This is a genomic window from Paenochrobactrum glaciei, assembly GCF_039522165.1.
In the GTDB taxonomy this organism is placed as follows: domain Bacteria; phylum Pseudomonadota; class Alphaproteobacteria; order Rhizobiales; family Rhizobiaceae; genus Paenochrobactrum; species Paenochrobactrum glaciei.
The window spans coordinates 1-922,746 of sequence record NZ_BAAADE010000001.1 but is presented as its reverse complement, the minus strand read 5'-3'; the positions used below and the strand labels follow the sequence as shown (position 1 = coordinate 922,746).

General features: G+C 49.6%; 840 protein-coding genes, 20 tRNA genes, 6 pseudogenes and 4 riboswitches (1 of these 870 only partly in view). Of the genes and pseudogenes, 486 read left to right on the top strand and 380 right to left on the bottom strand.

All coding sequences use genetic code 11. The features are described from left to right. The 3 genes from ABDZ76_RS04325 to ABDZ76_RS04315 form a co-directional block, all read left to right on the top strand. Positions 1-426 carry the 3' portion of a D-amino acid dehydrogenase gene (locus ABDZ76_RS04325; protein ID WP_343801801.1) on the top strand. It extends 837 nt beyond the left edge of the window, so the window shows 426 of its 1,263 coding nt (coding positions 838-1,263); its start codon lies beyond the left edge, outside the window; it ends in the stop codon at positions 424-426. Between the two features lie 260 nt (positions 427-686). Next, positions 687-1,841: a GGDEF domain-containing protein gene (locus tag ABDZ76_RS04320; protein WP_343801798.1), complete on the top strand. Its 1,155-nt coding sequence runs from the start codon at positions 687-689 to the stop codon at positions 1,839-1,841. Positions 1,842-2,006: 165 nt separating this feature from the next. Continuing rightward, positions 2,007-2,396 (top strand): DUF930 domain-containing protein, encoded by a 390-nt coding sequence (locus ABDZ76_RS04315; RefSeq protein WP_343801795.1) that lies wholly within the window; start codon positions 2,007-2,009, stop codon positions 2,394-2,396. Positions 2,397-2,458: 62 nt separating this feature from the next. Here the strand turns inward: ABDZ76_RS04315 and ABDZ76_RS04310 are convergent, their stop codons facing one another. Then, positions 2,459-2,848: an MliC family protein gene (locus ABDZ76_RS04310; protein ID WP_343801792.1), complete on the bottom strand. Its 390-nt coding sequence runs from the start codon at positions 2,846-2,848 to the stop codon at positions 2,459-2,461. A gap of 244 nt (positions 2,849-3,092) precedes the next feature. Between ABDZ76_RS04310 and ABDZ76_RS04305 the strand changes: the two genes are divergently transcribed. From ABDZ76_RS04305 to pncB, 7 genes and pseudogenes are all read left to right on the top strand, one after another. Continuing rightward, positions 3,093-3,488, top strand: coding sequence for a hypothetical protein (locus ABDZ76_RS04305; RefSeq protein ID WP_343801789.1), 396 nt, complete (start codon positions 3,093-3,095; stop codon positions 3,486-3,488). Between the two features lie 284 nt (positions 3,489-3,772). Then, positions 3,773-4,747, top strand: a complete 975-nt coding sequence (locus ABDZ76_RS04300) for a sulfate ABC transporter substrate-binding protein (RefSeq protein ID WP_343803061.1) — start codon at positions 3,773-3,775, stop codon at positions 4,745-4,747. A gap of 52 nt (positions 4,748-4,799) precedes the next feature. After that, a complete protein-coding gene (gene cysT / locus ABDZ76_RS04295) occupies positions 4,800-5,663 on the top strand; it encodes a sulfate ABC transporter permease subunit CysT (protein WP_343801786.1) in 864 nt (287 codons plus the stop codon). Further along, entirely contained in the window at positions 5,647-6,525 is an 879-nt protein-coding gene (gene cysW, locus ABDZ76_RS04290) for a sulfate ABC transporter permease subunit CysW (protein ID WP_343801783.1), read from the top strand. The genes cysT and cysW overlap by 17 nt, the downstream gene beginning before the upstream one ends. Positions 6,526-6,538: 13 nt before the next feature. Then, positions 6,539-7,575, top strand: a pseudogene (locus ABDZ76_RS04285) (sulfate/molybdate ABC transporter ATP-binding protein). Between the two features lie 390 nt (positions 7,576-7,965). Further along, complete coding sequence (locus ABDZ76_RS04280) at positions 7,966-16,551, top strand: GH36-type glycosyl hydrolase domain-containing protein (protein WP_343801780.1); 8,586 nt, start codon at positions 7,966-7,968, stop codon at positions 16,549-16,551. 114 nt (positions 16,552-16,665) lie between these two features. Next, positions 16,666-17,970: a nicotinate phosphoribosyltransferase gene (gene pncB, locus ABDZ76_RS04275; RefSeq protein ID WP_343801777.1), complete on the top strand. Its 1,305-nt coding sequence runs from the start codon at positions 16,666-16,668 to the stop codon at positions 17,968-17,970. 29 nt (positions 17,971-17,999) lie between these two features. On the opposite strand, the gene ABDZ76_RS04270 is transcribed toward pncB, so the two are convergent. Together ABDZ76_RS04270 and ABDZ76_RS04265 are read right to left on the bottom strand one after the other, a co-directional pair. Beyond that, a complete protein-coding gene (locus ABDZ76_RS04270) occupies positions 18,000-18,929 on the bottom strand; it encodes a carbohydrate kinase family protein (protein ID WP_343801774.1) in 930 nt (309 codons plus the stop codon). Between the two features lie 25 nt (positions 18,930-18,954). Then, entirely contained in the window at positions 18,955-19,701 is a 747-nt protein-coding gene (locus ABDZ76_RS04265; RefSeq protein ID WP_343801771.1) for an SDR family NAD(P)-dependent oxidoreductase, read from the bottom strand. Between the two features lie 109 nt (positions 19,702-19,810). Between ABDZ76_RS04265 and glpK the strand changes: the two genes are divergently transcribed. After that, a complete protein-coding gene (gene glpK / locus ABDZ76_RS04260; RefSeq protein ID WP_343801768.1) occupies positions 19,811-21,301 on the top strand; it encodes a glycerol kinase GlpK in 1,491 nt (496 codons plus the stop codon). A gap of 69 nt (positions 21,302-21,370) precedes the next feature. On the opposite strand, the gene ABDZ76_RS04255 is transcribed toward glpK, so the two are convergent. The 4 genes from ABDZ76_RS04255 to ABDZ76_RS04240 all read right to left on the bottom strand — a co-directional run bounded on the left by ABDZ76_RS04255 (position 21,371) and on the right by ABDZ76_RS04240 (position 26,741). Then, on the bottom strand, positions 21,371-23,551 hold the full coding sequence (locus ABDZ76_RS04255; RefSeq protein WP_343801765.1) for a transglycosylase domain-containing protein: 2,181 nt from the start codon (positions 23,549-23,551) through the stop codon (positions 21,371-21,373). A 176-nt stretch (positions 23,552-23,727) separates the two neighbouring features. Further along, entirely contained in the window at positions 23,728-24,423 is a 696-nt protein-coding gene (locus tag ABDZ76_RS04250) for an outer membrane protein (RefSeq protein ID WP_343801762.1), read from the bottom strand. 279 nt (positions 24,424-24,702) lie between these two features. Continuing rightward, complete coding sequence (locus ABDZ76_RS04245; protein ID WP_343801759.1) at positions 24,703-25,320, bottom strand: ribonuclease D; 618 nt, start codon at positions 25,318-25,320, stop codon at positions 24,703-24,705. 23 nt (positions 25,321-25,343) lie between these two features. Beyond that, on the bottom strand, positions 25,344-26,741 hold the full coding sequence (locus tag ABDZ76_RS04240; RefSeq protein ID WP_343801756.1) for a M20/M25/M40 family metallo-hydrolase: 1,398 nt from the start codon (positions 26,739-26,741) through the stop codon (positions 25,344-25,346). A 493-nt stretch (positions 26,742-27,234) separates the two neighbouring features. Between ABDZ76_RS04240 and polA the strand changes: the two genes are divergently transcribed. Together polA and ABDZ76_RS04230 are read left to right on the top strand one after the other, a co-directional pair. After that, positions 27,235-30,177 (top strand): DNA polymerase I, encoded by a 2,943-nt coding sequence (gene polA / locus ABDZ76_RS04235; RefSeq protein ID WP_343801753.1) that lies wholly within the window; start codon positions 27,235-27,237, stop codon positions 30,175-30,177. Between the two features lie 127 nt (positions 30,178-30,304). Continuing rightward, complete coding sequence (locus ABDZ76_RS04230) at positions 30,305-32,182, top strand: DEAD/DEAH box helicase (protein ID WP_343801749.1); 1,878 nt, start codon at positions 30,305-30,307, stop codon at positions 32,180-32,182. A gap of 186 nt (positions 32,183-32,368) precedes the next feature. On the opposite strand, the gene gyrB is transcribed toward ABDZ76_RS04230, so the two are convergent. The 5 genes from gyrB to ABDZ76_RS04205 all read right to left on the bottom strand — a co-directional run bounded on the left by gyrB (position 32,369) and on the right by ABDZ76_RS04205 (position 37,926). Then, complete coding sequence (gyrB, locus tag ABDZ76_RS04225; protein ID WP_343803058.1) at positions 32,369-34,804, bottom strand: DNA topoisomerase (ATP-hydrolyzing) subunit B; 2,436 nt, start codon at positions 34,802-34,804, stop codon at positions 32,369-32,371. A 299-nt stretch (positions 34,805-35,103) separates the two neighbouring features. Further along, on the bottom strand, positions 35,104-35,940 hold the full coding sequence (gene fghA / locus ABDZ76_RS04220) for an S-formylglutathione hydrolase (protein WP_343801746.1): 837 nt from the start codon (positions 35,938-35,940) through the stop codon (positions 35,104-35,106). Between the two features lie 76 nt (positions 35,941-36,016). After that, positions 36,017-36,493, bottom strand: coding sequence for a GNAT family N-acetyltransferase (locus ABDZ76_RS04215; protein WP_343801743.1), 477 nt, complete (start codon positions 36,491-36,493; stop codon positions 36,017-36,019). Further along, positions 36,493-37,605 carry an S-(hydroxymethyl)glutathione dehydrogenase/class III alcohol dehydrogenase gene (locus ABDZ76_RS04210; RefSeq protein WP_343801740.1) on the bottom strand — a complete coding sequence of 371 codons (1,113 nt, stop codon included), beginning with the start codon at positions 37,603-37,605 and terminating at the stop codon, positions 36,493-36,495. The genes ABDZ76_RS04215 and ABDZ76_RS04210 overlap by 1 nt, the downstream gene beginning before the upstream one ends. Positions 37,606-37,635: 30 nt before the next feature. Further along, complete coding sequence (locus tag ABDZ76_RS04205) at positions 37,636-37,926, bottom strand: metal/formaldehyde-sensitive transcriptional repressor (RefSeq protein WP_343801736.1); 291 nt, start codon at positions 37,924-37,926, stop codon at positions 37,636-37,638. Positions 37,927-38,105: 179 nt separating this feature from the next. Between ABDZ76_RS04205 and hrpB the strand changes: the two genes are divergently transcribed. The 4 genes from hrpB to ABDZ76_RS04185 all read left to right on the top strand — a co-directional run bounded on the left by hrpB (position 38,106) and on the right by ABDZ76_RS04185 (position 43,460). Then, positions 38,106-40,553 (top strand): ATP-dependent helicase HrpB, encoded by a 2,448-nt coding sequence (gene hrpB, locus ABDZ76_RS04200; RefSeq protein ID WP_343801733.1) that lies wholly within the window; start codon positions 38,106-38,108, stop codon positions 40,551-40,553. 84 nt (positions 40,554-40,637) lie between these two features. Next, positions 40,638-41,936 carry an ActS/PrrB/RegB family redox-sensitive histidine kinase gene (locus ABDZ76_RS04195; protein WP_343801730.1) on the top strand — a complete coding sequence of 433 codons (1,299 nt, stop codon included), beginning with the start codon at positions 40,638-40,640 and terminating at the stop codon, positions 41,934-41,936. A gap of 91 nt (positions 41,937-42,027) precedes the next feature. Continuing rightward, complete coding sequence (locus tag ABDZ76_RS04190; RefSeq protein WP_343801727.1) at positions 42,028-42,591, top strand: ActR/PrrA/RegA family redox response regulator transcription factor; 564 nt, start codon at positions 42,028-42,030, stop codon at positions 42,589-42,591. A gap of 248 nt (positions 42,592-42,839) precedes the next feature. Then, a complete protein-coding gene (locus ABDZ76_RS04185) occupies positions 42,840-43,460 on the top strand; it encodes a L,D-transpeptidase (RefSeq protein WP_343801724.1) in 621 nt (206 codons plus the stop codon). An 83-nt stretch (positions 43,461-43,543) separates the two neighbouring features. Here the strand turns inward: ABDZ76_RS04185 and ABDZ76_RS04180 are convergent, their stop codons facing one another. The 6 genes from ABDZ76_RS04180 to ABDZ76_RS04155 form a co-directional block, all read right to left on the bottom strand. Beyond that, positions 43,544-44,113: a NifU family protein gene (locus ABDZ76_RS04180; protein WP_343801721.1), complete on the bottom strand. Its 570-nt coding sequence runs from the start codon at positions 44,111-44,113 to the stop codon at positions 43,544-43,546. A gap of 201 nt (positions 44,114-44,314) precedes the next feature. Next, a complete protein-coding gene (locus ABDZ76_RS04175; protein ID WP_343803055.1) occupies positions 44,315-44,806 on the bottom strand; it encodes a universal stress protein in 492 nt (163 codons plus the stop codon). A gap of 96 nt (positions 44,807-44,902) precedes the next feature. Next, the gene (gene trpS, locus ABDZ76_RS04170; RefSeq protein ID WP_343801718.1) at positions 44,903-45,970 is read right to left on the bottom strand and encodes a tryptophan--tRNA ligase; all 1,068 of its coding nucleotides are present in this window, start codon (positions 45,968-45,970) and stop codon (positions 44,903-44,905) included. 180 nt (positions 45,971-46,150) lie between these two features. Further along, the gene (murJ, locus tag ABDZ76_RS04165; RefSeq protein WP_343801715.1) at positions 46,151-47,722 is read right to left on the bottom strand and encodes a murein biosynthesis integral membrane protein MurJ; all 1,572 of its coding nucleotides are present in this window, start codon (positions 47,720-47,722) and stop codon (positions 46,151-46,153) included. A 14-nt stretch (positions 47,723-47,736) separates the two neighbouring features. Continuing rightward, positions 47,737-50,508 (bottom strand): [protein-PII] uridylyltransferase, encoded by a 2,772-nt coding sequence (locus ABDZ76_RS04160; RefSeq protein WP_343801712.1) that lies wholly within the window; start codon positions 50,506-50,508, stop codon positions 47,737-47,739. Positions 50,509-50,596: 88 nt separating this feature from the next. Then, entirely contained in the window at positions 50,597-52,894 is a 2,298-nt protein-coding gene (locus ABDZ76_RS04155) for an NADP-dependent malic enzyme (RefSeq protein WP_343801709.1), read from the bottom strand. Positions 52,895-53,156: 262 nt separating this feature from the next. Here ABDZ76_RS04155 and mutS point away from each other — a divergent pair, with 262 nt between their 5' ends. After that, positions 53,157-55,811: a DNA mismatch repair protein MutS gene (mutS, locus tag ABDZ76_RS04150; RefSeq protein WP_343803052.1), complete on the top strand. Its 2,655-nt coding sequence runs from the start codon at positions 53,157-53,159 to the stop codon at positions 55,809-55,811. Between the two features lie 99 nt (positions 55,812-55,910). Here mutS and olsB read toward each other — a convergent pair whose 3' ends face one another. The 7 genes from olsB to sppA form a co-directional block, all read right to left on the bottom strand. Continuing rightward, positions 55,911-56,807, bottom strand: coding sequence for a l-ornithine N(alpha)-acyltransferase (gene olsB / locus ABDZ76_RS04145; RefSeq protein WP_374844531.1), 897 nt, complete (start codon positions 56,805-56,807; stop codon positions 55,911-55,913). A 147-nt stretch (positions 56,808-56,954) separates the two neighbouring features. Continuing rightward, positions 56,955-57,443, bottom strand: coding sequence for a signal peptidase II (gene lspA / locus ABDZ76_RS04140; RefSeq protein WP_343801705.1), 489 nt, complete (start codon positions 57,441-57,443; stop codon positions 56,955-56,957). Next, on the bottom strand, positions 57,443-58,321 hold the full coding sequence (locus tag ABDZ76_RS04135) for a TrmH family RNA methyltransferase (protein WP_343801702.1): 879 nt from the start codon (positions 58,319-58,321) through the stop codon (positions 57,443-57,445). The genes lspA and ABDZ76_RS04135 overlap by 1 nt, the downstream gene beginning before the upstream one ends. Beyond that, on the bottom strand, positions 58,318-59,484 hold the full coding sequence (locus ABDZ76_RS04130; RefSeq protein WP_343801699.1) for an RsmD family RNA methyltransferase: 1,167 nt from the start codon (positions 59,482-59,484) through the stop codon (positions 58,318-58,320). The genes ABDZ76_RS04135 and ABDZ76_RS04130 overlap by 4 nt, the downstream gene beginning before the upstream one ends. 119 nt (positions 59,485-59,603) lie before the next feature. Further along, on the bottom strand, positions 59,604-59,921 hold the full coding sequence (locus ABDZ76_RS04125; RefSeq protein ID WP_343803046.1) for a lipopolysaccharide assembly protein LapA domain-containing protein: 318 nt from the start codon (positions 59,919-59,921) through the stop codon (positions 59,604-59,606). 16 nt (positions 59,922-59,937) lie between these two features. Beyond that, positions 59,938-60,222 (bottom strand): integration host factor subunit beta, encoded by a 285-nt coding sequence (locus tag ABDZ76_RS04120; protein WP_184223395.1) that lies wholly within the window; start codon positions 60,220-60,222, stop codon positions 59,938-59,940. Between the two features lie 62 nt (positions 60,223-60,284). Continuing rightward, positions 60,285-61,259 (bottom strand): signal peptide peptidase SppA, encoded by a 975-nt coding sequence (sppA, locus tag ABDZ76_RS04115; protein WP_343801696.1) that lies wholly within the window; start codon positions 61,257-61,259, stop codon positions 60,285-60,287. A gap of 253 nt (positions 61,260-61,512) precedes the next feature. On the opposite strand from sppA, the gene lptC reads away from it, so the two are divergent. The 5 genes and pseudogenes from lptC (at position 61,513) to ptsN (ending at position 65,618) form a co-directional block, all read left to right on the top strand. Further along, complete coding sequence (gene lptC / locus ABDZ76_RS04110) at positions 61,513-62,208, top strand: LPS export ABC transporter periplasmic protein LptC (RefSeq protein WP_343803041.1); 696 nt, start codon at positions 61,513-61,515, stop codon at positions 62,206-62,208. 330 nt (positions 62,209-62,538) lie between these two features. After that, positions 62,539-63,087 carry an LptA/OstA family protein gene (locus ABDZ76_RS04105; protein ID WP_343803038.1) on the top strand — a complete coding sequence of 183 codons (549 nt, stop codon included), beginning with the start codon at positions 62,539-62,541 and terminating at the stop codon, positions 63,085-63,087. A 123-nt stretch (positions 63,088-63,210) separates the two neighbouring features. Beyond that, positions 63,211-63,936: pseudogene (gene lptB / locus ABDZ76_RS04100) on the top strand (LPS export ABC transporter ATP-binding protein); the annotation flags it as partial. Between the two features lie 535 nt (positions 63,937-64,471). Next, positions 64,472-65,062: a ribosome hibernation-promoting factor, HPF/YfiA family gene (gene hpf, locus ABDZ76_RS04095; protein WP_343801693.1), complete on the top strand. Its 591-nt coding sequence runs from the start codon at positions 64,472-64,474 to the stop codon at positions 65,060-65,062. Between the two features lie 91 nt (positions 65,063-65,153). Further along, positions 65,154-65,618 carry a PTS IIA-like nitrogen regulatory protein PtsN gene (ptsN, locus tag ABDZ76_RS04090; protein ID WP_343801690.1) on the top strand — a complete coding sequence of 155 codons (465 nt, stop codon included), beginning with the start codon at positions 65,154-65,156 and terminating at the stop codon, positions 65,616-65,618. Between the two features lie 76 nt (positions 65,619-65,694). Here ptsN and ABDZ76_RS04085 read toward each other — a convergent pair whose 3' ends face one another. The 3 genes from ABDZ76_RS04085 to ABDZ76_RS04075 form a co-directional block, all read right to left on the bottom strand. Continuing rightward, positions 65,695-65,946, bottom strand: coding sequence for a BQ00720 family protein (locus tag ABDZ76_RS04085; protein ID WP_343801687.1), 252 nt, complete (start codon positions 65,944-65,946; stop codon positions 65,695-65,697). Between the two features lie 76 nt (positions 65,947-66,022). Next, a complete protein-coding gene (locus tag ABDZ76_RS04080) occupies positions 66,023-66,445 on the bottom strand; it encodes an Hsp20 family protein (protein WP_343801684.1) in 423 nt (140 codons plus the stop codon). Between the two features lie 159 nt (positions 66,446-66,604). Beyond that, entirely contained in the window at positions 66,605-67,111 is a 507-nt protein-coding gene (locus ABDZ76_RS04075; protein ID WP_343801681.1) for a DUF2244 domain-containing protein, read from the bottom strand. Between the two features lie 69 nt (positions 67,112-67,180). Here ABDZ76_RS04075 and nth point away from each other — a divergent pair, with 69 nt between their 5' ends. Then, positions 67,181-67,939, top strand: coding sequence for an endonuclease III (nth, locus tag ABDZ76_RS04070; protein ID WP_343801678.1), 759 nt, complete (start codon positions 67,181-67,183; stop codon positions 67,937-67,939). On the opposite strand, the gene ABDZ76_RS04065 is transcribed toward nth, so the two are convergent. Further along, positions 67,917-68,642 carry a sulfate transporter family protein gene (locus tag ABDZ76_RS04065; protein ID WP_343801675.1) on the bottom strand — a complete coding sequence of 242 codons (726 nt, stop codon included), beginning with the start codon at positions 68,640-68,642 and terminating at the stop codon, positions 67,917-67,919. The two genes, nth and ABDZ76_RS04065, sit on opposite strands and share 23 nt — an antisense overlap. A gap of 268 nt (positions 68,643-68,910) precedes the next feature. Here ABDZ76_RS04065 and ABDZ76_RS04060 point away from each other — a divergent pair, with 268 nt between their 5' ends. Next, positions 68,911-69,903: an adenosine kinase gene (locus tag ABDZ76_RS04060; protein WP_343801672.1), complete on the top strand. Its 993-nt coding sequence runs from the start codon at positions 68,911-68,913 to the stop codon at positions 69,901-69,903. Positions 69,904-69,979: 76 nt separating this feature from the next. Here ABDZ76_RS04060 and ABDZ76_RS04055 read toward each other — a convergent pair whose 3' ends face one another. The 3 genes from ABDZ76_RS04055 to hrcA form a co-directional block, all read right to left on the bottom strand. Beyond that, on the bottom strand, positions 69,980-70,639 hold the full coding sequence (locus ABDZ76_RS04055; protein WP_343801669.1) for a trimeric intracellular cation channel family protein: 660 nt from the start codon (positions 70,637-70,639) through the stop codon (positions 69,980-69,982). Positions 70,640-70,761: 122 nt separating this feature from the next. Beyond that, entirely contained in the window at positions 70,762-71,427 is a 666-nt protein-coding gene (grpE, locus tag ABDZ76_RS04050) for a nucleotide exchange factor GrpE (RefSeq protein ID WP_184223312.1), read from the bottom strand. Between the two features lie 131 nt (positions 71,428-71,558). Continuing rightward, positions 71,559-72,629: a heat-inducible transcriptional repressor HrcA gene (hrcA, locus tag ABDZ76_RS04045; protein ID WP_184223314.1), complete on the bottom strand. Its 1,071-nt coding sequence runs from the start codon at positions 72,627-72,629 to the stop codon at positions 71,559-71,561. A gap of 202 nt (positions 72,630-72,831) precedes the next feature. On the opposite strand from hrcA, the gene rph reads away from it, so the two are divergent. From rph to glpD, 20 genes are all read left to right on the top strand, one after another. Continuing rightward, positions 72,832-73,548: a ribonuclease PH gene (gene rph, locus ABDZ76_RS04040; RefSeq protein ID WP_343801658.1), complete on the top strand. Its 717-nt coding sequence runs from the start codon at positions 72,832-72,834 to the stop codon at positions 73,546-73,548. Positions 73,549-73,587: 39 nt separating this feature from the next. Next, positions 73,588-74,235, top strand: a complete 648-nt coding sequence (rdgB, locus tag ABDZ76_RS04035; RefSeq protein ID WP_343801655.1) for an RdgB/HAM1 family non-canonical purine NTP pyrophosphatase — start codon at positions 73,588-73,590, stop codon at positions 74,233-74,235. 120 nt (positions 74,236-74,355) lie between these two features. Then, positions 74,356-75,459 carry a radical SAM family heme chaperone HemW gene (gene hemW, locus ABDZ76_RS04030; protein WP_374844556.1) on the top strand — a complete coding sequence of 368 codons (1,104 nt, stop codon included), beginning with the start codon at positions 74,356-74,358 and terminating at the stop codon, positions 75,457-75,459. A 42-nt stretch (positions 75,460-75,501) separates the two neighbouring features. Beyond that, complete coding sequence (rsmI, locus tag ABDZ76_RS04025; protein ID WP_374844530.1) at positions 75,502-76,404, top strand: 16S rRNA (cytidine(1402)-2'-O)-methyltransferase; 903 nt, start codon at positions 75,502-75,504, stop codon at positions 76,402-76,404. Continuing rightward, on the top strand, positions 76,401-76,772 hold the full coding sequence (locus tag ABDZ76_RS04020) for a YraN family protein (protein WP_343801652.1): 372 nt from the start codon (positions 76,401-76,403) through the stop codon (positions 76,770-76,772). Before rsmI ends, ABDZ76_RS04020 begins: the two co-directional genes overlap by 4 nt. A gap of 116 nt (positions 76,773-76,888) precedes the next feature. Further along, complete coding sequence (gene cysG, locus ABDZ76_RS04015; RefSeq protein ID WP_374844529.1) at positions 76,889-78,352, top strand: siroheme synthase CysG; 1,464 nt, start codon at positions 76,889-76,891, stop codon at positions 78,350-78,352. A gap of 24 nt (positions 78,353-78,376) precedes the next feature. Further along, the gene (locus ABDZ76_RS04010; RefSeq protein WP_343801650.1) at positions 78,377-78,673 is read left to right on the top strand and encodes a DUF2849 domain-containing protein; all 297 of its coding nucleotides are present in this window, start codon (positions 78,377-78,379) and stop codon (positions 78,671-78,673) included. Between the two features lie 24 nt (positions 78,674-78,697). Then, positions 78,698-80,368, top strand: a complete 1,671-nt coding sequence (locus tag ABDZ76_RS04005; RefSeq protein WP_343801646.1) for a nitrite/sulfite reductase — start codon at positions 78,698-78,700, stop codon at positions 80,366-80,368. Beyond that, entirely contained in the window at positions 80,358-81,113 is a 756-nt protein-coding gene (locus ABDZ76_RS04000) for a phosphoadenylyl-sulfate reductase (RefSeq protein WP_343801643.1), read from the top strand. The genes ABDZ76_RS04005 and ABDZ76_RS04000 overlap by 11 nt, the downstream gene beginning before the upstream one ends. Then, positions 81,110-81,619 (top strand): DUF934 domain-containing protein, encoded by a 510-nt coding sequence (locus ABDZ76_RS03995; RefSeq protein ID WP_343801640.1) that lies wholly within the window; start codon positions 81,110-81,112, stop codon positions 81,617-81,619. Before ABDZ76_RS04000 ends, ABDZ76_RS03995 begins: the two co-directional genes overlap by 4 nt. A gap of 98 nt (positions 81,620-81,717) precedes the next feature. Further along, positions 81,718-82,020, top strand: coding sequence for a Dabb family protein (locus ABDZ76_RS03990; protein WP_343801637.1), 303 nt, complete (start codon positions 81,718-81,720; stop codon positions 82,018-82,020). A 191-nt stretch (positions 82,021-82,211) separates the two neighbouring features. Next, entirely contained in the window at positions 82,212-82,457 is a 246-nt protein-coding gene (locus ABDZ76_RS03985; RefSeq protein WP_184223333.1) for a hypothetical protein, read from the top strand. A 165-nt stretch (positions 82,458-82,622) separates the two neighbouring features. After that, positions 82,623-86,408: a methionine synthase gene (gene metH, locus ABDZ76_RS03980; protein ID WP_343801630.1), complete on the top strand. Its 3,786-nt coding sequence runs from the start codon at positions 82,623-82,625 to the stop codon at positions 86,406-86,408. Positions 86,409-86,668: 260 nt separating this feature from the next. Then, complete coding sequence (locus ABDZ76_RS03975) at positions 86,669-87,376, top strand: autoinducer binding domain-containing protein (RefSeq protein ID WP_343801627.1); 708 nt, start codon at positions 86,669-86,671, stop codon at positions 87,374-87,376. A gap of 607 nt (positions 87,377-87,983) precedes the next feature. Continuing rightward, on the top strand, positions 87,984-88,904 hold the full coding sequence (gene cysD / locus ABDZ76_RS03970; protein ID WP_343801624.1) for a sulfate adenylyltransferase subunit CysD: 921 nt from the start codon (positions 87,984-87,986) through the stop codon (positions 88,902-88,904). Beyond that, the gene (gene cysN, locus ABDZ76_RS03965) at positions 88,904-90,850 is read left to right on the top strand and encodes a sulfate adenylyltransferase subunit CysN (protein ID WP_343801621.1); all 1,947 of its coding nucleotides are present in this window, start codon (positions 88,904-88,906) and stop codon (positions 90,848-90,850) included. The genes cysD and cysN overlap by 1 nt, the downstream gene beginning before the upstream one ends. A 12-nt stretch (positions 90,851-90,862) precedes the next feature. Next, the gene (gene cysQ / locus ABDZ76_RS03960; protein ID WP_343801618.1) at positions 90,863-91,699 is read left to right on the top strand and encodes a 3'(2'),5'-bisphosphate nucleotidase CysQ; all 837 of its coding nucleotides are present in this window, start codon (positions 90,863-90,865) and stop codon (positions 91,697-91,699) included. Then, positions 91,620-92,360 carry an adenosylcobinamide amidohydrolase gene (locus ABDZ76_RS03955; protein ID WP_343801615.1) on the top strand — a complete coding sequence of 247 codons (741 nt, stop codon included), beginning with the start codon at positions 91,620-91,622 and terminating at the stop codon, positions 92,358-92,360. The genes cysQ and ABDZ76_RS03955 overlap by 80 nt, the downstream gene beginning before the upstream one ends. A gap of 79 nt (positions 92,361-92,439) precedes the next feature. Continuing rightward, positions 92,440-93,219: a DeoR/GlpR family DNA-binding transcription regulator gene (locus tag ABDZ76_RS03950; RefSeq protein ID WP_343801612.1), complete on the top strand. Its 780-nt coding sequence runs from the start codon at positions 92,440-92,442 to the stop codon at positions 93,217-93,219. Positions 93,220-93,300: 81 nt separating this feature from the next. Next, the gene (glpD, locus tag ABDZ76_RS03945) at positions 93,301-94,800 is read left to right on the top strand and encodes a glycerol-3-phosphate dehydrogenase (RefSeq protein WP_343801609.1); all 1,500 of its coding nucleotides are present in this window, start codon (positions 93,301-93,303) and stop codon (positions 94,798-94,800) included. Between the two features lie 48 nt (positions 94,801-94,848). Here the strand turns inward: glpD and ABDZ76_RS03940 are convergent, their stop codons facing one another. The 11 genes from ABDZ76_RS03940 to thiD all read right to left on the bottom strand — a co-directional run bounded on the left by ABDZ76_RS03940 (position 94,849) and on the right by thiD (position 106,152). After that, positions 94,849-96,765, bottom strand: coding sequence for an LTA synthase family protein (locus ABDZ76_RS03940; RefSeq protein ID WP_343801605.1), 1,917 nt, complete (start codon positions 96,763-96,765; stop codon positions 94,849-94,851). Positions 96,766-96,975: 210 nt separating this feature from the next. Further along, positions 96,976-98,787, bottom strand: a complete 1,812-nt coding sequence (locus tag ABDZ76_RS03935; protein ID WP_343801602.1) for an ABC transporter ATP-binding protein — start codon at positions 98,785-98,787, stop codon at positions 96,976-96,978. Between the two features lie 464 nt (positions 98,788-99,251). Then, complete coding sequence (locus ABDZ76_RS03930; protein ID WP_343801600.1) at positions 99,252-100,028, bottom strand: ABC transporter permease; 777 nt, start codon at positions 100,026-100,028, stop codon at positions 99,252-99,254. Positions 100,029-100,031: 3 nt separating this feature from the next. Further along, entirely contained in the window at positions 100,032-100,739 is a 708-nt protein-coding gene (gene tenA, locus ABDZ76_RS03925; RefSeq protein WP_343801596.1) for a thiaminase II, read from the bottom strand. Further along, complete coding sequence (locus tag ABDZ76_RS03920) at positions 100,739-101,710, bottom strand: ABC transporter substrate-binding protein (RefSeq protein ID WP_374844528.1); 972 nt, start codon at positions 101,708-101,710, stop codon at positions 100,739-100,741. The genes tenA and ABDZ76_RS03920 overlap by 1 nt, the downstream gene beginning before the upstream one ends. Positions 101,711-101,722: 12 nt before the next feature. Next, entirely contained in the window at positions 101,723-102,733 is a 1,011-nt protein-coding gene (locus ABDZ76_RS03915) for a ThiF family adenylyltransferase (protein ID WP_343801593.1), read from the bottom strand. Beyond that, the gene (locus ABDZ76_RS03910) at positions 102,730-103,338 is read right to left on the bottom strand and encodes a thiamine phosphate synthase (protein WP_343801590.1); all 609 of its coding nucleotides are present in this window, start codon (positions 103,336-103,338) and stop codon (positions 102,730-102,732) included. Before ABDZ76_RS03910 ends, ABDZ76_RS03915 begins: the two co-directional genes overlap by 4 nt. Before the next feature lies 1 nt (position 103,339). Then, positions 103,340-104,110, bottom strand: a complete 771-nt coding sequence (locus ABDZ76_RS03905) for a thiazole synthase (protein ID WP_343801587.1) — start codon at positions 104,108-104,110, stop codon at positions 103,340-103,342. Position 104,111: 1 nt separating this feature from the next. Next, on the bottom strand, positions 104,112-104,309 hold the full coding sequence (thiS, locus tag ABDZ76_RS03900) for a sulfur carrier protein ThiS (protein ID WP_343801584.1): 198 nt from the start codon (positions 104,307-104,309) through the stop codon (positions 104,112-104,114). Beyond that, complete coding sequence (locus tag ABDZ76_RS03895) at positions 104,306-105,298, bottom strand: FAD-dependent oxidoreductase (RefSeq protein WP_343801581.1); 993 nt, start codon at positions 105,296-105,298, stop codon at positions 104,306-104,308. The genes thiS and ABDZ76_RS03895 overlap by 4 nt, the downstream gene beginning before the upstream one ends. Next, positions 105,295-106,152 carry a bifunctional hydroxymethylpyrimidine kinase/phosphomethylpyrimidine kinase gene (gene thiD, locus ABDZ76_RS03890; RefSeq protein ID WP_343801578.1) on the bottom strand — a complete coding sequence of 286 codons (858 nt, stop codon included), beginning with the start codon at positions 106,150-106,152 and terminating at the stop codon, positions 105,295-105,297. Before thiD ends, ABDZ76_RS03895 begins: the two co-directional genes overlap by 4 nt. A 115-nt stretch (positions 106,153-106,267) precedes the next feature. After that, a riboswitch (TPP riboswitch) is annotated at positions 106,268-106,369 on the bottom strand. Between the two features lie 233 nt (positions 106,370-106,602). Between thiD and ABDZ76_RS03885 the strand changes: the two genes are divergently transcribed. Continuing rightward, on the top strand, positions 106,603-109,242 hold the full coding sequence (locus ABDZ76_RS03885; protein ID WP_343801575.1) for a heavy metal translocating P-type ATPase: 2,640 nt from the start codon (positions 106,603-106,605) through the stop codon (positions 109,240-109,242). 9 nt (positions 109,243-109,251) lie between these two features. On the opposite strand, the gene cueR is transcribed toward ABDZ76_RS03885, so the two are convergent. Then, complete coding sequence (cueR, locus tag ABDZ76_RS03880) at positions 109,252-109,653, bottom strand: Cu(I)-responsive transcriptional regulator (RefSeq protein ID WP_343803023.1); 402 nt, start codon at positions 109,651-109,653, stop codon at positions 109,252-109,254. Positions 109,654-109,763: 110 nt separating this feature from the next. Then, positions 109,764-110,081: riboswitch (cobalamin riboswitch) on the top strand. 114 nt (positions 110,082-110,195) lie between these two features. Between cueR and ABDZ76_RS03875 the strand changes: the two genes are divergently transcribed. After that, positions 110,196-113,063, top strand: a complete 2,868-nt coding sequence (locus ABDZ76_RS03875) for a ribonucleoside-diphosphate reductase subunit alpha (RefSeq protein WP_343801572.1) — start codon at positions 110,196-110,198, stop codon at positions 113,061-113,063. A gap of 89 nt (positions 113,064-113,152) precedes the next feature. Continuing rightward, complete coding sequence (locus ABDZ76_RS03870; RefSeq protein ID WP_343801569.1) at positions 113,153-114,277, top strand: ribonucleotide-diphosphate reductase subunit beta; 1,125 nt, start codon at positions 113,153-113,155, stop codon at positions 114,275-114,277. A 95-nt stretch (positions 114,278-114,372) separates the two neighbouring features. Here the strand turns inward: ABDZ76_RS03870 and ABDZ76_RS03865 are convergent, their stop codons facing one another. Then, entirely contained in the window at positions 114,373-115,638 is a 1,266-nt protein-coding gene (locus tag ABDZ76_RS03865; RefSeq protein ID WP_343801566.1) for a Glu/Leu/Phe/Val family dehydrogenase, read from the bottom strand. 387 nt (positions 115,639-116,025) lie between these two features. Between ABDZ76_RS03865 and ABDZ76_RS03860 the strand changes: the two genes are divergently transcribed. The 5 genes from ABDZ76_RS03860 to ABDZ76_RS03840 all read left to right on the top strand — a co-directional run bounded on the left by ABDZ76_RS03860 (position 116,026) and on the right by ABDZ76_RS03840 (position 121,681). After that, positions 116,026-117,795 carry an alkaline phosphatase gene (locus tag ABDZ76_RS03860; protein WP_343803020.1) on the top strand — a complete coding sequence of 590 codons (1,770 nt, stop codon included), beginning with the start codon at positions 116,026-116,028 and terminating at the stop codon, positions 117,793-117,795. Positions 117,796-117,897: 102 nt separating this feature from the next. After that, positions 117,898-118,350 (top strand): twin-arginine translocation signal domain-containing protein, encoded by a 453-nt coding sequence (locus ABDZ76_RS03855; RefSeq protein WP_374844555.1) that lies wholly within the window; start codon positions 117,898-117,900, stop codon positions 118,348-118,350. 1 nt (position 118,351) lies between these two features. Further along, a complete protein-coding gene (locus ABDZ76_RS03850; RefSeq protein ID WP_343801560.1) occupies positions 118,352-119,017 on the top strand; it encodes an ABC transporter ATP-binding protein in 666 nt (221 codons plus the stop codon). Beyond that, positions 119,010-120,281 carry an ABC transporter permease gene (locus ABDZ76_RS03845; protein WP_343801557.1) on the top strand — a complete coding sequence of 424 codons (1,272 nt, stop codon included), beginning with the start codon at positions 119,010-119,012 and terminating at the stop codon, positions 120,279-120,281. The genes ABDZ76_RS03850 and ABDZ76_RS03845 overlap by 8 nt, the downstream gene beginning before the upstream one ends. Positions 120,282-120,439: 158 nt before the next feature. Further along, on the top strand, positions 120,440-121,681 hold the full coding sequence (locus ABDZ76_RS03840) for an FAD-dependent oxidoreductase (RefSeq protein WP_343801554.1): 1,242 nt from the start codon (positions 120,440-120,442) through the stop codon (positions 121,679-121,681). Between the two features lie 129 nt (positions 121,682-121,810). On the opposite strand, the gene ABDZ76_RS03835 is transcribed toward ABDZ76_RS03840, so the two are convergent. From ABDZ76_RS03835 to ABDZ76_RS03825, 3 genes are all read right to left on the bottom strand, one after another. Next, a tRNA-Arg gene (locus tag ABDZ76_RS03835) sits at positions 121,811-121,887 on the bottom strand. A 47-nt stretch (positions 121,888-121,934) separates the two neighbouring features. Further along, positions 121,935-122,011 (bottom strand) — tRNA-Arg (locus ABDZ76_RS03830). A 185-nt stretch (positions 122,012-122,196) separates the two neighbouring features. Beyond that, on the bottom strand, positions 122,197-123,720 hold the full coding sequence (locus ABDZ76_RS03825; protein WP_343801551.1) for a sensor histidine kinase: 1,524 nt from the start codon (positions 123,718-123,720) through the stop codon (positions 122,197-122,199). Positions 123,721-124,021: 301 nt separating this feature from the next. Here ABDZ76_RS03825 and ABDZ76_RS03820 point away from each other — a divergent pair, with 301 nt between their 5' ends. Together ABDZ76_RS03820 and ABDZ76_RS03815 are read left to right on the top strand one after the other, a co-directional pair. After that, positions 124,022-125,155 (top strand): efflux RND transporter periplasmic adaptor subunit, encoded by a 1,134-nt coding sequence (locus ABDZ76_RS03820; protein ID WP_343801548.1) that lies wholly within the window; start codon positions 124,022-124,024, stop codon positions 125,153-125,155. Positions 125,156-125,166: 11 nt separating this feature from the next. Beyond that, positions 125,167-128,328 carry an efflux RND transporter permease subunit gene (locus ABDZ76_RS03815; RefSeq protein ID WP_343801545.1) on the top strand — a complete coding sequence of 1,054 codons (3,162 nt, stop codon included), beginning with the start codon at positions 125,167-125,169 and terminating at the stop codon, positions 128,326-128,328. Positions 128,329-128,407: 79 nt separating this feature from the next. Here the strand turns inward: ABDZ76_RS03815 and ABDZ76_RS03810 are convergent, their stop codons facing one another. The 7 genes from ABDZ76_RS03810 to ABDZ76_RS03780 all read right to left on the bottom strand — a co-directional run bounded on the left by ABDZ76_RS03810 (position 128,408) and on the right by ABDZ76_RS03780 (position 135,287). Continuing rightward, entirely contained in the window at positions 128,408-129,415 is a 1,008-nt protein-coding gene (locus ABDZ76_RS03810; protein ID WP_343801542.1) for an ABC transporter substrate-binding protein, read from the bottom strand. Between the two features lie 64 nt (positions 129,416-129,479). Next, positions 129,480-130,340: an ABC transporter permease gene (locus ABDZ76_RS03805; protein WP_343801539.1), complete on the bottom strand. Its 861-nt coding sequence runs from the start codon at positions 130,338-130,340 to the stop codon at positions 129,480-129,482. Then, positions 130,337-131,236 (bottom strand): ABC transporter permease, encoded by a 900-nt coding sequence (locus tag ABDZ76_RS03800; protein WP_374844554.1) that lies wholly within the window; start codon positions 131,234-131,236, stop codon positions 130,337-130,339. Before ABDZ76_RS03800 ends, ABDZ76_RS03805 begins: the two co-directional genes overlap by 4 nt. A gap of 26 nt (positions 131,237-131,262) precedes the next feature. Then, a complete protein-coding gene (locus tag ABDZ76_RS03795) occupies positions 131,263-132,165 on the bottom strand; it encodes an ABC transporter ATP-binding protein (RefSeq protein WP_343801533.1) in 903 nt (300 codons plus the stop codon). A gap of 3 nt (positions 132,166-132,168) precedes the next feature. Beyond that, positions 132,169-133,626 (bottom strand): dihydropyrimidinase, encoded by a 1,458-nt coding sequence (gene hydA / locus ABDZ76_RS03790; RefSeq protein ID WP_343801530.1) that lies wholly within the window; start codon positions 133,624-133,626, stop codon positions 132,169-132,171. A gap of 91 nt (positions 133,627-133,717) precedes the next feature. Then, positions 133,718-134,965: a Zn-dependent hydrolase gene (locus tag ABDZ76_RS03785; RefSeq protein WP_343801527.1), complete on the bottom strand. Its 1,248-nt coding sequence runs from the start codon at positions 134,963-134,965 to the stop codon at positions 133,718-133,720. Between the two features lie 28 nt (positions 134,966-134,993). Then, positions 134,994-135,287, bottom strand: a complete 294-nt coding sequence (locus ABDZ76_RS03780) for a hypothetical protein (RefSeq protein ID WP_343801524.1) — start codon at positions 135,285-135,287, stop codon at positions 134,994-134,996. 39 nt (positions 135,288-135,326) lie between these two features. On the opposite strand from ABDZ76_RS03780, the gene ABDZ76_RS03775 reads away from it, so the two are divergent. After that, entirely contained in the window at positions 135,327-136,001 is a 675-nt protein-coding gene (locus ABDZ76_RS03775; protein ID WP_343801520.1) for a TetR family transcriptional regulator C-terminal domain-containing protein, read from the top strand. Between the two features lie 179 nt (positions 136,002-136,180). Here the strand turns inward: ABDZ76_RS03775 and preA are convergent, their stop codons facing one another. The 3 genes from preA to ABDZ76_RS03760 all read right to left on the bottom strand — a co-directional run bounded on the left by preA (position 136,181) and on the right by ABDZ76_RS03760 (position 139,891). After that, the gene (gene preA, locus ABDZ76_RS03770; protein WP_343801517.1) at positions 136,181-137,491 is read right to left on the bottom strand and encodes an NAD-dependent dihydropyrimidine dehydrogenase subunit PreA; all 1,311 of its coding nucleotides are present in this window, start codon (positions 137,489-137,491) and stop codon (positions 136,181-136,183) included. A 178-nt stretch (positions 137,492-137,669) separates the two neighbouring features. Continuing rightward, entirely contained in the window at positions 137,670-139,157 is a 1,488-nt protein-coding gene (locus ABDZ76_RS03765) for an NAD(P)-dependent oxidoreductase (RefSeq protein ID WP_343801514.1), read from the bottom strand. A gap of 272 nt (positions 139,158-139,429) precedes the next feature. After that, the gene (locus ABDZ76_RS03760) at positions 139,430-139,891 is read right to left on the bottom strand and encodes an SRPBCC family protein (protein WP_343801511.1); all 462 of its coding nucleotides are present in this window, start codon (positions 139,889-139,891) and stop codon (positions 139,430-139,432) included. 199 nt (positions 139,892-140,090) lie between these two features. Here ABDZ76_RS03760 and pgi point away from each other — a divergent pair, with 199 nt between their 5' ends. From pgi to ABDZ76_RS03745, 3 genes are all read left to right on the top strand, one after another. Further along, the gene (gene pgi / locus ABDZ76_RS03755) at positions 140,091-141,740 is read left to right on the top strand and encodes a glucose-6-phosphate isomerase (RefSeq protein ID WP_343801508.1); all 1,650 of its coding nucleotides are present in this window, start codon (positions 140,091-140,093) and stop codon (positions 141,738-141,740) included. A gap of 68 nt (positions 141,741-141,808) precedes the next feature. After that, positions 141,809-142,870 (top strand): succinylglutamate desuccinylase/aspartoacylase family protein, encoded by a 1,062-nt coding sequence (locus ABDZ76_RS03750; RefSeq protein ID WP_343801505.1) that lies wholly within the window; start codon positions 141,809-141,811, stop codon positions 142,868-142,870. Further along, positions 142,870-143,610 (top strand): HAD family hydrolase, encoded by a 741-nt coding sequence (locus ABDZ76_RS03745; RefSeq protein WP_343801502.1) that lies wholly within the window; start codon positions 142,870-142,872, stop codon positions 143,608-143,610. The genes ABDZ76_RS03750 and ABDZ76_RS03745 overlap by 1 nt, the downstream gene beginning before the upstream one ends. On the opposite strand, the gene ABDZ76_RS03740 is transcribed toward ABDZ76_RS03745, so the two are convergent. Further along, the gene (locus ABDZ76_RS03740; protein WP_374844527.1) at positions 143,596-145,332 is read right to left on the bottom strand and encodes a long-chain-fatty-acid--CoA ligase; all 1,737 of its coding nucleotides are present in this window, start codon (positions 145,330-145,332) and stop codon (positions 143,596-143,598) included. The genes ABDZ76_RS03745 and ABDZ76_RS03740 overlap by 15 nt on opposite strands. Positions 145,333-145,487: 155 nt before the next feature. Then, positions 145,488-145,730, bottom strand: coding sequence for a hypothetical protein (locus ABDZ76_RS03735; RefSeq protein WP_343801500.1), 243 nt, complete (start codon positions 145,728-145,730; stop codon positions 145,488-145,490). A gap of 810 nt (positions 145,731-146,540) precedes the next feature. On the opposite strand from ABDZ76_RS03735, the gene ABDZ76_RS03730 reads away from it, so the two are divergent. The 6 genes from ABDZ76_RS03730 to nadC all read left to right on the top strand — a co-directional run bounded on the left by ABDZ76_RS03730 (position 146,541) and on the right by nadC (position 153,509). Further along, complete coding sequence (locus ABDZ76_RS03730) at positions 146,541-148,082, top strand: VOC family protein (protein ID WP_343801497.1); 1,542 nt, start codon at positions 146,541-146,543, stop codon at positions 148,080-148,082. A gap of 227 nt (positions 148,083-148,309) precedes the next feature. Beyond that, entirely contained in the window at positions 148,310-149,548 is a 1,239-nt protein-coding gene (locus ABDZ76_RS03725) for an alpha/beta hydrolase (RefSeq protein WP_374844526.1), read from the top strand. Between the two features lie 122 nt (positions 149,549-149,670). Continuing rightward, the gene (gene panC / locus ABDZ76_RS03720; RefSeq protein ID WP_343801494.1) at positions 149,671-150,522 is read left to right on the top strand and encodes a pantoate--beta-alanine ligase; all 852 of its coding nucleotides are present in this window, start codon (positions 149,671-149,673) and stop codon (positions 150,520-150,522) included. Positions 150,523-150,703: 181 nt separating this feature from the next. After that, positions 150,704-151,597 carry an NUDIX hydrolase gene (locus ABDZ76_RS03715; RefSeq protein WP_343801491.1) on the top strand — a complete coding sequence of 298 codons (894 nt, stop codon included), beginning with the start codon at positions 150,704-150,706 and terminating at the stop codon, positions 151,595-151,597. A gap of 66 nt (positions 151,598-151,663) precedes the next feature. Further along, positions 151,664-152,638, top strand: a complete 975-nt coding sequence (gene nadA, locus ABDZ76_RS03710) for a quinolinate synthase NadA (RefSeq protein WP_343801488.1) — start codon at positions 151,664-151,666, stop codon at positions 152,636-152,638. Positions 152,639-152,657: 19 nt separating this feature from the next. Next, entirely contained in the window at positions 152,658-153,509 is an 852-nt protein-coding gene (nadC, locus tag ABDZ76_RS03705) for a carboxylating nicotinate-nucleotide diphosphorylase (RefSeq protein ID WP_343801485.1), read from the top strand. 63 nt (positions 153,510-153,572) lie between these two features. On the opposite strand, the gene ABDZ76_RS03700 is transcribed toward nadC, so the two are convergent. Both ABDZ76_RS03700 and nspC read right to left on the bottom strand, forming a co-directional pair. Next, positions 153,573-154,814 (bottom strand): saccharopine dehydrogenase family protein, encoded by a 1,242-nt coding sequence (locus tag ABDZ76_RS03700; protein ID WP_343801482.1) that lies wholly within the window; start codon positions 154,812-154,814, stop codon positions 153,573-153,575. A 75-nt stretch (positions 154,815-154,889) separates the two neighbouring features. Beyond that, on the bottom strand, positions 154,890-155,987 hold the full coding sequence (gene nspC / locus ABDZ76_RS03695) for a carboxynorspermidine decarboxylase (protein ID WP_343801479.1): 1,098 nt from the start codon (positions 155,985-155,987) through the stop codon (positions 154,890-154,892). 382 nt (positions 155,988-156,369) lie between these two features. Between nspC and ABDZ76_RS03690 the strand changes: the two genes are divergently transcribed. Further along, positions 156,370-157,827, top strand: a complete 1,458-nt coding sequence (locus ABDZ76_RS03690; protein WP_343801476.1) for an MFS transporter — start codon at positions 156,370-156,372, stop codon at positions 157,825-157,827. Here ABDZ76_RS03690 and ABDZ76_RS03685 read toward each other — a convergent pair. After that, positions 157,824-158,429: a helix-turn-helix transcriptional regulator gene (locus ABDZ76_RS03685; RefSeq protein ID WP_343801473.1), complete on the bottom strand. Its 606-nt coding sequence runs from the start codon at positions 158,427-158,429 to the stop codon at positions 157,824-157,826. The two genes, ABDZ76_RS03690 and ABDZ76_RS03685, sit on opposite strands and share 4 nt — an antisense overlap. 474 nt (positions 158,430-158,903) lie before the next feature. Between ABDZ76_RS03685 and ABDZ76_RS03680 the strand changes: the two genes are divergently transcribed. Next, entirely contained in the window at positions 158,904-159,680 is a 777-nt protein-coding gene (locus tag ABDZ76_RS03680; protein ID WP_343803014.1) for a ferredoxin--NADP reductase, read from the top strand. A 69-nt stretch (positions 159,681-159,749) separates the two neighbouring features. On the opposite strand, the gene ABDZ76_RS03675 is transcribed toward ABDZ76_RS03680, so the two are convergent. Then, complete coding sequence (locus tag ABDZ76_RS03675; protein WP_343801470.1) at positions 159,750-159,938, bottom strand: tautomerase family protein; 189 nt, start codon at positions 159,936-159,938, stop codon at positions 159,750-159,752. A gap of 195 nt (positions 159,939-160,133) precedes the next feature. Between ABDZ76_RS03675 and ABDZ76_RS03670 the strand changes: the two genes are divergently transcribed. Then, positions 160,134-161,537 carry an MATE family efflux transporter gene (locus tag ABDZ76_RS03670; protein WP_343801467.1) on the top strand — a complete coding sequence of 468 codons (1,404 nt, stop codon included), beginning with the start codon at positions 160,134-160,136 and terminating at the stop codon, positions 161,535-161,537. Between the two features lie 60 nt (positions 161,538-161,597). Here the strand turns inward: ABDZ76_RS03670 and ABDZ76_RS03665 are convergent, their stop codons facing one another. From ABDZ76_RS03665 to ABDZ76_RS03635, 7 genes are all read right to left on the bottom strand, one after another. Beyond that, on the bottom strand, positions 161,598-162,302 hold the full coding sequence (locus tag ABDZ76_RS03665) for a class I SAM-dependent methyltransferase (protein ID WP_343801464.1): 705 nt from the start codon (positions 162,300-162,302) through the stop codon (positions 161,598-161,600). A gap of 113 nt (positions 162,303-162,415) precedes the next feature. Further along, on the bottom strand, positions 162,416-164,380 hold the full coding sequence (locus tag ABDZ76_RS03660; protein ID WP_343801461.1) for a 3-hydroxyacyl-CoA dehydrogenase NAD-binding domain-containing protein: 1,965 nt from the start codon (positions 164,378-164,380) through the stop codon (positions 162,416-162,418). Positions 164,381-164,404: 24 nt separating this feature from the next. Further along, positions 164,405-164,800 carry a RidA family protein gene (locus tag ABDZ76_RS03655; protein WP_343801458.1) on the bottom strand — a complete coding sequence of 132 codons (396 nt, stop codon included), beginning with the start codon at positions 164,798-164,800 and terminating at the stop codon, positions 164,405-164,407. A 72-nt stretch (positions 164,801-164,872) separates the two neighbouring features. Next, positions 164,873-166,042, bottom strand: a complete 1,170-nt coding sequence (locus ABDZ76_RS03650; RefSeq protein ID WP_343801455.1) for an acyl-CoA dehydrogenase family protein — start codon at positions 166,040-166,042, stop codon at positions 164,873-164,875. A gap of 4 nt (positions 166,043-166,046) precedes the next feature. Next, on the bottom strand, positions 166,047-166,895 hold the full coding sequence (locus tag ABDZ76_RS03645) for an enoyl-CoA hydratase family protein (protein ID WP_374844525.1): 849 nt from the start codon (positions 166,893-166,895) through the stop codon (positions 166,047-166,049). A 2-nt stretch (positions 166,896-166,897) separates the two neighbouring features. Beyond that, complete coding sequence (locus ABDZ76_RS03640; protein WP_343801452.1) at positions 166,898-167,680, bottom strand: SDR family NAD(P)-dependent oxidoreductase; 783 nt, start codon at positions 167,678-167,680, stop codon at positions 166,898-166,900. A 14-nt stretch (positions 167,681-167,694) separates the two neighbouring features. Beyond that, on the bottom strand, positions 167,695-170,004 hold the full coding sequence (locus tag ABDZ76_RS03635; protein ID WP_343801449.1) for a bifunctional salicylyl-CoA 5-hydroxylase/oxidoreductase: 2,310 nt from the start codon (positions 170,002-170,004) through the stop codon (positions 167,695-167,697). Positions 170,005-170,348: 344 nt separating this feature from the next. Here ABDZ76_RS03635 and guaB point away from each other — a divergent pair, with 344 nt between their 5' ends. Further along, positions 170,349-171,839, top strand: a complete 1,491-nt coding sequence (gene guaB, locus ABDZ76_RS03630) for an IMP dehydrogenase (RefSeq protein WP_184221155.1) — start codon at positions 170,349-170,351, stop codon at positions 171,837-171,839. A gap of 66 nt (positions 171,840-171,905) precedes the next feature. Here guaB and ABDZ76_RS03625 read toward each other — a convergent pair whose 3' ends face one another. After that, on the bottom strand, positions 171,906-172,841 hold the full coding sequence (locus tag ABDZ76_RS03625) for a hydrogen peroxide-inducible genes activator (RefSeq protein ID WP_343801445.1): 936 nt from the start codon (positions 172,839-172,841) through the stop codon (positions 171,906-171,908). A gap of 174 nt (positions 172,842-173,015) precedes the next feature. On the opposite strand from ABDZ76_RS03625, the gene katA reads away from it, so the two are divergent. The 8 genes from katA to ABDZ76_RS03585 all read left to right on the top strand — a co-directional run bounded on the left by katA (position 173,016) and on the right by ABDZ76_RS03585 (position 181,059). Further along, positions 173,016-174,515 (top strand): catalase KatA, encoded by a 1,500-nt coding sequence (katA, locus tag ABDZ76_RS03620; protein WP_343801442.1) that lies wholly within the window; start codon positions 173,016-173,018, stop codon positions 174,513-174,515. A 240-nt stretch (positions 174,516-174,755) separates the two neighbouring features. After that, complete coding sequence (locus ABDZ76_RS03615; protein WP_343801439.1) at positions 174,756-174,929, top strand: hypothetical protein; 174 nt, start codon at positions 174,756-174,758, stop codon at positions 174,927-174,929. Between the two features lie 17 nt (positions 174,930-174,946). Then, on the top strand, positions 174,947-175,552 hold the full coding sequence (locus ABDZ76_RS03610) for a disulfide bond formation protein B (RefSeq protein WP_343801436.1): 606 nt from the start codon (positions 174,947-174,949) through the stop codon (positions 175,550-175,552). A gap of 144 nt (positions 175,553-175,696) precedes the next feature. Next, the gene (locus ABDZ76_RS03605; RefSeq protein WP_343801433.1) at positions 175,697-176,983 is read left to right on the top strand and encodes an RsmB/NOP family class I SAM-dependent RNA methyltransferase; all 1,287 of its coding nucleotides are present in this window, start codon (positions 175,697-175,699) and stop codon (positions 176,981-176,983) included. Between the two features lie 119 nt (positions 176,984-177,102). Continuing rightward, positions 177,103-177,558 (top strand): PaaI family thioesterase, encoded by a 456-nt coding sequence (locus ABDZ76_RS03600; RefSeq protein WP_184221145.1) that lies wholly within the window; start codon positions 177,103-177,105, stop codon positions 177,556-177,558. A 134-nt stretch (positions 177,559-177,692) separates the two neighbouring features. Then, positions 177,693-179,252, top strand: coding sequence for a glutamine-hydrolyzing GMP synthase (gene guaA, locus ABDZ76_RS03595; RefSeq protein ID WP_343801428.1), 1,560 nt, complete (start codon positions 177,693-177,695; stop codon positions 179,250-179,252). Between the two features lie 77 nt (positions 179,253-179,329). Next, a complete protein-coding gene (locus ABDZ76_RS03590) occupies positions 179,330-180,040 on the top strand; it encodes a phosphoribosylaminoimidazolesuccinocarboxamide synthase (protein WP_343801425.1) in 711 nt (236 codons plus the stop codon). Positions 180,041-180,234: 194 nt separating this feature from the next. Next, positions 180,235-181,059: an aspartate dehydrogenase gene (locus ABDZ76_RS03585; protein WP_343801422.1), complete on the top strand. Its 825-nt coding sequence runs from the start codon at positions 180,235-180,237 to the stop codon at positions 181,057-181,059. Between the two features lie 63 nt (positions 181,060-181,122). Here ABDZ76_RS03585 and ABDZ76_RS03580 read toward each other — a convergent pair whose 3' ends face one another. The 6 genes from ABDZ76_RS03580 to ada form a co-directional block, all read right to left on the bottom strand. After that, positions 181,123-181,629, bottom strand: coding sequence for a hypothetical protein (locus ABDZ76_RS03580; protein WP_343801419.1), 507 nt, complete (start codon positions 181,627-181,629; stop codon positions 181,123-181,125). Then, complete coding sequence (locus ABDZ76_RS03575) at positions 181,622-182,929, bottom strand: hypothetical protein (protein ID WP_343801416.1); 1,308 nt, start codon at positions 182,927-182,929, stop codon at positions 181,622-181,624. Before ABDZ76_RS03575 ends, ABDZ76_RS03580 begins: the two co-directional genes overlap by 8 nt. Further along, complete coding sequence (locus ABDZ76_RS03570) at positions 182,926-183,684, bottom strand: ABC transporter ATP-binding protein (protein ID WP_343801413.1); 759 nt, start codon at positions 183,682-183,684, stop codon at positions 182,926-182,928. Before ABDZ76_RS03570 ends, ABDZ76_RS03575 begins: the two co-directional genes overlap by 4 nt. Further along, the gene (locus ABDZ76_RS03565; RefSeq protein ID WP_374844524.1) at positions 183,681-184,745 is read right to left on the bottom strand and encodes a FecCD family ABC transporter permease; all 1,065 of its coding nucleotides are present in this window, start codon (positions 184,743-184,745) and stop codon (positions 183,681-183,683) included. The genes ABDZ76_RS03570 and ABDZ76_RS03565 overlap by 4 nt, the downstream gene beginning before the upstream one ends. A gap of 1 nt (position 184,746) precedes the next feature. After that, the gene (locus ABDZ76_RS03560; protein WP_343803007.1) at positions 184,747-185,820 is read right to left on the bottom strand and encodes an ABC transporter substrate-binding protein; all 1,074 of its coding nucleotides are present in this window, start codon (positions 185,818-185,820) and stop codon (positions 184,747-184,749) included. Between the two features lie 203 nt (positions 185,821-186,023). Further along, a complete protein-coding gene (gene ada / locus ABDZ76_RS03555; protein WP_343801410.1) occupies positions 186,024-187,133 on the bottom strand; it encodes a bifunctional DNA-binding transcriptional regulator/O6-methylguanine-DNA methyltransferase Ada in 1,110 nt (369 codons plus the stop codon). Between the two features lie 183 nt (positions 187,134-187,316). Here ada and ABDZ76_RS03550 point away from each other — a divergent pair, with 183 nt between their 5' ends. Next, positions 187,317-188,921: a metallophosphoesterase family protein gene (locus ABDZ76_RS03550; protein WP_343801407.1), complete on the top strand. Its 1,605-nt coding sequence runs from the start codon at positions 187,317-187,319 to the stop codon at positions 188,919-188,921. Here ABDZ76_RS03550 and ABDZ76_RS03545 read toward each other — a convergent pair. Further along, the gene (locus ABDZ76_RS03545; RefSeq protein ID WP_343801404.1) at positions 188,918-189,919 is read right to left on the bottom strand and encodes a LacI family DNA-binding transcriptional regulator; all 1,002 of its coding nucleotides are present in this window, start codon (positions 189,917-189,919) and stop codon (positions 188,918-188,920) included. The two genes, ABDZ76_RS03550 and ABDZ76_RS03545, sit on opposite strands and share 4 nt — an antisense overlap. A gap of 214 nt (positions 189,920-190,133) precedes the next feature. Between ABDZ76_RS03545 and ABDZ76_RS03540 the strand changes: the two genes are divergently transcribed. After that, positions 190,134-190,475 (top strand): hypothetical protein, encoded by a 342-nt coding sequence (locus tag ABDZ76_RS03540; protein ID WP_343801401.1) that lies wholly within the window; start codon positions 190,134-190,136, stop codon positions 190,473-190,475. A gap of 9 nt (positions 190,476-190,484) precedes the next feature. On the opposite strand, the gene ABDZ76_RS03535 is transcribed toward ABDZ76_RS03540, so the two are convergent. Both ABDZ76_RS03535 and ABDZ76_RS03530 read right to left on the bottom strand, forming a co-directional pair. Further along, positions 190,485-190,877 (bottom strand): VOC family protein, encoded by a 393-nt coding sequence (locus ABDZ76_RS03535; protein ID WP_343801398.1) that lies wholly within the window; start codon positions 190,875-190,877, stop codon positions 190,485-190,487. A gap of 81 nt (positions 190,878-190,958) precedes the next feature. Further along, positions 190,959-191,666 (bottom strand): pentapeptide repeat-containing protein, encoded by a 708-nt coding sequence (locus ABDZ76_RS03530; protein ID WP_343801395.1) that lies wholly within the window; start codon positions 191,664-191,666, stop codon positions 190,959-190,961. Positions 191,667-192,046: 380 nt separating this feature from the next. Between ABDZ76_RS03530 and ABDZ76_RS03525 the strand changes: the two genes are divergently transcribed. The 6 genes from ABDZ76_RS03525 (at position 192,047) to ABDZ76_RS03500 (ending at position 197,782) form a co-directional block, all read left to right on the top strand. Beyond that, positions 192,047-193,093, top strand: a complete 1,047-nt coding sequence (locus ABDZ76_RS03525; protein WP_343801391.1) for a hypothetical protein — start codon at positions 192,047-192,049, stop codon at positions 193,091-193,093. Positions 193,094-193,155: 62 nt separating this feature from the next. Beyond that, on the top strand, positions 193,156-193,416 hold the full coding sequence (locus ABDZ76_RS03520) for a hypothetical protein (RefSeq protein WP_343801388.1): 261 nt from the start codon (positions 193,156-193,158) through the stop codon (positions 193,414-193,416). A gap of 209 nt (positions 193,417-193,625) precedes the next feature. Further along, positions 193,626-194,738, top strand: a complete 1,113-nt coding sequence (locus tag ABDZ76_RS03515) for a hypothetical protein (RefSeq protein ID WP_343801385.1) — start codon at positions 193,626-193,628, stop codon at positions 194,736-194,738. Positions 194,739-195,135: 397 nt separating this feature from the next. Next, entirely contained in the window at positions 195,136-195,783 is a 648-nt protein-coding gene (locus tag ABDZ76_RS03510; protein ID WP_343801382.1) for a site-specific integrase, read from the top strand. Positions 195,784-195,973: 190 nt separating this feature from the next. Further along, the gene (locus ABDZ76_RS03505) at positions 195,974-196,387 is read left to right on the top strand and encodes a hypothetical protein (RefSeq protein ID WP_343801379.1); all 414 of its coding nucleotides are present in this window, start codon (positions 195,974-195,976) and stop codon (positions 196,385-196,387) included. A gap of 75 nt (positions 196,388-196,462) precedes the next feature. Further along, complete coding sequence (locus tag ABDZ76_RS03500) at positions 196,463-197,782, top strand: hypothetical protein (protein ID WP_343801376.1); 1,320 nt, start codon at positions 196,463-196,465, stop codon at positions 197,780-197,782. Between the two features lie 77 nt (positions 197,783-197,859). Here the strand turns inward: ABDZ76_RS03500 and ABDZ76_RS03495 are convergent, their stop codons facing one another. Together ABDZ76_RS03495 and ABDZ76_RS03490 are read right to left on the bottom strand one after the other, a co-directional pair. Further along, positions 197,860-198,756, bottom strand: coding sequence for an abortive infection family protein (locus tag ABDZ76_RS03495; RefSeq protein ID WP_343801373.1), 897 nt, complete (start codon positions 198,754-198,756; stop codon positions 197,860-197,862). A gap of 1 nt (position 198,757) precedes the next feature. Continuing rightward, on the bottom strand, positions 198,758-199,048 hold the full coding sequence (locus ABDZ76_RS03490) for a hypothetical protein (RefSeq protein ID WP_343801370.1): 291 nt from the start codon (positions 199,046-199,048) through the stop codon (positions 198,758-198,760). Between the two features lie 114 nt (positions 199,049-199,162). On the opposite strand from ABDZ76_RS03490, the gene ABDZ76_RS03485 reads away from it, so the two are divergent. From ABDZ76_RS03485 to ABDZ76_RS03475, 3 genes are all read left to right on the top strand, one after another. Further along, the gene (locus ABDZ76_RS03485; RefSeq protein ID WP_343801367.1) at positions 199,163-199,495 is read left to right on the top strand and encodes a hypothetical protein; all 333 of its coding nucleotides are present in this window, start codon (positions 199,163-199,165) and stop codon (positions 199,493-199,495) included. A gap of 24 nt (positions 199,496-199,519) precedes the next feature. Next, positions 199,520-199,783, top strand: a complete 264-nt coding sequence (locus ABDZ76_RS03480) for a hypothetical protein (RefSeq protein WP_343801364.1) — start codon at positions 199,520-199,522, stop codon at positions 199,781-199,783. Positions 199,784-199,863: 80 nt separating this feature from the next. Continuing rightward, on the top strand, positions 199,864-200,826 hold the full coding sequence (locus ABDZ76_RS03475) for a tyrosine-type recombinase/integrase (RefSeq protein WP_343801361.1): 963 nt from the start codon (positions 199,864-199,866) through the stop codon (positions 200,824-200,826). A gap of 91 nt (positions 200,827-200,917) precedes the next feature. Here the strand turns inward: ABDZ76_RS03475 and ABDZ76_RS03470 are convergent. Beyond that, a tRNA-Ile gene (locus ABDZ76_RS03470) sits at positions 200,918-200,994 on the bottom strand. A gap of 126 nt (positions 200,995-201,120) precedes the next feature. Between ABDZ76_RS03470 and ABDZ76_RS03465 the strand changes: the two genes are divergently transcribed. Continuing rightward, on the top strand, positions 201,121-201,891 hold the full coding sequence (locus ABDZ76_RS03465; RefSeq protein ID WP_343801358.1) for an SIMPL domain-containing protein: 771 nt from the start codon (positions 201,121-201,123) through the stop codon (positions 201,889-201,891). A 128-nt stretch (positions 201,892-202,019) separates the two neighbouring features. Here ABDZ76_RS03465 and ABDZ76_RS03460 read toward each other — a convergent pair whose 3' ends face one another. Continuing rightward, on the bottom strand, positions 202,020-202,469 hold the full coding sequence (locus tag ABDZ76_RS03460; protein WP_343801355.1) for a YcgN family cysteine cluster protein: 450 nt from the start codon (positions 202,467-202,469) through the stop codon (positions 202,020-202,022). Positions 202,470-203,120: 651 nt separating this feature from the next. Here ABDZ76_RS03460 and ABDZ76_RS03455 point away from each other — a divergent pair. After that, a complete protein-coding gene (locus ABDZ76_RS03455; protein WP_343801351.1) occupies positions 203,121-204,413 on the top strand; it encodes an NCS2 family permease in 1,293 nt (430 codons plus the stop codon). 75 nt (positions 204,414-204,488) lie between these two features. Here the strand turns inward: ABDZ76_RS03455 and ABDZ76_RS03450 are convergent, their stop codons facing one another. From ABDZ76_RS03450 to puuE, 3 genes are read right to left on the bottom strand one after another with little or no spacing between them, the layout of a single operon-like run. Next, the gene (locus ABDZ76_RS03450) at positions 204,489-204,980 is read right to left on the bottom strand and encodes an ureidoglycolate lyase (RefSeq protein ID WP_343801348.1); all 492 of its coding nucleotides are present in this window, start codon (positions 204,978-204,980) and stop codon (positions 204,489-204,491) included. Positions 204,981-204,984: 4 nt separating this feature from the next. Further along, positions 204,985-205,839: a bifunctional allantoicase/(S)-ureidoglycine aminohydrolase gene (locus tag ABDZ76_RS03445; protein ID WP_343801345.1), complete on the bottom strand. Its 855-nt coding sequence runs from the start codon at positions 205,837-205,839 to the stop codon at positions 204,985-204,987. A gap of 5 nt (positions 205,840-205,844) precedes the next feature. Further along, positions 205,845-207,260 (bottom strand): allantoinase PuuE, encoded by a 1,416-nt coding sequence (gene puuE, locus ABDZ76_RS03440; RefSeq protein ID WP_343801342.1) that lies wholly within the window; start codon positions 207,258-207,260, stop codon positions 205,845-205,847. 165 nt (positions 207,261-207,425) lie between these two features. Here puuE and uraH point away from each other — a divergent pair, with 165 nt between their 5' ends. From uraH to xdhC, 4 genes are read left to right on the top strand one after another with little or no spacing between them, the layout of a single operon-like run. Then, entirely contained in the window at positions 207,426-207,797 is a 372-nt protein-coding gene (gene uraH / locus ABDZ76_RS03435) for a hydroxyisourate hydrolase (RefSeq protein WP_343801339.1), read from the top strand. A 5-nt stretch (positions 207,798-207,802) separates the two neighbouring features. Next, positions 207,803-209,278, top strand: a complete 1,476-nt coding sequence (gene xdhA / locus ABDZ76_RS03430) for a xanthine dehydrogenase small subunit (RefSeq protein ID WP_343801336.1) — start codon at positions 207,803-207,805, stop codon at positions 209,276-209,278. A gap of 23 nt (positions 209,279-209,301) precedes the next feature. Next, positions 209,302-211,635 carry a xanthine dehydrogenase molybdopterin binding subunit gene (gene xdhB / locus ABDZ76_RS03425; RefSeq protein WP_343801333.1) on the top strand — a complete coding sequence of 778 codons (2,334 nt, stop codon included), beginning with the start codon at positions 209,302-209,304 and terminating at the stop codon, positions 211,633-211,635. A gap of 12 nt (positions 211,636-211,647) precedes the next feature. After that, positions 211,648-212,511: a xanthine dehydrogenase accessory protein XdhC gene (xdhC, locus tag ABDZ76_RS03420; RefSeq protein WP_343801330.1), complete on the top strand. Its 864-nt coding sequence runs from the start codon at positions 211,648-211,650 to the stop codon at positions 212,509-212,511. On the opposite strand, the gene ABDZ76_RS03415 is transcribed toward xdhC, so the two are convergent. After that, a complete protein-coding gene (locus ABDZ76_RS03415; RefSeq protein ID WP_343801326.1) occupies positions 212,501-213,418 on the bottom strand; it encodes a LysR family transcriptional regulator in 918 nt (305 codons plus the stop codon). The two genes, xdhC and ABDZ76_RS03415, sit on opposite strands and share 11 nt — an antisense overlap. A gap of 134 nt (positions 213,419-213,552) precedes the next feature. Here ABDZ76_RS03415 and ABDZ76_RS03410 point away from each other — a divergent pair, with 134 nt between their 5' ends. Genes ABDZ76_RS03410 through ABDZ76_RS03400 form a run of 3 tightly spaced genes read left to right on the top strand, consistent with a single transcriptional unit; the run spans position 213,553 to position 217,419 of the window. After that, complete coding sequence (locus ABDZ76_RS03410; RefSeq protein ID WP_343801323.1) at positions 213,553-214,794, top strand: urate hydroxylase PuuD; 1,242 nt, start codon at positions 213,553-213,555, stop codon at positions 214,792-214,794. Continuing rightward, positions 214,791-216,107, top strand: a complete 1,317-nt coding sequence (guaD, locus tag ABDZ76_RS03405; RefSeq protein ID WP_343801320.1) for a guanine deaminase — start codon at positions 214,791-214,793, stop codon at positions 216,105-216,107. The genes ABDZ76_RS03410 and guaD overlap by 4 nt, the downstream gene beginning before the upstream one ends. Before the next feature lie 37 nt (positions 216,108-216,144). After that, on the top strand, positions 216,145-217,419 hold the full coding sequence (locus ABDZ76_RS03400; protein ID WP_343801317.1) for a glycerate kinase type-2 family protein: 1,275 nt from the start codon (positions 216,145-216,147) through the stop codon (positions 217,417-217,419). Positions 217,420-217,470: 51 nt separating this feature from the next. On the opposite strand, the gene ABDZ76_RS03395 is transcribed toward ABDZ76_RS03400, so the two are convergent. The 3 genes from ABDZ76_RS03395 to pncA all read right to left on the bottom strand — a co-directional run bounded on the left by ABDZ76_RS03395 (position 217,471) and on the right by pncA (position 220,562). Next, positions 217,471-218,382: a c-type cytochrome gene (locus tag ABDZ76_RS03395; protein WP_343801314.1), complete on the bottom strand. Its 912-nt coding sequence runs from the start codon at positions 218,380-218,382 to the stop codon at positions 217,471-217,473. Continuing rightward, positions 218,379-219,722, bottom strand: a complete 1,344-nt coding sequence (locus ABDZ76_RS03390) for a c-type cytochrome (RefSeq protein WP_343801311.1) — start codon at positions 219,720-219,722, stop codon at positions 218,379-218,381. Before ABDZ76_RS03390 ends, ABDZ76_RS03395 begins: the two co-directional genes overlap by 4 nt. A gap of 237 nt (positions 219,723-219,959) precedes the next feature. Beyond that, on the bottom strand, positions 219,960-220,562 hold the full coding sequence (pncA, locus tag ABDZ76_RS03385) for a bifunctional nicotinamidase/pyrazinamidase (RefSeq protein ID WP_343801308.1): 603 nt from the start codon (positions 220,560-220,562) through the stop codon (positions 219,960-219,962). Positions 220,563-220,691: 129 nt separating this feature from the next. On the opposite strand from pncA, the gene ABDZ76_RS03380 reads away from it, so the two are divergent. Continuing rightward, entirely contained in the window at positions 220,692-221,381 is a 690-nt protein-coding gene (locus ABDZ76_RS03380; RefSeq protein ID WP_343801305.1) for a D-lyxose/D-mannose family sugar isomerase, read from the top strand. On the opposite strand, the gene ABDZ76_RS03375 is transcribed toward ABDZ76_RS03380, so the two are convergent. Then, the gene (locus ABDZ76_RS03375) at positions 221,360-222,325 is read right to left on the bottom strand and encodes an alpha/beta fold hydrolase (RefSeq protein ID WP_343801302.1); all 966 of its coding nucleotides are present in this window, start codon (positions 222,323-222,325) and stop codon (positions 221,360-221,362) included. The two genes, ABDZ76_RS03380 and ABDZ76_RS03375, sit on opposite strands and share 22 nt — an antisense overlap. Before the next feature lie 397 nt (positions 222,326-222,722). Here ABDZ76_RS03375 and ettA point away from each other — a divergent pair, with 397 nt between their 5' ends. Beyond that, on the top strand, positions 222,723-224,372 hold the full coding sequence (ettA, locus tag ABDZ76_RS03370) for an energy-dependent translational throttle protein EttA (RefSeq protein ID WP_184221087.1): 1,650 nt from the start codon (positions 222,723-222,725) through the stop codon (positions 224,370-224,372). A gap of 74 nt (positions 224,373-224,446) precedes the next feature. Continuing rightward, the gene (gene tam / locus ABDZ76_RS03365) at positions 224,447-225,214 is read left to right on the top strand and encodes a trans-aconitate 2-methyltransferase (RefSeq protein WP_343801296.1); all 768 of its coding nucleotides are present in this window, start codon (positions 224,447-224,449) and stop codon (positions 225,212-225,214) included. A 136-nt stretch (positions 225,215-225,350) separates the two neighbouring features. Here tam and ABDZ76_RS03360 read toward each other — a convergent pair. Next, a tRNA-Gly gene (locus ABDZ76_RS03360) sits at positions 225,351-225,425 on the bottom strand. A 233-nt stretch (positions 225,426-225,658) separates the two neighbouring features. After that, a tRNA-Gly gene (locus ABDZ76_RS03355) sits at positions 225,659-225,733 on the bottom strand. A 314-nt stretch (positions 225,734-226,047) separates the two neighbouring features. Between ABDZ76_RS03355 and ABDZ76_RS03350 the strand changes: the two genes are divergently transcribed. The 7 genes from ABDZ76_RS03350 to ABDZ76_RS03320 all read left to right on the top strand — a co-directional run bounded on the left by ABDZ76_RS03350 (position 226,048) and on the right by ABDZ76_RS03320 (position 231,669). Beyond that, a complete protein-coding gene (locus ABDZ76_RS03350) occupies positions 226,048-226,590 on the top strand; it encodes a prolyl-tRNA synthetase associated domain-containing protein (protein ID WP_343801293.1) in 543 nt (180 codons plus the stop codon). 9 nt (positions 226,591-226,599) lie between these two features. Further along, on the top strand, positions 226,600-226,899 hold the full coding sequence (locus ABDZ76_RS03345; protein ID WP_343801290.1) for a putative quinol monooxygenase: 300 nt from the start codon (positions 226,600-226,602) through the stop codon (positions 226,897-226,899). Between the two features lie 157 nt (positions 226,900-227,056). Continuing rightward, positions 227,057-228,028 (top strand): thioredoxin, encoded by a 972-nt coding sequence (gene trxA / locus ABDZ76_RS03340; RefSeq protein ID WP_343801287.1) that lies wholly within the window; start codon positions 227,057-227,059, stop codon positions 228,026-228,028. A 16-nt stretch (positions 228,029-228,044) separates the two neighbouring features. Beyond that, complete coding sequence (locus tag ABDZ76_RS03335; protein WP_343801284.1) at positions 228,045-228,737, top strand: LON peptidase substrate-binding domain-containing protein; 693 nt, start codon at positions 228,045-228,047, stop codon at positions 228,735-228,737. A gap of 41 nt (positions 228,738-228,778) precedes the next feature. Continuing rightward, positions 228,779-228,970: a Trm112 family protein gene (locus tag ABDZ76_RS03330; protein ID WP_184221075.1), complete on the top strand. Its 192-nt coding sequence runs from the start codon at positions 228,779-228,781 to the stop codon at positions 228,968-228,970. Positions 228,971-229,076: 106 nt separating this feature from the next. Beyond that, positions 229,077-230,189: a 3-isopropylmalate dehydrogenase gene (leuB, locus tag ABDZ76_RS03325; RefSeq protein WP_343801279.1), complete on the top strand. Its 1,113-nt coding sequence runs from the start codon at positions 229,077-229,079 to the stop codon at positions 230,187-230,189. Positions 230,190-230,634: 445 nt separating this feature from the next. Next, a complete protein-coding gene (locus tag ABDZ76_RS03320) occupies positions 230,635-231,669 on the top strand; it encodes an aspartate-semialdehyde dehydrogenase (RefSeq protein WP_343801276.1) in 1,035 nt (344 codons plus the stop codon). A 99-nt stretch (positions 231,670-231,768) separates the two neighbouring features. Here ABDZ76_RS03320 and ABDZ76_RS03315 read toward each other — a convergent pair whose 3' ends face one another. Continuing rightward, a complete protein-coding gene (locus ABDZ76_RS03315) occupies positions 231,769-232,191 on the bottom strand; it encodes a metallopeptidase family protein (protein WP_343801273.1) in 423 nt (140 codons plus the stop codon). Positions 232,192-232,218: 27 nt separating this feature from the next. Further along, positions 232,219-232,824: a 3-isopropylmalate dehydratase small subunit gene (leuD, locus tag ABDZ76_RS03310; protein WP_343801270.1), complete on the bottom strand. Its 606-nt coding sequence runs from the start codon at positions 232,822-232,824 to the stop codon at positions 232,219-232,221. 83 nt (positions 232,825-232,907) lie between these two features. Between leuD and ABDZ76_RS03305 the strand changes: the two genes are divergently transcribed. Together ABDZ76_RS03305 and ABDZ76_RS03300 are read left to right on the top strand one after the other, a co-directional pair. Then, positions 232,908-233,837 (top strand): HpcH/HpaI aldolase/citrate lyase family protein, encoded by a 930-nt coding sequence (locus tag ABDZ76_RS03305; protein WP_343801266.1) that lies wholly within the window; start codon positions 232,908-232,910, stop codon positions 233,835-233,837. An 81-nt stretch (positions 233,838-233,918) separates the two neighbouring features. Further along, positions 233,919-234,125: a DUF1737 domain-containing protein gene (locus ABDZ76_RS03300; RefSeq protein WP_343801263.1), complete on the top strand. Its 207-nt coding sequence runs from the start codon at positions 233,919-233,921 to the stop codon at positions 234,123-234,125. Positions 234,126-234,164: 39 nt separating this feature from the next. Here ABDZ76_RS03300 and ABDZ76_RS03295 read toward each other — a convergent pair whose 3' ends face one another. Next, positions 234,165-236,252 (bottom strand): M3 family metallopeptidase, encoded by a 2,088-nt coding sequence (locus ABDZ76_RS03295; protein WP_343801260.1) that lies wholly within the window; start codon positions 236,250-236,252, stop codon positions 234,165-234,167. 126 nt (positions 236,253-236,378) lie between these two features. On the opposite strand from ABDZ76_RS03295, the gene ABDZ76_RS03290 reads away from it, so the two are divergent. The 4 genes from ABDZ76_RS03290 (at position 236,379) to typA (ending at position 241,838) form a co-directional block, all read left to right on the top strand. After that, positions 236,379-236,831: a MarR family winged helix-turn-helix transcriptional regulator gene (locus ABDZ76_RS03290; protein WP_343801257.1), complete on the top strand. Its 453-nt coding sequence runs from the start codon at positions 236,379-236,381 to the stop codon at positions 236,829-236,831. Positions 236,832-236,958: 127 nt separating this feature from the next. After that, a complete protein-coding gene (locus ABDZ76_RS03285) occupies positions 236,959-238,149 on the top strand; it encodes a multidrug effflux MFS transporter (protein WP_343803004.1) in 1,191 nt (396 codons plus the stop codon). Between the two features lie 271 nt (positions 238,150-238,420). Continuing rightward, complete coding sequence (mgtE, locus tag ABDZ76_RS03280; RefSeq protein WP_343801254.1) at positions 238,421-239,800, top strand: magnesium transporter; 1,380 nt, start codon at positions 238,421-238,423, stop codon at positions 239,798-239,800. A 223-nt stretch (positions 239,801-240,023) separates the two neighbouring features. Further along, positions 240,024-241,838 carry a translational GTPase TypA gene (typA, locus tag ABDZ76_RS03275; protein ID WP_343801251.1) on the top strand — a complete coding sequence of 605 codons (1,815 nt, stop codon included), beginning with the start codon at positions 240,024-240,026 and terminating at the stop codon, positions 241,836-241,838. Between the two features lie 78 nt (positions 241,839-241,916). Here typA and ABDZ76_RS03270 read toward each other — a convergent pair whose 3' ends face one another. The 5 genes from ABDZ76_RS03270 to ABDZ76_RS03250 all read right to left on the bottom strand — a co-directional run bounded on the left by ABDZ76_RS03270 (position 241,917) and on the right by ABDZ76_RS03250 (position 248,035). Continuing rightward, the gene (locus ABDZ76_RS03270) at positions 241,917-242,861 is read right to left on the bottom strand and encodes an ABC transporter permease (protein ID WP_343801248.1); all 945 of its coding nucleotides are present in this window, start codon (positions 242,859-242,861) and stop codon (positions 241,917-241,919) included. After that, positions 242,858-243,901, bottom strand: a complete 1,044-nt coding sequence (locus ABDZ76_RS03265) for an ABC transporter permease (RefSeq protein ID WP_343801245.1) — start codon at positions 243,899-243,901, stop codon at positions 242,858-242,860. Before ABDZ76_RS03265 ends, ABDZ76_RS03270 begins: the two co-directional genes overlap by 4 nt. Then, positions 243,901-245,454: an ABC transporter ATP-binding protein gene (locus tag ABDZ76_RS03260; protein ID WP_343801242.1), complete on the bottom strand. Its 1,554-nt coding sequence runs from the start codon at positions 245,452-245,454 to the stop codon at positions 243,901-243,903. Before ABDZ76_RS03260 ends, ABDZ76_RS03265 begins: the two co-directional genes overlap by 1 nt. A gap of 114 nt (positions 245,455-245,568) precedes the next feature. Next, entirely contained in the window at positions 245,569-246,558 is a 990-nt protein-coding gene (locus ABDZ76_RS03255) for a BMP family protein (protein WP_343801239.1), read from the bottom strand. Between the two features lie 178 nt (positions 246,559-246,736). After that, positions 246,737-248,035 carry an amidohydrolase family protein gene (locus ABDZ76_RS03250; RefSeq protein WP_343801236.1) on the bottom strand — a complete coding sequence of 433 codons (1,299 nt, stop codon included), beginning with the start codon at positions 248,033-248,035 and terminating at the stop codon, positions 246,737-246,739. A gap of 190 nt (positions 248,036-248,225) precedes the next feature. Here ABDZ76_RS03250 and ABDZ76_RS03245 point away from each other — a divergent pair, with 190 nt between their 5' ends. Then, positions 248,226-248,810, top strand: coding sequence for an IMPACT family protein (locus ABDZ76_RS03245; protein ID WP_343801233.1), 585 nt, complete (start codon positions 248,226-248,228; stop codon positions 248,808-248,810). On the opposite strand, the gene ABDZ76_RS03240 is transcribed toward ABDZ76_RS03245, so the two are convergent. After that, the gene (locus tag ABDZ76_RS03240) at positions 248,807-250,120 is read right to left on the bottom strand and encodes an O-antigen ligase family protein (protein WP_343801230.1); all 1,314 of its coding nucleotides are present in this window, start codon (positions 250,118-250,120) and stop codon (positions 248,807-248,809) included. The two genes, ABDZ76_RS03245 and ABDZ76_RS03240, sit on opposite strands and share 4 nt — an antisense overlap. Further along, complete coding sequence (locus tag ABDZ76_RS03235; RefSeq protein ID WP_343803001.1) at positions 250,089-251,081, bottom strand: glycosyltransferase family 2 protein; 993 nt, start codon at positions 251,079-251,081, stop codon at positions 250,089-250,091. The genes ABDZ76_RS03240 and ABDZ76_RS03235 overlap by 32 nt, the downstream gene beginning before the upstream one ends. Positions 251,082-251,295: 214 nt before the next feature. Here ABDZ76_RS03235 and ABDZ76_RS03230 point away from each other — a divergent pair, with 214 nt between their 5' ends. From ABDZ76_RS03230 to ABDZ76_RS03220, 3 genes are read left to right on the top strand one after another with little or no spacing between them, the layout of a single operon-like run. Continuing rightward, complete coding sequence (locus ABDZ76_RS03230; protein WP_343801227.1) at positions 251,296-252,459, top strand: glycosyltransferase family 4 protein; 1,164 nt, start codon at positions 251,296-251,298, stop codon at positions 252,457-252,459. Positions 252,460-252,473: 14 nt separating this feature from the next. After that, entirely contained in the window at positions 252,474-253,241 is a 768-nt protein-coding gene (locus tag ABDZ76_RS03225) for a WecB/TagA/CpsF family glycosyltransferase (protein WP_343802998.1), read from the top strand. Beyond that, entirely contained in the window at positions 253,234-254,097 is an 864-nt protein-coding gene (locus tag ABDZ76_RS03220; RefSeq protein ID WP_343801224.1) for a DUF6492 family protein, read from the top strand. The genes ABDZ76_RS03225 and ABDZ76_RS03220 overlap by 8 nt, the downstream gene beginning before the upstream one ends. Here the strand turns inward: ABDZ76_RS03220 and ABDZ76_RS03215 are convergent. Next, positions 254,094-255,308: a lipopolysaccharide biosynthesis protein gene (locus ABDZ76_RS03215; protein WP_343802995.1), complete on the bottom strand. Its 1,215-nt coding sequence runs from the start codon at positions 255,306-255,308 to the stop codon at positions 254,094-254,096. The two genes, ABDZ76_RS03220 and ABDZ76_RS03215, sit on opposite strands and share 4 nt — an antisense overlap. 253 nt (positions 255,309-255,561) lie before the next feature. Here ABDZ76_RS03215 and ABDZ76_RS03210 point away from each other — a divergent pair, with 253 nt between their 5' ends. After that, the gene (locus ABDZ76_RS03210) at positions 255,562-257,388 is read left to right on the top strand and encodes a GumC family protein (protein WP_343801221.1); all 1,827 of its coding nucleotides are present in this window, start codon (positions 255,562-255,564) and stop codon (positions 257,386-257,388) included. Between the two features lie 20 nt (positions 257,389-257,408). Here ABDZ76_RS03210 and ABDZ76_RS03205 read toward each other — a convergent pair whose 3' ends face one another. From ABDZ76_RS03205 to ABDZ76_RS03195, 3 genes are all read right to left on the bottom strand, one after another. Next, on the bottom strand, positions 257,409-258,185 hold the full coding sequence (locus tag ABDZ76_RS03205; protein WP_343802992.1) for a TIGR02186 family protein: 777 nt from the start codon (positions 258,183-258,185) through the stop codon (positions 257,409-257,411). A 56-nt stretch (positions 258,186-258,241) separates the two neighbouring features. Further along, the gene (locus tag ABDZ76_RS03200; protein ID WP_374844523.1) at positions 258,242-259,159 is read right to left on the bottom strand and encodes a sulfite exporter TauE/SafE family protein; all 918 of its coding nucleotides are present in this window, start codon (positions 259,157-259,159) and stop codon (positions 258,242-258,244) included. 203 nt (positions 259,160-259,362) lie between these two features. Beyond that, positions 259,363-262,545: a peptidoglycan-binding protein gene (locus ABDZ76_RS03195; RefSeq protein WP_343801218.1), complete on the bottom strand. Its 3,183-nt coding sequence runs from the start codon at positions 262,543-262,545 to the stop codon at positions 259,363-259,365. 256 nt (positions 262,546-262,801) lie between these two features. On the opposite strand from ABDZ76_RS03195, the gene ABDZ76_RS03190 reads away from it, so the two are divergent. The 3 genes from ABDZ76_RS03190 to ABDZ76_RS03180 all read left to right on the top strand — a co-directional run bounded on the left by ABDZ76_RS03190 (position 262,802) and on the right by ABDZ76_RS03180 (position 264,926). Next, positions 262,802-263,245 carry a c-type cytochrome gene (locus ABDZ76_RS03190; protein WP_343801215.1) on the top strand — a complete coding sequence of 148 codons (444 nt, stop codon included), beginning with the start codon at positions 262,802-262,804 and terminating at the stop codon, positions 263,243-263,245. 185 nt (positions 263,246-263,430) lie between these two features. Further along, positions 263,431-264,081: a S24 family peptidase gene (locus tag ABDZ76_RS03185; protein WP_343801212.1), complete on the top strand. Its 651-nt coding sequence runs from the start codon at positions 263,431-263,433 to the stop codon at positions 264,079-264,081. Continuing rightward, positions 264,081-264,926, top strand: a complete 846-nt coding sequence (locus ABDZ76_RS03180; protein WP_343801209.1) for a thermonuclease family protein — start codon at positions 264,081-264,083, stop codon at positions 264,924-264,926. The genes ABDZ76_RS03185 and ABDZ76_RS03180 overlap by 1 nt, the downstream gene beginning before the upstream one ends. Positions 264,927-264,982: 56 nt before the next feature. Here ABDZ76_RS03180 and ABDZ76_RS03175 read toward each other — a convergent pair whose 3' ends face one another. Then, complete coding sequence (locus ABDZ76_RS03175; protein ID WP_343801206.1) at positions 264,983-266,638, bottom strand: lysine--tRNA ligase; 1,656 nt, start codon at positions 266,636-266,638, stop codon at positions 264,983-264,985. 299 nt (positions 266,639-266,937) lie between these two features. On the opposite strand from ABDZ76_RS03175, the gene ABDZ76_RS03170 reads away from it, so the two are divergent. Beyond that, positions 266,938-267,351: a tellurite resistance TerB family protein gene (locus ABDZ76_RS03170; RefSeq protein WP_343801203.1), complete on the top strand. Its 414-nt coding sequence runs from the start codon at positions 266,938-266,940 to the stop codon at positions 267,349-267,351. Positions 267,352-267,357: 6 nt separating this feature from the next. On the opposite strand, the gene ABDZ76_RS03165 is transcribed toward ABDZ76_RS03170, so the two are convergent. After that, complete coding sequence (locus ABDZ76_RS03165; protein ID WP_343801199.1) at positions 267,358-268,188, bottom strand: transporter substrate-binding domain-containing protein; 831 nt, start codon at positions 268,186-268,188, stop codon at positions 267,358-267,360. 316 nt (positions 268,189-268,504) lie between these two features. Here ABDZ76_RS03165 and ABDZ76_RS03160 point away from each other — a divergent pair, with 316 nt between their 5' ends. Next, positions 268,505-270,463, top strand: a complete 1,959-nt coding sequence (locus tag ABDZ76_RS03160) for a glycosyltransferase family 2 protein (RefSeq protein WP_343801196.1) — start codon at positions 268,505-268,507, stop codon at positions 270,461-270,463. Here ABDZ76_RS03160 and ppk2 read toward each other — a convergent pair. Further along, complete coding sequence (ppk2, locus tag ABDZ76_RS03155; RefSeq protein WP_374844553.1) at positions 270,376-271,305, bottom strand: polyphosphate kinase 2; 930 nt, start codon at positions 271,303-271,305, stop codon at positions 270,376-270,378. The genes ABDZ76_RS03160 and ppk2 overlap by 88 nt on opposite strands. Before the next feature lie 249 nt (positions 271,306-271,554). Between ppk2 and ABDZ76_RS03150 the strand changes: the two genes are divergently transcribed. Beyond that, a complete protein-coding gene (locus tag ABDZ76_RS03150) occupies positions 271,555-272,829 on the top strand; it encodes an ATP-binding protein (RefSeq protein ID WP_343801190.1) in 1,275 nt (424 codons plus the stop codon). A gap of 56 nt (positions 272,830-272,885) precedes the next feature. On the opposite strand, the gene ABDZ76_RS03145 is transcribed toward ABDZ76_RS03150, so the two are convergent. Then, positions 272,886-273,857, bottom strand: coding sequence for a GNAT family N-acetyltransferase (locus tag ABDZ76_RS03145; protein WP_343801187.1), 972 nt, complete (start codon positions 273,855-273,857; stop codon positions 272,886-272,888). A gap of 274 nt (positions 273,858-274,131) precedes the next feature. Here ABDZ76_RS03145 and ABDZ76_RS03140 point away from each other — a divergent pair, with 274 nt between their 5' ends. Beyond that, positions 274,132-275,127: a glycosyltransferase family 2 protein gene (locus ABDZ76_RS03140; RefSeq protein ID WP_343801184.1), complete on the top strand. Its 996-nt coding sequence runs from the start codon at positions 274,132-274,134 to the stop codon at positions 275,125-275,127. A gap of 2 nt (positions 275,128-275,129) precedes the next feature. Here the strand turns inward: ABDZ76_RS03140 and ABDZ76_RS03135 are convergent, their stop codons facing one another. Further along, entirely contained in the window at positions 275,130-276,404 is a 1,275-nt protein-coding gene (locus tag ABDZ76_RS03135; RefSeq protein ID WP_343801181.1) for an oligosaccharide flippase family protein, read from the bottom strand. 155 nt (positions 276,405-276,559) lie between these two features. On the opposite strand from ABDZ76_RS03135, the gene ABDZ76_RS03130 reads away from it, so the two are divergent. From ABDZ76_RS03130 to ABDZ76_RS03120, 3 genes are read left to right on the top strand one after another with little or no spacing between them, the layout of a single operon-like run. Further along, positions 276,560-277,369: a polysaccharide deacetylase family protein gene (locus tag ABDZ76_RS03130; RefSeq protein WP_343801178.1), complete on the top strand. Its 810-nt coding sequence runs from the start codon at positions 276,560-276,562 to the stop codon at positions 277,367-277,369. Beyond that, positions 277,366-278,601 carry a glycosyltransferase family 4 protein gene (locus ABDZ76_RS03125; RefSeq protein ID WP_343801175.1) on the top strand — a complete coding sequence of 412 codons (1,236 nt, stop codon included), beginning with the start codon at positions 277,366-277,368 and terminating at the stop codon, positions 278,599-278,601. Before ABDZ76_RS03130 ends, ABDZ76_RS03125 begins: the two co-directional genes overlap by 4 nt. 11 nt (positions 278,602-278,612) lie before the next feature. Beyond that, positions 278,613-279,740: a glycosyltransferase family 4 protein gene (locus ABDZ76_RS03120; RefSeq protein ID WP_343801172.1), complete on the top strand. Its 1,128-nt coding sequence runs from the start codon at positions 278,613-278,615 to the stop codon at positions 279,738-279,740. 57 nt (positions 279,741-279,797) lie between these two features. Here the strand turns inward: ABDZ76_RS03120 and ABDZ76_RS03115 are convergent, their stop codons facing one another. Then, the gene (locus ABDZ76_RS03115; protein ID WP_343801169.1) at positions 279,798-280,373 is read right to left on the bottom strand and encodes a GcrA family cell cycle regulator; all 576 of its coding nucleotides are present in this window, start codon (positions 280,371-280,373) and stop codon (positions 279,798-279,800) included. Between the two features lie 716 nt (positions 280,374-281,089). Between ABDZ76_RS03115 and ABDZ76_RS03110 the strand changes: the two genes are divergently transcribed. Genes ABDZ76_RS03110 through ABDZ76_RS03100 form a run of 3 tightly spaced genes read left to right on the top strand, consistent with a single transcriptional unit; the run spans position 281,090 to position 284,223 of the window. Next, on the top strand, positions 281,090-282,295 hold the full coding sequence (locus ABDZ76_RS03110; protein WP_343801166.1) for an aspartate aminotransferase family protein: 1,206 nt from the start codon (positions 281,090-281,092) through the stop codon (positions 282,293-282,295). Positions 282,296-282,299: 4 nt separating this feature from the next. Then, positions 282,300-283,226, top strand: a complete 927-nt coding sequence (gene argF / locus ABDZ76_RS03105) for an ornithine carbamoyltransferase (protein ID WP_343801163.1) — start codon at positions 282,300-282,302, stop codon at positions 283,224-283,226. 7 nt (positions 283,227-283,233) lie between these two features. Beyond that, entirely contained in the window at positions 283,234-284,223 is a 990-nt protein-coding gene (locus tag ABDZ76_RS03100) for an Hsp33 family molecular chaperone (RefSeq protein WP_343801160.1), read from the top strand. A 63-nt stretch (positions 284,224-284,286) separates the two neighbouring features. On the opposite strand, the gene apaG is transcribed toward ABDZ76_RS03100, so the two are convergent. The 3 genes from apaG to metA form a co-directional block, all read right to left on the bottom strand. Continuing rightward, positions 284,287-284,679 carry a Co2+/Mg2+ efflux protein ApaG gene (apaG, locus tag ABDZ76_RS03095; protein ID WP_343801156.1) on the bottom strand — a complete coding sequence of 131 codons (393 nt, stop codon included), beginning with the start codon at positions 284,677-284,679 and terminating at the stop codon, positions 284,287-284,289. A 100-nt stretch (positions 284,680-284,779) separates the two neighbouring features. Then, complete coding sequence (locus ABDZ76_RS03090) at positions 284,780-285,973, bottom strand: O-succinylhomoserine sulfhydrylase (protein WP_343801153.1); 1,194 nt, start codon at positions 285,971-285,973, stop codon at positions 284,780-284,782. Between the two features lie 84 nt (positions 285,974-286,057). Further along, a complete protein-coding gene (metA, locus tag ABDZ76_RS03085) occupies positions 286,058-286,996 on the bottom strand; it encodes a homoserine O-acetyltransferase MetA (RefSeq protein WP_343801150.1) in 939 nt (312 codons plus the stop codon). A 57-nt stretch (positions 286,997-287,053) separates the two neighbouring features. Beyond that, positions 287,054-287,133: riboswitch (SAM riboswitch) on the bottom strand. Between the two features lie 194 nt (positions 287,134-287,327). On the opposite strand from metA, the gene ABDZ76_RS03080 reads away from it, so the two are divergent. Continuing rightward, complete coding sequence (locus ABDZ76_RS03080; RefSeq protein WP_343801147.1) at positions 287,328-288,419, top strand: 2'-deoxycytidine 5'-triphosphate deaminase; 1,092 nt, start codon at positions 287,328-287,330, stop codon at positions 288,417-288,419. Positions 288,420-288,477: 58 nt separating this feature from the next. Here ABDZ76_RS03080 and ABDZ76_RS03075 read toward each other — a convergent pair whose 3' ends face one another. After that, positions 288,478-288,810, bottom strand: a complete 333-nt coding sequence (locus ABDZ76_RS03075) for a hypothetical protein (RefSeq protein WP_343801144.1) — start codon at positions 288,808-288,810, stop codon at positions 288,478-288,480. 456 nt (positions 288,811-289,266) lie between these two features. On the opposite strand from ABDZ76_RS03075, the gene ABDZ76_RS03070 reads away from it, so the two are divergent. The 3 genes from ABDZ76_RS03070 to ABDZ76_RS03060 all read left to right on the top strand — a co-directional run bounded on the left by ABDZ76_RS03070 (position 289,267) and on the right by ABDZ76_RS03060 (position 291,556). After that, a complete protein-coding gene (locus tag ABDZ76_RS03070) occupies positions 289,267-289,533 on the top strand; it encodes a DUF6460 domain-containing protein (protein ID WP_184220989.1) in 267 nt (88 codons plus the stop codon). A gap of 80 nt (positions 289,534-289,613) precedes the next feature. Next, a complete protein-coding gene (locus tag ABDZ76_RS03065; RefSeq protein ID WP_343801139.1) occupies positions 289,614-290,105 on the top strand; it encodes a CAP domain-containing protein in 492 nt (163 codons plus the stop codon). A 98-nt stretch (positions 290,106-290,203) separates the two neighbouring features. Beyond that, positions 290,204-291,556 carry an MATE family efflux transporter gene (locus ABDZ76_RS03060; protein WP_343801136.1) on the top strand — a complete coding sequence of 451 codons (1,353 nt, stop codon included), beginning with the start codon at positions 290,204-290,206 and terminating at the stop codon, positions 291,554-291,556. Between the two features lie 5 nt (positions 291,557-291,561). Here ABDZ76_RS03060 and ABDZ76_RS03055 read toward each other — a convergent pair whose 3' ends face one another. The 3 genes from ABDZ76_RS03055 to pip all read right to left on the bottom strand — a co-directional run bounded on the left by ABDZ76_RS03055 (position 291,562) and on the right by pip (position 294,204). Next, entirely contained in the window at positions 291,562-292,653 is a 1,092-nt protein-coding gene (locus ABDZ76_RS03055; protein ID WP_343801133.1) for a quinone-dependent dihydroorotate dehydrogenase, read from the bottom strand. A 2-nt stretch (positions 292,654-292,655) separates the two neighbouring features. After that, positions 292,656-293,000: a DUF952 domain-containing protein gene (locus tag ABDZ76_RS03050; protein ID WP_343801130.1), complete on the bottom strand. Its 345-nt coding sequence runs from the start codon at positions 292,998-293,000 to the stop codon at positions 292,656-292,658. 256 nt (positions 293,001-293,256) lie between these two features. Next, the gene (gene pip / locus ABDZ76_RS03045; RefSeq protein ID WP_343801128.1) at positions 293,257-294,204 is read right to left on the bottom strand and encodes a prolyl aminopeptidase; all 948 of its coding nucleotides are present in this window, start codon (positions 294,202-294,204) and stop codon (positions 293,257-293,259) included. Between the two features lie 470 nt (positions 294,205-294,674). Here pip and ABDZ76_RS03040 point away from each other — a divergent pair, with 470 nt between their 5' ends. Then, on the top strand, positions 294,675-295,322 hold the full coding sequence (locus ABDZ76_RS03040; RefSeq protein WP_343801124.1) for a response regulator: 648 nt from the start codon (positions 294,675-294,677) through the stop codon (positions 295,320-295,322). Positions 295,323-295,335: 13 nt separating this feature from the next. Here ABDZ76_RS03040 and ABDZ76_RS03035 read toward each other — a convergent pair whose 3' ends face one another. Next, positions 295,336-298,830, bottom strand: a complete 3,495-nt coding sequence (locus ABDZ76_RS03035) for a hybrid sensor histidine kinase/response regulator (RefSeq protein ID WP_343801121.1) — start codon at positions 298,828-298,830, stop codon at positions 295,336-295,338. A 219-nt stretch (positions 298,831-299,049) separates the two neighbouring features. Between ABDZ76_RS03035 and mscL the strand changes: the two genes are divergently transcribed. Together mscL and ABDZ76_RS03025 are read left to right on the top strand one after the other, a co-directional pair. Beyond that, on the top strand, positions 299,050-299,463 hold the full coding sequence (mscL, locus tag ABDZ76_RS03030) for a large conductance mechanosensitive channel protein MscL (RefSeq protein ID WP_343801118.1): 414 nt from the start codon (positions 299,050-299,052) through the stop codon (positions 299,461-299,463). A gap of 214 nt (positions 299,464-299,677) precedes the next feature. After that, positions 299,678-300,766, top strand: coding sequence for a branched-chain amino acid aminotransferase (locus ABDZ76_RS03025; protein WP_343801115.1), 1,089 nt, complete (start codon positions 299,678-299,680; stop codon positions 300,764-300,766). A 132-nt stretch (positions 300,767-300,898) separates the two neighbouring features. Here the strand turns inward: ABDZ76_RS03025 and hemA are convergent, their stop codons facing one another. The 4 genes from hemA to ABDZ76_RS03005 form a co-directional block, all read right to left on the bottom strand. Then, positions 300,899-302,176 (bottom strand): 5-aminolevulinate synthase, encoded by a 1,278-nt coding sequence (gene hemA, locus ABDZ76_RS03020; protein WP_343802984.1) that lies wholly within the window; start codon positions 302,174-302,176, stop codon positions 300,899-300,901. Positions 302,177-302,349: 173 nt separating this feature from the next. Further along, positions 302,350-303,060 (bottom strand): polysaccharide deacetylase family protein, encoded by a 711-nt coding sequence (locus ABDZ76_RS03015; protein ID WP_343801112.1) that lies wholly within the window; start codon positions 303,058-303,060, stop codon positions 302,350-302,352. 10 nt (positions 303,061-303,070) lie between these two features. Beyond that, entirely contained in the window at positions 303,071-303,811 is a 741-nt protein-coding gene (locus tag ABDZ76_RS03010; RefSeq protein ID WP_343801109.1) for a glycosyltransferase family 25 protein, read from the bottom strand. A 111-nt stretch (positions 303,812-303,922) separates the two neighbouring features. Further along, positions 303,923-304,285 carry a BRA0787 family protein gene (locus ABDZ76_RS03005; protein WP_343801106.1) on the bottom strand — a complete coding sequence of 121 codons (363 nt, stop codon included), beginning with the start codon at positions 304,283-304,285 and terminating at the stop codon, positions 303,923-303,925. Positions 304,286-304,669: 384 nt separating this feature from the next. Between ABDZ76_RS03005 and ABDZ76_RS03000 the strand changes: the two genes are divergently transcribed. The 5 genes from ABDZ76_RS03000 to ABDZ76_RS02980 all read left to right on the top strand — a co-directional run bounded on the left by ABDZ76_RS03000 (position 304,670) and on the right by ABDZ76_RS02980 (position 309,638). Next, a complete protein-coding gene (locus ABDZ76_RS03000) occupies positions 304,670-306,289 on the top strand; it encodes an ABC transporter substrate-binding protein (RefSeq protein WP_343801103.1) in 1,620 nt (539 codons plus the stop codon). 71 nt (positions 306,290-306,360) lie between these two features. Then, entirely contained in the window at positions 306,361-307,314 is a 954-nt protein-coding gene (locus ABDZ76_RS02995; RefSeq protein WP_343801100.1) for an ABC transporter permease, read from the top strand. Then, entirely contained in the window at positions 307,311-308,114 is an 804-nt protein-coding gene (locus ABDZ76_RS02990; protein ID WP_343801097.1) for an ABC transporter permease, read from the top strand. Before ABDZ76_RS02995 ends, ABDZ76_RS02990 begins: the two co-directional genes overlap by 4 nt. Continuing rightward, the gene (locus tag ABDZ76_RS02985) at positions 308,107-308,871 is read left to right on the top strand and encodes an ABC transporter ATP-binding protein (protein ID WP_343801094.1); all 765 of its coding nucleotides are present in this window, start codon (positions 308,107-308,109) and stop codon (positions 308,869-308,871) included. The genes ABDZ76_RS02990 and ABDZ76_RS02985 overlap by 8 nt, the downstream gene beginning before the upstream one ends. Then, the gene (locus ABDZ76_RS02980; protein WP_343801091.1) at positions 308,868-309,638 is read left to right on the top strand and encodes an ABC transporter ATP-binding protein; all 771 of its coding nucleotides are present in this window, start codon (positions 308,868-308,870) and stop codon (positions 309,636-309,638) included. The genes ABDZ76_RS02985 and ABDZ76_RS02980 overlap by 4 nt, the downstream gene beginning before the upstream one ends. Positions 309,639-309,740: 102 nt before the next feature. Here the strand turns inward: ABDZ76_RS02980 and proC are convergent, their stop codons facing one another. Next, complete coding sequence (proC, locus tag ABDZ76_RS02975) at positions 309,741-310,553, bottom strand: pyrroline-5-carboxylate reductase (protein ID WP_343801088.1); 813 nt, start codon at positions 310,551-310,553, stop codon at positions 309,741-309,743. A 256-nt stretch (positions 310,554-310,809) separates the two neighbouring features. On the opposite strand from proC, the gene folD reads away from it, so the two are divergent. Continuing rightward, a complete protein-coding gene (folD, locus tag ABDZ76_RS02970; RefSeq protein ID WP_343801085.1) occupies positions 310,810-311,709 on the top strand; it encodes a bifunctional methylenetetrahydrofolate dehydrogenase/methenyltetrahydrofolate cyclohydrolase FolD in 900 nt (299 codons plus the stop codon). 56 nt (positions 311,710-311,765) lie between these two features. Here the strand turns inward: folD and edd are convergent, their stop codons facing one another. The 3 genes from edd to zwf form a co-directional block, all read right to left on the bottom strand. Continuing rightward, positions 311,766-313,580: a phosphogluconate dehydratase gene (gene edd / locus ABDZ76_RS02965; protein WP_343801082.1), complete on the bottom strand. Its 1,815-nt coding sequence runs from the start codon at positions 313,578-313,580 to the stop codon at positions 311,766-311,768. An 83-nt stretch (positions 313,581-313,663) separates the two neighbouring features. After that, a complete protein-coding gene (pgl, locus tag ABDZ76_RS02960; protein ID WP_343801078.1) occupies positions 313,664-314,362 on the bottom strand; it encodes a 6-phosphogluconolactonase in 699 nt (232 codons plus the stop codon). A 21-nt stretch (positions 314,363-314,383) separates the two neighbouring features. Further along, positions 314,384-315,859 carry a glucose-6-phosphate dehydrogenase gene (gene zwf, locus ABDZ76_RS02955; RefSeq protein WP_343801075.1) on the bottom strand — a complete coding sequence of 492 codons (1,476 nt, stop codon included), beginning with the start codon at positions 315,857-315,859 and terminating at the stop codon, positions 314,384-314,386. Positions 315,860-316,132: 273 nt separating this feature from the next. On the opposite strand from zwf, the gene ABDZ76_RS02950 reads away from it, so the two are divergent. Next, complete coding sequence (locus ABDZ76_RS02950) at positions 316,133-316,882, top strand: glucose 1-dehydrogenase (protein ID WP_343801071.1); 750 nt, start codon at positions 316,133-316,135, stop codon at positions 316,880-316,882. Here the strand turns inward: ABDZ76_RS02950 and ABDZ76_RS02945 are convergent. From ABDZ76_RS02945 to aceA, 5 genes are all read right to left on the bottom strand, one after another. Beyond that, on the bottom strand, positions 316,879-318,126 hold the full coding sequence (locus ABDZ76_RS02945; RefSeq protein WP_343801068.1) for a multidrug efflux MFS transporter: 1,248 nt from the start codon (positions 318,124-318,126) through the stop codon (positions 316,879-316,881). The two genes, ABDZ76_RS02950 and ABDZ76_RS02945, sit on opposite strands and share 4 nt — an antisense overlap. Positions 318,127-318,136: 10 nt before the next feature. After that, positions 318,137-319,450: an NAD(P)/FAD-dependent oxidoreductase gene (locus ABDZ76_RS02940; RefSeq protein WP_343801065.1), complete on the bottom strand. Its 1,314-nt coding sequence runs from the start codon at positions 319,448-319,450 to the stop codon at positions 318,137-318,139. Positions 319,451-319,686: 236 nt separating this feature from the next. Next, positions 319,687-321,120 carry a glutamine synthetase family protein gene (locus ABDZ76_RS02935; RefSeq protein WP_343801062.1) on the bottom strand — a complete coding sequence of 478 codons (1,434 nt, stop codon included), beginning with the start codon at positions 321,118-321,120 and terminating at the stop codon, positions 319,687-319,689. 224 nt (positions 321,121-321,344) lie between these two features. Then, positions 321,345-321,587 carry an SMc00767 family acetate metabolism repressor gene (locus tag ABDZ76_RS02930; RefSeq protein ID WP_343801059.1) on the bottom strand — a complete coding sequence of 81 codons (243 nt, stop codon included), beginning with the start codon at positions 321,585-321,587 and terminating at the stop codon, positions 321,345-321,347. A 21-nt stretch (positions 321,588-321,608) separates the two neighbouring features. Beyond that, positions 321,609-322,898 (bottom strand): isocitrate lyase, encoded by a 1,290-nt coding sequence (gene aceA, locus ABDZ76_RS02925; protein ID WP_184220929.1) that lies wholly within the window; start codon positions 322,896-322,898, stop codon positions 321,609-321,611. 248 nt (positions 322,899-323,146) lie between these two features. On the opposite strand from aceA, the gene ABDZ76_RS02920 reads away from it, so the two are divergent. From ABDZ76_RS02920 to ABDZ76_RS02900, 5 genes are all read left to right on the top strand, one after another. Next, on the top strand, positions 323,147-324,562 hold the full coding sequence (locus tag ABDZ76_RS02920; RefSeq protein ID WP_343801052.1) for a helix-turn-helix domain-containing protein: 1,416 nt from the start codon (positions 323,147-323,149) through the stop codon (positions 324,560-324,562). Positions 324,563-324,785: 223 nt separating this feature from the next. Further along, entirely contained in the window at positions 324,786-325,889 is a 1,104-nt protein-coding gene (locus ABDZ76_RS02915) for a polyamine ABC transporter substrate-binding protein (RefSeq protein ID WP_374844520.1), read from the top strand. Positions 325,890-326,068: 179 nt separating this feature from the next. Further along, entirely contained in the window at positions 326,069-327,214 is a 1,146-nt protein-coding gene (locus tag ABDZ76_RS02910; protein ID WP_343801049.1) for an ABC transporter ATP-binding protein, read from the top strand. A gap of 13 nt (positions 327,215-327,227) precedes the next feature. After that, complete coding sequence (locus ABDZ76_RS02905; RefSeq protein WP_343801046.1) at positions 327,228-328,136, top strand: ABC transporter permease subunit; 909 nt, start codon at positions 327,228-327,230, stop codon at positions 328,134-328,136. Positions 328,137-328,140: 4 nt separating this feature from the next. Then, positions 328,141-328,962, top strand: coding sequence for an ABC transporter permease (locus ABDZ76_RS02900; RefSeq protein WP_343801043.1), 822 nt, complete (start codon positions 328,141-328,143; stop codon positions 328,960-328,962). A gap of 9 nt (positions 328,963-328,971) precedes the next feature. Here ABDZ76_RS02900 and ABDZ76_RS02895 read toward each other — a convergent pair whose 3' ends face one another. Together ABDZ76_RS02895 and ABDZ76_RS02890 are read right to left on the bottom strand one after the other, a co-directional pair. Next, on the bottom strand, positions 328,972-330,891 hold the full coding sequence (locus tag ABDZ76_RS02895) for an AsmA family protein (RefSeq protein WP_343801040.1): 1,920 nt from the start codon (positions 330,889-330,891) through the stop codon (positions 328,972-328,974). A 197-nt stretch (positions 330,892-331,088) separates the two neighbouring features. Next, positions 331,089-334,349, bottom strand: a complete 3,261-nt coding sequence (locus ABDZ76_RS02890) for a PAS domain S-box protein (protein WP_343801037.1) — start codon at positions 334,347-334,349, stop codon at positions 331,089-331,091. A gap of 315 nt (positions 334,350-334,664) precedes the next feature. On the opposite strand from ABDZ76_RS02890, the gene ABDZ76_RS02885 reads away from it, so the two are divergent. After that, positions 334,665-334,741 (top strand) — tRNA-His (locus tag ABDZ76_RS02885). Between the two features lie 111 nt (positions 334,742-334,852). Here ABDZ76_RS02885 and ABDZ76_RS02880 read toward each other — a convergent pair. Beyond that, positions 334,853-335,041 carry a hypothetical protein gene (locus ABDZ76_RS02880; protein ID WP_343801034.1) on the bottom strand — a complete coding sequence of 63 codons (189 nt, stop codon included), beginning with the start codon at positions 335,039-335,041 and terminating at the stop codon, positions 334,853-334,855. Between the two features lie 140 nt (positions 335,042-335,181). Beyond that, complete coding sequence (pobA, locus tag ABDZ76_RS02875) at positions 335,182-336,351, bottom strand: 4-hydroxybenzoate 3-monooxygenase (RefSeq protein WP_343801031.1); 1,170 nt, start codon at positions 336,349-336,351, stop codon at positions 335,182-335,184. A 110-nt stretch (positions 336,352-336,461) separates the two neighbouring features. Between pobA and ABDZ76_RS02870 the strand changes: the two genes are divergently transcribed. Beyond that, on the top strand, positions 336,462-337,370 hold the full coding sequence (locus ABDZ76_RS02870) for a helix-turn-helix domain-containing protein (protein WP_343801028.1): 909 nt from the start codon (positions 336,462-336,464) through the stop codon (positions 337,368-337,370). Here the strand turns inward: ABDZ76_RS02870 and ABDZ76_RS02865 are convergent. Next, entirely contained in the window at positions 337,367-338,122 is a 756-nt protein-coding gene (locus ABDZ76_RS02865) for an IclR family transcriptional regulator (RefSeq protein ID WP_343801025.1), read from the bottom strand. The genes ABDZ76_RS02870 and ABDZ76_RS02865 overlap by 4 nt on opposite strands. A gap of 226 nt (positions 338,123-338,348) precedes the next feature. On the opposite strand from ABDZ76_RS02865, the gene ABDZ76_RS02860 reads away from it, so the two are divergent. The 3 genes from ABDZ76_RS02860 to pcaF are packed head-to-tail and all read left to right on the top strand — an operon-like array spanning position 338,349 to position 341,198. Next, complete coding sequence (locus ABDZ76_RS02860; protein WP_343801022.1) at positions 338,349-339,200, top strand: CoA transferase subunit A; 852 nt, start codon at positions 338,349-338,351, stop codon at positions 339,198-339,200. Between the two features lie 13 nt (positions 339,201-339,213). Next, positions 339,214-339,987: a CoA-transferase subunit beta gene (locus ABDZ76_RS02855; RefSeq protein ID WP_343801019.1), complete on the top strand. Its 774-nt coding sequence runs from the start codon at positions 339,214-339,216 to the stop codon at positions 339,985-339,987. Positions 339,988-339,995: 8 nt separating this feature from the next. Beyond that, the gene (gene pcaF / locus ABDZ76_RS02850) at positions 339,996-341,198 is read left to right on the top strand and encodes a 3-oxoadipyl-CoA thiolase (RefSeq protein WP_343801016.1); all 1,203 of its coding nucleotides are present in this window, start codon (positions 339,996-339,998) and stop codon (positions 341,196-341,198) included. A 74-nt stretch (positions 341,199-341,272) separates the two neighbouring features. On the opposite strand, the gene ABDZ76_RS02845 is transcribed toward pcaF, so the two are convergent. From ABDZ76_RS02845 to pcaD, 11 genes are all read right to left on the bottom strand, one after another. Next, a complete protein-coding gene (locus ABDZ76_RS02845) occupies positions 341,273-342,475 on the bottom strand; it encodes an MFS transporter (protein WP_343801013.1) in 1,203 nt (400 codons plus the stop codon). 195 nt (positions 342,476-342,670) lie between these two features. After that, the gene (locus ABDZ76_RS02840; RefSeq protein ID WP_343801010.1) at positions 342,671-343,387 is read right to left on the bottom strand and encodes an ABC transporter ATP-binding protein; all 717 of its coding nucleotides are present in this window, start codon (positions 343,385-343,387) and stop codon (positions 342,671-342,673) included. Then, the gene (locus tag ABDZ76_RS02835; RefSeq protein ID WP_184220880.1) at positions 343,384-344,133 is read right to left on the bottom strand and encodes an ABC transporter ATP-binding protein; all 750 of its coding nucleotides are present in this window, start codon (positions 344,131-344,133) and stop codon (positions 343,384-343,386) included. Before ABDZ76_RS02835 ends, ABDZ76_RS02840 begins: the two co-directional genes overlap by 4 nt. Further along, positions 344,133-345,119: a branched-chain amino acid ABC transporter permease gene (locus ABDZ76_RS02830; RefSeq protein ID WP_343801003.1), complete on the bottom strand. Its 987-nt coding sequence runs from the start codon at positions 345,117-345,119 to the stop codon at positions 344,133-344,135. Before ABDZ76_RS02830 ends, ABDZ76_RS02835 begins: the two co-directional genes overlap by 1 nt. After that, positions 345,116-345,985 carry a branched-chain amino acid ABC transporter permease gene (locus tag ABDZ76_RS02825; protein ID WP_184220874.1) on the bottom strand — a complete coding sequence of 290 codons (870 nt, stop codon included), beginning with the start codon at positions 345,983-345,985 and terminating at the stop codon, positions 345,116-345,118. The genes ABDZ76_RS02830 and ABDZ76_RS02825 overlap by 4 nt, the downstream gene beginning before the upstream one ends. A gap of 148 nt (positions 345,986-346,133) precedes the next feature. Continuing rightward, positions 346,134-347,306, bottom strand: coding sequence for an ABC transporter substrate-binding protein (locus ABDZ76_RS02820; protein WP_343800999.1), 1,173 nt, complete (start codon positions 347,304-347,306; stop codon positions 346,134-346,136). Between the two features lie 168 nt (positions 347,307-347,474). Continuing rightward, positions 347,475-348,524 carry a 3-carboxy-cis,cis-muconate cycloisomerase gene (locus ABDZ76_RS02815; protein WP_343800996.1) on the bottom strand — a complete coding sequence of 350 codons (1,050 nt, stop codon included), beginning with the start codon at positions 348,522-348,524 and terminating at the stop codon, positions 347,475-347,477. A 3-nt stretch (positions 348,525-348,527) separates the two neighbouring features. Next, entirely contained in the window at positions 348,528-349,145 is a 618-nt protein-coding gene (gene pcaG / locus ABDZ76_RS02810) for a protocatechuate 3,4-dioxygenase subunit alpha (RefSeq protein ID WP_343800994.1), read from the bottom strand. A 1-nt stretch (position 349,146) separates the two neighbouring features. Then, the gene (gene pcaH / locus ABDZ76_RS02805) at positions 349,147-349,887 is read right to left on the bottom strand and encodes a protocatechuate 3,4-dioxygenase subunit beta (RefSeq protein WP_343802978.1); all 741 of its coding nucleotides are present in this window, start codon (positions 349,885-349,887) and stop codon (positions 349,147-349,149) included. Then, complete coding sequence (pcaC, locus tag ABDZ76_RS02800) at positions 349,887-350,294, bottom strand: 4-carboxymuconolactone decarboxylase (RefSeq protein WP_184220863.1); 408 nt, start codon at positions 350,292-350,294, stop codon at positions 349,887-349,889. The genes pcaH and pcaC overlap by 1 nt, the downstream gene beginning before the upstream one ends. A gap of 15 nt (positions 350,295-350,309) precedes the next feature. Continuing rightward, complete coding sequence (gene pcaD, locus ABDZ76_RS02795) at positions 350,310-351,107, bottom strand: 3-oxoadipate enol-lactonase (protein ID WP_343800990.1); 798 nt, start codon at positions 351,105-351,107, stop codon at positions 350,310-350,312. A 94-nt stretch (positions 351,108-351,201) separates the two neighbouring features. On the opposite strand from pcaD, the gene pcaQ reads away from it, so the two are divergent. Continuing rightward, complete coding sequence (gene pcaQ / locus ABDZ76_RS02790; RefSeq protein WP_343802975.1) at positions 351,202-352,116, top strand: pca operon transcription factor PcaQ; 915 nt, start codon at positions 351,202-351,204, stop codon at positions 352,114-352,116. An 82-nt stretch (positions 352,117-352,198) separates the two neighbouring features. Here pcaQ and ABDZ76_RS02785 read toward each other — a convergent pair whose 3' ends face one another. The 6 genes from ABDZ76_RS02785 to ABDZ76_RS02760 all read right to left on the bottom strand — a co-directional run bounded on the left by ABDZ76_RS02785 (position 352,199) and on the right by ABDZ76_RS02760 (position 358,815). Then, positions 352,199-353,098, bottom strand: coding sequence for a carbohydrate kinase family protein (locus ABDZ76_RS02785; RefSeq protein ID WP_343800988.1), 900 nt, complete (start codon positions 353,096-353,098; stop codon positions 352,199-352,201). Then, a complete protein-coding gene (locus ABDZ76_RS02780) occupies positions 353,095-354,141 on the bottom strand; it encodes an ABC transporter ATP-binding protein (protein WP_343800985.1) in 1,047 nt (348 codons plus the stop codon). The genes ABDZ76_RS02785 and ABDZ76_RS02780 overlap by 4 nt, the downstream gene beginning before the upstream one ends. Next, a complete protein-coding gene (argH, locus tag ABDZ76_RS02775) occupies positions 354,141-355,655 on the bottom strand; it encodes an argininosuccinate lyase (RefSeq protein WP_343800982.1) in 1,515 nt (504 codons plus the stop codon). Before argH ends, ABDZ76_RS02780 begins: the two co-directional genes overlap by 1 nt. 3 nt (positions 355,656-355,658) lie before the next feature. After that, positions 355,659-356,510, bottom strand: coding sequence for a carbohydrate ABC transporter permease (locus tag ABDZ76_RS02770; RefSeq protein ID WP_343800979.1), 852 nt, complete (start codon positions 356,508-356,510; stop codon positions 355,659-355,661). Further along, complete coding sequence (locus ABDZ76_RS02765) at positions 356,507-357,430, bottom strand: carbohydrate ABC transporter permease (RefSeq protein WP_343800976.1); 924 nt, start codon at positions 357,428-357,430, stop codon at positions 356,507-356,509. Before ABDZ76_RS02765 ends, ABDZ76_RS02770 begins: the two co-directional genes overlap by 4 nt. Positions 357,431-357,567: 137 nt before the next feature. Continuing rightward, entirely contained in the window at positions 357,568-358,815 is a 1,248-nt protein-coding gene (locus ABDZ76_RS02760) for a sugar ABC transporter substrate-binding protein (RefSeq protein WP_343800973.1), read from the bottom strand. A gap of 325 nt (positions 358,816-359,140) precedes the next feature. Between ABDZ76_RS02760 and ABDZ76_RS02755 the strand changes: the two genes are divergently transcribed. The 6 genes from ABDZ76_RS02755 to ABDZ76_RS02730 all read left to right on the top strand — a co-directional run bounded on the left by ABDZ76_RS02755 (position 359,141) and on the right by ABDZ76_RS02730 (position 367,120). After that, a complete protein-coding gene (locus ABDZ76_RS02755; protein WP_343802972.1) occupies positions 359,141-360,358 on the top strand; it encodes an ROK family protein in 1,218 nt (405 codons plus the stop codon). Positions 360,359-360,385: 27 nt separating this feature from the next. Further along, positions 360,386-362,797, top strand: coding sequence for a PIG-L family deacetylase (locus ABDZ76_RS02750; RefSeq protein ID WP_343800970.1), 2,412 nt, complete (start codon positions 360,386-360,388; stop codon positions 362,795-362,797). Between the two features lie 64 nt (positions 362,798-362,861). Continuing rightward, a complete protein-coding gene (locus tag ABDZ76_RS02745; protein WP_343802969.1) occupies positions 362,862-363,704 on the top strand; it encodes a DMT family transporter in 843 nt (280 codons plus the stop codon). A 264-nt stretch (positions 363,705-363,968) separates the two neighbouring features. Continuing rightward, entirely contained in the window at positions 363,969-364,415 is a 447-nt protein-coding gene (locus ABDZ76_RS02740) for a pseudoazurin (protein WP_374844519.1), read from the top strand. Between the two features lie 213 nt (positions 364,416-364,628). Continuing rightward, positions 364,629-365,834, top strand: coding sequence for an MFS transporter (locus ABDZ76_RS02735; RefSeq protein WP_343800967.1), 1,206 nt, complete (start codon positions 364,629-364,631; stop codon positions 365,832-365,834). Positions 365,835-365,842: 8 nt separating this feature from the next. Continuing rightward, positions 365,843-367,120 (top strand): HdeD family acid-resistance protein, encoded by a 1,278-nt coding sequence (locus ABDZ76_RS02730; RefSeq protein WP_343800964.1) that lies wholly within the window; start codon positions 365,843-365,845, stop codon positions 367,118-367,120. 33 nt (positions 367,121-367,153) lie between these two features. Here ABDZ76_RS02730 and ABDZ76_RS02725 read toward each other — a convergent pair whose 3' ends face one another. From ABDZ76_RS02725 to ABDZ76_RS02705, 5 genes are all read right to left on the bottom strand, one after another. Beyond that, complete coding sequence (locus ABDZ76_RS02725; RefSeq protein ID WP_343800961.1) at positions 367,154-367,885, bottom strand: L,D-transpeptidase; 732 nt, start codon at positions 367,883-367,885, stop codon at positions 367,154-367,156. Positions 367,886-368,106: 221 nt separating this feature from the next. Continuing rightward, positions 368,107-369,744, bottom strand: a complete 1,638-nt coding sequence (xseA, locus tag ABDZ76_RS02720; protein ID WP_343800958.1) for an exodeoxyribonuclease VII large subunit — start codon at positions 369,742-369,744, stop codon at positions 368,107-368,109. 52 nt (positions 369,745-369,796) lie between these two features. Further along, positions 369,797-370,750 carry a LysR substrate-binding domain-containing protein gene (locus tag ABDZ76_RS02715; RefSeq protein WP_343800955.1) on the bottom strand — a complete coding sequence of 318 codons (954 nt, stop codon included), beginning with the start codon at positions 370,748-370,750 and terminating at the stop codon, positions 369,797-369,799. A 156-nt stretch (positions 370,751-370,906) separates the two neighbouring features. Then, complete coding sequence (locus tag ABDZ76_RS02710) at positions 370,907-372,280, bottom strand: glutamate--cysteine ligase (RefSeq protein WP_343800951.1); 1,374 nt, start codon at positions 372,278-372,280, stop codon at positions 370,907-370,909. A gap of 127 nt (positions 372,281-372,407) precedes the next feature. After that, positions 372,408-373,142, bottom strand: a complete 735-nt coding sequence (locus ABDZ76_RS02705; RefSeq protein ID WP_343800949.1) for a 16S rRNA (uracil(1498)-N(3))-methyltransferase — start codon at positions 373,140-373,142, stop codon at positions 372,408-372,410. A 392-nt stretch (positions 373,143-373,534) separates the two neighbouring features. Between ABDZ76_RS02705 and ABDZ76_RS02700 the strand changes: the two genes are divergently transcribed. Next, on the top strand, positions 373,535-373,675 hold the full coding sequence (locus tag ABDZ76_RS02700) for a hypothetical protein (RefSeq protein WP_184220821.1): 141 nt from the start codon (positions 373,535-373,537) through the stop codon (positions 373,673-373,675). A gap of 25 nt (positions 373,676-373,700) precedes the next feature. Here the strand turns inward: ABDZ76_RS02700 and ABDZ76_RS02695 are convergent, their stop codons facing one another. Next, complete coding sequence (locus ABDZ76_RS02695; RefSeq protein WP_343800945.1) at positions 373,701-374,510, bottom strand: FCD domain-containing protein; 810 nt, start codon at positions 374,508-374,510, stop codon at positions 373,701-373,703. Between the two features lie 35 nt (positions 374,511-374,545). Continuing rightward, on the bottom strand, positions 374,546-375,469 hold the full coding sequence (locus tag ABDZ76_RS02690) for a LysR family transcriptional regulator (RefSeq protein WP_343800942.1): 924 nt from the start codon (positions 375,467-375,469) through the stop codon (positions 374,546-374,548). A gap of 246 nt (positions 375,470-375,715) precedes the next feature. On the opposite strand from ABDZ76_RS02690, the gene ABDZ76_RS02685 reads away from it, so the two are divergent. Genes ABDZ76_RS02685 through glcF form a run of 3 tightly spaced genes read left to right on the top strand, consistent with a single transcriptional unit; the run spans position 375,716 to position 379,750 of the window. Next, positions 375,716-377,212 carry an FAD-linked oxidase C-terminal domain-containing protein gene (locus tag ABDZ76_RS02685; protein WP_343800939.1) on the top strand — a complete coding sequence of 499 codons (1,497 nt, stop codon included), beginning with the start codon at positions 375,716-375,718 and terminating at the stop codon, positions 377,210-377,212. A 12-nt stretch (positions 377,213-377,224) separates the two neighbouring features. Then, positions 377,225-378,445, top strand: coding sequence for a glycolate oxidase subunit GlcE (gene glcE / locus ABDZ76_RS02680; protein WP_343800936.1), 1,221 nt, complete (start codon positions 377,225-377,227; stop codon positions 378,443-378,445). Positions 378,446-378,448: 3 nt separating this feature from the next. Next, positions 378,449-379,750 (top strand): glycolate oxidase subunit GlcF, encoded by a 1,302-nt coding sequence (gene glcF, locus ABDZ76_RS02675; RefSeq protein WP_343800933.1) that lies wholly within the window; start codon positions 378,449-378,451, stop codon positions 379,748-379,750. A 23-nt stretch (positions 379,751-379,773) separates the two neighbouring features. Here the strand turns inward: glcF and ABDZ76_RS02670 are convergent, their stop codons facing one another. After that, positions 379,774-379,914, bottom strand: a complete 141-nt coding sequence (locus ABDZ76_RS02670) for a hypothetical protein (RefSeq protein ID WP_184220804.1) — start codon at positions 379,912-379,914, stop codon at positions 379,774-379,776. Positions 379,915-380,104: 190 nt separating this feature from the next. Here ABDZ76_RS02670 and ABDZ76_RS02665 point away from each other — a divergent pair, with 190 nt between their 5' ends. From ABDZ76_RS02665 to hisG, 4 genes are all read left to right on the top strand, one after another. Further along, the gene (locus ABDZ76_RS02665; protein WP_343800928.1) at positions 380,105-380,770 is read left to right on the top strand and encodes a DNA-3-methyladenine glycosylase I; all 666 of its coding nucleotides are present in this window, start codon (positions 380,105-380,107) and stop codon (positions 380,768-380,770) included. Between the two features lie 134 nt (positions 380,771-380,904). Continuing rightward, positions 380,905-382,416 (top strand): histidine--tRNA ligase, encoded by a 1,512-nt coding sequence (hisS, locus tag ABDZ76_RS02660; RefSeq protein WP_343800925.1) that lies wholly within the window; start codon positions 380,905-380,907, stop codon positions 382,414-382,416. Between the two features lie 4 nt (positions 382,417-382,420). Continuing rightward, positions 382,421-383,545: an ATP phosphoribosyltransferase regulatory subunit gene (locus ABDZ76_RS02655; RefSeq protein ID WP_343800922.1), complete on the top strand. Its 1,125-nt coding sequence runs from the start codon at positions 382,421-382,423 to the stop codon at positions 383,543-383,545. Continuing rightward, complete coding sequence (gene hisG, locus ABDZ76_RS02650) at positions 383,542-384,243, top strand: ATP phosphoribosyltransferase (RefSeq protein WP_343800919.1); 702 nt, start codon at positions 383,542-383,544, stop codon at positions 384,241-384,243. Before ABDZ76_RS02655 ends, hisG begins: the two co-directional genes overlap by 4 nt. A 51-nt stretch (positions 384,244-384,294) precedes the next feature. Here hisG and ABDZ76_RS02645 read toward each other — a convergent pair whose 3' ends face one another. From ABDZ76_RS02645 to ABDZ76_RS02625, 5 genes are all read right to left on the bottom strand, one after another. Then, positions 384,295-385,536: a sugar MFS transporter gene (locus ABDZ76_RS02645; protein ID WP_343800916.1), complete on the bottom strand. Its 1,242-nt coding sequence runs from the start codon at positions 385,534-385,536 to the stop codon at positions 384,295-384,297. 341 nt (positions 385,537-385,877) lie between these two features. Further along, positions 385,878-386,291 carry a DoxX family protein gene (locus tag ABDZ76_RS02640; protein ID WP_343800913.1) on the bottom strand — a complete coding sequence of 138 codons (414 nt, stop codon included), beginning with the start codon at positions 386,289-386,291 and terminating at the stop codon, positions 385,878-385,880. Positions 386,292-386,434: 143 nt separating this feature from the next. Beyond that, positions 386,435-387,835 (bottom strand): class II fumarate hydratase, encoded by a 1,401-nt coding sequence (fumC, locus tag ABDZ76_RS02635; protein ID WP_343800910.1) that lies wholly within the window; start codon positions 387,833-387,835, stop codon positions 386,435-386,437. Positions 387,836-387,959: 124 nt separating this feature from the next. Beyond that, complete coding sequence (locus tag ABDZ76_RS02630; protein WP_343800907.1) at positions 387,960-388,208, bottom strand: hypothetical protein; 249 nt, start codon at positions 388,206-388,208, stop codon at positions 387,960-387,962. A 108-nt stretch (positions 388,209-388,316) separates the two neighbouring features. Then, on the bottom strand, positions 388,317-388,877 hold the full coding sequence (locus ABDZ76_RS02625) for an NADPH-dependent FMN reductase (RefSeq protein ID WP_343800904.1): 561 nt from the start codon (positions 388,875-388,877) through the stop codon (positions 388,317-388,319). Between the two features lie 184 nt (positions 388,878-389,061). Here ABDZ76_RS02625 and ABDZ76_RS02620 point away from each other — a divergent pair, with 184 nt between their 5' ends. Then, the gene (locus tag ABDZ76_RS02620; protein ID WP_343800901.1) at positions 389,062-389,454 is read left to right on the top strand and encodes a winged helix-turn-helix transcriptional regulator; all 393 of its coding nucleotides are present in this window, start codon (positions 389,062-389,064) and stop codon (positions 389,452-389,454) included. Positions 389,455-389,846: 392 nt separating this feature from the next. On the opposite strand, the gene groL is transcribed toward ABDZ76_RS02620, so the two are convergent. Then, on the bottom strand, positions 389,847-391,490 hold the full coding sequence (gene groL / locus ABDZ76_RS02615; RefSeq protein WP_343800898.1) for a chaperonin GroEL: 1,644 nt from the start codon (positions 391,488-391,490) through the stop codon (positions 389,847-389,849). Positions 391,491-391,606: 116 nt separating this feature from the next. Beyond that, positions 391,607-391,903, bottom strand: a complete 297-nt coding sequence (locus ABDZ76_RS02610; protein WP_343800895.1) for a co-chaperone GroES — start codon at positions 391,901-391,903, stop codon at positions 391,607-391,609. 542 nt (positions 391,904-392,445) lie between these two features. Between ABDZ76_RS02610 and ABDZ76_RS02605 the strand changes: the two genes are divergently transcribed. The 5 genes from ABDZ76_RS02605 (at position 392,446) to ABDZ76_RS02585 (ending at position 399,276) form a co-directional block, all read left to right on the top strand. Beyond that, positions 392,446-393,294: a TIGR01459 family HAD-type hydrolase gene (locus ABDZ76_RS02605; RefSeq protein ID WP_343800892.1), complete on the top strand. Its 849-nt coding sequence runs from the start codon at positions 392,446-392,448 to the stop codon at positions 393,292-393,294. Between the two features lie 32 nt (positions 393,295-393,326). Further along, positions 393,327-394,349 carry a bifunctional riboflavin kinase/FAD synthetase gene (locus ABDZ76_RS02600; protein WP_343800889.1) on the top strand — a complete coding sequence of 341 codons (1,023 nt, stop codon included), beginning with the start codon at positions 393,327-393,329 and terminating at the stop codon, positions 394,347-394,349. A gap of 102 nt (positions 394,350-394,451) precedes the next feature. Then, positions 394,452-395,276 (top strand): MipA/OmpV family protein, encoded by an 825-nt coding sequence (locus ABDZ76_RS02595; RefSeq protein WP_374844518.1) that lies wholly within the window; start codon positions 394,452-394,454, stop codon positions 395,274-395,276. A 277-nt stretch (positions 395,277-395,553) separates the two neighbouring features. Further along, positions 395,554-398,466 (top strand): isoleucine--tRNA ligase, encoded by a 2,913-nt coding sequence (gene ileS / locus ABDZ76_RS02590; protein WP_343800886.1) that lies wholly within the window; start codon positions 395,554-395,556, stop codon positions 398,464-398,466. Between the two features lie 174 nt (positions 398,467-398,640). After that, complete coding sequence (locus tag ABDZ76_RS02585; protein ID WP_343800883.1) at positions 398,641-399,276, top strand: hypothetical protein; 636 nt, start codon at positions 398,641-398,643, stop codon at positions 399,274-399,276. Between the two features lie 124 nt (positions 399,277-399,400). Here ABDZ76_RS02585 and ABDZ76_RS02580 read toward each other — a convergent pair whose 3' ends face one another. Beyond that, a complete protein-coding gene (locus ABDZ76_RS02580) occupies positions 399,401-399,877 on the bottom strand; it encodes a nucleoside deaminase (RefSeq protein WP_374844517.1) in 477 nt (158 codons plus the stop codon). A gap of 180 nt (positions 399,878-400,057) precedes the next feature. Here ABDZ76_RS02580 and ABDZ76_RS02575 point away from each other — a divergent pair, with 180 nt between their 5' ends. The 5 genes from ABDZ76_RS02575 (at position 400,058) to ABDZ76_RS02555 (ending at position 406,479) form a co-directional block, all read left to right on the top strand. Continuing rightward, positions 400,058-402,037: a pseudouridine synthase gene (locus tag ABDZ76_RS02575; RefSeq protein WP_343800880.1), complete on the top strand. Its 1,980-nt coding sequence runs from the start codon at positions 400,058-400,060 to the stop codon at positions 402,035-402,037. Continuing rightward, a complete protein-coding gene (gene rsmD, locus ABDZ76_RS02570) occupies positions 402,018-402,578 on the top strand; it encodes a 16S rRNA (guanine(966)-N(2))-methyltransferase RsmD (RefSeq protein WP_343800877.1) in 561 nt (186 codons plus the stop codon). The genes ABDZ76_RS02575 and rsmD overlap by 20 nt, the downstream gene beginning before the upstream one ends. A gap of 178 nt (positions 402,579-402,756) precedes the next feature. After that, entirely contained in the window at positions 402,757-404,283 is a 1,527-nt protein-coding gene (locus tag ABDZ76_RS02565) for a M16 family metallopeptidase (protein WP_343800874.1), read from the top strand. After that, the gene (locus ABDZ76_RS02560) at positions 404,283-405,608 is read left to right on the top strand and encodes a M16 family metallopeptidase (protein ID WP_343800871.1); all 1,326 of its coding nucleotides are present in this window, start codon (positions 404,283-404,285) and stop codon (positions 405,606-405,608) included. Before ABDZ76_RS02565 ends, ABDZ76_RS02560 begins: the two co-directional genes overlap by 1 nt. Before the next feature lie 25 nt (positions 405,609-405,633). Beyond that, entirely contained in the window at positions 405,634-406,479 is an 846-nt protein-coding gene (locus ABDZ76_RS02555) for a patatin-like phospholipase family protein (protein ID WP_374844516.1), read from the top strand. Here ABDZ76_RS02555 and ABDZ76_RS02550 read toward each other — a convergent pair. Continuing rightward, positions 406,458-408,296 carry a monovalent cation:proton antiporter-2 (CPA2) family protein gene (locus ABDZ76_RS02550; protein WP_343800868.1) on the bottom strand — a complete coding sequence of 613 codons (1,839 nt, stop codon included), beginning with the start codon at positions 408,294-408,296 and terminating at the stop codon, positions 406,458-406,460. The two genes, ABDZ76_RS02555 and ABDZ76_RS02550, sit on opposite strands and share 22 nt — an antisense overlap. Positions 408,297-408,470: 174 nt before the next feature. On the opposite strand from ABDZ76_RS02550, the gene ABDZ76_RS02545 reads away from it, so the two are divergent. The 6 genes from ABDZ76_RS02545 (at position 408,471) to lpxK (ending at position 414,219) form a co-directional block, all read left to right on the top strand. Further along, positions 408,471-409,808, top strand: a complete 1,338-nt coding sequence (locus ABDZ76_RS02545; protein ID WP_343800865.1) for a TldD/PmbA family protein — start codon at positions 408,471-408,473, stop codon at positions 409,806-409,808. A gap of 34 nt (positions 409,809-409,842) precedes the next feature. Beyond that, positions 409,843-410,634 (top strand): 3'(2'),5'-bisphosphate nucleotidase CysQ, encoded by a 792-nt coding sequence (locus tag ABDZ76_RS02540; RefSeq protein ID WP_343800862.1) that lies wholly within the window; start codon positions 409,843-409,845, stop codon positions 410,632-410,634. A 50-nt stretch (positions 410,635-410,684) separates the two neighbouring features. Next, entirely contained in the window at positions 410,685-410,945 is a 261-nt protein-coding gene (locus ABDZ76_RS02535) for a DUF4170 domain-containing protein (protein ID WP_184220736.1), read from the top strand. A 186-nt stretch (positions 410,946-411,131) separates the two neighbouring features. Further along, positions 411,132-411,851 (top strand): lysophospholipid acyltransferase family protein, encoded by a 720-nt coding sequence (locus ABDZ76_RS02530; RefSeq protein WP_343802954.1) that lies wholly within the window; start codon positions 411,132-411,134, stop codon positions 411,849-411,851. Next, positions 411,848-413,200: a lipid IV(A) 3-deoxy-D-manno-octulosonic acid transferase gene (gene waaA, locus ABDZ76_RS02525; protein WP_343800854.1), complete on the top strand. Its 1,353-nt coding sequence runs from the start codon at positions 411,848-411,850 to the stop codon at positions 413,198-413,200. The genes ABDZ76_RS02530 and waaA overlap by 4 nt, the downstream gene beginning before the upstream one ends. Further along, positions 413,200-414,219 carry a tetraacyldisaccharide 4'-kinase gene (gene lpxK, locus ABDZ76_RS02520; RefSeq protein WP_343800851.1) on the top strand — a complete coding sequence of 340 codons (1,020 nt, stop codon included), beginning with the start codon at positions 413,200-413,202 and terminating at the stop codon, positions 414,217-414,219. The genes waaA and lpxK overlap by 1 nt, the downstream gene beginning before the upstream one ends. 7 nt (positions 414,220-414,226) lie before the next feature. Here lpxK and ABDZ76_RS02515 read toward each other — a convergent pair whose 3' ends face one another. The 3 genes from ABDZ76_RS02515 to ABDZ76_RS02505 are packed head-to-tail and all read right to left on the bottom strand — an operon-like array spanning position 414,227 to position 416,739. Then, a complete protein-coding gene (locus ABDZ76_RS02515) occupies positions 414,227-414,460 on the bottom strand; it encodes a DUF2093 domain-containing protein (protein ID WP_343800848.1) in 234 nt (77 codons plus the stop codon). Between the two features lie 23 nt (positions 414,461-414,483). Next, positions 414,484-416,388 (bottom strand): DNA mismatch repair endonuclease MutL, encoded by a 1,905-nt coding sequence (mutL, locus tag ABDZ76_RS02510; RefSeq protein WP_343800845.1) that lies wholly within the window; start codon positions 416,386-416,388, stop codon positions 414,484-414,486. A 6-nt stretch (positions 416,389-416,394) separates the two neighbouring features. Next, positions 416,395-416,739 carry a protein tyrosine phosphatase family protein gene (locus tag ABDZ76_RS02505; protein WP_343800841.1) on the bottom strand — a complete coding sequence of 115 codons (345 nt, stop codon included), beginning with the start codon at positions 416,737-416,739 and terminating at the stop codon, positions 416,395-416,397. A 114-nt stretch (positions 416,740-416,853) separates the two neighbouring features. Between ABDZ76_RS02505 and fdhD the strand changes: the two genes are divergently transcribed. Next, entirely contained in the window at positions 416,854-417,663 is an 810-nt protein-coding gene (gene fdhD, locus ABDZ76_RS02500) for a formate dehydrogenase accessory sulfurtransferase FdhD (protein ID WP_343800839.1), read from the top strand. Positions 417,664-417,727: 64 nt separating this feature from the next. Here the strand turns inward: fdhD and ABDZ76_RS02495 are convergent, their stop codons facing one another. Further along, the gene (locus ABDZ76_RS02495) at positions 417,728-418,207 is read right to left on the bottom strand and encodes a 6,7-dimethyl-8-ribityllumazine synthase (protein ID WP_343800837.1); all 480 of its coding nucleotides are present in this window, start codon (positions 418,205-418,207) and stop codon (positions 417,728-417,730) included. A gap of 90 nt (positions 418,208-418,297) precedes the next feature. Beyond that, positions 418,298-418,457: riboswitch (FMN riboswitch) on the bottom strand. A gap of 897 nt (positions 418,458-419,354) precedes the next feature. Between ABDZ76_RS02495 and ABDZ76_RS02490 the strand changes: the two genes are divergently transcribed. Continuing rightward, complete coding sequence (locus ABDZ76_RS02490; RefSeq protein WP_343800834.1) at positions 419,355-420,746, top strand: DHA2 family efflux MFS transporter permease subunit; 1,392 nt, start codon at positions 419,355-419,357, stop codon at positions 420,744-420,746. Positions 420,747-420,807: 61 nt separating this feature from the next. On the opposite strand, the gene ABDZ76_RS02485 is transcribed toward ABDZ76_RS02490, so the two are convergent. Both ABDZ76_RS02485 and ABDZ76_RS02480 read right to left on the bottom strand, forming a co-directional pair. Beyond that, positions 420,808-421,533: an RlmE family RNA methyltransferase gene (locus ABDZ76_RS02485; RefSeq protein ID WP_343800831.1), complete on the bottom strand. Its 726-nt coding sequence runs from the start codon at positions 421,531-421,533 to the stop codon at positions 420,808-420,810. Beyond that, complete coding sequence (locus tag ABDZ76_RS02480; protein WP_374844552.1) at positions 421,530-422,987, bottom strand: Ppx/GppA phosphatase family protein; 1,458 nt, start codon at positions 422,985-422,987, stop codon at positions 421,530-421,532. Before ABDZ76_RS02480 ends, ABDZ76_RS02485 begins: the two co-directional genes overlap by 4 nt. Positions 422,988-423,503: 516 nt before the next feature. Between ABDZ76_RS02480 and ABDZ76_RS02475 the strand changes: the two genes are divergently transcribed. Further along, entirely contained in the window at positions 423,504-424,550 is a 1,047-nt protein-coding gene (locus ABDZ76_RS02475) for a Gfo/Idh/MocA family protein (protein ID WP_343800825.1), read from the top strand. On the opposite strand, the gene ABDZ76_RS02470 is transcribed toward ABDZ76_RS02475, so the two are convergent. The 15 genes from ABDZ76_RS02470 to ABDZ76_RS02400 form a co-directional block, all read right to left on the bottom strand. Continuing rightward, positions 424,547-425,686 (bottom strand): Gfo/Idh/MocA family protein, encoded by a 1,140-nt coding sequence (locus ABDZ76_RS02470; protein ID WP_343800822.1) that lies wholly within the window; start codon positions 425,684-425,686, stop codon positions 424,547-424,549. The two genes, ABDZ76_RS02475 and ABDZ76_RS02470, sit on opposite strands and share 4 nt — an antisense overlap. Positions 425,687-425,787: 101 nt before the next feature. Then, entirely contained in the window at positions 425,788-427,203 is a 1,416-nt protein-coding gene (locus ABDZ76_RS02465; protein WP_343800818.1) for a mannose-1-phosphate guanylyltransferase/mannose-6-phosphate isomerase, read from the bottom strand. 4 nt (positions 427,204-427,207) lie between these two features. Continuing rightward, positions 427,208-428,632 carry a phosphomannomutase gene (locus ABDZ76_RS02460; protein ID WP_343800815.1) on the bottom strand — a complete coding sequence of 475 codons (1,425 nt, stop codon included), beginning with the start codon at positions 428,630-428,632 and terminating at the stop codon, positions 427,208-427,210. 133 nt (positions 428,633-428,765) lie between these two features. After that, positions 428,766-429,218 (bottom strand): YceK/YidQ family lipoprotein, encoded by a 453-nt coding sequence (locus ABDZ76_RS02455; protein ID WP_343800812.1) that lies wholly within the window; start codon positions 429,216-429,218, stop codon positions 428,766-428,768. Between the two features lie 209 nt (positions 429,219-429,427). After that, positions 429,428-429,501, bottom strand: a tRNA-Gln gene (locus ABDZ76_RS02450). 254 nt (positions 429,502-429,755) lie between these two features. Next, the gene (gene ccoS, locus ABDZ76_RS02445; protein ID WP_184223574.1) at positions 429,756-429,899 is read right to left on the bottom strand and encodes a cbb3-type cytochrome oxidase assembly protein CcoS; all 144 of its coding nucleotides are present in this window, start codon (positions 429,897-429,899) and stop codon (positions 429,756-429,758) included. Then, the gene (locus ABDZ76_RS02440) at positions 429,896-432,178 is read right to left on the bottom strand and encodes a cation-translocating P-type ATPase (protein ID WP_343800807.1); all 2,283 of its coding nucleotides are present in this window, start codon (positions 432,176-432,178) and stop codon (positions 429,896-429,898) included. Before ABDZ76_RS02440 ends, ccoS begins: the two co-directional genes overlap by 4 nt. After that, entirely contained in the window at positions 432,175-432,672 is a 498-nt protein-coding gene (locus ABDZ76_RS02435) for a FixH family protein (RefSeq protein ID WP_343800804.1), read from the bottom strand. Before ABDZ76_RS02435 ends, ABDZ76_RS02440 begins: the two co-directional genes overlap by 4 nt. After that, positions 432,672-434,228, bottom strand: coding sequence for a cytochrome c oxidase accessory protein CcoG (ccoG, locus tag ABDZ76_RS02430; protein ID WP_343800801.1), 1,557 nt, complete (start codon positions 434,226-434,228; stop codon positions 432,672-432,674). Before ccoG ends, ABDZ76_RS02435 begins: the two co-directional genes overlap by 1 nt. Before the next feature lie 171 nt (positions 434,229-434,399). Continuing rightward, the gene (gene ccoP / locus ABDZ76_RS02425; protein WP_343800798.1) at positions 434,400-435,263 is read right to left on the bottom strand and encodes a cytochrome-c oxidase, cbb3-type subunit III; all 864 of its coding nucleotides are present in this window, start codon (positions 435,261-435,263) and stop codon (positions 434,400-434,402) included. Further along, positions 435,256-435,414, bottom strand: coding sequence for a cbb3-type cytochrome oxidase subunit 3 (locus ABDZ76_RS02420; protein WP_184223564.1), 159 nt, complete (start codon positions 435,412-435,414; stop codon positions 435,256-435,258). Before ABDZ76_RS02420 ends, ccoP begins: the two co-directional genes overlap by 8 nt. An 11-nt stretch (positions 435,415-435,425) precedes the next feature. Further along, a complete protein-coding gene (gene ccoO / locus ABDZ76_RS02415) occupies positions 435,426-436,157 on the bottom strand; it encodes a cytochrome-c oxidase, cbb3-type subunit II (RefSeq protein WP_343800793.1) in 732 nt (243 codons plus the stop codon). A 13-nt stretch (positions 436,158-436,170) separates the two neighbouring features. Beyond that, positions 436,171-437,790 carry a cytochrome-c oxidase, cbb3-type subunit I gene (gene ccoN / locus ABDZ76_RS02410; protein ID WP_343800790.1) on the bottom strand — a complete coding sequence of 540 codons (1,620 nt, stop codon included), beginning with the start codon at positions 437,788-437,790 and terminating at the stop codon, positions 436,171-436,173. A 588-nt stretch (positions 437,791-438,378) separates the two neighbouring features. After that, positions 438,379-439,740 carry an ATP-binding protein gene (locus tag ABDZ76_RS02405; protein ID WP_343800787.1) on the bottom strand — a complete coding sequence of 454 codons (1,362 nt, stop codon included), beginning with the start codon at positions 439,738-439,740 and terminating at the stop codon, positions 438,379-438,381. Further along, complete coding sequence (locus ABDZ76_RS02400) at positions 439,737-440,402, bottom strand: response regulator (protein WP_343800784.1); 666 nt, start codon at positions 440,400-440,402, stop codon at positions 439,737-439,739. Before ABDZ76_RS02400 ends, ABDZ76_RS02405 begins: the two co-directional genes overlap by 4 nt. A gap of 141 nt (positions 440,403-440,543) precedes the next feature. Between ABDZ76_RS02400 and dsbD the strand changes: the two genes are divergently transcribed. The 5 genes from dsbD to ABDZ76_RS02375 all read left to right on the top strand — a co-directional run bounded on the left by dsbD (position 440,544) and on the right by ABDZ76_RS02375 (position 445,087). Further along, positions 440,544-442,382, top strand: coding sequence for a protein-disulfide reductase DsbD (dsbD, locus tag ABDZ76_RS02395; protein ID WP_343800781.1), 1,839 nt, complete (start codon positions 440,544-440,546; stop codon positions 442,380-442,382). Between the two features lies 1 nt (position 442,383). Beyond that, positions 442,384-443,181 carry a prolipoprotein diacylglyceryl transferase family protein gene (locus ABDZ76_RS02390; RefSeq protein WP_343800778.1) on the top strand — a complete coding sequence of 266 codons (798 nt, stop codon included), beginning with the start codon at positions 442,384-442,386 and terminating at the stop codon, positions 443,179-443,181. Positions 443,182-443,212: 31 nt separating this feature from the next. Beyond that, a complete protein-coding gene (locus ABDZ76_RS02385) occupies positions 443,213-443,992 on the top strand; it encodes a L,D-transpeptidase (protein WP_343800775.1) in 780 nt (259 codons plus the stop codon). Between the two features lies 1 nt (position 443,993). Next, the gene (locus ABDZ76_RS02380) at positions 443,994-444,605 is read left to right on the top strand and encodes a DsbA family protein (RefSeq protein ID WP_343800772.1); all 612 of its coding nucleotides are present in this window, start codon (positions 443,994-443,996) and stop codon (positions 444,603-444,605) included. Between the two features lie 134 nt (positions 444,606-444,739). Continuing rightward, positions 444,740-445,087 (top strand): ArsC family reductase, encoded by a 348-nt coding sequence (locus ABDZ76_RS02375; protein WP_343800768.1) that lies wholly within the window; start codon positions 444,740-444,742, stop codon positions 445,085-445,087. A 52-nt stretch (positions 445,088-445,139) separates the two neighbouring features. On the opposite strand, the gene ABDZ76_RS02370 is transcribed toward ABDZ76_RS02375, so the two are convergent. Continuing rightward, positions 445,140-446,120, bottom strand: coding sequence for a polysaccharide deacetylase family protein (locus tag ABDZ76_RS02370; protein WP_343800765.1), 981 nt, complete (start codon positions 446,118-446,120; stop codon positions 445,140-445,142). A gap of 347 nt (positions 446,121-446,467) precedes the next feature. Between ABDZ76_RS02370 and ABDZ76_RS02365 the strand changes: the two genes are divergently transcribed. From ABDZ76_RS02365 to ABDZ76_RS02330, 8 genes are all read left to right on the top strand, one after another. Further along, positions 446,468-447,139 (top strand): tetratricopeptide repeat protein, encoded by a 672-nt coding sequence (locus ABDZ76_RS02365; protein WP_343800762.1) that lies wholly within the window; start codon positions 446,468-446,470, stop codon positions 447,137-447,139. 113 nt (positions 447,140-447,252) lie between these two features. After that, complete coding sequence (der, locus tag ABDZ76_RS02360) at positions 447,253-448,713, top strand: ribosome biogenesis GTPase Der (RefSeq protein WP_343800760.1); 1,461 nt, start codon at positions 447,253-447,255, stop codon at positions 448,711-448,713. A gap of 328 nt (positions 448,714-449,041) precedes the next feature. Beyond that, positions 449,042-450,334, top strand: coding sequence for a cell wall hydrolase (locus tag ABDZ76_RS02355; protein WP_343800758.1), 1,293 nt, complete (start codon positions 449,042-449,044; stop codon positions 450,332-450,334). Positions 450,335-450,535: 201 nt separating this feature from the next. Then, the gene (locus tag ABDZ76_RS02350; protein ID WP_343800756.1) at positions 450,536-450,940 is read left to right on the top strand and encodes an AtpZ/AtpI family protein; all 405 of its coding nucleotides are present in this window, start codon (positions 450,536-450,538) and stop codon (positions 450,938-450,940) included. A 130-nt stretch (positions 450,941-451,070) separates the two neighbouring features. Continuing rightward, positions 451,071-451,820, top strand: coding sequence for a F0F1 ATP synthase subunit A (locus tag ABDZ76_RS02345; RefSeq protein ID WP_343800755.1), 750 nt, complete (start codon positions 451,071-451,073; stop codon positions 451,818-451,820). 69 nt (positions 451,821-451,889) lie between these two features. Then, positions 451,890-452,117: a F0F1 ATP synthase subunit C gene (locus ABDZ76_RS02340; protein ID WP_007632966.1), complete on the top strand. Its 228-nt coding sequence runs from the start codon at positions 451,890-451,892 to the stop codon at positions 452,115-452,117. A gap of 100 nt (positions 452,118-452,217) precedes the next feature. Next, complete coding sequence (locus ABDZ76_RS02335) at positions 452,218-452,805, top strand: F0F1 ATP synthase subunit B (RefSeq protein ID WP_343800753.1); 588 nt, start codon at positions 452,218-452,220, stop codon at positions 452,803-452,805. Between the two features lie 11 nt (positions 452,806-452,816). Then, positions 452,817-453,296 (top strand): F0F1 ATP synthase subunit B, encoded by a 480-nt coding sequence (locus tag ABDZ76_RS02330; RefSeq protein ID WP_343802951.1) that lies wholly within the window; start codon positions 452,817-452,819, stop codon positions 453,294-453,296. Between the two features lie 166 nt (positions 453,297-453,462). Here the strand turns inward: ABDZ76_RS02330 and ABDZ76_RS02325 are convergent, their stop codons facing one another. The 9 genes from ABDZ76_RS02325 to ABDZ76_RS02285 all read right to left on the bottom strand — a co-directional run bounded on the left by ABDZ76_RS02325 (position 453,463) and on the right by ABDZ76_RS02285 (position 460,567). Then, on the bottom strand, positions 453,463-454,125 hold the full coding sequence (locus ABDZ76_RS02325) for a ribonuclease HII (protein WP_343800752.1): 663 nt from the start codon (positions 454,123-454,125) through the stop codon (positions 453,463-453,465). Positions 454,126-454,215: 90 nt separating this feature from the next. Further along, positions 454,216-455,370 carry a PA0069 family radical SAM protein gene (locus ABDZ76_RS02320; RefSeq protein WP_343800750.1) on the bottom strand — a complete coding sequence of 385 codons (1,155 nt, stop codon included), beginning with the start codon at positions 455,368-455,370 and terminating at the stop codon, positions 454,216-454,218. Between the two features lie 144 nt (positions 455,371-455,514). After that, positions 455,515-456,051: a molybdenum cofactor biosynthesis protein B gene (moaB, locus tag ABDZ76_RS02315; RefSeq protein WP_343800749.1), complete on the bottom strand. Its 537-nt coding sequence runs from the start codon at positions 456,049-456,051 to the stop codon at positions 455,515-455,517. 12 nt (positions 456,052-456,063) lie between these two features. Next, on the bottom strand, positions 456,064-456,963 hold the full coding sequence (locus ABDZ76_RS02310; protein ID WP_374844551.1) for a 4-(cytidine 5'-diphospho)-2-C-methyl-D-erythritol kinase: 900 nt from the start codon (positions 456,961-456,963) through the stop codon (positions 456,064-456,066). A gap of 15 nt (positions 456,964-456,978) precedes the next feature. Next, on the bottom strand, positions 456,979-457,164 hold the full coding sequence (locus ABDZ76_RS02305; protein WP_343800744.1) for a hypothetical protein: 186 nt from the start codon (positions 457,162-457,164) through the stop codon (positions 456,979-456,981). A gap of 113 nt (positions 457,165-457,277) precedes the next feature. Then, positions 457,278-458,120: a S49 family peptidase gene (locus ABDZ76_RS02300; RefSeq protein WP_374844550.1), complete on the bottom strand. Its 843-nt coding sequence runs from the start codon at positions 458,118-458,120 to the stop codon at positions 457,278-457,280. Between the two features lie 176 nt (positions 458,121-458,296). Beyond that, positions 458,297-459,478 carry a Na+/H+ antiporter NhaA gene (gene nhaA, locus ABDZ76_RS02295; RefSeq protein ID WP_343800738.1) on the bottom strand — a complete coding sequence of 394 codons (1,182 nt, stop codon included), beginning with the start codon at positions 459,476-459,478 and terminating at the stop codon, positions 458,297-458,299. A 48-nt stretch (positions 459,479-459,526) separates the two neighbouring features. Beyond that, the gene (locus tag ABDZ76_RS02290; RefSeq protein ID WP_343802948.1) at positions 459,527-460,333 is read right to left on the bottom strand and encodes a tRNA1(Val) (adenine(37)-N6)-methyltransferase; all 807 of its coding nucleotides are present in this window, start codon (positions 460,331-460,333) and stop codon (positions 459,527-459,529) included. A gap of 12 nt (positions 460,334-460,345) precedes the next feature. Further along, on the bottom strand, positions 460,346-460,567 hold the full coding sequence (locus ABDZ76_RS02285; RefSeq protein ID WP_343800736.1) for a putative signal transducing protein: 222 nt from the start codon (positions 460,565-460,567) through the stop codon (positions 460,346-460,348). Positions 460,568-460,805: 238 nt separating this feature from the next. On the opposite strand from ABDZ76_RS02285, the gene ABDZ76_RS02280 reads away from it, so the two are divergent. The 7 genes from ABDZ76_RS02280 (at position 460,806) to ABDZ76_RS02250 (ending at position 470,418) form a co-directional block, all read left to right on the top strand. Further along, positions 460,806-461,822 (top strand): polyprenyl synthetase family protein, encoded by a 1,017-nt coding sequence (locus ABDZ76_RS02280; RefSeq protein ID WP_374844549.1) that lies wholly within the window; start codon positions 460,806-460,808, stop codon positions 461,820-461,822. 187 nt (positions 461,823-462,009) lie between these two features. Then, entirely contained in the window at positions 462,010-463,806 is a 1,797-nt protein-coding gene (locus ABDZ76_RS02275; protein ID WP_343800730.1) for a tetratricopeptide repeat protein, read from the top strand. 141 nt (positions 463,807-463,947) lie between these two features. Next, a complete protein-coding gene (locus ABDZ76_RS02270; RefSeq protein WP_343802945.1) occupies positions 463,948-464,895 on the top strand; it encodes a glycine--tRNA ligase subunit alpha in 948 nt (315 codons plus the stop codon). Next, positions 464,895-467,066 (top strand): glycine--tRNA ligase subunit beta, encoded by a 2,172-nt coding sequence (gene glyS, locus ABDZ76_RS02265; RefSeq protein WP_343800727.1) that lies wholly within the window; start codon positions 464,895-464,897, stop codon positions 467,064-467,066. Before ABDZ76_RS02270 ends, glyS begins: the two co-directional genes overlap by 1 nt. 127 nt (positions 467,067-467,193) lie before the next feature. Beyond that, entirely contained in the window at positions 467,194-468,165 is a 972-nt protein-coding gene (locus tag ABDZ76_RS02260; RefSeq protein ID WP_374844515.1) for an L-threonylcarbamoyladenylate synthase, read from the top strand. Between the two features lie 20 nt (positions 468,166-468,185). After that, a complete protein-coding gene (locus tag ABDZ76_RS02255; protein WP_343800724.1) occupies positions 468,186-469,607 on the top strand; it encodes an FAD-binding oxidoreductase in 1,422 nt (473 codons plus the stop codon). Between the two features lie 259 nt (positions 469,608-469,866). Then, a complete protein-coding gene (locus ABDZ76_RS02250) occupies positions 469,867-470,418 on the top strand; it encodes a DUF6101 family protein (RefSeq protein WP_343800721.1) in 552 nt (183 codons plus the stop codon). Here the strand turns inward: ABDZ76_RS02250 and ABDZ76_RS02245 are convergent. Next, positions 470,415-472,229 (bottom strand): acyl-CoA dehydrogenase family protein, encoded by a 1,815-nt coding sequence (locus ABDZ76_RS02245; protein ID WP_343800718.1) that lies wholly within the window; start codon positions 472,227-472,229, stop codon positions 470,415-470,417. The genes ABDZ76_RS02250 and ABDZ76_RS02245 overlap by 4 nt on opposite strands. Before the next feature lie 118 nt (positions 472,230-472,347). Next, positions 472,348-473,628, bottom strand: a complete 1,281-nt coding sequence (purD, locus tag ABDZ76_RS02240; protein ID WP_343800715.1) for a phosphoribosylamine--glycine ligase — start codon at positions 473,626-473,628, stop codon at positions 472,348-472,350. A gap of 158 nt (positions 473,629-473,786) precedes the next feature. On the opposite strand from purD, the gene ubiA reads away from it, so the two are divergent. Then, entirely contained in the window at positions 473,787-474,803 is a 1,017-nt protein-coding gene (ubiA, locus tag ABDZ76_RS02235) for a 4-hydroxybenzoate octaprenyltransferase (RefSeq protein WP_343800712.1), read from the top strand. 20 nt (positions 474,804-474,823) lie between these two features. Here ubiA and pdxH read toward each other — a convergent pair whose 3' ends face one another. Next, positions 474,824-475,444, bottom strand: coding sequence for a pyridoxamine 5'-phosphate oxidase (gene pdxH / locus ABDZ76_RS02230; RefSeq protein WP_343800709.1), 621 nt, complete (start codon positions 475,442-475,444; stop codon positions 474,824-474,826). A gap of 60 nt (positions 475,445-475,504) precedes the next feature. Here pdxH and ABDZ76_RS02225 point away from each other — a divergent pair, with 60 nt between their 5' ends. From ABDZ76_RS02225 to ABDZ76_RS02210, 4 genes are all read left to right on the top strand, one after another. Beyond that, positions 475,505-475,951 (top strand): RT0821/Lpp0805 family surface protein, encoded by a 447-nt coding sequence (locus ABDZ76_RS02225; RefSeq protein WP_343800706.1) that lies wholly within the window; start codon positions 475,505-475,507, stop codon positions 475,949-475,951. 134 nt (positions 475,952-476,085) lie between these two features. After that, the gene (locus ABDZ76_RS02220; protein WP_343800703.1) at positions 476,086-476,988 is read left to right on the top strand and encodes a DnaJ C-terminal domain-containing protein; all 903 of its coding nucleotides are present in this window, start codon (positions 476,086-476,088) and stop codon (positions 476,986-476,988) included. Positions 476,989-477,272: 284 nt separating this feature from the next. Then, the gene (gene fabI / locus ABDZ76_RS02215; protein WP_184223497.1) at positions 477,273-478,091 is read left to right on the top strand and encodes an enoyl-ACP reductase FabI; all 819 of its coding nucleotides are present in this window, start codon (positions 477,273-477,275) and stop codon (positions 478,089-478,091) included. Positions 478,092-478,101: 10 nt separating this feature from the next. Further along, positions 478,102-478,692 (top strand): histidine phosphatase family protein, encoded by a 591-nt coding sequence (locus tag ABDZ76_RS02210; protein ID WP_343800697.1) that lies wholly within the window; start codon positions 478,102-478,104, stop codon positions 478,690-478,692. 10 nt (positions 478,693-478,702) lie between these two features. Here the strand turns inward: ABDZ76_RS02210 and ABDZ76_RS02205 are convergent, their stop codons facing one another. Next, on the bottom strand, positions 478,703-479,152 hold the full coding sequence (locus ABDZ76_RS02205) for a Dabb family protein (protein ID WP_343800693.1): 450 nt from the start codon (positions 479,150-479,152) through the stop codon (positions 478,703-478,705). 75 nt (positions 479,153-479,227) lie between these two features. Continuing rightward, positions 479,228-479,479, bottom strand: a complete 252-nt coding sequence (locus ABDZ76_RS02200; RefSeq protein WP_343800691.1) for a DUF1344 domain-containing protein — start codon at positions 479,477-479,479, stop codon at positions 479,228-479,230. A gap of 304 nt (positions 479,480-479,783) precedes the next feature. Here ABDZ76_RS02200 and aroC point away from each other — a divergent pair, with 304 nt between their 5' ends. Genes aroC through ABDZ76_RS02185 form a run of 3 tightly spaced genes read left to right on the top strand, consistent with a single transcriptional unit; the run spans position 479,784 to position 482,148 of the window. Further along, the gene (gene aroC, locus ABDZ76_RS02195; protein WP_343800688.1) at positions 479,784-480,875 is read left to right on the top strand and encodes a chorismate synthase; all 1,092 of its coding nucleotides are present in this window, start codon (positions 479,784-479,786) and stop codon (positions 480,873-480,875) included. Positions 480,876-480,928: 53 nt separating this feature from the next. After that, positions 480,929-481,888, top strand: a complete 960-nt coding sequence (locus ABDZ76_RS02190; protein WP_343800685.1) for a histone deacetylase family protein — start codon at positions 480,929-480,931, stop codon at positions 481,886-481,888. Between the two features lie 5 nt (positions 481,889-481,893). Further along, positions 481,894-482,148, top strand: a complete 255-nt coding sequence (locus ABDZ76_RS02185; protein WP_343800682.1) for an exodeoxyribonuclease VII small subunit — start codon at positions 481,894-481,896, stop codon at positions 482,146-482,148. On the opposite strand, the gene ABDZ76_RS02180 is transcribed toward ABDZ76_RS02185, so the two are convergent. Both ABDZ76_RS02180 and ABDZ76_RS02175 read right to left on the bottom strand, forming a co-directional pair. Next, positions 482,145-482,666 (bottom strand): DedA family protein, encoded by a 522-nt coding sequence (locus tag ABDZ76_RS02180; RefSeq protein WP_343800679.1) that lies wholly within the window; start codon positions 482,664-482,666, stop codon positions 482,145-482,147. The genes ABDZ76_RS02185 and ABDZ76_RS02180 overlap by 4 nt on opposite strands. Before the next feature lie 77 nt (positions 482,667-482,743). Further along, entirely contained in the window at positions 482,744-483,004 is a 261-nt protein-coding gene (locus tag ABDZ76_RS02175; protein WP_343800676.1) for a GlsB/YeaQ/YmgE family stress response membrane protein, read from the bottom strand. A gap of 156 nt (positions 483,005-483,160) precedes the next feature. On the opposite strand from ABDZ76_RS02175, the gene ABDZ76_RS02170 reads away from it, so the two are divergent. From ABDZ76_RS02170 to ABDZ76_RS02145, 6 genes are all read left to right on the top strand, one after another. After that, on the top strand, positions 483,161-483,751 hold the full coding sequence (locus ABDZ76_RS02170; protein WP_343800673.1) for a YidB family protein: 591 nt from the start codon (positions 483,161-483,163) through the stop codon (positions 483,749-483,751). A gap of 122 nt (positions 483,752-483,873) precedes the next feature. Then, positions 483,874-484,806 carry a pirin family protein gene (locus tag ABDZ76_RS02165; protein WP_343800670.1) on the top strand — a complete coding sequence of 311 codons (933 nt, stop codon included), beginning with the start codon at positions 483,874-483,876 and terminating at the stop codon, positions 484,804-484,806. Between the two features lie 220 nt (positions 484,807-485,026). Continuing rightward, positions 485,027-486,943 (top strand): 1-deoxy-D-xylulose-5-phosphate synthase, encoded by a 1,917-nt coding sequence (gene dxs, locus ABDZ76_RS02160; RefSeq protein WP_343800667.1) that lies wholly within the window; start codon positions 485,027-485,029, stop codon positions 486,941-486,943. Between the two features lie 62 nt (positions 486,944-487,005). Continuing rightward, on the top strand, positions 487,006-487,770 hold the full coding sequence (locus ABDZ76_RS02155; RefSeq protein WP_343800665.1) for a TlyA family RNA methyltransferase: 765 nt from the start codon (positions 487,006-487,008) through the stop codon (positions 487,768-487,770). After that, complete coding sequence (locus ABDZ76_RS02150) at positions 487,767-488,996, top strand: class I SAM-dependent RNA methyltransferase (RefSeq protein ID WP_343800662.1); 1,230 nt, start codon at positions 487,767-487,769, stop codon at positions 488,994-488,996. The genes ABDZ76_RS02155 and ABDZ76_RS02150 overlap by 4 nt, the downstream gene beginning before the upstream one ends. Before the next feature lie 205 nt (positions 488,997-489,201). After that, a complete protein-coding gene (locus ABDZ76_RS02145) occupies positions 489,202-489,651 on the top strand; it encodes a GNAT family N-acetyltransferase (RefSeq protein ID WP_343800659.1) in 450 nt (149 codons plus the stop codon). 82 nt (positions 489,652-489,733) lie between these two features. Here the strand turns inward: ABDZ76_RS02145 and ABDZ76_RS02140 are convergent, their stop codons facing one another. The 3 genes from ABDZ76_RS02140 to ABDZ76_RS02130 form a co-directional block, all read right to left on the bottom strand. Then, a complete protein-coding gene (locus ABDZ76_RS02140; protein ID WP_343800656.1) occupies positions 489,734-490,483 on the bottom strand; it encodes an SDR family oxidoreductase in 750 nt (249 codons plus the stop codon). Positions 490,484-490,499: 16 nt separating this feature from the next. Next, positions 490,500-491,912: a metalloprotease TldD gene (gene tldD, locus ABDZ76_RS02135; protein ID WP_343800653.1), complete on the bottom strand. Its 1,413-nt coding sequence runs from the start codon at positions 491,910-491,912 to the stop codon at positions 490,500-490,502. Positions 491,913-491,982: 70 nt separating this feature from the next. Beyond that, the gene (locus tag ABDZ76_RS02130) at positions 491,983-492,564 is read right to left on the bottom strand and encodes an invasion associated locus B family protein (protein WP_343800650.1); all 582 of its coding nucleotides are present in this window, start codon (positions 492,562-492,564) and stop codon (positions 491,983-491,985) included. Between ABDZ76_RS02130 and ABDZ76_RS02125 the strand changes: the two genes are divergently transcribed. The 12 genes from ABDZ76_RS02125 to rnhA all read left to right on the top strand — a co-directional run bounded on the left by ABDZ76_RS02125 (position 492,563) and on the right by rnhA (position 502,328). Beyond that, positions 492,563-492,814 carry a hypothetical protein gene (locus ABDZ76_RS02125; protein WP_343800647.1) on the top strand — a complete coding sequence of 84 codons (252 nt, stop codon included), beginning with the start codon at positions 492,563-492,565 and terminating at the stop codon, positions 492,812-492,814. The genes ABDZ76_RS02130 and ABDZ76_RS02125 overlap by 2 nt on opposite strands. 149 nt (positions 492,815-492,963) lie before the next feature. Next, on the top strand, positions 492,964-493,827 hold the full coding sequence (coxB, locus tag ABDZ76_RS02120; protein WP_343802938.1) for a cytochrome c oxidase subunit II: 864 nt from the start codon (positions 492,964-492,966) through the stop codon (positions 493,825-493,827). Between the two features lie 39 nt (positions 493,828-493,866). Then, the gene (ctaD, locus tag ABDZ76_RS02115) at positions 493,867-495,519 is read left to right on the top strand and encodes a cytochrome c oxidase subunit I (RefSeq protein WP_343800644.1); all 1,653 of its coding nucleotides are present in this window, start codon (positions 493,867-493,869) and stop codon (positions 495,517-495,519) included. A 167-nt stretch (positions 495,520-495,686) separates the two neighbouring features. Beyond that, entirely contained in the window at positions 495,687-496,637 is a 951-nt protein-coding gene (locus ABDZ76_RS02110; RefSeq protein ID WP_343800642.1) for a heme o synthase, read from the top strand. Further along, positions 496,634-496,804 (top strand): hypothetical protein, encoded by a 171-nt coding sequence (locus tag ABDZ76_RS02105; protein ID WP_343800639.1) that lies wholly within the window; start codon positions 496,634-496,636, stop codon positions 496,802-496,804. Before ABDZ76_RS02110 ends, ABDZ76_RS02105 begins: the two co-directional genes overlap by 4 nt. A 24-nt stretch (positions 496,805-496,828) precedes the next feature. Further along, entirely contained in the window at positions 496,829-497,443 is a 615-nt protein-coding gene (locus tag ABDZ76_RS02100; RefSeq protein ID WP_343800636.1) for a cytochrome c oxidase assembly protein, read from the top strand. Positions 497,444-497,494: 51 nt separating this feature from the next. Continuing rightward, complete coding sequence (locus ABDZ76_RS02095; RefSeq protein ID WP_343800633.1) at positions 497,495-498,370, top strand: cytochrome c oxidase subunit 3; 876 nt, start codon at positions 497,495-497,497, stop codon at positions 498,368-498,370. Between the two features lie 115 nt (positions 498,371-498,485). Continuing rightward, positions 498,486-498,890: a DUF983 domain-containing protein gene (locus ABDZ76_RS02090; RefSeq protein WP_343800630.1), complete on the top strand. Its 405-nt coding sequence runs from the start codon at positions 498,486-498,488 to the stop codon at positions 498,888-498,890. Positions 498,891-498,894: 4 nt separating this feature from the next. Beyond that, complete coding sequence (locus ABDZ76_RS02085; protein WP_374844548.1) at positions 498,895-499,644, top strand: SURF1 family protein; 750 nt, start codon at positions 498,895-498,897, stop codon at positions 499,642-499,644. Between the two features lie 111 nt (positions 499,645-499,755). Beyond that, a complete protein-coding gene (ispH, locus tag ABDZ76_RS02080) occupies positions 499,756-500,766 on the top strand; it encodes a 4-hydroxy-3-methylbut-2-enyl diphosphate reductase (RefSeq protein WP_343800624.1) in 1,011 nt (336 codons plus the stop codon). A 102-nt stretch (positions 500,767-500,868) separates the two neighbouring features. After that, positions 500,869-501,861, top strand: a complete 993-nt coding sequence (locus ABDZ76_RS02075) for a homoserine kinase (RefSeq protein WP_343800621.1) — start codon at positions 500,869-500,871, stop codon at positions 501,859-501,861. After that, on the top strand, positions 501,858-502,328 hold the full coding sequence (rnhA, locus tag ABDZ76_RS02070; RefSeq protein ID WP_343800614.1) for a ribonuclease HI: 471 nt from the start codon (positions 501,858-501,860) through the stop codon (positions 502,326-502,328). The genes ABDZ76_RS02075 and rnhA overlap by 4 nt, the downstream gene beginning before the upstream one ends. 62 nt (positions 502,329-502,390) lie before the next feature. Here the strand turns inward: rnhA and ABDZ76_RS02065 are convergent, their stop codons facing one another. Continuing rightward, positions 502,391-502,876, bottom strand: coding sequence for a peroxiredoxin (locus ABDZ76_RS02065; protein WP_343800611.1), 486 nt, complete (start codon positions 502,874-502,876; stop codon positions 502,391-502,393). 296 nt (positions 502,877-503,172) lie between these two features. Between ABDZ76_RS02065 and ABDZ76_RS02060 the strand changes: the two genes are divergently transcribed. Next, positions 503,173-503,769 (top strand): YqgE/AlgH family protein, encoded by a 597-nt coding sequence (locus tag ABDZ76_RS02060; protein ID WP_343802935.1) that lies wholly within the window; start codon positions 503,173-503,175, stop codon positions 503,767-503,769. Between the two features lie 54 nt (positions 503,770-503,823). Here the strand turns inward: ABDZ76_RS02060 and ABDZ76_RS02055 are convergent, their stop codons facing one another. The 4 genes from ABDZ76_RS02055 to thrC form a co-directional block, all read right to left on the bottom strand. Then, a complete protein-coding gene (locus ABDZ76_RS02055) occupies positions 503,824-506,772 on the bottom strand; it encodes an EAL domain-containing protein (RefSeq protein ID WP_343800608.1) in 2,949 nt (982 codons plus the stop codon). Between the two features lie 55 nt (positions 506,773-506,827). Then, entirely contained in the window at positions 506,828-507,424 is a 597-nt protein-coding gene (locus ABDZ76_RS02050; RefSeq protein WP_343800605.1) for a GNAT family N-acetyltransferase, read from the bottom strand. 97 nt (positions 507,425-507,521) lie between these two features. Then, positions 507,522-508,814 carry a M16 family metallopeptidase gene (locus ABDZ76_RS02045; protein WP_343800602.1) on the bottom strand — a complete coding sequence of 431 codons (1,293 nt, stop codon included), beginning with the start codon at positions 508,812-508,814 and terminating at the stop codon, positions 507,522-507,524. Continuing rightward, positions 508,811-510,226 (bottom strand): threonine synthase, encoded by a 1,416-nt coding sequence (thrC, locus tag ABDZ76_RS02040; RefSeq protein ID WP_343800599.1) that lies wholly within the window; start codon positions 510,224-510,226, stop codon positions 508,811-508,813. Before thrC ends, ABDZ76_RS02045 begins: the two co-directional genes overlap by 4 nt. Positions 510,227-510,428: 202 nt before the next feature. Here thrC and ABDZ76_RS02035 point away from each other — a divergent pair, with 202 nt between their 5' ends. The 3 genes from ABDZ76_RS02035 to ABDZ76_RS02025 all read left to right on the top strand — a co-directional run bounded on the left by ABDZ76_RS02035 (position 510,429) and on the right by ABDZ76_RS02025 (position 513,090). Next, the gene (locus tag ABDZ76_RS02035; RefSeq protein WP_343800596.1) at positions 510,429-510,980 is read left to right on the top strand and encodes a hypothetical protein; all 552 of its coding nucleotides are present in this window, start codon (positions 510,429-510,431) and stop codon (positions 510,978-510,980) included. Positions 510,981-511,096: 116 nt separating this feature from the next. Next, on the top strand, positions 511,097-512,695 hold the full coding sequence (locus tag ABDZ76_RS02030; RefSeq protein WP_343800593.1) for an EAL domain-containing protein: 1,599 nt from the start codon (positions 511,097-511,099) through the stop codon (positions 512,693-512,695). Between the two features lie 212 nt (positions 512,696-512,907). Then, the gene (locus ABDZ76_RS02025; protein WP_343800590.1) at positions 512,908-513,090 is read left to right on the top strand and encodes a hypothetical protein; all 183 of its coding nucleotides are present in this window, start codon (positions 512,908-512,910) and stop codon (positions 513,088-513,090) included. Between the two features lie 101 nt (positions 513,091-513,191). On the opposite strand, the gene ABDZ76_RS02020 is transcribed toward ABDZ76_RS02025, so the two are convergent. Further along, complete coding sequence (locus ABDZ76_RS02020; RefSeq protein ID WP_184223428.1) at positions 513,192-513,878, bottom strand: HAD family hydrolase; 687 nt, start codon at positions 513,876-513,878, stop codon at positions 513,192-513,194. A gap of 136 nt (positions 513,879-514,014) precedes the next feature. Then, positions 514,015-515,802, bottom strand: a complete 1,788-nt coding sequence (locus ABDZ76_RS02015; protein ID WP_343802932.1) for a chloride channel protein — start codon at positions 515,800-515,802, stop codon at positions 514,015-514,017. Between the two features lie 358 nt (positions 515,803-516,160). Here ABDZ76_RS02015 and ABDZ76_RS02010 point away from each other — a divergent pair, with 358 nt between their 5' ends. Beyond that, positions 516,161-517,294 carry a site-specific DNA-methyltransferase gene (locus tag ABDZ76_RS02010; RefSeq protein ID WP_343800583.1) on the top strand — a complete coding sequence of 378 codons (1,134 nt, stop codon included), beginning with the start codon at positions 516,161-516,163 and terminating at the stop codon, positions 517,292-517,294. Positions 517,295-517,375: 81 nt separating this feature from the next. Here ABDZ76_RS02010 and ABDZ76_RS02005 read toward each other — a convergent pair whose 3' ends face one another. Beyond that, entirely contained in the window at positions 517,376-517,990 is a 615-nt protein-coding gene (locus tag ABDZ76_RS02005) for an HAD family hydrolase (RefSeq protein ID WP_343800580.1), read from the bottom strand. Next, positions 517,987-519,063 (bottom strand): A/G-specific adenine glycosylase, encoded by a 1,077-nt coding sequence (gene mutY / locus ABDZ76_RS02000; protein ID WP_343802929.1) that lies wholly within the window; start codon positions 519,061-519,063, stop codon positions 517,987-517,989. Before mutY ends, ABDZ76_RS02005 begins: the two co-directional genes overlap by 4 nt. 154 nt (positions 519,064-519,217) lie before the next feature. Between mutY and ABDZ76_RS01995 the strand changes: the two genes are divergently transcribed. The 5 genes from ABDZ76_RS01995 to smc all read left to right on the top strand — a co-directional run bounded on the left by ABDZ76_RS01995 (position 519,218) and on the right by smc (position 526,143). Then, the gene (locus ABDZ76_RS01995) at positions 519,218-519,979 is read left to right on the top strand and encodes a glycosyltransferase family 25 protein (RefSeq protein WP_343800577.1); all 762 of its coding nucleotides are present in this window, start codon (positions 519,218-519,220) and stop codon (positions 519,977-519,979) included. Further along, complete coding sequence (locus ABDZ76_RS01990; RefSeq protein WP_343800574.1) at positions 519,976-521,205, top strand: O-antigen ligase family protein; 1,230 nt, start codon at positions 519,976-519,978, stop codon at positions 521,203-521,205. The genes ABDZ76_RS01995 and ABDZ76_RS01990 overlap by 4 nt, the downstream gene beginning before the upstream one ends. 31 nt (positions 521,206-521,236) lie before the next feature. Beyond that, positions 521,237-521,746, top strand: a complete 510-nt coding sequence (locus tag ABDZ76_RS01985) for a DUF721 domain-containing protein (RefSeq protein ID WP_343800571.1) — start codon at positions 521,237-521,239, stop codon at positions 521,744-521,746. Positions 521,747-521,932: 186 nt separating this feature from the next. Continuing rightward, positions 521,933-522,586 carry a DsbA family protein gene (locus tag ABDZ76_RS01980; protein WP_343800568.1) on the top strand — a complete coding sequence of 218 codons (654 nt, stop codon included), beginning with the start codon at positions 521,933-521,935 and terminating at the stop codon, positions 522,584-522,586. Between the two features lie 98 nt (positions 522,587-522,684). After that, on the top strand, positions 522,685-526,143 hold the full coding sequence (gene smc / locus ABDZ76_RS01975) for a chromosome segregation protein SMC (protein WP_343800565.1): 3,459 nt from the start codon (positions 522,685-522,687) through the stop codon (positions 526,141-526,143). Positions 526,144-526,158: 15 nt separating this feature from the next. Here the strand turns inward: smc and ABDZ76_RS01970 are convergent, their stop codons facing one another. Next, positions 526,159-527,067: a LysR family transcriptional regulator gene (locus ABDZ76_RS01970; protein WP_343800562.1), complete on the bottom strand. Its 909-nt coding sequence runs from the start codon at positions 527,065-527,067 to the stop codon at positions 526,159-526,161. 106 nt (positions 527,068-527,173) lie between these two features. Here ABDZ76_RS01970 and ABDZ76_RS01965 point away from each other — a divergent pair, with 106 nt between their 5' ends. The 4 genes from ABDZ76_RS01965 to ABDZ76_RS01950 all read left to right on the top strand — a co-directional run bounded on the left by ABDZ76_RS01965 (position 527,174) and on the right by ABDZ76_RS01950 (position 531,266). Continuing rightward, positions 527,174-528,214, top strand: a complete 1,041-nt coding sequence (locus ABDZ76_RS01965; protein ID WP_343800559.1) for a TRAP transporter substrate-binding protein — start codon at positions 527,174-527,176, stop codon at positions 528,212-528,214. Positions 528,215-528,316: 102 nt separating this feature from the next. Next, a complete protein-coding gene (locus ABDZ76_RS01960) occupies positions 528,317-528,784 on the top strand; it encodes a TRAP transporter small permease (protein ID WP_343800556.1) in 468 nt (155 codons plus the stop codon). A gap of 3 nt (positions 528,785-528,787) precedes the next feature. Beyond that, positions 528,788-530,080 carry a TRAP transporter large permease gene (locus tag ABDZ76_RS01955; RefSeq protein ID WP_343800553.1) on the top strand — a complete coding sequence of 431 codons (1,293 nt, stop codon included), beginning with the start codon at positions 528,788-528,790 and terminating at the stop codon, positions 530,078-530,080. Positions 530,081-530,099: 19 nt separating this feature from the next. Then, positions 530,100-531,266 carry a M20 aminoacylase family protein gene (locus ABDZ76_RS01950; protein ID WP_343800550.1) on the top strand — a complete coding sequence of 389 codons (1,167 nt, stop codon included), beginning with the start codon at positions 530,100-530,102 and terminating at the stop codon, positions 531,264-531,266. Positions 531,267-531,330: 64 nt separating this feature from the next. Here ABDZ76_RS01950 and ABDZ76_RS01945 read toward each other — a convergent pair whose 3' ends face one another. Further along, positions 531,331-532,011 (bottom strand): GntR family transcriptional regulator, encoded by a 681-nt coding sequence (locus tag ABDZ76_RS01945; protein WP_343800547.1) that lies wholly within the window; start codon positions 532,009-532,011, stop codon positions 531,331-531,333. Positions 532,012-532,161: 150 nt separating this feature from the next. Here ABDZ76_RS01945 and ABDZ76_RS01940 point away from each other — a divergent pair, with 150 nt between their 5' ends. The 10 genes from ABDZ76_RS01940 to ABDZ76_RS01895 all read left to right on the top strand — a co-directional run bounded on the left by ABDZ76_RS01940 (position 532,162) and on the right by ABDZ76_RS01895 (position 541,714). After that, complete coding sequence (locus tag ABDZ76_RS01940) at positions 532,162-532,794, top strand: TRAP transporter small permease (protein ID WP_343800544.1); 633 nt, start codon at positions 532,162-532,164, stop codon at positions 532,792-532,794. Then, positions 532,791-534,050, top strand: a complete 1,260-nt coding sequence (locus ABDZ76_RS01935; protein WP_343800541.1) for a TRAP transporter large permease — start codon at positions 532,791-532,793, stop codon at positions 534,048-534,050. Before ABDZ76_RS01940 ends, ABDZ76_RS01935 begins: the two co-directional genes overlap by 4 nt. A gap of 10 nt (positions 534,051-534,060) precedes the next feature. Next, the gene (locus tag ABDZ76_RS01930) at positions 534,061-535,020 is read left to right on the top strand and encodes a 3-hydroxyacyl-CoA dehydrogenase NAD-binding domain-containing protein (RefSeq protein WP_343800538.1); all 960 of its coding nucleotides are present in this window, start codon (positions 534,061-534,063) and stop codon (positions 535,018-535,020) included. A 52-nt stretch (positions 535,021-535,072) separates the two neighbouring features. Continuing rightward, entirely contained in the window at positions 535,073-536,044 is a 972-nt protein-coding gene (locus ABDZ76_RS01925; protein WP_343800535.1) for a TRAP transporter substrate-binding protein, read from the top strand. 82 nt (positions 536,045-536,126) lie between these two features. Further along, positions 536,127-537,014 (top strand): VOC family protein, encoded by an 888-nt coding sequence (locus ABDZ76_RS01920; protein ID WP_343800532.1) that lies wholly within the window; start codon positions 536,127-536,129, stop codon positions 537,012-537,014. 67 nt (positions 537,015-537,081) lie between these two features. Beyond that, positions 537,082-537,948, top strand: a complete 867-nt coding sequence (locus tag ABDZ76_RS01915; RefSeq protein WP_343800529.1) for a VOC family protein — start codon at positions 537,082-537,084, stop codon at positions 537,946-537,948. A 2-nt stretch (positions 537,949-537,950) separates the two neighbouring features. Then, positions 537,951-538,628: a class II aldolase/adducin family protein gene (locus ABDZ76_RS01910; RefSeq protein ID WP_343800526.1), complete on the top strand. Its 678-nt coding sequence runs from the start codon at positions 537,951-537,953 to the stop codon at positions 538,626-538,628. An 8-nt stretch (positions 538,629-538,636) separates the two neighbouring features. Further along, positions 538,637-540,127, top strand: a complete 1,491-nt coding sequence (locus ABDZ76_RS01905; protein WP_343800523.1) for a 2-hydroxymuconic semialdehyde dehydrogenase — start codon at positions 538,637-538,639, stop codon at positions 540,125-540,127. A 25-nt stretch (positions 540,128-540,152) separates the two neighbouring features. Beyond that, positions 540,153-540,935, top strand: a complete 783-nt coding sequence (gene hpaH / locus ABDZ76_RS01900; protein WP_184220498.1) for a 2-oxo-hept-4-ene-1,7-dioate hydratase — start codon at positions 540,153-540,155, stop codon at positions 540,933-540,935. An 11-nt stretch (positions 540,936-540,946) separates the two neighbouring features. Then, a complete protein-coding gene (locus ABDZ76_RS01895; protein ID WP_343800518.1) occupies positions 540,947-541,714 on the top strand; it encodes an HpcH/HpaI aldolase family protein in 768 nt (255 codons plus the stop codon). Positions 541,715-541,871: 157 nt separating this feature from the next. Here the strand turns inward: ABDZ76_RS01895 and ABDZ76_RS01890 are convergent. After that, positions 541,872-541,946 (bottom strand) — tRNA-Gln (locus ABDZ76_RS01890). Positions 541,947-542,237: 291 nt separating this feature from the next. Here ABDZ76_RS01890 and ABDZ76_RS01885 point away from each other — a divergent pair. After that, positions 542,238-543,230, top strand: coding sequence for an MraY family glycosyltransferase (locus ABDZ76_RS01885; protein WP_343800515.1), 993 nt, complete (start codon positions 542,238-542,240; stop codon positions 543,228-543,230). A 253-nt stretch (positions 543,231-543,483) separates the two neighbouring features. On the opposite strand, the gene ABDZ76_RS01880 is transcribed toward ABDZ76_RS01885, so the two are convergent. Beyond that, complete coding sequence (locus ABDZ76_RS01880; RefSeq protein ID WP_343802926.1) at positions 543,484-545,355, bottom strand: polysaccharide biosynthesis protein; 1,872 nt, start codon at positions 545,353-545,355, stop codon at positions 543,484-543,486. 320 nt (positions 545,356-545,675) lie between these two features. Then, positions 545,676-546,512: a DUF2793 domain-containing protein gene (locus tag ABDZ76_RS01875; RefSeq protein ID WP_343800512.1), complete on the bottom strand. Its 837-nt coding sequence runs from the start codon at positions 546,510-546,512 to the stop codon at positions 545,676-545,678. 176 nt (positions 546,513-546,688) lie between these two features. On the opposite strand from ABDZ76_RS01875, the gene ABDZ76_RS01870 reads away from it, so the two are divergent. Both ABDZ76_RS01870 and ABDZ76_RS01865 read left to right on the top strand, forming a co-directional pair. Next, a complete protein-coding gene (locus ABDZ76_RS01870) occupies positions 546,689-547,594 on the top strand; it encodes an MBL fold metallo-hydrolase (RefSeq protein WP_343800509.1) in 906 nt (301 codons plus the stop codon). A gap of 125 nt (positions 547,595-547,719) precedes the next feature. Further along, positions 547,720-548,097: a hypothetical protein gene (locus ABDZ76_RS01865; protein WP_343800506.1), complete on the top strand. Its 378-nt coding sequence runs from the start codon at positions 547,720-547,722 to the stop codon at positions 548,095-548,097. A 7-nt stretch (positions 548,098-548,104) separates the two neighbouring features. Here the strand turns inward: ABDZ76_RS01865 and ABDZ76_RS01860 are convergent, their stop codons facing one another. From ABDZ76_RS01860 to betI, 5 genes are all read right to left on the bottom strand, one after another. Continuing rightward, positions 548,105-548,875, bottom strand: a complete 771-nt coding sequence (locus tag ABDZ76_RS01860) for a polysaccharide deacetylase family protein (protein ID WP_343800503.1) — start codon at positions 548,873-548,875, stop codon at positions 548,105-548,107. Between the two features lie 58 nt (positions 548,876-548,933). Next, the gene (gene ppdK, locus ABDZ76_RS01855; protein ID WP_343800500.1) at positions 548,934-551,591 is read right to left on the bottom strand and encodes a pyruvate, phosphate dikinase; all 2,658 of its coding nucleotides are present in this window, start codon (positions 551,589-551,591) and stop codon (positions 548,934-548,936) included. 254 nt (positions 551,592-551,845) lie between these two features. After that, complete coding sequence (gene betB / locus ABDZ76_RS01850) at positions 551,846-553,309, bottom strand: betaine-aldehyde dehydrogenase (protein WP_343800497.1); 1,464 nt, start codon at positions 553,307-553,309, stop codon at positions 551,846-551,848. A 19-nt stretch (positions 553,310-553,328) separates the two neighbouring features. Next, complete coding sequence (gene betA, locus ABDZ76_RS01845; protein WP_343800494.1) at positions 553,329-554,993, bottom strand: choline dehydrogenase; 1,665 nt, start codon at positions 554,991-554,993, stop codon at positions 553,329-553,331. A gap of 5 nt (positions 554,994-554,998) precedes the next feature. Next, the gene (gene betI, locus ABDZ76_RS01840) at positions 554,999-555,601 is read right to left on the bottom strand and encodes a choline-binding transcriptional repressor BetI (RefSeq protein WP_343800490.1); all 603 of its coding nucleotides are present in this window, start codon (positions 555,599-555,601) and stop codon (positions 554,999-555,001) included. Positions 555,602-555,788: 187 nt separating this feature from the next. Here betI and ABDZ76_RS01835 point away from each other — a divergent pair, with 187 nt between their 5' ends. Then, the gene (locus ABDZ76_RS01835) at positions 555,789-556,811 is read left to right on the top strand and encodes an asparaginase (RefSeq protein WP_343800487.1); all 1,023 of its coding nucleotides are present in this window, start codon (positions 555,789-555,791) and stop codon (positions 556,809-556,811) included. Positions 556,812-556,858: 47 nt separating this feature from the next. Here the strand turns inward: ABDZ76_RS01835 and ABDZ76_RS01830 are convergent, their stop codons facing one another. After that, on the bottom strand, positions 556,859-557,851 hold the full coding sequence (locus ABDZ76_RS01830) for a magnesium transporter CorA family protein (protein WP_343800484.1): 993 nt from the start codon (positions 557,849-557,851) through the stop codon (positions 556,859-556,861). A 195-nt stretch (positions 557,852-558,046) separates the two neighbouring features. Here ABDZ76_RS01830 and ABDZ76_RS01825 point away from each other — a divergent pair, with 195 nt between their 5' ends. Together ABDZ76_RS01825 and ABDZ76_RS01820 are read left to right on the top strand one after the other, a co-directional pair. Next, positions 558,047-559,264: a CynX/NimT family MFS transporter gene (locus tag ABDZ76_RS01825; RefSeq protein WP_343800481.1), complete on the top strand. Its 1,218-nt coding sequence runs from the start codon at positions 558,047-558,049 to the stop codon at positions 559,262-559,264. Positions 559,265-559,367: 103 nt separating this feature from the next. Further along, positions 559,368-560,876, top strand: coding sequence for a helicase HerA-like C-terminal domain-containing protein (locus tag ABDZ76_RS01820; RefSeq protein ID WP_343800479.1), 1,509 nt, complete (start codon positions 559,368-559,370; stop codon positions 560,874-560,876). Between the two features lie 65 nt (positions 560,877-560,941). Here ABDZ76_RS01820 and ABDZ76_RS01815 read toward each other — a convergent pair whose 3' ends face one another. Then, entirely contained in the window at positions 560,942-561,655 is a 714-nt protein-coding gene (locus ABDZ76_RS01815) for a L,D-transpeptidase (protein WP_343800477.1), read from the bottom strand. A 426-nt stretch (positions 561,656-562,081) separates the two neighbouring features. Between ABDZ76_RS01815 and ABDZ76_RS01810 the strand changes: the two genes are divergently transcribed. The 3 genes from ABDZ76_RS01810 to ABDZ76_RS01800 all read left to right on the top strand — a co-directional run bounded on the left by ABDZ76_RS01810 (position 562,082) and on the right by ABDZ76_RS01800 (position 564,323). Then, positions 562,082-562,678, top strand: a complete 597-nt coding sequence (locus tag ABDZ76_RS01810) for a superoxide dismutase (protein ID WP_343800474.1) — start codon at positions 562,082-562,084, stop codon at positions 562,676-562,678. Positions 562,679-562,920: 242 nt separating this feature from the next. Continuing rightward, a complete protein-coding gene (locus tag ABDZ76_RS01805; protein WP_343800471.1) occupies positions 562,921-563,358 on the top strand; it encodes a c-type cytochrome in 438 nt (145 codons plus the stop codon). 26 nt (positions 563,359-563,384) lie between these two features. Next, positions 563,385-564,323: a c-type cytochrome gene (locus ABDZ76_RS01800; RefSeq protein WP_343800468.1), complete on the top strand. Its 939-nt coding sequence runs from the start codon at positions 563,385-563,387 to the stop codon at positions 564,321-564,323. A gap of 5 nt (positions 564,324-564,328) precedes the next feature. On the opposite strand, the gene ABDZ76_RS01795 is transcribed toward ABDZ76_RS01800, so the two are convergent. From ABDZ76_RS01795 to msrB, 3 genes are all read right to left on the bottom strand, one after another. Further along, a complete protein-coding gene (locus ABDZ76_RS01795) occupies positions 564,329-564,667 on the bottom strand; it encodes a metallophosphoesterase (protein WP_343800465.1) in 339 nt (112 codons plus the stop codon). Between the two features lie 68 nt (positions 564,668-564,735). Further along, positions 564,736-566,856 (bottom strand): S9 family peptidase, encoded by a 2,121-nt coding sequence (locus ABDZ76_RS01790; protein WP_343800462.1) that lies wholly within the window; start codon positions 566,854-566,856, stop codon positions 564,736-564,738. Positions 566,857-566,911: 55 nt separating this feature from the next. After that, positions 566,912-567,331 (bottom strand): peptide-methionine (R)-S-oxide reductase MsrB, encoded by a 420-nt coding sequence (gene msrB / locus ABDZ76_RS01785; RefSeq protein ID WP_343800459.1) that lies wholly within the window; start codon positions 567,329-567,331, stop codon positions 566,912-566,914. A gap of 565 nt (positions 567,332-567,896) precedes the next feature. On the opposite strand from msrB, the gene ABDZ76_RS01780 reads away from it, so the two are divergent. Then, positions 567,897-568,325 carry a Ros/MucR family transcriptional regulator gene (locus ABDZ76_RS01780; protein ID WP_343800457.1) on the top strand — a complete coding sequence of 143 codons (429 nt, stop codon included), beginning with the start codon at positions 567,897-567,899 and terminating at the stop codon, positions 568,323-568,325. A 112-nt stretch (positions 568,326-568,437) separates the two neighbouring features. On the opposite strand, the gene ABDZ76_RS01775 is transcribed toward ABDZ76_RS01780, so the two are convergent. Beyond that, complete coding sequence (locus ABDZ76_RS01775; protein ID WP_343800453.1) at positions 568,438-568,749, bottom strand: cytoplasmic protein; 312 nt, start codon at positions 568,747-568,749, stop codon at positions 568,438-568,440. 223 nt (positions 568,750-568,972) lie between these two features. Between ABDZ76_RS01775 and ABDZ76_RS01770 the strand changes: the two genes are divergently transcribed. Further along, on the top strand, positions 568,973-569,425 hold the full coding sequence (locus tag ABDZ76_RS01770; protein ID WP_343800450.1) for a helix-turn-helix domain-containing protein: 453 nt from the start codon (positions 568,973-568,975) through the stop codon (positions 569,423-569,425). After that, entirely contained in the window at positions 569,422-570,204 is a 783-nt protein-coding gene (locus ABDZ76_RS01765; RefSeq protein ID WP_343800447.1) for a DUF6456 domain-containing protein, read from the top strand. Before ABDZ76_RS01770 ends, ABDZ76_RS01765 begins: the two co-directional genes overlap by 4 nt. A gap of 6 nt (positions 570,205-570,210) precedes the next feature. Here ABDZ76_RS01765 and ABDZ76_RS01760 read toward each other — a convergent pair whose 3' ends face one another. Continuing rightward, positions 570,211-570,633, bottom strand: coding sequence for a SufE family protein (locus tag ABDZ76_RS01760; protein ID WP_343800444.1), 423 nt, complete (start codon positions 570,631-570,633; stop codon positions 570,211-570,213). Between the two features lie 139 nt (positions 570,634-570,772). Next, on the bottom strand, positions 570,773-571,168 hold the full coding sequence (locus ABDZ76_RS01755; RefSeq protein ID WP_343800442.1) for a DUF5330 domain-containing protein: 396 nt from the start codon (positions 571,166-571,168) through the stop codon (positions 570,773-570,775). Between the two features lie 337 nt (positions 571,169-571,505). Between ABDZ76_RS01755 and ABDZ76_RS01750 the strand changes: the two genes are divergently transcribed. From ABDZ76_RS01750 to ABDZ76_RS01740, 3 genes are read left to right on the top strand one after another with little or no spacing between them, the layout of a single operon-like run. Then, positions 571,506-572,999, top strand: coding sequence for a sensor histidine kinase (locus ABDZ76_RS01750; RefSeq protein ID WP_343800439.1), 1,494 nt, complete (start codon positions 571,506-571,508; stop codon positions 572,997-572,999). Continuing rightward, positions 572,938-573,984 carry a peptidoglycan-binding domain-containing protein gene (locus ABDZ76_RS01745; protein WP_343800436.1) on the top strand — a complete coding sequence of 349 codons (1,047 nt, stop codon included), beginning with the start codon at positions 572,938-572,940 and terminating at the stop codon, positions 573,982-573,984. The genes ABDZ76_RS01750 and ABDZ76_RS01745 overlap by 62 nt, the downstream gene beginning before the upstream one ends. A gap of 12 nt (positions 573,985-573,996) precedes the next feature. Then, positions 573,997-574,365, top strand: coding sequence for a DUF1491 family protein (locus tag ABDZ76_RS01740; protein WP_343800433.1), 369 nt, complete (start codon positions 573,997-573,999; stop codon positions 574,363-574,365). Between the two features lie 11 nt (positions 574,366-574,376). Here the strand turns inward: ABDZ76_RS01740 and ABDZ76_RS01735 are convergent, their stop codons facing one another. From ABDZ76_RS01735 to ABDZ76_RS01720, 4 genes are all read right to left on the bottom strand, one after another. After that, positions 574,377-575,357, bottom strand: a complete 981-nt coding sequence (locus ABDZ76_RS01735; protein ID WP_343800430.1) for a DUF2336 domain-containing protein — start codon at positions 575,355-575,357, stop codon at positions 574,377-574,379. A 116-nt stretch (positions 575,358-575,473) separates the two neighbouring features. Further along, positions 575,474-576,010, bottom strand: coding sequence for a DUF1254 domain-containing protein (locus ABDZ76_RS01730; protein WP_343800427.1), 537 nt, complete (start codon positions 576,008-576,010; stop codon positions 575,474-575,476). Then, entirely contained in the window at positions 576,010-576,609 is a 600-nt protein-coding gene (locus ABDZ76_RS01725; protein ID WP_343800424.1) for a DUF1214 domain-containing protein, read from the bottom strand. The genes ABDZ76_RS01730 and ABDZ76_RS01725 overlap by 1 nt, the downstream gene beginning before the upstream one ends. A gap of 12 nt (positions 576,610-576,621) precedes the next feature. Next, positions 576,622-578,778, bottom strand: a complete 2,157-nt coding sequence (locus ABDZ76_RS01720) for a transglycosylase domain-containing protein (protein ID WP_343800421.1) — start codon at positions 578,776-578,778, stop codon at positions 576,622-576,624. A gap of 358 nt (positions 578,779-579,136) precedes the next feature. On the opposite strand from ABDZ76_RS01720, the gene ABDZ76_RS01715 reads away from it, so the two are divergent. From ABDZ76_RS01715 to ABDZ76_RS01565, 31 genes are all read left to right on the top strand, one after another. Further along, a complete protein-coding gene (locus tag ABDZ76_RS01715; protein ID WP_343800418.1) occupies positions 579,137-579,655 on the top strand; it encodes a hypothetical protein in 519 nt (172 codons plus the stop codon). Continuing rightward, the gene (locus ABDZ76_RS01710; RefSeq protein ID WP_445482828.1) at positions 579,600-580,856 is read left to right on the top strand and encodes a DNA-packaging protein; all 1,257 of its coding nucleotides are present in this window, start codon (positions 579,600-579,602) and stop codon (positions 580,854-580,856) included. The genes ABDZ76_RS01715 and ABDZ76_RS01710 overlap by 56 nt, the downstream gene beginning before the upstream one ends. 27 nt (positions 580,857-580,883) lie before the next feature. Next, positions 580,884-582,053: a phage portal protein gene (locus tag ABDZ76_RS01705; RefSeq protein WP_343800415.1), complete on the top strand. Its 1,170-nt coding sequence runs from the start codon at positions 580,884-580,886 to the stop codon at positions 582,051-582,053. A gap of 73 nt (positions 582,054-582,126) precedes the next feature. Next, positions 582,127-582,489: a DUF6107 family protein gene (locus ABDZ76_RS01700; RefSeq protein WP_343800412.1), complete on the top strand. Its 363-nt coding sequence runs from the start codon at positions 582,127-582,129 to the stop codon at positions 582,487-582,489. Further along, positions 582,479-583,159, top strand: coding sequence for an HK97 family phage prohead protease (locus tag ABDZ76_RS01695; protein WP_343800409.1), 681 nt, complete (start codon positions 582,479-582,481; stop codon positions 583,157-583,159). The genes ABDZ76_RS01700 and ABDZ76_RS01695 overlap by 11 nt, the downstream gene beginning before the upstream one ends. Positions 583,160-583,170: 11 nt before the next feature. Beyond that, positions 583,171-584,418 (top strand): phage major capsid protein, encoded by a 1,248-nt coding sequence (locus tag ABDZ76_RS01690; protein WP_343800406.1) that lies wholly within the window; start codon positions 583,171-583,173, stop codon positions 584,416-584,418. Between the two features lie 177 nt (positions 584,419-584,595). After that, the gene (locus ABDZ76_RS01685; protein ID WP_343800403.1) at positions 584,596-585,162 is read left to right on the top strand and encodes a head-tail connector protein; all 567 of its coding nucleotides are present in this window, start codon (positions 584,596-584,598) and stop codon (positions 585,160-585,162) included. Next, on the top strand, positions 585,159-585,494 hold the full coding sequence (locus tag ABDZ76_RS01680; protein ID WP_343800400.1) for a phage head closure protein: 336 nt from the start codon (positions 585,159-585,161) through the stop codon (positions 585,492-585,494). Before ABDZ76_RS01685 ends, ABDZ76_RS01680 begins: the two co-directional genes overlap by 4 nt. Further along, a complete protein-coding gene (locus ABDZ76_RS01675; RefSeq protein WP_343800397.1) occupies positions 585,491-585,616 on the top strand; it encodes a hypothetical protein in 126 nt (41 codons plus the stop codon). The genes ABDZ76_RS01680 and ABDZ76_RS01675 overlap by 4 nt, the downstream gene beginning before the upstream one ends. Next, positions 585,613-586,023, top strand: coding sequence for a DUF3168 domain-containing protein (locus ABDZ76_RS01670; protein ID WP_343800394.1), 411 nt, complete (start codon positions 585,613-585,615; stop codon positions 586,021-586,023). Before ABDZ76_RS01675 ends, ABDZ76_RS01670 begins: the two co-directional genes overlap by 4 nt. A 96-nt stretch (positions 586,024-586,119) precedes the next feature. Continuing rightward, positions 586,120-586,533, top strand: coding sequence for a phage major tail protein, TP901-1 family (locus tag ABDZ76_RS01665; protein WP_343800391.1), 414 nt, complete (start codon positions 586,120-586,122; stop codon positions 586,531-586,533). Beyond that, complete coding sequence (locus ABDZ76_RS01660; RefSeq protein WP_343800388.1) at positions 586,530-586,877, top strand: gene transfer agent family protein; 348 nt, start codon at positions 586,530-586,532, stop codon at positions 586,875-586,877. The genes ABDZ76_RS01665 and ABDZ76_RS01660 overlap by 4 nt, the downstream gene beginning before the upstream one ends. Further along, positions 586,871-587,089, top strand: coding sequence for a rcc01693 family protein (locus tag ABDZ76_RS01655; RefSeq protein ID WP_343800385.1), 219 nt, complete (start codon positions 586,871-586,873; stop codon positions 587,087-587,089). Before ABDZ76_RS01660 ends, ABDZ76_RS01655 begins: the two co-directional genes overlap by 7 nt. A gap of 31 nt (positions 587,090-587,120) precedes the next feature. Beyond that, a complete protein-coding gene (locus ABDZ76_RS01650) occupies positions 587,121-587,663 on the top strand; it encodes a phage tail tape measure protein (protein ID WP_374844506.1) in 543 nt (180 codons plus the stop codon). Then, positions 587,664-588,302, top strand: coding sequence for a phage distal tail protein, Rcc01695 family (locus ABDZ76_RS01645; protein WP_343800382.1), 639 nt, complete (start codon positions 587,664-587,666; stop codon positions 588,300-588,302). Further along, entirely contained in the window at positions 588,299-589,174 is an 876-nt protein-coding gene (locus ABDZ76_RS01640; protein WP_343800379.1) for a DUF2163 domain-containing protein, read from the top strand. Before ABDZ76_RS01645 ends, ABDZ76_RS01640 begins: the two co-directional genes overlap by 4 nt. An 8-nt stretch (positions 589,175-589,182) precedes the next feature. Continuing rightward, positions 589,183-589,653, top strand: coding sequence for an NlpC/P60 family protein (locus ABDZ76_RS01635; protein WP_343802917.1), 471 nt, complete (start codon positions 589,183-589,185; stop codon positions 589,651-589,653). After that, positions 589,650-593,465 carry a baseplate multidomain protein megatron gene (locus ABDZ76_RS01630; RefSeq protein ID WP_343800376.1) on the top strand — a complete coding sequence of 1,272 codons (3,816 nt, stop codon included), beginning with the start codon at positions 589,650-589,652 and terminating at the stop codon, positions 593,463-593,465. Before ABDZ76_RS01635 ends, ABDZ76_RS01630 begins: the two co-directional genes overlap by 4 nt. A gap of 23 nt (positions 593,466-593,488) precedes the next feature. Continuing rightward, entirely contained in the window at positions 593,489-593,695 is a 207-nt protein-coding gene (locus ABDZ76_RS01625; RefSeq protein ID WP_343800373.1) for a hypothetical protein, read from the top strand. A 135-nt stretch (positions 593,696-593,830) separates the two neighbouring features. Beyond that, the gene (locus tag ABDZ76_RS01620) at positions 593,831-594,091 is read left to right on the top strand and encodes a hypothetical protein (RefSeq protein ID WP_343802914.1); all 261 of its coding nucleotides are present in this window, start codon (positions 593,831-593,833) and stop codon (positions 594,089-594,091) included. Between the two features lie 42 nt (positions 594,092-594,133). Next, the gene (locus ABDZ76_RS01615) at positions 594,134-594,817 is read left to right on the top strand and encodes a response regulator transcription factor (RefSeq protein ID WP_343800370.1); all 684 of its coding nucleotides are present in this window, start codon (positions 594,134-594,136) and stop codon (positions 594,815-594,817) included. A 74-nt stretch (positions 594,818-594,891) separates the two neighbouring features. Then, the gene (locus tag ABDZ76_RS01610) at positions 594,892-596,199 is read left to right on the top strand and encodes an ATP-binding protein (RefSeq protein WP_343802911.1); all 1,308 of its coding nucleotides are present in this window, start codon (positions 594,892-594,894) and stop codon (positions 596,197-596,199) included. A gap of 140 nt (positions 596,200-596,339) precedes the next feature. Next, positions 596,340-596,792, top strand: coding sequence for a hypothetical protein (locus tag ABDZ76_RS01605; RefSeq protein ID WP_374844547.1), 453 nt, complete (start codon positions 596,340-596,342; stop codon positions 596,790-596,792). A 102-nt stretch (positions 596,793-596,894) separates the two neighbouring features. Beyond that, complete coding sequence (gene ccmI, locus ABDZ76_RS01600) at positions 596,895-598,052, top strand: c-type cytochrome biogenesis protein CcmI (protein ID WP_343800367.1); 1,158 nt, start codon at positions 596,895-596,897, stop codon at positions 598,050-598,052. A gap of 68 nt (positions 598,053-598,120) precedes the next feature. Continuing rightward, positions 598,121-598,558: a cytochrome c maturation protein CcmE gene (gene ccmE, locus ABDZ76_RS01595; RefSeq protein WP_343802905.1), complete on the top strand. Its 438-nt coding sequence runs from the start codon at positions 598,121-598,123 to the stop codon at positions 598,556-598,558. Positions 598,559-598,567: 9 nt separating this feature from the next. Beyond that, the gene (locus ABDZ76_RS01590; protein ID WP_343800364.1) at positions 598,568-600,568 is read left to right on the top strand and encodes a heme lyase CcmF/NrfE family subunit; all 2,001 of its coding nucleotides are present in this window, start codon (positions 598,568-598,570) and stop codon (positions 600,566-600,568) included. Beyond that, positions 600,568-601,053 carry a cytochrome c-type biogenesis protein gene (locus tag ABDZ76_RS01585; protein ID WP_343800362.1) on the top strand — a complete coding sequence of 162 codons (486 nt, stop codon included), beginning with the start codon at positions 600,568-600,570 and terminating at the stop codon, positions 601,051-601,053. Before ABDZ76_RS01590 ends, ABDZ76_RS01585 begins: the two co-directional genes overlap by 1 nt. Before the next feature lie 112 nt (positions 601,054-601,165). Continuing rightward, entirely contained in the window at positions 601,166-602,695 is a 1,530-nt protein-coding gene (locus tag ABDZ76_RS01580) for a Do family serine endopeptidase (RefSeq protein ID WP_343800359.1), read from the top strand. Between the two features lie 63 nt (positions 602,696-602,758). Continuing rightward, positions 602,759-603,457, top strand: a complete 699-nt coding sequence (locus ABDZ76_RS01575; RefSeq protein WP_343800356.1) for a response regulator transcription factor — start codon at positions 602,759-602,761, stop codon at positions 603,455-603,457. Between the two features lie 9 nt (positions 603,458-603,466). After that, positions 603,467-604,879: a sensor histidine kinase gene (locus tag ABDZ76_RS01570; RefSeq protein WP_343800353.1), complete on the top strand. Its 1,413-nt coding sequence runs from the start codon at positions 603,467-603,469 to the stop codon at positions 604,877-604,879. Between the two features lie 24 nt (positions 604,880-604,903). Beyond that, positions 604,904-607,840, top strand: a complete 2,937-nt coding sequence (locus ABDZ76_RS01565; RefSeq protein ID WP_343800350.1) for a bifunctional [glutamine synthetase] adenylyltransferase/[glutamine synthetase]-adenylyl-L-tyrosine phosphorylase — start codon at positions 604,904-604,906, stop codon at positions 607,838-607,840. On the opposite strand, the pseudogene ABDZ76_RS01560 reads toward ABDZ76_RS01565, so the two are convergent. Both ABDZ76_RS01560 and ABDZ76_RS17665 read right to left on the bottom strand, forming a co-directional pair. Further along, positions 607,824-609,674, bottom strand: a pseudogene (locus ABDZ76_RS01560) (PAS domain-containing sensor histidine kinase); the annotation flags it as partial. The gene ABDZ76_RS01565 and the pseudogene ABDZ76_RS01560 sit on opposite strands and share 17 nt — an antisense overlap. A gap of 248 nt (positions 609,675-609,922) precedes the next feature. Beyond that, positions 609,923-610,163 (bottom strand): annotated as a pseudogene (locus tag ABDZ76_RS17665) (PAS domain-containing sensor histidine kinase); the annotation flags it as partial. A gap of 436 nt (positions 610,164-610,599) precedes the next feature. Between ABDZ76_RS17665 and ABDZ76_RS01555 the strand changes: the two are divergent. Beyond that, positions 610,600-611,508, top strand: a complete 909-nt coding sequence (locus ABDZ76_RS01555; protein ID WP_343802902.1) for a DMT family transporter — start codon at positions 610,600-610,602, stop codon at positions 611,506-611,508. A 17-nt stretch (positions 611,509-611,525) separates the two neighbouring features. On the opposite strand, the gene ABDZ76_RS01550 is transcribed toward ABDZ76_RS01555, so the two are convergent. Then, positions 611,526-612,422 (bottom strand): uracil-DNA glycosylase, encoded by an 897-nt coding sequence (locus tag ABDZ76_RS01550; protein ID WP_343800345.1) that lies wholly within the window; start codon positions 612,420-612,422, stop codon positions 611,526-611,528. A 259-nt stretch (positions 612,423-612,681) separates the two neighbouring features. Between ABDZ76_RS01550 and ABDZ76_RS01545 the strand changes: the two genes are divergently transcribed. Beyond that, positions 612,682-614,346, top strand: a complete 1,665-nt coding sequence (locus ABDZ76_RS01545; protein ID WP_343800343.1) for an electron transfer flavoprotein-ubiquinone oxidoreductase — start codon at positions 612,682-612,684, stop codon at positions 614,344-614,346. Between the two features lie 138 nt (positions 614,347-614,484). Here the strand turns inward: ABDZ76_RS01545 and ABDZ76_RS01540 are convergent, their stop codons facing one another. The 3 genes from ABDZ76_RS01540 to ABDZ76_RS01530 form a co-directional block, all read right to left on the bottom strand. Beyond that, entirely contained in the window at positions 614,485-615,132 is a 648-nt protein-coding gene (locus ABDZ76_RS01540) for an antifreeze protein (protein WP_343800341.1), read from the bottom strand. Positions 615,133-615,312: 180 nt separating this feature from the next. After that, complete coding sequence (locus tag ABDZ76_RS01535; RefSeq protein WP_343800339.1) at positions 615,313-615,570, bottom strand: SEL1-like repeat protein; 258 nt, start codon at positions 615,568-615,570, stop codon at positions 615,313-615,315. Between the two features lie 255 nt (positions 615,571-615,825). Beyond that, on the bottom strand, positions 615,826-616,533 hold the full coding sequence (locus ABDZ76_RS01530; protein WP_343800337.1) for a glutathione S-transferase family protein: 708 nt from the start codon (positions 616,531-616,533) through the stop codon (positions 615,826-615,828). A gap of 182 nt (positions 616,534-616,715) precedes the next feature. On the opposite strand from ABDZ76_RS01530, the gene ABDZ76_RS01525 reads away from it, so the two are divergent. The 4 genes from ABDZ76_RS01525 (at position 616,716) to ABDZ76_RS01510 (ending at position 619,712) form a co-directional block, all read left to right on the top strand. Then, positions 616,716-616,844 (top strand): hypothetical protein, encoded by a 129-nt coding sequence (locus ABDZ76_RS01525; protein ID WP_343800335.1) that lies wholly within the window; start codon positions 616,716-616,718, stop codon positions 616,842-616,844. Next, entirely contained in the window at positions 616,841-617,008 is a 168-nt protein-coding gene (locus tag ABDZ76_RS01520; RefSeq protein ID WP_343800333.1) for a hypothetical protein, read from the top strand. The genes ABDZ76_RS01525 and ABDZ76_RS01520 overlap by 4 nt, the downstream gene beginning before the upstream one ends. A gap of 53 nt (positions 617,009-617,061) precedes the next feature. Next, complete coding sequence (locus tag ABDZ76_RS01515; RefSeq protein ID WP_343800331.1) at positions 617,062-618,564, top strand: AMP nucleosidase; 1,503 nt, start codon at positions 617,062-617,064, stop codon at positions 618,562-618,564. A 131-nt stretch (positions 618,565-618,695) separates the two neighbouring features. Further along, the gene (locus ABDZ76_RS01510; protein WP_343800329.1) at positions 618,696-619,712 is read left to right on the top strand and encodes an endonuclease/exonuclease/phosphatase family protein; all 1,017 of its coding nucleotides are present in this window, start codon (positions 618,696-618,698) and stop codon (positions 619,710-619,712) included. Positions 619,713-619,883: 171 nt separating this feature from the next. On the opposite strand, the gene ABDZ76_RS01505 is transcribed toward ABDZ76_RS01510, so the two are convergent. Together ABDZ76_RS01505 and ABDZ76_RS01500 are read right to left on the bottom strand one after the other, a co-directional pair. Further along, entirely contained in the window at positions 619,884-620,249 is a 366-nt protein-coding gene (locus ABDZ76_RS01505; protein ID WP_343800327.1) for a DUF423 domain-containing protein, read from the bottom strand. Between the two features lie 368 nt (positions 620,250-620,617). Then, on the bottom strand, positions 620,618-621,694 hold the full coding sequence (locus tag ABDZ76_RS01500; RefSeq protein ID WP_343800325.1) for a porin: 1,077 nt from the start codon (positions 621,692-621,694) through the stop codon (positions 620,618-620,620). A gap of 571 nt (positions 621,695-622,265) precedes the next feature. On the opposite strand from ABDZ76_RS01500, the gene ABDZ76_RS01495 reads away from it, so the two are divergent. The 3 genes from ABDZ76_RS01495 (at position 622,266) to ABDZ76_RS01485 (ending at position 624,258) form a co-directional block, all read left to right on the top strand. Then, positions 622,266-622,355 (top strand) — tRNA-Ser (locus ABDZ76_RS01495). 191 nt (positions 622,356-622,546) lie between these two features. Then, entirely contained in the window at positions 622,547-623,182 is a 636-nt protein-coding gene (locus ABDZ76_RS01490; RefSeq protein WP_343800323.1) for a BON domain-containing protein, read from the top strand. Between the two features lie 260 nt (positions 623,183-623,442). Then, on the top strand, positions 623,443-624,258 hold the full coding sequence (locus ABDZ76_RS01485) for an NADH-quinone oxidoreductase subunit E (RefSeq protein ID WP_343800321.1): 816 nt from the start codon (positions 623,443-623,445) through the stop codon (positions 624,256-624,258). A gap of 71 nt (positions 624,259-624,329) precedes the next feature. Here ABDZ76_RS01485 and ABDZ76_RS01480 read toward each other — a convergent pair whose 3' ends face one another. Next, entirely contained in the window at positions 624,330-626,429 is a 2,100-nt protein-coding gene (locus ABDZ76_RS01480; RefSeq protein WP_343802899.1) for a transglycosylase SLT domain-containing protein, read from the bottom strand. 346 nt (positions 626,430-626,775) lie between these two features. Here ABDZ76_RS01480 and dapA point away from each other — a divergent pair, with 346 nt between their 5' ends. Both dapA and smpB read left to right on the top strand, forming a co-directional pair. Continuing rightward, positions 626,776-627,657: a 4-hydroxy-tetrahydrodipicolinate synthase gene (gene dapA / locus ABDZ76_RS01475; RefSeq protein WP_343800319.1), complete on the top strand. Its 882-nt coding sequence runs from the start codon at positions 626,776-626,778 to the stop codon at positions 627,655-627,657. Between the two features lie 77 nt (positions 627,658-627,734). Continuing rightward, a complete protein-coding gene (gene smpB, locus ABDZ76_RS01470; protein WP_343800317.1) occupies positions 627,735-628,211 on the top strand; it encodes an SsrA-binding protein SmpB in 477 nt (158 codons plus the stop codon). A 42-nt stretch (positions 628,212-628,253) separates the two neighbouring features. Here the strand turns inward: smpB and ABDZ76_RS01465 are convergent, their stop codons facing one another. Together ABDZ76_RS01465 and ABDZ76_RS01460 are read right to left on the bottom strand one after the other, a co-directional pair. Then, positions 628,254-628,901, bottom strand: a complete 648-nt coding sequence (locus ABDZ76_RS01465; protein WP_343800315.1) for a uracil-DNA glycosylase — start codon at positions 628,899-628,901, stop codon at positions 628,254-628,256. A 28-nt stretch (positions 628,902-628,929) separates the two neighbouring features. Beyond that, positions 628,930-629,520, bottom strand: a complete 591-nt coding sequence (locus ABDZ76_RS01460; protein WP_343800313.1) for a LabA-like NYN domain-containing protein — start codon at positions 629,518-629,520, stop codon at positions 628,930-628,932. 424 nt (positions 629,521-629,944) lie between these two features. Between ABDZ76_RS01460 and rpoZ the strand changes: the two genes are divergently transcribed. The 5 genes from rpoZ to hemN all read left to right on the top strand — a co-directional run bounded on the left by rpoZ (position 629,945) and on the right by hemN (position 635,973). Next, the gene (rpoZ, locus tag ABDZ76_RS01455; protein WP_343800311.1) at positions 629,945-630,349 is read left to right on the top strand and encodes a DNA-directed RNA polymerase subunit omega; all 405 of its coding nucleotides are present in this window, start codon (positions 629,945-629,947) and stop codon (positions 630,347-630,349) included. Positions 630,350-630,570: 221 nt separating this feature from the next. Continuing rightward, entirely contained in the window at positions 630,571-632,817 is a 2,247-nt protein-coding gene (locus ABDZ76_RS01450) for a RelA/SpoT family protein (protein WP_343800308.1), read from the top strand. A gap of 8 nt (positions 632,818-632,825) precedes the next feature. Continuing rightward, positions 632,826-633,404, top strand: a complete 579-nt coding sequence (gene pyrE / locus ABDZ76_RS01445; protein WP_343800306.1) for an orotate phosphoribosyltransferase — start codon at positions 632,826-632,828, stop codon at positions 633,402-633,404. Positions 633,405-633,562: 158 nt separating this feature from the next. Continuing rightward, positions 633,563-634,327, top strand: a complete 765-nt coding sequence (locus ABDZ76_RS01440; RefSeq protein ID WP_343800304.1) for a Crp/Fnr family transcriptional regulator — start codon at positions 633,563-633,565, stop codon at positions 634,325-634,327. Between the two features lie 308 nt (positions 634,328-634,635). Continuing rightward, positions 634,636-635,973 (top strand): oxygen-independent coproporphyrinogen III oxidase, encoded by a 1,338-nt coding sequence (gene hemN / locus ABDZ76_RS01435; protein ID WP_343800302.1) that lies wholly within the window; start codon positions 634,636-634,638, stop codon positions 635,971-635,973. A 107-nt stretch (positions 635,974-636,080) separates the two neighbouring features. Here the strand turns inward: hemN and ABDZ76_RS01430 are convergent, their stop codons facing one another. After that, positions 636,081-637,292: an MFS transporter gene (locus ABDZ76_RS01430; protein WP_374844546.1), complete on the bottom strand. Its 1,212-nt coding sequence runs from the start codon at positions 637,290-637,292 to the stop codon at positions 636,081-636,083. 263 nt (positions 637,293-637,555) lie between these two features. On the opposite strand from ABDZ76_RS01430, the gene bspA reads away from it, so the two are divergent. The 6 genes from bspA to recO all read left to right on the top strand — a co-directional run bounded on the left by bspA (position 637,556) and on the right by recO (position 642,093). Further along, complete coding sequence (gene bspA / locus ABDZ76_RS01425; protein WP_343800298.1) at positions 637,556-638,128, top strand: type IV secretion system effector BspA; 573 nt, start codon at positions 637,556-637,558, stop codon at positions 638,126-638,128. Positions 638,129-638,132: 4 nt separating this feature from the next. Then, a complete protein-coding gene (gene acpS, locus ABDZ76_RS01420; RefSeq protein ID WP_343800296.1) occupies positions 638,133-638,537 on the top strand; it encodes a holo-ACP synthase in 405 nt (134 codons plus the stop codon). A gap of 255 nt (positions 638,538-638,792) precedes the next feature. Then, a complete protein-coding gene (lepB, locus tag ABDZ76_RS01415) occupies positions 638,793-639,518 on the top strand; it encodes a signal peptidase I (protein WP_184220606.1) in 726 nt (241 codons plus the stop codon). A gap of 14 nt (positions 639,519-639,532) precedes the next feature. After that, positions 639,533-640,228, top strand: a complete 696-nt coding sequence (gene rnc, locus ABDZ76_RS01410; RefSeq protein WP_184220267.1) for a ribonuclease III — start codon at positions 639,533-639,535, stop codon at positions 640,226-640,228. 140 nt (positions 640,229-640,368) lie between these two features. Beyond that, positions 640,369-641,322: a GTPase Era gene (era, locus tag ABDZ76_RS01405; protein ID WP_343800291.1), complete on the top strand. Its 954-nt coding sequence runs from the start codon at positions 640,369-640,371 to the stop codon at positions 641,320-641,322. Positions 641,323-641,349: 27 nt separating this feature from the next. Further along, entirely contained in the window at positions 641,350-642,093 is a 744-nt protein-coding gene (recO, locus tag ABDZ76_RS01400; RefSeq protein ID WP_343800289.1) for a DNA repair protein RecO, read from the top strand. Here recO and ABDZ76_RS01395 read toward each other — a convergent pair. Genes ABDZ76_RS01395 through ygfZ form a run of 3 tightly spaced genes read right to left on the bottom strand, consistent with a single transcriptional unit; the run spans position 642,077 to position 644,068 of the window. Then, a complete protein-coding gene (locus ABDZ76_RS01395) occupies positions 642,077-642,586 on the bottom strand; it encodes a tyrosine phosphatase family protein (RefSeq protein ID WP_343800287.1) in 510 nt (169 codons plus the stop codon). The genes recO and ABDZ76_RS01395 overlap by 17 nt on opposite strands. Beyond that, on the bottom strand, positions 642,587-643,204 hold the full coding sequence (locus tag ABDZ76_RS01390; RefSeq protein ID WP_343800285.1) for a YfbR-like 5'-deoxynucleotidase: 618 nt from the start codon (positions 643,202-643,204) through the stop codon (positions 642,587-642,589). It abuts the gene before it with no gap. 6 nt (positions 643,205-643,210) lie between these two features. Continuing rightward, positions 643,211-644,068, bottom strand: coding sequence for a CAF17-like 4Fe-4S cluster assembly/insertion protein YgfZ (gene ygfZ, locus ABDZ76_RS01385; RefSeq protein WP_343800283.1), 858 nt, complete (start codon positions 644,066-644,068; stop codon positions 643,211-643,213). 73 nt (positions 644,069-644,141) lie between these two features. On the opposite strand from ygfZ, the gene ABDZ76_RS01380 reads away from it, so the two are divergent. Next, a complete protein-coding gene (locus tag ABDZ76_RS01380) occupies positions 644,142-645,476 on the top strand; it encodes a dihydroorotase (RefSeq protein ID WP_343800281.1) in 1,335 nt (444 codons plus the stop codon). Positions 645,477-645,541: 65 nt separating this feature from the next. On the opposite strand, the gene ABDZ76_RS01375 is transcribed toward ABDZ76_RS01380, so the two are convergent. The 3 genes from ABDZ76_RS01375 to ABDZ76_RS01365 form a co-directional block, all read right to left on the bottom strand. Next, the gene (locus ABDZ76_RS01375) at positions 645,542-645,799 is read right to left on the bottom strand and encodes a hypothetical protein (protein WP_343800279.1); all 258 of its coding nucleotides are present in this window, start codon (positions 645,797-645,799) and stop codon (positions 645,542-645,544) included. A gap of 157 nt (positions 645,800-645,956) precedes the next feature. Beyond that, a complete protein-coding gene (locus ABDZ76_RS01370; RefSeq protein ID WP_374844545.1) occupies positions 645,957-646,340 on the bottom strand; it encodes a TIGR02301 family protein in 384 nt (127 codons plus the stop codon). A 125-nt stretch (positions 646,341-646,465) separates the two neighbouring features. Then, positions 646,466-646,909: an NUDIX hydrolase gene (locus tag ABDZ76_RS01365; RefSeq protein WP_343802893.1), complete on the bottom strand. Its 444-nt coding sequence runs from the start codon at positions 646,907-646,909 to the stop codon at positions 646,466-646,468. 106 nt (positions 646,910-647,015) lie between these two features. On the opposite strand from ABDZ76_RS01365, the gene ABDZ76_RS01360 reads away from it, so the two are divergent. Next, a complete protein-coding gene (locus ABDZ76_RS01360; RefSeq protein ID WP_343800275.1) occupies positions 647,016-647,795 on the top strand; it encodes an SOS response-associated peptidase in 780 nt (259 codons plus the stop codon). A gap of 67 nt (positions 647,796-647,862) precedes the next feature. Continuing rightward, positions 647,863-648,477: a LysE/ArgO family amino acid transporter gene (locus ABDZ76_RS01355; RefSeq protein WP_343800273.1), complete on the top strand. Its 615-nt coding sequence runs from the start codon at positions 647,863-647,865 to the stop codon at positions 648,475-648,477. A 12-nt stretch (positions 648,478-648,489) separates the two neighbouring features. Here the strand turns inward: ABDZ76_RS01355 and ABDZ76_RS01350 are convergent, their stop codons facing one another. Continuing rightward, positions 648,490-648,678, bottom strand: a complete 189-nt coding sequence (locus ABDZ76_RS01350) for a hypothetical protein (protein ID WP_343800271.1) — start codon at positions 648,676-648,678, stop codon at positions 648,490-648,492. Between the two features lie 404 nt (positions 648,679-649,082). On the opposite strand from ABDZ76_RS01350, the gene cysS reads away from it, so the two are divergent. The 3 genes from cysS (at position 649,083) to rarD (ending at position 653,282) form a co-directional block, all read left to right on the top strand. Next, positions 649,083-650,627 (top strand): cysteine--tRNA ligase, encoded by a 1,545-nt coding sequence (gene cysS / locus ABDZ76_RS01345; RefSeq protein WP_343800269.1) that lies wholly within the window; start codon positions 649,083-649,085, stop codon positions 650,625-650,627. A gap of 29 nt (positions 650,628-650,656) precedes the next feature. After that, a complete protein-coding gene (gene cimA, locus ABDZ76_RS01340; RefSeq protein ID WP_343802890.1) occupies positions 650,657-652,270 on the top strand; it encodes a citramalate synthase in 1,614 nt (537 codons plus the stop codon). A 94-nt stretch (positions 652,271-652,364) separates the two neighbouring features. Beyond that, positions 652,365-653,282 carry an EamA family transporter RarD gene (rarD, locus tag ABDZ76_RS01335; RefSeq protein WP_343800267.1) on the top strand — a complete coding sequence of 306 codons (918 nt, stop codon included), beginning with the start codon at positions 652,365-652,367 and terminating at the stop codon, positions 653,280-653,282. Between the two features lie 22 nt (positions 653,283-653,304). On the opposite strand, the gene ABDZ76_RS01330 is transcribed toward rarD, so the two are convergent. Next, entirely contained in the window at positions 653,305-653,907 is a 603-nt protein-coding gene (locus ABDZ76_RS01330) for an LOG family protein (RefSeq protein WP_343800265.1), read from the bottom strand. A gap of 171 nt (positions 653,908-654,078) precedes the next feature. Here ABDZ76_RS01330 and ABDZ76_RS01325 point away from each other — a divergent pair, with 171 nt between their 5' ends. The 5 genes from ABDZ76_RS01325 to pssA all read left to right on the top strand — a co-directional run bounded on the left by ABDZ76_RS01325 (position 654,079) and on the right by pssA (position 659,611). Then, positions 654,079-655,416 (top strand): LysM peptidoglycan-binding domain-containing protein, encoded by a 1,338-nt coding sequence (locus tag ABDZ76_RS01325; RefSeq protein ID WP_343800263.1) that lies wholly within the window; start codon positions 654,079-654,081, stop codon positions 655,414-655,416. A gap of 59 nt (positions 655,417-655,475) precedes the next feature. Next, complete coding sequence (locus tag ABDZ76_RS01320) at positions 655,476-655,817, top strand: ArsR/SmtB family transcription factor (RefSeq protein WP_343800261.1); 342 nt, start codon at positions 655,476-655,478, stop codon at positions 655,815-655,817. A gap of 48 nt (positions 655,818-655,865) precedes the next feature. After that, positions 655,866-657,728, top strand: coding sequence for an ABCB family ABC transporter ATP-binding protein/permease (locus ABDZ76_RS01315; protein WP_343800259.1), 1,863 nt, complete (start codon positions 655,866-655,868; stop codon positions 657,726-657,728). Positions 657,729-658,016: 288 nt separating this feature from the next. Then, positions 658,017-658,715, top strand: coding sequence for a phosphatidylserine decarboxylase (locus ABDZ76_RS01310; protein WP_343800257.1), 699 nt, complete (start codon positions 658,017-658,019; stop codon positions 658,713-658,715). A gap of 5 nt (positions 658,716-658,720) precedes the next feature. Next, positions 658,721-659,611: a CDP-diacylglycerol--serine O-phosphatidyltransferase gene (gene pssA / locus ABDZ76_RS01305; protein ID WP_374844503.1), complete on the top strand. Its 891-nt coding sequence runs from the start codon at positions 658,721-658,723 to the stop codon at positions 659,609-659,611. Positions 659,612-659,677: 66 nt separating this feature from the next. On the opposite strand, the gene ABDZ76_RS01300 is transcribed toward pssA, so the two are convergent. Together ABDZ76_RS01300 and purF are read right to left on the bottom strand one after the other, a co-directional pair. Further along, on the bottom strand, positions 659,678-660,418 hold the full coding sequence (locus tag ABDZ76_RS01300) for an SDR family NAD(P)-dependent oxidoreductase (RefSeq protein ID WP_343800255.1): 741 nt from the start codon (positions 660,416-660,418) through the stop codon (positions 659,678-659,680). A gap of 51 nt (positions 660,419-660,469) precedes the next feature. Further along, complete coding sequence (gene purF, locus ABDZ76_RS01295) at positions 660,470-661,960, bottom strand: amidophosphoribosyltransferase (protein ID WP_343800253.1); 1,491 nt, start codon at positions 661,958-661,960, stop codon at positions 660,470-660,472. Here purF and ABDZ76_RS01290 point away from each other — a divergent pair. Continuing rightward, positions 661,954-662,148, top strand: a complete 195-nt coding sequence (locus tag ABDZ76_RS01290; protein WP_343800251.1) for a hypothetical protein — start codon at positions 661,954-661,956, stop codon at positions 662,146-662,148. The genes purF and ABDZ76_RS01290 overlap by 7 nt on opposite strands. A gap of 30 nt (positions 662,149-662,178) precedes the next feature. Here ABDZ76_RS01290 and ABDZ76_RS01285 read toward each other — a convergent pair whose 3' ends face one another. The 8 genes from ABDZ76_RS01285 to rpsF all read right to left on the bottom strand — a co-directional run bounded on the left by ABDZ76_RS01285 (position 662,179) and on the right by rpsF (position 669,927). After that, positions 662,179-662,754 (bottom strand): CvpA family protein, encoded by a 576-nt coding sequence (locus tag ABDZ76_RS01285; RefSeq protein WP_343800249.1) that lies wholly within the window; start codon positions 662,752-662,754, stop codon positions 662,179-662,181. Between the two features lie 96 nt (positions 662,755-662,850). Beyond that, the gene (radA, locus tag ABDZ76_RS01280) at positions 662,851-664,248 is read right to left on the bottom strand and encodes a DNA repair protein RadA (protein WP_184220203.1); all 1,398 of its coding nucleotides are present in this window, start codon (positions 664,246-664,248) and stop codon (positions 662,851-662,853) included. A 49-nt stretch (positions 664,249-664,297) separates the two neighbouring features. Continuing rightward, positions 664,298-665,818 (bottom strand): replicative DNA helicase, encoded by a 1,521-nt coding sequence (locus ABDZ76_RS01275; protein ID WP_343800246.1) that lies wholly within the window; start codon positions 665,816-665,818, stop codon positions 664,298-664,300. Positions 665,819-665,927: 109 nt separating this feature from the next. Next, entirely contained in the window at positions 665,928-667,241 is a 1,314-nt protein-coding gene (locus tag ABDZ76_RS01270; RefSeq protein ID WP_343800244.1) for a cyclopropane fatty acid synthase, read from the bottom strand. Between the two features lie 225 nt (positions 667,242-667,466). Continuing rightward, positions 667,467-668,045 (bottom strand): 50S ribosomal protein L9, encoded by a 579-nt coding sequence (gene rplI, locus ABDZ76_RS01265; protein ID WP_343800242.1) that lies wholly within the window; start codon positions 668,043-668,045, stop codon positions 667,467-667,469. A gap of 30 nt (positions 668,046-668,075) precedes the next feature. Further along, complete coding sequence (locus ABDZ76_RS01260) at positions 668,076-669,035, bottom strand: DUF2232 domain-containing protein (RefSeq protein ID WP_343800240.1); 960 nt, start codon at positions 669,033-669,035, stop codon at positions 668,076-668,078. Between the two features lie 194 nt (positions 669,036-669,229). Next, positions 669,230-669,478 carry a 30S ribosomal protein S18 gene (rpsR, locus tag ABDZ76_RS01255; protein ID WP_094506475.1) on the bottom strand — a complete coding sequence of 83 codons (249 nt, stop codon included), beginning with the start codon at positions 669,476-669,478 and terminating at the stop codon, positions 669,230-669,232. A gap of 2 nt (positions 669,479-669,480) precedes the next feature. After that, positions 669,481-669,927: a 30S ribosomal protein S6 gene (gene rpsF, locus ABDZ76_RS01250; protein ID WP_184220189.1), complete on the bottom strand. Its 447-nt coding sequence runs from the start codon at positions 669,925-669,927 to the stop codon at positions 669,481-669,483. A 463-nt stretch (positions 669,928-670,390) separates the two neighbouring features. Between rpsF and fabD the strand changes: the two genes are divergently transcribed. The 7 genes from fabD (at position 670,391) to gmk (ending at position 677,680) form a co-directional block, all read left to right on the top strand. Next, entirely contained in the window at positions 670,391-671,335 is a 945-nt protein-coding gene (gene fabD, locus ABDZ76_RS01245; protein WP_343800236.1) for an ACP S-malonyltransferase, read from the top strand. A 72-nt stretch (positions 671,336-671,407) separates the two neighbouring features. After that, a complete protein-coding gene (fabG, locus tag ABDZ76_RS01240) occupies positions 671,408-672,145 on the top strand; it encodes a 3-oxoacyl-[acyl-carrier-protein] reductase (RefSeq protein ID WP_184220182.1) in 738 nt (245 codons plus the stop codon). A gap of 273 nt (positions 672,146-672,418) precedes the next feature. Continuing rightward, complete coding sequence (locus ABDZ76_RS01235; protein ID WP_184220179.1) at positions 672,419-672,655, top strand: acyl carrier protein; 237 nt, start codon at positions 672,419-672,421, stop codon at positions 672,653-672,655. A gap of 327 nt (positions 672,656-672,982) precedes the next feature. Next, positions 672,983-674,242, top strand: a complete 1,260-nt coding sequence (gene fabF, locus ABDZ76_RS01230; protein ID WP_184220174.1) for a beta-ketoacyl-ACP synthase II — start codon at positions 672,983-672,985, stop codon at positions 674,240-674,242. A 522-nt stretch (positions 674,243-674,764) separates the two neighbouring features. Further along, positions 674,765-675,994 carry an endolytic transglycosylase MltG gene (mltG, locus tag ABDZ76_RS01225; protein ID WP_374844544.1) on the top strand — a complete coding sequence of 410 codons (1,230 nt, stop codon included), beginning with the start codon at positions 674,765-674,767 and terminating at the stop codon, positions 675,992-675,994. 118 nt (positions 675,995-676,112) lie between these two features. Beyond that, positions 676,113-677,012, top strand: coding sequence for a YicC/YloC family endoribonuclease (locus tag ABDZ76_RS01220; protein WP_343800232.1), 900 nt, complete (start codon positions 676,113-676,115; stop codon positions 677,010-677,012). 5 nt (positions 677,013-677,017) lie between these two features. After that, positions 677,018-677,680, top strand: coding sequence for a guanylate kinase (gmk, locus tag ABDZ76_RS01215; RefSeq protein ID WP_343800230.1), 663 nt, complete (start codon positions 677,018-677,020; stop codon positions 677,678-677,680). Between the two features lie 51 nt (positions 677,681-677,731). Here gmk and rsmA read toward each other — a convergent pair whose 3' ends face one another. The 6 genes from rsmA to lptF form a co-directional block, all read right to left on the bottom strand. Then, the gene (gene rsmA / locus ABDZ76_RS01210) at positions 677,732-678,559 is read right to left on the bottom strand and encodes a 16S rRNA (adenine(1518)-N(6)/adenine(1519)-N(6))-dimethyltransferase RsmA (RefSeq protein ID WP_343800228.1); all 828 of its coding nucleotides are present in this window, start codon (positions 678,557-678,559) and stop codon (positions 677,732-677,734) included. Next, complete coding sequence (pdxA, locus tag ABDZ76_RS01205; RefSeq protein ID WP_343800226.1) at positions 678,559-679,572, bottom strand: 4-hydroxythreonine-4-phosphate dehydrogenase PdxA; 1,014 nt, start codon at positions 679,570-679,572, stop codon at positions 678,559-678,561. Before pdxA ends, rsmA begins: the two co-directional genes overlap by 1 nt. Before the next feature lie 114 nt (positions 679,573-679,686). Beyond that, positions 679,687-680,652, bottom strand: coding sequence for a SurA N-terminal domain-containing protein (locus ABDZ76_RS01200; RefSeq protein ID WP_343800224.1), 966 nt, complete (start codon positions 680,650-680,652; stop codon positions 679,687-679,689). Positions 680,653-680,819: 167 nt separating this feature from the next. Next, positions 680,820-683,195, bottom strand: a complete 2,376-nt coding sequence (locus ABDZ76_RS01195; RefSeq protein WP_343800222.1) for an LPS-assembly protein LptD — start codon at positions 683,193-683,195, stop codon at positions 680,820-680,822. After that, a complete protein-coding gene (lptG, locus tag ABDZ76_RS01190; protein ID WP_343800220.1) occupies positions 683,195-684,283 on the bottom strand; it encodes an LPS export ABC transporter permease LptG in 1,089 nt (362 codons plus the stop codon). Before lptG ends, ABDZ76_RS01195 begins: the two co-directional genes overlap by 1 nt. Further along, the gene (gene lptF, locus ABDZ76_RS01185; RefSeq protein ID WP_343800218.1) at positions 684,280-685,488 is read right to left on the bottom strand and encodes an LPS export ABC transporter permease LptF; all 1,209 of its coding nucleotides are present in this window, start codon (positions 685,486-685,488) and stop codon (positions 684,280-684,282) included. The genes lptG and lptF overlap by 4 nt, the downstream gene beginning before the upstream one ends. 259 nt (positions 685,489-685,747) lie before the next feature. On the opposite strand from lptF, the gene ABDZ76_RS01180 reads away from it, so the two are divergent. From ABDZ76_RS01180 to ABDZ76_RS01165, 4 genes are all read left to right on the top strand, one after another. Next, the gene (locus tag ABDZ76_RS01180) at positions 685,748-687,244 is read left to right on the top strand and encodes a leucyl aminopeptidase (RefSeq protein WP_343800216.1); all 1,497 of its coding nucleotides are present in this window, start codon (positions 685,748-685,750) and stop codon (positions 687,242-687,244) included. Positions 687,245-687,449: 205 nt separating this feature from the next. Then, complete coding sequence (locus ABDZ76_RS01175; RefSeq protein WP_343800214.1) at positions 687,450-688,037, top strand: hypothetical protein; 588 nt, start codon at positions 687,450-687,452, stop codon at positions 688,035-688,037. 224 nt (positions 688,038-688,261) lie between these two features. After that, positions 688,262-688,711, top strand: a complete 450-nt coding sequence (locus tag ABDZ76_RS01170) for a DNA polymerase III subunit chi (protein WP_343800212.1) — start codon at positions 688,262-688,264, stop codon at positions 688,709-688,711. Further along, the gene (locus tag ABDZ76_RS01165; RefSeq protein WP_343800210.1) at positions 688,708-689,271 is read left to right on the top strand and encodes a hypothetical protein; all 564 of its coding nucleotides are present in this window, start codon (positions 688,708-688,710) and stop codon (positions 689,269-689,271) included. The genes ABDZ76_RS01170 and ABDZ76_RS01165 overlap by 4 nt, the downstream gene beginning before the upstream one ends. Before the next feature lie 66 nt (positions 689,272-689,337). On the opposite strand, the gene abc-f is transcribed toward ABDZ76_RS01165, so the two are convergent. Then, positions 689,338-691,233, bottom strand: a complete 1,896-nt coding sequence (abc-f, locus tag ABDZ76_RS01160; RefSeq protein WP_343800208.1) for a ribosomal protection-like ABC-F family protein — start codon at positions 691,231-691,233, stop codon at positions 689,338-689,340. A 202-nt stretch (positions 691,234-691,435) separates the two neighbouring features. Between abc-f and ndk the strand changes: the two genes are divergently transcribed. Then, entirely contained in the window at positions 691,436-691,858 is a 423-nt protein-coding gene (ndk, locus tag ABDZ76_RS01155; RefSeq protein WP_184220133.1) for a nucleoside-diphosphate kinase, read from the top strand. A gap of 98 nt (positions 691,859-691,956) precedes the next feature. Here the strand turns inward: ndk and ABDZ76_RS01150 are convergent, their stop codons facing one another. The 6 genes from ABDZ76_RS01150 to ABDZ76_RS01125 all read right to left on the bottom strand — a co-directional run bounded on the left by ABDZ76_RS01150 (position 691,957) and on the right by ABDZ76_RS01125 (position 697,215). Continuing rightward, positions 691,957-692,760, bottom strand: coding sequence for an META domain-containing protein (locus ABDZ76_RS01150; RefSeq protein WP_343802881.1), 804 nt, complete (start codon positions 692,758-692,760; stop codon positions 691,957-691,959). Between the two features lie 144 nt (positions 692,761-692,904). Further along, positions 692,905-693,372 carry a molybdenum cofactor biosynthesis protein MoaE gene (locus ABDZ76_RS01145; RefSeq protein WP_343800206.1) on the bottom strand — a complete coding sequence of 156 codons (468 nt, stop codon included), beginning with the start codon at positions 693,370-693,372 and terminating at the stop codon, positions 692,905-692,907. A gap of 1 nt (position 693,373) precedes the next feature. Next, the gene (gene moaD / locus ABDZ76_RS01140; protein WP_343800203.1) at positions 693,374-693,631 is read right to left on the bottom strand and encodes a molybdopterin converting factor subunit 1; all 258 of its coding nucleotides are present in this window, start codon (positions 693,629-693,631) and stop codon (positions 693,374-693,376) included. Between the two features lie 4 nt (positions 693,632-693,635). Further along, the gene (gene pgsA / locus ABDZ76_RS01135) at positions 693,636-694,223 is read right to left on the bottom strand and encodes a CDP-diacylglycerol--glycerol-3-phosphate 3-phosphatidyltransferase (protein ID WP_184220125.1); all 588 of its coding nucleotides are present in this window, start codon (positions 694,221-694,223) and stop codon (positions 693,636-693,638) included. Between the two features lie 140 nt (positions 694,224-694,363). Beyond that, positions 694,364-696,424: an excinuclease ABC subunit UvrC gene (gene uvrC / locus ABDZ76_RS01130; RefSeq protein WP_343800200.1), complete on the bottom strand. Its 2,061-nt coding sequence runs from the start codon at positions 696,422-696,424 to the stop codon at positions 694,364-694,366. Then, positions 696,421-697,215, bottom strand: a complete 795-nt coding sequence (locus ABDZ76_RS01125; protein WP_374844502.1) for an SDR family oxidoreductase — start codon at positions 697,213-697,215, stop codon at positions 696,421-696,423. Before ABDZ76_RS01125 ends, uvrC begins: the two co-directional genes overlap by 4 nt. A 381-nt stretch (positions 697,216-697,596) precedes the next feature. Here ABDZ76_RS01125 and ABDZ76_RS01120 point away from each other — a divergent pair, with 381 nt between their 5' ends. After that, positions 697,597-698,244, top strand: coding sequence for an outer membrane protein (locus tag ABDZ76_RS01120; RefSeq protein ID WP_343800196.1), 648 nt, complete (start codon positions 697,597-697,599; stop codon positions 698,242-698,244). Between the two features lie 110 nt (positions 698,245-698,354). Here ABDZ76_RS01120 and ABDZ76_RS01115 read toward each other — a convergent pair whose 3' ends face one another. From ABDZ76_RS01115 to ABDZ76_RS01100, 4 genes are all read right to left on the bottom strand, one after another. Further along, entirely contained in the window at positions 698,355-698,957 is a 603-nt protein-coding gene (locus ABDZ76_RS01115) for a glutathione S-transferase family protein (RefSeq protein WP_343800194.1), read from the bottom strand. 22 nt (positions 698,958-698,979) lie between these two features. After that, positions 698,980-699,765: a ribonuclease T2 family protein gene (locus ABDZ76_RS01110; protein ID WP_343800192.1), complete on the bottom strand. Its 786-nt coding sequence runs from the start codon at positions 699,763-699,765 to the stop codon at positions 698,980-698,982. A 5-nt stretch (positions 699,766-699,770) separates the two neighbouring features. Beyond that, positions 699,771-700,247, bottom strand: coding sequence for a phage portal protein (locus ABDZ76_RS01105; RefSeq protein WP_374844501.1), 477 nt, complete (start codon positions 700,245-700,247; stop codon positions 699,771-699,773). A gap of 115 nt (positions 700,248-700,362) precedes the next feature. Then, the gene (locus tag ABDZ76_RS01100; protein WP_343800190.1) at positions 700,363-701,235 is read right to left on the bottom strand and encodes a 23S rRNA (adenine(2030)-N(6))-methyltransferase RlmJ; all 873 of its coding nucleotides are present in this window, start codon (positions 701,233-701,235) and stop codon (positions 700,363-700,365) included. A gap of 143 nt (positions 701,236-701,378) precedes the next feature. Here ABDZ76_RS01100 and ABDZ76_RS01095 point away from each other — a divergent pair, with 143 nt between their 5' ends. Further along, positions 701,379-703,487 (top strand): molybdopterin-containing oxidoreductase family protein, encoded by a 2,109-nt coding sequence (locus ABDZ76_RS01095; RefSeq protein ID WP_343800188.1) that lies wholly within the window; start codon positions 701,379-701,381, stop codon positions 703,485-703,487. Between the two features lie 81 nt (positions 703,488-703,568). On the opposite strand, the gene ABDZ76_RS01090 is transcribed toward ABDZ76_RS01095, so the two are convergent. The 3 genes from ABDZ76_RS01090 to purM form a co-directional block, all read right to left on the bottom strand. Continuing rightward, a complete protein-coding gene (locus ABDZ76_RS01090; RefSeq protein WP_343800186.1) occupies positions 703,569-704,099 on the bottom strand; it encodes a DUF992 domain-containing protein in 531 nt (176 codons plus the stop codon). 164 nt (positions 704,100-704,263) lie between these two features. After that, on the bottom strand, positions 704,264-704,884 hold the full coding sequence (gene purN, locus ABDZ76_RS01085; protein ID WP_343800184.1) for a phosphoribosylglycinamide formyltransferase: 621 nt from the start codon (positions 704,882-704,884) through the stop codon (positions 704,264-704,266). After that, positions 704,881-705,960 (bottom strand): phosphoribosylformylglycinamidine cyclo-ligase, encoded by a 1,080-nt coding sequence (gene purM, locus ABDZ76_RS01080; protein ID WP_343800182.1) that lies wholly within the window; start codon positions 705,958-705,960, stop codon positions 704,881-704,883. Before purM ends, purN begins: the two co-directional genes overlap by 4 nt. A gap of 445 nt (positions 705,961-706,405) precedes the next feature. On the opposite strand from purM, the gene ABDZ76_RS01075 reads away from it, so the two are divergent. Further along, complete coding sequence (locus tag ABDZ76_RS01075; RefSeq protein ID WP_343802875.1) at positions 706,406-707,536, top strand: AI-2E family transporter; 1,131 nt, start codon at positions 706,406-706,408, stop codon at positions 707,534-707,536. An 18-nt stretch (positions 707,537-707,554) separates the two neighbouring features. Beyond that, on the top strand, positions 707,555-708,304 hold the full coding sequence (gene hdaA, locus ABDZ76_RS01070) for a DnaA regulatory inactivator HdaA (protein WP_343800180.1): 750 nt from the start codon (positions 707,555-707,557) through the stop codon (positions 708,302-708,304). A 57-nt stretch (positions 708,305-708,361) separates the two neighbouring features. On the opposite strand, the gene ABDZ76_RS01065 is transcribed toward hdaA, so the two are convergent. After that, entirely contained in the window at positions 708,362-709,213 is an 852-nt protein-coding gene (locus tag ABDZ76_RS01065) for a RodZ family helix-turn-helix domain-containing protein (RefSeq protein ID WP_343800178.1), read from the bottom strand. Between the two features lie 310 nt (positions 709,214-709,523). Between ABDZ76_RS01065 and ABDZ76_RS01060 the strand changes: the two genes are divergently transcribed. From ABDZ76_RS01060 to ABDZ76_RS01020, 9 genes are all read left to right on the top strand, one after another. Next, the gene (locus ABDZ76_RS01060) at positions 709,524-711,776 is read left to right on the top strand and encodes a sensor histidine kinase NtrY-like (protein ID WP_343800176.1); all 2,253 of its coding nucleotides are present in this window, start codon (positions 709,524-709,526) and stop codon (positions 711,774-711,776) included. 1 nt (position 711,777) lies between these two features. Next, positions 711,778-713,139, top strand: coding sequence for a nitrogen assimilation response regulator NtrX (ntrX, locus tag ABDZ76_RS01055; RefSeq protein ID WP_343800174.1), 1,362 nt, complete (start codon positions 711,778-711,780; stop codon positions 713,137-713,139). A 41-nt stretch (positions 713,140-713,180) separates the two neighbouring features. After that, positions 713,181-714,557 carry a Trk system potassium transporter TrkA gene (trkA, locus tag ABDZ76_RS01050; protein ID WP_343800172.1) on the top strand — a complete coding sequence of 459 codons (1,377 nt, stop codon included), beginning with the start codon at positions 713,181-713,183 and terminating at the stop codon, positions 714,555-714,557. Between the two features lie 275 nt (positions 714,558-714,832). Then, on the top strand, positions 714,833-715,069 hold the full coding sequence (gene hfq, locus ABDZ76_RS01045) for an RNA chaperone Hfq (protein WP_184220587.1): 237 nt from the start codon (positions 714,833-714,835) through the stop codon (positions 715,067-715,069). A gap of 192 nt (positions 715,070-715,261) precedes the next feature. Then, positions 715,262-716,680 carry a GTPase HflX gene (hflX, locus tag ABDZ76_RS01040; RefSeq protein WP_343800169.1) on the top strand — a complete coding sequence of 473 codons (1,419 nt, stop codon included), beginning with the start codon at positions 715,262-715,264 and terminating at the stop codon, positions 716,678-716,680. Between the two features lie 141 nt (positions 716,681-716,821). Continuing rightward, positions 716,822-717,457 (top strand): ATP-dependent Clp protease proteolytic subunit, encoded by a 636-nt coding sequence (locus ABDZ76_RS01035; RefSeq protein ID WP_184220076.1) that lies wholly within the window; start codon positions 716,822-716,824, stop codon positions 717,455-717,457. Between the two features lie 363 nt (positions 717,458-717,820). Beyond that, on the top strand, positions 717,821-719,095 hold the full coding sequence (gene clpX / locus ABDZ76_RS01030; protein ID WP_343800166.1) for an ATP-dependent Clp protease ATP-binding subunit ClpX: 1,275 nt from the start codon (positions 717,821-717,823) through the stop codon (positions 719,093-719,095). Between the two features lie 461 nt (positions 719,096-719,556). Further along, complete coding sequence (gene lon / locus ABDZ76_RS01025; RefSeq protein ID WP_343802872.1) at positions 719,557-721,983, top strand: endopeptidase La; 2,427 nt, start codon at positions 719,557-719,559, stop codon at positions 721,981-721,983. A 179-nt stretch (positions 721,984-722,162) separates the two neighbouring features. Next, positions 722,163-722,438: an HU family DNA-binding protein gene (locus tag ABDZ76_RS01020; RefSeq protein ID WP_184220067.1), complete on the top strand. Its 276-nt coding sequence runs from the start codon at positions 722,163-722,165 to the stop codon at positions 722,436-722,438. Positions 722,439-722,680: 242 nt separating this feature from the next. Here the strand turns inward: ABDZ76_RS01020 and ABDZ76_RS01015 are convergent, their stop codons facing one another. Continuing rightward, positions 722,681-723,895, bottom strand: a complete 1,215-nt coding sequence (locus ABDZ76_RS01015; protein ID WP_184220064.1) for an NADP-dependent isocitrate dehydrogenase — start codon at positions 723,893-723,895, stop codon at positions 722,681-722,683. Positions 723,896-724,178: 283 nt separating this feature from the next. On the opposite strand from ABDZ76_RS01015, the gene ABDZ76_RS01010 reads away from it, so the two are divergent. Both ABDZ76_RS01010 and murI read left to right on the top strand, forming a co-directional pair. Further along, positions 724,179-725,009, top strand: coding sequence for an RNA methyltransferase (locus ABDZ76_RS01010; RefSeq protein ID WP_343800162.1), 831 nt, complete (start codon positions 724,179-724,181; stop codon positions 725,007-725,009). Continuing rightward, a complete protein-coding gene (murI, locus tag ABDZ76_RS01005; protein ID WP_343800160.1) occupies positions 725,006-725,863 on the top strand; it encodes a glutamate racemase in 858 nt (285 codons plus the stop codon). The genes ABDZ76_RS01010 and murI overlap by 4 nt, the downstream gene beginning before the upstream one ends. 8 nt (positions 725,864-725,871) lie before the next feature. Here murI and ABDZ76_RS01000 read toward each other — a convergent pair whose 3' ends face one another. Continuing rightward, positions 725,872-727,218 carry a DNA polymerase IV gene (locus ABDZ76_RS01000; RefSeq protein ID WP_343800158.1) on the bottom strand — a complete coding sequence of 449 codons (1,347 nt, stop codon included), beginning with the start codon at positions 727,216-727,218 and terminating at the stop codon, positions 725,872-725,874. A gap of 349 nt (positions 727,219-727,567) precedes the next feature. Between ABDZ76_RS01000 and rnk the strand changes: the two genes are divergently transcribed. Continuing rightward, on the top strand, positions 727,568-728,080 hold the full coding sequence (rnk, locus tag ABDZ76_RS00995; protein WP_343800156.1) for a nucleoside diphosphate kinase regulator: 513 nt from the start codon (positions 727,568-727,570) through the stop codon (positions 728,078-728,080). A gap of 97 nt (positions 728,081-728,177) precedes the next feature. Here the strand turns inward: rnk and ABDZ76_RS00990 are convergent, their stop codons facing one another. Then, positions 728,178-728,471 (bottom strand): DUF3572 domain-containing protein, encoded by a 294-nt coding sequence (locus tag ABDZ76_RS00990; RefSeq protein WP_343800154.1) that lies wholly within the window; start codon positions 728,469-728,471, stop codon positions 728,178-728,180. 244 nt (positions 728,472-728,715) lie between these two features. Here ABDZ76_RS00990 and ABDZ76_RS00985 point away from each other — a divergent pair, with 244 nt between their 5' ends. The 7 genes from ABDZ76_RS00985 (at position 728,716) to ABDZ76_RS00955 (ending at position 736,175) form a co-directional block, all read left to right on the top strand. Continuing rightward, a complete protein-coding gene (locus ABDZ76_RS00985; RefSeq protein ID WP_343800152.1) occupies positions 728,716-729,480 on the top strand; it encodes a cytochrome c biogenesis CcdA family protein in 765 nt (254 codons plus the stop codon). 75 nt (positions 729,481-729,555) lie between these two features. Further along, on the top strand, positions 729,556-730,926 hold the full coding sequence (gene glmU, locus ABDZ76_RS00980) for a bifunctional UDP-N-acetylglucosamine diphosphorylase/glucosamine-1-phosphate N-acetyltransferase GlmU (RefSeq protein ID WP_343800150.1): 1,371 nt from the start codon (positions 729,556-729,558) through the stop codon (positions 730,924-730,926). 165 nt (positions 730,927-731,091) lie between these two features. Next, a complete protein-coding gene (gene glmS / locus ABDZ76_RS00975; RefSeq protein WP_343800148.1) occupies positions 731,092-732,915 on the top strand; it encodes a glutamine--fructose-6-phosphate transaminase (isomerizing) in 1,824 nt (607 codons plus the stop codon). A gap of 79 nt (positions 732,916-732,994) precedes the next feature. Further along, entirely contained in the window at positions 732,995-734,497 is a 1,503-nt protein-coding gene (gatB, locus tag ABDZ76_RS00970) for an Asp-tRNA(Asn)/Glu-tRNA(Gln) amidotransferase subunit GatB (protein ID WP_184220036.1), read from the top strand. Between the two features lies 1 nt (position 734,498). Next, complete coding sequence (locus ABDZ76_RS00965; RefSeq protein WP_343800143.1) at positions 734,499-735,002, top strand: GNAT family N-acetyltransferase; 504 nt, start codon at positions 734,499-734,501, stop codon at positions 735,000-735,002. 164 nt (positions 735,003-735,166) lie between these two features. Then, positions 735,167-735,577 (top strand): NADH:ubiquinone oxidoreductase subunit NDUFA12, encoded by a 411-nt coding sequence (locus tag ABDZ76_RS00960; protein ID WP_343800141.1) that lies wholly within the window; start codon positions 735,167-735,169, stop codon positions 735,575-735,577. Positions 735,578-735,809: 232 nt separating this feature from the next. Then, entirely contained in the window at positions 735,810-736,175 is a 366-nt protein-coding gene (locus ABDZ76_RS00955; protein ID WP_343802869.1) for a DUF2155 domain-containing protein, read from the top strand. Positions 736,176-736,218: 43 nt separating this feature from the next. Here ABDZ76_RS00955 and aat read toward each other — a convergent pair whose 3' ends face one another. The 6 genes and pseudogenes from aat to ABDZ76_RS00925 form a co-directional block, all read right to left on the bottom strand. Continuing rightward, entirely contained in the window at positions 736,219-736,788 is a 570-nt protein-coding gene (gene aat, locus ABDZ76_RS00950) for a leucyl/phenylalanyl-tRNA--protein transferase (protein WP_343802866.1), read from the bottom strand. Between the two features lie 191 nt (positions 736,789-736,979). After that, positions 736,980-738,338 carry an acetyl-CoA carboxylase biotin carboxylase subunit gene (accC, locus tag ABDZ76_RS00945; protein ID WP_343800139.1) on the bottom strand — a complete coding sequence of 453 codons (1,359 nt, stop codon included), beginning with the start codon at positions 738,336-738,338 and terminating at the stop codon, positions 736,980-736,982. Positions 738,339-738,356: 18 nt separating this feature from the next. Beyond that, positions 738,357-738,827 (bottom strand): acetyl-CoA carboxylase biotin carboxyl carrier protein, encoded by a 471-nt coding sequence (accB, locus tag ABDZ76_RS00940; protein WP_343800137.1) that lies wholly within the window; start codon positions 738,825-738,827, stop codon positions 738,357-738,359. Further along, positions 738,827-739,304: pseudogene (gene aroQ, locus ABDZ76_RS00935) on the bottom strand (type II 3-dehydroquinate dehydratase). Before aroQ ends, accB begins: the two are co-directional and overlap by 1 nt. Before the next feature lie 167 nt (positions 739,305-739,471). Continuing rightward, a complete protein-coding gene (locus ABDZ76_RS00930; protein ID WP_343800133.1) occupies positions 739,472-740,248 on the bottom strand; it encodes a DsbA family protein in 777 nt (258 codons plus the stop codon). Positions 740,249-740,316: 68 nt separating this feature from the next. Beyond that, positions 740,317-741,678, bottom strand: coding sequence for a M48 family metalloprotease (locus ABDZ76_RS00925; RefSeq protein WP_374844543.1), 1,362 nt, complete (start codon positions 741,676-741,678; stop codon positions 740,317-740,319). A 310-nt stretch (positions 741,679-741,988) separates the two neighbouring features. Here ABDZ76_RS00925 and ABDZ76_RS00920 point away from each other — a divergent pair, with 310 nt between their 5' ends. After that, positions 741,989-743,098 carry a pyridoxal phosphate-dependent aminotransferase gene (locus ABDZ76_RS00920; RefSeq protein WP_374844542.1) on the top strand — a complete coding sequence of 370 codons (1,110 nt, stop codon included), beginning with the start codon at positions 741,989-741,991 and terminating at the stop codon, positions 743,096-743,098. A 53-nt stretch (positions 743,099-743,151) separates the two neighbouring features. On the opposite strand, the gene hspQ is transcribed toward ABDZ76_RS00920, so the two are convergent. Continuing rightward, positions 743,152-743,475, bottom strand: coding sequence for a heat shock protein HspQ (hspQ, locus tag ABDZ76_RS00915; protein WP_343802863.1), 324 nt, complete (start codon positions 743,473-743,475; stop codon positions 743,152-743,154). Positions 743,476-743,716: 241 nt separating this feature from the next. Between hspQ and ABDZ76_RS00910 the strand changes: the two genes are divergently transcribed. The 22 genes and pseudogenes from ABDZ76_RS00910 (at position 743,717) to ABDZ76_RS00805 (ending at position 766,013) form a co-directional block, all read left to right on the top strand. Further along, positions 743,717-744,823: a mechanosensitive ion channel family protein gene (locus ABDZ76_RS00910; RefSeq protein WP_343800127.1), complete on the top strand. Its 1,107-nt coding sequence runs from the start codon at positions 743,717-743,719 to the stop codon at positions 744,821-744,823. A 698-nt stretch (positions 744,824-745,521) separates the two neighbouring features. After that, the gene (locus tag ABDZ76_RS00905; RefSeq protein ID WP_184220006.1) at positions 745,522-745,887 is read left to right on the top strand and encodes an NADH-quinone oxidoreductase subunit A; all 366 of its coding nucleotides are present in this window, start codon (positions 745,522-745,524) and stop codon (positions 745,885-745,887) included. Next, positions 745,878-746,459 carry a NuoB/complex I 20 kDa subunit family protein gene (locus tag ABDZ76_RS00900; protein WP_184220003.1) on the top strand — a complete coding sequence of 194 codons (582 nt, stop codon included), beginning with the start codon at positions 745,878-745,880 and terminating at the stop codon, positions 746,457-746,459. The genes ABDZ76_RS00905 and ABDZ76_RS00900 overlap by 10 nt, the downstream gene beginning before the upstream one ends. A gap of 16 nt (positions 746,460-746,475) precedes the next feature. After that, positions 746,476-747,084, top strand: coding sequence for an NADH-quinone oxidoreductase subunit C (locus ABDZ76_RS00895; RefSeq protein WP_343800124.1), 609 nt, complete (start codon positions 746,476-746,478; stop codon positions 747,082-747,084). 32 nt (positions 747,085-747,116) lie between these two features. Continuing rightward, positions 747,117-747,557 carry a GFA family protein gene (locus ABDZ76_RS00890; protein ID WP_343800122.1) on the top strand — a complete coding sequence of 147 codons (441 nt, stop codon included), beginning with the start codon at positions 747,117-747,119 and terminating at the stop codon, positions 747,555-747,557. Continuing rightward, positions 747,550-748,743, top strand: a complete 1,194-nt coding sequence (locus ABDZ76_RS00885) for an NADH-quinone oxidoreductase subunit D (RefSeq protein ID WP_343800119.1) — start codon at positions 747,550-747,552, stop codon at positions 748,741-748,743. The genes ABDZ76_RS00890 and ABDZ76_RS00885 overlap by 8 nt, the downstream gene beginning before the upstream one ends. Beyond that, a pseudogene (gene nuoE / locus ABDZ76_RS00880) lies at positions 748,743-749,345 on the top strand (NADH-quinone oxidoreductase subunit NuoE); the annotation flags it as partial. The gene ABDZ76_RS00885 and the pseudogene nuoE, both read left to right, overlap by 1 nt. 31 nt (positions 749,346-749,376) lie before the next feature. Continuing rightward, entirely contained in the window at positions 749,377-750,684 is a 1,308-nt protein-coding gene (nuoF, locus tag ABDZ76_RS00875; RefSeq protein ID WP_343800117.1) for an NADH-quinone oxidoreductase subunit NuoF, read from the top strand. A 137-nt stretch (positions 750,685-750,821) separates the two neighbouring features. Next, entirely contained in the window at positions 750,822-752,903 is a 2,082-nt protein-coding gene (nuoG, locus tag ABDZ76_RS00870; protein WP_343800115.1) for an NADH-quinone oxidoreductase subunit NuoG, read from the top strand. Between the two features lie 18 nt (positions 752,904-752,921). Then, complete coding sequence (gene nuoH, locus ABDZ76_RS00865) at positions 752,922-753,968, top strand: NADH-quinone oxidoreductase subunit NuoH (RefSeq protein ID WP_343800113.1); 1,047 nt, start codon at positions 752,922-752,924, stop codon at positions 753,966-753,968. 10 nt (positions 753,969-753,978) lie between these two features. Continuing rightward, positions 753,979-754,470 (top strand): NADH-quinone oxidoreductase subunit NuoI, encoded by a 492-nt coding sequence (gene nuoI, locus ABDZ76_RS00860; protein WP_343800111.1) that lies wholly within the window; start codon positions 753,979-753,981, stop codon positions 754,468-754,470. Positions 754,471-754,623: 153 nt separating this feature from the next. Continuing rightward, positions 754,624-755,244, top strand: a complete 621-nt coding sequence (locus ABDZ76_RS00855) for an NADH-quinone oxidoreductase subunit J (RefSeq protein WP_343800109.1) — start codon at positions 754,624-754,626, stop codon at positions 755,242-755,244. 1 nt (position 755,245) lies between these two features. Then, positions 755,246-755,554 (top strand): NADH-quinone oxidoreductase subunit NuoK, encoded by a 309-nt coding sequence (gene nuoK, locus ABDZ76_RS00850; protein WP_184219974.1) that lies wholly within the window; start codon positions 755,246-755,248, stop codon positions 755,552-755,554. Between the two features lie 7 nt (positions 755,555-755,561). Then, positions 755,562-757,547: an NADH-quinone oxidoreductase subunit L gene (gene nuoL, locus ABDZ76_RS00845; RefSeq protein WP_343800105.1), complete on the top strand. Its 1,986-nt coding sequence runs from the start codon at positions 755,562-755,564 to the stop codon at positions 757,545-757,547. Further along, positions 757,547-759,055, top strand: a complete 1,509-nt coding sequence (locus ABDZ76_RS00840) for an NADH-quinone oxidoreductase subunit M (RefSeq protein WP_343800103.1) — start codon at positions 757,547-757,549, stop codon at positions 759,053-759,055. Before nuoL ends, ABDZ76_RS00840 begins: the two co-directional genes overlap by 1 nt. Before the next feature lie 18 nt (positions 759,056-759,073). Beyond that, entirely contained in the window at positions 759,074-760,513 is a 1,440-nt protein-coding gene (gene nuoN, locus ABDZ76_RS00835) for an NADH-quinone oxidoreductase subunit NuoN (RefSeq protein WP_343800101.1), read from the top strand. Between the two features lie 59 nt (positions 760,514-760,572). Further along, positions 760,573-761,388: a biotin--[acetyl-CoA-carboxylase] ligase gene (locus ABDZ76_RS00830; RefSeq protein WP_343800099.1), complete on the top strand. Its 816-nt coding sequence runs from the start codon at positions 760,573-760,575 to the stop codon at positions 761,386-761,388. Positions 761,389-761,488: 100 nt separating this feature from the next. Further along, a complete protein-coding gene (locus tag ABDZ76_RS00825; protein WP_343800097.1) occupies positions 761,489-763,165 on the top strand; it encodes a ribonuclease J in 1,677 nt (558 codons plus the stop codon). A gap of 28 nt (positions 763,166-763,193) precedes the next feature. Beyond that, positions 763,194-763,598 (top strand): methylmalonyl-CoA epimerase, encoded by a 405-nt coding sequence (gene mce, locus ABDZ76_RS00820; RefSeq protein WP_343800095.1) that lies wholly within the window; start codon positions 763,194-763,196, stop codon positions 763,596-763,598. A gap of 2 nt (positions 763,599-763,600) precedes the next feature. Then, positions 763,601-763,870, top strand: a complete 270-nt coding sequence (locus ABDZ76_RS00815; RefSeq protein ID WP_343800093.1) for a DUF1467 family protein — start codon at positions 763,601-763,603, stop codon at positions 763,868-763,870. Between the two features lie 328 nt (positions 763,871-764,198). Next, complete coding sequence (locus ABDZ76_RS00810) at positions 764,199-765,629, top strand: SPOR domain-containing protein (RefSeq protein WP_343802860.1); 1,431 nt, start codon at positions 764,199-764,201, stop codon at positions 765,627-765,629. Between the two features lie 84 nt (positions 765,630-765,713). Beyond that, the gene (locus ABDZ76_RS00805; protein WP_343800091.1) at positions 765,714-766,013 is read left to right on the top strand and encodes a hypothetical protein; all 300 of its coding nucleotides are present in this window, start codon (positions 765,714-765,716) and stop codon (positions 766,011-766,013) included. Between the two features lie 233 nt (positions 766,014-766,246). On the opposite strand, the gene ABDZ76_RS00800 is transcribed toward ABDZ76_RS00805, so the two are convergent. Together ABDZ76_RS00800 and recG are read right to left on the bottom strand one after the other, a co-directional pair. Next, a tRNA-Asp gene (locus ABDZ76_RS00800) sits at positions 766,247-766,323 on the bottom strand. Positions 766,324-766,590: 267 nt separating this feature from the next. Continuing rightward, positions 766,591-768,708 carry an ATP-dependent DNA helicase RecG gene (gene recG / locus ABDZ76_RS00795; protein ID WP_343800089.1) on the bottom strand — a complete coding sequence of 706 codons (2,118 nt, stop codon included), beginning with the start codon at positions 768,706-768,708 and terminating at the stop codon, positions 766,591-766,593. Between the two features lie 159 nt (positions 768,709-768,867). Here recG and ABDZ76_RS00790 point away from each other — a divergent pair, with 159 nt between their 5' ends. Then, positions 768,868-769,185, top strand: coding sequence for an FAD assembly factor SdhE (locus tag ABDZ76_RS00790; RefSeq protein ID WP_343800087.1), 318 nt, complete (start codon positions 768,868-768,870; stop codon positions 769,183-769,185). Positions 769,186-769,249: 64 nt separating this feature from the next. Continuing rightward, positions 769,250-772,747 carry a transcription-repair coupling factor gene (gene mfd, locus ABDZ76_RS00785; RefSeq protein WP_343800085.1) on the top strand — a complete coding sequence of 1,166 codons (3,498 nt, stop codon included), beginning with the start codon at positions 769,250-769,252 and terminating at the stop codon, positions 772,745-772,747. Between the two features lie 45 nt (positions 772,748-772,792). Here the strand turns inward: mfd and ABDZ76_RS00780 are convergent, their stop codons facing one another. Next, the gene (locus tag ABDZ76_RS00780; RefSeq protein ID WP_343800083.1) at positions 772,793-773,470 is read right to left on the bottom strand and encodes a DsbA family oxidoreductase; all 678 of its coding nucleotides are present in this window, start codon (positions 773,468-773,470) and stop codon (positions 772,793-772,795) included. A 707-nt stretch (positions 773,471-774,177) separates the two neighbouring features. On the opposite strand from ABDZ76_RS00780, the gene proV reads away from it, so the two are divergent. The 3 genes from proV to ABDZ76_RS00765 all read left to right on the top strand — a co-directional run bounded on the left by proV (position 774,178) and on the right by ABDZ76_RS00765 (position 777,380). Then, complete coding sequence (gene proV / locus ABDZ76_RS00775) at positions 774,178-775,410, top strand: glycine betaine/L-proline ABC transporter ATP-binding protein ProV (protein WP_343800081.1); 1,233 nt, start codon at positions 774,178-774,180, stop codon at positions 775,408-775,410. Positions 775,411-775,502: 92 nt separating this feature from the next. Then, positions 775,503-776,408, top strand: a complete 906-nt coding sequence (locus tag ABDZ76_RS00770; protein WP_343800079.1) for an ABC transporter permease — start codon at positions 775,503-775,505, stop codon at positions 776,406-776,408. 105 nt (positions 776,409-776,513) lie between these two features. Beyond that, positions 776,514-777,380: a glycine betaine ABC transporter substrate-binding protein gene (locus ABDZ76_RS00765; protein WP_343800077.1), complete on the top strand. Its 867-nt coding sequence runs from the start codon at positions 776,514-776,516 to the stop codon at positions 777,378-777,380. 46 nt (positions 777,381-777,426) lie between these two features. Here the strand turns inward: ABDZ76_RS00765 and ABDZ76_RS00760 are convergent, their stop codons facing one another. From ABDZ76_RS00760 to moaA, 10 genes are all read right to left on the bottom strand, one after another. Continuing rightward, positions 777,427-778,311 (bottom strand): DMT family transporter, encoded by an 885-nt coding sequence (locus tag ABDZ76_RS00760; RefSeq protein ID WP_343800075.1) that lies wholly within the window; start codon positions 778,309-778,311, stop codon positions 777,427-777,429. 191 nt (positions 778,312-778,502) lie between these two features. After that, positions 778,503-779,372, bottom strand: a complete 870-nt coding sequence (locus ABDZ76_RS00755; protein ID WP_343802857.1) for an NAD(P)-dependent oxidoreductase — start codon at positions 779,370-779,372, stop codon at positions 778,503-778,505. A 129-nt stretch (positions 779,373-779,501) separates the two neighbouring features. Next, complete coding sequence (locus ABDZ76_RS00750; RefSeq protein WP_343800073.1) at positions 779,502-780,119, bottom strand: glutathione S-transferase family protein; 618 nt, start codon at positions 780,117-780,119, stop codon at positions 779,502-779,504. A gap of 44 nt (positions 780,120-780,163) precedes the next feature. Further along, positions 780,164-780,946, bottom strand: a complete 783-nt coding sequence (locus tag ABDZ76_RS00745; protein ID WP_374844541.1) for an ABC transporter permease — start codon at positions 780,944-780,946, stop codon at positions 780,164-780,166. Positions 780,947-781,008: 62 nt separating this feature from the next. Then, on the bottom strand, positions 781,009-781,728 hold the full coding sequence (locus tag ABDZ76_RS00740; protein WP_343800071.1) for an ABC transporter permease: 720 nt from the start codon (positions 781,726-781,728) through the stop codon (positions 781,009-781,011). 148 nt (positions 781,729-781,876) lie between these two features. Next, on the bottom strand, positions 781,877-782,683 hold the full coding sequence (locus ABDZ76_RS00735) for an ABC transporter substrate-binding protein (protein WP_374844498.1): 807 nt from the start codon (positions 782,681-782,683) through the stop codon (positions 781,877-781,879). Between the two features lie 386 nt (positions 782,684-783,069). Next, positions 783,070-783,597 carry a molybdopterin-guanine dinucleotide biosynthesis protein B gene (mobB, locus tag ABDZ76_RS00730; RefSeq protein WP_343800069.1) on the bottom strand — a complete coding sequence of 176 codons (528 nt, stop codon included), beginning with the start codon at positions 783,595-783,597 and terminating at the stop codon, positions 783,070-783,072. An 8-nt stretch (positions 783,598-783,605) separates the two neighbouring features. Next, a complete protein-coding gene (gene mobA / locus ABDZ76_RS00725) occupies positions 783,606-784,256 on the bottom strand; it encodes a molybdenum cofactor guanylyltransferase MobA (protein WP_343800067.1) in 651 nt (216 codons plus the stop codon). After that, complete coding sequence (locus ABDZ76_RS00720) at positions 784,253-785,176, bottom strand: DMT family transporter (RefSeq protein WP_343800065.1); 924 nt, start codon at positions 785,174-785,176, stop codon at positions 784,253-784,255. Before ABDZ76_RS00720 ends, mobA begins: the two co-directional genes overlap by 4 nt. A gap of 72 nt (positions 785,177-785,248) precedes the next feature. After that, a complete protein-coding gene (gene moaA, locus ABDZ76_RS00715; protein ID WP_343800063.1) occupies positions 785,249-786,283 on the bottom strand; it encodes a GTP 3',8-cyclase MoaA in 1,035 nt (344 codons plus the stop codon). A 182-nt stretch (positions 786,284-786,465) separates the two neighbouring features. Between moaA and ABDZ76_RS00710 the strand changes: the two genes are divergently transcribed. Next, positions 786,466-786,831, top strand: a complete 366-nt coding sequence (locus tag ABDZ76_RS00710) for a gamma-butyrobetaine hydroxylase-like domain-containing protein (protein ID WP_184219900.1) — start codon at positions 786,466-786,468, stop codon at positions 786,829-786,831. Positions 786,832-786,885: 54 nt separating this feature from the next. Here ABDZ76_RS00710 and ABDZ76_RS00705 read toward each other — a convergent pair whose 3' ends face one another. After that, positions 786,886-788,505 carry a fumarate hydratase gene (locus ABDZ76_RS00705; RefSeq protein WP_343802850.1) on the bottom strand — a complete coding sequence of 540 codons (1,620 nt, stop codon included), beginning with the start codon at positions 788,503-788,505 and terminating at the stop codon, positions 786,886-786,888. Positions 788,506-788,756: 251 nt separating this feature from the next. Between ABDZ76_RS00705 and ABDZ76_RS00700 the strand changes: the two genes are divergently transcribed. Continuing rightward, entirely contained in the window at positions 788,757-790,727 is a 1,971-nt protein-coding gene (locus ABDZ76_RS00700; protein ID WP_343800059.1) for a L,D-transpeptidase family protein, read from the top strand. 45 nt (positions 790,728-790,772) lie between these two features. Here ABDZ76_RS00700 and ABDZ76_RS00695 read toward each other — a convergent pair whose 3' ends face one another. Continuing rightward, the gene (locus ABDZ76_RS00695; protein ID WP_343800057.1) at positions 790,773-791,153 is read right to left on the bottom strand and encodes a BspC domain-containing protein; all 381 of its coding nucleotides are present in this window, start codon (positions 791,151-791,153) and stop codon (positions 790,773-790,775) included. 373 nt (positions 791,154-791,526) lie between these two features. Between ABDZ76_RS00695 and rpsD the strand changes: the two genes are divergently transcribed. From rpsD to ABDZ76_RS00670, 5 genes are all read left to right on the top strand, one after another. Beyond that, positions 791,527-792,144, top strand: coding sequence for a 30S ribosomal protein S4 (gene rpsD / locus ABDZ76_RS00690; protein WP_343800055.1), 618 nt, complete (start codon positions 791,527-791,529; stop codon positions 792,142-792,144). A 95-nt stretch (positions 792,145-792,239) separates the two neighbouring features. Continuing rightward, the gene (gene ttcA / locus ABDZ76_RS00685; RefSeq protein ID WP_343800053.1) at positions 792,240-793,118 is read left to right on the top strand and encodes a tRNA 2-thiocytidine(32) synthetase TtcA; all 879 of its coding nucleotides are present in this window, start codon (positions 792,240-792,242) and stop codon (positions 793,116-793,118) included. Positions 793,119-793,132: 14 nt separating this feature from the next. Next, positions 793,133-793,954: an inositol monophosphatase family protein gene (locus tag ABDZ76_RS00680; protein ID WP_343800051.1), complete on the top strand. Its 822-nt coding sequence runs from the start codon at positions 793,133-793,135 to the stop codon at positions 793,952-793,954. Between the two features lie 78 nt (positions 793,955-794,032). Next, positions 794,033-795,436: an L-serine ammonia-lyase gene (locus ABDZ76_RS00675; RefSeq protein ID WP_343800049.1), complete on the top strand. Its 1,404-nt coding sequence runs from the start codon at positions 794,033-794,035 to the stop codon at positions 795,434-795,436. A 42-nt stretch (positions 795,437-795,478) separates the two neighbouring features. Then, positions 795,479-795,916 (top strand): DUF1489 family protein, encoded by a 438-nt coding sequence (locus ABDZ76_RS00670; protein WP_343800047.1) that lies wholly within the window; start codon positions 795,479-795,481, stop codon positions 795,914-795,916. 37 nt (positions 795,917-795,953) lie between these two features. Here the strand turns inward: ABDZ76_RS00670 and ABDZ76_RS00665 are convergent, their stop codons facing one another. Both ABDZ76_RS00665 and ABDZ76_RS00660 read right to left on the bottom strand, forming a co-directional pair. Then, complete coding sequence (locus ABDZ76_RS00665) at positions 795,954-796,502, bottom strand: RBBP9/YdeN family alpha/beta hydrolase (RefSeq protein ID WP_343800045.1); 549 nt, start codon at positions 796,500-796,502, stop codon at positions 795,954-795,956. A gap of 226 nt (positions 796,503-796,728) precedes the next feature. Further along, complete coding sequence (locus ABDZ76_RS00660) at positions 796,729-797,007, bottom strand: DUF4282 domain-containing protein (RefSeq protein WP_343800043.1); 279 nt, start codon at positions 797,005-797,007, stop codon at positions 796,729-796,731. 303 nt (positions 797,008-797,310) lie between these two features. On the opposite strand from ABDZ76_RS00660, the gene pqqA reads away from it, so the two are divergent. From pqqA to pqqE, 5 genes are read left to right on the top strand one after another with little or no spacing between them, the layout of a single operon-like run. After that, positions 797,311-797,406: a pyrroloquinoline quinone precursor peptide PqqA gene (gene pqqA / locus ABDZ76_RS00655; protein WP_184219873.1), complete on the top strand. Its 96-nt coding sequence runs from the start codon at positions 797,311-797,313 to the stop codon at positions 797,404-797,406. A gap of 44 nt (positions 797,407-797,450) precedes the next feature. Next, a complete protein-coding gene (pqqB, locus tag ABDZ76_RS00650; RefSeq protein ID WP_374844496.1) occupies positions 797,451-798,356 on the top strand; it encodes a pyrroloquinoline quinone biosynthesis protein PqqB in 906 nt (301 codons plus the stop codon). Further along, positions 798,353-799,135, top strand: coding sequence for a pyrroloquinoline-quinone synthase PqqC (pqqC, locus tag ABDZ76_RS00645; protein WP_343800038.1), 783 nt, complete (start codon positions 798,353-798,355; stop codon positions 799,133-799,135). Before pqqB ends, pqqC begins: the two co-directional genes overlap by 4 nt. Beyond that, positions 799,132-799,425, top strand: a complete 294-nt coding sequence (gene pqqD / locus ABDZ76_RS00640) for a pyrroloquinoline quinone biosynthesis peptide chaperone PqqD (protein WP_184219865.1) — start codon at positions 799,132-799,134, stop codon at positions 799,423-799,425. The genes pqqC and pqqD overlap by 4 nt, the downstream gene beginning before the upstream one ends. Then, the gene (gene pqqE / locus ABDZ76_RS00635; RefSeq protein WP_343800036.1) at positions 799,422-800,546 is read left to right on the top strand and encodes a pyrroloquinoline quinone biosynthesis protein PqqE; all 1,125 of its coding nucleotides are present in this window, start codon (positions 799,422-799,424) and stop codon (positions 800,544-800,546) included. Before pqqD ends, pqqE begins: the two co-directional genes overlap by 4 nt. Positions 800,547-800,811: 265 nt before the next feature. Here the strand turns inward: pqqE and ABDZ76_RS00630 are convergent. From ABDZ76_RS00630 to ABDZ76_RS00605, 6 genes are all read right to left on the bottom strand, one after another. After that, a tRNA-Pro gene (locus tag ABDZ76_RS00630) sits at positions 800,812-800,888 on the bottom strand. 83 nt (positions 800,889-800,971) lie between these two features. Further along, a tRNA-Arg gene (locus ABDZ76_RS00625) sits at positions 800,972-801,048 on the bottom strand. A 105-nt stretch (positions 801,049-801,153) separates the two neighbouring features. Beyond that, entirely contained in the window at positions 801,154-801,459 is a 306-nt protein-coding gene (locus ABDZ76_RS00620; RefSeq protein ID WP_343800034.1) for an ETC complex I subunit, read from the bottom strand. Between the two features lie 32 nt (positions 801,460-801,491). After that, a tRNA-Pro gene (locus ABDZ76_RS00615) sits at positions 801,492-801,568 on the bottom strand. Between the two features lie 186 nt (positions 801,569-801,754). Further along, positions 801,755-801,831, bottom strand: a tRNA-Pro gene (locus ABDZ76_RS00610). A gap of 189 nt (positions 801,832-802,020) precedes the next feature. Beyond that, complete coding sequence (locus tag ABDZ76_RS00605) at positions 802,021-803,193, bottom strand: cystathionine beta-lyase (RefSeq protein ID WP_343800032.1); 1,173 nt, start codon at positions 803,191-803,193, stop codon at positions 802,021-802,023. A 233-nt stretch (positions 803,194-803,426) separates the two neighbouring features. On the opposite strand from ABDZ76_RS00605, the gene ABDZ76_RS00600 reads away from it, so the two are divergent. The 5 genes from ABDZ76_RS00600 to ABDZ76_RS00580 all read left to right on the top strand — a co-directional run bounded on the left by ABDZ76_RS00600 (position 803,427) and on the right by ABDZ76_RS00580 (position 809,140). Then, positions 803,427-804,086, top strand: a complete 660-nt coding sequence (locus tag ABDZ76_RS00600) for a phosphatase PAP2 family protein (RefSeq protein WP_343800030.1) — start codon at positions 803,427-803,429, stop codon at positions 804,084-804,086. Between the two features lie 373 nt (positions 804,087-804,459). Next, positions 804,460-805,509 (top strand): amino acid ABC transporter substrate-binding protein, encoded by a 1,050-nt coding sequence (locus tag ABDZ76_RS00595; RefSeq protein WP_343800028.1) that lies wholly within the window; start codon positions 804,460-804,462, stop codon positions 805,507-805,509. Between the two features lie 450 nt (positions 805,510-805,959). Next, positions 805,960-807,153, top strand: coding sequence for an amino acid ABC transporter permease (locus ABDZ76_RS00590; protein WP_343800026.1), 1,194 nt, complete (start codon positions 805,960-805,962; stop codon positions 807,151-807,153). A gap of 1 nt (position 807,154) precedes the next feature. Continuing rightward, a complete protein-coding gene (locus tag ABDZ76_RS00585; protein WP_343800024.1) occupies positions 807,155-808,312 on the top strand; it encodes an amino acid ABC transporter permease in 1,158 nt (385 codons plus the stop codon). Positions 808,313-808,333: 21 nt separating this feature from the next. Further along, a complete protein-coding gene (locus ABDZ76_RS00580) occupies positions 808,334-809,140 on the top strand; it encodes an amino acid ABC transporter ATP-binding protein (RefSeq protein WP_343800022.1) in 807 nt (268 codons plus the stop codon). A 134-nt stretch (positions 809,141-809,274) separates the two neighbouring features. Here ABDZ76_RS00580 and ABDZ76_RS00575 read toward each other — a convergent pair whose 3' ends face one another. Then, positions 809,275-812,268 (bottom strand): Rne/Rng family ribonuclease, encoded by a 2,994-nt coding sequence (locus ABDZ76_RS00575; RefSeq protein WP_343800021.1) that lies wholly within the window; start codon positions 812,266-812,268, stop codon positions 809,275-809,277. A 35-nt stretch (positions 812,269-812,303) separates the two neighbouring features. On the opposite strand from ABDZ76_RS00575, the gene ABDZ76_RS00570 reads away from it, so the two are divergent. From ABDZ76_RS00570 to ABDZ76_RS00535, 8 genes are all read left to right on the top strand, one after another. Further along, positions 812,304-812,456 (top strand): hypothetical protein, encoded by a 153-nt coding sequence (locus ABDZ76_RS00570; RefSeq protein ID WP_343800019.1) that lies wholly within the window; start codon positions 812,304-812,306, stop codon positions 812,454-812,456. 33 nt (positions 812,457-812,489) lie between these two features. Then, a complete protein-coding gene (locus ABDZ76_RS00565; RefSeq protein ID WP_343800017.1) occupies positions 812,490-812,711 on the top strand; it encodes a hypothetical protein in 222 nt (73 codons plus the stop codon). 297 nt (positions 812,712-813,008) lie between these two features. Then, the gene (locus ABDZ76_RS00560) at positions 813,009-814,220 is read left to right on the top strand and encodes an N-acetylmuramoyl-L-alanine amidase (RefSeq protein ID WP_425541743.1); all 1,212 of its coding nucleotides are present in this window, start codon (positions 813,009-813,011) and stop codon (positions 814,218-814,220) included. Positions 814,221-814,605: 385 nt separating this feature from the next. After that, on the top strand, positions 814,606-817,071 hold the full coding sequence (locus ABDZ76_RS00555; RefSeq protein WP_343800015.1) for a penicillin-binding protein 1A: 2,466 nt from the start codon (positions 814,606-814,608) through the stop codon (positions 817,069-817,071). A gap of 125 nt (positions 817,072-817,196) precedes the next feature. Continuing rightward, a protein-coding gene (gene prfB / locus ABDZ76_RS00550) for a peptide chain release factor 2 (protein WP_343800013.1) occupies positions 817,197-818,325 on the top strand; the annotation gives its coding sequence in 2 pieces (ribosomal slippage) (positions 817,197-817,265 and positions 817,267-818,325; 1,128 coding nt in all). A 105-nt stretch (positions 818,326-818,430) separates the two neighbouring features. Next, positions 818,431-820,716: a protein translocase subunit SecDF gene (secDF, locus tag ABDZ76_RS00545; protein ID WP_343800011.1), complete on the top strand. Its 2,286-nt coding sequence runs from the start codon at positions 818,431-818,433 to the stop codon at positions 820,714-820,716. A 1-nt stretch (position 820,717) separates the two neighbouring features. Further along, positions 820,718-821,107, top strand: a complete 390-nt coding sequence (locus ABDZ76_RS00540; protein ID WP_343800009.1) for an Mth938-like domain-containing protein — start codon at positions 820,718-820,720, stop codon at positions 821,105-821,107. 16 nt (positions 821,108-821,123) lie between these two features. Continuing rightward, entirely contained in the window at positions 821,124-821,963 is an 840-nt protein-coding gene (locus ABDZ76_RS00535) for a phytoene/squalene synthase family protein (protein ID WP_343800007.1), read from the top strand. An 86-nt stretch (positions 821,964-822,049) separates the two neighbouring features. Here ABDZ76_RS00535 and trmFO read toward each other — a convergent pair whose 3' ends face one another. Both trmFO and ABDZ76_RS00525 read right to left on the bottom strand, forming a co-directional pair. After that, positions 822,050-823,456 carry a methylenetetrahydrofolate--tRNA-(uracil(54)-C(5))-methyltransferase (FADH(2)-oxidizing) TrmFO gene (gene trmFO, locus ABDZ76_RS00530; RefSeq protein ID WP_343800005.1) on the bottom strand — a complete coding sequence of 469 codons (1,407 nt, stop codon included), beginning with the start codon at positions 823,454-823,456 and terminating at the stop codon, positions 822,050-822,052. A gap of 270 nt (positions 823,457-823,726) precedes the next feature. Next, complete coding sequence (locus tag ABDZ76_RS00525; RefSeq protein WP_343800003.1) at positions 823,727-823,873, bottom strand: DUF1127 domain-containing protein; 147 nt, start codon at positions 823,871-823,873, stop codon at positions 823,727-823,729. Positions 823,874-824,149: 276 nt separating this feature from the next. Here ABDZ76_RS00525 and ABDZ76_RS00520 point away from each other — a divergent pair, with 276 nt between their 5' ends. The 3 genes from ABDZ76_RS00520 (at position 824,150) to ABDZ76_RS00510 (ending at position 827,101) form a co-directional block, all read left to right on the top strand. Beyond that, entirely contained in the window at positions 824,150-825,280 is a 1,131-nt protein-coding gene (locus tag ABDZ76_RS00520) for a DUF2157 domain-containing protein (RefSeq protein ID WP_343800001.1), read from the top strand. Then, positions 825,277-825,846, top strand: a complete 570-nt coding sequence (locus ABDZ76_RS00515) for a GDYXXLXY domain-containing protein (protein ID WP_343799999.1) — start codon at positions 825,277-825,279, stop codon at positions 825,844-825,846. Before ABDZ76_RS00520 ends, ABDZ76_RS00515 begins: the two co-directional genes overlap by 4 nt. Positions 825,847-826,327: 481 nt before the next feature. After that, entirely contained in the window at positions 826,328-827,101 is a 774-nt protein-coding gene (locus tag ABDZ76_RS00510; protein ID WP_343802844.1) for a tetratricopeptide repeat protein, read from the top strand. Between the two features lie 81 nt (positions 827,102-827,182). Here ABDZ76_RS00510 and xth read toward each other — a convergent pair whose 3' ends face one another. Beyond that, positions 827,183-827,971, bottom strand: coding sequence for an exodeoxyribonuclease III (gene xth, locus ABDZ76_RS00505; protein ID WP_343799997.1), 789 nt, complete (start codon positions 827,969-827,971; stop codon positions 827,183-827,185). A 103-nt stretch (positions 827,972-828,074) separates the two neighbouring features. Beyond that, complete coding sequence (gene erpA, locus ABDZ76_RS00500; RefSeq protein ID WP_343799995.1) at positions 828,075-828,401, bottom strand: iron-sulfur cluster insertion protein ErpA; 327 nt, start codon at positions 828,399-828,401, stop codon at positions 828,075-828,077. A gap of 214 nt (positions 828,402-828,615) precedes the next feature. On the opposite strand from erpA, the gene ABDZ76_RS00495 reads away from it, so the two are divergent. From ABDZ76_RS00495 to ABDZ76_RS00440, 12 genes are all read left to right on the top strand, one after another. After that, a complete protein-coding gene (locus tag ABDZ76_RS00495) occupies positions 828,616-829,821 on the top strand; it encodes a deoxyguanosinetriphosphate triphosphohydrolase (RefSeq protein WP_343799993.1) in 1,206 nt (401 codons plus the stop codon). A 123-nt stretch (positions 829,822-829,944) separates the two neighbouring features. Then, on the top strand, positions 829,945-831,702 hold the full coding sequence (argS, locus tag ABDZ76_RS00490) for an arginine--tRNA ligase (protein WP_343799991.1): 1,758 nt from the start codon (positions 829,945-829,947) through the stop codon (positions 831,700-831,702). A 205-nt stretch (positions 831,703-831,907) separates the two neighbouring features. Next, on the top strand, positions 831,908-834,838 hold the full coding sequence (locus ABDZ76_RS00485) for an SPOR domain-containing protein (protein WP_343799989.1): 2,931 nt from the start codon (positions 831,908-831,910) through the stop codon (positions 834,836-834,838). Between the two features lie 172 nt (positions 834,839-835,010). After that, positions 835,011-836,030, top strand: coding sequence for a beta-N-acetylhexosaminidase (gene nagZ, locus ABDZ76_RS00480; protein ID WP_343799987.1), 1,020 nt, complete (start codon positions 835,011-835,013; stop codon positions 836,028-836,030). Between the two features lie 21 nt (positions 836,031-836,051). After that, positions 836,052-836,894 carry a segregation and condensation protein A gene (locus ABDZ76_RS00475; protein ID WP_343799985.1) on the top strand — a complete coding sequence of 281 codons (843 nt, stop codon included), beginning with the start codon at positions 836,052-836,054 and terminating at the stop codon, positions 836,892-836,894. Continuing rightward, positions 836,891-837,613, top strand: coding sequence for an SMC-Scp complex subunit ScpB (gene scpB / locus ABDZ76_RS00470; RefSeq protein WP_374844494.1), 723 nt, complete (start codon positions 836,891-836,893; stop codon positions 837,611-837,613). Before ABDZ76_RS00475 ends, scpB begins: the two co-directional genes overlap by 4 nt. Positions 837,614-837,965: 352 nt before the next feature. After that, positions 837,966-838,187, top strand: coding sequence for a twin-arginine translocase TatA/TatE family subunit (locus ABDZ76_RS00465; protein WP_343799983.1), 222 nt, complete (start codon positions 837,966-837,968; stop codon positions 838,185-838,187). A gap of 188 nt (positions 838,188-838,375) precedes the next feature. Further along, positions 838,376-839,068, top strand: a complete 693-nt coding sequence (gene tatB / locus ABDZ76_RS00460; RefSeq protein ID WP_343799981.1) for a Sec-independent protein translocase protein TatB — start codon at positions 838,376-838,378, stop codon at positions 839,066-839,068. Beyond that, a complete protein-coding gene (gene tatC, locus ABDZ76_RS00455) occupies positions 839,065-839,880 on the top strand; it encodes a twin-arginine translocase subunit TatC (protein ID WP_343799979.1) in 816 nt (271 codons plus the stop codon). Before tatB ends, tatC begins: the two co-directional genes overlap by 4 nt. An 82-nt stretch (positions 839,881-839,962) precedes the next feature. After that, positions 839,963-841,246, top strand: a complete 1,284-nt coding sequence (gene serS / locus ABDZ76_RS00450) for a serine--tRNA ligase (protein ID WP_343799977.1) — start codon at positions 839,963-839,965, stop codon at positions 841,244-841,246. 113 nt (positions 841,247-841,359) lie between these two features. After that, positions 841,360-842,031 (top strand): protein-L-isoaspartate(D-aspartate) O-methyltransferase, encoded by a 672-nt coding sequence (locus ABDZ76_RS00445; protein ID WP_343799975.1) that lies wholly within the window; start codon positions 841,360-841,362, stop codon positions 842,029-842,031. A gap of 249 nt (positions 842,032-842,280) precedes the next feature. Further along, positions 842,281-843,657, top strand: a complete 1,377-nt coding sequence (locus ABDZ76_RS00440; RefSeq protein ID WP_343799972.1) for a peptidoglycan DD-metalloendopeptidase family protein — start codon at positions 842,281-842,283, stop codon at positions 843,655-843,657. Between the two features lie 79 nt (positions 843,658-843,736). Here ABDZ76_RS00440 and ABDZ76_RS00435 read toward each other — a convergent pair whose 3' ends face one another. Then, the gene (locus ABDZ76_RS00435; protein WP_343799970.1) at positions 843,737-844,612 is read right to left on the bottom strand and encodes an ATP-binding protein; all 876 of its coding nucleotides are present in this window, start codon (positions 844,610-844,612) and stop codon (positions 843,737-843,739) included. A 227-nt stretch (positions 844,613-844,839) separates the two neighbouring features. Between ABDZ76_RS00435 and yajC the strand changes: the two genes are divergently transcribed. From yajC to ABDZ76_RS00395, 8 genes are all read left to right on the top strand, one after another. Then, positions 844,840-845,181 carry a preprotein translocase subunit YajC gene (gene yajC / locus ABDZ76_RS00430; RefSeq protein WP_343799968.1) on the top strand — a complete coding sequence of 114 codons (342 nt, stop codon included), beginning with the start codon at positions 844,840-844,842 and terminating at the stop codon, positions 845,179-845,181. A gap of 637 nt (positions 845,182-845,818) precedes the next feature. Further along, a complete protein-coding gene (locus ABDZ76_RS00425) occupies positions 845,819-847,498 on the top strand; it encodes a sodium:solute symporter family protein (RefSeq protein WP_343799966.1) in 1,680 nt (559 codons plus the stop codon). A 23-nt stretch (positions 847,499-847,521) separates the two neighbouring features. Beyond that, positions 847,522-847,647: a putative transporter small subunit gene (locus ABDZ76_RS00420; RefSeq protein WP_343799964.1), complete on the top strand. Its 126-nt coding sequence runs from the start codon at positions 847,522-847,524 to the stop codon at positions 847,645-847,647. 339 nt (positions 847,648-847,986) lie between these two features. Continuing rightward, positions 847,987-849,459 carry a DEAD/DEAH box helicase gene (locus tag ABDZ76_RS00415; protein WP_374844540.1) on the top strand — a complete coding sequence of 491 codons (1,473 nt, stop codon included), beginning with the start codon at positions 847,987-847,989 and terminating at the stop codon, positions 849,457-849,459. 194 nt (positions 849,460-849,653) lie between these two features. Further along, positions 849,654-850,685 carry a cysteine synthase A gene (locus ABDZ76_RS00410; protein WP_343799960.1) on the top strand — a complete coding sequence of 344 codons (1,032 nt, stop codon included), beginning with the start codon at positions 849,654-849,656 and terminating at the stop codon, positions 850,683-850,685. Next, on the top strand, positions 850,682-851,425 hold the full coding sequence (locus tag ABDZ76_RS00405; RefSeq protein WP_343799958.1) for an alanyl-tRNA editing protein: 744 nt from the start codon (positions 850,682-850,684) through the stop codon (positions 851,423-851,425). The genes ABDZ76_RS00410 and ABDZ76_RS00405 overlap by 4 nt, the downstream gene beginning before the upstream one ends. Before the next feature lie 36 nt (positions 851,426-851,461). Beyond that, positions 851,462-852,319 carry a 3-mercaptopyruvate sulfurtransferase gene (sseA, locus tag ABDZ76_RS00400; protein WP_343799956.1) on the top strand — a complete coding sequence of 286 codons (858 nt, stop codon included), beginning with the start codon at positions 851,462-851,464 and terminating at the stop codon, positions 852,317-852,319. Next, entirely contained in the window at positions 852,312-852,854 is a 543-nt protein-coding gene (locus ABDZ76_RS00395) for a GNAT family N-acetyltransferase (RefSeq protein WP_343799954.1), read from the top strand. Before sseA ends, ABDZ76_RS00395 begins: the two co-directional genes overlap by 8 nt. 1 nt (position 852,855) lies before the next feature. Here ABDZ76_RS00395 and ABDZ76_RS00390 read toward each other — a convergent pair whose 3' ends face one another. From ABDZ76_RS00390 to ABDZ76_RS00375, 4 genes are all read right to left on the bottom strand, one after another. Beyond that, the gene (locus tag ABDZ76_RS00390; protein ID WP_343799952.1) at positions 852,856-853,629 is read right to left on the bottom strand and encodes a GGDEF domain-containing protein; all 774 of its coding nucleotides are present in this window, start codon (positions 853,627-853,629) and stop codon (positions 852,856-852,858) included. Positions 853,630-853,889: 260 nt separating this feature from the next. Beyond that, positions 853,890-854,285 carry an MAPEG family protein gene (locus ABDZ76_RS00385; RefSeq protein ID WP_343799950.1) on the bottom strand — a complete coding sequence of 132 codons (396 nt, stop codon included), beginning with the start codon at positions 854,283-854,285 and terminating at the stop codon, positions 853,890-853,892. Between the two features lie 6 nt (positions 854,286-854,291). After that, positions 854,292-855,797: a succinyl-CoA:acetate CoA-transferase ScpC gene (gene scpC / locus ABDZ76_RS00380; RefSeq protein WP_343799948.1), complete on the bottom strand. Its 1,506-nt coding sequence runs from the start codon at positions 855,795-855,797 to the stop codon at positions 854,292-854,294. 322 nt (positions 855,798-856,119) lie between these two features. Then, positions 856,120-860,727 (bottom strand): apolipoprotein A-IV repeat region-like domain-containing protein, encoded by a 4,608-nt coding sequence (locus ABDZ76_RS00375; protein WP_374844493.1) that lies wholly within the window; start codon positions 860,725-860,727, stop codon positions 856,120-856,122. 582 nt (positions 860,728-861,309) lie between these two features. Here ABDZ76_RS00375 and ABDZ76_RS00370 point away from each other — a divergent pair. Beyond that, entirely contained in the window at positions 861,310-862,941 is a 1,632-nt protein-coding gene (locus ABDZ76_RS00370; RefSeq protein ID WP_343799946.1) for an acyl-CoA dehydrogenase family protein, read from the top strand. Between the two features lie 6 nt (positions 862,942-862,947). Here ABDZ76_RS00370 and ruvX read toward each other — a convergent pair whose 3' ends face one another. Beyond that, complete coding sequence (gene ruvX, locus ABDZ76_RS00365; RefSeq protein ID WP_343799944.1) at positions 862,948-863,448, bottom strand: Holliday junction resolvase RuvX; 501 nt, start codon at positions 863,446-863,448, stop codon at positions 862,948-862,950. A gap of 182 nt (positions 863,449-863,630) precedes the next feature. On the opposite strand from ruvX, the gene ABDZ76_RS00360 reads away from it, so the two are divergent. From ABDZ76_RS00360 to ABDZ76_RS00335, 6 genes are all read left to right on the top strand, one after another. Beyond that, entirely contained in the window at positions 863,631-864,338 is a 708-nt protein-coding gene (locus ABDZ76_RS00360; protein ID WP_343799942.1) for a metal-dependent hydrolase, read from the top strand. Positions 864,339-864,459: 121 nt separating this feature from the next. Beyond that, on the top strand, positions 864,460-864,747 hold the full coding sequence (gene gatC, locus ABDZ76_RS00355) for an Asp-tRNA(Asn)/Glu-tRNA(Gln) amidotransferase subunit GatC (protein WP_184219728.1): 288 nt from the start codon (positions 864,460-864,462) through the stop codon (positions 864,745-864,747). A gap of 95 nt (positions 864,748-864,842) precedes the next feature. Next, a complete protein-coding gene (gene gatA, locus ABDZ76_RS00350) occupies positions 864,843-866,324 on the top strand; it encodes an Asp-tRNA(Asn)/Glu-tRNA(Gln) amidotransferase subunit GatA (protein ID WP_343799938.1) in 1,482 nt (493 codons plus the stop codon). Positions 866,325-866,692: 368 nt separating this feature from the next. Continuing rightward, a tRNA-Val gene (locus ABDZ76_RS00345) sits at positions 866,693-866,768 on the top strand. Positions 866,769-866,988: 220 nt separating this feature from the next. Continuing rightward, positions 866,989-867,064, top strand: a tRNA-Val gene (locus tag ABDZ76_RS00340). A 472-nt stretch (positions 867,065-867,536) separates the two neighbouring features. Beyond that, a complete protein-coding gene (locus tag ABDZ76_RS00335; protein WP_343799935.1) occupies positions 867,537-870,569 on the top strand; it encodes an autotransporter family protein in 3,033 nt (1,010 codons plus the stop codon). Between the two features lie 78 nt (positions 870,570-870,647). On the opposite strand, the gene ABDZ76_RS00330 is transcribed toward ABDZ76_RS00335, so the two are convergent. After that, positions 870,648-871,004 (bottom strand): VOC family protein, encoded by a 357-nt coding sequence (locus ABDZ76_RS00330; protein WP_343799933.1) that lies wholly within the window; start codon positions 871,002-871,004, stop codon positions 870,648-870,650. Between the two features lie 12 nt (positions 871,005-871,016). Beyond that, positions 871,017-871,514, bottom strand: a complete 498-nt coding sequence (locus ABDZ76_RS00325; protein WP_343799931.1) for an MgtC/SapB family protein — start codon at positions 871,512-871,514, stop codon at positions 871,017-871,019. Positions 871,515-871,738: 224 nt separating this feature from the next. Here ABDZ76_RS00325 and ABDZ76_RS00320 point away from each other — a divergent pair, with 224 nt between their 5' ends. Continuing rightward, entirely contained in the window at positions 871,739-872,212 is a 474-nt protein-coding gene (locus ABDZ76_RS00320; RefSeq protein ID WP_343799929.1) for an OsmC family protein, read from the top strand. A 61-nt stretch (positions 872,213-872,273) separates the two neighbouring features. On the opposite strand, the gene ABDZ76_RS00315 is transcribed toward ABDZ76_RS00320, so the two are convergent. From ABDZ76_RS00315 to ABDZ76_RS00300, 4 genes are all read right to left on the bottom strand, one after another. Continuing rightward, entirely contained in the window at positions 872,274-872,768 is a 495-nt protein-coding gene (locus tag ABDZ76_RS00315) for a DUF2165 family protein (RefSeq protein ID WP_343799927.1), read from the bottom strand. 309 nt (positions 872,769-873,077) lie between these two features. After that, positions 873,078-873,329: a hypothetical protein gene (locus tag ABDZ76_RS00310; RefSeq protein ID WP_343799925.1), complete on the bottom strand. Its 252-nt coding sequence runs from the start codon at positions 873,327-873,329 to the stop codon at positions 873,078-873,080. A gap of 372 nt (positions 873,330-873,701) precedes the next feature. Continuing rightward, positions 873,702-874,085 (bottom strand): hypothetical protein, encoded by a 384-nt coding sequence (locus ABDZ76_RS00305; RefSeq protein ID WP_343799923.1) that lies wholly within the window; start codon positions 874,083-874,085, stop codon positions 873,702-873,704. Between the two features lie 141 nt (positions 874,086-874,226). Then, the gene (locus ABDZ76_RS00300; RefSeq protein WP_343799921.1) at positions 874,227-874,634 is read right to left on the bottom strand and encodes a GNAT family N-acetyltransferase; all 408 of its coding nucleotides are present in this window, start codon (positions 874,632-874,634) and stop codon (positions 874,227-874,229) included. 340 nt (positions 874,635-874,974) lie between these two features. Between ABDZ76_RS00300 and ABDZ76_RS00295 the strand changes: the two genes are divergently transcribed. Together ABDZ76_RS00295 and ABDZ76_RS00290 are read left to right on the top strand one after the other, a co-directional pair. Beyond that, positions 874,975-875,580 (top strand): hypothetical protein, encoded by a 606-nt coding sequence (locus ABDZ76_RS00295; protein ID WP_343799919.1) that lies wholly within the window; start codon positions 874,975-874,977, stop codon positions 875,578-875,580. An 87-nt stretch (positions 875,581-875,667) separates the two neighbouring features. Beyond that, positions 875,668-875,964, top strand: coding sequence for a hypothetical protein (locus tag ABDZ76_RS00290; protein WP_343799917.1), 297 nt, complete (start codon positions 875,668-875,670; stop codon positions 875,962-875,964). A gap of 66 nt (positions 875,965-876,030) precedes the next feature. Here ABDZ76_RS00290 and tetR(Y) read toward each other — a convergent pair whose 3' ends face one another. After that, positions 876,031-876,654: a tetracycline resistance transcriptional repressor TetR(Y) gene (tetR(Y), locus tag ABDZ76_RS00285; protein WP_343799915.1), complete on the bottom strand. Its 624-nt coding sequence runs from the start codon at positions 876,652-876,654 to the stop codon at positions 876,031-876,033. A gap of 81 nt (positions 876,655-876,735) precedes the next feature. Between tetR(Y) and tet(Y) the strand changes: the two genes are divergently transcribed. Further along, positions 876,736-877,911 (top strand): tetracycline efflux MFS transporter Tet(Y), encoded by a 1,176-nt coding sequence (tet(Y), locus tag ABDZ76_RS00280; protein WP_343799913.1) that lies wholly within the window; start codon positions 876,736-876,738, stop codon positions 877,909-877,911. Between the two features lie 15 nt (positions 877,912-877,926). On the opposite strand, the gene ABDZ76_RS00275 is transcribed toward tet(Y), so the two are convergent. The 3 genes from ABDZ76_RS00275 to ABDZ76_RS00265 form a co-directional block, all read right to left on the bottom strand. Then, the gene (locus ABDZ76_RS00275) at positions 877,927-878,193 is read right to left on the bottom strand and encodes a hypothetical protein (RefSeq protein ID WP_343799911.1); all 267 of its coding nucleotides are present in this window, start codon (positions 878,191-878,193) and stop codon (positions 877,927-877,929) included. A 5-nt stretch (positions 878,194-878,198) separates the two neighbouring features. Then, on the bottom strand, positions 878,199-879,473 hold the full coding sequence (locus ABDZ76_RS00270; protein ID WP_343799909.1) for a Y-family DNA polymerase: 1,275 nt from the start codon (positions 879,471-879,473) through the stop codon (positions 878,199-878,201). Between the two features lie 300 nt (positions 879,474-879,773). Then, entirely contained in the window at positions 879,774-881,786 is a 2,013-nt protein-coding gene (locus tag ABDZ76_RS00265; protein ID WP_343799907.1) for a TonB-dependent receptor domain-containing protein, read from the bottom strand. 314 nt (positions 881,787-882,100) lie between these two features. On the opposite strand from ABDZ76_RS00265, the gene hemP reads away from it, so the two are divergent. The 5 genes from hemP (at position 882,101) to ABDZ76_RS00240 (ending at position 886,416) form a co-directional block, all read left to right on the top strand. Then, a complete protein-coding gene (hemP, locus tag ABDZ76_RS00260) occupies positions 882,101-882,283 on the top strand; it encodes a hemin uptake protein HemP (protein ID WP_374844539.1) in 183 nt (60 codons plus the stop codon). A gap of 13 nt (positions 882,284-882,296) precedes the next feature. Then, positions 882,297-883,370, top strand: a complete 1,074-nt coding sequence (locus tag ABDZ76_RS00255) for a hemin-degrading factor (protein WP_343799905.1) — start codon at positions 882,297-882,299, stop codon at positions 883,368-883,370. Between the two features lie 128 nt (positions 883,371-883,498). Next, positions 883,499-884,347, top strand: a complete 849-nt coding sequence (locus tag ABDZ76_RS00250) for a heme/hemin ABC transporter substrate-binding protein (RefSeq protein ID WP_374844538.1) — start codon at positions 883,499-883,501, stop codon at positions 884,345-884,347. A 143-nt stretch (positions 884,348-884,490) separates the two neighbouring features. Continuing rightward, positions 884,491-885,600, top strand: coding sequence for a FecCD family ABC transporter permease (locus ABDZ76_RS00245; protein WP_343799901.1), 1,110 nt, complete (start codon positions 884,491-884,493; stop codon positions 885,598-885,600). A 9-nt stretch (positions 885,601-885,609) separates the two neighbouring features. After that, complete coding sequence (locus tag ABDZ76_RS00240) at positions 885,610-886,416, top strand: heme ABC transporter ATP-binding protein (protein WP_343799899.1); 807 nt, start codon at positions 885,610-885,612, stop codon at positions 886,414-886,416. A 21-nt stretch (positions 886,417-886,437) separates the two neighbouring features. Here the strand turns inward: ABDZ76_RS00240 and rirA are convergent, their stop codons facing one another. From rirA to ABDZ76_RS00225, 3 genes are all read right to left on the bottom strand, one after another. Continuing rightward, positions 886,438-886,905 (bottom strand): iron-responsive transcriptional regulator RirA, encoded by a 468-nt coding sequence (rirA, locus tag ABDZ76_RS00235; protein WP_343799897.1) that lies wholly within the window; start codon positions 886,903-886,905, stop codon positions 886,438-886,440. Positions 886,906-887,176: 271 nt separating this feature from the next. Next, a complete protein-coding gene (locus ABDZ76_RS00230) occupies positions 887,177-887,635 on the bottom strand; it encodes a YbaK/EbsC family protein (protein WP_343799895.1) in 459 nt (152 codons plus the stop codon). A 116-nt stretch (positions 887,636-887,751) separates the two neighbouring features. Then, positions 887,752-887,836 (bottom strand) — tRNA-Leu (locus ABDZ76_RS00225). 671 nt (positions 887,837-888,507) lie between these two features. Between ABDZ76_RS00225 and tig the strand changes: the two genes are divergently transcribed. From tig to ABDZ76_RS00205, 4 genes are all read left to right on the top strand, one after another. After that, a complete protein-coding gene (gene tig / locus ABDZ76_RS00220) occupies positions 888,508-889,935 on the top strand; it encodes a trigger factor (RefSeq protein WP_343799893.1) in 1,428 nt (475 codons plus the stop codon). A gap of 108 nt (positions 889,936-890,043) precedes the next feature. Beyond that, positions 890,044-890,694 (top strand): TetR/AcrR family transcriptional regulator, encoded by a 651-nt coding sequence (locus ABDZ76_RS00215; protein WP_343799891.1) that lies wholly within the window; start codon positions 890,044-890,046, stop codon positions 890,692-890,694. A gap of 123 nt (positions 890,695-890,817) precedes the next feature. Then, a complete protein-coding gene (locus tag ABDZ76_RS00210; RefSeq protein ID WP_343799889.1) occupies positions 890,818-891,999 on the top strand; it encodes an efflux RND transporter periplasmic adaptor subunit in 1,182 nt (393 codons plus the stop codon). Between the two features lie 10 nt (positions 892,000-892,009). Continuing rightward, on the top strand, positions 892,010-895,147 hold the full coding sequence (locus ABDZ76_RS00205; RefSeq protein ID WP_343799887.1) for a multidrug efflux RND transporter permease subunit: 3,138 nt from the start codon (positions 892,010-892,012) through the stop codon (positions 895,145-895,147). 88 nt (positions 895,148-895,235) lie between these two features. Here the strand turns inward: ABDZ76_RS00205 and ABDZ76_RS00200 are convergent, their stop codons facing one another. From ABDZ76_RS00200 to ABDZ76_RS00185, 4 genes are all read right to left on the bottom strand, one after another. Further along, the gene (locus ABDZ76_RS00200; RefSeq protein ID WP_343799885.1) at positions 895,236-895,658 is read right to left on the bottom strand and encodes a lysozyme inhibitor LprI family protein; all 423 of its coding nucleotides are present in this window, start codon (positions 895,656-895,658) and stop codon (positions 895,236-895,238) included. Between the two features lie 35 nt (positions 895,659-895,693). Continuing rightward, entirely contained in the window at positions 895,694-896,023 is a 330-nt protein-coding gene (locus ABDZ76_RS00195; protein ID WP_343799883.1) for an SH3 domain-containing protein, read from the bottom strand. Between the two features lie 210 nt (positions 896,024-896,233). Then, positions 896,234-896,307, bottom strand: a tRNA-Cys gene (locus ABDZ76_RS00190). A 127-nt stretch (positions 896,308-896,434) separates the two neighbouring features. Beyond that, positions 896,435-896,716 (bottom strand): hypothetical protein, encoded by a 282-nt coding sequence (locus ABDZ76_RS00185; RefSeq protein WP_343802834.1) that lies wholly within the window; start codon positions 896,714-896,716, stop codon positions 896,435-896,437. 189 nt (positions 896,717-896,905) lie between these two features. On the opposite strand from ABDZ76_RS00185, the gene ABDZ76_RS00180 reads away from it, so the two are divergent. The 4 genes from ABDZ76_RS00180 to ABDZ76_RS00165 all read left to right on the top strand — a co-directional run bounded on the left by ABDZ76_RS00180 (position 896,906) and on the right by ABDZ76_RS00165 (position 899,664). Beyond that, a tRNA-Asn gene (locus ABDZ76_RS00180) sits at positions 896,906-896,980 on the top strand. A 70-nt stretch (positions 896,981-897,050) separates the two neighbouring features. Then, positions 897,051-897,125, top strand: a tRNA-Asn gene (locus ABDZ76_RS00175). Positions 897,126-897,473: 348 nt separating this feature from the next. Further along, positions 897,474-898,136, top strand: coding sequence for a protein-L-isoaspartate O-methyltransferase family protein (locus ABDZ76_RS00170; RefSeq protein WP_343802831.1), 663 nt, complete (start codon positions 897,474-897,476; stop codon positions 898,134-898,136). Positions 898,137-898,275: 139 nt separating this feature from the next. Next, positions 898,276-899,664, top strand: a complete 1,389-nt coding sequence (locus ABDZ76_RS00165; RefSeq protein ID WP_343799881.1) for a TolC family outer membrane protein — start codon at positions 898,276-898,278, stop codon at positions 899,662-899,664. Between the two features lie 145 nt (positions 899,665-899,809). On the opposite strand, the gene ABDZ76_RS00160 is transcribed toward ABDZ76_RS00165, so the two are convergent. The 3 genes from ABDZ76_RS00160 to ABDZ76_RS00150 all read right to left on the bottom strand — a co-directional run bounded on the left by ABDZ76_RS00160 (position 899,810) and on the right by ABDZ76_RS00150 (position 902,469). Then, positions 899,810-900,658, bottom strand: coding sequence for a universal stress protein (locus tag ABDZ76_RS00160; RefSeq protein WP_343799879.1), 849 nt, complete (start codon positions 900,656-900,658; stop codon positions 899,810-899,812). A 71-nt stretch (positions 900,659-900,729) separates the two neighbouring features. Then, positions 900,730-901,452 (bottom strand): competence/damage-inducible protein A, encoded by a 723-nt coding sequence (locus tag ABDZ76_RS00155; protein ID WP_343802828.1) that lies wholly within the window; start codon positions 901,450-901,452, stop codon positions 900,730-900,732. A 63-nt stretch (positions 901,453-901,515) separates the two neighbouring features. Continuing rightward, the gene (locus ABDZ76_RS00150; protein WP_374844492.1) at positions 901,516-902,469 is read right to left on the bottom strand and encodes a hypothetical protein; all 954 of its coding nucleotides are present in this window, start codon (positions 902,467-902,469) and stop codon (positions 901,516-901,518) included. Between the two features lie 375 nt (positions 902,470-902,844). Here ABDZ76_RS00150 and ABDZ76_RS00145 point away from each other — a divergent pair, with 375 nt between their 5' ends. From ABDZ76_RS00145 to ABDZ76_RS00120, 6 genes are all read left to right on the top strand, one after another. Then, positions 902,845-903,429 carry a nitroreductase family protein gene (locus ABDZ76_RS00145; RefSeq protein WP_343799877.1) on the top strand — a complete coding sequence of 195 codons (585 nt, stop codon included), beginning with the start codon at positions 902,845-902,847 and terminating at the stop codon, positions 903,427-903,429. A 113-nt stretch (positions 903,430-903,542) separates the two neighbouring features. After that, positions 903,543-904,040, top strand: coding sequence for a MarR family winged helix-turn-helix transcriptional regulator (locus ABDZ76_RS00140; protein ID WP_343799875.1), 498 nt, complete (start codon positions 903,543-903,545; stop codon positions 904,038-904,040). Next, positions 904,037-904,807 (top strand): DNA alkylation repair protein, encoded by a 771-nt coding sequence (locus ABDZ76_RS00135; protein ID WP_343799873.1) that lies wholly within the window; start codon positions 904,037-904,039, stop codon positions 904,805-904,807. Before ABDZ76_RS00140 ends, ABDZ76_RS00135 begins: the two co-directional genes overlap by 4 nt. A gap of 26 nt (positions 904,808-904,833) precedes the next feature. Then, positions 904,834-905,175: a DUF6616 family protein gene (locus ABDZ76_RS00130; protein ID WP_343799871.1), complete on the top strand. Its 342-nt coding sequence runs from the start codon at positions 904,834-904,836 to the stop codon at positions 905,173-905,175. 394 nt (positions 905,176-905,569) lie between these two features. Continuing rightward, entirely contained in the window at positions 905,570-906,757 is a 1,188-nt protein-coding gene (locus ABDZ76_RS00125; RefSeq protein ID WP_343799869.1) for a hypothetical protein, read from the top strand. Positions 906,758-906,833: 76 nt separating this feature from the next. Further along, positions 906,834-908,561 (top strand): glycosyltransferase, encoded by a 1,728-nt coding sequence (locus tag ABDZ76_RS00120; protein WP_343799867.1) that lies wholly within the window; start codon positions 906,834-906,836, stop codon positions 908,559-908,561. Positions 908,562-908,594: 33 nt separating this feature from the next. On the opposite strand, the gene ABDZ76_RS00115 is transcribed toward ABDZ76_RS00120, so the two are convergent. Beyond that, positions 908,595-908,963, bottom strand: coding sequence for an ASCH domain-containing protein (locus ABDZ76_RS00115; RefSeq protein ID WP_343799865.1), 369 nt, complete (start codon positions 908,961-908,963; stop codon positions 908,595-908,597). 11 nt (positions 908,964-908,974) lie between these two features. After that, positions 908,975-909,886 carry an FkbM family methyltransferase gene (locus ABDZ76_RS00110; RefSeq protein WP_343799863.1) on the bottom strand — a complete coding sequence of 304 codons (912 nt, stop codon included), beginning with the start codon at positions 909,884-909,886 and terminating at the stop codon, positions 908,975-908,977. Between the two features lie 169 nt (positions 909,887-910,055). On the opposite strand from ABDZ76_RS00110, the gene ABDZ76_RS00105 reads away from it, so the two are divergent. After that, positions 910,056-911,111, top strand: coding sequence for a linear amide C-N hydrolase (locus tag ABDZ76_RS00105; protein WP_343799861.1), 1,056 nt, complete (start codon positions 910,056-910,058; stop codon positions 911,109-911,111). A gap of 120 nt (positions 911,112-911,231) precedes the next feature. On the opposite strand, the gene ABDZ76_RS00100 is transcribed toward ABDZ76_RS00105, so the two are convergent. Continuing rightward, positions 911,232-911,705 (bottom strand): GNAT family N-acetyltransferase, encoded by a 474-nt coding sequence (locus ABDZ76_RS00100; protein ID WP_343799859.1) that lies wholly within the window; start codon positions 911,703-911,705, stop codon positions 911,232-911,234. 98 nt (positions 911,706-911,803) lie between these two features. After that, on the bottom strand, positions 911,804-912,052 hold the full coding sequence (locus ABDZ76_RS00095; protein ID WP_343799857.1) for a hypothetical protein: 249 nt from the start codon (positions 912,050-912,052) through the stop codon (positions 911,804-911,806). A gap of 160 nt (positions 912,053-912,212) precedes the next feature. Between ABDZ76_RS00095 and ABDZ76_RS00090 the strand changes: the two genes are divergently transcribed. Further along, entirely contained in the window at positions 912,213-912,668 is a 456-nt protein-coding gene (locus ABDZ76_RS00090; RefSeq protein WP_343799855.1) for a carboxymuconolactone decarboxylase family protein, read from the top strand. Positions 912,669-912,967: 299 nt separating this feature from the next. Here ABDZ76_RS00090 and ABDZ76_RS00085 read toward each other — a convergent pair whose 3' ends face one another. The 9 genes from ABDZ76_RS00085 to ABDZ76_RS00045 form a co-directional block, all read right to left on the bottom strand. Beyond that, positions 912,968-914,056 (bottom strand): tyrosine-type recombinase/integrase, encoded by a 1,089-nt coding sequence (locus tag ABDZ76_RS00085; protein ID WP_343799853.1) that lies wholly within the window; start codon positions 914,054-914,056, stop codon positions 912,968-912,970. 10 nt (positions 914,057-914,066) lie between these two features. Further along, a complete protein-coding gene (locus tag ABDZ76_RS00080) occupies positions 914,067-914,237 on the bottom strand; it encodes a hypothetical protein (RefSeq protein ID WP_343799851.1) in 171 nt (56 codons plus the stop codon). A 240-nt stretch (positions 914,238-914,477) separates the two neighbouring features. After that, positions 914,478-914,870, bottom strand: coding sequence for a DUF968 domain-containing protein (locus ABDZ76_RS00075; protein WP_343799849.1), 393 nt, complete (start codon positions 914,868-914,870; stop codon positions 914,478-914,480). Further along, entirely contained in the window at positions 914,870-915,103 is a 234-nt protein-coding gene (locus ABDZ76_RS00070; RefSeq protein WP_343799847.1) for a hypothetical protein, read from the bottom strand. The genes ABDZ76_RS00075 and ABDZ76_RS00070 overlap by 1 nt, the downstream gene beginning before the upstream one ends. Further along, positions 915,100-915,609: a hypothetical protein gene (locus ABDZ76_RS00065; protein ID WP_343799845.1), complete on the bottom strand. Its 510-nt coding sequence runs from the start codon at positions 915,607-915,609 to the stop codon at positions 915,100-915,102. Before ABDZ76_RS00065 ends, ABDZ76_RS00070 begins: the two co-directional genes overlap by 4 nt. Continuing rightward, positions 915,606-916,232 (bottom strand): lambda exonuclease family protein, encoded by a 627-nt coding sequence (locus ABDZ76_RS00060; protein WP_343799843.1) that lies wholly within the window; start codon positions 916,230-916,232, stop codon positions 915,606-915,608. The genes ABDZ76_RS00065 and ABDZ76_RS00060 overlap by 4 nt, the downstream gene beginning before the upstream one ends. Next, a complete protein-coding gene (locus ABDZ76_RS00055; protein WP_343799841.1) occupies positions 916,229-917,005 on the bottom strand; it encodes an ERF family protein in 777 nt (258 codons plus the stop codon). The genes ABDZ76_RS00060 and ABDZ76_RS00055 overlap by 4 nt, the downstream gene beginning before the upstream one ends. Positions 917,006-917,220: 215 nt before the next feature. Further along, entirely contained in the window at positions 917,221-917,406 is a 186-nt protein-coding gene (locus tag ABDZ76_RS00050) for a hypothetical protein (RefSeq protein ID WP_343799839.1), read from the bottom strand. Continuing rightward, complete coding sequence (locus ABDZ76_RS00045) at positions 917,406-917,738, bottom strand: hypothetical protein (protein WP_343799837.1); 333 nt, start codon at positions 917,736-917,738, stop codon at positions 917,406-917,408. Before ABDZ76_RS00045 ends, ABDZ76_RS00050 begins: the two co-directional genes overlap by 1 nt. Positions 917,739-917,969: 231 nt before the next feature. Between ABDZ76_RS00045 and ABDZ76_RS00040 the strand changes: the two genes are divergently transcribed. Next, a complete protein-coding gene (locus ABDZ76_RS00040) occupies positions 917,970-918,611 on the top strand; it encodes an SAM-dependent methyltransferase (RefSeq protein ID WP_343799835.1) in 642 nt (213 codons plus the stop codon). Here ABDZ76_RS00040 and ABDZ76_RS00035 read toward each other — a convergent pair. Beyond that, a complete protein-coding gene (locus ABDZ76_RS00035; RefSeq protein ID WP_343799833.1) occupies positions 918,590-918,895 on the bottom strand; it encodes a hypothetical protein in 306 nt (101 codons plus the stop codon). The two genes, ABDZ76_RS00040 and ABDZ76_RS00035, sit on opposite strands and share 22 nt — an antisense overlap. A gap of 203 nt (positions 918,896-919,098) precedes the next feature. Here ABDZ76_RS00035 and ABDZ76_RS00030 point away from each other — a divergent pair, with 203 nt between their 5' ends. Continuing rightward, positions 919,099-919,443, top strand: coding sequence for a hypothetical protein (locus ABDZ76_RS00030; protein WP_343799831.1), 345 nt, complete (start codon positions 919,099-919,101; stop codon positions 919,441-919,443). Between the two features lie 55 nt (positions 919,444-919,498). Here ABDZ76_RS00030 and ABDZ76_RS00025 read toward each other — a convergent pair whose 3' ends face one another. From ABDZ76_RS00025 to ABDZ76_RS00010, 4 genes are all read right to left on the bottom strand, one after another. Continuing rightward, positions 919,499-919,627: a YHYH domain-containing protein gene (locus ABDZ76_RS00025; protein WP_343799829.1), complete on the bottom strand. Its 129-nt coding sequence runs from the start codon at positions 919,625-919,627 to the stop codon at positions 919,499-919,501. 590 nt (positions 919,628-920,217) lie between these two features. Next, positions 920,218-920,400 carry a hypothetical protein gene (locus ABDZ76_RS00020; protein ID WP_343799827.1) on the bottom strand — a complete coding sequence of 61 codons (183 nt, stop codon included), beginning with the start codon at positions 920,398-920,400 and terminating at the stop codon, positions 920,218-920,220. Positions 920,401-921,090: 690 nt separating this feature from the next. Further along, positions 921,091-921,342, bottom strand: coding sequence for a hypothetical protein (locus ABDZ76_RS00015; RefSeq protein WP_343799826.1), 252 nt, complete (start codon positions 921,340-921,342; stop codon positions 921,091-921,093). A gap of 22 nt (positions 921,343-921,364) precedes the next feature. Next, the gene (locus tag ABDZ76_RS00010; protein WP_343799825.1) at positions 921,365-922,087 is read right to left on the bottom strand and encodes a S24 family peptidase; all 723 of its coding nucleotides are present in this window, start codon (positions 922,085-922,087) and stop codon (positions 921,365-921,367) included. A 71-nt stretch (positions 922,088-922,158) separates the two neighbouring features. Between ABDZ76_RS00010 and ABDZ76_RS00005 the strand changes: the two genes are divergently transcribed. After that, a complete protein-coding gene (locus ABDZ76_RS00005) occupies positions 922,159-922,368 on the top strand; it encodes a helix-turn-helix domain-containing protein (RefSeq protein ID WP_343799824.1) in 210 nt (69 codons plus the stop codon). The last annotated feature ends 378 nt before the right edge of the window (positions 922,369-922,746 follow it).

Genomic DNA, 922,746 nt, shown 5'->3' with positions numbered 1-922,746 from the left:
TATTCCATCACGATCAATCTTGACAGTGAGCAGTGCCAAAAGGCTGCTCCTTGGGTGAGCTTGCTTGATGATGATGCTAAAATTGTCACCAGCCGTTTAGGGCTTAACCGTTTACGTGTTGCAGGAACAGCAGAATATAATGGTGATAATCGCGATATTCGTCATGATCGTATCCGCCCGCTGGTGGAGTGGAGCCGTGGCTTTTTCCCAGGTATGAGTACGTCTAACGTGGTGCCTTGGGCAGGTTTGCGCCCGATGATGCCGGATATGATGCCGCGTGTCGGGGTAGGCAGTAAATCGCGTGTATTTTATAATACAGGCCATGGGCATCTGGGCTGGACATTATCGGCGGTAACCGCCGAGATGATCACACAGCAGATTTGCACAGCTTTTCCTGTCGGTGAAAGAGAAAAACAAGCAGCATAACAGCCGGTGTTTTTCACATTATTACGGCTTTATCTTTAGATACTGATTATCTTTTAAGATAAGAAATAAACTGGTTACAAACAGTTTATGTTGCGATAAAGTTCCTGCGCTTTCTTAAACCTTTGGGGAGGTTGGAAAGCGCAGAGAATCTTTAAACGTCGCTTCATGATTACGGCCTGTTTCATCTCTGTTTATTGGAGTGCATTCGGTTTTTAGCTGCATACAGGCAGAGCCACAGATGGGGGAGGGCGAACTGCGCTATGAAATTTGCATTGCCGTCAGTTCTGTTGCTCGTCTCACTGTTTTTGTGCAGCGTCTGGTTCTATTCGCGTGAACGGAAATATTTGCTGATCTGTGCATCAGGTTTTTTTCTAATCTGTATTGCTGCGATCATCCAAACCGTTGAAATTATTCCTTTTAATGGCGGCAGCTCTGTTTCGAGCGCATTTTTTTATGTGCTAGGAAGTCAGCTTATTAATGGTGGCGTGCTTTATCGTTCGGCTAAGGCTGTCAATATTTATCTTTATGGGCTGAGCCTGTTGCTGATCGTCAGCGGCATTATTTATTTTTATTATTTTGACAACAATTTATATGCGAGAATTTATTTGGTTAATTTTGGTATGGCTGCTTTCTTTTTGATTGCCGTTTTCCGGTTACGCAAACTGGTATGGGAAACAAATGCTGACCGTATTTTACTTGGCTGTTTGTTTCTGGTCGGGATGCATTTCTTTCCCAAAGTGTTGATGACGGATAATACCGTTAACAAGGTCATGCATGGGGCTGCTTATCTTGATAGTTCTTATTGGGATGCAACCTCGTTCTGGTCAGCTATTTTAGGGATGATTTTAGGTGTGATGATCATCCTGTCGGTCGGTATGGAAGTGATTGCTCTCCTGACCCGTGACCGCGACACGGATGTGCTCACCGGCTTGTTAAACCGCCGCGGCCTGATGAACCGCCTGAATATGATTTCGGAAGAAAAACGTATTCGTACCGACAGTATTATCATGTGTGACATTGATTATTTTAAAAGCATTAATGACACATATGGCCATGCGGTAGGCGATAAGGTGCTTAAACAATTTGCCGGTATTCTGGCAGGTCCTATTGGTGAGCGGGACTTGGCGGTGCGGCTTGGCGGCGAAGAATTTGTGCTGATTTTACATCAGAAAAGCGTCGAGCAAGCCTATATTCTGATTGAGCGATTGCGTAATGAAATCGAAGAGACATTCTTTGATGGTCTTGATGATACGCATATTCTGACCTGTAGTTTCGGTATTACCAAGTTGCATCATCAGGAAGACATCTGGGCGGTGATTGAGCGCGCTGACAAGCATTTATACAAAGCCAAAAACGAAGGCCGCAATCGTATTCATGCCGAAGAAGCGAAAGTTCCTTTTAACTATTCCGCATGAAAATAAGCGTTTTGCGACGCTTTCCTGTTCGCAAGGGTAAATTTCATTTTTCAATGCCTTGCACCCTGTGGCTAAATTGATTTTAATAGGGGTTCGCTCCTTTTCCGTTCTTCTGACAGGCCGGATGACTATTTTATTTTACGGATTTTGACTGAAAAGAGCCTGATGAAACTGCTTAAACTATTAATTGTTGGCGCTGTATTTTGTGCAATGCCGGCAAATGCCATGACAGCGCTGGAAATTGCCCAGTTGAAAAAACTGGATCCGGCGACACGCCTTGAACAGCGCTGTGATGTTGAAGCGATGGAAGTGATAAACCGCTCCGAGCCTGGTTTTAGTCCTGATAAAGTACTGGCCTATGCTTTTTCTGAGCCGTCGATCAAACCGCAATCCATTGTTGCCAAAGGGGCAGCGTTGCGCAGCCGTAATCAATGGTACCGCCTTTCTTACAGTTGCAAAACCGATACGGACCGGATGACGATCCTGTCATTCAAATATAAATTGGGTGATATTGTTCCCCATGACCAGTGGGACGCCCATTATCTGGTGCCGTGACATTTAAAAAAAGCCGCTTGAAAGTTCAATTTCAGGCGGCTTTTTATTAAGATGCGTGACGCTTAATTGCTTTCGTCTTCGCTCAAATCATCAGCACGGCATTGCGTGAGTAAAGTCTGCTCTTTAGCGCTGTCGTCGGCTTCAAGAAATGAAAGCACGGCTTCACCGGCTTTTTCGTGCCAGCGATAGCTGTCCTGCTCATCAATGGCGACATAAAGTGCGCCACTGCCGCTTGTTGCCTGGGTCATAGAAACCTGTTTGCCATCAACATTGATCACCGCAAAGGATGTGCCTGCGGCTGTGTTGATATAGGTGACGGGAATGACGATGTTCCGCTCACAATAATAGTCAATCTTTTGAATAGTGTCGCCACCGGCTGGCTGTGCCAGTGCTGCACCTGCCTGCAAGAGAAGACCGGCACTTACTGTCATTAAGGCTAATGATTTCATCATCTAAACTCCGTTCATATTCGGGTAGTTAAAGATAGATTGATGGCGTGAATTAGGAAAGAGGCAAACATAAATAATAAATCAAAGCTATGAATATTGCGGCTGACTTTTTTATGCCGCGAACTTGCTTTAAAAGGACCCACGAAAAAGTGATCTTATATGCTTCTTGGGTCTTGATGGGCTGCGTTGCAACCCAGATCATTTTTCATAAATCCGGTTGATGTCATTTTTGAAATATAGAGAAAAAATGTCAAAGTTTGCATGTTTAAGCATTGTTTTAGTCATTCTTTATGGTTGTGCAGGTGTTGATTACACACAGAAAAACTATGCCGGATTACCTGCAACCGATTTTAAGACCGAAGACGGGCGCAGCTATCGTATCGTTGAAAATCGCGAGCAGAAGAAAATCCTGATCGGCCCGTCGATTGACCCTTCCGCTTCGCGCAGTTTTGTCAAAGGGCTGGCGCTTGGCAGTGGCATTGATCCGGTTTCACCCGTTGTGGTGCGCGATGCGGCCGAGGCTTATTTGAACTCGAGTAACCGACGTTGCGAGAGCCGCGATGTCACGCTGATTGTCGATCCCTATTATGAAGTGCGCTATGCGTGCGGCTTTGCGGTGACACGGCGTAAGAGCGTATTTTAAGCAGGCTTAAAATTGCGGTTGATTTTTTAGTATAGCTGTGGGGGACACGGCCTGCTACATTGGGCAGGTTGAGGAGGCGTGCGGGAAATCTATTTTCCTTGACGTGTGGCTGGAGGTTTTATTTTCTTAGATCATGATGTTTTAGGTGGTGTTCATAAGTTTTCTTTGCCTCACATTTTGCTAGGCTGAGCATTATTAACCAGATGGAGGCATGCATGAACAAGGTTTTTGTGAGAGTGTTGGCCAGAGATTTTCTGGTATCTGCCTTTCTGGTCAGTGCTGGTATGGCAGCAACAACGGGGATAGCGTCGGCGCAGCAGGTTTTGCTGAATGTATCTTATGATCCGACGCGCGAGCTTTATAAAGAATATAACGCCGCTTTTGCCAAACATTGGAAAGCGGAAACCGGCGAAACAATAACACTCCGCACATCGCATGGTGGCTCAGGTGCGCAGGCGCGCTCCGTGATTGATGGTATTGATGCCGATGTGGTGACGCTGGCTTTGCAAAGCGATATTGATGCGATTGTTGAGCGCACCGGAAAAATTTCTGAAGACTGGCGCACGAAACTGCCGAAAAATTCGGCACCTTATACGTCAACAATCGTGTTTTTAACCCGCAAGGGAAATCCTAAAAATATCAAAAGCTGGGCAGACCTAACCAAAGATGGTGTTGAGGTGATCACGCCAAATCCGAAAACGTCGGGTGGCGCACGCTGGAATTATCTGGCTGCCTGGGGCTGGGCGCATCAGCAATTTGATGGCGATGAAGAGAAAATAAAAGCCTATCTTTCTGAGCTTTTCCGTCATGTGCCGGTGCTGGATACCGGCGCACGGGGGGCGACCACATCATTTGTGCAGCGCCAATTAGGCGATGTGCTGCTAGCATGGGAAAATGAAGCCTATTTGTCGGTGGCAGAATTTGGCGACAATGCTTTTGATATTGTCGTGCCGGAAGTATCTATTCTGGCCGAGCCGCCCGTTGCCGTGGTCGACAAGAATGTCGATGCCAAGGGCACACGCAAATTAGCAGAAAGCTATCTGCAATATCTTTATTCGGCTGAAGGGCAGGCGATTGCCTCCAAGCATTATTACCGGCCATCCTTGCCGGAACTGGTGCCTGAAGGTCAGTTGAAACCCTTGCCTGATTTAAAATTGCTGATCATCGATGATCCGATTTTCGGTGGCTGGAAAAAGGCGCAGCCTTATCATTTTGGTGATGGCGGTACATTTGACCAGATTTACAAGCCGGGCAGATGATCTTGTTTGGTTTCGTGAACATAACTGCTCTCAAAACCAAAAGGTGTGATTGATGTCATCATGGCTCACGCGACCGGGCGGTTTCAATTTTCGTCAACCGAGTGTGTTGCCTGGTTTCAGGCTCACATTTGGCCTGAGCGTTGCTTATCTCACCCTGCTGATCCTCATTCCGCTGGCTGTGCTGGTGCTTTATGCCAGTGGTTTAGGGTGGGCTGGGTTCTGGCGTATCGCAATGGATCAGCGCACGCTTTATGCGCTGCAAACAAGCTTTGGTACGGCCTTTTTGGCCGCACTCATTAATGTTGTTTTTGGCGTGCTGGTAGCGTGGGTGCTGGTGCGCTATCGTTTTCCGGGGCGGCGGCTGGTTGATGCCATTGTCGATCTGCCCTTTGCACTGCCGACTGCGGTTGCAGGGATCGCGCTGACTGCTGTTTATGCGCCTAATGGCTGGATTGGCAGTATCCTGATGCAATTCAATACGCGGGTGGCTTTTACCAAAGCCGGTATTGTGATTGCGCTGGTGTTCATCGGCTTGCCTTTTATTGTGCGCACTGTTCAGCCGATCATGGAAGAGATCAGTCGCGAGGTGGAAGAGGCGGCTGCAACACTTGGTGCCAGCCGTTTCCAAACCATTTGGCGGGTGCTGCTGCCGGGGTTGCAACCGGCAATTTTAACCGGTTTTGCATTGGCATTTGCGCGCGGCGTTGGGGAATACGGATCGGTGATTTTTATTGCCGGCAACACCCCTTATGTGTCGGAAATCGCACCCTTGCTGATCGTCATCAAACTGGAAGAGTTTGATTATCGTGGTGCGGCAGCCATCGGCACTATCATGTTGTTTCTGTCATTTTTGATGTTGTTTATCATCAATCTTTTGCAAAGCTGGAGCAGGAGGAAATATGGCTATCAAAACTGATCAGCACACTCTGCCTGCTGATGATCATGCGGTGAGTGAACAGGGCTGGGTACGCTATAGCCTGATTGCCATTGCCGTGTTGTTTTTAAGCCTGGTACTGATTTTGCCGGTATTGACGGTTTTTATCGAAGCTTTCCGTAAAGGTGTGGCGCAATATTTCGACGCATTTATCGAGCCGGATGCGTGGGCAGCCATCCGCCTGACCTTGCTGGTGGCAGCAATTTCTGTGCCGGTCAATTTGGTGTTTGGAGTGGCGGGTGCATGGGCAATCGCCAAATTCGAGTTTAAAGGCAAAGCTTTCCTGACCACCTTAATCGATCTGCCGTTTTCGGTGTCGCCGGTTATTTCCGGTTTGGTGTTTGTGTTGCTGTTTTCCAGCCAAAGCGTGTTAGGGCCGTGGCTTAAATCTTATGATATCGACATTCTTTTCGCAGTGCCGGGGATTGTATTGGCAACTCTGTTTGTCACATTTCCTTTTGTGGCGCGTGAGCTCATCCCGCTGATGCAGGAGCAGGGCACGGGCGATGAAGAGGCGGCCTTGTCGCTTGGAGCAAGCGCCTGGCAGACCTTTTGGTATGTGACTTTGCCCAATATCAAATGGGGTCTGCTTTATGGCGTGCTCTTGTGTAATGCGCGTGCGATGGGTGAGTTTGGTGCGGTTTCTGTTGTTTCCGGCCATATTCGCGGGCTGACCAACACCATGCCGCTGCATGTGGAAATTCTCTATAATGAATATAATTTTGTCGGCGCTTTTGCGGTGGCATCGCTGCTGACATTGCTGGCACTTTTAACATTGGCACTGAAAGCCTTATTGGAAATGCGCTACAGCGCAGAACTTGCAAGCAATGGCGGCAGGCATTGAGAGGTCGTATTTGATGGATGTGCGCGTTGTTGATGTGAAAAAGCAATTCGGCCAGTTTCCGGCCTTGAATGAGGTTTCACTGGATATTCATTCGGGCGAGCTGATTGCTTTGTTGGGGCCTTCCGGCTCCGGTAAAACCACTTTGCTGCGCTTGATTGCGGGGCTTGAAACACCGTCTGAAGGTACAATTTTTTTGGTGATGAAGATGCCTCGGCCAAAACGGTGCAGGAGCGCAATGTTGGTTTTGTGTTCCAGCATTATGCGCTTTTCCGGCATATGACGGTTGCTGATAATATCGGTTTTGGCCTTAAAGTGCGCACGCGCCATGCGCGTGAAACGAATGGTGAAATTCGTCGTCGCGCCTTGCAATTATTGGATTTTGTCCAGCTCAAAGGTTTGGAAGACCGCTATCCGTCGCAGCTTTCGGGCGGACAGCGCCAGCGCGTTGCTTTGGCGCGTGCCATGGCGATTGAACCAAAACTTTTGCTGCTGGATGAACCCTTTGGTGCATTGGATGCGCAGGTGCGTAAAGAACTGCGCAAATGGCTGCGTGAAATTCATGAAAAAACCGGCCATACGACCGTTTTTGTTACCCATGATCAGGATGAAGCACTGGAACTGGCCGACCGCGTCGTGGTGATGAGCCAAGGCAAAATTGAGCAGGTCGGCACACCGGACGAAGTTTATGACCGCCCGAACTCGCCATTCGTTTATGGCTTTGTCGGCGAGTCCAGCCATCTTTGGGTGAATGTTGAAGACGGGCAGATTGTCATTCAAAATGCTGCAAGCGGCTTGAAGGTGGAAGGCTTCCCTGAGCGCCAAGGGTTGCTTTATTTCCGCCCGCATGATGTGCTGCTGGTTAGTGCTGACGAAGAGGGCATTGACGGCGTGATAGTAAGCAGTCGTCGTGCTGGCAGCAGACGCCGTGTGGAGTTGATGATTGACGATGGTAAGGCGCTGGTGGAAATTGAAGTGCCTGCCGATCAGCCGGAACTGGAAGGAGCGAAACTACGATTTCGCCCACGCGATTGGTCATTGTTTCTGAGCTGAGCCCGACCACAGGCAGATTTATCGGACTTACTTGTATTTTAAGGGCTTTTTATAACACAAGATTAAAAGCCGGAACGAAATGTGCATTGAGAATTGGCCGAATTACGTCACAGCAATAAGCTCTGACGCAATTTGGCCTAATCTTGTTCGCAGACACGGAACTATTCGTCTTTTACTTCGTTATCTCACACTAAAGAGGGGTTTCAAATCTGAGTCTGGTATTGATTAAGGATGCTTCTGATTTTCGGTCATGCAGCTGAAATAGTACCGCTTGTGATATGTAATACTCTTCAAACTTTTAGACCCACCGCATATTGATTTTGAAAAATCCTCCCAAGCTTTTCTCAATATGCATCTGATGATTTTCTACCTGAAAGGCTGCCAAGGCATATGCCCAAATTGTCTTCTTCGCTGTCTTCTATGTTTTCTTCCAACGGTCAGATGATCCTGCCGCCTACACAGCCCGCACCGGTGCGGTATCACTATAAAACACCGGAAGAATTGCAGCAGATCGCAGCCTCAGTGGCGCGGGGCGATTCGGTTGCTTTGCCCGGCTATGAGCAATTCGCTTTTGATAAAAGATTATCGGAAAATGCCAAATTTATTTTGCATGCCTATCGCTCGTCCGATGCGGCATCACGAGCGGGTGAAACCATCACGCCAGCCGCTCAATGGCTGCTTGATAACCACTATCTGATTGATAAAAACAGCCAGCAGGTCCGCCGCGATTTGCCGCCGCGTTTCATGCGGCAATTGCCGGTTTATCCCTCTCAGCCGGATATGCCGCGTATATTTGCACTTGCCTGGCTTTATGTCGGCCATTCGGACAGTAATTTTTCGCTGAAAACCCTCACTGCTTTGGTGCAAGGGTTTCAAGAAGTTAAGCCGTTGCGCATCGGGGAGCTTTGGGCGCTTCCTTCTGCCATCCGCTATGTGCTGATTGAAAATGCACGCCGTCTGGCGCTGCGTGTTGAGCGCGCGCGCAATATGCGTAATCTGGCCAATCGCGCAGCAGATGAAATTATCATTGCCAAAAACGGTGATGAGTTAAACGCTGTATTAGCGCGTATCCAGCCGGTTGTTGCTGACAGTACCTTTACCACACATCTGCTTTATCGTTTGCGCAGTGCGCCAACCGATACCGGCCCTGCCACCACATGGCTGGAAACCGAATTAAAGCGCTTTGATAAAGACGGCGAAGAAGCGATCGTTGAAGAACATGCCCGCCAGTCCACCGGCGGTGTGACGATGGGTAATATCATCCGCAGTCTCAAGGCGATTGATGATATTGACTGGCCGTCATGGTTTGAGACGGTCAGTGTTGTTGATGCGATTTTACGCGACAATTGCGATTTTGAGCAATTGGATTTCCGCTCCCGCAATGCCTATCGTGTGACCATTGAAAAACTGTCGCGCCGCTCGAAAATGAGCGAGGTGGAAATCACCCATGCGGCCTTAAAACTGGCTGAAGACGGTGAAGCGGCAGAGGCTGCCGGTCATGGTGCTGCCAAAGGCACCGGTGCAATCGCCTATTATCTGGCCGGTGACGGGCGCAAGAAACTGGAAGAGATTTGCGGCTATAACAAGCCGTTTACAGTTCAGTTCGAGCGCTTTTATCGTGGCCTTGGCCTTTGGGGCTTGTTCCTGCCGACGGCAATATTCACTGGTCTGATCCTATGGCTGGTTGAATATTGCATGAGCCGTCTGGGGCTTTCGAGCGAACTGCAATTTTTGTTTGTGGCGCTTGCGCTCTTTCCGGCGATGGATGCCAGCTATTCACTGGTCAATTCGCTTGTACCGTGGTTTTTACAGCCAACCCGCCTGATCGGTTATGAATATAAAAACGGTCTGCCGGAAGAAGCACGCACATTGGTTGCCGTGCCGACGCTGATTAATTCACGCGACAGTGTCGATGAGCAGATCCGCAATTTGGAAGTGCATTATCTGACCAACCCGCGCGGTGAGGTTTATTTTGCGCTGGTGAGTGACTGGCTGGATTCCAAAGACGAAGTAACGCCTTCGGATATGGAAATTTACGATTATGCATGCGAAGAAATTGCACGTTTGAACGCACAATATGGCGCAAGCGATGCGCCGCGTTTCTTCATTCTGCATCGACGCCGCTTGTATAATGAAAAGCAAAGCTGCTGGATGGGCTGGGAGCGCAAGCGCGGCAAGCTGCATGAGCTTAATCTGCTTTTGCGCGGTGATCGTGACACCAGCTTTTTCCCGCCGGATGAAAAACTGCCGACCGGCATCCGCTTTGTCATGACATTGGATGCGGATACGCGCCTGACACCGGAAGCGGTAACAACGCTTGCCGGTAAGATGAGCCATCCGCTCAACTGTCCGGTGGTTGACCCCGAAACACGTCGTGTGGTGCGCGGTTATGGCATTATGCAACCGCGTGTGACCCCATCGCTGACAACGGGTGATGATGCTTCTTTCCTGCAACGCGTATTCTCGGTCAATCGTGGTATTGATCCGTATGTGTTTGCAGTTTCAGACACCTATCAGGACTTGCTGGGTGAGGGTACATTTACCGGTAAGGGTCTTTATGACATCGACGCTTTTGAAGCGGTGATGCAAGATCGTATCAAAGAAAACACCATTCTCAGCCATGACCTTCTTGAAGGCGGGTATGCCCGCGCAGCGCTGGTCAGCGATGTGGAGGTGGTGGAAGATTACCCGACCGGCTATAATGTCGATGTGTCGCGTCATCACCGCTGGGCGCGTGGTGACTGGCAGTTGCTGCCTTATCTTTTCTCAATGAAAAGCGGTGTGAGTGCTATCACCCGTTGGAAGATGGTTGACAATTTACGCCGCTCGCTCAATCCGATTTTATGGCTTTTAGCCTCGGTATTGGGTTGGGTTGTGCTGCCGGTGGGCGCTGCTGCCGTTTGGCAGTTTTTCCTGCTTCTGTCGATGTTTATTGCGCCGACTTTTTCCATCGTCACCAATCTTATTCCTGTCAGCATGGATTATTCTTTAAAAGGTCATGCACAATCAATTCTGACCGATATCGGCCTTGGCACAGCAGATGTGGCTTTGCGCACATCCTTCATCGCCCATTCGGCATTTTTGATGAGCGATGCAATTGCCCGCACCTTCTATCGTTTGTTTGTATCAAAGCGTGATCTTTTAGAATGGCGCACTGCGGCACAGGCTAAATCTTCGCCCGATACGCTGTCTTATTACACATGGCTGATGTGGCCGGCGATGGCGATTGCTGTTGCAGCACTGCTGGCACCTTTATCTGTTGGCACAAAATCCGTGCTGATCGCGCTGCCATTTGTGCTGGTTTGGTTTGCTTCGCCGCTCATTGCATGGCTGGTCAGCCGCTCGGCCAAGCCGCAGGATACGCTCGAAGTACGCTCTTCCGACAAAGGTGATTTGCGCCGCTTTGCCCGTCGCACATGGCGCTTCTTTGATGAATTTGCCAATGATGACAACAACCATCTGCCACCGGATAATTTTCAGGAAGATCCGGCACCTTTGGTGGCGCAGCGCACCTCGCCAACCAATATCGGTGTTTATGTGCTTTCCGTTGTGGCGGCACGTGATTTTGGTTGGATCGGCTTTGATGAGACGATCAAACGACTGTCTGCCACCATCGCCACTTTGGAAAAGATGGAGAAATATCGCGGCCATCTTTATAACTGGTATGAGACTGATACGCTAAAACCATTGCAGCCGCTTTATGTGTCGGCGGTGGATAGCGGCAATCTTGCCGGTCATTTGGTGACACTTTCTTCAGCTCTCGAAGAATGGGCGGAAGCACCATCAGTTTATTTGCAGGCTGACTTAAACGGTCTTCTGGATGTCAATGATGTGCTGGAACAGGAAATTGCTAAAATTCCTGATGACAGGCGCATTTTGCGCCCGTTACGCCGTCGTCTGGAAGAGCGGATTGCCAATTTCCGCCGCGCTGTGCAGACCATTAAAAAAGAGCCGGAAACCGCTTCTTTCCGCACTATTAATCTGTCGCTTTTTGCCAATGACATTCATCGTCTGATGGCCGAGCTGGATGCGGAAGTTGAAACACTGCAAAGCGCTGAGGCCAAATATTGGTCGCAGGTGCTGATCAATACCTGTAAAGCACACACTGATGATGCGATTGGCGAGCATAATACTGAAAGCTTGCGCCAGACATTGAGCGGCCTTGCAACGCGTGCGCGTCAGCTTGCTTTTGATATGCAGTTTGGCTTCCTTGAGCGCAAAGAGCGCCGCTTGCTGTCAATCGGTTTCCGTGTGCAGGAAAACGAGCTGGATGAAAGCTGCTACGATTTGCTGGCATCCGAAGCACGTCTTGCCAGCCTCTTTGCGATTGCCAAGGGCGATGTGCCGGTAGAGCATTGGTTCCGCTTAGGTCGTCTTTTGGTGCCGGTGGGCTGGAAAGGCGCATTGCTTTCCTGGTCAGGCTCGATGTTTGAATATCTGATGCCGCCTTTGGTGATGTCAGAACCGCTCGGCTCAATGCTTGATCAGACCAATAAGCTGGTTGTTCAGCGGCAGATTGATTATGCCACATCGCGCGGGCTGCCTTGGGGTATTTCGGAAGCCGCCTTTAATGCGCGCGATGCGCATATGAATTACCAATATTCAAACTTTGGCGTGCCGACATTGGGCTTGCAGCGCGGACTTTCGCGTAATGCGGTGATTGCGCCTTATGCCAGCCTGTTGGCCTCGCAATATCAGCCAGCGGCTGCGGTGCAGAACTTGAAGCGTCTGGATAAGCTCGGTGCGCTTGGCCGCTACGGTTTTTATGATTCAGTGGACTTCACACCTTCGCGTGTACGTGAAGGTCAGGAATATGCTGTGGTGCAAAACTATTATGCCCACCATCACGGCATGGCGATTATCGCGGTCAATAATGTGATCTTTGAAGGCCGTATGCGCGAGCGTTTCCATAGTGATCCGGTGATTGAAGCGGCTGAATTGCTGTTGCAGGAAAAAGCCCCGCGCGAAATTCCGATGGTTTATGCCAAGACGGAAAATCCAATGCGTGTGGATGCCGGTGGTTTTGATGATGCGCCGATGCGGATTATTGAAAAGCCATTGCATGCACCGCGTTCAACCCATCTGATGTCCAATAGTCAATATTCATTGATGCTGACTGCCAATGGTTCAGGCTATAGCCGTTGGAATGATCTGATGGTGACGCGCTTCCAGCCGGATGCCTCGGAAGATATGCAGGGCACTTTCATCTTCCTGAAAGATGTGGAAACAGGCGCTTGGTGGTCTGCCACCGGTGAGCCAACCCGCTCGACGCATGAACTTGCCAAGACGGTTTTCACCGAAGATAAAGCCGAGTTTTATAAAACCGCCGGTGATATCAAAACTGTCGTGGAAGTGATCGTCACCTCTGAAAGTGATGGTGAAGGCCGCCGCATTGATATTATCAATACCAGCTCGCGCGACCGTGTGCTGGATGTGACATCCTATGCGGAACTGGTGCTGAACACAGCAGATAATGATACGGCGCATCCGGCCTTTGCGAAAATGTTTGTCGAGACGGAAATTGCCGGTAACGGCACCACAATTTATGCCAATCGCCGCAAACGTGCACCATCTGATCCGGATATGCATGTGGCGCATTTTGTCACCGATATGTCGGGTGCAGCGCGTGAAGTAGAAGCAGAAACCGACCGTCGCGCCTTCATTGGTCGTGGTCGAAGCTTACGCAATCCGGCGGCTTTTGACGATGGGGCACATCTGACCGGCTCGCAGGGCTGTGTGCTTGATCCGATTGCCTCGGTGCGCACCCGCGTGCGTGTGCCGGCGCATAAAAAAGTCAGCCTTGTCTTCTGGACATTGGCTGCCGAAACACGGGCATCGCTGGAAGAAGCTGTCGCACAGCACAATTTCTCTGAAAGCTTTGTGCGTGAATATTCGCTCTCCTGGACACGTTCGCAGGTGCAGCTCTATCATATCGGCATGAAACCGGCAGAAGCGGTCGAGTGCCAGAAGATTGCGTCTTATCTGACCTATCCTGACCGCACTTTGCGCCAGCCGCCGGAAACCATTGCGGCAGGGCTTGGCAAGCAATCTGATCTGTGGCCGGCATCGATTTCCGGTGACTATCCGATTTTTGCACTTCGAATTGACAATGAAGCCGATCTTGACGTGCTGCGCGGTCTGTTGAAAGCGCATGAATATTGGCTCGGCAAAGGTTTGATTGTCGATGTGGTGGTGGTCAATGAGCGTGCGTTCTCCTACGCTCAGGATACCCAGCGTGCGATTGACTGGATTTTGGAAGGTTTCCGCGCACGCAGTCATGATATGCGGACGCATATTTTCTCGGTTCGCCGTGATCAGATGAGTACCGATACCTACAACACCTTGCTGGCATCTGCTCGCATTGTGATGCACGCGCAAAATGGTTCGCTGGCAGAACAGTTGCGCCGCAGCGATGAATTGTCTGGCGATCTGGCCGCTCTACGCGATGGTAAGCCACAGAAAATCACCGAAACTGCCGGACTGGCGGCTATTGGTTATGGCGAAAAAGAAGAGGTGGATGAGAGCAAAAAAGCGCCTGTCTTACCAATTCCGGCACCGCGTCAGTCCTATCCGGCGCCTGATGGCAAAGATCTGTCTTTCTGGAACGGTTATGGCGGTTTCGATAGTGAGGGTGCTTATGTTGTGCGCCTTAACGGGTATAGCGTCACGCCGCATCCGTGGATCAATGTGATTGCCAATCCGGATTTCGGCTTCCATGTCTCGGCAGAAGGGGCAGGCTTTACCTGGGCTGGCAACAGCCGCGATTATCAGCTGACCCCTTGGGCCAATGATCCGGTGACAAACCGAACCGGTGAAGCGATTTATCTGGTTGATCTGGATAGCGGCAAAAGCTTTGCGCCAACGGCTGGTGTGGTGCGTGATGAAAGCGTGACCTATGAAGCCCGCCATGGCCATGGTTTCAGCACATTCTCGGCGCGCCACGGCGATGTTGATCTGGAACTCACCCATATTGTCGATCGACAAAGACCGGTGCGCCTGTCTCGTCTGACGGTTTCCAATAAAGGTAAAACCAAACGTCGTCTGCGCAACTATGCTTATGCGGAATGGGTGCTTGGCAATAAACGCGCCCAAAATGCACCGTTTATCGTGCCATTCTACCATGAAAACCTGCATGCTCTGCTGGCGCGCAATCCTTATCATACCGACCGATCAGAGCAGGTGGCGTTTTTCGCAATGTCGGAAAAGCCGCAATCTGTCACCTCTGACCGCTCTGAATTTATCGGCGTGACCGGCTCGGTGGAAATGCCGGATACGGTGATTAAAGCGCAGGCGCTTTCCAATGTTGTCGAAGCGGGGCGTGATCCGTGCGCGGCCTTTGCCTTTGATTTTGAATTGCAGCCGAATGAAACAAAAGAGATCATCTTCTATCTCGGTGATGAGAAAGATGAGAAATCGGCAAGCAGATTGCTTGAAGAGATCAGAACTGTTGATTTTGGCAAGGCCTTAGAAGCATCGCGCAAACAATGGCAGGAGTTTTTCAAACCGGTTCAGGTTAAAACACCGGATCAGTCTTTTGATGTGATGGTCAATGGCTGGCTGCCTTATCAAAGTCTTGCCTGCCGTATCTGGGCGCGTGCTGCCTTTTATCAGGCAAGTGGCGCTTATGGCTTCCGTGACCAGTTGCAGGACAGCTTGTCGCTCTTGTTGCTTGACCCAAGTCTGGCGCGCAAGCAACTTATCAATGTGGCATCGCGCCAGTTTGAAGAAGGCGATGTGCAGCATTGGTGGTTGCCGGAAACAGGCGCTGGTGTCCGCACATTGATTTCCGATGATGTGGTCTGGCTTGGTTATGCGGCTTCCCTTTATGTGGAAACCACCGGCGATACGGCAGTGCTTGACGAACAAATTCCTTTCTTAAAAGGCGCTCTTCTGGAAGAAGGACAGCATGATGCTTTCTTCCAGCCGGAAATTACCGAGCATACAGTCAGCATTTATGAGCATTGTGCTTTGGCGCTTGATTTAGCCATCAAACGTACCGGCCAGCATGGCTTGCCGCTGATTTTGGGCGGCGACTGGAATGACGGCATGAACCTTGTCGGCGTTGAAGGACGCGGTGAAAGCGTCTGGCTTGGCTGGTTCTTAAGCTATACGCTTAAACAAATGTTGCCGATTGCCGTAAGGCGCAATGACAAAAAACGTGTCAAAGCGTGGGACGCGCATTTGGAAAGCTTGAGCGCTGCTTTGGAGCGTGATGGCTGGGATGGTGCATGGTATCGCCGCGGCTTCTATGACAATGGCGCTTTGCTTGGCTCTAAAGACAGCGACGAATGCTCGATCGATGCCATTGCACAATCATGGGGCGTGTTGTCAGGTACTGCCTCTGAGGAACATGCAGAACAGGCAATGCAATCGCTGCAGAGCCATCTTTTGGATCGTGAAGGTGGCTTGTTGCGCCTCTTCACACCGCCATTTAACAAGACCGAGCAGCAGCCGGGCTATATTAAAGGCTATCCGCCGGGGGTGCGTGAAAATGGCGGTCAATATACGCATGGCGCTACATGGGCCATTCTGGCACTTGCCAAAATGGGCAAAGCACGCGAAGCGTATGAGCTGTTCTCGATGATCAATCCGGTTAATCACGGGGCAGAGCCTGAGACCTATCGGGTAGAGCCTTATGTGATTGCCGCCGATATTTATTCGGTCGAGCCACGACGCGGCCAAGGCGGCTGGACATGGTATACAGGGTCTGCCGGTTGGTTCTTCCGTGTTGCAACGGAAGGTATTCTGGGCATCAAACGCCGTGGCGATCAGCTCTTTATCGAGCCGTGCCTGCCGCCGGAATGGGACGGTTTTGAAGCCGATCTGCATTTTGGCAAAGCCCACTATCATGTGGTGGTCAAGCGTGGTGCTAAGGCACAGACAGTGACAGTGGATGGCAAAAAACTGCCGAAAACGGCATCAAGCATCACGATTGCCGAAGATGGCGCACATGAAATTTTGCTTGAGCTTGTCTAGTTAAACTGAAATGATCAAAAAGGCGGGTGATACCCCGCCTTTTTTATTGCAGGTTTTCGTTTATTGGCTAAGCGTAATGCTTAGCCAAACCTGATAAGTGGAATGGGAGCCGTTATGGCCAGAACTGATATTGCGCGGCGCGTTTATAACCATGCGTGGAAGCTGGATCCGATTGTCCGCAGCCTGCTGGATACGGATTTTTATAAACTGCTGATGCTGCAAATGATCTGGGGGCTCTATCCGAAAGTTGATGCAACATTTTCACTGATCAACCGAACGAAAACCGTGCGTCTGGCTGACGAGATTGATGAGGGCGAATTACGCGCCCAGCTTGATCATGCCCGCACTTTGCGTATTTCAAAAAAGGAAATGATCTGGCTGGCCGGTAATACATTTTATGGCCGCAAGCAGATTTTTCAGCCGGAATTTTTGCATTGGTTGCAGGATTTCCAATTGCCGGAATATGAACTGATCCGCCGCGATGGTCAGTATGAGTTAAATTTCCACGGGCCTTGGTCACACACGACAATGTGGGAAATTCCAGCTCTTGCTATCATCAATGAAATGCGCTCGCGCTCGGCGATGAAAAATCTGGGGCCTTTTGCGCTCGATGTGCTTTATGCGCGTGCGAAAGCGAAAATGTGGAGCAAGGTTGAGCGGTTGCGTGAATTGCCTGATCTGAAAGTGTCTGATTTTGGCACCCGCCGCCGTCATTCTTTCTTGTGGCAGCGCTGGTGCGTGGAGGCCTTGAAAGAAGGCATCGGTGACGCTTTCACCGGCACCAGCAATGTGCTGCTGGCGATGGACACTGATCTGGAAGCGCTTGGCACCAATGCGCATGAATTGCCGATGGTGCTGGCAGCGCTGGCCAATACCGATGAAGAATTACGCACCGCCCCTTACCGCGTATTGCAGGACTGGAACCGCTATTATGGTGGCAATCTTTTGATTGTGCTGCCGGATGCTTACGGGACAGCGGCATTCTTGCGTGATGCGCCGGATTGGGTGGCGGACTGGACAGGTTTCCGTCCTGACAGCGCCCCGCCGATTGAAGGTGGCGAGCGCATTATTCAATGGTGGAAAGATCACGGCAAAGACCCGCGTGAGAAAATTCTGATTTTCTCCGATGCGCTGGATGTGGATACAATTGAAGAAACCTATCACCACTTCAAAGATCGGGTGCGGATGAGCTTTGGTTGGGGCACAAACCTGACCAATGATTTTGCCGGTTGCGCACCGAATAGTATTGATGGTTTGAAAGCCATTTCACTGGTTTGCAAAGTGATTGATGCCAATGGCCGTCCGGCAGTTAAACTGTCAGACAATATCCAGAAGGCTACCGGTGATCCGGCAGAGGTGGAGCGTTACATCAAATTCTTTGGTAATGAAGAGCGCAGTGACCATCTGGTGCGGGTTTAATTATCCCGCACCCTTAAAACGAGTGATGATTAAAGCTCATGCGCCCATGGCGGATTGGCTCCGGCACGGGAAATTGTAACGGATGCCGCATCAATACCAAGGCGCAGGGCTTGCAAAATTGCCATATCAGAGAGTTTAGCAACGGCTTTTTTGTTTAAAAGCTGCTGGTTGTAGAGGCTTGCCAGAATACCGGCATTGACAGTGTCGCCTGCACCAACCGTATCAACCACATCCACTTTTTGCGCGGCGACCGATAGTTTGCCGTGTGATGTATAAGCGTCAGCTCCATTGGCACCGCGGGTAATGACAATCAGCTTAACGCCTTGGGCAAGCCATTCATCAATCTTGGCATCGTGGTCGTCTTCGTCATTTTGATTGGCAAACCAGCCTAAATCCTCATCTGATAATTTGATGATATCGGCGTGTTTAATCATGCGGTTGAGGCGCGCCAGATAGCTTTCACGGTCCTGGATGAAATTGGCACGGATATTAGGGTCAAGCATAATGACACGTTTGGATTTTTCCCGCATCATCAGTGCTTCAAATGTGCTGGCACATGGTTCGGAAATCAGGCTGATGCCGCCAAAAAGCAGGGCGGATACTTCATCGTCCAACTCTGGCACATCGTCGATATGCAGCAAGCGTGTGGCGGTGTTTTCATCGTAAAAAGCATAGGATGCCTGACCATTGACAAGGCGCACAAAGGCAAGCGTTGTCGGGCGGTCGGATTGTATTGTGTATTTGTCACTGACATGGGAGGCGGCCATAGTGCCGCGCAACACTTCACCGAAGAAATCGGATGACAGGCCGGTGAGCAAACCGGAAGGCACGCCAAGGCGGCCAATGGCGACGGCGCTGTTGAAAATTGCGCCGCCTGCATGGGGCTTGAAAACGGGTTCGCCTGTGGCATTGATCTCCGCTATCATATCAATCAAAGCTTCGCCGCAGCACAGGATCATTTTATCCTCCCCGTTTTATCAGTTTTTAGACGTGTTGCCCGCCATTGATGTGGATTTCCGAGCCGGTGACATAGGATGAGGCATCGGTGCAAAGATAATAGATGGTTTCAGCCACTTCCGAGGTCTGGCCGAGGCGGCGCAGCGGCAATTGTTCAACCAGTTTTTCAGTGCCGGGTGAAAGGATGGATGTGTCAATCTCACCCGGTGCAATCGCATTAACGCGGATACCATGCGGGCCAAAATCTGATGCCATCTCGCGGGTCAGCGATGCAAGCGCTGCCTTGGAGGTGGAGTAGGCTGTTCCGGCAAAAGGATGCACGCGACTACCGGCAATAGAGGTCACATTAACGATGGAGCCTTGTGCTGCTTCCAACTCTTTGAAAAGCCCGCGCCCCAGCATGATGGGAGCCATGAAGTTAACCTGAAACACATCGCGCCAGACCTGCATCGGTGTTTCTAAGGAGTTGAGGCGGCGGCCGCCTTCAGCTTTGGGCGAAATGCCGGCATTGTTGACAAGCGCGTGCAGCTTGCTTCCCTGAGCCTCAAGGCGGCGGCGGATTTCAGCAATACCGCGACCAATATCTTCTGCATCGGCCAGATCAATCTTGATATGGTCTTCAGGGCCAGCTGGCCACGGACAATTTTCAGAAAAATCCTGACGGGAGCAGGTGATAACCCGCCATCCGGCTTTGGAAAATCTTTTGACGGTGGCATGGCCGATACCACGGCTGGCGCCGGTCAATACAAGAGTTTTACGCTCTGAATCACTCATAATTGCCTCACTGTTCAACCTTGAATAGCCTATTGGCTAAAGGAATTCGAGTAGTCTTATTGATCATATCGCGGTTAATCCGTAGTTTGATTTTATTTACGGAGGGCATATGCAACAATTTATATTAGCAATTGATCAGGGCACCACATCAACACGCAGTATTGTGTTCAATCAAAGGCGTCGTGTGGTCGGGGTTGGGCAGGAAGAATTCCAGCAGCATTTCCCTCAATCCGGTTGGGTTGAGCATGACCCGGAAGATATCTGGCGCACGGTGGTGGAAACAAGCCGTCAGGCTATCCGCAATGCGCATATTGAGGCCGGACAGGTTGCCGCCATCGGCATTACCAATCAGCGTGAAACCGTGGTGGTATGGGATAAACATACCGGCCGCCCGCTTTATAATGCGATTGTCTGGCAAGACAGACGCACCGCTGCATTTTGTACGCAATTGCGCGATAGCGGCCATGAAGACATGGTGGTTGCTAAAACCGGCCTGTTGCTTGATCCTTATTTTTCGGCCAGCAAAATAAGCTGGATTTTAGATCATGTGGCGGGTGCGCGGGCACGCGCTGAAAAAGGCGATTTACTTTTCGGCACGATTGATTGTTTCCTGATCTGGCGGCTCACGGGCGGACAGGTTCATGCAACCGATGCCACCAATGCCTCGCGCACCCAGCTTTTCAATATTGCTGAACAAGACTGGGATGAGGAATTGCTGCGCTTATTTAATATTCCGCGTGCGATGCTGCCGGACGTGAAAGATTGTGCCGATAACTTTGGGGTCACAAGCGCAGAAATTTTAGGGGCGGAAATTCCAATTATGGGTGTGGCTGGTGATCAGCATGCAGCCTTAATGGGGCAGGCTTGCTTTAAACCGGGCATGGTAAAATCCACCTATGGAACGGGATGTTTTGCGCTGATTAATACCGGCGGCGATATTGTGCGCTCGCAAAACCGCTTATTGACCACGGTTGCTTATCGTCTGAACGGCAAAGTTGCTTATGCGCTGGAAGGCTCGATTTTCATTGCCGGTGCGGCGGTGCAATGGTTGCGCGATGGTTTGAAAATGATTGAAAGTGCCGATCAGTCCGGCAAGCTGGCAGATCAGGCTGATCCGCATCAGGATGTTTATCTGGTTCCGGCTTTTGTCGGACTTGGTGCGCCGCATTGGGATGCAGATGCACGCGGAGCCATCTATGGCTTAACGCGCAATACGGGGGCTGCCGAATTTTGCCGTGCAGCACTGGAATCGGTTGCTTATCAAACGGCTGATTTATTGCAGGCCATGCAAAAAGACTGGCACAATGCTTCGCAAACTGTGCTTCGTGTTGATGGCGGTATGGTGGCCTCTGATTGGACAATGCAGCGTCTGGCCGACATTCTCAATGTTGAGGTGGATCGTCCCGAAATTCTGGAAACCACAGCATTGGGTGCCGCATGGCTTGCCGGTTCAAAGGCAGGGCTTTGGCCGGATGCAGAAGACTTTGCCAAAACATGGGCATTAGAGCGTCGCTTTGCACCTCAAATGGATGAGGCGGAGCGCTCACGTAAAATGGCTGGCTGGAAAGATGCCCTGTCACGCACTTTGACGCATTCATGACGCTGAAAATGAAAAAGACTGCGCTTAAATATGGCGCAGTCTTTGGTTTTTAAATAAGCAGTTTTTGCTTTAATTGCCCATGATAATATCAAGCAAAGTGGTTGGCTTGTTGGCTGGTTGCGCCGGTGTATTATCATCAATAGCGGCGCCGGGTTGGGTGGTTTCGGGTGCTGGCGGCCAATAGCCGTCATCATCCTGCGGCATATTCTGGCCGTCATAACCACCGAATGGCGCATCAATATCCGGCATATTATCACTGCCGCCCGGTACGATATTTTCAATCTGGTATGAGCCCGGAAGCGGCGCAATCGGCACGCCTTTATGCGCGGCTGTCATGAAGCTTTTCCATGCGGTTACCGGCAAGGTGGAGCCGAAGACGCGTTTCATCGGCTTGCCGTCATCATTACCAAACCAGATGCCGGTGGTGAGGTTTGAGGTGTAACCGATAAACCATGCATCGCGGAAGTTTTGCCCCGTGCCGGTTTTACCTGCTGCTGGCCAGCCGAATTGTGCGCGTTTGGCTGTGCCATCTTCAACGGTGCGGCTCAGCATCGCGTTCATCATGCCGATATTGCGGTCGTCAATGACACGTGGCCCCATATTATTGTCGCGCTGATAAAGCACGGTGCCGTCATTGGTGGTGACTTTTTCAATCATATATGGCGGTGCACTATAACCGCCATTGGCAAAAGGCACGTAGGCATCGGTGAGTTCTACCAATGACACTTCAGACGTACCAAGCGCCAATGAAGCATTGTTGACAAGGTTTGACTGGATGCCGAGACGGTGCGCGGTGTCGATAACCGCTTGCGGGCCCACTTCCATCACCAATTGCGCGGCAACGGAATTGAGCGAGTGGGAGAGGGCTGTGGCAAGGGTGACTTCGCCCATATATTTGCCGCTGTCATTGCCCGGTGTCCATTTGCCGATGCGGATTGGCGCATCATTGCGCACCGAATCCGGTGTGCGACCCTGTTCAAGCGCTGTCAGATAGACAAAGGGCTTGAAGGAAGAGGCTGGCTGACGGCGTGCATCACTTGCACGGTCAAACTGGCTGGCAGCATAATCATAACCGCCGATCCATGCGCGCACAGCACCTGTCGCATCGATGGAAACAAGCGCGCCTTGGCTGACCTGCATCTTGTCTTTGTTTTGCGAAATAAGGTCACGAATGATCTCTTCGCCGGTTTGTTGCAGGTTCATATCGATGGTGGTCTGAACGGTGATGTCGTCATGCACATCGCCGATCAGGTTTTTCAATGAGCCGACAATGCGGTCAGCGGCGTAGTTTTCCGAACCCTGCCAATAGCTGGCCGCGCGGGTTGGCGGTTCGCTTTCGGCAATTGCCTGATCGGTGTCATTAATCATGCCCTGATCACGCATGGCAGCCAGTACCAGCTTGGCGCGGTCAGATGCTGCCTGCGGGTCGCGTGCTGGCGACAGACGGGATGGCGCTTTCAAAAGACCGGCAATGGTTGCCGCTTCAATCAGCGTGACATCGCGGGCAGATTTATCAAAATAACGGCGGGATGCGGCATCAACACCAAAGGCACCGGAGCCCAAATAGACGCGGTTGAGATACATCTCCAAAATCTGGTCTTTGGTATATTTATGCTCAAGCCATAAAGCGAGCATAGCTTCCTGCACCTTGCGCTCAATCGTGCGTTCAGGTGAAAGGAACAGGTTTTTGGCCAGCTGTTGAGTGAGGGTAGAGCCGCCTTGTGCCGAGCGTCCTTTGGTGATGTTAGTGACAACAGCACGCGCCAGCCCAATCGGATCAATGCCGAAATGTGAATAGAAGCGTCTGTCTTCAATAGCCACAACAGCTTGCGGAATGTAAGGCGACATATCATGCAGGCCGACAGCCTCGCCGCCGGTGGTGCCGCGATTGGCAATCAGATTGCCATTTACATCCAGAATTTTGACATTAGGCGGACGGTCAGGAATTTCCCAATCGGTTGTCGGTGGCATTTTGGCAGCAAAATAAACTAATAGGCCAGCAAAGGCGATGGCGCCCCAAAGTCCGAGCACCATAAACCAGTAAATTATCCGGCGTAATCTACTCCAGAAGCCTACGGGTTTCTTTCTGGAGCGTTTGCCGGATTGTTTAGATGGCTTTTGGGATTGAGGCGGGCGTCTGCCGGATGTGCGATCGCTTTCGTCTGCACGAAAATCATCATGGTCATTTTTTGGTTTTGAGCCGCCAAAGCTCGGCTCAATGCGATTGTTATTATTTTTACGTGACGACATGCGTGATCAGATTCTGCCCGGCTAATAATTTTTGTCTGCTGTGTATGATAATTGCGGCAGTTTAAAGGGGGGTAAACAGAAGAAATTGATTTATCGCTATGGTTGATAAAATAAACCTGCCCTGATCATGGAGGTGTTGATCAAGGCAGGCTTTGAGAGATGTGAAAGATCACATCTTAAAAACGATAGGCGACACCAATGCGGAATTCGTCTGTTTTGACCTTGGTTTTATAGTTAAAATTATCAATGGCGAATGTCTTGCGGCCATAATCCGTATGGCGGTATTCAAGGCGCAATGTCGTATTGCTGGCCAGCGCATAATCAACACCTGCACCGGCTGTCCAACCGGTCATGTTGTTGCGGTCGCTTTGATAATTGTAATTCGCGTCATAGATGGAATTTTTAATTCGGGCAGTGGCAACACCACCGGCGATGTAAGGCATCCAGCGATCCATCGCAAAACCGAGACGCGCGCGCAGGGCTGCCGACCATTCCAGCTTGCTCTCATGGTTGATATCGCGGGTAGCGTTGGGATTAAGAAAAACTGAGTAAGCATTGTTCTGGCGTGCACCATTATAAGTGAGGTTGGCATCAACACCGAGGATCATATTGTTCCAGAACTCGAAATTATAGCCGCCATAAATGCCGCCCAAAAGACCATCGGATTTGTGACGCATATGATATTGGCCATCGAAACGCTCTTTGAAACGCGCGTTCTGATAGCCGGTTTCAAAACCCAGATATCCGCCCGTCCATGAGTGGTTGTTTTCAAAGGCAACCGGCATAATCTCATGATGCATAATCGCATCAGCGGCGTGGGCTGTATAGGATGTGGCTGTAAGAATTGCGGCCGTGATCAATAGTTTTTTCATGAAAACCTCAGCTGTTAAAATATTTTTTGGTTAGGTAATGAAGCTATGGTCTCATGTGTTGCCGTTTATGTATGTAGTATTAATGTAACATGGATTTAATTGTTCATTGTATTAATCTTATTTATTTTATTTATAATTGACTAATTAGAGTTTTAATTAAATATAATGTCGTTTTCAATAATATTGATTTTAAGAAATATTATATATAAATGAAAAAGGCGACAGAGTTGCACTCTGCCGCCTTTTGCTGATTCTGTTGAGTGTTCTCAAGGACGCGCATCAGGCGTGCGAGAAAATATCCTGTTCATCCCAGCCCATCAGGTCGAGTTCTGCACGTGTTGGCAGGAACTTGAAGCATTCTGCGGCTTGTTTTTGGCGGCCGTCACGTTCCAGTCTCTGTTCGAGAATGGTTTTGAGGCGGTGCAGATAAAGCACGTCAGAAGCGGCATATTCAAGCTGCGCCTGAGACAGGGTTTCTGCTGCCCAGTCGGAAGACTGTTGCTGTTTGGAAATGGAAACATCCAGCAGTTCGCCGCAAATTTCCTTCAGGCCGTGGCGGTCTGTATAGGTGCGGGTCAGTTTTGACGCAATTTTGGTGCAGAAAACCGGCAGCGGCATGATGCCGAAAGTGTGATAAAGCACAGCAATATCAAAGCGGCCGAAGTGAAAAATTTTGGTGATGTTATCATCGCCCAAAAGCTTCATCAGGTTGGGAGCCTGTTTTTGCCCCTTTTCAATCTGGATGATATCGGCTGTGCCGTCACCTGGTGAAATCTGCACCACGCATAGGCGGTCGCGCAGTGGGTTGAGCCCCAGAGTTTCAGTGTCGATGGCAACGGAATCTACCTGATAATTGCTCAAATCAGGCAGATCGTTTTTATGAAAGCGAATAGTCATTGCATGCCGTTTCTTTTTAAGGGTTATTTTTGTGCCAGGGCGTTTAGAATGCGAGCCCATGAGCGTTGCCCCTTATGGAAGGAAGTGATTTCGTATTTTTCGTTTGGTGAATGGATGCGGTCATCTTCAAGGCCGAAACCAACCAGCAGCGATTCCATGCCCAGATAAGTGTCGAAGTCACCGACGATCGGAATAGAGCCGCCCATGGCGGTGAGAACTGCCGGATTTGGCCATTCGTCAGATAATGCGTCTTTGGCTTTGTTGACGAGCGATGAATCGTAAGGCAGCTGAATAGCTGGTGAGCCGCCGTGATTGGCAAATTCTGCGCGGCAATCAGCTGGCAATCTGTCGAGAACAAACTGATGGAACGCAGCGCGGATTTTTTCCGGATCTTGCTTATGGACAAGACGGAAGGAGATTTTGGCAGAAGCTTGTGCCGCAATAACAGTTTTGAAGCCATCGCCGGTATAACCGCCGGTGATGCCGTTAACCTCAGCAGTCGGGCGCGCCCATGTCAGCTCCAGCACGCTGCGGCCTTTTTCACCGCTTGGAACGGAAAGGCCGATAGGGCCTAAGAAGTTTTCAGCGGTGCGACCGAGATTGTCCCATGACTGCAGGATTTGCGATGGTGTTTCTTCAACGCCGTCATAAAAACCCGGAATGGTGATATGACCGTTTTCATCATGAATATCGGCAACGATCTTGCTCAAAATATGGATAGGATTGGCGGCTGCGCCACCAAAGGAGCCGGAATGCAAATCGCGGTCGGCTGCAAAAACAGTGACTTCGGTGCCAACAAGACCGCGAAGGCCGACAGAAATTGCCGGTGTTTTTTCGTCCCACATGCCGGTGTCGCAAACAAGTGCGCAATCGGCTTTCAGTTCTTGTTTGTTTTGTTCCAGAAACGGCTTCAAAGATGGTGAGCCGGATTCTTCTTCACCTTCAAACAGGATGGTAACTTTAACCGGCAATTTGCCATGCACGGCTTTATAAGCGCGGCAAGCTTCCACGAAGGTCATCAGCTGGCCTTTGTCGTCAGAGGTGCCGCGACCGGTCATGATTTTGCGACCATTGCCCATATCTTTGACGGCAGGCGCAAACGGGTCATTTTCCCAAAGGTTGAGCGGATCAACAGGCTGCACGTCATAATGGCCATAGAAAAGCACATGCGGTGCATCATCTGTCGGGCCTTCATGATGGGCAACAACCATCGGATGACCTGGTGTGTCGCGAACGCTTGCATCAAAACCAATTGATTGCAGGTCTTTGACCAGCCATTCGGCGGCCTGACGGCAATCAGCTTTAAAAGCCGGATCGGTGGAAATAGATTTGATGCGCAGCAGATCGAACAAATGCTCAACACTGGCGTCAAAACTGGTATCAATATGCGACAAAACTGGATCGAGAGCGATTGTTGACATTGCAAAGCCTGACTTGATGTTAAATTCGGTTCGGGAATTAGAGCGCCGTGTGCCAAGCTTGGTACACAAAGGTCGCTCTAACCTGATTTGGACGTTCAAAAACAAGAGGCCTGACACTACAGCAAGGTGTCGTTACGCTGCAAGGATGAAAGCGCTACGCATTTGCTTTAAGCTGTGAAGGGGAGAGAAAGTGTACTGACCGTCGTGGCGAGGGGGAAGGGCCACAACGGTCGTACTCTCAAGTCGCCTATTTCCCGAAAGGGGTGGGGGAAATGGCTTTGGTCAGCTTTAGTTGGGGGGAAAGCTGACGATCAACAGTGTGTTGATGACAGTGAATTCACCATGGAATCATGTCCTTTCAAGGGCGAAATTGCGAAATTTCATTGTCGCTTTGGGTGCTTTTGCGAAAAATATAATCATATGCGTGGATGGGGCGTGAAGATCATCAAGGATTTATTTCTTTTCACGTCCGTTTGCTTTAAGACTTTGAACCATGAAAAAAGGCGATCATTTATTTCTCATCGACGGTTCGGGTTATATTTTCCGGGCTTATCATGCTTTACCACCGCTGACGCGCAAATCTGATGGTTTGCCGGTTGGCGCGGTGTCGGGTTTCTGCAACATGTTGTGGAAGCTGTTGAAAGACGCCCGCGACACGGATGTCGGTGTGGTGCCAACGCATTTTGCGGTGATTTTTGATTATTCGTCGCAGACCTTCCGCAAGGATATTTATCCGGAATATAAAGCGAACCGTACCGCGCCGCCGGAAGATTTGATCCCGCAATTCGGGCTTATCCGTCAGGCAACACGCGCTTTCGATCTGCCTTGCATCGAAAAAGAAGGCTTTGAAGCAGATGATCTGATTGCCACTTATGCCCGTCAAGCCACTGAGGCCGGCGGTGATGTGACCATTGTTTCATCAGATAAAGATTTGATGCAGCTCGTCTCACCGCAGGTGTGGATGTATGACGGTATGAAGGATAAGCAGATTGCTATTCCGGAAGTGATCGAAAAATGGGGCGTGCCGCCGGAAAAGATGATTGATCTGCAATCATTGACCGGTGACAGCACCGATAATATTCCGGGCATTCCGGGGATCGGGCCGAAAACGGCAGCCCTTCTTTTGGAGGAATATGGCGATCTGGATACTTTGCTTGCACGCGCCGGTGAGATTAAACAGAATAAACGCCGTGAAAATATTATCGCTTATGCCGATCAGACCAAGATTGCTCGCCAGTTGGTGACATTGCGCACCGATGTGCCGGTGGAGGTTGATCTGGATGCTTTTGTGCTGGAGCCGCAAAACGGGCCAAAGCTCATCAGCTTCCTGAAGGCAATGGAATTTACCACGCTGGTTCGCCGTGTCGCAGAAGCAACCGATACGGATGCGTCTGCTGTTGAGCCATGCCATGTGGAAACCGAGTGGGGCGCTGATGCGCGCGGGCCTGATCTGGATTTAGGCACAGCAGAAACACCATCAGCTAGTGCAGACACTGTTGCATCGGATGTCAATGGTGCGCCAGCTGCGGCAGGTGGCAAAGCGTCCGATTTGGTGGCATGGCGCACAAGCCAAGCACTGGCGCAAAAGATTGATACATCGTCTTACACCTGTATCCGTGATCTGAAATTGTTGGAAAGCTGGCTCGACGAAGCGCTTGAAAAAGGCGTGATGTCGTTTGACACTGAAACCAATTCGCTTGATCCGATGCAGGCTGATCTGATCGGTTTTTCCATCGCACTTGAAAGCGGCAAAGTCGGCTATGTGCCATTGCAGCATAAGTCCGGTCAGGATGACTTGCTGGGCGGCGGGTTTGTGGAAGGTCAGATACCCTTTGATGCTGCGATCAAAGCGCTGAAAGTGGTTCTCGAAGATAAATCTGTGCTGAAAATTGCACAGAATATGAAATATGACTGGCTGATTATGCGCCGCTACGGCGTCAATATCGTGTCTTTTGATGATACGATGTTGCTGTCTTATGTGCTTGATGCCGGTGCCAATGCGCATGGCATGGATGCACTGGCTGAACGCTGGCTTGGTCATAAAACCATTGTCTATAAAGATGTCGCAGGCACTGGCAAAAATGCTGTCACCTTCGATATGGTCGATCTGGACAAAGCAACTGCTTATGCCGGTGAAGATGCCGATGTGACATTGCGTTTATGGCAGGTGTTGAAGCCACGCCTGATTGCTGACGGACTGACTTCCGTTTATGAGCGATTGGAGCGCCCGCTGGTGGCTGTTTTAGCGCGGATGGAAGAGCGTGGCATCTCGGTTGACCGGCAGATATTGTCGCGTCTTTCGGGTGAACTGGCGCAGGCAGCCGCCGGATATGAAGAAGAAATTTACGAGCTGGCGGGTGAAAAGCTCAATATTGCTTCACCAAAACAGCTTGGTGATATTCTGTTTGGTAAGCTTAATTTGCCGGGTGGCGCTAAAACCAAAACCGGCCAATGGTCAACATCGGCGCAAGTGCTGGAAGATTTGGCCGCTGAAGGTCATGAATTGCCGCGCAAAATTGTTGATTGGCGTCAGCTGACCAAGTTAAAATCCACCTATACGGATGCGCTTCCCGATTTTATCAATCCGCAAACCAAGCGCGTGCATACATCTTATTCGATGGCTGCCACTACCACTGGGCGCTTGTCGTCGTCGGATCCGAATTTGCAGAATATTCCGGTGCGCACCAGTGAAGGCCGCAAAATCAGAACCGCTTTTGTCGCTGAACAAGGCAGCAGGCTGATTTCTGCCGACTATAGCCAGATTGAATTGCGCGTTCTTGCTCATGTGGCAGATATTCCGCAGCTCAAACAGGCTTTTGCCGATGGTATTGATATTCATGCCATGACGGCATCGGAAATGTTCGGTGTGCCGGTGGAAGGTATGCCTTCAGAAGTGCGCCGCCGCGCCAAAGCGATCAATTTCGGCATCATCTATGGTATCTCGGCTTTCGGCCTTGCCAACCAGTTGTCGATCTCGCGTGAAGAGGCCAGCCAATATATTAAAACTTATTTCGTGCGTTTTCCTGGAATTCGTGATTATATGGATGCGACCAAGGAATTTGCGCGTGAGCATGGTTATGTCGAAACGATTTTCGGCCGCCGCGCGCATTACCCTGAAATTAAAGCGTCTAATGCGCAAATTCGTGCTTTTAACGAGCGCGCTGCCATTAATGCGCCTATTCAGGGCTCTGCTGCTGATATTATCCGCCGTGCGATGGTGCGCATGGAAGATGCTCTTGATGCGGCGGGTCTGTCGGCACGGATGCTTTTGCAGGTGCATGACGAATTAATCTTTGAAACCCCTGAAGAAGAGGTGGAAAAAACCATACCGGTGATCCGCGATATTATGGAAAACGCTGCCATGCCGGCTGTGTCTCTTTCGGTTCCGTTACAAGTAGATGCGCGTGCAGCGCATAACTGGGATGAGGCACACTAAGCATGAGCAAGGTTGACCGCGGGCGCTGTACCCTTTAGGGAGAACGCAACCAATTTGTTTTCTGTGTCCGTCGTGCCAAGGCGATCTTTGCGTCCCGGATGTGGAATTCTTTTTTCGAAAGTCATTCATGTCCCTGCCTGAAACAATCGCTCCGGCCCTGTCCGGCGCTCTTGCCGCTCGTGGTTATGCCTCGCTTACTGCCGTTCAAACGGCAGTATTGGCACCCGAAGCGGCCGATACCGATCTTTTAGTCTCCGCCCAGACGGGCTCCGGTAAAACTGTTGCATTTGGTATTGCCATTGCTGCCCAGCTTTTGGGTGGTAAAGATCGCTTTGATGCGCCGCGCACACCATTGGCAATGATTATTGCTCCAACCCGTGAACTTGCCTTGCAGGTGCGCCGCGAACTGGAATGGCTCTATGCCCAGACCGGTGCGCGTATTGCTTCTTGTGTTGGTGGTATGGATATCCGCTCCGAGCGTCGTGCTCTGGAACAGGGTGCACATATCGTGGTCGGAACACCTGGCCGTCTGCGCGATCATATCACCCGCAACGCGCTTGATATGTCAACGCTGCAAGCTGTTGTGCTTGATGAAGCCGACGAAATGCTTGATCTTGGTTTCCGTGATGATCTGGAATTCATTCTGGATGAAGCACCGGAAGACCGCCGCACGCTGATGTTCTCGGCAACGGTTCCAAGACAGATTGCAACTTTGGCCAAGCGCTTCCAGCGCGATGCTTTGCGCATCACTGCTGCCGGTGAAGCCGGTCAGCACGTTGATATTGAATATAAAGCCATGGTTGTGCCGCCGCATGAGCGCGACCATGCTATCGTCAACACGCTGCTTTATTATGATGCACAGAACACCATTATTTTCTGCGCAACCCGTGAAGCGGTGAAGCATCTGGCAAGCCGTTTGTCGAACCGTGGCTTTGCAGTGGTGGCGCTTTCGGGTGAATTGAGCCAGGCTGAGCGTAACAACGCATTGCAATCCATGCGTGATGGCCGTGCCCGCGTTTGCGTTGCAACCGACGTTGCAGCGCGTGGTATCGATTTGCCAAATCTGGATCTGGTGATCCACGCAGAATTGCCGACCAACCCTGAAACCTTGTTGCACCGCTCCGGCCGTACCGGTCGTGCGGGTCGTAAGGGTACTTGCGTTCTCGTCGTGCCTTTTTCCCGCCGTCGTTCGGCTGAGCGTCTGTTGCAAATGGCAAAGCTGAGTGCCGAAACAATGCCTGCACCAGGTATTGCTGCGGTTCAGGCCAAAAACAACGAACGCATTCTCAATGAAGTTGCTGAAGTTGAAGCTTTGGATGAAGAACATAGCGATGTTCTGAAAGCCTTGCAGGAACGCTACACACCGGAGCAGATTGCGGCAGCTTATCTTGCCCGCGAATTGTCATTGCGTCCTGTGCCGGAAGAATTGTCTGATGCACCGATCCGTCCATTGGATGGCCGTCGCGGCAATGATCGTTTCGACCGTGGTGATCGTAATGATCGCGGCGATCGTGGTGGCCGTGGCGAACGCGGTGAGCGTGGTGACCGTTTTGGTGGTGAACGTCAGGAACGCGGCCCTCGCTTTGATGGCGTGTGGTACTCGCTTTCAGCTGGCCGTAAACACCGCGCCGATCCGCGCTGGTTGCTGCCTTTGATTTGTAAGGCCGGTAATGTCAGCAAGCGTGATGTTGGTTCGATCCGTATTCTCGACAACGAAACCCGCTTTGAAATTCTGACCGAAAAATCCGGTGAGTTTTTCCAAAATGTGCAAGATCACGGCACTGGTGAAAAAGGTCTGGTTATTCGTCAGGCAACTGATGGCGGCGGTGCAGCACCTCGCCGTGATGACGGTGATTTCAAGCCGCGTGGTTTCAAGCCTAAGGGCGACCGTTTCGGTGGCAAACCATCGTTTGATGGCCCTAAGCGCGGTGGCTGGGATAAGCCAAAGGGCGGCAAAAGAGACGGTGAAGGCTCCTTCAAAAAGAAGCCACGCCGCGACGCTTAAAAGTCGCATATTAAAATAATAAAAAGCCCGTCCGGTATATTCCCGGCGGGCTTTTTTGTTGCTGTCTTTTTAGTCTTGAGACTGCTTTTGCCTCAAACCAGTTACCGTTTGGGGTGATGTTCAGGCATAAAAAAACCGGAGCAGTGGTGCTCCGGTTTACTATTTTTATGTGTGTTTAAGTTAAGCTTAAACGTCCAGATTGGCGACATTCAGCGCATTGGTCTGAATGAATTCGCGGCGTGGTTCCACTTCATCACCCATCAATCGGCTAAACAGGCTGTCTGCGTCAGTTGCATCCGTGACTTTCACCTGCAACAGCGAACGTGCATTCGGATCAAGGGTTGTTTCCCACAGCTGCTCGGCATTCATTTCGCCAAGACCTTTATAACGCTGCAAGCTCAAACCCTTGCGGCCGGTAGCAAAAACAGCATCCAGAAGTGCCAGCGGGCCGGAGATTTCTTCGCTCTTGTCTTTACGACGCAAAACCGGCGGCTCAGCATAGACTTCCTTCAGGCGCTCGGTGAGGCGGTCGATCTGACGCGCATCAGCTGAACCAATCAGGCTCATGTCGAGGATGAGAACATCTTTAACGCCGCGCAATGTACGCTCTAGACGATAGCCGCCATCTTCATGGATATGGCCTGACCAGCCACGTTCGGTATCTTCTGCAATCAGATCAAGACGTTTGGCAATGGCATCCGCAGAGGCCTGTGTTTTTTCGTCATTGGCAACGGATTCAGGGTTGAGAACACCGGCAATTGCCGCCTGTTCCACAACGCGCTGATCGTAGCGTGTATGCAGTCCTTGCAACAGTTGACGCAGCATGCGGGCATCTTCGATCACATTTTTCAGATCGTGACCTGCGCGCACTTCGCCGCCCTTCAATTCAAGGGATGCTTCTTCAAGACCTGTTTCAATGAGGAAGTCCTCAAAGGCGGCTTCGTTCTTGATATATTGCGAGCTCTTGCCGCGCGTTACTTTGTAAAGCGGTGGCTGGGCAATGTAGATATGACCGCGTTCGATCAATTCCGGCATCTGACGGAAGAAGAAGGTCAAAAGCAGGGTTCGGATATGCGCACCATCGACGTCCGCGTCAGTCATGATGATGATTTTGTGGTAACGCAATTTGTCCGGATTGAACTCATCCTTACCAATCGACGTGCCGAGCGCTGTAATCAGCGTTCCCACCTGATCGGAGCCGAGCATACGGTCAAAACGAGCGCGTTCCACGTTGAGGATTTTACCACGCAGCGGCAAAATCGCCTGATTTTGACGCGAACGGCCACCCTTGGCAGAACCACCAGCAGAATCACCCTCAACGATGAAGATTTCTGACTTGGCAGGATCACGCTCCTGACAGTCGGCCAGCTTGCCCGGCAGCGAGGTGATATCCAGCGCGCCTTTGCGGCGGGTAAGATCACGCGCTTTGCGTGCTGCTTCGCGTGCTGCTGCTGCCTCGACAATCTTGCCCATCAGCAATTTGGCTTCGGTCGGATGTTCTTCCAGCCAGATCGAAAGCGCTTCATTGACGAGGCTTTCAACAACAGGGCGAACTTCGGATGAAACCAGCTTGTCTTTGGTCTGCGATGAGAATTTAGGATCCGGCACTTTTACAGAAAGAACAGCGGTCAAACCTTCACGGCAATCATCGCCGGTGAGGTTTACTTTTTCTTTCTTGGCAATGCCGGAGCTTTCCGCATAACCGGTCAGCTGACGGGTCAGCGCACCACGGAAACCAGCCAAGTGGGTGCCGCCATCGCGCTGCGGAATATTGTTGGTAAAGCACAAAACCCGCTCGTGATAGGTATCATTCCACCACATCGCGACTTCAACGGTCATACCGTCTTTTTCGCTGCGGATATAAATCGGCTCTTCAATGATCGGCTTTTTGCTCTGATCAAGATAGCGCACAAAAGCCTGCAAACCACCATCATAGTGGAGTTCTTCCACACGATGATCGGCAGGGCGTTTGTCGGTCAGAAGAATACGCACACCGGAATTGAGGAAGGCCAACTCGCGCAGACGACGTTCCAGTGTTTCATAGTCAAATTCAACCATGCTGAAGGTTTCAGTCGATGGCAGGAAGCTGACCTCTGTGCCTTTTTCATCGCCCGCATCGCCGGTAATAATCAACGGCGCATCGGCCACACCATGGGTGAAACTCATTTCGTGAATTTTGCCGGCACGACGGATTTTGAGGCGCAGCCAAACCGACAAAGCGTTAACAACCGATACACCCACACCGTGGAGACCACCGGAAACTTTATAGGAGTTCTGGTCGAACTTACCGCCCGCATGAAGCTGGGTCATGATAACTTCGGCAGCAGAAACGCCTTCTTCTTTGTGGATGTCGGTCGGGATACCGCGGCCGTTATCGGTGACGGTGCAGGAACCGTCAGCATTCAGCGTAACTGTTACCAGTGTTGCATGGCCGGCTAGCGTTTCGTCGATGGCATTATCAACGACTTCATACACCATATGGTGCAGGCCGGAACCGTCATCCGTGTCGCCAATATACATGCCAGGACGTTTACGCACGGCATCGAGGCCTTTGAGCACCCGGATAGAGTCAGCGCCATAATCCGGAGTTGCTTCAGGGGTCATCTCTGGTGTCTCGGTCATGAAAAACTTTCGATTATCTGTTACGATAATGGTTTCAGGCGCATCTTTTAAAGGCCGCACCAAAAACCTTGTGTCGAATCATACGACATATATGAATTCAATATAGGCTCTCGCGCCGTTTTCTCCAAATTTATAGCCACGATTTAAGTGGATTTCTCATCACTTTTAGCGTGTTTTTTGATGATTTATGCTTCTTTTCAACAAAAGCACTCTTATGCCGCTCAAAACCTCAACGGCTGACTATTTCAGGGCATGAAAAAAGCCCCGTGAAGGGGCTTTTAAATTTTAGCAATTGCCGATTATGCGAATAGTCTTTTTGCGTGCCAGCGCAAATGATCATCCATGAATGTGGAAATGAAATAATAAGAATGATCATAGCCTTCGCGCATATTGAGCGTCAGCGGAATATTGGCTTTTTTGCAGGCTTCTTCCAAAAGCCAAGGGCGCAGGCCATCATCCAGAAAGCCATCGGCAGTGCCTTGGTCGATGAGCAGTTCCGGCACACGGTGCCCGTCTTCGATCAACAACGTACTGTCATAAGCACGCCATTGCGCCGGATCATTGCCCAAGTATTTCTCAAAGGCCGGTTTTGACCATCCGGCTGTTGAAGGTTGGGCAATGGGCGCAAAGGCTGAAACCGATTTAAAGCGGCCGGTATTTTTAAGCGCGAGGGTAATGGCACCATGGCCGCCCATCGAATGGCCGAAAATGCTCTGTCGGGTCAGATCAACAGGGAAGTTCTGTTCGATCAGTGCAGGCAGTTCTTGGCTGATATAGCGCTCCATCTGATAGTGCTTATCAAAAGGGGCTTGGGTGGCATTGAGATAAAAACCGGCACCTTGGCCAAACTGCCAATTGTCTTTTTCATCCGGCACATCCTGGCCGCGCGGAGACGTGTCCGGGCAGATGATTGCTAGCCCAAGTTCTGCGGCCAGACGGCGATATTCGCCTTTATCCATCACATTTTGATGGGTGCAGGTGAGGCCGGAAAGATACCATAAAACCGGCACAGGCCCTTGCTCTGCTTGTGGTGGCAGAAAAATTGCAAAAGTCATATCGCATTGGCAGGCTTCACTTTTATGGCGATAAACGCCTTGCGTGCCGCCAAAGGCTTTGGCTGTTGAAATGGTTTCCATAAATTTTCCTCCAAAGCAAAAATTATATGAGAAGAAGCGCCGTTTCAGTTAAAGAAATGGCGCTGCTTGATTGTTGTCAGGCCTTTGAGACAAAGCGCATGTCGATATGCGGAATGCCATCTTCCAGATATTCATCTGAAATAGGCACAAAGCCAAACGAGCCGTAAAATTTGCGCAAATAGCTTTGCGCACCAAGCTCTATGGCCGCATGAGGAACGCGCTGTTGTGCAAATGCAAGCGCTTCTTCAAGCAGGCGATTGCCAAACTTGTGGCCGCGATAATCCGGTGCCACCACAACACGCCCGATTTTCACAGGCTTGCCGGTTTGTTCAGGCGGCAACACACGCAAGGATGCGGCCAATACACCATCATGCATATCACCATCCAGAATGCGCAAATGAAATGCGTCATAATCTTTACCGTCTATTTCGGGGTAAGGGCATTTTTGCTCAACCACGAAAACGTCCACGCGCAGCTTCAGCATGGCATAAAGTGCGCGCGGGGAAAGATTATCGATTTCATCCCAGCGGGAGATGAAACGGGCTTCGCTCATCAGAATGTGATGACCGAACGGATGGATTTGCCTTCATGCATCAGATCAAAGGCGGTGTTGATCTCATCCAGCGGCATTTTATGGGTGATGAGATCATCAATGTTGATCTTACCTTCCATGTACCAATCAACGATTTTCGGTACATCGGTGCGGCCGCGCGCGCCACCAAAGGCGGTGCCTTTCCAGACGCGTCCGGTAACAAGCTGGAACGGACGGGTGGCGATTTCCTTGCCAGCTTCCGCCACGCCGATGATGATTGATTCACCCCAGCCGCGATGGCAGCATTCCAGTGCCTGACGCATCACATCTGTGTTGCCAGTGGCATCAAAGGAATAATCCGCACCGCCGTCGGTTAAGTCCTGAATGGCCTGAACCACTTTATCATTGCCGATTTCACGCGGGTTGATGAAGTCTGTCATGCCGAATTTTTTCGCCATTTCGACTTTAGCCGGATTGATGTCGACACCGATGATCTTGTCGGCACCCACCATGCGCGCGCCCTGAATTACATTGAGGCCGATGCCGCCAAGGCCGAACACCACAACATTGGAGCCCGGGCGGACTTTTGCGGTGTAAATCACTGCACCAATACCGGTGGTAACACCGCAACCGATATAGCAGATTTTATCGAATGGTGCGTCTTCACGCACTTTTGCCAGCGCGATTTCCGGCAAAACAGTAAAGTTGGAGAAGGTCGAGCAGCCCATATAATGGAAGATTTCGCCGCCATCGCAGGAGAAGCGCGTGGTGCGATCCGGCATCAGGCCCTGACCTTGGGTGGAGCGGATGGAGGTGCAAAGATTGGAGCGCTGTGACAGGCAGGTTTTGCACGAGCGGCATTCCGGTGTGTAAAGCGGAATGACATGGTCGCCCGGTTTCAAAGTCGTGACGCCTGCGCCCACTTCACGCACGATACCTGCGCCCTCATGGCCGAGAATGGCAGGGAATTTTCCTTCAGAATCAAGGCCGGAAAGCGTGTAGGCATCGGTGTGGCAGACACCGGTTGCCATGATTTCCACCAGAACTTCACCCGGTTTCGGGCCGCCTATTTCAATGGTTTCGATGGTCAGCGGCTTGTTTGCTTCCCATGCCACAGCTGCGCGTGATTTCATCTTTGTTTCTCCTCGCGGGTTCCTGATATTTTATTTTAAATAGCTGCGGATGATCCGCATAATCTGGTCAATTTCGGCTTCAGCTTTTTCCAGAGGCAGCGCACCTGCATCTGTGCTTGCAGCACCAAAAGTTTCACGCAAATGGCTTTCCAGCACTTCGGCCATCAATCCGGTGGCAGCACCGCGCAGTGCTGCCAGTTGCTGCAACAATGCACCGCATTCCGTGCCGGCTTCTACCGCACGCTCCAGTGCTTCCGCCTGACCTTTAATGCGGCGCAGACGGGTGATGACGCGTTTTTTCTCTTCCGGTGAATGCGGCATGATGTTGAAGCCTTTCAAAGCTTGATAGCTAAAAACTATATACTATGGGGGAGTATGTCAATAATACTGTTTACCGGTGTTGCAGACTGGACAAGTTTGGCCAAACTGGTGCAGAGCTTTTGTTTATCGCTTTTATTGGCGCCTTAACCGGCGAGTAAAAAATGAGATAGGCATTTTCATTGCGAAGCTTACCCGAATTACCAGTTACCCATGTTTTGCCCGCTTTGGATGCCGCGATGGAGCGCAGCAATAAACATGTGCTGGTAGCGCCTCCCGGCGCTGGTAAAACGACGTTGGTGCCTTTGCACTTTTTGCATCAAAACTGGTCTGGCACGGATAAGATCATTGTGCTTGAGCCGCGCCGTATTGCAGCTCGCGCGAGCGCTAAACGCATGGCGCAGCTGCTCGGTGAAGAGGTCGGGCAAACGGTCGGCTACCGGATGCGTCTTGAAAATAAGACAAGCGCTTCCACCCGTGTGCTGGTGGTGACGGAAGGTGTCTTCGCGCGCATGATCTTGGAGGATCCTGAACTCAGCGGCGTTAAAGCGGTTTTGTTTGATGAGTTTCATGAGCGCAGTTTAGACGCGGATTTCGGTCTTGCTCTGGCATTGGATGTGCAGGCAGCTTTACGTCCGGATTTGAAAATTCTGGTGATGTCGGCAACGCTTGACGGTGCGCGGGTGGCAGCACTTCTTGGCGATGATGCGCAGGTGATCAAAAGCGAAGGGCGAAGCTTTCCCATCGATATTCGCTATCGTGAGCGCAAACCACAAGAGCGCGTGGAAGATGCCGTTGCGCAGGCTATTCGGGATGCGCTTTTTGATGAGGCTGGTAGTATATTGGCCTTTTTGCCGGGGCAGGGCGAAATTGAACGGGTAGCCCGTTTGCTGGAGCCGCATCTTGGCGCAAACATTATGCTGTGTCCGCTTTACGGGGCGATGGAGGGTCGTGATCAGGATGCCGCGATCAAACCTTCGCCTGAAGGAAAACGCAAAATTGTACTGGCAACATCAATTGCTGAAACCTCGCTGACCATTGATGGCGTGCGTGTGGTGATTGATAGTGGTTTAAGCCGTGTGCCGCATTATGAACCGGCAACCGGTTTGACCCGCCTTGAAACCGTGCGTGCCTCGCGTGCGGCGGCCGATCAGCGGGCAGGACGTGCAGGACGAACAGAACCCGGTGTTGCTATAAGGCTGTGGCATCAGGGGCAGACAGCGTCTTTGCCGCCCTTTAATACGCCGGAAATTCTCGAAGCGGATTTGTCCGGCCTGTTGCTTGATTGTGCTGCATGGGGTGTGAGCGATCCGGCTGATTTGCAGTTTTTAGATCAGCCACCGCGCGCAGCCCTTAATGAAGCACGTAACCTGCTGATGGAACTGGGAGCATTGGACGGCGATGGTCGGTTGAGCGTAGATGGTCAAGCGATGCGCGAACTGGCTTTGCCTGCGCGCCTTGCGCATATGGTAGCAAAAGCCAAACAACGCGGTGAAGGTTTGTTTGCGGCAGAATTGGCGCTTCTTTTGACTGAGCGCGGCCTTGGTGGCTCCGATATTGATCTGGAAGAACGGTTTCGTAAATTTAAACATGATCGCTCTGACCGCGCCCAACGCGCCAAACAATTGGCTAAACGATTAGGTGGAACGTCAACTGGCGAGACATCGACGATCGGACGCTTATTGCTGGATGCTTATCCTGATCGCCTGGCAAGGGCGCGTGGCGCTGCGGGACAATTTGTGCTGGCCAATGGTCGCGGCGGCGAAGTGGATGGGGTATCATCTTTGTCCAAAGCATCATGGTTGGTGGTGGCCGATTTGACAGGGCGCGCTGAGCGCAGCCGCATATTGGCAGCGGCAGAAACCAGCGAAAGTGAAATCCGGCAGGTTTTAGGCCATAAGATCAAAACCGGCAGACAAGTGCTTTATGATGCAGAAAAAAACAGTCTGCGCGCCCGTGAAGCTACACGTATTGGCCAATTTGCCCTGCAAGAAAAGCAAATGGCTGCTCCTTCCGGTGAAGAGGCGGATTTAGGTGTTGTTGAGGCCGTGCGTCAATATGGATTGCAGATTTTGCCATGGGGCAAAGAGGCTGAAATTTTACGCCACCGTTTAGGCTGGCTTTATCAGGGCTTGGGCGAGCCGTGGCCTGCCATGGATGATGCGTCGCTGATCGACAGGCTGGAAGATTGGTTATTGCCGTTTTTAACCGGCGAAGCACGGCTTGATAAAATACCGCTTCATGTCATCAGCAATGGTTTACGCTCGCTGGTGCCTTATGATTTGCAGCGTAAGATTGATGCACTGGCACCGGTTAGTTTTGAAGTGCCGACAGGCTCTAATATCACGATACGTTATGATGCCGACCAGCCGGTAATTGCTGTGCGGGTGCAGGAATTATTCGGGCTGACAGTGCATCCTGCCATTGCCGATGGTAAAGTGCCGCTGGTGCTGGAACTATTGTCGCCGGGGCATAAGCCAATCCAGATCACCCGCGATTTACCACGTTTTTGGGCGGGATCTTGGGCAGATGTGCGCGCGGATATGCGTGGCCGTTATCCCAAACATGTCTGGCCGGAAGATCCTGCCAATGCTGCGCCGACACGCCGCGCCAAGCCGCGCGGACAATAGGCGGGGACGGAAAACGAAGCGGCAGGACTTACCTTGATTTAAAACTTGCCTTATAGGGTCAACAAAAATTGGTACGGAGTGGTCATGCACACAGATTTTCACAGCCGCGCTTCGAGCCAGTCACGTCGTCCGCGCCTGACCACATTGGTGCGTATCCGCTGGCTGGCCATCGCCGGACAAACCGCGGCAGTGATGTTTGTGGCGCTTTATCTGCGCTTTCCGTTTCCGGTCGGTATTTGTTTTGCGCTGATTGCCCTTTCCGCATGGCTTAATTTGTTTTTGGGTTTCCGTTATCCGGTCAGCCATCGTCTGAACCCGACTGCGGCCAGCATTGTGCTGGGCTTTGATGTGTTGCAACTGGCAGGGCTGTTATATCTGACCGGCGGTTTGCAAAATCCGTTTACGATTTTGATGATCGTGCCGGTGATTATTTCGGCCACATCGCTGCCGACACGCCATACCATCGTGCTTGGGCTATTGGTGACGCTGTGCACGAGCCTTCTCACCTTCTATCACCTCAATTTACCGTGGTATCCGGATACGGTACTGGAATTGCCGTTTCTATTGGTGGCAGGCATTTGGAGCGCGGTGATCTCCACGCTTGGCTTTACAGGCGTTTATGCTTACCGGATTGCAGAAGAAGCGCGCCAGCTTGGCGACGCATTGGCGGCAACCGAGCTGATTTTGCAGCGTGAGCATCATTTGACAGCGCTTGACGGTTTGGCGGCCGCTGCCGCACATGAGCTTGGCACACCTTTGGCAACCATCGCGCTGGTGGTTAAGGAAATGCAGCGTTCGCATTCCAAAGATGAAGGGCTTGTTGACGATATCAGCCTGCTGCAATCACAAACGCAGCGTTGCCGCGAGATTTTGCAGCGCCTGACCAGCCTTTCATCTGAAAATGAAGAGCATATGTCGCGTATGCCGCTTTCGTCACTGATTGAGGAAGTGGTGGCACCGCATCGCCATTTCGGCATTGATCTGGAAGTGGTGTGTCAGGAGGGTGCAAAGCCTGAGCCGGTGGTGCGGCGCAATCCGGGGCTGCTTTACGGCCTTGGCAATCTGATTGAAAATGCGGTGGATTTTGCCCGTGAAAAAGCAATTGTTTCATGGAGCTGGAGTGAAACGGAAGTGCGCGTCATCATTCAGGATGACGGGCAGGGGTTCAAACCGGAAATTCTGGAGCGAATCGGTGAGCCTTACACAACCAGTCGTGAGAGCGGCCATAGTGGCGGTGGTTTGGGATTAGGGCTCTTCATCGCAAAAACGTTACTGGAGCGCTCCGGCGCGCATATAAGTTTCCATAATCGAAGCAATCCGGGGCAGGGCGCGGAAATCCGCGTGGTGTGGTCGCGTGATATTTTGGCCGGAAATGTGAAATAAATACGGTTCGCAAGCATTTTTTTGAATTGCTTATTTGACTTTTTGCCGCAGGGCTACAATAAGGAAACAAAAACCGAGTAGGAAAAACCTGATGGACGAATTGAATCAGGACGACAGTGAAGTAATCGGCATCGATCCTTCTCTTCTTCTGGTCGATGACGACAAACCGTTTTTGCAACGCTTGGCACGCGCCATGGAAAGCCGTGGCTTCGACGTGACAACAGCAGAATCGGTTGAAGAGGGTATTGCAGCTGTGAAGGCCGCTGCACCGGCTTATGCCGTTGTGGACATGCGCTTGGGTGACGGTAATGGTCTCGATATTATCGAGGCGATTCGTGCCAAACGCGCCGATACACGGGCAATTGTTCTCACCGGCTATGGCAATATTGCCACCGCTGTGAATGCAGTGAAACTTGGTGCGATTGATTATCTCTCCAAGCCTGCCGATGCGGATGAGGTTTTTGCTGCTCTGACACGCAAACCGGGTGAAAAAGTGATTCCACCCGAAAACCCGATGTCTGCCGACCGTGTCCGTTGGGAACATATTCAGCGTGTTTATGAAATGTGCGAGCGCAATGTTTCTGAAACAGCGCGTCGTTTGAATATGCATCGCCGTACTTTGCAGCGTATTCTGGCCAAGCGCGCCCCGCGCTAAAGACTGCCGCCAGTGATGATGAAACATGTGAAATCAGTCTGACGGACTGGTTTCACTGATGGTTATCTTAAAAACTCTCAGTTGAATTAAAGAACGACAGGCTGAAATGCTGTTGTCTTTAAAAAATCTATTCCCTCGCAAAGGTTAATAAGTATAGTTAATGAAAGTTTAACTATATTGATTGCACATTGGCGTTAACAAGCAAGGTCGGTTCAAAAGGGGAAGCGGCTTGTTCTTTGGGGGAATTCATGAATTTCAAATCATTGCAAATACCCGTTGCCGTTATTCTGACCGGATTTTTGGGAGCATGTTCCACGAGCGGTTCGCCTTTTCAGGCAAGCGCTTCATATCCGGCGGTTAAAGATGCGGGCTATACGCTGCCTGCTATCCCTAAGGATAAAATTCCTGAGCAATATCGCCGCCAGACAGTGACTTATAAAACGTCACAAAAGCCGGGCTCGATTGTTGTCGATACCAAGGACAAGCATCTTTATTATGTGCTGCCGGACAATAAAGCCGTGCGCTATGGTATTGGGGTGGGGCGTGAGGGCTTTGGCTGGTCAGGCACGGCACGCGTTGCTGCCAAGCGTGAATGGCCGACATGGACACCACCGGCGCCGATGATCAAGCGCCAGCCGGAATTGGCAAAATATCGCAATGGTATGGGCCCGGGCTTGAAAAATCCGCTCGGCGCGCGCGCTCTTTACCTGCACAACAAAAATGGTGATACCGGCTATCGTCTGCATGGCACACCGGAATGGTGGTCAATCGGTAAGGCAATGTCTTCCGGCTGCATTCGTTTGATGAACCAGGACATTATGGATCTTTATGATCGCGTCGATAAAGATGCGCAGGTCACAGTTCTGTAAGCGCGAGCAGTAAAGTTGAAAATAAAAAAAGCCGCATGAGACAAAGTTTCATGCGGCTTTTTGATATTGATAGAACAATCAGATCAGATTGCTTCGACCTGCAAAACTTCCGGCACAAAGTGCTTAAGCAAGTTCTGAATACCGTGCTTCAGGGTAGCGGTTGAAGACGGGCAACCGGCGCAAGCACCCTTCATGTGCAGATATACAACGCCGTTTTCAAAGCCGCGGAAGGTGATGTCGCCGCCGTCCTGCGCAACAGCAGGGCGTACGCGGGTTTCCAGCAATTCTTTGATAGTATCGACAATTTCACTGTCGCCTGCATCAAAAAATTCATCGGCACTGTGGTCGGTGGCCGCAGGAGCGCTGACGCCAGCCATCACAGGCGCGCCGGACATGAAATGCTCCATGATCGTGCCGAGAACCGCAGGTTTCAGATGCTGCCACTCAGCATCATCTTTGGTGACGGTGATGAAGTCATAACCGAAAAATACGCCGGTAATGCCAGGAACCGCAAAGAGTTTGGCAGCAAGCGGAGACGCATCGGCTGCGGTCTCTGCGCTGCGGAAATCTGCAGTGCCCTCAGGCATGACGACTTTGCCCGGGAGAAATTTCAAGGTCGCCGGATTTGGCGTTGTTTCTGTCTGGATGAACATTTCGTTCTCCCGCGTTGGGCAGTTTTCAAGCTTTTTTAAAAGCGCTTAAAGCTGCAGAAAGAGATTATCGGGATATAATGGCCGAAGCACACTATATCATACCTTGGAACTATTCTAATAAACGGGAATGACAAAAGAGGCAAGCCCGATCATGATCAGAACAGTCAGTGAAACATGACAATTTTTATCAATATAGTGTGATCAGGCCACTGCATCAATATCTTCGTCACTTAAATTCGCAGGAATAACAGTGACAGGAATAGGGAAAGATGCGCTTTTACCGGCCAGCATCTGAATGAGGGGGCCGGGGCCTTCTTTGCCTGATGCGGCAGCCAGAACCAGAATCGCAATATCCTGATCTTCTTCAACCAGACTTTGCAATTCTTCAGTGGTTTCACCGGCACGCACAATCAGCTCAGGCTCAAGCCCTTGCTTTTCGCGCACTTGGGTGGCGAGCTTTTCCAGCGCCAAACGGGCACGTTCTTCGGCCTCAGAGCGCATGATCTCACCAACGCCCAGAAAATGCTGGAAATCAGATGTATCAATAACAAACATCAAAACCAGCGCACCGCCGGTGTTTTTAGCGCGTCTTGATGCATAAGCGACAGCACGCCCGCATTCAGGCGTATCATCAATAATGACCAGAAATTTGCGGCGGTGTCCGGCTTCCCGGCTCAATCGTTTTGAAACCATTTGACCAATCTGCCATTTCAGAACATTTGCTGCAAGCGCCATGATGATAAATCAGCATGGCGCCTGACGATTATTGAAGTTGATTATTCAAAAAGCTTAGTTCTGCAACCAGCCGATAATATTGCGAACATCTTTCATTGTCTGTTCGGCAATCACACCGGCACGTTCGCCGCCATCTTTCAGCACGCTGTCGATATAAGCAGGGTCTGCGATTAGTTTCCGCATTTCCTGTGTGATCGGTGACATCTGCGCGACCGTCAAATCAGCAAGTGATGCTTTGAATTCGGAGAACTGCTTGCCGCCGAAATCGCGCAATACATCTTGCTTAGACACACCGGAAAGGGCTGCATAAATGCCGATCAGATTGTCAGCTTCCGGGCGGCCTGTCAGACCATCAAGCTCTGATGGAATAGCATCCGCATCAGTTTTGGCCTTGCGGATTTTTTTGGTGATGGTTTCAGCATCATCAATCAGGTTGATGCGTGACAAATCCGACGGGTCGGATTTCGACATTTTCTTGGTGCCGTCACGCAGCGACATGATACGCATTGCAGGGCCGGAAATCATCGGCTCAGTAAGCGGGAAATAACCGGTCACAGTTTCATCGCCAACTGCCATTTCCACACCAATGCCGAGATCGGCAATGCGGGCGGAATAGTCGTTGTTGAACTTTTGTGCGATGTCGCGTGTCAGTTCCAGATGCTGTTTCTGATCATCGCCCACCGGCACATGGGTGGCACGGTAAAGCAGGATGTCAGCAGCCATCAGGCTCGGATAAGCAAAAAGGCCAAGCGAAGCATTTTCGCGGTCTTTACCGGCTTTATCCTTAAACTGTGTCATGCGGCTCATCCAGCCGATGCGCGCAATACAGTTGAAAACCCAAGCCAGTTCAGCATGCTGAATGACACGGCTCTGGTTGAAAACAATGTTCTTCTTCGGATCAATACCAGCAGCCAGATAGGCGGCGGTGATCTCGCGGGTGGCTTGTGACAGTTCTGCCGGATCCGGTGAAACGGTCAGGGCATGCATATCCACGACGCAATAGACGCACTCATGTTCGTCCTGCAATTCAACCCAGCGCTTGATGGCGCCGAGATAGTTGCCGAGGTGGAGGTTACCGGTTGGCTGTGCACCGGAAAAAATTCGTTCTTTAAAGCCACTCATTTTTGTAATTTCCTCAAGCTGTTGGAAAGCCGGGCGAGTATCGTTTTCATACATTGATGATCAGACATACTCTGACTTGGTTATATTAAGAGCGACGTATGTGGTTTGGACGCATGCGGACGCTCTTCAACACGAGCACTCGTGCCAGAGCGTGAAGAACCAAGCAAGCTATTTTTATATTTATGCAGCTTTTGATTTCTTTCGCATATTGCTGCGAAGCATTGAAAGGCTTGCGCCACCGGTGGCAAAAGCTGCGCCGAAATAGGTAATCATGGCGCAGACAACCAAAAGACCAACGGTTAAAGCCTGCACACCGAAACCCGCACTTTTTTGCAGATAATCAGACAGATAATCTGCGCCGAAATAAAGCATGGCGGCCATGATGGCTGCTGACAAAATAAGGCGCGGTACACGGCTGATCAGCTGTGCATCATAAGCCCAATGGCCGCGATAAATCAGCAGGCTCAAAAGTAAAATGGCATTTGTCCAGCCAGCAACGACTTCTGCGGTGGCAATGCCCCAGACACCCCAGATCGGGAATAAAGTGAGGGCGAGCGATACATTGATCACAACTGCAATACCGGCAAAAATCATCGGTGTGCGGGTATCTTCACGGGCAAAAAAGCCGGGCAAAAAGGCTTTGATCAACACAAAGGCCGGCAAGCCAACGCCGTAAATGGCGAGAATATGAGCAACAATAAGTGTGGAGTCAGCACTGAATTGTCCGCGTTCAAACAGCAGGCGCACGATTGGTGTGGCAAAAACCAGCAAAGCAGCAGCCGCTGGCAGGGTTAAAAACAGCGTGAATTCAACCGAGCGGTTTTGTAAGTTTCCTGCTTCCTTGTCATTGCCGCTTTGTAAAGCGCGCGACAATTCGGGCAGTAAAACAGTGGCAACCGCAATCCCCACCACGCCAAGCGGCAATTGTGAGATACGGTCGGCATAAACCAAAGACGAAACCGCGCCATCTTGCGACGAGGCAATATTGGTGTTGATTAAAAGGTTAATCTGCGTGATGCCGCCGGTGATAGCAGCAGGCAGAGCCAGCACCAACAGGCGGCGCACATTGGGGGTGAGTTTTGGAAAGCGGAAGCCGATTTTAATGCCTGCATTGCGCACTGCGCCCCAGACGATTGCCAGCTGAACCAAACCAGCTGCCATCACGCCCCATGAAAGACCAAGGCCGATATCAAGCGCATCATAACCCTGCCACCATGCCCAGACCAGCACGGCAATGAGGATGATGTTGAGGAAAACCGGTGCAATGGCGGCGGCAAAAAAGCGATGCAAAGTGTTGAGCATCCCGCCCATCATCGCCGCCAGCGACATACAGGCCAGATAAGGAAACATGATAACTGCCAGACGTACTGTATGCTCATATTTGACCGGATCATCAACAAAGCCCGGTGCGATGACGGTGCGCACCAAAAACGGCATGGAAAGCTCCATGGCGATGGTCAGCACCAGCAAAATCGTGAACAGAACGCCAAAAACTTCTTCGGAAAATTTACGAGCGCCTTCCATGCCGTTTTTTTCAATCTCTTTGGAAAAGAGCGGCACGAAGGCGGTGTTAAGCGCACCTTCGGCAAAAAGACGACGGAAGGTGTTGGGAAACCGAAAGGCGGCATTAAACGCATCCGCAACAGGGCCGGTACCGAGCGCTGCGGCCATCATCATTTCACGGGTGAAGCCGAAAATACGGCTCATCAAAGTGCCCGAGGCGACGGTCGCGAATTTTTTAACCAAGCTCATAGGATCAATGCCTGTCAGTTACCCGTTTGTGCGGTTGTTTTGGCCGCTGTCTCGTCATTCAAAAGGGTGAGAAGTTTGCGTTTAATATTATTTTGTTTGGTCGTTGAAGCGATTTTTTCGCCGCTTAAATCTGTCACATAAAATGTATCAACAACCTTTTCACCGTAGGTGGTGATATGGGCGGATGCAATATTGAGTGACAGATCGGAAATCACACCGGTTAATTCCCATAACAGGCCGGGGCGGTCGAGCCCTTTTACTTCCAAAACAGTAAATTTATTCGAAAGACTGTTATTGATCACCACGCGCGGCTCAATACGGAATGTTTTGGGCGTGCGCTTTGGCTTGATTTTCTTTGCCATCACATCAGGCAGATGGGCAATGCCCGCCAATGCGTCCTCAATCAGCTGGCCAACGCGCTCGGCGCGGCGGCGTTCATCTTCATCAAGCTCAAAAGCGCGGCTGATCAAAATCGTGTCCAAAGCGCGCTCATCACGGGTGGTGAAAATCTGCGCATCAACGATATTCGCACCTGCTGCCGCACAGGCACCGGTGATGACGGTGAGAAGGCGGGGCGAGTCCGGTGCTAAAACCGTGATTTCAGTGACGGCTTCAAAGCGATGCGGTTGTGCAAGCGTTGCAACAGTGCGCTTTTGTGTGTCGGCCTGTCTGATAAAATTGGCATGCCGGATCTGATCTTCCAAAGGCACAGTCAGCAAATAATTGGTATAAAGAAGCGGAATATAGGCGTTGACGGCCTCTTCCGGCCAGTTTTCCAAACTTTGTGCAAGCAATTGTCGGGCTTTTTCGCCGCGCTCGGTGCGTGAGGCCTCGGAAAAACCACCGGTTAAAACCAGCTCGGTCTCATAATAGAGGGTGCGCAGCAATTGGCCTTTCCAGCCGTTCCAGACACCGGGGCCAACGGCTTTAATGTCGCAAACAGTGAGGATAAGCAGAAGCTTCAGACGGTCTTTGGTTTGCACAATGTCTGCAAAATCCTGAATGGTTTTGCGGTCGTTGAGATCACGCGACTGGGCAATTTTACTCATGGTCAGATGTTGTTCGATCAACCATGCAACCGTATCTGTTTCGGAAGCCGTCAAGCCAAAGCGCGGACAAAGCTTGCGGGCAATGCGTGCTCCGGCCACTGAGTGTGCCTCGGGGCGGCCTTTAGCGATATCATGTAAGAAAAGCGCGACATAAAGAATATTGCGCGCGGTTTTCAGTGATGCCATCAGCTCGTTGGAAAGCGGGTGTTCTTCCTCCAAAGTGCCGTGTTCGATTTCCGACAATACTTTGATGGAGCGTAAGAGATGCTCATCCACCGTATAATGGTGATACATGTTGAACTGCATCATCGCGACGATACGGCCAAAATCAGGAATGAATTTGCCCAGCACGCCGGTTTCGTTCATGCGGCGTAAAATCAATGCCGGATCACGCGGGGAAGTGACTATTTCCAGAAATAATTTGTTGGCTTCCGGATTTTCACGCAAATCGGTTTTGATGAGCTTTAATGAACGCGAAACCTGCTGCATGGCGACAGGATGCAGTGCCAGCCCATGTTTATCGGCCAGATGAAACAGGCGGATGATATTGACCGGATTTTCCTGAAAAACCGTATCACGGGCAATATTGATACGGTGGTTTTCATCGACAAAATCACTGCCGCGGCTGAGCTTGCGCTTATGCGGTTCGCTGCTGATATAAATCTGGTTATAGCCGGGCACATTTTTCACTTGCTGCTCTTCCAAAGCAGCACAGATGATGCGGGTTAAATCACCGACATCTTTGGCTACCAAAAAATAGTGCTTCATGAAGCGCTCAACAGCATTTTGCCCCGGATGCGCGGTATAGCCAAGCCGTTCGGCAATGTCGGGTTGCAACTCGAAAGACAGGCGCTCAGTGGCGCGGTTGGTGAGAAAATGCATATGACAGCGCACTGCCCAAAGAAAATCTTTGGCTTTGTTAAACAAGCGATGTTCGGCACGCGATAAAACACCAAGCTTGACCAGCCCCTCGCTGCTGCGGATGCCGTAGAAATAACGCGCAATCCAGAAGAGGGTTTGCAGGTCGCGCTGTCCGCCTTTGCTTTCCTTGACATTGGGCTCGACGAGGTAGCGCGTGACGCCGGATTTTTGGTGGCGCAGATCACGCTCATGCAGCTTGGCGGCAATAAATTCAGGGCCTGTTCCGGCCACAACTTCGTTTTCAAAACGGCTTTGCAACTGCTCAAAAAGAGAGAGATCACCAATCAATAAGCGATTTTCCAGCACCGAAGTGCGGATGGTCATATCTTCCAGCGACAGCCGGATTGTATCATCAATATTGCGGGTGGCGTGGCCAACTTTCAGTTTCATATCCCACAGCATATAGAGGATATATTCCACCACCTGCTCGCCCCAAGGCGTCTGTTTATAGGGGAGCAAAAATAATAAATCGATGTCGGAGCCGGGTGCTAAACCACCGCGGCCATAGCCACCCACCGCGACAATAGCCATGGTTTCCGCCATGGACGGATTATTGACCGGATAGATGCGGGTGGTGACAAAATTATAAAGCGCATGGATGAGGACATCCATCAAATGGGAAATACGTCTGGCGCATAAAGTGCCGCCGCCATCTTGGGCGAGCATTTTTTCAGCCGCTTCTAAGCCTTGCTGGCGCGTTTCTTTCAGCAGACATAAAATATCACGGCGTAATTCGTGGGCAGGAAGTTGGCTTTCAGCCAGCAGATTGAATTTTGCAATAAAGGCTTCTTCGTCAATCGTCTGGAGTATTTTCAAGAGACTGCCTCATATTGCACATCAATAAAGAATCTTAAACGCCGGCTCCACGATGTGAGGCCGGCGTTTAATCTAATCGATGCTTTGCTTAGTTGGAAGCATTATAGGCAGTGATTGCTGCCATATTGACGATGTCGGTATCTTTCGCACCGAGACTGACAATCTGGGCAGGCTTATCAAGGCCAACCAAGAGAGGGCCAATCACCGTTGCGCCGCCCAGTTCTTGCAGCATATCGGCTGCAATGGTTGCTGAGTGATGATCTGGTGTGATCAGCACATTGGCAGGGCCGGAAAGGCGGATGAACGGATATTGCGCCATCAGCTTGCCGTTGAGCGCTACTTCTGCACTCATTTCGCCATCAAATTCGAAGTCCACATGGCGTTTTTCCAAAATGCGGACAGCTTCCTGAATGGTTGCCGAACGTTCGCCGCCCATATGGCCGAAGGTGGAATAAGCGGTAAGAGCAACGCGCGGGGTGTAGCCCATGCGACGTGCCATACCGGCTGCTTCGACAGCAATATCAGCCAGTTCTTCGGCAGATGGTGATTCATGAACGGCTGTATCTGCGATAAAGACAGTGCGGTCGCGGCAGATGGCGATAGAAACACCAACCACGCGGTGGCCTGGCTTGCTGTCGATCACGCGGCGCACATCTTCAAGGCCGGTGGCGTAATTACGGGTGATACCGGTGACCATGCCGTCCGCATCACCAAGGGCAACCATGCAGGCTGCAAAATGGTTGCGGTCATTGTTGATCAGGCGGTGGCAATCACGGAACAAGAAGCCCTGACGCTGCAACTTTTGATAAAGATAATCAGCATAAGCCGTGTTGCGGCTGGAAAGACGCGCATTGATGATTTCAATGTTCGGCTTACCCAGATCAACACCGGCGGCTTCTGCGGTCGCGCGGATACGGTCTTCACGGCCAACCAGAATGGCAGTGCCAAGCTCTTGATTAACGAAGGAAACAGCAGCACGCATGACCTGCTCTTCTTCACCTTCGGCAAAAACAATGCGCTTTGGCTTGCTGCGCACGCGCTCATAAATGCCACGCAATGTCGATGCAATCGGATCACGACGCGCTGACAATTCGCGTGAATAGGCATCAAGATCGGTGATTGCACGACCGGCAACACCGGTATCCATCGCAGCTTTGGCAACAGCCACTGAAACAGAAGCCAGCAAACGCGGATCAAACGGCACCGGAATGATATAATTGCGGCCAAAGCGCGGGCGGTTGCCCTGATAGGCGGCCACAACATCATCCGGCACATCTTCACGGGCAAGCAGTGCCAGTGCATTTGCGGCAGCGATTTTCATTTCTTCGTTGATGGTGGTTGCACGCACATCCAGCGCACCGCGGAAGATATAAGGGAAGCCCAGCACGTTGTTGACCTGATTTGGATAATCAGAACGACCGGTTGCAACAATTGCATCATCGCGAATTTTCGCAACATCTTCAGGGGTGACTTCCGGATCAGGGTTTGCCATGGCAAAAATGATCGGGTTGGCAGCCATTGAGGCAACCATTTCATCGGTTAGTGCGCCCTTGGCCGAAAGGCCGAAGAAAACGTCTGCGCCATCCATGGCATCGGCCAGTGTGCGCTTGTCGGTTTTGACGGCATGGGCTGATTTCCACTGGTTCATGCCTTCTTCACGCCCCTGATAAACAACACCCTTGGTGTCGCAAAGGATGACGTTTTCAGAGGCAAAGCCCATGGCTTTGATCAGTTCGATACAGGCGATACCGGCAGAGCCTGCACCATTACAGACAAGCTTGGTTTTTTTCATATCGCGGCCGGTCAGATGCAGCGCATTGATGAGACCGGCAGCTGAAATAATTGCGGTGCCGTGCTGGTCATCATGGAACACCGGAATGTCCATCATTTCGCGCAGGCGCTGCTCGATAATGAAACAATCCGGCGCTTTGATATCTTCCAGATTGATGCCGCCGAAAGACGGGCCCAAATAGCGCACAGCATTGATGAAAGCGTCAATGTCGGTGGTGTCAACTTCCAGATCAATGGAATCAACATCAGCAAAGCGTTTGAACAGGACTGACTTACCTTCCATCACCGGCTTGGAAGCCAGCGCACCAAGGTTGCCAAGACCCAAAATAGCTGTACCATTGGAAATAACGGCAACGAGATTGCCTTTGGCGGTGTAATCGTAAGCACTGGCCGGATTTTCAGCAATGGCTTTTACCGGAACAGCAACGCCCGGAGAATAAGCCAGTGACAGGTCACGCTGGGTGGTCATAGGCTTGGTCGGAACGATTTCTAACTTACCGGGGCGCCCCATCGAATGGAAATCGAGCGCTTCTTTATCACTGGCAGCCTGTGCGGCAGTCGGGGTTTTGTTATTGTTTTTTTCTGAGGCTGACATGTCAACTCCGGTTATCATCTGTGGAGAATTCTAGGTATTCTGTGTTGGGTGGTGCGTAAATATCATTTCGGGAATAGATATTGTGATGAAATTTATAGTTTACGCAAGATTCAATGTTTTTGAGTGGTTTATGCGTAACAAAATTGTGTTTTATGGAAGGCGGAGCTGAAGATTGACGAACCAACCAGAGATTATCAACGATATTTCCGCTTCATCCACTGAAACTGAAGTCCAGCATGAGGCGCCGGTGCGACTCACGCCGATGATGGAGCAATATATCGAGATTAAAGCTGCGAATGTTGATTCGCTACTTTTTTACCGGATGGGCGATTTCTACGAGCTGTTTTTCCAAGATGCAGTCGAAGCGTCCAAAGCGCTAGGCATTACGTTGACCAAGCGTGGCAAACATCTGGGCGATGAAATCCCGATGTGCGGTGTGCCGTTTCATGCTGCTGATGATTATTTGCAAAAGCTGATCGCCAAAGGCTACCGCGTCGCTGTTTGCGAACAGGTGGAAGATCCGGCAGAGGCGAAAAAACGCGGCTCCAAATCTGTGGTCAAGCGCGATGTGGTGCGCCTTGTGACACCGGGCACTTTGACAGAAGAAAAGCTGCTTGATCCTTCAGAGGCCAACTTCCTGATGACCTTAGGCCGCGTTAAAGGCGAAGCTGACAATGTGCTGGCGCTGGCATGGATTGATATTTCCACCGGCACATTCCGTGTGACGGAAAGTTCGCCGGAGCGGATGTTTGCCGATATTATGCGCGTTGATCCGCGCGAGCTGATTGTAGCGGAGCCGGTTTTTCATGATCCGGAACTGCGCCCTGTCTTTGATCAGATCGGGCGCTCAGTTATTCCGCAACCAGCAATTTTGTTTGATAGTGCCGCTGCACAATCACGCATCCAGCGTTATTATGATGTAGCGACACTGGATGGTTTCGGCCAGTTTTCGCGCTCCGAATTGTCGGCGATTTCCGGCGCAATTGCCTATATCGAGAAAACGCAGATTTCCGAACGTCCGCCATTGATGCGACCGGAGCGCGAGCAGGAAGGCTCAACCCTTTTCATTGATCCGGCAACGCGTGCTAATCTGGAAATGGTGCGCACCCTTTCCGGTCAACGGGATGGCAGTTTGCTCAAAGCAATCGACCGCACCATAACAGGTGGTGGCAGCCGTTTGCTGGCCGAGCGGTTAACCGCTCCGTTAACCTCTTCGCAGGCCATTCATGCGCGCCTTGATGCGGTATCTTATTTTCTCAATGAGCCGGTTTTAAGCGATGCCTTGCGCCTTGAGCTGAAAGGTGTGCCGGATATGCCTCGTGCTTTATCTCGTCTGGCAGTCGGGCGTGGTGGCCCGCGCGATATGGGCGCTCTTCAGCGTGGTTTTGAGGCCGCGCGTGCTATTTGCGATGTGCTCAGAGATAAGGATTTGCCGGCAGAGTTAAAAACAGCGCTGCATGCACTTGGCAATATACCGCAGACACTGCGTGATCATCTGGACAATGCTTTGGCGGATGAACTGCCGCTTTTGAAGCGTGACGGCGGTTTTGTGCGGGCAAATTATCATGCGGAGCTTGATGAAATGCGCGGTCTTCGTGACCAGTCACGTCGTGTGATCGCCGGATTGCAGCAAAATTATATTGATGAAACCGGCATTAAAACGCTCAAAATCAAGCATAATAATGTGCTTGGTTATTTCATCGAAGTCACCGCCAATAATGCTGGTGTGATGACTGACAGTGATGAAGCAAAGGCACGCTTCATCCACCGTCAGACGATGGCCAATGCCATGCGTTTTACCACCACAGAACTGGCGGAACTGGAAACAAAAATTGCCAATGCCGCGGATCGCGCTCTTTCTATTGAAACAGCAATTTTTGATAATCTGACAGCAGAGATTGTCATTTTTGCCGATGCAATTCGTGCAGCTGCTGCGGCTCTTTCGGTCTATGATGTGTCAGTTGCTCTGGCGGTGCTGGCTGATGAACAAGGATATTGTCGTCCAGTTGTTGATGACAGTCTGGCTTTCAACATTGTCGGTGGTCGTCATCCGGTGGTGGAGCAGGCATTGCGTCGTCAGGCTGCTAATCCGTTTGTGGCTAATGATTGTAATTTGTCACCGCAAAATAATGACAAAAATGGTGCGATCTGGTTGCTGACCGGCCCGAACATGGGCGGTAAATCGACCTTCCTGCGCCAGAATGCACTGATTGCGATGATGGCGCAGATGGGTTCTTTTGTGCCTGCCGGTTCAGCGCATATCGGTATTGTCGACCGCTTGTTCTCGCGTGTCGGTGCTTCTGATGATCTGGCGCGTGGCCGCTCAACTTTTATGGTGGAGATGGTGGAAACTGCCGCCATTCTCAATCAGGCAGGCGAACGCGCACTGGTGATTTTGGATGAGATCGGACGCGGTACGGCAACATTTGACGGGCTTTCGATTGCTTGGGCAGCAGTTGAATATCTGCATGAGAAAAACCGTTGCCGTTCGCTTTTTGCCACTCACTTCCATGAAATGACGGCCTTGTCAGAAAAGCTGAAGCGCTTGTCCAATGTCACCATGCGGGTGAAGGAATGGGACAATGATGTCGTGTTCCTGCATGAGGTGGCGCAAGGGGCGGCTGACCGCTCTTATGGCGTGCAGGTGGCGCGTTTGGCGGGCTTGCCGGAGGCAGTGGTCAACCGTGCGCGTGATGTGCTGAAACAGTTGGAAGAAGGCGAAACATCCGGCAAGGCCAATAAGCTGATTGATGATTTGCCGCTCTTCTCGGTGGTGCTGAAGCAGGAAACACCAAAGGCTCAAGTGCAGGTCAATGAATTGCAACAGGCACTGGATGCAATCCGCCCGGATGATTTGAGCCCGCGTGAAGCCTTGGAAGCGCTTTATCGTTTGAAAGAAATTTCGATTGCCAAGTAATGCAGTTAAGTCATGAAAAAGGGCTGCCAGAATAATCGGGCAGCCCTTTTTATGGATGGCACGTTTAACGGCGCTTTTGCAGCCCAGTTTCACGTTTTATTAAATGAAACGGTCAGCTTCCGCGCCATAGTAACTAATATAACGGCTGGCGATGCGTGAGACCGGCAGGATGATAAATACATCCGTAGTGCCGAAGGATTCGTCAGCCACTGCACCATCACCGATCATTGCACCAAGGCGCAAATAGCCTTTAATCAGCGGCGGCATGGAGAACAGAGCAAGCTTCATGTTCACGCCTTCGGCTGGCATCAGATCCATCGCATGATAGTGTTCAGGCAGTGCGCGTACATCCCATTCCGCATCAGCACGGGCATTTTGATGCAGGAATGACAGGCACAAAGCATGTGCCATTGGCACCGCACCTTGGAATGAGGCGCAGCCCATCATCACATCGATGGAATGACGGCGGCAATAAGCCCAGATACCCTGCCATAACAGTTCGACAGTGCGTTTGGAGCGATATTCCGGTCTGACGCAGGAGCGGCCAAGCTCCAGAAAATTCATGTCCGGCTTCGACAGGGTCAGGCGCTGCACATCATATTCGCTGGCGGAATAAAAGCCGTGCGCTTTATTGGCCTGATCGGTACGCATCAGACGATAGGTGCCAACAATCTGTTTGTGCTGAGGGCCGGGAAGGGCAGTGTCATAAACGAGCAAATGATCACAAACCGGATCAAAACGGTCGGCATCGCGTTGTTCAATCGCTTGGAGGCTGTCTTTTTTAGCGCCCATTTCATCGAAGAAAACACGGAAGCGCAGCTCTTGTGCAGCTTCGATTTCTTCAGGCGTGGTTGCAATCCGGACTTCCAATGTCCCCATACGTCCGAGCAATGAAGTATTGTCGGTGTTGGTGTCTGGTGTCACATCTGCGCTGTTTAATGTTGTCATGGCATTATTATCGACTATTTGCGTAGTCTTTCCAAGCTCTGGCGCCATCCTGCTTTGCTCCCGATGTGTTTATTCACTCTTTTCCAGAGCAATTCAAAGCGGTTTGGCTGTCTCTATAAAATCAGACAGCTTTTACCACATATCCTATGCAAGGTATCGATAATTTAATTAAGCGATAATGGTGACAGTTGAATGTCATTTCTTTGCGGCTTTTTCTTGTTTCCAGCTGAGATACTCCTGCAGCAGGATAAGACCGGCTCCGATGGTGATGAAAACATCGGCCAGATTGAAAATGGCGAATGACCAGTTTGGCAGGTGAAACAACACGTAATCAACCACATGCCCAAGCATGGAGCGGTCGATCAGATTGCCGATGGCGCCGCCAATAATCAGCGCAAAGCCAACGCGTGCGAAAACACGGTTTTGAGCTGTTGTCCACCATAAATAGATGACGAAGCATACGACAGCCAAGGTAAAGGCAACGAGTGCTTTGTCATGAAGTCCCGATAAAAGCGAAAAAGCAATACCGGTATTATGGGTGCGATAGAGCGCCAGAAACGGCAAAATGTCGATCTGTTCGCCATATTCCATCGTGTCTTCTACGCGTAGTTTCACCATCTGATCAACGAAGATGGCTGCAACGATGATTAGAATAGTGGGCAAAGAAGCTCTGAGCTTGCTCATCAGGCAGGTCTTTCGTCTAAAATCAGCGCTTCGCGGCGCACTTCATAAAGCATGACTGCGGTGGCAATGGCGAGATTGAGCGAATCGGCACGACCGGCTTGCGGAATACGGGCAAGCTTGTCACAGGTTTCAGCCAGCGTATCCGGCAAGCCCTGCTGCTCATTACCCATCATCAAAATGACCGGCTTTTTCGCATAATCAATGGTGCGGTAATCAACCGAACCCTTCAAATGCGTGCCGACAATCATGCCGGAAAAACCCTTGCGCCATTGTAGAAAATCCGCTTCGCTTGCACGATAAAGCGGCAATGCGAAAACTGAACCCATGGTGGCGCGTACGGTTTCAAGCGAATAAGGATCGGTGGTGTCGCCGATGAGGATCACACCTTTGGCGCCCACTGCATCCGCGGTGCGGATAACAGTGCCGAGATTGCCCGGATCACGCACACGGTCGAGTGCGATATAGGTATCATTGCCGGATGGCTTTAAGTTTTTGAGCGATTGATATTGCTGCTCAAAAACGCCGACAACCATTTGCGGGTTATCGCGCCGCGTAATGCCGGCCATTACTTTTTCGCTGACTTCCAAAACTAAACCGCCGGAGGCAACGGTGCGCGCTGCTGCCTGTTCGGCCAGCTTGTTGCCTTTGCCGGATTTGGCAAAAACCAGCACTTTGATTTTCCAGTTGAGATCAAGTGCATCAATGACGAGTTTTAAGCCTTCGGCCATAAACACGCCTTGCTGGTCGCGGAATTTCTTCATCGCCAGCGAGCGCAAATCCTTTACAATCGGATTGGCCAGACTGGTGACTTCTTTCACCTGTCCGTTGCGCGGGGTTGAAGAACGGTTGGAAGCGGAAAAATCATATTCCTGGCTCATTGTTGAACCCATCTGCTGAAGAGAGAAGTGGAAAGCGCACGATTGGCTGAGCGCTCACGCAAAATTAATTCGCCTGATTCAATCACACCGCCAAGGCCGGTGAAGCGGTCGCACATCAAAGCATGAATAGCAAAGAAAGAGGCACGGATTGAATAGGCGGTTAAAATAACAGCCAGCGCATCTTTAGTGGTGATGGAACGGCACAGATCAACCATGGCGGGCAGATGATCAAACAACTGCCAGACTTCGCCATTCGGCCCGCGCCCATAGGCTGGCGGATCCAGCAGGATAATATCATAATGGCTGCCGCGGCGTTCTTCACGGGCGACGAATTTCATCGCATCATCGCAAATCCAGCGGATTGGCTTATCTTGTAAACCAGCCATTTCCTGATTTTCTTTTGCCCAATTGATTGCTTTTTTGGAAGCATCCACATGGGTGACTTCCGCGCCTGCCTGTGCAGCAATCAGTGATGCAACGCCGGTATAGCCAAAGAGGTTGAGCACACGGACGGTGTGGCCTTTGGAGGTTTCGCGGCGAATAAGTTCAGCCATATAAGACCAATGTGCGGCCTGTTCAGGGAACACACCGACATGGCGGAAGGATGTGAAACGGCCATGAAATTCAATGCCGTCATGCTTCATCGGCCATGTTTCGCCAAGCGGCTTTTTAGGGAAAGCCCAGCGCCCCATGCCTTCTTCATCGGTGTTACCGGTGAAAACAGCGTCTGCTTTGTCCCACTCCGATTTATCCCATGCAGGCAGCCAAATGGCCTGACCTTCAGGGCGGATGATGCGGTATGAGCCATATTGCTCCAGCTTCAAACCATTGCCGCTGTCGAGCAGGGCATAATCATCGCTCGGCAAAGTTTCTAAGATAACGGCGCTGCGCTCATCCGGTTTTTTGCCTGTACGAGGGCTTAAAATGCGGGCTGGCTGATCATGTTTGTCTTGTGTGCGTTCTTTAGCGCGGGTATTTTCCGGCGCTTCGCTAAACTTATCAGCTGATTTTTCGGCTGTTTTGGCAAATTGCGGGCGCGGTTTTTTAAAGCCTGCCGGCTTTGGTGATCGCTCCGCATTGGGGGCAAAATGATCTGCCCGTTCGTTTTTGGTGCGCGTTTTCTGTCCGGCCGGACGTTTGTTTTTTGGTTTGGTTGCCTTCACCGGACTAACTCCACAAAGCTCTTTTACTGTCTCGTAGGATAAAGTGCTGGCAGGTGAAAGAGAAAAACTGAAATTAAGGCGTGGTTCGCACCATAAATGTGAAAAATAATGCGGCTATTTTATAAATAGCTGTCATTGCCCAGCAGGTTTTGCTGATTTTGCCGTTTGATATGGGCAATTTCCAGCTTTTGGATTTTCACTTGTTTACGGTGTTTTCCTTGCGCCAGCCAGGTAATTGCACCACCCAATACCAGCCCCACCAGCAAGGTTGCAAACAACCAGACAAAAAGCGGAGCAGTATAGGACAATGCCGGATTGCCCGGATTAAACGGATCGAAGGTCACTGTTACGCTCATACGATTGGCAACAGATAAAGCGATCAGAATAACAGCCAGAGGCACCAGAATAATTAGGGTTACCAGGCGGCGCGTCGGAATTTTTTTCATAAAAATCTCAGTCGATGTCGTTTAACCGGTCACGCAGTTCTTTGCCGGTTTTGAAAAATGGCACCCATTTTTCTTCAACACTCACAGATTCACCGGTGCGCGGGTTGCGGCCGCTTCTGGCAGGTCTGTTTTTAACGGAAAACGCACCAAAGCCGCGCAGCTCCACACGATTGCCTTCTGCAAGAGCATTCGTGATTTCATCAAAAACCGCACCGACGATGTTTTCAACGTCGCGCTGGAAAAGATGCGGGTTTCGGCTGGCAATGATCTGAACGAGTTCGGATTTGATCAAGCTATTCATCCCTCTTTTTGCTGCGCATCAGGCTTTGATAAAAACCCGATTATGGTTTTACATTACTTATGTTCAACAGTATCAGTAACTTGCATCACAGAAAGCAACCCGTCAAGGAAGATACGTTCACTGACACTGTCACCGATAAAATGACGGCTTTCATCCGGCAGGCCGAGAAGGCGCACAGCGCCGCGTACAACAAGATCTTTCATTGATAAGAGCGGTTCAACCTTTTCAGGTTTCCACTCAACGACCGGCAAATCAGGCGAAAGCCCTTTACTCAAAAGCCATTCACGGGCTTCTGTTTCCCCGCCCAGACCATCGATCAGCTTTTTCTCCAAAGCCTGACGGCCGGTGAAGATAGAGCCATCGGCCAATGCCAGTGTTTGTTCGCGGGTGAAAGAGCGGCGGGTTTCAACAAGGCCGACAAACCAGTCATAAGAATCCATAATCATATTACGGATCATGGCTTTGGTTTCTTCGCTGGCCGGATTGAAATAGTTCGGCTCTGCTTTCATCGGTGATGATTTGACCGCTTCCATTTTGACGCCGATCTTGTTCATCAGTTCGGAAATGTCAGGATATTGGAACAGCACCCCGATAGAGCCAACGATGGAAGACTGATGCGCGACGATATGGTCGGATGCAACCGCAATCATATAACCGGCAGAGGCTGCCAGATTGCCGACACTGGTTACAACCGGTTTTTTCTCGGCCACTTTACGGATCGCGTTGAAAATGGTTTCGCCGCCAACAGTGGTGCCGCCCGGAGAATCGACGATGACGATCAGGCCTTTAACCGCGTCATTTTTGGCGATGAGTTCCAGTCTTTTCAGTAGTTCTTCATTTTGCGCGATGGTGCCTTCGATGCGCACTTTTGCAATATGCGGTGTGTTCAAACCGGAAAAAGTCGCAGTTTGCGTGGTGGCTATCGCAATCAGAGCCAGTGCCAGCACAATTAAAAATGCACTGCGCCAGAAGGTGAGTTTGCGTCTGATACGACGTCTGTCGATCATGGCGTCGGCAGTCTGGGTCATGGTAGCCTTTTTATGTTTTTCTAAAATATTGATAGAAATCTTGCGGCAGATTATCGCGTCATTACGTTTTAATCTATCTTTTTTACCGCGAATTTAGCTTTATAGTTGTATATGGCCTTGTCTCAGGTCGGTTTGTACCCCAAATAAACCACATTGAAATGAAATTTGCGAGAATTCTGGCGAGAGCCGGATTAGCAGCCGTGTCGGGCAATCGGGCTCGGCCGGATTATTAGTGTTGGATAGTCTTTTGTCTGTGAACGAACATAGCAATGCTCTTTATGCTGAACATGCAGCGGACGCGAACACGCGTTCGGGCATGAATTTTGGCGCGAGCGAAAAAGCTGTATCGGTGTTTCAGGCGGCGCAGCGTCATTCCACGCGCGTAAGGTTTTGGAAAATCGGCTTGCCTATTGCAGCCGTTGTAGTTGGCGCTGTTTTCAGCTGGTTTACATTTTTGGCAACACCTGCCTCTACCGTCAAAGTCAATCTGGGTGACGGATTGGAAAACGGCAAATTGGTGATGGCCAATCCGAATTTGAATGGTTTTACCAAAGAAAACCGCCCTTATAATTTGACTGCGACCAAAGCGACGCAGGATATTAAAAATGAAGGCGTCATCACTTTGGAAGGTATTAGTGCGAAATTGCCGGTGGGTGCTGAAAATCAGGCCATCATCAATGCGCAAAACGGTATTTACGATAATGTGAACGGTCGCATGAAACTGGTTGGTGATTTTACGGTCACGACAACCGATGGATTGATTGCCAAAATGAGTTCGGCTGATGTGAATATTGCCACTGGTCAGATTATGACTGACAGTCCGGTGGATATTCAGAGCGGCTCAACCCATATTCAGGCAAATAAAATGCAGGTTCAGTCGAGCGGCGATGTGGTGGTTTTTGAAGATGAAGTTCATCTGACCATTGTCGCGCCTGAAGGTGAAAAATAATCTTTCTTGGCTGGGCGTGTTTTCGGATGCGGCCAGCTTTTGAAACTTATCAAAGCTTTTATATAAAGTGGCATCAAGCCACAGTGTATTTTAATCAAGCGTGCGATATGGCTGCAATTTGATGCTTCGCATTGTGTAGCGTAGCTTTAGTCTATATTAAAACTTTAATGTTTGTTATGAATTTATTCGTTACATGCTTTACGGTTGTACGATTCAGGGGATCAGATTATGCGCGCAAAATGCGTTGAAATGAAACAAAGCGCAGCTCGCTTCGCGCGCGGCAAGGCAAATGTCTGGCTTGCAGCAGCTGGCCTGGGGCTGGCTTTGAGCATGTCTCCGTTGAGTGCTTCTGCACAAACCGAACAAGTGCCTTTTGGCAGCCTTAACCTTTCTAACGGTAAAGAGCCGGTTAAAATCGACGCAGATCGCTTGGAAATGCGCGATAAAGAAGGCGTTGCGATTTTCATCGGCAATGTGTCTGTCGTACAGGGCGAAACCGTTTTGCGTGCCGGCAAAATGACCGTTCACTATAATAAGGGTGGCGATAAGTCCGACGCAGCTCCGCAGGGGGCAGCCGGCCTATCTGCATCCGGCATTGATCGTCTGGAAGTCAGCGAAAAAGTTTATCTGAAATCAGGCCCTCAGGTCGCAACCGGTGATACCGGTGTTTACAATGCCAAAAACCAGCTGATGGTTTTGCAGGGTAAAAAAGTTGTGCTGACCGATGGTGATAATGTGGCTACAGGCTGCAAAATGACTGCCCATATGGATACTGGCAAAGCCTTTCTCGAGGCTTGCCCGGGTGCCAAAAAGGGTCGTGTTTCCATTATTATGTCGCCTAAATCCGAAGATGGCGGCGCGGCCGCAAACAGACGATAAGCTACAGGGGTTTACGTGGCATCTTTTACTCCTGAGCAAGACCAGAAAACTGCATCTGCAGGACAAAGCACGCATGACCATATGGCGCATGATGACTTTGGCTTGAGTGAACGACGCGGTGATCTGAACAATACACTTGTCGCGCGTGGACTGACTAAAAGCTATAATGGCCGTCAGGTTGTTAATGGCGTGTCTTTTGGTGTGCGCGCTGGTGAAGCGGTTGGTATTCTGGGGCCAAACGGTGCCGGTAAAACCACCTGTTTTTATATGGTGACAGGTTTGGTGCCCGTTGATAGCGGCACCATCGAGATCAATGGTTTCGATGTCACATCCATGCCGATGTATCGCCGCTCGCGCTTAGGCATTGGTTATCTGCCACAGGAAGCATCGATTTTCCGCGGTCTTTCAGTGGAAAATAACATCAAAGCAGTTTTGGAAGTGGTTGAAAAAGACCGCAAGAAACGTGCTTTCGAGCTGGATGCACTGCTGGAAGAATTTCATATTTCGCATTTGCGTAAAGCGCCTGCGATTGCTTTGTCGGGTGGTGAACGTCGCCGTCTTGAAATTGCGCGTGCACTTGCATCACGTCCGAATTTCATGCTGCTTGACGAGCCATTTGCCGGTGTTGACCCGATTGCAGTGTCCGACATTCAGCAATTGGTGCGCCATCTCACCAGCCGCGGCATTGGTGTGCTGATTACTGACCACAATGTGCGTGAAACGCTGGGGCTGATTGATCGCGCTTATATTATTCATGCCGGTCAGGTACTCACTCACGGTAAGCCTGATGAAATTGTGGCCAATCCGGATGTGCGCCGTCTTTATCTGGGTGACCAGTTCACGCTTTAAAAGTGATTTGCTTGTCGTTTTTGACGGGTCGGATTTTTCCGGCCCGTTTCTGTTTTAAAATCAGAGCGTTCGTTTGTATTTTTGTACCTTGTTACGTAGTGTTTTCGTTCAACAATTATTACATTTTAGCCTGAGATGAAGTGATGCCGGTTGACATGAGAGCCCAGCATTCATAAATAACTCGCTTGGTTACAACTGGTGGCCCCAATAATAAACCAGTTGAAAAATAAAGTAGTTAACGGCATCATAGGATATTGATTCATGGCAAAGTAAAAACAATCATTCAATAGCTTTATTTCGGTGAAACGTTGTTGGTTGTTTTGAGAGAAGCGGATTTTGTAAGCAGTTTTATTATAAAATAATTGCTTCTGCCGGATAGAGTATTTAAGACGCGCTTTTGTTTTTGTGAGCTCTTTTCATCGAACAGGATCAAATAGTTCATATTTGTGTAAAGTTTAACATCTGATCGCTTGGCGCTTTGCATTCCATGTGGTTAGATTGAGTCGTAAGATGAACACATATGAGGTATTGCTATATGACTCTGCGTGTATCGGGTAAGCACATGGACGTAGGCGATGCGTTCCGGACCCGCATTAATGATCGGGTGACCGAAGCCGTCAGTAAATATTTTGAACATGGATTTGCAGGGCAAGTTACTGTAACGAAGTCAGGCTCGCGTTTTGCAGCTGATTGCATGTTGCATCTGGATAGCGGTGCAACTTTGCAAAGCACGGGCGAGGCACAAGATCCGCAACTGGCTTTTGATATTGCCGCAGAAAAAATAGAAACACGTTTAAGACGCTATAAGCGACGTCTTAAATCTCGGCAGGCTGCTACAAACACGGGCTATGCTGATATCGCTTATCGTGTTATGGCTCCGCTTCTTGAGGAAGAAGAAGAGCTGCCCGCAGATTACGCACCGACAATTGTCGCGGAATCTTCGGTTACCTTGAGGACTATGAGTGTTGCCTCTGCGGTTGTGGAGCTGGATCTCACCGAACATCCGGTGCTGGTCTTCCGCAATGCGGGCAATGACGAAGTTAACATTGTTTACCGTCGGGCTGACGGCAATATCGGCTGGGTTGATCCGTCAACGGTAACCCGCCAGAATATGCCGAAAGCCTGATTCAATCGTGGAGTTGCGTGCAGCCTGTTTTTGAAAGGCTGCACGTATCTCTTCTGGGCAAGGAAGCCCGCTTGAAGAAGGAATGGAGAGAATGGATCTCAGCGATCTGATTCAGCCGGGGGCGATTATCCCTGCGTTGAAGGCCAGCTCCAAAAAACAGCTTTTACAGATTTTGTCTGAAAAGGCTGCAGAACTGACCGGTCTCCCCGAGAGAGAAATTTTTGAAACGATTCTGCAGCGTGAGCGTCTTGGCTCCACCGGCGTGGGTAATGGTATCGCCATTCCGCACGGCAAGCTGACAGGTATTTCGAAAATTGCCGGCGTATTCGCCCGTCTCGAAACACCGGTTGATTTTGAAGCATTGGACGATCAGCCCGTTGATCTTGTCTTCTTGCTGCTCGCGCCTGAAAATGCCGGTGCGGATCATCTTAAAGCCCTCTCACGCATTGCCAGATTGCTGCGTGATGCCGATGTGGTGGCAAAACTGCGCGGCACCCATGATGTGCAGATTTTATATTCATTTTTAACGACGCATCCGGCGTCGAATGCGGCTTAAATTATTGAAATAATAAAGGCTGCGTCGTGTTTTGCGACGCAGCCTTTTCATTTTAAGTTGCTTTTGCTCAATCTGATTATTGCAGCATAACCGTGCGCAGCTCGTGATCCCACGCGCCTGCTAATGCATTGGCACGCACATCAGACAGGATGATCGGCTCGCCGCTGGCGCCAAACAGTGCCCAGAACTCCATATTAGGAGCAAGTGGCGGGAGTGAGGGGAAATTGCGGCTCAGATCATCCGAGCGCATTTTGCGTACATAGCCGATTTCGCCAGCGCCAAGATTGGCAAATTCTGTTTCAGTTAAAATTGGTTTTGGATGGTTCATAATCATTACCTCCAGCTGACGGGCTTTGAAAGTAAGCCCCGTCATTGAACCTAGAGCGTGATACGCTCTTAATCTCTTATTCCTTGACGGAAATATTAATACGTTTGATCAGGCGTTCAGGCTCTGGCCTGTCGAGATCGATGGACAGAAGGCCGTTTTTCAATTCGCAGCCAATAACCCGCATACCGTCTGCCAGCACAAACATGCGCTGAAACTGGCGGGCCGCGATGCCGCGATGTAGAAATTCACGCTCTGTATCATCACTCTGACGGCCGCGGATAACCAGCTGGTTATCTTCTGTGGTGACGTCGAGATCTTCGCTGGAAAAGCCTGCAACTGCCAGAGAAATACGCAAACGCTCAGAGCCGCTTTCATGGCGCAAACGCTCGATATTATAAGGCGGGTAGCCTTCACCGGATTTGGTCAGGCGTTCCAGTGTCTTTTCCATCGTATCAAAACCGAGCAGTAAAGGGCTCGAAAATGGTGTTAGCCGTGTCATCTTGTCAGTCCTTATCAAAGCGACCGTATGGTGTTGTGAAGACCCGAATCCGGCATCTTCAGCATTTGTAGTAATATGGCTTTTGCGATTACTGACTTCAAGGGGCGCTTATGTAAGCCTGATATAAATGCTTAAGCTGAGTGGCAGATGTGGAAAAACTCAGCTGCTTTTGGCTTCACGCAAAGCTGATGAAAAAGCACTGGCAAAGCTTTCACGATCATCAGGATTAAGAAAGCTGCCTATTTTTAAAATCTGGCCACGGCTTTCAATATTCATGGCGGTGATGCCGATGTCGGGGCGACGATCGACATGAAACTTCGTCCAGAACGGATTGAACTGATGATTTTGCACGCGCCCTGAAGCGGCAATCTGGCGGATATGCAGGGCGGCTTTGGAAACAGATATTTCTTCGCGTGCTTGCGCTGCACGGTAATTGACGCGGAAAGCCCAATAGATCAGAGCAATATCAAGCCCGAAAAAGCCGAAGATCGGCCAGGCACCCAGTGAGAAAAAGGCGAAGCTTATCGAAAGCCAGCAGGCAATCAGCGCTGACATCAACACGATAAACCCTTTGCGCCCGAGCGAGCGATAGGGTTGGAGAAGTGCCTGAAAAATCGGCCTGTCATATTGATCAGGCTGCGCACCGTCGGGATGATAATCAACCATGATAACCTGTTGCTGGCTGCGTCAAGCTTACGACTGTTATGTCACCATAATAGTGATTATAGAGTGGATATGGAACAGCCTAAAGTAAAAACATCCGCTACAGACACGACAACTGCACCAAAGCGTAAAGCCCGCCGCCTTGCCGGTACGCTTTATACGCGCGATGAGGTGCATGAAATATTCCGTCGTTTCAGCATTCAGCGGCCTGAGCCAAAGGGCGAGCTGGAACATGTGAATGTGTTTACATTGCTGGTGGCGGTGGTTTTATCAGCACAGGCAACCGATGCAGGCGTTAATAAAGCGACACGCGCATTATTTGCTATTGCTGACACACCGGCGAAAATGCTGGCACTGGGTGAAGAAACGGTGGGCGAATATATCAAAACCATCGGTCTTTGGCGCAATAAAGCTAAAAATGTCATTCTGCTTTGTGAGGCTTTGATCCGCGATTTTGGCAGTGAAGTGCCGGGTAATCGTGAAGACCTGATGACGCTGCCGGGGGTCGGGCGTAAAACCGCCAATGTGGTTTTAAACATGTCTTTCGGCCAGCCAACCATGGCGGTGGATACGCATATTTTGCGCATTGGTACGCGGATTGGTCTGGCTCCGGCCAAAACGCCCGATGCGGTGGAAGCAATTTTACTGCGGATTATTCCTGAAGAATTTATGCAGCATGCCCATCATTGGCTGATCTTATTCGGGCGTTATACCTGTAAGGCGCGCAAGCCTGAATGTCAGCTCTGTGTGATTGCGGATATTTGTAAATCGGCGTCGAAAACTAATGCCATACCCGCACCCCTGACCACTATCCCTGAAAAACTGGGATAAGGTTTTTCTCCTGACGCATGATCGCTTTATGCAGATGCACCATCATCGTGGCAGCAAAAAGCGGTGTCAGCAGGCTGAGAAGCGGCACTGCCAGAAAACATGCAATGATGAGCCCGCCCAAGAAGATCGTGCCGCTATAGCGCGAGCGTAAGGCCTTGGCCTCTTGTTCCGGGTGATAGCGCATGGCGGCAAATTCGAAGAATTCGCGCCCCAGCAAATAGCCGTTGATGATAAAGAAGGCGATCAGGTTGACACCGGGCACCAACAGCAGCATCAGCGCCAGAATATTACCGGCAATGACAATAATTAAGAATTTGAGCGATACGATCATGGCGCGCCCGATAGGCAGTTCGGTGCCCACCGGTTCATCAGGATAATCTTCCCGCTCGACGATTTCGGCAATATCATCAAGAAAAAGACCGGCAATCAGTGCGGTTACTGGCGCAATCAGCAGGGCGAGCACCAGTGCAAGCCCCATGCCTGCAATGATGGCAGCCACCAGCCCCAGCCAGCCTGTCCATGCCGGAAGACCAGGCAGAAGTGTTTCCAGCCACGGCCATGCAAATGTGAAAAACACTTGTCTGAGTGCTGCCCATGCGCCCATTAATAATAAAATGGTAAGCCCCAGCACTTTCCAGAATACAGCGCGATATTCTGTACTAAACAGGCGTTGCAAGGCGGTTAAGGCAGCCGATAAGACCATAAAAACTCCAGTTATAGATGAGGTCTGCGGGCTTAAAGATAGGTGGTAGACTTTCGTCTCACAAGGGGGAGAGCAAGTTTCGGGTAAGGTTGTGACATGACACAGATATGGTTGGGGCAGGGCGCGGCTTGCGCCGTGCTTCTCACAGATAATTTATGTGCTCTTAGTTTACAGGGTGGCTATTATCACGCCAAAGGGCTAAGTCATCGCATAAATCACCGCAGGAATCTGCTTGATACATAACAACGGGAGCCTTCTGGATTATCTTATGGCTACATATGACGTTCTTTGTATCGGTAACGCGATCGTCGACATTATTGCGCGTTCTGATGATGAATTTTTGGTCTCCAACGGCATTATCAAAGGCGCGATGAACTTAATTGATAGTTCGCGTGCGGAGCTTTTATATAGCCGCATGGGACCGGCGGTTGAAATGTCCGGCGGCAGTGCCGGTAATACGGCTGCTGGTATCGCTAATCTGGGCGGTCGTGCAGCTTATTTCGGTAAAGTGGCCAATGATAGTCTGGGCGGCGTCTTTGCGCATGACATCCGCGCACAAGGTGTGGCTTTTGACACGCGCCCGTTGGAAAACCAGATCCCGACTGCACGTTGCATGGTCTTTGTGACGCCGGATGGTGAGCGTTCGATGAACACTTATCTTGGTGCCTGCGTTGAGCTGGGGCCTGAAGATATTGAAGCGTCAAAAGTGGCAGATTCAAAAGTCACCTATTTTGAAGGCTATTTGTGGGACCCGCCACGCGCCAAGGAAGCCATTCGTCTGGCGGCAAAAGTTGCCCATGATCACGGCCATGAAATGGCAATGACTTTGTCTGACCCGTTCTGTGTTGACCGTTATCGTGACGAGTTTCTGGAACTGATGCGCTCTGGTACGGTCGATATTGTTTTCTCCAATGAGGAAGAGGCAAAATCACTTTATCAGACCGATGATTTTGACACAGCCGTGCAGGCACTTGCCAATGATTGCAAACTTGCAATCGTGACCCGTTCGGAAAAAGGCGCGGTAGTTGTTCGTAAAAACGAGCGCGTGAGCGTTCCGGCTATTGAAATCTCCGAGCTGGTGGACACAACCGGTGCTGGTGATTTGTTCGCGGCTGGTTTCCTCTTTGGTTATACCAATGGTCGCTCGCTGGAAGACAGTGCGCGTCTCGGTGCGTTGGCTGCCGGTATTATCGTGCAGCAGATGGGGCCGCGTTCGCAGGGTAGCTTATCAGGTGCCGCTAAAAATGCCGGACTGCTTTAATTATTTGTCTTAAATCACAAAAAAACGGCTGATATTGTTGCTAATATCAGCCGTTTTTTTATGCGCTTATTTTTGATTAATCTTCGCGGATAACGCCGTCTCGTTTCAGCTCAGCCTCGGTGCGTCCTGGTTGTGGCTTGTAGACTGGCAGTTTCCAGCCGCGGATCAACGCGCCGCCACGCACAATAAAGGCTGCCAGACTGCCGCAAATGACGGCAATCATCATATCAATTTGTGCCAGATGCATCGCTACATAAACGCAGGCACCGGCAAGAGCAGCGGTGACATAAATTTCGCGTTTGAGCAGAACAGATGGTTCACCGGCGATAATATCGCGCAAGACACCGCCAAGGGTGGCGGTGAAAATTCCGGTGACAACGGCAACCATCGGATCGGAGCCCAGATCAAGCCCTTTGGCGGCACCCATGGCGCTGTAGAAGGACAGCCCTAAAGCGTCGAGCCACAACAGCACACGATAACGGGATTCAACCAGATGGGCGGTGAAGTAAACGAGAATGGCAGCAGCCGTGCCGGTGACCAGATAGAGCGGCTCTCTGACCCAGAAAACCGGATCATCACCAAGGATGAGATCACGAATGGTGCCGCCGCCGATACCGGTAACATTGGCCAGAAAGATAAAGCCGACAATATCCAATTGACGTCTGGATGCAGCTAAAGCGCCGGTCGCCGCAAAAACGAAAACGCCGGCATAGTTCAAAAAAGTCAGTATGGTCACTAAGACGCTCCCCGCAACGCCACTCTTATCAGGGAGTGTATTGAGACTGAGCGGGGGCGCAAATGTTTTTTGCGCCCCCGAAATTATAAGGATTGAATGTAGGTTTAGTCTTTTAGCAGAATTTAGGCGTCTTTTGCCTGATCATCTGCTTCAGGAGCGCGTGCTGCGCCACCTTTGGATACACCCACCAGAGCAGGGCGAAGCACGCGGTCGCCAATGGCGTAACCGGTCTGAACAACCTGCACAACGGTGTTGTTTGGCACATCAGGGTTTGGCACTTCAAACATTGCCTGATGGAAATTCGGGTCAAACTTCTGGCCTTCCGGATCAAGCTTGGTCACGCCGTGGCGTTCCAAGGCCTGCAACATGGAGCGTTCGGTCAGATCAACGCCGTCGGCTAAGCCTTTAAGGCCGCTGTCTTCAACGAGTGATTCTGCCGGAATGGCATCCAGCGCACGGCGCAGATTGTCGGAAACGCCCAGCATGTCGCGGGCAAAGTTGGTCACCGCATAGGTTTTGGCATCAGCGACATCGCGCAATGTACGCTTGCGCAGATTTTCCATATCGGCTGCCAGACGCAACAGCTGGTCTTTCAGCGCTGCATTTTCGTCCACCAGATGCGCAAAAGGATTAATTTCCTCTTCGTCAGCCACTTCTTCCATTGCTTCCGCCTTGCGGGACTTCAAAAAATCATCAGCCGCTTTTTTCAGCGCATCCCGGTCACGGGGATTGTTCAGGTCGCGCTTGTCAAGATCGGCTGTTTCAGGGTTTTTCTTTTCTTCAGTCATGATGTTCTTCCGTCTTGAATAAGTGTTTGTGGCGGATATCGAGTGTCAGCGCATGAAAATCAAGGCTTAATGTGCATACCTTGTGCATTCTGACAGTTATAATTGCAATGCCCTCATGGTTTTCGTCATGGTTATCGCAGCAATCGTGAGACAATTTGCGCCGTATAATCGACCATGGGGACGATACGGGCATAATTAAGCCTTGTCGGGCCAATGACGCCAAGCGCACCGACCACGCGTTGTTCGCCGTCGCGGTAAGGCGCCACAACAAGCGAGGAACCGGAAAGCGAGAAAAGCTTGTTTTCCGAGCCGATGAAAATTCGCACCCCTGATCCGGCTTCGGCCAGATCAAGCAATTGGATCATGCCGTCTTTGGTTTCCAGATCATCAAAAAGATGGCGCAAGCGCTCCAGATCATCCTGAGCGCTGATATTTTCAAGCAAGTTGGAGCGGCCACGCACGATCAGGCGGGCAGGCTGGTCGGAGCCGCTGCCACCCCAAATGGCAAGCCCTTGGGCAACAAGGCTTTGCGACAGGCTGTCGAGTGCCTCGCGGGTTTCGTTTTTAAGCTTTTCCAATTCATTGCGTGCTTCGGTGAGGGTGCGGCCATGAATATGGGCATTGAGAAAATTGGAGGCTTCAATGAGTTGTGACGCGCTCACACCGGGCGGCAGTTCCAGCACGCGGTTTTCCACATCACCATTTTGCATCACAAGCACAGCTAAAGCGCGCGTTGGTTCAAGGCGCACAAATTCAATATGTTTCAGCGCGCCTTCTGCCTTGGTGGCCAGCACCAGACCCGCACCTCTGGAGAGGCCGGACAGTACCTGACTTGCTTCCGTCAGGATATTTTCAACCGAATGGGTTTGTCCGGCAGCACGCACCTGCGCTTCAATGCTGGAGCGCTCATCGGGTGGCAGATCGCCGATTTCAAGAAAGGCATCGACAAAAAAACGCAAGCCGATTTGTGTCGGCATACGGCCTGCCGAAATATGCGGCGAGTAAATCAGCCCTAAGTGTTCCAGATCGCTCATCACATTGCGGATGGTGGCGGGTGACAAGGCTTGCGGCAGAATACGCGCCAGATTGCGGGAGCCGACCGGATCGCCGTCATTCAGATAGCTTTCGACAATCCGGCGAAAGATTTCGCGCGAACGCTGGTCAAGCGAACTGAGAACGTCATGTGCTGGTGACTGGATCATCGTCCCGCCTTAAACCTTGTGCCTAAATGTGATGTCGCTCCTTAAATATAAGGTGGCAAGTGCCAAGGTCAAAGACTTTGAATGAAACTGTTAAAACAGTTGTGTAAAGGCTATGATAAAAACTGGCTTGTGAAATGCCTTTCTATTTGCGTCATTGCGGCTTAAAAGCAGAAACTTCTTATATGAATCGGGGTTAAATCTTATGCGTCCATCCAATCGTGCAGCCGATGAAATGCGGGCTGTTTCTTTCGAGCGTGGTATTTCCAAACATGCGGAAGGCTCTTGCCTCGTCAAATTTGGCGATACACATGTGCTGTGCACTGCAAGCTTGGAAGAAAAAGTGCCGGGCTGGATGCGTAATACCGGTAAAGGTTGGGTCACTGCGGAATATGGCATGCTGCCACGTTCAACAGGTGACCGTATGCGCCGTGAAGCAGCCGCTGGCAAGCAGGGTGGCCGCACACAGGAAATCCAGCGTCTGATCGGCCGCTCGCTGCGTGCGGTTGTTGATATGCAGGCTTTGGGCGAGTTTCAGATTACTGTTGACTGCGATGTTATTCAGGCTGACGGCGGCACCCGTACCGCGGCGATTACCGGTGGCTGGCTAGCGCTGCATGATTGCCTGCGCTGGATGGAAAGCCGTCAGATGGTCAAGCTCGACAAAGTGCTGAAAGACCATGTTGCTGCAATTTCCTGCGGTATTTATGAAGGCACACCGGTGCTTGATCTGGATTATCCGGAAGATTCAGCCGCTCAGACCGATGCGAATTTCGTTATGACCGGTTCAGGCGGCATTGTTGAAATTCAGGGTACGGCTGAAGGTGTTCCTTTCTCCGAAGAAGAATTTGCCAATCTGATGGCTTTGGCCAAAACCGGCGTAAACCGTCTGGTTTCTTTGCAGAAAATGGCTGTAGCCTGATTGTCTGATTGATAAAAATTTGAATGTGGTGCTGAAACTATGAAAAAACTTGAAGAAACCAAGCTGGTCGTTGCCTCGCATAATGCAGGAAAGCTGCGCGAATTTGATGATCTGTTGGGGCCATTCGGTTTTGAAACACAGTCTGCCGGTCAGCTCGGACTGCCGGAGCCTGATGAAACCGGCACCACATTTGAAGAAAATGCTTATATCAAAGCCTATGCTGCGGCCAGCGCCACAGGATTGCCGGCTTTGTCTGATGATTCAGGCCTTGTCGTTGATGCACTTGACGGAAACCCGGGAGTTTATACCGCTAATTGGGCAGAATTGCCTGATGGCAGCCGTGATTTTGCCATGGCAATGGGCAAGGTTGAAGATGCTATGCAGGCTAAAGGTGCCACTGAACCGCAACAACGTAAAGGCCGTTTCGTGTCGGTGATTTGTCTGGCTAAGCCTGATGGTTCAGCTGAGTATTATCGCGGCGAAGTGGAAGGTCAGCTGGTTTGGCCACCACGCGGTGAATTGGGCTTTGGCTTTGATCCTGTCTTTTTGCCGGATGGCTATGACAAGACATTTGGCGAGATGACCGCGCAGGAAAAACATGGCTGGAAACCGGGTGACAAACATGCGCTCTCGCATCGTGCCCGTGCCTTCCAGCTTTTCGCCCGTGATCTATTGGGCATCGAATAATTTTATTGAAAATAGGTATTAAAAAGTTTGGAACTGAACACCGCGCAGGCTTTGCAGCACCCGATCGCAACCTCTGATGGGGAAAATGCTTTTGGCATTTATCTGCATTGGCCGTTTTGCATGGCCAAATGCCCATATTGTGACTTCAACAGCCATGTGCGCCACCAGCCGGTGGATCAGGAACGCTTTGCAGCCGCCTTTAATCGTGAAATGGAAACTCTGCGCGAACGTACAGGGCCGCGCACGGTTACCAGTATTTTTTTGGGCGGTGGTACGCCTTCTTTGATGCAGCCTGCAACGGTTGCTTCGCTTTTGGATGGTATTGCCAAACGTTGGTCAGTTGCCGACAATATTGAAATCTCACTTGAAGCCAATCCGACCAGTGTGGAAGCGGATCGTTTTCGCGGCTATCGTGCGGCCGGTGTTAATCGTGTGTCGCTTGGTGTGCAGGCATTGAATGATCGTGATCTGCGCCGTCTTGGCCGTTTGCATTCGGTCGATGAGGCAAAAGTGGCAATCGGTCTGGCGCGTGAGATTTTCCCACGTCTCTCATTTGATCTGATTTATGCCCGCCCTGACCAAACCATTGAAGACTGGCGTGACGAGTTGAAAGAAGCCATTTCACTGGCCGCCGATCATTTGTCGCTTTATCAGCTGACAATTGAAGAAGGCACGCAGTTTTATAATCTTTGGAAGGCCGGAAAACTGGTGACACCGGAGCCGGATCATGCCGCAGCGCTTTATGAGGAAACGCAAAGAGTGACTGCCGAGCACGGGCTTCCGGCTTATGAAGTTTCCAATCATGCGGTTCCGGGGCGTGAATCGCAGCATAATCTGGTTTATTGGCGCTATGGCCAATATGTTGGTGTGGGGCCGGGGGCGCATGGCCGCTTCATTGAAAATGATACGCGTACGGTGACGATTACCGAAAAACATCCTGAAACATGGCTGGAGCGGGTTGAAAATACCGGCCACGGTATTGTTGAGCAGGAGCATCTCAACGGTAATCAGCAAGGCGACGAGTTTCTGATGATGGGTTTGCGTCTGCGTGAAGGGGTTGATTTGCGCCGCTATCAGCGCCTGACTGGTCACACTATTAATGAAGACCGCCTGAACCGCTTGATCGAGCAGGGAGCGCTTGAACGCATGAATGATGATTTCATTCGCGCCACGCCTGCCGGATCATTATTGCTGGATGCAGTGGTGGCTGATCTGTCATTATAATGTTATTCACTTCGGTGATTGAATTTTTTAAGGTTTTTGCTGGTGGAAGACGAAGTTAAATCGCGTGATTATGTCATTGGTGGTGTTCCGCAACGGGCACGCCCTTTGGAGCCAGCGCTTTATATTGTCTCGACCCCTATCGGAAACTTAGGCGATATGACCCTGCGTGGTATTGAAACCATTGCCGGTGCCGATATTCTGGCATGTGAAGATACGCGAGTAACACGCGTATTGCTTGACCGATTTGGCGTTACACGTCGCCCCGTTGCTTATCATGAGCATAATGCAACGGAAGCAGGGCCCAAATTGATTGCCGCTCTGATGGAGGGCAAAAGTGTGGCGCTGGTGTCTGATGCCGGCACACCGCTTGTTTCTGATCCGGGCTTTCGTTTGGTGGGCGAGGCACGTAGCTCAGGCATCAAAGTGGTTCCGGTTCCGGGGGCTTCTGCCGTTCTGGCGGCTTTGACTGCCACAGGTTTGCCGACTGATACATTTATGTTTTGCGGGTTTTTGCCGCCCAAACAAGGCCAGCGCCGTGCGCGGTTAGAAGCGCTGAAAGCCATTGATACGACGCTGATTTTCTTTGAATCACCTAATCGTGCCGCCGCTGCCTTAAGTGATATGGTGCATGTGTTTGGTGAAACCCGCGAAGGCGCTTTGTGCCGCGAGCTGACCAAGGCTTATGAAACGGTTGTCACGGCTCCTTTGCGTGAATTGTCTGAAACCTATGATGGCGAAGACCGTATTCGCGGTGAAGTGGTTTTGCTGGTGGCGCCGCCGGAAGAACAGGCCGTGGTTACAAGTGCTCAAGACATGGACAAGTTGCTGTTGTCACTCGCTCAGGAAATGCCGACATCAAAAGCAGCGGCAGAAGCTGCCCGTATGACGGGCGCGAAAAAGTCTGATCTTTATCAGCGGCTGATTGCGCTTAAGAGCAGCGAATGAATAAATTTAAGGAAAAGCGTCAGGCAGCATTTTCCTTAGGACATCGCGCCGAATTTCTGGCAAGTTTTAGCTTGATGCTCAAAGGCTACAGGATTATTGAGCGCCGTTATCGCACCAAACTTGGCGAAATTGACCTGATTGCACGACGCGGCAATCAGGTGCTGATTGTTGAAGTGAAAGCGCGTGCTCAAACTGCATCGGCAATGGATGCGGTGGATGTGCAATCCATGCGCCGCATAGAAGCGGCAGCCGATTTATGGCTCGCCAGACAGCCTGATTATGCGCAGCTTTCATTGCGCTTTGATCTCATCATTGTGCGCCCTATGCGTTGGCCTGCACATTATCCGGCCTTTTTCATGAGCCGTTAATTCGGGAATGAAAAACCTTCCGCGCGTGGAAGCGCAGAAAAGCAATTGCTATTCATAGGCCCGCCGCGCAAGCGCATTTCTTATCAAGCTCTAGCCGTTAGGCGATACTGCTCTTTATGTTTGAAAGGGTGGGTAGAGTGTCAGAATCTGTTTCTCTTTTAGCCGATTTTCCGGTTTTTTTCCGCGTTGCTGACAAGCCGGTGCTGGTAATCGGCAATGGCGAAGAAGCGCTGAATAAGGCACGGCTTTTGCACCAGACCCAAGCCCGCATCCGCATTGTCGCTGATCATCCTGAACCTGTTCTGGCGGATTTTCTGCGTGAAACAGCCATCGAAAATTTTGCCCGTGATGTGAAAGACACGGATTTTCTCGACGCAAAACTGGTCTTTATTGCTAGTGGTGACAAAGCAACTGATTATGTTTTGGCAAAGCGCATTCAGGCGCATCACATTCCGGTTAATGTGGTTGATCGCCCGCAGCTTTGTGATTTTCTGACCCCTGCCATTGTCAATCGTGCGCCGGTAACCATTGCTATCGGTTCGGAAGGGGCGGGGCCTGTTTTAACCCAAATGATCCGTGCGCGGATTGAGGGAATGCTAGCGCCGCAATTAGGCGCATTGGCAAGGTTGGCGGTGCAATTTCGGGCACAGGCTGATGCCCTGATTGAAAAAGGGGCAGCACGGCGCAATTTCTGGCGTAGCTTTTTTGAAGGCAGGGTTGCCGCGGCACTCGAAGGTGGAAATGAAAAAGCTGCCCATGATGAAGCGCGCATCTTGTTGCAAAATGCCAGCATTCAACACAGTGCCCAAAAACAAACCGGCTATGTCTGGTTGGTGGGGGCGGGAGCCGGAGCCGAAGATTTGCTCACGCTACGTGCTCATCGTGTGCTGATGAATGCGGATGTGATCATTTATGATGCGCTGGTGCCGGAAGCAATTGTGGCAATGGGCAGACGTGATGCAACCCGCATTTTGGTTGGTAAACGCAAAGGCTGCCATTCTAAAAGTCAGGATGAGATCAGCCAGTTGCTGGTTGATGAGGCGCGTCTTGGCAAACAGGTGGTGCGGTTAAAATCCGGTGATCCGTTGATTTATGGGCGCGCAGGCGAAGAAATGGCAGCGCTGAGAGCGGCAAATATTTCGTTTGAAGTGGTGCCCGGCATAACATCGGCTTTTGCCGCCGCTGCCGATATGGAATTGCCGCTGACATTACGCGGTGTTGCTTCATCGCTGATTTTTACCACCGGACACGACATGCAGGGCGAAACCTTACCGGATTGGGCGCGTCTGGCTGTCTCAGGTGCAACGATTGCCATTTATATGGGGCGCAGTGTGGCAGGTGATGTGGCTTCACGCTTGATGAGCGCTGGTTTGCCCGCTGATACGAGTGTCGCGGCAATTGAAAATGCCAGCCGTCAGGACAAGCGACTTTTTCACGGCACTTTGAAAGATTTGCCGGACTTAAGCTTACGTGAAGATTTGCACGGGCCGGTGATGGTGATCATCGGCGAGGCGGTCGCTGGTGCGTCGTTAAAAAATGCAGAGCCTTTAAGCCGGCAGCAACATTTTGCTGCGGCTTGAAACATTAAATCAGGAGCGAAAATCATGGTTGTAAAAGTTCTGACTGCCAATCGTTTGCTGGATGGTGTGGCTGTGTGGCTGGGGGCTGATGGCAAATGGCAAAAAAACCTGAAAGGCGCTTTGGTTGCGCGTCATGCACAAGCCGTGGAAGCGCTGGAAGCGGCAGGGCGCGCAGCCTCGCTTTTTGATGAAGTGGTGGATGTCAATGTCATTGAGGTGGAAGACAATGACGAGGGCTTAAGCCCGTTGCGTCTGCGCGAGCGCATCAGAGTGAGCGGCCCGACCATTGTGACATTTGGAACTGCAAAGCCTGCTTATTAATTCTCCGTTTTAAAAGGCCAGACTATGTATCGTTATGACGAGTTTGACCGCGATTTTGTGAAAGCGCGTGTTGCCCAGTTTAAAGATCAGGTAGAGCGTCGCCTCTCTGGTGAAATGAGTGAAGACCAGTTCAAACCCTTGCGGTTGATGAATGGTCTTTATCTGCAATTGCACGCCTATATGCTGCGGGTCGCTATTCCTTACGGCACTTTGTCATCGCGGCAATTGCGCAAACTGGGCTCGATTGCACGGCGCTATGACCGTGGTTATGGCCATTTCACCACCAGACAGAATATCCAGTTCAACTGGCCGGCCTTGAAAGATGTGCCAGCCATTTTAGATGAATTGGCGGAAGTGGAAATGCACGCCATTCAAACATCGGGCAACTGCATCCGCAATGTGACGGCCGATCATTTTGCCGGTGCGGCTGCCGATGAAGTGGCTGATCCGCGCCCTTTTGCCGAGATTTTGCGGCAGTGGTCGTCGCTGCATCCGGAGTTTTCTTATCTGCCGCGTAAATTTAAGATTGCGATTGTTGGTGCTGATAATGACCGCGCCGCCATTCAGGTGCATGATATCGGCTTGCAGCTGAAGAAAAACGAAGCGGGTGCTTTGGGCTTGAGTGTCTATATTGGTGGCGGGCAGGGACGCACGCCGATGGTGGCGCGCAAAATCCGTGAATTTTTGCCGGTTGAAGATATGCTGACTTATATCACGGCGATTGTGCGGGTTTATAATTTGCACGGGCGCCGCGATAATAAATATAAAGCGCGCATCAAAATTCTGGTGCACGAAACCGGCATTGACGAACTGGCACAGGAAATTGAAGCGCAATGGGAAGCAATTAGACATTCGGATTTGCAACTGCCGCAAAGCGACATTGATGCCATTCAGCATTATTTCAAAATGCCGGATTTGCCTGAGCGGTCTGAAGGTTGGGTATTATTGGCACAAGCCCAAAAGGCCGATCAGGGTTTCAGCGCATGGGTGGCGCAAAATGTAACGCGTCATAAACATCCTGATTATGGTGTGGTGACAATTTCCCTAAAACCCATTGGCGGTATTCCGGGCGATGCCAATGCCGAACAAATGGAACTGATTGCCGATGTTGCGCAGCGTTTTTCGTTCGATGAAATCCGCGTCAGTCACGAGCAAAATCTGGTGCTGCCGCATGTGGCCTTGGCTGATCTGAAAGCGGTTTATGATGCACTGAAAACCGAGCAATTGGTGACCGCCAATGCAGGGTTGATTACCGATATTATTGCCTGCCCGGGGCTTGATTATTGCTCGCTTGCCAATGCGCGTGCCATTCCGGTGGCGCAGCGTATCAGCCAGCGTTTTGGTGACCATCAGCGCCAGCTTGATATTGGTGATCTGAAGATTAAAATTTCCGGCTGCATCAATGCTTGCGGCCATCATCATGTTGGTCATATCGGCATTTTGGGCGTGGAGAAAAAGGGCGAGGAACTCTATCAGATAACGCTGGGTGGTTCGGCCGATGCACATACCAGTATCGGTGATATTATCGGGCGGGGTTTTTCGTCTGAAGATATTGTCGATGCGATTGAAAAGCTGGTCGATGCTTATCTGGAGGTGCGGCTTGATGCAGCTGAAACCTTCCTGACGGCGTATCGCCGTCTGGGGGCAGAACCGTTCAAGCAAGCCCTTTACGGCGAGCCTGCCCATGCCGCCTGAGCCACAGCTAAACCAAGAGATACGGGTGGCGGCACAGGCACGTTTGCTGGAAGCAAGCCACGGCGCGCGTGAGCCACAGGTGATTATCGAGCAGGCTCACAGGGTTTTTGGTTTGAGAGCCTTGGCGCTGGTTTCTTCTTTCGGAGCGGAATCAGCGGTGCTTTTGCATATGGTGGCGCAAATTGATCCCAATATTCCGGTGCTGTTTTTAGATACGGGCAAGCATTTCACTGCGACATTGGATTATCGCCATCAGTTGACGCAACAATTGGGCTTGCAAAATGTGCAGGATATTACGCCCCTCACTGAAAGTTTGCGGCGTGATGACCCTTATGGCGCTTTATCGATGACGGACAAAGACCGCTGTTGCTTTTTGCGCAAAGTCGAGCCGATGACGCGGGCGGTTGCACCGTTTAAAGCTTGGATGACAGGACGCAAACAGTTTCAGGCTGCAACACGCCAGCACTTGCCGAGCTTTGAGGCGGTTGGTGTGCGCATTCGCATCAATCCGCTGGCGCATTGGCAAAGTGATGATCTCATTACCTATATGCGGCATCATGATCTGCTGGAGCATCCGCTGACTTTGCAAAATTATCGCTCCATTGGTTGCATGCCCTGTACCCGCCCCGTTGAAGAGGGCGAGGATCAGCGCGCGGGACGTTGGGCGGGCTCAGATAAAACCGAATGCGGCATTCATTTGAGTGGCTTGACGCAACAGCTGGAGCAAAAGGGAGCGATTAAATGAGTGCTTATTTGTGGACGGCAGATGGTTTCAAGCCGGATGATTATCAGTTTCGGCAAGATTTGTCTGAGGAGACAGATGCAGAAGCGGTGTTGTTGCCGCTCAATATCTGGTTGCAGGAAGGCGAGGCTTATTACGCGCAAACCAATCATAGATTGGGGGTGCGGGTGGAAGCGGGTGAGGATATCACGCAGCTTTTTTCTACCCTTGACCGATTGTCGCTGATTGCGCTGGATTTTCCGGCTTTTAATGACGGGCGCTCTTATTCCAAGGCGGAGCTTTTGCGAGCGCAAGGCTTTAAAGGGGAGCTGCGTGCCGTAGGCGATGTGCTGATTGATCAGGCGGCTTTGATGCTGCGTTCCGGTTTTGATACGCTGGAAGTGCGTCATCCAACGGCTGTGAAGCGTTTACAGGCAGGGGAATTGGTCGATACGCCTCATTATTATCAGCCGGGCTCCGGTTCGGTACGTCAGAAAGGCGAGTTTAGCTGGCGCCGTTTCAGGGAATAGATAAAAACCGATATTCAGGCATTTTCGTTTGAGCCCGGATGGGGTAATAAGCCCATATCTACAATGAGCGCATATCTTGTAACGGGAATGAAGTGAAAATGATCCGTCATATCGTATTTTTTAGCGTCAAAGAGGGGCAGGATATTGATGTGGTGCGCGAAGGGCTGGAGCGCCTGAAAGCCATTCCGCATTCGGATGTGTTTGAAGTTTTGCCGAACAGTAAAGTTGACCCGATGTGCGACCGGATTGATCTGGTGGTCTATGGCGAGTTTAAAGATGAAGCCGCACTCTTTGCGTTTAAGGCAGACCCTATCTATGCTGCGACCACCCAATATGTGCGCCCGATGCGCGAGATGCGCTTTTCCGCCGATGTGGAAACATTGCTTGGTGGCACAGTCTAAGGGCAGTTTTTTGTAAAATTGGCACGTTGAACACAAAAACCACAGTGTTTATGTAAGGTCTGACAACAGAAATGTTGAAGAATGGCACGAATAGTGGTTGTGTAAGCGTGAGCTTGATTAACTTTTCGCATTCGGCGTATGAACAACAAATCTTCCGGCCTCTTGTCAGGTCAATCAATCAGGAACTACAAATGGACGATTATGAAAAATATGCCACAGGTCTGATGATCGTATTCGGCGCTCTGATCATTGGTGGTCTTATGGCTGTTAATATCGTCGCGCATGACAAGCCGGGCTTTTTGTTTGCTCTGGGTGCTGCTGTTGTTGCCTGGTTCTCGGCTTTTGCGGTTATTTTTGACAAGCCGCGCCTTTATGGCGTGATGATTGCGGCAGCGATTGCGCTGGTTGGTGCATCTATCACTGCTTATGTGACCTGAGCCGGTCTGGTCAGTCTATTCGGTTTTTATGTAATAACCCCGGTTCATCCGGGGTTATTGCGTTTTAGGTCGCCATTAAAAACAATGCTTAGAAAATTGACATAAAGATATCTTTATGTCATTAAGTCAAAAATTATGCCCGTTTGATAAGGTCTGGTGATTCTTATGACGTCTTCTGTTGACGATCTTTTTGGTGCTGTTGCACCGCGTACCGATGGTTCTGAAATCTTCACTGCACTGAAAAAGGCTGCCAGTGAACGCATCATGATCCTTGATGGTGCGATGGGAACACAGATCCAGGGCTTAGGCTTTCATGAAGAACATTTCCGTGGTGAGCGGTTTTTGGGTTGTGAATGTCATTTGCAGGGCAATAACGATCTTTTGACCTTGACCCAGCCGAAGGCGATTGAGGATATTCATTATTCTTACGCGATGGCCGGTGCGGATATTCTGGAAACCAACACCTTCTCCTCCACCTCCATTGCGCAAGCCGATTACGGCATGGAGCATGTGGTTTATGAGTTGAACCGCGATGGGGCGCGTCTGGCACGCCGTGCAGCTATCCGCGCTGAACAACAGGATGGCCGCCGCCGTTTTGTTGCCGGTGCCTTGGGGCCGACAAACCGTACCGCTTCGCTTTCACCTGATGTGAACAATCCGGGCTACCGTGCCGTTACGTTTGATGATCTGCGCATTGCTTATGCTGAGCAAATTCATGGCCTGATTGATGGTGGCGCAGATATTATTTTGATTGAAACCATCTTTGATACGCTGAATGCCAAGGCTGCGATTTTTGCCTGCGAACAGGTGTTTGAAGAAAAGCAGATCCGTCTGCCTTTGATGATTTCCGGCACTATCACGGATTTGTCGGGGCGCACGCTTTCCGGCCAGACACCAACTGCTTTCTGGTATTCTTTGCGTCATGCCAAGCCATTTTCTATCGGTCTTAACTGTGCGCTCGGCGCTAACGCCATGCGCGCGCATCTGGCTGAAATTTCAAGCGTAGCCGATACATTTGTTTGTGCTTATCCGAATGCCGGTCTGCCAAACGAATTTGGCCGTTATGATGAAACGCCTGAAGTGATGGCTGCGCAAATGGAGAATTTTGCGCGTGAAGGCCTCGTTAATATTATGGGCGGCTGCTGTGGCTCGACGCCTGAGCATATTGCGGCACTGGCAGAAGTTGCGAAGAAATACCCACCGCGTAAACCAGCTAAACTTGAACCATTGATGCGTTTGTCCGGCCTTGAGCCATTTACGCTCACCAAAGATATTCCGTTTGTCAATGTGGGCGAGCGCACCAATATCACCGGTTCTGCCCGTTTCCGCAAGCTTATCAAAGAAGGTGATTATGCCACCGCTTTGGATGTGGCGCGTGATCAGGTTAGCAATGGTGCGCAGGTCATTGATATCAACATGGACGAAGGGCTGATCGACAGCCAGAAGGTCATGGTTGAATATCTCAATCTGGTCGCATCCGAGCCTGATATTGCCCGTGTGCCGGTGATGATCGACAGCTCCAAATGGGATGTCATTGAGGCAGGCCTCAAATGCGTGCAGGGCAAACCGCTGGTCAATTCTATTTCGCTGAAAGAGGGTGAAGAAGCCTTCATCCATCATGCCAAGCTGGTGCGCGCTTATGGTGCGGCTGTGGTGGTGATGGCTTTTGACGAAACCGGACAGGCTGACACGCTTGAGCGCAAGGTTGAAATTTGTACCCGCGCTTATAAAATTCTGACCGAGGTGGTTGGTCTGCCGCCGGAAGATATCGTCTTTGACCCCAACGTTTTTGCGGTCGCGACCGGTATTGAAGAGCATAATAATTACGGTAATGATTTTATTGGCGCGACCAAGATCATTATTGAAACCCTGCCGCATGTGCATGTGTCGGGTGGTATTTCTAATCTGTCCTTCTCGTTCCGTGGCAATGAGCCGGTGCGTGAAGCCATGCATGCGGTTTTCCTCTATCATGCCATTCAGGTTGGCATGGATATGGGGATCGTTAATGCCGGTCAGCTGGCGGTTTACGAATCCATCGATCCGGAATTGCGCGAGGCCTGCGAAGATGTGGTGTTAAACCGCCGCTCGGATGCGACCGAACGCTTGCTGGAAATTGCCGAACGCTATCGCGGTACGGCTGGTAAAGAAGCCAAAGCCAAGGATTTGAGCTGGCGCGAATTAAGCGTGGAAGAACGCATCTCTCATGCGCTGGTCAATGGTATTACTGAATTTATTGAAGCCGATACGGAAGAAGCCCGCCAAAAGGCCGAGCGTCCGCTGCATGTGATTGAAGGCCCGTTGATGGCCGGCATGAATGTGGTGGGTGATCTTTTTGGTTCGGGCAAAATGTTCCTGCCGCAGGTGGTTAAGTCTGCCCGTGTGATGAAGCAGGCTGTGGCGGTTCTCTTGCCTTATATGGAAGAAGAAAAGCGCTTAAACGGCGGCGACGGTGAGCGTCAAAGCGCCGGTAAAGTGCTGATGGCAACCGTTAAAGGTGACGTGCACGATATTGGTAAAAATATCGTCGGTGTTGTGCTGGCCTGCAACAATTATGAGATCATCGATCTCGGCGTGATGGTGCCATCATCGAAAATCCTGCAAGTCGCGCGTGAGGAAAATGTCGATATTATCGGCCTTTCCGGTCTGATTACGCCGTCGCTGGACGAAATGGTGCATGTAGCTGCCGAAATGGAGCGTGAAGGGCTTGATCTGCCATTGCTGATTGGTGGTGCTACCACCAGTCGCGTGCATACGGCTGTGAAAATCCATCCGAAATATGAGCGCGGCCAAACTGTTTATGTGGTGGATGCCAGTCGCGCCGTGGGTGTCGTGTCGCAGCTTTTATCGCCGGATGCCAAGGCTGGCTATATTCAATCCGTCAAAGATGAATATGCCAAAGTGGCCGAAGCCCATGCGCGTAATGAAGCAGAAAAACAGCGTCTGCCGCTGGCCAGTGCGCGCGCCAATCCGTTTAAAATTGATTGGAGCAATTATCAGCCACTGCGCCCTCACTTCCTTGGCACCAAGGTGATTGATGATATCGATCTGGAAACATTGTCGTCTTATATCGACTGGACACCTTTCTTCCAGACATGGGAGCTCAAGGGGCGTTTTCCGGCGATTTTGGACGATGAAAAACAGGGTGAAGCAGCACGTCAGCTCTATAGCGATGCACAAGCTTTGCTGAAGAAAATCATTGATGAAAAATGGTTTGTACCGCGTGCCGTGATTGGCTTCTGGCCAGCCAATAGTGTGGGCGATGATATCGAGCTTTATACCGATGAAAGCCGTGACCAGCATTCCGATACATTCTTCACGCTGCGTCAGCAATTATCAAAGCGCGGCGACCGCCCGAATGTTGCATTGTCCGATTTTGTTGCACCAAAAGACAGCGGCAAGGCGGATTATGTCGGTGGTTTTGTGGTGACCGCCGGTATTGAAGAAGTGGCAATCTCGGAGCGTTTTGAACGCGCTAATGATGATTATTCGGCCATTTTGGTCAAAGCTTTGGCTGACCGTTTTGCGGAAGCCTTTGCCGAAATGATGCATGAGCGGGTGCGTAAAGAATATTGGGGTTATGCACCGGATGAAGGCTTTACCAATGAAGAATTGGTGTCTGAAGCCTATCAGGGTATCCGTCCGGCACCCGGTTATCCGGCGCAGCCTGATCACACGGAAAAAACCACCTTGTTCCGTTTGCTTGATGCCACCAATACAACTGGTGTGGAACTGACCGAAAGCTATGCCATGTGGCCTGGTTCTTCTGTGTCGGGGCTCTATATCGGCCATCCGGATAGTTATTATTTCGGGGTGGCTAAAGTTGAGCGGGATCAGGTGGAAGATTATGCGCAACGTAAAGGCATGAGCGTTGAGGACGTGGAGCGCTGGCTCGGACCTATCCTTAATTATATCCCCGGACAGGCGGCAAATACGAAAGAATCAGCTGCTTAATCTTTAAAATCTATAAAAAAGAAGACCTGAGACTTGTCATTATTCTCAGGTCTTCTTTGTTTTTGCGCATAATTGTCTTTGTTTTTTGAAATAAGATAAAAACTATACAAGTGCCGATGATAGCCTGTTTATTTTATTTCTGTTACTGTCAAAGTGTATAGCATTACGCATGTTTATTTAAAATATTTAAGCTTGTTTTAATATAAAATCAGAGGCTCCGGTATAAATGCGGAAGCCTGTAATAACACGGGGTTTGACACATGTTATGGGAAAGAATTTACAGCGACGTCAGGTCGGTGGATGATGCTGCATGCCTGTTTAAGGTGATTGCGGATTTTGCTGTTCAATGCGGTTTTGATTATTGCACCTATAGTATCAGTATTCCTGCATTGAACTCGAAATCGAAGTTTTTTCTTTTTGATAATTGCCCGTCATCATGGGGGGCAGACTATCGCGCGGCTAATGCCCATGAAAATGATCCGGTCATTCGTAGGGGCATGAAAAGCAATCAGCCAGTGATCTGGTCCGAGGCGGTTTTTGCAGATGCCGCAGTGCTTTGGCAAAAAGCACGCCAGTCAGGGCTTAATATCGGTATTTCGGTGCCGTGCTGGTCGGCGCATGGTGTGTTTGGTATGCTGAGCTTCATCCGGCGTGAAAAAGCCATCAGTGATGAAGAGTTGCAGGCGCTCTCTACCAAGATGCAGGTGATTGGCAGTCTTATTCATCTGTCGATGTATCAATTGCTGGAGGTGGAAAAGAGCACCGGTATGCAGGATGTGACACTGACGGCGCGCGAGCGGGAAATTCTGCTCTGGACGAGCGAAGGGAAAACAGCGGAAATTATCGGCGCAATCCTGAGTATTTCCACCCGTACGGTCAACTTCCACATCAGCAATGTTTTATCGAAGCTGATGGCAGTCAATAAAGTGCAGGCTGTAATGAAAGCCCGCACACTCGGACTACTTTAATTGCATTATTGCCTATAGCGGTTTGGTCTGTAGGTATTTTTGAACTGACTTATCCCACAAAGTTTTATGCGAAGGACAGATTTTCGTCCGCTCAGGTCTCTGACCAAAGTGTCATTGCAGACCGCATTTAAAAATCACTTTTACAATCTGATAATCTTGCTCAGTCTCTTGTCATTTTCTGCAAGCGGATTCCGTTCAGGCAGTTGCACCATATCGGCTTGGCGTGAGCGTGATGTTGCTTTGACGTGATAGCCCTGGCTTTGCAAAAAAAAGGCACAAGCGCGCGGCCGATAAAACCGGTGGCACCCGTTACCAGAACGCGCGGCGTTTTTTGTTTTACATCACTCAAAGCTTAAATCTTGCCCGACTATATAAATGCCACTAAACTAGTAGAATTATCAATATGTTATAAACCACCGCACAGTGCTTCGGGTATTATATTACTGGACGAGAGCTGAAAGCGAGTAGGAATTTATCTGCGCTTTTGAATCTTCGCACATTCATCCTTTTAAATCAGCACGCCTTATCGCGATAATAATTTCAAGGCATCGACAATGCAGGCTTTGTAAACCTTGCATCTGCCATCAGATCAATCGCGGGGGATAGCATGCAGCTGGCAGCTTCGGTAAAAACACTCACCCATTTGGACAGGCTTGAAGCAGAGGCCATTCATATTTTCCGCGAAGTGGCGGCAAGCTTTTCCACGCCGGTGATGCTTTATTCGGTGGGCAAGGACTCCTCCGTTTTATTGCATCTGGCACGCAAGGCTTTTTATCCGGCCAAATTGCCGTTTCCGTTGTTGCATGTCGATACGACATGGAAGTTTAAAGAGATGATTGCCTTTCGCGATCAGCGGGCACGCGAAGATGGTTTTGAACTGCTGGTGCATATCAATCAGGATGCGGTTGAGCAGAATATCGGCCCGTTTTCGCATGGTTCCAATGTGCATACCCACTTGTTTAAGACCGTGGCGCTGCGGCAGGCGCTGGACAAGCACGGCTTTGATGCGGCCTTTGGAGGTGCGCGGCGTGATGAAGAAAAATCGCGCGCCAAAGAGCGGATATTTTCTTTTCGCAACAGCCAGCATGGCTGGGATCCCAAACATCAGCGCCCTGAAATGTGGAAGATTTATAATACCCGCATTTCAACAGGTGAATCGATACGGGTGTTTCCGCTTTCCAATTGGACGGAGCTGGATATCTGGCAATATATTATGCGGGAAAATATTCCGCTGGTGCCGCTTTATTTCGCAAAACCGCGCCCCGTTGTCGAGCGTGACGGCATGTTGATTATGGCCGATGATGATCGGATGAAGTTGCGCGAGGGCGAGGAATTGGTGACAAGAAAAGTGCGGTTTCGCACCCTTGGTTGCTATCCGCTGACAGGGGCTATTCCGTCAGAAGCTGACAGTCTTGCCGGCATTATCGAGGAAATGTTGCTCTCTAAAACCTCCGAGCGTGAAGGCCGGATGATTGACCGCGATGAAAGCGGCTCAATGGAAAAGAAAAAGCGTGAGGGATATTTCTGATGGTTTTGTTGGGCGTGCCTCAAGCTGGCGCAGAAAGTGTTGAAACCCGTATCGCCGATTATTTACAGGAGCAGGAAAACAAAACCCTGTTGCGGTTTTTAGCCTGCGGCTCGGTGGATGATGGCAAATCAACCTTGATCGGGCGCTTGCTTTATGATGCGCAGGGTATTTTTGAAGACCAGCTGGCGCATTTGAAAAATGACAGCCGGAAATTTGGCACAACCGGTGATGAGATTGATTTTGCGCTTCTTATGGATGGGCTGGAAGCCGAGCGCGAGCAGGGCATAACTATTGATGTGGCCTATCGGTTTTTTTCGACCAAAAAACGAAAATTTATTGTCGCTGATACGCCGGGACATGCCGAATATACCCGCAATATGGCAACCGGTGCCTCAACCGCCGATCTGGCGATTGTGCTGGTTGATGCGCGCCAAGGGCTGATTACACAGACGCGCCGCCATAGTTTTATCGCCAGCCTGTTAGGCGTTCGCCATATTATTCTGGCAGTTAATAAGATTGATCTGGTTGATTTCTCGCAAGCTGTTTTTGAAGAGATTGCGGCTACTTATTTGGAGCTGACCAAAGATTTTGGCTTTGCCAGTATCGAAGCCATTCCGATTTCTGCTCGTTTTGGCGACAATGTCAGTGTGCATTTAGTCAAAACACCGTGGTATCAGGGGCCGACATTGCTGGCGCATTTAGAAACGGTGCCTTTGGAAAAAGCGCCTGACGAGCAGGTCTTTCGTTTTCCGGTGCAATATGTCAGCCGTCCTGATGCTAATTTTCGCGGCTTTGCCGGTACGCTCAGTTCTGGCCATGTGCAAATAGGCGACACGGTCGTGGTTGCCAAAACCGGCAAGCAAACAAAATTGCGCCGTATTATCAGCCCGCAAGGCGATTTGCAGGAGGCTTTCGAGGGGCAGGCGGTTACACTTCTTTTGGAAGATGAACTGGATTTGTCTCGCGGCTCGATGTTAAGCGGCACGGATGACCGGCCGATTTTAAGCGATCAACTGGTGGCGCAGATGATCAATTTTGACGATGCGCCCTTACGTGCCGGACAAAGCTATTGGTTGCGCACCGAAACCGATCAGGTGAGCGCGACTATCACAAAGCTTCAGCATCGTATTGATATTGAAACCTTCACCCCGTCGGATACGCACGAACTGGCTTTGAATGAAATCGGGCTTTGCCAGTTGCAGCTTAATTTGCCGCTGGTTTTTGATCTTTATCAAAATCAGCGTTCGACCGGTGCATTTGTGCTGATTGACCGTGTGAGTAATAAAACCGTGGCTGCGGGGATGATCCGCGAAAACGGCCATAAAGCCAGCAATATCCATTGGCAAAGTGTGGTGCTGGATGCCAAAGCTCGTGCCGAGCAGAAGTTCCAAAAACCTGTTGTCTTGTGGTTTACCGGTCTTTCCGGCTCAGGAAAATCCACCTTAGCGGGATTATTGGAAAAGCGGCTTCATAGTCTGGGCAAACATACCTATCTGCTTGATGGCGATAATCTGCGCCATGGGTTAAACCGCGATCTGGGATTTAGTCAGGCAGATCGCAGCGAAAATATTCGCCGTATCGGTGATGTATCGCATTTAATGCTGGATGCAGGACTGATTGTTTTGGCGGCTCTTATCACACCCTTACAAGCGGATCGTGATCGTTTGCGGGCGCGTTTTGCTGATGAGGATTTTATTGAAATCTTTGTCGATACACCGCTTGAAACCTGCATTGAGCGCGACCCCAAAGGGCTTTATGCTAAGGCGCTTGCCGGTGAAATACAGGATTTCACCGGTATTGATGCCCCTTATCAGCGCCCTCACACGCCGGATTTGCATCTGCAAACCGATGGGCGCAATGTGGAAGAATTATTGGCTGAGATTGAGCATTATCTGACGAAGCGCGGTATAATCGGCAGTTATGGTACTGATTCTTGGTCGATTTAAACAATGAATGAAATGACATCCGCTGCATTCGATGAAGCATTACTGCTGCAAGAGCTGGAACTTGCCGCTCTTGAGGCAGGGCGTGAAATCATGCGCATTTATGCGGCAGGGTGTGCTGTTTTAGCAAAGGCCGACCAGTCACCGGTGACGGAAGCCGATCAGGCCGCTGAAAGGCTGATCTTGCAAAGGCTGCGTGCTTTTGCACCGGATATTCCGATTATCGCCGAAGAAGAAATGGCCGCAGGTCTTTCACCGCAAGAACTGGGGTCGCGGTTTTTTCTGGTCGATCCGCTTGATGGCACTAAAGAATTTATCGGGCGTAACGGCGACTTTACCGTCAATATTGCACTGATTGAAAATGGTGTGCCGGTTTTAGGTGTCGTTTATGCGCCTGTTGGTGGCCGATTATATCTGGGGGGTTCATCAGGGGCGGTCAAAGTGCTCATTGATGATGAAGGCCAAGAGCATTCGCGGGCATCAATCCATGTGCGCCAAGCACCGGCACGCCTGATTGCCGTTGCCAGCCGCTCGCATAATACGCCGGAAACTGATGCATGTTTGAAGAATTATTCGATTGAAACATGTGTGTCGGTCGGGTCGTCTTTGAAGTTTTGTTTGCTGGCTGAGGGGCAGGCGGATTTATATCCGCGTTTCAGCCGCACAATGGAATGGGACACGGCAGCAGGCGATGCGGTTTTGCGCGCTTCCGGTGGTTTGAGCACGACATTGGATGGCAAGCCGATGCTTTATGGCAAGCGCGGGCAGGCTGATGATTGCGATTTTGCCAATGGCTTTTTCATCGCGCGCGGTTGTGCCAGCCTTGATAAAGCCCAGCCGCCGCATGGTTGATATGAAGTTTACCTGCGCACGGCCATGGCTGTCAGTGGAGCTTGGCTCGGTGCATCAAGTGCTGAGCTGGACGCTCAATGCGCCGGGCTTTATCGAAACGGACAGAGTTGTCTGGCGTGAGGTGCGCAATAGCGATTTAACGCCGGAACTCGATGCGCATCAATGGTTGTTGCAGGAGTTGCAACGCAGCAACAATGCGCAGGCCGTAGCCTTTCTCACATCGCGCAATATAGATTTTCACCACTATGCCGAAAAAAGCATTGAGGGTGAAAAAGTCTCGTGCCTTGTCACGGCAGGCCTTTCTAATGCCGAGCGTGTTGGCGTACGTCATGGGCCGCAAAACCGTTTTGGCACTATCAATATTCTGGTTAAAACCATCAGCCACTTGTCGCAAGCAGCGATGATCGAGCTGATGTCAGTGGTGGTGCAGGCGCGGACATTAGCTGTGCTGGAAGCTGATATTAAAATTGGTGCGCACCAACAAGCTGCAACAGGAACCGGCACAGATTGTGTGGCAATTGCCAGCCCGTTACGCGGTGCTGCAGCGCCGTGCATTTATGCTGGTCTTCATACGGCTATTGCAGAAGCCGCAGGAGTTGCGGTGTTAAGTGCTATGCATGAAGCGCTTACTATCTGGAAGAAAAACCATCTGAACCCGTAAAGTGAACTGCGCCTCTATGCGCATTTCATTTTTCACTTTTCTTCACTATTGTGCTGATCTGGAAAAATGGGAAAGCAGCATGCAGTTAACGCCACGCCATAGTGCTATTCTGGAACGTGCCAAATTACATGGTCAGGTCATGGTGGATGATCTGGCGCTGGAATTTGACGTGACACCGCAAACCGTGCGCAAAGATTTGAACGATCTGTGCAAAGCGCGGTTGCTCAGGCGCATTCATGGCGGCGCACTTTATCCTTCCGGCATCGAGAATATGGAATATGAAGCCCGTCGCCAGCTTTGTGCGCGCGAGAAGGGGGCTATTGGTAATGCTGCTGCTGCGATTATCCCTGATGGGGCTTCGCTTTTCATCAATATCGGCACCACCACCGAGGCGGTCAGTCAGGCATTAAGCGAGCATAGCCGCCTGATGGTCATCACCAATAATATCAATGTTGCAAATAGTTTGCGTATTTTCCCTTCCATTGAAGTGGTGATTGCCGGTGGCGTGGTGCGTGGCTCCGATGGTGGTATTGTCGGTGAAGCAGCCGTTGATTTTATCCGCCAGTTCAAGGTGGATTTTGCGATTATCGGTGCCTCGGCCATTGATCAGGACGGCGCATTGCTGGATTTCGATTATCGTGAGGTGAAAGTGGCGCAGGCCATTATGGCCAATGCGCGCCATGTTATTCTGGTGGCGGATTCGTCAAAAATGGAACGTACTGCACCGGTTCGTATCGGGCATTTATCGCAAATCGGCACTTTTATCACCGATTTTTGCAGCGAACCGAAACTGCGCGACCTATGCGCAGCCCATGATGTGAAGCTGATAGAAACCGAAGGTGAAAAAACTATCGAATAGTTTCATTTGTTTTCATATTGCTTTCATATGAAACTGGTTTATATTCATTTATAGTTTTTTGAAAGCAAATGGAGCCATATTATGGCTGAAACTCCTGCATTCGATATTTTTGTCATCGGTGGCGGCATTAATGGCTGTTCGATTGCGCGTGATGCGATCGGGCGCGGCTATTCTGTGGCGCTGGCAGAGATGAATGATCTGGCAAGCGGCACCTCATCACGGGCGACCAAGCTCATTCATGGTGGTTTGCGCTATCTGGAATATTATGAGTTTCGCCTTGTGCGCGAAGCGCTGATGGAGCGCGAAATTTTATGGGCCAATGCGCCGCATATTATTGCGCCGATGCGTTTTATTTTACCCTTTCATAAAGGCGGCGCGCGCCCTGCATGGCTGCTGCGCTTGGGTCTTTTCCTTTATGACCATCTGGGCGGACGCAAGAAACTGGCCGCCACCCGCACGCTTGATATGAAGCGTGATGCGGCAGCCGAACCTTTGAAGCCGCTTTTCACCAAGGCTTTCGAATATTCTGATTGCTGGGTGGATGATACGCGTTTTGTTGTGCTCAATGCGCGTGATGCGGCAGATCGCGGAGCTGAAATTTATACCCGCACCAAAGTGGTGAAAGCCTCGCGCGATAAGACCGGCTGGCTCATCACATTGCAGGATGTCCGTTCCGGCGCAACCCGACAAATCCGTTCTCGTTTGCTGGTCAATGCGGCAGGCCCTTGGGCAGACAAAGTGCTGGAAGGCGTTGAGGGTGAAAAACACGCCCATAATGTGCGCCTCGTGCAGGGCAGCCATATCGTTATTCGCAAAAAGTTTAACGACAGCCGTGCTTATTTCTTCCAGAATAATGATGGCCGCATCATCTTTGCCATTCCTTATGAGCAGGATTTTACCCTGATCGGCACTACGGATCAGGATTATCATGGTGATCCGGCTAAGGTGGAAATTACGCAGTCCGAAACTGATTATCTTTGTGCGGCGGCGAGCGAATATTTCCGCGAGAAGGTCGAAGGGGCAGATATTGTCTGGGCTTATTCCGGTGTGCGTCCGCTTTATGATGATGGCGCTTCGCAGGCGCAGGAAGCAACGCGTGATTATGTGCTGAAAGAAGATGTGAGCGGCGGTTTGGCACCGCTCGTCAATGTCTTTGGCGGCAAGCTGACCACATCACGCCGTTTGGCCGAACATATGCTGGAAAAGATTGAAGCGCTCATTGGCAAAAAAGGCGTGGCTTGGACGGATAAAGCCGCACTCACCGGCGGTGAATTTGCCATTGCCGATTATGATGCCGAACTGGCGAAATTACAAAAAGCCTATGGTTTTTTAAGTGCTTCGCATGCTGCGAGATTGTTCCGTCTTTATGGTTTGAAGGCGCATGACCTGTTAGGTGCGGCCAAGACGACCAGTGATTTAGGTGAGCATTTCGGGGCTGATCTTTATGAGCGGGAAGTTCAATATCTGAGGAGTCATGAATGGGCGCAGACAGCTGAAGATATTGTCTGGCGACGCACCAAACTTGGTTTGCGGATGAGCGCCGATGAAGTGCAAAACCTGCAAAACTATCTGGTTAAATAATAAAAAAAGCCCCGCTCAGACGGGGCTTTTTAAATGGATCTATGGTGATCAGGATTGCGGCACTGCTTTACGGAAGAAACGCTCACCCGCATAATCCTGACCAAACATCTGGTCATATTGGATAAGCTGATAATCGCGCACCAGCTTTGGCCATTCAGAATTGCGCTGCCAGTTTTCCTGTGTGCTGCCGTCCGTGGCAAATAATACGTGATTATCAATCACCGCATATTGATCATGCAGGGCGCCGAGAAAATCCGTGTAGAACGGGTGGCTGACGCCTGCCATATTGAGAATATGCAGCGGTAGGAAAGCAGGGCTGATGGTGCCGGTTTCGCGCTGAATACCGCTCTTGCTTGACCATAAGACCAATGGTGTTTCGTGTTCGCGCGCCATGTCAGCGGCAGGTGCTGTGCGGCTTGCAACGCGCGCAGTCATAAAGCCGGTATCGACATAAGCGGGACCGAGTGGTGGCAAATGATCACCGAAAAACACCAAAATGGTTTCGCGTTCACGGCTTTTTGCCCATTTCATCAAACGCAACAGGCTGGCATCGGCTTCATTTGCACCTTGAGCAAAAGCTTTGATCGCTTCACGCGCATGTTCGGGTGCGTGGCCGGTCACTTCCAGCTTGCTGTCCGGATAGCGGCTGGCGGCATAAGGGCCGTGGCCTTGCAAAGAGACGGCAAAGAAGAAAAACGGCTGTTCGATGCTTTCTGCTTCTTTGATCATTTCACTGACCATGGCATCATCAGAGGCAAGCGTGCCGCTTTTTTCAAGCTCTGGCATGGTTTCTTCAGACATGAAGGCATCAAAGCCTAAATGCTGATAGACATTACCGCGGTTCCAGAAAAACGCGCGGAACGGATGCACAGCGCGGGTGGCATAGCCTTGTTCTTTAAAGAAAGAGGCGAGCGATGGCACAGAGCCGCGGATATATTGTTGATAAGGAATACTGCCGGTTGGCAGGAAAGCCTTGGAAAAACCGGTCAGTGCTTCAAATTCCACATTGGCGGTCATGCCGCCAAATTCCGGCGAAAATACATGGCCGGACTGGAACTTGCGCACGGTCGGGATCGGGTCGGTGTTGAAGTTCACCCCCGGCAAACGGGTCGGATCCCAGAAGGATTCGCTCATTACCACAATAATATCAGGCTGCTGGCGGTTATTGAGCGCCGCACCGCTGATGCGGTTGACTTCAATATTGTTGATTGCACCGGCTGAATAAGCTTCCGGCGCAAAGACTTTCGCCATCGGAATGTTTAAAATAAAGGCAACCGCAAAGCCGTTATGCTGATAATTGGCAGTTTGATCCCACATCATCGGCGCGATTTTCAGCTTATCGCGCGACCATGAATAGGTGGCAAAATCTGAAATATAGCCGAACCAGCACAGTGCCGGCAGCGCAATGACAAGCCGCCAGATACGGGCATTGATGTTTAATGGTTTGAACTTCGTACGGCCATAAAAGACCGCCATGATGAATGCTATTACCAGCACCACAAGGCAGACAGCAATTAAAATAGCACTTAACGGGCGGTCGCGCACCAAAAGCGGCAGCAGATCAACAATCTGGCGGGCATAGAGAAAATCGCTCGGATAAAGCGGATCACCTAAATAAAGGCTTTTTTGATAGGCAACAGCACCGCTGATTAAGCCGATAATACCAATGAAAACGGCACTGAAAAAGGCGCGGCCTAATAATGCGTCACAGGCTGTGATGGTGCATGCGAGCAAAAACACTGTTGTCCATGACGGCTGTTGCCAATTGGTGAAGAACCGGATCGTCTCGTTAAGCGAACCGCGTGCCAGCCATTCAATGCAGAAAACCAACAGCGTAGAAATGATCAGCGAACACAGCGCAGCACGCGCTACGTGTTTAACAGTTGCTGATAATTGCCACGGATAGGTCAGACCACTTTGCGTGGTTTGATGTTCCGCCTTCACATTGTCAAAAAGCTGGCTCACAGACGATCCCTTATTGAGAAGCTTGTCCTGTCACATTTCTGTCATGGAAATGTCAAGTCGGTGAGCTCTGTGCGTGATCGGCGGTGCTTTTGCAAATCAAAACTGCGTTGCATGTGTTAATAAGCGGTCACAGATGATAAAGGCTTTGAAATAAATAAAGCGGCGGATCATCTCCGCCGCTTTTTATCTTATATCCGTTGGCTTTGTTTTTTAAAAAACGTCTTCCAGCCCCTTGGTCAGTTCCAGTGCCTGACGCTCAAACAAGCGGCGGTAAATACCACCGTTCAAACGGATGAGCTCGTCATGATCACCTTCTTCGATGATTTCTCCGCGGTCGAAAACCAACAGGCGATCAAGCGCGCGCACCGTGGAAAGACGGTGTGCAATCACCAAAGTTGTGCGTCCTACCATCAAGCGTTCCATTGCCTGCTGGATGAGGACTTCAGATTCAGAATCAAGGCTCGATGTGGCCTCATCCAAAATCAGCACCGGAGCATCGGCCAGAAAGGCACGGGCAATGGCAACACGCTGGCGTTCACCACCTGAAAGCTTGATGCCTCGCTCTCCAACCAGCGTGGCATAGCCTTTTGGCAACCGCATGATGAAATCATGAGCGCTTGCCAGTTTTGCTGCCTGTTCGATTTCGGTCAGACTTGCACCCGGGCGCGCATAGGCAATGTTTTCTGCCAATGTGCGGTGAAACAGGATTGGCTCTTGCTGCACGATGGCAATCTGCGAGCGCAGCGATGATTGCGTGACATCGGCAATATTTTGCCCGTCAATCAGAATGGCACCGCCACTGACATCGTAAAGCCGTTGAATGAGCTTCACAAAAGTGGTTTTGCCGGAACCTGAATGCCCCACCAGACCAACACGCTCACCGGCTTTAATATTGACGCTGAAGTCTTTGTAAAGCGGGTTTTCATGGTCGCCATAATGGAAAGTGACATGGTCAAAATCGATCTGGCCCTTGGTGATATTGATCGCTTTGGCATTTGGCTTGTCAGCAATGCCAAAAGGACGGGCTTCAATATCGACCAGTTCTTCCATGTCGTTGACCGAGCGTTGCAGGTTGCGGATATGCATCCCCACATCGCGCAGGTAACCTTGCAAAATGAAGAAAGCGGTCAATACGAAGGTGATGTCACCGGCGGTTGCCTGTCCCTGGCTCCATAGATAAAGCGCGAAGAAAATGACCAGACCGCGCATGATGAGCAGGTTCAGGCCTTGGATGAAGCCGTTCAGCGTTCCGCGCAGCCATGTGCGTCGGGTACGGCCACGCCATTTCGCAACCACCTTGGTCAATAAGTTGTCTTCACGCGCTTCAGCACCAAAGGCTTTGACCACGGAGTTACAGGAAATAGCATCGGCCAGCGCACCGCCCATGCGGGTGTCCCACGCATTGGCAAGGGTTGCAGCGGGCGCCACAATGCCCAGTGAGATGATAACCGTGCAGATAATGAACAGGATTGAGCCAATGGCAACAATTAACCCCATCATCGGCCAGTACCATGCCAGCAATGCAGTGGAGCCCACCAGCATGACAAGGGACGGAAACAGTGCTACCAGCAAAGTGTCATTGAGCAAATCCACCGCCCACATCGCACGCGTTACTTTACGCACTGTCGAGCCTGCAAAGGAGTTGGCGTGCCAGTCGGTGGAAAAACGCTGCAAGCGATAAAAGGCACTTTGTGCCATGTCACTCATGATTTTCAAGGTGAAATCAGTGATGACATAGAAGGTCAGCTGACGCATAACCAAAGCCAGACCGCCTAAGGCCAGCAGGATGACAAGCGCTGAAACGGCTGCACTCCAGGCATCATTTTTGCTCAAAACATCATTGGCGAGGGCGTCAACGAGCTTACCCGAATAAAGCGGGGTCAACACGTCGGCCACCGTTGCCAACATCATGCCTACCAGCATGAGTGCAATTCTGACCGGCTGGTTTTTCCATTGCCGGAAAGTATATTTGAGGACATTGCGGAAGGCCGGCCCTCGAAAGTCAAGACGTAATCGTGACATGAGATTTTTCACGCATGCCTTATCCTCATGCGCGAACCTTATGAATGAGATGCAACGACAGCCTGATAATAAACTGCGCGGCATGAATTGAGAAAATCGGTTTTTAAGCGAAACAAACGAACGTGAAGGGCAATAGCGGCAAACGGGTCGGGCCGTATTTCGGGCGTCTGTTTTATAAGTTTGAGAGTAGGTCAGGAAAATAAGCCGGAAGGGTGCTCTGCAACTCGAGGCTTCCGGCGCGGTGTAAAGGCTTTTAACGGATCAACAATTAAAAGCGGAAACCACAGGACGCGCACGGCGAAGCCCATGAGGCAATGCGGAAAAACGTGCAATAAACATTTTTATACCTCCTGTGCGCGTGAATAATCTTTAAAACGTAATAGAATTCGTCTTGCTCGCCAAGAGGTTAGTTTTGGCGAGATGATTGCAATAGCCTGTCTGTGTTAAATATATCACATGAGCTTTTAAGGCTTCTGCGGCCAGACAGCTAGTTTTCTGGCAAAATGGCCAATCAATTTGTGTAGAATTAAAGTGAAGATCACCAAAATAAACAGGGCTGCGAACATCAGATCTGTTTTGGCGCGGCCATTGGCAAGCAGCATTAAATAACCGAGCCCTTTGGACGCGCCCACCCATTCGCCGATAATGGCGCCAATGGGCGCATAAACAGCGGCAAGGCTTAAACCGGAGGCAAGAGAGGGAAATGCTGCCGGAATGCGCACCCGAAACAAGGTTGAGAACTGGTTTGAACCTAAAATAGCGGCTGCATCCAGCAGGCTTTGATCGGTGCGGCGTAATCCGTCCAGAAAGGTGGAAACGACGGGGAAGAAAATCATCAGCACAGTGATGGCAATTTTGGAGCCGACACCATAGCCAAGCCATAAGGTAAGAATGGGAGCCAGAGCAAAGATTGGAATGGTTTGGCTAAAAATTAACATTGGCAAGACAATACGCTGTGCCAGTGGCGACAGCATTAGCGCAATCGCTACAATTATGCCGATGAAACTGCCTAAAAACAGGCCGGATAAAATCTCGCCAAATGTGATCAATGCATTCGGGATCAGCAGTTCAATATTGTCATAAAAAGCGTAGATGACATCAACCGGCCCGGGCAAAATAAAACGCGGAATTGCAAATAGCCAGATCAATCCCTGCCACAACAGCAGCGCTGTGAGGGCAGAAATGACACCATCAGGCAGAAATTTGCGTGACGTTTTCAATTGCGCGGACCGATTGCTCATATATTATTGACCTTTCAGGCCCATTTGCCAGAAGCCGGCTTCCAATTTGGTGGCGGTGGCAAAAATACGACAAAGCTGCGGCCAGCGCGGGCTGGCTTCAAAATTGTCACCTAGTCGGTTGGCAACGGCGTGTTCCAGCAAATCTCCACCCAGCTGGCAAAGCGCTTGAAACTCTTCGCCTGCATAAGTGTCGATCCACTCCTGATAAGGGGTATCGTCTGCCTGTGTTGCGGCCAGTCTCAGGCCGATTTCGCCGTAGCCTAAGACGCATGGCAGAAGCGCTACCAATAGATCAAGGAAATCACCTGATTGTCCGGCATCCAGCACAAAGCGGGTATAGGCAAGGTTAGCCGCTTCTTCTTCAGCGTTGAACAGTTCTTCTTCGCTGATGCCTTCGCGGGCGCAAATCTTGATATGCAGAGGCATTTCCACATGGATAAGGCCGTTGACGGTTGCAGCTGAGTGTTTCATCTCCTGCAGACTGGTGGATTTTACTACACCCAGCGCCCATGCGCGGGAAAAATGGCGCAGGAATACATAATCCTGCACCAGATAATGCAGAAAAGATGCCTTTGGCAAAGTGCCGTCAGCCATGCCGCGCACAAAAGCGTGGTCGATATAGTCATTCCATTCCTGGCTTGCCGCCTCACGCAAAGCGCTAAAAGTTTTGGAGGAATAATCCGGCTTTGGCAGATTGTGGGATTTCAACATTACTGGTTCCTTTCCGCATTCACATCGACAGCAAATTTCTCGACGCCAAAGATTTCCGGCACAAGTTTGTGCTCAAAAAGAAAGACTTCCTGACGCTTGTAGCGGCCATAATCAAAAGCGGCAGGCGTGCGGGCAAAGCGCGGATAAGTGTCTTTCCAAGCGCGCTTGTTCAGCTCGTCTTTCAGTTCAGGACTATAAGAAACATAGGTTTCATAAGCCTGTTCCGGGTGATTGATGATATAATTGGCAGCCTTTTCGACAGCAGTTAAAAAGCGGCTGATTTTATCGGCATCATAATCACTTGCATTGGCGACATAGATCAGCTCGTCATAGGCTGGCACACCCTGTTCTTCGACGAAGAAACATTTGCCTTTCACGCCTTCAATATCCATCTGGTTCAACTCGACATTACGATAGGCACCAATCACTGCATCCACCTGTTTTGACATTAAGGCAGGAGAGAGCGAGAAATTGACATTGATCATTTCAACATCATCTTTGCTCATGCCGTGACGGCTCAAAATGGTGCTCATTACCGCTTCTTCAACGCCTGCAACCGAGAAGCCGATTTTCTTGCCCTTCAGATCAGTGATCTCATTAACTGAGCCATCATCGCGCACTGCTAAGCAATTGAGTGGTGTGTCCACAAGCGTGCCGACACGAATAAGCGGCAGGCCTTCATGCACATCCAAATGCAATTGCTGCTGATAGGAAACAGCGAGATCGGCCTGTTTTGCTGCCACTTGCCGCGATGGGGTGGCTGCATCGGCTGGTGCAATGATTTCCACATCAAGGCCGTTATCTTTGAAAAAACCAAGCTTGTCAGCGACAATAATCGGGCCGTGATCGGGGTTCACATACCAGTCGAGAATGAGGGATAATTTATCATTTGCCAAGGCGGTTGAAGCCATCATAGGGGCGTGCAGAACTGTGGCGCTCAAAAGCGCGGCAAAGCCAAATTTGCGGAACATTCTATCTCTCCGTTATTGAACTGAAGGGGATGGAGGTGAACTATCTCCGGCAGCAACAAGAACGATGTGGCCGGAAAAGACTTGTCGTAAGGCACTGGCTGCACGCCATGCCCGAAGGCCGGAGCGGCAGCACAAAGCAACACGTTTATCAGTGGCAAGATCAACGCGGTTTTCTAAGAGATCCTGTGTTGAATAACGCAAAGCATCATCACGCAGGTTTTGCGGTGTTTCGGTTGTATCGCGTAGTTCAATCAGCACATCATCGGGCAAAAGCTGTTCCGGCGCGATAAAGGCAAAGGGAACTTCTTTGGGCTCCGGTGCTTTGTCAAAGCGAAAGCTGCGGAAACCATATTGGCTTAAATTGACCGTCACCATCTGCCCCAAAGGCGAGGGCGACATATCTGTGAGCGCTGCAATGGCCATTTGCGCCTGAATGGTGCCGAGTGTTCCGACCAGTGGCCCCAGCACACCGGCGCTGGCGCAGGTGGCAAGGTTTTTCGGCAGATCAGGAAAGAGTGCGCGCACCGATGGCGCACCATTTTCAGCCGTGCCGCAATAGCCGCCGACATAGCCGCTTAATCCTAAGGCAGAAGCCGAGATCAGCGGTTTTTCCAGCCGTTTACAGGCATCAGACAGGATATAGGTCACCGCATAACTATCGGCGCAATCAAGCGCGATATCGGCGTCTTGCAACAGCACATCCACATTGGCGGGGGTGAGGCGCGTGGTTTTCGCCGTCACTGTCACCTCCGGGTTAAGATCATGCAGACGATCGCGGGCGGCTTCGGCTTTCTTGCGACCTAAATCCTTTTCGCCATAAAGCGGCTGGCGATGCAGATTGCTGCGTTCGATAATATCATCATCCACAAGCGTGATATGGCCAACGCCGGCGCCGACCAGATAATTGAGTGCCGGACAGCCAAGGCCGCCCGCACCAATGATGAGAACATGTGCATTTTCCAAGCGCTTTTGGCGCTCGATGCCCATCTCTTCCACAATGATCTGTCTGGCGTAGCGGCTCATTTTACATAAGCTTCCGTCAGTTTCAGCCATTCCTGCACGCGTTGTTCAGGGCTGGCATTGAGCGTGATATCAGTCACTGCCGCAACAATATCTGCACCATGTTCAAAAACACCGGTAGCGCGATCAAGGCTGATGCCACCAATGCCGACAAGCGGCATGTCTGCCACTTTATCTTTCCAGATACGGACACGTTCCAAGCCTTGCGGCTCCCAGATCATCTTTTTCAAAATCGTCGGATAGACGGGGCCAAGTGCGACATAATCAGGTTTAAGCGCTAATGCGCGTTCCAGCTCTTTTTCATTATGGGTGCTGACGCCAAGTTTGAGATTGGCTGCGCGGATGGCGGCAATATCAGCCTCATCCAGATCCTCCTGACCGAGATGGATGTAATCGCAACCTTCATCAATGGCGAGCTGCCAATAATCATTGACGATGAGCTGGCATTGATGCGCATCACAAATGGTTTTGGCAGCACGGATTTCTGTGCGCAATTCAGGTAAAGTTTTATCTTTGACGCGCAATTGCACCAGTTTAATGCCAAGCGGCACCAGACGTTCCAACCATTGAGCGCTGTCGAAAATCGGATAAAAAGGATGAAGTGCCATTTTAGAAAAATGCCTTTCCCATCAAAGGTGTGGAAGGAGCTGCCATGTCGCGCGGTTCAATCGGATCGGCTTCTACCGCCAGATGTCCCGCTTCAACGGCAAGCGCAAAGCTTTTGGCCATGCGAACCGGATCACCGGCCTTGGCCACGGCTGTGTTGAGAAGCACCGCGTCATAACCCAGTTCCATTGCCTGTGCAGCATGGGAAGGAACGCCGATACCGGCATCAACAATCAGCGGAATGTCGGGGAAATGTGCCCGCAAGGTTTTTAAAGCATAGGGGTTGTTGAGGCCGCGTCCCGAGCCAATCGGTGCGCCCCACGGCATCAGCACTTTGCATCCGGCTTGCAGCAGCTTTTCGGCAACGACCAGATCGTCGTTCATATAAGGGAAAACTTCAAAACCTTCATTGACCAGAATGCGCGCGGCTTCCACCAGCCCGAACGGATCCGGCTGCAATGTGTCCTGCTCGCCGATCACTTCCAGTTTGATCCATGATGTGCCAAAAATCTCGCGTGCCATTTGAGCGGTGGTAACGGCTTCGCGGGCTGTATGGCATCCGGCGGTATTGGGCAAAACATGCACGCCCAGTTCTTTGATCAATGACCAGAAACTTTGTCCCGCACGCTCAAACCCGCTTTCACGGCGTAGGGATACAGTGACAATATCTGTGCCCGATGCCTTGACCGCTTCGCCTAAAATGGCAGGCGAAGGATAAAGGGCAGTGCCCAATAGCAAACGGCTGGTGACTGTTTTGTCATAGAGTTTGAGCATGTCACCCTCCTTGCATCGGTGCCAGAACTTCAATCTGGTCACCGGCAGAAAGTGGTGTTTTCTCACGCATGTCAGCGCTGACAAATTCGCCATTGAGAGCGGTCGCTACCACTGCATCGCTCAAATCAATCTCAGCGAGTAATTCGTTTAAGTTGCTGGCGCTGGTCTGGTGGATTTGGCCGTTCAGAGAAATATTCATGAGGAGCACTCCATGAGCTCAGGCATGTTTTGCGGATTTTCCACCGCTTCACGCACCATTTTTGCTAAGCTTGGCGACATCAAAAATCCGTGCCGGTAAAAGCCGTTGACATAAAGCTTGGTGCCTTGGCGGCGTATTTTGGGCAAATTGTCGTTAAAGGCAGGGCGGGCATCGACGCCGGTTTCCAGCACTTCACTTTCAGCGAATGCGGGGTGCAGCGCATAGGCCGCGCCCAAAAGTTCCAAGGTGGAGCGCACGCTGATATGGGGGCTGGCTTCTGTTTCCAGCATCGTTGCACCCACCATATGCACACCATCCCCACGCGGCACGATATAGAGCGGAATGCGCGGATGCAGCAGCCGCACGGGGCGGGTGAGGTTAATGTCACGAGAGCGGATCATCAGCATTTCGCCTTTGACACCGCGCAGATCATTTAAATCGTCCTGCGCCCGAAGTCCGCGACAATCAATGGTCAGATCACTGTCGATTTTAATGGTGTCTGCATCGGTTCCAAGCTGAAAGCGCACACCCTTTTGACGCAAATTTTCGGCCAGTTCCGGTAAGGCGCGGCGCGGGTTGAGGTGGCCTTCATGCTCGAAAAACAGACCTTGGTTAAAGCGATTGCCAAGATCAGGCTCGAGTTCTTCAATGCGAGATGCTTCGATTAATTCATGATGGCTGGTGCGGCGCGAAAAACGGCGTAATTCGCTGGCATCGCGGGTGTGAGAAAGCACCAATGTGCCGCGTCGCTCAACGCCGCTGACATGGTTTTCCCACCAGTTGAGCGCTTGCTGGCCAAAGCGTACGATTTGTTCGGGTGCACTTTCGCCCTCACACCATGGCGCCAGCATACCACCGGCAAACCATGAGCAGGCATCTTCGCCAATGCGCTCACTGCGTGCAATCACTTGCACATCATGGCCTTGGGTATTGAGTTCAGCGGCAACTGTTAGCCCTGCCACTCCGGCGCCGATTATGGTGATTTTCATGGCGCTACCTGTGCAGAATTAGCCCACAAATCATAAAAGTGATGGACGGGCCCGTGACCGCTGCCGATCTTTAACTGATCGGCGGCCAAAATTGCCTGATGCAGATAATCATGCGCCTCCTGAAAAGCCTGAGCTAAATCTAGCCCGTATCCAAGCTTTGCCGCGAGTGCCGCCGATAATGTGCAGCCGGTGCCATGGGTGTTTTTAGTGTGGATGCGCGGGGCAGAAATGGCAAATGTCGGCTGATCTGGTGTGATGAGGAGATCGGTGCAAACCTCACCTTCCGCATGGCCGCCTTTCATCAAAACTGCTTTAGCACCTAAGCAAAGCAGTGCGCGGCCTTGTGCTTCGGCTTCCTCATCGCTTTGCGCTTCATCCATATCCAGCAGACAGGCAGCTTCGGGACGGTTCGGCGTTATCAGCGTTGCCAGCGGGATCAGTTTTTGACGCAATACATCAATGGCGGTTTCGCTGAGCAGGCGATTGCCGGATTTGGCTACCATCACCGGATCAAGCACGACCGGCCCTTGGAAGTGTTTCAACCCTTCCATCACGGTTTCAATGGTTTCGGGTTGCGAGAGCATGCCGATTTTTACCGCATCGACTTTCAGATCGCTAAAGACTGCATCCATCTGACCGCGAATGATTGTTGGTGTCATATCCATCACATCGCTGACACCGCAGGTGTTTTGCGCGGTGATCGCAGTGATGACACTGGCGCCATAGGTTTTAAGCGCGGAAAAGGCTTTCAAATCGGCCTGAATACCGGCGCCGCCGCTGCTGTCAGAGCCAGCAATGGTCACGCAGATCGGAACTGAACTGATAGTGGAAGATGTATCTAACCGTCTCGTCATGTCGTTTCTCTTCTCTGAACAGAAAGTGAAACATCATGACTGGCTGAAGCTTGTATTTTGCTTCTATTAGAAAATTTGCCTGTTGTTCAGACCAATTTCCATTACGCCCGTACGTGACGCGCCAAATTCCGTTCCCTACGCAGGTATTACCCGGATCAGGTTCAATGGGTTAGCGTTTGTCACGCCTCTCAGTCCTTCGACACCCCAACGAATATTTGCTGCCCTCATGAGTAGAATTTAAAATCAGATTGGTCAAGCCCGTGGTCAAAGCATCAAAATGCTTCAGAAATGCGCCCGTAATTTTTCTTCAAAAAAGCTCTTGACCTTCCAATGATGGGAAGGATTAATTTAAACGCCATGATGAACTGCTTATGCGGTTGCTTTTGATAATCACGATTGTGCTTGAAAGCGTTAATTGCATAGGCACAATGATGTGGCAGGGGATGTCCTATGAGCCAGAATAATGACAGACAGTTAGCAGGCAATGCCTTGTTAACAAAGTATAATTTCAATGTAGACGGCATGACCTGTGCCTCTTGTGTGGGGCGTGTGGAGCGTGCACTGACAGGCACTCAAGGTGTGGAAAAAGCAACCGTTAATCTGATGACGGAACGCGCCCATATTGAGGTGAGTGACAGCAAAATTACAGCAGATGATTTGGTCAAAATCATCGGTGGTGCAGGTTACAAAGCCGAGCTGATTGATGAACAAAAGCCGGTGGAAGCGCCGAAAAGCTCTGGTTGCGGCTGCGGCTCTAAAAAGGCTGCTAGTGCGCAAACATGTGAGTTCGAAGTCAAACCTGCTGCCGCTTCGGCAGCGACCGCAGCATCGCAAAAGTTTGACTTAAACATTGAAGGCATGACCTGCGCTTCTTGTGTCGGCAATGTTGAACGTGCCTTGCAAGCTGTTGAAGGCGTTGCATCAGCCAGCGTTAACCTTGCCACTGAGCGGGCGCAGATTATGGCTGACGGCGCGTGGGTAAACACGAACAAGCTGATTGAAGCTGTGGCAAAAGCTGGCTATCAGGCACGTGAAGCCGATGTTGCCGCCAAGCAATCTGCTGGCGAAATGCGCGCCCAAAAACGCGAAAAAGAAGCGCAAACCTTACAGCGTCAAACCTTACTTGCTGTGCTGCTGACCCTGCCGGTCTTCATTATGGAAATGGGTTCGCATCTGATCCCGGGCGTGCATATGTTGATTGATCACACAATCGGCATGCAAAATAGCTGGTATCTTCAGTTTGTGCTGACAACATTGGTGCTGTTCGGGCCAGGCTTGCGTTTTTTCAAGCTTGGTATTCCTGCACTTTTGAAAGCCGCACCGGACATGAACTCGCTGGTCGCGGTTGGTACACTGGCCGCCTGGGGCTTTTCAACGGTGGCTACTTTTATGCCTTCCGTTTTGCCTGAAGGCACGGTGAATGTCTATTTTGAAGCCGCAGCCGTCATTGTCGCACTGATCCTGCTTGGTCGTTATCTGGAAGCGCGTGCCAAGGGCAGAACCAGTGCGGCTATCAGCCGTCTGGTTGATTTGCAGGCGAAAACTGCACGCGTTTTGCGTAATAACAAGGTGGTTGATGTGCCGTTGGAAGATGTGCGCGTGGGCGACCATGTGCAGGTCAGGCCGGGTGAAAAAGTACCTGTTGACGGTAGTGTCATTGAGGGTTCTTCTTATATTGATGAATCCATGATTACCGGTGAACCGGTGCCGGTTGTTAAAGAAATAGGCGCGGAAGTGGTTGGCGGCACTATCAATAAATCCGGCTCTTTTACCTATCAGGCAACCAAAGTTGGCAGTGATATGGTGATCGCGCAGATCATCCGCATGGTGGAAGATGCGCAGGCCGACAAGTTGCCAATTCAGGCGATGGTTGATAAAGTTACCCGTTGGTTCGTGCCCGCGGTCATGGCTGCTGCTGTTATCACTTTTGTGATCTGGCTGATCCTTGGCCAGTCGCCAAGTCTGGGCTTTGCACTGGTGAATGCCATTGCCGTGCTGATTATTGCCTGCCCATGTGCGATGGGGCTTGCCACGCCAACATCAATTATGGTCGGCACTGGACGTGCAGCGGAAATGGGTGTGCTGTTCCGTCGGGGTGATGCGTTGCAACGTTTGCGCGAAGCATCCGTGATTGCCTTTGATAAAACCGGAACACTGACCTTGGGCAAACCTGTTTTGGCTCATTTTGAAACAGTTGCCGGACAGGATGAGGCAAAAATCCTGACCCTTGCAGCGAGTGTCGAGGCACGTTCGGAGCATCCGATTGCCGCAGCTGTTGTGCAAGCGGCAGAAGATAAAGGTCTTGTCTTAAAGGATGTGCAGAATTTTAACGCCATCGCCGGTATGGGACTGGTTGCAGATGTCGATGGTCAGCAGGTGGCCGTTGGTGCCGGTCGCCATATGGCTGCGCTTAATATTGACATCACACCTTTGGAAAAAGTAGCCGATCAGCTGGCTTCTCAGGGGCGCTCGTCGATTTATGTAGCGGTTGATGGCCAATTGGCTGCAATTCTGTCGATTGCCGATCCGCTCAAGCCATCAACGAAGCAAGCGATTGATGCGCTGCATCAGATGGGCTTGAAGGTGGCGATGATCACCGGTGACAGCCGCCACACAGCAGAAGCGATTGCGCGTTCCTTGTCGATTGATCATGTGGAGGCTGAAGTGCTGCCGGGTGGCAAAGTGGATGCTTTAAAGCGTCTGTCGTCTAAGGGTGAAGTGCTGGTCTTTGTCGGTGATGGCATCAATGATGCACCGGCATTGGCGGCTGCTGATGTGGGGATTGCTTTGGGCACCGGCACGGATGTGGCGATGGAAAGCGCTGATATTGTGTTGATGTCGGGTGATTTGCGCGGCGTTATCAATGCGCTGGCCGTATCACGCGCCACCATTCGCAATATTCGCGAAAACCTGTTCTGGGCATTTGCCTATAATATCGCGCTTATTCCGGTTGCTGCCGGTGTGCTTTATCCGCTGTGGGGCACATTATTATCGCCAATGCTGGCGGCTGGTGCGATGGCACTTTCCAGCATCTTCGTGCTTTCCAATGCGCTGCGTCTGCGCAAGGTTAAACCTGCATTGCAGGTTTAACCGACACAATTATGTTTTGGCTACGTTGCTGGCCAAATCATGCAAAATCGGACAGTCAGGGCGGTTATTGCCCTGACAGTTCTGCGCCAGATGGCGCAATGTATCCGCCATTTCGCGCAACTGTTCCATCTTCGCTTCCAGCTCCGCCACATGGGTGAGGGCTATTTGCTTCACATCGGATGAAGCGCGGCTGTGGTCTTGCCAAAGCGTCAGCAAATCTTTGATCTGATCAAGCGAGAAGCCCAAATCGCGACCGCGCCGGATGAAGCGCAATGTTTCCACATCCCGTTTAGAGTAAACGCGGTAGCCAGCCTCGGTGCGGCCAGCCTTTTCAATCAGCCCGACCGTCTCATAATGACGGATCATTTTGGCACTTATGCCCGACGCAGTTGCTGCTTGGCCAATATTCATCATGTTAAAGCTCCGTGGTTGTGCTATATATAGGGCATCTCCTTATCCCTTTCAAAAAATAATAATTGTGCATCATGCAACTACATGTTGACGTTCGTGCGCATTGGCTGTCTATATCTAGTGGTCAAGGTCTCTCGAATCGCAAGATAGAGAGATAATAGGGAATCCGGAAGAGATGGTGCTAACCGCCGCTTAAACCGGAGCTGCCCCCGCAACTGTAAAGCGGCGAGTTTTTGTTCTTACAGCATCGACCCGAAACCGGAATCGGTTTTCGAAAGGGTACGATGCGTAAATTTTAGATTAGAGCGTCCTTTATACGTCCTGTCGGACGCATGGCGCTCTAAGAAGTCACTGAGGATTATCCTTGGGAAGACGGACAAAAGCACCGACCCGCCAGCCAGGAGACCTGCCCTGACACGAAATGTTCTCCCTGGGCGGGGTGTCCCGGTGGTGTGCTGGCAACAGAGCAGGCATTAGCCTTGCGCTCTCTTTCATGCATGCATCCGTTTGACCTTGCCCCCAACAAAAATTGGGGTAAGCCAATGTCGACTTCTATCTCACGTGAGCCTGCTGACGGCGACGCTTTTTCTGTCGTAAACGCAGCTAATGATTCCGAACCGGGCTATCAGGTTATCCGTCGCAACGGATCAGTGACACCTTTTGCAGGTGATAAAATTGCTGTTGCGCTGCAAAAAGCTTTTCTTGCGGTCGAAGGCACCAGTGCTGCTTCATCGCGCCGTGTTCATGATGTGGTTGCCGAGCTTTCTGAAGCTATTGTTGCTGGTCTTACTCGCCATGCAACGGCAGGCCGTACTTTCCATATTGAAGATATTCAGGATCAGGTTGAGCTGGCATTGATGCGCGGTGGCCATCATAAAGTGGCGCGCGCTTATGTGCTCTATCGTGAAGAACGTGCGCGCGAACGTGCCGAACAAGTGGCACAAAATCCGCAGGCAATACCGCAATTGCAGATGAAGAGCGCCAGCGGTCAACTGGTGCCGCTTGATGAAGCTCGCCTCAAACATGTTGTAGAAGAGGCATGTGCAGGTCTGTCTTCAGTTTCATCGGAAGCCATTCTTACCGAAACAAAACGCAATCTTTATAGCGGCATCACACAGGATGAGCTGGCGCTTGCACCTATTTTGGCTGCGCGTACTCTGATTGAAACCGAGCCTGACTATTCCAAGGTCAGTGCCCGCCTTTTGCTGGATAAGCTGCGCCGTGAAGTGCTGACCTTTGTTGAAGGCTCCCCGCGCGAAGCAACCCACAAGCAGATGTGCGAGCTTTACCCGAACTATCTGAAATCCTACATCCGTGTGGGTATTGATGCCGATCAGCTTGATCCGGAATTGGCGCTGTTTGATCTTGATCGCATGGCCGCAGCCATTCAGCCGGATCGTGATCTGCAATTTGATTATTTAGGTCTGCAAACCCTTTATGACCGCTACTTCCTGCATGTTCAAAACAAGCGTTTTGAGCTGCCGCAAGCTTTCTTTATGCGTGTTGCCATGGGGCTTTCCTTACGTGAAGAAGAACGCGAAGCGAAGGCGATCGAGTTCTATAATCTGCTTTCAAGCTTTGATTTCATGGCTTCAACGCCAACATTGTTTAATGCCGGCACACGTCGTCCGCAGCTCTCTTCCTGCTTCCTGACCACTGTTCCGGATGATCTCGACGGTATTTTCAAAAGCGTTAAAGACAATGCGCTTCTGGCTAAATATTCCGGCGGACTGGGCAATGACTGGAGCCGTGTGCGCGGCCTTGGTGCACGCATCAAAGGCACCAATGGCGAAAGTCAGGGTGTTGTTCCATTCCTGAAAGTTGCCAATGATACGGCCATTGCGGTTAATCAGGGTGGCAAGCGCAAGGGTGCTGTCTGCGCATATTTGGAAACATGGCATATCGACATCGAAGAGTTTTTGGATCTTCGTAAAAACACCGGTGATGACCGTCGTCGTACCCATGATATGAACACGGCCAACTGGGTGCCTGATCTGTTTATGGAACGCGTGGAAAAAGACGGTGACTGGACATTGTTCTCGCCGGATGAAACCCCTGATCTGCATGATCTTTATGGTCCGGCCTTCAAATATGCTTATGAAGCCTATGAGCAGAAAGCGGCTAAAGGCGGCATTAAAGTTTACCGCACATTGAAGGCCAAAGACCTGTGGCGTCGTATGCTGACGATGCTGTTTGAAACCGGCCATCCTTGGATCACCTTCAAAGACCCGTGCAATATCCGTTCGCCGCAGCAGCATGCTGGCGTGGTGCATTCATCCAATCTCTGCACCGAAATTACGCTCAACACATCGAATGATGAAGTTGCGGTTTGTAATCTGGGTTCTGTCAATCTGGCAGCGCACACAACACCGGAAGGCATTGATCAGGCACGTCTGGAGCGCACTGTAGCAACCGCTATGCGTATGCTCGACAATGTGGTGGACATCAATTTCTATACCATTCCGGAAGCACGCCGCTCAAACCTGCGTCACCGTCCGGTTGGTCTGGGACTGATGGGCTTCCAGGATGCATTGCAGATTTTGCGTCTGCCTTATGCGTCGGATGAAGCGATCAAATTTGCCGATCAGAGCATGGAAGCCATTTCCTATCATGCGATTTCTGCATCCGTTAATCTGGCAGCAGAACGTGGCAGCTATCAGAGCTATGAAGGTTCGCTTTGGTCAAAAGGCATTTTGCCAATCGACTCTCTGCGTATGCTGTCTGATGCACGTGCTCATAATAATTTAGAGAGCATGAAGCTCAATTATGACGAAACACTGGATTGGAATGCTCTGCGCGAACGCGTCAAAACCATTGGTATGCGCAACTCCAACTGTATGGCAATTGCTCCGACTGCAACCATTTCCAATATTTGCGGCGTGTCGCAGTCCATCGAGCCTGCTTATCAGAATCTGTTTGTTAAATCGAACATGTCGGGTGACTTCACAGTGGTGAATGCCGGTCTTATCCGTGATCTGAAAGCCCGCGGTCTGTGGGACGAAGTAATGATCTCTGATCTGAAATATTTCGATGGCAGCATCGGTCAGATCGATCGTATTCCGGATGATCTGAAAGCACTTTATGCAACGGCTTTTGAAATCGACACAGCGTGGCTGATCGAAGCTGCAAGCCGTCGTCAGAAGTGGATTGATCAGGGGCAGTCGCTCAATCTTTATATCGCTAATCCAAGCGGTAAGAAGCTCGACGAATTGTATCGCCTTGCATGGTATCGCGGCCTGAAAACCACTTATTACCTGCGATCCCGCTCTGCAACACATGTGGAAAAATCCACATTGAAGGGTACGGATGGCAAGCTGAATGCGGTGTCTGCCGCACCGATGCAGAGCATTCCGGCATCCGATGTGCGCGCTTGTTCTATTGATGATCCAACTTGTGAAGCTTGTCAGTAATAGAAGTCGTTACCGGCCAGCACTTGGCCGGTAACGGGCTGATACTGATCACTTTTCTTTGTTTCATCCCTATTTGAAAGGGTTTTATAATGTCTAATCTCGATTGGTCAGAGACCGAAAAGAACAGCACATCTGTCGCCTCAGAGGCAGATTTGTCTGCCGATGCAACGGGTCTGGGCTCGATTGAGCGTAACGCGGCACGTGTAACGGTTGATGAAAAGCGCATGATTAATGCACGCGCTGACGTTAACCAGCTGCTGCCGCTGAAATATAAATGGGCATGGGAAAAATATCTGGCCGGTTGTAACAATCACTGGATGCCGACCGAAGTTTCCATGCAGGCAGATATTGCATTGTGGAAATCTAAAGACGGCCTGACCGACGATGAACGCCTGATGCTCAAGCGTAACTTAGGTTTCTTCGCAGCATCCGAAAGTCTGGTTGCAAACAATATCGTGCTGGCGATTTACCGTCACCTGACCAACCCTGAATGCCGCCAATATTTGCTGCGTCAGGCGTTTGAAGAAGCCGTTCATACCCATACTTTCCAGTATATCGTGGAAAGTCTGGGGCTTGATGAAGGTGAATTGTTCAACATGTACCGTGAGGTACCATCGATCACCGATAAGGCTGCATGGGCGCTTAATTACACCCGCAATCTGGACAATGCCGAATTTAAAACCGGTACACCGGAAGCTGACCGTGACTTCCTGCGCGATCTGATTGCGTTCTATGTCGTGTTTGAAGGCATGTGGTTCTATACCGGTTTTGCGCAGCTTCTGTCTCTTGGCCGCCGCAACAAGATGGTCGGTATTGCCGAGCAATATCAGTACATTCTGCGTGATGAATCGATCCATATGAATTTTGGTATCGACGTTATCAACCAGATCAAGCATGAGAACCCGCATCTCTGGACAAAAGAGTTCCAGGAAGAAGTGCGCGACATGTTGCGTGATGCGGCAGAACTGGAAGCAGCCTATGGCCGCGACACCATGCCGAACGGTTTGCTGGGGCTGAATGCTGCGCTTTGTGAGCAGTATATGCACTTCATCGCCAACCGTCGTTGTGCACAGCTGGGCTTGGAAGCCGTGTTCCCTGAAGCGGATAATCCGTTTCCTTGGATGTCGGAAACAATGGATCTGAAGAAGGAGAAAAACTTCTTTGAGACCCGTGTGATCGAATATCAAAACGGCGGCGCTTTGAACTGGGATTGATATTTATCGATCTGATTTGAATAAAGAAAAGCCCCGCCGGTCAGTTGATCGGCGGGGCTTTTTTTGGTCAGACTTGTTCGTCTGTGGGAGGAATTTTAAGCAATAAAGTCGCTCTGGGTGCCGTGCGCTTCAATGGCCTGTGCCAAACGCAACAATGCGTGGACATAAGCACCGGTGCGCAGTGAGAATTTTTTCTCTTTTGACAGTTCCCAGATTGCACGGCCTTCGCGTTCCATGATGCTCTGGAGGCGCTGATGGATTTCTTCCAAAGTCCAGTAATAGCCCTGCTTGTTTTGTACCCATTCAAAGTAAGAAACGGTTACACCACCGGCATTGGCCAGAATGTCAGGCAGAACAATCACGCCTTTTTTCGCCAGAATTTCATCAGCTTCAGCGGTGAGCGGGCCATTGGCCAGCTCGACAATCAGCTTGGCTTTGATGGTTGCTGCATTGCCTTCATGCACCATGTTTTCCATGGCGGACGGCACCAGAACATCACAATCAGCAGCCACCAGTTCAGCCGGTGTCATGGCCTTGTGACCATGCTGGCCAACGGTGGAAACAACTGACTTGCCTTCCGCTTTGGCAGCAAAGAGGCTTTTCAGGTTCAAACCTTCGGCGCACTGAACTGCACCTTCCGAGTCGGAAACAGCGGTGATCTTGTGGCCATCGGCGCTGAAAAGACGTGCCATATGCTGGCCGGCATTACCAAAGCCCTGAATGGCCACACGCAAATTGCTGGCAAGACCTAAATCACCAGCCAGATGACGCACGAGATAGTAGCCACCGCGTGCCGTTGCATCATCACGACCAAGCGAACCGCCCAGTGCCAATGGCTTGCCGGTGATCACTGCCGGTGAGTGCTGGTCGACGATTTGTGAATATTCGTCAGCCATCCAACCCATGATCATTGAGTTGGTATAGACATCCGGTGCCGGAATATCACGGTCTGGGCCCAGAATTCCGGCAAAGGCCTGAATATAAGCGCGGGAGAGACGTTCCAACTCAGCTTTGGACAATTTACGCGGATCAACCTGAATAGCACCCTTACCACCGCCATAAGGCAGGTTCATCACGGCGCATTTGAAGGTCATCCAGAAAGCAAGCGTCTCAACTTCTTCAGCTGTTGCATCCGGATGGTAACGGATGCCGCCTTTGGTTGGGCCGCGGGTATCATCATAACGGCAGCGCCATGCAAGGAATGATTTGCGTGATCCGTCATCCATACGGATCATCAAACGTACTTTCATGGTCTCGCGCGCGAATTTCAATTTTTCGATCACATCCGCGTCGATATTAATATGGCTTGCAGCCTCATCCAGCCGCACTAATGCATTTTCAAGAAGATTGTCCTGTGACACGAAATCACCTTTCTTGCGTATGGCGTTATGAAAATATATTTTTGGAACCCCTATATGCACTTTTACGCAACAAAAGGAAAGAAAAAAGGACAGCACTGTTGTCCTATTTTTTATTGTCAGTACTCATTTTTTAAATTTTTCTGAAATATTGTGTGATTTTCGCATCAGTCGAAATCATGACTTGTCCAAGCCAGATTTAATCAATCTGTCATGATTTATACAAAGCACTGTCATAATGGCTGGCTAACAATCCCCCCGTACTCATTGTCCTCTCAAGGTCTTTACGACGATTACAATTGGGGCTTTTCCGGCATGCAAAGGGGTGGAACCAAAGATGGTTCCGATCTGTGGCCGGGAAAACATCCGCTAAAGGGGTTTGATAAAACCATGCGTCAACTTGTTAAATTACTCTCTGCCACGACAGTTCTGTCGGCTACACTTATTGCAACTGCATCGCAGGCAGCAACGGTGTATCCGCTTGACCGTGCAACGATTCTTGCCGGTTCGCCTTTTGATTTCAAAGTGGAATTCGACAATGTCGTCAAAGCGGATGACGTGAAAATCACGGTCAACGGCGAAGATTACAAAGCTGTTTTCGGCAAAGATGTTGAATTTATTGCTGCAGAAAAAGACGCATCAGATAAAGATCTGGGCTCGGCTGTTATTCTGCGCTCTTTGGCTTTGCCGAAAGCCGGTGCTTACACCATCGAAGTGCAGGCCGGAAATGACAAGAAAAGCGTTACTTGGGATGTTTACGGCACTTCGGATGCACCTAAAGCCAAAAACGTGATCTTCCTTGTCGCTGATGGTTTGTCCGTTGCCCACCGCACCGGTGCCCGCATCATGTCTAAGGGCATGAGCGAAGGTAAGGCCAATGGTCGTCTCAATATGGATGATCTGCAATATATGGCTTTCATCGGTACATCAGCCACCAATTCGATTGCCACCGACAGCGCCAACACCATGTCAGCCTATATGACGGGTCATAAAACTGCGATCAATGCGCTTGGTGTTTATGCTGACCGTACACCGGACAGCCTTGATGATCCGCGCGTTGAAAATATTAGTGAAGCACTGCGCCGTCAAACCGGCAAATCCATCGGTATTGTCACCACGTCAGAATTGCAGGATGCAACACCGGCAGCTGTGGCTTCGCACACCCGCCGTCGCGCTGATAAAGCCGAAATCACCGGCATGTTGTTTGATGTGAAGCCTGATGTATTGTTGGGCGGTGGTTCTGCCTACTTCCTCAATAAGGAAGTGCCGGGTTCCAAGCGCAAAGACGATAAAGACTATATCAAAGAGTTCAAAGATGCAGGTTATGCCTTGGCAACCAGCAAGGAAGAGCTTGAAAAGGCCGCATCTGCTGAAGGCGACAAGCTGCTCGGCCTGTTCCATACCGGCAATATGGACACTGCGATGGATCGCAATATGCTGAAAAAGGGAACGATGGATAAATTCCCTGATCAGCCGGGTCTAGTTGAAATGGCCGACATTGCCTTGAAAAAGCTCTCCCAGAATAAGGAAGGTTTCTTCCTGATGGTTGAAGCGGCAAATGTCGACAAGATGTCCCATCCGCTTGACTGGGAACGCGCAGTTTACGACACAATCGAGTTTGACAAGGTTGTTGGTCTGGCACAGGAATTTGCCAAGAACAATCCGGACACAATGGTTGTTGTAACCGGTGACCATACCCATGGCGTGTCCATCATCGGTACGATCGATGATAATAAGCCGGGCACCGAAATGCGTGAAAAAGTCGGTACTTATGAAAAAGCTGGCTTTACCAATTACGTTGACAGCAATGGTGACGGCTATCCGGACAACGTGGATGTGAACCCGCGTCTGGCGATCTTCTCCAACAACTTCCCTGACTATTACGAAACCTTCCGTCCGAAGCTGGATAATCCTTTTGTTCCGGCGATCAAAAACGAGAAGAACGAATATGTCGCCAACGAAGCCTATAAGGACATTCCGGGCGCTGTCTTCCGTGAAGGCAATATCCCGCGCTCCGATGATACAGGTGTTCACTCGGTCGATGACGTTGTGTTGCAGGCAAGTGGTGCCGGTGCCGATCTTTTCCGTGGCTATATGGAACAGAGCGACGTTTACAAAATTCTGGCCGAAGTCTTCGCTCTTGGCGCGGATAAGAAATAAGCCTGAGTTTGGATGAAAAAAATGCCGGAAAGCAATTTCCGGCATTTGACTTTTAAGGGGTGAGCCATGTCATTTTTACCAACACTGCCATTTTCATCAACAATGCCGCGTCGTGATTTTTTGAAACTTTTGAGCGCTGCACCTTTGGCCTGTGTCGCGTCGGGCCTGCCGCAGGCGCAGGCGGCCACGGGCAATTTAAGTTTTGCCGAGCTTTACAGTAAGGTGAGCGTGCTGGGCTTGGAATTTTCTGAAAAGGTCAAATCCCTCAACGGCGAAAAAGTGGTGATGGGCGGCTTCATGGCGCCTCCTTTGAAAGCCGAAGCCGACTTTTTTGTGCTTACCGAAATTCCGATGTCGATCTGCCCTTTCTGCTCATCCGATGCGGATTGGCCGGACAATATTCTGGTGGTCTATCTCGACAAAAAACAAACCTTTGTGCAGCCTTCAACCTTGATTGAAGTGACAGGAAAACTGGAAGTCGGCTCGTGGACAGACCCGGAAACCGGTTTTGTCAGCCTGCTGCGTTTACGTGATGCACGCTATAAGGTTGCTTGATATGCAGCTGGTTTTAGAAAATATCAGTGTGAATTTTAAAGGGCTTTCCGAACCCGCTTTGCAAATTGACCATTTGGACATTGCCAATGGTGCGGTGGTGGGGCTCACCGGTGCGTCCGGTTCGGGTAAAAGTACTTTTATCAATATTATCAGCGGCCTTGCCCGCCCGCAAAAAGGCGTGGTGCGCTGGGGTGAGCAGGTCATCAATCAGTTGTCTGAAACCGCGGCTGATCGCTGGCGGGGGCAACATATCGGCCTTATCATGCAGGATTTTTATCTCTTTGACGGTTTGCCGGCGCTGGAAAATATTCTGCTGCCGCTGCGTCTGGCCGGAGGTGCGGATAAGCAAGCGGCGATCCGCGCCCATGAATTGCTGGAGCGGGTGGGGCTGAAGCGGCCGGATCAACCCGTGCAGCTGATGTCGCGCGGGGAAATGCAGCGTGTGGCAATTGCCCGTGCCTTGCTGCGCAAACCTGCCATCATCATTGCGGATGAGCCGACAGCCAGTCTGGATAAGGAAAATGGTGCTTCCGTCGGCAGTCTTATTCTGGAACTGGCGGTGCAGGAGAAATGCACCACCATCATTGCTTCGCATGATGACCGGCTGACGTCCAGATTAGCACGTAATATCAACCTCTCTGCGGGGAGAATTATCTCTGATGTTTAGATTTATCGCCGCAGATTTAAAACGCCATTGGCTGGGTGCTTTGGCATTGATGTTGCTGGTTGCATTTGCGACGGCTTTGAGTGTCGCTGTTACTTTGCAGGAGCGTGCTTTGCGCCTTGGCAGTGCGCGTGCTGCCGATCATTTTGATCTGGTGATTGGGGCTGCCGCCAGTGAAACGCAATTGGTGCTGTCATCGGTTTTCCTGCAGACATCATTGCTGCCATTGATGGATGGCAATGTGTTGGAAAAATTAAGCCAAGATCCGCGTGTGGCATGGGCGGCACCGGTTGGTTTTGGTGACAGCTATAAAAACTATCCGATTATCGGCACAACTTCAAAACTGGTTGAAACGCTGAGCCCGAAACTGGCATCAGGACAAATGTTTGCCACTCACAATGAGGCCGTTGTCGGTGCTAATGTGGATGTGCGTGCTGACACACAGATGGTGCCATTGCATGGAAATGCAGGTGAGGGCGGTCATCATCATAATGAAATTGCCTATAAAATGGTTGGTCGTATGGCGCCAACAGGTGGCGCTTGGGACAATGCAATTTTAGTGCCGATTGAAGCGGTCTGGGCCGTGCATGGTATGGAGCATGACCATCATCATGATCATGACGTGCATGAGGAGGAAACGGCAGAAGAACATGCCGCGCATGCTGATCATGATGATGGGCACGATCACGATCATGGCGATGAAACGCTGCAAACCAGTTTTGAACATGGAGCAGCAGGGGTTCCGGCAATTATAGTTAAGCCAAAAACCATCGCAGATGCCTATAAACTGAGACAAGAATATCGTGGCAATGGCACAACGGCAGTCTTTCCGGCTGAAGTGCTCACCAATCTTTACGGGATGCTGGGCAACGCCAAATCAATCCTGATGTTTGTCGCGTTGGGAACGCAGGTGTTGATTGCCTGTGCTTTGATTTTTGTGGCGCTGCTGCATATCGGCGAACGTCGCCGCCAAATCGGGGCCTTGCGCGCTCTTGGTGCATCACGGGGTAAAATCTTCACGCTGGTTTGGTCAGAAATTGCCATTTTGCTGGGTGCAGGAATTGTTGCCGGATTTGCACTGGGCTTTGCGGCTTCCAAAATGATGTCGCGCATTGTCACGCAGTCCAGCGGTTTTTCCATGCCGGTCTCTTTTGAAATGCAAGATCTCAATGGTATGATCATCATGCTGATTGGTGCTTCCGTGATCGGTTTGCTGCCTGCATTAATGGCTTATCGTCAATCGCCGGTAACTGCTTTGCGCGGTTGACGGTTTGCATCGGACTGATGTCTAACTGCCTGATAAAGTTTTCTTGTATTTAATAATCGAAAACTTGATTTATAGGGTATAGAATAAAAGGGTGCCATCAGTAATGGCGCTCTTTCATTCGTATTCCGACTATATGCTGGCAGGGCAGGAGAGCGATCATGCAACAATCAGGGGCTGTGCAAACCATCACCACGCAATGTGTGATCGCTGGTTCGGGGCCGGGTGGTTTGATGCTTGGCCTGTTGCTGGCACGTGCTGGTGTTGATGTTGCTGTTTTGGAAAAACACCCTGATTTCCTGCGCGATTTTCGCGGTGATACGGTGCATCCTTCCACACTTGATATTATCGACAAGCTCGATCTTCTGGATGAGCTTTTGAAAGTGCCGCATACACAAGCGCCCAAACTTCATGCCGAAATTGGCGGGCAGAATGTAACCATTGCTGATTTCTCTCGCCTGCCGGTCAAATGCCGCTTTATTGCTTTCATGCCGCAATGGGATTTTTTGGATTTTCTGGCGCGTGAAGCCAATAAACTGCCGAATTTTCGGCTGGTGATGTCGGCGGCGGTGACGGATTTAATCGAAAATAATGGCCGTATTGAAGGACTGGTGGCTGCGATACCGGAAGGCAGCTTACAGGTAAGCGCTCCTTTGGTGGTTGGTGCAGACGGGCGCAATTCATTGGTGCGCGCAAAAGCAGGGCTGGAAAGCACCAGCTTTGGGGCGCCAAGCGATGTGTTGTGGATCAAGCTTTCACATAAGCCTGAAGACCCACCCTATACGATGGGGCATGGCGGCCCCCGTCAGGGTTTTGTGATGGTGGATCGCGGTGAATATTGGCAATGCGGCTATGTGGTGCGCAAGGGCAGTTTTGCTCAAGTGAAAGAAAAAGGGCTGGATGCTTTTCGTCAGGCTGTGGCGGAAGTTTCACCGCTTTCGCCTGATCGGGTGGAAGAAATCACTTCATGGGATGATGTGCATCTGCTTTCCATCCGCATCGACCGTCTGAACCGCTGGTGGCGCTCCGGCCTGTTGTGCATCGGTGATGCGGCACATGCCATGTCGCCGATTGGCGGGTTCGGGGTTAATCTGGCGATACAGGATGCGGTTGCAGCGGCTAATATTCTGGCGGTTCCTTTGCGCAAAGGAAAACTTACCGACCGGCATTTGATGCAGGTTGAAAAGCGTCGTGCTTTTCCCACAAAAGCCATTCAGAAAATTCAGCTGATGATGCAATCAAGCAGCAGGAAACGCCAAAACAGCGAGGTTAAGCGCAGTGGCCCGCCGGCTTTTGTCAAAGGAATAGCGCGATGGCCGATTCTGGCTCATTTGGCCGGCCGGTTGGTGGGCATGGGCGTGCGCCGCGAAAAATTGCGCAGTTCTTTATTCAAAACACCCTAATAGCGCTTAAACCCATCAGCCCTTTTGCCTGATATGATTACGGGCAAAGGGGTGCATTGCTTTTTCATAAAGCGAAAGCATGCTTGCTTAATAAGTGTATCAAAAGAAAAGAGGGGATTTGGTGTTAAATGGCGCGCCCGAAAGGATTCGAACCTCTGACCCCCAGATTCGTAGTCTGGTGCTCTATCCAGCTGAGCTACGGGCGCAACATTTAAAAAGGAAAGATGATCTTGCCTTTATGATTTTAAGTGAATGGCGCGCCCGAAAGGATTCGAACCTCTGACCCCCAGATTCGTAGTCTGGTGCTCTATCCAGCTGAGCTACGGGCGCTTATCACTTAAAGTGACTTTTCAAAGAGAAATCATTATTATCTCTCATTGAAGAGTGCTTGCGGTAGGTAATCCGGATCGAATTTAAATGCAAGCACCTAAATGAAAAAAATGCACATAACTGATAAAATATTGAAATTAGTCAGGTTCTTAAGGCTTTGCTTGTGGGCAAACTTGCATGGCAGCTTATGCAGGTAAAATAATTCTGAAATGCGCACCGGGTTGGCTGTCTTCACAATAGAGAATCTCGCCGCCATTAGCGCGAACCAGATCCTGCACAATCACTAAGCCTAATCCCGTGCCATCATTGCGGGTTGAGCCACGAAAAGCGGTGAAAAGGTTCTCTTTGGCTTTGGGCGAAAGGCCGGGGCCATTGTCACGAACATCAATGAAGATTTGATTGTCAGCGGTGGTGGCCTGCACGGTGATTTGCTTTTTGAAATCCTCTTCGCCAATCGGATCAGGCATGCTTTGCAGCGCCTGCATCGCATTGCGGCAAAGATTGGTAAGGATGCGGAAAAGCTGCTCATCATCTGTTGTCAGGATGAAGTCATCCGGCACTTCATTGATGAAGCTGATATTGTGCAGATTATCGCTATTAATGACATCTTCCACGTCCTGCACGATAGAGTGCAGCACGGTGCGGCGCGGATTGGGCGCTGCTTCTTTGGTGCGCCCGTAAGCGACCACACTTTCGGAATAGCTGATGGCACGGCTTAATGTGCGGATAAGGCGGGGGGCAAAACGCTTGACCGCCGGATCTTTCACCTCTGCCAGACTATCCGACATCAATTGTGCGGATGCCAGAATGTTGCGCATGTCATGATTAATCTTTGAAACAGCCATGCCGAGGTCAGCTAAATGTTTGCGCTCCGTATAGGTCTGCTGCAAATTGGTTTGCATCAGCGCCAGTTGCTGCTGGGCAATGCCGAGTTCATCTTGTCGCTGTTCGGGCAAAATGATGCGGCTCGGATCATCCGGTTTTTCGGCAAAGCTGATCATATCGCGATGCATGCGGATCACAGGGCGCAGCAGCATTTCATGGATAATGAGATAAATGAAACCCGCTGCCATGATCGAAATCAGCAAAGAGATGATAGCGACATAGCGGGCATAAACCAGCAGCGCACTGCGCAATGGCTGGCTGGAAATGACAATTTCCAGTGTTTTGTCGGTGTTGGGGATTGTGCTGGTAACGCGCAGATTGCGTTCGGTTGAATCAAAAAGCGTGGCAAATGCATCCCAGATCGCTTGTGATTCACTTGTTTGGCGTGGATTTACATTGGCATCAACGATGAAAGGTTGCGCGCTGGTGGCCAGCACGGATGTTTGCCCGTCCGTGGTAATACTGATGGATTTGCTATTGGTGGCATAAAGGATTTTATCCTGCGAGTCGCGCGATCTGATCTGATCTTTTTCATCTTCCAGCACAAGTGCCACAGGGGCGACAGTATCGAGAAGATTGGTCAGCCAGCGCATGCGCATGCTGGCAGTGGAAGGGATAAAAATCAGAATTTCGGCAACCAGCACGGCAAGCATGGTCATCAGCAGAAATTTGTTGCTCAGACGCTGGAAAAATGAAGGACGTTTCATTCTGGCCGTTGGCTGTTGAGCAGGGATGTCGGCTGCAATAGCTGCAGGTTGCGCCGCTGTGCTCAAGTCAGGCTCGTAGCCTTCAGTCAGATGAGTGTGCGCTGGTTCTGAAGCCATGCTGAACTTTCATAGTCACAATTGTATAATGCAAGTTGCGGTATGAAAGCCGCCGAGGGATAGTTTACGACAAGAGCTGAGTCTGAGCCAGTGTTTGAGCAGGGTATTTTGGCAAGAATATGCTTTTTTTATATATAGGTCATATTTTTGCACTTACCATATCTGACCCTGCTTCAGGTGAGGCTTTGTTTCGCATTACAGAAGTTTAATTGGACTAGACGTTTTCAGCGTGCATTTTGTAGAGACAATTAATTGTGCGCCGTTTTAAACGGCTATTTTGCATTTTACGCCGGGGTTACGAATGAAATTGTGGAAGCAGCTAACCATTTGTCTGCTGATTATTATTGCCGCTGCGGCAGGCTGGTTTGTGTATAAAAACAAACAGGCCGGCTCAGACAGCGCCCCTGCGGCTGCAAATGCACAAGGGTCGGGGCCTCGTCAGGGTGGCGGACAAGGTGGCGGGCAACGTGGCGCAACGCTTGTTGTCATCGAGCCTGCGCGAAGCGACATCGTCAATGGTCGTTTGGAAGCGATTGGTTCGCTTCGTGCTTTTCAGACAGTTTCGGTCACACCTTATACAAGCGGCACTTTAATGTCGCTCAAAGTGAAGGCCGGTCAGGTTTTAAAGGCCGGTGATGTGATTGCCGAGCTTGATGCTGAAAGCGAAGAAATTATTTTGGCAAAAGCCAAGACAGTTTTGAAAGATCTGGAAAATACGCTGGAACGTATTGTGCGCTTGCGCAAAACCAATACGGCAACACAGGTGCAGGAAATAACCGCAGAACTGGCTGTCGCCAATGCGCGTTTGACCGTGCAGGATGCAGAACTTGCACTTTCGCGCCGCACGGTTACAGCGCCAATTTCCGGTACTGTTGGTATTTTGCCGGTGGATGCGGGCAACTATGTGACAGCGCAAACCGTGCTGGCACGTCTTGATGATACATCCAAAGTGCTGATCGATATTTATGTGCCGGAACGTTTTGTGCCACAGATTAAAATCGGCCAGAAGATGCAGGCAGAATCCACCGCTTTGCCGGGGCAGGTTTATGACGGGCAGATTGTCGAAATTGATAATATGCTGGATGAAGCAAGCCGCACCATGCGCGTGCGCGGCGTGTTTGAAAATCCCCGTAATCAGCTATTGGCGGGGATGTCTTTCTCCACCACCATGCTTTTTCCGGGCGATGAATATCCGTCTGTCAGCCCGCTTTCCATCCAATGGGGTGCGGAAGGTGCTTATGTTTGGCGCGTAAAAGACGATAAAGCCGAGCAAGTGCCGGTTACTATTGTGCAGCGCAATTCGGCCAGTGTTTTGGTGACAGGCGCCCTTACTGTCGGTGATGCGATTGTTACCGAAGGTGTGCAGGCATTGCGCAACGGCATGCAGGTGAGCATTAAGAATGCTGCTGCCGCCCAAGCGCCAAAAGCAGACTGAGGGTAAAATCATTGAGTGAATTAAAATCCCCCTCAGCTCCAGAGCATAATACGAGCGGTCATAATACCGGCGGCTTAACGGCTTTGTTTATCCGTCGTCCGGTATCGGCGCTGGTGCTCAATATTTTGATTATTGTTGCCGGTCTTGCGGCTTTTTCCGGTATTGATATTCGTGAATTGCCGGATGTTGATCGCCCTGTCGTGACGATCAGTACCGAGTTTCGTGGCGCTTCGGCTGAAACAATTGACCGTCAGCTGACGCAGGTGATTGAAAATGCAGTTGCGCGCGTTTCCGGTGTGAAGGCGATCTCTTCAAACTCGTCATTTGGACGCAGCCGTGTCACGGTTGAGTTTAATGATGGCGTTGATCTCAACGTGGCTGCCGCCGATATGCGCGATGCGATTTCGCGTATTGTCAACTCGCTGCCTGAAGAAGCGGACGCCTCGCGTATTATTAAAGCGGATGCCAATGCTGATGCGGTGATGCGTCTGGCGGTAACGTCAGAGACAATGTCAATTGATGACATGACGGTGCTGGTCGATGATCAGATCACCGATGTGCTTTCGGCTGTGCCGGGTGTTGCCGATGTGCAGATCAACGGTGACCGTGACAAGATTTTCCGCATTGATATTCATCAGGGGCGGCTGGCCAGTTATGGCCTGACCATTGCCGATATCACCAAGGCGCTGGCATCAATGGCGCTTGATGCGCCCGCCGGTTCTTTGCGCAGCAGCGATCAGTCTATTGTGGTGCGGGCAACCGCTAACGTAACCACACCGGAAGGTTTTGAAAATATCAGCCTCAATGACCGCACTAAATTGCGCGATGTGGCAACGGTAACCCTTGGGCCGGATATTATTACCTCTGAAGTGCGCTCTAACGGCAAAACTGCCATTGGCCTTGGTATTGTGCGCCAAGCGCAATCCAACACGCTGGATATTTCCGAAGGTGTGCGTGCCGCAGTTGAAAACCTGAAAGATACGCTGCCGGAAGGCATTGAAATCAGCGTAACCAGTGATGACGCTACCTTTATTAACGGCGCTATTCATGAAGTGATTTTGGCGTTGATTATTTCCGGTATCATTGTGGTGCTGGTGATTTTCGTTTTCTTGTGGGATATGCGCGCCACCATTATTCCTGCGGTGTCGCTGCCGGTGGCTTTGATTGGTACGGTGGCAGCCGTTTATCTGGCAGGTTTCTCCATCAATATTATTACGCTTCTGGCGCTGGTGCTGGCCACGGGGCTGGTGGTGGATGATGCGATTGTAGTGCTGGAAAATATCGTGCGCCGCCGCAATCTAGGGCTTGGGCCACGCGCTGCTGCTGTGCTTGGTACACAGGAAGTGTTTTTTGCGGTCATTGCTACAACCCTGACACTGGTTGCGGTTTTCGTGCCGATTTCATTTTTGCCGGGGCAGGCTGGCGGTCTGTTCCGCGAATTTGGTTTTGTGCTGGCAATTGCCGTGCTGCTTTCAGGTGTTGTTGCGCTGACCCTTTGCCCGATGCTGGCGTCGCGCTTTTTAAAGCAGGGCAATGGTGGAGAAGAACATGAGAAAGCCCCCGGTATTGTTCGTAAAATCGGTGGTGCATTAAGCAATCTTTATCGTGTTTCTTTGCGTTTCTGTCTCAATGTGCCTTTTGCCATTGTGTTGCTGTCGGTTATTTTCGCAAGCTTCAGCTATATCGGCTATACGCAAATCCGTCAGGAATTAACGCCGAGCGAAGATCGCTCTGCTGCCATGCTGCGTGTTACTGGCCCGCAAGGCATCAGTGTTGATTTCTTGCGCGAGCAGATGGACAAGGTGGAAGTTGCATTGCGCCCGTTGCGTGAGAGCGGTGAAATTCTCACCACTTATGCAATCTCCGGCAGTTTTGGTTCATCCAATAGTGGTTTCGTGGTGCTGACATTAGCGCCGTGGGATAAACGCAGCCGCAGCCAGCAGGAAATCATGGCTGATGCCAATGCCCGTATGCGTGGCATTACCGGTGCGCGTATTTTCTCAATGCAGCCAAACAGCCTTGGTATTCGTGGTGCGGGCAGCGGTTTGCAATTTGCAATTCTCGGCAATGATTATGAAAAATTGCAGCAATCGGCGCAGGCTATTGTGCGTGAACTGGAAAAAGATCCGCGCTTTGATCAGCCGCGTTTGTCGGTTGAACCGACACAGCCGCAATTGTCGATTACCATTAATCGTGAACGCGCCTCGGATTTAGGGATTGATATTACCGGTCTTGCCAATGCCGTACAGGCAATGCTTGACGGGCGTAAAATCGGCTCGGTTTATGTGGGGGATCGCAGCTTTGACGTGAAGCTTGTTTCGACGACCCATCCGGTAGATGATCCGACTGATCTGGAAAATATCTTCCTCAAAACATCGGATGGTCGCTATGTGCCGATGGCATCCATTGTTGATATTGAAGAAAAAGCCGTTCCGCCGCAGTTGAACCGTGAAGAGCGGATGCGCTCGGTTTCGATCACCACTGGCTTGCGGGATGATTTTGCCCTCGGTAATGCATATCAGACAGCTCTGACTGTTGCTGATCCTCTGCTGCCTGCCGGTTCACACATCATTCCGCTTGCTGAAGCAAGTACGCTGGATGAAACATCCCAGGGCTTGATGCTGGTTTTCGGCTTTGCAATTGTCATCATTTTGTTGGTGTTGGCGGCACAGTTTGAAAGCTTCATCAGTGCGGTGATTGTGATGGCTACCGTGCCGTTGGGCTTAGGTTGTGCGGTGGTGGCGATGCTGCTGACGGGCACCAATCTCAATGTGTATAGTCAGATCGGCTTGGTCTTGCTGGTTGGTATCATGGCGAAAAACGGTATTCTGATCGTCGAATTTGCCGACCAGTTGCGGGATCGTGGCTATCAATTGCGCGAGGCAATCGAAGAAGCCTCCAATATTCGTTTGCGTCCTGTCTGTATGACAATGATTTGCGGTGTTTTGGGTGGTGTGCCGCTCGTGATGGCATCGGGTGCCGGTGCGGAAGCGCGTATTTCGCTTGGCTGGGTGATTGTGGGTGGTCTTGGTCTTGCAACTTTTGCAACGCTTTTTGTGACACCGGTTGCCTATCTGTTGCTTGGTCGTTTTGTTAAGCCAAAAGCGCAGGAGGCTGCGCGGCTTGATGATGAGCTGCGCCATGCGGCAGTGGCTGAACAAAAAGGCGAATAGGCTTTTAACCGATAAACAAATAAAAACCGCGGCGGATGGTTTCATCCGCCGCGGTTTCGTTTTTAAATAGGATGATCGCTTAAAGCTCTTTCATCGCGTCGGTTACTTTTGATGTCCATGCACCTTCCGGACGTTTGGTAATCACCGGATCCGACGTGCCACCCAGCAATGTATCGACAGTACGTTCTGCGGCTGCGGTATCAAGGGTTCCGGTATCATCCAGAAGCTTGCCGATTTCCGCAATCATGCGCTCTTGCACTTCGACAGTCTGCGCACCGGATGAGTCATTTTCTACAATGATTTCACCGGCTTCTTTCGGGTTTTCAGCGGCATATTTCCAGCCCTTCATGGAAGCGCGGACAAAACGGGCAAGCTTGTTGACCATTGCCGGATCTTCAAGGCTTTTTTCCAGCACATAAAGGCCGTCTTCCAGCGTGGCAACGCCTTGGTCTTCATAAGGGAAGACAACCAGCTGATCCGCCGGAATACCGGCATCAATCACCTGCCAATATTCATTATAGGTCATGGTGGAAATGCAATCGGCCTGCTTTTGAATGAGCGGGTCGACGTTGAAGCCCTGTTTGAGCACGATGACGCCATCTTTACCGCCTTCGGTCGGAATTTTCAGATGGCTCATCCATGACAGAAACGGATATTCATTGCCGCCAAACCAGACGCCCAAAGTACGACCGCGGAAATCTTCCGGCTTGGTAATATTGGTGTCTTTACGGCAGGTCAGCATCATGCCCGACTTTTTGTAAGGTTGGGCAATATTGACAAGTGGCACACCTTTTTCACGCGTTGCCAAGGCAGATGGCAGCCAATCCACCACCACATCCGCGCCACCACCGGCAATCACCTGCGGCGGTGCCACATCGGGGCCGCCCGGTTTGATTTCCACGTCGAGATCTTCTTCTTCATAGAAGCCTTTATCTTTAGCGACATAGTAGCCGGCGAACTGTCCTTGCGTTACCCATTTAAGCTGCAAGGTCAGCTTGTCGGCAGCCAGTGCCGAACCCGCCATCAAAGACAAGACAAAGCCGGTTGCTCCCACAGCGCCCAGCGTTTTTGCGAATATTTTTTTCATTTTTTAGTTCTCCTCTGGTTGCGGCTCCGCCTTATGTTTGGCGGATGCCGTTTTTTGTCATGCTTCAGCCTCTCCTGTACGAAGAATGCCAGAAGGTCACGCGTCGCTCGAGCAATGCCAGCAGCCCGTAGGAAATCGAACCGGCAAGCGCTGCGACGAATATTTCCGCCCAAACCATATCAACATTCATTCTCCCGATTTCTGCTGATATACGGAAACCCATGCCGACGACTGGTGTGCCGAAAAATTCGGCCACAATCGCGCCGATCAGGGCGAGGGTGGAATTGATTTTCAAAGCATTGAAAATAAAAGGCATGGCTGCGGGTAAGCGCAGTTTAAACAAGGATTGCCAATATGATGAACCATATGTTCGCATCATATCCCGTTCCATCGAGCCTGCGGCAGCAAGCCCTGCCACAGTGTTAACCAGCATCGGAAAGAAGGTCATGATGATCACAACCGCTGCTTTCGATTGCCAGTCAAAGCCAAACCACATCACCATTATGGGGGCAACGCCGACAATAGGCAATGCCGCCACCAGATTGCCGATCGGCAATAAGCCTTGGCGCAAAAATGGTATGCGATCCACCAGAATAGCGGTGATAAAACCAGCACCACAGCCCATCACATAACCGGCAATCACCGCCTTAAGATAGGTCTGGCGGAAGTCTGCCCACAGGATCGGCACTGAATTGCTGATGCGCTCCCAGATCATCGAAGGCGCTGGCAATAAAACGGCAGGGATTTCAAATCCTCTGACCGTTGCTTCCCAAAAAACCAGCATCCAGATGCCGAAAAGCGTTGGCACGGCAATGTCGAGCAAGCGCTGTCCTTGCCGTGACGACGAGCGCAGGCTTGCCAGCCATTTGACCGAAAACCATGAGACAACAATCAGGAATAATAAAAAGAGTAGAGGTTTGATCATGCCGCTGCCCTTTCCGGCTTAAGCCCCATACGTTTGTTGACGTAATGGGCGGCAATGCCGACAAGCGCGACAAGAGCTGCCGCCATGATAGCTGCCACCACCAATGCTGCCCAGATTTGCACGGTTTGCCCGTAATAAGAGCCTGCCAGCAAACGCGCCCCAAGACCTGCCACCGCACCGGTTGGCAATTCACCGACAATGGCACCAACAAGGCTGATAGCCACGGCAATTTGCATGGAAGTGAAAAGATAGGGCAGGGCTGTCGGCCAGCGAAGCTTCCAAAACACTTGTGTGTTGGAGGCATTATAGGTGCGCATCAAATCCGTATGCATTACATCCGGCGATCTTAACCCTTTCACCATGCCGACCGCGACAGGGAAAAAGGACAGATAGGTGGAAATGATAGCTTTTGGCAGTAGGCCGGATATGCCGATAGCATTAAGGACGACAATAATCATTGGCGCGATGGCCAGAATAGGAATGGTCTGCGAAGTGATAATCCATGGCATCAGGCTTTTATCCAGCGTGCGCGAATGAACAATGCCAACTGCCAGCAAAATGCCGAGTAATGAGCCGAAGACGAACCCTAAAAGTGTTGAAGAAAGCGTCACCCAGCCATGATAGATAAGGCTGCGCTTAGAGCTCGGCTTTACTTCGAAAACTGTTTTCCAAACTTCTGCCGCCACTTGGTGCGGAGTGGGTAATACAGGACGTGCTTGATTCATGGTGTTTTTAATCACCATGGAGGTGCTGATCTCAGCACCGGCTCGCTCGGCCTGATCCCGTTCAAAAGGCGCATTCAAAAAGGCCGCCATTATATACCAGATAAGGATAATGGCGGCCAACACGACGAGGACAGGAAAGAAACGATCCCTGAAATAATTTGATCCGAAGATCCGGGAGCTCAGATGTGGTTTACTGCTCAAGAGTGCACCTCATCATAAGAGTGTCCCAGCCGCAGACCTTCCCGAACCTGATGGGCAATTTTTAAGAAAGCCTCAGATTCACGAATTTCCAGCGGACGATCCGGCCCCAGATCGCAATCAATAATTTCATGAATGCGCCCCGGTCGCGGGCTCATAACAACGATTTTTGTCGACAGAAACACAGCTTCCGGAATGGAGTGCGTGACAAAAATGACGGTTTTCTTAGTTGCCGCCCAAAGCTTCAGCAATTGTTCGTTGAGATGATCACGCACAATTTCGTCCAACGCGCCAAAAGGCTCGTCCATCAGCAACATATCCGGATCAAAAGACAGGGCTCTGGCAATAGAGGCACGCTGTTGCATGCCTCCTGATAATTGCCACGGATATTTTTTGCCAAAGCCTGAAAGATTGACCAGATCAAGATTTTTTCTGATCCTTTCTTTCTTGTCCGTGGAGCTGAATTTCATCACCTCCAGCGGCAGGGCGATATTATCTTCGATCGTTCGCCATGGAAAAAGGGCTGCGGCCTGAAATACATAGCCGTAGCTGCGCTTTAATCGTGCCTGCTCCGGTGTCATACCATTGACGGTGATGGTGCCGGAGCTTGGCTTTTCCAGATCAGCCACCACCCGCATGAGCGTGGTTTTCCCGCAGCCCGAAGGGCCGATGAAAGAAACAAACTCACCACGGTTAACATGGAGGTTAATGTCGGAGAGGGCCTGAACCGGCCCGTCATTGGTTTCAAAAACAAGCGAGAGCTTTTTAATATCAATGACGCATTCCCCAGCTTGGGATGCGCCATGAATATGGCTGCTTTTTTGAGCTCCTGTGGGAGCTGATTGATATTCTGTCATCATGATCGCTTCCCGAAGCTGTGCATCAGATTGCGGTCTGTTCATGGCTCAGACCCCATACGGCATATGTTCTGGTTTCCGCTCAACCTTGCGCGGGGCAACGACTTCTTTCCATGTGGAAAGCGCTTTGTTGACGCTGGCATTTGGCTCACGTTCGACGAAACGGCCATCACCAGGTTCCGCCAGCACTTTGCCCTGATCAAAAGCAACCCGCCCGCGAGACAGTACTGTGCGCGGGAGACCGGTTAATTCCATGCCTTCAAATACGTTGTAATCAATGGAGGAATGCTGTGTTTTGACAGAAATGGTCTTCTTGGCTTTGGGATCCCATATGATGAGATCAGCGTCTGATCCTTCCAGCACCGCACCTTTCTGCGGGTACATATTGAGAATTTTCGCAATATTGGTGGATGTAACGGCGACAAATTCATTTGGTGTCAGACGGCCGGTGACAACACCTTTTGTCCAAAGGACCGGCAGACGTTCTTCCACACCGCCTGTGCCGTTTGGAATTTTGGTGAAATCATTAATGCCGGTACGTTTCTGTTCACTGGTAAAGGCGCAGTGGTCAGTTGCCACGCATTGCAGGCTACCGGCAGAAAGACCTGCCCAGAGACTGTCTTGGTTGACTTTGTCGCGGAATGGCGGCGACATCACTCGGCGTGCCGCATAGTCCCAATCTTCGTTGGAATAGACGCTGTCATCCAATGTCAGATGCTGGATCAGCGGCTCACCATAAACGCGCATACCTTTTTGGCGGGCGCGGCGGATAGCTTCATGGGCTTGCTCGCAGGATGTATGCACCACATAAAGCGGCACACCTGTCTGATCTGCCAGAATAATGGCGCGGAATGTCGCTTCTCCTTCAATTTCCGGCGGGCGGGAATAGGCATGGGCTTCAGGGCCGTTATTGCCTTCACTCAGCAGTTTTTGTTGCAATTGCGCGATGATGTCACCGTTCTCCGCATGCACCATGGCAATGGCACCAAGCTCGGAACAGCGTTGGAATGAGGCAAACATTTCATCGTCATTGACCATCAGGGCGCCTTTATAGGCCATGAAATGTTTAAACGAGTTGATGCCGCGCTTGACCACTTCTGGCATTTCGTTGAAAGCGCGTTCGCTCCAGCCGGTAATCGCCATATGGAAAGAATAGTCGGTGCGTGCCTTGCCGGATTTCTGGAACCACTCTTGCAATGCTTCCAGCAAATTGCCTTCAGGCCCGGGCAGCACGAAGTCAATAATCATCGTGGTGCCACCGGCAAGTGCTGCCGCAGTGCCGCTATCAAAATCATCAGATGAGTAGGTGCCCATAAACGGCATCTGCATATGAGTGTGCGGATCGATGCCGCCCGGCATAATATAACAGCCCTTGGCATCAATGGTTTGGTCACCGGAAAGATCAGAGCCGATTTTTACGATTTTTTCGCCATCGATGAGAACATCCGCATCATATGTGCGGTCAGCAGTAATAATAGTACCGCCTTTAATCACCTTGGTTGCCATTGTTCGTTCCCCTTTTTGGTTTTGTTGCGAACAGTTGCAGAAATAACGTGTGCTGATGCGGAGCTTTCGCCTGCATCATGTTATGGTGCAATCATTCACAAATCTGAGCCGTTTCCAGAACAGCATGCAAAAGCACATCGGCTCCGGCACCCGCCCATTCTTTGGAAATGGATTCATCTTCATTATGGCTTAAGCCGTCGACACACGGGCACATGATCATGGCTGTCGGTGCCACGCGATTGACCCAGCAGGCATCATGTCCTGCGCCCGAAATAATGTTCATGTGACTATAGCCGAGCCGCTCGGCGGCATTACGCACGGAAGCCACACAATTTTCGTCAAAAGTTACGGGATCAAAATGACCGATTGCTTCGATCTTTACCTGAATGCCAAGATCAGCGGCAATTTTCGGCGCTTCTGCCTCAAATTTTGCCTTCATACCGTCGAGCACTTTACGATCAGGCGAGCGGAAATCGACCGTAAAGACGATCTGACCCGGCAGCACATTGCGTGAATTGGGTGTCACATCAATATGGCCGACACCACCAACCGCGGCTGGCTGATGTTCCATGGCAATATCATTGACGAGTTGCAGCAATTTACCCAAGCCAAGGCTGGCATTTTTGCGCATTGGCATCGGTGTGGAGCCGGTATGGGCTTCCTTGCCGGTTACTGTAACCTCCAGCCACCACAAGCCCTGACCATGGGTGACAACGCCGATATCTTTATGCTCAGCTTCCAGAATAGGCCCTTGTTCGATGTGCAATTCAAACATGGCATGGATTTTGCGATTGCCGACCGGCTCATCACCCAGCCAGCCAATGCGTTTCAATTCATCGCCAAACTTTTTGCCCTTGGCATCAACGCGCTCATAAGCCCAGTCCTGATCCAGTTCGTCGGCAAAAACACCCGATGCAAGCATTGCAGGGGCAAAGCGGGTGCCTTCTTCATTGGTCCAGTTGGTCACAACAATCGGATGTTTGGTTTTAATTTTCAGGTCGTTGAGGGTACGGACAATTTCCAGTCCGCCAAGCACACCCAAAACACCATCAAAATTGCCGCCTGTCGGCTGGGTGTCGAGGTGGCTGCCCATATAGACCGGATCGGCATCGGGATCTGTGCCGGGGCGATAGAAAAACATATTGCCCATTGTATCAACCGTCATGGTCATACCGGCTGCTTCGCACCAAGACTGGAAAAGTTTGCGCCCCTCCGCATCTTCGTCGGTCAGGGTCTGGCGATTATTGCCGCCACGCAGTCCGGGGCCAATTTTGGCCATCTCCATCAAACTATCCCACAAGCGATCGGTGTTGATCTTGAGATTGCTGTTAAGCGCCATGAGAGAGCTGCCTTTCTGTTACATGCTATTAAAAAACCTGATCAAAAATATATTGCGAGCCGGAATGCGCCTGAAAGTTCCGAAGAACATGACGTGCAGATACAGCTTCTCTGTTCACGCGCCTGTTCATGCAGGTGGTGCGTGTGATAAAGACGGGCAGGCTTGTCGCATATGACATGCTGGCTCCCCCTTGCCGCGGTTTAAACACCGCTCTATTGTTCCCGTTACCAGTCGCTCGTTCGGCGGCAATATTTTTAACTTGCGTAAAAAACTTGACTACTTGGTAAAAATACAGGCTAGAAGAGGCATCGATGGCGGTCAAGCGCTTTCGAAAGTTTCTCCGTCCAGCGGAAGGTGTCAAATGGCCACAGCCGCCCCCACTGCTGCCCGCAAAGGCGCAAGGCGTAAAAAAAGCGATGCTCCCGAAAGCGAAACGCGCATTCAGGGTATCAACCGGCGCATCATTTTGGATGCCGCACTGGAAGTGTTTTCCGCCTTTGGTTTCAGAGGTTCGACACTGGATCAGATCGCTGAAAAAGCGGGCATGTCGAAGCCCAATCTTTTGTATTATTTTCCGCGTAAACAGCATATTTACGTCAATGTGCTTGAAGATACGCTGGTGGAATGGCTGCGCCCTTTCGAGGAGATTGATCCCGAAGGCGACCCGCTGGAAGAGTTGAAGAAATACATTGTGCGCAAGCTGGAAATGTCGGAAAGCAGACCGGAAGCCTCGCGCCTTTTTGCTAATGAAATCATGCATGGCGCGCCGGCTATCGGCACATTTTTGAAAACCCATCTGCGTGAACTGGTGGATGGCAAGGCGCAAGTGATCAAGCGGTGGATTGCTGAAAAGCGCATAGCTCCTGTTGATCCTTATCATCTGATTTTCACCATCTGGGCAACGACACAGCATTATTCCGATTTCGATGTGCAGGTTCGCTCTATTATGGGCGAAAAAGCTGACACACCATCATTCCGGGCAGAAACTGCCGAGGCTGTTGTCGGCATTGTTCTTAACGGTATCAGGCCACGTTAATTCTGATTTTGACACCAGTCGCGAAGTCGTCATTATTTGCTTTGCGATTGAAGAGACATAAGGCTCAAGCCTTAGACGCCACAGCGCTTTAACTACCCGCAACATTTAAAGCGTCAAAGACATCTATGTGCAGGGCATGATGCTTTATCATCATGCCCTGCCGGTCTTCGGGGGGAGCTTTACTCTGCCGCTTCCTGCGTTGCCATCGGATTGTTTGGATGGGTTGTCCAGTTCGCGTAATTTGGATTGATCGGCGCTTTGGTGCGCGGATCAAAGCCGCTGATTGGTTCCATCGTGATACAATCATTGACCGGACAAACATTGACGCAGAGATTGCAACCAACGCATTCCTCATCAATCACTTCAAAGTGGCGGGCACCATCTACCAGTGAGGTAATCGCCTGATGCGATGTGTCTTCACAGGCTGCAAAGCAGCGACCGCATTTGATGCAAAGATCCTGATTGATCTTGGCTTTGGTGACATAGTTGAGGTTGAGATAGCGCCAGTCTGTGACATTCGGCACGGCACGACCGCGGAAATCATCCAGCGTTTCAAAGCCTTTGCTGTCCATCCAGTCCGACAGGCCATCGATCATTTCCTGAACGATTTTGAAGCCATAGGTCATAGCAGCGGTACAAACCTGCACAGTGCCGCAACCAAGCGAGATAAACTCGGCCGCATCGCGCCATGTCGATACACCACCAATACCGGAAATCGGGCGACCGGCAGTTTCCGGATCACGGGCAATTTCAGCAACCATGTTAAGCGCAATCGGCTTAACCGCAGGGCCGCAATAGCCGCCGTGGGAACCACGTCCGTCAATGGTTGGTTCAGGTGCAAAACTATCGAGATTAACACTGGTGATCGAGTTGATCGTGTTGATCAGCGATACAGCATCCGTGCCATTGGCAAAAGCATTGCGTGCCGGATAACGGATGTCGGTAATATTGGGTGTAAGTTTTGTGATCACCGGCATACGCGTATATTGCTTACACCACTTCACCACCATACCGACATATTCTGGCACCTGACCAACAGCAGCACCCATGCCGCGTTCGCTCATGCCGTGCGGACAGCCGAAGTTCAGCTCAATACCGTCTGCGCCGGTTTCTTCCACCAGTGGTAGAATGGCTTTCCATGCTTCTTCCTCACATGGCACCATGATGGAGGCAATGAGGGCACGATCCGGCCAGCGGCGCTTGATTTCTTTCATCTCGCGTAGGTTTGTTTCCAGCGAGCGGTCGGTAATCAATTCGATATTGTTCAAACCGATCAGACGGCGGTCGGCACTATAAATTGCGCCATAACGCGGGCCGTTGACGTTAACAACCGGCGGGCCTTCCGAGCCCAGCGTTTTCCATACAACGCCGCCCCAGCCTGCTTTGAAAGCACGCTCCACATTGTAGGCTTTATCGGTTGGTGGGGCAGAAGCCAGCCAAAACGGATTGGGTGACTTGATCCCGAGGAAATTGGTGGAAAGGTCAGCCATTGTCGAAATTCCCCTAATATGACTTACCGGTTTTCACGGCTCTTGTGGCCGTGTTTTAAAACCTTGGATGAAAATTTAGAGCGTGTTGCGCTTCATTATATTGGCAGCATTTGCTCTAACATCTTGTTTTGCGCATATCTTTCTCCCAAAAACGATTGCCGCTTTTGGGAGAAATGCTTTAGTGACCCCACTCAATGGGTTCAGGCCCTTGAATATTACGCTGGCCGTTATTGGCGCCGCCTTGAGCGGAAAGCACCGCATCGGCAAAGCCTGCTACAGCATCAGGCAGGTTCATCAAGGCGCGATGGATAGATTCAGCGGCAACTTTACCGTCTTCAACCGATGCAACGGTGAGGTCTTCGCCGCCTTCCACGCAGTCGCCGCCAGCCCAGATGCCTTCAACGGAGGTGCGTCTGTGCTCATCCACTTTGATACGGCCTTTGGCGAGCGCCACGCCGGTTTTCCCCAGTGGCTCGGCAAGGAAGTTTTGCCCGATTGCTTTGAAAACCTGATCGGCTTTGAGCGTGATGGTTTCGCCGGTGCCAGTGAGTTTGCCATCTTTCTGGGTGGTATATTCCAGCACCATATGGCTGACAGTACCATCCGCATTGCGGGTCAGGCTTGAAGGCTGTACCCAATGACGGATATTGACCCCATGAACCTGTGCCAATTCCTGTTCATAGGCACTGGCATTCATATGTTCCTGACCACGGCGATAGGCGATGGTGACATTTTCGGCGCCCAAAAGCTTGATCTGGATTGCAATATCAATGGCGGTCATACCACCACCGATCACAACCACATTGCGTCCCACCGGCAATTTGGAGAGGTCTTTGGCTTGACGAAGCTGGCCGATATAATCAACCGCATCCATTACATTGGGCGCATCTTCGCCCTCAAGTCCTAAACCATTGACACCAGGCAAGCCCATGCCAAGGAAAGTGGCATCATAGCCGGATTTCAGCGCATCGAGAGAAATATCGCGGCCTAAAGCTTTATTATAATTGATGTTGATGCCACCGATTTTTAGCACGAATTCCAATTCGCGGGCGGCAAAATCATCAACGGTTTTATAAGCGGCAATACCATATTCATTAAGGCCGGCGCCTTTCGGGCGGGCTTCAAAAATGCTGACCTCATGACCATGCATGGCAAGGCGGTGGGCGGCGGAAAGACCGGCAGGGCCAGCACCGACAATGGCAATGCTTTTGCCGGTGGAAGCTGCGCGTTTAAACGGATGTTTGCCGTCTTCCATCAGCTCATCAGTGGCATAGCGCTGGAGAAGGCCGATTTTAACCGGCTTGCCTTCGGCGGTTTCACGCACACAGGCTTCTTCGCACAAGGTTTCGGTCGGGCAAACGCGGGCGCACATGCCGCCGAGGATATTTTCGGAAAGAATAGTTTTCGCCGCACCTTTTGGATTTTCAGCCGAGATTTGGCGAATAAAGAGCGGAATATCGATGCTGGTCGGGCATGCGGTCATGCACGGAGCATCATGGCAAAAATAGCACCGATCCGCCTCTACAATCGCTTCATGATGTGTGAGTGGCGGATGCAGATCATCAAAGACATCTGCATAGGCAGACATGTCTAACCGCGCCGATTTGATGTCCGGCTGGTTTGGCGAGTTTTCTGCTCGAATAGATGTTTTATCTGCTGATCCCATCAGATCGCATCTCCCATTTTACGTTCAAGCGACGCTGTTCCTTGATGGCGCCGGCTTTTCTATATGCGGGTGGCAGTTATTCCGCCTTGTCCCTTAAAATGCAGCTTCTCCCGAAACTTTAAGCTTTCTTGTATGGGAGAATGCTTATTCTGATGATCAGCATGACAGATTTTTTCAGAAGGTCAAATTTTTTATCAATTGGTCAATTATTGGCACAAAATGACCCGTTCGCACCTTGTCGGGGCAAATTTTGTGGATACTATTTTTGAGAATTACTGGCCTGATTTCTCGGCCTGTGCCGCGGCGGCAGCACCAATATTGGCAAAGAAACGATCGGCAATTTTGCGTGCGGCTGATCCTAAAAGCCGGGTGCCGATCTGGGCAATTTTCCCACCGGCATCTCCTTGAATTTCATAGGATAAAATTGTCTCATTGCCATCTTGCGTGAGGCGCACATCTGCTGCCCCTTCGGCAAAACCGGCAAGCGTTCCTTCGCCTTTTCCTGAGATGGTATAAGAGTGCGGCGGCACCATGTTGGAGAGCTCCAAAAGCCCGTGAAAGCCGACTTTCATGACCCCAAAACTCACCTTTATACCGGCTCTGATTTGGTGCTCATTGATTCGCTCCAAATTGTCGCAGCCCGGAATACAAGCCTTCAGCGTTTCAATATCATTGAGTGCATTCCACACCGCTTCACGAGGGGCTGCAATACGCTCTTCACCGGTCAGATCCATAATATCTCCACTTTTGCTGTTCAGACTTCATATTATAAGTATCAAACTCGGTTATAAATGTAGCCGATAGCGATGGATTACCAGCTGTAGCCGATGTTTTTGTGTTTCTTTTGAAATGATTACGAAAACACACCAACAAAATACTAAACTTGTGCAGTTTAGTTTACAGTCGGGGCAAATTTGATTCGGGAGTTGTTAAATGGCACGGAATGAAGCTCAGGTAACCGAGGCAGTTGCAGCGCTTAAAAACCATTGGAACACGTCTGCACCAAAAGACATGCGCAAAGTTTTTGACGAAAATTTAAATCGGTTTAAATCGTTCTCGTTGCAATTGGATGACCTGCTGTTTGACTGGTCGAAATGCCTGATCAATGAAGAGACTATGCAGCTTTTGGCAGCTCTTGCCAAGTCCTGCGATGTGGAAGGGCGTCGTGCTGCCATGTTTGCGGGCGAGCCGATTAATGTAAGCGAAAATCGTGCCGTTCTGCATGTGGCTCTGCGTGACACAACATCGGATGCCATCTTGGTGGATGGTGAAAATGTGCTGCCCGACGTTCAAGAGACATTGTCGCGCATGGGCGACTTTGCCGAGGCCGTTCGCTCCGGCAGTTTGAAAGGTGCCAAGGGCGAAGCTTTCACCGATATTGTCAATATTGGTATCGGCGGTTCTGATCTGGGGCCGGTGATGGGCACACTTGCGCTTGCGCCTTATCATGACGGGCCGCGCGCGCATTTTGTCTCCAATATTGATGGTGCGCATATTGCGGATATTTTGGCGCCACTTAATCCGGCGACAACGCTTATCATCATCGCCTCGAAAACCTTCACCACCATTGAAACCATGACCAATGCGCAGACAGCGCGCCGATGGATTGCTGAAAGCTTAGGCGAGGCGGCAGTATCTTCCCACTTTGCAGCGGTTTCCACCGCTTTAGATAAAGTGGCCGAGTTCGGCATTGATGAAGCCCGTGTCTTTGGCTTCTGGGACTGGGTTGGCGGGCGTTATTCGGTGTGGTCTGCCATTGGTTTGCCGGTGATGATCGCCGTTGGCCGCACAAATTTTGTCCAGATGCTGGCCGGTGGCCACGCGATGGATAAGCATTTCCGTGAAGCACCTTTGCTTGAAAATATGCCGGTTGTGCTGGGGCTGATTGGCTATTGGCACCGCGCGATTTGCAATTATACCAGCCGCGCCGTTATTCCTTATGATCAGCGCCTTGCGCGTCTGCCTGCCTATTTGCAGCAGTTGGATATGGAATCGAACGGCAAAAGCGTGATGCTGGATGGCTCGCCTGTTCAAGGGCCGACAGGGCCTGTTGTGTGGGGTGAGCCGGGCACCAATGGTCAACATGCTTTCTTCCAGTTGCTGCATCAGGGCACGGATACAATTCCGCTGGAATTTATTGTCGGTTGCAAGTCGCATGAGCCGCAGCTTGATCATCAGCATGAAATGCTGCTTGCCAATTGTTTAGCGCAATCTGAAGCCTTGATGAAAGGCCGCACTTTGCAAGAGGCGCGTGAGCAATTGCTGGCTAAAGGCATGGATGAGGCGACAGCTGAAAAAATCGCGCCGCATCGGGTGTTTTCCGGCAATCGCCCTTCGGTGACGATTGTCCACGATCTGCTGACACCATTTGCGCTTGGTCGTTTGATAGCGCTCTATGAACATCGTGTGTTTGTTGAAGCGCAATTATTCGGCATCAATGCGTTTGACCAATGGGGCGTGGAGCTTGGCAAGGAGCTTGCCACCGAATTGCTCGATGTGGTGACGGGGGACAAACCAGTCGGAAATCGTGACAGTTCAACGCAAGGGCTGGTTAGCCACTTGCATGCACGCCGTAAAAGCTGACATTGTCGGAAAATATTGCCGGTTCAGTTCGAACCGGCAAATCGGGCAGGGAGGAGCGCTGAGATCTCATGAAGACGGAATTGATTAAATTTGCCGGTGATGTGCCGGGTAATGAAATTGAACTACGTGTTTTGCGTTTTTCAGGCAGCGATCAAAATGCAGCGACTGCCTATCTGCAATCTTCATTACATGGCGGCGAATTGCCGGGTCAGGCTGCCATTCATTTTCTGGTGCCGCTCTTACAAAAAGCAGCCGATGAAGGGCGCATTAAAGGTAATATTACCTTGGTGCCACAGGCCAATCCGGTTGCATCCAACCAATGGCAAACCTACCAGCATCAAGGCCGTTTTGATACATTTTCAGCGGTCAATTTCAATCGCGCTTTTCCATTACTGCCGGATTTTGACACATCAAATCTGCCGCAACCGGATGCGCCTGAAGCCCTCATTAAGCGCTTGAAAGCAGCATTGCTGCGCCTTGCATTGCCGCATGATATTGTGCTGGATCTGCATTGTGATGATGAGAGCGAGAATTATCTCTATATTGCCGAAGATTTCGTCGAGGACATGAAAGATTTAGGCGTAGCGCTCAATTCCACCGCTATTCTGGCATGGGATACGACCGCTGATGCCGCCTTTGAAGAGGCGTGCGCCCATCCTGTTTTGCAAATGCCAGCTGACAAACGCAATATGAAGCGCCGTGCTGTCACAACAGTCGAGTTTCGGGGTTTAAGCGATGTTTATGCTGAACAGGGCGCAGAAGATGCCGCCGGACTTTATAAGTTTCTGGTGCATCGCGGTGTGGTTGAAGACGCATCCGTTCAATTAAAGCCTGATTATCAAGGGCTTGTGACACCGCTTACCCATGTGGAAATGATCCGCGCGCCACAAGGCGGCATGGTCTTCTTCCATGTGAAGCCGGGTGATGTGGTGAGCGAAGGTGCCAAACTTGCAACAATCGTCACGCTGCCTGGAAACCCAGACGGTGATATTGTGCTGACGGCTCCGCAGGCGGGGCGCATTTTAACGCGCCGCTCATTGCGCTACCTGCGCCGTGGTGATGATGTGTTGAAACTGCTGGGCGATAAGCCTTCGGCTGTCATTAAACGTGCCGGAGCCTTAGAGGCATAATGAGCTTTGGAAGCATGAGCGAACTGGCTGACAAGCTTAAATCTATCCGTGCCATCCTGTTTGATAAGGATGGCACATTGATTGATTTTGAACGCACATGGTTTGCGTTCTCTTATTCTATGGCTGAAAAAGCCGCCGGTGGGGATGAGGCAAAAGCCCGTCATTTGATGGATATTGGCGGTTATGATTGGGAAGCCAAACGCTTTCGCGGCAACTCGGTGATTGCAGCGGGAACGGTTGAGGAAATGGTGGCGCTTTGGCACCCTTATGCCGATATGGCAGCGCAAGCAGAAATTGTTGCGCACTATAATCGGCTAAGCCTTGAGGCGGGTCCGCGCTCTGCGGTGGCAATTGATGGTCTCTATGAAACCTTGGAAGCGCTGCATGCTCAGGGGTTCATCTTAGGCATTTGCACCAATGATTCTGAAGCGGGCGCATTGAAAACAGCGCAAGTGCTCGGCATCGATCACTTCTTTGCGGGCTTTATCGGCTATGACACGGCAGCGCGACCAAAACCTTTTGCTGATCCGCTGATCTATTTTGCTGAAAAACATGGCCTTGAACTGTCGCAGCTGGCCATGGTCGGCGATAATAGCCATGACATGGAAGCAGCCCATGCAGCACAGGCCGGTTTGAGCATTGGAGTGCTTTCCGGCAATGCGGGAGCGGATATTTTAGAGCCGCTCGCCGATATTGTTCTGCCGTCTGTTGCTGATATTCCGGCTTTATTCGTCTCGTAATTTACGGCGCAGAATTTTGCCGACATTGCTTTTCGGCAATTCGTCACGAAACTCAATCATGCGCGGGCGCTTGTAATTGGTCAGGCGCTCGGCACAATAGGCTTTTACGTCTTCTTCAGTCAGCGCCGGGTTTTTACGTACAATAAAGAGTTTGACCACTTCGCCCGAAATGGCATCCGGCACGCCAATGGCTGCTGCTTCTTTAATGCCGTCATGTGCGACCAGCACTTCTTCCAGCTCATTGGGATAAACATTGAAACCGGAAACAAGGATCATATCTTTTTTGCGGTCGACAATTTTTGTGTAGCCTTTTTCATCCATGAAACCCAAATCGCCGGTGCGAAAAAAACCATCTTTGGTGATTGAGCGGGCAGTGTCTTCATTGCGTTGCCAATAGCCGAGCATCAGCTGCGGGCCGCGCACGCAAATTTCACCGACCTCGCCCAGCGGCAGATGCGCGCCGACATCATCAAGAATAGCAAGATCGGTAGAAGGCATCGGCAGGCCGATTGTGCCGGTAAATTGTGTGGCATCCAAACCATTGGCGGCCACAACCGGTGAGGTTTCAGAAAGCCCATAACCTTCGGTGATCAAACAGCCGGTCATTTGTTGCCAGCGTTCAGCCACCGGTTTTTGCACCGCCATGCCACCGCCAAGGGTGAGAATCAGTGGTTTGAAATTGAGGTTTTTAAAATCCGGATTGTTCATCAAAGCGTTGAACAAGGTGTTGAGTGCCGGAAAAATATGAAATGGATATTTTTGCAGCTCTTTGACAAAGGCTTTGATATCACGCGGATTGGGTATGAGAATATTGCGTGCGCCTTGCTGGATGCCGATCATCGCATTCACGGTGAGCGCAAAGACATGATAAAGCGGCAAGGCACAGATATAATTGACATCTTCAGGCTTGCCCTTGATGCGATAGGCAACATCCAGCCAAAGCCGCATCTGGTCAAGATTGGCAAGAATATTGCCGTGACTGAGCATAGCCCCTTTGGAAACACCGGTGGTTCCGCCCGTATATTGCAAAAAAGCCAGATCAGAGCTTTTTAAAATCGGCATTGGCACGGTCAGTGAGCGCCCGACATTGAGTGCGGTTTTAAAGCGGGTATGATTGGGTAAATGCCATTGCGGCACCAGTTTTTTAACGCGGCGCACCACCAGATTAATCAAATGGCCTTTCAGTCCGTGCATGTCGCCCATGCTTGCCACCAGAATATGTGGCTTTTGCAGCTCCGGAATTTTAATCTCGGGGAGGGCTTTTTCCAGAGTGCCGGCAAAGTTTTCGAGAATAATGATGGCTTTGGCACCGGCATCATTCAGCTGCTGCGCCAGTTCGCGCGGGGTGTAAAGCGGATTGATATTCACCACTACCAGTCCGGCGCGTAAAATAGCGGCAATGCTGAGCGGATATTGCAAAATATTCGGCATCATCACGGCAACACGGTCGCCTTTAACCAGTCCTTTGGCGCTGAACCATGCGGCCAGCCAGCCTGATTGCTCATGCAGTGCACGGTAGGTCAGGGATTTATCCATGCAGGTGAAGGCCGGTTTGTCGCCAAAGCGTTTACAGGCGTCGGCGATCATAGCCGGAATAGAGTTGAACGCGGGAGAAGGGATATTCTCCGGCACTTCAGGTGCATAGGATTTCAGCCAGATTTTATTTATTGCGCCCTGATTGGTGTTTTCAGGCGCTTCTTCAAGCACATTATTGGCCGTCATATAGTGTTTGGCTCCGCCGGTAGCGGCCAGTCCTTATGCCATTGTAAAATGAATTACGCCGGCTCCTCCTTAAGGGCTGACCGTTATGGTCTGTCATTCAGTGGCGCAGACTTACACCGGCAAAAGCCTTAATCAAGTAAATTGTCAGCCAGTTCTCAGTTAAATAAGTTTAAACTGGCTTGTGAAATTGCCCAGATAAGAATGCCGGCGGGTGCAACAAGGCTGCACAGCATAATTCCTAAAAAGACAGTGGCCGGATGAATGTTTTGCGTTTTTTGTGGTGAACTGGCGGTGCGGCTATGTGAGCGAACGGTCTGGAATGTGCGGTGGCCGCTCATTCTGCCCAGTTCCATCTGGCCTTTGCGTTCTATCCAGCGTCCATGTGTGATGTCTGCCATTTTTATTCTCCTCGTTCCCATTGTTATTATGCGCCGAGTTTTAAATTCTGCAAGAATAAAAATAGCAATACTTATTGTGTTTTGTTTTATTTTTGATATTACAGCGTTGAGCCAAGTATTAATTTTATGAATACAGTAAGTATTGAAATAATAGTAATTTCCGAATTTACATATATTTCTGAAATGAGTACAGCTAACGAACCGCTGAAATCCTCGTGTAATCCCGCGTTTTCAAGGTTTTTTGGTCGCAGGTAAGTGTCTTAGATGTACATCATTGTTCGTGCATCCAGCGCAGCGTCTGTGTAATCTCTGCTGCAGCCACCATGGCGGGTGGATGAATATATATGTGCGGCTGGTTTGTTTATGTTGGTCAAAAATGCATGGGCGGCAGCGCTTAACGGTTGAAGTATCCGGTTTTTCAGTCTGAACGACAAAAAACAGCCTGTTTTCTGATGGTTTTAGCCGTTTTATGCATATCACTTGCCTCTTTTGCATATCAGCTATGCATGATTGTTCGTTGATCTAAACGATTTAGATCGGTATGTATGCGTCATCGGACTTACTCCTCCTCCCAAAGTCCGATACCGGAACGCGGCACTCCTCCTCCCAGCCGTGTTCAAAGATTGGGCCGCGCATCCTCCTCCCGCGCGGCCTTTTTTTTGCTCATTTTTTGAGTCCCCATTGCTTTCCCTTACTTGTTGTCTTTACCTGATGGACATTGTGTTCAGTCCGGCGTCTCTTTGGCTTTGGTAAAAAACTGCCTATATCTGCGCCAGATGAACAATAACAATAATGAAAAGGCGAAAAACCATGAGCAATGGCATCCATCACGTCACACTGATTACCGGTAAGGTTCAGCCGAATGTGGACTTCTATGCAGGCTTTTTGGGGCTTCGTCTGGTCAAGCAGACCGCTGGCTATGAAGATACCGAACAGCTGCATTTGTTTTACGGCGACCAGCACGGCAATCCCGGTTCACTGGTCACATTTCTGGTTTGGGAAGATGGTGTGCGCGGCCGTGCCGGTCACGGCCAGATCAGCGAAATTGCGCTGGCGATTGACCATAGTGCAATCGGCTTCTGGCTGGAGCGGGGCTTGCGTCACCGCATTGCCATTGAAGGGCCAAAGGTGGAAATGGGTGAGGCTGTTTTGCGCCTTAAAGATCCTGATGGTGTGATCGTCAAGCTGGTGGCATCGAAACTGAAATCCCCTGATGCTGCCGTTGCTACCGATATTCCGGCCTATGCTGCGGTGCAGCGCTTGCAAGGTGTTACGATACTTTCTGAGGTGCCGGAGCAGACGCAGGCTTTTCTGGTCAAGCATTTTGGTTTGCAGCCGGATTTGCAGGAAGGAACGATCAGTCGTCTCATCTCGCAAAGCGGTGATTATCTTGATGTGCGCGATGCAACCGGTTTTTGGGAAGCAATGCAGGGCACCGGAACGGTGGATCATGTGGCGCTTCGTGCCAATAATGTCGGCGAGATTGAAGCAATTTCGGCTGAATTCACCAAGCTTAATGCAGTGGAAACAACGGTGCATGACCGTAAATATTTCCATTCGCTTTATGTGCGTGAGCCGGGTGGCAGCTTGATCGAGTTTGCAACGGATGCACCTGGCATGAGTGTGGATGAAAATCTGGCCGATCTTGGCAAGACCTTGTTTGTGCCGCCTGCATCGGAGGGTGATCTTGGCGATATCAGTTTGCGCTTGCCGCAATTTGCCTTGCCGGGTGAAGAGCGGGTTATTTACCGTGAGCTGCCTTTCATCCACCGGATTTACCAGCCGGAAAATCCGGACGGTACATTTATGGTGCTGTTGCATGGCACTGGCGGCAATGAAAATGATCTGATGCCACTGGCGCATAAGATTGCACCGAACGCGACCCTGATTGGTGTGCGGGGACGGGCAACAGAAGAGGGTGTGCATCGCTGGTTCCGGCGCATTACGATGAGCCGTTTTGATCAGGCGGATATTGCCTTTGAGGCGCAAGCTTTCGCGGCTTTCGTGGAGGGCATTGTGGCGTCTTATCAGGTGGATTTAAGCAAGACGGTATTTTTGGGTTATTCCAACGGTGCCAATTTGCTGGGAGCCATTTTGCGTTTGCATCCGCATTTGCTGCAAAAGGTGATTCTGTTACGGGGTGGTGAGGTGCTGGAAAATGCGCCAACGCCGGATTTATCAGATGTTTCCGTGCTGATGGTGAACGGGGAAGATGATATTTACGGCGGCTTTGCCAAGCCACTGGTGCAGGCGCTGGAGACAGGTGGTGCAAAGTTGGAGGCAGAAATGCTGAAAACCGGCCACAATCTGGTGGAAGACGACGTCACCCGCAGCCAGCAATGGCTTGCGTAAGCATAAAAAATCAAAGCCGCCTTGTATTTTTGTACAGGGCGGTTTTTTTAAAAGCGGTCATTGTCTTTGGTAAAGGTCAGTGCAAATTGGCATCAATCATGAGCTAAAGTGTTAAGAATATATTAAATCAGGGGAAAAAGAGCCGGATAATACTAATCGGGCACTGGACTCTGACGCAGTGATCACAGAAACTGCGCCCGTCTTCAAGAAGTTGTACGGGGTTTTTCTTGCTCAATTCATTCAGGCAGATAGTGTGCATTCTTGCTTTCGGCTTGGTGCTGAGCAGTTGTGCAAGCCGCCCGGAAGGTGTGCTGGTGCCGGTTCCGGTTAATGAGCCAAGCGTTTCCAAAGTGGATTTGCTGGTGGCGACTACTCGTATGCCGACTTATGACCCTCGGACGCTGTTCTCAGGTGAACGCGGCAGTAGTTTGATTGTCACGGATATTGGTATTTCCATTCCGCCAGACAAAAATCGTACTGTCGGGCAAGTGCAATGGCCTAAAAAACTGCCTGCTAATCCGTTGAAGGATTTTACCACTTATCGCGTCACTGGTCTTGACCAGAAAGTGGGTGAGAAAAAGTGGCTGGATGAGCATGTACCTGCCAATGGCAGTGTGATGATTTTCGTCCACGGCTTCAACAATACATTTGAAGATTCAGTTTATCGCTTTGCCCAGATTGTGCATGACTCGGAAGCTAAAGTAGCGCCGATCATTTTCACATGGCCGTCGCGTGCCAGCATTTTCGATTATAATTACGATAAAGACAGCACCACCTATTCGCGCGATGCGCTGGAAGAAGTGATCCGTTCAGCAGCAGCCCATCCGAAGGTGAAAGACATCACCATCATGGCGCATTCGATGGGCACATGGCTGACCATGGAATCGCTGCGCCAAATCGCGATCCGCGACGGGCGCATCATGCCGAAGGTTAAAGATATCATTCTTGCATCGCCTGATCTGGATGTGGATGTATTCAGTCAGCAATGGTTGGTGATGCAGAAAAAAGCGCCGAAAATGACGATTTTTGTCTCGCGTGATGATCGTGCCTTGAGTGTATCACGCCGCATTGCGGGTAATATTGATCGTCTTGGTCAGATCAATCCGGCGGTTGAGCCTTATCGCTCTGCTTTGGAGGCAACCGGTATTGCTGTTATTGATCTCACCAAATTGAAGGTTGGTGATCGTCTCAATCACGGTAAATTTGCTGAAAGCCCTGAAGTGGTGCAGCTAATTGGCAAACGTCTGGTTGCCGGCCAAACTATCACTGATTCCGATATTGGTTTGGGTGAGCGTATTGGTGCTGTGGCACTGGGAGTAGGGCAAGGTGTTGGCAGTGCCGCTTCCATTGCGGTGAGTACACCGATTGCGATTTTTGATCCAACGACACGGCGCACCTATAATCAGCAGATTGACCGGTTTGGTCATGCGGTTGGCGGTACATTGGAAAGTGCGACAGGGCAATAAGCCTAGAGCCTTGCACGATCAGAGAGTTTAAGTCCGGTATAGTCACTTATACCGGACTTTTTGTTGTTTTCGGGCTGAAAAATCGTTACCAGATGCACGCATAAACATATTGCGGGGGCATCATGCAAATTATCCACACTATCGCCGAGATGCGCAGCCTGATTGCCGCTCAACGCAAAACTGGCGCTTCTGTCGGCTTTGTGCCGACGATGGGATATTTACATGCAGGGCATATGGAACTGGTGCGCCATGCCCGCACGGATAATGATTTGACTATTGTTTCGGTATTTCTCAATCCGTTGCAATTTGGAGCCAATGAAGATCTGTCGAAATATCCGCGTGATTTAGAGCGCGATGCTGCTTTGTTGCGTGCCGGTGGTGTGGATGTGTTGTTTGCGCCCTCGGATGCGGAAATGTATCCGCAGCCGATGCAAACAGTGGTGGATGTGCCGATGCTTGGCTCGCAGCTGGAGGGCGAAGTGCGTCCCGGCCATTTTGCTGGTGTGTCGACTGTTGTCTCCAAATTATTCAATATTGTGCAACCGGATCGCGCTTATTTCGGCGAGAAAGATTTCCAGCAGGTTGTGATCATCAAACGCATGGTGGAAGATTTACTGATACCGGTTGAAGTGGTTGCGGTGCCAACTGTGCGCGAGGCGGATGGCTTGGCCTATTCTTCGCGTAATAGCTATCTGAGCGAAGCCGAACGGCAGGCTGCTATTATCGTGCCGCAAGCGCTGCAATTGGCGCAAAAACTGCTTGCCGAAGGTGGGCTGGATGCAGCCGGATTGGAACAGGCATTAACTGATTTTATTAAAGCTGAACCATTGGCAGAACCAGAAGTGGTTGCGGTCAGAAATCCTCATACATTAGAATGTGTTAGCTCTTTGGATGGTGCGGATTTACTGGTTGCACTTTTTGTACGTGTCGGCACAACCAAGCTGCTGGATAACCGTGTTTTTGCACGGACATAATCAAGGCTTTGACTAAAACTTGTGTCGTCGGCGCATCGCTTATGGTTTTCACCTTTCAGAACGGTTGAAAACTTGGCCGAACCGGCTGCTTTCATACGGGCAATAGTTTGTTTTAACGGCCTGTTCGGGTTATGATCACGCATCTTATTTAATCGTTTCATGCAGGATATTGATCATTAACGTGACAAGCGACATTGCCCATACTGAGTTGATAGCCGTTCTTGTTGCTGTCACTTTGGAAGAACCGCGCGTGATGACAATCAGTCAGGGTGCAGCCCTGCCATCGGGCCCGTTTGAAACCGGTCATCGCTCGTTGCAATCCGGTTTGCGTGCCTGGGTGCAGGCACAAACGACATTGCCGCTTGGCTATTTGGAACAGCTTTATACATTTGCCGACCGTGACCGCCATCCTGATGGGCAGCGCACGATTTCGATCAGCTATCTGGGTTTGGGGCGTGAAAATCCGGCAGCACAAGGTGGCGCTGGCTGGCGTGGCTGGTATGATTATTTTCCGTGGGAAGATCATCGTCAGGGCGAGCCTGCGTGTTTTGATGCTATTATCAAAGCGCTCAAAAACTGGGCAAATACGGCTGATGATGCCGAACAAGCAAGCTATCGTCACCGCCGTATTGCTTTTGCTTTTGGCCTCGATGAAGGCGGCTGGAACGAAGATCTGACACTACAGCGCTATGAATTATTATTCGAGGCGGGCTTGGTCAAAGAAGCCGGTAATGAAAATGGCTTTGGTGCAGGCATGTTTGCCGATCACCGCCGCATTCTGGCAACCGCGATTGCACGGCTACGCGCCAAGATTAAATATCGCCCTGTGGTATTTGAGCTGATGCCGGAAACCTTCACATTGCTGCAATTGCAGCGCACTGTTGAGGCGCTGGCAGGTTTGCGCTTGCACAAGCAAAATTTCCGCCGCCTGATGGAACAGCAGAATTTGGTGGAAGAAACCGGTGATAGCGACAGCGAAACCGGTGGTCGTCCGGCCAAGCTTTTCCGCTTCCGTCACACCATTCTTGAAGAGCGTGCTCTCACCGGATCAAAATTACCTCTCTCACGCGGTTGACATTATACTCAATACGAGTATATCTACGCGCCCATGATATACTCGTATTGAGTATAAGGAGGGGTTATGAACCAATTAGCATCAGTATCGCAGCTTTATGATCGTGTGGCGCGGGTTTTGCCGAAAGCCGAATGGTTGTCCTTTGAGGATGATGTGGCGGCGATTTTAGAACTTAAACGCACCCGCAACGCGGTTATTCTCGCGCATAATTATCAGACGCCGGAGATTTTCCACGGCGTTGCTGACATTGTCGGTGACAGTCTGGCGCTGGCGCGTGAGGCTGCCAATGCGGATGCAGATGTGATTGTGGTGGCGGGTGTCCACTTCATGGCCGAAACCGCCAAATTGCTCAATCCGTCCAAAACGGTGCTGATCCCTGATCTGGGTGCAGGCTGCTCACTGGCTGATTCCATCACACCGGAAGATGTTGCGCTGTTGCGCCAAACGCATCCGGGCGTGCCGATCATCACTTATGTCAATACATCGGCGGCAGTGAAGGCGGCTTCTGACATTTGCTGCACCTCAGGCAATGCCAAAAAGGTGGTGGAATCTTTAGGTGTGCCCAAAGTGCTGATGATACCGGACGAGTTTCTGGCGCAGAATATTGCGCGTGAAACCAATGTCGAAATCATTGCATGGAAAGGTCACTGCGAGGTGCATGAGCGCTTTACGCCGACCGACATCGCCGAGCTTCGTGACAGCCATCCGGGCGTGGTGATTTTGGCGCATCCTGAATGCCCGCCGGAAGTGGTTGAAGTGGCTGATTTTTCTGGCTCAACTGCAATGATGTCGGATTTTGTCGGTGCAGAAAAACCGGCGCGTGTTGTGCTTTTGACCGAATGCTCGATGAGTGACAATGTGGCGGTGCAGCATCCGGAAGTGGATTTCATCCGCCCGTGTAATCTTTGCCCGCATATGAAGCTGATTACTTTGAAAAACATCCGCGATGCTTTGGAAAATAATCGTCATGAAGTGACAATTGATCCGGCGATTGCAGCGCCTGCGCGCCTTGCTGTTGAGCGGATGCTGGCGGTTAAATAAGGAGCGGGGAGAGATCATCATGACATTAAGTTCTTTGCCGCGTTTTATCGTTGAGCCATTGGTGCGTGCAACATTGGCAGAAGATTTAGGCCTTGCCGGTGACATCACCAGCAGTGCCGTTATTCCGGCTGATCACCGCTCAATAATGGTTTTCCGCAGCCGTTCGCAAGGCGTGATTGCCGGTTTGGATCTTGCCGCTTTAAGCTTTGAACTGGTTGATCCAAGCGTGAAATTTAGCGCAGTTTGTCAGGATGGTGATGTGCTGGAGGCAGGCGCTGTCATTGCTAAGGTCAGCGGTTTGTCGCGCAGCCTTTTGATGGCAGAGCGCACCGCGCTTAATCTGCTTGGTCATTTATCCGGCATTGCAACTGTAACGCATGATTTGATGCAAGCGGTTAGCCACACCAAAGCGCATGTCACATGCACCCGCAAAACCATGCCGGGTTTACGTGCCTTGGAAAAATATGCGGTACGGGCAGGGGGCGCCAAAAATCACCGCTTTGCGCTTTATGATGCGGTGCTGATTAAAGACAATCATGTGGCCGTGGCAGGTGGTGTGGGCGAAGCAATCAAGCGGGCGCGTGCCAATGTCGGTCATATGGTCAAAATCGAGGTGGAAGTCGATACGCTTGCGCAATTGCATGAGGCAATGGCTGTGGGTGTTGATGCGGTGCTTCTCGATAATATGCCGCCTGAAATGCTGGTAGAAGCGGTAAAAATCGTTGCTGGCCGCGCGATTACGGAAGCATCCGGAGGCATTACACCGGCAACGGCAGTGGCAATTGCTGAAAGTGGTGTTGATCTTTTATCAATCGGCTGGCTGACCCATAGCGCACCCAACCTTGATATTGGTTTGGATTTTGAAGCCTGAGTTGAGGGTTTAAGCTCTTAATTAAAAAAAGCCCCCGAACATGTCGGGGGCTTTTTTAATTTCTTATTCGAAGGTCAAAGCGCGGTCGCCATTTTCATCTTTAATGCGGCTTGGCAGGCCGATATGGTTCATGATGTGCAGCAGAGGCTTTGGATTAAGCTCTTCCACATTGACCATTTTCTTCACGTCCCATTCGCCTGATGCAATCAGCATAGCTGCTGCAACCGGCGGAACGCCTGCGGTATAGGAAATACCCTGACTGCCTACTTCATTGTAAGCATCTTTGTGGTCAGCGACGTTATAGATAAAGACTTCGCGTTCAACGCCGTCTTTCGTGCCCTTCACAAAGTCGCCGATGCAGGTTTTGCCGGTATAGTCAGGTGCCAGCGATGATGGATCAGGCAATACAGCCTTGACCACTTTAAGCGGCACAACTTCCAGCCCTTCAGCGGTTTTAACCGGCTGTTCGGACAGAAGGCCGAGATTGTTCAGAACGGTGAAAACATTGATATAGTGATCGCCAAAGCCCATCCAGAAACGCACATCGGCATTCGGATAGTGCTTTGCCAGCGAATGCACTTCATCATGACCGGTCATGTAGGCCTTGCTTGGGCCAACGACTGGCAGGTCAAAAGTTTTGCCGATCTCAAACATCTTGTTCGACTGCCACTGACCATTCTGCCAGGAATAAACCGTACCGGTAAATTCGCGGAAGTTGATTTCCGGATCGAAGTTGGTTGAGAACCAGCGGCCATGCGAACCGGCATTGATGTCAACGATATCGATGGATTTAACTTCATCAATATAGTCGTCAGCAGCCAGACGCGCATAGGCGTTGACTACGCCCGGATCAAAGCCGATGCCGAGAATGGCGGTGATGCCTTTTTCTTCACATTCGGCAGCATGTTTCCATTCGTAGTTGCCATACCACGGTGGGGTCTCGCAGATCTTTTTAGGATCTTCGTGAATGGCGGTGTCCATATAGGCCACGCCGGTGTCGATACAAGCGCGCAAAACAGACATATTGAGGAAGGGCGAGCCGACATTGATCACGATATTAACGCCAAGCTTGGTGATCAGAGCTTTGGTGGCTTCAATATCGAGTGCGTCCAGCGCATGAGCTTCAAGCTTAACCGGAGTTTTCAGGTTCTTCTTTTCATGCACGGATTTAATAATTTCGCGGCATTTCTCAACCGTCCGGGACGCAATGTGTATATCTCCCAATACATCACTGTTTTGAGCGCATTTATGCGCCACGACCTGTGCTACGCCACCGGCGCCGATGATGAGAACGTTCTTCTTCATTTATGTTGATGCACCTTTTAATTACTTACACCAGTTACTAAGTCTCTTAAAAAGAAGGGGTTTAAACCTTTTCGTTTAAGAAAGAGACTGCTCGAAATCCGCGAAGGTAAATTCGCGGACCACATTGATTTGACCGTCTAATTCGCGAACCGCTATAGCGGGCATTTTCACGCCATTAAACCAGTTTTTCTTGACCATAGTATAACCGGCTGCGTCTTCAAAGGACAGGCGATCGCCGATTTTTAACTCTTTTTCAAAGTTGAACTCACCGAAAACATCACCGGCAAGGCAGGATTTACCGCAAACCATATAGCTGTGTTTGCCGTCATTTGGTGCCATTTTAGCGGTTTCACGATAGATCAGTAGATCAAGCATATGGGCTTCGATGGAGCTGTCAACAACGGCCAGATTCTTGCCGTTGAACAGCGTATCAAGGACGGTGACTTCCAGCGTTGTGCTCTTGGTGATGGAGGCTTCACCCGGCTCCAGATAGACCTGCACATTGAAGCGTTCGGAGAACTGCTTCAGACGGGCGCAAAAAGCATCAAGCGGATAGTCATCACCGGTAAAGTGGATACCGCCGCCAAGGCTGACCCATTCCGCACGCTCTAAAAGGGAACCGAATTTTTCTTCTGTCTGGCTCAAAACTTCGTCAAACAGTGCAAAATTATTGTTCTCGCAATTGTTGTGGATCATGAAGCCGCTGATGCGATCCATGACCTTTTCAACCTTTGCCACATCCCATTCGCCAAGGCGGCTGAACGGGCGTGCCGGATCGGCCAGATCAAAGCTTGATGTGCTGACCTGCGGGTTGAGGCGCAAACCACGGGTGATGGAGGAGGCTTTGTCGGCAAAGCGTTCCAGCTGGCTGATGGAGTTGAAAATGATCTTGTCGGCGTTTTCGATCACTTCATCAATTTCGTAATCAGCATAAGCCACGCTATAGGCATGGGTTTCGCCGCCGAATTTCTCACGACCAAGCTTCACTTCATTCAATGATGAGGAGGTGGTGCCGTCCATATACTGGTTCATCAGATCGAACACAGACCATGTGGCAAAGCATTTAAGCGCCAGCAGTGCCTTGGCACCGGACTTTTCGCGCACATAGGCAATCTTTTCCATGTTGCGCAAAAGCTTCGACTTATCGATCAGGTAATAAGGGGTCTGGATCATGAGCATTCCATCGGGAAAGAAATGTTAATTGCTGCACTTAGTCTGAAGCTTATAGGAAGCTTGTGACGTAATTACAAATGTGCAGCCGCTTAATTTGCTTAACGCAATATATATAATGCCTAAGAACCGCAATACTAACCTTTGCAGGGCAGTAATGTGATTTTGGCTTATACAAAAATATTAAGCGCTGCGTTACATTCTATATAAGCAGTTTTTTCAAATTTCCCAATGTTAATTTTCCAAGAGATATCTTGACAAAGTTTCATGTCGGGACTAGTGGCAATCCACATTGCTCTCACTGCTTTTGGCAGTCCGCGACTATTTATTGATATCAATCGCGATAGGGCTTTTATGCCAGCAAAGCTGGTTTAAAGGACATATTATGCAAACTCAAGAACAGGCTGGAAGCTGGGGTCAGCTTTTTTCCGGCTCCAATGCAATTCGTACACTCACATTGGTTGGTGGTGTGGCACTGCATGCCATTAACGTATTTATCTCAACGACAATTTTGCCAACGGTCATTCAGGACATTGGCGGCATTGATTTTTATGCGTGGAACACAACACTTTTTGTAGCTGCATCCATTTTAGGTTCTATGATGGCACCGCGCTTGCTGGGGCAGGTGGGGCCGCGCTACGCTTATCTCGTGGCGGCTGTTATTTTTGCTATTGGCACTACGCTTTGCGCAGTCGCGCCTTCCATGCCGGTCATGTTGTTTGGTCGTAGTGTGCAGGGTTTTGGCGGTGGTTTTTTGCTCGCGCTGTCGTTCTCAATGGTGCGGCTGGTATTTGAGCCAAGACTCTGGACATTCGCCATTGCGCTTATTTCCGGCATGTGGGGCGTTGCTTCCCTAGTGGGGCCTGCCATCGGTGGTGTATTTGCGCAATATGGCCATTGGCGTATGGCATTCGGCTCAATCATTCCGGTCATTGTGTTATTTGGTCTGCTGGCTTTGTTTATCATGCCGAAAGAAGCAGGCAAAGGCGATAAGGCCGGTGGTTTGCCTTGGGCACAATTGGTGCTGTTGACAGCTGCCGTTTTGCTGGTGTCATGGGCCAGCCTTTCGCCGTCTTTTTTCTATAATGCGCTGGGCATTCTGGCGGCAATCGTGTTGTTGGCGGTGACATATGTGATTGAGCGTAAATCGCCCAATCATGTGCTGCCACGCGATGCTTTCAATATGAAAAAACTGGCACCGCTTTATATAACGATGACGCTGCTAAGCTTGATGGTGACATGTAGTGAAGTGTTCATTCCGCTGTTTTTCCAGACGCTTCATGCGCAAAAACCTTTGATTGCCGGTTATTTGGCGGCTTTGATGGGGCTTGGCTGGACATTAGGCTCGCTTACGACATCAAGCCTTTCAACAAGGACAACCAACCGCGTGATTGTGTCGGCTCCGTTCATTGGCCTGACAGGTTTGATCGTGCTGGCATTGCTGGTGCCGGGCGGCAGTCAAGGCGGCTGGCTTGATCTGGCACCCATGTGTCTCAGTCTCTTTATGGTTGGTTATAGTGTTGGTCTGACATGGCCGCATCTGCTTGCCAATGTTTTGCAGATAACACCACAAAACGAGCAGGGCATTGCCTCAGCTTCACTCACAACCGTTCAATTGGTCACCACTGCTTTTGGTGCGGCCTTGGCTGGAACCATTGCCAATCTGGCAGGCCTCAGCAATCCAGGTGGTGCCAGCGGTATTGCAAATGCGGCACTTTGGCTGTTTATCTCACTGATTACACTGCCGGTACTTGCCATTTTCATGACCCGCATTGTGGTGCGGTTGCGTAAAATACAAGCTCAGAAGCCTTTGCCAAAAGAGCCTGTGGAGCTGGCTGCTTAATGTGCTTCCAGACGCTGTATCGAATAGGTGCAGCGTCTGTCACCTGATAGGATATATTCCTCGCGCTCAACCTTCACATCGTTGCCCAGCAATTCACGGAAAATGCTGAGTTCAGCGCGGCAAAAGCCCTGACAAGCGGTTGCGGCAGCACAAATCGGACAGTGATTCTCGATAAACAGAAGCTTGCCGTCGTTATCGACTTCCACTTCCGCCATGTAACCTTCTGCGGTGCGCAGTTCCGCTAATTTCTCTACACGTTCGGTTAGGCTTGTCGTTTGGTTCATCGCGGCATGATAAAGCTCACGCGTTTGGCTTTCACGCGCACCAATCAGCGTATCAAGCGCTTCTTGCCCTAATAAGTCACGCACCGAGCTTAAAAGCTGGACGGTTAATTGTGCATGTGTATCGGGAAATCTGGCATGTCCGTGCGGGGTTAAATCCCAGTATTGCGAGGGTCTGCCCACGCCGCGGCTTTGCGAGTAGGAGGCAACCAGACCTTCTTCATTGAGCCTGACCAATTGCTGGCGCACTGCTTCGCCGGTGATGCCCAGTTTTTTGCCCAACACCGCAGCCGTATTCGCGCCGTGCATTTTCAACAGCATTAAAATACGCTGCCCGGGTGAACGTGCTAAGATAGTTTCGGAATTTAGCAGGTCATTTCTTGACATCTTCAACGCAATCTATTTTAAAAAGACATTCCTTGTAAAATAAACGATTGATGTTAAGGGCGCAAGCCGGAAGGAAAAAGAATACGACAGTGAAGCGATAACAAACAGATTTTATCGATCATGGGTTCAAGGTATAAAGGCTTGATGTCTGCGCTGATAAATATTATTTCGGCATCAGACATTATCCCGGATTGGTAATGGCGCTGAAGTTCATCGATGGTTCGAACAAGCGCATCGAGATTGCCAGAGCGCAATAGCTCGCATGTTGCGGACACTGTCTGAGGACTTAAATTTAAGCTCTGTTTCAACTTTCGTGAAACAGCGCTTATTTTTTGAATATTTCATCAGCCTGACGGGGTTTCCCAAGCCCTCAGGTATCAATCTGGTAGCAAAGCAGAGACACATTCCATCATGAGCAATTTCAATCAGGAAACCGTCCTTGAAGTTCACCACTGGACAGACCGGTTGTTTTCTTTCCGCACCACGCGTGATCAGGGTTTCCGTTTTCAAAGCGGCCAGTTCATCATGATCGGCCTTGAGGTCGAAGGCAAACCATTGCTGCGCGCTTATTCCATTGCCAGCAGCATTTATGATGAGCAGATGGAGTTTTTCTCCATCAAGGTGCCCAATGGTCCGCTGACATCACGCTTGCAGCATTTGCAGGTGGGTGACAAGATTCTGGCCGGTAAAAAGCCGGTTGGCACATTGCTTTATGACAATCTTTTGCCGGGTGAAAATCTCTGGCTGTTGTCTACCGGCACCGGCCTTGCACCGTTTCTTTCGATCATCCGTGATCTGGAAGTTTACGAGCGCTACAATAAGGTTATTCTGGTGCATGGCGTGCGCGAAGTCGGTGAGTTGGCCTATAAAGATTTCATCACCAAAGAATTGCCAGAAGACGAGTTCTTAGGCGAAATGGTGCGTGAAAAGCTGATTTACTATCCGACAGTCACCCGTGAAGCTTATGAAAATCAGGGTCGCATGACCGATCTGATCCGTTCAGGTAAATTGTTCACCGACATCAATATGCCGGCCTTTGATAAAGAAAAAGACCGTATGATGCTGTGCGGCAGTCCTGAAATGCTTGCGGAAATGCGCGAGATTTTGGAAGGTCAGGGTCTGGAAGAAGGCAGTCAAAGCTCTGCTGGTCACTTTGTGATCGAAAAGGCTTTCGTCGAGAAGTAAGATTTTCGTCATTCTCAATGATCAAACACCCCTGTTTTACTCAAAACTGGGGTGTTTTTTATTGGTCAATTATTTTTTGGAGTAAGGTACGCCGCCGACAATCCAGTCTGATTTTTCCACCTCATCAAAAATGATGGTGATGCCTTCCGGTTTATTGTTCCAGACCCGCTCGAAACATTCAGTTATTTCTTGTGCGAGTTGTTGTTTTTTCTCGTCACTACGACCTGGAAACATGGAAATTCTGACCAGCGGCATCATGCACTCCTGCTTGGTTTAGGCTGACTTATAATGCTTTATTAGCATCATTAAATCTAATTGCGGTGTTGATTATCTTAATAGCTCTGATAACGGTTAGGTTCTGAAGATTTATCAGTATCTTGATGAACATTTTTATAATGGCATTGCTCACCTGTAAATCGCAATTTGTGAAGTGCAGTGCCGGAGGCTGTTTGCATGACAACATATATAATGCCCGCAAGTGGCACAGCACGCTGGTGCGCTGAATTCATAAGCGCTATGAAGCTGGGATGGCCGCTCATCCTCACCAATTTGTCACAAGCAGCTCTCACCGCCACGGACGTTATTCTGATCGGTCGTTTGGGGCCGGATACTTTGGCTTCGGCTGTGCTTTCAACCAGTTTTTACCACACCACCATGATTTTCTGCATGGGGCTGGTCACAGCCGTCATGCCGATGGTGGCGATCACTCTGGGTAAAAACAGACATTCAGTGCGTGAAGTTCGCCGCACTGTGCGTCAGGGTTTATGGACAGCCATCATGATCTCCGTTCCGTTTTGGATCATGTTGTGGAATGCGGAGCATATTTTTATAGCCCTTGGTCAGCGTCCGGATGTGGCCGCGCGCTCAATCGAGCTGATGCACACGCTGCAATGGGCGTTGCTGCCTTATCTTGGCTATATCGTGCTGCGCTCGTTTTTGGCTGCACTTGAAAAACCGCTCTGGACATTGCTGATTGCGATGATGGCTATTGTCTTTAACGCGCTTGCGGCATGGAGCTTGATTTTCGGTCATTTCGGCTTACCGGCCTTGGGATTGCGTGGGGCAGGGATTGCGACCACCATGTCCAGCTGGATGATGTTCTTCGGGCTGGCATTGGTGATTGTCACCCATAAGAAATTCCGTCGTTATGCTATGTTTGGCCGTTTCTGGCGCCCTGATTGGCCACGTTTGCTGGAGCTTTGGCGCTTGGGTTTGCCTATGGGGCTGACCTTTGTGTTTGAATCCTCCATTTTCTATGCGGCTGTTTTGATGATGGGTAAAATCGGTCCGACATCGCTGGCTGCCCATGCGGTTGCGATGCAGATTGCAAGTTTGAGCTTTATGGTGCCGCTTGGTTTCGGGCAGGTGGCGACAGTACGTGTCGGGCGTGCCTATGGGGCGCGGGATGCCAAGGGGCTTTATTATGCCGGTTGGAGCTCTTATATGCTCGGCATCGGCTTTATGGCGCTGATGGCATTGCTCATGACGGTTATGCCGAAATTCTTTATCGGCGCTTTCTTGAATCTGCATGATCCGGTCAATGTGGATGTGATACCGCTGGCGGCATCTTTCCTGATTTTGGCGGCAGTGTTCCAGATTTTTGACGGCGGGCAGGTGGTTGCCGCAGGTATGTTACGAGGGCTGCAAGATACGCGCATTCCGATGTTTCTGGCATTGCTTGGCTATTGGGGCATCGGTTTGCCGCTGGGGGCAGCGCTTGCTTTCTGGGCAGACTGGAAAGGCATGGGCATCTGGGTTGGTCTGGCCGCAGGTCTGGCGATGGTTGCTGTCTTGATGACACGGCGCTGGATAAGGCGCTTGGAAGCAGAAACCCATCGTCTGAACCAGCTTGGCTGATAGAAAAAATGCCACTAGAATGTAATCTAGTGGCATTTTGATGCGCTTTATTACTTAGGATTAGCCACGTATAGCCATGATTGACTTGGCCATACCAGCAATCATTTCATACTCAATCTTGGCATCTGGAAAGAGGCGTTCGACCTGTTTTTTATTCAGTAGGCGGATAGATTCTACATGCTCGCGTGCTTCTTCAGCACTTTCCATGCGCGGGAAAAAACCAAGGCGCATTTTAGTCATCAGCCAAACGCGGACAGTAACCGGCAGCCAATGGAAACCGATAAAGCGGAAATGCGGTTCATAGGCAAACCAGTAATTGGGTGTCTGCATATAATAACGCTTGCCTAAGCGGCGGGTGTTTTCGGCAAAACGGGTGATAGCATCCCAATCGCCCACGTGTTCTATGACTGAGTTGGAGTGAACAATGTCAAAGCTTTGACCGGCAAACAGATCAGGTGCCGTCGCATCACCGATCATGAAGGTGAAAAGATCAGTATTCTTTTCTTCCTGCTTTTCTGGGTTGATCAGAGTGAAATGCAAGCGGTCACGATATTGATTGATGAAATCTTCACCGATCAGCCAATATTTTTCCGAGCCGCCGAGATCAAGAATTTCGACTTTCTCTTTTTCAGCTAGCGCTGCTTCAATTAATTTACGGATATGCTCGAAGCGTTTGGCCCGAAATGAAAATTCAAGGCTTTTGCGATCCTTATACGGGTCGCGGGATGAAGCTTCCCCTTCAGGTATTTGCGCATTATTGGCCATGATATGATCCCTGTATCGGCTGAAATAGAATTATTTCACCCAATAAAGCATAAAAGTAAACGCGCAATGAGTGAGTTTGTCACTTTGGGCATAAAATTGTTTAAAGCAGGTGATTAATCAAAAGCGCCACTGGCAAACATTGGCCCGCCTTTATGGGACGGAAAACCGTAGCCATTGATCATTACCAGATCAATGTCGCTGGCGCTGGCTGCAATGCCAGTTTGTAACAACAGATTGCCTTGGGCTTGCATTGCTTGCAGCAGGCGTTCCTGTATCTGCTCTTTGGTAAAGCTTTGCGGTGTGATGTTTTTTTCACGGCGCGCAGCAGCAATGAGTTCCGTGACGACCGGATCAATTTCGCGTTTGCCTTGTGTGTATTGATACCAGCCAAGACCGGATTTTTGACCAAAGCGCCCAAGCTCGCAAAGCTGATCGGCAATTTTGACATAGCGCAATTGCGGATCACGGTTAAGCGCCTCGCGCTTGCGCTTTGCCCAGGCAATTTCCAGGCCGGCCATATCGTAAACGGCAAAAAGCCCCATGGCAAAACCATAGTCTTCCAAGGCCGCATCAATCTCATGCGGGAGAGCGCCGTCTTCGAGTAAAAACTCTGCCTCGCGCCGATAGGCTGAGAAAATGCTGTTGCCGATAAAGCCTTCAGTGACACCGCTTAAAATCGGCAGTTTTTTGAGCTTGTTGGCGACGGCAAAGCCACTGGCAACAGCCTCAAGGCTTGAATGTGAGGTGTGAATGACTTCCACCAACCGCATAATATGGGCTGGCGAAAAGAAGTGCATGCCGATAACGCGCTGCGGATAAATTGTGGCGGCGGCAATGTCATTCGGGTTTAAATAGCTGGTATTGGTGGCAAGGATGGCACTGGCACGCACAATCTGATCCAGTGCCTGAAACAGTTTTGCCTTGACGTCAAAATCATCAAATACCGCTTCAATGACAAGATCAGCAGGTGCAAGGCTTTCCAGAGTTCCGGCAATGATCAGCGCTTTTTTCTGACGCTCAAAGCCTTCTCTATTCAAGCGGCCGGATTGCAGGTTTTTCTCTAAAATATTCAAGATGCGCTGATGTCCGGCGAGCGCTGCTTCTTCTGTTTGTTCAACGCCGATCACCTGATAACCGGCATTGAGTGCTGAGACGATGATGCCGGAGCCCATCAGCCCCATGCCGACAACACCTAAAATTTTAATATCTTCCGGGCTTACACCTTCCAGCATTGCGGGTTTTTTAGCGGTACGCTCAGCAAAGAAAACATGGCGCAGTGCTTTAGCTTCATCACTGTCGCGTAATTGCAGGAAGATTTGTCGCTCTTGGCCCAAGCCTTGGCTTAAATCGAGCTGTTGGCTGAGTTCCACCAGCTCAACTGCCTTTAATGGTGCATTTTGTCCGCGGCTTTTACGCAAAATACCGGTTTTAATATTGGCGAATTTTTGTGCATCATAGTGCGGTGTCACGCGCTTTGCTGCTGGTTTGAGGCTTGCATTTTTTGCGCACACTATCAGGTTGTCTTCATCTGTAAGTTCATCAATCAGTCCGGCTGCCAAGCTTTCAGTGCTTTTAAGCGTGCGGCCGGTGCCGATTATATCAAGTGCTAGGTCAGCCGCAATCAGGCGCGGCAGACGTTGTGTGCCGCCAGCGCCGGGCACCAGACCGAGCTTCACCTCCGGCATCCCAAAACTACTTTTTCCACTGGCCACACGGCCATGACAGGCAATGGCAATTTCAGCCCCGCCGCCCAAAGCCGCCCCATTGACGGCGGCAATGATGGTTTTATTAAAATTTGCCAGACGCTCAGTCACTTGCGGCAGAGTTGGCTCGGTGACGGGCTGCCCAAATTCTTTAATATCGGCACCGGCAACAAATGTGCTGCCAGCGCCGGTTATCACTACACCTTGAATGATGTCTGATGTTGCTGCCTGATCCAAAGCTGCCATCAAACCCTGTCTTACCGAGGCGCTGATTGCGTTAACCGGTGGGTTGTTGATGGTAATCAGCATGACATGATTTTCAACAATCGCGCTGATTGTATCGGAAAATTCTGTGCTTGGATGGGAGCTCGTCATCAGGCAGCCTTTCGTCAATTGGGCTTACTCAGGAATAACCGCAGTTGCCTGAATTTCGATTTTTGCGCGGTCTTCAATGAGCGCCACCACCTGCATGGCGGCCATGGCCGGAAAGTTTTTGCCGATCACCTCACGATAGGCTTGGCCAATGCCTTTCATATTGTCGAGATATTCTTTCTTGTCGATAAAATACCATGTCATCGAGGTCAGATGTTCAGGCCCTGCACCGGCCACCGCCAATACATCGACGATATTTTGCAAAGTTTGGCGCACTTGACCGACAAAATCATCGGTTTCAAATTCGCATTGACCGTTCCAGCCGATTTGTCCGCCGACAAAAATGGTGCGTCCCTTGGCTTCGATGCCATTGGCATAGCCGATTGGTGCTGCCCAACCTTCAGGTTGCAAGATTTTTTTCATATCTACTCCGGATAAATTAAGAGCCTTCACGGCCAATGATTGGTCGGCGCTCATGCGAGCAGGTTTAAGTTTTTAGGCTTTTATCAATTCGCGGGCGATGATGAGTTTTTGCACCTCGGTCGCCCCTTCATAAATGCGCAAAGCTCGTATTTCGCGATAGAGGCTTTCAACCACTTCACCGCGTGCGACCCCGCGCCCGCCAAACATCTGTACGGCGCGGTCAATCACCTGTTGCGCCATTTCAGAAGCCTGCATTTTTGCCATTGCCGCTTCACGGGTGGTGGGGAGCTTTTGCACATCGCGCCGCCATGCCGCGCGATAGGTGAGGAGGGCTGCCGCATCAATGTCGGTTGCCATATCGCCCAGCGCTGCTTGGGTGAGCTGTAAATCGATGAGTTTCGCGCCAAACATATTGCGGTTTTTGGCGTGGTGAAGCGCTTCATCCAAGGCACGGCGGGCAAAGCCCAATGAGGCAGCAGCAACAGACGCACGGAAAATATCGAGCGTGCGCATGGCAATTTTAAAGCCTTCACCGGCATTGCCCAGCAATCGGTTGGCCGGAATGCGGCAATTGTCAAAACGGATGGTTGCTAATGGATGCGGCGCGATCACATCAATGCGCTTGGTGACAGAAAAACCCGGATCAGTGGCATAGACGACAAAAGCTGAAATGCCTCTTGTGCCCGGTGCTTCGCCGGTTCTGGCAAAAAGCGTATAGACATCGGCAATGCCGCCATTGGAAATCCATGTTTTTTCGCCGTTCAGCACATAATAGTCGCCTTCACGGGTGGCGGAGCATTGCATGGCTGCAACATCAGAGCCAGCCTCTTCTTCCGAAAGTGCAAAGCCCGCAATCCATTCACCGCTGGTGACTTTTGGCAAGACGTCTTGTTTCAATTGATCTGAACCGGCAAGGCCGATGGCGCCGGTTCCAAGCCCTTGCATGGCAAAGGCAAAATCCGCCAAGCCATCATGCCAGGCCAGTGTTTCGCGTGCGAGACATACAGCACGGGAATCAATTTCGCTCTTCCCTGCATTGCCTGTCGCAATGGCTAAAAGCCCGGCTTCGCCAAGTTGTCTCACCAGTTTACGGCAGCTGTTGTCGGTATCTTCATGATTGACATCATCAAGCGCGCCACTGGTGGCAAAGCCATGGAATTGCGCGTGAATAGCCTTATGGCTTTCATTAAAGAACGGCCATTCTAAATGGTCAGTTGAAGGGGAAAGGCTGGTTTTATCCATCGCCTTAATTTCCTTCAAAATGAGGTCGTTGCTTATTGGCAAAAGCTTCAAAGGCGCGGGTAAAATCCTTTGTGGCCATGCAGATGGCTTGCGCCTGAGCTTCGGCTTCCAGCAATTCATTCAAGCCCATCGACCATTCCTGATTGAGCATGTTTTTGGTCATGCCATGGGCAAACCACGGGCCGTCAGCAATGGTGCGGGCAAGCTTTTCAGCTGCCGCGTCCAGCTCTTCTTGTGCATGAAGCCCATTATAAAAGCCCCATGTTTCGCCTTCCGTCGCGCTCATCGAGCGTCCGGTATAAAGCAGTTCGGCGGCGCGTCCCTGACCAATCAGCCGCGGCAGAATTCCGCAAGCACCCATATCTGCACCGGCTAAGCCAACACGGGTAAACAGAAATGCAGTTTTTGCTTCTGGGGTGGCGAGACGCAAGTCTGCGGCCATGGCAAGTATCGCACCGGCACCGGCACAAACCCCATCAACAGAGGCAATAATTTGCTGCGGGCAATTACGCATCGCTTTGACGAGATCGCCAGTCATGCGGGTAAAGGCCAACAGATCGGGCATGGTCATTTTGGTCAGTGGCTCGATGATTTCAAACACATCACCGCCGGAACAGAAATTGCCACCCGATCCCTTTAAAATAACCGTGCGAATATCGCTGGCATAGACCAGATCACGAAATAAATCGCGCATCTCGGCATAGCTTTCAAAAGTCAGCGGGTTTTTGCGCTCCGGCCGGTTAAGGGTCAATGTCGCCACGCGCCCATCATCACTGACCGACCACAGAAAATGCTTAGGCGTATAGTCTTTAAAAGGCTTTTGCATCGCGCCCATACTGCTTGTTGTAACCATGATTATATTTCTCCTCCCGAGACGCTGATAGCTTGCCCGTTAATGGCACCGCTGGCGGGGCTCACAAGCCATAAAACGCAACTGGCAACTTCCCGCGGCTGAATGAGACGGCCTTGCGGATTGGTTTGGGTAAATGTTGCCAAGGCTTCTTGCGGGCTGCGTCCGGTTATATTGACGATATTCTCAATTGATTGCTGAATAAGCGGCGTGTCGGTAAAGCCGGGGCAAACCGCATTGACGGTGATGCCGGTTTTGGCGAGCTCCTGTGCCAGTGCACGGGTCAGGCCGATAACCCCATGTTTGGCCGCGCAATAGCCCGAAACATAACTATAGCCTTTAAGCCCTGCGGTGGAGGCAATATTGATAAGCCTTGCCCCTTCGCCATAGTGTTTTAAATCCGGCAGCACCGCACGCGACAGCCGGAAAACACTGGTCAGATTAACGGCGATTATTTCGTCCCATTGCTCGTCGCTCATCTTTTCAAAAGGAGCGGTAGGCGCTTGTCCGGCATTGTTGATAAGAATGGAAATAGTGCCAAACTGGTCGCGTGCTTTTGCAAGTCCGGCACTGATGGAGGCAGCAGAGGTTACATCAAAATTGCCAAGCGCAAAGCTGCTCTCGCCTAGCTCTTCAGCCAGCTTTTGCAGTGGCTCGCTGCGGCGTCCGGCCAGCGTTACCCTGGCGCCTGCCGCGTGAAGCTGGCGTGCAATTTCTTCACCGATGCCCGAACCGGCACCGGTGATCAATGCATGATGGCCGTTCAGCATGGCTTCACCTTTTTGCATGACATTTCCTGTTGTTATTTTTGCGCCGCCGCTCGTTCAAGATTGGCTTCATACTGATATTTGGCCGTGTAATATTGCTTCGGCCAAGGAATGTTTTTAATGCCGATTTTGGCTGCTTCATGCAAAATCCATGCATTATCGGCCAGATGCGGACGCGCTACCGCACAAAGATCGGCACGCCCTGCTGCCAGAATGGAATTGGCGTGATCAGCTTCGGAAATCGCACCGACAGCAATGGTCGGAATGCCCACTTCATTGCGGATTTTATCGGAAAACGGTGTCTGGAACAGACGGCCATAGACCGGCTTTTCAGCCTTTGATGTCTGGCCGGAGGAGCAGTCAATCATATCCGCACCGGCGTCTTTGAACATCTGTGCAAAGATGGCAGCATCATCTGGTGTGTTGCCGCCTTCCACCCAGTCATGGCAGGAAAGACGCACGGAAATAGGCTTGTCTTCCGGCCAATGGGCACGCACCGCTTCAAACACTTCCAGCGGATAGCGGGCACGGTTTGCGTGGCTGCCACCATATTCATCGTCACGGATATTGGTCAGCGGCGACAGGAAGCTTGCCAGTAAATAGCCGTGCGCAACGTGCAGCTCCAACCAATCGGCACCGGTTTCAGCGGCGCGTTTGGTGGCGGCGATAAAGTCGGCTTTAACACGGTCCATATCGGCGCGATCCATGGCCTTTGGGGTGACACCATGTGTGAGATAAGGCATTGCCGAAGCGGAATAGAGCGGCCAGCCACCAGTTTCCAGCGGTTGGTCAATGCCTTCCCACGCCACTTTAGTCGCACCTTTACGCCCTGCATGGCCAAGCTGAATGCCGACCTTGGCCGAACTGTTTTGATGGATGAAATTGACTAAGCGTTTCCAGCCTTCGGTCTGCTCGTCATTCCACAATCCCAGACAGCCTGGCGTGATGCGGGCATCGGGTGAGACGCAGGTCATTTCGGCAAAAATCAACCCCGCACCACCAATGGCACGGCTGCCTAAATGCACCATGTGGAAATCATTGATCAGGCCATCTTCCGCCGAATACATTGCCATCGGCGACATTACGATGCGGTTTGGCAGTGTTGTGCCCCGCATCGTATAAGGCGTAAACATCGGCGGCAATGCGCGCTCATCCGTCACGGTAAGGCCTGCATGCTTGGCAAACCAACGCTCGTAATTTTCCAGCCATGTGGCATCGCGCAGACGCAGGTTTTCATGGCTGATACGCTGCGAGCGGGTCAGCATAGAATACATAAATTGTTCCGGTTCCAGTACGTCGGCATAACGGTGGCCGACCACTTCAAACCACTCCATCGCATTGCGTGCTGCATTTTGAATACGTGCCACATCAACGCGGCGGATTTCTTCGTAATCTTCCAGCACTGCCGGAATATGGCTTTTGTCATGGCCATGAATTTCAAACTGACGGGTCAGTTCAATTGCATCATCAATGGCAAGTTTGGTGCCGGAGCCAATGGCAAAATGCGCGGTATGTGCTGCATCGCCCATCAGTACCACATGCGACTGGCCGTTAAAATGGCTCCATTTTTCGCAAATCAGACGGTTGAAATTAAGCCATGCCGAGCCGCGCAGATGGCGGGCATTGCTTTTAAGCGATGCGCCTTCAAGCACTTCTGCAAACAGGTTCTCACAAAAGTGGATGGCTTCATCCTGATCCATTTTGTCAAAACCGGAAGCCTGATAGGTGTCTTCGGTGGTTTCGATAATGAATGTCGAGGTCTGGTCGTCAAACTTATAAATATGCGCCTGAAACCAGCCGTGATCGGTTTTGCGGAAATCAAAAGTAAAGGCATCATAGAGTTTGTCAGTGCCGAGCCAGATAAAACGGTTTGGCCGTTTCAGCATATCCGGCTTGAAAATATCGACATAATGATTGCGGATTTTAGAATTTACGCCGTCACTGGCAATGATCAGATCAGCATCGGGATAATCGAGATCACTGTTAACCTCGGTTTCAAAAATAAGCTCGACGCCCAGTTCCTCACAGCGGCGCTGCAAAATATTAAGCAGTTTTTTGCGCCCGATCCCAACAAAGCCATGGCCGGATGTGCGCTGTCTGGTGCCTTTGAAAAGCACCTCAATATCGTCCCAATGGTTGAAAGCATCCTGAATTTCATTGGCGCTTTTCGTGTCCCATTCCTGCATGGATTCCATGGTCGCATCAGAAAACACCACCCCCCAGCCGAATGTATCATAAGGGCGGTTGCGCTCAACCACACGAATATGATGTTCGGGGTGCAGTTTCTTCATCAAAAGTGCAAAATACAGCCCTGCCGGACCACCGCCGATGCAGACGATACGCATGATATGTTCCCTTTTGTGCCGCACCGATCTTCGCCGGTTTTGGAAATAGTTTATGCTTAAAGTATTAGGCGGGAATGTTCCCACGTCAAGCGCCATTTTTAAGATTCATTGCGGTTTAAAAATTTAAAAGGCAGCCGCTGGCACCAAGCCACAGCGATATGCACTGTTTTCTCGGGGAATTTTCACAAAATCGAGAGTTACAACAAATAGTTTTTATTCTTGACTTTTCATTTTGCCATATTCGTGTTACCAGCCCGTGCCAATCCAAGGAAAAATACTTGAGAATCCGCTGCTCTGCCCCCACGTTAGTCTGAGCAGCCTTTTGTTATTTAAAGGAACTGGCAATGGCAAAAATTATTGAAACGCCTACGGGACATTTAGCCCTTACATTTGATGATGTGCTTCTGCAGCCGGGTCACTCTGAAGTGATGCCGGGTCAGACAGATCTGCGCACAATTATTGCCGGTGATATTGAACTTAACCTGCCGCTGCTTTCAGCTGCGATGGATACAGTAACCGAATCGCGTCTGGCCATTGCGATGGCACAGGCTGGCGGTATCGGCGTTATTCACCGTAACCTGACACCGGAACGCCAGGCTGAAGAAGTTCGCCGCGTTAAGAAATTTGAATCCGGAATGGTTATCAATCCGGTTACCATCGGCCCGGATGCCACCTTGGCTGAAGCACAGGCTTTGATGGCATCTTATCACATTTCTGGTATTCCGGTTGTTGAAGGCACAAGCGGTACACCAGGCCGTTTGGTTGGTATCCTGACCCACCGCGATGTGCGTTTTGCATCCAATCCTGATCAGAAAATTCATGAGCTGATGACCCATGAAAACCTGATCACTGTGCGTGAAAATGTCGATCAGGAAGAAGCCAAGCGTCTTCTGCACCAACATCGTATTGAAAAACTGCTGGTTGTTGATGATGCCGGCCGTTGCGTTGGTCTGATCACTGTTAAAGACATCGAAAAAACCCAACTGAACCCGAATGCAGCAAAAGATGCGCAGGGTCGCCTTCGTGCCGCTGCTGCCACCAGCGTTGGTGAAGATGGTTTTGAACGTGCCGAGCGTTTGATTGATGCCGGTGTTGACCTGTTGGTTGTTGATACAGCCCACGGTCACTCACAGCGCGTTCTCGATGCTGTGACCCGCATCAAAAAACTTTCCAGCGGTGTTCGCATTCTGGCTGGTAACGTCGCAACCGCCGGTGGCACATTGGCGCTGATTGATGCCGGTGCTGATGCTGTTAAAGTTGGTATCGGCCCAGGTTCCATCTGCACAACCCGTATTGTTGCAGGTGTTGGCGTTCCGCAGCTTTCAGCCATTATGTCGGCTGTTGAAGTGGCACAAAAGCACAATATTCCGGTGATCGCTGACGGCGGTATCAAGTTCTCCGGTGATTTCGCCAAGGCACTGGCTGCTGGTGCGGTTGCTGCTATGGCTGGTTCGCTGCTGGCTGGTACAGAAGAAAGCCCGGGCGAAGTTTACCTGCATCAGGGTCGTTCATTCAAAGCTTACCGCGGCATGGGCTCGGTTGGTGCAATGGCTCGCGGTTCTGCTGACCGTTACTTCCAGGCGGAAGTACGTGACGAGCTGAAACTGGTGCCGGAAGGTATTGAAGGTCAGGTTGCTTATAAAGGCCCTGTCGGCAATGTGCTGCATCAGCTTGCTGGTGGTCTGCGCGCATCGATGGGCTATGTGGGTGCGAAAAACTTGGCTGAATTCCGCGAAAAGGCAACTTTCGTGCGTATTTCCAATGCAGGCTTACGTGAAAGCCATTCACATGGTGTAACTATCACCCGTGAAAGCCCGAACTACCCAAGCGCATAATCAGCTTGCCGGATTGTTTGAATTTAAAAAGCCCGCCTCTTCAGGCGGGCTTTTTTCGTGTTACTTTTAAGGTGTTTGTGAGAGGGTTTGCAGCTCATGATCGCTGATTTTAAGCTGCGCGACCGTTTGCGCAATACATTGGGAAAGCGCCATGAAATCAGCGCGGCGCAAACTTTGGCGGCGCCATAACATGCCGATCTCGCGGGATGGCTGCTCACCTTCAAACGGGATAATCCGCATTTTCATGTGTGAGGCTTCGGCCCGAACAGCAATTTCAGGAATAAGCGTCAGCCCCATGCCGTGGCTGACCATTTGTAGCAAGGTGGTCATGCTGGTAGCGCCATATTTCACCAATTGGCGTTGGTGCGGCTTGGTGCAAAATTCCAGCGCCTGATCACGCAGGCAATGGCCTTCCTCCAAAAGCAACAGGCGGTCAAGCGCAACGCGATCCTGTGTCATTGGGCCATCGAGAATATCGGTATCATTGCTGGCGGTGGCAATCAGAAAACGGTCATTGAAAAGCGGAGTATGTGCCAGACGATCATCTTCAATAGGAAGCGCTGCCACGATCGCATCCAATTCGCCATTATTGAGATCTTCCAGCAAGCGCGCCGTCATTGCCTCGCGCAGTTCCAGCCGGAATTGCGGATATTTTTCCCGTAATAACGGGATCAGCAGCGGCACAATATAGGGCGCGATAGTCGGGATAATACCGAGCCGCATCCGTGTGCTGAGCAAGCCCTTGTTAATCGCGGTAATATCTTCAAGCGCCTGAATATCCAGCAAAATGGCCTGAATGCGCGGGCGTAATATTTGCCCCAGTTCCGTGATAATCACGCTTCTTTGGGTGCGCTCAAAAAGCGGTGCACCGGCAAGATCTTCCATCTCGGCGATCTGCGCTGAGAGAGCTGGCTGCGAAACATGCACTGTTTCGGCAGCTTTGCGGAAATGCAGGGTGGTGGCGAGCGCCTCGAAATAGCGCATTTGTCTGACTGTAAACATGATAAGAAAATACTATCAATGTTTCATGAAAATGCAATTAGAGATTATTATAAGAAGTGTTCTAAATTGGCTTTATCAAACAGCGCGTCTGTGAGAGACTTGAAAAGATAGACGTGCCTTTTAGCCCTTATCAGGGGCATTTAACATGTTTATATCAAAAGGGAGAGACCATTTATGACCGATCGCCCGTTTATGACCACAACCGGTGGCGCACCTGTTCCAGACAATCAGAATTCATTGACCGCCGGTGAGCGCGGACCGGTTTTGATGCAGGATTATCAGCTGATTGAAAAGCTGGCACATCAAAACCGTGAGCGTATTCCTGAGCGTGCTGTTCACGCTAAAGGCTGGGGCGCGCATGGCACTCTGACCATTACCGGCGACATTTCCAAATATACCAAGGCGGCCGTGTTGCAGCCGGGCACAGTCACTCCGATGCTGGCGCGATTTTCAACTGTTGCCGGTGAGCAGGGTGCAGCAGATGCCGAGCGCGACGTGCGTGGCTTTGCTTTGAAATTCTATACACCCGAAGGCAACTGGGATCTGGTTGGCAATAATACGCCGGTGTTTTTCGTGCGTGATCCGATCAAGTTCCCTGACTTTATCCATACGCAAAAACGCCATCCAAAAACCAATTTGCGCTCGGCCACTGCTATGTGGGATTTCTGGTCACTATCGCCGGAAAGCCTGCATCAGGTGACAATCCTGATGTCTGACCGTGGTCTGCCAACGGATGTGCGCCACATCAATGGTTATGGTTCGCACACCTATTCCTTCTGGAATGATCAGGGCGAGCGCTACTGGGTGAAATTCCACTTTAAAACCATGCAAGGTCATAAGCATTGGACAAATGATGAGGCTGAGCATGTCGTGGGTAAAACCCGTGAATCAACACAGGAAGATCTCTACGGCTCCATTGAAAAAGGCGAGTTCCCGCGTTGGAAAGTTCAGGTACAGATCATGCCTGAAGCGGATGCCGACAAGACAGCTTATAACCCGTTTGATCTGACCAAAGTCTGGCCGCATGCGGACTATCCGCCGATTGATATTGGTGTGATGGAATTAAACCGCAATCCGGAAAACTATTTTGCGGAAGTGGAAAACGCCGCTTTTTCACCTTCCAATATTGTGCCGGGCATCAGCTATTCACCAGATAAAATGTTGCAGGCACGCTTGTTCTCTTATGCGGATGCGCATCGTCACCGTTTGGGCACGCATTATGAGCATATTCCGGTCAATCAGCCGAAATGCCCAGTGCATCACTATCACCGCGATGGTCAGATGAATACATTTGGCGGTATCGCAACCGGCAATCCGGATGCTTATTATGAGCCGAATTCGTTTAATGGTCCGGTTGAGCAGCCTGCTGCCAAAGAGCCACCGTTGAAAATTAGTGGTGATGCAGATCGCTATAATCACCGTATTGGTAATGATGATTATTCACAGCCGCGCGCTTTGTTTAATCTCTTCAATGATGGGGAAAAAGCACGTCTGTTTTCCAATATTGCTGCGGCAATGGGCGGTGTACCGGCTTTCATCATTGAGCGTCAGCTCGGCCATTTCAAGCTGATCCATCCGGACTATGAAGCGGGGGTGCGCAAAGCTCTCCACGAAGCGCACGGTTATGATGCCAATACGATTTCCAATGAGGAAAAAGCAGGTATTCACGGCTGAGGGCGAAAATAACGTGTCTTATTGAAGGAGGGGGTAACCCCTCCTTTTTTATATTGATTATTTAGATATATTTTAATGATTAATTGAAATCTTTGTTTCAATATTATGAGTAATATTCATTTAAATCGCATTATTACTCATATATTTTATATTGGTATTTATTGCCGGTATATTTTTATTCTTGTTTGAAACATCCTGATTGGGCAGTCGCTTTTGATTCTGCGTTGAGGGGCGAATAAGATGATGCTGCTTTTGTTTTTTCTAATGCTGCTGGCGCTTGGTTTTAATTGGTTCGGTTACCGGACATTGTCGCTGGCTTTTGTCACTTTATGCTTGCTTGTCGCGATAAAAGAATTTTTGTGGGAAATACACAGCCCTGATTATGGCTACAGCATGCCCTGGCTTCAGTTGTGATGTGAGGGGCTGTGAAGATGTATATTTTTAATACTGATAATCAGGATAGTGCCTATCAGCAGCATCAATGGACAGCGCTTCATTTCCTATATTTGCTGGGGATGATGTTTGTCCTTGCCGCCATTTTAACGGCTGCAATGATATTGCAATATGGCTTTGATGAATTGCCATGCCCGCTTTGTTTGTTGCAGCGTCTTGCTATGCTGGGTGTGTGTTTTGGAGTGATGCTGCAATTTCGATACGGCCTCACTTTCCGTTATGCGGGCATTAGCCTGTTGTTTGCAGTTTTTTTGCTGATCGTTTCGGTGCGGCAAACCTTGCTGGATATTTATGTCCGTCCGGGGCACGACTATGTCGGCAGCGCTGTTTTGGGGCTGCATATGCCGGTATGGTCTGTGTTGATTGCGCTTGCACTGATAGTGGCAACATCGTTGCAAATGATGGTGTGGGGCGGTGCGCACTATCGCAGCAATGCTAAGATCAGAGCTTTTCCGTTCCTGCATAGGGCTGTACTGGTTTTAAGTCTTTATGTTCTGCTGATCGCAGCCGTTAATACCGCTTCTGTGTTGGTGCAATGTGGCATAGGGCAGTGTCATACAACGGCCTATGTATTGCTCCAATAAGCGGTTATGCTGTTACGGGTCAGCTAGATGGCTGAAACCGGCTGATTGTTTTAACCTGTTTGTCTTTTATGTTGCCATTTGCTGTCGGGCATGGTTATGCGGGACAGTGAGTTTTAGTAATAAAAGGACGGCTAGGGAAAAATAATGCGGCTTGGCGGACGCCTGCAGGCGGCGATAGAAGTACTGGAAGATATTGAGGCCAAGAAACGCCCCGCTTCCGATGCTTTAAAAGATTGGGGTTCTTCGCATCGTTTTGCCGGCGCGGGGGATCGCGCTGTAATTGGCAATATTGTGTACGATGCTTTGCGCCGCAAGCTTTCGCTTGGCTGGCTGATGGGCAGTGACAACGCATCATCCCTTGCCTATGGCGCATTGCTGCGTGATGGTGGTCTGAGCTATGAAGACATCATGGCCGTCATCGCCAATGATAAGTTCAGCCCCGTTGAATTATCAGACGATCAGCTTAAAAACTGGCAAAACAGCGATATCACCAAGGCTGAAGATTATATTCAGGCCGATGTGCCTTTGTGGTGTGTTGATAAATTACGCGGAACATTCGGTGATGACTGGGTGGCGCAGGCCGCAGCTTTGGCTGACCGCCCGCCGGTGGATTTGCGCGTTAATCGCCTGAAAGCGACCCGCGATCAGGTTTTGCAAGCGCTGGAAGGCACAGGCGCAGCCTCCGCCCCATTTCTCGATGATGCTATCCGCATTCCGCCGATCGAGGCTTTGGGTCGTCATCCTAATGTGCAGACCGGACAGGCTTTTCAGGATGGCTGGTTCGAGGTGCAGGATTTAGGCTCGCAAATTGCAGCAAAGCTTGCCAATGCCAAGGCTGGTGAGCAGGTGCTCGATTATTGCGCGGGTGCTGGCGGCAAAACCCTGTCACTGGCGGCAGCCATGGAAAATCGTGGTCAGATCCATGCGTTTGACGCAGAAGCGGCACGCCTGTCACCGATCTACGACCGTTTGCAGCGCGCTGGTGTGCGCAACACGCAAGGCTATAATAAGCAAGCTGATCTGGAGCCGTTAAAAGGCCAGATGGATTTGGTTCTGACCGATGCACCTTGCACGGGTGCCGGTACATGGCGTCGCCGTCCTGATGCCAAATGGCGCCTGACCGAACAGCAATTGGAGCGCCGTGAGCAAGATCAGCAGGATGTGCTGAACAGCGCTAAACATTATCTGAAAGCTGGTGGCCGTTTTGTCTATGTGACCTGCTCGATTTTTGACAGTGAAAACAACCGGCAAATTGAGAAGTTCTTGGCTGAAAACAGCAATTTCTCGGAAGAGAAAATTGATCTTGCATCAATTGCTGGCGCTGAGTTTGGTGATGTGCAGCCGGTTTTCTTGTCCCATGGTTGTGTTTTCTCACCTAAACAGACCATGACTGACGGTTTTTATGTAGCAATTCTTCAAAAGCAGGCGTGACGACAGATTATTTATTCTCGCCCACGCAAAATAGTAAAAGAATAACTGGCTTCTTTAACAATTGAGCAGCATAAATATGACACTGTCATATTCAGTCATGTGTGTGTTGGGGAGGATTTATGTCGGATGCAAGAATAGCCGAGGCTGATTTTCAGCTGCGTGTTGAAGAGAGCTTCGCAAGACAGCCGGCCTTAAAGCTGATCGGCGCGGATTTAACGCGTTGCGAGCCGGGCATTGTCGAAATCGAATTGCCCTTTCGCAATGATCTGACCCAACAGCATGGCTATTTGCATGCGGGCATTATTTCGGCAGCACTTGATTCTGCTTGCGGCTATGCAGCATTCACGCTGATGCCGGCCGATGCCGCTGTTTTGACCATTGAGTTCAAGGTCAACTTGCTGGCACCGGGGCAGGGTGACAGGTTTTTATTCCGTGGCGAGGTAACAAAGCCTGGCCGAACCATTATGGTGAGCGATGGTCAGGCTTTTGCAGTGACCGACACGGAAGTGCGCCTGATTGCGACGATGACTGCAACAGTGATGGTGGTGCAGGATCGCAAAGGTTTGCAAGGCTAACCTGTATCCAAACGGCATAAATTAAGAGCCTTTTTATCGTTAGCGTTACATTAAATGTGCTTCGTTCATAACTGTTGTTAAGAGCGACGAAAATGACCATTGCAACATGGACATTTTTTCTTTAGATGCTTCACATGAGCACCAATCATCCCGACACAATCCTTATCATCGACTTCGGAAGTCAGGTCACGCAGCTGATAGCGCGTCGTGTCCGTGAGGCCGGAGTTTATTCCGAAATCGTGCCTTTCCAGCTGGCCGGTGACGCATTCAAGCGGATCAATCCGCGTGCTGTCATCCTGTCCGGAAGCCCGCACTCAACCACTGATATTGGCAGCCCGCGTGCGCCGCAGGCAGTGTTTGAAGCCGGTATTCCGGTGCTTGGCATTTGCTATGGTGAACAGACCATGTGCGAACAGCTCGGTGGCAAAGTTGAAAGCGGCCATGACCGTGAATTTGGTCGTGCCTTCCTTGACGTTCAGGAAGACAGCGCGCTGTTCAACGGTCTGTGGGCAAAAGGCACACGTCATCAGGTTTGGATGAGCCATGGTGACCGCGTAACTGCATTGCCTGAAGGCTTTAAAGTTATCGGAACCTCCACCAACGCGCCTTATGCTGCTATCGCTGATGAAAAGCGCAAATATTACGGCGTGCAGTTCCATCCGGAAGTGGTGCACACACCCGATGGTGCAAAACTCCTGCAAAACTTCGTCCACAATATTGCTGGCATCAAGCCGGACTGGACAATGACCGCTTACCGCCAGCAGGCTGTGGAGGCTATCCGCAAACAGGTTGGTTCGGGAAAAGTGATCTGCGCTCTTTCAGGCGGTGTGGATTCTTCCGTTGCAGCTCTTCTCATCCATGAAGCGGTTGGCGATCAGCTGACCTGTATTCTGGTTGATCATGGTTTAATGCGCAAAAACGAAGCAGCTGATGTGGTTGCAATGTTCAAAGAACATTATGACCTGCCGCTGATTTTGGTGAATGCACAGGATCGCTTCATTTCCGCTCTGGAAGGTGAAACTGACCCTGAGAAGAAGCGCAAGACCATTGGCCGTCTCTTCATCGAAGTGTTTGAAGAAGAAGCCAATAAGCTTGGCGGCGCTGACTTCCTCGCACAGGGCACACTCTATCCGGATGTGATCGAAAGTGTTTCTTTCACCGGTGGCCCTTCGGTTACAATCAAATCGCACCATAATGTGGGTGGCTTGCCTGAGCGCATGAATATGCAGCTGGTCGAGCCATTGCGCGAATTGTTTAAAGACGAAGTGCGCGTGTTGGGTAAAGAGCTTGGTCTTCCGGATAGCTTCATTGGCCGTCACCCGTTCCCGGGTCCGGGTCTTGCTATTCGCTGCCCGGGTGGCATCACCCGTGAGAAGCTGGAAATCCTGCGTGAAGCCGATGCGGTTTACTTGGATGAAATCCGCAAAGCCGGTCTTTATGACACCATTTGGCAGGCTTTTGCCGTGCTGCTGCCGGTGCAAACCGTTGGTGTGATGGGCGATGGCCGTACCTATGAATTCGTATGTGCGCTGCGTGCGGTCACATCGGTTGATGGTATGACCGCAGATTTCTACCATTACGATATGGACTTTTTGGCGAAAGCCGCCACCCGTATCATTAATGAAGTCCGCGGTATTAACCGCGTGGTCTATGATATCACTTCGAAGCCTCCGGGCACCATCGAGTGGGAATAAGTTAAAGAACAATGCGCCAATCGGCGCATTGTTTTTTTCTAGATATAACAAGTGCATAAACCTTAGCGAGCAAACGAATGAACAGCAGCGAAAAGATTTATTCTGGCAAAACCAAAGACCTCTACGCGCTAGAGAACGGCAATGTTCTTCTGGTGTTCAAGGATGATGTAACCGGCGCAGACGGTGTGATCGATCCGGGTGCAAACACCGTTATTGGTCAGGTTGAAGGCAAGGGGCGCAAGTCTCTCGCTATGACGGATTATTTCTTTAAACGTCTGCATGCTGCCGATGTGCCGACCCATCTGGTCAATCTTGATCTGGAAAAAGGCACCATGGAAGTGCGCCGCGCCGAGCCTCTGGGCAAGGATATCAACGGCACCGGCGGTTTTGAATTTGTTTGCCGCACACGCCCTTGGGGCAGTTTCATTCGTCGTTATCAGCAATATATTCGTGATACCGAGCAGAAATTTGACAATCTCGTTGAGATCACTGTCAAAGACGATGAACGCGGCGACCCGCTGATCAATGATGATACAATCGTAGCTCTTGGTCTTTTGAGCCCTGAGCATCTTGCAAAGGCTAAAGACATTACCCGCAATGTATGCCGCATTGTCGAGGCTGACCTGCGCGGCCTCGGTCTGACACTGATTGATATGAAAATTGAAATTGGTCTGATCGATGGTGAAGTTGTGGTGATCGATGAGATTTCTGCTGATGCCATGCGCGTTATGGACGAAGCCGGCAAAGTGCTTGAGCACGCCAAAGTCTATGAAAAACTGATCGGCTGATTGATCATCCATATCGGATTGTGATGAGAAAAACACCGCCGCGATTATCCATTCGTGGCGGTGTTTTTTTATTTAAAAGCACGTGGAATTGTCCGGTAAATTATCAGGAGCAGTTTTCACGAAGGGCATTTTGGGTGTAAACACGAAGAGCAGTGCATGGGCATGCGCGCGACTTTATTTCAGGGAGAAAATGAATGCGTATCGGTTTAATCGGCTATGGTAATATTTCACGCACCTTAATGAAGTTGCTGAGTGATGAATTAGCCGCTCCTTTAACCTCCCTGACCGTTTTAAGCCTGCCGGAATTTGCTGAAACCACACGCCAGCAATTGGCGGAAGAGGGCAAGAAGGTTGCCGGTGAACTAACCGTCGTTGATAATGGTGATGCGTTTTTAAGCGCTTCTTTTGATCTGGTAATCGAATGCGCAGGCCATGCGGCCGTTTCAGCTTATGTGCCAGAATTTTTAAGCCGTGGCACAGATACAATCATCGTCTCAATCGGTGCGCTGGCTGATCAGGAACTGGAAACACGTTTGCGCAAAGCGGCTGAAACGGGCGGTGGTCAGATCATCCTGCCGGCGGGGGCTATTGGCGGTGTTGATATTCTGTCGGCTCTTCGCCCGACAGGCCTGACAAGCGTTACCTATCGTGGCCGCAAGCCCCCTGTGGCTTGGTCCGGCACACCTGCTGAAGATATTCTGGATCTGCCGAATGTCAAAGAAGCGGTAGTTTTCTTTAAGGGCAATGCGCGTGATGCAGCGCAGCAATATCCGAAAAATGCCAATGTGGCGGCAACATTGGCGCTGGCTGGTTTAGGTTTTGAAGCCACGAAAGTGGAGCTGGTGGCTGATCCGCAAGCGCCGGGTAATGTGCATGAATATCATGTGGAAGCGCCGGTTGCCAATTATCGCATCGAGATTGAAAACAAGCCATCGGCAGGCAATGCCAAAACCTCTGTGACAACAGTTTATAGCGTGTTGCGCGCAGTGATGAACCGCATTCAGCCGGTGGTTATTTAAGCTTTTAAGTGTGATTGATTTAAAAAAAAGCGGCGCCTTTTTAAGTGCGCCGCTTTTTTGTTTTTAAAGAAAACGGGTGGTGTAAATTTCATTTGCCGATAGTGGCAAAAGACGGTTGGCCATTTCGGCTTTCAGGTCTTCCAGATGTGCTGCCTCTTCCGGTGTTTTATCGGCCTTGGCACCAAGGCGCACAAACTCTTCTTTCACATGGCCGGGCTTGATCACGGCTTCCACGGTTTTGCCGCGATAGGTGAAATGCCAGACATAAGGCCCCGGAAATTCGTCGATGACGTTTTTGCCGCCTAAAGATTTATCAATGGTGAGGCGGTTGTCTGTCAGGGCGCGGGTGACCATTTCCATGGCATCACGGCCGCCCGGGCCTGAAAAGGCGGTGTTGATGACAATTTCACGGCGCTCAACCGGTTGATCAAACAGCGCAAAGCCTGCCTGCATGGCTTTGAGTGCATGGGTTACACCACCTGGAAAACCACCACCATGATAGGTGTTGATATCGTGGAAGGAGAAGGTGAGCTTCATGCCGTTTTCGGCAACAGTGATAATGTCATGCATGGATCATGGCTTTCAGATTGGGGATAAAACGGTCTAAAAAACGGGTGGTGGCAGGCATGAAATGCGAGCCGTGATGAAACATGGGATCAAGGGAGGAAATAATCATCCGGCCATTGGTCGAGACGTCATCTACATAAAGGATCGGGCGGTTGTCACCATCGCGCGCCAAAATTTGAGCGCCTGCCGGTGGCTCAAACCAGCCATGCAAGTGCCAGGTTACATCTTGGGTGGTCATATCCTTCATGAGCGGGTGTTTAGGGTCTGTGACCCGCACTCCGAGGTCGGCTTTCTCATCCAGCCACCACCACCAATTGGTCGGGGTTTCGTGGAAGGTGATATGATCCAGCCACAGGTCTGAGCGGCTCTCGCCCAAGGCAATGACCGTGCCGCCATTTTCTAAATGTTTGGCAATAACAGGCTTTTGCGCAATCATCCTCTGTGCCGGTGTGCGGCATGGCACCCAGAGAATATCTGTTGGCGTGAGTGTGGTGCCAAGATCTTCCGGCGTCGTGATGACATCAAAGGCGTGGCTATAGGCTTCGCCTTCAAGGCTGTGAATATGATAATAATTGCCGCTGGAAGGCACGACAATGCGCGGCGCATTGGTTGCTTTATTTATCCGTGCGCCATGATAGCTCTGCGCTTTGGCCAATGGTAAATCAGCTTGCGGTTGTTGAAAGCGCGTTGTGCTTTCATCAAGACAAGCACCACCTGCCACCCATTCCAGAATGCGCTCACTTAATAAAGGCGCGAGCCCCCATTCAAGCCCCATCGATGCCAGATCGTTGCCGGAATGGGAGAAAAATCTGCCACCTTTGGCATGATGCCAAACCCAGTCAACGGGTACAAATTTTGTACCAAGACCATTAATGGCGACGGCATTTTCTGGCAAAGGATTGCAGCCGCGACCGTAAAAACCGGCAACATTTTTGTTGGTTTCGAGCTTTTTGAGGTCAATTTCTGCAAAAATGGGGTGAAAATTGAGCGAATTGAGATCAAAATCTGCACGTTTTGGTGCAGAAATTGGCTGATATTGATGCAAACCATCCAAAAACGGGCGCACAATATGGCCGTTGAAAAACCACCGGCCACCTTTGTTCATGAACGCTTCAAGTGCCGGTTTGAGTTGCAAGAGAACATTCTGATCGCATTGCTGGCCGGTAATCAGACCTTGATGCTGTGAGAGAATTTGCGCATCAAAATCGGCCTGTTCAACAATGGTGACAAGTCCGGTGTCCGCGGCTTTTTGAATAATGGGGGAAACACCGCCAAAGGCAGATTTTAAATAAAGTACATTCATGCTGCTTCTTTTCCGGCAAAAGCGGGGAGAATGGCTTTGCGCGCTTCTTCATCGGGGCCGCTGACATCAACCCAGCGCATCGGGACACCGTAAAGTTCGGCGAGCTTTTCCGGCACAACCATATCGCCGACACTGCCATGTTCTTCGCGGCCTTCGGGCAGCATCAGCAAAACATCATCGGCAGCCGCCAGCGCATGGTTTGGATCATGGGTGGTGAAAATAATCGCATATTCACGCTTGCGGCGTAATGTGTCGAGAAGTTTGAGGGTTTTATCCTGATTGCCCAGATCAAGGGCGGAGGTCGGTTCGTCAAAAACAAGTACCGGCGAGGCCGTTGCAAGTGCGCGGGCAATCAATACTAACTGACGCTGACCGCCGGACATGCGGTCATAGCGCAATTCTGCCAGTGCGGTTGCGCCCACTTCTTCCATTGCCTGATAGGCAAATTCGCGGTCTTGCTGGCTTGGATGGCCAAACAGGCCTAAATGCGCGGCTCTGCCCATAGTGACAACTTCAAGGCCGGTGAGCTTGGCCTGTGATGCGCCATGCTGCGGCACATAGCCGGCAATTTTAGGTGCATGGCGCGTGCCTTGATGCAAAGCCTGAAAGCCAAGCAGTGCGCGCAATAAGGTGGTTTTGCCGCGACCATTGGGGCCAAGGATAGCAAGCGAGCGCCCGACCGGAACAGTAAAACTGATATTTTGAAATAATGTCCGTTTGCCGAAGACAACGGATGCAGCTTCCAAGCCGATCATGTGCGGTTTGCCTCGCTGAAATGACGACGTAAAAGCACAGCAAAAACCGGCGCACCGATGAGTGCTGTTAACACACCGAGCGGAATTTCTGCTGCGGTTAATGTGCGTGCCAATGTGTCGATAAAGGTGAGATAGGCAGCACCTAAAATGGCGGATGCAGGGATCAGGGCGCGATGATCATCACCGACGATAATGCGTGCTGCATGCGGCACAACAAGGCCGATCCAGCCGATAATACCGGCAACGGCCACGGAAGTTCCGGTCATTAAGGAAATGGAGCCGAAAATAATCCAGCGTTCTTTGTCCGGATTGACACCAAGCGAGCGTGCTTCGCTTTCTTCCAAAGCCAGCAGATTGAGGCGGTAGCGCAGCATGTAGACAATCAGCAGGCCGATAGCCATGCCGGGAACAGCCAAGCCTAAACGCGCCCATGTGGCGGTAGAAAATGAGCCCATCAGCCAATAGACAATGGCGGGCAGGGAGGTGTTAGGATCGGCTAAAAATTGCACGATGGAAACAAGGGCTGCAAAAAGTGCGCCGATGATGGTGCCCGATAAAATGACGGTGAGCACTTCAGTGCGGCCATTAATGCGCGCTAAAGCACCAACAATTATGAGCGCAACAAGGCCAAGGGAAAAGGCCATGCCAAGCAGGATAACACCGGAAAAGCCGAAGAAAATTGCCAATGCACCGCCAAAGGCTGCCCCTTGGCTGATACCGAGAATTTGCGGTGACACTAGCGGATTGCGAAACACACCTTGCAAGGCTGCGCCACCCACTGCAAGCGCTGCGCCGGACAAAGCTGCCAGCAGAACTCGCGGCAAACGCACGAGCAACACAATGCGCTCATCCATGGTTTCAGGCGTAGCAGACGGATTGAAAAGACTATGGGCTAAAATCTCTAAAATACGCTGGGGGCTTACCGAAAAACGACCGGCTCCCATGGAAAACAGCATCACGGCCACAAGACCTGCGATCATCAGTCCGAAGCTTCCAACGCGATACGCCGTCTGGTGACGGCGTATCGTATCGGTCATTGCTTCTGTCGAAACAGAACTCATATTACTTGCTCGCAAATTGCGCGTAATTTGTAGCGTCGCCTTGCATGTCCATCCACAAAATGCCGTCAATATCGGCATCGGTCAGGTCATAATTATAAAGCGTTTTATAGGCTTTTTTCATTTCACCGCGCAGGTCATACTGGAAAACCTCCGGGTGCAGAATATTGGCGAGCCACATCCATGTCAGCGGGCTTTCCTGACTTGGCGGATCCCAGCGATAGCCACCGAGCGGTAGCTTATAGACTTTCTTGTCTTGGGCTGCTTTGGTCAGCGACAGGATCGGATCATTCATGATGCGGTCAAGGCCAAGCTTGGCTTCAAAACTGTTAAGCAGGATAACGTCAGGGTTCCACTCGGCAATTTGTTCTGGACTGATGGTGGTGCCATTGCCTTTGACATCGGCAGACGCATTAACACCGCCGGTCAGATCAATATACCAGGCATTATAGTTGCCCTCATTGCCGGAGGCGGTGAGGTTTTCCATGGCGCGGCCAAGATAAAGCACTTTCGGACGCTTATCGGCGGCGATGTCTTTGGTTTTTGCCGCCATTTCTTGTGCAACTTCATCGCGCCAGCCATTAATCAGTGCGGCGCGTTCAGGCTTGCCGATCGCGGTGGCTACCATGTTTTGGTAGTAGCGGGCTTTTTCTTCGGTACCATAAGAAATGAGGGCGACATTCAGACCCGCATTGGTCAAAGGATCAACCAGATCAGCGCCATAATCCGCCCATTGGATAACAAGGTCAGGATTGGTTGCAGCCAGTTCTTCAATATTCGGGATGAAGTTTGGCGCGGTAATATCAGACGGAATGTCTTTGGCCTCTGGGAAAATCTTACCCAAAATGCCTTCCATAATGGCAGATTTAGCGGTCGGGTTCATACCCACCAGCTTGGAGGTGCCGCCATCAATGGAAATGATGGTGGATGCCATTGGAATGGGAATGGAGGCAATGCGATCTGCTGGCTTTGGCAGGGTAACGGTGCGCCCGCCCTGATCTTTTAAAGTAATGGTTTCAGCCAAGGCAGGGGAAAGCGTTCCGGCAATCAGGGCAAGAGAGACGGTGGCGGCAAGCATCTTCACGTTGAACACGATACGACCTCAATGATAGGGAGCCAGCAGCGATTTTAAACAAAGCTTGGGAGGAATTTGCTTAAAAATCGGGCTTACAAAAATAACCGGCATGATTTCGGTAAGAATAGCGAAAAAATCATGCTTACAAGTCTGAGCTACTACCTAATGGTGAGTATGTGTGTCAAGTTTAATGTGGAGTGTCGCTATCAGGTTTTACTAAGGGCTTTCTGCCGTTCTTTAATCAACAGGGCTTCTTTACGCTCAACACCCCAGCGATAGCCGGAGAGGTCGCCATTGTTGCGCACAACGCGGTGACAAGGAATGATAACGGCGATTTTGTTGGCGCCACAAGCACTTGCAACGGCACGGCTGGCTTTGGGCTGGCCGATGCGATTGGCCAGATCTGAATAGCTGGTGGTTTGGCCGCTTGGAATATCACGCAAAGCCTGCCAGACCTTCTGCTGAAAAACCGTGCCTTGAATATCAAGCGGCAGATCAAAATTTTGTGCCGGATTTTCGATATGCGCAATCACGGCGGCGATATGGGTTTCAAATTCTTTGTCGCCTGCGAAAAGCTCTGCTTGCGGAAAGCGGTCTTGCAGGTTTTGCACGAGTGCTTCAGGATCATCACCGAGTGTGACCGCGCAAATACCTTTTGATGTGGCGGCAATCAGCACGGAACCCAATGAACATTCAGCCACGGCAAAATGGATATCCATATTTTTGCCGCCTTTTTTAAAGGTTGTCGGGCTCATGCCCAGCATGTCGTCAGCCTGATGATAAAATCGGCTCGCCGATTGAAAGCCGGCATCATAAATAGCTTGTGTCACGTTGCTGTCCTTATCCCTTAAGGCCTCGCGCATACGGCGGGCGCGGTAGGTTTGCGCATAAAGTTTAGGCGTCAGGCCGGTAATGGCTTTAAACTGACGTTGAAAATAAAAGCTGCTTAAGCCCGCGCCTTGCGCCAGCTCTGCCAAGGGAATGTTTTCTTCAGACAGTTCAATGCGACGGCAGGCTTGTTCAATGAGATGGCGTATTTTGTCACCCGCATCGGCCTGATCGGGTTTGCAGCGTTTGCAGGCGCGATAACCGGCGGCTTCTGCTTCTGCGGGCGTGTTGTAAAAACTGATATTTTCAGGATTTGGGCGGCGCGCAGGGCAACAAGCCAGACAGTAAATGCCGGTGGACTGAACGGCAAAGACGAAATCACGGGCTGACTTATCGCGGTTCATGACCTTTTGCCAGCGCGGGTCAGCCACAATGGTCTGGCTTTCCGGTGTTTGGCGTTTCGCTTTATGTGTATGGTTTCTGGTCATGAACACAGCCTCGTTGTTTCAACCAATTCATAAAGCGAGTGACGCCTATACGCATCCTGATTCTTGCTTTTAAATTGTATTGTCATTTTTTGACGCGCATCCTTAAATGATTTTCATGGCATCTGCGGGGTGCAGATGCCATGTTTTCAAGGCGCTTGTTTTGTTCGTTGCAAAGGTTGTCTGATGTTTCGTCTTGCTGTGATTGCCGATCCGCATTTTCATGACACTGAATGGCAGCCGCAGGGCTCCGGCTTAAAGCGTGCTTGCCGCAGCTATCAGGATACAGCCAATTCAACCCGCGTTTTCAATGAAAGCGCACCGGCTTTACGGGCAGCTTTGGACAGGGCTGTACGTGAAGACGCCAAACTGGTGATCATTCCCGGTGATCTCACCGATGACGGCCAGCGCCATAATATTGAAGCGGCATTGGCTATGTTGCGCGATTATGCCTCCCGCTTCGGACTGCGATATTTTGCAACGCCCGGTAATCATGATTTTTATGCGCTTGAGGGGCGTCCGCAGCGCAAGGAATTTGTCGGCAATGATGGCGCACGGATTATTTTGGACAGTGCGCCTGTTGCAGCTGGTGATGATGCATTATCGATTGCGGAAATGGCGACACTTGGCACAGAAGAAGCATTGCGCCTGATGCCCGATCTTGGCTTTATGCCGGATGAGCGCGATATTTATTGGGAGACACCATTCGGGCTTAATCCTGATTATGCGAGCCGTTATCAAAGCGTAAAAAGCGCTGACGGTACACGAGAATGCGCACTTCTGGATGCGTCTTATCTGGTGGAGCCGGTTGAAGGGCTTTGGATATTATCTTTGGACGTTAATATTTGCGTACCCAAAAATGATGTAACGGATTTTACCGACCCGTCCGCCTTTATAGATCCGACCAATGGCGGCTGGCCGACTTTGCTGCAATCACGCAGCTATTTGCTGGATTGGATGCAGGATGTTGCCGGACGTGCGCGTGCATCGGGCAAAAAGCTGATTGCCTTTTCGCATTATCCGGCGCTCGATCCTTTGGCCGGAACGGCTGCAAAAGAGCGTGCTCTTTTTGGCTCTGTTGGTTTGGCGCGGCGTGATCCGGGTGCGGAAGTGGCCAGAAAATTTGCTGCCACCGGTGTGGGGCTTCATCTTTCCGGCCATTTACATGTCAATGACACGGCTTTTTTTGAACATGGTTCGCATGGGTTTTATAATATCGCGGTGCCATCCACTGTCGGTTATGCGCCAGCGATGAAGATGCTTGAGATCGACGGCGACAAATTGCATATGCGCACATTGTCTCTGGCTAAGGCTACAGGTTTTGATGTGGCTTTTTCAGCCTATCAAAGCGAGGCGAAAAAGCTTGGAGAGCCGCTTAATCAGGCAGCTCAAGCGCCGGATTTCGGCACGTTTATGGATGACCATTTATGCGATTTGGTGGAGGCACGTTATTTCCCGCGGGAATGGCCGCAGGATATGCGCAGCTTTGTCGAAGCCAGCAATTTTGCCGGATTGGCGCAGTTGCTTTGGGCTGAAGACAGATCCTTTGATGGTGAAGATTTACCGCTGATGGTTTTTTGTCAGGATTGGTATCGATTGCGTAAAGCGGCTGATCTGGCGTTTGAATTTATTCCGCAGTCACGCATAGCGCTTTATCAAAACTGGATGGCGCGGGCAGGGGAGTTTGAGGATACGCCGCTGGCACAGAAGTTTAAAACTGTGCTGGAAATTATGCAGGCTTATATCGAGCGTCTGCCAACGCGTGAATGTATTTTGGATTTAAAGGCTTAAGGGCGAACGGAACGCCGCCAAACGGTTTGTAGCGGAAATTTAAGCTGTGGTGGCAGGCTGGTATTGTCTTGCAGGCTGGTGGCGATTGTTTGGGCAATTTCTTCCAATGGTTGACGAAAGCTGGTCAATTCATAGGCTTGCCAGCTTGCTTGCTGAATGTCGTCAAAACCGATGATGCACAGATCTTGCGGTATATGCAGAGAAAAATCTCGTTTTGCTGCATCCATAAAGCCAAGTGCAAGCAGGTCCGTAACACAAAAGACGCCATCAGGGCGGTTTGAGCCTGCCAATATTTGGCGTGCCGCTGTAATGCCTGTTTGATAATTGGTCGGCCCTACGCGACAAAGACGTGCTGGCACTCCGGCTTTGACGGCAGCTTCCATAAAAAAATTCTCACGCGCTAAAATGCTGGGCGAGCCGGCGGTGGAGCTGATAACAGCGAGATTTTTGCATCCGGCTCTCTCAAGCATTAAAAAAGCTTCCTTGCTGGCCTCGTCATTATCAACGATGATCTGCTCAGTGCCTTCTGGCAGATCATCGCGGTTGATGGTGATCACCCGCTGTCCGTTATGAATGCAGGTTTCAACCAATGAGCGGGAAGGGCGGCCTGACATAACAACCGTGGCATCAGCGCGATAATTGAGCGTCTGGCGCAGTGCATTTTCGATAGTATGTTGTTCGCCGGAGGTGTTGAGCACCATGACGACTTTCCCTGTGGCTTGCAGGTGACGGGTGGTCGCTTCCAAAAAAAATGATTGATGCGGAGTGTTAATATCGGCAACGATCAGACAAACAATGCCAGACTGATGGCGGATAAGTCCGCGTGCCAGATGGTTGACATGATAGCCCAGTTCTTCTGCGGCTTTTAAAACCTTGAGACGGGTGGCAGGGGAAACACTGGCACCTTCGGTAAAAGTGCGTGATACAGCTGAACGGGAAACGCCGGCGCGCTCGGCAACCTTGAGGGCGCTGATAGGCATACGTTGTGGTTTTGACAAAGGCAGATCCGGTTTCCATCCACGGCCAAGTCTTTTAAAACGCGGGACATGGCCAGATATTTAAAGCTACAAGTGTCTGCCTTTTGCAGCAGTAATGCTGCATTCATATGACAGTCATTTATGCTGCGTCTTGAAAAGCTTTTAAATAGCTTTTCTTTTTAAAGATCTGGCTATAATGGAGCGGGTCAACGGGTGGATTTGTTGCGGGAAAGCCATGTACGAACGGGCAAGTGATAGACTATTGTCAAAAGGGGCATTTGCAGCCCGTTTACTGAAGCATTTTTGCTGGGTTGTTGGCGTGTTGGGGCTTTCCGTTCTGGTCGGCGCGACAGGGCTGTTATATTTTGAAGACACCACGCTTGAAAATGCGGTTATTCATTCGGCATTTCTGCTCGGAGGCTTTGGGATTGTGCAAATGCCGGATAGTCTGAGCGGCAAATTGTTTATCGGCCTGTTCGGCCTTTATGCCAATTTATTTTTCCTGGCCTCAGTCAGCTTTCTTTGTGCACCGGTTGTGCATCGCATCCTGCATAAGTTCCATCTCGATGGTAACTGATCAAGACGTTTAGTCACCTACAGGCGTGCACAGCTCAATCAAAGTGCCGTCAGGGCTGCGGACATAAGACACTGTCTGTCCCCAAGGTTTTTGTTTTGGTGCTGCCAGTTCCTGCGCACCGTTTGCTAAAGCTTTTGCGTGTGCATCTGCAACATTGTCTGTGACAAAGGCAACTTCCACTCCAAGCGGTTTTTGCGAAGAATGGGCAGCAACAATGCCGGTTTTAAAATTCGTGTCGGCTAAAGTGACACTGGCAAAGGCAAGCGTTGTTTCTCCGGTTTCCAGCTCGCCATAATCGCCGCCTTCATGTAGAAAACGTACCTGAAAGCCAAAGCTTTCGGAGAAAAACTTTACAGAAGCGGCCACATCCGGAACGTAAATGATTGTATAGCCAAGTTTCATAATGACGCTCCGTATTTGAAAAATATTGCTGCAAGTATTTTCTAATGTATTTGCTTTTTTGTAAATAGATTGCTGAGAATTCTAGAGAACTTTCAGTCCCATTTCCGCTAAAATTTCGCTGGCCTGACTTTTAGAGATAATGGCGCCTTTAAAACGTCTGGCATCATTGAGGCGTAAGCCGCCAAGATCCGCACCGCGCAAATCTGCGCCATCAAATTTAGCGTCAACAAGATTGGCTTCGCTCAGGCGGCAATCATCAAAATCAGCTTCGCGGAAATCACATTCGAACAAATCGGCAAAGCTGAAATCGATATTTTGCAATTGCGCTTTACGGAAGGAAAAGCGGGGCAGACGTGCAGCGGATAATGTTGTGTCTTTGAACAATGTTCCGGTTGTTTTGACGCGTGTGAGGTCGGCACCAGTTAATTTACAACCGGTAAAGCTTGCTTCTGATAGCATAGCGCCGACAAAATTTGTATTATTGAAATCACTATCGATGAAATGAGCTTCGAGTAAATATGCGGCGGTAAAGTTGGCATAGGCCCCGCGGCAGCTTTTAAACAGGCTGTGTTCCAGTACTGCGCTGGTGAAATCAGTGGCTTTTAATAAACAATCTTGAAAGAGCCAGCCTGTTAGATTCAAATTTGATAAATCCGTATTTTCAAGACGACAGCCATTAAGCTTATAAGGGCGTCCTTTAACGGCAAGATTTGCTAACTCAGCGCGCGAAGGCGAAGTGCCATTGAGGCAGTGGTGTGAAAAATCAGGACAAAAGACATGCGGCGTCATTACGCTTTTCCATAACTTACAGTGTGTTGAAGGATAGATTACTGATAAATCTGTCGTATGGAATGAAAAAGAACTATAAAAGAGGAATGGTGGGCCCGGAGGTTCTCTCATTTCTTTTATTTTTCAATAGCTTGAATTGGCTAACAGTTGAAAACGGCTTCATTGATTTAAAAAGGCTTTTTCTGCGATTGGCTAACGCCTTTGGCAGTAGTTCACTGCGACTGAACTCTATCAATAATCCAATTTAGAAAATTAAAACTCCCTCTCGATCAGGATCGAAAGGGAGCTGAAATCATTGTGAGCCAGTGCATTATGGACGTGTAGCCCGACCATTTTAGCATCAGCTCTCCAAGACACAATGAGTTTCTTTGGAGGTCACCATGCAGCCAGTTATCTCGAACGTTACGTTTAATTTCTCATCACTGGAAAATTTACCTATATTTGAGAAATTTTCTCACACCACGTTACAAAATTTCTCAACTTGTAACGCTGAGAAAACCCTTATTACAAAGGCTTTAGAGCCCTCTAGCTATGACGGTAGTGTTACGCTCATAAGAAATAATAATGAGGTATGTCACACCCTTGAGAAAATCCCATCCGACAGCACCTATATTTCATTTCTGCACGATTGTGACACGCTATCTAAGACCGAATTGAGGATGCGTTATAGCCGCGAAGCTACGGCGCATAAGAATATGCTGTCCCGCGCCAAAAGTAAGAAGGCGATCATTCATCAGGGTTTTCGTGAGTTTAAAAGCTTTCTGAAATATGTTGGCCCAATGCCGGCAAAAGGCGCTACGCTTGATCGCATTAATAATGAAGACCCTGAATATGCGCCTGATAAAGTGCGCTGGGCTGATAAGCACACCCAAAACAATAATAAAGGCGATACTGCCACTTTCTATTCAACCCACAAGGGTGAAACGTTCACAGCATCCAGAGCAGCCAAGCTTCAGGGTGTGACCCCCGCCGCAATACGCCAGCGCCGAAATCGTGGTTGGTCAGATGATGAAATCATACATGGGAAGTTGACGCGGGGTGGCGCTGTTGCTCCTGAACTGAAAGGTACGTCCCCACTTGTTGTTCCGAATGGCCAAGCAAGTCCTGTTCGCCCGATGACGATACGTGAGCATCTATTTAAGGAAAGGGCGGAGTCATATGCTTATGCTCGAGCAAAACATGGTGGAGAGGCGTTTCTTCCTACTTTTGATCAAATACACGAACTGTTTGCTGAAATAGGCGAAGAATTTACCGAAGCACAATATGAGGCAAAAATTAAACGGCTCTGGCCAGCTCATCGGCCCCACGTAAATTTCTTTAATTTGCTGCCGGTTCATCAGCGGTTGATTGAAAAAATTGATCCTGAATACGTTAAAGCAGTCCGTGAAAAACAACGCCTTATCGAGATGGTTAAAGAGTGCTGCTGAAAAATCATCATATCCATACCCGTTTTATAGCTTTCGGGGGGACGCAAGGAAGGTTGAGAAGAATGCTGAAATTCCGTGCAATGAAAGTCAAGTCAAAACCTCAAGGGCGCATCCAGCGAACGGTGCTTGAAGCGCTTCAACAGCATCCAAGCTTAACGACCTCACAATTAGCGCGAATGGCGTATGGCCGCGACGGAATAAATGAAAACCCTAATATTCTGCGGGCGATCAAGGGGCTTACCCGACGCGGGTTTTCATTCAAAAAAGTTAGGTTGGGGTTGGTGAATAAAGAGGGTTACGTTTATCTTTGGTCGTTAGAATAAGTTGGGACTATCGACCGTAAAATTAGTGTCTGAAAGCTATGTCCGCAGAACACGCGGGACTCTATGAGAGACAAGGCAGTTTAAGCTGATTGCTGGGTAATTTCTGCTTAGCCCATAACTGCCTTTCTCGCTCAAAACCGCAATAATCATTGGCTTTTGATAGGTCAAAGCTAACGTTTTCCATAGGCAAACCTTTAAGGAAAACGTTGATGACCGAATATGTAAATGACCCCTATACTTCAGAAGCAAGAATTTACGACACTGACGCATGGAATGCTGTTCGTAATCTTGATCCATGGGTCTCTTCCAGCCTTCTGCAAAAGGCTATGCGACGTGGTGAAGTGGGCTTAGCTGTAGCTGCGGGATTACGACTGTATCAGCTACGTGGGGCTGCAATCTGGTCCCGTTTATTGATCATTACGGTGGAAGATATCGGGATTGCTTCACCGGACTCACTGTCCATGATGGTTCAAGTCGCCAAATTAGCCCGCAAAGAGCGGAAGGGTGATTTTATTGGCGTTGTGGCGCGTGTGATTGAAACGCTTACTGTGGTGCCTAAATGCCGAGGTTCTGATTATCTGGTTTGTGCTGCCCGACATCATCCCGCATTCGAAGCTGAACTTTGTGTGGTGGGGAAGCAATCGATAGACCAACGTATAACAATGGCGGTTGATCGTTCATTGCCGATTGTTTCCCGTGCGATTGCGGCTTGGTATGCCTCTGGTTTGAATTGGGATGGTGAAAGCAGGGTTGGGGATGGTGATCTGCCGAAATTGCTTGCAGCTTTTGCGGATGCCGGTGTGCCGGATGCGTTTCTATCCGATGTAGCCTATGCATGTGAGCGGACACGCCACCCGATTACAATCATGCTGCCCGTGATATGGGCGGTTGCCTATTCACCAGATAATTTAATGATGCCGCATATGATTGATCTGGCACTACCGGTATCATCAGCAATTCGGGGTATTCCGTCATATACCTATGATAAGCATACCTCTGCCGGTAAGGCTTCAATTGGGCGCTTTGCAATTGAGAACGGTCAGGTTGCTGCCATATTGAATAAATATGTTCCCGACTTTCGTGCAGCGGATGCGGCGGCAATGGCGGCTTTCTATGTTGATGCCATTCCGGTTAAACCGCAGTTTGTATGGCAAGGTTCAGCTGATCTTGAGCGTCTTGGCCGTGAAGCCGATTTTTTCAAGATTGGGTTTCCAATTGATGGGATTGAAGAACTTATTGAGGCGGTTAACGACAATCTCTGTCAGTTAAATGCTCTGCGTTCTCGGCGTTTGTTGGCTAAAACCAATCAAGGGGCAAAGTGACGTGCGTAACGGTGGGCAAAATTCGAATAAATATGATGTGTGCCAAACGACATCTACTTATCCAGAAAAGTTTACAATTAATTGCACTGGAAAAAATTGTGACAATTGGTTTGCAATTAATTGCAAATTTAATGGTGACAATTTTCCAGCTCTGCCAAGCGAGGTTCAGGATTTTCTCATACATTCCCTCTCAGAAAGCACCAAACGAAGCTATCGGGCAGATTTAACCCATTTTGAAGCCACTGGCAGAACCCTTCCAACATCGCCCACCGATATTGCGTCTTATATTGCAGAAATGGCTGACCATTATGCAGTTGCCACTATTGAACGCCGATTAGCGTCTTTGGTAAAAGCACATCGAACGCGCGGATATGACGATCCCTGCAAGGCTGAATTGGTGAAATCCACTCTGCGCGGTATTCGGCGGTCATTGGGGATAAAGCAAAAGCAAGCGACAGCCATTTTACGTGACGATCTTTTTGCCATGCTTGATCAGCTTGGCCACCAGCGCCCGAAAGATATCCGAGATCGTGCTTTATTACTTTTAGGCTTTGCAACTGCAATGCGCCGTTCAGAGCTGGCCGCACTGAACATAGACGATATTGAATTTATACCGCGTGGTATGATGGTGACTTTGTGCCGGTCAAAAACGGATCAAGAAGGGCAAGGGCGTAAAATCGCAGTGCCTTTTGGCCGGACACGATATTGCCCTGTCACCGCGGTTAAAGCTTGGTTGGAATTATTGGGGCGAACCTCTGGCGCTCTGTTCGTCTGTATTAATAAGCACGGTCATATATTGGAACGGCGTATATCGGGTGAAGCAGTCAGCCTTGTCGTTAAATCTAGCATTGCGAATGCGGGCTATGACCCTAAATCGTTTTCCGGTCATTCACTTCGGGCAGGCTTTGCGACATCAGCAGCACACGCGGGCGCTTCCGCCTATAAAATCAAGCAAACGACAGGGCACCGTACCGACAGCAGCCTCTCACGCTATATCCGCGATACAGACCTGTTTACCGATGCCGCAATCTCACGGTTATTGTGACCAGTGTTTAGGCTGTCATTTTTCTGATTAAGTGCCGTATCGATTATATTTTTACTTTAATTAGACGTTTCTCATTAAATAATTACGTTTCGTGTTTTGGTAATACGCTTGTAACTTGTGGCAAAAGGATTACGACTTTCAATAAATTAGAAATACTTATTTGAGTCGCAACTGTCACCGTGGGGGATTTATGACAGCTAAGATTAGAGATGCATTTCATTTTTCAAGCAGAACAAAACGGTTAGTTACATTTGCTCTCACAGCATTTTCGTTATCTGCCTGTGTTTCCGTCAATCCTATCCAACCTTCAGCCGCAGGCTTTGACGCTATTGTGTTTACTCGTGCAACGGTTGTTCAAGACCATGCCTGGAACCAATATGTATTTGCGGCAGGTCGTCAGTTCATCGGTGATCGCCGCGATGCCAAAGGCAGAACCCTTTATTGTGGTCTTGTAACCGTCAATGCCACGGATACGCACCCATTTGATGCGTGTTTTGGTTTCATTACACCAAACACGCTCATTATCGCTCCTAATTACGGATTTAAGGAAGTTGAGCGCCCACTAGCCGCCGGCACGATCAGAATGATCAAAGTGAAACCTTGATAGGACAAGCTGAAATAAGTTTCAGTCATCTTTACTCGGCAAGTCAGAAGTTTGTTTTTTAAGTTGAGAGCAAGCATGAGCGACCTTATTAAGAAATGGTCCAAAGAGCGGAGAAATAATCAATTCCCTAATGTTGGTCGAATTGCACATTTTTCACCTCAGGCACAATTAATAACATTGGATGCATATACCAAAGACGATTTAGCTAAAGCCATGGTGGCTCAAGATCACGAAAAAGCAGCTGAAATATATGCAACTATTGCGCATGAGATCACTCACTGGGCGGATGTTGTAGGCACTGTGTGGGGGCAGGGTTACGTAAAGCGCATATATAGCGGTTATCGAACATTAGACCGCCGTAACGAGCCTGGATCGGAAGCCGATTTTCCACAGCTGATAAAATTGTATGACGAGGGCAGAAGACTTAGCTTTCCAGATTATTATAGAATTGTCGTGGATAATCAGCCTCCGTACGACCCAAATCATCCTTGGGTCATACAGTTTTCAGCTGGACTTGAGCTTGATACGGATGGTCAATTAAACCAATCAAGGCCAATTCTTTTTGTTCGTTTTCTTGATCATTTTTCACAACGCCTACTTTTGCGTCAGCCAATAACCATTGCGGCATTGTTAGAAACAATAGCCATGGCTTCTGAATATCACGCTCTTTATAGTTATATAGATGGTAAAGTCCCAGAGGATCAAAAAATTGTAACAAAGTACAATACTCGGACTAAGTTGCTTCAACGATTATATGAACCGGAGCTATCGCTTTATTCAGCCCCGGCTCATCTATTGGCGCATTTTTGTAAAATAAGAGACGCAATTATAGCATATAAATATGCTTCGCGGATTTCTCATCTTTGCCTTAATCTGACGGATGTGCACTTTAATGGGCTACAATTATCGCAACCATTGGACGACTGGGGTGAGCTTTTCCCTGCTTTTAAGGCACAAAGAGATAGAGGGTTTGCATTTGCAGTAATTTGCAGCAATCTTGCCCCTTTTTCATCAGAGTTAGATGCTGATGGGTGGATTAATAACGCCTTATCAAAATCTGGTTTACCCTCCGCGGAAGCAATTATGGAGGATGCGATCGATGTCATCTCTAACAACATTACGCAATCTAATATCTTCGCTTTCGATCAGACAGAGACTTATATGTTAGAGCTCGGTTTTGGTGCCGCAAAATCTAGAATTAAAAGTCCGCTATTTGGGTTGGTTCAATCACTTAATACGTTAGGAGTTGTACCGCCAATAGTTGATTGTGAGGGGGAAATCGTCGATTGGCCTAGTAATAAATTCGACTTCCAACTGTTTGATGCAGAAGGAATGGTTAACTTCGATTTCTCTTTAGAGGGTTACATCAAAAACATCTTGAAGGGATGCCGATGAGCTGTTTTTGGATATTTATAAACTAGGTTAGGCTGACTATTTCTCTTCCAACTTGGATAACTAACTATTATCACGACCTAACGCGGACTGTGCTGGTGTAGTATTTTGCGTGGAAATTTGAATTGCCACGTTTCGATTAAGAACAAAGCTTCAGCACTTGCTACATGAACAGCCAGCCGTGCAATTCTAGCATCAATCAACTTGACTCTTCCTCGTTCACGTCCGTGAGCGTCACCGGCATGTGTTCGAAGTGCCCCTATGCCACTAATGGTGGTCGAAATACCGCCTAATATCTGCAGAACGTCATCAGCAATTTCTTCGCGTATATTATTTTTATGTTTGGGCGATAAGCCAAGTGGCTCACGTATCGCCTTGTAAAGGGAGGAAATGTCCTTTTTTGCAGGAAGTGGTATTTCCAATTCTGTTAGTATTGACCTGCAGACACTTTCTAATATTGAACATGCGGATGTTACAGCATCTTCGGGGTCGCTTTCTAAACTCATAAGAGCGCGATCCAAATCAGCTTTAACGGTATCAAAATCAATTACTACAATTGCTGCAGCTAGCGCATTTGCCGAACTGCTAGTTTTATTTTTTAATTTTAGCTGAATGCGTCCGCTGTGGTTTTCCAGAACGTAGCCGTCATATTCTAGTCTAGCGTTCAGATAGTCTAAAACCTCTTGGTGCTTGCTAGGATTATCAAAAAAATCACGTGGGTCTGCTGCTAATTCGGCAATAGCTTTAAGGCTTTTATGGTTTTGGTCTTCGTTAGCTTTTTCAATTGCAGCAGCGAGGATGGGAAGTCTTGAAAAAGAGCCTATTTTCATGGGTACATTGCATGCACGCATGAAGCTTTCTAGTTTGGGACCAGAGCGATAAATCCCTATGGGTATTTGATTTGACGCGTTTCCAATCCCTCCTGATATAACTTGAACTAATGCTTCAATTGTATTTGGTGAAAATTGAACATCCATCTTATGCAACTTCTAATGATTGAATTCTTTTCTCAAAATCTGTCATCGTTTGATCTAATCTGGATATGTTATCTCGAAGCTGGGCGCGTAATGCCTCCACTTCACTTTCCAGTAGATCGACTCTGTCCGCAACGCTAGCTTCTGTCCCACCTCGGTATGGAGAGCCTGCGGCTTGATTTAATAAGTCAACGATCAGCTGATTGAGTGAGGTGTTTGTTTCCTCGCTTTCCTTTTTTAAAGCGGTATGCACAGCCAGCGGTAATCGTAAAGTTATTCGCACGTCTACAGCCATAAAAATTCACCGTTATAATGAGTCGTATTTTTATATGATGCCACCATTGCAATAGTGTCAACTGTACACTACATTGATAGTGTCTTGATTTCGGTGTCATTTGTGGAAATAATAATGCAAAACGAACATACTCAATTCACTCTCCGCCTTAATTTGGCACATAAGGCTTGGTTGAAGCATCAAGCCGAAGATCAAAACCGCAGTGTTCATAATTTTATCATTGGTCTGATTGAGCAAGCGTGTCGAATTGAACCTTTAGAAATCTTCATTCATGAATGCCAATCACCAAGCGGGACTTTCTTCACTGCCAGCGTTGGGAAGTATGGCGATGATTTTTATGAGGGAGATGACCGCGAAGCGGCGTTTGCTGCTGCCCAAGCCAAGGTTAAGGAGCTTGGCCTCACTGCAAAATCTATCCGGTTGAATAATGAGAGCTTCAACCAGTAATCATTGTTTTGCAGGAGTGGGCAAATGTTTCACGGTTCTGGTACTCTTTCCAAGCTTCCGCCATTAACAGCTAAAAAAGCTGGAAAACCAGCTTGGAAAACAATCAACAAACCTGCGAAGCCTGTAGCCACTATCCCAAAAATGAAGGCCGTAGTTAAGTTGGCCGAGAAATTAGGCAAAACGGTTACAGGACTCTCAGTGAACGGTGATGGTGGTTTTACGATTAAATTAAGCGACCCTAATGCTCAGGATAGCATAATCAATCCTTTTGATGTGGTCTTGAAATGATCAGGCACAAGCTTCCGAAGTATGTTCGACACTACCAAGATCGCACTGGTGCATGGCGTATATACCTCCGTAGGCCGAAAATGTTGCAAGTGCCGTTGCCTGGGCCGCTTTTTTCTGAGGCATTTTGGATAGCTTATCACAAGGCTATGGAGGGTGGTACGAAGACAGTAGTGGATGTTGGCTCATCGAGAACGGTAGCAGGTACTTTCGATGCGCTAATTACCGCATACTACAAATCGTCGGCCTTCACTACCTTGGCAAAGTCCACACAATCGACTTACCGGAACCAGCTTGAAAAGTTCCGTGAGGCACATGGTACAAAGCCAGTAGCTGCGCTCAAGCCGAAGCATGTAGACGCAATCCTTGGCGAAATAGCTTCAAAATTCCCGCCTCAAGCTAACAAACTTCGCAAACGCCTTTTAAAGCTCATGTCCCTTGCTGTGAAGTGGGGGTACGTTACCGAGAACCCTGTACAGAATGCGGAGCATATCAAATATAAGGCGAAGGGATATCCTACTTGGACTGATGGGGATATCGAGAAATTTCGTAGGCATTGGCAAGAAGGAACGCCTCAGCGACTTGCCTTTGAAATATTACTCTATACTGGCCTTCGACGCTCTGACGCTGTGAAATTAGGATGGCAGCACATTCAGGGGGATTATATAGTTGCCACTACAAAGAAGAGTGGGGACGTGGTGGAGCTGAATATCCCTATCCATGGGAGTTTTCGCAAAATTCTTGATAGTACAGAGCGCAAGCACTTAACATTCATCACTACAGCTTATGGGGCAGCCCGTTCCGAGAAGGCTTTTACCAACTGGATTATCGAAGCTGCACGGGAGGCTGGGCTTCCTCCGCACCGTTCACCACACGGTATTCGCAAAGCGGCTTGCCGCACTCTTGCCGAGTCAGGTTGTACTGCATTGGAAATTATGTCCATCACAGGTCACAGAAATATAAAGGAGATCGAAACTTATTGCGTAGCCGTCAATAAAAAACGACTTGCTCATAGTGCTGTAACCAAAGCACACGGTGCAGCATAAGAACGAATAAAAAACAGAATTTGGCTAATCATTTCCGTTGTTAGCCAAACATGCCAGTAACCCATTAATAAATATAGGAGAAAAATGAATATGGTGGGCCCGGAGGGACTCGAACCCCCAACCAAGCGGTTATGAGCCGCCGGCTCTGACCAATTGAGCTACAGGCCCCACGCACCAACTGACCTAAACGAAAAATATATGTTAGACAAGCTGGCAATTGTTACAATTGCCCTAATCCGCACATAATCAATTGCAAAACTGAAAATTGAGACCAATTTTCCAACAGGAGACATTATGACAACACGTGCGAAAGTTTTTTTAGTAGCTTCATTGTCACTCACAGCAGTGGCGGCAACTGCGCTCGTCAGCGTTTTTCCCGCTTCCGCAATTGCTCAAGAGAATCAAATGAAAAAAAGAACTTCCCGTATTACCGTCACTGGCGAAGGCGAAATGAATGTCGCGCCTGATATGGCTCTCCTTAATCTGTCTGTTCTGCGTGAAGCAGAAACAGCGCGTGATGCGCTGACCCAAAATAATGAAGCGATGGACAAAGTTCTGTCGGCGATGAAAGAAGCAGGCGTTGAACCACGTGACCTGCAAACCGGTGGCTTCAATATTCAGCCACGCTATATCTATCCTGATGACAAAAATGGTCTGACCCAGCCGAAGATCTCCGGTTATTCGGTGTCCAATTCTTTGAGCGTACGCGTGCGCGATCTGACCAAGCTTGGCAATATTCTTGATACATCGGTGACACTGGGCGTTAATCAGGGCGGTGACGTGACTTTTGTTAATGACAATCCGTCAGCAACAATTACTGAAGCGCGCAAGCGTGCTGTTGCCGATGCGATTGCCAAGGCTAAAACCTTGACCGATGCTGCAGGTGTTGGCCTTGGGGATGTGTTGGAAATCAATGAAACATCGCGCCGTCCGGCTCCGGTTCCGATGATGCGCGGTAAAATGTTGGCGATCGAAGCTGCTGCACCATCTGATTCCGTGCCAATGTCTGCCGGTGAAAACACATATAATGTTTCCGTCACAGTTACATTTGCGCTGAAGCAGTAAGTTTTCAGGCAATAACAAATAAGAAAGCCTGACTGGTTATCGCCAGTCAGGCTTTTTTATGCAAAAATTGATAAAAGCAAAATGGCGATGCCGGTTGCCTGAAGTGTCACTTTGTTTTCAAGGGACTTTCAGCCGGACACACCAACCATATGCGGAATATAATCTTCGTCTTCTTCCATTTCATGGTCGTAAGCAGTGATTTTGCCTTTAACGGAAATACCGGCTTCATGCACGGTTTCGGAGCTGCCTGACACAAGCGGGTGCCACCAATGCAGATCCTGCCCCTGAGCAACCAATAAATAGGCGCAAGTCGGCGGCAGCCAATCCACTTCATTGACGATTTCGGGGGTTAGAAAAATACAATCCGGAACGATTTTCTTGCGGTTTTTATAATCCGAACACTGACAGGTATTGTTGTCGAGCAAGGTGCAGGCAACGGTGGTGAAATAAATTTCGTCGGTGTCGAAGTCGCGCAATTTATGCAGGCAGCACTGACCGCAACCATCACACAGGCTTTCCCATTCCCGCGGGTTCATTTCTTCAAGGGTTTTGCGCTGCCAGAAGGGTTGTTGGGTCATGCTATGGAAAGGGTCACTTTTAATCTGGAGTTACGGTGCTGGTTGCATAGTCTTCACATATGGTTTTGTGAAGGCGGCATATTGCAACGGCAAAGAGAGTATGCGGCCAGCAGGGTGGATGCGAAAAGAGCCATTTTCAGGATAAGTAATACCTCAAACGGCCTGCCTAATTACTATGCGAAAGAATTATTCACTGAGTGTAGCAAAGGTAGCGGCGTGAGTCTCGTTCATTCCGGTTAAAAGGCCCGGATGCGGCAATTAAGGCAAAAAATGCTGCATTATCGGGCTAAAACTTAAACAGTTTCAATAATAGTTGTGGAATAAGGGGCTAGCGCTCAGGCAAAAGCGCATTCAGACTGATTTACGTAGACGCACCTATCTGATAATGGCAAAATCAAGGCAATAAGGTGATCGGTATTTTCAGTGGCGATTGTCTGCGGCTTAACCGGCAGCTCACTTGGCTCAGATGCAATTTAGCAAATGCTCCAATGAATATAATGCTGGTGATGTAGTATTTAGACGAAGTTTTGACTGCTTCGGTATAAACTGACAGTAGAGCGACGAAAAAATACAGGTCATATGTGAAATAACGCCTGTAGTGGCGCATGATATTCTAGCACTGTATTGGGCAAATATGCCAGGAGGCTAAATATGCTGGAAAAGCTTTTTAAGCTTAAGGAACACGGCACAACGGTAAGGACGGAAGTCATTGCCGGTGTTACAACGTTCTTGACAATGTCTTACATCCTGTTCGTTAACCCGGACATTCTGTCGTCAACCGGTATGGACAAAAACGCGATTTTTGTTGCAACCTGTTTGGCAGCAGCTTTGGGTTCGATCGTGATGGCACTGGTCGCCAACTGGCCGATCGGTATGGCTCCTGGTATGGGGCTCAACGCGTTCTTCGCTTTCACCGTTGTCGGTGCCATGGGCTTCTCCTGGCAGCAGGCACTGGGTGCAGTTTTCATTTCAGGTATCATCTTCCTGCTTTTGACTGTCACTGGTGTGCGTCGTTGGTTGATTGAAGGTATTCCGATGTCCCTGCGCAGCGCGATTGCTGCCGGTATCGGTCTGTTCCTCGGTCTCGTCGGCCTGAAAAGCGCAGGTATCGTTGTTGACAATCCAGCCACACTGGTTGGCCTTGGCGATCTGACAAACACCGGTACTTTGCTTGCAATCCTCGGCTTCTTCATCATTGCCGCTCTGGACGCCATGAAGGTTCGTGGTTCGATCCTGATCGGTATTCTGGTGATCACCATTTTGTCGATGATCCTCGGCGTAAGCTCTTTCAACGGCATTTTCTCAGCGCCTCCTAGCATCACCTCAACCTTCTTGCAGCTCGACATTATGGGTGTTCTGCATGTTGGCTTCATTCAGGTGATCATCGTCTTTGTTCTGGTTGAAGTTTTTGACGCAACCGGCACGCTGATCGGTGTTTCCAAGCGCGCTGGCCTGATGCCTGAAGGCAAGCCAAACCGTTTGAGCAAAGCTTTGTTCGCTGACAGCACCGCCATCATCGGTGGCTCGCTGATCGGTACCAGCTCGACAACTGCTTATGTTGAAAGCGCTGCTGGTGTGCAGGCTGGTGGCCGTACAGGTCTGACAGCTGCTGTTGTTGGTGTTCTTTTCCTCGCAGCCCTGTTCATTTCACCACTTGCTTCCGCAGTTCCTGCTGTCGCAACTGCACCGGCATTGATTTATGTTGCATGCTTGATGATGCGTGAAATGGCAGAAATCGAGTGGGATGATGTCACCAATGCAAGCTCTGCTGCAATGACCGTGCTGGCGATCCCGCTGACATATTCCATTGCAAACGGTCTGGCTTTCGGTTTCATTTCTTATGTTGTGCTGAAAACTGCAACCGGCAAAGTGCGTGACGTACATCCTGCAACATGGATTGTCGCTGCATTGTTCGTTATCCGTTATGCCTTCTTTGCTGAATAAGATCAGCTAAGAACATCATTAAAAAGCCCCGCCGGTCAGCAGATCGGCGGGGCTTTTTTAATGGTTATGACAGGTTCATTTAATCAGATAGGGCTTTGGAAAAAAGAATTCCTGCAAGTTGTTTTCATCGCCGCCACGATCAATCACCAGAAAGTCAGATGGCTTGTTTAAAGGGGTCAGAACCCCGTGCCAGACATTACGGTGAATATTGATGCCTTGGCCGCTTTGGGTGATGAAAGCCTGTGGCTTGGCCGGATCTTCACCGGTATCATGTGCCACAATCACCAGAAATGGCTCAGATGACAGCGGCATAAAGGCCTGACTGCCATAGGGATGCCGCTCCACCATATTGAGATGAAAGGGCAGACCATAAGGTTTGGCGCTGAAAATATTAATCATGACCCGCGCATTGGTGCCGGTGGCTTCAACCTTTGCCAAATCATGATGGCGCAGACAATTGCCCTGATTGATATGAAAAGCGGAAGGGGCTTGGGTTTTACAAAGAATATCACCGAAGGGCGCAAAGGCTGAGGCCGTTAACGGGCTGATCTTGATGGTATTTTGCATAAGATTAGAACCTGCGAAATGGTGAGCCAAGCTTCATATGACGATTAACGTCTTTATAAAGCAGATAGCGGAATTTGCCGGGGCCACCTGCATAGCAAGCCTGCGGACAAAAAGCACGCAGCCACATGAAATCACCAGCTTCGACCTCGACCCAGTCTTTGTTCAGACGATAAACCGCTTTGCCTTCCAGCACATAAAGGCCGTGTTCCATCACATGGGTTTCGGCAAAAGGAATAACCGCGCCCGGTTCAAAAGTGACGATTGTCATATGCATATCATGGCGCAGATCTTGCGGATCGACAAAGCGGGTGGTTGCCCATTTGCCTTCTGTGTGCGCCATCGGGCTTGGGGTGATGTCTTTTTCATTGGTGAAGAAAGCTTCCGGCACATCAATGCCATCCACCTGCTCATAAAGCTTGCGCACCCAGTGGAACCGTACCGGCTTGTCTGAGTTGTTTTTCACCTGCCAGTCGCTGGCGGGCGGAATAAAGGCAAAGCCACCTTCATTCATGATGTGTTTCTGGCCGGAAAGCGTGATGGTGAGTTCGCCTTCAACCACGAAAATAGCGCCTTCTGCGCCTTCGTCCGGCTCCGGCTTATCACTGCCGCCTTGTGGCTGAACTTCCATAATATATTGCGAGAAAGTTTCGGCAAAACCGGATAGCGGACGCGATAAAACCCACGCCCGCGTTTTATCCCAGAAAGGCAGATAGCTGGTGACGATATCCATCATCGTGCCTTTAGGCAGCAGCGCATAGCTTTCGGTGAAAACGGCCCGGTCGGTCATGATTTGTGTTTGCGGAGGCTGACCGCCATGCGGGGCATAATATTGGGCGGTTTTAAGGTTGTTTTCAGACATGGTGATCACTCCGGTAAGATACTGTTCAAGCGCAACAATGCGATGCGCTCAACCTGCTGGCAGGCGGTCTCGAATTCTTGTGCGCGCTCGTGGTTGATGCGCGTTTGGAAGGCTTGCAGAATTTGCGCCTTATTGAGCCCTTTAACCGCAATGATAAACGGAAAGCCGAAGCGTTCGACATAGCGCTGATTAAGCTCGCTAAAGAGGTTGCGTTCTTCATCGGTTAAAGCGTCTAGTCCGGCAGATGCTTGTTCGGCGGTGGATTCTGCGGTGAGGCGTTTGGCTTGCGCCAGCTTTCCGGCCAGGTCCGGATGTGCGCATAAAACGCCCAAACGCTCTTCTTCGCTTGCCTGACGGAAGATTGCAGCCATTGCCTCATGCAGTGTGGCTGCATGGTCGTGAGTGCTCCCTAAACCTTGCGCAAAAGCCCGCTCGGCAATCCATGGCGAATGCTCAAAAACGCTGCCAAATGTTTCGACAAAACCTGCTTTTTCCATCATGGATGGCTTTGTTGTTTTAGGTGCCGGATGATGTTTGATCCAATGACGGGCAATATCAATACGGCGCGCCACCCAGACCTTGTCAAAACTTTGCACATAATCAAGAAAGCGGTTGAGCGCTGCCATGCGCCCCGGTCTGCCAACAAGGCGGCAGTGGAGGCCGATGGACAGCATCTTTGGTGCGCCATCCTGACCTTCTTCATAAAGCACATCAAAACTATCTTTAAGATAATTGAAAAACTGATCACCGGCATTAAACCCTTGCGGGGTTGCAAAGCGCATATCATTGGCATCCAATGTATAAGGCACAATCAAATGCGGGCCGTGTTCACCTTCCACCCAATAAGGCAGTTCATCGGCATAGGAATCGGCAGAATAAACAAACCCGCCTTCTTCCATCACCAGTTTCAATGTGTTTTGTGATGGCTTGCCTTGATAAATGCCAAACGGCCGTTCGCCGGTTAATTCTGTGTGCAGCCGCACCGCTTCACGAATATGCTGACGCTCCACATCTTCTTCAAAATCTTTATATTCCAGCCAGCGCAATCCGTGACTGGCAATTTCCCAGCCAGCAGATTTCATCGCTTCCACGGCTTGCGGGTTACGCGCCATGGCTTGGGTGACACCATAAACGGTTACCGGCATATTGCGTTTGGTAAAAGCACGGTGCAGCCGCCAGAAACCGGCACGCGAACCATATTCATAAATGGATTCCATATTGAGATTGCGCTGACCTGCCCATGCCTGCGCCCCGACAATTTCTGAAAGCAGACATTCTGATGCCGGATCGCCATCCAGAATACAGCTTTCGCCGCCTTCCTCATAATTGATGACAAATTGTACAGCGATATTGGCATTGTCCGGCCATTGCGGATGGGGCGGTTGAGCACCATAGCCGATCAGATCACGTGGATATTTCATACGCTTTTCCCGAAAGAGCAATAAATATGAGGTCATGATATGCTGATTTTGAACGCTATATTCCCATTGAAATATTTGAAAGTCATCCATTGATTAGAGCGCTTTCATTGGAAGACAGATTTAGAGATACTGTAGGATAGGGAGATAATACGGGGAGGAACTTGCATGGACGCTGAACGGGCAAAGGCGGGGCGGCTGACGACCCATGTCCTTGATACGGCGAAAGGTGTTCCGGCACGCGATCTCCGTATCGAGCTTTATCGTCTTGATGGTGATAGGCATCAAAAGCTTAAAGATGTCCGCACCAATGATGACGGGCGTTGCGATGAGCCGCTTTTATCCGCCGAGGCGATGCAGACCGGCCAATATGAGCTGGTCTTTCATGTCGGCGATTATTTTCAAATCAAACGCGATAATGGCCATTTTGCTTTTTTAGATCAGGTGCCGTTACGCTTTGGAATTGGTGATTCCGCCCAGCATTATCATGTGCCGCTTTTGGCATCGCCTTTTTCTTATTCCACTTATCGCGGGAGCTAAGGCTCATGAGCGTATCTGTTCGTCAATTCATTCATTTTTATCTTAATGATCAGCTGGTGAGATTGGATCAGGTTGCTGCCGATCAAACCTTGCTGGATTTCTTGCGGCTTGACCGGCAGATGCGCGGCACCAAAGAAGGCTGTGCCGAGGGCGATTGCGGCGCTTGCACAGTGCTGGTCGGGCGCTTGCTCAATGGCGAATTACATTATGAATCGGTCAATGCCTGTATTCGTTTTGTCGGGTCATTAGATGGCTGTCATGTTGTCACCGTTGAGGCGGTGAAAGCACCAACCGGTGGTTTGCATATCGTCCAGCAGGCAATGGTGGATACCCATGCTTCGCAATGCGGTTTCTGCACGCCCGGTTTTGTCATGTCACTTTACGGGCTTTGGATGCAGGAAACATCACCCAGTGTTGCACGGATTGAAAAAGCCTTGCAGGGCAATTTATGCCGTTGCACCGGTTATGCTGCCATTATCCGTGCGGCTGAAAGCGTTGTGCGCTCGGGTGACTTAAACGGTGATTTGCTGGTTAAGCACCGCGCCGAAATGGTCGAAAAATTAACGGCGTTGAAAGACGGTTGCCGTGTTGAGGTCGAGCATGATGGTCAGCGGCTGATAATCCCTGCCGATGTTAATGATCTGGCCGTTGTGCTGGAGGAAAACCCCAATGCCGTGCTGGTTGCCGGGTCAACCGATGTCGGCCTGTGGGTGACGAAATTCATGCGTTCCATCACACCGGCCGTTTTCATCGGTGGGCTGGAAGAGCTTTGCCAGATCAGGCAAGAAGCTGATCATATTCACATTGGCGCAGGTGTGACGTATTCGGCGCTTTATCCGTTGATTTGCCAACATGTGCCGCAAGTGCGGGAGTTGTGGAACCGTATCGGTGGCGAACAGGTGCGCAATATGGGCACGATTGGCGGCAATATTGCCAATGGTTCCCCGATTGGCGACACGCCGCCTGCTTTGATTGCGCTGCAAGCGTCGATCATTTTGCGTAAAAATATGTCACGGCGCAAAGTGCTGTTACAAGATTATTTCATTGAATATGGCAAGCAGGATCGGCAAAAATCTGAATTTGTTGAAGCGATTGAAATCCCCAATCTTGCTGAAAATACGCGATTTGCGGTTTATAAAATTACCAAGCGGATGGATGAAGATATTTCGGCTGTTTGTGCTGGTTTTTCTGTCAAACTTGATGCGGAAGGCCGTGTGGCTGAAGCCATTTTTGTCTATGGCGGCATGGCCGGCACACCAAAGCGCGGCTCAAATGCTGAAACGGCTGTGCTTGGCAAAATGTGGGATGAGGCAGCGATAGAGGGGGCAATTGCAGCACTGCCGCAAGATTTTACACCTTTGAGCGATTGGCGCGCGAGTGCGGATTACCGGCTGCTGGTCGCACAAAATCTGCTGCGCCGCTTTTATCTGGAAACAACGGGCGAGACAGAGTTGCGGTTAAGCCGTGAAGCGGTGGCTTGAGCAGCGCGATCCGGGAGGTTGTTATGAACAAAATGCAGACAATTGCACGCATCCAAGGCGGCGCTCATGAAAATCAAAACCACGAATCCGGCCATAAACATGTGGCTGGCACGGCTGAATATATTGATGATATTGCTGAACCGGCTGGCACTTTGCATGCCTATTTAGGCTTTTCAGAACGCGCCCATGCCCATGTTTCGGCCATGGATTTTGCAGATGTTTTAAGCTGTGAGGGTGTGGTTGGCATTCTCACTCATAAAGATATTCCGGGCGTTAATGATTTAAGCCCGCTGGGTTTGAATGATGAGCCTATCCTCATCACAGACAAAGTTGAATTTTACGGCCAGCCGCTTTTTGCAGTGATTGCCAAAACACGGGCACAGGCACGTTTAGCCGCCAGAAAAGCCAAGGTCACTTATCAAGATTTGCCCCATCAGCTGGATGCGTGCGCGGCAAAAGCTGCCGACTATCCGATGGTGGTTTCACCGATGAAGCTGGAGCGCGGAGACATTGCGGCGGGCTTTAAAACCGCCAAGCATATTGTGTCCGGTTCGATGCAGATCGGCGGGCAAGATCATTTTTATCTGGAAGGGCAGATTTCTTTTGCTGTGCCGGGGGAAGATGATGATGTGACAATTTATTCATCCACGCAGCACCCGACCGAAACGCAGCATATGGTAGCTCATGCGCTGCATGTTCCATCCAATGCAGTGACCATTCAGGTGCGCCGGATGGGCGGCGGCTTTGGCGGCAAGGAAACGCAAGCCAATCTTTTTGCTTGTGTGGCGGCGATTGCCGCGAAGAAATATCGGGCTCCTGTTAAAATTCGTCTCGACCGTGATGATGATATGGAAGCAACCGGCAAGCGGCATGATTTCTATGTCGATTATCAGGTAGGCTTTGATGATGATGGCCGAATCGAAGCGGTGGATGCCAGCTTTATGGCGCGTTGCGGCTTTTGTGCAGATTTGTCCGGTGCGGTGACGGATCGCGCATTATTTCATGCCGATAATGCTTACTTCTATCCCAATGTCCGGCTTGTTTCACGTCCGCAAAAAACCAACACGGTTTCCAACACCGCTTTTCGTGGTTTTGGTGGCCCGCAAGGGGTGGTGGGTGCCGAGCGAATTATAGAAGAGATCGGCTATCATTTGGGCAAAGACCCGTTGGAGATCAGAAAAGCCAATTTTTATGGCACGGATGAGCGCAATCTGACGCCTTATTATCAGACAGTGGAAGATAATATTATTCAGCGTGTAGTGGCAGAGCTGGAGGAAAGCTCCGATTATGCCGCGCGGCGTGAAAAAGTGCTGGAGTTTAACCGTAACAGCCGCATCATCAAACGCGGTATTGCGCTCACACCAGTGAAATTTGGTATTTCGTTCACCAAAACCGAGTTCAATCAGGCAGGGGCGCTGGTTCATATTTATACCGATGGTTCGGTGCAGGTGAACCATGGCGGCACCGAAATGGGGCAGGGGCTTTACACCAAAGTTGCGCAGATCGTGGCGGAAGAGTTCCAGATTGATTTGCACCATATCAGGGCAACGGCCACACGTACCGACAAAGTGCCGAACACGTCTGCAACAGCCGCCTCATCGGGCACTGATTTGAACGGTATGGCCGCAGCAGATGCTGCGCGCCAGATCAAAGCGCGACTGGTAAACTTTGCCTGTGAAGCCTATAAAATCCAACCGCAAGAAGTGGTCTTTGAGCCAAACAGCGTGCGGCTTGGCACACAGGTCATGACCTTCCCGCAGTTTATTCAGGCGGCCTATGCCGCGCGGGTGCAGCTTTCGGCAGCAGGTTTTTACAAAACACCGAAAATCCATTGGGATAGGGATGAAGGTAAAGGCCGACCGTTTTTATATTATGCCTATGGTGCATCGGTTTCTGAGGTCAGCATTGATACGCTGACCGGCGAATATCAGGTTGAGCGTGCCGATGTTTTGCATGATGTCGGTAAATCCATCAATCCGGCGCTTGATATCGGGCAGGTGGAAGGTGCCTTTGTGCAAGGCATGGGCTGGCTCACCACAGAAGAATTGTGGTGGGACAATAAAGGCCGTTTGCGCACTCATGCGCCATCAACCTATAAAATCCCGCTCGCTTCCGACCGGCCACGTATTTTCAATGTCAATCTGGCGTCATGGTCGGTCAATCGGGAGGAAACAATCCGCCGCTCGAAAGCTGTTGGCGAGCCGCCTTTCATGCTGCCGATTTCGGTTTTGGAGGCTTTGTCGATGGCGGTGGCCAGCACCGCTGATTACCGCGTTAACCCGCGCCTTGATGCACCAGCCACACCGGAGCGGATTTTGATGGCGCTGCAACGCTTGAAAAAGCTGCAGAGCGCATAAAGGAGCCATCAGATGTCGGCATTTAAAGACGATATCAGAGCTTTTTTGGGAGCCCGCTCACAGGTTATGCTGGTGGAAGTGAGCAATGTGGCAGGCTCTGCACCGCGTGATGCAGGCACATGGATGCTGGTGGCAATGGATGCAATTTTTGGCACTATTGGCGGTGGCCAGCTGGAATATATGGCGATTGATCAGGCACGCAAATTATTATACGGCGCTTTGAGTGCGCCACATATGCCGGATATGGATATACCTTTGGGGCCTGAAATCGGCCAATGCTGCGGCGGACGCGTCGGGCTGAAATTGCAAAGGGTGGATCCGCATTTGGCGGCTTCACTGATTGCCAATGTTGATGCCGAAATTGCCATGCGGCCACAGGTTTATGTATTTGGTGCAGGGCATGTGGGCGATGCGCTGAGCTCGGCACTTGCTCTTTTGCCATTGCGCGTTGTGCTAGTGGATACCCGCGAGCAGGAACTTATTAACAGTCAGGCCACCGGCATTGAAACCTGTCTGACTGCACTGCCCGAACAGGTGGTGCGCACGGCACCTGCGGGCAGTTCTTTTATCATCCTGACGCATGATCATGCACTGGATTTTCTGATTGTCTCAGAAGCCCTGGCACGAAAAGATGCAGCCTATGTCGGCATGATCGGCTCTAAGTCAAAACGTGCAACATTTCGCAGTTGGTATTTGAAAGAGGCTGAGGAGCAAAATCAGGCGCGCGATAATTTTTCCCGCCTTATTTGTCCGGTGGGCGGTGAAACGGTTAAAGACAAGCGCCCATCAGTGATTGCAGCTTTGGTGGCGGCAGAAGTGCTGACCGCCGCGCTCAATTATCAGTCTGAAACCGAAGAGATGCTCGTCAGCTTTTAAGAATTTCATTAATCCGGCGATGGCAGCGCTCAGCCATATAATCAATGATAAGGCGGATTTTCGGATCAAGAAAACGCTTATGCGGATAGATCGCAGCAAGCTGAATAGATGCCGGTGGTGTATCGGTTAAAACCGGCACTAGCTTACCTTCATTGATATATTGTTTGACCTCAAACAATGGTTTGTTGATGAGGCCGTGGCCACTTAATGCCCATTGGGTCAAAACATCACTGTCATCGGAATCATAAGGCCCGGCAATTTCAAATTTGCGTAAACCTTCCGGTGTTTGCAACGTCCAGTAATATTCTTTGGAGCCGGGAAAACGCAGCAATAAACAATCATGCTTGTCATTGATGAGATCATCAGGTGTTTGCGGTGTGCCGCGGCGTTCCAGATATTGGGGGGCTGCACAAATAATGCGCTCGCAATTCATGATGCCGCGCATCCGCAAATTGGAGTTTTCCAAAATGCCCAGCTTGAAAGCGACATCCACACCTTCGCTCATAATATCCACTTCATGATCGGAAAGGCGCAAGCGCACTTCAATATCAGGATATTTGGCATGAAAATCGGGGATGCTTGGGCCAATCAACGTACGGCCAAGGCTTAACGGGGCAGTGATCCTCAAGGCACCTTTAGGGTTTTGTAAAATGTCGGTAATCGCGGCTTCGGCTTCTTCCACCGCTTCAATAATTTTCACCGCGCCTTCATAGAAAACACGCCCGTGTTCGGTTGGTGTGAGTTTGCGCGTGGTGCGGTTAAAAAGCCGGACACCTAAATGTTTTTCCAGCTCTTTGATGCGGTTGCTGGCCACAGCCGGCGAGGCACGCTGATCACGCCCTGCGGCAGAAAGATTGCCCAGTTCCACTACACGAATGAAGACGCGCAGATTTTTTATGTACGACATATGATCTGAAACTGCTCCCGATTATTTATATTTTTTTGAAAGTGCTCGTTGAGTTGCACTCATTTCCCCCAACACTTCCTTGGCACATAATGCACTGTCTAACAATGGGAACAAAGACATAATGGGAGGGGCGCATGTATGATTTTGCGGTTGCCTGGGACTGGCTGAGTTTTGCTGCCCGCTGGCTGCATGTGATGACAGCGATTGCATGGATCGGCTCGTCATTTTATTTTGTGGCGCTTGATTTAGGCCTGCGTCAGCGCCCCGATCTGCCGCAAGGTGTGCATGGTGAAGAGTGGCAGGTGCATGGCGGCGGCTTTTATCATATTCAAAAATATCTGGTCGCACCGCCGCATTTGCCGGAGCATCTGATCTGGTTCAAATGGGAATCTTACGCCACATGGCTTTCCGGTTTTGTGCTCTTGTGCCTTGTTTATTATGCCGGTGCCGATCTTTATCTGATTGATCCGGCGGTGCTGGATGTTTCTGCACCGATTGCCATTTTCATCTCCATTGCCTCGCTGGTGCTGGGCTGGTTCATTTATGATCTGATTTGCAAATTCGGATTAGGCAAAAATGATACGGTGATTATGGTGCTGCTTTACGGCGTGCTGGTTGCCGTATCATGGGGCTATACGCAGCTTTTCACCGGACGCGCGGCCTTCCTGCATTTGGGTGCATTTACCGCCACCATCATGGCTGCCAATGTGTTTATGCTGATTATTCCTAATCAGAAAATCGTAGTCGCCGATCTGATTGCCGGAAAAACCCCTGATCCGAAATATGGCAAACTCGCCAAGCAGCGCTCGACCCATAATAATTATCTGACGCTGCCGGTCGTGTTTCTGATGCTTTCCAACCATTATCCGCTGGCCTTTGCCACCGAATATAACTGGATTATCGCCTCATTGGTGTTTCTGATGGGTGTGACCATCCGCCATTGGTTCAATACCCGCCATGCTGGCAAAGGTAAGCCGACATGGACCTGGATTGTAACCGTTCTTTTGTTCATTGCGATTATCTGGCTCTCAAGCATACAAAAACCGTTGCCGGATGAAGATCAGGCTTTGCCAATGACACCAGCGCAGCAAAGTTTTGTTTCGGCAGAAGCTTTCCCGAAAGTTCGTGATACGATTTTGGGGCGTTGCTCGATGTGCCATGCCAAAGAACCGGCATGGGATGGTATCATCACTGCGCCCAAAGGGGTGATCTTGGAAACAGACCGTGAAATTGCATCCCATGCACGCGAGATTTATTTGCAGGCGGGGCGTTCTCATGCCATGCCTCCTGCTAATATAACGGCTGTTTCGGATGAAGAACGTCGCATGCTGGCTGCTTGGTATGAGACGAGTGTTAAGGGAGGAAAAACGCAATGAGTGCTCAAACCACTCCCCATCTTATCAGGGGGCGTATCCTCACATTTTTAGAAAATCCGTTTCAGCAAAATGCTGCTTCGGCATATCGCTTTTATGAAGACGGCGCTTTGCTGATCGCTAACGGCAAGATCGCCGATATTGGCAGTTTTGATGATGTGAAAGCGCGTATTGGTGCGGATGTGGCGGTGACCGACCACCGCCCGCATCTGATTATGCCGGGTTTTATTGATACGCATTTACATTTTCCGCAAACGCAAGCGATTGCCTCTTATGGCGCGCAATTGCTGGAATGGCTCAACACCTATGTGTTTGTTGAAGAGCAAAAATTTGAAAATGCCGCCCATGCCGATTTTATTGCTGGCCGTTTTCTTGATGAACTGATCCGCAATGGCACGACGACTGCTGTGGCCTATTGTTCGGTGCATAAGCAAAGTGCGCAATCCATGTTTGCTGCCGCACGTCAGCGCAATATGCTGATGGTGGGCGGTAAGGTGATGATGGATCGCAATGCGCCGGAGGCTTTACGCGATACGCCGCAATCAGGCTATGATGATAGCAAGGCGCTGATAGAAGCATGGCATAAGCCTGATCAGCGCAATTATTATGCGATCAGCCCGCGCTTTGCCATTACTTCAACGCCGGAACAATTGGAGATGAGCAAGGCGCTGGTGCAGGAATTTCCTGATTGCTATGTGCAGACGCATTTGTCGGAAAACCACGATGAGATTGCCTTTGCCACCTCGCTTTATCCAAGTGCGCAGCATTATATCGATATTTATGCCCATTATGAATTGCTGACGCCGAAAACCATTCTCGGTCATTGTATTCATATGTGCGACCGTGAAGTGTCGCTGATGGCGGAGAGGGGGGCGGTTGCCGCTTTTTGCCCGACCTCAAACCTCTTTTTAGGCAGCGGACTTTTCGATCATGATCGCTTTGCAAAACTTGGTGCGCGTATTTCCGTGGCAACGGATGTCGGCGGCGGCAGCAGCTTTTCGATGCTGGAAACCATGAGCGAAGCTTATAAAATTATGGCACTGCAAGGCCAGAAACTATCTCCCTTGCAATCTTATTATATGCTGACGCTCGGCAATGCACGCGCACTGGGTTTACAAGATAAAATCGGCTCGCTGCATGTGGGGGCTGATGCTGATATTGTGGTGCTTGATGCACGCGCCAAGCCAGCGATGGATCTACGCATGGATGTGGCTGAGACGCTGGAAGATGAATTATTCATTTTGCAGACAATGGGGGATGACCGCTGTGTCAGGGAAGTTTATATTGCCGGAAAAGCGATGAAATCAGCTTTATAAATAAGCTGAACATCAAAATTTAAGGGGATATCAAACCGTGTCGCAGCATGCAGTTGAACCGCGCGCTCTCTTAACCTCCTTGTTTGAAGCGGCCGTTGAAGCGGCAGATCCGCTTGAGAGAATTAAAGCTTTTTTGCCTGAAAAACCTAAAGGCAAAGTGGTTGTTATTGGTGCAGGCAAAGGGTCCGCGCAAATGGCACGCGCTTTTGAGCAATGCTGGGATGGTGATTTCAGCGGCACTGTGGTGACGCGCTATGGTTTTGGTGTTGATTGCGAAAAGATTGAGATCATTGAGGCCTCGCATCCGGTGCCCGATGAAGCGGGAATTCAGGCCGCCAAGCGCCTGTTTGAGACGGTTGAAAGTTTAAGCGTCGATGATCTGGTGATCGCGTTAGTTTCGGGTGGTGGCTCGGCTTTGCTGCCAGCTCCTGCCGATGGCCTCACCTTAGCTGATGAAGTGGCGGTCAATGAGGCTTTGCTTGCCTCCGGCCTGCCGATCAGCGCGATGAATGTCATCCGCAAACATATTTCCAAAGTAAAAGGCGGACGGCTGGCGGCAGCTTGTTTTCCGGCAAAAGTGGTCAGCCTGATTGTCTCGGATATTCCGGGTGATAATCCGGCTTATGTTGCTTCCGGCCCCACTGTGCCGGATGGATCAACGCGCCATGATGCTCTGCAAATCATTGAGCAATACGGCTTAAAATTGCCGGATAATGTGATGCAGCATTTGCAAAGTGATGCAGCCAATGCACCGCTTGCCGATGATGATTGTTTTAAAAATCACGAAGTGCATGTGATTGCATCTGCTGCTATTTCGCTGGAAGCGGCAGTGACACGCGCCGCACAATATAATATTCCGGCGGTGATTTTGTCTGATGCAATAGAGGGCGAAGCGCGCGAAGTGGCGCATGTTCATAGCGCAATCGCCAAAGAAATTTCGATGCGTGATCGCCCGTTTCCAAAGCCGGTAATTTTACTGTCGGGCGGGGAAACAACTGTCACGGTGCGCCATAAAGGCAAAGGTGGCCGCAACACTGAATTCTTGTTATCGCTCGCACTCGATATTGCCGGTAATAACCGGATTTATGCCCTTGCTGCCGACACGGATGGCATTGACGGCTCAGAGGATAATGCCGGTGGCTTTGCCGATGGAACGAGCATGGAGCGTTTGCGGGAAAAAGGACAGAACGGCGCTGATTTTTTACAAAAAAATGATGCGTGGCGTGCGTTTTCAGCGCTCAATGATCTTTATGTAACCGGCCCCACCGGCACCAATGTTAATGATTTTCGCGCTATTTTAATTATGGATTGAGCCTAATAAAAGGGCCGGTATCTGATCTGATGCCGGCCTTTTTTATTGTATTTAGTAACGGGCGTCTTTCGGCTTTTTAACCGTTGGCCAGTCATTGACCTTACCGGCAAAATCCGGACGCGGCATATGGGTGAAATATTCCGACACGTCGATCGCTTCCTGATCGGTCAGCACATCACCTTGCCCCATCGGCAGATTGTAATTTTGTGCCGGTGGCATCGCATATTTGACGAATTGCGCAGCCTTATAAGTACGCGCCATACCTGCACCGATATTGAAGCTTTCATCGCCCCAAAGCGGCGGGAAGATATAGTCGCCGGCCTGATCTTTCATGCCTTCACCATTGCCGCCGTGGCAGGCAGCACATTGTGCGGCATAAATTTTCGCACCATTGACCGGATCAGGCACGAGGCTTTCATCAATTGCGCCAGCGCCTTTAACATTAACGCTGGTGCCTTTTGCAACACCTTTGCCAAGCCAATCCATGTAAGCAATCATGGCTTTCATATCAGCGCCTTCACGCGGCAATGGCTTACCGTTCATTGAACGTTGGAAGCAACCGTTGATGCGCATTTCCAAATCCACTTCCTTGCCCGCACGCGGCATAACGGCAGGGTAGAAATTGGAGGTGTTGATATAAGGCGCAGCCTTGTCGACCTTACCTTGTGCCAGATGGCAGGAGTTACAATTGAGGCCATTGCCGACATTATCAGGCAGCAAACGGGCAGTTTCATTAAGCAGGCGTTTGCCTTGCAAAATATCTGCCGCATTCGGCTCCTTCAAAATATCGTGGTCGACAGGGATCTGATATGTGCCGACCTGTTCTTTTTCTTTGTTCAGAACAGCGATGGCATCAAGTGGCTGCGCATCCATGCTGGAGCGCAGACTGATGAAACCCCATGCCGAGCCGGTAATGGCAACAGCAAATGCAGCACCGAGGAAAATAACCGATTTGGTTCTCATTGCTTATTCTCCGGAACATAATGCACAGGCTTGTGCGCGATTTCGCGTCTCATGCGGGCAATATCGGCTTCGGTGATTTCTGCACCGTGATTGCCCCAGCCATTGCGGATAAAATTGAGAATTTCCGCAACCTGCCAGTTTGGCAGATGAGCAAAACCAGGCATGGTAAAGGCCATCAAATCGTGGTCAGTATCAGGTGTCCGGCCCCCTGCCAGTGTCACCTGAATAAGCGAGCTTGGATCATCGGCAAAGACAATCGAGTTGCCAGCCAGTGCCGGATAGACCCGCGGCGCACCCTTACCGTCCATACGGTGGCAAACAGTGCAATGCTCGACATAAGACAGAGCACCTTTTTCAGAGAAGTCACCGGCTTTCAGAGCTGCCGTTGTGATATCTTCTTTCGGCTGCCATTTCTGTTCGCGGCCTTTGCTTGGCGGTAGCGACTTCAGATAACGGGCAATGGCACGCAGATCGCTTTCTTCCAGATATTGGGTGGAATGCTGCACCACATCGGCCATCGAACCGAAAGCGGCAGTGCGGTCATTGCGTCCGCTTTGCAGGAACATGACGATCTCGTCTTCTGTCCATGTGGAAAGACCCGTGTCCTGATCGCGCAGGTTTTTAGCATACCAGCCTTCCAGCACCGAGCCGGAAAGGAACTTGCCGTCCTTGTCGTTTTTGACTGCTTTTTCTTCGTAAGCAAGACCGCGAGGCGTGTGGCAGGCACTGCAATGGCCAAGGCCTTCCACCAGATAAGCACCGCGCTCCAGCACCGGATCTGTATTGGCGGCGATCTCAAAATCGCGTGCATTGGCGAAAAGCAACTGCCACCAAGCCAGCGGCCAGCGCATATTGGCAGGCCATGGCAAAGTGCTTGGCTGATTGTCTTGGGAGACGGCTTCTACCTTCGACATAAAATAAGCATAAAGCGCTTTAATGTCGTCGTCTTTTACCACGGTGTAAGACACAAACGGCATGGCCGGATAAAGATGGACATTATCCTTACGCACACCTTGGCGCACGGCACGTTCAAAATCGGCGTATGAATATGCGCCGATGCCGGTTGCTTTATCCGGTGTAATATTGGTGGAATAGATGGTGCCAAGCGGCGTTTGCATACCAAGGCCACCGGCAAATTCTTTGCCGCCCGGTGCCGTGTGACATGCGCCGCAATCGCCAGCGCGGGCGATATATTCGCCCTTGGTGATCAAAGCAGTATCGGTAATATCAACTTTTGCTTCCTGCTTGGGAGTAAGCCAGTAAGGCGTTGATAAGGCAAAGAGCCATGCGGCAGCGAGTGCAATCACACCGGCGATGGCTAGTTTTACTAGGGTTTTCATGCGCCCTCCGAAAAGGCATACTTGAGAGGTTACTCATGCTTTTCAGATTCGGCTGAGAGCCACATTGATTGTGGTCAATTGAAAAATAATTATCGTGTTATTTGTTGTTTTAGGAAAAATTGATGATTTTTAGCGCAATGTTAGGCGAATAATTCTTTTTCAAAAAATGTAAAAATAAAAAAGCGGCTCTATATTTGTAGAGCCGCCCGTGATTTTAAATGGCTGAACCAGTCGTTTTTAAGCAATCAGCTCGACACCGGCTTGACGCATTTTATCAAGCATCAGCGCGAGGGAGCCATTCACATCAATGCCACGGCACAGATCAAGCCGCACGCGGGTGTTGAAGCCGAGCGCAACTGCATCAAGCGCTGAAAAAGCGACGCAAAAATCAGTTGCAAGACCGGCCAGCGTGATGGCGCCGATATTGCGCTCGCGCAAATATCCGGCCAGACCGGTTGGGGTTTGATGATCATTTTCGAAGAAGGTGGAATAGCTGTCGATGCCGTGGCGAAAGCCTTTGCGGATGACAAGTTGTGCGCGGGTGAGGTTTAGCTGCGGATGAAAATCCGCGCCTGTTGTGCCTTGCACACAATGATCCGGCCAGAGTGTCTGTTCGCCATAAGGCATGGTGATGCTCTGATATGGCTCTTTGCCTTGATGGGAGGAGGCGAAACTGGAATGGCCTTTCGGGTGCCAGTCCTGTGTTAAAATCACATGTTCGCTTTCATTGATGGTCGCGTTGAGAAGCGGCAGGATTTCATCGCCGCCTTTAACACCGAGCGCACCGCCCGGGCAGAAATCATTTTGCATATCAACGACAATCAATGCATGTGCGATCATAGTCTATCCTCTTCTGCTTTATAAGTTCTGCCAATTCTGTGCCCCTGAAATATATGTCTTGGCAGAAAATGCTTTTGAGCATCTTATACATATATAATGTGGTGATAACTGTGGCGCAAAGGGCAGGTCATGAAAAGAAGCGAGATTAACCGGATCATCCGTGAGAGCGACCAGTTTATTCGTTCCTTTGGTTTTATTCTGCCGCCTTTTGCCTATCTTGCCCCTGAGACTTTGAAAAACCAAGTGCAGGAACATGCCCGCATTATTCGTGATCACCGGTTGGGCTGGGATATTACCGATTACGGGCAGGGCAGGTTTGACGAGCTGGGCTTGTTTTTATTTACGCTGCGCAATGGCAGGGCAGAAGATTTAACGCGCGGCAGCGGCCAGCTTTATGCCGAGAAGATTATGATCTCACGGCAAAACCAATTATCGCCGATGCATCGTCATAATCTGAAAGCCGAAGACATTATCAATCGTGGTGGTGCCACTTTGGTGATTGAGCTGTTTCAGGCAAATAGCGAAGGCGCACTTGATCCAAGCGCTGATGTGCATGTGGTCAGTGACGGGCGTCTGGTGAGCCTGCCTGCTGGCGGGCATTTAAAATTGCAGCCCGGCGAGAGCGTCACATTGATGCCGCAGCATTGGCATGCCTTCTGGGGCGAGGGTGGCGATGTGCTGGTGGGCGAAGTTTCAACGGTCAATGACGATCTGACTGATAATGTCTTTCGTGATCCGATCGGCCGGTTTTCAGACATCGAAGAAGATGAAGCGCCATTGCATTTGCTGGTGGCAGATTATGATCGCTGGCTTGCCTGATGTGTTTGCACCACCGCATCAGCCCATTGGATAAAATCATGGCTTGCTGTGTCGTGTTCCTGATCAAGCAAAGTTTCATGCCGGCTATGGGCATAGATTTTATGGCTTATATCCGAAAAGTTTAAGCGTTGCAGGCGTGTGGCAAAAGCGGTGACGGCCTGACCAAAACTAGTTGCCGGATCCAGCGCACCGCCATTGAAACTAATCGGCAGGTTTTTAGGCAAACGTGTCCAGTTTTGAGGGTTATCGCCTTGCTCCATCCATTGGAAAATATCGAGCCACATGGCAACGCTTGGGTCAAAGCCGCAAAGCGGGTCGTTAATATAGGCATCGGCACTCTCCTCGTCGCTGGACAGCCAGTCAAACATAGTGCGCGATGGTTGATTCATTTTTGCCCAAGCACGAAATGTGACTTTTGGCAGAAATTGGCTCGGCACATCCGAACCCTTTAACATACGCTCCACTTTCAGCATGAAACGCGCAAATATGCGTTCGGACTTACTGCCGAAATTGGAATTCCAGATGCTGAGAGCGTCAATTTTGCTGGGCTCTTGCAGTGCATAATTAAAAGCAATCAGCCCGCCCATTGAATGGCCGAACAGAATGATCGGAAGTTGAGGGTGCCGCTCTTTGATCAGCTGATTAATGCTATCCACATCACTTAAAACTTTTGCTGCACCATCGCGCATGGCAAACATGGTTTTAGGGCGGTCGGCGGCAATATTCTGCCCGTGGCCGCGGTGGTCTTGGGCATAGACATGATATCCGGCACCGCTCAAAATTTGTGCAAATTGCGCATAGCGTTTTGAGTGTTCTGCCAGCCCGTGATTGATATGCACCACACCGCGTATGGTGCCGTCTGCTGCTTGTTGTGCTGCTTGATGGCGCACAACAAGCTTGCCACCTTTGGGGCATGAAAAAACGTGAATATCTTCAAACGACATCAAACAAGTTTCCGTGAAAAAAGCCTTGCAAAACTTTAAAAGCTGCGTCACTCTAACATTTATATGGACTGTGCAAGTTCCGGATGCCTTGAATTGAGAGTGCAAACCGGATGCGTTGATAAATGCAGCCATAGCAGCTTTTGCATAAAGATATACGAGTTTTATAAACTTGCAGAGGGGAAACCGGATGACGGAAATATCCGCATCCGGTTTTATATTTTTTAAATTCTGGTTTTGCGTGTCTGTCCATTGCTCCACGCGACCAGATAGCTTACATAAGCACCCAAGATTTCCTGAAATTATTCGTCAATAATGCAGGAAACAGATCATTGTTTCATAGCACTTTTTAATCTTACTTTGTGGGATGCGGTGCTCTTAACCGGAGATGACGCGCTTTATGGCACGCCAATTCATTTATCATATGTCAGGCCTCAACAAGGCCTATGGCAATAAGAAGATTATTGAAAATCTTCATTTGTCTTTTTATCCCGATGCGAAAATCGGTATTCTGGGGCCAAACGGCGCTGGTAAATCGACAGTTCTTAAAATCATGGCTGGCCTTGATAAGGACTATACCGGTGAGGCATGGCTGGCGGAAGGTGCCACTTGTGGTTACCTCGCACAGGAACCTGAGCTGAACCCGGATAAAACCGTGTTTGAAAATGTGATGGAAGGCGTTGCTGACAAGCAGGCCATTCTTGATCGTTATAACGAACTGATGATGAACTATTCTGATGAAACCGCCGATGAAGGCGCGAAGCTTCAGGACATCATCGACAGCCAGAACCTGTGGGATCTGGAAAGTCAGGTTGAAATGGCGATGGAAGCCCTGCGCTGCCCGCCAGCTGATGCCGATGTGACCAAGCTTTCAGGTGGTGAGCGTCGCCGTGTTGCGCTTTGCAAGCTCTTGCTTTCCAAGCCTGACCTGCTGCTGCTTGACGAACCAACCAACCACTTGGACGCTGAAACGACCTCTTGGCTGGAAAAGCATCTGCGCGAATATCAGGGCGCTGTCCTGTTGATTACGCACGATCGCTACTTCCTTGACAATGTGACCGGCTGGATTCTTGAGCTCGACCGTGGTCGCGGCATTCCTTATGAAGGCAACTATACTGCCTATCTGGAAGCCAAAGCCAAGCGTATGCTGCAGGAAGGCCGTGAAGACGACGCCCGCCAGAAAGCACTTGCCCGTGAACGCGAGTGGATTTCCGCGAGCCCTAAAGCCCGTCAGTCCAAGTCGAAAGCCCGTATTAAGGCTTATGATCTTTTGGTTGAAGCGGCTGAAAACCAGCGTCCGGGTGATGCACAGATCCTTATTCCGGCCGGTGAGCGTCTGGGACAGGTGGTTATTGAAGCAGAAAATCTCACCAAATCCTTTGGTGACCGCGTTCTGATCGAAAACCTGACCTTCAAACTGCCTCCGGGTGGTATTGTTGGTGTGATCGGTCCGAACGGTGCCGGTAAATCGACATTGTTCAAAATGATCACTGGTCAGGAAAAGCCTGATTCCGGTTCCATCCGTATCGGTGATACCGTGCAGCTTGGTTATGTGGATCAGAGCCGCGACCATCTGAATGCAGACAAAAACGTCTGGGAAGAAATTTCCGGCGGCAGCGACATTATCAAGCTCGGCAAGCATGAAATGAACTCGCGCGCTTATTGCGGTGCGTTCAACTTCAAGGGCAGCGATCAGCAGGCTAAAGTTGGCAACCTTTCCGGTGGTCAGCGTAACCGCGTGCATCTGGCTAAGATGTTGCAGGCAGGCGGCAACGTGCTGCTGCTCGACGAACCGACCAACGATCTGGATACAGAAACCTTGGCGGCTTTGGAAGATGCGCTGGAAAAATACGCCGGTTGTGCTGTTATCATCTCCCACGATCGTATGTTCCTCGACCGTTTGGCAACACACATTCTGGCCTTTGAAGGCGACAGCCATGTAGAATGGTTTGAAGGTAACTTTGAAGACTATGAAGCGGATAAAGTCCGTCGTCTGGGGCCTGATAGCGTCAACCCTAAGCGGGTGACCTACAAGCCGCTGACACGTTAATATTTAAAAAGGCCGGTGTTAATCACCGGCCTTTTTGTTTGGGTAATAATATAATGATGCAAAAGGTGAATGTGATGAAAGATTGGTCAGCCGGACAATATCTGAAATTTGAAAATGAGCGCAATCGGCCAGCACTTGACCTGATCAATCAAATTAAGACGAATGATCTGAGCCATATTGTCGATATTGGTTGCGGGCCTGGCAACTCAACGGAAGCGTTGTTCAACCGCTGGCCAAAGGCTGCGATTACGGGTTTTGATACATCGCCGGATATGATTGAAAAGGCACGCCAGCGACTGCCGGATTTACAGTTTGAATTGGGCGATGTTGCCACCTATCAGCCACCGAAGGAAACGGATTTATTGTTTTCCAATGCGGTGTTTCAATGGTTGCCGGATCATATCGCACATATGCAGCGGCTGTTTCGCTCATTAAAAAGCGGTGCAGTGCTGGCAATACAAATGCCGGATAATTTGCGTGAGGCAACCCATCAGTCGATGATTAAGGTTGCGCAAGACCCGTGCTGGCAAGGCCGCATCGGCAATAAGGCACGTAAAGTGCTGCCGCCGGTCGTGGAATATTATGAAGCGCTTTGCGGCGATGCGGTGCATGTGGATATTTGGCACACCATCTATAATCATCCGCTTGATGGTATTAAGGCTGTGGTGGAATGGGTGAAGGGTACGGGCTTACGTCCGTTTATTGATCCGCTCAGTGATGAAGAGTGTAAAGATTATCTGGTGCAATATGCGGAAGAACTTACCCGTCATTATAGCGTGGCATCTGATGGCAAGGTGCTGCTGGCATTTCCGCGTATTTTTATTCTGGCGCAGAAAAAATAAGTAAGATTTGAGGGCTGATGCGGTTATTGATCGTATCAGCCGATAGCTCATGAGTTCTTGCTACAAGGCAATATTTATCATGCAGAAAAATCTGCATTTAAAATCAAATTTTTAAGGGAAAAGGACGTTTAAGAACTGGAGCGGGCGAAGGGATTCGAACCCTCGACCCCAACCTTGGCAAGGTTGTGCTCTACCCCTGAGCTACACCCGCTCGCGCCAGTTCTTAACATCGAACAACCGCTATATGCCGCAAAGCTTTGCCAATTGCAAGAGGGAAAAACAGAAAAAATGCGATTTTTTTCATTTTTTTGACATTGAATTGTTTAGGGAAAACAAAGCCTTAAAAGAAAACGCCAAAAACGCCGTAAGGCGCGTGATCCCCAACTCCTGTTTATCAGGAGAGGCATAATTTTTAGTTTTAAGGGAAGATAGGCCTTTAAGAACTGGAGCGGGCGAAGGGATTCGAACCCTCGACCCCAACCTTGGCAAGGTTGTGCTCTACCCCTGAGCTACACCCGCTCGCGCCAGTTCTTAAACATCAGGCATGGGCGGTATATGACGTAACCTTTGACCGAATGCAACAGCAAAAATGAGTGGCTTTGCATTTTATTGCAGTTTTTTGCATTGCACCGCTCTTTTTCGGGCTTTGGCATGGGTGTCCTGTTGATAAGTGCAGGTTGAAACAGTGTTTTTTGGCATTCAACGCTTTGTGGCGGGTGAAAATGGCAGGCAGAAATATGATTCTATCTGCCTCCCTTGGCTTGTTCATGGAAGTGACTGCTATAAGATTGATTTGAAAATGGAATCGTTGAAGCGAATATGAGTTGAAGACAATGCAAAAGCCGTTGGATCCTGCCGGACTGTTTGAATATCTGGATGAATTGGGTGTCAAACACACAACCATTACCCATCCGCCTTTGTTTACGGTGGCAGAATCGCAAGCCTATCGGTTGGAATCAAACGGCGCCCATACCAAAAACCTCTTTGTTAAAGACAAGAAGGGCAAAATTTTTCTGCTGACTGTTGGTGATAATGCGGTCGTAGATTTAAAGCAGGTGCATCATCTGATTGGCGCGAGTGGCCGGGTATCTTTTTGCAAGGCAGAACTCTTGATGGAACTTTTAGGTGTTATTCCGGGTTCTGTTACTGTGCTTGGTGCGGTCAATGACCGTGATATCCAGGTGCAGGTGGTGCTGGATGAGGCACTGATGCAAAATGATATTATCAATGCGCATCCGCTGACCAATGAGGCTACCACATCCATCAGCCGCGAGGATTTAATGGTGTTTTTGCGTGCAACCGGCCACGAGCCACTGATTGTGAAATTGTCGGCTGATGAAACCGATATGAGCTCAACCGCTGCACAAGAAGCATAAGAGGGCGCAATGTTACTGATTGTTGGTACTGTTCGTTTGCCTGCGGAAAATTTAACAGCCGCACGGGACGTCATGGCTCTTATGATTGAGGCCAGTCGCGCGGAAGACGGATGTCTTGGCTATTCTTATGCCGAAGATGTGCTGGAGCCGGGTCTTATTCATGTGAAAGAATTCTGGCGCGATCAGGCAGCATTAGACCGGCATTTTGCGTCTGAACATATTGCCGCATGGCGGGAAGCGTGGCCGCGACTTGGTATTCACGACCGTGATCTGACCGTTTACGATATAGGTGAGGGGCGCGTGACCTGAGCCTTGTGATTTGTGCGGGGTAAAAATTTGAACATGGGTGGGGAGGCGCATTCTCTTGAAAATGCGTATAAGAACCCCATCTGAGACTGATATATAAAGACTATAAAAACCGGCTTTTTGAAATAATTACCGGTGAAAATGCCAAAAGGGATGCGGGATGAGCAATCAGGACAATCCATACGCCGTCAGCGGCAATCAAATGAACGCAAGTGTGAGTTTTGGTGCTGATAATGCTCCGGCTGCCGGTGGGCTGATTAAAGACACAACGACTGCGACTTTTCAGGCTGATGTGATCGCCGAATCGCGCAAGCAGCCGGTGCTGGTGGATTTCTGGGCGCCATGGTGCGGGCCTTGTAAACAATTGACGCCAGTGATCGAGGGTGCCGTTAAAAAAGCGGCTGGTGCGGTCAAGCTGGTTAAAATGAATATTGACGATCATCCAAGCATTGCCGGTCAGTTAGGCATTCAGTCTATTCCGGCAGTGATTGCTTTTGTCGATGGTCAGCCGGTTGATGGTTTTATGGGCGCACAGCCCGAATCAAAGATTGATGAGTTTATCGCGAAAATCAGTGGGCCAAGCCCGCAGGAAACCGCTTTGGCTGAGGCTTTGGCAATGGCTGAAACTTTGCGTGGTGAAGGTGACTTTGCCCAGAGTGCGCAAGTTTATTCAGCGATTTTACAACAAATGCCGGATAATCTTGCAGCACTTGCCGGTCTTGCGACTTGCATGGTGGAAGCGGGCGAGCTTGATAAAGCACGCGAGATTTTAGCCGCTATTCCGGAAGATCAGCAAAATGATCCGGCGGTTGAGCCAGTGGTTGAGAAGGTGCAAAAGCGCATTGAGCTGGCCGAGCAAGTGGCAACACTGGGCGATCCGGCGCAGTTAAAAGGGCGTTTAGCTGCTGATCCGAATGATCATCAGGCGCGTTTTGATCTGGCAAAAATTTATGATGCGCAAGGTTTGCGTGATGCGGCAGCCGATGAATTGCTGGCAATCATGAAGGCCGACCGTGAATGGGAAGATGACGGTGCACGCAAACAATTGGTGCAGTTCTTTGAACTTTGGGGCGTGATGGATAAAGCCACTTTGGCCGCACGCCGTAAATTGTCATCTTTATTGTTTAAGTAAGCAGGAGTTTTGTACGATGCAGGCGGGAAATATCCATTACCGCAGTGGTGATGACTTACCGGAATCTGTGCCGGTATTTCCGCTTCAGGGTGCATTATTATTGCCGGGTGGACAGGTGCCGCTCAATATATTTGAGCCGCGTTATCTGACGATGGTGGATGAGGCGATGGCGTCAAAACGCATCATTGGCCTCATTCAGCCAGATTTGGCGGAAAAGCCTGCTGAACCGGGGCAGGAGCTCGACGAAAACTATCGGCCGAATTTAAGTGCGGTCGGTTGTTTGGGGCGTATTACCAGCTATTCTGAAACGGGTGATGGCCGTGTGCTGATTACATTGCACGGCATTTGCCGCTTTCGGATGGTGGAAGAGCTGAATGTCAAAAAGCCTTATCGCACCTGCAAAATTGTGCCTTTCCTCAATGATCTGAGTGATCCGGCTGATGTTGATGATGTGGATCGCGAAGCATTGCTGGCGGCATTTCGGGCCTATCTTGAAGCGAACAATCTGGAAGCAGATTGGGAGGGTATTGCACGGGCTGATAATGCTATGCTGGTCAATGCCTTGTCGATCATGTCACCCTTTGGGGCGGCAGAAAAACAAGCTTTGCTGGAAGCGCCTGACTTAAAAACGCGTGCTGCAACATTGATTGCAATTACCGAAATGGTCTTGGCGCGTGAGCAGGATGATTTTGATAAACGCCTGCAATAGACAAGATTAAATTAGCTATTCCTAAATAATAGGGTGCATTGATGGACAAGACGCAAAGTCAGGGAGAAGTAGACATCAGCTTGCTGGAGCTGCTGGTGTGTCCTTTAACCAAAACTGCTTTGCGTTTTGACCGTGAAAACAATGAGTTGATCTCACAAAAAGCCAAATTAGCTTATCCGGTGCGCGATGGTGTGCCGATTATGCTGCCTTCTGAGGCGCGCATTATTGAATGAGTGGCAAATAGTGCTGCTTTCAGGCTACAGATTGTGTTGCCTGTTTGCTCAACGCTCTTTATAACGCTTGAGAGTTAATATCTGCTGCAAATGAAGGCTTGGCATTATGGCATCTAGAAAACTTCTTCTCCTGCCCGGCGACGGCATTGGCCCTGAGGCAATGGCGGAAGTCCGTAAGATTATTGATTATCTGAATTCTGATTTGAATCTTGGCTTTGAAACCGAAGAAGGTCTCGTAGGCGGCAGCGCTTATGATGCCCACGGTCAGGCTCTTTCTGATGCAGATATGGAAAAAGCGCTGGCAGCTGATGCTGTGCTTTTTGGCGCCGTTGGCGGCCCGAAATGGGATGCAGTTCCTTATGAAGTGCGCCCTGAGGCCGGTCTTCTGCGCCTGCGTAAGGAAATGGAACTCTACGCAAACCTGCGTCCTGCCATTTGCTATCCGGCACTGGCTCATTCCTCATCCCTGAAGCCTGAAGTGATCGAAGGTCTCGACATTCTGATCATGCGTGAGCTGACCGGTGGTGTTTATTTCGGTGAACCGAAAGAAATCATCGATCTCGGCAATGGTCAGAAGCGCGGTATCGATACGCAGGTTTATGATACCTACGAAATCGAACGTATTGCTGATATTGCTTTCGAACTGGCGCGCACCCGTCGCGGTAAAGTCACTTCGATGGAAAAACGCAACGTGATGAAGTCCGGCGTTCTTTGGAATCAGGTTGTGACTGCACGTCACAAAGAAAAGCACGCAGACATTCAGCTTGAACATATGCTGGCTGATGCCGGTGGTATGCAGCTCGTTCGCTGGCCGAAGCAGTTTGACGTTATCCTCACCGACAACCTGTTTGGTGATATGCTGTCAGACGTAGCCGCCATGCTGACCGGTTCGCTCGGCATGTTGCCGTCTGCGTCGCTTGGTGCAACCGATCCGAAGACCGGCAGCCGCAAGGCGCTTTATGAGCCGGTACATGGTTCGGCACCGGATATCGCAGGCCAGGGTATTGCTAATCCGATTGCGATGATCGCGTCGCTGGCTATGTGCCTGCGTTACTCTTTCGGCCTGATTACTGAAGCTGACCGTCTGGAAGCTGCTATTTCCGGCGTTCTGGATGATGGCATCCGCACCGGCGACATCTGGTCAGAAGGCAACAAAAAAGTTGGCACTGCTGAAATGGGCGATGCAATTTTGGCTAAGTTCAAAGCGCTGTCAGCTTAATTTGAACGTGCATCCTGAAAAGTGTGAAGCGGTTTTCAGATAAGATGCACGTAATAATGAGCTTTTTTGCTTATCGAAAACGCCGCCGCTTTACTGGGCGGCGTTTTTTTATGGCGTTGTTTCAGAAATTTTTGATCTGCTGAAAGCCTGCCAATTGACTCTTGCGTGAAACAGCTTAAAAGCGCATGTGGACAAGGAGAACTCGCGTGATACGGGTTGATGCAACATTATCAGTTTCGATGAAAACTGCCGGTGATTTCACCGGAGATGTTCGCATGTCTTCTACCTCTATAAAACCGATTGCTACCACGTTGAAAACGACCATTAAAACGGTCTGATTTCCCTTGGCCTGCTCGCCCTCTCCCGGGTCTGGTCCGGGGGCAGAGGTTTCCGCGTGATGTGTGGAAAATCTGGTTCTGGAAGCGGAGAGGGACAGGAGATAATAATGGGATTTAAAGTTGCAGTTGTTGGCGCTACAGGCAATGTCGGGCGCGAAATGCTCAATATTCTTGAAGAACGCGGCTTTCCGGCAGATGAAGTGGTTGCACTTGCATCGCGTCGCAGTGTGGGTACAGAAGTTGCTTATGGCGACCGCACCCTCAAGGCTAAAGCGCTGGATGATTATGATTTCTCCGACACCGATATCTGCCTGATGTCAGCTGGCGGCAATGTTTCCAAGGAATGGTCACCAAAGATCGGCGCACAGGGTTGCGTTGTCATCGATAATTCCTCGGCATTCCGCTATGACAGCAATGTGCCGCTTATCGTGCCGGAAGTGAACCCTGATGCGGTTGACGACTTCAGAAAGCGCAATATCATTGCCAATCCGAACTGCTCAACTGCACAGCTCGTACTGGTTTTGAAGCCGCTTCATGATGCAGCTAAAATCAAGCGCGTTGTTGTTGCCACTTATCAGTCCGTATCGGGTGCTGGTAAAGAAGGCATGGATGAGCTTTTCACCCAGTCCCGCGCTGTTTTTGTGGCCGATCCTGTCACCAACAAAACCTTCACCAAGCGTATTGCCTTCAACGTCATTCCGCATATCGACGAATTTATGGAAGACGGCTACACGAAGGAAGAGTGGAAGGTCACAGCTGAAACCAAGAAGATGATTGATCCGAAGATCAAGCTCACCGCAACTGCTGTGCGCGTTCCGGTTTTCATTGGTCACTCGGAAGCTGTGAATATCGAATTCGAAAACGAAATTTCGGCTCAGGAAGCCACCGAAATCTTGCGCAATGCGCCAGGCGTTCAGGTGATCGACAAGCGTGAAGCCGGCGGTTACATCACCCCTTATGAAGCAGCCGGTGAAGATGCAACTTTCGTCAGCCGTATCCGTGAAGATATCACGGTTGAAAACGGCTTGTCCTTGTGGGTTGTTTCCGACAACCTGCGTAAAGGTGCAGCGCTCAACACTGTGCAGATCGCAGAACTTCTTATTGCACGTGACCTGATCACACCAAAAGCGCATCAGGCTTAATTGCCCGCTTTAAACAGGATCAAAACAAATGCCGCCTGATGAAAGTCAGGCGGCATTTTTATGTTTAAATGACGGAGGTTAGTGGCTCAGTTGAGCGCCTCAGATTTCTGCATCCATGGCCAGCATTTCATCATCATTAAGGCCAAAGTGATGGCCGATCTCATGAATGAGCACATGGGTGATAATTTCATGCAATGTTTCTTCGTGCTCACACCAATAATCAAGAATGGCACGGCGAAACAGGGTCATGCGATTGGGGCGCTGATTGTCTGTTTGCAAGCTAAAGCGTTCGCCCAAACCTGCACCTTCAAAAAGGCCGAGCAGGTCAAAAGGCGTATCGAGACCTAAATCTTCAATGATGGAATCGTCGGGAAAATCAGCGACATGAAGGGACATGTCGGGGCACAGCTCGCGAAATTCTTGCGGCAGATGTGCATAGGCCTGAAGTGTCAGTGATTCGATTTCAGTCAGATTGGGCGCCAGTCGCGACGCCCATATTCCGGTTTGGTCAGATCGGGGCATAGCGTCAGCCAGCCCCGCAGCATTTTTTTAGGCCCACGGACGCAGCTCTGCATTCTTGGCTTCAAACGTATCAATGCTTGTTGCTTTTTCCATGGTCAGGCCGATATCGTCCAGACCATTGAGCAGGCAATGACGTTTGAAATCATCCAGTTCGAAGTGAATTGTGCCGCCATCAGGACCCGAAATGGTCTTTTCTTCCAGATCGATAGTCAGCGTCGCATTGGAGCCGCGCTCTGCATCATCCATCAGCAATTCAAGCTGTTCCGGTGTCACTTTGATTGGCAAAATACCGTTCTTGAAGCAGTTATTGTAGAAAATATCTGCAAAAGAGGTGGAAATGACGCATTTGATGCCGAAATCAAGCAGAGCCCAAGGCGCATGTTCACGCGAGGAGCCGCAGCCGAAATTATCGCCCGCAACCAAAATCTGGGCATTGCGGTAACCGGCTTTATTGAGAACGAAATCAGGATTTTCACTGCCGTCTTCATTGAAGCGCATTTCAGCAAAAAGACCTTTGCTCAGACCTGTGCGCTTGATTGTCTTCAGGTAATCCTTCGGAATAATCATGTCCGTGTCGATGTTGATGATCGGCAGTGGAGCTGCGACGCCGGTGAGCTTGGTAAATTTATCCATGGCCATAACCTGTCGGTTGTAATTTCATTGTTGAAAGAGGGTTTACACCAGCTATTCACAGAGTCAACTTATGCAAGCTTAAGATGTGCAATCTGACGCAGTTGAAGATGACGTCTGAGATGATTGAAAGAGGGGGCATAAAGACATCTATGAAGAATATTACGCGGCCGCGCCGTTCGGTTTTATTTGTTCCGGCTGCCAATGCGCGCGCACTGGAAAAGTCGCTTGCGCTTGGTGCCGATGCAATCATCTATGATCTGGAAGATTCTGTTGCTGATGATGTGAAAGTTGCATCGCGTGAGGCACTGGCTGCGCATTTGAGCGCTCATCCGGATGTGCCGTTTGAGCGTATTGTGCGCATCAATGCACTGGATGGTGCCTTTGGCGATGATGATGTGAAAATGGCGGCAGAGGCAGGCATTGATGCCGTGCTGGTGCCAAAGGTTGAGCGCCCGCAAGATGTAATTGATGTGGCGCGTAAACTCGACAAGGCTGACGCGCCGGAAAACTGCCGCATCTGGGCGATGATTGAAACCCCGCGCGGTATTCTCAATGCGGATGAAATTGCACAATTGGGCAGCCGTTCATCGGCACGTTTGAGTGCTTTTGTGGTGGGTCCCAATGATATTGCCCGTGAAAGCGGTATCCGCACATTGCCGGGCCGCCCTTATCTGGTGCCTTGGCTCATGCAAATTATTCTGGCCGCCAAAGCCGGTGGTTTGGAAGTGCTGGACGGCGTCTATAATGATTTTAAGGATGTTCAAGGCTTTGAAGCCGAATGTGTGCAGGGCGCTTCCATGGGCTTTGACGGCAAGACGCTGATCCATCCGTTACAAATTGCAGGTGCTAACATTGGTTTTTCTCCAAGTGAAGATGAAATTGCCCATGCAAAAGCAGTGGTAGAACTCTTCACGCGACCAGAAAATATGAGTAAAGGCGTAGTGTCTTTAAATGGTCAGATGATCGAGCGTTTGCATTTGCATATGGCGGAACGTGTTTTGGCAAAGATTTGATATCTTTATTCAAAACAGGTCTAACCGCTTAAGCTCGGCATAAGATTTGCGCTTTATGGCGGTTTGTGAAGGAGAAATATTATGAAGCTTTATCGTTTTATCACGGGTCCGGATGATTCAGCATTTTGTCATCGCGTGACAGCTGCTTTGAACAAAGGCTGGGAACTTGCCGGTTCGCCAACCTATGCGTTCAATGCCGCAACCGGCGTTTTGCATTGCGGCCAGCCGGTGACCAAGGAAGTTGAAGGCGTTGAATATACGCCAGACATCAAGCTTGGCGAATATTGATTGTTAAAAAAGGCCGGTCACTGACCGGCCTTTTTATTGTTATTTATTCAAACCGCGATTAGCGATCATCGCCTCAGGGCTTGGCATTTTACCGCGGAATTTTTTATACAATTCTTCCGGATCGGCACTGCCGCCAGCGGCATAAATATATTTCTTCAAATTGGCTGCCAGCTTCGGATTAAACGGATCACCGCTTTCTTCAAAAGCTGCAAAAGCGTCGGCATCCAGCACTTCCGACCACATATAGGAATAATAGCCTGCTGAATAACCATCGCCCGAAAACACATGGGTGAAATGCGGGGTGCGGTGACGCATGATGATGGCATCTGGCATGGAAAGTTTTGCCAGTGTTTGTTTCTCAAATTCAATCGGGTCGTCGATTTTTGTCGGGCTGGTATGGAAGGCCATATCAACCAGAGCAGAAGCGGTAAATTCTACCGTTTGGAAACCCGCATTGAAGGTTTGCGCGGCCAGCACCTTGTCGAGAAGTGCTTTTGGCATCGCTTCGCCGGTGCGGTAATGCACGGCATATTTTTCTAAAATTTCCGGTACGGTCAGCCAATGTTCGTAAAGCTGTGACGGTAATTCGACAAAATCGCGCGACACTGCAGTTCCGGCAACGGCTGGCCAAGTCACATCGGTCAAAAGTCCGTGCAGAGCATGGCCGAATTCGTGGAAAAGTGTGCGCGCATCATCAAGCGACAGTAAAGCCGGTTCACCTTGGGCAGGTTTGGCAAAGTTCATCACATTATAGATGATCGGCTGCTGGCCGCCATCAAGCTTGTGTGCAGATTGCAGAGCACTCATCCATGCGCCGGAACGCTTTGATGTACGGGCAAAGTAATCAGCTAAAAACAGACCGCGGCGGCTGCCATCAGCATTGAAAACTTCAAAGACACGCACATCAGGATGCCATGTTTTAATGCCTTTTTTCTCTTCAAAACGGATGCCGAAAAGACGCGTGGCAACATCAAATGATGCCTGAATGATCTTGTCCAGTTGGAGATAAGGTTTAAGTTCTGCTTCATCGAAGGCGAATTTTTCAGCACGCACCTGTTCCGCGTAAAAACGCCAATCCCAAGGTGCAACTTTATGATTGCCGCCTTGTTTGATGATGAGGTCGGTTAATTCAGCTTCTTCTTCCGTTGCTTTAGCGCGCGCCTTTTCCCAGACCGGCTCCAGCAAATTCATCACTGCATCGGGCGATTTTGCCATTGTGTCATCAAGTTTGAAGGCAGCAAAATTATCATAGCCGAGCAGTTTGGCTTTGCGCTCACGCAATTTCAGCATTTGAGCAACGATTGCCTGATTGTCATTGGCGTCGTTGTTCTGGCCGCGATGCGCCCAGGCGGTAAAAGCCTGCTCACGTAAATTGCGATTTTGCGAGAAGGTCAGAAATGGTTCGATGATGGAACGCGACAGTGTCACTGCCCACGCGTCTGTGCGGCCACGTTCTTCCGCGGCATTGCGCATGGCATTGCGCAAGAAATCCGGCAGACCGGCGAGATCATTTTCGCTGTCGAGATAAAGCGCCCATTGCGATTCATCTTTCAAAACATGCTGGCTGAAGGAAGCGCCAAGGCTTGCCAGTTCTTCATTGATGCCTGCCAGCTCCGCTTTACCGGACTTGTCGAGTTTGGCACCGGAACGCACAAAACCTTTCCAGATTTTTTCCAGCACACGCAAGGTTTCGCTGTCGAGATTAAGCGTGTCGCGTTTTGCATGAATTGCATCCACTTTGGCAAAAAGCAGCGGATCCATCATGATGCGGGAATAGTGACGCGACATTTTTGGCGCGACATCACGCTCCAATGCCTGAATAGTATCATTGCTGTGCGCACCGGCACGCATCCAGAAAATAGAAGAAACGCGCTCCAATGCTTTGCCGGAAAGCTGTAAAGCTTTTAGCACATTTTCGATTGTCGGTTCTGCTTCATTAGCGACAAGGGCTTCAACTTCATGTAAATCTTGGGCAAAGGCTGCTTCAAAAGCCTGACCGAAATCATCATCGGTAAATGCATTGAAATCCGGCAGACCCAGCGCACCATTCCAATGGGTGAGGGCGTTTTGTGCGGTATTATTGCCCGGATTGTTTGACGAAGAAGTGGTGGCTTTAGAGTCTGACATGAACGGCTCGCTCCGATGCTGATTGTTTTCATCTGACTTAAGCCTTTATCGGCAGCCTCACAAGGTGACGCTTGACGGAAATGTAAGAAAATAATAAGTGAACCTTACTATATGGAGGCTGTATGAATGCCGACCCAACGCTATAATCCGAATGCCTTCGGGTTTTTGATCAATGATATTGCCCGTCTTTACCGCGCTGAAATCGACAGACGTATTGCGGAAGCGGGTTTGGATCTGACGGCAGCAGAAGCGCGCACACTGATGCACACTGCCCGCCATGCGCCTGTGCGCCAAACTGTTTTAGCTGAGCATATGGGCATCGAGGCGATGACTGTTTCGGGCTACCTTGATCGCTTGGAAAAGGCGGGATTGGTGATCCGTGAGGCTGATCCCGTTGACCGGCGTGCCAAGCTTGTAGTGCTTACCGATGCGGCAGGGCATGTGCTTGATGTGGTCGATGATATTTCTCGCAGCGCCCGTGAATTGGTAACATCGATGATTGGTCAGAGCGAGTGGAATAAGCTGGTCAGCCAGTTACAGATAATTCGTGAAAGTTTAACCCAACGGTTGCGTGGCTGAAACAGCAGGCAACAGACAGGGCATGAAGGTGGATAAGGTTTTGGCGGACACTCGGCAGGCAGTTGAAAAGCAAAATGCTGCGGCACAAAAAACTATACCGCCTGAAACCGAAAATGCTGCACCGGTTATGAGTGAGCGTCTGGTCGGTGTGGTTGGTGGTTTTATCGCCGCAATCGGTGCCGTATCGATGGGGCTTTATACGCCCGCAATGCCGGAAATTGTCCATGCTTTTGGCACAACAGAAGCCATGGTAAAACTGACATTATCAACCTTTTTTGGTGGTTTTTGTCTGGCGCAGCTTGTCTGTGGGCCAATGGCAGATGGATGGGGGCGCAGACCCGTCACCATCGGTTATATGCTGGTTTATCTGATTGCCAGTGTTGCTGCTTTATTATCCAGTAATATTGAAACCCTGCTGGTGGCGCGCTTTTTTCAAGGTGTCGGGGCGGCTGTTGGTGTTACTGTTTCGCGTGCGATGGTGCGTGATCTTTTCACCAATGAAGCATCGGCGCGGGTGATGAACCTCATCGGCATTGTCATTGCGGTGGGGCCTGCCGTGTCGCCAACCCTTGGCGGCCTGACCATGCATTATTTCGGCTGGCACGCTATTTTTGTCATTATGGTTCTGCTCGGACTTGCCGTGGTGCTGACAGCGGTTTTTGTCATTCGTGAAACCGGAACGCCGGATCGCACACGTCTTCATATCCGGCCGCTTTTATCGTCTTACGGGCGCTTGTTGCGCAGCCGTCATTTCATGTATCCGACTATGGCGGTGGCTGGTGCCACCGGTGCGCTTTATACAGCGGCAACCATTCTGCCTTTTGTACTAATGCAGAAAATCGGCCTGACCCCGACAGAATTCGGCCTTGGCCTTATATTGCAGACCAGTTTTTATCTGAGCGGCGGTTTATTGTTCCGGGTGCTGATGGGGCGCTTTGGTGCGCGTAATCTGGCAACAGCCGGATATGTGATTATTCTGGCCGCAAGTGCTTTGATTATCACCATGCTCAGCCTGTTTGAGCCGACCTATCTGCGGGTGATGTTGCCGATGGCTTGTTATGCTTTCGGGATTTCCTTTGTTATGCCGCAAATGACTTCCGCCGGAATGGCACCTTTTCCGCAAATGGCCGGTTCTGCTTCGGCCTTGATGGGCTTTTTTCAGATGAGTGGTGGTTTGGTTGGTGGTTCAGTTGCTGCCACTTTAAGTGATCCGCTCTTTGCAATGGCATTGCTGATCCCGTCATTTGGTGTGCTGGCAATGAGCAGCTATATTTTATGGCGCCGATTACCACCTTTACCGCCCGTAATTTTGCGCTAAACTGTCATAATAGTGCAAAAAAGCCTCACTAAAGCTTAGATGTTGCGGCTTGAAACATTGATGTCTTGACATTAAATGCGACAAAGCCCACACAGCGCTGCGTAGGTAATTTTATTTCGCATTGCCTGCATTAACCAACCGGAGTCTATGCTCTTATGCCCAGCGACAGTCACAGTCGATTGTGCCAGCCGTCAACGGCATCGTGATCTGATCGTTTTTGGTCAGTTTGCACGATCTGCCTTTGGCGGCGGATCGACAGAAAGGCAAACTTATGACCGATTTTACACCGGAAGTATTGAACGTGGCTGATTTGCCGGCCGCTGCTATTGTTCAAAAAATTGAAACCATGCGCACTGCTGATGCAGTGGAAGTGGTCAATGAACTTGGATTAGATGATGCTGTACAAGTTGTGTCGCAGCTCTCGCAAGATCATGCCGTGCGCCTGCTTGATCAGCCGGAATTAAACGAAGCAGCACCGATTATTGCTATGCTGCCGCCGGATCTGGCTTCTCTCTTGCTTGATGCGATGTCCGCTGACCGCGCGACAGACGTTTTTCAGGCTTTGGATGAGCCGGAACGTAACCATTTATTTCCTCTGCTCGCTCTTGAAACCAAGGTCGCGCTGAAGAAATTGATGGGCTATGCGCCGAACACGGCCGGTAGTCTGATGACGATTGAGTTCATCGCAGTACCTGCCAATTGGACGGTTGCACAGACACTGACTTATATCCGTCAGGTGGAACGCTCCCGCGAAACAGTTTACGCCATCTATGTGGTTGATCCGAACACAAAAGTCTTGCAGCGCGTGGTGACACTGCGTCGCTTGATTATGTGTCAGCCGGATGAACTGATCATCACTGTCAGTCGCGATCAGGATCCGGTGGCGATTTCGCCGCTGACTGACCGTGAAGATCTGGCGCAGCTTTTCCGTAAGCACGACTTGCTGGCTGTGCCGGTAGTGGATGAGAAGCGCCATGTTATCGGCATTGTGACCGTGGATGACGTGCTTGACGCGATGACCCACGAAATGAGTGAAGACACCTATAAGTTCGGTGGTATGGAAGCGCTGGATAAGCCTTACATGCAGATCGGCTTTGGCCAGATGCTGAAAAAGCGCGCTGGCTGGCTGGGTGTCTTGTTCTTAAGTGAAATGCTCACCGCCAGTGCGATGCAGCATTATGAAGTTGAGCTGGAAAAAGCGATTGTTTTGACGCTCTTCATCCCGCTGATTATGAGCTCGGGTGGTAACTCAGGTTCGCAGGCAACCTCGCTGATCATTCGTGCGCTTGCATTGCAGGATGTGAAACTGCGTGACTGGTGGCGTGTTGCCTTGCGTGAACTGCCTGCCGGTATCGCTCTTGGCAGTTTCTTAGGTCTTATCGGTGTTACCCGTATCGTCAGCTGGCAGATGCTCGGCTTCTATGATTACGGTACTTACTGGTATCTGATTGCTGCAACTGTCGGGCTGGCGCTTGTTTGTATCGTCACATTCGGCTCGGTTGTCGGCTCGATGCTACCCTTTATCATGCAAAGGCTGGGCTTTGATCCGGCCAGTGCGTCTGCGCCCTTTGTGGCGACTCTCGTGGACGTAACAGGGCTTGTTATCTATTTCAGTGTCGCGCTCGCGATCCTGTCAGGAACCCTGTTATAGTCTCAACTGGGGCAGAATAATGTAAAATGCATGTCATCATAAATTATATAAAGACATGCATAAAAACAAAAGATTAAAGCAGTTTGCCTGTGTATCGGCAGATGCAAATTGCTTTAATCTGCGCTGCCCCTTTTAAAAATGCAAAAAAACATGTAAAGAGCGCGTCATTACATGGCCGTGCTCTTTAGTGCCGCCCTAAACCCCATAATAGAAGTGATCTCCTATGGAATTGCGCAATATCGCTATTATCGCACACGTCGATCATGGCAAAACCACGTTGGTGGACGAGCTGCTGAAGCAAGGCGGCTCATTCCGCGACAATCAACGCGTTGCTGAACGTATGATGGACTCAGGCGATATCGAACGCGAACGCGGCATCACCATTCTTGCCAAAGCGACTTCGGTCATTTGGAAAGACACACGCATCAATATCGTTGATACACCGGGCCACGCCGACTTCGGTGGCGAGGTTGAGCGTATCCTGAATATGGTTGATGGTGTTATCGTTCTTGTCGACTCCGCTGAAGGCCCGATGCCACAGACGAAATTCGTTGTTGGTAAGGCGCTTAAAGTTGGTTTGAAGCCAATCGTCGCGATCAACAAAATTGACCGTCCAGATGGCCGTCATGAAGAAGTTGTTGACGAAGTTTTCGATCTTTTTGCAGCTTTGGACGCAACCGACGAACAGCTCGACTTCCCGATCCTTTATGGTTCAGGCCGTAACGGCTGGATGGCTGCAAATCCGGATGGCCCTAAAGATCAGGGTCTGGCACCATTGTTTGACCTCGTGCTGAAGCACGTTCCTGCGCCTAAGGTTCAGGAAGGTCCGTTCCGCATGATCGGTACCATTCTGGAAGCTGATCCGTTTCTGGGTCGCATCATCACCGGTCGTATTGCTTCCGGTTCGATCAAGCCGAACCAGAGCGTAAAAGTTCTGGCGCAGGACGGTACAGTTCTGGAAAACGGCCGCGCCTCCCGCGTGCTGGCATTCCGTGGTATTGAACGTCAGCCGGTTGAAGAAGCAGTTGCAGGCGATATCGTCGCGATTGCCGGTCTTTCAAAAGGTACTGTTGCAGACACATTCTGCGATCCGTCAATTTCGGAAGCCTTGCAGGCGCAGCCGATTGATCCGCCAACCGTGACCATGTCCTTCATCGTCAATGACAGCCCGCTGGCCGGTACGGAAGGTGACAAAGTTACCAGCCGTATGATCCGCGACCGCTTGATGAAAGAAGCTGAAGGCAGTGTTGCTCTGAGCATCGAAGAATCCAGCGAAAAGGATTCCTTCTTTGTATCCGGCCGTGGTGAATTGCAGCTTGCAGTTCTCATCGAAAACATGCGCCGTGAAGGTTTTGAGCTTGGTGTTTCCCGTCCGCGTGTTGTGATGCGCGAAGGCGAAAACGGCGAAAAGCTTGAGCCGATCGAAGAAGTTGTGATCGACGTTGATGAAGAACATTCAGGCGTTGTGGTTCAGAAAATGTCTGAACGCAAAGCTGAAATGGTTGAACTGCGTCCATCCGGTGGTGATCGCGTTCGTCTGGTGTTCCATGCACCGACACGCGGCCTGATCGGTTATCAGTCAGAACTTCTGACCGATACACGCGGTACTGCAATCATGAACCGTTTGTTCCACGATTATCAGCCTTACAAGGGTGAAATTGCTGGCCGTAACAACGGTGTTCTGATCTCCAACGATCAGGGTGAAGCTGTTGCTTATGCACTCTTCAACCTTGAAGATCGTGGTCCGATGATCATTGACGCAGGGGCAAAAGTTTATGCCGGTATGCTGATCGGTATTCACTCCCGCGACAACGATCTGGAAGTGAACGTATTGAAGGGCAAGAAGCTCACCAACGTTCGTGCGTCCGGTAAGGATGAAGCTGTGAAGCTGACCCCGCCGATCCGCATGACCCTGGAACGCGCTCTGTCATGGATTCAGGATGACGAATTGGTGGAAGTTACACCTAAGTCCATTCGTCTGCGTAAGCTCTACCTCGATTCAAATGAGCGCAAGCGCTTTGAAAAGAGCCGTGGTTAATTAATTACGAGAATAAGATTAAAAAAACGGCGCCTCAAAAGGGCGCCGTTTTTGTTTGTTGGGTATCTGCCGAAACACCTATCTTTCGCCACGGCGATAAGGCTGCATCAAGGCTTGCGGCACACGGGCACGGCGCGCCATCACAACCAGTGCGACAATCGACATGATATATGGGATCATCAGAAACAGCTGATAAGGGATCATCTTGCCATAGACGGTCTGCAGGCGCAGCTGGAAGGCATCAAAGAGCGCAAACAGCAAAGCGCCGACAAGCGCGCGTACGGGCTTCCATGAGGCAAAGACCACCAATGCGATGCACACCCAGCCGCGACCCTGCATCATGGTCGGGAAGAAGCTGTTGAATGCGGAAAGTGTGAGAAACGCGCCGCCCACAGCCATTAGCGCACTGCCGAACATGATTGAGAAAATACGTACCCGGATCGGGTTGATACCTTGTGCTTCAGCTGCATGCGGGTTTTCACCGGTCATGCGGATGGCAAGGCCGAGAGGCGTGCGGAACAGCACATAAGCCAGCAGCAGTGCCAGTGGAATGGCAATATAGGTGAGGGCTGTTTGCACGGCAAAAACTTCACCCAAAAACGGAATATCTTTCAGGATTGGCAATTGCAGCGGCTGAAACGGTGTGACCGATGGCGGGCTTGAAGACACCGGCACCAGCAAGCGGAACAGAAAATAGCTTAAGCTTGAAGCAAAAAGCGTAATGCCAAGGCCAACCACATGTTGGGAAAGGCCAAGCGGCACGGTGAGGGCCGCGTGAAGCAGGCCGAAAAGTGCACCGCAAAGGGCTGCTACCAGCACGCCTGTCCAAAGGTCTGCCCCGTTGAAAACGGTGAGCCAGCCAATCATCGCACCAAAGGTCATAATGCCTTCAATGCCGAGATTGAGCACACCGGCACGCTCACAAAAAAGCGCGCCCAATGTGCCGAAAATCAATGGTGTGGCGATACGCAGGACAGAAGCCCATAGACCGGCGGAAACGAGGATGTCGAAAATTTCCGTCATCGTGTGATCCTGTACTGAGTGAAGAAAAGGGCGACCAGCATGGTCAGGAGCGAAAGTGCAACTGTCACATCGGCAATGAAGCTTGGAATGCCGATGGCACGGCTCATGCCGTCAGCACCGACAAACATTGCGGCTGCAAAGAGAGCGGCAAAGATTGCGCCAATCGGATTAAGATTGGCAAGCATCGCTACGATAATGCCGGAATAGCCAAAGCCGGGTGACAAATCGGTGGTGACATAGCCTTTGACACCCATCACCTGAATGGCACCGGCAAGACCGGCCAAACCACCGGAAATGCACGCAACTTTAATCAGTGTTTTAGCTAAAGGCACACCGGCAAAAACGGCAGCTGCCGGATTAAGACCAGCTGCTTTTGATTCAAGCCCGAAGACAGTGCGTTTTTGCACATAAGCGATGATGACAGCCAAGGCGATGGCAATCAAAAGCCCGACATGCAGACGCATGCCAGTCATAATGCGGGGCAGCATGGCATTGCTTGGCACCGGTTCTGATTGCGGCCAGCCAAAGGCCATCGGGTCTTTCATCGGACCTTCGATCATCATTGAGACGATTAACACGGCGACGAAGTTTAAAAGAAGGGTGGTGACCACTTCATCTACGCCGAAACGGAGGCGCAAACCCAATGGCACCAGCAGCCAGACCATACCGGCAACAGCTCCGGCAATCAGCAAGAGCGGAATGAAAATGGCTGATGGCAGGCTTAACTGCGAGCCGACAGCAACCGCCAGCAGTGCCCCCATATAAAACTGGCCTTCCGCGCCGATATTCCACAATTTGGAGCGGAAAGCGACAGCAGCCGCAAGGCCGGTTAAAATCAGCGGCGTAGTGCGGGTCAATGTTTCGGAGATCGACAATTTACTGCCGAAAGCGCCAATGGCGATCTGGCGGAAGGATTCCAGCACCGGCGCACCGGCGGCGGCGATCAGCAAGCCTGCCAGAATAAAAGCAGAAATAACGGCCAGAAGCGGTGCAGTGGCAACCAGCAGCATCGGCCTTTGTTCACGACGTTCGATGCGCATCAGTTGAGCCCTTCATTTGTTTTTAAACTCGTGCCGCCCTCAGCTGCCGCGTTCCACTCTCCGGCCATCATCAGCCCCAGTTTTTGTGCGTCTGCTTCATTGGTATCAAGGGCAGGCGAGAGGCGACCTTTGACAATGGCCTGTACGCGGTCAGCAAGGCTTAAGGTTTCGTCCAGATCTTCGGAAATGAGCAGCACACCTGCGCCAGCACGGCGCGCTTCTAAAATACGGGCATGAACGGCGGCAACAGCGCCTTCATCAAGGCCGCGCGTTGGCTGGGCAGCGATCAGAATGCGCGGCGTGCGCTCCAGATTGCGGCCTAAAATCAGCTTTTGCATATTGCCGCCTGAAAGCAGACGAATGCGGGTGTCGGGCGTGCCGCCGCGCACATCAAAACCATCAATAATGGTTTGCGCAAAGCGGCGCGCTTCTTGCGCTTTGACGAGGCCGGCTTTGGAAAATTCCGGCTCATGCAAGCGCTCAAGCACGGCATTTTCCCAAATCGTCAGATCACCAACCGCACCTTCACTATTGCGATCTTCAGGGATGCGTCCAAGACCAAGGGAAACAAAACGGCGCGGATCGTAGATTTCAACGATATTGCCGAACATTGAAAAGACACCGTCTGATGGTTTGACAAGGCCGGAGACGAGGCGGCCAAGGGTCGCCTGTCCATTGCCTGAAACGCCGATAATGCCAAGGGTTTCACCGGCACGAAGCTCAAAATTGATCTGGTCGAGGCGGGTGACTTTATTTTCAACAACGCTCAAATCTTTGGCCGAAAGCACCACTTCCTTCGGTGTTGCAGCATCGCGCACAGGGCGCGCCACACGGCGTCCCACCATCAGTTCGGCCAGTTCCGCCTTTGATGTATCTTGCACATTGCGCTCTGCCACCAGCTTGCCGCCGCGCAAAACAACGATGCGGTCAGCGGCTGACATCACCTCATGCAATTTATGCGAGATGAAAATCAGCGACAGCCCCTGGCGCGCCATTTCTTTCAATGTCGCAAAAAGTGTTTCAGCTTCCTGAGTGGTCAAAACCGCGGTTGGTTCATCCAGAATAAGAATATCGGCATCATTATAAAGCGCTTTTAAAATCTCAACGCGCTGTTGTTCGCCCACCGACAAATCGCCAAGGCGTGCATCGGGATCAACAATCAGGCCAAAACGGGTGGCGATCGAATTGATCTTGGCGCGCGCGGTTGTGGTGTCGGAGCGCAACCGGAACAGGCTTTGTGTGCCGGTCATGATATTTTCTAAAACGGTGAGATTGGGCGCGAGGGTAAAATGCTGATGCACCATGCCGACACCGGCATTGATGGCAGCACGTGTGCGCCCTAAAGGCAATGCCTCGCCTTTGATGAAAACACGCCCTTCATCCGGCACATAATGGCCGAAGAGAATATTCATCAAAGTGGTTTTACCGGCACCATTTTCACCCAAAAATGCCAGAACTTCACCTTTGCCCAAGTGCAGCGACACATTATCATTGGCGGTCAGCGTGCCGAAGCGTTTGGTGATGTTTTCGAGTTGCAGGACAGGTGTGTTCATGCGTGCAGCCTCGTGCTTTGCAAGACCGGCAGGTTAAGGCCGGATTGTGCTGAAAAATCGGCTCTGCACGGAAACGTCCGTGCAGAGTTTTAATGGAAGTCTAAGCGCGGTTGTTTACTTAGGCTCATCCGCATTGAGTTTGAGCTCAAACGTACCGGCTTTGATTTCGGCGCGGCGCGCTTCCATCTTTTCTTCAGCCGAAGCAGGGGCTACGCCTTTGACATATTCAATGTCATTGCCGCCTTCTTTCATCATCGAATAAGGCGTGTAGTCTTTGCCGGTCTGCTTGCCTGCCTGCACGTCAGCAACGGCTGCTGCGAGGATCGGGCCATAATTCCACACGGAATTGGCAAAGACGGTGTCAGGATAGCGCTCGGTATAGCTTGTGAGCGAGCCAATGGCTTTGATGCCACGCTCTTTGGCGGCATCTGCCGTGCCGATGCGCTCGCCAAACAGAATGTCTGCGCCGCCATCAATCTGTGCCAGACCGGCTTCGCGTGCCTTTGGCGGATCAAAGAAAGTGCCCATGAAGGTGACGAGGAACTTTGCATCAGGGCGGGTTTCTTTTACACCATCCTGAAACGCATTGATGAGCATGTTAATTTCAGGAATTGGCACTGCACCCACGGAGCCGAAAATGCCCGACTTGCTCATTTCACCTGCAAGCATACCGGCCAGATAAGCGCCTTCAAAATTCCATGTGCCGACAACGCCGAAATTTTCTCCCTGCGGCTGGCCGGAAGAGCCCATGACAAAGCTTGTCTGCGGGTAATCAGCGGCCACTTCGCGTGCTTCACGCTCAACAGCATAGGATTCACCGACAATCAGCTTGATGCCCTGTTCGGCATATTCGCGCATGGCGCGCGGGTAATCACTGGCTGAAATACCCTCAGAAAAGATATATTCGATTTTGCCGTCTTTATCCGCCTGAAGCAGTGCTTCATGCACGCGTGAGTTCCAGGCATTTTCAACTGGTGAAGCGTGAAGACCGGCCACTTTGAGCTTTTCTTGCGCCATTGCAAAAGGTGAGACACAAACGCTGGCAGCTAAAGCCGCTGTTAATGTCAAAAGACTGCGACGGTTGAATTTCGGGAAACTGGACATAAAAACCCCCTCTGGTTTGTGCTTGACACAAAAAAGCGCTTCGAATTCAAAAAACAAATTGTTGTTGCTGTGCAGGACGAAGCCAGAATGTGTCAAGGTGATGGTTGCCGTCTTTTGCAGCAATCCACCACTCTATCATCCTCGAAATCGCGTCACTTTCAAGCTTTTTATCGTTTGGTCAAGACTTGCGCGGTGCGTAAGAAGCTGCATTGACGGTTGCAGGGCGGCCATCAAGCTTCAGATTGGTAATGCGCGGTGCAGTTTCTGCCAGAATTTTACCGCGACGGACAACGGTCAGGCGGTTGGCTTTAAGGCGCAGGGCTTCCAATGTATCGCGTGCTTGCAAGACAACGAAATCAGCATTGCAACCTTTAGCAAGACCGTAATCTTTCAAGCCCAAAGTCTTGGCCGAATTAACGGTGATGGCATCAAAGATTTGTTTCTTGCCCTCAATAGAAGTCATCTGCGCCACATGCAGTGCCATATGGCCAACTTCCAGCATATCGCCTGAACCCATCGAATACCAAGGATCCATCACGCAATCATGGCCGAAGGAAACATTGATGCCAGCGGCCATCAGTTCCGGCACACGGGTCATGCCGCGGCGCTTCGGATAGGTGTCGGCACGGCCTTGTAGTGTGATGTTAATGAGCGGGTTCGGAATGGCATTCATCTGCGCTTCCGCCATCAGCGGAATGAGCTTCGATACATAGTAATTATCCATCGAATGCATTGAGGTCAGATGCGAGCCGGAAACGCGTCCCTGTAAGCCAAAACGCATGGTTTCAGCAGCCAGTGTTTCCACATGGCGCGACATCGGATCATCACTTTCATCACAATGGATATCAACCGGCAGGCCACGCTCCGCTGCAATGCGGCAAAGGGCTTCAAGCGATGCGGCGCCATCAGCCATGGTGCGTTCAAAATGCGGGATGCCGCCCACAACATCCAAGCCCATATCCAGCGAACGATTAACAAGATCAACCGCACCTGGTGAGCGATAGTAACCATCCTGCGGGAAGGCGACCAGTTGCAGGTCAATATAAGGCGCGACTTTCTCGCGCACTTCGATCATTGCTTCGGCGGTTAATAAACGCGGATCACTCACATCCACATGGCTGCGGATGGCCAGAAGTCCTTGTGATACTGCCAGATCGCAATAGCGCAATGCGCGCTCCACCATGGCTTCGCGGGTTAGCATCGGCTTCAATTCGCCCCAAAGCGCAATGCCTTCCAGCAAAGTGCCGGAGGTATTCATGCGTGGCAGGCCGAGCGATAAAGTGGCATCCATATGGAAATGCGGATCAACAAATGGCGGGGTCACCAGCTGGTCTTGTGCATCAATTTCTTGCGCTGCTTTGGCATCAGCTGCTTGATGGGATGGCAATATATCGGCAATCTTGCCGTCTCTAACCAATATATCCTGTTTTTCGCGACCATCGGGAAGATTGGCATTTCTGACGATCAGATCAAACATGGATATACCTCTTTTGTGATAAATTGATGTGTGGCTTGCGGTCAGCCGGATTATGGACAATATGCCATGAGGGGCTGACAAAAGTTCTAGGTGATTTACAGAGTAAAATCACTGCGGGCAATCAGACTTTGTTAAAACTTGCCCGCTCATTCAATTGATTATCGGGTTTTTTACAAAAAATACAAAGCATATGTTCACCATCACGCGCTTAGAGACATTTGAACAGGATATTAAGAAGAGCCGTTTTTTGGCGGTGGCTGCTCCTGTTGCCAATGAAGAAGAGGCAAAAGCCTTTTTGCAAGAACACTCTCATGCTGGCGCCAACCATAATTGCTGGGCATGGCGGATGGGGCAGAATTATCGCTTCAATGATGATGGTGAACCAAGCGGCACTGCGGGTAAGCCGATTTTACAGGCGATTGACGGGCTTGAGCTTGATAATGTCGTGGTGGTGGTGACCCGCTGGTTTGGCGGTATTTTGCTTGGCAGCGGCGGATTGATCCGTGCTTATGGTGGCACGGCTGCTTTATGCTTGAGGGCTGCTGACAAGCAGGAAGTCATCCCGCAACGTTTGGTGACTATTCGCTGCGGCTTTTCCGATCATGCTTTATTGAAAGCACGGCTTGGCAGTGTTCAACACGCACAATTGCGTGATGAAAGCTTTTTAAGCTATGGCGTTGAGATGCATTATGCGCTGCCGGAAAGCCAAACGGACACATTGCTCGAAATGGTGCGTGATCTGACCCGCGGGCAGGCAGTGATCAAAGAGAATTAAGGATCGCGTGTAGCAATTTTTACCCGCGCACACAGCCGCAAGCCAAAAGTTGCCAGCATCAGGATCAGCCATGCCGGATCAATGCGTCTGAAAAAGAAGCTTTCCAGATGGGCGCTGAGCGTACAAAAAAACACGACCATCAGAAAGAAATCCGCGAGCAAAATATTTTCACGTGTTCGTTTGCAATGCAGATAATCAAATAATGGTAAAATGATTAAGACCATGACGGCACAGATCAATGCCGGAATGCCCATGGTCATAGCAATATCAAGATAGCCATTATGGCCATGAACGATAGTGCGCACGTCCCAGCCTAGATAATAAGGGAATGCGGCATCCACACTGATGGGAGCCAGCCAGAAACTTTCAAAGCCAAACCCTGTCCATGGGTGCATTCCTAATCGGTCGAGGGCAAACGACCAGATGGACGTACGACCAGTGAAGGTTGCATCAATTGGCATGCTTTCCATAAAGTCGCGCAGCGGCTTGAATAAAATAGTGCCGATAGTAAGCAAACCTAAAACAATATGAGTAGTAAGGGTTGTAAGGAAGGTGAGCCAGCGCCAGCCAAGAAGGGCTGGAAAAATGATCACAATGACAGCCAGCGGAATAAGAGCTGTGGTGGTCTTGGAGCCTGTTTGCGAAACGAAAATAGTAGCCGTGATCATGATGATTAACCCGCGGAGCACCATTCCGCGTCGCATCAGATAAATACCTGCAAATGCAAAAGCTGCCATGACAGGACCGGCAATATTTTTATGAACAAAGACTCCTCGCCACAGATAGGAGTTCTGTGGTTCGATCACATCATTGCCGTGGGTAGCTAAATCCGGCAGAATAACGACCCCGATAAAGGATAGAACAATCACCAATCCGGATACAATGGTGATGGTTTTGGTGAAGCCCTCGGCATCTTGCAATAATCCGGCAATGGAAAACATGCACACCATACCTATAAGCGTAAAAACAACAGTGCGGATGGTGGCCATGGGGTCGGGTGCAATAAAGGCGGACATCAGCAGAAATCCGCACATTAAAATCCAGCCCGGACTTAATAATGCGCGTAAAAAATGTGGCTTGGCCAATGTAAACAGACAGATGACGGCAATGACACCTAAAGCACTGAAGCCCAGCTGATTGACGATATCTCCGCCTTCATTTGCTTCAAAGCGGCCGTGGAAAGGCCGGAAAGAAATTAAAAGAATGGAGAATATGATTGTGCTGGCAGCAATAGCGGCTGAGCGCGTGCTGTTTATTATACCGCCTTGCGATTGCGGCTTAGTTTTTTTCCGGATTGCGATATTGTTCATGATTATATCCGAAATGAGCTGCAACCCGACCAAGGCCGACGTGAATATAATAAAGGCCTATCTTAACTGATCTGGATTTCATGCCTTTGATCAGCGCTTTAAACGGTGAAACGCCTAAAATAGCGAGGCTTTTGAAAAAGGTTTTTGCATCGGCCAAAGGCTCTTGCGCCCGTTTTCGTTTTTCAATCCGCGTAGAAAGCATACCATTGCGTAAGCCGCGATCTCTGATCCATTCGCCTTCCAGACGGCGGGAAGGTATTGTTTCAAAAACCTGCGCTTCTGCTGACCATGCGGTAGTAAAACCTGCCACAAGACTGCGGCTGATAAAATCGGAATCCCCACCACCGGTAAAGTTAAAAACAAGATCGAGAAACGGAAACGGCATTTTATCCAGCACAGCGCGCGAAACAAGCAAATTACCCGATGAATAAAGAGCGGGTACTTTACCGCTGACAGTATAGGGCGGTGAAAAAACCGGATGTTTTGCCCAATGGTTCAGACTTTCTTGTTCAAAAACCGGAACTTGCGGCCCGCCGACAAAATCAGCCTGATAGCGTTCTTTAGCCTGACACATGGTTTCGAGCCAGTCGGGGCTTGCAAGTTCATCATCATCAATAACAAGCAATTGTTGTAAGTTAGGAAAATGATGCAATGCCATCAGCCATGCTGCATTATAGGCATTACAATTACCGCGCGCACTTTCCACAATGATCATGCCTTTGCATTCATTGTTTAAAAATAAAGGAGCGGCAGCTATCGCGCCTTCCTGCGCTTCGGCTTCATTTTCAACCAGAATGATTGCGAAATTACGGCTTGTAATTTGTGTGGCTAGCGAGTGAAGTGTTTTGAGGACATGATTGGGGCGGCGAAATGTCGGCAGGGTGACAACTGTATCCACTTGTGCGTAGTCAAGACCGGTGCTGGTTGCATAGATGCTGATATGTTCCGGTATTGCTGGCAACATTTGACTTAAACCCTTCCATGCCGGTGGCAAAAGACCGGAATGGCTCCGGTATGATGTCTTTAGCTGCTTGATAGCCTGAAAACTATTGCGATCTTGTTTATTTCTACAATCTTTTTAATTTATCACATAAAGGAAACGTGGTTTTAAGTAAGTCTTTATGAAAAAGACGCTATGATTAAAACAACATATTTTTGATTGAGGCGGAAAAAGAGTGCAACCATTACGATTGTTATTCATCACCTCGCTGGTGCCAAGCCATGGCAGCACGACCGGTTATGAAGTGGCGAATGCTGCGATCATTAATGGGTTGATACGCTCAGGTGCTCAGGTCACTATTTTGGGCTTTAACTGGCCGGGGCGCGTGTCTTCCATGCCGGAGAATACTATTCTTCTGGGAGAGGTGGATGTCCGCACCCAAGATGCCGGTTTCAAACAAAAGATAAAATGGATTTTGAAAGCCGTTCGCACCGGTTTGACGGTTTCATCGGTGAAGCTGCGCGTGATTTCAGATCAGGCATTTCAAGATGCAATTGCATCAGCTGGTGAGTTTGATGCCTATGTGCTTAACGGTGTGGCGCTTGCCGGTGCTTTTGAACATCTTTTAAAAGATAAACCGTCGATTTTTGTCGCGCATAATGTCGAACATCGCTCGGCAGCAGAAAATGCGGATGCGGTTAAAGATATTGTTCAGAAGATTTTGTTTAAACGTGAAGCCCGATTACTGGCAAAGCTTGAAAAACGCTTATGTGATCAGGCCGCATTTGTGTTTACTTTGGCCGATGAAGATGGCGTGATGCTGGGGCTTCCATCTTCCAAATTTGCTACTTTACCATTGGTGATGACAGAGCAGCCCCCAGAGCCTGTGATGCGTGAATTGCAATATGATCTGGCCTTGATCGGCACATGGACATGGCAGCCAAACCGTATCGGGCTTGAGTGGTTTTTGAATAAAGTCAAACCACTGCTCCCTGCGGACATGAAAATTGCGGTTGCTGGCAGCACGCCGTCTGATTTAATTGATACGTGGCCGGATGTCGAATTTTTAGGACGTGTGCCGGATGCGGTTGCATTTGTTGAAGGTGCAGCGGTGGTGCCGCTCGTCAGTGTTGCCGGAACGGGTGTGCAGCTTAAAACTATTGAAACATTTGAACTCGGTATGCCTTGTGTGGCAACACATCATTCGGTACGTGGTATTTCTAAAATTCCTGAGAATTGCATTCTGGCAGACGAACCGACCGCATTTGCTGCTGCTTTGACAGAACAGGTGGAACGTGCTCGCCTTGGCGAGCGTAACCGCCTTGATGGTAAAGTCTTTTATCATCAGCAGTTGGATGGAATGGATCGGGCAATTAAACAAGGCTTGGCAGGATTGTGAGCGGAAAGAAGGGCGTGGACGTTATGAATGACGTGCCGCAACGCGATATATTGGGTATTCCGGTTGTGGCGCTGAAATGGCAGCCTGCCTTGGAACTCGTGACCAGCCGCATTCACGCCAATCAGTTCACTAAAATTGCATGGTTGAACGCCCATTGTGCCAATGTCGCGCAAGGAGATAGCGATTATCGTCGGGCTTTGAATGGTTTTTTAATTTTGCCAGATGGTATCGGCGTTGATATTGCCAGCCGTGTTCTGCATGGCAGTTCATTCCCGGATAATCTGAATGGCACAGATTTTGTGCCGGCTTTATTGAAGTTTATTGACGAGCCTCTACGTGTCGGACTTTTGGGTGCAAAGCCTGAAGAAGTTGCCCGCGCTTGTAAAAACTTCAAAAAACAAACACCGCAGCATGATATTCAAGTGATTTCGGATGGTTTCTTTGATGGAACAAACGAACAGGTGATTTTGGAAAAACTAGCGCAATTCCGACCACATATTTTGCTGGTTGCAATGGGTGTACCGCGGCAGGAATTATTTATTGCCCATGCAATAAGTGAAGCTCATTGTATCTGCGTTTTCGGTGTTGGCGCTTTGTTTGATTTTCAGGCTGGAACAACCAAACGTGCCCCGTCTTGGATGCGCAAATTCAGAATAGAATGGGTCTATCGTCTGTTGTTGGAGCCACAGCGTTTATGGCGTCGTTATCTGGTTGGTAATCCGTTGTTTTTGTGGCATTTGCTCAAATATCGCTTGAGGTTAAAAGGAAATAATAATGGCTAAACAGATGGCGCTGGTAACGGCCAGTTACGACAAGGATTTTGACCGCTGCCGTTTGCTGTGTGAGACGCTTGATCGTTATGTCACCGGTTTTGAAGCGCATTATATTCTGGTTGCTCATCGGGATGTGGCTTTATTCAAGCAGTTAGCAAGCCCTAAGCGTATCATTGTTGATGAACGTGATTTGTTGCCGCGCTGGTTGTGGTCAATGCCAGACCCTAAAACATGGGGCAAAAGACAGATTTGGGTTTCCCCTTTTACCAAGCCGCTTTATGGTTGGCATGTGCAGCAATTGCGTCGTATCGCCATTGCCGAACATGTGGATGTTGACGGCTTTTTATTCTGCGATTCTGATGTTGCATTCATGCGCGAATTTGCAGCGAACCAGTTGTGGCATGGTGATGATATTCGTTTGCTACGCTACGATCAGGCTATGCTTAATCCGCCAACACCACCGCATCGCAATTGGTCTGATAATGCGGCACGGATCATGGGCATTAAAGAACATGGTCAGCATGATTACATCGCTAATGTTGTTTCGTGGCGGCGCGATGCCGTGCTTGCCATGTGTCGACATATGGAAGAGAAAAATGGCCGTTCATGGGTTAAGGTGCTGGGGCAGACGCGGGATTATTCCGAATGTATTTTATACGGCCAGTATGTTGATGAAATAGAAAAAGGCCGTGGACATTTTCATGCCGATTGGAGCATTTGTCACGTTTATTGGTTTGGTCCTGCACCGGATCAGGCAAAATTTGATGCTTTTATGAAGGATATGCGTCCCGACCAAGTGGCAATCGGCCTGCAATCTTTCATGAATATGGACAGTAGCACGGTAAAGCGGATTGTCGGACTTTAAACGCGGTTGGCAGGTTTTTTGAGGTGCCAATAGGTAAAGCAGGCCGAGACTAGATAAAGCACGACAAAGCACGCGTTCAGCCAGGCAATCCAGTCATTGCCGTCATGGCTGCTGCGCAGTAACAGCCAGATAAGCAGCGCTTTGATCAGTGCGGTTACGCTTAAATTGATGGCACGTAAGCCCGATTGGCCGCGTGCATAAAGCAATTCATTTTGATATTCAATGAGATTGCGCAAACTTGGCACCAGTAAAACCAATGGCACCAAACCCGCAACTGGCGCCACATTGCTGCCCAGTGCATTCGGGAAAATATATAAAACCGCTGCCAACCCGCCTAAGGCGATGGTGGAAACAATAAAAATGCCGCCTTCCATACCCAGTTTGATTTTGGCAGACGCTAAAAGGTCGGGTTTGCGCATCAGTTTTTGCACGAGCATCATATTGAATGAGCGGATTGGTACAGCGGTTAGATCGACAAGCCGCATGATAATGGCATAAATACCAGCAATGGTCGGGCCGCCAAAGCTTAAAACCAATAATTTGTCGAACTCATTTTGCAGGTAAAATAAAAATTCAGCTGCCGTGACTGAGAGTGAATCCGCTATGCGCCGCATATATAGTTTCGGGCGTAAGCGTAGCCGCACTTTCGGGTAAAATTGCAGGGCTAATAAAAGCGAAAAGACATTAGCGCCTAAATACCACCATGCCCAATGGGAGATGTCTTTTGCGCTGGTAAAGGCAAAGAGAAAGGCCGCAGCCGAGCGGGCAGCTGTTCCGGCGATGGTTAAAAATGAACCTCTGCCGAAACGTCCTAAACCATTATTGACGATGATGATGATTTCAGCTGAGCGCCAGACAAGGGCTTCGGCAATCACAATAATGGCGAATGGCCAGAAACTGACATTGTCTTTGAAAAAGATCAGATAAGCGCCAATGGTTGCCAGAGCAAAAAGCGGAATAGATGCAAGGATTGAAAGCAGATATCCGGCGGTATAAGTGCCAAGCAGATGCGGCTTCACGGTGGCGATACGATAAAGCGGCGAATTGAAACCGAGCGCGACAAGGCGTGATAAAACCACACCGGCAGCAGAGGCGGTTGCAAACAGTCCGAAATCGGCAAGCGACAATGAATTGGCGAGAGCGATGAAATAAATCAGTGATACGACAAGGCGCCCGAGTGAGCCGCTGATCAGAGCAAAATAATCCCGCATAACTGCCGGAGAAATTGTCTGTTTCAGTTTTTGCAGGGAAACGCCGAATTTCAAAATCAGTCCGCCATTGTTTTTGTTTGCTGAAGATAAAATCTAAGGTTCAAAGTTTAAAATCTGGTTGGTGTGCTGCAATCAATGCAATATTCTTTTGAAATCAGTACGATGTTAACTATTTATTTTCCATAAAAATTTATGCTTATCGATAATCTGGCCAATGTTTGGCCGATCTGTGGGCTAAAGACATGGTGGTAGAATGACGGATGAGAAAGGAAGACAGGATGACAGAGCTGCAAAGCCGCTCTTGTCTTATGCTCGCCGTTCACTGCATGTGGAAGTGAGCTCAAATGCTGATCCGCTAACGCCACCGGCTGATGACACATTGAATGTGCGTGAGCCGCATGAATTTGTCGTGCCGCCATGGGTGCCGCCTGTGGCCGGAAAAAAACGCGAAAAAGCAAGTTTTACTGGAACGCCAGAAAAAACTGTGGCTGTGAAACAGGATGCTGCTGCGCCGTCTTTAGATAATCTGGAAATGGCTGAAATTCAGCGCAAATTGGCCGAGATCAAGCAGGATATTGATCGCGGTTTTGATAATTTTCAGCAGCGTCAGCTTGAAGATAGCCTTGCCATGATGGCAGAGGCTGAGGCTGAGGTGCAGGGCGATGGGGTTAAGGGTTGGAAGCCGCTGATCGACCCGCGTCTGGTTTTCAATATTCTGGAAAATTCCAAGAAAACTCTGATTGCCAGCACCGCAATCGGTGGTGTCGCAGCCATTCTTTATGCATTGTCATTGCCTAATATTTATACCGCTTATACGGATTTGCTGGTTGATCCGCGCGACATTAAAGTGGTGGAACGCGAACTGACGCCTGGCCAATTGCCGACGGATGCGACCCTTGCGATCGCTGAAAGTCAGATGCGCATGATCGGCTCCAGCAGTGTTTTGCTGAAAGTGATTAAGGATGTAGACCTGATGGCTGATCCTGAGTTTAACGGCAGTGCGGCGCCGGTTGGGCCTTTGGCTAATATTATTAGTGATCTGAAAGCAAAATTCGTATCAAAGGAGCCGGTTGATCCGGCAATTTTAGAAACGCAGGTTTTGCAGGATCTGGCCAAAAGCCTGATTTTGGAACGTGACGCAAAGACCTTCGTTTTTACCATCGGTGTGAAAACGCAAAATCCGGTGAAGTCGGCTTTGCTTGCTAATACAATCAGCCGCGTGTTTCAGGATGAGTTGACGTCATTGCAGCAAAATGCAGCACGTCGTACGTCGGAAGATCTCTCCAAACGCTTAGCCGATTTGAAACTGGCTGTGCAAAATGCTGAAAATGCCGTTGATCAATATCGTGCTGAACATGATTTGATCGATCTGCAAGGCCGCTCGATTACCGATGATGATCTGGCACGCTTGAGCGAGCAATTATCTACGCAGCGTGCTGAAACTGTGCGTTTGAATGCGCGTGCAAAGGTGTTGAGTGAAGCAACGCCAGATAGTGTTTTGTCTGGCTCTTTGCCTGAAGAATTGCAGTCTGGCACCTTGACCTTATTGCGCGGACAATATGCAACAGCTCGCTCCACCGCTGATGGCTTGGCTATGACATTGGGACCAAAACATCCGCAATTGATACAGGCGCAGTCGCAAGTCGCGGGTGCACGCCGCGAAATTAACGCTGAACTTGGCCGTGTACGTGCATCTTTACAAGTTGAACAGAAACGATCTGTGCAGCAGGAAAAAGAACTTGGTGACCGTTTGGCAGAGATGAAAGTGCAACATGCCGACAGCAACGCCGAACGTGTGAAACTGCGTGAGCTGGAGCGTGAAGCAGAAGCACATCGCAGCATTTATGAAGCCTTCTTGTTGCGCTCGCGTGAAACGAACGAACAAGAAAGCCTGAACAGCACCAATGTGCGGGTGATTACCGAGGCACGGCCACCATTAACGGCATCGGCGCCAAAGCGTAAAATGATCGTTATCGCCGGTTTGATTTTGGGCTTTATTGCAGGGATAGGCTTCGCGCTGATGCGCGGGTTCTGGCCGCATGTCCAGCGCTGGCGACGTAATGAAACGGTGGAAGAATAAGACTGATTTTATCTTTTCAATCAGTCTTTCTTGAACAGAATACGTCCGAACCAACCGGTAAACATTGCTAAGAAAACAGCAAATAAACCATACCAGAGGCTGTGCTTGTGCGCGGCCTCATAAACGCTTTGCTCAAAACCAGCTTTGACAATTTCTAAACCTGCATTGGCTTCACGCAAGAAAACACCATTGCGAAACAGCAGGGCGCGTGCTTTGTGACGGCCAACAGGCACGTTGGCTGGCAATGCAAGGGTCGCTCTAAAAAGAGTGCGCGAGATAAATTCAACGCCACCAATGCGCTGGGTATAAAGCCCCTGACGGGTTTTAATGGCACGTAACTCATCGCTGAAAATAGGAATATTGCCCGAAAGACTATTAGGGTCCTCCGGTGCCATATAGAAATTACTGGTGCCTACTGAAAGCTGCCGATAGGTTTTCGGGTCGGTAATATCTTGCAGATTACGCGTTGAGGCGAGCGAATAAGAGAGCGGAACGCCCAAGAATGTTTCGGAGGCCGCGTTGATCCACACACCTAAATGGCGCTCTTTTTTGCGCACGACCAGATCACGCGAGGGGCCTTGCAGCACGACAATAATATCGTAGCGCCCTTGGCGCTGAATGAGCGGATCGGCATTATCGAGTGCGCCAAAAATCGTGAGATTGGTGCCGCTGAAGTTTGATGTCAGCGCGATTGTTTCGGTGGATAGGCCGATCTCGACCGTTTCGGCAGCCGGAGTTTGTAAATGCGGTAGACCGAATGCTGTTTCCGGCTCAATGGCCTGTGCTGCACTTGCCATTAAGCTCAAAATAAGTGCGGTATAAGGGATGATGTGAGAGAATCGCCACTGCATGATCATAAGTCCGCAATGGAAATTGAGAAGAGATTATCCGGTTGGATGAAGAGGTCATAACCAAGCCGTAAAGCCACCGCGAGCACCATCAGAGCAAGCAGCAGGCGCAATTGTTCGCCGCGTAATTTTTGACCGGCTCTTGCGCCATATTGTGCGCCAATCACGCCGCCGACCATCAGCAAAAAGGCAAGCACTATATCAACTGACTGGTTGGTGGTCGCTTGCATGACGGTGGTGAACGCAGTGACAAAAGTGATCTGAAACAGCGATGTGCCAACAACCACATTGGTGGGGACGCGCAAGATATAAATGAGCGCCGGTACCATGATAAAGCCGCCACCGACACCCATCACGGATGATAAAAGGCCGATGAAAAAGCCGATACCCAGCACCGGAATAATACTGACATAGATCATTGATGCGCGGAAACGCATCTTAAACGGCAGACGGTGGATCCAGTTATGATGGCCGGACTTCCGAACGGGTGCAGCACCCGATTTATTGCGGCGCAAGGTCTTCCAGCTTTCGACCAACATCAAGCCGCCGACGGTGCCGAGAAAGAACACATATAGAATGGAAACGATCAGATCGAGCTGACCAAGATCACGCAGCCACGAGAAAACATAAATACCGATCAGTGAGCCGATTAAGCCGCCAATCACCAGCAAAGTGCCAAGTTTGATATCTAGCGTGCGCCGTTTGAAATGCACTAAAGCACCCGATACGGAAGAGGCGATGACCTGATTTGCGCCGGTCGCAACGGCTATAGCGGGTGGAATATTATAGAAGATCAGAAGAGGGGTGATGAGAAAGCCGCCGCCGACCCCGAAAAGGCCTGACAAAAAACCGACCGCTGCCCCCATGCCCAACAAAACGAACATGTTGACCGACAGTTCCGCAATGGGAAGATAAATACCCAATTCCGATTCCGGTTTTGTGGCGCAATGACAGCTTCGTCTTACGGCTCGCGCTTGGCCGCAACACCTTGATCCATAATCAAATGTCTTGCGCCCTCATGGGTGTAATGTCAAACATCTATTGAATATAAGGTTACCAGACATGATCACTGTTGTAATCATGTCATGGTTTTATAGATAATAACCTGAAAAGCCGCAAGTTTGCGTTACTTATTATGATCAAGTAACAGTTTAACCAGCTGCGGATTGACTTCGCCGGTTGGTTCTTCACCATTGGCTTGCTGGAACATCTTGATAGCGGAGCGGGTTTTATCACCCATCAGCCCGTCGGCAGTACCAATATCATAACCGTTCTTCTTCAAAATCAGCTGAATATTGCGAACGGCTTTTTTCATGTCGACCGATGCTGTCTGTACAGGATTTTCATCCACCCAGCTGTCTGGAATGGTGACGGAATTAGCTGTCTGGTCGAGTTCTTTCGGCTTCCAGAGTGCAACCTTGCCTTCAGCCTGTTTCAGGCGTTCGCTACCCAAAACTTTGGCAACCTGGTCGCGTTTTTCAGCTGCATCTTTGTCGCCGGACTGCGCCGCCAGTGCAAACCATTTATAGCTTTCTTCCAGATCAAGCTTGGTGCCCATACCTTGCGCATAAAGAATGCCCAGATTGTACTGGCTGTCTTTCACATCCAGTTCGGCAGCTTTTTCAAACCATTTGATAGCTTCTTTATTATCAGGAGCATTGTCGCCGCCAGTAGCATAAAGCACAGCCAGATTGTGCATGGCGCTGGCATTGCCTTTTTCGGCAGACTTTAAATACCAATGTTTGGCTTTGTCGATATTACGCGGAATACCAAGGCCTTTTTCGTTCAAATTGCCGTAGCGATATTGTGCCGGAGCAAAGCCGCGTGCGGCTGCTGCTGCATAAAATGTAGCGGCTTTGGTTAAATCTGCCTGTGTGCCGACACCGTCAGTATAGCGATTGCCGATTTCAAACAGTGCCATTGCATCACCGCCAGCCGCGGCTTTGCGCAAGGCGCTCGGGCCAGCTTCGGCAGTCATTTCAGGTAAGGCTGTCATAACGGTCGGGTCAGCTGCAGGTGCACTGCTTGCAACCGTTTCAGAAGCAGCCATTTCAAGCTTTGACGCAGGGTTTGAAGGTGCAGTTGCTTCTATCAGTGCTGTTTCAGTTTTTTCTTCTGCAACAGGGGAGGTTACAGCCACAACAGGTGCTTTTTCAGTCTCTGCGATCTCTGCAACTTTGTTGCTCTCAATCAGATCTTCAACTGTGGTGTCAGAATTAGCCATTTGTGGCTGCGGAGCAACCAGTGACTTATTGAAGTAGATTTCGCCGGCCTGCAAAGCTGCCAGTGCCATCATAATTGCGCCAATGCCTAAGAAAATAGGCTTGCGCTGACGGGCAATAAGCTGCGTGAAAGAAGACTTCTTCGGCGCTTTTTCTTGACCTTTTTCGGATTGTTCTTCCGCGCTGATGCGCTCGGCTTCCTGAACGGCTGTTTGTGCAGCAGTGCGGGCAGCAGCGATAACATCGCTCTTAAGATCTTTTTCCTGACGCAGGCTTGAGGTTAAACCCGGTTCGCCGCGCACCCGTTTCATGATGGCGTTCAGATCAGGCAGTTCTGTTGATCTTTGAATAACCGGCAGGTCGCGGGTGACACTTACCTCAGAAAGATCAGAAGAAACGGTTGCGCTTGGCTCTTTGGTCGCGCTTAAAAGCGGCTTGGCGGCTGGTGCGGCCTGTTTAGGGGCTTCTACAGTTGGTTTTACTGTTTCTGCCGCAGGTTTGACACGTGGTTTGGTGGCTGGTGCAGCAACGGGTGCCGCCACAGCAGCAGCTGTCAGGCTCGGTGCTTTATGCTGTTCTTCCAAAGCGCTCAGGCGGTCAACAACCTTTTGCAAAGTTGAATGAACAGTATCGAAGCTTTTGACATTGCGCTCGTCATTGCTGCGTGCAAGCTTTTCCAGCGCGCGCATGTCTTCTGCCAGCTCTTTCACCAGACTTGTATCATATTGATGAGCTTGGGCTGCAAATTTTTCCATCGCGGCTTCAGCGGCTTTGCGTGCGATGTCCAGCGTATCTTCACGCGTTTTAAGAACAGCTGTTTCAATCTGTTCAAGGCGTGGCGTCAGATTTTTGATGAGCGGATGATGATCTTGCGGTGCACTCAATTGTTTTGCAATTGATGCAATCTGCGCTTCCAGACTTTGCATCATGTCATGATTGCTGGAAGGCTGCGAGAACTGCTCATCAAGGCGCAACACAAGCGCATCGAAGCGCTGATCGAGGGCGGCAAAAACTGCTTCCTGCGGCATGCTAAAACGGGATTCAACCGTATTCAGCTGACGGGTAATATCATCAAGGCGTGTGTTGACCTTTTCCAGCTCAAGTGCCGGGCCGCTTTCCAATGCACGGTCGATATAGGTGGCAATCAGGCGGATTTGCTTGGCCAGCGTATCGATCTGCTGCAATGGCAGGGAACTATTATCACTTAAGAAATCAATGCGCTGCGAAAGCTCTGCCATGCGTGACAGCACTTCCTGCGAAACGGCTTCTGCACGGCGGATTTCTTCGATGTCTGGACGTTTCATATTGCCGGCAAGGATTGCACGGCTGATTTCATCCAGGCGTTCATCCAGCACCGGCGGGATAGCATATTCATCCTTCTGGCCGATCATGTGTTCGATCGACTGCGCTAAGCCGCTGATGCGGTCTTCAAGCGGCTGAATGGACACGGCCTGCATTTGCGGCATGGCATCAATAGCACGGCGCACATCATCCAAACGGTCGCTGATGGAGTTCAGTTCGGGAAACTCCGCTTCCGCTTTTTGATTTTGGCTCTGCTCAAAAGCTTCAAATTTTTCGTCAAACTGGTCCCAGCGGTGGTTCAATTTGCGCAGTGATTCCTCACGCGCCATTGTTTGCATCATCCGCTTCAGGGCTTCCAACTCGTCTTGCAGGTGTTCTGCTGTCTCACGTGCATGGCGCAAAGATGTATCGTCGCCGTTTGTTTCAGCATTTTGTGCGGTTAAAATATCAACACTGCTTTCAATGCGCGCCAGCTCTTCGTCAAAGGTTAAATCAGCTTTTGGCAATGGTGCAGAAAATTTGCGCGGCATCGGCTTTTCAGCGCTGGCGGCAATCTGACTGTCAAGCGAGGCGGTAATATCGGCCAGGCTCATGCGCGGCTCGGCACGTGACGGCAATTCAGCTTCTAAGAAATCTGACTTTGAAGCAGCCGGAACCGGCTGCGCTTCCGTCATTTCTTTCAATCTCTGCTCGAGTGTTTCCAGTGTTTTATGCAGCTCATCCATCGGCGCATTATGGGCACGACGCATATTCAGATCTTGTAAAGGTGAACGTGTATTGGTCATGACATATGCCGCTTTTCAAATAACAAGAGTGCCGAACCACAAGCGCCGAAGCACAGAAAACTATGGATGTGACGCGCCCACTTTCTTACAAATATGGTAAATAACTGGTTAAACCTTTGGTTAATTTATTGCTTTATTTGTACATAAAGCCGTTAAACGCTGCCTTTTCAGGTTAAAGAATTATTTTGCCATATAGTTACCATGATTGATCTGTGCATGATGTGGGCTGGTTGGTTAAGCATATCATGAGGGGATAATGGGTAAGTTTAATGCCGCTCTTTTAGTGGCTGTTGTGCTCGGCGTGGCTGCTATTTTGGGTTGGAAATTTGTTGGCAATAACGGGCAAGCTAATCAAACTGCCAATCAGGCTGAGGGCGCAGGGCGACCTCTGGTGGCGGTGACCGTGCCGGAAAAATTCACAATGCAGGCTCGATTGGGTGAAGACGCCTTTAATGAGACTTGTGCTGCCTGTCATGGCAATAATGCCGCCGGTACGGAAGTGGGGCCGCCACTGGTGCATAAGGTTTATGAACCTTCACATCACTCTGACTATGCTTTTTACATTGCTGCCACCAATGGCGTGCGCGCGCATCATTGGAAGTTTGGTGATATGCCACCGCAGCCGGATGTTTCCGAAAAGGATCTGGTGAATATCGTGGCTTATGTGCGTGAGCTACAGCGCGCTAACGGTATTTATTAAAGGGAGCGGCTCATCGGGTACGGCAAGCTGAATGGCTATGCCTCTCGTGGCATGGGAAAATATCCTTAAGGCGAATGGTTTCCATACCCCTGTCAGTTTGAACACCTTGCAATATTAGCTGAAATTAGGTAGTTTATCCTTATAAAATTCATCTATGGGTAATTAATCCTTTTAAGGTTGCCGACATGTTTTCGCATGACAGTGTTTGGGCCGCTATAGACGCGCTGGCTGAACGATATTCTTTGAGCCCGTCCGGCTTGGCACGACGCGCCGGACTTGATCCGACTGCATTTAATAAATCCAAACGCCATGCCGCGGACGGCAGAGCCCGTTGGCCATCAACGGAATCTTTGTCAAAGGTGATTGAAGCGACCGGCTCCAGCTTTGAAGAATTCAGCAAGCTGATGAGCGGCAAAAGCTCGCTGCATCCGAGTGACTTTTTAGAGCAGCCGCGCTCTATCCCGCTGCTTGGTATGGCTGAGGCCGGGGCTGGCGGCTTTTTTGATGATGCAGGTTTTCCCGCTGGACAAGGCTGGGATGTGGTGGAGTTTCCGGCAGCGCCTGAGGAAACTGTTTATGCACTGGAAGTGTCTGGGGATTCCATGCTGCCGCTTTACCGCGATGGCGACACATTGATTGTCTCGCCGAATGCATCCGTGCGCCGCGGTGACCGTGTGGTGGTTAAAACCAAAGAAGGGGAGGTGATGGCAAAGATTTTGCAGCGCCAGACCCCACGCAATATTGAATTATTGTCGGTTAATCCGGAACATCCTAACCGCACATTTGAATCGCATCAGATCGAGTGGATCGCGCGCGTTGTATGGGCAAGTCAGTAATGGCTATTTCTTATAAACAAGCCGTGCCTGCCTGTCTGGCAACACTGACCGGTGCAGCATTGGCGGCCGTGTTTATTGCGCCTTTTTATGGCGCATTGGAGCCGGTGATCGCTGATACGGCAGACGGACAATCGGTCATCATTGAAGATTTTGATTATACCGAGCCTGAAAAGAACAGCGGGCAGGATCAGCCTGCTACTGAGATTGAAGAGGCTGAAGCAACGTCTGAACCGGATAATGCGCCTGAGAAAACATCAGAGCCTGCCTTACCAGAAACCACGCCCGCTGAAGATGAAGGTGCTTTAGCTGAAGCAGAACGGGCAGCCAATCTGGTGCCTGAAGATCAGCCTATGCAAATGGTGCATGGGGCGATTGTTGTTGCCGCTGGTCGCGTGGAGGGCAGTGGCCGTGTCATCACCTTGGATGATATTGTTGTGACGGAAGTGAATGAGCAATGCCGTGGTGACAATCTGATGTCGTGGAATTGTGGCATCCATGCCCGCACGGCTTTTCGTTCATGGCTTGGCAGCAAGACGCTAAATTGCCGCTTGCCGCAGGATGATAGTCTGGGCATTCCGGTAACAACCGATTGCGAGCGTGGATCAGAAAATGCTGCACTTTGGCTGGTGCGCAATGGCTGGGTCAAGGCCGTTGAAACGGGTGCTTATGCGGAACTTGGCAAAGAAGCAGAAAATGCCAAACGCGGCATTTGGGGTAATAAGCCGGTTTCGATGATGCCGGAGCTATTGCCTTTACCGCAGCCAAGCATGCAGATACCACCTGCTATCCCGAGTAATAATAATGAACGACCGGTAGGGTATTTTCCGCCTGCACCACAAAATTAAGTTATAAAAAAGCCGCTGATTATCTCAGCGGCTTTTTTTATTTCTAAACGAAGCTGTTAAACGAGTTCGCCAGCCAGCGCTTTGTTGATCAGTGCGCGGGTTTCTTCAATGCCGTAAAGTGCAATGAAAGAACCAAAGCGTGGGCCCCGTTCTTGGCCGATCAGCACTTCATAGAGCATCTGGAAGAAGGAAACCGAAACACCTGGGCCACCTTCAGGGCTCTTCTTGGTATGATCCTGATAGCGCTCAATCGCGCGGGCAACATCGAGAATAGCGTTTTGAATGGCGCTTCCATCGGCCTGTGCATCAATCTGGCCAAGCTTGGCTTCAACTTGTGCCAAAGCATCACGCTCAACATCATCCGGCGCACGGAATTTCTTCGTTGGTTTGACGAAGTCGTTGAAGTAACGCAGCGCATAGCCAACCAAAGCATCCAGTTCCGGATTGGTGGCGGCTGTGACACCTTCGGCGTAACGCGAAATGAAGCCCCAGAGCACATCACTGTTTTCAGCGTTTGAAGCGCTGACCAGATTAAGCAACAGTGCAAACGGCACTGGCATGTTGACCTTTGGCGGATTGCCGCTGTGCTGATGCCAGACAGGATTGTTCAGACGCTCTTTCCAGGACTGACGCTCATAGGCGGAAAGATAAGTGAAATATTCATCAACCGCTTTTGGGATCACATCAAAGTAAAGACGCTTTGCAGTCTTTGGCTTCTGGAACATGTAAAGACCGAGGCTTTCGGTTGGCGCATAGGTCAACCATTCGTCAATGGAAATACCATTGCCCTTGGACTTGGAAATTTTTTGTCCCAATTCATCCAGAAACAGTTCATAGACGAAGTGTTCCGGCGCACGGCCACCAAGGATTTCACAAATACGGTCATAAACAACAGCATTGGTCTGGTGGTCTTTACCAAACATTTCAAAATCAACGCCAAGTGCCGCCCAACGCATGCCGAAGTCCGGCTTCCATTGAAGCTTCACATGGCCGCCGGTAACAGGCAATGTAGTTTCTTCACCATTTTCATCATCAAAGGTGATGGTGCCGTTTTTCGCATCGACATGCTTCATCGGCACATAAAGGACACGACCGGAGATTGGTGAGATTGGCAGGAACGGGCTGTAGGTTGCCTGACGTTCTTCACCAAGGGTCGGCAGCATTACATTCATGATGTCGTCGAAGCGTTCAGCTGCAAGAAGCAGAACTTCGTCGAAACGGCCGTTCTTATAATATTCGGTGGCACTTGCGAATTCGTAATCGAAGCCGAAAGTGTCGAGGAAGCGGCACAGCATCGCATTATTATGGTCGGCAAACGTCTTGTATTCGCTGCCAAACGGGTTTGGCACGGCAGACAAAGGCTTGTGCAGATGCGGCTCCAAAAATGTGCGGTCAGGCACATTGTCAGGAATTTTGCGCATGCCGTCCATATCATCGGAGAAGCATAAAAGCTTGGTTTTGACCTTATCTTCGGTCAGCACGCGAAAGGCATTGCGCACCATTGTTGTGCGCGCCACTTCGCCAAATGTGCCGATATGCGGCAGGCCGGACGGGCCGTAACCGGTCTCAAACAGAACCGTTTCGGGCAGTCCCGTTTTCTCGTACCGTTTGAGTATTTTTCGCGCCTCCTCAAATGGCCACGCTTTGGCTTCCGCAGCCGCCGCGGTCAATTCCGGGGTCAGCATAATTTCGGGAAGGCGGTGCGTAGTCATGAGGATTTTCCTAAAGTTAAAGGGTAGCGAAAAATACCGCTGCCAAACATAAAAAGACGGCTCACCCAGAGCCGTTCTCCTATGCTCTATTGCTGCGGCGGGTTTACGTCAATCATATTAGCGCGTTTTAAGCAGTAATCGCAGCATTGTTGTGGTTTCTTTGCAGCAATCACATGATGATTATATTGTCAGGCTTTGTTAAATTTCAACAGATTACCGCTTGCGCAGTTGTGCTGCCCTGCCTAACCTTCAAAAATCAATCGGTTTAAGCTGATTCATTTATATTGCAGGAGCTGTCAATGCCGCAAATTTCGCCTCAGGATGCCCTTGTTTATATTATGGTGCTGACATCAGCCGCCGATACGCAGATGACCGATGCCGAGTTGGACTCTATTGGCAATGTGGTTACGCGACTGCCGGTTTTTACAGGTTTTGATAAAGAGCGCGTTGTGGCTCTGGCCGAAGATTGTTATAATCTCCTTGCCGATGAAGACGGTTTGGAGAAAATTCTGGATCTTGCTCATGATGCTCTGCCACCTAGATTATATGATACGGCCTATGCTCTGGCGGTAGAAATCGCCGCTGCTGATCTGCATGTTGAGCAGGAAGAGCTTGTTTTGCTGCAAATGCTGCGTGATCGATGGGATCTTGATGAACTCACGGTCGCCGCTATTGAGCGCAGCGCACGCGTGCGCTTTCGCAAGCTCGACTAAAACCTGTCAGTGAAAACCAATCGGAAAATGGCGCATATAAATTTCATTTAATGCGCCTTTTTTCTCTAATGCCGCTAAAGCATAATTAAAGGCGCGGGTGAGGCGCTGATTATTGGCGCTGACGGCAATTGTCATCTGGTTGTCAGCCAATTGCGGTGCATAATAAGGCTCTGCAATAAAATGGCAGCATTGATTGCTGTCACTATTTTCAAGCATGAAAGATAGAGCAAGGCCATCATCAAAAATGGCGGCGATATCTTGTGCTTGCAGCGCTTTCAGCATGGCTTCGCGATCATCAAAATTTTCAGTTTTAATATCGGGGAAATATTGCGCGAAAACTTTGGCATGTTTACTGTCAGCAAGAATGCCAACAGGTTTTTCGAACGCATTTTTTGTGATTTTTGTGTCACTTTTTACCGCATTGAGAGCGATAAAGCGTGCCGGAAACTTCAAATAGGGACGCGAAAAACTATAGGTCTGACGATTGTCTGCGGATGGAACGAGGCCGGCAATTATTGCTTCCCCGTCGCCTTTATCAAGGGCTTTTTGTAATTCATTCCATGGCAGAGCTTCAATCTGGCAGATATTTTCCAGTTTCAATTCGCGGCATAAAGCGCGTGCCAAATCGATATTATAACCGGTTAGCTGGCCCTGAGCATTCATGGAATTAAAGGGGGTAAAATCGGTTGTGGTCAGAAAACGCAAACGTGTCAGGCCGGTCAGATCAGTTGGTTTTTGTTTGATCGGGTTATTAATAAATTGCGGCTGTGCAGGTGCGGCAAAAGCTTGCCCGAAAAAAGTGCTACTGATTACTAAAAACATTGCAAAAATGCGCATAACGGCACCTCATTCAGTCTATAATGAAAAAGAATTATTTATTTTTTCTTTAAAGAATATCAAAAAAATATTGATTAATCGTCACGCAGCTTTCACGAATTCCGATTACTTAATATAAATCAGAACCTTGGATATGAAAACGTATTTATTACCAATACGCTTCTTATTAAAAAGGATATATTGTGAAATGTATAGTTTTGTGTAAGCCTCAGTATTGATTGCGAAGTTTTAGCTAATTTTATGTCTATAATTTCGCTTTTGAGTATAGTTTGATGATTGTAGAGGTCTCATGATTATTTGTGCGGGGGGCACTTGATTGAGAGCAGACAGGGTTAATCAGGATTACTTTAATTTATTTTGCAATCTCAGTGCGCGCCTTGAGCAATATGGTGTTGCCCGCAACGATATTAAAAAAGCTTATGTGAGGGCGGGAAATGATCCTGCCCTGTTTTTTAATGAAGCTCACTGCTCGGGTGTGGCCAGTGAAACTATTTTATTTGGCGTGGTGGCAGATTATCTGAACCTGCCTTTTCGTGACCGTGTCACATCATGCCGTGTGATTGATGATAAAAGCCGGGTTCCGGCCGAATTGAGCTTCATACAGCACGCTTTGGTGCTGGATGCACAAAACAAGGTTCTGCTTTATCTGTCTCCTTCGATGGAGCACATGACCACACTCAAATATTATTTAAGCACCAACCCATCCTTGAATTTTAAGATCGCTATTTGCCCGCCATCAGTTATTCAACTGTTGGACAGACGCAGTAAAAAGCATGAATTGGCTCGTAAAGCTGTCACCATGACACCGGCTAAATTTTCCAGCCGACGTGTGTTGGACACGCGTCAGGCCTTTATCATTGCTTTTTCTGTCAGTCTGCTTGCTTTTCTTTTTTTTAACTTTCTTTGGCCGACACTATTTGCCTTTCACATTTTTCTAAGCTGCTTCTTTTTTACATGTGTTGGCATTCGGTTATTGGCAGCAATGTCGGCGCAGCGTTTACCAAAACTACAACAGACATTGCCGCTTCCATCTGACCTGCCGAATTACACGGTTTTGGTGCCGCTTTACAAAGAATCGGATGTTATTCCGCAATTGCTGGACGCATTGAGCAATTTGCACTGGCCACGCGGACGGCTAGATATCAAAATCATTTGCGAAGCTGATGATCGTGAAACTCTGCGGATCCTTGGCTATTTTAAACTGCCGCCGTTTATGGAAGTGGTGCGGGTGCCCAATGTCGGCCCGCGCACCAAGCCAAAGGCTTTAAACTATGCGCTGCAATTTGCGCGCGGTGAGTTTGTGGCGGTTTTTGATGCGGAAGATCGCCCGCACCCGCTGCAATTACTGGATGCCTGGGCGGCTTTTCAAAAGGGTGGTGAGCAGCTTGCCTGTGTGCAAGCGCCACTCATTATCGGCAATTTCCGTAATAATTTCCTGACCCGTTTATTTTCGTTTGAATATACCGGCCTGTTTCGCGGGCTTTTACCATGGATGGCACGCCATGATCTGGTAATGCCGCTTGGCGGTACATCCAACCATATGCGGCGTTCCGCGTTGGAAAAAGTCGGTGGCTGGGATGCTTATAATGTGACAGAAGATGCCGATCTCGGTGTTCGTCTGGCACGTTTTGGTTATAGTATTAAAACGATAACCCATGGCACGATTGAAGATGCGCCGGAGAATTTTCCGGATTGGTACAAGCAGCGCACCCGTTGGATGAAAGGCTGGATGCAAACGAGCCTTGTTCATTTGCGTAAACCGACCGAAACCAGTCGTCAGCTTGGCTTCAAGCGATTTATTATCAGTCAGGTTTATATGCTGGGGCTGATTATCTCGGCGCTGTTCCATCCGCTGATGTTGATGACCATGATCTTTCTGGTGGTCTCTGCCTTTTTCTCACCGTTTGAAGTGCGCCATGTGATGCTGCTCACCATTGATATGATGAATATCGTCATGGCTTATGTGAGCTATTATTTGCTGAGTGCAAGGGCTGCGGAAAAGAGCGAGATGGATGGTTATCCTTATCTGCTCGGAATTGTGCCTTACTGGATGATGATTTCTCTGGCCACATGGCGGGCGCTGTTGCAGCTGATGAGGGAGCCTTTCCTCTGGGAAAAGACCCCTCATTTCAGAAGCAGCAATGCGTCACAAATATTGGTCAGTGAGGCTCTTTATCAAAATGCCGTTTACTTGGAGGATGCCAAAAATGCGGTGCCTGCGCCAATGATATTGGTGTCTTCTTCACCGATTGCCTCAAGGTCGCGCCCTTCATAAGGCAATGACAATAACACACGGCGGATTGCGGCCAGCCGCGCCCGCCGTTTGTCATTGGAGCGTACAATTGTCCAAGGTGCATGTTTGGTGCTGGTGCGCTCGATCATCACATGGCAGGCATCGGAATAATCCTGCCAACGGGTAATGCCAGCCACATCAATCGGCGAAAATTTCCAATCTTTAAGTGGACTGTGGCGGCGTTCATGAAAGCGCTTTAGTTGCATTTCCTGCCCGATATCCAGCCAGAATTTGAAGAAATGAATGCCATCGGCGACGACCATTTTCTCCAGATCAGGTGCTTCAATCAAAAAAGTTTCAAGCTGTTGCGGCGTGCAGAAATCCATCACCACTTCAACGCCGGCGCGGTTATACCATGAGCGGTCAAAGGTGACGAACTCGGCCGATGTTGGAAAATGCGCCACATAACGCTGAAAATACCATTGGCCGTTTTCTGTTTCGGTGGGTTTGGTCAGCGCCACATTGCGCGCGGTACGCGGGTTCATAAATTCACGCAGGGTGAAAATTGTGCCGCCTTTACCGGCTGCATCGCGCCCTTCAAACAAGCAAATGACGCGCCCGCCGCTTGCCTGCAACCAATATTGCATTTTAACGAGTTCGATTTGGAGCCGTTCCAGGGTTTCTTTATATTCTTTGGACTGCATCTGATCGGGATATGGATAGCCGCCGGAGGCAAGAGCGTTTTCCTCAATCCAGGCCGGTAATTCCGGATTGTCGATATCAAACTCGCGCTCTACACCGGCAATGGTAAGTTTGATTGGTTCCAGCTTCGGATGTCTGGAAAAACTGCCCGTCTGTGCGGCTTTATCACTGGCCAATGCAATATCCTCTCGATTGCGCTTGATGATTGATCTTATTAAGCTTTATTACGTTTGAAAAGTGCTTGAGTAATCAAAGTGTCATAGTCTTTAACTATGTTTAAGGCCATGATTTGTCAGGCAGATGAATGTTGTCAGCGGTGCCAAGCAATCATGCATGCGGCCTTGTTTTGACGTAACGGTTTTATATATTGATGCTGATCATCCCCTGTGGCTTGAAATGTTTTAAAGCCCTGCTTTTTGCGAGGAAAATGAATGAACAATCATGATGAGCAGGGGATCTGGTCAGCTTTGATGAAATTTTGGCAGCAAGGTCGCCTTTATCTGATTTTCGCAGTCGTCGTGCTGGCTTTTGTTTTCTGGCTAGTCTGGCCGCCACTGGTGCTTTATCTCTTGCTGCTCAGCGTCATTCTGGCTTTGACATTGGTGGTTTCGCCACCTGCTCCACCTGAAATTACCCGAAAAAAAACCACCAAGCGCAAAGGCGCTTTGGCTGACATCGGTGCAGAAAAAATTGCTGGTTTGCTAAGTGATCCGCTGGTAATTTTTGATCGCTCCGGTTCGGTGATCTATACCAATCCGGCAGCACAGGCGGCATTTCCTTCCATGGAAATAGAAACCATCGTGTTTTTACGTTTTCGCGCACCGGAAATGCTGCATATGCTGCATGAGGTGGTTGAAGATGGTCAGCCGCGCAGCATTGATTATTTCGAGCGATTGCCGATTGAAAGCTGGTACAAAGCCGTTCTGATGCCGCTTGAGGCGGGGCGTGATGATTTATTTATGCTGATTTTTCGCGACCAGACCGAAGCGCGCCGTATTGACCGCATGCGCTCGGATTTTGTCGCCAATGCCAGCCATGAATTGCGCACACCGCTTGCCTCGTTGCGCGGGTTTATTGAAACCTTGCAAGGGCCGGCACGTGAAGATGTCAAAGCGCGTGACCGTTTTCTGGAGATCATGCAAAAACAGGCCGACCGCATGTCGCGTTTGATTGACGACTTGTTGTCTTTATCACGGCTTGAAACACGGCCTAATGTCGGCACAGAAGACAAGGTTGATTTAGGCGCTATATTACATCATGTCACCGACAGTCTGGTGCCGATGGCCGAGGCGCAGGGCGTGGTGATTGAGCATGATTTTCATGATGAACCTGTCTATGTGGCAGGGTCGCGTGATGAGCTAATCCAGCTTTTTCAAAACCTGATTGAAAATGGCTGCAAATATGGTGAAAGTGGCAAGAAGCTTATTGTTAGCCTTAAAAAACATGGGGTTCCTTCGCCGGATGAGGCGATTATCTCGGTGCAGGACTTTGGCGCAGGCATTGCTGCTGAACATTTGCCGCGTCTGACGGAGCGGTTCTATCGCATTAATGCAGAAACGGGTGATGCCAAAAAAGGTACTGGACTGGGCTTGGCCATCGTCAAACACATTATCACCCGTCACCGCGGCAAGATGAATGTGCGATCTGAGATTGGCAAAGGCACTACTTTTATTGTGCGTTTACCGCTTTTTTGCGTGAAATCGTGAGGTGTTGCGCGTTTTTCAGATGAAGAAACGCGTTAAAAAAGACAGTGGTTCTATTTTTACTTTGATGGTTTGACGAGGCGTAAAAGCCTCCATTTGAGCGGACGAATTGCCTGCCATATCCGTGTTGATCGCAAACCGGTCAGCAGTGATTGTGCGCTTAAAGCGAGACGGCCTTTGAGGGTGAGAGCGGCTTTATAATCGTGCAAAACCCGCACACCGTCGCACATATTGACCTTCCATGCTTCATTGCCAACGCCAAGGTCAAGAATGTCGAAACCGTGTTTGTGTAAATCCTGCATGACCAGATAATGCAGCACCATGCCGGGTGAATATTTTGACCAATGTCCGGCTTCATTTGAAATCATCATGCCAAAATATGTTTTGCCATCCAGCAAGCCCCAAAGGGTTGCGATGATCTCGCCATTCATTAACAGGGCAGCCAGATGCAGGCTCTGCGCTTGGCCGAAATAATCCGTAGCTTGTTCAAAGAACTGCTGTTTTTCTGGATGTTCCTGAAAACCCGGCACATTGGTTTCGACAAAACGGCGCTGCTTTTGTGCAATCAAGGCCGCAATGAATGCGCGGCGTTCTTCGTCGCTCTCCGCAATTTTAAACTCAAATCCGCCCATGCGCAGTAAGTTGCGGTAGCGCTGCTTGGTGTTTTTAATCCGGTGCAGGCTTTTTTCGAGTTGCGGCCAGGGTTGGTTAAGGGTGGAAAAATGACCCGCCTCGGCGTGACTATGCGAGGCAATCAGAAACAGCGGATTAAGTTCATTGCCCACCCATTGCGGCATTTTTTGAAAATCAATTATATCGACAGGTGGAAGTTTGCTGCAAATTTCTTTGATTAAATTCAGTATCTGCGCTTTTGACCATGTTGAAAAATCATCAAATAAAATCGGCGCATTATAATCGCAGACATCATGATCGGTGAAGGTTAGCGTGCTGATGCCGCGCTGTTGGCTAAGGGCAAGCGGCAGAAAGAGCAGTGGCTCATTACTGGCCTTATAAATTTCCACCAGCAGCATTTGGCAATCACTGCGCGCACCATAGCTTTTTGCCCAGGCTTGGAGAAAGGCCTTGCTTTGAAAAATGTAACTTTGTGCTTTATTGCTTTCGTTCAACCCCCCTTGCGGCCACAAAGGAGAGAGCGCCTCAGGGTCGGAAATGATTTTTATTATGTAAGGGCTCATCCCAGTCATGGCTGAATACCAATCAAAGCTTCAGTTAATTGCGTTTGGCTGTAGCACAATTCATGACATATGGTTAGATGAATAGTCGGGTTTCAATGCAGAGGCAAAAGTGACTATTTCAGTCATCATCAAAACCTTAAATGAAGAGCAGAATATTGCAGGCTGTATTGAGGCGGTGCTGACGCATGGGGCTGGATTAGTCAGCGAAATTATCGTGGCTGATAGTGGCTCAAGCGATCAGACCATTGCAATAGCCAAACAGTTTCCGGTGATGATTGTGCAAATCAGGCCACCTGCCAAAGCTGGTTGCGGGGCAGGTGCGCAGCTTGGCTATCAATATGCAAATGGTGATTTTATCTGTCTGCTTGATGGTGACATGGAGCTGGCACCTGATTTTTTAAATGAAGCGCTAGGCTTTTTAAAAAGTCATCCGCAATTGGCGGGTGTGACCGGCCATGTGATGGAGAAAAACGTCAGCAGTCTGGAATATCAGCGCCGCGCAAAACGTCAAAGAATTGAAAATCCGGCAGGGATGATTGATCGCATGAATGGCGGCGGACTTTACCGGCGTGAAAGCCTGCAATCTGCTGGCTATCTTGCTGATCGTAATCTGCATGCTTACGAAGAGCTGGATTTAGGTTTGCGGCTTGCGCAACATGGCTGGCAATTGCACCGGCTGGATATGCCTTTTGTCGGCCATTCAGGCCATAGCACAAATGCTTATTCTTTGCTGAAACGACGCTGGAAATCGGGTTATTTGCAAGGCAGCGGCGAAATTTTGCGCGCGGCTTTAAACGGCAATTATGTTGGCCAGCTTTTCAAAACATTGCCGGAACTGAAACTCTGGGTGTTGGTTTATGGCTGGTGGCTTGCCATTATCACGGCTTTAGCGGCTGCCTACATGAATGTTCATTTTTTGTGGGTGGCAGCTGTTGTGGTTTTTGCGCCTGTCTTGCTGATGACGTTCAAACAGAAAAGCTTGGCGATGGGGCTTTATTCGGTGGTGGCATGGGTTTTCCATGCCGCAGCATTGCCTTTTGGTTTTTTCAAAAAGCGCACTGCACCACAAAGCTTTATTGAAAGCACTATTTTGAAAGAGCCATGATTTTAAGACTGGCGGACAGTTTTAAGCAGGCAAATCCATGACGCAATGGCTAAGGCCAGATCAATCACATAAAAGGCGGCAAATGTGCCTTGCGGCGGATAAGCCCATGTCGCTAAAGCCAGCAAGGCACCGCCAAAAATATTGGCACCATTGAGAATGGCCGAGCGATAGCCATGTTTGCCTGCCGCACCCAATGTTTCAATCGGCACCGCCCAAAGCGCGAAAAACACATTCGTCCAGCATAAAATACGCGAATATTGCACCAATGTGTCGTAATCGGAGCCAAACAAATAGGGCAGCACTGGTGCAAAAATGAAAATGCTTAAAGAGGTGAAAAAGCCGATACCAAGCGCTGCCAGTTGCAGTTTTTTGGTCATAGCATAAGCATTTTGAATGCCCTTGGAGCTTGCAACTGCAAGGCGGGGATAGGCGAGGCGGTTCATCGCTTCAATGCCCATGGTGCTGCTGTCGATGATACGACGCACAATCGCATAAGAACCGACAAAACCGGCAGGCATCAGCGTGCTGAGCATCAGCAAATCGACATTCTGGCGTGCGGTTTTAAACACGAACTGGCTGGCAAAAAGCAGACCAAGACGGATTTCATGGCGGATGATACGATAAACCGGCTTACCCAATCGCCAGATATAACGATAGTAAAACACCATCACGATGACATGGCAGGCAAATTGCCAGACCGCCCATGTGAAAATATCTTCGGTGGTGAAAACCAGACAGGCAACAGCTGCCGTAAACATCCGCGCAAAAGCAAAGCCAACTACCGAAAGGTTGGCCGATTGATATTGACCATGCGCTATATAAATCTGCTCAACCAGCAAGATGAGCCGCACCAGTACAATATTGGTTATCAGCAGCAGCAGAATGGAAAATTCGCTAAAATTGCCCTGAGTGGTGAGCTCAATCCAGAGCGGGAGAACACTCATGCCAAGCAGCACAAGGGCAGCACCTGTTAAAGCAATGAGGCTGAGACAATGGCCGAAGAGGACAGTGTAAACCTGCTTATTTTGGGCAACACGGCGCACCAGAGACTCGGTGGAGCCAAGGCCGCAAATATGGGTGGCAATCGCAGTGATGGCGAGAATAGTGACCAGCAAACCAAAATGCTCAGACCCCAGCGAACGGGCAAGAATGGCAAAGGTCATCAGCTGCGCTACATTGGCGGCGAGCAGGCTGCCGCTTGACGCAGCATAAGAAAGCAACATCTGACCCAATGGGCGTGATGGCTTCTTAACCTTGGCTGATTGATTTTGCCCCAAGCTGAATTCCCTTAATGGCAGTGGCTTTAATTTTTTATATCCTGCTCGCCTCGTGGCAGTGAAGCTTTACTCTTTGTTCTGATCTTGTGGCTTATGATAGTTTTCAACCTATCGTCAATTGGTTCCTTCACGCCTTTCACTATAGCGTTTGTAAAATGGAATGGAATAATGGTCAGGCAGGACGACGCGTGACAAGACAGCTTCTCAATTTTAATGACTGGTCTGACCGGGTTTCAGACCGGATGATGCGTTATTTCCCACGCCGCAGACTGGATGTTCGCTTGGAACAACCGGTTGTGTCTTTTACTTTCGACGATGTGCCGCATTCGGCAGTGCGTAGCGGCGCGACGCTTTTAGAGCGCTATAATGCACGCGGCACTTTTTATATTGCCGGTGGCCTGCAAGATAAGATGCAAGGCGAGATACGGATGTTTTCGCCCGCCGATGTGCAATATCTGGCGCGTGCCGGACATGAAGTGGCGTGCCATAGTTTTTCACATCGCAAAATGAGCAAGCTTTCGCGTGAAATTCTAGAGCGTGATCTGGCGCGCAACAAAGCCTATCTTGATAGTTTGGCGCCGCAGGAAGGTAAGTTCCGCAATTTTGCCTATCCATATAATGCCCCAAAATGGCGGGCACGAAACTTATTGGCTAACCGGTTTAGTTCTTGTCGCGGTAGCGGCAATCAAATTAATCGCGGACGGGTCAACCGTGATTTTTTATATGGTGTGGAAATCGGTGGTGCGGATGCAAAATTCAGCACGCTTTCTTCCTATATTGAAGATGTTGCAAGAAATCCGGGTTGGTTGATTTTCTTCACACATGATGTGGATGATAATCCAAGCCCCTATGGCTGCACGCGGGATTTGTTTGAAAAGCTGGTGGCCTATGCCGCCGAAAAATCCTGCCGCATTCTGCCGGTCAGAGATGCGATGGCTTTGTTGCAGGGACAAAACAGAGAATGAAAAAGGTGCCGCAGACACTTCTTGCGATTAATAATTATTTTTATCGCCGTGGTGGCGCGGAAACTTTATTTTTTGAACATATGCAGCTTTTCGATGATGCTGATTGGCGCTCCATACCTTTTGCCATGCAGCATCCGGAAAATTTGCCCTCTGATTATGCGTCCTATTTCGTGGGCGAAATTGAATATGGCCGCCGTCTCTCCTTGAGCCAAAAACTATCGCAGGCCGCGAAAGTTATTTATTCACGCGAAGCACAGCGCAATATTGAGCGCCTTATCGAAGATGTGCGCCCCGATATTGCGCATGCGCATAATGTTTATCATCATCTCTCTCCGGCCATTTTTCCGGTGCTGAAAAAAGCCGGTATCCCGACCGTAATGACGGCGCATGACCTTAAACTTGCCTGTCCTGCCTATAAAATGCTGAGCCATGATCAGATCTGCGAGCGCTGCAAGGGCGGGCGTATTTATAATGTGGTGCGGCAGCGCTGTATTAAAGATTCCGTAGCGCTTAGTGGTTTGGTGTTTTTAGAAACATTGGTGCATCGAAGCCTTGGCCTTTACCGCGATAATCTGGATCGCATTGTCGTACCAAGCCGGTTTTACCGCGAAAAACTGATTGAATGGGGCTGGCCGGAAGACAAGCTGATTTATATACCGAATTTCGTTGATCTTGATCTGGCGCGTGCGCCTTTAAGGAACAGCGATTATTTTCTTTATGCCGGAAGATTGTCGGAAGAAAAAGGACTGGTAACACTCATTGAAGCGGTGGCGGCGAGTAAACAAAGATTGCTGATTGCCGGCTCCGGCCCCTTGGAGCAGCAGCTTAAACAATTAGTCGCAAAGCTTCAGGCGGATGTCGAATTTGTAGGACATTTGCAAGCGGATCATTTACATCGCACAATCAACGGAGCAACGGCGCTTGTCTTGCCATCGCAATGGTATGAAAATGCGCCGTTGAGTATTTTGGAAGCTTATATTTTGGGGGTGCCGGTCATCGGCAGCAGGATTGGCGGCATACCGGAACTCGTGCGTGTTGGGGAAACTGGCCTGTTGGCAGAGCCTGGCAATGTGCAGGATCTGGCCGAGAAAATCGCGATGATGGCAGGGTTTACCGCGCAAAAACGTGGCTTAATGGCAATTGAGGGAGCGCAGTGGGTGCGTGAGGTTTTTTCAAGCATACAATATAAAAACGCGATGCTTGATCTTTATGCGTCACTTGAAAGCCGCTGATGAGGGCAGATGTGGCGCGTAAACGTATTTTTATGGTTGGTTTGCGGGGCATTCCTGATGTGCAGGGCGGCGTGGAAAAGCATGTCGAAGCTTTAAGCCAGCTATGCACCGATAAAGGCTACGATGTTACGGTTATCGGGCGGCGGAATTACTTAAAGCAAAAAACACTCTATCGCTGGGGCAATGTTTTTGTAGTGCCGCTTTATGCGCCGCGCTCGGAATATCTGGAAGCGATCATCAATAGTTTTGTGGGTGTGTTTTATGCCGCAAAACATAAAGCGGATATTTTGCATATCCATGCTATTGGTCCCGCATTAATGGCGCCATTGGCGCGGGCTCTGGGCTTAAAAGTGGTGGTGACGCATCACGGTTTTGACTATGACCGGCAAAAATGGGGCGCAGTCGCGCGCAAAGTTTTGAAGCTTGGCGAATATATGGGCATGAAATATAGCAATGCCCGCATTGCTGTATCGCGCAATATCACTGCGACGATGCAAAAGCGCTACGACGTTGAGGTGACATATATCCCCAATGGCGTTGCGGTTTTTGAAGGTCGCGCAAATACCGATTATCTGAAGAAATTTCAGCTTACTCCTGACAATTATCTGATCAATGTCGCGCGGATTGTGCCGGAAAAGCGCCAGCTTGATTTAATTAATGCCTATGCGGATTTAAACCGGCCGGACATTCCATTGGTGCTGGTTGGCGGTGGTAATGAACATTCTGATTATTACATGCAAGTGGCCGCGCGTGCCAGTGAAGTGCGTGGTGTGATCATGACTGGTGCTTTAGCGGGAGAAGAGCTCGCCGCTATTTTTTCCAATGCAGGTATGTTTATTTTGCCGTCCAGCCATGAAGGTATGCCGATCGCATTGCTGGAAGCATTGCATTACGACATGCCGGTTTTGGCCAGTGATATTGTAGCCAATAAAGAAATAGGGCTTGAGGATGAGTGCTATTTTCCGCTTGGTGATATTGCGGCACTGACCCGCGCGCTGGAAAGGCAACTCATGGCCGCTAAAACGGCGGCAGGTGATGTTGTAGAGCGCACTAAAGTACAGCAGGATTTCAGCTGGGATCATATCGCTGATCAGACTTGTGCGATTTATGAGAAAATTTTGATGGATAGCAAACAATAAAAAACCACATCAGCGAAGTGCATGATGTGGTTTTTCAATTTGTATTTTTAAGCCAGCTTAGCGGGCGCGACGGCGCTCTGAAGATGGCTGATAAGCAAGCTTGGCGTGATAAGCGCAATAAGGGCTGCTTTCACCGGATTCATGACCGCAGAAGTGAAACTCTTCCGACAATGGATCACCAAGCGGCCATTTGCAGGTGCGCTCGGTCAGCTGCAACAAAGTCAGCTTGCGTGAGATTGGAATAACCACATCGGACGCAGGCTTCATAACCGGTTCGGCAATGGCTGTATCGGCTTCATATTCCATTTGCAGAGCGGCTGCGCCAACTGTCTTGGTGACGGTCGGGCGCACAGGCGCTTGCACATGAATATGAGCTGCTGTTGCTGCCGGTGTTACCGGCGGGGCTGCCGGTCTTGGTGGCGCAGAGGCTGTAACGCTCGGTGCCGGAGCCACTTTTTTGCTGCGCGGGGCAGCTGTGGTGGTTTTCCCGCGTCCTGACAGTTTCAACCGATGCACTTTGCCGATGACCGCATTGCGGCTCACACCGCCAAGCTGTGCAGCGATCTGGCTTGCGCTGAGGCCTTCACTCCACAGTTTTTTCAGAACTTCGACGCGCTCGTCTGTCCAGCTCATCGCCATAGGCTCCAATCGTTATTTGTTAGCCGGAATACATCAGCATGCAACAGGATACATCCTGCCAGCATCGCCATTCACTTCCGGGTGACTAGGTCCGCCTTACGAAATCTAGTTTTACTTAACCTTCAAGTTACAATACTGAGCTCGACCATGACAAGGCTCTCGCCGCTCAGCTGATTTGCTTTTCAGGGTTTTCCCCAGATAGGTTGTCAAGTACTATTTTCGCATAGGCATTTAAAAGTGTTCGTTGCATCACAGCCAGACCACTTCGCCTTGAAGGCGCTGCCGGTCTGACCATGACAATATCTGGTCTATATAGCGATTTAGATGCAAATTGCTATCTCTATGACAAGAATATAACTACAACTAAAGCAGAATGTTGCAAAAAAACCTTATAATTGCGACGAAAATCAGTACCTTTTAGTGCAAGATTGATTGACTTTTTATATCCGGCACCCAATATTCGTTACCTTATTCTGTGGCTGATGTCCGGTGGTTAAAACCGGATCTGTAATCTATGGAAAACTTGTGTAATTGATAGCTTGTCGAATCCGATTTTAAAGTCAATTATGCAAATGCCGCCCGAGGGCGGCTTTTTAGTTTCATCAGCGTGAAAGACGTTGATTTAAACCATGATCTCGGATTGCCATAATGGCCTTTCGGAACTGGATCGTATGTTAAAACCGTTAGAGGCTTATGGAGGCCCTACTCAGATGACCGACGCAACCGTACACCCGCTTTACGAAACCTATAATCGTGCGGCTCTGCGTTTTGAGCGAGGAGAGGGCATTTGGCTGATTACCGATAAGGGTGAGCGCTACCTCGATTTTGCTGCCGGTATTGCGGTCAACGCACTCGGCCATAACCATCCGCATCTGGTGTCAGCACTGAAAGATCAGGCTGACAAATTATGGCATGTATCGAATATTTATGAAGTGCCGGGTCAGGAAAAGCTTGGCAAGCGTCTGACTGAAAATACATTTGCTGACCGTGTTTTCTTCACCAATAGCGGTGCGGAAGCAATCGAATGCGCGATCAAAACCGCGCGTCGTTATCATTTTGTCAATGGCCAGCCGGATCGCTACCGCATTGTGACCTTTGAAGGTGCTTTCCACGGCCGTACATTGGCAACCATTGCCGCTACCGGCCAGGAAAAATATCTGGAAGGTTTTGGCCCTAAAGTTGATGGTTTTGATCAGGTGCCATTTGGCGATGAAAAAGCATTGAAAGCTGCCATCACCAATGAAACTGCCGGTATTTTGCTGGAGCCTGTGCAGGGCGAGGGCGGCTTGCGTCCGTTCACCGATGAAATGCTGCGCGCTATCCGTAAGCTTTGCGACGACAACGGCATTTTGTTGATTTTGGATGAAGTTCAAAGCGGTGTTGGCCGTACAGGCCGTATGTTTGCTCATGAATGGGCAGGCATTACCCCTGACATTATGGCGATTGCCAAGGGCATTGGCGGCGGTTTCCCGCTTGGCGCATGTCTTGCAACGGCTGAAGCCTCCAAGGGTATGACAGCGGGCACTCATGGCACCACCTATGGCGGTAATCCGCTGGCGATGGCTGTGGGCAATGCGGTGCTTGATGTGATGTTGGATGACGAATTTCTGCCGCATGTGCAGAAAATTGCTCTCATTCTGAAGCAGGGCTTTGCTTCTTTGATCGACCGTTTTCCTAATATCGTTTCGGAAGTGCGCGGTCGCGGTCTTTTGATTGGCCTTAAATGCGTTGTGCCAAACACAATGCTGCTGCAGGCCGTGCGTGATGAACATATGCTGGCAGTAACTGCCGGTGATAATGTGCTGCGTCTGCTGCCGCCATTGGTGACAACAGAAGAAGAAGCACGTGAAGCATTGAAGCGTTTAGAAACGGCAGTGGAAAGATTATCTGTCGCAAACCCAGTAAAGACGGCATAAAATCATGATCAGCAAAAACGGCGTAAAACATTTTACAGATTTGGCAGATATCAGCTCTGCCGAATTGCGTATGATCATGGATGATGCGAAGCAGTTGAAAGCCCGCACCAAGGCTGGCGAAATCAATAAGAGCTTGTCCGGCAAAGTGCTGGCGATGATTTTTGAAAAACCATCGACCAGAACGCGCGTGTCTTTTGATGTGGGTATGCGTCAGCTAGGCGGCGAAACCTTGATGCTGACCGGTTCGGAAATGCAGCTTGGCCGCAGCGAGACGATTGCTGATACGGCCAAGGTTCTTTCGCGTTTTGTTGATGCGATTATGATCCGCACCACCTCGCATGACCGCATGCTGGAACTGGCTGAATATGCCACTGTTCCGGTCATCAATGCGCTGACAGATGATACGCACCCTTGTCAGATCATGGCCGACATCCTAACTTATGAAGAACATCGCGGCCCGATTGAAGGCAAAACCTTTGCATGGATGGGCGATGGCAACAACGTCCTTCATTCACTCGTGGAAGGGGCGGCACGTTTTAACTTTAACGTAAACATCGCCACTCCTGAAGGCAGCGAACCAAAGCAACAATATCTGGACTGGGCTTCGCAAAATGGTGCGAAGATCATGTCTACAACCGACGCTTACAAAGCAGCAGCAGGCGCAGATTGCATCGTCACCGACACATGGGTTTCCATGGGGCAGGAAGACAATGCGCGCGGCAACAATGTCTTTATGCCATATCAGGTGAATTCCTATCTGATGGAAAAGGCTGATCCAAAGGCATTGTTTATGCACTGCCTGCCGGCGCATCGCGGTGAAGAAGTCACCGATGAAGTGATCGACGGGCCGCAATCTGTTGTTTTTGACGAAGCGGAAAATCGACTTCACGCACAAAAGGCCATTTTGGCTTGGTGCCTGAAGGGAGAGTAAAAGAAATATGGCTAATGTAACATTTGAACCGGATATGACCTATGCCGGTGATGATGCCGTGGTGCCTTTTCAGGTGGAAGGGCTGGATATCCGCGGCCGTGCTATTCAGATGGGGGGCGCCCTCGACCAGATCCTGTCGCGCCACGACTATCCGGAAGTGGTTGCACGTCTTTTGGCAGAAACCGTTATTTTAACGGTTCTGCTTGGCACAACGCTTAAATTTCAGGGTAAATTCATTCTGCAAACGCAGTCTGACGGGCCTGTCGATATGCTGGTGGTGGATTTCCAGACACCGGATGCCGTGCGCGCCTACGCACGTTTTGACGAAGAACGCCTGAATGCAGCGATTGCTGAGGGTAACACCCAGCCGGAAGACCTGCTTGGCCGCGGCACATTGGGACTGACCATTGATCAGGGCGCCCATATGCAGCGCTATCAGGGGCTGGTGGCACTTGATGGCTCATCACTGGAAGAAATTGCCCGCAATTACTTCATGCAGTCGGAACAGATCCCGACTGATGTGCGCATCAGTGTGGCGCAGTTGATGGAGCGTAACAGCGACGGCACCTTGCAAAAGCAATGGCGTGCCGGCGGTTTGATGATCCAGTTTTTGCCGCAGTCAGAAATTCATGCCAAACATCGCGATCTGCCGGGTGGCGATGCACCTGAAGGTGAGGTTACAGGCCAAGTGGATGCGGAAGATGAATGGCAGGAAGCGCGTGCGCTTGTTGGCACAATCGAAAGCTCCGAACTGACCGACCCGCAGGTGGCTGTTGAGCGTTTGCTCTACCGCTTGTTCCACGAGCGTGGTGTGCGTGTTTATGAACCGGCACCGGTGGTGGCAAAATGCTCTTGCTCGCGCGAAAAGATCGAAGGCGTATTGTCCGGTTTTTCTGCAGAGGAAATTCTGGAAAGCACAGAGGACGGTCAGATCGTCGTCAATTGCGAATTCTGCTCAACCAATTATGTGTTCGATCCGGCAGATTTTGCCAAATAAGACTTTGCATTGATCAATTAAAAAAAGCGGGCTTTCATCTGAAAGCCCGCTTTTTTATTGGGATTAGTTGAGTGTCCGGCGGCTATCTGGCATATCCAGCGAAAAAGCCGGTACATGGACCTCGAAGGCCGTGCCATCGGCACTTTGCATCTGATAGCTGCCGACCATCATGCCGGAGTCGGTTTTCAGCGGGCAGCCGGATGAATATTGGTAGCTGTCACCCGGTTCAATCACCGGCTGTTCGCCGACCACGCCTGGGCCATGCACTTCTTCTGTTTTGCCCGTACCATCGGTGATTTTCCAATAGCGGGAGCGCAGGCACACACTGGCCTTGGAGAGATTGGCAATGGTTACACGATACCCCCAAAAATAGCGACCTTCATCCGGCTCAGACTGCTCTTCCAGATAAAAAGGTTCGACCGTTATTTCAATGTCATGGGTGGTGGCACGGTACATTGCTTCAACTCTTATGATTTTGACAATTGACCGGCACACTGATGGTTCACATCAATGCGCCGGTTGCATAGTCATGGCATAAATTTATGCTGAAAGCAGCTTATTTAATGGCCTTTAATGCCTCAGCGACATCTTCAAGCAGATCGTCGGTATCTTCGAGGCCGACAGAGAGACGCAGCAAGCCTTCACTGATATTTTGCTCAAGACGCGCTTCATCGGTGAGGTTCTTATGCGTGGTGGTTGCCGGATGGGTAATCAGGCTTTTGGCATCACCCAGATTGTTGGAAATACGGATGACTTCCAGCGCATTTTCAAATTCAAAAGCAGCCTTTCTGCCGCCCTTCAATTCCAGTGCGATCATGGTGGAGCCACCGCTCATCTGGCGCGCAATAATATCGGCCTGCGGGTGATCGGGACGTCCCGGATAGATCACCTTGCTCACCGCGTTTTGCTCAGCTAGGAAATCGGCCAGAGCGCGTGCTGATTGTGCCTGCTGCTTGATGCGCACAGGCATGGTTTCAAGGCTTTTCAGCATGATCCATGAGTTGAACGGGCTGAGGCCCGGACCGGTATGGCGGAAATATTCCTGAAACTCGTTTTCAATCCATTCACGATCTGACAAAACAAGGCCGCCCAGACAGCGTCCCTGACCATCAATATGTTTGGTGGCGGAATAGACAACAATATGCGCACCAAGTTGCAAAGGTTTTTGGAAAAGCGGGGTTGCAAACACATTATCGACGATCAGTTTTGCACCGACTGAATTGGCGATCTCGGCAACTTTGGCAATGTCGATCACTTCCAATGTCGGGTTGGAAGGGCTTTCCAAAAACATCACTTTGGTGTTCGGGCGTGTTGCTGCCTGCCAATTTTCCAGTTTTGAGCCGTCGATGATGGAAATTTCCACGCCATAACGTGGTAGCAATGTTTCAACGATGTAATTACAGGAGCCGAAAACAGCGCGTGCCGAAATAACGTGATCACCGGCCTTCACCTGACACAAAATGGCGGCCGCAACTGCGGCCATGCCGGAAGCCGTGGCACGTGCTTCTTCGGCACCTTCTAATGCGCACATGCGCTTTTCAAACATGTTGGTGGTCGGGTTGGCATAACGGGAATAAATGAAGCCCGGATCTTCACCATTAAAGCGTGCAACTGCGGCTTCGGCATTTTCATAAACGAAGCCTTGGGTCAGGAAGAGCGCTTCCGAGGTTTCGCCAAAAGGTGAGCGTTCAGTGCCTGCATGCACAAGCTGTGTAGCGGGGCGAAAATTGCGTTTTGGTTTATCAGTCATTTTTCAACCTATATAATGAAGAGGCTCGTCTTGATTATGATGGGAGAGGGCGAGCCTGACATGCGTATAAAAATGCGGATTACTTTATGCGGGTTCGTCGGCCTTTTGCTGGCCGATCATCTCCAGATCATAAGTGGTGGTCTGGTAAATTTCGTTGATCCAGTTGCCGAATAAGAGATGGGCATGGCTGCGCCAGCGGTTTTGCGGCGTCAGCTTCGGGTCATTCTGCGGGAAGTAATTTTGCGGCAGGTCGATCTGGTTGCCAGCTTCGATATCGCGGAAATATTCCTCGGCCAGCGATGTTGAATCATATTCAACATGGTTGAAAATATAGAGGCGGTTGCCCTCTTCTTCACGCAGCAAACAAACGCCGGTTTCATCGGATTCCATCAGGATTTCCAGCTCCGGCACTTGGCGAACATCTTCCCCGCGAATTTCTGTCCAGCGCGAGACAGGGATTTGGAAATCATCGGAAAAACCGTTGAGATAAACGGAAGCCGGTTGCAGATTGCGATGACGGTAAACGCCGAAGGCTTTCTTCGCCAACTCATATTTTGGCACACGGTGGAAGTGCCAGACAGCAGCCATCGCGCCCCAGCAAATATTGAAGGTTGAGTGGACATTGGTTTTTGTCCATTCAAAAATCTGCTCCATTTCGTCCCAATAGGTCACATCCTGATAATCAAGTGTTTCCACCGGTGCACCGGTGATAATGAAACCGTCAAACTTGCGGTGCTTGATCTCGTCCCATGTGTTGTAGAAGGATAAAAGATGTTCTTCAGAGGTGTTTTTGGCACGGTGTCCGCCGATGCGCACAAGGGTCAGCTCCACTTGCAAAGGGGTGGCGCCGATAAGGCGGGCAATTTGCACTTCGGTACGGATTTTGTTTGGCATGAGGTTGAGCAGGCCGATCTGCAAAGGGCGAATGTCTTGGCGAGTCGCTTGGGTCTCGCTCATCACGCGCACGCCTTCACTGACAAGGGTCGCAAAAGCTGGAAGTGTGTCAGGAATTTTAATCGGCATATTCAACTCTCTTCTCTGGTGCCGGTGCAAGTAAAAAAATCGCAACAAGTACCCGGAAGGAGGTCAACCGCGGCCCTATTTAGCGATTTATTTTACGTGGCTGCAAGCCGGCCGGCCAAATCACCACGGTAGAAATATATTTAGACCCGCATGACGAATTGAGTCAACAAGCAAGGTCAGGATTTCTATTATCCCCTTTTCTGAGGAAAAGAAAGCGTAATTTACCATATGAGCAACTGAAGGGGCGCAGACCTGTTGTTCTAATGCTTGAGATGTCGTATCGAGTTGGGACTATTTATTGTTCTTCGTCTAGGTGTCAGGGATTTTGGTAATGGCAAATGAGCAGCTCGGAATATTGGCGGATGCAGATATCGCGGCGCTCTTTGAGGCGGGTGCGTTAAAATCTGCCCGCCCGTTGGATGATGATCAAATTCAGCCAGCCAGCCTTGATCTGCGTCTTGGCACCAAAGCTTATCGTGTGCGCGCTTCCTTCATGCCGGGTCGCGATACGCCGGTTATCGACAAGCTGGAGCGCCTGAAGCTGCATGAGATTGACCTGACATCCGGTGCCGTTTTGGAAACCGGCTGCGTTTATATTGTGCCGCTGCTGGAAAGCGTGCATCTGCCGCAAGAATTGTCAGCCGCTGCCAATCCGAAAAGCTCGACCGGCCGTCTTGATATTTTCACCCGTGTGATTGTCGATGGTGCGCAGGAATTTGATAAAGTGCCAGCCGGTTATCAAGGCCCGCTTTATCTCGAAGTCAGCCCGCGCACTTTCCCGATTGTGGCGCGTACCGGTTCCAGATTGTCGCAAATCCGTTTCCGTCAGGGACGTTCGCAATTGGATGAAGCTGAACTGGCTGTGTTGCATCAGCGCGAAACACTGGTTGCTTCCGAAACGCCTAATATTTCCGGTGGCGGTATTGCCCTTTCGATTGATCTGTCCGGCGATGAAAATGGCTTGATCGGTTATCGCGGCAAGCATCACACATCGGTTGTCGATGTCGATCAGCGCAATGCCCATGATCTTTATGATTATTGGGAGCCGATCTATGATCGCGGCGCGCGTGAGCTGGTGCTTGATCCGGATGAGTTCTACATTCTGGTTTCACGCGAAGCTGTGCATGTGCCGCCGGATTATGCCGCTGAAATGACCCCGTTTGATCCGCTTGTTGGTGAATTCCGCGTCCATTATGCCGGCTTCTTTGATCCGGGCTTTGGCCATACAGCTGCTGGTGGCACCGGAAGCCGTGCGGTTTTGGAAGTGCGCAGCCATGAAGTGCCGTTCATTTTGGAACATGGCCAGATCATCGGCCGTTTGATTTATGAAAAAATGTTGCATCGTCCAAGCGCGCTTTATGGCTCGGAGCGTGGCTCGCATTATCAGGCGCAACGTTTGAAACTGTCGAAACATTTCCGTTAAACGGACGCAAAATAAAGCCGGAGCGGTGTGAAGTGCTCCGGCTTTTTTGTTTTGACTATCAGCGGCGTTTCATATTGAGCGGGTCATTGGATTTGGCCGCGCTATAGTTCATCACCACGCGCACCGTTCGGGAGCGCACACGCGTTTCATTGGCGCATTCCTGAATGGCTTCCATGGCGCTGATGGCAAAAAGCTGGCCTGCCTTGCGTACAGGGCGATATTCTACAGTCGCAATATCGGTGAGCTTGCCGTCTCGGTCATATTTGACCTCAAAAACGGCTACAGCCGTCTGATAATCAATCCCTTCAGGCAGTTTCCAGCATTGGCTGGCCATTTCGGCCACAACTTCGCTGTCGGTTGCGGCATAGGCCGCAGAAGCGGAGGTGCCCATTAAAAAGATCAGAGGTAAACCGATTTTTCTCATAAATCTGGTATAGGTGCTATCAGATTTTTTTCAACCTTTATGGCTGTAAATTATGCTTGAAGTACTGACTGCTCATAGTCTTGGCGGCCTTTACAGGAAGAAATGACGGCAGGTGAGATAAACCACACAAAGGCAGATGGTGATGATCACCAATATATCTGTGGTCAGCAGAATATCGCTCGGCATGGCTATCCCCTTTATCATTGCTGGCTGCTCTCAGATGATAAAGAGTGGATAAAAATCGGACAGGCATGGGTTTTGTAATTTTAAGCGTTTTGCGGCAGAGATTTTCTATAAATCTGCCGGTAGCGGCAAAATGATTTAAATAACGCTGATAACAGCTTGTGCAGGGCGGATAACTTGCAACTGGGGCGAAGAGCGTTTACTTGAGAACCAAGAACGTAGCCGCAGGAGCATCAAACCATGTCCGATAAAGTTAATCGTTTTCTCGGTGATACACCCGCCCGTGTGCTGGTGAAACTGGTGATCGTGTCACTTGTTGTCGGCTTTGTGATGAACGCATTCCATTGGTCGCCCTATGATCTTTTATGGGCGGTGCGTGATTTCTTCGTGCGTTTGTGGAATATGGGCTTTGCCGCTTTGGGCAATTTTGCCGATTATTTCCTGCTCGGCGCTGCCGTGGTTATTCCGGTCTTTATCATTTTGCGTTTGCTCAATTATCGTCGCTGAAGCTGCAATCTGCCACAATAAGTGCAGATTGTTTGCATAGAAAACAGCAGATTTGAAAATTTGACGACAGAGTGATTGCTATGAAAACTGGGCTTGTGACGCGCCGTGCTGCTTTACAGATTTTAGCCGGAGGTGCCGTGATTTTATCTGCGCCTGATGTGTTTAAGGCCGTATCCGCACAGGCAGCCAGTGACCCGACCGAGCTTTTCAATGCGATCCGCCGTCAAAATGGTTTGTCGATGATGGCAACCGATCCAAAGCTGGAGCAAGCGGCTCTTTATCAGGCCAAGAGAATGGCAAGCCACGGCAAAATCGGCCACAGTATCGGCTGGGGCAATGGTTTTGTTGCGCGGTTGCAGCAAGCGGGTATTCGCGGGCCTGCGGCGGAAAATGTTGCCTCCGGCCAATCGGATACGGATGCTGTGTTTAAAGCATGGATGAATTCTGCCGGACACCGCAAAAACATGCTTGATCCGGTGTTTGACCACTATGGTCTGGCATGGGCAACCCCGGAAAATAAGCCCCATTATATTTATTGGGCGATGATGTTGGGTGTTGCGCAACAGGCGTGACGTTCAGGGCAATTGCACGCGGTTAAAAATCACGATAGGAGCGGATTGTTGCGCAAGTCACAAGAGGGGTGACTGGCCAACGGGGAGCTTTATTGTTGATGAACCAGTCACTTAATGCGGGCATGCCCGCTATTCGTCCGTTTCAGGTCACTCATCGTATGATTGTGATGATTGCCGTGCCAATGACTTTGGCAGCGATTACAACGCCTTTGCTTGGCCTTGTCGATATGGGGGTTGTCGGGCAATTCGGTGATGCGGAGCTGATTGGCGGTTTGGCGATCGGTGCATTGGTTTTTGATTTTCTACTGACAATTTTCAGCTTTTTGCGCACCGGCACGACAGGGCTGGTGGCGCAGGCGATGGGGCGTGAGGATCAGCTGGAAGAGCAGGCAATTTTCTGGCGTGCGGTGCTGATTGCTATTGTGGCAGGTTCGCTGATGATCTTATGCCTGCCGCTTGTTTTAGCAGTGACCATTGATTTTATGCAAGCCAGCCCCGCGACCATCGCCGCAATGACGACCTATGTGTCGATCCGAATTTTATCGGCACCCTTTGCTTTGTTGAATTATTCAGTTTTAGGTTTGCTGCTTGGACGCGGCGAGGGGATGTTGGGGCTTGGCTTACAAGTTTTGCTCAACGGGATTAATATCAGCCTGTCTGTTTATTTCGGTCTGGTGCTGCAATGGGGCATTGCCGGTGTGGCTTGGGGCACATTAATCGGTGAAATGGTCACGGCAATTGTGGGTGTCAGTTTTATCTATTGGCGTTTCCGGCGGGCGGCGCAGCCGAATTTAAAGCGGATATTCGATAGTCAGGCCTTGTTGCATATGGTGTCGATTAATCGCGACATTCTTTTGCGCTCATTTTTATTGCTCACCGCCTTTGCTTTTTTCACCCGAGCCAGCACAGAAATGGGCACACAGACATTGGCCGCCAACTCGGTTTTGCTGAATTTCTTTCTGGTTATCGGCTTCTTTTTGGATGGTATGGCAATGGCCGCCGAACAAATTACGGGGCGTGCTGTGGGGGCGCATTATTCGCCTGCTTTTAAGCGTGGTGCCAAGCTGACATTCCTCTGGGGCATGGTGATGACAGTAATTGTCTCGTCACTTTTATTGCTTTTCGGCGACAAGATCATTCATCTGTTGTCGAAGTCCGAAGATGTCTATCTGATGGCTGTGCAATATCTGCCATGGGCGGTGTTAACCGGCCTGACAGGGGTGCTGGCCTTCCATATGGACGGGGTTTATATCGGCGCGACATGGTCGCGTGATATGCGCAATATGATGTTTTTCTCGCTGATTTTCTTTTTTGCGGTGCTTTATGTAGCAAAGCCCGCGATGGGAAATCACGGGCTTTGGCTGGCATTGAATTTGTTTTTGTCGATCAGAGGCTTAACTCTGCTGGCTTTATTGCCGGTGCGTTACCGCTCGCAATTCGGCCGAGGCTAACGTCATCAGGCAGGGATTTCTTTCGCTGCCCATTCATCGGTTTCACGGTCGCGGAAGGCGGAAATATTGGCAACGCCTTCGGCTTCTACCACTTGGCTCAAGCCTTTAATAATCTCAGCCGGCAGACCAGGCCCTTTGTAAACCATGCCCGTGTAAAGCTGCACCAGATCGGCACCGGCTTTAATTTTGGTCAAAGTTTTGGTGGTGTTGTCCACGCCGCCGACACCAATGAGCGGCATTTCTTTGCCGACACGCTGGCGCATTTTAGCCAGCACAATAGTGGAGCGTTCAAAAACCGGCGCACCGGAGAGACCGCCGGTTTCAGCGGTGTTTTCTTTTGATTTCAAACCAGTGCGTGACAGGGTTGTATTTGAGATAATCAAACCGTCGAGTTTTTGATCCAAGGCTTCCTGCGCAATATCATCCAGCTCTGTTTCACTTAAATCAGGCGCGATTTTAAGGAAAACCGGACGTTTCAGCGTGCATTTCTGGCATTCATCGTCGCGGGCTTCCAGCACGCGCTGCAACAATTCGCGCAAGCTTTCGCGGCTTTGTAAATTCCGTAAACCGGGTGTGTTCGGCGATGAAATATTGACGGTGAAATAACGCGCAACCGCATGAAAGCGTTTAATGCCTGCCACATAATCAGCAATGCGGTCTTCGGCATCTTTGTTAGCACCGATATTAACACCGATAATGCCGGTGCTGCCGCGCTCAGCCAAGCGTTTATAGGCTGCATCATGGCCTTCATTGTTGAAGCCCAGACGGTTGATGACGCCTTCATCTTCGACAAGGCGGAAAATGCGTGGTTTCGGATTGCCGCTTTGGGGCCGCGGGGTAAGAGTGCCAACTTCTGTAAAGCCGAAGCCGAGCTTTAAGAGATTATCCGGCACTTCAGCATTTTTATCATAACCTGCGGCCATACCGAGCGGGTTTGGAAAACAAACACCGGCGATTTTCTGGCGCAATGCCGGATCTTCGGGAAAGCTGCCGCTGACAAGGCCGGTTTTCAAACCTGTGATGGACAAAGCATGCGCTTGTTCGGCATCAAGCGCAAACAGGGCGCGGCGGCCAAAACTTTCGAATAAACGAGGCATGATTACAGCTCCGGAAAAAGATGAACACCGTCTTCGCCCAAAGGCAAAGCAACGACAGACTGAACAAGTTGCAAATCAAGATTTGCATAAAGGTGCGGGAATAATGCGCCGCCGCGCGAAACTTCATATTTGAGCTCATGCCCAAGCAAGGCCGCATCAACGGCCACAAGCAGTAAATCATTTTGTCCGGCAAAATGCTTGGAGGCTGTCGCCTTCACCTGATCTGCCGTTGAAAAGTGAATATAACCATCTTCAATATCAATCGGAGCGCCGGTGAAAATGCCGGTTTTTTGCGCTTCCTGCCACATTTGCTGTGGGACAATTTTATAAATGATTTTTGAGCTCATTCTTGTTCTCTAAAGCATTTGCCCTTGAAATTGAACTGTTTTTAATCACGTCAGATTGTTTGTAGCGAACTGCTTTAGAACGAAAAATATAAAAAGGCAAAGTTAAACCATAATGAGCATAGCACCTGTGCATGGGGCTCATGGCTTTTGTTTAATAATGATTGTGCAAATATGAGCGGGCGCAGTCAATGTTTTCACATTCACTGCGCCCGTATCATGTTCAATTATTTATTCTGTATTGGATTTATACTTGGCTTCAGGCAAATTTGCGGGTGGCCGCAATCAGCTGATGGATAATGCCTTTTTCAGTGGAGGCATGGCCGCTGTCTTCAACAATATGGAGTTCGGCTTCCGGCCACATTTTTTTCAATTGCCATGCATTGATAAAGGGCGTGCACATATCATAGCGGCCATGGATGATGGCACCCGGAATATGGCGGATCAGGTCAATATGGCGCAATAAATGATCATCCGTTTTGAAGAAGGCCTTATTCTGGAAATAATGGCACTCAATACGGGCAAAAGCGATGGCGTAGCTGTCTTCGCCAAATTCTTCCACCCGTGACGGGTCGGGAAGAAGTGAAATAACCGAGGCTTCCCAGCGAGCCCAGCGGCGTGCCGCTTCAATTTGCACTTTCGGATTACGGTCGGTCAGGCGCTTATAATAGGCGCCCACCATGTCGTGGCGCTCATTTTCAGGGATATGTTCCTGATAGTCTTCAAAGTGATCAGGGAAAACAATGCTGGCACCATTGGAATAGAGCCAGTCGATTTCAAATTTTCTGGCCATGAAAATGCCGCGCAATACCAGTTCGCTGACGCGGTCAGGATGGGTTTGCGCATAAGCCAGCGACAGGGTGGAACCCCAGGAGCCGCCAAAGACCTGCCATTTTTCAACATTGAGATGCTCGCGGATTTTTTCCATATCCTCGACCAGATCCCATGTGGTGTTTTCGCGCAGCTCTGCATGAGGTGTGGAGCGCCCGCAACCGCGCTGGTCAAACAGAATGATGCGGTATTTTTCCGGATCATGAAAACGGCGCATATTGGGCGTGGAACCACCGCCCGGACCGCCATGCAATAAAATCACCGGCTTGCCATCCGGATTGCCGCATTGTTCCAGATAGATGCGGTGTAAGCCCGAGACCTGCAACATTTCCTGACTAAAGGGCTGGATTTCCGGATAAAGCTGATGTTGCGTCATGGTTCGCCTTCTTTTGTTTCAAGAATCTCGAATGGTTTGTTCATAAAACCATTGTTATGCTGAATGAATAATAAGGCCAGAGCGCGGCATAGGCATAAGCGACATCACAATATATGGCTCTTGATCATGTTGCGTGTAATGAATGACTTGAAAAAACCGCTGAAAAATACTTTAATAAGTTCATGTTAAGTGGGGAAGGGGTTCTTACATCAGGCAAAAAAGTCTGAAATCAGCTTTGCACCATGGTGATGATGAAGATGTTGTGGCAGTTGTTGCTGCTCAATACTCGTTGCCTGCAAGCTTTGATATGCCAGACGCGATGATTTCAATATGTGCCAGCAAGTTTATGGCCGTGATTCCTGGTCACAAAACAGCTAATCATGGAATGATGATGACGCATCGCAAACTCAGGTGAAATCTTGAAAGACGCATGCGAACTTCGTCGAAACCCAAGAGTAAATGACTGCGCAATGCACTTAAAATTTATTATTGCCGATGACCATCCGCTGTTTCGTGGCGCATTAAGGCAAGTATTAGAAGCAGTTTCTGCTGAAGTGAGTATCACTGAAGTGGGAGATTTTGAATCGGTTGTTCAGCTTGTTAAAGATCAGGATGATCTTGATTTATTATTGCTTGATCTGACCATGCCGGGCGGTACCGGATTGTCTGGTCTGATTGCATTAAAAGCGCTGCAACCTGCACTTCCTATCATTATCGTGTCCGGCACGGATGACAGTGCGACAATTTCCAGAGCGCTTGAACTGGGTGCGTCCGGCTTTATCCCGAAATCAACCAGTATGGACGGGATCGGTGATGCGGTGCGTGCGGTTTTGAACGGCGATATCTGGCTTCCGGCAGGGGTGGAGATCACTGCTGAATCCGATGCTGAAACGCGTGATCTGCTGCAACGTATCCGCACATTGACACCGCAGCAAATGCGCGTGCTGACGATGCTGGGTGAAGGGCTTTTGAATAAGCAGATTGCTTATGAACTGTCTGTCTCGGAAGCGACCGTTAAGGCGCATGTGTCGGCGGTCTTGCAAAAGCTCAATGTTGACAGCCGCACACAAGCGGTGATTGTTTTGTCAAAAATCGGCGCGGAAAGCCTGCGTTCTTAAAAAAACGCTGTGCTTATCGCGGTGCGAATTTGGATAGAAGGCTGCGTAATGCGGCCGGTTTGAGAGGCTTGTTCAGGATAATCACCTGTCGGTCGTCAGCCTCAGTGCGGACTTCCGGCGAGCGATCAGCGGTCAGGAGAATGGCCGCGATGAACGGGCAATTCATATTTTTTGCGAAATATTTTCTGGCATAATCAATGATTTCCAGCCCATTCCCTTCTTCCAGATGGTAATCGGCAATAATGACATGCGGCGGTTGTTTAGAGTGGTGGCAGTAGAAAATCAGATCGCTGTGATTGCGGATACTTTCCACATGGCAGCCCCAATTACCAAGCAATGCCTGCATGCCGCCCAGAATTTTCGCATCATTATCAAGACACAGAACCCGTAAATTTTGCAGGGATGTAATGCCGCCAGCCTGTGTCTGTGTTGTTTTTTGGTCGGGCTCTATCTGTTCATCAGAAGGTGTCAGCGTGATGGTGAAAGCCGTGCCGCGCCCAACAATAGAGGACAGGCTGATTGGCAGGCTCAGCACATGGCCGATACGATCAACAATGGAGAGGCCAAGCCCCAAACCTTCTGCAACACGCGCGCCTTCATCAAGACGTGTGAACTCCTGAAAGACAGTGGCCAGCTTGTCCGGTGCAATGCCGATACCGCTATCAAGCACCTGCAAGTCCATATGGTCGCCGCGGCGGCGCACACCGAAAACGATCTTGCCGGTGTGGCTATATTTGATTGAATTGGAAATCAGATTTTGCAACAGGCGACGCAACATATTGCGATCGGTTTTAAGCGTTATGCTGCTTGGAATAACCCGCAGTTCCAGTCCGCGATTTTTGGCCAAAGGCGCAAAATCTTTGGCAACCTGTGTCATCAAAGCGTCAAGACGGAAGACAGACGGCTCCGGCTTTAACGCGCCGGTATCAAGGCGCGAAATATCAAGAACCAGACCTAAAATCGCCTCGACAGATTCAAGCGACGAATTAATATTCTCTGCAAATTCGGTATATTCCGAATGCGCCAGTTTCTCGCTGAGCAGAGTGCTGTAAAGGCGGGCAGCATTGAGCGGCTGCAAAATATCATGCCCGACAGCGGCTAAAAACCGTGTTTTGCCCAAATTGGCTTTCTCGGCAAGGCCGCGTGCCTGTGCCAGTTCCTGATTGACGGCGGTTAGTTCTGCTGTTCTGTCTGCAACGCGTTGCTCAAGGATTTCATTGGCGCGCTGGCGCATGGTTTCGGCTTCCACGCTTGCCGTCACATCGGTGTAAGACGCAACCAAGCCGCCATCCGGCATCGGGTTGGAACGGATTTCCAGTGTTTTACCGGTGGAGCGTATTTGGAAGCGCCAAACCTGATTGGCACGGCCGAATGAGCGGATAATGGCTGCACGTTCGCTGACCGGAATGTCGCCGCGCTGGTCCATATATTCCAGAATGGTGGAAATCGGGAAACCGACCTGAATAACTTCATCAGGCAGGCTGAGAAGCAGACGAAATTGGCGGTTCCAACAAGTGATCCGCAAGTCTTTGTCAAGAACGGTAACACCTTGCGGCATTTGGTCGATGGCAATCTGCAACAGGTCGCGGTTTTGTTGCAGAGCTTCGGAGGCATTGTCGAGCAATTGCCGTGCGCCGCGTGCAGAGCCGTCTTTGCGATGTAACAGCAGCGATAAAATCAGACGTGCAGAAGATGAACCAACAGCTGTGCCTAACAATTGTTCGGCATAACGCAGCAGGGTGATATCGATGGTTTTATTGGGCGTTAAATATTCCTGATGCTTGTCTTCATAATGCATCAAGGCACGCGCCACACGCTCTGCACCCAAGTAGCTGGAAATCGTGCTTTGCAGTTCTGCCACTGTCACTTCAGTGCGGAAACGGCGCAATGTCGGCATGGTCATGACATGACGTGGCAGAAAAATACTGGCCTGAATACGCTCAACCGGTGAAGCTGGGCGCGACAGTGAGCCGGCAATGAAGAAGAATGTATTGATTGCCAAACTCCAGATCACCCCATGGGTGAGGGGAAGCGCGTCACTGCCCAGCAGAGCGGCAGGGCGAAGCCAGTTAATACCGAAAGGCCCGTCAATAATGAGTGCGGCATTATCAGGGGCAAGGGTCGGGATTAATAATGTATAAGCCCAGACAATGAAGCCCGCTGTCAGCCCGAGCAGAGCACCGCGTCCATTGGCATTGCGCCACCATAAACCGCCGATCATAACCGGTGCAAATTGGGCAATAGCTGCAAAGGAAATAAAGCCGATGGAAGCCAGATGCGCATTGTTGGATGTGGCGCGATAATAGGCAAATGACAGCGCCAGAATAATAATAATGGTCAGGCGGCGCGTGATAAGAATAATTTGCGTTAAATCGCGCTTCTGTTCGCGCTCTTGCTGCATGAAATATTTAATCAGCAGCGGCAGCACCAGATGATTGGAAATCATGATGGAAAGCGCGACGCAGGCGACGATGACCATGGCGGTTGCTGCTGATAGGCCGCCGATAAAAGCGACAATTGCCATTGTGTCGGCATGTACCAAAAGTGGCAAGGCCAGCACGTAAAGGTCGCCATTGACGTTTGGCCCCAGCTTCATCACGCCGATCAAGGCAATCGGCAGCACGAATATATTGATCAAGATCAGATAGAGCGGAAACATCCAGCGCGCAGTGTGCAATTCTTTATCGCTGCGGCTTTCCACGACGGTGACATGAAACTGGCGCGGCAGCATAATAACGGCGCAGGCACTTAAAATAGTATGCACAATCCAGGTCGAGGCTGAGGTCTTATGCTCTAAAGCGCTTAGCGCTTCGGGAGAATTATAAAGCGTATCAAGAAGCTCTGAAGGCGAACCAAACAAAAAGAATGTGCAGGCAATGCCGACAAGCAGAAAGGCACTCAGTTTAATCAGGCTTTCAACCGCGACGGCTAAAATCAAACCATCTTGGTGCTCGGTTGCATCGGTGTGTCTGGTGCCAAATAAAATGGCAAAAAGTGCTAGCACTGCTGCAACGGCGAGTGAAATATCGCCGAAAATAAACACGGACGGGTCAAAGTCAGGATTGTAATTGGTGACGATCATGTCGACACTGCCGGATACGGCTTTCAATTGCAGTGATATATAAGGAATTGAGCCGACAGCCGCTATGAGGGTGGCAAGTGAAGCGACACTGAAGCTTTTACCGTAGCGAGCGGCCAGAAAATCGGCAATCGATGTGACATGCTCGGATTTTGCCAGCCGCACCATATGGCGTAAAAAGCGGTTACCTAAGACAAAAACCAGCACAGGGCCGATATAAATCCCTAAAAATTCCCAGCCGCTGGTGGCGGCCATGCCGACAGAGCCGAAAAATGTCCATGACGTGCAATAAACCGCAAGGCTGAGTGAAAAAATATAAGGCCGTGGCTTGTTATTTTTATTGGTGGCGCGCTTGTCACCTATGCTGGCAATAGCGAAGAGCAGCAATAAATATAAAAAAGCGAGCCCGATAACTGCCCAGCCCTGCATATTATGCTCTCCTCATGCGCTTAACTCAGTTTTGAGTGATAAGCTATTCTACGCGGATGTGAAAGCGTAGTGACAAGCATAATGGTGAATTACGTTAACCTTTATGGCAATAAGCAGTTTAAAATATTGTTTTTTAGTGGTTTAAGATATTTATTGGTATAAAAACCTGTCGAATTAAGTATTGTGGCAGGACTATGCTGTCTTAACGGAGAAAGATTGATGCTAAAAGAGTTTAAAGAATTCGCCCTCAAGGGTAACATGGTTGATCTGGCTATCGGTGTTATCATCGGTGGCGCATTTGGTGGTCTGGTAAACTCGATCGTGAATGATATCATCATGCCGATTATCGGTTTGATTACTGGTGGTATCGATTTCTCCAACATGTATGTTCAGCTGGCAGGTGATCCGCAGGGAACATTGGCAGCAGCGCGTGAAGCCGGTGCAACAATTGCTTACGGTAATTTTGTAACTCTGCTGATCAACTTCCTGATCATTGCTTGGGTTTTGTTCATGGTTGTTAAAGGCATGAACACCATGAAGAAGAAAGAAGCAGCAGCGCCTGCTCCTGAACCAGTAACACCACGTGAAGAAGTTCTGCTGGCTGAGATTCGCGATCTGCTCGCGAAGAAGTAAGCAAAAACATCTGAATCGTTGATTTTGCTTCAAAGGTGGCGGCTGTTTTTGCGCCGGTAAAGCGAAGCTGAAGTGAAAAAGCCCTGAATTTTTCAGGGCTTTTTCATATCTGCAATAATAAAAAAATTATACGTCAGTAACGGCTTGCGACATTGATCACAGAGGATTAGTTTCAAAAATAATTCGTCTTGCTGTGCTATAAAGAGTATTTTTGATGACAACGACATCTTTGTTTACACATATCCCGCATCCGTCCCCTAAAACCGCGGAAGAACGCGCTGTTGCGATGCAAAATCCAGGTTTTGGTAAAGTGTTCACCGACCACATGGTGGTGCTGACCTGGACCGAAGAAAAAGGCTGGCATAAAGGTGAAGTGAAAGCACGCGCACCTTTTGCAATTGATCCGGCTGCATCGGTATTGCATTATGCGCAGGAAATTTTTGAGGGGATGAAAGCATACCGCACCAAAGACGGTATTGTGCTGTTCCGCCCTGAGCAGAATGCCAGTCGTATGGCGCTTTCTGCTGAGCGTATGGCAATGCCAGCTGTTCCGGAAGATCTGTTCATTCAGGCTGTTGAAGAACTGGTGCGCGTTGATGCTGACTGGGTACCGGAAGGTGACGGCAGCCTTTATCTGCGCCCGTTCATGTTTGCGAGCGAAAATTTCCTCGGTGTGCGTCCGTCGCTTGAATATATTTTCTGTGTCATTGCTTCGCCGGTCGGTGCATATTTCAAAGGCGGCTATCAGGCCGTGACTGTCTGGACATCGGAAAACTATACCCGTGCAGCACCTGGCGGCACCGGCGCTGCCAAATGTGGTGGCAACTATGCTTCGAGCCTGGTGGCTCAGGCTGAAGCGACTAAAAATGGTTGCGATCAGGTTGTGTTCCTTGATGCGGTTGAGCATCGCTGGATTGAAGAGCTGGGCGGCATGAATGTCTGCTTCGTGATGGATGACAATACGCTGGTGACCCCGCCGCTTGGTGGCACAATCCTGCCGGGCATTACCCGTAATTCCATTCTGACGCTGGCTAAAGAAGCCGGTATGAAGGTGGAAGAGCGTCCATATTCATTTGAAGAATGGAAGAACGACGCCAAGAGTGGCAAGCTACGTGAAACTTTTGCTTGCGGTACTGCGGCTGTTGTTGCCGGTATCGGAACTGTGCGTTATCGCGGTGGCGAATTTGCTATTGGCAATAGCGGCGACGGCCAAGTGACTGCAAAACTGCGTGCGCAGCTCGTTGGCATTCAGCGCGGCGAAGTTGAAGACACGCATGGTTGGGTGCGTACTGTCAGCCTCTAAGCCGGATTATGTGCTTTAAAAATTAACGGGGTGGTCTTGATTGACCACCCCGTTTTTTATTGTGCTTGCAGATATAAAAAAGCCCCGCACTGTAACCAGTACGGGGCTTTTAAAATTATGTGCGGCTATTAATCAGCCACCCGCTTTTGAAACCATCAATGGTACAACGCGGTCGGATTTGGCTACAACAGGGGCGCTGTTGTCGGCAAACGGAATACCTAAGTGATTCCAGACTTCGTTGAGCGCGTCTTTCAAAGTGTCGATCAGGGCATCATCATGGAACGGTGTCGGTGTGATGCGCAGACGCTCTGTGCCGCGTGGGACGGTTGGGTAGTTGATCGGCTGAATGTAAATATTATGAACATCCAGCAGACGGTCGGTTGCCTGTTTGCAAAGTTCAGGATTACCCACCAAAATTGGTACAATGTGTGTTTCAGACGGCATCACAGGGAAGCCGGCAGCTGACAGCACATCTTTGGCACGCTGTGCCTGACGCTGCTGCATATCACGCTCGACCTGAGAGTTTTTCAGATGGCGGATGGATGCGGTTGCAGCGGCTGCAACGGATGGCGGCAGCGATGTGGTGAAGATGAAGCCCGGCGCATAAGAACGCACAGCATCAATAATCGCCTGTGAACCGGTGATATAGCCACCAAGTGCACCAAAAGCTTTTGCCAGTGTGCCTTCAATAATATCGATGCGGTGTGCGAGATTATCGCGGTCGGTGATACCGCCGCCACGCTTGCCATACATGCCAACGGCATGGACTTCATCAATATAAGTCAAGGCATTATATTTGTCCGCCAGATCAGCAATCTGCTCAATCGGGGCAATGTCACCATCCATCGAATAGACGGATTCAAAAACAATCAGCTTGGCGCGATGTGGATCGGCAGCCTTCAGCAATTGTTCCAGATGTTCGACATCATTGTGGCGGAAGATTTTCTTGTCGCAACCGGACTTGCGCACGCCTTCGATCATGGAGGCGTGGTTCAGCTCATCCGAGAGAATCAGGCAGTTTGGCAGCAAGCGGGCGATGGTTGAAATCGACGCTTCATTGGAAACAAAACCGGAGGTGAAAACGAGTCCGGCTTCTTTGCCATGCAGATCCGCCAGCTCGCGCTCCAGCTCAACCAACGGGTTGTTGTTGCCGGAAATATTACGCGTGCCACCGGCACCGGTGCCCATTTTACTGGCGGTGTCGCACATGGCTTTGATCACATCTTGATGATGGCCCATGCCGAGATAGTCATTTGAACACCAGACAGTGATTTCACGTGCACTTGTTTCACTTCGCCAAAGCGCGCGCGGAAACTTGCCGACAATACGTTCCATATCAGCAAAAACACGATAACGCTTCTCAGCATGCAACTGATCAATCGCTTCCTGGAAAAAACGGCGATAATCCATCATGCGCTCCTTAATTCTTCGCTTTTAATTAGCGCGTTTGAAGCGCAACGTCCATTGTGACATCTTGGTCAATTTGCCACGGGTAAAGGCTGAAACGCATTGATTTCGATCAAAAATGCAGCGTTTTAATTTTATCCGGCTCTTTTCATCAGCTTTCGCTAATAAAACTGTTTTTACTTGCGTCTTTGTAACAAAGTTTTGAAGAGGAACAGCGGCAGAATATCATTGCGGCGCACATAAATACGCGGGATTCCAAACGGATCATCTTGCGCAGTGGCGCGGCGGCGCACAGTTGTTGTTGCATTTTCAAAGCCTGCTTCTTCGACAATCTTGCGATGGCTCGCATTATTGTCGCCGTAAGGATAGGCAAAGCTTGGCACGGGCATGCCAGTAATATCTTCCAAAATCGCCTTGCTGTCGATGATCTGACGGCGCGCTTCTTCCTCAGAACATTGTGACAAATGCGCGTGATCTAAAGTGTGCGCACCTACTTCATGGCCAAGATCTGCCCATTCGCGGATTTGCTCTTTGGTCATGCAAGGCACAAATGGTGCGCCTGATTTTTGATCCCATTCATTACTGCCGCCTGTCTGGTTGGCCACAAAGTAATTGGTGGAGGTAAAGCCAAACTCTGCCATAGCGGGAGCCGCATTTTCCAGCACATTCACGAAACCATCATCAAAGGTGATGATCACGACTTTGCCGGTTTTCTCACCGCGAATATAAGGCATGCCTTCGCGCATGGAGATGCCCTGATAGCCAAGCTTTTTCAACCATTTCATCTGGGTGTAAAAGGATTTCGGGTCAACAATCAGGCTGCGTCCCGACATTTTGCGGCGCGGCAGCTGGCCGATCTGATGGTAAAGTAAAATTGGTACAGACACGAAATCACCTTTATCCGGATTTTTTTGGCAGGCTGTCGATTTTTTTGCGCAAACGGCTGCGATAAAGCGGACGTAAGATTTCACGCGATAATTTATCAAACAGGCCTTTTTTATTCTTAATGGTACTGCCGCCCAGATCGCGCGAGATTTCCGCGACACCACCGGGTTGCAGGGTCAGCATATCGACATTCGTGATCCAGTTCATCTGGGCAAATGTATCAACCGGCCGGTCAAACTGCTGCGTTACTTGTAGAAGTTTAAGGGCGGCTTCTCGACTGACAATTTGTGCAACCATGCCAAGGCCGATATGGCGCGGGCGCAGCACTTTGACATTATTTTGCGCCAAGACAAGCTCGCCTTCTTCGCGATCACGGAAGGGGAAGCGGATGAAACAATCAGGCTTTTGTTGCAGCATTGTTTGGGCCGTTGCAAAACAGGCAGCAAAATCGGCGGTCAGCGCCACATCATCTTCCAGAATAAAGCCTGCATCCAGTTGCTGATCGACAACCGCCTGCCATGCTTTGCGATGCGACAGAAAACAAGCGATTTCATTGCGGCTCAACGTAAAAGGATATGAAGGCTTGTGCAGGTGTCGATGATAGGCGTGGGAAATCTCTTGCTCGGACAGATTTTTATTGTCAACGGCATCAAGAATTTCGGTCATGACAGGCAATTGCTGTGACAGCTCATTGACTTGCGACCGCCGTTCGGTTGCGCGATGCAGATGAATAATAAAAGCTTTGATCTGCATAGTGCATCACCTTGGCTGGAAGAGTTATAAAGTTTAGATAGCCAAGTGACGCTTAAAAAACAAGAAAGCGGTTGCTGATGAACCGCTTTCCCGCTGAAACCTGCTTATATTTTATAAGTAAATGATCAAAGGCAGGTGCGGTGCTTTTCTTTCCTGCAAGACAAAGCGCATAATGCGCGCACCATGTGAAAATCGCTCAACCGTATTCCATTCATCGGCGCCGACATAAGCGTAGGGCACCACATCGCGCATAGCATCTAAGGTGTGATTAGGAATAATATCATTGCAGTTCCAGAGACGCCTGAAAATCACACTAATGCGGGTTGGCTTTCCGTTGACCGTCACACTTGGCTCGGCTTGCCCGCTTTCCCAGTCTTCATAAGCTTCAATTGCATAATGAAAAGCCTGATGAAGATAAATCGGGGCATGACCTTCATGAAGCGGGGGCAGCAAACTTGTAAATAAACGCGTCATTTCGTGTCCTCTCTTCTGGTGTTGGTTTGGAAATTCTGTCTCGGCATTGCCTTTCATTTTAAAGTCCGGCCTGTTGCCGATGGACTAATTAAACGCGCATATTAGGGAGGGCGCAACTAAAAAGAGGGCGTTTTTAGTGAGCAAGGCTTGCATGCTATGCCGGTTGTCAGTGGAATATTTTTGCTTTGCAGCGTCGATTACAAATAGTAAACAAGATGTTAACCGATGTTTTCCGGCTGGAATATTGTCTAAAAACCGGACCATCTAAAGATGAGAAAAAAGCAGTATTTTGCTATGGCAGAATTGATAAGGGCGGTAGCGTTTTACGGCAATAATGTGGCCGGATAACATATCCGTCAGCACAATGCGGGGATTGAAAAGATTATGCGCAATTTATCATTGTCACGGCGAACCTTTCTCATTGGCGCATCGGCGCTTTTGGCGTCTACGTCTTTGAGCAGTAAAGCTTTTGCTCAAAGTGAAACCGTGACGCGGGGCGGCCGGTTGGTGGTGGCGGCTGATTCTGAGCCGCGTAATCTTAATCCGGCAATTGTTGCTTCCAATGGTGTGTTTTTTGTCGCGAGCAAAGTGATTGAGCCATTGGCTGAGGCTTCTTTTGATGGTGAAAACGGCTTAGCACCACGTCTGGCACTTTCATGGGAAGGCGCGGATGACGGTTTGAGCGCGACATTCCATTTGCGTGAAAATGTCAGCTGGCATGACGGTAAGCCATTTACCTCTGCCGATGTGGCTTTTTCGGCATTGGAAGTCTGGAAAAAGCTGCAAAATCTTGGCCGGGTGGTGTTTAAAGATCTGGAAGCTGTGGAAACGCCGGATGATCACACCGCGATTTTCAAGTTTTCTTCGCCAACTCCTTTTCAGCTTATCCGCAATGCTTTGCCTGCTTTAAGCAGTGTGCTACCTGCACATGTTTATAATGGTACAGATATTGCGAGTAATCCGGCTAATGAACAGCTGGTTGGCACTGGTCCGTTTAAATATGCTGAGCATAAAGCCGGTGAATATTATCGTCTGACGCGTAATGAAAATTATTGGGGCGAGGGCGAGCCATATTTGGATGAAATCATCTACCGTGTGCTGGCGGATCGCTCTGCTGCGGCCGGTGCGTTGGAAGCAGAAGAAATTGATCTGGCGGCATTTTCTGCCGTGCCTTTGGCCGATCTGGCACGTATTGGTAAAGTGCCGGGTCTGAGTGTCATTTCCAAAGGCTATGAAGCGCTGACCTATCAGCTGGTGGTTGAGATCAACCATCGCCGCAAAGAACTGGCGGATGTGCAGGTGCGCCGCGCTATTGCCCATGCGATTGACCGTGATTTTGTCGTCAACACGATCTTTTTGGGCTATGCGCAAAGTTCAACGGGGCCTGTGCCGCGCTATGATAAGCAGTTTTACACCGACAAAGTGGCGGCTTATCCGTTTGATGTGGCAAAAGCCAATCAGTTGCTTGATGATGCAGGCTATAAGCGCGGCAGTGACGGTGTGCGTTTCTCGCTGAAACTACTGCCGGCACCTTATTTCAATGAAACCCGCCAGTTTGGCGATTATCTGCGTCAGGCGCTGGCGGCTATCGGCATTGATGCTCGCCTTGTCAATAATGATTCTGCGGCACATCAAAAGGCGGTCTATACGGATCATGATTTTGATCTGGCCGTTGCGCCGCCGGTTTATCGGGGTGATCCGGCCATTTCGACCACAATTCTGGTGGAAAGCGGCTTGCCTGCTGGTGTGCCTTTCTCCAATCAGGGCGGCTATGCCAATGCGGAAATGGATAAAATTATCGCAAGTGCGGCTAAAACCATTGATGAAACAGCGCGCACCGCGCTTTATCACCAGTTTCAGGCCTTGGTTGAGGACGATCTGCCATTGATCAATGTGGCAGAATGGGGCTTTATTACCGTTGCACGTGACCGCGTGCGCAATATTGCTGACAATCCGCGTTGGGCGACGTCAAACTGGTCAAATGTCTGGGTGCAGCAGGATTAGAGAATTGAACAAGCGTGACATTTAATCAGCCCCGGATACGCTTACCTTTGGTTGGACGACTGATAAGACGAATGGCCAGCAGCATGATTGTGCTGCTGGTTGTTGTTATTGGTGCTTTTTTATTGATGGAAGCCGCACCCGGTGATGCGGTGGATGCCTATGCGGTTTCGCTTGGCGGCGATGCGGCGATGATGGATGAGCTGCGCGCGCAATGGGGCTTGGATCAATCTTTAAGCCGCCGCTTGCAGGTCTATCTTCTTAGTCTGGCGCAGGGCAATCTTGGCTGGTCGGTCGCTTTTTCACGCCCTATTCTTGATATTATTTTAGAGCGCTTGCCCAATACTTTGCTGCTCATGGGCGCGTCCACCGCCTTGTCTTTTTTCATCGGTTCATTGCTTGGCATTTATGCTGGTGCAAAACCTGGCAGTTTTCGTGACAGGTTTTTGTCGGCTGCGTCGCTCGCACTTTATGCGGTGCCGGGTTTTTGGTTGGCACTGGTGCTGATCATCTTTTTTTCTATTTCTTTGCGCTGGTTTCCTTCCGGCGGGGTGGAAACCATTGCATCAGGCAAACATGGACTGGCGCGCGCGCTTGATATTGTGCGGCATCTGACCTTGCCGGTTTTGTCTTTGTCGATGATTTATCTGGCACTTTATTTGCGGGTGATGCGAAGCGCGATGGGGCAGGTCTGGCAAATGGATTTTGTCGGCGCTTTACGTGCACGCGGGCTTTCGGAACGGCGCATTTTATGGCGCCATGTGGTGCGCAATGCTTTGCTGCCGTTGGTGACAATGTTGGGGCTGCAAGCTGCCACCATGCTTGGCGGCTCAGTGGTGATTGAAAGTGTATTTGCCATTCCGGGGCTTGGGCGCTTGGCGCAGGAAGCCGTGACTGCACGCGACACGGCTTTGTTGATGGGCATTATTCTCATCAGCGCATTGATGGTGATTATCGTCAATTTTATCACTGACCTGTTTTATTCATGGCTTGATCCGCGCATTGCTAAGGCCGGAGATGCGGCATGAGTAAAGGAGTTAATCTCTCGGTCGAGTTTTGGTTGGGGTTCGGGCTGCTTATCTTTTTGTTGCTTGCAGCTTTGCTGGCTCCGGTTTTTTATCCCAATGATCCGCTGAGTATTGTGGCGAGCCCTTTGTTGCTGCCGTTTGAAAATAGCAGCTTTCCGTTAGGCACTGACCGGCTTGGCCGTGATGTGCTGGCGCAGTTATTTTATGGTGCGCGCACATCATTGGTGATTGGTCTGGCCGCTAGTTTTTCTGCTATTCTGATCGGCAGTCTGGTGGGCGTTGCTGCCGGATTTGCCGGTGGTCTGATTGACGAAGCCCTGATGCGGATTACAGAAGCATTTCAAACCGTACCGGGTTTTTTGCTGGCGCTGGCACTGGTCAGCCTGTTTGGCCCTTCGATTGGTATGATTGTGGTGGCAATCACTCTATCCAGCTGGACGCAAGCTGCACGTCTGGTGCGCGGGCAGGTTTTATCGCTGCGGGAACGTGACTTTGTCGCAAGTGCCAAAGTTATTGGTATGCATCCGGTAGAAGTTGCCTGTAAACAAATTTTGCCTCACGCGCTGGCACCGGTTTTTGCTCTTGCACCCGTTATTGTTGCCGGTGCTATTTTAACCGAAGCAGCGCTTTCCTTTCTAGGCTTGGGCGATCCCAACCGCGTGACATGGGGCGCGATGATTTCAGAAGGCCGCACCGTTTTGCGCTCAGCACCTTTCTTGTCGGTTGTGCCGGGCATTGCACTGGTTTTGACCGTCATCGGCGTTTATCTGATCGGCGAAGGTTTTAAGCGCGATGAGTAAACTGGCAGCAATCAACAATCTGTCGGTGCAATATGGCGATGTGCATGCACTGCAAAATATCAGCCTTGATATTAAGACAGGCGAGAAACTGGCGATTATCGGTGAAAGCGGTTCGGGCAAAAGCACTTTTGCCTATGCTTTGGCAGGATTATTGCCGTTTAATAGCAAGTTAACCGGCCAGATTGACTGGCAGGGTTTTGAGGAAAAACCAAAAACAGGGCGTGATATCGGTTTTGTTTTTCAAAATCCGTCTGCCAGTTTTGATCCGGTGATGACAATCGGCAACCAATTGGCAGAAATCATCACTACCCATCAAGGCTTGTCTAAAGCTCAAGCGCTTGGCGAAGCTGCTGATTTACTCAACCGTGTGCAGATACCAGAGCCAAAGGCCGCTTTGCAACGCTATCCGCATCAGTTATCTGGCGGGCAGAAACAGCGCGTGGCAATTGCTGCTGCTATTGCGGCAGCGCCTAAATTGTTGATTGCTGATGAGCCAACCAGTGCGCTTGATACAATCGTGCAGGGTGAAATTGTCGGCCTTCTGGAAGAACTGGTGGGGCAGACGGATATGACGCTGCTTTTTATCACCCATGATATTGCGCTTGCCTCGCAATTTGCGGATCGTTTGGCGGTATTTAGCCAGGCGCAATTGGTGGAAATAGGCGCGCGTGAGCAGGTGCTGAACAATCCGTCCGATGATTACACCAAAATGCTGATCGCCCATTGCCTGACATTAGATGATGGGAGTGCGGCATGACAGATCAAGTGATCTTGCAGGCCGAGGGGCTGAAATTCGGCTTTCCCGGCACCAACAAGCTTATTCTCAATGATGTCAGCCTTTCAATCAGCCGCGGTGAAACTTTAGCGCTGGTTGGTCGGTCGGGCAGTGGAAAATCAACGCTTGCGCGTATTTTGCTGCGTTTGATGAAGCCGCAGAGAGGGCAAATCAGCTTTAATGGGGCTGACTGGCTGGCATTGCAAGGCAAGCACTTGCGCCAAATGCGTGCTAAAATGCAGATGGTGTTTCAAGACCCGTTGGCCGCCTTCAACCCGCATTCGACAATCTGTACTTTATTGGATGAGCCGTTACGCATCCACGGTATGCGCGAAGTGCATCAGCGTGCGATTATGATAACGCAGCTTTTACACCGCGTGGCGCTCGATCCCGCACTCATTACAAGACGTGTGGATGAAGTGTCGGGCGGGCAGCGACAGCGCATTGCCATTGCCCGTGCCTTAGCAACCAAACCTGAGCTGATTGTACTGGATGAAGCGGTTGCTTCACTTGATGTTTCGGTGCGCGCTCATATTTTGGATTTGCTGCAAGACATTCAGGCGCAAGACCAAACTTCATATCTCTTCATCACCCATGATTTGGCGGTGGCGAAAAAGATAGCGCACAAAATTGCAGTGATTGATGAAGGCAAAATTGTTGAATACGGGCGTGCAGACGATATTCTTGACGATCCGCAAACCGCAATTACCAAAGCATTGATTGCTGCTTCACCACGCTTGAAGCGGTAAAGCATGTCTCCCAAAAGTGGGAACCGGTTTTGGGATAAAGACATGCGTGAGTAAAATATTAGAGTGAGCGCAGTCAGTATGAAAAAATGTTACACACTCTTATCAGCTACGTCCGAGTTCTTCCGAGCGCAAACGGGCAGCATCTACTGCTTTATTGATGATATCTTGCATTTCGCCAGCCATTAAAACATCAAGCGCTGCGGCGGTGGTGCCGTTGGGGCTTGTCACCTGACGGCGGAGTTCCGCTGGATCTTCTTTTGATTGTGCTGCTAAGGCTCCGGCTCCGGCAATGGTCTGCATTGCCAGCAGGCTTGCTGTTTCACGCGGCAGACCCGCCTTCACACCAGCTTCGGTTAAGGCTTCAATGAAATAAAATACATAGGCTGGCCCTGAGCCTGAAACAGCGGTGACGGCATCCATTTGCGCTTCATCATCAACGCTTGCAACCGCACCGCTGGTGCTAAGCAAGGTTTTGACAAATTCAGCCTGTGCAGCGCTGACATTCTTATTGGCATAGGTCACCAGCATGCCCTGACCAATTGCGGCAGGAGTGTTTGGCATACAACGGATGACGGCAGTATTGCTGCCTAAAATTGTCTCAAATTGTGCCACCGGAATACCTGCGGCAACGCTTAAAAAAGCAGCTTTCGGGCTGAATTGCTGATAGCTGGGCAGAACATCCGCCATCACCTGCGGTTTAACCGCCAAAATGATGAAGGCGGGGTCGAAATCTTGTGGCAGATTGTCGGCATGGTGCAGCGCATGAACGCCAAGGCTCTGGGCTTTCTGGCGTAATATTTCTGTTGGTTCGACAACATAAATATCCTCAGGTTGCAATGCGCCTTGGTTGACCCAGCCTTTCAGCATGGCAAAACCCATATTTCCGCAACCGACCAGTACAACCTTGAGATTCATAATGTTTATTTCCGCTATAAAAGAACCGGCTGCACTTTGCCGTTATGGCGGGAGCGGGTCAAGAGCGCATGAGGTGCGTTTGGCTTTCTTGCCGTTGTTTAACAATGGGGAGTTGTTATTTTGAGGCTTCCGGCGTATGGCAAAGGCTTAATCAATCGAGAGTGGAATCGTCCTGTCCTGTCGCCTTATGCGTTCAGGTCTTTTTCTATTCTTAAATCTAAGATCACAAGACCAAGCCGCGAACGGAGTTTCGGATATGGCAAAACTGATCGATGGCAAGTTGCTTGCTGAGGATGTTATTTCAACCGTCAAAAGTGAAACGGAAAAGCTGGTTGCCGCCACTAAAGTGACACCGGGTATTGCTGTTGTCATCGTTGGTGAAGATCCGGCCTCTCAGGTTTATGTGGCCTCTAAAGGTCGCAAAGCCAAGGAATGTGGTTTTCATTCCGTGCAGCACACTTTGGCAGAAACAGCCACTGAGCAGCAATTGCTGGCCTTGATTGATGAGCTGAACAATGATCCGGCCATTCACGGCATTTTGGTGCAATTGCCATTGCCGAAACATATTGATGAAAGCCTGGTTATTCAGGCGATCAATCCGGATAAGGATGTGGATGGGTTCCATTACATCAATGTCGGAAAACTGGGTGCCGGTGATGCCGCTTCTGCCTTTGTGCCATGCACACCGGCAGGTGCGATGATTATGATTGAGCGTCAGCACGGGCATGATCTTTCCGGCCTGACCGCCGTGGTTATCGGACGTTCCAACATTGTTGGTAAACCAATGTTCAACCTGCTTTTGAGCGCTAATGCAACCGTTACCGTTGCCCATAGCCGCACCAAAAATCTGGAAGACCTCGCTCGCAGCGCCGATATTCTTGTGGCTGCCGTTGGCCGCCCAAAAATGGTCAAAGGGGATTGGGTCAAACCGGGTGCGACTGTCATTGATGTGGGCATCAACCGTATTCCTGCACCGGAAAAAGGTGAGGGCAAAACCCGCCTTGTGGGTGATGTGGATTTTGATAGTGCTGAGCCAGTTGCGGGTGCGATCACGCCTGTGCCGGGTGGTGTTGGCCCAATGACAATTGCTATGCTGATGGCAAACACACTTGTTGCTGCTTGCCGTGCAGCCAATGTGCCTGCACCGAAGTTTTAAGATTATAAGGTAACAAAAGGGCGGCTTATGGTTTTCATAAGCCGCCTTTTTATTTGTTAAAAGACGCTGGCGCCCAAATCAGCACGACCGGCAATATTGCGGAAGGCGCTGAATAATTCACGCCCCATGCCAAATTGATTGGCAGACAAATCCGGCGCGGAGCTGATGCGCTGCTGAAGCACATCGGCAGCAACCAGCACATCCAGCGTGCCTGCTTGTGCATTAAGGCGGATGATGTCGCCATCTTCAATTTTGCCGATGAGGCCGCCATCAAGTGCTTCCGGCGTTACATGAATAGCGGAAGGCACTTTGCCGGAGGCGCCTGATAAACGACCATCGGTGACAAGCGCCACACGCTGGCCGCGATCTTGCAAAATGCCAAGCACAGTCATCAGGCGGTGCAGTTCCGGCATACCGTTGGCTTTTGGGCCCTGATAGCGCACCACAGCGATAAAATCGCCGGTTAATGTGCCAGCCTTAAAGGCTGCCTGCATGTCTTCCTGATCGTGGAAAACCTTAGTAGGCGCTTCGATAATATGGCGGTCGGCTTTAACAGCTGAGATTTTGATAATCGCATTACCGATATTGCCGCTCAGCACTTTAATGCCGCCATTGGGTTGGAAACCCTGATCGGCTTTGGCCAGAATTTTAGCGTCGCCACTGATCGCAGGCGCTGCATCGCGCACCACCTGACCATTTTCCCCAAGCTTTGGTTCGATGGTGTAATCGCGCAAACCTTCGCCCCAGACGGTGCGTACATCTTCATGTAAGAGTCCCGCATCCAGCAATTCACGGATCATGAAACCCATGCCGCCAGCGGCATGGAAATGGTTCACATCAGCCAGACCATTTGGATAAACGCGTGCCAGCAATGGTACGAGGTCAGAAATATCGGAAATATCCTGCCATGTCAGTTTGATGCCAGCTGCGGCTGCCATCGCAATCAAATGAATGGTGTGGTTGGTGGAGCCGCCTGTCGCATTCAAGCCGACAACACCATTAACGAAAGCGCGTTCATCAAGCATTTCGCCAACCGGTGTATAGGCATTGCCGCAAGCGGTGATGGCGAGCGCACGTTTGGTGGCTTCTTTGGTCAAGGCATCGCGCAATGGTGTGCCCGGATTGATGAAGCTTGCACCGGGTATATGCAGTCCCATAATTTCCATCAGCATCTGATTAGAATTGGCGGTGCCGTAGAAAGTGCATGTGCCCGGACCATGATAGGATTTTGATTCGGATTCCAAAAGTTCTGCACGTCCCACTTTGCCTTCGGCATAAAGCTGACGGGTTTTGGCTTTTTCATCATTGGAAAGGCCGGAAGTCATTGGCCCTGCCGGCACGAAAACCGCAGGCAAATGGCCAAAGGACAAAGCGCCGATTACAAGACCGGGTACGATCTTGTCGCAAACGCCTAAATAAATGGCGGCATCAAACATGTCGTGCGAAAGGCCGACAGCGGTTGCCATGGCAATGACATCGCGTGAAAAAAGCGACAATTCCATGCCGGCAAAACCTTGCGTGACACCATCGCACATGGCGGGCACGCCGCCAGCTACTTGTGCAACACCGCCCGCTTCATGGGCTGCTTGTTTGATCAGTGCCGGATAGGTTTCAAATGGCTGATGGGCTGAAAGCATATCATTATAGGCAGTGATAATGCCTAAGTTTGGCACAATATCAGCAGCCAGTGCAGCTTTGTCGGCAGGGGAGCAGGCGGCAAAACCATGGGCAAGATTGGCGCAGCCTAATGCGCCGCGCTTGGGCGATTTGGACGCTGCCGCCCGCATATGACCAAGATAGGTTTCGCGGGTCGGCTTCGAGCGCTCGATAATACGATTGGTAATTGCTGACAGTGTTTTATGGGCGCTCATCAATAACTCCTCGTCCGTCGCCCGTGTTGGCTAACGGGGACAGTTAATAATGCCGGCCATAATCTGTCTTGTTTAGAGGCGCTTTACGGCGCCCAGTACAGCTGAACCGGTGTTTTGGCATGTTGGAAAACAGCGCGAACCGGCTTTTTCATCGAATCTTCGCAGGCCAGCGCTTCATCCAGTACGGTTAGTTTTTCGTTGCCTTCAATGTGCATCACCAACATTCTGGCTTCGACCAGCAATGGCAGTGTCAATGTCAGGCGGCGCTCTCCCGCACCTTCTGCCTGCATCGGAACCACCAGAGCTTTTTCATTCGGATCAAGTGCCTGATCCAACCGGTCACCACCGGGGAAGAATGAAGCCGTATGTGCATCAAGCCCCATGCCCAAAACCACCACATCAAACGGACGCGGCAAAGCACTGATACGGTTTGCCGCAGCAATGCCTGCCGTTTCGGCAGTGGCTGAAGGGTTATAGAGGCCGATGAACTTGGCAACACCTGCCTGATTGTTGAGCAAATGATCCCGCACGAGTTTCTCGTTTGAGCGCTCGTGGTCGGGGCTGATAAAACGCTCATCAACCAGTGTGATGGTGACCAGATTCCAGTCAATGTTTTTGCGGGAAAGAATTTCAAACAGACGCTTTGGCGTTGTGCCGCCTGAAACAGCAAGCACAGAATGGCCACGAGCCTGAATAGCCTCGTCAAGCTTTTCAGCTATAGCAGTTGCCAGCGCCTCCGCCAGATCAGAACTATTGCTGAAATCGTGCCGTTCGATGCTCATTTCTTTCCCTTTACATTAACGTTACAAACTATCGTGCCATGTGCGGCCGTCCCGTTCGATCAAGGCGATCGAAGCACTCGGGCCCCACGTTCCTGCGGTATAACCTTGTACCTGCTGGCCGCTATTGTTCCATCCTTGAAGGATAGGATCAACCCACCGCCATGCCGCTTCTACCTCATCACGGCGCATAAACAAAGTTTGATTACCACGTACCACGTCAGTTAGCAGACGTTCATATGCATCGGGGTTACGTTCATTAAATGATGCTGCAAAACTCATATCCAATGGCACATGGCGCAAACGCATGCCGCCCGGGCCCGGATCCTTGATCATCAGCCATTGTTTGACCCCTTCATCCGGCTGCAAACGAATAACCAGCTGGTTCGCCATGACGCGGCCAGCTTCGTCACCAAAGATCGAATGCGGGATCTGTTTGAAGGTCACAACAATTTCTGAAACGCGTGCTGCCAGCCGCTTGCCGGTGCGCATATAGAAAGGCACACCCGCCCAGCGCCAGTTTTCGATCTCGGCTTTGATGGCGACAAAAGTTTCTGCATTGCTGTTTTCTGCGCCCAAATCATCGAGATAGCCTTTAACAGGGCCACCGGCAGACGCACCGGCGCGATATTGGCCGCGCACAGTCATTTCTTCGCAATTGGCTTCTGTTATCGGCGCGAGTGAGCGCAGAACCTTGACCTTTTCATCATGAACGGCGGTGGCATCCATTGATGATGGCGGCTCCATCGCGACAAGGCATAAAAGCTGCAACATGTGGTTTTGCACCATGTCGCGCAAAGCGCCAGCCGTATCATAATAACCGGCACGGCCTTCCAGCCCGACAGTTTCAGCAACTGTGATCTGGACGTGATCAATATGGGCAGAATTCCATAATGGCTCATAAAGCGCATTGGCAAAGCGCAATGCCATCAGGTTCTGAACCGTTTCTTTGCCCAAATAATGGTCGATACGGAAAATCTGATCTTCACGGAAAACGCTGCCGATAGTGTCGTTCAGCACTTTGGCAGAGGCCAGATCGCGGCCAATCGGTTTTTCAACGATGATACGGGTTTCGTCCGTAATCAGGCCGGTTGACTGGATGCGATTGGCAATGTCACCAAAAAGGCTCGGGCTTACGGCCAGATAAAAGGCGCGTAAAGTGGCCGGTGCTTCGTCAATAAAAGCTTTCAGCTCTTGCCAGCCGCTGTCGGATTTCGCGTCAACAGTCACATAGCTCAGACGGGCAATGAAGGTGTCGAGCACTTGTGTGTCGACTTCTTCAGCCTTCACATGTTCTTCAATCGCTTTGCGGGCAAAAGCGCGATATTCTTCATGGCTCATTTCTGAGCGTGAAGCACCGATAATACGGGTCGGGTCGCTTAATTGACCGGCACGCTCGCGTTGATACAAGGCGGGAAGCAATTTGCGTTCCGCCAGATCGCCGGAACCGCCAAAGACGACACAGTCAAACGGATCTACCGGAATTATCTGGCTAGTCATGGTCGCTCTCTTCTATCATTCGTTCTGACAGTGTTATCACGATTTAACGCTTGCATGCATAATATTAAATCGATTTAAATTCAACCGTCCAGTTGTTGGGTTTGTCATTTTATAATGCGTTATCATGTCAGGCTGGTAAAAAATGACAGGCATTTGTTCCAAGTTACCTTTATCGTTCATCTTAAAGCCATAGAGACGAATATAGATGTTGTTAAGTGATTTGGCTGCATAATCGGTCAGAATTATTACATGAGGCATCAAGGAGATAAGTTTATGCAACGGTTAGCCGGAAAAGTCGCAATTATTACCGGAGCTGGCTCAGGATTTGGTGCCGCCATTGCCAAGCGTTATTCTGAAGAAGGTGCCAAAACAGTTCTGGTGGATTTAAATCCCAAACAGTTGAACGGGCATTTGAGTGTATTGCCGGAAGAGGCAATTGCCGTGCGTGGGGATGTATCGCGCAAAGACAGTGTCGCAGAAATTATGCAGACCGCTTATGACCGCTTTGGCCGCATTGATATTATGGTCAATAATGCTGGTTTTACCCATCGCAACATGCCGCTGACCGAAGTGAGCGAAGATAATTTCGATCTCATCAGTGCAGTGAATATGAAGGCGATTTATTATTCGACCCTTGCCTTGGCACCTTTGATGGAACAGCAGGGCGGCGGGGTGATTATTAATACCGCTTCGGTGGCAGGGCGCCATCCGCGCAAAGGATTGGCATGGTATAGTGCTTCCAAAGGCTGGGTTATTAGCGCAACCAAGGCAATGGCATTGGAACTGGCGGAAAAGAAAATCCGCGTAAATTGTCTGTGCCCTGTTGAAAGCGACAGTGGCACACTGCCACTTTTCCTGAAAGAAGATACAGAGCAGGCGCGCGAAGAGCTGATTGATACAATCCCGCTTGGCCGTTTGTCGACACCAACAGATGTGGCGAATGCTGCTTTGTGGCTGGCATCGGATGATGCGGCCTTCATCACGGGTGCTGCCATTGATGTCGATGGTGGTTACAGCATTTAAGCTTGCTTTGTGCGAGCGAAAATATGCCAATTATAAAATGCACCTGCCGCCATCATCAGGCAGGTGCCTAAAAACACCGCACGCATGCCAAAATGACCGCCGATAAAACCGCCGGTTAACGGGCCGATCACCTGTCCGGCATATTGCGCCGAGGTGGATAAGCCTAACACACTGCCGGAAACGGTGTGGGGCACATTATGACGAATAACGCTGGTGATGCAGGGCAATAAGCCGCCAAGCGCCAGTCCCATCAAGAAGCGTAAAATTATTAATTGCCAGCTTTCAGTTACAAAAGCCTGCGGAATAAGCAGCAGCGCTGAAATGGCAAGTGCGGCGATAATCACCTTGGTGTGGCCGATCTGGTCGGCAATTTTGCCAAGCTTTGACGCAGACAAAATACTCCCCAAGGCTGCGGCCGCCATCACCACACCGGAAATCATTGTCAGCGAGCGCTGGTCGTCCAGCAATTGCGCTACATAAACCGTGATAATCGGTTCGACCGACATGTTAGCAACCATCAGCAAAGTGCCGGTAATCAGCATGGCGATGATCGGACGTTTGTCGGGTATTTGCGCCCATACACCTTCGGACTGCCGGGCTTGTTGTTTGCTGTGTTTTTCTTTCGGTTTTTTATCTTCGCGGATGAAAAAACTGGTTGCCAGAAAGGTGATAAAAATCACGCCGCCAGCCAGCCAAAACGTGGCGCGGATGCCGATGATTGGCGGCAAAGCGCCGCCGATCAATGGCCCGACCAGATTACCTGCCATAATGCCGGAGGATAAAACACCAAGCGCCCATGCGGTGCGTGCTTTAGGTGTTTGGGTGGCAACCAAAATGGTGGAACCAGAGGCATAGCCGCCGGCAAGCCCTGCAAATAAACGAAGCGCCACTAACTGCCAGACATTGGTAGCCATACCAATCAGGGACATTGCAATAGCCATCCCGAGCGAGGCGCGCACCAGCATGAGTTTGCGGCCATAACGGTCAGCCATGCGCCCCCAAAGCGGTGCAACAAGCGCCGCGGCAAAGAAAGTTGCGCCATAGGCAATGCCCGACCATTGCACGATTTGTGCGTGATCTTCGATGCCGAGCTGTTCCACATAGAGCGGCAGAAAAGGCAGAAGCAGTGTCATGGCGATGATTGTGGTGAAAGAGCCGAAAAAGCTCACCAGCAGATTTTGCCGCCAATATTGATCTGTTTCCTGATCGTCTCCGGCTTGTTGCTCAGTATGTACAGGGGGCATGTTATTATCTTTAAATACGATCCATCAATGCAAACCACGACAGCGCTACAAACAATAGCGGTGAGCGGAAGCGGCGACCACCCGGAAACGCCGGAATGTTCAGCTCTTGCAGCAATTGCAGTCTTTCAGCTTTGCCTGCCAGTTTCTCAGCGTAAAGCTGCCCCATCAGATTGGCAAGCATCACACCATGGCCGGAATAGCCACCGGCTGAAATGACATTGGGCATTACTTCGCGCACAAAAGGCTGGCGCGGCATAGTGATGCCAACCGAACCACCCCATGAATGGGTGATTTCAATATCGGCCAGTTGCGGGTAAATTTCCGCAATCTGGCGGCGGATATGGGTGCTGATTTCGCGCGGATTATCCGCCGTATAGGCTTCACGTCCGCCAAAAAGCAGGCGGCCATCTTGGGTAAGGCGGAAATAACGCACGACAAAGCGTGAATCATCCACCGATTCACCACCACGCAACACGCCATATTTAGCATCAAGCGGCACGGTTGCGCCCATGAAAGAGCGGATCGGCATCACATGGGCGGCACTCACCGGCTCCAGCAAGCCGCCATGGGCATTGACCGCAAGCAAACAATGTTTGGCGGTGATGGTGCCTTTGTCTGTCGTGACGGTCACGCGTCCGTTCTGACTTTCAAGCTTTGATGCTTTGGTGTTTTCAAACAGTGAAGCACCGGCTTGAGCCGCCACTTTTGCCATACCGACCAGTAATTTGAGCGGATGGATATGACCGGTGCCGCTATCATAAGTGCCACCGTAATAGCGTTTTGAACCCAGTTTTTCCGTTGTTTCCTGTGCATCCATCATCCGTACATGCGGATAATTATAGCGTGTCTGCATCAGTTCCACATGGCGCTCATATTGCTTCAGATAGCGCTTTTTATGGGCAACCGACATCTGGCCCGCTGCATATTCAATATCAATATTGTGCTGGTCGCAGATGCTTTTAATCAGCGGCTTACTGTCTTCGGCCAATTCAAACAGGGCTTTGGCACGGGTGAAGCCGTATTCTTTTTCCAGATCTTCAGCCCATGAGCGCTGGCCGGTGCCAAACTGGCCACCATTGCGCCCCGATGCACCGTCGCCAAAGCGCGCTGCATCAATCACCACCACATCAACGCCGCTTTTGGCCAGATGGTAGGCGGCAGAAAGTCCCGTATAGCCACCACCAATAATAACGACATCGGCCTGCCTTGAACCATCAAGGGCAGGATAGGCCGGCCTTTCGGCTACACTCGCTTCATACCAGGAAAATCCCGGAGAGATCGGAGAAAGGTAATGGGAGCTAGGGCTTTGATTTTGCTGCAACATACGGGCTGTCCCGTTAGAGTGTTATCGTATCAAATATAAATCTGACGTGTGAAGCAGAGCAGTGAGAGCGTTTTGCGCTCACTCTATCAATGGTTTTATGCATAGCCTTATCCCAAAACTGGTATCCGCTTTGGGAAGGCATGCATTAAAGCCAGAGAGGAGTATCAAAACCGGATATTTATCCATGAAAACCTCTCTGGCTTTATTATTTTTATATATGGGGTGGTAGTTACCTTTTAAACGTTGAGAAGCAGATATTCGCGCTCCCATGGACTGATAACTTCCATGAAAGTTTCAAATTCAGCACGTTTAATCGCGGCATAAGTGGTCATGAACGACTCGCCCAGGAACTTTTGCAGCTCTTTGTCGTTTTCAAACAGTTCTACCGCTTCAATCAAACCGCGTGGCAGTTCAATCTCGTTACGGTTGACAGATGTAGAAACCGGCGCATCCGGTTTGATCTGGTTGATAATACCACTTAAACCGCAGGCCAGTGACGCTGCCAAGGCCAGATAAGGATTGGCATCAGAGGATGGAATGCGATTTTCTACACGGCGGCTGCCCGGTTCTGAACGGGGTACACGGAAAGCGGTGGTGCGGTTATCATAACCCCATTTGACGTTAACCGGTGCGGAAGCATCCGGTGTCAGACGGCGATAGGAGTTCACATAAGGCGCAAACATCACCAGTGCATTGGGCACATGTTTTTGCATGCCGCCAATGAAATGCAGGAAGTGATCGCTTTCGCTGCCATCTTCATTACTGAAAATATTGCGGCCGGTTTTCTTATCGACAATCGATTGATGGATATGCATGGCAGAGCCGGGCTGGCCCTGAATAGGCTTAGCCATAAAGGTTGCATACATATCGTGCTTAAGCGCTGCTTCACGAATGGTGCGCTTGAACATAAAGACTTGATCGGCAAGCTCAACCGGATCGCCGTGACGCAGGTTGATCTCCAGCTGCGCCGCACCTTCTTCGTGGATCAGCGTGTCAATTTCCAAGCCCTGCGCTTCGGAGAAATGGTAAATATCGTCGATCAGCTCGTCAAACTCGTTGACGCCGGCAATCGAATAGCCTTGTCCGCCGCCAATGGCACGGCCAGAGCGTCCGACCGGCGGGGTCAGCGGATAATCGGGATCAGGGTTTTTCTTAACCAGATAAAACTCGATTTCCGGTGCTACTACAGGTTTTAACCCGCGCTTGTGATAAGCGGCAACAACACTGCGCAGCACATTGCGCGGTGTATATTCAACATTTTTGCCGTTTTGGTTGACCAGATCGCAGATGACTTGTGCTGTCGGATCAGTTTCCCACGGTACGATGCAAAGGGTCGATAAATCCGGCACCAGTTTCAGGTCGCCGTCATTTTCCGGATAGGCAAATCCGTGACCGTCTTCAGGGTAATCACCTGAAATAGTGGTCATGAAAACAGCAGAAGGCAGCGCCAGCGATGTGTTGGAGGTAAACTTTTTCGACGGCATCATTTTGCCGCGTGCAACACCGGCCTGATCCGGAGTGATACATTCAATATCTTCAATATCGCGCCATTCCAGCCATTCGGAAACTTGTTTCCAGTTTTTAACGCCGCGCAATGATTTGACATGGGGCGGAGTACGGCGTCTGGTTGTGGGCTTAGTAATTTTTTTCTCAGGTGTATCAGCAGACATTAGTCACCAAAATATGAACTATAGAGCCGCATGATAGCCCTATCGCATGGGTTTTACAAATAGGGATGTGGCAATAATAATATGAATAATTTTTGACGATAAAAAGAAAAACAAAAAGAAAAGCTCCGGCAGGGATAAGCTGCCGGAGCCGTTTTTCCATGGCTTAGATGTAAAGTGCCTTCTTAAACCGCTTGTTGCGTATTCAGGGCATATTCAAGGTTTCATCAGGCACTTTTTGAAACGATGACAGGGATGAGGAGATCGCCCCAGTTGCCATCGCCGCCATGGTGCCGCGCTGACCGGATCAGCTCGACAGAAACACCGGCATCAACCGCTTTCATCACTGCATAGTTGAGGCGATGCAAATCATTGGCCAGCATGCGGATAACTGTCTGCTGGTCGTTATTCATGGAAGAGGATTGCTCCTCGGCTCTTTCTTTAACGCGTGCAGGTGAAGCGGTTGACATTGTTATTCCCCTTTTAAAAACTTATTCAGCTGCGGGCAGGAACTGTGCCTGCTCGGTGGATTCGCCCATAGCGGTTGTCGAAGACTGGCCGCCGGTGATCGCCATGGAAACGGCATCGAAATAACCGGTGCCGACTTCGCGCTGGTGTTTGGTTGCTGTGTAGCCGCGTGCTTCGGCTGCAAATTCAGCTTCCTGCAATTCGGAGTAAGCGGCCATCTGGCGCTCTTTGTAGCCTTTGGCCAGTTCAAACATGCCGTAATTGAGCTGGTGGAAACCGGCGAGCGTGATAAACTGGAACTTATAACCCATCGCACCCAGTTCACGCTGGAATTTGGCGATTGTCGCATCGTCCAGATTGGCTTTCCAGTTGAAGGACGGCGAGCAGTTATAGGCCAGAAGCTTGCCCGGATGCGCCTTATGAACACCTTCAGCAAATTTGCGTGCTTGCTCCAGATCAGGCTTTGATGTTTCGCACCAGATCAGATCGCAATGCGGGGCATAAGCGACAGCGCGGGCAATACATGGCTCCAGACCATTTTTGACATGATAGAAACCTTCCACGGTGCGGCCCTTGTCATAATCGACAAATGGCTGGTCGCGCTCGTCAATATCCGAGGTCAAAAGCTTGGCAGCTTCTGCGTCGGTACGTGCAATCACCAGTGTTGGTGTGCCCATCACATCGGCTGCAAGGCGTGCCGCATTGAGGTTGCGGATATGGGCGGCGGTTGGAATAAGAACCTTGCCGCCTAAATGACCGCATTTTTTCTCTGATGCCAGCTGGTCTTCAAAGTGCACACCGGCAGCGCCTGCCTCAATAAAGGCTTTCATGATTTCAAACGCATTGAGCGGGCCACCAAAACCGGCTTCTGCATCGGCAACAATCGGTGCAAACCATGTGTCAACAGAAAGGCCTTTGCCTTCCGCAGTTTCAATCTGGTCGGCACGCTGCAAGGTTTTGTTGATGCGCTTGGCCAATTCCGGTGCTGCATTGGCCGGATAAAGTGATTGATCCGGATACATGGCAGAAGCCGTGTTGGCATCGGCGGCAACCTGCCAGCCGGAGAGGTAAATTGCCTGCAAACCTGCACGAACCATCTGCATGGCCTGATTGCCGGAAAGCGCGCCCAGTGCGTTAACAAAGTTTTCTTCGTGTATGAGTTTCCAAAGACGGTTGGCACCGTTTTCTGCCAGTGAATATTTGATTTCTACAGAACCGCGCAGGCGTTTGACGTCTTCAGCGCTATGCGCACGTTTGATGCCGTCAAAACGACCCTTTGGAGCGGATGGGATCAGGTTGTAAAAATCAGTCATTTCTAGTCTCCTCACATGAATGAACTTTGTCAAAGGCAAAAGAAATATTGCTTGCCTGTCTGTTACTTTTTTTACAGACCGCTGCTTTGAACAGCTAGAAAAATCACGATTACAGCCAGATAATTGAAGTAACTCTGTCAAAGCTTTGACTGGGTGGCGCTGTAAATTTGTAAAAATTGTCATAAGTTTTTCGTTTCACAATCTTGTAAAAACATGTCAATCTTGCGCGTAACTCAAAGGGGGAGTTGATGAGCGAGCGTAAGATTTTTGCCGGACCACGTATCCGGCGCATCCGCAACGAGCGTGAACTGACGCAAACCGCAATGGCGGAAGCGCTTGGCATTTCGCCCTCATATCTCAATCTGATTGAGCGTAATCAGCGTCCTTTGACCGTGCAGATTTTGCTCAAATTAACATCTGTCTATCAGCTCGACATCAACCAGTTGCAGGGCGAAAGCGGCAGTACGGTTTCGGCATTAAAGGAAGTATTTTCCGATCCTTTACTGAGCGGTGAATTGCCCGGTGATCAGGAACTGATTGAAATTGGTGAGGCGGCTCCCAATGCAGCGCTTGGGGTGATAAAGCTTTACCGCGCTTATAAAGAACAGCGCCAGCGCTTGTCGGACTTGTCGGATATGCTGGCAAAAGATGGCCGCCCCACATCTTTGACCGCGACACGCTTGCCGTTTGATGAAGTGCAGGATGTGCTGGCGCGCCACCCTTATTATTATGTTTCGCTGGAAGAAGAGGCGGATGCCTTTTTGAAATTATTGAATGCGGGTGACGATCTGCAAACTGGTTTAAAAAACTGGCTGCGGACGGAGCATGGCATTACGGTGCGCACATTACCGGTTGCAACCATGCCGGATTGGCGGCGCCGTTATGACCGCCATTCACAACGCTTGTTTATTTCTGAGCGTCTGCCGCTCACGGATCAGTTGCAGGAGATTGCCTGTGAGGCGGTGATGTTGCGCATGCAGGTGGCAATCACTGCGGAAGCGGAAGCTTTAAAACTATCCTCGCGTGAAGCGCGGCGCATTATGATGCAGGAACTTGCCCGCTATGCGGCGCGTGCGCTGATGATGCCTTATCGTAATTTTCGTGAGACTGCCCAGCGGGTTCACTATGATATTGATGTGCTGGCCGCGCGTTTTAAAGTGTCGTTTCAGCAAGCCGCCAACCGGCTGGTTAATTTGCAAAAAACAGGGGCATCGGCCGTGCCGTTTTTTTTGATGGAAATTGACCATGCGGGCAATATTTTCAGGCGGATCGGTGCGCAAGGTTTTCCGCATTCCGGTTTTGGCGGACAGTGCCCGAAGCTGGCGCTTTATGCCAGTTTTGCCAATTCCGGTCAGGTGCTGACAGAGATGGCAGAAATGCCAGATCAAAGCCGCTATCTGACTATCAGCCGCACGGTTGAAGGCATGCAGGCGGGCTTTGATGAAAGGCCGCGCCGCACCGCAGTTTTGCTTGGTATTTCAATGCCTGAAGGGGAAGGGGTGATTTATCAGCGCGGGGTGCCATCAGGCAGGGTTTTGCCGGTTGGCACAGCATGCCGTTTATGCGAGCGTCAGGGCTGTCTGGCGCGCGCTGAACCACCTTTGACAAGGCCATTGGCATTGGATGAATCTGTCTCCGGATTGTCGGCTTTCGACTTCCAATAGGCATGTAAAAAACGCTGCACCGGATATTAATGCGGCAAAAATATCATCTGGCAGATTATTTTGCTTTACTGTCCCCAATTTCTTACGCGGAAAGGATGGATTTTGCCCTTTGTGCGAAAGCTTACTGTTGACGAAAGTTAAGTTATCTAAAAAGGTAGACGAGAGAAATAATCTCGTTGTCTTTAACCTGCATAATTTAACAATATGCAGACTGGAGTGCCTTATGAGACTGAAGCCTTTTCTTCTGACAGTTGGTGCGTTATCCGGGCTTGTAATGGCAGCTGCTCTGCCGGCAATGGCGCAGGAAAAAGTCGTCAATATCTACAATTGGTCGGATTATATTGACGATTCAATCCTGAGAGATTTCACCAAGGAAACGGGTATTAAAGTCGTTTACGACGTTTACGATTCCAATGAAATTCTGGAAACCAAACTGCTGGCCGGTGGTAGCGGTTATGATCTGGTTGTGCCGTCAGGTGAGTTTTTGGGGCGTCAGATTCCAGCTGGTGTTTTCCTGAAACTGGACAAGGAAAAACTGCCTAACCTGAAGTATATGTGGGACGATATTTCGGAGCGCGCATCGGTTTACGATCCGGGCAATGAATATTCGGTCAACTATATGTGGGGCACCACAGGCATTGGTTATAATAAGGCCAAAGTCAAAGAGATTTTAGGAACCGATACGATTGACTCGTGGGACGTGCTGTTTGATCCGGAAAAATCGGCGAAGTTCAAAGATTGCGGTATTTATTTGCTGGATTCTGCCAGTGAAATGCTGCGTCCGGCGCTGAATTATCTGGGTCTTGATCCAAATTCACCTAATCAGGCTGATCTGGAAAAGGCGCAGGATCTCTATTTGAGCATCCGCCCGAATATCCGCAAATTCCATTCGTCTGAATATATCAATGCGCTCGCCAATGGCGATATCTGCATGGCTGTCGGTTATTCCGGTGACGTGTTTCAGGCGCGTGACCGTGCAGAAGAAGCAGGTCAGGGCGTGGAAATCGGCTATTCGATCCCTAAAGAAGGTGCTTTGATCTGGTTTGACCAGATGGCTATTCCGGCCGATGCCAAACATGTTGATGAAGCTTTTGCTTTCATGGATTACATGATGCGTCCGGAAGTTATCGCCAAAGCATCGGATTATGTTTTCTATGCCAATGGTAACAAAGCTTCTGAAGAGTTCTTGAGTAAGGAACTTTTGGAAGATCCGGAAGTTTACCCAAATGAAGATGTGATGAAAAAGCTGTTTGTGCCAACGCCATATGACGCAAAAACGCAGCGTTTTGTGACACGCGCCTGGACAAAAATCGTCACCGGCCAGTAACAAAATCAAACAGAAATCGCCCCGTTAAAAACGGGGCGGTTTTTTAAATCCTGTGTCCAGTTTGAAACTGTCACATTTATTTTAAATATCAGCACTTTAACGGATGATTGCAGCCATTGGGCAGGCCGGTGGCAGTATGAAATTTAAAAGACCGTTGAACCGGATATATGGTGAAGAATATGGAATCTTTTGGCAGCTTTCGCCGTAAATTTGCGCCATGGAGTGATCCGGCAGCAAAGCCGTTTATTTCGTTTGAAAATGTGACGAAGAAATTTGCAGATACCACGGTGGTGGATGATCTGTCGCTGAATATTTTTCACCGTGAGTTTTTTGCTCTTCTGGGCGCTTCCGGTTCAGGCAAATCAACTTTGCTGCGGATGCTGGCCGGTTTTGAAGAGCCGACTTCCGGCCGTATCAAGCTGGATGGTCAGGATTTAACCGGCATCCCGCCTTATAAACGTCCCGTCAATATGATGTTTCAGTCCTATGCTTTGTTTCCGCATATGAGCGTTGAGGCCAATATTGCTTTTGGTCTGAAACAGGACGGCATGGCGAAATCCGAAATGGATGATCGCGTGGCCGAAATGCTGAAACTGGTGAAGCTGGAAAAATTTGCCAAGCGCAAACCGCATCAGTTGTCGGGTGGTCAGCGTCAGCGTGTGGCTTTGGCGCGAGCCGTGGCCAAGCGACCGAAAGTGCTGCTCTTGGATGAGCCATTAGGTGCATTGGATAAAAAACTGCGCGAGGAAACTCAGTTTGAACTGATGGATTTGCAATATAAGCTCGGGCTCACCTTCATCATCGTCACCCATGATCAGGAAGAAGCCATGACGATGGCTGACCGTATTGCGATTATGGATGCCGGCCAGATCATGCAGGTGGCAACACCGGCAGAGGTTTATGAAGCACCGAAGTCGAAATTCATTGCCGACTTTATCGGAAATGTGAACCTGATTGAAGGTGAAGTGGTAAAATCTGCCAATGGAATGGCGGAAATCCATGCGGAAAAACTGGGGCTGACAATCTCGACTGAAACGCGCGAAAATCTGAGCGCGGGGCAAAAGGTCTGGTATGCAGTGCGCCCGGAAAAAACCCGTCTTGAGCGTGAAAAACCGCAAGATGGCTCCATTAATGCGGTGGAAGGCGAATTGTGGGATATCGGTTATTTCGGCGATATGACGGTTTTTCATGTGCGTCTCGATAATGGTTTTACCATTAAAGCATCCAGCATGAATGCCGTGCGCAAAACCGATGATCCGTTTGCCTTTGATGACCGTGTCTGGGTTTCTTTCGATACCGATGCCGGTCTGGTGCTGACCGCCTGAGGAGGCTGATCTCATGCAAAAACTGATCACAGGTCTCACCAGTCGTCTTGTTATTGCAGTGCCATATTTATGGCTGCTGGTGTTGTTTCTGATCCCGTTTTTTATTGTCTTCAAAATATCGCTTTCACAGGTGGCGATGGCCATTCCGGCCTATGCGCCTGCCTTTAATTTCACCGACAGTTTCGCTGAAATCTGGGCGAAGGTGAAACAGCTTTCTTTTGATAATTACTTCTGGCTGATGGAAGATGCGCTTTATTACAAAGCCTATCTGTCGAGCCTGAAAATTGCGTTTATTTCCACGGTGCTTACATTGCTGATCGGTTATCCGATGGCCTATGGCATTGCGCGTGCCCCGTTGAAACATCGCCCTATGCTGCTAATGCTGGTGATCCTGCCATTCTGGACATCATTTCTCATCCGCGTTTATGCGTGGATTGCGATTTTGAAGCCGGAAGGTTTGCTTAATCAGTTTTTGATCTGGGCTAATATTATCGATACGCCTTTGATCATTTTAAACACGGATACAGCGATTTATATCGGTATTGTCTATTCTTACCTGCCATTTATGGTGCTGCCGCTTTATGCGGCCTTGGAAAAAATGGATCATTCGCTGATTGAGGCCGCGCAGGATTTGGGCTGTCCGCCACTGGCTGCTTTCTGGAAAATCACCTTCCCGCTGTCGCTGTCCGGCGTTGCGGCTGGTTGTTTTCTGGTATTCATTCCGGCGATGGGTGAGTTTGTTATTCCTGATCTTTTGGGCGGATCACAAACGCTGATGATTGGTAAAACCATCTGGAGCGAGTTTTTCTCTAATCGCGACTGGCCGGTTGCATCGGCGGTGGCGGTCATTCTGCTGCTTATTCTGATTGTACCGATCATGATCTTCCAGAAGGTACAAGCGCGAATGCAGGAAAAGGGCTGACATCATGAACGCTAAATGGTCACGTTTTAATATCGTCTCTGTCGTCCTCGGCTTTGCATTTTTGTACCTGCCGATTGTGCTGTTGGTGGTTTATTCCTTCAACGAGTCCCGATTGGTGACAGTCTGGTCGGGCTTTTCCACCAAATGGTATGTGACGCTTTTTAACAACCACGCTTTGATGGATGCGGCATGGGTTACCATTCGTGTCGGGCTGCTATCGGCAACCATTGCGACAGTGCTTGGCACATTGGCCGCATTGGCGCTCACTCGTTATACGCGGTTTCGCGGGCGGATGCTGTTTTCGGGCATGGTCTATGCACCGCTGGTGATGCCGGAAGTGATCACCGGTCTGTCGATGCTGCTGCTGTTTGTGTCCATCAATCTTGATCGTGGTTTCTGGACATTGCTGCTGGCGCATATCACATTTTCAATGTGTTTTGTGGCGGTGGTTGTGCAGTCGCGTCTCATCAGCTTTGACCGTTCACTGGAAGAGGCCGCGCAAGATTTGGGCGCAACACCGGTGGTAACATTTATGAAAATCACCTTGCCGCTTATTTTGCCTGCGGTTTTATCCGGTTGGGTATTGGCGTTCACCTTGTCGCTGGATGATCTGGTTATTTCCAGTTTCACCTCGGGGCCGGGTGCAACCACTTTGCCGATGAAGATTTATTCGCAGGTGCGCTTTGGTGTGACACCGGAAATCAATGCAATCTGCACGATCCTCATTGCATTGGTAACAACGGGTGTGATCATCGCGTCAATCGTCAACAAGCGCCGCGAAGTGCAGCGCCAGCGTGACGAGCGGGCGGTTTATCAAGCCGGTTAAGGGATCAAGTTAAGGCTTGTTCATGGGTGAGATAAACGGTCGATCCCACGAACCACCAACAAAGAAATGAATGTCAGGCGCTGGTTTTTCCGGCGCCTGTTCTGTTTCAGTACCTTCTGCATTGGTCGGATTTTCGGCCTCTTTGACCGGCAAAGTCAGCGTGCCGGAAAGGGCGAGGGAGCGATCAAGAAACGGTACAATACCGGCCAATGACAAGGTGCCGCTTTCGGTTTCAAGCTTGGCGGTGTTGAAGGTAGCAACGCCATCGGCAAGCCCTGCCTGCAAGTCCAGACGTTTAAAATTCAGCGCGGTATTTTCTTTACGCTCAAGCGCGAAAAAGCGCTCGGAACTGGCATTTTTGATGAAATTATCAATGTCGAAGCCTTGCAATTTACCATTGCCGAAATTGATGCTGATTTCACCATCGGCATTGGTTGGCAGTTTCGACCATTTTGTCAGCGGCGCTTTCATGATGAGGGCAATATTGCCGCGCGCAGAAATAAAGCCGCTGCTTAGACCAAACACTTTGGTAAAATCAGTACTGTCGATATCGCTGCCGTTAAAGCGCAATTCAGCATTGGTGCCTTGCAGGTCACGCTGAATTTGCACGCTGGCAGAGACATTGCCTTTAAAGGCTTTGGCGTCACCAATATCAAACAATGCCCGTCCGTTGCGCACCTGCACTGCGGCGGCCACATTATTCATGCTGAGGGGGCCTGCGCTGGCTGTCTGGGCGGAAAGGCGCAAATCAACTTCTGCTAATTGCATAAAGTCGGTGTTGATCATATCGCGCTTGTCGCTCTCGCCGCGCTCAAAATCATAAAATGCATTATTGCCGCGCTTATCGGGCAGGGGAATAAAGGCGCTGATCAGCCCGCGAAAATTGAGGTGCTGAAAAGCCAGTGTGCCACTGATGGAAGGGCGCGGGGCTTGCGGTACAAATTCAATCACGCCCTTGGCCGGATTATTTTCATTGTCCAGCACCAGATCATTGAGGCGGATGAGCGAGCGTGTAGCACTTAAGTTGCTGGCAACCGTCAAAGCGCCGACATTGGCAGAGCCCGGTGCAGCAGGTGCGCCAAGCCAATACATGGTGCGGCTTAAATCCGGCGTTTTGGCGTTTATGGCGCCTTCAAAAATATAGTCGCTGGAAATATTGGCCTTGCCGTTAAAGCTGAGTTCCAATGGTTTGGAGGTGATTGAGGCGGTGACAGCAGCGGTTGCACCGGCAAAAAGCTGCAAAGGATTGGGTGCAGAAAGATCAAATTCCGTGACTTCATCTTTCCAGCGCGCATTGCCTTTTAGCGACGCCGATTGCGTGGTTTGCGGCCAGTTAAGCGTGGCGTTGATGCCATTGACCACTTCATCCACTTCAGAGCCGTATTTGCGGAAAGTGAGGGTGCCGTCGCGCACAATAATCCGGCCAAAAGGCTGAGATGTTTGCTGGCGGGTTTCCACATCACTTTTTTGCTCAGTGATCAGATATTTGGCGGCGCGAATGGCAACGCCCAGACGTCCGTCTGATTTGGCCAATCCTTCCAGCAATTGCTGCGGGTCAATCACCGGTTCGCCCAGATCAAAAACAGGACGCACCAATTGCGTTTCGTAAAAAGAAATATGGCCGATCAGGGCATCAAAAGGCGATAATTCGACATCAATACGCTCGACGCTCATGACTTTTTTCGTGCTGGCATCGCTGTAATCGCTCAAAACCACATCATTGAGCGAAGCACGTAAGGTCGGGAAAAACTTCAGCTGCGGCGCCTGACGCAACTCCACCGTATAGCCTGTCCAGCTGCTGAGTTCCTGTGCCACGCGAATGCGGATAGCATCACTCGATACGATATAAGGCAGTGCGGTAATGGCTGCGATTGCAGCCGCACTGATCATAACGATGATTGCCAGAATGAGGCGCAGCGTTTTGGGCATGAATGTCCTGAAAGTCGAGTTGGTGCCGGATCAAGGGTTGATGTGAGAACCCCTTATAGCCGATTTTTTAAACTTTAGTCTCAAAATCGAAGAAATATAGCATAACAGCATAAAAAAACGCCTTTGAGAGTCGTTTTCTCTCAAAGGCGGCGTGGAGGCAAAACAATTGCAACGGTGTAAGTTGCAGAAATTTAAAACTAATCAGCAAGCACGCGGGTTGGCGGGAAGGTGATTTCCACCACTGTGCCCTGACCCGGATTGGAATTAATCGTCAATTGGGCACGATTGGCTTCAACCATCGCCTTGGTGAGCGGTAACCCTAAGCCAGTGCCTTCATTGCGCCAGTCTTTTGATGTTTCGCTATGACGGCGCATCCGGTTATTAACCTGACGGAATGGTTTTAAGGCTTGTTCAATTTCGCTCTTGTCCATGCCAACGCCGGTGTCACGCACGCGCATGATGACATCGCCGTTCATTTCATAGCTGGTGGAGACAATCACTTGTCCGCCAGCTTGCGTAAAGCGCACTGCATTGGAAAGCAGGTTTAACGCGATTTGTTTGATTGAACGGACATCAGCAACAATTTCCGGTAAGTTTGAGGCAAAGCTGGAACGGATAATCACCCGCTCACGGTTCGCCTGCGGCTGCATCAGAGCAACGGCTTCTGAAATCGCATCATTGAGGGATACGGCTTCAAAATCCATCTCCTGCGCACCAGCTTCGATCTTGGAAATATCCAACAGATCGTTGACGAGTGTCAGCACATGATTGCCGGAACGGTTGATATCGCGCAAATAATCGCGATAACGCTGATTGCCGATAGGGCCGAATTTCTCGTCTGCCATCAGTTCGGAAAAGCCGATAATGGCATTAAGCGGTGTGCGGATTTCATGGCTGATCCGTGCCAGAAACTCGGTTTTCTGACCGGATGCGCGTTCGGCTTCGCGTCGTGCGGAGGTCAGCTCTTCTTCGGCGCGTTTCCACTGCGTAATATCGCGCAACACAGCACAGAAACTGTCGGAAGCAGGCAGTTTACCCAATGTCATAAACATCGGAATGAAGCCGCCTTGTGCTTCGCGGCCAATCACTTCGCGCCCGTCATTCAATACGCTCATCACACCATTTTCGGAAAGGCTGTTGAGATAGTCCATCGCCGAGCGCTGGCTTTCAATAGCAAAAAGCAGTGAGAAACTCTTGCCGCGAATTTCATCCTCTTCATAGCCAAAGAGTGCAGCAGCCGAATGGTTGAGCGAACGGATAAGCCCGTCATTGTCGATCAGCACAACGCCGTCAGTAGCTGTGTCCAAAATGGAGGTCAGCTCTTCCACTTGCGTTTGCAGGCGGCGGCGCGAGGCTTCGCTGTCTTTTAACTGCGTATTGTCAGCAGTTGTTTCACTTTTGGTTTCTGCTTCTGGCTGTGGCTCGAAAACAGGTGCCTGATCCGGTGATGGCGCCAGTGTCTGTGCTGGCGCTTCAGTCACCGGCGCGGCGGCAACAGTAACCTGCTTTGGCATGATGCTGAGCATCAGCGCTTTCTGGCCGTGCCAGGGCACGGATTGCAGTTGCACATCGACAGGGTGTTCGCTGCCATCCTGATGGCGCAGCACCATGGAATCATCATGGCTGTCATCATCGCGCTCGGTGTTGAAAAGCGCATCAATGCCGCCGCTCTGGTTGATCTCATCGCTGTTATGATAGCTGGTCAATGTCAAAAAGGCCGGATTGGCATAAATCACATTGCCATTGGTGTGCAGGATCAGCGGAAACGGCACATGGGCAAGCATATGCGCTTCATCAACAGGCTTGGCCGCAACGGCTGCTGGCTTTTCTTCTTTTTTGTCGTCTTGCAACAAAGGTGCCGGTTGCGGCTCAATGGCTGCCTTAACGGCTGGCGTTGCATCAGCTTGCGCAGTGGATGGCTTTTTGTTGAACTCCGGCAGGTTTAACAGCGGGCGCTCAATGCGTGAGGCTGCATCATTGCGGAAAGGCAATGTGTGCTGTTCCGGCGCGTCAGCTTCGCTTGTTTTATCTTCTGCTGGTGCAGGTGTTTTGGCAAAAGGCGAATCATCGCGCTGGCTGGCTAAACCCTGACGGCGCAGACGATCGGCAATCTCACGGAAAGCATTGCGTTCGGTGTCGCTTAAACCGCTTTCTGATCGTGTGGTGGTTTCTGCCGGTTTTGGTTCTTTGGTTTGTTTGGCAGCTTGCTGCACTTGCTGTCTGGCAAGTTCAGCAATCAGTTCTTCACTGCGCTTTGGCAGGATGGATTGTACCTCGGCAGCCACTGCGGCCGGTGACGGCGCTTCAATTTTTGCGGTCTCAACAGGTTTTTCAACAGTGCGCGGCGGCAAATCACCGGAAAGGCAGAGGCCGATTTTTTCAGGGTCAGGCAAAGCGTCTGCCACATGCACGACACCAAAGCCGTTAAAGCCGGCAAATTCTCGATCCCGTGAAAAAACAGGCAGGGCTGCAAGCTCAACCGGTACATGCAAAGAAGTGCCTTCCGCCGGCCACATTACACGGCGGCCAGACCATGTGGCGCGGCTTTGCAACAAATGTGCAATTTCATTATGCGGATCAAGGCCGAAAACATTGGCAACATCATTGAAACGACGGCCGATAATGTCAGCTGCTTTGGGGCCCAGAACTTCGGCAAAATTGTCGGATAATTCGGTGAAGACGTGATCTGCGTCCACTTTCCAGACAAAGCGTGTAATCGGCGCTTCCGGATCAAAGCGAAAACGCTGCGACTGCTGCGGCTGTTGTGCCAGGGCAGGAGCGCTTTCCGGCAAGGCAGGCTTGTCGCTAAACTCAGCCTCATCGGCAACGATATAAAGAAGATGCAAGGCCGGTTCATGCTCAAGGCGGATAATGGCGCCAGGAATTGAGCGGTTGTCGGCGCGGATGCGGCGCTTCAACATATGATCGGCAGCATCGGCCACTTCAATGGTCAGATCGGTCAGGGTGCTTGGTGCAATGCCTGCTTTGCTAAAGCTTTTGGTGCTGGCAATGATGTTGCCATTTGCATCCAACAAAGCTGCATGGCTGTTGGCGCTATCAAGCCCGCGCAGAACCGGATGATCGGTGAGGGTGGGGACGTGCTCAAATTGCTGGTTTGATTCCAGCAAAACGGCTTTCGCCCCATCAGGCAGGCTCAGATGAGAGATTTGAAACTGTTGCAGGTTGCTTCCCAGCCGCAGAGAAATTGTGCGGTTTTCATCCGGCAGCATCGAGCTTAGCTGGCTGGTGATTTGGCGCTGGCTGGTTGCATTGAGAATATCGGTTGCTTCATCGGCGCTATAAATATCGGCAATGCCAAAAAGAGCCGCACCTGAAGCATTGATCCAGATAAGCGAATGAAGATCGGCGCTAAAAAGAGCTTGAGCATTTGCTCTGGCAAAACCGCTGCGGATTTTTCCCAGTGCTACAATATCAATAAAGGGATAGCGTCCCTGCATGCTCAACTCTCGCCGTGTCTCAGTTCAAAACCTTAATATTCCCTTAATAAAGCTTATGCCCTTGCTGGTCTATAATTACAGCTCTTTTGAGGCAGCGGTTTTTCAAAACGTAGTTAACGCGCGTGATTGGTAAAGAATTTTGAGGTGATTTGAGCTGCGAATATGGATTTTGCTGTGAATTTCTGGTGCTTCTTTGAATTTCTTACGATATTTCACAGAAAAGAGCACGATAATGGCTTGCAATATGGAACGATTCTCCGTATGTGACCCCTATCAGCAGTGCAGCACATGCTCCTGTTGATGAAGAAAAGGTACGCGGTCGTAGCTCAGTTGGTTAGAGCGCAGGATTGTGGCTCCTGAGGTCAGTGGTTCAAATCCACTCGACCGTACCATTTCGAAACACTTCCCCTTAAATTAAAAACTAAACTGCCTTGTATATATGCGTCATCTTTGCGCATAAAAAATGCCGCTTCGCTGGTATAGCGCCGCGGCATGTCGAAGGCTTATTTAAAAGCTAAGGGGGCGCTGATGATATCAGATCGGTTGTCCCATTTTTCCATTTCTAACCGCAGAGCACGAAGCCGTTCGGTTTTCTTTTGAACTTTGTTACGTTCAGCATCAATCAGTTCACGAGCAATTCTATCAGCCCGCTCATGCCTGTTTTCAGGTCTTTCATTGGTATTTGTTGACATAAAAACACTCCATATTGCTTTTTATATGTAGTATTTTTATTTTCAATTTCAATAGATGGTCAAAATGGCCGCATTTATCATGATTTATACTCATGACTTATAATGCGACCATTTTGATTATTGAAATATATATTTAGTAATTAATAAGGAAGTCCTACGTAATTCTCTGACAGTGCAGTAGAAGCGGCAGTTGAATGAACAAGATATTCAAGATCAGCTTCTTGTATCTTCTGGTCAAAAGCACCCATTTCAGGAAAACGATGCAGCATTGTGGTCATAGACCATGAAAAACGCTCAGCCTTCCAGACGCGTGCCAAAGCGCGGGCTGAATAGGCATCCACACCGGCTTTGGATTTCTCCGCATAAAACTCACGCAGGCCTTCAAACAGATAATGCACATCGCTGGCGGCGAGATTGAGCCCTTTGGCACCGGTTGGCGGCACGATATGTGCGGCATCGCCGACCAGAAACATCCGGCCAAAGCGCATCGGTTCGGCCACGAACGAACGCAAAGGCGCAATGGATTTTTCAAAGGAGGCGCCGGTTTTTAAATTATCGGCATGAACTGCAGGGAGGCGGCGACGCAACTCGTCAAAGAAACGCTCATCACTCCAGTCTTCGATTTTTTCATCCAGCGCGCATTGGATATAATAACGACTTCGGGTTTCCGAGCGCATGGAGCAAAGTGCAAAACCACGCGGATGGTTGGCATAGATCAGCTCGTGATCGACGGGGGGCTGATCGATCAAAATTCCAAGCCAGCCAAAGGGGTAAATCTTCTCAAAATTCTGGATGGATTTTTCAGGCACTGATCTGCGGCAGACGCCGTGATAGCCATCACAACCCGCAATATAATCGCAATCAATACGATGGGTAACACCGTCTTTTTCAAAAGTGACATAAGGCTGATCGCTGTCGAAGTCATGGGGCGTTACGTTTTGCGCTTCATAAAAGCCTTGTGTGCCACTTTTTGCGCGCTCATCCATCAGGTCTTGGGTCACCTCTGTCTGGCCATAGACAATAACGCGTTTGCCGGTGAGGCTTGTAAGATCAATGCGATGGTCCTGCCCGTCAAAGGCTAATGAAATGCCTTCATGCGGCAGCCCTTCCTGATGCAATCTTTGCGATGCACCGGCCTGATCCATCAGGCTGACCATACCTTCTTCCAGCACACCTGCACGCACACGACCAAGAATATAATCCGGGCTGACACGGTCGAGAATAATATTATCAATACCGGCTTTGGTCAGTAATTGACCAAGTAACAGCCCTGATGGTCCCGACCCGATAATAACTACTTGTGTGCGCATTCAATCCTCCGACGCATTCTGAAGCGCTTATTCTGGGTGGGTCGTAATTTCTTACAATGCACTTTTCACACATAGAGTTGTACTTTTTAAACATTGTGTTAGCTTGGATTATGCTTAAATCTGTGCCCACATATGAGCTTTATGGTGAGAAATCTGACGAAAAGCCGGATTTTTGGCTGCATAGCGAGACGATTTTCTCCCGAAGCAGCCTGCATCAATTTGAAATCAAATTGCACCGGCATGATAATTTCTATCAGTTTCTTTACATTGAAAGCGGGCAGGGCAGTGTGTTTCTGGAACATGAAACACTGCAATTTACCGGTCCTTGCGCCATTTTAATGCCGCCGGATTTTAGCCACGGCTTTGCTTTTTCGCGTGATATTATTGGTCATATCACGACGATTTTGCAGCCGGAAATGCCGGTTTTGCAAGACGGGCGCTCATCGGCAGACTGGCTGAACAAGCCGCAACTGGTGCTGATGCATAATGCGCCAGAGCCTGTGCAAAGCTATCTGGCCGCAACGGTCAGGCTGCTCTATGAGGAGTTTTCCGCCCGCAATCATTTGCGCAATCATATGTTGGAAACCCATCTGACCAGTGCTTTGCTGATGGTGGGGCGTCATGCGGTGAAGGCGCATTCCGAGCGGGCTGGCTTTGGTGCCTCGCAAAATGAGCGGCGCATGGAGAGGCTGCTGGAATTGATCCGCCGCCATTTTCGGGAGCATTTGCCGGTTGGTTTCTATGCCGAGGCTCTGCACCTGACACCCATTCATCTCAATCGTGTCACGCGTGAAATAACGGGGCAGACTGTGCAGGAGTTACTCAGTGCGCAACTGATTGAAGCGGCAAAGCGCGAATTGGTGGCTATGCCGCATTCGGTGCAGACGATCAGCTATAATCTTGGTTTTAGCGATCCGGCTTATTTTTCCAGATTTTTTCTGCGTGAAACAGGCCAAACCCCGCGCCAATATCGCTTGAGTGAACATCAGCGCTTAAGTGGTGAGGTTGGAGAGCCTTAACCAAGCAGACTGCGCAAAGCGGCTTGGGCTTTGAGCATGGCGGGTAAAAAGCGGTCGCGTAATTCTTCCACTGACACATGCGCGACAGGCGCGCCGATATTGATGGCAGCGACCACTTGATTGCGGTGATTGAAAACCGGCACGGCAATAGAGCGCAAGCCCAGTTCCAGCTCCTGATCGTTAATCGCATAGCCATGGCTTCGCACCTGATCAAGTTCGGCGGTCAGATCGGCAATGGATGTGCGGGTAAATTCGGTTTTGGCAATTCTGTCGGTGGTGTTGAGAATGCCGAGTGCTTCTTGTGGCGGCAAGGCGCTGAGCAAAACGCGCCCCATCGAGGCGCAATAGGCAGGCAGGCGGCTGCCGGATGTAAGATTGATGGAAATCACCCGCATTTGTGCAGCGCGTGCGATATAAACAATTTCATTGCCGTCCAGCACTGATGCGGAAGCGCTTTCGCCGACTTCTTCTGAGAGCTGATCCAGCACCGGCTGGAGAATCGTCGGCAATGGCGTTGCCGATAAATAGGCATGGCCGAGGCGTAGAATTTTCGGCTGCAGCATAAAAAACTTGCCGTCATATTCTGCGTAGCCGAGATGTGCGAGGGTGAGCAGGCAGCGTCTGGCGGTGGCGCGATCAAGGCCGGTTACATTGGCAATATCAGTAATCGACATTCTTGGTTTATCGGCTGCAAAAGCCTCAATCACCTGTAAACCCTTGGCAAGACCACCGATAAAATCTGTTTTTTGCATTTGGTTTGTTTGCCTTTTCTGATCGCTTTTGGGTGGTCTTATAGTCTGTAAACAGTGCAACTCCATAATAAATAATTTGTGCGACTATTGAACAAATGTCAAATATCGCACAAATTATTTGACCGATAAGAGCGATAATGCCTAACCTTGATTTTAAGAGGCAGTGCTGACCTTTGATCAGGCGCAGCATTGCGGGCGGTTTTGAAAAATCGGGAGTTAAGCAGTTATGGCGCGTATAATGACGCTTGCCCAAGCGATTGCAGAAAATGTCAAAGACGGCGATACGGTTGCGATGGAAGGGTTCACCCATCTCATCCCTTATGCGGCTGGTCATGAGGCTATCCGTCAGGGGCGCAAAGATCTGACCATTATCCGTATGACACCGGATATTTTGTACGATCAGCTGATTGGTGTCGGCGCTGTCAAAAAGATGAAATTTTCATGGGGCGGCAATCCGGGTGTGGGTTCGCTGCACCGTTTCCGCGATGCGGTGGAAAAACACTGGCCGCATAAGCTGGAAGTGGAAGAACACTCCCATGCCGCAATGGCCAATGCTTATGAGGCCGGTGCTGCTAACTTACCTTTTGCCATGTTGCGCGGCTATATCGGCGCTGATCTGCCAAAGGTGAATGCGCAAATTAAATCGGTGACATGCCCGTTTAGCGGTGAGGTGCTGGCAGCCGTTCCTTCTATTCGTCCTGATGTGTCGCTTATCCATGCGCAGCGTGCTGACCGCAAAGGCAATGTGCTGATCGAGGGTATTGTCGGCGTGCAAAAGGAAGCTGTGCTGGCGGCCAAACGCTCGGTGGTGACGGTTGAAGAAATCGTTGATGAATTGCAACCGGCTTCGCCTAATTCGCTGGTGCTGCCTTCATGGGCGGTCACAGCTGTTGTTGCTGTGCCGGGTGGTGCTTTCCCGTCTTATGCGCAAGGTTATTACAAGCGTAACAATGCTTTTTATCTGGCATGGGATGAAATCGCGCGTGACCGCGATAGTTTCCAGCAATGGGTGAAGGAAAATATTCTGGAAAAAACACCGGAAGATTTTGCCCAATATGCCAAAGCGGCCAAGAATTAAGCGGGAGAGCGTGATGTCTGATTTTACTCCGAATGAGATGATGACGATTGCTGCTGCGCGGTCGTTGACCAATGACGATGTGTGCTTTGTCGGCATCGGTGCGCCGTCTGCCGCCTGCAATGTGGCGCGTTTGACCCATGCCCCTGACATTACCCTGATTTATGAAAGCGGCACTGTCGGCACCAAGCCGGATGTATTGCCGCTTTCCATTGGTGATGGCGAATTATGCGACACTGCTTTGTTTACCGTTTCGGTGCCGGAAATGTTCCGTTACTGGTTACAGGGCGGTCATGTCACGACCGGCTTTTTGGGCGGTGCGCAGATCGATCGCTTTGCCAATCTGAATACCACTGTGGTTGGTGATTATGATCAGCCAAAAGTGCGTTTGCCAGGTGGTGGCGGGGCACCGGAAATCGCTTCCAATTGTGGCCAGATTTTCATCACAATGGCGCTCAGCAAACGTGGTTTTGTTGAAAAACTGCCTTTCGTCACTTCGATGGGGCATGGCGAAGGCGGCAATCACCGTGAGCGCTTGGGGCTGACAACAAAAGGCCCGACCCGTGTGATTACAGACTTGTGTATTCTGGAACCGGATGAGACAACAAAAGAGCTGACAGTGACATCCATTCATCAGGGTGTCAGCCGTGAGCAGATCGTTGAAAATTGCGGCTGGGATATTCGTTTTGCTGATCATGTGGTGGAAACACCGGTGCCGACGGAAAATGAACTGCGCGTATTGCGTGATATCCATGCCCGTACCAAACGTGCGCACCAAGGGGAGGCGTAAAAGCTATCATGAGTGAAGCTTATATTTGCGATTATATCCGCACACCAATCGGCCGTTATGGCGGTGCTTTGTCTTCTGTGCGTGCGGATGATCTGGGTGCTGTGCCTTTGCGCGCTTTGATGGCACGTAATCCTAATGTTGATTGGGAAGCCGTCGATGATGTGATTTATGGTTCTGCCAATCAGGCCGGTGAAGATAATCGTAACGTCGCGCGCATGTCTTTGTTGCTCGCAGGCTTGCCGGTGAGTGTTTCCGGCACCACCATCAACCGTCTTTGCGGCTCCGGCATGGATGCCGTCATTTATGCTGCCCGTGCCATTCGTGCCGGTGAAGCAGAATTGATGATTGCCGGTGGCGTGGAAAGCATGAGCCGCGCCCCTTTCGTGATGCCGAAGGCTGATAGTGCCTTTTCGCGTAAAGCTGAAATTTATGACACGACCATTGGCTGGCGCTTCATCAACCCGTTGATGAAAAAGCAATATGGTGTCGATTCCATGCCGGAAACCGGTGAGAATGTTGCTGCCGATTACAATGTGTCGCGTGCTGATCAGGATGCTTTTGCACTGCGCAGCCAGCAAAAAGCTAAAGCAGCGCAGGACAACGGCCGCTTGGCAAAAGAAATCACCCCTGTTTCCATTCCGCAGCGCAAAGGCGATCCGGTTGTGGTGGATACAGATGAGCATCCGCGCGAGACGACAATGGAAGCATTGGCCAAACTTCGCACACCTTTCCGCGAAGGTGGCAGCGTAACCGCTGGCAATGCGTCTGGTGTCAATGATGGCGCCGCCGCGCTGATTATTGCATCAGAAGAAGCCGTCAATAAGTATGGATTGACGCCGATTGCCCGTATTATGGGTGGCGCTTCTGCCGGTGTCAGCCCTCGCATTATGGGCGTTGGGCCTGTGCCTGCCACGCAAAAACTCTGTGCGCGTCTTGGTCTTAAGCCGCATCAGTTTGATGTGGTGGAGCTTAACGAAGCTTTCGCGTCACAAGGCTTGGCTGTTTTGCGTGAGCTGGGATTGGCGGATGATGCGGATCAAGTAAACCCGAATGGCGGAGCGATTGCGCTTGGTCATCCGCTTGGTATGTCGGGTGCGCGTATCACTGGCACAGCGGCATTAGAACTTGGTTTGACAGGCGGTAAATATGCACTGTCGACCATGTGTGTTGGCGTTGGCCAAGGCATTGCTGTTGCATTAGAACGCGAATAATATTCGCTTATAAAAACGAAAAAAGCGCAAGGTTTTGATGAAAACCTTGCGCTTTTTTTATTCATTCATGCGTGTCAGGCGATGGCTTGACGCGCTTTCTTTTTGTTACGGGCCTGAATCATCAATGGAATGATGATGACGGTAACAATCGGGAACACCATCCAGTTAATCGCTTCCCAGCCGGATGCTGAAAGCAATGTGCCGGAGGAGAAGGACGCAACGGCAACTGTGCCGAAAATCAGGAAGTCGTTTGCACCTTGCACACGGCCACGTTCTTCCGGCGTATGGCATTCGGTGACAAGAGCGGTTGCGCCGATGAAGCTTAAGTTCCAGCCGACACCAAGCAGCACGAGAGATGACCAGAAATTGCCAAGCTCCAGACCTGCAAGCGCAACGGCACTGGAGGCGGCAATCAGCAGCAGGCCTACGGCCGTGACGGTTTCTTTGCCGAAGCGTGCAATCAGGCTGCCGGTGAAAAAGCTTGGGCCAAACATGGCAAGCACGTGCCATTGGATGCCCATAGCTGCCTCGCCAACGGTGAAGCCGCAGCCAACCATCGCAATAGGCGAGGCGGTCATGACAAAGCTCATTAAAGCATAGGAAACCATACCAGCGGCCACCGCCAGAATGAAGCGCGGGCTTTTGATGATTTCGCTTAACGGACGACCTTCTCTGACATCGGTTTTTGATGGTTTACGTTCGCGCGGCACTTTCAGCATCATCAGAACAGGGATGGCAAGTGCTGCCAAAGCGGCCTGACTTAAAAAGCTGCCTGCAAATGGTGCGGTGATGAATGCATCACGCGTCCATATCACAAGTTGGGGGCCAATGACCGCTGCTGCCAAACCGCCGATCATCACATAGGAGATGGCTTTGGCTTTAAACTCGCCGGTTGCGGCATCGGCGGCGGCAAAGCGATAGCTCTGCACATAAGAGCCATAAAAACCGGCCACAAAAGTACCGAGACAGAAAATCAGGAAGCTTTGGCTGACAATGCCGAAAGTGGCAATCAGGCCGGAAATCAAGCCGATCGTAGCACCAAACAAATAACCGGTACGCCGGCCATAATAGCGCATGGAAATGGCGGCAGGAATTGTACCGGCAGCAAGGCCTAAATTGAACAGGCTGACAGGCAGTGTCACAAGGGTTGGGTCGGGGGTTAGCATTTGTCCGACAATGCCACCCAATGAAATGATGATTGGCGGGGCAGCTGCACCTAAAGCCTGAGCGGCGGTGAGCACCATAACATTACGGCGCGCGAGCGCTTGATCGGACATGCTTAAAAACCCTGTCTCTCATCCTGAATGAAATGTCTTTTGAGACATGTAAAGCAGGATTGCCTTGCTAAATACTGTACGTACAGTGGAAAATTATTCCTGTTTGCAGGCTCATTAAATAGCAGGGTTTTCGGGGGATTTACAACTTTATTATAGGTTTTAATGGTTTTTGCAGGATTGGGCTGGTGGGCGGGTTTAATGTAACCCGCCGACACCAAGTAAATGCTCGACTGTTTCTTTGTCAGCGGATAGTTCTGCCGAGCTTCCTGTCCATGCAATTTGCCCGCGTTCCAGAATAACAACCCGATCAGCAAAATCGAGTGCGCTTTGGATGCGTTGCTCTACCAGCAGCAGGGTCATTTTGCCCGATTGCGCGAGCAGGGAAAAAGCCGCCATCAGCTCCTCGCAGATAACAGGCGCCAAACCTTCCAATGGCTCATCAAGCAAAAGCAGGGTTGGTTCGCCTAAAATCGAGCGGGCGGTGGAGAGCATTTGCTGCTCACCGCCTGATAATTGCGAGCCTAAATTCTTGCGTCGCTCTTTCAAGCGCGGAAACATTTCATAGGCTTCTTCAAGCGCGCTTTGCGGTCGCTTTTTCAGGCCGACAAACAGGTTTTCTTCAACGGTGAGGGTTGGGAAAACATCGCGTGTTTGCGGCACATAGCCAAGCCCTGCCAATGCGCGTGCGGCAGGGGCAAGACTGGTGATGTTTTTGCCACCCAGAAAGATTTCCCCGCCATAGCGTTTGGTTTGCCCAGCAATAGAGGCAAAAAGGCTGGTTTTACCGACACCGTTGCGGCCTAAAATCGCCAGTCTTTCACCCGGAGCAACGTTCAGAGAAATATCTTCAATCACGCGGGTCGGGCCATAACCGCTGCTTAAGTTACGGATTTCCAGTGATGCAGCACTCATTGCGCATAACTCCCCAGATAAGCGGCACGCACTTGCGCATCCTGCACCACATCTTCCGGCAGACCGTCAAAAATAACGGCACCTGCGGCCAAAACAATCACTCGTTTGGCAAAGCGGAAAACCAGCTCCATATCATGCTCAATCATGATCACGGCAAGATCGGCCGGTAATTCATCGAGTGCCTGCTCGATACGGGCGGTTTCACTTTGCGGCACACCGGCAGCAGGTTCATCAAGCAGCAGAACTTTTGGTCGCAGCGCCAAAGCCAAGGCAATTTCAAGCAGACGTTGCTGGCCATAGGCAATTTCGCTGACCTTCAGCTGTGCCAGTTCCGTGAGCCCCAGAATATGCAGGATCTCATAGGCTTCTTCCATAACGGCAGGCATATGGCGGTAATTGCCGAAAATGCGTGAGGTTTTGCCTTCACGTTGCAAAATCGCCAAAGCCACATGTTCTTCCGGTGTCATTTCATAAAAAAGGCGTGTCACTTGAAATGAGCGCACCAAACCGCGCTTAACCCGATCCATCGCACTTAAATGGGTGATGTCTTTATCGTTTAGCGAGACCGAACCGGAGGAGGGGGCAAGATTGCCGGTAACAAGATTGACGAAGGTGGTTTTACCGGCGCCATTAGGACCGATGAGTGCAACGCGCTCGCCCTTGGCAATGGACATGGACACATCATTGGTGACGGCCAGTCCGCCAAAGTTTTTGCGTAAATTGCTGACTTCAAAGATCGTGCTCATCAGCTTCGACCTTTCCTGCTGGAAATAAACTGCACAGCGGTGCCGTAAAGGCCGCGTGGTGCAAAAAGAACAACGGCAATGAGCAAAGCGCCGACCATGGTGAGCCAATGGAACGGATTAGCCGCTGAAACCACATCTTCAAACCACATGAAGGAAACGGTGCCAATGAGGGCGCCGTAAAGCGAACCGGTGCCGCCCAGAACCAGCATCACGAGACTTTCTGCCGACATGGTGAAGGAGAGGCTGTCGAGGCCGACCACTTGTGTTGAAATTGCGTTTAACGAGCCGCCGATACCAGCGACAAAGCCGGAGATTACATACATTTGCAACTGGACTTTTTGCACAGATGCGCCCATCGAGGAAATGCGGATTTCGTCTTCTTTGACCCCACGGCATAGCATGCCGAATGGCGAGCGGGTGATGAGTTTGAGCAGGGCAAAAACCACAACCAGCAACACGATGGCATAAACATAAACCGTGCGCCCCCAAAGATCGAACTCAAACATGCCAAGCAATGGTGACGGCATGATGCCGCCCAAGCCATCACTGCCACCTGTCCAGCCGGAGAGCTTGTTGGCCGCTTCGTGAAAGAGATGCACCACCGCAATGGAAAGAACCAATTGCGCCAGCCCGTGGGCACGCAGGATGATGAAGCCGGAAAAAAGGCCGGCAATGGCACCGCCGGTCGCGCCGATCAGCGTCATCAGGATCGGGTCATGAATACCAAAATGTGCAGAGGCGATGCCCGCACCATAGGCACCGGCACCAAAAAGGGCTGCATGACCAAGGGTGGCAATGCCGCAATAGCCGGTGACCAGATCAAGCGACAGCACAAGCAGCGCAATCGCAACAATACGGGTGAGAAGCGCCAGATTGTCGGGGAACATGAAGTAAGCGACAATGCTGCATAAAATGATGATGCCAAGGCCGATCAGGCCGGAAAAGCGTGACGAACGTCGTGTCGGGATCGAAGACAAAGTGCTCATTTGTTTTTCAGTCTCCCTGCCAGACCGCGCGGGAATAATGTGACGATGATGATAACCGCCAGATAGAAGAAAAATTCGCCATATTCAGGTGCGAGATAGCGGGCTGTGGTGTCGATGCCGCCAAGCAGCAGACAGGCAAATAATGCACCCGGAATAGAGCCGGGGCCGCCCACAGAAACCACCACCAGAAAGGTCACCATATAGCGCAGCGCATAATAAGGTTCTAGCGGCAACATTTCTGCACCCACCACACCGCCAAAAGCAGCCAGTGCAATGGCCAGCGCAAAACTCACCGCATAGATGATTTCTGTGCGCACACCTAAGGCAGCGGCCATATTGGCATTATCAACAGCTGCACGTAATTTGACGCCGAAGCTGGTGCGCTCAATCAGATACCAGAGGCCGCCTGCCACAACTAACCCGCAGACAATTGCAAATAGACGGTGCTTGGCAACAGAGCGGAAGCCAAGATCAACTGACCCGCGCAAGGTTTCAGCAATCGGCACGGTTTTGAGCGTTGGCCCGAAAATATAATTGGTAAGTCCGATGATGCAAAATGTGATGCCGATGGTCATCAGCACTTGGGTTAATTCCGGTGCGCCATAAATGCGCCGATAGAGCAGTTTCTCCATAGGCACAGCAATAATAACAGTGCCGATTACGGCCAGTAAAATTGCAACGCTATAATGAAGGCCGAGTGCTTGGGTGGCATAAGAAGCGAAATAACCGCCGATCATCGCAAAGGCACCATGGGCAAGATTGACAACCCGCATCAGACCCATTGTCACGGACAGTCCGATGGAGATGACAAAAAGCACCATGCCATAAGCAAGGGCATCGACAGCTATGCTGAGCACAGTTTGCATCAGTATTTTCCTGAAGAGTTCATCAGATCATCTCACAATAGACATGTGTCTGAAGCGTGAAAAGCCTGAGTAACACCTTTAAACGGGGGCAATGGAAGCATACGGCCTGATATGAAAGGCCGTATGCGTGTTTATTTTGGTATCAGGATTATTGTGCGTCCAGACCCGGATCGCCCTGTTTTTCAAAGGTTTGGATTTCTTTGTTGTAATAGGTGCCGTCATCGGCTTTCGCGACTTCGCGCAGATAAATATTCTGCGTGATATGGCGGGTTTCAGCATCAATGGAAACAGGGCCGCGCGGGCTCATCCATTCCATGCCTTTAACCGCATCAACAGCCTTTGCTGCATCCTGCTTGCCGCCGGTGGCTTCAATCATTTTGTAAATGACATGCATACCGTCATAAGCACCGACTGAAGGGAAGGAAAGCTCTTCAGGATTACCGATGGCTTTCTTGGCATCTTCAACAAATTTCTTGTTTTCGGCGGAATCATGCGACAGCGCATAATGGAAGGTGGTCAGTACGCCAAGCGCTGTTTCACCCAATGCCGGAAGATCGGATTCCTGTGTCAGATCACCGGGTGCAAAAAGCTGCACGCCTGCGGATTTCAGACCATTATCAACATATGATTTCATGAAACCGAGGGTTGTCGGGCCAGCTGGCAGAAATGCAAAAACGCCTTCCGCGCCGGAATCTTTCACGCGCTGCATGATCGGGCTGAAATCATTGGTGTTAAGCGGCATACGGATGGTTTCAACCACATCGCCGCCAATCTTGGTAAAGCCAGCTTTAAAAGCGTTTTCGGCATCAATGCCCGGGCCATAATCACTAACGACAGTGATGACTTTTTTTGCACCCTTATCCAGCGCTACCTGCGCGATTGGCAGGGATGTCTGCCATGTGGTGAAGGATGTACGCACCACATAAGGACTTTTGGTGACGATTGTTGATGTGGCAGCATTCATAACCACCATCGGCACATTGGCCTGTTGCAGAACAGGCGTGACAGCCATCGCATCAGGGGTAAAGAAGAAGCCGCCCAGATACTGGACTTTTTCTTTGACGATCAGTTCCTGCGCTAAAGATTTTGACTGTGCCGGATCCGCCTGCGGAACGTCACGATAAATCACTTCGATGGTATCATCGCCGATTTTATTGCCGTGTTCGGCAATATAAGCATCAATACCGGCTTTAAAATTCTTGCCCTGCAAGGCAAAAGGCCCCGACATCGGGCCGATAATGCCCACTTTAATCACATCAGCATAAGCAGCACTTGCGGTGAGCGCAAAGGCGGCCAGAGCGGTAAGCGTCAGTTTTTTCATGTTTTCCTCCCGAGAAAACCGATGCACACAAACCGGAAAGTTGTCGAAGAACAGACCGGTTGCTGCAAAGTGATATATGAATTCTCCAGCCTAGTTTGACTGCGAAGCTGGTAATGTAAAATGAATTAATCGCGGGAAACGATAACCTTTAGGTTATGTATATCGCGATTAGTGATCCTTTCCAAGCGATTGAATCTGATCTGTCAGGCGGATGCCGATATTAAGCGCTGCTGCAAGGCTCGCGCAGATTTGCGGCAGCACCATCCATTCAAGGCTCCATGCTGCGCCGGAACGCTCCTGCTCATGGATCATGGATTGCTGCATCGCGGATATTTGCACTGCATTAAAGCGCGCCAGTGACACTAAAATCTCTGCATTGACCGGATTTTGCTTATGCGGCATGGCTGATGATGCGCCGCCACCCGACAAAGCAATCTCACTTGCCCCTTGCGCCATCAGTGCAATATCCTGCCCCATTTTGCCTAAACTACCGCTGAGTGTCACAAAGACATGGGCAATATCGGTGATGATATCACGCGCGCTTTGCCATTGCGGCAGATCATCAAGGGCGAGCATAAGGCTAAGCTTCGCGCGTAAGGCGGTGGCTTGATCGCCAAAATCACGCAATGTGCCAACCGCGCCGCCCAGTTGCAGCGGAAAATGTAATTGCTCAAGCCGGATTTGAGCGCGTTTTAAAGGTTCAACCCAGCTGGTGATGCGGTCATGGACGGTCACCGGCAGAGCTGCCTGCATCCGCGTATAAGCGGTCAATCCACGTTTGCCATGAGCTTGATCGAGTGCTTCTAACTTTTGCAGCAATTGCGCCAGTTTTTCTTCGGCCAATTGCCTGAAAACCTTCAGTCGCAGCATCAGGCTTGTGTCAATCACATCCTGACTGGTGGCACCAAAATGCACATATTGACGATGGGTTTCACCGACATGGGCGCGCAACTGTTTGACCAGCTCCGGTATCACCACACCGTCGCGTGCCGTTGCCTGATTAAGCTTTGCCATGTCAGCCTGAAAGCTTGAGGCAGCTTCAGCAATTGCCAAAGCCGCCGCAGCAGGGATTAAGCCCAATTCCGCTTGTGCTTTTGCCAGCGCCGTTTCAAACCGGATCATCTCCTCCACATCGAAGCTGGCCGAAAACAATTTGTCCACGGCTGCATCTTTGAAAAGACCTGAGAGAAACGGATGATCAAAAACACAAATGCTCATGCGTTAAATATCCAAAAAGACGGTTTCTTTTTCGCCCTGAATGTAAATGTCGAAGTGATAATTGTTACCGTCCCGTTTGCCGATCAGGGTGTCAACGCGTGCTCTGTGTTCAATACGCGCCAGCAGCGGATCCTGTGCATTGGCTTCCTCTTCATCAGAGAAATACATGCGGGTGTGCAGCCCCATATTAATACCGCGCGCCACAATCCATAAAGTGACATGCGGCGCCATCATGCGCCCGTCTTTAAAGGCAACCTGGCCGGGCTTGATGGTTTCAAAGGTAAATTCACCCGTATCCATATGGGCAGGGCAGCGTCCCCAGCCTTTGAAATTTTCATCCGCTTTGCCAGCGGTTTCCATCGGGCTGTTGTAAAAACCTTGCGCATCGGCCTGCCAGATTTCCACCAACGCATCTTTGAGCGGTGCGCCCATGCCGTCAAAAACACGGCCTGTAATGGTAATGCGTTCGCCGCGGGTCTTGTCATTTACCAATGAGCCGGAGCCAAGATCGTCTTTGAAAATACCGTGAATGCCGACAAAATTTGGTGTCAGGCCGATATGAACATATGGGCCTGCTGTTTGCGAGGCTGTTTCTTTTAAATAACCGAGTGGCTGAACCATGTTAGTTTCCTTCCATGCGGTTTTCAAACATGGTCGAACGGCGACCACGCAAGGTAATATCAAATTTAAAGGCGCGCATATCCATCGGCATGGTCGCATTCATATCAACGGCGGCAATCAGCCGTTCAATCGCTGCTTTATCCGGTATCGTGGTAACGATCGGGCAACGCCAGATCATCGGGTCACCTTCAAAATACATCTGCGTAATCAGGCGCTGCGAAAAGCCGGAGCCGAAAACGGAAAAGTGAATATGGGCTGGTCGCCAGTCATTCACGCCATTGGGCCACGGATAGGCGCCGGGTTGAATGGTTTTAAACCAGTAATAACCGTTTTCATCGGTGATAGTGCGGCCAACGCCACCAAAATTCGGGTCGATGGCAGCCAGATAGCTGTCTTTTTTATGGCGGTAGCGGCCGCCCGCATTGGCTTGCCAAAACTCGACCAAAGCACCGGCAACGGGGCGGTTGTTTTCATCCAGCACACGGCCATGCACTAAAATGCGCGGGCCAATCGCCATTTCGCCAGGTTTGGCATAATTGAGGATAAGGTCATTATCCAGTTCATTGAGCATATTATGGCCGAAGACAGGGCCGGTAATTTCGCTCTTGGTGCCTTCCAGCGACAGGAGCGCACGGGTGGGTGAGCGCAAGACGGATGTCTTATATTGAGGCGTAAAGGCCGGCGCATGGATCGTATGATCGCGCCCGTAAAAAGGGCCGTTTTCAGGTTTGCTGTTTTTCATCATTTCTCCCCTCCGGCTGCGTCCATACCCTCATAGGTTTTCTTGGCGATTTTAAAAGCATGATTGGATGCCGGAACGCCTGCATAAATGGCGACATGCATCAGTGCTTCGCAAATATCTTGTTGTGTGGCACCCGTATTGACGGTCGCACGAATATGCATGGCCAGTTCTTCATCCTGACCGAGCGCTGCTAGCAAAGCAATTGTGACAATCGAGCGCTCACGTTTGGTCAGGCCCTCACTTGCCCAGACGGTGCCCCATGCCGATTCCGTAATCAGTTGCTGAAATTTACGGTCAATATCGGTAATCAATGCAGATGCACGATCAACATGGTCATCACCAAGCACTGATCTGCGCACTTGCATCCCAAGCTCATAACGCGACGGTGACGCGGAATTCTCGGCCATGGGTTATTCTCCGTTTCAGATATTTTTTATGAATTTTGCGATTGTTTGGCTAAAAATCTGTGGCTGTTCCACACAAGGAATGTGGCCGCATTTTTCAAGCATGATAAATTCTGCTGCCGGAATGAGGTCGGCCATTTCCTGCACAAGGGCAGGCGGGGTTGCGCCATCCTGATCGCCGACAAGGCATAAGGTGGGCACGCAAATCTGTTGCGCTTGCGCCGTATAATCAGCCTGCGCCAGCGCCTCACAAGTGGCGGTGTAGCCATCAACCGGCTGGCGGGTAAACATGTTGCAATAGGCAGCAAAAGCCGCATTGTCAGGCACGCGGTATGCAGGCGTAAACCAACGCTCCATCGTGGGCGCCAGGATGCTGCTCAAGCCGTTTTGGCAAATGGCATCAATGCGTGTGCGCCACATCTCAGCCGTGCCGATTTTATGGGCGGTGTTGGAGAGAATAAGCCCTGCAACAAGTTCTGGTTTTTTGGCGAAAAGTGCTTGTGCAATCAAACCGCCCACCGAAAGGCCGCATAAGATGACGCGCTCCAATGTCAGCGCTTCCAGAAATGCGATCAGATCATCAGCGAGTTCATCAATCGTGTAAGGTGTGGTGCCGGCGTCAGAGAGACCGTGACCGCGCTTGTCATAAGTCAGCAGCGAAAATTCACCTTTAAGCTGCGTCTTCACATCATCCCAAATCCGCATATCGGTGCCGAGCGAATTGATGAAAACAATCACCGGCGCTGAATCGGCTGCCGCACCGGATTTCTCAAAAGCATAATGGGTGGTTTGATTGTTTAGACGAATAAATTGCACTGACTGTCTCCTCACGATTTTTAAACTGGCGCTTTCATCTGGTTAAGTAAAATGATATTAACGCGCATATTCATAACTGGGAGGTTATGTGAATATGCTCAGCAACCGTATCAAGTTCCGTCATTTGCACACATTTGTGGAAGTCGCACGTCAGAAAAGTGTGATGAAAGCGTCGCAAATCCTGCATGTCAGCCAGCCTGCTGTTACCAAAACCATGCGCGAGCTGGAGGATATTTTAGGTGTTCCTTTGTTGGAACGCGATGGTCGCGGCATTAAAATTACGCGCTTTGGTGATGTGTTTTTGCGCCATGCCGGAACCGCTTTAACGGCGCTGCGGCAAGGATTTGATTCTGTTTCGCAAGAGGTTGATGGTTCGGGCCCCCCGATCCGCATTGGTGCTTTGCCAACGGTTTCCACCCGTATCATGCCGCGTGCGATGAGCCTGTTTTTGACAGAAAAAACCGGCAGCCGGATTAAAATTGTAACGGGCGAAAACTCGGTTCTGCTTGAACAGTTGCGCGTTGGTGATCTGGATCTGGTGGTCGGGAGACTGGCGGCGCCGGAGAAAATGACGGGGTTCTTTTTCGAACATTTATATTCGGAAAAAGTTTTGTTTTTAGTGCGTGCCGGTCATCCGCTGGCGCATGAAAATACACCTATTTTCGATCATATTGCGCAGTTTCCAGTGCTGATGCCGACGCGTAAATCTATCATCCGGCCATTTGTGGATCGCTTGCTGATTGCTAATGGTATCGGTGCGCTGCCAATCCAGATTGAAACAGTATCGGACGCTTTCGGACGGGCATTCGTGCGGGAAAGCGATGCAGTGTGGATTATTTCGGAAGGTGTTGCTGCGGCTGATGTCGCCGAAGGCAAACTGGTGCCGCTTGATATTGATACGGATGAAACCAAGGGGCCGGTCGGGCTGACTATGCGCACCGATATGGTACAATCAGCCGCCCTGCAAATTCTGATACAGACTATTCGCGAGGCGGCTGAGGATGTTTGATTGTGGTTTTGCCGCCAAAATAGCGGCACCACTTTGTTTAGTTATGGCTTCACCGCTAAAAGTGCGGCACCACATTTTCTCATTATGGCTTCACCGCTAAGATAGCGGCTCCGCCGGCAGCTTGTACCGCCAGACTACCGCATATAATGCCTTCACCAAGTGCTGCTTCAAAGCCCACACCCTGCATCCAGCTATCGATAAAGCCAGCATTAAACGCATCACCTGCACCTGTTGTATCCACAACGGTGACGGCTTCTGCTGATTGATGCAATTGCAGGTCGCCAGCCTTCAGCCATGCACCATCCGCACCGCCTTTAAGCACCACACATGGGAAATGCTCGGCCAATGCGTTTAATGCCGCAACCGGATCTTTATGGCCGGTGATCGCCAACGCTTCCTCCTGATTAGGCAAGAAAATATCTGCGCCCTTACAAGCTTCTAGCAATGCAGGATCATAGATCAGCGTTTCATCCCAGCTCGGATCAAGCGATATGGTCAGACCTTTGGCTTTGGCACGCGTAATCAGATCAGGGATTTCATGCAAAGTGGCATATTCTGCAATGTGCAGATGACCAGCTTCGCTCCAGTTTAATGCTTCTTCCAATGTTGCCGGAAGGGCGGTGCCTGCACGGCGTGAAAGAAAAGCACGGTCATTATCAACAACACTGGCAACGGTTACTTGCGGCCCTGCTGTTTCGCAGCGTTCCAGAAAACGCAGGTCGGCACCAGTGGCCATCAGTTCCGGCAGAATGCCAACAGATAGCGGATCAAGCCCGAGGCGTGCCAGCAAGGCGCAGGCACGTCCTTTGTGGGCAAGGTGAGCGGCGGTGATAAAAGCGCCGCCCCCTGCTGCAATATTCATATCTTGTGCAAATGTTTCCTTGCCGAGTTCCGGAAGTGCTTCCAGACCGGTGAAAATCAAATCACAATATATACGCCCGATGCTGAGAACAGCAGGACGTGGTGATGATGCAGAACTCATAGTCGGCCTAAGCTTTTCTCGGTTTTTGCATCAAACAGATAGAGGCTGCCGCTTGCTGCATGCACTGTTACAGTGCTGTCTGCTGCCGGAATGAATTTCGCCGGTGCGGTGGCAATCACTTCTGCGCCATGAACGCTCAAATGGATGAGTGTTTCAGGGCCCAAAGGTTCAACGGCCAGCACGGTGCCGCTCAGGCTGATGCCGTCGGCCGGTGCTTTTTCATTGTCAGCCAGCGCAATCAGATCATGCGGACGCACACCGATGAGCGTGTCACCGCTTTCAGTGAATTCCACACCTTCGCCGGAACGACGACCTTTGATGAGGTTCATCGAAGGGCTACCGATAAAGCGGGCGGTAAACACATCAACCGGATTTTCATAAAGCTCGGTCGGGGTGCCTGTCTGCAAGATGTGGCCGTCTTTCATCACCACAATACGGTCAGCCATGGTCATGGCTTCGACCTGATCGTGGGTGACGTAAACAGTGGTGGTTTTCAGGCGCTGATGCAGGCGTTTGATTTCAATGCGCATCTGCGAGCGCAATTGCGCATCCAGATTGGACAATGGTTCGTCAAACAAGAAAGCAGACGGATTACGCACCATCGCACGGCCGATAGCAACGCGCTGACGCTGACCACCGGAAAGGGCAGCCGGACGACGGTCGAGATAAGGTTCCAGACCCAAAATCTTGCCGGCTTCTTCAATGCGCTTGTTCTTTTCATCCTTCGAGAGTTTCGAAGTATAAAGACCAAAGCCGATATTCTGGCGTACAGTCATATGCGGGTAGATCGCATAGTTTTGGAAAACCATTGCAATATTGCGCTGTTTCGGGTCGCGCTCGTTGACAACTTCGTCACCGATTTTCAGCGTGCCGCCGGAGATGTCTTCGAGACCGGCAATCATGCGCAAGGTGGTGGATTTACCGCAGCCCGAAGGGCCGACAAAAACCACAAATTCACCATCGGCAATTTTTAGATCAATGCCGCGGACAGCTTCCACATTGCCGTAGCGCTTTACCAGTTTTTCAAGTTCGATTGTGGCCATCAGCGTGTCTCCACCAATGTTTGGAATTTTTCATTGAGCGCGCGCGCGGCATTGGCCTCGTCGGCAGATTGTTTGGCAGTTTGAGCCACAAAGGCCTGAGCTGTTGCTTTATAATGAGCAAGAGCATCTGCCATTGGTTTTTCAGCCGGGCCACCGGTACGGTCACGGATGCGCACGAAATATTCCGGCGACACCAGTTCTTCAAACTTGGCGCGGTCAAAAGATGGCTCTTTACCGGTTGCATGTTTGAAGGCTTCCAGAAACGGCTCATAACCGTCTTTGGCCAAGCCGCCGCCTTTAGCCACAACGGCCTTAGCAACGGTTGCAGCAATTTCGTGTGCCTGACGGAAGGAGAGGTCTTCGATGCGTACCAGTGAATCGGCAAGCTCTGTGATGGTGATGCAGGAGCGGCGGATATTGTCCTGCACACGCGCCGGATCAATGCGTACTGCTTCGATGAAAGCGGCAAGCAAATCCAGCACACGGCTGGCGGATGCAAAGGCTTCATAACCCATTTGTTGGGTTTCGCCTTCACTGTCATTCATATCGGTAAATGGTGTGTTGTGAATGACATCCAGAACCGTGCGCGCACGACCCATTGTCTGACTGGACAAGTGGCGCATATGTTCAATCGGCACCGGATTGCGCTTTTGTGGCATGATCGATGAAATCTGCACAAAAGCATTCGGCACATACATTTGGCCAACTTCAAAACTTGTCCAGAACTGGAAGTCCTGAATAAGGCGGCCAAGATGGATAAACATCAGCTCGATCGATGAATAGGTCGAGGTGATATAGTCTGAAGCTGCAATACAGCTGTAAGAATTGCGCAAAGGCGCCGCAAAGCCGAGCAGTTCCGCAACACGTTCACGGTTGATCGGAAAGCCGGATGTGGTGATCGCCGCTGCGCCCATTGGCGACAGATTGACGATTTTGCGTGCCTCTGCAAAGCGCTCGATATCACGGATGAGCACTTCAATGGCGGCAGAAAGATAATGGCCGAAGGTGGAAGGCTGTGCCGGCTGACCGTGGGTATAAGCCACAATCAGAGTTGCTTTTTCACGTTCCGCTGCACGGATCATCGCTTCCAGCAGGTTCTGAGCTTTGGCGATCAGGGCATCAATGCGCTCTTTCAGGCCAAGCTTGAACAAAGTGTGGTCAATGTCGTTGCGCGAACGAGCGGTGTGAAGACGACCGGCAATATCAGCGCCAAGGCGGCTTTTCAGCTCTTTCTCGATAAGGAAGAAGAAGTCTTCCACTTCGCCTGTGTAAACAAGCTGTGCCGGATCAACATCACGGTCGATCGCTTCCAATGCACCGGCAATAGCCGATGCCTGGGCATGATCCAGAATGCCGGTTTCTACCAGCATTACCAGATGCGCACGGTCGATACGGCGGAAACCGTCAACATGGTGGGTTTTAGCGCCATCAAAGAGAGGTTTGAGAACCGTTTCTTTATAGGTCGGATCAGGAAAGACGCTTTTGTCGCTTAAGCGTGGATCTAGGTCTGACATGATTTATCCTTTCAGTCCGGCAAGCATCACACCGCGCACGATGTAGCGTTGCAGCACGAGGAAGACCAACAGGGTCGGCAGCGTCGCAATGGCAGCACCCGTCATGATCATTTCCCATTGGATGGATTGTTCAACCGCAAAGCTCGAGAGACCAACCGGCAAGGTGTAAAGCTCTTTGCTGGTGGTGACGATCAGCGGCCAGAAGAAGGCTGTCCAGTTACCAAGGAAGGTAAAGATGGCGAGTGCCGAGAGCGCAGGGGTCACAAGTGGCATGGCCACTTTCCACCAGATCTGGAACTCGTTGAGACCATCAACGCGGGCAGCTTCGAGGAAATCATCCGGCACACCTTCAAAGAACTGCTTCATCAGGAAGGTTCCGAAAGCGGTCATGAGACCCGGGAACATGATGCCCCAATAGCTATCGAGCCAGCCGAGCTTCGACGACATAACATACCAAGGAATAACCAGCATTTCAGTCGGGATCATCAGTGTCGACAGAATGGCGATAAAGATGAAATTGCGGCCGCGGAACTTGAACTTTGCCAATGTGTAGCCGACGAGACTGTCAAAAAACACGTTGGAGAGTGTGACGACAACCGCCACAAACATGGAGTTGAAGAACCAGCGCAGGAAACGTCCGTCAGCGAGAATGGTGACATAGTTCTGGAACGATGGCGCACTCGGGATCAAACGGAGATCATAAACCTGACCGGCTGTTTTCAGCGATGTTGAAAACATGAATGCCAGCGGGATGACCATGATAATGCCGCCGATGAACAATAATGTCCATGTCAGCACACGGCCTGGTCTGACGTTTTTGTAATTGATTGAGGGGGATTGAACAGTGGTACTCATTTCTTTTCCCTCAAAATCCAGAGCTGTAAGAGCGATACGAAAAGCAGGATAGAGAACAGGACAACTGTCTGAGCTGCCGCATAACCCATCGCATAAGAGGAGAAGGCGGTTTGATAGATCATCAGAACCAATGGCTTGGTTGAGCCCAGCGGGCCGCCCGGATCATTGGTGGTCATGTTGTAGACCTGATCGAAGATGCGCAAGAAACCGATGGAAGAGAAAACAACCAGAAACACGGTCGTTGGCTTCAAAAGCGGAATAGTGATTTTGCGCAAAATTGCCCATTCACCCAGACCGTCAATACGGGCTGCTTCATAGAATGTGTTCGGAATAGCACGAAGGCCGGCCATGAAGATGATGATCTGGAAGCCGAGGCCCGCCCAGATGGATGTCACCATGATGGATGGCAATGCCTGCTCCACCGAACGGATAAAACCTTGCTGCGGAATACCAACCAGTGCCAGCGCATTGTTAATGACGCCGATGGGGGCAGGCTGGTAGAACCAGCGCCAGACCCATGCCATTGCGGCAGCGGTGGTGAGGTATGGCAGAAAATAGAGGCCGCGGATCAGGCCATGCATAAAGCGGACGCGATCCAGATAGAACGCGATCGTAAAGGCCAGAATGAGGCTGATAGGTGTACCAATCAGCAAATAGCTGAATGTGTTTTTAAACACTTTCCAGAATTGCGGATCAGCAAAAAGCTTGGTGTAGTTGGCGAAACCGATGAATTTTGGTGGCTTCATCAAATTCCAGTCCGTCAATGAAAGCCAGAATGCTTCAATTGTCGGATAAAACCGGATAACGGAATAAAACAGGATCGGCAGGGCAAGGAAGCTCCAAATCCAGATCAACCGTCTTACGCGCATTGGGAAGCGGTTCCAAAAAGTGTCATCCGATCGGGCTGTTGTCACAGTCATGGCTCACAATACCTTTTGGTATGGTTCGAGATAAGCGTAATATTGACTTAAAAAGCAGACGCAAAATAATGAAATAAAATGTGGCGTGGCCCTAAGCTCGTATGAGTTTTAGGGCCACGCTTTTTATTTTTGCAGTCTTACTGAGCGTCGTCGATTACAGTCTGCTCAGCTTTTGCAGCCTGAGAAAGTGAATCTTTCGTAGGCTGCTTTTCAAGGGCTACGCGGTTGACCATGTCGATTGCGGTCTGACGCTGGGCTGCTTCATCCACAAACATGGTGGTGTGAGCATAATCCAGGCCTTTTAGGAACGGACCGTAGATCGGGTCTGCCAGATTTTTCTCGGTCTGGGCAGCAGCACGACGTGCAGGCAGTTCACCTACATCTTCAAGCCAGATTTCCATCGCTTCTGGTGAAGAAATATAGTCGAGGAACTTCTGTGCCGCGACGAGTTTTTCACCTTCTACAGTGGAACCGATACCATTGGCAAAATAGCTGGCATAGTTGGAACGAACGCCTTCAGCATTGGCTGGAAGCTCGGTTACACCCCATTCGAAGCCTTCGATGGTGCGGAATGAACCCAGACGGAAGGTGCCGTCAATGGTCATTGCAGCCATACCGGCGCGGAATGCAGCCTGACCTTCATCCATGAATTTCTGTTCACTGACCTTATGCTCAAGCTGAAGGTCGGTGTAGAATTTCAAAGCTTTGTCACCGGCTTCGGTGTCGTAAGCCACTTTGCGGTCATTGTCGGTGTAAGGCACGCCACCATATTGACGAACGAGCACTTCACGCCACCAATGGTGATCCTGACCAGCCATATCCATGGTTACGCCAACAGTGGTCAGATTGCCTGCGCCATCACGCTTGGTGGTTTTCTTGGCGGCTTCAACAAATTCTTCCAGTGTCTGCGGTGGCTTGTTTGGATCAAGGCCTGCTTCTTCAAACAATTTCTTGTTGTAGAAAACAGCTAATGAACGCACAGCGGTCGGCAAGCCGTAATATTCATCGCCGCGTTTCATGGCGCTGACGATGGAGAAGAAGTCGCTTTCGATCTTATCGTGCGGGAATGCTTCTTTTGACAGTGGCTGCAGAATGTCGCCAGCTACGAATTTGTCGAGCCAGCCATAAAAAAGCTGCATGACATCAGGGGTCTTGCCGGCCATTTTGGCAGCAATAACGCGGGTCTGATAATCATCATAAGGGAATGTGGTCTGTTTGACCTTGATGTCTGGATTGGCTTTTTCGAAATTGGCGATCAGCTTGTCCATAGCTTTAACGCGGGTTTCGAAAATATACTGCCAATATTCAATTTCAACAGCCTGAGCTGCATTAAAAGCCATTGTGCTGAAACCAGCAACCAAGCTCGCAAACATAAGTTTACGCATATTAGAACCTCCCTAAGCGCCGCCTCGCTTGTTGATTGCGAAGAGGATGCTGAACCAATTGCCCGGAACCTTGATTCCAGTGTTGCAAATGAACGGACTTCAACTGTTGCAACTTGCACAATATACTATTCCGCCACTTATTTCTTCCGTAGAACATTTGTTCGCTTGTGGAATTTAATGTGCTACAGAAAACACCAAAGTGTTAGTCCTTACGGTTCCCTATAAAACATGGTTTTGTCAATAAGATAATTTACTTGAATTAATCTATTGCTGTGTTTGAGGTATATGCGCTATCACTTTTTCAGGGGATAGCAGGGTGAGTAGAATGGTTTTCCAGCTCGATAATGATCAACAAACGACCCATCAGATCACTCTGGGGAAAAATCCGGAGAGGATTCGCGATCATAATCGTCGCGTGGTGCTGGATGTTGTGCGTCAGCATGGTTCGCTCGGGCGCATGCATATTGCGCGCCTCACGCACCTGACCGCGCAAGCGATTGCCAATATTGTTGACGAGCTGGTGAGTGAAAAACTCTTGATGCAGACGGGGCGTTTACGCGCTGGTCGCGGTCAGCCGCCCAAGCAGTTTGCGGTTAATCCTGATGGTGCAATGACCATTGGTGTTGAAATGGCATCCGACCATATGGTGACAACCGTTTTGGATTTGGCGGGGCAGCCGCGTCTGCGCCGTATCACACCGGTCAAAGATACCAGCCCTGAAAAGCTCTCTAAACAGTTTGCGAGTGAAATTGCTGAAATAAAGCAAAGCTTTACCGCCCCTTTGCTGGGGGTTGGCGCCGTGATGCCGGGGCCTTTTGATGTGGAAGGCATGACCTCGGTCGGCCCGACAACATTGCCGGGCTGGGCGGATATCGATGCGGCGGCTTTTTTAAGTGAAGCATGCGGCGAGACAGTGATCATTGAAAATGATGCGTCTGCGGCTGCCGTGGGTGAGCGTCTTTTTGGTGCCGGACACGGTATTTCCAGTTTTGCGATGATCTATTTCGGCGCTGGTATCGGGCTTGGCATGATCGTTGACGGCATGCCGTTTCGCGGTGCATTCGGCAATGCGGGCGAAATCGGCCATGTGGTGGTTTCGCCATTAGGGCGTCCGTGTGCATGCGGCCAGCAGGGCTGTCTGGAACGTTACGCTTCGCATTATTCATTGCGTGAAGCGCTTAATCAGGCTGGCATTGAAAGCACTGAATTTGACGATCTCGTTACGCTTCATGAAGAGAAAAATCCGGTTCTGATGCACTGGCTTCATGAGGCCGCAGCGCATCTGGCGCCGATGATCGCAATGATCGAAAATATTCTGGATCCGCAGACCGTGATTTTAAGCGGTATGCTGCCGGATTCTATTTTGCAGGAACTGGTGACCATGATGGGGACACTGCCGATTTCGGTGGCGAGCCGTCAGGAACGGGTCATGCCGCGGGTGATTCTCGGGGCAACCGGCCAGTTTACCGCGGCTTTGGGCGCTGCTGCCCTGCCGCTATTTGAGGTCATGACGCCGAAGCTTGATACGGCATCTGATCTGTAAAAGACTAAAAATATCTGGAGGACTATCATGCTTGACGCGCGTCAGAAAATTGAAAAGCAGATGGCTGCACCCGCACTTGTGCGCTTGCATCGCAGCCTTAGCCGTTTGCAATCAACCGTCACCATGATGAATACCGGAGCCCATCCCGATGATGAGCAAAGCGGTATGCTGGCTTATTTCCGTTTTGCTTTAGGTATGCGGGTGATTATCGGCTGTTCCACCCGCGGCGAAGGCGGGCAAAATGTGCTTGGGCCTGAGCGCAGCGGTGCTTTGGGTGCTGTGCGCAGCCGCGAATTGGAAGAAGCAGCGCGTGCCATCGACAGCGATGTGACATGGCTTGGTCATGGCCCTCAGGATCCTGTGCATGATTTCGGCTTTTCCAAAGATGGCGACGGCACTTTCTTACATTGGGGTGAAGATCGCACCATTGAGCGTCTGGTGCGCGCTTACCGCACCGATCGTCCTGACATTGTGATTCCGACATTTCTTGATGTGCCAGGTCAGCACGGCCATCACCGCGCAATGACGCGTGCAGCCGAAAAAGCCATTGCGCTGGCTGCTGACCCTAAAGCCTATCCTGAACATTTTGAAGAAGGACTGACCGTTTGGCAGGTGGCTAAATATTATCTGCCTGCGTGGACGGGTGGTAGCAATGGCTATTATGATGATGAGGTGCCGCCGCCGCCTGCAACGGTAACCGTGCGCGCAGAAACCCGTGATGTGGCAACCGGCGCTGATTATGACCGCATCGGTGAGTGGTCACGTTATTACCATGCCAGTCAGGGCATGGGCTATTGGCCGGAAAATCCGAAAAAAGAATGGCCGCTGCATTTGTTGCTGGCAAGCAATAAAGTGCGCAGTGAAACATCGGTGCTGGATGGTTTGCCTGCCAATCTGGAACAATTGGCATTAACATCCGGCCTTTCAGCTAAAGCGGTTAGCTGTTTGCGTGATGCGCAGGATGCGCTGGATCATGCGCTTTCTGCTTTTCCTGATCGCGGTGCGATTATGGCCTGTCTGGTCGAGGCTGCAAAAGCCACTGAAACTGCGCGCGAACATGCGCCAGCTGACTTTTTGAAACTGCATGATCATCGTCTGACCAGAAAAATCACGCAAATCAATCATGCGCTTTTTGAAGCGGCCGATTTGTTTGAAAATGCGGCCCTTACCTCACGCACTTTGACGCCGGGGCAGGCAAGTGATCTGAAGGTGAGCCTCAGCGAAGATTATCGCCGCTATAAGGTCAATATTGAAACTGTTTTCCCAGCATATGTGGATGTTATACCGACCGAACAAAATGGCCGTCATTTCAATTTTGATGTGATTGCTGAAACCGGAGCGGCATTCAGCCCGGTGTTCGAACCCAATTGGACATCACTGCAAGGCAATGGTCAGGCGCATATTGTTTTGACCGCGGATTTTTCCGGCTATCAGGCCAGCGCACAATTTGATCTGGAAGAGCCATTTGCCATTTTACCTGCCAGTTCGCTGGCCCTTGACCCGCCTGCTTTCATTTTGTCATTGCAGGATAAAAACACGCCAAACCTGACCTCCTGCATGACAATCAGCGGTGCGCAGGCACCTGTTCGTTTTAGCGCGCCGGAAGGCTGGGTGCTTACGCAAGAAGGTGCGCAAGTGACTTTGACAGCACCTGAGAAGATCGAGCCGGATTTGTTGCGTTTTGTGCCACAAATTGATGGTCGTGAGGCTTTTAAGGTTGATCACACCAGCTATCCGCATATCGGTGCGGTGAGTTATCGTGAGCCAGAGCTTTTGCAAGTGCTGGCGCTGGATTTAACGCTGCCGAAAAATGCTAAAATTGGTTATGTCGGCGGTGGCGCTGATCGGGTGGGCTTGTGGCTTACGCGCATGGGGCTTGATGTCACCATGCTGACAGAGAAGCATCTGGCCGGTGACCTGTCGCAGTTTACCACAATTGTTGTCGGTATTTTTGCCTTTGGTTTGCGCAAAGATTTGGCAGACGCGACCGCTAAATTGCATGATTTTGTGCATAAAGGCGGCCATTTGGTCACGCTTTATCATCGCCCGACAGATGGCTGGGTGGCAGAGCAAACACCGCCATTGCGTCTGAATATCGGTACGCCTTCTTTACGTTGGCGCGTAACCGATCCGGCTTCTGACGTAACGATCCTGCAGCCTGAGCATAAATTGCTCAAAGGGCCGAACCAGATTGATATGGATGATTTTGACGATTGGGATAAAGAGCGCGGCCTTTATTTCATCTCCGGCTGGGATGATGCCTATGTGCCGCTTTTATCGATGCATGATGTCAATGAACAGCCATTATTTGGTGCGTTACTGAGTGCCGAAATCGGGCAGGGGCGTCATACACATACAAGCCTTGTTTTGCATCACCAGCTTGACCGGCTGGTGCCGGGCGCTTTCCGATTGGTGGCCAATCTTGTTCAACCGGCATGAGACAGCACCAGATAGGTCGCGTGTAAAAAACGCAGCAACCGGCAGAGGTTCGACCGGAGAGGCCATTATATGGTCTTTGGCGGACATGCTGCTGGTTGCCGGTGCCATGTCGGCACTGGTGAAGGCGCAAGGTGTATCTTATCCGGCTTTTCAGCTTGTTTTTATCCGTGCATTGATCGGGCTGATTTTCATTTTGCCGCTGATCTGGCGTGAGCGGCAGCAGATGCTGCATATCCGCCATCCCTGGCGCAATCTTACCCGTATTGTCTGTAATGCCATCGCACTGACCAGTCAGTTTTTTGCCTATGCGCTGATGCCGCTGGTGGTGGTCAATGCTTTAAGCTTTTCAAGGCCGTTGGTCACCATGCTGATGGCGGTGGTGATGTTGTCAGAAAAGGTCAGCCGTATTCAGTGGATAGGCGCTGGTATCGCCTTTGGCGGTGTGCTGATTATGCTCAATCCCAGTGGTGGCTTTGTCTGGAGTGTGGGGCTGGTGGCAATTGCCGTTAATGTGGTCTTTGGTTCATTAGCGACAATCCAAACGCGGCAGCTGCGTGAAGAAAGCACCACAGTGATGATGGTGTTTTATACGGTCGGTCTGGTGGTGCTGACCGCTATTCCGGCGATTATCAGCTGGCAACCGGTCAAAACAATGGATTGGATACCACTGATCGGTATTGGTTTGCTGGCACAAGCAGGGCAATATTGCTTTTTGCGCGCCTATCGTCTGGCCGATGCCAGTGTGCTTGCACCGATCAGCTATCTCTCCATCGTAGTAATGGCGATCACCGGCTATGTATTTTTTAATGAAGTGCCTGAACTCAAAATAATCATTGGCTCTGCCATTGTGCTTTGCTCTTTACAACTGGCATCTGTTTTAGAGCGTCGAGTGAAGAAACGGTCTTGAAGCAATGTTACAAGGAGTAACTTTTTCGTTATGAGAATATAGTCCTTTTTACCGAAAAACAGGGCTTTTTTAGATCAATTTTACTTATATTTTTATGTATATTGGTAAAGTTTTTGCAGAATTTATTGACTTTCTTAAACCATTTACCTACTTGACCAAGAGATGGGCCGTGCATCGAACCTCCCCCGGATTGCATGGTTGAAACCATTTTTGTCAAATGAAGCTAAGTAAGTTCCTTACTAGTTCCGAATTTGGAGCAGAAAATTGAAAATTTCTACATTGTTCGCTACAGCTGCGATTGCTTTCGCAGCAGCATCCGCACCTGCACTGGCTGCAGATTTTGAAGTTAAAATGCTCAACAAAGGTGAAGGCGGCGATATGGTTTTTGAACCAGCGCTTACCAAAATTGCTGTTGGCGATACCGTAACTTTCGTACCGACCGATCCTTCACACAATGCTGAAAGCATGAAGGACATGATGCCTGAAGGCGCAGCAACCTTCAAAGGCAAGATCAATAAGGAAGTAAAAGTTACTTTCGATAAAGAAGGTGTTTACGGCGTTAAGTGCCTGCCACACTTTGCAATGGGCATGGTCGCTCTCGTTGTTGTTGGCGACGATTTGAGCAACCTTGAAACTGCTCCAAATGCAAAAATGCCTCCAAAGGCAAAAGAACGCATGCTGCCATTGCTTGAACAGGCTGCAGCCAAGTAATTTTTACGGTTTCGTAAAAACAGTGCCGGAAGATGAAAATCTTCCGGCATTTTTTTTGAAAGAGTTTCTGATAACCAAATATAATTTTTGCTGACTATGCTATTTTTAATAGTGATAAGCTCCCAATATAGTTCTATAGAGAATGAAGAGTGACTATTTTCGTAATAGTTTGAGGGGGGCGGTATCATAACAATAACCGCCAAGTGAGGTTCATTGAGTGATACAAATACTGACGGGTCGTCACGACCTGCATTAGAATTATCTCGTGGTCAGTTATTGCTATCGCTTGCCGTTGTTATTGGCACTGCGTCGGTTTTTGGCTTAACTTATAGTCTGACCGCACCTTTGGTGGCTTTGTCTTTGACCGAGCAAGGCGTGACCGAAACGATTATCGGTATCAATGCCGCAATGCATGCGCTTGGTGTTTTGTGTGTGGCGCCGATGTTGCCACGCTGGGCAAGCCGTTATGGTACACGCAGGCTTATCATTCTCGCCCTTATTATGACCGCTGTCTTATTGGCGCTGTTTCCGGCTATGCCGAGCTTCTGGCTGTGGTTTCCGTTGCGCTTTGGTCTAGGTATTGCTGCTGAAATCTTGTTTGTATTGACTGAAACATGGGCAAGCGAATTAAGCAGTGATGCGACACGCGGACGTATCATGGCAGCCTATACGGCGTTTCTGTCACTGGGTTTTGCTGGTGGGCCTTTGATCCTGTCTTTTGCCGGCCATGAAGGCGTTTTGCCGTTTTTCATCGGTAGTCTGATTGCGCTGCTGGCCTTAATTTTTATCTGCTATCGTCGTGTGCAGGCACCGGCCATGCAGCAGACGCATAATTTGAATTTACTGCGCTATATGCGGGCAGCACCCATTGCGATGGGCACAACCGGCTTGAATGCAGGTATTGAAACGGCGGGTTTGTCGTTCTTGTCGCTTTATGCGGTGCGTCTTGGCTGGAGCGAGCAGGGTGGCACGCATTTGATTACCATTTTGATGGTTGGCGCTATTTTATTACAGCTGCCGATTGGTTGGATTTGCGATAAAATGGATCGCTTCCGCCTGATGGTCATTTTAAGTGTTCTGTCGATTGCGGGGGCGTTTTTCTGGCCGCTTATCTTGCAAGCGGGTTGGGTTGCTTATCCGGCCTTGTTTATCTGGGGCGGTGTGTTTGTTGGTATTTATACCACTATGCTGGCCATTATCGGCAGCAAGTTCCGTGGTACGGATCTGGTGGGTATTTATGCGGCGATGGGCTTGTTCTGGGGCGCAGGAGCGCTGTTTGGGCCAACGCTTGCAGGGCTTTCGATGGATATCACAATGCATGGTCTGCCGATTTTTGTCGGTATCGCTTGCGCAGTGTTTCTTGCATTTATTTTATTTATTGGCCGTTTTGAAAAGACCATGGATGAGGCTTCGTCGTGATAAGAATTATGTTGCTTTTACTCGGGCGGGACGTCATCCAGCATCACTGGAAAAAGCTTTTTGCTATCGGTCTCGTTTGGTTCATTATCGGTCTTTTTATTTTTATTGATGCGATTGACGGTAAAACACTGATCCCGTCTTATGCCTTTGGTTATTTTTTGCTGCCGGAAGCGGTGGTGAGCGTCATTGCGGCCTTTGGCAGTCACGGAACGGCCAAACAGATGCGGCTCTTTCAGGGCATCTTGTTGTTTATCATTGCCATTTTGATTTTAATGTCGTCCTACGCCACCAATTTTATTCTGGCGATGATTTTTGGTATCTGCTTTCTGGTTGATGGGGGCGTGCGGATCGGCAGTGCCGTGGTGGTGCGCTATGCACGTTGGCGCGCAGGCGTTATTGCCGGTATTGTTGAAATTATATTGGCGATCTTCGTGTTGCAACCATGGCCCACTTGGTATGAAGGCACAGTCGGTTGTAATGTTGGTGCGGTGATGATGATGGCCAGTGTTGGTGTCATCAGCATTGCGGTGCGCATTCGCCGCTTGAAGCCGGGCGCGTCCATTACATCGATGTTTAAAGGCGAGCAATGCCTGTTTAACGGTGTGTTTGAAGAAGAAGCAGCGCAAACTGAACGCGGTGAGGTGATTGTGCATGTCTGGACGCCAACCGGCAACGCGACAACGCCGCTGCGTCAGCGTGCAATCAACCGCTATATTGCGGCTGTAGATGCAACGGGTGTGATTTCTACCGGCCATGCGGCCTTGGAAATGCAACCGGATATTTATATCAGCCATTATCCTGCGGTGGAGATCGACCGCTCACCGGATGAATTCGGCCGGATTTTACGTGCAACTGTCGATAATGATGTGCCGGGACGTTTCTTACCCTCTTATCGTGAAGAGGCCGATGGCTGGTGTGAATCCACCGTCAAAGTGCGTCTGGTGGGCGCGGATGTGCAAAAACTGCGCAGTTATTGGAAGCGCTATCGTCAGGATACGACCTATAATTTGACCAACCGTAATTGTTCTTCATCGGTGGCTCATGCATTGGATGCAGCTTTTGAAGGTGGGTTCCGTGAGCGTCGCTGGCCGCTTTTGTCGGTGCTGGGGGCTATTTCTTATCCCGAATTATGGGCGGCAGGTTTGATGCGTCAGCGTGCAGAAACCATGGCATGGACACCGGGGCTGGTGCTGGACTATGCGCGGGCTTTAAGTGCACTGGTTAATCCGCCCGTCAGCACATGGCGGCGTTTGTTCCGGTTGAAAAGTGCAGAGATCAGTAAATAAAAAAAAGCGGGCTTTGCAGCCCGCTTTTTTGTTTTATGCCGTAATGGCAAGGCTGCCCTTTGGATCAGGGATAACCACAATCTTACTGCCATCGCGCACATTATCATAAAGATGGATAACATCCTGATTGAGCATACGGATACAGCCGGAAGAAACGGCCTTGCCGATAGTCCATGCTTCTGGCGAGCCGTGAATGCGGTAAATAGTGTCACGGCCATCTTTATGAATATAGAGTGCGCGGGAACCAAGCGGATTTTTAAGTCCTGGGCCCATACCACCATTTTTAATGCTGTATGGTTCAAGGGCTGGCTGACGGGCAACCATCTCATCCGGTGGTGTCCAACGTGGCCATTTGCGCTTGTAGGCGATGATCGCGTGGCCAGACCAGGCGTAACCATCGCGGCCAACACCAATACCATAACGCATGGCACGGCCATTTTTCAGCACATGGTATAGATATTTATTCGGCGTATCGACAATCACCGTGCCGGGCTTTTCATCTGTGAAATAATCAACCTCGGTGCGCCAGTATTTTTGCGGCACTTTGGAAACATCAACGGCAGGGATCGGGAAATCTTCATATGGCAATGCTTCATACATCGGCGGAACTTCAGCTTTGACTGCTGTTTTAGTCGGTGTGACATCTGCTGCGGGGCGCATATTGGGATTGGTTGAAACGCAGCCTGAAAGCGTAATGGCACTGGCACCGATCAGAAAATTTCTGCGGGACAAAAGCTGTGTCATGTTTTGTTTTTTATCTTTCATAGGGCTTTCACTTTAAATTCAAAGGCAAACTTGTGCTTGAGATCGGGGCTAACAAGACGGAACAAGCTTAAGTGAGCCTTAAGATATGGAAAGCACATGGCAGAAAAGACGAGCAAACGACACTTGTGACTTATATGTCACGAATATCGTTGCTGTAATGACACAGTTTGAGTGTGATTATGGTTAACTAAGGGTTAACGGTACGTGTTCATTGCTGTAGCTCAAAATAAAGAGCCTTGATTGTCATTGTTTTTTGGCGCTGTGGCAGGGCGCTTCGGCTTTGGCGCAGGTGCTGGTGCTGGTGCTGCTGGTTTGGAGGCTAAAGGCTCAGCCTCCGTATGGGCGGTTGCCGCCACTTCGCCATCGGCAAAGCGCAAATGCAATGATGCGCCATTATCAATATTGGCTGCTTGTTTGATCGGGTTGCCCTGATCGTCAAACACAATGGCAAAACCACGCTCCAGCACACTTTCATGCGACAATGTCCGCATAAGGCGTTCCAGCTCGTGACTGCGGCGCTTGAGGCGTTCAAAACGCAAACCAATGGCCTGATCACGACGACGGTCAAGCTGGGTGAGGGACAATTTATGTTGTCCCACTTCGCGCATGATCGGTTCAGCGCTTAAACGCTCGGCGCGGTAGGTGTAAGTGGTGCGGCGCTCACGCAGATAGTTTGCCAAAGCACGCGGCAAACGCTCGTTGAGCTGCATTGTTGTACGCTTGTGCTCGGTGATTTTGCGGCGCAGCAAATGCGGCGAAAACTGACGTGCCAATCCGTCGAACTGTACTTTTTTATGCTGGGTCAGTGTTTGCAGGCTTCGCTCAAGGCGGCTGCTCACTTCGTCAAAGTGGCGGCGCGGCAGAGCCAGCAACTGATCAGCACCCGGCATGGCACGGGTTAATGCCCGCTGCATCTGACGGCGTTGATCTAAATAACGGGACATCGCAGCAGAAAGACGCGCAGCATGGGAGGCAAGGCTTGCCTGCAAATCAGCGCGCACCGGCACTGCCATTTCAGCAGCACCTGTCGGGGTAGGGGCACGCACATCGGCGGCCAGATCAATCAATGTCCAGTCGGTTTCGTGACCTACGGCGGAAATAACCGGAATATGCGAGGCCGCAACGGCGCGCACGACCGCTTCATCGTTAAAGCCCCACAGGTCTTCCAAGCTGCCGCCACCACGCGCCACAATCAAAAGATCAGGCTGCGGAATGGTGCTGTCTGCACCAAGATTATTGAAGCCTTGCACTGCGGCTGCGACTTCCTCACCGCTGGTTTCGCCCTGCACACGCACTGGCCAGACCAATACATGAAGCGGAAAACGGTCGGTAATACGATGGATGATATCACGGATTACAGCGCCGGTTGGCGATGTGATAACGCCGATCACCTTCGGCATGAAGGGCAGTAATTGTTTATTGGCGGGGTCAAACAGACCTTCTGCACCAAGTTTACGCTTACGTTCTTCAAGCAGCGCCATCAAGGCGCCGGCACCTGCCGGTTCCATCTGCTCGATGACGATCTGATATTTGGAAGAGCCCGGATAGGTGGTGAGTTTGCCGGTGGCAATCACTTCCATGCCTTCTTCCGGCCGGAAGCGTAATTTGCTCATTGAGCCGCGCCAAACCACCGCTTCCATGCGAGCTTTGTCGTCTTTTAAAGCAAAATAGGCGTGCCCTGATGAATGAGGGCCGCGATAACCGGAAATTTCACCGCGCACGCGCACATGGCCAAACTGCTCCTCAATCGAGCGTTTGAGTGCGCCCGAAATTTCGGAGACCGAATATTCAGCAACATTGGAGCTACTGTTTTTAGCAGCTACATTTGCCGGAGGCGGCGAATCGAACAGGTTATTCATATGCCTATTGGCCCGTTTTTGCGCTTTAAGGTCAAGCTGTGAGGCGTATGAATTACCAGTCTATCGCCAGATAATGTGTGTTGCTCTTCTTTTGTTTTTGATGGCTTGCCAATTGGCGCTCGGGTGCGAGCGAGGTAATTGGTGGCGTAGAAATTGTTTCAAGACTTGCCACAATATGCTGCACCAGTGCATCCATAATGGCAGCTTGCTTGCTGGCACCACGCAAAATGCCGATGCCGAATTTTGGTAATTGTGCAAAGCCTTCAGCTTCGGTCAGCACGCGCATGCCTGGGCGTAGCGCACATTCAGGCAGCACAGCAACAGCAAGACCTGCGAGAACGGCAGCGCTCAAAACGCTTGCCGACCAACTGGTAAACAGGATGCGATAATCGCGTTGCGCTTCCACCAAAGCATGAATAGCCGAGCGGCGCCAAACGCATGTGGTGCGCCCGACCGCCAGCGGCAGCACTTCGGCTTCATGAATATTATGGCTGGCGGAGGAGACCCATAATAAAGGTTCTGTTCGCAAAATTTCTGATGGGTGCACCTGATCGCATTGGGTTACCAATGCAAGATCCAGTTCGCCTTTTTTGATAAGTTCATTAAGGTTCATCGACGGCTCGCAAACCACCGATAATTCAACGCGTGGATTAGACCGTGAAAACCGTGCCATAATTTCAGGTAAAAAACGGTCGGCATAATCATCCGGCATACCGATGCGGATATTACCTTCCAACTGTTGATCGTCAAAAGAAGCAATCGCCTCATGGCTGAGGCGGAGCATACGGCGCGCATAGATCAACAGCTTCTGACCGTCTTCAGTCAGGCGGTTATTGCGGCCGTCGCGTTCAAATAGCGGCTTGTCGATACGTTCTTCCAGACGGCGCATTTGCATGGAAACGGCAGACTGGGTTTTAAAAATCGTCTCTGCGGCACGCGTAAAACTGCCGCTGTCAGCAATTGCAATGAAGGTTTGCAGCTGATCCAGATCAAGCGGAGTATTCATTGCCTATATATCCGTTTTTATTATTATTGAACGGCGATAATCTATCTATTTTTGTGATAAATCAATGAGCCTAATTGTAGCACGAAAAAGGCCAGATAACCGGTTAGTGGTTGTCTGGCCTTCGTCAAAACAGAACTGATAAATTAAATCAGTATCTTAATAAGCATATTCGAGGAAAATCGGGTCGATGGAACCGCCCCAGACAGAGTGATATGCTTCCAACATTTTTTCAGCTTCGGTGCTGCCGCGGGCAATAACTTCTTCCAATGGCGCGATGAAACAGGTTTCATCGAAGCCGTCATTGTTGAGTTTGTTGCGGTTTTTCAGGCCAAGCTTGGAAATGGCCAGCGTCTCACGGGCAACTTCATGCAGCTTGTGGCCACGGAACGGGCTGTGCAGGCCTTGTGCCGGAACGATGTTGCGAAGTGCAAGCACCTCTTCATAGGTCCAGTCTTTGGTGAGCTGCTCAGCTGCATCCAGCGCTTCTTCATCATAGAGAAGACCAACCCAATAGGCCGGAAGTGCACAAATACGACGCCAAGGGCCGCCATCGGCACCGCGCATTTCGAGGAAGCGCTTCAAGCGCACTTCAGGGAAAAGCGTTGAAATATGATTTGCCCAGTCGCCCTGATTTGGCACGGGATCCGCTACTTCACCCTTCAATGCGCCATTCATAAACTGGCGGAAGGTGACATGCGTGCAGTCATGATAATGACCATCACGCAGGATGAAATACATCGGCACATCAAGCGCCCATTCGACATAATCGGCAAAACCGAAATTTTCCGAGAAGACGAATGGCAGAACGCCGGAACGCTGATTATCGGTATCGCGCCAGATGTCAGAGCGCCATGATTGCAGGCCGTTTGGCTTGCCTTCGGTAAACGGAGAGGCTGCAAAAAGGGCGGTTGCGACAGATTGCAGTTTCATTGAAACCTGCATTTTGCGGCGCATGTCCGTTTCAGACGAGAAGTCCAAATTCACCTGAATGGTGGAGGTGCGATACATCATGTCCAGCCCTTGTGTTCCCACTTTAGGCATATAATTGGTCATGATTTTATAGCGTGATTTTGGCATGACAGGCGTTTCTGCCAATGTCCATTTCGGGCTGCCACCGAGCCCTAAAAAGCGGATGCCAAGCGGTTCGGCAATTTCACGCACCTGTGCAAGATGCGCGTTTACTTCGCGGCAGGTCTGGTGAATGCTTGAAACCGGAGCACCGGAAAGCTCGAACTGACCGCCCGGTTCCAGTGAGATTGCACCCTGACCGGTTGGCTCCACGAGACCGATAATATTGCCTTCGTCGATGATCGGCTCCCAGCCAAGCTTGGCCTGCATGCCGTCAAGGATCGCTTTAATGCCTTTGTCGCCTTCATAAGGAACAGGGCTGTTTTCATGAGCATAAAATGGAAATTTTTCGTGCTCGGTACCAATGCGCCATTTGTCTTTCGGCTTGCAGCCGTCGGCCAAATAAAGAGCTAAGTCTTCAACGCCCGAGATAGCTGTCTCGTCAGTTGTATCGCGCGCCATGCTGTCCGATCCTTAAATTAATAGATGCGATTAGTTGAGTGATAGGACGCAATTGTCAAATCAAGCAAGCCTATTTCGATTAAACACTGTGTTGCGGAAAAATGTGACCTTGTAAAATGAGCATATCTTACCAATCACCTAAAACGGCCTGAACAAGAGTGAGGGCTGCAACGGCTGCTGTATCTGCACGCAAAATTCTGGGTCCTAGCGGGATTGAGGTCACAAAGGGTTGGTTATGCAGATATTGGCGTTCGCTTTCCGAAAAACCACCCTCTGGCCCAATAATAATTCCATGAGTGCCGCGCGGCAGTGCTTGCAGCTGCTCTAAAGGGTTGTGTGATTCGTGCCCTTCATCGCAAAAGATCAGCGGAACGGATGTGTCCCATTGCTCTAAAAACGCGTCAAAACGCAAAGCTTCACGGCATTCCGGCAGGCTTAAATTGCCGCATTGTTCGGCAGCTTCTGTTGCATTGGCCTTGATACGGTCGATGCCTAGTTTGGGCACTTGTGTGTGCTGGGTAATGACAGGCTGCAAAACACCTGCACCCATCTCGACGGCCTTTTGCACCATGTAATCAAGGCGCCCTTGCTTGAGCGGAGCAAAGCAATAAATCAGTTTTGATGCTTCCGGCTGCACCCGTGTTTGCTCGTTGATTTGCAGGTTCAGGCGCTTTTTGCCCTCAGGCTTGAGTGTTGCTTTCCACTCACCATCGCGGCCATTGAAAACCAGCACTTGTGCATGTGCTTTCATACGCAGCACATGGGTCAGATAATGGGCAGCCTCAGTTGGTGCTTCAATTACCGCATCTGCGGCAAAATCAGCATCCAGATATAGTCGTTGCATTTTGTAATTTGCTCTCATGAAATTATCGATGGCAGAAAGCATGCGGGCAGGTCAAGAGCGGCTTTTTAGTGTGCGAAAAGGAATCAATAGCTGAATGTGCGAGTGCCGGTTTTAAAAAATGCGCACTCACCGCATGAGCGCCATGCAGACTATGAAAATTGATACATTAAATTAACCACAACCGGGCTGTTTTCGTTGCAAGCTTGCCACAGCGCCTCTGTTATTTGTGCTGGGTACTACAAACTACTGCATAAGTGCTGTTGGTTTAGTTGCCGGTAATCTTTTTGCATTGTAACTGGCTCATGGGTTTTTCAAACAGGATGGCAATGCCGCGTTTAGTCCGGTGCACGTGATCCTGTTTGATAAAGCCAAATCCCCCCACATGAATTGATGCCCGAGAGTTTTAAAAGATGACCGTTAAACACGCGACTTTAGTAACCGTATTGATGCTTTCCGGTATCGTTTTCATGGCAGCAGGTATTTTTTCCGTAGATGCTGGCGATCAGGTTTCCAGCGATGGTTACGGTGTTTCGGTTTCACACCGTCATTAATCTTAATTTTTAAAGCCCTGTTTGCTTAATCTTGAATAGGGCTTTCTGTTGCGACACCTCTTTGCAGGGCACGCAATTGAGCAGTTCTTTCGCGCATCATGGCGCGCTGCTTTTTATCCATCTGCACTTCCAGAAAACGAATATGTGAAGCAGCGGCTTTGGCGGCGGCTTCTTTGTCTGCGGCCATGATGGCGAGATAAATCGCTTTATGCTGATCAAGCAGGCGAGTGGATGATTCCGCACTGTCATAGACAATGCTGCGATTATAAAAAACACCATCATTCAAAAGCTGATAGCAAGAGCGCAATGTATGCAAGAGCACAATATTATGGGCGCATTCGCCGATAGCATTGTGAAACTCAACATCCAGCTTTGCTTCCAGGGCATAGTCTTTAGCCAGATGCGCTTTTTCCATGCCCTCCATCAAATCGGTGAGCAAGGCTTTGTCAGCGCTGGTGGCGCGCTCTGCAGCATATTGCGCGGCAATGCTTTCGATTTCTCGGCGATATTCAAGATAATCCGCTGCTGCTTTATGGTGGGTCGGGAAAAGTTTCACCACCGGTTCGCTGAAAACCTGCCCGATGACATTGGCAATGGATGTACCGTCACCATGACGGGTAACCACCAGACCGGAAAGCTCCAGCTGCTTTAGGGCATCACGCAAAATCGGACGTGAGACATCAAATTGTAGGGCGAGTTCGCGTTCTGAAGGCAGGCGATCACCACCGCGCAGCACGCCTTCCAAAATCAGAGCCTCAATCTGGCGCACCACTTCATCCGAGGTTTTGCTCGATTTGATAGTGGTAAAGATTGTGGCGCTGTTGGTCTCTGTCATGGATCAAGCTTTACTTCAAAATCAGGTAGGGGCGATTATTGCTTGTGATGTTCAGGATAAATGCCGCTGTCCCAATAGGGGACGGTGCCATAAAGTTCGGCCAGATAATCAATAAACAACCGTACTTTAGCTGGCAGAAACTGGCGTGAGGGATAAACTGCATGGATCGCCACATTGCGCGAGGCTGTGTACGCTGGCAGTACCTGCACCAGTTTACCGGCTGCAAGCTCAGGGCCGATATCCCAGGTAGAGCGCTGGGCAATGCCGATGCCGGCGAGTACTGCTTCGCGCACCACTTCGCTGGAATTGGTTTGCAACGGGCCGGAAGGACGCAATACGACAGGGCCGTCAGGCCCTTCTAAGCGCCATGCTTCATTATTATGCGGCGCCAGACAAGAATGCTGGTCTAAATCATCAAATGTCTGCGGCATGCCACGCGTGGAAATATAATGCGGCGAGGCCACCAAAATGCGTGTCACCGGCGCAAGTCTGCGTGCCACAAGGGTCGAATCGGATAATTCACCGATACGGATGGCCAGATCATAGCCATCGCCGACAATATCAACCAATTCATCCGACAACATCATATTGATGGTGAGGTCGGAATTTTCTCGCATGAAGGGTTCAAGATGCGGTGCGATATGCATACGGCCAAAAGAGGTAGGAACTGAGATTTTTAATGTGCCGCGGGCATCTTGCGAGCGCCGCGCTACAAAATCTTCCGCTTCTTCAATGCCGGCCAAAATACCTAAAATCCGCTCATAATAGCCTTGGCCTGCTTCGGTCAGTGCAATCTGGCGGGTGGTGCGTTGCAAAAGCCTTGTGCCTAAGCGTTCTTCCAGCCGGCTGAGGCGCTTGGAAACAACGGCGGGTGAAAGGCTTAACTCACGCGCTGCCGCCGACATGCTGCCGCTTGAAACAACACGTGCAAAAATTTCCATATCAGCCAGATTGCTCATTTCGCTCCGTCAGGATTTTAAAGTTAAGCCGGCTTGCCAGCTGAAAAGCAGTTGATGCCCGATGCACTCGAAAGGCAGATGTAAACTTAATCCTCCTATGAGTGCAAGTCATCTGGTTTCCATGCACTTCACAACAGGCTAAACTGCTTTATACGAAAGGGGAGTGAGGCAGTTTGTCCGCTGGTAAAATTAATTTACCACTTGACGGCGAGCGTGCCAAATGCACTTTGGCGTGAGGAGGCTCTCATGAGTGGATTGGTAATGCCTGCGCTTGACGAAAAGGTCATGGCGCGACGCGGTGAAATTATTGCAGCTTTGCGTGCGATTGTACCGGGAGAAGGTATAGTCGATAGCACCAATGCGATGCGTGTTTTTGAAAGCGATGCACTGACCGCCTATCGGCAACTGCCTTTAGTGGTGGTTTTGCCGGAAACGGTTGAGCAGGTGTCGCAGGTTTTGCGCTATTGCTATGAAAATTCAGTGCGTGTTGTACCGCGCGGTGCTGGCACCTCGCTTTCCGGCGGTTCATTGCCTTTGGGCGATGCAGTGCTTTTGGTGATGTCGCGTTTTAATCGCATTTTGCAGGTGGATTATCCAAACCGTGTCGCCGTCGTGCAGCCGGGCGTCACCAATTTAGGCATTACCAAAGCGGTGGAACATGAGGGCTTTTATTATGCGCCTGATCCATCCTCCCAGATTGCCTGTTCTATCGGTGGCAATATTGCCGAAAATTCCGGTGGTGTGCATTGCCTCAAATATGGCCTGACCGCCAATAATGTGCTCGGCCTTGAAGTGGTGCTGATCAGTGGCGAAGTGCTGCGCATCGGCGGCAAACATCTCGACAGTGAAGCCTATGATATGCTGGGGCTGATGACCGGCTCGGAAGGTTTGCTGGGCGTGGTGACAGAAGTCACCGTACGGATTTTGCAAAAGCCGGAAGTGGCACGCGCTGTGCTGATCGGTTTTCCATCCAGCGAGCAGGCAGGCGTCTGTGTCGCAGAAATTATCGGCGCCGGTATTATTCCGGGCGGCATGGAAATGATGGATCGTCCTGCCATCAAAGCGGCAGAAGATTTTGTTAAAGTCGGCTATCCGCTGGATGTGGAAGCCTTGCTGATTGTGGAGCTCGATGGCCCGCCGGTTGAGGTGGATTATCTGATTGAAATGGTGGAGGCGATTGCGCAGCGCAATGGCTCAACCACATGTCAGTTGTCGCGTTCCGAAGAAGAGCGTAATGCTTTCTGGGCAGGGCGCAAGGCGGCTTTTCCGGCGGTCGGGCGTATTTCGCCGGATTATCTCTGCATGGATGGTACGATCCCGCGTAAAGCCTTGCCGGAAGTGCTGGCCGGTATGCGTGAAATGTCAGTGCGTCACGGGCTTCGCGTTGCCAATGTGTTTCATGCCGGTGACGGCAATCTGCATCCGCTGATCCTCTATGATGCAAATATTCCGGGTGAATTACAGGCAGCCGAAGAATTCGGCGCTGATATTTTGCGCCTTTGCGTCAAGGTTGGCGGTGTGTTGACCGGTGAGCATGGCGTAGGCGTTGAAAAACGCGACCTGATGCCGGAAATGTTCAACGAGGTTGATCTGGATCACCAGATGCGGGTGAAATGTGCATTTGATGAGAAGCATTTGCTCAATCCGGGCAAGGTGTTTCCGCAACTGCGCCGTTGTGCCGAGCTTGGCCGCATGCATGTGCATCGCGGTGAATTGGCGTTTCCTGATTTGCCGCGTTTTTAAGCCGAGAACATTATGACGATTTTTCATCCCCAAGACGAAACTGCCGTTGTTGAACTGGTTAAACAGGCTGTGGGTTCGGGCGAAGCGCTTGAAATCATTGGTCAAGGTTCCAAACGTGCGCAAGGCCGCGTGATTACAACCGGGCATGTGCTTGATATGTCGGCTTTAAGCGGCATCACTTTATATGAGCCGGATGAGCTGGTGATCAGCGCTAAAGCTGGCACACCGCTGGCAGAGATTGAAGCATTGCTTGCGCAAAACAATCAGTCCTTCCAGTTTGAACCGATGGATTATGGCCCTTTGCTGGGGCAGCCTTCGGGGCAGGGCACCATCGGCGGCATGCTTGCCACCAATCTGACCGGCCCACGCCGTATTAAATCAGGCTCGGCCCGCGACCATGTTTTGGGTGTGCGGGTGGTATCGGGGCGTGGTGAATTGTTTAAATCCGGTGGTCGTGTGGTTAAAAACGTCACCGGTTATGATCTTTCCAAAGGTATGGCCAATTCATGGGGCACTTTGGGCGTATTGACGGAAGTAACTTTTAAAGTGCTACCGGTGCCGGAAACATTTGCCACATTGGCGGTGCGCGGGCTTGATGATGAGCAGGCTGCCCGCATTATGGCGATGGCGATGGGCTCACGCGAAGAGGTTGCTTCAGCCGCGCATTTGCCAGTCAGTGTTGTCTGGCGTTTCTTAGGCGGTGCTTTGGGGGCGGAATCTGCCACTGTTTTGCGGCTTGAAGGCTTTGCACCATCGGTCAAACATCGTTGCAAGCAGCTGCAAGAACTGCTCGGCGGCGAAATAGAAGTGCTGGATGAAGCACAATCCGTCACGCTTTGGCGCGAAATCAGGGATGTTTTGCCTTTCGCGGATCAAGGCAGTCGCGCGGTTTGGCGTGTATCCATGACGCCGATGATGGCACATCAGATGGTGGCGGAACTGCGCCTTCACACTGGTGTTGATGCTTTTTATGACTGGCAGGGCGGCTTGGCTTGGCTGCGTATGGAAGCTGATCCGGAAGCGTTGTTGTTGCGTAAACTCATTGCCAAATATGGCGGCGGTCATGCCACTTTGGTGCGTGGCACTGAGGACATGCGCGCGAATTTAGATGTGTTTGAGCCGCAGCCAAAAGCCTTGGCACTGCTGAGTGAGCGGCTGCGGGCGCAATTTGACCCTGAACACATTCTCAATCCGGGTCGTATGTATCCGTTTGAAAATCAGGCTGGAGCTTAAACTATGCAGACGAATTTCAGCCCTGAACAATTGCTGGATCCGGCAGTCAATGAAGCCGAAAAAATCCTGCGTAAATGCGTGCATTGCGGATTTTGTACGGCCACTTGCCCGACCTATGTGACGCTCGGCAATGAGCTGGACAGCCCGCGTGGTCGTATCTATCTTATTAAAGATATGCTGGAAAACGGCCGTGACGCAGATGAGGAAATCGTGCGTCATGTCGATCGCTGTTTGTCTTGTCTTTCCTGCATGAGCACATGTCCGTCCGGTGTTAATTATATGCATCTGGTTGATCATGCGCGCGCCCATATTGAAAAGACCTATCAGCGCCCGTTGATGAACCGCATCACGCGCGGCATTTTGGCGAAAATCCTGCCTTATCCGGCACGTTTCCGTTTGGCACTGCGGATGGCAAGGTTTGGTCGCCCACTGGCGCCCTTGTTTGATAAATTCGATGCGCTGAAACCCTATGCCGCGATGCTGCGTTTGGCACCTTCTGAAATTGCACCTAAATCAACGCTTGAGCCTGTAAAGCCACAACAGATCCGTGGGCGTGTGGCGATTTTAAATGGTTGCGCGCAGCCGGTGTTAAAACCCGGTATTAATGAAGCAACTTTGCGCCTTCTCGCCCGCTTTAATATTGAAGTGGTGATGCCGAAGGGCGAGGGCTGCTGCGGCTCGCTGGTGCATCATATGGGGCGCGAAGAAGAAGCGCTGCAACAGGCGCGCCATAATGTTGATGTCTGGACGCGTGAGATTGAAGCGGGTGGCCTAGATGCCATTATCATCACCGCTTCAGGTTGCGGCACGACCATTAAAGATTACGGCTATATGTTGCGTCTGGATGCACAATATGCAGAAAAAGCTGCGCGTGTTTCAGCTTTGGCCAAAGATGTGACAGAATATTTGGTAACGCTCGAATTGCCAAAACCTGAAAGCCCGAAAGCTTTAAGCGTTGCTTATCATTCGGCCTGTTCAATGCAGCACGGGCAAAAAATCACCCGTCAGCCTAAAGATTTGCTGGTGCAGGCCGGCTTTGAAGTGCGTGAGCCTTTGGAAGGGCATTTGTGCTGTGGTTCCGCCGGAACTTACAACATTATGCAGCCGGAAATCGCTGCAAAATTACGAACACGAAAAGTGGGAAATATTGAAGCAACCGGTGCGGCTTTGATTGCCACGGGTAATATTGGTTGCATGACGCAGATTGCGGGCGGCACTGGTTTGCCGATTGTGCACACTGTCGAGCTGCTCGACTGGGCATATGGCGGGCCAAAGCCGGTGGAATTGAGTGCTTTGGCGGCTTAATTCAGGCGTTAAAAGTTAAACTATCAATGCTGAGCGGCATGGGGAGTGATTTTCACTGCCTGTGCCGTTTGCGTTGGGGCATTGGCCAGAACAGCTGTCGCCGAAACCGCAGAAACACTGACTGCAAAGACCGAAGCAATTAATAAAAGATGTCTTGGCTGCATGAGGGTAAATCCTGAAAGCACTGGTGTAATCACATGATCATCTCCGATAAACCCAACGGAATAGTAAACAGCTTGGTGCGATCTGGTGTGAAATTTTAAATAATCAGCGAGTTTACGAATTGTAGTTAGTCTGATCTTATGATTTGTGGTTAAAAAGATTTTAAAATGATGATTTTTGAAGGTTAAGTCAGTGAGTGATAGCGAGCAGGCGATTGAGAACGGCTTGGCAGCCGGACTTATTAAAGGTGAAGACCAGAAAATTCGTTGTTTTTGGCCGGGAGCATTGCCTGATTATCTCCATTATCACGATCATGAATGGGGGCATCCCGTTGTTAGTGATCAGCGCCTGTTTGAAAAGATTTGTTTGGAAGGTTTTCAGTCCGGCCTGTCATGGCTGACAATTTTGCGCAAACGTGAAAATTTCCGTGCGGCTTTTGATGGTTTTGATTTTCATAAAGTTGCGCTTTATGGCGAGGATGATGTGGCACGTTTGCTCGGTGATGCCGGTATTGTGCGCCATCAAGGCAAAATCCGCTCCACTATCAATAATGCCAAACGCGCAATTGAGCTGGTTGCAGAAAAAGGCTCGCTGGCGGCTTATTTCTGGAGCTTCGAGCCGGATGAAAAAGATCGCCCTCAGATAGTGGATTATCCGACTTTGATTGCTAATCCGACCTCGGCAACATCAACCAAAATCTCCAAAGATTTGAAGAAGCGTGGCTGGTCATTTGTGGGGCCGACAACCGTTTACGCTTTTATGCAGGCAATGGGTTTGATCAATGATCATATCGAAGGTTGCCATTGCCGCGACAAGATTGATGCCATGCGGGCGGCGTTCAAGCGTCCTGTTGCTTGATTTATGTCAGCTTTACATGGACGCATGGCGATAAGTACCCTTGCCGCACCGGATTTGATCGGTTAGGAAACGGACAGGGAAAGGCGGCACTGCGCCGCAATAATTAAGTGATAACCAGTGATTGGGCATGAGATATGACGGATAAAACCGCTAAAATGAAAGCGCGTTTGCCACGTGGATTTGTTGACCGGGTGCCGGAGGATTTGCGCGCCGCAGAAAAAATGCTGGCGACGATCCGCTCTGTCTATGAATTATATGGTTTTGAGCCGATTGAAACACCGCTGGTGGAATATACTGATGCGCTGGGCAAGTTCCTGCCGGATCAGGATCGCCCGAATGAAGGTGTGTTTTCATTGCAGGATGATGATGAGCAATGGCTGTCGCTGCGCTATGATCTGACCGCGCCGCTTGCCCGTCATGTGGCCGAAAATTTCAATGAAATTCAGTTACCGTTCCGCACCTATCGCAATGGCTGGGTGTTCCGCAACGAAAAGCCGGGTCCAGGCCGTTTCCGTCAGTTCATGCAGTTTGATGCTGATACAGTAGGCGGACCGGGCGTCGCGGCTGATGCGGAAATGTGCATGATGGCTGCTGATACGCTGGAGCGCTTAGGCATTCAACGTGGTGATTATGTTATCCGTGTTAACAACCGCAAAGTGCTGGACGGCGTGCTGGAATTGATCGGCTTGGCCGGTGATGAAAATGCCAATCGCCGCCTTAACGTTTTGCGCGCTGTCGATAAGCTCGACAAGTTCGGCGAAGAAGGCGTGAAGCTGCTGCTCGGCGAAGGCCGCCGTGATGAATCCGGCGACTTTACCAAAGGCGCCGGACTGGACGCAGCAGCGATTGCCAAAGTGCTGGAATTTACGGCGGCTGGCAGCGAAGACGGCCAGCAGACCATTGCCAATTTGCGCAAAGTGGTTGAAGGCAATGCACGCGGTGTTGAAGGCGTTGAAGAGCTTGCTCAGATGCAGGCACTATTTGATGCCGGCAACTATCAGGGTCGCGTGAAAATCGATCCGTCAGTTGTGCGCGGTCTCGAATATTATACCGGCCCTGTTTATGAAGCCGAATTGCAATTTGATGTCACCAATGAAAAAGGTGAAAAAGTTGTCTTCGGTTCTGTCGGTGGTGGTGGCCGTTATGACGGTCTGGTGTCGCGTTTCCGCGGCCAGCCGGTTCCGGCAACTGGTTTTTCCATCGGTGTGTCACGTTTGATGACCGCTTTGAAAAATCTTGGGAAGCTCGGGCAGGAAGAAACTATTGCACCGGTTCTCGTCACTGTTATGGATGGTGATGCGGAAAGCTTGGGCCATTATCAGAAATTTACGCAGAGCCTTCGTGATGCGGGTATCCGCGCCGAGATGTATCAGGGCAATTGGAAGAAATTCGGCAATCAGTTGAAATATGCTGATCGTCGCAATTCGCCGCTTGCCATCATTCAAGGCGGTGATGAACGCGCGCTCGGCGAAGTGCAGATTAAAGATTTGATCGAAGGCAAGCGCCTTTCCGGTGAAATTGAAAGCAATGAAGAGTGGCGCGCCAGCCGTCCGGCTCAGGTCACTGTCAAAGAGCAGGATTTGGTGGCTGAGGTTCAAAAAATTCTGAGCGCTCAGGCTGAAGACCGCGCGAAAGGTTTGAGTTAATCGCATGACGGGTAATTCTTCTCTTATTCGCGATCTTTCTTCCGCGCTGACCAGCATGGAAGCGGATCTGGTATCTATTCCACTGATCCAGCCTGCTGATCCTTTTTTGGATATGGCGGGTGAAGATTTGCGCAGACGTATTTTTCTCACTGAAAATGAGAATGGTGACAGTCTGTGCTTGCGTCCGGAGTTTACAATACCCGTCTGCCGTAATCATATTGCCTTGAATGCCGCCACACCTAAGCGTTACGCTTATTTGGGTGAAGTGTTCCGCCAGCGCCGTGATGGTGCGAGCGAATTTTTGCAAGCCGGCATCGAAGATTTAGGCGAGACGGACGAGGCTTCTTCGGATGCCCGTTCTATCGCTGATGCGCTGGCTTGCGTAAAAGCTGCTGCCCCTGATGTTAATTTTGACATTGTGCTGGGTGATCAGGCGGTTTTTGCAGCGCTTGTTAAAGCACTTGGCTTGCCGCAAGGCTGGCGCAAAAAACTGCTGCGTGCTTTTGGCGACGAGAAAAGTTTAGGCACAACACTGGCTGATTTGTCTGCGCCCCAGCCACAGGATCAGCTGCCTGACAATATTATGGCACTGATCGCAGAAGGCGATGAAGCGGGCTTGGCACAAGTGCTGGAGCTGGAAATGCAGGAGGCAGGTATTTCGCCTTCGGCCGGCCGCACTCCGTCAGAAATTGCCCGCCGTCTGATTGAAAAAGAAGATCTGGCCGCCATTAAATTTCCGGCCGCTGCTCTGTCTGCCTTGCAAGGTTTTCTGGATATTCGGGCATCTCTTAATGTGGCAACGGTTACATTGCGTGCCTTTGCCGCCGATCATAATCTGGATTTGGCATCAGCAATCCAGAAATTTGAGGCGCGTGCGCGTGCTATTGCGGCCAGCGGCATTGATACAGACAAGCTTGTTTATGATGCTTCTTTTGGTCGTCCGCTCGATTATTACACCGGTCTTGTTTATGAAATCCGCCAAACGGCAGATGGCGAAGAGCAGGTGATTGTCGGTGGCGGCCGTTATGATCGTTTGCTGACCATGCTGGGTGCCAGCGAACCAATTCCCGGTGTTGGGTTTTCTATCTGGCTTGACCGGTTGCGCAAACTTGCCGGAGAGCCATTATGAGTGTTGTTTTAGCACTGCCGTCCAAGGGGCGGTTAAAAGAAAAATCATTGGAAATTCTGGGCGCTGCCGGTTTTAAGGTGATTTTACCCGACGATGATCGTAACTATCGCGCCCGCGTTGAAGGCGTGGATGATCTCGACATTTTGTTTTTGTCAGCTTCCGAAATCGCCCGTGAGCTCGGCTATGGTTCGGTTGATCTGGGCGTAACCGGTGAAGATCTGATCCGTGAAACTTTAGCCCATGCCGATGAGCGCGTGAGCATTGAAGTGCCGCTTGGTTTTGGCCATGCCGATGTGGTTGTGGCGCTTCCGGAAGTTTGGCGCGATGTGACAACTATGGCTGATCTGGATGATGTGGCGGCAGACTTCCGCCAGCGTCATGGCCGCCGTTTGCGTATCGCCACCAAATATTGGCGCCTGACACAGCAGTTTTTCTCACAAAAACACGGTATTCAGGTCTATCGCATTGTTGAAAGTCTGGGGGCAACGGAAGGGGCACCTGCGGCAGGTTCAGCAGATATGATTGTCGATATCACCTCGACCGGTTCCACATTGCGGGCGAATAAGCTCAAAGTGCTGGAGGATGGCGTGATCCTGCGTTCACAAGCCTGTCTGGTGGCCGCACGTCGCAATATCAACCATCCGCGCGTGCAGGATGTGATTGCGCGTATTCGTCAAGGATTGGCAAGCGCTGATTAATCCAGCAGGATAATGATGAAAAGCCGGTCTTTTGAGACCGGCTTTTTTGTTTCAAGCAGGTTTGCTGCCGATCAATGCATAATAGCCGATATAAATATAGCAAATGACGGGCATGATATAGGCCAGCTGCACGCCGATATAGTCAGCAATCATGCCTTGCATGAGTGGCACAATTGTACCGCCAACAATGGCCAGACATATAATGCCGGAGGCTTTGCTGGTATGTTTACCTAAGCCATTAACGGCAAGGCTGAAAATAGTCGGAAACATGATTGAGTTGAACAGGCCAATCGATAATACCGCCCACATCGCCAGTGAGCCATTGGTGAGCACAGTGACAAACAAGAGTAAAATTGCCATCGAAGCATTGAAGGCAAGCACTTTTCGGCTGTCCGCATAGCGCATAACGGCCGAGCCAATAAAGCGGCCAAGCATGGCACCGCCCCAATAGAATGAAACATAATGTGCGGCTTGGTTTTCCGGTAGACCGGCAATTTCAGGCAAGTTTAAAAAATTGACCAGAAAGCTGCCGATACTGACTTCTGCGCCGACATAAAGAAAAATACCCAATGTACCTAAAAGCAAATGGCGGTAATGCCATGCCGAGCCTTCAGCTACCTCTTGCACTTCGATTTTTCGCCGCACATCCGGCAGTTTTAAGACAGCAAAGATGATGGCGAGCAGCAATAAAGCAAGGCTCAGCAGCAGATAAGGAAAACGCACACTATCAGCAGATGCGGTGGTTTCTGCATCGGTGACAACGGCTGATAAAATCAGATATGAGCCGAAAAACGGTGCAATGGTGGTACCCAGCGAATTGAAGGCTTGTGTCAGGCTCAGGCGGCTTGCAGCTGTTTCTTGTGTGCCCAGAATGGTGATGTAAGGATTAGCTGCGACCTGCAAAATAGTAACGCCGGAAGCCAGCACAAAGAGTGCTCCTAAAAAGAGTTCGTAAATTTTATAGGAGGCGGCCGGAATGAATAAGACGCAACCAAGTGCTGCCATAAGTAAGCCGACTACAATTCCCCATTTGTAAGAAATGCGGCTGATGAGGGCACTGGCAGGAACCGAGACAATAAAATATGCGCCGAAATAACAAAACTGGATCAGCATTGTCTGGGTGTAATTCAACTGAAAAACGCCCTTTAAATGCGGAATGAGAATATCATTTAAACAGGTGATGAAGCCGAATAAAAAGAATAATGCCGCCAAACTTGATAGTGCGGAGGTGTAATTTTCATGGGGAGGGGCAGCCGCATTGAGCTGGCCATGTGGTGCTGGTGAAAGAGCCATAATAATCTCTGTTAAATAAATTAAAAAATATGCCCTGACAGGCGCTATGCGTATTTAAAAATAAAATCAGACAGAGCCTGAGCGGCATGAAAAAAAGCCGGATAGAATATAAATTTGCTGCGGCTTTCATGCCGGATATAGTTTGAACACTGATAGAAATAAGTCGTTTTTATATATAAGTAAATGCTAAAAAGCTGTACGGGTAAGGCTCGGCTTCTTAAAATGTCAGACGGGGGATTTGATTAGAGCGCCGTGTGCCAGACTTGGCACACGGCGCTCTAACACTTTAAAATTAGAGCATAATTTTACCTTAAACTGATTTAAGTTTAAGGAATTATGCTCTAACGCAGTTTTGCGTCAACCGAATAGCTGCCGGCGCCATATGCTGCGAGCGCCAGAAGACCACCGGCAATTGCCAGATTTTTCTGTGCCATCATGACATTGAGGCCATCGGAGAAATCCATATGCGCCACCAAGGTTGCGCCGATGGTGAAGAGAGCAACAATCACAGCAGCAATGCGTGTCTGGAAGCCGACGAGAATGGCAAGACCACCGAGGAACTCAATCAAGCCAACCAGAACGGCGGTGACAGTTGGCATCGGCAGGCCGAGTGAACCAAAATATCCGGCAGTACCGCTGATTGCGGTCAGTTTTGCCCAACCGGCAAGAATAAACAGGATGGAAATAAAAACACGACCGATAAGAACAGCAATGCTGTTAAGGCCGGAATTTGCAGTTTCACTTTGGAATGACATAGGTATCTCCGTTTGTAATTACAGATTAAATACACCTTGTATGCTGTCCATTAAAGTCAGTGCTTGGTCGACTGATTGTATCTATTTTGTGAACGATACAGCGCGGCTTTTACCGTAAAGCCGCGCTGAACCTACAAATCATCTCATTTTTTTGGCGTTGGCGCCAGCATATCTTCAGGGCGCACAAGACGATCATAATCGCTTTCTGAAACAAGCCCGCTTTTTAATGCTTCCTCACGCAAAGTCGTGCCGTTGACATGGGCAGTCTTTGCAATTTTTGCGGCATTATCATAACCGATCGCCGGAGCAAGCGCTGTCACAAGCATCAATGATTGTTCAAGTAGTGCCTGAATTCGGGTTTCATCAGCTTCAATACCGGCGATACAATGATCGGCAAAAGAACGCATTGCATCAGTGAGCAGGCGGATCGATTGTAGTACATTGAAGATGATAACCGGCTTGAACACATTCAACTCAAAATGTCCCTGACTGGCAGCAACGCTTACAGTGGTATTGTTGCCAAAAACCTGTGTCGCAACCATAGTCAGTGCTTCGGCCTGTGTCGGATTCACCTTACCCGGCATGATTGATGAGCCCGGCTCATTTTCCGGCAGTTTCAATTCGCCAAGACCGGAGCGTGGGCCGGAACCCAGAAAGCGGATATCATTGGCAATTTTAAAGAGATCAGCCGCCAGTGCGTTGAGCGCACCGTGGAATTGCACAATTGCGCCATGACTGGCAAGCGCTTCAAATTTGTTCGGGGCGGTTTTAAAACTTAAACCGGTAATGGTTGAAACAGCATCGGCAAAACCTGTGTCGAAACCTTCCGGTGCATTAAGACCTGTGCCGACTGCTGTGCCGCCCTGTGCCAGCAACATCACATCTTCAAGGCTCTGTTTAATGCGGTGTTGGGCATATTCAAGCGCTGCACGATAGCCGGAAAATTCCTGACCGAGTGTAACAGGGGTTGCATCCTGTGTATGGGTACGGCCGATCTTGATAATCTTCGCAAAGGCATTTTCTTTGTCTTTGAGATGTTTGGTCAGATATTCAAGCGACGGTAACAGCTTGTTGACTGTTTCCATGGCTGTCGCAATGTGAATGGCGGTCGGGAATGTATCATTCGACGACTGGCTCATATTGACATGATCATTCGGGTGGACAGGTTTTTTGCTGCCCATTTCACCGCCCATCAATTCGATGGCGCGGTTGGAGATCACTTCATTGGCGTTCATATTGGATTGCGTGCCGGAGCCGGTCTGCCAGACAACGAGCGGGAAATGATCATCAAAATTGCCGTTGACGACTTCCGCTGCGGCAATGGTGATAACGCGACCCAAGACCGGATCCAGTTTGCCGAGTTCCATATTGGTTTCAGCTGCTGCCTGTTTGACAATGCCTAGAGCATGGATGAGGGGGAGCGGCAGGCGTTCGCCGCCGATCTTGAAATTATGCAAAGAGCGTTCTGTTTGTGCGCCCCAATATCGATCCTGAGCAACTTCAATCGGACCAAAACTATCGGTTTCAACACGGGTAGCAGTCATTCAGGAACTCCGTTTTCTCATCTGATTTAGATGTGGGATTGTTTCCATGCGCCGGTTTTATCGCATGGGACATAAAGCCGAAATGGACGGTGGGGGAAAAGAACCAAGATAAAGCCGCTTGGGATCAGGCTTCTTGATTATCCTCATCCTCGGTAATCCATAAAACCGGTTCGATCTTTTTCTGGGTTTTGCTGTCGGTGAAAATCCACCAGCCGGTGTCATTTTCATCCCAGTCTCCGCCGCCTGATCGTAGCCGATCCAAAGCGCGAAATTGTGCGACCGACTCATTGGTCTGATCGTCTTCGTCAATCCACTGCACCAAAATTTTGGTGCCGTCTTGCGGGGCTGTGCTGATCGGATGTTCTTTGCGCATGCAGTTTCTCCTTCAGTCTCTTTAATTAAGAACATAAGCGAGAATATGCGAAGAGCAAGCCGGTTCACTCCAAATTGAAGTGCTTTATCCGGCTTGCTCCATTATATTTTATTTAGAACGGGCGTCTTTAAGAGCTGAACCCCACCACTGCAGCTGATCAAGCATGGTGTTTGCTGCATCATTGAGATGGGCAAATTCGTTAAGTGTCTTTTCGCCTTTAACGATGGCCAGATATTCCGGGAACAGAATATGGACGCCGGTTTTGACAGACATGGAGGTCATTTCAACTGCAATCTGACGCAGATGTTCAACAGCGCGCGCACCACCAACACCGCCGTAACCGACAAAGCCCATTGGCTTCTGGATCCAGTCACCATGGTCAATGGCGTTTTTCAAAACACCGGTAGGGGCGTGGTTGTATTCTGCAACAGTGAGCACATAGGCATCGAATGAGCGCAGTTTGGTTTTCCAGTTTTCAGCAGCCTGGTTCTGAGCTTCTGTAGTTGAAGGATCGCCATAGAAACCCATCGGGTAGTCTGCAACGTCGATGACCTCAACTTCGAGATCAGAGCGCTGTGCTGCAATTTCTGCAAACCACTTGGCAGGGGTTGGCGCAAAACGTTCTGTACGGGTGCTGCCAATGATAACGGCGACTTTAAGTTTGCTCATTTAAATAACCTCATCGTTGAGCCAGATATTGGCGGTGACGCATTGGAGTGCTTGTTCACCGCAAATACGTAAAATCTTACATTAGTGTGGGCCTGTCCGGTTTGTGGAAACTGAATGGCTCTGGTAACCAATGGTAACTTGCTCTATATAAGTAACTAACATGTATCGGCAAGGAGGCACTTTTTTGAAACCTGAATTATTTAAAGTTACACCTGCCTGTCAGGCCGTCACCGAGATTTTATCGCGTGTTGGTGACAAATGGACTGTGCTTGTTGTGAGTTATCTTGGCAATGGGCCAATGCGCTTTAACGAGTTGCGGCGCACGGTAACCGGCATCTCGCAAAAGATGCTGACGACAACACTACGCTCGCTGGAGCGCGACGGCTTTGTGCTGCGTACGGTTTATCCGGGCGTGCCAGCGAAAGTTGAATATCAACTGACTGATCTGGGCTGTGATTTGCTTGTACCGGTGCGCGGTTTAAGTGCATGGGCAATTGCCAATGAGCAAAGGGTCAAAAATGCGCGTTTGCAATATGATGCAGCGCAAAACCCTGAATGTGCACAGGCGGCCGAATAAGCGTTTTTATGAAATGACTTATGTTTTTAAAAGGAAAGACAGGCACTTAAGGCCTGCCTTTCCAATGTGAGAATGAACTTCCCTTAAAAGTGGGGGGATGGGAAATTCATATATGTACATATCTCACTCATAAGACAGAGCATGTTTTAAAACTATGCGCAATCACAACTCTGTGGGATTGGGGCAAAGTTTATAAGTTTCTTTGAAGAAACTACCCCTCATGGTAACGCGACCATTAAAAATAAATCTAACTGCGCGCATTGCATCTATGCATATCAACTCTGCGTAGTGATTTATCAGCAAGTTCAAAAATTCATTTGTAGAATCAGTGACATAAAAAAAGCCCCGGATTGCTCCGGGGCTTCTTTGTAAGTGATTGGAAGCAGGACTGATTAGAAGTCCATGCCGCCCATGCCGCCCATGCCACCGCCTGGCATTGCTGGCATGCCGCCGTCTTTCTTCGGCAGTTCAGCAATCATGGCTTCAGTGGTGATCATCAGGCCAGCGATAGAAGCTGCGTTCTGAAGAGCAGTACGAACAACCTTAACCGGATCAACAACACCAGCTTTGATCAGATCGCCATATTCGTTGGTTGCAGTGTTGTAACCAAAGGTTTCAGAAGCGTTTTCGAGGATTTTGCCAACGATAACAGATGCTTCTTCACCGGCGTTTGTGGTGATCTGACGAGCAGGAGCCTGCAGAGCGCGACGAACGATGTTGATACCAGCTTCCTGGTCAGCATTGATGCCTTTTGCAGTGATGTTTGCAGAAGCGCGAAGCAATGCAGTACCACCACCTGGTACGATACCTTCTTCAACAGCCGCACGGGTTGCGTTCAGAGCATCGTCAACGCGGTCTTTGCGTTCTTTAACTTCAACTTCAGTTGCACCGCCAACGCGGATAACTGCAACACCGCCAGCAAGCTTAGCAAGACGTTCCTGCAGCTTTTCACGGTCGTAGTCAGAAGTGGTTTCTTCGATCTGCTGCTTGATCTGGCCAACGCGGGCTTCGATTTCAGCTTTTGCACCTGCACCGTCAACGACAGTGGTGGTTTCTTTGCTGATTGCAACTTTCTTCGCACGGCCAAGCATGTCGAGGGTTACGGATTCCAGCTTGATGCCGAGATCTTCGGAGATAACCTGACCACCGGTGAGGATAGCGATATCTTCGAGCATTGCCTTACGACGATCGCCAAAGCCCGGAGCCTTAACAGCAGCAATTTTCAGGCCGCCGCGCAGCTTGTTAACAACCAGAGTTGCCAGTGCTTCGCCTTCTACGTCTTCAGCGATGATGACGAGTGGCTTGGAGGTCTGAACAACAGCTTCGAGAACCGGCAGAAGAGCCTGAAGGTTGGAAAGCTTCTTTTCATGCAGAAGGATGTATGCATCTTCCAGATCTGCAATCATTTTTTCCGGGTTGGTTACGAAGTAAGGGGACAGGTAACCGCGGTCGAACTGCATACCTTCAACAACTTCGAGCTCTGTTTCAGCAGTTTTAGCTTCTTCAACAGTGATAACGCCTTCGTTGCCAACTTTCTGCATGGCTTCAGCGATCATCTGACCGATTTCTGCTTCGCCGTTTGCGGAGATGGTGCCAACCTGAGCAACTTCTTCAGAAGTGTTGATCTTCTTGGCTTTGCCGAGAAGGTTTGCAACAACTTCAGTTACTGCCAGATCAATACCGCGCTTCAGATCCATTGGGTTCATGCCGGCAGCAACAGCTTTTGCGCCTTCCTGAACAATAGCCTGACCCAGAACGGTAGCGGTTGTTGTACCGTCACCAGCTGTGTCATTGGTCTTGGAAGCTACTTCGCGCAGCATCTGTGCGCCCATGTTTTCGAACTTGTCTTCAAGTTCTACTTCTTTAGCAACCGATACACCGTCTTTGGTGATGCGTGGAGCACCGAAGGATTTGTCGATAACAACGTTACGACCTTTAGGGCCGAGTGTTACTTTTACAGCATCTGCAAGGATGTCGACGCCGCGCAACATTTTTTCGCGCGCTGAACGACCGAATTTTACTTCTTTAGCAGCCATTTTATATCTCCTGGGAATTGTCCCGGTCAGATTGGTGGTTAAATCGAATATCTCAACTGCCGGCAAAAATACCGGCGTTCATCAGGGTGCATCAAGCAATGCACTGCGCAGATGAATTAGCCGAGGATACCCAGAATGTCGGATTCTTTCATGATCAGCAGGTCTTCGCCGCCGATCTTGACTTCTGTGCCGGACCACTTGCCGAACAGAACTTTGTCACCAGCTTTAACGTCCAGTGCAACCAGCTTGCCGGCTTCATCACGTGTGCCGGAACCTACAGAGACAACAACGCCTTCTGATGGCTTTTCTTTTGCGGAATCAGGAATGATGATGCCGCCAGCGGTTTTTGCTTCCGACTCAACACGACGGACAACAACGCGATCGTGAAGTGGGCGGAAATTGGTCTCAGCCATGATCTAAACCCTTAAAAATTAAAGTTGAACCCCTCCATGGACCTTATGATCCACGGTATTAGCACTCAGTCTCCCCGAGTGCTAACCTGCTAAATAGATAGAAATGACCTGTTTTAATGTCAAGGTCGGGAAGCGTTTATGATTAAGAAAGAAATGCAAAATTCTCATTTCTGTTTTTGCAAGTCTGCCGTCACCTTGTAAATTATGGGGTGCGCGGGTCGCTTTTCAAACTATCAAGCCATATTTCAGCCTGCTTATTAAGCCGCTTAAACATGTCAGCTTTATGAAAAATAATGGCGGTTTTCTTTGAAACCTTCGTAGAATCATCGGCTTTTTTGTAATTTTTTAGTTATCGCAAGCGCTGAGTTTGCATGCAGGCGTGACATGCGTGCCGCCATGCGTTAGAGGAGCAGACGTGAAACTATAAATTGTCATTTTAAATATGTGGGCAAATGATCCGGCAATTTTTAAAATGATGACGGCTCATCAATCTCGGATCTGTTCTAAACGGGTTCCTTGCAGTTTGTTTAATGAGGATTGGCATGAAATTTCCTGAGCGTCTGGATGATCTCACCAATGATTATGATGTACTGTTCTGCGATGTGTGGGGCGTTGTGCATAATGGTGAGGAAGCTTTCCCGCTCGCCTGTGAGGCTTTGCAGCGTGCACGCGCCAAAGGCGTGAAGGTTATTTTGGTTACCAATTCTCCGCGTCCTTTTCCGGGCGTTGTGGCACAACTTGGCACCTTAGGTGTGCCTGATGATGCTTATGATGTGGTTGTGACTTCGGGCGATGTAACCCGCGATCTGATTGCCGAAGGCCCGCGCAAAGTGTTCCATATCGGCGTTGAGCATGAATATGCGATCTTTGATGGTCTTGATGTCGAAGTGGTGGAAGAGTTTGAAGCGGCTGGTATTGTCTGCACCGGTCTCTTTAATGATGAAGTAGAAACACCTGAAGATTACACCGAAATGCTGGAGCGTTTCCGTGCCCGTAATCTGCCGTTCATTTGTGCCAATCCTGATTTGGTGGTGGAACGCGGCAATCGCATGATCTGGTGTGCCGGTGTTTTGGCGCGTGATTATGGTTTGCTGGGTGGCCGTACACAGGTCGCCGGTAAGCCGCATCATCCGATTTATGCCGCTGCATTAAAGGCGGCCGAAAAGCTTCTTGGCCGTAGCGTCGAAAAATCGCGCATCTTGGCTATTGGCGATGGTATCCTGACTGATGTAAAGGGTGCGGCACAATTTGGTGTTGATGTTCTTTATATTTCCGGCGGCGTGCATGCGGCCGACTATATTGATGCAGAAACCGTGGATGTTGAAAAGCTGAAAACGTTTTTGAACAAGCACGGCCATCAGCCGGTTGCGACGATCAGACATCTCGTTTAATCGCACTGAAATAAAACGCACAGAGCAATTTCATGTCCAAACAGCCATTTCAGCGTCTTGATACCACGGATAATCTGCCTGCGCATTTGCGCCATGCTGTCGTGGCTATTGGTAATTTTGATGGCGTGCATCGCGGACATCAGGCTGTGCTGCAACAAGCGCTGGAACTGGCAGCAAGTCAGGGGCGGCCATGCGTCGCCCTGACATTTGAGCCGCATCCGCGTTCTTTCTTCAAACCGGATGAGCCAGTTGATCGCCTGACACCATCGCGTGAAAAATCTTATCTGCTTGAGATTTTAGGCTTTGATGCGGTGATCGAACAGCCTTTTACGGCTGAGTTTTCTGCTCTGAGCGCTGAAGAATTTGTTGATACGATTTTGGTGAAAAACTTTGCGGCCAGTGGTGTGGTTATCGGTTATGACTTCCACTTTGGCAAAGCACGACGCGGCACACCGGAATTTTTGGTGGGCGCGGGCAAACAAGCAGGTTTCAGCGTGACTTTGGTCGATGCTTTTTGCGACGAGGGCGCCACGCAAATCTCTTCAAGCCGTATTCGTGATTTTCTCTGTGACGGCGATGTGGTGCAGGCGGCCGGTCTTCTTGGTCACCGTTATCAGGTGCGCGCCGAAGTGGTGCATGGCCGCAAACTTGGCCGTGAGCTTGGTTTTCCAACCGCCAATATGCATTTGCCGGAACAAACCCATCTGAAACATGGTATTTATGCCGTGCGTTTCCGTCGTGCAGACGGCACGCTTTATAATGGTGTGGCAAGTTATGGCCGTCGCCCGACTGTGACGGATAATGGCGTGCCGCTGCTTGAAACCTTCTTATTTGATTTTTCCGGTGATCTTTACGGTGAGCTTGCCACGGTTTCCTTCTTTGGCTTTTTGCGCGGCGAAGTGAAATTTGACGGGCTGGAACCGCTGATGGAACAAATGCGTCAGGACGAGGCAGAAGCGCGTGCGCTGTTAGCCGCTGTTAAACCACTATCACCGCTTGATCAGAAACTGTCATTTGATGGTAGTGTTGATTGTTTAACTGCTGCAAAACCGTAAAAATGACAGTTTAAACCTAAGTTTACTGATTTATTGCAAGGTGCTATAAAGAGTTTACTCATGTTTCTGTACTTGTTGGGGAGTACAGCGAGGGGAAGCGTATTGCGTAAATCATATTTAGCGACAGTGACTATTTTCACTATATTGACAGCTTTACCTGTTCAGGCTGCTGATGAAGTGGTGACATCTGAGAAAAAGCCGTTTTGGGCTGGTGACTGGTCTTTAACCATTGGTGGTTTGGGTGAATTTGCACCGCGCTATGATGGTGCAAGCAGCCGGATGCTTTTTGGTGAACCGTTGATCTCGATAACGCGTGCCGGTGATGTGCCGCGCTTCGATTCCCAAAATGATAATTTCGAATTTGCGCTGATTGATACTTATAGTTTTTCTGCCGGTCTTGCCGGAAAGCTGATTTTCAAACGTGATTCCGGCACATCGGACGATCTTGAAGGTCTTGATCCGGTGAAATTCGGTGGTGAAGTTGGTGGCTTTGCCGAGTTTTATCCGGTTGACTGGATGCGTGTGCGCGGTGAATTGCGCCAAGGTATCCGTGCGCATAAAGGTATTGTCGGTGAAGTTGCTGCTGATGCTTTTTATGATGTCACGCCGGTGATCCGTGTTTCGGGCGGGCCACGCATTAATTTTGCCAGCAAAGAATATTTCAAATCCTATTACGGCGTTGATGCCAAGGAAGCTGCTTTAAGCGGCTTATCGGAATATCACCCGGGCGGTGGTTTGAAGTCTTTAGGGGCAGGTGCTGCCGTAACCTGGAAGACAACTGACAAGATTACCACTAGTCTTTATAGCGAATATGAGCGACTGAAGGGGCCTGCGAAAAAATCCAGTCTGGTTGAAGAGCGCGGCAAACGCGATCAGTTCAGTTTTGGTTTGACCGCAACTTATCGCTTTGATTTTACGTTGGATTGAACGGAAAAGACAAAAAATCAACATGTCCGTTAAAGATTCTTGTCCTCAGGTCTTTATTCCTTGGCGTGGCATTGCTAAAAGCATTGCCATGATGACGCGTTATCGGACACTTATTATAACCAATATACGAATTATTGGCCCGGCTTTCCCCGTCGCTTGAATGCGAAAATGTGGGAAGGTCCGGGTATGAACGGCTGTGTGACGCGGCCCCCTGTTTTTTGATTTTCCTTTTGCCCGCATAAAAATGAACGGGCGCAACAGGCTAGAAGTATATAATATGACCGATACGACGGCAAAAATCGATTATTCGAAAACCCTCAATCTGCCACAAACTGATTTCCCGATGCGTGCAAGTCTGCCGCAGCGCGAGCCGCTGCTGGTCGCGCGCTGGGAAGAAATGAATCTTTATAAAAAGCTGCGTGAAGATGCCAAAGACCGCCCGCTTTGGGTGCTGCATGATGGCCCTCCATATGCAAACGGCAATATCCATATCGGCCATGCGCTCAACAAGACGCTGAAAGATGTGATCACCCGCTCATTCCAGATGCGTGGCTATAATTCAAACTATGTTCCGGGTTGGGACTGCCACGGTCTGCCGATCGAGTGGAAGATCGAAGAAAAATACCGCGCCAAAGGCCAGAACAAAGACGAAGTGCCGATCAACGAATTCCGCAAGGAATGCCGTGAATTTGCTGATGGCTGGATCAAGGCGCAGACGGAAGAATTCAAGCGTCTGGCGATCACCGGTGATTTTGAAAATCCATACACCACAATGAACTTCCATGCGGAAGCACGCATTGCCGGCGAATTATTGAAATTTGCCCGTACAGGCCAGTTGTATCGCGGCTCCAAGCCGGTGATGTGGTCGGTTGTTGAGCGCACTGCTTTGGCTGAAGCTGAAGTTGAATATCACGATGTTGAATCGGATATGATCTGGGTGAAGTTCCCTGTCACTAATGTGGCGGAACTCAATGACGCTCATGTCGTTATCTGGACAACTACGCCTTGGACAATCCCGGGTAACCGCGCGATTGCCTATTCGCCGCGTGTTGCCTACGGCCTTTATGAAGTGACCGGTGCTGAAAATGATTTTGGCCCTCAAGCTGGTGAAAAGCTGATTTTTGCCGATGCTTTGGCTGAAGATTGTTTCAAAAAAGCCAAACTGACATTCAAGCGTTTGCGTGATGTGTCTGTTGAACAGCTCAACGGCATGCTTGCTGCTCATCCGCTCAAAGGCTTCGGCGGTGGTTATGAATTTATTGTGCCGCTTGTTGCCGGTGATCACGTCACCGATGATGCGGGTACGGGCTTTGTTCACACCGCACCAAGCCATGGTCGTGAAGACTTTGAAGCATGGATGGATGCAGCGCGTGAACTCGAAGCACGCGGTATCAATCCGGCTATTCCTTTCCCGGTTGATGATGCAGGTTTCTACACTTCAGATGCACCGGGCTTTGGCCCTGACCGTGAGGGTGGTGCGGCACGCGTTATCGATGATAACGGCAAGAAGGGCGATGCGAACGAATCCGTTATCAAGGAGCTGATTGCCCGTGATCTTCTCTTTGCCCGCGGTCGTATGAAGCACTCTTATCCGCATTCATGGCGTTCGAAAAAGCCGATCATCTTCCGCAATACGCCACAGTGGTTTGTCTATATGGACAAAGAACTGGGCGATGGCACCACGCTGCGTTCACGCGCGTTGAGTGCAATTGACGATACGCGTTTTGTGCCAAATGCCGGTCAGAATCGTCTGCGTGCGATGATTGAAAACCGTCCTGACTGGGTTCTTTCACGTCAGCGCGCCTGGGGCGTGCCGATCTGCGTTTTCGCCAGTGAAGATGGCACTGTTTTGGTGGACGAAGCCGTAAACGAGCGCATTCTTGCAGCCTTTGAAGTTGAAGGCGCGGATGCATGGTTTGCAGAAGGTGCGCGTGAGCGTTTCCTTGGCAACCGTGCCGGTGAAGCTTGGGAGCAGGTAACCGACATTCTCGATGTTTGGTTTGATAGCGGTTGTACCCATGTGTTCACACTGGAAGACCGTCCGGACATGAAATGGCCTGCCGATCTTTATCTGGAAGGTTCGGATCAGCATCGTGGTTGGTTCCATTCATCACTGCTGGAAAGCTGCGGAACCCGTGGCCGCGCACCTTATAATGCGGTGCTGACCCATGGTTTCACCATGGACGAACACGGCAAGAAAATGTCGAAGTCACTCGGCAACACCGTGCTGCCGCAAGATATCATCAAAGAATCAGGTGCGGATATTTTGCGCCTCTGGGTGATGACATCGGATTATTGGGAAGATCAGCGTCTGGGTAAGAGCATCATCCAGACCAATATCGATGCTTATCGAAAACTCCGTAATACCATCCGCTGGATGCTGGGCACGCTTGCGCATGATGAAGGCGAGGAAGTTGCTTATGCCGATCTGCCTGAACTTGAAAAGCTGATGCTGCATCGCTTGAGCGAGTTGGATGAGCTGGTTCGCAATGGCTATGATGCGTTTGAATTCAAGCGCATCACCCGTGCTCTCATCGATTTCACCAATATTGAATTGTCGGCGTTCTATTTCGACATTCGCAAAGATGCACTTTATTGCGATGCGCCTTCAAGCCTTCGTCGTAAAGCAGCCCTTCAGACCGTGCGTCATCTCTTCGACAATATCGTGACATGGTTGGCGCCAATGCTGCCATTTACCACCGAAGAAGCATGGCTTGACCGCTATAAAGATGCTGTTTCTGTCCATCTGGAACAGTTCCGCACCATTCCGGCAGAATGGAGCAATCCGGTTCTGGCCGCGAAATGGGACAAGGTGCGCGATGTGCGCCGCGTCGTTACCGGTGCTTTGGAACTGGAACGTGCAGACAAGCGCATTGGTTCTTCATTGGAAGCAGCGCCTCGCGTTCATATTACGGATGCATCTTTGATGTCGGTGCTTGATGGTTTGGATATGTCCGAAATCTGCATCACCAGTGGCCTGACCATCAGCGACAAGCCGGTTGAAGGTGAAGCCTTTGAGTTGAGTGATGTAAAGGGTGTGGCTGTTGTGTCTGAAAAGGCGACAGGCACCAAATGCGCCCGCTCATGGCGTTACACCGACGATGTCGGCAGTGATTCTGAGTTTCCTGATGTTTCGGCGCGTGATGCACAAGCCTTGCACGAACTAAAAGCGTTGGGTAAGCTGGTCTGAATATAAAGACTAACTGCAATTGGGCGGCAATCATGAATAAAGTGTTAATTCGATGATTGCCGCTTTTGCTTCTGTCCTATAGAAGCATTTTTTAAAGAACGAACCGGCTTCGCCTTAGAGTTGCCGGTTTTATGCGACAATACCGCGTGAGATGCGGACAAAGAAGTGGCGCTTATGACGATTGATAGACGAATTCTGGTGCTTGCAACGGCTGTCGCCGGTCTCTCCCTGTCGGGGTGCGTTTCTTCACCTACATACGGTACCGATAAAAGTGCGGGTGCGCAGTTGTTTGACGATGTCTCCAACATTGTCCCGCTTGGCACTGCGACCAAAAAAGATCCGATTGACTATAAGCCACGTCCTGAACTGGTGCGTCCAAGCGCTGGCCAGACTGCGCATTTGCCTGCCCCGCAGGAAAAAGTAGCCGGATCGGGCAGTTCTGCGTGGCCGGAATCACCTGAGCAGCGCCGCAAACGTCTGCGTGATGAAGCAACTGCTAATCAGGATAATCCTTTCTACCGTCCGTCGGTTAAGCCGAATGTGCCTGCGAACTCGACCGCTTCTTATGATTATGACTTGACGAAGCCGCCGACAAAGCGTGTGGCGGAAGCTAAAAAAGAATTGCATTTGCAAAAAGTCGGTGCACCGGATCAGCGTCGCTATTTGAGCGAGCCGCCATTGACCTATCGCCAGCCAGCAACGACTGCTCCAATCGGCGAGCAGGGCGATGATGAGGCTAAGAAAGAACGCGCACGTAAAAAAGCTGCTAGCAAGAGCAAAAGCTTTAGCGATTACATGCCTTGGAACTAAGGTTGTTGCGCTTGCAAAAAGCGTGATGATTTTAGCTTAAAGAATAAAGCCGGATTGAGTCCGGCTTTTTCTTTTTTACATTGCTTGATAATTTTGAAGCCGTTTCCGGCAGCATCAAAATGCTTTAGCGTTTTTGTTTAAAAAATTCCCGCAACAGGTTTTGGGATTCCGTTTCTCCAAAGCCGGAATAGGTGTCGGGCGCATGGTGGCATGTCGGCTGTGTATAAAAGCGACCACCAAATTCCACACCGCCGCCTTTTTCGTCTGCTGCGCCATAATAAAGCCGTCTGATGCGTGCAAAAGAAATAGCAGCTGCACACATGGCGCAGGGTTCAAGCGTTACATAGAGATCGCAGCCCGGTAATCTTTCCGACTTCAGCAGGTCACAAGCCTGCCGGATCGCAAGTATTTCAGCGTGTGCGGTCGGATCATTGAGCAGACGGGTGCGGTTACCTGCACGAGCGATAATTTCGCCTTCGCGCACAATCACCGCGCCAATCGGTACCTCGCCTAAGGCTTGCGCTTTCAGTGCTTGCTCAAAAGCTTGTGTCATAAATCCGTTTTTAGGCTGATCTTCATGCTTAACCTGTTTTTTCATCATTGTTGATCGCCTTTGACAGAGATTTTGCTCGCATGCTTCCATTTGATTTGTTACTGCATAAACTTAAAAATCGGAACCGATTTACCAACGGAATTATCTAGTGTTGATGAACGTCGTTGATGATTGTCCAGAAATCAATGCAAAGCGCGGCTACGACCGTTGCTGAAAGGCCATTATTAAATGAGCAGAGATCATAATGAAGACGGCGAAAAGCGCCCCTTCGATAAACGCGGAGAAAACCGCGATCAAGATAAAAGAGCAGGCCGCGGTGAAGGCTTCAAGCCCCGCGAGCGTGACGGTGAACGTCGTCCGCGCGAATTTGGCGCGCGTGATGGCAACCGTGAACGTGGTGGCAATGAACGCGGTGATCGGGAACGCGGTGATCGCGACGGCAAACCACGGTTTGAAAAGAAATTCGGTGATAAGCCGCGTTTCGACAAAGGCGATGCACCACGCGGCCGTGATGCAGGTGACAGAGATGCACCGGTTGAAGAAGCTGAACGTATTGCCAAGCGCTTAGCGCGTGCTGGTATCGCGTCACGCCGTGAAGCCGAAACCATGATTGCGGCTGGCCGCATCAGCGTTAATGGTAAAATGCTGACAAGTCCGGCAGTGAATGTAAAGCGCTCTGATATTATCAAAGTGGACGGCAAATTGCTGCCGCAGACCGAACGCACCCGTTTGTGGCTCTACCATAAACCTTCCGGTCTTGTGACCACCAACCGTGACCCTGAAGGTCGCCCGACCGTATTTGAATCACTGCCGGAGGATATGCCGCGCGTGCTTTCGGTTGGCCGTTTGGATATCAACACCGAAGGCTTGTTGCTGCTGACCAATGATGGCGGTCTGTCGCGTATTCTGGAACTGCCGACAACCGGTTGGTTGCGTCGCTACCGTGTGCGTGCGCATGGCAGCGTGACACAGGAACAGCTGGACGAGCTGAAAAACGGTATTGCCGTTGACGGTATTTTCTACGGCAGCGTTGATGCGCAGCTGGAGCGTCAGCAGGGCAGCAATGTCTGGCTGAATATCGGTCTGCGCGAAGGCAAAAACCGCGAAGTTAAAAACATTCTCGGCGCTCTCGGCCTGACAGTTGGCCGCTTGATCCGCGTTTCCTTTGGTCCTTTCCAGTTGAGCGATCTGGAAGTAGGTGCTGTGCGCGAAATTCGCGGCCGCACACTTCGTGACCAGTTGGGCGAGCGTCTGGTGCAGGAATCGGGCGCTGATTTTGATGCGCCGATCATCAATGAATTTTCGAATTCTGATGTGCGTGGAGCAGGTACAAGAGCACCCCGCGGCGATGATGAGCACGATGAACGCGTTCGTCGTCCGCGTGAGTGGATTTCGTCCAGCCCGTCGCAAGGCAAGCCAAAGCGCGCTGAGCGTGTGGAAGAAAGCCGTCGTCCGCGCGGTGTGAATGTGTGGATGGCACCGGGTGCACGTCCGCAATCTGCCAAGGCAGAAGCAGCACGCGAAGAACGTAACGAATTTCAAAAGCGTGAGCGTAAACCATTCGGCGAAGGCCGCGGCGGTGCACCACGCGGTGAACGCTCGGATCGCCCGCAGGGTGACCGTCCGTTCCGCTCCAATGATCGTGACCGTCAGGGTGGCTTTGAGCGCAAGGGTGGTTCTGAGCGCCAAGGTGGCTTTGAACGTAAGCCGCGCGATGGTGATTTTACCCCGCGCCCACGTCGTTCAGACGATGAAGGTTCATTCCAGAAACGTCCGTATGGCGAAGGTCGTGGTGAGCGTTCAGAACGTTTTGACCGCGCACCAAGACCCGAGGGCGAACGTCGTCCGCGTGCCGAGGGTGATCGCCGTCCGCGCTTTGATGATGAAAAGCGTCCGGGGCGCCGCGAACGTGAACGTGAAAATGCACGTGAAGCTCGCCGCACTGAAGACTTTACCGGCGGTTATTCCCGTGGTGAGAAGTCCCGTGATGCCCGCCCGTTTGGCGATAAGCCGCGTAGTGACAGACCACGTGGCGATAAGCCGTGGGGTGATAAGCCACGCAATGACAAACCTTGGGGCGACAAACCACGTGGTGACCGCCCTCAGGGTGACAGACCGCAAGGTGATCGTCCGAGAGGCGATAAGCCATATCGTGACGGCCCATCCGGTGGAAAGCCAGGAGGACGTGGTGCGGATCGTCGGCGGTAAGTTCCGCGGACGGCCATTAGCCACGCCACAAACAAATGCGATCCGTCCGACGACGGATCGCACCCGTGAAAGCCTGTTCAATATTCTGATGCATAAATATTCCGACAAGATTGAGGATGGTCGTATCCTTGATCTTTTTGCAGGAACGGGAGCATTGGGTATTGAGGCTTTGTCACGCGGTGGCCGTTATGGCGTTTTCATTGAGGAATCTGCCGAAGGCCGTGGTTTGCTGCGCCAGAATATTGAAAATTTCGGCCTTCAGGGACAAACGAAAGTTTTCCGCCGTAATGCATGCCAGTTGGGGCCTGCGGGAACGCTTGAAGCCTTTGATGTGATTTTTGCTGATCCGCCTTACGGGCAGGGTCTTGGCGAAAAGGCTTTGCTTTCGGCATTGGAAGGCAACTGGCTTAATTCTGACGCAATTATCATTCTTGAAGAAGAAGCAGATGCTTTGCTTGATCTTGATGAGCGCTTTGTCATCGAAGATGAGCGCGATTATGGTTTAACCACTATTCGCCTGATCCGGCTTGCTCAAGAGTGAAAGCATCTTGCACAGTGCATGATTGTGTTTAAGCTGGCAAACACAATGAATGAATTTGAAAGCTGATCCGGACAGCAGAAAATGTCCTGATGATAAAGCATGGGCAGAAGAATTGTGTCATTTATTCAATATCTTCTGTCCGGCTTGAAGGCTTGTATTAATCAGGAGATGACGCTCAGTGTTACTTCGATCACTTAGTCGCTTACTCATATCCACTACAGTTTCTACATTTTTAATTGTTCCTGTTTTTACATCTGCTTCACTGGCAGAAGCACCGGTGGCACCTGCACAAACGCAGGCAGCTGCCACTCAGGATAAGCCCGAGATTAAAACATCCGACGGCGTTGCCAGTTTTACCTTACAAAATGGATTGAAAGTGGTGGTCATACCGGATCACCGTGCGCCGGTTGTAACACAAATGATCTGGTATCATGTTGGTTCTGCTGATGAGCAGGAAGGCACATCGGGCATCGCGCATTTTCTTGAACATTTGATGTTTAAGGGCACCAAAACATTTCAGGCCGGTGAGTTTTCCAATTATGTGACCGAAAATGGCGGTCAGGAAAATGCTTTCACCTCTTATGATTATACCGCTTATTATCAGCAGGTTTCACCGCAGGCTCTTCCAAAAATCATGGAATTTGAAGCCGACCGGATGCAAAATCTGATCTTGAATGAAGAAGCGGTTACCACCGAACGTGAGGTGATTATCGAAGAACGCCGTATGCGGGTTGATTCCAATCCAGGTGCCATGCTTTCTGAAAACACCAATGCAACGATTTTCTATAATCATCCATATCGCCGCCCGATCATTGGCTGGCGTCAGGAAATGGAAAAATTGAGCCTTGGTGATGCGATTGATTTTTATAAGAAATATTACACACCCAACAATGCCACGCTGATTATCACCGGTGATGTCACACCGGAAAAAGTGTTGGAGCTGACGGAAAACAGCTGGGCGAAAGTGCAGCGCAGTGCCGAACCTGGCAAGCGTGAGCGCGTGCAAGAGCCAGCCAAACAGGCAGATCGCATTGTGACGCTGCATGATGAGCGCGTCACTATTCCGTCCTTCACCACCACATGGCTGGTGCCGTCTTATGCCAATGAGGCAAAGTTTGAAGGTGCAAAAGAGGGCGATGCCGCAGCGCTGAGCCTGCTCAGTGAAATTTTGAGTGGCTCAACGCGCTCAAGATTCTATCAGCATTTCATGGTCAAGCAGTCGATTGCCAGCGGTGCGGATGCAAGCTATCGTGGCGATGCGCTGGATGATGGCACATTTTCGCTGTTTGGCGCGCCGCGCGGTGACACGACATTGGGCACGTTGGAGCTCCAAGTTAAAGAACAGCTCGCTGCTATTATCAAAGATGGTGTGACCGAAACGGAACTGGATCAGGCACGCAACCGTTTTCTTAAATCGGTGATTTTTGCCCGTGACAGTCAGGCCGGAATGGCGCGCATTTATGGTGCCAGCCTATCGGTTGGTCAAAGCATTGAAGATATTCAGGGCTGGCCGGATAAGATTAAAAAAGTAACGGCTGAGCAGGTCAAAGACGTGGCAAACCGTTATTTGTCATCGCAGAAAACGGTGACCAGCTATTTACTACCTCCTGATATGGAGCCGAAATCTGCTGTGGCTGTGTCGCAGGCGGAAGCGGAAAATGCAGCACCGGAAAAGGGTGAAAACGCATCAGGGGGCGTACAATAATGTTGAAAAACCTTCAAAAACGTCTTTCATCGCTTAAAATTTTGGCACTGGCTGCAACCGGTGTTTTATTGTTGGGCTTGCCTGCACATGCGATTGAAATTGAAACGGTTACATCGGAAAAAGGCGTTAAAGCATGGCTTGTTTCTGATGCCTCCGTGCCGCTGATTTCCATCCGTTTTTCTTTTAAGAGCGGCTCGGCACAAGATCCTGATGGCAAGGAAGGTCTTGCCAATTTCATGACCGGCCTTTTCGATGAAGGTGCGGGCGATCAGAATGCCGACCGTTTTCAGGAGAATATGGATAATCTTGGCGCCGAAATAAGCTTCTTCGCCTCGCAGGACAGAATTGTCGGCGGCATGAAAATGCTGAGCGAAAACAAAGACGCAGCCTTTGATCTGTTAAAATTGGCGGTTAATCAGCCGCGTTTTGATCAGGATGCACTGGATCGTATCCGCTATCAGCTCATTGCCAGCATTGAAGCATCACAGCGTGATCCGGATGAAATTGCTTCGCGCAAATTTGCCGAAGCACTTTACGGTAAGCATCCTTATGCGCGACCCGGTGAGGGCACTGTCGCTTCGCTGAATTCTATCAAACCGGATGATCTGAAAGCGTTTCACCGTAAAAACTTTGCCCGTGATAATCTGAATATCAGCGTGGTCGGTGATATTAAGGCTGAAGACTTAGCGCCGGTTCTTGATAAAATCTTTGGTGATTTACCGGCCAGTTCCGAATTGGTGCCGGTGCCGGATGCCAAGCTTGCCTTTGGTGTGACCACCTCGGTGACTTATGATCTGCCGCAGACGTCGTTGACCTTTGCTTATCCGGGCGTTGATCTGGATGATCCGGATTTCTTCGCAGCCTATCTGATGAACCAGATTATGGGCGGTGGTTTCTCTTCCCGTCTATATGAAGAAGTACGCGAAAAGCGCGGTCTTGCTTATTCGGTATCTTCCGGCCTCAACATTCGTGATCACGCCAATGCACTGATGATTGGGACTGCAACACGTCCTGAAAAGGCACAAGAGTCGCTGAAAATCATTCGTGAACAAGTGGCGAAAATGGCAGCAGAAGGCCCGACAGAAGCCGAACTGCAAACTGCGAAAAACTATGTCATTGGCTCTTATGCGGTGAATAATCTCAATTCATCGTCAGCTGTCGCCAATACTTTGGTGGGCTTGCAGGATGCCAAACGCTCGATCAACTTCTTTGATGAGCGTATTGGTCTGATCAATGCCGTCACTGCCGAGCAGGTCAAAGCGGTTGCTGCCAAGCTTTTCAATACAGATCCGGCAATTTTGATTGTCGGGCCTGCCCAGCAATAATAAAGCAAGCGGGATAAATATGAGCATGTCATCACCGACTTTTGCCGTAGCATTTGGCGGTGGTGGCGCCCGCGGTATTGCCCATATTCATATTATCGAAGTCTTGGACGAACTCGGCATTAAGCCGGTGGCGATTGCCGGTTCGTCTATTGGCTCAATCATGGGGGCAGGTGTTGCCTGCGGGATGAAAGGCACGGAAATTCGTGCCTATATGACTGAGATTTTCACCCATAATGCGGAAATTGCCAAACGTATCTGGCAGACAAAACCGCAAAGCCTGTCTGATTTTTTCCAAGGCGGTTTCAAAGTCAGCCAGTTTAATATCGAGAAAATTATTGCAGCTTTTTTGCCGGATCAGGTGCCACAGGCTTTCGCTGATCTGGATATTCCGCTGCAAATTACGGCATCTGATTATTATGCTGCCAAGGAAGTGGTTTTCGGTGAAGGGGAGCTGCGCTCGGCAATTGCTGCTTCTTGCGCCATCCCGCCGCTTTTTTCGCCGGTTCGTCGCGAAGGGCGCATTTATCTGGACGGTGGTTTGTTCAATCCCGTGCCTTATGATCTTCTGATCGATAAGGCTGATATCGTGATTGCGGTGGATGTCTTGGGACTGCCGCCAGCCGACAGTGACCGGATGCCGAGTACAATTGAAGCGATGATGGCAGCCAATATGCTGACCATGCGCTCTATTGTTGCCAATAAATTTTTGACCTGCAAACCGGATATATTTTTAAGTCCGGATGTTTCGCAAATCAGCCTGATTGATTTTTTGAAGATCGAGCAAATTCTCACTCAAAGTGAGAAAGTGCGCGATCATCTCAAATATGCGATTGATGATGCGATCAGGCATCATTCGGCTGCGGGTGTTTGAATATCCATTTCTTCACCGGCATCAATCTGGTCTTTAGTAGCTTTATCCAGCGCTTTACCCTGACGAGCCGGTTTTAACAGCGGCTCTGGTGTCACTGGCTTGTTAAAGAGCAGGTGACGGCCAGCCAGAATACCTTCTGCCATTTGCACATGCAGGCGGTCTTCATCACGCTGGCGTACATCTTCAGCAATCGAAAAGGCGGTTGTTTCACTGGAGCCCAAGGCTTCGAGCGCTTTGCGCCCAAACATCAGACCGGATTCAAGCGTTTCTCGCAGTTCGTATTCCACGCCATGAGCGCGCAATTCCAGACTGTGTTCACGGTCATAAGCACGCACGAACAATTTTGCATCCGGATAGCTTGCCTGTACCAGTTCGACAATGCGGCTGGTGGTTTCTTTGTTTTGTGTGCAAACGGCGACGATTTTTGCCTGCCGGATACCTGCTGCTTCCAGCACATCCTTGCGGGTGCCGTCGCCATAGTAAATGCGGAAACCGAAACGACCGGCCGCACGGATACGATCAGCTGACGTATCAATCACCGTCACACTTACACCACCGGCCAGCAGAATTTGCGCAGTGATCTGGCCGAAACGGGAAAACCCGATCATCAGAATATCAGCGCCTGCACCATTAAAATCTTCTTCTGGGGCGGCTTGTTCTTTGTCTTTGAAAAGAAGGCGATTGCCGATGGCGACTGATAATGGAGTAAGAGCCATCGACACGGTAACAGCTGCCACGAGCTCCGATGCCAAAGCACTGGTGATGATTGCGGCAGCAGAAGCCGCAGAGAACAGCACGAAAGCAAACTCACCGCCCTGTGGCAGCAAAAATGCAACGCGCACTGCATCATTGTGATTGGAGCGGAAAATCCGGCACAAGAGATAGGTGATGACAACCTTGATGCTCATGAAAATCGGCACAGCAATCAGCACTGCATGCCAATGGGTCATGATAACAGAGAGATTGAGCGACAGACCGACAGCGACGAAAAAGAGACCTAAAAAGATACCGCGAAACGGTTCAATATCGGCTTCCAGCTCGTGACGGTAGGATGATTCTGCCAGTAGTACACCCGCAATAAACGCGCCCATCGCCATGGAAAGGCCAGCATATTGCAAAAGCATTGCCGAACCAAGCACGATAAACAGCGCTGCTGCCACCATCACTTCACGCGCGCCGGTATTGCCGATAATGCGGAACATCGGATTAATCAGATAGCGACCGGCAACAACCAAGGCAGTGATTGCGGCAATGGCGGTGGCAATATGGAAGCTGGCGCTTGTTTGTTCTTCAAGCGGCGAAAGAGCCGGAATGATTGCCAGAATTGGTACGATGGCCAAATCCTGAAACAACAGAATGGAAAAGCTGCGCTGGCCATATTGCTGGTTAGTGCCGCCGCGATCCTGCAAAACCTGCATAGCAAAAGCGGTGGAGGATAGAGCCAAGCCATAGCCGATAAAAATGGCAGCATTCACGCTTAAGCCGGCTAGATGAAAACCGGCATATGCAAGCGCTGCGCCGGAGATGAGCACTTGCGCACTGCCCAGCCCGAAAATCGCATGACGCAATGCCCATAAGCGGGATGGTTTGAGCTCCAGCCCGATAACAAAAAGCAGGAAAACAACGCCGAGTTCAGCAAAGTGCAACAGCTCTTCGCCGTCACTGATAAGGCGCGCCACAGGGCCGATGGTAATACCTGCTGCCAGATAGCCAAGCACGGTGCCAAGCCCTAGTTTTTTGAACAAGGGGGCTGCGAGAATGGCGCCGCCAAGAATCAGCAATGCCTGTATGTAAAGATGTCCGCCGTCTTCCAGCATGTTTCGGCCTTGAATGTGATCTGTTTATTAGCAATTAGGCGAGCTTGCCTTGATGGGGCAAGAATTGCACCCTATACAAGAAAGATGTGGCCGGATTCAGTTTCAGGTCTAGCAAATATTGATTAATCATCAACTCGTTTGATGCAAATAATATTCCGGGTAAGCGTGAAAAAGATGAGTGATGCCGCCTCTAAATTGATCGAACAGGCTGCTCGCCTCGTAGAAGCTGCCAAACAGGCGGGTGCTGATGCGTCGGATGCGGTTGTGGTGCGGGCGCGTTCCACCAGTGTGAGCGTGCGCCTTGGTAAGGTTGAAGGCACCGAATCATCTGAGAGCGATGAGTTTTCTTTGCGCGTTTTCGTCGGCAAGCGCGTAGCTAGTGTTGCCGCCAATAGTGGCGCTGATCCAAAACAACTGGCCGAGCGTGCCGTTGCAATGGCAAAGGTTTCTCCCGAGGACCCGTATGAAGCTTTGGCCGATCCGTCATTGCATGTAAAAGCCCCGCGTGACCTTGATCTGTTTGATGCGACTGAGCTGAACTCACAGCGACTGACCGAAGATGCCTTGGCAATGGAGGCGGCCGCGCTGGACGTGGCAGGTATTACCAATTCCGGCGGTGCCGGTGCTTCCTTTGGTCTTGGTGGCTTGGTGCTGGTCACATCCAATGGTTTTTCAGGTGCCTATCAGGCTTCGCGCTTTGGCCGTTCTGTCAGTGCGATTGCCGGTGAGGGCACCCGCATGGAGCGTGACTATGATTTTAGTTCGCGCCTGCATTTTGCTGATCTGGAAGTGCCGGAAGTCATTGGCCGAAGTGCCGGCGAACGTGCTGTACGCCGTCTCAATGCGCGGCAAGTGGCAACAGGGCCGGTGAATGTCATTCTTGATCCGCGTATTGCGCGCGGCATGGCTTCCCATCTGGCAGGCGCTATCAATGGTGCTTCTGTTGCGCGTAAAACGAGCTTCCTGCGCGATAAAATGGGACAGCAGATTTTAAAATCCGGCCTGAATGTTACCGATAATCCGCTGCGTGTGCGCGGTTCGTCTTCGCGTCCGTTTGATGGTGAAGGCATTGAAGGCCAGCCATTGATGATGGTGGAAGACGGTGTTTTGCAGCATTGGACATTGTCAGGCTCAACCGCGCGCGAACTTGGTCTGCAAGGCAATGGTCGCGGTGTGCGTTCGGGTTCTGTTGTTTCTCCGGCCTCTACCAATTTTGCTATTGAACCGGGTGAATTTACACCGGAAGAGCTGATTAAGCAGATGGGCACCGGCTTTTATGTGACGGAAGTCTTTGGACAAGGCGTTAACATGGTGACCGGCGAGTATAGCCGCGGCGCATCTGGTTTCTGGATTGAAAATGGCGAATTAGCCTATCCGGTTTCGGAAGTGACGATCGCCGGACGTTTGCAGGATATGTTCTTAAATATGACACCTGCCTCGGATATTGATCGTAACTTTGGTATGACATCTCCAACTTTGGCAATTGAAGGCATGACGCTTGCTGGTAACTAATGACCCACAAGCTAATGAACCGGAAACGAGTGAAATGATGCAAAGCTTACCACTTCCGCAAGAAGAACTGGCGCTGCTGAAACAAGCAGCGGCGGAAGCTGGCCGCATCGCCTTGCACTATTTCAAAAAAGACCCGGATGTCTGGTACAAAGAGGGAAACTCCCCTGTCACAGAAGCAGATTTTGCAGTGGATAATTATTTGCGCAAAACTTTGCTTAATGCCCGCCCTGATTATGGCTGGATATCAGAAGAAACAGCTGATGAGCGCGATGTCGTGCCGCGTCAGCGTTTTTTCGTCGTTGATCCGATTGACGGCACACGTTCGTTCATTCGCGGTGATGATCAGTGGTGTGTCAGCATCGCGATTATTGAAAATGGCCGTCCTGTTGCCGGTGTTTTGGAATGTTCTGTGCGCGGTGAAGTGCTGGAAGCCCATTGCGACGGTATCGCCATGCAAAACAATGAGCCGATCCGTGTGGGCAGTCAAAATGCAGGAGAGCCGCTGAGCATTGCTTTGTCGCGCTCTGCTTTTGACAACCTGCCTGCAAATTTACGTGATCGTGTACAAATGCACCCTTATGTTTCATCATTGGCCTATCGTATAGGTATGGTGGCGCGAGGTGAAATTGCAGGCACGTTTGTGCGGCCTAATTCCAATGATTGGGATTTGGCGGCAGCTGATCTTATTTTAAGTCGTGCCGGAGGCCGTCTGGTGGATGTGGCAGGTGCGCCGCTTCACTATGGCGGGGCATCATCGGGGCAGGGCGCATTGGTTGCTTCCAGCGGTAAATTGCTGGAAGAGATGTTGAGTGTTGTCGCCGCTTAAGCATTGCGCTAAGCAGGCGGTTAAATTGAACTGTTCAGGAATGGATGATTATGAGCAACGACGGCGATAAGAAACAATTGCTTCATCTGGTTTTCGGCGGTGAGCTGAAAAATCTCAATTCGATGGAGTTCCGCAATCTGGATGAGATTGACATGGTCGGTATTTATCCGAACTATGAAACCGCTTTGCACGCATGGCGCTCAAAGGCACAGCAGACCGTTGATAATGCACATATGCGTTATTTCATCGTGCATATGCACCGCCTGCTGGATCCGGCCACTGCTGCGGCCTCGATCAGCTCGCAAAGCTAATATTTCTTTTAAGATTTATCAGCGCAAGCTGGTCTGCTAAATCCCAACAGACCTCACCTTGCGCTGATACTATATCTAAGACCAGTTGAGAGTACGCAATTCGTGAATAATCAAGACGCAGATCACGCTGAAACGCCTGAGGCATCCGGTGATGACACATCGGACAGCAGACACTCTGGTGGCTTTTTGAAGCGGTTCTGGCGCAAAATTCGCGGGCCTCTTGCACGCTCTGCATTTGTCAAATCATTGCTGGTGGGTCTGATTACTAATTATCTGCGGCTGGTTAATCTTACCAATCCGATGCCGAAAGAGGCAAAGGAAACCATTAAAAAAGCGGGCGAAATTGCCCCTTTTATTGTCACATTCTGGCATGGCCAACATTTGATGGGGCCATTTGTGCGCCCAAAATGCGCACCAACGGTTGCGATGTTTTCACGCTCCAACGATGCGGAACTGAATGCTAAAGTCGCTGAACGATTAGGTTTGGAAATTGTTCGCGGTTCCGGCGGGCGGGCAGAAACCACCCGTGTGGAAAAAGGCGGTGCACGCGCATTGCTGACTTTGAAAAATGCATTGAAAAATGGCAAATCCGCGGCCATGATTGCAGATATTGCACATGGGACTGCGCGTGAGGCGGGAGAGGGAATTATTTTGCTCGCAAAATTATCCGGTCGCCCCATAATTGCGACAGCTTATGCTTCGACACGTAAAATTGTTCTTGAAAAATCTTGGGACAAGACCACTATCCCATTACCGTTCGGACGCGCCATGGTGATTGCAGCCGAGCCAGTTTGGGTGCCAGCCGATGCAGATGCGGACGCTCTGGAAGCCAAGCGACAGGAACTGACGAATAAACTAAACGAGGCTACAGCCCAGGCTGCCGCCGCATTGGAGAAAGCATCATGAGCGAACGCTGGGCGCGCAATGTGCTGACCGCTTATCGGGTCATTGGAACTTGTCTCTACCCGTTTGTTGGTACCTATGTGCGCTATCGTACGCTCAAGGGCAAAGAAGACCGTCAGCGCCGCAACGAGCGCTATGGCAAAACCAATATTGCGCGTCCTGACGGGCCGCTGATTTGGGTGCATGCGGCAAGTGTTGGTGAAACCACGGCAATCATGCCGCTGGTGGAGCGTCTGGCCTGCCGTGATATTACCGTTTTGCTCACCACCGGCACCATGACATCGGCGAAGCTTGTGGCTGATCATATGGGCAGCCATATCATTCATCAGTTTGTACCATTGGATTTAAAACCTGCTGTGGAGCGGTTTTTAAATCATTGGAAACCTGATCTGGCGGTAACTTGCGAATCTGAAATCTGGCCGACCACCATTCAAATGCTGGGCGCACGTCAAATTCCGCAAGTGCTGGTCAATGGTCGCTTGTCTGACCGCTCTTTTGCTGCGTGGAAAAAACGCTCTTCCATTGCAGAGGCTTTGTTTTCTAATTTCTCGCATGTGGTGGCGCAGTCCGAGCTTGATGCCGAGCGGTTTCGTGCGCTTGGGGCGCGTCCTGTGACTGTTTCCGGTAATTTGAAAGTCGATAGCGCACCGCCGCCAATCGACAAACAAGTGCTGGCGCGCCTGTTGAACGAAATGGGCACCCGCAAGCGTTGGGCTGCGGTTTCCACCCATGAAGGTGAAGAAGAAATTTGTGCGCAGGTGCATAAAATGCTGACCGTGCGCCATCCTGATTTGCTGACCATTGTGGTGCCGCGCCATCCGGTGCGTGCTGATGAGTTGGAAACCATGTTTATGACCCATGGTTTGAAAGTAGCACGGCAAAGCCGTGGTGATATTATCGAGCCGGATACGGCGATTTTCATGGGCGATACCATCGGCGATATGGGGCTTTATCTGCGTCTGACTGATATTGCTTTTGTCGGTAAATCGCTGGTGGGCGAGGGCGGCCATAATCCGCTGGAGCCTGCAATGCTTAATACGGCAGTATTATCCGGCAGCAATGTTCAAAGTTTCCGTGATTCTTATCAGCGCCTGATTAAAAATGGTGGCGCTCGTCTGGTTAAAGATCGTGAAATGCTCGCCGGTGCGGTCAATTTCCTTTTCAATAATCCGAAGCATCTGAAGGTAATGATCGCCGCGGGCTTACGCACCGTGCTTGACATGCGCGGCTCGCTGGAGCGTACCGTTTTATCATTGGAGCCGTTTATTCAGCCATTGCTGGTGCAGGCACAGCTGACAAGTGCAGCACATGATGATGCCAAAAATCAAAAGCGTTTGAGACGAGGCGATTAATGGCGGGGCAGGCACCTTCTTTTTGGTGGCAGGCTCCAAGCTGGCGTTCCGGCTTGCTGGCACCATTGGCTTGTGTTTATGGCATGGTTGCCGCCCGTAATCTGACAAAACGTGCCGGTGCACGCATTGATGTGCCGGTTTTGTGCATTGGTAATTACACAGTAGGCGGCGCCGGTAAAACACCGACAGCTATTTATTTTGCCGAACTTGCCCGTGATGAAGGCTTTATTCCCGGCATTGTTTCCCGCGGTTTTGGCGGTGATTATAATGGCGTGCATCTGGTTGATCCGGAAACCGATAGCGCCAAGCGTGTGGGTGACGAGCCGTTATTACTGGCGCGTCATGCCAGTGTGGCTGTTTGCTCTGACCGCTCCCATGCTGCGGAATTTTTAAAAACCCGCGGTTGCGATTTCATCATTATGGATGATGGTTTTCAAAGCGCGCGGCTTTATGCCGATTATGCACTTCTGGTGGTCGATGCCTCGCGCGGCATTGGCAATGGCATGATTATTCCGGCGGGGCCGTTACGCGCGCCACTGGATGTGCAGATGGCGAAAACTGATGGCATTTTGCGCATCGGCACACAAAATGCTGCCGATCATTTGGTTGCCCAAGCACAAGCGGCCGGAAAACCGACCTTTGATGCGGTTTTACAAGCTTCCTCAAAAAGCGATTTAGCTGATGGTCAGTGGCTTGCATTTGCCGGTATAGGCAATCCGGAAAAGTTCTTCTTCAGTTTGCGCACAAGTGGCGCGTCGATTGGCGCAACACGTGAATTTGCCGATCATCATCCGTTTACCGCGCAAGATATTGCGCAATTGCGGGATGAAGCGGCGCTTAAAAACCTGCGTCTGATAACAACGGCAAAAGACTATGTCAGGCTGGCCTCGCAAGCGGATATGGATCGCAGCTTTATTGCAAGCCTGTCTGTACTGGATGTGGAATTGAGTTTTGCAGACAAAAGTGCTGCAAAAACCATTTTTGAAACGGTTTTGCAGCGCTTTGAAGCCCGACAATAATTTAAAATTATTTATCGCGTTTGCGTAATTCCGGATGCATGTCCAGTTCGCGCTGGAAAGAAATCTCGCCTGTCGCATAGGCTTCCTGACGCTCGACGCTCCAATATTTCAGCTCGTCCAGCGGAATTTGAATGCCGCTGACTGCGCAAATTACATATTCGCCCATGGTCACAATATCAAAATCACCATCAAGATAGCGGATACGGGCTTCGGTATTGTAGGAACCGCCAAAATTATTCATGTTCTTATCCAATTCATGCTTGTTTAACGACGACCAAATAAGCGTTCGATGTCGCTGAGTTTTAGTTCAATATAGGTTGGCCGGCCATGATTGCAGGTGCCGGAGCCAGGTGTTGCTTCCATCTGGCGCAACAAAGCATCCATTTCCTGCTGTTTCAAGCGGCGGCCGGAGCGCACAGACCCATGACAGGCCATAGTTGCGGCCACATGATCAAGCATTTCCTGCAAGCCATTGGCGGTATCATGCTCGGCAATTTCATCGGCAAGATCACGAATAAGCTGCGGCACATTCATTTCCCCCAGCATTGCAGGGGTTTCACGCACGGCCACGGCACCGGGGCCAAAGGATTCTACCCCTAAGCCAAAGCGCGCCAATGTTTCACTATGGGCGGTTAAACGATCGGCATCTTCTTCCGGCAGATCGACAATTTCCGGAATAAGCAGCATTTGTGCAGCCATCGGCTTGGAATGAAGCGCTGTTTTCAAGGCTTCATAAACAAGGCGCTCATGGGCTGCGTGCTGGTCGACAATCACCAGACTGTCTTCCGTCTGGGCGACAATATAATTGGCATGTACCTGTGCGCGTGCAGCACCCAACGGCATAGCCATAATTTCTGTTTCAGGCTCGGCCATTCCGGCGCGTGCATCAGCAGTTGGAATGCTGATATCAGCAAAAACCGATTGTCCTGCCTCATTCAAGCCGGTTGGCATCGAGCCAAAAGCCGATTGACTCTCATCAAGATCAAGCGGACGGTGTGCCGGATGCGCTGTTGCCGGTGACCATTCCTGACGCGGTTGATGCGTCTGCCAGTCACGGCTTGCAAATTGCGGACGATAGCTTGATGCCTGCTGCGGCGGCATATGAGAAGAGGGCTGCAAGCCTTGCGCTCTGAAGGCTTCCATCATGCTTGTGGCTGCATTGGTGGAGGCGCGGATGCCAGATGCAGCCAGTACCTGTTTGATAGAGCCGACAATAAGCCCGCGCACAAGACCCGGATCACGAAAGCGCACATCGGCTTTGGCCGGATGTACGTTGACATCCACCAATGCCGGATCAAGATTTAAAAACAGCACCGCAACCGGATGGCGGTCACGGGCAATCACATCCATAAAGGCACCGCGCAGCGCCCCAAAAATTTGCTTGTCGCGCACAGGGCGGCCATTGACATAGGCAAATTGATGCTGGGCATTGCCGCGGTTAAATGATGGAATGCCAATAAAGCCGGAAAGGCGTACACCGTCACGCTCGGCATCAATCTCCAGCGCATTTTCGGCAAATTCTTTGCCTAAGATTTGCGAAATGCGCTCCAGCATAGCCTGGCTGCCAGTGCCGGTGGCAGGCAGTTCCAGTGTCGTGCGATCGGTTCCGGCCAGTGAGAAACGAATATGCGGAAAGGCAATAGCAATGCGCTTGATGACTTCCGTAATAGCGGTTGCTTCGGCGCGATCCGTTTTCATGAACTTCAATCGCGCTGGCGTTGCAAAGAAAAGATCACGTACTTCGGCAATCGTGCCGACATTTAAAGCCGCAGGGCGGGTAGGGCTAAGATTGCCCCCTTCAACACCCACTTCAAAACCGCTATCGGCGGTTTTGACGCGTGATTTCAAACTCAGCCGCGCCACCGAGCCGATGGAAGGCAAGGCCTCACCACGAAAGCCCAGTGCGCGGATATCATGCACATCATCCTGCAATTTGGATGTGCAGTGACGCGAGATTGCCAAACTCAACTCAGCTTGCGGAATGCCGGAACCGTTGTCCGTGACACGCAACAGCGTTTTGCCACCGCCTGCGGTAACAATTTCAATCCGGTCAGCGCCCGCATCAATCGCATTTTCCACCAGCTCTTTAATAACGCTGGCCGGTCGCTCGATCACTTCACCTGCAGCGATCTGATTGATGATGGTTTCGTTGAGATGTTTAATGGTCATGGATGATTAATTATTTTCTAAGCCGCGGGTGATGCTGTAAATCTGTGCGGAACGGGCGCCCGAGCGGCAGAAACCAAGTACCGGACCTTCGGCTTTGGCGAGTGCTTCAGCCATCGCGTCCACATCTTCCTGGGTGAGCATACCGCCGGAAAAAGGCACATGCACAGCCGTGATGCCGACTTTTTCAGCTACTTTGGCAATTTCAGCGAAATTTGGCTGGTCTGCGCCACCTTCACCATCAGGGCGATGGCAGATCACCATCTGAAAGCCCTGCGCTGCAAGATCACGTATATCATCAGGTGAAATCTGGCCGGAGACTGAATAAATTTCGTCGATTTGGCGAATGTCCATTGTGCTACCTTGCGATTATTGGTCATTGTCCGGTGGGACATAAAAAACTGGCGGCTTCAGAATCTTGAAGCAAACCCTATAAGTCTAATATGGGATAAAATAATGGGAGAAGCCATGACTAATCAAAAATCTTCACGGCTTGTTCAGCGGCAAATTTATCGCGACGGCAGTTTTTTAAACGCGGAACGTCCGGTGCCGGAAGAAGTGGCGGTCGCGGTAAGTTTTGGCGGCACAACCCATGCGGTTATGATGGCAACGCCTGATGATTTGGAAGATTTTGCCATCGGCTTTGCGTTGACCGAAGGTATCATTCAGAAGATCAGCGATATTGAAACCATTAATATCGTGGCGGTTGATGGCGGATTTGATGCACAGGTGACATTGAAAGAGCAATCGCTTAGCCGTTTTGCCGTGCGCCGCCGCCATATGGCGGGGCCGGTTGGCTGCGGATTGTGCGGGATTGAATCAATCGAACAGGCATTGCGTCCGGTGCCGCAGCTGCAAGATGTTGAAGCGCAGTTTTTACCTAAAGACATTATCGACGCGATGGCTTTATTAGCACGTCAGCAAAAGCTGAATGAAGCAACGCGCGCGGTGCATGGTGCGGGGTTTTATGTGCCCGAACAGGGCGTTGTCTGCGTGCGCGAGGATGTCGGGCGGCATAATGCTCTGGACAAACTGGCGGGTGCATTATTGCGCGATATATATGAGCCTGGCCAAGGGTTAGTGGTGGTGACCAGCCGGCTGTCAGTAGAGATGGTGCAAAAGGCGGCGATCATCGGTGTGCCTTTATTGGCTGCAATTTCTGCGCCCACACAACTGGCCATCGAAACGGCGGATAAAGCAGGGCTTACTTTGGTCGCTCTGGTGAGGGGGCAGGAGTTTGATATTTACACCCATGCAGAGCGTGTGCTGCACCCATAAAATAGCACTGATAAAAATGGCGGGGCATCAATACCCCGCCATTTTTTATTACTTAGAAATGTGATTATGCGGTCAGTGCTTTGATGCGCGCACGCTCAGACACGATCTGCATGGCAGCATGGGCTGCTTCCACGCCTTTGATTTTGAAATGCGCATGGAAGAACTGATGATGTTCTTCGCTGTTATGATAATGATGCGGGGTGAGCGAAACGCTCAAAACCGGCACATTGGTTTCCAACTGCACCTGCATCATGCCGTTGATCACGGCAGTTGCAACAAAATCATGACGGTAAATGCCGCCGTCGATCACAAAAGCACAGCCGGCAATCGCCGCATAGCGACCTGTATCTGCTAGAGTTTTGGCCATCAGCGGAATTTCATAAGCGCCCGGTACATCGAAAATTTCGACGTCAACTTTATTGCCGGAAAGCTTGGCAATTTCTTCGATAAAACTTTTGCGTGCTTCATCGACAATATCGGCATGCCAGCGTGCCTGAATGAATGCAACTTTGAAAGGAGTTGTGTTCGGATAGCTCTGTGTCATAGGTTCCTCACGAAACTAGAAACAGGGCGTACAAAAAAATACTTACGAACCCGCACGTCTCCTGTCGGGACGTTCAGATTCTAAGTCTTCTTTCGCTCTCTTCCATCCGGACTATACCGTCGGCTCCGGCATCGCACCGGATCTGCTGACCTTAAACTTGGCATCCAAATTTAAGCGCTCGCGGGCTCAAAGTTTGAATTTCAAACTTCATACCGCCGGTGGGGAATTTCACCCCGCCCCGAGAACAAGACCGCACGGGATTGTACGGCTGTGACAAATGTAGGTTTTGTCCTGCTGTTTGTCCAGAGCTGTTTGTCCAGAGCTGTTTGCGCGTGGGATTGAAGTTGTTTTTGAGCAGACAAGATAGGGTTGGATAAGGAAAAAGAGCGCTTCATTATCGCCAATGAAACGCTCTTTCTCAAATGTGCCTGGAGGGCAAGAAAACTGTTTTGCTTTGGCTTTGTCTGCCAAGGCTGCTGATAAATAAACCTATCAGCCGATTCTTAAGAGAGGCTTAGCTTTGTAAAACTTGACCTCTCAATGTCAGTTTCAGGTGCAGGGGATTAAAATCTTCTTAACGCAAGAACATTTAATGGCTGTTTTGTCTGACCGTGGCTAATGAGCATCAGGTTGATGTTCATCTGTTTGCCAATTGCAAAACGCTCATCAAAATTTTGCATTCGCACTCTTATTAGTGCAGAAGATCAAAACCCATCACTGCGATAGCCAGTGCAGTATTCAGGCTGATAATCATCATAGAATACATAAGTGCGGTTCTTGTCAGATCGCTCATGCCATATTCCTTTCTCTCGCCTGAATATGTCCCCAGTCTCATTCAGGAAATTCGTAAAAAACACTGTCTTCACACAATGTAACAGCGTGTAACCTATGGCGCAACCCTCGAAATGACATTTGTGAACGCGTGTAACACTCGGTGAGTTTTGGCGTGTCAGAAAGTGCAATGTTTTCAATAGTGGGAGCGCGTTTTTGTCACCAATATTTTATCAACTTTAAGCTGTCATTTGGTGTGTTCTTGAGTAAAGTAAGCCAGCCTATCGTGACAGAGACCCCGTAAACACGGAAATTTCCTGTAGCTGATAATTGAAGTTGAATGCCTCATAATCTGAGGAAACATGGATTTATTGCCGTGAACCGGTCAGTGCCTCTTGTTCTTGCCATCGCTCTTTTCATGGAGAACATGGATTCCAATGTTATCTCCACGTCATTACCGGCTATCGCAGACGATCTGGGCACCAGTCCGATTGCACTGAAACTGGCATTAACCGGCTATCTGGTGTCACTGGCGATCTTCATTCCGATCAGCGGCTGGATGGCAGACCGCTTTGGTGCCAAGCGGGTGTTTCGGGCCGCCATTGGTGTTTTCGTGTTGGGGTCGCTTGCCTGTGCGGCCTCAAACTCCCTGACATCTTTCGTATTGGCGCGCTCCTTGCAAGGTATGGGCGGCGCAATGATGACGCCGGTAGGGCGCTTGTTGATCATTCGCTCAACGCCGCGCAATGAGCTGGTTTCTGCGATGGCATGGCTTTCCATTCCGGCGATGGTAGGGCCATTGGCGGGGCCACCGATTGGTGGCTTTATTACCACCTATTTCACATGGCACTGGATTTTTATCATCAATGTGCCAATCGGCATTATGGGCATCTGGTTTTCAACCAAATATCTGCCGGATGCCGAAGAGCTGATTAACCGTAAACTCGACTGGACAGGCTTTGTCCTTTCAGGGCTTGGCATGTCCGGTGTGGTGTTCGGGCTTTCGGTGGTCAGCCTTCCGGCTTTGCCAACCTTTGTCGGCATCAGCACGCTGATCATCGGGGTTGTAGCCAGTCTTCTTTATGTCTGGCATGCCAGACGTGTGGCCGAGCCTTTGCTTGATCTGTCATTGTTTAAAAATCAAGTGTTCCGGGTTTCTGTGGTGGGCGGCAGTATTTTCCGCCTCGGCGTAGGTGCGGTGCCATTCCTGCTGCCATTGATGTTTCAGGTCGGTTTTGGCCTGTCACCGTTTCAGTCGGGTATGCTGACATTTACCTCGGCGATTGGTGCCTTCACCATGAAATTTGGCGCACGCTCGATGTTTGCACGTTTTGGCTTCCGCAACTCCTTGGCGCTTTGCGCGCTGATGTCTGCCACTTTCATTGCCATTAATGGCTTATTCACGCCGGAAACGCCTTATTGGATTATCTTTATGGCGCTGCTGATCGGCGGCGTTGGCCGCTCGCTTTTATTTACCGGCGTCAACACTTTGGCCTATGCTGAAATTCCAAACGAAAAAACCAGTCAGGCAACCCCAATCACTACGGTCGCCCAGCAAGTCTCATTGGCTATCGGCGTCGCCATCGCTGGTGGTATTCTGGAGATCAGTACGCTTTTCCACGGCAAAGAATTACTGCTCAGCGATTTCCATATCGGTTTCTTCATCATTGCAGCGATTTCCGGCATGGCGTTTTTCAGCTTTATCAAGCTTGACCCCGATGCAGGTCATCAGCTTTCAGGCCGAAAAACCTGCAAAAACGAAGCATAAAAAAAATGCCTGACCAGCTATTCCGGTCAGGCATTTTCTAGTTCAACGACGTTAAGTGAACTTAGCCTTTAAAGTCACGCGCGAGCAAATAAAGCTCGACCGATTCAGCACGCGATGCCGGTGGCTTGACGTGATGAACAGAGCGGAATTTCTGCTTCAGCAAGGCCAGCAATTCGTTTTCGGTGCCGCCCTGAAATGTCTTGGTCAGGAAGTGACCGCCCGGCTTCAAAACGGAAATCGCAAAATCTGCCGCCACTTCACACAAATGCGCGGTGCGTAAATGGTCGGTGCGGCGGTGGCCTGTGGTTGGTGCAGCCATATCAGAAATGACGAGATCAGGCTTGTCGCCTAATGCTTCCATCAGTTTTGCAGGCGCTTCATCTTCCAGAAAGTCCATCTGCAACAAAATCACGCCGGAAAGCGGATCAACTTCCAAAAAGTCGATGCCAACCACTTGCGGATTTTCATCGGTGGAGCCGACAATTTTGGCCGCGATTTGTGACCAGCCGCCGGGGGCTGCACCCAAATCGATGATCTTCTGGCCTTTTTTCAAAATATTGTAACGCTCATCAATCTCGATCAGCTTATAGGCCGCGCGGGAGCGATAGCCGTCAGCTTTGGATTTATGAACGTAAGGATCGTTGAGGTGACGCTCAAGCCAGCGGCGTGACGATTCTTTAATCGTGCCGGCTTTTTTCTTGACGCGTGTATGCATGACGCGTGTGCCTGCACCGCCGCGCCCTCCGGTATTCGCACCCCCTGGTTTACCGCTGCCTTTATTACTCATGAATATTGCCTGTTCTTATGCCCGTTGGGCTTAAAGTGACGCCAGGCTCCATCGCGTGACATCAGTTCCGTCAAAATACCTTCGCGCAATCCGCGATCCGCGACCAGCAGTTTTTCGCTTGGCCATACATTGCGTATCGCATCCAGAATTGCACATCCAGCTAATACCAGATCGGCGCGATCAGCGCCAATGCAAGGATTAGCAACCCGTTTGTCAAAGCCCCATGACAGAAGTGTGTCTGTCATGTGGGTTACTTCGTCTGCACCCATCCACATACCATCAACGCGGCGTCTGTCATAGCGCTCAAGGCCTAAATGAATGCCTGCAAGCGTTGTGACCGTGCCGGATGTACCAAGCAGGTGAAAACGTGTGCTTTGCGCCAGTCGCCCTAAATGATGGCGTTCCTGAAAATTACTCAGCAATTCGCTGACATGGCCGACCATGGCAGAAAAGCTTTCCGGTGTCACATCGCGACCGCCAAAGCGTTCAGCTAAAGTGACAACACCCACCGGCAGTGATGTCCAGGCAATAATATGCTCGGCCAAACGCGGTGAACGGCGTTTGGAGACATCAATCAGTGCAATCTCGGAAGAACCGCCGCCGATATCAAAAAGCACAATCGCATCGGTCTCGCGCGCCACCAAGGTGCCGCAACCGGAAACTGCGAGGCGGGCTTCGGTCTGGCGGTCAACGATCTCCAGCTCAAGACCCACTTCAGTACGTACACGCTCCAGGAACAGCTCCCCATTTTCAGCTGCACGACAGGCTTCTGTTGCAATGAGGCGAGAACGTTTCACATTGCGAGCGATCAGCTTATCACTGCATACTTTTAAGGCTTCTACTGCGCGATCCATTGCCTGCTCGTTCAAGCGGCCGGTTGTGCTCAAGCCTTCGCCTAAGCGCACAATGCGCGAGAATGCGTCAACCACCCGAAACTGTCCGGGGCGGGTTGGCGAAGCAACCAGCAAGCGGCAGTTATTGGTGCCAAGATCAAGCGCTGCATAAAGCGGCGCTTCATGGGCACTACCACGAAAACCGGTGCTGCGCGGTGTTTGTTGTGGCAGCCCTGCTTTGCCGTTTACCGGTTTTGCAGCATTGGCCTTTGGGCTTTGTGTGCCCGATGGTTGTGGTTGCGGACGCGCCAGAGTGCGATGTCCGCGTGGCATATCTCCAGCCCGTGGCAAACTGGCTGCAACGCGCTGCTCGGCAGTGTTGTTGCCTTGCTGCTGACTGTTGTTCGGCGCTTGGCCTGACTGGAACGCTGCTGGTTGTGTAGTTGTCTTTTTGCGGCGTGAGCGTCTTTTACGCTTTGATAATTTAGCTTTATTGGCATCCGTCGCTTTTTGTTCGGCAAGCGAAGACTGATTGGACAGGTTTTCAGCAAACGGATTATTTTTCTGAGCGGCATTTTTGCCGCGTTTACGACGACGCGCACGTTTTCTCTGCTCTGCCATAGCTGGCTGATCAGCGTTTGTCCGCAGCGGTAAGGGAGTATTCTTCTCCCTTTCGGAGCGCCCCGAATCGTTTTTCTCCTGCGGCGGAGTTGATCCGGTTGAGGCTGCGCGGTTCTCAGACCGTTTGCCGTTTGCGGCGACAATACGAGCGTTGTTCTCACTCATATTATTGCCTGACGCCCCACTCTTTGCCGGTTTTACACCGTGCTGGCTGGGCTTTTTCAAGGTCTTAGTCCTTTTGGCGCCGCGCGAACCGGTGAAGGACGCAAGCAGGGCGCTTTTTATACATGTGTTGCCCTTAATGTAGCAGTGCTTTGTCCAATTACCAAGGGCAGGATTTTTCATTCTTTGATATTAATCATGTATAAGTGCCTGAAAGCCTTAAAACCTAAGGGATAAGGTTCGCCAAATTAGTTTGGCTTCAGACCTAACTATGTATAAATTCACGACAGATGGCCGGAAATGCTGCATGCTTGGCAGTAGGCTTTGATATTTTCTCATGGCGAGGCGTTGAGCATGAAAAAGTTTGCATGGGGCGTGGTGGGCACCGGAGCGATTGCTCAAAATTTTTGTGCTGATATTTCGGCCACGCAAACGATGCAGATCAGCGCTGTCTGCTCTCGTGATATGCAAAAGGCAAAAGGCTTCGCAGCGCAGTTTTCAGCTGTAAAAGCCTATGATGATTTTAGCCTTATGTTGCAGGATGCAGCGATTGATGCCGTCTATATTGCAACACCGAACAGCACCCATGTGCTCTATACATTGCAGGCGATTGCTGCCGGTAAACCGGTGCTGACAGAAAAGCCGATGGGCCTGAGTGTGGCTGATGTTGATCAAATCATTGCCGCCAATAGCAAAACTGCAAGCTTTGCAATGGAAGCGATGTGGAGCCGCTTTTTGCCCGCAATCACTGCGTTAAAACAGCATATTCATGCCGGAACCATTGGTGAAATATATGAGGTCAAGGCGGATCTCTCTTACCTGAAACAAGTTGATGCCAATAGCCGTTTTTTTAATCGGGCTTTGGGTGGTGGGGCGGCTTTTGACCTCGGCGTTTATCCATTATCGCTGACACTTTATTTGCTGGGGATGCCGGATCAGACGCGCGGGCAGTGGCAGGCAGCGAAGACAGGCTGTGATATGCGCAGCCAGTTTACCCTGACTTACCCCGGAGCTGAAGCACAGCTTAGCTGTGGCTTTGATCGTGACGGTGCCAATCTCTATTTAATTCGCGGCAGCAAAGGTGCCATCGAAATTGATGCGCCGTTTTTAAAAGCGAAAAAATTGGTGATTTACTCCGAGAAGGGGCAAAAATATTGGCTGAATTGCTGGGTGAATAAATCGCGTTTTTTCCGCAAAATTTTAAATCGTCTGAACCTACCCGGTCGGCGGGTGGAGTCTTATGATTTTGCAGGGCATGGCTTGCAGTTTCAGGCTGAGGCGGTGATGCAAGCTGTGCGTTCACAGCAAAGCCAGTCACAGGTGATGCCACTGGAAGACACACAAGCTGTTGCTGCAATTATTGAATCAGTGCTCGCACAACAAGCAGTTAAAGCCAGTTAAAAACGACTTTGCACCTGATAAGGCTGGTTGTTTTTATCGGCATTGTTAAGTGCCAGTGCCACCTCAGTGATATGCAGCGCCACATCAGCTGAAAAGAATGGCTTGGTGCCAATGGAGATGGCGCGCTCCATATCAGCGATGCCGCGGGCAAAATCAATCTGGGACGGGAAGGCCGGAAGCTTTATGTCTTTAGTTTGTTTTGGGTAGCTCAAACGCTTGCCCGGCGCAGGGCGAAAATTGATGAATTTGCCAAGGCGTGGTTCAATCTGATTGAGTAAGCGCTGCATGAAGGAACGTTTCTCGCCTAATTTTTCAAGGCGTATATGGGAACGCTCATCCCATAAATCATCAACGGTTATTGAACCTTGATCACCCACAATGGTTAAAGAGCGATCACGTGGCATAGCAAGGCCGCAAGTGACACGCGCGATGGTGCCGGAATGAAATTGCAGGCAGCCGACAGTGAAATCCGGTGCCATTTGAATATGCTTTGTACCATCACCTTTATCAGGAAAGCTGATCGCGGCAAAAGCATTGACTGTTTTGACAGGGCCAAAAAGTGAAACGAGCCAGGAAAGCGCATAGCCTGCATGTTCTAAAGTGCAGCCGATTTCAAACTCGTGCAAGCCTGGCCATGGCGCGCCGGATTTTGATTTCCAGCTTGCCCATTTGTCGCGAAATACAGGGCCGTCTTCCATTTCAGCATAAACGAGACGTGGTTGTCCGATTTCTGGCAAGTTTTGTTTAACAAGCTTATGTGCGGCGCTCAGTGCATTGGCAGGGGCAGCGGCAAGGATCAGTTTTTTTTCCTGCGCTAAAGCAACAAGCTTGGCAGCATCATTGACATCCATCGCCAGCGGTTTTTCGCTATAGACATGTTTGCCGGCATTGAGTGCTGCGGATGAAATATGAAAATGGTTTTCTGGTGTTGTCAGATTAACGACAATATCGATGCCTGGATCGTTGAGAATTTCATCAAGGGATGAAAAAGGTTTGAGCTTGTAAAAACTGCAAAATTCATTGAGGCGGTTTGCATTATGATCATAGGCACCGAGGAGTACCAGCTGCGGATAATTAGCCAGACTGGTCATATAATAATCGGCCACAAAGCCGGTGCCTACAAATGCAATATTCACGCATTCTCTCCAAAATTTGTGATGATTTGAACGATTTTAAACGCACTGCCTTTTAAAATAAAAAAGGCAGTGTGCTTTTGTCAAAAAAATAATGATGCAGTTTAACTGCGTCCGTACATATCATCAAAACGGACAATATCATCTTCACCCAGATATTCACCGCTTTGCACTTCAATGAGAACAAGCGGCAGAATGCCCGGATTTTCCAAACGGTGTTTATGGCCGCATGGAATATAAGTGGATTGGTTGGTGGTCAGCAAAATCACATCGTCACCATTGGTCACTTTGGCAGTGCCGGAAACGACGATCCAATGTTCAGAGCGATGGTGATGCGATTGCAAGCTCAGGCGGCGGCCGGGCTTAACCACAATGCGCTTGATTTTGAAATTGTCGCCTTCTTCCAAAATTGTGTAGCTTCCCCAAGGACGATGTGCGGTGCGGTGTAATTGTGCCGCTTCATGGCCTTGCTTTTTCAGGCGGTTATAGACATTGCGTACTTGCTGGGCATTGTCTTTATGGGTGACGAGCAGGGCATCTGCTGTATCAACTACCAGCAAATCATCAACGCCAATCAGGCTGACCAAACGGTCTTCTGAATAGACAAAACTGCCATGGGTATTTTCAAGTACGGCTTCGCCGTTGACGCGGTTGCCATCCTGATCCGGCTCAACAAGCTCTGCCATGGCTGACCATGAACCAATGTCTGACCAGCCGCAATCAAGCGGTACGCAGGCGATATTCTGCTGTTTTTCCATCACGGCATAGTCAATGGAAATGGCAGGGGTTGCAGCAAAAAGCTCTTTATCAATTTCAAAAGTTTCTGCGCCGCCTTGGTGGCCGCTACGCGCCTTTGCAAGCGCTGCCTCAGCACCTTTTAAAACATCAGGGCAATGTTCGCCCATGGCGTTAAGCATGGCATCCGCTTGGAAACAGAACATGCCGGAGTTCCAGAAATAGCGACCGCTCTCTACATAAGTGCGTGCAGTTGTTTCATCCGGCTTTTCTACAAAGCGCAGCACATTTTCCTGATCGGTTTCCAAATAGCCAAAACCGGTTTCAGGGCTTTCCGGTACAATACCGAATGTTACGATGCGTCCTGTTGCAGCCAGTTCTTTAGCGCGTTCAACGCCTTTGCTGAACGCCTCCTGATCTTGGATCAGGTGGTCGGACGGCAGGATAAGCAGGGTTGTATCGCCGCCAAAAGCCGATTTTGCATGAAGGGCAGCAAGTGCAACTGCGGCAGCCGTGTCACGTCCCTGCGGTTCCAGCAGGAAAATATCGCCTTCGGATTTTGCATTGGAATTGGCATAGGCATCAAGGGTAAGGAACAGAAAGTCACGATTTGTCACCGTGATGATTTCTTTAACATCTTGCAAAGCTGAGGCGCGCTCATAGGTGCGCCCGATCAGCGTGCCACCTTGCGGCAGATCAATAAAAGGCTTTGGATGCGCATCGCGCGACAGCGGCCATAAACGTGAGCCAACACCACCACTGATGATAACAGGAACGAAACTCATTTTATCAAACGCCTTTTGTTTCAAGGTCTGCAAGGTTTAAACCTTGTTGCAGAATGTGTTGTGCATGATGTGCATCACTGGCTTCCGCATAGCAGCGAAGCTCTGGTGCATTGCCAGAAGCACGATAATGTAACGTGCTGCCATCGGTAAAGATAAGACGGATACCATCTGTTTCATCCACCTGCTGGATCGTGCCGAATGGTTTGAGAGCTTCCATCAAACTTGCATCCTGTTTGGAAAGGCGCTGAATAAAAGCGCCACTTTTTTCATGCGGCACATTTTGCAAGCGATCACTCAAAGCGTGACGGAACTCAAACTGTGCTGCAATAGCAGATAATGGCTGTTGCAAAGCAGTTATCTGGCTCATGCAGGCAAGCATTGGCAATAAAGCATCACGCGTTGGCAAAGCCGTCAGCGTGGCTTGCTCAAAATGCACATCGCTGCCGAGCAACACGCCGCCATTTGCTTCAAAGCCAAGCACGGATTTCGCGCCATGTTGAATGGCTTCTTCCATACCTTGAATGACATAAGGGGAGCCGACCTTGGTGCGGCTTGTGTTGAACCGATCGTCCAGTGCAGAATTGGCCGTCACCGGCACGACGATCTGATCACTTTTAAGCCATGAGGCCGTGATGGCACCCAGCAAATCGCCGCGGATAAAATCACCATTTTCATCAGCAATCAGCGGGCGGTCTGCATCACCATCGGTTGAAACAATCAGGTCAAACGAATGAGCGCCTGCCCATTGTTTGAGCAGGCTAATATCTTCGGGACGTAATGCTTCTGTATCAACCGGTACAAATTTATCAGCGCGACCAAGAGCTGTGACCTTGGCGCCTAGGTCTTGCAAAATATCGATGATAAGATCACGGGCAACAGAAGTGTGCTGATAAACACCGACCGAAAGATCTTTAAACACGTTCTTTTGAAAAATATTCAAATAACGGTCGCGATAGGCTGCAAGTGCCTTTGTATCTTTTACCGCATCGCTCAATTGATGTGCGTGGGTACCTGCTTCAATCTGTTTGTAATGCTGCGCTATTGCCTGTTCATCATGCTTGTCGATTTCACCGTCAGGTCGGTAAAATTTCAAACCGTTTCGATCATCGGGTATGTGACTGCCGGTAATCATAATGCAGGGCGCATCTTGGCGCATGGCATAAAAGCTTAGTGCTGGTGTCGGTAGCAAGCCGCAGTCAACGGGCGTAAACCCCATATCCTGAATGGCGGCCAGACAATATTGCGCAATCTGTGGGCTGGATGGGCGCAAATCCTGGCCGACAAAGACCTTTGCTTTGGCCTCAATTGGTTGGCGATCATTCATCGCTTTGAGAAATGCGAGCGTATAATCATAGGCTGGTTTGCCACAAAGTTCGCTTGCCAGACCCCGTAATCCGCTTGTGCCAAATTTTAATGAATGCGTCGTCATGCCCATACCTGATAAGTTTAACAGCAGGCTAGATTATTTGCCTTTGTTTGGAAAGCTGATGCCAGCTGAATCAGGTGATAATTTGTTGAAGATTCTGCCTGAATGTGTGTTTCACGCAGATTCATCCCAGCCTTTACTTTAATTCCCTGACGCCGCATTTGACCTGATCAATTGATTTTGCTTTGTCAGCTTCAGCCTTTTGCTGAGAGTTGGTGCAAACAGGAACCTGTTTTTGCTGATAGCCTTTTGCCGCTAAACACCGATCAAGCACTCTTGTGCGTAAGGGTTGGTTTTTATCATATGTGCTGATATTGCCGGGGATGTTGACTTCCCCAACCTGATAACACGCAACCTTGTCTCCGACTTGGCGGCATTGCGTTGTGCCGGGGCTGTAATAGCCAGGTGTATAATTCGTAACCTGATCGACGGGCACTTTGCGCATTGCCTCGATTGTGCACTCGTCATAGTCATATTGTTTTTGACTTATCGACGTCCCCGGTTTCCAGAGAAGTGTGACGGTGCTGCAACCTGATAGAGCGATGATGGTAGCCAGACTTGTTATCGCGAACGCAAACCGTTTCATCATAAGTGCCTTTGTGGAAACTATCGTCTGAAGGTCATTTATATGAAAATAAGCAAATGCTCTATACGCTGAACGCAAGATAGCAGCATAAGTCATATTTGTAAGTGACGAAATTATACCGCTTGCAATCCGGATTGATAAAATTGAATCGCATTAAAAATACACTGTATTTAAATGGGTATAGTATTTTTTAATGTGGGTAAAAAGAGATTTGGCTGGGGAACCTGGATTCGAACCAAGACTAACGGAGTCAGAGTCCGTCGTTCTACCATTAAACTATTCCCCAGTATGATCTTAGCAAAATCAATGTCTTAAGAGTGATTTTGCTGTCAGCATTTGATGAAATCATCTGCTGTCATCATCTGTGGCTCCCATCTAGCGAAGTGAAAGAAAGATGGCAAGAGCTAATTTAAAAATAATTGCATTTCTATTGTTAATCAGCGGAAAAACCTGATTTCATTCAATTTTGTGGATAAAAAAATCGCGCAAAACTCAAATTTTAAGAGTCCTGCGCGATTAATTTGTTCAAATTTTTGATGATCAGTCTTCAGGATCAATCAGAATGCGACTCGCTGCTCCGTCCATATCCTCATATTGGCCGCTTTTGAGTGTCCAGAGAAACATCACCAGCCACAACCCGCCTAAAAACAGCGCAATGGGTATGAGGAATAATAAGATGCTCAACGGTTTACAGCCTTCCATGTGGTTGGCGCGGCCTGTAATTTTTCATTGGCCGCTTTAATCTTCTTCGCTTCAGCTCTGCCTGCTTTTAAACGCAAAGCATTGCTGATGACAACAATAGAAGAAATCGACATGGCAAGTGCGGCCACAAGTGGCGTAACAAAGCCGAGTACAGCAAAAGGTACTGCCAGAAAATTATAACCGATCGAGATCATGAAATTCTGACGGATAAGCTTATGCGCTTCCTTGGAGACAGCATGGGCAACCGGAACCGCACCAAGGCTTTCACGCAGGAAGACAAAGTCCGCAGCATTACGGCCAATATCGGCAGCTGTTGCAGGTGCCATGGAAACATGCGCCGCAACGAGGGCAGGGGCGTCGTTAAGGCCGTCGCCGACCATCAGAACCTTGCCGCCTTCATTGCTTAAGTTTTGCACTAGCTTGGCTTTATCAGCAGGCAAAACTTCGCCCTGAAAGCGCTCAATGCCTAAATATTTTGCCAGTGACTGAACAACGCTGACTTTGTCACCAGACATGATTGCAAGTTTGAGGCCGCTCTTCTTCAATTTGTTGACAGCTTCCAGTGCATCTGCACGCGGGCGATCTTCAAACGAGAAAACCTGTACAATTTGGCCATCAATAGCCAGACATGTCTGCGGGCCATCTACCTGGTCAGATGCTTGCACCGTATCGCCATCAGCAGCAATCCAGGCGCGGCGACCAAGCTGATAGGTCTTGCCGTCTTTGATGGCTTTAATGCCGGAACCCGGAATTTCTTCGATATGATCAAAGCGGGTTGTCTGATTTTGGGTGGCAAATTGCGTCAGCGCGCGTGACAATGGATGCAGCGAGTAAAGCGAAAGCTCTGCCGCCATTTCCAGATGTTCAGCCGGAATTTTATCCTGATCAATCAGCCAAGGCTGGCCTAATGTTAGTGTACCGGTCTTGTCGAAAATAACATGATCAATTTCGGTCATGCGTTCCATCGCAGAACCATCTTTGATCATAATACCGTTTTCAAACAGGCGGCGCGCGGCCACAACTTGTACAATCGGTACAGAAAGACCAAGTGCACAAGGGCAGGTGATGATGAGGGTGGAAATAGCGATATAGATGGATTTGTACCAATCACCGCTGATGAACATCCAGAGCAGGAAGGCCGAAAAAGCTGTGAGGTGCACGGCAGGTGCATAAAGCTCAGCTGCGCGGTCGGCAATGCGGCGGTAACGGGCACGACCACCTTCTGCCATATCCATCAGGCGCACCATCTCAGCCAAAAAGCTGTTGCCTGCGGCAGCGGTTGCACGAATGACTAATGGGCCTGTGAGGTTGAGCGTTCCGGCACGAATATCGGAGCCTGGACCTACAGGCACTGCAAGGCTTTCACCGGTTGCAATGGAGCAATCAAGCTCTGAATGGCCTTCTTCGATTTTTGCATCAACAGGTACGCGTTCACCCGCAGCCAAAATGATTTGCATATCCGGCACGATTTCTTCAATCGGCAGATAATTGCGTTCACCATTTTCACTAACGACAATGGCACCGCGGGCGGCAAATTGTGAAAGACCACGTACAGCCGAGCGTGCGCGTTCACGCATCACATGATCAAGGGTGCGGCCGATCAGCAGGAAGAAGAGCAGTGATACGGAAGCATCAAAATAAGCGTGCTGACCACTATGAATGGTTTCATACAAGCTCATGATGAAGGCGAGCGAAATCGCCACCGAAATCGGGAAATCCATGTTGAGGCGGCCGGCTTTCAGGCCGCGCCATGCGGATTCGTAAAAAATACGACCGGAAAAAATCATGGTCGGCAGTGCAATCAGTGCCGAAATCCAATGGAACAGGTCGCGTGTTGCAGCTTCTGCACCAGACCAGACGGACACGGAAAGCAGCATGATATTACTGCTGGCAAAACCTGCAACGGCCAGTGCAATGATGAGACGGGTTAAGACTTCGTCTTTTTCTTTGCCGAGTTCGAATATATGCGCTTCATAGCCTGCTTTATTGACGATATCGATCAGGGCAGGCGGGGTTTCATTCTCATCCCAGCGTATAGTCACGCGTTTGGAAGAGAGATTAACGCGGGCATATTTAACCTGTGGCTGTGCATTCAGCGCCTTTTCAATGGTTTGAATGCACAATGCGCAATGAATGCCCGGCACCGACAGGTCAATCTGACGTAAGCCATCGCCGAGCTTGCGGCTTGCAAGAAGCAGCTCATCGGGAGAGTAAATCTGGCCAGCGCTCAAACTTTGAGCATTGGGGGCGCAGCAACTCATTTATATTCTCCGTTTACGATGATGAAACGGCGGATCTGACGATAAGGATCTTCAAGGCCAGCTTCGGAGTTGATCTCAACAATCCATGCGCCTTCACCTAATTCAACCTTGGAAGCAAACTGGCCGGTGCCGGTTCTGTCCATGGTGACAGTGGTGTCATTAGCATCGCCGACAGGACGTTTGAAATGAGCGGTTGCGCTTGTGGCATCAACTGCTTGTCCGTCTTTGTCGAGCAGCAGATAGGTGAATTCGCCGTTTTTATAGTCCAGCTTGGTTTCCCACAAGAGTGCGGCCTGTTCCTTGCCGGTGATAGCTTTTTCGTTGAATTCCTGACTGGCGACATAGGAGTTTTTAACAACCAGACCGCTCCAGCTGCCGATGGCAAAATAGGCCATTGTCAGATTAACAGTGATGATTACCCCGAAGAACAAGCACATGATGCCCAACATGTGCCAACCGGTAAAGCCACGGCTTGTCATGCTTTTATTAGTCATCAGTTTTTCTCCGGTGCAATAAAGGTCGCTTTGTAAGAGGCAGTTTCTTTGCCATCAACATCGCTGACGCGAATTGTATAAGTGGTACGGGCTTCAGTGATTTCACGAGCCGGTATGCTAACGAATAGTCTGAGTGTTTTCAGACGATCCGGTTCTACAGGTATAATATAGTTACCCTCTGCGGTCGGCTCAACATCCTGCAACGAAACGGTTGCATTCGGCAGACCTTCAACAGAGACGCTAAACTCGCGTGGCTGCGGGATCATGTTCAGCAGTTTGACGGTATAACCATTACGGATCGAACCATCAGACAGAAGCACATATTGCGGGTTTCTGTCTTGCAGCACGTTTACGCCGATACGGTCACGCATATAAAGCGTGCCAAGCAGCATCATGCCGATCAGAGCCCAGATCGCAAAGTAAATCAGGGTGCGCGGACGCAGGATTTTCTTCAATGAGATCAGATGAACGGCATCTTTGAACTTATTTGGTGCTTCATAAACGCGTGCCGGATCGATCGGAGCCGTGCCGCCATTGGTCGCAAGGTTCATATTTTCATGATAATCGTTCAGTGTTGCATAAGAAATGAGACCGCGCGGCTTGCCGACTTTGTCCATGACCGAGTTACAAGCATCAATGCAGAGCGCGCAGGTGATGCATTCGAGCTGCTGACCATCACGAATATCAATACCCATCGGGCAGACAGCCACACAGGCATTACAATCTACGCAGTCACCCACAACCGCACCGGCAGCAATAGCTTTTTTGGAGCCGCGTGTCCGTGGTTCACCGCGCCAGTCATTATAAGTAACGGTCAGTGAGTTTTCATCAAGCATAGCTGCCTGAATACGTGGCCAAGGGCACATATAGGTACAAACCTGCTCACGCAGCAAACCACCAAAAACATAAGTGGTTGCAGTGAGAATGGCGACAGTAATATAGGCAACAGGTTCAGCATAGCCGGTGACGACATCCATGAAGAGTGTCGGCGCATCGGCAAAATAGAAAATCCACGCGCCGCCCGTCATCACGGCAATCAATAACCAGATGCCGTGTTTGAGAACGCGCTTGATGATTTTATTAGCGTTATAAGGGCTGCTGTTAAGTTTGATACGCGCATTGCGGTCGCCCTCAATGGCGCGCTCGATAACCAGAAACAGGTCAACCCAAACGGTTTGCGGGCAGGTATAGCCGCACCATGCGCGACCGGCAGCAGAGGTCATCAGGAAAAGCCCTAACCCCGCCATAATAAGCAGACCGGCAATATAGTAAAATTCTTGCGGCCAGATTTCGATGAAGAAGAAATAAAAGCGACGATTGGCGATATCGATGAGAACGGCCTGATCAGGCGCAAACTCACCACGATTCCAACGCAACCAAGGCGTGAGGTAGTAAATGGAGAGCGTGACAAACATCACGATCCACTTAAAGCGGCGGAATTCGCCGACAACACGTTTAGGGAAAATCTTTACGCGCGCGGCGTAAAGAGCCTGGCGGACTTTAGGCGAGTTGACCGCTTGTGCATCGATCTGTTCGACGTCTGAATGATCTGACATCTTCCACTCCTGTTTGAGTATCGCACAGAATGGGGGAGGGCGGCGATACCCACATTACAATATATGTTTGCCTAAATCGTGTCTGACAGTTGAAGGTCACCAAGGACTTAGGAAAGCATATAGTGAGTGAGAAAACCGGAAGGCAGTTGCCTGCCTTCCGGAGAATTATGCTTATTCACCGCCACCGAGGGAGTGAACGTAGACTGCCAGCTGTTTGACAGTGGCGTCACCAAGGCGCTCACCCCAAGCCGGCATGACGCCGTGCTGTGGATGTTCGACCTGACGCATGATTGCATCTTCACCCGAACCGTAGAACCAGATCGCATCGGTCAGGTTTGGTGCGCCGAAGTCGCGTATACCCTTGGCATCTTCACCATGACAAACGGCACAGTTATCAGCAAACACCTGCTCGCCGGCCGGCACCTGCGAAGCATCGCGCGGTGTACCGCTGAGGCTTACGACATAGGCTGCAACGTCACGAATTTCCTGTGGTTCCAAAACGTCTGCATAAGCAGGCATCTGGGACATGCGGGTATCTTCGTCTTCTTCATGGCGAACGCCGTGCTGAATGGTTTGCAGGATATCATCCAGCGTACCGCCCCACAGCCAGTCATCGTCATTCAGGTTAGGGAAGCCAGGCGCACCTTGCGCACCGGAACCATGACACTGAACGCAGTTGACCTTAAATGCAGCTGCACCACCGGCAATCGCATATTGACGCAATGTTTCGTCACCGGCGATTTCGTTGACATCTTTTGCCTTGATGGCATCGATGATGCTCTGACGGCCTGCTTCAACAGAAGCATTTTCCTGCCAGAAAGCGCCACGGCTCGACCATTCCAGCACACCGCTGGTGGAAGAGGAGATCAGCGGCCATGCCGGGTAAGCAATCGCATAAGCAAGAGCCCATGCAATGGTTGCATACCAAGTCCACAGCCACCAACGTGGCATAGGGTTGTCAAGTTCGCGGATCCCGTCCCATTCGTGACCGGTCGTTTCAACGCCGGTTACTTCATCGACTTCTCTTTTAGTCATTCGCTTCATCCTTGAACAGAATGGCTTGTACTTCTTCTGCGCGCTTTTTGCTGCCCGGACGGAAGGTGTAGGCAATGACAAAAAGGAAGAATAATGTCATCGCCAGCAGACCCCAACTGTCAGCAAAGTGGCGCAATGTGTTATAATCCATGACTAAACTCCTTATCGCGCCTTAGGCGACTGATCGTAAGTTGAGAAGTCAACCAGGGTTCCTAACATCTGAAGATAGGCAACCAATGCGTCCATTTCAGTGATCTGCGACGGATTGCCGTCAAAGTCACCGGTTTTTGCCTTAGGGTAGCGTGCCAGCAAATCGTCAGTATCTGCATCAGGGGTTGCCTGTGCAATCAGATCTGCTTCAGCATTGTCCAGCATTTCCTGCGTGTAAGGTACACCAACAGCGATATTTGCCTTCAGATTGGCAGTCAGATCGGTGACTTTAAGCGGTGTGTCTTTCAGGAAGCTATAGCTTGGCATAACGGATTCAGGCACGATTTTACGTGGCTCAATCAGATGCTGCACATGCCATTCGTTCGAATAACGGCCGCCCACACGTGCCAGATCAGGACCTGTACGCTTGGAACCCCACTGGAAGGAATGGTCGTACATGCTTTCTGCTGCCAGCGAGTAGTGACCATAGCGCTCCACTTCATCGCGGAACGGACGGATCATCTGGCTGTGGCAGAGATAGCAGCCTTCCCGGACGTAAATATCACGTCCGGCAAGTTCGAGAGGTGAATAAGGGCGCATGCCATCCACCTTCTCAATCGTGTTCTGCAACCAGAACAATGGGGCGATTTCAACGATACCGCCGATGGTGACCACGAACAACGAGCCGATGAGCAAGAGCGTGGCGTTTTTCTCAATAGCTGAGTGCTTTTTAAGAAATGACATAGATCAACGTTCCTTATTCGGCTGGCTGCATGGTTGGTGCAGGGGTCGAGCCAGGAATGGCTGTCTCGTTTCTGAGCTTGCCACGAACAGTCATGTAGATGTTCCAGGCCATCAGGATACCACCTGTCAGATACATCACGCCGCCAAGTGTACGGATGACATAGTAAGGGAACATGGCGAGTACTGTTTCTGCGAAGGAGTAAACCAGGAAGCCCTGATCGTCATATTCGCGCCACATCAGACCCTGCTGAATACCAGCTACCCACATTGAAGCGGCGTAGAGAACGATACCCAGAGTTGCGAGCCAGAAGTGCCAGTTGACCATACGGATCGAGTAGAGGCGGTCACGCTTCCACAGTTTTGGAGCAAGGTAATAAACCGCACCAAAAGTGATCATACCATTCCAACCAAGCGCACCGGCGTGAACGTGACCAATGGTCCAGTCAGTGTAGTGCGAGAGGGAGTTGACGGCTTTGATCGACATCAGCGGACCTTCGAAGGTCGCCATACCGTAGAAGGCAATAGCAGCAACCATCATGCGCACGATCGGATCGGTACGAACCTTGTCCCATGCGCCGGAAAGCGTCATCAGACCGTTGATCATACCGCCCCATGAAGGCATCCACAGCATGATGGAGAAGACCATACCAAGGGTCTGCGCCCAGTCAGGCAGAGCGGTGTAGTGCAGATGGTGAGGACCTGCCCAGATGTAGAGGAAGATAATCGACCAGAAGTGCACAATCGACAGGCGATAGGAGTAAACTGGACGGTTTACCTGCTTTGGCACGAAATAATACATCATTGCGAGGAACGGAACGGTCAGGAAGAACGCAACAGCGTTATGACCATACCACCACTGGGTCACAGCATCCTGCACACCGGAGAAAGCTGAATAGCTCTTCACACCGAGGAAGGAAACAGGGATCGCCAGATTGTTGATGATGTGAAGCATCGCAATGGTGATGATGAAGGAGAGGTAGAACCAGTTGGCCACATAGATATGCGGCTCTTTACGGCGCAGAACTGTGCCGAGGAACACAACCAGATAAACAACCCATACAATGGTCAGCCAGATGTCGACGTACCATTCAGGCTCCGCATATTCGCGGGACTGGGTGATGCCGAGCAAGTAGCCTGAAGCTGCCATGATGAGGAAGAGGTTGTAACCCCAGAATACGAACCAGGCCAGATCGCCGCCAAAGAGGCGGGCGCGGCAGGTGCGCTGTACGACATAGAATGAAGTTGCAATCAGTGCGTTACCGCAGAAAGCAAAAATCACTGCAGATGTGTGCAGCGGGCGTACACGGCCAAAATTAAGCCATGGTTCGAAGTTTAAACTCGGGAATGCAAGTTGCGCTGCGATAACAACACCAACGAGAAAGCCGACAACGCCCCAGAATACAGTGGCAATAACACCATAACGGATCGGACCATCCATATAGGTGCTAGGGTCGGTTTCTTTTGATTTAAGGCTGTAATCTGCATTACGCAGAAGCAGAATAGTGAAAATTGCTATGACAGCAAAAGTGATCCACATGTGAGTTCTGAAGAGCTCATCATGTGAAAAACCGGCCATCAGCATTGCACACAATGCCAACAGTCCGGAGATGACGGTTCCAGCTGCGTAGTTCATAAAAGTCCCCTCGCGGCGCATGACAAAACACTGCTTTGGTCACCGGAAGACTTTGGGATGCAAGATGCGTCGGTGCCAGAACAGTTATGACTGAAATTTTCTATCTGCAATTGTAACGCGAGTGCATTGATTTTAATCAATGATACCCACGGCCACAATGCGAACGGAAATTTATCTCTTTTATCGCAGATTCTTTCAAAATAAGAACTGCTACAGTCTGCCGCAGGTTTTTTAGGCTGTTGTCGCAATAAGCTAAATGTAAAGAGTCTCTATAAAAAGTGCATCCAAGATTTATTTGGAAGAATAGTTTCTGTTTCGATTTCTAAATTTGCTGTATTGTTTGTATATATTGGAATAATTAAATTTTTTATGACGTTATGTCTTGGGTTTTTTTAGGTATTATTTTTATTTTAGCTAATCATTATATTAGATATGCTATGACCACACATGATAATTGCTACTAATTTTGTGTGATTATGATTTAAACTGATACATTATAGCACAGTTAAGCCAAGATCATGCAATATCTGCACCGGCGTAATTTTTCTGTGCATAATGCGAGACTCGGAGAGGTTGCAGAAAAATCAATCAGTTGGTGGCCGAAATGGGAAGCGTGAGCACCACTTTGACCCCGCTCGCCTCACGGTTGATGAAATTGACTTGTCCGTTCATGCGCGTGGTGGCAGCTTGCACAATAGCAAGACCCAGGCCGCTGCCATTTTCAGATTTATAGCGCCCGCGGAAGAACCTTTCGCTGATATGCGGCAGCTCGTCCACCGGAATGCCCGGTCCTTCATCCTCAACGATAATTGACACGTTGTCGGCTTCCATTTTGCAGGAGCAATAAATGGTCGCCCCTTCAGGGGAGTGGTTGACGGCATTTTCCAAAATATTGCGCAAAGCCAGCGTGAAGAGCTGGGCATCTTTAATTTTCAAATTCTGGCAAGGATCCTGAATTGTAATTGTGATGTTTTTGGGCTGTGTCAGCATGCGCAAATCCTGCGCAATCAGATGCATCAGCTTGCCCGCATATTCTTCCTTAGGCTTTGCCGGTTCCTCATCGGTTTCCAATGAGGCCAGATCAAGCAATTGCTTAACCAGACGGGTGGTGCGGTCAACGCCGGTTGAAATCTGACGTACAGCATTGTCGCGCACATGTTCGTCTTTGCTGTTCATTGCAATGTGAGCTTGCGTTTTAAGTCCCGCCAATGGTGTTTTCAGCTCATGGGCTGCAAAAATGGCAAAGCTCTTTTCCCGTTCGCGCGCTTCTTCCACGCGGTTGAAGAGGCCATTAAGCGCATTGACCGCAGGGGCAATCTCACTTGGCAGATTGCTTTCTTCCAAGGCGCTCAAGTCATCAGCCGAGCGTTTTGACAAGGTTGAGGCCAGCGTGCTCAGTGGCATCAGGCCGCGACGTACGCTGATCCAGATAAGGCCAGCCAGAAAAGGAAAGATCAAAAGTGCCGGTAAAATCAGGCCGGTGATCACATCACGCACAAGGCTGTTGCGCACACTCATATTGTCGCCAACCATAATGCGCATGCCAAGCTGGGTGTTTTCAATGGTATAAACGCGCCATGTCGAACCCGAAACCACTGTATCGGAAAAACCGTTATTCGTGTGGGTCAGCATATCTTTGGGCGCACTTGCCGAGCGGCCAACCAGATTGCCGTCAAGCGACCATATTTGGCAGAATAATTGCCGGTCATAATTGGGAAAGTCAGGAATAGGCTTTGGTGTAAACTGACCGATGCCGCCTTCATCACCCACCTCGACACGGCGGTCGGTAAGCAGCGAATTGACCATATGCGCCGATTCCATCAAGCGCGCATCCAGTACTTTTTTAACTTCTGCCTGTGTGCTGAGGTAAATCCAGCCGACCGCAAACAGCCAGACAAGGCCGGTCGTGCCGATAAGAATGGTAATCAAGCGTTTGCGGATAGAGCTCATTGTTCTTGTTCTGCCAGTCTGTAGCCAAGGCCGCGCACGGTTTTGATAAATTTCGAACCTAATTTGGCACGAAGATGGTGGATATGCACTTCAACGGCATTGCTTTCCACTTCCTCTTGCCAGCCATAAAGTGCTTCTTCGAGAACTGTTTTGGAAAGGGTGGCGTTCGGGCGCTCCATCAATGCACGTAAGACTGCAAATTCGCGGCGGGTGAATTTTAGTAAAGCATCGCCGCGATGGACGGTCATTTGCGCCGGATCTAACACGACATCCTGCCATTCAATTTTGCCGGAAGAGCGGCCATTGCTGCGCCGAGCGATGGCACGGATACGCGCGGCCAGCTCATCAAGGTCAAAAGGTTTGCCGACATAATCATCAGCGCCGGCATCAAGACCGGCAATGCGATCGGCAATCTGGTCGCGTGCTGTTAGAAGAAGCACGGGCAGGTCATTTTTATTGCGTCTTAAGTGCGCTAAAATATCAAGGCCGGAACCATCCGGTAGCATCAGGTCAAGCACAAGTGCATCATAGTTTTGTGAGGCGATGGCGCTATAGGCATCTTCGCAGCTGGCCACTGCATCAACGGTAAAACCGGCAATGTTAAGCCCGACACTCAAGCCGTCCATCAGGATGGGGTCATCCTCGACCACTAAGATGCGCATCTGTAAAACCCGTTACTTTTTTTAACTTTTACTATTCCTAATGTCGCAGGCTTATCTTAAGGCTGACTTAAGGTGCATGTTTCATTGACTGATCTCAGAACCAAATCAATTATTTTATTATTGCATGACCGGAGCCGATTTATGAGACTGCTAACAGTGATATTAATGATGTTAATATCATCAGTTACCACTGCAAAAGCATCGCCACTACCTGTGGATGAAGCTTTTCGTTTGCAAGTGTTAAGTGCTGACGACCAAAAACTGGTTGTAAGCTGGAGCATCCATGACGGCTATTATCTTTATAAAGATCATATTGAAGCAACTGACAAACAAGGCAGTGCTCTGAAAATTGACGCACCTGAAGGTGTCATGAAAGATGACCCGACCTTTGGCGCGATGCAGGTTTATTTCAACCGCACTACTGTTTCATTCGATTTGAAAAATAATCAACCGGTGACACTGACCTATCAGGGCTGCCAGAATGACGGTATATGCTATCGTCCGGAAACCCGCACTATTGATCCGATGACTTTAGCTGTCAGCAATCCGTCAGGTGGCAATGTTGCGCAATCATCATCTTCAGCCGCGGTGCAGTGGAAAATGGAAGCACCGGCAGTCAGTGCGCCGGTAGAAAGTGCTTCGACTGCACCTGTTGCGGCTTCTGCTGATAGTTTTCAGATTAGCCAAGACAAAGGCATGATCCAGTCATTGCTGGAGCGCGGTGGTACAGGTTTTCTGCTGTTAAGCTTTCTGGCTTTTGGTATTTTGCTGGCATTTACGCCTTGTGTTTTTCCAATGTATCCGATCGTGGCGGGTACTTTGGCTCGTGAAGGCGACAAGCTCACCCCGATGCGCGGTTTCCTGCTGACCTCCACTTATGTGGTGGCGCTGGCGTCTGGCTTTGCATTGATCGGGGCGGTCGCCGGATGGTCAGGGCAAAATCTGCAAATGGCTTTACAGTCGCCTTGGCTGGCATTGGCGGTGGCGATGGTCTTTATCATTTTAGCACTTTCAATGTTCGGGCTTTATGAGTTGCAACTCCCAAGCAGCTGGATGAGTGCTGTCAGCCGCCGCACCGGTGGCGGTAAGGGCTCGTTGGGTTCAGCTGCCGTGCTGGGCTTTAGCTCCGTGTTGATCGTCGGGCCTTGTGTCACGGCCCCCTTGGCTGGCGCGCTGCTTTATATTGCGCAGACCGCCAATGTAAGTTTGGGTGCCGCTGCACTTTTTGCGCTTGGGCTTGGTAAAGGTATTCCGCTGATTATTCTGGCAACTTTCGGCAGTTCTGTTTTGCCGCGTGCCGGTGGCTGGATGGAAAATGTCAAAACTCTGTTTGGTTTTGGTTTTTTGGCAACTGCCATTTGGATGGCCGCACCTTTATTGCCATTGGGCGCTGATTTGTTCTTATGGGCGATCCTGCTTTTTGCTTTCTCGGCTTATCTGTTTGCTAAAGAATGGCACCGCATCGGTTTTCGTGTGGTTGCACGCACAGCTGCAACAACTGCCGTGGTTTATGGTGCCATCCTCATGCTCGGTGCTTCTTTAGGTGGCGTTGATCCGCTCAAACCTTTGGCGCCACTTGTCGCCTCTAACGGACAATCGGGAGCATCGGTTCCGGCACTGCGCTTTGCTAATGTCGGTTCATCACAACAGTTGCAGACCAATTTGAAACAGGCACAGCAAGAGCGCCCGACTTTGGTTTATTTTACTGCTGACTGGTGCGTGGCGTGCCATACAATTGAGCGCTCGGTACTCACCGATATGGCTGTGCGTCGTGGTCTGGCTGATTTTGATTTGATCAAAGTGGATTTATCCGATGTCACACCGGAAAATGACGAGCTGATGCGTCAGCTTCGTGTGGCAGGGCCTCCTACGATGATTTTCTTTAATGAGCATTCAAAAGAAGTGGCGGATACGCGTCTCGTTGGCAATGTCACAACATCGACACTGACAGGTTCTGCGGCCAAAGCAGGTGGTGCCTGATATGAACGCTGTTTCAATGGGGCCTTTAGTGATGGATGGCAGCCGCTTTGCGGTGGTACTGGCAATGGCTGCCTTTTTAATTATCACTGGTGTGATGAGCAGCAAAGTGGATCAGCGCTTTAATCGCTGGTCATGGATCGTGCTGATTGGCGCGGTTATTGGTGCACGTCTTGGTCATGTGGTTTTAAATTGGGAGAGTTTCTCTCAGGAGCCACTGCGTATTTTCTCGCTCTGGCAGGGCGGTTTCTATTGGCCGGGTGCAGCTGTTGCGATTGTACTGGCAATTGTGTTTGCACTGCCATCCATGGCTTTGCGGCTTTGGGCGCTGGTGCCGGTAGCATGTGCGGTGTTTGTCTGGAATGGTATCGGCATTTTAACCGGTGCAACGCAAGCCATTGCTCTGCCGCCGCAAAGCTTTCAAACCATGACGCAAGATGAATTTCGTTTTGACCAGACGAGCGGCAAACCGCTGGTGGTTAATCTCTGGGCGAGCTGGTGTCCGCCATGCCGCCGCGAAATGCCGATGATGGCAGATCTCGCCGCCAATAATGATCAGGCAGAGTTTATTTTTGCTAATCAGGGTGAGGGGCAGGCAGCTATTCAAAATTACTTGAAGCAACATAATATAGTCTTGCCGCAAATCATTATAGATCAGTTTTCTGATCTGTCGCGCCATTACGGCGCACCCGGATTACCTGCTACTTTATTTATCAGTGCGGACGGAATACTGAAATCTGCACATCTTGGTGAAATATCCCGCGAAACACTGCAATCAAATATCAATCGCCTCAGCCGTTAAAGCTAAAAAGCAAAGAATTAAGGACATCACTGTGACACTACCTTCACATATTAAAACCCACACCGGAAATGTGACCGGACGTTTGCTGTTGCTGGGCGTTTTGCCTTTGTTTCTGGCGGCGTGCAACACGACTAAGCCAGCAACAACAGCCGGTGCAACAGTTGCCGCACCTGTAACGGCACCTGTTACACCGGTTGAAGCTCCCAAGCCTAAAGAAGAACCCAAAACCGCTGATCTGAGCAGCTATGAAAAAATGTATGCCGCCGTTAACGATAACGGAAAGGTCATTCCGGCGATTGATATTTCAAAGGTAGAAAAGCGCAATCTGCGTCAGGAAGTCAATTATAAGACGTCGCATCCTGTCGGCACCGTGATCGTCGATCCTTATAAGCGCTATCTCTATCTGGTGATGCCGAATAACCGCGCCATGCGTTATGCCGTTGGTGTTGGTAAAGCAGGGCTTGCATTTTCCGGCACTGCCGACATCGCGCGCAAGGCTTCATGGCCGCGCTGGACACCAACTCAAAACATGATCAAACGTAGTCCTGAACATTATGCAAAATATGCAGGTGGACTAGAAGGCGGTGTCAGCAATCCGCTTGGTGCGCGCGCCCTTTATTTGCACCGCAATGGTCAGGACACGCTTTATCGTATTCACGGCACCAACCAGCCTTGGTCAATCGGCAAGGCCGCATCGTCCGGCTGTATCCGCCTGTTCAACCAAGACATTCTTGATTTGCACAAGCGTGTACCGGCTGGCTCCAAAGTGGTGGTGCTGAACCAGCAGGAATCCGGAAAAGGAGAATTTTAAAATGTTGAACCGACGTCAGATTTTGGCGGCTTCTGTTGCAGGCACTGCAGGGATGATGCTTGGGACAACAGCTTTTTCCCAAAACATGCCGAGCGTTAATGATGTGCTTTATGACCCGGAAATTCCGGTTCTGGGTAATCCTAAAGGCGATGTAACCATCGTTGAATATTTCGATTACCAGTGCCCTTATTGCAAAAAAGGTCATGGCGAATTGCTTGATGTGGTCAAGCGCGACGGCAATGTGCGTCTGGTGATGAAAGACTGGGTGATCTTTGGTGAGCCTTCCACTTATGCGGCCAATCTGGTGTTGGCGGCTGAGGAAGACGGCCAATATATTAAGGCGATGGAAGCCTTGATGAAAACACCTGGTCGTTTGACCAGAGAGCAGGTGGATGAAGCTTTGAAAAAGGGTGGCCTTGATCCGGTCAAGCTGGAAGCCACTTATAAAAAACATGCCAAGAAGATTGACGGCATTTTGCAGCGCAATATGGCGCAGGGCGATGCGTTCAATTTTGGCGGCACGCCGTCTTTTGTCATCGGCACCCGTTTATATGGTGGCGTGATGAAGGAAAAAGACCTGATCGAAGCCATTAAAATGGCACGCGCCGGCTGATTTCTTGTCAATCAGGTGAAGATTTAAAAGGCAGGTGTGTTCAACGCACCTGCCTTTTTATTTGGTAAGGTTCATTTCAATGCACCAATGCTTTAGAAGATTGTTGAAATTAATATGAATCGGAGTGTTAAGCGATGAGCGTGACAATTTATGGGATTAAAAGCTGCGATACGATGCGCAAAGCCTTCAATTGGCTGGAGAGTGCAGGCATCGACTATAAATTTCACGATTATAAAAAAGAGGGGCTTGCACAGGCTGATCTGGAACAATGGGCTGGAAAAGCCGGCTGGGAAAAACTGCTGAACCGTGCCGGTACTACTTTTCGTAAATTGCCGGAAGAAGATCGCGCTGACCTGAACGAGCAGAAGGCAATCAGCCTGATGCTGGCACAGCCTTCTATGGTTAAGCGTCCGGTTTTGATGAAGGACGGTCAGATTATCGTCGGCTTCAAGCCAGAGCTTTACGAAGAATTTTTCAAATAAGATTTGCAATATAAAAGAGTGGCCGGTTTAACTTGTCACTCTTTAAGCGCTTTTAGCGGGAAAATGCAGCCGTTTCCGCCAGATAATTTTGATAGCTGGTGCATTTCACATCCGGCTTGTCGCAAACCTCACGGGCAAGACGTTCCATCGCACGCCAATAGGCGCCATCATTCATCAAAACAAAATGGAAGCCCATCTGAAATGGTGCGCGTTTGCCATTATATTCTTTGTGAAAAGCGGTTTTGAAAGCCTGATAACTGCGCTCTTCAAAACTGGCGGCTTGTTCCGGCAGTTCTTTGCCTTTGGAGTGGCGCACATATAAATTATAGTCCATGACAATGACCGGGCGTTTGGACGGGCCTTCCGGAATTAGCGGCAGGCCGAAAGTTGCCAAGCCTTGTTTAATGGTCGGGCGCTCCGGTGCGTTGGCAACGCCCGATGCCTGATAAATAAAATTGTTCTTTCGCAGCGCATCCTGCACTGGCTTATCATCGGATAAATAAGGGGCGCGAAAGCCGGTAATTTTATTGGCGACGAAATCCTGCCATTCGGCCGGTTCTCCGGCAATGTCATTATCTTTATAGGCTTGGGCGGTGATACGGTTGAACTCGTTGATCTCCTGATCCCAATCTTTGGCGCTCCATGCTTTGCCGTCGAAATGACCACAGCCATGACTGGCAATCTCATGGCCTTCCAAATGTGCCTGCCAGATATGCTGAAGGCGCGTTTCCACTTCCTGTTTATCTTGTGCAAAGCCGACATTAGAGCTGCCGCGTTTTAATTTGGGCGGCTGATAGTGGCTGCGGTCAGCGCGCTGCAATAAAAAGACGCATGAGAGAAAATAGGTAAACTGCACATCCGTTTGTTTGGCAAATTCGCGGCTTCTTGCCCAAAGCGCATTATCATGCGCCCCGTCAAAAGAAATTAGGACATATTGGGTCTTTGGCTGAGCGGATGTTTCTGTCGCGGGTGCAGCGATCGCTGTTTGACTGAAAATTAAAGTAAAAGCGGCGACGGAGTGAAGAAAACGCATTAAATAAGCCAATCATAGTTCGGACATAAGAGCCAAGCATATAAAGCACAGCATGGATATATTATCTGTTCCTGATTCTTTGAAACGGGTTGTTATAACCACATTTATTATGCAGATGTCAGGCAACGGGGCTGTTTTCTAGATGTTGAATGTGGCAAAGGTCAGGTCATTGATATCAGAGAATAATCGGGCTTGTGGTGTAAGCGGCAGCTTATTTGTCTGTCAGGGCTTACAAATGCTGCAAAATCCGATTAAAAGCTCATTTAAGTTAAAGTGATCAGCTTTTGTGACCGGCTTTGTGGCTGGTATGAAAGCAAATAGAAACTCAAGGTTCAGACGGCAGGTTCATGGCAGACGATAGCTTCATTCGCGAGGTAAACGAGGAACTCCGATCCGATCAGGCAAAAGCTGTCTGGCGGCGGTTTGGTCCGTTGATTATCGGTTGTGCAGTTGCCATTGTTTTGGGCACGGCTGCTAATGTCGCTTATACAAGCTGGACATCGAGCAAATCGTCTGCTTCGGGCGATAAATTTTTGGCGGCTCTTGATCTGGCCTCCGAGGGCAAAAATGATGAAGCTTTGACCGCGCTCGATGATCTGGAAAAAACCGGTTATGGTTCTTATCCGGCTTTGGCGCAATTGCGTGCAGCCACTGTGCTGTTGCAAAAAGGTGATGCAAAAGCTGCTGTTGAAGCTTTTGACAAAGCTTCACAGGATAATGCTATTCCTGCACCATTGCGTGATATGGCGCGTTTGCGTGCAGCTTATATTCTGGTCGATAGCGGCTCTTATGACGATGTGGCCAAGCGCGTGGAAACCCTGTCAGCAGACAGCAATCCGATGCGTCACAGCGCGCGTGAAACTTTGGCTCTGGCTGCATGGAAGGCAGGCCGCAACGAAGATGCGGCGAAACTGTTCAAGCAGAATGCTGATGATGCTGTTGCCCCTCCTAATCTTCGCCAGCGTGCCAACACCATGCTCGATTTGATGCGTGGTGCAGGCACGTTGTCTGAAGGCTGATATTTTACGAATAATACCGCTGTTTGATAGACGGTATTAAACTTTAAGAAAAACGGGGCATCTGATGGCATGGCTTTCGGGTGCTCTTATGACGATATGGGGAAAGCCCTTCAATGTCTTTTACTCTTGCTATTATCGGACGTCCGAATGTCGGCAAGTCAACTTTGTTCAACCGACTGGTCGGGCGCAAGCTCGCGCTGGTGGATGACCTGCCAGGCGTTACCCGTGACCGCCGGATGCATGATGCGAAACTTTATGATTTAAGGTTTCAGGTCATCGATACGGCAGGTTTGGAAGACGCTGCCAACGACACGCTGGAAGCACGTATGCGTGCCCAGACAGAACTGGCGATGACTGAAGCTGATGCTATTTTGTTTGTAGTTGATGCTAAGGCGGGTGTGACACCTGCCGATCTGACCTTTGGCGAAATGGTGCGCAAATCCGGCCGTCCGGTCATTCTGGTTGTGAACAAAACCGAAGCACGCGGCAGTCAGGGCGGTCTTTATGATGCCTATACGCTGGGTCTTGGTGAGCCATGCCCGATTTCTGCCGAGCATGGTCTTGGTATGGCTGATCTGCGTGATGCTATTGTGGAAGCACTTGGCGAAGAGCGGGTTTTTGCCCGTGAAAAAGCTGAGGCAGCCGAACACGCGGCCGACGCTGTCTTCACACCTGCAGTCATCGGCGCACTTGTTGGTGATGATATCGAAGATCCGGATGCAGAAAATGTTCCGGCCTATGATCCGACCAAGCCATTGCGCATTGCAATTGTCGGTCGTCCGAATGCCGGTAAATCAACACTCATCAATACGATGCTGGGTGAAGACCGTCTGCTGACGGGGCCTGAAGCCGGTATTACACGTGATTCTATTTCTGTTGACTGGGAATGGCGTGGCCGTCAGATCAAACTGTTTGATACAGCCGGTCTGCGCCGTAAGTCACGTGTGCAGGAAAAGCTCGAAAAACTCGCTGTATCTGATGGTCTGAATGCTATTCGTTTTGCGGAAGTTGTCATCATTGTTCTTGATGCGACTATTCCGTTTGAAAAGCAGGATTTGCAGATCGCTGATCTGATTATCCGTGAAGGCCGCGCTCCGATTATCGCGTTCAACAAGTGGGATCTGGTGGAAGACCGCCAGATGGTGCTGGCTGACCTTTACGAAAAAACTGCCCGTTTGTTGCCGCAGGTGCGCGGTATCCGTGCTGTGCCGATTTCCGGTGAGCGCGGGCAGGGCATTGATAAGCTGATGGAAAATGTGGCGATTACAGATGAAATCTGGAACCGTCGTATTTCGACAGGTAAGCTTAACCGCTGGCTGGAAGGGGTTATCACCCATCATCCGCCGCCAGCTGTTGCCGGTCGTCGTCTCAAAGTTAAATATATGACGCAGATCAAGACCCGTCCGCCAGGCTTCGTGGTTTCTTGCTCGCGTCCGGATGTGATGCCGCAATCTTATGTCCGTTATTTGATTAACGGTTTGCGCGACACATTCGATATGCCGGGGGTTCCGATCCGCTTGTCGTTGCGTACATCGGATAATCCTTTTGCTAATCGGGCGAAGAAAAAGCGTTAAAGTTAGCGTTTTCTGAAATGATGAAAGCTCCGGACAATGTTCCGGAGCTTTTTTTGTTATGTGAAAAGGATGATATTTTTTTGTATTGATTAATTTACAAGTTTTATTTATTAAATTCGATTTTATGTTATATTTAAATAATTTTATATTGAATATTCTTGTCGATAATTTAATTTATATTTAAAAATTTTAATGAATTATATGATTTAATAAATCATTTACCAATATTACCGAGATATTAATGTGCATTTGTTAACTATCCATCAAGGTTAATACTTCATTATCGGCGTCAGTTGAGTGAGTTCGTGTTAATTGAGTGGAGAGTTCGGTGCGCTTTTTGTCACTGCGGAAGTTTGGCCGCCGTTCCAAAGGCCTGTCACAAACAGAGTGGCAATATCCGGCTCAGGGTTATTGCCCTGAGGATGGGCGTTATTATGCCGTTCGCGCTTATCCGCGCGTTGAGCAATCGCGTCACGGTGTTGTTGCTCCGGCGCTGATCGCGGCGGCATTCAGCCTTCTCAGTACAACCGCTATTGCCTTTCAGGATATGGCCAGTCTTGTGACATCGTCAGAGCAGGGCGAAAACCGCTGGACGGCTTATATGACGCCGGCGCCTGCGGGCTCTGTCCATAAGGCGGAGATGCAATTTGTTGATGCTTCGTTGGTCACAGGCTCGGTTGCGGCCGCTGGTATTAATGTCGAGGGTATCGGCAAGGTGGCTGTGGGTGGTGTCAGCCGTCAGGCAAAGCTTGGCGTTGATGATCCTGATCCGGATGAAGCGCGCATTGTACGTGGTGATAAGCAGGGGCGAATCGTAACTATTGCGCCGGTCGCGCCGCAGCGCGCTTTCAGCGCTGGCAGTCTGCTTGATCGCGTCAGCATGATTTCCCGTCCGGCAGAAAAAACCGATGCGAAAATGCGCTTTGATAAATCGCCGATTGAGGGGCAGGAAATTGCCATCACGATGGCTTTTCACAGGCCGGTCGTTGCTAAGCCTAAAGTGCCGGTTCCAACCATGCTGGCAAGCCTGATTACCAATGATACACCTGATTCTCTGGCGCTTGGTTATGCGCCGCCAAAACCGGATTATGCGCGTAATTCCCCTTTTGAAGCGATTCTGTCGCCGGATGAATCGGATGGGCGATTTGTCCCACCTATCGGACCTAAAGACCATGCATGGGCTGCTGCCCCTTTGCCTCCAAGTGCATTTGAGAAGAAAGAACAGCAGTGCTTGGCTGAAGCGGTCTATTATGAAGCGCGCGGCGAAACTGTAAAAGGCCAAGTGGGGGTTGCGCAGGTTGTGCTCAACCGAGTGCGCAATCCGGCCTATCCGTCCACGATCTGTGGCGTGGTTTATCAAAACCAAAATATGTTGAATGCCTGCCAGTTTTCCTTTGCTTGTGACGGTCAAAAGCACCGCGTCACTGAAATGGCTGAGTGGGAGATGGCCAAGCAGGTTGCAAAGACAGTCTCTGCCGGTCAGATTTGGTTGCCGGAAGTGGGGTCTGCTACCCATTATCACGCTACATATGTCAGCCCGAAATGGGGCCCGACAATGATCAAAGTTTCACAAATCGGACTGCATATTTTCTACCGTACACGTTACGGCGGATGGAGCTGATTTTGGAGAGATTCGGTGCTTTGAGAAGCCTTGTTAAGGTTGCTCAAAGGTAGAATTAATCTAATGCATTGATTTTATTGAGTAAAAAACCTGCAATGTCATGTGTTTCAGCGCCTTGACTAGAAGGCGGCGTGCCAATATGTTGCGCGCATCTTGAAAGTGAGCTTTTTTCTCCTCATGTCGCAATAAAGGAGGCTCTTTATGGCAAGCGATAAAGACCGCAAAACGCCATCTGGAACTGACGATGCAGCAAACGGGCAGCAAAACTCATCTTCATCGAATTTTGCAGACCGCTTAAACAAACTAGAAGCCGATTTGGTCAAAAAAGGGGCGTTTAAGAAACAAAATTCGCAGAACGGGCAATCTGAGAATTCAGCTCAAGTTGCGCAGGCCATGAAAATATCCAGCGAATTTATCGCCGGAATCGTCGTTGGTGCGCTAATTGGCTGGTCTATTGATCAGGTTGCTGCTACATCGCCTTGGGGATTAATTATCTTCCTCATGCTTGGCTTTGCAGCAGGCGTTTTGAATGTGCTACGCGTTACTGGCAAAGTCGCTGAAAAAGACGACTTAAGTTTAAGAGCGCAAAAGCACGAAAAAGAATAGATATTGTGTTGGCGTATTGCTAAGACAATTTTGACTTAGTACGAAACTTGTGTAATGCACTTTTCGTGAAAGGCTTGTAAAAGCCGGTGACTTCAACGCCTGCGGGCAACGGACGATAGACGAGGTTAAGGTGGCAAACGATCCGATCCATCAGTTCCAAATTTCCCGGTGGATTCCTATCGACGTCGGCGGTGTCGACCTCTCTTTCACCAACGCATCAGCTTTTATGGTCGCAACTGTCGTTGTGGCTTCAGCGTTTCTTTTCTTTTCTTCATCGGGTCGTGGTCTTGTGCCAACCCGCATGCAGTCTGTATCGGAAATGGCTTATGAATTTGTCGCGACGAGCCTAAGGGATTCGGCCGGGTCAAAGGGTATGAAATTCTTCCCCTTTGTCTTTACCCTGTTCATGTTCATTCTCGTGGCTAACTTCCTTGGTCTGTTCCCGTATTTCTATACGATTACCAGTCAGATCATTGTTACTTTTGCCCTTTCAATGCTCGTTATCGGAACTGTGATCATTTACGGTTTCTACAAGCATGGCTTTGGTTTCCTGAAGCTGTTCGTGCCGCAGGGCGTCCCAATGATTATCGTACCATTGGTATCGATCATTGAAGTGATCTCCTTCCTGTCCCGTCCGATCAGCCTTTCAGTTCGTCTTTTCGCCAGTATGCTGGCTGGACACATCACCCTTAAGATCTTTGCAGGCTTCATTGTTTCAATGGCTGCACTTGGTCCTATCGGTATTGGTGGCGCAATTCTCCCGCTCTTCATGACGGTTGCCATCACTGCACTGGAATTCCTCGTTGCATTCCTGCAGGCCTATGTTTTCACAGTTCTAACTTGCATGTACATCAATGACGCGGTGCATGCCGGTCACTAAAACTTCTCGCCGGCGGATTTCCGCCAGAACAGAAATCCGCATAGCTAATTAATCCAAAAGGAGCTCATCATGGAAGCGGAAGCAGCAAAATACATCGGCGCGGGTCTTGCCTGTTTCGGTATGGCCGGTACGGCCCTCGGTCTCGGCAACATCTTCGGCAGCTACCTTTCAGGTGCACTGCGTAACCCTTCAGCAGCTGACAGCCAGTTCGGCCGTCTGGTGTTCGGTTTCGCTGTTACGGAAGCTCTGGGCATTTTCTCCTTGCTCATCGCGCTTCTGCTCTTGTTCGCTGTCTAAGATCGACGCAACAAATATGGCCTGACCGCGCTGTTCTTAAATTTAAGGATTATGCGCGGTCGGCTGTTGCATATGACGCCTGAGTGAAGAGGAAGATTGGATGTTCGTGTCCACGGCGTTTGCCCAAACTGCAACGGAAGCCCAGCCTGTTGAAGCTGTGCATACCGAAACCGGTATTGCCCATGAATCCGGCACGGGCGGCGTGTTTCCTCCGTTCGATTCTACCCATTACGCATCGCAGCTCTTGTGGCTTGCTATTACGTTTGGGCTTTTCTATCTGTTCATGTCCCGCGTGGTTGTACCGCGTATTGGTGGCGTGATCGAAACTCGTCGCGATCGTATCGCACAGGATTTGGATCAGGCAGCACGTTTGAAGCAGGACGCAGACAATGCGATCGTTGCTTATGAAACAGAACTGTCTCAAGCCCGTACCAAAGCCGCAGCAATCGGTAATGAAGCACGCGAAAAAGCGAAAGCAGAAGCTGAAGCTGAGCGTAGCGCTGTAGAAAAAACTTTGGAAGCAAAGCTTGAAAAAGCTGAAAACAGCATTGCTGAAATCAAGGCGAAAGCCATGAGCGATGTTGGTTCGATTGCTGAAGAAACTGCAGCTGACATTATTGACGAGCTGATCGGTACCAAGGTTGATAAATCAACTGTTACCGCTGCTGTTAAAGCAGTCAGCGCCTAAAGGAGACGATGATGGACGCTACGTTTTGGGCACTCGTCGGCCTCGTAATTTTTCTGGCAATAATTGTTTATCTTAAAGTGCCTGGTGCAGTTGCCAAGTCTTTGGATGAACGCGCAGCAAAGATTTCTAACGAACTCGATGAAGCACGTACATTGCGTGAAGAAGCTCAGGCACTGTTGGCTGAGTATCATCGCAAGCGCAAGGAAGCGGAAAAGGAAGCAAGCGACATCGTTGCTGCTGCTGGCCGTGAAGCCAATGCGATTGTTGAAGATGCCAAGCAGAAAACAGAAGAATATGTTGCTCGTCGCAACAAGCTTGCTGAACAGAAAATTGCCAGCGCTGAAGCGGAAGCAATTAAAGAAGTTCGCACAGCTGCTGTCGAACTGGCTGTTGCTGCTGCAACCCGTATCGTTGCCGACAAGGTTGATGCGAAAGCTTCTGCAACATTCTTTAAAGACTCGCTTGAACAGGTTAAATCCCGTTTGAACTAAGAGTTTTAATCAGTCTGATTTTTAAAACGCCATCTCTTGATTGAGGTGGCGTTTTTTATTTTGACTATAAATCCGTCTGTTTGTGCTTATGTAACAAGCAACAGTCTTTAGCCGCATGTGCGGGTGCGGCTTCGATATTTTAGTCGCGCTGCGACAGGTCGCTTGGTTAGCGGATGAAGCGGCCTTTTATCGGTGCGAATGTATAACGATGAAGGCCGGGAACGGGCCCTGTCGTTTCAATCGCCTCGCGATGCTTGGCAGTGCCATAACCGGCATGACCTTCAAAACCATATTCAGGATGATGCTTGCCTGCCAGTTCCATCATGCGGTCACGGGTAACCTTGGCAACAATTGATGCCGCTGCAATCGATACCGAACGCTGATCGCCTTTAATCAGTGCTTCAGCATTGCATGTCAGGTGAGGGGGCACATCGCGCCCATCAACAAGCGCGTAATCTATTTTAACTGCTGACGATGCCACAGCACGCTGCATAGCGGTAAGTGCGGCTTTGCGGATATTGCTGTTATCAATTTCATCAGCTGACAGGCTGACCGCAGAGACGGCCAGAGCCTGCGTTAAAATCAGATCATAGAGCTTCGCGCGTTTTACGGCAGTCAGGCGTTTGGAATCATCCAGACCTTCAGGCAAATTATCCGGATCCAGAACTACGGCTGCGGCCACAACCGGCCCTGCTAGCGGCCCACGACCTGCCTCATCAATGCCTGCCACAAATTGGCAGCCATCTTGATAGAGCCGGTTCTCATGTGAGAAATCGGGCGTATAGGTGAGGGGAAGGGGGGATGAAGAATCACTAATTTTACGAGCCATGTGAGAGATTAGAGCATTGAACCGTTAAAATTAAACAACGGAAATGCCCTTGTTGCACACATAGGCTCGTGAATAGACCAGCGCGCTTCATTAAAACAATGAAAGTTGTGTGCCGCCTTCTTGCCTTGGACTAAACAGATCAGTGCGTAAACGCTTTTTGCTGGTATTGAGGCCAAGTTTTTTGGCGGCAATTTCAAAACGTCTGCCGATCTGCCAGGCATATGGGCCTTCACCGCGCATGCGTTTGCCCCATTCCGCATCATAATCCTTGCCACCACGCATGGAGCGTAAAAGCGTCAACACATGGCGATATTTATCGGGATAATTACGCAGCAGCCATTCTTTGAAAAGCGGCGCTACTTCTAACGGCAAGCGCAACAGAACATAACCGGCTTCTTCAGCACCTGCGGCGGCAGCTGCATCCAGAATACGCTCGATCTCATGATCGTTAATACCGGGAATGACAGGCCCTAACATCGCGGATACGGGGATACCAGCTTGTGTTAACTCACGCATGGTTTGCAGGCGCAATGTTGGTGTTGCAGCGCGCGGCTCCATTGTGCGGGACAATTTAGCATCCATCGTGGTCAGTGAAACTACCACCTTGACCAAACCTTTTTCCGCCATGCGGCTTAAAATGTCGATGTCGCGGCTAACCAGACCCGACTTCGTGACGATGGCAACAGGATGTTGTGCATCTTCCAGCACTTCAAGCAGGCCGCGCATGATACGCCATTTTTTCTCTATGGGCTGGTAAGGGTCGGTATTGCTGCCAATAGCTATAGTGCGCGGAATATAACCGGACTTCGACAATTCTCGCTGCAACAGATGCGGTGCATCCGGCTTGGCAAAGAGCTTGGCCTCAAAATCAATACCGGCCGACAGCCCCATATAGCTATGGGTCGGGCGAGCGAAACAATAGATACAGCCATGCTCGCAACCACGATAGGGGTTGATGGAGCGGTCAAAGCCGAGATCAGGCGAATCATTGCGGGTGATAATGCTGCGCGGTTTCTCCACCTGCACTTCGGTTTTAAACGGCTCAAGCTCTTCAAAGCTCTGCCAGCCGTCATCAAAATCATCACGCGAAAATTGTTCAAAACGGCCTGACGGATTGATACCGGCAGCACGTCCGCGTCTTCTGGATTGGTCAACCCGTAAGCCGTTTCCTGTAATAATTGCATTGGCATGTTCGGTGCGCCCGCTGCCAAAAGCTGCTGTATCTGCCTGCTGGATAGCATCCATCGTCTTCTCCTTCGCGGAAAAGTGCCGCCCTGAGGGCGTTTCCTGATTATCTGATAGTTACGGGCAAGATGTTAGAATCTGTACCCTGTCTGTTCTTTTATATATAGAACGGAAATCAGAACATTACAAGAACAATATCGGAGGTTATTTTTTGCGGCGCAGATGCTCGTCAAGCCGTGGCATGATCTCAACGAAATTGCAGGGCATGTGGCGGTAATCAAGCTGATATTGCAGGATATTGTCCCATGCATCACGGCATGCACCGCTTGAGCCTGGCAGAGCAAAGACAAATGTCTGGTTTAACAACCCGCCTAGAGCGCGTGATTGAATGGTGGAGGTGCCGATTTTCTCATAGGAAATGCGATGAAAAATAGTGGAGAAACCATCCATCCGTTTTTCAAATAAAGGCTCAAGCGCTTCGGGGGTGACATCACGGCCGGTAAAACCAGTGCCGCCGGTGGTGATAATCACATCAATACCGGCCTGCTGCGACCACTTTTTAACAATGCTGCGGATGGCTTCGATGTCATCCGGCACGATGGCGCGTTCAACGAGCTTATGCCCTGCATCACATAGTCTTTGTTGCAATGTATCGCCGGACTTGTCATCAGCCAGTGTGCGCGTGTCGGAGACGGTCAGAATTGCGATGCCGACCGGAATAAAACTGCGTTCATTGGTCATGGCATGGCTCCTTTAGTGACTGCCATAGGTTTGAGTGGTGACCACAAACCAATCAGGATGGGCTTGGCGAATTTGCTGTTTTGCTTGCAACATGTTTTCGCGGGTGGAAAAGATCGCAAAACATGTGGCACCTGAGCCGGACATCTGGACAAAATCAGCGCCCGATGCTGTCAGTTCATGTAAATGGGATTGCAATTGTGGTGCTAATGTTTCCGCAGGCTTGAACAAATCATTGCGAGTCTTGTGCAAATAGGCGCAAACCTCATCAATGCTTTGAAAAGCATCGGGTGCAATCAATGAGGGATTATCGCGCTTATGCAGTGCTTTAAAAATGGTTGGGGTGGCAAGTGCCGTGCCATCATTAATCAGCAGGATATGCAGAGCCGGAAACTCAACGAGTGGTGACAGGTCTTCACCAATGCCTCGCACCAGAAGGGGAGCGCCGTTTTGCTGGCTGTGCAAGCACATGGGCACATCAGCACCCAGTTGTAAGCCCAGTTCCAACAGCGTTTCATAAGGTAGATTAAGCTGCCAAAGCTCATTGAGTGCTGTGAGGGCTGCTGCGGCATCGGTTGAACCGCCGCCGATACCAGCTGCAATCGGCAGTTTCTTTTCCAGATGAATATGAACGGGGAGGCATCTTGATGGATTTTGCGCGCGTAGCAGGTCACGCGCTTTCAGCACCAGATTGTCATTATTCAGCGGGATAAAAGGCGCATAATAACCGCTGACGGTAAAATCATCGTGCAGAGCAGGGGTGACACTGATGTGATCACCGAAATCGCCAAAAGCGACAATCATTTCCAGCTCATGATAACCATTGGCGCGTTGGCCGGTAACATGCAGCGCAAGATTGATTTTCACTGGCGCCAGACGGGAAATCGTCGCGCCATCACGAGCGGAAACACTGATAGACATGAAAACAGTTTAATCCTTGCGAACGCGATATTCGCCGGTTTCAGGATCTTGTTCCAAGGTGCCGTGCGCGCGGTTTTGCGCTTCTTTTTCCTCGCGGCGGACTTTCTTGGAAACCCGCACTGCTTCACGTTTGAAAGAGCGGTAAACATACCATGCAGCGGCTGCAATCAGCAGAAGAAAGATAGTCTGAGGCATGGTTCACTTGTCCTTAAACCGTCGTGCTCTTGGGGGCTCTGCACTTATCCAGTCAGATATATCTATGATAGTGCAGAGATAAAGCGTTGCAATTGTTTTATTCTGTTTGCGCTTTAAAGGCCATAGCGGGACCAAAGCGCTTTTTCTTCAATTGTGGAAAGCATGGCATCGCCTGTTTGTGATGCAACCTGTGCCAGCGCCTCATTGTTAAAGCCGATAGCGGGCAGTTTTTTGCCTAAAAATCCGCGCTGTGGCTGAATGAGGTTAAGTTTGGTTTTGGAGCCATAATGTTTCATCAAATGGCTGCGAATGTCACCAAGACTGTCCACAAGGCCAAGTTCCTTACCCTTAATGCCAGTCCAGAACAGACCGCTGAAAAGATCAGGATCATCACTTAATTTTGTGCCGCGGCGCTCCAGCACCATATCAATGAAAGTTTTATGCACTTCCAGTTGCAGGGCTTTCAGACGTTCAATATCGGCTTCTTTTTCCGGCAAAAACGGATCAAGCGAAACTTTGTTTTGGCCAGCGGTATAAACGCGGCGTTCGACACCGATTTTCTTGATCAGTTCCGTAAAGCCGAATGAGGAAGAAACCACACCAATGGAGCCGACAATGGAGGATGGATCAGCAATGATTTCATCGCCTGCAAGTGCAATCATATAGCCGCCTGATGCTGCTACATCTTCGACAAAGACAAAGACTTTCTTCTTCTTTTCTTCAGCCAGTGCACGGATGCGCTGATAGATAAAGCGCGACTGCACAGGCGAGCCACCCGGCGAATTGATGGTGATGGCTACAGCGGGAGCTTGTTTGTCACTAAAGGCTTTTTGAAGTTCGGCCGCAACGCCTTCCAGTGAAAGGCTCGGGCGCAAACTATTGCCGCCGCTCATAATGGCGCCATGCAGCCGCACAACCGGAATTTCAACGCTTTTGGAGCGAAAACGACGTGGCATGAGGCGGGCGATAAACTTAACCAAGATGAGCGGCTCCATTGGTTGAAGAGGGCAAACAGGCAGTGTGTTTTGTTTTCAATATCTTCACAGAATGCTTATTTAGGAAGCAAATTTGAAAACGCAAAGAAAAACGCCCGATCAGCGGACTGATCGAGCGTTTTTTATCTGTTTATTGTTTAAATGCGTGTTTTTGTCGGCGCAACACGCAGGAGCAGATAACCAATCACTGCGGAGAGACCGGAGCCCATCAGAACGCCGAGTTTGGTTTCTGTTTGCATCAGCTCGGACGGGAACGACAGCAAGCCGATAAAGATACTCATGGTGAAACCAATACCGCAGAGAATGGCAACGCCATAAAGTTGCAACCATGTGGCACCCATTGGCTTCTGCGCAAGGCCGCATTTGATGGCAAGCCATGCCGCACCAAAGACACCGATCTGCTTACCGATGAACAAGCCACTGGCAATGCCGAGTGTCAGACTATCGGTGACCACATCCATATTAATGCCGGTGAAGGAAATGCCCGCATTGGCAAAACCAAAAATCGGCACAATCAGGAAAGCAACCGGTTTTGCCAGCGCATGTTCCAGAATATGCAATGGTGATGACATATTGTCAGGGCTGCCCGGTGCCGGTTTCAACGGGATGGTCAAAGCGGTAATCACACCAGCAACAGTTGCATGCACGCCGGAATTCAGCACGAAGAACCATAAAACAGCACCAACAACCAGATATGGCAGGATTTTCATCACGCCCATGCGGTTCATGGCAAAAAGCACGATTGCAGCACCGGCGGCCGCGCCCAAATATGGCAGCGAGATTTCAGCCGTATAAAAGACAGCGATGATTGCAACGGCTGCAAGATCATCAAGGATCGCAAGTGTTGCCAGAAACACTTTCAGGCTTGTTGGGACGCGCGAGCCAAGCAGCGACAAAACACCAAGCGCAAAGGCAATATCGGTGGCGGAAGGCACTGCCCAGCCGCGCACTTTGGCCGGATCATCAAAATTAAGCCACGCAAAAAGGAGTGCCGGAACAATAACACCGCCTGCGGCTGCCAGACCCGGTAGCATACGATTCGGCCAGCTTGCCAATTGTCCGTCGACAAATTCGCGTTTGATTTCGAGGCCGACAAGCAGGAAGAAGATGGCCATTAACAGATCATTGATCCATTCCAGCACGCTCAAAGGGCCAAGCTTGGTGGCAAGGCCGCCAAAATAGCTGGCAGCAATAGGGGAGTTAGCAACGACAAGCGCAAGCGCGGCGGCCGCCATCAAAGTTATGCCACCGGCGGATTCTGCATCGAGAAATCGGCGCATGATGGAGGTCGGGCGGACGGGCTGGGAATTTTGATTCATCAGTCAGAGTGCCTGTTGGTTATTTTTTAATGGAATGGCTCAAAGCCGTCATAAAAGACTAGTGAGACCGTTATTAATGGCAATAGCTCGTTCTGTGAAGCTATTACCGGTGTTTTCGTGCAAGTTTAGCGCCGGTTGAAAGCTGAGCGGAGCCTTGCTGCCCTTCACGCCAATGAAGATAAGGCGGATTGCAGCTGCTTGCGGGCGCGGGTGGATAGGGATGATTTGAATAGCACCAAAACGCGCCGATAATGCGGTGAGAATTGTATAAAGTGAGGCAGGGCGGGCAATAATGGCCACAGAACCGCCTGGTTTTACAATCGCTGCTGCCGTTTTAATCCATGTTTCAAACATGTCAGGCGGCATCACATGCGCTTCGGCTTTAAGAACGTGCGGTGTTGAGCGATCAGCTGCCGAATTAAACGGCGGGTTCATAATAGCAAAATCAAAATAATTGCTGATCAACCCTGCTTCTTCACGCTTCTTGCCGGTTAAAGACACGTCGGCATTTAATAAAGACAGCCGGGGCGCCAAAGAGGCATTGACCACTAAGGCCATGGATTTGCGTGCAAATTCCGTCATCAGTTCGGAGCGCTCAATCAGCGTCACTTGCGCTTGTTCGCAGCGCGCTGCAACGGCAAAGCCGGCAGCACCGGCACCGGCACCAAGATCAGCCACATATCCGTTGAACTCATGCGGCACACAGGCTGCCAGCATCATGGCATCCACGCCCGAACGGTGACCTTTTAAAGCTGGCTGAATGAGGTGGAAGCGGCCACGATGAAAAACATCTTCCGTTTCGCCCAAAGCTTCAAGAGGCGTGGTTTCAGGAAGTTCTTTTTCTGGCAATGTCATTTCAGGCATATATTATTGTCGCAATTCAATTTCGATACCGGCATCAATCAGACACTGTCTGGCGCGCTCTTTTTCTGACTTTTCCACCATCAATCGTCTCGGTAAAATGCCGAGTGATCCTTCGATGATGCTCATATTCGTATCGGCGATGAAATAGCCGATCTCGGCTTCTTTCATCAGAGCTTCGGCAAAAGATAATAAAACCGGATCATTGGTGCGCAATAATTCATACATGGTTTCAAGCACCCTTTATTAGATTTGCTCTGTCCGGTGTATATTTGAGCATTTTTATTCCGCAGATACCGGATTTATTGATTTATATCACTGTGCCGACAATTAGTAGCGTTGACAACAGGTGCCCGACGATGTTGTGAACAGCTTAACAATGAATTATAGCGCGATTGACGAAATTTGCCGCTTGAGCATTAAGAGACGCTTGAATAATGTATGCGCGCATACAGGAGTAATGACATTGGGTGTGGTTTTAAACATCGGCGATACAAAAACGAATGCAGGTTCGGTTCAGCCTTTGATCGACCTGACCAAAGCCGATATGGCACGGGTAAACGAATTTATTCTGGCTCGGGCCGGTTCTGATGTCGAAATGATTCCTGAAGTGGCGAACCATCTGATCTCATCAGGTGGTAAAAGATTGCGCCCGATGATGACCCTGGCAACCGCCAGAATGTTTGGCTATGAAGGCACAGGTCATATCAGCCTCGCAACATCAGTTGAATTCATGCATACGGCTACGCTTTTGCATGATGACGTAGTGGATGAAAGCGATCTGCGCCGCGGTAAAAGCACAGCGCGCATGATCTGGGGCAATCAGGCCAGTGTTCTGGTTGGCGATTTCCTGCTCGGTCAGGCTTTCAAAATGATGGTTGATGTCGGCTCATTGCAAGCGCTTGATGTGCTAGCGACATCCGCTTCCGTGATTGCGGAAGGTGAGGTCATGCAATTGGCGGCTGCCAAAAACATGGACACCACAGAAGAAGAATATCTGGCCGTTATTAAAGCTAAAACAGCTGCGCTTTTCTCGGCTGCGGCAGAAGTTGGCCCGATCATTGCTGAAGCAGGTGATGGGCCGCGCAAAGCTTTAAGTTCTTATGGTCTTAATCTCGGTCTTGCTTTCCAGCTAATTGATGATGCGCTGGATTATGGCGGCAGTGCTGCTGATCTGGGTAAAAACACCGGTGATGATTTCCGCGAAGGCAAAATCACCATGCCGGTTTTGCTGGCCTATAATCGTGGTTCGGATGAAGAACGTGCGTTCTGGAAACAGGCGATGGAAGAGGGCAATAATGATGATGCCGCTCTTGAAAAAGCCATCCAGCTGATGCTGAAAGCCAATTCCATTGCTGACACTGTACAGCGTGCGCGCGATTTTGGTGAAATGGCACGCGAAGCACTTGTTGACTTGCCAAACGGCGCTCATAAAGATGCGCTGATTGAAGTGATTGATTTTTGCATCAGCCGCGTGAACTGATTTGTTACGCTGCCTCTTAAATAGTGGAGGCAGCGCTCATCACCGCAAAAAAGCCATGGTTTGAAGTCCAGCTACGGCTGGTTTGAAAAATACCGGGCGATGCGGATCAAAAGCCGGAAGCGACGGTTGTCAGACAGGATTTTTCTTTTAACAATCCTGCTGACAGAATAAAAAAGGATAGTTTGGAATGCGGCGCCGCCCAGTTTTACGTCCTCTTTATGCAGCTTTGAGCATTATGCTCTCCGGTGCTTTTTTACCTGTATCCGGTTTCGCTTCCACCACTGACAGCACGCCACAGACAGAGCCTTATAAATCCATCCGCGTTGGTTCTTTTGCCGGTGCCTATCTGGCAGGTCGTGTTGCTGAAAACGACAATAATATGCCTGCAACGATTGATTTTTATCGTCAGGCATTGGCGTTTGATCCCGGCAATTTACAGCTGAAACAGGATTTACTGCTGGCTTTGCTGACCAATGGTCAGTTTGAAGAGGCGATGCCTTGGGCAAAAGAGCTGCAAAATAATCCGGAAATCGAGCGTTTTTCCCGCCTTGCTTTGGCGGTTGATGCTATTTCGCGTGAGAAATATCGTCAGGCACGCCCATTGCTCGATTATTCCGTGCAATCGGACATGGATAAATTATCCTCGCAGCTGATAAAGGCTTGGGCCAATTATGGCGCTGGTAATCCTAAAAATGCGGCTGCTGCGATTGAAGCGATTAAAGGGCCGGAATGGTATAAGCTGTTTCGCACCTATCACTCAGCTTTGATGGCCGATTTGTCCGGTCAGGAAAAGGCTGCGGAAGGGTTTTATAAAAAAGCTGTCGCTGATAGAGCCGGTGGTGGAGCAGCTCCCGACACTTATGAACGCATCATGATTTCCTATGCGGGCTTTAAGGCACGTCATGGCGACATCAAAAGCGCGATTGAGATTTTAAAAAGCGCCGAAGAGTTACTGACCGGCCGCAAAACGCTGGCCGAAATGCGCTATACGCTTGAAGCAGGCAAAGTGCCTGAGCGTTTGATTTCCAGCCCGAAGCAGGGGGCTGCTGAGGTGCTTTATGCACTTGGAACTGCGATTAACCGCAGCGGTGCCGAAGCTTTTGCCAAATTATATTTGCAGATGTCACTCCCGCTTCGTGCCGATGATGATGCAACGCTTTTCCAGCTTGGCGATATTTCAGCCAAATTGCGCCAGCCGGAAAGTGCCATTGATTATTATAGCCGTGTTTCGGAAAATTCTTTCTATCGCATTGATGCCGAAATGCAGCTGGCGTTGAACCTTGCCGAGAGCGAAAAAGAAAAAGAAGCGATTGAACATCTGAACGCGTTGCTTGAGCGCGACAGAAAAGATATGCGCACTTATCTCGCTTTAGGCAGCGTTTATGCGCAGGCGAAAGACTATGCCAATTCTGCCAAGACCTATGATCAGGCGGTGGCGTTGATTGAAAAACCGGAGCGGCAAGATTGGACGATTTATTTCCAGCGCGGCATTTCTTATGAGCGCTTGAAAGAATGGGATAAAGCCGAGCCTAATTTCAAAAAAGCACTGGAACTATTCCCCGATCAGCCGCAAGTTTTGAACTATTTGGGCTATTCATGGGTTGATATGGGTATCAATCTGGATGAAGCGCTGGATATGATCCGCAAGGCGGTCGAACTGCGCCCGCAGGATGGCTATATCACGGATTCGCTTGGCTGGGCTTATTACAAGCTCGGGCGTTTTGATGACGCGGTGGTGGAACTTGAAAAGGCGGTTAAACTGCGCCCTGAAGATGCCACCATCAATGACCACTTAGGCGATGCTTATTGGCAAGTCGGGCGTCAGCTTGAAGCAACTTTCCAGTGGCACCATGCCACTGCCGGTAAGCCGGAACCTGAAGAGCTTGCCAAGATTGAGGAAAAGCTCAAAAAAGGTTTAATCCCGCCTGAAAATCCGGTCAAAGCGGATACACCGGCAGATGTAAAGCCGGAACCGAAGCTTTAAGGCGGTTTTCATATCCTGATCAATATCATTTACAGGCTCGGTTCAGCTAAAGCTTGACCCATGCAGGCGGACAATTTAGACCGAGCTATTCTCTTGAAACACAGACGAGGCCCGTACGTGACTACCACGCTGCCTGACCACATGCATCCGACCCGCTCTTTTCAGGGCTTTATCATGGCGCTCCAGAATTACTGGGCGAACCATGGTTGCACAATTTTGCAGCCATATGACATGGAGGTCGGCGCAGGGACGCTGCATCCGTCCACCACATTGCGCGCGCTGGGGCCGAAACCTTGGAATGTTGCCTATGTGCAGCCTTCACGTCGCCCGAAAGACGGTCGCTACGGTGAAAACCCGAACCGCATGCAGCATTATTACCAGTATCAGGTGCTTTTGAAGCCAAGCCCGCCAAATTTGCAGGAGCTTTATTTAGGCTCGCTGAAGGCGATTGGTATTGATACCGAATTGCACGATATCCGCTTTGTGGAAGATGACTGGGAAAACCCGACCACCGGTTCCTGGGGACTGGGTTGGGAATGCTGGTGTGACGGCATGGAAATTTCACAGTTCACTTATTTCCAGCAGGTTTGCGGCATTGAATGTTCGCCGGTCGCGGGTGAGCTGACCTATGGTCTGGAACGTCTGGCTATGTATGTGCAGGGCGTCGATAATGTTTATGACCTGAACTTCAATGGTCTGGAAGGTGAGGACAAGGTCACTTATGGTGATGTGTTCTTGCAGACCGAGCAGGAATATTCGCGTTACAATTTCGAGATCGCCAATACAGAAATGCTGCATCAGCATTTCATTGATGCGGAAGCAGAATGTAAGGCTGTGCTTGCCGCTGGTGCGCAAGAGGCGGGGAGTGCTGAAGGCACGAGCCGGACTTTACATAAATGCGTGTTCCCGGCCTATGACTATGCGATTAAAGCTTCGCATATTTTCAACCTGATGGATGCCCGTGGTGTTATCTCGGTGACTGAGCGTCAGAGCTATATCTTACGTGTTCGCAATCTGGCGCGCCAATGTGGTGAAGCCTTCCTGCAGACCGAAGCCGGTGGCGTAAACTATAAAAATGAGACACGCTGATGCCTGATTTACTGTTAGAACTCTTCTCCGAGGAAATCCCAGCGCGCATGCAGCGTAAAGCAGCAGGCGATTTCAAGAAGCTTATCACTGATGGCTTGGTGGAAGCAGGGCTGACCTATGAGGCGGCAACTAGCTATTGGACACCACGTCGTCTGGCACTTGATATTCGCGGCCTGACAGTGCGTTCCAAAGATATCCGTGAGGAAATCAAAGGCCCGTCCACATCAGCACCGGAACAAGCTGTTCAAGGCTTTTTGCGCAAAGCCGGTTTAAACGATGTCAGTGAAGCGCATGTGCATAGTGACCCGAAAAAGGGTGATTTCTATGTGGCGCATTTGGTGAAAACCGGCCGTACGGCGGAAGAGATTGTTGCGGAATTAGTACCTGCAACCATCCGCAATTTCCCGTGGCCGAAATCCATGCGCTGGGGCAAGGCTTCTGCCAAGTCCGGTGCGTTGCGCTGGGTGCGCCCGCTGCAATCCATTCTTTGCACCTTCGGCCCTGAAACCGAAGAAACCAAAGTAATCGAGTTTGAAGTCGATGGCATCCATTCCGGCAATGTCACTTTCGGACATCGTTTCCTGAGTGATGGTCAGCCGATCAAAGTGCGCCGCTTTGACGATTATGTCGAAAAGCTGGAAAAGGCTTTTGTGGTGCTGGATGCTGAACGCCGCAAAGAAATCATCGCCACCGATGCCCGCAATCTGGCTTTCGCTTCCGGACTTGATCTGGTTGAAGATGCAGGTTTGCTGGAAGAGGTTTCCGGCTTGGTGGAATGGCCGGTTGTGCTGATGGGCGAGTTTGAGGAAGAGTTCCTCGCTATCCCGCCGGAAGTGATCCAGCTCACTATCCGCGTCAACCAGAAGTGCTTTGTCACCCGCAAGCAGGGTGAAGAAACTGCACTTTCCAACAAGTTCATTCTGGTGTCCAATATTGTTGCCCGTGATGGCGGCAAGGAAATTGCATATGGTAACGGCAAGGTTGTGCGTGCACGCCTGTCTGATGCTTTGTATTTCTGGCATACCGATCAGGCGAACATGCCTGATATGGACAAGTTGCAAGCATCTGCTGCCAAATTTGAACTTGATCTGGCCAAGCCGCTTGATCAGCGCATGGCGCGTCTGGATAGCTTGAATGTCACCTTCCATGCCAAGCTTGGCACGCAGGGCGCACGCGTTGCACGTATCGAAAAACTGGCCGCAGAAATTGCGCCGCTGATTGGCGCCGAGGTGGCGCTGACAAAACGTGCTGCCGTACTGGCAAAAGCAGATTTGCAGACCGAAGTTGTCGGCGAATTCCCTGAATTACAGGGCGCGATGGGGCATAAATATGCGCTTCTTCAGGGCGAAAACCCAAGTGTTGCGCAAGCATTGGAAGATCATTATAAGCCGCAAGGTCCATCTGACCGCGTGCCGCGTGATCCGGTTTCTGTTGCGGTTGCCTTGGCCGATAAGATCGATACGCTGACCGGTTTTTGGGCGATTGATGAAAAGCCGACAGGTTCGAAAGATCCTTACGCTCTACGCCGTGCAGCTTTGGGCGTTATCCGTCTGATCCTCGACAATGATGTGCGTGTAGCGCTGAAATCCTTGATTCAAAATGCTGAAAGCGGCCTTGCATCTGTGGATGGTTTGGCTTCGCGTGATGTGAGCGGCGATCTCCTTTCCTTCTTCCATGAACGCTTCAAAGTTTATTTGAAGGATGAAGGTGCGCGTCATGATGCGATTGATGCGGTTCTGTCTGCGGATGCCGACAATCTGCTTCTTGTTGCCCGTCGTCTTGAAGCACTGATTGTCTTCATCAATACGGAAGACGGCAAGAATTTGCTGGCCGGTACAAAACGTGCTGCCAATATTCTGGCCGCAGAAGAGAAAAAAGGCGCTGTCACTGATGTCGCCATTGATGCTTCTTTATTCACACAAGACGAAGAAAAAGCATTGCATCAGGCTGTGCAGGCGGCTTCTGCAGAAGCTGACGCTGCAATCAAGAAGGAAGACTTTGCTGCCGCAATGACAGCTATGGCACTGTTGCGCGCGCCGGTTGATGCTTTCTTTGAAGGCGTTCTTGTGAATGACGACAATGAAAAAGTGCGTGCTAATCGTCTGGCTCTCTTGAAGGCTATTCGTGATGTGACCTCTCAGGTGGCGGATTTCTCTAAAATCGCTGGCTGATAAGACCATATAAAACTATCAAAAACGCGCCTCTCACGGGGCGCGTTTTTTTGTTGGTCTTCTTAAGCATAATTTTCTGGGCTTGCTCGACAGCTTTGGTTAAACAGAGCTGACAGGAGATTATAACGTGTCCCGAATGATAAAACTGGATCAGAGCGGTGTTCAGGCTGCTGTAGATGTGCTGGCGGATGGTGGCTTGGTCGCTATCCCGACCGAAACCGTTTATGGCTTGGCCGCAGATGCGACCAATGGCGAAGCGGTTGCCAGTATTTTTGCTGCCAAAGGTCGTCCGCACTTTAATCCGCTGATTGCGCATGTCAGTGATTTGGACATGGCCAAACGCTATGTGCAGTTTGATGCTGTGTCGGAAGCGCTTAGCCATCATTTCTGGCCGGGGCCGTTAACACTGGTGCTGCCGCTTTTACCGGCAAGTGAAGGGCAAAATATTCATCCACTAGCCACTGCCGGACTTGAAACATTGGCTGTTCGTATGCCGCAAGGGGCAGTACGCGATATTATCAGGCAATTTGATCGCCCTATCTCTGCGCCAAGTGCCAATCGTTCCGGTCGTATCAGCCCGACCAGTGCTGAGGCGGTGGCTGAAGATCTGGGCGAGCGCGTGGATTTGATTTTAGATGCTGGCGCTTGCGAAGTGGGCTTGGAATCAACAATCGTGAAGGTGGAAGGTGATGCCCTTTATCTGCTGCGCCCGGGTGGATTGGCGGCAGAAGAGATTGAAGCATTTACCGGTAAACCATTGCTGCGCCTTGATCAGCGTGCTGCCATTCAGGCGCCGGGAATGTTGAAATCTCATTATGCACCGAATGCGCAAATGCGTCTGAATGTGGATGAAGTTCATGCCGGTGAAGCATTGCTTGCTTTTGGCCAAACCCGTGTGCCGGGCCATGAAAATGCGGTTGCCACGCTCAATCTGAGTGAGAGCGGAAATTTGCGCGAAGCGGCGACCAATCTTTTTGATTATATGAAAAAGCTCGATACATATGGCGCTGCAACGATCGCGGTGGAACCTATTCCGGTGAGCGGGTTGGGCGAGGCTATCACTGATCGTTTGGCGCGCGCTGCGGCTCCCAGAGATTGATAAATTAAAAGGTAGATAAGATGGCTGTGGCTCTATCGTCTGAATTAATCGGGCAATTTAAAGCAATTGTCGGTGATGCATATGCTTTGACCGATCAGGCCGATATCGCTCCTTATCTGACAGAACAGCGCGATCTTTATCATGGGCGTTCAATGCTCGTTCTGCGCCCTTCCGGCACTGAGCAGGTTGCCGCTATTTTAAAGCTTGCCAGTGAGACCGGAACGGTAATTGTGCCACAAGGTGGCAATACGGGGCTGGTTGGTGCGCAGCAGCCGGACGAAAGCGGGAAAGCGGTGGTTTTATCGCTTGGTCGTATGAATAAAATCCGCGCCCTTGATCCGGTCGGCAATCTGATCACAGTTGAAGCCGGTGTGATTTTGCAAAATGTGCAAGAAGCGGCAGATAAAGAAGATCGCTTGTTTCCCTTGTCGCTTGGCTCGGAAGGCTCTTGCCAGATAGGTGGCAATTTAAGTTCCAATGCGGGCGGCACAGCGGTTCTGAGCTATGGCAATATGCGTGAGCTTTGTCTGGGGTTGGAAGTGGTGTTGCCAACAGGCGAGATTTTAAATGATCTGCGCTACGTCAAAAAAGACAATAGCGGCTATAATCTCAAAGACTTATTCATCGGTGCGGAAGGCACTTTAGGCGTTATCACTGCGGCTGTATTGAAGCTTTTTCCCAAGCCTAAAGGCAAAGCTGTTGCCTATGCGGGGCTAAAATCGCCCGCTGCTGCACTGCAATTGTTTAAAATTGCCACCGAAAAGGCAGGCCCTGCTTTAACCGGTTTTGAACTGATGCCACGCATCGGCGTGGAGTTTACTGTCAAGCACGTGGAAGGCGCACGCGATCCGCTGCAAGCGCCGCATGACTGGTATGTGCTGATTGATATTTCTTCAAATCGCTCGGAAGAAGACGCGCAAAGCTTGATGGAAGATATTCTGTCCGTGAGCTTTGAGGCCGATATTGTGCAGGATGCAGCATTGGCTGCCACAATCGCACAGGCGCAATCATTCTGGAAAATGCGTGAGGAAATGTCTTGGGCGCAAAAGCCTGAAGGCGGTTCAATCAAACATGATATTTCTGTACCTGTCGCATCCATTCCGGCTTTCATTGAGGAAGCAAGCCGGACTGTGATGGAAATGGTGCCCAATGCCCGTATTGTTTGCTTTGGTCATATTGGCGATGGTAATTTACATTTTAACATTTCGCAGCCAATTGGTGCCGAAAAACAGGCATTTTTGAACCTTTGGGCGGCGGTTAATCATGAAGTTCATGCCATTGTGGATAAGTATCATGGCTCAATTTCAGCCGAACACGGCATTGGCCAACTGAAACGTGCAGAACTTTTGCACTATAAATCACCTATTGCTTTGGACTTGATGCGCCGTATTAAACGGGAACTTGATCCGTCCGGCATTATGAATCCCGGAAAAATATTATAAAACAATACCTTAATGGCTATTTGAATGCTTGAATTGCAACTGTAGCAAGATTGATACAGTTGCACGTTGTTGTCTTTATAAGGTTTCCGAAGTGTTACAGGCGTTTTTGTTCTGGTAACCAATAATAATGGTCAGGATTTCTTAACCTAACTTCTTAAAGTCGTCGGTAATAACCATCGCCTATTGTTACCTCCAACGAAGCCGCAAAGGCTCGAAAAGAGAAGCCTTAAAACGGCTCTCAGGAGATACAGGGCGTAAGATGCGTAAACAGGAACAACAACAGCCGGTATGGGCAAACAGAGAGCTGAGGCTCAACCCGTTTCGTTTTCCGCAAGTGGTCAGCTATGCTAATCACGAGCGCGAAGAGCTGGTGACTTTTACACTTAACGAACGTGGTGCTGTTATTCGCCGCGTTATGCCCTCAAGCGGTATGCCAATGTCTGTTTCGCTGCCTGCTTCTGCATTTATTGGCGTGACGGCGCGTGCGGCGGAAGATGCGGATGGCCATATCACCGTAACGCTTGAGCTGATGCATGCTGATCCGCAATTGTCGGTGCCGTTGCTGGTAGCGCATGATTTGGCCGATGTGGCCGACGATTGGCGTGCATGGGCAAGCGCTTTTGACCTGCCGATGATGCTGGTTGAAGAAGACGGCGTTGCACGTTGCTTGGATGAAAGCACGAGCTTGACTGCGAGCGAGCAGGGGACACAGAAGAATATCCGCCGCCCTCGTTTTATTGCCCGTCACAAAACATCCGGTTTAGGCATGCGACTGGTGGTCGGTGGCAAAGCTGTTATTACGCCACGTTAAGCGTTCAAGATTGTTTTTGCGGCCTGCAAAATATGCGCACCGCCAATGATGCTTTGTTTTAGCGCCATTGTTTCCGGCAAGATATAAGCATTGAAAAACTGGCTGAGATGAATGCGGGCTTCTTGACTGTCGTTTAAAGCGGAGCGCACCAAATAGGCCGCTCCTGCTGTCAGTGACAAAAGCCTTAAATAAGCTGTTGCACCGGCCAGAGCATCATCTGTTTTTTTATTCGCCAGACATTCCTGACAATAGCTGGTGGCTTGTTTCAGATCACTGATCGCATTGCTAAGTGCTGTGCCGCATTGTTGTAGCTCCGGCGATTGGGCTTGCGCCGCTGCGTCTGCCTCTTGGCTAAGTTCAGCAATAAATCCGTGAATATGCTGGCCATCTTCCAGTGGCAATTTGCGCGTGACAAGATCAATCGCCTGAATGCCGTTCGTGCCTTCATAAATCGGTGTGATGCGCGCATCACGCAGTAATTGTGCAGCGCCTGTTTCTTCTATGTAGCCCATGCCGCCATGCACCTGCACACCAAGCGATGCAACCTCCACGCCTGTATCGGTAGAAAAGGCTTTGGCAAGCGGGGTGAGAAGGCTGGCGCGATTTGCCCAAAAACCTTGTTGGTCCGGCTCGGCCATATTGGCCATGTCGAGCGCAAAGGCGCAATTATAGGCAATCGAGCGGGCGGCCTGCGTCAATGCTTTCATGGTGAGCAGCATGCGTTGCACATCAGGGTGAACAATAATGGCTTCTGCCTGCGTGGATGAAGGCTTGCCGCTGTTTCGTCCCTGCATACGTTCTTTGGCGTAAGCTATGGCTTTTTGGGTGGCCGCTTCAGCAACGCCAACCCCTTGGATGCCGACCAGCAAACGGGCATTGTTCATCATGGTGAACATGCAGGCAAGGCCACGGTTTTCTTCGCCGATCAGATAGCCGACAGCACCGGCTTCGTTAAGTTCACCAGTGCCATCACCAAAAATCCCTTTACTGTCACCAAAAATCATTGTGCAGGTAGGGGAGGCATGAATACCAAGTTTATGCTCCAGTCCAGCACAAAAAACATCATTGCGTTGGCCGAGGCTTCCATCTTGTTTGCTTAAAAATTTCGGCACCAGAAACAGCGAGATACCCCTGCTGCCTTCCGGTGCATCGGGCAGACGTGCAAGCACCAGATGAATGATATTGTCGGTCAGATCATGTTCGCCATAGGTGATGAAAATCTTCTGGCCGAAAATACGATAAGTGCCGTCATCGCGCCGTTCCGCACGGCAGCGCAGCGCGCCAAGATCAGAGCCTGCTTGCGGCTCTGTCAGGTTCATGGTGCCCATCCATTCGCCGGAAATTAGCTTGGGCAAATAGGTGTCTTTGATGGCTTGGCTTGCGTGCTGTTCCAGCGCTTCCACAGCGCCAATGGTGAGAATAGGGCCAATGGCAAAACCAAGTGAGCCGGCATTCCACATTTCATTGACAGCAACAGAGAGGGACACCGGCAGCCCTTGGCCGTCATAATCTGTTGCGCCTGTCAGGCTGTTCCATCCGGCTGCTGCCCAATCCTGATAAAGCTCTTTCCAGCCTTTGGCTGTGGTGACGTGTGCTTCTTGTAAAGTCGCACCTTCCTGATCGCCTGATTGGCGCAGTGGAACAATGCGATTTTCAGTAAAGCGCGCTGCCTCATCCAGAATTGCACTGAGCAGATCTTGGCTTAGATCGCCAAAGCGCTCTTCCTGTAATACCTGCTCAAGTCCCTTGGCTTTTGTGCCGGTGACTTTGAGCAATGTGTGCAAAATATCCGTGACGGGTGCGCGATACATGAAGCCCTCCATCTGTCATGCGTGTGATAGAAGTATCGGCTGGGCTTAGAGGGGTCAATGAGCGTTTTTACTTATGAGGGATATAAAAATCCCGCCTTTTCGGGGCGGGATTTTAAACTTATTGCTCTTGCTCGCGGATAATGGCGCGCCAGCCGATGTCGCGGCGGCAGAAACCATTTGGCCAGTCGATTTTTTCAATCGCTTCATAAACCTTGGTCTGGGCTTCGCTCACTGAGCTGCCGGTGGCTGTCACATTCAAAACGCGACCGCCATTGGCAACAAGATTGCCGTCTTTCAGCGCGGTGCCAGCGTGAAAGATTTTGACATCTTCAGTTTTAGCGGCTTCGTCGAGGCCTTTGATTATGCTGCCTTTTTGCGGTGCTTCCGGATAGCCTTTGGCTGCCATGACGACGGTTAGTGCCGTTTCATCTGAAAATGTCGGGCTGACTTCATCAAGTTTGCCGTCAGCAGATGCAGCCAGTAGTTCCAGCAGGTCAGATTGCAGGCGCATCATCAGCACCTGACATTCAGGATCGCCAAAACGGGTGTTGTATTCAATCAGCTGCGGGCCGTCTTTGGTGATCATCAGACCAGCAAAGAGAATGCCCGAAAACGGATGGCCAAGCTCTGCCATGCCGCGCATGGTTGGCTCGATCAGTTCTTTCATGGTGCGCTCAACCATTTCGGCAGGCATCACTGGCGCTGGTGAATAAGCACCCATACCGCCGGTGTTCGGCCCCGTGTCGCCGTCGCCCACGCGCTTGTGGTCTTGTGCGGTGCCGAAAGGAATTGCGGTTTTACCATCGCACAGGCAGAAGAAGCTTGCTTCTTCACCATCGAGATAGGCTTCGACGACAACTTCTGCGCCAGCCTGACCAAAAGCCCCTTCAAAGCAGGCATCAACGGCTTCAAGCGCATCTTCCAGCTCCATCGCAACAACCACGCCCTTGCCAGCGGCAAGACCATCAGCTTTCACCACGATTGGTGCGCCTTGCTGGCGGATATAGGCTTTGGCTTTAGGCGCATTGTTGAAACGGCCATAAGCTCCGGTTGGAATGTTAAAACGGGCGCAAAGGTCTTTGGTAAAGCCTTTCGAGCCTTCAAGCTGTGCTGCACCTTGTGAAGGGCCAAACACGCGGATGCCGTTTTTGCGTAAAGAATCGCTCAAACCATCGACAAGCGGGGCTTCCGGGCCAACGACAACGAGATCGATTGCTTTTTCTTTGGCAAATGCAACCACTGCATCATGGTCTTCGACATTGAGGCTCACCAGTTCAGCGTGGTCAGCAATACGGGGATTGCCCGGTGCACAATAGAGTTTATCAAGCAGTGGTGAGGCTGAGATTTTCCATGCTAAGGCATGTTCACGTCCGCCGGAACCAATCAACAGGACTTTCATAACTTGCTCCATCTTCGCTTGATCAGTAATAAGAGAGTATGTTGCTGGTTGTCTATTGACGAATGGGCAGGCGGGCAAGGCCAAAGGCAAAGATTTTTCATGCTTTTGGTATGCTCAACCGCAAAAGTTTGAAAAAATTGAACAGGACAGATCGCATTATGGCGTCATCAAAAGCAGATCAGCATATTCAATCACGGGATGCCCGTGGTCGCGTTAAGGATGCGCCGTCCGGTCACTGGGCTTATAAAATACTTCCGCCTGCGCTTTGGCCTTATGCGCAGCTGGCGCGCTGGGATCGTCCGATTGGCTGGCAGTTGTTGCTGTGGCCGTGCCTGTGGTCAACCGCTTTGGTGGCCGGAGCAGGGCTTGCCAATGTGGATGCAACAAGCGTTGAAAGCGTTTGGAGCGTCTTGCCTTCCATCTGGCATATTATTTTGTTCACCATTGGCGCAATTGCGATGCGCGGTGCAGGCTGCACCTATAATGATCTGGTCGATCAGGACATTGATGACAAAGTTGATCGCACCCGTTCGCGCCCGCTTCCGTCAGGGCAGGTAACACGCAAACAGGCCAAGATTTTTCTGGTTTTGCAGGCACTGGTTGGTTTGCTGGTTGTTTTGCAATTCAACTGGTTTTCGATTTGGTTGGGCGTTGGATCGCTGGCGATTGTCGCAGCCTATCCGTTTATGAAGCGCATCACCAACTGGCCGCAATTTGTGCTGGGTCTTGCTTTCTCATGGGGCGCGTTGATGGGCTGGGCAGCTGATCGCGGCAGCCTCGCACTGGCACCTGTGCTGCTTTATATCGGCTCGATCATGTGGGTCATCGGTTATGACACCATCTATGCTCATCAGGATAAGGAAGATGATGCGCTGGTAGGCGTACGCTCGACCGCGCGTTTGTTCGGTGCCCGCACGAAACAGGCATTGTTTGTGCTTTATGGCGGTGCTTTGATTTGTTTTGCCGCTGCTTTTGCGGTTGCCGAAGTGCCGATGCCGGCTTTGGCCGGATTGCTTGCGGCAGCGGCTCATATGTTCCGCCAGATCAGAGTGCTGGATATTGATAATCCGGATCAGTGCCTGCATTTGTTTAAATCCAATCACATTGTCGGATTTTTGATTTTCGCAGGGCTTGTCTTCGGTTCGCTTTGGTTTGTGATTAAGCCGCTCATTTGAGCGGCTTAATTTTTTACGTTTTACGGGTAGAGACGGGCAGATTGCCAATCTGATTCTGGGTCAGGACGCGTAAATTGCACGCGGTCATGCAAGCGGAAGGCGCGGTCATGCCAGAATTCGATGGATGTCGGACGGATTCTAAAGCCTGACCAGTAGCTAGGGCGCGGAATTGAACCAATTGCATAACGGGTGGTGTATTCGGCAACCGCTTTTTCTAAGGCAAAACGGCTTTCCAGCGGGCGCGATTGCTTAGAAGCCCAGGCGCCGATGCGGCTGCCGCGGGCGCGTGATGCATAATATTCATCGGCTTCAGCGTCGCTGACTTTTTCAACCGGTCCGCGCACGCGCACCTGACGGCGCAGGGATTTCCAGTGGAAACACATGGCGGCTTTTTCGGCAAAAAGCACTTCACGACCCTTTTGGCTTTCGTAATTGGTGTAAAAAACAAAGCCCCGCTCGTCGAAGTCCTTCAGCAAAACCATACGCACATTTGGCATGCCATTTTCATCGACGGTTGCAATTGCTACGGCATTGGGATCATTGGGTTCAGAAACTTCCGCTTGTTTTAACCATTCACCAAACAGTTGAAATGGTTCTGCTGCTTGCGTAAAGTCACCATTCGTTAACTTGCTATCGCTCATAATCACGCCTTTATCGCACCAAAAAAAGGAAACGCATTGGTCAGCCGTAATGCGCACCTTATGTTAAAGACAAGTTCCGCACCGTCGATCGCAGCCAAATGCCATCGTTGGGTGGCATTGTGCAGCCTGATTTTTGTCACCGGCTGCGCCATGGGTGGCGTCAGTATCGAAAGTGCCGTTCCTGATAAATCATCCATAACAGGTTCGGTTGCCCCTTCACAACAGCCGGATACGGACAATGAAACGCTTTCTGACCGCAATGCAATCCGCAATGTGGTGTCGGGACTTGATTTCAACACATGGGGCATGAAGCCGGTGCCATGGGCAAATCCTGATACAGGCAGTCAGGGTGTGATTAATCAGGTTTCTGAGGTGCAGAAAACGGATGGTCTGTGCCGTGAATTTGAAACATCACGACAGGCATTTAACGGCGTTTCGCTCTATCGCGGTGAAACTTGCATGCGAAAAGGTGGCGATTGGGTGCTGAAATCCTTCGCACCTTTGTAATTATTGCGCTTTATTTGCACTTAACCTGTCATTTTTTACGCGTTTCAGAGAATAAATCTGGAACTTTGCGGCCATGATGCGCATATATGATTTAACTATGTTATTTTATCTATCATTCGTGAGAGAGGGTGTATATGCGCGATCCCTATAGCGTGCTGGGCGTCGCTAAATCTGCGAAGCCCGAAGAAATTAAATCTGCATTTCGTAAGCTGGCGAAAAAATACCATCCGGATCAGAATAAAGATGATCCGCAGGCTCAGACCAAGTTTTCTGAGATCAATCAGGCTTATGAAATCATTGGTGATAAAGACCGCCGTGCGCAATTTGACCGCGGCGAGATTGATGCTGAAGGTAAGCAGACCTTTCAGGGCTTTGGTGGCAGCGGTGCGGCGGGTGGTGATCCGTTTGCAGGCTTTCGTCAGGGCGCCGGTCAGGGTGGTTTCCGTCAAGGTGGCGGCTTTGGCGGTGCGGAAGATATTTTCAGCGAGATTTTTGGCGGTGGCTTCGGGGGCGGGCGTCAACGTGCCAGCCGTCCTGCCAAGGGTGCCGATTTGTCGGCTACGATTTTCGTGAGCCTTGAACAGGTGATGGGCGCCGAAAAAGTCGAAGCTGTTTTCCCGAATGGTAAAAATCTGGCAATCAAACTGCCGGCCTTTGTGGAAGACGGACAGGTGATCCGCCTGAAAGGGCAGGGCGAGCAACCCATGGGTGGTGTTGCCGGTGATGCGATGGTGACGGTCAAATTCAAGACGCATCCGCGTTTTGAAGTGAAGGGTCGCGATCTGCATCTGGATTTGCCGGTCAGCATTAAAGAAGCCGTGCTTGGAGGCCGTGCGGAAGTGGAAACACTAACCGGACGTCTCGCAGTTAAAATTCCGGAATGGTCAAGTTCTGACAAAGTACTGCGTTTGAAAGGCAAAGGTTTGCCGGTCAAAACAGGCGGACATGCGGACTTATTTGTGCATATTCGTCTGATGTTGCCGGAAAACGGTGACGAAGCTTTGAAAGCATTTTTTGAAAAAGCAGATGCTTCGTAATAAAAACCGGCAATAATCATGCAGTATTCACGCAAACTTGTGCTTGAATTTATAAAGTGAATGGTTTTATTACGTTACTCAACTAAATTATAGTGCCTTGGAAGGTGCCGGTTCGGTTTTGAACCGGCATTTTTTCGGGATTTCATAGGAATGAATCCTCATTATCACCAGCAATGATGGTCGTGAGGATTTGTTTTTTCATGTCATTTCACTCACATTGCTTGAACCTTGCGCCTAGCTGTGCAATAGGGCAAGTAGTGAATAATTTCGATGAGGACGGGTGTATGACCGCAAAGTCTGGGTTGTTGCAAGGCAAACGCGGATTGATTTTAGGCGTAGCCAATAATCGGTCAATCGCCTGGGGTATAGCAAAAGCTGCTCATGAGGCGGGGGCTGAACTGGCTTTCACCTATCATGGTGATGCTCTTAAGAAGCGCGTAGAACCACTGGCAGCAGAATTGGGCGCATTTGTTTGCGGCGATTGTGATGTTGCTGATGGTGCCAGCATTGATGCTATTTTTGAAACATTGGAACAGAAGTGGGGCAAGCTTGACTTCGTCGTGCATGCCATCGGCTTCTCCGATAAGGATGAGCTGACTGGTCGTTATGTTGACACGTCAGAAGCCAACTTCAACAACACCATGTTGATTTCAGTTTATTCGCTGACAGCGATTTCGCGTCGTGCAGAAAAACTGATGAAGGACGGCGGCTCCATTTTGACGCTGACCTATTATGGTGCAGAAAAAGTTATGCCTAACTACAATGTTATGGGCGTGGCAAAGGCTGCTCTTGAAGCCAGCGTTAAATATCTGGCGGTTGATTTAGGCCCGCAGAACATTCGCGTTAATGCGATTTCCGCAGGTCCGATCAAGACGCTTGCTGCTTCCGGTATTGGTGATTTCCGCTACATTCTGAAGTGGAACGAGTATAACGCACCATTGCGTCGTACTGTGACCATTGATGAAGTGGGTGATGTTGGTCTGTACTTCTTGTCAGATCTTTCCCGTTCAGTGACCGGTGAAGTTCATCACGCAGATTCGGGCTATCATGTCGTTGGCATGAAGGCTGTCGACGCTCCGGATATTTCTGTCATTAAAGATTAAAGGTGTCGCTGTGACCCGGGAAATTATTTACTTTTCGCGTCACGGCGAAACTGACTGGAATGTTTCACAACGCGTTCAGGGTCAGCTTGATATCGACATTAATGATAATGGCAGATCTCAGGCCGACCGGAACGGGTTGATGCTAAAAGAACTGATCGGCACTGCTGACGGTTTTGATTTTGTAGCAAGCCCTTTGCGCAGAACGCGCGAAACGATGGAGCGTATCCGTCGTGGCATGGGGCTTGATCCTTCCGCATACCGCACCGACCCTTTGCTGATGGAAGTCAATTTTGGCGATTGGCAGGGCTTTATGCTGGAAGATATCGCGAAAAAACGCGATGATCTCATCCATGAGCGTGCCCACGATAAGTGGAACTTTGTGCCGCCGGGTGAATTTGCTGAAAGCTATCAGATGCTCTCAGAGCGCATCCAGCAATGGATTGCGACCGTTGACCAGAAAACTGTCTGCGTCACCCATGGTGGCTGCATTCGCACGCTGTTTCATGTTTATGGTGGTTTGGACGGCCATGATGCCGCCAATCTGGTGATTCCGCAGGATAAAATCCTGAAATTGGAAAATGGCCAGCTAAGCTGGCACTGAATTTCCTTAACTAGTCGCGAAAATCAAAAACAAGAGCTCCTTGAACATCAAGCAAGGGGCCAACCAGTTTTTTGAAATTGTGATGGGCTGCATCATAAAATTGCGGGTCATGAACCAGCGGTTCTCCGACATAATAATTACGGTCGCCCTCGGAGTTAAATGTGACAATAAAACCAAGCGTGAAGCCTTGGCTCGCACCTTCACCGCTCATCTGATCGCCATAAGAGATCGATTGAATATAAGGCTTGCCATCGCGCAGGCAGCGCTGTTGCAGGCTGTTAAATTCGGCCGCGACCTGATCTTTTTGTGCTGTTGTCACATCCGCTTTAAAGCGAAACAGAACAATATGTCTGATCGTGCCGGGTTTATAATCACTCTTTGTAAATTGAGCCGCGCCGACACGGTTTAGATCTTGCCTAAACTGGGTTTCTGCCGGTAATGCTTGGCTGACTACTGCCATGAAAATATCTTTTAAAAACTGAAAGTGTTAGCTCTGCCGCTCATAGGGGCAGAGCATTGAAGTAAATTCACACAATCAAGGGGCGTCTTGCAGGTCAGTGACATAGCGCACGTCATCCACCTGATCATAAAGAATGATGACCTTCATACCCAGCTTGATAAAACTGTAATCAAACTCGTCAGGCAATTGATAGCGTTTATTGTCATCAAGTGTGATGGTTTCATTGGCTTCATCGATGGAGCGTATTTTACCCTCGACATCTTCTGCCATCACGCTGGTGGAGAAAAGCGATACAATAATAAAGGCAAGGCTGAATAAATATTGCATGTCTGCGCCTCTTTTTTGTTTTGTCTGCCGGCAGTTGTGATTCGCGTACCGCCGCCTGAACAGAATATTTTATGATAGCATTTCACTATGACAGCGACTTGCTCAATTTTAGTCGTAGATAAATTTATCTCAGATTTGGCTTTTTGCGCTTATATTGTGTCAAAATGAGAGTATGAACACGGTGAAATCAGGGAGATATAGCTGAAATAGCAGCATTCTTCAGTGCCTTGTTTGACCTTGAGGCAAAAGCTTCATAAAAACAGATCAGTCTTATAGTACCCGCACATAAAATTCAGGCGCGCACATGTCTCACAATAGTTTCGGCCATCTTTTCCGCGTTACCACATGGGGTGAAAGCCATGGGATAGCTTTGGGCTGTATTGTTGACGGATGTCCTCCGGGCATCACTTTTACTGAAGCAGAGATCCAGTCTTATCTGGATAAGCGCAAGCCGGGTCAGTCTAAATATACCACACAGCGCCGTGAGCCGGATCAGGTGCGCGTGCTTTCGGGTGTGATGCTGGGTGAGGATGGCGTGACCATGACCACCACCGGCACACCGATTTCGATGATGATCGAGAACACCGATCAGCGCTCAAAAGACTATGGCGAAATCGCCCGTCAGTACCGTCCGGGTCATGCCGATTACACCTATGATGTCAAATATGGCATTCGTGATTATCGCGGTGGCGGACGTTCATCAGCGCGTGAAACGGCAGCCCGAGTGGCCGCCGGTGCTATCGCCCGCAAGATCGTACCGGGTTTGAAAGTGCGCGGCGCATTGGTTGCCATGGGCGTGCATGATATTGATCGCAGCCGCTGGGACTGGAATGAAGTCGATAATAATCCGTTCTTCACGCCTGATGCTGGTTCGGTTGAAGTGTTTGCCAATTACCTTGATGGTATTCGCAAATCGGGTTCTTCCGTTGGTGCTATTCTGGAAGTGGTTGCCGAAGGTGTGCCAGCCGGAATTGGTGCGCCGCTTTATGCCAAACTCGATCAGGACATTGCCAGCAATCTGATGTCGGTCAATGCGGTTAAAGGCGTTGAAATCGGAAATGGTTTTGAAGCTGCCCGTTTAACCGGCGAGCAGAATGCGGATGAAATGCGCGTGGATGCGGATGGTAATCCGCATTTTCTTTCCAACCATGCCGGTGGCATTTTGGGTGGTATTGCAACCGGTGCGCCGGTGATTGCACGTTTTGCAGTGAAGCCGACATCGTCCATTTTGACACCGCGCCGCTCTGTCGATGCGGATGGTAAAGAAGTGGATGTGGTGACCAAAGGCCGCCATGATCCGTGTGTTGGTATCCGTGCTGTGCCGATTGGTGAAGCAATGGTTGCTTGTGCCATTGCTGATCATTATCTGCGCCACCGCGGCCAGACCGGCCGCTGAATCAAATTCTCCGTGTTTTTATAGAAATCACTGAATCTTAAGAGGTTTTCTCTATGGCGACACGGCTTTATTGGCATGATGTTTTTCTCAAACATCTGACACCGGCCGGCCATCCTGAGCGGCCGGATCGCCTTCGCGCTTTGTTGAGCGTGCTGGATGAGGGTGACTTTTATAATCTTGAGAGGGTGGAAGCACCGCTTGGTGATGAAGCGACCATCCTTTTTGCGCATAGTGAAAAATATGCCGAAACAATTAAAAAGCTAATCCCGCTTTTTGATGATGCTGATGCGGGATCAGACAAGCCCGAGCCGATCATTAAAATTGCCAATGACACTTATGCCAGCCCGCAAAGCTGGCAGGCCGCTTTAACGGCAATTGGCGCGGCCAATGCGGCTGTTGATGATGTGTTTAGCGGTCAGGCAGATAATGTGTTTATTGCGTCGCGTCCGCCCGGTCATCATGCTGAGCCGGAAGAGGCAATGGGTTTTTGTCTTTTTAACAATGCCGCCATTGCTGCCCGCTATGCACAAAAGCGCTATGAGGCAGAACGCGTCGCGATCATTGATTTTGATGTGCATCACGGAAATGGCACGCAAGCAATTTTTGAAAATGATAAAAGCGTGCTTTATTGCTCCACTCATCAGGAGCCGCTTTTTCCGGGCACCGGACATAAGAATGAGCAAGGCCTTGGCAATATCGTTAATGCGCCTTTGTCGCCCGAGAGCGGAAGCCGTGAATTTCGTGAAGCGATCAAGACACGGGTTTTACCGGCGCTTGATAATTTCCGTCCTGATTTAATTCTGATCTCTGCGGGCTTTGACGCGCATTATCTTGATCCGCTGGCGCAAATAAACTTGGATGAAGGTGATTTTGACTGGGTAACCGGTAAAATTATGGAGCGGGCAGATCGTTTTTGCGCTAATCGTTTAGTGAGCATATTGGAAGGCGGTTATGATTTGCAGGGTCTGTCAGTGTCGGCAGCTGCACATATTAAACGCCTGATGGAAGGATGAGCGAAATGAATGCAGAACAGCAGAACGCAGATATTGCACAAATGAGCTTTGAGCAGGCGATGGAGCAGCTGGAGCGTATTGTTGAAGATCTGGAACGTGGCGATGTTCCGCTTGAGCAATCCATCCGCATTTATGAACGCGGTGAAGCTTTGAAAAAACATTGCGACACATTGCTGAAATCGGCTGAAGATAAAGTCGAGAAAATCCGCATTGGCCGTGATGGTCAGCCTGCGGGTACCGAGCCGCTTGATCCGGCTTAACTCCATAAAGATTTAATATAAGCCGCTACGGGTGCCAGTGTTCCGCCAAAGAGATAGGGACCAGCACCCCAAACGGCAGTCCAGCCGATTGCGCCGATTATATTGGCGGCTAAAAAATGCGAAAAGCGCATATGCATGGAACCGGCGATAATGCCGTTGAGCTGGCGCAGGATGACGATAAAACGTGCGGTGGCCACCATATAGATGCCGCGTTTTTCAAATTGTTCTTCCAAAATGGTCAGCCGTTCAGGTGTAAGTTTGATGCGGCTGCCAAAGCGCTGCAATAATTTACGCCCGCCAAAATGGCCGATCAGATAGCCGGTGCAATCACCCAGCACAGCGCCGATAAAACACGCGATTAAAACCGCTGTGAGGCTTAAAGTACCGTTGAGTGCGAGCAGAGACGCGGCAATGAGTGCGCTTTCTCCCGGCACCGGCACACCAAAAGATTCAAAATAAACGATAATAAAAAGAGCCAGCGCTCCATAGGATGCCAAATAGGGTTCAATATATTGCATTTATACTCAGGCAGTTTGGTCTAAAAAGATGATCCGGCGCGGATAGCCGGATCAGTATAAATATCATCTATAGATCATTATCTTATAGTGCGTTTGCCGGTTATGGCATGATAGATCACCAGCACGATAATCGCACCGGCAACCGAAACAATCAGGCTGTAAATATTTAATCCTGTGACACCTTGCGCGCCGAAAGCGGTAAACACTACCCCGCCGATGATGGCGCCGAAAATGCCCAAAGCAATGTCGAACAACATACCTTGGCCACTTTTATTCACTATTTTACTGCCGATAAAGCCTGCAACGAGACCTAATATAATCCAACTTATAACTGACATTGGTTATCTCCTAAAAATTAGGCAATGCGATGGATACAGATCAGAAATTTTCATAAGACTATCAGATTGGCAAGGCATAATACTTGCCAGTTACAAATATTGGCATAGGATCAAGCATTATAGATTATTAAATTATAGCCACAGGAGTTTTTTATCATGGGAATGTCTGACAATAATTCACCTAAATCTCCGGTGCCGGGCGGTAGTCTGGCAAAACCTGTTTTGGTCGCGCTGGGCGCGTTGCTGGTCGGGCGTATGCTGAGCGGCAAGCATGATGAAACGAATGAGGCGCAGACCATTGAGCCGCCTGCACAGCCTCATGCCGAAGATAACCATTCTGGTGGTTTGCTCGGTGCGGTGCTAGGTGGTCTTGGCGGTTTGCTGGCCAGTGCAACGGGTGGTGCAGCTTCTTCCGCACCGGCGCCTACCAGTGCTAATACCGGGCTTGGAGGTATCTTGAGCGGCGGCCTTGGCGGTCTGCTGGAACAGCTCAATCAGGCTGGACACGGCAGCAAAGTGGATTCATGGCTGGGGCAAGGCGAGAATGCGAGCATTGAGCCTGATCAGCTTGGCAGTGCTATCGGTCAAAAAACATTAAGCGAGATTGCCCAGCAGGCAGGTATTAATGAACAGGAATTGCTGGCGCAGCTTTCGCAGGTCTTGCCAGGTCTTATCGACAAGCTGACAGCCAATGGTAAAGTGCCGAATATGCAGGAAATCGCACAGCTTTTGCAAAAGCAGCCTTAAAAAGCGTAAGCACTGGTGAAACTGGGCAGGTCTAACCATATAGACCTGATGAAGCCCCGATAAAGCTATGCAGCTCTGATATGCTGCATAGCTGCATGATATTGAAAACCGGAGGTCTGGTTATGAGCTTTTTCCCCGGTGATGATCCGGCCATTGGCGACAAGAAGGCTGTTGATCTGATCGAGACACTGATTATCCCGCGCACCAGTGATGTTGGCGGGCTTGAAGTGCGACGTGCTTTGCCGACTGCCAAGCGCCGCCTTGTGGGGCCTTTCATTTTCTTTGACCGTATGGGCCCAGCAATTTTGCGTGCCGGTGATGCGCTTGATGTGCAGCCACACCCTCATATTGGTCTTTCTACGGTTACTTATCTTTTTGATGGCCATATCAAACACCGAGATAGTCTCGGCACTGAAATGGTAATTTCACCGGGTGATGTGAACCTGATGACAGCCGGACGTGGCATTGTGCATTCTGAGCGCTCGCCGGAAGAATTACGCGGGCCGCCTTTGTCCATTTCCGGTGTGCAAACATGGTTGGCACTGCCGGAACATCTGGAAGACATGAGGCCGGATTTTGCCCATACGACCAAAGCTGATTTGCCGGAAATGCGTGACAAAGACTTTTCCGGTCGTTTGATCATGGGCGGTTTACACGGGCTCAAATCACCCGTTCATCAATATAGCGATACGCTTTATGCTGATATCCGGATTGAGGCGGGTGGTCGCTTCCACATTCCGGCGGTGGCGGAAGAACGTGCGATTTATATTTTAGATGGCAGTGTGAATATTGCCGGTGATGTTTTCGGCTCCAATCAGCTGCTAGCCTTCCGTGAGGGTGATGACATTATCGTGAATGCTGCGCCGAGTGCGAATGGTGGTTCGGCGCATATTATGTTGTTTGGCGGTGCAAGCCTTAACTCCAGACGCTATATCTGGTGGAACTTTGTTTCATCCTCAAAAGAGCGTATTGAACAGGCAAAAGAAGAGTGGCGCACCGGAAAGTTTGATATAGTACCGGGGGATGAAGAAGAGTGTGTGCCCCTGCCAGCGTAGCCGGCAAAAACTTATGCTGCCGGCGTAGCCGGCAAAATGTAGCTTGTCGGGTTAACCGAAATTCGTATTTTGCCGGAATAGACCGGCATTCTTGAAATAAGCCACAGGATCAAAGGTCTGAAATGCTACCAAAGCGCTCAATCGGGCAGGCCAGACCTTTGAAGCTTGCCATAAGTTCATGGATTCTATAGGCAGGTGTCCAAATAGGCGGAGAAGTATCATGACACGACCTGTCACCCCCTTACTTGATCAGGTGAACATTCCTTCAGATTTGCGTAACCTACCTGAGGCAGAACTGCCGCAGTTGGTAGATGAATTACGTGCAGAACTGATTGATGTTGTTTCAACAACCGGCGGGCATCTGGGTGCCGGACTTGGTGTTGTTGAGCTGACAGTCGCTTTGCATCACGTGTTTGATACACCGCATGACCGTATTATCTGGGATGTGGGTCACCAGACCTATCCGCATAAAATTCTGACAGGCCGCCGCGACCGCATCCGCACGCTTCGTCAGGAAAACGGGCTTTCCGGTTTTACCAAGCGTTCGGAAAGTGAATATGATCCGTTTGGCGCGGCACATTCATCCACTTCTATTTCTGCCGGTCTCGGTATGGCTGTTGCCAGCGAACTTTCGGGTGATGCACGTAATGTGATTGCGGTGATCGGCGATGGTTCGATGTCGGCTGGTATGGCTTATGAAGCCATGAATAATGCCGGAGCGCTGGATGCCCGTTTGATCGTTATTCTCAATGATAATGATATGTCGATTGCTCCGCCAACCGGTGCGATGAGCGCTTATCTGGCGCGTCTCGTATCTGGCCGCACTTATCGTTCATTGCGCGAAAATGCGAAGCAATTGGCTAAAAAACTGCCGAAATTCTTGCAGGATAAAGCACGCAAATCAGAAGAATATGCGCGTGCCTTTTTAACCGGCGGTTCGCTGTTTGAAGAACTCGGCTTTTATTATGTCGGCCCGATTGATGGTCATAATCTTGATCATTTGCTGCCCGTATTGAAAAATGTCCGTGACATGCAAGACGGGCCGATCCTTATTCATGTTGTGACCCAAAAGGGTAAAGGTTATGCGCCTGCAGAAGCGGCAGCAGACAAATATCACGGCGTAAACAAGTTTGATGTGATTACAGGGGCGCAGGCCAAGCCACCGGCAAATGCGCCAAGCTATACTAAAATTTTCGGCACCAGTCTGATTGAGGAAGCACGTCACGATGATAAAATCGTGGCTATCACTGCGGCGATGCCAGGTGGCACGGGTATTGATCTTTTCGGCGAGGCTTTTCCGAGCCGGGTTTTTGATGTCGGTATTGCCGAGCAACATGCAGTTACCTTTGCCGCTGGTCTGGCGAGTGAAGGTTTCAAGCCATTTGCCGCTATTTACTCGACATTTTTGCAGCGCGGTTACGATCAGGTCGTGCATGATGTTTCCTTGCAAAATCTGCCGGTTCGCTTCCCGATTGACCGTGCTGGTCTGGTTGGCGCTGATGGTGCCACCCATGCGGGTTCGTTTGACACAGGCTTTTTGGCTGCCTTGCCGGGCTTTGTGGTGATGGCTGCTTCTGATGAGGCAGAGCTGCGCCATATGGTGCGCACTGCCGCTGAATATGAGGAAGGCCCGATTTCATTCCGTTATCCGCGTGGTGATGGTGTCGGTGTTGAACTGCCGGAGCGCGGTTCAGTATTGGAAATCGGTAAGGGCCGCATTGTGCGTGAAGGCACGAAGGTAGCGCTTCTTTCCTTCGGTACCCGTTTGCAGGAATGTTTGGGTGCTGCCGATGTGCTGGATGCCGCAGGGCTTTCGACCACTGTTGCGGATGCACGTTTTGCCAAGCCGCTGGATCAGGATCTTATCCGCCGCTTGGCACGCGATCATGAAGTGCTGATCACCATTGAAGAAGGTGCCGTTGGCGGCTTTGGTTCGCATGTTTTGCATTTCTTGGCGCGTGAAGCTTTGCTGGATGGTGGTTTGCGGGTGCGGACACTAACATTGCCGGATGTGTATCAGGATCACGCCAAGCCGGAAGTCATGTATGCCAATGCTGGTCTTGACCGTGCAGGGATTGTGCATGCAGTTTTTGCAGCCCTTGGTCGTGAGGAAATTGCCGCACCCTTTCGCGCCTGATCTTTTGCCTTTGTGACGATTGGCCACTTGCTTAAAAGATGTGGCTGCGTCATGAAGGCGCGATGAATGATATAACTGATCCGTCTGCCCGATTGCGCCTCGACCAGCTCTTGGTCGAGCGAAAGCTTTTTGCCACGCGTTCGCGTGCGCGGGATGCTGTCGCACGTTCAACAGTGCAGGTTGACGGGCAGGTGGTTGCCAAACCGGGTGCGCTGGTGGCACGCAACGCACATTTAAGCGTTGATGATCCGGCTAGCAGCTATGTCTCACGGGCAGCGCTCAAACTCATTGCTGGACTTGATCACTTTAAACTGGACGTGAAGGGGCGCTTTGCGCTTGATATCGGCGCTTCTACTGGCGGTTTTACACAAGTTTTGCTGGAGCGTGGTGCTGCTCATGTGGTGGCGGTTGATGTCGGCCATGATCAATTGCATGAAAGTTTGGCGCGGCATAAAAATGTGACCAATCATGAGGGCTTGAATGCCCGGCATTTGGATTTCAACCATCTGGATGGCCATGCGATTGATTGTGTGGTGTCTGATGTCAGCTTCATTTCGCTGAAACTGGCCCTGCCGCAAGCATTGCAATTGGCGGTTCCCAATGCCATTTGCGTGTTACTGGTGAAGCCGCAATTTGAGGCAGGGCGTGAAGCCATCGGCAAAGGTGGTTTGCTGCGTGATCCGACACAAGGGCCTCTCATCGCAGAACAGTTGCGTGAGTGGCTAAATGCCCAAGCCGGATGGCGGGCACTAGGAATATGCGTTTCCCCGATTGAGGGCGGAGACGGCAATCTGGAATATTTACTGGCAGGAATGAAAGACCAATGAGCACGCGTGTAACAATCAGCTCTGTAGGCGCAGGTGGTGACGGGGTTGCCATGACCGCCGATGGTCAGGTTTTTGTACCTTTTACACTGGCAGGTGAAGTGGCCAATATTGCGCGCGATAAAAATCGCGGCACAGTGATTGCCATGCTTGAGCCTTCGCCGGAGCGCCAGACCGCAGAGTGTCAGCATTTTGAAGATTGCGGCGGTTGTTCTTTGCAGCACTGGCAGGCGGAACCTTATCAGGCGTGGAAGCGCGGGCTCGTTGTGGCTGCGCTTAAAGGCTATGGCATTGATGTGGAGCCAGAGCCATTGGTGGCTTGCGCTCCTTATAGCCGCCGCCGTGTGGTTTTTGCTGCACGCAAAACCGAAGGCGCAATGCTGCTGGGCTTTAATCGCCATTTGAGCCACGAGATTATCAATATCTCAGAATGCGTGGTGGCCGTTCCTGAAATCACCGAACGTCTGGAAGATTTGCGCGGCCTTGCTTCTGTTATCGCGCCCGGTTCCAAACCTTTCAAACTGGCGGTAACCGTCACAGCCTCCGGCCTTGATATTGCCGCACAAGGCTGCGGGTCGCCGGATGATAAAACACGGCTTGCTTTGACCGAATATGTGGTGGCGCATAAATTCGCGCGTCTTGCCTCTGACGGTGAAATTATTGTCGAGCCGAAAAAGCCGCTTATCCATTTTGGCAAAGTGCCGGTTAATATTCCGTCCGGCAGCTTCTTGCAGGCAACGGAAGCGGCTGAAGAAACCATGGTGGAACTTGTCACCAAACATATGGGCAAGTCTAAAAAGACCGCCGATCTTTTCTGCGGCGTTGGTACATTTGGCCTGCGTATTGCGGAGAAAAATGCCGTTCACTGCATTGAAAATGATGCGCCTGCTCTGGCAGCACTTGATCGCGGCATTCGACATGTGCAGGGCTTGAAGCCGGTGACAGTTGAGCGACGCGATCTGTTCCGCCGTCCGCTTCTGGTGCGCGAATTGGCACCTTATCAGGGCGTTGTGTTTGATCCGCCACGCGCTGGCGCTGAAGAGCAGGCACGCGAACTGGTAAAGTCTAAAGTCACGAAAGTTGCAGCGGTTTCGTGCAACCCGGTGACATTGGCGCGGGATTTATCCATTCTGGTTAAGGGCGGTTATAAGATCGATAAGATCGTGCCTGTTGACCAGTTCCTGTGGTCATCCCATGTGGAAACGGTTGCTCTGCTGACCAAGAAATAAGATGAGCATTTGTTGACTTAAACAGCGATTTCGCGTCTCATCTTAAAAAGACAGCCGATATCGGCTGTCGTAAACTGAAGGAGATTTATGCGCAGCGTTCTTATTGTCGGATTTTCGATTTTGGCCAAGGGCTCAAGATCACAATAAGTATTGCCCGAATTTTGGGTAATGAGTTTCGCATGTAATTAACTCTTCAGGTGCTTTCATGAAAGAAAGAACAAGTTGTATCCGCCCGATGGTTGCAGGGGATGTCGAGCGTTTAGCCGATATTTGGTTGCGTGCCTCTAAAATCGTCCATGGTTTTCTTGGGTATGAATTGCTGGAAGATCAGCATCAGCTGATGAAAGATGTTTATCTTTTACAAGCGGAAAACTGGGTGATTGTCAGTGATGATCAGGTGGTTGGTTTTGTTGGTTTCATCGATAATTTTATTGGTGGACTATTTGTTGATCCGGATTTTCAAGGGCAGGGCTTTGGCCTCAAACTATTGCAACATGCGCATGATTTGAAAAAACATCTGGAATTGCAGGTCTATGAACGCAATCAGCAGGCCGTCAAATTTTATCAGAAATATGGTTTTGAAATCATTCAGCGTGATGAAACGGACGATGATGGATTGCCATTTGTGCAGCTGACAATGGTGCTCAATAGCTGATTAAAATAATAAGAGCGGTTTTCATGAATCACTTTCATCGAAAACCGCTCTTATGCTTTGATTTTTATAATTTATGCCGGTTTTAGCCGAATAGTCCGCCGCTATCACTATCCACGACAATCGAAGATAAAGTGATGTGGCGCGGGCGGGTAATAGCAAACAACACTGCTTCGCAAATGTCGCGATTGGTGGCCTGTTCGCCTTTTTGACGTTCACTCACTTGCTCCCATGCGGCATCTTCCGGTGATACATCATCAAGATATGGCGGATGCACGCAGAGCGAGCGGATTGGTGTGTCGCGCAGTATTTGTTGCAAACCGCTTGCCAAGGCTGCCTGTGCATGTTTGGCGGCGTAAAAAGGCACCGAGACACTGTGTAATGGCGCATTCGGCAAGCCGCTGATTGAGCCAATAGTGACAATGTCGGGACGCTTGGAATTTTTAAGCAGTGGCAGCAAGCTTTGTGTCATCAGATAGCTGCCGGTAACGGCTGCATTGATGGTGCCGAAAATTTCATCTTCGCTATGGGGCGCATCGCTTGCTTCCAGCCACATCGCACCATTATTAATCAGCAAATCAATATGCTGATATTTGGCAGTGATGTTCGCGACAGCCTGCTTAATGCTGGTATTGTCTGCGAGGTCGACAATCACCTGACCGGCAGTTTGTCCGGTGCGCTTTGCAATAATTGCTGCCACTTGGGCAAGCGCCTGCTCCGAGCGGGCGCAAAGAATGACTTGTGCGCCTGCATCAGCCAATGTGATGGCAAGCGCGGCGCCAAGGCCGCGCCCTGCGCCAGTGATTACGGCAGTTGTTCCGTTTAACGGTGTCATCAGATTACTTTCGAGTTTATACGGCTGTGCCGCCGACGGTCATCTGATCCATGCGCAAATGTGGCTGCCCAACGCCGACAGGTACCCATTGGCCGCCTTTACCGCAATTGCCGGTGCCGTTATCCAGCTTTGAATCATTTCCGAGCATGGTGATGCGCTGCATGGCTTCCGGGCCATTGCCGATCAGCATCGCGCCTTTAATTGGGGCCGTGACTTTGCCGTTTTCGATTTTATAAGCTTCGGTGCAGCCAAATACGAATTTGCCGGAAGTGATATCGACCTGACCGCCACCGAAGGAAACAGCATAAATGCCGTTCTTGACCGAAGAGATGATTTCTTCCGGTGTTTTGTCACCGGAAAGCATGATCGTGTTGGTCATGCGCGGCATAGGAGCGTGGGCATAGGATTCACGGCGCCCATTGCCGGTTGGCTGCATACCCATCAGGCGGGCATTCTGGCGATCCTGCATATAGTTGACGAGCTTGCCGTCTTCGATCAGCACAGTGCGATTGGTTGGGGTGCCTTCATCATCAATTGTCAGCGAACCGCGACGCTGCATAATGGTGCCGTCATCCACAACCGTTACCCCTTTGGAGGCAACCTGCTGCCCCATCAGGCCTGCAAAGGCTGAAGTTTTCTTGCGGTTGAAATCACCTTCCAAACCATGGCCAACGGCTTCATGCAGCATGACGCCCGGCCAGCCATTGGCAAGCACAATATCCATAGTGCCGGCAGGGGCGGGCACAGCTTCTAGATTGACTAATGCCTGACGCAAGGCCTCATCTGCCGCATATTGCCATGCGTCAGTTGCAATAAATTCACCAAACAGCGCACGCCCGCCATGGCTGAAAGAGCCTGTTTCCTGACGGTCGCCGGAACCTGCCACAACAGAAACGTTGAGGCGCACCATCGGGCGCACATCACGCACGAAATGGCCATCGGCACGCAAAATCTCGACTTGTTTCCAGGATGCTGCAACAGATACGGAAACCTGACGCACTTTTGGGTCTTTGGCGCGCAAATAGGCATCAATCTCTTGGAGGAGGCGCACTTTGGCATCAAAGCTCGGGGAGCCGATCGGGTTTTCGTCGGTGTAAAGCTGATGGTTGGTGCCAAGCGGTGCAGCACTATATTGGCCATTATAGCCGTGGCTGGTGGCAGAAACGGCATCGGCTGCACGTTTTAATGCCGCAAGTGACAATTCACCTGCATGGGCATAGCCAATGGCCTCACCGGCAACGGCGCGCAGACCAAAACCCTGATCCTGATTGAAGGCACCGGTTTTTAACCGGCCATTATCAAAGCCCAATGATTCGGCTTCGCCATATTCCAGATAAAGCTCGCCATCATCGCTGCCTTGCAGTGTCTGGCTTAAAATACGCTGAATATCGTCGCGATTAGCGTCAAAACTATCAATCAGGCTTTTCATAAAATACATCCTGCAAACTTATCACATTTGCAGGATGTAGGCGTTTCAACAGTGAAGAACAACCGCTCGTTTAAGGAAGAGCGTCAAAGCCTTCAGCAAAGCCCTTCAAATCAACAGGAATACCAATGCCTTCTTCCGGTGTCTGGAACACGATGAAGGTGGCGGATTTGCCTGCACGGAAGGTTTTCATCAAAGCTTCGTCAAGGATAACCTCTGCATAACAACCGTCTTCAAAGCAGCGCACGAAATAAGCGCGGCCGATATCTTTGCCGTCAACATTGAGACCTAGGCCGTTTGGTAATAATACGCCGAGCGGTGCCAGAACACGCAGGATACGAGCTTTATTATCAGCGGTTTTCAAGACGACAACCGAGAGGCCGAGTTCAGGACGGTCTGCTGCCACCACATTCTGGATGAGGGCGCATTGTTCGTTCTGGGCACCGGCCGGTGTGTCGCAAAGGATCGACCATTCACCGTGTTTAGAGCGGAGCGTACCTTTTTGATTGCCGGCAGTGCTGGATTGTTCGGTTGCCGTTGGCGCTTGCTGTTGTGCGGTGTTCTGGGCAAGGGAAATGCTGGTTGAACCGGCAAAAATGCCGCCAAGACACAAAGAGAAAATTGCTAATTGCTGAGAAATTTTACGAACAGTCATGGAAGCTCCAGATCGAATCACCGTGGCACTATCGCGCTGTACCGGCATAAAAAGTATATTATCATCTTCAATAAGGCGAAATGATAAGACTTCCAATGAGATGTTGCGCATTTTTATTGATATTGGTTTAAATCACGGCAGATTTGTGAGGAAAATGCCGAAACTACGCCACTATGCACAAGATTTTGATCAAATGCCCATAGGGATTTTTTCTTTATTTTACATGGTCACGCGCAAAAATGCCGCATGATAACATATTCGCCTTCCTTGCGGTGTGCGCTAAGGTGTGGTTGAACGCCAAATGGGGGATGGCGGTTGTTTTGTAGGGATAGCTGGCGTCCAGCCTGCAAAAGGCTACAACGGGAGAGAATTCTGGTGAGAAAGATTTTTGCCACATCAATGGGCACCGTATTTGGTGCTCTGGCACTTCTGTGGACCAGTATATCAGCGCAGGCAGACCAGCCGCGCGATTGGGAATACAGATTCCAAGAACCTGCTACCGGTATTATGGAGCAGATTAAATGGTTTGAAGAGTATACACTCTGGTTCATTATTCCGGTGACAACACTGGTACTTTGTCTGATCTTCTGGGTCATTTTAAAATACCGTGCCAGTGCCAATCCGGTTCCGTCTAAAACAAGCCACAACACAATGATTGAAGTCATCTGGACCACTGGTCCGGTGATTGCGCTTGTCTGTATCGCTATTCCGTCATTCCAGCTGCTGACAGCGCAATATTCGCCTGATGATGCAGCGGTGACGATCAAGGCAACCGGATACCAGTGGTACTGGGGCTATGAATATCAGACTGAAAATCAGGTCAGCTTTGATGCTCTGATGTTGCAGGAAGGCGAACGTGCCGCGGCCAATAAAGAAGATATTGCTAAATATCCGCGTCTTCTCGCCGTTGATAATGAAGTGGTGGTGCCGGTCGGTGAAACCGTTCGTCTGCTGGTTACAGCGGCTGACGTTATTCACTCATGGGCCATTCCTGCTTTCGGCGTCAAAATGGACGGTGTACCGGGTCGTTTGAACGAAGCCTGGTTCAAGGCAGAACGTGAAGGCCTATATTATGGCCAGTGCTCCGAGCTTTGCGGCAAGGATCATGCGTTTATGCCGATTGCAGTACGTGTTGTTTCCAAGGAAAATTATGAAACTTGGTTGGCAGCGGCGGCTTCTGACGTAGGCGGTGCCAATAAGGCGCTGAGGGCTGCTGTTGAAGGTGGTCAGGCAACAAATAAGGTGGCAGCTGCCGGTAATTAATTCCGGTAAGCACCTCTGTTGAGAAACGGGAGCAATCTCATGGCTGGCACAGCAGCTCAAGACATACACGACGACCACAAGCCAAAAGGCTGGGTTCGTTGGGTCTATTCGACCAACCACAAAGATATTGGTACTCTGTACCTTATTTTTGCGATTTTCTCCGGCATTATCGGCGGCGCATTGTCGATTGCGATGCGCGCTGAATTGCAAGAACCAGGCATTCAGATCTTCCACGGTCTGGCAGCTATGGTTTACGGCGTTGAAGGTGATGCGGCACTGGATGCCGGTAAGCACATGTTCAACGTGTTCACCTCGATGCACGCGCTTATCATGATCTTCTTCATGGTGATGCCTGCACTGATCGGTGGTTTCGCCAACTGGATGATCCCGCTCATGATCGGCGCGCCTGATATGGCATTCCCGCGTATGAACAACATCTCCTTTTGGCTGTTGCCTCCGGCATTGCTGTTGTTGTTGATCTCCTTCTTCGTGCCGGGTCCTGCCGGTGGTTGGGGTGCAGGTGGTGGCTGGACACTTTATCCGCCGCTCTCAACATCCGGCCAGCCAGGCCCTGCGGTTGATTTCGCCATTTTGTCGATCCACATTTCCGGTGCATCGTCCATTCTTGGTGCGATTAACTTCATCACCACGATTTTGAACATGCGCGCGCCGGGTATGACCCTGCACAAGATGCCGCTTTTTGCATGGGCAGTGCTGGTTACAGCATTCCTGCTTCTGCTTTCCTTGCCGGTTCTGGCAGGCGGTATCACCATGCTTCTGACCGACCGCAACTTCGGCACTGCATTCTTTGCACCTGATGGCGGTGGTGATCCGATCCTTTACCAGCATCTGTTCTGGTTCTTTGGTCACCCTGAAGTGTATATTCTGATTTTGCCGGGCTTTGGTATTGTCAGCCACATCATTTCAACCTTCTCCCGTAAGCCAATCTTCGGTTATCTGGGCATGGCTTATGCGATGGTTGCGATCGGTGTTGTCGGTTTCGTTGTCTGGGCGCACCATATGTACACTGTTGGTCTGTCGCTCGACACCCAGCGTTACTTCGTGTTCGCAACCATGGTGATCGCGGTGCCGACTGGTATTAAGATCTTCTCGTGGATTGCTACAATGTGGGGTGGCTCGATCACCTTCCGCGCACCAATGCTTTGGGCAATCGGATTTATCTTCCTGTTCACCATTGGTGGTATGACCGGTGTTCAGTTGGCTAATGCTGGTCTCGACCGTTCATTGCACGATACATATTATGTGGTTGCACACTTCCATTACGTGCTGTCACTTGGTGCTGTGTTCGCGATCTTTGCGGGCTGGTACTACTGGTTCCCTAAAATGACCGGTTATATGTATAGCGAGTTTACTGCGAAGCTGCATTTCTGGCTCACCTTCATCGGTGTGAACCTGATCTTCTTCCCGCAGCACTTCCTCGGTCTTGCTGGTATGCCACGTCGTTACATCGACTATCCGGATGCTTATACCGGCTGGAACATGGTTTCGTCTTACGGCTCATACATCTCCGGTTTTGCAGTTCTGATCTTCCTCTACAACGTCTTCGAAGCTTTTGCGAAGAAGCGTGAAGCAGGTGCAAACCCATGGGGTGACGGCGCAACCACGCTGGAATGGCAGCTTTCTTCGCCGCCACCATTCCATCAGTGGGAAGAGTTGCCACGCATTAAATAAGAGAATACTAATAAGACTTCCGGGCGGCGTGTCGCCGTCCGGAACTCAACAATGAAGATAATTGAATGTTTTCGTAAATCTGTTGAGCTTTTCGAAAATATTCATTGTCCGGCTTAAAGTCGCTCAATGTTGAATAGGGGCATGACTGTCCTGATGGAATGAGAGCAATGTCTGTGATTGGAAAAAATATCGCCTCCGATAATGAATATCGCCTCTCTGAAGCGATGGCGTCGGATTATATCACGCTGTTAAAACCGCGAGTAATGTCACTTGTGGTGTTCACAGGCTTTGTTGGTTTGATGGCAGCGCCGGGTCATATGAACCCGGTTTTGGCCGCAATCACCATTCTTTGCATTGCTGTTGGTGCTGGCGCATCGGGTGCTTTGAATATGTGGTATGATGCCGATATTGACATCATCATGAAGCGCACCCGCAACCGTCCGATACCGGCTGGCCTGATCTCACCGGAGCAGGTACTGGTTTTCGGTCTGACGCTTTCGGTTCTCTCGGTGCTGACACTCGGGCTGCTGGTTAACTGGCTTTCCGGTGCGCTGCTGGCTTTCACCATTTTCTTTTATGTGGTGATTTATTCCATGTGGTTGAAGCGCTCAACCCCGCAGAACATTGTGATCGGCGGGGCTTCCGGTGCGTTTCCTCCGATGATCGGTTGGGCAGCCGCCACAGGCTCCATCAGCCTTGACAGCATTGTGCTGTTTTTGATCATTTTCCTTTGGACACCTCCACATTTCTGGGCGCTGTCATTGTTCATGAGCAATGATTATGAAGCTGCCCGCATCCCGATGATGCCGAATGTGAAAGGCGAAGCCTCCACCAAGCGTCAGATTGTCGGCTATTCGCTCATTATGGCGCCTGTTGGTGTGTTGCCATGGGTATTGGGCTTTGCCGGTCTTACCTATGGTGTCGTTTCTATTCTTATGGGACTGGCTTTTGTTTATTATGCATGGCGTTTGCGGAACGCACCGACGCATGAAACAATGATCGCAAGTGCCAGAAAATTGTTCCGTTTTTCACTGCTTTATCTGGCGGGTCTGTTTGCGACTCTGTTGGCAGAGGTACTGGTTTATAAAGCACTTGTCGGATTTGGAGTTATAGCATGAGCACGTCTAACAACGAGCTGGAACTGATTAAGCCGACAGAAAAGCAGAAGCGCGCACAGCGTAACCGTTCCGTTGGACTGGCCATCGCTTTGGCGCTGTTTGTGATTATTGTTTATGTCGGCACATGGGCCAAGCTTGGTGCGAATGCACTGATCCGGCCAATGTAACGAATATTTAAAGGGGAGGGAAGAATGGGCAATCAGCAGGGTGATAAAAACGCCAAGAAGGACACTTCAAACCGTGTTATCGCATTTGCTTGTCTCAGCTTTTTTGCCTGTATGATTGGCGCGGCCTATGCCTCTGTTCCGCTTTACCGTCTGTTTTGTCAGGTGACCGGTTATGGTGGCACAACGCAGCGTGTCGAGCAATATTCCGATAAAATCCTTAATCAAACGATCAAAGTGCGTTTTGATGCCAATACGGCTGGTGGCTTGCCGTGGGATTTCAAGCCGGTTCAGCGCGAGGTTGAGCTGAAAATCGGCGAAACGACTATGGTTAAATATGAAGCCACGAATAAATCAGACGGACCGACCTATGGCCGTGCAACATTTAATGTCACGCCCGGCCGTGCAGGCGCTTATTTCAACAAGGTAGAGTGTTTCTGCTTTACCGATACGACATTAGCTTCCGGCGAAGATATGGAAATGCCGGTGCTGTTCTTTGTTGATCCGGACTTCGTCAATGATCCGGATTTGAAAGATGTAAAAACAATCACACTTTCCTATACTTTTTTTCCAATTGATGAGCCTAAGCCACTTGCGGCGGCGAAAGTTGGCGATAAACTGGAAAGTGCGGGGAAATTATAACGATCGCTTCACTTTTGCGAGTAAGCATTCAGAGGAGCTCTGGGGAGAGACATGGCTGACGCCCATCAGAAAAATCATGATTACCATATCATAGCACCAAGCCCGTGGCCGTTTATCGGTTCGGTCGGTGCCTTTGTGCTGGCGCTTGGCGGCATTGCATATATGCGCTATCTGAATGCCGGTGAACTGCACCTGTTCGGTATCAATCTGGTGACACCATGGCTGTTTGTCATGGGTATCGCCATCGTTCTCTACTGCATGTATGGCTGGTGGAGCGATACGATCAAGGAAGGCAAAGAAGGCCATCACACCCGCGTGGTGTCGATCCATCTGCGCTATGGCATGATCATGTTCATCGCTTCCGAAGTGATGTTCTTTGCGGCTTGGTTCTGGGCGTTTTTTGACGCCAGCCTGTTCCCGAATGATGCAGAACAAGTGGCACGCGCTGCCTATACCGGTGGCACATGGCCTCCGCAGGGGATTGAAGTGCTCGACCCGCTGCATCTGCCGCTTTACAACACCATCATTCTGCTGCTTTCAGGCACAACATTGACATGGGCGCACCATGCAATGCTGGTCAAAGACCGCTCAGGTATGATTGCCGGTCTGGCTCTCACAGTTGCGCTTGGCGTGTTGTTCTCCTTCGTGCAGGCTTATGAATATGCCTATGCGCCATTTGGCTTCAAAGATTCGATTTATGGTGCCACCTTCTTCATGGCGACCGGTTTCCACGGCTTCCACGTATTTATTGGTACAGTGTTTTTAGCTGTTTGCCTGTTCCGTGCCATCCGTGGTGATTTTGACGGTAAAAACCATTTCGGTTTTGAAGCGGCTGCCTGGTACTGGCACTTTGTGGACGTGGTCTGGCTGTTCCTCTTCTTCACCATGTATGTGTGGGGAAGCTGGGGTGGTGTGATCCATCATTAAGTTTGATTTGGTTAAAATCAAAGGGCGGCTGTGGAGACACGAGCCGCCTTTTTTAATGCGACAGTCTTGCGTGGCACGGCAATAAGGCGCAAAAAGACCATGGGAGATGAAGATCATGACAGAGCATAACCATTCCGGCGGTAACGGTGTTGATCCGATCAAAGCTGGCATTTTAGGCCGGTGCCCGAATTGCGGTGAGGGCAAATTATTCAACGGTTTTTTGAAGGTGGCAAAATCCTGCCATGTCTGCGGACAGGATTACTCCTTTGCTGATTCCGGTGACGGGCCGGTGGTTTTTGTCATTCTCATTATCGGGTTTATTGTGCTGGGTCAGGCGCTCTGGCTGGAGACGAATTTTCAGCCACCGCTTTGGCTGCATCTGATTATCTCAATTCCCTTGGCGATCATTTTAAGTCTGGTTTTGGTGCGCTGGCTCAAAGGTGTGCTGATTACGCTGCAATTCAAGCATAAGGCCGCTTCCGGCCAGCTTGATGATAAACATACTGACAATGGACAATAGCATGCTGGTGACTAAACCCGACACACGCAGATTTCCGTGGGGTGTGATTGTTGTCTATCTGATTTGTTTAGGGATTTTGCTGAGTCTTGGCACATGGCAGGTTAAGCGCTTGTTCTGGAAAGAAGAGCTGCTGGCTTCCATTGCTGAAAATATCAAAGCGCCACCGGTTTCGGTTGCCGCGTTGGAAGGTATTTTAAAACAGACAGGCAGTGTGGAATATCGCCCTGTGACGGCTACCGGTACATTTATGCATGAGGGTGAACGGCATTTTCTGGCGACTTTTAAAGGTGAGGCCGGATTTTATGTCTATACGCCGATGCAGATGGAAGACGGGCGTTTTGTGCTGATCAATCGCGGCTTTGTGCCTTATGGCCGTAAAGATCCGCAAACGCGCTTGGAAGGGCAGTTGGATGGCCCTGTGACGATTACAGGACTGGCGCGTGATCGTCTTGAGATGAAGCCTTCCAGCTTTGTGCCTGACAATGATCCGGCAAAAAACATTTTCTATTGGAAAGATTGGGGTGTGATGGCAGAAACTGGTGGTGTGCCTGATCTGGAAACACTGGTTCCTTTCTTTATTGATGCCGATGATACGCCTAATCCCGGTGTTTTGCCGATGGGTGGTGTCACCAATATTGAGCTGCCGAACAAGCATCTGGAATATGCCATCACATGGTATGGTCTGGCTTTGGCACTCACCGCAGTGGTGGGGGCTTATCTGTGGCGTTGGCGCTATCCTAAAACCACGCCATAATCACGCTTAAAGCTTGACTTTTAGTGGCACTAAGCCCAACTCCTGAATATATTGGTTTTGCTGGCTCAGCAAAGCACGGTTGATTATGCCTTGAATGAAGAGATGATGCTTATGTCTTTAAACGTGGAACAGCGCCCGAAACTGGAAATTCGTCTCTGTGGGCCACGTGGCTTTTGTGCCGGTGTTGACCGCGCTATTCAGATCGTCATTCTGGCTTTGAAAAAATATGGCGCACCGGTCTATGTGCGTCATGAAATCGTGCATAATCGCTATGTGGTGGAAGGTTTGCAATCACGTGGTGCCGTTTTTGTTGAAGAGCTGCATGAAATTCCGTTAGAGCATCGCGAACAGCCGGTGGTTTTTTCAGCCCATGGTGTGCCGCAATCGGTGCCGGCAGATGCGGAAGCCAAAAATCTTTTCTATCTGGATGCGACATGCCCGCTTGTTTCCAAAGTGCACAAACAAGCTATGCGCCATGAGCGACAGGGACGCCATGTCATTTTAATCGGCCATTCCGGCCATCCGGAAGTAATCGGCACCATGGGGCAGTTGCCGGAAGGCGCGGTCACACTGGTTGAAACCGTTGAAGATGCCCGTAATTGCGAATTTGCTGATCCGGATAATCTGGGCTTTGTCACGCAGACCACATTGTCGGTGGATGATACGGCGGGCATTGTGGCCGAGCTACAAAAACGCTTTCCGCACTTACTGGCACCTGCGGCCGAATCTATCTGCTATGCCACAACCAACCGACAGGAAGCAGTGAAAGAAGCCGCTCCGGGTTGCGATCTGTTTTTGATTGTTGGTGCGCCAAATTCATCCAACTCCAAGCGCTTGGTGGAAGTTGCAGAACGGGCAGGGGCGAAAAAATCTTTGCTGGTGCAGCGCGCCGACGAGATTGATTGGGATGGTCTTGGCGATATTTCAGTGCTTGGCCTGTCTGCTGGTGCATCTGCGCCGGAAATCATCGTCAACGAGATTATCGAAGCATTTAAAGCGCGTTTTGAAGTGCAGATTGAACTTGCCGTGACAACGGTTGAAACCGAAAACTTTTTGGTAAACCGTCAGCTGCGCGATGTTGATTTAACCGTGCAGGACATGGCATTCGTCAATGGTGAATAAAGCATGTCTCCCAAGATCGGCTGCCGGTTTTGGGATCAGGATGTGCTCTGGTTTTAAAAGAATAACAGTTGAGCGAAAGCTTGGCTGAGGGGAAGAATTTTCATGGCCGTTTACACGGATATTAATGAAGTCGAACTTGCCGCGTTTTTAAGTAATTATAATATCGGAACGCTGACTTCTTATAAAGGCATTGCTGAAGGTGTCGAAAACACCAATTATCTGCTGCACACCACGGCTGGTGCTTTTATTCTGACCCTTTATGAAAAGCGGGTAAATCCGCAGGAATTGCCGTTTTTCTTAAAACTCATGCAGCATCTTTCTGCTGAAGGATTGGAATGCCCGCAGCCGGTTGTTGCCGGTAATGGCGAAATGATTGGTGAACTGGCTGGCCGTCCGGCGGCTATTGTCACCTTTTTGGAAGGCATGTGGCTGCGCAAACCTGCCGCTGAACATTGCGAAGCATTGGGGGTCGGCTTGGCACAAATGCATCTGGCAGGCCAAAGCTTCACCATGGAGCGCAAGAATGGCCTGACGGTCGATAACTGGCGGCCATTATGGCAGCAATCTCTGGCTCATGCCGATAAGATCGAGCCAGCCCTTATCGATGAAGCGGAAGCGGATTTAGCCTATCTGGAAGCCAACTGGCCGCAAGATTTGCCACGCGGTGTTATTCATGCCGATCTGTTTCCGGATAATGTCTTCTTTCTGAATGACAAATTGTCAGGATTTATCGACTTCTATTTCGCCTGTACCGATATTCTAGCCTATGATGTGGCTGTGTGTCTCAATGCATGGTGCTTTGAAAAAGACCACTCATATAACCAGACCAAGGGTGCTGCTTTGTTGCGCGGGTATAATTCGGTGCGGCCATTATCTGTTGCTGAAACAGAAGCCTTGCCGATCCTTTCGCGCGGTGCTGCACTGCGCTTCATGCTCACCCGTCTCTATGACTGGCTGACAGTGCCGGATGGTACTTTTGTGGTTAAAAAAGATCCGATGGAATATGTGCGTAAATTGCGTTTCCACCGTCAGGTGGAAAATGCCAGCGAATATGGTCTGCCTAATGCAGTTTCAACAAGCGGAGAGCATGCGTGAAAGAGATAGAAGCTTTCACTGATGGTGCATGTTCAGGCAATCCGGGGCCGGGGGGCTGGGGCGTTGTGCTGCGTTGGAATGGTAATGAAAAAGAGCTGAAGGGCGGCGAAGCGGATACGACGAATAATCGTATGGAGCTGATGGCGGCTATTTCGGCACTTAAAGCTTTGAAGCAGCCTTGTCGCGTCGATCTTTATACCGATAGCGTTTATGTGCGTGATGGCATTTCCAGCTGGATTGAAGGCTGGAAGCGCAATGGCTGGAAAACAGCCGCGAAAAAGCCGGTTAAAAATGCCGAATTATGGCAGGAGCTGGATGAGGTTCGTAAACCGCATGATGTGAAATGGCATTGGGTTAAAGGCCATGCGGGGCATCCGGAAAATGAACGCGCCGATGAACTGGCACGCGCAGGCATGGAGCCGTTTAAACCCTATAAACCTGCTTTTACATCGCTTAAAGTTAAGTAAGCGGCAAAGCGTCTTTTAAGAAAAAGGGCAGATCATGAAATCCATGATCTGCCCTTTATTTTTTAAAGCTGTTCCAGCAGAGCGGATGCAGCGGATGTAACCGCCTGACCTGGCTGTTCTTCAATGTTGAGAACTTTTACCACGCCATCTTCGATCACGGCTGAATAGCGCTTGGAGCGTACGCCCATGCCGCCGCCGGTGAAGTCAATATCAAGGCCTGCTGCCTTAGCAAATTGTGCGCTGCCATCGGCGAGGAATGTCAACTTATCCTGTGCGCCGGTGCTGTTTGCCCACGCATTCATGACAAATACGTCGTTAACCGCAGTAACGGCTACAGTGTCGACGCCTTTGGCTTTGATTGCATCAAAATTGTCGAGGAAGCCCGGCAGATGGTTGAGAGTGCAGGTTGGGGTGAAAGCACCCGGCACTGCGAAGAGCACAACTTTTTTGCCCTTGAAAACTTCATCAGTGGTGACATCTTTAACGCCGTCACTGGTTTTCACTTTGAAAGTTGCATTTGGCAATTTATCGCCGACTTTAATGGTCATGTTGCGTCTCCCTGAATGTGGTCTGTCTTATATAGGTATTGTGAGTAGTTAAGTCGAGTTTGGCACTCGTGTTCAAGTGAATTTTTTACAAATCTTTTTAAAGAGCCGGTTTGCTTTTTTTAGAGCTGATTGTTTTAGAAATAAGCTTAATTGTTATTTTAGCACTTAGAAAAATTGACAGTCTGTCGCGATTAAGACAGAGTTTAGGTTTATCAGAAATAATGCGTAAGATGTTGGTCGGTTAGTCTGGCAAGCTAAGGTCTCACCTGTTGTGCGTTGAAAGGCAGGAGGTAAAGATTAGTAAAGCTGAAGAACTGCAAAATGGTTTTTTAAACGGTCAGTTTTTACTGGCCATGCCCAATATGGTGGATGAGCAATTTGCTCGTTCCGTTGTTTATATTTGTGCGCATTCACCCGAAGGTGCTATGGGCTTTATCATCAATCAGCAACAGCCGATCGGCTTTACCGATTTGCTGGAGCAGATTGGTATCATCAAAGAAGAAGATGCGATTATTCTGCCTGACCATCAACGTAAGTTAATGATCCGCAATGGCGGGCCGGTGGATAAAAATCGTGGCTTTGTTATCCATTCGAGTGATTATAGTGTTTCTTCCACCATGCCGGTTGCTGAAGATGTTTCGATGACCGCAACGGTCGATATTGTCCGTGCAATTTATGACGATAAGGGCCCGCGCCAAGCCATTATGACGCTTGGCTATTCCGGCTGGGGCGCAGGGCAGCTGGAGGCAGAACTGGCACAAAATGGCTGGCTGACATGTCCGGCGAATAATGCCCTTTTGTTTGATGGCGATATTAGCAGCCAATATGAACGGCTATTGTTAGAAATCGGCGTTGATATTTCCCGCCTTGTGACCAGTGCCGGAAGGGCCTGAGATTTTCCAATGATGAAACAAAAAAACTGACCGTCTCCGGTCAGTTTTTTTAAATCACTTAAGCTTTTCAGTTTGCTCTGCCGTTGGTTCATCCTCTGGCATTGCTACTTCTTGCGCGATCTGAGCCGGTGGCTGTTCTTTTTCCATTTCCTGCTGGGTGAGGATAAGGGTTGCATCATCAACGATCATCGGTTCGCCGAACATGAAGCTTTGAACATATTCGCAACCGATCTGCGCCAGATGCTCTGCATCATGCTCGCTCTCAACGCCTTCAGTTACAACTGCAAGCCCCAGATCATGTGCCATGCTGACGATGGAGCGCAGCAATGTGTTTTTCTGTGGCTGATCGCCGATCACAAAAGAACGGTCGATTTTGATAATATCAAACGGGAAGCGGGTCAGATAGGAAAGTGACGAATAGCCTGTGCCAAAATCATCCAGTGACAAGCCAATGCCCATTGTCTTCAAACGGTTGAGCACATGAGTGGATTGTTCCGGATTTTCCATCAGGACAGATTCGGTCAGTTCCAGTTTCAGACTGCCCGGTTTCAAATGAATACGCGAGATAACTGAGCGTATATCATTGATGAGATCTTGACGGATAAGCTGCGTGCTGGACAGGTTAACCGAAACAAAGAGATCAAATTTCGGGAACTGTTCTTGCCAGTTAGACAGAGTTTCAGCAGCTTTTTGCATGGCAAACATGCCGAGCTGGATGATGAGGCCTGAATTTTCCGCAATCGGAATAAATTCTGATGGCGAAATCGGCCCGCGTCTTGGGTGATCCCAACGCATCAATGCTTCAAAACCGGCAACCGTTCCATCAGAAAGACGCACGATCGGTTGATAGGCGAGGCTGATTTCTTCACGTTCAATCGCACGGCGTAGATCAGATTCGAGCTGTAATTTATCGCTGCCGATTTCACGCAATGCCGGACGGAACGGCTCGATTTTATCACCGCCACAGCGCTTGGCCTGATACATGGCAAGCTCTGCATCCTTGACGAAGTTTTCGGCACTAGTGGCAGCTTTTGTCCAGGTGATAAGGCCAACAGAGGCGGTTAATACAATTTCGCGCTTGGCATAGGCAATCGGCGCACGAACAGCTTGACGCAGCGCCTCAGCAAAGGCAGCAATGCGAGCCGGATCGCTTTCGGAAGCCAGCAACAAGCCAAACTGGTCTGAGGAGAGGCGCGACAGCGTATCCTGCGGTTTGAGCAAGCGGAACAGGCGGCGCGAGATTGTAAGCAGGATAGTGTCACCTGCCGACATGCCGAGGCTGTCATTGACCTGTTTAAAGCGGTCGATGTTGATGATGAACACAGTCGGGCGGAAGCGGATTTCTTCCTGAGCCATGTTCATCACGCTGTTTAAGCGATCAAGGAACAACTCGCGGTTAGGCAGGCCGGTGAGATTATCATGCACCGCATCATGCAGCAGACGCTCTTCGGCTTTCTTCTGTTCGGTGACATTAACGAGCGTGCCGACACAACGCACCACTTCGCCATCAAGACCGATGACAGGGCGCGCACGCAGCGAATACCAATGATAATGGCCGTCATTAGCGCGCAAGCGGAAGGTCTGGCTGATTTTGCCGCGGCGGTTTTCAAGCAGCGCATCCAATGTTGCGCGGAAACGATCACGATCATCGCCATGCATCACCGGCAACCAGTTGCGCACTGCACTTTGCAAGGAGCTCGCACTGCTGCCTAAATAATGTGCAATATCAGGCGTGGTGGTTACGCGGTCGCGTGGCACATCCCAATCCCAGACAATATCTCCGGCACCGATCACCGCGAGCGCCTGACGTTCCATGTCAGAGAGCAGGCCAAGCTGCATCGCGCCACCGGCAAAAGCGTGCTGCATCACGGTAAAACCAATGAGCAGAACGATCAGCACGAGGCCGCCACCAAGTGCTGGCTGCACAATGTCATTATCGACAAGGCCGGTCACTGTCATCCAGCCGCCGATCAGCCAGATCAGAATAAGCAACCATGCCGGTATCAGCATAATCGCGCGGTCATAGCCTTTGAGTGCCAGATAGCCGATAAGGCCGATGCCGCTGACAACGGTGAGAGCCAGCGAGATACGTGCAATACCGGAGGCAATTGGCGGGTCGAAAATAGCAACACCGGCAAGAGCCAGCAGACCGAGCACCCATGTCACCGCACCATAGCTGAAATGGTCATGCCAGCGGTTGAGGTTAAGATAGGTGAACAGAAAAATGACGAGCGAGGCGGCAAGGGCAACTTCAGTACCGGCACGCCAGACCTGTTCATTGCCAGGGGTGATGGCAATCAGCTTTGTCCAGAAACCGAAATCAACGCAAATATAGGCAAGAACGGCCCATGCAAGGGCGGCTGTAGCGGGAAAAAGCGATGTGCCTTTGACCACAAACAAAATGGTGAGGAACAAGGCCAGCAGACCGGAAATACCAAGCAGAATGCCGCGATAAAGCGTGTAGGAGTTGACGGTGTCTTTATAAGCATCCGGCTCCCACAGATAGACCTGCGGCAGATTGGTGGAGGCAAGTTCGGCAACAAAAGTAACAACCGTGCCCGGATTGATGGTGATGCGGAACACGTCGGCATCGGGGCTTGGCTGGCGATCAAGCGCAAAACCTTCACTCGGGGTGATGGAATTGATGCGGTTGGAGCCCAGATCAGGCCAGACAATACCGGAATTGACCAAACGGAAATGCGGCGCGACAATCAGGCGGTCGATCTGCTCATCGGTCGGGTTAGCAATAGAAAAAGCCGCCCAGTCACCCGACGAGCGGCCTTTGCCGTCAGCCTGCACTTCAATACGACGCACAATGCCATCAGGGCCGGGTGCGGTGGAAACCTGCACGCTTTCTCCCTGATTACGGTAGATATCAACGGCGCGTGTCAGATCCAGTGCAACATCGCTTTTAGAAATTTTGATAGGTTCGACAGCCAGAGCCGGAGAGGCAATAAAACTTGTCAGTACAAGCGTGATCATCAAGGCAGCAAATTGAGCCATTAAATTCAGCCTTTTCAGGGCTTTGTTGCGATAGCTTTTAATTGCCGGCACTGTTTTACACCTTGTTGTCGATATTGTATTTATCGCTTTCAAGCAGGGACAAAAGAATATGATCCTGCCACTTTCCGTTGATTTTCAGATAAGAGCGCAAAAGGCCCTCTTGCTGAAATCCAGCTTTTTCGAGAAGACTAATCGAACGTATATTATTGGGAATACAGGCAGCTTCAAGCCTGTGCAAGCCAAGATGCTGAAATGCGAAGGGGATAACTAAGGCGAGTGCTTCACTCATATAGCCTTTTCCGGCAAATGCAGCACCGCTCCAATAGCCGATCATCCCGTTCTGACCAACACCACGTCTGATATTATTAAGCGTTATTCCGCCGACCAATTGCTGATCTTCATTGCGAAAGATGAAGAAAGGATAGGTCGTACCTTTGTTAATTTCTTCCTGATAGTGCCGAATTCTATGCCGGAATGCACTTTTTTCCAGTACATCCGGTGCCCATGTCGGCTCCCACGGCGTCAAAAATGCTCTGCTTTTTTCACGCAAAACCTTCCATGCCTGATAATCACTTAAATAAGGTTCTCTGATATGAACCTTTATTCCTTGTAATTTCAGGCTGTTATTACGCATGAAGGGCAAAGCTATCATGGGGCGCCTTAAATAGGATCTTTGTCAGCCTGTGACCATCAAAAAACGAGTTAGAAAAAAGCCGGCGGCACTATGCTACCGGCTTATTCTTAATGTGTTAAATTGCTAATTGAGGCTTTTTTACGCGCTTGTGCAAAGAGCTGCCCAATGTGTCGAAGTCCATCAGTTTGCCAACCGGACCAACGGCTGCGATGGTTGGCTTGGTATCAACAAACAAACGACCGGCAAGATCGGTCAGACGTTCAGGCGTAATCAGCGACAGGCGATCCATCAGCTCCTGATTGTCGACAGGGCGGCCATAAAGCATGAACTGGCGCGCCAATTGTCCGGCACGGCTGGAAGCGCTTTCTTGTGCCATCAACAGGCCGGCGCGATATTGTGCGCGGGCACGGTCAACTTCTTCAATGCTGATATGGTCGGATACTTTGTGCAATTCATCAATGATGACAGGCACCAGCTCAACCATTTCATCACGGCCCGTTGCGGCATGAATGCCGAAAATACCGGTATCGGAAAAGCCCCAATGGAAGGCATAGACCGAATAGCACAGACCGCGTTTTTCACGCACTTCCTGAAAGAGGCGTGAGGACATGCCGCCGCCAAGCACCATGGATAGCAATTGTGAGGCATAAAAATCGCGCACATGATAGGCTTTGCCTTCAAAGCCTAATAACAGCTGCGCATCCATTAGGTCACGGTCTTCGCGGAAATCACCGCCCACATAAGTGGCAATGTTTGGCACGGGTGCTGTATTGGTGGAGCGGAAACTTCCGAGGCGTTGTTCGACTTCACGCACAAATTCGTCGTGATCCACGCCACCGGCAGCCGTTACAACCATACGGTCGGCACTATATTGCTCATTCATATAGCTGCGCAGATCGGCCGAGGTGAAGCCTGCGACCGTTTCAGGCGTACCTAAAATAGCGCGGCCAATCGGCTGATGGCGGTAGGCCGTTTCGGTAAAACGGTCAAAAACAATATCATCAGGCGTATCATGCGCAGCACCAATTTCCTGCATGATGACCTGTTTTTCGCGTTCCAGCTCGTCTTCGTCGAACTTGGAGCTGGTCATGATATCGGCCAGAATGTCGATGGCAAGCGGCATGTCGTTGCGCATCACACGGGCATAATAAGAGGTGGTTTCAACGCTGGTGGCTGCGTTGATCTCACCGCCGACATTTTCAATATCGGCGGCGATCTGCCATGCTGATCTGTTTTCTGTGCCTTTAAAGGCCATGTGTTCCAGAAGATGTGCGATGCCGTGGCGGTTTTCCGCTTCGTTACGGGCTCCAGCTTTTACCCAGATGCCCAATGCCACACTTTCAATATGTGGCATTGTGTCCGTGGCAATTGTCAGTCCGTTGGACAGGCGGGTAACTTGAATACTCATCCGCGGGTAGCTCCCTGCTTAGCCGCTCTGGAGTGGGCAGACACGTAATCTTCTACGGTTTTCAGCTCATTATCCAAAACAGTAAATTTTTCTTTTCGAGTCATCAGGTCAGCTAACCAGTGTGGAAGAGCTGGGTCAATGCCGGATGCTGATTTTACTGCTTCAGGAAATTTTGCCGGATGGGCTGTTGCAAGACATACCATCGGTGCGGAAGACTTGTGCAGATCGCGTGCAACTTTCACGCCGATTGCTGAATGCGGATCAAGCAAATAGCCGTCTTTTTGCAATATAGACTGGATCATGGCCGCTGTTTCATCGACATTGGAGCGTCCGGCACCAAATTCTGCACGGATGCGTGCGAGCGCGCCAGCTTCGATAGTGAACTGGTCGGATTGCTTCAAATTGTCCATCATTGAACGCACTGCCGCTGCATCACGATTATGTGCTTCAAACAACAAACGCTCAAAATTTGATGAAATCTGAATGTCCATTGATGGCGAAGTGGTTTGCGCAACACCGCGCATTTCATAAGAACCATCAGCAAGTGTGCGTGCCAGAATATCATTGTCATTGGTGGCAATGAGAAGCTGGTCAATCGGCAGGCCCATTTTCTTGGCAACGAAGCCCGCAAAAATATCGCCGAAATTACCGGTCGGAACACTGAAAGAAACGCTGCGATCGGGTGCACCAAGGCTAAGCGCAGAAGTGAAATAATACACGATCTGCGGCATGATGCGTGCCCAGTTGATGGAGTTGACGCCGGAAAGCGACACGGCATCACGGAATTTCAGATTGTTGAACATGCCTTTGACGAGATTTTGACAGTCATCAAAATTGCCGTTTATGGAAAGGGCATGGACGTTGGCGGCTGTCGAGCTTGTCATCTGGCGCTGCTGCACCGGAGATACACGACCATTCGGGAACAGAATGAAAATATCGGTGCGATCACGACCGGCAAAGGCTTCGATTGCTGCGCCACCGGTATCGCCTGATGTGGCGCCAACGATTGTGGCGCGTTCGCCGCGCTGTGCCAGCGTATAATCCATCAGACGCGCCAGCAGCTGCATGGCAACGTCTTTAAACGCTAATGTGGGCCCGTGGAAAAGTTCCAGCACAAATTCATTCGCACCGGTTTGCACCAGAGGGCACACCGCATCATGACGGAATGTGCCATAGGCTTCCTCAACCATTTTGCGGAAATCATCGGCCGGAATTTCGCCGTCAATAAAAGGTGTGAGTACTGCGATTGCGATATCCACATAAGATTTGCCGCGCAGTGCACGAATCTCAGCCGCGCTGAACTGCGGAAATTCTTGGGGTAAATAAAGGCCGCCATCACGAGCCAGACCAGCCAGTAATGCATCGCTGAAACCCAGAACTGGTGCTTCGCCCCGCGTACTTACATATTTCATTTTAAAACAGCCTTCGTTCCCGATTGCATCTTGGTTTTGCTATTTTCTGCGATACCGCATAAAAGAGATTTGTATATCTCACATTGTCAGGGGTTGCTCTTAGCCTTAAAAAACACGAAAACAACCTTTCAGAATGTTCGATATGCAAATTCTACAGAACATTGGTATAGAACAGGTTGATTAGTGCAGGGAAGACCGCTTGATGCAGAAATTATCCTTTACGCGTGCAGCGATTGTCACAACATTGTTGCTGGGTGTTGCTGGCTGTAACACAACCGGCACCAAAGATGCCGCTGAAAACATCAATGTGGCCGAAGATAACCGCATTACTTCAGAGGAATTGCGGGCTTATTGCCCGAAGGTCACTTTGCGTGAAGGAACGGCCTATTTCTCAAAATATGCGAAAAGCGCAGAGAAAACATCAGATCAGCTAATTTATCAGGCAACCATCACCGACACGACCCGCGCCTGTAAATATGGCAATGGCATGATGAGCATGGAAATTGCTGCTGCCGGCCGTATTGTTCCGGGTGCAAAATTTAATGCAGGCACCACCAATATGCCAATTCGTGTCGCTGTAGTGCAGGGCGATAAGGTAGTTTATTCCAAATTGCATCAGCAGTCAGTATCTTTGAGCGCCAAAACCGCTTCGCAATTTGTGTTTAATGATACTCAGGTTTCTTTCCCGACACCTGATAGACAGAATATTCAGGTCTTTGTCGGTTTTGATGAAGGCCCGTATAATACTAAATAATACTAAAATTGGCCGGATAATCATTTGTCCGGCCAATTGCTTTAGACGTATATTTTTATATTATTACCTTTAATTATTCTATCGCATTACTTGTTTCACTTCTGAAAGAGTAACAATTGGTTTTAAACCGAACGAAACTGTTGGGCATATTTGATGCTGTTCCAGTCATCGCTTTGGTGATTTTTTTATTGTGTGCGATTACCGGCAAAATTTTGGCGCGTTATGTTGATGATTATTTAAGCCGCGCTGAGGCAGACAGTTATACACAAGAATTGCTGAGCCAGACGAACAAAATCCTACAGCAGGCAAAAGACAAAATCAGTGAGATCAATCAATCGCCGCATGAGTTTTGTTCGGCGAATGATCTGCGTTTTATTCGAAATATTATTTACTCAAGCGGCTTTATCAGCGATCTTGGCCGTTTGAAAAATGAGCAGCTGCAATGTTCGGTTTTGCTCGGCAATAATATTCCGCAATCCTATAGCTATGCGCGCGGGATTTTACGCTCTGACGGTTCGGTGATTTATGGTGATACGCCCTTGTTTTCATCTTATAATCGCGGCGTTATTTTAAGTATTAATAATACGAACTTGGTTTTTAATCCGGGACTGTTGTCCAGTTTCGAGCGGCCACATTATAGTTATTCGGTTTATGCTGGCGCACCTGCACTCAATGCGATTGTGCGGCTTTTCCACCATCCAGAACAGAATAGTATCGAAACGCCTTCTAATATTATTCATTCCAGAACTTGGATTGACGGTAATCGATATACTTACAAATTGTGCTCGCCCGAAACCCATATTTGCGTGATCACTGTTGCGGATGAATTAGCCTATCAGAATAAACATCGGCTAATTGATACGGTGTTTACAATTCTCGGTCTGTTGACCGGTGGCTTGGCGGCTTTGTTGTTGTTGCGTTATTTTCATAATGCTCAAACTTTGACCATGCAGCTGATGCGTGCGATTACCCGCCAAGAACTGGATGTGCGCTATCAGCCGATTGTTAATGTCAAAACCGGCAAAATTATCGCTTTTGAAGCACTTATTCGTTGGGAAATTCGCCCCGATGATTATGTGCCGCCTGATGTTTTAATTGATTTGGCCGAAAAAGGCGGTTTTATAACGCGCATCACGAATTATGTTTTGATCCGTGTCAAAGCGGATATGAACCAGATTTTACAAGATCATCCAGAGCTCCGGGTCAACATTAATATCGCTGCCTGTGATTTGCAGCATGACAGTTTTTATGCGGCATTGGCGCGTTTTCAAAACAAGGGTATCCGCCCGCATCAGATCGGTATCGAACTGACGGAGCGCTCAGCCGCCGATTGCCATGCATTCAAAGGGATTGAAAGATTGCGCGCCCTTGGGCACAAAATCTATCTGGATGATTTTGGAACCGGTTATTCCAGTCTGGCACTGCTTGGTAAAATTCAGGTGGATGCACTTAAAATGGATAAGGCTTTCACACAAACCGTCGGTACGGATGCCTTGACCGTGTCGATCGTGCCGCAAATTCTCTCTATAGCTAAGAAGTATAAACTGGGAATTGTGGTGGAGGGGATCGAAACAGAAGAGCAGGCAGCTTATTTCAAAGCGCTGCCTCTATCCATTGCCGCACAAGGCTGGTATTTCGGAAAGCCACAAAATATTAACGAAGTTCGTCAATTACTGGGCATAAGCCGTAAAAAGAAGAAAAATTCCCCGTTTTAGTTCTTGTTCTTTAACTGTTTTAATCCAAAGAATATTCGTGTGAACTATAGCTGGGCAAACACTATGGCTGAAGCTGCAAAATATCCATCGGCATTTCGACGCTGTATTTCACTGGTGCCATAAATAAATCTTTATTGAAGTGACTAAGGTCTGGAGAACCATTGGCAGCATTCATGAAATATTCGTCAACCAATATAGGTTAGTATATCGCCATGCATAAACGATATGAAGCAGTTTTAGAACCTACCGGTCTGTGGTCCGTCTTCGATGATGAAGAGGGGATTCCGGCAATGATCGGTGATCGTATTTTGATTGGCTTGAGCGAAGAAGAGGCTGAAGAAGCCGTTATTGTCTTGAGCCAACCGCAGAAAACCGCTGGCCGCAGCGTCGCCTGATCAGCGCATTTTGCTCATCAAATGTAATTTATATAAAAAGCCGGAGCGGGTTTTGACCTATGCTCCGGCTTTTTTTGACAGCTATTAAAAAGCTTAGCGCTTTATGCGTCGCTCCAGATGGATAAAGCTTCAACTGTTGCCAGCAAATCTTTGTGGCGGCTGATAACGGTTTCTGCGCCTTCTTCAGTCAGCTGATCTGCATGTCCCGGATAGCTGTGTGCGCCGCCGGTAAAGCCGATAACGCGCATACCGGCACTGCGGGCTGCCTGTACGCCATGGGTTGAATCTTCCACGACAATGACATCCTTTGGCGCAACGCTGAATTGTTGGGCTGCATAAAGGAAAACATCCGGTGCCGGTTTGCTTTTCTTGGTGCCGACTTCGGGTGCCGAGAAAATATGTGGCGCAAAACGGTCATAAAGGCCGGTGCGATTGAGGGTAATCTTTAAGCGCTCCATGCTGGAATTGGAGCCAATGCAGAACGGATATTTGAGCGCGCTGATGACGTCTTCAATATCATCAATAATCTGCACTTCTTTTCTCAGGCGGTCATCCAGCTCGACATTAACTTTATCAAGCAGGCTTGCCGAAAAAGGCAGGCCGGATTGACGCTCGACTTCCAGCAAGGTGTTTTTCCAGGTCAAACCGGCAAATCGTTCTGCCATCTCTTCGGCTGATACTTCATAACCGGCATCGGTGAGAAGTTCGGCTTGCACTTGCGCTGCGATGATTTCTGAATCAACCAGAACACCGTCGCAATCGAAAATTATCAATTTAGGTGCAGACATAAAAACGATCCATCAGTGATAGTTGTGCCAAACCTTGTGCGGTTCGGGCAAAAAATGAGGCAGTTGAGCTATAGGGCAGGCAGTTTCAGACTGCCAGCCTTTTCTAAGATGAATGCATAAACAGCTACGATATGTATCAGACCTCGCCAGCCAGTTCGCGGCGTTTGCGGTCAAGCTCTTCGCTATAGCGGCGCAATGTGTGGCTTTCGGTCAAAAGGCCGACAACTTTGCGCTCCTGCGTATTATTGATGACAGCCAAAGCTTCACTTTCGCTGCGGTCAAAGCGGGATACTGCTTCCTTGGCGTTCATTTCCGGCAGCAGATAAGCTTGTTTGAAACGTAATAAATCACGCAAGTCGCCTTCATTGTCCTTATCGGCAAAGCTGCTGGAATAAACCTCCGGCAGTGAGATCATGCCGACATAGCGCCCAATTTCATCAACGGCGATCACACGCTGCGTTGAGCCAAGCGGAAAGTCTTCATGGAATTTTTGCAAGCCGGTGTCGATATTAACGGTGCGCACATCATGGCGCATCATTTTATTGACGGTCAGATTGCGGATCCAGCCAATATCATGGGCGCTGCGAATGCTTTCACCGCGAAGGTGAAAGCGCCATGTGGCAAAGGAGTAACCGAAGGTTTTGCGCACCAACATTGAGGAGGCAAGCACTGCGCCCAGCACCAGCATCATGATCGGAAAATCGCCGGTTAGTTCCAGCGCCAGAAAGGTCATGGTCAAGGGGCCGCCAATAATGGCCACGGCAAAAGAACTCATGCCGATCACCGCATAGACAACCGGTGTCAGCGTTGTTGGCAGAATAACGCCAAAGATAATGGCAAAAAGCTTACCCACCAAAGCGCCCAAGAAAAGGGAGGCAAAAAACAAGCCGCCACGAAAGCCGGAGCCGATTGATATGGCAGAGGCAACGGATTTGGTGATGATAAGAAAGACGATGGCGAAGAATGAAAGTTCTGTGCCGACATCAAAATGTAAAGCCCCGTGTCCGGAACCTAAAACTTGTGGCGAGAACAGTGCAATGACGCCGACCACTGCACCACCGACCATCGGCGTTAAAATGGCTGGTACAAAGCTTTTACGGGTGGTTTTTTCCACATAAGTGACCATCCGCATCACCACAATGCCAAGGCCTGCACACATCAGGCCAAGCATCAGCGCTGGTACAAAATCGCCGGTGGTAACAGCTTGCAAGGTGCCGATATTGATATCCATGGTTGCGCTGCCAAGCGAGCGCGTCACCAAAGTGCCGATGATTGCAGCAACCACAACAGGTGCCAAAGTTGCAATCGAATAGGCACCAATAATTAATTCAAACGCATAAAAAGCACCGGTAAGCGGCGCATTAAACGCACTGGCAATGGCGGCAGCTGCACCACAGCCCACAAGTGTGCGCATATCGGAGCGACGCAATTGCAGCGCACGGCCAATGCGGGAGGCAAAACCACTGGCAAGCTGGGTAAAGGCTGCTTCCAAGCCAACAGAAGCGCCAAAGCCGTTGGAAATGAGGTTTTGCCCGACCAGAATAAAACTGTCAGTGAGCGACAGATGCCCGCCATGCAGGGCATTGGCTTCGATGGGGTCAACGATGGGTTTCTTGTGCCATCTGGCCAAAACCCAGATAATGCCGCCCATCAAAACACCGCCTGCCATAGGGGCAATGAGCGCTGACCAGGGCAGGCTGCTGGCAGCAGCACTTAAGTGATCATCAGGGCCGATTTCAAACACAGCCTGATGCAGCCACTGCGAGATCTGACTAATCGCGGCAACTACAAATGCAGAAATGAGGCCGACGATAGCGGCAGCAATGACGAGCCCCAGCTCGCTGCTTCGTACCAGCGCACGCCATCTGAACGGAACGAATAGCAGGCGCACATAAGGTGTGTGGCGCAGCTTTACCCAGTCAATCATCAGTTTCTGCTCACTTGTGTGGCCATATTTCGTCGCTCATGGCCGGATCATGCTTCTCTGTATATAGCTGAAATAATGGAGCGATTTGGCTTAAATAAGTCCTAATTTTCAATGCTAAATGTTAATTTAGCGTTTGGTAAAATGAAAGTCGGATTCATATTTGAGCGCTTTTGAAAGTTTTTTGAAATTTATATCCGCTTTCTATCAAGGCCAGAACCTCGCATTCCTCGGGCTTTAGACTCTGATTAATAAAAAGTTTACAATTTCAATGGGTTGTCGTTAACTTGATGTTTACCCTGTTCGGTAACCATAAGGACTAAGTTTAGTAACGCGTCCTCAAGTTATCGAGTATCCCATGTCTTTAGTCCGTCTTGTGAATGAATTGCCGGTTGAGGCTCCTCGTGCCGCCTGGCTTGATACCATCCTCAAGGGTGATTGTGTGGCGGCTCTTGAGCGTCTGCCGGATCATTCAGTCGATGTTATTTTTGCAGACCCTCCGTACAATCTGCAATTGGGTGGTGATTTACACCGTCCGGATCAGTCAATGGTATCTGCTGTTGATGATCATTGGGATCAGTTTGAAAGCTTTCAGGCTTATGATGCCTTTACACAAGCATGGCTTCTGGCCTGCCGCCGTGTATTGAAGCCGAATGGTACCATCTGGGTTATCGGCTCTTACCATAATATTTTCCGCGTTGGTGCCAAGTTGCAGGATCTGGGCTATTGGATGCTCAATGATGTGATCTGGCGCAAAACCAACCCGATGCCTAATTTCCGTGGCCGCCGCTTCCAGAACGCGCATGAAACGCTGATCTGGGCTTCGCGCGACGAGAAAAGCAAAGGCTATACTTTCAACTACGAAGCGATGAAAGCTGCCAATGATGATGTGCAGATGCGCTCCGACTGGTTGTTCCCTATCTGCACCGGCCATGAACGTCTGAAAGACGAAAACGGCGATAAAGTTCACCCGACACAAAAACCCGAAGCTCTGCTTGCGCGTATTTTGATGGCCTCCAGCAAACCGGGTGATGTTATTCTGGATCCGTTTTTCGGTTCTGGCACAACCGGTGCAGTTGCTAAACGTCTTGGGCGCCACTTTGTCGGTATTGAGCGCGAACAGGATTATATCGAAGCAGCGACTGCGCGCATTGCAGCTGTTGAGCCACTGGGCAAGGCCGAATTGAAGGTGATGACCGGTAAACGCGCTGAGCCGCGTGTGGCTTTCACCAGCGTGATTGAAGCAGGCTTGCTGCGTCCGGGCACTGTCTTGTGTGATGCGCGTCGTCGTTATGCGGCAATCGTGCGCGCAGATGGTACATTGGCTACCGGTGGTGATGCTGGCTCCATCCACCGCATGGGTGCCAAGGTACAGGGCTTTGACGCCTGCAATGGCTGGACGTTCTGGCACTATGAAGAAAATGGTGTGTTGAAGCCGATTGATGATCTGCGCAGCGAAATTCGCCAGCAGATGGCTGCTGCCGGCGTTTAAGCCGTGGGAATGCAGTGTTTGAACTGTTAAAAATTATGAGAATAAAAGAACGCCTGAAAGTCATTTCAGGCGTTTTTTATATTAAGTGATAAATTGATAAGAATTAAGATCACTGCGTAATGTGGCCGGATCAATAAACTGTACGGCCTGCCAGCCAGCTTCGCGGGCTGCAATAATATTGGGCAGATTATCATCAATGAACAGCGTTTCGGCAGGGTTGAGATCAAAACTTTCAATATGCAGATCGTAAATCTCACGTTCCGGCTTCATTAAAAATACATCGCCTGAAACAGTGACACCGCGCGGCTCTTTTAAAAAGACAAAGCGCTCTTGTGCTTCGCGGAAAGTGTCGGAGGCAAAATTGGTCAGCATGGTCACATCATGCCCGTCTGCAATAAATTGACGAAAAATGGCAACGCTGTCGTCATAGGCATATGGTACCATTTTGTGCCAGTTTTGCCGGAAACCTTTGATATGGTTTTCGCGGTCAGGAAATTGCTCAATAAGCAGATTTTCTGCATCTTCCCATTTACGTCCGCGATCTTGTTGCAGGTTCCACTCATGGGTGCAGATGTTTTGTAAAAACCAGTTGCGCTCGGTCTGGTCGGGGATCAGGTCAGTAAAGCCCAATTGCGGATCATAATGGATAAGTACGCTGCCGATATCAAAAACAATATGCTTGATTTTTGTTGTCATTTTGCAGGTCTCCTGATCTTGAAAATATCCGGTCTGGCAGCAGCAATCGCCTTTTTCATCACGGTTGGCAAGGCTTCGCCGGCCAGCATGTCTGGTGCTGACCACCAACCATCATTCACCTGACGCTTATCGGCGCCGGTCGCATGATAGACGGTGAGATGCAATTCAAAATGTGTGAAAATATGGGTAATCACACCGGCATTTCGCCAATCGGAAGCGAAGGGCGCGGCGGTTAAATCAGTGCTGCCATCAATGCGCGAGTTCCAGACTGAGCCTGGAACCTCGGCCATATTTTGCAGTAAGCCTTTTTCGGTTCGCTTGCGCAGTAAAATAGAACCGTCACCGGCCTCAGCCACAAATGCAGCGCCTAAGCGGATGGGACGGTCTTTTTTAGGCGCTTTGACCGGAAAATGTTCCGGATCGTGATCTTTTAATGCGAGACAGGAATCATTTAACGGGCAGAGGGCACAGGCAGGTCGTTTAGGCGTGCAAATCGTTGCACCTAAATCCATCATCGCTTGGGCAAAATCGCCGGGCCGATCGATAGGTGTGATTGCCTCTGTGAGTTCCCGTATCTGCGGCTTTGCCTGCGGAAGTGCGGTGGTAATGGCATAAAGCCGGGTGATAACGCGTTCGACATTACCGTCAACGACAGGTTCAGGTTGATTAAATGCGATGGCGGCGATGGCTGCTGAGGTGTAATCACCAATACCCGGTAGTTTCTTAAGCTCTGCCGCATTTTGCGGAAAACCTGCGCCGTAATCGGCAACAACGAGATCAGCACATTTTTTCAAATTGCGGGCGCGGGAATAATAGCCAAGTCCTGCCCATGCGCGCATGATGTCGTCATCATCGGCAGCGGCTAAAGCGTCAATTGTCGGCCATGCTTTGGTGAATTTCAGAAAATAAGCTTTCACCGCTTCAACGGTTGTTTGTTGCAGCATCACTTCCGACAGCCAAATTTTATAAGGATCAGGCTTAATCCCTTGCGCGGATTGGCTAGGTGTGATGCGCCACGGCAAAACCCTGTGATGCTTATCATACCAACGAAGTAGTGATTGTGCTATATCCATGGGATAAGTGTTACGATAAGCAAAGAGGGTCTGCATTACGCGAAATGCCGCAATTCTTCGCAATGCACATGAAATTATATGTTTAAGATTGACACTCCTGTGTGGCTTGCGCACACATGAAAGTTAAGTGCAGTGAAGAATGGTTAAATAATTTATGCCGATACCGGTTTACGTCATCAATTTGGAGCGATCACGCGAGCGCTGGGAAAACCTGCAGCAGCGGGCGGATAAGCTCGGTTTGCTTCTGCGCCGTGTGGAAGCGGTGGACGGACGTAATCTGACGGCTGATCAGCTGAAGAATTTTGATGAGGCATCCTTTCGTCGTCTGCATGGCAAAACGCCGCTGCCGGGTGAGGTGGGCTGCTATTTCAGCCATTTAAAGGCATTGCAGTTAATTGCGGACAGCGATGAAGAATGTGCCGTTATCATTGAAGATGACGTGCTGTTTACGCATGATTTTAGTATTGTGATTGATGAATTGCGCGACATTCAGGGCTGGGATGTCATCAAGCTCATCAATAACAGAGTGAAATTCTACCAGAGCAAATATGTGACCATCGGTGGCACAGATGTAGGCCGTTGTATGCATGGCCCGCTTGGTTGTGCCGGTGGTTATATGGTGACCCGTGAAGGGGCAAAAAAGCTACTTGCCAAAATCGCAACCATGGAGCTGCCATATGATGTGGCGCTGGAGCGCGGTTGGGCAGGAAACTATCGTGTTTATCTGGTTAAAGATGCCGTCATTGAGTTGGCAAATGAATTGGGCTCTACCATTTTGGAAGGTGGGGCTAGTTATAAGCGGGTGCGGTTTCCAGCATGGAAACGTCTTGGTGCATTAAAATTCCGAACAACAGACTATATCAGGCGTATGATTTATGCTTTGCGGCGGTCGACTTTGTCTATTGGTGATAAATGACATTTTTATATAAATCCTTCCTAAAACGCCGCAAAATTGATCCGTGGGTTTTAGCCGTTGGTGGCGCTGCAATGCCAGTTCGTATTGGACTTGGCCCGCTAGCAGTGTTTTTATTTAGCTGTATTGGTATTTATCTGACTGCATTTCGGCATAAATCTACCAAGCCCTTTGTCGGGCTTTTTATGCTCTTCCTGGTTTTATATTGTCTTTGGACATTGGGCCTGATGGTTTGGCGGGATCAATTGGCAATTAATAATCGTCACATTGGCTATACATTACTGCTTTTACTTTATTCTTTTGTCGGTGCCGGAATGGTGCTGGTTCGTGATCCGTTACGGTTTTATGTATTAGGCTCACGTGTCGGTATTTTTTTGTCGGGCATTTTTGCTTTATTTATGTCGCTCTATAGCGGTGCTCGTGTTGGCGTTGGAGGCAATGAGGCTGTATTTTCTTTCGTAGCTGCAGTGGGTGCTGTTTCAGCAACATTACCCATTCAAAATGCACCTCGATTTTTACGCAATGGGCCGCAATGGCTGGCATTAGGTTTATTAGCGGTAATTGTTTCAGAAACACGAGCAATTTTAGTGGTGTTACCGCTTATTTTGCTGGTCGAAATTATCGCTTACGTGCGTAAATTGAGTTGGCAGAAGCAGGGTGGCGTTTATGCGGTTTTAGCGGCATTTATCGCTGCGATGCTTGTTGTTGGCCCAATAGGTAAAGTTATTGAAACGCGTTTTGCAGCCATGCTGAATTATTATGAAACTGGCGATGCGACGGTTTGGAGCGATAAAGTATCCGCAGATATTCGTATAGCCATGTGGCGCGGTGCGATTGAAACGATTAAGGAAAATCCGCTTACCGGTGTTGGCTCCATCCATAAAGTGGAGATTGTTCAATCGCATTTAGGTGATGAACGAGAGTTATTGGATGGTTTTATCCATGTACATAATGTTGTGTTTGATGAGCTGTTAAATGGTGGATTGATAGGATTTTTGTTGCTGACGGCAGCTTTTATGTCTGTTTTTGTTCAGCTTTGGAAAACCGCGCCTGATTGTGGCACGAAGCGTGTTTTAAGCTACTTTGCTATTGTGACAATCGCGTATGGCATGCTGCATGCACCTTTAGTGCATGAAACAACAATTGCAGTTATTATGCTGTTTTTGGGTGTGTTGAACGCTGCCAGAGTCAAGCGTGTCATTTATAAACCGCATTTAAACGCAGCATAATGCTGAAATTCTTAAAACGGGTTTGGCAGCTATGACGGGTAAGAAAGAAGGACGCGGATTTAGACCTTTAGCGGATACAACATCTGACTTGTTGGATCCTGTCTTGCGCAAACGCGCCGGCATTAATCTGTCTTTGATCCAGTCATGGGAAGATATTGTTGGCGCGAATGTCGGCCAATCTTCACGCCCGCTTAAAATCATGTGGCCAAGACGTTTGCATGAAAATGATCCGTTTCAGCCCGCCACATTGGTCATTGCCTGTGAGGGCTTTGCTGCAATGCGTATGCAGCATGAAACTGGCGAAATCATCAATCGCGTCAATGGTTTTTTAGGCTTTGCAGCTATCGGCCGGATAAAGATTGAGCAGAAACCGTTGACCGGAAAGCAGGAGCGCCGTTTGCGCAAACCTGTTGATATCCCGCCCAGTCAGGCACGCAAAATCGAAGGCCAGACCAGTGTGATTGAGGATGATGGCCTGCGCGGTGCATTGGAGCGTTTGGGGCGCAGTATTGCTGCAAGCAAACTGAAGAATAAGCGCTGAGTACGATCATCAAAACAGCTGATTTTTCAGAAACATGCAGATAATTAACCGGCTGGCAATAACTGCCACAATCTTGCTATAAGCTGACATTAAAAATGCGCACACGAAACGGGTCTGGTTATGAAGCCGCATCCGCTTTAAAGTAACATTTTATGTCAATGTATTGAACAGAATTGGATGATTCGCATGAGCCTTACGCTTAATCGCAGGCATGTTATGTCTCTTGCAGGTGCAGCTGCAACGGGATTGGCTCTTTCCGGCAATGTTGCTTTTGCGCAGTCCCGCTCGGCTGATGGCTCTGTGGATGCCGCTAAAGTTGCCGAACCAGGCAAGCTGAAAGAGATGATTTACGGCAAGGAAGATGCTCCTGTCACCATCGTTGAATATGCATCTTTGACATGCCCGCATTGCGCAGATTTCACCTTAAATACTTTCCCGACGATCAAAGAAAAATACATTGATACCGGCAAAGTACGTTTGATTTTCCGCGAATTTCCTTTTGACCCGCGTGCGACAGCTGCTTTCATGCTGGCACGTTGCGCACCAGAAGACCGCTATTTCCCGATGGTTAATGTGTTCTTCCAGCAGCTCCAGCAGTGGGCAATGGCACAGGACGGTGAAGCTGCATTGTTGCAGATTGCCAAGCTTGCCGGCTTTACACAAGAAAGCTTTCAGGCTTGCCTGACTAATCAGGAACTGCTGGATGATATTAACGGCGTTCGTGAACGTGGTTCATCTTACGGCGTTAATGCCACACCAACCTTCTTTATCAATGGCCAAAAATATGCCGGATCGCTTTCCGTCGATGATATGTCAGCCATCATTGATAAGCTTCTCTAAGCCTTATTTGACCGATTTAGTTGGTTTTCAAAATCGCGGGCACCATCCGGTGTCCGCTTTTTGTGCTTTAATAATACGATTTGGAAAAGAGTGACCCGATGCGCTTTTCCAAACTCCGCCTGCTTGGATTTAAATCTTTTGTCGAACCGATGGAATTTATCATCGAAACCGGTCTGACCGGTGTCGTTGGTCCCAATGGATGCGGCAAGTCCAATCTGGTGGAAGCCTTGCGCTGGGTGATGGGAGAAAACTCCTATAAAAACATGCGTGCCTCAGGCATGGATGATGTTATTTTTTCAGGCTCAGGATCGCGGCCTGCCAGAAACTCTGCCGAAGTGACATTGTTTTTGGATAATAGTGATCGTACCGCACCACCTCATTATAATGATGCAGATGAATTGCAGGTTTCGCGGCGTATCGAGCGTGAGGCCGGTTCCGTTTATCGTATCAATGGCAAAGATGCGCGCGCCAAAGATGTGCAGCTTTTATTTGCTGATCAGTCAACTGGCGCCCGTTCGCCGTCAATGGTCGGGCAGGGGCGCATTGGTGAGTTAATTCAGGCAAAGCCGCAGGCGCGTCGCGCATTGCTGGAAGAAGCGGCGGGCATTTCAGGTCTTTACAGTCGCCGTCATGAGGCGGAATTGCGCCTTCGTGCTGCGGAAAGCAATCTTGAGCGCTTGGATGATGTGGTTGGCGAACTGGGGTCGCAAATCGAAAGCCTGAAAAGGCAGGCACGACAGGCAAACCGTTTTAAAAATCTTTCGGCTGATATTCGTAAACTGGAAGCAACGCTTTTGCATTTGCGCTGGTCTGCGGCCAAGGCACAAGAGGCGGAAGCACAGTCTACTTTGGCTGAGGCCACTATTGCGGTGGGCGATAAAGCACAAGCGCAGATGAATGCGGCTAAAGAGCAGGGTATCGGCGCTTATAAATTGCCGGAATTGCGCGTGCAATCGGCAAAAGCTGCGGCGGCTATGCAGCGTTTGAACCTTGCGCGCGGGCAATTGGATCAGGAGGCGGAGCGTATCCGTCAACGTCGTTCTGATTTGATGAAGCGCTTGGATCAGCTGGGTGCAGATTTAAAGCGCGAAGAGCAATTATTGCGTGAAAACGCTGATATTATCACGCAGCTTGAGCAAGAAGAGCAGCAGTTGCAGGAAGCGCATGTGCGATCAGCCGAGCGTGATGAAGAATTGCAATCGCTGTTTGATGTAGCTGAGGAAAAGCTGCGTGAGAGTGAAACGCTTTTAGCAAGCGTCACGACAGAGCGTGCTAATGTGATGGCAGAACGCACGCAGATGCAGCGTGCATTGCAGGATTTGCAGGAGCGGCGTGATCGCTTTTTCAAGCAACTGGAAAATATGCAAAGCGAGATTGGTACGGTTGATGCCGAATTACAGCAATTACCATCGGTGGCCGAAAAGCAGGCCGTTTTAAAAACGGCTGAGGAAGAAGCCGGATATTGCGAAGAAACAGTTTTTGAAGCCGAAGCGCAGGTTGAAGAACTGCGCGATGCCGGTGCTGCCAGCCGCGAGGAACTGGACAAAATCCGCGGGCACTTAAACCGGATTGAGACTGAAGCGCAAACACTGCAAGGCATTTTGGCGGCAGGTGTAACGGGTGAATTTACGGCCGTATTGGAACATTTGAAAGTGCGCTCCGGCTATGAAGTGGCACTGGGTGCGGCGCTTGGCGATGCACTAACCGCGGCTCTTGATGATGAGGCACCGACTTATTGGACATTGGTGCGAGAGCTGCCAACTGATCCGAAATTGCCGGATGGCGTGAGGCCGCTTAAGGATTATGTGGAAGCGCCTGAGCAATTGGCACGCCGCTTAAGCCAGATTGGAATTGTTGAAGGTCAGGGCGCCGCAGGATTACAGGCGCAACTGGCTGTTGGTCAGGCACTGGTTAATTTGCAAGGCCAGCTTTGGCGCTGGGATGGATATGTTGTGCAGCCGGATGCACCGACCATGGCTGCACAACGTCTGGCGCAGCAAAATCGTCTGGTAGAATTACAGATGAAAGCCATCAGCGTTAAGCGCGATGTTGACGCACAGACGGCGCGTGTCAGTGCTGATGAGGGGGCTTTGCGCGAGGCGGTAGAAGCCGAACGCATCAGTCGTGATCGCTTGCGCAATTTGCAAAAGCAAATTCAGGAAGCGCGTGAAGCTTTAAGTGCCGCGGAGCGGGTAACGGCACAATTGACAAGCCGTGCCTCTGCATTGTTGGACGCAAAAGAGCGTTTGCAGGAAAATCTGGAAGAAGCGCAAATTCATTTAACCGATGGGTTGGACTGGCTTGAAAAACTGCCTGCCATTGATGAAATTGAGGCGCGGCTGAATAAAGCCACTCATACCGCTCAGCAAGACCGCAATGCACTGGCTGAGGCGCGTGCGGCTTATGATGGTTTGCGTCATGAGGCAGTTTTGCGTGAAAACCGTTTGGCAATGATTGCGCTAGAGCGCAAAAATTGGAAGTCGCGCATTGAAAACGCCAATGAACAGGTGGTTTCGCTTCAAGATCGTCAGTTTGAAGTACAGGCAGAACTTGAGATCCTCGCCGAAGCGCCGGATGAGTTGGATCGCAATTTACAAAATCTTCTCTCCGAACTCAGCATTGCTGAGGCACAAGTCAAAGAGACATCCGACAATCTGGAAGTGGCGGAAGCCGCGCAATCTGTGCTCGACAAAACTGCAATTTTAGCCATTCAGGAATTGTCCGGTGCGCGCGAAATACGCGCCCGAGCAGAAGAGCGTTTGACGGCAGCGGAAGAGCGCCGCAAAGAAACCGAGCAGCGTATTGCCGAAGCGCTGCAATGTCCGCCGCACGAAGCTATCCGCCAGACGGGACTGGCGCCGGATGATAAATTACCGGAAGCCGAACAGCTTGAGCGTCAGTTGGAGCGCCTGAAGATTGAGCGTGAGCGTCTGGGTGCAGTGAACCTGCGTGCCGATGAAGAACAGAATGAATTATCGACGCGGCTCAATGATATTGTCAGTGAGCGTGAAGATATTATCGAGGCAATTAAGAAATTGCGCCTTGGTATTCAGAACTTAAACCGTGAAGGGCGCGAGCGTTTGCTGGCAGCGTTCTCGGTGGTTAATGCGCAGTTCCAGCGGTTGTTTACGCACTTGTTTGGCGGTGGAACAGCAGAATTACAGCTGATTGAATCCGATGATCCGTTGGAGGCGGGCTTGGAAATTCTGGCGCGTCCTCCGGGTAAAAAGCCGCAAACTATGACGCTTTTGTCAGGGGGCGAGCAGGCATTAACTGCGATGGCGCTGATTTTTGCGGTGTTCTTGACCAATCCGGCGCCGATTTGTGTGCTGGACGAGGTGGACGCACCGCTCGATGATCATAATGTCGAGCGTTATTGCAATTTGATGGATGAGATGGCCGCCTCCACGCAAACACGCTTTGTGGTCATCACACATAATCCGATTACCATGGCGCGGATGAACCGTCTTTATGGTGTGACCATGGCTGAGCAGGGTGTCAGCCAATTGGTGTCGGTTGATTTGCAGGCTGCTGAAAAGCTCATTGAGCCTGCGTGATTTATCGTCAATTTTTTATTTCGATTGACGCCATGTGGCGCGTGCAGCTTTTTCAATATTGTTCAAAGCATTGGAAAAGGTAGAACTCAATAAATAGAACATGCCGAATGTTGGGCTCCAATAATCAGTTTTCAACGGAATACGCTTGATCATCGGTTCAGGATTATGCCGGTGTATGGAAGGGCGCGCATTGAAGGTGGAATAGCCTAAGCCTTCTTCAATTAAACGCCGTGCCATTTCGGTGGAATTGACCATATAACGTGTATTGGGGCGGATATTATGATGGTCAAAAAGGCCGCTGTAATAAGAACTGGCACCACCAAAATTTGGAAAAATAAACGGCTCATTTGCCATTTCGGACAATTCCAGCTCTTCTTTTTGCGCTAATGGATGCGCTGCATTGACCGCAATATGCACTTGGGTGGGGAAAAGTTCGACAAATTTGAGCGACGGATGCAGGAAGTCGTTAAGGCCAAAACCGGCAATGAGTTTTCCGGTACGCACTGATTCCACCAGATTGGACGATTCAAGTTCCACAATATTAAAGCGGGAAGATGGGACCGTTTCGCTTAAATTTTTAATCAGCTCCGGCACTACCATTGCACCTACATTGCCGATTACACCAATGGTTAGCTCCTGCTCATTTTGCTTGGCGATACCTGCAACCTGATGCTCAAATTGTGCTTTTGCTTCAAAGAGAGGTTCAGCCAAAAGCAGGAAACGCTGGCCTTCGGTGGTCAGTGATACGCCTTTCGCCGGTGTCCGAAAGAAAAGTCGCACACCCAGTTCGGTTTCAGCAATGGTGATTGCTTCACGTATGGAGGAGGGGGAAATGTTGATCAGTTGCGCTGTTTGCGTGATGGAGCCGATATTGGCAACATGGCGGATATATTCCAGCTGCCGAATGCTGACGGATTTAAACATTTTTCCTCCCAGAAAGATCATTTTATGAACTTAATACAATAGAAAATGCATTTTTTATATTATTAAATATGCTCTATGGTAAAGTTACCTTGGGAGGGTAAGTTATATGAACAAACTTCTGTCTAAAACTTTGTTTGCGGCCATTGGTCTTGCATTGTCGTCCACTGTTGCCATGGCGGATAAAACCGAGCTTACGGTTTCCAGCTGGTTGCCTATGACGCATCACATCAATGCAGGTATTTTACAGCCTTATGCAGAACGGGTCAGTGAAGCGACCGACGGTCGTGTGACACTCAATTTCTTAAGTAAAGCACTCGGCGCGCCAGCAGAACATTTTGAACTGGCTCGTAAGGGCATGGCGGATATTACCTGGGGTAATTTCACCTATGAGCCAAAGCGCTTTGCTGTTTTTACATTGTTTGAATTGCCACTGCTCAGCTCTTCGTCAGAAGTCAGTTCCGTTGCGGCATGGAACACTTTTGATAAATATATGCGCGGCACATTGAAGTCGCTGGATGGCGTTGAGATCTTGGGCATGATGCAGCTTGATCCAGGCCAGATCAATATGCGCGACAAAGCTGTTTTAAGCCCTGACGATCTTAAGGGCAAGAAAGTGCGTGCCGGCGGTCCTGTGCAAACAGCATTGCTGGATGCAGCTGGCGCTGTTTCCATTTCTGCACCGCAATCAAAGTCCTATGAGCTGCTTTCCACCGGCGTTGTCGATGGTACATTCTCCAATACGGAAGCACTTGGTGGATTTAAGCTGTTTGAAGTTCTTAAATATCAAACAGAAATTAAAGGCGGCGCGTATAATGGCAGTTTCTATATTGCCATGAATAAGAAGAAATTCGACCAGCTTTCGCAGGAAGATCGTGAAGCGATTATCAAGATTTCTGGTGTTGAATTGTCGCGCGCGGCTGGTCAGGACTGGGATCATTCCAGCTCGGTTGGTAAAAAAGAAGCTGCGGCTAATGGCATGAGCTTCGTTGAGCCGGCGCCGGAATTGCTTGCACTGATTGATAAGGTCAAGCAGCAGGAACAGGCTGTCTGGATGGAAAGTGCTAAAGCTGCCGGCATTGAAAACCCGCAGGAAGTTATGGACTTTTTCTTCGCTGAAATCGAGCGACTGGAAAAAGAAAAGAACTGATCGGCAGTTTCTTTTCCTAGAAAGCTTTTATTCCAAATACTAAAATAAAATGCGGGATATGCAGGGGGATTTCTCCCTGCATGTCTTTTGCGGAGCTGTCTCATGTCTATGAAAACACTCTTTGAAAAGCTGGCGCTTATTCCGGCTATCTTGTTGCTTATACTGGGTCTGCTGACATTTATCGATGTGACGGGACGCAATCTGTTTGCCGCTCCGTTGCGCGGTTCTTTTGATATTATATCTTATCTTGTAGCTGCAGTGGTCTTTACCTCAGCGCCTTTTATCGCGCGTTCCCGCGGGCATATTGTCGTTGATCTGCTTGATCCGCTTTATTCCCCGCGTACCCGTCAAATCCGTAATGGTATCGTCGAGATTATTTGCGCTGGCTCCATGCTGCTTTTATGCTGGTGGGTCGGTGTTTACGCTTGGGAAGCTTACGAGTTTGATCGTGTTTCGCCGGATATTTCGATTCCAATCTGGCCTGTGGCAGGTCTGTGTTCACTCACGAGTTTTATAACAGCCCTTATTCATCTTGGGCTGGCAATCAGTGATTTTCGCGGAAAGGAATAAGCCATGACAGTCACTTTGGTTGCATGTTTTATCGTTGTTGCGCTGGTATTCTTACGTATCCCTGTTGGCTTTGCGATGTTGCTTGTCGGTATTCTGGGTATTGCCCATGTGCGCGATATGGATCTGGCGCTTGGCCTTCTCGGTTCGACTACAATGGAAACCGTTGTTTCTTTTGAACTGTCGGTTATTCCGCTATTTCTTTTGATGGGTAATGTCATCAACCGCGCTAATATCTCGCGTGAACTTTACGACTGCGCTAATAAATTTGTCGCGCATCGTCGTGGTGGTTTGGCGATGGCTACTGTTATGAGCTGTGGTGTTTTTAGCGCTATTTGCGGCTCTTCCTTGGCAACTGTTGCAACGATATCGAAAGTTGCTTTACCTGCCATGCGCCGTCACAATTATTCGGACGAGCTTGCAGCCGGTGCGATTGCTGCGGGTGGTACGCTGGGTGTGCTTATTCCGCCGTCCGTATTGCTCATTCTCTATGGTCTTTTGACTGAAACCAGTATTGGTCAGCTTTTTGCCGCTGGTTTCATTCCTGGTATCATTGGTGTTGGTTTTTATCTTCTCGCTGTGCAGGCAGCCGTTTGGTACAAACCGTCATTAGGGCCTGCTGCTGAGCGTTTTCCTTGGAGCGAAAGACTGCAATCCACCAAAGGTGTTTTGCTGCCGGTTCTTCTGTTCTTGGTTGTTATCGGTGGTATTTATGCAGGCTTTTTCACTCCGACCGAATCTGCTGGTATTGGTGCTGTTGCATCGCTGATGATTGCTTTCGGGCGTGGAAATTTCAACCTCACAGACCTCAAAGAAGTGCTGATTGAAACTGTGTTGGTCAGCGCATCTCTGTTCTTTATCCTGATTGGTGCACTGTACTTCTCCCATTTAGTCACGATTTCAGGTTTCGCTACCAGTGTTCTTGAAATTCTCGGTACTGCAAATACATCGCCAATGCTGGTGATCCTGGGCATTATCCTGATCTATCTGGTGCTTGGTTGCATCATGGACAGCATGGCCATGGTGATGCTGACTGTGCCGATCTTTGCACCATTGGTTATGAGCCTCGGATTTCATCCGGTTTGGTTCGGCATCATTGTCGTTGTTGTTTCAGAAATCAGCTTCATCACTCCGCCGATCGGTATCAATATTTTCGTGCTGCGCTCGAACCAGCCGGATCTGGCGATCTCGACCATCTATCGCGGCGTGACACCATTCTGGATTTCCGATCTGTTTCGTCTGGCGGTTCTCACTCTATTCCCGGCGTTGTCGCTCTGGTTGCCGTCCATCTTATTCTGATCTGTAGGTGTCTTTTCTTATGACTGTATTCGAGTACTTTAATTCCATTCATGATGAAGTAACTGCATGGCGCCGCAGCCTGCATGCCATGCCGGAACTTCTTTATGATTTGCCAAAAACCAGCCAATTTGTGGCCGAGAAACTACGTGAATTCGGCGTTGATGAAATCACTGAAAATATCGCCCAATCGGGTATTGTTGCGGTTATTAAAGGTGCGCGTGAGGGCTCCAAGCGGATTGGTCTGCGCGCTGATATGGATGCTTTGCCAATTCCGGAACAAACCAATCTTGCCTATGCTTCCAAGCATGAAGGCCTGATGCATGCGTGTGGCCATGACGGCCACACTGCCATGCTGCTTGGTGCGGCGCGTTATCTGTGTGAAAACCGCGACTTTGCCGGTTCAGTTGTGCTGATCTTCCAGCCAGCCGAAGAAACGGGTGCCGGTGGCAAAGCGATGATTGACGAAGGCCTGTTTAAAAAATGGCCGGTTGATGCCGTCTATGGTTTGCACAATCAGCCGGGCATTGAAATCGGTCATTTCATCTGCCGTAAAGGGCCAATGCTTGCCTCTTCAGACGAGTTCGACATTACCATTCACGGTAAGGGCGGCCATGCGGCTGCACCACAAACAGCCATTGATCCGCTGATGGTGGCGTCATCCATTTTGAGTGCGGCGCAAGCAATCGTTGCGCGTAATTTGTCGCCATTTGATTCAGCTGCCTTGTCGATTACTCGTTTGCAAGCTGGTGACAGTTACAACACTATTCCACCATTTGCGACAATGTCCGGCACGATCCGTACCTTAAATGAAAAAGCCCGTGCGATGATGAAAGAGCGCTTACGCCAAGTGGTTGAGCACAGTGCTGCACTGCATGGTGCAACTGCTGAGCTTAATATCAAAACCGGTTATCCGGTCTTGGATAATACACCTGCCAATGCAGCATATATTGCGGATGTCGCACGCTCCATCGTGCCGGAAAGTCAGGTCAATGGCGATTGCACACCAATCCTTGCCAGTGAAGACTTTGCCTTCATGCTGCAAGAGGTGCCGGGCGCTTACATGCTGATGGGCAATGGTAGCACGGCTTCATTGCATAATGCCGCTTATGACTTCAACGATGCAGCCATTCCTTATGGCAGTTCGTTCTTGGTTACAGCCGCTTTGAACACGCTGAACGAAGCGTAAGTTTTAAAGTGAAAATATGAGTATCACGGGCGGTTTGTCCGGCCTGTGATACTCAGGCTCTTTGTTATAGTGCTTTTAATGTTTGCAAAACGGTTTGTGTTGTGCGGGCAATATGGTTGCGAATAATCTCGGTCGCGCCCTGAATGTCACGATCAAAGGCTGCATCAAACAGAGCTTTATGTTCTGATGCAATGTCGCGCACGCCAACAGATTGTTTGCGTGAAAGATGGCGGTAGCGCTGGTGCTGCTCATAGATTTGCTGGCGCATGCGCATCACCCATTGAGACGGGCAGGCCGCAACCATCGTTTCATGGAAAATTGCGTTACGGCTTTCCCACTCAATGAAATCTGTTTCGCCCTGAATGACCTTTTGCTCTGCGCGTTCTAACCGGTGATAGGCCGCTACCAATTGCGTTTCCCAGTCTTCATCGCCGTGCAAAAATGATTGCCGCAGCGCTTCAATCTCAAGCAATGTGCGCGTTTCACCAATGTCATAGGCATCTTCTGCTGACATAGGAGCAACAGTGAAGCCGCGTTGACCTTCCAGCACCACAAGATGTTCACTGGAGAGACGCGCCAAAGCCTCACGCAGAGGGCCGGCACCAAGGCCATATTTCTCACGTAAGGTTTCGATCTTCAGTTTTTCATTCGGCAAAAAAGCACCAAACACAATGTCTTCGCGCAATTGGCGATAGGCTTTTTCAGAGTTTGTCTTTTCAGGCGATGAAAGTTGTTTGTCTAACATAATCAGGCTCCTGACCGGAGATTAGCAGGCGTATTAAAAAAATCAATATTCTAAATATTATTGATAAAGCATAAAATATCGATTTTATTGTTGACTTGGATATAAAATCGATATTTCTTAAAGGGGATATCTCTTTGGGAGGAGACGTGTATGAATACCCGCTTGGGTCAGGCGCATGAGGATGGAACTGCTACGATGGAGCAGGGCGTGCGCACGAATGGTTTTACCGGTTTCTTATCGTTTATTGACGGATTGATTGCGCGCGCTGAAACGCTCGTTGCAGGGCTTCTGGCGCTGGTAATTGTGATTTTGCTGCTTATCAATGTTGCAACGCGTACCTTTGGCATGCCGTTGTTCTGGGTTGATGAACTGGCAATTTATGCCATGGTTTGGATGGGTTTCTTAGGTGCGTCCCTCGCAATCCATTATCGCCAGCATATTGCTGTGACCGTTTGCATCGACTTTCTGCCGATCCGTGCGCATATGTTCATGCTTGCCATAATAGACGCCATGATGCTCTTCCTGTTTGTGGTTCTGGCTGTCTTTGTATGGCAGTGGTTTGATCCGATCGCCGTTTTGCAGGCTGATTCTCTGAGTGAGATCGGCGCGAAAACTTTCAATTTTATCTATGATGAACCAACGACAACGCTCGGTGTCCGCAAGTTTTGGTTCTGGCTGATCCTCCCTGTTTTCTGTGTTTTTGTCACCATTCATAGTGTCAAAAATCTGGTCGACAGTGTTCGCACATTTTTTGAATCAGCCGGAGCGGAGGTGGTAAAATGATCGCCGGATTGAGTTTTGTTGGTCTTGTTATTGCCGGTCTGCCAATTGCATTTATTTTGCTGGCTGTGGCGATTATTTACATTCTTTCCAGTGGCAACACTGTGCTGCTGGCATCATTGCCGCAGCAGTTGTTTGGCGGCCTGGAAAGCTACGGTTTGCTGGCGCTGCCACTTTTCATTTTGCTGGGCGAGTTGATGAATGAGGGCGGTATTGGTCGCCGTCTCATGGGACTTGCTATGTCCATTATCGGTTCGGTTCGCGGTGGTCTGGCTTATGTAAACCTGCTTGCGAACGTGATGATGGCATCGATTTTGGGTTCAACCGTCGCGCAGATTACTGTCATGTCGCGTATGGCTGTGCCGGAAATGGATCGTGCCGGTTATCCGCGTGATATTTCTGCGGCAATTACCGCAGCCGGTGGCTTGCTGGCACCCGTTATTCCGCCGTCCATGCTGTTTATTATTTATGGTGTGGTTGCGCAGATTTCGATTGGTGATCTGTTCGTAGCTGGTGTTGTGCCGGGCCTGATGATGGCCGTGTCGTTCTTTGTTGTTATTGCAATTCTTGGCCGCATTTATAATTTCCCGGAAGGTGAGCGTTATAACTGGTCACAGCGTTTTAAAGCACTGTTTGATGCACTGCCGGCGGTGATTATTCCGGTAACGATTATTGGTACTATTTTGGGCGGTATCGCAACACCGACAGAATCTGCTGTCATTGCCATTGTTGCTTCCGTTTTGGTTGGCCGCTTTGTTTACGGTGAATTAGAATTTTCTCACCTTGCACCGGCATTTGTGCGTGCTGCACGCGGTGCGGCGGTGGTGTTGTTCCTGATCGCGGCTGCACAGGTTTTCTCATGGGTTATTACCTTTGAAAATCTGCCTGCAACAGTTGCTGTTTTCTTGCAGTCGCTGACTGAATCGCCAACCGTGTTCTTGTTGCTGGTTGTTGCACTGCTTTTAGTGCTTGGCATGTTCACCGATCCGATCCCTGCAATCATTCTGGTTGTTCCGGTATTGCTGCCGGTTGCGACAAATGTTTATGGCGTTGATCCGTTTCATTTCGGCATGATCGTTTGTTTGACACTTGTTGTTGGCCTTCTGACACCACCAGTTGGCACCGGCTTGTTTACCGCCGCCTTGATGACAGGCGTGAAGGCAGAACGTATCGCCTTGATGACGATGCCATTTTTGTTGGCAACCATGGCGGTTATTTTGGCAATTGTCTTCTTCCCTGTTTTGTTGAAATTGGTTTGAGGGCATCACCATGACCGTTCAACAAAACACAACAGTCCAAAAAGTGATGAATATCACCGTGATCGGTTGCGGCACCATTGGTGCTGGCTGGGCTGCAACTTTTGCCGCTGCCGGACATCAGGTTAAGGTCTATGATCTTAATCCGGCATCCGGCAAGCGCTTGGCCGATGTCTGGCAGCAGGCATTGCCGGTTTTGCAGCGTATTGGTGTTTGTGTGGAGGCTCCGCAGCCTCCGTCATGGACCGATGATCTGGATGAAGCGCTTTTCGATACGCAGTTCATTCAGGAAGCACTGCCTGAACGACTGCCGCTGAAATTGGAAATTTTGGCGCGTATTGAAGACAAGATTGCCGATGATGTGCTGATTGCATCCAGTTCCTCAGGTTTGAGCCCAAGCCAGATGCAGGCGGAAATGCGTGTGCCGCAGCGTTTGCTGATCGGGCATCCCTGCAACCCGCCTTATCTGATGCCACTGGTGGAAATTTGTGGCGGTGCGCAAACAGCACCACAAACATTGGATCGAGCTGAAGATATTTATCGGGGTCTCGGCAAATCGGTGCTGCGTTTGCAAAAGGAGGCTTCTGGCCATCTGGTCAATCGCTTGCAGGCAGCCCTTTGGCGTGAAGCTGTTCATCTTGCGTCGCAAGGCTATGCCAGTGTTGGCGATATTGAAAAGGCGGTCACGCAAGGCTTGGGCGCACGTTGGAGCATATTGGGGCCGACAGCGATTTTCCATCTGGCTGGTGCCGATCAGGGGTTGGCCAAATTTCTCGATGATTTAGGCACTGAAGTTGAAAAATGGTGGAGTGATCTGGGCACACCGGAACTCAGCGATGAAGTGAAACAAGTGCTCATTAAAGGCATGGATGCGGCTGCCGGAGAAGAAACATCTTCAGCTATGGCGGCGCGCCGTGATGAGCAGGTGGTTGCGATGATTGAAAAGCAGCAATCACTTCAACGCAAACATTAAGGGTTCTGATGCGTAAAACCGCATCAAAATATATTATCTGGGAGGAAATCAGATGAAGTCATTATTGAAATTAACGCTTGCAACCTTAACAGCCACGGTTGCACTTGGTTCGCTTGCCAATGCTGCCGATTATCGCATCGGCTTGATTACACCGCCATCACACCAGTGGAGTGTGCAGGCGGTTGAGATGGCCAAAACGCTGAATGAAAAAACCGATGGCCGTGTTAACTTGTTGGTTTTCCCAAGTGGACAGCTGGGCAGCGAAGCGCAGGTATTGCAGCAGATGCAGGCAGGCGCGGTCGATTTTTCTTTCATGACGCTTGGCGAATTTGCCAATCGTAACGCTAATTTCGGCGTTTTTCTGGCGCCTTATCTCGTCAAAGATATTGATGGCGCACAGGCCCTGCTTAAAGGCCCGACCGCACTGAAAATTCTCGAAGAGGTTAAACCTCTCGGTCTTGTTGGTTTTGGTTATGGTATGGCCGGTATGCGCCAGATCGTTATGCGCGGCGATGTCAAAGACGGTGCCGATTTGTCGGGTAAGAAAATCCGCACCATTCCGCTCGCACCGGAATTGGATTTCTGGAAGAAACTGGGTGCTGCACCAACACCAATGCCATTGCCTGCACTTTATGATGCTTTCGCCAATGGACAGGTCGATGGCATGCAGATCGATTTTGAAGGCACCTGGAACAGCAGCTACTATGAACATGCGGGCACTATTCTCGATAGTAACCACATGATGTTCCCGATGGTTGCTGTTGGATCAGCGCGCAAATGGGCAACGATTTCACCGGAAGATCAGGAAATCCTGCGCACCACCATGGTGGAATATCTGGATAAGATCGTGTCCTCATACGATCAGATCGACAAAGATTATCTGGAGAAACTCAAAGGCACCAAGGTTCAGGTCAAGAGCGTTGACCGTAGTTTCTTCGGCGCACCAATTGATGACTGGTACAAGGAATGGCGCGAAAAAACGCCGCTTCTGAAGGAACTGGAAGCGGAAGCAGCTGCTCTATAATCACAAAATCCCCCTTGGAAGCGATGGCTTTCAAGGGGGGATCAAGACTTTTACTAACCCTGTAATTTTAAGAGTGAGGCTTATGACTTATACACTGCGCGAATTGCGTTACGTGCGTTTTGGTACGCAGGATGCTGCCAGCAGCCATCAGTTTCTGACAGAAATTGTCGGCCTGGAAAATGCCGGTAAAAAAGACGGCTCTTATTATTATCGCTCAGATGCGCGTGCTTACAGCGTCAATATGGTGGCAGGTGCTACAAAGCCGGCAATCGCCATCACTGTTGCACGCCGTGAAGATCTGGACGCTTTGGAAAAACAACTCTCAGCGCATAATATTGCCTCGGCATTCGGTAATGAAACAGAATGCGCTGAACGTCTGGTGAAAGCCTATTTGAGCTGCACTGCGCCCAATGGCCTGATCGTTGAATTTGTCTGGCGTCCGATGACCAGCGGCTGGCGCTATTTCCCAAGCCGTGATGCGGGTGTGACTGAGTTCCAGACAGTATCGCTGCGCTGCAAAGACATTGCTGCCAACGAGTATTTCTGGACAGAAGTCATTGGTGCCAAAGTCTCGGACTGGGTGGGGGATACCGCTTATATCCGCCTTGATGACAAGCACCACGCCATTGCGCTTTATCCGTCTTCGCGTGACGGTTTGATGGGCATTACCTTCAATGTCGAAGGCATCAACAATATCATGCAGAATTTCTATTTTTTCCAACGCCAGCAATTGCCGATTGTTCACGGTCCCGGCCATCATCCGGCATCTGACCAGATATTTGTCACCACTGAGGCCATGAAAATTGCCGGTCAGAATGATGAGCCGCTGATGGTGACCTATGCCACCGGCATGCTGACAGGTGAAGAAAATTTTGCCAATCCGCCACGCCAATATCGCCACCAGCCGCGCTCTTATTGCGAATGGGGCTCTTATACCAGCGTGCCGGAATTTGCCGGAGATAATGTGTAAGCCCGCGTTGTGGGTTGGGCGCGTGAACAGCCAAATTTCAATTTATGCCTGATAAAAGGAGGCACACATGATTGAGTTGAGTGACGTCGTTTATTGCCGGGTTGGCACTCAGGATCTCGAAAGTGCTGAGGCTTTTGCAACAACTATTCTGGGACTTGAAGTGGCAGAGCGCACCAAAGGTGCGATCCATTTCAAATCAGATAATCGCGACCATACGCTGTGTTATTTCGAAGGTAATCCGGAAGATCATGTGACATCTTTCGAGCTGAAATCGTCTGCTGAATTACAAACAGCAGCGGCTACTTTGGATGCGCTCGGGCATAATGTGCAATATGGCACCCCCGCCGAATGCGAGATACGTCATGTGCGCGAATTTATTCGCTTTAATGATCCGACCGGCAATGTGATCGAGTTTATCGTGCGTCCCAGCATGTCGGGGGTTGAATATCACGGTACCCGTGATGCCGGTATCACCGGTTTCAGCCATGTCGGTTTCTATTCCACCGATGTGGAGCGGGATGAAAAATTCTGGACAACGGTTTGTAATGCACGCGTTTCCGATCGCATCGGTGATGCACCATTGATGCGCATTGGTGCGATCCATCACACGATCGCACTATTTCCGGGCAATAAAGCGGGCATTCAGCACATCAATCATCAGGTGGAATCCACCCATGATATCCAGCGCTCCAGCAATTTGCTGCGTGATAAACAAGTGCCGATTACCTTTGGTCCGGGTCGTCACCCGACATCTTCAGCACAGTTTCTCTATTTCCGTGGCCCCGATGGTATGACCTATGAATATTCCACTGGCGTGTGCGAAATTCATGACGAACCATTGTGGCGTGATCGTCAGTTTGCCTTTGAGCCGAAAGGTTTTTGCCTTTGGGGTGCAAGCCCTAAAATTGCAGCCTTTTCGGAAGGGGATGACTAAGCATGTCTGTGAATATCAATGAAGCCTCTGTGACGGTCAGAAAAGCCGCCCGTGCCTTGGGGCGCAGTGGCTTGGTGCATGCCTACGGGCATTGCTCCATGCGCCTTGATGCCGGCACTTTTCTGGTTTGTCCGGCTTCACCGCCTGGTTTGGTTGGTGTGGGCGAAGAGTGCACCGTGCTGCAAGTACATGAACCTTTGCCGGAAAATGTACTGGGCGAGGTGCGCCTGCATCAGCAAATTTACCAAAACCGTGCCGATGTAAACGGCGTGGTGCGCTTTATGAGTCCCAAAATGATGTCGCTGGCTGCGATGGGTTTGAGCCCTAAGCCGCGTCATGGTTTTGGCTCTTATTTTGCGCCGAGCGTTCCGCTTTGGGATGATCCGCAGCTTATCCGTGATGATGAGCGGGCACAAAAAGTCATCCGCCTGATGGGTGAGGCCAAGGCCGTGCTGATGCGCGGCAATGGTGCCGTTGTTGCCGGTCAGTCACTGGAAGAGGCGGTGGTGCTGGCTTGGTATCTGGAAGATAGCTGCCGCGTCGAACTCGATGTTCTGGCCAGCGGTATGGCGCAACATGCACCCGTTTTAAGCAATGAAGAAGCTGCACAACGTGCGACCAAAGCAGGCCGCATCTTTGAAAGAATGTGGCAGTTTTTAACGAATGATGATGAAGAGTGAACCGGATTATGACTTCAAATAAATCAACTGGCGCAGGCGCTGCCGGTACTGAAATTCTCAACTTTATCGGCGGCGAATATCGCAAAGGTGGCGGTCGCCTGTTTGAAAATTATTATCCGGCAACCGGTCAGGTGCATGCCCATGTGCATGAAGCAAGCCGTGAGGATGTTGATCTGGCAGTCGGTGCTGCCAAGCAAGCACTCAAAGGCCCTTGGGGACGAATGAGCGTTGCTGAACGTCTGTCGATTTTGCGCAAAGTGGCTGATGGTATTCAGGCGCGTTTTGATGAATTTTTGCGTGCCGAAATCATGGATACAGGCAAGCCGCGCTCTATTGCCAGCCATATCGACATTCCACGCGGTGGTGCAAACTTCAATGTGTTTGCAGATCAAATCGCATCTTTAAGCACTGAAGCATTCCAGTCGGCAACACCGGATGGTGCAGGCGCTATCAACTATGCCATTCGCGTTCCGCGTGGCGTGATTGCGGTCATCTGCCCATGGAACCTGCCGCTGCTGTTAATGACATGGAAAGTAGCGCCAGCCATGGCTGCCGGTAACACGGTTGTGGTTAAGCCATCGGAAGAAACACCTGCAACAGCTGCTCTTTTGGGAGAGGTTATGAATGCTGCCGGTGTTCCGGCCGGTGTTTATAATGTCGTGCATGGTTTTGGTGCGGATTCCGCCGGTGAGTTTTTGACTTCCCATCCGGATGTAGATGGCATCACCTTTACCGGTGAAACCTCAACCGGTGAAGCAATCATGCGTGCGGCCTCGAATGGTGTGCGTCCTGTTTCGCTTGAACTGGGTGGCAAAAATGCCGGTATCATTTTCAATGATGCTGATCTTGCCAAGGCGATTGAAGGAACAGGCCGTTCCTGCTTTGCTAATACCGGTCAGGTTTGCCTTGCAACCGAGCGTCTTTATGTTCAGCGCGGCATTTTTGAAGAATTCTGTGCCAAGCTGACCGCGCAGGCCAAATCCTACCGTTTTGGTGATCCGTTTAATCCGGAAGTGACCATGGGGCCGTTGGTCAGCGACATTCATCGCCAGAAAGTGCTGGGCTTTTATGAAAAAGCCAAAGCAGAAGGTGCAACCATTCTTTGCGGCGGCGGCACACCGGATGTGGCTGGTTTTGAAAATGGTTATTTTGTTGAGCCAACCCTTTGGACAGGCCTGCCACAGACATCGGAAATCGTCACCAATGAAATTTTTGGTCCTTGCGCGCATATCAGCGTGTTTGACGATGAAGAAGAAGTTGTCGGCCTTGCCAATAACAGCCCATACGGGTTGGCAACCGCAGTCTGGACAGAAAACCTAAGCCGTGCGCACCGCGTTGCTTCACAGATTGATGTGGGCATTGCATGGGTAAACAGCTGGTTCCTGCGTGATCTGCGCACCCCGTTCGGCGGCTCGAAAAAGTCCGGTATCGGTCGTGAAGGCGGCAACCACTCATTCGAATTTTACACAGAGCTTCGCAACATCTGCATCAAGCTTTAATCGCATAATCAGGAAGTAGAATACTATGTTGAACGATCAGGAACGCTCGCTTGCCATTGAAGCTTTGCTGGAAGCCCATCGCAGCAAAAAGCCGTGCACACAATTATCAACCCAGTGGCCGCATATCACCATTGATGATGCTTATGCGATCTCCCATGCGGTTGCGCAAAAGCGTATGGCAGGCGGCGCACGCATTGTCGGCCATAAAATTGGCCTGACATCAAAGGCCATGCAGGCTTCCTCTCAGATTGATGAACCGGATTACGGCCATATCTTTGATGACATGCTGCTCAATGATGGTGCTAAAGTCCGTCATGCTGATTTCTGTGTTCCGCGTGTTGAGCCGGAGCTGACCTTTGTGCTGAAAGAGCCGCTCAAAGGCCCGAATATCGGTCTGGTTGATGTGCTGCGCGCTACAGAATATGTCATTCCGTCCATCGAAATCATCGATGCGCGTGTGCAGAACCCGCGTAAAATCTTTGATACTGTTGCAGATAATGGCGCAGCCGCTGGTCTGGTGCTTGGCGGCCGTCCGGTGCGTCCTGAAGAGATTGATCTGCGTTGGGCAGGTGCCGTTTTCTATCGCAACTCCGAGATTGAAGAAACAGGCCTTGCTGCCGGCGTGCTTGGTCATCCGGCCATGGCAATTGCATGGCTTGCCAACAAGCTTGCGCCATTTGGTGTGACATTGGAGCCTGGTCATCTGCTGCTTTCCGGTTCGTTCACGCGTCCGGTCTGGGCTGATAAGGGCGATACACTGCATGCGGACTTTGGCCCACTCGGCAGTGTTGCCGTTCAGTTTGTTTAATAGGTTTGATCATGGATGTGAAAACAAACCCGTTTAAGGCAGCCATGCGCTCACGCACCAAGCAAATTGGTGTGTGGAGCATGAGCGCCAGCCCTGTAGCGGTGGAAATTATCGGCAATAGCGGCTTTGATTGGGTCTGCCTTGATGCAGAACATTCACCGGTTGATATTTCCAATCTCGTGACACTCTTGCATGCAGGCTCCGCTGGCAAAGCGCATCCGGTGGTGCGTCCGGCATGGAATGATCCTGTGCTGCTCAAGCGCGTTCTGGATGTGGGTGCGCAGACGGTATTGGTGCCTTTTGTACAAAATGCAGAAGAAGCACGTCAGGCTGTTGCGGCTTGCCGCTATCCGCCTGAAGGTATCCGTGGCGTGTCGGGAAGCTCGCGTGCATCGGCCTATGGTCAGATGAACGGCTACCTGAAAAAAGCCAATGATGAGATCTGTGTGCTGGTGCAGCTTGAAACCGGCAGTGCTTTGCAAAATCTGGAAGAGATTGCGCAGGTTGAAGGTGTGGATGGGGTCTTTATCGGCCCGTCTGATCTTGCCGCATCGCTTGGCCATTTGGGTAATCCCGGCCATCCGGATGTGCAAAATGCTATTCAGGAAGCGATTGAAAAGCTCAATAAGCTTGGCAAGGCCGGTGGTATTTTAACCACTGATATTGCGGCGGCACGTAAATATCTCGAATGGGGCTTTACCTTCGTGGCTTCGGCGCTGGACATTCAGTTGCTGATGGGGGGCTTAAAAAATGCCCTGCATGAAGTGACAAAAGATTAAAATATAAAAACCGGCTTCTATAATCAGAAGCCGGTTTTTTAATATGCGGAATTTCTGTGTACTGAGAATTCGCCGTAGTCGAAATAAAACAAAGCTATGTCTTAGCGCGGCTAAGAAGTAAGTTGCGTTTTTAATTTTTATAATCTCAGGAAAATAATGGCTGGGGCGCCTGGATTCGAACCAGGGAATGCCGGTACCAAAAACCGGTGCCTTACCGCTTGGCTACGCCCCAACAAAACGCAAATGAATTGCGATGCGGTTGGCGAACCTATAGCCGCTTAAAAACTGAAGTGCAATCCGGATATGTGGTTTTCCTGTAAGTTTTTTCAAGGAAAGTACAAAAAATTGCAATTCTGTGGAGAGTTCAGGCCATTTCGCATTTTATTTATTATAAATCTCTGTATTTCAGTGATTTAAGGCATGTTGCTCAAGCATAAATGATGCGATTATAGGGCGAAAATAGGCCGGATTTGAATCGGATGTGGCTGATTATGAATTTGGGGTGCAGGTGGTGGAATCAGTAATGTCTCAAATAGTTATTGCCTTCATATCGGCAATGCTGCTTTGTGCGGTTCTATTAGCGGTGCTGTATTATCTCCTGCCTCGTCATTTCTTGGCAGCTCAAAAGAATGCCCGTTCTAATCACACCATTCCGGCACGCCAGATTGGTGGTTTGGCTTTAGTGCCAACGATATTAATTCTGCTTGGTGTTTTTCATTCCCTTACCGGCTTAAGTGGCAGCACAGTGGTGTTATTGGAGTTTAGTGGCTGGCTTTTATGGCTGACGGGGCTTTTGGACGATCGTTATGACATCTCCGTACGCTTACGCCTGAGTGTGCAGCTACTTGGTGCTGTTCTTGGTGTTGCAGCCCTGGGAAATGATTTTCAGCTCTTCACGTTTTTGCCGTTTTGGCTTGAGTTCTGCCTGCTTGTTTTTGTGATGCTCGTTTGGATCAATGTGACCAATTTCATGGATGGTCTTGATCTGATGACGGTGAGTGGTTTGGGAATTCCGGTTTTATGGATTGCTGGCTTTGCAAGCCTTGGTTTGGCTGGTATGAGTGCCGGTTATCTGGCGGCATTAATCGCTGGTGCAATAATCGGTTTTGCGTTCTTTAACCGCCATCCGGCCAAGGTGTTTTTAGGCGATTCCGGTAGCCTGCCGCTCGGTATGTTAAGCTGCTTTGCATTGTTGTTATTTGCGCAAGAAACATCCATCTGGTTGGCGCTTCTTCTGCCGCTTTATTATGTGCTGGATGCCTCAACGACGATCATCCTTCGTTTGCGGGAAGGTGAGAATATCTTTGAAGCCCATTCTCGTCACGCCTATCAAAAAGCCAAGCGAGCAGGACGCTCGGTCTGGGCGGTTATTGGCTCGGTAGCACTTTTGAATGCTGCTCTTGGGGCGGCTGTGTTTATCTGGCTGTTAAAGCCCGAACTATGGGTGGAGCTTAGTGTTTGCTTTGCAGGACTTGCTGTTGCCAGTGCCTTGCTGCTGAAATTCAGAGCCAGTTAAGATTTAAAAGAGAAACTAAAATATCGCATACGCTTAGAGGCTTTCTCTCAAAGCGTATGCGTTTTATTATAATGCTTGATAGTACAAGCCTATACTTCTTCTGATGAGGTTTCTTCTTTGAAACCAGCACTATTCATCTTGGCAAAACACCAGACAATGAAGGCTATGGCAGCAACGCCCATTAAATAATACCAACCCATTTTATGTTCCCTTATGTTTTTAAGGTATGTTGGCAGTATTATTGGGAAAATGTCTAGTTAATAATTACACCGTCCTTACAGTCATCATAAGGGATGATGCTGAACAGCACCTCACGCAGGGTTTCATGGTCATTGGATGCAAGCGCATTGTTCAAACGGTCAAGTGCTTCATAAATATCAATATTTGCTTTTTGACCACGAGGTGAGCGCATGATTTTTGGGTGACGTGTGGTTTGTACCAGCTGAGGATCATAAAAAAGTTCCTCAAACATTTTTTCTCCCGGACGAATGCCGGTTACCTCAATGGCAATGTCACCTTGCGGGTTTTTAGGGTCTTTGATGGTAAGACCGGCAAGGAGAATCATATTCTCGGCCAATTCCCTAATGCGGATTGGTTCGCCCATTTCGAGCAGGATAGTGTCGCCGGTTTGTGCCACACCACCGGACTGAATAATGAGTTCTGCTGCCTCTTTGATCGACATGAAATAACGGGTCATTTTTTCATGGGTCAAGGTGACAGGGCCACCTCTGGAAATTTGCTCGCGAAAGAGTGGCACGACGGAGCCGTTGGAACCCAACACATTGCCAAAGCGCACCGAATAGAAGGAACTTTTCGGGTTGGAGATCTGGGCGATTTCACCATATTGATAAATGATGAGCTCGGCCCAGCGCTTTGTTGCTCCCATGATATTGGTTGGACGCACCGCTTTATCGGAAGAAATCAATACTAATCGTTCAACTTTGGCTGAAACCGCTGCCTGGGCAACATTGACGGTGCCGATGACATTATTGCGCACGCCTATGATCGGATTTTTCTCGACCAATGGAACATGTTTATAGGCTGCACAATGATAAACAATATTGACACCATGATCGCGAATGGTTTTTTCCACTTCGGCACGATCCAGAACAGTGCCCAGTACCGGAATAATCTCGCAAATATTAAGTGCTTGCAGGTGGCGTTCGGCTTCGTAAAGCGCAAATTCGCTGACCTCGAAAAGAACGAGGCGTTTCGGTGATAGGTTGACAATTGCACGGCATAATTCGCGACCAATAGAGCCGCCAGCACCGGTAACCATAATTGTTTTGCTCTGAACCACTTCCGATAAAAGTGATTGATCGGGCGGCACAGGCGAGCGTCCCAAAAGATCGTCAATCTCAACATTACGCAATGCGCTGATCAGATATTTACCCGCGGACAGATCAGCAATGGGAGGCAAAATGCGGGTTTTAACAGCTTGGCGACCCAGCATATTGGCATATTGCCGACGCTCAGCAGCGCTTAAGCTTGGATCGGAAATAACAACCTGATCTATACCATAATTTTCAATCAGGGATGGAATACGGTCAGGCGCATAGACGCGTAAGCCGGCAATATCCATACCAATTATTGCAGGATTGTTATCAATGAAGCCATAAACTCTGGTCTGGCCGTGACTGCGCAAGGCTGTTGCTAATTGGCGTGCGGGAGCGCCACTGCCAACAATTAACGCCTTGGCAAAATCTTTATAGCTATTGGTTGTATGTTGCAAAATCCATTTAGCGCTGAAGCGGCTGGACGTAATCAGCACCGTACTGATGAGCCAATAGAGAAGCGGAACGGAACGGGGTGCGCCTCGGCCGCCATTTAATTCCGTTAAAAAAATAACTGTTACCCATAAAAGCGCAACAGCGCTACAGGCTTGAAAAATAGACCAAATAGCACGTTCAGGCAGATATCGTATGATGGCGCGATAAAGGCCGTACTTGATGAAAACTGGTAATGCCAGAAAGGGAACCGTGATCATCAGCAAAAGCTGTGATTGATTGGGCTGAAAAGGAAACCCAAGCCGCAAGCTAAAGGCGAGATAAGCACTGATTAACAACAATAAGCAATCAGTGATAGCTAAGATAAGTTGTTTTGTACGGCGCTCTAATTGGGCAATACATGTAAACAAGGTCGTAAAATTCTTACTCAAAGTATTCCTCTTAACTTCACTCGACCTTGCTTGAAAAGATGATTCAAGAATCTGTACATGCACTTATAGCAAAAAAAGCTTTTGAAACATTAAACCAAAGAACGACTCATTCTCCAACAATCATTGTTTGTATTGCATAAAATAGCGACACAAAATTTATATAAAGTTTTTAAATTAGTTTTTTAGCTTCACCTGCTATTGGTTAAATATCAAAATTGAAGTGCTTCTCAAAACTGAAAAATACGGTTTTAGCAAAAACCGAAGCAAACCGTTCGGCATAGTTTATGTTAAGCAATCACAGCACCGGTACGTAATGACAGCCACTGGTTTCCGTCAGAATAGGCGTGTTGTGCGCCACCACTCGCATTACTGACAAAAATGACTGCCCCCGCACCTTGTACAGAGGCGGAGGGTAGGGTGCTGATGGTGGCACTTCCGGTGCGGATGGCACCATCCACATGCAGACGTGTTGTGGGTGTCATCGCGCCGATCATGATATTGCCGCTTGTGCGGTCAATGCGTATGGCTTCACGCCACTGACCACTATCATCGCCCACTTTGACAGAGAAATCTTTGCTGCCGGCAAGTCCCATTTCAGCATGGCCTGTCCAGTTTGATTGGAATAATAAAGAAGCGGTGTCAGCTTCGCCATTTTTGTTGAGTTTCAACTGGTGGCCATTGCCAGCGTGGTTTAGCAATGTTGCAGCGGAAGATACGCTGAGGCGGTTGGTTTCATCTGCGCTTGCATGGATGCCAAGCATCTCAACTGAGCTTAGATCAGCGCCTCCGCCAGTTTCCTGCCAGTCAGTGCCGTTAAAAATAAGCAGTTTGTTTTCATTTTTGACATAACAAAGCCAGCCCGCTAGCGGCACAAAATAAGACCAGCTGCCATCGGTAAATGCGGCAAGTTTATGCGTGTGCACACTCCAGTCTCCACCTGCATTATCCGGTATAATATAACGATCACCTTCTTGTGCTTCAGGATCGGGGTGGGTGTAATCGCGTGCAATAACGGCAAGCTGCACAATGGCATCCAGCATTCGCAAAGCTTCGTTATGGGTGACATGTTTTTGCGCTTGACTTGGCAGAATATAAGGTAGTTTTAAGTGGTTTGTCAGTTCCATGCATCATGCTCCTTTATGCAGTGAGGACTGCATCAAGTGTAAGTCAGCTTTGAAAGCGGGGGATAAGATTTCCTGCCAAGGGACGCTTTTATGATGGGTTTTGCTTTATGTTGATATATAGCTCTTCTAGAATATGAGGAACTGATTAGGATTTCTGCCGGAAGGGCGTAAATAAAATGGCTTTGGTTTTTGATACTGATTTTACGCCGGACTATGGCGTGGCGCATGAAGTGTCACCGAATATTTCCAGATTAACGGTCAATAATCCAAGTGCTTTTACCTTTCACGGCACCAATACCTATATTGTCGGCACTGATAATCTGGCGATAATTGATCCGGGCCCCGAAGATGACGCCCATTTCGAAGCTATTTTGAAAACGGTCAATGGGCGCCCCGTTAGCCATATTCTTGTCAGCCATACACATCGTGATCATTCGCCTTTAGCCGCGCGGTTAAAACAGGTATTGGGTGCAAAAACCGTCGCTGAAGGTGTGCACCGTCCATCACGCGAATATCATCAGGGCGAGGTCAATATGCTTGATGCTGCCGCTGATACAGATTTTGTACCGGATATTTTTCTAAAAGACGGGGAGACATTGCAGGGTGATGGCTGGGCACTGACAGGTATCCATACACCTGGCCATGCAGCAAACCACATGGTCTTTGCACTAGAAAATACCGGTGTTTTATTTTCGGCAGATCATGTGATGGCATGGGCAACGTCGGTGGTAGCGCCTCCTGATGGCTCGATGAGCGATTATATGGCTTCGCTGGATGTGCTGCTTGAGCGGGATGATCAGCTTTATTTACCGGGGCATGGCGGAGCTGTGACCAATCCGGCAGCTTTTTTGCGCGGCCTTCGGATGCACCGTAAAATGCGCGAGCGGGCTATTCTGGAACGTGTGATAACGGGTGACAGAACCATCATGGAAATCGTGCGCGCGATTTACAGGGATATTGATCCACGGTTGCATGGTGCGGCAGCGCTTTCGGTGATGGCGCATATGGAAGATCTGGTTGGAAAGGGCCTTGTGCAAACAGAGGGTTATGCCAGCCTTGAAGGCATTTATTCGCCATCTTAAACGCAGTGATAAAATGTGATGATGTAAAAAGTTGTGTTTCGTGGAAAATACAGTGTCTTACCCCCCACTTATAGGGTAAGCAGCCTGTTCGGGAGGACCCACTTAGATTCTGCGGAGACGATAATATGGATCGTAGCCATTCTGGCGACGCATCAGACAGTCAATTAGACAAATCCGAAACGGCGACATTAGAAGCCGTTGAGTTAGAATTTGCTTTGGGCGCACAAGATGTTTTTACCGATGGATTTGATGTGGCTTTGTGCAAAGCCGCAGAGGTTGTCGGTGGCAAAGTATTATTCAATATGCCTGCGGTTGATACTGCAAATGCGCAGCGCGTTGCAGCCATCGCTATTTTTGATGATTCATCCGATCAGGTTCTCTTCGTCACTTTATTGAATGACGGAACCACGATGGCGCTTGCGCCGTTGACAGGCGAAAACAAAGTCTTTGAAGGTTTGGGACGCAATTTTGCGGCTGTTATTCGCGGCCTTGATGCGCTGTAAGACGGTTTTAGTGTTTCGCATCCGATAAAACCGACCGGCTGCTTTCAACATCTTTCAAACGAACAAAGCGCATGCCGCGCTTTTTCAATTTTAAAATCCCGCTTGCTACACCTTCACCGGCATGGCGGGTTGGCTGATTTATATGGGCGATGATGACATCGCCGTCACGGGCGTTCAAAATTCTTTTTTCGGTTGAACCGGCTGAAAGCGAAGCACCCATATCAGCATTTAAAGAATATCCGCCAATTTGGAAACCCATTTTCTCAATATGGGTTATTGCATCTTTGGAATAACGCGCAGTCGCATCGCGATACCATTGCGGCTGAGGGGCACCTGCTGCTTTGATAGCATCAGCACCACTTTGTACTTCTTTGGTCACGGCCTCCAAAGAGCCCGCCGTTTTGATGCCATACATAGTCGGAATGGTGGTAATGGCAGGCACATGTTGAGCCCCGTGATTTTCAATCTGGAAGAGATCTGGATGCGCCAGCATGATATCCATCGCAGGCTGATTGTGTTGCAGCCAACGTGATGTGATGAAGAAAGTGGCAGGGATTTTTTCCTCAACCAGCATATTCAAAATGCGTAAATCTGTTTTGCCGGAACAAGCATCAAGGGTAAGTGCCACTTGCGCACCTTGAGCACCGCCGGGCTTGATGAACAGGTGTGGCTCGGCCAAATTGTCAGCGATATTGTTCGCTTGTGCAGGTGCGCTCAGCAGGCTGGCCGCACCAAGATGGGTCAAAAACAATAAGCCGGCAAAAACAGGTTTGAACATTTTTGACCTCTTTGGAAATGAAAAGCAGCCGGAAACTGATCCGGCTGCCTGTAATTATTTATTTCATTGCTGCCTGTGCGGCGGCCAATCGGGCGATCGGCACGCGGAAAGGTGAGCAGGAGACGTAATCAAGGCCGGTCTTTTCGCAGAATGCGATCGATGCCGGATCGCCGCCATGTTCGCCGCAAATGCCGAGCTTGATTTTTGGACGTGCTGTGCGGCCACGCTCAGTAGCAATTTGCACGAGTTCGCCAACACCATCCACATCAAGCGAAACGAACGGATCTTGTTCGATGACGCCTTTTTGCTGATAGGCAGTGATGAACGGTGCCGCATCATCGCGTGAAATACCAAATGTGGTCTGCGTCAGATCGTTGGTGCCGAAAGAGAAGAACTCTGCCGATTGAGCAATATCAGCTGCACGCAGTGCGGCACGTGGCAGTTCGATCATGGTGCCGACCATATAGTCGATCTGAATACCTGCCTCTTTGGTGACTTCTGCGGCTACAGCATCAATGCGGGCTTTGACAAAATCAAGCTCGGCTTTGAGACCGACAAGCGGAACCATCACTTCCGGAACAACAGCTTCACCGGTTTTTTGAGCTGCTTCTACAGCTGCTTCAAAAATAGCGCGTGCCTGCATTTCAGCAATTTCCGGATAGGAAATGGCAAGGCGGCAACCACGGTGACCAAGCATCGGGTTAAACTCGTGCAAGCTTTCGCTGCGTTCGCGCAGCAATTCCGGTGAGACATCCATTGCGGTTGCCACTTCGGCAATTTCAGCATCGGTGCGTGGCAGGAATTCATGCAATGGCGGGTCGAGCAGACGGATGGTGACCGGCAAGCCCTTCATGATTTCAAAGATTTCTGCAAAATCGGCGCGCTGCATTGGCAGAAGTTTTGCCAAGGCTTTACGACGGCCTGCTTCGTCATTGGAAAGGATCATCTCACGCATGGCGAGAATGCGCTCGCCTTCAAAGAACATATGTTCTGTGCGGCAAAGACCGATGCCTTCTGCGCCGAAAGAGCGGGCGGTGCGGGCATCTGCCGGTGTTTCGGCATTGGCACGCACTTTCATGCGGCGTGCTTTGTCAGCCCATTCCATCAGCTGGCCGAAATCGCCGGAAAGCTCTGGCTGGAGCATGGCGACCGAGCCTTTTAAAATCTGGCCGCTGGCACCATCAATGGTAACAATATCACCTTTTTTAAAGGTCTGGCCTGCAGCAAGCATGGTGCCGTTGCGATAATCAACACGCAAAGAACCAGCCCCCGAAACACAAGGCTTGCCCATGCCGCGGGCAACCACAGCCGCGTGGCTGGTCATGCCGCCACGGGTGGTCAAAATGCCTTCTGCGGCGTGCATACCATGAATATCTTCCGGGCTTGTTTCAATACGCACCAGAATGACCTTGCGGCCTTCAGCTTTTGCCTGTTCTGCATCTTCGGATGAGAAGACGATCTCACCTGTTGCAGCACCCGGAGAAGCCGGAAGGCCAGCACCGATCACATGACGGGCAGCTTTCGGATCAATGGTTGGATGCAGAAGCTGATCGAGTGATGCCGGATCAATGCGCATCACAGCTTCGCCTTGTGTAATCAGGCCTTCTTCGGCCATTTCCACTGCCATTTTAAGGGCGGCTTTGGCGGTACGCTTACCCGAACGGGTTTGCAGCATCCACAATTTTCCACGCTCAATGGTAAATTCCAGATCCTGCATGTCGCGGTAATGCTGTTCAAGCTTATCAGCGACTGCAATAAAATCGGCAAACGCTTCCGGCATCACTTTTTCGAGCGATGGCTTATCGGAACCAGCGGCAATGCGGGCTTCTTCGGTGATGTTTTGTGGTGTGCGGATACCGGCAACCACATCTTCACCCTGCGCATTGACGAGAAACTCGCCGTAGAGTTTCTTTTCACCGGTTGATGGGTTACGGGTAAAGGCAACGCCGGTGGCGGAGCTGTCACCCATATTACCAAACACCATTGCCTGTACGTTGACGGCAGTGCCCCAGCTTTCCGGAATGGAATGCAAGCGGCGATAGGTGATGGCGCGCGCATTCATCCAGCTGGAGAAAACGGCGCCGACAGCGCCGGAAAGCTGTTGTTTCGGATCTTGCGGGAAAGGTTCGCCCAGCTCTTCCTCAACGGTGGCTTTATATTTGGCGATGACATCTTTCCAGTCGTCAGCGGAAAGGTCAGTGTCAACCTCGGTGCCGAGACTTGCTTTTTTGTCTTCGAGAATTTCTTCAAAGAAGGCGTGATCGACGCCTAAAACCACATCCGAATACATCTGGATAAAGCGGCGGTAGCTGTCATAGGCAAAGCGTGCATCATTGGCTTCACGGGCAATGGCTTCAACGGTCTGGTCGTTCAGGCCGAGATTGAGGACAGTGTCCATCATACCTGGCATGGAGGCACGGGAACCGGAGCGCACAGATACCAGCAAAGGTTTGTCCTGATCGCCAAAGTGACGGCCGGTAATTCTTGCGACTTCCGCCAGCGAATCCTGAATTTGCTGTTCCAGCTCAGGCGGATAGCTGCGGTCGTGCGCATAATAATAGGTGCAAACTTCGGTTGTGATGGTAAAACCGGGAGGAACCGGCAAGCCGAGGCTGCACATTTCAGCCAAGTTCGCTCCTTTACCTCCGAGAAGCTCGCGGTCTGTTGCCGCTCCTTCTGCTTTTCCGTCTCCGAAATTATATACCCATTTAGCCATTACGACCTCCTATATTCGCTCCGGACGCACCTGATGCTGCTTACCTTGGATGCCAAGTAACAATGCGCCTTTTGCTTATGTGATCAGAGCCGCTCGTTCCACGATAAAATGCAGCTTAGCTGGAATAGAATCGATTAAATGGCGGATATGCCGCAAGAAAAAGGCCGTGACACTGGTGTAATCTGAAAAAACACCAATATTCACGGCCATGTCTCGTCAGGTTTTAAGGAATCGTGAGGCGATTCCCTTGTGCATTAGTAGGGGCTGTCGACATCTCCGGCTTCAACATAGACAGTTTTGATCTGGCTGTAATGTTCGAGCGCCGCCACGCCGTTTTCACGACCGATACCAGAGCTTTTATAGCCGCCAAACGGCACTTCGACGGGGGTGAGATTATAGGCGTTGATCCAGCAGGTACCTGCTTTCAACTGGCCGATCACACGATGACCACGTGCCAGATTTTGGGTGAAAACACCGGCAGCTAAACCAAACTCGGTTGCATTGGCGCGGGCAATCACTTCATCCTCATCTTCAAAAGACAAAATGCTCATGACAGGGCCGAAGATTTCTTCACGCGCGATGGTCATTGTGTCTTGCACATCAGTAAAGATGGTCGGTTGAATATAAAAGCCGTTTTCAAAACCGGCGACTTTGGCCACGTCGCCGCCATGAAGGAGCTTTGCGCCTTCCGCTTTGCCTTTTTCAATGAAAGACAAAACGCGGTCGAGTTGGGCGCGGCTGATGAGCGGGCCCATCTGGGTTGTTTCATCCAACGGATCACCGAGTTTGATTTTCGCAGTGCGTTCGATCAGGCGGCTCACAAATTGATCATGGATATTTTTATGAACAAAAACGCGGGTGCCGTTGGAGCAGACCTGTCCGGTGGAATAGAAATTGCCAAGCATGGCGCCGCCAATGGCATTTTCAATATCGGCATCATCAAAGACGATAAGCGGAGATTTGCCGCCCAGTTCCATGGTTGCATGTTTGAGATGATTTCCAGCCTGCGCCATGATTTTGCGCCCTGTTGGCACCGAGCCGGTGAGCGATACTTTTGCGGTTGTCGGATGGTCGATTAGAGCCGCGCCGACATCGCCAAAGCCTTGTACCACATTAAAAAGACCGGCAGGCAAACCGGCTTCATGGTAGATTTCAGCGAGCGCCAAAGCAGTCAGTGGCGTGTTTTCTGATGGTTTGAAGATAAAGGCATTACCCATGGCAAGGGCGGGAGCGGATTTCCATGCTGCGATCTGGATGGGGTAATTCCACGCGCCAATACCAACACATACGCCCAAAGCTTCGCGCTTTGTATAAGCGAATGAGCCGCCGAGATCGACAAATTCGCCGTTAAAAGATGCAATCGCACCGCTTAAAAACTCAAGCGCATCAGCAGCCGATGCTGCATCGGCTACCAGTGTTTCCTGAATAGCTTTACCGGTGTTGAGTGTTTCAAGCTTCGAGAGCTCTTCGTTTTTGGCGCGCAATAATTCGGCGGTGCGCATTAAAATACGGCCACGTTCCACCGACTTTTTTGCACCCCATTCAACCTGGGCTTTGGCCGCACTTTGCATCGCTTGTTCAATAATGGCTGGGGTGGCACTGCGCAATTGCGCAATCACTTCACCGGTTGCCGGATAAAGCACATTAAGCTCGCGACCATTATGGTCTTCTACGAACTGACCGCCAATGAAATGGGAGGCTTTAGGTTGGGCTTTCATCAAAGAAACTCCTTTATTCTTAACGGTCTGAAACTTGCCAGCGGGGATTGATCCACGGCTGTTTGTTGGAGCGCGGCAGCATATCATGCCCTAAAATATGATCGGCGGCTTTTTCGCCGGTCATGATTGAAGGGGCATTGAGATTGCCATTGGTAATACGCGGAAAAATTGACGAATCCGCGACACGTAAATTTTCAATGCCGATGACGCGGCATTCAGGGTCAACAACCGCCATCGGATCATCAGCCGCGCCCATTTTACAGGTGCCGCATGGATGAAAGGCGCTTTCAGCATGTTCGCGGATGAAGTCATCCAGCTCGTCATCTGTTTGCACATGTTTGCCCGGTTGAATTTCTTCGCCACGATAGGGATCAAAAGCATGTTGGCCAAAAATCTCGCGGGTGAGGCGGATACAGTGGCGGAAATCTGCCCAATCATCTGGATGCGACATATAATTGAACTGAATTTTTGGCTTGTCACGCGGATCAGCAGAGCGAAGCGTAACGCTCCCGCGTGATTTAGAGCGCATCGGCCCGACATGCGCCTGAAAGCCGTGCCCTTCCGCAGCCGCTTTACCATCATAGCGGATAGCTGCTGGCAGGAAGTGATATTGAATATCGGGATATTCAACACCGGCTTTTGAGCGTAAAAAGGCAGCACTTTCAAAATGATTGCTGGCACCGTCACCGGATTTGAAAAACAACCACTGTGCGCCGATCATGGCTTTTGAAAACAGATTAAGTTTTGAGTGAAGCGTAATCGGCTGCACGCAAGATTGTTGGATATAAAGCTCCATATGGTCTTGCAGATTTTGACCAACGCCTTGACGGTCGGCAATAATCGGAATGTTGAACTGCGCCAGATGCTCAGCCGGACCAATGCCGGAAAGCATCAGCAGCTTGGGTGAGTTGATGGAGGACGCAGCAATGATGACCTCGCGTTTGGCGCGGATGGTGCGAATGACATTGCCGTTTTCAATCTCCACGCCGGTGGCGCGTTGATTCTCGATGACAACTTTACGTGCCAAGCCTTTGACGAGAGTTACATTTTTACGTTTTAACGCTGGTTTCAAATAAGCATTGGCTGCAGACCAGCGACGTCCTTGATGGATGGTTTGTTCCATCTGGCCGAAGCCTTCTTGCTTTTCGCCATTATAATCATCGGTCAGTTCAAAGCCTGCCTGCTGGCCGGCTGCAATAAAAGCCTGATAAAGCGGATTGCGATTACGCCCACGTTGCACATGCAAAGGGCCTTTCTTGCCGCGCCAGCCATCCTGATCAGCAAAGGCGACTTGTTCCATCTTTTGGAAATAGGGCAGCACATCGGCATAAGACCAGCCCTGCGCACCGCTTGTCTCCCAGTGGTCAAAGTCGCATGCATGGCCGCGCACATAAACCATGCCGTTGATGGAAGAGGAGCCGCCTATGACTTTTCCGCGCGGTGTCACCAGCTGACGGCCATTTAAATATGGTTCCGGCTCGGTGGAAAAGCGCCAGTCATAGGTCGCCATATTCATCGGAAAAGAAAGTGCTGCCGGCATCTGAATGAGGGGGCCAAAATCAGCGCCGCCTGCTTCAATAATAATCACACTATGTTTGCCATCTTCCGACAGGCGATAGGCAAGTGCTGAACCTGCGGAGCCGGAGCCGATAATGACAAAATCTGCTTCTAAATTTGCGGACATAAACTCTAACAACCTGTTGTTTTAAGCAAAAGCTGGCTGCTGATGTAATCCTCAACCAGCATGGTTGCCGTTGTCGCTCTTTCTGCATCGGATTTATTAGTACCAAGGGCATGACGTATATAAAGGCCGTCGATCAGAGCGCCTGCGCCTTTAGCGATATGGCGCGCTTGGTCACGCGATGTCAGAGCGGTTAAATCATGCATCAGATTGGAATGCAGACGGCTTGCATAAATATTGAGAAGCCGTCGCATGTCATCAGAGCGCTGTGCATGGACGTAGAAGGTCAGCCATGCAGCAATTGTGCTGGGGCTGAACTGGGATGGTGAAAAATTCACCTCGATAATGGCTGATAGCCGTGCGCGCGGGGTTTTAGCCTGACGCAAACCCTGTGCACTCAACTCATGCAATTCGCGCAGCAAATGGCGCATGGTTTCAAGGATCAGATGTTCTTTGCTGCCGAAATAGTGATGCGCGAGTGCGGATGAAACACCTGCCTGTTTGGCAATTTGCGCAACGGTTACATCAAGCGAGCCGCGTTCGCCGATCGTGCGGATTGCAGCACTGATCAGGTCACTTTTGCGTTGTTGTTCCATTCCGATTTTAGGCATCACAGTTTCCGTAATTTTGATCCCAACAAGCTTAATATAGTTTTGATTGACTGATCAATCAATAAAAAATCAAAATGTACTTTATGGCGCACAAGTGCGGCTCCCTTAATCTAGGGCGTGCTTTTTGTTTTATTAAAGCGTATGAGCTGCATAAAATCATATGCAGTTACAGGAGTGATGTCTGGCTATGGTGAGCAATCCGGTTCTGGTTGAAGTGACACGTGGCAATGTCGTGGAAAGCCGCCATCGTGGCGCAATGTCGATCTTTGATGGTGATGGCCGTCAGGTGTTTTCAATTGGTGATGTCGAGCGCCTGACATTCCCGCGCTCTGCGATCAAATCCATTCAGGCTTTGCCGCTGGTGGAATCTGGCGCTGCTGATGCTTTCGGCTTTGAAGATGCTGATCTGGCGATGGCTTGTGCATCCCATTCCGGCGAGCCGGAACATGTGGCGCGTGCCGAATTGATGCTGAAAAAGGCTGGTCTTGATGCGTCTGCACTCGAATGCGGCAGCCATTGGCCAACGCAACAGCCGGTGCTGATTGATCTGGCTAAATCCGGCAAAGAGCCAACCGCTTTGCATAATAACTGTTCCGGCAAACATGCGGGCTTTTTGGCCACTTGCATGCATTGCGGCATGCAGACCAAGGGCTATGTGGCACAAGGCTCCGAAATTCAGGACACAGTTCGCGATGTGATGCAGTCGGTCACCGGTGCCCGGCATAGTCTTGATCATTGCGGCACGGATGGTTGTTCGATCCCGACTTACGCCATTCCTTTGTCTGATCTGGCCAATGGTTTTGCTAAAATGGCAACGGGTAATGGCCTTGAACCAATGCGTGCACATGCTGCCAAGCGCTTGATCAATGCCTGCATGGCCGAGCCTTTTTATGTGGCGGGCAACCGTCGTGCTTGCACCGAATTGATGCAACTCGCTCCGGGTCGTATTTTTGTTAAAACCGGTGCTGAAGCCGTATTCTGCGGTGCTGTGCCAGAATTGGGTATCGGCTTTGCGCTGAAATGTGATGATGGCGGCACCCGTGCATCAGAAGCTATGGTCATTTCGCTGCTGTCGCGTCTGTTTGCCAAAGATCAGGAATTGTCTGCCAAGCTTGCAGCTATGGCAAATAAGGAACTGAAAAACTGGAATGGTATTTCTTTGGGCTATGTGCGCCCGACGGAACTGATCAGCGCTGCGAATATCATCTAATCAATAAACAGAGCGGGTTTAATATAAACCCGCTCTGTTTTTATGGTTTATAGCCAGCCTTTACGGCGGAAGAAGTAAAGCGGAACAAGCGCGGAAGCGATCATGAAGCCCAAAGCCATCGGATAGCCCCAAGGCGAGTTCAGCTCCGGCATGAAACTGAAATTCATCCCGTAAATCGACGCAACCAATGTTGGCGGCATGAAACCGACGGCAGCGACTGAGAAAATCTTGATAATCGCGTTTTGTTCAATCGAAATCAGGCCGACGATGGTGTCGAGCAGGAATGTGACCTTGTTGGACAGAAAATCCACATAGTTGGTCAGTGACTGCACGTCGCGTTCAAGTGATTTGATTTGGGCGCGGCTATCTTTTTTACCTGCTGTGTCGGAAAGATTGGCAGTCAGATAAACCAGCATGCGGCCAAGGCCTGCCAAGCTTTCACGCACACGCGACAGAAATGATCCCTGCGCTCCGATTTGCGTCAGAATATGCCGGAAATCGGCAGTCGACATCGGCCGTACATCACTTGGGCGACGGTAGATCGAGTGTGAGGCGGCATCGATCTTGCCTGATACGCTTTCCAGAATATCGGCTAAGCGATTGGTGGTTGCCTCCAAAATGCCAAGCATGACGGCATGACCATTGGCCTTGGCGGTGATTAAGCCGTTAGCTGGCCTCATCGCACGTGTCACATAGGTGCTGATCGATTTCGGATCAGAATAACGCACCGTAATCAGCATTTTTTGATGAATGATGAAGGTGACGGGCGCCAGTTCACGGTGATCTTGATCGACCGTGTGTAAAATCGGGGCTGTCAGATATTGTGCGCCACTTTCGGTATAAAAACGATTGGATTCCTCAATCTCAGCCATATCATCATGGGTGGGAATGGAAATGCCGGTCAGATGCTCAACGATTTTGTCTTCGTTGACACCGGGGGAAATCAGGTCAATCCAGATAATATTGTCCGGCAGGCGTTCACCCGTTGTCAGTTCGCAATTTTCCAGATGATCGCCGACCAGTGTATAATATTTAATCATAAAGCGTCCTGAATGAATCATTTCATAAGTGCGTTGATTATTTCAGCGCATGCGCATGATTGCCAGTTTAAATGCCGTTTGATGTCGTTTGAAAGACTAAAACTTCAATTGCAGTATAAATGCAGCGAAGGTGCTAGCCTTGTTTAAAATATTTATGATTCTCTGCGGCAGTTTTACTTTTAAAAGGCATCGGCCATGTTGCATCAACCGCAATCGGTAACAGAAGTGGCAGTTAAAAAAACGGCTCGCATTCTGTTGGGTTTAAGTCTCGTGCTGATCGCCTTTAATCTGCGTCCGGTCTTTTCCAGTTTTTCGGCACTTTTGCCGGAAATTGTTGCCAGCACCGGCATGACGACTTTCACAGCCGGATTGCTCACGACTTTGCCGGTTTTATGCTTAGGTGTTTTTGCGCCGCTGGCACCACGTTTTGCTCAACAAATCGGCGTTGAAAAAACGCTGTTGCTGGTGATGTTTTTTCTCTCTATTGCCACTTTAATGCGCGGGGTTGGTACATTGCCGTTTTTATTTATCGGCAGTGCTTTGGCTGGTGCTTGTATTGCGGTCGGCAATGTTTTGTTGCCCGGTGTGGTTAAACGCGATTTTCCGGATCGTGCAGCCATTATGACAGGGCTTTATACCATGGCTTTATGCGGTGGTGCGGCAGCCGCCGCTGGCATTACTGTGCCTGTTAAAAATCTGCTCAATGGTTCATGGCAATGGGCTTTGGCCTTTTGGGGGCTTCCAGCTGTTCTGGTTTTGCTGATTTGGCTGCCGCAATCTTTACGCAAAAATCATCATAGCCATGGCGCGCGCATAAAAGTTGTCGGCCTTTGGCGCGATCGCCTGGCATGGCAGATCACATTGATGATGGGGTTTCAGTCCGCACTTGCCTATACGGTTTTTGGCTGGATGGCGCCGGTTTTACGTGAGCGCGGTTTAAGCGGTGAAGCGGCAGGAATTCTTGTGTCTGTTTCCATCGTGGCGCAAGTTGTGGCTTGTCTGCTGGTTCCCTCCATTGCGATCCGCTGTAAAAAGCAAAGTGTGCTCAATGTTTCATTATACTTCTGCGCAGTCATTGGTTTTCTGGGGCTGCTTTATGCGCCTCTGTCCGGAGCGTGGGGCTGGGCCATTATCCAAGGATTAGGTCAAGGCGGATTGATTGCAGCGGCTATGATCGTGATTGTGCTTCGGTCTAAAGATGCGCTGATTGCAGCCCATCTTTCCGGCATGGCACAATGCGTGGGTTATACGATGGCAGCGCTTGGGCCTTTATTGATGGGGATGATCCATTCACTCACCGGCAGCTTTATCTGGGGCGGGGCATTGTTGATTGTCCTTGGCATTGTTGGCTCGATAGCCGGTTGGGGCGCGGGCAGACCTGTGCTGGTTAATGCCCATGCGCAAACGAATTGAATGATAAAGACATAAGCGATTGCTTTAATGCTGTGCAAAGCGTTGAAGAAAAACCGCGAACCCGATAGACTGCACCGCATAGAATTAAAGGAGCCGACAGCCTATGACTGCCGAGAATGCGATTTTTTTAGGCGCAAGCCGTAAACCGGATGATACATATCAGCAGGCGGAAGCGCTTGCGCTGAAATATGGTAATCGTCATGGTATCGTGACCGGTGCGACAGGTACGGGTAAGACGGTTAGTCTGCAAGTGCTGGCAGAAGGCTTTTCTGCGGCCGGTGTGCCGGTTTTTTGTGCGGATATTAAAGGTGATCTTTCCGGTATTGCGGCTATTGGTCAGGCAAAAGATAGCTTAACCAAACGCGCGGAAGAAGTACATCTTGATCCATATGAACTGCGCGCTTCACCAGTGATCTTCTGGGATATTTTTGGCGAGCAGGGGCATCCGATCCGAGCCACTATTGCCGAAATGGGGCCTTTGCTGCTTTCCCGCTTGATGAATCTTACCAATGCGCAGGAAGGCGTTTTAAACATTGCCTTCCGTCTGTCTGATGAAGAAGGCCTGCTGCTGCTTGATCTGAAAGATCTGCAAGCACTGCTCGCGCATATGGTGACGCGTTCGGAAGAGCTGAGCGCGCGTTATGGTAATGTTAACAAGGCATCAGTCGGCGCGATCCAGCGCTCATTATTGGTGCTGGAACAACAAGGCGGTACCAGTTTCTTTGGTGAACCGGCACTTCGTATCGCAGACATTATGCGCACAACCACCGATGGGCGTGGTGTGGTCAGTGTTTTGGCAGCCGATAAGCTGATGAACAATCCGCGACTTTATTCGACTTTTCTGCTTTGGCTGATGTCGGAGCTTTTTGAGCAGTTGCCTGAAGTGGGGGATCCTGAAAAGCCGCGTTTGGTGTTCTTCTTTGATGAAGCGCATTTACTGTTTGATGAAGCGCCGAAGGCTTTGCTGACCCGTATTGAGCAAGTGGTTCGTCTTATTCGTTCTAAGGGTGTCGGGATTTATTTTGTTTCACAAAATCCGCTTGATGTGCCTGAATCGGTGCTGGCGCAGTTGGGTAATCGTGTGCAACATGCTTTGCGTGCCTATACACCACGTGAAACTGCGGCTGTGAAAACCGCCGCTGATACTTTCCGTCCGAACCCTGATTTTCAGACATTTGAAGCCATCACCAATCTTTCAACCGGTGAAGCGCTGGTTTCAACTTTGCAGGAAAAAGGTATTCCTTCGATGGTGCAGCGCACCTTGATGCGTCCGCCTGCATCGCGTATCGGCCCGTTAACGCCTGAAGAGCGCGCGCAGATTATTGCAACCAGCCCTGTGGCCGGTCAATATGATCAGGCGATTGACCGTGAATCTGCCTTTGAAATTTTGCAAAAGAAGGTGGTGGAGATTGCTGAGGCGCAGGAAAAAGCCAAGGTAGAGCCTGAAAGCGGCGGTATCTGGGGCGATCTGGTTGGTACGGCTCTTGGTACTAAAAAGACGAGCGGTCGTCAGACGGTTGCAGAAACTGCGATGAAATCTGTGGTGCGCTCCGTGGGCACATCACTTGGCAATGCGCTGGTGCGCGGTATTTTGCGTAACTTCAAACGCTGATTTATTTTGTAGCAGTATAAATAAAAACGCCCGAAACTGACGAAGTTTCGGGCGTTTTTTCTATATTACATTACCAAAATCGGGGTTTTATTTGGTACGCGATCATAAAGATCGATAATGTCCTGATTGAGTAAGCGTACGCAGCCAGATGAAACGGCCTTACCGATTGACCACCATTCAGGGTTACCATGCAGACGGTAGAGTGTGTCTTTGCCGTCTTTGAAAATGTAAAGTGCACGGGCGCCGAGCGGGTTATTGAGACCAGGTCCCATACCGCCATTGCGGGCGCTGTATTTTTCCAGATGTGGCTGGCGGGCAATCATTTCATCCGGTGGAGTCCATTTAGGCCATTTACGCTTCCATTGAATGACAGCACGGCCAGACCATGCAAAGCCGTCTTTACCGATACCAACACCGTAACGCAGTGCCTGACCGTTTTCCATTACCAGATAAAGAAAGCGGTTGGCTGTATCGACAACGATGGTGCCCGGACGTTCGCCGGTCGGATCATTGACCACCTGACGCAGATATTTCTTATCCATTTTCTGGATAGGAATAGCAGGCAAAGAATAACCTTCATCCTGCGTGGCTGCATACATGGTGGTGTAATTGCCATTGTATGAATCGACATTGGCTTTTGGAGTGCCGACCGGACGGCCAAAATTATCAACATCAATAATTGGAATATTTTTACTGAGCTGAGCACAGCCGGCAAGACTTGCGGCGGCAGTTGCGCTCAATGCAGTCAGAAAAGAACGACGCGAAAGATATGCAGACATGTGAAAACCAGATCTGTGAAGGGGAGGCCAGATTAAGGCGATTAAGGTTAATGAATTGCAACTTTGAGGTTAACTAGAGAAGAAAAGCTTTAGGGAAAAGCAAAAACGACGATTTTGTTCCCAATTTTTTCAAAAAACTTTGTCTGCTGAAAAATAATCACATGAAATATGCAACCAACCAGCCGTTGATTGGTTGTCATTGTGTGCTGTTAGAATCAATGCGAAATGGGTCAGCTTGGATAAATTACGCGTGAGGGAAGTGTTTGATGGCCTTAAATCAGGCATGATTTTAATATTCCAATAAATTTCTTGTAAAATTATGCTCGTCCCCCATTGCGACTTTTCAATCAGGGGACTATGTAATGAGTGTTAGTTTGCGGGTTCATTCAATGTTCCCAATCAATTGAAGAAAGAGGAGAGTTCCAAATGGCTTTTGAATTACCAGAACTGCCGTATGATTATGATGCATTGGCTCCGTTCATGTCCCGTGAAACCCTTGAGTTTCACCATGACAAACACCATCAGGCTTATGTAACCAATGGTAACAAGCTGCTCGAAGGTTCCGGCCTTGAAGGCAAGAGCCTGGAAGAAATCGTTAAAGAAAGCTTTGGCAAGAACCAGGGTCTCTTTAACAATGCAGGCCAGCATTACAACCATATCCATTTCTGGAAATGGATGAAAAAAGACGGTGGCGGCAAGAAAATCCCTGCTGCTCTTCTTAAAGCTATCGAGTCTGATCTGGGCGGTTATGACAAGTTCCGCGAAGATTTCATCGCAGCTGGCGTTGGCCAGTTCGGTTCCGGCTGGGCATGGTTGTCCGTTAAAGACGGTAAGCTCGAAATCTCCAAAACCGCAAACGGTGAAAACCCGCTGGTTTACGGCGCAAAGCCAATCCTCGGCGTGGACGTTTGGGAACATTCCTATTACATCGACTACCGTAATGCGCGTCCTAAATATATGGAAGCCTTTGTTGACAGCCTGATCAACTGGGATTACGTACTGGAAATGTACGAACAGGCTTAATTTTAAGACCTGTTGCGGATTTTATGGTTATTTTGAAACCATCAACGCATTGACTATTAAAAGCCCCTTCAAGGGGCTTTTATTTTGTGCGACAATATTGTTCACTATTTATGCACAATTTTTTACAATCATATTCAAAATTCGGACATAAGTCTCCTATAACGACAAATCGAACTTTCATTGTCTGATTTGGGTCAGATAATTTTTTGCATTATTGCACATTATCTTTTTGGAGGTACTTCATGCGCAAGTTTCTAATGATCTCGACTGCATTGGCGCTATTCAGCGGTATTGCTCACGCCGATGTGATTGAAGATCGCAAGGCCATTATGAAGGATATCGGTAAATCCGTTGGTGTTATGGGCGCAATGATGAAGGGTGAAGCACCTTTTGACAGCGCTAAAGCAATCGACGCTTTGAAGACCATACAGGCATCAGCTGATAAATATGATCCGGTTGCTCTGTTCCCGGAAGGCTCTGATAAGGGCGGCGATACAGAAGCAGCACCTGCAATCTGGCAGAATATGGAAGACTTTACTGCGCATGTGAACAAGTTCCGCGAAGATGCTGCCAAAGCTGCAACAGCGACCCCGCAGGATCTGGATCAGTTGAAGCCGGTATTCCAGCAGGTTGCTGCTAATTGCAGTGCTTGCCATGAAATTTACCGTATTAAGAAATAACTGATTGAATTTTAGGGGCAGTTGGAATGCGTAAAATTGTTTACATCGGGGTGCTTGGTGCGATTGCCAGTGCATCTGCTTTTTGGGTTTTAACTGCCCCTGAAACTGTGGATGCGAAAGTGATCGCATCTTTAAAAAAGCCTGACGTGGCTAATGGTGAATTGGTTTTTAATGCCGGTGGTTGCGCATCCTGCCATGCGGCACCCGGTGCAAAAGGCGATGACAAGCGGGTATTAACCGGCGGTCATGAATTGGTGTCACCATTTGGCACATTTGTTTCGCCTAATATTTCGCCGTCTGAAAAGGGTATTGGTAACTGGACGCAGCAACAGTTTTTCAATGCAATGATGAAGGGCGTGGCGCCTGACGGCACGCATTTATATCCTTCATTTCCATATACATCTTACGCTAAAATGCAGCCGCAAGATGTGGCTGACCTTTTTGCTTTTATGAAAACACTGCCGAAAACCGAAAATGTGGCAGCGGATCATAAACTCAGCTTTCCGTTTAATATACGTCGCGGTTTAGGGCTGTGGAAGCAGCTTTATCTTTCAGATAAGCCGGTGATTGCATTGGCGGATGATGTGTCCGATCAGCTGAAACGCGGCCAATATCTGACCGAGAGTTTAGGTCATTGTGCTGAATGCCATACACCGCGTGGGTTCATTGGCGGATTGAAAACCGATCAATGGATGGCAGGTGCCGTGTCGGCGGAAATCGGCTCTGACGGTAAGCCTGGTATTGTGCCAAACATTACCAGTGGTCAGGGCGGTATTGGCAGCTGGGGCGCCAGTGATATTGCTTACTCGCTGGAAACCGGATTTACACCGGATTTTGACTCACTCGGAGGTTCAATGACTAGTGTTGTCGAGAATATGAAGCTTCTGCCGGCATCTGACCGTGAAGCTATTGCAGCTTATTTGAAGGCCATTCCGGCGCATGCCAATGGTTATCCGGCAAAGTAAACACTTTACCGGATAAAACAGCGAGCGCTTCGACCAAGGCTGGTGGCGAGATATTTACTGTTCATCGTGTAAAGCCAGCCCTGACATTCGTTCATGGTTTTAAAGCAGCGATAGCGATTGACCATGACGTTTCGGTCATCTGACAGGTTTCGGTCATCATAACCATAGAAAATGCCGACAATAGCACCACTGCCTTTGGGGGGTGTGTTGCAGCGTTCACCTGCATATTCACTGACATCTTTTCTTACCGCTGCGGATGCTTCATTGGCAGAAATACTGACGAATGACAGGGTCGCCAGCAAGGCGGCACTCAGCGCAATTGTAGCATACTGTTTTATTTTCATGTGCCTTATCCTTGGTAAGAACCGGTCAGGCTCAACTGACCGGTTTATCTCTTATTATTGCTTAAATGCTATTTTGCCATAAATGGTTCCGCATCTAGCTTGCCCGCTGATTTAAGGGCAAAGGCGTAAGAATAAGCAACCTCTTCCAAGCGTGAAAAACGCCCTGAAGCACCGGCATGACCGGCATCCATATTGGTGCGTAAAAGAACCGGATTACTATCCGTTTTCATTTCGCGCAGACGTGCCACCCATTTGGCTGGCTCCCAATAAGTCACACGCGGGTCGGTGAGGCCTGCGACAGCTAAAATGGGCGGATAGACTTGTGCTGACACATTTTCATAAGGCGAATAGGCTGCAATAGTTTGATAATCCGTGGCACTTGCAAGCGGATTACCCCATTCCGGCCATTCAGGCGGGGTGAGTGGCAGAGTGTCATCCAGCATGGTGTTGAGAACATCAACAAACGGCACTTCAGCTATAATAGCACCAAAAGCGTCCGGTGCCATATTGGCAACCGCACCCATCAGCATGCCACCGGCTGAGCCGCCATGCGCGACGATTTTTTCAGCACTGGTGAATTTTTGCTCTGCCAAATAACGTGCAGCATCAATGAAATCATAGAATGTATTAGTTTTTTGGGCGCGCTTGCCGTTTTCGTACCAAGCAAAACCCTTGTCCTTACCGCCGCGAATATGTGCAATCGCATAGATAAAGCCGCGGTTAACCAAGGAAAGGCAATTGGTATTGAAGCTTGCAGGAATGGTAATGCCATAAGAACCATAGCCATAAAGCAGGCAAGGGGCAGAGCCATCCAGTACAGTGTCTTTATGATAGACGATTGAAACCGGTACTTGTTCACCGTCACGTGCCGGAACCATCAGGCGTTTGGTGATATAGTTTTTTGGATCATGGCCGGATGGCACTTCTTGTGTTTTCAACAGATGGCGTTCACGCGTCGCCATATTATATTCAAACTGCTGATTTGGCGTGGTCATGGACGAATAAGAGAAACGGATTGTATCCGTGTCATATTCAGCGCTGCCTTGTAGGCCTAATGAATAGGCCTCTTCATCAAAGCTGATTGCATGCTGCTCACCGGTTTTACGATCATGGATCATGATAAGCGGCAGGCCGTTATTACGCTCCAGCCAGACAAGATGATCTTTATAAACCCCATGCGCCAGAATAAGTGTGCCTGGTTTTTCGGCAACTAAGTCTTTCCAGTTTTCGCGTTGTGGGGCGTTTGTTGGTGCCGTCATGATTTTAAAATCTTTAGCGCCGTCAATATTGGTCAAAATATAGAAAACATCACCACCTGAGGCCAGATCATACTGAATGCCGGTTTCACGCTTTAAGACGAGCTGTGGCTTGGCATCTGGTTGATCGGCTGGGATCAGCCAGCATTCTGACGTCTCATGGTCATTAATATCAATAGAAATGAAGTCATTCAGTGCACTTGAACTTACACTCATGAAAAAGCCAGCATCTTTTTCTTCATAGATCAGTTGATCTTGTGTCTGTTCAGTGCCTTGCTTGTGATAGAATAGTTTAGACGGTCGGTGGTTTTCATCAAGATGTGCATAGAAAAAGCCATTGGCTTGCGCATCCCATGCACCACCACCATCTGTGTCAACGATGATGTCGTTAAGATCGGTTTTGGTGTTCAGATCACGCACTTTAAGTGTAAAAAACTCTGAGCCTTTGTCATCATAGCCCCAAAGCATCAATTTATGATCAGGCGAGGCGTCAGTTGAGGCAAGACGAAAGTAAGCTTTGCCTTCAGCTTCTTTGTCACCATTGAGCAGAATATCTTTATCGCCGCCATCACGCGGTGTGCGGAAAATATGTGGCTGTTCGCCGCCTTTTTCATAAAGGCTGCCATAAGCATAAGCACCGTCTTTAACCGGTATAGAGGCGTCATCTTCTTTGATGCGGCTTTTCATTTCAGCAAATAAGGTTTTTTGCAGTGCTTCGGTGTCTTGCATCAAAGCTTTTTGATAGGCGTTCTCTTCATTTAAATGGTCGCGGATATCACTGTCCAGTTTGGTCGGATCTTTAAACATTTCCTGCCAATTATCCGCACGAAGCCAAGCGTAATCATCTATGCGTGTAAAGTTATGGTATGTAGAGCTTTGCGGTTTCTTGACAGTATTAGGCGGTGTAACGGATTTAAAAACTGAAGATGACATGAAATTTCCGGTATTTTGAATTGGTCTGTCGGGAGGACGTAGTCAATTATTCTGATTAATCTTCAACGAAGATCATTGCATTGCCATTAATACAATGGCGCAAACCTGTTGGCTGCGGACCATCAGGAAAACGATGGCCTAAATGCGCATCACAATCTGCGCAACGGATTTCAGTACGAACCATGCCATATGAGCGGTCTTCAAAAAGCGCGATGGCATCTTCATTGATCGGTTCAAAGAAACTCGGCCAGCCGGAACCTGAATCATATTTGGCTTTAGAACTATAAAGCGGCTGATCACAGCAAACACAAAGATAACGGCCTTTGAGATGGCTGTTAAAGTCCGGGCTGGAAAATGCGCGTTCGGTGCCGTGCTGGCGGGTTATTTGATACTGAATGTCAGTTAATTGTTCGCGCCATTCCGCATCTGTTTTAAAGATTTTAAGTGGACGTTTGCGGGTTGTTTCATCGGACATGGCTTTTTCCTTTGATGCAGACACATTCTGTTTGAAAATCATAATAGCAATTTATCCGGGGCGTGTCCTGTATGGAGTTACATTTGCATTATTGTGTTTTTGCTTTGTACGAATGATCAGCAAGTGCAGCTTTAGTTTAATATAATATTGTATTTTCAATTTTTTAAGATGGTTAATACATAAGAATTCTTTGCCTAAACATGAAGTTGCCGTAATTATACCCAATTATTGATATAATGAATTATATATATGTAATGTAGATTTTTATAAAATTTATTACTTCCCACTGTTAAGTTCCTGTAAAGACAAGGATTATTCCAGATAATCATAAGGCAGTCTTAGTATATCCCACTTTTTTGTGAACTCATTTGTATCCTTTGTGCTTTAAATTCTCTGATTAATGTGTTTTTTGAGTAAAAATATTTGACTTTTTGTCATTAATTAGCCATATCCCCCTTGAATAAGCGGGATGCAGATATAACTAAGAAGTTATCAGCGTGAATTCTTCACCAAGAGCCATATCAACCGCCGATATTGCCTTGCACAAATAATTAAAGGAACCATAATGGACCATAATGACGAATATGATGCTAGCCGTGATCTGTTGTTGAGCTTAACAGCCGACATCGTTGCAGCTTATGTTGGCAATAATTCCATTCGTCCGAGCGATCTTCCGGCATTGATTACGGACGTTCACGCAGCATTCTCCCGCACCGAAGTGCGTGTTGAGGAAGCTCCGGTGGTTGAAAAGCCTAAGCCTGCAGTAAATCCTAAGAAATCCGTGCATGATGATTACATTATCTGCCTGGAAGATGGTAAGAAGTTCAAGTCATTGAAGCGTCACCTGATGACCCACTTCAACCTGACCCCTGAGCAATATCGTGAAAAGTGGGATCTGGAGCCAAATTATCCAATGGTTGCTCCGAACTACGCAAAAGCACGTTCTAACCTTGCTAAGAAAATGGGTCTTGGTCGTAAAGCTAAAGAAGCTTAATTTTACTCGTTAGCTTTTTGATACGACAAGTCGTCATTAAATAAATTTAAAACCATACTTTGGATCCTCCCGCCAAAGTATGGTTTTTTTATTTTTTATTAGTGGTTTCAATTTATTGTATTGTTATAGGTGCTGCTTGTACCAGTATTGCGTGTTTTAATCTGTCTAAAGCCTGTTTCAGTGCTATATGGCGGTTTAAGTCATATGACCAATGGCCGGCAGTGCCTTTTAATCTTTCGCGTTCAATGAGCCGGCGCAGCTTTTTAACAGCACTTTCTTGCTCTGTTAGGGCTGCCAAGATGATTTTATCCATATCAATATTAGCGAGAATTTGAAGTGCAGTGCGCTGGCTTGCGTGCAGTGAAAGGCGCTGCTTTTCTGCCTGAAATGCCACAATACTTTGCTTTAAGGTTGAATTTTGCATAGTTTATTGATCCTGTTTGTTTGATAATTTTGCGCAAAAGAATTTTTTGCTATTAGGATCATTGTCACTTGTTTTTCAGTCTGTAGGATAAGAATCCTTAATTATTTTTCACATTTACATTATTCTGAGGATAATTATAGAATTTAGCGATTCCTATAAGAAAGTTATCCTCGTTTTCGCAACATGGTGTATAAGACTATATTCCTATAATGTGGAGGGGTATATGTCTTTTCAGATTTCTGGCGTTATTCGTGTTCAGGCAGAGGCTTATCAAGCCTTAGAAATGATTGCCGCACGTCAAATACGGCCAGTGCGGTTGGACAATTTAAAAAAACGATCAACACGGTTTAAAAAAACGGCGCTGGAAATTTGTGATGGCCTGATTGATTTGCTGAGTGACGCTTTTGGAGTATCGGGCAGTGAAATTCGCAATTCTGTGCGGGGCACCAAGGAAATCGCGCGGATAAGGCAAATCGGCATGTATGTTGCGCATACCATGTTCAGCATGCCGATGACGACAGTTGCGGCCGGTTTTGGTCGCGACAGATCAACGGTTATGTATGCCTGCCACCAGATTGAAAATATGCGTGACGATATAGAGTTTGACCAGATCGTACATAGTTTTGAACGTATTGTGGCGGTTGCTTTTTCGATGCAAGGGAGGGCAAAAAAATGAATTTTCAAGCAACGGCAAAGCACGAAACGACTGTTTTACGTGTATTGAAGTTTTTACAAAAAAGCCCTGCCAAACCTGAACAGGGGGCAAAGCAGAGCATGATGATTTTAAACTCTTCAAACGGTGCATTATCAGTGTCGGAAGAATGTTTAGTTAGGCTTGCAAGAGAAGGGTACTTGCTGGTTGATAAAAAACAGCAGCTCACTTTAAGCCAGCAAGGTGTTGATTATATCAAGTTGCAGAAAAATAAAAATATAGCTGATATTTGTTTGCATAATACTGGCAAGGCCAAGGTGATTAAAGTCAATCTGGCTGAATCGCCGTTGGCGGTACTTTACCGGATGAAAACGTCGTCGGGGCAAAGTTTTCTGACGGAGTCGGAATTTAATGCGGGTGAGCGTTTACGGTCGGATTTTACCCGTGGATCCATGATGCCACGTATCACAGCAAACTGGGAAGCAAATGTGAATAGCCATAGTCGCGGAGCATTACATGGGAGCGTGGAGCTAAGTGATGGTGCATTATCGGCACGGCTTCGTGTGGAAAAAGCACTGGATGCTGTGGGGCCGGAGTTAAGCGGCGCATTGGTAGATATTTGCTGCTTTTTAAAAACCGTCAGTCAGGTAGAGGCAGAGCGTTTATGGCCGGCACGTTCGGCCAAGATGATGATTAAAACCGGATTGTCGATGTTACACAGGCATTATCATCCGGTCGCCAAAGGCCGGACATCTTCAGGCATTTTGCATTGGGGGGCGCATGATTATCGCCCCGCTTTATAGATTGAGTTAGTGCAATGTTTCTTGTGCTTCGGCACGAATACGCATGATCATTGCGCGCAAACCATTAGAACGCTGTGGGGTGAGATGCTCATCAAGCCCCAATGTTTTCAGCAGTTCTTCCGGATCTGTTTTGATAATCTCGGAAGCGCGTTTGCCTTCGTAAAATGCCAAAACAAGTGCGACGAGCCCACGAACGATGTGCGCATCGGAATCGCCTAAAAACTCAAGCACCGGATCAGTGCCTTCATGCGGCAATAATTTGAGCCAAACCTGACTGACACAGCCTTGCACTTTATAATCTGAACCTCTGGCATCATCCGGGTAGGGTGCCAGATCTTTGCCCAGATCGATCACATAACGATAACGGTCTTCCCAATCATCCAGAAATTCGAAATCGGAAATAATGCTGTCGATTTTGCTGTCAGTCATAATATTGGTCGTCTTGCCTTTGGTGTAAAATTTACACGTAAATATGTTCTTGCACGTTTAATATGCAACGAATGCTGCCTTGTATAGCGCAGACATATGTATCCGTCACCACAGAACGGCAGTTTATTTTATTGCTTTATTAAGGACGCTGGCGTGGCAAAGGCGCTGAATTGGTGGTTGGTTGCGACGAATGATGTGTCGCATCCATGCGTGCGGGCGTTTCTTGTGCTTTCTCACTACCAAACTGATCACTTAAAAAATCAAGCAATTTGCCGCTGCCGTCAAGCAAACCGGAACCGGCAGCTGACAAGATGTTTTTGCCCTCAATGCACAGTGTCGGATTATTATAGCAGAAGCCGCCGACTTCGGCCGCAGCTTGACTGGCGGTAATGATGTCATCGATCTTGTCTTGTGGGGGCAGTGAAATTCTTGCATTCTCACGTTGCGCACTATCCGTATCGTGATTGAGAATTTTGGGCATGACGATAAAGGCCAGTGACAGCCAGAACACGGATTTAAGAATGAACCGTATCATTATATTATCATGCCTCTATGGTCAGTGCAGAAGATGAAGTGTTTGCGTAAAGACTGAATATGCCCTTATCGTGATAGATTGGTATTTTGCTTTTGAAGCCTAGCTTCATCTCTCCATTTTATCTCAGATTTACTGTTATAAGCGCAATCTTCTTTAATTATCGTGAATACGTGTAATGGCTGTAATTGCTGGATATTGTTGTTTTTCCAGCAATTATAGTTGAAGTCTAAACGCTCCGTTTACCATAGTCCTAAAAGGCTGGTGTTTTGGGCAAGAAAAGCCCCTGTATCTAGGCGGGGTAGGCTGATTTTTATCCTTTCATTAAAGGCTGCACGTCATGGTGCATGATGAACAAGGACTGTTTGATGATGGGAATCATCAGGCAAGCCTTATAATCAGCAGCCTTAGTGAGTGTGACCAGTTGGGTTCAGTGCTTAAAAATTGGATGAAGAATGTGCAAACAGCGATGAAAAGCTGTGTGCTGCTTCGTGATAATTTATCTGAGCGCGGGCGCACGCAACGGTCACCGGTGCTTGATCAAACTGCTTTGATGGAAAAAGCCTTTGGCGGTTTGGGGTTCCAGCTTGATCTGGATGGTGTGATTACGGAGATTTCCGATCATTCATCACAGATGCTGGGTGTGAGCCGTGATGTGCTTATCGGCACTTTATTGCTGGATCGTATCCATGTTTCAGATCGCATCTATTATCTGCAATTGATGGCAGATCTTCGCCACAAGCGTGATATCAGTAATAGAGCCTGTCATGTGCGCATCCGAACAGTGGTGACGCAGGATGACCAAAGTCAAAGCGTTGAGCATCACTATTTCCGTATTCATGGTGCTTTGTTGCAAAAGGCCCATGCGGAAAACTCGGTTTACTTAACTGCTATTGCCAGTGACGAACAGATGAACCAGCTGGAAGAGCTGGCGCAAGCACAGGCCGATTTGCAAGACATGGCAGCCTCACGCAGTCATGCGCTGGCGTCTCTCAGCCATGAATTGCGCAATCCGTTAAACGCGATTATTGGTTTTTCGGATTTATTGCTGCACGAAATGGGCTGCCGTTTTGAAAATGAAAAACAGCGTGATTATGCAGGGCTCATTCAGCGCTCCGGCCTTTATTCGCTGGATATCGTCAATACTATTCTCGATGCTTCGAAAATTGAGGCCGGAACCTATCAGATCAAACCGCAGGATTTCTCAATTCGAGAGGCGGTGCATCTGTCGATGAATATTCTGGCACCGCAGGCAGAGCAAAGACAGGTTATCCTGTGTGATCGTGTTCATAGTTCTATCGGCAATATGATTGCTGATCAGCGTGCGGTGCAGCAGATTTTGATTAATCTGATGGCTAATGCGGTCAAGTTTACGCCGATGGGCGGTTGTGTGACACTGGATGGCTTTAAAGACAGCGGCCATAATAAGCAGATGGTTTTCACCATTTCTGATAATGGCGTTGGTGTTGCCGAAGAAGATATTGAGCGTCTCGGTCAACCATTTACACAAGTGGGCAATAGTGCTTTTGCTGGCTCTGAAGGGGTTGGGCTTGGCCTTTCACTCGTTAAAGCTTTGGTTGAAAAGCACGAAGGGCAGTTTGAAATTACGAGCAGTCTCGGTAAAGGCACAATTGTCACTATACGTTTGCCACTGGAAGGGCCGACGAAGGATGTAAACTGGCAGCAGCAGGAATTGATCGCGCAGGCTGAAAAGGATGAAGCGGAAGGTGTGACGGTTTTAAATATCAACCGTCTGCAGATTGGAAGGAAATATGTCAGGCAGGAAGACCAGTCCGGTGAAAAGAAACAATCGCAGGAACGAAAGATCGCGTAACCTTAGCGAGCGTTTTGTCGGATTTTTATTGACCACTATTGCGTCGGGAGCTGTGTTCACCGGCCGCTTTATGGTGCGTAATCCTGTTTTGACCGGCGGTGCCACGGCTTTTTTGGTGGTGATGGGTTTCGTCTCCGCCAATGCTTTGTGGTATCAGCCGCAATCCCATGACAATCTGTTTTTCCGCACCCGTCCGGAACAGGTTTTTGTGCCAACACCAAAGCCAAGCCTGCTCTCACAAAACGCTACGAACAATGATAAGAATGCTGCATCTAAGCCTGAAACGGCTGAGACACAGCCAGCCGGTGAAACCAGTCAGGCAACATCAAACCAAGTTGCATCCTTGGATAGTATTGAATTAACCGATGAATTACCGGCTTTGGCACCCAATGCTGATGTGGAAATTGCTAAAATCCAACAAAAACTGTTGTCGCTTGGTCTTTATGATGGTGCAGTGGATGGATTGCCGGGGCCAAAAACACGGCAGGCTGTAGAGCAGTGGCAGCAACTGCAACAAAAAGCGGGGGTGAATACGGCCGCGAAGCCTGCGCCGCCAGTTCATAATCAAGCTCATAATCAGGCCGATAGTCAGGCCAGTATTGAGAATATCATTCAGGTGGCCGTGCCGGAAGCACGCCCTCAACCGCAGAATATTATAGCCGTTGACAAGGTGGTGACATCCAATACACCGCCAAAACGGGAAGTGGCAGAACAGGCCGTTGTCAAACCGAATGAGCGTACACGTCCTGAAACCGTGACTGCTTCACTTACGACCAATTCGCAGCCTGTGACGTCACAGGATATTGTGCGGGTGCAGGCAGGGCTGAAAGCCTTTGGCAATGATCTGATCATTGTTGATGGTGTTGCCGGACAATCGACGCAGGATGCGATCCGTGAGTTCCAGAAGCTTTTCGATATGCAAATAACGGGACAGGTAGATATGCAGCTGATCGGCAAAATGCGTGAAATTGGTCTGATCAGCTAACGGAGTCTGTCCATGCGTCTCACATCCGAGCTTTGGGTTGCAGCCCTGATCCGTCGTATTCGTGGCGATAATGGCTTTGCTTATTTGGCGGAGCGCGGCTCGGGCGAGGCAGGGGCAATTTTTATCAAAAAGCGGCTCGCTTCACAAAGCTTCCATGAAGAATTATGGGAGCTTTATACGCCAGCACCGCAAAGTGCTTATGATGAGCGCAAGCCGGATGAGCGCAGTTTTATATTGTCACTGCCGAACGCGGATAGCGAAGCATGTGAAAAACGGTTGAGTGCTGAGAAGAAATTCGACAGTGATTTATGGGTTTTAGAGATCGAAGACATTGCCGATCTGACACCTTATATTTCTATTGTGCCAGATCCTTATGCGTAAGTGCTGATCGGTTAGATCGCGGTTTTCTTGCGTGCTTCATGCTCAATAACGCTATCTGCGGCTTTCCAGCGCTCAACGATTTGTTGGGCGGTTTCTGAATTAATTGAGCGATAAATATGCACAAAATCGCGTAAACTATCACGATCACCATGAATGGTGCCAAGAACGGCAGTTAAGATCAGATAGCAATCTTGTGCCGTTAAATTCAGCGCTTTAAGCGCAATTGGTAATTGCGAGCTTGGCCATTCGCCAATGATATGTTTTGCGCGTTCCAGACTAACACCTAATGCATCGGCAAGTGCCGTGCGGAAAAAATCCGGATTAATCAGCAATGCACTGTCAATCAGATGGTTTTCCGGCACCTGATAGGAAGATACCGGCGGCAGATGGCGTGCGGTGGCATTATCCAAATCTGAGTTGGCATCACGCATCATCATATTAAGCTGCTGATGAATTTGCGTCAGTTTTTGTGAATTGGTTTTTTCCGGCACTTTGACACTGGGTGCGTCAAGACTGAGCGGCGCATCTAAGTCAATTTCCTGCGCAAGGATGCGGTCGATCTCCGGATCGGCAAAGCTTTGCAACAGACCGGTGAGCAGGGCATCTTGAGGTCGGCGGCGGGCGATAATGCGCGCATGTCCCAAGCCTCTTGCTTCAATCAGATGCAGCAGGTCGCTGGTGGATAAAGCATCGGAGCGCAGCAAAAGCGGGGCTGAAATATTGGTTGGTTCATGTGCGAGCTTAAAAACCAGACTATGCGGCGCTTCCTGCATTTGCACCAGCCGCATGGCTGCGTCACGCTTGCCTTTGGCGGTTGCATAATCAATCAGCGGCATGGCTAGATCTTCCAGCTGCAACAAATCATGACGGCCGGGGCGGGTGATAGAAGCATAGCCGGAGATGGCAGCAGTCAGCAGATCATCTGCTTTGCTGTCGGCAGGGTTACGATTGATTGAGAACCCCTCTAAGGCGCGAAACTGGTCACGGGTCACGCTTGTTACTCCGATGCTACACTGAACTGAAACTGCACAAACAAAGATGCAGTCCGCTTCAATTTAGCGAACAAGCCTTAGCAACTTATTAACCGTGTTAAAAAATATATGGCTGATCAGATAAGAGGCGTGCAGTTAGCACCACTCAGCATTTGCTTGCCAAGCTCCTGCCAGCTTGCATCGGGCACCAAAGCGCGCAGCGTGATCATGCCTTCGCTGATATCTTGCTCCACCAACACAGAATGAGATTGCGCCTCGGCCAGGCTTGCTTTGAGGGCAGGGCCAAGTGACAGCGGTGAAATAATGAGATCAAGATCACCATCAGCCGCAATCGTGTCGTTAAAATTCAACAGATTGTCACCCTGCCGGTTATAAATTGAAACCGACCAGAAAGGCAGCAGACCTTCGGCATGTATATGCACTGCTTGCTCATTGAGTTCAAAGCGACAGACCGCTTCAATAAAATAAGGATCAGATGAGGCTGTGAGGTTTTGTCGGGTGGCCAGATCATAAAATTGATACGGTTCACCAAGTTTACTGATTTGCGACCACGCATTTTGATCGGAATAGGTCGGCACTAAAAGTACCACCAGAATATGGATTATCGCGGCACCCACTAAGCCCAAAAGACAAGCATATAATAAGCGAAGCATCAGCATTTTCCTCCGTCACGAAGGGCGGTAATGCGTGGCATGGTAATTTCGCTAAAGCTTGCAGAGCTTGCAACGGGCGTATCATAAAGTGTCATTACAAGGGTGAATTGACCGCGACCATTGATACTCAACCAATTATTGCCATGGGCTTGTGGGCTGATGATAAGGTCAAAATGCCCATTGGTTTTTTGCACAACATTGCTGGAAAGCAGCGATGTCGGCAGGTCTTTATTATTAGATAAAATCTTGCCGCTATTATCGGTAGCAAAAAGCGTCCAAAATCGTGCATTGGGGCTGGTGCCTGACATGAGATATGTGCAACCGCGCTCCAACGGTTTGCCGTCACTGCTGGTGCGGGCATAAAAAATTAAACCTTCAGCAGCGCCTAAAGATAAATTGCCCAGACGTGCTGAGCGCGCTTTGGCATACGGGTCGGCTTGCGGGCTGCCGGCGAGGGGATAAGATATCCATTCACCCGCAGCCAGTTCACTGAAGCCGCCGAAGTGATCAAGCGCCCAGCGGGCAGACCAAATGCCGCTACCAAGCGCAATGGCGAGTGCAAGCAGAATAAATGAGAGATTGCGTAATATCAGCCTCATCAGGTGATCCCTTTATAAGAGGCTTAGATTTTTAGGTGTGCTGCTATCAGGCAAAGCAGGCGCATTGACAAAATCATCATGAAGTTTTTGCAAGAACTTGGTCATTTGTGGTGTCAGTAATGTGGGGCGCTGAATTTGGCTGTCTTCATGCGAGGCAATTTGTGCTTCGGGGGCATTTTTGGGCTCGGCCGGAAACGGTTTTTTAATGCCGAAAATGGGTTTCAGCTCAATGTTCTGATGCGCATAATTCATCATACGCTGCCATGTCATGGCAGGCAGAATGCCGCCGGTAAGGTTGTTCATGGGGCTGAAATTATCATTACCGAACCAAACTGCCGCTGTGAAATTACCGGTATAACCAACAAACCACGCATCGCGATAGCTTTGGGTGGTGCCGGTTTTGCCCGCAACACGGGTCATGGCTAAACTGGCACGCCGTGCAGTTCCCCATTCAGGCACTTGCACCAGCATGGAGTTCATATCAATGGCGGCTTTTTCGGAAAGGACACGATGCGGTTTTTCGCCGTCGCGGGCAAGGTCCCAGATAATACGCCCATCTGTGGTAGTGATTTGCGTGAAACCATGTTGTGTGCCAGCCATGCCGCCATTGGCAAAAACATTAAAGCCCATGGCTTGTTCCATTACCGTCATGCCTGACGTGCCAAGCACCATGGTTTTATGGGATGAAACAGGGGATTGCACGCCGATGGCTTTGACAAGTGCTACAATCGGCGCGGTGGTCAGATGGTCTTTAGCAAGGCGAACCGGCACACTGTTGAGCGATCTAACCAATGCTGTGGTGAGGCTGACACGACCGGCAAAGCTGCGGCCATAATTGCGCGGCGCCCAATTGCCCCAGGCAATAGGCGCATCCGAAACAATGGTTTCCGGCGTCATGCCTTTTTCCATCGCTGCCGCATAAACATAAGGCTTGAAAGAGGAGCCGGTTTGACGGGAGGCAGAGGTGGCGCGGTTAAACTGGCTGTCACCATAATCACGGCCACCGACAATGGCACGCACGCCACCATCGTGATCAAGCACCACAGTTGCGGCTTCCGTAACTTTATAATCGGCACCATGTGTCCGTAAATGAAACTCGATTGCTTCTTCGGCAGCTCTTTGCAGCCCGCGATCCAATGTGGTGCGTACAATCAGTGAATGCTGCGGCAGATTCTGCGTGACACGTTTGACCTCATCAAAAGCCCAGTCGAGAAAATAATCAGGGCTTTCACTTTTGGCACGGTCAATAACGCTGGCCGGATTGCGTTTGGCGGCCATAATCTGGCCTTCGCTCATCATGCCGCTATCAATCATGTTGGACAAAACCACGCTGGCGCGTGCACGCGCAGCTGGCAAATTGACATGAGGGGCAAATTTGGCAGGCGCTTTAAAAAGCCCTGCCAGCATGGCGGCTTCAGCCAGATTGACGTCTTTGATATTTTTACCGAAGTAAAATTCTGATGCAGCTGCAATGCCAAATGTACCGCCGCCCATATAAGCGCGATCAAGATAAAGCTGCAAAATTTCTTTCTTGCTTAGATTAGCTTCGAGCCAAAGGGCTAAAAACGCTTCTTTGATTTTGCGTTCAATGGTGCGTTCATTGGTCAGAAATAAGTTTTTAGCCAATTGCTGGGTGATGGTGGAGCCACCTTGCACAACGCCGTTGGCTTGCATGTTTTGGCTGAATGCGCGTGACAAGCCCCATAGATCAATGCCGAAATGTTCAAAGAAACGGCGATCTTCGGTGCCGAGAACGGCTTTCATTACATGATCGGGCAATTCATCAATCGGCACTGCTTCGCGGTGCAGAATACCGCGTTGACCAATTTCATTGCCGTTACGGTCAAGGAATGTCACGGCATAATTATCCTGCGCGCGCCAGTCTTTTTTGGTTTCTTCAAAGGCTGGCAGAGCAAGAGTCAGCATTAAAACCGCACCGACCGTACCCCATGTTGCACATTCGCTGAATATTTCGATCAGCAAACGGCGAAATCCGCGTACACGAAAGCGGCGAAAGAAAATAGTAATATTTTCCCATGTTTCGCTTAAGAAGAATCGTAAATTATAAAAACTACTGTCGAGCCAGGCATCGAATCCAATCAGCCGCGAGACCCGAAACTTTCGGCGCTGTTTTGAATGATGATTTTCCGGCTCGTTCATATTTTGCATTGTGGTGCTTTTGCTATTGAATTCAGTCTTTTGCGTCAGACTTGCGCTTTATAACAGCTTGACTATAGCAAAGTTTTGCCGGTTTCGGCGGTGTTAAAAGTGAAATTGCCGATTAAGGTAACCAGAAGCTTAGCGTCGTTTTAAGAAAATAATCCAATATAGGAAAATAGTCCTTGACGGTGTCACGCTTCTCCTGTAGGTTTTAGTTATAGTCCGGTAATTGCGTCAAAACATAATGTGCAGGCGCATTTAGGTTTGAAGTGCCGGAAGTTTAATCCATAAATCATGATGATAGAATGAGCCTTATCGGCAGAGTTGATAAGGCTATTTTTACATAGCTGTGACGGAGACATTTTCAGTGAGAGAAAGCTCTGAAAATAAATCTGCAGCAAAATTACGTGCGGCTTGGCGTATGCAGCAGCGTTATCATATTGCGGCGGCTGAGATAGCCGCAATTTTAGGTTTATCAGAAAACATCTATCGTAAACGGCTTTTAAAGCTGGGGCTGGATTGTTCGCATATTGAAAATCCGTTTGGCCTTTATGGTGAGGCCGCGGGTATTATGGTGAAACTGCAAACAGAACTTGCGCGGCTGGCAAATGATAGTGGTCTGCCGGACAAATCTTCGGCTGATGCACTCACCGCATTGGCGCGAACCGTGAAAACGGTAGTGGAACTGATGAGGGAGGGGATGGCGGAGCCGGAAATCGGCAGTGCGCCCCAAGAAGATTTGACCGATATTGGTGCAGCTTTAGACAAAATTGACAGGAGAATAAACGAACTTGCAGGGGAAAGGGCGGCTGAGATCCTGCGTCGCCGGTCTGAGTGTGCAGCAGAAAATAGCATTAAGCAGGGAGTGGTTGTTTCAGGCGCGTAAAGCGCAATTACCACCCTCTGGCAGTTGGCGTAGCTGGCTGATTCTGGGCGGGCGCGGATCGGGGAAAACCCGCGCAGGTGCTGAGTGGGTGTCGGGTATGGCGCTTGGGTTGGCACCATTTACAAAAAGAGCCAGCGGCCATATTGCGCTGGTCGGTGAAACCCTTGGCGATATTCGCGAAGTGATGGTTGACGGGCCTTCGGGCATTTTATCCGTCTCACGGCTGGAGCGCCCGCGTTATGAAGCAACACGTCGCCGGTTAGTTTGGCAAAACGGGGCGATTGCTTCGCTTTATTCATCAGAGGACCCGGACAGTTTGCGCGGGCCGCAATTTGATGCGGCTTGGTGTGATGAATTGGCAAAATGGAAACATGCTCAGGAAACATGGGACATGTTGCAGTTTGGCTTAAGACTTGGCGATAATCCGCGCCAGATCATTACCACCACGCCACGCGCTGTTCCACTATTGCGGCATTTGCTGGATGATAAAAACATCCCCGTTACACGGATGAAAACCAGTGAAAATGCGGCGCATCTGGCCAGTGCTTTTATGGCATCAATTGAAGAGCGTTATGGCAATACGCGACTTGGCCGTCAGGAGCTTGATGGCGAAATGATTGAAGAACGCGCAGATGCTTTGTGGTCGCGCGATATGATTGAACAGGTGATTTGCGCAGATACGCCGGAGCTCACACGCATTGTCGTGGCGCTTGATCCGCCTGCAACATCGAATAAAAACTCTGATGCTTGCGGCATTGTGGTAGCTGGTCTTGATGAAAATGGTGTCGGCCATGTTTTGCTTGATGCCAGTATGAACCAAGTCAAACCGCATCAATGGGCTCGCCGCGCGGTGGCGCTTTATCATCAGTTTGAAGCCGATACGATTATCGCCGAAGTTAATCAGGGTGGTGAAATGGTGAGTGCGGTGATTGGTGCGGAAGATAACTCTGTGCCAGTGCGCTCGGTCAGGGCAAAACGTGGCAAATATCTGCGCGCGGAACCGGTTGCAACCTTTTATGAACAGGGGCGTGTGCGCCATGCCGCACGGTTTCCGGCACTGGAAGATGAAATGTGTGATTTCGCACCCGATGGTTTGTCATCGGGGCGCTCACCAGACCGGCTTGATGCCATGGTTTGGGCGCTTAGCGAATTGATGCTGGGCAGTGAATATAAACCGCGCATCCGGCGGCTGAATACATAATTCTCAATAAAATATGAGGGCCTCTCAATGGCATTATCATGGCCGTGGCGCAAAAGTGCTGCGCTTCCTTCTGCTGCGCCTCAACGCCCAGTGGAAATGAAACACTCTACCGGTTTTGTCACTTTGCATATGGCGCAATCAGCTTCGTGGGTGGCGCGGGATTATACCTCGCTGGCGCGTGAAGGCTTTATGCGTAATCCGGTCGTGCATCGCTGTGTGCGGATGATTGCAGAAGCCGCAGCCTCGGTGCCCTGGCTGCTTTATGAAGATGTGACGGAGCATGAAACCCATCCGCTGTTGGAGCTGATGAAACATCCGCAGCAGGGGCAGGGTGGCACCGGCTTTTTTGAACGCCTTTATGGGCATTTATTACTATCCGGCAATGCTTATCTGGAGCGGATAACAGCACCCAATGGTACTCATGAGCTGCATTTATTGCGTCCTGAACGGGTGAGTGTGGAATGTGACGGCAATGGCTGGCCATCTGCACTGCTTTATCGTGCCGGCAATGTAAAACGTATGATCCGGCTTGGATGTGATCAGCCAAGCAATGGTCTGCACTTGAAACTATTTCATCCGCTTGACGATCATTATGGTTTCCCGCCGCTGGAAGCAGCACTGATGGCACTCGATATTCATAATGCGGCAGGGGCGTGGAACAAAGCTTTGCTGGATAATTCAGCACGTCCTTCCGGCGCTTTGGTTTATGCGCCAAAAGATGGCGGCAATCTTACCGAAGAACAATTTCAGCGCCTGAAAGACGAGCTGGAAGATGGCTATACCGGCGCTAATGGGGCGGGGCGGCCATTGCTTTTAGAAGGCGGGCTTGATTGGAAGGCCATGGGTTTAACGCCCAAAGACATGGATTTCATTGAGGCTAAAAACGCTGCCAGCCGCGAGATTGCACTGGCTTTTGGTGTGCCGCCGATGCTGCTCGGCATTCCGGGAGATAATACTTACGCCAATTATGCCGAAGCCAATCGCGCCTTTTATCGCCTTACCGTTTTGCCGCTGATTAACAGAACAGCCAATGCCATGAGCGGTTGGCTGAAACCACTTTATGACGGTGACTTACGGTTTGAGCCTGATCTTGACCGCGTTGATGGATTGTCAGCTGAGCGTGAAGCGCTGTGGCGCCGTATTAGTGATGCGGATTTCTTGAGCGCTGACGAAAAGCGCGAGGCGGTTGGCTATTGAAAAAAGTGCATCCCGAAAACTGTAATACGGTTTTCGAAGAAGATGCGCGTCAAAAAAGAACACGGAGAGAGCAATGAACACGCTTGATAATCCGGTATGGACATCTGAAACCGCACTCGTCTGGATTGCCCGCATTGCCGGTGCTGTGGCGGGTTCTGCTGTTTCACTCGGCTATATGCTGCCGCAGGGGCGACGTGAAGCGGCAATGCGTTTTGCAGTCGGCCTCATTTGCGGCATGGTTTTTGGCAGTGCGGCAGGCATTAAAATCGCTGAAAAATTTGAACTTATGGACAGTCTGGGACGTGCAGAACTGATGCTGATGGGCTCGGCTGTTGCAAGCCTTGCCGCTTGGTCGGCGCTTGGAGTTTTCAGTCGCTTTGTCGAGCGGCTGAAGCTGAACCTACCAACAGGCGGAGCAGATAAGCATGAACAATAAAAATGCGCAGCTGGAAACGAAACGCATGGCGCTGGCGCTCGATAATGTGGAGCTGGATGGCAGTTTTTCCGGTTATGCCAGTCTGTTTGGTGTGGTGGATCTGGGCAACGATGTGATGGATGCCGGTGCTTTTACGCGCTCTTTGGAGCGTCGGCACGCCTCCGGCATCCGCATGTTGTGGCAGCATGAAGCGAGCGAGCCGATTGGCATCTGGACGACCATTCGTGAAGATGCGCAAGGGCTTTATGTGGAAGGACGTCTTGCCAAAGGTGTGGCACGGGCGCGTGAAACCTTGGAGCTCATGCGCTCGAAAGCCGTTGACGGCTTGTCAGTAGGTTTTCGCACTGTAAAGGCGCGCAAAGATGCGCGCACCGGCGTGCGCCATATTACCGAAGCCGATTTATGGGAAATTTCCGTTGTGACTTTTCCGATGCAGCCAGCCGCGCGCATTGGTCAGGTGAAATCCGGCACACTTCCCACCATCAGAGAATTTGAACGCTGGCTCACGCGGGATGCGGGGCTCAGCCGACAAGAAGCGCGCACAGTGATTGCAAAAGGTTTTGCAACATTGGCGCAAAAATTTCGACCGGAAGAGCCGCGGGATGCCTTTTCTAATGACAGTCAATCCATGGCCGACCGCTTGCGTCAGGCCGCACATTATTTTCGTTAAAAGGATAAAACATGGATCATATTGAAACTTCCGCGCTTGAAACCAAATCTGTTGGCCATAATGCCGATATCAGCGCAGCATTTGATGAATTTATGGGTGCATTCTCTGCTTTTAAGGAAGCCAATGATGAACGCCTGAAAAATGTAGAAAAACATGTCGGCACGGATGTGCTGATGACCGAAAAAGTCGACCGTATTAACCGCGCATTGGATGAGCAGAAGCAGGCCATGGATCACATGGTACTGAAACAGGCGCGACCGACGCTTGGCGGTCATCTGCCGATTATCAATGCGGAACATAAAAACGCGTTTCAGAATTATGTGCGTAAAGGTGATGAACAGAACCTGCGCGCCATTGAGCTGAAAGCCCATTCTTATGGTTCGGGGCCGGATGGTGGCTATCTGGTACCGGCAGAACTGGAAACTGAAATTGGCCGTCGTTTGAGCGCTTTGTCACCGATCCGCTCATTCGCAACAGTGCGTCAGGTGTCTGGTGCAGTGTTGAAAAAACCGTTTTCGATCAGTGGTCCGGCAACCGGCTGGGTTTCTGAAACTGCTGCACGCCCGCAGACGAACACCGCGCAACTGGCTGAAATGCAGTTTCCGACCATGGAAATTTACGCCATGCCTGCGGCAACATCCTCGCTGCTCGATGATGCGGCAGTTGACATTGAACAGTGGATTTCTGCTGAAGTGGAAGCGGCCTTTGCTGAACAGGAAAGTGCTGCTTTCATTAATGGTGATGGCGTCAACAAGCCAAAAGGTTTCTTGAGCTATGACACGGTTGATGAGGCAAATTGGGCATGGGGTAAGCTTGGCACAGTTGCTACCGGTGTAGCCGGTGCACTGCCTGCCAGTGATCCGTCCGATGTGCTGATTGAGCTGATTTATTCGCTCAAAGCCGGTTATCGTCAGAACGCCAATTTTGTCATGAACCGCAAGACACAAAGTAACTTACGTAAACTCAAAGACAATGACGGCCAATATCTCTGGCAGCCACCTGCAACCATCGGCGATAAAGCCAGCTTTATGGGCTTTGGTCTGGTTGAAGCAGAAGACATGCCGGATATTGATGAAGATAAAACACCGATTGCTTTTGGTGATTTCTCCCGTGGTTATCTGGTCGTTGACCGTGCCGGTATCCGTGTTCTGCGCGATCCTTATTCTGCCAAACCATATGTGCTTTTCTACACCACCAAACGTGTGGGCGGTGGTGTGCAGGACTTTGATGCAATCAAACTGCTTAAATTCTCTGCCTGATTAGGCTTCTGGTCTTGGCTAGGGCGTAAATATATCTGCCGGTATTGGCCGAGATCGTAAAAAATACCTGCCGGTATTGGCAGGTAGATTATTTATAATGAATCGATGAATCTGTATTTCAGCGATTTTCCATAAAACATTGATTTTTATGTAGGTTTCTCACAGAGGGAAAATCTTATGACAATGCATCCTGTAACGCCTCCGGCCATCGAGCCGGTGACGATCGATGAAGCACGTGCCTATCTGCGCATCACAAGTGACAGCGAAAATGCGCTGTTGCAATCTTTGATTAAAACAGCTCGCGAAACAGTAGAAGCACGCGCTGGTCTGGCGCTGATTACACAAAGCTGGCGCTTGCATGTAGATCGCTGGCCGCGCTCTAACCGCCTGGCGCTTTATCGTTATCCGGTGACATCTGTTGATGCGATTACGGCTTATCTGCCTGATGGTGCACCAGTGGCATTTGATGCGGAGGATTGGAAGCTGCAACAGGCAGGTCGCCCGCAACGGCTTTATTTGCAAAGTCGGGCTGATATGGCCTCGCTGAGTGGTTTGGAAATTGATCTGACAGCTGGTTTCGGGGCTGATGCCACGACAGTGCCTGATGTGCTGAAGCAGGCAATTTTAGTGCTGGTTGCGCATTTATATGAATTTCGCGGTGCTTTTGACGAGCAGTCTCAGCCGATTTCATTTCCAAGTCAGTTTGAGCGGCTTGTCGATATCTGGAAACGGTTATCGGTATGAATATGCTGTTTATGAATGCAGGGCGCCTGCGTACCGAATTGAAGCTGGAAGCACTGCAACCCCAAGAAGATGGCATTGGTGGCTATAGTGAATCCTGGCAGGAAATTGCACTCATCTGGGGACAAATCCGTGCCATCACGTCATCATCACGTTTTTTGGCGCAGCGCTGGCATCCGGAAACAACTCACCGCATTACCATCCGCTATGACGCAATCATTCAGGCGGGGATGCGGCTGCGCAAAGACAATCGTATTTTCCAGATTGATGCCATTCAAGATGCCGATGAAACACGGCGTTATCAGATCTGTTTTGTGCGTGAGGAAACAACATGAAGCTGGCAGTGAAATTGCGTTTTGACGCGCTTTTGACCGCCTTACGTTTGAAGTCGATCGCGCTGACAGAGCAGAACTGGCGGCAACTAACAGTGGCAAAACAAGAGGAGCGTGAAGATTGAGTGCATCAATCAGTTTGCAAAAAGCAATTTATGATCTTCTGCGCCATGATGCGGATGTCAGCGCTAAACTTGGCGAAAACCGCATCCTTGATCATGTGCCGCCTTTAACCGGTTTTCCTTATGTCACGCTCGGCAGCAGCGTTGTTTATGATTGGTCAACCGACAGCGAGCCGGGGCAGGAGCATCTGATTTCTCTGCATGTCTGGGCACAAAGCAGTGGGCGTAAATTTGTGCTGGAAGTGATTGAACTGATTGCACAAAAATTGGATCAGCAAGCGCTTTCGCTTGGGCTATACACCTTGGTTAATCTGAGTTTGCAGGAAATCACTGCACAAAACAGTGATCGTCGCAATGCTTATCAGGGTATTATGCGTTATCGCGCCGTGACTGAGCCAAAGGCCGCTTAACCAACATTACTTCATAAAAATCAGCGCATTTGCAGTCCGGCAAACCATGCAGTTTGCCGGATTTTTGCGTGTTTGTTTTCTTTCACGGAGATTTTGATGTCGGCACAAAGAGGCAAAGACATTTTATTAAAAATTGCTCTTGAGAGCGGGGGCTTTGAAACCTGTGCAGGATTACGCACCAAACGGATCGCGTTCAACGCTGAAAGTGTTGATGTGACAGATGCCGATGCAACAGGGCGTTGGCGGCAATTATTGGGTGCCAGTGGTGTGCAACGTGCTTCAATCAGTGGTTCAGGCATTTTCAAAGATGCAGCATCGGACGCTTTGCTGCGTCAGGTTTTCTTTCAGGGCGAAATTCGCAACTGGGAAATTATTCTGCCGGATTTTGGTGTGTTGAGCGGGCTGTTTCAAATTGTGGCGCTGGAATATGGCGGCAATCATGATGGCGAAGTGACCTTTGAAATGGCGCTTGAATCCGCAGGTGTTGTGAGCTTTGGAGAATTGCCATGATGATCAATAAGCATCGCGGTGAGGTGGGCGCTGTGCTGGATGGTCGGCCGTGGACACTCTGTTTGACCCTTGGTGCTTTGGCTGAACTGGAATCGGCTTTTGCTGCCGATGATTTGCCCAAGCTTTTGGCACGGTTTTCTGCGGCGCAATTATCAGCGCAGGATATGATCCGCATTCTTTGCGCAGGGTTGAGGGGCGGCGGTCATAATGTGACACTGGAAGATGTTGCAGAAATGCGCGCCGATGGTGGTGCTGCTGGTTTCGCCCGCATGGTTGCAGAGCTTTTAACGGTGACATTCGGCACTACAGAAAATTCAGTTTCTGACAAAAAATCAATATGTTGAATAAGCGCTTTGAATCAAAATCTGATCCGGGAACCGCTTTTCCATGGGCTGAGGTGATGCAAATTGGCCTTGGGCAATTGCGCCTCGCGCCTAAAGATTTTTGGGCGCTGAGTTTGGTGGAGCTGAACGCCATGATCGGCGCACATATGCCGGTGGTGAATGTGCCGGACAGGCAGGTGCTTGATGCTTTGATGCAAGCCTATCCTGACTGAGCGCCGGATTTACAAGCTTTAAGGAACCATCATGAATGAGAATATGACCGTCTCGATTGACGCGGATACAACCGCGTTCAATCGGGCGCTTGATGATTTGCAAAAGCGATCGGCCACTTTTGGCAATAGTCTTTCATCGGCACTGAAAGGTGCGGTTGTTGATGGCAAAGGGCTGGACGATGTTTTGCGTAAGCTCGCCACTGACATGGCGGGTATGGCTTTATCAATGGGAATGAAACCACTCGAAGGTGTCGCTTCATCCTTGTTTTCCGGCGTGATGGCCGGACTTGGTGGTGTGAAACCTTTTGCCAAAGGTGGAGTGGTTTCCAGCCCGACCTATTTCGGGATGGGCAATGGCAATATCGGCCTCACCGGAGAAGCAGGGGCGGAGGCAATTTTGCCATTGGCACGCGGTTCCGATGGCAGATTGGGCGTTACGACAGGCGGCGGCTCCAAGCCTGTCAGTATTGTTTTTAATATGTCCTCACCCGATGCCGCGTCTTTTCGCAAATCAGAAGCGCAGCTGGCTTCGATGCTGGCAGGTGCCGTCAGCCGCGGCGCAAGGAGATTATAAATGAGCCAGATCAATTCCTTTCATGATGTGGCTTTTCCGTTTGGTGTTTCTTTTGGTTCGGTAGCGGGGCCTGAATGGAAAAACGAGATTGTGCAGCTCAATTCGGGGCATGAAAAACGCAATGCCCGCTGGGCGCAATCGCGGCGTCATTTTGATGCCGGAACCGGTATTCGTTCGCTGGCGGATTTGCGTCAGGTTTTAAGCTTTTTTGAAGCACGGCGCGGCTCATTATTTTCATTCCGTTTTCGTGATCCGTTTGATCATTTTTCCAATCACGGGTCGCAAGAACCGACAGCACTTGATCAACAGATTGGCGTTGGTGATGGCATGACCAGAAGCTTTCAGCTGGTCAAAAATTACGAAACTTATTCGCGGGTGATTACCAAGCCGGTGGCATCCAGTGTGAGGCTGGCCGTTAATGGTGAAAAGCTTGAAAACGGTGCTGATTTTCAGGTCGATGTTTCAACCGGCATGGTGACTTTCAATGACTTGATTGTGCCGGTTGAAGGAGCGGTGATTACGGCAGGGTTTTTATTCGATGTGCCGGTTCGTTTTAATACTGATCGTTTACAAGCTAGTATTTCATCGTTTCAGGCCGGTGAAATTCCCTCCATTCCAATCATTGAGGTGAAGGCATGAGATCAATTTCACCGCAACTAGAATCGCATTTGCAAGGCGTTGTAACAAGCCATTGTTTTGTCTGGATAATACGGTGCAGTAATCAGCAGATATTCGGTTTTACCGACCATGATTTGCCGCTTGTTGTGAAAGGCATCAAGTGTGAGCCACAAAGCGGAATGAATTCCAGCGAGGCGCATTCCAAGCTTGGATTGTCAATCAGCGGCAGTGAGATCGAAGGGGCACTGGTCAGTGACCGCATCCGTGAAGAGGATATCGAAAACGGTATTTATGATGATGCAGTGTTGGAAACCTATTTGGTCAACTGGAGCGAGCCTGCCGAGCATCTGTTTTTGCAAAGCTGGACAATCGGCAAGATTACCCGCAGTGGCGAAAAGTTTGTCGCGGAAATAAAAGGGGCAGCTGCTGCTTATGATAAAATTCATGGGCGCCGGATTTTGCGCCAATGTGATGCGGAATTGGGTGATCAGCGCTGCGGCATTTTAAGTCGTGATCCGCGCTATCATGCCCGCGGTGTTATCGTTGCAGTTGATGGCATGGATATGGAAGTATCCGGTCTTGAAAATCATGCCGCAGACTGGTTTTTGCATGGCGTCTTCACTTGGGGAAGCGGACGTAACAAACACGCAAAATCCAAAGTGACATTGCATCGCTCCCATTTAATCCGCTTGCGTGATGAACCGGTTTTTGCAGTTGAGGCGGGCGACGAGTTCGAGATTTTGGCCGGATGTGACAAGAGCTTTGCCACCTGTAAGGCCAAGTTTTTCAATAGTGCTAATTTCAGAGGCTTTCCGCATTTGCCCGGCAATGATGCGGCTTATAGCTATATTAATAAAGATATGAATTTTGACGGCGGGGCATTGGTACCATGACCGCAGCCTTGACCATGCAACAAGCGGTTTTGAACGAGGCTTATCAATGGCTTGGTACGCCTTATCGTCATGGCGCGGCACGTAAACAAGTTGGTTGTGATTGCTTAGGGCTGATCAGAGGTGTGTGGCGTGAAATCTATGGCGATGAGCCGGAAACGCCTGCCACTTATGCCCCCGATTGGGCGGAGCTATCTGACAAAGAGCCACTGCTGGATGCGGCCGCAAAATATATGGTGAGCCGCCCGATACCGGCGCTTTTACAAGATGTTTTACCTGCGCAAGTGCTGGTTTTCCGTTGGCAACCGACAATGACCGCCAAGCATATTGCCATTATGGGGCATGAGGGACGCTTCATTCATGCCTATCACGGCCACAGGGTGTTGACCTCGGCGCTGGTGCCGCAATGGTTCAGGCGTATTGCAGGCGTTTTTGAATTTCCGCAGCCTGCCGGCCAAGTGATACAAGGGAGAAATCTATGACGACGGTAGTCTTGCAGGCTGTCGGCGGGGCGATCGGCTCTGTATTCGGGCCGGTTGGCACGGCTATCGGCTCGGCGCTTGGTGCCATGGGCGGCTATATGGTGGATAGCGCCATCATCAACTCGACACGGCGCATTGAAGGCCCGCGCCTTGCTAATGCCAAACCGCTGACGGCCGAAGAAGGTGCGGCACTTCCCCTTATTTATGGGACAGCGCGTGTTTCGGGCACACTTATTTGGGCAACACGCTTTGAAGAAGATAAAACCACCGAGCGCCAAGGCGGTAAGGGCGGGCCAAAGGTCACGACCTATAGTTATTTTGTTAATGCCGCTTTTGCTGTGGCGGAAGGAGAAATTGCCGGTATCCGTCGCGTCTGGGCGGATGGCAAAGAAATTGATCTGACCAGCGTGGAAATGCGCATTTATAAGGGCACATCCGATCAACAACCTGACCCGTTAATTGAGGCGAAGCAAGGCGAGGGCAATGCGCCAGCCTATCGCGGCACGGCCTATGTGGTGATCGAGCGTTTTCCGGTAGATGAATATGGGCATCGTATTCCGCAACTGCAATTTGAAGTGATCCGCACTGTTGGGAAACTGGCGAAATCCGTTAAGGCAGTGACATTGCTTCCCGGTGCAACAGAATTTGGTTTGTCGCCATTTTTGATCAGTGATGAATCAGCACCTGGACAGAAAAGGCTGATTAATCGCAATAATTTGCGTGAGTATAGTGATTGGGCTGCTTCGATGAATGAGTTGCAGGCTCTATGCCCGCAATTGCAACATGTAGCTATTATCGTGCCATGGTTTGGTGATGATCTGCGGGCAGGGCATTGTAAACTGAAACCGGCGGTGACGGAGCTTAACGCCCGCAAACCTAGCAGACATTGGCGGGTGAATAATATTTCCCGTCAAAATGCCCATCATATCAGCCGCCATAATAATGAGGCCGCCTATGGTGGCACGCCGTCCGACGATACGGTGATTGAAGCCATTAGAGACGCGAAAAAACGCGGGCTCTCGGTAACGCTTTATCCGTTTATCATGATGGATATTGCCGCTGATAATCAATTACCGTCACCTTATGGTGGCAATCAACAACCTGCTTATCCATGGCGTGGGCGAATTACCTGCCATCCGGCCATTGGTCAGGCGGAGAGCGTTGACAAGACTGCTACGGCAGCTGGTCAGATCAGTCAATTTGTTGAAGGTGAATGGGGTTATCGTCGCTTTCTTAATCATTGTGCTGATCTGGCGGTCAGAGCGGGAGGCGTTGATGCTTTTTTGGTCGGCTCCGAGCTGATCGGGCTGACGCATGTGCGCTCATCAAGGGAAGTCTTTCCATTTGTGGATGCTCTATGCGATTTGGCAGGCGCTATGCGTGCCAAGCTTGGAAGCAGTTGCAAAATCACTTATGCGGCGGATTGGTCAGAATATTTCGGCTATCAGGCGCAAGATGGTACGGGCGATGTGTTCTATCATCTTGATCCGCTGTGGGCGCATAGTGCAATCCATGCGATAGGCATTGATAATTATATGCCGCTCAGTGATTGGCGCGATCAGGATTGGCATATTGATAATCCTGATGGTTTTGCAGCACCTTATGATCTGGACGCGTTAAAAGGCCAGATTGCTGCGGGTGAAGGTTATCATTGGTATTATGTCAGCGGGCAGGATCGCAAAAACCGTATCCGCACCCCCATCACTGATGGGTTGGCCGGAAAGCCTTGGGTTTTCCGTTATAAGGATCTGCACTCGTGGTGGGGAAATGCACATTATAACCGCGTAAATGGTGCTGAAAAAGCAAGCCCGACGGCTTGGGTGCCGATGTCTAAACCATTTTGGCTGACCGAACTTGGCTGTCCGGCAGTGGATAAAGGGCCGAACCAGCCGAATGTTTTTCCTGATGCTAAGTCGTCAGAAAATGCGGTGCCTTATTTTTCCAATGCAGCGCGTTCTGATCTGGCGATGGATCGGTTTTTGCGAGCTCATCTGGCTTATTGGCCAGAGGAAGGTGCGCATAATCCGGTTTCGCCACTCTATGGTGGCAAAATGCTGGATGATGAGCGGATTTATCTCTGGGCATGGGACACAAGACCGTTTCCTGAATTTCCGCTTTATAATCATTATTGGGGGGATGCGGCGAATTGGTCGCGCGGCCATTGGCTGAACGGACGTTTAAGTCAGGTGCCTTTGGATGAGCTGATTGCACAAATTATCAAAGATTTTGGTTTGCCAGAGGTGGACAGCACTCAGGCTGATGGTTTTGTGCATGGTTTTGTGATTTCCGACCCGACAACCGCGCGTTCTGTATTAGAGCCTTTACTTGATATTTTTGGCGTTCATGCCTTTGAACAGGATGGCAAGTTCATCTTTAAAAGCCTGGATCGCCGTCAAGAAGCCGTGCGGATTATTGATGATATCGTGGTGCCTGATGAAGCGGATGCCCTGACCATTACGTTGGAAGATAAAAATGATCTGCCGCGTCATGCAACGCTTTTTTATCAAGATCCGATGCGGGATTATCAGGCGGCAGGTGCCAAAGCATCACAGGAAAAAGGTGAAGGGGACGAATCCATCAGTCTTTCCGGTTCGCTGGAGCGTGGTGCTGCTGATGGCTTGGCAGAGCAGTGGCTGCTCAGGCGCTGGGCGCAAAGGCGTTCGGTTTCATTTGCTGTGCCTTGGGCGCGGGCGCAGTTTCATGTCGGAGATCGTGTCAAACTTCCGATTGTGAACGGTAATCGTGATTATGTGATTACCTCACTAGAAGATGGCGAAGTGCGCCAAATTCAGGCTGTGGCATTGGCTCCGCGCATTGATATTTCTGATGAGGGGGAAATTCCGTTTAAGCCTGATCCGGCGCCGGTTCTGGACGTAAAGCCGGTTGTGCATCTGATTGATCTGCCCTTATGGCCGGGTGCTCAGGCCGCACATCAGCAATTGCGGGTGGCATGCCACGCCAAACCTTGGCGCGGTGTTGCGGCTTATGTTTCTCCGCAGGAAGATGGGTTTACCGAGCGCACACTTATTACATCGCGCGCTATTATGGGCGAATTGTTGCAACCATTCATACCGGATCAGGCAAGCGGCCGTCTCATGCGCGGTTATCATCTGGATATTGTGCTTTATGCAGGTGAGCTACATTCCTGCACTATGCAGCAGCTTTATAATGGTGCGAATACGGCACTTATCAAAACACCGGATGGTGAATGGGAAGTGTTGCAGTTTCTAAACGCGGAAGAGATTGCCAATGGTCATTGGCGTTTGTTTGATTTTCTGCGTGGTCAGCTTGGCACTGAGGCGCAAAGTCTGGTTGAAAAACAAGCAGAAGCGCCTTTCATTTTGCTTGATGCAGCGATTGTACCGGTTGGGCTTGATGCAGCAGAAATCGGTTTGCAACTCAATTGGCGATTGGGCACTGCGGGCAGACCTTTTACATCAGATTATTTTGAGACGATCACAGCAACAGGCGGGATGCGTGCTTTGAGCCCGTTAAGCCCTGTGCATTTACGGGCAAAAACCAACGGCGGAGATACGAGTTTCTCATGGATTCGCCGTGGGCGGATTGATGCTGATAGCTGGCTGGCTGACGACATTGTGATCGGCGAGGAACGTGAGCGCTACCATGTCGAACTATGGCAGGGTGGGCAGAAAATCTGGGGCGGAGAAGTTGGTGAGCAAAACTGGGTTTTAACCGCATCTCACCGACAGGCGCTTTGGGGCTCAGCTCCCGTTAATGCCGAGTTTAAAGTGGCTATGGTTAGTGCGCAGGCAGGCAGCGGCGACTTCGCCACGCTTCATTTAACGCTATAAATCAAAGAGAAAGAGGTTAGAATATGACAGCGAATAAACCTTGGTATTTGTCGCGCACGATCTGGGCTTCGATGGTGGCATTGCTTTATCCGGCAGGAAACCTACTTGGAATGCCCGTTGGTGTGGTGGAGCAGGCGACCTTAGTTGATGCACTTATGCAACTTGCGGCAGCCAGCGCGGGGATTTTTGCGATTATTGGGCGCATGAAGGCAACTTCGCGCATTTCATAAAATTACAAAACATGATAGCTAAGGTTCAAATAAATGGGATTCAGCCTTGCTGGGTCATTCATGTAATGTTCAGCTAGGGCATACTATAAAAGCATCATGATGAAAAAGCTCTCCGCATTTACACTTATTCTCGGTATGGCAGTTGCGGCCGTTAGCTCTCCGGCAATTTCCGCCAACCTTCCGATGGTTGTTCCGCACAAGGCAAATCTTGTGGTCGCTGCTGCAGATGATTGTGCCGCAGCAGGGCAGCGTGTTGCTGCTGCCCAGGGCGGAACTTTAACAAAGGCTACTCCTGCGGTGCAGGGGGGCAGAAATGTCTGTGTTGTTGTCGTGCTCGTGCCTGGCCGTGACGGTGAACGTCCGCGCCGCGTGGAAGTTGCGGTGCCTGCGGAATAAGCAGGCACTGAGACACACGAATGCGTTTCGAAAGGCGATGCAATGCGCATATTGATCGTTGAAGATGATAAAGACCTGAACCGGCAGCTGTCAGAAGCAATGATAGAAGCCGGTTATGTGGTTGATAGCGCATATGACGGTGAGGAAGGCCATTTTCTGGGCGATACCGAGCCTTATGATGCGGTCATCCTTGATATCGGCCTGCCGCAGATGGATGGTATCAGTGTGGTTGAGCGCTGGCGCCGTGATGGTCGTAGCATGCCGGTTTTAATGCTGACAGCACGCGATCGCTGGTCGGATAAAGTGGCTGGCATTGATGCCGGTGCAGATGATTATGTGGCCAAGCCGTTTCACGTTGAAGAAGTGCTGGCACGTTTGCGGGCGCTTATTCGTCGTGCAGCCGGCCATGCTTCTTCGGAACTCTCCTGCGGGCCTTTGCTGCTTGATACGAAGACGTCCAAAGTGACTGTTGACGGTACTGCATTGAAGCTCACTTCGCATGAGTTTCGACTGTTATCTTATCTGATGCACCATATGGATAAGGTGATTTCGCGCACAGAACTGGTTGAGCATTTGTACGATCAGGACTTTGATCGTGATTCGAATACGATTGAAGTTTTTGTCGGGCGCTTGCGCAGGAAGATGGGGATTGATCTCATCGAAACCGTTCGTGGCATGGGCTATCGCATGAATTCGGGTGCTAATACAGAAGGTGTGAATAGCTGAGTATTGCACGGTTTAAACCAGCCCTTCATTCGCTCGCTTTGCGAGTGGTTACATTATCCACGCTTTGGGTGATCGTGGCGCTGGTTGTTGTCGCGACATTAATCGGTTCCATTTACAAACAGGCATCAGAGCGCAATTTCGAGCGCCTGTTATGGGCGCATCTTTATAATCTGGTTGGCTCGGTCAGCGTTTCTGATAATGGTGATTTACAAGGGCGGCCTGAATTAGGTGAAATCCGTTATTCGAGCCCAACTTCTGGCTGGTATTGGGAGGTGGATTCCGTTTCTGCCAATCTGCACGGCACGCTTCATTCTTTATCACTGGGCAATCGAAAAATCGGGAAGGAAAGCTTGGTTACTTTCCCATTTGATAGCTCTTTTAAACGTACTTATCCGGCGCATGGGCCAAATGGCGAAGAGCTGTTTGTTGCGGAAACGGAAGTGGTATTAGATAGCGAAAATCGTATCGCCCGTTTCAGAGTGATGGGCAATCTGAGCGAAGTTAAGCAGGAAAACCGCGATTTTAATGCACGACTTTATAGCTACTTGGGTATTTTTGGCATTGGCAGTATTTTGATTAATGCTGCGGTGATCTTGTTTGGGTTGCGACCATTAGATCGTGTGCGTCGCTCGCTGGCGGATATTCGTGAAGGCCGAGCGCCACGTTTGACCTCTGATTTGCCGATTGAAATTGCCCCGCTTGCTCAGGAAATGAACGCACTCATTGAAAATAACGTGCGCATTATGGAGCGCTCGCGCACCCAGGTGGGTAATCTTGCACATTCGCTCAAAACGCCTTTAACCGTTTTGATGAATGAGGGCAGGGCTCTTGGAGGTGAACAAGGGCGCATTGTGACGGAACAATGCGAAGCTATGCAATTGCAAATCCAACATTATTTGCAGCGCGCTCGTATTGCAGCACAGCGCGACAGCGTGGTGTTCAGAACGCCGGTTACACCCGTTTTAGAACGGATTGACCGCGTAACGAAAAAGCTTAATCCGCAGCTTGAAGTCCGGTTTATTAATAAATTTGCTGATGCTATCTTTGCCGGTGAAAAAGAAGATCTGGAAGAAGTCATCGGTAACCTGATGGAAAATGCCGGTAAGTGGGGGCATTCACAAATTCTGATGAGTTTGCAGAAAACAGCAAATGATACCGAATTTATGATTACCATTGAGGATGATGGCCCCGGATTAGCGGCAGATAAAATGGCTGAAGCTATGCAGCGTGGTCGCCGAATTGACGAAACAAAGCCGGGAACGGGTTTAGGGCTTGCGATCGTTCAGGACACTGTGAAGGAATATGGCGGTCAATTTGTGTTGAAATCGTCACAGCTGGGCGGGCTTCGGGCACAAATAACGCTTCCTCTTGTGAAAAAGTGAATATTACCTGTTGTTTAACAAGATAAAGGCGCAATCTCTGCTATATAGAGAGGCATTGTCGTGCTTTGCTTTATAAAACTTGTAAGCAAGCTTACAGGTTGTAAGTTGGTGGGTGAAAGTCGGTGGCTATGAAAACTGCGATGTCGTTCTTTGGGCCGTTCTCCGGAAAGTTCTTTTCCGTTATCATGCTTGTTGGTGCATCGGCAGTGCTGAGCGCCTGCGGAACTGCTGGTAAAGCAGTGCCTGATTTGCGCTTGCCAAGCACAGGTTTTCAAAAAAACGACACCGGCGTCCTGAGCGAACTGGGCAATGGTTTGCTTGGTTCCAATGCGTTGCAATTAGCTGGCGAAGATCGCCGCAAAGCGCTTGAAGCTGAATATCGCGCGCTTGAATATTCTGCTGCCGGTAAGGCTGTTTCATGGAAAGCGGCTGGCGCTTCGGCATCCGGTGAAGTGGTGGCTGCACAGCCTTATCAGGTTGGCTCACAAAATTGCCGCCAATATACCCATAGCTTTAATATGAACGGCGTGCCGCAAACTGTGCGTGGCACGGCTTGCCGCAATCCGAATGGTAGCTGGACACCACTGACCTGATCATATCGGTACATTTATCTTAATTTGCGGCGAATTGACCTATTCGGTTAAAATCGCACAGTTAAGGTTGGATTTTATTATTGTTCGGCATAAGTCTGCATTATGGAATTTTGGCTTTTTTCTGCATGTTTAACCGTTATTGCGACACTGGTAGTTCTGATACCACTTTCGCGTAGCACTCACGCGTCTCAAACGGCCGATCAGAATGATCTCGAAGTCTATCGAGATCAGATGACGGAAATTGAAGCAGACGTTTCCCGTGGTATGATTGATGCACAAAGTGCAGAGCAGGCGCGACTTGAAATCGCCCGCCGCCTTTTGAAAGCAGAGAAGAAAACGTCTCTGGCACAATCGGTTAGCGACAATATCAAAGCGCATAAACTGATCGCTTTTATTTCGGTTTTGTTGGTGCCTTTATTGTCATGGGGGATTTATTCTTCCGTTGGGTCACCGGATCTGCCGTCACAACCATTGTCGCAGCGCGTTGCCAGCAATCCGGAACGCGCGCCGGTTGAAGAGCTCGTTTCGCAGGCTGAAGCGCATCTGGCGCAAAACCCGCAAGACGGACGTGGCTGGAATGTTCTGGCTCCAATTTATTTGCGTCTTGGCCGTGTTGACGAGGCCATCAATGCCTATCGCAATTCGATCCGTTTAAACGGTGAAGATTTTGCACGCAATCTGGGCTTGGCTGAATCACTGGTATTAAAATCCGGCGGTTTGGTAACAGCTGAAGCGCATGCTTTGTTTGAAAAAGCAGCAGCCCAAAATCCGGATGATTATCGCCCGCAGTTTTTCCTTGCCCGTACTTTACTGCAAGACGGCAAAAACGATGAGGCAAAAGCATTTTTGAAAGCGTTCCTGGATCGTTCAAGTGCTGATGCGCCATGGCGTGCACAGATCGAAGATGCCATTCGTCGTATCGATGACGAAACGGCACCAGCACAAGCACCTGCTACTGCAACACCGCCTGTTAAGGGGCCAAGTGCTCAGGAAGTAGAGGCCGCTGCATCCATGAGTGATGATCAGCGTAAAGAAATGATAGAAGGCATGGTTGCAGGATTGCAGGCCAAGCTGGAAGCGCAGCCTGATGATCTTGAAGGCTGGAAACGTCTGATCAGTTCCTATATGATTATGAAGAAAGCTGATGATGCAAAAGCAGCTTTGAAACAGGCCATGAAACTGTTGCCTGAAGATAAGCGCTCATTGCTGATTGCGCATGCGAAAACGTTAAATCTTGAAGTTGAGGGTGCTGAGCCATGAGTGATATTGCCGGGCGTCAACCATCCGCGGCTCCGTCTGTTGCAAAGGGCCCATCAATTGCAAAGACGATGAGCCAGCGTAAAAAAAAGCGTCTGTATCTGGTGTTGGGAGCTTTGGCTGTTCTGGGAATTGCTGTGGCCTTAATGCTGGTAGCTTTTAGTCAGGATATTCGTTTTTTCCGCACTCCAGCCGATTTGACTGAAACTGATATGACTTCCGGCTCGCGCTTTCGTCTTGGCGGTCTTGTAGAAGAAGAAAGCGTCAAACGAGACGGTACGCAGTTGCGTTTTGTGGTGACTGACACCCTTAAAACGGTTCCTGTGTTTTTTGATGGCATTGTGCCTGATCTTTTCCGTGAAGGGCAGGGCGTTGTCATTGAAGGACGCTTTGATCAAAACGGTGTTTTTCAGGCCGATAGCGTTCTTGCAAAACACGATGAAAATTACGTGCCGAAGGATCTGGCTGACAGCCTGAAAGCTAAAGGCGTCTGGAAAGAGACTGAGTAGGAATAAAAGATGAGCGTCGAAATCGGACATTTTGCGCTGGTATTAGCACTGGCGCTTTCCATCATTCAATCCGTTCTGCCGGTTATTGGCGCACGTAAAAATGACAATCGCATGATGTCGGTAGCAGCTCCCACTGCCATCGCGGCTTTTGGTATGGTAGCCCTTGCCTTTGCCATACTGACACAAGCTTATGTGGTTTCAGACTTCTCAGTTTTGAATGTGTTTGAAAACTCGCATTCTGCAAAACCGATGATTTATAAAATCAGCGGTGTTTGGGGTAATCATGAAGGCTCGATGCTGCTTTGGGTATTGATCTTAACCTTCTTCAGCGCACTGGTTGCGGCTTTCAGTGCTAATCTTCCTGACACGCTGCGCTCCAATGTGCTGGCTGTGCAGGGCTGGATTGCAACAGCATTTTTGTTGTTCATCATTTTCTCGTCCAACCCGTTTATTCGCGTCTTTCCGGTGCCTATGGAAGGTAATGACCTTAATCCTTTATTGCAGGACTTTGGTTTGGCTGTTCATCCGCCTATGCTCTATTTGGGTTATGTTGGCTTCTCGGTTTGTTTTTCCTTTGCGGTGGCGGCCCTCATGGAAGGCCGTATTGATGCAGCATGGGCGCGTTGGGTTCGTCCTTGGACATTGACTGCATGGGTTTTCCTCACCGGCGGTATTTCAATGGGCTCTTACTGGGCTTATTATGAACTCGGCTGGGGCGGCTGGTGGTTCTGGGATCCGGTGGAAAACGCATCCTTCATGCCTTGGCTGGTGGGGACAGCTTTGCTGCACTCGGCACTGGTGATGGAAAAACGTTCAGCCTTGAAAATCTGGACTGTTTTGCTGGCATTGCTGACATTTTCATTGTCATTGCTCGGTACTTTCCTTGTTCGTTCGGGCGTGTTGACCTCGGTTCACAGCTTTGCAACCGATCCAAGTCGTGGCTTGTTTATTCTTGCGATTTTGACCTTCTTCATCGGCGGTTCATTGTTCCTTTTTGCGCTTCGCGTGCAGAGCCTGACGACCGGTGGTCTGTTCCAACCGATTTCCCGTGAAGGATCATTGGTCTTTAACAACCTGTTTTTGACGACAGCGGCAGCAACCGTGCTGATCGGAACGCTCTATCCTCTGCTGCTGGAAGCCATGACCGGCGATAAGATTTCTGTTGGTGCACCATTCTTTAATATGACATTTGGTCCGCTGATGATCCCGTTGCTGATCGCCGTGCCGTTCGGCCCGTTGCTTGCGTGGAAGCGTGGGGATCTTTATGCCGTGTCGCAACGATTGATGGCGGCCTTTGCAATTACGTTGGTCGTTGTTGCATTGGTGATCTGGTTCACCCGTGGTGAATCCGTCATGGCAGCCTTCGGTATTGGTTTGGCATTCTGGGTAATTTTCGGCAGCCTGACTGATCTTTACCTGAAAGCAGGTATTGGCAAGGTTGCGCCTAAGGTTGCATTCTCGCGTTTGATTGGTCTACCGCGTTCGGTTTACGGAACTGCACTGGCACATATCGGCCTTGGTATCACTTTGCTTGGTATTGTCGGTGTCAGCACATTTGGTAATGAACGTGTGCTTACAATGGCACCCGGTGATGTTACGGAAGTTTCCAGCTACCAGCTGCGCTTTGAAGGCGTGTCGCCGGTTAGCGGTTCAAACTATACGGAAAATCAGGGTCGTTTCACGCTGCTCAATGATGCAGGCAAACCTTTAAGTACAATCATTGCTGCCAAGCGTTTTTATCCTGCACGTCAGATGCCAACAACAGAATCCGGTATCAGTACACGTGGTTTCAATCAGGTTTATGTCGCTCTTGGTGATGATGCCGCTGATGGCTCGATTGTTGTGCGCATTTGGTGGAAGCCATTTGTAACACTGATCTGGCATGGAACATTGGTAATGATGCTGGGTGGGTTTATCTCGCTTCTTGATCGCCGTCTTCGTGTCGGCGCGCCAGCGAAAAGCAAGACCAAAAACAAAGCAAACGGCAAAACAGCGGTGCGGAGTGCCTGATGCGTTTCTTGATCAATAAAAAGACGACAGCACTTCTCTTAAGCTTGTTTCTCTCTTTCCAGATTGCACCTGCATTCGCGGTTAATCCTGATGAGGTGCTGTCTGATCCGGCTCTTGAAAAGCGCGCCCGCACTTTATCGGCGGGTTTGCGCTGCATGGTCTGTCAAAATGAATCGATTGACGATTCCAATGCAGAACTTGCCCGTGATTTGCGTATTCTTGTGCGTGATCGCCTGACAGCGGGTGATAGTGATCAAGATGTTTTGGATTACGTCGTTGATCGCTATGGCGAGTTTGTTTTGCTTAAACCGCGCCTGAATACACGCACGGTTCTGCTTTGGGGCTTTCCTGTCGTATTGCTATTGATTGGTGGTGGTAGCTTATTGTTGCTATCAAAGCGTAAGAAAACGGTATCTGTTAATGATGAGCCATTGACCGAAGCTGAAGAAAAGCGACTTCAGCAGATTTTAAAAGAGAGTAAGTGAGATTTTTGCAAACCTTACCAAAATTTCATCTGTTGGAAATTGAGTGGTAAGGTTCTGCAACCTATATTGACTGACATAAGATTAAATCGGGTTCCCTCCCAAGGAGAAGATTGTGTCCATAGTCAAAAATTCTTACTTTCGTAAAAGCGTTGCCGCCATTGCATTGACTGCAACTGTGACAGGCGGCATTTTTGCTCTTCCTCCAGTTATTTCTGCCTATGCAGAACCAGTGACAGTAACCGCTGCAGCGCAGCCTGGCTTTGCTGATCTGGTAGAAAAAGTGCGCCCTGCTGTTGTCAGTGTACGGGTAAAAAGTCAGGTTCAGGCAGTAGATAATTCCGGCCCGCAGTTTTTTGGTCAGGGTTTTGACCAGCTGCCAGACGGCCATCCATTGAAGCGTTTCTTCCGTGATTTCGGCTTTGGCCCGCAGGGTGAGAAGCAGCGTCCGGAGCAGCGCAAAGGTAAACGTGGTGAAGGACGCCCAGGCCATGCCCGTCCTGTTTCACAAGGTTCTGGCTTCTTCATCTCTGAAGATGGATATGTTGTCACCAACAATCACGTCGTAACTTCCGGCGATTCTTTCTCTGTTGTTTTGGATGACGGCAAAGAACTCGACGCCAAATTGATTGGTACTGATCCGCGTACAGATTTGGCCGTTCTGAAAGTAGATGAGCCAAAAACTAAATTTACCTATGTCGCCCTTGGCGATGACAATAATGTTCGCGTAGGTGATTGGGTTGTTGCTGTGGGTAACCCGTTTGGCTTGGGTGGTACTGTAACCGCGGGTATCGTTTCGGCACGTGGCCGTGATATTGGTGCCAGCGTTTATGATGACTTCATCCAGATTGATGCGGCTGTTAACAAAGGTAATTCCGGCGGTCCGACCTTTAACTTAACCGGTCAGGTTATCGGTATTAACACTGCCATCTTCTCACCTTCAGGCGGCAGCGTTGGTATTGCTTTTGCAATCCCTGCTTCCACAGCCAAACAGGTTGTTGATCAGCTGATTAAGTCTGGCTCGGTAGAGCGTGGCTGGATTGGTGTTCAGATTCAACCTGTGAATAAGGAAATGGCTGACTCTCTTGGTCTTGCTGAAGCAAAAGGTGCAATTGTTGCTGCACCGCAGGCCGATGGTCCGGCTGCAAAGGCCGGCATTCAGGCTGGTGACGTCATCACGGCCATCAATGGTGAAACTGTTGAAGACAGCCGTGATGTAGCACGTAAGGTTGGCAATATTGCACCGAAGGAAGTTGCTGAATTTACTATTTGGCGCAACCAGAAAGCGCAAACCATCAAGGTAACCATCGGCGGTATGCCTGATGATCAGAAAAACTCTGATGGCACTGCAACGCAAACACCAAGCGAAGGTGAAACCCTTGATAGCTACGGCCTGACTGTCGTTCCATCAGAAAACAATGATGGTGTGGTCATCACTAATGTTAATCCGGACAGTGATGCAGCTGATCGCGGTATCCGCTCTGGCGATGTGATTGCTTCGGTCAATAACAAGCCGGTTAAAACGGTAAAAGATATCAACAATGCCATTGCTGAAGCAGTGAAATCCGGCAGAAAGGCTGTTTTGCTTCAGTTGCAAAACAACGATCAGAGCCGCTTCGTTGCCCTGCCTGTTGATCAGGGCTGATTGAACTGAAAATCAAATTGGCGGGCTGCGTAGCCCGCCAATATTTTATGGGGAAGGCCGGATATGAAAATTTTAGTCATTGAAGATGACAGTGAAGCTGCGCGTTATTTACAGAAAGCTTTTTCTGAAGCCGGACATGTGACTGAAATTGCCGGTGACGGCGAAACCGGTGCGGCTCTGGCTGAAACCGGTAATTATGATGTTTTGATTGTTGATCGCATGCTTCCGCGCCGTGATGGGTTATCAGTGGTGGCAGGGTTGCGGGCACAAGGCAATAAAACGCCGGTACTCATTCTTTCAGCGCTTGGGCAGGTGGATGATCGTGTGACCGGTCTTCGTGCGGGTGGTGATGATTATGTCACCAAGCCATATGCTTTTTCTGAACTTCTTGCCCGCGTGGAAGTGTTGCAGCGTCGCTCCAATCCGCGTGAAGCCGAAACAATTTACCGCGTTGGTGATCTGGAACTTGATCGCCTTTCGCATAGTGCTTGTCGTGGCGGCATTGATATTGCTTTGCAGCCGCGTGAGTTTCGCCTGCTTGAATATTTGATGCGTCATGCCGGACAGGTGGTGACACGCACAATGCTGCTGGAAAATGTCTGGGATTACCATTTTGATCCGCAGACTAATGTGATTGATGTTCACATCTCACGTTTGCGCAGCAAGATTGAAAAAGGCTTTGACCAGCCTTTGCTTCATACAATTCGCGGGGCTGGCTATATGTTGAAAGCGGAAAACGCACCGCGTGCCAAAGCTAAGTGATTATTTAAAATGAGTTGGTTTTCCGCGATTATGAAAACAACAGCAGCGCGTCTTTCTGCGCTTTATTTGCTGTTGTTTTTTGTCGGTTCAGTTGTGATCATTCTTTATATGACGACGCTTTCAGCTTCCCTGCTTGAAGGGCAGACACGTCAGGCATTGAATGAAGAAGTCATCAATATCGGCAAGACCTATAATCGCGGCGGCATTCCAGCCCTTGTGCGTAGCATTGATTATCGTTCGCGCCAGCCGGGTGCTTATCTTTATCTTGTGGCTGATGTCACTGGCCGTATTCTTGCCGGCAATGTGGAAAGCATTGAGCCGGGGGTGTTGGATACGGATGGCTTTGTTGAGCGTTCATTCCTTTATAACCGATATGGCGATCAGCTGACTGAGCGTCAGCATCGTGCCATTGCGGTGGTGATTGCATTGCCGAATGGCATGCGCGTGATGGTCGGACGTGATTTGAGCGATTCAGATCGTATTCGTGATATCATCCAGCGTTCGCTTATGCTCGCATTGGCGATCATGGGGATCGGTGCAGTTCTGATCTGGTTCTTTGTCGGGCGACAAGCGCTTAAGCGCATCGGTGATGTTTCAACCGCTTCCCAACGCATTATGGATGGTGATTTGTCTGGCCGTTTGCCGGTTAATGGTTCCGGCGATGAGTTTGACCGCCTGTCCGGCAATTTAAACATCATGTTGGCGCGTATTCAGGAGCTGAATGAGGGGCTGAAACATGTCTCAGACAATATTGCCCATGATTTGAAAACACCGCTGACAAGGTTGCGCAACCGGGCCGAGGCGGCACTTTCGGGAAAGAAGAAAACGCAGGATTACCGTGAGGCGCTGGAATCCATTATTGTTGAATCAGATCAGCTGATTTTGACCTTCAATGCTATTTTGATGATCTCGCGTCTTGAAGCTGGGTTCTCGGCAGAAAATCTTGCCGTCCAGCCAGTGGCTCCAATATTACGCGATGTGGTGGAAATGTATGAACCGGTGGCAGAGGATGCCGGTGTTCATCTGGAACTTGATGATCTAAGCGAAGCACCTATTCGCTTTAACCGTGAACTGATAGCGCAGACTATTTCCAATCTCGTTGATAATGCTATTAAATATGCGTCATCCGATGAAAAACCTGCCAAGGTACATGTCGGTATGGATGTGGATGACAAGCTGTTGCGTATTTTTGTCGCCGATAATGGTCCAGGCATTGCCGCTGATATGCGCGAGAAGGTGACAGAGCGATTTGTGCGTTTGGAAGAAAGCCGCACACAACCAGGTTCTGGGCTTGGATTAAGCCTTGCCAAGGCGGTTATGAAATTGCACGGTGGCAGCCTGACACTGGAAGATAATGTTTTATCTGAAGGTGAGGGCGGATTGCGTGTGGTTCTGGAGTTCCCGCGTCATTCGGAGAGCTGAATCTTGAGCATAATTTGGTGATGAATGGCATCAGACACGGCAGGGCATTTATTTTTTCATCGGTTGCAGCGTGTTCTGACACCGGTCGATGAGCAGGCAGCGCAGCAATATTTAAATGAGCTGCAAAAGCGTGCCGAAGAAGAAAACCTTGTCGGGTTGAAAGCATTACTGGCCGATGAAAGCGCTGCCGGTTTTATTGGCTCTGTGCTTGATCTATCCCCTTATATCCGGGACTATTTGCTGCGGTTTCCGGAAGTTTTAGCAAAGTTAGATAGCACTTCACCAGAATTGATTTTGAGTGATATCTTTGCGGATATTAAACAATGCGGCATCGGTGAGGGTGCGACTGAAAACAGCCTGATGGCTGGTTTGAGACGCGGTAAAAACAAAGCGCATGTGTTGATCGCACTTTGTGATCTGGCAGGACTTTTCAATACAGCGGCAACGACCCAATGGATCACTGATTTAGCAGAAATCTGCCTTGGCGCGACTGTGCGTTTTTTGTTGCGGGATGCCGCGGCCAAAGGCAAAATCACATTGTCCGATCCGGATAATCCAGAAAAGAATTGTGGCTGGATTGTTTTGGCGATGGGCAAGTTTGGTGCTTGCGAGCTTAATTATTCCTCTGATATTGATCTGATTATCCTGATTGACGAGCAAAGTCCTTTTATCGGTGATCCTTATGAATGCGTTGAAACATTTTCACGCCTTGCCCGACGTTTGCTGCGCATCATGCAGGAGCGCACAGTGGATGGATATGTTTTCCGAACGGATTTGAGATTACGCCCCGATCCGGGTTCAACACCGCTGGCCATTCCGTTTGGCTTTGCTCTGCATTATTATGAAGGGCGCGGACAGAACTGGGAACGTGCCGCGATGATCAAAGCGCGTCCTGTCGCGGGTGATATCAAAGCTGGTAATGCTTTCTTGCAAGAGCTTTCCCCTTATATCTGGCGCAAATATCTTGATTATGCAGCGATTGCAGATGTTCATTCCATCAAGCGGCAAATCCATGCCCATAAAGGGCATGGCCATATTGCGATTCACGGACATAATGTAAAATTGGGTCGTGGTGGTATTCGCGAGATTGAGTTTTTTGTGCAAACGCAGCAGCTGATTGCTGGCGGACGTTTTCCGCAATTGCGTGGCTCGCAAACCATTGCGATGCTGCAAACACTAGCAGAATTCGGCTGGATTACTTTGCAGGCACGCGATGATCTGACAGCGCAATATAGTTTCTTGCGCGATGTGGAACATCGCATTCAGATGGTGAATGATGAGCAAAGCCATACATTGCCTGAAGATGATGAAGGGTTGGCACGCATTGCCCATCTGATGGGGTATGCTGATGTTTCAACCTTCACCAAAAACCTGCTGCATTGTCTGAAGACAGTTGAGAAACATTATGCTGTGCTTTTTGAAAAAGCTGCTGAGCTTGGCAATGATGCGGGCAATTTAGTTTTTACCGGTGAGGATGATGATCCGGGTACGATTGAAACTCTGTCAAAAATGGGGTTCCAGCGGCCCTCCGACATTTGCAGAATTATAAGGGGCTGGCATTTTGGCCGCTACCGCGCCACGCAATCGGCAGAAGCGCGTGAGCGTTTGACAGAACTCACTCCGGCCTTGTTGCAAGCTTTTGCGGAAACCAAACAGGCCGATGATACATTAGTACGCTTTGATAGTTTCCTGCAAGGTTTGCCTGCTGGTATTCAGCTTTTTTCACTTTTACAAACCAATCCGCGTTTGTTGAACCTGCTGGTGCTAGTAATGAGTGTTGCGCCACGAATGGCGGATATTATCACCCGTAAACCGCATATTTTTGACGGGTTGCTGGATCCGGCAATTTTTGCCGAAATGCCGACGCTGAACTATCTGGAAACGCGGCTCAAAGCCTTTTTGGGTTCAGCCAATATCTATGAAGATATCTTGGATCGTTTGCGCATTTTTGCTGCCGAACATCGCTTTTTGATTGGTATCCGCTTATTGACCGGCGCCATTGACGGGATGCGGGCGGGGAAAGCCTTTTCTGATCTGGCAGAGCTGATGATTACGCGTGCTATGGAGGCTGTCGAAGAAGAGTTCGGCAGACGACACGGCAAGATTGCAGGTGGAAAAACCACCGTGCTTGCGATGGGGAAACTCGGCAGTCGTGAATTGACCGGCAGCTCGGATGTCGATTTGATCTTGCTTTATGATCACCCCGAAGAGGTTGAATATTCGGATGGTGAAAAACCATTACATGTGTCGCAATATTATATGCGTATGACACAGCGCTTGGTAGCGGCCTTATCTGCGCCGACTGCGGAAGGCATTTTATATCAGGTGGATTTACGTTTGCGACCATCCGGTAATAAAGGGCCTGTTGCAACACATGTGAGTTCTTTTGATAAATATCAGCGACAGGAGGCGTGGACATGGGAGCATATGGCACTCACCCGTGCGCGGCCTATCGCAGGTGATGAAGAGCTAACCTTACGGGTTGAGAACATCATCGGCGATGTTTTGTCGATGCCTCGTGATGGCGCTAAAATTGCTGAAGATGTTCAAAAAATGCGCCGCCTAGTGGAGGAAGAAAAACCTGCACGTCACATTTGGAATTTTAAATTAAAAACCGGCGGTATGATGGATTTAGAATTCATCGCCCAATATGCCGTATTAACGGGGCAGGTAACTGTGAAGCCGTCTGGTATGACGACACAGGCCATTTTAAACCACATGAAGCCGGAATTTGCCTCTGCGGATATGCGCGAAAAGCTTACGGAAATCTGTCAGCTTTACACCAATTTAAGCCAGACCATTCGTCTGTGCTTAGGCGATGATTTCAATCCTGAAGAATTCCTGCCCGGCATGGTCGAGCTTTTGTGTCAGGTTGCACAATTGCCGGATTTACGTGTGCTGGAATATCAGCTGAATGAATATTCAGCTGATGCCCGAGCAGCTTTTACGCAGCTTGTGTGATTTCGTTTTGAGCTGAGCGGTCAGGGATACGCACGCAAACAATGGTGCCAACACCTTGGGTGGAGCGGATACGCAGCGTGCCGCCATGCAGCTCAGCCAGTGAGCGAGAAATCGCAAGGCCAAGGCCAGAACCTGTATGAGACTTAGTGAACTGGTTTTCCACCTGTTCGAATGGCTGACCGATTTTCTTCAATGCTGATTTCGGAATACCGCAGCCGGTATCTTGAATGGTGATGAAAAGAGCTGCCTGTGTTTGATGTGCGCGCACAGTAATATGACCGTCATAGCCGGTAAATTTGACCGCGTTGGACAACAGGTTGATCAGAATTTGTTTAACAGCGCGACGATCAGCGTGCAGTGCCAGACGATCAGCAATTTGGGTGTGAACCTGAATATGCTTCTCTTCTGCCTGTAGCGAAATCATACGAACAGTTTCGTTAATCAGCGGGCAGAGATCAATCTTTTCATGGTCGAGCGAGAACTGACCAGCTTCAATTTTCGACATATCCAGAATGTCGTTGATCACGTTCAGCAGATAGTTGCCGCTTGAATGAATATCATTGATATACTCTTCATAGCGGTCGGAACCGAGCGGGCCAAAGGTGCCGGCCTGAATCATTTCTGAGAAGCCGATGATGGCATTCAAAGGTGTGCGCAGCTCGTGAGACATATTAGCAAGGAACTCGGACTTGGCGCGGTTTGCGCCTTCTGCACGTTCTTTTTCAGCGGCATATTTGCGTGCCAATTCAGACAATTCGCGGACACGGTCTTTTTCGCCTTTACGGGCAACTGAAAGGTCGTGAATGGTCGCCATCAGACGGCCTTCACTTTCAACCATGCGCTCCTGATGCAGCTTCAGCTGCGTAATATCGGTTGCGATCGAAACCAATCCGCCATCTTGTGTCGGGCGTTCGTTAACCTGTAGCCAGCGGCCGTCACTCAATTGACGTTCATAGGTTTCGGCACCAGCACGATTATGTTCGTTGGCCATACGGCGTTCAAATGCGACAGGGCGGATTAATGGCTCGATTTGCTGGCGGATTACGCCAGGTCGCAAAGCGGAAGCTTCAAGTCCGGCATATTCATTATACTTGGAATTGGACATTACCAGACGGTCTTTAGCATCCCAGAGAACGAAGGCCTCGGAAATATTTTCAATCGCTTCACGGATGCGCATGTCCGCTTCTGCAGTAGCTTGCGCAAAGCGATGCTGTTCACTGACGTCAAATGCGATACCAACCAGATGCGGGTCGCCTTCGGTGGCAACTTCTGCACGCACCCGCATCCACACCCAAGAGCCATCAGCATGGCGCATACGCAAAACCTTGTCGACTTGCGAGATTTCACCGGCGACAGCCTGTTTGGCAATATCATAAAGATCGCCGTCATCAGGATTAACAATGGCTGCTACGGCACCAAATGCCAAAATGCTGTCTTGCGATTCATAGCCGAGCATCTCGTACATGGAGCGCGACCAATAGATGCGGCCGCGCACCATATCCCAATCCCACAAGCCACAACGGCCGCGAGCAAGCGCCATATCAATGCGCCACTGAATCTGTTGAGAAAGATCATCAGCTTCACGCGCACGCGCCGCCTGACTGAAATAGGCGTAAAGAATGGCAAGCATAACACCGGAGGTGCCTGCAAAAAGTGTCAGGTTCAGCGAAGCTGTTTTACGCCATTCAGCAAAAATGGTTTGCTTTGGCTCATAAGCCAGCACGGACAGGTTACGCATGAAAGTTGGATGGGTGAGGGAGGCAAAGCTTGTTTCACCATCAATGCCGACTTCCATAACGCCCGCTTTATCGCCAAAAAGCAACAAAGGTTGGCTTTCAGAAACCTGTTCGTCAATGTTTTTCAAACCACTGGTGTGCAGGCCTGAGCCGGTCATTACCTGATTGTTTTCATCCGCAACAACCAAAGAAATGGCATCGCTGATATGCAATGCGGAGCGCGCTTCATTCAGCATTGTTTGAATGGCAGCAGCATCAGGTGCATCATGGGACTGGCTGGTGAAATTCGCACGATCTATATGCGCACTCACCTGCAAACTTGCCAATGCAATGGCAGAGCGGCTGCTGCGCTCGATGTCATCGCGCCACGCCAGCAAGGAAAACAGGCGGGCAACTGCAAGAATAATCAGGAAAGAAATAATCAGGACCGGAACGATGCGCCGCAGCGTTGGTTCAAAGGATGCAAACTTGCGATAGGCAGGACCTGCCAGCAAGCTGACATGAGCAGAAAGACCACCTTTTTTTAGTTTCGGCCGTGCAGAAGAATTCTTCCCCATCGGCTCGCCATAGGCGTCCGTCCTAGCCATCGAGGCTCCCCATAAAAACAACAACACTGAAAGTGATTCGCGACGCAACACACTCGCTAACCTAATGAATCAAAAGTGATTCGTGCTGTCCAGTCCTTTTGCTAATTATTTCTTAAATTTGATTCGTTTTTTGAGAAACGGGACTAAAATGATTCTCTTTTGTGGCTCACGGCCCATCTAAGTCTCAGTCCGTTCTTAATCATTGAAATAAACGCTTCATCAACTATAGCGCGGATTTGATAATATATTTTTAATGCTTCCGGCGAAGGCACCAAAAAATACTCAATCTGCAGCATATCGAACTGGTTTTCGTTTAAAATCAGGCCTATGAGTAGAAAAGGTTCTGAACTTGTTTTCTGCATGATTATAAAGGATTCGCGTATTGAGCGCCCCTTCGCAACCGTCCGTGAGCTCCGATCTGGATTACTCTCGCCCGATGTTGGGCATTGGGTTTAAAATAGCATCAGTTTCGGTTTTTGTTGCGATGTCGACCTTGCTGAAAGCAACGGATGATATTCCGGTGGGGCAGCTGGTATTCTTCCGCTCTTTCTTCGCTATATTCTCTATTCTGTTTTATCTGTGGTGGCGCGGTCAGCTTCAGGGTGCCTTCAGAACCAAAGAACCAGCCAGCCATGTTTGGCGTGGTTTGGTTGGTGTGTCAGCTATGTTTTGCAGTTTTTTTGCGCTGACAAAATTGCCGCTGCCTGAATCTGTTGCCATTAACTACGCATCTCCTTTGATTGCTGTGATGCTCAGTGCTGTGGTTTTGAAAGAGTTCGTCGGCATTTATCGCTGGAGCGCTGTTTTTGTTGGCCTCATTGGCGTTTTGATCGTCATCTGGCCGCGTATGAGCATTTTTACGACAGGCCAGATAGGGCAGGAAGAGGCGTTTGGTGCGCTTGCGGCGCTAACAGGCGCGGCATTGGCGGCTGTTGCCATGGTGCTGGTCAGACGCCTTGTTAAAAAAGAGCGTACCTCGACAATCGTGATTTATTTCACTCTGACCTCAACCGTTGCAGGCTTTCTCACGCTGCCATTTGGCTGGGTGATGCCAAACTTACACCAATTGATCATGTTGATCTGTGCAGGTTTGGCAGGAGGAATTGCACAAATCTTGCTGACGGAATCTTATCGTCATGCGCCGATGTCGACGATTGCACCGTTTGAATATACATCAATGGTACTTAGTCTCATCATTGGCTTTTTGATTTTTGGAGATATACCAACCGTTACTATGCTGATTGGTAGTGCTATTGTGATGATGGCGGGTATCTTCGTGATCTTGCGTGAGCGTAAATTGGCAATTCCTCCGCAAAAATCAAACTCACCGCAAACTATTCCATGATTTGTTTGAGTTTGATCTTACGCGCCCAATTCTTGTAGTTTGGTTTTAACGCTTAACAAGTCCTGCCATGCAAAGCGCTTTTGTGCAGGACTGCGCAACAGATAGGCCGGATGCAGGCTTGGCATAACAGGTATTTGCACGCCTGCTGCCGTTGCATGGGACAACCAGTTCCCTCTTACCCGCAAAATAGTATCGGCAGAATTCGTGAGTAATTTGGTGGCAGGGCCACCAAAGCTGACAATAATTTTCGGGTTTGCCAATGCAATCTGCCGTTCGATAAATGGCTGGCAGAGTTCAATTTCCAACGGTGTCGGAATGCGATTGCCCGGTGGTCGCCAGCAAATCATATTGGCAAGGTAGGTTTGTTCGCGGGTGAGGCCGATTGCACTGAGCATATTGTCAAACAACTGACCGGTACGCCCTGCAAATGGCAGGCCTTCCATATCTTCATCGCGCCCCGGCACATCACCGACAAACATAATCGCAGCATCAGGATTGCCGTCTTCAAAGCACAGATTTTTGGCGGTGAACTTCAGTCCGCAACCATCAAAAGCGGTAAGACGTTCGCGCAATTCCTGCAATGTATTGGCACTAGCCGCACTTTCGCGCGCCAGCGCAATTTGCTGCGCGTCCGGCACTGTTTGACTTGTGTTTGGTGCAAAGGCCGGTGGTGGAGCTGATCGGGCTGCTGGTGCAGCATTTGCCGGCCGTTGATTGGCTTGTGTTTGGCGCGGCGCATTTTGCGGCTGTCTTTGTGCCGTCATCTGGCTGAGCTGTTCTTTGCGCAGGCTTTCGGCTTTTTCGGAGGCTGCAAACTGATCCACGGGTTCTTCAGATAAAGCTATGTCCAAGCCGGATTCTGCATAAAAATGCAGCAGCTCATCCATATCATATGTGATTTGTCCGGCAGTCATCAGTTTGGATCTCCAAAGCTGTCTATAGTCAGGGGGTCGCAAATTCTGTGCGTTAATGCAAGCGCAACCTGTCCGTTGAGAGAAAAGTAATATCTTTAATGAGACATGAGGTAAATGTGTCTGTACTGTTTAATGCGGACGTTAGGACGCATAGGCGATTAATTCTAATTTTGCGATACCGTTGGTACAAAAAACAAAACAGCCTGACGATGCTGCCCGCACAGGGCGCAGACGACAAGAAAATAAATCGGAGGCGTAAATGACCGAAGCTGCTGAACTGCCTGAACGCGAGAGCATGGAATTTGATGTTGTTATCGTGGGGGCAGGGCCTGCCGGATTGGCTGCGGCTATTCGCTTAAAACAATTATCGCCTGATTTATCTGTGGTTGTGCTGGAAAAAGGTGCCGAAGTTGGCGCACATATTTTGTCCGGTGCGGTGGTTGATCCTGTCGGTATCGACAAGCTCATCCCTGATTGGCGCGATGATCCTGATCATCCGTTTAAAACACCTGTGACGGCGGATCATTTTCTTCTGCTCGGGCCGGCAGGTTCGGTGCGATTGCCTAATATGCTGATGCCGCCTTTGATGAATAATCATGGCAATTATATTGTATCGCTTGGCAATGTCGCGCGTTGGCTGGCAGCGCGTGCTGAAGCGCTGAGTGTTGAAATCTATCCGGGCTTTGCAGCAACGGAAATGCTCTACGATGAAAATGGCGCGGTCAACGGTGTGGCGACCGGTGATATGGGCATTGAAAAAGATGGCACGCATGGGCCCAATTACACCCGTGGCATGGCCTTGATGGGCAAATTTGTGCTCATCGGTGAAGGCGCGCGCGGTTCACTGGCAAAACAGCTGATTGCGCATTTCAAACTGGATGCGGAGCGTGAGCCTGCCAAATATGGTATCGGGCTTAAAGAGCTGTGGCAGGTTGATCCTGCCAAACATAAATTGGGCTTGGTGCAGCATTCGTTTGGCTGGCCGCTTGATATGAAAACCGGTGGCGGCTCTTTCCTGTATCATCTGGAAGATAATATGGTGGCGGTGGGCTTTGTCGTTCATCTGAACTATAAAAACCCATATCTTTCGCCATTTGAAGAGTTTCAGCGATTTAAAACGCATCCTGCCATTAAGGATGTGTTTGAAGGTGCCAAGCGTGTTTCTTATGGTGCTCGTGCTATTACCGAGGGTGGCTGGCAATCTGTACCAAAACTTTGTTTCCCGGGTGGCGCATTGCTTGGTTGTTCGGCAGGGTTTGTGAATGTGCCACGCATTAAAGGCAGTCATAATGCGGTGCTTTCAGGCATACAGGCGGCAGAAAGCGTAGTGGCGGCACTTGAAAATGGCCGAGCCAATGATGAGCTGCTGGACTATGAAAATGGCTGGCGCAGCAGCGATATTGGCAAAGATCTGAAAAAAGTACGCAATGTTAAGCCGCTCTGGTCGAAGTTTGGTACACTTGTTGGTGTCGGGCTTGGTGCTTTGGATATGTGGACGAACACATTGTTTGGTGCTTCTTTGTTTGGCACGTTGAAGCACGGTAAAACCGATGCTTCTTCTTTGGAGCCTGCGGCCAAGCATAAGAAAATCGACTATCCGAAACCTGATGGTGTGCTGACATTTGACCGTTTGTCATCCGTGTTTCTCTCTAATACCAATCATGAAGAAAATGAGCCTGTGCACCTGTTGGTGCAGAATATGGCTTTGCAAGCGACATCAGAGCTTGGTGTCTATGGCGGGCCATCGGCTCGTTATTGCCCTGCGGGTGTTTATGAATGGGTAGAGAAGGATGGGCAGGAAACTTATGTGATCAATGCGCAGAATTGCGTTCACTGTAAAACCTGCGATATCAAAGACCCGAACCAGAATATCAATTGGGTACCGCCACAAGGCGGCGAAGGACCCGTCTACGCCAATATGTAAATATTGGTTGGAAGCCGTGCCGGCTCATTTTTTGAAACAAAATTGGCTGTCTGGCCGCCAATGAGACTTTGAGATTTGCTCAATAAAAATGCCGCGGTCAGGCGTTCTGACCGCGGCTTTTTTGTAGTTCAGTAAAGCTTATGAAGTGCCTTTGAGACGGGCATTGCAGAGGCTGTAGTAACCGCCGCCTTTTTGAATCCATTTCAGGCCATTTAGCGCATTTTTGTCTTTAAGCGCATGGTACTGCTCAAGGCATGTATGCATACGTGCTTTGCCCGCACTTTCGTTCGAGAACTTTGCTGAAACATTTTTCGGGAAAGTAACGCCGCGCGGTGCTGCTGTGGTTGGTGCTGCTGGCTCACGGTCACCATCAGTGCTCAAAGCAGTAAGATCAGCGCCCGGGCCACATTCTGCTTTGCGGAAATCGTTCCATTTCATGCCATTATCAACGCCGGCATCTTTTGCGGCCTGATATTTAGCACCGCATTGCTGCATGGTCAGGCTTTTAGGTTCAGTTGCTGCCGCTTTGGCAGGCTTTTTAGCTGGAGCCTCTTTTTGAGATTTTGCAGCCTTGGCTGGTGCTTCTGCCGGAGTGTCGCTGCCACATTGAGCTTTACGATAATCATTCCAGTTGAGGCCACCTAAGGTGCCTGCATCTTTCGCAGCCTGATATTTTGCACTGCATTCCTGCATGGTCAACGCATTTGCAGGGGCAGTGGTTGCCATCGCTGCGATAGTCGCCACCAAGGCTGTGCCAGCCAAACCGGCCAGTGAACGAATAAGCATAATAAAACTCCTGTTTTAAATTGCCGATATTATATGTGCTTATCGTCCAGAACGACAAGATAGTCAGACGTTAAATTCAATAATATATGCTGTTTTTCTATGAATTTTATTAAACAGAATTATGCATCCGTCGCTCAACTATAAGTATTAAGTGCCTTTTATAAAATATATGCAGCATTCTTAATGCATGGTCATCCATTTGCGCGCTTCACGCAACGCAGTTGCCAGTTCTGTTTTGGACATGGTGCCTGCCAGTTGGGTGCGCATGTCTGCTGCCTGTTTGTGGCCGCGAATGGCTGCAATATTCAACCATTTGTGCGCTTCAATAACATTGATGTCGCAATCGCGACCGGTGGCGTACATGACGCCCATTTCGAAGAGAATTTGCTCTTCCGTGACAATGTCGTCTTCTTCAGCGGATTTTTCAAACTGTGCCATTGTTCTCAATTCCTGTTTTACAACTAAGCGTGGGGCATGCATTGTTGTTTGACAGGCTGATCATAAAGGGCAGGGTTTAAACTGGCGGTTAAATGACATGCTTAATACAAAGTGAGCAAAATATCGTGGCCGGAAAGCCACAGCTCTGATTCAAGGCAGCTGTGGCCCGAGAGGCTTGGGTTGCTCGGGCAGAGAAAAAAGCGCCACATGAATATTCATATGGCGCTTTAAAAAAATCATGAAATGACGGACGAATTATTTGGCTTTTTGACCAAACAAAATATTTTGTGCCTGTTTATCTGTGGCAAGATTGGACTTTTCACGCTCAGCTTTGCCAAGTTCCATGCCGCGTTGCACTGCCGGACGGGTAAGCATCAGCTCATACCAACGCTTCAGGTTAGGGAAATCTTCCAGCTTTTGATCATAGTTTTTGTATGCGCTAATCCAGCCGACACATGCCATATCAGCGATGGAATAGTCACCGGCAATATAGTCTTTACCTTCCAGCTGACGGTTTAACACGCCATAAAGACGGTTAACTTCATTGGTGTAGCGGTCAATGCCATATTGCACTTTTTCAGGTGCATAAACACGGAAGTGACCTGCCTGGCCGGACATAGGGCCAAGTCCGCCCATCTGCCACATCAACCATTCATCAACGGCCACACGAGCGCGTTCGTTCTCCGGATAGAAGCGGTTAAACTTACGGCCGAGATATTGCAGGATTGCAGCTGATTCAAAAACAGAAATCGGCTGGCCATCAGGACCTTCCGGATCAATAATCGCTGGCATACGGTTATTCGGCGCAATTTTCAAAAAAGATGGCTCGAACTGATCACCTTTGCCGATATTGATATATTTGACCTCGTAAGGAATGCCCAATTCCTCCAGCATAATGCTGATTTTCCAGCCATTGGGTGTCGGCCAATAATAAAGCTCAATAGGTTTGGTTTGCGTGGTCATAAGGAACTCCCGATTATGGCTGTGATATAGTTTGAACATATGCCTTGGATTTTATCCTGCAAGGGGCGCTCACAAGTTTTTCGGCGTATTAATCAATATGAATGCTGCATGAATGGCGGCCTCAGGGAAGGTTCAGTCCGATTTTCTATGATGTTCCCATATCGTCAAAGAAGGGGATCAACATGCTAAACAAATCTGTTATCGCCATATTGCTATTTGCAGGGATTGTACTGGTTTCGCTCAGCACTGTCGGTAAATTTGATCAGGGCATTCAACAGCTCGCCATGAACACCGTGAAGGTGCTGCCATGATGAGCTCTGTCTTCACTTACTTTGCTTTGATGGTTCGTATGATGATTTTTTGCACGGTCTTTATCGGCCCGCCAGCATCATTTGCTTTGTTAAATTCGGCTTATCCGCCAAAAATCAGCGCTGCCGGACTGGTTATTTTTGTTAGTCTGCAACGCGCTGCATAAAAATATACTTCTATATACTCCCAGTTGTCACTCGACTCGCTATATAGTGAGCCATGACAAACAAAACCGATCTCCCTTTTCTTTCTGAAATCATGACGCCGCCTCTGGCAGCAGCAGAAAATTTTGACGATGCCCGTGCCGCCGTAGCGGCACTGCGCAAACTTTATGAGCGTAATACTGCCTTTTTGCGTGATGCTTTTGAGAATGTTGCCTTGGGGAAAATGGAAGCGCGCCGTTATCGTGCCTTCTATCCGGAGCTGAAACTCTCGACCACCAGTTTTGCGCATGTGGATACGCGTTTGGCTTATGGTCACGTGTCTGCGCCTGGTGATTATACCGCAACCATCACACGCCCCGATCTTTTTGAACACTATCTGATTGAACAAATCCGCCTGCTGATGCGCAATCATAATGTCAGCGTCACAGTGCAGGAATCATCAACGCCTATTCCGTTGCATTTTGCGTTTCTTGAAGGCACCCATGTCGATGGAGCTGTCGCTAATGCTTTTGCACATCCTTTACGAGATTTGTTTGATGTGCCGGATCTCAGCAGCACCGATGATAAAATCGCTAATGGTGATATTGAGTTGATACCGGGTGAGGCAATGCCGCTGGCGCCTTTTACGGCACAGCGCATTGATTATTCCTTGCAGCGTCTGGCACATTATACGGCGACCAGTCCGGCACATTTTCAAAACTATGTGCTGTTCACCAATTACCAGTTCTATATTGACGAGTTTTGCAATTATGCCCGCAAGTTAATGGCGGAAGGCGGCGGGGGGTATACCCGTTTTGTCGAGCCGGGTAATCTCGTAACACTTGCCGGTGAAACAGCGCCATCCCTTGGCACGGCTGCATCGCGATTGCCGCAAATGCCGGCTTATCATCTGCAACGTGATGATCATTCCGGCATCACCATGGTCAATATCGGGGTGGGGCCATCCAATGCGAAAACCATTACCGATCATATTGCCGTTCTTCGCCCGCATGCATGGCTGATGCTTGGTCATTGTGCAGGTTTACGTAATAGTCAGCAATTGGGTGATTATGTTCTCGCACACGCTTATGTGCGCGAAGATCACGTGCTGGATGATGATTTGCCTGTGTGGGTGCCAATTCCGGCTCTGGCTGAAATTCAGGTGCCGCTGGAGGATGCAGTGGAGGAAATCACTGGTCTGGAAGGCTATGATCTGAAGCGGATCATGCGCACCGGTACGGTCGCCACTATTGATAACCGCAATTGGGAATTGCGTGATGAGCGTGGACCTGTGCAACGTCTTTCGCAGTCGCGTGCCATTGCTTTGGATATGGAATCTGCCACCATTGCTGCTAATGGTTTCCGTTTCCGTGTGCCTTATGGCACATTGCTGTGTGTTTCAGATAAGCCATTGCATGGCGAGCTGAAATTACCTGGCATGGCGACCGAGTTTTATCAGCGACAAGTGGCGCAGCATTTGCATATCGGCATCAGAGCGATGGAAAAAATTGCTGCAATGCCACAAGAGCGTCTGCATTCTCGTAAATTACGCAGCTTCTATGAAACTGCGTTTCAGTAATCAAAAACAATGCCGTCTGGGCCGTCTGGTTTCGCACTGCTTATCAGCGGCTTGATACCGGACGGTACTCCCTCTTATGAGAAGCCGCTCTATCTTTCTGGTTTGCTCTCATCATCAGGAAAAAAAACTATATGCGCCGTACTAAAAAAATATCATCATTGAGTTTTGCCGTTTTTATTATTGCGGTTCTTGGTACGGTGCCACTGGTGCTGGGCTTTTTTGGTGAAGTTCATCCGGCACTTGATACATTTTCGCATATTCGGGCGCATTTATCTGTGGCGCTTTTTCTATTCTCATTGCTGCTTTTGCTCACAGGGCTGCGCCGCGAGGCAATGTTGTTATGTTTGTTTTGCGCTTTAAGCTTTGCAACAACGATTGAGGCTGTGCGCACGCAAATTTCAGGCCTCGAATTACCGGAGTCTGCAAAGGTTGAAGGTGCCACTTACAGTCTGGTGCAGATTAATTTGCTATTTGCTCATCCTGAGCCACAGCGGGTTTTACAGATGATTGGCCAGCAAAATCCTGATGTGATTACCTATCAGGAAGCCTCCAGTGCTTGGGAGCCATGGCTGAAAGTTTTGGAAGGGCGCTATCCTTATCATTTATTGTGCAAGGATTATCCGGGCTCTTGGGGTGTTGGTATTCTTTCCAGAAGGCCCTTTGTTGAAGGTGCAGAGCGACTGTGCGTTGATGATGGCGTTTTGGCAGCGGTTCAGATTGATTTTGGCGGACAGGTGGCAACAATTGCTTCGCTGCACCTGTCATGGCCATGGCCTATGCAACAGCCTGCACAGTTAAATGAGATCGAGCCGCATTTACGTGCTATGAAGCATCCGCTTATTATCGCTGGTGATTATAATGCGAGCCCATGGAGCCATGCACTGGTACGCATGACAAAGGCTTCAGACACCTATGATGTTGGCGGCCTTGGCGCAACATGGATGCTGAAACAATTGCCCATGAGCTGGGTTAAATGGCTTGGCGTGCAGATTGATCATCTTCTCGTCAGCAGCAACGTGACGGTTGATCAGGCAAAGACATTAGATGAAGTAGGCTCCGATCACCTGCCTCTATTGCTAAAATTTACCTTGCCAGTCACATCTGTTGAACCAGAAGAGGATGATACCACTCAAGTGGTTCAGCATTAATTCTGTTTTTTGTCTTGCATTAATGCCTTTCATGCCAATTCAAAGGATGCTTTTCTTTGAATTGGTATGAAAGCCTGTCCATATTTGCCAGTCATCATAGGTTGGTTAGGTTATTCACTGATGCGCTTTTAATCGCATATGCAGTGTTTATGACTATCGTTGAAAGCTTTATTATTCAGCTTTTTTACACTTAGACCAACAGGTCAGCGATACGATCAACCAGCCAAGAATAAGAACTGTGCCGCCAGTGGGTGCTGCAAAAGGAAATAAGCGCTCACCTAGAAAGTCACGCGACAGCAAATCACCACAAAAAAGTAGTAAGCCAATAATAATTGCAGAGCCACCAATCGTTGCTGTACGGCTTTGGCCACTTAAAATCGACAATGCAAGAAATGCCGGTGCGTGGCCTAAGAGGATAGGCGCCACTGTATTCAGATTGCCGGTATTGTTATGCGCAGCACCTGCATAGGTGATCAGGGCGAGGGCACCGGTTAAGCCGCCAATTGTCGAAAAATAGCGATTAATTTTAACAGTCAATTTTCTGCCTCTTAGATTTGCCGCATAATCGAAAAATAGAACAATGCTTGCCTGAATAGAGTGGTCGTATCCCTATGGATTGTAGCCTCCTATTCAATAGCGCATGACTATGCAAATTTTAAAAGCAATTAAATGTTATTTTTGCCCATCACAAAGACGGTAAATTATAAAGTGCAGTTTTTTAGAAACTGTGATGCTCCGAAAAGGCAAACTTTGTGTTTTCGCAATGCACTTAGAATTCTGATGAAATGGCTGAAGCAGGGCGAATGAAGCGGTGGCACTTTTGAAGTGAGTGCGATTTAAACAAAACCAAATAAAAAAAGCGCCAGTGAAATTCACTGGCGCCTTATTATCAAACCAAGGTCTGATTAGAACGAACGCTGGAAGCGGATCATGCCCTGAACGCTGTTCTTTTTGAAGTCAGCGCTGTTGGTAGGGTTGTAGTCGCTGTTGTTTTTGAAACGGGTCCAAGTTACTTCAGGAGTGATCTTGAAGCCAGGAACCAGTTCGTAAGCTACGTTAGCAGAAACAGAGGTCTTGCCCCAATCTTCTGTTGCAGCCTGCAAGTTGAAAGCTGCTTTGTCGGTAGCTTTAAATGTAGCGCCACCCCAAACTGCCCACTTACCGCCAAATGCGCCGTAAGCCTGCTTATTGGTCTTGTCGCCAGAGAAGCCACCCATTACCCAAAGAGAGATCTGGTCGCTTACGTTTACGTCTGCACGTACTTTAGCTGCCCAATCTTCAATAACAGCGTCGTATGCAGCAACCGCAGCAATCGAACCCCAGCCCTGAGCGAATTTCAGACCACCAACAACATGTGGAACATATTCGTCAATTACGCTATCTGCACCGCCCTGTTCAACTGCGATAACAGCTGAGAAGCCGTTGCCACCAGCAAAGGTGTAAGCAATCTGACCTGTACGGGTGAACTGGCCATCTGATACGATGTCGTCGTTCATTACGCCGCCGAGGCCGCCTACAAAGTCTTTAAACTTTGTTGGTGCGAGACCGACGCGGAAGCCGCCGAGATCAATATAAGCATATTCGAGCTCTGTTGCGCGGCTATCTTTAGCGTAAACGTCATCTACGCCACTTGCTTTAGCGTCGTATTTGGCGCGCAGCTCAGTAAATGTGCTGAGTGTGCCAAGTTCAGTTTCAGAAGCTGTACGAACCTGAAGGGACAAACGTGCGTGCTTTTTCCAGCCGCCATGTTTGAAGCCATTTTCTACGTTGTCGCCGCCTTTGATGTCGTAACGGACATAACCGCCGATGCGCAGGCAGGTTTCGGTGCCTGGAATGTAGAAGTAGCCAGCGCCGTATGCATCGCAAACGCGAACATATTCAACAGCTTCTGGTTCTGGTGCGATGATTGCGTCGGCTGCGTTTGCGCCGGTAGCTGCTACAACTGCTGCAGCGGAGCCGAGGAGAAGGCTCTTGATGTTCATTTCTGACCTCCAGTCAAAGTTTAAAAACGGGTTTGGGCATTTCTTTTTGGCTGAAGGACAACCTGTCCCCATCCCCTTGTGTTGAAAAAGTCGCCCCGAAGCGCGCCCTCTTCTGATGTGAAGATACTCAGGCCAGATTTTGATGCAACTGTGAAAACAACTCTGACGCCTTACTCACGTCTCTATGAAAGGGGCTTGTTGCAGAAAAGACACGAATTTCACGCTTACAGTGCAATTCATTAAGAGTTTGGTAATGAAAATAAACGGTTTTTAACAGTTTTGCGTCAGTTGAAGCTGTGCAAATCAGTTGATTTGATCCGGAATCGTGCAAATCACCTATGTGATTGTCTGCAAATCAATCCTGATCAGGAGGCATTTAAGTGAGCCGGTTTCTGATATTATATACATTATAATATAGGCAGTGTGTGAGTGGTCTGAGTGTGGATGTATGCGAATAGCGGTGTCCGAGCTGTCATTTCTGACAAGTTTGTGTGTGTGATGCGAAAAATTTTAAGGATAAAGCGTTAAATTGCTTGAACTTAGTGAATTAAAAAGCTATCTCGCCTGTACCGGAGAGGTGGCCGAGTGGTCGAAGGCGCTCCCCTGCTAAGGGAGTAGACCCGTGAGGGTCTCGTGGGTTCGAATCCCATCCTCTCCTCCATTTTCCTTACATTTTATTATTTTTAATGCCTATACGGGCGTTGGATCATTGTGCGCCTCATTAACTGATTTCAAAAATCAGTTGATTCGAGCGTCTATAAACAGTTTTTCAAAGTGGGAAACTGGATTCTCTTAAATGATCTCCTTATTGCTTAAATTGTCTTAGAATCATCGAGAGAAGGGGTGGTTGAGTTGAAACAGTGGTTTTGGCCCGGCTGGGTTTGCACCGTTACCCTGACCGCAGTTACTTTGTGGTTTGGCATTAAGCCATTGGAAGCCGAGCTCTCGTTGCGCGCACAGAATGATTTGCAGGCCTATGACTGGACAAGTTTCAGTCTGGAGGGACGAGATCTCACTTTGCGCGGTGTGGCACCCGATGAAGAATCACAGATTGCAGCTGTAAAGGTTGCAAATGCGATCGAAGGGATTCGGGTTGTTGATGATCTGACATCGTTATTACCGCTTGCAGCGCCTTACACGTTTCAGATCGAGAAAAACGGCGATGGGATTATTTTAAGTGGTTATATCCCGACCGCAGCGCTTCGTGACGAGCTGATGCTTGAAATGGAAGAACGGGCAGGTGGCGCGTCGGTGATGGATGAAATGGCTTTGGCTCGCGGACAAGCGCCTAACTATGTTTCTTTGGTGAAATTTGCTATTTTGCAATCTGCTTATCTCAAATCAGGTAAAATCGCTCTGATTGATATGCGTCTGAACATTGATGGCGATGCGAATGACCGGCTTGATTATTACCGCTTGCAGAATGCATTGAATAATTCACTGCCAGAAGGCGCAAGTGTAGGGCAGCGTTTCATTGCGCAGCCTTAAATGGATGTTTTAAAAGAGTTCGTCGGATTTTTTCAGATATTTAAGCATTGGTCGTAAGACACGAAAGGTCGTTTATGCTCTATCTTGTTCAGACATTTTGGTTTGTGTTGTTGCTGGCTTTATGTGTTGGTTTTCTGGTAGGCTGGATGGCAGTTGGAAATAAAAAGTAAAACAGTTTTATTTGCGAAGCATCGGCGGCTCGTAAATTATGAAGCACTATCTCGCTCTGACTTAAATATATTAATCCGGGGGAAGAAATAATGCCTCACCTTATTTTGCAGCTCGCTTTGTTGATTGCTGCGGTGTTCGTGATCGGTAGCTTGGTTGGTTTTTTCGCCCGTAAGCGAAAAGCTAAAACTGCGGTGGTGTTATCTGAACCGGAACAACAGGTTGAGGCTGTTGAACCCGACCTTGAGAAGAATGAGCATAAACTTCAGACACCTGTTCCGGCCATACCCGAAGCCAAACCTGTTGCTGAGCAGTCTGCCATTGAGAAAGCTGATGAAGCTCTTGAACCTGTAAAGGCTGAAGAGACTGCAACTGAAGAAACAAGCGCAACTGTAGCTGAAGTTTCGTGCGATGCGGCAGCTGAGTTTATTGCAGGGCCAGTAGAGATTGAAGAGCTGGCGGCTCCTGAGCCAGTGATAGTGAAAGAGCCTGAACCTGTTGTTGAACTTGGTCTGCCGCAATTGCTTGATGCGGCACGCGATGGCAAGCCGGATGATTTGTTGAAGATTAAAGGCATTGGTCCAACATTACAGCGCAAGCTTTATGCGCTGGGTGTGTATCATTACGACCAGTTGGCAGGGTGGGATGCTGATAACGCAGTCTGGATTGGTAAAAAGCTTAATTTTCGTGGCCGTGTCGAGCGTGAAGAGTGGGTGGAGCAGGCAGGTGGACTGGTAAAGCTTGGTGAAAAAGAACGCGCTGATAAAGCGTCTAAAAAAGCTTCTGCAAAAACAGCAACCAAAAAAGCGACAGCCAAAGCAGCCACTGTGAAGGCAGCGGTTAAGAGAGCGCCGGTTAAATCAGCTAAAAGCAAAGCGAAAACGACTGCAAAAAAAATCGATGTGTGATTGGCTATTGGTTTAATTGATTGATTAAAAAAAGCGGCTTCGGGGAAACCTGAAGCCGCTTTTTTATTGTCTTATTTGCGACCATTGATCAGGTCGGTTTTGATATTTGCTGTGCCGGTCAAACGCGCTTTGTAAACTTCGTAATTTTCCATGACCCGTTGCACATAGTTACGTGTTTCAGGGTATGGAATGCGTTCAATCCAATCGACGATTTCTTCAATCGAGCGGCCACGCGGGTCACCATATTTGGCAATCCACTGATTGGCGCGGGTTGGCCCTGCATTGTAACCGGCAAAGGTCAAAATATAGGAGCCGTCAAAGCGGCCAAGTTGCTCGCTCAAATAATGGGCACCAAGTGTCGCATTATAGGCAGAATCATTGGTAAGCTTGGCATGCGTAAAGGCAATGCCTGCGCGTGTTGCAACACCCTTGGCTGTGCCTGGCAATAATTGCAGAAGGCCAAGAGCGCCTGCACTTGAAACGGCTGAGGCGTTAAATTCGCTTTCCTGACGTGCAATCGCATAAGCGAGCGCTTTGCCGGAGCCGCTAATATTAGCGTGATTTGGAATGGCGCCTAACGGATGTGATAGGGCGCCGACATCAAGGCCACGTGTGGCAGCTGTTTTGCCGATTCGTAATGCCAGATAATGATTGTTCTTTTGCTCGGCCATAACGGCCAGCAGGGCTAATTCGCCAACGCTGGAAATCTCTTGTGCCAGATTACGATAAAGCGCATCGGCGCGGGAACTGTAGCCCGCAGCTTCCAAACGCTTGATTGCCTGTACGGCAGGGCGATTGGCAAAATTGGTACGGTCTGCATTGCTTGGCTTGGGGTAGGGCAGTTCCAAGGTGGACTGACCAAGCTTGGCCGCGGCCAGCTGACCGTAGAATGTTGTGCCATAATGCGCAGCACGCTGATAATAATTGCCGGCATTACCGCCAGCACCAGCTTCAGCTGCACGACCCAGCCAATAATAAGCGCGTGATGCGGAAATCGCGCCAGATGAAATCTCAGCAATACGGGCAAAGTGCTTTGCTGCCGTTTTCGGATCATTTAATGAGCGTAACGCATACCAGCCAGCATGAAACTCAGCGTCAGCAGCCATGGTTGGTGATTCTGCGGCATGAGCGGCAGCAACCTGATAGGCTAGCTTGGCTTTGCCAATATCAAGCAATTCACGTGATAATACGCGGCGCTCTGTCCACCAAGCATCGGGGTCAACCAGTGTTTTGGCATCTTTCGGCGCTTTAATCATGATCTGCGCCGCATCACTGAAGCGTTCCGCGCGACGCAAATAGCGTGCTTTCACAAACAGAAAAGATGGATGCGAATGCCATGACTTATCAACCGCATTGATTTTCTGTGCTGCATCATTACTGTTTTTAGAAACAGCAAGATAAGCCTGATAAAGTGATTGCGCTTGCGCAGGGCCTGCAAGATTAGCGGCCGATTGCATACGGCCATTGTAAAGCGAACGGATCAGGCGATTAAGATGATCATCACGCGTCAGAGTATCTGAAAACTCACGCAAGACAGACTGCTCTTCGGCCTGTGACAGGCGAGCACTAGCCCACCATGGCGCAAGCAGCTGTCTGGCTTTGGTATTATTGCCGCTTGCTTTGTGAGCGCGCGCCAATGTCATAATGCCTTCTGTTGTTTGCGGACGGCTATTGCCAAATGCACCGATCACCTGACCTGCTGGCAATTTTTCACGCGCCAAGGCACGTTCGGAATTGTTGCGGATGGCGGACATGCCTGGCCAGCCCTGCAATTCGGCAGCAGCAGCGGCAATTTCCGCACTTGTTATGCCTTCTGCATTCGAAGTGGCAATCACCCATGAGAGAATTTGACGGTCAATACTGCCTCTGGCCATGTTGTTTTTCATGGCGATCGTACGGGCTGCATTTTTGTTTTCGAGTGCGTCCAAGGCTGCTTTCAACGTGCCGCTGACAACAGCCGGATTGGCCGCACGCGGAACGCTGGAGGTAATAACCTGATCCTGCAATGACGGGCGCTGGCTCGGGCGTGGCTGCGGTGTCACCAGATTAATCGGCGACTCGCGCGTGGCTGACGGCGCAAACGGTGTTGGCGCAGGACGCGAAAACGGGGTCGGAACATCGGCAGGCGGCACGGGCTGTGCGATTGCTGTGGCTGTTGGCAGGCAAAGCATCAGGCTGCACCCTGCAAGCAGGATGTTACGCCAAATCGGTGCTCTTTGATCAACTTTACGCATATTGAACCAAACCACATTGTTTTTGCTCTGATCGGTTTTTCGCATGAATTGAACTTCATTTGAAAGCTGCGGGACGTATCAGGGCAGAGGAACTTTTTTACTTTTTTATTATAATTTTTATCAGTGAAGGCATCGTTAACAAACCATTATGAATAAGATCGGATAACTAACGTCCATTGGGTCGTAAAATTGCTTGCTCCATTCTTATGGCAATACTATGGTACGACCGCTTTCGTCGGGTTTTCCGGCGTTTATTAACATTTCATCTCTCAGGAGTTTATTGATGCTGAAGGGCTCAATCACCGCACTCGTTACGCCATTCGATCGTGATGGTGCATTTGACGAGAAATCCTTCCGCTCCTTCGTGAATTGGCAAATTCAAGAAGGCACCAATGGATTGGTGCCTGTCGGTACAACCGGTGAAACACCTACGCTCTCGCATGACGAGCATAAGCGGGTCATTGAAGTCTGTATTGAAGTCGCGGACAAGCGCGTGCCGGTCATTGCAGGTGCCGGTTCCAACAATACACGTGAAGCGATTGAACTGGCGCAGCACGCTGAAAAAGCGGGCGCGGATGCGGTTCTCGTGGTTACACCTTATTATAATAAACCTAATCAGCGTGGCCTTTATGAGCATTTCACGGCAATCGCCCGTGAAATCACTGTGCCGATCGTGATGTACAACATTCCGGGTCGTTCAATCGTTGATATGCTGCCGGAAACCATGGGTCGTCTGGTTTCAGACCATAAAAACATTGTGGCTGTTAAAGACGCAACCGGTCGTATTGAACGTGTATCTGAACAGCGTGGAGTCTGCGGCAAAGATTTCATTCAGTTGTCGGGTGAAGATGCAACAGCATTGGGCTTTAATGCTCATGGCGGCCATGGCTGCATTTCGGTGACCTCAAATATTGCACCACGCCTTTGCGCTGAGTTTCAGGCAGCATGCCTGAGCGGTGACTATGCAAAAGCACTGGAATATCAGGATCGCCTGATGCCATTGCATAAAGCATTGTTTGTTGAGCCGAATCCGGCTGGCCCTAAATATGCTTTGTCGCGTTTGGGTCTGATGGAGCCGGTTGTACGCTCGCCAATGGTTCAGGTGGAAGAATCCACACGTCTCATCATTGATCGTGCCATGCAACATGCTGGTCTGATTAATTAATCTATGCCAAACAGAAAAAGCGTCTTTATTTTTAAAGACGCTTTTAATCTGTGTGACAGGTATTATATAACCTCATTATGAATAAGCCAAAAACACCGACAGTGCGCAAAATTATCGCGGAAAACCGCCGTGCGCGCTTTAACTTTGAAATTGTGAGCACGCTGGAAGCAGGTCTGGTTCTGACGGGGACGGAAGTGAAATCACTTCGCGCCAATCAGTCCAATATTGCCGAAAGCTATGCAAGCTTTGAAAATGGTGAGTTTTGGCTGATTAACTCCTATATTCCTGAATATACGCAAGGCAATCGTTTCAATCATGATCCGCGTCGCCTGCGTAAATTGCTGGTCAGCCGCCGTGAAATGGCGCGTTTATTCAACTCGGTTTCGCGCGATGGTATGACCGTTGTGCCGTTGAAGCTTTATTTCAATGATCAGGGACGGGTGAAGCTGGAGTTGGCAGTCGCGCGCGGTAAGAAGCTGCACGATAAGCGCCAGACCGAGAAAATGCGCGATTGGAATCGCGAAAAATCACGCTTGTTGCGCGATAAAGGCTAAATTTATCATCATTGATTGTTGAAAAATGCAGATGCTGGCAGATTAATTGCCGGCGTCCAGATAGTTGCGCACATTTTTGAAAACGTCGTGGAACATTTTTTCAGTTAAAACACCGGTATTGGTGTTGTAGCGTGAGCAGTGATAGCTGGAAAAAATCCGGATCCCGTTAATATCCGTTTCCTTGCCATGGCCAAATTTATGTTTGGAAACAGGTTCGCTTAAGGCGCGGATCGTGGACTGATGCGCGATGGTGCCAAGAGTGACAATAGCGCGCAAATTATTAAAGCCGGAGAGGGCGGGCTTTAAAAACTGGCGGCAATTGTTGATTTCGGATGCGGTTGGTTTGTTTTCCGGCGGCACACAGCGCACAGCATTGACAATCATTGTGTCGATGAGTTCAAGGCTATCGTCAATGCGCGCTTCAAACTTGCCGCGGGCAAAGCCTAAATCAATCAAAGTGCTATAGAGAAGGTCACCTGCGTAATCGCCGGTGAAAGGGCGGCCGGTGCGGTTCGCGCCGCGTATACCGGGGGCAAGCCCGATGATCATCAGGCTGACGCTGTCATCGCCGCCAACAGGCATGAATGGCGGAACCGGAGCATTGTGCCATTCCGGTTCTTTTACACGCCATTCTTGTAAAAAATCATGCAAACGCGGACAAATCGCGCAGTCATGTGAAGGATGGATCATGTTTACCCTTCAGGAGAATCGACGATGATCAATAATCGTCGTCTTCCATATCATCAGCTACAAAGCGCGGTGCCTGCTGCTGCGGACGTTCGGACATTTCACGACCGATTTCTGATTTCAGCGAAACGAGATCAATGAAATGGTCTGCCTGACGGCGCAATTCATCGGAAATCATTGCAGGCTGAGTGGTCAGAGTCGAAACGATCGAAACTTTGCGACCCTTGCGCTGCAAGGCTTCAACCAGTGAGCGGAAATCGCCGTCGCCTGAGAAAATAACGAAATGGTCAATGGCATCAGTCAGCTGCATCGCATCAACGGTCAGCTCAATATCCATATTGCCTTTAACTTTGCGACGTCCGGTTGCGTCGGTGAATTCTTTGGCAGCTTTGGTGATGACTTTGTAGCCGTTATAATCCAGCCAATCAATCAAAGGTCTAATTGACGAGTATTCCTGATCTTCTACCAATGCTGTGTAATAATAAGCACGCAGCAAATAGCCGCGGTTCTGAAATGCTTTTAGTAATTTGCGGTAGTCAATGTCGAAACCGAGTGTTTTGGAGGCTGCATATAGATTAGCGCCATCGATGAAAAGGGCGATCTTTTCACGGGAATCGAACATATGTAAAAATCCACTCTACAGGCATGGGCCTAAAAACCAGTCTAACTGGATGGCCGTCGTGAAACATATAAATGGCGACGTCAAAAGAACTTTTTGGTGCAACTTACGTCTTGAGCCTATTTTCTAAGGGGAATGCACAGAAATACAAGCAACCCTAGGTTGATTTGCCCTAATTGTAATGGCTTAAATGTTGATAATTGAACTATTTTTTCGTTAAAATCTGGGGAATGCTTGTCGGCTTGCTAACAAAGCCTCTGACTGGTATTCTGGCAAAGAATATAAAATTCTGTTATGCAATAGAGGGCGGCTTACAAAAATGAGGACGCGCGGGTTGTTTCGCGCGGCTTTTACTTGTTTTTTTTCGTCTTTCACGCTATGTGCAGACAAATTTCGTTAAAGATCGTATTATGAAAGGGACCCGCTGATGGCCCGCGTCACCGTTGAGGATTGCGTAGACAAGGTAGACAACCGCTTTGAGCTGGTTCTGCTTGCCAGTCATCGTGCACGCCAGATTTCGCAAGGCGGACAGATTACCGTCGATCGCGATAATGACAAAAACCCTGTTGTTGCATTGCGTGAAATCGCCGATGAAACACTTTCACCAGACGATCTGAAAGAAGATCTGATCCATTCGCTGCAGAAGCATGTGGAAGTGGATGAGCCTGAAGCTGCACCAACTGCATTGCTGACCGGTAGCATTGATGCAACCGCTGAAGGCATGGCTGAAGCCGGTGAAGATGAAGCAGTTGTCTTCGATCAGATGTCTGAAGAAGAATTGCTGGCCGGTATTGAAGGTCTGGTTGCTCCGGAAAAAAGCGACGACTTCTAATTATTTGCCCGACCGGCTGCAGCCGGTTACTGAATTTTTGATATGCGTCGCAACTTTTAAGTTGTGGCGCATATTTTTTAACGGCACTGCGATGTGTCTGCGACATAAAAGGACTTATATAATAATTACGCGCTAGCGTTGAAAATTATACTTGTCAGCAAAAATGCATGGTTTACTTTAAAAACACTGATGTGTTTGTTTTTATATAGGAGTTCCTGTCGATGATGCGCCAATATGAGCTTGTGGAACGCGTGCAGCGATACAAGCCAGATGTAAACGAGGCGCTCCTCAACAAGGCCTATGTTTATGCCATGCAAAAACACGGAAGCCAAAAACGCGCTTCCGGTGATCCTTATTTTTCCCATCCTTTGGAAGTGGCGGCAATCCTCACCGATATGCGCCTTGATGAGGCAACCATTGCGATTGCGCTGCTGCATGATACAATTGAGGATACGGACGCGACGCGCGCCGAGATTGATCAGCTGTTCGGACCTGAAATTGGCAAGCTGGTTGAAGGGCTGACCAAGCTTAAAAAGCTTGATCTTGTTTCCAAAAAAGCCGTTCAGGCCGAAAATCTGCGCAAATTATTGCTGGCAATTTCGGATGATGTGCGAGTGCTTTTAGTCAAACTTGCTGACCGCTTGCACAATATGCGCACGCTTGGCGTGATGCGTGAAGATAAACGTCTTCGTATTGCTGAAGAAACTATGGATATTTATGCACCGCTTGCCGGTCGCATGGGTATGCAGGATATGCGTGAAGAGCTGGAAGAGCTGGCTTTTCGTTATATCAATCCGGAAGCGTGGCGGGCGGTGACGGATCGTCTGGCAGAACTTTTGGAAAAAAATCGCGGCATCCTGAAGAAGATTGAAGGCGACTTGTCCGAGCTTTTTGCCGCAAACGGCATTAAAGCCAGCGTTAAAAGCCGGCAGAAAAAGCCTTGGTCAGTTTTCCGTAAGATGGAAACCAAAGCGCTGTCTTTTGAGCAGCTCTCCGATATTTTCGGCTTTCGTGTCGTGGTTGATACGGTTGAAGATTGTTATCGCGCATTGGGTATCATTCACAGCACATGGTCGATGGTTCCGGGGCGCTTTAAAGATTACATCTCAACGCCGAAACAGAACGATTACCGTTCCATTCACACCACCATTGTCGGGCCTTCACGCCAGCGTGTAGAGTTGCAAATTCGCACCCGCGCCATGGATGATGTGGCAGAATATGGTGTGGCGGCACACTCGATTTATAAAGATCGCGGCAGCGGCACGCCAACCAGCGGCGGCAATTCCATTTCGATGGAAACCAACGCCTATGCATGGCTGCGCCAGACAATCGAAGCTTTGTCGGAAGGCGATAATCCGGAAGAATTTCTGGAGCATACCAAGCTTGAACTGTTTCAGGATCAGGTTTTCTGTTTCACCCCAAAGGGCAGGCTGATTGCTTTGCCGCGTGGCGCAACCCCGATTGATTTTGCTTATGCGGTGCATACCGATGTGGGGGACAGCTGTGTGGGCGCTAAGGTAAATGGCCGCATCATGCCGCTGATGACCAAGCTGAAAAACGGCGATGAAGTGGAAATTATCCGCTCTAAGGCACAGGTGCCGCCTGCGGCATGGGAATCGCTGGTTGCAACCGGTAAAGCACGCTCGGCTATTCGCCGTGCGACCCGTTCGGCTGTGCGTAAGCAATATTCCGGTCTTGGTATGCGTATTCTGGAACGCGCTTTTGAGCGTGCCGGAAAACCGTTCAGCAAAGATATTTTAAAGCCCGGCTTGCCGCGTCTGGCGCGTAAGGATGTTGAGGACGTGCTGGCCTCGGTCGGTCGTGGTGAGTTGCCGTCAACTGATGTGGTGAAGGCTGTTTATCCTGATTATCAGGATACACGGGTGACAAGCCAAACACCGCCGCAAACCGGTGAAAAAGGCTGGTTCAACATTCAAAATGCTGCCGGAATGATCTTTAAGGTTCCTGAAGGCGGTGCGGATATTGATGACGAAAAAAGCACAGCCAAATCAGGCAAAAAAGCGCTGCCAATTCGTGGTGCAAATTCTGATCTGCCCGTGCGTTTTGCGCCGGAAGGTGCTGTGCCAGGTGATCGTATTGTCGGTATTTTGCAGCCCGGTGCAGGGATTACCATTTATCCGATCCAGTCACCGGCATTGACGGCCTATGATGATCAACCGGAGCGCTGGATTGATATCCGCTGGGATATTGACGGCGAAATGCATGAGAGATTTCCGGCACGTATCTCCATCTCGGCAATTAACTCGCCGGGCTCGCTGGCCGAAATCGCGCAGATTATCGCGGCGAATGATACTAATATCCACAATTTGTCGATGATCCGTAAGGCTCCGGACTTTACTGAACTGCTGATCGATGTAGAAGTCTGGGATTTGAAACATCTCAACCGGATTATTTCACAACTTAAAGATAGCGCTTGCGTTTCCAGCGCCAACCGCGTGAACGGATAGGAAAATACATGAATACCGATGACGTTTTGGCCGTCTTTCGCGAGGCGGGCGGCATCCTTGAAGGCCATTTTATCCTCACCTCAGGTTTGCGCAGTCCGGTTTTCCTGCAAAAAGCACGCGTTTTTATGCATGCCGACAAGACAGAAAAACTTTGCAAAGCCTTGGCTGAAAAGATTAAAGCAGCCGATCTTGGCCCCATTGATTATGTGGTCGGCCCTGCAATCGGCGGCTTGATCCCGTCTTATGAAACATCGCGCCATTTGGGTGTGCCATCTGTTTGGGTCGAGCGTGAAAACGGTGTTTTCCGTTTGCGCCGCTTTGATGTGCCAAAAGGCTCGCGCGTTGTTATCGTGGAAGATATTGTGACGACCGGTCTTTCCATTCGTGAGACAATCACTTGCATGGAAGATCTTGGCATTGAAGTCGTGGCTGCGGCTTGTATCGTTGATCGTTCAGCCGGTAAGGCCGATGTCGGTACACGCTTGATTGCATTGGCCGAATATGAAGTGCCTGCTTATCCGGCGGATGCTTTGCCGCCTGAATTACAGGCAATTCCGGCTGTGAAACCGGGTAGCCGTAATATTTAACTACGACATTTTTTACTAAAATATTGAAAACAAGAGTTGCGGGATAAAAGATTTATCTCGCAATTCCTTATGTTATCTGACAAATTGCCAGAGTAATGGTACTTGTATTCAATGAAAATAGCATCATTTTGTAAAAGTCATACAAGGGTCAGTAAATAGTGTCTTCAGCTCTTCCATGTCATCCAGCCGAAAAACCAAAACGTGAAACATGCAGCATCTGTGCCGATTGCTGTGTGCGTCATCTTGCGGTTTGTGCAGCTTTGGATGGCGACGAGCTTGATGCACTGGAAGCGATTATGAGCTCAAAGCAGCTCGGCGCCAATGAAATGCTGGTGGAAGAGGGGCAGGCGAAAACCCGCGTCTATAGTCTAACCTCCGGCATGTTGCGTCTTTATACATCACTGCCCGATGGCCGCCGTCAGATTTCAGGCTTTTTGTTCCCCGGTGGTTATCTGGGGCTTGCGGATGATGAAGTACATTCGCAAACAGTGGAAGCGGTTGTGCCTTCGGTTCTGTGCTCGTTTTCAGACCGCGAGATGGATGCTCTGATGGAGCGTTATCCGCAGTTGAAAGAGCGCCTTTACGAAATGACCAAATTTGCGCTGCGTCAGGCGCATGATAATCAGATGATCCTTGGCCGTTTAGCACCGGTGGAAAAACTGGCAAGCTTTTTGCTGCTTTTGGCCAATCGCCCGCAGGCGGAATCGGCAAGCAATCCGGTGCATCTTGCGATGAACCGTACCGATATTGCTGATTATTTAGGGCTCACAATTGAAACAGTCAGCCGCAGCTTTACCAAGCTGAAGACACAGGGGCTCATTCGCCTTATTGATGCCAACACAGTCGAGATTACCTCTTACCGCTCATTGGCTGCTGTAGCAGGGCTGGATATCACCCATCTAATGAGTGCAGCGAACGCTTGATCGCGCCTGCAGTATTCGTTTCCCCACAGATTAATTATATTTAATATTATTGCGTCTGCATGATTGATTATGATCAATGCTGAATATGTTTGTGCTGGCTACTATCATCACATAATTTCCCTGATAGCAGGAAATTTAATCCGGCTTTGATACATGATTACTGCCGGAAAGGATTTTTATAGTCTTTAAGAGGCTGGTGATGACATTCTGGACTGCCATGATTTTCATTAATCTTCTTGGGTTCTCCGTGCTTTGCTTTGGTCATCCGGCGCCTGTGCTGGTAAAGATTAAGAAAGCGGGGCGTTGAGATGCAAGAAGAAATCGTCCGTCATTATGCCTCATTAGCTGTTCCTAGATATACATCTTATCCAACAGCCGCAGATTTTACGCCGCAGGTTACGCCAACTCATATGAGCAGCTGGCTGCGCCAGTTAGCGCCGCAAGAAGCGGTTTCACTTTATTTGCATATCCCTTATTGCCGTCAGCTTTGCCATTATTGCGGTTGCCATGCGAAAGTCGCACGCCGTGATGATGTGATTGACAATTTCGTGCAGGATTTACTGACCGAAATCCACCTTGTCGGCCAGCATTTGTCATCACGCCCTCAAGTCAAGCATTTGCATTGGGGCGGTGGTACACCTTCTATTTTACATGCGCAGCAGTTTGAAAAAATTATCACTGCATTACGTGAGCATTTTGATTTTGCTCCGCAGATGGAGCATGCCATCGAGCTTGATCCGCGTACAGTTACGGCTGAACTAACCAAAGTATTGGCCGCGCAGGGCGTAAACCGTGCTTCGCTGGGTGTGCAGGATGTTGATCCGGAAGTGCAGAAAGCCATCGGGCGTTTGCAGCCATTATCCATTGTAAAACAGGCGGTGGATAATCTGCGTGGTGCCGGAATTGAACGGATTAACTTTGATCTGATTTACGGTCTGCCATTGCAGACAGAAGAAACATTGCGCCAGACATGCCAGAGTGTGCGCGAATTTGCGCCTGATCGTATTGCTTTTTATGGTTATGCACATCTGCCGCAGCGCCGCGCTAATCAGCGTTTGATTGATAATGCCGCACTGCCGGATGCAGATGCGCGCTATGCACAGGCAGCCGTTGTTCGCCAGTGTTTTACAGATTTCGGCTATGAGGAAATCGGCATAGATCACTTTGCCTTAACCGATGATCCTTTGGCTGTTTCAGCAAGGGAAGGGCGGTTAAACCGCAATTTCCAAGGTTACACAGATGACAACTGCCCAACTTTGATTGGCTTCGGTCCTTCATCTATTTCACAATTTTGGGGCGGTTTTGCGCAAAATATATCCGATATTAAACAATATGGCATCGCTGTCCGAGAGGGTCGATTGGCGACGCTGCGTGGGCATATTATGCGCGATCGAGATCGTACTCGTGCTGACGTTATATTGGCACTGATGTGTAATTTTCAGGCAGATCTGAACAAGCTGGCCTTAGGTGTTGATTTTTCAGATGAAATGGCTCTATTACGGCCACTGATTGCTGATGGTATTGTGACTGTCAGAGACGGCATTGTTGCGATGTCGCGTCAGAGACGACAGCTTATTCGGCCAGTTGCTGCAATATTTGATGAATTCCGCAGGGGCAATGTTCACGGCTTTAGCTTCGCCGTTTGAGCTATAACTTGTGGGGTAGCCGGCCCGTGCATTTATGCGGGGGGAGCGGCAATGGGCATCGCACTCAGTGGGGGCTGAGTGCGATGCTTTCATTTTAAGCGTTTATTTCAGGCTTTGTGTTTATGCAGCTTCGGCAGGAAAATGGCTGCAAGCCCCAGTGCTGGCAGGAACGAGCAGACATGATAAACATATTCAATGCTTTTCGCGTCCGCTACAATGCCTAAGAGCGCTGCGGCAATACCGGCAATACCAAAAGCAAAGCCGAAGAAAAGCCCCGACACCATACCCACACGACCCGGCAATAATTCCTGCGCAAAAACGATAATCGCAGGGAAGGCCGAGGCCAGCACAAAGCCGATTACCATTGTCAGCACAGCTGTCAGCGGCAGGTTGGCATAAGGCAGTATAAGGGTAAAAGGCAGAATACCTAAAATTGATACCCAGATCACCGTGCGGGTGCCGATCTTATCGCCGATCGGGCCACCAACAATGGTGCCTGCTGCTACCGAGCCCAAGAACAGGAACAGCAGAATTTGCGATGTCTGCACGCTCACACCAAAATGGCTGATCGTGTAGAAAGTGTAATAGCTGGTGAAGCTCGCCAGATAGATATATTTGGTGAAAATCAACACAGCCAGCACACCAACGGCAAAGGCTACTTTTTTGCCCGGTAATGGCAGTGATTTATCGGCTTGCGGGCGCTTGGCATTGGCCACGCGATAGGCGGTGTACCACTGACCGACACGCCACAGCACATACATGCCGATGAGCGCTGCAATGGAGAACCAGCTGACACTGCCCTGACCAAATGGCAGTACGATAAAGGCTGCAAGCAAGGGACCAAGCGATGAGCCGATATTGCCGCCGACCTGAAACAGCGACTGGGCAAACCCATGTCGGCCACCTGAGGCAAGGCGTGCAACGCGCGATGATTCAGGATGGAAAATTGAGGAGCCAAGACCAACCAGGGCTGCGCCGAACAGCAACATGCTAAAATTATGCGCATTGGCCAGCACAATCAGGCCGACAAACGTACAGGCCATCGCAAGGGTGAGCGAATAGGGCATTGGTCGTTTATCGGTATAAATGCCGACAACAGGCTGCAAAATGGAAGCGGTAAGCTGGAAGATGAAAGTCAGCAGACCAATCTGCCAGAATGTCAGGCTGTAATTGGTCTTCAAAATCGGATAAATCGCCGGTAGCAGCGATTGCATCATATCATTGAGAAAGTGACCGAAACTGACTGCCAGAATGATGTTGATTGCAGTTGTTTCGGATGGCCTGTTAGAGCCCAGGCTGGTCTCATCAGCCGTGTTCATCGTCATAGTTGTGCTCCGGAGGCGCATTTTTTGTAATATAATAACCTAGCTTACTTTAGTTATTGAGCAAGCAATGGCTAGTCAAATTAAAAGGATTGATCATCTCATTCATATTTGTCGTACTTTCCGGTACGCTTTCTTGACGCATGAAATGGCCTTGGCATGAAGTTTCCGGTTAATATTTGTATATTTGATCGTGTTGGGCTATATTTGTTAAGCATTTAGTAATTGTTTCAGGGCGCAAGCCCGGGTATGACAGCAATATGTTGTTTCGCTCTCGTCATAAGCCGAGTTTCAGTGAGAAGACCCGTCTTCTATTGTGGCCTCGCAGATCATTTTCCCGATCATTCCGCTATTATGGCAAGCGGATTATGCGGATTACGGCTTCCCCGCATGCAATTGCGGCCGGGTTGGCTATTGGCGTATTCGCAGCCTTTACGCCGTTTTTCGGCTTTCATTTTATCATTGCGGTCATCTTGGCCTATCTGCTTGCCGGTAATATTGGTGCGGCAGCTTTAGGCACGGCTGTTGCTAATCCTTTGACCTTGCCTTTCATTTGGGGCGGCACCTATGAGCTTGGCCGTTTTGTAATTAGTGGCGGTAAGGCTGATGGTGCAGGTTCGCTCAATCTTGTGCGCGCGCTTGAAACCATGCGGTTTACCGAAATCTGGACACCATTGATCAAGCCAATGCTGTTGGGCTCTACTATTTTAGGCGCTTTATTTGCAGTGCTTGTTTATGGTGTAACACGGGTTGCCGTGACGGGATTTCGTAAAAAGCAGGCTGAAAACCGCATGAGCCGCCAATTGATGCGGCGTGAGAGCAGGATATCTTGAGCAGATGATTATTGGTATCGGCAGTGATCTGATCGACATTCGCAGAATTGAAAAAGCGCTTGATCGACATGGTGACCGTTTTAAAACGCGTGTTTTTACCGATCTTGAGCAGAAAAAATCAGAAAGCCGCAAAGAAAAAGCGGCCTCTTATGCCAAGCGCTTTGCTGCCAAAGAAGCATGTTCCAAAGCATTGGGAACCGGCCTTGCACAAGGGGTTTTCTGGCGTGATATGGGGGTTGTTAATCTGCCTTCCGGCAAACCGACCATGAAGCTGACCGGTGGCGCTTTGGACGCTCTCCACAGAATAATGCCGGATGATTGCGACTTTGCCATACATCTGACAATTACCGATGATTTTCCTCTCGCACAGGCTTTTGTGATTATTGAAGCAATAAAGCGGCCTGCTTAATTGCATTTCGGTGATTTCTTTTTTAAGGCTGGGTTGGTAACGGGCGAAGTTGATTTGACCGTTGGCCAATTGCTTCGAGTTTTGGCTGCGTGACCGGTGTTTTATCGGTTATTTGTGCAGCATAAGGATTGGGATTGTGCGTTTCATTAATTTTGATACGCATAATGTTCAAAAATGCCATGTCCAATACGGAGATTGTAGAGCGTGTCGAGCAAGAACAAAGTTAAAAAATCCGGTGGTATCGGCGAAACCATCATGGTTATCGTCCAGGCTCTGTTATTGGCTCTGGTCATCCGGACAGTTTTGTTCCAGCCGTTCAGCATTCCGTCCGGTTCCATGCGCCCGACCTTGCTTGAAGGCGATTATCTGTTTGTTTCTAAATTCTCCTATGGATTTTCGAAATATTCGTTGCCTTTGTCGCCGGATCTGTTTTCCGGACGTATCTGGGGCTCGGAGCCAAAGCGTGGGGATGTGGTTGTTTTCAAACTGCCAAGCGACACCAATATCGATTATATCAAACGTGTGATTGGTCTGCCGGGTGACCGCGTGCAGATGCGCGGCGGTGCGCTTTACATCAATGATGAGCCGGTGCAGCGCGAGAAAATTGGCACGATCAGCAATCCTGATGTGACCGAGCAGAACCGTCCTGTGGATGTCTATCGCGAAACACTGCCAAATGGTGTAAGCTATGACACGCTGGATCTGGCGCAGGGCACCATGGGTGATGATACCCGCGTGTTTGAAGTGCCGGAGGGGCATTATTTTATGATGGGCGACAATCGTGACAATTCTCTCGATAGCCGCTTTGGTGTGGGCTATGTGCCTTACGAAAACCTTGTTGGCCGTGCCAATATTATCTTCTTCTCGATTGCCGGTAAGGCAAGCCCGCTGGAAATCTGGAAGTGGCCATCCGAATTGCGCGGCAGCCGTTTGCTGACCTCGGTCAACGGTAAGCCGGATACAGAAGTTACAGCGCCATAATTGTTGAGCATATCATGCCGTTAGATGCACAAAACCTTGCGCTCCTTGAAGAGCGCACAGGCCATAAATTCGCTAATCTTGAACGATTGGAAAAGGCTTTAACCCATTCCAGCGTACAGGTGCAGGCGGGCGAAAGCTATGAGCGGCTGGAGTTTTTAGGCGACCGCGTGCTCGGGCTTTGCATTTCAGAAATGCTCTATACTGCGTTTCCCGATGCTGCTGAAGGTGAATTGTCGGTGCGTCTGAATGCGCTGGTGAATGCCGAAACCTGTGCTGCCATTGCCGATGAATTGGCGCTTGGTAATATTATCCGCACCGGTGCCGATATTAAAACGGTGAAAGACAAGCGCCTTGCCAATGTGCGCGCCGATGTGATTGAAGCGCTGATTGCCACCATCTATCTGGATGGCGGTCTGGATGCAGCGCGTGGTTTTATTGACCGTTATTGGAAAACCCGTTCACAGCAAACCGGTGCGGCGCGTCGTGACGCGAAAACCGAATTGCAGGAATGGGCGCATCAGCAGGGCAACCTGCATCCAGTTTATGAAGTGATCGGCCGTAGCGGCCCTGATCATGACCCGCAATTTACGGTGGAAGTTACCATTGCCGGCTTCCCGTCAGAACGTGGTGATGGCCGTTCCAAACGATTGGCGCAGCAAGTTGCCGCTGAAAAAGTGCTTTTACGCGAAGGCGTATGGAAACAGGATTGAAATCTGCATTAATGATGAAATATGCAGATAATCAGGTTATAATGAAGCAGTTGGGATGCGTGTGACGCGTCACAGCTGCTTTTGTATTGGAAGAATAAGAGGCCGGATTTTAAAGTCCGGGCGTGCCGGAAGGGCAGAAAATGGAAAATAATAAGACAACTGCGCCGGCTGAGATCGAAACTGCTGGAACAGAAAATTACACTACACGCTCGGGCTTTGTTGCACTGATTGGTGCGCCAAATGCCGGTAAATCGACACTGGTTAATCAGCTTGTTGGTACAAAAGTTTCAATCGTCACCCATAAGGTGCAAACAACTCGCGCGCTGGTGCGTGGTATTTTCATTGAAGGTGACAGTCAGGTTGTGCTGATCGATACGCCGGGTATTTTCCGCCCGAAGCGTCGTCTTGATCGTGCGATGGTGACCACCGCTTGGGGCGGCGCTAAAGATGCCGATATTATTCTGGTAATCATTGATGCACAGGGCGGCATGAATGAAAGCGCTGTAGCGCTGCTGGAAAGCTTTGAAAATGTGCGCCAGAAGAAAATTCTGGTGCTGAATAAAGTTGACCGCGTTGATCCGCCGGCATTGCTGAAGCTGACAGCCGCTGCCAATGAAAAAGCCAATTTTGATCGCACATTCATGATCTCGGCGCTGAATGGTTCGGGCTGTAAAGATCTGGCCAAATATCTGGCCGATGCTGTGCCGAATGGCCCTTGGTATTATCCGGAAGATCAGATTTCCGACATGCCGATGCGTCAGCTTGCAGCAGAAATCACCCGTGAAAAGCTTTATCTGCGCCTGCATGAAGAACTGCCATATTCTTCAACCATCGAAACCGAGCGCTGGGAAGAACGCAAAGACGGCTCTGTTCGTATTGAACAGGTGATCTATGTTGAGCGCGACAGCCAGAAGAAGATCGTTCTTGGCCATAAAGGCGAGACAATTAAAGCTATCGGCCAGTCAGCACGTAAAGAAATTGCAGATATTCTGGAGCAGCCGGTGCATCTCTTCTTGTTTGTGAAGGTGCGTGAAAACTGGGGCAATGATCCGGAACGCTACCGCGAAATGGGTCTGACTTTCCCTAATTCATAAACCTGACATTATAAGGTTTGAATTCAGATGGAATGGCGTGATGAAGGCATTGTCCTTGGCACACGGAAACACGGCGAAACCAGTGTTATTCTAGAGGTCATGACCCGTCATCACGGACGCCATCTCGGGCTTGTTCGTGGCGGGCGTTCACGCCGGATGCAGCCTTTGTTGCAGCCGGGCAATCACGTTTCGATCCATTGGTGGGCGCGCCTTGATGAACATATGGGCGCGTTCCAGATCGAACCATTGGGCTTTGCTGCGGCACGGCTGATTGAAAGCCCGATTGCACTTTATGGCATTCAGCTTGCGGGTTGCCATTTACGATTATTGCCGGAGCGTGACGCTCATACAGGGCTTTATGAGACGCTGGCGCTTATCATCAATCATTTTGACGATGCTTTTGCCTCGGGCGAATTATTGTTGCGCTTTGAGCTGATGCTGTTGGAAGAACTGGGCTTTGGTCTGGATTTTCGCAATTGTGCTGCGACCGGTGCGGTTGATGATCTGATTTATGTTTCGCCTAAATCGGGCAGGGCAGTGTCGCGTGCAGGCGGAGCGCCATGGGCGGATAAACTACTAAGCCTGCCGGAATTTGTGGTGAGTAATCAAATCAGGCCATCTTGTCTGGACGACATACAAAGTGCTTATAAGTTGACCGGCTTTTTTCTGATGCGACATGTATGGGAACCACGCGCACAAGTGCCGCCAGAAGCGCGCGCCGGTTTTTTAAATGCTTTGAACCGACTTTTAAACATTACAGAGTCAGCTTAAAAACAGAGCCTTCAAAGGCATCTGCACCGCGGCCAATATTTTGAATGGCCTGTCGCATCGCACCCTTGCGGCCTAAGATTTCATCCGCCAATGCTACAAGTCGACTATTGGGCGTGGCCGAGGGTGCCAATTGCCGCAAAACCAATGCCATCTCATGTTCGTTTAGTGCTGGGTTCAAGGCACAAGCCAGAATGTAAGCTGCTGCCGTTGAGCGTGAAATACCGGCAAAGCAATGAATAAGCAGCGGTTTTTCACCATTCCAACCGGCCGCAAAATTCAAAATTGCATGAATATGTTCAGCCTCGGGCGCTACAAATCCATCGCTTGGTTCGGTAATATCATTGAAGTTCAAGCGCAAATAATCATCGGCACTTAATGTGACCGGCAGAGATACTTGCGCATCTGGGCTTACCAAAGTGATGATTTTTTGCGGAACATATTGCGCAATGGCTTCAGCAAGCTTTGATTGCGGCGTGACAATGATTTCCGCCATTTAAATTTTCCGCTTGCTTTCAAGATCGGCAAAACGGGCAAGAAATGCTTGCTGCACCTGACCTGTCGGCTGTGGCTCAAGCCTGATCATTTCAGGATTGATGCCGCGCGGACGGCCGAAATAACGCACAGCCTCTGCTTCGGTGAAACCTGCAAGTTGCACCGCTTCATAATAAGCCGCAATGCGATCAGCCTGTTTGATGAGTTTTTTAAGCGTTACAGTTATTTTTGCAGGCAGTGAAAAGCGCAAATGAATTGCGGCTTCCAGACGATTTTCAATCTGTTGATAGTCGCCGCCCATCACCGCTTTAAACGGCGAGATCATATCGCCGATGACATATTCAGGCGCATCATGCAAAAGAGCGAGCAATTGCCAGTCAATATGGGCATCGGGTTTGATGTGGTTGAAAATCTGCTCAACCAAAAGCGAATGCTGCGCTACAGAATAGGCATGTTCACCAACAGTCTGGCCGTTCCAGCGTGCAACACGGGCAAGGCCATGGGCAATGTCTTCAATCTCAACATCAAAAGGTGAGGGGTCGAGCAGGTCAAGCCTACGCCCTGACAGCATGCGCTGCCATGCACGAACCTGACCGGCACTTTGATCTGCTGCCGCCATAACGGATTATTCCTGATCTTTAATCGGCATCGTATATTTGGCAGTTGGCGGAATGGTCAGACTGACTTCCGCATCACCCGCCATGATTGGGGTTTGGCTGTCCAATGCGTCCTGCACACGGTCAATACGCACAAAGGCGATGGCTTGATTGCCACATGTTTCACCAAGATTGCCGATTTCACGTGCACCAACAGTTAAAGCCATGCCTTTTTCCGGCAAAGGGCTGGTTGCAGTTGCTACCATTGCGCGTCGGCGTGCTGTGCCGCGATGCTGCATGCGCGAGACAACTTCCTGTCCAATGAAGCAGCCTTTGCTAAATGAAACGCCGCCGATCTGATCGAAGTTGGCATCATGCGGAAAGAGGTCATTATAGGCAAAGTCATTGCTGCCTTCGGCAATGCCATTGACAATGCGCAATCGCGTCCAGCCTTCCATATTATTTACATCACAATGCTGGCCGTAGTGACGACGCACATTCAGGCTCTCAGGAAAGCGTAAATCGCGTTTACTTGAATCACTTTGTGAAGAAGCAGAATCATTTTGCCAAGAAACAGCAATAAGTGATTCAGAACTTTGTGTAATTTCCGCTTTTGAGCGCAAACGATAAAGCACCAAACGCTTCATCAGGCCTTCAGCAATTTCCTCCGGCATATCCAAGCGTAAGCCGTTTTCAACGCGCGACACCAGAAAATCAAACATGATTTTTCCCTGTGGCGTCAGCAATGCACCGGGTTTTAATTCATCCGCTCCCAGACTATCCAAATCTGTGGTGATAACAGCCTGGAGAAATTTTTCTGCTTCTGCACCTGTCACCAGCACCAAAGCGCGATTTTCTAAATTTGCGGATTTTCCGGAGAGAGTCATGTCTTCTTCCTTGCCTTTGCCATAAGTCTTACGTAAGCCGCATTGACGACAGCCGCAAGACCGGAGTGTAAACATGGCACAGACCTTTGATACCATCCTTAAAAATGCAACGCTGGTAAATCACGATGGCACAGGCCAGCGCGATATTGGTATTGTCAACGGACGCATCGCGGCGATTGGCGCGTTGCAGCATCATTCTGCCGGAGAGGTGATTGATTGCACCGGCCTGCATATTTTGCCAGGCGTGACCGATAGTCAGGTGCATTTCCGCGAGCCGGGTCTTGATCATAAAGAAGATTTGGAAACCGGTTCTAAAGCGGCAGTCCTTGGTGGTGTAACCACTGTTTTTGAAATGCCAAACACCAACCCGCTGACCACAACGCCTGAAACATTGGCGGATAAAGTGCGTCGCGGCCATCATCGCATGCATTGCGATTTTGCTTTCTGGGTTGGCGGCACGCGCGAAAATGCCAAGGATGTGGCTGAGCTGGAGCGCCTGCCGGGTGCTGCCGGTATCAAAGTGTTCATGGGCTCTTCAACCGGTGATCTGTTGGTGGATGACGATGAGGGCGTGCGCTCGATCCTTAAAAACACCCGTCGCCGCGCTGCATTTCATTCGGAAGATGAATACCGCTTGAAAGAGCGTGAAAATTTGCGCGTTGCGGGCGATCCGTCCAGCCATCCGGTCTGGCGCGATGAGATTGCAGCTTTGACCTGCACACAGCGTCTGGTGCGTATTGCCAAAGAAACCGGCGCACGCATCCACGTGCTGCATATTTCAACAGCAGAAGAAATTTTGTTTTTGCAGGATCATAAAGATGTGGCAACCTGCGAAGCAACACCACATCATCTGACCTTGTCGTCTGATGATTATGCAACGCTTGGCAATCTCATTCAGATGAACCCGCCGGTGCGCGACCGCCGCCACCGTGATGGTGTCTGGCATGGTATTGAGCAGGGCATTGTTGATGTGCTGGGTTCTGATCATGCGCCACACACATTAGAAGAAAAGGCCAAGCCTTATCCGGCGTCTCCATCCGGCATGACCGGTGTGCAGACCTTGGTTCCGATCATGCTTGATCACGTTAATGCGGGTAAATTGTCACTGGAACGCTTCGTTGATCTGTCCAGTGCCGGCCCGAACCGCATTTTCGGCATGGCTAATAAGGGGCGTATTGCGGTTGGTTATGACGCTGATCTGACCATTGTGGATATGAAGCGCGTTGAAACCATTACGCATGCACAGGCTGGCTCAAAAGCTGGCTGGACACCTTATGACGGCAAGAAAGTGACCGGCTGGCCGGTTGGTACATTTGTGCGTGGCCACAAAGTGATGTGGGAAGGCGAAATCGTCAATCCGTCACTGGGTGAGGCGGTTGAGTTTTTGGAAGCGCTGCCAAAGCGCTGATGCAAGATATGAAAAAAGCCGGATCAATGATCCGGCTTTTTTATTGGAACTTTTAAAAAATAAAATCAGTGCAGCGGGCGCTTTGACAAAAAGCCACCGGCAATAATCTGTTCTTTCATTTTTTCGATCAGGGTAAGAGCTGCATCTTCACCCGCATCACGGATCAGCTCGGTCAATGCAGTGGCAAAGGCAGCCTCAGCCAGAATTTCTGATTCGATGCCTTCCGAAATACCATCAGCCCAGGCTTCGTTTTGGTATTCAATCGCAGCCAGCTTTTTTTCTTCTGCAATCAGTTCATCAAGATCAGTCGGAGTATGCTGCATAGATATCACCTCGGCTTACGCCATTTCCCTGAAAAATTGCGGTGCTGAAGACAAGTGCGAAGCACATGTTGCGACCATCATTTTTTAGCTCTTCTAACACATTGCCCGCGATATGAATCAAAAAAATCCGTCAATTCACGTATGAATTAATTGATAGTTAATTCCCGTATCGGGACACCAGTTCTTTCGAGAGTGCCGCACCTTCTTTCAGATAGCTGTCGATGGCAGCCAGTGCCGAAGGCGTGCACCGTGTATATGTATCGCTGTAACCGCGATAGCCACGGTTGAAATTTGAGATCAAGCGCAGACGTTCGTTCTCGGCGGGGTTCTCTTTGGCAATCAGTTCATCCATCTGCTCGCGCCAGATTTGAGACTTCTCACCACATAAATTACGCAAAAAATGCAAAGAGCCCAACACTTCGGCAATACGCAGCATTTTTTCCTGGGTACCTGAATCATTGGCAGGTGCCGCAAAGGCTGTGCTCGTGACAAGACAAGTAGCAAGAGATGCAGCCAGACATGCGGCAAAACTGACAGTGATACTGAAATTGGCTGTTTTGCCTGATTTTGGATTGGCCCATCTTTTTAGTCGGTTGACCATGAGCTGTCCTTTTCTGAACATTATTTGATGTCGAAACACGGCAAGTTCAAGGCGAAATGCCAAAATTATAAGCTTTGGGTTGAATTTTCTGACCTTGCAACCTTAAGGGCGACTTCCAATGTGCTCGGCGTGACCTGCAATCCGGCCATTTCTTCCACGCTCAGCCAATGCAGCGACACGGCATCATCCCCTGCCATTTCATTGCCTGAAATTTCATGCGCACGAAAAATAGCCAGATAATAGCTGCGATCATAAGCACCCGCATCCAGTGCCAAATCAACCGTGATAAAATGTTTGAGGCCTTTGGCGTGAAGCGCTGTTTCTTCTTGCAGTTCACGCAGTGCAGCCTGTTCAGGTGTTTCACCTTGTTCAACACTGCCGCCGGGAAAAGCAAGCCAGCCTTTTTTCGGTTCTTTGCCGCGTTTAACCAGCAAAAAACGGTCCTCACGACGGCAAATGACAGACACGCCTTCAATCGGCGAGACATTGAAGAGTGGTTTGGAAAATATATTGCTGATGATCGACAAACTATATCAACCCTTTTTGTAATGCGCTTTTGTCCGTTAGATCATATATTCGCTTGACCCGCATATCAAAAAACTGAACATCACAGTCATGTGCGGAAGATTTTCACTAATAGCAACACGGGAAGAGGTGGAGGCATTTATTGCCGCCATCATCGAAGCGGAATTTCCGCCCCGTTATAATATTGCCCCGACGCAGCCAATAATGATGGTGGTGGCGGGTGAAACACAACCGGAAGGCAGCAATTTGCCTGACCGGAAAAGTATATTGGTGCGCTGGGGTTTTATTCCTTCATGGGTAAAAGACCCCAATAGCTGGCCTTTGATGATTAATATGCGTTCGGAAACAGCAGTGCAGAAAAATTCATTTCGCATTGCGATGAATCACTTTCGTGCGCTTGTGCCGGCTTCCGGTTTTTATGAATGGCGCAAAGTCGATAAAAATAAGCGCCAAGCCTATTGGATCAGGCCGCGCAAAGGTGGTGTCGTTGCTTTTGGCGCTTTGATGGAAACATGGAGCGGCACGGACGGATCGCAGGTCGATACGGGCGGTCTCTTAACTACTCAAGCCAATAAAACGCTGAAACCCATTCATGATCGCATGCCGGTCGTGATCAAGCCGGAGGATTTCGGCCGCTGGCTTGATTGCAAACATTATTTGCCGCATGAAGTAGAAGACCTGATGCAGCCGGTGGAGGACGATTTTTTCGAGGCTATTCCGGTGTCGGATAAGGTCAATCATGTGGCCAATATCACGCCGGACATTCAGGAGAGGGTGGAGGAAGATCTGGCGCCGCAAAAATCAGAGCCGAAACAGAAAAAGAAAACCGATAACGGGGATGATTCTGGCGGGCAGTTGTCGATGTTCTGACCGAAAAATGTGCTTTTAAAATCCGTGGCTGCTTTGCCTCAGGTTCATTTCATCAATCAGGGTGATTATGCTTTTTTCTGCTGCACTTTCGGGCTTTTTGCTCGGCGCTTCATTGATCATTGCTATCGGCGCACAAAATGCCTTTGTGTTAAGGCAAGGGCTGTTGCGCCAGCATGTCTTTATCATTTGCCTGATTTGTGCATTATCTGATGCCCTGCTGATTACCGCGGGTGTGGCAGGGCTTGGCACGCTCATCAGTCAGTCACCCCAGCTCATTACAGCTGTTACGATCGGTGGTGCGGCTTTTCTGTTTTGGTATGCTTATGGTGCGTTTAAACGCGCTCTTCATCCTGAAGCCATGCATGCGAATAAGCAAACAGGCGGTAGTCTTAAAACCGCTGTTATGACCGCACTTGCGCTGACATTTCTTAACCCGCATGTGTATCTGGATACGGTGGTTCTGCTGGGCAGCCTGTCTTCACGCTTTGAAGGCGAGAGCCGCATAGCCTATGGCGCTGGTGCGGCGATTGCATCTTTTGTCTGGTTCTTTGCACTAGGCTATGGCGCCAGATTACTGCAACCAATCTTTGCAAAGCCTGCCGCATGGCGTGTGCTGGATGTGCTCATCGGCGTGATTATGAGCCTGATTGCACTGAGCTTGCTCAGCCGCTTCTTTTCATAAAGTCTGGCTGGCTCAGCCGTTACGGCTGAGCACAAATGTCAGAGCCTTCTGGCTATAATGACTATATCCCATATGTGGTGCTTTATTGCGCGCTGACATGTGGCGCACAGCTGCCAGAATGGCCGGTGAACCGATTTTGCGGTAATGCGCCAACAGATGATCGGCTTGCTTATTGGTGCGCTGGTGTTGGGTGCTGGTCATTTTTGAAATACCTTTGGGAGTGGGGGGTGATGATTTGCTGGCTGCTAATTTCACCAAAGAATTGGTCTGAAAAAAGGTTTCTTGGAGCCTGATTTAAGGTGTTTCTATGAAATCCGTAACAATTTGAAATGGCGCACAATCACAGATGGCTGCGGCATCTTAGATCACAACCAGGTATCAGAAATGACTTGACGAAAGCCGGTGCGGCAGAGATAAGTGATTTTATGAAAACGATAAACGCCACCACCACTTGTATTTGTGCGATTATTATTAGCTAGCATTCTGCTGGCTCGGCCGTTTTCGTCTCCTTTTTACATCCAAGATGACAACGTTCCGGCCAGCGGGCTGTGACAAGTACGTTTTTGTGTTGCTTGCATCTCGTGATGCTTTTAGGGGACTGATCAATGACTGCCCAAAATATTGAATTAAGACTGTACAATACGCTGACCCGCTCAAAGGAAACCTTCGTTCCGATTGATGCGAAAAATGTGCGTATGTATGTCTGCGGGCCGACAGTTTATGATTTTGCCCATATCGGCAATGCACGTCCTGTTATCGTTTTTGATATTCTTTTCCGCTTGTTGCGCCATGTTTATGGTGAAAACCATGTCACTTATGCGCGTAACATCACGGATGTGGATGATAAGATTAATGCGCGTGCGGTGCGTGATTATCCTGATCTGCCGTTTAATGAGGCAATCCGAAAAGTAACGGAAAGCACCAATGCGCAGTTTCAGGCGGATGTCACGGCGTTGGGCAATCTGGCACCAACCGACCAGCCGCGTGCAACCGACCATATGGATGAAATGCGCGCGCTGATCGACCGTCTGGTGGCGCGTGGCGTGGCTTATGTGGCTGACGATCATGTGCTTTTCTCACCATCAGCAATGAATGAGAAAGCAGGCTCTGGCTATGGTGCCCGTTATGGCGCTTTGGCGCGTCGCTCGCTGGACGAAATGCTGGCAGGCGCTCGTGTTGATGTTGCTTCCTATAAACGCGACGAAATGGATTTCGTGCTTTGGAAACCGTCAAAACAGGGTGAACCGGGCTGGCCGTCACCGGCCGGTATTGCGGTTAATGGTCGTCCGGGCTGGCATATTGAGTGCTCTGCCATGGCGATGGCCAAATTGCTTGAGCCGTTTGGCGGCGGTTTGCAGTGTGATGATCCGGAAAAGAATATTTTTGATATTCATGCCGGTGGCATTGATCTGGTCTTCCCGCATCATGAAAATGAGATTGCCCAGACATGCTGCGCATTTGATACAGAGCGCATGGCTAATATCTGGATGCATAATGGCTTCTTGCAGGTTGAAGGACAGAAAATGTCCAAGTCGCTTGGCAATTTCATCACCATTCGTGATGTTTTGAACAGTGATCTGGCGGCTTTCTCCCATCTGGAAAAAACAGATGCGACAGCACGTGAACGTGAGCAATGGGTTGGATTGGCTGCACGCTTTTCCATGTTACAAACGCTTTATCGTGAGCCGATCAACTGGACGTCACAGCGTCTGGAAGAATCAAGCGATGAATTACTGCGCTGGTATCGTTTGCTGCGTGAAGAAGGTTTTGGCCTGACTGCAAAACTTGATCAGGTGTCGGAACTGGTGGAAGCACTGAGCGATGACATCAACAGCTGGGCAGGCATTACAGTTCTGCGTAAGGCTTATAAGGACAAAAACATTGCGCTGCTCGGACAGGGGCTGGCATTGCTTGGCCTTTATGATCCGCTGTTTATGGCTGAAGAGGCTGCGCTTTTTGCCGATGTTAAAGCCGATCAGGCTGATGCGATTGAAGCTAAAATCAATGAGCGTCTGGCTTTGATTGCAGCCAAAAACTGGCCGGAAGCTGACCGTATTCGTGATGCTTTGCTGGCTGATGGCATTCAGCTCAAAGACGGCAAGGATCCGGTCAGCGGTGAGCGCATCACCACATGGGAAGTGGTGCGATGAGCGGGAAAAATAATAATGGGGGGGAGCTTGTGCGCAAAGAACGCATCTATATCTATGACACGACATTGCGTGACGGCCAGCAGACACCGGGCGTTGATTTCTCAGTAGAAGACAAAAAAGCCATTGCTGTTCTGCTGGATGATTTCGGCATGGATTATATCGAGGGTGGTTATCCGGGCGCTAACCCGACTGATACGAGCTTTTTTGAAGCTAAGCAGACAAAAAAAGCAAAATTTACAGCCTTTGGTATGACCAAGCGGGCAGGGCTTTCAGCCTCCAATGATCCGGGGCTTACGGTTTTGTTGCAGGCGAAAAGCGATAGCCTGTGCTTTGTTGCCAAATCATGGGATTACCATGTGCATTTGGCGCTTGGCTGTACATTGGATGAAAATCTGGAATCCATTACCGCATCTGTTCAGGCGGCCTGTAATGCAGGGCGTGAAGCGCTGGTCGATTGTGAGCATTTCTTCGATGGCTTTAAGGCTAATCCTGAATATGCACTGGCCTGCGCTAAGGCTGCTTATGATGCGGGCGCGCGCTGGATTGTGTTGTGTGACACCAATGGCGGCACACAGCCTGCTGAAATTCATGATATTATTCAATCTGTTGCCCAAGTCGTGCCGGGTGATCACTTAGGTATTCACGCGCATAATGACACCGAGCAAGCGGTCGCTGTTTCCTTGGCGGCCATTGATGCCGGTGTGCGTCAGGTGCAAGGCACTTTGAACGGTATTGGCGAACGCTGCGGCAATGCCAATCTGGTGACACTCATCCCGACCTTGATGCTTAAGCCTTATTGGTCTGACCGTTTTTCGCTTGGTATCAGCGATGACAAGTTGAAAGACCTGACCCGTCTGTCCCGCGCTTTTGACGATATTTTAAACCGTGCGCCGGCCGAGCAAGCACCTTTTATCGGTAGCTCTGCATTTGCCACCAAGGCCGGTATTCATGCGTCTGCTCTTTTGAAAGAGCCAAAGACCTATGAACATGTGCCGCCGGAAACTGTTGGCAATCATCGGCGCGTAATGGTGTCCGATCAGGGTGGAAAGTCCAACTTTCTGGCAGAATTGCAGCGTCACGGCATCAAAGTCGCGCGTGATGATTCGCGCCTTGATACACTGATTTCACTGGTGAAGACGCGCGAAGCAGAAGGCTATGCCTATGAAGGCGCGGATGCGAGCTTTGAGCTTTTGGCGCGCAAGAGCCTGATGTCTGTACCTGAGTTTTTCAAAGTCGACTCATTCCGCTGTATGGTGGAGCGTCGTTTTGATGCCAATGGCAATCTGATCACCGTGTCGGAAGCCGTTGTTAAACTTCAGGTGGACGGCGAACAGAAAATGTCTGTGGCTGAAGGCCATGGTCCGGTCAATGCGCTCGATATTGCATTGCGCAAAGATTTAGGCTGTTATCAGGACGAGATTTCTGATCTGGAACTGGTTGATTTTAAAGTGCGTATCCTTAATGGCGGTACGGCGGCGATCACCCGTGTTTTGATTGAATCTGGCGATGCCAGTGGGGCGCGTTGGCGTACTGTGGGTGTGTCGGACAATATTATTGACGCATCTTTTCAGGCACTGATGGATTCGGTTATTTATAAATTGATGAAAAATCGCTCATTGGCCGGTATCGGACTGGATAATTAGCAATTTCGGATTTAAGAGGTAACCACCGGTTATTTTTAAACCGGTGGTTATGAGCAGATAACCTTATGACACTGCTCGGATTGTTTGGACATCAATGACAAAGCCATCATCACCAGTCACGAGCAGCGATAGCGCGCGTGGATTTTTCTATGCTTTGAGTGCTTATGCTTTATGGGGGGCGCTGCCGCTTTACCTCAAGGCTGTGAGCTATATTCCAAGCCTTGAAGTGGTTGTAAACCGCGTCATCTGGTCATTGCCGGTGGCCATTATTCTGCTGGCTCTGTCGGGGCAGCTGAAAGAGATGGTCGCCATTCTGCGTCAACCAAAACTCGTTGGCATGGGGGTGGTAACAGGTCTTTTGGTCACCTCAAACTGGCTGATTTATGTCTGGGCAATTGAACATGGTCAAACCGTTGCTTCAGCCCTTGGCTATTATATCAATCCGCTGTTGAATGTGTTGCTGGCAAGCCTGTTTTTAAATGAACGGTTGAGCAAAGCGCAGTGGGTTTCCATTGGTTTTGCGGCCGCTGCTGTTGTCTTACTTGCCATTAGTCATGGCGGCTTGCCATGGATTTCTTTGGCACTACCTTTGACATTCAGCCTCTATGGTTTCTTCCGTAAATCCATGCCGATTGCGGCTTTGCCGGGCTTTACACTGGAAATTATGATCGTCTTCCTTCCGGCATTTATTTACTTTGTAATGCTGGTGGCTAAAAGTCAGGATCATTTTGTGCATGGCACTTGGACAGATATCGGCTGGCTGGTACTGGCGGGGCCGTTTACGGCAATTCCGCTTATTCTCTTCGCCAAGGGCGCTAAATTACTGCGCTACATGACATTGGGTCTGATGCAGTATATTGCGCCGACCTTGATGTTCCTGATCGCGGTTTTTGTCTTCAAAGAACCATTTGCCAAGATCGATCTCGGCGCTTTTGTGCTGATCTGGGTCGGGCTGGTGATTTATAGCTGGTCGAGCTTTACGCAATATCGCGCAAACAAACAGGCTGAATAATTCAGCCTGTTTGATCTGTCTGCTACATACGGCTGATGATATCGGCATCGCCGGACTTATCGCGGCCGTTTTGTGCTAAAATTGCAGGCACAATGTCTTTAGCTTCATCAATCACCAAAGGCTGTAACTGGTGGTTGGTGTGGATGAAGCCCTCTGCACGCATATGATCAATGAGTGCGAGCATTGGCTGCCAGAATTGGTTGATATTGGCAAACACCATTGGCTTTTTGTGGCGGCCAAGCTGTGCCCATGTCATCATTTCAACGATTTCTTCCACTGTGCCGATGCCGCCCGGCAGGGTGACAAAAGCATCAGAGTGCTGGAACATCAAATGTTTGCGCTCATGCATGTCTTTGGTGACAATCACTTCGCTCAAATGAGAGAGGCTTGCGTCACTTGCTTCTTTTGAAATCAGAAATTCCGGAATAATACCGAGCACTTCGCCGCCATTTTGCATGACGCCCTCGGCAACAGCGCCCATAATGCCCTTGGTGCCGCCGCCATAAACAAGGCGGATTTTATGTTCGGCCAGTGAACGCCCCAAGGAAAGGCCAGCCTCACGATAGGCAGGATTGTTACCGGTTGAAGAACCGCAATAGACACAGATCGACTTAATCTCGGACATAATATTCCTGAACTTCTTTAAAAATGAAAATTTGAAGGTTTTATAGCTGTTTAAATGGCGAGGCTCAAACATAAAGCGGATAGTTTATGTTGTCGATGCGCAGCTTTCTTGTAGTGTTGAGAAAAAGACTGTAAACCACTGTAAAAGCGGCCGTGTAAAGGATAAAGAAAAATGCAAAAGAGCCGATATGCTTTGGTAGGTTTTGCTGTTGTCGTCATTCTTGGGGGAGTGCTGGCGTTTTGCGGTTTTCCCGTTAAAAACTCGGATGTATCGCAGCCGGTAGCACAAGCACCTGTTGAGACAAAAACCGCACCTGAAGCAACTGCGCCACAAGCGACAGAACCTGCAAAACAAGCAGATGCTGAGCCAAAAGCCGCTGATGCTGGCACTGCCGAGCCTCAAGCGACAACCGAAAATAAAGAGCCAGCAGCAACTGAAAATACTGATACTGCCAATGTTGGTGTTGAGGTGCCGGTTTTTGATCTGGTTCGTGTGGAGCCCGATGGCGGCGTGGTGATTGCTGGTAAGTCTTTGCCGGGCGCCGAAGTTGATGTTTTGTCAGGCTCGCGCGTTTTAGGTTCTGTCAAAGCAACCGAAAATGGTGATTTTGTTATCGCTTTTGATGAAGTGCTGAAACCGGGCGATCATAGTTTGGTTCTGCGCAGCACAAGCACAGACAATAAGGCTGCAACATCCGCACAAACTGCGATTGTTTCGATCCCTGATAATGTCAATGGTCAGGTGCTGGCATTGGTGGAAGAGCCAGGTCAGGCAAGCCGTATGATTACCAAGCCGCATACCGATGATGCGAATGCGCAGAATAATGGCGGCGAACAGGCAGGCCAAGGCAATGGGGCTGGCACATCAAATGATGGAAACGCTGCCACAACTGATGCGCCGATCGCGGTTGAGGCCGTCGAGATTGAAGGCAATACTATTTACATTGCCGGTCAGGCCAAGCCTGATCACAGTGTGATTGTTTATGCCAATGAGAAATTGCTTGGTCGCAGCACTGTGTCGCCGGAAGGTCGCTTTCTGGTGGAAAGCCAGCAGCCTCTAGCCGTTGGGGATTATATCATTCGTGCTGACCTTCTGAATAAGAGCCAGAAGGTGATTGCGAGTGCGCGTGTACCGTTCCGCCGTGAGGCTGGTGATAATGTCTCGGCTGTTGCGCCTTCTTTGAAAGAGCAAAAAGCGGCAGGCAGTGCGGCAGATGCCACCCAGCAACCAGCTAATCATCAGGCGAACCCAAGTGGTGCAGAGGCAGAAACACCTGCTTTGGAAAATGTCAGCGGTTCTGTCATCATCCGTAAGGGTGATAATCTCTGGACGATTTCCAAACGCACTTATGGCAAAGGCACACGCTACACCACAATCTATCTGGCAAACCGCGATCAGATCCGTAACCCTGATCTGATCTGGCCGGGGCAGGTCTTTACCATGCCAACTGAGCCGTTGTCAGACACGGATGCAGCCAATGCATTGCGTGATAATAATCTGAAGCCGTAAAAAACACTTTACAGCAAAAGCTTGTAATTCGATCCTTCATCGTATATCGACGATTTACGATGAAGGATCAAAACACACAAGCCTGTTCACTGGCTAACTTTAAAATTGAGGATGAAGAGGCGGCACGCATTTATGCGGCGCTGGCACATCCTGTTCGTTTAACCATTTTACGGCAATTGAGCATGCATGAGGCATGCTGCAAAGATATTGTCGGCGGGCATGATCTTGCCCAATCAACTGTTTCCCAGCATTTGAAAGTTTTGGTGCAGGCGGGTCTGATTGATTTCCGCGCTGACCGGCAAAACTCGCGCTATAGCGTCAATCATGCACGGCTTGATTATATCAAAGATCATTTTGCCCAATTGTCACTTCTTTGTGTAAAGCCGCCGACCTGCGATTAACGCCCGACGTTTTAATCGCCAGAATGAATTTTCCTGAAAGATAATCTAATGAATAACGGCAAAACGGTTTCTGCGGAATCCGGACAGACCTTCCGGACTTTGCGTAATTTATGGCCTTATATGTGGCCGGCAGAACGCCCTGATTTGCGCATGCGCGTGATCTGGGCAAGTTTTTATTTGGTGATCGCCAAGCTTGTACTGATTTCGGTGCCTTATTTTTTCAAATGGGTCACCAATGCGCTTAACGGCCAGCTGAATGCGCCGGATTTTATCCCTGCTATTTTAGTGGGCGCGGTGATGCTGGTTGTGGCCTATAATGGTGCGCGCATCATTCAGGCGGGTTTGAACCAGTTGCGCGATGCGCTGTTTGCCAGTGTCGGTCAATATGCCGTACGCCAATTGGCTTATAAGACATTCGTGCATATGCACCAGTTATCGTTGCGCTTTCATTTAGAGCGCCGCACCGGCGGGCTGTCACGCGTGATTGAACGCGGCACCAAGGGTATTGAAACCATTGTTCGTTTCACCATTCTCAATACCGCGCCAACGGTGCTGGAATTTGCGCTGACAGCGATCATTTTTGCTTATGCTTATGGTTTTTCTTACCTTGCCGTGGTTGCGGTAACCGTTTGGGCTTACACATGGTTTACTATCAAAGCCAGTGACTGGCGCATCAGTATCCGTCGTGAAATGAACGATTCAGATACGGAAGCGAATACGAAAGCTATTGATTCCCTGCTGAACTTCGAGACCGTTAAATATTTCGGCAATGAAGCCATGGAGGCCAAGCGCTTCGATAGCGCCATGGCACGCTATGAAAGTGCTGCAACCCAGACATGGACATCGCTGGGCTGGCTCAACTTCGGTCAGGCAGTTATTTTCGGTATTGGTATGGCGATCGTGATGGTCATGTCAGCGATGGAAGTGAAAGCCGGAACACAATCGCTTGGTGATTTTGTCTTTATCAATGCGCTGTTGATGCAGTTGTCGATCCCGCTCAATTTCATCGGCTTTATCTACCGCGAAATCCGTCAGGGCCTGACTGATATTGAGCAGATGTTTGACCTTCTCGATGTTGATCAGGAAGTGCAGGACAAGCCGCAAGCAAAGGCACTGGAAGTGCGCGATGGTGCCATCCGATTTGATGATGTGCATTTTGCTTATGATCCGTCCCGTCCGATTTTGAAAGGCATCAGCTTTGAAGTGCCTGCCGGTAAGACGGTCGCCATTGTCGGGCCATCGGGTGCGGGTAAATCAACCTTGTCGCGTCTGTTGTTCCGTTTTTACGATATTCAGTCCGGCACGATTACTATTGACGGGCAGGATGTGCGGGATGTGCAGCAGGAAAGTTTGCGTCATTCGATTGGTATGGTGCCGCAGGATACTGTGCTTTTCAACGATACGATTGCTTACAATATCCGCTATGGCCGCACCTCTGCGAGTGAAGAAGAAGTGGAACGCGCGGCAGAACTGGCGCAAATCTCCGGCTTCATCAAACATTTGCCTGAAGGTTATCAGTCGATGGTGGGTGAGCGCGGTTTGAAATTGTCGGGTGGTGAAAAGCAGCGCGTTGCGATTGCCCGTACCATTTTGAAAGCACCGCCAATTCTGATTTTGGATGAAGCGACATCAGCCCTTGATACTGCCACCGAGCAGGAAATTCAGCAGGCGCTTGATCTTGTCAGCCGCGACCGCACCACTTTGGTGATTGCGCATCGTTTGTCGACAGTGATCAATGCCGATGAGATTATCGTGCTGAAAGAGGGGGCTATTGCTGAAAAAGGCACGCATCGTCAGCTACTTGCGCAAAAGGGGCTTTATGCTTCGATGTGGGATCGCCAGCGTGAAGCAACCGAAGCAGAAGAACGTCTGCGTCAGGTTCGCGAACGTGATGATCTGGGTGTTTTGTAAGCAGAATCTCTTTCTCAAAATATTGAGCTAAATATCTGATAAAAGGCGGCTTTTGTGGAATTTTCCATGAAGGCCGCCTTTCTTTTTAACCTGATTTTCTTGGGCGTGTGGGAAGCGGTTGTAAAATGAAGCGCGATAAACGGGGATAATGCTCTGCAAAAATGGTTCAAAATGCACGAATGTTGCTGCATTTATATGAAAGAATGTCACGAAACGTGAATAGCTGCTGAAATGGTTTTGTTTTTGGCCAGAATGCAGTAAGTATCTGCAAAACTCGAGGATGAACTGATGAGCCTTGCCGATTCAATTCGAAATACATTTGTCCCTATCCACCGTGAGGGATATCCCTTCATTGCCGGTTTTTTCGTTGTCTCCCTGATTTTGGGCTGGCTGTGGAACCCGCTTTTCTGGGTGGGTATGGTTCTCACCATCTGGTGCATTTATTTCTATCGCGACCCTGAACGTGTGACGCCGATGGATGACCGGCTGGTCATTAGTCCGGCTGATGGTAAAGTTTCTTTTGTTGGCCCTTATGTGCCACCTGCGGAACTGGGCTTGGGCGATCAGCCGCGTATGCGCATTTCCGTATTCATGAATGTGTTTTCTGTGCATATCAACCGTGCACCGGTGCGTGGTCAGATTGAAAAAGTCATTCATCGTCCGGGCAAGTTTTTAAATGCAGAGCTGGACAAATCCAGCGCGGAAAACGAGCGTAACAGCGTTCTGATCGATAGCCCGAAAGGTAAAGTGGCTGTTGTGCAGGTTGCAGGTCTTGTCGCCCGCCGTATCGTTTGCTGGTCAAATGAAGATGACACATTGTCAGTGGGTGAGCGCTTTGGTTTGATTCGCTTCGGCTCCCGTCTGGATGTTTATTTGCCTGAAGGTGCAGTGGCACGCGTGGCAGTTGGTCAAACTGCTGTTGCCGGTGAAACTGTGCTGGCTGAATTTGACACCGACCGTTCAGAACCAACAGTACGGATTGGTTAAGTCAAATGGAAACAGAGTTTCCGGAAGCAGATCGCGGTGCTGGTAAGTCAGCCGGACAAAACGGCACCCAGACCGATGCAGTCATTATAGAAAGTCGGGGGCCTCGACTTTCTCAAATTCCGCTACGCATTATTATTCCGAATATCATCACTGTTCTGGCAATTTGCGCAGGGCTGACCGGTATCCGTTTGGCGTTTGAAAACCGTTTCGAACTTGCCGTGATGATGGTGCTGATTGCAGCCTTTCTGGATGGTCTTGACGGCCGCGTTGCGCGGATGATGAAAGGCTCTTCCAAATTCGGCGCGCAGATGGATTCTCTCGCTGATATCGTCAATTTCGGCGTGGCACCTGCCTTGGTGCTTTATTCCTTTATGCTGGATCAGGCGCGCTCTTTTGGCTGGACTGCGGCACTTTTATACGCAATCGCCTGTTGCCTTCGTCTTGCACGCTTCAACGTGATGACAGAAGACCCGAACCGTCCTGCATGGCAGAATAATTACTTTATCGGTGTTCCGGCACCTGCGGGCGCAATGCTGGTGTTGTTGCCGGTCTATTTAGGTTTTTTAGGCCTTGTACCGACGCGTAATCTGGCTTTCATCGCTTCTGCTTTCACCGTGCTGATTGCATTTTTGCTGGTGAGCCGTCTGCCGGTTTATAATGGCAAAACCGCTGGTAGCTATATTCGCCGTGATCTTGTGGCGCCGCTTATTCTTTGCGTGGTGATCTATGTCGGTCTGTTGACAAGCTACACATGGTACACACTGACTGTGACAGCTATCGCTTACACATTCATCATTCCTGTGAGCTGGATTGCATGGAACCGTTGCGAGGCTTCGGAGAAATGCGCTGGCAGTGCCACTGCACCGGCACCGGACGAGCCGGACAGTATCATTTAAAAGAATGCAGTTATGAAAAAAGGCTCTGTGAAAACAGAGCCTTTTTTATTGGGTTTGATCTGCTTGTTAGTCAGGCAGATGATAATCAAGGAAACGATCTTTCGGCACATCAAACAATTTGCCGGTAAGCGTCAAAGCCGGATCGGCAAGCGCCACAATCTTTTTGGCCACATCATGCGGATGCGGCAGGCTGTCAGGATCTTCGCCCGGCATGGCCTGTGCGCGCATGGCAGTGCGGGTGGCACCCGGATTAACGGAATTGACCCGCAGCGCACTGTTCTTGGTTTCATCTGCCCAGCTGCGCGCCATCACCTCTACAGCCGCCTTGGAAGCCGCATAAGGCCCCCAGAATGCGCGTGCAGTGTGTGCAACGCCTGATGACAGCACAATAGCACGTCCGGCATCAGAGCTGCGCAAAAGCGGGTCTACTGAGCGGATGAGGCGCCATGTGCTGGTGACGTTGATATTCATCACTTTATCAAAGGTTTTGGCTTCGACATGACCAATGGGTGAAATGGTGCCAAGCACACCGGCATTGGCAACCATAATATCCAGCTTGCCCCAACGCTCGTGAATAGAACCGCCCAAACGGTCAAGGGCAGGGAAATCGGTCAGATCAAGTGGTACGAGCGTTGCGGAGCCGCCTTGCTTGCGGATTTCATCATCCAGTTCTTCCAGTCCTCCCACTGTGCGGGCAACTGCAATCACATGTGCACCGGCTTTTGCAAGCTCCAGTGCGAGGAAATATCCGATGCCGCGCGATGCGCCCGTCACCAGAGCCAGACGGCCATTAAGGTCGATGCTCATACCAATCCTGTCATATGTTAGAAGATCACTGGTCAGTTTTACCCGTTGCTTTTAACCGTTACTGGCCAGTAGTGATAAATTATGGATGTTGCTCTCATTGTCCTGATCGAGCAGGCGCGTCGGGTAGTCTCCGGTGAAGTAATGGTCAGTAAATTGCGGACGATCATTGTTGCGTGGTTCACCACCAACAGCACGGTAAAGACCGTCGATCGAAAGGAATGCAAGCGAATCCGCACCAATATAGCGGCACATCGCGTCCATATCTTTATATTGGTTTGCTAGCAGCTTTTCGGCGTCCGGTGTATCGATACCGTAGAAATCCGGATAGAAAATCATCGGGCTGGCAACGCGGATATGCACTTCTGCTGCACCTGCATCACGGATCATCTGCACGATTTTAACGGAAGTCGTACCGCGCACAATTGAGTCATCAACGAGGATGACGCGCTTGCCTTCAATGATCTCACGATTGGCGGAATGTTTGAGCTTAACACCAAGCGCACGAATTTGCTGGGTTGGCTCAATGAAGGTACGACCGACATAATGGTTACGGATAATGCCAAGCTCGAACGGAATGCCGCTGGCCTGTGCATAGCCGATAGCAGCAGGGGTGCCGCCATCTGGAACCGGCACAACAACATCTGCATTGACATGCGATTCTTTGGCCAGATTGAAGCCCATGTTTTTGCGTGCATTGTAAACATTGCGGCCACCCACAACGGAATCGGGGCGTGCAAAGTAAACATATTCGAACATGCAGAGACGTTCAGGTTGCGGCTTTTCCGGCTTGATAGATTGGGTGGTGATAGAGCCGTCCGGCTGCAACTCACACACAATCACTTCACCATTCTCAACATCACGCACGAAAGTCGCGCCGATAATATCAAGCGCACAGGTTTCGGAGCAGAAAATCGGCTTGCCGTCGAGTTCACCCATAACCAACGGTCGAATACCAACCGGATCACGGGCGGCGATCAGTTTGGTGCGCGTCATGGCAAGAACGGCATAGCCGCCTTCAACCTGACGGATGGCATCAACAAAGCGATCAATCGATGAAGTATGGCGGGAGCGTGCAAAAAGATGCAGCACGACTTCGCTGTCAGATGTGGACTGGCAAATCGCACCGGCTGCAATCAGCTGGCGGCGCAATGTCAGACCATTGGTGAAATTACCATTATGCGCAATCGCAATGCCGCCCACTTCCAGCTCGGCAAAAAGCGGCTGCACATTGCGCAGGATGGTTTCACCGGTGGTGGAGTAGCGCACATGACCGATAGCCAGATCACCCGGAAGCTGCGCAAGGGTTGCAGGATCAGTAAAATGATCGCCGACCAGACCCATATGACGCTCTGAATGAAAGCGATTATTATTGAAGGTAACAATACCTGCCGCTTCTTGTCCGCGATGCTGAAGGGCGTGCAGGCCGAGCGCTGTAAGCGCAGCCGCATCTTCGTGGCCTAAAATACCAAAGACGCCGCATTCTTCATGCAAGCTATCTTCGTCCAGCATATAGGGAGTTTTGTCAGCATTACTGTGTGTCATTGCCGCAAGGCCTTTCGATTGCAGAGCAATTAAAAACACTCTCTATCACAAAAAAGCTTTTGATTGGAAGCAAAGAGTTGCGGCCTCAAAAAGCTTTTAATCTGCGCTGTCAGGAGTGTTTTCTGGTCAATTTGGGATCTGATTGGTTTTTTAAAAGTGCTGAAAAGCAAAAAAGCCACAGAAAATAATTTCCATGGCTTTCTTTGGAATTGAGTTTTTTACTGTGCAGTTTCTGCTTCAGGCGCAGGGGCAGCGTTTTGGTCATTGCCTGCCGGTTCTGCATTGTCTGGTTTCAGCTTGTCGATAAAGCTGGTGTCCGGATCAGCTGGCAGCAGTTCAACCAGTTTTTCGCCCAAATTATCAAGAAGGGCTTTGGATTTGGCATTGGCAACCCATGCCGGCTGGTCGGATGTAACGAGCCAGTTGAAGAACAACATGGCGACAACCATCAGCAACAGGCCGCGTGCTGCACCAAACAAAAAACCCAATGTGCGGTCAAGCGCACCAATGCGGCTGTCGATGATGAAATCAGCAATTTTCATGGTGATGATGGAAACAATGATCAGTGCGACAAGGAAAACTGCCGCCAAAGCTGCAATTTTCGCCAATGTGTCACTGGTGACATATGGCTGGATGAAGGGGATCACCTGCGGATAGAAGATGTAAGCGGCAGCAGCAGCTGCTGCCCATGAAGCGACCGAAAGCACTTCTCGTGAAAAACCCCGTACCATCGCCAAAACAGCGGATACGAGCGTTATCCCAATAAGAATTCCATCAAGAAGGGTGATTGGCATTCGGCCTGTCCTTAATCTACTTAAACTCTATCCTTGCATGCCTGCGGCGTTTTGCAAGTCAGCTTTCCTGTGTCGGGTGACTTATGCACCCAGTTTTTAACCGTTCTTCTGTGCTTGGCCTGAGGCGGCAATGTCGACAACCATATCGGTCAGCGCAACCTTTTCGGTTAAGCGGAATTGGGCGTTTTTCCACAACTCGCTACTGCCACCGGGTACGACTGCATGCCTGAAACCAAGTTTCTCTGCTTCCTTCAGGCGCTGCACGGCATGAGACACCGGACGAATAGCGCCAGAAAGACTGATCTCGCCGAAATAAACGCTATCGGCCGGAAGGGCAATAGCTGCAATGGAGGAAACAAGCGCTGCAGCCACTGCTAAATCGGCGGCAGGCTCAGAAATACGATAACCACCGGCCACATTGAGATAAACATCATGCTGACCGAAGCGCACACCGCAATGGGATTCAAGCACGGCCAGAATCATTGAAAGGCGGCTGCCGTCCCAGCCAACCACCGCGCGGCGCGGTGTGCCGAGACTGGACGGGGCAACCAGTGCCTGAATTTCTACCAAAACAGGACGCGTTCCTTCCATGCCGGCAAAAACTGCGGCACCGGGTGATTTTTCATTGCGTTCGCCCAAAAATAATTCGGACGGATTGGCAACTTCACGCAAGCCTTTATCGGACATTTCAAAAACGCCGATTTCGTCGGTTGGGCCAAAGCGGTTTTTGACAGTACGAAGGATGCGGTAATGATGGCCGCCTTCACCTTCAAAATAAAGTACGCCATCGACCATATGCTCAACCACGCGCGGGCCGGCAATCTGGCCTTCTTTGGTGACATGACCGACAAGCACCACCGCCGCACCTGTCTGCTTGGCATAGCGGATCATTGCTTGTGCGGAGGAGCGCACCTGCGTCACTGTTCCGGGCGCACTATCGGCCAAATCAGTCCAAAGGGTCTGGATGGAATCGATAATCACCAGATCAGGGCGCTTATTACCGGCAATGGTTGCTAAAATGTCTTCGACATTGGTTTCAGCCGCCAGTTCGACAGGTGAGGAGGCAACACCTAAGCGCTGCGCGCGCAAGCGGATCTGTGCAACCGCTTCTTCACCTGAAACATAGACAATGCGATGTCCCTGATTGGCAAGAGCTGCCGCCGCTTGGGTCAAAAGTGTGGATTTGCCAATGCCCGGATCTCCGCCGATCAAAAGTGCGGAGCCGCGCACAAAACCGCCGCCGGTGGCGCGGTCAAGCTCGGCAATACCGGAAGAAATGCGTGGTGCATCTTCAATCTCGCCATCAAGCGAGGTGAGGGTGACGGCGCGGCCTTTACGGGCGCTGCGCAACGATGAAGGGCCACTACCGATACCGCTATTGGTTCCTTCTTCCACGAGTGTGTTCCACTCGCCGCAACTGTCGCATTTTCCGGCCCAGCGTGTATGCACGGTGCCGCAGTTCTGGCAGATAAACTGCACTCTGGCTTTGGCCATCAGTTATCCTTTTTGAGAAACTGCTTATGCAGGCGTTGGTCGTTAGAGCCTATTCGTCATATTGCTCAGGCACATAAGAGCCTTCGGCCAGATCCGCAAAGCGGGTGAATTCTGACTGGAAGGCGAGCTTAACGGTGCCTGTCGGACCGTGACGCTGTTTAGCAATAATCACGTCGGCTGTGCCTTTGACCTTTTCAAACTGCATTTTCCATTCGTCATATTTCGGATCAAATTCATCACGCGGTTCAAGGTTTTTGACGTAATATTCTTCACGGAACACGAAGAGCACAACGTCCGCATCCTGCTCAATCGAACCCGATTCACGCAAGTCAGAAAGCTGCGGACGTTTGTCGTCGCGGCTTTCCACCTGACGGGAGAGCTGTGAGAGCGCGATAATCGGCACGTTCAGTTCTTTACCCAAAGCTTTCAGGCCGGTGGTGATTTCGGTAATTTCCTGCACGCGGTTTTGTGCGGACGCTTTGGAGGAACCAGTCATCAGCTGGACGTAGTCGATCACCAGAACATCAAGGCCGCGCTGGCGCTTCAAACGGCGCGCACGAGCAGCAAGCTGGGCAATGGAGATACCACCCGTCTGGTCAATATAAAGCGGAATTTTCTGCATTACTTGCGAGCAGGCAACCAGTTTTTCAAAATCGGTTTCGGTAATATCACCACGGCGGATTTTTGAGGACGATACTTCCGTCTGCTCGGAGATAATACGAGTAGCCAGCTGTTCGGCCGACATTTCGAGCGAGAAGAAGCCCACAACACCGCCATTCAAGGCTTTGATGCTGCCGTCTGCCTGCTGTTCGCCCTCATAGGCATTAGCGATATTGAAAGCGATATTGGTGGCAAGCGAGGTTTTACCCATACCCGGACGACCCGCCAAAATGATCAAGTCGGAAGGCTGCAAGCCCCCCATTTTCGCATCGAGCGATTGGATGCCAGTCGACACTCCAGAGAGGTGGCCATCACGCATAAAAGCTTGGTTCGCCATATCAACGGCAGTGGTAACCGCATCTTTAAATGCCTGAAAACCACCATCATAACGACCGGTTTCGGCCAGTTCAAAGAGGCGGCGTTCAGCATCTTCAATCTGGCTTTGCGGCGCCATATCAACAGGTGCATCATAAGCGACATTGACCATTTCCTCACCAATATTGATGAGGGAGCGGCGTGTTGCCAGATCGTAAATCGCACGGCCATAATCTTCGGCGTTAATAACGGTCACTGCTTCAGCGGCAAGGCGCAGTACATATTGGAAGACGGTCAGATCCCCGACTTTTTCTTCTGCCGGAAGAAATGTTTTCATCGTCACCGGATTGGCCATTTTGCCAACGCGGATCAGATCACTGGTGATTTCATAAATACGTTTGTGCAGAGGTTCATGAAAATGCGTCGGTTTCAGAAAGTCCGAAACACGATAAAACGCATCATTATTAATCAAAATCGCGCCGAGCAGAGCCTGCTCAGCTTCAATATTGTTGGGGGTTTCACGGTAAAGCCCGCCTTGTCCATCGCGGCCTTCGCCCCGTGGTTCGGTTAGTTTGTGTACCGTTGCTTCCGCCATAATCTCATGCCCTATATTTTGAAAAATCCGGCCGGAAACATTCAAGCCAACCGGATTACCAATATATGTACCTCATCTGAAGCGATGAGGGTACAGGCGATAGCATGATTCACACTGATTCACAGGGGGTATGTGACATCTTCCGCTTATTCGGGGTGAAAGCTTGATTGCGACTTTCGGTATTGGCGCTCGTGCGAACACTATCCAGACGGCGTAAACGCTTTTCTTCCGCCTCAATATAATTGCGGGTCAGCGGCACCGATTCTTGTTTATGGGCAATCTGAATGTGGAACACCATCATATCCTGCCACCGGAAAGCACTTTCGGAACCCGCCAGATAAAATTCCCACATTCTGCAAAAACGCTCATCATAAAGCGCTTTGGCTTCATCGCGCCGTGCCATAAAGGCTTCACGCCATGCTTTGAGTGTTTCAGCATAATGCAAACGCAGGATTTCAATGTCGGTAACAATGAGGCCTGCTTTTTCAATATGAGGCAGAACCTCTGAGAGAGCAGGGATATAACCGCCCGGAAAAATATGATGGCGAATAAAAGGATTGGTCACACCGGGGCCATCACTGCGGCCGATTGAATGCAATAAAAACACACCGTCTTTTTTCAATAAACGCGCCACATGTTGGAAATATTCAGCAAAATGACCCACGCCCACATGCTCAAACATGCCGACAGAACTGATCCGGTCATAGCTGTCAGTTAAATGGCGGTAGTCTTTGAGTTCAAATTTGGCGCTGTGGCTTAAATTTTCCTGTGCTGCCCGCTGATTGGCAATCGCATGTTGCTCTTGCGATAATGTAACGCCTGTGACATCCGCTTTGAGGTAGCGTGCCATATAAAGGCCAAGACCGCCCCAGCCGCAACCGATATCCAGCAGTTTATCGCCTTCATTGATCAAAAGCTTGGCGGCGATATGACGTTTTTTGGCAAGTTGTGCCTCGGCCAATGTCGTTTCAGGCGTTTCAAAATAAGCGCAGGAATATTGCTTGTCGGGATCAAGAAATAAATCATAAAGCGCACCGGACAGATCATAATGGCTTTTGACATTTTGGGATGAACGCATGATGTTGTTCATCTGTTGCAAACGGCGCAGACTTCGGCGCGCATAAGCAATTGCCCGCATCCAGGGGGCAGTGGCTGCAATCGGGCCGGTATTTTCAAAGACAATCTGTAGCAGCAGATAAATGTCGCCCTCAACCACATCCAGCTCGCCGTCCATATAACATTGCCCAAGCTGCAATTCAGGGTCAAAGGCAATCGCTCGTTCAGCACGCGAGGTGTTAAAACGGATGTGCAGGTGAGAGCCGCTGCCATCACCATAGCGGGTGGTTGTCTGCTTGGAATCTGTCACTGACAAATTGCCGGTTTTGACTATGCGTTTCAAAACCGTATGTAAAAGTCCATTCATCGCCAATCTCCCATTCAGAAGGACTGGAGGATGAAGTAGTGCTGATCCGCGTGTTTCATGTGTCAGGGCGAATGCGGACTGCCCCACTTGCACCTTAAACAGTCTGCTACTGCTGCACAGGATAAGCACTTTTTTGGTTCTGAAAAGAGAAAATGCCCGACATTTCTGCCGGGCATCATCTTTTTATTTAAAAGCTGCCGGTATTAAAGCCGGCACTCCAAGCAATTAAGCCTGTTCTTCTTCGTCTGAACCGTCGAATTCTTCTTCGTCGATTTCTTCAGATAAAGGTGCTTCTTCAATGCCATAGATGGCTTCGATTGAAGTCAGGTCTTCACCTTTTTCCTGACGTTCAGCTTCTTCAGCAGAACGAGCAACGTTAACAGCAACGGTTACTTCTACTTCAGGATGCAGCACGATCAAAACATTGTGAAGGCCAATGGTTTTGATTGGCTGGTTGAGTTCAACCTGATTGCGGTGCAGCGAGAAGCCAGCTTCAGTGATGATATCAGCGATATCACGGGTTGAAACTGAACCGTAAAGCTGACCGGTTTCACCAGCTGAACGAACAACAACAAAGCTTTTGCCTTCGAGCTTGTCTGCAACAGCCTGAGCTTCGTTTTTGCGTTCCAGGTTCTGTGCTTCGAGCTGAGCGCGCTGGCCTTCGAACTTCTTCAGGTTTGCTTCGTTCGCACGCAGAGCTTTGCCCTGTGGGAGAAGGAAGTTACGGGCGAAGCCGTCTTTAACTTTTACAGTGTCGCCCATCTGGCCGAGGCGGGCAATACGTTCCAGGAGAATAACGTCCATGGGATATTCCTTTCGAGTTTGAGTGTAAAATTACGATTGATCAGTTTTTTGTCTCTTGGAAACCGGCGCTGTACGGGTTGTGTCGAACAGACCGATAACAAAGAAAATGAGAAGCAGTGGCGCCAGCAGCATGATGCCGACATAAGACAACCACAGAATCAACGGGCGCAGGCTCATGCCACGGGTGCGCTGATGCATAATGGCAAAGCCGGAGAATAAAAATCCGGTGCCGATTGCGCCGACAAAGACAAGTGCTGCCTGAGCAATGCCGGCACCAAAGAAGGATAGGGCCATGGCAACAGCAAAAATGCTGAGAGCGGCAACCGGCATGCGCAAAGTGGTCGGCCAGTCATCACGCGGGCGTTTCAGACGGCCGGATGCACCGGTCAGGCGCAAGGCCAGATAAAGATTGCCGATCAGTGCTGCCAGTGCGATGGCTGGCTGCATGGCAGGCAAAACCACCATCAAAATGGAAGCAAGTGTCGCCTGCATATTTTCATCGGAATGATAGGTCGGATCTGCTTCCTGAAGGCGTTGCATCACCTGAGCGGTCAGTTCGCGTACCATATCTTCGCCAAAGCCGATGATATAGCCGATGATGATGAAGCTGACGGCAACCATCAGCGCCAAGCGGAAGATAATATCTGACAGCGGATACCAAACGAGAATATTGGCAGAACCACCCAAATCACTGGCCGGACGCGCTAAACCTGAGAGATAAGCGCCGGTCGCAGCCGGAATAAAGCTGGTAAGCGCAATCAATACGGCGGCCATTGGCACGCTGACGATACTGACTGTGGCAGTCGCGGCAACAGCTGCAATGATGCCAGCCGTGGAACCCCAACCAAGTGCAGCCATGAAAATTGGTAATGGTGTCAGGAAATACAGAACCATCGCAATGCCCGATTGGGCAATGACGCCAGAAGACATTAATGCAGAAGCCAGTCCTGCAAGTATGCCTACGCCAATGATGGTTTTATCGAATTTCATAAGTTCCGCTGTCCTGCGTGCAAGAATTTGAGCGCTCTTGCCTTTTTGCAGTTAGAGGTTTCGGTTTAAACCGCTTAAACCCCAACTCGAGTTTTAAAGTGAACCTGACCCGTGCTCATCACGGAAGGTTTTATGCGTATAGTTCAAGTAAGAGTTTGCGGGCAATGCAAAAAACACTGCCCGCAAAACAAAACTTATTTCACAACATATGGCAGCAGGCCGAGGAAACGTGCACGCTTGATTGCTTTAGCAAGTTCGCGCTGTTTCTTCTGGCTCACAGCTGTGATGCGTGAAGGAACGATTTTACCGCGTTCAGAAATATAACGCTGCAAAAGCTTGATGTCCTTGTAATCGATCTTTGGTGCATTTGGACCAGAGAACGGGCAAGTCTTACGACGACGATGGAACGGGCGGCGTGTTGGGATCTGATTGATATCAACCATTATTATGCTCCTTCGCCAGCTTCGTTGTCACGTGGACGACGTGGACCGCGTTCACGGTCACCGTCACGCGGACGACGTGGACGATCATCATCACGGCCGAAGCGATCGTCGCGTTCACGACGGTCATCACGGCGTGTCAGCATTGCCGACTGGCCTTCTTCGTGTTCTTCTACACGTACTGTGAGGAAACGCAGAACATCTTCATTGATGCGCATCTGGCGTTCCATTTCAGCAACAGCTGCCGCAGGGGCATCGATGTTGAGAAGTGTGTAGTAAGCTTTACGATTCTTTTTAACGCGATAAGTCAGGGGACGAAGACCCCAGTTCTCAATGCGCCCGACTTTACCGCCGTTAGCTTCGAGGACACCCTTGAACTGTTCAACGAGGGCATCAACTTGCTGCTGCGTAATATCCTGTCGGGCAAGGAGCACATGTTCATAAAGAGCCATTGGCTTTGCCTTTCTTCTGTTTCTCATTAGCTCGAAATCAGCGGCTAAGCCTCTGCGACTTCTCCTTAACCGCTATTGCGGGAAGAAAGGACGCTGGTCGAGACGATCGAGAGCGGAGACACGGGAGATGAAGCATTTTCTCGCTTCTCAAATCATTGTTACAAGAACAAATGACATGATCCTCCGTTCAGCCCCCAGCTGATACCGAGCAATGAATGTTTGGCTCATAAGCGTTTTTCCCCGTCTTTGCAAGCTGCATTAGTGCTTATGCGTGACAAAAGCTTGACTTGTGCGCAGAGCAAAGGCACATCGCGGGAGAGAAAAGTGAAAGATTATGCGACTTTCAGTGTATGGCTAAGATTATAATCCATCATTGAATACGGATAAAACTCATATAAACTGCTCCTTCTTTGTGGGCTTATCAATGAGTTTGTATCGCCGCATTATATAGAGTGAGGTATTTATGACCGTAGCATTTACTTTCCCCGGCCAGGGCAGTCAGGTTGTTGGCATGGGCAAGGCGCTTGCTGAACAATTTGCAGAAGCGCGTGCAGTTTTTGCCGAAGTTGATGATGCACTCGGGGAAAAGCTTTCAGCGACCATGTTTGAAGGTCCTGAAGATGTGCTGACACTCACTGCCAATGCGCAGCCTGCTTTGATGGCTGTGTCGATGGCTGTGTTGCGTGTGATGGAAGCACAGGGTTTTTCTTTGAAAGATCAGGTTTCCTATGTTGCGGGTCACTCGCTGGGTGAATATTCAGCCCTTTGCGCCGCTGGCACATTCTCGCTTGCTGATACCGCCCGTTTGTTGCGTATCCGCGGTAATGCCATGCAGCAGGCTGTGCCTGTTGGCCAGGGCGCTATGGCTGCAATTATTGGTCTGGAGCAGGCGGATGTAGAAGCTATCTGTGCAGATGCTGCTTCTTTGGGTGCTGTGCAGATTGCCAATGATAATGGCGGTGGTCAGCTGGTTATCTCCGGCTCGAAAGCTGCCGTTGAAGCTGCTGCTGCCAAGGCTTCTGAAAAGGGCGCAAAACGCGCGATCATGCTGCCGGTTTCTGCGCCTTTCCATTCAAGTCTGATGTCACCTGCGGCTGATGCCATGCGTGAAGCGCTGGCTAATGTGCAGAAAAACGATCCGGTTGTGCCATTAATCGCCAATGTGCGTGCTGCTCCGGTAACGTCCGCCACTGAAATTGCTGATTTGCTGGTTGAGCAGGTCACCGGACAAGTGCGCTGGCGCGAAACAATTGAATGGTTTGCAGCTAATCATGTCTCGACACTCTATGAAGTCGGTTCAGGCAAAGTTCTGACTGGCCTTGCCCGTCGTATTGCTAAAGAAATCAACGGCGCGACTGTTGGTTCGGCTGAAGAAATTGAAGCAGCACTGGCTGCCTTGCAGAAATAATAACAGCGCATCCCAAAATCTGCGGAGCGGTTTTTGGATAAGGTACGCGATAAGGAATTAAAAGGATCTCAAATGTTTGATCTGACTGGCCGCAAGGCTCTCATTACCGGTGCAACCGGCGGTTTGGGTGAAGCAATTGCCCGTGCGCTTCACGCACAAGGCGCAATTGTTGGTCTGCACGGCACCCGTAAAGAAAAGCTTGATTCTCTGGCTGCAGAGCTTGGCGAACGCGTTTTTGTGTTCCCTGCAAACCTCTCCGACCGTGAAGAAGTGAAAGCTCTTGGCCAGAAGGCTGAAGAGGAAATGGGCGGCATCGATATTCTCGTCAACAATGCCGGTATTACCAAAGACGGCTTGTTTGTACGTATGAGCGATGAAGACTGGGATGCGGTTTTAAATGTCAATCTGACATCCGTGTTTAACCTGACCCGCGAGATTACTCATCCGATGATGCGCCGCCGTCATGGCCGTATTATCAATATTTCTTCCATCGTTGGCGTGACCGGTAATCCGGGTCAGGCAAACTATTGTGCATCGAAAGCTGGTCTGATCGGTTTTTCGAAATCACTTGCACAAGAAATTGCCAGCCGTAATGTAACGGTCAACTGCATTGCTCCCGGATTCATCGAATCGGCTATGACCGATAAGCTCAATGAGAAGCAAAAAGACGCGATCATGAGCTCAATTCCGATGAAACGCATGGGAACAGGCGCAGAAATTGCTGCTGCTGTTGTTTATTTAGCAAGCGATGAAGCAGCTTATGTTACCGGCCAGACTGTCCATGTTAATGGCGGAATGGCAATGATTTAAACCTTTTATGTGCCCAAAAAGCCATAAAAGGAGGCCAAGAAGCAGATGAATGGGCAAAATCTGCTTTGCCTTGCTCAAGAAGCATGGTAAATGCCGCGCCCAAGAAACAAGACGCCTCGCTTGAAGCGTCTTAATCTCGTTCCGTAAGGAATATCCACAGGATGTATGCTAAAGCATGTAGAGACTACAGTTGGCATACATCTTATAACTTGATTACAATCATGCATACCGCTAACCAATGCGGTGCAACTAAACACAGGTCGAGGTCACGACATGAGCGATACCGCAGAACGCGTCAAGAAAATCGTTGTTGAACATCTGGGCGTGGATGCCGACAAGGTCACGGAAGGCGCGAGCTTTATCGATGATCTCGGTGCAGACAGCCTTGATACAGTAGAACTGGTCATGGCGTTTGAAGAAGAATTCAGCGTTGAGATCCCTGATGATGCAGCAGAAACCATCCTTACCGTTGGTGACGCTGTTAAGTTCATCGACAAAGCTTCTGCTTAATATTTGAAAATACGGGATCGGAATGCTCCGATTCCGTATTTTTCATACACACTGTCAAAAAAAGTGCAAAGCAGTTTTGAAACAGTGTGTAGCAAGTAAGTCGAGAGAGCATTTTCAATTTTTAAAATTAAGCTGTAAGTGCTCTTGATGAACCGGTTATTTAATCGGTTTATTTTTTATAGACTAAATTTAAATGTAACTTTTAGGCGTACCGGCGCCTTGAAACCTTGAATACAGGTTTAGCCCGGCGCGCATTCAAGGCGACAAATCATCTTTCCGCATGCAAGCGGAACATAGTTTGAGATTGTCATACTCGAAGGAGTGAATATGAGGCGTGTCGTTATCACCGGTTTAGGTCTGGTGTCACCGCTGGCAAATGGCGTTGAAGAGACATGGAAGCGTCTTCTTTCCGGTCAAAGCGGCGCTCGCCGTATTACAGAATTTGAAGTTGACGATCTGGCTTGTCAGATTGCCTGCCGTATCCCTGTAGGTGATGGCAGCAACGGAACATTCAATCCTGATTTATATATGGAACCAAAGGAACAGCGCAAAGTTGATCCTTTCATCGTTTACGCTGTGGCTGCGGCTGATCAGGCGCTGGATGATGCCAACTGGCATCCGGAAAGCGACGAAGATCAGGTGGCAACCGGTGTATTGATTGGTTCCGGTATCGGCGGTATCGAAGGTATTGTTGAAGCCGGTTACACATTGCGCGATAAGGGCGCACGTCGTGTTTCCCCGTTCTTCATTCCTGGCCGTCTGATCAATCTGGCTTCCGGCCATGTCTCCATCAAGCATAAATTGCGCGGTCCTAATCACTCTGTGGTTACAGCTTGTGCAACCGGCACCCATGCTATTGGTGATGCTGCCCGTATGATCGCTTTGGGCGATGCGGATGTCATGGTTGCAGGTGGTACTGAATCACCGGTCAGCCGTATTTCGCTCGCAGGCTTTGCTGCTTGTAAGGCACTGTCGACCAAGCGCAATGATGATCCGACTGCAGCATCGCGTCCTTATGACGATGACCGTGATGGTTTCGTGATGGGTGAGGGCGCTGGTGTTCTCGTTCTGGAAGAACTGGAACATGCACTGGCACGCGGCGCGAAAATCTACGCGGAAGTAACCGGTTACGGCATGTCCGGTGACGCTTATCACATCACTGCTCCAAGCGAGAATGGTGAAGGTGCACAGCGTTGCATGGAAGCAGCATTAAAGCGTTCAGGCATCACACCTGATCAGATCGACTATATCAACGCACATGGTACATCCACCATGGCGGATACGCTGGAGCTGGGTGCTGTTGAGCGTGTGGTAGGTGATGCTGCATCGAAGATTTCGATGTCGTCAACCAAATCATCGATCGGCCATTTGCTCGGTGCTGCCGGTGCTGCGGAAGCCATCTTCTCGATTCTGGCAATCCGCGATAATATCGCGCCTGCTACAATCAATCTGGACACACCGTCTGTTGCCACCAAAATTGATTTGGTGCCGCACAAGCCGCGTGAACGCAAAATCGATACCGTACTTTCAAATTCGTTCGGTTTTGGTGGAACAAACGCATCGCTGGTGATGCGTCGTTACCAGTAATCTTGCTCTTTTAAGCAAGAGTCGGGGATAAGCAGGACGTCAGTGCAAAAAACATTGGCGTCCTTTGCATATCTGGCGATGATGGCGCCGAAGAAATGGCGGATTGTTGTACGCTATCCGGTAGAACAGGTGATCTGTTCGGCTGATTTATTGTTTAAAACCTGTAACAATATTTTTGTGTGCTTCGCCCTAAAGATATCCATTATTGGGTGTATCAGGATATCTTGCCACAAAACGGATTTGGCAAATATTTGCGGTCTGTATAGAAATGACAAAAAACGGAGCGCTGAAGTTTTAACAACTATCAGTGACGCTGCATAAAATTTGGATCGAGGTGATCGAGTGAGTTCAGACGATAAAAATCCGAAATCTCAAGAAACAGATGTTGTTGAAACATCTGCGGATGCAGCTAAGGTTGCGGATGATGCAATAAAAGTTGCAGATCAGGATACTCCTCAAGAAACCGTCGCATCTGAGATTGAAGTGCAGCCGGAATCGCTTCAGGCTGAACCGGTCATTGCTGTGGAGCCTGTCGAAGCACCTGTTCAGCAAGAGGCAGAACAGATTGCTGAGCCGGTTGCGCAAAGTGCAACTGAAGCAGAAATTGCTGCAAGTGATGCTGGTGCTGAACCGGTGAAGCCATTTGTGCCAAAATCTGCAGCAGACGCCTTGCGCCCGCAGCCAGGGCCAAAACCGCCTAAAAAACGCTCCCGTGCTGCCCGCAGCCAAATTGTTATTTTTGCAAATTTCATGCTGTCCTTACTGGTTTTGACCGTTATTGCAGCATCGGCACTGTTCTATTTCGGCAAACTACAGTTCGACGGCCAAGGACCGCTTGCAACGGAAACTGCGTTTTTGGTCAAGCGCGGCTCCGGTATTTCCGAAATTTCCGATAGTCTGGAACGTCGTGAATTCATCACGGATGCTCGTATTTTCCGTTATGGCGTGCGTGCTTACGGCCATGAAAATGATATGAAGGCCGGTGAATATATGATTCCGGCTGGCGCGACGATGCGTGAAATCATGACCATCCTGATCAGCGGCAAGTCGATCATGTATCCGTTGACCATTCCGGAAGGTTTGACTGTCAATCAGATTTTTGATCGTCTTGATAAGAATGAAATCTTGATCGGAGCGCTGCCGAAAGAAATGCCGGCAGAAGGTTCACTCTTCACTGATACACTGCACTTCACCCGTGGCACCACCCGTGCTGAGATGGTTGAACGTATGCTGGCTTCGCAGAAGAAGATGGTCAACGAAATCTGGGCGACCCGTCAGAAAGATTTGCCGGTTAAAGATATCAATGAGTTTGTGACCTTGGCGTCGATCGTTGAAAAAGAAACCGGTATCGCAGCAGAACGCCCGCATGTGGCTTCGGTTTTTGTCAATCGCCTCAATCAGGGCATGCGTTTGCAGTCTGATCCGACCATTATTTACGGCCTGTTCGGTGGTTTGGGTAAACCGTCTGATCGTCCGATTTATAAGTCTGACATTGAAAAGCCGACACCATATAACACTTATGTTATCAAGGGTTTGCCGCCGACACCAATTGCCAATCCGGGGCGCGCTGCTTTGGAAGCTGTTGCAAATCCGCTGGCAACCAAGGATGTGTTCTTTGTAGCTGACGGTACAGGTGGTCACGTTTTTGCCGAGACATTGAAAGAACATAATGAAAATGTTCGTAAATGGCGCGGTATTGAACAGCAAAAACGTGATGCTGCCACAGCAACGGACACGCCGGCTGCTCAGTAAATACTGGTAAAACAGGTTTAATCATCGAGTGAAACGGGCATATTGTCCGTTTCACTCACTTTTATTTCCGGTTTTTCTCGATTTAGAAACCGGACTCTCATGCCAAAGGTCGCGTCTCATGACATTGCAAAGCATGACGGGGTTTGCCCGTTACAGCGGAACGCATCAAAATGGTGAAGTTGTTACGCATTTCACATGGGAAGTACGCTCGGTAAATGGTAAAGGGCTTGATGTGCGCTTGCGCCTGCCGCAAGGCTTTGAAGCGCTTGAGCATAATATTCGCGGACTGGTAGCCAAGAGCTTTACCCGCGGCAATATGCAGGTTTCGCTCAATGTTGAGCAAAATAGTGAAGGCCGTGAAGTATTGCTCAATCATGCTTTGATCGAAAAGCTTCTCAACGCATCGCAGGAATTGCAGACACGTTTTGGCGTGGCACCGTTAACTCTTGATGGTTTATTTGCGCTTCGCGGCGTGTTGGATCAGCCACAAGATACCGTCTCGGAAGAAGATCAGGCAGCGCTTAAAGCGGGTGTTATGGATGGCTTGGGCTCACTCTTGCAGCAGTTGCAGGAAGCGCGTGAGCTGGAAGGCGCAGCGCTTAAACGTATTTTTGAAAAACATGTTGAAGAGATTGCCACTTTGACAGAAAAAGCGCGCCATGATCCGGCGCGTGGTGTTGAGGCAATCAAAGCACGCCTTAGCGCACAAGTAGCTTTATTGCTGGATGCGTCACAGGCACTTGATAAAGACAAGCTCCACGCAGAAGCCGCCTATCTTGCAACCAAAGCGGACATACAAGAAGAACTGGACAGATTGGACACACATGTGGCATCTGCCAGAAAATTATTACAACACGGCGGTGCAATCGGGCGCAAACTCGATTTTCTGTCGCAAGAATTTAACCGTGAAGCCAACACACTTTGCGCGAAATCCAATGCAGCAACAATTACAGCCATCGGACTGGAACTTAAAGCGGCCGTTGATCAGTTTCGCGAACAGATACAGAATCTGGAGTAACTCATATGGCCATCTCTTCAGCTGAACATGGCGTTGCCCGTCGCGGGCTTATGCTGGTGGTTTCCTCGCCTTCCGGTGCAGGAAAATCCAGCATTGCAAGATTATTATTGGAAGACAGAGAGATGGATTTGTCTCTTTCTGTCAGTGTCACCACCCGTGCTCGCCGCCCGAGCGAAGTGGAAGGTGTGCATTATCACTTCATTTCTGTGGCCGAGTTTGAGCGCTTGCGTGATAGCGATGCATTGATTGAATATGCAGAAGTGCATGGCAATTTCTACGGCACTTTGCGTGCGACCGCAGAAGATGCACTGGCTGATGGTCAGGATATGCTGTTTGACATTGATTGGCAGGGGGCAGACCAGCTGCAGGCAAAAATGCCGGCTGACGTGGTTTCCATTTTTGTGCTGCCGCCATCAATGAAAGAGCTGCAATCGCGCTTGCATCGCCGTGCGGAAGATAGTGTGGAAGTGATTGAGACACGCCTGCACAATGCGCGTGTGGAAATTCAGAAATGGTCGAAATACGACTATATCGTCATCAATGAAGATCTGAACCGTTCATATAGCTCGGTTAAAGCCATCGTAACGGCTGAGCGTTTGCGCCGTGACCGCCGTCCTGGATTGTTCGATTTTGTCGATCAGTTGCTGGATGAGACAGCTGCTCAGTAAGCACTCAAATAAAAAAACGCCGGAAGTCATTTCCGGCGTTTTTTGTATTTATCAGTCAAGAGCATTGGCAAGCGCTACAAACTCTTCGATGCTTAATGTTTCTGCGCGCCTTGTGCCGTCAATGCCGGTAACTTCCAACAGCTTGGCACCATTGACGGGCTTGAGGCTTTGACGCAGCATTTTGCGGCGCTGGCCGAATGCGGCTTGTGTAATGCGACCAAGCTTTTGCGCATCACATGGCATAGGATTATCGAGCGGTGTGATATGCACTACCGAAGACATTACTTTTGGCGGGGGTGTGAAAGCCTGTGGCGGCACATCAAAGGCAATGCGTGATTGTGTGCGCCAGCCAGCAAGCACAGCCAGACGGCCATAGTGGTCGGTATTGGGTGCGGCAACAATACGTTCAGCCACTTCACGTTGGAACATCAGGGTCATTGACTGATAATAGGGCGGCCAAGGCTCGCTTAATAGCCAGTTAATCAGCAATTGCGTGCCGACATTATATGGCAGGTTGGCGACAATGCGCGGCTTGTTACCGTCAGGAAAAAGTGCTTGAAAATCCTGCTCCAGCGCATCGCCGGAAATCACTTTCAACCGACCTGGATAGTGGCTTTCAATTTCGGCCAGTGCCGGCAGGCAGCGTTCATCGCGTTCAATTGCCGTTACCAATGCGCCTTGAGCCAGCAGCGCACGGGTCAAACCACCGGGGCCGGGCCCGACTTCAATCACCGGCTGATTTTGTAGAATGCCTGCCTGACGGGCAATTTTGGATGTCAGATTGAGGTCGAACAAAAAATTCTGGCCTAAAGATTTTTTAGGCATCAGATCATATTGTTCAAGCACTTGGCGTAATGGCGGCAGATTATCAATGCTCATCAGGCGGGTTCTTTCAAAGCTGGGAGGCTTAAAGTCTGCGCCAGCTTCAAAGCGGCAAGCAGACTGTCGGGGCGGGCAATGCCTTGCCCTGCAATTTCAAATGCGGTGCCGTGATCTGGCGATGTACGAATAAATGGCAGGCCGAGCGTGACATTGACACTTTCATCAAATGCCAGCGCTTTAGCCGGAATAAGCGCCTGATCATGATACATGCAGATCGCCACATCGTAATTTTGACGGGCACGGGCGTGAAACATAGTGTCAGCCGGTAGCGGGCCTTTGATGTCCATGCCTTGCGCACGCAAATTTTCAATCGCAGGTAAAACAACTGTTTGGTCTTCGTGACCTAAAGCACCATTTTCACCGGCATGCGGATTGAGACCGGAGACAGCAATGCGTGGTTTGCCAATACCGAAACGTGTGCGTAAATCACGCTCAGTGATTATAACAGTTTCTTCAATCAGTTGAGTGGTGAGCTGTTGAGGCACATCATGCAAGGGGATGTGAATAGTCACTGGGACAGCACGCAAATCTGGGCCTGCAAGCAGCATCACCGGCATGACAGGCCGGCCGAGATGTTGTGATGCCAGACTTGCTAAAAACTCTGTATGACCGGGATGTTCAAAGCCTGCATCATAAAGCGGCTTTTTGGAAATAGGGCAGGTTACCACCGCTGAGGTTTGCCCGTCCAAGGTCAGCTTTACGGCCAGTTCAATGGCTTCAATAATACCAGCTGCATTTTCTGTTAAAGGTGCGCCAATATTTTCAATCAGCTTGTTTTGCAGTGGTAGCACTGGCAGAAAGTGTTGAAAATCTGTCTTTGCAGATGCGGGACTTGAAATTTCAATCGGTACATTCAGCTGCAAATGCTTGGCTCGTAAGCGCAATTGTTCAACATCTCCAAGTAGGAGAAATTCCGGTACGTTGAGCTGATGGCGCTGTAACCAAAGCAGCAAGGCAAGATCAGGGCCAATGCCGGACGGATCACCGATGCTGAGCGCTAAAACTTTCATTTTACTACCATTATTAAATGCGACTGCCATTTCAGCTTAATGAAAAGCTGAAATGGCAGCAAATAAGGAATTACAAAATTGTCTGCGTAAAAGTATCAAATACGCGAAAAGCCATTACCGATTGACGATACGGCCTTTTTTGCGCAGCTCGTCCAGATATTGCTTGCTGAGCTGTTCAGCTTTTTCTTCTTGTCCTTTGGCCGTTTGAGTGCCTTCAAGGGAGAAAACCATCTGTGCTACGCGGTCATCCGATACTTTACGTGTCGCGCAGACTGCCAGAAACTCAACGCCTTTTTCAGTGTCATGTGGCTTTGTGGTGCTGCCGACAGAGGTGCCTTTGATGTCTTTTTCCCATTCACCCGGCAATTGCGGTTCGAGAATGCGGCCAAGGTCACGCACAGTTACATCAAGCATACCTTTGGCTTGGCTGCGTGTCGTGTCACAGCTGTTAAAACGCGAACGCAAAGTGTTTGCGTCCTGACGGCGTTTGGCCATTAAAGCAGGTGAACGTTTAGCGGCTGGAACAACGAAAATAACCTGTTGGAGGTGATATTCGGTCGCAACTGGCTTGCGGCCACCATCTTTTAGCATACGCTGTACGGCATCCGATTCGGAAATGATGCCTTCTTCACGGAAGCGGGAACTGATGAGACGTCCCCAGCCCATCTGCACCATGATATAGGTTTTGAAATGTTCAGGTGTGATACCAGCTTGATTCATCATCTGGTTCATCTGCTGAACGCTCATCCGGTTATTGGATGCAAAATTAGCGTAAGCTGCATCAATTTCCTGCTTCGAAATATTGATGCCGCGTGTTTTCATTTCTACGCGTTTCAGCATTTCATCGGTCAGTTCTGCGCGAGCCTGACTGGTAAGATTACCTTTTTTGCCCTGAACTTTTAAAAAGGCCGCGCGTTTTTGAATGTCGCCGGAGGTAATCGGGTTATTGTTTACAATAACTTTAACTTCAGTGCCGCTAGCAGCAGCAAAAGCCGGTTGAGGTGCAGTTAAGGCGCCAACAGCAGTCAGGCAGAGCGCTGCGCTGAAGAAAGATGCAATTATTGGCTGCTTAAAAATCATAACATATTTCCCGGGTCTTACGCTGTTTTTACAACGGCTAGATATATTTCAGCACTCACTGGATCAAATTTTGGTTACTTTATAGTCAAACCCATGCGGCAAAACAATGACGTCCGAGTAATCTAACCGCCAAAAGATCAAAGATAGCTGTGAGCCCATTATTTAAATTATAATGAGCCCTTAGCTAAACTACTGGCGCTTCCGAAATCGCCCAATGTACGGAAGGTGATATTGAAACCAATACTATGATTAGGCTTGGTAACCGTACTTGGTGGTGCATTTCGGGTCTGGTTATAAGTCATTGAGTAGCTGAAGCACTCGTCATCATAGGCAAGGCCAGCCGATGCTCGAACTAATGTATTGGAAACCAGCTCATAGGTGCTGCCGCCGAATACACGCCAGTTGTCATTGAGCTTGGCTGATGCACCAAATGACAGTTCTTGGCGCTCATCACTGTAACCATAAGTAGGCTGTGCCGCGATATAGGCATAACGCGCACTTACAGTGAGGCGTGACCAGCTTTGTTGGGCTTCGATCTCACCGCGTTGTAATGAGAAATCCTTGCGATCAAAACGACCACGTGTTGCGAGGCTGAACCCTTCATTATTTGAGATGCCGAGCATTGCTACATAATCAGAGCTTCTATTCTGTAGACCTGATTCTGCGCCAACGTTGACAAAATCATCGCTGGCAAATGAATTGCGGCCACCTAAATGGAAGGATTGACCTGCAAGAGCGTAAACACCCCAGCCATTGTTCAGGTTACCTGAATAACGAAGACCAAGATTGGCACGTGTACCGCCTTCAACGCGGTCGTAACCAGAAAACTTATCGCGTGCGAAGAGGTTGGTTGCGTCAAAAACAAAGCTTTGCGCATCTTCATTCGGCATTTCACCGGCATAAGTTTCGTTATTGCGTACAAAAATCTGTGCGGTCGGCTCAATAATGTGCGTGCTGCTGGTGGACGAGAAAAGGATCGGCCAGCGCACTTCCATACCAGCCGTTGCCATCGCACGGAACGCTTCGGAGCGTGTAACCTCAATTGAGTTGCTGTTCACGCCGATTGCATCACCACGTAACGCCAGAATTGGTGTAATCACAAGACCTTGTGGTGTGATAATACTCCGCTTCCATTCCGCTTCCGATGTGAAACGTGCATTGGTGCCGCTTGCACCTGGTACGCGGTAATTAGCGTCGCCAGAGTGTATTTGATTATTGCCAGATGTTTTTTCATTATCATATTGGTTTTTACGATAAAGAATCTGCAAATTATTGGTGATGCTGAGTTCACCGCCATAAACGGCATCGGGCGCTATGTATAAATGATCAAGGCTCGGGAAAACCCAAGGCTGCTTGGATGATACTTCATTCGGTTTTGAAGATAGAATATCTTCTTGCACGTTAAAGCGATAGAAGTTCAGATCCAGATGACTACGTTCACCAAGACCAGTGAGGTAGATTTTCGAAGTCTGCGTTGACGATGAATAGCCTTCAATATCATATGTACGACTGAAGTTTTTATCGCTTTGCGCCATCACATCCCAGCCGTATTTCCAGCGGGAGTTGATTTCAAAATCACCTTTAGAGGCAATCATGCCACGGTTTTTATTATCGGAATCGATTGTATCGGCATTAAATTCACCAGATTTTAGCTGATGAATACCGGCAATACGTAAATTATAGCTACCGCTTTCAAGGCGATGGCGCCACTCAGCTTCTGTTAAGAAACCCTGCTTGGTATAGCCAGTTGTTGAAACGGTTAGATCGTAATTGGGTGCCAAATTCCAAAAATAGGATGCTTTAACACCAAAACCAAGCTTGTCTTTATAGGCAAAGCCCGGAAACAAGAAACCGCTTTTACGCTTTACACTTGGGTCAGCCATTTCAAAGGCTGGCAAGAAAGCAATCGGCATACCGAAAAGTTCGAACTGACCGCGTTCAAAGCGAACTGTTTTGCGGGCACCATTCCAGATAATTTTACGGGCTTTAATCTGCCAGAGAACCGGCTTGTCAGGATTTTTAGTGCATGCCTGACATGCAGTATAAACGCCATTATTGAAGGTCGTGATCTCACCACCGCTGCGTTCAGCACTTTCAGCGACAAAGCGTGTGTCATCGGTGGTCTCAACGCGCAGGCCATTTACAAAGCCGTCGCGGAAATCATCCGTGACATCCATTTCATCGGTATAAATAGTATTCCCGTCTTTTTCGACGACCTGTACATTGCCGGATGCGGTCATACGATTGGTTTGACGGTTATAGGTCACCTTATCAGCAACAAGGCGGTTGCCGTCATATTCGATTTGCACAGCACCTTGCGCCACGACAGTTTGCACGTCGCGATCATAAACAAGTTCATCTGCCTGCAAAAGCATGCGTGCATTGGGATCGGTTTTGAAACTGTCTCCTAATGTATCTTGTGCCAAAACGGGGGAAGTGGTCGCAGCCATAGGCACAATGCTTAATAAGCACGCAATAGCAGTCCCGCGAACGAGCTGAGAGAATATATTTGGCAAAATCAAGCGTGCTTTACTCAAACCCACTAACCATCCTCCTTATGCAACAAAAAGGAGACCCCGAAAAATGTAGCGATAACAACCGGTACCCATGCTGCCACAAAAGGCGGCACGAATCCGGCATCACCGAACGCCTTTACTAAAACCGTAACCACATAAAGCACGAAGCCAGCCATCACGCCACCCAGAATCATCGTTCCGGACTGCCCAAAACGCACAAATTTGAGGGAAACCGTTGCTGCAATCAAAGTCATTGCCATCAAAAGTGCTGGTAAAGCCAGCAAAGACTGGAATTGCATGTCAAAAGCATTGGCTGAATAGCCAAATGAACGGGCCACTTTAATTGTGTGGGGAAGTTGGAAAAAAGGAATCGTTTCAGGTGAGGCCAGCTTTTCCTGAACAAATTCAGGGCGCAGCTGTGTCGGTATCTCGATTGATTTATATTGAACAGGCTCTTCAGCCAGCGCAAATCTTGTAACATCCGTCAGTTGCCAGAAACCAGGCTTGAGATCTGCCTGACGGGCATCAAAACGTTCTTTAATGCTCTTGTCATTATTAAAGGTAATGAAAGTGGCGTCGGCCAAAGTTGCACCCTGATTGAGGATGGATTTGGCGCCGATAATGGTTTCACCTTCATCGGTTTTCTGGCGCAGCCATGGATCGCGCAGTGCCGAAACGGCGGTAACTTTGCCGGTTTTCCAAGACGCAGCCATTTCTTCCGCCTTGTTAAAACCATAGGCTGAAAGCGGATTAACGATGAAAATCGTGCCTAAGCCGAAAAGAAATGCGCCAAAGCATGCAGGCAATAAGAACTGCCATGCAGAAACACCGACCGAACGAGCTACGACCAGTTCATAGCGTCTGTTCAGGGAGATGAGTGTCGCCATTGCAGAAAATAAAGCGACAAACGGAATCATCTGCTGCATCAAAAACGGGATGCGCAATGCAGACACCACGAAAGCTTGCATGACAGAGTAATTTGGCAGGCTCGACATGCGATTGGCATTTTCAGTAAAATCCAACAACAGAGCCAGCGCAAAAATACCCAGCAAAAAATAGCAGGTAATACGAACATAGCGCATGAAGAAATAGCGGGCGAGCGTCCAACCAATCATCGTGCGCCTCCGTTTTTATACTTAGCAGTGCCGTCGAGACGTGAACGGATATTTTGGATCACTGCCCATATTTTACTGAAAAACGCATTGAGCGGCTTGGCAATATTGTCCGGCAGACCAAGTCTGCGGCCACTAATCAGCAAATAGGCGCAGATCAGCATCGAAGCGATCGGCACAATATAGGTGAATTTGATGTAACCAGCTTCTTTGGAAGCGCCTTCAGTGAAATAATAGCCAATCCAATAGACGACAAGTGCCAGAGTAATGGCTGAGAAAGATGCGGAAACCCGCGCTTCACGATGCGAGCGTGAATCGCCTGCAAATACCAAAGCAATAAAGGCAAAAACCATCGGGTAGAGCCATTTGGTAAAACGGCTGTGCAGTTCCGCTTTATAGGAAAGAGGACGTGTCTGTACCGATGGATCATTCGGATCCGGATTGAGCAGATAGGTTAGTGGGCGATCTTTGGCATAATAGCTTACATCGCCGCCACCTTCACTGAACTGGCTGAGATCAAAAGAATAAGAATCAAATTTGATAATTGAAACATTGCCGGTTTGAACGTCGCGGCGTTGCACTTCACCTTGCTTCATCAGGATAAGATCTTGGGTGCCATTATTGGCAATCACGCCATCTGCCGCATAATAAATCAGATCAATCTGCGGATCGCGGCTGTCAGCGATAAACAAACCGCCAATGCCGCCATCCGGCTTGCGTTCGGCAATTTGCACATAGAGGTTGTCGCTGACTTTGCGGAAGGTGCCTTCCTGAATGATCACATTGAGCATGTCGGAGCCTGCGGTCTCAAGCATCGTCCGCATATTCATACGCGAATATGGATCAATAAAATTGGAGATCACAAAAGACGACATAGAAACAGCAAGCGCCAGAAGTAGAATAGGGCGGACAACGGCTGCACGTGATGCGCCGGATGCGTTGATAACAACGAGCTCCGAATCCTGATTCATGGTCGAAAGTGTTTGGGTGATCGCAATGATCAGCGCAAATGGCAGCACAATCGGAATGGCTGCTGGCAACAAAAGTGAGCTGAACTTAAGAATTGCAGTGAGCGATTGGCCACTGGTGGTCAAAAAATCGATACGCTTCAAAATCTGTACGATCCAAGTGATGCCGACGGTAGAGCCGAGCACCGCTAGAAACATAATCGCAACACGGCGAAGGATATACCATTCTATCAATCGCATGTTTTGCGTTTACATCCTGATCTTAAAAGCGAAGAGATGAGGCAGACTCAGCCCTCTATATACGGGAATACAGATTGTTACCAATTTAGCTGTAAATCATTTTGGCTAAAATTAGCCGAATAAAACTGGTTAACCAAGCGTTAATTCAGCAATTGACAATTAATACGATCAATTAAATGTTTAGGTCTGTTTTTCATCGCCTTGCTGTCATAGATATAGATTACGCTGATGAAAGTTTTCATGCTTACCGGAGTTTATAATGTCTAAGCGTCCTTCCATTGAATTTTCCGATTTTACAGCACCAAAAGCTGGTGCGTCTGTTGTGCTGGTAGCAAAAGGTGGGGGCTTTGCTGAAGAGGCGGCATCATTTGCAGGTGGTGCGGAAAAAATTCGCAAACTGATCGAAGTTTCGGGTTTCAACGGTAAACTCGGCACCACAGCCGAAGCCATCAGCACTGAAGAGGGCGGCGTTGAGCGCCTGATTCTCGTTGGCGTTGGCAAAATTGAAAAGCTCGGCAATGATGACTGGGTTCGTATCGGTGGTGCAGCGTTCTCGAAAATCGGCAAATCAACCGATGTTGCTGTTGCACTGGCTTTGCCGGAACAAACCATTGCTGATGATGAAGCTGCTGATTTTGCACTTGGCATGCTGCTGCGCTCTTATGAGTTTGAAAAATATAAAACCAAAAAAGACGATAAAGACGGCGGCAAGAAGCAGGCTGCAGCAACCGTTAAAATCAGTGTTGCATCGCCTGATACTGCAAAAGCTGCCTATAAAACCGCAGAAGCTGTGGCTGATGGTGTGATTCAGGCTCGTGATCTGGTTAATGAGCCAGCCAATATTCTGGGCCCTGTTGAATTTGCTGATGAAGCCGCAAAGCTTGAAAAGCTTGGCGTGAAGATTGAAGTTCTTGGTGAAAAAGAACTGAAAAAACTTGGCATGGGTGCACTTCTTGGTGTGGCACAGGGCTCTGTTCGTCCGCCACGCGTGGTTGTCATGCAGTGGAACGGCGGCAAAGCTAAAGACAAGCCAGTGGCATTTGTTGGTAAAGGCGTGGTGTTTGATACAGGTGGTATTTCCATCAAACCTGCGCTTGGCATGGAAGACATGAAAGGTGACATGGGCGGCGCAGCTGCTGTGACCGGCCTGATGCGTGCGCTTGCTGGCCGTAAGGCAAATGTCAATGTTGTTGGCGTTATTGGTCTGGTGGAAAATATGCCGGATGGTAATGCACAGCGTCCGGGTGATATCGTCACCACCATGTCAGGCCAGACCATCGAAGTGATCAACACTGATGCGGAAGGTCGTCTCGTATTGGCTGATGCTCTGCATTACACCGCAGATCGCTTCAAGCCACGGATCATGATCAATCTGGCGACACTCACCGGTGCAGTTATGGTTGCCCTCGGCGTTTATAATGCCGGTCTGTTCTCCAATGATGATGAACTGGCTGATCAGCTTTATGATGCCGGTCAGGCATCGGGTGAAAAAGTCTGGCGTCTGCCGCTGGGCAAAGAATACGACAAGATGATCGATTCGACTTTTGCCGACATGAAAAACTCGTGCGGTCGTCTGGGTGGCTCCATCACTGCGGCTCAGTTCCTGAAGCGCTTTGTTGGTGAAACACCTTGGGCGCATCTCGATATTGCTGGTACTGCGATGGGCTCGCTTGCAACCGAATACAGCCAGAGCTGGGCTTCCGGTTTCGGTGTTCGCTTGCTGGATCGCTTGGTGCGTGATCACTACGAAGCATAAGTTTTTTAACAAAACTTTGTTTGAAGAACGGGTCGGTTTTCCGGCCCGTTTTTCTTTTTTAAGCTGACAAATTATTTCATAATTCACAGCAATGTGCTTGGTAAAGGGGCTGTTTTTAAACCGGAATGCTTTATAGAATGTCCGGCAAATTTCATTTTCGGAAACTTATGCCATTATTCCGCTCTTTTTTTAGTCAGGAAATCTCGTGCCCGCCGTTTATCCATCCCGTAATTTCGTTTCGATTACAGGCTTGTTCATGCTTGTAAACACGATTTTCTTTTATGCGATTTTAGACCCGCAGAATATTGATTTCCAGATGAGCGAAGAAGGTCTGCTGGAACAGATGCAAAATGTGTATCTGGCTTTGGCCGCAGTTACTTTTTTGATTGGTGGTTTGAAGCATAAAGCCGAGAAGCGGATGTTTTACATCGCTATGTCATGGCTGATGGTATTGTTCTTCTTCCGTGAAATGGTGCTTGAGCCGCATGGACCGATTTCATCCTATATTCATTCGCACCAATTTCGCTGGCATGAAGCTATTCTGACCGTCATTTTTGCCGGCGTCTATGTCTGGATGCGTCCTTCATACGTTAAGCCAATTATGCAATATGTCTTTAGCTCGAAATGCTGGCTTTATTATTTCGCGGCTTTCTTGCTGATAATGGGCGAAATTTTTGAACGCCAGACCCAGTGGTATTACAATCAGTTCTTTGAAGAGCTGAGCGAGTGCCTTGGCTATGTTATTTTACTGTCTTTAGGTGTGCGCAGCATTTTGACGGCGAAAGCAGAATAGTAATCTGAATCACATTATCAGATCACTGTCGTAACATATTGAAATTAGATGATTTTGTTGTAATTTTAAGCTCAAAAGCAGCGCTGGAATTTTCAGCGCTGCTTTTTTATTTGGCCAAAAAATCCACTCACCAAGGCCGCGTTATGGGGAACTGTCTTGCAACTCATCTGCGCCCATGGCAAAGCTGTTGCAAGAGATTGTGAACAAACAAGTATCCGGAATTTATGGCTGAAATCCTGTTTTACCACTTAACTGAATCAACACTTGATGAAGCCTTGCCTGGCCTTGTGGAGCGCTCGCTCGGGCGTGGCTGGCGGGTTACTATTCAAGGTGTGAATCAGGAACGGCTTGAAGTGATTGATAATCTTTTGTGGACTTGTTCCGATGTTTCATTTCTGGCGCATGGTTTTGAAGAAGATCCGCTGGCTGCAGATCAACCGATTTTATTGACGCTCAGTGAGGGTAATCAAAACGATTCAACCGTTCGCTTCTTGGTTGAAGGCGCGGAGCTCAACGAGGTTTCAGCCTATGAGCGTCTGGTGGTGATGTTTGACGGCCATAATCAGCAACAGCTGGAAAAAGCCCGACAGCAGTGGAAAAATTTTAAAACAAGCGACCATCAGCTGACCTATTGGCAGCAAAATGCCGATAAACGCTGGGAACGTAAAGCATGATGCGCGCTATTTTTATCGCTCTGATCGTTGGTGGTCTTGGTGTTGGCGTTGCATATCCGTGGTATGTCAATCATTTCACCGGCCGTGATATTGATCGCTGGGTGATGCAGGACGGCGTTGGCCAGCCATTACAAACGCCACAGGTGCATCTGACAGAAGATGATGCACCTGTGCGTGTCTTTGTGGATATGACACCGCTGGAAAGTGCGGACGCAAACCAGCAGCGCTCAAGCCTCCGTTTGGCTGTCAGCCGTGACGGGCATCCGCTGTTGTCAGAAGTTTTGTCTTATCAGCGACTTGCCGGTGACAAACCATCAGCTGATGCTGCGGCCAAACCTATGCGCGCGACAGCCGGCGATCTTAATCCGGTGATTACTGGTGAATATACATTCAGTGCCGCACCAGCCGATGTGGAAGCATTGCAAGTTGCCAAAATCGAACTGGTTTTGCGCCGTGCTGCCAAACCGGTGAATGATAATTTGATCTCAGCCGGTTTGATTACCGTGGTGCTGGGCGTTTATGGTCTGGTGCGTGGCCGGCTTTATCGCCGCAAGCTGTAATTGAATGATAAAAAAACGCAGGCACTCAAAATGCCTGCGTTTTTTATTATCTTGTCTGAACCAGTTTTACTCAGCCATTGCTGCTTCATATTCGCTTGTAAGCTCAAGCCAAACATCTTCAGCACTGGCCAGTTTCACGCGGCGCTCATTAATCTGCTTGGTCAGTTCAACGGATTTCTGCGGCTCCTTTTCATAAAGTGCCGGATCTTCCAGTTGCTCTGTCAGAGATTGAATCTCTTTCTGCAGTTTTTGCATTAACCCTTCAGAATCTTTGACTTTTTTCATCAAAGGCTTCAAGGCATCGCGCTTTTGTGCAGCCAGTTTGCGCTGGTCTGCTTTGCTGATTTTCGGGCCTTCTTCTTGTACAGGCTCTGAAGATGACTGACCGGGATTTTTAGCATCGGCCAGCACCAGTGAGCGATATTCGTCCAAGTCGCCTTCAAATGGCTGAACAGTACCATTGCGCACCAACCAGAGGCGCTCCATGGTTGCTTCGATCAAGTGGCGATCATGCGCAATCAGGATAACGGCGCCCTTAAAGCTGTTAAGTGCATGCACCAGCTCTTCACGGCTATCGATATCCAAATGGTTGGTCGGTTCATCGAGGATGAGCAGGTTAGGGCCGTCAAATGTTGCAAGCCCCATCAGCAGGCGGGCTTTTTCACCACCGGAAAGATCTTTGGCCGGTGTCAGCATTTTTTCAGTAGAAAGCCCCATGCGGGCAACACGCGAGCGCACCTTTGCTTCCGGCTCACCGGGCATTAATTTGCGCACATGCTCAATGGCATTGTCTTCCGGCACCAGATCATCAAGCTGATGCTGTGCAAAAAAGGCAACTTTCAGGTTTGGCGATACAGTCAGGGTGCCGGTTTCTGCGTCCAGCCTGCCGCCGATCAGCTTGGCAAGGGTGGATTTACCATTACCATTGGAGCCAAGCAGCGCAATGCGGTCATCATTATCGATGCGCAAGGTGAGGTTTTGCAAAATCGGCTTGCCGGGCTGATAACCAACATCGGCCTGTTCTAGCGCGATGATCGGCGAAGCTGCTTTCTTTTCCGCATCAGGGAAAGTGAAAGGTTGCACATTGGTTTCCACATAAAGCTCAATCGGCTTTAGCTTTTCCAATGCTTTCAAACGTGATTGCGCCTGTCGGGCTTTGGAGGCCTTGGCACGGAAGCGGTCAACAAATGCTTCCATATGCTTGCGGTGCTGTTCTTGTTTGACGTGAGCCTTTTGCTGCAACTCAAGCTTTTCCAAACGCTGACGTTCAAACTGATCATAGTTACCACGCCAGAAGGTAAGTTTTTTCTGATCGAGATGCATGATCGAATTAACAGCCGAGTTAAGAAGATCGCGATCGTGACTGATGATGATAACAGTGTGCGGATAACGGCGCACATAATCAATCAGCCACAACACACCTTCCAGATCGAGATAGTTGGTCGGTTCGTCAAGCAGCAACAAATCTGGTTCGGAGAAGAGCACAGCCGCCAGTGCCACGCGCATACGCCAACCACCGGAGAAGGAGGAGGCGGGACGGCGCTGTGCTTCTGCATCAAAGCCAAGACCTGCCAGAATGGCACCTGCGCGCGCTTCGGCTGAATGCGCGTCAATATCGGCAAGGCGCACATGGATTTCAGCAATGCGCTCCGGATCCGTGGCCGTTTCAGCTTCTGCCATTAATTGAGTGCGTTCCACATCCGCTTTCAGCACGATGTCGATCAGCGGCTCTTCAGTGCCGGGAGCTTCCTGCGCCACCTGACCGATGCGGGTTTGCTTCGGCAGTGAGATGTTACCGGTTTCAACCGCGAGGTCATTGGTAATGGCACGAAAAAGTGTTGACTTGCCGGTACCGTTACGACCGACAAATCCGGTTTTGGAGCCGGCAGGGAGTGTCACACTTGCGTGATCGATCAGCAGACGGCCTGCAATGCGGATGGATATGTCATTAAGAATAAGCATGATAAAAAGCGCTTTCGCATGGCAGGCTAGTGATTAGCAAGTGGTGATTGGTGTTTCGCGGGTTAAATATTCGGCTCGGCCCAAGGTTTATGTGACTTTTAAATGAAACTTCTCATCGGTTGCACGCTCAGCTATTGGCATTTGCGCCGCAGCCGTTTATGAGAGCATCACTCATCATTTCTCTTTATACAAGGTTTTTGAAATGGCAATTGAACGTACATTCTCGATGATCAAACCAGACGCAACCAAGCGTAACCTGACCGGTGCTATCACCGCTAAGCTTGAAGAAGCTGGTCTGCGCGTTGTTGCATCCAAGCGCGTTTGGATGAGTCGCCGTGAAGCAGAAGGCTTCTACGCTGTTCACAAAGAACGTCCTTTCTTTGGCGAACTGGTTGATTCAATGACTTCCGGCCCGACCATCGTTCAGGTTCTGGAAGGCGAAGGCGCAATCCTGAAAAACCGTGAAGTTATGGGCGCAACCAACCCAGCTGATGCAGCTGAAGGCACAATCCGTAAAACCTTCGCTCTGTCGATCGGCGAAAACTCAGTTCACGGTTCAGATGCTCCTGAAACAGCAGCAATCGAAATCGCTTACTGGTTCTCCGGTACAGAAATCGTTGGCTAATTAATTATGGCCTCAAGCAGTTGAGGCCATTTTAGCTCACGTTAATAACAAAAAGGCCGGATCACTGATCCGGCCTTTTTGTTATATTCAATTAAGTTTTAGATGTTTGGAGCAAGGGTGGCAATTTTTTCATCCTGCTCATCAAGCAGAACAAGTTTGCCAAGTTCGATTTTGTAGCGTCTGGTGTTAGCCAATACATCGAAAAATTTGCGTTCCTGATCCATCAGGGCAGGCGGGCACATCATAAATGTGCTGCCCATCTGACCAAAGCTGAGTTTGTCTTCATTGATCTCAGCTGTGCCGAAATAACGATTGCAGCTGCCCGAGCCACTGACACTGCCATCTTCCTGTACTGTCAGCGTGGTTTGCGCATTATCAATCACACCACCATTTTGCAGGTCTTCGGCCAACCACTCTTTGCCAAACAGACCGGTCGCTTCGCCGGATGTTTCACTGCGGCCAACCATCACAACCTGAATGTCGTATTTAGCTTGGAGCTGCTCTGGATCAAAGCTGTGGCGAGTGTCGTTGACAAACCACAAGGTATCACCGGCAGAAATTCTGGCCTGTAGCGCATAGGTGTGGCCAGGTTCTAATTTGCTGCTGTCATAATCAATGGAGTAGGGAATTGGCGGGCCGCTGATCGGATCGATGGTGACATCGCCAATAATTTTGGCGGGCGCATCTGCCAGCGAAACATCGGCCAATTCGACAATAAGTTTGGCTTCCGGCGGCAGCGCAATACGCTCACGATAAATCACATCGCCTTTAATGGTTTTTTCTGCGGCGATACTCACGGACGGCATAGAGGTGGTCAACACCACGGCTGCTGTACCCGTTACACCCAAGCCCACAAGTACGGCTACTGTAACAGCAAAGTTTTTCTTGAAACTGCTTTGCATATTATCACTCAAGCTGCATTTCCCCGCGTTGAATTATGATTCCATTTTATTATAAATGGTTAATCTTCATGTATAAATTATGGCAGATCAAGTTGGATCGCTATAAATTTAAACATAATAGTTTTTATTTAAAATATTCTTGCACTACTCTTCTTCCCAGCGCTTTTGTGCCTGATCGTCACTAGCGCGGGATGAGACCCAATCACCTGTCACACCGCTTTTCAAATGTTCTTTTTTCCAGAACGGTGCATTGGTTTTCATGTAATCCATTAAAAAGCTTGCGGCCTCAAATGCGGCATTACGATGACGGGAGGCGGTTAGAACCAGCACAATATTTTCGCCGGGCTTAATCATGCCGAAGCGATGGATAATCCGCACTGCATCAAGGGAGAAGCGCTCTTTGGCAGTCAGTGCCATTTTCTCAATTTGCGCTTCTGCCATGCCAGGGTAATGTTCAAGCTCTAAAGCGTCTAAGCGGCCGCTTTCATCACGACAAAGACCGGTAAAGGCAACCGCAGCTCCGATATTTTTGTTTTGAGCCAATAGGTTGGCTTGTTCCTGCGCAAGATCAAAATCATAGTTTTGAACGGAGATATGAACGGAGCTATCCATATTAACCGCCTGTCATCGGCGGAAAAATCGCGATCTCGTCACCAGCTTGGATGGTGGCATCACTATCAGCATGTTCATGGTTGATGGCAGTGCGCACAACGCCCTCTGCTTCCAGCGCATAGGTGTAATTTTCGCCTAAGCTTTGTAAGTAGTTCAGCAAGCCGCCAATCGTTGTCACAGTGTCGGGCAGGGCAATGGTTTCTGTTTCCCTGCCGATACGCTCACGCACCCATGCGAAATAAACCAGCCTGACATCCATGCTCTTAGTCCATCATGTGTTTCAGACCGGCTCTGAAATAATCCCAGCCGGTATAAAGGGTCAGCACAGCTGAAATCCATAAGAGCGTGATACCGATTTCCGTGGTGTAAGGCAGGATTTTATCACCGGCAGGGCCTGCCAGCAAAAAGGCAAGCGCAATCATCTGCGTGGTGGTCTTCCATTTTGCCAGTTGTGAAACAGGTACGCTGACTTTCAGCTCGGCTAGATATTCCCGCAAGCCTGAAACCAGAATTTCGCGGCAGAGAATGATGATAGCCGCCCACAAGCTCCAGCCGGCAATGGTGCGGGCAGGGTCGGCAGCAAGCAACAGCAAACAGGTGGAAACCAGCAACTTGTCGGCGATCGGGTCAAGCATACGACCGATTGTCGAGGTTTGTTTCCATGCACGCGCCAGATAGCCGTCAAAAAAGTCGGTAATACTGGCAATAACGAAGATCGCCAAAGCGCTCCAACGGGCAAAATCGCTAGAATGCAGGCGTCCCTCGATAAAGAAACACAGTGCCACAAGCGGAACGGCAATGATCCGCCCATATGTCAGTATGTTAGGAAGGGAAAATGCATTCTTACTCATAGATACCGCCACACCCATTAAAATTACATCCGCAGGGATATGATAGAAATCAACAGCCGCTTCAGTCTTGTCTCATCATTTCATGACATTAGCATGATTTATTAAAGAACCGATAGGTCTTGATTCTAAAATGCCCCACCTCATTCGTTTCTGAAATGGTCATAAATCTGTTTCGCCATCGATTCAGAGATGCCATCAATCTGCATTAAATCAGAGAGTGCCGCTCCGCTGACAGCTTTGGCAGTTCCGAAGTGATGAAGCAAGGCACGTTTTCGTGCGGGGCCGATTCCGGCAATTTCATCAAGTGGATTTTTGACAAAAGCATTCTTTCGTTTGGCGCGATGGGTGCCGATGGCAAAGCGGTGTGCTTCGTCGCGCATGCGCTGAATGAAATAAAGCACCGGATCACGCGGTGGCAGAGTGAAATCCGGTTTGCCTTCGACAAAAAATCTTTCACGCCCTGCATCACGGTCCACGCCTTTGGCGATGCCAATTGCAATGACCTGATCGGCAATGCCCATTTCGCTAAGAATTTGACGGACGGCACCCACTTGCCCCTGACCACCATCAATGAGGATCAAATCAGGCCACGCCGGAAAACTATCCGTCACACTTTCAAGCAGCTCTTCTTCTGACGAGCTGGTCGCCACATCTTCTTTTGTGTCACGAAGCCCGTGTTCTTTCACCAAGCGGCTAAAACGGCGCTCAATCACTTCGCGCATCATGCCAAAGTCATCGCCCGGTGTGATGTCGGTGGAGCGGATGTTGAATTTGCGATATTGGTTTTTCACAAAACCTTCAGGGCCTGCCACAATCATGCCGCCCACGGCGTTAGTGCCCATAATGTGCGAGTTATCATAAACTTCAATACGGCGCGGCACGCTGGACAGTTCAAATGTTTCAGCCAATGCTTTCAATAGGCGTGCCTGCGATGAGGTTTCAGCCAAACGGCGCCCCAGAGCTTCGCGCGCATTGGTAAAAGCATGGTCAACCATGTCTTTCTTCTCACCGCGCTGCGGCACATTGATATAAACTCTGTGGCCGGAAGTGGCTGACAAAGCTTCTTCAATTAAGGATTGATCTTCCACTTCTTCGGAAAGCAGAATGAGTTTCGGGCAAGGCTTATCAGCATAAAACTGCGAGAGAAAAGCGCCCAGCACTTCCGCTGCGGTTAAAGAGATGTCGGCCTTTGGGAAATAGCTGCGATTGCCCCAGTTTTGTCCGGTGCGGAAGAAAAACACCTGAATACAGGTCATGCCGCCTGCCTGATGAATAGCAAAAACATCTGCTTCTTCGACAGTCTGTGGATTGATGCCCTGATGCGATTGCACATGAGAAAGGGCTGCCAAGCGGTCGCGATAGACAGCGGCATGTTCAAAATCCAGCTCTTCGGATGCTTTTTGCATGGCTTCAGAGAGGTGTTTTTTTACTGCCTGACTTTTGCCGGAGAGGAAGGATTTCGCTTCGCGCACCAGTTCATGATAATTCTCATCGGAAATTTCATGGGTGCAAGGGCCGGCACAACGCTTGATTTGATAAAGCAGACAAGGACGGCTGCGGTTTTCTAAAAAAGAATCAGTGCAGGTGCGCAGCAAAAAGGCGCGCTGCATCGCATTGATTGTGCGTGTCACAGCGGTAGCCGAAGCAAAGGGGCCAAAATAGTTGCCGTCTTTGGAGCGTGCGCCACGGTGTTTGAAAATACCGGGGGCGCGATGATTGTTGGAAATCATGATGTAAGGGAATGATTTATCATCCCGCATCAGTACATTATAGCGTGGGCGCAACCGCTTGATCAGATTAGCTTCGAGCAAAAGCGCTTCTGTCTCTGTGCGGGTGACAACAAATTCCATTGTCACAGTTTCATGAATCATCCGTGCAATGCGGTTGGTGTGACCGGTCGGGCGAGCATAATTGACCACGCGCTTTTTCAGGTTACGTGCTTTGCCCACATAAAGCACATCGCCGTCTTTATTAAACATACGATAGACGCCCGGATCATTGGGCAGGCGTTTGACAAACTCATTGATAACCTCGCCACCGGTCAAACCGGCAGCGGTTCCGTCATTTTCTTGTAACGCAGAAGCCCAGACAATCGCGTCAATAGCTGTGCTGTTGACAGGATCAGCCACCGTTTCCGGTGAACTGTCATCAAGTTCATCCAAAATATCCTGTGGTGGCAGATCCTGGAAAGGAGTTTTCATTCATTAATGCCTGCAATGTCGGGTGTCTCCCATGCAAGGTGCTGGCCGCCATCAAGGCATAGCATCTGACCCGTCACGGATTTCAAGTCCCATAAAGTTCTGATCACTTGTCCGAATTCGCTTAAATCCGGCGCACGCTGCAACAAGACTTTGGCTACCTGCTCATTAAAATCGCGCGGGTTTTGTCGTTCGCTCGGTAAAGTCGGGCCGGGAGAAATCGCATTGACGCGAATGCGTGGAGCCAGACTTTGAGCCAATGTGCGGGTTGCCGTCCATAAAGCGGATTTGGACAATGTGTAAGAGTAAAATTGCGGATTCAGTTTTAAAACACGCTGGTCGATAATATTGACGATCATGCCTGTTTGGTCTGCGGGTAAAGCTTGCGCCATGCTTTCAGCCAGAAAAACCGGTGCTTTTACATGCACCATAAAGTGGCGATCCCATAAGGCTTCATCAAGATGGCCGATCTGATCATTTTCAAAAAGCGACGCATTATTAATAAGAATACCGACAGAGCCGAAAGGTTCAGAGGCTTTTTTGATTAAAGAGCGTACATCCGGCATGGAAGTAAGGTCGGCTTGTACGATCTCTGCCTGACCACCGCGCGAGATAATTTCTTGTTTGAGCGATTCTGCGTCGGTTACAGAATCATTACAGTGAATAATGACCGGAAAATTATGGGCTGCCATGTCTTCAATAATGGCTTTTCCGATGCGGCGTGCGCCACCGGTCACCAAAACAGGTGGTTTATTGTTATCATGGTTAGAAAATCTGGATAACACGGTAAACAAACCCTTACATTTATCAGGCGCTCAAATCAGGCATCTTAAACAAATATTTATCTACCACAAAATCATGTGGTGAAGCCAATCATTACGAAAAAACGCAATGAATTCAGCCCCTTTGCCAAATACCCCATGCAGGTCTGATATAGTTTCTCATGCGTAGCTTTACAAATAAGCCAGTTATTTCTTTGTTGCTAAAATAACACATCACATTTCAGCCATGTTTTTGTCAGTTTTCCGTCACCAAAGGGGGCACAAGGCGCCTTATTTAGAAACGATGTTACGTTTGTGACAGCGAACACATGTCGATCTGATCAGACATTCCCAAGAGCTGATGTTTCGATATGGGGTTCGTCAACGAGTTTGAATATTATCAAGGAGAATGCCATGCGCACTCTTAAATCAATTCTTATTGCTTCTGTTATTGCACTCCCAATCGCTGCGCCAGCACTTGCTGCTGATGCTATCATGGAACAGCCACCTGTTCCTGCACCAGTTGAAGTTGCTCCACAGTATGGTTGGGCTGGCGGTTACACCGGTCTTCATCTCGGTTATGGCTGGAACAAGTTCAAGACCAATGATGCCACTGTTGGCAACATTAAGTCTGACAAGTTCAAAATGGGCGCATTCGCTGGCTGGAACTTCCAGCAGGACAACATCGTATACGGTGTTGAAGGTGATGCAGGCTATTCATGGGCCAAGAAGACCAAAAACGGCATTGAAGCCAAGCAGGGCTTTGACGGCTCCCTGCGTGCACGTCTTGGTGTAGATATGGGCGTTGTAATGCCATATGTAACTGCTGGTGTTGCCGGTGCGCAAATCAAGCTGAGTGATGGCACAAGCGACAAGAGCAAGTTCCGCGCTGGTTGGACTGCTGGTGGTGGTCTTGAAGCCAAGCTGACCGAAAACGTTCTTGGTCGTGTAGAATACCGTTACAGCGACTTCGGCAACAAGACCTACGCACTTGATTCAGGTGATATCAAGTCCAAGCTGCAGACACATGACGTTCGTCTCGGCGTTGCATACAAGTTCTAATTCTTGAAATTCAAGACTTAGCGAAAAGCCGGACAGGTAACTGTCCGGCTTTTTTTATTGGCTATAGGTTATTAAAAAAGCCCGCCTGAAATAGGCGGGCTTTTTAAATCTTAAACGGCGCGGGGCAAAAACTCTGCCAGATCCGGATGGAGATCATTGAAACGCTTTTGCCAGCGCTTCAATTTTGGATATTTCTTTTCCCAACGACCTTCAAAACGCAAAGCCAGATAGCTCATAGCTGCGGCAAGTGCGATATGGCCGCCATGAATGCGCTTACCGATGCGTGGCGGAGTTTCGTCAAGCATGGCGAGGACGCGTTCGGATTTCTCCCACTGCTTTTCAAGCCAGGGCACATGTACTTTTTCTTCTGGGCGAAAGCGGCGCTCATAGATCTGCGTAATCAGTACATCACAAAGACCATCGGCCAGTGCTTCGAGCTTTTCCGCATCAAGGCGTTTTTCGCTCTGGCGCGGAAACAGTTTTGAACCGGTCACGCGGTTGATATATTGAGTGATACAGCGACTGTCGAAAACCGATTGACCTTCTGCTGTAATCAGCACCGGAATTTTTCCCAAAGGATTGGCGGAAATCAAATTTTCGGGTGCAACAGATGTGTTGACCATAACGCTTTCAAATTCCAAACCGGCATGCTTCGCCGCCATGCGCACTTTGGCACTATAGGGCGAGGTGGGGGAATAAAGGATTTGAATCAAGGCTATACCTTTTCTTCTTTGTTTAGCGTGTGGCCGGAAGCGTGACTGACCGGCTGCGGCATGAGGCGCGATCAACTGCTGCACAAGACCGCAATTGCAGGTCTTTTGTCATGCAGATGCGCACTTCCTGTAAGTAGTTTTTCTTACAGGTGACAGAAATTCCGTTGTTTTTCATTGTAGGATTGGCGGCAATGAAAGCTTTTTCAATGAGAGCCGGATCGACGCTGCGCGTGGTGCTGACATTTTTCAGGCTTGGCGGAATGACAATCTTGTTAAATGCCTGCCGAAGCGTGGAAAAATAAGCGTCCTGACTTAAGCCTGAGCAGGTGCCATGTTTGCGCCATTGATGGCGCACTAAACCGGCAGAAGGCATGATGTCGTGTAAGGAGGCTGCAATCTGGCGCGGCACATAATTGCGCTGCTTGGCATTGCCGCCAATTGCGCAATCTTTCGGGTAGCCATTTTCATTTTGCGGCCAGAGACCATGCACCAGAAAACCGTCACGACGGTTTATATTGCATTGCTCGCTGTCATTGCCTCTGCCGTCCAGCGTACAAAAGCTTGGTGACCAGGACAGGGAAAGCACATAAAAATCAAAGCCTTGCTGGATGGCTGGTGGTGCAGGCAGGCGGTTATTGTCATTGGAAGCCTTCGGGCGCACCAATGACCAGTCAGGTTTCAATACCGGTTCTTGTGCCTGCACAGAGGTGCTGCCGAGCAGCGCTGAGCTGATAAGCAAAAGACCGCTTTGAAAAGCGGTCTTGAGATGCCATGGGCAGGATTTTACCTGCTTGAAGCGGCTAAACATGAGAATTAAAGTCCGCGTGCCTTCAGGACACTGCATGAGGCATTGTAGACATACCATTTGTCATAGCCATCAACGCAGAACTCGACATTGGAGCCGAGAGTGACAAAGCCTTGGCGCTCTTCAACCAGGTACCAAACTTTGCGCTGTTGCCCATCTGACATCACCGCTGTTGCATCGCAATAAGTGCGTTCGATTTGCGATGGATTGACCTTTGGCTCATAACGTTTGAGACGGATATCGCCCATTGAGGAAATGGCGGTCATCGGCATATCAGGCACATGTTTGACCTGATAATCAAAGCGGGAAACAATGCGTTTCAAGACGCTCTGCTGTGAGCAGACTGATGCATCCACGACTGCCGGCGATGTCGCAATATAATCGGCTGCCTGCACAGGCATGGCTGTCAGCCCTAGGAAAAGCGTTGCCACAGCAGCCGAAGCGGTGCGTGTGAATTTCGTAACACTAAGTTGCATGCCTGACATGTGCAATCCTGTTTTCAAATGTTGCAGGCAAGCATTCACTTAACCTGTCTGTCTTTATAAGGAGCGGGTCTGAAAACCCTCTATCAGTCTATTTTGCGGCAGCTTATCAAAATGATCAAGCGCCGTCACCTTCTTTGCGTATCCAGTTTAACCGGTAACCGGCACCTTTATCCTCACACAAAAGTTTTACCAGAGCAGGGAGGATGAGTTTTAATTCCTTTTCCAGCACATAAGGCGGATTGACGATGACCATTCCGGTGCCGTCAAGGCGCGGCTCAAGCGAGGCTGCGCGAATCGATAATTCAGCCACCATAATTTTCTGAATGCCGGTATCGTAAAGTGCCTGATGGAACCTTTTCACTTCGCGGTGATCTTTTACCGGATACCAAAGCGCATAAGTACCGCCGGAAAACTTCTTGTGGGCTTTTGCCAGATTACTGGCAAGGCGATCAAATTCACCACCGATTTCAAACGGCGGATCAACCAGCACCACGCCACGTTTTTCTTTTGGCGGCAGATGGGCGCCCATCGCCAGCCAGCCATCCAGATGGGTGACACGAACCTGATAATCGCCATCGAAAAGTTTGGCCAGAGTTTTTACATCATTTGGATGCAGTTCAAGAGCCGATAAGCGGTCTTGCTTGCGCAGCAAATGACGGGTGAGCAATGGCGAACCCGGATAATAGCGGATATCCGATGTGGTGTTTTGGGCTTTGACGGCATTGATAAACGGTGCGATCAGCGCGGACGTTTCAGCATCAAGCTCATTATTGTCCACGGCTTCCATCAGGCGGAAAATGCCGGATTTCCATTCGATTGTTTTCGCAGCTTCCGGCCCCATCAGATCATAGAGGCCAATGCCTGCATGGGTGTCGATAACCCGAAATGCGGCATCCTTTAATTTCATATATTCGAGGATGCGCGTCAGGATGATGTGTTTGACCACATCGGCAAAATTTCCAGCGTGATAGGCGTGACGGTAATTCATGAGAGTGCTTGTTCCACGGGATCGGAATTTCGGCAAGAGGTGAGTTGCGTGAAGGTGAATTTCAGTGCAAATAAATGAGAGATTTCCAGTCTATTTAGCTGGCTTCTTTTTATTCTCTTCCGTTTTACAGGCGATAATCCAAAATGGCACGCTCAACCGATACTCAGATTGCGCATTCTGCATGTCCGCATGATTGTCCTTCAACCTGCGCGCTGGATGTGGAACTGCTGGATAGTAAGACCATTGGCCGCGTCAGAGGCTCGAAGGAAAACACTTATACGGCGGGTGTTATCTGCGCCAAAGTGGCACGTTATGCCGAGCGCGTGCATCATCCTGACCGGTTGAAAAAGCCTTTGATCAGAGCGGGTGTTAAAGGCGAAGCGGTTTGGAAAGAGGCTTCGTGGGATGCAGCGCTTGATCTGATTGCCGAGCGCTTTATCAAAGCGGAAGAGCAATATGGCAGCGAAACCGTCTGGCCATATTATTATGCAGGCACGATGGGGCAGGTACAGCGCGATTCGATCAATCGTTTGCGCCATGCTAAAAAATATTCCAACCAGTTTGATAGTTTTTGCACCAATCTGGCATGGACGGGTTATTTTGCCGGAACAGGTAGTTTGACAGGGCCTGATCCGCGCGAAATGGCAAAGTCTGATTGCGTGGTGATCTGGGGCACCAATGCGGCGGCCACGCAGGTCAATGTCATGACCCATGCCACACGCGCCCGCAAAGAACGCGGCGCTAAAATTGTGGTCATTGATATTTATGCCAATGCCACCGTGCGACAGGCTGATATGGGCATTGTACTCAAACCCGGCACCGATGGAGCTTTTGCCTGTGCGGTGATGCATGTTTTATTCCGCGATAATCTCGCTGATTGGGATTATCTGGAAAAGTACACTGATGACCCGAAAGGCTTGCAGCAGCATCTGGCATCTAAAACGCCGGAATGGGCAGCGCAGATTACTGGTTTGACGGTTACCGAGATTGAAGCCTTTGCGCATCTGATTGGCAAAACAAAAAAGACCTTCTTTCGGTTGGGCTATGGATTTACCCGCCAGCGCAATGGTTCGGTTGCCATGCATGCGGCATTGTCAATTGCGGCGGTTACGGGGGCTTGGGCACATGAAGGCGGTGGCGCTTTCCATTCCAATTCCGGTATTTTCAAGCTGGATAAGGCCGAAATTGAAGGCAAAAGCTTTAAAGATGCCTCCATTCGCTCACTCGATCAGTCGAAAATCGGACGTATTCTCACCGGCGACCGCGAGGCTCTTTATAACGGTCCACCCGTAACGGTGATGCTCATTCAAAATACCAATCCGATGAATGTAACGCCGGAGCAGCGTTTAGTGCGCCAAGGTTTCGCGCGTGAAGATTTGTTTACGGTCGTGCATGAGCAATTCATGACTGATACGGCGAAAATGGCTGATGTCGTTTTGCCGGCCACAACTTTTCTGGAGCATGACGATATTTATCGCGGTGGTGGCAATCAGCATTTATTATTGGGGCCAAAACTTATTGATGCGGTGGGGGAAGCCAAGCCAAATCTTTATGTTATCAATCAATTAGCAAATCGTTTGGGCGTCGGACATTTGCCGGGCTTTAATATCGACGAGCAGGCATTGATTGATAATATGAATGTGAAAAGTGCCTTGCCGGATTTCAATGGTATGAAAGAAGCGCGCTTTCTGGATTTGCAGCCGCCATTTGACGAAGCCCATTATATCAATGGCTTTAAGTGGCCGGATGGCAAATTCCGCTTCAAGCCGACATGGTTGCAAAATGCAGCGCCTAATCGGCCGCCGGAAAGTATGGGCATTCAAGGCCCTTATCAAACTTTGCCGCAATGGCCAGATCACTGGGAGGTGATTGAGGTGGCTGATAAGGAACATCCGTTCCGGCTGGCAACCTCGCCATCGCATAATTTCCTCAATTCGACATTTACGGAAACACCAACCTCGCAAGCCAAAGAAATTCGTCCGCAATTGCTGATCCATCCGCAAGATGCGGCTGATCTTGGTATTGAAAATGGAGAGCGTGTGGAAATCGGCAATATGCGGGGTGAGGTGGTGTTGCATGCGACATTGCGTGAAGGTCAAAAGCGCGGTGTGGTGATTTCAGAAGGCTTGTTTCCAAACTCTGCCTTTGAGCGCGGTGAGGGGATCAATACACTGACCGGCGCTGATGCGTCGGCACCCTATGGAGGCGCTGCTTTTCACGATACCAAGGTTTGGGTCAGAAAATGTGCCTGATTGTTAAGTGAATATTTCAATAAAAAAGCCTCCGGTGAGCAATCACCGGAGGCTTTAAATCGTAATACCTGAAAAGGCTGATTAGCCGTTATATTTCAGGCGGAAGTTGGTGACGCCAACTGCAAGGTTCAAACCCTTCTGACCCTGAAGTGAAATTGGCTGCAGGGAAATGGTTTTCCATGTGCCGCCGGTCAGGATGTTTGTGCCTGCACCGATGCCGATAGCAGCATTGGCAGATGCGCCAACATAAGAACCCTTGAGCGCGCCTTCAGGGCGAACGGTTGGAGCCCAGACAGCCCAAGCCAGCTGGCCGCCATTGGTGAAACCGATGTCGAGACCGATTTTGGTGATCTGGCCGGAATATTGTTCAACTGCTGCACCGCGAGCGGCTGGCTTGAATGTGCATTCCAGTTCCTGACGGCTGCCGATAATGACACCGATACCAGGTGCGATATCGCAAGTCAGCATGCCGACCTGTGAGTAAGGCTGTGTGGTTGCACTGCGTGCAGGCTGTACATAGTCAGCTGCCTGAGCAACTGCACCCATTGCAAAGGTCATGCCAGAAACAGCGACAGCAGCGGCAATAAGTGAAGTCTTGTTATGGGAGGACATAAGGCGATCCTTAAAATCTTGTGTCGTAAAAAACTGCTCAAAGTCATTTTGGTCTCAATCTTTATAAAGACGAGACCATCACTTCCTGTTGAGGCAATGTGTTTTTCTCACATAACTTTAAGGCAATATTTTGCAGATTAAGACTTTATTAACATTTATTTAAGTCAAATACTGAGTATTTGTTGCTTTTCTGCATCAATGGCAGAAGTAAACGTACCATTGATGAAGTTCTTCAGGGTCAGCGGGTAGATTTGATGCTCGACCGTCAAAACACGGCTCCCAAGTGAGTTTTTATCATCGTCATGATAAACAGGCACCGCGGCTTGTGCGAGAATAGGGCCTTCATCCATCCCTTCAGTGACCAGATGCACAGTGCAGCCGGCAATTTTCATGCCTGCATCAATCGCGCGCTGGTGGGTATCAAGGCCGGCAAAAAGCGGCAGTATCGACGGATGAATATTAAGAATACGGCCAGTATAGGGCTTGATGAAATCAGCCGAAAGCAAACGCATATAACCGGCAAGACAGATGATGTCAGGGTTAAGAGCGGCCAGTTGTTCTAAAATGGCCTGTTCATGCTCTTGCTTGGAAGCAAAGCCTTTACGGGCGAAAACATATGTTGAGATACCGGCGGCTTGCGCTTTAACAATGCCGCCAGCCTGTGGCTTGTCGCTAAAAACAGCGACAATTTCGGCAGGATAATCAGGCGCGCTGGCAGCTTTAATCAACGTCTCCATATTGGAGCCGCCACCGGAAATAAAAATGGCAACGCGCTTCTTGATCATAGTGCCAGTTTACCCTGATAAACAACGCCTTCAGCTTCACGCTTGACCATGCGGCCGAGCTTGGCGACTTTTTCGCCCTGCTGTTCCAAAATCTTTGCCACTTCGTCAGCTTTTTCAGGCGTGACAACAACAATCATGCCGATCCCGCAGTTAAAGGTGCGCAGCATTTCGTGCATTTCAACGCCGCCAACTTTGGCAAGCCATGAGAATACGGCTGGTACGTCAATGCTGGTCAGATCAACTTCGGCAGCCAGACCTTCCGGCAGCACGCGTGGAATATTGTCAGGGAAACCACCACCGGTGATGTGTGCCAATGCTTTGATGCCATCAGAAGAGCGAATGGCTTCGAGCAAGGATTTTACATAAATACGGGTAGGGGTAAGCAGTGCCTGTCCCAATGTTTCACCGGCTTTAAACGGCGCTTCGTCTTTCCAGTTCAGGCCGGAAAGTTCAACAATGCGGCGCACCAGTGAAAAACCGTTGGAGTGAACGCCGGAAGAAGCGAGACCGAGAATAACATCGCCTTCAGCAATGTCACCGCGCGGCAACAGATTGTCGCGTTCAGCCGCGCCAACTGCAAAACCGGCCAGATCATAATCGCCGTCTTTATACATGCCCGGCATTTCAGCGGTTTCGCCGCCAATCAGCGCTGCACCCGCCTGACGGCAGCCTTCAGCAATGCCGGCAACAATGGCAACGCCCTGTTCCGGTTCCAGCTTGCCGGTGGCAAAATAATCGAGGAAGAAAAGCGGCTCGCCGCCCTGAACCACCAGATCGTTGACGCACATAGCAACCAGATCAATGCCGACAGTGTCGTGCTGGTCTGCATCAATAGCAATTTTCAGCTTGGTGCCGACGCCGTCATTGGCGGCAATCAGAACAGGATCTTTGAAGCCAGCAGCTTTAAGGTCAAACAAACCGCCAAAGCCGCCGATTTCACCGTCAGCGCCCGGGCGACGGGTGGAGCGAACCAATGGCTTGATTTTTTCGACCATCAGATTGCCTGCGTCAATGTCAACGCCAGCCTGCGCATATGTCAGTCCGTTTTGACCGGTTGGCTTGTTTGTCGCTGTCATGGGATGCTCCTGAAACAGGTTCGTTGCCGCACACTGGGCCGTCAGGCTGGTTATTCAGCAAAGGCACTTGGACGGTGTCTGATACGGAATTAAGGATTTCGTTTGGGCAAATGCCATGAGATGACTTTTCCTGCAAGTGCCATCAGCGTCGCAAAGCTATAAAAAGCGTGTTTAAAGCCGCTATCAGGTAAATTAAACACATTATGATACATATATGCATGGGTTGGGATGCGATTAAGCATGCAACCGTCAAAAAGAATATATAAGGTGGGTACGATTGACGCGGAGTGCGCGAAGCAGTCTAACTTGATCTTGCCAGTATTTTAAACCAATTGCCCAGCGCCATTAACGGATTTCAATGAGCAAAGCACCTGAGACCACCGCAAAGAAACCGGCTCGCACACCAGCACGGGCAACCAGAAGAAGTGCGGCACCCTTGCAAGGCATGCCGCCAGCTGAAATGGCAGGGATGATGCGCAAGCAGCTGACCTTCTGGATCGGCACAGTCTTGGTGTTTGTGCTGTTTTTGCTGATGTTCAGCTCAATCCTGCTGCCTTTCGTGGCAGGGATGGCACTGGCTTACTTCCTTGATCCGGTGGCGGATCGGTTGGAGCGATTTGGCATGTCACGATTAATGGCAACAATTGTTATCCTGTTGCTGTTCTTGGTGGTGTTGGTACTGGCGCTGATGATTATGGTGCCAATTCTGGCCACCCAGCTGGCTGAGTTTATCTCGCGCTTTCCGCTTTATGTGACACAGCTGCAATCGCTGGTGGCGAATGAAGATTCGGCATGGCTGCAAAATTATCTCAACATCGACAGCAATGTTATTAAGGAAAACCTGAGTACTTTGCTGCGTCAGGGCGCTAGTTTTTTATCCACATTGCTTCAGTCCCTGTGGAATTCGGGGAAATCTCTGGTCGATATTGCCGGGCTTTTTGTGGTCACGCCGGTGGTTGCTTTCTACATGCTGCTTGATTGGGATCGCATGATCGACAGTATTGATTCATGGATCCCGCGCGCGCATCTGGAAACTGTGCGCGGCATTGCGCGTGAAATGAATGATGCTGTGGCCGGATTTATTCGCGGTCAGGGCACTTTGTGTTTAATTCTTGGCACTTATTATGCCGTTGGTCTGACGCTTACAGGGCTCAATTTTGGCCTTCTTATCGGTCTTTTTGCCGGTTTTATCAGCTTTATTCCTTATATTGGCTCATTTGTCGGTTTGGCACTGGCTATCGGCGTGGCGCTGGTACAGTTCTGGCCAGATTGGATAATGGTCACCGTGGTGGCCTGTGTGTTCTTTGTCGGTCAATTTATCGAAGGCAATATTTTGCAGCCTAAACTGGTTGGCTCGTCCGTTGGCTTGCATCCGGTTTGGCTGATGTTTGCATTATTTGCCTTCGGTTCGCTGTTCGGCTTTACCGGAATGCTGGTTGCAGTGCCTGCTGCAGCTGCTGTAGGTGTGCTTGTGCGATTTGCTTTGAACAGCTATCTCCATTCACCAATGTATGATGCTTCGCTGATAGAACAGCAGGCTTCTGCAAAAACAGATGTAACTACTGCTAAAAACTAAGGACAACCGGCATTTAACATGAGTGAGGCGCGACCACGGCAATTGCCGTTCGAATTGAAACATCAGCCTGGTTATGAGCGCGACAATCTTATTGTTGCGGGCTCGAACCGTGCTGCCGTGGATTTGGTTGATCGCTGGCCGGATTGGGTGGCGCCTGTGGTTATTCTGGCGGGGCCAACCGGCTCGGGTAAAACACATATGGCGCAGGTCTGGCAGGAAAAAACCGGTGCTTTGCTGGTCGATCCGTCCAATATCAGTGCCGACATTCAGGAGCGTGCCAGCATCCAGCCGATGCTGATCGAAGATATCGGCGACGTAACCTTGGATGAAACGGGGCTGTTTCATCTTATCAATTCGGTGCGCCAGCATGCAGCACAAGGACCGGGCCCATCGCTTTTGATGACATCGCGCCTGTGGCCTGCCGCTTGGGGCGTAAAATTACCTGATCTTGCCTCGCGTTTGAAGGCTGCCACAGTTGTTGAAATTGCAGCACCCGATGACATGCTGCTGACTTATGTCATTCATAAGCTCTTTGCTGACCGTCAGGTGGATGTCGAACCTTATGTGGTGAGCTATCTGGTCAGCCGTATTGAGCGTTCACTGAATGCGGCCATTCGTGTGGTGGATCAGCTCGACCGTGTGGCATTGGAGCAAAAAAGTCGTATCACCCGCATTTTGGCGGCGCAGGTTCTCAATAGTCCTGCATTGGCCGATATTGTTTATAGCGGCGAGAAAGAAGATGGCGGCACACAGGCCAGCAAGATATGAAAAAGGCACTCCTTGGAGTGCCTTTTGTTTATGCGTAAGATTTAAGTGCTTATGCTCTTAGTTGCCGACATTGTTTTTCGGTACCGGATGGTTGCTTGTGGCTTTTGCGGCAAAAGGCAGGGGCTTGGCAGGTGTTTCTGCCTTGATTGATCCGGTCGTGATTGGTGAAGGAGCTTGTGCATTCTGGTTGCCAACTTTTTTTACAATCACCAGCATGTCCTGATGCACCCAGCCGATCATGTCGGTGGCAGGCACAACAACGCGGTGCCATTTGCCGGTTTGTCCGTAGGAGCGCAGTTCACGGCCTTTTTCAACTTCACCCATGGATGGCGATTTATCCCATGCGGTTTTATGCACAGTCAGCTTTTGCTTGGCATAAACCATTGTCGGGGTGGAATCGGCACGGTTTACACCGCGCGGCGGCAGGTTTTTTGTCGCAGACGCCGGTGGCGTAATAGCTGCAACCATTTGATTTGGTTTGTTCGCTGGCGTGACTGTTGTTGCTGTTTGCGGCCGTGCTGCCGGTTGTGGCGCTTGTGCTGTTCTTGACGGGCTCAAACCGATTTCAGGACGTGGAATAGGGGCTGTCGCTGTGGCGCGGTTTGACGCTTTTTCTTCTGTGCGATTGGTGCGGGCAGGTTGTGATTTTTGCTCTTTAATTTGCGGTGCACTTGCCTGCTTTTGTGGCGCTATATTAGCGCGACTATTGCCTGATGCACTATTCCATAGGTTGGAAATTGCTGTTTGCGGACTTTTGTGCTGTGAGGCTGCCCAGAGGCTGACGGCACCTAACACAACAATCGCCCCAAGGGCGAGAACCGATGCAACAGACGTGCCGCCACCCTTTTTAGCGGGCGCACGTTTTGTTGAGCGTGAAGTGGTGCGGGGTTTGCGTTTTGCCGTTGCCATGAGAAATCCTGCTCTCTCTTTTCAGTTCTTCTCTTTCAATGACCGTCATGTCAGTCGAATCGTCTTGGAGGGAGCCTAGCTGCCTTTCCTTGGGATTTGGTTACTTTGGTTTCAAACGGACTGTGTGAGCACCATAGCGGTTGAAACCATATGCTGCTGATCGGCGTAAATTTGGTGATATTTTTCTATTAGCCAAAATGCGCAGTTGCATTTTCGCCACAATGCGTTGCATGAATGCAACTCAGTCCTCTATTATCGCGATAGAACAGTAACGAATCTGATCGGAACAAATTTCGAGATGAATGACACAATGCCCGAAGCTCAAGGTTTAGCACCTGAAAGCAATGATTATGCTGAGCCACGCCGTTTGCTGGCTTTGCCGGGGCTGATTACTGTTGTTGCAGCATTGGTTACTGCAACTGTTTCCTTCGCAATTTTGATCGGCATCACACCAATCAATCCTGACCGCATTGTCACGCTGACGCTGACCACCATCAATGTGGCGCTGATTGCTTGTCTGATTATCCTGATCTGGCGTGAAATTTACCGCATCATTCTGGCGCGTCGTCACGGTCGTGCGGCTTCGCGGTTGCATGTGCGCATTGTGGCGCTTTTCTCGCTGATTGCAGCAGTACCGGCGATTGCGGTGGCAATTGTTGCAGCTGTTACGCTTAATCTGGGGCTTGATCGCTGGTTTGATACCAATACCCGCGAGATTGTGAATTCCTCCAACAGTCTGGCTAAATCCTATATTACCGAAACTGCCCGCAATTTGCAGGGCACATCCTATTCGATGTTGCAGGATTTGGATGCGCAGCGCACGCTTTATAGTCTTGATCGCTCCGGTTTCGTGCGCCTCATGTCGTTGCAGGCACGCGGACGCGGGCTTTTAGGCGCTTATTTGGTGCGTGAAGACGGTAGTGTGATTTTGCAGACCGATCTGGGTGGTGAGCGCTCGCTTCCGCCAGCACCTAAAGATGCCTTGCAAACCGCAACAGACGGCAAACCGGTGATTATTCCCCCGGGCAGTAGCCATTTTGTTGGTGCAATCATCAAGATGAGCGCCATTCCGGATGCTTATCTTTATACAATTCGTGCGGTCGACGGCGAAATCATTGATGCCATGCGCTTGATGGAAGCTAATGCGGAACGCTATAGCGCGATGGATTCCAATCGCTTTGCGACCCAGATTGCTTTTGCGCTGCTTTACTTTGGCTTGACGCTGATCGTGCTTTTGTCTGCCATCTGGACAGGGATTGCGGTTGCTGACCGTTTGGTGCGCCCGATCCGATTGCTGATTGGCGCAGCTGAAGACGTGGCTGCCGGTAATCTGGAAGCCTCTGTTCCTGTACGTGCGACTGATGGCGATGTGGGTGCGCTGGCCGGTACATTCAACAATATGGTGGCCGAACTTAAAAGCCAGCGTAACGAACTCTTGTCGGCGAAAGATCAGATTGATGAGCGCCGACGTTTCTCGGAGGCTGTGCTTTCCGGTGTGACTGCCGGTGTGATTGGTATTGATCCGGATGGGGTAATCACAATCATCAATCCGTCTGCCGAGCATATGTTTAAAGTCTGTGCGCAGGATTCCATTGGCAAAAACCTTACAGGGCTTGCGCCGGAAATCGGACAGGCGTTTGAAATTGCCCGCTCTACCGGACGTGCTGTGCACCGCGAACAGGTGACAATAACGCGTTCTGGCTCGGCACGTACCTATAATGTGCAGATCACTGTGGAAGATGCGAGCTTCGACGATCACTCATATGTGGTGACTGTTGACGATATTACTGATCTTGTGCAGGCGCAACGCTCCAGCGCATGGGCGGATGTGGCACGCCGCATTGCGCATGAAATCAAAAACCCGCTGACCCCGATCCAGCTTTCAGCTGAACGTATCAGACGCCGCTATGGCAAAGTCATTACCGAAGACCGCGAAGTGTTCGATCAATGTATCGAAACCATCGTGCGTCAGGTGGGCGATATTGGCCGCATGGTCAATGAGTTCTCAGATTTTGCCCGTATGCCGAAGCCGGAAATGCGCGAGCTTGATCTGCGTGATCCGTTGCGTGAAGCATCGTTCCTGATTGAAGTCAGCCGTAACGACATTAAATTTACCAATGATTTTGGCTCCGAAAAGCTGCTTGGTTCTTTCGATAGCCGTTTGTTAGCGCAAGCCTTTGGTAATATTATAAAAAATGCCAGCGAGGCGATTGATGCGGTTGCGCGTGATGAAAATTATCAAGGCCACATTCTTGTGCGTTCTTATAAGGATGACGCGCAGCTGATTGTGGAAGTCACCGATAACGGCAAAGGTTTGCCGGGTGATGATCGCCAGAAATTGCTGGAACCCTATATGACAACCCGCGAAAAAGGCACAGGGCTTGGTTTGGCTATTGTGCGCAAAATCGTGGAAGATCATGGCGGGCATATGGAATTGCACGATGCACCGGAAGATTTTTATCAAGGCCGCGGTGCGTTGATCAGAATGGTTTTTCCCGTGAGCGAAGGCTTACGTGAAGCTGAGGCCGTAACAGAACAGTCAGAAGCTGAACAGGTGAACTAATATGGCAGATGAAATTCTGGTAGTTGATGATGAAGCGGATATTCGTGAGCTGGTTGCCGGTATTTTAAGCGACGAGGGGCATGAAACCCGCACCGCTTTTGATGCTGACAGCGCTTTGGCTGCCATCAATGACCGTGTGCCGCGTTTGATATTCTTGGATATTTGGTTGCAGGGCAGCCGTCTTGATGGTCTGGCTTTGCTTGATGAGATCAAAAAACTTCATCCGGATTTGCCGGTGGTGATGATTTCCGGTCACGGTAATATTGAAACCGCTGTGTCGGCGATCCGTCGCGGTGCTTATGATTTCATCGAAAAGCCGTTTAAGGCTGATCGTTTGATTCTGATTGCCGAGCGTGCGCTGGAAACCTCCAAGCTGAAGCGCGAAGTGTCAGATTTGCGCAAACGCAGCGGCGATAATCTGGAACTTCTTGGGCAGTCGCTGGCCATGAGCCATCTGCGCCAAACCATTGAACGTGTAGCGCCAACCAATAGCCGTATTATGATTACCGGTGCTTCTGGCGCTGGTAAAGAATTGACGGCACGCGCCATTCACTCCAGCTCGACACGCGCTAACGGCCCGTTCGTGACGCTTAACGCGGCAATGATTACGCCGGAGCGCATGGAAATTGAGCTTTTTGGCACTGAAATGGATGGCGGCGAACGCAAAGTCGGTGCTTTGGAAGAAGCACATGGTGGTATTTTATATCTCGATGAAATTGCCGATATGCCGCGTGAGACGCAGAATAAAATCCTGCGTGTTCTGGTCGATCAGCAGTTTGAACGTGTTGGCGGAACCAAGCGCGTTAAAGTGGATGTGCGGGTGATTTCATCAACCGCACAAAATCTGGAAGCGATGATCGCTGAAGGCCGCTTCCGTGAGGATTTGTATCATCGCTTGTCGGTTGTGCCGGTGCAGGTGCCGCCATTATCGCAGCGCCGTGAAGATATTCCGATGCTGGTGGATTTCTTCATCAAGCAAATCGGCGAGCAGGCAGGCATCAAGCCACGTCCTATCGGCAGTGATGCAATGGCTGTTTTGCAGGCTCATAGCTGGCCGGGCAATGTGCGCCAGCTTCGCAACAATATTGAGCGCCTGATGATTCTGGCGCGTGGTGATGATCCGGATGAGCCGATCACAGCAGACCTGCTGCCGGCTGATATTGGTGACACGCTGCCGCGCGCACCAACCGAATCTGATCAGCACATTATGGCACTGCCATTGCGTGAAGCGCGTGAAATGTTTGAAAAAGAATATCTGATCGCGCAGATTAACCGTTTCGGCGGCAATATCTCCCGCACGGCAGAGTTTGTCGGCATGGAGCGTTCGGCGCTTCACCGCAAACTGAAGTCGCTTGGTGTGTAATTGACATCTGCGTGGCGGATTAAAACAGCAATGGTGCTTTCATGCGCGTGATCATCTGTGGTGCAGGGCAAGTCGGATACGGTATCGCCGAGCGGCTGGCAGCTGAGAAAAACGATGTCTCGGTGATTGATACATCGGTAAAGCACATCCAGATCGTGCGTGACACGCTGGATGTGCGCAGCTTTGTCGGTCATGGCTCGCATCCTGATGTGCTGGCGGCAGCAGGTGCGAATGAAGCCGATATGATCATTGCGGTGACGCTTTCTGACGAGGTCAATATGGTGGCCTGTCAGGTGGCGCATTCGGTTTTCAATGTGCCTACGAAAATTGCCCGCATTCGTGCGCAAACCTATCTGAATGCGGAATATTCGGATTTGTTCCTGCGGGAAAATCTGCCGATTGATGTCACCATTTCGCCTGAGCTGGAAGTGAGCGAGGTGCTGTTGCGCCGTATCGCTTTGCCCGGTGCCACCGATGTTTTGCGCTTTGCCGATGAAAAGATTATCGGCCTTGCCATTGAATGTCAGGAAGAATGTCCGGTTATCAATACGCCGCTTAACCAGCTGAGCGATCTTTTTCCTGATCTCTCGGCAACAGTGGTTGGGGTGGTGCGCAAAGAAAGCCTTTTTACCCCGCATTCATCTGATGAATTGATGGCTGGTGATCTGGCTTATGTTATTACGCCGCGTGAGCAGGTGCGCCGTACCCTATCGATTTTTGGCCATGATAAGCCTGATGCCAATCGTATCATTATTGCCGGTGGCGGTAATATCGGGCTTTATGTGGCGCGTGCGATGGAAGCCCATCAGTCACATACGCGCATTAAAATCATTGAGAGCAGTCATGAGCGCGCCTTGGAGATTTCTGATCAGCTGAAACGTACAACCGTTTTTCATGGTAGTGCGCTGGATCAGGAGGTGCTGCTGGAGGCGGAAGTGCAGGATGCCGATCTGATTGTGGCGCTAACCAATCAGGATCAGGTTAATATTCTTTCAAGCATCATGGCTAAGCGTCTGGGCTGTAAGCATAATCTGGTACTGATTAATGATCCGGCCTATCAGGAATTTACCCATACGGTTGGCATTGATGCGCATATCAACCCGAAAAATGTGACAATTTCCAAAGTGTTGCAGCATGTGCGCCGTGGCCGTATCCGTGCGGTTTATAGCGTGCATCACGGCATGGCCGAAGTGATTGAGGCGGAAGCGATGGAAACCTCGTCGCTGGTGGGGCCGATGTTGCGTGATCTGGATCTACCGGAAGGTTTGCGCATCGGGGCGATCTATCGTGCTGGTCAGGTGATTCAGCCGACAGGGGATGTGCGTATCCGCCCGCGTGATCGCGTCGTCTTATTTGCGACACAGGATGTTGTAAAACAGGTAGAACAGATGTTCCGCGTCAGTCTGGAGTTCTTCTGATCCGGCTAGATGCGGCTAAAGTTGAAGTTACTGATAAAATTGCTGTGATAGAGACGCAGGAAGTAACAGCTTTATTAAAAATCTCTTTTTTGAGATTGCAGAAAATATGCCATCCTGTTAGCACGGGAGCGTAGGTTTGGTACGGGGCTTCCCATAAAAAGTCTCTTTATTGCTTTTATAAGCAATAGATGAAAATTATCCGCTGTTGCATGTTAAATGTGGCAGGTAAGCTGACCGTGATTTGGTTGTTGATCGAGAAAAAAGGAATAAGAAAAATGGTAGAACGATCGCAAAATCTTCAGGATCTCTTTCTGAACTCTGTTCGTAAGCAGAAGATTTCACTGACAATATTTTTGATCAATGGCGTTAAGCTCACCGGTATCGTTACCTCATTTGATAATTTTTGCGTCCTCTTGCGTCGTGATGGTCATTCGCAGCTTGTTTACAAACATGCAATTTCGACCATTATGCCAAGCCAGCCAGTGCAAATGTTTGAAGGTGAAGAAGCCTGATTTTTTGTTTAACCCTGCCTGTTGAGGTTTGAATGCGCTGCAATAGCGAGTTTGAAACAGGTGGTTTTACAAATTTAAGGAAGCCGGAGCGAACAGCCGAGAAATCGGTGTTGTCATCGCCTCCGGCTTTTTGCTTTTTTGATTTTGGCTTCAACCGCTCTAACGCTTTAAAATTTTTATAAGGAAACCAGTTTGGGTAAGATAAAAGACCGCAAACAACAGGCATCCAACCATCAGGACGGTTTTGACCATGAGGACAAAGCCCCGACACGCGCTGCCGTCCTTGTTCCGGTTCTGCCTGATCGTTATTTGCAAAATGATAGTGACGACGCAGAGCCTGTCCGCTTTCAGCGCTCCAGCGAAGCGCGGCTGGAAGAAGCTTGCGGCCTGGCGCGTGCTATAGATCTTGAAATTATTATGGCTGAAATCGTCAATGTTTCGCAGCCGCGTCCGGCAACATTGCTGGGCACCGGGCGTGTTGAAACTATTGCTGAAGCCATTGAAGAGCAGGAAATTGAACTGGTCATTGTCGATCATGCTTTAACGCCTGTGCAGCAGCGTAATCTGGAACGCGAGTGGAAGGTCAAAGTGATTGACCGCACCGGCCTTATTTTGGAAATTTTCGGACGTCGTGCGCAAACCAAAGAAGGTGTGTTGCAGGTCGAGCTTGCTCATCTTAACTACCAGAAAGGCCGGCTTGTGCGCAGCTGGACGCACCTTGAGCGTCAGCGTGGCGGGAGCGGTTTTCTGGGCGGGCCGGGTGAAACGCAGATTGAGGCCGACAGACGCCAGTTGCAGGAAAAAATCCTGCGTATTAAGCGCGAGCTGGAAACAGTGGTGCGGACACGTACTTTGCATCGTCAAAAGCGTCGTAAAGTGCCCCATCCGATTGTGGCGCTTGTCGGCTATACCAATGCCGGCAAATCCACTTTGTTTAACCGGATGACCGGCGCGGGTGTGCTGGCCGAGGATATGCTGTTTGCAACCCTTGATCCGACATTGCGCCGTATTCGTCTGCCCCATGGCGGGATGGTGATCTTGTCTGATACGGTTGGTTTTATTTCCAACCTGCCGCACCATTTGGTTGCAGCCTTCCGTGCAACATTGGAAGAAGTGCTGGAAGCGGATTTGATTTTGCATATCCGTGATATTTCCGATCCGGATAATGCCGCACAGGCTGAGGATGTGGAAACCATTCTGGCCAGCCTTGGTGTCGAGCGTAATGACCGCAAGCGGGTCTATGAAGTTTGGAACAAAATCGATCTGCTGGATGAATCAGCGCATGAGGCAGCACTGGTGCTGGCCGCCAGCAGCACGTCATCCGATATGAATGATGAGGCCAAACCGGTGGCGATTTCCGCTTATACGGGTGAGGGTGTGCCGGAACTGCTCAACATCATCGAGAAGCGTATTTATGGTGATCTGAAAAGCATTGATATGACATTCGGCGTTGATGAATTGTCGATGCTTGATGGAATTTATCAGTCTGCCAGCAATATTAAACGCGAGAATCTGGAAGATGGTTCGGTGCGCATTCAAGCGCAAATGACTGCTTCTGCCGCGAAAATGCTGGAAGAACGCCGCTTTGGCAGCAAGCCGCAAGATGATTGAACAATGGCTTTTGCATGTTATTGCTGACAGTCAGTTGTCACACCATCTTGCGAAACAGGGCCGCATCGCCCTATGTATGGAATAATTACGAATCCTGTCCGAGCACGCGCTGCTCTTCCCAAACAGACCCAGAGGTCCACTATGAGAGATCCGATAGAAACCGTCATGAACCTCGTACCTATGGTTGTCGAACAGACAAACCGCGGTGAACGGGCTTATGACATTTTCTCGCGCTTGCTCAAAGAGCGTATCATTTTTGTAAATGGCCCGGTTGAAGACGGCATGTCTATGCTGATCTGCGCGCAGCTGTTGTTTCTGGAAGCGGAAAACCCGAAGAAAGAAATCAACATGTATATTAATTCGCCAGGTGGTGTCGTCACCTCCGGCATGGCGATTTATGATACGATGCAATATATTCATTCACCGGTTTCCACCCTTTGCATGGGGCAGGCTTGCTCCATGGGCTCACTGCTTCTGACCGCAGGTGCAACCGGCAAGCGTTATGCGCTGCCAAACGCCCGCGTGATGGTGCATCAGCCATCCGGTGGTTTTCAGGGGCAGGCATCTGATATTGAGCGCCATGCGCAGGATATCATCAAGATGAAGCGCCGCTTGAATGAAATCTATGTCAAACATACCGGCCGTGATTACGAAACGATTGAGCGCACCCTTGACCGCGATCATTTCATGACTGCTCAGGAAGCGTTGGAATTCGGTCTGATCGACCGTGTGATTGAATCACATGATGAAGTGTCGGCGCAGACACCTTCAGCTTAAAAATAAAGCGCCCTTGGCCTTTAAAAGGGCTGAGGGCGTTTGAAACAAATATGATTGGAAGCAGGTATTCAGCATTGGCTGTGGCATTTTGGTCGCTAAAAACCATCTTCGTGCCACAAAACTGTCGAATTCCTACTTGTACGTGGCAAAACAATTGCTACGTTAAGCTATTATTTGGTTTCAACAGGCTAAATTAGCGCCCCAATCATAGAATCCTCAACAGGTTAACGGGAGTTTGCCTGTTATGAGATTCGGTAAAGGCCAATTTTCCAGCCATATTTCGGTCGGGGATATGTGTCTGGTATTTAGAGTTAACGGCTGTGACGGTATTAACGCGACAGCCGCTATTGAAAGGAAACTGCGATGAGCAAAGTCAGCAACAGCGGTGGCGATTCTAAGAATACGCTTTATTGCTCGTTCTGCGGTAAAAGCCAGCATGAAGTGCGCAAGCTGATTGCAGGCCCGACCGTTTTTATCTGTGACGAGTGTGTCGAGCTTTGCATGGACATCATCCGCGAGGAAAATAAATCCTCGATGGTGAAGTCGCGCGAAGGTGTACCGACCCCGCAGGAAATTATGGGCGTTTTGGATGATTATGTCATCGGTCAGAAGGATGCCAAGCGCGTTCTGTCTGTGGCCGTGCATAACCACTATAAGCGTCTGGCGCATCAGTCGAAGAGCAACGACATTGAACTGGCAAAGTCCAACATCATGTTGGTTGGCCCGACAGGTTGCGGTAAAACCTATCTGGCGCAGACCCTTGCCCGTATCATTGACGTGCCGTTCACCATGGCCGATGCCACCACACTGACCGAAGCCGGTTATGTGGGTGAAGATGTTGAAAACATCATTCTGAAATTGTTGCAGGCGGCCGATTACAATGTTGAACGCGCACAGCGCGGTATCGTCTATATCGACGAAGTCGACAAAATCAGCCGTAAGTCCGACAATCCGTCCATCACACGCGATGTGTCGGGTGAGGGCGTTCAGCAGGCATTGTTGAAGATCATGGAGGGCACTGTTGCTTCCGTGCCGCCACAGGGTGGCCGCAAGCATCCGCAGCAGGAATTCCTGCAGGTGGATACAACCAATATCCTCTTCATCTGCGGCGGTGCTTTTGCCGGTCTCGACAAAATCATTTCGGCGCGTGGTGAAAAGACCTCTATTGGTTTTGGTGCAACAGTTAAAACCGAAGATGATCGTCGTCTCGGCGCGATCTTCAAGGATCTGGAACCTGAAGATCTGCTGAAATTCGGTCTGATCCCTGAATTTGTCGGTCGTTTGCCGGTTATTGCAACGCTGGAAGATCTGGATGTTGATGCGCTGGTGCAGATTTTGTCTGAACCTAAAAACGCATTGGTCAAACAGTATCAGCGCCTGTTCGATATGGAAAATGTTGAACTGACATTCCACGATGATGCATTGCGTGCGATTGCCAATAAGGCAGTGGAACGTAAAACCGGTGCGCGTGGCCTGCGTTCGATCATGGAAAAAATCCTGCTGGATACCATGTTTGAATTGCCGACACTGGAAGGCGTACAGGAAGTGGTTATTTCCGGTGAAGTCGTTGATGGCACCGCGCGTCCGCTTTACATCTACGCTGAGCGTCAGGATGAAAAGGGTAATGCCACAGCCTGAGCTGCTGACATTGACTGAAAGATTGAAAGGGCTGCTTGGCAGCCCTTTTTCTATTGGCCCGCAATACCCTAAGGGCAATGATCGCATTTTGTTAAAGATGAGCATTTTGTAAGTGTTTTGAGCTTAAAATGATGTTTTTTGATCAAAAAATTCGGTTTTTGACGAAAAATAGCGTGCTTATGGCTGTTAGCATTAAATTTATCTGCTGACTGTCAGTGCTGACGCTTTACCTGCACACAAAATTGCGCCACATAACGTGATTATTGAGTGTAAAGCGCTAGTTTCAGATTGTACCGGAACGATGAAATGCGCAAGTATAAGAAACGATTCTATGGTGCTGCTTGAATTGGAGCCCCCGCATCTCCAATTAAGTACTAATGCACGTAAGCGACTTGCCGATGAAGCGAATAGGGAGCGCGGACGTGGCTATCAGGCAAACCGCCTGAGGAAAGGACTGTATGATGACGGGTATTGAACAGAAGACGACTGCGGGTGGTAATGACGGGCTTTATGCGGTCTTGCCGTTGCGCGACATTGTTGTTTTCCCACATATGATTGTTCCGCTGTTTGTGGGACGTGAAAAGTCGATCCGCGCACTTGAAGATGTGATGGGTAATGACAAGCAGATCATGCTTGCCACCCAGATCAATGCTGCTGACGATGATCCGTCTGCTGATGGCATCAACAAGGTAGGGACAATTGCTAATGTGCTGCAATTGCTCAAACTGCCAGACGGTACTGTGAAAGTACTGGTGGAAGGTACAGCACGTGCCGAAATCACCAATTTCACTGATCGTGAAGATTATCATGAAGCTCACGCCATCACGCTCGATGAGCCTGAAGAAGATCCTGTCGAAGTGGAAGCTTTGGCACGTTCGGTCGTGGCTGACTTTGAAAATTACGTAAAGCTCAACAAGAAAATCTCTCCTGAGGTTGTAGGTGCTGCCAGCCAGATAGAGGATTACTCGAAACTTGCTGATACGGTTGCCTCACATCTGGCGATCAAAATCACTGAAAAGCAGGAAATGTTGTCTGTGCTTTCAGTGCGCGAACGCCTTGAAAAAGCGCTCGGCTATATGGAGTCCGAAATTTCGGTGCTTCAGGTCGAAAAGCGTATCCGCAGCCGCGTCAAGCGTCAGATGGAAAAGACCCAGCGCGAATATTATCTTAATGAGCAGATGAAGGCGATCCAGAAGGAACTCGGCGACAGTGAAGACGGTCGTGACGAGATGGCCGAACTGGAAGAGCGCATCAACAAGACCAAGCTGTCCAAGGAAGCTGCTGAAAAGGCACAAGCTGAGCTGAAAAAGCTTCGCACCATGAGCCCGATGTCGGCAGAAGCCACAGTTGTGCGCAACTATCTGGATTGGCTCCTGTCTATTCCTTGGGGTAAAAAATCCAAGGTTAAGCAAGATCTGAACTTTGCTGATGAAGTGCTGGATGCTGAACATTTTGGCCTTGAAAAGGTAAAAGAACGGATTGTTGAATATCTGGCCGTGCAGTCACGCTCTGCCAAGATCAAGGGTCCAATCATCTGCCTCGTTGGCCCTCCGGGCGTTGGTAAGACCTCGCTGGCGCGCTCTATCGCCAAGGCAACAGGACGTGAATATGTCCGCATGTCTTTGGGTGGTGTGCGTGATGAAGCGGAAATCCGCGGTCACCGCCGTACCTATATCGGTTCGATGCCTGGTAAGGTCATCCAGTCGATGAAGAAGGCAAAGAAGTCCAACCCGTTGTTCCTTCTCGATGAGATCGACAAAATGGGGCAGGATTTCCGTGGTGATCCGTCATCTGCAATGCTTGAAGTGTTGGACCCGGAACAGAACGCAACATTTATGGATCATTATCTCGAGGTAGAATATGATCTGTCGAATGTGATGTTCGTCACCACAGCCAACTCGCTTAACATTCCGGGCCCGCTGCTCGACCGTATGGAAATCATCCGCATTGCCGGATACACGGAAGATGAAAAGCTGGAGATCGCCAAGCGCCACCTCCTGCCAAAAGCTATCCGTGACCATGCCTTGCAGCCAAAGGAATTCTCGGTCTCCGAGGAAGCATTGCGCTCGGTTGTCCGTCTTTACACCCGTGAAGCCGGTGTGCGTAGCCTTGAACGTGAGATGATGAAGCTTGCGCGTAAGGCTGTGACCCGTATCATGAAAGACAAGGTCAAGGCCGTACATATTACGGAAGAAAACCTGTCTGAATTCTTAGGTGTAGAGAAATACCGTTTCGGCCAGATCGAGGGTGAAGATCAGGTTGGTGTTGTCACTGGCTTGGCCTGGACAGAAGTGGGCGGCGAATTGCTGACCATTGAAGGCGTCATGATGCCTGGTAAGGGCCGTATGACTGTCACAGGCAATCTTCGTGACGTGATGAAGGAATCGATCTCTGCGGCCGCCTCTTATGTTCGTTCGCGTGCGGTTGATTTCGGCATCGAGCCACCATTGTTCGACAAGCGTGACATCCACGTTCACGTACCGGAAGGTGCGACACCAAAAGATGGTCCTTCGGCCGGTATCGGCATGATGACGGCAATTGTTTCTGTGCTAACCGGTATTCCGGTTCGTAAAGACATTGCCATGACCGGTGAGATCACGCTGCGTGGTCGTGTATTGCCAATCGGCGGCTTGAAAGAGAAGCTGTTGGCAGCGCTGCGCGGTGGCATCAAGACTGTGCTCATTCCGGAAGAAAACGTCAAAGATCTGGCGGAAATTCCGGACAATGTGAAGAACGGTCTGGAGATCATTCCGGTCTCGCGTGCAGGTGAAGTACTCAAGCATGCATTGGTGCGTCAGCCTGTTGCAATTGAGTGGACAGAGCCTGCAACGCCGCCAGTATCGGCACTGTCTATCGATGATGAAGCGGGCAGTTCTATTGCTCACTGAGTCGAAAATCAGACCTTAAACATGAAATGCCGGGTAAAAAGCCCGGCATTTCTGTGTTTAACCCTATAATTCTGGGCTTTTTTCGTGATTTGTGGCTTGGTTTGTTGATTGTTTAGAATAAACTCATGTCGATCCGGTTGAGTCACAAAGCCCCGGAAAAAGAAAGAAAGGAAGTGTCCATGAATAAGAACGAACTGGTTGCCTCAGTTGCTGAAAAGGGCGGTCTCACCAAAGCAGACGCAGCTACCGCTGTTGATGCAGTTCTCGCAGCTGTAACCAGCGCTCTTCAGGCCGGAGACGAAGTACGTCTTCCAGGCTTCGGCGTATTCTCTGTATCGCACCGTGCAGCCACCACTGGGCGCAACCCGTCGACTGGTGCGGAAGTAGCGATTGCAGCACGCAACGTACCAAAGTTCTCAGCAGGTAAAGGTCTGAAAGACGCTGTTAACAGCTAAGCCTTTCTAAGCTGATAGCGCTTGGACTTTTAAGCGCTGTTGATAAAGCCCGGCTTCATGCCGGGCTTTTCTGCTTTTAAATTCTGCGTTTCTTAGAGTGGGCGGCACCGCTCGTGCTTGGCAGAGCTCTTTGAGAATAAGGACAGGTAAATGCTCTGCTGTTCATCTGTCCGACACAGTGGCAATAAAAAACCCCGCATGAAGCGGGGTTTCTTTTAATACTAAAAAGCGACTGGCTTTAATTAAGCAGCCATTGCCTTTTTCAGGTTTTCGTCGATCTTGTCGAGGAAGCCGGTTGTTGACAACCAAGGCTGATCCGGGCCGATAAGCAGAGCCAGATCCTTGGTCATGAAGCCGCTTTCAACGGTGTCGATGCAAACTTTTTCCAGGGTTTCAGCAAAACGCTTCAGTTCAGCATTGTCATCGAGCTTGGCGCGATGTGCCAGACCACGGGTCCATGCGAAGATCGAAGCGATCGAGTTGGTTGAGGTTTCCTCACCCTTCTGATGCTGACGATAGTGACGGGTTACTGTACCGTGTGCAGCTTCTGCTTCAACGGTCTTGCCATCCGGGGTCATCAGAACAGAGGTCATCAGGCCGAGTGAACCGAAGCCCTGTGCCACGATGTCGGACTGTACGTCACCGTCGTAGTTCTTACATGCCCAAACATAGCCACCGGACCACTTGAGAGCGGATGCAACCATGTCATCGATCAGGCGGTGTTCGTACCAGATCTTGGCTTCTTTGAACTTCTCAGCAAATTCGGCCTGATAAACTTCTTCAAAAATATCTTTGAAGCGACCGTCATAGGCTTTGAGAATGGTATTCTTGGTGGAGAGGTAAACCGGATAGTTGCGCAGCAAGCCGTAGTTCAGCGATGCACGGGCAAATTCACGGATCGACTCATCAATGTTGTACATAGCCATGGCAACACCGGATGATGGTGCGTCATAAACTTCATGTTCAATCACTTCGCCGTCTTCACCAACGAACTTGATCGACAGTTTACCTTTGCCAGGGAATTTGAAATCAGTCGCGCGGTACTGGTCACCAAATGCATGACGGCCAACGATGATTGGCTGAGTCCAGCCTGGAACCAGACGTGGTACGTTTTCGCAGATGATTGGTTCGCGGAAAATCACGCCGCCGAGAATGTTGCGGATGGTGCCGTTAGGCGACTTCCACATTTTCTTCAGTTTGAATTCTTCAACGCGGGCTTCATCAGGAGTGATGGTTGCGCATTTAACGCCAACGCCGTGTTCTTTGATGGCATTTGCTGCATCAATGGTGACCTGATCATCGGTCGCATCGCGGTGTTCGACAGAAAGATCATAATATTTCAGATCGATATCCAAATAAGGATGGATCAGTTTCTCTTTGATGAACTGCCAGATAATGCGGGTCATCTCGTCGCCATCGAGTTCGACAACCGGATTAGCAACCTTAATTTTTGCCATGGATGATGCCTCTTGTTGAATACGCTTTGAATACGTGCGCTCGTATAGCATTGCTGAAGCCTAAGGCAAAGCTTTAACCGTGGTTTTATTGGTCACATCTGTGTTTCTTTAGTCTTAAAGCCAAAATAAAGCCTGTTTTTGATTGCTCACTTTATTTTAGAAAATACGCATTTACGAAGATGGGGATCAGATCAATTGGCAAACAGAAAACTTTGCGATTTTTTGCCGTTTGTGTCAGTGACAAATGAAGTAAACGCATTATTGCAATAGTCTGGAAGAAGAGATGGCCGGAACTGATAAACATCGCTCGCTGATTGCTGAGGGACCAGCGATTATTTTGGTGGAACCACAATTGCCTGAAAATATCGGCATGGTGGCGCGCGCAATGGCAAATTTTGGTCTGGCAGAATTAAGACTGGTCAATCCGCGTGAAGAGTTCCCAAGTGATAAAGCACGCGCGGCTGCATCCAAAGCCGATCATGTGATTGATAATGCGATTGTCTATGATGATCTGCCATCAGCGATTGCCGATTTGAACTTTGTTTATGCAACAACTGCGCGGGAGCGCGATGGTTTCAAACAGGTGCGAAGCCCGATTGAAGCCAGCCGCACATTGCGCCAGCGTTTTAAGCAACAGGAAAAAGTGGGCATTCTTTTTGGCCGTGAACGCGTTGGCCTTAAAAATGATGAGGTCGCGCTTGCTGATGAATTGGTGACCTTTCCGGTCAATCCGGCATTTGCATCGCTCAACATCGCGCAGGCTGTGCTGCTGATGTCTTATGAGTGGATGAAAACCGGTATGGAAAATGAGGCTGATACGGTTTTCCGCGGCCCTGAAATGGAGCCGGCACCCAAGCATGAATTGCAAGGTTTGTTCGACCAGTTAGAAAATGCCCTTGATACACGCGGTTATTTTCGCCCCGAAGCCCGAAAAGCGGTGATGGTTGATGGTTTGCGTGCCGTGTTGACACGTGCCGGTTTTGCTTCCGCGGAGCTTAAATTATTGCGTGGCGTTGTCACGTCACTGGATGTATTTTCGCCTAAAGCGCCACGCGGTTCCGGTGCGCCAGAAGGGCGTGCCCGCGTTAAAGCGGAAGGATCAGACGAGTTATGATAAAAGAAAAGCCGGATCATGATAATCTGCCGGATAAAGCGCCGGTGCTTGTTTTTGATAGTGGTATTGGCGGCTTAACGGTTTTGCGTGAGCTGCGGGTCTGGTTGCCGGATCGCCGCTTTGTCTATGTGGCGGATGATGCCGGTTTTCCTTATGGCGATTGGGAAGAAGAAGCGCTTTGCGATCGTATTATCAAACTCTTTGACCGGCTGCTGGCAGAGCATAAACCCGCCATCGTGGTGATTGCGTGTAATACCGCATCAACATTGGTGCTGGATGATTTGCGCGCAGCCTTTCCGTTTATGAAGTTCGTCGGCACTGTACCGGCAATTAAACCGGCGGCAGAACGCACGCGTTCGGGGCTTGTTTCTGTTCTGGCAACGCCTGGCACTGTGCGCCGTGCCTATACGCATGATCTCATTCAGTCTTTTGCTTCCAAATGCCATGTGAAGCTGGTGGGTGCAAATCTGCTGGCAACCCTTGCCGAAGCGCATATTCGCGGTGAACAGATTGATGAAGCGCAAGTATTGGCACAAATTGAGCCGTGCTTTGTCGAAGAGGATGGCCGCAGAACAGATATTGTTGTGCTGGCTTGCACTCATTATCCGTTTCTGGCCAATGTCTTTCGTAAATTAGCGCCGTGGCCGGTTGATTGGCTTGATCCGGCTGAGGCTATTGCGCGCCGGACGATTTCGCTGTTGCAACAAAGCGAAGGGCAGGGTGAGAGCGGAAACATGCAGGAAAGCAGCGACCATCCGCATGATGTAGCGGAATTTACATCCGGCAAGCCTGACTTTGCCATTCGACGTCTGCTGCAAGGTTTCGGCCTGCAATTTGATCATATCGACGGCTAAGAGAAGGTTTAATCCTTCTCTTCCCGCTTGACGTGTTCTGATGGCGTTTGCGGACGACCCAAACCGGATTTACCAAATGTATATCCGGTTTCTACGGCTTTTTGGCCGAATTTATTACGCAATGCGTCCATAGCATTTTCTGCCTTGGCACGGCGTGTAGCCTGCATATCAACCAGATCAGGCGGATCAGCACGCTCATTGCCGCTCAGATCGCTGACGCCAATGCCAAGCAGACGAAACTTAGTGCCATCCAGTTCTTTTTCCAGCAGGCCCAAGCCGGTGTGAAAAATCCTGTCGGCCAATTGTGTCGGGCTGCTGAGCTGGCGGTTGCGGGTGCGGCTTTTAAAATCCTGCGTTTTTAGCTTTAACACCACTGTGTGACCGGCGATTTCACCATTTTTCAAACGGTGGGAAACTTTTTCTGACAGCGCACGCAACACCGGCACAAGATCGTCAGCTGAGGACAGGTCATGATTGAATGTTGTCTCCGCCGAAATGCTTTTCATCTCATGTTCCGGCTCGACGCGGCGTGTATCCTGACCGCGAGAGAGGCGATAAAGACGTTGCCCCATCACGCCATAAGACTTCATCAGTGCGCTTTCTTCGATGCGCTGCAATTGCTCAATGGTGCGGATCCCGTCGCTGTTGAGCTTGGCGGTGAGCGCTTTACCGACACCCCAGATAATTGAAACTGGTTTATCACGTAAAAAGGTAAGCGCTTCTTCTTCACCAATCACGGCAAAGCCGCGTGGCTTGTTGAGATCGGAGGCGATTTTTGCCAGAAATTTACAATAGGAAAGGCCAACCGAAATGGTGATGCCGATTTCTTTTTCAATTCGCTGGACAAATCTAGCCAAGACAAAAGAAGCGGGCGCTTTATGAAGATTCTCCGTGCCGCTTAAATCCAAAAAGGCTTCATCAATAGAAAGCGGTTCTACAGCAGGTGTCAGTTCGCGCATCAATTGGCGTATTTCACGGCCAACCTTGCTGTATTTTTCCATATTAGGCGGAATGACTACCGCTTGCGGGCAGGCTTCCAGTGCTTTGAACATCGGCATCGCTGAGCGTACGCCGTGAATGCGGGCAAGATAACAAGCCGTTGAAACGACACCGCGCGTACCACCGCCGATAATCAATGGCTTATCGAGCAATTCAGGGTTGTCGCGTTTTTCAACAGCCGCATAAAAAGCATCGCAATCAATATGGGCGAGCGACAGCTTATACAGCTCTTTATGGCGCAATAAACGCGGACTGCCACAAGCATAACAACGACGTGATTCTGCGCTTCGCTGCATGCGAAGGCAATCACGGCAAAAGCCTGTTAACGGTGCGTTTAAAGCGGTTTGTTCTGTCATGGCACGCACTATATCGCAGAGTGAACATATTGTGAACACTGGTGAGTATATTTTTATGTGCACCTATACGACAATAGTAACAGGTTGCGTGTCTTGGGCTTGACAAAATGGCTGTTATCGCCAACCTTGGTGTTATGAAGAAATATGTCACATCCATTTTCCATCGGGTTAACCCGATCGCAGGATATTAGCCCTCGGAGACCGGCTTAGCGCAGCTGGCACTCAGGGGGAGACATAGTATTTATGTTCGCAAATTAACCAAAGCGCTTTCAATTAAAAATTAAAATAACTGATCTCAGGTCATCAAAACCCTGAGGACGGATATCATTCAAACGATAGTGGGATCGCCATGAGCGGAAAGAGTCGTAAAAAGCCGAATATTGTTATCAGCCAGTTGGATCACGACCGGTTGATGGGGCTTGCGGAAGATGCGCCGGAGCGCGTTGCTGCGGTGGCTGATGAGCTGATTGCTGAGTTGGAACGTGCGAAAATCGTGGCCGTTGGCAAGGTGCCTGCGCATGTTATTCAAATGGGTTCTGCGGTTGAATTTAAAACGCAGGATGGCCAGCAGCGCCGTGTGACGTTGGTTTATCCGGGCGAGGCGGATATCGCTGAAGGTAAGATTTCCATTATGACGCCGATTGGCGCGGCCTTGATCGGCCTTGCACCGGGACAGAGCATTGCTTTTGCGGCGCGTGACGGGAAGATGCAGGAGCTAGGCGTCGTGCAGGTCAGCAAACCGGGTGAGGCTTTGCCGCCTGTTGCAGCTGACGGCAATGTGGAAGTGGTTGATTTTGCGGCTCGTAAACAGGCGGCAGATACTGCTTCTGATGATGAAGGACCCGGTCCAAGCGCAGCTTGACCTGATGCTTTAAAGGCAAAGCGCAGCTTGAAATAAAATTCGAAAATGAAAAAGAGCGCTCAAACGGCGCTCTTTTTTTGTGACATCGGTAGTGTGATTAAAACTCGTTCATCTGGCCGCCTGGCAATTGTCGTGCAGCCGTGACAACAGAGTTAGGCTCGTTTTCGGTTGCTTCACAAAAACGCATCAATGTTGGTTCATGCGCCAGTAAAAACTGTAAAACACCGCCCAAAAAACCGGGTTCGCGTGCGGCACTGCGAATGGCTGAGGCATCAATGCCGGTCAGCGTTAAAAAACGCGACATCAAATCCGGCTCTTGTGTCAGCCAGATCAGGGCTTCAATCGCCAGAGATTCTGCGTGCTCATTCGGGGCTGTTTTCACGGCGCTCATCCTTTTTCTTCTTTGCTGATATACATATCGTGAATGATGGGTGGTTTGATAGCTTTATTTCCGCACTATCATGTTCAGGCGTAAAATCACGAAACTCAGAAACTCAGGGCCTAAGCTTTGCTGTGTGTTGCTCATATTAGCAAAAATGCACTATAAGGGCTCAGCCTCGGGTTCAGGCCTCAGGCTATATTTTGAATCTATATGAGCGGATTTATATCTGCGACTGATCACCGGAGACATTTCATTGGCACTGGATATTTCTTACCTGACCGCTGCGGGCGCGGGTGCTTTGTCATTTTTATCCCCATGCGTGTTGCCTTTGGTGCCGCCTTATCTGTGCTATATGGCCGGTGTCAGTGTAGATGATTTTCGCCAAAATGATGCAGCTGGTGTGAGTGCGGATAAAGCCGTTGCTGCCAGCAAACGCCGCGCTTTGCTGATTGCCTCCATTTCCTTTGTGCTGGGCTTTACTACCGTTTTTGTCGCGCTTGGCGCTGGTGCCTCATCAATTGGACATTTCCTGCGCCAATGGCAGCAGGAAATTGCCATGGCTGCCGGTGTGGTCATCATCATTATGGGGCTTAATTTCTTAGGCGTGTTCCGCTTGTCGCTACTGTCGCGCGAGGCACGCTTTCAGGCCAATCGTGCACCGGCCACGCCGCTTGGCGCTTATATTATGGGGCTTGCCTTTGCTTTTGGCTGGACACCTTGCATCGGGCCGGTGCTGGGGCCGATCCTGACCTTGGCTGGCGGCAGCAGTACAGTTGGTGATGGCGCGGCATTGCTTGCCGTCTATTCGCTGGGCTTAGGTGTGCCATTCATTTTGGCTGCGAGCTTTTCAGGTGCTTTCATGCGCTTTTTGGCCAAATTTAAAGTGCATCTGGGCAAAGTGGAAAAGGTTATGGGCGTGTTGCTTATCCTTGCTGGTGTCTTGTTCCTCACCGGCGGCATGCAGGCTTTTGCGTTCTGGCTCTTGGAAACCTTCCCGGTATTGGGTCGTTTGGGTTAAAATATTAACGAAATAATGGTGATATTCCTTGTGAATATCATCCATAAACTGCTCTTCAATAACGGATAAAACACTATGACCAGCCGTTCCTGTCTTTCTGTTGTGCTTGCTGCGGGTGAAGGCACACGTATGAAATCAGCCTTGCCCAAGGTTTTGCACAAAATTGCCGGCCTGCCATTGGTTTGCCATGTGGTGAAAGCCGTTCAGGCGACAGGTGAAAGCGATGTGGCGCTGGTGGTTGGTCGTGGTGCCGATGCTGTGCGTGGTGCAGTTGAGAAAATTACTGCTAATGTTTCATCTTATGAGCAGGTCGAACGTCTGGGCACTGCGCATGCGGTTTTGGCTGCACGCGAGGCGATTGCACGCGGCTATGACGATGTGCTGATTGTTTTTGGCGATACACCGCTGATCGAGGCGCAGGCCTTGGAGCAGGCGCGTGCTCGTTTGGGCGAGGGTGCTGATGTGGTGGTGATGGGTTTCCGTCCGGAAAACCCGCATGGCTATGGCCGTTTGATTGAAGAAAACGGCAAGCTTGTTGCGATTGTTGAAGAAAAAGAAGCAAATGACGCGCAAAAAGCCATTGGCTTTTGCAATGGTGGTTTGATGGCGGTTCGCGGCAACCATTTGCTGGCGCTTCTGGATGCTGTCGATAACAATAATGCTAAGGGCGAATATTATTTAACCGATATTGTGAAGCTTGCGCATGACAAAGGCTTGCATGTGGTGGGCGTTGAAGTGCCGGTCGATAATGTGATCGGCATCAATAATCGTCTGGAACTGGCAGAAGCCGAAGGCATCTGGCAAAACCGTAAACGTCAGGCGATGATGATTGACGGTGTGACTTTACTGGCGCCTGAAACTGTTTATTTCGCACATGATACAGTGATTGAACCGGATGTTATTATTGAGCCGAATGTGTTTTTCGGTGAGAAAGTTAACATTAAAACCGGTGCGGTCATTCATGCTTTTTCGCATCTGGAAGGTGCTCAAATTGGTGCTGATGCACAGGTCGGCCCTTATGCGCGTCTGCGTCCGGGCGCTGATTTGTCGGCAAAAGCAAAGGTTGGCAATTTCTGCGAAGTGAAAAACGCCAAAATCGGTGAGGGTGCCAAGGTCAATCACCTTTCCTATATTGGTGATGCAACAGTGGGCGCGAGCGCTAATATTGGTGCAGGCACCATTACCTGCAACTATGACGGCTTTAACAAGTTTCAAACCGAGATCGGTGAAAACAGCTTTATCGGCTCCAATTCATCATTGGTGGCACCCGTGCGCATCGGCGATAATGCTTATGTTGCATCCGGCAGTGTGATTGTTGAAAATGTGCCGGATAATGCGCTGGCTTTGGGACGTGCCCGTCAGGCAGTCAAGGAAGGCCGTGCATCGATTTTACGTGAAAAATATGCGGCATTGAAAGCGCAGATTAAAGCCAGAAGAGAAGCGTGATCCACTTATGTTTTCAGTTTTAAAAAGGCTGAAAACATAAGTGATTATATATGAATTCAATTTATCTTTATGCAGAATGCTCTGTCAGGGTGGCTCATTTTTAAAAAGCCCTGACAGATTTATTGTCAATAAAATATCTATTCGTCTAAACTCGGGATTTTAATTATGTGCGGAATTATTGGTATCGTTGCCGGTAGAGATGTGGCGTCTCTTTTGGTCGATAGTTTGAAGCGGCTTGAATATCGCGGTTATGATTCCGCCGGTATTGCCACCCTTGATGGCGGCGCTTTGGCGCGTCGTCGTGCCGAGGGCAAGCTGGTCAATCTTGAAAACCATTTGAAAGACCAGCCTTTGCCGGGTGTTGTCGGCATCGGGCATACCCGCTGGGCAACCCATGGCAAACCGGTTGAGCGCAATGCGCATCCGCATATGACCAAGCGTCTGGCCGTTGTTCATAATGGTATTATTGAAAATTTTGCAGAATTGCGTGCCAGCCTTCAGGCTGACGGCTATGTGTTTGAAACCGAGACAGACACAGAAGCCGTTGCCCATTTGGTTACGCGCGAAATGGATCGTGGTCTGCCGCCGATTGATGCCGTCAAAGCTGCTTTGCCGCAATTGCAGGGTGCTTTCGCGCTGGCGATCATTTTTGAAGGTGTCGAGGGATTGCTGATTGGTGCGCGTCAGGGGCCACCACTTGCTATTGGTTATGGCGATGGGGAAATGTATCTGGGCTCCGATGCCATCGCTTTGGCACCGCTTACCGATATGATCTGCTATCTGGAAGATGGCGACTGGGTTGTGGTGCGTAAAAGTGGCGCGACCATTTACGATGCGCAGAATAATGAAGTGAAGCGCGCTGTACAGAAAGTGCAGTCGCAGGAATTTCTGGTTTCCAAAGGCAATCACCGCCATTTCATGGAAAAAGAAATCCACGAACAGCCGGAAGTGATCGGCCATACATTGGCGCATTATCTCGACCTCTCCACCGGTACTGTGCGTCAGGATGTGGCAGAGCTGGATTTCAGCAAAATCGACCGCTTATCGATGTCTGCCTGCGGTACTGCTTATTATGCGGCCGCTATCGGCAAATATTGGTTCGAGCAGATTGCGCGTTTGCCGGTTGATATCGATATTGCGTCCGAGTTCCGCTATCGTGAAATGCCGCTTTCCAAAGACACATTGGCAATGTTTGTGTCGCAGTCAGGCGAAACGGCCGACACGCTGGCCTCACTGCGCTATTGCAAATCGCAAGGTTTGAAGATCGCATCGATTGTGAATGTGACGACCTCAACCATTGCACGCGAATCTGATGCTGTTTTCCCGATTTTGGCAGGGCCTGAAATTGGTGTGGCCTCCACCAAGGCCTTTACCAGTCAGTTGACGGTGATGGCTTCTTTAGCTGTCATGGCTGCCAAACAGCGCGGCGTCATTGATGACGCACAAGAGCGCGCATTGGTTAAGCAATTGTCGGAAGTGCCGCGCATTGCCAATCAAGTGCTGAAGCTTGAAGGTGAGATTGAGAAAATTTGCCGTGAATTGGCGCAAGTAAAGCATGTGCTTTATTTAGGGCGCAGCACGTCTTTTCCGCTGGCGATGGAAGGCGCACTGAAGCTCAAAGAAATCTCTTATATTCACGCCGAAGGCTATGCCGCTGGTGAGTTGAAGCACGGGCCGATTGCCCTGATTGATGATTCAATTCCGGTGATTGTCATCGCGCCGTCTGATCGCCTTTATGAAAAGACCGTCTCTAATATGCAGGAAGTGGCCGCACGCGGTGGGCGTATTATTCTGATCAGTGATGCAGAAGGCGCTAAAAATGCCAGCATTGACACGATGGCGACGATTGTTTTGCCGGAAATGGCCGAATTTATCACGCCGCTGCTTTATGCACTGCCTGTGCAAATGCTGGCCTATTACACCGCGGTTTTCATGGGAACCGATGTGGATCAGCCACGAAACCTAGCAAAATCGGTAACAGTTGAATGAAATAGGCTGAAAAGCTTGCCTCAGCGCTGGCTTTGTTCTAGCCAATAGAAAACTTAAAACTTAGCAGTGACGAGCCAGTATGTCCCTTATTGATACACGTACGCCTGAACCAAAACGTTTTATCTCCGGCGCCACCGGCGATTGGGAAGTTGTGATCGGCATGGAAGTCCATGCGCAGGTCACTTCAGAATCAAAGCTGTTTTCCGGCGCTTCCACATCTTTCGGTGCCGAGCCGAATGCCAATGTGTCGCTGATTGATGCAGCGATGCCGGGCATGTTGCCGGTCATTAATATGGAATGTGTCCGTCAGGCCGTGCGTACAGGTCTCGGTCTGAAGGCACAGATCAATCTGAAATCAGTTTTTGATCGCAAAAACTATTTCTATCCTGATCTGCCGCAGGGCTACCAGATTTCACAGTTCCAGCAGCCGATTGTCGGTGAAGGCAAGATCATGATTTCTGTTGGCCCTGATTCCAAAGGTCAGTTTGAAGATGTGGAAATCGGCATTGAACGCATCCATCTGGAGCAGGATGCCGGTAAATCCATGCATGATCAGCATCCGACCATGTCTTATGTGGACTTGAACCGCTCAGGCATGCCATTGATGGAGATCGTCTCCAAGCCTGATCTGCGCTCATCTGATGAAGCCAAAGCTTATCTGACCAAGCTGCGCACCATCGTGCGTTATCTTGGCACTTGTGACGGTAACATGGATGAAGGCTCCATGCGTGCGGACGTTAACGTCTCTGTACGTCGTCCGGGCGGCGAATTCGGCACACGTTGCGAAATTAAAAACGTCAACTCGATCCGTTTCGTTGGTCAGGCGATTGAATATGAAGCCCGTCGCCAGATCGCTCTTCTTGAAGATGGTGGCAAGGTTGATCAGGAAACACGCCTGTTTGACCCAGCTAAAGGCGAAACACGTTCAATGCGCTCTAAAGAAGAAGCGCATGACTATCGCTATTTCCCGGATCCTGATCTTTTGCCGCTTGAATTTGATCAGGCTTTCGTTGATGCGCTGGCCGCAGAACTCACCGAATTGCCGGATGACAAGAAGCATCGTCTGATCGAAACACAGGGTATTTCGGTTTATGATGCGTCTATTCTGGTCACAGAAAAAGCCATCGCTGATTATTACGAATCGGTTGCCAATGGCCGTGATGGCAAGATTGCTGCCAACTGGGTTATCAATGATCTGCTCGGTGCTTTGAACAAGGCCAGCAAGGACATTGAAGAAACACCGGTTTCAGCCGATCAGCTGGGCGCTATCATTGATCTGATCAAAGAAGGCACCATTTCCGGCAAGATCGCTAAAGATCTGTTTGAGATTGTCTGGAACGAAGGCGGCGATCCGAAAGCTATCGTTGAAACCCGCGGCATGAAGCAGGTCACCGACACCGGTGCGATTGAAAAAGCCGTTGATGATGTGATTGCCGGTAATCCGGACAAGGTTGAGCAGGCTAAGGCCAAGCCATCTTTGGCTGGCTGGTTTGTTGGTCAGGTGATGAAGGCAACCGGCGGTAAAGCAAACCCGCAGGCTGTGAACGATCTGGTCAAAGCCAAGCTTGGCATCGAGGAATAATATGTGGGTTCGTACAGCCGCTGAAGCGGATTTAAAAGCCGTTCACGAGCTGCTGTTGACCACGTGGAGCGCTAGTTTTGACGATGTTCTGGGTAAGGAGATCGTCAAAACCATCACCAATGAGTGGCATTCATTATCGGCTTTAAAGGCTAATTTGAAACGCCCTTATTCGGAATTTCTGGTCGCAGATGATGGTAAGGGTCGTATTATCGGTATGGCCTATGCCCATCAGGAGACCCGTGAGACAGCCAGCCTCAATCAACTTTATGTGTTGCCTGAGGAGCAGATCAAAGGCGTAGGCAGCACATTGCTGGACGAGATCGAAACGGCTTTTCCGGGTGTGAATGCGATGAAGCTGGAAGTTCTGGAAGTGAATAGCCGTGCCCGACGCTTCTATGAGCAAAAGGGCTACAGCCAAATTGGCCGCAATGCAGAGTGGGGTTCTTTGAATTTTAAAGAACCTGTTTTGATTTTGCAAAAGAGCCTGAATGCTTGGGTTATGTAAGATGAACGGCGTTGCTGAAAGCGCCGTTTTACTGTTTCAGCGTCAAGATGCCCCGCTATCGGAACTTGCTATCTGGCGTTGAAAAGTCCATAAGCCCAAAGACGGTTTATGTAACTTATGACGCGGTCAGAACAGCTTAAATATTTTGGATCCGGAATAAAGCCATGATGAAATTTTTGACACAGTTCTTCACCTGGTGGAATGGGCAAACGCTCGGTACCCGCCTGCATACCTGGCGCAAAGGTGAACGTGTTGGTGAAGATGAATTCGGCAATATTTACTATCAGGGCGGTAAGGATTCTGAAGGCCGCACCCGTCGCTGGGTGATTTATAACGGTTATTCAGAAGCAAGCGCTATTCCGGCTGGCTGGCACGGATGGATGCATCACCGCGTTGATACACCGCCATCACAGGAAGATTACAAGCCGCGTGAATGGGAAAAACCGCATCATGCAAATCTAACCGGTTCGCCGCTTGCATATCGTCCGAAAGGTGCAATTGCACTGCCGGGCACAGCGCAGGCTGAGCGTCCGCGTGTAACCGGTGAATATGATGCATGGACACCGGGTGCATAAATAAGGCTTGAATGCATAAAAGCGCCGGATAAATGTCTCGGCGCTTTTTTATTTTAGGTTGTTCGGTTGCTCCGAATCGCCACAATTTATATTCAAACTATTCATTGGAAACACTTAGACGGATATTCACTTGGTCATGATCAATTCCCGGTTACTATCAGGAACAGCAACCACTCTGGTTAATCGCTGCCGCACAGCCGGAAAGCTGACCTTTGCTGTGGCTGCATGCCTGATGATGGCAGGGGGCGTGGCGCAAGCTGACCGCATTGAAAATCCGGTTGCTGAGTTTTCCGGCCTTGATAAAATCACCGGCCGTATCACGACATTCGATGTTTATATCAATGAAACAGTGCAGTTTGGTGCTTTGCAGGTAACGCCGAAAGTTTGCTATTCCCGCACTGATAATGAAACGCCGCGCACCGACAGTTTTGTCGAAGTGGACGAGATCACCCTCGATCGTAAAATCCGCCGTATATTCAATGGCTGGATGTTTGCCGATAGCCCGGGTCTCAATGCGGTTGAACACGCAGTTTATGATATCTGGCTGAAAGATTGTAAGCAGAAGTCAGAAGTGCCTGCGCCGCCAAAAGGCAATTAATCAATCTAAGTTTAAATTTATTTATATTGGTCGGCGCGTCATCTTAAAATGTGGCGTCGCCTGTCAGTGCTTCTTCAAGCCGTTTTTCATAGTCTTTACGTGGAATTTCAATCGCACCGAGGCTTTTTAAGTGGTCGGTGATGAATTGTGTGTCCAGCAGAATGAAGCCGCGGCTTTTCAAATGCTCAACCAAAAAGGCGAGACATAGTTTCGAGGTGTCGCGTTCACGGCTGAACATGCTTTCACCAAAGAATGCACGCCCCAGACTAATGCCATAAAGCCCGCCGACCAGCCGCTCGCCATCCCATGCTTCCACACTATGCGCATGTCCCAAAGCATGCAGACGCATACAGGATGCTTTGATCGGATCGTTAATCCATGTGCGTTCGCGCTCACCTTCGCCATTCGCGCAGCCGCGTAAAACACCGGCAAAGTCCGTGTTCATTTTAATTTGATATTTTTGTTGGCGGATTGCTTTGGCAAGGCTGCGGGAGACATGAAAATCTTCCAGCGGAATGATGCCGCGCTTTTCAGGGCGCACCCAATAAATTTCCGGATCATCTTCTTCCTCTGCCATCGGGAAAACGCCTGATGCATAGGCACGCAAAAGCAGATCGGGATCAATATAATAATCGTCAGAGGGGAGGTCGTCGATATTTTGGGTCATGAAAGCAGTTGCGCATTAATTTTGGATATTTGCAATCTTGTGCGGCTGAGAACAGTTTAAAAAAATAAACCGGCAAAAACACAGATGTTTTTGCCGGTTATATTTTAAAGGCTTAGCACACTAAAACAGAGTTGTTTTTAGTGTTTGGCGCCACCTTTTTTATTCTCAAGATATTTTTCCAGCCAATGGATGTCATAATCGCCGTTAGCGATATCCTGATTGGAAACCAGATCCTGAAACAGCGGAATGGTTGTGTTAACACCGTCAACAACAAACTCATCCAATGCACGGCGCAGACGCATCATGCATTCCACGCGGTTACGGCCATGCACAATCAGCTTGCCGATCATGCTGTCGTAATAAGGCGGGATGCGATAGCCGGAGTAAACGCCGGAATCGATGCGGATACCGAGACCACCCGGAGTGTGGTAATGGGTGATCTGGCCAGGTGATGGCACGAATGTTTCCGGATGTTCAGCGTTGATACGGCATTCGATCGCGTGGCCGGAGAAGCGTACATCCTGCTGTTTAACCGAAAGGCCAAGTCCTGCTGCCACACGAATCTGCTCATGCACCAGATCAATACCGGTGATAGCTTCGGTAATTGTATGTTCCACCTGAAGGCGGGTGTTCATTTCAATGAAATAGAACTCACCATCTTCATAAAGGAATTCAATTGTACCGGCACCACGATAGCCAAGTTCTGCAACCGCATTGGCGCAGATCATGCCGATCTTGTGACGTGCTTCTTCGTTAAGAGCTGGTGAGTTGGCCTCTTCCCAAACCTTCTGGTGACGGCGCTGCAAAGAGCAGTCGCGTTCGCCCAGATGGATGGCATTGCCGGCACCGTCGCCAACGATCTGCACTTCAATATGGCGTGGTTTGCTGAGGTATTTTTCAATATACACAGCATCATTGCCAAAAGCCGCACCAGCTTCGGTACGCGCAGTGGAAAGAGCGATTGAAAGCTCTTCTTCCGAATGCGCCACTTTCATGCCGCGACCACCACCGCCAGCAGTTGCTTTGATGATAACCGGATAACCGATTTCCGCAGAAATACGGGCTGCTTCAGCATCATCCGTCACGCCGCCCTCAGAACCCGGAACAACCGGAATGCCGAGACGCTTGGCAGTGCGCTTTGCTTCGATCTTATCGCCCATGATGCGGATATGCGCAGCGGTTGGTCCGATAAAGGTGATGGAATGTGCTTCCAGAATTTCTGCAAACTTGGCGTTTTCAGACAGGAAGCCGTAGCCTGGATGAATAGCATCCGCGCCGGTAATTTCGCAGGCAGCAACAATCTGATGAATGTTCAGATAGCTGTCGCGGGAAGGGGGAGGTCCGATGCAAACACTCTCATCAGCCAGACGGACATGCATAGCATCCGCATCTGCTGTCGAATGAACAGCAACGGTTTTAATACCCAGTTCCTTACAGGCTCTAAGTATGCGAAGAGCAATCTCGCCACGATTGGCTATGAGAATTTTTTGAAACATTATGATCCTCGCCGAAAATTATTCGATTACGACCAGAGGCTCACCAAATTCGACCGGTTGAGCATCAGCAACGAGAATAGCTTTAACCGTTCCCGAACGTGGTGAAGGGATCTGGTTCATGGTCTTCATTGCTTCAATAATCAGCAGAGTCTGGCCTTCTTTAACCTGAGTGCCAACTTCGATGAAGTTGCGTGCACCAGGTGCCGGAGCCATATAGGCAGTACCGACCATTGGTGAAGGAACAGCATTTTTAGAAACATCAGCAGGTGCAGCTTCAACAGGGGCTGCTGCGGCTGGCGCTGCAACGGCAGCAGGAGCCATCATCGGCGCTGCCTGATAGGCCGGAGCCTGCTGTATAGTTACTTTACGTGAAACGCGAATGCGCAATTCACCATGTTCGACTTCAATATCAGTCAGATCGGTGTCGTTGAGAATGTTGGCGAGATCGCGCACGATCTCTTTGTCGATGCCAGAGCTTTTAGATGACATTATAAGGCCCCTTTAACGCTTGTGCCCGTTGTTTTGTTCTTCTGTGGCAAATGCCGCGAGAGCGCGTAAACCTAACAGATATCCTTGTGCTCCTAGCCCGAAAATGACGCCTTTGGCGACCGGAGAAACATAAGAATGTTGGCGGAATGGTTCACGCGCGTGGATGTTGGAAAGATGAACCTCAATAACTGTTACTTGTGCAGCTCTGATCGCATCTTGTAATGCAACAGATGTATGCGTGTAAGCCGCCGGATTAATAAGCACAAACGCGTTTTCAGCGCCAGCCTCCTGAATCCAACTGACAAGATCACCTTCGTAATTGGATTGACGGAAGTCAATCTCAAGCCCAAGTTGTTCGGCTTCCTGTTTACAGGCTTCCGAAATCCCTTCAAGTGTTGTCACACCATAAATGCTCGGCTCACGTGTGCCGAGTAAATTTAAATTAGGGCCGTTGAGCACAAAAACTTTTTTAGTCATACTTGTTTTACTGGCCTGTCTTTACCGGCGGAAATCGCCACAAATAACCTTGCACTGAGCCCTAACTGAATTTCCATTCCATATAGACTTGCACGGGGCAAGCTAAAACCCATTAAAATAGTCGTAATAAAGAATTTTGTTGGAATTCTCCACCAAAATATGACTTTTTATTTTTTCTGGGCACGTGCTTCAGCAATTTTTTCCTTTAAACCGTCTGCGCCGATGGCGCCAGGGATCAGTTCATTGCCGATAACATAGGACGGTGTGCCGTTGATATCGAGTTCATTTGCTAACTTATAAGCATTTTGAAACGAAGATGTCACTTCCGGTGAGTTAATTTTTTCACGCAAAGCTGCTTCATCAGCGCCAAGCTTAACGGCTTCTGCAATCACCGATTCATCCGTGGAGCGATCCGGTGTGGTCATCAGCGCCATGTGAAGGTCGCGATATTTTTCTGGCATCATCAGCTTGAAAGCCTGTGCAGCCATATGTGCTTTGATTGAATCAGGACCCAAAATCGGGAATTCCTTCATCACAAAACGCACATTCGGATCGCTTTTGATGATGGCTTCCATGTCGGGCATTGCGCGTTTGCAATAGCCGCAATTGTAATCAAAAAATTCAACGACAGTGACATCGCCTTTTGGATTGCCGAGAACGGCATCATGGCTGGAATTCAGTAATTCATCCTGATTGTTGGCAATGACCTGTTTGACACGAACTTCTTGTTCTGCTGCCTGTTTGGTTTCCAGTGCAGTTTGCATCTCTGCCAGAATTTCAGGATTTTTCAGCAGATAGTCCCGTACGATTTTTTCAACAGCTGCCTGATCAACAGGCGCAGAAGCTGTTTGTGCCTGAGCTTGCAATTGTGCAAAGCCACCGCCGAACAAGGCTGTGGTGCCGATAAGGGCGCTGGCAAGCATAGTCGTGAATGCACGGGTCATACGGATTCCAATCTCTTTAATTCAAAACTTATCCTATCGCCCTGATCGGGCGGCGCGGTCAAGTGCTGTTATTTTTTGGTGTTGATAATATCCTGCGCACGCAGCCAGTCCGGTGAGCCTTTTTTGAGCTTTTGCTGGGCACGCAAGGCAAAGATTTTCGCTTGCTGGCGATTGCCGGAGTAATAATGCATATCCGCCGTTGCAAGATCGGCAAGTGCAATATCACCTGATTGACCATAGGCTTGCGCCAGATAGCCATAACCGCTTGGAAATTCCGGCTCACGGGCAATACCGGCTTTAAGCTCCCGGATTGCAGCTGGCATATTGGCTTTGGTGCCGGTGAGCATCAGAGCACGGCCATAGCTCATCCGCATAATGCTGGATTTTTTCGGATCAAGCGATGTGGCTTGTTGCAAAGCTTTGGCAGCCCCTGCCGGATCATTAGCCTTCATCAAAATCTCACCGCGAATCTCATAAAAATAAGGATTCTTCGGCTGTTCTTTGATGAGGGCGTCGATTTTCGGCAAAGCATTGCGGGCGGAGCCATTCAAATAAGTGGTAATAGCATCGCCATACCGTGCGGCAAGGCCGCGCGGATTGTTACGGAAAATGCGCTGTACCGAGCCCATGCCGGAATAAGCAGCAATTTTGGCGCGCGCCATATCATGACGCAACTGCAATGCGGCACTGTCGGTTTTGTTGTAATGCGGGCTGGCCTTGGCAAGATTCTCCAGATTGGAAATACGTTCACGCGGCAGCGGATGGCTGATGCGATATTGGTCAATCTGGGTGCCGTTTAACGAAAGCGCATTGGCAAAACGCGAGAATGTGGTGAGCATACCTTTGGCAGACTGGCCGGTGGCATTCAGATAATTGATTGCCAAACGGTCGGCGGTCATTTCTTCGGTGCGCTGATAGGACAAAAGACTACGCATCGCAGCCTCGCCACTGCCCATCGCAATGCCGCCACCGGCAGCCGCAGCAGAACTATTGCCAGCCGCAGCCCCTGCAACGCCGGCACCGGCACCAATGAGCGCACCAATGACGGCCATTGTTCTGGCACGACTTAATTGCTCACGAAGACGATCCTGATGGCCGCCTGCCAGATGGCCTGCTTCATGGGCAATCACGCCAATCAGCTCATTCGGTGTTTCAGATTGCACGATTGCGCCGCTATTGATGAAAATGCGGCGGCCATCGACAAAAGCATTAAAGCTGCTGGAATTGACCAGAATCGTTTGTACGTTGCGTTTTTTTAATTTCGCAGCGTTTAAAATCGGATTGGTATAATCGGTAATCAGCGCTTCAATCTCGGCATCACGAATGATGGGGACGCTGCGTGACTGTGCGTAAGCGGGAAGGGTGCTGGTGGCGCCAATAACAAATGTCAGTGCGCCTGCCAGAAGCTTTGTGGTCTTTTTGCCAGACATAGCTTTAGAAACCAGACGCGAGGAGGTGTTGCACAAAGATACCGTTTGTTGCTTGGCGAGGGTCATTATGTCAGCCTTCCATTTAACACTGCATATCCATAGCCGATAATCTATTGATATAAAAATAATTTGTTGCGATTGATTGTCATCGGCTTTGCTTTGTATGTGTGAATCGGTTGCTTGAGTAATCAGGCAAATATACGGCAAGCTCGGCATTCAGTGTAAAAACGAGTGCTTTTATTGTTTAAATTATTGGGAGACGGCAGTGAGTGCTTTTTCAGCTCGAAGCGAGATTGAACCTTTTCATGCGATGGATTTATTGGCGAAAGCCAATCATCAGCGTTCACTCGGTGCTCCGGTTATTTCAATGGCAGTTGGCCAGCCTGCCGATCCGGCTCCTAAAACAGTGTTGCTGGCCGCAGAAAAAGCTTTAAAAGACGGCCGCATTGGCTATACGGATGCTTTGGGTTTGCGAAGCTTACGCGAAGCAATCGCACAACATTATGCTGATCATTATGGTGTGAGCGTTAATCCGTCGCGCATTGCAGTCACAACTGGCTCATCGGCGGCTTTCAATCTGGCATTTCTGGTTTATTTCAATCCGGGCGACAGGGTGGCAATTACACGTCCTGGCTATCCCGCTTATCGCAATATTCTCAAGGCACTCGGCCTTGAGGTGGTGGAGATTGGTGCAGGTGAGGGCGAAGACAGTAATTTAACCGCTGAAGCTTTGGCGGTTGCACATGCTGAAAAACCGCTTAAAGGCGTGCTTTTTGCAAGCCCTGCCAATCCGACCGGTGCGGTATTATCGGCCAAAGAATTACGCGCAATTATCGAGACCGCAAGAGAGCGCAATATCCGAGTATTGTCGGACGAGATTTATCATCGTCTGTCTTATGATACAGAGGATATGACCGCCTTGCAGGTGGCTGATGACGTGACCATCATCAATTCTTTCTCCAAATATTATTGTATGACCGGTTGGCGTATTGGCTGGATGGTATTGCCTGAAAGCGATATTCGACCTGTCGAGCGCATTGCGCAGAGCTTGTATATCTCAGCGCCTGAATTGTCCCAGCATGCCGCGATTGCAGCCTTTGACGGCACTGCCGAGCTGGAACTGGTGAAAGAGCGCTACCGCCGCAATCGTGCTTTACTGAATGTGCAATTACCGGCGATGGGCTTGAAATTTGCAGCGCCCATGGATGGTGCTTTTTACGCTTATTGTGATGTGTCGAAATTCACCAATGACAGTATGGAACTGGCGCATAAAATGCTGAGCGAGATTAATATTGCCGCAACGCCGGGCCGGGATTTCGATCCGCTGGACGGACACCGCACGATGCGCTTTTCATATGCGGGCAGTGAAGCTGAAATGCAGGAGGCCGTACGTCGATTGTCCGGCTGGCTTGGTCGCTAATCCCTATTTCAGGATTGATATGATAACGGAAGGCGTGCGCCTTCCGTTTTTTATTAATGGATCAATTGTTGCTTGATTTGATATTGCCCGTCATTCTGACGGTCAAAAAGATTGCCAATCTGCGGATGGCGCAAGGGTTCGCCGCTATCATCAACCATCAGATTTTGCTCGGAAACATAAGCGGAATATTCCGTCTCGCTGTTTTCTGCCAGCAGATGATAAAAGGGCTGGTCGCGCGCTGGCCGCTTGTCTTCAGGAATGGCATTATACCATTCCTCACTATTCGCAAATTCCGGATCAACATCATAAATAATCCCGCGAAAGGGAAATAATTTATGTTTTACAATTTGACCGATTTGAAATTTAGCGTGTTTTATCAGCTTCTTATTCCCACATTCTTATTCATCAATTTAAACATAGTTTAACTGAGATTTATTTTTAAAGCATCAGCTTAAAATGGATTTTTTATTGAAGAATTTACGGTTAAGTCACAGAAAAACCCCAAAAATGGAAAACCAAAAATAAAGCAAATGGGATTATTGACCTGTTAAAGTGCCGCTTTATGCTGGGTGGCAGAGTTTTTGAGTTTGTGAATTGAATGGCCGTATTGGAAATATTGTGCAGGAAATAGAAAATTTTACCCGTAACTGGACAGTGCTTGGCAATCATCTGGCTCTTTGGGTCACGGCTCTTTTTATATTTGTTGCGTGTTTGATTCTGCTGCCGCGGGTGCGGGGACAACTTGTGCAACTATTGTCGCGCTTCGGTGTCAGTCGCTTTGATGTGATTATGACCGGCGCGCAATCGCTAGCCAATAGCACTTATCGCTTCTTTTTTGCGGCGTTGGCGCTTTATTTTGCGTCACAAGTTCTTGTGCTGCCTGTGCAAATCTCGCGTATGATCGCCGGCATTGTGCTGGTGGCCACGATGGCGCAGATCGGCATGTGGAGCAGTATTCTGGTTGGTCTTTGGATCGATCACGGATTGTTGGATAAAAATAATCCGGATCCAGAACGGACAAGTGCGGCGCAAATCATCCGCTTTACCGGCTTTGCGCTGATCTGGACGGCAGTGCTGCTGCTTATCCTGTCCAATTTCGGTATTGATATTACCGCTCTGGTCGCCGGTCTTGGGGTGGGTGGTATCGCGATTGCTTTTGCGCTTCAATCAATCCTGAAAGATCTTTTTGCATCGCTTTCCATTTTGCTCGATAAACCGTTTGTCGTTGGTGATTTTGTTTTTTTTAATGAGAACCGAGGTGTGGTGGAGCGCATCGGTTTGCGCACCACGCGTTTCCGCTCGCTAACCGGTGAGCAGATCAGTGTATCCAATGATGCGCTGCTTAATACGCGACTGTCGAATTTTCAGCGTATGTCCGAGCGACGCATGCTGTTCAGCCTGCATTTGCAATATGGTGGTGCGATTGAATTATTGCAGACATTTCCGGCTTATTTGCAAAGTGCGATTGAGGAATTGCCTAATACGCGCTTTGACCGTTCACATCTGGCCGAGTTCAATGAGCTCGGTGTGCGTTTTGAAGTGGTCTATTATGTGCTGAGCGCGGAATATGTGGATTTCATGAATGCCCAGCAGCATGTGCTGGTGGCAGCCGCGCAATGGGTGGAAAAACACGGGCTGCAATTTGCACAGCCGACACGCCGCCTGATTAATGTAGAGCAGCAGACGCTTAAACCTGCCGAAAAAGAACTTACAACCACATTATAGACTAAGGTCGCACCAACCTTGGTCTTATGTCCTTTCACTAATCTAACTGTTAAGATTCGTTCTAAACTGATTTGAACCTTAGCCGCAGATGTGGAACCGAAGCTATGATCCTTAAATACTTATGGATTATCGAAGTTATCATTTTTGCGATCGTGCCGATCACTATCTTTCTGTTATGGAAAAAAGACAGATATTAAGGTGTTTTCGGCTTGTCGTAATGTGTCGCAATTAAGCGTTTTGGCGCGTGGACATTTTCAAGGTTGTATACCACCTCAAGTTGAGAGCTGATTTCGCGCTCAACAGCTTCACAAATCTGTGATCTGGTCGTTGATTCTCTTTTTACGTGCGTTTTACAACATTAGCTGGTGTTAAAATACGTTTTTGCGATATCTTATGCACAGCTTCAAGTCCCGCGGGCTCGGGTTTAGGCCGGTAAAGATTTAAAAAAATGAGATATTTGGCGGCATCTGCTGTTTCGTGGTTTAAATATCAGTCTGTTCCAATGTGTCACAGCCTCAGGGGTTGCACTCGGAAGCACTCTGGGGTAGTCGTCGCATCGAATTAGCTGTAGTTCGCACGGCATGCCTTTTGAAGCTGCACGGGCGAGGAGTTGCCATAGATGCAATGTGTCGCAGAGTCGTAACCATGGAGGGCTTATGACTGGGCGTAACGCCTCGTGTTAAGCCGGAAAAGGGATCATGAACGAGCTTTTAAGTTCCTATCTACCGATCGTCATTTTCATTGGCATCGCCATGATTATTGGCATTGCACTTTTGATTGCGCCATTTCTCGTTGCTTACCGGCAACCTGATCCGGAAAAGCTGTCAGCTTATGAGTGCGGATTCAACGCTTTCGATGATGCGCGCATGAAGTTCGATGTGCGGTTTTATCTCGTATCGATTCTCTTTATTATCTTCGATCTGGAAGTTGTGTTCCTGTTTCCGTGGGCTGTTTCATTCGGCTCCATCGGTTGGCTGGGCTACGGCTCCATGATGGCGTTTTTGTTCGTGCTGACTATCGGTTTCATTTATGAATGGAAGAAGGGGGCGCTGGAATGGGATTGACCAACAGCAACGCCACACTGATCGCACCGCAGCCGAAAGGCATTATCGATCCGAATACCGGCAAGCCGATTGGTGCTGATGATGCATTCTTCAGTGAGCTGAATAATGAACTGTCCGATAAGGGCTTCATCGTTACCTCTGCTGATGCATTGATTACATGGGCACGTACCGGCTCGCTGATGTGGATGACCTTCGGTCTTGCTTGCTGCGCTGTTGAGATGATGCATATCTCCATGCCGCGCTACGATGCCGAGCGTTTTGGTATTGCGCCGCGTGCTTCACCACGTCAGTCCGACGTGATGATTGTTGCAGGTACATTGACCAACAAAATGGCACCGGCACTGCGCAAGGTTTATGACCAGATGCCGGAGCCGCGTTATGTGATCTCGATGGGATCGTGTGCCAATGGTGGTGGTTATTACCATTATTCTTATTCGGTCGTGCGTGGTTGTGACCGTGTTGTTCCGGTGGATATTTATGTGCCGGGCTGCCCGCCAACCGCTGAGGCGCTTCTTTACGGCATCTTGATGCTGCAAAAGAAAATCCGCCGCACCGGTACGATTGAGCGTTAAGAAGGGAGTGAAAGTGATGAGTGAGGAAGCCCTCCATGATCTTTCAGCCTATCTGAAAGAGCGTTTTGCCGGTGCTATTGAAGATATCAAGTTTGCCTATGGTGAACTGACGGTCAGTGTCTCTAAAGAGAGCCTGATCAATGTTCTGACTTTCCTGCGTGATGATGTTCAGTGTCAGTTTGTTAACCTGACCGATATCAGCGGTGTTGATTACCCTGAGCGCACTGAGCGCTTTGATGTGGTTTATCAGCTGATGTCACCACGCCAGAACCTGCGTATGCGCGTTAAAGTAACTGCTGACGAAGATGTACTTGTTCCATCTGCAACTGCTGTCTTTATCGGTGCTGACTGGTTCGAGCGTGAAATCTATGACATGTACGGCGTTTTGTTCTCCGGTCATCCGGATCTGCGTCGTATTCTGACCGATTACGGTTTTGAAGGTCATCCGCTGCGTAAAGATTTCCCGACTACCGGTTTTGTTGAAGTCCGCTACAGCGACGAGCATAAGCGCGTTGTTTATGAACCGGTCGTTCTGCGTCAGGAATTCCGTAATTTTGACTTCCTGTCCCCGTGGGAAGGGACCGATTACGTTTTGCCTGGTGATGAAAAAGCCAAAGTCAATTAATTGGCTTAAAGCCTACGTGTGAGGATTGAAGAATGTCTGTGAGCGCTAAGTTGGAAGGTCGTTGCCTGTGTGGTTCCGTACGCTTTTCGGCGAAGCCTATGAATGACGAGATGGGCGCATGCCATTGCTCAATGTGCCGCCGCTGGACTGGTGGTGTGTTTTTGAGTGTGGAATGTGGCGATAGCCTTGAAGTCACCAATGGTGATGATCTTACATTTTACCGCTCATCCGAATGGGGAGAGCGCGGATTTTGTAAATCTTGCGGCTCCACTTTGATGTGGCGGATGCAGGATGGCTCCCATAGCGTTGTGTCCATTCAGGCGTTTGACGATCCTTCGCAATTCAGGTTTACGACGGAAATCTTTATCGACAAGAAACCTGACAATTACGCTTTTGCCAATGATACGAGCAAAATGACGGAAGCAGAGTTTCTGGCAGCTTATGCCTCTACAGAGGATGCCGACAATGGCTGAGACACAAGTAAGAAATTTTAACATCAACTTCGGCCCGCAGCATCCGGCGGCGCACGGCGTTTTGCGTCTGGTGCTGGAGTTGGACGGCGAAGTGGTCGAGCGCGTCGATCCGCATATTGGCTTGCTGCATCGCGGTACCGAAAAGCTGATGGAAACCAAAACATATTTGCAGGCTTTGCCATATCTGGATCGCCTCGATTATGTTGCGCCGATGAATCAGGAGCATGCCTATGCGCTGGCTGTTGAGCGTCTGCTCGGCATTACTGTGCCAAAGCGCGGCCAGCTGATCCGTGTGCTTTATTCCGAAATCGGCCGTATTCTTAACCACCTTTTGAACGTCACCACACAGGCTATGGACGTTGGTGCTTTGACACCGCCGCTCTGGGGCTTTGAAGAACGTGAAAAGCTGATGGTGTTTTATGAGCGCGCCTGTGGCGCCCGTATGCACGCTGCCTATTTCCGTCCGGGTGGTGTGCATCAGGATATCCCAGAGCAATTGGTGCAGGATATTGCTGACTGGATTGATCCTTTCTTGGCGACAACCCTGAGCAATCTGGACAACCTGATTACCCCGAACCGTATTTTCAAGCAGCGTAACGTCGATATCGGTGTTGTGTCTCTGGAAGATGCGTGGGCATGGGGCTTCTCCGGTGTGATGGTTCGTGGCTCTGGCGCTGCATGGGATTTGCGCAAAAGTCAGCCATATGAATGCTATTCGGAAATGGAATTCGACATTCCGATCGGTAAAAACGGCGACTGCTATGACCGTTATCTGATCCGTATGGAAGAAATGCGCCAGTCCGCTAAGATTATGCGCCAGTGCTGTGAATTGCTGCTGGGTAAAGAGCGCGTTGGCCCTGTATCGCATACAGACAATAAGATCGTACCGCCGAAACGCGGTGAGATGAAGCGTTCGATGGAAGCGCTCATTCATCACTTCAAGCTTTACACTGAAGGCTACCATGTGCCGGCAGGCGAGGTCTATGCAGCTGTAGAAGCACCTAAGGGTGAATTCGGTGTTTATCTGGTGTCTGACGGCACCAATAAGCCTTATCGCTGCAAATTGCGTGCACCGGGTTTTGCTCATCTTCAGGCTATGGATTTCCTTTGCCGCGGCCACATGCTGGCTGACGTTTCGGCGATCCTTGGTTCACTCGATATCGTGTTTGGTGAGGTAGACCGCTGATGTCCGTCCGTCGTCTCGCAGAAGATTCCGTCCAGCCAGCCGCATTTGCTTTTAATGCGGAAAATCAGGCTTGGGCTGAACAGACTATCAAAAAATTTCCTGAAGGCCGTCAGGCATCAGCTGTTATCCCGCTGCTGATGCGTGCGCAGGAGCAGGAAGGTTGGGTCACAAAAGCATCGATCGAACATATTGCAGCTATGCTTGCTATGCCTTTGATCCGTGTGCTGGAAGTTGCCACTTTCTACACCCAGTTCCAGCTGAAGCCGGTTGGTACACGCGCCCATATTCAGGTTTGCGGTACAACACCTTGCATGCTGCGCGGTGCAGAAGACCTGATGAAAGTGTGCAAGCACAAAATTCATCATGACCCGCAGACCTTGAATGAAGACGGCACGCTGTCTTGGGAAGAAGTCGAGTGTCAGGGCGCTTGCGTCAATGCGCCGATGGTCATGATCTTCAAAGACGCTTATGAAGATCTGACACCTGAGCGTCTGGAAGAAATCATTGATGCTTTCGCAAGCGGCAAAGGTGACACGATTAAACCGGGTCCACAGATCGAGCGTGATTTTTCTGCTCCTGCCGGTGGCCCGACATCTTTGACGACAAGCAATCCGAAAGCGGAGGGCTGATTTGATGCTGGCTGATAAAGATCGTATCTTTACAAATATTTATGGCCTGAAAGACAAATCGCTTAAAGGTGCGATGGCTCGCGGCCATTGGGACAATACCAAAGGCCTGATCGATCAGGGTCGTGACTGGATCATCAACGAAATGAAGGCTTCCGGTCTTCGTGGTCGTGGTGGTGCGGGCTTCCCGACCGGTATGAAATGGTCTTTCATGCCGAAAGAAAGCGATGGCCGTCCGCATTACCTCGTTGTGAACGCGGATGAGTCGGAGCCGGGCACTTGTAAAGACCGTGACATCATGCGCCATGATCCGCATACGCTGATCGAAGGCTGCGTGATTGCCGGTTGCGCAATGGGCGCACATACTGCTTACATCTATATTCGTGGTGAGTTCATGCGTGAGCGTGAAGCACTGCAAGCTGCAATTGATGAGTGCTACGCAGCAGGGTTGCTTGGCAAAAATAACAAATGCGGCTGGGATATGGACGTTTACGTCTCCCACGGCGCAGGCGCTTATATTTGCGGTGAAGAAACAGCTTTGCTCGAAAGCTTGGAAGGCAAAAAAGGCCAGCCACGCTTGAAGCCTCCGTTTCCGGCCAATGTCGGTCTCTATGGCTGCCCGACAACTGTGAACAACGTAGAATCCATTTCTGTTGCTCCGACCATTTTGCGTCGCGGCGGTGCATGGTTCTCGTCGCTTGGCCGCCCGAACAATGTCGGCACCAAGCTGTTTCAGATTTCCGGCCACGTCAACACACCTTGCACTGTTGAAGAAGTCATGGGCGTTCCGTTCCGTGAGCTGATCGAAAAGCATGCCGGTGGTATTCGCGGCGGTTGGGATAATCTGCTTGCAGTTATTCCAGGTGGCGCATCCTGTCCGCTTGTTAAAGCAGAAGACATGATGGATGCGGTGATGGATTTTGACGGCATGCGTGACGTTAAATCCTCATTCGGTACCGGTGGTTTGATTGTCATGGACAAATCAACCGACGTGATTAAAGCGATTGCGCGTCTTTCAGCTTTCTTCAAACATGAAAGCTGCGGCCAGTGCACACCGTGTCGTGAAGGTACAGGTTGGATGTGGCGTGTGATGGAACGCATGGTAACCGGTAATGCGCAGAAGCGCGAAATCGACATGTTGTTCGATGTGACCAAGCAGATTGAAGGTCACACCATTTGTGCGCTGGGCGATGCTGCTGCATGGCCGGTTCAGGGCCTGATCCGCAATTTCCGCCCTGAAATTGAAAAGCGCATTGATGAATATACACGCAATGCTGTTCAAAGCCGTAACATTGCTTTGGAAGCAGCGGAGTAAAAAGGCTGCAGACCGGTCTGTCCGGTCTGTGACTTTAAGTTTAAAGGCATGCGGCTTGGCCGCTTGGATTTAAGGTTGTGCGGCAAATGCCGCAAGGTTTGAAGATATGCGGCTGATGCCGCAGGTTTGGACAAGTGATGGCAAAGATCAAGGTTGACGGCACAGAGATCGAAGTTCCCGATCACTATACGCTCCTTCAGGCAGCCGAAGAGGCAGGCGCTGAAGTGCCGCGTTTTTGCTTCCATGAGCGGCTTTCCATCGCCGGAAACTGCCGCATGTGTTTGGTTGAGGTAAAGGGCGGGCCACCAAAGCCTGCTGCATCTTGCGCTATGGGTGTGCGCGATTTGCGTCCTGGACCAAATGGCGAAACACCGGAAATTTTCACCAATACGCCTATGGTCAAAAAGGCACGCGAAGGTGTGATGGAGTTCCTGCTCATCAACCATCCGCTTGATTGCCCGATTTGTGATCAGGCTGGTGAGTGTGACCTTCAGGATCAGGCCATGGCCTTTGGTACTGATGGTTCCCGCTACCGCGAAAATAAGCGTGCGGTTGAAGACAAATATATCGGCCCGTTGGTCAAAACTGTAATGACACGTTGCATTCACTGCACACGTTGCGTTCGTTTTACCACTGAAGTTGCCGGTATTTCTGAGCTCGGCCTTATCGGTCGCGGTGAAGATGCAGAAATCACCACTTATCTTGAAAGCGCGATGACCTCTGAATTGCAGGGCAACGTGATTGATCTGTGTCCGGTCGGCGCATTGACATCCAAGCCTTACGAATTTCAGGCGCGTCCTTGGGAATTGAACAAAACAGAATCCATCGATGTGATGGATGCTCTTGGTTCTGCCATTCGCGTTGATACCCGTGGTCGTGAAGTGATGCGTATTATGCCGCGTCTGAACGAACAGGTGAACGAAGAGTGGATTTCCGACAAAACCCGCTTCATTTGGGATGGTCTGCGCACACAGCGTCTTGATCGCCCGTATGTGCGTAAAGATGGCCGCTTGGTTGCTGCCAGCTGGCCGGAAGCATTTGCGGCTGTTGCCGCTGCTGTTAACGCCACTTCGGGTGAGCGTATCGGTGCGGTTGCCGGCGATCTGGCAAGTGTTGAAGAAATTTACGCATTGAAGAACCTGATGACATCGCTTGGTTCTGTTAACACAGACAGCCGTCAGGATGGTGTGGCCCTTAATCCGGCATTTGGCCGTGCGTCGTACCTCTTCAACAGCACGATTGAAGGTATCGAACAGGCAGATGCTCTGCTGATCATCGGTGCTAACCCGCGCATTGAAGCCGCCGTTCTAAACTCCCGTATCTTGAAGAGATACCGTCAGGGCAAGCTGACTGTTGGTGTGATCGGTGAGCGTGCAGAACTGCGTTATGCCTACAATTATCTGGGCGCCGGTGCTGACAGCCTGAACGATCTGCTTGCTGGCAAGGGCGAATTTGCAAGCGTGCTGAAAAATGCATCCAAGCCATTGATCATTGTTGGTCAGGGTGCATTGACCGGTGAAAACGGTGCCGATGTTCTGGCCGCGAGCGCTAAACTTGCCGATCAGGTTGGTGCGGTGAGCGAAGACTGGAATGGTTTCTCGGTTCTCCACACCGCAGCATCGCGCGTTGGTGCCTTGGATCTTGGCTTTGTACCGGGTGAGGCTGGTGTGAGCGCTGCCGATATGCTGGGCAAGCTGGATGTTGTTTTCTTAAGCGGTGCTGATGAGCTGGATATGTCAGCTAAGGGCAACACATTTGTTGTCTATATGGGCACCCATGGTGATGCAGGCGCACATGCAGCGGATGTCATTCTGCCGGGCGCTGCTTACACAGAAAAATCAGGCACTTATGTGAATACAGAAGGCCGAGTGCAAATGTCGATGCGTGCAGGTTTTGCACCGGGTGAAGCCAAGGAAGACTGGGCAATTTTGCGTGCTCTGTCCGACACATTGGGTCAGCGTCTGCCATTTGATTCATTGGCTCAGTTGCGCGCCAAACTTTATGCGGACTACCCGCATATGGCTGCAATTGATGCGATTGAGCCGGGCAAAGCAGCCGATGTTGCAGCGCTTGGCAAACAGTCTGCCAAGCTTGGTACACAAGCCTTCGCTTCGACAATTAAAGATTTCTATCTGACAAACCCGATTGCTCGTGCATCAGCTGTAATGGCTGAATGTTCCGCACTGGCTCAAGGTCAGTTTGTGCAGGCGGCAGAGTAAAGCGAGAGAGACGGAAAAATGGACGAAATTTTTGCAGCTTACGTCTTGCCCGCGCTGATTATAGCGCTGAAGTCGGTCGTTCTGCTCGTCGTATTGTTGATTGTAGTGGCTTATCTGCTTTACGCTGACCGTAAGGTATGGGCAGCAGTTCAAATGCGTCGCGGTCCAAACGTTGTTGGACCATGGGGTACATTGCAGGCCTTTGCCGACTTGCTGAAATTTGTATTCAAGGAACCAATCATTCCTTCAGGTGCAAATAAGGGCGTGTTCTTGCTGGCACCATTCATTTCGGCAGTGCTGGCACTGGCGACATGGGCGGTTATTCCGGTCAGCGAAGGCTGGGCGATTGCCAATATTAACGTTGGTATTCTCTATATTCTGTCGATTTCTTCTTTGGAAGTTTACGGCGTGATTATGGGTGGTTGGGCTTCCAACTCGAAATATCCGTTCCTTGGTGCTTTGCGTTCGGCCGCGCAGATGGTTTCTTATGAAGTCTCTATCGGTTTTGTGATCGTGACTGTGTTGTTGTGCGTTGGTTCTTTGAACCTCACCGACATTGTTCTGGCGCAGAATACCGGTCTTGGTACCATGATGGGTCTGCCTGCTTCGTTTCTTGACTGGCATTGGCTGGGTCTGTTCCCGATGTTCGTGATTTTCTTCATCTCGGCATTGGCAGAAACCAACCGTCCGCCATTCGATCTGGTGGAAGCAGAATCCGAACTCGTCGCCGGTCATATGATTGAATATTCATCGACACCGTTCCTGCTGTTCTTCCTTGGTGAATATGTGGCTATCACACTGATGTGTGCTTTGATGACCATTCTGTTCCTTGGTGGCTGGTTGCCGATCATCGATGTGTGGTTCCTCAACTGGGTGCCGGGTATCATCTGGTTCATGTTGAAACTGTGCTTCTGTTTCTTCCTGTTCTCGATCGTGAAAGCCTTTGTACCGCGTTACCGTTATGACCAGCTGATGCGTCTGGGTTGGAAAGTATTCCTGCCGATCTCACTGTTCATGGTTGTTGCAACTGCAACCTTCCTCAAAGTTACCGGCCTCGTGGGTTAAGGAGAAAAACATGTCTTCATTTGCTCAAGCTGCCAAATCGCTTTTGCTGAAGGAATTTGTCGGAGCGTTCTTTTTGTCGATGCGCCATTTCGTAGGGCCTAAGGCAACTTTGAACTACCCGCATGAAAAGGGGCCTGTCAGCCCGCGTTTTCGTGGTGAGCATGCTCTGCGTCGTTACCCGAATGGTGAAGAGCGCTGCATTGCCTGTAAGTTGTGTGAAGCAATTTGCCCGGCACAAGCCATCACCATTGAAGCAGGTCCGCGCCGCAATGACGGTACACGCCGTACGGTTCGCTACGATATTGATATGGTAAAGTGCATCTATTGCGGTTTCTGTCAGGAAGCCTGTCCGGTGGATGCGATTGTTGAAGGGCCGAATTTCGAATTCGCCACGGAAACACGCGAAGAACTTTACTATGACAAAGAAAAGCTGCTCGCTAATGGTGACCGTTGGGAACGGGAACTGGCGCGCAACATCGCACTTGATGCGCCTTATCGCTAATCAGCGATAATTGAATGCCTTATCGCGCTAAGCGGTAATCGAATGGGTGATAGGTGAAAACCTTGTTACCAGAGTTTAACTTCACGCTTAGCGTGATGAAAAGAGCTGGCGAAGCAATAGGGCTTCGCCCCGGAAAGGTGTTGGGGTAAACCCATGCTGACAGGTCTAGCGGCAGCGTTTTTCTATCTGTTCGCCTTTATCATGATCGCGAGTGCGGTCATGGTCATCTCAGCGCGCAATCCAGTACATTCGGTGCTGTTCCTGATCCTTGCATTCTTTAATGCTGCGGCGCTGTTTTTGTTAACAGGCGCTGAATTTTTGGCCATGATCCTGCTTCTCGTTTACGTAGGCGCAGTGGCGGTATTGTTCCTCTTTGTGGTGATGATGCTGGATGTGGATTTTGCTGAACTGAAGCAGGGCGCTTTGCAATATGCGCCGGTTGGGGCTTTGGTCGGTCTTATCCTGCTGGCTGAGCTGGTTGTTGTTTTTGTCAGCACCAAGTTCTCACCAAAGCTGGGTGAGGCGGGTGTGCTGCCAATCCCGGATCCGGCAACACGTACCAATACGCAGGCTTTGGGTGATGTGCTTTATACAAACTACGTCTTCTTCTTCCAGATCGCAGGCCTTGTGCTTCTGGTTGCAATGATCGGTGCTATCGTGCTGACACTGCGCCATAAGCCGAATGTTAAGCGCCAGTCGATCCCGGATCAGGTTGCACGTACACCGGAAACCGCCATCGAAATCGTTAAAGTCGAAACAGGTAAAGGCATCTGATATGGTAGTGGGTATCGAACATTATCTGACCGTTTCGGCAATCCTGTTTACGCTGGGTGTCTTCGGTATTTTCTTAAACCGCAAAAATGTCATTGTTATTTTGATGTCGGTGGAGCTGATCCTGCTCTCGGTCAATCTTAACTTTGTGGCGTTTTCTGCAACGCTCGGCGACCTGGTCGGGCAGGTTTTCGCACTTTTCGTTCTGACTGTTGCAGCTGCTGAAGCCGCGATTGGTCTTGCAATTCTCGTTGTTTTCTTCCGTAACCGCGGTTCCATTGCGGTGGAAGACGTCAATGTTATGAAAGGTTGACGGGCAGATGCTCTATTACGCGATCGTCTTCCTTCCACTCTTGGGCTTTCTGGCTGCCGGCCTTTTTGGCAAGCAGCTGGGTGCCAAGGCGTGTGAATTTATCACTTCCGGCTTTATGGTCGTTGTTGCCGTATTATCGTGGGTTGCCTTTTTCACTGTTGCCATGGGCGACAGCGAACCAGTGCGCCTTCCGGTTTTGCATTGGGTAACATCGGGTGAATTGTCATTTGACTGGGCTTTGCGCATTGATACACTGACAGCAGTCATGCTGGTGGTGGTCAACAGCGTGTCCGCTTTGGTGCATATTTACTCGATCGGCTATATGCATAATGATCCGCACCGTCCGCGTTTCTTTGCTTACCTGTCGCTCTTTACCTTCGCCATGCTCACACTGGTGACATCGGATAACCTGATCCAGATGTTCTTTGGTTGGGAAGGCGTTGGTCTTGCATCCTATTTGCTGATTGGATTCTGGTTCAAAAAGCCTTCGGCCAATGCGGCTGCGATGAAAGCTTTTGTTGTCAACCGCGTTGGTGACTTCGGCTTCCTGCTCGGTATCTTCGGCTTGTTTGCCTTGTTTACCGCAGTCGATTACGACACCATCTTTAAAGCTGCCGGTACTTACATGACCGCCGGTGAAGGTGCCGATGAAGTTGTTTTGACCTTCCTCGGACTTTCATTGACCAAAGGCTCAGCTTTGACAGTGGTTTGCCTGCTGTTGTTCATGGGTGCGATGGGTAAATCGGCGCAGTTCCTGCTTCACACATGGTTGCCAGATGCGATGGAAGGCCCGACACCTGTGTCAGCGCTTATTCACGCGGCTACCATGGTGACCGCCGGAGTGTTCATGGTTGCGCGTATGTCGCCGATCTTTGAACTGTCGCCGGATGCTCTCGTAGTTGTAACCATCATTGGTGCAACAACTGCCTTTTTTGCTGCAACCGTTGGCCTGGTGCAAAACGATATCAAACGCGTCATTGCTTATTCCACCTGTTCGCAGCTGGGTTACATGTTTGTGGCACTTGGTGTCGGCGCTTATGGCGCTGCCGTTTTCCACCTGTTCACACACGCCTTCTTTAAAGCGCTGCTATTCTTGGGCGCAGGTTCCGTTATCCATGCGGTTTCTGATGAGCAGGATATGCGTCGTATGGGCGGTTTGCGTAAACTGATCCCGACCACCTATTGGATGATGATTATCGGGACAGTCGCACTGACAGGTCTTGGTATTCCGGGCACCATCATTGGTACTGCAGGCTTCTTCTCCAAAGACGCGATCATTGAATCCGCCTTTGCATCGACAAGCCCTGCTGCCGGTTATGCATTCACGCTTCTGGTTGTGGCTGCGCTCTTCACCAGCTTCTACTCATGGCGTCTGATTTTCATGACCTTCCACGGTAAGCCACGCGCTTCCGCAGAAGTGATGCATCATGTGCATGATTCACCACCTGTAATGCTTGTTCCGCTGTTCATTTTGGCTGTTGGTGCATTGTTTGCCGGTGTGTTCTTTGTCGGTTATTTCTTCGGCGATCACTATGACGCTTTCTGGAAAGGCGCTCTGTTCACCGCTGCTGACAATCACATTATGGAAGAAGCCCATCACGTACCAACATTGGTCAAGTGGTCACCTTTCATTGTCATGGTAATCGGCTTTGTGCTGGCATGGATTTTCTACATCCGCTCGCCAAAGATCCCGTCGGAACTGGCCGGACGTCATCCGGGTCTCTACCGGTTCCTGCTCAACAAATGGTATTTTGATGAGCTCTATGACTTCCTCTTTGTCCGTACAGCACGGGGTCTTGGCCGTTTCTTCTGGAAAATCGGCGACGGCTGGCTGATTGACGGCTTCGGCCCGAACGGAATTTCCGCTCGCGTGCTTAATATCACCAACCGAGTTGTTAAAATGCAGACCGGTTTCCTTTATCACTACGCATTCGCGATGCTGATCGGCGTCGCCGCGCTCGTCACTTGGATGATGCTCGGGAGCACTTTCTGATGACTGACTGGCCCATTTTATCAACGGTTACGTTTCTGCCGCTCATCGGTGCTCTGCTCATCTTTTTGATTAAAGATGAGGGAGAGGCCGCGCGCCGCAACATTCGTAATGTCGCATTACTGACAACAGTTTTTGTATTGATCCTTTCACTGGTCGTTTGGGCCGGCTTCGATAATGAGAATGCCGGTTTCCAGATGGTGGAAAAGATCGAATGGCTGGGTGGTGGCATCAGCTACCACATGGGCGTCGACGGTATTTCGGTACTGTTTGTTGTGCTCTCAGCTTTCTTGATGCCTTTCTGTATTCTTGCCAGCTGGGTATCCGTACAAAAACGCCTGAAGGAATATATGATCGCGTTTCTTATTCTTGAAACGCTGATGATCGGTGTGTTCTGTGCACTCGATCTGTTCCTCTTCTACGTTTACTTTGAAGCAAGCTTGATCCCGATGTTTATTATCATCGGTGTTTGGGGTGGTGAACGTCGCGTTTATGCATCGTTCAAATTCTTCCTCTATACGCTGCTTGGTTCGGTGCTGATGCTGATTGCTATCATGGCAATGTACTGGCAGGCAGGCACGATGGATATTGTTGAGCTGCATAAGTTCAATTTCCCGGCCTCAATGCAAACATGGCTATGGCTGGCATTCTTCGCATCTTTTGCCGTGAAAATGCCGATGTGGCCGGTGCATACATGGTTGCCGGATGCTCACGTGGAAGCACCAACTGCCGGTTCGGTTATTCTGGCTGGTATCTTGCTGAAGCTCGGTGGTTACGGCTTTATCCGTTTCTCGCTGCCGATGTTCCCGCTTGCTTCTGCCGATTTCGCACCACTCGTCTTCACGCTGTCGGTGATTGCAATCATCTACACATCGCTTGTCGCCTTTGTGCAGACCGATATTAAAAAGCTTATTGCTTATTCGTCTGTCGCTCACATGGGCTATGTCACGATGGGTATTTTTGCGGCCAATGAGCAGGGGCTTCAGGGCGCGATCTTCCAGATGCTTTCACACGGTATCGTGTCGGGTGCACTCTTCCTTGGTGTTGGTGTTATTTATGACCGCATGCACACAAGAGAGATTGCCGCTTTTGGTGGCCTGGTTAACAACATGCCGAAATATGCTGTTGCATTCCTGATCCTCACCATGGCGAATGTCGGCTTGCCGGGTACGTCTGGTTTCATTGGTGAATTCCTGACATTGTTCGGTGTTTTCCGTGTGAATACCTGGATTGCAGTTCTTGCAACCTCAGGCGTGATCTTCTCGGCGGTTTATGCTCTCTGGCTCTACCGTCAGGTCATCTTCGGTGCGCTGACCAAAGAAAGCCTGAAAGGCCTTCTGGATCTCAGCCCGCGTGAAAAGCTGATCCTCTATCCGCTCGTGGCTCTCACGATCTTCTTTGGTGTGTATCCTATGCCGGTCTTCGATGTGACTGCCGGTGCAGTTCATGCCTTGATTAATCAATACGACGCAGCGCTGGCAAATGCCGCAAGCGCAGCGCTGGCGCAGTAAGGAATAAGGCGAAGGCCGATGCAGACCGACCTGATAGCTAATCTCACACTCGCAGCTCCGGAGGTTCTCCTTGCCCTGAGCGCGCTTGCGTTGCTCATGATTGGGGTTTTCTCTGGCTCGCGAGCCTCAACTCTCGTCAACGGATTGACTGTGGCCGTGCTGATTGCAGCATTGGCTCTGGTCATTCTCTTCCCGCATGACGGAAAAGCTTTCGGCGATGCTTATATCGCCGATGGTTTTGGCCGCTTCATGAAGATCCTGACATTGATCGGCTCCATCGTGACGCTGATCATGTCGGTCGGCTATGCGCGTGAAGAAAAATTCGATAAATTCGAGTTCCCTGTTTTGGTTGTTCTGGCCACATTGGGTATGCTCCTGATGGTTTCGGCATCCAATATGCTGACACTTTACATGGGTCTCGAATTGCAGTCGCTGGCGCTTTATGTGCTTGCTGCTTTCAACCGCGACAGTGTTCGTTCCACAGAAGCTGGTCTGAAATATTTCGTTCTCGGTGCTCTGTCTTCCGGTATGATGCTCTATGGTATCTCACTGGTTTACGGCTATACCGGCCATATCGGCTTTGCAGAAATTGCACAGGCAGTATCTGGCGGCGAACGTGAACTTGGACTGGTCTTTGGTCTGGTCTTCATTCTGGCCGGTCTTTGCTTCAAAATTTCGGCTGTTCCGTTCCATATGTGGACACCGGATGTGTATGAAGGTTCGCCGACACCGGTAACCGCTTTCTTTGCTGCCGCTCCTAAAATGGCTGCAATGGCGCTTATCCTGCGTGTGGTTGGTGAAGCTTTTGCACCGGTCACTCATGACTGGCAGCAGGTCATCATTTTTGTGGCTCTTGCTTCCATGATCTTGGGTGCATTTGCTGCAATCGGTCAGCGCAACATCAAGCGCCTGATGGCTTATTCTTCAATCAGCCATATGGGTTATGCGCTTGTCGGTCTGGCAGCGGGCACTGAAATCGGTGTGCGCGGCGTGCTGATCTACATGCTCATCTATCTCATCATGACCCTTGGTACATTTGCTTTCATTCTGGCAATGCGCACCAAGCAGGGCAGTGTTGAAGGCATTGAAGATCTGGCAGGTCTGTCCCGTTCAAATCCGATGATGGCAACCGCGATGACCATTCTGTTGTTCTCGCTTGCCGGTATCCCGCCTTTGGCTGGTTTCTTCGGTAAATGGTACACATTTGTTGCTGCTGTTCAGGCCGGACTTTATCCGCTGGCAATCATAGGTATCGTGGCTTCTGTTGTTGGTGCGTTCTATTACTTACGTATGATCAAGATCATGTGGTTTGATGAGCCTGCAACAGAGAAGTTCCTGCCGATTGCCGGTGAACTTCGTCTGGTACTGGGTGCATCAGCATTGCTTACTCTGCTTTATGGTCTGTTTGCAGGCTATATCGTGGAATGGGCAGCAACTGCTTCCCAGACATTCTTTTAATGTCGGAATTAAATGATGGCATTCTTTTGATGTCGGAATTTCAGAATAAGGAGTGAGCGATGCGCTTCTCGCTTTCTCCAATTGCACTTAGTCAATCCTATCGTCTTGAAAGTTTCGAGACGATAGGTTCGACCAATGCGGTAGCTCTGGAAAGAGCTGCTGGCGGTGATCAGGGTAAAATCTGGTTTGTCTCCAAGCGACAGGAAAGTGGCCGTGGCCGTCGTGGCCGTGCATGGTCAACGCCGGAAGGAAATCTGGCTTCTACTTTGTTGCTTGTTGAGCCTTTTGATCTCAAAAATGCTGCTACATTAGGGTTTGTTGCCGGCCTTGCTCTGGCCGAGTCGCTTGACGCCGTTCTGACAGCCCATAATCCAAAGAACAATCTTAAAGAGTGTCCGTGTGTAACGCTCAAATGGCCGAATGATGTTTTCGTCAACGGCGCTAAATTATCGGGCATTTTGCTGGAAACAGTTCTGCTTGCACAAAATCGTTTTGGTTTGGCGATTGGTATTGGCACAAATATTGTCAGTCATCCGACCGATTTGCCTTATGAAGCGACATGTTTGCAAAAACTTGGCAGTGACTGCGATGCGGAAACACTATTTATGGCACTTTCAGATGCCTGGGCCATCAATTACCAAATCTGGAATCATGGTTTAGGCTTGGATGCTATTCGCCTGAAATGGCTTGAACGTGCGCATCAATTGGGCAATCCTGTTTCCGTCATGGTTGAAGGTAAGCTCGTCGAAGGTGTCTTTGAAACAATTGATAGTTCATGCCGTTTGGTTATTTGTGAGGGTGATGGTACACGCACCACAATTACTGCCGGTGATGTCTATTTCGGGTCAGTCGCATCGGTGCGCAACAACACTTAAACAGTTAATTATTAAGTTGTGATCAGCTGCGGGCTTGCAATGCTTAGTTATTCAGTCCACCTGTTCATCAACAATAGTGAATATGAATTAGGGAGGCTCTATGCCCCGCACACATAATACTCAACTCGTTTTCCTGCCGCTTGGCGGCGTCGGTGAAATCGGTATGAACTTGGCCATGTATGGCTATGGTCCCGAGGATAACCGCGAATGGATTGTGGTTGATATGGGGGTGAGCTTCGCCGGACCAGAACATCCGGGCGCAGATCTTATCCTGCCGGATATCCGTTTTCTTGAAGCTGAAAAGCACAATGTGCGCGCGATCATCATTACGCATGCGCATGAAGACCATTATGGCGCTTTGCTGGATTTGTGGCCGCGTATTAAAGCACCGGTTTATGCGACACCATTTACGGCTGGTTTGTTGGAAGCAAAGCGTCAGGGCGAATATAACGCGCCTGAAATTCCGGTCACGATCTATAAGGCCGGTGAAACTTTTGAAGCCGGACCTTTCAAGATCGAAGCTTTGGCGGTAACGCACTCGATCCCTGAGCCTGTATCCTTGGCGATTACCACTGAGCTTGGCACGGTCATTCATACCGGTGACTGGAAGATCGATCCGGAACCGACTTTGGGGCCGTTGATTGATGAAGCACGTTTCCGCGCACTTGGCGATGCCGGTGTGCTGGCGCTGATCTGCGATAGTACCAACGCGCTGCGTGAAGGTGAATCACCATCTGAGCGTGAAGTATCAAACAGCCTGCGTGAGCTGATTGAAAAAGCCCGTGGCCGCGTGGCGATCACCACTTTCTCATCCAATGTCGGCCGTATTCGCTCAATCGCTGAGGCAGCACGTGATGCAGGGCGTCAGGTTTTGATTGTTGGCCGTTCAATGAAACGCGCAATTTCTGTTGCAACCGAGCTTGGCTATATGGAAGGCCTGCCGGAGTTTTTGAGCGAAGAAGATTACGGCTATATCCCGCGTGAAAATGTTGTGATGATTCTGACTGGTAGTCAGGGAGAATCACGCGCAGCATTGGCTAAATTATCGCGTGATGAAATGCGCAGCCTCGCACTGACTGCCGGTGATACGGTGATTTATTCATCCCGTGCTATTCCGGGTAATGAAAAAGCGATTATTGAGACCAAAAACCGCCTGATCGAACAGGGTATTAAGATCATCACTGATGAAGATGGTCTGGTGCATGTTTCAGGTCACCCGCGTCGCAATGAGTTGCGCCAGATGTATAAGTGGGTTCGCCCGCAGATTCTTGTGCCGGTTCATGGTGAAGCAGCCCATCTTGTTGGTCAGGCATCGCTTGGTGCGATGGAAGGTATCGGCCAGATTGCGCAAGTGCGCGATGGTGGTATTTTGAAACTGGCGCCGGGTGAAGCTAAAGTCATTGATGAAGCACCGATTGGCCGTCTTTTTAAAGATGGCAAGCTGATTGGTGATGAAGATGAAGTGGGTATCACTGAGCGCCGCAAATTGGCTTATGTTGGCCATGTGGCAGTTTCCGTTCTGCTCGACAGCAATCTGAAAATCGAAGGCGAGCCTGATGTGGTGGCCTTTGGCTTGCCGGAAGAAGACGGACAGGGTGATCTGATTGAAGATATTCTTTATGATGCAGCGATGAGTGCGATTGAAAGCATTCCACGTGCGCGTCGCAAGGATTTGAGTCTGGTGCAGGAATCGGTTCGCCGTGCGGTGCGTGCGAGCGCCAACGAAGTTTGGGGCAAAAAACCGGTCGTTACGGTTTTTGTAAACCGCACCAGATAAGACATCATTCGTACAGCGGGAGGGGAATATGCTGGGACGATTAAATCATGTGGCGATTGCTGTGCCGGATTTGGGTGCAGCAATCAAACTCTACCAAGATACACTTGGAGCAACTGTTACCGCGCCGCAGGCTTTGCCTGAACATGGTGTAACCGTTGCTTTCATTGATGTAGGCAATACAAAGATTGAATTGCTGGAGCCGCTTGGGGCAAACTCATCCATTCAAACGTTTATTGATCGTAATCCGTCGGGTGGTATGCATCATGTCTGCTATGAAGTGGCCGATATTTTGCAGGCTCGTGACCAGTTAAAGGGACAAGGTGCCCGTATTCTGGGCGATGGCGAACCAAAAATTGGTGCCCATGGCAAGCCGGTTTTATTTTTGCATCCAAAAGATTTTAACGGTACACTGATTGAGTTGGAAGAGGTTTAATCATGTCACTGATGTCCGGAGTAGCCGTTTATTTTATCATCTGGTGGACAGCTTTGTTCGCACTTTTGCCTGTGGGCTTGAGGACGCAAGATGAAGAAAATGAAGTGATTCTGGGCACAGTATCCAGCGCACCGGCACGCCCGCGCGTCTGGCTTGCATTCTTCCGTACAACCATTGTTGCCACGGTACTTTTCGGCCTTTATTATTATATCACACAGGTCAGCGGTTTTGGCCTTGATGACATTCCGCATTTTTATCCTGATCTGAAGTAATTTATTAAAATACAGCCGTGCTGGATCAGGGTTGCATAGTAAAATGCACTGATCTTGCCCGGCTGTGGATAAGTTTTTAGTTTTTTATTTTATAATTTTAGCTTCAAAGTCCGAAATTAAGCCATTGATTTTGAGACATTTAATTTTTTCCTTTAAAAGTATCCACTGATAATAGGCACCTTACGGCCAACAAATTGCCCGTTTTTTAAAAGAATTACCGATCTATAAACGGATTAGTAACCCTGCTGCCATTACGATGAACGAATTAGGTTGTGGTGTGTCGCTTGCGCCGCAGTAAAAAAATACCAGTGTTCAGGTGGGTATCGTAGTGCGTATTGCGTTTTTTCAAGCTGCTTCTGCCATCAAGAAAACGGCTCATGCTGCCTTACTAATGGCGGTGGTGACAGGTTGTTCAACATCTCAGGTCGTGACGGCAACTGCTGCCGCCCCTGCGAATGAAAAATATGCCGCTATTGTCGTTGACGCCAACACAGGTAAAACACTTTTCAGTTCGTCTGCGGATGCACAGCGCTACCCTGCATCGCTGACAAAGATGATGACACTCTATATGCTGTTTGAAGCGATGAAATCGGGACGTGTAAACCGCAATACGCCGATTCCTGTTTCCGCTTACGCAGCATCGCGTCCACCGACAAAGATTGGTTTCAAGCCTGGTCAGTCGATTCCTGCTGAAGCTGCAATTTTGGCGCTCATTACAAAATCAGCAAATGACGTTGCTGCGGCTGTTGGTGAATATCTCGGTGGTTCGGAAGAGCGATTTGCGCAGATGATGACCACGAAAGCTAAACGCTTAGGTATGCGCAGCACTGTTTTCCGCAATGCGTCTGGCTTGCCGAACATGCAGCAGCATTCAACTGCGCGGGATATGGCGATTCTCGGTATGGCACTGCGTCAGCATTTCCCAAATGAATATGCTTATTTCTCCAAGCGCAGTTTTACCTATCGTGGTCAGACCATCAATGGCCATAACCGTTTGCTTGGACGTGTTGAAGGTGTTGATGGTATCAAGACCGGTTATACCAACGCCTCTGGCTTCAATCTTGTTTCTTCCGTTAATGTTGACGGTAAGCAGATGGTGGCAGTTGTGATGGGCGGTCGCTCTGCTGCCAGCCGTGATAAGCACATGCAGGAACTGATTGCCAAATATCTCCCGCAAGCATCGCGTGGGCGTGGTAATAATGCTCTGATCGCAGCTCGTGCCGATGGTGCCGTCAATGTCGCCGCTGTTTCACTGCCTACCGCTAAGGAGGCGCCTCTGCCGGTTATGCGTCAGGATGGCGGCATTGAGCAGGTGATTAATGGTGAGTTTGGCGAAGGCGACCGCGAGCAGGAACAACCTCAGGTGCTCGCTCTTGCAGCGCCGATGGCGCGCCCTGCAGCCAAAGCTATTGAAAATGTGATTGTGCCAACACCACGCGCAGAAGTGCCAAGTGTGGCCAATAATGCCGCTAACAATAATATTGATCCGGTAACCACTGCATCCGCAGCATCTGCCGGTGGCTGGGCTGTTCAGATCGGTTCACTACCAAGTGAAGATCAGGCACGCACTATGCTTGCAAAAGCCAATGCTTCTGTCGGCGGTTTGAAATCTGCATCTCCGTACACTGAAACATTCCAGATGAACGGAACCATGTTCTACCGCGCTCGTTTTGTTGGCTTTGCCAGCAAGCAGGCGGCATGGAATGCATGTGCAGCTCTGAAAAAACAGAAATTCGGTTGCTACGCGATCGCTAACTAAAGAATGAACCTCGTGTTTTGTCGCCACGCATATTGTGGCGGCCGTTGAAAAAACCCGCAATGTTTTGAGTGAAAGGGTTTCACAATGTCGAAGATGTACGATGTGCATGCTGCCGGTTCTTTACGGGAGCCATCCGACTGGAATTTTTATGCAGTAGAAGCAACGCCTAAGCCGTCGCTTTTCTCTGTGCAGTTACTGCGTGATGCAGCTATGAGCCTCGTTGAGTTGCGTCGTGTTTCGCATTCTTTTCAGGCGCGTGATCTGGTGGCTCTGTTAAAATGCCATGCGGCGCGTAAGCAGCGCGTTGCGATGCCTAAGGCGACTATTCACATGAAGACATGTGTGATGGGTGGTCGTCAGGCAGTGCGTATTGTTTTGAAGTGAAATAACGTGGCGGCTGATCTGTGCCGTCGCACTCTGTCTAGTTAACATCAGAATTGTTCAGGGCGTGCCTCATTTAAAATGGGCGCGCTTTTTTGCTGCCTGAAATTTGCGTAAAAAATAGCTTAAAGCCGCAGCGTATCGAGGCTTTTGAAATGCGAACTGGGTTATTGAAAATAAAGAAGATTGAGGCGGGGTGCGCCACTTTCAACGATAATCATATGATTTGAAGAAAGTGGCGCGAGTGACGGGGCTCGAACCCGCGACCTCCGGCGTGACAGGCCGGCACTCTAACCAACTGAGCTACACCCGCGCATCTCATTCCGGTTAAACCGGAACTTGGTAACCGACGTTTCCGTCTGGTGTGTGGCTCGTTTAAGGCGTTCGTGTGCGCCTGTCAAGCGAGCAAACTGAAGAAATGTGCCGAATGTTGATAAGAATGCAAAAAACTTTGAAAGAATGGGATTTAGGACGTTATTTTGAAGGGTGAAATGCAAAAAGTGCCGATTTATCAGTCAGCTAGAGTGAATTTCATTTTCATAAAATAATCAGAATCATGTTTTGATTCTGTAAAAATTAATCAACCGGCGCGTAATAACCGGATCGCTTCATCACGGCTGAACAAATAAAGCAGGGTACGCAAAGCTTCACCGCGTGCTGTAGTCAGTTCCGGATCTTTTTCCAGAACTAAGCGCGCATCTTTACGGGCAATTTCCAACAGGTCGGAATGTACTTCGAGGGAGGCGAGCTTGAAGCCGGGTGTGCCGGACTGTCTTGTGCCAAGCAACTCGCCTTCACCGCGCAGTTTCAAATCTTCCTCGGCAATACGGAAGCCATCTTCGGTTTCGCGCATTACTTTCAGCCGTGCTTTGGATATTTCGCCCAATGGGCCTTTATAAAGCAACAGGCAGGAAGAGGGCTTATCACCGCGTCCGACACGTCCGCGTAACTGATGCAACTGTGCAAGGCCAAAGCGCTCGGCATGTTCAATCACGATGATGGTGGCATCCGGCACATCAACGCCCACTTCAATCACGGTGGTCGCAATCAACAGACGGGTTTTGCCTTGTTTGAAGGCACGCATGGCTTCATCTTTTTCAGTGCCCGTCATCCGGCCATGAATAAGGCCGACACGATCACCGAAAACAGTTTGCAATGTGTGAAAGCGTTCTTCGGCGGATGTCAGTTCAATATGTTCGGATTCTTCCACCAAAGGGCAGATCCAATAAATCTTTTGTCCGTCTTGTATCGCGCTTTGCATGCGGTCAATAAGCTCGTCCAATCGCTCCAGTGGTAATGTCACTGTCGTAATAGGACGGCGGCCTGCCGGTTTTTCGGTAAGCTTGGAAACATCCATGTCGCCAAAGGCGGTCAGCACTAATGTTCGTGGAATAGGGGTGGCCGTCATCACCAGCATATCAGGTGCAGTGCCTTTGGCGGTTAGCATCAGGCGCTGATGCACGCCAAAACGATGCTGCTCGTCAATAATGGCAAGCACCAAATCATGATACTCGACCTTTTCCTGAAACAGGGCATGGGTGCCGATGATGATATTAATTTCGCCCTCACGCAATTCATCAAGAATGCGCTGACGTTCACGTCCCTTTTCACGCCCTGTCAAAAGCGCGGCCTTCAGGCCAGCTGCTTCTGCCAAGGGCGCAATCGTTGCATAATGCTGACGAGCAAGCACTTCTGTGGGTGCCATCAGTGCGGATTGTCCGCCTGCTTCAGCGGCATGTGCCATAGCAATGAGGCCGACAATAGTTTTGCCGGAGCCGACATCCCCTTGCAAAAGCCGTAACATGCGTTGCGGTTCTTTCAGGTCGGTGATGATTTCTTCAATGGCTGTCTGCTGGCTGCCAGTTAATTGATAGGGCAGCTTTTGTAAAATCGCCTGAATGATTTGGCCATTGCCCTGTAAGGGGCGGCCAGAAAGTTTGCGTGTCTTTGCCCGTACAAGCGCAAGGGCTAATTGTCCGGCTAGCAGCTCATCATAAGCCAGTCGCCTGCGATAAGGGCTTTCCAGCTCAATATCTTGTGGCTCTTCCGGCTGATGCATATGCACCAGTGCTTCATTGTGGCCGGGAAATTCTTCCCGTTTCACTAGGCTTTCATCAATCCATTCCGGCATGACCGGAATGCGGGTGAGCGCTTCATCAATTGCACGGTTGAGCACCTTGGGTGAAAGACCGGCTGTTGTCGGATAAACCGTTTCCAACAGTGGTAACCCGTCCGTGTCATGGATACTGGCAATGTAATCGGGATGCACCATCTGGGCGCGACCGTTAAACCATTCCACCTTACCGGAGATGACCACCGTTTCGCCTTCGGGTAATACTTTGTGCAGCCAAGGGATTTGCGCATGGAAAAAAACGAGCGTAATTTCGCTTGTGTCATCATGGGCAATAACGCGGTGCGGAGCATTGGCGCGGGTTTTGCCGGAGGCTGAAAAGGCTGGCTGGTGAAAATCCACCACCACTTCTAAAGTGACGATTGCGCTATGTTCGGCCAAATTAACGGTTGGGCGAAAACGCCGGTCAATGACTGAACTTGGCGGGTAATAAATAAGCTGGCCGACACGTGGCTCTGATGCAGGTTCGCTGCCGAGTAATTTTGCAAGCAGGAGGGACACTTTCGGCCCGATACCGGGAAGTGTTCTGACGGAGGCAAAAAACGGATCAAGCATTGAAGGTCGCATGAGGCGAAGCTTTAACCGGATTTTCGTTGCATGCAAGTCACTGTTGTAAAAATTTGTGCACTTTTTGTTCTGTATCGCTTAAAAGAGTAAAACAGGTTCCCACATTGCGGATAAATGCTGTATAGCGAAGAGAATAAAGGTGAAGCGGAGAGCGTTTTTATGACTGATACAACAGAAGCCACGAATGCAGCAGTTGAAAGGGCCGCGGCTAGAGCTGATCTTGATGTCAGACGCCGCAAGCTGTTGTTCCGTTCATGGCATCGCGGCATGAAAGAGATGGACATCATCTTTGGTCAATATGCCGATGAATATCTTGCCGGTTTTACGGATGCACAGCTTGATGAATATGAGCATCTGCTTGAAGTGCTGGATCGCGATTTGTTCAAATGGGTTACCGGTGAAAGCGCGATACCGACAGAGTTTGATACACCACTGTTCCGCGATATTATCGATTTCCGTAAGCGTATAGCGTTTTAATATCATCAGCTTTTAAGCTGCTGAGTGGCGTATATAAATTGCTGTAAAAATAGAGTTCTGTCCGATGTCCGTATTTTCCAAATTTGGCTTGAAACCGTCCAAAACCGCGCATGTCACGATTGATGGCGTGGCGGATGGTTTTGAAGGGTTTTGCCTTGCCAGATTAGTTGAAGAAGTGGGCGAGGGCGGCCCTCTGTTATTTGTGATGCGCGATGGTCAGCGCGTGGCGGATCTGGAGCAGGTTTTAAACTTTGTGCGTCCTGATCTGCCTGTGTTGCATCTGCCTGCATGGGATTGTTTGCCTTATGATCGCGTGTCACCGGGCGCTGATACCAGTGCGCGCAGGCTGGCGGCATTGGCGTATTTGTCCAATCTGCAACAGCAGCGCCATCCTGCGATTATTCTAACCACTGCCAATGCCGTGTTGCAAAAGCTGCCGCCGCGTGCAGCACTTGCCGATCAGGTGATTTCCGCGCGTCCGGGCAATCGTCTTAATATGAACGAGCTTGCCGGCAAGCTGGAACGCAATGGTTTTGAACGCGTGCCGACGGTGCGTGATGTGGGTGAATTTGCCGTTCGCGGTGGTATTCTTGATCTCTTTGCGCCTGGCACAGAAGAGCCGGTGCGTCTTGATTTCTTTGGTGATACGTTGGAATCAATCCGCACATTTGATCCGGCAACACAACGCACCAGCGGCAATCAGAAAACTTTCATTCTCCAGCCGATGAGCGAAATTACGCTGTCGCCGGAAATGATCAGCCGTTTCCGTTCGCAATATGTGCAGATGTTCGGTGCGCCTTCACGCGATGATGCGCTTTATCAGGCCATCAGTGAGGGGCGCCGTTTTGCCGGTATGGAACACTGGCTGCCGCTCTTTTATGATGAGCTGGAAACGGTATTTGATCACACGGGCTCCATGCCGGTGGTGTTTGACCATCTGGTGACTGAGGCTTTGGCCGAGCGCCACACATTGGTGCTTGATCATTATGAAGCGCGTGAGCGTCAGGCAACAGGCAAGGAACCGGGCGATAGTGTGCCTTATAAGCCTGTACGTCCGTCGGCGCTTTATATGTCGCCTAAACAAGTGCAGGAACATGCGCAGGCTGCCGGTATGCGCATTGATCTGACCCCTTTTGGTGCGCCGGAAGTTGCAGGTCGCACCGTCATTCATGCCGATGTGCAGGCTGCAAGAAATTTTGCCGAAGAGCGCGCTGCCACCGATATTAACCTCTTTGAGGTGGTGGTTAAATATCTGGCTGATTTGCGAGCCAGCGGCAAAAAAGTCATGTTGGCAGCATGGAGTGAAGGCTCGCTTGATCGCTTGCTGCAAGTGCTTGGCGAGCATGGCCTTGAAAAAATCGAAACCGTTGACGAACTTCGCACTGTCAAAGCTTTATCGCGCGATAAAATCACCGCAACCGTGCTGGCGATTGAAAGCGGCTTTACCGCCAGTGATCTGGTGGTTGTGGCTGAGCAGGATATTCTGGGTGACCGCTTGGTGCGCCGCACCAAGAAGCGCAAACGCGATCAGGACTTTATCTCTGATGCGGGTGCGTTGACGGCTGGCGACATTGTTGTGCATGTCGATCACGGCATTGGTAAATTTGTCGGGCTTAAAACCATCACGGCTGCGGGCGCGCCGCATGATTGTTTGGAAATTCATTATGCCGGTGATGACCGTCTGTTCTTGCCGGTTGAAAATATCGAGCTTCTGTCGCGTTTTGGCGGTGAGGGCTCAACAGCACTGCTTGATAAATTGGGCGGTGGCGCATGGCAGGCACGCAAAGCCAAGCTTAAAAAACGCTTACTGGAAATTGCCGGACATCTCATTCAGATTGCGGCTGAGCGTCAGATGCGAGGTGCGCCGGTTATGCCGCCACCTGAAGGGCTTTATGCCGAGTTTGCAGCCCGTTTCCCTTATGATGAGACTGAAGATCAGCTGAGCGCCATTGAGGCAATCACTGATGATCTCTCGCTTGGTCGTCCGATGGATCGTCTGATTTGTGGTGATGTCGGCTTTGGTAAAACCGAAGTGGCCTTGCGCGCAGCCTTTATTGCCGCGCTTAATGGTTTTCAGGTGGCCGTGGTCGTTCCGACAACACTTCTGTCACGTCAGCATTTCAAAACATTTACAGCGCGTTTCCATGGGCTGCCGATCAATGTGGCGCAAGCCTCGCGTCTGGTTGGCGCGAAAGAACTGTCGCAGGTCAAAAAAGACGTGGCAGACGGCAAAGTGGATATTGTTGTTGGCACCCATGCGCTGCTTGGATCCGGCATCAAGTTTAAAAATCTTGGTCTTCTTATTATCGATGAAGAACAGCATTTTGGCGTGAAGCATAAAGAGCGTCTGAAAGATTTGAAATCAGACGTGCATGTGCTCACTCTTTCCGCCACGCCAATTCCGCGTACATTGCAATTGGCGCTCACAGGTGTGCGTGAATTGTCGTTGATTACCACGCCACCGGTTGATCGTATGGCGGTGCGCACATTTATTTCGCCATTTGATCCGTTGGTGATCCGTGAAACCTTGATGCGCGAGCATTATCGTGGTGGTCATAGTTTCTATGTCTGTCCGCGTGTGTCTGATCTGGCGCATATCAAAGAGTTCTTGGATGAACATGTGCCTGAGCTGAAAGTGGCTGTGGCGCATGGTCAGATGGCACCGGGCATGCTCGATGACATCATGAACGCCTTCTATGAAGGTCAATATGATGTGCTGCTTTCCACCACTATTGTGGAATCCGGCCTTGATGTGCCGACCGCCAATACATTGATCGTCCATCGTGCGGATATGTTTGGTCTGGCGCAGCTTTACCAGATCCGTGGCCGTGTGGGGCGTTCTAAACAGCGTGCTTTCGCGCTGTTTACGCTGCCTGTCGGGCGTACCTTGACGCAAACCGCTGAACGCCGCCTGAAAGTGCTGCAATCGCTTGATACGCTTGGTGCAGGTTTCCAGCTTGCCAGCCATGATATGGATATTCGTGGTGCGGGCAATCTGCTTGGCGAAGAGCAGTCCGGTCATATCAAAGAGGTCGGTTTCGAGCTTTATCAGCAGATGCTCGAAGAAGCCGTTGCCGAATTGCAGGGCACGGAAGTGGTGGAGAGCACGCAGTGGTCGCCGCAGATTTCTATCGGCACGGCTGTGATGATACCGGAAGCTTACGTGCCTGATCTGCAATTGCGTCTTGGTTTGTATCGTCGTCTGGCTGATCTGGAAGAAACGCAGGATATTGACGCTTTTGCAGCCGAGCTGATCGACCGTTTTGGCCCATTGCCGGAAGAAGTGCAGCACCTGCTGAAAATTGTCTTCATCAAGGCGCTTTGCCGCAAAGCTAATGTCGAGAAGCTGGATGCGGGGCCGAAGGGTGTCGTTATCCAGTTCCGTGATAAGACATTCCCTAATCCGGTTGGTCTGGTGAAAATGATTGGCGAGCAGGGATCATTGGCAAAAATCCGCCCTGATCAAAGTATTGTGCTGATCCGCGATTGGCCGACACCGGAAAAACGTCTCACAGGCGCGGCTGTGGTGATGACACAGCTTGCAAAAATTGCGGCTGCTTGATTTCTCGAGCAGCCGCTAAAACTTTGATTAAAAATGTCACCGTGATTAACGGTCTTCAATAATACCTGGTTCAAAACCGCTGGCGGCCTGACTGATTGCATCGGCCAGAACATCGGCACTTTGTGCACCCATGACGGCATATTTCTGGTCAATAATGAAACATGGCACTCCACGCACGCCGATGCGGGTGGCTGTTTCAATTTCTTGCCGGATATTCTGCTTGTCAGCGTCGGTTTCCAGCAGTTTTTCAATCACAGGTGCTTCAAGGCCGGCTTTGCTTGCTGCTTCTACCAGTACTTTATGATCGCCGATATTCTGGCCTTGCTCAAAATAAAGCGAAAACAGTTCGCCGACGAGCTTGTCTTGGGCATCAGTTGTGCCAGCCTGCGCTGCCCAATGAATGACGCGATGCGCATCCAATGTGTTTGGCGCAATCTCAATGGCATCGAAATCAAATTCAATGTCGTTGTCTTCACCGGTTTTAATCAGCTGATCGTGCATTTCATCGGCACGCGAACTGGAGCCGAATTTTTCTTTCATATAGGCTTTGCGATCCTTGCCGCCAGCCGGAATATTCGGGTCGAGCTGATAAGGGCGCCAGCGTATGGTCGCTTCCACGTCTGGCAGGAGATTTAATGCCTGTTGCAGCCTTTTGCGGCCTACAAAGCACCATGGGCATACCACATCCGATATAACATCGATGGTTATTTGTTTGGCAGGCATGGTTTATCCTTTTAAATTGCAAATCTGTTAGCGCCCCAACATATTCACGGCATAGCGTTATTGTAAGGGGCGCAAACGAAATTTGTGCAATTATACGCGAGCTGCGTTTGCCTTGATCAGAAAAAGAAATACCAAAGGATCAGAACTACAAAAAACGGAACGCCGAGCATCCATAAAATTCCAGCACGTAACATGAGAACCTCCATTTTTTAGCTTCTAAAAGGCGTGGCCTGTATCAAACTAACTGCTGAATGCAGGATTGGTTCCGTATTTTTTACATAAGTTTTATTTGAAATTTGTGCGGAAAACGCATTTTTGAGGGTCGTTTTAGCGATTTTTTTAAATAAAAGCCCTGATTCACGCCACGATTATGCCGGCATGGAAAAGGTGTGGAATGTATGGTCTCTTGTCTTTGATCCGGCCATAAAACGGCTCTTTTGCGCTTCCAAAATATAAAAATTTAACATGGCTGCATCCCTTGTATAGTACGGGATGTAGCAAGATTTAGAGCATTCTGATATGAGTAGATTTTTGTCTTTGGGTGGACATAAAGTCAGTTTTCTATATACTAAATCCGAAATCTGAATTGAATGAGTTCTTATTGTTGAAGTTTTTAAGTTATATACTTTAAACTTTAATATATGAGTTCATTTTTGCTTGTTTAAGGAGGTTAGGTCTGCCCGACAAGGCAGGGTTAATTTTAATATATGGTATTTATTACGGACAACGATAGTAAAGAAACTTCCGAAAAAGTAAAAATTTCTTTGAAAAATGTTTTCAAAGTTTTTGGCGATCGTCCGGAACGCGCTTTAAAAGAATTGAAGTCCGGAAAATCCAAAACAGATATCCATCGTGAAACCGGCTGCACAATTGGTGTGGATGATGCCGGATTTGAGATTATGGAAGGCGAGATTTTCGTCATTATGGGGCTTTCAGGCTCCGGGAAATCCACGCTTCTACGGTTGCTCAACCGTTTGATTGAGCCAACATCGGGTGTTATTGAAGTTGATGGTCGCGACATTACCAAAATGTCGAAGCCAGAACTCATCGACTTGCGCCGCCGCGATATGAGTATGGTTTTTCAGTCCTTCGCGCTTTTGCCAAACAGGACTGTTTTGAATAATGCTTCCTTTGGTCTGGAAATTGCCGGTGTCGGTGAGGCCGAACGCCACGAAAAAGCAATGAAGACGCTGGCAGCTGTTGGCCTTGAAGCTTATGCGCAAAGCAAGCCGGATGAATTGTCCGGTGGTATGAAGCAGCGTGTCGGGCTGGCGCGTGCCTTGGCAAGCGAGCCGACCATTTTGCTGATGGACGAGGCTTTCTCAGCACTTGACCCGCTGATCCGCACCGAAATGCAGGATGAGCTCATTCGGTTGCAAGCAGAAAACAGTCGCACCATTATCTTTGTCAGTCATGATCTTGATGAAGCGATGCGCATTGGCGACCGTATCTGCATCATGCAGCACGGTAAGGTGGTGCAGGTTGGCACACCCGACGAGATCGTTTCGCAGCCAGCCAATGACTATGTGCGCTCCTTCTTCCGCAATGTGGATGTGTCGCAGGTCTTCAAGGCCGGTGATATTGCCCGCAGCACCCAGCTGACGATCATCGAGCGCCATGGTGTTTCCGCTGCGGCAGCACTGAAACAAATGGAAAGCGCAGGACGCGAAGTTGCTATTATCGTTGGTCGTGACCGTGGCTATCACGGCATGATCAGTAAAGATGCGCTGATCGATCGTTTGAAATCAAAAGTAGAGCAGCCTTATCGTGAAGCCTTTATTCCGGATTTGGAGCCGATACAGGCAGAAGAATCCTTGTCTGATGTTCTGGGGCGCGTCGCTGAAAGCCGCTGGCCGGTGCCGGTTGTTGATGAAAACAATCGTTATGTCGGTGCGATCAGCAAAACTGCACTGCTTGAAACTCTCGACCGTGCCAGTTGAGCGCAGCCATTCTGCTTCGTTTGAAGCATTGGAATAGTGTGCGTGGAAACAAAGATAAGGATGCATAAAAGCATCCGGAACGGACGGATAAAATGAATTTCGATTTTAGTATTGGTAAGGGTGCCGATATTGTGGTCAATTATATTCTTGACCATTTCACCCCGCTGTTGGATGCAATCTCTGCTGCAATCGGTCTGGTGACCGGCAGTATTCAGCAAGTTTTGTTGTCCTTACCGCCAGTTGCTGGCATTCTCATTCTGGCAGCGCTCAGCCTTTGGCGCGTTGGTGGCAAATTCGCACTCTTTACCCTGCTTGCCATGGCGTTGGTGCTCCATATGGGGCTTTGGGAAGGCATGATGCAGAGCTTGTCGCTTGTGCTGGCTGCAACCATTATTGCTATGCTGATTGGTATTCCGCTGGGCATCTGGATGGCGCGCAGTGAAACAGTGGCAACCATTACACGCCCTGTACTTGACCTGATGCAGACCATGCCTGCCTTTGTGTATCTTATTCCTGCGGCCATGTTCTTTGGCCTTGGTGCGGTGCCTGGTACAATTGCGACGGTTATTTTCTCAATGCCGCCGGTGGTACGTCTCACCAATCTTGGTATTCGTCAGGTGGATGGTGAATTTATTGAGGCAGGACTTGCCTTTGGTTGCACCGGCAAACAGTTGCTCTTCAAAGTGCAGTTGCCGAATGCGATGCCTTCCATCATGGCAGGTGTAAACCAGACCATCATGCTCTCGCTTTCGATGGTGGTGATCGCATCGATGATTGGTGCGGGTGGTCTTGGTAATACGGTTCTCACCGGTATTCAGCGCCTTGATGTTGGCACTGGTTTTGAAGGTGGTTTGGCCGTGGTTATTCTGGCGGTCGTTCTTGACCGGATTACCCAGAGTTTTGGCAAGGAGCGTTCTGGCTTCCTCAAGCGCCTTGCATTTTTTAAAAAAGAGGCAAGCGACGTCAAGCAGCCTGTGCTGAATAAACAGGAAGCATAAGAGCTGTTTGCGAATGAATTTATGCATCGCTTTGAAAAGGCGTTTTCAAAATTCGAACGTATAAAAGCGATGCATTGCAAAAATAAAAACCGAAAAGGAAAAGATATGTTTGGGAAACTGACACGTCTAAGCCTGGCGGCATTGCTGGCGGGAACTATGGCAACTTCGGCATTGGCACAGGATGCCAAAACCGTGAAACTGGGTTGGGCTCCATGGTCCGACGCTGAATTTGTCACCAAACTCGCAGCAAAATTGTTGGAAGATAAATACGGCCAGAAAGTCGAGCTGGTTCAGACCGACGTGGCACCGCTTTATCAGGGCGTGAGCCGTGGTGATCTGGATGCGATGATGATGGCATGGCTGCCTGCGACCCACGAGGACTATTATAAGCGCGTGGAAAGCAAAGTTGAAAATCTTGGGCCCGTTTATGAAGGTGCAAAGCTTGGGTGGGTTGTACCGGCCTATATTCCGGAAAGTGAGATCAACTCGATCGAAGATCTAAAAAAGGCCGAAGTTCAGGAAAAACTGAAAGGCCAGATCCAGGGTATTGATCCGGGGGCAGGTCTTACCCGCTTGTCGGAAGAAGCCATCAAGGCTTATGGCTTGAATTATAAGCTACAGATTTCCAGTGAAGCGGCAATGCTCACCACTGTAGACCGTGAAATGCGCAAAGACGGCTGGTTTGTAGCTACCGCCTGGAGCCCGCACTGGATGTTCGGAAAATATAAGCTGCGCTATATTGATGATCCGGAAACAGCTCTTGGTGATGCAGAACATGTAGATGTGCTGGCACGCAAAGGCTTTGCCGAAGAAAACCCTGAAGCTGCTGGTTTCTTGAAGCGGATGAAGCTGCCGATTGATGAGTTGGAGGCTGCGATGTTTAACGCGCAGGAAACTTCTTATGAAAAAGCAGTTGATAAATATATTGAAGCAAATCCAGACCGTATCAAGGAATGGGTTGAAGATAAATAAGTAAACTAAAAGCGGCGGCTTCATTTTGAAGCCGCCGCTTTTTTAATTAGCTGCGGCGGGCAAATAAAATGCCGCAAATGATAATAATACCGCCGATAATCTGCATTATGCCGATAGGCTCACTGAGGATAAGCCATGCCAGAATGGCAGCCACAACCGGCTGGATCAGCAAAGTGAGCGATGAGAAAGAGGCGGGCAGATAGGCCAGCGCATAGGTAATAAGCCCTTGGCCACCTGCATGGGTGATCAGCGCAAGGCCGATCAGAATTGCCCAGCCGTAAAAAGTGAGCGGAAACAGGTTCGCTTCAAAAGCAACCGATACAATCAGCATGGCAATGCTGGCTGAAATAGTACTTGCCAGCATAATTTGCATGGCAGTGAATTTCGCCCGAAGCTTGCCCAGAAACAAAATATAGCCTGCATAGAACATCGCAGCGATCAGCGCGAGGCCATCGCCTTTGACCTGTCCGTCGGTAAGGCCTGCCACGCCGCCTTTCAAAACCACCAGCCCGATGCAAGCAAGGACGAGACCGATCACAAACGGGCGGGACGGACGGATACCTAAGAAAATCCAGGCTCCGGCAGCCACAAAAATTGGTGCCATATTTGCAAGCAAGGTGGCATTGGCAACGGTCGTAATATTGAGGGCTGCATGCCAGAGCGCCAGATCTCCGGCCAGAAATAAGCCCGGAATGCCGAGTGCAAAATAATCCTTCCATGTGAAAGGTTCTGTTCTCGCTTCCGGCTTGATGAACATTTTATCAAATGCCAAAAGCGGCAGCATTGCCAAAGCCAAACGCCAAAAAGCCGTTGCCAGCGGACCTGTTTCTGAAAGGCGCACAAAAATAGGTGATGTACCAATGGCGACGCCGCCAAGGAACAGCGCAATCATAGCAATGTGAGCAGGGCTTTTCTTTGATACCGCAATCATAACTTCCGCCAATACATACAAATAAACCGGCGGGCACGCTTACGAGGCTAAATATTAATTTGCCAATATTTCATGCTTTTTAAGCACTTGCTGTCGGTTGGGAGACAATAAAAAGAGCCGCATCGACGGCTCTTTTTTGAGGTTCATAAAGGATAATGAGAGTTAAGGCAACTTAAAGAGCCGGATGTGAATTATTGTTCCAGCCGCGCCAGTAATGAAGAAGTATCCCAGCGGCCGCCACCCAGTTTCTGCACTTCTTTATAGAACTGATCGACAAGGGCAGTCACAGGCAGCATTGCGCCATTGCGATTGGCTTCATCAAGGCAGATGCTCAAATCTTTGCGCATCCAGTCAACGGCAAAACCGTGATTATATTCGCCCTGATCCATAGTTTTATGGCGGTTTTCCATCTGCCATGATCCAGCAGCACCTTTGGAAATCACTTCAATAAGCTTGCTGATATCAAGGCCGGCTTTTTTACCGAAATGAATTCCTTCTGCTAAGCCTTGAACCAGACCTGCAATGCAGATTTGATTGACCATTTTGGCCAATTGTCCGGCACCAACAGGACCCATCAAGCCGACTGAGCGGGCAAAAGCTTCAATCACTGGCTTGGCCGTGTTGAAATCATTTTCATCGGCACCAACCATAACGGTGAGTACCCCATTTTCAGCGCCTGCCTGACCACCGGAAACAGGGGCATCCATAAATTTGAAACCGGCTTTTTGTGCAGCTTCGCCCAGTTCTCTGGCAATGGCTGCGGAAGCCGTGGTGTTATCAATAAAAAAACCGCCCTTTTTCATAGTCGAAAATGCACCATTTTCTCCCAATGTGACTGAGCGCAGATCATCATCATTGCCAACGCAGGCAAAAACAAAATCAGCGTCTTTAGCTGCTTCGGCAGGCGTTGCAGCAAAAGTGCCGCCAAATTCTTTCGCCCATTTTTCAGCCTTCGCAGTGGTGCGGTTATAGACTGTTACCGCATGGCCACCTTTGTTTTTGAGGTGACCGGCCATTGGATATCCCATAACGCCAAGTCCGAGATAAGCAACTTTTGCCATCATAAAAATCCTTTTAGAGCATTGCTTGCAAAACTGTGCAGCGATTTTGCGCAGCTTAATGCATTAAAACAAAACTTAAGAGCGCTTCCATCATGATATTGTCACTGGAAGCACTCAAATGCGGGCTGGTTATTCAATGGTGGTCATTACGCGGTGGCGATAGGCAGGGCGTGCCTGCAACTGCTGATACCAGCGCTCTAAGTTCGGCATAGACGGTCGATCAAGCTGCATGCCGAACCATAAATAGAGATTTACCCCAAGCGGTATATCGCCGATGCCAAAGCTCTTGCCTGACATCCATTCATTCTCGCCCAAATGAGCCTCGGCAATTTTCAGCACTTTGGAAAGCTCGGCAACAGATTGTGCCAGTAGCTTGGCATCACGTTGTTCTTCCGGCAGGCGCAAACCGTGCTGAATGATGGTGCGGAAATGCGGGGCAACGGAATTTGATGTCCAGTCCATCCACTTTTCGGCAGAAGCGCGCTCGGCAGGGTTTTCAATCCAAAGGCTGCCTTTGCCATATTGTGCTGCCAGATAGCGCACAATCACATTGGATTCCCATAAGTAAAATGAGCCGTCTTCGAGAAGCGGCACTTTGCCGTTGGGATTGCGTTTTAGGAATTCAGGATTGTCCAGACCGCCATGTTTGCCACCGGCGTGGATATATTCCACATCCTGACCGAGTTCTTCAGCCGTCCATAATGTCTTTTTGACATTGCCTGAATTATCGCGTCCCCAGATTTTCATTCTCTTCCCTTTGCATTTTGTATGTCAGCCATCATGGGTGCAGATCAGCGCTTCAAATGTCTGGTAATTCTGCGTTCAATCCATTCCCAAATATGACGCAATATTTCTACGATGATAAGATATAAAACAGCCGCCCACAGATATGTCTGGAAATCAAAAGTGCGCGAATAAGCACGTCTCGTTTCGCCCATCAGGTCATAGACGGTAATGATAGCAACAATCGCGGAGCCTTTGATCATCAGGATGATTTCATTGCCGTAAGGGCGCAATGCCACGATCAGTGCTTGCGGCAGAATGACCTTCCAGAATGTTACTCTTTTATTGAGGCCAAGTGCGGCTGCACCTTCCCATTGGCCAACGGCAACACTTTGAATAGCGCCACGTAAAATTTCGGCCTGATAGGCGGATGTATTAAGCGTAAAGGCTAAGATGGCGCAGTTCCATGCATCGCGGAAAAACACCCAAAGGCCGACCTGTTCTAAAAACGGCCGGAATGTACCAAAGCCGTAATAAATCAGAAACGCCTGTGCCAAAAGCGGCGTGCCGCGGAAAAAATACACATAGCCATAAGAAATCCGGCGCAGAAACTTGGAGTTTGACATACGCGCCGCGGCAACAGGCAGCGAAACCAGCGCACCCAAAACAATAGAGATAGCGACAAGCTTTAATGTGGTGAGGAGGCCGGACCAATAACGCTGGCCATAGGTCTGTACCAGATCGATCTGCCATGAATTATAAAGATAGATAGCAAGACCGGCGAACATCATAAGCCATAGGCCGACCAGTATATGGCCGGTGATACGTGCCTTCGTCCAGCGACGTTTCATTGCCGGTGGCTTTAAACATTCAACTTCAGTGCGCCTTAAAGCAGTGGAGGACATATGTTTGCTCATGCTGCGCTTCGCTTTTTATTATTGCTTGCCCAGTCACCAATCCGGTTGATGAAATAGGACGAAATAACCGCAAGGCTGAGATAAAGCAGGCATGCAAGGCCATAAAAGAGAAATGGCTCTTTCGTAACACGTGCGGCAATCTGGGTTTGACGAATAATATCTGAAAGCGAAATAACCGAGACGAGTGATGTGTCTTTGAGCAAGACCAGCCAGAGATTGGCAAGGCCGGGCAGGGCAATGCGGATCAATTGCGGAAAAATGATCTTGCGCATGGTCTGCCATTTGGAAAGACCAATGGCATAGCCTGCCTCATATTGTCCGGCAGGAATGGCACGAAAAGCGGATAAAAACACTTCGCTAGAATAGGACGAGAAAACAAATCCCAGCGCCAGCATACCGGCGGCAAAGGAATTGATTTCAATCTGAATATTCAACCCAAGTGCGGCAGTAAGTTTTTGTACGCCAAGCGTGGCACCAAAATAAACCAGAAACAAAGTAAGAAGTTCGGGTAGCCCGCGGAAAATGGTTGTGTAAATATTTGAAGCCAGTCGCAAAGATGGTTCAGGCGATTGTTTGCCAAGAGCAATCAGAAAGCCAAGTGCCAGACCGAGTGGCAGGGTGGCAACAGCCAGAGAAACAGTAATCACCAGACCAGATAAAATATTGCTGGCCCAGCCTTCAGGTCCAAAACTAATTAAACTTAAATAATAATCCATGCGCTTATGCGCCTTTTCTTTCTCAAATTATGCGTGGCCTGCATTGTTATGCTTTGAGGCCGCGTTCTGGCTTTTACAGGTCTGCGTTTTGACAGATAAAATGGAAACGGCCTTTCTTGAGTTTTAAGAAAGGCCGTTCATTTATTGATTAGTTTTCTGCACCATAGGCATCAAACGCAAAGTACTTGTCGTTGATTTCCTTGTATTTGCCATTGGCACGAATGGCCTTGATGGCGGCAGAAAGCTTGTCTGCCAGCTCTGTATTGCCTTTCTTGACGGCAACACCGGCACCCGGACCATGAATTTCAATGACTGGCGGGAATGTGCCAAGCATCTTACAACATGCACCTTCTGGTGTTTCCAACCACTGCGACAGGGTCACACTATCATCATTGACGGCATCAAGACGGCCATTGACGAGGTCAAGGCGATATTCTTCCGCTGTCGGATAGGCTTTGATTTCGCTGTCCGTGAAGGTCTTTTCCGAGTAATTGGCGTGGGTTGTTGAAACCTGAACACCGATTGTTTTGCCGGCGAGATCTTCTTTGGTCATGCCGGTAATCGGGCTGTCTTTTGGCACAACAATGCCCGGAGGGGTGTTATAATATTTACCGCTGAAATCGACCTGCTTTTTGCGCTCTTCGGTGATCGACATTGAGGCAATATAAGCATCGATCTTGCCAGCTTGCAGGCTCGGAATGGCGCCATCCCATTCCTGTGTGACCATTTCACAATCGGCTTTCAGTTCCTCACAAAGAGCAAGGCCGATTTCAACATCAAAGCCGGTGAGTTTACCGTCTGATGTGATGAAGTTGAATGGCGGGTAAGCGCCTTCAGATGCGATTTTAATTTTCAGTGGTTCTTCCGCTGATGCGCTGGTGATGCCAGCTGCATTGAGGCTGAGTGCAAATGCAAAAGCCGAAACGGCATAAGTCATACGTTTTGATAGACGCATTTTTCCCTCTTTATATTTGCAGCCTTTGTTTACGGTTGCTCGCATTTAAGGCCGTCGTTTATCATTGTTTTTGCACATATCTTTGGCTAGTAGCGGAAAGCTGCCAATCAAAAACATGTGTGAAGCATTTGCTTCTTATGGATTGATATTCCCATTATTTTCAGGAGAAAGGCAAGCCGTATTCAGATTTTTCAGTTTAAATAAAATTTAAAAAAAGCTTGGTGTAAATTTTTAAGAGAAATTGCAGGCAAAGTGCCGGAAAATAAAGCTTAAAAGCTGCTTTTTTGACGAGAAAATTTGCATAATGATGATAGTCTAATACCAAAGACGTAGAGAGGATTTGTCTCAATCAACAGATTAACTAGTATGTGGTGGCCGTCGCGGAATCAGCTCTTTTTCAAACCACAAAATCGCTCAATAAAATCAGCAACTGATGTGATGTCATTGAGCTGAAAAAGTGGTAAGTGACCGGATTGTTTGAGATCAGACGCGCTTAAATCACTTGCTAAAGCAATGATGGTTTCATTCGTTTCATAGATAGGCGCTTGTTTTTGGCTGGCTTGTCTGATCACTTCAAGCTTGGGGTGGGTGCCTTGTTTATACCCCTCCACCAGCACCAGATCAGCCGGCGATAAACGCGCAAGAATATCATCTAAACAAGGCTCAGCCTCATCCATATTTTCATGGATGATCGCAAAGCGGCGGGATGAGACAACGGCCACTTCACCGGCACCGGCTTTGCGATGGCGCCATGAATCCGTTCCCTCCACATCAATGTCAAAATCATGATGCGCATGTTTGATGGTGGAAACACGCCAGCCGCGCTGTGTCAGTTCACGCACCAGTTTTTCGGTCATGGTGGTTTTACCGGCGTTTTTCCAGCCGGTGATGCCAAAGACTGGTGATGTTGTCATTTTCGTATTCATCGGTTCAATTGTTTTTGCAACTGGCGTGCTTTGATGAGATCAGCCGGTTCGTTAATATTGAAAAAAGGGTCATATGTGCTGCCATCCGGCAGGGACTGAACGGGGAAGTCGGCGATCGTTTGCTTAATCGTCATGGCAAAACTAATGACGCTTGGCTTGTGGCCTTGGGCAAGCCAAGAGGATAGATTTGCTGCCAGATTTGTGCGCCACAAGCCAAAAGTCGGGTGCGTTGCGCCATTGGATGTTGCAAAGACGACATCACTTTGGGTGGTTTGTTGTTGGCTTAAAAGTTTTTCGAGCAGATCACTTGGGATAAAAGGTGTGTCTGCCGCGGCGGTTACTACAAAAGCCTGATCTTTTGCATAATGCATCGCGGTGAGGATACCGGTAAGCGGGCCAGAATTATAGGCAAACTGATCTGCAATAACGGGCAAACCAAATCGCGATAAATCGCTTTGATGCTGGTTGCTGTTTAAAGCGATATGATCGGCTTGCATTTTTAAGCGTTCAATCAAATGGGCAATCACTGGCTTGTCATCCAGCAAATGCAAATATTTGTCTCCTGTAAGCCCTTCGGCTTGCATACGGCTTGAGCGGCCACCGGCAAGAATGACAACCGGTATACTGCGGGCTTGAATATCATTCATGAAGGGTCGATCCCCGTTGGAATGGAGGCAAGGGTACTGCGTTGCTCGGCACGTTTGTTCAGCACGCTTTCGCGATAGATCATGTAAACACCACTGCTCACCACAATCAGCGCGCCGAAAATTGTCCAAAGGTCAGGTGGCTCACGGAAAATGACAGTGCTGAGAATGATTGCCCATAACAGGCTGGTATAACGGAAAGGGGAGACAAAAGAGATTTCGCCCTGACGCATGGCCATGATGATGAAGCTATAGCCAATTAGCAGCAAAACAGCCGCAATAATACAGAGGAAAACACTGTTTATAGTCAAGGGTGTCCAGCCGCCCATCGGCATGATGATGGCCGCGCCTATCATCGTGGTGGCAACGGTTGTAAGCGTTGAGAGATAAAGCGTCGGTACTGTATCCGGCACGCGGCGCGTTGCAATATCACGCACCGCAGCGGCCAAAACGCTTAAGAGCAAAAGCCCGATACTGGTGATACCGGCAATTTCATTGCCGCCCGGCCGAATGATAATCAACACGCCGACAAGACCAATGAGAATACATGTCCAGCGACGCCAGCCGACATGCTCCCGCAAAAACACAGCTGCACCGATGGTCACAAACAAAGGAACGGCCTGAAAGATGGAGGAGGCGAAAGCCTGCGAGACAAATTTCAGCACATAAATATAGGTGATGGCCGCAACGACTTCGGCAGCGACACGCAAGGCCACCATCGCGTTAAAGCCGATTTTCCGCAGGCTACCCTGATACCATGCCAAAGTGGTGATAATGGCGGTGGCAAAGCAACCGCGCACCAGCATATATTGGCCGCCATTCATCTCTTGCGCCAAAATTTTGGTGATACTGTCGCCGATGGTGAATAATCCCATCGCAATCATCATATAGATACCGGCACGCAAATTGGCAGAGTTTACCACGGTAAGGCTTTCATATTTATCATTATTATGAGTGTCGAAAGATGCAGAAATTTAATATGGTCGGCGCGAAACCTATCCGCCGGTCATGCTCATATGTCTGGATAGTGCAGGGCGCTGGTCGCGCCGGTCGATGATAAAATCATGCCCCTTGGGCTTACGGGAAATCGCTTCATCGATGGTGCGGCTGAGAAGTGCATTGCTTTCGGAGGCGCGAAGCGGCTCGCGCAAATCAGCTGCATCTTCCTGGCCTAAACACATGAACAGCGTGCCGGTGCAGGTAATGCGCACGCGATTGCAGCTTTCACAGAAATTATGGGTCAGCGGGGTAATAAAGCCAAGTTTGCCGCCGGTTTCTACAACCTTGTAATAGCGGGCAGGGCCGCCGGTGCGAAAGTCAAGCGGTTCCAACGTAAATTCCGATTGCAAATCTTGCCTGACCTTGGAGAGCGGCAGATATTGGTCGGTGCGATCAATATCAATCTCGCCGAGCGGCATGGTTTCAATCAGGGTCATATCCATGCCGCGCCCATGCGCCCATTGAAGCATGGATGGAATTTCAAACTCGTTAAAATCTTTCAGAGCGACCGTATTAAGCTTGACATGCAGTCCGGCTTCTAGGGCTGCATCAATGCCGTTGAGCACCTGCTCAAGCTTGCCCCAGCGGGTGATCTGTTGAAACTTATCATGGTCGAGCGTGTCGATGGAAACATTGATGCGCTGAACGCCGCATTCTTTCAGTTCTTGTGCAAAACGCGATAATTGCGAGCCATTGGTGGTAAGTGTAAGCTCTTCGAGTGCGCCGCTTTCTAAGTGGCGGGAAAGCTCACGAATAAGATGCATGATGTTTTTACGCATCAAAGGTTCACCGCCGGTAAGCCTTAGTTTTTTGACGCCTTTGGCGATAAATGTGCTGCAAAGGCGGTCTAATTCTTCCAGCGAGAGAAGGTCTTTGCGCGGCAGAAAGGTCATATGTTCTGCCATGCAATATGTGCAGCGAAAATCACATCTGTCTGTCACCGAAACGCGCAAATAATTGATCACCCGCTCAAACGGATCAATCATTGGCGCATAAGGCTCAAAATCAGCTGTTTTTTTCACGTCCTGCATTGAAAAGCTCATTATTATTATGTTTCGCCCTCATATCCAGAGATAAGGCTTCTAAGCTTCGCTGTCCAGCGATCAAAATGGTTTGATCATGACTTATAGCAAGTGCGTGCTATTGCCTTGTGATTGATGAGAATTGCGCGTAAATCTTGACGCACGAGCAAAGGCATTAAAGGAGCAGTTTTGTGAGTGATATCTGGCCGGTGGAGTTGCGGGTTTCACAAGACCGCACTGAGCTTAACATTAGCTTTGATAATGGCAGTTCTTATGTGCTCCGTGCAGAAATGTTGCGGGTTTTATCACCTTCCGCAGAAGTGCAGGGACACACGCCAGAACAACGCAAAACCATTGGTGGCAAGCGCAATGTAACGATCAGCCGGATTGAGCCGATTGGTAATTATGCTGTGCGTATTGTTTTTGATGACAGGCATGATAGCGGCTTGTTTACATGGAACTATCTGCACAAACTGGGTGCCGAGCATGATGCGCTTTGGCAGGCTTACTTGGCTGAATTGGCAGAAAAGGGCTTGTCACGCGATTCCCGATTTTAATGAAAAAAGCCGGAAATTTCTTTCCGGCTTTTTTGATACTTTTTTATAAAAATATTAGCTGAGGTTCAGCTCTTTAAAGAAGTCGTTGCCCTTGTCATCAATGACGATGAAAGCAGGGAAGTCGACAACCTCAATGCGCCAGATGGCTTCCATGCCGAGTTCCGGATATTCTACCACTTCGACTTTTTTGATGCAGTCTTGAGCAAGACGTGCGGCAGGGCCGCCGATGGAACCAAGATAGAAGCCGCCATGTTTGCCGCAAGCATCGCGCACCTGACGGGAGCGGTTGCCCTTGGCAAGCATAACCATGGAGCCGCCAAAAGACTGGAACTGGTCAACATAAGAATCCATACGTCCTGCCGTGGTCGGGCCAAATGATCCGGATGCATAGCCGGTTGGTGTCTTGGCAGGGCCTGCATAATAGATCGGATGGTTTTTGAAATATTCCGGCATGCTTTCGCCGTTTTCCAAGCGTTCACGGATTTTAGCATGTGCCAAATCGCGCGCAACAATGATGGAGCCGGAGAGAGAAAGCTGTGTCTTTACAGGATGTTGCGATAATTCTTTTAAAATTTGATCCATCGGCTGATTAAGATCAATTTTCACCACATGTGATGAAAGCTTTTCCTCATCAATCTCAGGCATATATTGTGCCGGATTGGTTTCCAGCTGCTCAAGGAAGATGCCTTCCTTGGTGATTTTAGCTTTTGCTTGACGGTCAGCCGAGCAGGAAACACCAAGGCCGATCGGCAGTGATGCGCCGTGACGTGGTAGACGGATGACGCGCACATCATGGCAGAAATATTTTCCGCCGAACTGCGCGCCCACACCAAGCGACTGGGTCAGTTTATGAATTTCTTTTTCCATTTCCAGATCGCGGAAAGCGTGGCCGGTTTCGGAACCTTCAGTTGGCAACTCATCCAGATAGCGCGTGGAGGCAAGCTTCACCGTTTTCAGGTTCATCTCGGCAGAGGTGCCACCGATAACAATCGCCAGATGGTAAGGCGGGCAGGCTGCGGTGCCGAGGGTCAGGATTTTCTCTTTCAGAAACTCGATCATCCGGTCATGAGTGAGAAGGGATGGCGTGCCCTGAAACAGGAATGTTTTATTGGCCGAGCCGCCGCCTTTGGCAACAAACAGGAACTTATAGGCATCGTCGCCTTCCTGATAAATGTCGATCTGTGCCGGCAGGTTGTTCTTGGTGTTCTTTTCTTCAAACATTGAAATCGGCGCAAGCTGGGAGTAGCGCAGATTTTTCTTGTTATAGGCATCCAAAACACCGGCGCCCAGGGCATCGGCATCGCCGCCCTCTGTCCAGACGCGACGGCCTTTTTTACCCATAATGATAGCCGTGCCGGTATCCTGACACATTGGCAGAATGCCGCCCGCAGCAATATTGGCGTTTTTCAAAAGGTCGTACGCCACGAAACGGTCATTGTCTGTGGCTTCCGGGTCTTCCAGAATATTAGCCAGCTGTTTGAGGTGGCTTGGGCGCAGCAGATGGTTGATGTCTGAAAAAGCGGCCTCTGACAAAAGGCGCAACCCTTCTTCTTCGACAGTCAGGATTTCTTGGCCTTTGAATGTTTCGACCGAAACATAATCGGATGTCAGTTTGCGATATTCAGTTTTGTCTTCACCGAGCGGAAAAAGATCGGCGGCGCTTAACTTAGCCATCATATACCTCACCTTATGCGCCTCATTATTAAACATCGAGGCTTTGCAATATGTGCCGCTTTTAGCCCGTCATGCCAAATAATCCACTGCGGCAGATTGCGCCTTCATGAAGAAGTGAACAAAAAAATCGTGGGTATATTTGTTGATGGGGCTTTTCTGTTAAACGTTTCTATACGGGATGAAACATAAAATAACGGATGTGGACTTACAGTGTTGCGCTGGCAAAATATGATGAAACAGGCAGGCATTTGATGATGAAGAATTATTCCCGACAGAAAATCTATCTGAAGCAATCGGTCGCAAGAGCGGGATTGTTGGCGGGCTTTATTGTTAGTGCATCCTTCTCGGTGACTGAAGTTCAAGCTGCCAACACTTTGATGGAGCTTTTCCAAAAGAAACAGGCTCCAGTGGTCGAGACAGTTCAGTCCGCGCCAAAGACACCTGCTGTCAGAAAAAACGCTCCTGCCAAACAAACCGCAAAGCCTGCAGTTGCTGCACCTGTCAAAGCAGTGAAAGTTTCCGGGCCTCAGATTTATGATTACAAGACTGATAAACTTGTTCGTATTGATTTTTCCAAGATTAATGAGCCGGTAACAAGTGCTGCGGCTGATGTGGCTTTGGTGAAAACTGCCAGCGAAACGCAGACCGATGCAACGCCTGTCGTCGAAGATAAGCTCTATAATGAGTTGAAAGGCTTTTTTGCCACGACACGTATTATGGCAGAAAAATCGATTGCTGAAGCTGTCGCTGATTTTTATATCAATCAGCAGCGCTTGCTTTGGGTGGATGAAAATGGCGCAACAGCGCGCGCTGAAAAACTCTTGGCATTTTTTGATAATGCCGATGAAGACGGCTTGAACCCTAAAGATTATGCGGTTGAAGAAATCGGTCTGACAACCGCTGACAGTAATGATGAGCGCTTGCAAAAACTTCTTAATTTTGAAGTCATGATGTCTGCCCGTGCAGTGCGCTATGCAATCGATGCTGGTGAGGGGCGTATTGTTGCCAATCGTTTGAGCGGTTTTCATGATCTGCCACGCAACCGCGTGCAAGCCGCTGATGTGCTGGCGGCTTTAAGCGATCAGGCTGATGCGGTCGGTTACCTTTCCAGTTTCCAACCGCAGAGCAAATGGTATCAAGCACTTAAAACCGAGCTTGGTAAACTGACGCCAGAAAACCAAGAAATCCGCATTGCCAGCGATGTGCTGATTAAGCCGGGGCAGGAAAATAGCGAGTTACGCAATGTCATTGCTGTTCTGTTGAAGAAAGCACCGGCGAGCTATTTGAATTCACATCAGAAAACTTTGCAGCAATATGCGCAAAGTGACAAATATGAGCCGGAACTTGTTGCGGCGATTAAAGATTATCAGACACTGACCGGCAATGCGGCTGATGGTGTTATTGGCCGCAGCACTGTTGCCGCGCTGCAAGGTGAGCTGACCTCAGTTAAGCGTGACCGTCTGATTTATTCGATGGAGCGCCTGCGCTGGTTGCCACATGAATTTGGTGATCGTTATGCTTTCATCAATCAGCCGGCTTATCGCGCATATTTTTATGATAAGGGCGAAGAAACGCAGGCGATGAATATTGTCATCGGTTCACGCGCCAATCAGACCTATTTCTTCTATAATAAAATTCAAACCGTGGTGTTTAACCCGTCATGGGGCGTGCCGCGTTCAATCATCGTCAATGAGATGCTGCCGAAAATCATGCGTGACAGCAGCTATCTCTCGCGCAATGGTTATGAAGTCTATAAGGATGGCAAAGTCATTCCGGCTTCCAGTGTCAATTGGTCAAGCGTTGCGGCGGGTAAATCCCATGTCGGTATCCGTCAAAAGCCAAGCCTTGATAATTCACTGGGCGAGTTGAAGATTTTATTCCCGAACAGTCATGATATTTATATGCATGACACACCGGCAAAATCTTACTTCAAACGCGATATGCGTGCGCTTAGCCATGGCTGTATTCGTTTGGAGCGGCCACGTGATATGGCTGCCGCAGTGTTGGGTAAAAGTGCCGAAGACCTGAAACCATATTTCGGCAAGAACGAGCGCGGTATTAAAGTGCCGGAGCCAATGCCGGTCTATGTGGCTTATTTTACGGCATGGCTGGATGAGGAAAGCGGTAAAATCCGCTATTATGATGATGTTTATGGTCGCGATGAAGGCTTGGAAAAAGCTTTCAATAAAACCAGCGCCAGCCGTAATGATGTGAGCGCTTAAAAAATAAGGCCGGAGCAAAAACTCCGGCCTTTTTTGTGTCCGGCTTTATTTGTCGAGCTCGATATTTGTCACAGCGCCGTTTTTCAACGTGCAATGCAAAGCAATATCCTGCCATTGGCTGGATGTACGGTTGCGCGCCTGACCATGCACCGTCAGCTCTGAGGCGGATGATTTGGCTTTTTTGATTTTCACTTTGGCAATACCATCTTGGGTGAAACCGAGGCGATCAAATTTTTTGCTCAGCTTTACCAGATCATAGCCGGTGGCAATGCAGGTGGCTGTATGGGGCTTGGCTTTTTGATCTTGGATAAGCGTTTTATAATTGCCGCTGAAGTCGGCGGATTTTTTAGGAGGAGCAGCCGCCACTGCGGCACTGCTGAAAAAAACAGAGAAGCCTAAACAAAGAATGATCTGCTGTTTATTCATTGAGAAAATCCTTATAGGAAATGATAATATAAATTAAATTACCGGTATAATGAGAGCGCAAATTGTGCTTTTTTTAAGTCGTTGCCCGTGGCAAGTGGTGTTGACTGAATTTGCTTGCTCATAAGTAGAGCCGTTAAGGTTGAAGATAATTCAGTGTCACCTTGACAAACCAGCCCTATCAAGACTAAAAGCCCGCTCAACATGAGTATCTCGGATTCTCGTGTTTCACAACGTGTCCCGTGGATAAAGACGCATTGCTTGCGCGCTTTGTCCTGTCAGTTTTTGAAATTCAAAAACAGAGGAGGGCGCGTTTCCTGAATTGGTATCTTCTTGTCAAAGCGGATACCACTTTGTTTATGTTGAAGGAAATGCGATGAGTAAGCGCGAAGCTTCCAAGTATAAAATTGACCGTCGTCTCGGCGAAAACATCTGGGGTCGTCCTAAATCCCCGGTAAACCGTCGTGAATACGGCCCAGGTCAGCACGGTCAGCGCCGTAAGGGTAAGCTGTCTGACTACGGCGTGCAGCTGCGCGCCAAGCAGAAGCTCAAAGGCTTCTACGGTGATATTTCCGAAAAGCAGTTCCGCAAAACCTATGAAGAAGCCGCTCGTCGTAAAGGCGATACCGGTGAAAACCTCATCGGCTTGCTGGAATCCCGTCTGGATGCGATCGTTTACCGTGCAAAATTTGTTCCGACAATTTTTGCTGCACGTCAGTTCATCAACCACGGTCACGTTAACGTAAACGGCCGTCGCGTAAACATTCAGTCATACCGCGCTAAAGCCGGTGACGTGATTGAAGTTCGCGAAAAGTCAAAGCAGCTCGTGATCGTTCTCGAAGCTGTTCAGCTGGCTGAACGTGATGTTCCTGATTATGTAGAAGTTGACCACAACAAAATGGTTGCAACTTTTGCTCGTGTTCCAACCCTTGCTGACGTACCTTACGCAGTTCAGATGGAACCAAATCTGGTTGTCGAATTCTATTCACGTTAATCTGAATTAGAATTTAAGAACTTAAAAAAGCCGCCCGAAGGTTTACCATCGGGCGGCTTTTTTGTATGAGAGTGGCGAACAATAAGAGGCCGGAAATGAGCGCCGTTGAAACCCTGATAAGCGACACAGATGTAACCGATGAAAGTGTATCGGCAGACGGATGTCATCCGCTGTTCCGCGATATTCCCTCGACAGTTGAATTCAACAAGTTGCGCAAAAGATTGCTGCGTCTGACGCGTCAGTCTTTGGATGATTTTTCCATGGTGACGCCGGGTGAGCGTTGGCTGGTCGGCCTTTCAGGCGGTAAGGATTCTTATGCACTCTTGGCGGTATTGCTGGAGCTGAAATGGCGCGGGCTGTTGCCTGTCGATATTCTGGCTTGCAATCTCGATCAGGGACAGCCGAATTTCCCTAAGCATATTCTGCCGGATTTCCTCAATAAATATGGTATCGCGCACCGGATTGAATATCAGGATACCTATTCGATCGTCACCGATAAAGTGCCTGAAAACCAGACTTATTGCGCGCTTTGCTCACGTCTGCGCCGCGGCAATCTTTACCGTGTGGCGCGTGAAGAAGGCTGTAGCGCATTGGTGCTTGGCCATCACCGCGAAGATATTCTCGAAACCTTCTTCATGAACTTGTTTCATGGTGGACGGCTGGCTTCGATGCCGCCGAAACTCGTTAATGATGAAGGTGATTTGAAAGTGCTGCGGCCGTTCTCTTATGTCGCAGAAGAAGATCTGGTCAAATTTGCCGATCTGATGCAATTTCCGATCATTCCGTGTGATTTGTGCGGTTCGCAGGATGGCTTACAACGCAATGCGATGAAGGCTATGCTGACCGACATTGAAAAGCGGATGCCGGGGCGTAAAGAAACGATGATCAGGGCATTGGGTAATATTCGCCCAAGCCATATGCTGGATCGTAACTTGTTTGATTTTGCAGGATTAATGATATCTTCGGATAAATAAAAAGGGTGAGGGCTGTGACGTTTAACGAGAATGAAATTGATTGGTTAGCAGGTGTTTTGGCGGATGCCGCAAAGGCTGAAATTATGCCGCGTTTCCGCAAACTTGATGCCGGTGATATCAAACAAAAAACCACAGCCTATGACCTTGTAACCGAAGCCGATATTAATGCGGAAAAATATATCACCCGCGTGCTGAGCGAAAAATATCCCGACGCGATTGTTTTGGGTGAAGAGGCCGTTTCAGCTGGTACGGCGCAGCTTGAAAGTTTGCATGATGCGGATCTGGCTTTTGTCATTGATCCGGTTGATGGTACCTATAATTTCGCCTCAGGGGTTCCGCTTTTCGGCGTGATGATGTCGGTGCTGGCAAAGGGTGAAACGGTTGCCGGTATTATCTATGACCCGATGGGGCAGGATTATATCATGGCGGTTCGCGGTGGCGGTGCCTATCATGTGCAGGCTGGCCATCACCGCGCGCTTAAAGTGGCGGCGGCTAAAGATGTATCGCAGATGCTGGGCTCTGTTTCCTGGCAATATATGCAGGAGCCGCTGCGCTCAAAAATTGCCGGTAATCAGGCCAAATTCATGTCGCAGATCGGCTATCGTTGTGCGGCGCACGAATATCGTTTGCTGGCTGACGGCCACGCGCATTTTGCCGTTTATAACAAGCTGATGCCTTGGGATCATTTGGCTGGTTCACTGATCCATGCCGAGGCTGGCGGCTATGCAGCGCGCTTTGATGGAAGCAACTATCTGCCGCAGCATGTTGATGGCGGTTTGATCGTTGCGCCGGATCAAGAAAGCTGGCATGCCATCAAAGCGACTTTATGGTCATGATAATGCATGTGCCATGCTTGAAGTGCGGCGTGATGCATCTCATCTGTAGCTAAGTTACGAATTTTCTGGGCATTATTGATGTTTTTATCCGTCTTTGATCTTTATAAAATCGGCATTGGCCCGTCCAGCTCCCATACAATGGGGCCGATGACGGCTGCGAATATGTTTTTGCTCGAGGTGCGCGACGGAGAGTGGCCGCGGCCGACTCAAACAAAAGTTCATCGCCTGAAAGCCTATATGCATGGCTCGCTTGCTTTCACGGGCGTTGGTCACGCAACCGACCGCGCGGTGATTTTGGGGCTTTGCGGCAATGTGCCGGATCAGATCGATCCTGACGAGATGGAAGCCCAGCTTCAGCGTGTCAAAAAAGAGAAAAAGCTGAATGCGCCCGGCCATCCGGTCTATGCTTTTGATCCGGCGGTTGATCTGGTGCTGGAGCGTAAAATTCCGCTGCCAGGTCATGCTAATGGTATGGCTTTTGAAGCGCTGGATAAAAACGACCGTGTTTTGCTGCGCCGGATTTATTATTCGGTGGGTGGTGGCTTTGTTGTGACTGCTGAAGAGCTTGAACAAATGAAAAGCTCTAAGGGCAAAAAAGCCGCGCCAAGCAATGTGCCTTATCCGTTTAACAATGCGGCAGAAATGCTCAAAATGGCGGATAAGAGCGGCTTGTCCATTGCTGAGATGAAGCGCAAAAATGAAGAAACCCGCATGTCGGCTGAAGAGCTTGATGCGGGGCTTGATAAAATATGGGGCGCGATGCGCTCCTGTATTGATCGCGGTTTAAATAATGAAGGCATCATGCCGGGTGGCTTGAATGTGCCGCGCCGTGCCCGCCACATTAATGATAAATTGCAGGATGAATGGCGTAACAACCGCCATAATCCGCTTCTCGCTAATGACTGGCTTTCGGTTTATGCAATGGCTGTTAACGAGGAAAACGCCTCCGGCAGCCGTGTGGTGACTGCGCCAACCAATGGTGCTGCGGGTGTTGTTCCGGCAGTGCTGCGCTATTTCCTGCATTTCCATGAAGATGCAACGGAAAAAGACATTCGCGATTTCCTGCTCACTTCCGCAGCCGTTGGCGGCATTATCAAGCATAATGCATCAATTTCAGGGGCTGAAGTTGGTTGTCAGGGTGAGGTGGGCTCTGCCTCCGCGATGGCAGCAGCGGGTATGGCAGCCGTGATGGGCGGCACGCCTCAACAGATTGAAAATGCCGCGGAAATCGCGCTTGAGCATCATCTTGGCATGACATGCGATCCGGTTGCGGGTCTTGTGCAGGTGCCATGCATTGAGCGCAATGCGCTTGGTGCGGTCAAAGCCGTGACGGCTGCCTCATTGGCGATGAAGGGCGATGGCAAGCATTTTGTGCCGCTTGATGCCTGTATTGAAACCATGCGTCAGACCGGCAATGATATGAATGAGCGCTATAAAGAAACCAGTCTTGGTGGTTTGGCTGTTAATGTGGTGGAGTGCTAAGCCTCAATTGCGATCATCGTAATGAGCAGATAGACTGACGATATGGCATTAAATCTGGTTAAATTATGTGTCGGCTGCGACAGTATCGAAACGCTTGCGGCGTGGATTGATTTCCGGCTGGAAGAAAAGCGCGCAGCTGGCTTGCTGCCGGAGCAGTTTCACACCACGCGTATGGTTCCCAAGCGTGTGGAGGAGCTGCTTGCTGGCGGTTCGCTTTATTGGGTGATTAAAGGCAATATTCAGTGTCGTCAGCGTTTGCTGGAAATTCGTACATTTACTGATGATGAAGGCATTAACCGCTGCCATCTGGTGCTGGAGCCGAAAATTATCCCGACAGAATGGCAGCCGCGTCGTGCATTTCAGGGCTGGCGCTATTTAAGTGCTGAAGATGCGCCATTGGATGAGGCTGCCGGTAAAAGCGGTCGTGCAGCCCTGCCAGCAGAACTCAGACGAGAGCTGGCAGAGCTTGGTTTGCTTTAATTCACCAAATTAAATTTGCCCGGTTAAATCTGCCCGATTAGATTTGATTTAGGAATTGGGCAAAAACCATTGATCCTTCCGGCCAAGGGCCGTGGCCGCTATCTGTATTCAGGTGGCCGGCTTCACCGGCATCCAGCAGTAATGCGCCCCAATCATTGACGATCGCTTCAGCCGTTTCATAATCCGAAAACGGATCATTGCGGCTGACGACAACCAATGTCGGGAAGGGCAGACGTTCACGCGGATAAGGGCCGAATGTCATCAGGTGGCGCGGGCGAATATTTTCGTTAGCGACATCCGGAGGTGCTACAAAAAACGCACCGACGACCTTGTCTTTGATCTGTGGAATAGCGTGAATAGCTGCAGCCACGCCAAGCGAATGCGCAACCAGCACAACCGGCTTTTCGGCAGCTTCCACAGCCTTAACGATTTCTTCAACCCAGTCTTCACGAACCGGCTTTGACCATTCTTTTTGCTCGACGCGGCGCGCGGTGGAAAGCCTTTGCTCCCAACGGGACTGCCAATGGTCAGGGCCGGAATTGGTATAGCCGGGGATAATGAGAATTTCGACGTCTTTAACTTTCATATTATGCCGTTCTTTTCATTCACGTCTTTATCAGCGCATGTGCTTAGAGGATTGGTTTGAATGCTTATTGCGTCACAGCTGACGATATTCAAGCCGTTTTGTCATAGATGGTGCGGACGGGCGATAAACGAAAGTGTTTGCTGGTAAAATATAAGATTAATTGATGATCAACAGTTGGTGACAAGAATTAATTCTAAACCTTGTCACCAACTGTTGCTGTAACTGATTAATTGCGTGGCAGACGATCTCTGATTTCAGTCAGACGATCATAAATGCGGAAGGAAAGCATGATACCTTCGCACATCACGCGCCAGAAAATTAGACCAACAACGAAAAATACAATCGCGCCCAGAACCTGCACAACGCCGCGACCCATATAGCTGAATGCTGAGAGGATCATCATTAGCGAAATAAGCGCGATACCGGCATTACCGATCCAGTAAACAACCTTGATAAGGGTTGGGGTCAGAAATTTATCAAAGCTGGTCATATCTTGAATATTCAATTGAGTTGCGCCTCCTGATGCGCCTGTGTTGTTTTGTAAGCTGAGTAATATCGGCTGATAGCATGATTATCCGACACTAATAATAAGTTGCGCCGGTACAATTATCATTATTGCTAAAGTCCACAATTAATCAGTGCAATAAATCATAGCTGCATGCTGATTGCTCATAAGGAGGGCTGCTTTTTCACGCTTATGTGTGTGGAAGGCTAAAAAAGACTTGAAACAGCACTTTCTAAAAAAGCGTAAGTCCTTTAATATAAAGGTGTACTACCTATGTTTGTTAATTTAGATGGGATGAAAAACATGTCTTGGCATGCACCTCTGTTTGTTGAAGTCAGCTGCGCAATGGAAATCTGCCGTTATGCAGCCGGTGACGGTGATGAACCAGTTCTGTTCTAAGTAACAGGAGAGAAATTCTCAATGTTAAGCATTGAAATTTGATCATGACGACGTTTCGTTCGATCGTGATCGGGGCCGCTGCTGGCGGCGGCCTCCCTCAATGGAATTGCGGCTGCGAAAATTGCCGGTTAGCGCGCTTGCCCTCAGGAGAGGGAATTCCTCCACAAACACAATCCTCACTCGCGGTAACATCTGACGGTGAAAACTGGGCGCTTCTCAATGCTTCTCCTGATATCAGGCAGCAATTGATTGATACGCCTGCACTGCATCCGCGCAGCTTACGTGATAATCCGGTTAAGACCGTGCTTCTCACCAATGGCGATCTGGATCACATTGCCGGGCTTTTGACCCTGCGTGAGAAACAAGCTTTCCGTTTGGTGATGACGGCGGCTATCCGCGATGTTATTGCTGAAAATCCGATTTTCCGTGCGCTTGATCCTGCTTTCGTAACACAGGAAATTATTGCACTTAACGAGAGTTTTACGCTCGTACCGGGCATTACTGCCAAGCTTTTTGCCGTTCCGGGTAAGGTGCCTCTCTTTATGGAGGGGGAGCACGTTGATACGGAATTGGAAGGCGAGCAAACCGTTGGTGTTGAAATGCTGACGGATGACCATCGGATTTATTATATTCCGGGCTGTGCGGTTGTGCGCGATGATCTTTTAAAACGCATTGACGGTGCCGATATTCTTTATTTTGACGGCACTTTGTTCAGTGATGATGAAATGCTGCAATCCGGCACTGGTGTAAAAACCGGCAAGCGGATGGGGCATATTTCGATTTCCGGTGATGATGGCAGCCTGAAGATTTTGGGCGATGTCGCTGTCACCCGTAAAGTTTACGTCCACCTTAATAATACAAACCCGGTCTGGCGCGATGGCGCAGAGCGCAAACTTGTCGAAGACAGCGGGTTTGAAATTGCCTTTGACGGCAAGGAGATTTGTCTATGAAACCGGCTGCAAGCAAAGAAGATTTTCACGCAAGGCTGCTGGCAATCGGGCAGGAGCGTTATCATGACAAGCATCCGTTTCATGTGCGCTTGCATGGCGGTGAAAGCACCATCACGGAAGTGCGTGCATGGGTGATCAACCGCTATTGCTATCAGAGCAGCATTCCGATGAAGGATGCAGCATTTCTGTCGCGCTGTGAGGATGTGAACATGCGCCGTGCGTGGCGTTCACGCATTGAAGATCACGATGGCGGTATGCACGAAGGCGGTGGCATCCGCCGCTGGCTGAAATTGGCTGAAGCTGTTGGTCTGGACGCAGATTATGTAGCTTCCGGCAAAGGTATTTTGGCAGGCACCCGCTTTGCTGTTGGTGCTTATGTGCATTATGTACGCGATAAGCCATTGCTTGATGCTGTTGCTTCATCCTTGACCGAATTATTCGCGCCGAAAATTCATAAAGACCGTATTGCTGGTTTGTTGCAGCATTATGCTTTTGCTGATGACAATGCTTTGTCTTATTTCCGTCAGCGTTTGAATGAAGCGCCGGTCGATGTGGAATATGGCTTGGCTTATGTGATGGAACATGCCGACACATTGGAAAAACAGGATGCTGTTGCGGCAGCACTGACCTTTAAAACTGATGTATTGTGGTCGCAGCTGGATGCGCTTTATTTGGCCTATGTTGCACCGGGTATGATTCCGCCAGGCGCATGGGACGGCAAAGAAGGCGTGAATGCTGAATGGGATAAGGCACTGGCTGCAAAGAAAGTTTCAGCATGAGTGACAGTGTAACTATTCTGGCGTCGAATATTGTCAAGCTTGCGCGCGGTGTGCGCCTGCGGGTTGATGATGTGCGCGGACAAACTGTTTTGCTGGCACCTGAACGTGCGATGGCAGTTGATGAGATTGCCGTAACCATCGTGAATGCTTTGGATGGCGTACGTTCAATCGATGCTATTTGCGACCAGTTCGCGACAGATTACAATGCGCCGCGCGACCAGATTGGTGGCGATGTGCTGAAATTTGTTCAGGAACTGGCCAATCGTCGTATGATTGAGGTTGTGGAATGACTGCCACTAATTTGGCGGTAAATGCTGCTCAAAAAAAGCTTGCGCCGCCGCCAATGGCATTACTTGCCGAACTGACCCATCGTTGTCCGCTTTCCTGTCCTTATTGCTCCAATCCGTTGGAGCTGATTGGCGTGAAAAAGGAGCTTTCGACGGAAGAATGGATTGAAACTTTTCGTCAGGCTGCCAAAATGGGTGTCCTGCATCTGCATCTGTCCGGTGGTGAACCGGCAGCACGGCGTGATTTGCTGGAGCTGACCAAAGCGGCGGTCGATATTGGTCTTTATACCAATCTGATCACATCCGGCATTGGCCTCAACGAACAGCGTGTAAAAGCGCTGGGTGAGGCGGGGCTGGATCACGTCCAGCTTTCCATTCAGGGCACAGATGCTGTCTCTGCTGATCGTGTCGGTGGTTATAAAGGCGGTTTTGACCGCAAAATGGCTGTTGCCAAATGGGTTGGTGATGCCGGTATTCCGCTGACTGTGAATGCTGTCTGCCACAAGCAGAATATGGAGCAGCTCAATGACATGCTGGAGCTCGCCATTGCTCTTGGTGCGCGCCGTATTGAAATTGCGACGGTGCAGTTTCATGGTTGGGCAGAAAAAAACAAAGCTGCATTACTGCCAACGCGTGAACAGGTCGCATTTGCCAATAAAACCGTGGCAGAGGCGCGCAAACGGCTGGAAGGCCGTCTGGTGATCGATTATGTCCCGGCTGACTATTATTCGTCTTATCCTAAAGCCTGTATGGGCGGCTGGGGACGTATTGGTTTGAATGTCACGCCGGATGGACGTGTGTTGCCATGCCATGCGGCAGAAACAATCCCGTCATTGAGTTTTGATAATATCAAAGATAAAGCGCTGGCGGATATCTGGTATCATGGCGATGCGTTCAACGCTTATCGCGGTGATGACTGGATGCCGGACCTGTGCCGTACATGCGACCGTAAAGAAATTGATTTCGGCGGTTGCCGCTGTCAGGCAATGGCGATTGCAGGGGATGCAAGTGCGACAGATCCTGTCTGTGTGCGTTCACCACTGCGCGATTTGGTAACTTCGATGGCGGAAGAAAATTCAAAGGCACCTGTGCCGGAAAGCTTCACCTACCGAACTTTTGCTTAACGGCATTATCGCTGATTAATAAAAAAAAGCAGGGAAACAAAACAGTTTCTCCTGCTTTTTTTATGCGCTAATCGAGTGTAAAACATCGCTTTATTTGTCTTTATTGCGTCGTCGATAGCCTGCATTACTTGCAGTAATTGTATGGTTTTATTCATTTTAGCTAGAATAGCTTATATATGCGCGTATAAGAAATACGACAGCATCACACGGGTGTCTTATTGTCCCAAGCTTTTCTAGTTGAGGATTTCATTTCTCTTAGAGATAATGGTCGGAGCGGCGGGATTCGAACCCACGACCCCTTGACCCCCAGTCAAGTGCGCTACCTGGCTGCGCTACGCTCCGAACCTATATAAGCCTTTAGGATATATAATGTTTTTAAGCAAGTGGGCTACTATTCGTAAGCCTTGAATACATATGGGGTATAATGGCGATCCCGACAGGATTCGAACCTGTGACCGTCGGCTTAGAAGGCCGGTGCTCTATCCAGCTGAGCTACGGGACCAAATTGGTAAATCTGTTCAAACTTATGTGCGCAAATACACATAAATGCAAGGTGAGTCTTGCTGCCATCCTATTATTTCAAAAGGATTTTATGATCCTGTTAAAATTAATGGGTCCAAGGCTGCAAGCGGTCTGAGCGGAAATTGTCCGAATAGGAGACCTGACGACGCTTGGCTTCATTCGGTTCGAAAACACGATAAGCAATGCCGTTACGAGTCGCATAAGCGATGGCATCTTCTTTGGTTTCGAACTTAAGACGCACTTGGCTCTGCATATCGCGGCCAGAGGTATAGCCCATCAAAGGTTCAACAATACGAGGAGATTGTGGTTCGTAGTCAAGAAACCATGTTTCTGACTTGGCCTTGCCCGATTGCATGGCTGTTTTTGCAGGGCGATAAATACGTGCGACCATGTGGAGAACCTTGCTATCCGCTTTTTTTGTAATGGTCGGAGCGGCAGGATTCGAACCTGCGACCCCCTGATCCCAAATCAGGTGCGCTACCAGACTGCGCTACGCTCCGCTATCTTGCGAATGACTGTGTTAATAAGGGCTAGTCTGACACTTTGCAAGCCCTAAATCTATCTTTTAAAAGAAAAATTATCTTTTTAAGGTGCTGAATTCACAAAATAATATAGCACAGCTGCAATGGCTTGCACTGTGTCATTTGATCAAATTTTATAAGGAGAAATCCGCTTCATCTTAGTGATGGTCGGAGCGGCAGGATTCGAACCTGCGACCCCCTGATCCCAAATCAGGTGCGCTACCAGACTGCGCTACGCTCCGCTATCTTGCGAATGACGGCTTAATAAGCGCTTGTTTCGCAGTTGGCAAGTCCTGAATCCGGCTTTTAAAAGAAAAAATGTCAGTTTTTTCACAAAGCCAGCTTTGCAGGGCATTTTTCGTCTCTCTTCCGCTGCAAAACATGTTTGAGCGGAAGAGGAAAATACGGCAAATATCAGATTATAAAGGCTTTTATGATTCGATTGCTGCGAAGCCGCGCTCCAGATCAGCGATCAGATCTTCTGGATTCTCCAATCCGATTTGCAGGCGGATAAGTGCGCCGCCATAATCTTTGCGCGAAACCGTGCGGTCATTGATATTCACAACCACCGCAAGGCTTTCATAACCGCCCCAAGAGTAGCCAAGACCGAAGATTTGCAGCGCATTGACGAATTTGCGTGCTTCTTCATCGGTCTTATTAGCAAGCACGATCGAAAATACGCCTGATGCACCGGAAAAATCGCGCTTCCATAAAGCGTGGTCAGGATGGTTTGGCAGGGCCGGATGTAGAATTTCGCCTGTCAGTGGATGCTTGTCCAGCCATTCAGCAACGGTGAGGGCGCTCTTCTGGTGGTGTTCCAGTCTGATTCCCATTGTACGCATACCGCGCAGCACCTGATAGGCGTCGTCCCCTGAAACGCAAAGACCCAAGGTGCCGTGCGTTTCAAGCAATTGTGGCCAGCAGCGCTTATTGGCCGAAACCGTGCCAAACAGAATGTCAGAATGACCGGATGGATATTTGGTGGCGGCATGGATGGAAATATCAACGCCGTAATCCAATGCACGGAAATAAACCGGCGTCGCCCATGTGTTGTCCATCATAATAATAATGTCACGGGCATGGGCAGCTTTTGCAATTGCCGGAATATCCTGGACTTCAAATGTGTTGGAAGCAGGTGATTCCGTGAAAACCACTTTTGTATTGGCTTTAAAAAGCTTTTCGATATCTGCGCCGGCATGCGGTGGATAATATTCAACCTCAATGCCGAGGCGCTTGAGAATCGTATCGGCAAAATGGCGGGTAGGATTGTAGATGGAATCAACAAAAAGCACATGATCGCCAGGGCTCAAGAAGGCCAGTAGCGGGACGGTAACAGCTGCAAGCCCTGATGGTACGCATACAGTACCTTCTGAACCTTCCAGTGCGTTGATAGCATCGCAGAGCGCGCCGGTAGTTGGTGTGCCTCTGGTGCCATAGGTATATTTCTGGCTGCCATCAATCATGCTCTCGGCATTCGGGAACAAAACAGTTGAGGCGCGCACAACAGGCGGATTAACAAAACCATGATAATCACGCGGATTATAGCCATCATGAGCAAGACGCGTGTGGATGCCGTAATTGTTCTGTCTGTCTTTATTGGTCATGGGAGCAAGCCTCGGCTATTAAATTTGCATGAATCTCTTGGCAATTGTGCATAGGTGAGCAAAAAAGAACAGCGGCTTACCTTATTTTTAGCACTGGCCATCATTATGACCATGTTGCGCTTTTGATGTGCGCTGCTGCGAAATGGAATTTAGTTTTTTAAAAGGCATTATTTATGAATGTTAAGACGTCGCAATTTTCAATAAATTATATATTCAAGAATTTTTTTGCTATTGTGAAGCAACCAAAACCATTTGGCTGGACTGCGCCGATGACATGGGCTTTATGTGTTTTGCCGGTGATTTTGTTGCTCGTACATCCATATGATGCGCAGGTGAGTGCAGCATGGACAGAGCATACAACCAAGTTTCAGCAAATATTGGCCTCATCAACCAATATGATTAAGTCAGGCTATTGGCTGGTGTTGGCGCTGTTGATTTGGGCAGGGAGTGCTTTTTATTTAAAGCAACTGGCAGGAAAGCCAGCTTCAGTACTGATCGCGCGTGCACGCGAGGCTGGACTTTATCTTTTTTTTGCAATCATTTGCGCCAGTATTCCAGTGACGCTGATCAAATATTTGGTTGGGCGTGCACGTCCGCATTTGTTGGAACAAGTGGGGCCGGAATATTTCTCACCTCTCAGTGCCAGTTATCTTTATTTAAGCTTTCCGTCAGGACATGCGATGATGGCAGGCATTTTAATGGTGTTTTCGCTTAAATTTCTGCCACGTCTCAGCTGGTTGCTGGTGCCGCTTTGTTTTTTGCTAACTTTCAGCCGTGTGGTGGTTGCAGCTCATTATCCGACCGATATTCTGGCCGGATTTACCATCGGTGTGGTTGTGAGCTTGTGGTTGTATAATTTTCTTATCTTGAGAAATATTATTTCGCGAGGCTGAAAAAATAAAAAAGAGCCGGTGATTTTTCTGTTATTTTTAGGGATAGAAAAATGGATTACCATCGGTTTATGTTATGCATCTATCTGAATTTGTGATGATTTTAACGGTTTTTATTTTTGAAAATGGTTTTAAAAAATAACGTCAATGCATGGCTGATTAATGCTAATTCCCCTTGAATTTGTGGGGTTTTGTTTCATTTCTTATAAGAAAGTTTAACACGAAATCTCTTGACCACTGGCGATTTATCGCCTTCCATGAGAAGGTGATAAGATCGACCCATATCGGTTAATAGGGCATCTACCGGGGAATTGATAAAATGCGGTACGCTCTGAGGGTTGTTCGTGGGGAAAATAATAAAAAGGTTAAACACCAAATGAAGAAAAATATTCATCAGAGCGTAGTGGGAAAAATTATTTTCGGTGCAGCATTGTCGACAGTGATGATGAGTGCCGGTGCATCGGCGGGCACATTGGAAGATGTGCAAGCCAAGGGCTTTTTGCAATGTGGCGTTAATACAGGGCTGACAGGTTTTGCCTCGCCGGATGATAAAGGCGAGTGGACAGGTTTCGATGTGGATTATTGCCGCGCTGTGGCCTCAGCCATCTTTGGCGATCCAACCAAAGTTAAGTTCACACCACTCAATGCAAAAGAGCGTTTTACGGCTTTGCAATCGGGTGAGGTGGATGTTCTGATCCGTAATACGACCTGGACAATCGGGCGTGATACATCGCTTGGTCTCGATTTTACCGGTGTGAATTATTATGACGGTCAGGGCTTCATGATCAATGCTAAAAAGCTTGCGGGCATCAATTCAGCCTTACAGCTTTCCGGCGCATCGGTTTGCGTGCAGGCAGGCACGACGACCGAGTTGAACCTGGCTGATTATTTCCGTGCCAATAAGATGGAATATAATCCGGTTGTGTTTGAGAAGGTGGATGAGGTGAATGCGGCCTATGATGCCGGTCGCTGTGATGCTTATACCACCGACCAATCCGGCCTTTATTCCATCCGTTTGCGCCTCTCCAATCCTGATGATCATATCGTCTTGCCGGAGATCATTTCTAAAGAGCCATTAGGGCCGACTGTTCGCCAAGGTGATTCCCAATGGGCGGATGTGGTGCGCTGGGTGCATTTTGCTATGCTGGATGCCGAAGAGATGGGCATTAATCAGGGGAATATCGATGAGATGAAAAACTCCGACAATCCTGAAATCAAGCGTATGCTTGGCACTGAAGCAGATACCAAGATCGGTACTGATCTGGGGCTTGAAAATGATTGGGTAGTTAAGATCATCAAGGGCGTTGGCAATTACGGCGAAGTGTTTGACCGCAATATCGGTTCAGGTAGCCCGTTGAAAATTGCTCGTGGTATCAATGCTCAGTGGACGAAGGGTGGCCTGCAATATGGCATGCCAATCCGGTAAATAACGGATTTGAGGGGCGCGGATAAGGCGGCCGTATCAGTATAATAAAATAGATACGGTCTCCTTGACGCATAAGGAATGATCTCAAAGCTCGTGTGATTTTTAGTGTGACCAATTTATAGATTGAATTTGTATTCAAACACGGGTTTTGCCGGTGCTGCTTAATCGGGCTCTATAAGCCTTAAATAAACGAATGTCTTTTAGCATGTGGTGGCTGCCCTGATCGGCCCATCATCATTAAAGACGATCATAATGATAAGGTGTTAAAGGCTTTTAAAAAGCCTTTGGCACGAATTCCGGCAAATGCAGATCATTATCATGTTTCAGGCTGTGTGCTCATAAAGGGCAGGGCAGCTGGCGGAGATAGAAGCCAACCGTGGTCACTAAAGTGACCGGGCTGGTATTGGCTACTCTTTTATCAAGCTCCGCTTAACATCTGTGAGGAAGTAAATGACCTCAGGTTTGATAGCGCATGAAACAACACAATCAGCACGCGGCTCATTACTTTATGATCCACGTATTCGCGGTATTTTTTATCAGGCGCTGGTTTTTATCGCCGTTGTCAGTTTTGTATATTGGATTGTTGGCAATACGGTTGCCAATTTGCAGAAAGCGAATATCGCATCCGGTTTTGCTTTTCTAAAAGGGCGTGCGGGCTTTGATATCAGCCAGACGATGATCGATTATACCAATGATTCCACTTATGGCCGTGCGCTGCTGGTGGGGCTGGTCAATACGCTTTACGTGGCAGCACTTGGTATTATCGTTGCTTCCGTTGTCGGTTTTTTGGTCGGTGTCGGAAGATTGTCCAATAACTGGCTGATCAGAAAAATTTGCACGGTCTATGTGGAGGTTTTCCGCAATATTCCACCTTTGCTGGTGATTTTCTTTTGGTATTTCGGTGTTATTTCTATTTTGCCTGAAGCACGGCAAAGCTTGGAATGGCCACTTCATACCTATCTGAACAATCGTGGCTTTTTCTTTCCGGCTTTTGTCTGGGGGGAAGGTGCTGGCATTGTCGGTATCGTATTTTTGTTTGGTATCGTGGCTGCATTTATTATCAGCCGCTGGTCGCGCAAACGGCGCATCCGCACAGCTCAGTCCTTTCCGACTGTTTGGGTTAATCTGGGATTGATTATCGGTTTACCATTCGTGTTCTTTCTGGCACTCGGCATGCCTTTAAGCTTTGATTATCCGAAGCTTGGCACTTTCAGCTTAAGTGGCGGTGCGCAAATCAAGCCGGAATTTATGTCACTGTTTTTAGCGCTTTCTTTTTATACGGCTGCTTTTATTGCGGAAACGGTTCGTGCTGGTGTGCTGGGGGTCAGTCGTGGCCAATCAGAAGCAGCCGAAGCGCTTGGCCTTCGATCGCGTCAGACAATGCGTTTGATCGTCATTCCGCAGGCCATGCGTATTATTATTCCGCCGCTTTCAAGCCAATATCTGAACCTGACGAAAAACTCGTCACTGGCGATTGCTATCGGTTATCCCGATCTCGTGGCTGTCGGCGGCACAGTGCTTAATCAGACAGGTCAGTCGATTGAGGTCGTGGCGATTTGGATGGTGATCTATCTTGGCATCAGTCTACTGACATCCGGCTTTATGAACTGGTTTAACGCCAAAATGGCATTGGTGGAGCGCTGATATGACCGGAGAAAACTTACTTTATGTTCGTGAAAATCTGGCACCATGCGAGCATCCGCCGGTCAATAATGTCGGTGTTTGGGCCTGGATTCGCGGCAATCTTTTATCAACACCGCTCAATACGATTTTGACCATTCTTGCCATTCTGCTTCTTTGGCTGGCCGTGCCGCCTTTAATACGCTGGCTGTTTATCGATGCAGTCTGGACGGGCACGGATCGTGTGGCTTGCCTCACCACCGAGCAAGGCGGCCAATTGGCCGAAGGTTGGAAAGGCGCATGCTGGGCTTTTGTGCAGAACAAATATCAGCAGTTTCTCTATGGGCGCTATCCAATTGATCAACGTTGGCGCGTTAATCTTACAGCCGCTTTTTTTGTCATTTTGCTGGTGCCACTGATGATTCCTTCGGTGAAGCATAAGGTGGCTAATGCCATTTTATTTTTCATATGCTTTCCGGTGCTGGCATTTATTTTTCTGGTTGGTGGCTTTTTCGGCCTGTCTTATGTCGAAACGCCATTATGGGGCGGGCTGCTGGTAACGCTTGTTTTGTCCTTTGTCGGCATTGCCATTTCACTGCCACTCGGCGTGTTACTTGCCTTGGCACGACGCTCCAATCTGCCGGTGATTAAGGCGCTCTCGATCATCTTTATTGAAACAGTGCGTGGTGTGCCGCTGGTAACAGTCTTGTTTATGGCAAGTGTGATGCTGCCGCTTTTTCTGCCGCCAGGCGTTAGCTTTGACAAATTGTTGCGCGCACTGATCGGCGTTGCCTTATTTGCTTCTGCCTATATGGCAGAGGTGGTGCGCGGTGGTTTGCAGGCAATCCCGAAAGGACAATATGAGGGCGCGGAAGCGCTGGGCTTGAGCTACTGGCACAAAACCAGCCTCATCATTTTGCCTCAGGCCTTAAAAATGGTCATTCCGGGCATTGTGAATACCTTCATCGGACTATTCAAGGACACAAGTCTTGTCTACATTATTGGTATGTTCGACTTGCTTGGGATTGTAAGGCAGAATTTTTCTGATGCGAATTGGGCGACACCGCAAACACCGGTAACAGGTTTGGTTTTTGCCGCTTTCATATTTTGGATTTTCTGTTTTGGTATGTCGCGCTATTCTATCTTCATGGAACGCCGTCTCGATACTGGCCACAAACGATAATAATTGAGGGAATAAACGGTTATGAATGCACAAGCCAATAAGATTGCAGCGCAAGCTGCCGCCAGTGAGACACCTAAAATGCAGGTTTCAAAAACCGAAGTGGCAATTGAAATCGAGCATATGCACAAATGGTACGGTGAATTTCATGTGCTGCGGGATATCAATTTGAAGGTGATGCGGGGAGAGCGCATCGTTGTTGCAGGGCCTTCAGGTTCGGGTAAATCCACGATGATCCGCTGTATCAACCGATTGGAAGACCACCAGAAGGGCAAGATCATTGTTGATGGCACAGAGCTTACCAATGATCTAAAAAAGATTGATGAAGTACGTCGCGAAGTTGGCATGGTGTTCCAGCATTTCAATCTTTTTCCGCATCTGACTATTTTGGAAAATTGCACACTGGCTCCGATCTGGGTGCGCAAAATGCCAAAAAAACAGGCAGAAGAAGTGGCCATGCATTATCTGGAACGGGTAAAAATTCCGGAGCAGGCCAATAAATATCCAGGGCAATTGTCTGGCGGTCAGCAGCAACGCGTGGCAATCGCCCGTGCGCTTTGTATGAACCCGCGCGTTATGCTGTTTGATGAGCCGACTTCGGCGCTTGATCCGGAAATGATCAAGGAAGTGTTGGATACAATGGTCGGCTTGGCGGAAGAAGGCATGACGATGATTTGCGTGACCCACGAAATGGGCTTTGCGCGACAGGTCGCCAATCGGGTGATTTTCATGGATCAGGGGCAGATTGTTGAAGAAAATGCGCCGGCAGAATTCTTTGATAACCCGCAGCATGAACGCACAAAATTGTTCTTAAGCCAGATTTTGCATTAATTGTTGACTACATGAATTGAGAAGAACGCGCCGATCATACCGGCGCGTTTTTTTATATGTTCTTATCGCAGCTGTAAAAAAAGCTCCCATGCGAAACATGGGGGCTTTTTATTTATGAAATATCAGAGCTTCGCTTAGAAGAAGCTTTTTTTCTGCCACCAGCCAGAGCGCTTGGTTGCAGGAGCTTCTTCGTTATCACTAGAGGTAATCACCGGCTGGGATGATTCCTGTGGCTGGTTCACTGGGACAGCAATTGGCTCGACCGTTTCAACGATAGGCTGTTGTTCCGGTTCTGAAGCGCCAGCGGCTGGCACATCTTGCGGAGATTCAATCGCATCTTCAGTTTCTGCCTTGGCTTTGCGGGTGCGAGGCTTACGGGCAGGCTTTTCTGCGGCTTTTGCAGGTGCTTTTTCTTCAGCCTTATCTTTGGTCGCGGTTTTACGTGCACGCGGCTTGCGGACAGGTTTTTCATCCGCGGCTGCTTCTTCCGCAACGGCTCCTGTTACTTCGACTGCAACTTCAACAGTTTCGGTAGCTTCGGCAACGACTTCAGCAACGACAACTGCTTCTTCTTCAGTCTGTGCTTTAGCTTTGCTGGTGCGGCGGCGAGCAGGCTTTTTAGCCTTTTCTTCCGTTTTTTCAGCCGCAGGTGCTACAGTTTCAGCAGGTTTTGCAGGTTCAGCTTTAACAGTCTCAACCTTGATGCTTGCTTCCGCGCTGGCAGTTGCTGCCATAGGTGCCGGACCTGGAACAGGTTCTGCTGGTGGCACATTTTTGGCCTTTTCAGCAGCTTCTTTTGCAGCCTGACGCTTGGCTTCGGCGGCTGTAAGCAGCTCTGTCCAGTCGCCAATTAATTCGGCAGCAGGCAAGTGGCTGTAATGACCATCATCACGGCGGTTTTTGCGTCCGCCACGACGGCCACGACGGCGTTTTTTACGCTGATCATCATCTGAATGGCCGTTTGCGCCTGCATTATCTGCATGACCTTCACGTTCATTCTCATTGTCGGACTGCGCATCTGCATCATGACTGTCAGCATGATTGTCACGCTCACCACGACGGCGGCGACGGCGGCGGCGACGGCGATCATTATCACTGCCGTTGGCTTCTTCCTTGTCGGAAGAAACGAGGTCAGCTTCTGCTTCGATCTCATCTTCTTCAACCGGCAGTTCAGGATCTTCAATGCCATCATCATAATAGTCTGCCGGTTGCAGGGCAGGCATGGTGATCGGACGGGTCGATGGTGCGCCTTTATCGATGACCAGATTCTGTACACCGACCGATTCATCCGCATTGATGTGGATGTTGAGGCCAAAACGGGCTTCGAGGTCTGACAAGAGCTGGCGCTTATGGTTCAGTACATAAAGGGCTGTTGATGCAGGGGTGCGAACTGAAATATCGTAACCGCTATTGCGCATCAGATAATCTTCAATAGCGCGGATCACATGCAGCGCCATGGAAGAGTCGGAGCGGATATGGCCGGTGCCGCCGCAATGCGGGCAAAGCTGCATCGTGCTTTCGAGCACAGACGCACGAATGCGCTGACGAGACATTTCCAGCAGGCCAAAATGCGAAATACGGCCAACCTGAATACGTGCCCGATCATCTTTCAGGCAGTCTTTCATTTTCTTTTCGACGGCGCGGTTATTGCGTTTTTCTTCCATATCAATGAAGTCAACAACAATAAGACCGGCAAGGTCGCGCAGACGCAACTGGCGCGCCACTTCTTCGGCTGCTTCCAGATTGGTCTGGAGAGCTGTATCTTCAATCGAATGTTCACGGGTCGAGCGACCGGAGTTAACGTCAATCGCCACCAGTGCTTCTGTCTGGTTGATGATGATGTAACCGCCGGATTTCAGCGTCACCTGCGGCAGCAACATGCGGTCAAGCTGCGCTTCAATGCCGTTGCGGGCAAAGATTGGCGATTGTTCGCGATATGGCTGCACGACACGCGCATGGCTCGGCATCAACATCCGCATGAATTCTTTGGCTTCACGATAACCGTCTTCACCGGAAACCAGAATTTCGCTGATGTCTTTATTGTAAAGGTCGCGGATCGAACGTTTGATCAGGCTGCCTTCCTCATAGACGAGGGCAGGCGCCATGGATTGCAGCGTGAGATTGCGCACATTTTCCCACATGCGCATCAGATATTCATAGTCGCGCCGGACTTCAGCCTTGGTGCGGTTGGCTCCGGCTGTACGCAAAATCACGCCCATGCCCTGCGGCACTTCCAGCTCTTTAACAATGTCTTTCAGGCGCTTGCGATCCTGAATATTGGTGATCTTGCGCGAAATACCACCGCCACGGGCAGTGTTTGGCATCAAAACGGAATAGCGGCCAGCGAGCGACAGATAGGTGGTAAGAGCCGCGCCCTTGTTGCCGCGCTCTTCCTTAACGACCTGAACCAGCAAAATCTGGCGGCGCTTGATAACTTCCTGAATGTTGTACTGGCGGCGATGCACGCGGTTATGCGTTGGCAGCTCTTCCATGGCATCTTCGGAGCCAACGGATTCGACAGTGTCATTTTCGTCATCATTGCCATTATCATGGATATCGTCATCATCATGATTGTTGGAAATGAAATCATCAGCCGGTTCTGACACGCTGTCCATGTGGATTGCATGCGGAACAGCCGGTGTGCCCGGTACATAATCGACAAATCCAGGGCCAACCGGTTCAGCGGCAGGCACAGCATTTTTAGCCGCGCTATTGTCGTAGCGGCGGTTACGGCGGCGATTGCCGCGACGGCGATCATTGCGTTCCGAACGGGCAGCAGGCGCATTGTTTTGCGGCTGTTCGTCGTGATCATCATCGTCACTGTCAGCATTGGCTGCAGCAGCGGCAGCTTCTGCTTCCATCAATGCAATACGGTCAGCTTCCGGGATCTGATAATAATCAGGATGGATTTCAGAAAACGCCAAAAAGCCGTGGCGGTTGCCGCCATATTCGACAAAGGCTGCCTGCAATGATGGCTCAACGCGGGTTACGCGTGCGAGATATATATTGCCTTTAAGTTGTTTTTTATGCTCGGATTCAAAATCAAATTCTTCGATCTTGTTGCCCCGCGTAACAATAACGCGCGTTTCCTCCGGGTGAGAGGCATCGATAAGCATCTTGTTTAACATGTTTGTTTTTCCTGCCGACAACGCGGCGCACGTCAATGGGGCGCAAGAGAACCAGTGCTTTGGTTGCTCGCTTAAGAGTGCGTCTGTCGGATGGTTCGAGGTTCTTCGAAACAGGCAATAAGGCTTCTACGCGTAACTGCCTTGCGGCGATCGCGGTTTCCTGCCTGGTAATGATCGGTCTTTGTTGACCCATATCTGTTCCGAACGAAACGACCTAAATAATGACCTGGAAATGCCAGGCCGACCTTGTTTGCCCTGTAACAGAGCTGGCGACCACGTTGAATAAAGACGCTGTCGTCCAATTAAAAAGCGGTGTGAACCGCAAAATTCTGTGCGGCAACGGCTTGGCGTTGATAGTCGCCATTTGCGCGGAAAGTCCGAGTTATAACTGCTTTCACCAGTTATTTCAGGACTTTGATTCTGCGGGCAAAACCGAAACCTAACTATGCTTTTATGACCTGTTTTCACTCATGACAAGAAGGAATATTTCTAAGCAGCCACGCAAGCACTCTGCAACTGCTTGTCGGGAGAGTCAAAATTAGCCTTTATACATAAAACATTAACTGTGATGCGTTTAGTTCAGCTCTGGTTTGCTCTGACAATTTTCTTGGTCGAAATATCGACACAAGTATAATCTAGATGCATCTCTCTCAGAGCTTACTTTATATATGTTCGTCAAAAATCCTTGATAAAAAGCGGGTTTTAAAAAAGCAATCGGTTCAGTCTTGTCACATTATGGTATGGTAATGCGTTCTTTTTTGGGAATGATTTTAAGTCTTGGAATTATTTTTTTCCTAAGCATTCAGGCTGCTATGGCGGCTCCCGTTTCTGCTTTAACATTCCGTATGGCTGGCGATGAATTACGCACACGTGTTGTCGTTATGTTTGATGAGAAGCCGGATGTGAGGCCAATTTTGTTTTCTAAGCCGCATCGTCTCGTGATGGAACTGAGTGAAACGCGTTTTGGTTTTGACGAGAAATCACTGACCCCGCGCGGTCTGGTTTCATCCGTGCGTTATGGTTTGGCAGGTGAGGGGCGCTCACGCTTGATATTGTCGCTTATCGGGCCGTTCAAGCTTGAAAATATGAATGTCATCAAAAACGAGAATGCCCCTGGTTATCGTATGATGGTTGACATTGTTGCCAGTTCCGATCGGGAATTTGCCGATGCACTGGCTGCACAAAACAGCAAGAGTAATGTAAGTCCGGCGCAGGCCGCAAAAGATAAGAAGACGCGTGAGCAACAAAAGGCTGCTAAAAAATTCACTATTATGCTTGATGCCGGTCACGGCGGAATTGATAGTGGTGCTGAAGGCGTCACCGGTCTTAAAGAAAAAGATGTGACGCTGGCCTTTGCCCGTGATTTGCGTGACCGGCTTGAGAAAGAAAAAGACTTTCAGGTTTTTATGACGCGGGATGAAGATGTGTTTTTACGCCTCGGCGAGCGCGTGCGTCTTGCACGTCAGCATGAGGCTGATCTTTTTATCTCCATTCATGCTGATAGTGTGCCCCAGCACTATATTCGTGGCGCGACCGTTTATACGATTTCCGACAAAGCATCGGACTCGGTGGCGCGTGCAATGGCAGAGCGTGAAAATAGATCAGACGAATTCGCCGGTATTGTGCCGGAAGATCTGCCGGAAGTTACTGATATTCTGCTTGATCTTACCCGTCGTGAGACACACGGTTTTTCTCTGAAATTTGCCGATAAGGTGGTTAAATCACTGGAGGGCGAGATCAGTCTGATTAATAATCCGCATCGTTTTGCCGGTTTTCAGGTGTTGCGTGCACCGGATGTTCCATCCGTTTTGGTGGAAATGGGTTATTTGTCAAATAAAGAAGACGAAAAACTAATCACTGATCCGGCATGGCGTCAGCTCTTTGCCGAGCGTCTGGTGGTGGCGATCAAGCATTTTGCAACGCTGAAAACCAGTCTGTCACCGATTCCATGATCCGGGTGAGGTGGTTGCTTAATTTAGGCAACTGGCAAAATATTTGATTTCTTTTTAACTTGTGTGATTTAAACTTCACCTCAAATAAACCATTGTTCGGGTGCGATAAATGGCAGCAAGAGCTTTTGTAAATTGCTGCAATTTTGCACATCCGGCAGATAAAGTGGCTTGAAGTTCGTAATTTTAAGTTAAAAGTTCATAAATGATCTTGCCTTTGACGTAATTGCACTTCACTACCTGCGGTCAAGTGTCGTGAGCGTGCTGCTAATGCGTTAAGGGCTGTTGACGAAGACGCATGATGCGAATGCATGTGACGGAAATTAAACTGATTGGTTGTCAATTGAAGGCAGCTGTTTGGTGATACGGAAGGTAGGATTCCGGGTTTATGGTACGACTTATCGGATATTTCTTCGGCATTGGTGCCGTATTCATGCTTATGGTTGCTGGTGCCGTTGCGGTTTTCATCGGCAAAATAAACAAGGAACTGCCCGATTACGAAGTTCTGGAGAAGTATGAGCCTCCTGTGATGACGCGTGTCCATGCGTCTGACGGTAGTTTGATGGCTGAGTTTTCCAGAGAGCGTCGTTTGTACCTGCCGATTCAGGCTGTTCCTGATCGCGTGAAAGCTGCCTTTGTCTCTGCTGAAGACAAAAATTTCTATCATCATAATGGCGTGGACATTGGCGGTGTTGCACGTGCCATGGTCAATAACGTGAAGGGGCTTGGCAGTGGTCGTCGCCCTGAAGGTGCTTCGACGATCACACAGCAGGTAGCTAAAAACTTTCTGTTGAGCACCGAGCAGACTTATGACCGTAAAATCAAAGAAGCGATTTTGGCTATGCGTATTGAGCAGGCCTATTCAAAAGATCGTATCCTTGAGCTGTACCTGAATGAAATTTTCTTCGGGATGGGTGCTTATGGTATCGCAGGTGCCGCACTGACCTATTATGATAAAGCGGTTGGTGAGTTGACTATCTCTGAGATGGCCTATCTGGCAGCTTTGCCGAAAGGACCTGCCAACTATCATCCGTTCCGCCAGCCGGAACGCGCTGTGGAGCGTCGCAATTACGTAATCGACCGTATGGCCGAAAACGAATATATCACAATTGAAGAGGCAGAAGCTGCCAAAGCTGAACCTTTGCATGTGAATATTCGTCAGACTGCAAAATATCTCTTTGCATCTGAATATTTCACCGAAGAAGTTCGCCGTCAGATTATCGCCAAATATGGTGACAAAGCGCTTTATGAAAGCGGCTTGTCTGTTCGCACCACCTTGGATCCGGCCATGCAGGTTATGGCACGCAATTCATTACAGTCAGCTTTGCTGCGTTATGATGAAGTGCGCGGTTATCGTGGTGCCTATAAACATATTGAGCTTGGCTCCGACTGGGGTGTGCCGCTTGGCGAAATCTCTGCATTTTCCGATGTGCCGGAGTGGCAATTGTCGGTGGTGCTCAATGTTTCTTCAACTGGTGCGGATATTGGCTTGCAGCCATCACGTGAAGCATCAGGTGCGCGCTCCAAGGAGCGCAAACAAGGCTTTATCGCTGCCGATGATATGAAATGGGCGATGCGCGTCATGGTTATTGACGGCAAGCGCACCAGTGCCAAGTCGCCGGAAGGCGTCCTTAAAGTCGGCGATGTGGTTTATGTTTCCTCGAAAAAAGGAAGCGAGACTGCGTTCCGTTTGCAGCAGCCGCCGAAAGTTGAAGGCGCTATGGTTGCGATGGATCCGCATACTGGCCGCGTGCTGGCTATGAGCGGTGGTTTCTCCTTCTCCGAATCCGAATTTAACCGCGCAACGCAGGCTTATCGACAGCCGGGTTCGTCCTTTAAGCCGTTCGTTTATGCAGCAGCGCTTGATTATGGTTACACGCCGGCATCCGTTGTTCTGGATGGGCCGCTGGAGATTAATCAAGGTGGTTCGCTGGGTATTTGGGCGCCTAAAAACTATTCCGGTAAATTCTCCGGCCCTTCAACTCTGCGCTATGGTATTGAGCAATCGCGTAACGTGATGACCGTTCGTCTGGCGCAAGATATGGGCATGAATGTTGTTGCTGAATATGCAGAGCGTTTTGGCATTTATGATAAGATGCTGCCAGTTCTTTCCATGTCACTTGGTGCGGGCGAAACGACCGTTCTGCGTATGGTTACTGGTTATTCTGTAATGGCCAATGGCGGACGCAGTATTGAGCCTTCAATGATTGACCGTATTCAGGATCGTTACGGTAAGACCATTTTCAAGCATGACAGCAGAAAATGTGAAAATTGTAATTCGGAAGCCTGGTCAAATCAGGATGAGCCGGAGTTGATTGATGATCGTGATCAGGTGCTTGATCCGATGACCGCCTATCAGATTACATCGATGATGGAAGGTGTTGTTGCTCGTGGTACTGCTCGCGTGCTGCAAGATCTCAAACGTCCGGTTGCTGGTAAAACCGGTACAACCAACGATGAAAAAGATGCGTGGTTTGTAGGCTTTACGCCTGATCTGGTCGTTGGTGTTTATGTTGGTTATGACAATCCGACGCCGCTTGGCCGTGGTAGCACCGGTGGTGCATTGGCGGTTCCTATTTTCAAGAACTTCATGGAACAGGCAATGGTCGGCAAGCCTAAATCTGAGTTCCGTGTACCGGAAGGTATGATGATGATTCCGATCAACCGTCGCACAGGTATGCGTACAGCATCTGGTTCGGGTGATGCTTTCATGGAAGCTTTCAAACCGGGGACTGGGCCTGCCGATTCTTATTCGGTTATCGGTATGGGTGATTTCCAAGAGGGTTCACCAATTGCGCCGAGCTCACCGCAAGCAACGCGTGCGCTTTCGTCCGGTTCCGGCGGATTGTATTAACACTACAAATTCTTTACAGGCTTTGATGAGGTGACTATGTTGCCTCATCATTTGTTTGATAAATGAAGCATAAGAGCAGATAGCTGCTTTTGAAATTTGAGAATAGATTAAGGAATATAAAGCGAATGCGCGCTGAAATTGAGAGCTTGGTCGACGAAATCAAGCAGGCCATAAGCCTGCTGAGGAGGCATCTTTGACTGGGATCAGTCCATTAAACGGCTGGGTTATTTAAACCAGCGCGCAGAAGATCCAACCCTTTGGAATGATGCACAAGAAGCGCAGAAGCTCATGCGTGAGCGTCAGCAGCTTGATGACAGCATCAATGGCATCAAATATCTGACCCAGACCTTGCAGGACAGCATTGAGCTGATCGCGATGGGTGAGGAAGAGGGTGATAAGTCGATTATCGCTGATGCAGAAGATGCTATCCGTGCACTGAAAACCGATATCGCTAAACGCCAGATCGATATGCTTTTGTCGGGTGAAGCTGATCCGAACGACACTTATGTAGAAGTTCATGCCGGTGCCGGTGGCACGGAAAGTCAGGACTGGGCTTCGATGTTGCTGCGCATGTACACGCGCTGGGCAGAAAAGAGCGGTCGTAAGGTTGAGCTGCTTGAAATTCACGATGGTGAAGAAGCCGGTATCAAATCAGCAACGCTGCTGATTAAGGGGCATAATTCTTACGGCATGATGAAAACCGAATCCGGTGTGCATCGTCTGGTTCGTATTTCGCCTTATGATTCCAATGCGCGTCGTCATACATCCTTTTCCAGCATCTGGGTCTATCCGGTGATTGACGATAATATTGAAGTGGATGTCACCGAAGCTGATGTTCGCATTGATACGTATCGCGCATCGGGTGCCGGTGGGCAGCACGTTAACACAACGGACTCTGCTGTGCGTATTACGCATATTAAGTCCGGCATTGTGGTTCAGTGTCAGTCGGAACGTTCGCAGCATAAAAACCGTGCAACCGCATGGTCGATGTTGCGTGCTCGTCTCTATGAAGAAGAGCTGAAAAAACGTGAAGAAGCTACCAACGCTATGACGGCTTCCAAAACCGATATCGGTTGGGGACATCAGATCCGTTCTTATGTCTTGCAGCCTTATCAGTTGGTCAAGGATTTGCGTACCGGCGTGGAAAGCACAAATCCGCAAGAAGTGCTTGATGGTGCTGTGACACCGTTTATGGAAGCATCACTTGCGCATCGCATCAGCGGCAGTGACGTGGTGGTCGAAGATATCGACTAATCGCTGAACTTGGCTGAGCCGATTATTAAGTGTTGCAGGGCGGGATTGCATAGTGCTGTTTCGCCCTGCATCATATGTATCTGACAAATATGGATTCGCAGTTTCATGCTCTATTTTTCGCGCTGGAAAGCCGCTCTGATCTGGTTGGTCGTCTTCATGGGCGTTATCTTCGCCTTACCCAATCTTTTCTCGCGTGATACATTAGACGGGCTGCCGAATTTCCTGCCGAAAAAGCAGGTCTCTCTTGATCTGGATCTTTCCGGCGGCTCGAGACTGATTGTTCAGTCATCCAAGAGTTCCGAAAAGGTCGTCGATAAAACGGTTGAGATTTTAAACAATCGTTTGAAAGAGATGGGCTATACCGACTCGCTTGTAGAAAAAGAACGCAGCAAAGGGCAAATCCTTGTCGAAGTGCGCGGTATCTATGACATCGAGTTGCTTAAGGATATTTTGAGTGCAAGTGGCGCAGTTTCCTTTCACGAGGTTGATGCGTCTATGTCACCGGATGAGGCCATTCGCGGCACGCCACCTGAAGGTGATATTGTTGTCTATTCGTTTGATGATCCGCCGGTCGGCTATTTATTGGTGAAAAAACCGGCGTTAACAGGCGAAGATATTCTTGATGCACAAGCAGGTTATGCTGCAGATGGCACAACACCTGTTATTACGATCAAGCTCAGTCCTGAAGGTCGTCAGGCTATGGCGGAGTTGACTGAGCGGAGCGTGGGCCGGGCATTTACCGTAGTTGTTGATCGTCAGGTTATTTCTGCACCTGTAGTGCAAGCAAAAATTGACACTGATGAACTGCAATTAACCGGCTCTTTTGATTATGATGTCGCAAGTAATCTGGCGGTTGTTTTGCGGGCAGGTGCTTTGCCAGCAAGCGTGAGCGTGCTTGAAGAACGTACTATTACCTCGGCATTGGGTGCGGATTATGCCAGTGCTGCAGCCGTTGCGGCTTCCATGGCCGCCGTTCTTGTCGGCCTCTTTATGATCCTTTCTTACGGCACTTTGGGCGTGTTGGCGATGATTGCGGTTGCGGTCAACATCATTCTGCTGGTTGCTATTTTGTCGATTATCGGCGCCTCTGTCAGTATGGCAAGTGTTGCCGGTCTGGTGCTGACCATTGGTATGGCGGTGGATGCCAATGTGCTGATTTATGAGCGCGTGCGGGAAGACCGCCGTCATGGTTATTCTGTTGTTCAGGCAATGGAATCCGGCTTTTACCGTGCGCTTTCAACCATTGTTGACGCGAACCTCACCACATTGATTGCGGCTGTTGTGCTGTTCATTTTAGGGAGCGGTGCTGTTTATGGTTTTGCCGTAACTGTCACGATTGGTATCGCAACAACGCTTTTCACAACATTGACCTTCACACGTTTGCTCATTTCGCAATGGGTTCGCATTGTAAAGCCGAAGGAAGTTCCAAAACGCCGTTTGAAGCTGGTGCCGACTGTCACCCGTATTCCATTTATGCGTTTACAGTTCCTGACACTTGGTGTTTCGGTTCTGGCTTGTGCGATTGTTTTGGCGCTTTTCGTCAATATCGGGTTTAACTATGGTGTTGATTTCCGCGGCGGTGCAATGGTCGAATTGCAAGCGCGTGAAGGCGATGCAGATCTCGTTGATATCAGCGAACGCCTTTCTGAACTCAATATCGAGAGTGCTCGTGTCATGCAGACAGAGACTTCCAATTCAGCACTCGTGTTGATTGGTAGTCAGGAAGTGGGTGACGAAGCAGATCAAACCATCGCCGTGAAACTTCGCGATGAGTTTGGCAAAGAATATATGTTCCAGCGCGTTGAAGTGGTGGGGCCGACCGTTTCCGAACAGTTGAGTAATGCCGGACTTCTGGCGGTGACTTTGTCTCTACTCGGTATCTTTATCTATGTCTGGTTACGCTTCCGTTGGCAGCTTGCTTTTGGTGCGGTGATTGCCACCGTGCATGATGTCATCATTCTGGCAGGCATGTTTGTTGTCTTTGGCATGGAGTTCAATCTATGGAGTGTCGCAGCAATCCTGACGATTATCGGCTACTCGCTCAATGATACGATCGTGATTTATGACCGTATCCGTGAAAACCTTCGCCGTTATCAGAGTGCGCCATTGCCAGCGATTATCGATGCTTCGATTAACCAGACATTGTCACGTACCATTCTGACCTCTTTTGTAACCTTCCTTGCGCATGTGCCGCTTTATGTGTTCGGCGGTGAGGATATTCGCAACTTTGCGCTGGCACTCAGTGTTGGTATCATTGTGGCAAGTTATTCATCTATCTTCATTGCAGGTCCATTGCTGGTGCAGTTTGGTTTGAAACCGCGCAGCCCGCGTCAGGAAGGCGATGATGATATGGGTGACGAGCTTTCTCAGTCGCTGAATTTGGAGAGCTGATATGTCTTCCGGCATTCAGATGCGTGAGGCGCATTTCCCTGGACGTGCGCCCATCGATGCTTATGGCAATGGTGGTTTCCGCTTTGCCGAAATGTCTCATAAAGGCTCCATCATGTGCCTGCCAAGCGGTGTGCATGGTTGGGAGCCGAAAGCGGCCCCCTTGCTGGCTGTCGATGACCTGAAACTCATTCTTGAGCAGGCCAATGATATTGAAATTCTGCTGGTTGGCACAGGAATGGATTTACGCCGCATTCCGGCGGAGGTGCGTGAATTGCTGCGTGCCCATTATATCTCTTCTGATCCGATGAGTACTGGTGCAGCTGTGCGCACATATAATGTGCTTTTGGCGGAAGACCGTGCCGTGGCCGCAGCGCTGATCGCTGTCGAATAATATGCAAGCGGATAAAATGCAGGATAATGAACTTTATTGCCTGAACCTGTTGGCTCAAGCGGATAAAGACCGCTACCTTTCATTGCTTTATGCGCCGGAAGCTAAGCGCGGTGCTTTGGCCGCGCTCTATGCGTTTAATGTGGAAATTGCCCGTATTCGTGATGTCGCCAAAGATGCCTTGCCGGGTGAGGTACGCCTGCAATGGTGGCGTGATCTCATTAATGGTGCCGGGCATGGCGAAACAGAAAGCCATCCGGTGGCGGCCTGTTTGATGGCAACGATAAAGCAATATTCGCTGCCGTTACATGTCTTTGATGCCTATTGCGAAGCGCGGATTTTCGATCTTTATAACGATCCGATGCCAGCGCGTCATGATCTGGAAGGTTATTGCGGCGAGACGGCATCCGTTCTGATACAGATGGCGGCAAGTATTCTTGATACGGACAGAGCGCCGCAGTTCAGCGAGGCCGCAGGCCATGCCGGTGTTGCGCAAAGCATTGCAGGTTTGTTGCGGTTGATGCCGCTTCACCGTGCTCGCAGCCAGATCTATATGCCAGCAGATATCATGCAGGCGGTAGGGCTTGATGCTGACACCTATCTGGGCTCTGGCCATGAGGCTGAAAAGACTAACTTAGTGCGCGCCATGATCGCTTTGGCAGATGAGCATTTTGCAGCCTATAAAAAAGCTGCGCGCGGGTTGCCTGCCAGTTTGAAACCTGCATTTTTGCCGGTCAGTCTGGTGCCGTCCTATTTGCGGAGCTTGAGCCACAATGCGGATAAGGCGACAACTGAAATCAACGATATTTCCCCGCTTCGCCGTCAATGGACCATGATGAAAGCCGGATTGATCGGCTGAATAGATTTTATCCGATAAGACAATAAAAAACGGGCAAGACTATTATCATCAGTCTTGCCCGTTTCATTTGTGCGATGGGAAAAAGTTTAAAGTGCTGATTTTTCCAGCCAGTTTTTCCAATCTTCCAATGCACGAGCGCTCATGGCGCGTTTTTTGGCAATGGTTTTCTCTTTGCCGCGCAGACGCTTGCCTTCGGTTTTTACCACTTCAACAGGTGGGAAAAGGCCGAAATTGACATTCATTGGCTGGAAAGAGCGTTTGCCCGGTTCCTCATCGCTGACAAGATGGCCGCCGGTAATGTGGCCAAGCAAAGCGCCAAAGCCGGTGGTGAGGGGCGGAATTTCCAACTCTTTGCCCAACACTTCAGCCGCAGTAAAGCGTCCGGCAAGCAAACCGATGGCGGATGATTCCACATAGCCTTCACAACCGGTGATCTGACCGGCAAAGCGCAATTGCGGGCGTGATTTCATCCGCAATTTACCATCAAGCAGCACTGGTGAGTTGAGATAGGTGTTGCGGTGCAAGCCACCAAGACGGGCAAATTCAGCATTTTCTAAGCCGGGGATCATACGCAGAATGGCTGTCTGGTCGCCGTAGCGCAGCTTGGTCTGGAAGCCAACCATGTTGTAAAGCGTGCCAAGCGCATTATCTTGGCGCAATTGCACCACTGCATAAGGCTTAACGGTCGGGTTATGCGCATTGGTCAGTCCCATTGGCTTCATCGGGCCGTGGCGTAATGTTTCTGACCCGCGCTCTGCCATGATTTCAATCGGCAGACAGCCATCAAAATAAGGCGTGCCTTCCCATTCTTTGAAATCAGTCTTTTCGCCGCCAATCAGAGCCGCAATAAAGGCTTCATACTGCTCTTTATCCATCGGGCAGTTGATGTAATCTTTGCCGGTGCCGCCAGGGCCTACTTTGTCATAACGGGACTGGAACCAGCAGACATCCATATTGATGCTGTCAAAATGGATGATCGGGGCAATCGCGTCAAAAAATGCCAGCGCATTAGTATCGGTTTCAGCGGCAATGGCATCGGCCAGCGAGGCGGCGGTCAGCGGGCCGGTCGCAATAATGGTTGTGCCCCATTCTTGCGGTGGCAGGCCGGACACTTCACCGCGCTCAAGTGTGATAAGCGGATGATTTTCAAGCTTTTGTGTGACAGCCAGTGAAAAGCCGTCACGGTCAACTGCCAGAGCGCCACCGGCAGGCACCTGATTGGCATCGGCGCAAGCCATGATCAGTGAATTCGCCATGCGCATTTCGGCATGAAGCACGCCGACTGCATTGGTTTCAGCATCATCTGAACGGAAGGAGTTGGAGCAAACGAGCTCTGCCAGATGATCGGTTTTATGGGCATCGGTGCCGCGCACAGGGCGCATTTCATGCAAGATCACCGGAACGCCGGCCTCAGCCAGCTGCCATGCGGCTTCGGAACCTGCAAGCCCGCCGCCGATAATGTGAATTGGGGAGTGAGAAACTGTGTTTGACATGAGCGCGTTCTTACTCTCTTTCAAAGAAATCAGCAATCACCGGTGATCTGGTTTGGCTCTTGGCTGTGATAATTTTTTGAAAAGTAAAAAGATACTGTCTGTTACAGATGAGCTTGAAACGAATAATGCCCGCCACATGAAAATGCGACGGGCATTATTTCTGTCAGGCTAGCGTGGGAGGAGGGTCGCTAACCCGAAACTGCTATAATAGGGAGGAGGGATATATAGCAGTGAATTATTGTAAATACGCAAGTATTTACCTAAGTATTATTAGCGTTTGTTAGCCTGGCGGGCTACATATGGAATGTCTGAACGAGAAATTCCAAGATCATTGAGTTCGCGGTTGCTCAAAATGCTAAGTTCTGCAACTGTCGAACGGTAACGGCGCCAGTTATTGAATGAGCGCATAATGTTCATTTCTTCTGTCTCCGGTTGAATTACTGTAGATCAGTGTTTGATCGATGAGTTGTATATAGGCCATATATTTTAAATTGGGAGAGACAGGTTTGCATAGCTGCCCTGCAAGCCATGCATTTCACAAACCATCATTTCGTCACAAGGTTTAGCTAGACAGAAGGTTCGGGCATATTTTGCATGATCGGCTTTATCCGGCCTTGCTGTAATTTAAGATCGACTTCGCTGTAGTCGCAAATTATAGCTACACAATATATGCATCAGCGAAAGGATCTGCCTTTGTCTTTTTCTATGTCGGTTGAAAAGCTTATTTCCAGTTGGAAAGAGCAGGGACTAATCGATAATGACACGGCCGGAAAATTACTCAGTGATTTAAACGCACGTCGTACAGGCATCGGACTGGGCGGTGTGCTGGCAACGATCGGCGGCCTTTTACTTGGTGCAGCAGTTATTTTGTTAGTGGCTGCCAATTGGCAGGAAATTCCGCGCATTGTGCGGGTCTTGTCAGTTTTTGCAATTATCTGGATTTGTTATATAGGCGGTGTCTGGCGTCGCCTTGCCGGTGATGTGGTTTTTTCCAAAGCGCTTTTTATAATTGCTGCTGCCGCATTTGGCGCGGGCATTGCGTTGGTTGGGCAGATGTATCATATGTCCGGTGATGAGCAGTCAGCCATCCTGCTGTGGACATCGGGCGTTTTTGTTGCCGCCTTCTTGCTGCGAGAGTCGGTTTTAAGCGCTTTTGCAATGTTCCTTGCCTGCTTCTATCTGTTTTCAGCCATACAGCATGATTTTGAAGTTTTGATGTATGAGCGCGGCTTTTACGTCGTACCTGCACTGATAGTGACGGGGGCTGTTGCCGCTTATTTTACGCATTCACGCATCAGCGGCCATCTGGTCGGCCTGTTTACGCTTGCTTGGGTTGGTCTGCTTTATGGTGAAATGAAGCATCCGTTAATTTTGTGGCTGCTTATCGCTGCCGGTGGAGCATTGATGCTCATCGATGGATTAGCTCATGTTCTGCTGCAACGTTTGACGCGTTTTGCCCGCCCTTTGGCCGCTTATGGTTTTCTGGGCGTGATTGGTGCTGTGCTAGCTTTCCAGTTCAGAGATATTCGTTTCTCTTATTTAGATGAGCCGCATGTTCTTTTTTATAGCATCGTCATTTTCGGGCTTTGCATTGGCGCGCTTGTTTTGTGTGGCCGCAATAATGGTGGCTTGCGCGGGCTGGTTTATCTGGTCTTCTCGGGGCAGGTGCTTTATCTCGCCTTTGAGACCATCGGCACGATGATCGGCACATCGGGCTTCTTCTTAACCTCAGGTGTTCTCGTGCTGCTATTGGCTGTCTTCGTGCGCCGTATGGAAAGACGCCTGTCAGGGCATGGCCAGTCAGAAACAGAGGTGCTGCCATGAAGATGAGTGCTAAATATCTTTACGGTGCTGCTATTGTGGTGGCTCTGCTGCAAACTGGTGTTTTGTTTGCCGGCATTGAAAAGCGCGCGCAAATTTTGCGCAACGGACAAGATATTGTCGTGAAGACAAGCCGCGTTGATCCGCGCGATTTGCTGCGTGGTGACTATGTCATTCTTGGCTATGACTTTTCTGAAATACCGCAAGAAGATGTTAAGGGTGCCGTCGAAAACTATGACGGCGACATTTATGTGGGTGTCAAAAAAGGTGTCGACGGATTTTGGCATATGACGCGCGCATCGGTGGACGCATTCACTGATCTTGCTGATGGTGAGTTGCAGATCAAGGGTGAAACTCTGTATCCAATCTGGACGCAATTGGGCGGCAATGTTCGCGTACGATTCGGTATTGAGCGTTATTATGTGCCTGAAGGCGAGGGTTTGGAGATTGAAGGGGAGCTGGATGAGGATAATATCACAGCTATTATCGCAGTTTCCAAAGCTGGCGTTCCACAAATTAAGGCGCTGCAAAATAAGGGCGTGAAAATCTATCAGGAACCTCTTTATTAAGGGGTTCCTATAAATAAATGATTTTATTGATATAATTTGCATTTTTGATCATTTTTTAAAGCGCGAAACTCTGATCATTTATAAAAATATTGTCGGGTTTTGTTAAACATAATTTCTTGAATGTTCGTTGTGGCGATTCCGCAACAGTTTTTTTCAATAAACTATACTAAGCTCAGATCAGGGCAAATTGCCCCTATGCCGCCACAAAGCGGGATAAAGGTTTAATCAATGCGAATGATGGTGGATCTATCCACGTTCAGTGCAGAGTTTAAGTCTAGGGTTTAAATCTGGGCGGTAAATTTAAGTGACATCAAGATGCCTTATTTTGCCATCCGAAAGTCGTAGTGTCGCCGAGAAGTCATATTATACTTTTGACTTAAACGAGGCTTACGTCTTTGACCAACGGGATTAAGAGAAATTGACTGCAATATCCTTGAAAAATTTTGCATTCCCAAGAAAGGGCCATTTCTGCGGCTCTGTATTGGGCTTGGCTTTATTGAGTATTGCAGCAAGCACTCAGGCGGGCTTTGCCTTTGATGTGCAGGACAAATCTAAATCCAACAATCCTTTTGAAGTTTTCTTTTCTGCTTATAAAAGCGGCCATAAAGACGAAGCTGTTAAAGCGCTCCGCTATGCTGCTGAACAAGGACATCCGGGTGCAAACTGGAAGCTGGCGCGTATGTATGCTGACGGCGATGGTGTGCCTGAAGATGATTTTGCCGCCTACCAGATTTTTGAAAAAATCGTGCGTGATGGCGTTGATCCGGGCTCACAGAATGAATCCTATGTGGCTGATGCTCTGACGGCATTGGCTGGCTATGCCCGTCGTGGCATTCCCGGTACGCATGTGAAATCTAATCTGCCGATGGCGCGTGATCTTTACGTGCAGGCTGCGTCCAGCTTTGGTGATCCTGCTGCTCAATATGAATTGGGCAAAATGCTGCTGAATGGCGAGGGCGGTGACCGCAATCCGGTTCAGGCAGCGCGTTGGTTCCAGTTGTCTGCGCAAAAGGGCCACGCCAATGCGCAGGCTATGTTCGGCAATATGCTGTTTCAGGCCGGAAAGACTGTGCAGGGCTTGGCGATGCTGACGGTTGCATTTGAGCATTGCGCCGCACATGACAAAGCATGGATCCGCGAAATGCAGGAGCAGGCTTTTTCGCTTGCCGGTGAAGCTGATCGACGTAATGCGATTGCATTGGCTGGTCGCTGGGGACAGGGCACCAATGTCCGGCTGATGGCTGAAAGCAACTAGGTGCGCCTTGAGGCGCATGTTTTTAAAAGCGCTCACTATGGAGCGCTCCTAATAAAATTCCGTTTCTCTTAAAGCACTTGTTTAAAACGCGTTTTTCAGCGTGATGACGACCGGCACATGGTCCGATGGTTTTTCCCAGCCACGCGTATGTTTTTCAATATCAACTGTTTCAAGAAGATCGGCGGCCTCAGGCGAAAGCATCAGATGGTCAATGCGGATGCCGTTATTTTTCTGCCATGCACCAGCCTGATAATCCCAGAACGAATAGGACTTATCGGCATCAGTAGTGGCACGGAAAGCATCGCTGAAGCCTAAATTTTCCAATTCGCGGAACAGAACGCGTGATGTGCGCAGGAAAAGCGCATCATTAACCCATGCAGCAGGTGTTTCTGCGTCTTTAGGTTCCGGAATAATATTATAGTCACCGGCAAGAATGAGGGGCTCTTCAAGGGCGAGTTGTTCTTCAGCCCAGGAGTTCAGGCGCTTCATCCATGAAAGCTTGTATGGGTATTTTTCCGTATCAACCGGATTGCCGTTAGGCAGATAAAGCGAAACAACGCGCAACACGCCTTGGTCAGTTGAAAATTGCGCCTGAATAAAGCGTGATTGCTCATCGCTGTCATCGCCCGGCAAGCCGCGGGTCACTTCATCAGGTGTTTTCTTGGAGAGAATGGCGACGCCGTTAAAGCCCTTTTGGCCGTGGGTTTCCACGTGATAACCGAGCGCTTCAATCTCCATGCGTGGAAACAATTCATCCACCGATTTGATTTCCTGCAAACAGGCAATATCAGGGGATGATTCTTCCAGCCAATGCAGAAGATTGTCGATACGCGCTTTAACGCCGTTAATATTCCATGTCGCTATTTTCATGGCATTAGGAATAGAGAATTGTGAGGAGAACGGCAAGCGCTATAGGGGGAATGGTTGCGCTTGCCACAGATAAATCAGCCTGTAATCAGGCTTTCAAAACAGCTTAGATCGAGAAGCTGGTGCCGCAGCCGCAAGAGCTGGTGGCATTTGGATTTTGGATCTGGAACGATTGTCCCATCAGGTCATCGACAAAATCAATGACCGAGCCATCCAGATAAGGCAGAGAGATCGCATCGATCAGTACTTTTGATCCGGCGTTTTCAATCACCAGATCATCATCTTCTTGTTCGCTCACCAGTTCATATTTATAAGAAAAACCGGTGCAGCCGCCGCCTTCAACAGAAACGCGCAAAGCTGATTTATCAGGTTCACTGCTGAGAATTTTAGCGATCCGCTTGGCGGCTGAATCTGATACGGATATACCCGTCATGGTTTGCTCCGGATAAAAATCTGCGTCTATTATCATAATATCGCAGCACATCTTATGTCATATCTATGATAGCTAAGAACTGACCGTTAAAGTGTCAATGGTGATTACATGTCGTTTATCAAAGTTTAAGCGACAGAAATATGTTTGTGCTATAGAAAGCGGCATGACAATTTGCGCGAAGCAATCAACATTAAAGTGAAGTGCAGGCGATAAAATGGACAATTTGGACGGAATTGGTTTTGGCTATCGGGAGCGGGCGAGCTATGCCTCTGATCCGGCTAAAAGCCGTGGGCGCTTGGTGCCTGAAGCCGATAGTCCGACGCGCACACCCTATCAGCGCGACCGTGACCGCATTATCCACTCCAATGCATTTCGTCGTTTGAAGCATAAAACCCAAGTTTTTATCGCGCATGAAGGTGACCATTACCGCACCCGTTTGACCCATACGATTGAAGTGGCGCAAATTGCCCGGGCATTGGCGCGTGCCTTGCGGCTGGATGAAGATTTGGCCGAAGCCGTGGCCTTGGTGCATGATTTTGGTCACACACCATTTGGTCATACCGGCGAAGATACGCTGAATGAGCGGATGAAGGATTATGGCGGCTTTGACCATAATGCGCAGTCATTGCGCATCGTCACCAAGCTTGAACATCGCTATGCGGAGTTTGACGGGTTGAACCTCAGCTGGGAGACGCTGGAAGGTTTGGTCAAGCATAATGGGCCACTGACCGGCGCTCATGCGGTGGAAGAGGTCGTGCCGCAGCCGATCCTTGATTTTAACGGCAAATATGATCTGCGGCTTGATAGTTTTGCAAGTCTGGAAGCGCAGTGCGCAGCCATCGCAGATGACATAGCCTATAATGCCCATGATATTGATGATGGCTTGCGGGCAGGGCTTTTGACATTGGAAGGTTTGGAAGATGTGCGGCTCACCCGTGATTTGATTGCGATTGTACGGGGCAAATATCCAAATCTTGATGATGCGCGCGTTGGTTATGAACTGGTGCGCCGCCAGATTACTGTCATGGTTGAGGATGTAATCAAGAAAGCGCGCCGCCGTATTGAGGCATTGCAACCGCAATCCATTGAAGATGTGCGCAACCATTCGTCAGCTTTGGTTGGTTTCTCGCCAGCGATGTTTGAGCAAGAGCGCGAGTTGAAGCGTTACTTGTTTAAAAATCTGTATTTCCACGAAAGCGTTGTCCGACGACGAAGGGTCGCTGACAAAGTTGTGCAGGACTTGTTTGATCTCTATCAGGCAAGCCCTGAAAAGATGCCCGATGAGTGGCAGGCCAAGATGGAAGGCTTGGAAAAACTTCAGAAAGCCAGACATATTGCTGACTTCATCTCCGGTATGACCGACAATTATGCTTTGCGTGAGCATCGACGATTGTTTGACCAAACAGATGAATTGGCTTAATCGGGCGGAAAAGATTTTAAGCGCGATCGATAAGAGTTAGCAAAAGCTTGCTGGTTGCTTTGAGAATTTTATGCATGAGAGGTAGCTTGATAAGATGAGTGCCTCTGCGAAACAGGACAGATCATGAATATCTTTACAGATTTCGATGAACGTATCAAAAAAACGCTGCAAGACATTGATCTTAAAGCAAAAGACGGTGGTGATTTAGACCTTTCACGCGTTGGTGTTGAGCCGCCGCGCGATGCGAGCCATGGTGATATTGCCACCAATGCGGCGATGGTTTTATCTAAGGCTGTTGGTAAAAATCCACGCGAGCTGGCTGAAGAAATTGCAGGTGCTTTGCGTCAGGACAGCGATGTTGAGTCGGTTGATGTTGCAGGTCCCGGCTTTATTAACTTGCGTTTGAAGCCTGCCTATTGGCAGCGCGGCCTTGGCACGATGTTGGCTTCCGGCACTGATTATGGTCGCTCCGGTTTGGGTGAAGGCCGCAAGGTCAATGTGGAATATGTGTCCGCAAACCCAACCGGCCCTATGCATGTCGGTCATTGCCGTGGTGCGGTTGTTGGCGATGTGTTGGCCAATCTTTTGTCCTTCAGCGGCTATGATGTCACTAAAGAATATTACATCAATGATGCGGGCGCGCAGATTGATGTTGTGGCAAAATCTGCTTTCTTGCGTTACCGCGAAGCGTTGGGCGAGGATATCGGTGAAATTCCGGCCGGTCTTTATCCGGGCGATTATCTCGTTCCTGTCGGTCAGGCGCTGGCTGAAGAATTCGGCAATAAGCTGCTTGAAATGCAGGAAGATGAGCGCCTTGAGATTTTGAAAGAGCGCACCATCAAAGCGATGATGGATATGATCCGCGCTGATCTGGAAGCGCTTAATGTGCGCCATGATCTTTTCTATTCGGAAAAGACATTGCACGCCAATCATGCGCAGGCCATCCGTTCAACCATCAATGACCTGACCATGAAAGGTCATGTTTATAAGGGCAAGCTGCCGCCGCCAAAAGGCCAGTTGCCGGATGATTGGGAAGATCGCGAGCAGACTTTGTTCCGCTCCACCGAAGTGGGCGATGATATCGATCGCGCTTTGATGAAGTCTGACGGCTCATTCACCTATTTTGCTGCTGACGTTGCTTATTTCAAAGATAAGTATGATCGTGGCTTTGATGAAATGATCTATGTGCTGGGCGCAGACCATGGCGGCTATGTCAAACGTCTGGAAGCTGTGGCACGCGCTGTGTCTGATGGCAAAGCCAAACTGACTGTGCTGCTTTGCCAGATGGTCAAGCTGTTGCGCGATGGCGAGCCGGTGCGCATGTCAAAGCGTGCAGGCGAATTCATTACACTGCGTGATGTGGTGGATGAAGTTGGCCGTGATCCGGTGCGTTTCATGATGCTGTATCGCAAGAGTGATGTGGCACTTGATTTTGACTTTGCCAAGGTTACCGAACAGTCAAAAGACAATCCGGTTTTCTATGTTCAATATGCATCGGCGCGTTGCCATTCAGTATTCCGTCAGGCACGGGAACAATTGGGCATTGAGACAATAGAAAAAGAATCACTTGCGGCGCATTTAAGTCTTTTAACTGACGAAAGTGAACTGGCCCTGATCCGTAAGCTGGCAGAATATCCGCGTCTTATTGAAGCGGCTTCTAGCCATCAGGAGCCGCATAGACTGGCTTTTTACCTGTATGACCTGGCTTCTGCGTTCCATTCTCAATGGAATAAAGGTTCAGAAAACCAAGATTTACGTTTTATCAAGGTTAACGATACAAACTTGTCACTTGCCAGGCTTGGGCTGGTGCAGGTTGTTTCTGACGTTTTGAAATCCGGACTGACTATTATTGGTGCGGATGCTCCGACGGAAATGCGCTGATCAGGTAAAATAACCGGACAGGAAAAAGTTCGGGATATGCTTGTGAGGCCATAGTTGAATACTTGCAGAATGAAGCTTTGTCATGAAGCTTTGTTCTGCTGGTGTTGACTGGAGACTACTGTCAACTTTTGCCCACATTGCACTGGTATTTGTAATGGTTACAGATATCGGGTGATATCTTTAGGGTATGAGTTAGGAAGAAGTCATGACGGACAGCAGTTATAAAGCCCGCGGCAACGGCGAGCGTCCGGTGCAGGAAGAAGATGATCCGCTGATGCAGCTTTCGCAGATCGGCGGGTTTGATGATTTGTTTTCGGCTCAGTCGAAGCACCAGGATACAACACCTCCGTCTGACGACATGTTCGCCATTGATCTGGAACGCGAATTAGTTGGCGGTCTGGATGATGATTTTTTTGCCCAGGATGTGGCTCAGGATGTGCCGGATGTTTTTGCTGAGACGGTTTCACCGGAACCGGCTGCACCAGCACCTGCGACGCCCGCATCCACCATGGCTGCGGATAATTACCGTGACAGCTACAGAAGCGCGTCAGCGCGTAGCTATGCCAGTTACAATCAGGGTTCGCACGGCTATGGCAGTTTGACCCAGTATTTGCAGTCACAATCACCTGCACCAAGTTCAGTTGTTGAGGAAACACCGGCTGAAAGCTTTGAAGCGCCAGTGGCTGCCTCTGTGCCTGAAGCTGATGTGCCTTATTCTTATGCCGATCATGGTTTTAATGCTGATTTGGAAAATGAACTGGCGTCGGCTTTGTCAGGTCATGAAGATGTGTTGTCCAGCCGCTCGCTTGGCGGGCAGAGCAATGATATTTATTCTTATAATGAAGAGCCACAATTCGCATCCGTAGAGGAGCCGGAATATGTGGCTCCGGCGCCAGCAGTTCCTGCTGCATCGCTGGAAGACGAATTGGCGAATTTGCTTTTCGGTGATGATGCACCTGCTGCGGCAGAGCCTGCACCTGTTTACGCATCGGCACCTGTATATGCTGCGCGTGAAGAAGAGCCGTTTGCGTCTTTTGGCAATGCCGAGCAAAGCTATGAAGCAGAGCAGAGTATTGATGATTTTGCCGCGCAATCTTCCATTGAAGGTGGCAATTATCAGCCAGCTTTTACTCAAAACGCATATGATGAGCCATCTTTTGCCGAAGCACCAAGCTTTGCTGCTGAGCCATATTATGCTGAAGAGCCTCGCTATAGCGAAGAACCAGTTGCTTCAGCACCTGCGCCTCATTCCAATGATGCACCGCCGCAGGATATGTTTTTTGATGATACATCCTTTGCTGTTGAGCCAAGCGACATTGAGCTGAATGCGCTTAATCAGGCATCAGCCGAGTTTGAAGCAACGCTTGCTGATCTGCCTGAAGAAGATACGTTTGAACTGGATGACGAGAACTTCTCGGAAGCCATTGAGCGCGAATTGTCGGCACAGAGCTACTTTGCTTGGGAAAAAGACAAAGTTCAGCCTGAAGAGGCTGGTGAAGAAGTACAGGCCGAAAATTTCTTCTCCGATCAGGATTTTGATTTCTCGGTTGATGAAACTGCGCCAACTGCTTCAACAAGAGAAGCGGAAGCACCGCTGACCTTCGCCCATGCAATTTCAGAAGATGAGCGCAAGCCAGCACCTTTCCCGCATTATGCGGCACAGCGTTCAAGCTTTACGGCTCCAGCGCCTGATGTGGCGACAATGAGCGTTTCCGAAGCAAAAGTTGAGCAGACCCAGCCGCTCGATCTGCCGGAAGTGCCATATTATGATGAGCCGGAAAATGCCGGACTCAACCAGCTTGAAGCAGAATTTGCTGATGTTTTCAGCGCAATCAGCGTTGAAGAAATACAGCCATCAGTCAATGATGCTGCAGCATCGGCTGACCGTGCTTTTGAAGATATTTTCCGCGAGAGCTATGCTGATTTTGCCCCGTCTGCTTCCACCGCAGGTGCGGCTGCCGGACTTGCGGCAGGTGCTGCCGCTGCCGGATTAGCCGGTCGTCGTCAAGCTGATGCACAGACATCATCTTCAGGCAGTCAGGATGATTTTTATAATCATTGGGCTGATGGCAATAATGGTGCCGATGCTGCTGCTCCAAAATCTGCGCCTTATGCAATGGGCGAAGATTTAGGCGCTGCCGCCGAGGCTTATCGTGAGCGTCCGGTGCGTGGTCGCCGTGGCATGTTGCTTGCAACTGCTGCCGGTGTTCTGGTGCTGATCGGCGGTATTGCATATCATTTCATTGGTGGCGGTATCACGTCGGGTGATCCGGTTATTATTCGCTCTGATAATCAGCCTGTGAAAATGCAGCCGGAAAATCCGGGTGGCGCAACTGTGCCTAATCAGGACAAGGCTGTTTATGAGCGCGTTGCGGGCACAATTCCGCAGAATCCGGAGCAAAAATCTCTGGTCAGCGCGCAGGAAGATCCGGTTGATCTGGCCGCTAACGAAGATGAGTTTGGCAGCATTGATGAAGAGCGCAATGACACAATCACTGCGACCAACAATAATGCTCCGGCTGAAGAAGCTCCGCTGATTGCCTCGCGCCCTGTGCAGACCATGGTCGTGCGTCCGGATGGTACAATCGTACCAAACCCTGTCGAAGCACCGCGCCCTGTAACGCCTGTGGCACCGGAACCGGAAGAACTGACACCGGAAAATATCATTGAATCTGCACCGCTGACACCTGCTGATGTGATCAATGCACCGGCAAATAATACGCAGACCAATGCACCTGTTGCACAGCCACGTCCTGTGGAAACACAGACCTTCACACCGCCGGTACAGGCTCCGGTTGCGCCGTCGCGTCCGGCTCAACAGCCAACAACGGTTGTGGGCACTGCAACACCACAGGCGCCTGCTGTGAATGAAGCTCCGGCAGCGCCTGCTGCGGGTGGCTATTATATCCAGATCGCATCGCAGCCTTCTGCTGAACTTGCGCAAAAATCTTTTGCGACCATGGGGCAGAAGTATGCAAGCGTCATTGGTGGTCGTGCTGTTGATATTCGCAAGGCCGACATTCCGGGTAAGGGTACTTATTACCGTGTCCGTATCGCCGCTGGCTCGAAGGCTGATGCCAACGCATTGTGTGAACGCTTTAAAAATGCCGGTGGCAGCTGCTTCGTGACGCAGTAATCAAACCACAATGAATGACAGTTACCTGTCTTCATAAAATATTATAAAAAGACCAAAAACAATTTAGGGCTCGCTCTTGCATGAGTGAGCCCTTTGTTTATCTTTTGCATGATCAATTCCGGTTATGCTATCGGGATGGCAGAGTAGAAATCTTTTGAGAGGGGCAAATCGCATGAGCAAGTGCAAAGCGATGATTGCAGGTGTTGCTGGTACTGAGCTTAGTGCAGATGAATTCGCGTTTTTTCGCGATGTGAACCCATGGGGTGCCATTTTATTCGCCCGTAATGTGGAAAGTCTTGAGCAGCTAAACGAACTGACCACATCCATGCGTGATGCCACAGGGCGTTCTGATCTGCCGATTTTCATCGATCAGGAAGGTGGTCGCGTACAGCGTTTGCGTCCGCCATTGGCGCCGGATTATCCGTCGGCGCAAATGATTGGCGCTGTTTACAAGCGTAATCCAGAGCAGGGCTTGCGCGCTGCATGGCTGCTTGGCCGTTTGCATGCTTTTGATTTGATGTCGGTGGGCGTGAATGTGAACTGCATGCCGGTGCTGGATGTGCCGGTGGAAGGCGCACATGAAGTGATCGGCAGCCGTGCTTATGCTTATTCGCCGGATGTGGTGGCGCTGCTTGGCCGCCAGAGTGCAGAAGGTTTGCTGGCCGGTGGCGTTTTGCCGGTGGTGAAACATATGCCGGGGCATGGCCGAGCTTTTTGTGACACGCATAAGGAACTGGCGCGTGTCACTGTGCCGCTTGCTGAGCTGGTAGCGCATGATTTTGTGCCGTTTAAAGCACTCAATGATTTGCCGATGGCGATGACCGCCCATGTGGTGTTTGAGGCGATTGATCCGGAATATCCGGCAACTTTGTCGGATACGGTTATCAGAACCATTATCCGTGATGTGCTGGAATTTGACGGGCTGGTCATGAGTGATGATATTTCCATGAAAGCCCTGACGGGTGATCTTGGTGATCTGGCCGAGGCGATTATTGCAGCTGGTTGTGATATCGTCCTGCATTGCAGCGGCGATATGGAAGAAATGCAGAAAGTTGCTGCAAGAACCATCACGCTGGAAGGTAAGGCCAAACGACGTGCCGATCTGGCACTGTCTTATGTCGGTGAGCCAGACCTTTCCAATGAGGAAGAACTGCGTGCAGAATTTGCACGTATTTTTAGCGTTGAATCCTGATTGAAATATGGATGAGAGCCAGTGGCTGACCCCAAAGCCCCGATATCAGAGACCATAGCACCGCTTGAGGCGCTGTGGCAGGATAGCGACGCATCAGACGATCCGCCGCTGCAAATTGATATTGAGGGTTTTGAAGGGCCGCTGGATTTGCTGCTGCATCTGGCGCGTAGCCAGAAGGTGGATCTCACCCGTATTTCCGTGCAGTCACTTGCCGAACAATATCTGGAATTCATTGATCAGGCACGGGTTCTGCGGCTTGAACTTGCCGCGGATTATCTGGTGATGGCGGCGTGGCTGGCTTTTTTAAAGTCCAAATTGCTGATCCCGAAACAAGCCGATGATAAAGGCGAGACGGGTGAGGAACTTGCGGCCATGCTGCAATTTCGCCTCAAGCGATTAGAGGCGATGCGTGAGGCGGCTGTGCGCCTTGTCAACCGCAAGCAGTTGGGGCGAGAAGTGTTTAAGCGCGGCGCACCGGAAATGGTGATTGTCGATAAAACCAGCCTGTTTGAAGCCTCACTTTATGAATTGCTTTCAGCCTATACGACACAGCGCCAGCGCATGTCTGTCACACAGGTGGAAATCACTTCGCGAGCCGTGTGGTCACTCAAAGAAGCGCGTGATATTCTGACCGGAATGATCGGCGAGATCGGCGACTGGGTGGCACTTGATCAGTTTTTGATCCGCTATTTAATCGCGCCTGATCAGCGTGTGTCTGCCCTTGCCAGTTCGTTTGCTGCAAGCCTTGAACTGGTGCGTGAAGGCAAACTGGAAATCAAACAAACATCCGCCTTTGAGCCGATTTTCATGCGTAAGGCGACAAAGCAAGCTAAAGTGAGCAAGGACACGGGAGAAGATAATTGAGCGAACTCTCTGAAGTGTCGGATGTCAATCAACCTGAACAGTTAAGCGCGGCTGAGGCGGCAGAACGCCTGAAGTTTGATGAAGCTGTGCGCAAAGTTGAAGCGATTATTTTTGCATCCGCCCAACCGGTTTCCTTGGCTGCATTAAGTGAGCGTGTCCCTAATATCGCCTTGGATAAGGTGCTGGAGCGCTTGCAGTATGATTATCGTATGCGCGGGGTCAATCTGGTTAAGCGCGGCGATGCGTGGGGCTTTCGCACAGCTCCTGATCTGGCGCATTTGATGAGCAAAGAAATCGTGCAGCAGCGTAAGCTCTCAAGGGCTGCTTTGGAAGTTTTGGCGATTATTGCCTATCATCAGCCGGTGACACGAGCGGAATTGGAAGATATTCGCGGTGTTGAAACTTCCAAAGGCACATTGGATGTGCTGATGGAGACAGGCTGGATTAAACTGCGTGGCCGTCGTCGCACACCTGGTCGCCCTGTGACTTACGGCACGACCGAAGCATTCATTGATCACTTTGGTTTGAGTGATATTCGCGATTTGCCGGGCTTGGAAGAGTTGCGCGGGGCAGGGTTGCTGTCTGGCCGTATTCCGGCAGGTTTCAAAATTGCGCCCCCCGATATTGATCTTGATGAATTAACCGCAGATGAAGCGCCGCTTGATGAGGTGAATGTCGAGGATATGGGGCTGCTGACCCCGCTCGACAGCGATGATTAAGCCTTCAAATTACGAATCAAACAGTGACTTCGCGCGTGGTGCCGCTAGTGTTTTTTAAGCCTTTGGATGCAAGCAAATGATGCGGTGTTTGTGTAAATTGTTCTGACTATGGCTGGTTTGCTGCTTATTACAAAAAAAGATTATCAGCACAATTTATGCTAAAATAACAAAACAAATGCTTTTGTTGCCGATAAACTTATGAAATAGGGTGTTTCGGCTGAAAAAATCCGGTGAGGAGGCGCGCACAGGACTGGACACTGTGATAGTTCTGTTTGAAAGATAGCGCCAAAATGATTAAATCGGATTAATCACGTTTTAATGCCGTAGCAAGTGCGGCAAAGAGAGGAATATCATGGGTAGTTTTTCAATCTGGCATTGGCTGATCGTGCTTGCTGTTGTGTTGTTGTTGTTTGGTCGCGGCAAAATCCCTGAATTGATGGGCGATGTTGCTAAAGGCATCAAGAACTTCAAGCAGGGCATGAACGACGACGAAACCAAAGATGACGGCAAAACCATCGAAAACGATGCTGAAGAAGCTGTTCGTCCGGCGGCAAAGAAGACAACAAAGTCATAATTGCTTTTGAACGATTACAGCGACATTCATCGCTGTAATCGTTTTTATATCTGCTATTGGATTTATTGCGCCTTGGTTTGCAGAGTTAACTGTTTGATTAAGCGTGGTTTTGTTATTCTATAATGCAAGATCAGGCTTTTCGTCTGCCGGGTATCGGGATTAAGCGCAGATAAGCGCGAGGGTATAAAATGCTTGATATTGGTTGGTCCGAAATACTTGTTATCGCAGTCGTTATGATTGTGGTTGTCGGACCCAAAGATTTGCCAAAAATGCTGCGTGCATTCGGCAAGGCTACGTCGCGCATGCGCACCACCGCCAATGAGTTTAAACGTCAGTTTGATGATGCGCTTAAAGAAGCAGAACTTGATGATGTCAAAACAATCATCGATGAAACCCGTAAGCTCGACCCACGCGGAAAAATGACACAGGTTTTTGACCCGATCCGCTCTGCCGGTAATGATTTGAAAGCAAGTCTCAATCAATCACCAAAACCTGAACAGTCTGCAAAACCAGTCGATTCTTCAATCTATAAAGATGGTGAAAAACCAGCTGAGCCGGAAGCGACCGCATCTGTGAGTGAAGTAAAATCACCATCAGATGCGATTGCTGAAGCTGTAAAGAAGAATTTACCTGAAGAGGTGAAGGCAGAAGCGGTAAAGCCAGCCAAAGAGCCTCTGAAAGCAGAAGCAAAAGTTAAGTCCGCACCGAAAGAGAAGGCTGCGCCTAAGACATCGGCTGCTAAAGCGCCTGCAACGAAAGCTGCCGTTAAGACCGCCGCTACAAAATCGGCAGCGCCTAAAAAAGCACCTGCAAAAAAAGCATCGGCTCCAAAGGCGAGCGCTAAAAAACCTGCTGCAAAAACGACAGGAACGAATGAGTGACCAAACACGACGATGAGATTGAGCAGAGCGCAGCTCCGCTCCTTGAGCACCTGATTGAACTGCGTCGCCGTCTGATCTGGGCGATTTTGGCGTTTTTTGTCGCCTTTGTTCTTTGTTTCGCTTTTGCCAAGCAGCTGTTTAACCTGCTTGTTGTGCCTTATCAGTGGGCGATTGATTGGGCGGGCTTGGATCGCTCCAAAGCCGAATTGATTTATACGGCACCTCAGGAATTTTTCTTCACGCAGGTTAAAGTCGCCATGTTCGGCGGTCTTGTGCTGGCATTTCCGATCATCGCTTCACAGATTTATAAATTTGTGGCACCGGGTCTCTATAAGCACGAAAGAATGGCATTTTTGCCGTTTTTGATTGCGTCGCCTTTATTATTTCTTGTTGGCGCAGCACTGGTTTATTTCTTCTTCATCCCAATGGTGATGTGGTTCTTCCTTGCCATGCAGCAATCTGGCGGCGGCGGTGAAGTGCAGATTTCGCTGTTGCCGAAAGTGTCTGAATATTTAAGCCTGATCATGACATTGATTATGGCTTTTGGTTTAGTGTTCCAGTTGCCGGTTGTCACCAGCCTGATGGCACGTGCCGGTTTGCTGACCTCGCAAGGCCTTAAGGACAAGCGCAAATATGCGATTGTGATTGCCTTTGTGGTGGCTGCAGTCCTGACCCCGCCGGATCCTGCCAGCCAGATCGGCTTGGCAATCCCGACCATTCTGCTCTACGAAGTTTCGATTATTATGGCTCGGATGATTGAGCGTAAAAGAGCAGAAAATAACAATACAGATGAGAGTTCATCTGAAGAGTAAAATCGGCTAAAAAGAATGAGGGATCACGCACTATAAGTGGGTGATCCTTATAGTGTATTATTTTTGTGAAACGGCTTTTCTTATGCATGATATCAAATGGATCCGCGAAAACCCTGAAGGTTTCGATGCAGCTTTGCAAAAACGTGGTGTTGCTCCTCAATCCGCGCATTTGATTGCGCTGGACGAACAGCGCCGTCTGCACATTGCTAAGGTGCAGGAAGCGCAGGAGCGCCGCAATGCTGCATCCAAAGAAATCGGCAAGGCGATGGCTTCCAAAGATATGGAAACAGCCGAAAAGCTGAAAACTGAAGTAGGTGAACTGAAAAACTTCCTGAGCGAAGCTGAGGAAGAAGAACGCCGTCTTAATCAGGAACTGACCACAGCGCTTTCAACATTGCCGAATATTCCGTTGGAATCCGTGCCTCTTGGTCAGGATGAAAACGACAATGTGGAAATCCGCCGCGTTGGTAATCAGAAGAATTTTGCCTTTGAGCCGAAAGAACATTTCGAAATTGGCGAAAATCTTGGCCTGATGAACTTTGAACGTGCGGCTAAAATTGCCGGTTCACGTTTTACGGTTCTGACCGGTGCTTTGGCACGCCTTGAGCGCGCTCTTGGTCAGTTTATGCTGGATCTGCACACAACCGAGCACGGCTACACAGAAGTGATGCCGCCACTGATGGTGCGTGATGAAGCGATGTATGGCACCGGCCAGTTGCCAAAATTCAGCGAAGACCTGTTCCGTACCACCGATGGCCGCTGGCTGATCCCGACCTCGGAAGTGCCGCTGACCAATCTGGTGGCGCAGGAAATTCTTGATGGCCGCACATTGCCGCTGCGCTTTACAGCATTGACCCCTTGCTTCCGTTCAGAAGCCGGTTCTGCTGGCCGTGACACACGCGGTATGCTGCGTCAGCACCAGTTCCTTAAAGTGGAAATGGTGTCGATCACCAATGCTGAAAACGCCATTGATGAACATGAGCGCATGACAGCTTGTGCAGAAGAAGTGCTCAAGCGCCTTGATATTCCGTTCCGCACCGTTGTGCTTTGCACAGGCGATATGGGCTTTGGCGCACAGAAAACCTACGATATCGAAGCATGGATTCCGGGTCAGAAGACCTATCGCGAAATTTCCAGTTGCTCGGTTTGTGGTGATTTTCAGGGACGCCGCATGAATGCGCGTTACCGTGTTGAAGGTGAGAAAAGCACCCGTCACGTTTATACGCTTAATGGCTCAGGTGTAGCGGTTGGCCGTGCGCTTATTGCAGTGATTGAAAACTATCAGCAGGAAGATGGCTGCATTATTGTTCCTGAAGTTTTGGTGCCTTACATGGGCGGCATGACAAAAATCGAAAAAGTAATTTAAGTTTTTTCGGATAAAGAAGACCTGCCGGATTTCATGAATGACTTCATTAATATCCGGCAGGTATTTTAAAAAATCCGGAGCGGTTTTGTTGCTTCGGTTAAGGAGCGCACATAATGAACCGGGCTTCGGCACATAAGCGGCCAAAAATGTCGGAACGGGAGGGGTTTGCAGCATTCGTTTTGCGTATGCGTGCAATCGGTCTTCATGATCCGCGTTTGTTTGCTGCTATCGAATCTGTGCAGCGGCAGAGTTTCATTGATGTGAACTGGATGGATTTGGCTTATTCATCCCGCACTATTCCGCTGCCTTGCGGCGAATATGTTGAAAGCCTTGATGAACAGACCCGTATTTTGTCGGCTCTGAATATTGAACAAAACCACCGTATTTTAGAAATTGGTACAGGCTCCGGTTTTACTGCTGCTGTGATGGGGCGCTTGGCGACGCGGGTCACAAGCCTTGATCGTTATCGCAGCCTTTGCGAGCATGCGCGTACTTGTATTCAGGCTTTGCAGATTGAGAATATCAACGTCAAACATGCCGATGGTCGCCATGGTGCGGCAGGCGGGCCGTTTGACCGTATTGTCTCATGGGTTGCTTTTGAGGAGCTGCCAAAACACTATATTGATCTGCTTGCCACGCATGGCGTGCTGATTGCGCCAGTGGGGCCGGGGGATGGTGTTCAGGTGATGACAAAATTGTCAAAAGTCGGCAGTCGTTTTGAGCAGGAAGATTTGCTCTATGTGCGCTATCAGCCGTTTATCGACGGGCTTTCTTCCGTCCTTTAAAATGATTCTTAACTGATTGGTTGATTTGCTTCACTTTTTTAAAGTGATAATCGTCATTTATAAGCAAAAATGATGAATGCGCAGCTATTTGCGATTTGATGAAAATTTCAGCTAAAACAGGTGTTTATCGGGGTCTTTTGGCCAGTTTTAGCCTTATGGTATCTAATTTATAAATATTTTTCGCCGAATTTACGAATTTTAACCAGAGAGTAACATTAACGGGTTTTAATCAGTCTATAGAGTTTGAGTATGGACGGGTTCAAAATGCGTATCAGAATTTTACAGCAAACGTCCGAGCGCCTGATGCGGAACGTCGCTATCGTTCTGATCGCCGGATTTGCAGCGGGTTGCAGTGCCGATACGATGCGTTTTTCTGACGGGCTTTATGCATCCGCGACGCCATCGGCACCTGTTAATCGTTCGGGTCAGCAAGTTGATGGCGGTTATACAGCATCAGTGCAGCCGGTTTCATCAGGCAGTGTACAGCGTAATGAGCTGCCGCCTGTGTCGAGTGGTTCTGTCGTTGCCTCCGTTCAGCAATCGGCAAATGACCAATATAATCAGGCAAGAACAAATGTCGTCAATCAGGCGAATAGCCAGATTAGTCAGGCGACTGCCGCCGCAGGTGCTGCTGCAAGCAGCATGGTCGTTCAGTCCGGTGATTCCCTTTATGGTATTGCGCGTCGTGCGGGTGTAAGCCCTGCCGAGTTGATGCAGGCCAATGGTATTACCGATGCCAACAATATTAAAATCGGCCAGACACTGAAAATTCCGGCAGGTGGTGCAGTGCTTGCTGCCGCGGGAACTGCCGCACAAGGCCAGTTGGCTGGTGCTAAGGAGCAGGTTCTGGGTCAGATTCCGGCATCTGCAACAACGGTTCAGCAAAATGTTGCTGCTGCTAAAACGGCTATTCAGTCTGGCGGTTATTCCGTTAAGGCCGGTGATTCTTTGAATGCAATTGCACAAAGCCACGGCATTTCAGTTGATGAACTGAAAAAAGCCAATGGTTTAAGCAACGGGGCGATCCGTGTTGGTCAGTCTTTGATTATTCCGCCTAAGGGTGCCGCGACTGCACCTCAGCAGGTGGCGTCCGTTGCCCCGCAGCAAAATGCGGTTGATGCAACCAAGACAGCACCGGCTGCCAATAATCAGACCAATGATGTAAAACCTTACACGCCGCCAAAAGCAAGCAATCAAGTGATTGAAGATGCGCAGAAAGATGCGTCGATTGCACCGTCTTCAACCGGCATTTCACAGATGCGCTGGCCGGTACGTGGCCGTATCCTGTCCAGCTATGGTCAGCGTGAGGGCACAGCCGTTAATGACGGTATCGATATTATGGTTCCGGAAGGCACACCTGTTAAGGCAGCCGAAAACGGCGTTGTGATCTATTCAGGCGATGGTTTGAAGGAATTCGGCAATACGGTGCTGATCCGCCATGATAATGGTCTGGTGACTGTTTATGGTCATAATAGTGCTATTACCGTGCAGCGCGGCCAGAAAGTACGTCGCGGTGATGAAATTGCTAAATCCGGTATGACCGGTAATGCAAAATCACCAAAACTGCATTTTGAAGTGCGCAAGAATTCAACGCCGGTTAATCCGAATAAATATCTCGAAAGCTGATATTTTAGCTTAAAATCAGAAAAAGCCCTGAAAGATGATCTCTTTCGGGGCTTTTTTCTTATAGCTAAATTTTGTTTTATCAGATGTGAACGCGCAAACGCCCGGCCAGATCCTGAATAAACTGCCATGCAACACGGCCTGAACGATGCCCGCGGGTAGCAGACCAGGTAAGGGCTTCGCGATGTAATTGCTCTTGCTCAACCGGCAGCTTGTAATGGGTGGCATAGCCATCGATCATTGCCAGATAATCATCCTGGCTGCATTTATGAAAGCCGAGCCACAGACCAAAACGATCCGAGAGTGAAACCTTCTCTTCAATCGCTTCCGATGGATTAATGGCGCTTGAACGCTCATTATCAATCATATCGCGCGGCATTAAATGGCGGCGATTGGATGTTGCATAGAAGATCACATTGGAAGAGCGGCCTTCAACGCCGCCATCAAGCGCTGCTTTTAGTGATTTGTATGATGTGTCATCGTGGTCAAACGACAAATCATCGCAAAACAATATGAAGCGGTAAGGCGCTTTTTTGATGAGGTTCATTAAGGCCGGTAATGAATCAATATCTTCGCGGTGAATTTCAATCAGCTTTAAAGCTGGTTCGTCGCCGCGTGCTGCATTGATGCTGGCATGGGATGCTTTGACAAGCGAAGATTTACCCATGCCGCGTGCGCCCCATAAAAGCACGTTATTGGCCGGATAACCTTTGGCAAAGCGGGTTGTGTTTTCCACCAATTGATCACGCACCAGATCGACGCCCTGAATCAGGTTAATATCAACGCGGTTGACGGATTCAACAGGTGCCAAATAGGTTTGCTCCGGTTCCCAGACGAAACAATCGGCCTGCTCGAAATCAGGTGCAGCAGGCAGAGGGGCGGACAAACGCTCAACAGCAGCAATAAGACGATCAAGCTTATGTTCAAGCGTATCAGTTGTCGGACTATTATTACTCATGCATTTTCCAGTCTAAGCCACGGTTTAATGACATTCTTTGGTTGGGCTTTGGTCGGGCATTTTCAAGCGCCTATTTTGTTATTCAGTGGCTGAAAAGAGGTGTAACATGACAATCGATAAGGGAAAAGTAGACTCTATTGCTTTGCAACGGTTGCAATTGCCGCAATAACCATTGTAATGCCGGTATTAATTGCCTTTTGATCGAGGTTTTAAAGGAGATATCCCGCATGTTCATCACTCCGGCCTACGCACAAGCAGCAGGTTCACCGCTTGGTCCTGATATGCTCATGAGCATTTTGCCGTTCGTTCTCATCTTTGTTGTTATGTACTTCCTCATCATCCGCCCTCAGCGCGCACAGATGAAGAAGCGTCAGGAACAGCTATCTGCAATTCGTCGCGGCGACAGCGTCGTAACCGGTGGCGGTATTCTTGGTAAAGTGACCAAGGTTTCCGATGATGGTGAACTGGAAGTTGAGATTGCTGAAGGTGTACGCATTAAAGTATTGCGCACCACTATTGCTGATGTTCGCAATAAAGGCGAACCGGTTGCAGACAATAAGGCTAAGTAATTCTTGGCTTCTAGCTTAAGTAATTAAGCAATTTTTAAAATACCGCATAATACTGATTTTAACATCGGTTATGCGGTATTTTTGTTTTTGAATATTGTTTTGAAATTCGTATTTATCCACTTGTTGAGTTTGCAGGGTGGACTTAGCCGCAAAAAAAACATAAAGTCGAATCGTAGTGTGTAGCTTAAAACTTTTAGCTGCATTGGGATCACTACTGAGACACGCGCATCTTATGCTGCATTATATTGTCTCTATCGGCTGCATTCAGGCGGTCGGGCTTCATATGCCGAAGCATATCCCAAACCTGACATAATGGCTCCTCATAAGGATATGTCAGGAACATAAGCTCGTCTTTGTGGCAGCCTTTTACACGGATGTTCTATCCGTAGCGTTTTTCTTTGAGCGTTGAAGGCATAGCCACCATTGATGGTTGCGAGTTATGTGCTTTTTGCCCGTTTTAAATGTCGCTCATCGCGGCATTGCTTCTGCTCGGGCTGAATTTGTTTTCGGCGTCTTTTGAAGCCTGTTTCAGCGTGTTTTTGCTTTGATGAGCAGAAACGCGACGGGATTGGCATGTGTTTTTTTATGCTTTGCCTTTGGGCGGGTACGAAAAAACAAAAAGAAGGAAAATAATTGCATGCAGGAGACTGAGTTCTTCCAGTTATCAACGACCACAGCGATTTTATTATTGCTGGGGTTTTATGGCGCGACATTTTTAATGTCGCTGACGATCGGCAGAAAAAATGAAACTGCTGACGGTTATATGGTTTCCAACAGTGCTGTTGGTTTCGGATTATCCGCCGCCAGCATGATTGCAACCTGGATATGGGCGGCATCTTTTTATGCAAGCGCCACTTCGGGATATAAATATGGCCTTTCGGGACCGATACATTATGGTTTCTGGGGCGCATTGATGATTTTATTCATCTATCCTTTCGGGAGACGTTTTCGTAAACTTGCCCCACAGGCGCACACGCTGGCAGAGGTGATCCACGCCCGCCACGGACGTTCCAGCCAGTTGATTATGGCTATTTCAAATCTGATCGGCAGTACCATCAGCCTGATGGTCAATTTTACCGCGGCCGGTGCACTTGTTTCAGTTTTAAGCCCGTTATCATTTATTCAAGGTGTGCTGATCGCAGGTTTGGGTGTTTTATCATACACCTTGTGGTCAGGCTTTCGCGCTTCTGTGATGACCGACTTTTCGCAATTGGTCGCAATGATCCTCTCGGCTGTTATTATTATTCCGCTGATTTATTTTAATGCCGGTGGCTCGGATATGATCGCCGATAATTGGCATCGTTTATCGCCTGAACAGGCCAATTTCTTCTCAACTACCGCCATTTTGGAACAGGGTGCCCCTTACTTCGTTGCGGTTCTTGCCTATGCCATTGGTAATCAGACCATTGCGCAGCGTTTGTTTGCGGTGCGTGAAGATTTGATCCAATCAACTTTTTTAACCGCTACCATTGGTTATGGTGCAGTGGTTATTGGTCTTGGAATGCTGGGACTTCTGGCTTTGTTTGCGGGTATTGTGCCGGTTGATGGCGATATGAACAATATCATTCCGCAAATGGCATCGGCCTATTTGCCACCCGCTGGCATCGCGTTGTTTTTCATTTTGGTGATCGGTTCGCTATCCTCAACAGCAGATGCGGATTTATGTGCACTGTCGGCCATTGTGATGACCGATATCTATGGCAAAAACCTTGCCAAAGGTAAGCCGGATCCAAACAAAATGCTGCGTTGGGGCAGGGTGACGATGATCGTTGCCACCATGCTTGGCGTTATTCTTGCAACGCTGCGCTTTGATATTTTGGTGATGCTGGTTTTTGTCGGTGCGCTTTGGGGAGCCATTGTCTTTCCGGTGATCGTCAGTTTCTACTGGAACCGCGTTAGCAACTTTGCCTTCACCACTTCGGTTTTCTGTGCCGTTATTCTCTTTACTATTGTGCGTTTTGAATTGGTGCCAATTACCGGTTTTGTCGCTTCATTCTATGAGTTTTGTGCAGCGATCGGCGGTGCTGTGGTGTTGGGGCTGATGACATTCGCCTTCTTCCGTAAGGAAGTTGCTTTTGTCGTTGGCGGAGCAGCGTTCTTATTTTTTGTACCGGCATTTCATGGTTTTTTACGTGATTACATCGTGTTGACCGGCTCGCTGACAGCCTATGGCGTCAGTGCGGTTGTCTGTGTGGCACTGAGCCTGCGCAGTCAGGAACGCTTTGACTTTAGCCTTCTGTCAAAACGTGTGACCGCTTTCCATGAAGAAGAAAAACTCACCGGTATGTCTGGTAATCTGGCGCCTGCCAGAAGTTAAAATTTCAAACGAAAGGATAAAACATGAATATGCTTAGTCTTTATATTTTGATCTGGCCGATGATTTCGACAGGAATTTTGGCACTCCTCGTTATCTCGTTGTTTAAAGACATTGTGCATGCGCGCAAACATGGTTTGGCGATGGTCTGATACAAAAGAACAGGGCAGCAGCGATGCTGCCCTTTTTTAATGCTCATAAAAAACTGTGCCTTTTCATTTGCTTTTTTCTGCCAGCTGTACCATATGAAGCGAAGGCGCTTGGGCCGGTGGTTGAAATCCGGCTTTCCCACGATGGACTTTGTTGCGTCTGACTCTCCGATCACGTGAAATGGTTTTCGTGGCGAGAGGGTTCTGTGCATGGACATGCGCAGGCACGACAGCGCAAGTCGCGTGGGAACAAAACGTTTCACGCCTCGTCGTTTTCATGAAAAAAACTGATTGATGTCAGGTTGCGCCTGATGTCGTGAATGCGGTGGCATATTTTTATGCCTGCCGCTGAAAGAGATTAAATTGTCGAATGAAGATTTAAGCAGCTTTGCTGCATTAGGCATTACTGGTGTTTTGCTTAAAGGCGTTGAAGCAGCCGGAATGACCGAACCAAAGCCAATCCAGCAGCAGTCTATTCCGGCGCAGCTGGCAGGCCATGATATTCTGGGTATTGCACAGACAGGCTCAGGTAAAACTGCTGCTTTCAGTCTGCCGATCCTGGAAAAGATCATTGGTCTTGGTGACAAGCGAAAGGGTAAAACCGCGCGTGCACTTATTCTGGCACCAACCCGTGAATTGGCAGTGCAGATTGAGCAGACAATCCGCACAGTTTCCAAAAACGCCCATATTTCAACAGCACTGGTGCTGGGTGGCGTATCGCGTCTGACCCAGATCAAGCGTATGCAGGGCGGCGTAGATGTGCTGATCGCAACACCGGGTCGTTTGACTGACTTGGTGCGTGAAAACTGCATTGATCTGTCGGAAACCCGCTGGCTGGTGTTGGATGAAGCAGACCGTATGCTGGATATGGGCTTTATCAATGACGTAAAGCGCATTGCTAAAGGCACCCATAAAAACCGCCAGACTGCATTGTTCTCTGCAACCATGCCAAAAGAAATCGCCAGCCTTGCACAGACTTTGCTGCGTGATCCGGTTCGTGTGGAAGTCGCACCGCAGGGCACGACCGCTGCAGAAATTACACAAATTGTGCATCCGGTTGTAACCAAAGAAAAACGCCGCACGCTTTCCGGCCTGTTGACCGATCCGGCCATGAAAACAGTGATTGTTTTCACCCGTACCAAACATGGTGCAGATGCCGTCACACGTCATCTGGAACGCGATGGTTATGATGTAGCAGCCATCCATGGCAATAAGTCACAAAACGCGCGTCAGCGCGCTTTAAACGGCTTCCGTGATGGGACTGTCCGTATTCTGGTGGCAACGGATATTGCTGCACGCGGTATCGACGTGCCGGGCATTACCCATGTGGTCAATTATGACCTGCCGGATGAGCCGGAAACCTATGTGCATCGCATTGGCCGTACCGGCCGTAATGGCGCTGATGGTGCATCGATCACCCTTTATGATCCGGGCACAGAAAATCAGAAGCTGCGTGCAGTGGAACGCGTAATCCGCAACAAGCTGCCGATTAAAGATGCACCGGCACCTAAAGGCCCGATGCCAGAGCGTCCGCGCCTTGATAAGCCGGAGATCGCTGATCGTCCTGCCAGCAATCGTGGTAAGCCGTCTGGTCAAAAAGCCGGTAACCGTAATTCATCGCGTCCGAAATTCCGCGCTGAACGCAACCATGATGATCGCGGTGATGCTATCTGGACGAATGATGGTCGCAGCGACAATCGTAGTGAAAGCCGCGGCGAACAGCGCAACAGCAATCGTGGCCCGTCCGGTCAGCCTGCTAAAAAGCCATATCGCCGTAGTCGTCGCCCGCAAAATGGTGGTGGTCGCGCTGCCTGATCAGCTTAGCTGAAAATGAAAAACTAACAAAAGCCGCTATGTAAAAAACATAGCGGCTTTTTTGTTATGCTGAGCCGCAAAACCTTGCTTAAACACCGTTAAATCTGCAACAAATTTGCTTGAACTGTTTTAGGCTTGCCCCTAGCTTGGCCTCTCAATCTTATGTTTAAAGCTATATTTTGAAGGGAAATCCCATGCAGTCGGTGATTGATGCAATCGGCAACACGCCTTTGATCCGCTTGAAAAAAGCGTCTGAAGTCACTGGCTGTGAAATTTGGGGCAAGGCCGAGTTTCTCAATCCCGGCCAGTCGGTGAAAGATCGCGCCGCTCTTTATATTATCAGAGATGCAGAGAAGCGCGGTGTCCTGCGCCCCGGTGGTGTGATCGTGGAAGGAACTGCCGGAAATACCGGTATTGGTCTTACCATGGTTGCCAAAGCGCTTGGCTATCGAACCGTTATCATTATTCCTGAAACCCAATCGGCGGAAAAGAAAGATGCTTTGCGCTTGCTTGGCGCTGAACTTATTGAAGTGCCAGCCGCGCCTTATGCCAATCCGAATAATTATGTGCGGATGTCTGAGCGGGTGGCCAAGCAATTAGCACAAACAGAGCCGGCTGGTGCCGTTTGGGCAAATCAGTTTGACAATATCATCAACCGGCAGGCGCATATTGAAACAACGGCTGAAGAGATTTGGGTGGATACAAATGGCAAGGTTGACGGTTTTGTCAGTGCTGTTGGTTCCGGCGGTACTCTGGCCGGTATTGGTATGGGGCTGAAAGCAAAGAATAAAAATATCAAAGTGGCTCTGGCCGATCCGCATGGCGCGGCTCTATATTCCTATTACACGCAAGGGGTGTTGAAAGGGGAAGGTGATTCCATCACTGAGGGCATCGGGCAGGGGCGCATTACCGGTAATCTGGAAGGGTTTACACCGGATATGGCTTATCGCATCAGCGACCATCAGGCATTGGAGATACTCTATGATCTGGTGCAGCATGAAGGCTTATGCCTTGGCGGCTCCAGCGGTATCAATATTGCCGGTGCTATGGCGCTTGCCAAAGATATGGGGCCCGGCCACCATATCGTGACCGTCTTGTGTGATTACGGTAACCGTTATCAATCCAAACTGTTTAATCCGGCCTTTCTGCGACAGAAAAATCTCCCCGTTCCGCAATGGCTGGAAACAAAGACAGACATATCAGTTCCATATGAAAGTGTACCATGACCTATAACACGAAGAAGCTTTTTCTGGATGATGCCTATCTCACGCAGGCAGAAGCAGAAGTTGTCGCTGTGACAGAAACAGGTGGCATTATTCTGGATCAGACCGTGTTTTATGCCACATCAGGCGGTCAGCCGGGTGATAGCGGCGTTTTAAAGCGTGGTGATGAGGTGCTTATTCCTATTGCAACCACCGTTACCGGTGCTGATAAGTCGGAAATTGTGCATCAGCCGGCAGAAGGTGCGCCAAGCGTAACGGTTGGTGACAAGGTGACAATGGAAATTGACTGGCAGCGTCGTTTGAAATTGATGCGTATGCACACAGCCTGCCATATTCTTTCCATTGTTTGCCCGTTTCCTATTACTGGTGCGGCTGTTGGCGAAGATGAAAGCCGTGTGGATTTTGCTTCTCCTGATGCGCTTTACACAAAAGAGCTTGTCACCGAGAAGATGATGGAGCTTATTAATGGCAATCATCCGATCCGCATCAATTGGATCACCGATGAGGAGCTGCTTGCCAATCCGGGGCTGGTGAAATCTAAAAATGTTCGTCCGCCTGTTGGCACCGGCCATATCCGGCTGGTAGAAATTGGAGAAAATGCTTCACTGGATTCGCAACCTTGTGGCGGTACGCACGTTTCAATGACAAGTGAGATTGGCGCACTGCATATTGGCAAGGTCGAGAATAAAGGCAAAGAAAACCGCCGGTTCCGCATTCGCTTTGGTGATGCAGCAGCGGTTTGAGGTTTTAAAACCGGTCGTGGACCATGGGAGATCAGAATGACGCAGAAGAGCCGTTTTGTTGTATCACGTGACTGGTTATTAGAAAACCTGAAGACACCCGGTGTCAGAATTGTCGATGCATCCTGGTATTTGCCGGCTACAGGGCGCAATGGCAAAGCCGAGTTTGAGGAAGCGCATATTCCGGGCGCAATCTTTTTCGATCAGGATGAGATCGCCGATCATTCAACCGGTTTGCCGCATTCACTGCCTTCACCACAGCTTTTTGCCCATCATATGGGCGCTGTCGGCATTACACCGCATGATACAATTGTGGTTTATGACGGGCTTGGGTATTTCTCTGCACCGCGTGTTTGGTGGATGTTCCGCATCATGGGCGCAAAGAATGTCTTTGTGCTTGATGGTGGCTTTGACGGCTGGAAAAAGGCGGGTCTTCCGGTGACAGCTGAGAAAACCAAAGTCGCTGGCTCGCTGTTCAAGCCTCAGTTTGATGCAGATTCGGTGGTCACTTTCGACGAAATGCTGGAAGTTGTCGGCAAGAAATTAAGCCAGATTGCTGACGCACGCGGCAAAGGGCGCTTTACTGCGAAAGAGGCTGAACCGCGCGCTGGTATGCGGTCTGGCCATATGCCGGGTGCGCGTAACGTGCCGGTGACAGAAATTGCGGAAAAAGGCGAGCTGAAACCTCTTGATGAGTTGCGCCGCCTTTTCGAAAAAGCCGGTATTGATCTCAGTAAACCTGTGATAACCAGTTGCGGCTCCGGCGTTACGGCCGCAGCATTGTTTTTTGCGCTTGCCTCACTTGGTCATGAAAAATTGCGTCTTTATGACGGTTCATGGAGTGAATGGGGCGGGCGGGATGATACACCTGTAGCGACTGGCGAGGCTGATGCCTGATACTGATAAAAAGACTGTACTAACCCGTATCACTTTTCTGGAATTGGCGGAGCGTTTGAATTATGCGCTCCCCGTTCCCTCCGGTGTCAGACTGGCGATGATGCGGGCAAGCGATATACCATTGCATTTCTACCGTTATCTTTATGCGCAAGTGGGCAAAGACTATAATTGGTGGTCAAGAGCCGGTTTAAGCGATGAAAAACTAGCGGAATATGTGCACAGCGATGACACAGAAATCCATGTGCTTTACGTGAACGGCTCACCGGCCGGTTTTTGTGAACTCAGCACAAAAGGTCTGCCGGAACATGTCGAGCTGGTTTATTTTGGGCTGATTGCCGATTTTCACGGGCGAGGTCTCTCGCGCTTCTTTCTCAATGAAGCATTGAGTGCAGCATGGCTGCATGAACCGCAAAAAATCAAATTACAGACCTGTTCACTGGATAGTCCGAAAGCGCTGCAACTTTATCAGCGCATGGGCTTTTCTGCGACTGGTTGGCGCGAGGAAGAAGTGCCTTTGTTTAACGGCGAGGCATAATTTAAGCGCTTTTTTGGTGTATCTCAGTGACAAGTTGTGTTTCTGGATTAGTTTCGCTGACAAAAATCACACAATTACGGCCACGTTGCTTGGCCGTATAAAGCCCGCGATCCGCACGGCTCATGATTTGTGAGTTGGTTTCGTTCTTGGGTGCAGTGGTTGCGCCAATGCTGATGGTGAGCGGATATTGCGTACCATCAATATTGTAAAATGGTGTGGTTTCCACTTCCGAGCGAATACGTTCAGCCACACGTTTTGCGGTATCGCCGCTGGCATTGGGCAGGAAAACGCAAAATTCTTCGCCACCAATACGGCCAACCAGATCTCCCTTGCGGGTGACATTTTCAATGGCAAAAGCAATGAGTTTCAGCGCTCTGTCACCGGTCGCATGGCCAAAATTATCATTGATGGCTTTGAAGTGGTCTGCATCAAGCATCAGTAATGCACCGGTTTCAATGCGGGAGCGGGCAATTTTGATGGATTCGAACAAGGATTCCCGATTAAGTAGGCCGGTCATATGGTCAATTTTAGCGCGCGCCTGCAATTCGGCATGTGCCACTTCCAATAATTGATGCTGGTCTGCGAGTTTCTGAAACTTTGAAAACAGAATGTAAAGCGAAGGAAATGCCGTCGCAATCGGCAAAACGGCGCTTAATGTCAGCGCAGTGATGCTGATCGGATTACCGATGATGACGGCCACCAACCATGTCACAAGCACTGATAACAGTGTCACGACAAATGTAGCGAAAGCTGTTTTAAACAGCGTGTACTTCATACTAAACAACTTCTGATCGTTGAGTTTCAGGATGGTTCAATCATTTCAGTGCATGCGCAGTCTGCTGCGTGACGGACTTTTTGATAAAAGGCCGCTATGCAGTATTGGATAGCCGACAATAAAAAGTCAGAGCTGTTTTGCTTATTTGCACAGCTTGGCCACCCGATTCATCTGTTTAAAATGCTGCAAATTCGTTGCAGAACATATTTGTTCTTTCGAATATGCTTAAATTTACTTTGCCCGAAGGTGAGGGTTCTTTATCAGGGGATGATGATTGCTACAAGTATCAGTAATAGCCCAATCATCGATAAACCCCAACTTATGCTACGAAAAGGCCCTTGTCCGATGGCATAAAGCGGCAAATAGGCGATGCGCGCCAATAAAAACAGCCATGCGCCTGTCAGTGTCAATGTGCCGGTTTTGCCCGCAATATGCGCAATCAGCACTGCCGCAATAAAAAGCGGCAATGTTTCGTAGAAGTTTTTCTGGGCACGTTGGAGGCGGGAGGTGATTACCCCCACCGGCGGGCCTTGTTCGTCACGTGGCCCCATATTGTAATCAATGCCGGTTTCGCGGGTGCGAAAATTGGCAGGCGCCAGCACATAGACAATAGCCAGTACGAGGGTGGCAGTTAGTAAATAAAGCTCTGTTGTCATGCTTTATTATCCTTTGTCGCTGTCCAGACGCATAGTGCCGGTTTTCTGGCGATTAATATGCCATGAGAACGCTTCTTCGAGAAGATGCGGTGTGTGGCCACCACGGGCGCAGGCACGGTCATAATAATCATTGAGTTGCGGACGGTAATCAGGATGCGCACAGTGATCAATAATAGTGCGCGCACGCTCACGCGGGGCGAGGCCGCGCAAATCTGCCAGACCCTGCTCGGTCACCAGAATGTCCACATCATGCTCATTATGGTCAACATGGGTAACCATCGGCACGATGGATGAAATCTGACCGTTCTTGGCAATCGACTTGCTGACGAAAATGGAAATATAGGCGTTACGGGCAAAATCACCCGAACCACCAATGCCGTTCATCATATTGGTGCCGTCAACATGGGTGGAGTTTACGTTGCCGTAAATATCGAATTCCAGCGCGGTATTAATACCAATAATACCAAGACGACGGATCACTTCCGGATGGTTGCTGATCTCCTGCGGGCGCAGGATCAGGCGGTTGCGATAGCGATCGAGATTTGTGTAAACGCGCTCGGCATAAGGCTGGCTCAGCGTAATGGATGAGCCGGAGGCAAAATCCATCTTGCCCGAATCGAGAAGGTCAAAGGTAGAATCCTGCAACACTTCACTATACATGCGAAGGTTATGGAAAGGGCTTTCCGCAAAGCCTTTAAGAACCGCATTGGCAATGCTGCCGATGCCGGCCTGTAAAGGATTGAGGCTCATATTGAGCCTTCCTTTTTGCACTTCATCTTCCAGAAATTTGATCAAATGCTGGGCAATGGCTGAGGTTTCGTCATCCGCTGGCTCAACTGTTGAGGCACTGTCATATTCATTGGTAATGACAATGGCAGCGATCTTTTCAATCGGGATCGGAATATAAGGTGTACCAACACGGCTATTGCAATCCATGACGGCGATTGGTTCGCGCGATGGACGCTTGGTCGGGATATAAATATCGTGCAAACCTTCCAGCTCAAGCGGATGGTTGAGGTTGATTTCAACAATGACCTTTTCAGCCAGAATTGCAAAGCTTGCCGAATTGCCGATGGATGTGGTCGGGATGATCGCGCCGTCTTCTGTAATAGCAAGCGCTTCAACCACAGCATAATCAATCGGGCCGATTTGGTTGGAGCGGAGCTGTTCAACCGTTTCGGAGAGGTGCTGGTCAATGAACATCACCTCGCCGCGATTGATGGCAGCACGCAATGTTCTATCGACCTGAAACGGCATACGACGTTCCAGAATTTTTGCTTCCGTTAAAATTTTATCGACATCGTGACCAAGCGAAGCGCCGGTGATCAGGGTGATTTTAAACGGGTCGGTTTTGGCAATCTCTGCCATCGCAACCGGAACAGCCTTGGCATCACCGGCACGGGTAAAACCGCTCATGCCGATAATCATGCCATCTTTAATCAGGCTGGCTGCTTCATGCGCCGAAACAATTTTGCTCATTAATGATTGATTGCGGATACGTTTTTCAAGCATTCGAAACCTTCCGGTACTTTTCCGGGTGCCATCAATGAAAGCATGATGTGCACGATAGTGCTGACACAAAAATTGAAATCCCAAGCAAGGCTGAAAGGGCTAAGTCTGGGGCATATTTTATTTATACAGATTAGATCGGCAATTCCGGAACGGATTGCAATCGCTTTTAAAATTTAAAGCCGGATTTCTTTTTTAGCAATTAAATTAAAGTATGAGGATGCTAAAATACACGGTTGATTTGATTGTAATAAAAGCTGTTTCTTGAAAATAAAAAAGGGATCACATTGCTGTGATCCCTTTGATTGCTTTTAACGGCTGATGCTTAGCGCAGACGGCCACTTGCATGGGCAAGCATAGTGTAGACCTTGCCGGTGTCTGAAGTCAGATAAGACTGAGTCACCATCTGGTCACGGTCGCTGCGTGCTACATCTTCAAGCAAGCGCTGGAAGTCATTCATGTAGCGGTCAACCGCACGGCGGAACTCGGCTTCGCTTTCGTATTTGCGCTTGATCTCGTTAAATGTCTGCTCACCCTTGGCGGTGTAGAGACGACGCGAGAAGATATTGCGCTCACCACGGCGATAACGTGTCCACAGGTCAACGGCAGCTTCATGATCGATTGCACGGGCAATATCCATAGACAGCGAATTCAGCGATTCTGAATTCTGCGATGAACGCTGTTCTGGTGCAGGCTGTGCAGCCGGCTTGTCGTCATCACGCGATGCACGAGCCAGAAGGTCGGATACCCAACCGCGTGGCTTCTCACCGGCCTGCTGAGCAGGTTTGGCAGCGAGGCTTGGCTGTGGAGCCGCTACGACGCGTTCTTCACTACGGGCAACCGGTGCTGCTTCCTGATAGGCCAGATTGCTGGCTGCAGGAATGGCAGGGCGTGGTGCGCGTGCCTGGCTGCGGTCTGCCTGTTCATCACCAACATCCACCAGACGGCCGGATTTGTTGACGATCTGTGCCAGCTCTTTCAGCGCGTTGATCTGCTCGGAAACCGCCTTACGCATTGCAGTGGTGGATTCTTTTGCCTGTTCAGGCATATCCAGCACACCGCGCTGCAATTCACCACGGGTTTCATTCAGTTCAGAACGGATTTCAGTGGCTGTACGGCGGATTTCGTCGGTTGCAGAAGCAAACTTCTGTGCAGCTTCTTCAACGAGGCTTGCAACGCTGTCACGCAGGTTTTCAGCCGATGTACGGGTCTGACCTTCAGCGCGCTCAAAGCTGCCGCTGACGAGCTGCTCAAAGGACTGCATCAAGTGCTGGATGGATTCTGACTTGGCAACGAGGCCGTTTGCCAGTTTATCCAGTGCTTCCTGACGTTCAGTCAAGGTGCTGCTCAGGCCGTTTTGAGCCGAGTTGATCATCTCGGATGCGGAAGCCAGAACTTGGCTATGCGCTTCAAAGCGACCGGCAATATCGCCAATCTGCTGCAAGGTGTTGCCGGACAATTCACGCAAGTGACCGAGATTGTTGTCGATCAGCTTGGTGGAAGTGTGGAACATTTCTGCTGCACGATGGGTATTGCGGGCAAAGTTTGAAGTCGACTCAACCAGCTTGGTATCAACATCGCTCAAATTGCGGGTTGCGGTATCAATCAGCTGACCCAACTGGTTGTTGGATGCGGACAGGCGATCAATCAGATCGCTGACACCTTCAGAGAGACCGGATTTGGCTTCCTGAACAGCTGCAATTGTATCAGCGGTACGGTTGGCCAGTGCGTTGACGAGTGCCGCATTTTCAGCGCGCAATCTGTCGGTTGCAGCATGGGTTGCTTCTTCAAGCTGTGTTGCAAGGCCACGGCCGCTATCTGCCAGACGCTGAACCAGAGGCTCGGCGGTGTCTGCCAGAATATTGGTGATTTCGAGCGAGCGAGCCGCCAGAACTGCATTGAGTTCACGGGTGCGTTCTTCAAGCGTGACAGCTGTTGTGTCGGTTACCTGCGCAATGCGGGCTTCAACGGAACCAAGCTCCACAGTGATCTGCGAGCCAATGTCGCCAAGGCGGGTAGCAATTGCATCGGCGCGTTCATTGAGACGTGCTTCTGTGCCGGAGAGGTTATCTTCGATACGGGTTGCAAATGCATCGCTGTGGCTGGCCAGCGTATCCGTGGTTTTGAATGCAGTGTCAGCAATGCGTGCTTCGATTGCCGACAGGCCACCGGTCAGACGGTTTTCAATGTCATGCAAGCTTGCAGCAACTTCCGTTGCACGTGCATCAAGACGCTGTTCGGTGCCGCCCATAGTGTCGATGAGACGGGCGCTGAACTGTGCGCCAAAGCCATCAAGGGTGTCACCGGCTTTAGCTGCTTCCTGTGACAGGCTGCTGGCAGCTTCAACGATTTTCTCACGCAATGTGTTGGCAACAACGCCAGCGCTTTGTTCAAGCGAACGGCGAACATTGTCAACGCCCATAGCGAGCGCTTTTTCCATAGTCTGGGTGCGTTCAGTGATGATGCCGGACTGGCCGTCAAACGCTGAATTGATCAGCGCATTGCTGTTTTCAATGGCAGACTGAAGCCCGGATGCACGGTTATGAATGGCTTCATGATAACCATCAAGCGACTGGGTAAGTGAAACAGATGCTTCATTGATCGAAGAGTGCAGGCGCTGTGAGCCGCCTTCGATGCTGCGCTCGTGGTTTTCCAAAATCTGCGCCAAAGCGGAGGTGTTGGTGCTCAGAGCCTGTGCCATCATGCCTACACGTTCGTCAAGCTGACGGGCATGGGCTTCAAAACCGGCACTCCATGCCGCTTTGCTTTCATGCATGATCAAGCCCATGGCATTGTTACGCTCGTCAAGCATATGTGCCAGTTCGGCCTGACCTTCATGGATCGAGCCGCGAATGGACGCAACACGTTCGTCCAGCGCATTGCTTAAGCTTTCGCGCTTTTCAGTGAGGGCTGCATTGAGAAGCTGAGTGCGTTCATCCAAAGTCTGCGCGAGCAGGTTCTGGTTGCCTTCCAGCGAGCTCTGGATTGCAGACATGCGCTGATCAAGAGCATGGATATGCTCTTCAAAATTCTGACCGAGCAGGGCATGGTTTTGTTCCATAGCCTGACGCAGTTCACTGGTGCGCTGCTCAAGAATAGCAGCGTGGTTCTGCGAGGCATCACTCAGCATATGCGCGTTTTGAGCAACAACCTGCTCAATATTAACGCTGTGCTGCGCCAGCGAATTGGCATGATCCTGAATGGCAGCGGCCACACGGTCTGCTTCACTGCTCAGTGAATTGGTAAAGGCATCACGGCTTTCAGCCAACTGACCAGCAAATGCGGCAGCTTTTTCGCTCAGCAATGTACCAACACCATGGGTGATGCTGTTGAGATCGTCGCCGATCTTCGATTTGGTTTCGTCAATGATCGTGCTGATCGATGCGCGACCACCAGAGAACGTGTCCGCAATTTCACGGGTACGGGCAATGAGGTTTTCATTGATCTGGCGTGAACGGGCTTCCAGTGCCGCATTGAGTTTTTCAGTGCTGGCATCCAGTGCATGGGCACGGTTTTCAAATTCGCTGACAAGCGAGGCACCGCGTTCGGTCAATGTGGTGTCGAGATTGGTCAGACGTGTATCAAATTCACTGACCATGGTCTGGGTTGCATCGCCAAGCAGGGTAGCAATACCGCTTGTACGTGTATCCAGCGCTTCGGTCAGTTTTTCTGAAATGCTGCGTGACTGTTCATCGATCGCGGTGATGCGTGAATCAAGGATTTCCGCAAAAGCCTGACCGGATGTGGTAATGCCAGCGGCAATGGTGCCGGTTTTGGTTTCAATGGCTTCGGTGATGGCACTGCCGCCTTCACGGATGCCGCTGATGAGGCGGTCACCTGTATCAGTCAGAACAGAGTTCAGCTGTTCGGATGCAGCCAGAACATTGTCACGAATAATAGTTGTTGCACTTGTCAGCTCTTCTTTGAGCTGTTCATGTGCACCGCTGATAGAAGAACGCACACGTTCTGCATGGCTGACAACGGCTTCACGCTCATTGTTAAGCTCGCCAACGAGGGAGCGGATGCGCACTTCATTATCCGTATAAGCGCGTTCCAACTCGTTCACCTCTGACTGAACCAGTGTTTCAAGTTCAACAGCGCGTGCAAGGGTGCGTTCAATGCCTTCATTCATCGCAGCCACTTCACGGCGAACCGCCTGGCCAAGATTGGAAACGCGATCACCTGCCATATTGTCCGGCTCAGCCAGACGAAGGGCAGCTTCGGTCATACGACGTGCAGCAGATTGCATTTCTTGCGCACGGCGGATGAGCTGGGCAAAGCCCCAGAACATCACAACAGGTACAGCAACACCGGTTGCAATGCCGAGGCCTGCAGGTGTGCCGAGGAATTCACCAACTGATTGCAGTGACGGGAAGCCGCCATTGAGTGAGCGGGCGAGCATGACGCCACCGGCAGCCCACAAAGTGCTGACAGCAGTGGTTGTCCAGAAAATCTTTGAAGAGCGCTCAGTCGCACGACGCGCGGTAAACATGCCATCGCCGCGCAGGTCGTCATTGGCAGGTTTGAGTGCGGAGGCGCGAGGTGAGGAGCTGACAGCGGAAGCTTGCGAGGTAACAAGCTCAGCATCAGCGGTATTTTTAGGCTCAGAGTTGGCGGCTTTGACAGTTGGCGGTGAAGGCGGGGCAGGTGGTGCTGCAACAACAGCAACATCAGACGCCGCGACACTGTTTGTGTCGGCTGCGCTGACCGGCTCTTCTTTACGGCTTGCCAAGAGGGAAGCATTTTGCTCGCTGGCTAATTCTTCTGCCGCGCGCGAAATCTGCAACTCCAGATCATCCAATGAGATCTCGTCATCAATGGCGGCCAGATCCATATCCAGATCGAGACCGTCGTTAAAATCGATATCCAGCGCTTTTTCCAGCGCTGCTTCGACTTCCATGTCGATCTTCTGTGCTTTGGTAGATGTTGCCATCGCTCTTTTACCTCGTACTCAAAAACTCTGTGACAGTCGGCACGACAAACGCGCGCCATACTTATTCCGCCATCTTGCATAGTACCGGCTTGCGAAGTTGAAGGAAATAGCGCAATCGCGCATTGCCAAAAACTTTAAATAGAAGGTTAACGGAATAGTTCCCAATTTTTAAAAAACCCAGAGACGGTGGGTTTTTAGATTATTCCTGAATTGTGGAAATCTTAAGATTGATAGTTAAACCGGCCGTTCCAAAGCGCTAAAAAGCGTATTTTAAGAGCATTTGTTAACCGTTTTTATAAAATTAATAACAGTTTTCTCTAATGTAGCAGCTGATGGTTTTTACAGGATTTAACGCTGATACGATTCTGTGGATAGTGTTTTGAATGGGTGTTTTTTGACCATTTTAGTCAGAAAAACTGCCTGAATTCGCTCAAAAAACAACAAATGCTGCATGTGACAGGCATCTGGTTGCATATTATTAGCATTTGACAGGCATCATAGCAGATTAAAAAGTGATGCCATATGATGATTTGTTACGCGGGTTAAACGGCATTTCATCGCTTTCGTAAACGGATGATAGTTTTGAAACCTCATAAAGTAATCAATCAGACAGCACCGCTGACCGGAAATAACGCTTATACCAGCGATCCGCTAATGATGAAAATTGCGGGTGGTTTTCCTGAAAATCTGCAACGTGAGCTGGAACAGATTGGTCGCTATGTTTTGTCGCCCGAAGCGCAGGAACTGGCGCGACTGGCCAATAGTGAAGTGCCACGACTGAAAACACATGATCGTCAGGGGCATCGTCTCGATCAGGTGGAATATCATCCGGCCTATCATGCTTTAATGCGCCGCTCGGTTGCCAATGGTTTGCATTGCTCGGTCTGGGAAGATGGGGCAACGGAGGCAGGGCGCCGTCACCAGACCCGCGCGGCTCGTTTTTATCTGACTGCGCAACTGGAGGCAGGGCACCTTAATGCACTGACCATGACCAATGCGTCGCTTGCCGCTCTCATGTCATCCTCTGATCTTTATAAAGAGTGGCTGCCGCGGATTATGAGCCGCAAATACGATCAGTCACACAGAGCCGCAGCCCATAAAAACGGCATCACCCTTGGGCTCGGTATGACCGAAAAGCAGGGCGGAACAGATTTAAATGGTCTTAACAGTGAGGCCGTAGGCTTTGATAATAATAGCTATTTATTGAATGGCCATAAATGGTTTCTGTCATCGCCAATGTCCGATGCGTTTTTGGTGCTGGCGCAATTGCCGGAAGGTCTAAGCTGCTTTTTAGCACCGCGTGTGCTGGCTGATGGTTCGCTAAATGGCTTTGCGTTTCAGCGCCTGAAAGACAAACTTGGCAATCGTTCCAATGCAACTGCGGAAGTCGAGTTTGACAATGCGCATGTGCATCTGGTGGGGAAAGCCGGCGAGGGTATTAAAACCATCACTGATATGGTGACGCTCACACGGCTTGATTGTGCTGTGGCTTCCGCAGGTCTGATGCATGCAGGGCTTGCAGAGGCCGTGCACCATGCGCGGATGCGTCATGTTAATGGCGAAGCTTTAATCAATAAGCCGCTGATGCAGCGTGTTCTTGCGGATATGGCGCTTGATGTGGCGGCTGCCACAGCTCTTTCCATGCGGTTGGCGCGTGCTTTTGATATGGCAGCCAATGATCGTATGGAGGCATCATTTGCCAGCGCGATGACGCCGGTGGTTAAATATTGGGTCGCTAAAATTGCGCCATCATTGCTTTATGAAGCGATGGAAGCATTAGGCGGCAATGCCTATGTGGAGGAAAGCAATCTGCCGCGTCTTTATCGTGAAGCGCCGTTTAATGCGATATGGGAAGGCTCAGGTAATGTCATGGCGCTGGATGTAGCGCGTGTACTTGCCAAAGCGCCGAAACTTTTTGATGAAGTGCTGGATTGGATCGGCCATCAGTTGGGGCGCAACGGGCAGGGTACGATCAATGTGCTGCGCGCTGCCATGCAGCTGACCAATTCAGATGAGGGCGCTGCCCGATTGCTGACCGAGCAGCTGGCCTTTGCTGCGGCAGCGGCGGAGCTTCGCCATCAAGGTGCCGATCATGTGGCTGATGCCTTCATCGAAACCCGCCTTGGCGGTCAATGGCGCACCACTTATGGCATGCTGGATGCACGCCATAATGCCAAGCGCATTATCGATACGCTATATCCACCATTGCAATAATGGCGATTATAATTCGCTGTCTAGTTGGCGACGCAGCATATTCAGGCGGTCAAGCGCCCCTTGTAAGATGAAAGCAGCAGCGGCAGAATCAATGCGTTCTGCCCGCTTTTGACGGGAAACATCCATACCGATCAGTGCACGCTCTGCGGCAACGGTCGAAAGGCGTTCATCCCAGAATACAAACGGAATATCGGTTAAAGGCTGCATGGTGCGCACAAAAGCTTTGGTTGCTTGTACGCGCGGACCCGCAGTTCCGTCCATATTCATCGGCAATCCAATGATAATGGCGCAGGCCTTTTCATCAGCCAACTGTTTAATGAGCGTTTGGGCATCAATTGTAAATTTTACCCGCTTGATAACAGGGCGCGGATTGGCAAAAGAAAGACCTAAATCTGAAATCGCCAGCCCGATGGTTTTGGTGCCCAGATCAAGACCGGCAATGGTTTTGCCAGTTGCTTGATTTGATTGCAGAAAGTCGGGCAGTTCGGTGATTTCTAAGATTGCCAAGTGTCTTAACCTTTATCAAATGCGGGCTTTGTTGTGCCTCTATGCCATAAAAATGATAAAGCGGAACTATATTTAATAAAAATGCCATTGATCATGGTCATTTTTCATAATCCCTTTTCAGGGGTTGATGTTATTTTAGATCGCGTCATAACTGCGCGTAGATAAAATTTGAGGGTAAGTGAATGAAAATCACCTGGCTTGGACATGCGGCGTTTCGGGTTGAGACTGGCAAAAGTGTTATTTTGATTGATCCGTTTTTGACCGGCAATCCGGGTTTCAAAGATGTTGATCTGAAACAAGCTGTCCAGGGTGTAACCCATATCGCGCTGACCCATGGTCATGGGGATCATATCGGCGACACGGTGCAAATCGCCAAAGAACAGGGCGCTGTGGTGCTGGCCAATGCCGATTTGGCGGCATGGCTTGCGCATCAAGGTGTTGAAAAGACCGATCCGGGCAATACCGGCGGTACTATTTTCAACGATGATTTCAGCATGACTTTCGTCAATGCACTGCATTCATCAGCCACAATCACGCAGGATGGTGTGTCGCATTCATTGGGTAATGCCAATGGTCTGGTTTTCCATTTTGAGGATGAGCCGACACTCTATCATATGGGCGACACTGATATTTTCTCCGATATGGCGCTGATCAATGAATTGCATCAGCCGGAAATCGGCATTGTGCCGATTGGTGATCGTTTTACGATGGGCAGTGCAGTAGCGGCTTTGGCTTGTCAGCGCTTTATGTCATTTGAAACTGTTTTGCCTGCGCATTACGGTTCATTCTCGGTACTTGAAAAAACGGCTGATAATTTCATTCAGGCAATGGAAGATGCAAAAAACACAAAAGTGGTGGCAGCAGCGGCCGGAACCTTGCAAAATTATTGATTGCGCTTGAAAATGCGTCAACAATATTGCGCTACAGCCAACCCAGCGTTATAGCCGTTATTAAATGACACCAAAGCAGTTTTGTTGTTTTGGTTTAAAAACAGAATTTCCGGAGTTCAGGATGTCCGTTGATATTACTACAGTCAAACGCGTTGCTCACCTTGCGCGCATCGCGATCAGCGATGACGATGCAGAGCGTATGACGGGCGAAATTAATAATATGCTGGGCTTTGTTGCTCAGCTTGATGAAGTGGATGTGGAAGGCGTTGAGCCAATGACATCTGCTATGCCGATGAAAATGCGCCTGCGTGATGATGTTGTCAGCGATGGCAATATTGCCGATGCGGTTGTCGCAAATGCACCTGTAACAGAAGACAATTTTTTCGTTGTACCAAAAATGGTCGAATAATCATTCAAAGTGCGCGGATAACGCTGCTTTTGATGAATTGTCACTTGGCGGGACTACAGAAATTTGCGCAGTTTGCGCATCGACAGGATTAAACAATGACCGATTTAACCGCACTTACTATTGCTGAAGCGCGTGATAAGTTAACAAGCAAAGCAATTACAGCGACCGAACTGACTGAAGCTTATTTGAGCGCGATTGATACCGCCAACAGCCAGTTTAATGCTTATATTGCTGTGACCCATGATCATGCGCGCCAGATGGCTAAAACATCTGACGAACGTCTGGCCAAGGGCGAAGCCGGAGCGCTGGAAGGTATTCCGCTCGGCATCAAGGATCTCTTTGCCACCAAAGGCATCCATACACAGGCTTGCTCGCATATTCTTGATGGCTTTAAGCCGGAATATGAATCAACAGTCACAGCCAATCTTTGGGCTGATGGTGCTGTTATGCTCGGCAAGCTCAACATGGATGAGTTCGCGATGGGCTCTTCCAATGAAACATCTTTCTATGGTCCGGTCACGAACCCTTGGCGCGCCAAAGGTTCGGATGCACAGTTGACCGCTGGTGGTTCTTCAGGTGGTTCTGCAGCAGCCGTTGCCGCCAATCTCTGCGTGGCAGCCACTGCAACTGATACAGGTGGTTCAATCCGTCAGCCGGCAGCTTTCACCGGTACGGTTGGTTTCAAGCCGACTTATGGCCGTGTATCCCGTTGGGGCACTGTTGCTTTTGCGTCATCCCTTGATCAGGCCGGTTCCATCACCCGTGATGTGCGTGATGCGGCTATCATGCTGAAGTCTATGGCTTCTTTTGATGTGAAAGACAGCACTTGCTTTGATTTGCCTGTGCCGGATTATGAAGCTGTACTTGGCAAATCGGTTAAAGGCATGCGCATTGGTATTCCAAAAGAATATCGCGTTGATGGTATGCCGGAAGACGTTGAAAAGCTGTGGCAGCAGGGCATTGCTTTCCTTAAAGATGCTGGTGCAGAAATCGTTGATATTTCGCTGCCGCACACCAAATATGCCTTGCCTGCATATTACATTGTGGCACCTGCGGAAGCCTCGTCCAATTTGGCACGTTATGACGGCGTTCGTTATGGTCTGCGTGTGCCGGGCAAAGATATTGCCGACATGTACGAACAGACCCGCGCCAAAGGCTTTGGCTGGGAAGTTAAGCGCCGCGTGATGATCGGCACTTATGTGCTGTCTGCTGGTTTCTATGATGCATATTACCTGAAAGCGCAGAAGGTGCGCACCTTGATCAAGAAAGACTTCGAAGATGTCTTCAATCTCGGTGTTGATGCTATTTTGACCCCGTCCACACCTTCATCAGCCTTTAAAGTTGCAGATGCGGAGATGGCTGCTGATCCGGTTAAAATGTATCTGAATGATATTTTCACCGTGACTGTTAACATGGCTGGTTTGCCAGGTGTGTCGGTTCCTGCCGGTCTCAACGCTGATGGTCTGCCTTTGGGCTTGCAGCTGATCGGCCGTCCATTTGGTGAAGAAACCCTGTTCCAGGCTGCTCATGTGATTGAGCAGGCTGCTGGACGCTTTGCACCAACCAAATGGTGGTAAAACATCATTGATATTGCGCGGACCAGCGTGAGTATTTTCAAACCGGCGTAGTTTTAAAACTGCGCCGGTTTTCTTTTGCGTGCATATTTGTCAGAATCAGAAACTAAAATACAAATCCGCATCAAATGATTGGTGGAATCATATTTTCATCAGTAAATTGTAAAAATATTTTCGCGCAAAATGACAGGCGACATCTGCCTAACAGGTTGTTTTGCTGTGCGTTTTGAGCTCGGGTAGGGCTGTTTTCGCAGGTTTTTGAATTATTTTTGTATTTTTAGCGTTTTTATGTGATTTTTTTGAATTTGGAGCTTGCGCGAGTCAAATTAATTGCTTAAACGACGCTCACACAGTTGATCCAAAGCAACTGCGGGCGATTAGCTCAGTTGGTAGAGCGCTTCGTTTACACCGAAGATGTCGGGAGTTCGAGTCTCTCATCGCCCACCATTCTAAAACACTTCCCCTTAAAATTTTTCAGTTTTAGAATGCACCTGCATGATGATATGCACTGTTTCTCAAAGTCTAACATCTAAAATTTGCTTAAAAACTGTCTGTTATAATCAGATGAGTTTTATGTGATAAATCTTTGGGTTAGCTGTATTTTGTGCTTGCATATGTAGTTTTTATTGCGTAATAAGCAGCCACACAGTTGATACAAAGCAACTGCGGGCGATTAGCTCAGTTGGTAGAGCGCTTCGTTTACACCGAAGATGTCGGGAGTTCGAGTCTCTCATCGCCCACCATTCCTAACTCATTGTTGATTTAGGAATTTTGATGAAAATCATTCCTTTACTCTCCCCCTAATAATTAAACGTCTAAATGATGTAGGCTGATTTAGTCTGCTATTATTCAATCATTGCTCCGCTCTTATAAGGGCAGTCATGCTGCTGAAGACAGCTATTTATCTACGTTAAGCTAAGTGCAAACTCAGTCCTGTTGGTTAACGGGCAGAGACTGATTTCTCATTATTTTGATCAAAATTAATATGATTGATTCTAAAAATCGGCATTTATTTTTACAATTGATCAAAAATATCCCCGTATTCACGGGGATGTGAATACAGCTGCTGCGTGTTGCATTTAGGCAACCATAAGCCGTATGTCATTGTTTTAAATTAGTTTTTATATGCTGACATTTGATGTTTTACTGAATATCTTACATTTTTATAAATGGTTTAAACTTTTGTATATTTGACCTTTTATGCGCGTAGGGCGTATGGCGCTTTTATTAACCATATTCTCGAAGTGGGGGCACTCCGTGCGTACTAAATTGATGAGCGTTTCGACACTGGCATTGCTTGCCAGCGTAAGTTTCCCTGTTGCCTCAATGGCGGATATAGATGCGATCATAGCAGATGTCAGGTGTCCCGATGTTGGCGGGCCTGATTCCTGTAAAGGTGTGGGCGGGAAAGAAACGGCTTATAGCTGGCTCGTAATGGCCATAGGTAATGATCAAAAGGCTTATTATCATATTCATCCAACCGGTATTTTATCATCTGATGAGGATAAAGCAGCTGCCATTTATATACGTGTTCGGCCAGACGCTAACCAATTAGGTCAATTTGGTGTTATCGCAGCCATCAATGAGGGGGTGATTGAAACCGGTGCAGATAGTAGTTCGCTTTCTTCAATGCAGCATGGAATGGCACTTGGTTATACAATAGCCAGTGATAGCGCGCTTCTGACAGGCGGTGATGTTTTTGCTGTAAACAGTGGCAAGATCATAACTCGAAATGCCAGCTCTCATGGAATTGCAATCGAGCGCTCTCCCTTAGCATCAGGCAAAGTGGTTGTTGATAATCGCTCCGGTAATATTCAAATACTTCATGAGGGGGAAGTTCATAAACAATTACGCAGTAGCGGTATCAACGTAATAGATGGTGGCTTTGCTGATTTAGATATTAATGTAGGTAATATTGTCGTCCGTGGAGCTGGAGCAGGTGCAGAATTAGTAACACGCGGAAGTGTTGACGTAATTTTAGAAGATTCTGGTAAAGTTACTATACATGGTAAAAAATCGCAGGGGATTTTAGCGAGCAGCTGGTTCTCTGAAACTATGATTGATGTGGCGGGCACTATCATCATGTACGGTGATGATTCAACCGGCATAGAGGCAGTAGGCTCATCATCTGCAATTAATGTTGATGGATATGTAGAAGCGCTGGCTCTAAATTCCAATGGTTTAAATATAAGCTCTACTAATGAACAGGCAACTGTAACAATAGGTAGTACGGGTGAGGTGATCGGTGGGCGCGGACAAGGTAGCGCTATGGTCGTTGGTAGTTTTAATGATATCGTGGAAGTGACCAATGATGGTGCATTGTCAGCTCTTTCTGATCGACTAATTACTGATTTGTCTGATCCGTTTATGGGGCCTGTTGGTGATTTCAAAGTTACTAACAATGGCTTGATGACCGGTTTTGTTAAACTTGGATCTAATGGTGGCAACTATTTCGAGAATACCAGCAAATTCATCTCACGTAATTTTTCAGCGAGTAATCCTGATGGTGAGCGTGATCTGCGCGGTGTTGCTGTCAACGATATGGGCGGTGATAATTCCCATTTTGTGAATGCTGCCAGTGGTGTTGTGTCACTGGGGGCGAGTAGCGCTGAAAACTTCGATGCGACTGGTTATTACAAGGCCCGCACAGGTATCAATAATCGGTTGTTCTCGCAGGACATCTATGACTTTGAACGCAAGGGCCTGCTGCAGACACAGTTTACCAACACAGCAAGCTTCAAAAATGAAGGTCTCATTGATCTGACCGGTGAGCAAGTGGGGAATACACTTGTTATTACCTCCAGCAGTGATGCAGAAACTATTGGCAGCGGAACTTATGTGTCTGGCGGCACTTTGAAACTTGGTGCTGAGCTGAATGACGGCGATGGTGGTCAGGGCTCAAAGGCTGATATGCTGATCGCTGATCGTGTTGAAAAAGGCGCCAATGCTACAACCATTGAAGTAGCCGTTAAAAGTGAAGCGAATGCCGCTTTGACGAAGCAGAACGGTATTCAGCTTGTTCAGGTTCGTGATAAAGATCATTCAGCAGAAGGTGCTTTTATGCTCGGTGGCAGCAATGCATATGAGCATAATAATGCAATGGCGATTGGGCAGGGTGCCTATGCCTATAAGCTTTATCAGAACGGCCTTGGTGATGATAAAGCCGATGGTAACTGGTATCTGCGCTCTCAGGTGAAGGATGATGAGCCTGGTGAGGAACTGTTTACTGGTGGTGTGCCACTTTATGAGGCGTATCCGCAGTTTTTACTTGGCCTGAATAGTCTTCCGACTTTGCAACAGCGTGTAGGTAACCGCTATTGGAACAATGCTGGCAACAAACTGCTTGCACAAGGTGCTGATGTTGTTGAAGCTTTTGCCCCAGCTGAAGAAGCGGGCGTTCACATTGAAGAAAATGCGATCTGGGGTCGTATTGAAGGTGCACATACCAAAATTCGCTCACGGGAAACAACGTCTGGCACAGATTATGATTATAACACGTTCAAAATGCAGGCCGGCCTTGATGGTCTGTTGCATGAGAGCGAAGATGGCAAGCTGATTGGTGGTATCACAGCCCATTATACGAATGGTAAGGCTGAAGTTTACTCCAAGCATGGTAAGGGTGATATCAAAACCGATGGTTACGGTTTAGGGGCAACTTTAACCTGGTATGGTGAAAACGGTTTCTATGTCGATAATCAGGCTCAGTTGACATGGTATGACAGCGATCTGAATTCCTCGACCGCTAAAAAGTCGATGGTAAAAGGGAATGACGGTTTTGGTTATACGCTGTCCGTTGAGACGGGTAAGCGTAGCGAACTGAATGAACATTGGTCATTAACTCCACAGGCACAGCTGCAATATTCAAATGTTGATTTTGACAGTTTTGTCGATCCATTTAAAGGTCATGTATCACGTAAGCGTGGTGAAAGCCTTGAAGGACGTTTGGGGTTGAGCCTTGAGCATCAGGATTCATGGTTTAATGATGAAGGCCGTATAAACCGTAGCTATGTGTATGGAATTGCTAATTTGTATAGCGAATTTCTCAATGGCACCAAGGTACGTGTTGACGACGAAAACTTCATTAACAAGCGTGAGCGTGTTTGGGCCGGTATCGGTCTTGGCGGTAGCTATAACTGGAATGACGATAAATATTCCGTCTATGGCGAAGGTTCTGTCTATACGAGCCTTAAGCACTTTGGCGACAGCTATAGCTATAAAGGTACAGTTGGTCTGCGCATTAAGTGGTAATGCACTGACCAATGCTACAAATAGAAAGTCGCCAGTTATACTGGCGACTTTTATATTTGAGGAAACTCAAATTTATTGTCAGGATAAGCTCTGCCCAACTCTCACAAGGTTCTCATCAGGGTCTGATACGGCAAACTCGTATGTTCCCCAAGGCGTTTCTCTTGGTGAATGTAAAGCACTGGCGCCAACCTTCAGTGCCAACTCATCAACGTTGTCAACATAAAAATAAACTCCGCAAGGGCTTTTATTCGGGATTAACCAGCCTTCTGGTGCTTTGGTTAGGTGCAATTCAGCACCTTTACCATCAACCAGCATTTGGTAGTCAGCATAGACATCATCACCTTTTGGCCTGAAACCAAGCAGCTCATAAAACTTCACAGAAGCTTCCAAATTGTTAGTTGGTAATACGGCAATCATGCGTGTTGGGTTGCTCATCTTTGCCTCGGTCTAATCTGGTTGCGTATTTGTGTCTATTTTACGCTTTACAGCTATAGCTTCAGCTTTTCCATTTGAAAAAAGAACAAGTGTGATAAAGGCAAAGACCATAATAATAATGGCAATGTCAAAAGCCCCCAGTGCGCATGCAATGCCGATCGCACCAGTCGCCCATAAGCTTGCGGCGGTTGCTGTTCCTTTAACGGACGAGCTCAGCCTTAAAATTGCACCACCACCGATAAAGCCCATGCCGGTAATTACACCTTCTATGATACGTGCCAGTGCTTCTGGGTTGCCAGTGGTGATGCCTTCGGCTGCTTGAACAAAGCCGCAGCTCGCTACGGCAACTAACGGAAAAGTACGTAGTCCAGCGCTTCTTTCTTCTCGCTCTCTATGCCAACCGATCGGGAGTGCCAGAATATATGCTGTAACTAATGTAAAAATATGCGGCCAGACATTAAAGTTGTCGGCATAGAATGTTTCTCTTAAAGCGCTATGAAATTCATTCATGTTAAGGGCTTTCTTTGTTGTTATAGAAAAACAACGAAAAACCTTAGAGAATGTTCCGCATTATAATTTGTTGATGCTCTTTGCTTTAAAATGAGTAGTGAAAACTTCGTATATGCAGGGTCAAGGAAATTGATTTTGATGGTAGTGCGATTACTGAAATAGCGTTCCTTGTTTGCTCGCCACATGCGGCCTAGTGCTTGCCTTAACAATAGAAAGGGTTTGCTATGGCTAAAGGTTCAACAATACCATTTTCACTCACCGGTAAAGGTTCGGTTGTAAAGCAAAAGCTGGCAATTGCCGGAAGTCCACTGACAATTGATGTTGTTGGTCACAGCGCGTTTGGTGGCGATAATAGTGCGCCAAGTCCGTTGGATTATGCGCTTGCTGCTTTGTCATCTTGCACGCAGGTAACTTCGCAGATTATCGCATCACAAGACCCGTCTATTGAACTTGGAGAGTGGTCGATTAATCTGACTAGCCATCTGGACAACAGCGTTCTGGTTTTTGGCGAAGAGGGTATCTCGAATTTTTCAGACGTTCATCTGGATATCTGTGTTGAAACCAATCTGGATGATGAAAAATTTGCAGCTTTTGCAATTGAAGTCGAAAGACGTTGCCCGATTACTCAGCTCTTTCGCGGGAGTGGTGTGAAGTTTTCCAGTAATTGGAAAAACATAGAATTGCGTAAAGCAGCTTAATTGCCTTGATAAAAAAAGCCGCCCGACTGGAGCAGGGCGGCTTATAAATTTTTAAGTGCTATTAGGCGTCGTCTTTTTCAGGCAGTACCAGATAAATCAGTACAGCAATGATGGTGATGAAGAAGCGGAATGCGTCTGGAACGCCATTCCATTGCTTGGACATCCACATACCAAACCATTCGCCACCAACCGACATGAATGCGACCTGCCATGTGAGGAAACCAAGTGTCAGGCCAGCAATTGCCCAGTTTTTCTTCATATTGAATGAGGCAGCGCTGTCATTACGGGCAGCCAGCAGTTTGAAGCCACCAATCCAGCACAAGAGTGCGGTCAGTGTTTCAAGGGTAATAATGCCAATATAACCTGCATGATGCAGCCATTCGGTTTCAATTGCACGATATTTGATTGTCGCGTCTGGGAAGATTGTGTCCATCAGAAACACATGATGCACAAACGCAAAGTTTGAGCCATAATCTGTGATATTACCGAAGGCGACCAGTGACGCAAAGAATGCGATGGCCAGCACCATAAGAGCTTTTGAGAGTCTTAAAACCATTTTGTAAATCCGTATCAACGAGAGTTAAAGGGCGTGAGTTAGTAATCGCCATTCCGGAAGCGTACGATACGAAAACCTCAACTCGTTATTTGCTCTGTGTTTTTATAGCTTCGGCTAAAATGCGGCAATCTTAACTTAGTTTTAAGGTTAATGGTTGTGCACGATGATGTTTTATTTGTAGGAAATAGTATTTATAACTGTTTTACATAATAAAATCAGTGTATTATGAATATTTTATAATGTTTTGGATTTACAATTTGATTGTTCGCGGATTAAGGAGAGCGGGAGCTAATCCCACTCTCAGTTGAATTATTTCATCATATCAAGCATTTCATCATATGCCTTGCAGACAGTTTCCAAATCTGTGGTATTGGCCAGTGAGGATTGGGTTTCCTGGATTTTCTGACTGACTTCCATAGCTTTCTGTGGATTCTTTGTTGCCAGTTCCTGAAGCTTTACGGTCACATCATTTGCTTTAGTCTGAGCTTCTTCAGCGGTACATGCTAAAGATGGTGCAGCAGTAAGCATAAGCATTGTGACTGCAAGAAGTGTCTTTTTCATAACTGTTCCTCATTGATTTTCATTCAAATACAATGGAAACCTAAAAACGAAATATGACAGTCAAGTGTCATTTCGCATCACTTGATGTGACGTGCTTTAATGACAAAACAGTGTGAGGTAAGGGCTTTTAAGTGAAGTATTAAAAAATCAAGCATACTTCAAAGCAATGGGATGGGTGGGCTTGCCATTCGGTGGGGGCACTTAGTTGCAAGCCCTGTAAGCATATTGAAGAAACTTCCAATTCGCTAACCAGAGCTCCCATTTTTTGCTCAAGGCTAGAATGACTCAAAAAATAAAAAATGCAAATAGAAAAAAATCTATATTAAACACTTGTTTGGGGAATATGTTTAATATTGTATTTTTTTACAAAAGTTATGATGTTTTTATATAAACTTCATTCCAAAGCGTAATCATTCCGGCATCATTAAATTTAAGATGCAACATGGCTTCAAAAATATCTTTGGTTTTGTCTATGCGTACAACTTCTGCCGTCATGGCAAGTACCGTAGCATTAGCTTCGGTGATCGTTTCGTGCACTCTATAGTCAATGGAAGCAATTGTGCTGCGAAAGCCGTTTAAAAACTCAAGATAAGCGGCATGATTGGCAGGGTGTGTCCTGCCGTTTGCTTTTACGATAAATTGCTCAGCAAATTTTTCTGCAATGAGTGTCTCAGTCAGAGCATTGTTATGAACCAGATTTTTTCTGTTCCAATCAAGCAGACTTAGTGCCAAATCGGTTGTTTTCGTATTTGTCAAAATAACGCTCCTTTATAGCCTGATGCAATAGGCTGGCTTGTCCGGTTATTTTGGCCGGTTGTGTTGTATAATCGGCAATTTAAAACACCACAACCAGTTTAGGATGTTCTCACGCTTTGTTGAAAACGAAGTAAGGCTGCTTTATTTGCTTAAATTTGCTTCATTATCACGTGTGTTTGCCCAAAAGAAAACCAATTCCGGGTCGCCATCATCCAAATTATCAATCTGGCCACTACGCGAGAACCCACATTTTTGCAGTAATAGCTGCATAGGCTCGTTGGATAAATTGGTTGTTGTGAAGAGCTTCGGATCCTTGCAAATTGATTTGAAGTGCTCAACAAGCGCTTGTCCAAGTTGATGGCGGCGATGTTCAGATTTAACCATCAGCATTTCAATGTAGCCATGATGAAAGAAGTGGTAATTTAAAACGCCATAGGCTGCCACCTCATTATCAAGTTCTACTAAATAACAGGATTGCTTATTGATCCATTCGGCAATCTGGCTTGCGCGGCGTTTATCATCGGGAGCAATGCTGTCAACACTCAGCAAAGCTTTGTAATCTTTGATAAGGGCGGGACGGATATTCAAAACGACAAGGCCTTCATGGTTTCAGCTTTCAAAAACATAGGTTTACGGTGACTGATCACACAAAATCACTGTGCATTTATAAAATGAATATGATCAAGTTTACAATCTCTGCTGTACTTACAGATTTAAAATTACCTGCGGCACCTTACCGCTGAGGGAGATTCAGAGATAGAAAAGTAGTTATTTTTTCTTCCACTAATCATTAAATGAAATGCAAAAATGCAGCTTTTATAGAAAATAAATCAGTCTACAATAAATCCTGCAATAGAAATGACGACAAAACAGATTTGCAGGTTTTCCGATGGATCATACCGTAACATTAACGACAGCAGCGCCGGCAGAAGCTTTTACGCATGTCAGAATTATTATTGGTATGATTCTGGGGCTGTGTGTTTCTCGTATTTTGATGGGCATTGGCCGCTATATTCAGCATCCTGGTAAACTGGTCGTCTATCCCGTGCATCTTGCATGGGTTGGTTTTATTCTTTTATCTGTGGTGCATTTCTGGTGGTTGGAATTTAATTTACGTATCATTACGGTTTGGACATTTGAAAAATATCTATTTGTGCTGTTTTACGCCGGTCTTTATTTCTTAATCAGCACCTTATTGTTTCCTGATAGCATCGATGAATATAACGGCTACCGTGATTATTTCATGTCGCGCCGTAAATGGTTTTTTGGACTGCTGATTGTTCTTTGTATCACGGATATGATCGATACACTGTTGAAAGGCTGGAGCCATTATGAGCTTTATGGCCCTGAATATCCGATACGAGCAGTGGTTTTTATTATTCTATGTCTGATTGCTATCAGTACGAAAAACCTGAAATTTCATACATTCTTTGCGGTCGCCGCAGTGATTTATCAGGTGACTTTTGCTCTAAGGCATTTTGTAATTTTGAATTAGATAATAATAAGTGATGAGTTCGCTAATTGATGTTTTTGCACTTGTTATATTAAAAGCGGCACAAGATTTAATGATGGAAAATTTGATATGAATATGCGCATTCGTTTGATTGCAGGCGCAATCACTGCACTCGTCGTAGGATTTGGCTTTATGGCCTATGATAAATATACAGGCCGTGAATGGGTCGTCTCACCTGAACAGATTGAAGCAGCTCAAAGCAGCGGCCAAGCCGGTGTTGAAACACGACCGGGCACTGTTGCGGTGCTTGCAATCCGCCGTGAAGATGCAGATATATTGCCATTTAAATGGCTTGGTTATGGTTTGGTTGCAGGGTTCTTTGTTGTCTATTCGACTCGCAAACCAAAAGCTGCACCCAAAGCATAATCTTCATGGTAATCATTTTAAAAGCCTCGCTTTTGCGGGGCTTTTTTATGTTGTATCTGCTATAAGCTATTTTGTGGCTTTCTTCACTTCCAGACCAGAAATTAAAGCATCCAATCCATATTCAAAGGCAAAATCGGCGCCTTCCGAATCGAATGTATTAAAGGCCCGCGTGAGAAACTCTGATGGCTGCGCAGGGGCTTCTTTTGAGGCTTGTTTGCGTTCAGAACTATCTTCGAGCGCTGCTTGCTGTTCACTGACGGAGCCCGTCGTGTAATGACTGACAATCACTAATGCCCGTACGGCATCGGATAGTTCAAATCCGCTCTCACATAAAAATCTGATCTGTTTTTCAACGCGCTCATATTGCGCACTTGTTGGTCGTGTGCCTGCATGAATAGGTGCGCCATCACGATAAGAAAGCAGCGCTTTACGAAAGCTGAGTGCATTTTCTTTTAAAAAGATACGCCAGTCTTCCCCTGTCTGAGGCACGGTGCGGGTGTGATTTTTTTCTAACATGGCTTCAGATAAGGCATCAAGCAGGGCGCGCTTATTGCGAAAATGCCAATAAAGAGCAGGTTGCTGTACCTTTAGGCGCTCGGCCAATTTTCGTGTGGTTAAATTGTCAACGCCGACTTCGTTGAGAAGTTCAAGTGCAACCTGAATAACGGTCTCACGATCCAATTTGGTCATTTTATTGCATTACCTCTTGACAATTTATCATTGATAAAGTTTTTATCGTCAACTTATCAATGATAAATAAAAGTCACATCTATGTCAAAATCACTTATAACCGCACTCATTGTTGTCGCGCTTGATGCGATTGGTTTGGGATTAATCATGCCGGTGGTTCCGGCTTTATTAAATGAATTTGTACCGGCAGAGCAAACAGCATTTCACTATGGTGTTTTTTTATCGCTTTATGCGTTTATGCAGGTCTTTTGCGCGCCCGTTTTAGGGCGGTTATCTGACCGCTATGGACGGCGGATTATTTTGCTGGTTTCATTTTTAGGTGCCACGATTGATTATAGCATAATGGCGGCAGCACCTGTTTTATGGGTGCTTTATATCGGCCGGATTATCTCAGGTGTTACCGGAGCCACAGGTGCAATCGCGGCATCAATTATCGCTGATACAACGAAACAGGAAGAACGTGCCCGTTGGTTTGGTTTTATGGGGGCGTGTTTTGGTGCAGGTATGATTGCAGGGCCTGCTATTGGCGGTGTTCTTGGTGATATATCTGTGCATGCGCCCTTTGTGGCAGGGGCTCTTCTCAATGCAATTGCTTTTTGTTTGGTGGCTTTCTTGTTGCCCAAAACGCCGTCACAACCGCCTGAAGGACAGCCAGCCAAAATCAATTTGTTTGAAGGCTTTCGCTTCAATTTTGCAGTTCAGGGACTTGCCAGCTTTTTTGCGTTGTTTTTTCTTATGCAGCTGATCGGGCAGGCGCCCGCCGCTCTGTGGGTGATTTATGGCGAACAGCGCTTGAATTGGGATATTGGCACAGCAGGTGTGTCGCTGGCCATTTTTGGTGCAGCACATACATTCGTACAAGCTGTTTTAACCGGCACTCTTTCAAAGCGACTGGGCGACCGCGGTGTGTTGCTGCTTGGTATGGGCGCTGATATTTGCGGGTTTCTATTGCTGGCTTTTATCACGCAAAGCTGGATGGTTCTGCCGGCAATTTTCATGCTGGCCACAGGCGGCATTGGTATGCCTGCTTTGCAGGCTATTATTTCCGGTCTTGTTCGCGATGAAAAGCAAGGTGCTTTACAAGGAACTTTAACAGGCTTGACGAATATAACTTCGATCATCGGGCCGGTCGGATTTACGACGCTTTATGGCTTAACCGCGGGGCGGTGGGATGGTTGGGTTTGGCTCGTCGCAGCAAGTCTTTATCTTATTGCTGTACCATTATTGCGCCAGTCAGCCAGTTTGTTACGATCTTAAAATCTTGGCGGGAGATCAAGCAATCCCGCCAACAAAACCGCTGAGTTCATCAAGGCGCACCATTGCCATGTGCATGGTGCCACGGCAATTTTGAGCTTTGCAGCGCGCGCGTCGTTCAACTTCGTCCAAATATAATTGCTCGTGTCCTCGAATTGAGCTGATCATTGCCTTATTGATATAAACAAGGCGGTTACATTTCTTGCAGGTCATTTCTAATCTTTGATGGTCTGCAAGATCACTGGCTTTATAGCGGGTTTTCCAGTTTCCGGGTGGGGATGCCATTTGCGTCACCAGAAGTCTTCAGGTGAGGGAATACGGACATAGCTGATTTTACCGCCCACATGCCCGCCTGCCGGTGGTTTCCATTCACCCAGACTAACAATAGTTTTGGAATAACGACTGTTTAAATCATCAATTGCGGAGCTGGCTTTTTCCCATTTCTGCCGTGTTGCATCATCATTATTCAACAGGTCAATCTGTCGAGCATTGGCAGGGCTTAAATCATATAGCGTCACGCTTACACGAAAAATGGTCAGTCCGTGCGGATATTCCTGCGCGACTTTGTACCAAAGTTGTCTGAGCCCAGCCAATATGGCCTGATCATCATTGACGGTGGCAAGCCGCACATTATGAAAATTGGAGCCGTCTCTGATGGAAAGCCAAAGAGAAAGTCCGTCGGCATAGTAGTTTTCGCGTCTCAGGCGGCGGGCAGCTTTGGTGAGTAGAAGCCGTGAAATTTCATAGGCACCATGAATGCTGCGCGCTTCGGGCGGCAAAACACGGCCATGGCCGAACATGCCGCGTTTTTGCGGTTGAGCCTGAATATCATAGCCATGCAGAGCATACCAAAGCCGCTCACCGGTCACGCTGTTCCAGATGCGCCGCATATGTTTGGGCTGCAAATTATAAAGCGCTTCGGTCGTGTAAATATTATGCTTGTAAAGACGCTTGGCCATATTGCGCCCGACAGCCGGAACATCCTCCAGCTGCACCTGAAAAAGATGATCAGTTAGTTCGTGTGGGTGCCATATTGCTAAGCCATTACCATAGGTTCCGGCTTTTTTGGTGGCATCCTTTCCCGCTTTGCATGCCATTTTTGCCAAGTGACGATTGGCAGCAAAGCCAATAGAGCAGGTGATGTAAGGCCCGATCATCTGACGGATATGGGACTTGATACGTGCACTTAGCAATTCGGGATCACGCCTCCCGCTGTCATCGAGAATACAGGTCAGTTCATCAATGCTTTTGGCGGCATCAATTGTGATAATTGTTTCAATTTCACAAAGCAGTGCATTGTGCGCACGACGATAAAGATCAGGCTTTTGTGGCACCAGAATAAGGTCGGGACAAATTTTCTTGGCGTCTTGAATTTTCATGATGTTTTTAACGCCGCGGGCCTTTGCTTCCTTGGAGCAGGCAATCACGGCAGTTCGGTCAGTTCCGGCAAAAGGAACAACACCGATCGGGCGGTCGCGCAGACGTTTGTCGCATTGCTGCTCCACACTGGCAAAAAAGCCATCAAAATCGAGATAGAGGCGTTCAATCGTTTCAGGCTTACGCATGGGGGGTAATTCCAGACAAGCAAAGGCGTGGCGTAAAACACGCAAAAAAGAGAATGACGGAGTGTGTATATTTACGTTTGTTCTATAAATGTTCCCTTTTTGAAAAATAGTCAAGCGTGATTTCATTTCCGCTATTTCCGCTTGTGGAATATCAATAAAATATATTTAAAATTAGAATGTTACGATGAAAATTTAATCTATTTTTTAATGAAATTTCATCGCAAAAAAGAATATGCATTATAAAAAAGTGGCGCAGAGAATATCTGCGCCACTTTTATTTCAAAACACTATCAGGTGCGTTTAGAACTTAAACTGCGTTGCCACCATGAAAGTCCGTCCCTGACCCGAGCCTGATGTGTTGAGCGCAGGTGTGTAGGTTTTGTTGAAGACGTTATTGACTCTCAATGTCAGGTCAACATTGTTGGTAAATTTGTAATTGGCAAATACATCGACCAGCGCATAGGATGCTGTTTTGGTGCCATCTGTATTGTTGCCTTTAGAAACGTAGTTGTAACGTGCTCCGGCCGTTAATTTTTCCTCAAGGAAACGCGCACCAGCTGTCAAGGTTAACAGATGGTCAGGCATATAGTTGTTAGCACCTAAGCCTGGCATTTGTTCCGGCATATTTGTATCGGTGTAACCATAGGCAATACCGGCAAAAGCAAATCTTGCATCATAGTTGGCTTCCAGTTCAAAGCCTTGCACATGAGTGCTGCCGTCAACGTTTACATATTGCATTAAATTGTTGGAGACTGTGCGTGCGGCAATATAATCCTTAACCGTCATATAGTAATAGTTTGCTTTCATGCTGATGGTATCATCGGCAAGGAAAACATCGTTTTTGGCCATATTGACGCCGACTTCCCAGCCGCGCAGTTTTTCAGCTGAAAGATTAGGGTTAGGCAAATAAAACTGCCTTGAAACAGAACCCGGATGCACACCGCCCAGCATCGTTTCCTGCAAGGTTGGAGCGCGCATGGAATGGGAGTAGGTGACATATGGCTGCAACCAATCTGTTGCATTCACTGCCAAGGTAATTTTCGGGTCAAGCTCGTTCAGGGAGCGGTCAACGAGCTGGGTTCCGTCATTCGCATCGCCGTCAAGTTTGAAGAAGTTATAGCGTAAACCTGTGGTCAGGTCGACAATGCCATAAGAGAACTTTGCTTCCGTGAAAACGGCGCCGGCTGTGCTGCGACCATCGGACGGGTTAACGCCTGCATTAGCGCCTGTGATTTTATCATGGAAATATTCAACGCCATTTTTCCAGCTAATGTTGACATCACCAGCAGTGAAATTTGAGTTGTTAGAAACATCAAAACCCAGTCCTTTGTCGGTAATCTCACGGCCGACAGCGCTAGAGAATGGTGGGTTAACTGATGCATTATATGTCATGTTCAGATGATTATAATAACCATTAACACGCAAATCTATTAGGTCGTTATCGCCCGGATTATAACGATAATTTGCAGTCAAAGTATTATTTTTAAGTGTTTGATCGTAAGAGTTGGCAGCAAAATCGTTTTTATAGAAAACACCACCTAATGCCAGGTGATGGTCTTCACCGAAACCAAATTCAGTTTTAAACAGGCCGGATGTCAATTCCTGACCGGTATTAGGCTGACGGATACCGTCACCATTTTTGTAAGAATTGGAATCACGACGGCTGATAGCGGCAGCAATGCCCATAGCATCGATACGTGCACCACCGGCCAGCATTTCAGAGAAGCCAACGCCGTTGCTTCCCCATGATGCGCGACCAAGCACGCCCCATTGTTTGCCTTCATCAACGATATCGTTGACGCCAAGTGTACGGAAGTTGACGCTGCCGGAGAGACCGCTGCCACCGACACCTGTCGTGGCGCCACGGGTTACATCAATTTCAGCCAGCAAATTCTGGTCTACATAGGTAAAACCTGATGCTTCATGGCCGGTAAAGCGGAAGTTCTGACGCACACCGTCAATCATCATATTGACGCGGCCGGAGCCTTCAAAACCACGAATATTGACGGCAACGCCCGGCTGAGAGCCGTTAATGCGGGTGAAAACACCTGGTTCATTGCGCAGGGTATCATCAATTTTGATGCCACCGAAACGATCCATCGTTGAGCGTGTAACTTTGCTCACCGGATCTGTTGTCGATGTTGACGCATTCGGATCGGCTTTACGGATAACAATCGTTTTCAGATTGACTTCTGCCTCATCAGGCTTTGCAGATTGCTCCTGCGCGAAGGCTGACGAAGTTGCGATAAGAACGAGCGTGAGAGCTGTTCCGGTCATAAAGTGTGAGCGATGCCCGCCAGTCTTCAGCGACATTTCTACTTCTCCTGAGAAAATTGAATGCATGTTCCGTTGGCTGGTGAAATGAGGTGTCACTGGCTGGTGGATTATTATTTTTAAACTTGACTATTTAAGTCTTGTATTGCGCTTTCTACAAAACATGATAGTTTGTGTCAAGAATGTGGAGGCGTGATTTTCACAGGCGAATGGAAACGAACAGAGCAATGAACCGGCGCGTTGATATTGATTTGGAGGTCCAGTGGCCTCCGGCCAGGGCATCCGAAAAATGGTCAGTGCCAGAACAACAGGCACCTGAGCAGATATTGCCAGATGAGTTGTTGAATAGGGATATGATGCAAGAATTGCCGTCAGATGAAGAGGTCTTAGCCGCTGCAAAAGCAGTTGATGAAGACCTAAAAACTTATGGCAGCAGTGAACTTTTTGAGGGGGCAAAAGAGGTCGGTATCAAACATGCCGGCTCTGTGTACCGCTTAAAGATAACGCGTCAGGGCAAGTTAATTCTCAATAAATAGGTACAGCAGAACTATGACATTATCGACCAAACCATCACCGGAATCAATTCGTCTGGCACGTCAAGAAAACCCCAAAATGCGTGAGCGCGACTTCGCACAGAAACTTGAAATCTCGGAAGCTGATTATCTGGCTGCCTATATTGGCGCTGATGATGAAGCTTTAAAAGTTGTGCGGGTGCGCGCGGATGTGGAAGCTTTTTTAGGCGGCATCAGCGCTGTTGGCGAAGTGATGGCGCTGACCCGCAATGAAAGCGCCGTACATGAGAAAATCGGCCCTTATGAAAAGACCGTGCCGGGCAAGCATGCAGCTATGGTCTTAGGTAAACAGATTGATCTACGTATTTTCCCATCCCAATGGGCGGAAGCTTTTGCGGTTGAAAAGCATGATGGCGATAGCGTACGCCGCAGCCTGCAATTCTTCAATGCTTCCGGTGAGGCGGTTCATAAAGTGCATTTGCGCGAGGCATCAAATCTTGATGCTTATGCCGAATTGCTTAAAAATCTTGCAAGCGACAATCAGTCTGCCGAATTCCATGCTGTTGCGCCAAAAGCCAAGGCCGAAACAGCTGTGACGGCTGAAGTTGATAGTGAGGCTTTCCGCAATCGCTGGTCAGAATTGACAGATGTGCATCAGTTTATGGGCTTGCTGCGTGATTTTAATATTGATCGCAAACAGGCTGTTGAACTGGCCGGTGAAAGCTTTGCATGGCCTCTTGATACAGGTTCTGTCCAGACAATGATGGAGCAGGCGGGCGAAACATCACTGCCAATCATGTGCTTTGTTGGCAATCGCGGCTGTATTCAAATTCATACCGGTGCGATTACCGGCATTAAAATGATGGGGCCTTGGCTCAATGTTATGGATCCGACATTCCATATGCATTTGCGCACCGACCGTATCAGTGAGGTCTGGGCAGTGCGTAAGCCAACCAAAGATGGTCATGTGACATCTCTGGAAGTTTTTGATGAAAGCGGCGAACTGTTTATTCAGTTCTTTGGTAAACGTCATGAGGGAACCGCTGAGCGCGCTGATTGGCGTGAACTGGTAGAAGCCTTGCCGCGTCTGCCGCGATCCGTAGCTGCTTGAAACAGATGGTGGGACGTATGAATTTCTTATCCATGTGTTCATCTGATGCCCTGCTGCGTAAAACGCGGCAGGGTTTGTTGGCGGGTGTGGTGGCTACATTGTCATTGGCAGTGCTTGCACCCGTTGCAATGACCTCTGCTTTGGCGGCAGGTAATGAGCCGGTGATATCAGCTACCGTTGAAACTTTAAAAGACACTTCCCGTCTTTTGACCGTTGGTGGCTCGCTGACCGAGATTGTCTATGCGCTGGGCGAAGAGGGCAGGTTGATCGGTCGTGATACAACAGGCACCTATCCGCCAAGTGCTGAAAAACTGACCGATGTCGGTTATATGCGCCAATTGTCACCGGAAGGTGTGCTGTCGATCAATCCGAGCGCAATTTTGATGCTTGAGGGCAGTGGGCCGCCGGAAACAATTGAAGTTTTGAAAAAAGCATCAGTTCCGGTGGTGATGGTGCCGGACAGCATGAACCATGAAGGTGTGCTTGAGAAAATCAGAATTGTTGGCAAAGTGCTTGGTGTCAGTGAAAAGGCTGAGGCGCTTGTGGCATCCGTTGATGAGGACATCAAGAAGACTGAAGAACTGGCGCAATCGATCAAAGAGCCTAAGCGCGTCTTGTTTATCCTGTCTGTTCAAAACGGGCGTCTTCAGGCATCCGGTACAGGAACAGCTGCGGATAATGTCATCAAAATGGCAGGTGGTATCAATGTCATCGACAGTTTTGCCGGCTACAAGCAAATGACTGATGAGGCGATTGATAAACTTGCGCCTGATTTGATTTTGATGATGACCGGCTCGGGTGATCATATGGCGCGTGCGGCTGATATTTTATCGCATCCGGCGATTGTTTCGACGCCTGCTGCCAAAACAAAAAGCATTGTTCAGATGGATGGATTGTATCTGCTCGGCTTTGGCCCACGCACTGGCAAAGCCGTGCGTGAGCTGACAGAAGCGCTTTATCCGGAAAAGAAAAACTGAACAGTTTTTTTAATTATATCTGAAGGCTCTCTGTGATCTTTAAATAAAGCCATGGAAAGCCCTCAGATGTTTTGTACGCAGCCTTGCTGCTTCAATGATCCAGCTCTTTAAAATAAGCGCTGAAGAATATCAGGATGTAAATTATGACATCGCAAGACGCCGTTTACAGCACCGAGCTGCCTGTAATACGGAACAAGCAGGATGGAGATCGCAGTCATGTTGCCAGATTGTCGATTTTTGTATTGGCAATCGCACTCATTGTAACGGCTCTGTTCAGCCTGACAGCTGGTGCGTCTGACGCTTCGCTGTGGAATTTGATCCGCTCGCTGTGGGCAGGTGCTGATGCTTCAGGCGATGTGCTTTCGCAGCGTGACCGTTTGATCATCGTTGATATTCGGTTGCCGCGTATTGTATTGGGCATGTTGATCGGTGCCGCTTTGGCGGTCTCCGGTGCTGTCATGCAAGGGCTTTTCCGCAATCCGTTAGCTGATCCAGGTCTTGTCGGTGTTTCTTCGGGGGCCGGTCTTGGTGCTATTTCCATCATTGTGCTGGGTGGCACGATACTAGCACCTCTGACAACAATGTTCGGCCTTTTAACCTTGCCCTTAGCTGCATTTGGCGGTGGGCTTATTACTACACTGTTGCTTTACCGCGTTGCGACCAGACAGGGCAGGACATCCGTTGCTACCATGCTTTTGGCCGGTATTGCGCTTGGCGCATTGGCTGGCGCTTTAACAGGGCTTTTGACCTATATCGCTGATGATCGCCAATTGCGCGATATGACCTTCTGGGGGCTTGGCTCATTGGCGGGTGCGACTTGGAGCAAAATTATTTCGGCAGGCCCTATCATCTTGGTGGTATTGATTGTGGTGCCGTTTCTGGCACGTGGTCTTAATGCACTGGCCTTGGGTGAAGCATCAGCCAATCATTTGGGCGTCAATGTACAGCGCGTTAAAAATATTGCGATTGTCAGTGTGGCAGCAGCCGTTGGCGCTTCTGTTGCAGTGAGTGGCGGTATTGGTTTTGTCGGTATTGTTGTGCCACATATTTTGCGTTTATCAATTGGCCCTGATCACCGTTATCTGCTGCCGTGTTCGGCTTTGCTTGGTGCAACGCTTTTGCTTTTGGCTGATGCTTTCAGCCGCACGATTGTCGCTCCGGCAGAATTGCCGATCGGTATCGTGACTGCAACTTTTGGTGCGCCATTTTTCCTATGGATTTTGCTGCGCCGTCGTAATCTGCTGGACTTGTAAGAGGGTATTATGATCGAAGTTCGGGATCTGTCTGTTACAATTTCAGGTAAGACCATTATTGAGGATGTGAGCTTTAAAGCCTATCCGCGTCAGGTAACTGTTATTGTCGGGCCAAATGGTTCAGGTAAAACCACATTGATGCGCGCTTTGTGCGGTGATGTCAGCTATGGTGGCGAAGCTTTATTGGATGGTGCTAATTTCCGCTCGTTCAAGCCATGGCAAATGGCTGAGCGTCGCGCTGTGCTGCCACAGGCATCAAGCCTGTCATTTCCATTCAGTGTTCGTGAAATCGTACGTCTGGGACTGACCGGTGGTTTTAGCGGTGTTTCGGCGCAAGAGCAGGAGAGATTACCTGATCTCGCCTTGAAAATGGTTGATTTAGAAGGCTTTAGCGGTCGTCTTTATCAGGAATTATCAGGCGGTGAGCAGCAGCGTGTACAATTGGCACGGGTGCTGTGTCAGGTGTGGAAGCCCGTCATTGATGGCCGCCCGCGTTATTTGTTCCTGGATGAACCAATTTCCAGTCTGGATATTCGCCATCAGATCATGGTGATGAATATTGCGCGCAAATTTGCCTCAGAGGGCGGTGGTGTCGTCGCTATCCTGCATGATCTGAATTTGACAGCGATGTTCGCAGATCAGATCATTATTATGCAAAACGGAAAATTGGATGGGGCAGGTGCGCCGCGTACTATGTTGACCGGCAAGCGTCTCTCACGGATTTATGGCTGCAATTTATGCGTTGGCATGGTGCCACCACCGGATGTGCCCTTTATTTTGCCTCACGGGTCACTTGAGGATGTGAGCGGCATTTAATGCCGCTCATTTTTTCTTTTATCAACCGGCAGAAGCGGCGCGCGCTTCAATCATTTCATCAAGGCCCAACAGCATACGTACATTCGGGCGGGCTTTCACCAGATCCGCGATTGTATATTGCGAAAGAACCGTGAAGAAAGCACCGAGCGCTTCACGCAGAGCGGAGTTGAGGGCGCAGCTGTCAACCAGCGGGCATTCCGTGGCATCGTTTTCGAAGCATTCTGCCATGGCAAAATTCTCTTCTGTGACATGCACCACGTCAAAAACAGTAATTTCATGGGCGGCTTTACCAAGTCTGATGCCACCATTTCGGCCACGTACGGTTTCGATCATATTGTTCTGAACCAGCGGCTGCAAAATTTTAAACAGAAAAAGCTCTGAAACCGAATAAGCTCTGGCAATTTCCGGCACGCGGCTTAGCTGCCCTTCATTGGCTGCGCAATACATAAGCATCCGAATTGCATAATTGGTCTGACGGGTCAGTCGCATACGAGATCCTTTCCGCGCGGGAAGGTTTTAACAGATACACTCCTGCTGCACATAAGCTAGCAAGGAGCCGGAATTTCAGCTTGTCTCATGTTGCAATTAGATCAACATAATTCAAGTTAGTTTAGAATTGTTCTTAACATATATAAAAGGCAATATTAAGAATTGCAATTTCAATTCGCAAAAATATGATAAATTAAGGAATGTTTAATATAGCCGGAACCAGCCGGTGAAGCAATATCAATATGTTCACCGGTGTTTTTAAAATGCTTGTTTATTGACAAACATCGATCCATTGGGCGTTTGTCAGCGCTGCCAGGCGTTCTGTGTTAACCCGCACGGCACTATTAATAGAGCCGGCCGCAGGCACAACTTCCTCATAGGCTTTGAGCGAAATATCGCAATAAATGGCCATATTGCTGGCAAGGCCGAAAGGGCAGACGCCACCAACTGGATGGCCGGTCAGCTCCAAAACGCTTTCTGCGTCTAACATGCGTGGTTTGGTGGCAAACTGATCTTTGAATTTACGATTATCAATACGGGCATCGCCGCGGGTTACAATGAGAACCGCATCGTCTTTGACTTTGAAAGATAAGGTTTTGGCAATTTGCCCCGGCTCAACATCATGTGCTTCGGCAGCCAGCGGAACAGTTGCCGTACTGGTTTCCAGTTCAATGACCTGCAAATCAGGTGCGTTTTCAGCGAAAAAGGCTTTAACAGTTTCCAAACTCATTAGCTTATCCTTGATTTTTAAGGGCAAAGATTAGCCACACACAAGGAGAAGACAAGTGCGCACAAGCTATATTAAAAAGCTTTTGAGGAATTCTTAATGTGATGAGGGGATTTAAATGGTGCGGGCGGAGGGACTTGAACCCCCACGCCTCTCGGCGCTAGAACCTAAATCTAGTGCGTCTGCCAATTCCGCCACGCCCGCAACAAGCGCTCTCATAGGGTAAAAAATAATGTGGTGCAAGTGGTAATTATACATTTTCGGGACTTAACACACGGCTTTTTAAAGAAAATTTGAAATGTGGTCATTGCTGCTGTTTGCTTGATATGAAACTGGCCGATGGGCTGCATAAAACAGTCGAATCAAACACAATGTCAGCAAAAATATATTTTGATTGGCTATCGTGGCTGATATTTTCAGCTCTAAACCAGTTAAAGTGTCTGTAATTGATGCACTCTCTATAATATGATCCGAAAATCATTTTCCAACCAGTCCAATTTACCTGCGACTTTGCCAATTTTCATGTCTTAAAATGCTGATGGTGGATTGTCAGGGCGCAAATGGGTAAATATATAGGCATAAGCGCTGTGTGACATGCATCATTATTGACGGTTATTCATTGACCTTTGGGTTCTGTCCACGTAATGGAAGTGAAATTTGGCGCGAGGTGCAATGAAGTGACCGCGTCTTTGAAGCGAAAACTTTATCGGAAAAAGGCCAGACGGCTCCGGTAGGGTTTTATGTTTTTGAGGTGCGCATTTATTGTCTGACGCGTTTGATTGCGCACACATAGCCATATGGCACAACAGTTTCTTGCCGGCGTTGACGCCAGAAGTTCGTTACGCGGCATTATGATAAGAAGTGAAGGTTTTGACATGCAGGTTACCGAAACGCTCAATGAAGGGCTGAAGCGCGAAGTTAAAGTCGTGATTCCAGCTGCGGATCTCGTCGCAAAGCTCGCAGAACGCCTCGAAACTGCACGCGGTAATGCACGTATTAACGGTTTCCGTCCGGGTAAGGTGCCAACTGCGCATCTGCGTAAGACATACGGCAAGTCTTTCATGGCTGAAATCGTCAATGAAATTCTCAGCGATACCCCACGTTCGATCCTTGCTGATCGTGGTGAAAAATCTGCAACCCAGCCTGAAGTTGTTTTGTCGGAAGACGAAAAAGAAGCTGAACAGGTTCTGGACGGCAAGATCGATTTCGTATTCTCGCTGGCTTATGAAGTTCTGCCAAAGATCGACATCAAAGATTTCTCCGGCATCAACGTAACCCGTGAAGTTGTCGACATTTCTGATGAAGAAGTTGACGAACAGGTTAAGCGCGTTGCGTCTTCAACCGCTTCTTACGAAGCGAAAAAAGGCAAAGCTGAAAACGGCGACCGCGTTACCATGGATTACCTCGGTAAAGTTGATGGTGTTCCTTTCGACGGCGGTGCAGACAATGATGCACAGCTGGTTCTGGGTTCCGGTCAGTTCATTCCGGGCTTTGAAGATCAGCTCCTCGGCGTAAAAGCTGGCGATGAAAAAGTTATCAATGTAACTTTCCCTGCTGATTACGGCGCAGCGCATTTGGCTGGCAAAGATGCAACCTTTGACATCACCGTCAAGGAAGTTGCTAAGGCTGGCGAAGTTGAACTGAACGACGAAACCGCTAAGAAGCTCGGCATTGAAACCATTGAGCGTCTGCGTGAAGTTGTTCGTGAGCAGATCGAAAGCCAGTACGGTTCAATCACCCGCCAGAAAGTTAAGCGTCAGATTCTTGATGCTTTGGATGGTGACTATCAGTTCGAAAGCCCGGAAAAGCTGGTTAACGCTGAATTCAACAACATCTGGCAGCAGATCAACTTTGACCTTCAGCAGGCTGGCCGCACCTTTGAAGACGAAGAAACCACAGAAGAAGCAGCACGCGAAGAATATCGCAAGCTTGCTGAACGCCGCGTACGTCTCGGTCTGGTTCTCTCCGAAATCGGTGAAAAAGCTGGCGTTGAAGTAACTGAAGAAGAATTGCAGCGTGCAGTTTACGACCAGGTACGTCGTTACCCAGGTCAGGAACAGCAGATTTACGATTTCCTGCGTAAAACTCCGGATGCAGTTGCAAACTTGCGCGCTCCGATCTTTGAAGAAAAGGTTGTTGACCATCTGTTGGCTGCAATCACCGTTACTGACAAGAAAGTAACCAAAGAAGAGTTGACTGCGGAAGACGAAGATCAGGCAGGCGACAAGCCAGCTAAAAAAGCGGCACCAAAGAAAAAAGCTGCTCCTAAGAAAAAAGAAGCAGACAAGGCAGACGAAGCTTAATCGCTTTTAGTCAGACGACCTTTGAAAAGGGCCGCGCATTGCGCGGCCTTTTTTTGTTTGATGCTCAGAAAGCACCGGAAATTCAGTGTGTGACGTGCAAATCTTGCTATGATCACATTAAGTTTATCCTTAATTTTTGTTAAACCTGAAAGATTGACAAAGGTTTTTCATTTAATTACCAACCAGATGGTTATTAACTGGAAATTTGTGATGGCAAGGCCCAGAGCTATTGATCGCGCTACAATTTTGGATGCGGCAGAGCAGGTTGTGTTGCGCGATGGCGCAGCAAGACTAACGCTCGATGCTGTGGCAGTTGTTGCCGGCATCAGCAAAGCCAGCGTGATTTATGATTACAAAACCAAACAAGCGCTTATTCAGGCTGTTGTCGAGCGCTGGATTGCAGGTTGGGGCGAGCGGCTGGATAAAGCCACAGAACCTTATATAGACGGCGATGACGCCCGTTTGCGCGGACGAATTGATGTCGCACGCGACTATAAAGAAGAAGAAGACGGCGCCGTTGTTTTCCAGCTTTGCTCAGCCATGACGCAGGACGAGCAGTTACGACAAACCATGAATGAAGGATTTCGACAAGAACTTGGTAAAATGCTAAGTTCTACAAAAAATCCGGACAAAGCCCTGTTGGCACTTCTAGCTATTGAAGGCATGAGCATTTTGCAAATGTTTGGCGTGGTGGAGTGGCAACCAGAGCAGCGTGAGAAGATTCTCTCTGGCATTGAACAACTGATTACTCAAGATTAACCCGCAGCTCGAACATGGATGACCATAATGTGATCAGCAGGCTAGTTTGGTTTTGCCTCCGAAAACTATAAGTAAGCTTGAATGTTTCGCGTGGAATCTCTGTTTCATATCTCAGGATATAGAATGAAAAAAAATACTTACTTGTACAAAGTGGCTGCCGTTTTGCTGGCTGCCAGCTTTTTAACCGCATGTAATGACAAGAAAGATGCAGGCGGTCCGCCAGCTATGCCGCCAATGTCGGTCAGTGTCATTGAGCTGAAGCCGGAAGCTCTGCCAATCCTGAATGATTTGCCGGGTCGTATTGCACCAACACGTCTGGCTGAAGTGCGTCCGCGCGTTTCCGGTATCGTGATTGAGCGTGTGTTCGAGCAGGGCACCAAGGTTAATCAGGGCGATGTGCTATATCGTATTGATCCTGCGCCGTTTCAGGTGAAGGTTGATATGGCTGAAGCCACATTGGCGCGTGCAAAAGCCACCCAGCTTCAGGCCCGCCAAGCCAATGACCGTCAGCAGCAGCTGCGTAAATCCAATGTATCCAGTGCACAAAATCTGGAAACAGCAGTCGCACAATTGGCGCAGGCCAATGCGGATGTTGCAGCCGCAGAAGCAAGTCTGGCTGAAGCCAAGCTGAACTTGCAGTATGCCGAAGTGACAGCGCCGATTAGCGGTGAAATTGGCCGTGCATTGATTACTGAAGGTGCATTGGTAAGCGCCAACAGTCCGGAAAATCTGGCTACCATTCAGCAGCTTGATCCGATTTATGCTGACTTTACCCAGCCAGCAGCTGACCTTATCCGTCTGCGTAAAGCATTGCAGGATGGTGAGCTGATGACCGGCCCGAATGAAGCAGAAGTTAAGCTGATGCTGGATGATGGTTCGCTTTATCCGACCACTGGCCGTCTGTTGTTCTCGGAAGCAGCTGTTGATGCCACAACAGGTCAGGTAACACTGCGTGGTGAATTCCCGAACCCGAATGGTGATTTGCTGCCGGGCATGTATGTCCGTGTTCAGATTGAGCAGGGTATCGAGAAAAACGCCATGGCTGTTCCGCAGCAGGCTGTACAGCGTAATGCTGATGGTCTCGCTTCCATATTGGTGGTCAATGCAGAAAATGTAGTTGAACTGCGTTCCGTCAATGTAAACCGCATTTTGGGCGACCGTTTCGTTATCACCGGTAATATTAAAGAAGGTGATCGCGTGATCACTGAAGGTTTCCAGAAAACTGCACCGGGTGCGACAGTCGCTCCTGTGCCGTTCAATGCGGAAAAGCCGGTAGCTGAAGTTGCTAAAGATAAGGGCGAATAGGATATAAAATATGGCGCAATTTTTCATTGGACGCCCCATCTTCGCCTGGGTCGTCGCTATCTTCATCATGATTGCGGGGTTGCTGGCTATTCCCCAGCTGCCGGTATCGCAATATCCTAATGTTGCACCTCCGCAAATCTCGGTTTTTGCTTCTTATCCGGGCGCTGCACCTGAAGATATCTATCAGAGTGTGACCTCACCGATTGAGCAGGAACTGAACAGTGTGAGTGGTACGATTTATTTCGAATCCACTTCCGATGCGTCCGGTACTATTCAAATCACCGTTACCTTTGAAGCAGGCACCGATATCGGTCAGGCTTCGATTGACGTCCAAAATGCTATCCGCCGAGTAGAATCGCGCCTGCCGCGTATCGTGGTGCAGCAGGGCGTTCAGGTGCAGGAAGCCGGTTCCGGCTTCTTGATGATGGTTGCTCTGATGTCGAAAGACGGCAGCACCAACGTGGTTGGTCTTGGTGACTATCTGAGCCGTAACGTGCTTGGTGAAATTCAGCGTCTTGACGGTGTTGGCCGTGCGCAGGTTTTTGCCAGTCAGCGTGCGATGCGTATCTGGATTGATCCGGACAAGATGGTTGGTTTGAACCTCTCGTCAACTGATATCAGCAATGCGATTGCCTCGCAGAATGCGCAGGTTGCAGCTGGTCGTATTGGTGCTCGTCCAAACCCGATCAATCAGCAGATTGCTGCAACCGTTCTGGTTAAAGGTCAGCTGACCTCGCCGGAAGAGTTCGGCTCGATTGTGCTGCGCGCTAATCCGGATGGTTCATCTGTACGTCTGCGTGATGTGGCACGTATTGAAGTGGGTGCGGAAAGCTATAACTTTGCCACGCAAATTAACGGCCGTCCGGCTGCAGCGTTGGCTGTGCAGCTTTCTCCGACCGGTAATGCGATGGAAACAGCAGCAGCTGTGCGCGCCAAGATGGAAGAACTTTCCACTTTCTTCCCTGACAATATCGAATATGCAATTCCTTACGATACATCACCTTTCGTGGCTGTATCGATCAAGAAGGTTGTCACCACACTCGTTGAAGCTGTTATTCTCGTCTTCCTCGTAATGTTCCTGTTTTTGCAGAACTTCCGCTATACAATCATCCCGACTTTGGTTGTACCGGTGGCTTTGCTTGGAACACTCGGTGTGATGCTTATGGCCGGCTTCTCGATCAACGTGTTGACGATGTTCGCGATGGTGCTGGCTATTGGTATTCTCGTCGATGACGCCATCGTGGTGGTTGAAAACGTCGAGCGTATCATGGCGGAAGAGGGACTGCCGCCACGTGAAGCAACGCGTAAAGCGATGAAGCAGATTTATAGCGCGATTATCGGTATTACACTGGTCTTGACCGCTGTATTTATTCCGATGGCCTTCTTCCCAGGTGCTGTTGGTGTGATTTATCAGCAGTTCAGTCTGACCATGGTGGTTTCCATCATGTTCTCCGGCTTCCTGGCTCTCTCGCTGACACCTGCTTTGTGCGCAACCTTCCTGAAGCCGATTAAAAATGGCCATCAGGAAAAACGCGGCTTCTTTGGCTGGTTCAACCGCAAATTTGATGCACTCGTTGGTGGTTATGCCGGCAGTATCGGTTGGATCATCAAGCGTGCAGGCCGCTTCATGCTGATCTATGTCGTGCTTGTTGGTGGCCTGGCTTATCTGTTCATGCAGTTGCCGTCTTCCTTCTTGCCGAATGAAGATCAGGGCTTCCTGATTGTGGACTTGCAGGCTCCGGCTGAGGCCAGTGCAAACCGTGCGTTGAGCGTGTCTGATGAAGTTGATGCCATTTTCCAGCAGGAAAAGGCTGTTGAAGAACGCGTTCTCATCAGTGGTTTCTCCTTCTCCGGCTTCGGTGATAATGCGGGTCTTGCTTTCATCACACTGAAAGACTGGAGCGAGCGCGGTGCTGAGGATTCTGCTAACGCGATTGCAGGCCGTGCGAACCAGAAACTGTTTGGTATTAAAGATGCAATTTCATTTGCTCTTTCACCTCCGCCAATTCAGGGGCTTGGTACATCGGGCGGTTTCAGCTTCCGCTTGCAGGATCGTTCCGGTGCAGGGCAGGCTGCTCTGTCTGCCGCAACCTCTCAGCTGATGGCCGCGGCTGCACAAAGCCCGATCCTCGTCGGTATGCGCATTGAAGGTATGCCGGATGCAGCACAGCTCATTATTGATATTGACCGTGAAAAAGCCAACACCTTCGGTGTAACCTTTGCCGCGATCAACTCGACCATCTCTGCAAATCTCGGTTCGTCTTATATCAATGACTTCCCGAATGCAGGTCGTATGCAGCGCGTGACCATTCAGGCCGATCAGGAAAAGCGTATGAGCGCTGACAATATTCTTGATCTGAATGTGCAAAATGCTTCCGGCGGTATGGTTCCATTGCGTTCTTTTGCCAATGTTCATTGGACAAAGGGTGCGGCGCAGGTCGTGGGCTATAACGGTTATCCGGCTGTTCGTATCTCCGGTAATGCGGCTCCGGGTTATTCATCCGGTGCAGCGATCGCTGAAATGGAACGTCTGGTTGCTGACCTGCCTTCAGGCTTCGGTCATGAGTGGTCAGGCCAGTCCTTGCAGGAAATCCAGTCCGGTTCACAGGCACCGTTCCTGATGGGCTTGACCGTTGTGTTCATCTTCTTGCTGCTGGCGGCATTGTATGAAAGCTGGTCAATTCCACTCTCGGTTATGCTGGTTGTTCCGCTTGGTATTATCGGCTCGGTTCTGGCAGTTATGCTGCGCGATATGCCGAATGACGTTTACTTCAAGGTTGGTCTGATTACGATTATCGGATTGTCTGCGAAGAACGCTATTCTGATCGTGGAGTTTGCCAAGGATCTGCGTGCAGAAGGCATGGGATTGATGGAAGCGACAATTGAAGCTGCCAAGCTGCGTTTCAGACCAATTCTGATGACCTCTCTGGCCTTTACCCTCGGTGTAACACCTTTGGCTGTTGCAACAGGTGCAAGTGCTGCGAGTCAGAACGCCATCGGTACTAGTGTTCTTGGTGGTATGATTACCGCAACCATTCTGGCTGTGTTCTTTGTGCCGGTCTTCTTCGTGTTCATCATGAGCTGGCTGGGCGGCAAGGATAAGCCGGTGGAGAAAACACCAACACCGGCACCAGCTGAAAGCGAATAATCACTTTCGGTAAATGAAAACAAAAATGCCGCGCTTGATAAAAGCGCGGCATTTTTTATTGGTAGAGCGATTTATTAAAGACCTGCAATTATTCAGCAGGCACAACGCAGCCGAGATCACCTTCTTCACATTTCAGATAATCGGCCAGTTCCTCATTACGTGTTTTCGTCAACGACGTCTTGCACATGGCCACCATCATTGGATGGATGCTGCCACCATCGGTGCCGGAGGCTGCAAAGGTGCATTCGCTGTCACGAAAGCCGATCCATGCCCGTTGCGCAGCGATTAAAAGCTTCTTGGTGTCATGATCATCAGCTAAACGTTTTTCAATTGTCTTATAAAGTTCGTTTAATTTTTTATCGGCTGCTGCCAATTCTTCACTGGCACATTTGGTCATCGTTGCTTGATCCTCTGCATTGCTGCAATCCGTTGCAGCGTAAGCAGAGGAGGCGAAGAATAAGGCACATGCTGTATAGAATGTTCGTTTTAACATAGATGCATCCCCTTGCATAATTACAGCTTGATAATAGGCTGACGTTATAGATTTTACGGGCAGTCATTATCGCGAATATAGCGCGCATAAACCCAACCTTTGGAAGATTTATCTTCGCCATAATAAGTCACAGGGCACCAACGATTGGCCCAAGGACGGTTTAAAGGTTCGCATTTGGCTTTCAACACAATCACACCGTGATTTTCTGCTGGAATTGTACCAACAACTGGCGAAGAGGCGGTTGGCTGACTGCGAATGTTGAGAACATCACCCTGTTGTACATTCACGACACGAAGGCAGCCCGGACCCGTTGTTGCAAAGGCGGGCTGGGCAACTGTCAGGGTAAAGGCTGTCAGTAATAAAGCAGAAACGGGTAATTTCATCTGTGTTTCCTTTAAAGGCGCATGGGAAAATTTATGCAGACCATCGTAATGGTACTACAAACACAGTATATTTAAATTGATGTGAGGTGAATACAGGCTGAATAGGGTGGTTAAATACTATTCTTGGAAAGCTTTGATAGCTCACGACAAAAATACAGTCATCACAGAGATGGATACTGTTGAATTTTTAACTGATTGTCAGTGAGAAAATGGAGGCCTCGCCCGGAATCGAACCGGGGTGCAAGGATTTGCAGTCCTCTGCGTAACCACTCCGCCACGAGGCCATCGCTGGAAGTGGGTTCTCAATATGGTACGACTTTGATTCCGTCAAGACATGTTGTGAGAAAATACAAATATATCTGCAAAATCAGTGCATAATAGACAAAACCATGCCGAACCGGCCTAACACAATCAGGCTTTGTTTTTGGCAAAGCGGCTATTTCGCCATTTTCTTAAAACATAGACCTCTGAATTACGGCGAAAACGTCTCACGCGATGAGAATCATGTGAAAGCAGAATTAAGCCAACCGGCAGCATCCAGATGCCGAGAACTGGCAAAAAGCTAAAAGTACCACCAAGCACGAAACCGGTGCCGACCATACGACGCATAAATACGCTGGCTGGAATCGGGATCCTCTTACCGAGAATAAGAATCGTATGTTTTTTGCGTGGAGATGATTCCGATTCAGGCATTTGAAAAGTCCGTTTTAGTGTTTTTCGCTGTGATTTCTGAAAGTTATGCTCATCCATAGAGAGCAATATAGGACTAAAAACCGCTTTTTTGAGGGAAACTGTAAAAAAGTTTGAAAATAATGATTTAGGGCTTGGCAAATCAGAAAATCATTTGCTATACGCCATTTCATCAACACCAAGAGTAACTGTTCCCCGGTAGCTCAGTGGTAGAGCAACCGGCTGTTAACCGGTTGGTCGCTGGTTCGAATCCGGCCCGGGGAGCCACTCTTCTTCTTAGAAGATTGGAGTTGATTTTTAAGCGAAATCATAGCTTATTAAAATATAGAGCACCTGTTCCCCGGTAGCTCAGTGGTAGAGCAACCGGCTGTTAACCGGTTGGTCGCTGGTTCGAATCCGGCCCGGGGAGCCACTCTTTTAAATGAAGAGTTGCTCATTTATCAACTAAAACAATCACTTACTTAAATGATCTATATTGGCCAATAACTGCGCCATGGCATTCTATTTTTAAGCGCTGCGTCGTTTGTCTGTTATGTTTTTGTGGTTATCTCGCCACCTGAGAGAATCAAAGTGGTTAAGTGCTGTTTGGTCACGCTGTCTATTGATTGACTGGACAGTGTTTTTTTGCGACATCACATCAGAATATCCAATTGCATTTCTTGAGGGTGCTCAAGGCATTGAATGTAATGCCGCCGATCTCTCAAAACATGCCTGGTAACTGGTACTGCATGTGAGCAGCGAGAAACTGAAAGGCGAGGCCATGTTGGCTGATTTTCAAAACCTTCGTACCAAGATGGTAGACAACCAGATCCGTACGACTGATGTCACCGATTTAGCACTTTTGGACGCGTTTTTGGCTGTGCCGCGTGAGGCATTTGTTCCGGAAAATCGCAAAGAACTGGCTTATATCGATGAAGACATTCAGCTGGCTAGTGATGCGCATCGTTACCTGATGGAGCCATCGCCTCTTGCAAAACTCATCCAGTTAGCGGAGATTAAGCCAAGCGATCTGGTTTTGGACGTTGGAAGTGGTAGCGGCTATGCAGCTGCAATTCTTTCTCAGCTTGCAGGATCGGTCATCGCGCTGGAAAGTGATTCTACTTTGTCAGCTCAGGCGGGCTCGGTTTTGAGTGCTCTGGGCTATGACAATGTTGTGATCGTGACCGGTGAACTTGGCCTTGGCCACAGTTCAGAAGCGCCTTATGATGTCATTCTGATCGAAGGTGCCGTAGATTATGTTCCGCAATCGCTTAAGGATCAACTTAAGGATGGCGGAAGACTGATTGCAGTTGAAGGGCAGGGAAACCTAGGTGTTGCGCGTGTTTACACCAAGGAAAACGCCGTTGTTTCATGCAGGGATGTCTTTAATCTGTCGGTCAAACCCCTTCGTGAATTTGCTCGTAAAGCCGAATTTACATTCTGACCCAAAAGATTGAGACAAATCTGCAACCTTGCTGAGATTGTTTGTTGATCTGTTGTCTTGGGCGCTAGAAATGAAACGGTTTTATGGTTATTGATACGTTACCGAACTAGTTGGTTCGGTACATATTTGACTTAATGAGATGAGGTTTACGGTGCACAAGGCGCGCAAGAACATTTTGACAGCTGCATTATTAGCCGGTTCCGTATTGATGTCCGGTACAGCCTGGTCAGACACGCTGACTGGCGCCTTGAATAAGGCATACCATAACAATGCCAAGCTTAACTCTGCACGTGCCGGCTTGCGGGCAACTGATGAAGGTGTCGCGGTTGCCAAATCCGGCTATCGTCCGACCGTAAACAGCTCATATAACATTGCGCGTTCACGCAGCCATAATTCGTTGGGCAATACCTACGCAACTGTTGGAAAGGTAGGTATTGAGCTTAATCAGATGCTCTTTGACGGGTTTCAAACCCAAAACAAAGTAGCTTCTGCTGAATCACAGGTTTTCGCGACTCGTGAAAAGCTGCGCAATGAAGAGATGAATAGCCTCTTTGGTGCTGTTGCTGCCTATATGAATGTTTATCAGGCACGCCAGATTGCAGCCCTCAATGAGCGTAACCTTGCTGCTATGAATGAGCAGGTGCGTGCAGCCCGTGCCCGTCTTGATGTGGGTGAAGGTACACGTACCGACGTTGCACAGGCCGAAGCCAACCGTTCGAATTCAGTAGCAGCTCTTAATGCTGCCAGAGCGAATGTGAAATCGGCTGAAGCTGAATACCGTCAGGTTATCGGTGAGGAGCCGGGCAAACTGTCTGCTGCAACACCAGTTGATAAATTGTTGCCTCGCAATCCTGCTGCCTCTTTGGCAATCGCTACTGATGCACATCCGGGCATTCTGGCAACCAAATATGCTGTTGATGCGGCTGGTTATAATGTCAAATCCGCAGAAGGCGCATTGTTGCCGGGTGTGAATTTGAATGCTGGCGCTTCCCGCACTGATACATATTCAGGCGGTAATGGCGGCGTGAGTGCTGATGGTAACAGCGCTTCGATTGGCTTAGGCATCAATATTCCTATTTATCAGGGTGGCCGTACCTCTGCTTTGGTTCGTCAAAGCAAAGAGCAGCTTGGTCAGGCACGCATCGAAGTTGATGTCATTCGTGATCAGGTGCGTCAGGGCATTGGTTCTGCTTGGGCGCAGTACGAAGCTGCTAAAGCTAACGTTGTTTCAACCCGTACCGGTATTGCAGCTGCACAGCTTGCACTCGACGGTGTGGTTGAAGAACGCAAAGTTGGTCAGCGCACCACTTTGGATGTGTTGAAAGCTCAAAATGATCTGACCGATGTTCAGATTGCACAGGTAAGAGCGCAGCATGATCTGGTTGTTGCCAGCTATGCAATTCTCAATGCTTCCGGTCGCATGACAGCGCGTGACCTTGGTTTGCAGGTGACCGAGTATAAGCCAGAGCAGCATTATGAAGCTGTGAAAGATAAATGGATTGGTTTGCGCACGCCAGACGGTCGCTAAATTTAATTATTAAGATAAAAAGCCATCTAATTGATAATAGATGGCTTTTTTGTTTTTATTGGTTTTTGAAGAACATAAAGGGCGCATCTTTTAGCAAGATGCGCCCTTTATTTTTAAAATCATTAAAGTTTGAAACGATTCACATTTAGCGGGAGAACAATGTGAGTGATGGCATTGTGCCAAGTACAGATTTTGTCATGCCGCCGAACACCAATTCACGCAGACGGGAATGACTGTAAGCCCCCATAACCAACATGTCGGTGTCAGTCGCTTGCAAATATTCCTGCAAAGTGTCCATGGCCGAGCGGCCGGATGACGTCAGTGTTTGAATACTGATGCTGACACCATGGCGATTAAGCGCCTTGGCCAATTCCTGCGCCTGCGGAATAATACCTTGTCCCTGATCGTCCAGCGGCGGATCAATCCACAGCAGTTCTACACGTTGTGCTGTTTTGAGGAGCGGCAGTGCATCCATTGCTGCGCGTGAACCTTCACGCTTGCCATTATAGGCAATCGCAATACGGTCGAGCGCTTTAACTGGATTAACGGCTTTAAGCGGTACCATCATCACCGGACGTCCGCTATCGAAGACCAGAGTGTCGACGGCATCATTGGCAATATCAGGATCATTGAGGTCTGTTTGGCCGGTAATGATCAAATCAGCACCACAGGCAATCTGCGTCGCGCCTTGCGCGCCGGTGCCGGTATCCGAGCGGATTACCTGAAATTCATAGGTCGATGTTTGATTCTGCATTGTAGATTCAAACAGCTTTTTAATTTTTTCCGCGTTTTCCGCATGGTGTTTGTCATGCAGTTCAAACATACCCGGATCGATGAAGCCGTTGATATCAGCATAAACGGCAGCAGCTGGGATGGAATATAATCCGATCACATGCGCATCTGAAAGCTTGTCGGTGACAAGTTCAACTGCTGACAGGATTCTGGCGAGTTCTGTTTCACTACGGATATAGGCAAGTACAGTCTTATAGGACATGCTTCGACCTCCTGATGTGCTAAGATATATATAAGCACAGATTTCAGCATTTTGTATAAGAATGATAAATATTATTGCGCTTGCTTGGCAACTAAATCTGCCAGCATTTGCTCAATATCTTGCACGGCTGCTTTTATGTCGCTGAGTTGATGGCCGCGCACAACGAGCTGCGTTGAAAAACTGCCATTTTTAAAGCTCGGATAAGAGCCGATGATTGTATTGGCGTGTTTTTCCTGAATGGTGGACAAAGGTATGCCAATCACACCTTCACCAAAGGGACAATCAACGCTTTCCGATAATAGTTTTTTACCGGTCTCTAGGGTTGGAATCACATTGTGCAGCATGGCTTCGAACACAGAAGGCACGCCGGCCATTACATAAACATTGCCGATCTGAAAACCGGGGGCAGTGGAAACCGGATTATCGATATGGACAGCACCTCGCGGCATCCGCGCCATACGTTTTCTGGAATCGGTAAACTCAAGCCCGCGGCTTTTATAATTGTCTGCCAGCATTTGCAGGGCTTTTTCATCGTAAATGCATGGCACATTAAAGGCTTTAGAGACTGCATCTGCGGTGATGTCGTCATGGGTCGGGCCAATGCCGCCTGATGTGAACAAATATTGATATTGTTTACGCAATTCATTGACGGCAGCAACAATGCGTGACTCGTCATCGGGCACTATGCGCACTTCTGTCAGATCAATGCCGATTTCGGTCATCATTTCAGCCAGATAGCCGATATTTTTATCTTTCGTACGCCCTGATAATAATTCATCACCAATGGCAAGCATGGCGGCTTTGATGGTCTTATCTGGATGCGCAGTGGTCACGGCTAATGTCCTGTCTGATAATGTTTAATCACTGTCCGTCGCGTCATTATTGGCTTCAAATTCGGCGCTGGCAATCACGTCGACTTCATCATTTTGGCCGGACACGACTTTAAAATCACGCTGATAGATACGGTCTTTATTTTTGGCTATGGCAATATATTCGCCTTCCGACAATACCATCGACGCATAAGCGCCCACGCTTTCACGGACACCATCACCTGAGGCATTGAGTACCGACCAAGATGTATCGGCAAGCGCTTCCCCGCCTTTTTCACGTACCAATTTCAAGGTGACATTAGCGGCACGGTGTTCAACCGTTGCTTCGGTCAGCTTGCCTGCTTCAACGCGAATATCGGCGCGGATCACCGCATTAGCAGTGCCGTAATTGGAAATCACATGATACGTGCCCGCATTCAAGCGCGTGATGGCATCCGGTTTTACATCCGGTAAAATCAACGAGCGGTCATTGGATGTATCGTCATCGCCATAGATGGAAAAGCGTAAAAGATCGGTAATCGGATGCTTTCCATCCGGCAAAACGGCATTAAGCTTCAGGCCGCCAGCATCCAGCACCATGGTTTCCTGGCGTGGCTCATCACGCATCGTGATGCGTTTGGTGGCGCCCGCTCGTCCATAGGCGACGTGCACGAGATAACTGCCTTTTGGCAAAGTAAAGGTAACAGTCCCACCTTTAGCCGTAGCAATCAGCGGTAGCTGGCCATCTTCACCGGCATCAGGCGAAAAAACGCGCCAGGTCAGACCATTGCTGATATCGGCTGTCTCATCCGTCAGTTTTGCCTGCAAAACGAGTTCAGGATACTCCTTTTCCGGTTCGCTTAAGGTGGAGAAGGGCAGTGGCTGTATATCTGTGCTTGGCGGCAGCATATGTGACAGATCAGGTAATTTAGGCTGGATGTTTAGCTCCTGCGCCTGCAATGGCGCTGTCGTTAAACACAATGTCAGTAAAACAGCCGTCAATCGCGAGCGTTGTGATAACTGAACGCGCGCCGGATGATGTGTAAAAGAGGAGCAGAGCTTTTGGTATGACATATCTGTTTTTGAAACCACTCTGACGGTCTTTTCAAGGCCTGAACTGGTTTTTTTCAATTTATTTTTTATGTTGAGGCATAAAATCATAAAAACACTGAAAAACCTGTCTGTTCGCTTGTTTTAATATCACGAAGCCTTAAAAAAGAATTCTATCATAACCCTATGATACAGGAATAATATCTGACGAATAGCTGACTAAAGAAAAAGATGTTCAGCTTTTAAACTGTGCAGACTGCATAGGTGTCAAATGGGGCCTTTTGTTGGCCTGAAATCGTTGCAAGAATTGTTGAATGAGGTCTGTTAATGCAAGAAGCCGTGCTTGAATTTCTCTCGAAGCGTCACTCGACGCCTATTTCTGCTCTTGCTGCTCCGGGGCCTGATGAAGATCAGTTGCAATTGATGCTGAAATTAGCCGCACGCGTTCCTGATCATGGTCGTCTGACCCCTTGGCGCTTTATTATTTATCGTGGTGATGCACGCAAAAAGGTCGGCCAATTGCTGGCAGATCGTCTTGAGCAACTGGAAGGCTCGCTGACCGAAGCGCGTAAAGAGCAAGAGTTGAAGCGTTTTGACCGTGCCCCTTTGGTTGTGGGGGTAGTCTCTTCTCCGGTGGAGCATCCGCGTATTCCGGAATGGGAAATGTTCTTGTCGGCTGGTGCGGCTGCGATGAACCTTTGTCATGCTGCCAATGCAATGGGTTTTGCCAGCAACTGGATTACCAATTGGTATGCAAATGAAGAGGAAGGGCGCAGGCTTTTAGGCATTGCTCCGCATGAACGCGTCGCTGGCTTTGTTCATATTGGTACGTCGCAAAGCGTTGTGCCTGAGCGTCCGCGTGCTGATATGGAAGCCAAGGTCAGTGAATATCAAGGGCCTTGGAGCGAATAAGGCTTAAGGCTTCAGATAGTTCCTTAAGATGGTCAGATTCGATATTTTTTTTAATTTCGGGTCTGATCATTTTTTATTTGATTTTAATTAGGCACCATACTATATGGTACCTTATGAAAAGTTTAGAACAAAAACATCTGGCTCTTATTGAGGAAGCTGAACGGCGCGGTCAGGTTTCAACTGACAATCTGCGCGCATGTTTCGAGCTGCTGGCACTTGCCGGTACAATCGATAAAGATTGTGCAGCACGGCTTGCGCCTTATCACTTGTCGGAGGGAAAGTTTGTTTTACTCTTTCTTTTGCACGGGCAGGCGGATGGTTTGTCGCCATTTGAACTGGCGGAACGTGCCGGTGTAACGCGTGCGACCATCACAGGTTTACTGGATGGCTTGGAGCGTGATCAGTTCATTAAGCGTTGTCCAAGCCTTGAAGATCGACGCAAAGTCGCAGTGCTTTTAACGCCTCACGGCGAAGCCTGCGCACGTGATTTGTTTAATGCGCACACGCAATGGATTTCGGCATTATTTGCCGGTTTCTCTGCGGATGAACGCAAGACACTCAATGGTTTTTTATCACGTATTCGCAACAATCTGGTTGAGGCTGCATCATGAGCATAGCCAAAGTAAAAGGGCGCGGCGTCAAAGATATTCCGCAAGAAAGGCTCGATGCACTGAATGATGGAGCAGAGGCCACCAATCTGACTGAATGTCTGGCGGTGGATTTTGCTAAGCTAATGCGTGTCGTTTTGCCGCAAATAAGCGTGCAGGCTTTAACAGAAATGGAAGCAGGTGCCGCAAGTGGTATTTCACAGCGCATGCGTTTGGCCGCCAGTATTATCACGCGTGGATTGGGTGAAGGAGCTATCACGCAGCTTGCGCATCATTCGTCCGACACGGTGCGTGGATGGTGTTGTTTTATGGTTGGTCAGCGCTCAGATTTAAGCTTGGATGCACGTCTTGAGGCTATCAAACCATTTGCTGATGATCCTCATTTTGGTGTGCGTGAATGGTCGTGGATGGCTGTCCGCGGTGATTTAGCAGCCAATTTGGATGAGACTATTCGCTATTTAACTGATTGGGCGCAATCTTCTTCAGAACGGATCCGGCGCTTTGCAACCGAATCTATTCGCCCGCGTGGTGTGTGGTGTCAGCATATTGCACAACTTAAGCAAAAGCCGGAGTTAGCTTTGCCAGTTTTAGCATCCTTAAAAGCTGATCCATCTATTTATGTGCAGGATTCAGTCGCTAATTGGCTGAATGATGCATCTAAAGACTGTCCGGAATGGGTGCAGAATTTATGCGTGCAATGGCAGGCAAGCAGCTCATCAGCTGCAACACAACGCATTTGTAAACGAGCATTGCGCTCTATTCGTGCCTGAAATATCATTAAAACGGAAAATTTATCATGCCGCATTATCTTGCCGAGCTTTATAGCCCGAAACAAACTTGGCTTAACCTTACAGCTGCTGAACGTCAGCAATTCTTGGAACAAGTGGGGGCTGCCATGCCCGCCTTAGCTTCCCTTGGCGTTGAGGCTATTTCGCTTGGACAAATTGATAAAGAGAAACTGTATTCTAGCGAACATCAATTTTATGCGATTTGGCGCTGCGCCGATGATCAGGCTCTCAATGCTTTGATTGGAGGTATCGCACAATCAGGCTGGCATGATTATTTCAAAACAATCAATGCCGGCGGTGAGGGCGGTGATTTTGGCAATCATTTGGCGCAACTTATCAATGTGTGTTGATTAGTTCTGATTCTACATTTGTTGGTGATACCCGCTTGTTTACAGGTGGGTATTATTTTTTAATATTAAAAAATAACGACTACATAATAATAAAATCAGAAAATCATGTTTCAATTTTTCAGGGCATTGAATACATTACTTCCTATATATTTCTCTTATAAATAGAAGAGTTAAGAAAATACGATTTTATATAAGTGTCTAATAATTAAGCACTTTTTTTAAAAATACTTTTTATTTTATTATATAAGTGATTCATGCGCTCTTATTCATTTATTTTAAAATGTAAATATTTATTTTAAAATAATAAATAAAGTATGGTTAATTTTTTGTTATTGTCTTTTTATTTTTCTCATGTACGGTTTTTTTGAAATATAGATTTTTCAAGGGGACGATAATGCGGAAGAAAAGCTTCAGATTTTATTTATTTAATCTGACTTTGATGTGCTCTACAGCAATCAACTCCATTATAATTCCACTTAAAAGTGCATTTGCAGCTGATTTACATCTGACTTTAGCTCCTCCAATAGAAGAGCGTTATAATCGTCCTGCTGTTTCTGATATAAATGCAAGTATTGGCGCTTATGCTTGTTATTACGATAGTCGCGCCTCTGCTGGTCTTTTAGGTTCGGTTACTGCACCTTTGTCAGATCGATTTGGCGTTCAGGTTGATGGCTTGCTTGGAGTTGGCAAAAACGAAAAGCTTGGCTGGCAAGTAACGGGACATCTTTTCTGGCGTGATCCCGAACAAGCAATGGTCGGTATTTATGGTTCGACTTTGCGTAACATGGACAAAGACGAGAGCCATCGCTTAGGTCTTGAAGGCGAAATTTATGCAGGTGACTTTACACTATCTGCTGTAGCGGGTTGGGATTTCAAAAATGAAAATCCTTTTGTGAAATCACGACTGGCCTATTATGTATCTGACAATACAAAGGTTTATGCAGGATATTATTACGAAGATAAAAATAATATTGGCGCTTTGGGGGGGGAGCACCTTTTTGAAGAAAGCTCCGTTTCTATTTTTGGAGAGGGGCGCATTGGCGAAAGCGACTACAAAGCTGCATTTGCAGGTTTGCGGATGTATTTTGGTGGCGATCAAAACCGTGTCCGCAGCGAACCGCGCTCTGATCTGGTCGTGGCGCAAAATACCAGCCTTAATGTGGTGGTTCCGCAGGGTGAGAAGTCTGATGGCGGTTCAAATAAAACTTTGAAAGTCATTGATCGTGAAGATGTGGTGCCGCTTTGGATCGAATTGTGCGGCAGTAAGGTTAAGGAAACTCCGCCTGAACCTACCGTCACCGCTGAGCCAACAGCTACGCCGGAACCTACAGACCCCGGGGTAACATCAATGACGATGACGGAGACACCTGAACCTACTGTCACTCCTGAGCCAACAGCTACGCCGGAACCTACAGACCCGGGGGTAACATCAATGACGATGACGGAGACACCTGAACCTACTGTCACTCCTGAGCCAACGGTTACAGCTGAACCAACGCCGACGCAAACCGTGACTGTGACAGCTGAACCAACGCCGACTTTCACTACAGAAGAACCCATTCCTTCGATTACTGATATTTAAATGGCTCTAATAAATATGATTTATTCGTATATTTTAGTTGTCTATAAATTATATGTTATGTAACTCGGGTCTTTAAATGTTAAATTACGGATATATTGAGCTAGCTGATTTAAACATTAAGGTTAGTTATCCTTCTCAAATATCTTTTCTTTTGGAAGGAATTTTAAAGCCTGTTCAAGATCGTATGAACTATGGTTATGAAATTTTGATTATTATAAAGCCTGAAGGGGGCATTCTTATAAAAAATAAGAATTCCTCCTATGAGCGGAGTTCAAACCTTAAAAACCTTCTGAATGATTTAATTATATTTTCTCTTTCACTGTTTGGATCGAAAGATGGTGACAGCAAGCAGAAGTTGATCAAGGGCAGTGCTCTCGCTTATGCTAATAAAGGTATTGTGATTGTTGGAAATGATAACAAAAGCAGGCACTTACTGGTCAATTTGATGTTGCAACATGCTTTCGATTATGTGGGCGGAGAGCAAGTTGTTGTGACACCAGCTGGCATACTGCCGATGGGGTTGCCCTTAATTACTGAGCGCTCGATTACCAACTCAGTTTTATCATCCCCTGTGTGGGATAGAAATCGTATCGCAGTTACGGATCAAACGACAACAGTCGTGCCGATTAAGGCTTGGTTGTCAGTTAAGAAGAATATAACACCTGCAATGATTATCAGTATTGATCAGGGGACAGGAGAAACTTCTGTTCGGATTGACGATACGATTGATATACCTGAATTGCAGGGCGCAGATACTGAAACAATAAAATTGCGTTTTTGCTTTAGTGGCGAAAATGATATTTCGCTGGAAGTTGTAAAGTTCATCAAACATTTGGTCAGTCATAACTATAATCGTGATGAAGCTAAAGCTTTTGTCGATGGTTTAAGTGCTGTTGCTTCAGAACAAAATGGTCGTTCCACACCGTTAGTTGCCAAAAAATACCCACGAAAACTGACCATCGGCATGGCAACGCATGATGATTATGATGGTGTTTATTTCTCGCTTCAGTCGCTTCGTATGCATCACCCTGAAATTTTGGAGCAGGCAGAATTTATCATCGTCGATAATAATCCTGCTGGCGTTTGTGCTTCGCATTTGCGGCACTTAACGGATATTATTGATAATGTTCAATATATTCCTTATGCCTCAAAGAACGGCACCTCAGTGCGGAATATCTTCTTTGAAGAAGCACGTACTGATTATGTTTTGTCGATTGATTGTCATGTTCTGATTAATCCGGGGGCCATTCAAAAGCTTCTGAACCATTTTGATGAAAATCCTGATACAAAGGACTTCTTACAAGGTCCTCTTGTTCTTGATAATTTATCATCAATTTACACGCATTATCAGGCGGATTGGAAGCGTGGTAACTATGGCTATTGGGGTACCGACCCGCGTGGCGAAGACGAAAATGCACCACCATTTGACATTCCGATGCAGGGTGTAGGGCTTTTTGCCTGCCGCCGCGATGCCTGGCCGGGTTTCAATCCGCTCTTTCGTGGCTTCGGAGCTGATGAAGGCTATTTGCATGAAAAAGCCCGCCAAGCCGGTGGGCGTACTCTTTGCCTGCCGTTTTTACGCTGGGTTCACCGATTTGGCCGTCCGTTTGGCGTTAATTACCCTCTGGATTGGCCAAATAAAATTAGAAATTATCTCATCGGCTTCCATGAACTTGGCTTGGATATTAATGAGGTTAAGAATCATTTCCGCGAATATATAGGTGAGGCTACTGCCAACCCTATTTTTCAGGATATTGAAAACGAATTACTTTATGTTCACAATATCGATATTCGCTCAAACTGAGCGTGAGTAAAAGCGATACTGAAAAAATGTCTATTAAGTTTTCGTTGCAAAAATTTCAGTGGCATCGACTTCATAGATGCCACGAGCTGCTAGGACTTTTTTGGCAGAACTAATAGGGCGAATATTGGTCAGAATCCATGAGTGCCAGCCTTGTTCAAAGTAGCTGGCGCAGGCCGGTTGCATATCAGCCATGATAAACGGGCGCACCAAGCTGACACGAACAATAGCAACAGCTCTGCCATCGGGATCTGTATCACCTGTTTTGGTCAGATATTTATCGTTTTCGATGATGAGTAAATCTTCATCGGGGGATAAATCCGGCAACCATCGCCGGACTTCAATTGTCTTTTCGCCACTTGCAATCTTGCGACCGGACGGACTGACAACCGAAAGTGCTTTCATGTCATCTCCCTCTACGCGGTTTGGCCAATCAATGCGCCGATATTGATTTTCTGATTATTTTGATGCTGCCCGATGCATAATTCACCATATTGAAAAAGCTCATAGCCCATTTCATTTTGCAGGAAATGCATCAGTTTTTGGCGTGTCGGGATCATATTTGCCATATAATCTCCCCAAACTTCAAAAAGAATAGGTGGATTGCCGGATTGTTTAAGCCAGTTTTTCCCACCTTTAAATACTTCAAATTCCAAACCCTCAACATCTACTTTGATCAAATGGGCCGTTGGCAATTGTAAGTCATCCAATGATGATATGCGTACTCGCTCGGTTTGGCTTACATTGGTAATCCAGCCTTGCTCTTTTCTGATCTTTTCAGAAATCGATAAGGCGCCAAGATTTTTACATTCAAATATATCGAGCAGGGGAATATCAATAAAGCCGGTAAAATCACCGATTGCCAAATTATTGGCATAACAATTGGTCAGATTATTACAGATATAATTGGCACAAAGCTGATAAAAAACAGGGCGCTGCGGCTCAAAGGCGTGGATCGTGCCACCTATGGGATGAATATGGTAACCCATTGGTACAGACCACGCGCCTAAATTTGCGCCAATATCCACCAAAACAGGCTCTTTAATATCTTTAATCAGCGCTTTGGAAATGTTGAGAGTAAGTTCTTCCCAAATGCGGCCTTGGCGCAGGTGATTACTGATAAAGTCTGGCCCATCAGTCAGCAAATAATCCAAACCACCGCTTTGGTATATTTTCATTTTGCCTTTGACCATATGAATTCCGTACCCCTTGCGCGTATAATAGTAATGAGACGAATGTAATTTAAAACGACAAGCATGCTTATAAGCAAGAGAATGAGCCTCTTTATTGTGCTGCCATTGTTGTCTGTGCACATTAAATTTACACATTTCATCTTTAAGTGCAGAATAATCAAAGCAGATTATTTGATAACAGATACTTGGCCTTATGGCCGATCCGTGCAAATAAACAGGTTAACTTTGTGGGATCTACATTCCCGTACTGTTGAAACTCTGATCTATAGAACTAGACCAGTCCATTGATGAATAGGTAGTTACTATGTATCGCTTTACAAAATTTGCTGCTGCACTGACAGCAGTTGCGGCTCTCATGACCGCAGAAGTTCAGGCTTGCACGCGCGTTGTTTATCATGGTGAGGCAGGGCGTACGCTCACCGGCCGCAGCATGGATTTTAAAGATCCGATGATCAGCAATTTCTGGGTTTTTCCGAAAGGCATGAAGCGCGGCGGTCAGGCAGGCGAGCGCTCGGTTGAATGGACTTCGAAATATGGCAGTCTTGCTGTTTCAGGTTATGATATTTCAACCGTTGACGGTATGAATGAAGCTGGTCTCAATGCCAGCCTGTTATGGCTGAATGCGTCGCAATATCCGGAAGATGATAAATCTTCAAAGCGTATGTCATTGGCTATCTGGGCGCAGTTTTATCTCGATCAGTTTGCTAGTGTTAAAGAAGCTGTTGAATATACAAAAGACAATCCAATTCAAGTGGTTAGCGGTGAAGTTCCTGGTCGACCGGGTAGCCTTGCACCACTTCATCTGACCTTGTCGGATGCCAGCGGTGACAGTGCCGTACTGGAATGGATTGATGGTAAGCTCAGCATTCATCATGACCGTTCTTATCAGGTTGTAACCAATGATCCGGCTTATGATTTCCAGCTGGCCAATAAAGCCTATTGGGGCAAAGTTAATTCGCTGAACTTCTTGCCGGGTAGCGGACGATCGGAAGATCGCTTTGTTCGCGCTGGTTTTTACGTCAATGCAGTGACACAGACAGATGATCCGCGCATTGCAGCAGCCGCTGTTTTCAGTGTGGTGCGTAATGCTTCGGTGCCTTATGGCGTAAGCATGTCTGATGCACCCAACCTGTCTACAACACGCTGGCGTGTGGTTGCGGATCAAAAAGCACTGCAATTTCATGCAGAATCAGCCACATCACCTAATATTTTCTGGGTTGATCTGAAAAAGCTGGATTTTGCGGAAGGTGCAAAAGTGCGCAAACTAGAACTTGGCGTTGATATGAGCCGTGTTTTGGTTGGCGAAGTTTCTGACAAATTTGAAGATGCCGAGCCGTTTACTTTTGAAGCAGCAGAATAAAAGAAACTAACGCGATATTGATAAAAAGAAGGGCGAGAGACGTAGACTTAAGGGTTGTTTTAAATAACTTAGCCTGTGCCTCTCGCCCTTTATATTTAACTAAAATGCTTGAAAAAATGATCAAGCTGGCGCTAATTGCTTTTGCATAATGGAATAAAGAACTCCATTGTCATCAAACGTCTCAGTGATATTCCAACCGGCTTTGGAATAAAGGCCGACTGAGCCATCTGTATAAAGTGACAGGCGCTCAACGCCTGCGTTTTTTGCAATTGTTTCAAGGTGTGCAATCAGTTGCAATGCAAGCCCGCGTCCGCGATAGGCAGGATCAACATAAAGGCCAGCTAACCAAGGGTTCAGCTCCGGCCGGTCTTCAAGATCATCCAGACAAAGCGTGATCATACCAACAGGCGTTTCACCATCGAGTAAAACCCAGACAGTTGGCATCATATCCTGTTGCGCTGCGCAATCTGTATCAATCTCAATCACTTGCGCCAGACTAACATCTGTATCACTAAAGAAAGCATTCCAGCGCCATGTGCCGGTGGTTTGAGCTAAATCTGGTCTTTCTTTTGTTGTGACAATGCTAAACGACATGCGAACCTTTATCTTTCCATGTATAAATTTAATCTGCCAGTTAGCGGGCAGATCATACAAGCCACGAGAAATAGCGCAACTAAGTGGCTGTTAGAAGCTCAATCTTCCTGCTCAACCGGCACTTCGCCAAAGGAAGCCAGAAGCCTAGGCTCCATCATGTCGCCAGACTCTTCATCAATGGTCACAGCATAGGCAACAACGCCAGCAAAACGCTCGGCCATTGCAGCAGCAATGCGTTCAGCACTGACAGCTGACTGAGCGGGGCGCATTTCGGCGGCAACCAGTTTTTGCTGGTTTTTGCGGTATGGGATGATGATGTATTTTTCAGATGCGGTTTCAGTTGTCATTCATCAGTGCCTTATTGACTGTTCTTTATTTGTTCTTAATATAAGGAAAAGTCAATCGAAATTTAGTGATGTCTGAGATGCTTTATCTCTATCGTGATGAAAAGTGAGAATGGTTGCCATTAATTGCAACTGATCTCATGAAGGTGAGTAGGAAATAACAATGATTAAACGAATAGATTACAATCAGATCGCGCCTGATGGAGCTAAAGCACTTGCTGGTGTTTATAATTACATCAAGCAAACGGATCTTACTGGAGAACTGGTTGAGTTGGTTTATCTGCGAGTTTCGCAAATTAATAATTGTGCTTATTGTTTGGATAGCCATACCCGTGCCTTGGTGGAAAAAGGCGTTTCAATCGAAAAACTTGCACTTGTACAGGCGTGGGAAGAAGGTGGCGCACTTTTTAACGCTCGTGAGCGGGCGGCTCTTGCATGGGCGGAAAGTGTGACGCTTGTTGCACAAACAGGCATTCCTGATGCCGCTTATGAGGCTGCTTATCAGGTGTTCAGTGAAAAAGAGCTGTCTGACCTGACAATCGCCATCAGTCTGATGAATGCATATAATCGGATGGCTATTAGTTTTCGTAAAACGCCGCAGGCTGTTTTAACGAAGTGAAAAATCTCATCCATTTGATGGTTTAATTAAATGCAGCTCGCTCACTTTGCACTTAAGCTTTTGGGAGGGCTGTATTTTCTTTAAGCAGTGTTGGAATGTGATTCATCCAGATCAATCGGCTTGATTCGGAACAGATTAGAATGTGCGCGAATGTAAGCACGTTTAGAGTGCTTGTGTTTTGCATCAAAATTTATCTTGGAAACCGGTGGTAATATATACGATCACTTGTCTAAGCGCCAAAATTCCAACAATTTAAAGATGTTAGGAAAAGTGGTGCCCCCAGAGAGGGCGCAATCCTATTATTTTGGCTTTGATTTCATTGGTTTATTTTCAATAATTCCCTCACCTGTTTTTGGGTGAGGGGCTGATATGTTCTCTATCTGGTCTGCAACAATGCGACTGGTTTCAATACCCAGCTTCTTTCTGTTTATGTTTTTTGTATAAATTTCTGCGGTAGCAAGGTTCGTCCAACCGTATTGTGCAAGGAGGTGGTGAGTAGCTGCCCCGCCTTCCGCGGCGAGGGTTGCACTTAGCTTTCTCAACCCATGCGCAGACTTGTCTACACCTGCTTCATTACAGGCTGTTCTGAACCAGTTCCCAAAAGCTTCTTTGACAAACGGACGGCCTATTTTGCTTTCGATTAGATGCAAGCCCTTCCGCGGGGTTTGTTCAATAAGACTTAGTAGGCTGTCTGACAGAGCAACACTCACACGGGCACCTGTCTTAGCTGTATCCATTGTCAGAACGCCGTCACTGATATGCTGCCGACCAGCTTTGACAACATCAGAGCGGCGAAGCCCGGCCAACAACATCAGTTCCATTGCCAGCCGCTCATGGCTACCGATAGAGTGGCGCGCGCGGAAAGCAATCACATCCTCAAGTTCCCATGCAGGAAAGCCATCGCTCTTATAGCTGATGCGTTCAACATTCACAGTTGGATCAACTTCGACAAGGCGCATTCTTTTCGCCCAAGAAAACATGCCGCGCATAGCCTTTAGGAAATTACCAGCTTGAGCCGGTGTTTCGTGTCTGCGGTCAACGCCAGCCTGAATTACATCTTGTGTAAATGACGATAATGCTTTCTTCGAGTTTCCCTCAAGAACTTTTGCCATTATGAGAGTGTGCTGCTTCTTTGTTGCCGCTGAATATCCAGCCCAACGTGCGCTTTCGTTGGTATATTTATCCCATAGCCATTGCAGGGTACCAGCAGCCACTTTGGGCGCCTCAACCGGTTCACCGGTCAACGCGGCGCGATAAGCCTCCATAAAGCCGCTTTCATTCGGGCTCGGTAGTCGGATGCGTTTACCTTTCCCCATACGGAAATAAAAGACCCACTTGTCATGGCGGGTCTTTTGCTTGTGCACGTAAAGGGGCAGTTTTCTTTTCATGGGCTAATAGTCACAATACCGGTTTCGAATAGTCAATAAGCGGTGTTTCGCTATTCCCGTAATCAGGTGAGACCGTTACAGTCTGATCCCCAAGTTTGATTACGATGCGCACCTTTGTTTCATTCGCCACTTCTGCATAGCGTTTAAGGTCGCTTTTTCTGATTGTTGCTGGCTGGCTCATTCCCTTCCTCCTTGCGCTAAGGCTGCGCGGTCTATTAATCTTGCATGCCTGGGTGTTCGGACTGCAATTGCGCATTCTTCAACGAAGCCAATTTCAGGTGGCAATGTTACAGGGTCAGAATGTCGACGAGCTCTGACCAACCAACCATCGAAATCAATTCGCCAACCATTGAACCAGTTTAGTAGCACTGTGATCATAGCCCTTCCTCCGGTGTCGGGGCGGCGAGTTGGAGTGCCGACATCATGACTTCCTCGCATTCCGGATAATGGTTAAAGCTTGCTCTTCATCACCTGTTACGGCGAAGAGCGCTAAAGACACGCGGCAAGGGTCTATGCCGTGCTTGAGCCAGAACTCGCGTTCATTCATTGCGTGCTGCTCGCGATGCATTTCTGGTGAAAGTGGGATTGTCCAGCGGTCGTCTGGTTTTTCGCCCATGCCGGTTTCATTCTTGCCGTATTGCGGAGCTGCGTACCGGATATGGGCTGCTTCAACACCATAAGCTCCAGTAATGATGCAGGGCAGGGTTCTGACCCATTTCAGATGGGTTTCATCATGCTTTCTTGGCCGCTTTTGCCCTTTGGATGCTGAAGCGGTGAAAGCCGTGTCGTATCGAACCACTCGAAAACCAGCCATTACTGTCCCCACTCAAACTTACCGTTACGATATGGAATGCCGCGCTCAATCGTCATGATGACGACGTTGGTTGCAAAAAGTTCACGCTCAATGTGGCTGTATTTCTTTTTGTCGCGCTTAGCTTTTTCAATGGCTACTGTTAGTTCTGCAGCTCTTTTCTTGAATGCCGGAAGCGGATCGTCATTGAAGCCAAGCAGCTTGCGCAATTTTGAGATCAGGAAAGGAATAATCATGCGGCTGCCCTCGCTGTTTCGCCACGGTCAACCCCGATTAGCTTGTCTATTTCCTCAAGGACGGACTGCTTGCTTTGCTGAAATTCTTGCTTGCCCATAGCCTTCATGCTCTGGCTTTGTGCTGTGTAAACGCGCACTACAGCCTCACGAACAGAAACAACCGCATGCTCATCCATCGGCTTAATAAAGGCCGCAACTCGGAGTGCGTCTGCTTTGCTTGCGCATACAATTGAGCGTTCATCTGCATAGCCACATTTCACCAGCATTTTTTTACGAAGATGCTCAGCACTCGGATATTCGACCAGAAGGTGATCCGGCAGCGTATTCCATGCATTGGTGATCGAAGCGAAATAATGATTGTGGCTGACACCCGAGCGGTCGTGGTGCTCAACCATTTTATAGGCTTCACCGATAACAAACTGCCGGTCAGCGCAGGATGCCCAATAGGAGGAGGCTGGCACCATTGCCTCACCGTCCCATTGCATCATGATAGGCATGCTGCTCATTCTGCCGCCTCCATCTTTGGTTCTTGTCCGTAAGCACGAATGCGCTCGATCAAAGCCGCTTTTTCATCGTTGAAGCGGTCAATCTCGTCGGACATGGTTTTGATATAGTCCTCATCGCGGTAGACGCGGATGATCAGCATTGGCAGCCGCGGCCAATAAGACACGAAGTCCCACCATTCGCGCTCTGCAATCCACAAGTTGCCCTGCACTTGCGCCTTATGCTCTGGGGGAAGGCGGTTACGCTCCAAGCGGTCAATCTGGATGCGTGGCAGCGCTGTTTTGATCTCTAGGCCGCCATCAGTGCCGATAAGGCTATCTGGGCTTGCGCCTTTATCACCGTTGCGGATGAAACCAACCTGATAAGGTTCAACTGAGTTGATGAAAGCGTAAGTCTCACGCGCTTCATCCTCCATCAGCTTGCCACGCTCCATATGAGGGGAGGAGAAACTTTCCTCAATCTCACCGGTGATAATTTCACCCGCAAGTGTCCTCATATATTCAGAGCGTGTTTTGCCTTCACCTTTTGCCATGACGGTTGAAAAGCGTGAGGCTGTCGGGATGCCGGCGCGAGCCCCAAACCATTCAGGTGAGCCTTGCACAATATCGTTGAATACCTGCATCATTGCCCCATCCGCTTCTTTTTTTCTTCAAGCAGATACACGGCGTTTTCATAGTCTGCGGCCAGAATATCCGGCAAAGCTTCTACTTTGCCACGCTTGCAGAACTGCTCGATATCTGTATCTGTTTCCTCAATTAGGCGACGTATATTGGCCAGCTGCTCACTGTTAATTCGTTCTTGGTTTCTGGCCGATGGCTTGTTGCCATCCAGATCGTCGCCGGTACTGATATTAAACAGCATGCAAAGCAGGTAGCGGCGGCCATAAGTGGCTGTACTGCCAAACGCTTGAGTACCGGTTTTATTCACCTTGCCTTGTGCGCCTGCGCCATCAACTGGAATTTCGCCTACGCCATTACGTGCGTGACCTTCTGCATGGGAAATTTCCCAAAGAATGCGCAACTCACCGTTGCCGTTATAGCCGTCTGGTTGAAAAGACACTGCAAAGCCATGCTTATGGATGGTTGGCATTGCCTGTTCTTCAATTGCAGCCAGATCGGCATAACGTGACTTGGTATGGTCATTGCCACGGTTCTTGATTACGACTGGTAACTCGGACTGACACTTTGACATGGCGGCGAAGTACGCCTTCTTTGCCTGACGTTCTTCGTCTTCACGGGCGCGGTCTTCCATGCGCTCTTTCATGTCGAGCATTTTTTCAAGGCGATCCAGTGGGATATTCGGATCCATTGCAATGCGCTCGATCATGGAAATCATTGGCGCGTCGGAGTTGCGGACTTGAGGTGATGTTTCAGTGTGAATTTCAAGTGCTGCGCTCATGCTGCCTGTTCCTTCAATAGCCGTTCAACTTGATAATATTTCTCTTCAAGGTATCGGCGGGTTGATATGTCTGGGATTGTTTTGAGGCCGTGCTCGATATCAGCTTTTAGCTTTTCAAGGTCTGAGCGCCTCATCATGAGAATTGATCTGCCCAAATCAGAATGACCACTACGAAGAATGAAACGGATGCGAGCGCTGCGATATCTTCTAAAAAATCACGTATATTCAGCCTCCCTTTCTGCGAGCTTGGCTTTTAAGCGCTCGTTTTCGACTGAGATTGAAATGATTGTTTCTTTGAACTGCTCGCTGATAACGCGCGTTACATTCTCCAAAGCTTGGCGGGTGTTACCTTCGCAATTCCAGTAGGATTGTTCTGCTAAGTCGGTGAGGGATTTTGCCATTACGCGACCTCCCGCATTTTCATCAGACAATCAGAGCCGATGAATTGTGCTTCTTCTGGTGTGATGCACACAGGTGCCGCCGCGTAAATGCGGATTTCCAGATATGCATCGCGTAAGCACTTGTTGAATTGGTAGCGACGGAATGGGAGTTTTTCGCCAAATTCCTTAAACCAATCAGCTGACCACTTACGGTAGCTTTCCCATGCCATTTTCATGGCTTTTGACTGAGTTGAGTAATCGCGGGGGCGCTTTGCAGGTCGCACTGCATTCATGGCAGTTACCTTCTGTGCGCCTGTTAAATCTGTGTGTGCAATCTGCAAAGCTGAGGACATTTTTTAACTCCATCGGTTAGCGGATCAGCAATTGTTTCTTCGCGCTGTTGATGAATTTAGTATGCATAATGCAAACTATTCAGTCAAGATAAAAAGTATGCAAAATGAGAATTAAAACTTAAAACGCATACTTTCACCTTGCGCCCAGCCGCGCACGTGGTAGAATCAGGGCATGAAAAGGTGAGGGGAGTTATTAACTCTTGTGAGCCATAATCAGTGTCTCAGGAGTATATGATGTCCAAGCAAAACACCTCACACGCTGTCATGGCGCAACGATATGAACCTAAAGACAGCGCTGATGACTTCCCAACGCCGCCATGGGCGACAAGAGGATTAATTGAGCATGTGATCGGTGATGTCGAGGACTTACGTTCTTTGACCTGTTTGGAGCCAGCGTGCGGCCGAGGATATATGACGCGACCATTGTCTGAATATTTCGGGCGGGTCGATAGCGCTGATGCGCACGATTATGGATATGCCCCGATACGAGACTTTTTGACGTACCCGTACGAAGCCCAATCTCATGACTGGGTGATTACAAATCCGCCATTCCGATTGGCGGAGGAGTTTGTTGAGCGTGCGCTTGTTGTTGCCCGTAAAGGCGTCGCCATACTTGCACGAACTGTTTTTCTGGAAAGCGTAGGGCGCTACAACGGTATTTTCAAAGATATGCCGCCGTCAAAATTTGCTCAATTCACTGAGCGCGTTCCTATGGTGAAGGGACGGGTTGACCCAAAAGCCAGTACAGCAACTGGCTATGCTTGGTTTGTATGGGAGAAAGGCGCGAACGAAGGCCATCCGCGCCTTATGTGGGTTCCGCCTTGCAGAAAAATTTTAGAACGTGATGGTGATTATTCGTCCGCCTCAAACTGAGTTGTGGCGGCTTGTAAATCAGCTAATGCGTCGGCACTGTTACCTGCATTAAGCTTCGTTATTACAGCATCAACGGCATTTTTTAATCTTCGCCCCTTAATGCCGGGAGCCCCTGATGGTGGCAGTGATGCTAAAGGTGCAGCGGTGGTCGTTCCGAAGTGACCTTGTGTAGCTTCGGCTATACGTGCTTGATTTACCCCAAACCAAGCTGCAACATCATGTTGTTTATCGCCTCTGTTAATCATTCCAATAGCTGTAGACGCTTCATTAATATCGAGTGCCATATTCCCTCCTTGCCAGCCCCCATGCTGGCCTAGAATATGTTACGGATATATTTGTATGTGTCGAGTTATGCCAAAGTATCAGGGCAACAAAAAAAACGCATTAGGCGGGGCTATTGATTCATAATTAGGTGATACTAAAATTCGGTGTTAAGCTGGCTTTGCCTTCATTGGGTATCCCATTACGAAGGTGGAGGGATAAAACTATGTCATCCAATAATGTAATCACCCAGCTATATTCTAAGGATATTGCGATTATCAATGCCGCACTTTTACAGGTTTGTACGGCAACTTTAATTAAAATAGATAGTACCGAAGGCCAAGCACTGGCTAATTCTGCTATGCTTCAATATTTGACCGGAAAATTTAACCAAAAAAAGCTAGTCGATTATCTTCTAACTTCTATAAATATGGCGGATAGAGTGCAGAGAAGAGCAGAACGAATTGCCGAAGGAAATACGGATAACCCTATTCAGAGTGTCTTAAAACGACATGCAAGGCTTCGCTCAATCCGATACAAGAATAAATCGATTTCCAGTAAATCCATCTGATGTTCAATAAAAAAGCCCTGCAAATGCGGGGCTTTTGTAGTACAAATGATTTGTATCAATGACAGTGATAAATGCCTGTTTTGCGTTCTGTATGGCAACCGTTTTTATCTGTACGGCCACTTGATGCCATGGCGGCAGTTGCGCCAACTGATAGAATGAACAAGCCAATAATGAATGTACGCATGTGAAATCCCCCTATGAATAATGATCACAGGAAGATGTTAGCATTAAGCTTATGGTAAGCTAGCTGGATTTGACGCGTTGCGACTAAAGGATATACGCTGATTACGATTTGCAAATGTTTGCAAAAGAAACCCCGCCGGAGCGGGATTGTTTTTTGATTAGGAGCGCAATACTAAAGGCGTCTGCGGGCAATCTTTAGAATCTCAAGCTGTGTTCTTGATTGATCATCCAAGGATCCAATTATAGGCGTTTTATAACCCTCTCGAGCCTCGAAAAATGACGAATGCCAAGGCAGCGTAATGGTTCGATCCAGTCGAAAGCGAGTTGCCTGCGGTAGACCGCACTCATTGAGGCTCCGCAAGTTTTGAATAATCAAATCGTTAGGGAACTCCGATTGTCGGATTTGACTTGTTCCATATGTTATTTCGACGATAGCTTTAGTTTGATCTCTATTTAAACTGATGCTTCGAACTAAGGCGGGTCGAGATTTTGGGCCTGGTACTTTAGGCAGTTCCTCTAGAGGAAACTTGCACCAGACAATCGCTAGAGATTCAGGTAGTGTTGAGAGGGGAAGGTACCCGGCCAAATCAGTTACCAAGCAGGTCCATCAACAATAAACCACTCCTCATCATCCATCAGCGGGGCAGCAATAGCTTCAACTTGTGCTACATAATCATCCGCGACATCATCTGAGTAATCCGCAGCTTGAATGCTGTGAATTAATTGATGGTGCTGGTATGTGGTTGGCTCGTAGGTTTTTTTCATTGCAGTCATTTAAGATCCCCCCAAGATGAATCCATTAAATCTAAATTACACGGGGATAGCAAGGCTATTTCTCAGCTTCATATATGCACTCAAGTGTGAGTGTCAATAGAGGTGTAAAATGTTGCGTTTCGAGCACATCTACACATGAATAATTGTTACAACAGGTATGTGACGTAATTATGAATTTGTGTACGGCAACGATTTTATTCGATAAGTGGCTGTGACGATGTTTATTTTTTGAACCACACCCACAGCATGAAGCAAAATAAGCCGACAGAAATTGCCCCTTGAATCGCGTACACCCAGCTCATTCATAGCCCATCAGCTTTGCGCCAACCGCCGCGATAAAGATCAGCGGAAAGGCGATAAATGTCAGCTTTAAGATGAATGAAGTGCGCATACCCCCCCCTGAAACAGTACTTATTTATCAGGGTGATGATGCCTGATTTAAGGCAATGTGTCATGCTGTTCTAAGGTATAGTGATGACGCTATTCGCTGATATTTCGCATTAGCTAATATTCCTACATTGTGAATATCCTCCTAGATTGTTCTTGTAATGTTCTTATTTGTTCGGCATCATATTCCCATTCTAGGGAGTGAATCAGATGGCAACATTTTACGTAGTTCAATCATACAGCGCGGCTAAGGGCGGTTTTACAGCCGATAGTCCTGTGCCTGCACAATCAACGCCCTCGAGTTTAGCGAAGGGCAATCATCCAAAGTGGGATGGCGATAAGAATGAGTAAAACAACGATCATGTTTAACATGTAGAAAATGCCGATTATGTCCTGTCTTATCCAGCGGACGTAGTAAGGCAGAGATTCAGACGCGAGCGGGTCTATGCCATACGCCGCCAGCTTGCGATCATCATCTTCAATGCCGCGATTTACAAATGAATTGACCCACATGCGCGCATTATCTCCGTGCGATGTGGCCGCAGATACGGCCATTGAGTTTAACAGCATTGTGCGCTTAGCGCCCGTTATATTTCCCCACTACGCGATGGCAATAAGGGTAATCATCCCTGTATTCGGCAAAATCCAACGGCGGGTTATATTGCCGAAGCTTCCACTCGGTATCATTGAAGCCGACTAGGCGCTTGATTATGCATTCAGCTTCATAGGTCGGGGGTACATGATATAGAATAACGTCAGTGCCGCGCGTAGGAGGCAGGTGAGGGTGAACGAGCGCCATATCACCTTGCTCGTATGCTGGCTCCATACTGTCGCCAACAATATATATCCCGTATGCATCCTTTACATTTTCAAGGATTGCCGGCCGTCTCACCCACTCGATTGCATCGAAGGTAATGATCGTGTGCCCGTTGCCACCCATCGCGGCAGCATAAATCGGGAAGTCACGGCCGCCAACAAGGCCTTTGCCTGGAACGATCTCCGGTGTGAAGCCTTTTGTTGCTTCCGTTCGCTTCTCTCTCACGGGCTCTTTTGGAATATCTTCATGTTCACCCGATGGGCCTCGGCCTTCACCGGTTAGTAGCCAGCCTTCGCCGACGCGAAAGGCTGTCGCGTACCGCTCAGCCGCACGCGATAATCCGCGCTGCCCGCTCTCGTGTTGTGAGTAGCTAACATAGTTCCAGCCGAAATATTCACAGGCGGCGGTGGCAGTTTTAAAGCCGCGCGCAATCCGCGCCTCTTCAAGTCGTTTTGCAGGGGCAGGTCTATCATCTTGTGTCATGGCTTCATTATGCGTACTTTTAGTATGCAATTCGACTTGACTATAAAGTTTGCGTTATGCATACTTGAATTATGGAAAACGCTCAAATTGACCTCGCTGCCATTAGGCGCATTTTAAAATTAACCCAGCCACAGCTCGCTGAAATGGCTGGCGTAAATCTATCCACAGTGTGGCGGTGGGAGAATGAAGGCGTTCCGAAAAGGGGTGCGGCTAAAGCGTTTATAGATCGCTTATTTGTTGATGCTGCAAAAGTTTCGAAGAAAAAGGATCGCGCAGCATGAGCCACGCGACCCTATCATTCAGTTTCATTTCACCGGCTTCCCCCGCCGGTGTTAAGGCCGAGACGGTCACTCCCTCCCATTTTATCGTCTCGGCCACTTATTCCCGTCTTTTGACGGTGTATTCGTGCGTGTCTGGCTTTGTTCAGAACGCGCACGGCAATCTTTCCCACTGGCTCCATACACTCCTTACTCCTGTTTCGTTTGTCCCTCGCAAGGTCAAACTTAGCAAAGGAGTCACCCATGAACGTGGTCGTTTCAGCCAAGAACGTGGATATTTTAGCCACGAACGTGGATTTTTCAGCCAAGGAGCCGACGATGACTGATGTCGATATGGCCGCTTCTTTGCTGGATGAAATCATTGGTCAGCGCGGTGTCCGC

Excerpts from the sequence above, each read along its gene's own strand:
- ABDZ76_RS03210 (WP_343801221.1), top strand. The coding sequence starts at position 255,562 with ATGACGGATGAGAAAGGAAGACAGGATGACAGAGCTGCAAAGCCGCTC.
- ABDZ76_RS02035 (WP_343800596.1), top strand. The coding sequence starts at position 510,429 with ATGCAGAAATTATCCTTTACGCGTGCAGCGATTGTCACAACATTGTTG.
- ABDZ76_RS02435 (WP_343800804.1), bottom strand. The coding sequence starts at position 432,672 with ATGACTAATAAAAGCATGACAAGCCGTGGCTTTACCGGTTGGCACATG.
- ABDZ76_RS00140 (WP_343799875.1), top strand. The coding sequence starts at position 903,543 with ATGAAAAGTTTAGAACAAAAACATCTGGCTCTTATTGAGGAAGCTGAA.
- ABDZ76_RS03010 (WP_343801109.1), bottom strand. The coding sequence starts at position 303,811 with ATGCAGATCAAAGCTTTTATTATTCATCTGCATCGCGCAACCGAACGG.
- groL (WP_343800898.1), bottom strand. The coding sequence starts at position 391,490 with ATGGCTGCTAAAGAAGTAAAATTCGGTCGTTCAGCGCGCGAAAAAATG.
- ubiA (WP_343800712.1), top strand. The coding sequence starts at position 473,787 with ATGGCGTCATCAAAAGCAGATCAGCATATTCAATCACGGGATGCCCGT.
- ABDZ76_RS00815 (WP_343800093.1), top strand. The coding sequence starts at position 763,601 with ATGTCACTGATGTCCGGAGTAGCCGTTTATTTTATCATCTGGTGGACA.
- ABDZ76_RS03290 (WP_343801257.1), top strand. The coding sequence starts at position 236,379 with ATGCCGACCCAACGCTATAATCCGAATGCCTTCGGGTTTTTGATCAAT.
- ABDZ76_RS03660 (WP_343801461.1), bottom strand. The coding sequence starts at position 164,380 with ATGACGAGCTCCCATCCAAGCACAGAATTTTCCGATACAATCAGCGCG.
- ABDZ76_RS00030 (WP_343799831.1), top strand. The coding sequence starts at position 919,099 with ATGTCATCCAATAATGTAATCACCCAGCTATATTCTAAGGATATTGCG.
- ABDZ76_RS00575 (WP_343800021.1), bottom strand. The coding sequence starts at position 812,268 with ATGTTAAACAAGATGCTTATCGATGCCTCTCACCCGGAGGAAACGCGC.
- ABDZ76_RS04310 (WP_343801792.1), bottom strand. The coding sequence starts at position 2,848 with ATGATGAAATCATTAGCCTTAATGACAGTAAGTGCCGGTCTTCTCTTG.
- katA (WP_343801442.1), top strand. The coding sequence starts at position 173,016 with ATGACCGATCGCCCGTTTATGACCACAACCGGTGGCGCACCTGTTCCA.
- ABDZ76_RS02465 (WP_343800818.1), bottom strand. The coding sequence starts at position 427,203 with ATGAGTTTCGTTCCTGTTATCATCAGTGGTGGTGTTGGCTCACGTTTA.
- hpaH (WP_184220498.1), top strand. The coding sequence starts at position 540,153 with ATGTTGAACGATCAGGAACGCTCGCTTGCCATTGAAGCTTTGCTGGAA.
- ABDZ76_RS02990 (WP_343801097.1), top strand. The coding sequence starts at position 307,311 with ATGAGTAAAGGAGTTAATCTCTCGGTCGAGTTTTGGTTGGGGTTCGGG.
- ABDZ76_RS03255 (WP_343801239.1), bottom strand. The coding sequence starts at position 246,558 with ATGTCCAGTTTCCCGAAATTCAACCGTCGCAGTCTTTTGACATTAACA.
- ABDZ76_RS02305 (WP_343800744.1), bottom strand. The coding sequence starts at position 457,164 with ATGCCTCAGACTATCTTTCTTCTGCTGATTGCAGCCGCTGCATGGTAT.
- ABDZ76_RS03785 (WP_343801527.1), bottom strand. The coding sequence starts at position 134,965 with ATGGCGCTTAACAGCAATCTCAAGATCAACACCGATCGCTTGTGGGAT.
- ABDZ76_RS03125 (WP_343801175.1), top strand. The coding sequence starts at position 277,366 with ATGAAAAAGGTGCCGCAGACACTTCTTGCGATTAATAATTATTTTTAT.
- ABDZ76_RS01535 (WP_343800339.1), bottom strand. The coding sequence starts at position 615,570 with ATGGCACAGTTTGAAAAATCCGCTGAAGAAGACGACATTGTCACGGAA.
- ABDZ76_RS02710 (WP_343800951.1), bottom strand. The coding sequence starts at position 372,280 with ATGGCGCGCGATACAACTGACGAGACAGCTATCTCGGGCGTTGAAGAC.
- ABDZ76_RS01200 (WP_343800224.1), bottom strand. The coding sequence starts at position 680,652 with ATGATTTTTAAGCAGCCAATAATTGCATCTTTCTTCAGCGCAGCGCTC.
- ABDZ76_RS03415 (WP_343801326.1), bottom strand. The coding sequence starts at position 213,418 with ATGTCGTACATAAAAAATCTGCGCGTCTTCATTCGTGTAGTGGAACTG.
- ABDZ76_RS00585 (WP_343800024.1), top strand. The coding sequence starts at position 807,155 with ATGACCGGAGAAAACTTACTTTATGTTCGTGAAAATCTGGCACCATGC.
- ABDZ76_RS02550 (WP_343800868.1), bottom strand. The coding sequence starts at position 408,296 with ATGCTGGAAGACGGCGGACATCTTTACATACAGGCATTGCTGATTCTT.
- ABDZ76_RS03375 (WP_343801302.1), bottom strand. The coding sequence starts at position 222,325 with ATGTCGTTTGAAGATATTCACGTTTTTTCATGCCCCAAAGGTGGCAAG.
- ABDZ76_RS02940 (WP_343801065.1), bottom strand. The coding sequence starts at position 319,450 with ATGTTGCAGCAAAATCAAAGCCCTAGCTCCCATTACCTTTCTCCGATC.
- ABDZ76_RS01720 (WP_343800421.1), bottom strand. The coding sequence starts at position 578,778 with ATGCAAAATATGAACGAGCCGGAAAATCATCATTCAAAACAGCGCCGA.
- ABDZ76_RS02605 (WP_343800892.1), top strand. The coding sequence starts at position 392,446 with ATGAAATTTCCTGAGCGTCTGGATGATCTCACCAATGATTATGATGTA.
- ABDZ76_RS00040 (WP_343799835.1), top strand. The coding sequence starts at position 917,970 with ATGATGTCCAAGCAAAACACCTCACACGCTGTCATGGCGCAACGATAT.
- ABDZ76_RS00990 (WP_343800154.1), bottom strand. The coding sequence starts at position 728,471 with ATGAGCGCCGTGAAAACAGCCCCGAATGAGCACGCAGAATCTCTGGCG.
- ABDZ76_RS03990 (WP_343801637.1), top strand. The coding sequence starts at position 81,718 with ATGATCCGTCATATCGTATTTTTTAGCGTCAAAGAGGGGCAGGATATT.
- ABDZ76_RS03215 (WP_343802995.1), bottom strand. The coding sequence starts at position 255,308 with ATGCGGGATTATTTTGCTCTGATCAGCGGCTCACTCGGGCGCCTTGTC.
- ada (WP_343801410.1), bottom strand. The coding sequence starts at position 187,133 with ATGACCAGAAACCATACACATAAAGCGAAACGCCAAACACCGGAAAGC.
- ABDZ76_RS00125 (WP_343799869.1), top strand. The coding sequence starts at position 905,570 with ATGCGGAAGAAAAGCTTCAGATTTTATTTATTTAATCTGACTTTGATG.
- ABDZ76_RS00905 (WP_184220006.1), top strand. The coding sequence starts at position 745,522 with ATGAACGAGCTTTTAAGTTCCTATCTACCGATCGTCATTTTCATTGGC.
- glpK (WP_343801768.1), top strand. The coding sequence starts at position 19,811 with ATGCAACAATTTATATTAGCAATTGATCAGGGCACCACATCAACACGC.
- cysQ (WP_343801618.1), top strand. The coding sequence starts at position 90,863 with ATGACATCCGCTGCATTCGATGAAGCATTACTGCTGCAAGAGCTGGAA.
- ABDZ76_RS03495 (WP_343801373.1), bottom strand. The coding sequence starts at position 198,756 with ATGGATGTTCAATTTTCACCAAATACAATTGAAGCATTAGTTCAAGTT.
- ABDZ76_RS01515 (WP_343800331.1), top strand. The coding sequence starts at position 617,062 with ATGACAAACAAAACCGATCTCCCTTTTCTTTCTGAAATCATGACGCCG.
- ABDZ76_RS00570 (WP_343800019.1), top strand. The coding sequence starts at position 812,304 with ATGGGGCGCAAGAGAACCAGTGCTTTGGTTGCTCGCTTAAGAGTGCGT.
- ABDZ76_RS01065 (WP_343800178.1), bottom strand. The coding sequence starts at position 709,213 with ATGGCAACGGCAAAACGCAAACCCCGCACCACTTCACGCTCAACAAAA.
- ygfZ (WP_343800283.1), bottom strand. The coding sequence starts at position 644,068 with ATGACTCTCTCCGGAAAATCCGCAAATTTAGAAAATCGCGCTTTGGTG.
- ABDZ76_RS00055 (WP_343799841.1), bottom strand. The coding sequence starts at position 917,005 with ATGAGCGCAGCACTTGAAATTCACACTGAAACATCACCTCAAGTCCGC.
- nuoI (WP_343800111.1), top strand. The coding sequence starts at position 753,979 with ATGTCTTCATTTGCTCAAGCTGCCAAATCGCTTTTGCTGAAGGAATTT.
- rsmA (WP_343800228.1), bottom strand. The coding sequence starts at position 678,559 with ATGAGCATTGATAATCTGCCGCCATTACGCCAAGTGCTTGAACAATAT.
- pyrE (WP_343800306.1), top strand. The coding sequence starts at position 632,826 with ATGAATACCGATGACGTTTTGGCCGTCTTTCGCGAGGCGGGCGGCATC.
- ABDZ76_RS02825 (WP_184220874.1), bottom strand. The coding sequence starts at position 345,985 with ATGCAAACTGTGCTCAGCATAGCTGTCGATGCCCTTGCTTATGGCATG.
- ABDZ76_RS01790 (WP_343800462.1), bottom strand. The coding sequence starts at position 566,856 with ATGTCATCTTCAGTTTTTAAATCCGTTACACCGCCTAATACTGTCAAG.
- ABDZ76_RS02840 (WP_343801010.1), bottom strand. The coding sequence starts at position 343,387 with ATGAGTGCTGCATCACTGGAAATCCGTAACTTAAGCAGCGGTTATGGC.
- aceA (WP_184220929.1), bottom strand. The coding sequence starts at position 322,898 with ATGACTGATTTTTACAACCTGATCCCATCCGCTCCAAAGGGTCGTTTT.
- ccoP (WP_343800798.1), bottom strand. The coding sequence starts at position 435,263 with ATGACTAAAAGAGAAGTCGATGAAGTAACCGGCGTTGAAACGACCGGT.
- ABDZ76_RS00740 (WP_343800071.1), bottom strand. The coding sequence starts at position 781,728 with ATGGATTATTATTTAAGTTTAATTAGTTTTGGACCTGAAGGCTGGGCC.
- ABDZ76_RS02180 (WP_343800679.1), bottom strand. The coding sequence starts at position 482,666 with ATGCAATATATTGAACCCTATTTGGCATCCTATGGAGCGCTGGCTCTT.
- ABDZ76_RS02350 (WP_343800756.1), top strand. The coding sequence starts at position 450,536 with ATGGCAAGCGATAAAGACCGCAAAACGCCATCTGGAACTGACGATGCA.
- ABDZ76_RS00130 (WP_343799871.1), top strand. The coding sequence starts at position 904,834 with ATGCCGCATTATCTTGCCGAGCTTTATAGCCCGAAACAAACTTGGCTT.
- ABDZ76_RS02690 (WP_343800942.1), bottom strand. The coding sequence starts at position 375,469 with ATGAGCAATCTGGCTGATATGGAAATTTTTGCACGTGTTGTTTCAAGC.
- ABDZ76_RS00110 (WP_343799863.1), bottom strand. The coding sequence starts at position 909,886 with ATGTGTAAATTTAATGTGCACAGACAACAATGGCAGCACAATAAAGAG.
- ABDZ76_RS01110 (WP_343800192.1), bottom strand. The coding sequence starts at position 699,765 with ATGTTTAGCCGCTTCAAGCAGGTAAAATCCTGCCCATGGCATCTCAAG.
- ABDZ76_RS03025 (WP_343801115.1), top strand. The coding sequence starts at position 299,678 with ATGACAACGACATCTTTGTTTACACATATCCCGCATCCGTCCCCTAAA.
- tenA (WP_343801596.1), bottom strand. The coding sequence starts at position 100,739 with ATGTTGAAATCCCACAATCTGCCAAAGCCGGATTATTCCTCCAAAACT.
- ABDZ76_RS02815 (WP_343800996.1), bottom strand. The coding sequence starts at position 348,524 with ATGAGCATTTGTGTTTTTGATCATCCGTTTCTCTCAGGTCTTTTCAAA.
- ABDZ76_RS02340 (WP_007632966.1), top strand. The coding sequence starts at position 451,890 with ATGGAAGCGGAAGCAGCAAAATACATCGGCGCGGGTCTTGCCTGTTTC.
- ABDZ76_RS03050 (WP_343801130.1), bottom strand. The coding sequence starts at position 293,000 with ATGAGCTCAAAAATCATTTATAAAATTGTCCCACAGCAAATGTGGCAG.
- ABDZ76_RS02785 (WP_343800988.1), bottom strand. The coding sequence starts at position 353,098 with ATGAGTTCTGCATCATCACCACGTCCTGCTGTTCTCAGCATCGGGCGT.
- ABDZ76_RS02920 (WP_343801052.1), top strand. The coding sequence starts at position 323,147 with ATGAGCGAGCGTAAGATTTTTGCCGGACCACGTATCCGGCGCATCCGC.
- ABDZ76_RS00010 (WP_343799825.1), bottom strand. The coding sequence starts at position 922,087 with ATGACACAAGATGATAGACCTGCCCCTGCAAAACGACTTGAAGAGGCG.
- ABDZ76_RS00765 (WP_343800077.1), top strand. The coding sequence starts at position 776,514 with ATGTTTGGGAAACTGACACGTCTAAGCCTGGCGGCATTGCTGGCGGGA.
- rarD (WP_343800267.1), top strand. The coding sequence starts at position 652,365 with ATGACAAAGCCATCATCACCAGTCACGAGCAGCGATAGCGCGCGTGGA.
- ABDZ76_RS02245 (WP_343800718.1), bottom strand. The coding sequence starts at position 472,229 with ATGTATCGCGCACCCGTCACGGATATTTTGCACACATTGCTCAAAGTC.
- puuE (WP_343801342.1), bottom strand. The coding sequence starts at position 207,260 with ATGAAATATCCACGTGATCTGATCGGCTATGGTGCTCAACCGCCCCAT.
- acpS (WP_343800296.1), top strand. The coding sequence starts at position 638,133 with ATGATTATTGGTATCGGCAGTGATCTGATCGACATTCGCAGAATTGAA.
- pgi (WP_343801508.1), top strand. The coding sequence starts at position 140,091 with ATGGCACGGAATGAAGCTCAGGTAACCGAGGCAGTTGCAGCGCTTAAA.
- ABDZ76_RS02100 (WP_343800636.1), top strand. The coding sequence starts at position 496,829 with ATGGGCAATCAGCAGGGTGATAAAAACGCCAAGAAGGACACTTCAAAC.
- ABDZ76_RS02915 (WP_374844520.1), top strand. The coding sequence starts at position 324,786 with ATGAGACTGAAGCCTTTTCTTCTGACAGTTGGTGCGTTATCCGGGCTT.
- ABDZ76_RS01800 (WP_343800468.1), top strand. The coding sequence starts at position 563,385 with ATGCGTAAAATTGTTTACATCGGGGTGCTTGGTGCGATTGCCAGTGCA.
- ABDZ76_RS02515 (WP_343800848.1), bottom strand. The coding sequence starts at position 414,460 with ATGAATAATTTTGGCGGTTCCTACAATACCGAAGCCCGTATCCGCTAT.
- ABDZ76_RS04080 (WP_343801684.1), bottom strand. The coding sequence starts at position 66,445 with ATGACACGGCTAACACCATTTTCGAGCCCTTTACTGCTCGGTTTTGAT.
- ABDZ76_RS03580 (WP_343801419.1), bottom strand. The coding sequence starts at position 181,629 with ATGCATGACATTATCACTGTTGCCGAAAACGGCATGAAGCTCACCTTC.
- ABDZ76_RS00310 (WP_343799925.1), bottom strand. The coding sequence starts at position 873,329 with ATGAAAAAGACACTTCTTGCAGTCACAATGCTTATGCTTACTGCTGCA.
- ABDZ76_RS03110 (WP_343801166.1), top strand. The coding sequence starts at position 281,090 with ATGACCGACGCAACCGTACACCCGCTTTACGAAACCTATAATCGTGCG.
- cysD (WP_343801624.1), top strand. The coding sequence starts at position 87,984 with ATGCAGCTGGCAGCTTCGGTAAAAACACTCACCCATTTGGACAGGCTT.
- ABDZ76_RS00015 (WP_343799826.1), bottom strand. The coding sequence starts at position 921,342 with ATGGCCGTATCTGCGGCCACATCGCACGGAGATAATGCGCGCATGTGG.
- gatA (WP_343799938.1), top strand. The coding sequence starts at position 864,843 with ATGACCGATTTAACCGCACTTACTATTGCTGAAGCGCGTGATAAGTTA.
- ABDZ76_RS03870 (WP_343801569.1), top strand. The coding sequence starts at position 113,153 with ATGTCTAATCTCGATTGGTCAGAGACCGAAAAGAACAGCACATCTGTC.
- ABDZ76_RS03300 (WP_343801263.1), top strand. The coding sequence starts at position 233,919 with ATGAAGCTTTATCGTTTTATCACGGGTCCGGATGATTCAGCATTTTGT.
- ABDZ76_RS03615 (WP_343801439.1), top strand. The coding sequence starts at position 174,756 with ATGATGCTGCTTTTGTTTTTTCTAATGCTGCTGGCGCTTGGTTTTAAT.
- ABDZ76_RS00250 (WP_374844538.1), top strand. The coding sequence starts at position 883,499 with ATGACCTCTGCTTTGGCGGCAGGTAATGAGCCGGTGATATCAGCTACC.
- ABDZ76_RS04250 (WP_343801762.1), bottom strand. The coding sequence starts at position 24,423 with ATGAAAAAACTATTGATCACGGCCGCAATTCTTACAGCCACATCCTAT.
- ABDZ76_RS00425 (WP_343799966.1), top strand. The coding sequence starts at position 845,819 with ATGCAGGAGACTGAGTTCTTCCAGTTATCAACGACCACAGCGATTTTA.
- ABDZ76_RS01480 (WP_343802899.1), bottom strand. The coding sequence starts at position 626,429 with ATGCTTTGCCTGCCAACAGCCACAGCAATCGCACAGCCCGTGCCGCCT.
- ABDZ76_RS03390 (WP_343801311.1), bottom strand. The coding sequence starts at position 219,722 with ATGAAAACCCTAGTAAAACTAGCCATCGCCGGTGTGATTGCACTCGCT.
- ABDZ76_RS02715 (WP_343800955.1), bottom strand. The coding sequence starts at position 370,750 with ATGAATACTCCGCTTGATCTGGATCAGCTGCAAACCTTCATTGCAATT.
- uraH (WP_343801339.1), top strand. The coding sequence starts at position 207,426 with ATGGACGCTGAACGGGCAAAGGCGGGGCGGCTGACGACCCATGTCCTT.
- ABDZ76_RS01150 (WP_343802881.1), bottom strand. The coding sequence starts at position 692,760 with ATGCAAAGCAGTTTCAAGAAAAACTTTGCTGTTACAGTAGCCGTACTT.
- ABDZ76_RS03920 (WP_374844528.1), bottom strand. The coding sequence starts at position 101,710 with ATGTTCCGCAAATTTGGCTTTGCCGCGCTTTTGAGCGCCACAGTTCTG.
- ABDZ76_RS00135 (WP_343799873.1), top strand. The coding sequence starts at position 904,037 with ATGAGCATAGCCAAAGTAAAAGGGCGCGGCGTCAAAGATATTCCGCAA.
- panC (WP_343801494.1), top strand. The coding sequence starts at position 149,671 with ATGCAAATTATCCACACTATCGCCGAGATGCGCAGCCTGATTGCCGCT.
- murJ (WP_343801715.1), bottom strand. The coding sequence starts at position 47,722 with ATGAGCTTGGTTAAAAAATTCGCGACCGTCGCCTCGGGCACTTTGATG.
- ABDZ76_RS01360 (WP_343800275.1), top strand. The coding sequence starts at position 647,016 with ATGTGCGGAAGATTTTCACTAATAGCAACACGGGAAGAGGTGGAGGCA.
- pcaF (WP_343801016.1), top strand. The coding sequence starts at position 339,996 with ATGAGTGAAGCTTATATTTGCGATTATATCCGCACACCAATCGGCCGT.
- ABDZ76_RS01985 (WP_343800571.1), top strand. The coding sequence starts at position 521,237 with ATGACGGGTAAGAAAGAAGGACGCGGATTTAGACCTTTAGCGGATACA.
- mobA (WP_343800067.1), bottom strand. The coding sequence starts at position 784,256 with ATGAATGATATTCAAGCCCGCAGTATACCGGTTGTCATTCTTGCCGGT.
- ABDZ76_RS03185 (WP_343801212.1), top strand. The coding sequence starts at position 263,431 with ATGTTTTCGCATGACAGTGTTTGGGCCGCTATAGACGCGCTGGCTGAA.
- lpxK (WP_343800851.1), top strand. The coding sequence starts at position 413,200 with ATGGCGGGGCAGGCACCTTCTTTTTGGTGGCAGGCTCCAAGCTGGCGT.
- hdaA (WP_343800180.1), top strand. The coding sequence starts at position 707,555 with ATGAGTGAGGCGCGACCACGGCAATTGCCGTTCGAATTGAAACATCAG.
- ABDZ76_RS02860 (WP_343801022.1), top strand. The coding sequence starts at position 338,349 with ATGGCGCGTATAATGACGCTTGCCCAAGCGATTGCAGAAAATGTCAAA.
- ABDZ76_RS04305 (WP_343801789.1), top strand. The coding sequence starts at position 3,093 with ATGTCAAAGTTTGCATGTTTAAGCATTGTTTTAGTCATTCTTTATGGT.
- proV (WP_343800081.1), top strand. The coding sequence starts at position 774,178 with ATGGTATTTATTACGGACAACGATAGTAAAGAAACTTCCGAAAAAGTA.
- ABDZ76_RS00705 (WP_343802850.1), bottom strand. The coding sequence starts at position 788,505 with ATGGCTAAGTTAAGCGCCGCCGATCTTTTTCCGCTCGGTGAAGACAAA.
- typA (WP_343801251.1), top strand. The coding sequence starts at position 240,024 with ATGGAATTGCGCAATATCGCTATTATCGCACACGTCGATCATGGCAAA.
- ABDZ76_RS00755 (WP_343802857.1), bottom strand. The coding sequence starts at position 779,372 with ATGGCAAAAGTTGCTTATCTCGGACTTGGCGTTATGGGATATCCAATG.
- rpsD (WP_343800055.1), top strand. The coding sequence starts at position 791,527 with ATGAGTAAGCGCGAAGCTTCCAAGTATAAAATTGACCGTCGTCTCGGC.
- ABDZ76_RS03520 (WP_343801388.1), top strand. The coding sequence starts at position 193,156 with ATGCTGAAATTCCGTGCAATGAAAGTCAAGTCAAAACCTCAAGGGCGC.
- pssA (WP_374844503.1), top strand. The coding sequence starts at position 658,721 with ATGGAAACAGAGTTTCCGGAAGCAGATCGCGGTGCTGGTAAGTCAGCC.
- olsB (WP_374844531.1), bottom strand. The coding sequence starts at position 56,807 with ATGGCGCCAGAGCTTGGAAAGACTACGCAAATAGTCGATAATAATGCC.
- moaB (WP_343800749.1), bottom strand. The coding sequence starts at position 456,051 with ATGACCAATGAACGCAGTTTTATTCCGGTCGGCATCGCAATTCTGACC.
- ABDZ76_RS04255 (WP_343801765.1), bottom strand. The coding sequence starts at position 23,551 with ATGTCGTCACGTAAAAATAATAACAATCGCATTGAGCCGAGCTTTGGC.
- ABDZ76_RS00215 (WP_343799891.1), top strand. The coding sequence starts at position 890,044 with ATGATCACATTAAGTTTATCCTTAATTTTTGTTAAACCTGAAAGATTG.
- ABDZ76_RS02695 (WP_343800945.1), bottom strand. The coding sequence starts at position 374,510 with ATGACAGAGACCAACAGCGCCACAATCTTTACCACTATCAAATCGAGC.
- ABDZ76_RS01170 (WP_343800212.1), top strand. The coding sequence starts at position 688,262 with ATGGCTGAAATCCTGTTTTACCACTTAACTGAATCAACACTTGATGAA.
- purN (WP_343800184.1), bottom strand. The coding sequence starts at position 704,884 with ATGATCAAGAAGCGCGTTGCCATTTTTATTTCCGGTGGCGGCTCCAAT.
- ABDZ76_RS03205 (WP_343802992.1), bottom strand. The coding sequence starts at position 258,185 with ATGGCAAGTGCAGCACAGGCCATTGAGCCGGAAACAGCATTCGGTCTA.
- ABDZ76_RS01660 (WP_343800388.1), top strand. The coding sequence starts at position 586,530 with ATGATGATCAATAAGCATCGCGGTGAGGTGGGCGCTGTGCTGGATGGT.
- ABDZ76_RS02540 (WP_343800862.1), top strand. The coding sequence starts at position 409,843 with ATGATGCAAAGCTTACCACTTCCGCAAGAAGAACTGGCGCTGCTGAAA.
- ABDZ76_RS01740 (WP_343800433.1), top strand. The coding sequence starts at position 573,997 with ATGCGTCTCACATCCGAGCTTTGGGTTGCAGCCCTGATCCGTCGTATT.
- lon (WP_343802872.1), top strand. The coding sequence starts at position 719,557 with ATGACGGGTATTGAACAGAAGACGACTGCGGGTGGTAATGACGGGCTT.
- ABDZ76_RS00890 (WP_343800122.1), top strand. The coding sequence starts at position 747,117 with ATGTCTGTGAGCGCTAAGTTGGAAGGTCGTTGCCTGTGTGGTTCCGTA.
- ABDZ76_RS02175 (WP_343800676.1), bottom strand. The coding sequence starts at position 483,004 with ATGTCAGTTATAAGTTGGATTATATTAGGTCTCGTTGCAGGCTTTATC.
- ABDZ76_RS02170 (WP_343800673.1), top strand. The coding sequence starts at position 483,161 with ATGGGAATGTCTGACAATAATTCACCTAAATCTCCGGTGCCGGGCGGT.
- ABDZ76_RS03895 (WP_343801581.1), bottom strand. The coding sequence starts at position 105,298 with ATGAAAATCACCATAATCGGCGCCGGAGTGGCAGGGCTAACAGTTGCC.
- glmU (WP_343800150.1), top strand. The coding sequence starts at position 729,556 with ATGACCAGCCGTTCCTGTCTTTCTGTTGTGCTTGCTGCGGGTGAAGGC.
- tam (WP_343801296.1), top strand. The coding sequence starts at position 224,447 with ATGAAAGATTGGTCAGCCGGACAATATCTGAAATTTGAAAATGAGCGC.
- hemN (WP_343800302.1), top strand. The coding sequence starts at position 634,636 with ATGCAAGAAGAAATCGTCCGTCATTATGCCTCATTAGCTGTTCCTAGA.
- ABDZ76_RS02330 (WP_343802951.1), top strand. The coding sequence starts at position 452,817 with ATGGACGCTACGTTTTGGGCACTCGTCGGCCTCGTAATTTTTCTGGCA.
- ABDZ76_RS01655 (WP_343800385.1), top strand. The coding sequence starts at position 586,871 with ATGTTGAATAAGCGCTTTGAATCAAAATCTGATCCGGGAACCGCTTTT.
- ABDZ76_RS00780 (WP_343800083.1), bottom strand. The coding sequence starts at position 773,470 with ATGCCTGCCAAACAAATAACCATCGATGTTATATCGGATGTGGTATGC.
- ABDZ76_RS01605 (WP_374844547.1), top strand. The coding sequence starts at position 596,340 with ATGTCGTTCTTTGGGCCGTTCTCCGGAAAGTTCTTTTCCGTTATCATG.
- thiD (WP_343801578.1), bottom strand. The coding sequence starts at position 106,152 with ATGACGAGACGGTTAGATACATCTTCCACTATCAGTTCAGTTCCGATC.
- ABDZ76_RS03590 (WP_343801425.1), top strand. The coding sequence starts at position 179,330 with ATGAACAGCAGCGAAAAGATTTATTCTGGCAAAACCAAAGACCTCTAC.
- ABDZ76_RS01570 (WP_343800353.1), top strand. The coding sequence starts at position 603,467 with ATGAGTTGGTTTTCCGCGATTATGAAAACAACAGCAGCGCGTCTTTCT.
- hrcA (WP_184223314.1), bottom strand. The coding sequence starts at position 72,629 with ATGATCCAGTCACCAGCACATGACGTTCTCAGTTCGCTTGACCAGCGT.
- ABDZ76_RS01705 (WP_343800415.1), top strand. The coding sequence starts at position 580,884 with ATGGCATTATCATGGCCGTGGCGCAAAAGTGCTGCGCTTCCTTCTGCT.
- ABDZ76_RS02980 (WP_343801091.1), top strand. The coding sequence starts at position 308,868 with ATGACAGATCAAGTGATCTTGCAGGCCGAGGGGCTGAAATTCGGCTTT.
- ABDZ76_RS00035 (WP_343799833.1), bottom strand. The coding sequence starts at position 918,895 with ATGGCACTCGATATTAATGAAGCGTCTACAGCTATTGGAATGATTAAC.
- ABDZ76_RS02045 (WP_343800602.1), bottom strand. The coding sequence starts at position 508,814 with ATGAGTATTCAAGTTACCCGCCTGTCCAACGGACTGACAATTGCCACG.
- folD (WP_343801085.1), top strand. The coding sequence starts at position 310,810 with ATGGCAAAACTGATCGATGGCAAGTTGCTTGCTGAGGATGTTATTTCA.
- ABDZ76_RS01330 (WP_343800265.1), bottom strand. The coding sequence starts at position 653,907 with ATGTCCGAGATTAAGTCGATCTGTGTCTATTGCGGTTCTTCAACCGGT.
- ABDZ76_RS00360 (WP_343799942.1), top strand. The coding sequence starts at position 863,631 with ATGAAAATCACCTGGCTTGGACATGCGGCGTTTCGGGTTGAGACTGGC.
- ABDZ76_RS02830 (WP_343801003.1), bottom strand. The coding sequence starts at position 345,119 with ATGAGCACTTTGTCTTCGATCCCGACACGACGTTCGTCACGCTTTTCC.
- ABDZ76_RS00435 (WP_343799970.1), bottom strand. The coding sequence starts at position 844,612 with ATGAGTAATAATAGTCCGACAACTGATACGCTTGAACATAAGCTTGAT.
- ABDZ76_RS01870 (WP_343800509.1), top strand. The coding sequence starts at position 546,689 with ATGGCTTTGGTTTTTGATACTGATTTTACGCCGGACTATGGCGTGGCG.
- hpf (WP_343801693.1), top strand. The coding sequence starts at position 64,472 with ATGACTCTGCGTGTATCGGGTAAGCACATGGACGTAGGCGATGCGTTC.
- ABDZ76_RS00420 (WP_343799964.1), top strand. The coding sequence starts at position 847,522 with ATGAATATGCTTAGTCTTTATATTTTGATCTGGCCGATGATTTCGACA.
- ABDZ76_RS00580 (WP_343800022.1), top strand. The coding sequence starts at position 808,334 with ATGAATGCACAAGCCAATAAGATTGCAGCGCAAGCTGCCGCCAGTGAG.
- ABDZ76_RS03540 (WP_343801401.1), top strand. The coding sequence starts at position 190,134 with ATGTACGAACGGGCAAGTGATAGACTATTGTCAAAAGGGGCATTTGCA.
- xdhA (WP_343801336.1), top strand. The coding sequence starts at position 207,803 with ATGAGCGTATCTGTTCGTCAATTCATTCATTTTTATCTTAATGATCAG.
- ABDZ76_RS00840 (WP_343800103.1), top strand. The coding sequence starts at position 757,547 with ATGACTGACTGGCCCATTTTATCAACGGTTACGTTTCTGCCGCTCATC.
- ABDZ76_RS02475 (WP_343800825.1), top strand. The coding sequence starts at position 423,504 with ATGAAAAAGTTTGCATGGGGCGTGGTGGGCACCGGAGCGATTGCTCAA.
- ABDZ76_RS01095 (WP_343800188.1), top strand. The coding sequence starts at position 701,379 with ATGGCACGCTCAACCGATACTCAGATTGCGCATTCTGCATGTCCGCAT.
- ABDZ76_RS02420 (WP_184223564.1), bottom strand. The coding sequence starts at position 435,414 with ATGGATTATAACACATTGCGCCACTTTGCTGACAGTTGGGGTCTGCTG.
- ABDZ76_RS01585 (WP_343800362.1), top strand. The coding sequence starts at position 600,568 with ATGCGTTTCTTGATCAATAAAAAGACGACAGCACTTCTCTTAAGCTTG.
- ettA (WP_184221087.1), top strand. The coding sequence starts at position 222,723 with ATGGCACGCCAATTCATTTATCATATGTCAGGCCTCAACAAGGCCTAT.
- ABDZ76_RS03535 (WP_343801398.1), bottom strand. The coding sequence starts at position 190,877 with ATGAAACTTGGCTATACAATCATTTACGTTCCGGATGTGGCCGCTTCT.
- ABDZ76_RS00095 (WP_343799857.1), bottom strand. The coding sequence starts at position 912,052 with ATGACAACTGAAACCGCATCTGAAAAATACATCATCATCCCATACCGC.
- ABDZ76_RS03645 (WP_374844525.1), bottom strand. The coding sequence starts at position 166,895 with ATGGTTACAACAAGCAGTATGGGCGCGATGCAAAAGCCTTTTAAAGAC.
- ABDZ76_RS03825 (WP_343801551.1), bottom strand. The coding sequence starts at position 123,720 with ATGGCTTCAGAACCAGCGCACACTCATCTGACTGAAGGCTACGAGCCT.
- ABDZ76_RS03380 (WP_343801305.1), top strand. The coding sequence starts at position 220,692 with ATGAAAAGAAGCGAGATTAACCGGATCATCCGTGAGAGCGACCAGTTT.
- ABDZ76_RS02935 (WP_343801062.1), bottom strand. The coding sequence starts at position 321,120 with ATGTCTGCTGATACACCTGAGAAAAAAATTACTAAGCCCACAACCAGA.
- gatB (WP_184220036.1), top strand. The coding sequence starts at position 732,995 with ATGTCCCTTATTGATACACGTACGCCTGAACCAAAACGTTTTATCTCC.
- lepB (WP_184220606.1), top strand. The coding sequence starts at position 638,793 with ATGGTTATCGTCCAGGCTCTGTTATTGGCTCTGGTCATCCGGACAGTT.
- ABDZ76_RS03820 (WP_343801548.1), top strand. The coding sequence starts at position 124,022 with ATGAAATTGTGGAAGCAGCTAACCATTTGTCTGCTGATTATTATTGCC.
- ABDZ76_RS01815 (WP_343800477.1), bottom strand. The coding sequence starts at position 561,655 with ATGTCTGCATATCTTTCGCGTCGTTCTTTTCTGACTGCATTGAGCGCA.
- ABDZ76_RS03950 (WP_343801612.1), top strand. The coding sequence starts at position 92,440 with ATGCAGTTAACGCCACGCCATAGTGCTATTCTGGAACGTGCCAAATTA.
- apaG (WP_343801156.1), bottom strand. The coding sequence starts at position 284,679 with ATGTACCGTGCCACCACCCATGACATTGAAATAACGGTCGAACCTTTT.
- ABDZ76_RS00205 (WP_343799887.1), top strand. The coding sequence starts at position 892,010 with ATGGCGCAATTTTTCATTGGACGCCCCATCTTCGCCTGGGTCGTCGCT.
- ABDZ76_RS02600 (WP_343800889.1), top strand. The coding sequence starts at position 393,327 with ATGTCCAAACAGCCATTTCAGCGTCTTGATACCACGGATAATCTGCCT.
- smpB (WP_343800317.1), top strand. The coding sequence starts at position 627,735 with ATGAATAAGCCAAAAACACCGACAGTGCGCAAAATTATCGCGGAAAAC.
- ABDZ76_RS02020 (WP_184223428.1), bottom strand. The coding sequence starts at position 513,878 with ATGTCTGCACCTAAATTGATAATTTTCGATTGCGACGGTGTTCTGGTT.
- ABDZ76_RS02950 (WP_343801071.1), top strand. The coding sequence starts at position 316,133 with ATGCAACGGTTAGCCGGAAAAGTCGCAATTATTACCGGAGCTGGCTCA.
- ABDZ76_RS02705 (WP_343800949.1), bottom strand. The coding sequence starts at position 373,142 with ATGAGAGCAAATTACAAAATGCAACGACTATATCTGGATGCTGATTTT.
- ABDZ76_RS01770 (WP_343800450.1), top strand. The coding sequence starts at position 568,973 with ATGTCTTTTCAGATTTCTGGCGTTATTCGTGTTCAGGCAGAGGCTTAT.
- ABDZ76_RS01380 (WP_343800281.1), top strand. The coding sequence starts at position 644,142 with ATGGCACAGACCTTTGATACCATCCTTAAAAATGCAACGCTGGTAAAT.
- ABDZ76_RS01775 (WP_343800453.1), bottom strand. The coding sequence starts at position 568,749 with ATGCAAAATTCAACCTTAAAGCAAAGTATTGTGGCATTTCAGGCAGAA.
- pgsA (WP_184220125.1), bottom strand. The coding sequence starts at position 694,223 with ATGAGTAAGAATGCATTTTCCCTTCCTAACATACTGACATATGGGCGG.
- nth (WP_343801678.1), top strand. The coding sequence starts at position 67,181 with ATGGAACAGCCTAAAGTAAAAACATCCGCTACAGACACGACAACTGCA.
- ABDZ76_RS00100 (WP_343799859.1), bottom strand. The coding sequence starts at position 911,705 with ATGTCGTTTAGCATTGTCACAACAAAAGAAAGACCAGATTTAGCTCAA.
- ABDZ76_RS03245 (WP_343801233.1), top strand. The coding sequence starts at position 248,226 with ATGTTCACCATCACGCGCTTAGAGACATTTGAACAGGATATTAAGAAG.
- mfd (WP_343800085.1), top strand. The coding sequence starts at position 769,250 with ATGTCCGTATTTTCCAAATTTGGCTTGAAACCGTCCAAAACCGCGCAT.
- ABDZ76_RS01120 (WP_343800196.1), top strand. The coding sequence starts at position 697,597 with ATGCGCACTCTTAAATCAATTCTTATTGCTTCTGTTATTGCACTCCCA.
- ABDZ76_RS03740 (WP_374844527.1), bottom strand. The coding sequence starts at position 145,332 with ATGACGGCCAATAATGTGCTTGAAGAAGCGCCTGAAAACACCAATCAG.
- leuB (WP_343801279.1), top strand. The coding sequence starts at position 229,077 with ATGGCATCTAGAAAACTTCTTCTCCTGCCCGGCGACGGCATTGGCCCT.
- ABDZ76_RS04175 (WP_343803055.1), bottom strand. The coding sequence starts at position 44,806 with ATGGTTTCAAAACGATTGAGCCGGGAAGCCGGACACCGCCGCAAATTT.
- ABDZ76_RS02005 (WP_343800580.1), bottom strand. The coding sequence starts at position 517,990 with ATGACAACAAAAATCAAGCATATTGTTTTTGATATCGGCAGCGTACTT.
- ABDZ76_RS03040 (WP_343801124.1), top strand. The coding sequence starts at position 294,675 with ATGCACTTAAAATTTATTATTGCCGATGACCATCCGCTGTTTCGTGGC.
- ABDZ76_RS02765 (WP_343800976.1), bottom strand. The coding sequence starts at position 357,430 with ATGACTGTGACAACAGCCCGATCGGATGACACTTTTTGGAACCGCTTC.
- ABDZ76_RS01935 (WP_343800541.1), top strand. The coding sequence starts at position 532,791 with ATGATCGCCGGATTGAGTTTTGTTGGTCTTGTTATTGCCGGTCTGCCA.
- pqqB (WP_374844496.1), top strand. The coding sequence starts at position 797,451 with ATGACGACGTTTCGTTCGATCGTGATCGGGGCCGCTGCTGGCGGCGGC.
- ABDZ76_RS00295 (WP_343799919.1), top strand. The coding sequence starts at position 874,975 with ATGGATCATACCGTAACATTAACGACAGCAGCGCCGGCAGAAGCTTTT.
- ABDZ76_RS00525 (WP_343800003.1), bottom strand. The coding sequence starts at position 823,873 with ATGAACATTATGCGCTCATTCAATAACTGGCGCCGTTACCGTTCGACA.
- ABDZ76_RS02125 (WP_343800647.1), top strand. The coding sequence starts at position 492,563 with ATGGAAGCTCCAGATCGAATCACCGTGGCACTATCGCGCTGTACCGGC.
- secDF (WP_343800011.1), top strand. The coding sequence starts at position 818,431 with ATGCTCTATTTTTCGCGCTGGAAAGCCGCTCTGATCTGGTTGGTCGTC.
- ABDZ76_RS03080 (WP_343801147.1), top strand. The coding sequence starts at position 287,328 with ATGGCAAATGAGCAGCTCGGAATATTGGCGGATGCAGATATCGCGGCG.
- ABDZ76_RS03640 (WP_343801452.1), bottom strand. The coding sequence starts at position 167,680 with ATGCAAAAAGGTGAAGCCATGCTGAACGGCCATCATGCATTGATCACC.
- trkA (WP_343800172.1), top strand. The coding sequence starts at position 713,181 with ATGCGCGTGATCATCTGTGGTGCAGGGCAAGTCGGATACGGTATCGCC.
- ABDZ76_RS02685 (WP_343800939.1), top strand. The coding sequence starts at position 375,716 with ATGAGTGGATTGGTAATGCCTGCGCTTGACGAAAAGGTCATGGCGCGA.
- ABDZ76_RS01675 (WP_343800397.1), top strand. The coding sequence starts at position 585,491 with ATGAAGCTGGCAGTGAAATTGCGTTTTGACGCGCTTTTGACCGCCTTA.
- rph (WP_343801658.1), top strand. The coding sequence starts at position 72,832 with ATGCGTCCATCCAATCGTGCAGCCGATGAAATGCGGGCTGTTTCTTTC.
- ABDZ76_RS02440 (WP_343800807.1), bottom strand. The coding sequence starts at position 432,178 with ATGAGTTGCTGCGCCCCCAATGCTCAAAGTTTGAGCGCTGGCCAGATT.
- rirA (WP_343799897.1), bottom strand. The coding sequence starts at position 886,905 with ATGCGACTGACCCGTCAGACCAATTATGCAATTCGGATGCTTATGTAT.
- ABDZ76_RS03585 (WP_343801422.1), top strand. The coding sequence starts at position 180,235 with ATGCGTATCGGTTTAATCGGCTATGGTAATATTTCACGCACCTTAATG.
- ABDZ76_RS03190 (WP_343801215.1), top strand. The coding sequence starts at position 262,802 with ATGGGTAAGTTTAATGCCGCTCTTTTAGTGGCTGTTGTGCTCGGCGTG.
- ABDZ76_RS01730 (WP_343800427.1), bottom strand. The coding sequence starts at position 576,010 with ATGCTTCGCTTATTATATGCTTGTCTTTTGGGCTTAGTGGGTGCCGCG.
- ABDZ76_RS00605 (WP_343800032.1), bottom strand. The coding sequence starts at position 803,193 with ATGACCAATAAAGACAGACAGAACAATTACGGCATCCACACGCGTCTT.
- ABDZ76_RS01275 (WP_343800246.1), bottom strand. The coding sequence starts at position 665,818 with ATGGCGGAAGCAACGGTACACAAACTAACCGAACCACGGGGCGAAGGC.
- ABDZ76_RS04155 (WP_343801709.1), bottom strand. The coding sequence starts at position 52,894 with ATGTCAGCCTCAGAAAAAAACAATAACAAAACCCCGACTGCCGCACAG.
- ABDZ76_RS01235 (WP_184220179.1), top strand. The coding sequence starts at position 672,419 with ATGAGCGATACCGCAGAACGCGTCAAGAAAATCGTTGTTGAACATCTG.
- ABDZ76_RS01835 (WP_343800487.1), top strand. The coding sequence starts at position 555,789 with ATGGTGAGCAATCCGGTTCTGGTTGAAGTGACACGTGGCAATGTCGTG.
- ABDZ76_RS04210 (WP_343801740.1), bottom strand. The coding sequence starts at position 37,605 with ATGAAATCACGCGCAGCTGTGGCATGGGAAGCAAACAAGCCGCTGACC.
- ABDZ76_RS00805 (WP_343800091.1), top strand. The coding sequence starts at position 765,714 with ATGTCGAAGATGTACGATGTGCATGCTGCCGGTTCTTTACGGGAGCCA.
- grpE (WP_184223312.1), bottom strand. The coding sequence starts at position 71,427 with ATGACTGAAGAAAAGAAAAACCCTGAAACAGCCGATCTTGACAAGCGC.
- ABDZ76_RS02750 (WP_343800970.1), top strand. The coding sequence starts at position 360,386 with ATGCTTGACGCGCGTCAGAAAATTGAAAAGCAGATGGCTGCACCCGCA.
- ABDZ76_RS01430 (WP_374844546.1), bottom strand. The coding sequence starts at position 637,292 with ATGAACACGGCTGATGAGACCAGCCTGGGCTCTAACAGGCCATCCGAA.
- ABDZ76_RS02900 (WP_343801043.1), top strand. The coding sequence starts at position 328,141 with ATGAACGCTAAATGGTCACGTTTTAATATCGTCTCTGTCGTCCTCGGC.
- argS (WP_343799991.1), top strand. The coding sequence starts at position 829,945 with ATGAATATCTTTACAGATTTCGATGAACGTATCAAAAAAACGCTGCAA.
- glcE (WP_343800936.1), top strand. The coding sequence starts at position 377,225 with ATGACGATTTTTCATCCCCAAGACGAAACTGCCGTTGTTGAACTGGTT.
- metH (WP_343801630.1), top strand. The coding sequence starts at position 82,623 with ATGACGTCTTCTGTTGACGATCTTTTTGGTGCTGTTGCACCGCGTACC.
- ABDZ76_RS00185 (WP_343802834.1), bottom strand. The coding sequence starts at position 896,716 with ATGCCTGAATCGGAATCATCTCCACGCAAAAAACATACGATTCTTATT.
- lptG (WP_343800220.1), bottom strand. The coding sequence starts at position 684,283 with ATGATTGGTTGGACGCTCGCCCGCTATTTCTTCATGCGCTATGTTCGT.
- ABDZ76_RS03550 (WP_343801407.1), top strand. The coding sequence starts at position 187,317 with ATGTTTCGTCTTGCTGTGATTGCCGATCCGCATTTTCATGACACTGAA.
- ccoN (WP_343800790.1), bottom strand. The coding sequence starts at position 437,790 with ATGAACTACGCAGCTGGAACCGTCATCTCCGGACTGTTGGCATTGTGT.
- hydA (WP_343801530.1), bottom strand. The coding sequence starts at position 133,626 with ATGGCAACCAAGGTGATTAAAGGCGGTACTATTATTACTGCTGACCGC.
- ABDZ76_RS04190 (WP_343801727.1), top strand. The coding sequence starts at position 42,028 with ATGGACGAATTGAATCAGGACGACAGTGAAGTAATCGGCATCGATCCT.
- pcaH (WP_343802978.1), bottom strand. The coding sequence starts at position 349,887 with ATGAAAAACAGCAAACCTGAAAACGGCCCTTTTTACGGGCGCGATCAT.
- ABDZ76_RS00750 (WP_343800073.1), bottom strand. The coding sequence starts at position 780,119 with ATGAAAATCTGGGGACGCGATAATTCAGGCAATGTCAAAAAGACATTA.
- ABDZ76_RS02300 (WP_374844550.1), bottom strand. The coding sequence starts at position 458,120 with ATGCCACGTCGTTTTCGCTCCAAAAGCGTTGAAATTCCGGTTGTGCGG.
- ABDZ76_RS00955 (WP_343802869.1), top strand. The coding sequence starts at position 735,810 with ATGATGGCAGGGGGCGTGGCGCAAGCTGACCGCATTGAAAATCCGGTT.
- ABDZ76_RS02190 (WP_343800685.1), top strand. The coding sequence starts at position 480,929 with ATGGCGACACGGCTTTATTGGCATGATGTTTTTCTCAAACATCTGACA.
- ABDZ76_RS02910 (WP_343801049.1), top strand. The coding sequence starts at position 326,069 with ATGGAATCTTTTGGCAGCTTTCGCCGTAAATTTGCGCCATGGAGTGAT.
- ABDZ76_RS02155 (WP_343800665.1), top strand. The coding sequence starts at position 487,006 with ATGAATGATATAACTGATCCGTCTGCCCGATTGCGCCTCGACCAGCTC.
- ABDZ76_RS00770 (WP_343800079.1), top strand. The coding sequence starts at position 775,503 with ATGAATTTCGATTTTAGTATTGGTAAGGGTGCCGATATTGTGGTCAAT.
- ABDZ76_RS03955 (WP_343801615.1), top strand. The coding sequence starts at position 91,620 with ATGATTGCGATTTTGCCAATGGCTTTTTCATCGCGCGCGGTTGTGCCA.
- ABDZ76_RS02845 (WP_343801013.1), bottom strand. The coding sequence starts at position 342,475 with ATGTCCGATCAAGCGCTCGCGCGCCGTAATGTTATGGTGCTCACCGCC.
- ABDZ76_RS00395 (WP_343799954.1), top strand. The coding sequence starts at position 852,312 with ATGCCTGATACTGATAAAAAGACTGTACTAACCCGTATCACTTTTCTG.
- ABDZ76_RS03250 (WP_343801236.1), bottom strand. The coding sequence starts at position 248,035 with ATGTTTGATCTGATCGTCAGAAATGCCAATCTTCCCGATGGTCGCGAA.
- ABDZ76_RS00595 (WP_343800028.1), top strand. The coding sequence starts at position 804,460 with ATGAAGAAAAATATTCATCAGAGCGTAGTGGGAAAAATTATTTTCGGT.
- ABDZ76_RS02225 (WP_343800706.1), top strand. The coding sequence starts at position 475,505 with ATGTTAAAGACAAGTTCCGCACCGTCGATCGCAGCCAAATGCCATCGT.
- ABDZ76_RS02610 (WP_343800895.1), bottom strand. The coding sequence starts at position 391,903 with ATGGCTGAGACCAATTTCCGCCCACTTCACGATCGCGTTGTTGTCCGT.
- ABDZ76_RS00590 (WP_343800026.1), top strand. The coding sequence starts at position 805,960 with ATGACCTCAGGTTTGATAGCGCATGAAACAACACAATCAGCACGCGGC.
- ABDZ76_RS01075 (WP_343802875.1), top strand. The coding sequence starts at position 706,406 with ATGCCGCCAGCTGAAATGGCAGGGATGATGCGCAAGCAGCTGACCTTC.
- ABDZ76_RS00275 (WP_343799911.1), bottom strand. The coding sequence starts at position 878,193 with ATGGCATCCCCACCCGGAAACTGGAAAACCCGCTATAAAGCCAGTGAT.
- metA (WP_343801150.1), bottom strand. The coding sequence starts at position 286,996 with ATGCCGATTAAAATTCCTGACACACTTCCAGCTTTTGCGACCCTTGTC.
- ABDZ76_RS01060 (WP_343800176.1), top strand. The coding sequence starts at position 709,524 with ATGCCCGAAGCTCAAGGTTTAGCACCTGAAAGCAATGATTATGCTGAG.
- nadC (WP_343801485.1), top strand. The coding sequence starts at position 152,658 with ATGACATTAAGTTCTTTGCCGCGTTTTATCGTTGAGCCATTGGTGCGT.
- aroC (WP_343800688.1), top strand. The coding sequence starts at position 479,784 with ATGTCTCACAATAGTTTCGGCCATCTTTTCCGCGTTACCACATGGGGT.
- ABDZ76_RS03295 (WP_343801260.1), bottom strand. The coding sequence starts at position 236,252 with ATGTCAGACTCTAAAGCCACCACTTCTTCGTCAAACAATCCGGGCAAT.
- ABDZ76_RS00060 (WP_343799843.1), bottom strand. The coding sequence starts at position 916,232 with ATGATGCAGGTATTCAACGATATTGTGCAAGGCTCACCTGAATGGTTT.
- ABDZ76_RS00825 (WP_343800097.1), top strand. The coding sequence starts at position 761,489 with ATGCCCCGCACACATAATACTCAACTCGTTTTCCTGCCGCTTGGCGGC.
- ABDZ76_RS01020 (WP_184220067.1), top strand. The coding sequence starts at position 722,163 with ATGAATAAGAACGAACTGGTTGCCTCAGTTGCTGAAAAGGGCGGTCTC.
- ABDZ76_RS01995 (WP_343800577.1), top strand. The coding sequence starts at position 519,218 with ATGCCGATACCGGTTTACGTCATCAATTTGGAGCGATCACGCGAGCGC.
- ABDZ76_RS01090 (WP_343800186.1), bottom strand. The coding sequence starts at position 704,099 with ATGTCCTCCCATAACAAGACTTCACTTATTGCCGCTGCTGTCGCTGTT.
- purM (WP_343800182.1), bottom strand. The coding sequence starts at position 705,960 with ATGACAGCGACAAACAAGCCAACCGGTCAAAACGGACTGACATATGCG.
- ABDZ76_RS03600 (WP_184221145.1), top strand. The coding sequence starts at position 177,103 with ATGTCGGATGCAAGAATAGCCGAGGCTGATTTTCAGCTGCGTGTTGAA.
- ABDZ76_RS03565 (WP_374844524.1), bottom strand. The coding sequence starts at position 184,745 with ATGAGTTCTGTTTCGACAGAAGCAATGACCGATACGATACGCCGTCAC.
- ABDZ76_RS02905 (WP_343801046.1), top strand. The coding sequence starts at position 327,228 with ATGCAAAAACTGATCACAGGTCTCACCAGTCGTCTTGTTATTGCAGTG.
- ABDZ76_RS00410 (WP_343799960.1), top strand. The coding sequence starts at position 849,654 with ATGCAGTCGGTGATTGATGCAATCGGCAACACGCCTTTGATCCGCTTG.
- ndk (WP_184220133.1), top strand. The coding sequence starts at position 691,436 with ATGGCAATTGAACGTACATTCTCGATGATCAAACCAGACGCAACCAAG.
- ABDZ76_RS01285 (WP_343800249.1), bottom strand. The coding sequence starts at position 662,754 with ATGCCAATCACCCTTCTTGATGGAATTCTTATTGGGATAACGCTCGTA.
- ABDZ76_RS02400 (WP_343800784.1), bottom strand. The coding sequence starts at position 440,402 with ATGCGCATCTTAGTGGTCGAGGATGACCCCATCCTGATGGACGGCTTG.
- ABDZ76_RS02050 (WP_343800605.1), bottom strand. The coding sequence starts at position 507,424 with ATGATAGCTTTGCCCTTCATGCGTAATAACAGCCTGAAATTACAAGGA.
- ABDZ76_RS03345 (WP_343801290.1), top strand. The coding sequence starts at position 226,600 with ATGTTACTGATTGTTGGTACTGTTCGTTTGCCTGCGGAAAATTTAACA.
- ABDZ76_RS00965 (WP_343800143.1), top strand. The coding sequence starts at position 734,499 with ATGTGGGTTCGTACAGCCGCTGAAGCGGATTTAAAAGCCGTTCACGAG.
- waaA (WP_343800854.1), top strand. The coding sequence starts at position 411,848 with ATGAGCGAACGCTGGGCGCGCAATGTGCTGACCGCTTATCGGGTCATT.
- ABDZ76_RS00075 (WP_343799849.1), bottom strand. The coding sequence starts at position 914,870 with ATGGCTGGTTTTCGAGTGGTTCGATACGACACGGCTTTCACCGCTTCA.
- ABDZ76_RS03480 (WP_343801364.1), top strand. The coding sequence starts at position 199,520 with ATGTTTCACGGTTCTGGTACTCTTTCCAAGCTTCCGCCATTAACAGCT.
- ABDZ76_RS03035 (WP_343801121.1), bottom strand. The coding sequence starts at position 298,830 with ATGCAGGGCTGGGCAGTTATCGGGCTCGCTTTTTTATATTTATTGCTG.
- ABDZ76_RS02580 (WP_374844517.1), bottom strand. The coding sequence starts at position 399,877 with ATGATGAAAAAACAGGTTAAGCATGAAGATCAGCCTAAAAACGGATTT.
- pqqE (WP_343800036.1), top strand. The coding sequence starts at position 799,422 with ATGACTGCCACTAATTTGGCGGTAAATGCTGCTCAAAAAAAGCTTGCG.
- ABDZ76_RS02985 (WP_343801094.1), top strand. The coding sequence starts at position 308,107 with ATGAGTAAACTGGCAGCAATCAACAATCTGTCGGTGCAATATGGCGAT.
- ABDZ76_RS01990 (WP_343800574.1), top strand. The coding sequence starts at position 519,976 with ATGACATTTTTATATAAATCCTTCCTAAAACGCCGCAAAATTGATCCG.
- ccoG (WP_343800801.1), bottom strand. The coding sequence starts at position 434,228 with ATGTCAGATCATTCAGACGTCGAACAGATCGATGCACAAGCGGTCAAC.
- ABDZ76_RS01895 (WP_343800518.1), top strand. The coding sequence starts at position 540,947 with ATGGATGTGAAAACAAACCCGTTTAAGGCAGCCATGCGCTCACGCACC.
- ABDZ76_RS02625 (WP_343800904.1), bottom strand. The coding sequence starts at position 388,877 with ATGAGCAAACTTAAAGTCGCCGTTATCATTGGCAGCACCCGTACAGAA.
- ABDZ76_RS01695 (WP_343800409.1), top strand. The coding sequence starts at position 582,479 with ATGAACAATAAAAATGCGCAGCTGGAAACGAAACGCATGGCGCTGGCG.
- ABDZ76_RS04180 (WP_343801721.1), bottom strand. The coding sequence starts at position 44,113 with ATGTTCATCCAGACAGAAACAACGCCAAATCCGGCGACCTTGAAATTT.
- ABDZ76_RS03100 (WP_343801160.1), top strand. The coding sequence starts at position 283,234 with ATGGCTAATGTAACATTTGAACCGGATATGACCTATGCCGGTGATGAT.
- ABDZ76_RS00620 (WP_343800034.1), bottom strand. The coding sequence starts at position 801,459 with ATGGTCGCACGTATTTATCGCCCTGCAAAAACAGCCATGCAATCGGGC.
- nagZ (WP_343799987.1), top strand. The coding sequence starts at position 835,011 with ATGAGCAAGTGCAAAGCGATGATTGCAGGTGTTGCTGGTACTGAGCTT.
- ABDZ76_RS01350 (WP_343800271.1), bottom strand. The coding sequence starts at position 648,678 with ATGACCAGCACCCAACACCAGCGCACCAATAAGCAAGCCGATCATCTG.
- ABDZ76_RS01865 (WP_343800506.1), top strand. The coding sequence starts at position 547,720 with ATGGATCGTAGCCATTCTGGCGACGCATCAGACAGTCAATTAGACAAA.
- proC (WP_343801088.1), bottom strand. The coding sequence starts at position 310,553 with ATGAATCTCAAGGTTGTACTGGTCGGTTGCGGAAATATGGGTTTTGCC.
- ABDZ76_RS03195 (WP_343801218.1), bottom strand. The coding sequence starts at position 262,545 with ATGACCAATACACGTTCACCTTTACAAGATCTGAATATGCGTCGTGCC.
- ABDZ76_RS03285 (WP_343803004.1), top strand. The coding sequence starts at position 236,959 with ATGAGTGAGCGTCTGGTCGGTGTGGTTGGTGGTTTTATCGCCGCAATC.
- ABDZ76_RS02670 (WP_184220804.1), bottom strand. The coding sequence starts at position 379,914 with ATGCAGCCAAGACATCTTTTATTAATTGCTTCGGTCTTTGCAGTCAGT.
- ABDZ76_RS04060 (WP_343801672.1), top strand. The coding sequence starts at position 68,911 with ATGGCTACATATGACGTTCTTTGTATCGGTAACGCGATCGTCGACATT.
- ABDZ76_RS02095 (WP_343800633.1), top strand. The coding sequence starts at position 497,495 with ATGGCTGACGCCCATCAGAAAAATCATGATTACCATATCATAGCACCA.
- rplI (WP_343800242.1), bottom strand. The coding sequence starts at position 668,045 with ATGGACGTTATTCTCCTGGAACGTATTGCCCGCCTCGGCCAGATGGGC.
- cysN (WP_343801621.1), top strand. The coding sequence starts at position 88,904 with ATGGTTTTGTTGGGCGTGCCTCAAGCTGGCGCAGAAAGTGTTGAAACC.
- ABDZ76_RS00540 (WP_343800009.1), top strand. The coding sequence starts at position 820,718 with ATGTCTTCCGGCATTCAGATGCGTGAGGCGCATTTCCCTGGACGTGCG.
- ABDZ76_RS00675 (WP_343800049.1), top strand. The coding sequence starts at position 794,033 with ATGTTTTTATCCGTCTTTGATCTTTATAAAATCGGCATTGGCCCGTCC.
- ABDZ76_RS01680 (WP_343800400.1), top strand. The coding sequence starts at position 585,159 with ATGAATATGCTGTTTATGAATGCAGGGCGCCTGCGTACCGAATTGAAG.
- ABDZ76_RS03460 (WP_343801355.1), bottom strand. The coding sequence starts at position 202,469 with ATGACCCAACAACCCTTCTGGCAGCGCAAAACCCTTGAAGAAATGAAC.
- ABDZ76_RS00535 (WP_343800007.1), top strand. The coding sequence starts at position 821,124 with ATGCAGGATAATGAACTTTATTGCCTGAACCTGTTGGCTCAAGCGGAT.
- ABDZ76_RS00665 (WP_343800045.1), bottom strand. The coding sequence starts at position 796,502 with ATGAAAGTTAAAGACGTCGAAATTCTCATTATCCCCGGCTATACCAAT.
- ABDZ76_RS02495 (WP_343800837.1), bottom strand. The coding sequence starts at position 418,207 with ATGACACAGAGCTATCCGAACACAACTCCTTTCAAAGTTGCATTCATT.
- fabD (WP_343800236.1), top strand. The coding sequence starts at position 670,391 with ATGACCGTAGCATTTACTTTCCCCGGCCAGGGCAGTCAGGTTGTTGGC.
- ABDZ76_RS01575 (WP_343800356.1), top strand. The coding sequence starts at position 602,759 with ATGAAAATTTTAGTCATTGAAGATGACAGTGAAGCTGCGCGTTATTTA.
- ABDZ76_RS01545 (WP_343800343.1), top strand. The coding sequence starts at position 612,682 with ATGACCGAAGCTGCTGAACTGCCTGAACGCGAGAGCATGGAATTTGAT.
- ABDZ76_RS00080 (WP_343799851.1), bottom strand. The coding sequence starts at position 914,237 with ATGAGCCAGCCAGCAACAATCAGAAAAAGCGACCTTAAACGCTATGCA.
- radA (WP_184220203.1), bottom strand. The coding sequence starts at position 664,248 with ATGGCCAAAGCCAGAGTGCAGTTTATCTGCCAGAACTGCGGCACCGTG.
- hisG (WP_343800919.1), top strand. The coding sequence starts at position 383,542 with ATGAGTGTTGTTTTAGCACTGCCGTCCAAGGGGCGGTTAAAAGAAAAA.
- glmS (WP_343800148.1), top strand. The coding sequence starts at position 731,092 with ATGTGCGGAATTATTGGTATCGTTGCCGGTAGAGATGTGGCGTCTCTT.
- ABDZ76_RS00155 (WP_343802828.1), bottom strand. The coding sequence starts at position 901,452 with ATGCTTGCCATTGGTGATGAATTATTATCAGGGCGTACGAAAGATAAA.
- ABDZ76_RS01105 (WP_374844501.1), bottom strand. The coding sequence starts at position 700,247 with ATGTCAGGCATGCAACTTAGTGTTACGAAATTCACACGCACCGCTTCG.
- ctaD (WP_343800644.1), top strand. The coding sequence starts at position 493,867 with ATGGCTGGCACAGCAGCTCAAGACATACACGACGACCACAAGCCAAAA.
- ABDZ76_RS04315 (WP_343801795.1), top strand. The coding sequence starts at position 2,007 with ATGAAACTGCTTAAACTATTAATTGTTGGCGCTGTATTTTGTGCAATG.
- hemP (WP_374844539.1), top strand. The coding sequence starts at position 882,101 with ATGATGCAAGAATTGCCGTCAGATGAAGAGGTCTTAGCCGCTGCAAAA.
- ABDZ76_RS01960 (WP_343800556.1), top strand. The coding sequence starts at position 528,317 with ATGTCTATGAAAACACTCTTTGAAAAGCTGGCGCTTATTCCGGCTATC.
- ABDZ76_RS02165 (WP_343800670.1), top strand. The coding sequence starts at position 483,874 with ATGAGCTTTTTCCCCGGTGATGATCCGGCCATTGGCGACAAGAAGGCT.
- pqqD (WP_184219865.1), top strand. The coding sequence starts at position 799,132 with ATGAGTGACAGTGTAACTATTCTGGCGTCGAATATTGTCAAGCTTGCG.
- tig (WP_343799893.1), top strand. The coding sequence starts at position 888,508 with ATGCAGGTTACCGAAACGCTCAATGAAGGGCTGAAGCGCGAAGTTAAA.
- ABDZ76_RS03850 (WP_343801560.1), top strand. The coding sequence starts at position 118,352 with ATGCAGCTGGTTTTAGAAAATATCAGTGTGAATTTTAAAGGGCTTTCC.
- ABDZ76_RS03935 (WP_343801602.1), bottom strand. The coding sequence starts at position 98,787 with ATGTCACGATTACGTCTTGACTTTCGAGGGCCGGCCTTCCGCAATGTC.
- ABDZ76_RS02895 (WP_343801040.1), bottom strand. The coding sequence starts at position 330,891 with ATGCCCAAAACGCTGCGCCTCATTCTGGCAATCATCGTTATGATCAGT.
- ABDZ76_RS01320 (WP_343800261.1), top strand. The coding sequence starts at position 655,476 with ATGAAGGATCAAAACACACAAGCCTGTTCACTGGCTAACTTTAAAATT.
- trpS (WP_343801718.1), bottom strand. The coding sequence starts at position 45,970 with ATGAGTGGCTTTAAAGAACGAATTTTTTCCGGTGCACAGCCAACCGGT.
- ABDZ76_RS01885 (WP_343800515.1), top strand. The coding sequence starts at position 542,238 with ATGTCTCAAATAGTTATTGCCTTCATATCGGCAATGCTGCTTTGTGCG.
- fdhD (WP_343800839.1), top strand. The coding sequence starts at position 416,854 with ATGACTAATCAAAAATCTTCACGGCTTGTTCAGCGGCAAATTTATCGC.
- ppdK (WP_343800500.1), bottom strand. The coding sequence starts at position 551,591 with ATGGCTAAATGGGTATATAATTTCGGAGACGGAAAAGCAGAAGGAGCG.
- purF (WP_343800253.1), bottom strand. The coding sequence starts at position 661,960 with ATGACACACAGTAATGCTGACAAAACTCCCTATATGCTGGACGAAGAT.
- ABDZ76_RS00925 (WP_374844543.1), bottom strand. The coding sequence starts at position 741,678 with ATGTCTGGCAAAAAGACCACAAAGCTTCTGGCAGGCGCACTGACATTT.
- nuoF (WP_343800117.1), top strand. The coding sequence starts at position 749,377 with ATGCTGGCTGATAAAGATCGTATCTTTACAAATATTTATGGCCTGAAA.
- ABDZ76_RS03335 (WP_343801284.1), top strand. The coding sequence starts at position 228,045 with ATGCAGGCGGGAAATATCCATTACCGCAGTGGTGATGACTTACCGGAA.
- moaA (WP_343800063.1), bottom strand. The coding sequence starts at position 786,283 with ATGCAGGACGTGAAAAAAACAGCTGATTTTGAGCCTTATGCGCCAATG.
- ABDZ76_RS00790 (WP_343800087.1), top strand. The coding sequence starts at position 768,868 with ATGACTGATACAACAGAAGCCACGAATGCAGCAGTTGAAAGGGCCGCG.
- fabF (WP_184220174.1), top strand. The coding sequence starts at position 672,983 with ATGAGGCGTGTCGTTATCACCGGTTTAGGTCTGGTGTCACCGCTGGCA.
- zwf (WP_343801075.1), bottom strand. The coding sequence starts at position 315,859 with ATGACTAGCCAGATAATTCCGGTAGATCCGTTTGACTGTGTCGTCTTT.
- ABDZ76_RS03060 (WP_343801136.1), top strand. The coding sequence starts at position 290,204 with ATGAACCAGTCACTTAATGCGGGCATGCCCGCTATTCGTCCGTTTCAG.
- ABDZ76_RS02110 (WP_343800642.1), top strand. The coding sequence starts at position 495,687 with ATGTCTGTGATTGGAAAAAATATCGCCTCCGATAATGAATATCGCCTC.
- nadA (WP_343801488.1), top strand. The coding sequence starts at position 151,664 with ATGAACCAATTAGCATCAGTATCGCAGCTTTATGATCGTGTGGCGCGG.
- ttcA (WP_343800053.1), top strand. The coding sequence starts at position 792,240 with ATGAGCGCCGTTGAAACCCTGATAAGCGACACAGATGTAACCGATGAA.
- ABDZ76_RS02390 (WP_343800778.1), top strand. The coding sequence starts at position 442,384 with ATGAACGCTGTTTCAATGGGGCCTTTAGTGATGGATGGCAGCCGCTTT.
- ABDZ76_RS01930 (WP_343800538.1), top strand. The coding sequence starts at position 534,061 with ATGACCGTTCAACAAAACACAACAGTCCAAAAAGTGATGAATATCACC.
- ABDZ76_RS00105 (WP_343799861.1), top strand. The coding sequence starts at position 910,056 with ATGTATCGCTTTACAAAATTTGCTGCTGCACTGACAGCAGTTGCGGCT.
- ABDZ76_RS04230 (WP_343801749.1), top strand. The coding sequence starts at position 30,305 with ATGTCCCTGCCTGAAACAATCGCTCCGGCCCTGTCCGGCGCTCTTGCC.
- ABDZ76_RS00885 (WP_343800119.1), top strand. The coding sequence starts at position 747,550 with ATGGCTGAGACACAAGTAAGAAATTTTAACATCAACTTCGGCCCGCAG.
- betB (WP_343800497.1), bottom strand. The coding sequence starts at position 553,309 with ATGAAAGCCCAACCTAAAGCCTCCCATTTCATTGGCGGTCAGTTCGTA.
- ABDZ76_RS03730 (WP_343801497.1), top strand. The coding sequence starts at position 146,541 with ATGAGCAATGGCATCCATCACGTCACACTGATTACCGGTAAGGTTCAG.
- ABDZ76_RS01540 (WP_343800341.1), bottom strand. The coding sequence starts at position 615,132 with ATGCTTATTCGTTCACTGGCCGGTTTGGCTGGCACAGCCTTGGTGGCG.
- serS (WP_343799977.1), top strand. The coding sequence starts at position 839,963 with ATGCATGATATCAAATGGATCCGCGAAAACCCTGAAGGTTTCGATGCA.
- ABDZ76_RS01355 (WP_343800273.1), top strand. The coding sequence starts at position 647,863 with ATGCTTTTTTCTGCTGCACTTTCGGGCTTTTTGCTCGGCGCTTCATTG.
- ABDZ76_RS02770 (WP_343800979.1), bottom strand. The coding sequence starts at position 356,510 with ATGAGTACCACTGTTCAATCCCCCTCAATCAATTACAAAAACGTCAGA.
- ABDZ76_RS01485 (WP_343800321.1), top strand. The coding sequence starts at position 623,443 with ATGCCTCACCTTATTTTGCAGCTCGCTTTGTTGATTGCTGCGGTGTTC.
- ABDZ76_RS00855 (WP_343800109.1), top strand. The coding sequence starts at position 754,624 with ATGCTGACAGGTCTAGCGGCAGCGTTTTTCTATCTGTTCGCCTTTATC.
- ABDZ76_RS02945 (WP_343801068.1), bottom strand. The coding sequence starts at position 318,126 with ATGCCCCCTGTACATACTGAGCAACAAGCCGGAGACGATCAGGAAACA.
- ABDZ76_RS02725 (WP_343800961.1), bottom strand. The coding sequence starts at position 367,885 with ATGAAAGATAAAAAACAAAACATGACACAGCTTTTGTCCCGCAGAAAT.
- fumC (WP_343800910.1), bottom strand. The coding sequence starts at position 387,835 with ATGACTGCTACCCGTGTTGAAACCGATAGTTTTGGTCCGATTGAAGTT.
- ABDZ76_RS04215 (WP_343801743.1), bottom strand. The coding sequence starts at position 36,493 with ATGAGCGAAGCCCGTTTCATCTCCCGCTGGGATGAAATCGATAATCTT.
- ABDZ76_RS01875 (WP_343800512.1), bottom strand. The coding sequence starts at position 546,512 with ATGGAACTGACAAACCACTTAAAACTACCTTATATTCTGCCAAGTCAA.
- nuoK (WP_184219974.1), top strand. The coding sequence starts at position 755,246 with ATGGTAGTGGGTATCGAACATTATCTGACCGTTTCGGCAATCCTGTTT.
- pgl (WP_343801078.1), bottom strand. The coding sequence starts at position 314,362 with ATGAGCATCGAACGGCACGATTTCAGCAATAGTTCTGATCTGGCGGAG.
- ABDZ76_RS00565 (WP_343800017.1), top strand. The coding sequence starts at position 812,490 with ATGACCTGGAAATGCCAGGCCGACCTTGTTTGCCCTGTAACAGAGCTG.
- ABDZ76_RS01630 (WP_343800376.1), top strand. The coding sequence starts at position 589,650 with ATGACGACGGTAGTCTTGCAGGCTGTCGGCGGGGCGATCGGCTCTGTA.
- ABDZ76_RS02755 (WP_343802972.1), top strand. The coding sequence starts at position 359,141 with ATGGTTTTCCAGCTCGATAATGATCAACAAACGACCCATCAGATCACT.
- ABDZ76_RS00695 (WP_343800057.1), bottom strand. The coding sequence starts at position 791,153 with ATGAATAAACAGCAGATCATTCTTTGTTTAGGCTTCTCTGTTTTTTTC.
- ispH (WP_343800624.1), top strand. The coding sequence starts at position 499,756 with ATGTCTTTAAACGTGGAACAGCGCCCGAAACTGGAAATTCGTCTCTGT.
- ABDZ76_RS01465 (WP_343800315.1), bottom strand. The coding sequence starts at position 628,901 with ATGATCCATCCTTCACATGACTGCGCGATTTGTCCGCGTTTGCATGAT.
- ABDZ76_RS03930 (WP_343801600.1), bottom strand. The coding sequence starts at position 100,028 with ATGAGCAATCGGTCCGCGCAATTGAAAACGTCACGCAAATTTCTGCCT.
- ABDZ76_RS04185 (WP_343801724.1), top strand. The coding sequence starts at position 42,840 with ATGAATTTCAAATCATTGCAAATACCCGTTGCCGTTATTCTGACCGGA.
- ABDZ76_RS00170 (WP_343802831.1), top strand. The coding sequence starts at position 897,474 with ATGTTGGCTGATTTTCAAAACCTTCGTACCAAGATGGTAGACAACCAG.
- scpC (WP_343799948.1), bottom strand. The coding sequence starts at position 855,797 with ATGCTTGAAAAACGTATCCGCAATCAATCATTAATGAGCAAAATTGTT.
- fghA (WP_343801746.1), bottom strand. The coding sequence starts at position 35,940 with ATGGAAACCATTTCAACAGCCAAAGCCTTTGGCGGCACGCAAGGCGTT.
- ABDZ76_RS02285 (WP_343800736.1), bottom strand. The coding sequence starts at position 460,567 with ATGTATGAATTATTGCGCACCAATGATCCGGTTTTATTATCTTTTGCC.
- ABDZ76_RS01010 (WP_343800162.1), top strand. The coding sequence starts at position 724,179 with ATGGCCGGAACTGATAAACATCGCTCGCTGATTGCTGAGGGACCAGCG.
- rdgB (WP_343801655.1), top strand. The coding sequence starts at position 73,588 with ATGAAAAAACTTGAAGAAACCAAGCTGGTCGTTGCCTCGCATAATGCA.
- ABDZ76_RS00335 (WP_343799935.1), top strand. The coding sequence starts at position 867,537 with ATGGCGCTTTTATTAACCATATTCTCGAAGTGGGGGCACTCCGTGCGT.
- ABDZ76_RS00270 (WP_343799909.1), bottom strand. The coding sequence starts at position 879,473 with ATGCGTAAGCCTGAAACGATTGAACGCCTCTATCTCGATTTTGATGGC.
- ABDZ76_RS03560 (WP_343803007.1), bottom strand. The coding sequence starts at position 185,820 with ATGCTTGCCGCCACCGTCTCTCTTGCCCTGATTGCCGGAACGCTTTCC.
- ABDZ76_RS03130 (WP_343801178.1), top strand. The coding sequence starts at position 276,560 with ATGGAATGGAATAATGGTCAGGCAGGACGACGCGTGACAAGACAGCTT.
- ABDZ76_RS01760 (WP_343800444.1), bottom strand. The coding sequence starts at position 570,633 with ATGACTGACAGCAAAATCGACAGCATTATTTCCGATTTCGAATTTCTG.
- ABDZ76_RS01165 (WP_343800210.1), top strand. The coding sequence starts at position 688,708 with ATGATGCGCGCTATTTTTATCGCTCTGATCGTTGGTGGTCTTGGTGTT.
- ABDZ76_RS01325 (WP_343800263.1), top strand. The coding sequence starts at position 654,079 with ATGCAAAAGAGCCGATATGCTTTGGTAGGTTTTGCTGTTGTCGTCATT.
- ABDZ76_RS03625 (WP_343801445.1), bottom strand. The coding sequence starts at position 172,841 with ATGTTTACAGTCAGACAAATGCGCTATTTCGAGGCGCTCGCCACCACC.
- trmFO (WP_343800005.1), bottom strand. The coding sequence starts at position 823,456 with ATGTCAAACACAGTTTCTCACTCCCCAATTCACATTATCGGCGGCGGG.
- ABDZ76_RS04135 (WP_343801702.1), bottom strand. The coding sequence starts at position 58,321 with ATGAGCCAGGAATATGATTTTTCCGCTTCCAACCGTTCTTCAACCCCG.
- ABDZ76_RS03320 (WP_343801276.1), top strand. The coding sequence starts at position 230,635 with ATGGGATTTAAAGTTGCAGTTGTTGGCGCTACAGGCAATGTCGGGCGC.
- ABDZ76_RS00930 (WP_343800133.1), bottom strand. The coding sequence starts at position 740,248 with ATGACCCGTGCATTCACGACTATGCTTGCCAGCGCCCTTATCGGCACC.
- ABDZ76_RS00760 (WP_343800075.1), bottom strand. The coding sequence starts at position 778,311 with ATGATTGCGGTATCAAAGAAAAGCCCTGCTCACATTGCTATGATTGCG.
- ABDZ76_RS03270 (WP_343801248.1), bottom strand. The coding sequence starts at position 242,861 with ATGACGGAAATTTTCGACATCCTCGTTTCCGCCGGTCTATGGGCTTCT.
- ABDZ76_RS00485 (WP_343799989.1), top strand. The coding sequence starts at position 831,908 with ATGACGGACAGCAGTTATAAAGCCCGCGGCAACGGCGAGCGTCCGGTG.
- pobA (WP_343801031.1), bottom strand. The coding sequence starts at position 336,351 with ATGCGCACACAAGTAGTTATTATCGGGTCGGGACCATCAGGGCTGTTA.
- ABDZ76_RS03485 (WP_343801367.1), top strand. The coding sequence starts at position 199,163 with ATGCAAAACGAACATACTCAATTCACTCTCCGCCTTAATTTGGCACAT.
- ABDZ76_RS01910 (WP_343800526.1), top strand. The coding sequence starts at position 537,951 with ATGTCTGTGAATATCAATGAAGCCTCTGTGACGGTCAGAAAAGCCGCC.
- fabI (WP_184223497.1), top strand. The coding sequence starts at position 477,273 with ATGACCGCAAAGTCTGGGTTGTTGCAAGGCAAACGCGGATTGATTTTA.
- ABDZ76_RS00020 (WP_343799827.1), bottom strand. The coding sequence starts at position 920,400 with ATGACTGCAATGAAAAAAACCTACGAGCCAACCACATACCAGCACCAT.
- ABDZ76_RS03005 (WP_343801106.1), bottom strand. The coding sequence starts at position 304,285 with ATGACGCGTTTATTTACAAGTTTGCTGCCCCCGCTTCATGAAGGTCAT.
- ABDZ76_RS01820 (WP_343800479.1), top strand. The coding sequence starts at position 559,368 with ATGACTGCCGAGAATGCGATTTTTTTAGGCGCAAGCCGTAAACCGGAT.
- ABDZ76_RS02930 (WP_343801059.1), bottom strand. The coding sequence starts at position 321,587 with ATGTCAACCGCTTCACCTGCACGCGTTAAAGAAAGAGCCGAGGAGCAA.
- ABDZ76_RS03840 (WP_343801554.1), top strand. The coding sequence starts at position 120,440 with ATGCAACAATCAGGGGCTGTGCAAACCATCACCACGCAATGTGTGATC.
- ABDZ76_RS01920 (WP_343800532.1), top strand. The coding sequence starts at position 536,127 with ATGACTTATACACTGCGCGAATTGCGTTACGTGCGTTTTGGTACGCAG.
- ABDZ76_RS01300 (WP_343800255.1), bottom strand. The coding sequence starts at position 660,418 with ATGAGCATCGACCTTAATGGCCGTCTGGCTCTGGTGACGGGCGCATCG.
- ABDZ76_RS03570 (WP_343801413.1), bottom strand. The coding sequence starts at position 183,684 with ATGATCGGCTTGGAAGCTGCATCCGTTGTCTTCGGCAAACGGACATTA.
- ABDZ76_RS03805 (WP_343801539.1), bottom strand. The coding sequence starts at position 130,340 with ATGATCAAACCTCTACTCTTTTTATTATTCCTGATTGTTGTCTCATGG.
- ABDZ76_RS03500 (WP_343801376.1), top strand. The coding sequence starts at position 196,463 with ATGAGCGACCTTATTAAGAAATGGTCCAAAGAGCGGAGAAATAATCAA.
- ABDZ76_RS02275 (WP_343800730.1), top strand. The coding sequence starts at position 462,010 with ATGCGGCGCCGCCCAGTTTTACGTCCTCTTTATGCAGCTTTGAGCATT.
- glyS (WP_343800727.1), top strand. The coding sequence starts at position 464,895 with ATGCCTGATTTACTGTTAGAACTCTTCTCCGAGGAAATCCCAGCGCGC.
- betI (WP_343800490.1), bottom strand. The coding sequence starts at position 555,601 with ATGCCTAAAATCGGAATGGAACAACAACGCAAAAGTGACCTGATCAGT.
- hisS (WP_343800925.1), top strand. The coding sequence starts at position 380,905 with ATGACGGATAAAACCGCTAAAATGAAAGCGCGTTTGCCACGTGGATTT.
- ABDZ76_RS00385 (WP_343799950.1), bottom strand. The coding sequence starts at position 854,285 with ATGACAACAGAGCTTTATTTACTAACTGCCACCCTCGTACTGGCTATT.
- ABDZ76_RS01100 (WP_343800190.1), bottom strand. The coding sequence starts at position 701,235 with ATGAATTACCGTCACGCCTATCACGCTGGAAATTTTGCCGATGTGGTC.
- ABDZ76_RS01690 (WP_343800406.1), top strand. The coding sequence starts at position 583,171 with ATGGATCATATTGAAACTTCCGCGCTTGAAACCAAATCTGTTGGCCAT.
- edd (WP_343801082.1), bottom strand. The coding sequence starts at position 313,580 with ATGAGCGCCCATAAAACACTGTCAGCAATTACCAATCGTATTATCGAG.
- ABDZ76_RS03765 (WP_343801514.1), bottom strand. The coding sequence starts at position 139,157 with ATGGGATCAGCAGATAAAACATCTATTCGAGCAGAAAACTCGCCAAAC.
- ABDZ76_RS01965 (WP_343800559.1), top strand. The coding sequence starts at position 527,174 with ATGAACAAACTTCTGTCTAAAACTTTGTTTGCGGCCATTGGTCTTGCA.
- ABDZ76_RS03075 (WP_343801144.1), bottom strand. The coding sequence starts at position 288,810 with ATGGGCACCTCCGCTTCTGCGGCCTATGCCGCAACCGACAGCGAAGTT.
- ABDZ76_RS01795 (WP_343800465.1), bottom strand. The coding sequence starts at position 564,667 with ATGAAAATAAAACAGTATGCTACAATTGCGCTGAGTGCCGCCTTGCTG.
- moaD (WP_343800203.1), bottom strand. The coding sequence starts at position 693,631 with ATGGATGTCAGGCTGGTTTATTTCGCATGGGTGCGTGAGCGTATCGGC.
- uvrC (WP_343800200.1), bottom strand. The coding sequence starts at position 696,424 with ATGAAAACTCCTTTCCAGGATCTGCCACCACAGGATATTTTGGATGAA.
- ABDZ76_RS02325 (WP_343800752.1), bottom strand. The coding sequence starts at position 454,125 with ATGGCTCGTAAAATTAGTGATTCTTCATCCCCCCTTCCCCTCACCTAT.
- nspC (WP_343801479.1), bottom strand. The coding sequence starts at position 155,987 with ATGATCCAGACCCCTTATTACCTGATCGATAAGTCGAAGCTTTTGCGC.
- ABDZ76_RS03350 (WP_343801293.1), top strand. The coding sequence starts at position 226,048 with ATGCAAAAGCCGTTGGATCCTGCCGGACTGTTTGAATATCTGGATGAA.
- ABDZ76_RS03265 (WP_343801245.1), bottom strand. The coding sequence starts at position 243,901 with ATGCGCATCGAACGTCGTGAACAAAGGCCGATGCTGCTGGTTGCCACT.
- mutS (WP_343803052.1), top strand. The coding sequence starts at position 53,157 with ATGATGGAGCAATATATCGAGATTAAAGCTGCGAATGTTGATTCGCTA.
- ABDZ76_RS03395 (WP_343801314.1), bottom strand. The coding sequence starts at position 218,382 with ATGAGAACCAAATCGGTTATTTTCCTCGGTGCTGCATTTGCTGTTGCC.
- rnc (WP_184220267.1), top strand. The coding sequence starts at position 639,533 with ATGCCGTTAGATGCACAAAACCTTGCGCTCCTTGAAGAGCGCACAGGC.
- ABDZ76_RS00025 (WP_343799829.1), bottom strand. The coding sequence starts at position 919,627 with ATGCGTACATTCATTATTGGCTTGTTCATTCTATCAGTTGGCGCAACT.
- ABDZ76_RS03455 (WP_343801351.1), top strand. The coding sequence starts at position 203,121 with ATGCTGGAAAAGCTTTTTAAGCTTAAGGAACACGGCACAACGGTAAGG.
- ABDZ76_RS03515 (WP_343801385.1), top strand. The coding sequence starts at position 193,626 with ATGACCGAATATGTAAATGACCCCTATACTTCAGAAGCAAGAATTTAC.
- ABDZ76_RS03450 (WP_343801348.1), bottom strand. The coding sequence starts at position 204,980 with ATGCAAAATACCATCAAGATCAGCCCGTTAACGGCCTCAGCCTTTGCG.
- mobB (WP_343800069.1), bottom strand. The coding sequence starts at position 783,597 with ATGACAACATCACCAGTCTTTGGCATCACCGGCTGGAAAAACGCCGGT.
- ABDZ76_RS04010 (WP_343801650.1), top strand. The coding sequence starts at position 78,377 with ATGGTTGTAAAAGTTCTGACTGCCAATCGTTTGCTGGATGGTGTGGCT.
- ABDZ76_RS01650 (WP_374844506.1), top strand. The coding sequence starts at position 587,121 with ATGAATGAGAATATGACCGTCTCGATTGACGCGGATACAACCGCGTTC.
- ABDZ76_RS04075 (WP_343801681.1), bottom strand. The coding sequence starts at position 67,111 with ATGGTTGATTATCATCCCGACGGTGCGCAGCCTGATCAATATGACAGG.
- ABDZ76_RS02855 (WP_343801019.1), top strand. The coding sequence starts at position 339,214 with ATGTCTGATTTTACTCCGAATGAGATGATGACGATTGCTGCTGCGCGG.
- ABDZ76_RS02455 (WP_343800812.1), bottom strand. The coding sequence starts at position 429,218 with ATGATGAAACGGTTTGCGTTCGCGATAACAAGTCTGGCTACCATCATC.
- cueR (WP_343803023.1), bottom strand. The coding sequence starts at position 109,653 with ATGAATATTGGCCAAGCAGCAACTGCGTCGGGCATAAGTGCCAAAATG.
- polA (WP_343801753.1), top strand. The coding sequence starts at position 27,235 with ATGAAAAAAGGCGATCATTTATTTCTCATCGACGGTTCGGGTTATATT.
- ABDZ76_RS00145 (WP_343799877.1), top strand. The coding sequence starts at position 902,845 with ATGCAAGAAGCCGTGCTTGAATTTCTCTCGAAGCGTCACTCGACGCCT.
- ABDZ76_RS01015 (WP_184220064.1), bottom strand. The coding sequence starts at position 723,895 with ATGGCAAAAATTAAGGTTGCTAATCCGGTTGTCGAACTCGATGGCGAC.
- ABDZ76_RS02055 (WP_343800608.1), bottom strand. The coding sequence starts at position 506,772 with ATGGCTCAATTTGCTGCCTTGATGATCACGCTTGTACTGACAAGTTTT.
- ABDZ76_RS00830 (WP_343800099.1), top strand. The coding sequence starts at position 760,573 with ATGCGCTTCTCGCTTTCTCCAATTGCACTTAGTCAATCCTATCGTCTT.
- ABDZ76_RS00440 (WP_343799972.1), top strand. The coding sequence starts at position 842,281 with ATGGACGGGTTCAAAATGCGTATCAGAATTTTACAGCAAACGTCCGAG.
- ABDZ76_RS04270 (WP_343801774.1), bottom strand. The coding sequence starts at position 18,929 with ATGATCCTGTGCTGCGGCGAAGCTTTGATTGATATGATAGCGGAGATC.
- ABDZ76_RS03650 (WP_343801455.1), bottom strand. The coding sequence starts at position 166,042 with ATGGATAAAACCAGCCTTTCCCCTTCAACTGACCATTTAGAATGGCCG.
- der (WP_343800760.1), top strand. The coding sequence starts at position 447,253 with ATGTCTTTTACTCTTGCTATTATCGGACGTCCGAATGTCGGCAAGTCA.
- ABDZ76_RS00700 (WP_343800059.1), top strand. The coding sequence starts at position 788,757 with ATGATGAAGAATTATTCCCGACAGAAAATCTATCTGAAGCAATCGGTC.
- pdxA (WP_343800226.1), bottom strand. The coding sequence starts at position 679,572 with ATGAAAGTTTTAGCGCTCAGCATCGGTGATCCGTCCGGCATTGGCCCT.
- ABDZ76_RS02560 (WP_343800871.1), top strand. The coding sequence starts at position 404,283 with ATGTTGAAAAACCTTCAAAAACGTCTTTCATCGCTTAAAATTTTGGCA.
- ABDZ76_RS03170 (WP_343801203.1), top strand. The coding sequence starts at position 266,938 with ATGCCGCAAATTTCGCCTCAGGATGCCCTTGTTTATATTATGGTGCTG.
- ABDZ76_RS01925 (WP_343800535.1), top strand. The coding sequence starts at position 535,073 with ATGAAGTCATTATTGAAATTAACGCTTGCAACCTTAACAGCCACGGTT.
- ABDZ76_RS01980 (WP_343800568.1), top strand. The coding sequence starts at position 521,933 with ATGAGCCTTACGCTTAATCGCAGGCATGTTATGTCTCTTGCAGGTGCA.
- ABDZ76_RS00230 (WP_343799895.1), bottom strand. The coding sequence starts at position 887,635 with ATGAGTTTGGAAACTGTTAAAGCCTTTTTCGCTGAAAACGCACCTGAT.
- ABDZ76_RS00160 (WP_343799879.1), bottom strand. The coding sequence starts at position 900,658 with ATGTCCTATAAGACTGTACTTGCCTATATCCGTAGTGAAACAGAACTC.
- erpA (WP_343799995.1), bottom strand. The coding sequence starts at position 828,401 with ATGACGGGTATATCCGTATCAGATTCAGCCGCCAAGCGGATCGCTAAA.
- ABDZ76_RS02575 (WP_343800880.1), top strand. The coding sequence starts at position 400,058 with ATGAGCAGAGATCATAATGAAGACGGCGAAAAGCGCCCCTTCGATAAA.
- sppA (WP_343801696.1), bottom strand. The coding sequence starts at position 61,259 with ATGACCCAGACTGCCGACGCCATGATCGACAGACGTCGTATCAGACGC.
- ABDZ76_RS02075 (WP_343800621.1), top strand. The coding sequence starts at position 500,869 with ATGGCCGTTTACACGGATATTAATGAAGTCGAACTTGCCGCGTTTTTA.
- ABDZ76_RS03855 (WP_374844555.1), top strand. The coding sequence starts at position 117,898 with ATGCCGCGTCGTGATTTTTTGAAACTTTTGAGCGCTGCACCTTTGGCC.
- ABDZ76_RS01830 (WP_343800484.1), bottom strand. The coding sequence starts at position 557,851 with ATGATTAAATATTATACACTGGTCGGCGATCATCTGGAAAATTGCGAA.
- ABDZ76_RS01270 (WP_343800244.1), bottom strand. The coding sequence starts at position 667,241 with ATGAATGGACTTTTACATACGGTTTTGAAACGCATAGTCAAAACCGGC.
- ABDZ76_RS01955 (WP_343800553.1), top strand. The coding sequence starts at position 528,788 with ATGACAGTCACTTTGGTTGCATGTTTTATCGTTGTTGCGCTGGTATTC.
- hemA (WP_343802984.1), bottom strand. The coding sequence starts at position 302,176 with ATGGATTATCGCCGTTTTTTCCAGGAAGCGATTGATCAGTTGCATGCT.
- recO (WP_343800289.1), top strand. The coding sequence starts at position 641,350 with ATGGAATGGCGTGATGAAGGCATTGTCCTTGGCACACGGAAACACGGC.
- ABDZ76_RS03860 (WP_343803020.1), top strand. The coding sequence starts at position 116,026 with ATGCGTCAACTTGTTAAATTACTCTCTGCCACGACAGTTCTGTCGGCT.
- ABDZ76_RS03180 (WP_343801209.1), top strand. The coding sequence starts at position 264,081 with ATGGCTATTTCTTATAAACAAGCCGTGCCTGCCTGTCTGGCAACACTG.
- hemW (WP_374844556.1), top strand. The coding sequence starts at position 74,356 with ATGGCCAAATGCCCATATTGTGACTTCAACAGCCATGTGCGCCACCAG.
- ABDZ76_RS03000 (WP_343801103.1), top strand. The coding sequence starts at position 304,670 with ATGCGCAATTTATCATTGTCACGGCGAACCTTTCTCATTGGCGCATCG.
- ABDZ76_RS01810 (WP_343800474.1), top strand. The coding sequence starts at position 562,082 with ATGGCTTTTGAATTACCAGAACTGCCGTATGATTATGATGCATTGGCT.
- ABDZ76_RS01220 (WP_343800232.1), top strand. The coding sequence starts at position 676,113 with ATGACATTGCAAAGCATGACGGGGTTTGCCCGTTACAGCGGAACGCAT.
- guaB (WP_184221155.1), top strand. The coding sequence starts at position 170,349 with ATGGCAAAAATTATTGAAACGCCTACGGGACATTTAGCCCTTACATTT.
- ABDZ76_RS00245 (WP_343799901.1), top strand. The coding sequence starts at position 884,491 with ATGACATCGCAAGACGCCGTTTACAGCACCGAGCTGCCTGTAATACGG.
- ccmE (WP_343802905.1), top strand. The coding sequence starts at position 598,121 with ATGAGCCAGCGTAAAAAAAAGCGTCTGTATCTGGTGTTGGGAGCTTTG.
- ABDZ76_RS03145 (WP_343801187.1), bottom strand. The coding sequence starts at position 273,857 with ATGCTGCTGGTGGAAATTTATAAGGCCAGTAATGAGCCACTGCTCTTT.
- bspA (WP_343800298.1), top strand. The coding sequence starts at position 637,556 with ATGTTGTTTCGCTCTCGTCATAAGCCGAGTTTCAGTGAGAAGACCCGT.
- ABDZ76_RS00120 (WP_343799867.1), top strand. The coding sequence starts at position 906,834 with ATGTTAAATTACGGATATATTGAGCTAGCTGATTTAAACATTAAGGTT.
- ABDZ76_RS01700 (WP_343800412.1), top strand. The coding sequence starts at position 582,127 with ATGAACACGCTTGATAATCCGGTATGGACATCTGAAACCGCACTCGTC.
- ABDZ76_RS02290 (WP_343802948.1), bottom strand. The coding sequence starts at position 460,333 with ATGACATTGCCAGAAAAAGAACTTCCTGAAACCACGCCTCTTGAAGCT.
- ABDZ76_RS00920 (WP_374844542.1), top strand. The coding sequence starts at position 741,989 with ATGGATTTATTGGCGAAAGCCAATCATCAGCGTTCACTCGGTGCTCCG.
- hfq (WP_184220587.1), top strand. The coding sequence starts at position 714,833 with ATGGTAGAACGATCGCAAAATCTTCAGGATCTCTTTCTGAACTCTGTT.
- ABDZ76_RS00465 (WP_343799983.1), top strand. The coding sequence starts at position 837,966 with ATGGGTAGTTTTTCAATCTGGCATTGGCTGATCGTGCTTGCTGTTGTG.
- ABDZ76_RS03530 (WP_343801395.1), bottom strand. The coding sequence starts at position 191,666 with ATGACGCCGCATGTCTTTTGTCCTGATTTTTCACACCACTGCCTCAAT.
- fabG (WP_184220182.1), top strand. The coding sequence starts at position 671,408 with ATGTTTGATCTGACTGGCCGCAAGGCTCTCATTACCGGTGCAACCGGC.
- argH (WP_343800982.1), bottom strand. The coding sequence starts at position 355,655 with ATGTCAGACCTAGATCCACGCTTAAGCGACAAAAGCGTCTTTCCTGAT.
- ABDZ76_RS04065 (WP_343801675.1), bottom strand. The coding sequence starts at position 68,642 with ATGGTCTTATCGGCTGCCTTAACCGCCTTGCAACGCCTGTTTAGTACA.
- ABDZ76_RS02405 (WP_343800787.1), bottom strand. The coding sequence starts at position 439,740 with ATGAGCTCTATCCGCAAACGCTTGATTACCATTCTTATCGGCACGACC.
- ABDZ76_RS03670 (WP_343801467.1), top strand. The coding sequence starts at position 160,134 with ATGACAACATATATAATGCCCGCAAGTGGCACAGCACGCTGGTGCGCT.
- ABDZ76_RS03700 (WP_343801482.1), bottom strand. The coding sequence starts at position 154,814 with ATGAAGAAGAACGTTCTCATCATCGGCGCCGGTGGCGTAGCACAGGTC.
- ABDZ76_RS00745 (WP_374844541.1), bottom strand. The coding sequence starts at position 780,946 with ATGAAACGTCGCTGGACGAAGGCACGTATCACCGGCCATATACTGGTC.
- ABDZ76_RS01565 (WP_343800350.1), top strand. The coding sequence starts at position 604,904 with ATGGCATCAGACACGGCAGGGCATTTATTTTTTCATCGGTTGCAGCGT.
- ABDZ76_RS03985 (WP_184223333.1), top strand. The coding sequence starts at position 82,212 with ATGGACGATTATGAAAAATATGCCACAGGTCTGATGATCGTATTCGGC.
- ABDZ76_RS03070 (WP_184220989.1), top strand. The coding sequence starts at position 289,267 with ATGTCCGATAAAGTTAATCGTTTTCTCGGTGATACACCCGCCCGTGTG.
- ABDZ76_RS04300 (WP_343803061.1), top strand. The coding sequence starts at position 3,773 with ATGGCAGCAACAACGGGGATAGCGTCGGCGCAGCAGGTTTTGCTGAAT.
- cysW (WP_343801783.1), top strand. The coding sequence starts at position 5,647 with ATGGCTATCAAAACTGATCAGCACACTCTGCCTGCTGATGATCATGCG.
- lptF (WP_343800218.1), bottom strand. The coding sequence starts at position 685,488 with ATGCGATTGATAGAATGGTATATCCTTCGCCGTGTTGCGATTATGTTT.
- pcaC (WP_184220863.1), bottom strand. The coding sequence starts at position 350,294 with ATGGCCGAGAATTCCGCGTCACCGTCGCGTTATGAGCTTGGGATGCAA.
- ABDZ76_RS00070 (WP_343799847.1), bottom strand. The coding sequence starts at position 915,103 with ATGATTATTCCTTTCCTGATCTCAAAATTGCGCAAGCTGCTTGGCTTC.
- ABDZ76_RS02890 (WP_343801037.1), bottom strand. The coding sequence starts at position 334,349 with ATGCAGGGACGCTATCCCTTTATTGATATTGTAGCACTGGGAAAAATC.
- glcF (WP_343800933.1), top strand. The coding sequence starts at position 378,449 with ATGCAGACGAATTTCAGCCCTGAACAATTGCTGGATCCGGCAGTCAAT.
- ABDZ76_RS02220 (WP_343800703.1), top strand. The coding sequence starts at position 476,086 with ATGCGCGATCCCTATAGCGTGCTGGGCGTCGCTAAATCTGCGAAGCCC.
- murI (WP_343800160.1), top strand. The coding sequence starts at position 725,006 with ATGATAAAAGAAAAGCCGGATCATGATAATCTGCCGGATAAAGCGCCG.
- ABDZ76_RS01615 (WP_343800370.1), top strand. The coding sequence starts at position 594,134 with ATGCGCATATTGATCGTTGAAGATGATAAAGACCTGAACCGGCAGCTG.
- ABDZ76_RS01905 (WP_343800523.1), top strand. The coding sequence starts at position 538,637 with ATGACTTCAAATAAATCAACTGGCGCAGGCGCTGCCGGTACTGAAATT.
- nuoL (WP_343800105.1), top strand. The coding sequence starts at position 755,562 with ATGCTCTATTACGCGATCGTCTTCCTTCCACTCTTGGGCTTTCTGGCT.
- ABDZ76_RS02200 (WP_343800691.1), bottom strand. The coding sequence starts at position 479,479 with ATGCAATATTTATTCAGCCTTGCCTTTATTATTGTATCGCTTTTCTCC.
- ABDZ76_RS04085 (WP_343801687.1), bottom strand. The coding sequence starts at position 65,946 with ATGAACCATCCAAAACCAATTTTAACTGAAACAGAATTTGCCAATCTT.
- ABDZ76_RS03760 (WP_343801511.1), bottom strand. The coding sequence starts at position 139,891 with ATGGATCTGACCGGTGAAGAGCGTATTGCAGCCCCTCGTGAAGCGGTG.
- ABDZ76_RS03315 (WP_343801273.1), bottom strand. The coding sequence starts at position 232,191 with ATGCCCCGATCTGACCAAACCGGAATATGGGCGTCGCGACTGGCGCCC.
- ABDZ76_RS01915 (WP_343800529.1), top strand. The coding sequence starts at position 537,082 with ATGATTGAGTTGAGTGACGTCGTTTATTGCCGGGTTGGCACTCAGGAT.
- ABDZ76_RS00115 (WP_343799865.1), bottom strand. The coding sequence starts at position 908,963 with ATGAAAGCACTTTCGGTTGTCAGTCCGTCCGGTCGCAAGATTGCAAGT.
- ABDZ76_RS03735 (WP_343801500.1), bottom strand. The coding sequence starts at position 145,730 with ATGGCAGACATCACACATGGACGCTGGATAGAACGCAAAGGCCAGATG.
- thiS (WP_343801584.1), bottom strand. The coding sequence starts at position 104,309 with ATGAATATTTCTCTGAACGGCCAAATCCACCAGACCAGCGCCAGCAAC.
- ABDZ76_RS00240 (WP_343799899.1), top strand. The coding sequence starts at position 885,610 with ATGATCGAAGTTCGGGATCTGTCTGTTACAATTTCAGGTAAGACCATT.
- ABDZ76_RS01315 (WP_343800259.1), top strand. The coding sequence starts at position 655,866 with ATGAATAACGGCAAAACGGTTTCTGCGGAATCCGGACAGACCTTCCGG.
- ABDZ76_RS02880 (WP_343801034.1), bottom strand. The coding sequence starts at position 335,041 with ATGTCAACAAATACCAATGAAAGACCTGAAAACAGGCATGAGCGGGCT.
- ABDZ76_RS02730 (WP_343800964.1), top strand. The coding sequence starts at position 365,843 with ATGTTGCTTTTACTCGGGCGGGACGTCATCCAGCATCACTGGAAAAAG.
- ABDZ76_RS00445 (WP_343799975.1), top strand. The coding sequence starts at position 841,360 with ATGAACCGGGCTTCGGCACATAAGCGGCCAAAAATGTCGGAACGGGAG.
- ABDZ76_RS01310 (WP_343800257.1), top strand. The coding sequence starts at position 658,017 with ATGAGCCTTGCCGATTCAATTCGAAATACATTTGTCCCTATCCACCGT.
- ABDZ76_RS03845 (WP_343801557.1), top strand. The coding sequence starts at position 119,010 with ATGTTTAGATTTATCGCCGCAGATTTAAAACGCCATTGGCTGGGTGCT.
- ABDZ76_RS00900 (WP_184220003.1), top strand. The coding sequence starts at position 745,878 with ATGGGATTGACCAACAGCAACGCCACACTGATCGCACCGCAGCCGAAA.
- abc-f (WP_343800208.1), bottom strand. The coding sequence starts at position 691,233 with ATGCTTATTCTTAATGACATATCCATCCGCATTGCAGGCCGTCTGCTG.
- ABDZ76_RS03750 (WP_343801505.1), top strand. The coding sequence starts at position 141,809 with ATGAAGACGGAATTGATTAAATTTGCCGGTGATGTGCCGGGTAATGAA.
- ABDZ76_RS03475 (WP_343801361.1), top strand. The coding sequence starts at position 199,864 with ATGTTGCAAGTGCCGTTGCCTGGGCCGCTTTTTTCTGAGGCATTTTGG.
- ABDZ76_RS00165 (WP_343799881.1), top strand. The coding sequence starts at position 898,276 with ATGAGGTTTACGGTGCACAAGGCGCGCAAGAACATTTTGACAGCTGCA.
- ABDZ76_RS03090 (WP_343801153.1), bottom strand. The coding sequence starts at position 285,973 with ATGACTGATAAACCAAAACGCAATTTTCGCCCCGCTACACAGCTTGTG.
- ABDZ76_RS04265 (WP_343801771.1), bottom strand. The coding sequence starts at position 19,701 with ATGAGTGATTCAGAGCGTAAAACTCTTGTATTGACCGGCGCCAGCCGT.
- rpsR (WP_094506475.1), bottom strand. The coding sequence starts at position 669,478 with ATGGTTGATATCAATCAGATCCCAACACGCCGCCCGTTCCATCGTCGT.
- ABDZ76_RS02485 (WP_343800831.1), bottom strand. The coding sequence starts at position 421,533 with ATGAGTAATAAAGGCAGCGGTAAACCAGGGGGTGCGAATACCGGAGGG.
- ABDZ76_RS04320 (WP_343801798.1), top strand. The coding sequence starts at position 687 with ATGAAATTTGCATTGCCGTCAGTTCTGTTGCTCGTCTCACTGTTTTTG.
- ABDZ76_RS00375 (WP_374844493.1), bottom strand. The coding sequence starts at position 860,727 with ATGGCAACATCTACCAAAGCACAGAAGATCGACATGGAAGTCGAAGCA.
- ABDZ76_RS01645 (WP_343800382.1), top strand. The coding sequence starts at position 587,664 with ATGAGCCAGATCAATTCCTTTCATGATGTGGCTTTTCCGTTTGGTGTT.
- ABDZ76_RS02760 (WP_343800973.1), bottom strand. The coding sequence starts at position 358,815 with ATGCGTAAACTTATGTTTGCGAGCTTGGTTGCTGGTTTCAGCACAATG.
- ABDZ76_RS00210 (WP_343799889.1), top strand. The coding sequence starts at position 890,818 with ATGAAAAAAAATACTTACTTGTACAAAGTGGCTGCCGTTTTGCTGGCT.
- mutL (WP_343800845.1), bottom strand. The coding sequence starts at position 416,388 with ATGACCATTAAACATCTCAACGAAACCATCATCAATCAGATCGCTGCA.
- accC (WP_343800139.1), bottom strand. The coding sequence starts at position 738,338 with ATGTTTCAAAAAATTCTCATAGCCAATCGTGGCGAGATTGCTCTTCGC.
- ABDZ76_RS01945 (WP_343800547.1), bottom strand. The coding sequence starts at position 532,011 with ATGTTAGACAAACAACTTTCATCGCCTGAAAAGACAAACTCTGAAAAA.
- mgtE (WP_343801254.1), top strand. The coding sequence starts at position 238,421 with ATGACCGATTTTACACCGGAAGTATTGAACGTGGCTGATTTGCCGGCC.
- ABDZ76_RS02380 (WP_343800772.1), top strand. The coding sequence starts at position 443,994 with ATGTTGAACCGACGTCAGATTTTGGCGGCTTCTGTTGCAGGCACTGCA.
- ABDZ76_RS03505 (WP_343801379.1), top strand. The coding sequence starts at position 195,974 with ATGACAGCTAAGATTAGAGATGCATTTCATTTTTCAAGCAGAACAAAA.
- ABDZ76_RS02640 (WP_343800913.1), bottom strand. The coding sequence starts at position 386,291 with ATGTCATTCCAAAGTGAAACTGCAAATTCCGGCCTTAACAGCATTGCT.
- ABDZ76_RS03605 (WP_343801433.1), top strand. The coding sequence starts at position 175,697 with ATGCGGCTTGGCGGACGCCTGCAGGCGGCGATAGAAGTACTGGAAGAT.
- ABDZ76_RS01035 (WP_184220076.1), top strand. The coding sequence starts at position 716,822 with ATGAGAGATCCGATAGAAACCGTCATGAACCTCGTACCTATGGTTGTC.
- ABDZ76_RS01555 (WP_343802902.1), top strand. The coding sequence starts at position 610,600 with ATGTTGGGCATTGGGTTTAAAATAGCATCAGTTTCGGTTTTTGTTGCG.
- purD (WP_343800715.1), bottom strand. The coding sequence starts at position 473,628 with ATGAAAGTCCTGTTGATTGGTTCCGGCGGACGTGAACATGCCTTAGCA.
- ABDZ76_RS03465 (WP_343801358.1), top strand. The coding sequence starts at position 201,121 with ATGACAACACGTGCGAAAGTTTTTTTAGTAGCTTCATTGTCACTCACA.
- clpX (WP_343800166.1), top strand. The coding sequence starts at position 717,821 with ATGAGCAAAGTCAGCAACAGCGGTGGCGATTCTAAGAATACGCTTTAT.
- ABDZ76_RS03175 (WP_343801206.1), bottom strand. The coding sequence starts at position 266,638 with ATGACTACGCACCGCCTTCCCGAAATTATGCTGACCCCGGAATTGACC.
- ABDZ76_RS01375 (WP_343800279.1), bottom strand. The coding sequence starts at position 645,799 with ATGCAGCATACTCCGACTGATCTTGATGAACTGATTGCAGAAGAAAAA.
- ABDZ76_RS03875 (WP_343801572.1), top strand. The coding sequence starts at position 110,196 with ATGTCGACTTCTATCTCACGTGAGCCTGCTGACGGCGACGCTTTTTCT.
- ABDZ76_RS02320 (WP_343800750.1), bottom strand. The coding sequence starts at position 455,370 with ATGGATGCTATCCAGCAGGCAGATACAGCAGCTTTTGGCAGCGGGCGC.
- glpD (WP_343801609.1), top strand. The coding sequence starts at position 93,301 with ATGGCTGAAACTCCTGCATTCGATATTTTTGTCATCGGTGGCGGCATT.
- dxs (WP_343800667.1), top strand. The coding sequence starts at position 485,027 with ATGACACGACCTGTCACCCCCTTACTTGATCAGGTGAACATTCCTTCA.
- ABDZ76_RS02370 (WP_343800765.1), bottom strand. The coding sequence starts at position 446,120 with ATGCGTTTTCTTCACTCCGTCGCCGCTTTTACTTTAATTTTCAGTCAA.
- ABDZ76_RS01940 (WP_343800544.1), top strand. The coding sequence starts at position 532,162 with ATGAATACCCGCTTGGGTCAGGCGCATGAGGATGGAACTGCTACGATG.
- ABDZ76_RS00200 (WP_343799885.1), bottom strand. The coding sequence starts at position 895,658 with ATGCAAGGGGATGCATCTATGTTAAAACGAACATTCTATACAGCATGT.
- ABDZ76_RS02535 (WP_184220736.1), top strand. The coding sequence starts at position 410,685 with ATGAGCAACGACGGCGATAAGAAACAATTGCTTCATCTGGTTTTCGGC.
- ABDZ76_RS02865 (WP_343801025.1), bottom strand. The coding sequence starts at position 338,122 with ATGCAAAAAACAGATTTTATCGGTGGTCTTGCCAAGGGTTTACAGGTG.
- pncB (WP_343801777.1), top strand. The coding sequence starts at position 16,666 with ATGGCCAGAACTGATATTGCGCGGCGCGTTTATAACCATGCGTGGAAG.
- ABDZ76_RS02150 (WP_343800662.1), top strand. The coding sequence starts at position 487,767 with ATGAGCACGCGTGTAACAATCAGCTCTGTAGGCGCAGGTGGTGACGGG.
- ABDZ76_RS02630 (WP_343800907.1), bottom strand. The coding sequence starts at position 388,208 with ATGCGCAAAGAACATCCGATCAGCACAGCCCCGCAAGACGGCACCAAA.
- msrB (WP_343800459.1), bottom strand. The coding sequence starts at position 567,331 with ATGTCCGATGAAACAACCCGCAAACGTCCACTTAAAATCTTTAAAACA.
- ABDZ76_RS02025 (WP_343800590.1), top strand. The coding sequence starts at position 512,908 with ATGCATAAACGATATGAAGCAGTTTTAGAACCTACCGGTCTGTGGTCC.
- ABDZ76_RS03795 (WP_343801533.1), bottom strand. The coding sequence starts at position 132,165 with ATGAACAGACCGCAATCTGATGCACAGCTTCGGGAAGCGATCATGATG.
- xdhC (WP_343801330.1), top strand. The coding sequence starts at position 211,648 with ATGTCGGCATTTAAAGACGATATCAGAGCTTTTTTGGGAGCCCGCTCA.
- ABDZ76_RS01750 (WP_343800439.1), top strand. The coding sequence starts at position 571,506 with ATGGTGCATGATGAACAAGGACTGTTTGATGATGGGAATCATCAGGCA.
- ABDZ76_RS02105 (WP_343800639.1), top strand. The coding sequence starts at position 496,634 with ATGAGCACGTCTAACAACGAGCTGGAACTGATTAAGCCGACAGAAAAG.
- dsbD (WP_343800781.1), top strand. The coding sequence starts at position 440,544 with ATGAGACTGCTAACAGTGATATTAATGATGTTAATATCATCAGTTACC.
- ABDZ76_RS03655 (WP_343801458.1), bottom strand. The coding sequence starts at position 164,800 with ATGAAAAAAATCTTGCAACCTGAAGGTTGGGCAGCACCAATCGGCTAT.
- leuD (WP_343801270.1), bottom strand. The coding sequence starts at position 232,824 with ATGGATAAATTTACCAAGCTCACCGGCGTCGCAGCTCCACTGCCGATC.
- ccoO (WP_343800793.1), bottom strand. The coding sequence starts at position 436,157 with ATGTCATTTCTTAAAAAGCACTCAGCTATTGAGAAAAACGCCACGCTC.
- ABDZ76_RS03065 (WP_343801139.1), top strand. The coding sequence starts at position 289,614 with ATGAAAACTGGGCTTGTGACGCGCCGTGCTGCTTTACAGATTTTAGCC.
- ABDZ76_RS03675 (WP_343801470.1), bottom strand. The coding sequence starts at position 159,938 with ATGATGCCGCTGGTCAGAATTTCCATGTTTCCAGGTCGTAGTGACGAG.
- pcaG (WP_343800994.1), bottom strand. The coding sequence starts at position 349,145 with ATGGTTCAGCCACTCGGTTATTTAAAAGAAACAGCCTCGCAAACAGCA.
- ABDZ76_RS00005 (WP_343799824.1), top strand. The coding sequence starts at position 922,159 with ATGGAAAACGCTCAAATTGACCTCGCTGCCATTAGGCGCATTTTAAAA.
- recG (WP_343800089.1), bottom strand. The coding sequence starts at position 768,708 with ATGCGACCTTCAATGCTTGATCCGTTTTTTGCCTCCGTCAGAACACTT.
- rpoZ (WP_343800311.1), top strand. The coding sequence starts at position 629,945 with ATGGCCCGCGTCACCGTTGAGGATTGCGTAGACAAGGTAGACAACCGC.
- ABDZ76_RS02460 (WP_343800815.1), bottom strand. The coding sequence starts at position 428,632 with ATGACGACGCATTCATTAAAATTTGGCACAAGCGGATTACGGGGTCTG.
- xth (WP_343799997.1), bottom strand. The coding sequence starts at position 827,971 with ATGAAAATAGCGACATGGAATATTAACGGCGTTAAAGCGCGTATCGAC.
- ABDZ76_RS03635 (WP_343801449.1), bottom strand. The coding sequence starts at position 170,004 with ATGCGTATCGTCTGCATCGGCGGTGGTCCGGCAGGGCTGTATTTTGCA.
- pqqC (WP_343800038.1), top strand. The coding sequence starts at position 798,353 with ATGAAACCGGCTGCAAGCAAAGAAGATTTTCACGCAAGGCTGCTGGCA.
- ABDZ76_RS02270 (WP_343802945.1), top strand. The coding sequence starts at position 463,948 with ATGCATCCGACCCGCTCTTTTCAGGGCTTTATCATGGCGCTCCAGAAT.
- ABDZ76_RS02780 (WP_343800985.1), bottom strand. The coding sequence starts at position 354,141 with ATGGCCACAATCGAACTTGAAAAACTGGTAAAGCGCTACGGCAATGTG.
- ABDZ76_RS01520 (WP_343800333.1), top strand. The coding sequence starts at position 616,841 with ATGATGAGCTCTGTCTTCACTTACTTTGCTTTGATGGTTCGTATGATG.
- pdxH (WP_343800709.1), bottom strand. The coding sequence starts at position 475,444 with ATGAGCGATAGCAAGTTAACGAATGGTGACTTTACGCAAGCAGCAGAA.
- ABDZ76_RS03690 (WP_343801476.1), top strand. The coding sequence starts at position 156,370 with ATGCAAACTCAAGAACAGGCTGGAAGCTGGGGTCAGCTTTTTTCCGGC.
- ABDZ76_RS00320 (WP_343799929.1), top strand. The coding sequence starts at position 871,739 with ATGGCTAAAGGTTCAACAATACCATTTTCACTCACCGGTAAAGGTTCG.
- cysG (WP_374844529.1), top strand. The coding sequence starts at position 76,889 with ATGTTTGAAAGGGTGGGTAGAGTGTCAGAATCTGTTTCTCTTTTAGCC.
- ABDZ76_RS01685 (WP_343800403.1), top strand. The coding sequence starts at position 584,596 with ATGACAATGCATCCTGTAACGCCTCCGGCCATCGAGCCGGTGACGATC.
- ABDZ76_RS01145 (WP_343800206.1), bottom strand. The coding sequence starts at position 693,372 with ATGGATAGCTCCGTTCATATCTCCGTTCAAAACTATGATTTTGATCTT.
- tldD (WP_343800653.1), bottom strand. The coding sequence starts at position 491,912 with ATGAAAAGCCTGATTGATAGTTTTGACGCTAATCGCGACGATATTCAG.
- ABDZ76_RS03165 (WP_343801199.1), bottom strand. The coding sequence starts at position 268,188 with ATGCGCATTTTTGCAATGTTTTTAGTAATCAGTAGCACTTTTTTCGGG.
- ABDZ76_RS01950 (WP_343800550.1), top strand. The coding sequence starts at position 530,100 with ATGACTGTATTCGAGTACTTTAATTCCATTCATGATGAAGTAACTGCA.
- ABDZ76_RS00390 (WP_343799952.1), bottom strand. The coding sequence starts at position 853,629 with ATGAAGTACACGCTGTTTAAAACAGCTTTCGCTACATTTGTCGTGACA.
- ABDZ76_RS01530 (WP_343800337.1), bottom strand. The coding sequence starts at position 616,533 with ATGACCACGCAAACCAAACCTATTGAGCTTTATTATTGGCCGACACCC.
- ABDZ76_RS00495 (WP_343799993.1), top strand. The coding sequence starts at position 828,616 with ATGGACAATTTGGACGGAATTGGTTTTGGCTATCGGGAGCGGGCGAGC.
- ABDZ76_RS00315 (WP_343799927.1), bottom strand. The coding sequence starts at position 872,768 with ATGGTTTTAAGACTCTCAAAAGCTCTTATGGTGCTGGCCATCGCATTC.
- pncA (WP_343801308.1), bottom strand. The coding sequence starts at position 220,562 with ATGATCGCACATGCATTGATTGTCGTTGATATGCAAAATGATTTCTGC.
- ABDZ76_RS01805 (WP_343800471.1), top strand. The coding sequence starts at position 562,921 with ATGCGCAAGTTTCTAATGATCTCGACTGCATTGGCGCTATTCAGCGGT.
- ABDZ76_RS01395 (WP_343800287.1), bottom strand. The coding sequence starts at position 642,586 with ATGGCGGAAATCATTGTCACGCCGCAATCAAAGCTTGCTGAAGCCATT.
- ABDZ76_RS01860 (WP_343800503.1), bottom strand. The coding sequence starts at position 548,875 with ATGTTCAAACCTGTTTTTGCCGGCTTATTGTTTTTGACCCATCTTGGT.
- ABDZ76_RS02995 (WP_343801100.1), top strand. The coding sequence starts at position 306,361 with ATGGCCAGCAGCATGATTGTGCTGCTGGTTGTTGTTATTGGTGCTTTT.
- yajC (WP_343799968.1), top strand. The coding sequence starts at position 844,840 with ATGTTCATCACTCCGGCCTACGCACAAGCAGCAGGTTCACCGCTTGGT.
- ABDZ76_RS04280 (WP_343801780.1), top strand. The coding sequence starts at position 7,966 with ATGCCCAAATTGTCTTCTTCGCTGTCTTCTATGTTTTCTTCCAACGGT.
- ABDZ76_RS02255 (WP_343800724.1), top strand. The coding sequence starts at position 468,186 with ATGGCTGTGGCTCTATCGTCTGAATTAATCGGGCAATTTAAAGCAATT.
- xseA (WP_343800958.1), bottom strand. The coding sequence starts at position 369,744 with ATGAATAACCTGTTCGATTCGCCGCCTCCGGCAAATGTAGCTGCTAAA.
- ABDZ76_RS01745 (WP_343800436.1), top strand. The coding sequence starts at position 572,938 with ATGTCAGGCAGGAAGACCAGTCCGGTGAAAAGAAACAATCGCAGGAAC.
- ABDZ76_RS00735 (WP_374844498.1), bottom strand. The coding sequence starts at position 782,683 with ATGCGTCTATCAAAACGTATGACTTATGCCGTTTCGGCTTTTGCATTT.
- ABDZ76_RS02585 (WP_343800883.1), top strand. The coding sequence starts at position 398,641 with ATGACGATTGATAGACGAATTCTGGTGCTTGCAACGGCTGTCGCCGGT.
- ABDZ76_RS04245 (WP_343801759.1), bottom strand. The coding sequence starts at position 25,320 with ATGACTATTCGCTTTCATAAAAACGATCTGCCTGATTTGAGCAATTAT.
- nuoH (WP_343800113.1), top strand. The coding sequence starts at position 752,922 with ATGGACGAAATTTTTGCAGCTTACGTCTTGCCCGCGCTGATTATAGCG.
- ABDZ76_RS01640 (WP_343800379.1), top strand. The coding sequence starts at position 588,299 with ATGAGATCAATTTCACCGCAACTAGAATCGCATTTGCAAGGCGTTGTA.
- ABDZ76_RS00085 (WP_343799853.1), bottom strand. The coding sequence starts at position 914,056 with ATGAAAAGAAAACTGCCCCTTTACGTGCACAAGCAAAAGACCCGCCAT.
- ABDZ76_RS01180 (WP_343800216.1), top strand. The coding sequence starts at position 685,748 with ATGTCTAAGCGTCCTTCCATTGAATTTTCCGATTTTACAGCACCAAAA.
- ABDZ76_RS03260 (WP_343801242.1), bottom strand. The coding sequence starts at position 245,454 with ATGAACACACCTGTCCTGCAACTCGAAAACATCACCAAACGCTTCGGC.
- ABDZ76_RS01260 (WP_343800240.1), bottom strand. The coding sequence starts at position 669,035 with ATGAAATTCGATAAAACCATCATTGGCGTAGGCATACTTGCAGGACTG.
- ABDZ76_RS03525 (WP_343801391.1), top strand. The coding sequence starts at position 192,047 with ATGCAGCCAGTTATCTCGAACGTTACGTTTAATTTCTCATCACTGGAA.
- ABDZ76_RS02505 (WP_343800841.1), bottom strand. The coding sequence starts at position 416,739 with ATGGACATTCGCCAAATCGACGAAATTTATTCAGTCTCCGGCCAGATT.
- ABDZ76_RS01625 (WP_343800373.1), top strand. The coding sequence starts at position 593,489 with ATGACAGCGAATAAACCTTGGTATTTGTCGCGCACGATCTGGGCTTCG.
- ABDZ76_RS00325 (WP_343799931.1), bottom strand. The coding sequence starts at position 871,514 with ATGAATGAATTTCATAGCGCTTTAAGAGAAACATTCTATGCCGACAAC.
- ABDZ76_RS01000 (WP_343800158.1), bottom strand. The coding sequence starts at position 727,218 with ATGACAGAACAAACCGCTTTAAACGCACCGTTAACAGGCTTTTGCCGT.
- ABDZ76_RS03665 (WP_343801464.1), bottom strand. The coding sequence starts at position 162,302 with ATGGCCAATAATGCGCAAATACCTGAAGGGGAAGCTTCATCCCGCGAC.
- ABDZ76_RS03745 (WP_343801502.1), top strand. The coding sequence starts at position 142,870 with ATGAGCTTTGGAAGCATGAGCGAACTGGCTGACAAGCTTAAATCTATC.
- ABDZ76_RS02250 (WP_343800721.1), top strand. The coding sequence starts at position 469,867 with ATGCGTAAACAGGAACAACAACAGCCGGTATGGGCAAACAGAGAGCTG.
- ABDZ76_RS01620 (WP_343802914.1), top strand. The coding sequence starts at position 593,831 with ATGGCAGTTGCGGCCGTTAGCTCTCCGGCAATTTCCGCCAACCTTCCG.
- ABDZ76_RS03685 (WP_343801473.1), bottom strand. The coding sequence starts at position 158,429 with ATGCTGTTGAAAATGCACGGCGCGAATACGGCTGCGGTGTTGGGCAAA.
- ABDZ76_RS03490 (WP_343801370.1), bottom strand. The coding sequence starts at position 199,048 with ATGGCTGTAGACGTGCGAATAACTTTACGATTACCGCTGGCTGTGCAT.
- rnk (WP_343800156.1), top strand. The coding sequence starts at position 727,568 with ATGAGCGGAAAGAGTCGTAAAAAGCCGAATATTGTTATCAGCCAGTTG.
- ABDZ76_RS04005 (WP_343801646.1), top strand. The coding sequence starts at position 78,698 with ATGTATCGTTATGACGAGTTTGACCGCGATTTTGTGAAAGCGCGTGTT.
- ABDZ76_RS02145 (WP_343800659.1), top strand. The coding sequence starts at position 489,202 with ATGAAAGAAAGAACAAGTTGTATCCGCCCGATGGTTGCAGGGGATGTC.
- ABDZ76_RS02065 (WP_343800611.1), bottom strand. The coding sequence starts at position 502,876 with ATGACCATTAAAGTCGGCGATAAATTGCCAAATGCAACTTTCAAAGTG.
- ABDZ76_RS00265 (WP_343799907.1), bottom strand. The coding sequence starts at position 881,786 with ATGTCGCTGAAGACTGGCGGGCATCGCTCACACTTTATGACCGGAACA.
- ABDZ76_RS00050 (WP_343799839.1), bottom strand. The coding sequence starts at position 917,406 with ATGGCAAAATCCCTCACCGACTTAGCAGAACAATCCTACTGGAATTGC.
- thrC (WP_343800599.1), bottom strand. The coding sequence starts at position 510,226 with ATGAAATATGTAAGTACGCGGGGCGAAGCACCAGTTCTGGGTTTCAGC.
- ABDZ76_RS03330 (WP_184221075.1), top strand. The coding sequence starts at position 228,779 with ATGGACAAGACGCAAAGTCAGGGAGAAGTAGACATCAGCTTGCTGGAG.
- mutY (WP_343802929.1), bottom strand. The coding sequence starts at position 519,063 with ATGGATATAGCACAATCACTACTTCGTTGGTATGATAAGCATCACAGG.
- ABDZ76_RS02835 (WP_184220880.1), bottom strand. The coding sequence starts at position 344,133 with ATGAGCACGATCTTTGAAGTCAGCAATTTACGCAAAAACTTTGGCGGA.
- argF (WP_343801163.1), top strand. The coding sequence starts at position 282,300 with ATGATCAGCAAAAACGGCGTAAAACATTTTACAGATTTGGCAGATATC.
- nuoN (WP_343800101.1), top strand. The coding sequence starts at position 759,074 with ATGCAGACCGACCTGATAGCTAATCTCACACTCGCAGCTCCGGAGGTT.
- ABDZ76_RS01500 (WP_343800325.1), bottom strand. The coding sequence starts at position 621,694 with ATGAACATCAAGAGCCTTCTCCTCGGCTCCGCTGCAGCAGTTGTAGCA.
- ABDZ76_RS03910 (WP_343801590.1), bottom strand. The coding sequence starts at position 103,338 with ATGGCACTTCATCCTTTTTATCCGATTTTCGACAGCGCTCAATGGTTG.
- ntrX (WP_343800174.1), top strand. The coding sequence starts at position 711,778 with ATGGCAGATGAAATTCTGGTAGTTGATGATGAAGCGGATATTCGTGAG.
- ABDZ76_RS00330 (WP_343799933.1), bottom strand. The coding sequence starts at position 871,004 with ATGAGCAACCCAACACGCATGATTGCCGTATTACCAACTAACAATTTG.
- ABDZ76_RS03055 (WP_343801133.1), bottom strand. The coding sequence starts at position 292,653 with ATGCCTCGTTTATTCGAAAGTTTTGGCCGCCGCGCCCTGTTTGCGCTT.
- sseA (WP_343799956.1), top strand. The coding sequence starts at position 851,462 with ATGACGCAGAAGAGCCGTTTTGTTGTATCACGTGACTGGTTATTAGAA.
- ABDZ76_RS00895 (WP_343800124.1), top strand. The coding sequence starts at position 746,476 with ATGAGTGAGGAAGCCCTCCATGATCTTTCAGCCTATCTGAAAGAGCGT.
- ABDZ76_RS00560 (WP_425541743.1), top strand. The coding sequence starts at position 813,009 with ATGGTAATGCGTTCTTTTTTGGGAATGATTTTAAGTCTTGGAATTATT.
- ABDZ76_RS00670 (WP_343800047.1), top strand. The coding sequence starts at position 795,479 with ATGGCATTAAATCTGGTTAAATTATGTGTCGGCTGCGACAGTATCGAA.
- ABDZ76_RS02010 (WP_343800583.1), top strand. The coding sequence starts at position 516,161 with ATGTCTTTAGTCCGTCTTGTGAATGAATTGCCGGTTGAGGCTCCTCGT.
- coxB (WP_343802938.1), top strand. The coding sequence starts at position 492,964 with ATGGGCACCGTATTTGGTGCTCTGGCACTTCTGTGGACCAGTATATCA.
- ABDZ76_RS02545 (WP_343800865.1), top strand. The coding sequence starts at position 408,471 with ATGAGTGATGCCGCCTCTAAATTGATCGAACAGGCTGCTCGCCTCGTA.
- lspA (WP_343801705.1), bottom strand. The coding sequence starts at position 57,443 with ATGAGCAAGCTCAGAGCTTCTTTGCCCACTATTCTAATCATCGTTGCA.
- ABDZ76_RS01780 (WP_343800457.1), top strand. The coding sequence starts at position 567,897 with ATGGACCATAATGACGAATATGATGCTAGCCGTGATCTGTTGTTGAGC.
- ABDZ76_RS03810 (WP_343801542.1), bottom strand. The coding sequence starts at position 129,415 with ATGAAAAAAATATTCGCAAAAACGCTGGGCGCTGTGGGAGCAACCGGC.
- ptsN (WP_343801690.1), top strand. The coding sequence starts at position 65,154 with ATGGATCTCAGCGATCTGATTCAGCCGGGGGCGATTATCCCTGCGTTG.
- tatB (WP_343799981.1), top strand. The coding sequence starts at position 838,376 with ATGCTTGATATTGGTTGGTCCGAAATACTTGTTATCGCAGTCGTTATG.
- ABDZ76_RS01970 (WP_343800562.1), bottom strand. The coding sequence starts at position 527,067 with ATGTTTAAATCCGTCAGCATTCGGCAGCTGGAATATATCCGCCATGTT.
- rpsF (WP_184220189.1), bottom strand. The coding sequence starts at position 669,927 with ATGGCTCTTTATGAACATGTGCTCCTTGCCCGACAGGATATTACGCAG.
- ABDZ76_RS03115 (WP_343801169.1), bottom strand. The coding sequence starts at position 280,373 with ATGAGCTGGACAGACGAGCGCGTCGAAGTTCTGAAAAAACTGTGGAGT.
- ABDZ76_RS03445 (WP_343801345.1), bottom strand. The coding sequence starts at position 205,839 with ATGTCTGAAAACAACCTTAAAACCGCCCAATATTATGCCCCGCATGGC.
- ABDZ76_RS04105 (WP_343803038.1), top strand. The coding sequence starts at position 62,539 with ATGTCTCCGTTGAGTGCTTCTGCACAAACCGAACAAGTGCCTTTTGGC.
- ABDZ76_RS00555 (WP_343800015.1), top strand. The coding sequence starts at position 814,606 with ATGGTACGACTTATCGGATATTTCTTCGGCATTGGTGCCGTATTCATG.
- smc (WP_343800565.1), top strand. The coding sequence starts at position 522,685 with ATGCGCTTTTCCAAACTCCGCCTGCTTGGATTTAAATCTTTTGTCGAA.
- pqqA (WP_184219873.1), top strand. The coding sequence starts at position 797,311 with ATGTCTTGGCATGCACCTCTGTTTGTTGAAGTCAGCTGCGCAATGGAA.
- ABDZ76_RS02820 (WP_343800999.1), bottom strand. The coding sequence starts at position 347,306 with ATGAAAAAACTGACGCTTACCGCTCTGGCCGCCTTTGCGCTCACCGCA.
- accB (WP_343800137.1), bottom strand. The coding sequence starts at position 738,827 with ATGTCATCTAAAAGCTCTGGCATCGACAAAGAGATCGTGCGCGATCTC.
- ABDZ76_RS01725 (WP_343800424.1), bottom strand. The coding sequence starts at position 576,609 with ATGAGGCTGATATTACGCAATCTCTCATTTATTCTGCTTGCACTCGCC.
- ABDZ76_RS03150 (WP_343801190.1), top strand. The coding sequence starts at position 271,555 with ATGAACAATCATGATGAGCAGGGGATCTGGTCAGCTTTGATGAAATTT.
- nhaA (WP_343800738.1), bottom strand. The coding sequence starts at position 459,478 with ATGAATCAAAATTCCCAGCCCGTCCGCCCGACCTCCATCATGCGCCGA.
- cysS (WP_343800269.1), top strand. The coding sequence starts at position 649,083 with ATGACTGCCCAAAATATTGAATTAAGACTGTACAATACGCTGACCCGC.
- ABDZ76_RS03885 (WP_343801575.1), top strand. The coding sequence starts at position 106,603 with ATGAGCCAGAATAATGACAGACAGTTAGCAGGCAATGCCTTGTTAACA.
- ABDZ76_RS02140 (WP_343800656.1), bottom strand. The coding sequence starts at position 490,483 with ATGACACCGTTAAACGGAACAACTGCCGTAATCACTGGCGCAGGGCGC.
- ABDZ76_RS02555 (WP_374844516.1), top strand. The coding sequence starts at position 405,634 with ATGTCATCACCGACTTTTGCCGTAGCATTTGGCGGTGGTGGCGCCCGC.
- ABDZ76_RS04240 (WP_343801756.1), bottom strand. The coding sequence starts at position 26,741 with ATGTCAACAATCGCTCTCGATCCAGTTTTGTCGCATATTGATACCAGT.
- era (WP_343800291.1), top strand. The coding sequence starts at position 640,369 with ATGGAAAATAATAAGACAACTGCGCCGGCTGAGATCGAAACTGCTGGA.
- ABDZ76_RS01550 (WP_343800345.1), bottom strand. The coding sequence starts at position 612,422 with ATGACTGCCGGACAAATCACATATGATATGGATGAGCTGCTGCATTTT.
- ccmI (WP_343800367.1), top strand. The coding sequence starts at position 596,895 with ATGGAATTTTGGCTTTTTTCTGCATGTTTAACCGTTATTGCGACACTG.
- mscL (WP_343801118.1), top strand. The coding sequence starts at position 299,050 with ATGCTAAAAGAGTTTAAAGAATTCGCCCTCAAGGGTAACATGGTTGAT.
- xdhB (WP_343801333.1), top strand. The coding sequence starts at position 209,302 with ATGAACAAAATGCAGACAATTGCACGCATCCAAGGCGGCGCTCATGAA.
- ABDZ76_RS01525 (WP_343800335.1), top strand. The coding sequence starts at position 616,716 with ATGCTAAACAAATCTGTTATCGCCATATTGCTATTTGCAGGGATTGTA.
- ABDZ76_RS03240 (WP_343801230.1), bottom strand. The coding sequence starts at position 250,120 with ATGAACAATATCGCAATCCGGAAAAAAACTAAGCCGCAATCGCAAGGC.
- guaD (WP_343801320.1), top strand. The coding sequence starts at position 214,791 with ATGAGTGCTCAAACCACTCCCCATCTTATCAGGGGGCGTATCCTCACA.
- ABDZ76_RS02090 (WP_343800630.1), top strand. The coding sequence starts at position 498,486 with ATGACAGAGCATAACCATTCCGGCGGTAACGGTGTTGATCCGATCAAA.
- ABDZ76_RS01450 (WP_343800308.1), top strand. The coding sequence starts at position 630,571 with ATGATGCGCCAATATGAGCTTGTGGAACGCGTGCAGCGATACAAGCCA.
- ABDZ76_RS00405 (WP_343799958.1), top strand. The coding sequence starts at position 850,682 with ATGACCTATAACACGAAGAAGCTTTTTCTGGATGATGCCTATCTCACG.
- ABDZ76_RS03220 (WP_343801224.1), top strand. The coding sequence starts at position 253,234 with ATGGCTAAACAGATGGCGCTGGTAACGGCCAGTTACGACAAGGATTTT.
- cysT (WP_343801786.1), top strand. The coding sequence starts at position 4,800 with ATGTCATCATGGCTCACGCGACCGGGCGGTTTCAATTTTCGTCAACCG.
- ABDZ76_RS02480 (WP_374844552.1), bottom strand. The coding sequence starts at position 422,987 with ATGGCAGAGCAGAGAAAACGTGCGCGTCGTCGTAAACGCGGCAAAAAT.
- ABDZ76_RS00960 (WP_343800141.1), top strand. The coding sequence starts at position 735,167 with ATGATGAAATTTTTGACACAGTTCTTCACCTGGTGGAATGGGCAAACG.
- ABDZ76_RS01390 (WP_343800285.1), bottom strand. The coding sequence starts at position 643,204 with ATGGCGGCAGCAGATCAAAGTGCCGGTCAGGTTCGTGCATGGCAGCGC.
- ABDZ76_RS01755 (WP_343800442.1), bottom strand. The coding sequence starts at position 571,168 with ATGATACGGTTCATTCTTAAATCCGTGTTCTGGCTGTCACTGGCCTTT.
- ABDZ76_RS02375 (WP_343800768.1), top strand. The coding sequence starts at position 444,740 with ATGAGCGTGACAATTTATGGGATTAAAAGCTGCGATACGATGCGCAAA.
- ABDZ76_RS00090 (WP_343799855.1), top strand. The coding sequence starts at position 912,213 with ATGATTAAACGAATAGATTACAATCAGATCGCGCCTGATGGAGCTAAA.
- ABDZ76_RS02700 (WP_184220821.1), top strand. The coding sequence starts at position 373,535 with ATGACCGTTAAACACGCGACTTTAGTAACCGTATTGATGCTTTCCGGT.
- ABDZ76_RS00045 (WP_343799837.1), bottom strand. The coding sequence starts at position 917,738 with ATGTCCTCAGCTTTGCAGATTGCACACACAGATTTAACAGGCGCACAG.
- ABDZ76_RS03995 (WP_343801640.1), top strand. The coding sequence starts at position 81,110 with ATGAGTGCTTATTTGTGGACGGCAGATGGTTTCAAGCCGGATGATTAT.
- pip (WP_343801128.1), bottom strand. The coding sequence starts at position 294,204 with ATGACGCAACATCAGCTTTATCCGGAAATCCAGCCCTTTAGTCAGGAA.
- gatC (WP_184219728.1), top strand. The coding sequence starts at position 864,460 with ATGTCCGTTGATATTACTACAGTCAAACGCGTTGCTCACCTTGCGCGC.
- ABDZ76_RS02645 (WP_343800916.1), bottom strand. The coding sequence starts at position 385,536 with ATGGCTCTTTCACCAGCACCACATGGCCAGCTCAATGCGGCTGCCCCT.
- ABDZ76_RS03975 (WP_343801627.1), top strand. The coding sequence starts at position 86,669 with ATGTTATGGGAAAGAATTTACAGCGACGTCAGGTCGGTGGATGATGCT.
- ABDZ76_RS04020 (WP_343801652.1), top strand. The coding sequence starts at position 76,401 with ATGAATAAATTTAAGGAAAAGCGTCAGGCAGCATTTTCCTTAGGACAT.
- ileS (WP_343800886.1), top strand. The coding sequence starts at position 395,554 with ATGACCGATACGACGGCAAAAATCGATTATTCGAAAACCCTCAATCTG.
- pcaQ (WP_343802975.1), top strand. The coding sequence starts at position 351,202 with ATGCTCAGCAACCGTATCAAGTTCCGTCATTTGCACACATTTGTGGAA.
- ABDZ76_RS00065 (WP_343799845.1), bottom strand. The coding sequence starts at position 915,609 with ATGAGCAGCATGCCTATCATGATGCAATGGGACGGTGAGGCAATGGTG.
- nuoG (WP_343800115.1), top strand. The coding sequence starts at position 750,822 with ATGGCAAAGATCAAGGTTGACGGCACAGAGATCGAAGTTCCCGATCAC.
- ABDZ76_RS02365 (WP_343800762.1), top strand. The coding sequence starts at position 446,468 with ATGGCAGACGATAGCTTCATTCGCGAGGTAAACGAGGAACTCCGATCC.
- betA (WP_343800494.1), bottom strand. The coding sequence starts at position 554,993 with ATGTCCGCAAATTTAGAAGCAGATTTTGTCATTATCGGCTCCGGCTCC.
- ABDZ76_RS01825 (WP_343800481.1), top strand. The coding sequence starts at position 558,047 with ATGTTGCATCAACCGCAATCGGTAACAGAAGTGGCAGTTAAAAAAACG.
- ABDZ76_RS00290 (WP_343799917.1), top strand. The coding sequence starts at position 875,668 with ATGAATATGCGCATTCGTTTGATTGCAGGCGCAATCACTGCACTCGTC.
- ABDZ76_RS04000 (WP_343801643.1), top strand. The coding sequence starts at position 80,358 with ATGCCGCCTGAGCCACAGCTAAACCAAGAGATACGGGTGGCGGCACAG.
- ABDZ76_RS00195 (WP_343799883.1), bottom strand. The coding sequence starts at position 896,023 with ATGAAATTACCCGTTTCTGCTTTATTACTGACAGCCTTTACCCTGACA.
- ABDZ76_RS02130 (WP_343800650.1), bottom strand. The coding sequence starts at position 492,564 with ATGACTGTTCGTAAAATTTCTCAGCAATTAGCAATTTTCTCTTTGTGT.
- ABDZ76_RS03915 (WP_343801593.1), bottom strand. The coding sequence starts at position 102,733 with ATGAGCCGCTACGCCAGACAGATCATTGTGGAAGAGATGGGCATCGAG.
- ABDZ76_RS00515 (WP_343799999.1), top strand. The coding sequence starts at position 825,277 with ATGAAGATGAGTGCTAAATATCTTTACGGTGCTGCTATTGTGGTGGCT.
- ABDZ76_RS02185 (WP_343800682.1), top strand. The coding sequence starts at position 481,894 with ATGAATGCAGAACAGCAGAACGCAGATATTGCACAAATGAGCTTTGAG.
- ABDZ76_RS04205 (WP_343801736.1), bottom strand. The coding sequence starts at position 37,926 with ATGCCGCATTCACCGGAAGAGAAAAAACGCGTCATCACCCGTCTGCGC.
- dapA (WP_343800319.1), top strand. The coding sequence starts at position 626,776 with ATGCTGAAGGGCTCAATCACCGCACTCGTTACGCCATTCGATCGTGAT.
- ABDZ76_RS02655 (WP_343800922.1), top strand. The coding sequence starts at position 382,421 with ATGACGGGTAATTCTTCTCTTATTCGCGATCTTTCTTCCGCGCTGACC.
- ABDZ76_RS01460 (WP_343800313.1), bottom strand. The coding sequence starts at position 629,520 with ATGTTCGATTCCCGTGAAAAGATCGCCCTTTTCATCGATGGCGCTAAT.
- ABDZ76_RS01665 (WP_343800391.1), top strand. The coding sequence starts at position 586,120 with ATGTCGGCACAAAGAGGCAAAGACATTTTATTAAAAATTGCTCTTGAG.
- mce (WP_343800095.1), top strand. The coding sequence starts at position 763,194 with ATGCTGGGACGATTAAATCATGTGGCGATTGCTGTGCCGGATTTGGGT.
- ABDZ76_RS03305 (WP_343801266.1), top strand. The coding sequence starts at position 232,908 with ATGTGCAATCTGACGCAGTTGAAGATGACGTCTGAGATGATTGAAAGA.
- ABDZ76_RS03410 (WP_343801323.1), top strand. The coding sequence starts at position 213,553 with ATGTATGATTTTGCGGTTGCCTGGGACTGGCTGAGTTTTGCTGCCCGC.
- ABDZ76_RS03610 (WP_343801436.1), top strand. The coding sequence starts at position 174,947 with ATGTATATTTTTAATACTGATAATCAGGATAGTGCCTATCAGCAGCAT.
- ABDZ76_RS00255 (WP_343799905.1), top strand. The coding sequence starts at position 882,297 with ATGACATTATCGACCAAACCATCACCGGAATCAATTCGTCTGGCACGT.
- guaA (WP_343801428.1), top strand. The coding sequence starts at position 177,693 with ATGAGCACCAATCATCCCGACACAATCCTTATCATCGACTTCGGAAGT.
- ABDZ76_RS01510 (WP_343800329.1), top strand. The coding sequence starts at position 618,696 with ATGCGCCGTACTAAAAAAATATCATCATTGAGTTTTGCCGTTTTTATT.
- preA (WP_343801517.1), bottom strand. The coding sequence starts at position 137,491 with ATGGCTGACCTTTCCACCAATTTCCTCGGGATCAAGTCACCCAATCCG.
- gyrB (WP_343803058.1), bottom strand. The coding sequence starts at position 34,804 with ATGACCGAGACACCAGAGATGACCCCTGAAGCAACTCCGGATTATGGC.
- ABDZ76_RS04195 (WP_343801730.1), top strand. The coding sequence starts at position 40,638 with ATGCACACAGATTTTCACAGCCGCGCTTCGAGCCAGTCACGTCGTCCG.
- ABDZ76_RS01590 (WP_343800364.1), top strand. The coding sequence starts at position 598,568 with ATGAGCGTCGAAATCGGACATTTTGCGCTGGTATTAGCACTGGCGCTT.
- ABDZ76_RS02335 (WP_343800753.1), top strand. The coding sequence starts at position 452,218 with ATGTTCGTGTCCACGGCGTTTGCCCAAACTGCAACGGAAGCCCAGCCT.
- gmk (WP_343800230.1), top strand. The coding sequence starts at position 677,018 with ATGGCCATCTCTTCAGCTGAACATGGCGTTGCCCGTCGCGGGCTTATG.
- ABDZ76_RS02870 (WP_343801028.1), top strand. The coding sequence starts at position 336,462 with ATGCTTAAATCTGTGCCCACATATGAGCTTTATGGTGAGAAATCTGAC.
- ABDZ76_RS03575 (WP_343801416.1), bottom strand. The coding sequence starts at position 182,929 with ATGAATGTACTTTATTTAAAATCTGCCTTTGGCGGTGTTTCCCCCATT.
- ABDZ76_RS03905 (WP_343801587.1), bottom strand. The coding sequence starts at position 104,110 with ATGCTCAAACTCTATGACAAAACAGTCACCAGCCGTTTGCTATTGGGC.
- ABDZ76_RS03775 (WP_343801520.1), top strand. The coding sequence starts at position 135,327 with ATGGCCACAGCCGCCCCCACTGCTGCCCGCAAAGGCGCAAGGCGTAAA.
- trxA (WP_343801287.1), top strand. The coding sequence starts at position 227,057 with ATGAGCAATCAGGACAATCCATACGCCGTCAGCGGCAATCAAATGAAC.
- ABDZ76_RS02205 (WP_343800693.1), bottom strand. The coding sequence starts at position 479,152 with ATGGCAGTAGTCAGCCAAGCATTACCGGCAGAAACCCAGTTTAGGCAA.
- ABDZ76_RS01765 (WP_343800447.1), top strand. The coding sequence starts at position 569,422 with ATGAATTTTCAAGCAACGGCAAAGCACGAAACGACTGTTTTACGTGTA.